At 67.9% G+C, this 854,441-nt stretch carries 774 protein-coding genes and 76 pseudogenes; 411 read left to right on the top strand and 439 right to left on the bottom strand.

Annotated features, from left to right (window positions below; all coding sequences use genetic code 11):
• Positions 1-71 precede the first annotated feature (71 nt).
• A pseudogene (locus tag HD597_RS04110) lies at positions 72-784 on the top strand (IS982 family transposase); the annotation flags it as partial.
• Positions 785-807: 23 nt separating this feature from the next.
• Here the strand turns inward: HD597_RS04110 and HD597_RS04105 are convergent.
• Positions 808-2,472, bottom strand: a complete 1,665-nt coding sequence (locus HD597_RS04105) for an IS1182 family transposase (protein WP_253740324.1) — start codon at positions 2,470-2,472, stop codon at positions 808-810.
• A gap of 64 nt (positions 2,473-2,536) precedes the next feature.
• On the opposite strand from HD597_RS04105, the pseudogene HD597_RS66665 reads away from it, so the two are divergent.
• From HD597_RS66665 to HD597_RS04090, 3 genes and pseudogenes are all read left to right on the top strand, one after another.
• Positions 2,537-2,716, top strand: a pseudogene (locus HD597_RS66665) (IS982 family transposase); the annotation flags it as partial.
• A 313-nt stretch (positions 2,717-3,029) separates the two neighbouring features.
• Positions 3,030-3,671, top strand: coding sequence for a maleylpyruvate isomerase family mycothiol-dependent enzyme (locus HD597_RS66660; protein ID WP_372513337.1), 642 nt, complete (start codon positions 3,030-3,032; stop codon positions 3,669-3,671).
• Positions 3,672-3,687: 16 nt separating this feature from the next.
• Positions 3,688-3,802 (top strand): annotated as a pseudogene (locus HD597_RS04090) (IS5/IS1182 family transposase); the annotation flags it as partial.
• Between the two features lie 569 nt (positions 3,803-4,371).
• On the opposite strand, the gene HD597_RS66655 reads toward HD597_RS04090, so the two are convergent.
• Both HD597_RS66655 and HD597_RS04080 read right to left on the bottom strand, forming a co-directional pair.
• Positions 4,372-4,596 (bottom strand): integrase core domain-containing protein, encoded by a 225-nt coding sequence (locus HD597_RS66655; protein WP_372513336.1) that lies wholly within the window; start codon positions 4,594-4,596, stop codon positions 4,372-4,374.
• A pseudogene (locus HD597_RS04080) lies at positions 4,580-4,977 on the bottom strand (IS30 family transposase); the annotation flags it as partial. The gene HD597_RS66655 and the pseudogene HD597_RS04080, both read right to left, overlap by 17 nt.
• A gap of 402 nt (positions 4,978-5,379) precedes the next feature.
• Between HD597_RS04080 and HD597_RS04075 the strand changes: the two are divergent.
• The 5 genes and pseudogenes from HD597_RS04075 (at position 5,380) to HD597_RS04060 (ending at position 8,674) form a co-directional block, all read left to right on the top strand.
• The gene (locus HD597_RS04075) at positions 5,380-5,586 is read left to right on the top strand and encodes a sigma factor (protein WP_253740322.1); all 207 of its coding nucleotides are present in this window, start codon (positions 5,380-5,382) and stop codon (positions 5,584-5,586) included.
• A 96-nt stretch (positions 5,587-5,682) separates the two neighbouring features.
• Positions 5,683-6,330: a sigma factor-like helix-turn-helix DNA-binding protein gene (locus HD597_RS04070; protein ID WP_253740321.1), complete on the top strand. Its 648-nt coding sequence runs from the start codon at positions 5,683-5,685 to the stop codon at positions 6,328-6,330.
• A 611-nt stretch (positions 6,331-6,941) separates the two neighbouring features.
• A pseudogene (locus tag HD597_RS67240) lies at positions 6,942-7,085 on the top strand (IS256 family transposase); the annotation flags it as partial.
• A 415-nt stretch (positions 7,086-7,500) separates the two neighbouring features.
• Positions 7,501-7,860 carry a sigma-70 family RNA polymerase sigma factor gene (locus HD597_RS04065; protein ID WP_253740320.1) on the top strand — a complete coding sequence of 120 codons (360 nt, stop codon included), beginning with the start codon at positions 7,501-7,503 and terminating at the stop codon, positions 7,858-7,860.
• Positions 7,861-7,957: 97 nt separating this feature from the next.
• On the top strand, positions 7,958-8,674 hold the full coding sequence (locus tag HD597_RS04060; protein ID WP_253740319.1) for a hypothetical protein: 717 nt from the start codon (positions 7,958-7,960) through the stop codon (positions 8,672-8,674).
• A gap of 437 nt (positions 8,675-9,111) precedes the next feature.
• On the opposite strand, the gene HD597_RS04055 is transcribed toward HD597_RS04060, so the two are convergent.
• The 4 genes from HD597_RS04055 to HD597_RS04040 all read right to left on the bottom strand — a co-directional run bounded on the left by HD597_RS04055 (position 9,112) and on the right by HD597_RS04040 (position 17,063).
• Positions 9,112-11,478 carry an ATP-binding protein gene (locus HD597_RS04055; protein ID WP_253740318.1) on the bottom strand — a complete coding sequence of 789 codons (2,367 nt, stop codon included), beginning with the start codon at positions 11,476-11,478 and terminating at the stop codon, positions 9,112-9,114.
• Positions 11,479-11,585: 107 nt separating this feature from the next.
• Positions 11,586-13,961 carry a LuxR C-terminal-related transcriptional regulator gene (locus HD597_RS04050; RefSeq protein WP_253740317.1) on the bottom strand — a complete coding sequence of 792 codons (2,376 nt, stop codon included), beginning with the start codon at positions 13,959-13,961 and terminating at the stop codon, positions 11,586-11,588.
• A gap of 338 nt (positions 13,962-14,299) precedes the next feature.
• Positions 14,300-15,748, bottom strand: coding sequence for a transposase (locus HD597_RS04045; RefSeq protein ID WP_253740316.1), 1,449 nt, complete (start codon positions 15,746-15,748; stop codon positions 14,300-14,302).
• A 100-nt stretch (positions 15,749-15,848) separates the two neighbouring features.
• Complete coding sequence (locus tag HD597_RS04040; protein ID WP_253740315.1) at positions 15,849-17,063, bottom strand: amidohydrolase family protein; 1,215 nt, start codon at positions 17,061-17,063, stop codon at positions 15,849-15,851.
• Between the two features lie 56 nt (positions 17,064-17,119).
• On the opposite strand from HD597_RS04040, the gene HD597_RS04035 reads away from it, so the two are divergent.
• The 4 genes from HD597_RS04035 to HD597_RS04020 all read left to right on the top strand — a co-directional run bounded on the left by HD597_RS04035 (position 17,120) and on the right by HD597_RS04020 (position 20,430).
• Positions 17,120-17,755 carry a TetR family transcriptional regulator gene (locus HD597_RS04035; protein ID WP_253740314.1) on the top strand — a complete coding sequence of 212 codons (636 nt, stop codon included), beginning with the start codon at positions 17,120-17,122 and terminating at the stop codon, positions 17,753-17,755.
• A 312-nt stretch (positions 17,756-18,067) separates the two neighbouring features.
• Complete coding sequence (locus HD597_RS04030) at positions 18,068-19,021, top strand: AraC family transcriptional regulator (protein WP_253740313.1); 954 nt, start codon at positions 18,068-18,070, stop codon at positions 19,019-19,021.
• 126 nt (positions 19,022-19,147) lie between these two features.
• Positions 19,148-19,510 (top strand): transposase, encoded by a 363-nt coding sequence (locus tag HD597_RS04025; RefSeq protein ID WP_253740128.1) that lies wholly within the window; start codon positions 19,148-19,150, stop codon positions 19,508-19,510.
• A 2-nt stretch (positions 19,511-19,512) separates the two neighbouring features.
• Complete coding sequence (locus HD597_RS04020) at positions 19,513-20,430, top strand: IS3 family transposase (RefSeq protein WP_253740213.1); 918 nt, start codon at positions 19,513-19,515, stop codon at positions 20,428-20,430.
• Positions 20,431-20,641: 211 nt separating this feature from the next.
• Here the strand turns inward: HD597_RS04020 and HD597_RS04015 are convergent, their stop codons facing one another.
• Positions 20,642-21,427, bottom strand: coding sequence for an ArsR/SmtB family transcription factor (locus HD597_RS04015; RefSeq protein WP_253740312.1), 786 nt, complete (start codon positions 21,425-21,427; stop codon positions 20,642-20,644).
• Positions 21,428-21,820: 393 nt separating this feature from the next.
• Here HD597_RS04015 and HD597_RS04010 point away from each other — a divergent pair, with 393 nt between their 5' ends.
• The 5 genes from HD597_RS04010 to HD597_RS03990 all read left to right on the top strand — a co-directional run bounded on the left by HD597_RS04010 (position 21,821) and on the right by HD597_RS03990 (position 26,797).
• Positions 21,821-22,201 carry a hypothetical protein gene (locus HD597_RS04010; protein ID WP_253740311.1) on the top strand — a complete coding sequence of 127 codons (381 nt, stop codon included), beginning with the start codon at positions 21,821-21,823 and terminating at the stop codon, positions 22,199-22,201.
• 23 nt (positions 22,202-22,224) lie between these two features.
• A complete protein-coding gene (locus HD597_RS04005) occupies positions 22,225-23,211 on the top strand; it encodes a D-alanine--D-alanine ligase family protein (protein ID WP_253740310.1) in 987 nt (328 codons plus the stop codon).
• Positions 23,212-23,619: 408 nt separating this feature from the next.
• Positions 23,620-24,585, top strand: coding sequence for a S8 family serine peptidase (locus tag HD597_RS04000; RefSeq protein ID WP_253740309.1), 966 nt, complete (start codon positions 23,620-23,622; stop codon positions 24,583-24,585).
• A 79-nt stretch (positions 24,586-24,664) separates the two neighbouring features.
• Positions 24,665-26,071: an N-acetylmuramoyl-L-alanine amidase gene (locus tag HD597_RS03995; RefSeq protein ID WP_253740308.1), complete on the top strand. Its 1,407-nt coding sequence runs from the start codon at positions 24,665-24,667 to the stop codon at positions 26,069-26,071.
• Positions 26,072-26,443: 372 nt separating this feature from the next.
• Positions 26,444-26,797 (top strand): VOC family protein, encoded by a 354-nt coding sequence (locus HD597_RS03990; protein WP_253740307.1) that lies wholly within the window; start codon positions 26,444-26,446, stop codon positions 26,795-26,797.
• 437 nt (positions 26,798-27,234) lie between these two features.
• Here the strand turns inward: HD597_RS03990 and HD597_RS03985 are convergent, their stop codons facing one another.
• Together HD597_RS03985 and HD597_RS66650 are read right to left on the bottom strand one after the other, a co-directional pair.
• A complete protein-coding gene (locus HD597_RS03985; RefSeq protein ID WP_253740306.1) occupies positions 27,235-27,495 on the bottom strand; it encodes a hypothetical protein in 261 nt (86 codons plus the stop codon).
• 184 nt (positions 27,496-27,679) lie between these two features.
• Positions 27,680-28,003 (bottom strand): annotated as a pseudogene (locus HD597_RS66650) (aldo/keto reductase); the annotation flags it as partial.
• A gap of 125 nt (positions 28,004-28,128) precedes the next feature.
• Here HD597_RS66650 and HD597_RS66645 point away from each other — a divergent pair.
• Positions 28,129-28,254: pseudogene (locus HD597_RS66645) on the top strand (IS5/IS1182 family transposase); the annotation flags it as partial.
• 667 nt (positions 28,255-28,921) lie between these two features.
• Here HD597_RS66645 and HD597_RS03980 read toward each other — a convergent pair.
• The 3 genes and pseudogenes from HD597_RS03980 to HD597_RS03970 form a co-directional block, all read right to left on the bottom strand.
• Entirely contained in the window at positions 28,922-29,230 is a 309-nt protein-coding gene (locus tag HD597_RS03980; RefSeq protein WP_253740305.1) for a hypothetical protein, read from the bottom strand.
• A 97-nt stretch (positions 29,231-29,327) separates the two neighbouring features.
• Positions 29,328-29,612, bottom strand: a complete 285-nt coding sequence (locus HD597_RS03975) for a hypothetical protein (RefSeq protein ID WP_253740304.1) — start codon at positions 29,610-29,612, stop codon at positions 29,328-29,330.
• 75 nt (positions 29,613-29,687) lie between these two features.
• A pseudogene (locus tag HD597_RS03970) lies at positions 29,688-30,232 on the bottom strand (RNA polymerase sigma factor).
• A gap of 446 nt (positions 30,233-30,678) precedes the next feature.
• Here HD597_RS03970 and HD597_RS03965 point away from each other — a divergent pair.
• From HD597_RS03965 to HD597_RS03930, 9 genes are all read left to right on the top strand, one after another.
• Positions 30,679-31,158 carry a SigE family RNA polymerase sigma factor gene (locus HD597_RS03965; RefSeq protein ID WP_253740303.1) on the top strand — a complete coding sequence of 160 codons (480 nt, stop codon included), beginning with the start codon at positions 30,679-30,681 and terminating at the stop codon, positions 31,156-31,158.
• Positions 31,155-32,327 carry a hypothetical protein gene (locus HD597_RS03960; RefSeq protein ID WP_253740302.1) on the top strand — a complete coding sequence of 391 codons (1,173 nt, stop codon included), beginning with the start codon at positions 31,155-31,157 and terminating at the stop codon, positions 32,325-32,327. Before HD597_RS03965 ends, HD597_RS03960 begins: the two co-directional genes overlap by 4 nt.
• A 91-nt stretch (positions 32,328-32,418) precedes the next feature.
• Positions 32,419-32,802, top strand: a complete 384-nt coding sequence (locus HD597_RS66640; protein WP_372513335.1) for a sigma factor — start codon at positions 32,419-32,421, stop codon at positions 32,800-32,802.
• Complete coding sequence (locus tag HD597_RS03955; protein ID WP_253740301.1) at positions 32,751-32,924, top strand: sigma factor-like helix-turn-helix DNA-binding protein; 174 nt, start codon at positions 32,751-32,753, stop codon at positions 32,922-32,924. Before HD597_RS66640 ends, HD597_RS03955 begins: the two co-directional genes overlap by 52 nt.
• Complete coding sequence (locus tag HD597_RS03950; RefSeq protein ID WP_253740300.1) at positions 32,921-33,826, top strand: hypothetical protein; 906 nt, start codon at positions 32,921-32,923, stop codon at positions 33,824-33,826. The genes HD597_RS03955 and HD597_RS03950 overlap by 4 nt, the downstream gene beginning before the upstream one ends.
• 87 nt (positions 33,827-33,913) lie before the next feature.
• Entirely contained in the window at positions 33,914-34,123 is a 210-nt protein-coding gene (locus tag HD597_RS03945; protein ID WP_253740299.1) for a hypothetical protein, read from the top strand.
• Between the two features lie 47 nt (positions 34,124-34,170).
• Positions 34,171-34,929 (top strand): phospholipid carrier-dependent glycosyltransferase, encoded by a 759-nt coding sequence (locus HD597_RS03940; RefSeq protein ID WP_253740298.1) that lies wholly within the window; start codon positions 34,171-34,173, stop codon positions 34,927-34,929.
• Positions 34,929-35,645, top strand: a complete 717-nt coding sequence (locus tag HD597_RS03935) for a dolichyl-phosphate-mannose--protein mannosyltransferase (RefSeq protein ID WP_253740297.1) — start codon at positions 34,929-34,931, stop codon at positions 35,643-35,645. Before HD597_RS03940 ends, HD597_RS03935 begins: the two co-directional genes overlap by 1 nt.
• 37 nt (positions 35,646-35,682) lie before the next feature.
• Positions 35,683-35,889, top strand: coding sequence for a hypothetical protein (locus tag HD597_RS03930; RefSeq protein WP_253740296.1), 207 nt, complete (start codon positions 35,683-35,685; stop codon positions 35,887-35,889).
• Positions 35,890-35,920: 31 nt separating this feature from the next.
• Here HD597_RS03930 and HD597_RS03925 read toward each other — a convergent pair whose 3' ends face one another.
• The 7 genes from HD597_RS03925 to HD597_RS64210 all read right to left on the bottom strand — a co-directional run bounded on the left by HD597_RS03925 (position 35,921) and on the right by HD597_RS64210 (position 42,423).
• The gene (locus HD597_RS03925; RefSeq protein WP_253740295.1) at positions 35,921-36,835 is read right to left on the bottom strand and encodes an integrase core domain-containing protein; all 915 of its coding nucleotides are present in this window, start codon (positions 36,833-36,835) and stop codon (positions 35,921-35,923) included.
• Positions 36,836-36,994: 159 nt separating this feature from the next.
• Positions 36,995-37,279, bottom strand: coding sequence for a COG3415 family protein (locus HD597_RS03920; RefSeq protein ID WP_253740294.1), 285 nt, complete (start codon positions 37,277-37,279; stop codon positions 36,995-36,997).
• Positions 37,280-38,173: 894 nt separating this feature from the next.
• Positions 38,174-39,166: a sigma-70 family RNA polymerase sigma factor gene (locus HD597_RS03915; RefSeq protein WP_253740293.1), complete on the bottom strand. Its 993-nt coding sequence runs from the start codon at positions 39,164-39,166 to the stop codon at positions 38,174-38,176.
• Positions 39,167-39,361: 195 nt separating this feature from the next.
• The gene (locus HD597_RS03910) at positions 39,362-39,550 is read right to left on the bottom strand and encodes a hypothetical protein (RefSeq protein ID WP_253740292.1); all 189 of its coding nucleotides are present in this window, start codon (positions 39,548-39,550) and stop codon (positions 39,362-39,364) included.
• A gap of 18 nt (positions 39,551-39,568) precedes the next feature.
• A complete protein-coding gene (locus HD597_RS66635; protein WP_372513355.1) occupies positions 39,569-40,036 on the bottom strand; it encodes an MBL fold metallo-hydrolase in 468 nt (155 codons plus the stop codon).
• Positions 40,037-40,396: 360 nt separating this feature from the next.
• Positions 40,397-41,701, bottom strand: a complete 1,305-nt coding sequence (secY, locus tag HD597_RS03905) for a preprotein translocase subunit SecY (RefSeq protein WP_253740291.1) — start codon at positions 41,699-41,701, stop codon at positions 40,397-40,399.
• Between the two features lie 587 nt (positions 41,702-42,288).
• Positions 42,289-42,423 (bottom strand): hypothetical protein, encoded by a 135-nt coding sequence (locus HD597_RS64210; RefSeq protein ID WP_276082687.1) that lies wholly within the window; start codon positions 42,421-42,423, stop codon positions 42,289-42,291.
• Between the two features lie 371 nt (positions 42,424-42,794).
• Here HD597_RS64210 and HD597_RS03900 point away from each other — a divergent pair, with 371 nt between their 5' ends.
• The 5 genes from HD597_RS03900 to HD597_RS03880 all read left to right on the top strand — a co-directional run bounded on the left by HD597_RS03900 (position 42,795) and on the right by HD597_RS03880 (position 47,453).
• A complete protein-coding gene (locus HD597_RS03900; RefSeq protein WP_253740290.1) occupies positions 42,795-43,544 on the top strand; it encodes an aspartate/glutamate racemase family protein in 750 nt (249 codons plus the stop codon).
• Positions 43,545-43,963: 419 nt separating this feature from the next.
• The gene (gene istA / locus HD597_RS03895) at positions 43,964-45,496 is read left to right on the top strand and encodes an IS21 family transposase (protein ID WP_372513354.1); all 1,533 of its coding nucleotides are present in this window, start codon (positions 43,964-43,966) and stop codon (positions 45,494-45,496) included.
• Between the two features lie 70 nt (positions 45,497-45,566).
• Positions 45,567-46,142, top strand: a complete 576-nt coding sequence (locus tag HD597_RS03890; protein ID WP_253740288.1) for an ATP-binding protein — start codon at positions 45,567-45,569, stop codon at positions 46,140-46,142.
• 197 nt (positions 46,143-46,339) lie between these two features.
• Positions 46,340-46,918, top strand: coding sequence for a hypothetical protein (locus HD597_RS03885; protein ID WP_253740287.1), 579 nt, complete (start codon positions 46,340-46,342; stop codon positions 46,916-46,918).
• Between the two features lie 13 nt (positions 46,919-46,931).
• Complete coding sequence (locus tag HD597_RS03880; RefSeq protein ID WP_253740286.1) at positions 46,932-47,453, top strand: hypothetical protein; 522 nt, start codon at positions 46,932-46,934, stop codon at positions 47,451-47,453.
• 510 nt (positions 47,454-47,963) lie between these two features.
• Here the strand turns inward: HD597_RS03880 and HD597_RS03875 are convergent.
• From HD597_RS03875 to HD597_RS03830, 11 genes are all read right to left on the bottom strand, one after another.
• On the bottom strand, positions 47,964-49,787 hold the full coding sequence (locus HD597_RS03875) for a tyrosine-type recombinase/integrase (RefSeq protein ID WP_253740285.1): 1,824 nt from the start codon (positions 49,785-49,787) through the stop codon (positions 47,964-47,966).
• A gap of 52 nt (positions 49,788-49,839) precedes the next feature.
• Positions 49,840-50,808, bottom strand: coding sequence for a tyrosine-type recombinase/integrase (locus tag HD597_RS03870; RefSeq protein ID WP_253740284.1), 969 nt, complete (start codon positions 50,806-50,808; stop codon positions 49,840-49,842).
• 59 nt (positions 50,809-50,867) lie between these two features.
• Complete coding sequence (locus tag HD597_RS03865; RefSeq protein ID WP_253740283.1) at positions 50,868-51,467, bottom strand: hypothetical protein; 600 nt, start codon at positions 51,465-51,467, stop codon at positions 50,868-50,870.
• A gap of 482 nt (positions 51,468-51,949) precedes the next feature.
• Positions 51,950-55,231: an AfsR/SARP family transcriptional regulator gene (locus HD597_RS03860; RefSeq protein ID WP_253740282.1), complete on the bottom strand. Its 3,282-nt coding sequence runs from the start codon at positions 55,229-55,231 to the stop codon at positions 51,950-51,952.
• A 264-nt stretch (positions 55,232-55,495) separates the two neighbouring features.
• A complete protein-coding gene (locus HD597_RS03855) occupies positions 55,496-55,939 on the bottom strand; it encodes an SRPBCC family protein (protein WP_253740281.1) in 444 nt (147 codons plus the stop codon).
• 43 nt (positions 55,940-55,982) lie between these two features.
• A complete protein-coding gene (locus tag HD597_RS03850) occupies positions 55,983-56,336 on the bottom strand; it encodes an ArsR/SmtB family transcription factor (protein ID WP_253740280.1) in 354 nt (117 codons plus the stop codon).
• On the bottom strand, positions 56,333-56,791 hold the full coding sequence (locus HD597_RS03845) for an SRPBCC domain-containing protein (protein WP_253740361.1): 459 nt from the start codon (positions 56,789-56,791) through the stop codon (positions 56,333-56,335). The genes HD597_RS03850 and HD597_RS03845 overlap by 4 nt, the downstream gene beginning before the upstream one ends.
• Before the next feature lie 240 nt (positions 56,792-57,031).
• Complete coding sequence (locus HD597_RS03840) at positions 57,032-59,194, bottom strand: M6 family metallopeptidase (protein WP_253740279.1); 2,163 nt, start codon at positions 59,192-59,194, stop codon at positions 57,032-57,034.
• A 442-nt stretch (positions 59,195-59,636) separates the two neighbouring features.
• Positions 59,637-60,830: an ROK family transcriptional regulator gene (locus HD597_RS03835; protein WP_253740278.1), complete on the bottom strand. Its 1,194-nt coding sequence runs from the start codon at positions 60,828-60,830 to the stop codon at positions 59,637-59,639.
• A 102-nt stretch (positions 60,831-60,932) separates the two neighbouring features.
• Positions 60,933-61,055, bottom strand: a complete 123-nt coding sequence (locus tag HD597_RS64205; RefSeq protein ID WP_276082684.1) for a hypothetical protein — start codon at positions 61,053-61,055, stop codon at positions 60,933-60,935.
• A gap of 335 nt (positions 61,056-61,390) precedes the next feature.
• Entirely contained in the window at positions 61,391-61,900 is a 510-nt protein-coding gene (locus HD597_RS03830) for a winged helix-turn-helix transcriptional regulator (protein WP_253740277.1), read from the bottom strand.
• Between the two features lie 83 nt (positions 61,901-61,983).
• Here HD597_RS03830 and HD597_RS03825 point away from each other — a divergent pair, with 83 nt between their 5' ends.
• Together HD597_RS03825 and HD597_RS03820 are read left to right on the top strand one after the other, a co-directional pair.
• Positions 61,984-62,802, top strand: coding sequence for a DUF899 family protein (locus HD597_RS03825; protein ID WP_253740276.1), 819 nt, complete (start codon positions 61,984-61,986; stop codon positions 62,800-62,802).
• A 183-nt stretch (positions 62,803-62,985) separates the two neighbouring features.
• Entirely contained in the window at positions 62,986-63,450 is a 465-nt protein-coding gene (locus HD597_RS03820) for a winged helix-turn-helix transcriptional regulator (RefSeq protein WP_253740275.1), read from the top strand.
• An 80-nt stretch (positions 63,451-63,530) separates the two neighbouring features.
• On the opposite strand, the gene HD597_RS03815 is transcribed toward HD597_RS03820, so the two are convergent.
• From HD597_RS03815 to HD597_RS03805, 3 genes are all read right to left on the bottom strand, one after another.
• Positions 63,531-65,477 (bottom strand): S9 family peptidase, encoded by a 1,947-nt coding sequence (locus HD597_RS03815; RefSeq protein WP_253740360.1) that lies wholly within the window; start codon positions 65,475-65,477, stop codon positions 63,531-63,533.
• A 246-nt stretch (positions 65,478-65,723) separates the two neighbouring features.
• Positions 65,724-66,374, bottom strand: a complete 651-nt coding sequence (locus HD597_RS03810; protein WP_276082683.1) for an alpha/beta hydrolase — start codon at positions 66,372-66,374, stop codon at positions 65,724-65,726.
• A 182-nt stretch (positions 66,375-66,556) separates the two neighbouring features.
• Positions 66,557-66,994, bottom strand: a complete 438-nt coding sequence (locus tag HD597_RS03805) for a MarR family winged helix-turn-helix transcriptional regulator (protein WP_253740273.1) — start codon at positions 66,992-66,994, stop codon at positions 66,557-66,559.
• 474 nt (positions 66,995-67,468) lie between these two features.
• Between HD597_RS03805 and HD597_RS03800 the strand changes: the two genes are divergently transcribed.
• From HD597_RS03800 to HD597_RS03790, 3 genes are read left to right on the top strand one after another with little or no spacing between them, the layout of a single operon-like run.
• On the top strand, positions 67,469-67,990 hold the full coding sequence (locus HD597_RS03800) for an SRPBCC family protein (protein ID WP_253740272.1): 522 nt from the start codon (positions 67,469-67,471) through the stop codon (positions 67,988-67,990).
• Between the two features lies 1 nt (position 67,991).
• Positions 67,992-68,735 (top strand): SDR family NAD(P)-dependent oxidoreductase, encoded by a 744-nt coding sequence (locus HD597_RS03795; protein ID WP_253740271.1) that lies wholly within the window; start codon positions 67,992-67,994, stop codon positions 68,733-68,735.
• Positions 68,736-68,751: 16 nt separating this feature from the next.
• Positions 68,752-69,105, top strand: a complete 354-nt coding sequence (locus HD597_RS03790) for a VOC family protein (protein WP_253740270.1) — start codon at positions 68,752-68,754, stop codon at positions 69,103-69,105.
• A 264-nt stretch (positions 69,106-69,369) separates the two neighbouring features.
• Here HD597_RS03790 and HD597_RS03785 read toward each other — a convergent pair.
• Positions 69,370-70,497: pseudogene (locus HD597_RS03785) on the bottom strand (IS701 family transposase); the annotation flags it as partial.
• A gap of 99 nt (positions 70,498-70,596) precedes the next feature.
• Between HD597_RS03785 and HD597_RS66630 the strand changes: the two are divergent.
• The 3 genes and pseudogenes from HD597_RS66630 to HD597_RS66620 all read left to right on the top strand — a co-directional run bounded on the left by HD597_RS66630 (position 70,597) and on the right by HD597_RS66620 (position 72,124).
• Positions 70,597-71,010, top strand: coding sequence for a transposase (locus HD597_RS66630; protein WP_372513321.1), 414 nt, complete (start codon positions 70,597-70,599; stop codon positions 71,008-71,010).
• Positions 70,908-71,834: pseudogene (locus HD597_RS66625) on the top strand (transposase); the annotation flags it as partial. The gene HD597_RS66630 and the pseudogene HD597_RS66625, both read left to right, overlap by 103 nt.
• Entirely contained in the window at positions 71,780-72,124 is a 345-nt protein-coding gene (locus tag HD597_RS66620) for a transposase (protein WP_372513344.1), read from the top strand. The pseudogene HD597_RS66625 and the gene HD597_RS66620, both read left to right, overlap by 55 nt.
• A gap of 59 nt (positions 72,125-72,183) precedes the next feature.
• Here the strand turns inward: HD597_RS66620 and HD597_RS67235 are convergent.
• The 3 genes and pseudogenes from HD597_RS67235 to HD597_RS03765 all read right to left on the bottom strand — a co-directional run.
• Positions 72,184-72,306: pseudogene (locus HD597_RS67235) on the bottom strand (IS701 family transposase); the annotation flags it as partial.
• A gap of 527 nt (positions 72,307-72,833) precedes the next feature.
• Positions 72,834-73,817 (bottom strand): GlxA family transcriptional regulator, encoded by a 984-nt coding sequence (locus HD597_RS03770; RefSeq protein WP_253740267.1) that lies wholly within the window; start codon positions 73,815-73,817, stop codon positions 72,834-72,836.
• A 1,017-nt stretch (positions 73,818-74,834) separates the two neighbouring features.
• Positions 74,835-75,527, bottom strand: a complete 693-nt coding sequence (locus HD597_RS03765) for an MBL fold metallo-hydrolase (protein WP_253740266.1) — start codon at positions 75,525-75,527, stop codon at positions 74,835-74,837.
• Between the two features lie 109 nt (positions 75,528-75,636).
• Here HD597_RS03765 and HD597_RS03760 point away from each other — a divergent pair, with 109 nt between their 5' ends.
• On the top strand, positions 75,637-76,578 hold the full coding sequence (locus HD597_RS03760) for a LysR family transcriptional regulator (RefSeq protein ID WP_253740265.1): 942 nt from the start codon (positions 75,637-75,639) through the stop codon (positions 76,576-76,578).
• Between the two features lie 455 nt (positions 76,579-77,033).
• Here HD597_RS03760 and HD597_RS03755 read toward each other — a convergent pair whose 3' ends face one another.
• Positions 77,034-77,204 carry a hypothetical protein gene (locus HD597_RS03755; protein WP_253740264.1) on the bottom strand — a complete coding sequence of 57 codons (171 nt, stop codon included), beginning with the start codon at positions 77,202-77,204 and terminating at the stop codon, positions 77,034-77,036.
• Positions 77,205-77,388: 184 nt separating this feature from the next.
• Here HD597_RS03755 and HD597_RS03750 point away from each other — a divergent pair, with 184 nt between their 5' ends.
• The 3 genes from HD597_RS03750 to HD597_RS03740 all read left to right on the top strand — a co-directional run bounded on the left by HD597_RS03750 (position 77,389) and on the right by HD597_RS03740 (position 79,575).
• Positions 77,389-78,198, top strand: coding sequence for an ATP-binding cassette domain-containing protein (locus HD597_RS03750; RefSeq protein WP_253740263.1), 810 nt, complete (start codon positions 77,389-77,391; stop codon positions 78,196-78,198).
• A gap of 463 nt (positions 78,199-78,661) precedes the next feature.
• On the top strand, positions 78,662-79,261 hold the full coding sequence (locus HD597_RS03745; protein ID WP_253740262.1) for a hypothetical protein: 600 nt from the start codon (positions 78,662-78,664) through the stop codon (positions 79,259-79,261).
• A gap of 98 nt (positions 79,262-79,359) precedes the next feature.
• Positions 79,360-79,575 (top strand): hypothetical protein, encoded by a 216-nt coding sequence (locus HD597_RS03740; protein ID WP_253740261.1) that lies wholly within the window; start codon positions 79,360-79,362, stop codon positions 79,573-79,575.
• A 96-nt stretch (positions 79,576-79,671) separates the two neighbouring features.
• On the opposite strand, the gene HD597_RS03735 is transcribed toward HD597_RS03740, so the two are convergent.
• The 3 genes from HD597_RS03735 to HD597_RS03725 form a co-directional block, all read right to left on the bottom strand.
• Complete coding sequence (locus HD597_RS03735; RefSeq protein WP_253740260.1) at positions 79,672-80,430, bottom strand: class F sortase; 759 nt, start codon at positions 80,428-80,430, stop codon at positions 79,672-79,674.
• Positions 80,431-80,436: 6 nt separating this feature from the next.
• Positions 80,437-81,636: a hypothetical protein gene (locus HD597_RS03730; RefSeq protein WP_253740259.1), complete on the bottom strand. Its 1,200-nt coding sequence runs from the start codon at positions 81,634-81,636 to the stop codon at positions 80,437-80,439.
• Positions 81,637-82,183: 547 nt separating this feature from the next.
• On the bottom strand, positions 82,184-83,569 hold the full coding sequence (locus tag HD597_RS03725; RefSeq protein WP_253740258.1) for a tetratricopeptide repeat protein: 1,386 nt from the start codon (positions 83,567-83,569) through the stop codon (positions 82,184-82,186).
• A gap of 430 nt (positions 83,570-83,999) precedes the next feature.
• On the opposite strand from HD597_RS03725, the pseudogene HD597_RS03720 reads away from it, so the two are divergent.
• Both HD597_RS03720 and HD597_RS03715 read left to right on the top strand, forming a co-directional pair.
• A pseudogene (locus tag HD597_RS03720) lies at positions 84,000-84,250 on the top strand (IS5/IS1182 family transposase); the annotation flags it as partial.
• Between the two features lie 267 nt (positions 84,251-84,517).
• Complete coding sequence (locus HD597_RS03715) at positions 84,518-85,519, top strand: hypothetical protein (protein WP_253740257.1); 1,002 nt, start codon at positions 84,518-84,520, stop codon at positions 85,517-85,519.
• Positions 85,520-85,698: 179 nt separating this feature from the next.
• Here the strand turns inward: HD597_RS03715 and HD597_RS03710 are convergent, their stop codons facing one another.
• The 3 genes from HD597_RS03710 to HD597_RS03700 form a co-directional block, all read right to left on the bottom strand.
• On the bottom strand, positions 85,699-86,196 hold the full coding sequence (locus tag HD597_RS03710; protein ID WP_253740256.1) for a transposase: 498 nt from the start codon (positions 86,194-86,196) through the stop codon (positions 85,699-85,701).
• A 272-nt stretch (positions 86,197-86,468) separates the two neighbouring features.
• Positions 86,469-87,386, bottom strand: coding sequence for an IS3 family transposase (locus HD597_RS03705; RefSeq protein WP_253740213.1), 918 nt, complete (start codon positions 87,384-87,386; stop codon positions 86,469-86,471).
• Between the two features lie 2 nt (positions 87,387-87,388).
• On the bottom strand, positions 87,389-87,751 hold the full coding sequence (locus HD597_RS03700) for a transposase (RefSeq protein WP_253740128.1): 363 nt from the start codon (positions 87,749-87,751) through the stop codon (positions 87,389-87,391).
• Between the two features lie 86 nt (positions 87,752-87,837).
• Here HD597_RS03700 and HD597_RS03695 point away from each other — a divergent pair, with 86 nt between their 5' ends.
• Positions 87,838-88,116 carry a hypothetical protein gene (locus HD597_RS03695; protein ID WP_253740255.1) on the top strand — a complete coding sequence of 93 codons (279 nt, stop codon included), beginning with the start codon at positions 87,838-87,840 and terminating at the stop codon, positions 88,114-88,116.
• 75 nt (positions 88,117-88,191) lie between these two features.
• Here HD597_RS03695 and HD597_RS03690 read toward each other — a convergent pair whose 3' ends face one another.
• Complete coding sequence (locus tag HD597_RS03690) at positions 88,192-88,737, bottom strand: pyridoxamine 5'-phosphate oxidase family protein (protein WP_253740254.1); 546 nt, start codon at positions 88,735-88,737, stop codon at positions 88,192-88,194.
• 263 nt (positions 88,738-89,000) lie between these two features.
• On the opposite strand from HD597_RS03690, the gene HD597_RS03685 reads away from it, so the two are divergent.
• The 4 genes from HD597_RS03685 to HD597_RS03665 all read left to right on the top strand — a co-directional run bounded on the left by HD597_RS03685 (position 89,001) and on the right by HD597_RS03665 (position 92,139).
• Complete coding sequence (locus tag HD597_RS03685) at positions 89,001-89,237, top strand: transposase (protein WP_253740253.1); 237 nt, start codon at positions 89,001-89,003, stop codon at positions 89,235-89,237.
• Positions 89,238-89,451: 214 nt separating this feature from the next.
• Positions 89,452-90,914, top strand: a protein-coding gene (locus HD597_RS03675; protein WP_372513329.1) for an IS3 family transposase whose coding sequence is annotated in 2 segments (ribosomal slippage) — positions 89,452-89,791 and positions 89,791-90,914 — 1,464 coding nt in all. Because the reading frame shifts where the segments join, the coding sequence is not laid out codon by codon here.
• A 111-nt stretch (positions 90,915-91,025) separates the two neighbouring features.
• Positions 91,026-91,799, top strand: coding sequence for an IS30 family transposase (locus HD597_RS03670; protein ID WP_253740252.1), 774 nt, complete (start codon positions 91,026-91,028; stop codon positions 91,797-91,799).
• A gap of 43 nt (positions 91,800-91,842) precedes the next feature.
• Positions 91,843-92,139 carry an IS30 family transposase gene (locus HD597_RS03665; protein WP_253740251.1) on the top strand — a complete coding sequence of 99 codons (297 nt, stop codon included), beginning with the start codon at positions 91,843-91,845 and terminating at the stop codon, positions 92,137-92,139.
• 87 nt (positions 92,140-92,226) lie between these two features.
• On the opposite strand, the gene HD597_RS03660 is transcribed toward HD597_RS03665, so the two are convergent.
• Entirely contained in the window at positions 92,227-92,412 is a 186-nt protein-coding gene (locus HD597_RS03660) for a transposase (protein ID WP_253740250.1), read from the bottom strand.
• 108 nt (positions 92,413-92,520) lie between these two features.
• Between HD597_RS03660 and HD597_RS03655 the strand changes: the two genes are divergently transcribed.
• Both HD597_RS03655 and HD597_RS03650 read left to right on the top strand, forming a co-directional pair.
• Positions 92,521-94,206, top strand: a complete 1,686-nt coding sequence (locus HD597_RS03655) for an ISAzo13 family transposase (protein WP_276082681.1) — start codon at positions 92,521-92,523, stop codon at positions 94,204-94,206.
• A gap of 49 nt (positions 94,207-94,255) precedes the next feature.
• A protein-coding gene (locus HD597_RS03650) for an IS5 family transposase (RefSeq protein WP_372513317.1) occupies positions 94,256-95,070 on the top strand; the annotation gives its coding sequence in 2 pieces (ribosomal slippage) (positions 94,256-94,610 and positions 94,610-95,070; 816 coding nt in all).
• 668 nt (positions 95,071-95,738) lie between these two features.
• Here the strand turns inward: HD597_RS03650 and HD597_RS03645 are convergent.
• From HD597_RS03645 to HD597_RS03630, 4 genes are read right to left on the bottom strand one after another with little or no spacing between them, the layout of a single operon-like run.
• Positions 95,739-95,888, bottom strand: coding sequence for a hypothetical protein (locus tag HD597_RS03645; RefSeq protein ID WP_253740249.1), 150 nt, complete (start codon positions 95,886-95,888; stop codon positions 95,739-95,741).
• A 27-nt stretch (positions 95,889-95,915) separates the two neighbouring features.
• Positions 95,916-96,575, bottom strand: coding sequence for a response regulator (locus HD597_RS03640; RefSeq protein WP_253740248.1), 660 nt, complete (start codon positions 96,573-96,575; stop codon positions 95,916-95,918).
• On the bottom strand, positions 96,572-97,738 hold the full coding sequence (locus HD597_RS03635) for a sensor histidine kinase (RefSeq protein ID WP_253740247.1): 1,167 nt from the start codon (positions 97,736-97,738) through the stop codon (positions 96,572-96,574). The genes HD597_RS03640 and HD597_RS03635 overlap by 4 nt, the downstream gene beginning before the upstream one ends.
• Complete coding sequence (locus HD597_RS03630) at positions 97,735-98,832, bottom strand: serine hydrolase domain-containing protein (RefSeq protein ID WP_253740246.1); 1,098 nt, start codon at positions 98,830-98,832, stop codon at positions 97,735-97,737. The genes HD597_RS03635 and HD597_RS03630 overlap by 4 nt, the downstream gene beginning before the upstream one ends.
• A gap of 207 nt (positions 98,833-99,039) precedes the next feature.
• On the opposite strand from HD597_RS03630, the gene HD597_RS03625 reads away from it, so the two are divergent.
• Together HD597_RS03625 and HD597_RS03620 are read left to right on the top strand one after the other, a co-directional pair.
• Positions 99,040-99,282, top strand: a complete 243-nt coding sequence (locus HD597_RS03625; RefSeq protein ID WP_253740245.1) for a hypothetical protein — start codon at positions 99,040-99,042, stop codon at positions 99,280-99,282.
• 435 nt (positions 99,283-99,717) lie between these two features.
• The gene (locus HD597_RS03620; RefSeq protein ID WP_372513343.1) at positions 99,718-101,106 is read left to right on the top strand and encodes an IS256 family transposase; all 1,389 of its coding nucleotides are present in this window, start codon (positions 99,718-99,720) and stop codon (positions 101,104-101,106) included.
• Between the two features lie 184 nt (positions 101,107-101,290).
• Here HD597_RS03620 and HD597_RS64200 read toward each other — a convergent pair whose 3' ends face one another.
• The 3 genes and pseudogenes from HD597_RS64200 to HD597_RS03610 form a co-directional block, all read right to left on the bottom strand.
• A complete protein-coding gene (locus HD597_RS64200; RefSeq protein ID WP_276082799.1) occupies positions 101,291-101,566 on the bottom strand; it encodes a transposase in 276 nt (91 codons plus the stop codon).
• A gap of 240 nt (positions 101,567-101,806) precedes the next feature.
• A pseudogene (locus HD597_RS64195) lies at positions 101,807-102,142 on the bottom strand (IS110 family transposase); the annotation flags it as partial.
• Between the two features lie 164 nt (positions 102,143-102,306).
• Positions 102,307-103,233 (bottom strand): NADP-dependent oxidoreductase, encoded by a 927-nt coding sequence (locus HD597_RS03610; RefSeq protein WP_253740244.1) that lies wholly within the window; start codon positions 103,231-103,233, stop codon positions 102,307-102,309.
• A gap of 146 nt (positions 103,234-103,379) precedes the next feature.
• On the opposite strand from HD597_RS03610, the gene HD597_RS03605 reads away from it, so the two are divergent.
• Both HD597_RS03605 and HD597_RS03600 read left to right on the top strand, forming a co-directional pair.
• Entirely contained in the window at positions 103,380-104,327 is a 948-nt protein-coding gene (locus tag HD597_RS03605; RefSeq protein WP_253740243.1) for an AraC family transcriptional regulator, read from the top strand.
• Positions 104,328-105,342: 1,015 nt separating this feature from the next.
• Complete coding sequence (locus HD597_RS03600; RefSeq protein ID WP_253740242.1) at positions 105,343-106,683, top strand: transposase; 1,341 nt, start codon at positions 105,343-105,345, stop codon at positions 106,681-106,683.
• Positions 106,684-106,739: 56 nt separating this feature from the next.
• Here the strand turns inward: HD597_RS03600 and HD597_RS03595 are convergent, their stop codons facing one another.
• The 5 genes from HD597_RS03595 to HD597_RS03575 all read right to left on the bottom strand — a co-directional run bounded on the left by HD597_RS03595 (position 106,740) and on the right by HD597_RS03575 (position 111,196).
• Positions 106,740-106,991, bottom strand: coding sequence for a hypothetical protein (locus HD597_RS03595; protein WP_253740241.1), 252 nt, complete (start codon positions 106,989-106,991; stop codon positions 106,740-106,742).
• A gap of 5 nt (positions 106,992-106,996) precedes the next feature.
• A complete protein-coding gene (locus HD597_RS03590) occupies positions 106,997-107,743 on the bottom strand; it encodes a reverse transcriptase domain-containing protein (RefSeq protein ID WP_253739981.1) in 747 nt (248 codons plus the stop codon).
• A gap of 104 nt (positions 107,744-107,847) precedes the next feature.
• Positions 107,848-109,320 carry a transposase gene (locus tag HD597_RS03585; protein WP_253740240.1) on the bottom strand — a complete coding sequence of 491 codons (1,473 nt, stop codon included), beginning with the start codon at positions 109,318-109,320 and terminating at the stop codon, positions 107,848-107,850.
• 334 nt (positions 109,321-109,654) lie between these two features.
• The gene (locus HD597_RS03580) at positions 109,655-110,458 is read right to left on the bottom strand and encodes an SDR family NAD(P)-dependent oxidoreductase (protein ID WP_253740239.1); all 804 of its coding nucleotides are present in this window, start codon (positions 110,456-110,458) and stop codon (positions 109,655-109,657) included.
• Positions 110,459-110,473: 15 nt separating this feature from the next.
• Positions 110,474-111,196 carry an SDR family NAD(P)-dependent oxidoreductase gene (locus tag HD597_RS03575; RefSeq protein WP_253740238.1) on the bottom strand — a complete coding sequence of 241 codons (723 nt, stop codon included), beginning with the start codon at positions 111,194-111,196 and terminating at the stop codon, positions 110,474-110,476.
• Between the two features lie 154 nt (positions 111,197-111,350).
• Between HD597_RS03575 and HD597_RS03570 the strand changes: the two genes are divergently transcribed.
• From HD597_RS03570 to HD597_RS03545, 7 genes are all read left to right on the top strand, one after another.
• A complete protein-coding gene (locus tag HD597_RS03570; protein ID WP_253740237.1) occupies positions 111,351-112,364 on the top strand; it encodes a sigma-70 family RNA polymerase sigma factor in 1,014 nt (337 codons plus the stop codon).
• Between the two features lie 372 nt (positions 112,365-112,736).
• Positions 112,737-113,639 (top strand): transposase, encoded by a 903-nt coding sequence (locus HD597_RS03565; protein ID WP_253740236.1) that lies wholly within the window; start codon positions 112,737-112,739, stop codon positions 113,637-113,639.
• A gap of 163 nt (positions 113,640-113,802) precedes the next feature.
• The gene (locus HD597_RS03560) at positions 113,803-113,994 is read left to right on the top strand and encodes a hypothetical protein (protein ID WP_253740235.1); all 192 of its coding nucleotides are present in this window, start codon (positions 113,803-113,805) and stop codon (positions 113,992-113,994) included.
• Positions 113,995-114,666: 672 nt separating this feature from the next.
• Positions 114,667-115,164: a hypothetical protein gene (locus HD597_RS03555; RefSeq protein WP_253740234.1), complete on the top strand. Its 498-nt coding sequence runs from the start codon at positions 114,667-114,669 to the stop codon at positions 115,162-115,164.
• Between the two features lie 169 nt (positions 115,165-115,333).
• Complete coding sequence (locus HD597_RS66615) at positions 115,334-115,624, top strand: tyrosine-type recombinase/integrase (protein ID WP_372513334.1); 291 nt, start codon at positions 115,334-115,336, stop codon at positions 115,622-115,624.
• Between the two features lie 144 nt (positions 115,625-115,768).
• Complete coding sequence (locus HD597_RS03550; protein WP_253740233.1) at positions 115,769-116,260, top strand: IS110 family transposase; 492 nt, start codon at positions 115,769-115,771, stop codon at positions 116,258-116,260.
• 10 nt (positions 116,261-116,270) lie between these two features.
• Entirely contained in the window at positions 116,271-116,630 is a 360-nt protein-coding gene (locus HD597_RS03545; protein WP_253740232.1) for a hypothetical protein, read from the top strand.
• 319 nt (positions 116,631-116,949) lie between these two features.
• Here the strand turns inward: HD597_RS03545 and HD597_RS03540 are convergent, their stop codons facing one another.
• Entirely contained in the window at positions 116,950-117,561 is a 612-nt protein-coding gene (locus HD597_RS03540; RefSeq protein ID WP_253740231.1) for a DUF6461 domain-containing protein, read from the bottom strand.
• Between the two features lie 462 nt (positions 117,562-118,023).
• Here HD597_RS03540 and HD597_RS03535 point away from each other — a divergent pair, with 462 nt between their 5' ends.
• A complete protein-coding gene (locus tag HD597_RS03535; protein WP_253740230.1) occupies positions 118,024-119,916 on the top strand; it encodes a LamG-like jellyroll fold domain-containing protein in 1,893 nt (630 codons plus the stop codon).
• Positions 119,917-120,600: 684 nt separating this feature from the next.
• On the opposite strand, the gene HD597_RS03530 is transcribed toward HD597_RS03535, so the two are convergent.
• Positions 120,601-121,479 (bottom strand): arginase family protein, encoded by an 879-nt coding sequence (locus tag HD597_RS03530; protein WP_253740229.1) that lies wholly within the window; start codon positions 121,477-121,479, stop codon positions 120,601-120,603.
• 124 nt (positions 121,480-121,603) lie between these two features.
• Between HD597_RS03530 and HD597_RS03525 the strand changes: the two genes are divergently transcribed.
• Positions 121,604-122,161: a CGNR zinc finger domain-containing protein gene (locus HD597_RS03525; RefSeq protein ID WP_253740228.1), complete on the top strand. Its 558-nt coding sequence runs from the start codon at positions 121,604-121,606 to the stop codon at positions 122,159-122,161.
• 150 nt (positions 122,162-122,311) lie between these two features.
• Here HD597_RS03525 and HD597_RS03520 read toward each other — a convergent pair.
• A protein-coding gene (locus HD597_RS03520; RefSeq protein ID WP_372513333.1) for an IS5 family transposase occupies positions 122,312-123,117 on the bottom strand; the annotation gives its coding sequence in 2 pieces (ribosomal slippage) (positions 122,312-122,772 and positions 122,772-123,117; 807 coding nt in all).
• A 278-nt stretch (positions 123,118-123,395) separates the two neighbouring features.
• Here HD597_RS03520 and HD597_RS03515 point away from each other — a divergent pair.
• A complete protein-coding gene (locus HD597_RS03515) occupies positions 123,396-124,235 on the top strand; it encodes an IS5 family transposase (protein ID WP_253740333.1) in 840 nt (279 codons plus the stop codon).
• Positions 124,236-124,525: 290 nt separating this feature from the next.
• Here the strand turns inward: HD597_RS03515 and HD597_RS03510 are convergent.
• Positions 124,526-125,030: pseudogene (locus tag HD597_RS03510) on the bottom strand (hypothetical protein).
• A 214-nt stretch (positions 125,031-125,244) separates the two neighbouring features.
• Here HD597_RS03510 and HD597_RS66610 point away from each other — a divergent pair.
• Both HD597_RS66610 and HD597_RS03495 read left to right on the top strand, forming a co-directional pair.
• A complete protein-coding gene (locus HD597_RS66610; protein WP_372513332.1) occupies positions 125,245-126,294 on the top strand; it encodes a glycosyltransferase in 1,050 nt (349 codons plus the stop codon).
• A gap of 216 nt (positions 126,295-126,510) precedes the next feature.
• A complete protein-coding gene (locus HD597_RS03495) occupies positions 126,511-126,945 on the top strand; it encodes a hypothetical protein (RefSeq protein WP_253740225.1) in 435 nt (144 codons plus the stop codon).
• A gap of 1,285 nt (positions 126,946-128,230) precedes the next feature.
• Here HD597_RS03495 and HD597_RS03490 read toward each other — a convergent pair.
• From HD597_RS03490 to HD597_RS03480, 3 genes are read right to left on the bottom strand one after another with little or no spacing between them, the layout of a single operon-like run.
• Positions 128,231-129,220 (bottom strand): tyrosine-type recombinase/integrase, encoded by a 990-nt coding sequence (locus HD597_RS03490; RefSeq protein ID WP_253740224.1) that lies wholly within the window; start codon positions 129,218-129,220, stop codon positions 128,231-128,233.
• Positions 129,217-130,140: a tyrosine-type recombinase/integrase gene (locus HD597_RS03485; protein WP_253740223.1), complete on the bottom strand. Its 924-nt coding sequence runs from the start codon at positions 130,138-130,140 to the stop codon at positions 129,217-129,219. Before HD597_RS03485 ends, HD597_RS03490 begins: the two co-directional genes overlap by 4 nt.
• Positions 130,137-131,336 carry a tyrosine-type recombinase/integrase gene (locus HD597_RS03480; RefSeq protein ID WP_253740222.1) on the bottom strand — a complete coding sequence of 400 codons (1,200 nt, stop codon included), beginning with the start codon at positions 131,334-131,336 and terminating at the stop codon, positions 130,137-130,139. Before HD597_RS03480 ends, HD597_RS03485 begins: the two co-directional genes overlap by 4 nt.
• Before the next feature lie 196 nt (positions 131,337-131,532).
• Between HD597_RS03480 and HD597_RS03475 the strand changes: the two genes are divergently transcribed.
• Together HD597_RS03475 and istA (HD597_RS03470) are read left to right on the top strand one after the other, a co-directional pair.
• Positions 131,533-131,790: a winged helix-turn-helix transcriptional regulator gene (locus tag HD597_RS03475; RefSeq protein WP_253740357.1), complete on the top strand. Its 258-nt coding sequence runs from the start codon at positions 131,533-131,535 to the stop codon at positions 131,788-131,790.
• Positions 131,691-132,722: an IS21 family transposase gene (gene istA, locus HD597_RS03470; protein ID WP_308210553.1), complete on the top strand. Its 1,032-nt coding sequence runs from the start codon at positions 131,691-131,693 to the stop codon at positions 132,720-132,722. The genes HD597_RS03475 and istA (HD597_RS03470) overlap by 100 nt, the downstream gene beginning before the upstream one ends.
• On the opposite strand, the pseudogene HD597_RS03465 reads toward istA (HD597_RS03470), so the two are convergent.
• Positions 132,682-133,823: pseudogene (locus HD597_RS03465) on the bottom strand (IS3 family transposase). The gene istA (HD597_RS03470) and the pseudogene HD597_RS03465 sit on opposite strands and share 41 nt — an antisense overlap.
• A 630-nt stretch (positions 133,824-134,453) precedes the next feature.
• Here HD597_RS03465 and HD597_RS03455 point away from each other — a divergent pair.
• Entirely contained in the window at positions 134,454-135,458 is a 1,005-nt protein-coding gene (locus HD597_RS03455) for a hypothetical protein (RefSeq protein WP_253740220.1), read from the top strand.
• A 57-nt stretch (positions 135,459-135,515) separates the two neighbouring features.
• Here the strand turns inward: HD597_RS03455 and HD597_RS03450 are convergent, their stop codons facing one another.
• The gene (locus HD597_RS03450) at positions 135,516-136,811 is read right to left on the bottom strand and encodes an MFS transporter (protein WP_253740219.1); all 1,296 of its coding nucleotides are present in this window, start codon (positions 136,809-136,811) and stop codon (positions 135,516-135,518) included.
• Between the two features lie 313 nt (positions 136,812-137,124).
• Here HD597_RS03450 and HD597_RS03445 point away from each other — a divergent pair, with 313 nt between their 5' ends.
• Positions 137,125-137,739 carry a TetR/AcrR family transcriptional regulator gene (locus HD597_RS03445; protein ID WP_253740218.1) on the top strand — a complete coding sequence of 205 codons (615 nt, stop codon included), beginning with the start codon at positions 137,125-137,127 and terminating at the stop codon, positions 137,737-137,739.
• A gap of 136 nt (positions 137,740-137,875) precedes the next feature.
• On the opposite strand, the gene HD597_RS03440 is transcribed toward HD597_RS03445, so the two are convergent.
• From HD597_RS03440 to HD597_RS03425, 4 genes are all read right to left on the bottom strand, one after another.
• Positions 137,876-139,285, bottom strand: coding sequence for an MFS transporter (locus HD597_RS03440; protein WP_253740217.1), 1,410 nt, complete (start codon positions 139,283-139,285; stop codon positions 137,876-137,878).
• Between the two features lie 941 nt (positions 139,286-140,226).
• Positions 140,227-141,144: an IS481 family transposase gene (locus HD597_RS03435; RefSeq protein ID WP_253740216.1), complete on the bottom strand. Its 918-nt coding sequence runs from the start codon at positions 141,142-141,144 to the stop codon at positions 140,227-140,229.
• A 234-nt stretch (positions 141,145-141,378) separates the two neighbouring features.
• Complete coding sequence (locus HD597_RS03430) at positions 141,379-141,975, bottom strand: HD domain-containing protein (protein WP_253740215.1); 597 nt, start codon at positions 141,973-141,975, stop codon at positions 141,379-141,381.
• Between the two features lie 101 nt (positions 141,976-142,076).
• Positions 142,077-142,430 (bottom strand): hypothetical protein, encoded by a 354-nt coding sequence (locus tag HD597_RS03425; protein WP_253740214.1) that lies wholly within the window; start codon positions 142,428-142,430, stop codon positions 142,077-142,079.
• A gap of 57 nt (positions 142,431-142,487) precedes the next feature.
• Between HD597_RS03425 and HD597_RS03420 the strand changes: the two genes are divergently transcribed.
• The 3 genes from HD597_RS03420 (at position 142,488) to HD597_RS03410 (ending at position 144,294) form a co-directional block, all read left to right on the top strand.
• Entirely contained in the window at positions 142,488-142,850 is a 363-nt protein-coding gene (locus HD597_RS03420; protein WP_253740128.1) for a transposase, read from the top strand.
• 2 nt (positions 142,851-142,852) lie between these two features.
• On the top strand, positions 142,853-143,770 hold the full coding sequence (locus HD597_RS03415; protein ID WP_253740213.1) for an IS3 family transposase: 918 nt from the start codon (positions 142,853-142,855) through the stop codon (positions 143,768-143,770).
• A gap of 296 nt (positions 143,771-144,066) precedes the next feature.
• Positions 144,067-144,294 carry a hypothetical protein gene (locus HD597_RS03410; RefSeq protein WP_253740212.1) on the top strand — a complete coding sequence of 76 codons (228 nt, stop codon included), beginning with the start codon at positions 144,067-144,069 and terminating at the stop codon, positions 144,292-144,294.
• 76 nt (positions 144,295-144,370) lie between these two features.
• Here the strand turns inward: HD597_RS03410 and HD597_RS03405 are convergent, their stop codons facing one another.
• On the bottom strand, positions 144,371-145,135 hold the full coding sequence (locus HD597_RS03405) for a hypothetical protein (RefSeq protein ID WP_253740211.1): 765 nt from the start codon (positions 145,133-145,135) through the stop codon (positions 144,371-144,373).
• A gap of 1,101 nt (positions 145,136-146,236) precedes the next feature.
• Between HD597_RS03405 and HD597_RS03400 the strand changes: the two genes are divergently transcribed.
• Complete coding sequence (locus tag HD597_RS03400) at positions 146,237-147,025, top strand: PQQ-binding-like beta-propeller repeat protein (protein WP_253740210.1); 789 nt, start codon at positions 146,237-146,239, stop codon at positions 147,023-147,025.
• 430 nt (positions 147,026-147,455) lie between these two features.
• Here the strand turns inward: HD597_RS03400 and HD597_RS66605 are convergent.
• Together HD597_RS66605 and HD597_RS03385 are read right to left on the bottom strand one after the other, a co-directional pair.
• Positions 147,456-148,996: pseudogene (locus tag HD597_RS66605) on the bottom strand (ISKra4 family transposase).
• A gap of 70 nt (positions 148,997-149,066) precedes the next feature.
• Positions 149,067-149,648 carry a hypothetical protein gene (locus HD597_RS03385; RefSeq protein WP_253740207.1) on the bottom strand — a complete coding sequence of 194 codons (582 nt, stop codon included), beginning with the start codon at positions 149,646-149,648 and terminating at the stop codon, positions 149,067-149,069.
• A gap of 307 nt (positions 149,649-149,955) precedes the next feature.
• Here HD597_RS03385 and HD597_RS03380 point away from each other — a divergent pair, with 307 nt between their 5' ends.
• The 12 genes and pseudogenes from HD597_RS03380 (at position 149,956) to HD597_RS03325 (ending at position 161,969) form a co-directional block, all read left to right on the top strand.
• A complete protein-coding gene (locus HD597_RS03380; protein WP_372513343.1) occupies positions 149,956-151,344 on the top strand; it encodes an IS256 family transposase in 1,389 nt (462 codons plus the stop codon).
• A gap of 416 nt (positions 151,345-151,760) precedes the next feature.
• On the top strand, positions 151,761-152,999 hold the full coding sequence (locus HD597_RS03375) for an IS701 family transposase (RefSeq protein ID WP_253740206.1): 1,239 nt from the start codon (positions 151,761-151,763) through the stop codon (positions 152,997-152,999).
• Between the two features lie 156 nt (positions 153,000-153,155).
• Positions 153,156-154,367 (top strand): IS701 family transposase, encoded by a 1,212-nt coding sequence (locus HD597_RS03370; RefSeq protein ID WP_253740356.1) that lies wholly within the window; start codon positions 153,156-153,158, stop codon positions 154,365-154,367.
• 507 nt (positions 154,368-154,874) lie between these two features.
• Positions 154,875-155,690 carry a hypothetical protein gene (locus HD597_RS03365; RefSeq protein ID WP_253740205.1) on the top strand — a complete coding sequence of 272 codons (816 nt, stop codon included), beginning with the start codon at positions 154,875-154,877 and terminating at the stop codon, positions 155,688-155,690.
• A gap of 302 nt (positions 155,691-155,992) precedes the next feature.
• Entirely contained in the window at positions 155,993-156,142 is a 150-nt protein-coding gene (locus HD597_RS03360) for an IS110 family transposase (protein ID WP_253740204.1), read from the top strand.
• A 46-nt stretch (positions 156,143-156,188) separates the two neighbouring features.
• Entirely contained in the window at positions 156,189-156,488 is a 300-nt protein-coding gene (locus HD597_RS03355) for an IS110 family transposase (protein ID WP_253740203.1), read from the top strand.
• Positions 156,489-157,283, top strand: a complete 795-nt coding sequence (locus HD597_RS03350; protein WP_308210552.1) for a transposase — start codon at positions 156,489-156,491, stop codon at positions 157,281-157,283.
• Positions 157,284-158,008: 725 nt separating this feature from the next.
• Positions 158,009-158,812 (top strand): SAM-dependent methyltransferase, encoded by an 804-nt coding sequence (locus HD597_RS03345; RefSeq protein WP_253740201.1) that lies wholly within the window; start codon positions 158,009-158,011, stop codon positions 158,810-158,812.
• Between the two features lie 909 nt (positions 158,813-159,721).
• Positions 159,722-160,271 (top strand): annotated as a pseudogene (locus HD597_RS03340) (transposase); the annotation flags it as partial.
• A gap of 54 nt (positions 160,272-160,325) precedes the next feature.
• Positions 160,326-161,081: an alpha/beta fold hydrolase gene (locus tag HD597_RS03335; RefSeq protein WP_253740355.1), complete on the top strand. Its 756-nt coding sequence runs from the start codon at positions 160,326-160,328 to the stop codon at positions 161,079-161,081.
• 72 nt (positions 161,082-161,153) lie between these two features.
• Entirely contained in the window at positions 161,154-161,681 is a 528-nt protein-coding gene (locus tag HD597_RS03330) for a hypothetical protein (RefSeq protein WP_253740200.1), read from the top strand.
• Positions 161,682-161,708: 27 nt separating this feature from the next.
• Positions 161,709-161,969, top strand: a complete 261-nt coding sequence (locus HD597_RS03325) for an alpha/beta hydrolase (protein ID WP_253740199.1) — start codon at positions 161,709-161,711, stop codon at positions 161,967-161,969.
• 179 nt (positions 161,970-162,148) lie between these two features.
• Here HD597_RS03325 and HD597_RS03320 read toward each other — a convergent pair whose 3' ends face one another.
• The gene (locus HD597_RS03320; RefSeq protein ID WP_253739774.1) at positions 162,149-162,499 is read right to left on the bottom strand and encodes a hypothetical protein; all 351 of its coding nucleotides are present in this window, start codon (positions 162,497-162,499) and stop codon (positions 162,149-162,151) included.
• 96 nt (positions 162,500-162,595) lie between these two features.
• Between HD597_RS03320 and HD597_RS03315 the strand changes: the two genes are divergently transcribed.
• Entirely contained in the window at positions 162,596-163,762 is a 1,167-nt protein-coding gene (locus tag HD597_RS03315) for an IS630 family transposase (RefSeq protein ID WP_253740198.1), read from the top strand.
• A gap of 922 nt (positions 163,763-164,684) precedes the next feature.
• Here the strand turns inward: HD597_RS03315 and HD597_RS03310 are convergent.
• Together HD597_RS03310 and HD597_RS03305 are read right to left on the bottom strand one after the other, a co-directional pair.
• Complete coding sequence (locus tag HD597_RS03310; protein WP_253740197.1) at positions 164,685-165,146, bottom strand: winged helix-turn-helix transcriptional regulator; 462 nt, start codon at positions 165,144-165,146, stop codon at positions 164,685-164,687.
• Between the two features lie 166 nt (positions 165,147-165,312).
• Entirely contained in the window at positions 165,313-165,741 is a 429-nt protein-coding gene (locus HD597_RS03305; RefSeq protein WP_276082788.1) for an MFS transporter, read from the bottom strand.
• Between the two features lie 203 nt (positions 165,742-165,944).
• On the opposite strand from HD597_RS03305, the pseudogene HD597_RS66600 reads away from it, so the two are divergent.
• From HD597_RS66600 to HD597_RS03295, 4 genes and pseudogenes are all read left to right on the top strand, one after another.
• Positions 165,945-166,097 (top strand): annotated as a pseudogene (locus tag HD597_RS66600) (alcohol dehydrogenase catalytic domain-containing protein); the annotation flags it as partial.
• A gap of 15 nt (positions 166,098-166,112) precedes the next feature.
• The gene (locus tag HD597_RS03300) at positions 166,113-166,601 is read left to right on the top strand and encodes a zinc-binding dehydrogenase (RefSeq protein WP_276082787.1); all 489 of its coding nucleotides are present in this window, start codon (positions 166,113-166,115) and stop codon (positions 166,599-166,601) included.
• The gene (locus HD597_RS66595) at positions 166,589-166,762 is read left to right on the top strand and encodes a zinc-binding dehydrogenase (protein WP_372513331.1); all 174 of its coding nucleotides are present in this window, start codon (positions 166,589-166,591) and stop codon (positions 166,760-166,762) included. The genes HD597_RS03300 and HD597_RS66595 overlap by 13 nt, the downstream gene beginning before the upstream one ends.
• 182 nt (positions 166,763-166,944) lie before the next feature.
• Positions 166,945-167,188 (top strand): annotated as a pseudogene (locus HD597_RS03295) (transposase); the annotation flags it as partial.
• A gap of 234 nt (positions 167,189-167,422) precedes the next feature.
• On the opposite strand, the gene HD597_RS03290 reads toward HD597_RS03295, so the two are convergent.
• Together HD597_RS03290 and HD597_RS03285 are read right to left on the bottom strand one after the other, a co-directional pair.
• Positions 167,423-168,268, bottom strand: coding sequence for a M23 family metallopeptidase (locus HD597_RS03290; protein ID WP_253740194.1), 846 nt, complete (start codon positions 168,266-168,268; stop codon positions 167,423-167,425).
• Positions 168,269-168,634: 366 nt separating this feature from the next.
• On the bottom strand, positions 168,635-169,594 hold the full coding sequence (locus HD597_RS03285; protein ID WP_253740193.1) for an RNA polymerase subunit sigma-70: 960 nt from the start codon (positions 169,592-169,594) through the stop codon (positions 168,635-168,637).
• Between the two features lie 137 nt (positions 169,595-169,731).
• On the opposite strand from HD597_RS03285, the gene HD597_RS03280 reads away from it, so the two are divergent.
• The 3 genes and pseudogenes from HD597_RS03280 to HD597_RS03270 form a co-directional block, all read left to right on the top strand.
• Positions 169,732-171,165, top strand: coding sequence for an MFS transporter (locus tag HD597_RS03280; protein ID WP_253740192.1), 1,434 nt, complete (start codon positions 169,732-169,734; stop codon positions 171,163-171,165).
• Positions 171,166-171,180: 15 nt separating this feature from the next.
• A complete protein-coding gene (locus HD597_RS03275) occupies positions 171,181-171,771 on the top strand; it encodes a DinB family protein (protein ID WP_253740191.1) in 591 nt (196 codons plus the stop codon).
• Positions 171,772-171,894: 123 nt separating this feature from the next.
• A pseudogene (locus HD597_RS03270) lies at positions 171,895-172,100 on the top strand (hypothetical protein); the annotation flags it as partial.
• Here the strand turns inward: HD597_RS03270 and HD597_RS03265 are convergent.
• Positions 172,079-172,342, bottom strand: a complete 264-nt coding sequence (locus tag HD597_RS03265) for a hypothetical protein (RefSeq protein WP_253740365.1) — start codon at positions 172,340-172,342, stop codon at positions 172,079-172,081. The pseudogene HD597_RS03270 and the gene HD597_RS03265 sit on opposite strands and share 22 nt — an antisense overlap.
• 521 nt (positions 172,343-172,863) lie before the next feature.
• Between HD597_RS03265 and HD597_RS03260 the strand changes: the two genes are divergently transcribed.
• Positions 172,864-173,118 carry a hypothetical protein gene (locus tag HD597_RS03260; protein WP_253740190.1) on the top strand — a complete coding sequence of 85 codons (255 nt, stop codon included), beginning with the start codon at positions 172,864-172,866 and terminating at the stop codon, positions 173,116-173,118.
• Here the strand turns inward: HD597_RS03260 and HD597_RS03255 are convergent.
• Positions 173,102-173,626: a hypothetical protein gene (locus HD597_RS03255; protein WP_253740189.1), complete on the bottom strand. Its 525-nt coding sequence runs from the start codon at positions 173,624-173,626 to the stop codon at positions 173,102-173,104. The genes HD597_RS03260 and HD597_RS03255 overlap by 17 nt on opposite strands.
• Positions 173,627-174,178: 552 nt before the next feature.
• Between HD597_RS03255 and HD597_RS03250 the strand changes: the two genes are divergently transcribed.
• Both HD597_RS03250 and HD597_RS66590 read left to right on the top strand, forming a co-directional pair.
• On the top strand, positions 174,179-174,760 hold the full coding sequence (locus HD597_RS03250; protein ID WP_253740188.1) for a hypothetical protein: 582 nt from the start codon (positions 174,179-174,181) through the stop codon (positions 174,758-174,760).
• Positions 174,761-174,979: 219 nt separating this feature from the next.
• Positions 174,980-175,279, top strand: a pseudogene (locus HD597_RS66590) (transposase); the annotation flags it as partial.
• Positions 175,280-175,400: 121 nt separating this feature from the next.
• Here HD597_RS66590 and HD597_RS03245 read toward each other — a convergent pair.
• Entirely contained in the window at positions 175,401-175,583 is a 183-nt protein-coding gene (locus tag HD597_RS03245) for a hypothetical protein (protein ID WP_253740187.1), read from the bottom strand.
• Between the two features lie 41 nt (positions 175,584-175,624).
• Between HD597_RS03245 and HD597_RS03240 the strand changes: the two are divergent.
• The 3 genes and pseudogenes from HD597_RS03240 to HD597_RS03230 all read left to right on the top strand — a co-directional run.
• Positions 175,625-175,993: pseudogene (locus HD597_RS03240) on the top strand (hypothetical protein); the annotation flags it as partial.
• A 939-nt stretch (positions 175,994-176,932) separates the two neighbouring features.
• The gene (locus HD597_RS03235; RefSeq protein ID WP_308210551.1) at positions 176,933-177,376 is read left to right on the top strand and encodes a Gfo/Idh/MocA family oxidoreductase; all 444 of its coding nucleotides are present in this window, start codon (positions 176,933-176,935) and stop codon (positions 177,374-177,376) included.
• Positions 177,345-178,088: a Gfo/Idh/MocA family protein gene (locus HD597_RS03230; protein ID WP_372513330.1), complete on the top strand. Its 744-nt coding sequence runs from the start codon at positions 177,345-177,347 to the stop codon at positions 178,086-178,088. Before HD597_RS03235 ends, HD597_RS03230 begins: the two co-directional genes overlap by 32 nt.
• A gap of 106 nt (positions 178,089-178,194) precedes the next feature.
• Here HD597_RS03230 and HD597_RS64190 read toward each other — a convergent pair whose 3' ends face one another.
• Complete coding sequence (locus HD597_RS64190) at positions 178,195-178,323, bottom strand: hypothetical protein (RefSeq protein ID WP_276082677.1); 129 nt, start codon at positions 178,321-178,323, stop codon at positions 178,195-178,197.
• 394 nt (positions 178,324-178,717) lie between these two features.
• Positions 178,718-179,859 (bottom strand): annotated as a pseudogene (locus tag HD597_RS03225) (IS3 family transposase).
• On the opposite strand from HD597_RS03225, the gene HD597_RS66585 reads away from it, so the two are divergent.
• Positions 179,799-180,707, top strand: a complete 909-nt coding sequence (locus HD597_RS66585) for a redoxin domain-containing protein (RefSeq protein ID WP_372513353.1) — start codon at positions 179,799-179,801, stop codon at positions 180,705-180,707. The pseudogene HD597_RS03225 and the gene HD597_RS66585 overlap by 61 nt on opposite strands.
• A pseudogene (locus HD597_RS03215) lies at positions 180,683-181,131 on the top strand (IS630 family transposase); the annotation flags it as partial. The gene HD597_RS66585 and the pseudogene HD597_RS03215, both read left to right, overlap by 25 nt.
• Before the next feature lie 20 nt (positions 181,132-181,151).
• Here HD597_RS03215 and HD597_RS03210 read toward each other — a convergent pair.
• Positions 181,152-181,844, bottom strand: coding sequence for a hypothetical protein (locus HD597_RS03210; protein ID WP_253740182.1), 693 nt, complete (start codon positions 181,842-181,844; stop codon positions 181,152-181,154).
• Between the two features lie 260 nt (positions 181,845-182,104).
• Here HD597_RS03210 and HD597_RS66580 point away from each other — a divergent pair.
• Positions 182,105-182,395: pseudogene (locus HD597_RS66580) on the top strand (transposase); the annotation flags it as partial.
• Positions 182,396-182,462: 67 nt separating this feature from the next.
• On the opposite strand, the gene HD597_RS03205 reads toward HD597_RS66580, so the two are convergent.
• The 6 genes and pseudogenes from HD597_RS03205 to HD597_RS03185 all read right to left on the bottom strand — a co-directional run bounded on the left by HD597_RS03205 (position 182,463) and on the right by HD597_RS03185 (position 185,716).
• The gene (locus HD597_RS03205) at positions 182,463-182,879 is read right to left on the bottom strand and encodes an IS30 family transposase (protein ID WP_276082676.1); all 417 of its coding nucleotides are present in this window, start codon (positions 182,877-182,879) and stop codon (positions 182,463-182,465) included.
• A 68-nt stretch (positions 182,880-182,947) separates the two neighbouring features.
• Positions 182,948-183,934: a 4-hydroxy-2-oxovalerate aldolase gene (gene dmpG, locus HD597_RS03195; RefSeq protein WP_253740181.1), complete on the bottom strand. Its 987-nt coding sequence runs from the start codon at positions 183,932-183,934 to the stop codon at positions 182,948-182,950.
• A pseudogene (locus HD597_RS67230) lies at positions 183,931-184,191 on the bottom strand (acetaldehyde dehydrogenase (acetylating)); the annotation flags it as partial. The pseudogene HD597_RS67230 and the gene dmpG, both read right to left, overlap by 4 nt.
• A complete protein-coding gene (locus HD597_RS67225) occupies positions 184,085-184,375 on the bottom strand; it encodes a hypothetical protein (RefSeq protein WP_308210565.1) in 291 nt (96 codons plus the stop codon). The pseudogene HD597_RS67230 and the gene HD597_RS67225, both read right to left, overlap by 107 nt.
• Positions 184,272-184,832 carry a hypothetical protein gene (locus HD597_RS67220; RefSeq protein WP_308210550.1) on the bottom strand — a complete coding sequence of 187 codons (561 nt, stop codon included), beginning with the start codon at positions 184,830-184,832 and terminating at the stop codon, positions 184,272-184,274. The genes HD597_RS67225 and HD597_RS67220 overlap by 104 nt, the downstream gene beginning before the upstream one ends.
• Complete coding sequence (locus HD597_RS03185) at positions 184,829-185,716, bottom strand: 2-keto-4-pentenoate hydratase (protein WP_253740179.1); 888 nt, start codon at positions 185,714-185,716, stop codon at positions 184,829-184,831. The genes HD597_RS67220 and HD597_RS03185 overlap by 4 nt, the downstream gene beginning before the upstream one ends.
• Before the next feature lie 40 nt (positions 185,717-185,756).
• Here HD597_RS03185 and HD597_RS03180 point away from each other — a divergent pair, with 40 nt between their 5' ends.
• The 11 genes from HD597_RS03180 (at position 185,757) to HD597_RS03130 (ending at position 195,811) form a co-directional block, all read left to right on the top strand.
• Positions 185,757-186,509 carry an IclR family transcriptional regulator gene (locus HD597_RS03180; RefSeq protein ID WP_253740178.1) on the top strand — a complete coding sequence of 251 codons (753 nt, stop codon included), beginning with the start codon at positions 185,757-185,759 and terminating at the stop codon, positions 186,507-186,509.
• Positions 186,510-186,572: 63 nt separating this feature from the next.
• The gene (locus tag HD597_RS03175; protein WP_253740177.1) at positions 186,573-186,887 is read left to right on the top strand and encodes a putative quinol monooxygenase; all 315 of its coding nucleotides are present in this window, start codon (positions 186,573-186,575) and stop codon (positions 186,885-186,887) included.
• 351 nt (positions 186,888-187,238) lie between these two features.
• A complete protein-coding gene (locus HD597_RS03170; RefSeq protein ID WP_253740176.1) occupies positions 187,239-188,261 on the top strand; it encodes a sugar ABC transporter substrate-binding protein in 1,023 nt (340 codons plus the stop codon).
• Between the two features lie 68 nt (positions 188,262-188,329).
• Complete coding sequence (locus HD597_RS03165; RefSeq protein WP_253740175.1) at positions 188,330-189,811, top strand: sugar ABC transporter ATP-binding protein; 1,482 nt, start codon at positions 188,330-188,332, stop codon at positions 189,809-189,811.
• Complete coding sequence (locus tag HD597_RS03160) at positions 189,808-190,875, top strand: ABC transporter permease (protein WP_253740174.1); 1,068 nt, start codon at positions 189,808-189,810, stop codon at positions 190,873-190,875. Before HD597_RS03165 ends, HD597_RS03160 begins: the two co-directional genes overlap by 4 nt.
• A 21-nt stretch (positions 190,876-190,896) precedes the next feature.
• Entirely contained in the window at positions 190,897-191,658 is a 762-nt protein-coding gene (locus HD597_RS03155) for a glucose 1-dehydrogenase (protein WP_253740173.1), read from the top strand.
• 166 nt (positions 191,659-191,824) lie between these two features.
• Entirely contained in the window at positions 191,825-192,742 is a 918-nt protein-coding gene (locus HD597_RS03150) for a LysR family transcriptional regulator (protein ID WP_253740172.1), read from the top strand.
• A 159-nt stretch (positions 192,743-192,901) separates the two neighbouring features.
• Positions 192,902-193,363 carry a 2,4'-dihydroxyacetophenone dioxygenase family protein gene (locus HD597_RS03145; RefSeq protein ID WP_253740171.1) on the top strand — a complete coding sequence of 154 codons (462 nt, stop codon included), beginning with the start codon at positions 192,902-192,904 and terminating at the stop codon, positions 193,361-193,363.
• Positions 193,353-194,144, top strand: a complete 792-nt coding sequence (locus HD597_RS03140) for an SDR family NAD(P)-dependent oxidoreductase (RefSeq protein ID WP_253740170.1) — start codon at positions 193,353-193,355, stop codon at positions 194,142-194,144. The genes HD597_RS03145 and HD597_RS03140 overlap by 11 nt, the downstream gene beginning before the upstream one ends.
• Before the next feature lie 130 nt (positions 194,145-194,274).
• Complete coding sequence (locus tag HD597_RS03135; protein WP_253740169.1) at positions 194,275-195,162, top strand: zinc-binding dehydrogenase; 888 nt, start codon at positions 194,275-194,277, stop codon at positions 195,160-195,162.
• 61 nt (positions 195,163-195,223) lie between these two features.
• The gene (locus tag HD597_RS03130; protein WP_253740168.1) at positions 195,224-195,811 is read left to right on the top strand and encodes a cupin domain-containing protein; all 588 of its coding nucleotides are present in this window, start codon (positions 195,224-195,226) and stop codon (positions 195,809-195,811) included.
• A 443-nt stretch (positions 195,812-196,254) separates the two neighbouring features.
• Here the strand turns inward: HD597_RS03130 and HD597_RS03125 are convergent, their stop codons facing one another.
• The gene (locus HD597_RS03125; RefSeq protein WP_253740167.1) at positions 196,255-196,434 is read right to left on the bottom strand and encodes a sigma factor-like helix-turn-helix DNA-binding protein; all 180 of its coding nucleotides are present in this window, start codon (positions 196,432-196,434) and stop codon (positions 196,255-196,257) included.
• Entirely contained in the window at positions 196,397-197,011 is a 615-nt protein-coding gene (locus HD597_RS03120) for a sigma factor (RefSeq protein WP_253740166.1), read from the bottom strand. The genes HD597_RS03125 and HD597_RS03120 overlap by 38 nt, the downstream gene beginning before the upstream one ends.
• A 176-nt stretch (positions 197,012-197,187) precedes the next feature.
• Here HD597_RS03120 and HD597_RS03110 point away from each other — a divergent pair.
• The 4 genes from HD597_RS03110 to HD597_RS03095 all read left to right on the top strand — a co-directional run bounded on the left by HD597_RS03110 (position 197,188) and on the right by HD597_RS03095 (position 200,176).
• A protein-coding gene (locus tag HD597_RS03110) for an IS3 family transposase (protein ID WP_372513329.1) occupies positions 197,188-198,650 on the top strand; the annotation gives its coding sequence in 2 pieces (ribosomal slippage) (positions 197,188-197,527 and positions 197,527-198,650; 1,464 coding nt in all).
• 158 nt (positions 198,651-198,808) lie between these two features.
• Entirely contained in the window at positions 198,809-199,168 is a 360-nt protein-coding gene (locus tag HD597_RS03105) for a competence protein CoiA family protein (RefSeq protein ID WP_253740163.1), read from the top strand.
• Positions 199,162-199,854, top strand: coding sequence for a competence protein CoiA family protein (locus HD597_RS03100; protein ID WP_253740162.1), 693 nt, complete (start codon positions 199,162-199,164; stop codon positions 199,852-199,854). Before HD597_RS03105 ends, HD597_RS03100 begins: the two co-directional genes overlap by 7 nt.
• Before the next feature lie 67 nt (positions 199,855-199,921).
• Positions 199,922-200,176: a hypothetical protein gene (locus HD597_RS03095; protein ID WP_253740161.1), complete on the top strand. Its 255-nt coding sequence runs from the start codon at positions 199,922-199,924 to the stop codon at positions 200,174-200,176.
• A 1,075-nt stretch (positions 200,177-201,251) separates the two neighbouring features.
• Here the strand turns inward: HD597_RS03095 and HD597_RS66570 are convergent.
• From HD597_RS66570 to HD597_RS03070, 5 genes and pseudogenes are all read right to left on the bottom strand, one after another.
• Positions 201,252-201,431: pseudogene (locus tag HD597_RS66570) on the bottom strand (NUDIX hydrolase); the annotation flags it as partial.
• A 38-nt stretch (positions 201,432-201,469) separates the two neighbouring features.
• Positions 201,470-202,183: pseudogene (locus HD597_RS03085) on the bottom strand (SDR family NAD(P)-dependent oxidoreductase).
• Complete coding sequence (locus HD597_RS03080) at positions 202,122-203,165, bottom strand: hypothetical protein (protein ID WP_253740159.1); 1,044 nt, start codon at positions 203,163-203,165, stop codon at positions 202,122-202,124. The pseudogene HD597_RS03085 and the gene HD597_RS03080 overlap by 62 nt, the downstream one beginning before the upstream one ends.
• Before the next feature lie 3 nt (positions 203,166-203,168).
• Entirely contained in the window at positions 203,169-203,432 is a 264-nt protein-coding gene (locus tag HD597_RS03075) for a hypothetical protein (protein ID WP_253740158.1), read from the bottom strand.
• Between the two features lie 51 nt (positions 203,433-203,483).
• Positions 203,484-203,759, bottom strand: coding sequence for a hypothetical protein (locus HD597_RS03070; protein WP_253740157.1), 276 nt, complete (start codon positions 203,757-203,759; stop codon positions 203,484-203,486).
• 541 nt (positions 203,760-204,300) lie between these two features.
• Here HD597_RS03070 and HD597_RS03065 point away from each other — a divergent pair.
• Positions 204,301-205,206, top strand: coding sequence for a helix-turn-helix domain-containing protein (locus tag HD597_RS03065; protein WP_253740156.1), 906 nt, complete (start codon positions 204,301-204,303; stop codon positions 205,204-205,206).
• A gap of 438 nt (positions 205,207-205,644) precedes the next feature.
• On the opposite strand, the gene HD597_RS03060 is transcribed toward HD597_RS03065, so the two are convergent.
• From HD597_RS03060 to HD597_RS03040, 5 genes are all read right to left on the bottom strand, one after another.
• On the bottom strand, positions 205,645-205,989 hold the full coding sequence (locus HD597_RS03060; protein ID WP_253740155.1) for an ATP-binding cassette domain-containing protein: 345 nt from the start codon (positions 205,987-205,989) through the stop codon (positions 205,645-205,647).
• Positions 205,986-207,317 (bottom strand): ATP-binding cassette domain-containing protein, encoded by a 1,332-nt coding sequence (locus HD597_RS03055; protein WP_253740154.1) that lies wholly within the window; start codon positions 207,315-207,317, stop codon positions 205,986-205,988. The genes HD597_RS03060 and HD597_RS03055 overlap by 4 nt, the downstream gene beginning before the upstream one ends.
• 37 nt (positions 207,318-207,354) lie before the next feature.
• Entirely contained in the window at positions 207,355-207,639 is a 285-nt protein-coding gene (locus tag HD597_RS03050) for a hypothetical protein (protein ID WP_253740153.1), read from the bottom strand.
• 51 nt (positions 207,640-207,690) lie between these two features.
• Positions 207,691-208,014: an ATP-binding cassette domain-containing protein gene (locus tag HD597_RS03045; RefSeq protein WP_253740152.1), complete on the bottom strand. Its 324-nt coding sequence runs from the start codon at positions 208,012-208,014 to the stop codon at positions 207,691-207,693.
• A 128-nt stretch (positions 208,015-208,142) separates the two neighbouring features.
• Positions 208,143-208,982 (bottom strand): IS5 family transposase, encoded by an 840-nt coding sequence (locus tag HD597_RS03040; protein ID WP_253740151.1) that lies wholly within the window; start codon positions 208,980-208,982, stop codon positions 208,143-208,145.
• Positions 208,983-209,446: 464 nt separating this feature from the next.
• Here HD597_RS03040 and HD597_RS03035 point away from each other — a divergent pair, with 464 nt between their 5' ends.
• The gene (locus HD597_RS03035; RefSeq protein ID WP_253740354.1) at positions 209,447-210,286 is read left to right on the top strand and encodes an IS5 family transposase; all 840 of its coding nucleotides are present in this window, start codon (positions 209,447-209,449) and stop codon (positions 210,284-210,286) included.
• Positions 210,287-210,548: 262 nt separating this feature from the next.
• Positions 210,549-211,421: an ISAs1 family transposase gene (locus HD597_RS03030; RefSeq protein ID WP_253740150.1), complete on the top strand. Its 873-nt coding sequence runs from the start codon at positions 210,549-210,551 to the stop codon at positions 211,419-211,421.
• Between the two features lie 182 nt (positions 211,422-211,603).
• Here the strand turns inward: HD597_RS03030 and HD597_RS03025 are convergent, their stop codons facing one another.
• Positions 211,604-211,903, bottom strand: a complete 300-nt coding sequence (locus HD597_RS03025; RefSeq protein ID WP_253740149.1) for a DUF4193 domain-containing protein — start codon at positions 211,901-211,903, stop codon at positions 211,604-211,606.
• Positions 211,904-212,736: 833 nt separating this feature from the next.
• Here HD597_RS03025 and HD597_RS03020 point away from each other — a divergent pair.
• Positions 212,737-213,509, top strand: a pseudogene (locus HD597_RS03020) (IS256 family transposase); the annotation flags it as partial.
• A 186-nt stretch (positions 213,510-213,695) separates the two neighbouring features.
• Positions 213,696-214,160 (top strand): annotated as a pseudogene (locus HD597_RS03015) (transposase); the annotation flags it as partial.
• A 328-nt stretch (positions 214,161-214,488) separates the two neighbouring features.
• On the opposite strand, the gene HD597_RS03010 reads toward HD597_RS03015, so the two are convergent.
• Positions 214,489-215,505 (bottom strand): helix-turn-helix domain-containing protein, encoded by a 1,017-nt coding sequence (locus HD597_RS03010; protein WP_253740148.1) that lies wholly within the window; start codon positions 215,503-215,505, stop codon positions 214,489-214,491.
• Between the two features lie 115 nt (positions 215,506-215,620).
• On the opposite strand from HD597_RS03010, the gene HD597_RS03005 reads away from it, so the two are divergent.
• Positions 215,621-219,517 (top strand): S8 family peptidase, encoded by a 3,897-nt coding sequence (locus HD597_RS03005; protein ID WP_253740147.1) that lies wholly within the window; start codon positions 215,621-215,623, stop codon positions 219,515-219,517.
• Between the two features lie 1,021 nt (positions 219,518-220,538).
• Here the strand turns inward: HD597_RS03005 and HD597_RS03000 are convergent.
• From HD597_RS03000 to HD597_RS02985, 4 genes are all read right to left on the bottom strand, one after another.
• Complete coding sequence (locus HD597_RS03000; RefSeq protein ID WP_253740146.1) at positions 220,539-220,847, bottom strand: hypothetical protein; 309 nt, start codon at positions 220,845-220,847, stop codon at positions 220,539-220,541.
• 93 nt (positions 220,848-220,940) lie between these two features.
• Positions 220,941-221,135: a TetR/AcrR family transcriptional regulator gene (locus HD597_RS02995; RefSeq protein ID WP_253740145.1), complete on the bottom strand. Its 195-nt coding sequence runs from the start codon at positions 221,133-221,135 to the stop codon at positions 220,941-220,943.
• Between the two features lie 5 nt (positions 221,136-221,140).
• A complete protein-coding gene (locus tag HD597_RS02990) occupies positions 221,141-221,299 on the bottom strand; it encodes a hypothetical protein (protein WP_253740144.1) in 159 nt (52 codons plus the stop codon).
• A gap of 456 nt (positions 221,300-221,755) precedes the next feature.
• Positions 221,756-222,541 (bottom strand): DeoR/GlpR family DNA-binding transcription regulator, encoded by a 786-nt coding sequence (locus HD597_RS02985; RefSeq protein ID WP_253740143.1) that lies wholly within the window; start codon positions 222,539-222,541, stop codon positions 221,756-221,758.
• Between the two features lie 82 nt (positions 222,542-222,623).
• On the opposite strand from HD597_RS02985, the gene HD597_RS02980 reads away from it, so the two are divergent.
• A complete protein-coding gene (locus HD597_RS02980; RefSeq protein WP_253740142.1) occupies positions 222,624-224,573 on the top strand; it encodes a DUF5107 domain-containing protein in 1,950 nt (649 codons plus the stop codon).
• Here HD597_RS02980 and HD597_RS02975 read toward each other — a convergent pair whose 3' ends face one another.
• From HD597_RS02975 to HD597_RS02945, 7 genes are read right to left on the bottom strand one after another with little or no spacing between them, the layout of a single operon-like run.
• Positions 224,574-226,436, bottom strand: a complete 1,863-nt coding sequence (locus HD597_RS02975) for a DUF5107 domain-containing protein (protein WP_253740141.1) — start codon at positions 226,434-226,436, stop codon at positions 224,574-224,576. It abuts the gene before it with no gap.
• The gene (locus tag HD597_RS02970) at positions 226,433-227,620 is read right to left on the bottom strand and encodes a mandelate racemase/muconate lactonizing enzyme family protein (protein WP_253740140.1); all 1,188 of its coding nucleotides are present in this window, start codon (positions 227,618-227,620) and stop codon (positions 226,433-226,435) included. Before HD597_RS02970 ends, HD597_RS02975 begins: the two co-directional genes overlap by 4 nt.
• Complete coding sequence (locus HD597_RS02965) at positions 227,607-228,329, bottom strand: PIG-L deacetylase family protein (protein ID WP_253740139.1); 723 nt, start codon at positions 228,327-228,329, stop codon at positions 227,607-227,609. The genes HD597_RS02970 and HD597_RS02965 overlap by 14 nt, the downstream gene beginning before the upstream one ends.
• Complete coding sequence (locus tag HD597_RS02960) at positions 228,326-229,069, bottom strand: SDR family NAD(P)-dependent oxidoreductase (protein ID WP_253740138.1); 744 nt, start codon at positions 229,067-229,069, stop codon at positions 228,326-228,328. Before HD597_RS02960 ends, HD597_RS02965 begins: the two co-directional genes overlap by 4 nt.
• Positions 229,062-229,961 (bottom strand): dihydrodipicolinate synthase family protein, encoded by a 900-nt coding sequence (locus tag HD597_RS02955; RefSeq protein WP_253740137.1) that lies wholly within the window; start codon positions 229,959-229,961, stop codon positions 229,062-229,064. The genes HD597_RS02960 and HD597_RS02955 overlap by 8 nt, the downstream gene beginning before the upstream one ends.
• Positions 229,958-230,821, bottom strand: coding sequence for an amidohydrolase family protein (locus tag HD597_RS02950; protein ID WP_253740136.1), 864 nt, complete (start codon positions 230,819-230,821; stop codon positions 229,958-229,960). Before HD597_RS02950 ends, HD597_RS02955 begins: the two co-directional genes overlap by 4 nt.
• On the bottom strand, positions 230,818-233,541 hold the full coding sequence (locus HD597_RS02945) for a DUF4082 domain-containing protein (protein WP_253740135.1): 2,724 nt from the start codon (positions 233,539-233,541) through the stop codon (positions 230,818-230,820). Before HD597_RS02945 ends, HD597_RS02950 begins: the two co-directional genes overlap by 4 nt.
• A 211-nt stretch (positions 233,542-233,752) precedes the next feature.
• Between HD597_RS02945 and HD597_RS02940 the strand changes: the two genes are divergently transcribed.
• The 9 genes from HD597_RS02940 (at position 233,753) to HD597_RS02900 (ending at position 242,558) form a co-directional block, all read left to right on the top strand.
• Positions 233,753-235,021, top strand: coding sequence for an ABC transporter substrate-binding protein (locus HD597_RS02940; RefSeq protein WP_253740134.1), 1,269 nt, complete (start codon positions 233,753-233,755; stop codon positions 235,019-235,021).
• The gene (locus tag HD597_RS02935; protein WP_253740133.1) at positions 235,021-235,944 is read left to right on the top strand and encodes a carbohydrate ABC transporter permease; all 924 of its coding nucleotides are present in this window, start codon (positions 235,021-235,023) and stop codon (positions 235,942-235,944) included. The genes HD597_RS02940 and HD597_RS02935 overlap by 1 nt, the downstream gene beginning before the upstream one ends.
• Before the next feature lie 95 nt (positions 235,945-236,039).
• Complete coding sequence (locus HD597_RS02930) at positions 236,040-236,807, top strand: carbohydrate ABC transporter permease (protein ID WP_253740132.1); 768 nt, start codon at positions 236,040-236,042, stop codon at positions 236,805-236,807.
• Positions 236,808-237,154: 347 nt separating this feature from the next.
• The gene (locus HD597_RS67215; RefSeq protein WP_253740131.1) at positions 237,155-237,565 is read left to right on the top strand and encodes a hypothetical protein; all 411 of its coding nucleotides are present in this window, start codon (positions 237,155-237,157) and stop codon (positions 237,563-237,565) included.
• Positions 237,562-238,620, top strand: coding sequence for an IS3 family transposase (locus tag HD597_RS02920; RefSeq protein ID WP_253740130.1), 1,059 nt, complete (start codon positions 237,562-237,564; stop codon positions 238,618-238,620). Before HD597_RS67215 ends, HD597_RS02920 begins: the two co-directional genes overlap by 4 nt.
• A gap of 24 nt (positions 238,621-238,644) precedes the next feature.
• The gene (locus HD597_RS02915; protein WP_253740129.1) at positions 238,645-238,785 is read left to right on the top strand and encodes a hypothetical protein; all 141 of its coding nucleotides are present in this window, start codon (positions 238,645-238,647) and stop codon (positions 238,783-238,785) included.
• A gap of 30 nt (positions 238,786-238,815) precedes the next feature.
• Entirely contained in the window at positions 238,816-239,178 is a 363-nt protein-coding gene (locus HD597_RS02910) for a transposase (RefSeq protein WP_253740128.1), read from the top strand.
• Between the two features lie 2 nt (positions 239,179-239,180).
• A complete protein-coding gene (locus tag HD597_RS02905; RefSeq protein ID WP_253740127.1) occupies positions 239,181-240,098 on the top strand; it encodes an IS3 family transposase in 918 nt (305 codons plus the stop codon).
• 846 nt (positions 240,099-240,944) lie between these two features.
• A complete protein-coding gene (locus tag HD597_RS02900) occupies positions 240,945-242,558 on the top strand; it encodes a Tn3 family transposase (RefSeq protein ID WP_253740126.1) in 1,614 nt (537 codons plus the stop codon).
• Between the two features lie 158 nt (positions 242,559-242,716).
• Here the strand turns inward: HD597_RS02900 and HD597_RS02895 are convergent, their stop codons facing one another.
• Both HD597_RS02895 and HD597_RS02890 read right to left on the bottom strand, forming a co-directional pair.
• Positions 242,717-243,763 (bottom strand): CU044_5270 family protein, encoded by a 1,047-nt coding sequence (locus HD597_RS02895; protein WP_253740125.1) that lies wholly within the window; start codon positions 243,761-243,763, stop codon positions 242,717-242,719.
• Entirely contained in the window at positions 243,760-244,272 is a 513-nt protein-coding gene (locus HD597_RS02890; protein WP_253740124.1) for an RNA polymerase sigma factor, read from the bottom strand. Before HD597_RS02890 ends, HD597_RS02895 begins: the two co-directional genes overlap by 4 nt.
• A 457-nt stretch (positions 244,273-244,729) precedes the next feature.
• Between HD597_RS02890 and HD597_RS02885 the strand changes: the two genes are divergently transcribed.
• The 3 genes from HD597_RS02885 (at position 244,730) to HD597_RS02875 (ending at position 246,636) form a co-directional block, all read left to right on the top strand.
• The gene (locus tag HD597_RS02885) at positions 244,730-245,569 is read left to right on the top strand and encodes an IS5 family transposase (protein ID WP_253740123.1); all 840 of its coding nucleotides are present in this window, start codon (positions 244,730-244,732) and stop codon (positions 245,567-245,569) included.
• 156 nt (positions 245,570-245,725) lie between these two features.
• Positions 245,726-246,226 (top strand): site-specific integrase, encoded by a 501-nt coding sequence (locus HD597_RS02880; RefSeq protein WP_253740122.1) that lies wholly within the window; start codon positions 245,726-245,728, stop codon positions 246,224-246,226.
• Positions 246,217-246,636 carry a tyrosine-type recombinase/integrase gene (locus HD597_RS02875; protein ID WP_253740121.1) on the top strand — a complete coding sequence of 140 codons (420 nt, stop codon included), beginning with the start codon at positions 246,217-246,219 and terminating at the stop codon, positions 246,634-246,636. The genes HD597_RS02880 and HD597_RS02875 overlap by 10 nt, the downstream gene beginning before the upstream one ends.
• Before the next feature lie 450 nt (positions 246,637-247,086).
• Here HD597_RS02875 and HD597_RS02870 read toward each other — a convergent pair whose 3' ends face one another.
• The 4 genes from HD597_RS02870 to HD597_RS02855 all read right to left on the bottom strand — a co-directional run bounded on the left by HD597_RS02870 (position 247,087) and on the right by HD597_RS02855 (position 250,179).
• On the bottom strand, positions 247,087-247,440 hold the full coding sequence (locus tag HD597_RS02870; RefSeq protein WP_253740120.1) for a nuclear transport factor 2 family protein: 354 nt from the start codon (positions 247,438-247,440) through the stop codon (positions 247,087-247,089).
• 29 nt (positions 247,441-247,469) lie between these two features.
• On the bottom strand, positions 247,470-247,829 hold the full coding sequence (locus HD597_RS02865; protein ID WP_253740119.1) for a hypothetical protein: 360 nt from the start codon (positions 247,827-247,829) through the stop codon (positions 247,470-247,472).
• Positions 247,826-249,055 (bottom strand): IS256 family transposase, encoded by a 1,230-nt coding sequence (locus HD597_RS02860; RefSeq protein WP_253740353.1) that lies wholly within the window; start codon positions 249,053-249,055, stop codon positions 247,826-247,828. Before HD597_RS02860 ends, HD597_RS02865 begins: the two co-directional genes overlap by 4 nt.
• A gap of 683 nt (positions 249,056-249,738) precedes the next feature.
• On the bottom strand, positions 249,739-250,179 hold the full coding sequence (locus tag HD597_RS02855) for a MarR family winged helix-turn-helix transcriptional regulator (protein WP_253740118.1): 441 nt from the start codon (positions 250,177-250,179) through the stop codon (positions 249,739-249,741).
• A 67-nt stretch (positions 250,180-250,246) separates the two neighbouring features.
• Between HD597_RS02855 and HD597_RS02850 the strand changes: the two genes are divergently transcribed.
• Entirely contained in the window at positions 250,247-250,603 is a 357-nt protein-coding gene (locus tag HD597_RS02850) for a hypothetical protein (protein ID WP_253740117.1), read from the top strand.
• Positions 250,604-251,470: 867 nt separating this feature from the next.
• Here HD597_RS02850 and HD597_RS66565 read toward each other — a convergent pair.
• From HD597_RS66565 to HD597_RS02825, 6 genes and pseudogenes are all read right to left on the bottom strand, one after another.
• Positions 251,471-251,620, bottom strand: a pseudogene (locus tag HD597_RS66565) (recombinase family protein); the annotation flags it as partial.
• Between the two features lie 151 nt (positions 251,621-251,771).
• Complete coding sequence (locus tag HD597_RS67210) at positions 251,772-251,981, bottom strand: zinc finger domain-containing protein (RefSeq protein WP_425572354.1); 210 nt, start codon at positions 251,979-251,981, stop codon at positions 251,772-251,774.
• A 74-nt stretch (positions 251,982-252,055) separates the two neighbouring features.
• Entirely contained in the window at positions 252,056-253,483 is a 1,428-nt protein-coding gene (locus tag HD597_RS02840) for an MmgE/PrpD family protein (RefSeq protein ID WP_253740115.1), read from the bottom strand.
• Positions 253,480-254,325, bottom strand: a complete 846-nt coding sequence (locus HD597_RS02835; protein WP_253740114.1) for a cyclase family protein — start codon at positions 254,323-254,325, stop codon at positions 253,480-253,482. Before HD597_RS02835 ends, HD597_RS02840 begins: the two co-directional genes overlap by 4 nt.
• Entirely contained in the window at positions 254,322-255,203 is an 882-nt protein-coding gene (locus HD597_RS02830; protein WP_308210549.1) for an HpcH/HpaI aldolase/citrate lyase family protein, read from the bottom strand. Before HD597_RS02830 ends, HD597_RS02835 begins: the two co-directional genes overlap by 4 nt.
• Positions 255,200-255,997, bottom strand: coding sequence for an IclR family transcriptional regulator (locus HD597_RS02825; protein WP_253740112.1), 798 nt, complete (start codon positions 255,995-255,997; stop codon positions 255,200-255,202). Before HD597_RS02825 ends, HD597_RS02830 begins: the two co-directional genes overlap by 4 nt.
• Positions 255,998-256,204: 207 nt before the next feature.
• Between HD597_RS02825 and HD597_RS02820 the strand changes: the two genes are divergently transcribed.
• The 22 genes and pseudogenes from HD597_RS02820 (at position 256,205) to HD597_RS02720 (ending at position 275,542) form a co-directional block, all read left to right on the top strand.
• The gene (locus HD597_RS02820; protein ID WP_253740111.1) at positions 256,205-257,449 is read left to right on the top strand and encodes an ABC transporter substrate-binding protein; all 1,245 of its coding nucleotides are present in this window, start codon (positions 256,205-256,207) and stop codon (positions 257,447-257,449) included.
• Positions 257,446-258,447 carry a branched-chain amino acid ABC transporter permease gene (locus HD597_RS02815; RefSeq protein ID WP_253740110.1) on the top strand — a complete coding sequence of 334 codons (1,002 nt, stop codon included), beginning with the start codon at positions 257,446-257,448 and terminating at the stop codon, positions 258,445-258,447. Before HD597_RS02820 ends, HD597_RS02815 begins: the two co-directional genes overlap by 4 nt.
• Positions 258,448-258,509: 62 nt before the next feature.
• On the top strand, positions 258,510-259,475 hold the full coding sequence (locus tag HD597_RS02810; protein ID WP_253740109.1) for a branched-chain amino acid ABC transporter permease: 966 nt from the start codon (positions 258,510-258,512) through the stop codon (positions 259,473-259,475).
• Positions 259,472-260,206, top strand: coding sequence for an ABC transporter ATP-binding protein (locus tag HD597_RS02805; RefSeq protein WP_253740108.1), 735 nt, complete (start codon positions 259,472-259,474; stop codon positions 260,204-260,206). Before HD597_RS02810 ends, HD597_RS02805 begins: the two co-directional genes overlap by 4 nt.
• The gene (locus HD597_RS02800) at positions 260,193-260,894 is read left to right on the top strand and encodes an ABC transporter ATP-binding protein (RefSeq protein ID WP_253740107.1); all 702 of its coding nucleotides are present in this window, start codon (positions 260,193-260,195) and stop codon (positions 260,892-260,894) included. The genes HD597_RS02805 and HD597_RS02800 overlap by 14 nt, the downstream gene beginning before the upstream one ends.
• 8 nt (positions 260,895-260,902) lie before the next feature.
• Positions 260,903-262,255: an MmgE/PrpD family protein gene (locus tag HD597_RS02795; RefSeq protein WP_253740106.1), complete on the top strand. Its 1,353-nt coding sequence runs from the start codon at positions 260,903-260,905 to the stop codon at positions 262,253-262,255.
• A gap of 20 nt (positions 262,256-262,275) precedes the next feature.
• A complete protein-coding gene (locus HD597_RS02790) occupies positions 262,276-262,917 on the top strand; it encodes an aspartate/glutamate racemase family protein (protein WP_253740104.1) in 642 nt (213 codons plus the stop codon).
• Positions 262,914-264,299, top strand: coding sequence for an FAD-dependent oxidoreductase (locus tag HD597_RS02785; RefSeq protein WP_253740103.1), 1,386 nt, complete (start codon positions 262,914-262,916; stop codon positions 264,297-264,299). The genes HD597_RS02790 and HD597_RS02785 overlap by 4 nt, the downstream gene beginning before the upstream one ends.
• Before the next feature lie 89 nt (positions 264,300-264,388).
• The gene (locus HD597_RS02780) at positions 264,389-265,777 is read left to right on the top strand and encodes a dihydroorotase (protein ID WP_253740101.1); all 1,389 of its coding nucleotides are present in this window, start codon (positions 264,389-264,391) and stop codon (positions 265,775-265,777) included.
• Positions 265,778-265,805: 28 nt separating this feature from the next.
• Positions 265,806-266,105: a muconolactone Delta-isomerase gene (locus HD597_RS02775; RefSeq protein WP_253740100.1), complete on the top strand. Its 300-nt coding sequence runs from the start codon at positions 265,806-265,808 to the stop codon at positions 266,103-266,105.
• Positions 266,102-267,310, top strand: coding sequence for a CaiB/BaiF CoA transferase family protein (locus HD597_RS02770; protein ID WP_308210548.1), 1,209 nt, complete (start codon positions 266,102-266,104; stop codon positions 267,308-267,310). Before HD597_RS02775 ends, HD597_RS02770 begins: the two co-directional genes overlap by 4 nt.
• Positions 267,311-267,327: 17 nt before the next feature.
• Positions 267,328-268,236, top strand: a complete 909-nt coding sequence (locus HD597_RS02765; RefSeq protein ID WP_253740098.1) for an LLM class F420-dependent oxidoreductase — start codon at positions 267,328-267,330, stop codon at positions 268,234-268,236.
• A complete protein-coding gene (locus HD597_RS02760) occupies positions 268,233-269,651 on the top strand; it encodes an MmgE/PrpD family protein (protein ID WP_253740097.1) in 1,419 nt (472 codons plus the stop codon). The genes HD597_RS02765 and HD597_RS02760 overlap by 4 nt, the downstream gene beginning before the upstream one ends.
• 89 nt (positions 269,652-269,740) lie before the next feature.
• A complete protein-coding gene (locus tag HD597_RS02755) occupies positions 269,741-269,947 on the top strand; it encodes a hypothetical protein (protein WP_253740096.1) in 207 nt (68 codons plus the stop codon).
• Between the two features lie 17 nt (positions 269,948-269,964).
• Positions 269,965-270,252, top strand: coding sequence for a hypothetical protein (locus HD597_RS02750; protein ID WP_253740095.1), 288 nt, complete (start codon positions 269,965-269,967; stop codon positions 270,250-270,252).
• Complete coding sequence (locus HD597_RS02745) at positions 270,249-271,169, top strand: TIGR03619 family F420-dependent LLM class oxidoreductase (RefSeq protein WP_253740094.1); 921 nt, start codon at positions 270,249-270,251, stop codon at positions 271,167-271,169. Before HD597_RS02750 ends, HD597_RS02745 begins: the two co-directional genes overlap by 4 nt.
• Positions 271,170-271,413: 244 nt before the next feature.
• The gene (locus HD597_RS02740) at positions 271,414-271,854 is read left to right on the top strand and encodes an aKG-HExxH-type peptide beta-hydroxylase (RefSeq protein WP_253740093.1); all 441 of its coding nucleotides are present in this window, start codon (positions 271,414-271,416) and stop codon (positions 271,852-271,854) included.
• Positions 271,851-273,065, top strand: a complete 1,215-nt coding sequence (locus tag HD597_RS02735; protein ID WP_253740092.1) for an MFS transporter — start codon at positions 271,851-271,853, stop codon at positions 273,063-273,065. Before HD597_RS02740 ends, HD597_RS02735 begins: the two co-directional genes overlap by 4 nt.
• A 513-nt stretch (positions 273,066-273,578) precedes the next feature.
• Positions 273,579-273,761: pseudogene (locus HD597_RS66560) on the top strand (transposase); the annotation flags it as partial.
• 191 nt (positions 273,762-273,952) lie between these two features.
• Positions 273,953-274,471 (top strand): transposase family protein, encoded by a 519-nt coding sequence (locus HD597_RS02730; protein WP_253740091.1) that lies wholly within the window; start codon positions 273,953-273,955, stop codon positions 274,469-274,471.
• Positions 274,392-274,589 (top strand): annotated as a pseudogene (locus HD597_RS02725) (IS256 family transposase); the annotation flags it as partial. The gene HD597_RS02730 and the pseudogene HD597_RS02725, both read left to right, overlap by 80 nt.
• A gap of 626 nt (positions 274,590-275,215) precedes the next feature.
• Positions 275,216-275,542, top strand: coding sequence for a hypothetical protein (locus HD597_RS02720; RefSeq protein WP_253740090.1), 327 nt, complete (start codon positions 275,216-275,218; stop codon positions 275,540-275,542).
• Positions 275,543-275,573: 31 nt separating this feature from the next.
• On the opposite strand, the gene HD597_RS02715 is transcribed toward HD597_RS02720, so the two are convergent.
• Positions 275,574-276,815 carry an IS256 family transposase gene (locus HD597_RS02715; protein ID WP_253740345.1) on the bottom strand — a complete coding sequence of 414 codons (1,242 nt, stop codon included), beginning with the start codon at positions 276,813-276,815 and terminating at the stop codon, positions 275,574-275,576.
• A 280-nt stretch (positions 276,816-277,095) separates the two neighbouring features.
• On the opposite strand from HD597_RS02715, the pseudogene HD597_RS65690 reads away from it, so the two are divergent.
• The 4 genes and pseudogenes from HD597_RS65690 to HD597_RS02700 all read left to right on the top strand — a co-directional run.
• A pseudogene (locus tag HD597_RS65690) lies at positions 277,096-277,641 on the top strand (reverse transcriptase/maturase family protein); the annotation flags it as partial.
• A gap of 84 nt (positions 277,642-277,725) precedes the next feature.
• Positions 277,726-278,073 (top strand): group II intron maturase-specific domain-containing protein, encoded by a 348-nt coding sequence (locus HD597_RS65685; protein ID WP_308210564.1) that lies wholly within the window; start codon positions 277,726-277,728, stop codon positions 278,071-278,073.
• Between the two features lie 145 nt (positions 278,074-278,218).
• A pseudogene (locus HD597_RS02705) lies at positions 278,219-278,470 on the top strand (transposase); the annotation flags it as partial.
• A 189-nt stretch (positions 278,471-278,659) separates the two neighbouring features.
• Positions 278,660-279,129, top strand: a pseudogene (locus HD597_RS02700) (transposase); the annotation flags it as partial.
• A 127-nt stretch (positions 279,130-279,256) separates the two neighbouring features.
• Here the strand turns inward: HD597_RS02700 and HD597_RS02695 are convergent.
• Positions 279,257-279,484: a hypothetical protein gene (locus HD597_RS02695; protein ID WP_253740088.1), complete on the bottom strand. Its 228-nt coding sequence runs from the start codon at positions 279,482-279,484 to the stop codon at positions 279,257-279,259.
• A gap of 175 nt (positions 279,485-279,659) precedes the next feature.
• Between HD597_RS02695 and HD597_RS02690 the strand changes: the two genes are divergently transcribed.
• On the top strand, positions 279,660-280,898 hold the full coding sequence (locus HD597_RS02690; RefSeq protein WP_253740087.1) for a sensor histidine kinase: 1,239 nt from the start codon (positions 279,660-279,662) through the stop codon (positions 280,896-280,898).
• Positions 280,895-281,566, top strand: coding sequence for a response regulator (locus HD597_RS02685; protein ID WP_253740086.1), 672 nt, complete (start codon positions 280,895-280,897; stop codon positions 281,564-281,566). Before HD597_RS02690 ends, HD597_RS02685 begins: the two co-directional genes overlap by 4 nt.
• On the opposite strand, the gene HD597_RS02680 is transcribed toward HD597_RS02685, so the two are convergent.
• The 4 genes from HD597_RS02680 to HD597_RS02665 form a co-directional block, all read right to left on the bottom strand.
• Positions 281,550-281,939, bottom strand: a complete 390-nt coding sequence (locus tag HD597_RS02680; RefSeq protein WP_253740085.1) for a hypothetical protein — start codon at positions 281,937-281,939, stop codon at positions 281,550-281,552. The two genes, HD597_RS02685 and HD597_RS02680, sit on opposite strands and share 17 nt — an antisense overlap.
• A 121-nt stretch (positions 281,940-282,060) precedes the next feature.
• A complete protein-coding gene (locus tag HD597_RS02675; RefSeq protein ID WP_253740084.1) occupies positions 282,061-282,381 on the bottom strand; it encodes a hypothetical protein in 321 nt (106 codons plus the stop codon).
• On the bottom strand, positions 282,371-282,943 hold the full coding sequence (locus tag HD597_RS02670; RefSeq protein ID WP_253740083.1) for a hypothetical protein: 573 nt from the start codon (positions 282,941-282,943) through the stop codon (positions 282,371-282,373). Before HD597_RS02670 ends, HD597_RS02675 begins: the two co-directional genes overlap by 11 nt.
• On the bottom strand, positions 282,943-283,200 hold the full coding sequence (locus tag HD597_RS02665) for a BTAD domain-containing putative transcriptional regulator (RefSeq protein ID WP_308210563.1): 258 nt from the start codon (positions 283,198-283,200) through the stop codon (positions 282,943-282,945). Before HD597_RS02665 ends, HD597_RS02670 begins: the two co-directional genes overlap by 1 nt.
• A 1,511-nt stretch (positions 283,201-284,711) precedes the next feature.
• Here HD597_RS02665 and HD597_RS02660 point away from each other — a divergent pair.
• From HD597_RS02660 to HD597_RS02640, 5 genes are all read left to right on the top strand, one after another.
• A complete protein-coding gene (locus HD597_RS02660) occupies positions 284,712-285,653 on the top strand; it encodes a WD40 repeat domain-containing protein (RefSeq protein ID WP_253740081.1) in 942 nt (313 codons plus the stop codon).
• Positions 285,654-285,787: 134 nt separating this feature from the next.
• Positions 285,788-286,597, top strand: a complete 810-nt coding sequence (locus tag HD597_RS02655; RefSeq protein ID WP_253740080.1) for an SAM-dependent methyltransferase — start codon at positions 285,788-285,790, stop codon at positions 286,595-286,597.
• A 182-nt stretch (positions 286,598-286,779) separates the two neighbouring features.
• On the top strand, positions 286,780-287,703 hold the full coding sequence (locus HD597_RS02650; protein ID WP_253740352.1) for an SAM-dependent methyltransferase: 924 nt from the start codon (positions 286,780-286,782) through the stop codon (positions 287,701-287,703).
• Positions 287,704-287,812: 109 nt separating this feature from the next.
• On the top strand, positions 287,813-288,067 hold the full coding sequence (locus HD597_RS02645; protein ID WP_253740079.1) for a type II toxin-antitoxin system CcdA family antitoxin: 255 nt from the start codon (positions 287,813-287,815) through the stop codon (positions 288,065-288,067).
• Positions 288,064-288,483, top strand: coding sequence for a hypothetical protein (locus HD597_RS02640; protein ID WP_253740078.1), 420 nt, complete (start codon positions 288,064-288,066; stop codon positions 288,481-288,483). The genes HD597_RS02645 and HD597_RS02640 overlap by 4 nt, the downstream gene beginning before the upstream one ends.
• A 49-nt stretch (positions 288,484-288,532) precedes the next feature.
• Here the strand turns inward: HD597_RS02640 and HD597_RS02635 are convergent, their stop codons facing one another.
• On the bottom strand, positions 288,533-289,732 hold the full coding sequence (locus HD597_RS02635) for an RNA-guided endonuclease InsQ/TnpB family protein (RefSeq protein ID WP_253740077.1): 1,200 nt from the start codon (positions 289,730-289,732) through the stop codon (positions 288,533-288,535).
• Positions 289,733-289,754: 22 nt separating this feature from the next.
• Here HD597_RS02635 and tnpA point away from each other — a divergent pair.
• Positions 289,755-290,170, top strand: a pseudogene (gene tnpA / locus HD597_RS02630) (IS200/IS605 family transposase).
• A 580-nt stretch (positions 290,171-290,750) separates the two neighbouring features.
• Here tnpA and HD597_RS02625 read toward each other — a convergent pair.
• Positions 290,751-294,518, bottom strand: a complete 3,768-nt coding sequence (locus HD597_RS02625; RefSeq protein ID WP_276082669.1) for a S8 family serine peptidase — start codon at positions 294,516-294,518, stop codon at positions 290,751-290,753.
• A 458-nt stretch (positions 294,519-294,976) separates the two neighbouring features.
• Here HD597_RS02625 and HD597_RS02620 point away from each other — a divergent pair, with 458 nt between their 5' ends.
• The gene (locus tag HD597_RS02620; RefSeq protein WP_253740075.1) at positions 294,977-295,642 is read left to right on the top strand and encodes a DUF6348 family protein; all 666 of its coding nucleotides are present in this window, start codon (positions 294,977-294,979) and stop codon (positions 295,640-295,642) included.
• A gap of 366 nt (positions 295,643-296,008) precedes the next feature.
• Here the strand turns inward: HD597_RS02620 and HD597_RS02615 are convergent, their stop codons facing one another.
• The 4 genes from HD597_RS02615 to HD597_RS02600 all read right to left on the bottom strand — a co-directional run bounded on the left by HD597_RS02615 (position 296,009) and on the right by HD597_RS02600 (position 299,438).
• A complete protein-coding gene (locus HD597_RS02615) occupies positions 296,009-296,257 on the bottom strand; it encodes a hypothetical protein (protein WP_253740074.1) in 249 nt (82 codons plus the stop codon).
• A 1,115-nt stretch (positions 296,258-297,372) separates the two neighbouring features.
• A complete protein-coding gene (locus HD597_RS02610) occupies positions 297,373-298,161 on the bottom strand; it encodes a hypothetical protein (RefSeq protein ID WP_253740073.1) in 789 nt (262 codons plus the stop codon).
• Complete coding sequence (locus HD597_RS02605; protein ID WP_253740072.1) at positions 298,158-298,640, bottom strand: SigE family RNA polymerase sigma factor; 483 nt, start codon at positions 298,638-298,640, stop codon at positions 298,158-298,160. The genes HD597_RS02610 and HD597_RS02605 overlap by 4 nt, the downstream gene beginning before the upstream one ends.
• Before the next feature lie 201 nt (positions 298,641-298,841).
• On the bottom strand, positions 298,842-299,438 hold the full coding sequence (locus HD597_RS02600; RefSeq protein ID WP_253740071.1) for a recombinase family protein: 597 nt from the start codon (positions 299,436-299,438) through the stop codon (positions 298,842-298,844).
• Between the two features lie 206 nt (positions 299,439-299,644).
• Here HD597_RS02600 and HD597_RS02595 point away from each other — a divergent pair, with 206 nt between their 5' ends.
• Complete coding sequence (locus HD597_RS02595; protein WP_253740070.1) at positions 299,645-299,986, top strand: alpha/beta fold hydrolase; 342 nt, start codon at positions 299,645-299,647, stop codon at positions 299,984-299,986.
• Positions 299,987-300,272: 286 nt separating this feature from the next.
• Positions 300,273-300,428 (top strand): hypothetical protein, encoded by a 156-nt coding sequence (locus HD597_RS02590; RefSeq protein WP_253740069.1) that lies wholly within the window; start codon positions 300,273-300,275, stop codon positions 300,426-300,428.
• 345 nt (positions 300,429-300,773) lie between these two features.
• On the opposite strand, the gene HD597_RS02585 is transcribed toward HD597_RS02590, so the two are convergent.
• On the bottom strand, positions 300,774-301,940 hold the full coding sequence (locus HD597_RS02585) for an IS630 family transposase (protein ID WP_253739772.1): 1,167 nt from the start codon (positions 301,938-301,940) through the stop codon (positions 300,774-300,776).
• Between the two features lie 96 nt (positions 301,941-302,036).
• Between HD597_RS02585 and HD597_RS02580 the strand changes: the two genes are divergently transcribed.
• From HD597_RS02580 to HD597_RS02565, 4 genes are all read left to right on the top strand, one after another.
• Positions 302,037-302,387, top strand: coding sequence for a hypothetical protein (locus tag HD597_RS02580; RefSeq protein ID WP_253739774.1), 351 nt, complete (start codon positions 302,037-302,039; stop codon positions 302,385-302,387).
• Positions 302,388-302,560: 173 nt separating this feature from the next.
• Positions 302,561-304,093 carry an ABC transporter permease gene (locus HD597_RS65680; protein ID WP_253740068.1) on the top strand — a complete coding sequence of 511 codons (1,533 nt, stop codon included), beginning with the start codon at positions 302,561-302,563 and terminating at the stop codon, positions 304,091-304,093.
• Positions 304,090-305,118, top strand: coding sequence for an FtsX-like permease family protein (locus HD597_RS02570; protein ID WP_253740067.1), 1,029 nt, complete (start codon positions 304,090-304,092; stop codon positions 305,116-305,118). Before HD597_RS65680 ends, HD597_RS02570 begins: the two co-directional genes overlap by 4 nt.
• A 1-nt stretch (position 305,119) precedes the next feature.
• The gene (locus HD597_RS02565) at positions 305,120-305,884 is read left to right on the top strand and encodes an ABC transporter ATP-binding protein (protein ID WP_253740066.1); all 765 of its coding nucleotides are present in this window, start codon (positions 305,120-305,122) and stop codon (positions 305,882-305,884) included.
• 812 nt (positions 305,885-306,696) lie between these two features.
• Here HD597_RS02565 and HD597_RS02560 read toward each other — a convergent pair.
• The gene (locus HD597_RS02560; RefSeq protein WP_253740065.1) at positions 306,697-307,275 is read right to left on the bottom strand and encodes a type II toxin-antitoxin system prevent-host-death family antitoxin; all 579 of its coding nucleotides are present in this window, start codon (positions 307,273-307,275) and stop codon (positions 306,697-306,699) included.
• Between the two features lie 787 nt (positions 307,276-308,062).
• Between HD597_RS02560 and HD597_RS02555 the strand changes: the two genes are divergently transcribed.
• On the top strand, positions 308,063-309,127 hold the full coding sequence (locus HD597_RS02555; protein WP_276082668.1) for a Gfo/Idh/MocA family protein: 1,065 nt from the start codon (positions 308,063-308,065) through the stop codon (positions 309,125-309,127).
• Between the two features lie 935 nt (positions 309,128-310,062).
• On the opposite strand, the gene HD597_RS02550 is transcribed toward HD597_RS02555, so the two are convergent.
• Positions 310,063-310,635: a transposase gene (locus HD597_RS02550; RefSeq protein WP_253740063.1), complete on the bottom strand. Its 573-nt coding sequence runs from the start codon at positions 310,633-310,635 to the stop codon at positions 310,063-310,065.
• Positions 310,636-310,853: 218 nt separating this feature from the next.
• Between HD597_RS02550 and HD597_RS02545 the strand changes: the two genes are divergently transcribed.
• The 5 genes from HD597_RS02545 (at position 310,854) to HD597_RS02525 (ending at position 313,550) form a co-directional block, all read left to right on the top strand.
• Positions 310,854-311,210 carry a hypothetical protein gene (locus HD597_RS02545; RefSeq protein WP_253740062.1) on the top strand — a complete coding sequence of 119 codons (357 nt, stop codon included), beginning with the start codon at positions 310,854-310,856 and terminating at the stop codon, positions 311,208-311,210.
• 150 nt (positions 311,211-311,360) lie between these two features.
• A complete protein-coding gene (locus tag HD597_RS02540) occupies positions 311,361-311,582 on the top strand; it encodes a hypothetical protein (protein ID WP_253740061.1) in 222 nt (73 codons plus the stop codon).
• Positions 311,583-311,832: 250 nt separating this feature from the next.
• Positions 311,833-312,264: an SRPBCC domain-containing protein gene (locus tag HD597_RS02535; protein WP_253740060.1), complete on the top strand. Its 432-nt coding sequence runs from the start codon at positions 311,833-311,835 to the stop codon at positions 312,262-312,264.
• Positions 312,265-312,295: 31 nt separating this feature from the next.
• A complete protein-coding gene (locus HD597_RS02530) occupies positions 312,296-312,613 on the top strand; it encodes an ArsR/SmtB family transcription factor (protein WP_253740059.1) in 318 nt (105 codons plus the stop codon).
• Positions 312,614-312,731: 118 nt separating this feature from the next.
• The gene (locus tag HD597_RS02525) at positions 312,732-313,550 is read left to right on the top strand and encodes a DUF899 family protein (RefSeq protein ID WP_253740058.1); all 819 of its coding nucleotides are present in this window, start codon (positions 312,732-312,734) and stop codon (positions 313,548-313,550) included.
• A gap of 320 nt (positions 313,551-313,870) precedes the next feature.
• On the opposite strand, the gene HD597_RS02520 is transcribed toward HD597_RS02525, so the two are convergent.
• The 3 genes from HD597_RS02520 to HD597_RS02510 form a co-directional block, all read right to left on the bottom strand.
• A complete protein-coding gene (locus tag HD597_RS02520) occupies positions 313,871-314,404 on the bottom strand; it encodes a hypothetical protein (protein WP_253740057.1) in 534 nt (177 codons plus the stop codon).
• A gap of 379 nt (positions 314,405-314,783) precedes the next feature.
• Positions 314,784-315,209 (bottom strand): hypothetical protein, encoded by a 426-nt coding sequence (locus HD597_RS02515; RefSeq protein WP_253740056.1) that lies wholly within the window; start codon positions 315,207-315,209, stop codon positions 314,784-314,786.
• 8 nt (positions 315,210-315,217) lie between these two features.
• Entirely contained in the window at positions 315,218-315,466 is a 249-nt protein-coding gene (locus HD597_RS02510) for a hypothetical protein (RefSeq protein WP_253740055.1), read from the bottom strand.
• A gap of 337 nt (positions 315,467-315,803) precedes the next feature.
• On the opposite strand from HD597_RS02510, the gene HD597_RS02505 reads away from it, so the two are divergent.
• The gene (locus HD597_RS02505) at positions 315,804-316,130 is read left to right on the top strand and encodes a hypothetical protein (RefSeq protein WP_253740054.1); all 327 of its coding nucleotides are present in this window, start codon (positions 315,804-315,806) and stop codon (positions 316,128-316,130) included.
• Between the two features lie 42 nt (positions 316,131-316,172).
• Here HD597_RS02505 and HD597_RS02500 read toward each other — a convergent pair whose 3' ends face one another.
• A complete protein-coding gene (locus HD597_RS02500) occupies positions 316,173-317,183 on the bottom strand; it encodes a LacI family DNA-binding transcriptional regulator (RefSeq protein ID WP_253740053.1) in 1,011 nt (336 codons plus the stop codon).
• Between the two features lie 135 nt (positions 317,184-317,318).
• On the opposite strand from HD597_RS02500, the gene arfA reads away from it, so the two are divergent.
• The 5 genes from arfA to HD597_RS02475 all read left to right on the top strand — a co-directional run bounded on the left by arfA (position 317,319) and on the right by HD597_RS02475 (position 322,271).
• Complete coding sequence (gene arfA / locus HD597_RS02495; RefSeq protein WP_253740052.1) at positions 317,319-318,824, top strand: arabinosylfuranosidase ArfA; 1,506 nt, start codon at positions 317,319-317,321, stop codon at positions 318,822-318,824.
• A 5-nt stretch (positions 318,825-318,829) separates the two neighbouring features.
• Positions 318,830-320,170, top strand: coding sequence for an extracellular solute-binding protein (locus HD597_RS02490; protein WP_253740051.1), 1,341 nt, complete (start codon positions 318,830-318,832; stop codon positions 320,168-320,170).
• Positions 320,167-321,099 (top strand): carbohydrate ABC transporter permease, encoded by a 933-nt coding sequence (locus HD597_RS02485; RefSeq protein WP_253740050.1) that lies wholly within the window; start codon positions 320,167-320,169, stop codon positions 321,097-321,099. Before HD597_RS02490 ends, HD597_RS02485 begins: the two co-directional genes overlap by 4 nt.
• On the top strand, positions 321,096-321,932 hold the full coding sequence (locus HD597_RS02480; RefSeq protein WP_253740049.1) for a carbohydrate ABC transporter permease: 837 nt from the start codon (positions 321,096-321,098) through the stop codon (positions 321,930-321,932). The genes HD597_RS02485 and HD597_RS02480 overlap by 4 nt, the downstream gene beginning before the upstream one ends.
• Before the next feature lie 96 nt (positions 321,933-322,028).
• Positions 322,029-322,271 (top strand): hypothetical protein, encoded by a 243-nt coding sequence (locus tag HD597_RS02475; protein ID WP_253740048.1) that lies wholly within the window; start codon positions 322,029-322,031, stop codon positions 322,269-322,271.
• A 72-nt stretch (positions 322,272-322,343) separates the two neighbouring features.
• Here HD597_RS02475 and HD597_RS65675 read toward each other — a convergent pair.
• The 4 genes and pseudogenes from HD597_RS65675 to HD597_RS02460 all read right to left on the bottom strand — a co-directional run.
• A pseudogene (locus HD597_RS65675) lies at positions 322,344-322,630 on the bottom strand (IS630 family transposase); the annotation flags it as partial.
• Positions 322,631-322,699: 69 nt separating this feature from the next.
• Positions 322,700-322,945: pseudogene (locus HD597_RS02470) on the bottom strand (transposase); the annotation flags it as partial.
• 183 nt (positions 322,946-323,128) lie between these two features.
• On the bottom strand, positions 323,129-323,608 hold the full coding sequence (locus tag HD597_RS02465) for a hypothetical protein (RefSeq protein WP_253740047.1): 480 nt from the start codon (positions 323,606-323,608) through the stop codon (positions 323,129-323,131).
• 854 nt (positions 323,609-324,462) lie between these two features.
• Positions 324,463-324,795 carry a hypothetical protein gene (locus HD597_RS02460; RefSeq protein ID WP_253740046.1) on the bottom strand — a complete coding sequence of 111 codons (333 nt, stop codon included), beginning with the start codon at positions 324,793-324,795 and terminating at the stop codon, positions 324,463-324,465.
• Positions 324,796-324,943: 148 nt separating this feature from the next.
• Between HD597_RS02460 and HD597_RS02455 the strand changes: the two genes are divergently transcribed.
• A protein-coding gene (locus HD597_RS02455) for an IS5 family transposase (RefSeq protein ID WP_372513316.1) occupies positions 324,944-325,749 on the top strand; the annotation gives its coding sequence in 2 pieces (ribosomal slippage) (positions 324,944-325,289 and positions 325,289-325,749; 807 coding nt in all).
• A 138-nt stretch (positions 325,750-325,887) separates the two neighbouring features.
• Here the strand turns inward: HD597_RS02455 and HD597_RS02450 are convergent.
• Complete coding sequence (locus HD597_RS02450; protein ID WP_253740045.1) at positions 325,888-327,069, bottom strand: IS701 family transposase; 1,182 nt, start codon at positions 327,067-327,069, stop codon at positions 325,888-325,890.
• A gap of 102 nt (positions 327,070-327,171) precedes the next feature.
• Between HD597_RS02450 and HD597_RS02445 the strand changes: the two genes are divergently transcribed.
• A complete protein-coding gene (locus HD597_RS02445) occupies positions 327,172-328,383 on the top strand; it encodes an IS701 family transposase (RefSeq protein ID WP_253740332.1) in 1,212 nt (403 codons plus the stop codon).
• 678 nt (positions 328,384-329,061) lie between these two features.
• Here the strand turns inward: HD597_RS02445 and HD597_RS02440 are convergent.
• From HD597_RS02440 to HD597_RS02375, 14 genes and pseudogenes are all read right to left on the bottom strand, one after another.
• Positions 329,062-329,478 (bottom strand): hypothetical protein, encoded by a 417-nt coding sequence (locus tag HD597_RS02440; protein ID WP_253740044.1) that lies wholly within the window; start codon positions 329,476-329,478, stop codon positions 329,062-329,064.
• A 639-nt stretch (positions 329,479-330,117) separates the two neighbouring features.
• A complete protein-coding gene (locus tag HD597_RS02435) occupies positions 330,118-330,933 on the bottom strand; it encodes an SDR family NAD(P)-dependent oxidoreductase (RefSeq protein WP_276082667.1) in 816 nt (271 codons plus the stop codon).
• Positions 330,934-330,976: 43 nt separating this feature from the next.
• The gene (locus HD597_RS02430) at positions 330,977-331,765 is read right to left on the bottom strand and encodes an amino acid ABC transporter ATP-binding protein (protein ID WP_276082666.1); all 789 of its coding nucleotides are present in this window, start codon (positions 331,763-331,765) and stop codon (positions 330,977-330,979) included.
• Positions 331,762-332,682: an amino acid ABC transporter permease gene (locus HD597_RS02425; RefSeq protein ID WP_253740042.1), complete on the bottom strand. Its 921-nt coding sequence runs from the start codon at positions 332,680-332,682 to the stop codon at positions 331,762-331,764. Before HD597_RS02425 ends, HD597_RS02430 begins: the two co-directional genes overlap by 4 nt.
• A 9-nt stretch (positions 332,683-332,691) precedes the next feature.
• Positions 332,692-333,603 carry an ABC transporter substrate-binding protein gene (locus tag HD597_RS02420; RefSeq protein WP_253740041.1) on the bottom strand — a complete coding sequence of 304 codons (912 nt, stop codon included), beginning with the start codon at positions 333,601-333,603 and terminating at the stop codon, positions 332,692-332,694.
• A 184-nt stretch (positions 333,604-333,787) separates the two neighbouring features.
• Complete coding sequence (locus tag HD597_RS02415; protein WP_253740040.1) at positions 333,788-334,690, bottom strand: LysR family transcriptional regulator; 903 nt, start codon at positions 334,688-334,690, stop codon at positions 333,788-333,790.
• Between the two features lie 49 nt (positions 334,691-334,739).
• Positions 334,740-335,627: a LysR family transcriptional regulator gene (locus tag HD597_RS02410; protein ID WP_276082763.1), complete on the bottom strand. Its 888-nt coding sequence runs from the start codon at positions 335,625-335,627 to the stop codon at positions 334,740-334,742.
• A 53-nt stretch (positions 335,628-335,680) separates the two neighbouring features.
• Positions 335,681-336,592, bottom strand: a complete 912-nt coding sequence (locus HD597_RS02405) for an arginase family protein (protein ID WP_253740039.1) — start codon at positions 336,590-336,592, stop codon at positions 335,681-335,683.
• 74 nt (positions 336,593-336,666) lie between these two features.
• The gene (locus HD597_RS02400; protein ID WP_253740038.1) at positions 336,667-337,845 is read right to left on the bottom strand and encodes a type III PLP-dependent enzyme domain-containing protein; all 1,179 of its coding nucleotides are present in this window, start codon (positions 337,843-337,845) and stop codon (positions 336,667-336,669) included.
• Positions 337,842-339,035, bottom strand: a complete 1,194-nt coding sequence (locus HD597_RS02395) for an aminotransferase class V-fold PLP-dependent enzyme (protein WP_253740037.1) — start codon at positions 339,033-339,035, stop codon at positions 337,842-337,844. The genes HD597_RS02400 and HD597_RS02395 overlap by 4 nt, the downstream gene beginning before the upstream one ends.
• The gene (locus HD597_RS02390) at positions 339,032-340,219 is read right to left on the bottom strand and encodes a M24 family metallopeptidase (RefSeq protein WP_253740036.1); all 1,188 of its coding nucleotides are present in this window, start codon (positions 340,217-340,219) and stop codon (positions 339,032-339,034) included. The genes HD597_RS02395 and HD597_RS02390 overlap by 4 nt, the downstream gene beginning before the upstream one ends.
• A 2-nt stretch (positions 340,220-340,221) precedes the next feature.
• Positions 340,222-341,163, bottom strand: a complete 942-nt coding sequence (locus HD597_RS02385; RefSeq protein WP_253740035.1) for a proline dehydrogenase family protein — start codon at positions 341,161-341,163, stop codon at positions 340,222-340,224.
• Positions 341,164-341,994: 831 nt separating this feature from the next.
• Complete coding sequence (locus HD597_RS02380) at positions 341,995-342,288, bottom strand: hypothetical protein (protein ID WP_253740034.1); 294 nt, start codon at positions 342,286-342,288, stop codon at positions 341,995-341,997.
• A 446-nt stretch (positions 342,289-342,734) separates the two neighbouring features.
• Positions 342,735-342,875, bottom strand: a pseudogene (locus HD597_RS02375) (IS5/IS1182 family transposase); the annotation flags it as partial.
• A gap of 271 nt (positions 342,876-343,146) precedes the next feature.
• Between HD597_RS02375 and HD597_RS02370 the strand changes: the two are divergent.
• The 18 genes from HD597_RS02370 to HD597_RS02280 all read left to right on the top strand — a co-directional run bounded on the left by HD597_RS02370 (position 343,147) and on the right by HD597_RS02280 (position 363,974).
• Positions 343,147-345,027: an AfsR/SARP family transcriptional regulator gene (locus tag HD597_RS02370; RefSeq protein WP_253740033.1), complete on the top strand. Its 1,881-nt coding sequence runs from the start codon at positions 343,147-343,149 to the stop codon at positions 345,025-345,027.
• A gap of 133 nt (positions 345,028-345,160) precedes the next feature.
• Positions 345,161-345,625, top strand: coding sequence for a cobalamin B12-binding domain-containing protein (locus tag HD597_RS02365; RefSeq protein ID WP_253740032.1), 465 nt, complete (start codon positions 345,161-345,163; stop codon positions 345,623-345,625).
• Positions 345,616-346,920: a methylaspartate mutase gene (locus tag HD597_RS02360; RefSeq protein WP_253740031.1), complete on the top strand. Its 1,305-nt coding sequence runs from the start codon at positions 345,616-345,618 to the stop codon at positions 346,918-346,920. Before HD597_RS02365 ends, HD597_RS02360 begins: the two co-directional genes overlap by 10 nt.
• Complete coding sequence (locus HD597_RS02355; RefSeq protein ID WP_276082664.1) at positions 346,917-347,912, top strand: asparagine synthetase A; 996 nt, start codon at positions 346,917-346,919, stop codon at positions 347,910-347,912. Before HD597_RS02360 ends, HD597_RS02355 begins: the two co-directional genes overlap by 4 nt.
• Positions 347,912-349,213 carry a glutamate synthase-related protein gene (locus HD597_RS02350; RefSeq protein WP_253740029.1) on the top strand — a complete coding sequence of 434 codons (1,302 nt, stop codon included), beginning with the start codon at positions 347,912-347,914 and terminating at the stop codon, positions 349,211-349,213. Before HD597_RS02355 ends, HD597_RS02350 begins: the two co-directional genes overlap by 1 nt.
• A complete protein-coding gene (locus HD597_RS02345; protein ID WP_253740028.1) occupies positions 349,210-350,460 on the top strand; it encodes a cation:proton antiporter in 1,251 nt (416 codons plus the stop codon). The genes HD597_RS02350 and HD597_RS02345 overlap by 4 nt, the downstream gene beginning before the upstream one ends.
• On the top strand, positions 350,457-350,954 hold the full coding sequence (locus tag HD597_RS02340; RefSeq protein ID WP_253740026.1) for a flavin reductase family protein: 498 nt from the start codon (positions 350,457-350,459) through the stop codon (positions 350,952-350,954). Before HD597_RS02345 ends, HD597_RS02340 begins: the two co-directional genes overlap by 4 nt.
• Before the next feature lie 21 nt (positions 350,955-350,975).
• Positions 350,976-352,511: a tryptophan halogenase family protein gene (locus HD597_RS02335; protein ID WP_253740024.1), complete on the top strand. Its 1,536-nt coding sequence runs from the start codon at positions 350,976-350,978 to the stop codon at positions 352,509-352,511.
• Between the two features lie 19 nt (positions 352,512-352,530).
• Complete coding sequence (locus HD597_RS64165) at positions 352,531-354,978, top strand: amino acid adenylation domain-containing protein (protein ID WP_276082663.1); 2,448 nt, start codon at positions 352,531-352,533, stop codon at positions 354,976-354,978.
• Between the two features lie 62 nt (positions 354,979-355,040).
• Positions 355,041-356,069, top strand: a complete 1,029-nt coding sequence (gene gntD, locus HD597_RS02320; RefSeq protein ID WP_253740022.1) for a guanitoxin biosynthesis L-enduracididine beta-hydroxylase GntD — start codon at positions 355,041-355,043, stop codon at positions 356,067-356,069.
• A gap of 4 nt (positions 356,070-356,073) precedes the next feature.
• Complete coding sequence (vioD, locus tag HD597_RS02315) at positions 356,074-357,210, top strand: capreomycidine synthase (RefSeq protein ID WP_253740020.1); 1,137 nt, start codon at positions 356,074-356,076, stop codon at positions 357,208-357,210.
• 4 nt (positions 357,211-357,214) lie between these two features.
• Positions 357,215-358,075: a tryptophan 2,3-dioxygenase gene (locus HD597_RS02310; RefSeq protein ID WP_253740018.1), complete on the top strand. Its 861-nt coding sequence runs from the start codon at positions 357,215-357,217 to the stop codon at positions 358,073-358,075.
• Between the two features lie 111 nt (positions 358,076-358,186).
• Positions 358,187-358,399, top strand: coding sequence for an MbtH family protein (locus HD597_RS02305; protein WP_253740016.1), 213 nt, complete (start codon positions 358,187-358,189; stop codon positions 358,397-358,399).
• 1 nt (position 358,400) lies between these two features.
• The gene (locus tag HD597_RS02300) at positions 358,401-359,180 is read left to right on the top strand and encodes a thioesterase II family protein (RefSeq protein WP_253740015.1); all 780 of its coding nucleotides are present in this window, start codon (positions 358,401-358,403) and stop codon (positions 359,178-359,180) included.
• Positions 359,181-359,192: 12 nt separating this feature from the next.
• Positions 359,193-360,215: a TauD/TfdA family dioxygenase gene (locus HD597_RS02295; RefSeq protein ID WP_253740013.1), complete on the top strand. Its 1,023-nt coding sequence runs from the start codon at positions 359,193-359,195 to the stop codon at positions 360,213-360,215.
• A 35-nt stretch (positions 360,216-360,250) separates the two neighbouring features.
• The gene (locus HD597_RS02290) at positions 360,251-362,065 is read left to right on the top strand and encodes a non-ribosomal peptide synthetase (RefSeq protein ID WP_253740011.1); all 1,815 of its coding nucleotides are present in this window, start codon (positions 360,251-360,253) and stop codon (positions 362,063-362,065) included.
• Positions 362,062-362,982 carry an LLM class flavin-dependent oxidoreductase gene (locus tag HD597_RS02285; protein ID WP_253740009.1) on the top strand — a complete coding sequence of 307 codons (921 nt, stop codon included), beginning with the start codon at positions 362,062-362,064 and terminating at the stop codon, positions 362,980-362,982. Before HD597_RS02290 ends, HD597_RS02285 begins: the two co-directional genes overlap by 4 nt.
• An 11-nt stretch (positions 362,983-362,993) precedes the next feature.
• Positions 362,994-363,974, top strand: coding sequence for a 3-oxoacyl-ACP synthase III family protein (locus HD597_RS02280; protein ID WP_253740007.1), 981 nt, complete (start codon positions 362,994-362,996; stop codon positions 363,972-363,974).
• A 78-nt stretch (positions 363,975-364,052) separates the two neighbouring features.
• Here the strand turns inward: HD597_RS02280 and ccrA are convergent, their stop codons facing one another.
• Together ccrA and HD597_RS02270 are read right to left on the bottom strand one after the other, a co-directional pair.
• Positions 364,053-365,387 (bottom strand): crotonyl-CoA carboxylase/reductase, encoded by a 1,335-nt coding sequence (ccrA, locus tag HD597_RS02275; protein WP_372513327.1) that lies wholly within the window; start codon positions 365,385-365,387, stop codon positions 364,053-364,055.
• Positions 365,388-365,543: 156 nt separating this feature from the next.
• A complete protein-coding gene (locus tag HD597_RS02270) occupies positions 365,544-367,397 on the bottom strand; it encodes an AfsR/SARP family transcriptional regulator (RefSeq protein WP_253740002.1) in 1,854 nt (617 codons plus the stop codon).
• A 125-nt stretch (positions 367,398-367,522) separates the two neighbouring features.
• Between HD597_RS02270 and HD597_RS02265 the strand changes: the two genes are divergently transcribed.
• Both HD597_RS02265 and HD597_RS02260 read left to right on the top strand, forming a co-directional pair.
• Positions 367,523-368,902 carry a helix-turn-helix domain-containing protein gene (locus tag HD597_RS02265; protein ID WP_276082662.1) on the top strand — a complete coding sequence of 460 codons (1,380 nt, stop codon included), beginning with the start codon at positions 367,523-367,525 and terminating at the stop codon, positions 368,900-368,902.
• Between the two features lie 68 nt (positions 368,903-368,970).
• Positions 368,971-369,795, top strand: coding sequence for an SDR family NAD(P)-dependent oxidoreductase (locus HD597_RS02260; RefSeq protein ID WP_253739998.1), 825 nt, complete (start codon positions 368,971-368,973; stop codon positions 369,793-369,795).
• A 36-nt stretch (positions 369,796-369,831) separates the two neighbouring features.
• On the opposite strand, the gene HD597_RS02255 is transcribed toward HD597_RS02260, so the two are convergent.
• Together HD597_RS02255 and HD597_RS02250 are read right to left on the bottom strand one after the other, a co-directional pair.
• Positions 369,832-370,821: a Rieske 2Fe-2S domain-containing protein gene (locus tag HD597_RS02255; RefSeq protein WP_253739996.1), complete on the bottom strand. Its 990-nt coding sequence runs from the start codon at positions 370,819-370,821 to the stop codon at positions 369,832-369,834.
• Positions 370,822-370,848: 27 nt separating this feature from the next.
• Positions 370,849-372,117 carry an MFS transporter gene (locus HD597_RS02250; protein ID WP_253739994.1) on the bottom strand — a complete coding sequence of 423 codons (1,269 nt, stop codon included), beginning with the start codon at positions 372,115-372,117 and terminating at the stop codon, positions 370,849-370,851.
• 256 nt (positions 372,118-372,373) lie between these two features.
• Between HD597_RS02250 and HD597_RS02245 the strand changes: the two genes are divergently transcribed.
• The 10 genes and pseudogenes from HD597_RS02245 (at position 372,374) to HD597_RS02200 (ending at position 399,487) form a co-directional block, all read left to right on the top strand.
• Entirely contained in the window at positions 372,374-390,718 is an 18,345-nt protein-coding gene (locus HD597_RS02245; protein ID WP_253739992.1) for a non-ribosomal peptide synthetase, read from the top strand.
• A gap of 136 nt (positions 390,719-390,854) precedes the next feature.
• Complete coding sequence (locus HD597_RS02240) at positions 390,855-391,070, top strand: MbtH family protein (protein ID WP_253740348.1); 216 nt, start codon at positions 390,855-390,857, stop codon at positions 391,068-391,070.
• A 659-nt stretch (positions 391,071-391,729) separates the two neighbouring features.
• Positions 391,730-392,146, top strand: a pseudogene (locus HD597_RS02235) (DUF6192 family protein).
• A 3-nt stretch (positions 392,147-392,149) separates the two neighbouring features.
• Positions 392,150-392,563 carry a hypothetical protein gene (locus HD597_RS02230; RefSeq protein WP_253739990.1) on the top strand — a complete coding sequence of 138 codons (414 nt, stop codon included), beginning with the start codon at positions 392,150-392,152 and terminating at the stop codon, positions 392,561-392,563.
• Between the two features lie 71 nt (positions 392,564-392,634).
• Positions 392,635-392,709 (top strand): annotated as a pseudogene (locus tag HD597_RS66555) (hypothetical protein); the annotation flags it as partial.
• A gap of 13 nt (positions 392,710-392,722) precedes the next feature.
• A complete protein-coding gene (locus HD597_RS02225; RefSeq protein ID WP_372513326.1) occupies positions 392,723-393,175 on the top strand; it encodes a transposase in 453 nt (150 codons plus the stop codon).
• Positions 393,176-393,300: 125 nt separating this feature from the next.
• Positions 393,301-395,018 (top strand): annotated as a pseudogene (locus tag HD597_RS67205) (IS1634 family transposase).
• Between the two features lie 275 nt (positions 395,019-395,293).
• Positions 395,294-397,003 (top strand): IS1634 family transposase, encoded by a 1,710-nt coding sequence (locus HD597_RS02210; RefSeq protein ID WP_425572316.1) that lies wholly within the window; start codon positions 395,294-395,296, stop codon positions 397,001-397,003.
• A gap of 707 nt (positions 397,004-397,710) precedes the next feature.
• On the top strand, positions 397,711-397,968 hold the full coding sequence (locus HD597_RS02205) for a hypothetical protein (protein ID WP_253739984.1): 258 nt from the start codon (positions 397,711-397,713) through the stop codon (positions 397,966-397,968).
• 787 nt (positions 397,969-398,755) lie between these two features.
• Positions 398,756-399,487 carry a hypothetical protein gene (locus HD597_RS02200; RefSeq protein WP_253739983.1) on the top strand — a complete coding sequence of 244 codons (732 nt, stop codon included), beginning with the start codon at positions 398,756-398,758 and terminating at the stop codon, positions 399,485-399,487.
• A 578-nt stretch (positions 399,488-400,065) separates the two neighbouring features.
• Here the strand turns inward: HD597_RS02200 and HD597_RS02195 are convergent.
• The 3 genes from HD597_RS02195 to HD597_RS02185 all read right to left on the bottom strand — a co-directional run bounded on the left by HD597_RS02195 (position 400,066) and on the right by HD597_RS02185 (position 402,534).
• Entirely contained in the window at positions 400,066-400,563 is a 498-nt protein-coding gene (locus HD597_RS02195; RefSeq protein WP_253739982.1) for a group II intron maturase-specific domain-containing protein, read from the bottom strand.
• A complete protein-coding gene (locus HD597_RS02190) occupies positions 400,517-401,263 on the bottom strand; it encodes a reverse transcriptase domain-containing protein (RefSeq protein WP_253739981.1) in 747 nt (248 codons plus the stop codon). Before HD597_RS02190 ends, HD597_RS02195 begins: the two co-directional genes overlap by 47 nt.
• Before the next feature lie 104 nt (positions 401,264-401,367).
• A complete protein-coding gene (locus HD597_RS02185; protein WP_276082661.1) occupies positions 401,368-402,534 on the bottom strand; it encodes a transposase in 1,167 nt (388 codons plus the stop codon).
• An 828-nt stretch (positions 402,535-403,362) separates the two neighbouring features.
• On the opposite strand from HD597_RS02185, the gene HD597_RS02180 reads away from it, so the two are divergent.
• Complete coding sequence (locus tag HD597_RS02180; RefSeq protein ID WP_253739980.1) at positions 403,363-403,569, top strand: hypothetical protein; 207 nt, start codon at positions 403,363-403,365, stop codon at positions 403,567-403,569.
• 226 nt (positions 403,570-403,795) lie between these two features.
• Complete coding sequence (locus HD597_RS02175) at positions 403,796-404,395, top strand: recombinase family protein (protein ID WP_253739979.1); 600 nt, start codon at positions 403,796-403,798, stop codon at positions 404,393-404,395.
• 195 nt (positions 404,396-404,590) lie between these two features.
• On the opposite strand, the gene HD597_RS02170 is transcribed toward HD597_RS02175, so the two are convergent.
• Positions 404,591-405,748 (bottom strand): coiled-coil domain-containing protein, encoded by a 1,158-nt coding sequence (locus tag HD597_RS02170; protein WP_253739977.1) that lies wholly within the window; start codon positions 405,746-405,748, stop codon positions 404,591-404,593.
• Between the two features lie 1,288 nt (positions 405,749-407,036).
• Here HD597_RS02170 and HD597_RS02165 point away from each other — a divergent pair.
• From HD597_RS02165 to HD597_RS02130, 8 genes are all read left to right on the top strand, one after another.
• The gene (locus HD597_RS02165; protein WP_253739975.1) at positions 407,037-407,378 is read left to right on the top strand and encodes a hypothetical protein; all 342 of its coding nucleotides are present in this window, start codon (positions 407,037-407,039) and stop codon (positions 407,376-407,378) included.
• A 101-nt stretch (positions 407,379-407,479) separates the two neighbouring features.
• A complete protein-coding gene (locus tag HD597_RS02160) occupies positions 407,480-407,914 on the top strand; it encodes a DUF6283 family protein (protein WP_253739973.1) in 435 nt (144 codons plus the stop codon).
• 7 nt (positions 407,915-407,921) lie between these two features.
• Positions 407,922-408,407 carry a hypothetical protein gene (locus HD597_RS02155; protein ID WP_253739971.1) on the top strand — a complete coding sequence of 162 codons (486 nt, stop codon included), beginning with the start codon at positions 407,922-407,924 and terminating at the stop codon, positions 408,405-408,407.
• Complete coding sequence (locus HD597_RS02150) at positions 408,404-409,039, top strand: hypothetical protein (protein ID WP_253739969.1); 636 nt, start codon at positions 408,404-408,406, stop codon at positions 409,037-409,039. The genes HD597_RS02155 and HD597_RS02150 overlap by 4 nt, the downstream gene beginning before the upstream one ends.
• The gene (locus HD597_RS02145) at positions 409,036-409,374 is read left to right on the top strand and encodes a hypothetical protein (RefSeq protein WP_253739967.1); all 339 of its coding nucleotides are present in this window, start codon (positions 409,036-409,038) and stop codon (positions 409,372-409,374) included. Before HD597_RS02150 ends, HD597_RS02145 begins: the two co-directional genes overlap by 4 nt.
• Positions 409,371-409,922 carry a hypothetical protein gene (locus HD597_RS02140; protein WP_253739965.1) on the top strand — a complete coding sequence of 184 codons (552 nt, stop codon included), beginning with the start codon at positions 409,371-409,373 and terminating at the stop codon, positions 409,920-409,922. The genes HD597_RS02145 and HD597_RS02140 overlap by 4 nt, the downstream gene beginning before the upstream one ends.
• On the top strand, positions 409,919-411,277 hold the full coding sequence (locus HD597_RS02135) for a tyrosine-type recombinase/integrase (RefSeq protein ID WP_253739963.1): 1,359 nt from the start codon (positions 409,919-409,921) through the stop codon (positions 411,275-411,277). The genes HD597_RS02140 and HD597_RS02135 overlap by 4 nt, the downstream gene beginning before the upstream one ends.
• 275 nt (positions 411,278-411,552) lie before the next feature.
• A complete protein-coding gene (locus HD597_RS02130; RefSeq protein ID WP_253739961.1) occupies positions 411,553-411,792 on the top strand; it encodes a hypothetical protein in 240 nt (79 codons plus the stop codon).
• Positions 411,793-412,435: 643 nt separating this feature from the next.
• Here the strand turns inward: HD597_RS02130 and HD597_RS02125 are convergent.
• Together HD597_RS02125 and HD597_RS02120 are read right to left on the bottom strand one after the other, a co-directional pair.
• Positions 412,436-412,808: pseudogene (locus tag HD597_RS02125) on the bottom strand (transposase family protein); the annotation flags it as partial.
• 360 nt (positions 412,809-413,168) lie between these two features.
• On the bottom strand, positions 413,169-413,366 hold the full coding sequence (locus HD597_RS02120; protein WP_253739959.1) for a hypothetical protein: 198 nt from the start codon (positions 413,364-413,366) through the stop codon (positions 413,169-413,171).
• Positions 413,367-413,395: 29 nt separating this feature from the next.
• Here HD597_RS02120 and HD597_RS02115 point away from each other — a divergent pair, with 29 nt between their 5' ends.
• Positions 413,396-413,827 (top strand): NUDIX domain-containing protein, encoded by a 432-nt coding sequence (locus HD597_RS02115; RefSeq protein WP_253739957.1) that lies wholly within the window; start codon positions 413,396-413,398, stop codon positions 413,825-413,827.
• Positions 413,828-414,017: 190 nt separating this feature from the next.
• Here HD597_RS02115 and HD597_RS02110 read toward each other — a convergent pair whose 3' ends face one another.
• Both HD597_RS02110 and HD597_RS02105 read right to left on the bottom strand, forming a co-directional pair.
• The gene (locus tag HD597_RS02110; protein ID WP_253739955.1) at positions 414,018-414,407 is read right to left on the bottom strand and encodes a hypothetical protein; all 390 of its coding nucleotides are present in this window, start codon (positions 414,405-414,407) and stop codon (positions 414,018-414,020) included.
• A gap of 614 nt (positions 414,408-415,021) precedes the next feature.
• Positions 415,022-415,576, bottom strand: a complete 555-nt coding sequence (locus HD597_RS02105; RefSeq protein ID WP_253739953.1) for a hypothetical protein — start codon at positions 415,574-415,576, stop codon at positions 415,022-415,024.
• Positions 415,577-415,944: 368 nt separating this feature from the next.
• On the opposite strand from HD597_RS02105, the gene HD597_RS02100 reads away from it, so the two are divergent.
• Entirely contained in the window at positions 415,945-416,412 is a 468-nt protein-coding gene (locus HD597_RS02100; protein WP_253739951.1) for a hypothetical protein, read from the top strand.
• 177 nt (positions 416,413-416,589) lie between these two features.
• Here the strand turns inward: HD597_RS02100 and HD597_RS02095 are convergent, their stop codons facing one another.
• The 5 genes from HD597_RS02095 to HD597_RS02075 all read right to left on the bottom strand — a co-directional run bounded on the left by HD597_RS02095 (position 416,590) and on the right by HD597_RS02075 (position 420,084).
• Positions 416,590-416,757: a hypothetical protein gene (locus HD597_RS02095; RefSeq protein WP_253739949.1), complete on the bottom strand. Its 168-nt coding sequence runs from the start codon at positions 416,755-416,757 to the stop codon at positions 416,590-416,592.
• The gene (locus HD597_RS02090) at positions 416,750-417,565 is read right to left on the bottom strand and encodes a hypothetical protein (RefSeq protein ID WP_253739947.1); all 816 of its coding nucleotides are present in this window, start codon (positions 417,563-417,565) and stop codon (positions 416,750-416,752) included. The genes HD597_RS02095 and HD597_RS02090 overlap by 8 nt, the downstream gene beginning before the upstream one ends.
• A 661-nt stretch (positions 417,566-418,226) precedes the next feature.
• Positions 418,227-418,784, bottom strand: coding sequence for an NUDIX hydrolase (locus HD597_RS02085; RefSeq protein WP_253739946.1), 558 nt, complete (start codon positions 418,782-418,784; stop codon positions 418,227-418,229).
• Positions 418,781-419,470, bottom strand: coding sequence for a class I SAM-dependent methyltransferase (locus HD597_RS02080; protein WP_253739944.1), 690 nt, complete (start codon positions 419,468-419,470; stop codon positions 418,781-418,783). Before HD597_RS02080 ends, HD597_RS02085 begins: the two co-directional genes overlap by 4 nt.
• A gap of 152 nt (positions 419,471-419,622) precedes the next feature.
• On the bottom strand, positions 419,623-420,084 hold the full coding sequence (locus HD597_RS02075) for a glycine-rich domain-containing protein (protein WP_253739942.1): 462 nt from the start codon (positions 420,082-420,084) through the stop codon (positions 419,623-419,625).
• A 199-nt stretch (positions 420,085-420,283) separates the two neighbouring features.
• Between HD597_RS02075 and HD597_RS02070 the strand changes: the two genes are divergently transcribed.
• Positions 420,284-421,723, top strand: a complete 1,440-nt coding sequence (locus HD597_RS02070) for an NsdA family TPR-like regulatory protein (protein WP_253739940.1) — start codon at positions 420,284-420,286, stop codon at positions 421,721-421,723.
• 13 nt (positions 421,724-421,736) lie between these two features.
• The gene (locus HD597_RS02065; protein ID WP_253739939.1) at positions 421,737-422,405 is read left to right on the top strand and encodes a GNAT family N-acetyltransferase; all 669 of its coding nucleotides are present in this window, start codon (positions 421,737-421,739) and stop codon (positions 422,403-422,405) included.
• 149 nt (positions 422,406-422,554) lie between these two features.
• On the opposite strand, the gene HD597_RS02060 is transcribed toward HD597_RS02065, so the two are convergent.
• The 3 genes from HD597_RS02060 to HD597_RS02050 form a co-directional block, all read right to left on the bottom strand.
• Positions 422,555-422,806, bottom strand: coding sequence for a hypothetical protein (locus tag HD597_RS02060; RefSeq protein ID WP_253739938.1), 252 nt, complete (start codon positions 422,804-422,806; stop codon positions 422,555-422,557).
• A gap of 540 nt (positions 422,807-423,346) precedes the next feature.
• Positions 423,347-423,529, bottom strand: a complete 183-nt coding sequence (locus HD597_RS02055) for a hypothetical protein (protein WP_253739937.1) — start codon at positions 423,527-423,529, stop codon at positions 423,347-423,349.
• A 267-nt stretch (positions 423,530-423,796) separates the two neighbouring features.
• Entirely contained in the window at positions 423,797-424,399 is a 603-nt protein-coding gene (locus HD597_RS02050) for a hypothetical protein (protein ID WP_253739936.1), read from the bottom strand.
• 1,235 nt (positions 424,400-425,634) lie between these two features.
• On the opposite strand from HD597_RS02050, the gene HD597_RS02045 reads away from it, so the two are divergent.
• Together HD597_RS02045 and HD597_RS02040 are read left to right on the top strand one after the other, a co-directional pair.
• Positions 425,635-425,982: a PadR family transcriptional regulator gene (locus HD597_RS02045; protein WP_253739935.1), complete on the top strand. Its 348-nt coding sequence runs from the start codon at positions 425,635-425,637 to the stop codon at positions 425,980-425,982.
• Positions 425,983-426,858: a hypothetical protein gene (locus tag HD597_RS02040; protein ID WP_253739934.1), complete on the top strand. Its 876-nt coding sequence runs from the start codon at positions 425,983-425,985 to the stop codon at positions 426,856-426,858.
• A 74-nt stretch (positions 426,859-426,932) separates the two neighbouring features.
• Here HD597_RS02040 and HD597_RS02035 read toward each other — a convergent pair whose 3' ends face one another.
• The 4 genes from HD597_RS02035 to HD597_RS02020 all read right to left on the bottom strand — a co-directional run bounded on the left by HD597_RS02035 (position 426,933) and on the right by HD597_RS02020 (position 431,350).
• Positions 426,933-427,580, bottom strand: a complete 648-nt coding sequence (locus tag HD597_RS02035; RefSeq protein ID WP_253739933.1) for an Abi family protein — start codon at positions 427,578-427,580, stop codon at positions 426,933-426,935.
• Positions 427,581-428,121: 541 nt separating this feature from the next.
• A complete protein-coding gene (locus tag HD597_RS02030; protein WP_253739932.1) occupies positions 428,122-428,898 on the bottom strand; it encodes a hypothetical protein in 777 nt (258 codons plus the stop codon).
• A 461-nt stretch (positions 428,899-429,359) separates the two neighbouring features.
• Positions 429,360-429,761: a hypothetical protein gene (locus HD597_RS02025; protein ID WP_253739930.1), complete on the bottom strand. Its 402-nt coding sequence runs from the start codon at positions 429,759-429,761 to the stop codon at positions 429,360-429,362.
• Positions 429,762-430,594: 833 nt separating this feature from the next.
• Positions 430,595-431,350 (bottom strand): recombinase family protein, encoded by a 756-nt coding sequence (locus HD597_RS02020; protein WP_253739928.1) that lies wholly within the window; start codon positions 431,348-431,350, stop codon positions 430,595-430,597.
• On the opposite strand from HD597_RS02020, the gene HD597_RS65670 reads away from it, so the two are divergent.
• On the top strand, positions 431,324-432,463 hold the full coding sequence (locus HD597_RS65670) for a DUF6042 family protein (protein WP_253739926.1): 1,140 nt from the start codon (positions 431,324-431,326) through the stop codon (positions 432,461-432,463). The two genes, HD597_RS02020 and HD597_RS65670, sit on opposite strands and share 27 nt — an antisense overlap.
• 159 nt (positions 432,464-432,622) lie before the next feature.
• Here HD597_RS65670 and HD597_RS02010 read toward each other — a convergent pair whose 3' ends face one another.
• The 3 genes from HD597_RS02010 to HD597_RS02000 all read right to left on the bottom strand — a co-directional run bounded on the left by HD597_RS02010 (position 432,623) and on the right by HD597_RS02000 (position 435,044).
• Positions 432,623-433,207 (bottom strand): DUF1697 domain-containing protein, encoded by a 585-nt coding sequence (locus HD597_RS02010; protein ID WP_253739925.1) that lies wholly within the window; start codon positions 433,205-433,207, stop codon positions 432,623-432,625.
• Positions 433,208-433,281: 74 nt separating this feature from the next.
• The gene (locus HD597_RS02005; RefSeq protein ID WP_253739924.1) at positions 433,282-434,349 is read right to left on the bottom strand and encodes an epoxide hydrolase family protein; all 1,068 of its coding nucleotides are present in this window, start codon (positions 434,347-434,349) and stop codon (positions 433,282-433,284) included.
• Positions 434,346-435,044 carry an alpha/beta fold hydrolase gene (locus tag HD597_RS02000; protein WP_253739923.1) on the bottom strand — a complete coding sequence of 233 codons (699 nt, stop codon included), beginning with the start codon at positions 435,042-435,044 and terminating at the stop codon, positions 434,346-434,348. The genes HD597_RS02005 and HD597_RS02000 overlap by 4 nt, the downstream gene beginning before the upstream one ends.
• A gap of 86 nt (positions 435,045-435,130) precedes the next feature.
• Between HD597_RS02000 and HD597_RS01995 the strand changes: the two genes are divergently transcribed.
• Complete coding sequence (locus HD597_RS01995; RefSeq protein ID WP_253739922.1) at positions 435,131-436,078, top strand: helix-turn-helix transcriptional regulator; 948 nt, start codon at positions 435,131-435,133, stop codon at positions 436,076-436,078.
• 316 nt (positions 436,079-436,394) lie between these two features.
• Here HD597_RS01995 and HD597_RS01990 read toward each other — a convergent pair whose 3' ends face one another.
• Both HD597_RS01990 and HD597_RS66550 read right to left on the bottom strand, forming a co-directional pair.
• Positions 436,395-436,772, bottom strand: a complete 378-nt coding sequence (locus HD597_RS01990) for a Tn3 family transposase (RefSeq protein ID WP_308210562.1) — start codon at positions 436,770-436,772, stop codon at positions 436,395-436,397.
• Positions 436,670-436,885, bottom strand: coding sequence for a Tn3 family transposase (locus tag HD597_RS66550; protein WP_372513351.1), 216 nt, complete (start codon positions 436,883-436,885; stop codon positions 436,670-436,672). Before HD597_RS66550 ends, HD597_RS01990 begins: the two co-directional genes overlap by 103 nt.
• Here HD597_RS66550 and HD597_RS01985 point away from each other — a divergent pair.
• From HD597_RS01985 to HD597_RS01950, 8 genes are all read left to right on the top strand, one after another.
• On the top strand, positions 436,793-437,047 hold the full coding sequence (locus HD597_RS01985; protein WP_253739920.1) for a hypothetical protein: 255 nt from the start codon (positions 436,793-436,795) through the stop codon (positions 437,045-437,047). The genes HD597_RS66550 and HD597_RS01985 overlap by 93 nt on opposite strands.
• A 98-nt stretch (positions 437,048-437,145) precedes the next feature.
• Positions 437,146-437,694, top strand: a complete 549-nt coding sequence (locus HD597_RS01980) for an RNA polymerase sigma factor (RefSeq protein ID WP_253739917.1) — start codon at positions 437,146-437,148, stop codon at positions 437,692-437,694.
• 233 nt (positions 437,695-437,927) lie between these two features.
• Positions 437,928-438,623 (top strand): hypothetical protein, encoded by a 696-nt coding sequence (locus HD597_RS01975; RefSeq protein WP_253739916.1) that lies wholly within the window; start codon positions 437,928-437,930, stop codon positions 438,621-438,623.
• Positions 438,624-438,734: 111 nt separating this feature from the next.
• Positions 438,735-439,322 carry a tyrosine-type recombinase/integrase gene (locus tag HD597_RS01970; protein WP_308210561.1) on the top strand — a complete coding sequence of 196 codons (588 nt, stop codon included), beginning with the start codon at positions 438,735-438,737 and terminating at the stop codon, positions 439,320-439,322.
• A 145-nt stretch (positions 439,323-439,467) separates the two neighbouring features.
• Positions 439,468-441,030: a TnsB C-terminal domain-containing protein gene (locus HD597_RS01965; RefSeq protein ID WP_253739914.1), complete on the top strand. Its 1,563-nt coding sequence runs from the start codon at positions 439,468-439,470 to the stop codon at positions 441,028-441,030.
• A 30-nt stretch (positions 441,031-441,060) separates the two neighbouring features.
• Positions 441,061-441,705, top strand: a complete 645-nt coding sequence (locus HD597_RS01960; protein ID WP_253739912.1) for an AAA family ATPase — start codon at positions 441,061-441,063, stop codon at positions 441,703-441,705.
• The gene (locus HD597_RS01955) at positions 441,702-442,079 is read left to right on the top strand and encodes a TniB family NTP-binding protein (RefSeq protein WP_253739910.1); all 378 of its coding nucleotides are present in this window, start codon (positions 441,702-441,704) and stop codon (positions 442,077-442,079) included. The genes HD597_RS01960 and HD597_RS01955 overlap by 4 nt, the downstream gene beginning before the upstream one ends.
• A complete protein-coding gene (locus HD597_RS01950) occupies positions 442,076-442,426 on the top strand; it encodes an STAS domain-containing protein (RefSeq protein ID WP_253739908.1) in 351 nt (116 codons plus the stop codon). Before HD597_RS01955 ends, HD597_RS01950 begins: the two co-directional genes overlap by 4 nt.
• 167 nt (positions 442,427-442,593) lie before the next feature.
• On the opposite strand, the gene HD597_RS01945 is transcribed toward HD597_RS01950, so the two are convergent.
• From HD597_RS01945 to HD597_RS01930, 4 genes are all read right to left on the bottom strand, one after another.
• Entirely contained in the window at positions 442,594-442,911 is a 318-nt protein-coding gene (locus tag HD597_RS01945; RefSeq protein ID WP_253739906.1) for an ATP-binding protein, read from the bottom strand.
• 161 nt (positions 442,912-443,072) lie between these two features.
• On the bottom strand, positions 443,073-443,747 hold the full coding sequence (locus tag HD597_RS01940) for a hypothetical protein (protein ID WP_253739904.1): 675 nt from the start codon (positions 443,745-443,747) through the stop codon (positions 443,073-443,075).
• Positions 443,748-443,902: 155 nt separating this feature from the next.
• Positions 443,903-444,298, bottom strand: coding sequence for an STAS domain-containing protein (locus tag HD597_RS01935; protein WP_253739902.1), 396 nt, complete (start codon positions 444,296-444,298; stop codon positions 443,903-443,905).
• Entirely contained in the window at positions 444,289-444,720 is a 432-nt protein-coding gene (locus HD597_RS01930) for an STAS domain-containing protein (RefSeq protein WP_253739900.1), read from the bottom strand. Before HD597_RS01930 ends, HD597_RS01935 begins: the two co-directional genes overlap by 10 nt.
• Before the next feature lie 236 nt (positions 444,721-444,956).
• Between HD597_RS01930 and HD597_RS01925 the strand changes: the two genes are divergently transcribed.
• Positions 444,957-445,271: a helix-turn-helix transcriptional regulator gene (locus HD597_RS01925; RefSeq protein ID WP_253739898.1), complete on the top strand. Its 315-nt coding sequence runs from the start codon at positions 444,957-444,959 to the stop codon at positions 445,269-445,271.
• 96 nt (positions 445,272-445,367) lie between these two features.
• Here HD597_RS01925 and HD597_RS01920 read toward each other — a convergent pair whose 3' ends face one another.
• Complete coding sequence (locus tag HD597_RS01920) at positions 445,368-445,817, bottom strand: STAS domain-containing protein (RefSeq protein ID WP_253739896.1); 450 nt, start codon at positions 445,815-445,817, stop codon at positions 445,368-445,370.
• A gap of 731 nt (positions 445,818-446,548) precedes the next feature.
• Here HD597_RS01920 and HD597_RS01915 point away from each other — a divergent pair.
• On the top strand, positions 446,549-447,325 hold the full coding sequence (locus HD597_RS01915; protein ID WP_253739895.1) for a GNAT family N-acetyltransferase: 777 nt from the start codon (positions 446,549-446,551) through the stop codon (positions 447,323-447,325).
• An 89-nt stretch (positions 447,326-447,414) separates the two neighbouring features.
• Here HD597_RS01915 and HD597_RS01910 read toward each other — a convergent pair whose 3' ends face one another.
• Together HD597_RS01910 and HD597_RS01905 are read right to left on the bottom strand one after the other, a co-directional pair.
• The gene (locus HD597_RS01910; RefSeq protein ID WP_253739893.1) at positions 447,415-448,017 is read right to left on the bottom strand and encodes a hypothetical protein; all 603 of its coding nucleotides are present in this window, start codon (positions 448,015-448,017) and stop codon (positions 447,415-447,417) included.
• A gap of 29 nt (positions 448,018-448,046) precedes the next feature.
• Positions 448,047-449,018, bottom strand: coding sequence for a tyrosine-type recombinase/integrase (locus HD597_RS01905; RefSeq protein WP_253739892.1), 972 nt, complete (start codon positions 449,016-449,018; stop codon positions 448,047-448,049).
• A 330-nt stretch (positions 449,019-449,348) separates the two neighbouring features.
• On the opposite strand from HD597_RS01905, the gene HD597_RS01900 reads away from it, so the two are divergent.
• Positions 449,349-450,788, top strand: coding sequence for a serine/threonine-protein kinase (locus HD597_RS01900; protein WP_253739890.1), 1,440 nt, complete (start codon positions 449,349-449,351; stop codon positions 450,786-450,788).
• 79 nt (positions 450,789-450,867) lie between these two features.
• Here the strand turns inward: HD597_RS01900 and HD597_RS01895 are convergent, their stop codons facing one another.
• The 6 genes and pseudogenes from HD597_RS01895 to HD597_RS01875 form a co-directional block, all read right to left on the bottom strand.
• The gene (locus tag HD597_RS01895) at positions 450,868-452,547 is read right to left on the bottom strand and encodes an AbiJ-related protein (RefSeq protein ID WP_253739888.1); all 1,680 of its coding nucleotides are present in this window, start codon (positions 452,545-452,547) and stop codon (positions 450,868-450,870) included.
• Complete coding sequence (locus tag HD597_RS01890; RefSeq protein ID WP_253739886.1) at positions 452,498-452,851, bottom strand: hypothetical protein; 354 nt, start codon at positions 452,849-452,851, stop codon at positions 452,498-452,500. Before HD597_RS01890 ends, HD597_RS01895 begins: the two co-directional genes overlap by 50 nt.
• Before the next feature lie 154 nt (positions 452,852-453,005).
• Positions 453,006-453,551: pseudogene (locus tag HD597_RS66545) on the bottom strand (TniQ family protein); the annotation flags it as partial.
• 38 nt (positions 453,552-453,589) lie between these two features.
• On the bottom strand, positions 453,590-454,510 hold the full coding sequence (locus tag HD597_RS01885; RefSeq protein ID WP_253739885.1) for a TniB family NTP-binding protein: 921 nt from the start codon (positions 454,508-454,510) through the stop codon (positions 453,590-453,592).
• Entirely contained in the window at positions 454,507-456,186 is a 1,680-nt protein-coding gene (locus HD597_RS01880; protein ID WP_253739883.1) for a TnsB C-terminal domain-containing protein, read from the bottom strand. Before HD597_RS01880 ends, HD597_RS01885 begins: the two co-directional genes overlap by 4 nt.
• Before the next feature lie 212 nt (positions 456,187-456,398).
• A complete protein-coding gene (locus HD597_RS01875) occupies positions 456,399-458,954 on the bottom strand; it encodes a tetratricopeptide repeat protein (protein ID WP_253739881.1) in 2,556 nt (851 codons plus the stop codon).
• A 229-nt stretch (positions 458,955-459,183) separates the two neighbouring features.
• On the opposite strand from HD597_RS01875, the gene HD597_RS01870 reads away from it, so the two are divergent.
• A complete protein-coding gene (locus HD597_RS01870; RefSeq protein WP_253739880.1) occupies positions 459,184-460,071 on the top strand; it encodes a recombinase family protein in 888 nt (295 codons plus the stop codon).
• 428 nt (positions 460,072-460,499) lie between these two features.
• On the opposite strand, the gene HD597_RS01865 is transcribed toward HD597_RS01870, so the two are convergent.
• The 3 genes from HD597_RS01865 to HD597_RS01855 all read right to left on the bottom strand — a co-directional run bounded on the left by HD597_RS01865 (position 460,500) and on the right by HD597_RS01855 (position 461,749).
• Positions 460,500-460,922 (bottom strand): peptidase inhibitor family I36 protein, encoded by a 423-nt coding sequence (locus HD597_RS01865; RefSeq protein ID WP_253739878.1) that lies wholly within the window; start codon positions 460,920-460,922, stop codon positions 460,500-460,502.
• Positions 460,913-461,296, bottom strand: a complete 384-nt coding sequence (locus HD597_RS01860) for a peptidase inhibitor family I36 protein (RefSeq protein ID WP_253739876.1) — start codon at positions 461,294-461,296, stop codon at positions 460,913-460,915. Before HD597_RS01860 ends, HD597_RS01865 begins: the two co-directional genes overlap by 10 nt.
• A gap of 195 nt (positions 461,297-461,491) precedes the next feature.
• The gene (locus tag HD597_RS01855) at positions 461,492-461,749 is read right to left on the bottom strand and encodes a hypothetical protein (RefSeq protein WP_253739874.1); all 258 of its coding nucleotides are present in this window, start codon (positions 461,747-461,749) and stop codon (positions 461,492-461,494) included.
• A 47-nt stretch (positions 461,750-461,796) separates the two neighbouring features.
• On the opposite strand from HD597_RS01855, the gene HD597_RS01850 reads away from it, so the two are divergent.
• Positions 461,797-463,038, top strand: a complete 1,242-nt coding sequence (locus tag HD597_RS01850) for an IS256 family transposase (RefSeq protein WP_253740345.1) — start codon at positions 461,797-461,799, stop codon at positions 463,036-463,038.
• A gap of 263 nt (positions 463,039-463,301) precedes the next feature.
• Here the strand turns inward: HD597_RS01850 and HD597_RS01845 are convergent, their stop codons facing one another.
• The 10 genes from HD597_RS01845 to HD597_RS01800 all read right to left on the bottom strand — a co-directional run bounded on the left by HD597_RS01845 (position 463,302) and on the right by HD597_RS01800 (position 474,433).
• Positions 463,302-463,838: a hypothetical protein gene (locus HD597_RS01845; RefSeq protein WP_253739873.1), complete on the bottom strand. Its 537-nt coding sequence runs from the start codon at positions 463,836-463,838 to the stop codon at positions 463,302-463,304.
• Between the two features lie 742 nt (positions 463,839-464,580).
• The gene (locus HD597_RS01840; RefSeq protein ID WP_253739871.1) at positions 464,581-465,015 is read right to left on the bottom strand and encodes a BP74-related protein; all 435 of its coding nucleotides are present in this window, start codon (positions 465,013-465,015) and stop codon (positions 464,581-464,583) included.
• 357 nt (positions 465,016-465,372) lie between these two features.
• Positions 465,373-467,514 carry a tetratricopeptide repeat protein gene (locus HD597_RS01835; protein WP_253739869.1) on the bottom strand — a complete coding sequence of 714 codons (2,142 nt, stop codon included), beginning with the start codon at positions 467,512-467,514 and terminating at the stop codon, positions 465,373-465,375.
• A gap of 377 nt (positions 467,515-467,891) precedes the next feature.
• Positions 467,892-469,034: a tyrosine-type recombinase/integrase gene (locus tag HD597_RS01830; protein ID WP_253739867.1), complete on the bottom strand. Its 1,143-nt coding sequence runs from the start codon at positions 469,032-469,034 to the stop codon at positions 467,892-467,894.
• 263 nt (positions 469,035-469,297) lie between these two features.
• Positions 469,298-469,546, bottom strand: a complete 249-nt coding sequence (locus HD597_RS01825) for a hypothetical protein (protein ID WP_253739865.1) — start codon at positions 469,544-469,546, stop codon at positions 469,298-469,300.
• A 270-nt stretch (positions 469,547-469,816) separates the two neighbouring features.
• Positions 469,817-471,571, bottom strand: coding sequence for a hypothetical protein (locus tag HD597_RS01820; protein ID WP_253739864.1), 1,755 nt, complete (start codon positions 471,569-471,571; stop codon positions 469,817-469,819).
• A gap of 426 nt (positions 471,572-471,997) precedes the next feature.
• Positions 471,998-472,261 (bottom strand): hypothetical protein, encoded by a 264-nt coding sequence (locus HD597_RS01815; protein ID WP_253739862.1) that lies wholly within the window; start codon positions 472,259-472,261, stop codon positions 471,998-472,000.
• Positions 472,262-472,358: 97 nt separating this feature from the next.
• Positions 472,359-472,871 (bottom strand): recombinase family protein, encoded by a 513-nt coding sequence (locus tag HD597_RS01810; protein ID WP_253739860.1) that lies wholly within the window; start codon positions 472,869-472,871, stop codon positions 472,359-472,361.
• A gap of 342 nt (positions 472,872-473,213) precedes the next feature.
• A complete protein-coding gene (locus HD597_RS01805; RefSeq protein WP_253739859.1) occupies positions 473,214-473,720 on the bottom strand; it encodes a hypothetical protein in 507 nt (168 codons plus the stop codon).
• Between the two features lie 503 nt (positions 473,721-474,223).
• On the bottom strand, positions 474,224-474,433 hold the full coding sequence (locus tag HD597_RS01800; protein WP_253739857.1) for a hypothetical protein: 210 nt from the start codon (positions 474,431-474,433) through the stop codon (positions 474,224-474,226).
• Here HD597_RS01800 and HD597_RS66540 point away from each other — a divergent pair.
• Both HD597_RS66540 and HD597_RS01795 read left to right on the top strand, forming a co-directional pair.
• Positions 474,411-475,028 carry a transposase family protein gene (locus HD597_RS66540; protein WP_372513350.1) on the top strand — a complete coding sequence of 206 codons (618 nt, stop codon included), beginning with the start codon at positions 474,411-474,413 and terminating at the stop codon, positions 475,026-475,028. The genes HD597_RS01800 and HD597_RS66540 overlap by 23 nt on opposite strands.
• A 488-nt stretch (positions 475,029-475,516) precedes the next feature.
• Complete coding sequence (locus HD597_RS01795) at positions 475,517-476,335, top strand: aminoglycoside phosphotransferase family protein (protein ID WP_253739855.1); 819 nt, start codon at positions 475,517-475,519, stop codon at positions 476,333-476,335.
• A 150-nt stretch (positions 476,336-476,485) separates the two neighbouring features.
• On the opposite strand, the gene HD597_RS01790 is transcribed toward HD597_RS01795, so the two are convergent.
• The 4 genes from HD597_RS01790 to HD597_RS01775 form a co-directional block, all read right to left on the bottom strand.
• Complete coding sequence (locus tag HD597_RS01790) at positions 476,486-476,689, bottom strand: hypothetical protein (protein WP_253739853.1); 204 nt, start codon at positions 476,687-476,689, stop codon at positions 476,486-476,488.
• 181 nt (positions 476,690-476,870) lie between these two features.
• On the bottom strand, positions 476,871-477,197 hold the full coding sequence (locus tag HD597_RS01785; protein ID WP_253739851.1) for a hypothetical protein: 327 nt from the start codon (positions 477,195-477,197) through the stop codon (positions 476,871-476,873).
• Positions 477,190-478,086, bottom strand: a complete 897-nt coding sequence (locus HD597_RS01780) for an MFS transporter (protein ID WP_253739849.1) — start codon at positions 478,084-478,086, stop codon at positions 477,190-477,192. The genes HD597_RS01785 and HD597_RS01780 overlap by 8 nt, the downstream gene beginning before the upstream one ends.
• The gene (locus HD597_RS01775) at positions 478,086-478,277 is read right to left on the bottom strand and encodes a hypothetical protein (protein WP_253739847.1); all 192 of its coding nucleotides are present in this window, start codon (positions 478,275-478,277) and stop codon (positions 478,086-478,088) included. Before HD597_RS01775 ends, HD597_RS01780 begins: the two co-directional genes overlap by 1 nt.
• A 243-nt stretch (positions 478,278-478,520) precedes the next feature.
• Here HD597_RS01775 and HD597_RS01770 point away from each other — a divergent pair, with 243 nt between their 5' ends.
• Positions 478,521-479,072: an NUDIX hydrolase gene (locus HD597_RS01770; RefSeq protein ID WP_253739846.1), complete on the top strand. Its 552-nt coding sequence runs from the start codon at positions 478,521-478,523 to the stop codon at positions 479,070-479,072.
• A 26-nt stretch (positions 479,073-479,098) separates the two neighbouring features.
• Here the strand turns inward: HD597_RS01770 and HD597_RS01765 are convergent, their stop codons facing one another.
• From HD597_RS01765 to HD597_RS01700, 14 genes are all read right to left on the bottom strand, one after another.
• The gene (locus HD597_RS01765; protein WP_253739844.1) at positions 479,099-479,737 is read right to left on the bottom strand and encodes a mycothiol-dependent nitroreductase Rv2466c family protein; all 639 of its coding nucleotides are present in this window, start codon (positions 479,735-479,737) and stop codon (positions 479,099-479,101) included.
• 28 nt (positions 479,738-479,765) lie between these two features.
• Positions 479,766-480,458, bottom strand: a complete 693-nt coding sequence (locus HD597_RS01760) for a 3'-5' exonuclease (RefSeq protein WP_253739842.1) — start codon at positions 480,456-480,458, stop codon at positions 479,766-479,768.
• Between the two features lie 89 nt (positions 480,459-480,547).
• The gene (locus HD597_RS01755) at positions 480,548-481,516 is read right to left on the bottom strand and encodes a phosphoribosylaminoimidazolesuccinocarboxamide synthase (RefSeq protein ID WP_253739840.1); all 969 of its coding nucleotides are present in this window, start codon (positions 481,514-481,516) and stop codon (positions 480,548-480,550) included.
• 28 nt (positions 481,517-481,544) lie between these two features.
• On the bottom strand, positions 481,545-482,264 hold the full coding sequence (locus HD597_RS01750; protein WP_253739838.1) for an HAD family hydrolase: 720 nt from the start codon (positions 482,262-482,264) through the stop codon (positions 481,545-481,547).
• 53 nt (positions 482,265-482,317) lie between these two features.
• On the bottom strand, positions 482,318-482,749 hold the full coding sequence (locus HD597_RS01745) for a nucleoside/nucleotide kinase family protein (protein WP_253739836.1): 432 nt from the start codon (positions 482,747-482,749) through the stop codon (positions 482,318-482,320).
• 37 nt (positions 482,750-482,786) lie between these two features.
• The gene (locus tag HD597_RS01740; RefSeq protein ID WP_253739835.1) at positions 482,787-484,325 is read right to left on the bottom strand and encodes a DegT/DnrJ/EryC1/StrS family aminotransferase; all 1,539 of its coding nucleotides are present in this window, start codon (positions 484,323-484,325) and stop codon (positions 482,787-482,789) included.
• Positions 484,322-485,398, bottom strand: a complete 1,077-nt coding sequence (locus tag HD597_RS01735) for a radical SAM protein (RefSeq protein WP_253739833.1) — start codon at positions 485,396-485,398, stop codon at positions 484,322-484,324. Before HD597_RS01735 ends, HD597_RS01740 begins: the two co-directional genes overlap by 4 nt.
• The gene (locus HD597_RS01730) at positions 485,388-486,098 is read right to left on the bottom strand and encodes a thymidylate kinase (RefSeq protein ID WP_253739831.1); all 711 of its coding nucleotides are present in this window, start codon (positions 486,096-486,098) and stop codon (positions 485,388-485,390) included. Before HD597_RS01730 ends, HD597_RS01735 begins: the two co-directional genes overlap by 11 nt.
• Positions 486,095-486,922, bottom strand: coding sequence for a class I SAM-dependent methyltransferase (locus HD597_RS01725; protein ID WP_253739830.1), 828 nt, complete (start codon positions 486,920-486,922; stop codon positions 486,095-486,097). Before HD597_RS01725 ends, HD597_RS01730 begins: the two co-directional genes overlap by 4 nt.
• Complete coding sequence (locus HD597_RS01720; RefSeq protein WP_253739828.1) at positions 486,919-487,464, bottom strand: phosphoribosyltransferase; 546 nt, start codon at positions 487,462-487,464, stop codon at positions 486,919-486,921. Before HD597_RS01720 ends, HD597_RS01725 begins: the two co-directional genes overlap by 4 nt.
• Entirely contained in the window at positions 487,464-488,120 is a 657-nt protein-coding gene (gene folE, locus HD597_RS01715) for a GTP cyclohydrolase I (protein WP_253739826.1), read from the bottom strand. The genes HD597_RS01720 and folE overlap by 1 nt, the downstream gene beginning before the upstream one ends.
• A gap of 51 nt (positions 488,121-488,171) precedes the next feature.
• A complete protein-coding gene (locus tag HD597_RS01710) occupies positions 488,172-488,894 on the bottom strand; it encodes a 7-carboxy-7-deazaguanine synthase QueE (RefSeq protein ID WP_253739824.1) in 723 nt (240 codons plus the stop codon).
• Positions 488,891-489,340, bottom strand: a complete 450-nt coding sequence (locus HD597_RS01705) for a 6-pyruvoyl trahydropterin synthase family protein (protein WP_253739822.1) — start codon at positions 489,338-489,340, stop codon at positions 488,891-488,893. Before HD597_RS01705 ends, HD597_RS01710 begins: the two co-directional genes overlap by 4 nt.
• Positions 489,341-489,548: 208 nt before the next feature.
• The gene (locus tag HD597_RS01700) at positions 489,549-490,328 is read right to left on the bottom strand and encodes an IS5 family transposase (RefSeq protein ID WP_372513325.1); all 780 of its coding nucleotides are present in this window, start codon (positions 490,326-490,328) and stop codon (positions 489,549-489,551) included.
• Here HD597_RS01700 and HD597_RS01695 point away from each other — a divergent pair.
• Entirely contained in the window at positions 490,246-490,608 is a 363-nt protein-coding gene (locus HD597_RS01695) for a transposase (RefSeq protein WP_253739365.1), read from the top strand. The genes HD597_RS01700 and HD597_RS01695 overlap by 83 nt on opposite strands.
• A 2-nt stretch (positions 490,609-490,610) precedes the next feature.
• The gene (locus HD597_RS01690) at positions 490,611-491,528 is read left to right on the top strand and encodes an IS3 family transposase (RefSeq protein WP_253739367.1); all 918 of its coding nucleotides are present in this window, start codon (positions 490,611-490,613) and stop codon (positions 491,526-491,528) included.
• Positions 491,529-491,544: 16 nt separating this feature from the next.
• On the opposite strand, the gene HD597_RS01685 is transcribed toward HD597_RS01690, so the two are convergent.
• On the bottom strand, positions 491,545-491,805 hold the full coding sequence (locus tag HD597_RS01685; protein WP_253739820.1) for a transposase: 261 nt from the start codon (positions 491,803-491,805) through the stop codon (positions 491,545-491,547).
• A gap of 168 nt (positions 491,806-491,973) precedes the next feature.
• On the opposite strand from HD597_RS01685, the gene HD597_RS01680 reads away from it, so the two are divergent.
• The gene (locus tag HD597_RS01680; protein ID WP_253740332.1) at positions 491,974-493,185 is read left to right on the top strand and encodes an IS701 family transposase; all 1,212 of its coding nucleotides are present in this window, start codon (positions 491,974-491,976) and stop codon (positions 493,183-493,185) included.
• 229 nt (positions 493,186-493,414) lie between these two features.
• Positions 493,415-494,770: a helix-turn-helix domain-containing protein gene (locus HD597_RS01675; protein ID WP_253739818.1), complete on the top strand. Its 1,356-nt coding sequence runs from the start codon at positions 493,415-493,417 to the stop codon at positions 494,768-494,770.
• A 161-nt stretch (positions 494,771-494,931) separates the two neighbouring features.
• On the opposite strand, the gene HD597_RS66535 is transcribed toward HD597_RS01675, so the two are convergent.
• On the bottom strand, positions 494,932-495,408 hold the full coding sequence (locus tag HD597_RS66535) for a tyrosine-type recombinase/integrase (RefSeq protein ID WP_372513324.1): 477 nt from the start codon (positions 495,406-495,408) through the stop codon (positions 494,932-494,934).
• Between HD597_RS66535 and HD597_RS01665 the strand changes: the two genes are divergently transcribed.
• From HD597_RS01665 to HD597_RS66530, 3 genes are all read left to right on the top strand, one after another.
• The gene (locus HD597_RS01665; RefSeq protein WP_253739815.1) at positions 495,301-496,089 is read left to right on the top strand and encodes a P-loop NTPase family protein; all 789 of its coding nucleotides are present in this window, start codon (positions 495,301-495,303) and stop codon (positions 496,087-496,089) included. The two genes, HD597_RS66535 and HD597_RS01665, sit on opposite strands and share 108 nt — an antisense overlap.
• Positions 496,090-496,470: 381 nt before the next feature.
• Positions 496,471-496,725, top strand: coding sequence for a hypothetical protein (locus HD597_RS01660; protein WP_253739813.1), 255 nt, complete (start codon positions 496,471-496,473; stop codon positions 496,723-496,725).
• A complete protein-coding gene (locus tag HD597_RS66530; protein WP_372513349.1) occupies positions 496,667-497,023 on the top strand; it encodes an NUDIX domain-containing protein in 357 nt (118 codons plus the stop codon). The genes HD597_RS01660 and HD597_RS66530 overlap by 59 nt, the downstream gene beginning before the upstream one ends.
• Before the next feature lie 50 nt (positions 497,024-497,073).
• On the opposite strand, the gene HD597_RS01655 is transcribed toward HD597_RS66530, so the two are convergent.
• Positions 497,074-499,173: a HEAT repeat domain-containing protein gene (locus tag HD597_RS01655; protein ID WP_253739811.1), complete on the bottom strand. Its 2,100-nt coding sequence runs from the start codon at positions 499,171-499,173 to the stop codon at positions 497,074-497,076.
• A 1,530-nt stretch (positions 499,174-500,703) separates the two neighbouring features.
• Here HD597_RS01655 and HD597_RS01650 point away from each other — a divergent pair.
• Positions 500,704-501,819, top strand: a complete 1,116-nt coding sequence (locus tag HD597_RS01650; RefSeq protein ID WP_308210560.1) for a sensor histidine kinase — start codon at positions 500,704-500,706, stop codon at positions 501,817-501,819.
• Positions 501,820-501,991: 172 nt separating this feature from the next.
• Here HD597_RS01650 and HD597_RS01645 read toward each other — a convergent pair whose 3' ends face one another.
• Positions 501,992-503,809, bottom strand: coding sequence for a M14 family zinc carboxypeptidase (locus HD597_RS01645; protein WP_253739810.1), 1,818 nt, complete (start codon positions 503,807-503,809; stop codon positions 501,992-501,994).
• Positions 503,806-504,258, bottom strand: coding sequence for a sigma factor (locus tag HD597_RS01640; RefSeq protein ID WP_253739809.1), 453 nt, complete (start codon positions 504,256-504,258; stop codon positions 503,806-503,808). Before HD597_RS01640 ends, HD597_RS01645 begins: the two co-directional genes overlap by 4 nt.
• 119 nt (positions 504,259-504,377) lie before the next feature.
• Between HD597_RS01640 and HD597_RS01635 the strand changes: the two genes are divergently transcribed.
• Positions 504,378-504,551 (top strand): hypothetical protein, encoded by a 174-nt coding sequence (locus HD597_RS01635; RefSeq protein ID WP_253739807.1) that lies wholly within the window; start codon positions 504,378-504,380, stop codon positions 504,549-504,551.
• A 156-nt stretch (positions 504,552-504,707) separates the two neighbouring features.
• On the opposite strand, the gene HD597_RS01630 is transcribed toward HD597_RS01635, so the two are convergent.
• The 3 genes from HD597_RS01630 to HD597_RS01620 all read right to left on the bottom strand — a co-directional run bounded on the left by HD597_RS01630 (position 504,708) and on the right by HD597_RS01620 (position 507,865).
• Positions 504,708-504,917: a TniB family NTP-binding protein gene (locus HD597_RS01630; protein ID WP_253739806.1), complete on the bottom strand. Its 210-nt coding sequence runs from the start codon at positions 504,915-504,917 to the stop codon at positions 504,708-504,710.
• Between the two features lie 235 nt (positions 504,918-505,152).
• Positions 505,153-506,136, bottom strand: a complete 984-nt coding sequence (locus tag HD597_RS65665; protein ID WP_504928476.1) for a Mu transposase C-terminal domain-containing protein — start codon at positions 506,134-506,136, stop codon at positions 505,153-505,155.
• 1,138 nt (positions 506,137-507,274) lie between these two features.
• Complete coding sequence (locus HD597_RS01620; RefSeq protein WP_253739802.1) at positions 507,275-507,865, bottom strand: TetR/AcrR family transcriptional regulator; 591 nt, start codon at positions 507,863-507,865, stop codon at positions 507,275-507,277.
• 102 nt (positions 507,866-507,967) lie between these two features.
• On the opposite strand from HD597_RS01620, the gene HD597_RS01615 reads away from it, so the two are divergent.
• Positions 507,968-509,458, top strand: coding sequence for an MFS transporter (locus HD597_RS01615; protein ID WP_253739799.1), 1,491 nt, complete (start codon positions 507,968-507,970; stop codon positions 509,456-509,458).
• Positions 509,451-510,647, top strand: a complete 1,197-nt coding sequence (locus HD597_RS01610; protein WP_253739797.1) for an FAD-dependent monooxygenase — start codon at positions 509,451-509,453, stop codon at positions 510,645-510,647. Before HD597_RS01615 ends, HD597_RS01610 begins: the two co-directional genes overlap by 8 nt.
• Positions 510,648-510,989: 342 nt before the next feature.
• On the opposite strand, the gene HD597_RS01605 is transcribed toward HD597_RS01610, so the two are convergent.
• The 4 genes from HD597_RS01605 to HD597_RS66520 are packed head-to-tail and all read right to left on the bottom strand — an operon-like array spanning position 510,990 to position 512,637.
• Positions 510,990-511,373, bottom strand: a complete 384-nt coding sequence (locus tag HD597_RS01605) for a hypothetical protein (protein WP_372513348.1) — start codon at positions 511,371-511,373, stop codon at positions 510,990-510,992.
• A complete protein-coding gene (locus tag HD597_RS01600) occupies positions 511,336-512,022 on the bottom strand; it encodes a transposase (RefSeq protein ID WP_253739793.1) in 687 nt (228 codons plus the stop codon). The genes HD597_RS01605 and HD597_RS01600 overlap by 38 nt, the downstream gene beginning before the upstream one ends.
• Positions 511,947-512,489, bottom strand: coding sequence for a winged helix-turn-helix domain-containing protein (locus tag HD597_RS01595; RefSeq protein WP_253739791.1), 543 nt, complete (start codon positions 512,487-512,489; stop codon positions 511,947-511,949). Before HD597_RS01595 ends, HD597_RS01600 begins: the two co-directional genes overlap by 76 nt.
• Before the next feature lie 55 nt (positions 512,490-512,544).
• On the bottom strand, positions 512,545-512,637 hold the full coding sequence (locus HD597_RS66520; RefSeq protein WP_372513347.1) for a transposase: 93 nt from the start codon (positions 512,635-512,637) through the stop codon (positions 512,545-512,547).
• Between the two features lie 27 nt (positions 512,638-512,664).
• On the opposite strand from HD597_RS66520, the pseudogene HD597_RS67200 reads away from it, so the two are divergent.
• A pseudogene (locus HD597_RS67200) lies at positions 512,665-512,796 on the top strand (IS30 family transposase); the annotation flags it as partial.
• Positions 512,797-514,557: 1,761 nt separating this feature from the next.
• On the opposite strand, the gene HD597_RS01585 reads toward HD597_RS67200, so the two are convergent.
• The 7 genes from HD597_RS01585 to HD597_RS67310 form a co-directional block, all read right to left on the bottom strand.
• Complete coding sequence (locus HD597_RS01585) at positions 514,558-515,736, bottom strand: hypothetical protein (protein ID WP_253739789.1); 1,179 nt, start codon at positions 515,734-515,736, stop codon at positions 514,558-514,560.
• Positions 515,733-516,116 carry a DUF6262 family protein gene (locus HD597_RS64150; RefSeq protein WP_308210547.1) on the bottom strand — a complete coding sequence of 128 codons (384 nt, stop codon included), beginning with the start codon at positions 516,114-516,116 and terminating at the stop codon, positions 515,733-515,735. The genes HD597_RS01585 and HD597_RS64150 overlap by 4 nt, the downstream gene beginning before the upstream one ends.
• Before the next feature lie 15 nt (positions 516,117-516,131).
• The gene (locus HD597_RS01580) at positions 516,132-516,275 is read right to left on the bottom strand and encodes a hypothetical protein (protein ID WP_253739787.1); all 144 of its coding nucleotides are present in this window, start codon (positions 516,273-516,275) and stop codon (positions 516,132-516,134) included.
• 40 nt (positions 516,276-516,315) lie between these two features.
• Positions 516,316-516,492, bottom strand: a complete 177-nt coding sequence (locus HD597_RS01575; RefSeq protein ID WP_253739785.1) for a tyrosine-type recombinase/integrase — start codon at positions 516,490-516,492, stop codon at positions 516,316-516,318.
• Positions 516,493-516,776: 284 nt separating this feature from the next.
• Positions 516,777-517,739 (bottom strand): hypothetical protein, encoded by a 963-nt coding sequence (locus HD597_RS67195; RefSeq protein ID WP_253739783.1) that lies wholly within the window; start codon positions 517,737-517,739, stop codon positions 516,777-516,779.
• 55 nt (positions 517,740-517,794) lie between these two features.
• Positions 517,795-517,986, bottom strand: coding sequence for a Dabb family protein (locus tag HD597_RS01565; protein WP_253739781.1), 192 nt, complete (start codon positions 517,984-517,986; stop codon positions 517,795-517,797).
• Entirely contained in the window at positions 517,983-518,093 is a 111-nt protein-coding gene (locus tag HD597_RS67310; RefSeq protein ID WP_465263893.1) for an antibiotic biosynthesis monooxygenase family protein, read from the bottom strand. Before HD597_RS67310 ends, HD597_RS01565 begins: the two co-directional genes overlap by 4 nt.
• A gap of 174 nt (positions 518,094-518,267) precedes the next feature.
• On the opposite strand from HD597_RS67310, the gene HD597_RS01560 reads away from it, so the two are divergent.
• The 3 genes and pseudogenes from HD597_RS01560 to HD597_RS66515 all read left to right on the top strand — a co-directional run.
• Positions 518,268-518,945, top strand: a complete 678-nt coding sequence (locus HD597_RS01560; protein WP_253739779.1) for a GntR family transcriptional regulator — start codon at positions 518,268-518,270, stop codon at positions 518,943-518,945.
• A 67-nt stretch (positions 518,946-519,012) separates the two neighbouring features.
• The gene (locus HD597_RS01555) at positions 519,013-519,918 is read left to right on the top strand and encodes an NADP-dependent oxidoreductase (RefSeq protein ID WP_253739777.1); all 906 of its coding nucleotides are present in this window, start codon (positions 519,013-519,015) and stop codon (positions 519,916-519,918) included.
• A gap of 175 nt (positions 519,919-520,093) precedes the next feature.
• Positions 520,094-520,791 (top strand): annotated as a pseudogene (locus HD597_RS66515) (transposase); the annotation flags it as partial.
• A gap of 89 nt (positions 520,792-520,880) precedes the next feature.
• Here the strand turns inward: HD597_RS66515 and HD597_RS01540 are convergent.
• The gene (locus tag HD597_RS01540) at positions 520,881-521,231 is read right to left on the bottom strand and encodes a hypothetical protein (protein ID WP_253739774.1); all 351 of its coding nucleotides are present in this window, start codon (positions 521,229-521,231) and stop codon (positions 520,881-520,883) included.
• A gap of 96 nt (positions 521,232-521,327) precedes the next feature.
• Between HD597_RS01540 and HD597_RS01535 the strand changes: the two genes are divergently transcribed.
• On the top strand, positions 521,328-522,494 hold the full coding sequence (locus HD597_RS01535) for an IS630 family transposase (protein ID WP_253739772.1): 1,167 nt from the start codon (positions 521,328-521,330) through the stop codon (positions 522,492-522,494).
• A 34-nt stretch (positions 522,495-522,528) separates the two neighbouring features.
• Here the strand turns inward: HD597_RS01535 and HD597_RS01530 are convergent.
• Positions 522,529-522,677, bottom strand: a pseudogene (locus HD597_RS01530) (transposase); the annotation flags it as partial.
• Here HD597_RS01530 and HD597_RS01525 point away from each other — a divergent pair.
• From HD597_RS01525 to HD597_RS01515, 3 genes are all read left to right on the top strand, one after another.
• On the top strand, positions 522,642-524,441 hold the full coding sequence (locus HD597_RS01525; RefSeq protein WP_253739770.1) for a preprotein translocase subunit SecA: 1,800 nt from the start codon (positions 522,642-522,644) through the stop codon (positions 524,439-524,441). The pseudogene HD597_RS01530 and the gene HD597_RS01525 overlap by 36 nt on opposite strands.
• Positions 524,442-524,982: 541 nt before the next feature.
• Complete coding sequence (locus HD597_RS01520; protein WP_253739768.1) at positions 524,983-525,531, top strand: PadR family transcriptional regulator; 549 nt, start codon at positions 524,983-524,985, stop codon at positions 525,529-525,531.
• A gap of 1 nt (position 525,532) precedes the next feature.
• Positions 525,533-526,468 carry a CPBP family intramembrane glutamic endopeptidase gene (locus tag HD597_RS01515; RefSeq protein WP_253739767.1) on the top strand — a complete coding sequence of 312 codons (936 nt, stop codon included), beginning with the start codon at positions 525,533-525,535 and terminating at the stop codon, positions 526,466-526,468.
• Between the two features lie 176 nt (positions 526,469-526,644).
• Here HD597_RS01515 and HD597_RS01510 read toward each other — a convergent pair whose 3' ends face one another.
• From HD597_RS01510 to HD597_RS67190, 6 genes are all read right to left on the bottom strand, one after another.
• The gene (locus HD597_RS01510) at positions 526,645-527,394 is read right to left on the bottom strand and encodes a hypothetical protein (RefSeq protein ID WP_253739765.1); all 750 of its coding nucleotides are present in this window, start codon (positions 527,392-527,394) and stop codon (positions 526,645-526,647) included.
• A gap of 82 nt (positions 527,395-527,476) precedes the next feature.
• Positions 527,477-533,575, bottom strand: a complete 6,099-nt coding sequence (locus HD597_RS01505; RefSeq protein ID WP_253739763.1) for a polymorphic toxin-type HINT domain-containing protein — start codon at positions 533,573-533,575, stop codon at positions 527,477-527,479.
• A gap of 80 nt (positions 533,576-533,655) precedes the next feature.
• Positions 533,656-539,499: a LamG-like jellyroll fold domain-containing protein gene (locus HD597_RS65660; RefSeq protein ID WP_308210545.1), complete on the bottom strand. Its 5,844-nt coding sequence runs from the start codon at positions 539,497-539,499 to the stop codon at positions 533,656-533,658.
• A 542-nt stretch (positions 539,500-540,041) separates the two neighbouring features.
• Complete coding sequence (locus tag HD597_RS01490; protein ID WP_253739761.1) at positions 540,042-541,262, bottom strand: Rossmann-fold NAD(P)-binding domain-containing protein; 1,221 nt, start codon at positions 541,260-541,262, stop codon at positions 540,042-540,044.
• A complete protein-coding gene (locus HD597_RS01485) occupies positions 541,259-542,047 on the bottom strand; it encodes a zinc-binding dehydrogenase (protein ID WP_425572352.1) in 789 nt (262 codons plus the stop codon). The genes HD597_RS01490 and HD597_RS01485 overlap by 4 nt, the downstream gene beginning before the upstream one ends.
• Positions 541,966-542,280: a hypothetical protein gene (locus HD597_RS67190; protein ID WP_443689981.1), complete on the bottom strand. Its 315-nt coding sequence runs from the start codon at positions 542,278-542,280 to the stop codon at positions 541,966-541,968. The genes HD597_RS01485 and HD597_RS67190 overlap by 82 nt, the downstream gene beginning before the upstream one ends.
• A 90-nt stretch (positions 542,281-542,370) precedes the next feature.
• Between HD597_RS67190 and HD597_RS01480 the strand changes: the two genes are divergently transcribed.
• From HD597_RS01480 to HD597_RS01470, 3 genes are all read left to right on the top strand, one after another.
• Positions 542,371-542,814, top strand: coding sequence for a MarR family winged helix-turn-helix transcriptional regulator (locus HD597_RS01480; RefSeq protein WP_253739759.1), 444 nt, complete (start codon positions 542,371-542,373; stop codon positions 542,812-542,814).
• Positions 542,815-543,408: 594 nt separating this feature from the next.
• Entirely contained in the window at positions 543,409-543,993 is a 585-nt protein-coding gene (locus HD597_RS01475) for a winged helix-turn-helix domain-containing protein (RefSeq protein ID WP_253739748.1), read from the top strand.
• Positions 543,903-544,523 (top strand): transposase, encoded by a 621-nt coding sequence (locus HD597_RS01470; RefSeq protein ID WP_308210559.1) that lies wholly within the window; start codon positions 543,903-543,905, stop codon positions 544,521-544,523. The genes HD597_RS01475 and HD597_RS01470 overlap by 91 nt, the downstream gene beginning before the upstream one ends.
• A gap of 129 nt (positions 544,524-544,652) precedes the next feature.
• On the opposite strand, the gene HD597_RS01465 is transcribed toward HD597_RS01470, so the two are convergent.
• Positions 544,653-544,976, bottom strand: a complete 324-nt coding sequence (locus HD597_RS01465) for a hypothetical protein (RefSeq protein ID WP_253739757.1) — start codon at positions 544,974-544,976, stop codon at positions 544,653-544,655.
• A gap of 198 nt (positions 544,977-545,174) precedes the next feature.
• On the opposite strand from HD597_RS01465, the gene HD597_RS01460 reads away from it, so the two are divergent.
• Positions 545,175-545,588: a hypothetical protein gene (locus HD597_RS01460; RefSeq protein WP_253739756.1), complete on the top strand. Its 414-nt coding sequence runs from the start codon at positions 545,175-545,177 to the stop codon at positions 545,586-545,588.
• A gap of 413 nt (positions 545,589-546,001) precedes the next feature.
• Here the strand turns inward: HD597_RS01460 and HD597_RS01455 are convergent, their stop codons facing one another.
• Positions 546,002-546,262 (bottom strand): MarR family winged helix-turn-helix transcriptional regulator, encoded by a 261-nt coding sequence (locus tag HD597_RS01455; protein ID WP_253739754.1) that lies wholly within the window; start codon positions 546,260-546,262, stop codon positions 546,002-546,004.
• An 18-nt stretch (positions 546,263-546,280) separates the two neighbouring features.
• Positions 546,281-546,424 (bottom strand): hypothetical protein, encoded by a 144-nt coding sequence (locus HD597_RS01450; RefSeq protein WP_253739752.1) that lies wholly within the window; start codon positions 546,422-546,424, stop codon positions 546,281-546,283.
• A gap of 87 nt (positions 546,425-546,511) precedes the next feature.
• Between HD597_RS01450 and HD597_RS01445 the strand changes: the two genes are divergently transcribed.
• Positions 546,512-547,504, top strand: coding sequence for a quinone oxidoreductase family protein (locus tag HD597_RS01445; protein ID WP_253739750.1), 993 nt, complete (start codon positions 546,512-546,514; stop codon positions 547,502-547,504).
• Positions 547,505-547,633: 129 nt separating this feature from the next.
• Here the strand turns inward: HD597_RS01445 and HD597_RS01440 are convergent, their stop codons facing one another.
• From HD597_RS01440 to HD597_RS01425, 4 genes are all read right to left on the bottom strand, one after another.
• Positions 547,634-548,167 (bottom strand): transposase, encoded by a 534-nt coding sequence (locus HD597_RS01440; protein WP_253740342.1) that lies wholly within the window; start codon positions 548,165-548,167, stop codon positions 547,634-547,636.
• Positions 548,164-548,748 (bottom strand): winged helix-turn-helix domain-containing protein, encoded by a 585-nt coding sequence (locus HD597_RS01435; RefSeq protein ID WP_253739748.1) that lies wholly within the window; start codon positions 548,746-548,748, stop codon positions 548,164-548,166. The genes HD597_RS01440 and HD597_RS01435 overlap by 4 nt, the downstream gene beginning before the upstream one ends.
• A 61-nt stretch (positions 548,749-548,809) precedes the next feature.
• Positions 548,810-549,181, bottom strand: a complete 372-nt coding sequence (locus tag HD597_RS01430) for a PhoD-like phosphatase N-terminal domain-containing protein (RefSeq protein WP_253740341.1) — start codon at positions 549,179-549,181, stop codon at positions 548,810-548,812.
• A gap of 351 nt (positions 549,182-549,532) precedes the next feature.
• Positions 549,533-550,540 carry an iron-siderophore ABC transporter substrate-binding protein gene (locus HD597_RS01425; protein ID WP_253739746.1) on the bottom strand — a complete coding sequence of 336 codons (1,008 nt, stop codon included), beginning with the start codon at positions 550,538-550,540 and terminating at the stop codon, positions 549,533-549,535.
• Between the two features lie 91 nt (positions 550,541-550,631).
• Here HD597_RS01425 and HD597_RS01420 point away from each other — a divergent pair, with 91 nt between their 5' ends.
• The 3 genes from HD597_RS01420 to HD597_RS01410 are packed head-to-tail and all read left to right on the top strand — an operon-like array spanning position 550,632 to position 553,557.
• Complete coding sequence (locus HD597_RS01420; protein WP_253739745.1) at positions 550,632-551,639, top strand: FecCD family ABC transporter permease; 1,008 nt, start codon at positions 550,632-550,634, stop codon at positions 551,637-551,639.
• Positions 551,640-551,641: 2 nt separating this feature from the next.
• Positions 551,642-552,688 (top strand): FecCD family ABC transporter permease, encoded by a 1,047-nt coding sequence (locus HD597_RS01415; protein ID WP_253739744.1) that lies wholly within the window; start codon positions 551,642-551,644, stop codon positions 552,686-552,688.
• A complete protein-coding gene (locus HD597_RS01410) occupies positions 552,685-553,557 on the top strand; it encodes an ABC transporter ATP-binding protein (protein WP_372513322.1) in 873 nt (290 codons plus the stop codon). Before HD597_RS01415 ends, HD597_RS01410 begins: the two co-directional genes overlap by 4 nt.
• 344 nt (positions 553,558-553,901) lie before the next feature.
• Here HD597_RS01410 and HD597_RS01405 read toward each other — a convergent pair.
• Together HD597_RS01405 and HD597_RS01400 are read right to left on the bottom strand one after the other, a co-directional pair.
• A protein-coding gene (locus HD597_RS01405) for an IS5 family transposase (protein ID WP_372513316.1) occupies positions 553,902-554,707 on the bottom strand; the annotation gives its coding sequence in 2 pieces (ribosomal slippage) (positions 553,902-554,362 and positions 554,362-554,707; 807 coding nt in all).
• Between the two features lie 476 nt (positions 554,708-555,183).
• Positions 555,184-555,516: a hypothetical protein gene (locus tag HD597_RS01400; protein ID WP_253739742.1), complete on the bottom strand. Its 333-nt coding sequence runs from the start codon at positions 555,514-555,516 to the stop codon at positions 555,184-555,186.
• A 353-nt stretch (positions 555,517-555,869) separates the two neighbouring features.
• Between HD597_RS01400 and HD597_RS01395 the strand changes: the two genes are divergently transcribed.
• Both HD597_RS01395 and HD597_RS01390 read left to right on the top strand, forming a co-directional pair.
• Positions 555,870-556,776 (top strand): IS5 family transposase gene (locus HD597_RS01395; RefSeq protein ID WP_253740340.1). Its coding sequence is split into 2 segments (ribosomal slippage): positions 555,870-556,244 and positions 556,246-556,776, totalling 906 coding nucleotides; the frame shifts between segments, so codons are not numbered across the junction.
• 48 nt (positions 556,777-556,824) lie between these two features.
• Complete coding sequence (locus tag HD597_RS01390; RefSeq protein WP_253740332.1) at positions 556,825-558,036, top strand: IS701 family transposase; 1,212 nt, start codon at positions 556,825-556,827, stop codon at positions 558,034-558,036.
• A 440-nt stretch (positions 558,037-558,476) separates the two neighbouring features.
• On the opposite strand, the pseudogene HD597_RS01385 reads toward HD597_RS01390, so the two are convergent.
• The 6 genes and pseudogenes from HD597_RS01385 to HD597_RS01360 all read right to left on the bottom strand — a co-directional run.
• Positions 558,477-558,620, bottom strand: a pseudogene (locus HD597_RS01385) (IS5/IS1182 family transposase); the annotation flags it as partial.
• Between the two features lie 53 nt (positions 558,621-558,673).
• Positions 558,674-559,276 (bottom strand): MBL fold metallo-hydrolase, encoded by a 603-nt coding sequence (locus HD597_RS01380; RefSeq protein WP_253739741.1) that lies wholly within the window; start codon positions 559,274-559,276, stop codon positions 558,674-558,676.
• A gap of 28 nt (positions 559,277-559,304) precedes the next feature.
• The gene (locus tag HD597_RS01375; RefSeq protein WP_253739740.1) at positions 559,305-560,081 is read right to left on the bottom strand and encodes an ABC transporter permease; all 777 of its coding nucleotides are present in this window, start codon (positions 560,079-560,081) and stop codon (positions 559,305-559,307) included.
• Positions 560,068-560,859 carry an ABC transporter permease gene (locus HD597_RS01370; RefSeq protein ID WP_253739738.1) on the bottom strand — a complete coding sequence of 264 codons (792 nt, stop codon included), beginning with the start codon at positions 560,857-560,859 and terminating at the stop codon, positions 560,068-560,070. The genes HD597_RS01375 and HD597_RS01370 overlap by 14 nt, the downstream gene beginning before the upstream one ends.
• Positions 560,856-561,824, bottom strand: coding sequence for an ABC transporter ATP-binding protein (locus tag HD597_RS01365; RefSeq protein ID WP_253739736.1), 969 nt, complete (start codon positions 561,822-561,824; stop codon positions 560,856-560,858). Before HD597_RS01365 ends, HD597_RS01370 begins: the two co-directional genes overlap by 4 nt.
• Positions 561,821-563,707, bottom strand: a complete 1,887-nt coding sequence (locus HD597_RS01360) for a S9 family peptidase (RefSeq protein WP_253739735.1) — start codon at positions 563,705-563,707, stop codon at positions 561,821-561,823. The genes HD597_RS01365 and HD597_RS01360 overlap by 4 nt, the downstream gene beginning before the upstream one ends.
• A gap of 376 nt (positions 563,708-564,083) precedes the next feature.
• Here HD597_RS01360 and HD597_RS64140 point away from each other — a divergent pair, with 376 nt between their 5' ends.
• The 4 genes from HD597_RS64140 (at position 564,084) to HD597_RS01345 (ending at position 569,921) form a co-directional block, all read left to right on the top strand.
• A complete protein-coding gene (locus HD597_RS64140) occupies positions 564,084-564,209 on the top strand; it encodes a hypothetical protein (RefSeq protein WP_276082657.1) in 126 nt (41 codons plus the stop codon).
• 81 nt (positions 564,210-564,290) lie between these two features.
• A complete protein-coding gene (locus tag HD597_RS01355; RefSeq protein WP_253739733.1) occupies positions 564,291-566,588 on the top strand; it encodes a putative PEP-binding protein in 2,298 nt (765 codons plus the stop codon).
• 4 nt (positions 566,589-566,592) lie between these two features.
• Positions 566,593-567,690, top strand: a complete 1,098-nt coding sequence (locus HD597_RS01350; protein WP_253739731.1) for a hypothetical protein — start codon at positions 566,593-566,595, stop codon at positions 567,688-567,690.
• A complete protein-coding gene (locus tag HD597_RS01345; protein WP_253739729.1) occupies positions 567,687-569,921 on the top strand; it encodes a peptidylprolyl isomerase in 2,235 nt (744 codons plus the stop codon). Before HD597_RS01350 ends, HD597_RS01345 begins: the two co-directional genes overlap by 4 nt.
• Positions 569,922-570,508: 587 nt before the next feature.
• Here HD597_RS01345 and HD597_RS01340 read toward each other — a convergent pair.
• The 4 genes and pseudogenes from HD597_RS01340 to HD597_RS67185 all read right to left on the bottom strand — a co-directional run bounded on the left by HD597_RS01340 (position 570,509) and on the right by HD597_RS67185 (position 574,542).
• Positions 570,509-570,670: an N-acetylmuramoyl-L-alanine amidase gene (locus HD597_RS01340; protein ID WP_253739728.1), complete on the bottom strand. Its 162-nt coding sequence runs from the start codon at positions 570,668-570,670 to the stop codon at positions 570,509-570,511.
• Between the two features lie 1,056 nt (positions 570,671-571,726).
• Positions 571,727-572,664 (bottom strand): annotated as a pseudogene (locus HD597_RS01335) (IS5 family transposase); the annotation flags it as partial.
• Positions 572,665-572,695: 31 nt separating this feature from the next.
• Entirely contained in the window at positions 572,696-573,094 is a 399-nt protein-coding gene (locus tag HD597_RS01330; protein WP_253739726.1) for a hypothetical protein, read from the bottom strand.
• Positions 573,095-573,205: 111 nt separating this feature from the next.
• A pseudogene (locus HD597_RS67185) lies at positions 573,206-574,542 on the bottom strand (IS256 family transposase).
• Positions 574,543-575,114: 572 nt separating this feature from the next.
• Here HD597_RS67185 and HD597_RS01310 point away from each other — a divergent pair.
• Both HD597_RS01310 and HD597_RS01305 read left to right on the top strand, forming a co-directional pair.
• Entirely contained in the window at positions 575,115-576,746 is a 1,632-nt protein-coding gene (locus HD597_RS01310; RefSeq protein ID WP_253739718.1) for a glycoside hydrolase family protein, read from the top strand.
• Positions 576,747-577,003: 257 nt separating this feature from the next.
• Positions 577,004-579,946, top strand: a complete 2,943-nt coding sequence (locus HD597_RS01305) for a hypothetical protein (protein WP_253739717.1) — start codon at positions 577,004-577,006, stop codon at positions 579,944-579,946.
• A 511-nt stretch (positions 579,947-580,457) separates the two neighbouring features.
• On the opposite strand, the gene HD597_RS01300 is transcribed toward HD597_RS01305, so the two are convergent.
• The 6 genes from HD597_RS01300 to HD597_RS01275 form a co-directional block, all read right to left on the bottom strand.
• Positions 580,458-580,568 (bottom strand): IS3 family transposase, encoded by a 111-nt coding sequence (locus tag HD597_RS01300; RefSeq protein ID WP_372513345.1) that lies wholly within the window; start codon positions 580,566-580,568, stop codon positions 580,458-580,460.
• A 105-nt stretch (positions 580,569-580,673) separates the two neighbouring features.
• Positions 580,674-581,342, bottom strand: a complete 669-nt coding sequence (locus HD597_RS01295) for a transposase (RefSeq protein WP_253740339.1) — start codon at positions 581,340-581,342, stop codon at positions 580,674-580,676.
• Between the two features lie 586 nt (positions 581,343-581,928).
• Positions 581,929-583,311: a purine-cytosine permease family protein gene (locus HD597_RS01290; RefSeq protein ID WP_253739715.1), complete on the bottom strand. Its 1,383-nt coding sequence runs from the start codon at positions 583,309-583,311 to the stop codon at positions 581,929-581,931.
• Positions 583,308-584,735, bottom strand: a complete 1,428-nt coding sequence (locus HD597_RS01285) for an aldehyde dehydrogenase family protein (protein WP_253739713.1) — start codon at positions 584,733-584,735, stop codon at positions 583,308-583,310. Before HD597_RS01285 ends, HD597_RS01290 begins: the two co-directional genes overlap by 4 nt.
• Positions 584,732-585,706 (bottom strand): Gfo/Idh/MocA family protein, encoded by a 975-nt coding sequence (locus tag HD597_RS01280; RefSeq protein ID WP_253739712.1) that lies wholly within the window; start codon positions 585,704-585,706, stop codon positions 584,732-584,734. Before HD597_RS01280 ends, HD597_RS01285 begins: the two co-directional genes overlap by 4 nt.
• 14 nt (positions 585,707-585,720) lie before the next feature.
• Positions 585,721-586,731, bottom strand: coding sequence for a TetR family transcriptional regulator (locus HD597_RS01275; RefSeq protein ID WP_253739710.1), 1,011 nt, complete (start codon positions 586,729-586,731; stop codon positions 585,721-585,723).
• A gap of 316 nt (positions 586,732-587,047) precedes the next feature.
• On the opposite strand from HD597_RS01275, the gene HD597_RS01270 reads away from it, so the two are divergent.
• Both HD597_RS01270 and HD597_RS01265 read left to right on the top strand, forming a co-directional pair.
• Entirely contained in the window at positions 587,048-587,572 is a 525-nt protein-coding gene (locus HD597_RS01270; RefSeq protein ID WP_253739708.1) for a GNAT family N-acetyltransferase, read from the top strand.
• A gap of 162 nt (positions 587,573-587,734) precedes the next feature.
• The gene (locus tag HD597_RS01265) at positions 587,735-588,841 is read left to right on the top strand and encodes an aminotransferase class I/II-fold pyridoxal phosphate-dependent enzyme (protein WP_253739707.1); all 1,107 of its coding nucleotides are present in this window, start codon (positions 587,735-587,737) and stop codon (positions 588,839-588,841) included.
• Between the two features lie 328 nt (positions 588,842-589,169).
• Here the strand turns inward: HD597_RS01265 and HD597_RS01260 are convergent, their stop codons facing one another.
• The gene (locus tag HD597_RS01260) at positions 589,170-590,948 is read right to left on the bottom strand and encodes an ABC transporter ATP-binding protein (RefSeq protein WP_253739705.1); all 1,779 of its coding nucleotides are present in this window, start codon (positions 590,946-590,948) and stop codon (positions 589,170-589,172) included.
• A 268-nt stretch (positions 590,949-591,216) separates the two neighbouring features.
• Positions 591,217-591,432 carry a hypothetical protein gene (locus tag HD597_RS01255; protein WP_253739703.1) on the bottom strand — a complete coding sequence of 72 codons (216 nt, stop codon included), beginning with the start codon at positions 591,430-591,432 and terminating at the stop codon, positions 591,217-591,219.
• Positions 591,433-591,678: 246 nt separating this feature from the next.
• Here HD597_RS01255 and HD597_RS01250 point away from each other — a divergent pair, with 246 nt between their 5' ends.
• The 3 genes from HD597_RS01250 (at position 591,679) to HD597_RS01240 (ending at position 597,122) form a co-directional block, all read left to right on the top strand.
• The gene (locus tag HD597_RS01250) at positions 591,679-594,762 is read left to right on the top strand and encodes a lantibiotic dehydratase (protein WP_253739701.1); all 3,084 of its coding nucleotides are present in this window, start codon (positions 591,679-591,681) and stop codon (positions 594,760-594,762) included.
• A 35-nt stretch (positions 594,763-594,797) separates the two neighbouring features.
• Entirely contained in the window at positions 594,798-596,117 is a 1,320-nt protein-coding gene (locus HD597_RS01245; RefSeq protein ID WP_253739699.1) for a lanthionine synthetase C family protein, read from the top strand.
• A 66-nt stretch (positions 596,118-596,183) separates the two neighbouring features.
• Positions 596,184-597,122 carry a JmjC domain-containing protein gene (locus HD597_RS01240; RefSeq protein ID WP_253739697.1) on the top strand — a complete coding sequence of 313 codons (939 nt, stop codon included), beginning with the start codon at positions 596,184-596,186 and terminating at the stop codon, positions 597,120-597,122.
• A gap of 509 nt (positions 597,123-597,631) precedes the next feature.
• Here the strand turns inward: HD597_RS01240 and HD597_RS01235 are convergent.
• Positions 597,632-598,891 (bottom strand): annotated as a pseudogene (locus HD597_RS01235) (AfsR/SARP family transcriptional regulator); the annotation flags it as partial.
• Between HD597_RS01235 and HD597_RS64135 the strand changes: the two are divergent.
• From HD597_RS64135 to HD597_RS66500, 4 genes and pseudogenes are all read left to right on the top strand, one after another.
• A complete protein-coding gene (locus HD597_RS64135; protein WP_276082656.1) occupies positions 598,832-598,960 on the top strand; it encodes a hypothetical protein in 129 nt (42 codons plus the stop codon). The pseudogene HD597_RS01235 and the gene HD597_RS64135 overlap by 60 nt on opposite strands.
• Positions 598,961-599,547: 587 nt before the next feature.
• On the top strand, positions 599,548-599,961 hold the full coding sequence (locus HD597_RS66510; protein ID WP_372513321.1) for a transposase: 414 nt from the start codon (positions 599,548-599,550) through the stop codon (positions 599,959-599,961).
• Positions 599,859-600,785, top strand: a pseudogene (locus tag HD597_RS66505) (transposase); the annotation flags it as partial. The gene HD597_RS66510 and the pseudogene HD597_RS66505, both read left to right, overlap by 103 nt.
• Positions 600,731-601,075, top strand: a complete 345-nt coding sequence (locus tag HD597_RS66500) for a transposase (RefSeq protein ID WP_372513344.1) — start codon at positions 600,731-600,733, stop codon at positions 601,073-601,075. The pseudogene HD597_RS66505 and the gene HD597_RS66500, both read left to right, overlap by 55 nt.
• 1,048 nt (positions 601,076-602,123) lie before the next feature.
• Here the strand turns inward: HD597_RS66500 and HD597_RS01225 are convergent.
• From HD597_RS01225 to HD597_RS01215, 3 genes are all read right to left on the bottom strand, one after another.
• Positions 602,124-603,398 (bottom strand): RNA polymerase sigma factor, encoded by a 1,275-nt coding sequence (locus HD597_RS01225; protein ID WP_253739695.1) that lies wholly within the window; start codon positions 603,396-603,398, stop codon positions 602,124-602,126.
• A gap of 4 nt (positions 603,399-603,402) precedes the next feature.
• Positions 603,403-603,759 (bottom strand): YciI family protein, encoded by a 357-nt coding sequence (locus tag HD597_RS01220; protein WP_253739694.1) that lies wholly within the window; start codon positions 603,757-603,759, stop codon positions 603,403-603,405.
• Positions 603,760-604,377: 618 nt separating this feature from the next.
• The gene (locus HD597_RS01215; RefSeq protein ID WP_253740364.1) at positions 604,378-604,560 is read right to left on the bottom strand and encodes a hypothetical protein; all 183 of its coding nucleotides are present in this window, start codon (positions 604,558-604,560) and stop codon (positions 604,378-604,380) included.
• Here HD597_RS01215 and HD597_RS01210 point away from each other — a divergent pair.
• A pseudogene (locus HD597_RS01210) lies at positions 604,546-604,863 on the top strand (hydroxyurea phosphotransferase); the annotation flags it as partial. The gene HD597_RS01215 and the pseudogene HD597_RS01210 sit on opposite strands and share 15 nt — an antisense overlap.
• A 150-nt stretch (positions 604,864-605,013) precedes the next feature.
• Here the strand turns inward: HD597_RS01210 and HD597_RS66495 are convergent.
• Positions 605,014-605,217, bottom strand: a complete 204-nt coding sequence (locus HD597_RS66495; protein WP_372513320.1) for a hypothetical protein — start codon at positions 605,215-605,217, stop codon at positions 605,014-605,016.
• 178 nt (positions 605,218-605,395) lie between these two features.
• Here HD597_RS66495 and HD597_RS01200 point away from each other — a divergent pair, with 178 nt between their 5' ends.
• Positions 605,396-606,010: an MBL fold metallo-hydrolase gene (locus HD597_RS01200; RefSeq protein ID WP_253739692.1), complete on the top strand. Its 615-nt coding sequence runs from the start codon at positions 605,396-605,398 to the stop codon at positions 606,008-606,010.
• Between the two features lie 137 nt (positions 606,011-606,147).
• Here HD597_RS01200 and HD597_RS01195 read toward each other — a convergent pair whose 3' ends face one another.
• The 3 genes from HD597_RS01195 to HD597_RS01185 all read right to left on the bottom strand — a co-directional run bounded on the left by HD597_RS01195 (position 606,148) and on the right by HD597_RS01185 (position 607,543).
• Positions 606,148-606,315 (bottom strand): hypothetical protein, encoded by a 168-nt coding sequence (locus tag HD597_RS01195; protein ID WP_253739691.1) that lies wholly within the window; start codon positions 606,313-606,315, stop codon positions 606,148-606,150.
• A gap of 141 nt (positions 606,316-606,456) precedes the next feature.
• Complete coding sequence (locus tag HD597_RS01190; protein ID WP_253740338.1) at positions 606,457-606,888, bottom strand: ABC transporter substrate-binding protein; 432 nt, start codon at positions 606,886-606,888, stop codon at positions 606,457-606,459.
• Between the two features lie 52 nt (positions 606,889-606,940).
• Positions 606,941-607,543, bottom strand: a complete 603-nt coding sequence (locus tag HD597_RS01185; RefSeq protein WP_253739689.1) for a branched-chain amino acid ABC transporter substrate-binding protein — start codon at positions 607,541-607,543, stop codon at positions 606,941-606,943.
• 566 nt (positions 607,544-608,109) lie between these two features.
• Here HD597_RS01185 and HD597_RS01180 point away from each other — a divergent pair.
• Positions 608,110-609,105: a zinc-dependent alcohol dehydrogenase family protein gene (locus HD597_RS01180; protein ID WP_253739688.1), complete on the top strand. Its 996-nt coding sequence runs from the start codon at positions 608,110-608,112 to the stop codon at positions 609,103-609,105.
• A 48-nt stretch (positions 609,106-609,153) separates the two neighbouring features.
• Positions 609,154-609,375 (top strand): nuclear transport factor 2 family protein, encoded by a 222-nt coding sequence (locus HD597_RS01175; RefSeq protein WP_253739687.1) that lies wholly within the window; start codon positions 609,154-609,156, stop codon positions 609,373-609,375.
• Positions 609,376-609,581: 206 nt separating this feature from the next.
• Here HD597_RS01175 and HD597_RS66490 read toward each other — a convergent pair.
• A pseudogene (locus tag HD597_RS66490) lies at positions 609,582-609,758 on the bottom strand (DDE-type integrase/transposase/recombinase); the annotation flags it as partial.
• A gap of 93 nt (positions 609,759-609,851) precedes the next feature.
• Here HD597_RS66490 and HD597_RS01165 point away from each other — a divergent pair.
• The gene (locus tag HD597_RS01165) at positions 609,852-610,757 is read left to right on the top strand and encodes a transposase (RefSeq protein WP_253739685.1); all 906 of its coding nucleotides are present in this window, start codon (positions 609,852-609,854) and stop codon (positions 610,755-610,757) included.
• A gap of 316 nt (positions 610,758-611,073) precedes the next feature.
• On the opposite strand, the gene HD597_RS01160 is transcribed toward HD597_RS01165, so the two are convergent.
• The 4 genes from HD597_RS01160 to HD597_RS01145 form a co-directional block, all read right to left on the bottom strand.
• Positions 611,074-612,279, bottom strand: coding sequence for a WD40/YVTN/BNR-like repeat-containing protein (locus HD597_RS01160; protein WP_253739678.1), 1,206 nt, complete (start codon positions 612,277-612,279; stop codon positions 611,074-611,076).
• Positions 612,280-612,583: 304 nt separating this feature from the next.
• Positions 612,584-613,069, bottom strand: coding sequence for a transposase (locus HD597_RS01155; protein WP_253740337.1), 486 nt, complete (start codon positions 613,067-613,069; stop codon positions 612,584-612,586).
• Between the two features lie 128 nt (positions 613,070-613,197).
• Complete coding sequence (locus HD597_RS01150) at positions 613,198-613,659, bottom strand: helix-turn-helix domain-containing protein (RefSeq protein ID WP_253739676.1); 462 nt, start codon at positions 613,657-613,659, stop codon at positions 613,198-613,200.
• Positions 613,660-614,159: 500 nt separating this feature from the next.
• Positions 614,160-614,306: a hypothetical protein gene (locus tag HD597_RS01145; RefSeq protein ID WP_253739674.1), complete on the bottom strand. Its 147-nt coding sequence runs from the start codon at positions 614,304-614,306 to the stop codon at positions 614,160-614,162.
• 1,297 nt (positions 614,307-615,603) lie between these two features.
• Here HD597_RS01145 and HD597_RS01140 point away from each other — a divergent pair.
• On the top strand, positions 615,604-616,884 hold the full coding sequence (locus tag HD597_RS01140) for an ABC transporter substrate-binding protein (RefSeq protein ID WP_253739673.1): 1,281 nt from the start codon (positions 615,604-615,606) through the stop codon (positions 616,882-616,884).
• 340 nt (positions 616,885-617,224) lie between these two features.
• On the opposite strand, the gene HD597_RS01135 is transcribed toward HD597_RS01140, so the two are convergent.
• Positions 617,225-618,241, bottom strand: a complete 1,017-nt coding sequence (locus HD597_RS01135; protein ID WP_253739670.1) for a GlxA family transcriptional regulator — start codon at positions 618,239-618,241, stop codon at positions 617,225-617,227.
• Positions 618,242-618,362: 121 nt separating this feature from the next.
• Here HD597_RS01135 and HD597_RS01130 point away from each other — a divergent pair, with 121 nt between their 5' ends.
• From HD597_RS01130 to HD597_RS01120, 3 genes and pseudogenes are all read left to right on the top strand, one after another.
• On the top strand, positions 618,363-619,298 hold the full coding sequence (locus HD597_RS01130) for an NADP-dependent oxidoreductase (RefSeq protein WP_253740336.1): 936 nt from the start codon (positions 618,363-618,365) through the stop codon (positions 619,296-619,298).
• Between the two features lie 46 nt (positions 619,299-619,344).
• A pseudogene (locus tag HD597_RS01125) lies at positions 619,345-620,231 on the top strand (IS481 family transposase).
• A gap of 396 nt (positions 620,232-620,627) precedes the next feature.
• Positions 620,628-622,838 (top strand): hypothetical protein, encoded by a 2,211-nt coding sequence (locus HD597_RS01120; protein WP_253739669.1) that lies wholly within the window; start codon positions 620,628-620,630, stop codon positions 622,836-622,838.
• Between the two features lie 481 nt (positions 622,839-623,319).
• On the opposite strand, the gene HD597_RS01115 is transcribed toward HD597_RS01120, so the two are convergent.
• From HD597_RS01115 to HD597_RS01100, 4 genes are all read right to left on the bottom strand, one after another.
• Positions 623,320-624,108 carry an SDR family NAD(P)-dependent oxidoreductase gene (locus tag HD597_RS01115; RefSeq protein WP_253739667.1) on the bottom strand — a complete coding sequence of 263 codons (789 nt, stop codon included), beginning with the start codon at positions 624,106-624,108 and terminating at the stop codon, positions 623,320-623,322.
• Between the two features lie 99 nt (positions 624,109-624,207).
• Positions 624,208-625,779 carry an MFS transporter gene (locus HD597_RS01110; protein WP_253739666.1) on the bottom strand — a complete coding sequence of 524 codons (1,572 nt, stop codon included), beginning with the start codon at positions 625,777-625,779 and terminating at the stop codon, positions 624,208-624,210.
• A 139-nt stretch (positions 625,780-625,918) separates the two neighbouring features.
• The gene (locus tag HD597_RS01105) at positions 625,919-626,275 is read right to left on the bottom strand and encodes an ArsR/SmtB family transcription factor (protein WP_253739664.1); all 357 of its coding nucleotides are present in this window, start codon (positions 626,273-626,275) and stop codon (positions 625,919-625,921) included.
• Positions 626,272-626,715, bottom strand: coding sequence for an SRPBCC domain-containing protein (locus HD597_RS01100; protein ID WP_253739662.1), 444 nt, complete (start codon positions 626,713-626,715; stop codon positions 626,272-626,274). The genes HD597_RS01105 and HD597_RS01100 overlap by 4 nt, the downstream gene beginning before the upstream one ends.
• 457 nt (positions 626,716-627,172) lie before the next feature.
• Between HD597_RS01100 and HD597_RS01095 the strand changes: the two genes are divergently transcribed.
• Together HD597_RS01095 and HD597_RS01090 are read left to right on the top strand one after the other, a co-directional pair.
• Positions 627,173-627,535 (top strand): transposase, encoded by a 363-nt coding sequence (locus HD597_RS01095; RefSeq protein WP_253739365.1) that lies wholly within the window; start codon positions 627,173-627,175, stop codon positions 627,533-627,535.
• Between the two features lie 2 nt (positions 627,536-627,537).
• Entirely contained in the window at positions 627,538-628,455 is a 918-nt protein-coding gene (locus HD597_RS01090; protein ID WP_253739367.1) for an IS3 family transposase, read from the top strand.
• Between the two features lie 310 nt (positions 628,456-628,765).
• On the opposite strand, the pseudogene HD597_RS01085 reads toward HD597_RS01090, so the two are convergent.
• Positions 628,766-629,083: pseudogene (locus tag HD597_RS01085) on the bottom strand (DUF4262 domain-containing protein); the annotation flags it as partial.
• Positions 629,084-629,620: 537 nt separating this feature from the next.
• On the opposite strand from HD597_RS01085, the gene HD597_RS01080 reads away from it, so the two are divergent.
• The 9 genes and pseudogenes from HD597_RS01080 (at position 629,621) to HD597_RS01040 (ending at position 636,771) form a co-directional block, all read left to right on the top strand.
• A complete protein-coding gene (locus HD597_RS01080) occupies positions 629,621-629,971 on the top strand; it encodes a hypothetical protein (protein WP_253740362.1) in 351 nt (116 codons plus the stop codon).
• A gap of 590 nt (positions 629,972-630,561) precedes the next feature.
• Positions 630,562-631,146 carry a hypothetical protein gene (locus HD597_RS01070; RefSeq protein ID WP_253739661.1) on the top strand — a complete coding sequence of 195 codons (585 nt, stop codon included), beginning with the start codon at positions 630,562-630,564 and terminating at the stop codon, positions 631,144-631,146.
• A gap of 363 nt (positions 631,147-631,509) precedes the next feature.
• Positions 631,510-631,695 carry a hypothetical protein gene (locus HD597_RS01065; protein WP_253739660.1) on the top strand — a complete coding sequence of 62 codons (186 nt, stop codon included), beginning with the start codon at positions 631,510-631,512 and terminating at the stop codon, positions 631,693-631,695.
• Between the two features lie 12 nt (positions 631,696-631,707).
• Positions 631,708-632,157, top strand: a complete 450-nt coding sequence (locus HD597_RS01060) for a nucleotidyl transferase AbiEii/AbiGii toxin family protein (protein ID WP_276082721.1) — start codon at positions 631,708-631,710, stop codon at positions 632,155-632,157.
• A gap of 243 nt (positions 632,158-632,400) precedes the next feature.
• Positions 632,401-632,859 (top strand): annotated as a pseudogene (locus HD597_RS67180) (hypothetical protein); the annotation flags it as partial.
• Between the two features lie 259 nt (positions 632,860-633,118).
• Complete coding sequence (locus HD597_RS01055) at positions 633,119-633,922, top strand: glycoside hydrolase family 71/99 protein (protein WP_253739656.1); 804 nt, start codon at positions 633,119-633,121, stop codon at positions 633,920-633,922.
• Positions 633,805-634,110, top strand: coding sequence for a glycoside hydrolase family 99-like domain-containing protein (locus HD597_RS01050; protein WP_253739653.1), 306 nt, complete (start codon positions 633,805-633,807; stop codon positions 634,108-634,110). Before HD597_RS01055 ends, HD597_RS01050 begins: the two co-directional genes overlap by 118 nt.
• 225 nt (positions 634,111-634,335) lie before the next feature.
• On the top strand, positions 634,336-634,920 hold the full coding sequence (locus HD597_RS01045) for a hypothetical protein (RefSeq protein WP_253739651.1): 585 nt from the start codon (positions 634,336-634,338) through the stop codon (positions 634,918-634,920).
• Positions 634,921-636,090: 1,170 nt separating this feature from the next.
• Positions 636,091-636,771, top strand: coding sequence for a DUF3558 domain-containing protein (locus HD597_RS01040; RefSeq protein ID WP_253739649.1), 681 nt, complete (start codon positions 636,091-636,093; stop codon positions 636,769-636,771).
• A gap of 22 nt (positions 636,772-636,793) precedes the next feature.
• Here the strand turns inward: HD597_RS01040 and HD597_RS01035 are convergent, their stop codons facing one another.
• The 6 genes from HD597_RS01035 to HD597_RS65655 all read right to left on the bottom strand — a co-directional run bounded on the left by HD597_RS01035 (position 636,794) and on the right by HD597_RS65655 (position 640,347).
• Positions 636,794-637,006, bottom strand: a complete 213-nt coding sequence (locus tag HD597_RS01035) for a hypothetical protein (RefSeq protein ID WP_253739647.1) — start codon at positions 637,004-637,006, stop codon at positions 636,794-636,796.
• A gap of 640 nt (positions 637,007-637,646) precedes the next feature.
• Complete coding sequence (locus HD597_RS01030) at positions 637,647-639,083, bottom strand: family 43 glycosylhydrolase (protein ID WP_253739645.1); 1,437 nt, start codon at positions 639,081-639,083, stop codon at positions 637,647-637,649.
• Positions 639,084-639,135: 52 nt separating this feature from the next.
• On the bottom strand, positions 639,136-639,468 hold the full coding sequence (locus HD597_RS01025; RefSeq protein ID WP_253739643.1) for a discoidin domain-containing protein: 333 nt from the start codon (positions 639,466-639,468) through the stop codon (positions 639,136-639,138).
• 3 nt (positions 639,469-639,471) lie between these two features.
• Positions 639,472-639,660, bottom strand: coding sequence for a hypothetical protein (locus HD597_RS01020; protein ID WP_253739641.1), 189 nt, complete (start codon positions 639,658-639,660; stop codon positions 639,472-639,474).
• A complete protein-coding gene (locus tag HD597_RS01015; protein ID WP_253739639.1) occupies positions 639,629-640,159 on the bottom strand; it encodes a discoidin domain-containing protein in 531 nt (176 codons plus the stop codon). The genes HD597_RS01020 and HD597_RS01015 overlap by 32 nt, the downstream gene beginning before the upstream one ends.
• Positions 640,160-640,212: 53 nt before the next feature.
• The gene (locus HD597_RS65655) at positions 640,213-640,347 is read right to left on the bottom strand and encodes a hypothetical protein (RefSeq protein WP_308210542.1); all 135 of its coding nucleotides are present in this window, start codon (positions 640,345-640,347) and stop codon (positions 640,213-640,215) included.
• A 282-nt stretch (positions 640,348-640,629) separates the two neighbouring features.
• On the opposite strand from HD597_RS65655, the gene HD597_RS01010 reads away from it, so the two are divergent.
• Positions 640,630-641,511, top strand: a complete 882-nt coding sequence (locus tag HD597_RS01010; protein WP_253739637.1) for an RNA polymerase subunit sigma-70 — start codon at positions 640,630-640,632, stop codon at positions 641,509-641,511.
• Between the two features lie 18 nt (positions 641,512-641,529).
• On the opposite strand, the gene HD597_RS01005 is transcribed toward HD597_RS01010, so the two are convergent.
• The 4 genes from HD597_RS01005 to HD597_RS00990 all read right to left on the bottom strand — a co-directional run bounded on the left by HD597_RS01005 (position 641,530) and on the right by HD597_RS00990 (position 643,527).
• Positions 641,530-641,871, bottom strand: coding sequence for a dihydrofolate reductase family protein (locus HD597_RS01005; RefSeq protein WP_253739635.1), 342 nt, complete (start codon positions 641,869-641,871; stop codon positions 641,530-641,532).
• A gap of 40 nt (positions 641,872-641,911) precedes the next feature.
• Entirely contained in the window at positions 641,912-642,109 is a 198-nt protein-coding gene (locus HD597_RS01000) for a dihydrofolate reductase family protein (protein WP_253739633.1), read from the bottom strand.
• 155 nt (positions 642,110-642,264) lie between these two features.
• Entirely contained in the window at positions 642,265-642,639 is a 375-nt protein-coding gene (locus HD597_RS00995) for a dihydrofolate reductase family protein (protein WP_253739631.1), read from the bottom strand.
• A gap of 300 nt (positions 642,640-642,939) precedes the next feature.
• On the bottom strand, positions 642,940-643,527 hold the full coding sequence (locus tag HD597_RS00990; RefSeq protein WP_253739629.1) for a pyridoxamine 5'-phosphate oxidase family protein: 588 nt from the start codon (positions 643,525-643,527) through the stop codon (positions 642,940-642,942).
• 663 nt (positions 643,528-644,190) lie between these two features.
• On the opposite strand from HD597_RS00990, the gene HD597_RS00985 reads away from it, so the two are divergent.
• Both HD597_RS00985 and HD597_RS00980 read left to right on the top strand, forming a co-directional pair.
• A complete protein-coding gene (locus HD597_RS00985) occupies positions 644,191-645,717 on the top strand; it encodes a tetratricopeptide repeat protein (protein WP_253739627.1) in 1,527 nt (508 codons plus the stop codon).
• Between the two features lie 5 nt (positions 645,718-645,722).
• Positions 645,723-646,976, top strand: coding sequence for an MFS transporter (locus HD597_RS00980; protein WP_253739625.1), 1,254 nt, complete (start codon positions 645,723-645,725; stop codon positions 646,974-646,976).
• Between the two features lie 146 nt (positions 646,977-647,122).
• Here HD597_RS00980 and HD597_RS00975 read toward each other — a convergent pair.
• A pseudogene (locus HD597_RS00975) lies at positions 647,123-647,578 on the bottom strand (IS5 family transposase); the annotation flags it as partial.
• Positions 647,579-647,720: 142 nt separating this feature from the next.
• On the opposite strand from HD597_RS00975, the gene HD597_RS00970 reads away from it, so the two are divergent.
• Positions 647,721-648,074 (top strand): ArsR/SmtB family transcription factor, encoded by a 354-nt coding sequence (locus HD597_RS00970; protein WP_253739623.1) that lies wholly within the window; start codon positions 647,721-647,723, stop codon positions 648,072-648,074.
• 708 nt (positions 648,075-648,782) lie between these two features.
• Here the strand turns inward: HD597_RS00970 and HD597_RS67305 are convergent.
• Both HD597_RS67305 and HD597_RS00965 read right to left on the bottom strand, forming a co-directional pair.
• Positions 648,783-649,067 carry an IS3 family transposase gene (locus tag HD597_RS67305; protein ID WP_465263958.1) on the bottom strand — a complete coding sequence of 95 codons (285 nt, stop codon included), beginning with the start codon at positions 649,065-649,067 and terminating at the stop codon, positions 648,783-648,785.
• Positions 649,048-649,266 (bottom strand): annotated as a pseudogene (locus HD597_RS00965) (transposase); the annotation flags it as partial. The pseudogene HD597_RS00965 and the gene HD597_RS67305, both read right to left, overlap by 20 nt.
• On the opposite strand from HD597_RS00965, the gene HD597_RS00960 reads away from it, so the two are divergent.
• The 3 genes from HD597_RS00960 (at position 649,263) to HD597_RS00945 (ending at position 652,323) form a co-directional block, all read left to right on the top strand.
• On the top strand, positions 649,263-649,403 hold the full coding sequence (locus HD597_RS00960) for a transposase (RefSeq protein WP_372513319.1): 141 nt from the start codon (positions 649,263-649,265) through the stop codon (positions 649,401-649,403). The pseudogene HD597_RS00965 and the gene HD597_RS00960 sit on opposite strands and share 4 nt — an antisense overlap.
• Before the next feature lie 212 nt (positions 649,404-649,615).
• Positions 649,616-650,455 carry an IS5 family transposase gene (locus HD597_RS00955; RefSeq protein WP_253739622.1) on the top strand — a complete coding sequence of 280 codons (840 nt, stop codon included), beginning with the start codon at positions 649,616-649,618 and terminating at the stop codon, positions 650,453-650,455.
• Positions 650,456-650,934: 479 nt separating this feature from the next.
• Entirely contained in the window at positions 650,935-652,323 is a 1,389-nt protein-coding gene (locus tag HD597_RS00945) for an IS256 family transposase (RefSeq protein ID WP_372513343.1), read from the top strand.
• 170 nt (positions 652,324-652,493) lie between these two features.
• Here the strand turns inward: HD597_RS00945 and HD597_RS00940 are convergent, their stop codons facing one another.
• Positions 652,494-652,823 carry a winged helix-turn-helix transcriptional regulator gene (locus tag HD597_RS00940; protein WP_372513342.1) on the bottom strand — a complete coding sequence of 110 codons (330 nt, stop codon included), beginning with the start codon at positions 652,821-652,823 and terminating at the stop codon, positions 652,494-652,496.
• Positions 652,824-653,029: 206 nt separating this feature from the next.
• Here HD597_RS00940 and HD597_RS00935 point away from each other — a divergent pair, with 206 nt between their 5' ends.
• A complete protein-coding gene (locus tag HD597_RS00935; protein ID WP_253739620.1) occupies positions 653,030-653,965 on the top strand; it encodes an NADP-dependent oxidoreductase in 936 nt (311 codons plus the stop codon).
• Between the two features lie 29 nt (positions 653,966-653,994).
• On the opposite strand, the gene HD597_RS00930 is transcribed toward HD597_RS00935, so the two are convergent.
• On the bottom strand, positions 653,995-654,834 hold the full coding sequence (locus tag HD597_RS00930; protein ID WP_253740333.1) for an IS5 family transposase: 840 nt from the start codon (positions 654,832-654,834) through the stop codon (positions 653,995-653,997).
• 371 nt (positions 654,835-655,205) lie between these two features.
• Here HD597_RS00930 and HD597_RS00925 point away from each other — a divergent pair.
• A protein-coding gene (locus tag HD597_RS00925) for an IS5 family transposase (RefSeq protein WP_276082695.1) occupies positions 655,206-656,113 on the top strand; the annotation gives its coding sequence in 2 pieces (ribosomal slippage) (positions 655,206-655,632 and positions 655,632-656,113; 909 coding nt in all).
• Between the two features lie 756 nt (positions 656,114-656,869).
• Positions 656,870-657,409 (top strand): nuclease-related domain-containing protein, encoded by a 540-nt coding sequence (locus tag HD597_RS00915; protein ID WP_276082653.1) that lies wholly within the window; start codon positions 656,870-656,872, stop codon positions 657,407-657,409.
• Between the two features lie 19 nt (positions 657,410-657,428).
• On the opposite strand, the gene mobF is transcribed toward HD597_RS00915, so the two are convergent.
• Complete coding sequence (mobF, locus tag HD597_RS00910; protein ID WP_253739616.1) at positions 657,429-662,714, bottom strand: MobF family relaxase; 5,286 nt, start codon at positions 662,712-662,714, stop codon at positions 657,429-657,431.
• Positions 662,715-663,313: 599 nt separating this feature from the next.
• On the opposite strand from mobF, the gene HD597_RS00905 reads away from it, so the two are divergent.
• The gene (locus tag HD597_RS00905; protein WP_253739614.1) at positions 663,314-663,916 is read left to right on the top strand and encodes a hypothetical protein; all 603 of its coding nucleotides are present in this window, start codon (positions 663,314-663,316) and stop codon (positions 663,914-663,916) included.
• Positions 663,917-664,122: 206 nt separating this feature from the next.
• On the opposite strand, the gene HD597_RS00900 is transcribed toward HD597_RS00905, so the two are convergent.
• The gene (locus HD597_RS00900; RefSeq protein ID WP_253739612.1) at positions 664,123-664,374 is read right to left on the bottom strand and encodes a hypothetical protein; all 252 of its coding nucleotides are present in this window, start codon (positions 664,372-664,374) and stop codon (positions 664,123-664,125) included.
• A 114-nt stretch (positions 664,375-664,488) separates the two neighbouring features.
• Positions 664,489-664,899 carry a hypothetical protein gene (locus HD597_RS00895; protein ID WP_253739611.1) on the bottom strand — a complete coding sequence of 137 codons (411 nt, stop codon included), beginning with the start codon at positions 664,897-664,899 and terminating at the stop codon, positions 664,489-664,491.
• 120 nt (positions 664,900-665,019) lie between these two features.
• Between HD597_RS00895 and HD597_RS00890 the strand changes: the two genes are divergently transcribed.
• A complete protein-coding gene (locus HD597_RS00890; protein ID WP_253739610.1) occupies positions 665,020-665,385 on the top strand; it encodes a hypothetical protein in 366 nt (121 codons plus the stop codon).
• A gap of 678 nt (positions 665,386-666,063) precedes the next feature.
• Here HD597_RS00890 and HD597_RS00885 read toward each other — a convergent pair.
• On the bottom strand, positions 666,064-666,501 hold the full coding sequence (locus HD597_RS00885) for a hypothetical protein (protein WP_253739608.1): 438 nt from the start codon (positions 666,499-666,501) through the stop codon (positions 666,064-666,066).
• Between the two features lie 638 nt (positions 666,502-667,139).
• Between HD597_RS00885 and HD597_RS00880 the strand changes: the two genes are divergently transcribed.
• On the top strand, positions 667,140-667,742 hold the full coding sequence (locus HD597_RS00880) for a hypothetical protein (RefSeq protein ID WP_253739607.1): 603 nt from the start codon (positions 667,140-667,142) through the stop codon (positions 667,740-667,742).
• A gap of 172 nt (positions 667,743-667,914) precedes the next feature.
• On the opposite strand, the gene HD597_RS00875 is transcribed toward HD597_RS00880, so the two are convergent.
• From HD597_RS00875 to HD597_RS00855, 5 genes are all read right to left on the bottom strand, one after another.
• Positions 667,915-668,181, bottom strand: coding sequence for a hypothetical protein (locus HD597_RS00875; RefSeq protein WP_253739605.1), 267 nt, complete (start codon positions 668,179-668,181; stop codon positions 667,915-667,917).
• A gap of 202 nt (positions 668,182-668,383) precedes the next feature.
• Positions 668,384-668,977 (bottom strand): hypothetical protein, encoded by a 594-nt coding sequence (locus tag HD597_RS00870; RefSeq protein WP_253739603.1) that lies wholly within the window; start codon positions 668,975-668,977, stop codon positions 668,384-668,386.
• Positions 668,978-670,466: 1,489 nt separating this feature from the next.
• Positions 670,467-670,772 (bottom strand): hypothetical protein, encoded by a 306-nt coding sequence (locus HD597_RS00865; protein WP_253739602.1) that lies wholly within the window; start codon positions 670,770-670,772, stop codon positions 670,467-670,469.
• Between the two features lie 71 nt (positions 670,773-670,843).
• Positions 670,844-671,344, bottom strand: a complete 501-nt coding sequence (locus tag HD597_RS00860) for a single-stranded DNA-binding protein (protein ID WP_253739600.1) — start codon at positions 671,342-671,344, stop codon at positions 670,844-670,846.
• Between the two features lie 94 nt (positions 671,345-671,438).
• On the bottom strand, positions 671,439-671,630 hold the full coding sequence (locus HD597_RS00855) for a hypothetical protein (RefSeq protein WP_253739598.1): 192 nt from the start codon (positions 671,628-671,630) through the stop codon (positions 671,439-671,441).
• A 648-nt stretch (positions 671,631-672,278) separates the two neighbouring features.
• Between HD597_RS00855 and HD597_RS00850 the strand changes: the two genes are divergently transcribed.
• Entirely contained in the window at positions 672,279-672,725 is a 447-nt protein-coding gene (locus HD597_RS00850; protein ID WP_253739596.1) for a hypothetical protein, read from the top strand.
• Positions 672,726-673,003: 278 nt separating this feature from the next.
• Here HD597_RS00850 and HD597_RS00845 read toward each other — a convergent pair whose 3' ends face one another.
• A complete protein-coding gene (locus tag HD597_RS00845) occupies positions 673,004-673,267 on the bottom strand; it encodes a hypothetical protein (protein ID WP_253739594.1) in 264 nt (87 codons plus the stop codon).
• 144 nt (positions 673,268-673,411) lie between these two features.
• Here HD597_RS00845 and HD597_RS00840 point away from each other — a divergent pair, with 144 nt between their 5' ends.
• Positions 673,412-674,239 carry an NAD(P)-dependent oxidoreductase gene (locus HD597_RS00840; protein WP_253739592.1) on the top strand — a complete coding sequence of 276 codons (828 nt, stop codon included), beginning with the start codon at positions 673,412-673,414 and terminating at the stop codon, positions 674,237-674,239.
• A gap of 46 nt (positions 674,240-674,285) precedes the next feature.
• Positions 674,286-674,639 carry a winged helix-turn-helix transcriptional regulator gene (locus tag HD597_RS00835; protein ID WP_253739590.1) on the top strand — a complete coding sequence of 118 codons (354 nt, stop codon included), beginning with the start codon at positions 674,286-674,288 and terminating at the stop codon, positions 674,637-674,639.
• A 334-nt stretch (positions 674,640-674,973) separates the two neighbouring features.
• Here HD597_RS00835 and HD597_RS00830 read toward each other — a convergent pair whose 3' ends face one another.
• Together HD597_RS00830 and HD597_RS00825 are read right to left on the bottom strand one after the other, a co-directional pair.
• On the bottom strand, positions 674,974-675,525 hold the full coding sequence (locus HD597_RS00830) for a hypothetical protein (RefSeq protein ID WP_253739589.1): 552 nt from the start codon (positions 675,523-675,525) through the stop codon (positions 674,974-674,976).
• A gap of 210 nt (positions 675,526-675,735) precedes the next feature.
• A complete protein-coding gene (locus tag HD597_RS00825; RefSeq protein WP_253739587.1) occupies positions 675,736-676,353 on the bottom strand; it encodes a recombinase family protein in 618 nt (205 codons plus the stop codon).
• Between the two features lie 226 nt (positions 676,354-676,579).
• Here HD597_RS00825 and HD597_RS00820 point away from each other — a divergent pair, with 226 nt between their 5' ends.
• From HD597_RS00820 to HD597_RS00810, 3 genes and pseudogenes are all read left to right on the top strand, one after another.
• Positions 676,580-676,711: a DUF4158 domain-containing protein gene (locus tag HD597_RS00820; protein WP_253739586.1), complete on the top strand. Its 132-nt coding sequence runs from the start codon at positions 676,580-676,582 to the stop codon at positions 676,709-676,711.
• Between the two features lie 352 nt (positions 676,712-677,063).
• Complete coding sequence (locus HD597_RS00815) at positions 677,064-678,251, top strand: hypothetical protein (RefSeq protein ID WP_253739585.1); 1,188 nt, start codon at positions 677,064-677,066, stop codon at positions 678,249-678,251.
• Between the two features lie 177 nt (positions 678,252-678,428).
• Positions 678,429-679,444: pseudogene (locus HD597_RS00810) on the top strand (IS30 family transposase).
• A gap of 702 nt (positions 679,445-680,146) precedes the next feature.
• Here HD597_RS00810 and HD597_RS00805 read toward each other — a convergent pair.
• Positions 680,147-681,742 (bottom strand): MFS transporter, encoded by a 1,596-nt coding sequence (locus HD597_RS00805; protein ID WP_253739583.1) that lies wholly within the window; start codon positions 681,740-681,742, stop codon positions 680,147-680,149.
• Positions 681,743-681,885: 143 nt separating this feature from the next.
• On the opposite strand from HD597_RS00805, the gene HD597_RS00800 reads away from it, so the two are divergent.
• The 3 genes from HD597_RS00800 to HD597_RS65650 all read left to right on the top strand — a co-directional run bounded on the left by HD597_RS00800 (position 681,886) and on the right by HD597_RS65650 (position 684,864).
• Positions 681,886-682,917 carry a GlxA family transcriptional regulator gene (locus tag HD597_RS00800; RefSeq protein WP_253739581.1) on the top strand — a complete coding sequence of 344 codons (1,032 nt, stop codon included), beginning with the start codon at positions 681,886-681,888 and terminating at the stop codon, positions 682,915-682,917.
• Between the two features lie 604 nt (positions 682,918-683,521).
• On the top strand, positions 683,522-684,421 hold the full coding sequence (locus HD597_RS00795) for a TnsB C-terminal domain-containing protein (RefSeq protein WP_372513341.1): 900 nt from the start codon (positions 683,522-683,524) through the stop codon (positions 684,419-684,421).
• On the top strand, positions 684,355-684,864 hold the full coding sequence (locus tag HD597_RS65650; RefSeq protein WP_253739578.1) for a Mu transposase C-terminal domain-containing protein: 510 nt from the start codon (positions 684,355-684,357) through the stop codon (positions 684,862-684,864). Before HD597_RS00795 ends, HD597_RS65650 begins: the two co-directional genes overlap by 67 nt.
• A 1-nt stretch (position 684,865) precedes the next feature.
• Here HD597_RS65650 and HD597_RS00785 read toward each other — a convergent pair.
• A protein-coding gene (locus HD597_RS00785) for an IS5 family transposase (RefSeq protein WP_372513316.1) occupies positions 684,866-685,671 on the bottom strand; the annotation gives its coding sequence in 2 pieces (ribosomal slippage) (positions 684,866-685,326 and positions 685,326-685,671; 807 coding nt in all).
• A gap of 517 nt (positions 685,672-686,188) precedes the next feature.
• On the opposite strand from HD597_RS00785, the pseudogene HD597_RS00780 reads away from it, so the two are divergent.
• Positions 686,189-686,504, top strand: a pseudogene (locus tag HD597_RS00780) (IS3 family transposase); the annotation flags it as partial.
• Positions 686,505-686,673: 169 nt separating this feature from the next.
• Here the strand turns inward: HD597_RS00780 and HD597_RS00775 are convergent.
• Positions 686,674-687,021 carry a GRAM domain-containing protein gene (locus HD597_RS00775; protein WP_253739576.1) on the bottom strand — a complete coding sequence of 116 codons (348 nt, stop codon included), beginning with the start codon at positions 687,019-687,021 and terminating at the stop codon, positions 686,674-686,676.
• 613 nt (positions 687,022-687,634) lie between these two features.
• Positions 687,635-688,012 (bottom strand): LamG domain-containing protein, encoded by a 378-nt coding sequence (locus tag HD597_RS00770; protein ID WP_276082716.1) that lies wholly within the window; start codon positions 688,010-688,012, stop codon positions 687,635-687,637.
• A gap of 149 nt (positions 688,013-688,161) precedes the next feature.
• Between HD597_RS00770 and HD597_RS00765 the strand changes: the two genes are divergently transcribed.
• Both HD597_RS00765 and HD597_RS00760 read left to right on the top strand, forming a co-directional pair.
• Positions 688,162-689,502, top strand: coding sequence for an IS701 family transposase (locus HD597_RS00765; RefSeq protein ID WP_253739574.1), 1,341 nt, complete (start codon positions 688,162-688,164; stop codon positions 689,500-689,502).
• A 70-nt stretch (positions 689,503-689,572) separates the two neighbouring features.
• Positions 689,573-690,784, top strand: a complete 1,212-nt coding sequence (locus HD597_RS00760) for an IS701 family transposase (RefSeq protein WP_253740332.1) — start codon at positions 689,573-689,575, stop codon at positions 690,782-690,784.
• A 136-nt stretch (positions 690,785-690,920) separates the two neighbouring features.
• Here the strand turns inward: HD597_RS00760 and HD597_RS00755 are convergent, their stop codons facing one another.
• Both HD597_RS00755 and HD597_RS66485 read right to left on the bottom strand, forming a co-directional pair.
• A complete protein-coding gene (locus tag HD597_RS00755; RefSeq protein ID WP_253739573.1) occupies positions 690,921-691,718 on the bottom strand; it encodes a fibronectin type III domain-containing protein in 798 nt (265 codons plus the stop codon).
• Between the two features lie 787 nt (positions 691,719-692,505).
• Complete coding sequence (locus HD597_RS66485; RefSeq protein ID WP_372513340.1) at positions 692,506-692,685, bottom strand: transposase; 180 nt, start codon at positions 692,683-692,685, stop codon at positions 692,506-692,508.
• Positions 692,686-693,017: 332 nt separating this feature from the next.
• On the opposite strand from HD597_RS66485, the pseudogene HD597_RS00750 reads away from it, so the two are divergent.
• Positions 693,018-693,894 (top strand): annotated as a pseudogene (locus tag HD597_RS00750) (IS5 family transposase).
• 137 nt (positions 693,895-694,031) lie between these two features.
• On the opposite strand, the gene HD597_RS00745 reads toward HD597_RS00750, so the two are convergent.
• Positions 694,032-694,550, bottom strand: a complete 519-nt coding sequence (locus HD597_RS00745; protein WP_253739571.1) for a hypothetical protein — start codon at positions 694,548-694,550, stop codon at positions 694,032-694,034.
• 57 nt (positions 694,551-694,607) lie between these two features.
• Positions 694,608-694,763: a hypothetical protein gene (locus HD597_RS00740; RefSeq protein WP_253739569.1), complete on the bottom strand. Its 156-nt coding sequence runs from the start codon at positions 694,761-694,763 to the stop codon at positions 694,608-694,610.
• Positions 694,764-694,991: 228 nt separating this feature from the next.
• On the opposite strand from HD597_RS00740, the gene HD597_RS00735 reads away from it, so the two are divergent.
• Positions 694,992-695,417: a hypothetical protein gene (locus HD597_RS00735; RefSeq protein ID WP_253739568.1), complete on the top strand. Its 426-nt coding sequence runs from the start codon at positions 694,992-694,994 to the stop codon at positions 695,415-695,417.
• Between the two features lie 267 nt (positions 695,418-695,684).
• Here the strand turns inward: HD597_RS00735 and HD597_RS00730 are convergent, their stop codons facing one another.
• On the bottom strand, positions 695,685-695,990 hold the full coding sequence (locus tag HD597_RS00730; protein WP_253739567.1) for a helix-turn-helix domain-containing protein: 306 nt from the start codon (positions 695,988-695,990) through the stop codon (positions 695,685-695,687).
• 72 nt (positions 695,991-696,062) lie between these two features.
• On the opposite strand from HD597_RS00730, the gene HD597_RS00725 reads away from it, so the two are divergent.
• Together HD597_RS00725 and HD597_RS00720 are read left to right on the top strand one after the other, a co-directional pair.
• Entirely contained in the window at positions 696,063-696,998 is a 936-nt protein-coding gene (locus tag HD597_RS00725; RefSeq protein WP_253739566.1) for a hypothetical protein, read from the top strand.
• Positions 696,999-697,099: 101 nt separating this feature from the next.
• On the top strand, positions 697,100-698,782 hold the full coding sequence (locus tag HD597_RS00720) for a hypothetical protein (RefSeq protein ID WP_253739565.1): 1,683 nt from the start codon (positions 697,100-697,102) through the stop codon (positions 698,780-698,782).
• Between the two features lie 271 nt (positions 698,783-699,053).
• Here the strand turns inward: HD597_RS00720 and HD597_RS00715 are convergent, their stop codons facing one another.
• From HD597_RS00715 to HD597_RS64125, 3 genes and pseudogenes are all read right to left on the bottom strand, one after another.
• Positions 699,054-700,037, bottom strand: a complete 984-nt coding sequence (locus HD597_RS00715; protein WP_253739564.1) for a transposase — start codon at positions 700,035-700,037, stop codon at positions 699,054-699,056.
• A 34-nt stretch (positions 700,038-700,071) separates the two neighbouring features.
• A pseudogene (locus HD597_RS66480) lies at positions 700,072-700,221 on the bottom strand (transposase family protein); the annotation flags it as partial.
• Between the two features lie 197 nt (positions 700,222-700,418).
• Positions 700,419-700,820 (bottom strand): winged helix-turn-helix transcriptional regulator, encoded by a 402-nt coding sequence (locus tag HD597_RS64125; RefSeq protein WP_308210541.1) that lies wholly within the window; start codon positions 700,818-700,820, stop codon positions 700,419-700,421.
• Between the two features lie 108 nt (positions 700,821-700,928).
• On the opposite strand from HD597_RS64125, the gene HD597_RS00705 reads away from it, so the two are divergent.
• The gene (locus HD597_RS00705; protein ID WP_253739563.1) at positions 700,929-701,888 is read left to right on the top strand and encodes an NADP-dependent oxidoreductase; all 960 of its coding nucleotides are present in this window, start codon (positions 700,929-700,931) and stop codon (positions 701,886-701,888) included.
• Positions 701,889-702,062: 174 nt separating this feature from the next.
• Here the strand turns inward: HD597_RS00705 and HD597_RS00700 are convergent, their stop codons facing one another.
• From HD597_RS00700 to HD597_RS00685, 4 genes are all read right to left on the bottom strand, one after another.
• Positions 702,063-702,275: a hypothetical protein gene (locus HD597_RS00700; RefSeq protein WP_253739562.1), complete on the bottom strand. Its 213-nt coding sequence runs from the start codon at positions 702,273-702,275 to the stop codon at positions 702,063-702,065.
• Positions 702,276-702,564: 289 nt separating this feature from the next.
• Positions 702,565-702,882, bottom strand: a complete 318-nt coding sequence (locus HD597_RS00695; RefSeq protein WP_253739560.1) for a Rossmann-fold NAD(P)-binding domain-containing protein — start codon at positions 702,880-702,882, stop codon at positions 702,565-702,567.
• Complete coding sequence (locus HD597_RS00690) at positions 702,879-703,748, bottom strand: FAD-dependent monooxygenase (protein ID WP_253739559.1); 870 nt, start codon at positions 703,746-703,748, stop codon at positions 702,879-702,881. The genes HD597_RS00695 and HD597_RS00690 overlap by 4 nt, the downstream gene beginning before the upstream one ends.
• A 465-nt stretch (positions 703,749-704,213) precedes the next feature.
• The gene (locus HD597_RS00685) at positions 704,214-704,372 is read right to left on the bottom strand and encodes a hypothetical protein (RefSeq protein ID WP_253739557.1); all 159 of its coding nucleotides are present in this window, start codon (positions 704,370-704,372) and stop codon (positions 704,214-704,216) included.
• A 42-nt stretch (positions 704,373-704,414) separates the two neighbouring features.
• Between HD597_RS00685 and HD597_RS00680 the strand changes: the two genes are divergently transcribed.
• The 5 genes and pseudogenes from HD597_RS00680 (at position 704,415) to HD597_RS00665 (ending at position 706,550) form a co-directional block, all read left to right on the top strand.
• Positions 704,415-705,095 (top strand): tetratricopeptide repeat protein, encoded by a 681-nt coding sequence (locus HD597_RS00680; RefSeq protein ID WP_253739555.1) that lies wholly within the window; start codon positions 704,415-704,417, stop codon positions 705,093-705,095.
• Positions 705,043-705,546, top strand: a complete 504-nt coding sequence (locus tag HD597_RS65645; RefSeq protein WP_253739554.1) for a hypothetical protein — start codon at positions 705,043-705,045, stop codon at positions 705,544-705,546. Before HD597_RS00680 ends, HD597_RS65645 begins: the two co-directional genes overlap by 53 nt.
• Positions 705,539-705,607 (top strand): annotated as a pseudogene (locus HD597_RS66475) (hypothetical protein); the annotation flags it as partial. The gene HD597_RS65645 and the pseudogene HD597_RS66475, both read left to right, overlap by 8 nt.
• A 79-nt stretch (positions 705,608-705,686) precedes the next feature.
• Positions 705,687-706,130, top strand: a pseudogene (locus HD597_RS00670) (DUF6192 family protein); the annotation flags it as partial.
• A gap of 3 nt (positions 706,131-706,133) precedes the next feature.
• Entirely contained in the window at positions 706,134-706,550 is a 417-nt protein-coding gene (locus HD597_RS00665; RefSeq protein WP_253739552.1) for a hypothetical protein, read from the top strand.
• Positions 706,551-706,658: 108 nt separating this feature from the next.
• Here HD597_RS00665 and HD597_RS00660 read toward each other — a convergent pair whose 3' ends face one another.
• The 4 genes from HD597_RS00660 to HD597_RS00645 form a co-directional block, all read right to left on the bottom strand.
• On the bottom strand, positions 706,659-708,014 hold the full coding sequence (locus HD597_RS00660) for a hypothetical protein (protein ID WP_253739551.1): 1,356 nt from the start codon (positions 708,012-708,014) through the stop codon (positions 706,659-706,661).
• Between the two features lie 142 nt (positions 708,015-708,156).
• Positions 708,157-709,932 carry a tyrosine-type recombinase/integrase gene (locus tag HD597_RS00655; RefSeq protein ID WP_253739550.1) on the bottom strand — a complete coding sequence of 592 codons (1,776 nt, stop codon included), beginning with the start codon at positions 709,930-709,932 and terminating at the stop codon, positions 708,157-708,159.
• A 76-nt stretch (positions 709,933-710,008) separates the two neighbouring features.
• Positions 710,009-710,650, bottom strand: a complete 642-nt coding sequence (locus HD597_RS00650; RefSeq protein WP_253739549.1) for a hypothetical protein — start codon at positions 710,648-710,650, stop codon at positions 710,009-710,011.
• Positions 710,647-711,876 (bottom strand): tyrosine-type recombinase/integrase, encoded by a 1,230-nt coding sequence (locus HD597_RS00645; protein ID WP_253739548.1) that lies wholly within the window; start codon positions 711,874-711,876, stop codon positions 710,647-710,649. Before HD597_RS00645 ends, HD597_RS00650 begins: the two co-directional genes overlap by 4 nt.
• A 27-nt stretch (positions 711,877-711,903) precedes the next feature.
• On the opposite strand from HD597_RS00645, the gene HD597_RS00640 reads away from it, so the two are divergent.
• The 6 genes from HD597_RS00640 (at position 711,904) to HD597_RS00620 (ending at position 715,886) form a co-directional block, all read left to right on the top strand.
• Positions 711,904-712,737: an IS5 family transposase gene (locus HD597_RS00640; protein WP_308210557.1), complete on the top strand. Its 834-nt coding sequence runs from the start codon at positions 711,904-711,906 to the stop codon at positions 712,735-712,737.
• 154 nt (positions 712,738-712,891) lie between these two features.
• Entirely contained in the window at positions 712,892-713,437 is a 546-nt protein-coding gene (locus tag HD597_RS00635; protein WP_253739546.1) for an RNA polymerase sigma factor, read from the top strand.
• A 104-nt stretch (positions 713,438-713,541) separates the two neighbouring features.
• Positions 713,542-714,348 (top strand): hypothetical protein, encoded by an 807-nt coding sequence (locus HD597_RS00630; RefSeq protein ID WP_253739544.1) that lies wholly within the window; start codon positions 713,542-713,544, stop codon positions 714,346-714,348.
• Between the two features lie 335 nt (positions 714,349-714,683).
• Positions 714,684-714,869 carry a DUF4193 family protein gene (locus HD597_RS66470; RefSeq protein ID WP_372513318.1) on the top strand — a complete coding sequence of 62 codons (186 nt, stop codon included), beginning with the start codon at positions 714,684-714,686 and terminating at the stop codon, positions 714,867-714,869.
• 256 nt (positions 714,870-715,125) lie between these two features.
• Positions 715,126-715,299, top strand: coding sequence for a hypothetical protein (locus HD597_RS00625; protein ID WP_253739542.1), 174 nt, complete (start codon positions 715,126-715,128; stop codon positions 715,297-715,299).
• A gap of 74 nt (positions 715,300-715,373) precedes the next feature.
• Complete coding sequence (locus HD597_RS00620; protein ID WP_253739540.1) at positions 715,374-715,886, top strand: GNAT family N-acetyltransferase; 513 nt, start codon at positions 715,374-715,376, stop codon at positions 715,884-715,886.
• Here the strand turns inward: HD597_RS00620 and HD597_RS67300 are convergent.
• On the bottom strand, positions 715,784-716,125 hold the full coding sequence (locus tag HD597_RS67300; protein ID WP_504928475.1) for an abortive infection family protein: 342 nt from the start codon (positions 716,123-716,125) through the stop codon (positions 715,784-715,786). The genes HD597_RS00620 and HD597_RS67300 overlap by 103 nt on opposite strands.
• Positions 716,126-716,240: 115 nt before the next feature.
• On the opposite strand from HD597_RS67300, the gene HD597_RS00615 reads away from it, so the two are divergent.
• Positions 716,241-716,411, top strand: a complete 171-nt coding sequence (locus tag HD597_RS00615) for a hypothetical protein (protein WP_253739538.1) — start codon at positions 716,241-716,243, stop codon at positions 716,409-716,411.
• 206 nt (positions 716,412-716,617) lie between these two features.
• The gene (locus HD597_RS00610; RefSeq protein WP_253739537.1) at positions 716,618-717,172 is read left to right on the top strand and encodes a hypothetical protein; all 555 of its coding nucleotides are present in this window, start codon (positions 716,618-716,620) and stop codon (positions 717,170-717,172) included.
• Between the two features lie 448 nt (positions 717,173-717,620).
• On the opposite strand, the gene HD597_RS00605 is transcribed toward HD597_RS00610, so the two are convergent.
• The gene (locus HD597_RS00605; protein WP_253739536.1) at positions 717,621-718,073 is read right to left on the bottom strand and encodes a winged helix-turn-helix transcriptional regulator; all 453 of its coding nucleotides are present in this window, start codon (positions 718,071-718,073) and stop codon (positions 717,621-717,623) included.
• A 52-nt stretch (positions 718,074-718,125) separates the two neighbouring features.
• Between HD597_RS00605 and HD597_RS00600 the strand changes: the two genes are divergently transcribed.
• Positions 718,126-718,425, top strand: coding sequence for a dihydrofolate reductase family protein (locus HD597_RS00600; protein WP_253739534.1), 300 nt, complete (start codon positions 718,126-718,128; stop codon positions 718,423-718,425).
• A 178-nt stretch (positions 718,426-718,603) separates the two neighbouring features.
• Here HD597_RS00600 and HD597_RS00595 read toward each other — a convergent pair whose 3' ends face one another.
• From HD597_RS00595 to HD597_RS00575, 5 genes are all read right to left on the bottom strand, one after another.
• Complete coding sequence (locus tag HD597_RS00595) at positions 718,604-719,626, bottom strand: hydroxyacid dehydrogenase (RefSeq protein ID WP_253739532.1); 1,023 nt, start codon at positions 719,624-719,626, stop codon at positions 718,604-718,606.
• On the bottom strand, positions 719,623-720,462 hold the full coding sequence (locus HD597_RS00590; protein ID WP_253739530.1) for a carbohydrate ABC transporter permease: 840 nt from the start codon (positions 720,460-720,462) through the stop codon (positions 719,623-719,625). The genes HD597_RS00595 and HD597_RS00590 overlap by 4 nt, the downstream gene beginning before the upstream one ends.
• On the bottom strand, positions 720,459-721,346 hold the full coding sequence (locus HD597_RS00585; RefSeq protein WP_253739529.1) for a carbohydrate ABC transporter permease: 888 nt from the start codon (positions 721,344-721,346) through the stop codon (positions 720,459-720,461). The genes HD597_RS00590 and HD597_RS00585 overlap by 4 nt, the downstream gene beginning before the upstream one ends.
• Positions 721,347-721,411: 65 nt before the next feature.
• Entirely contained in the window at positions 721,412-722,719 is a 1,308-nt protein-coding gene (locus HD597_RS00580; RefSeq protein WP_253739527.1) for an ABC transporter substrate-binding protein, read from the bottom strand.
• Between the two features lie 104 nt (positions 722,720-722,823).
• Complete coding sequence (locus HD597_RS00575; protein WP_253739525.1) at positions 722,824-723,870, bottom strand: substrate-binding domain-containing protein; 1,047 nt, start codon at positions 723,868-723,870, stop codon at positions 722,824-722,826.
• A gap of 172 nt (positions 723,871-724,042) precedes the next feature.
• Here HD597_RS00575 and HD597_RS66465 point away from each other — a divergent pair.
• The 3 genes and pseudogenes from HD597_RS66465 to HD597_RS00555 all read left to right on the top strand — a co-directional run.
• A pseudogene (locus tag HD597_RS66465) lies at positions 724,043-725,030 on the top strand (DUF2264 domain-containing protein); the annotation flags it as partial.
• Between the two features lie 99 nt (positions 725,031-725,129).
• Positions 725,130-725,843 carry a hypothetical protein gene (locus HD597_RS00560; protein WP_253739519.1) on the top strand — a complete coding sequence of 238 codons (714 nt, stop codon included), beginning with the start codon at positions 725,130-725,132 and terminating at the stop codon, positions 725,841-725,843.
• A 1,531-nt stretch (positions 725,844-727,374) separates the two neighbouring features.
• Complete coding sequence (locus HD597_RS00555; RefSeq protein WP_253739516.1) at positions 727,375-727,710, top strand: histone-like nucleoid-structuring protein Lsr2; 336 nt, start codon at positions 727,375-727,377, stop codon at positions 727,708-727,710.
• Positions 727,711-728,523: 813 nt separating this feature from the next.
• Here HD597_RS00555 and HD597_RS00550 read toward each other — a convergent pair.
• The 12 genes from HD597_RS00550 to HD597_RS00495 all read right to left on the bottom strand — a co-directional run bounded on the left by HD597_RS00550 (position 728,524) and on the right by HD597_RS00495 (position 742,917).
• On the bottom strand, positions 728,524-729,267 hold the full coding sequence (locus HD597_RS00550; protein ID WP_253739514.1) for a transposase family protein: 744 nt from the start codon (positions 729,265-729,267) through the stop codon (positions 728,524-728,526).
• A gap of 31 nt (positions 729,268-729,298) precedes the next feature.
• Positions 729,299-729,982, bottom strand: a complete 684-nt coding sequence (locus HD597_RS00545; protein WP_253739512.1) for a transposase — start codon at positions 729,980-729,982, stop codon at positions 729,299-729,301.
• Positions 729,970-730,368, bottom strand: coding sequence for an IS110 family transposase (locus HD597_RS00540; protein ID WP_253739510.1), 399 nt, complete (start codon positions 730,366-730,368; stop codon positions 729,970-729,972). The genes HD597_RS00545 and HD597_RS00540 overlap by 13 nt, the downstream gene beginning before the upstream one ends.
• Positions 730,369-731,906: 1,538 nt before the next feature.
• Complete coding sequence (locus HD597_RS00535) at positions 731,907-733,088, bottom strand: CU044_5270 family protein (protein WP_253739508.1); 1,182 nt, start codon at positions 733,086-733,088, stop codon at positions 731,907-731,909.
• Complete coding sequence (locus HD597_RS00530; protein ID WP_253739506.1) at positions 733,081-733,695, bottom strand: RNA polymerase sigma factor; 615 nt, start codon at positions 733,693-733,695, stop codon at positions 733,081-733,083. The genes HD597_RS00535 and HD597_RS00530 overlap by 8 nt, the downstream gene beginning before the upstream one ends.
• Positions 733,696-734,513: 818 nt before the next feature.
• Positions 734,514-735,728 carry an MFS transporter gene (locus tag HD597_RS00525; RefSeq protein ID WP_253739503.1) on the bottom strand — a complete coding sequence of 405 codons (1,215 nt, stop codon included), beginning with the start codon at positions 735,726-735,728 and terminating at the stop codon, positions 734,514-734,516.
• Between the two features lie 519 nt (positions 735,729-736,247).
• Complete coding sequence (locus HD597_RS00520) at positions 736,248-737,393, bottom strand: methyltransferase (protein WP_253739501.1); 1,146 nt, start codon at positions 737,391-737,393, stop codon at positions 736,248-736,250.
• The gene (locus tag HD597_RS00515) at positions 737,390-738,436 is read right to left on the bottom strand and encodes an ABC transporter substrate-binding protein (RefSeq protein ID WP_276082651.1); all 1,047 of its coding nucleotides are present in this window, start codon (positions 738,434-738,436) and stop codon (positions 737,390-737,392) included. The genes HD597_RS00520 and HD597_RS00515 overlap by 4 nt, the downstream gene beginning before the upstream one ends.
• Before the next feature lie 722 nt (positions 738,437-739,158).
• Positions 739,159-740,082 (bottom strand): phosphotransferase family protein, encoded by a 924-nt coding sequence (locus HD597_RS00510; RefSeq protein WP_253739497.1) that lies wholly within the window; start codon positions 740,080-740,082, stop codon positions 739,159-739,161.
• Positions 740,083-740,903: 821 nt separating this feature from the next.
• Positions 740,904-741,785, bottom strand: a complete 882-nt coding sequence (locus tag HD597_RS00505; protein ID WP_253739495.1) for a phosphotransferase family protein — start codon at positions 741,783-741,785, stop codon at positions 740,904-740,906.
• 29 nt (positions 741,786-741,814) lie between these two features.
• On the bottom strand, positions 741,815-742,642 hold the full coding sequence (locus tag HD597_RS00500; RefSeq protein WP_253739494.1) for an SAM-dependent methyltransferase: 828 nt from the start codon (positions 742,640-742,642) through the stop codon (positions 741,815-741,817).
• Positions 742,639-742,917, bottom strand: coding sequence for a hypothetical protein (locus tag HD597_RS00495; RefSeq protein WP_253739492.1), 279 nt, complete (start codon positions 742,915-742,917; stop codon positions 742,639-742,641). The genes HD597_RS00500 and HD597_RS00495 overlap by 4 nt, the downstream gene beginning before the upstream one ends.
• 64 nt (positions 742,918-742,981) lie before the next feature.
• Here HD597_RS00495 and HD597_RS00490 point away from each other — a divergent pair, with 64 nt between their 5' ends.
• Complete coding sequence (locus HD597_RS00490) at positions 742,982-743,440, top strand: DNA-processing protein DprA (protein WP_253739489.1); 459 nt, start codon at positions 742,982-742,984, stop codon at positions 743,438-743,440.
• A gap of 26 nt (positions 743,441-743,466) precedes the next feature.
• Positions 743,467-744,810: an NsdA family TPR-like regulatory protein gene (locus tag HD597_RS00485; protein WP_253739487.1), complete on the top strand. Its 1,344-nt coding sequence runs from the start codon at positions 743,467-743,469 to the stop codon at positions 744,808-744,810.
• A 356-nt stretch (positions 744,811-745,166) separates the two neighbouring features.
• Here the strand turns inward: HD597_RS00485 and HD597_RS00480 are convergent, their stop codons facing one another.
• On the bottom strand, positions 745,167-746,828 hold the full coding sequence (locus tag HD597_RS00480) for an Eco57I restriction-modification methylase domain-containing protein (protein ID WP_253739485.1): 1,662 nt from the start codon (positions 746,826-746,828) through the stop codon (positions 745,167-745,169).
• Between the two features lie 140 nt (positions 746,829-746,968).
• On the opposite strand from HD597_RS00480, the gene HD597_RS00475 reads away from it, so the two are divergent.
• Positions 746,969-747,676: a PaeR7I family type II restriction endonuclease gene (locus HD597_RS00475; protein ID WP_253739483.1), complete on the top strand. Its 708-nt coding sequence runs from the start codon at positions 746,969-746,971 to the stop codon at positions 747,674-747,676.
• A 631-nt stretch (positions 747,677-748,307) separates the two neighbouring features.
• On the opposite strand, the gene istB is transcribed toward HD597_RS00475, so the two are convergent.
• The 15 genes from istB to HD597_RS00400 form a co-directional block, all read right to left on the bottom strand.
• The gene (gene istB, locus HD597_RS00470) at positions 748,308-749,099 is read right to left on the bottom strand and encodes an IS21-like element helper ATPase IstB (RefSeq protein ID WP_253739481.1); all 792 of its coding nucleotides are present in this window, start codon (positions 749,097-749,099) and stop codon (positions 748,308-748,310) included.
• Position 749,100: 1 nt separating this feature from the next.
• Positions 749,101-750,678: an IS21 family transposase gene (gene istA, locus HD597_RS00465; RefSeq protein WP_253739479.1), complete on the bottom strand. Its 1,578-nt coding sequence runs from the start codon at positions 750,676-750,678 to the stop codon at positions 749,101-749,103.
• Between the two features lie 1,214 nt (positions 750,679-751,892).
• A complete protein-coding gene (locus HD597_RS00460) occupies positions 751,893-752,987 on the bottom strand; it encodes a DUF4192 domain-containing protein (protein ID WP_253739477.1) in 1,095 nt (364 codons plus the stop codon).
• Positions 752,988-753,072: 85 nt separating this feature from the next.
• Positions 753,073-753,681, bottom strand: coding sequence for a vWA domain-containing protein (locus HD597_RS00455; RefSeq protein WP_253739475.1), 609 nt, complete (start codon positions 753,679-753,681; stop codon positions 753,073-753,075).
• Between the two features lie 28 nt (positions 753,682-753,709).
• On the bottom strand, positions 753,710-754,384 hold the full coding sequence (locus HD597_RS00450; protein WP_253739473.1) for a hypothetical protein: 675 nt from the start codon (positions 754,382-754,384) through the stop codon (positions 753,710-753,712).
• 92 nt (positions 754,385-754,476) lie between these two features.
• A complete protein-coding gene (locus tag HD597_RS00445; protein ID WP_253739471.1) occupies positions 754,477-755,577 on the bottom strand; it encodes a DUF3560 domain-containing protein in 1,101 nt (366 codons plus the stop codon).
• 95 nt (positions 755,578-755,672) lie between these two features.
• Positions 755,673-756,143 carry a hypothetical protein gene (locus HD597_RS00440; protein WP_253739469.1) on the bottom strand — a complete coding sequence of 157 codons (471 nt, stop codon included), beginning with the start codon at positions 756,141-756,143 and terminating at the stop codon, positions 755,673-755,675.
• A 57-nt stretch (positions 756,144-756,200) separates the two neighbouring features.
• Complete coding sequence (locus tag HD597_RS00435; RefSeq protein WP_253739467.1) at positions 756,201-757,343, bottom strand: DUF932 domain-containing protein; 1,143 nt, start codon at positions 757,341-757,343, stop codon at positions 756,201-756,203.
• A gap of 68 nt (positions 757,344-757,411) precedes the next feature.
• A complete protein-coding gene (locus tag HD597_RS00430; protein ID WP_253739465.1) occupies positions 757,412-758,263 on the bottom strand; it encodes a hypothetical protein in 852 nt (283 codons plus the stop codon).
• A gap of 100 nt (positions 758,264-758,363) precedes the next feature.
• Entirely contained in the window at positions 758,364-759,017 is a 654-nt protein-coding gene (locus HD597_RS00425; RefSeq protein WP_253739463.1) for a hypothetical protein, read from the bottom strand.
• The gene (locus HD597_RS00420; RefSeq protein WP_253739461.1) at positions 759,014-759,358 is read right to left on the bottom strand and encodes a hypothetical protein; all 345 of its coding nucleotides are present in this window, start codon (positions 759,356-759,358) and stop codon (positions 759,014-759,016) included. Before HD597_RS00420 ends, HD597_RS00425 begins: the two co-directional genes overlap by 4 nt.
• Positions 759,359-759,548: 190 nt before the next feature.
• A protein-coding gene (locus HD597_RS00415; protein ID WP_372513317.1) for an IS5 family transposase occupies positions 759,549-760,363 on the bottom strand; the annotation gives its coding sequence in 2 pieces (ribosomal slippage) (positions 759,549-760,009 and positions 760,009-760,363; 816 coding nt in all).
• 57 nt (positions 760,364-760,420) lie between these two features.
• Complete coding sequence (locus tag HD597_RS00410) at positions 760,421-762,094, bottom strand: ParB/RepB/Spo0J family partition protein (RefSeq protein WP_253739459.1); 1,674 nt, start codon at positions 762,092-762,094, stop codon at positions 760,421-760,423.
• A 206-nt stretch (positions 762,095-762,300) separates the two neighbouring features.
• On the bottom strand, positions 762,301-762,762 hold the full coding sequence (locus HD597_RS00405; protein WP_253739457.1) for a hypothetical protein: 462 nt from the start codon (positions 762,760-762,762) through the stop codon (positions 762,301-762,303).
• 546 nt (positions 762,763-763,308) lie between these two features.
• The gene (locus tag HD597_RS00400; RefSeq protein WP_253739455.1) at positions 763,309-764,205 is read right to left on the bottom strand and encodes a YihY/virulence factor BrkB family protein; all 897 of its coding nucleotides are present in this window, start codon (positions 764,203-764,205) and stop codon (positions 763,309-763,311) included.
• Positions 764,206-764,460: 255 nt separating this feature from the next.
• Here HD597_RS00400 and HD597_RS00395 point away from each other — a divergent pair, with 255 nt between their 5' ends.
• Entirely contained in the window at positions 764,461-765,219 is a 759-nt protein-coding gene (locus HD597_RS00395; protein ID WP_253739453.1) for a hypothetical protein, read from the top strand.
• Between the two features lie 850 nt (positions 765,220-766,069).
• On the top strand, positions 766,070-766,222 hold the full coding sequence (locus HD597_RS00390) for a hypothetical protein (protein ID WP_253739451.1): 153 nt from the start codon (positions 766,070-766,072) through the stop codon (positions 766,220-766,222).
• On the opposite strand, the gene HD597_RS00385 is transcribed toward HD597_RS00390, so the two are convergent.
• A complete protein-coding gene (locus HD597_RS00385) occupies positions 766,223-766,885 on the bottom strand; it encodes a hypothetical protein (RefSeq protein WP_253739450.1) in 663 nt (220 codons plus the stop codon).
• A 233-nt stretch (positions 766,886-767,118) separates the two neighbouring features.
• Between HD597_RS00385 and HD597_RS00380 the strand changes: the two genes are divergently transcribed.
• Positions 767,119-767,268 (top strand): hypothetical protein, encoded by a 150-nt coding sequence (locus tag HD597_RS00380; protein ID WP_253739448.1) that lies wholly within the window; start codon positions 767,119-767,121, stop codon positions 767,266-767,268.
• Between the two features lie 70 nt (positions 767,269-767,338).
• Here HD597_RS00380 and HD597_RS00375 read toward each other — a convergent pair whose 3' ends face one another.
• The 9 genes from HD597_RS00375 to HD597_RS00335 form a co-directional block, all read right to left on the bottom strand.
• Complete coding sequence (locus HD597_RS00375) at positions 767,339-768,436, bottom strand: hypothetical protein (RefSeq protein ID WP_253739446.1); 1,098 nt, start codon at positions 768,434-768,436, stop codon at positions 767,339-767,341.
• 2 nt (positions 768,437-768,438) lie between these two features.
• A complete protein-coding gene (locus tag HD597_RS00370) occupies positions 768,439-769,407 on the bottom strand; it encodes a thiopeptide-type bacteriocin biosynthesis protein (protein ID WP_253739444.1) in 969 nt (322 codons plus the stop codon).
• Positions 769,389-770,564, bottom strand: a complete 1,176-nt coding sequence (locus HD597_RS00365) for a lanthionine synthetase C family protein (RefSeq protein WP_253739442.1) — start codon at positions 770,562-770,564, stop codon at positions 769,389-769,391. Before HD597_RS00365 ends, HD597_RS00370 begins: the two co-directional genes overlap by 19 nt.
• Positions 770,561-773,596: a lantibiotic dehydratase gene (locus HD597_RS00360; protein WP_253739441.1), complete on the bottom strand. Its 3,036-nt coding sequence runs from the start codon at positions 773,594-773,596 to the stop codon at positions 770,561-770,563. The genes HD597_RS00365 and HD597_RS00360 overlap by 4 nt, the downstream gene beginning before the upstream one ends.
• An 82-nt stretch (positions 773,597-773,678) precedes the next feature.
• A complete protein-coding gene (locus HD597_RS00355; protein ID WP_253739439.1) occupies positions 773,679-773,876 on the bottom strand; it encodes an FxLD family lanthipeptide in 198 nt (65 codons plus the stop codon).
• A 56-nt stretch (positions 773,877-773,932) separates the two neighbouring features.
• Positions 773,933-775,165 carry a methyltransferase, FxLD system gene (fxlM, locus tag HD597_RS00350; protein WP_253739438.1) on the bottom strand — a complete coding sequence of 411 codons (1,233 nt, stop codon included), beginning with the start codon at positions 775,163-775,165 and terminating at the stop codon, positions 773,933-773,935.
• 409 nt (positions 775,166-775,574) lie between these two features.
• Positions 775,575-775,730 (bottom strand): hypothetical protein, encoded by a 156-nt coding sequence (locus HD597_RS00345; protein WP_253739436.1) that lies wholly within the window; start codon positions 775,728-775,730, stop codon positions 775,575-775,577.
• Positions 775,731-775,911: 181 nt separating this feature from the next.
• Entirely contained in the window at positions 775,912-776,208 is a 297-nt protein-coding gene (locus HD597_RS00340; RefSeq protein WP_253739434.1) for a hypothetical protein, read from the bottom strand.
• A 32-nt stretch (positions 776,209-776,240) separates the two neighbouring features.
• On the bottom strand, positions 776,241-777,065 hold the full coding sequence (locus tag HD597_RS00335) for an SAM-dependent methyltransferase (RefSeq protein ID WP_253739432.1): 825 nt from the start codon (positions 777,063-777,065) through the stop codon (positions 776,241-776,243).
• A gap of 369 nt (positions 777,066-777,434) precedes the next feature.
• Here HD597_RS00335 and HD597_RS00330 point away from each other — a divergent pair, with 369 nt between their 5' ends.
• The gene (locus HD597_RS00330) at positions 777,435-778,688 is read left to right on the top strand and encodes an NsdA family TPR-like regulatory protein (RefSeq protein WP_253739430.1); all 1,254 of its coding nucleotides are present in this window, start codon (positions 777,435-777,437) and stop codon (positions 778,686-778,688) included.
• 668 nt (positions 778,689-779,356) lie between these two features.
• Here the strand turns inward: HD597_RS00330 and HD597_RS00325 are convergent.
• The 13 genes from HD597_RS00325 to HD597_RS00265 all read right to left on the bottom strand — a co-directional run bounded on the left by HD597_RS00325 (position 779,357) and on the right by HD597_RS00265 (position 794,766).
• Positions 779,357-779,593, bottom strand: coding sequence for a hypothetical protein (locus tag HD597_RS00325; RefSeq protein WP_253739429.1), 237 nt, complete (start codon positions 779,591-779,593; stop codon positions 779,357-779,359).
• Between the two features lie 1,455 nt (positions 779,594-781,048).
• On the bottom strand, positions 781,049-781,375 hold the full coding sequence (locus HD597_RS00320) for a hypothetical protein (protein WP_253739427.1): 327 nt from the start codon (positions 781,373-781,375) through the stop codon (positions 781,049-781,051).
• A gap of 350 nt (positions 781,376-781,725) precedes the next feature.
• Positions 781,726-782,253: a hypothetical protein gene (locus HD597_RS00315; RefSeq protein WP_253739426.1), complete on the bottom strand. Its 528-nt coding sequence runs from the start codon at positions 782,251-782,253 to the stop codon at positions 781,726-781,728.
• An 11-nt stretch (positions 782,254-782,264) separates the two neighbouring features.
• Positions 782,265-784,013, bottom strand: coding sequence for a type IV secretory system conjugative DNA transfer family protein (locus tag HD597_RS00310; protein WP_253739424.1), 1,749 nt, complete (start codon positions 784,011-784,013; stop codon positions 782,265-782,267).
• A 40-nt stretch (positions 784,014-784,053) separates the two neighbouring features.
• Positions 784,054-784,767, bottom strand: coding sequence for a hypothetical protein (locus HD597_RS00305; protein WP_253739422.1), 714 nt, complete (start codon positions 784,765-784,767; stop codon positions 784,054-784,056).
• A 60-nt stretch (positions 784,768-784,827) separates the two neighbouring features.
• Positions 784,828-786,561, bottom strand: a complete 1,734-nt coding sequence (locus tag HD597_RS00300) for a hypothetical protein (protein ID WP_253739420.1) — start codon at positions 786,559-786,561, stop codon at positions 784,828-784,830.
• Positions 786,562-786,580: 19 nt separating this feature from the next.
• Positions 786,581-788,425: a hypothetical protein gene (locus HD597_RS00295; RefSeq protein ID WP_253739419.1), complete on the bottom strand. Its 1,845-nt coding sequence runs from the start codon at positions 788,423-788,425 to the stop codon at positions 786,581-786,583.
• An 11-nt stretch (positions 788,426-788,436) separates the two neighbouring features.
• Positions 788,437-789,129 carry an isochorismatase family protein gene (locus HD597_RS00290; RefSeq protein WP_253739417.1) on the bottom strand — a complete coding sequence of 231 codons (693 nt, stop codon included), beginning with the start codon at positions 789,127-789,129 and terminating at the stop codon, positions 788,437-788,439.
• Between the two features lie 77 nt (positions 789,130-789,206).
• Positions 789,207-790,373 (bottom strand): isochorismate synthase, encoded by a 1,167-nt coding sequence (locus tag HD597_RS00285; protein WP_253739415.1) that lies wholly within the window; start codon positions 790,371-790,373, stop codon positions 789,207-789,209.
• Positions 790,374-790,431: 58 nt separating this feature from the next.
• Complete coding sequence (locus tag HD597_RS00280) at positions 790,432-791,277, bottom strand: 2,3-dihydro-2,3-dihydroxybenzoate dehydrogenase (RefSeq protein ID WP_253739413.1); 846 nt, start codon at positions 791,275-791,277, stop codon at positions 790,432-790,434.
• Positions 791,274-792,917 carry a thiamine pyrophosphate-binding protein gene (locus HD597_RS00275; RefSeq protein WP_253739411.1) on the bottom strand — a complete coding sequence of 548 codons (1,644 nt, stop codon included), beginning with the start codon at positions 792,915-792,917 and terminating at the stop codon, positions 791,274-791,276. The genes HD597_RS00280 and HD597_RS00275 overlap by 4 nt, the downstream gene beginning before the upstream one ends.
• Positions 792,914-793,222: a hypothetical protein gene (locus HD597_RS00270; protein WP_253739409.1), complete on the bottom strand. Its 309-nt coding sequence runs from the start codon at positions 793,220-793,222 to the stop codon at positions 792,914-792,916. Before HD597_RS00270 ends, HD597_RS00275 begins: the two co-directional genes overlap by 4 nt.
• Positions 793,219-794,766 (bottom strand): MFS transporter, encoded by a 1,548-nt coding sequence (locus HD597_RS00265; protein WP_253739407.1) that lies wholly within the window; start codon positions 794,764-794,766, stop codon positions 793,219-793,221. Before HD597_RS00265 ends, HD597_RS00270 begins: the two co-directional genes overlap by 4 nt.
• A 533-nt stretch (positions 794,767-795,299) precedes the next feature.
• Here HD597_RS00265 and HD597_RS00260 point away from each other — a divergent pair.
• A complete protein-coding gene (locus HD597_RS00260; protein WP_253739406.1) occupies positions 795,300-796,523 on the top strand; it encodes a pentapeptide repeat-containing protein in 1,224 nt (407 codons plus the stop codon).
• Between the two features lie 87 nt (positions 796,524-796,610).
• On the opposite strand, the pseudogene HD597_RS00255 reads toward HD597_RS00260, so the two are convergent.
• Together HD597_RS00255 and HD597_RS00245 are read right to left on the bottom strand one after the other, a co-directional pair.
• Positions 796,611-797,752: pseudogene (locus tag HD597_RS00255) on the bottom strand (IS3 family transposase).
• 319 nt (positions 797,753-798,071) lie between these two features.
• Positions 798,072-799,610 carry an AfsR/SARP family transcriptional regulator gene (locus tag HD597_RS00245; RefSeq protein ID WP_253739403.1) on the bottom strand — a complete coding sequence of 513 codons (1,539 nt, stop codon included), beginning with the start codon at positions 799,608-799,610 and terminating at the stop codon, positions 798,072-798,074.
• 335 nt (positions 799,611-799,945) lie between these two features.
• On the opposite strand from HD597_RS00245, the gene HD597_RS00240 reads away from it, so the two are divergent.
• On the top strand, positions 799,946-801,004 hold the full coding sequence (locus HD597_RS00240) for a terpene synthase family protein (protein WP_253739402.1): 1,059 nt from the start codon (positions 799,946-799,948) through the stop codon (positions 801,002-801,004).
• Here HD597_RS00240 and HD597_RS00235 read toward each other — a convergent pair.
• Positions 800,941-803,052, bottom strand: coding sequence for an ATP-binding protein (locus HD597_RS00235; RefSeq protein ID WP_253739400.1), 2,112 nt, complete (start codon positions 803,050-803,052; stop codon positions 800,941-800,943). The two genes, HD597_RS00240 and HD597_RS00235, sit on opposite strands and share 64 nt — an antisense overlap.
• A 162-nt stretch (positions 803,053-803,214) precedes the next feature.
• On the opposite strand from HD597_RS00235, the gene HD597_RS00230 reads away from it, so the two are divergent.
• The 9 genes from HD597_RS00230 (at position 803,215) to HD597_RS00190 (ending at position 812,739) form a co-directional block, all read left to right on the top strand.
• Positions 803,215-803,655 carry a hypothetical protein gene (locus HD597_RS00230; RefSeq protein WP_253739399.1) on the top strand — a complete coding sequence of 147 codons (441 nt, stop codon included), beginning with the start codon at positions 803,215-803,217 and terminating at the stop codon, positions 803,653-803,655.
• A gap of 228 nt (positions 803,656-803,883) precedes the next feature.
• Positions 803,884-805,194 carry a DUF5753 domain-containing protein gene (locus HD597_RS00225; protein ID WP_253739397.1) on the top strand — a complete coding sequence of 437 codons (1,311 nt, stop codon included), beginning with the start codon at positions 803,884-803,886 and terminating at the stop codon, positions 805,192-805,194.
• A gap of 90 nt (positions 805,195-805,284) precedes the next feature.
• Entirely contained in the window at positions 805,285-806,085 is an 801-nt protein-coding gene (locus HD597_RS00220) for an SAM-dependent methyltransferase (RefSeq protein ID WP_253739395.1), read from the top strand.
• A gap of 98 nt (positions 806,086-806,183) precedes the next feature.
• Positions 806,184-807,368 carry a cytochrome P450 gene (locus HD597_RS00215; protein WP_253739393.1) on the top strand — a complete coding sequence of 395 codons (1,185 nt, stop codon included), beginning with the start codon at positions 806,184-806,186 and terminating at the stop codon, positions 807,366-807,368.
• 469 nt (positions 807,369-807,837) lie between these two features.
• Positions 807,838-808,563, top strand: coding sequence for a nucleotidyl transferase family protein (locus HD597_RS00210; protein WP_253739391.1), 726 nt, complete (start codon positions 807,838-807,840; stop codon positions 808,561-808,563).
• Between the two features lie 167 nt (positions 808,564-808,730).
• Positions 808,731-809,012, top strand: coding sequence for a hypothetical protein (locus tag HD597_RS00205; RefSeq protein WP_253739389.1), 282 nt, complete (start codon positions 808,731-808,733; stop codon positions 809,010-809,012).
• Positions 809,013-809,421: 409 nt separating this feature from the next.
• Entirely contained in the window at positions 809,422-809,976 is a 555-nt protein-coding gene (locus HD597_RS00200) for a hypothetical protein (protein WP_253739387.1), read from the top strand.
• Positions 809,977-810,869: 893 nt separating this feature from the next.
• A complete protein-coding gene (locus HD597_RS00195) occupies positions 810,870-812,330 on the top strand; it encodes a hypothetical protein (protein ID WP_253739385.1) in 1,461 nt (486 codons plus the stop codon).
• 232 nt (positions 812,331-812,562) lie between these two features.
• Entirely contained in the window at positions 812,563-812,739 is a 177-nt protein-coding gene (locus HD597_RS00190) for a hypothetical protein (RefSeq protein ID WP_253739383.1), read from the top strand.
• Between the two features lie 1,360 nt (positions 812,740-814,099).
• Here HD597_RS00190 and HD597_RS00185 read toward each other — a convergent pair.
• From HD597_RS00185 to HD597_RS00170, 4 genes and pseudogenes are all read right to left on the bottom strand, one after another.
• Positions 814,100-814,905 (bottom strand): IS5 family transposase gene (locus HD597_RS00185; RefSeq protein WP_372513316.1). Its coding sequence is split into 2 segments (ribosomal slippage): positions 814,100-814,560 and positions 814,560-814,905, totalling 807 coding nucleotides; the frame shifts between segments, so codons are not numbered across the junction.
• A 44-nt stretch (positions 814,906-814,949) separates the two neighbouring features.
• Positions 814,950-815,146 (bottom strand): annotated as a pseudogene (locus HD597_RS00180) (transposase); the annotation flags it as partial.
• Positions 815,147-815,341: 195 nt separating this feature from the next.
• Positions 815,342-816,520, bottom strand: coding sequence for a hypothetical protein (locus tag HD597_RS00175; protein ID WP_253739381.1), 1,179 nt, complete (start codon positions 816,518-816,520; stop codon positions 815,342-815,344).
• Positions 816,517-817,041: an RNA polymerase sigma factor gene (locus HD597_RS00170; protein ID WP_253739379.1), complete on the bottom strand. Its 525-nt coding sequence runs from the start codon at positions 817,039-817,041 to the stop codon at positions 816,517-816,519. Before HD597_RS00170 ends, HD597_RS00175 begins: the two co-directional genes overlap by 4 nt.
• A gap of 1,749 nt (positions 817,042-818,790) precedes the next feature.
• Here HD597_RS00170 and HD597_RS00165 point away from each other — a divergent pair.
• Together HD597_RS00165 and HD597_RS00160 are read left to right on the top strand one after the other, a co-directional pair.
• A complete protein-coding gene (locus HD597_RS00165; protein ID WP_253739377.1) occupies positions 818,791-819,294 on the top strand; it encodes a hypothetical protein in 504 nt (167 codons plus the stop codon).
• A gap of 1,401 nt (positions 819,295-820,695) precedes the next feature.
• Positions 820,696-822,066: a hypothetical protein gene (locus HD597_RS00160; RefSeq protein WP_253739375.1), complete on the top strand. Its 1,371-nt coding sequence runs from the start codon at positions 820,696-820,698 to the stop codon at positions 822,064-822,066.
• A gap of 443 nt (positions 822,067-822,509) precedes the next feature.
• On the opposite strand, the gene HD597_RS00155 is transcribed toward HD597_RS00160, so the two are convergent.
• The 4 genes and pseudogenes from HD597_RS00155 to HD597_RS00140 all read right to left on the bottom strand — a co-directional run bounded on the left by HD597_RS00155 (position 822,510) and on the right by HD597_RS00140 (position 828,458).
• Positions 822,510-823,604, bottom strand: a complete 1,095-nt coding sequence (locus HD597_RS00155) for a hypothetical protein (RefSeq protein ID WP_253739374.1) — start codon at positions 823,602-823,604, stop codon at positions 822,510-822,512.
• Entirely contained in the window at positions 823,604-824,629 is a 1,026-nt protein-coding gene (locus HD597_RS00150; RefSeq protein ID WP_276082644.1) for a ParA family protein, read from the bottom strand. Before HD597_RS00150 ends, HD597_RS00155 begins: the two co-directional genes overlap by 1 nt.
• Positions 824,630-826,306: 1,677 nt before the next feature.
• A pseudogene (locus HD597_RS66460) lies at positions 826,307-826,606 on the bottom strand (transposase); the annotation flags it as partial.
• A 1,054-nt stretch (positions 826,607-827,660) separates the two neighbouring features.
• On the bottom strand, positions 827,661-828,458 hold the full coding sequence (locus HD597_RS00140) for a hypothetical protein (protein ID WP_253739372.1): 798 nt from the start codon (positions 828,456-828,458) through the stop codon (positions 827,661-827,663).
• Positions 828,459-828,774: 316 nt separating this feature from the next.
• On the opposite strand from HD597_RS00140, the gene HD597_RS00135 reads away from it, so the two are divergent.
• A complete protein-coding gene (locus HD597_RS00135; RefSeq protein WP_253739370.1) occupies positions 828,775-829,518 on the top strand; it encodes a TnsA-like heteromeric transposase endonuclease subunit in 744 nt (247 codons plus the stop codon).
• 83 nt (positions 829,519-829,601) lie between these two features.
• Positions 829,602-830,336: a COG3415 family protein gene (locus HD597_RS00130; protein ID WP_253739368.1), complete on the top strand. Its 735-nt coding sequence runs from the start codon at positions 829,602-829,604 to the stop codon at positions 830,334-830,336.
• Here the strand turns inward: HD597_RS00130 and HD597_RS00125 are convergent.
• Complete coding sequence (locus tag HD597_RS00125; RefSeq protein ID WP_253739367.1) at positions 830,304-831,221, bottom strand: IS3 family transposase; 918 nt, start codon at positions 831,219-831,221, stop codon at positions 830,304-830,306. The two genes, HD597_RS00130 and HD597_RS00125, sit on opposite strands and share 33 nt — an antisense overlap.
• Before the next feature lie 2 nt (positions 831,222-831,223).
• Positions 831,224-831,586 carry a transposase gene (locus tag HD597_RS00120; protein ID WP_253739365.1) on the bottom strand — a complete coding sequence of 121 codons (363 nt, stop codon included), beginning with the start codon at positions 831,584-831,586 and terminating at the stop codon, positions 831,224-831,226.
• 84 nt (positions 831,587-831,670) lie between these two features.
• Here HD597_RS00120 and HD597_RS00115 point away from each other — a divergent pair, with 84 nt between their 5' ends.
• From HD597_RS00115 to HD597_RS00085, 8 genes and pseudogenes are all read left to right on the top strand, one after another.
• Positions 831,671-832,942: a TnsB C-terminal domain-containing protein gene (locus HD597_RS00115; protein WP_253739364.1), complete on the top strand. Its 1,272-nt coding sequence runs from the start codon at positions 831,671-831,673 to the stop codon at positions 832,940-832,942.
• Entirely contained in the window at positions 832,933-833,931 is a 999-nt protein-coding gene (locus tag HD597_RS00110; RefSeq protein WP_253739363.1) for an ATP-binding protein, read from the top strand. The genes HD597_RS00115 and HD597_RS00110 overlap by 10 nt, the downstream gene beginning before the upstream one ends.
• Positions 833,928-834,344: pseudogene (locus HD597_RS66455) on the top strand (TniQ family protein); the annotation flags it as partial. The gene HD597_RS00110 and the pseudogene HD597_RS66455, both read left to right, overlap by 4 nt.
• Positions 834,345-834,479: 135 nt before the next feature.
• A complete protein-coding gene (locus tag HD597_RS00105) occupies positions 834,480-834,947 on the top strand; it encodes a hypothetical protein (RefSeq protein ID WP_253739362.1) in 468 nt (155 codons plus the stop codon).
• A gap of 57 nt (positions 834,948-835,004) precedes the next feature.
• Entirely contained in the window at positions 835,005-835,799 is a 795-nt protein-coding gene (locus HD597_RS00100; protein WP_253739360.1) for a DUF6461 domain-containing protein, read from the top strand.
• 375 nt (positions 835,800-836,174) lie between these two features.
• Complete coding sequence (locus tag HD597_RS64110; RefSeq protein WP_308210540.1) at positions 836,175-837,278, top strand: TniQ family protein; 1,104 nt, start codon at positions 836,175-836,177, stop codon at positions 837,276-837,278.
• 158 nt (positions 837,279-837,436) lie between these two features.
• A complete protein-coding gene (locus tag HD597_RS00090; RefSeq protein WP_253739358.1) occupies positions 837,437-838,195 on the top strand; it encodes a TnsA-like heteromeric transposase endonuclease subunit in 759 nt (252 codons plus the stop codon).
• 153 nt (positions 838,196-838,348) lie between these two features.
• Positions 838,349-839,489, top strand: a pseudogene (locus HD597_RS00085) (IS3 family transposase).
• A gap of 44 nt (positions 839,490-839,533) precedes the next feature.
• Here the strand turns inward: HD597_RS00085 and HD597_RS00080 are convergent.
• Both HD597_RS00080 and HD597_RS00075 read right to left on the bottom strand, forming a co-directional pair.
• A pseudogene (locus tag HD597_RS00080) lies at positions 839,534-839,836 on the bottom strand (integrase core domain-containing protein); the annotation flags it as partial.
• 108 nt (positions 839,837-839,944) lie between these two features.
• A pseudogene (locus tag HD597_RS00075) lies at positions 839,945-840,343 on the bottom strand (transposase); the annotation flags it as partial.
• Positions 840,344-840,767: 424 nt separating this feature from the next.
• On the opposite strand from HD597_RS00075, the gene HD597_RS00070 reads away from it, so the two are divergent.
• A protein-coding gene (locus tag HD597_RS00070; protein WP_276082695.1) for an IS5 family transposase occupies positions 840,768-841,675 on the top strand; the annotation gives its coding sequence in 2 pieces (ribosomal slippage) (positions 840,768-841,194 and positions 841,194-841,675; 909 coding nt in all).
• A 169-nt stretch (positions 841,676-841,844) separates the two neighbouring features.
• Positions 841,845-842,159 carry a transposase gene (locus tag HD597_RS00065; RefSeq protein WP_372513315.1) on the top strand — a complete coding sequence of 105 codons (315 nt, stop codon included), beginning with the start codon at positions 841,845-841,847 and terminating at the stop codon, positions 842,157-842,159.
• Between the two features lie 113 nt (positions 842,160-842,272).
• Here HD597_RS00065 and HD597_RS00060 read toward each other — a convergent pair whose 3' ends face one another.
• Positions 842,273-843,028: a sensor histidine kinase gene (locus HD597_RS00060; protein ID WP_253739355.1), complete on the bottom strand. Its 756-nt coding sequence runs from the start codon at positions 843,026-843,028 to the stop codon at positions 842,273-842,275.
• A gap of 126 nt (positions 843,029-843,154) precedes the next feature.
• A complete protein-coding gene (locus tag HD597_RS00055; RefSeq protein ID WP_253739354.1) occupies positions 843,155-843,907 on the bottom strand; it encodes an ATP-binding protein in 753 nt (250 codons plus the stop codon).
• A gap of 752 nt (positions 843,908-844,659) precedes the next feature.
• On the opposite strand from HD597_RS00055, the gene HD597_RS00050 reads away from it, so the two are divergent.
• From HD597_RS00050 to HD597_RS00040, 3 genes and pseudogenes are all read left to right on the top strand, one after another.
• On the top strand, positions 844,660-846,024 hold the full coding sequence (locus HD597_RS00050; RefSeq protein WP_253739352.1) for an ISL3 family transposase: 1,365 nt from the start codon (positions 844,660-844,662) through the stop codon (positions 846,022-846,024).
• On the top strand, positions 845,910-846,272 hold the full coding sequence (locus HD597_RS00045; protein WP_253740327.1) for a transposase: 363 nt from the start codon (positions 845,910-845,912) through the stop codon (positions 846,270-846,272). Before HD597_RS00050 ends, HD597_RS00045 begins: the two co-directional genes overlap by 115 nt.
• Before the next feature lie 104 nt (positions 846,273-846,376).
• Positions 846,377-847,000 (top strand): annotated as a pseudogene (locus HD597_RS00040) (helix-turn-helix domain-containing protein); the annotation flags it as partial.
• A gap of 591 nt (positions 847,001-847,591) precedes the next feature.
• Here HD597_RS00040 and HD597_RS00035 read toward each other — a convergent pair.
• On the bottom strand, positions 847,592-848,428 hold the full coding sequence (locus HD597_RS00035) for an isocitrate lyase/PEP mutase family protein (protein ID WP_253739351.1): 837 nt from the start codon (positions 848,426-848,428) through the stop codon (positions 847,592-847,594).
• Positions 848,429-848,669: 241 nt separating this feature from the next.
• Between HD597_RS00035 and HD597_RS00030 the strand changes: the two genes are divergently transcribed.
• Positions 848,670-849,113: a winged helix-turn-helix transcriptional regulator gene (locus HD597_RS00030; RefSeq protein WP_253739350.1), complete on the top strand. Its 444-nt coding sequence runs from the start codon at positions 848,670-848,672 to the stop codon at positions 849,111-849,113.
• 43 nt (positions 849,114-849,156) lie between these two features.
• Here the strand turns inward: HD597_RS00030 and HD597_RS00025 are convergent, their stop codons facing one another.
• From HD597_RS00025 to HD597_RS00015, 3 genes are read right to left on the bottom strand one after another with little or no spacing between them, the layout of a single operon-like run.
• On the bottom strand, positions 849,157-849,561 hold the full coding sequence (locus HD597_RS00025) for a DUF6009 family protein (RefSeq protein ID WP_253739349.1): 405 nt from the start codon (positions 849,559-849,561) through the stop codon (positions 849,157-849,159).
• On the bottom strand, positions 849,558-851,078 hold the full coding sequence (locus HD597_RS00020; RefSeq protein WP_253739348.1) for a DNA primase family protein: 1,521 nt from the start codon (positions 851,076-851,078) through the stop codon (positions 849,558-849,560). The genes HD597_RS00025 and HD597_RS00020 overlap by 4 nt, the downstream gene beginning before the upstream one ends.
• Positions 851,075-852,178, bottom strand: a complete 1,104-nt coding sequence (locus HD597_RS00015) for a bifunctional DNA primase/polymerase (protein WP_308210539.1) — start codon at positions 852,176-852,178, stop codon at positions 851,075-851,077. The genes HD597_RS00020 and HD597_RS00015 overlap by 4 nt, the downstream gene beginning before the upstream one ends.
• A gap of 1,397 nt (positions 852,179-853,575) precedes the next feature.
• Here HD597_RS00015 and HD597_RS66450 point away from each other — a divergent pair.
• The 3 genes and pseudogenes from HD597_RS66450 to HD597_RS00005 form a co-directional block, all read left to right on the top strand.
• The gene (locus HD597_RS66450; RefSeq protein ID WP_372513339.1) at positions 853,576-853,953 is read left to right on the top strand and encodes an SAM-dependent methyltransferase; all 378 of its coding nucleotides are present in this window, start codon (positions 853,576-853,578) and stop codon (positions 853,951-853,953) included.
• Positions 853,865-854,122, top strand: a pseudogene (locus HD597_RS66445) (SAM-dependent methyltransferase); the annotation flags it as partial. The gene HD597_RS66450 and the pseudogene HD597_RS66445, both read left to right, overlap by 89 nt.
• A 74-nt stretch (positions 854,123-854,196) precedes the next feature.
• A partial coding sequence (locus HD597_RS00005) for an SAM-dependent methyltransferase (protein WP_253739346.1) occupies positions 854,197-854,441 on the top strand: 245 nt, incomplete at its 3' end.

Raw genomic sequence — 854,441 nt, 5'->3', positions numbered from 1 at the left:
CCTAGACGAGTAAGTCCTAAGTCGCCGCAGCACGGAGTGCGTGCATGACGAAGGGTGTTGACGATCGGTTTGTGAAGACAGACCTCAACACCCTTCTCACCGCACTGTACGTCAGAATCGACGACTGGCTCGGCCACCGGCCCAGGCCGGGCCGCAGGCCGAAACCGACCGATGCCGAACTGCTCACCCTGGCCGTCGCCCAGGTACTGCTCGACATCCGCTCCGAGGCCCGCTGGCTGCGCTACGTCCCCGAGCACCTGCCCGGCGCCTTCCCCTACCTGCCCGGCCAGTCCGGCTACAACAAGCGCCTGCACAAGGCTCTGCCGCTGTTCAAACGCGCGATCCGGACCCTGGCACAAGACACCGACCTGTGGCTGGACCCGCTGTGGGTGGTGGACTCCACCCCGCTCGAGTGCGGCCGTTCCCGCCCCACCACCCAGCGCTCGGACCTGGCCGGCTGGGCCGGCTACGGCTACTGCCGCTCCCACTCGCGCTGGTTCTGGGGGCTGCGCCTGCACCTGATCTGCACTCCCGCCGGCCTACCGATCACCTGGGCCCTGGCCATCCCCAAGATCGACGAACGGCAGGTGCTGATGGCCATCTGCGAGCACGACCCGGCCTTGCTCCTCGACCGGTCCGGCCTGCTGATGAACTGGACACCTTCCTCGCCGAACGCGGCGTACGACTGCTACGCCCGTCCTACCGCAACCGCACACCCCGCCCCGGCGAGCACCTGCTCAAACCGATCCGCCAGCTCATCGAGTCCGTCAACGACACCCTCAAGGACTCTGTTGGCCGATTCAGTGGTCAAGCCGCCCGTGCGAGGACGAGTTTGGCGAAGTGGCTGGTGCGGGTGGCACCAAGGGGTTGGCCCGCCCACCAGGCATTGAGGCGAACGAGGTTGAGGGCGGTGGCGGTGAACAGGTGCCCGAGGTGAGTCTTGGATAGGCCGATGTAGCGGCTGGTGCGGATTTCGGATCTATGCACGGCCTGGAAGATGGTTCCTTCCACGCCCGCCCTGACCCCGTAGCGGACTTTGAACTCCTCGGTGTGCTGTTCTCGTCGCCGTGCATCCTGCGCTTCTTGCAGAGGCCGGGCCAGGAGTTGGAGCCCTCGCCCCCAGCGCGGACTGGTGGTGCGGGTGCACGCCGCGCGCAGTGGACACGGATCGCAGTCGGTGCGGCGGAAGAAGACCTGGACGATGGGCACGCCCCGGACGGTGTGCTGCTGGGCGGACCACACCGCACTGGTATGGCCTTGCGGGCAGGTGACCCGGCGGGCGTCCCAGTCGATAGTGAAGGCATCCTGCGCAAGCGCTGGCGCCTGCCGGCGCTGCCGGGAGACGTCGATACGGACCGGCCCCACCAGGTCCAGCCCGTACTCGGCCCGAGCCTGGACCAGTAGCGTTGCCGAGGTGTAGCCATAGTCCACCAGGTGCTCATCGGGCAGCAGGCTGCGCCCTCGCAGAGCCTGGTGAATGGGTGCGGTCATCTCGGTGTCGGTCACGGTTGCCGCGGTGGTGGCGACGTTGGTGATCACGTGGGGTGCGTCGGGCTCACATGTTTCGGAGAAATGGACCTTGTAGCCGGTCCAGCCCATACCGCGTTTGATGCTGTAGCGGGCCTGCACGTCATACGGCGTCACCAGGCGCATCGCGCCCGGCGGGAGGTCCTTGCCTTCCCGCCAGCGCACCCCCTTGTCATCGCGGTGATACTGCTGGATCCACACCTTGCGCAGCACCTGCACCGCTGGCAGCTCCCGCAGCCAAGGCGGGGCGGAGCGCGCATGGACGGCCTCCAGCAGCGTGAAACCGTCCATGCCAACCTGCCGGGCCCACGCGGTGCGGGCATCATCGCTCTTCGGGAACCGATAGCCCTCACAGCGGGCCTGGTACCGCTCGCTCCAGTCCGGCACCATCATGCTGGCCAGCCAGCCCGGGGCCGCCACCGCCAGAGCCTCCAGCGCCGCACGCATGGTTTCCCCGACGAACTCCATCCGGTTCAAGCGGCGCACGGCCGCCAGCACGTGGGTCGAATCGGTGCGCTGCCGCCCGCCGGCCCGCAGCAGGCCCATCCCGGACAGACGCTCCAGCAGCGTGTCCAGGATGCGTTCCTCCAGGCCATGAGCGATCAGCCGGTCCCGGAACTCGCTGAGCACCGAGAAGTCGAACCCCGGATCGTCCAGCTCCAGACCTAGGCAGTACTTGACATCGATCCGCCCCCGCACGGCATCGGCCGCCTGACGATCGGTCAGCCCCTCAGCGAACTGCAGCACCGAGACCATCGCCAATTGCCCCGGCGACAGCGCCGGCCCACCACGCCGCGGGAACGCGCAGGCGAACTGCTCGTCACGAAACAGCGGACCCAGCTCATCGCGGATCCGCATGGCCAGGCAGCTCTTGGGGAACGCCGCCCACGCGATACGGGCAGTCTGCTCAGGAATCTGACGTGCGGGCCGAGGGTGCAGAGACATGGCGAAGCTCTCCATCTTCCCCGCGGCCCAGGTCCAGCTTCCTCCGGGGACCGGGGATCATCAACTGGAATCGGCCAACAGAGTCCTCAAAGGCCAGCTCGACCTGGAACTGCACGGCGGCCGTACAGTCACCGGCGTGGGCGCCCGGATCGCCCAGCGCATCCTGGCCCTGACCGCCGCCATCTGGCACAACCGCCACACCGGCCAGCCCATCACCCGATCACTGATCGCCTACGACCACTAACCCGAACTAGGACTTACTCGTCTAGAGGTAGTACGTAGAGCTCTCCGGCATCTACTGCAGCGATCGAAATAGCACAGGTCCAGGTGCTCTCGCCGGGGAGCTGGTGGTCGCCGGAGATAGACACGGTTTCGCATCATCCGATTCTCTTTCTGCCCGGCAGGAGTCTTCACTGACGTATGTCCGGCGCAGCGCGTACTGAGTGCGGGAACCCGTCAACGTGCTCACGGCCGTGGTTGGCGCCGTTCGGTCATGTCCGCTCACGCTACCGGCCGTCTGGCCCTGGGTTCTGCGTGCCGCGGCAAGAAGGGATGAGATGGTCAACGCCAAAGCCTCAGGGCTTCTGCCGTCAGCGATCGAATACGCGGTCCATTGCGTCTCCCATGTCACACAAGCTTCACTGCCACGCAGGACGCCCTGCACGGAATGGAATCTCGCCGAGCTTCTTTGCCATGTCAATGACTCCCTCGCCATTCTGTACGAAGGAGTCGCATGGGGTTTCGTCGCCGGCGGCCCGATGGCGGAACCCGATGATTTTTCGGTGGATGCCCTTGTGAGGACCTTCAATGATCGGGCCCGGCGATTTCTCGCCGCCGCAACCCCGCCGAGCGGGGATGAGTACGGCGTAGCTGTCGCCGATCGTGTACTTCCGCGCGACATCCTGGTCGCCGTCGGTGTCGTAGAGGTCGCCGTCCATGGGTGGGACGTCGCATTCTCCTGCGATGTACTGGAGCCGATCCCAGCAGGGCTCGCCTCAGGAATCATGGAACTCGCCCCGGACCTGCTTACGGCGGAGTCCAGGAACGGCGACTTCGGGCCTCCGGTCCAGGTGTCGCCCCTGGCCGCCCCCGGTGACCAACTCCTGGCGTTCCTCGGGCGAAGATCGGCGACTTTCGATCGGCCAACTGACCAAGGACCTGGTCGGCACTGGCCGGCTGGTGGCTTAGAGGGCATCTGATCTTGTCTGATGCCCGGCGGGTGCTGATCGAGCCGGCAAGAAGATCGAGGGCCGAAAGCGGCACATCGCCACGGTCACGCTGGGTCTGTTGCTGGCGGTGCTGGTGACGGCGGCATCCGTGCAGACTCGGCTGGAGGTCAGAAGCTGTTTGAGAGGCCACGGAGATTCCGGACAGCCGTTTTATGGGCGTAGCCTACGCGGCTGTTTGGGTTGAAAGGGACTTGTTGAGTACCTCCAGAGGTGTTCGGTAGCCGAGCGTCGAGTGCAGGCGCCGAGGGTTGTAGAAGCCCTCGATGTAGCGCCTGCGTTCCGCATAATTCACCTTGCCTGGAGGCACGAAACATAGGATGAGCTGCAGGTTTTCCATCGACTGCCCGAATCGTTCGTTTCTCTAGGAGTCCACAACAGTCCAGGTCAGCAACGCGGTCGATCGGGCCGAGGGGCCGACAATGGGCCGAAGAACAGCGGTGGCAAATCCCTGCAAGCAGGGGCAAGTTGCCGACCTCCGAGTGGCGTGTGGCATCGACGCCCTATCGTCGATGCTGCGGCGGTCCGGGCCAGGACATGGGTCAGATTCCGAAGAGAGCGCCGTATGGCCTCTCCACCTGCGGAAATGCCAGAGCCTAGAGAAACGGCCTGTGGCCGCCGAGAAGGTGAAGCCACAGGCCAGCAGGCATGCCGTCGCTCCAGAGGTCCCGAATTACGCGGAACGCGGGTAGCGGATGACCTGCCGTTTGGCTTTGGCGCGGGTGGTGAAGACGAAGCGGTGCAGCCATTCGTTCTTGATCGCGGAGAAGAATGATTCGGCCATGGCGTTGTCCCAGCAGACGCCGGTGCGGCCGACCGATCGGCGGATGTGCAGGCCGGTCAGGAAGCGGCCGAAGTCGTCCGAGGTGTAGTTCTTAGGTTCAACCGGTCGTCGCAACACTGCTGCTCGACAGCGAGTATAGGTGCTCGCTGAAAGCCTCAGCCGGTGTTCTTCATCCGAGGGTCTTTCGGGGCCTGGTGTTGAGTGCGAACGCGACAGCAGCCAACTCCTCGGCATCCCAGCAGGACAGGTCGGTGCCCTTGGGAAAGTACGGCCGCAACAGGCCGTTGATGTGTTCTCGTTGGTGCCACGCTGCCAGGGGCTATGCGGATCGGCGAAAGAGACCTGCACGCCGGTCTCGATGCGCAGTTGCGCATGTTGGGCCAGTTCCGTTCCCCTATCCCAGGTCAGCGAGCGGCGCAGTTGCTCGGGCAACCCGGTGATCTCTTTGGTGATCGCGTCTCGCACGGCTTCGGCGCCACGGCCGGCCAGCGCCGGGCTGGCCAGGCGGCCTGCCGCACGAGGTGTGGCTCTCGCGGTTGCCGGCCGGTCTTCATCTCCGGGGTGCCATCTTGTGGTCCGCAGCCTACGATCCGATCTGATGATCCGAACTCCGTACAAGCTCTTGTGCCGCATCAGGTTACGTTCGTCCTGTTGAGGATCTTCCTCATACGGAGGTTTGTCGGTGTTGCGGTTGTGTAGCGGCCGATCATGCTGCCCCGTCGCGGTGACTGGCATGGTCAGTGCCGTTGAGGGTGAACTCCCACAGGGACGCGCTCCTCCAAAGCCGAACCGGTACCGCAGACTTGACCGCTCGGCGACGATTCCTTTGGCCGCCCTGGATGATCCTCATTGGTGCGGCTCAGTGAGAGTCGACACAATGGGCGGGAGAGAACCACGGTGAGCACGATCGAGGAGTTCGCCGCGCTCGCGGAGCCATACCGTCGCGAGCTGCTGGCGCACTGCTACCGCATGTTGGGGTCGGTGCACGAGGCTGAAGACCTGGTGCAGGAGACCTACCTTCGCGCCTGGCGCGGCTTTGAGAAGTTCGAAGGCCGCTCGTCCTGCGCACCTGGCTCTACACGATCGCCACCAACGCCTGTCTGAACGAGCGGAATCAGCGCAGCCGGCGTCCTCTGCCCTCCGGCCTCGGGGCCGCCGAGTGGCGACCCCGATGCCTCGCTCGAAGCGGCGTGCGGAGACGTGCTCTGGTTGCAGCCAATCCCCGACATGATGGTCACGCCCGGCCTGGGTGATCCCGCCTCCATTGTCACCTCGCGGGAACAGTTGCGCCTCGCGCTCATTGCCAGCCTCCAGAAGCTGACGCCGCAGCAGCGGGCGGTCTACCTGCTGCGCGAGGTGCTGGAATTTCCGGCCGCGAACGTGGCGACCATGCTGGAGACCTCCGTGGCCGCGGTCAAGAGCTCGTTGCAGCGCGCTCGCGCTGCCCTGGCCAAAGTCGACACCGCACACGAGGAACTCGCCGAGCACGATATTCAGGACCTGCTGGAGCAGTACATGAACGCCTTCGAGAAGGCGGATCTGGCGGCTCTGGAGCGGGCCTTGCGCCAAGACGCCGCGCTGGAGATGGTCGGGTACTCCACCTGGTTCTCCGGGATGGATACCTGTCTGCGTCATCTCGCCTGGGTACTGGGCTCTCCAGGAACCTGGCGGATGATTCCCGTCCAGGCCAATGGGCAGCCCGCCGCCGCCTACCTGCGTAATGACGATGGCGCCTACGAGGCATTCGGCCTCGCCGTTCTCGCGGTCACCTCGAGCGGCATCAGCCGGATCACCGTGTTCGGTAAGGAGGACCTGCTTCCTTGGTTCGCCGTACCGAGTGCTCTGTAGTGAGGTCACGACGAGATGCGTCGTCCCGATCGCGAGATGAGTCGGTCGCCTGGGGCGGCTCCCATCGGGTGCAGGTAAGGGCGGGCCATACTGCAGGTGGCTGGTACGGGTGGTCAAGACCAGGGGGAGGAACTCCAGGACACCGGAGGCCTAGCGGCGGAACGGGCCGGTCGCGTCTGCAGGACCAGGCGATGTCCCAGGCGTGGCTAGTGATCTCACTGTCCCCACGGCGATTAGGGTCCCCCGGGGCAGGTAGCGGTCACCGATCATGATGGGACTGTCCGGGCCCGCGCTCGTCGCGGCCACGACTTGCAGTCTGCGCGTCCAGAGGTGGAAGAAGGCAACGGATCGGGTCCCCGCCTGAGCGACCGGCTCCCAGCCGATGACCGCTTCGGTGAGGCCCTCGTAGAGGAGTTCAAGGGAGTCGTTCAGGTGCCACAGCCTCGATATCTCCACCGGGGCACGGCGTCGGCGTCGGCAGGTCCTCCCGCACGGGGGTCACGCAGTCGTGGGCGTGGTCGATGGCTGCTCCAGCAACCGGACAGCGTGGTCGGTCGGCGTATCAATAGAGACCTTGCGACGAGCGGCACGCCAAGGCCCACAGGTGCCTCTCCGGCGACGACGCCGTGGTCAAGCTGCCATGGCTGACCATCATCAACATGGAGGACGCCCGCGAACGCGCCGCGGCCAACGAGAGGACCGGCAAAATCAAGAACTCGCCCAGCGCTGGACGCCTCATCGAGGGCCAGCACACCTGCCACGATTCGGTGACCTCTGACACGGCGGATACGCACGCCGCTCGATCTCCTCGGGGGCCTCATCAACCCCAGCGGGAAGCCGCCGAGTTCGGCCTCGGACGGACTGATCGGCCAGCACGACCATGGACGAGAGGCACCGCCGCGCGTGCTCCCTTCCCTGGCCGTTGCCCTCCGGTAGGTGACCGTGAGCGCGGAAGCAGCGGATCGGGGGCGGTACGCGTTCTTAGGTCATGAACAGTGAGACAGCCGCCGCGCGTCCGCGCCGCCGGACACCGGGACGGCGCTGGCGGACCTGTACCGTGAGCACTGGCTCGCCCCTGGTGCGCCTGGCCGTGCTGCTCGTCGGCGACCGGGAGGCCGCCGAGGACGTGGTCCAGGACGTCTTCCCCAGACTGCATGGCAAAGCCCCGATGTGCTGAACCTGTCGTATGTGCGCGTCTGCGTGCTCAACGCCTCCCGCTCGGTTCTGCGGCGGCGTGGCGTGGCCGCCATCAAGGCGCCGGCACCTGGACGTCCGGACGAGCCGGCCGACTCCCCGGAGACGGCCGCGCTGCTGGGGGAGTCGCGGCAGGAGATGCTGACCGCGCTGAGCCGGCTGCCCAGGCGCCAGCGCGAGGTGCTCGTCCTGCGCTACTACCTCGACCTGTCCGACGCCGATATCGCGTGGGCGACGCGGGTCAGGCAGAGCACCGTACGGTCCACCGTCTCCAGGGCCTTGGACCGACTCGAACGCGAGCTGGGAGGCAAGCGCCGGCGCCGGGACAGTGCGTGACGACGGGCGGCCGCGTGCCCTGTCTCTGCCGCGCCCGCGTCCATGGGCCGCCCGCTATTGGGTGCCCTCAGCGGTTGCGGCCGCCATCGTGCTCGTGATGGCGATCACCTTCGTGCTCACCCGCTCGGTCGTCCCACCGGTCCCGGCCGTTCGTCCAACGCCCAGTGCCGGCCCCTTCGCGCCACCGGTCGAGCAGGTGTGGCCGGATGCGATGCACGAGATCCCCGGCACGACGCCCGGAGGCCGGGCGTTCAGCCCTCAGGTGTTCGTCTCCAGCCGGGTGGTGGTGGGATACGGGATCACTAGGAACCGGCCGGACAGTGTCTGGTCGTACGAAGTGGGCAAGCGCAGATTCACCAGCATCGTGCGGCCGGACAGGCTCAGAGGCCTTTCCTTGGTCTCCGGCGACGGCCACCTGGCGTGGTGGGCCGTCCGCGACCGCAAGATGGAGATCTGGGTCGTTCCCGTCACCGGCGGGGTCCCGAGGCGCCTCGCCTCGGTCGCCGGCATGATGAGCAGCAACAATGAGATCGTCGGTGCTGACAGCCTGGCCATCGCGGATGACGCCGTGGTGTGGTCTCCGGCGGAGGGGGGCGTCTACCGGCTCCCGCTGAAGGGCGGCAAGCCGACTCTGATGAGCGGCACCAGGGGCCTCCATCTGGTCGAGTGGCCCTGGGCGGGCTCGCCGCGCGACGCCCGCTTGCCGGGTCCTCCCGTAGCTCGCCCGATGGAGCGCTTGAAGAACGTGCTCACCGGCGAGATCAGGAACGCCACCGCCCCGCTGGCCGCAGGTCGTGGGACGAGTGCGGGGTGACGTGGTGCCTCGGAGGCATGGAGGCGCGACGGCACCGGTTTTCGCGTCCTCCCTGGTCATGGACGTTACATAAGCGATCTTCAGGCGGACCGATACGTCCTGCTTCGCCAGTACGGGCAGTCGGGCCTGCTGGCCACCGCCGTGCACGACCTCGCCACAGGACGCACCGGCCTGCTATTCCGAAACCCGGAGCACCGCGGCGGCAGGTCCCGCTCGACCATCCAGACGCAGAACGGAATGATCCAATACCAGACGGGGCGCGGCACGCACGTTCTGGTGAACCTCGTGCGGTGATGGTGGCACGGAAATTGCGTGACGCAGCCTATAGGAGTGGTCCAGATCGCCCTGCGTGTACACCGCCGCGCGCCTGGAGGGCGGGGTCGTCCCAAGCCGCTCCATCCGCCTAGCCTCCATCGATCACCTCACCCGACACCCTCCTAGGCCTCTTTCTGGTACCAGGCGGAGATTTGCGCACGGGAGTTGAAGCCGAGTTTGCCGAGAATGTGGTCCACGTGCGTTTCCGCGGTCCGCTGGGATACGGCGAGCCTGGAGGCGATCTCCTTGTTGCTGCATCCTTCCGCGATGAGGCCGGCGACCTGCAACTCCCGGCGAGTCAGGGGCGAGGGTGCGGTGGAGGGCTTGTCCTGCTCCAGAGACGCGGGCTCTTCGTAGCTGAGGACATAGGCGAAGGCCTCGTCGACGTCGAGTTCGGCATACCTGTCGAAGGTGTCCTGAAAGGCCTGTTCGCCTAGCTTGTCGCGCAGGTGTGCCTTCCAGGTGTCGTGAGCCTGTGCCAGGGGGACGAAGCCGGGCAGCGTCACGCCGATGGAGTGGCGGAAGGCATGGGCGATGCCCATCAAGGCAGCCGCCCTGCGCATGGTGCGCTGCTCTGCGGCGCAAGCCCATGCCATGGCCTCGATGTCCCAGGCGGGGAACCAGCGGTCGTCTGTACCCTGCTGCAGGCGCAGGCCGTCGAGGAAGAGCGCGTTCGCGGTCTTGGCGTCGCCCGCCGCGAGCAGCCTGTCCAGTCCTGAGGTGTACAGGCCCCAGGCCAGGAGGGTTCGGGCTCCTTTGGCCTCGGCCATGTCGCGGCAGGAGCGGGCGAGATCGGCCGAGTCCGGTTCCTGGTGGAAGGCCGCCGCCATCGACAACCACAGGGAGGTAAGGAAGATGTTGTTGCGTTCTCGAGCGTCGATCTGGTCCGGGTGGAGTTCGGCGTACCAGCCGAGGGCGTCGCGGAACCGGGTCACCGCCTGCTGCAGGTCGCCTTGGAGGAAGTCGGACAGCCCTGCGAGGCTTTCCACGAAGCCGCGCAGTCGTTGGTCGCCGCTGGCCCGCGCCCGGTCCATGCACGCGTCCATCAGGTGTTGTGAAGTCGCCGTGTCGCCCTGGAGCAGCGCGGCCTTGGCGTTCACCGCCAGCGCGAGCGCGGTCCTGGCATCTGACGCCTCGCCCTTTCGCAGGGCGCGGTCGAGCCAGTGGCGCAGCTCGGCGTGGGCGCCGTAGGAGATCCAGTATTCGAAGAGTTCCGATGCCATCAGCAGGCCCTGCTCCAGCTCGCCGTCGCTGGCGAGGCAGAACTCCAGGGCTGCCCGGATGTGGGGCCATTCCTGGCCGATTCTCTGGATCCAGGCCACCTGCTCAGAGCCGAACCAGCCCTCGGCCGCGGCATCGCTGACCTGCTGGTAGTGGTCGCGGTGCAGGCGGCGGACGTACGCCTCCTCCCCGCTCGCCGCAAGCTTGGCGGCCCCGTACTCCCGGATGGTCTCCAGCATGGAGTAGCGGGACCGCCCGTCGCAGGGGTGGCAGGTCAGGATGGACTTGTCGGTCAGGCCCGCCAGGGCGTCCACGACCTCCTGGTCCGTCAGCTGCCCGCTTCTGGCGACGGCCAGGGCGGCGTCGGTGTCGAAGGGGGCGGGGAACACCGACACTCGCGTCCACAGGAACTGCTCTCGGAGATCGCACAGGTCGAAGCTCCAATCCACGGCGGCCAGCAGGGTGCGGTGCGTCGGTTCCGCGGCACGAAGGCTCCGGGTCAGGAAGCGGTAGCGATCGCTCAGCCGGTCGTAGATCTCTTCTGTCCCTAGGACACGCACCCAGCCGGCGGCGAGCTCCAGGGCCAGTGGGATGCCTTCCAGACGACGGCAGAGCTTCGCAATGGTGTCCTGGTTGTGCTCGTCTATCCGGAACGCGGAGTCGGCCATTCGCGCCCGCTCGGCGAAGAGCTTGACCGCGTCGTGGAGGGGCGCGTTGCCGTCCTTGGCGCGCTCGGCCTCTGCTGGCACGTCGAGCGGCGGCACGACCATGATCACCTCGTCTTCGAGGCCAAGGCGCTGCCGGCTCGTCGCCAGAATTCGCAAGCCGGGAGCCTGATCCAGAAGCGACGCCGTGAGCGTGGCGGTTGCTTGGACCAGGTGCTCGCAGTTGTCGAGAATGAGCAGGGCCTGCTTGTCGCGAAGGAATTGCGCCAGCGTCTCCTGCGAACGACGCGCCGAACGGTCTCGCAGGCCCAGTGCAGTCACGACGATGCCGGCCAGCAGGCTACCGTCGTGCAGCGAGCTCAAGGCGACCGACCACACCCCATCGGGGAAGGAACGTTTCACCTCGCGGCCGACCTGCAACGCCAGCCGCGTCTTGCCGACGCCGGCCACACCAGTGAGCGTCAGCAGCCTCGTGCGGGACAGGAGCTGCTTGGCCTCCGACACCTCGCGGTCGCGGCCGATGATCGCCGCCACATCGGCGGGGAGGTTCCCGCTCTCCTGCGGCGATGCCGTTCGTGCCATGGTGAGACCAATCGCCTGCATCTCGAAGTTGGGGCCGCGCGTTTCCGGCCTCGCTGTGGCGCGCGCCCTCGGCCGTGAAAGCCCCGTGCTGACCGCGCCGGCCGCTGCAGCAGGGAGCCTGCCGGGCGTCACTCGTCCTGGGGCGGCGTGACATGGTTGACGTACCAGGCCGCAATCTGGGTGCGGGAGGTGAAGCCGAGCTTTTCCAGGATGTGCTCGACATGACCCTCGGCCGTGCGTTGAGAGATGACCAGCCGGGCGGCGATGTCCTTGTTGCGCACGCCTTCGGCGATGAGCCCGGCCACCTCGAGTTCTCGCGAGGTCAGCGTTGAGAATGGTGGCGCGAGCGCCGGTGCCGAAGCGGGCACGGGTGCGGGCTCGGTCCGTGGCGTGGCCGATTCCTGCAGGGCGAAGGCGATGGCTTCGTCGAAGTCGAGCGTGGCACCCGCCTCGACAGCCTTCTGGTAGTTCTCCTCACCGAGGCGGGAGCGCAGCGACGATTCGCAGGCGCGGTGGGCGTCGTGGTAGGCATGGAATCCTTCCAGCGTCACCTCCACCAGGCGCCGCATCATGCGGGCGGCGCCGATGAGGTGCGCGGCGCGCACGTCGCGCCCTTGGGCGGCGGCGGTCCAGGCGAGCGACTCCACGGTCCATGCCGGGCTGTTGCGGTAGCCGGCCGACCGCTCCAAACGCAGGCTGGAATGGAACAGCGAGGTGGCCTGCTCGAGGTCGCCCGCGCGCCAGCGCTCGACGCCCGCTGTCCACATCCCCATGGAGATCTCGCCGCGAGCACCCCCCGCCTCGGCGATTTCGCGGCAGCGTGCCGTCCAGAGTCCAGCGCGGGGATCGCCCGCGAAGATCGCGGCCAGGGTCAGGGAGAACGCCGGCATGAACGCGTCTCGCAGGACTCTGTTGGCAGGGGTCTCGCCCAGGTGGTGCTCGTACCACTTCACGGCTGGGTCGAGCAGGCTGACCGCCTCCTGGTATTCGCCCTTCATCAAGGCCAGCCGTCCTGAGAGGAACTTTCCCATGGCCGTCGCTTCGTGGCTGCCGCTGTCGTCGGCCAGGGACCGGCACTCCTCGATCAGCGGTTGGGCGATGTCGCGTCTGCCCTGCATGAGAGCGAAGTGCACGCCCACTGCCAGCACGTCGAATCGTGCCCGTGGGGGGATCTGCTTGTGCTCGAGCAGCCGGTTGAACCAGTGCCGGGCCTCGGCTGGACCGCCGAAGAAGGTCCAGTATCCGTACAGTGAGGTGAACATGCGTATCGCTTCCTCGACGCGAGGGTCGTCGCCGAGGTAGTAGTCCAGCGCGGTTCGGAGGTTCGGCAGTTCGAGGGAGACGGTGATGTAGCACTCGAGCTGGTCCGGGCCGAACCAGCCGTCCTTGTTGCGTTCGGCCAGGCTCTGGTAGTACTCGGCGTGACGGCGGCGCAGCTCGGACGTCGCCTCGTTCTTGGTGAGCCGGTGATGGCCGTATTGCCGCAGGCTCTCCAGGATCCGATAGCGGGAGCGGGAGCCGTAGGCCCCGCTGATCACGATGGACTTCTCTACCAGCGCCGCCAGCAGCGGCAAGACGTCCTCGCGGGTGAGCGGCTCGGCCGAGCAGACCTCCTCCGCCGCCGGCAGGTCGAAGCACCCGGAGAACACCGACAGGCGTTCCCACAAGATCTGTTCCTGGGGCGAGCACAGGTCGAAGCTCCATTCGACCGCAGCGCGCAGCGTCTGATGTCGCGGCAGGGCGGTGCGGTATCCCTGTGTCAGGAAATGCATGCGGTCACCGAGCCTGTCGATGATCTGCTCGAGCGTCAGGACCCGCAGCCACGCCGCCGCTAGTTCGATCGCCAGCGGGATGCCGTCGAGCAGGCGGCACAACTGCGTCGCCGGGGCAGGCAGAGAGGTGATGTCGAACTCGGGAGCGACGTTCTTCGCACGCTCATCCAGCAGCGCCAGGGCGTCGTAGCGGAGGAGACCGTTCTCGGTGAGCGAATCGTCGGCGCCGGGAAAGGAAAGTGGCGGCACGATGAACACGGTCTCACCTGGCACGCCCAGCGATTCGCGGCTGGTCGCCAGCAACTGCACCTTGGGTGCCATGGTGAGCAGCGTGTCGGCCAGCCGGGCGCACGCCTCCACCAGGTGCTCGCAGTTATCCAGGACCAGCAGCAACTGCTTGGCTCGAAGAAACTCGATCATGCTCTCGGTCGACGGCTGCGGCACCTCGTCCTGCGTCCCCAGGGCCTCCGCGATGGCCACCGCGAGCAGGCTCTCCTCCTGTACGGGTGCCAACTCCACCAGCCACACCCCGTCGGGAAAGGCCCGCTGCACCTGGGCTGCCACATAGGCGGCCAGGCGCGTTTTGCCGACCCCGCCCGTGCCTGTCAGCGTCAGCAATCGGGTGCCGGACAACAGTTGCCGTACCGTGGCGATCTCACGCCTCCGGCCGATGATCTCGCCTGAGTAGGCCGGGAGGCTGGCCTGGAGATGTTCGGTTGCCGATCGACCCATGTGGCGAGTATCTGCCCCTGACCTGCCCGAACGTAACAGGTGAACGGTCGAGGTCTGGCATAGGTATGGCTAACGGGTCCTAACGGAACGACCAGGGGAAGAGCACCGGGGCCGTCGGCTGGGGGACGGCGAAGGGGGACGCCGCCGCCGGCCTTGTATCGGGTCCGCGATGGACCGCAGGAGGGGTTTGTTGCTCTGTGGGGCCATGGGCAACCTCGCCTCCAGCAGGACGCTGTGGCATTCACAGGGCTCCGTGACTCGGTGCCGGACGGTCACGACGATCTTGCCGAACTGGGGCTCGATTTCATGTAGTGTGCTCCTCTTGCGGTTTAGGGCGATTAAGAAGCCTTCTTGAGGGCTGGGTGCCGGGGAGCAGGAGTGCTGGTGCGGCCTTTGGGGCGGCCCGGACCGGCTTTGGAGGGTTTCGGCGGGGTAGCTGGTGGGCCGAGGGTGATCAGTAGCCGGGGGAAATCGCGGCGAACTCGGCCTGGAGAGAGCCTGCGGTGGTGGTGGCGGCCCCAGGGGTAGCGTTGATCTTGAGCGAGGCGGCGGGCGAGCAGGATGTGGGTGTAGGCGGCCAGCAGGGTCCAGCTCCAGCGCTCGGTTTGCTCGGGGTGACGCAGCGCCATGCTGGTCCAGCCGAGCACCTTCTTGAGGAACTTCAGATAGTGCTCGATCTCGAATTGGCGAAGATATGATCTCCAGCACCGGTCCAGGTCGGGGTTGCCGTGGCCGGACCAGAACAGCCACATCGGCTTCGGAGTGGGCTTGCGCCCGCCGGGCAGCCGTTCGACCTGGACTCGGATAACTGTGCCGGACAGGATCGGCGCTTCGGCGCGGTCGGCGAAGTAGTCCTTCTTGTCGATCTTGGGGTGCAGGCCGTGCCACGCCTGGACGGTGACCTGGCCGTAGTGCTCATCGTGAACGGACAGTTGCTGGTCGGGCTCTCCCCAGGTGGCAGGGCGAGCGCAGGAGAACTGATTGCCGTGGCGGCGGGGGCGTCCCGGGCGTCCGCCGTTGCCCGCCGGGCGGGACGGCGGATCGCGATACAGCAGCCGGTCGTTACGGATGCGCACCAGCACCTCGACATTGTCGTTGCCGCTCACAGTGTGCACTCCGCACAACGCGTGATGGACATCAACGGGCAGGCCGGCACACCAGCGGGCGTGCTCGCCGCTCACATCGGCCTCGCCGTGCAGCTCGTAGACCAGCACGGCCAGGTCGTATCCGGCATCGTGGACGAACAGCTTGCGCCCTGCTCGCCCAGCCGTCCGCAGCCGGTCGGCCAGGGCACGGATCTGGCAGACGGCGGCCAGCGTCTGCGCCGGACCACCGGTGGCCACCCGAGTCACGTCCATCGGCGCGACCCACGAATTGTGATCGAGATTGAGCTGGGTGACGTGCTGCCAGGCCCACCCGGGCACCCCGCCCTCCACGCCACCCGGTCCCGACAGGTGATGCCACTCCCGCCCAGGGCTGGTCTCGGCATACGGACGCGGGTGCGTACTGGCGTCTACGGCGAAGGTCAGCGGCCAGTCCGCCGGGCCCGACCGCATCAGCAGCTCACGCACCCGTCCGGCATCGATCGATCCCGCCGCTAATCCGTCGTACAGGCTGCCCCAGCTGCGGCGGAACACCGGCTCCAAACTCAGATACGGCAGCGACGTGATCGTCGGCGCGCACAACACGGCGTCGGTGAGCTCGAACAACGCGTTCCCGCGCCTGGTCAGGCAGTCATGCCAGCCCGCCTGGAACTCCCGCAGCCTCGCCATCTCCGACGAGCTCATCGTCGATGGCTCTCCCGCCCGCGGCGGCGTAACCGGCGTACTGGACTCCACGACCATTGTTATAGATCTTCGTTTCTGACGGGCGTCCATCGGCTGTCCCTCAGTTGGTAAGCGGGCCTTCGTCACCGAGCCGGTGCTCGCGTGTTATGCGCTGTCCGCCCCGCCAGACGCCGAGGATGTCGAGGGTGTGGTCGATGTCGGCCGTGGGATCGCCGTCGATGAGCACCAGGTCGGCGCGGAGTCCGGGCGCGATTTTCCCCCTGTCGGTGAGGCCGAAGCAGCGGGCGGGGGCGGCGGTGGCGGCGGTCAGGGCCTCCCGGGGAGTCAGGCCCGCGGCCACGAGCCGGCGCAGTTCATGGTGCAGGGTCGCGCCGTGGGCGGTTCCCATGTTGGAGGCGTCGGATCCGGCCAGCACGGTGACGCCGACGTCGCGTAGCTCTGCCAGCATATGGGTCGCCACGTCGAAGTCGTGTCGTGCTCCTTCGCCGAGCGGCACGGTTTCCATGGTGAGCATGCGCCGTGCCCCTTCGCCCAGGTATGGCGTGACCCGGGGGTCTGTGGCCAGTTGCCGGCCTTGCGGCCTGCCGAACAGCTCGCCGAGTACGGCGAGCGTGGGAATCACCACGGTTCCCGTTGCCGCTAGCTCATAAGCGAGCTCTGGGGCGGGCCGGTCGATGAATAAGTGGCCGAGCACGTCGACACCTGCTGCGACTGCCAGCCGGGCCGACTCCGCGGTCAGCGCATGGGCGACCGCCAGCCTGCCGCTGTCATGGGCGGCGGAGACCAGCGCATGGAGTGTCTCGTTGGGCATCGACGGGGTCGGCACGCCCACGGTCGAGCCGTCGTCGAGAAGGATCTTCAGGTAGTCGGACCCCTCGGCCAGCCGTCCGGCCACGAAGGCGTCGGCCTGCTCGGGGGCGGTGAGCGTGGGGAAGGGCGGCAGGAGGCCCATCTCGACAAGGTACCAGCCGTATCCGCCGGGAATCGTGGCGGCGGTGCCCGCGGTGCGCAGGTCCGCCAGCTCGGGAGCGGCTGCGGCCGTGGCACGGAGCTTGGCGGCCTGGACGGGGTCGGCCATCATGTCGAGGACGGTCGTGACCCCGAATGCCGAGGCCTGTTCCAGATCGCCGGGGAAGACGTGCGCGTGCGCGTCGATGAGGCCGGGTATCAGGGTGGCCCCGCGCCCATCGACGACGACCGCTCCGGGCGCCTCTGCCTCCCCAACTGCGGCGATCAGCCCTTCAACAACGGTGACGTGCGCGGGTGAAAGAACCTCCTCGCCGTCGAACACCTTGACGTCGCGGAATAGCAGCATGGCGAGCTCCTTTACATACATGCAGCTACGTATCTTTAAGGAGCATACATGCCCGCATGTATGAGAAACTGTCCGTCATGCGAAGAACTGCGGAGGAGGCGGCGGCCACCCGCCGCGCCCTGCTGGTCGCGGCCCTTGCGGAGTTCGCCGAGCTTGGTTACGCGGCGGCCACCCTCGCCGGGATCGCCGCACGGGCAGGAGTCACCCGTGGCGCGCTCTACCACCACTTCACAGACAAGGCCGCGCTCTGCCTGTCGGCGATCAGCGAGCTGTGGGCCGAGGCCGCGACGCCCGTCTGGAACAAGCTCGACGGCCCAGAACCACCTCTCCGGCGCGTCGCCGACTTCCTCATCGCGTTCTTCACGGCGCTGGAGGAGGATGCGACGTTCCGGGAAGTGTTCGCACTGTCGATGCGCAGCGCGGAGGGCGCACCCGAACTGGAACGCGGCCTGCACGACAAGCAGGCCATCATGGAAGGCTGGCGGCAGCAGATGGTGCAGCTACTGAGCAAGGCCGAACTCCGCCCGGGCATCACCCCGAACACCGCAGCGCTCGCGATCATCACCGCGGTCAACGGCACCGCCGCCACCTGGCTGGCATGCCCTGCCCTGTTCTCACCCGCACAACAAGCCCAGTCACTCGCCGACGCCATCCTCCACGGCTTCGCCAAGCCGCGGAATACCGCCCAATAGACAGACCTCAACCGGGCCAACGGCATCCGCCGCTCGGGCCCCGTGGCGCTTCACGTACACACGCTTCAAAGCCCACAGCCGATCCCGCCGCAGCATCCGTTTCTCAAATGATCATCTTCACGAGCCGAGAACCCACTGCGACCTTAAACGCAAGCCTCTGCGACGTCCGCCAGGTCGAAGGTGCGGTTGATCACCGAGGCCTGGATCGTAGAGCCAGACGCTACTGATCGGCGGATGAGATTCTCCATGCCGCCAAGTCTTTGATATCTGTCTGATCGTCTACATCAATGGATGATTGACTATGATTGTGACATGGACGTGCTCAGTGACGCGATCATCGCCATGCGCACCGGTGTCCCGCATTCTTCACGCACGCTCATGTCCGCGCCATGGGGCATGCGGTTCACGCCCTCCGACGGGGCCGGTTTCCACGTCATTTTGCAGGGCACCTGCTGGCTCCTACTGCCCGGGCGGGAGCCGATTCGGCTCGGCCCTGGCGACGTGGTGTTCCTCGCGCACGGGCGCGGGCACGCGATTGCGGACGATCCCACGACGCCGCTGACCGACGTCATCCAGGAGCAGGACGGGAACTGGGTGCTGAGCGAGGAAGCGGAGTTGCCGCAGGGCGCGGGCCCGGCCACGCTCATGCTGTGCGGCGCCTATCGGCTCAGCCGGACGCGGGCACATCCGCTCCTCAGCGGACTCCCTGATGTCGTCTATCTGCCGGCCAGAATCGGCACACATCCGGCGCTGCGCGCCGCCGTAGAACTGCTGGGCACCGAACTGGAACGGCCAGGGGCCGGCTCTGACGCGCTGGTGCCGGCGCTGCTCGACTCGCTGCTGCTCTACATCCTGCGGGCCTGGCTCCACGAGCACGGCGAGCAGGCGGTCACCGGCTGGTCTGCCGCACTGGCCGACTCGGCGATCGCTGCCGCCCTGCACGCCCTGCACAGCGACCCCGCCCGCCCATGGACCGTGGAGGAGCTCGGTGCGCGCGCCGGTCTGTCGCGTGCGGCCTTCGCGCGACGGTTCACCACGGTCGTGGGCCAGCCGCCGCTGGCCTACCTGACCTGGTGGCGTATGACCCTTGCCAGCCGGCTTCTGTCTACCAGTGACGTCTCGCTACGCGTCGTCGCCGAATCTGGCGGTTACTCCTCGGAGTTCGCCTTCGCCAAGGCATTCAAGCGGGAGTTCGGGATGTCGCCCGGCAGATATCGGAGACAGCACGACAACCACGACAACCACGACAACAAGGCCATGACATAGGCCTATCACCAAGGCCACTATTGGGGCTGATGCTGTTGGCCAGGTCGGCGGCGCCTGATCGTGCGCGGGCTCTCCGGCCTGGCCTTCCCCTCGTAGCGTGGAGACCGAACCGGGAGAGGTTTGGTCGTGGCAGCAGTCACGCGGCGGCGCTTTGATCCGGAGTTCCGGGCGGGCGCGGTGCGTATCGTGAAGGAGACCGGCAAGCCCGTCGCGCAGGTGGCGCGGGATCTGGGGATCAGCCCGTACACGCTGCACAATTGGGTGCAGATGGATCGGCTGGACGAGCAGTACAACGGCAACGGGGGCAAGGCGCTGGAGGAGTCGGAGCAGGAGGAGCTGGCCCGGCTGCGGCGGGAGAAGGCCGCGCTGGTCAAGCAGCACGCCCAGGAGAAGGCTGCCTGGGAGAAAGAACGCGAGCAGCTGGAAGACGAGCGTGACGTGCTCAAGCGTTCGGTGGTCTTGTGGGTCAAAGAGGCGATGGGCCGATAAGCGTGGCGGCCTTCATCAGCTCCCAGAAGACCGAGCACGACGTCGACCACACCGTCTCCTGCCGGGCGCTGGGCGTCTCGCAGTCCTGGTACTACAAGTGGAAGAACCGCATCGGCCAGGAGACGCCGACCGCCCGGCAGCGCCGGCGAGCCGACCTGGATGCGGAGATCACCCGCTCGTTCGAGGCGTCCGGCGGCACCTACGGCTCGCCGCGCATCGCCCGTGACTTGCATGAGGCGGGCTGGCGGGTGTCGGAGAACACGGTCGCGGCGCGGATGGCCGAGCTCGGCCTGGTCGCCCGTGTGCGGCGCAAGCCGCGCTCGCTGACCCGCCAGGGCAAGCGGCCGGCCGCCCCGGATCTGGTGCGGCGGAAGTTCACCGCGGTCGCCGCGGACGTGCTGTGGTGCGGCGATGTGACGCAGATCGACACCGGCGAGGGCAAGCTGTATCTGGCCACGGTCGAGGACCTGTTCTCCCGCCGGCTGCTCGGCTACGCCATGTCCGGGCACCACGACGCCGCGCTGACCTGCGCCTCACTACAGATGGCGGTGGCCACCCGCGGCGGCGACGTGAACGGGGTGATCTTTCATTCGGATCGCGGGTCGGAATACACGGCTGCCCGCTACCAGGAGCTGTGCCGGCGCCTGGGCGTGGTCCAGTCGATGGGGCGGGTGGGCTGCGCGCTCGACAACGCCGCGGCCGAGGCGTTCAACAGCACGCTCAAGGTCGAGTACGTGCACCGCCACCGGTTCCGCACTCGGGCCGAGGCCCGCCTGAAGATCGCCACCTGGATCGCCGACTTCTATAACACCACCCGGCGGCACAGCGCCAACGACGGCCTGCCGCCCATCACATTCGAACGTCTGATGATCGAGAAGAGACAAGCCTCATCGGCCCTGCTGAGGACCGCTGTGGCATAGAACCGTCTCCACGCTTTCAGGGGATTGACAGGCCGCCGGGTGCTTTAAGCGTGCCATGCGGCTGCGATCAGGCCCCGCGCCGCATGGGCCGATCGGCGGCGTCCCGCCATGGCCCCTCACTGATGACCGGGAGGTCGTGGCATTTGTCGCGGAAGCTCGGCTGCGGCAGACTGTCGATCGGCTCCAGGGCTTCTTGCGGCGAGCGCGCGGCTCAGGCCCGCAGAGGGGTGCCGGTCTCGAGTAGAGTCTTGAGGCTGGCGATCACCTCCGGCCACCCTTCGGTGACCGTTTCGGCCAGCATGCTGTCAGGGCCGAAGTCGTCGTGGATGACGGTCAGCTTGACCCTGTGCTCGACCTGTTCGATGTCGAAGGTCACCTTTGAGCGCCGCTCTCCCGCCAGCCTGCCGAGGAACTTCTGCCCCCACCCGAACCGCTGCGCCAGCTCCGGCGTAAAGCTGTGCCAGGTGTACGACAGCCGGCGACAGGGCTCGGAAACCAGCACCACCTGCTCGGGATCGACGATCACCACGCCATGGTTGTCCCAGGTCATCACGGACCCCGGCGCCCAGTCCGTCGTGAACGTCGTCTCCCAGTAGCGCCGGGTGAAGGCGGAGTCGGTCAGGGCCTGCCACAGCCGTTCGGGCGTGGTGCCGATGTAGGTCGTGTACACGAACGAGGGCTTGCCCTTCCGGCTCTCCTCCAGAACCTTCTTCAGATCGGCCAGGGCATCAAGCCGGGCCTGGTTGTAGCGGCTGATCCATCGTTCGGCGATCTCGCTGAGAGGCGCGGCGTTGAGGTAGTGCAGCTTTTCCCGGCCCCGCCACACAGTGCTCATCAAGTTGGCCGCCTCCAGCACCGCCAAGTGCTTGCTCACCGACTGCCTGGCCATGTCCAGCCCGGCGCACAGTTCCTGAAGTGTCTGTCCATCGCTGGCCTCGAGGCTCTCGAGCAGCCGCCGACGGCTGGCATCGGCCAGCGCCTTGAAAACCTCATTCATCGTGCCATCCCAGATATGCAGCCGTCAGGCTGCACTTTACCTTAAGCAGCCATTTGGTTGCATGTCAAAGTGTGCGCTGGCCTTGTCTTAGGGAGTATGCAGAGGCCGGCGTTCCAGGTGAGAAAATCTGGGAGGCCGAGGTGTAGCGAATCGTGTCGTGGCAGGAATCGAGCGGGGATCGACAGCGATCCGGCTTGTCCGCCCGCATCCACCGATTGTAGTTTCAGTCTGTCCAGAATCCGGAGGATGATAACCATCGGATGGAACGCTCCGGACCCGGCGCTGACTGCCGTGATCAGCCGGTAACGCGACGAATGTCCTGAGCGGGCTACGGCCTTTCTCTTCCTGAAGAGCTTCCGACATGACAGGTGAAGAACGTTGCCCTCTACTCCCGTGGTCATGCTGACTCGTGGAGTGCCTGATCCGTGCCATACCTTCGAGATCACCGCAGTGCTCACGCCGGAGGCCGTGATCCGAGGTGCAGGTGAGATCGCGACGGACGCGCGCGTCGCTCTCGTCGATTCCCGCACCATGCACGACAGGCCGGCCATCGTCGCGACCCTGCTCTTGTGGAATTCCGGCCTGGCCGTCGTGGTCGGTGATCCGAGCCGGGTGCCCGATGACCTCGTCACTCCCATCGACGCGTATATGGCAGCGGCCGAGGCGGAGGGCAAGCGGGTTCAGACGGAGCTCCTCATCATGGAAGACGCGATGCACTTGTATGACGACATAAGTGAGATCGCGCGAGCGTTCGAAACGTACCGGGCCTCATGAAACCGCCGCCTCAACGCTTCCGTGTGGCCGTGCTCTTCGGCGGGGGCGGCGCGGAACGGAGCGTCTCGGTCGCCAGCGCGGTGCAGGTGGTGACGGCCCTGCGCGAGCGCGGGCACCAGGCGGACGCCTTCGACACCGGCGAGGGCCGGCTCGGCCCCGCCGAGCAGGAGAGCGGGCCACGGACGCCGGTCGCCGCGGTGCCGCTCGCCCTGGCGGCTCTGCGTCATGGAAGGGTGTCGCCCAGGCTGGTCCAGGAGCTGCTGGACGCGGATGTGATCTTTCTTGCGCTGCATGGGGGAGCGGGCGAGAACGGCGTCATCCAGGCGATCCTCGACACCGCTGGGCCGCCCTACACCGGTAGCGGCCGCCTGGCGAGCACCATCGCCATGGACAAGGATCTGACCAAACGGCTCTTGCGGGCCGCGGGCATCCAAACCGCTCCGTGGAGGCTGCTGCGGGCGGCGGATACCGTGACCGATCTTCCGCCGTTCGACGGTCCGATGGTCGTCAAGCCCAACGCGCAGGTCTCCTCCATCGGGCTCAGCCTGGTCAGGGAGCACGAGCAACTGCCGGTCGCCGTACGTCTGGCGCGCGCGCACGACGCGGACGTGCTCGTCGAACGTTTCGTGCCGGGACGGGAGTTTGTGGTCGGTGTGCTCGACGGTGTGCCACTGGCCGTGGGGGAGATCTTGCTCGGCGACAAGGCGATCTTCGACTACGAGGCCAGGTGCCGGGCCGGCGAATCCCTGCACGACTTCCCCGCGGACATCTCCGCCGGCCTGCAGGGAAAGTTGCAGTCGCTGGCGGTGAGGGTGCACGCCACCCTCAGGCTCGGCGCGTACAGCCGGGTCGACTTCCGCATGGACCACGAGGGCGGGATCTGGTGCCTGGAGGCGAACACCCTTCCCGCACTGACCGCCACGAGCTTCTTCCCGCAGTCGGCACAGGCCGCCGGGGTCTCCTTCCCGGACCTCTGCGAACGAATCTGCCGGCTGGCCGTACGCGCGTGACGGTGGCCGGCTTCGAGTACCTCGCCATGCACGCGAACGGAGACCCGCTGCTGGACCGCCGTTCGATCACGTCAGTCCGAGTCCGCCGCAGAGACCGCGGACTCAACTGGCAGTCAAGCAGCGCTCTATGGCAAAAGATGCGCTGTCCGCGAGTCAGCGGGCCATCTACGATTGCTGCGACGATCAACTCCTGATGCTGTACCTCACCCGATATCGCCGGGCGCTTTTATAGCAAGGAGGCAATCGCTGGTCAACAGCGCGCATGCCTTCAGAGATTCCCATCACCGAACGGGCTGCCGTGCCACGGCGGGCTCTGTCACCGAGCCATGTCCGGACAATTCCCCTGCCGTTTTGTCATGACCCCATGGGTGAACCGGCTGCGACAAGGAGAGCATGATGAGGGTACGAATGCGCATCCGGGCGCAGATTCTGGCCGCGTTGCTCTGTGGCGGGCTCGTCGCCGCCGGCACAGGAGTACCTGCCGGTGCCAGGGGAGCTGCCGCGGAAGCAGCGCGACCAGCGGCTTCCGATCCGGGATCGCCCGGTACCCAGACCGACCCTCCGCAGGCACTGGACGTCCTGGATCAGCGCGATCTTCAGCCCTCCGGGACGTTCTCGTGGCGGACCACCGGCCGCAACGTGCACGCCTATGTCCTTGGTGACCGGATCTCGACGACGCACACCACGTTCGGCGGCCGAGCCGTCAACGGACCCGACTTCACCGGAAATCCGCAGTGCCCCCTGTTCGACAACTGGGGCACCGGGCTGGCCAGCGCCGTGGGCGGCGCGAGGCACGGGGTGGCCAAGGAGGTGCGGATCATCGGAGTGCGGGTGATGGCCTGCGCCAACACCACCACTCCGGAACGGCTTGTCCAGGGGCTGGACTGGGTGACCGCGAATGCCGTCAAGCCGGCGGTGGCGGTGCTGAACGTGGCGGTCGGCGCGGACTCTGCCGTTGACGCGGCGGCACTGCGGCTCATCAGAAGCGGTGTCACGCTGGTCGCCGACTCGGGCATGGCCGATTCCTCCGGCGATCGTGACTCGACGAAGGTGTCGCCGGCCCGGCTGAGCGACACCATCACCGTCGGGCGGACCTGGGGAGACCTCATCGAGTCGAGAATCACCCGCACCGGCCCCAACGTCGACCTCTTCGCGTGGTTCTCCGTCATGGCCATCGGCGGCGGCAGCGACGAATACGCGCCTACGCTGAACTCTGCCGGCCTGGTGGCCGGAGCCGCCGCCCTTCTCCTGGCCGAGCAGCCGGCCTGGACCCCCGCCCAAGTGCAGCAGGCGCTGGTGAACCAGGCCACGCCCGGCCTGATCCGCAACCCTTCGCCCGAGGCACCGAACCTCATGCTCCACGTGGGCCCGTGAGGACATCCGTGCCGGGACACGGATCCGCCCGACCGCTCGCAGTCGTGCTCGCGAACCCGCCGCCGTTAGAGGAGTTCCGATGAATCCACGCCGTACCCGCACCGCGGCGGCGCTCGCCGTCTCCCTTGTCCTGACCGTTCCCCTCGCGGCCGGACCGGCCCAGGCCGTGTCGCAGTCGCCCCTGTCGGAGGCGTTCGCGCGCGCCGGTGCCGCCTACGACGTGCCGGGCGATGTACTGGCCGCGCTTGCCTACTCACAGACGCACCTCGACGGTCATGACGGAAAGCCGAGCGCCTCCGGCGGCTACGGCATCATGCACCTGGTCAGCAATCCCGTCACCCGAACCCTTGAGAAGGCGGCTGAGCTCACCGGTGAGCCGGTGGCGGCGCTACGGACGAACGACGCCGTGAACGTGCACGGCGGCGCGGCGTTACTGCGCTCCCACGCCGACGAGCTGGGGTTGAGCGTGGTCGCGCGCAAGGATCCCGCGGCGTGGTATCCGGCTGTGGCCGCCTACACCCACGCCTCCTCGCCCGAGGTGGCCCGGTTGTTCGCCGAGGGCGTCTACGAGGTGCTCGGCAGAGGCGTACGGGCGAAAGCCCCATCGGGGGAGGTGGTGGTGATCGCGCCGCGGTTTCTCCGGCCGGAACGCGGCGGCTACGAGAAGGTGCCCGATCCGCGAAGTGACTTCGGCGCCGCCTCGGTGGACTATCCGTCCGCGCACTGGGTGCCGGCGTCGAGCAACAGCTACAGCGTCGCGAACAGACCGGTCAGCTCTGCGATCGACCGGATCGTCATCCACGTGGCCCAGGGCTATTACGCCGGCACCATCTCCTGGTTCCAGAACCCCAACAGGCCCTCGAATCAGCTGGTGTCCTCGCACTACGTCGTGCGGTCGTCGGACGGCGACATCACCCAGATGGTCCGCGAGAAGGACATCGCCTACCACGTCTACAACCTGAACAGCAGATCGGTCGGCATCGAGCACGAGGGCTTCGTGTCGGACGCGACCTGGTTCACCGATGCGATGTACCGCTCGTCGGCGGCGCTGACGCGTAACATCGCCGACCGGTACGGCATTCCGAAGGATCGGGCCCACATCGTGGCGCACAGCGAGGTTCCGGGCAACGACCACACCGACCCCGGACCCTACTGGGACTGGAACCGGTACATGCAGTACGTCACCGGCGGAACCGGCCCGGCCCCGGGCAAGTACTGGGTGGACACCTTCGCCGACGCCCCCGGGTACGCCACGCCGGGCGGCACCCGGACCGGGACCCTGTTGCGGGGAACCAACTACGTCTACTGCCGTACGTGGGGACCGATCGTCCAGTCGGGGAATTCGTTCAACCATTGGTGGCTGAAGACCGATCTGGACTCGGGCAACCCGTGGCAGAACCAGTGGGTCTCGGCCTACTACCTGTCGCGCTGGGGAAACGACGAGGCCAAGGACAACAACGGCAACGACATCCCCGACTGCATGTGAGGCCCCACTCCGCAGCCTGGCGACCGGCGGGCCGACGGCTATACTTGCATCATGAAAGCTATGGTCCTAGAGTTCTTGCATGATGCAACACGCTGAGCAGCGGAACTTCACCGTCGCGATGGAGGCGCGCTCCAACCCGAACGAGGGTGGGGACATGCCGGCTCACCAGGCCGTCGCCATCGAAGCCCGCACTCAGTCGCATGGAGACCGTCGGCGCCTGAGCTGACCGGCGATCCGGCAAGACGGTCGTGATCGCCGGCGCCGGCTGGCGTAGCAGCCCGGCCAAGGCGCTGGAGCGTGAGTACGCCGGCGTCGGCTCTCAGCCCGAGCCCGGTACCGCACCCACCCCTGTATGACACCACGGAGATCTTCATGACAATTCTGACCCCCGGCAGCCTTCTGCTCGGCAGCACCCAGCCCGAGGAGCTGCGCGAGTGGTACCGCAACGCGCTCGCACCGGAACACCAGGGCGAGGGCCCGCTCGACCTTGGCGGTTTCCTGCTGGTCATCGAGCGGCGCGACGACGTCGAGGCCAAGAACGACGAGCCGGGCCGATCCATCCTCAACTTCCACGTCGACGACTTCGACGCCGCCGAGAAGCAGCTCCACGCAGCCGGCGTGGACTGGCTCCTGCCCGTCGAGGACCGCCCCTTCGGCCGCTTCGGCACCTTCGCCGACCCCGACGGCAACTACCTCCAAATCATCCAGCTCAAGGGCGACGCCTAGAACCAGCCCAGACGCCGCCGCTCTCCGGTTCACAACCGAACCGGAGAGGTGTGCCGGGTTGAGCTTGCAGCTCCTTGAAGCCTCCATCCTGGACGGCGGGTCAGGGGATACGGTGACGGGGAGTTGATCGGCAAGCGGAAGAGCCCTGGTGCAAGGGTGTCGATCGAGGTCAACCGGTCCACCAGAGGCTTCGAGTTCCTGTTCCACGTGCCACGCAGTCGTGGTCTTCACGGGGACGCTGTCCTGCGTGTCCGGCCTGATCCGCTGAGACCTCGTCTGGTACCACATCCGCCAAGCTCTGGCACCCGGCGAACAGGCCGGCACCCAGCTGAAGACGTGACGCGATCCGCGCCCAACTCCGCCGCTGCGCTCCTCGCGCAGGTCACCTCGTCGGAGCAATCCTCATACCACAGCTTCGCGAGATCAGATGTAAGACCTCACTTGTCAATCCACAGCCACCAGCGAGAGCCTCCCATCCATTCGGAATCGAGCAGGCAGTTGGGGTGCTTGGGGTGGTAAAAACTTGCCCGATACCAGCATTCATCTTCGACGTAGAACGGACCCTCCACGACGTATTGTGGACCTTCGCCGTTCCTGCTGTTAGCGGGCTGAATCGCCTGAGCAGGAGATGTCAAGGCAGTAATCATCGAAAGGCCCGCCATCGCGAGCGTACCTACCTGCATCGCGCGTTTGATCAAGATCAACCTTTTCCTTTCCTGGCATGGCCCGATTTCGGGCATGAACGTTTGATCTGCCTTTATAAAAGATCGGCGCGGGGTTACATGCAACAGGAATGAGAGCCATGGACCGCCTGATTTCTGCCATCCAGGAAATTGCAGGGGGTTGAAGGGCCAGGCGGCATGGCCCGTCCGTTCGTGATGGTCAGGCCCGATGTGAGTGAGGGATTCGCCGGGGCCGACGTCTCCTGGGCCGATGGTCACGACCTCGTAGCCGGGTGGCCCGGCCGCCGCCACATTTCGGGCCCGTTCTCGAGTCTCCACACCAGCGCTTGCTCGCCCCGAGCCGGCCCACAACGCCGTCCTCGACCACTTCCGCGAACGCCGCGACGGTCCCCTCCAGCGGCACCTGGGAACCCTCGACGTACACGTGCGCGTGCAGGAGGTCCAGCTTGTCCACGCCGAGCCGTTCCCGGCTGCGCTTCGAAGATTCCCGGATCACCTCGGCGGACAAGCCTTCGAGATCAGGGTGAGGCCGGTCGCGGGAGCATTGGACCGCCCTCCGAGTTTGGTGGCGATGACGCTCTCATCCGTGATGCCGCGGCTACGGCGTCAGCGGCCGAGCGGCGCCTCACTCTCTCGGCTCTGGGTGCCTCCGTCGCCACGTTGAAGATCTGGAAGGTCCTCGTCCGGCTGCGCTGCTGCCCGCACCGCGCCACCATGATCGTGCAGGCCATCCTCGTCCTGCAGCTCATCGAAGAAGGCCGCTACTCAGGATGAAAGTGCTCGATGTTCACCACCCTCACAGCGACGCAGGCGGCCGCTGGCGCACAGACCGTTTCCATCCCCTATTGCCCAAGCGGCTACCTGTGTCCCCTCACCGCATCGGGCTCCCCCTGGACGGTTCTCGTTGAGGAAGGCGACCGGTGGAGCTTCCCATCCGGGCTGGAAGTTGTGGGCGTGTCCAACCAGACGCAGCTCAACTACTGTGTCGGGGCAAGTCTGTTAAGCTACCGCCTGGCGCCCGGGCGTGAGGTGAGTCACTCTCACACCGCGCCGTCGGTCGGTCCGAGCGGGTTCTGCGTCTCCTGACGCGTTGCGCGGGCGAGGTGCGACTTACAGCTCGGGCAGGTAGCGCCTGCTGATCCCACCACCGTGACGCTCGTCGATCAGAGATCCGAACCAGCTCAGGAGTCCAGCCTGATCTGGTTTATGGCGGCCTGAACTGGCCCCGAGACGCATCATCAGGAGCCCGCGGACAAGGGGACAGTACGAGCAAGTAAGGGGCAACGCCCCGAACGAGGGCGTCGCCCCTGCCGCGGGCTCAGTCGGGCATGTCGTACCACCGGGGTTCAGGGTACGGGCTGGGAACGGGACCAGCGTCCTTGCCGGGGGTCACGAACAGGTCAACGGTGTCGGAGCTGTGGAACCGGGTAGACGCCACGGTTCAGTCGTCCTTGACCCGGCTCCCCGGCACGGCCTCGTCGAACCACGAGATGCCGCCGTCGCTGTTGTCCTTGCGCTGCCAGAGCAGCCGGTAACCGGCCTTCAGCCCGCACCGGTTCAGCTCGGTCCGTACGGCCGCCACTGTCTTGCCGTGACTGGTGTAGCCGGACAGGGCCTCCTCACCGTTCGGGTCGACGGGGCTCTCGTCGGCGTACGGCTCGCCCGGCTTGGCGGGACGACCGAGCCGAACACCACACGGCCAGGGAAATCGGCCGGCATCCACACCTTCGCGCAGAACACCGACGGGCACGGCGTGATCGCCTGCGTTCCGAGGCTTCCGTGCCACTTGAAGCCGTCCGGGACGATAGGACCGACCAGCTTCCCCACGTCGGACGGCGCCACCGGGATCACTTTACCGTGACGTTCAACCCGACCGCCCGGAACGCCTCCTCGAAGCGATGGCGGTCGGCTGTGGCGTCGGTGATGCTCACGCTGAAGTACTCATCGGTCTTCTCGATGGAGACGGCCGCGTTGGCGTAACTCGTTACCGGGCCACCGACCAGGCCAGCGCCGACAGCGACCACCGTGGCCGTCACCAGGGAAGCCAAGCCCACCACGAGCCGCCGTCGTACCTTCGGGCGCTGCCGTGCCGCGGTCACCGGTTCCCGTCCCTGGGGCATGATCGCGTGCATGAGCGTCCGCGCCTCCGGTGCGGACACTTCTCCCGGCGAGGTCCTTGTCGCGCACGCGGGCGAGATCAGCGAGGTTCACAGCGAGCTCCCTTCCAGGGCGATGGCACGAGGATGGTCGATCCCGGCTCTCGCCAGCCCTCGAGCGAAACGCTTGCGGGCGCGATAGAGCCTGATCCGCACCGCGTTGCGGGAGACGCCGAGCATGCGGGCGATCTGCCCATGGTCGAGCCGCTCCCAGGCGACCAGGGAGAGCAGTTCCCTATCGTCGTCGGTCAGGTCGCGGAAGACCCGTCCCATCTGCGAGATCTCGTCCTCCGGCGGGCGGGTCAGCGCGGGGGAGGTGGCGAGCCGCTCGCGCAGGGCCGCCGTGTGCTGCTCGTGGCGCCGCTCGCCGCGCCGGTGATTGGCGCGAGCACCCGGCGCGCCACGCCGTACAGCCACAGCCTCGCTTCGTCGCCCTCGGGTAGCTCCTCGATGCGACGCCACGCCGTGGTGAACGTCTCGGCCACCACATCGGCGGCGTCCTTCGGGCGCGGGCAGCGGCGCAGGACATACCCGAGTATGAATTCGTAGGCGAATTCGTAGATCTCCACGAGCCGGCTATTGGGATCGGCTCCCATCCGGTCTCCTTAACTGGATCATCGGTCATCGATGTCCATGTCCGGAATTCTGGGGGTATTTCTGGAAGGTTCGTGAGCGAAGGCTACTGGCGGCCACCTGTGAGATCGGGTGTCGGTGTTGCCCTCGGGACATGTCTCCGACACATCACCGCACGTCAACCTCTAGATCACAGATAACGGTCTAGGAACAAGTGAGCACTTTCGTTACCGGTTGAACGGGGCGGCAGCACGGAGGCTCCGATGAGTGAGGGCGACACGGCCGCATGCGCGGGACCGGGCAGCCCATCGGGTACGGCAGCGAGCCAAGCCGGGGCGGCGACCGTACGCCGAAGTGTCCCCTGAGCGCTCAGCGGGCAGCGCGCTCGGAATTTCCTGGCGACCGGTGCAACATTCCGGGCCGTGAGCCCTTCTGAGTGACGACGGATCGAGAGGAAGGGCGATGAGCATTGGAACCCGACCGGGCCTTCGGGGCCTTCGTGGCCGAGCGCGGCGATGCGTTGCTGCGCTACGGCTACGTGCTTACCGGTAACCCGCACGACGCGGCGGACCTGAGCCAGGAGGCGCTGCTGCGGTTACGCGGCTCCTGGCAGCGGGTGCGGTACAAGAGCAATCCGGAGAGCTACGTCCGTACGACGATGGCCAGGCTGCACATCGCCGCATGGCGTTCGCGGCGGCGCGAGCACCTGACGCGGAACCTCCCCGAGATCGGCAAGGAGGACGAGCCGCCGGTCGGAGACGAGTTGTGGCAGCGACTCGTCGATCTTCCCCGCAAGCAGCGGGCCGTTCTGGTGCTGCGCTATTACGAGCAGCTCACCGACACCGAGATCGCTGCGGTGCTCGGTGTCTCGCACGGCACGGTGCGCAGCCAGGCCTCGCGTGCCCTGGCGAAACTTCGTTCTGCTCTCCCGGACAGGAGCGTGCAATGAATGATCTGGAGCTCTCCCTGCGCGATTCGATGGTGCGGGGTGCCGAGCGGGCACCGCACGGTTCGGGCACGCTCGCGTACGAGGTCGAGACCCTGTACCGGCGCCGGTGGCGACGTCGGCGCGCGCTGATCGCGGCGGCGGCGGCGATCGTCGCCGGCATCGCGGCCGGCGTGCCGTGGCTGGGCCCGGTCACCACGGCCGCGCAGCACGTCACCGCCGTGGAGCCGATCGAGCAGGTCTGGCCCCAGGCGGTCAAGAAGGCCCCGGCCGGCGCCGTCAGGGGCAATCTCATCGCTATGCTCGATGACCACACGCTGCTGGTGGATAACTGGTCGCCGAGCAAACTCGACTACCTGTACACCTACGACCTGGACACTGGTGAGACCCGCGAGATCGCCCATCGCGTGAGGCGGGGGTCGGCCACAGCCCCGCCCGGCTTCGTGGTGGGCGATGGTCACATCGTGTGGTGGTACGTCACTGAGGAGCGGCTGGAGCTGGCGAGCGTGCCGCTCACCGGCGGCGAGCAGCGCGTCTTCGCCACCCTCGACCGCAGGGGCATGGACGGCGACAGGGACGGTGACACGATCAGGACGGGAGTCCTGATCGATGAGTTCGCCGTGGTGGCCGGCGAGGTCGTCTTCTCCCTGGGGGGAAGGGGCGGGGTCTACACCGTTCCCCTGGCCGGAGGGACGGTCGAGCCGGTGCCCCGGGCCGAGAACCTCCATCTGCTGCGCTGGCCGTGGGCCGGCACCTCCGACCGTCCCGCCGCTTCGCGCCCCGGGGTTCTGTTCAAGGAGATCCTCAACGTGGAAACGGGAGAGCGGAGCACCGCCGTCGTACATCCGGGCGAGCAGGACGTCAAGTGCGCGGTGACCCGGTGCACCGGCGTGAAGGCGGACGGCCGGCCCTTCTCCCGGCTCCGCGACGGTTCGGGGGAGACGGACCTGCCCCCGGGGACGGTCACGATGACGCCACAGCTCCTCGACCGCTTCCACGTGGAGAACGACCTCGTGCTCCGCGACCTGTCGACCGGTGTGGCGGCGGATCTCGGCATGCCGGCGGGCGGGAGTGTCTACCGGATCTACCCGGCACACTCGCAACACCAGAGCGTGCTGGCCTACCAGGTCAAGGACGAGGTCGTCGTGGTGGATCTGACCAGGATCCCGTGACCGGCCGCTCCCGGCACCGGGACGGCACGCAAGCAGAGGAATTCCCCGCGCGCGGTGCAACCGTTTCGGTGGCCGGTGGCATCCCGGTGGTGTGGATCTCTTGAGTACGTACGAGGAGTACACCTCGTACGTCCGCGGGCGCCTGCTCTGGTTACGTCGGATCGCCTATGCCCTGTGCCAGGACTGGCATCGCGCAGACGACCTAGTGCAGGCGTCGATCACCCGGCTGTACGTCAAATGGCGCCACGCCCGCCAGGCCGATGACCTGGATGCGTACGTACAGGTGATCCTGGTCCGGGTCTTCCTGAAGGAGCAGCGGGGCGGCTGGTTCGCGCGTACCAGGCTCAGCGCGGTGCCTCCCGAGGCGGCCGGCGGGCGTGGGACGCCGACCTGGCCATCGATTTGTGGCGGGCGCTGGCCCTGGTGCCGGCACGGCAGCGGGCCACGCTGGTGCTGCGCTTCCACTGCGATCTGAGCGTCGAACAGACGGCCGTGGCGCTCGGCTGTTCGACCGGGACCGTCAAGAGCCAGACCGCGCGCGGGCTGGCGACCCTGCGCGCGCTCCTCGAGGTGACGCCGAGCAAGGAGGATCGATGACGGACCTCAAGCCCCTGTTCGAGGACTTGGTGCCGGACGAGCAGCCGCCGTCGCGGGTGGACGTGGGCGCGGCCGCGCGGGCCGGGCGACGGGTGCGCCGCCGCCGGGCCCTGACGGCCTCGGTGCCGTTCGCCGCCGCGGCAGTCACGGCGCTGGTGCTGGCGACGGGGTCGCTGGCCGACCTCGGCCGGCGGGACGCCTCCGCCACCCCCTCACCTTCCACCATCTCCTCCGCCGGTGACGTGTGGTCGTCCGCGATGACCACCATCCCGGCGGTGGCGTCCGATGGCTTGACGTACGCGCCGGTGACCGCGTTGAGCGCCACGGAGGTGCTTCTGCGCGTCAACACGTCCCTCGACAAGGGCGTGAGGCTGGAGGTGTACGACACCGCGGCGCGCGAATCCAGGGTCCTGGGCGACATGCCCCAGCCGGACGGCGCACGCGACTACTACCCGCAGAGAGTGGAGCCGGGTCTGGAGCACATCGCCTGGTGGGCCGAGGACGTACGGACGCAGAAGCGCACGGACGTGTGGGCGCTGCCACGCTCCGGTGGAGAGGCCACCCTCGTGACGCGCCTCAGCGGACCTGCGGCGGCGGTGGAACGCCTTGGTGTCCTGCGCGACCGCGTCGTCTGGTCGGTCCGCCAGGGCGGGCTGTACGCCGTCCCGATCACCGGCGGCACACCCCAGGCCATGCCGGGCACCGGCGGGCTGCACCTGGTGTCCTGGCCGTGGGCGTCCGACGTCCACGGGCATGACACCGAGGCGAACCAGAGCGTGCTCGTCAACCTGGAAACCGGCGAACGCCAGTTCCTGCACGCGCCGCCCGGGGCGACGGGAATGCGCTGCAGTCCGAGTTGGTGCGTGGCCACGGTGGACCGGCGCACGATGGAGTGGAGCTAGAGCGGTGGCCAGGCCAGGGAGATTTGCGGCGCCATCGTTCCGCCGTCGCAGATCCGCGCGGAACGCTTCGTCGACCTCGGCGCCACCGTGGTCCACGACCTCGCCACCGGGCAGGACCTCGACCTCGGCGTGGCGAAGGTGCGAGGCCAGGGAACCGTGTACCTCGGCCTTTCTTCCACGCCCGGCCTGGTACTCGCCTGGCCGGCGCCACCCTGCGGCTCGTCCGGCCTGGCACCGTGCGGCTCCGGCACGGCGCCCGAACTGGCCGTACTCAACCTGGCAGCGATCAAGGAGTGAACCCGCACAGGCGGAGCCCGGCCACGGCACGCCGGCTGGTTCCGCCCATGCCGGCCGACACGTTGTGGGGATGGGCGGGGCCGCTCTTCGTCACCCTGCTCGGCGCCGCGTTGCGCTTCCTGCGGCTCGGCGAACCGCACGCGGTGGTGTTCGACGAGAGTCATTACATCAAGGGTGCCTACGCGCTGCTGAGGTTCGGGGTCGAACGCATGACGGTGGGCACCGCCGAGGATCCGATCGCCGACCGGATGATCATGGCGGGTGACCTCGGCATCTGGCGGCGGTGCCCGACCGCCGGGGAATGCGCCGACTATGTCGCGCATCCGCCGCTCGGCAAGTGGATGATCGCCCTCGGCGAGTGGTGGTTCGGCATGACGCCCTTCGGCTGGAGGTTCGCCGGCGCTGTGGCGGGCACGTTATCGATCCTGATCATGGCGAGGGTGGCGCGGCGGATGACCCGCTCGATGTTGCTGGGTTGCCTGGCCGGCCTGCTACTCGCCCTCGACGGCCTGCACTTCGTGCTGTCGCGGACCGCGCTGCTGGACGTGTTCCTGATGTTCTGGGTGCTGGCCGGCTTCGCCTGCGTGGTGGCGGACCGGGACTGGATCCGGCAACGGTGGTGCGTGGCAGGGCTCCGGCCGGGGGGTGCGGCCGTGGCTGCCGGCCGCGGGGGCGTGCCTGGGAGCCGCGAGCGCCGTCAAGTGGTCGGGAGTGTTCTTCCTGCTCGCCTTCGCCGCGCTCGCTCTGATGTGGGAAGCGGGCGCTGGGACTGCGGCCATGGCTGGCGGCCGCCCTGCAGCCTCTGATGGTCGCGTTCGCCCTGGTCGCCGCCGTGGTGTACGTGCTGAGCTGGACCGGCTGGTTCCTGCGGGCGGAGGGCTGGGGACGCAACTGGGAGCGGGCCACCCAGGCCGGGCCGGGCTTCTTCGTCGTCGACTCGCTGCGCTCGTGGCTCGCCTACCAGGCTCAGGTGCTCGGCTTCCACACCGGCCTGGACACCCCGCACGATTACATGTCGGAGCCCTGGCAGTGGCCATTCCTGCAACGCCCGGTCGCCTTCCACTACGAGAGCCCACCGAACGCCTGTGCTGCCAGCACGTGCGCGAAGGCGGTACTGGGCGTCGGCACGCCGGCACTGTGGTACCTCGCGCTGCCGGCGCTCGTGGTGCTCATCGCCCATTACGCGGCCGTACGGGACTGGCGATCCGGAGCGGTGCTGCTCGCCTGCGGCGCGGGGTGGCTGCCGTGGTTCTACTACGCCATCGCCGACAACCGCACCATGTACCTGTTCTACATGTTGCCCGTCGTGCCGTTCATGGTGCTGGCGCTGGTGATCGCCGCAGGGCTGGCACTCGGACCCGGTGGAACGGCATCGATCAGGAGAACCATCGGGGCGGCCGTCGCCGGAGCGGGAACCCTCATCGTCTTGGTCAACTTCTGGTGGCTCCATCCGATCCTGTCCGGCGAGACGATCCCGCACGCGGAGTGGTGGGCTCGGATGCTGATGCGCTCATGGGTGTGAGAATCAGAGGGACACGCGCGCCTTGCAAGGAGACCCCGTGACCCACCATCACCGCTGGCCGTTCGACGAGCCGCAAGAGGCTTGCGTGATCATTCAGCTCGACATCCTGCACGACCACATGGCACTACACCGGGTCGGCTACGACCATGACGCCGAAGGGGCGTTCTACTCGAGGGCGCCGCAGGAAGAGGACGATCTCGACGAGTACGAAAGCGAGGCGTGTCCGAGAAAATGCACCAGATAGGGCCGAAAACACCTATCAATCGCGAGAGGGGTTATACGGGATCCTGGCGTAGTTCGCGCCGGGTCGCAACCCGGACCTCGTGAGCAGCTTTCAGCCCGGCCCGGCGGGCCTCCCGGATGGTCTCGCCTCGCCCGTGATGCTCGTCATCGGGAGTGACGTAGCCGAGGCCCTCGTGCAGCCTGACCTCGTTGTAGAACGTCCGGATCGAGTCCAGCTCGGCCTCCAGCTCCCCAGGGTCGGTGATCTTGCCCAGGTGCGGGAACTCCTCCTTGACGTGCCCGAATAGCGACTCAATCCACGCCTGGTCATTCGGCGTACCAGGACGACCGAAGTGCTGAGCGATGCGCGCCCCGGCCATGAACGTCCTGGTCGCCGAGGACGTCATCTGCGGCCCGTTGTCGGAGACGGCCAGCAGCACCGGGAAGGCGTCGTGATCGGGCACCTGCCCGCCGCGCAAGTCGGCCAAGAACGCCTGGTCGTCGAGGAGATGCGCCTTGCCCAGCATCTCCAGTGCGCGCGTGTAGGCCACCTCAACCTGGGTGGAGGTCTCCTCCGGGGAGACCACGGTGGCCAGCCAGTAGCGCGAGACCACATCCAGGACCGCGATCGCGCACCAGGACGGCAGCCCGCGAAAGTGCGTGAAGTCATAGATCGTGATCACGCCCGGCACCAGCCCGGCCCACTCGGGCCACTCCCGGCGCGGCCGCCGCTCGCGCACGGGCCGCTCGACAACGCTGATCCCGGCCGCCTGCAACACTCGCAGCACCGTCGATTCCGAGGCGTAGAACGCCTCCAGCCGCGACCCCCGGTGGGCCAGCTTGCGGTGCGAGCGGTCGATCTCCAGCCACTCCTCGGCGATCTTCACGATCGCCTCGCGCTCCCACGGCAACAGCGCGTGCAACGCGATCTCCGGGCCCGGCTTGGCATCGTCCAGGCGTCCCACCACGGCGCGGGCCCTGCCAGCGCAGCACCCGCACGTGATCCAGCCCCAGCAGCGCGGCTGAGCGGCGCATCGACCAGCCGCCCTCACGCGCCGCGTACGTGACGAGCTCCAGCAGACCGGCCTTGACGGACGCGTCGACTCGCGGCGGGACCAGGCCGGCGTTCAGCCCCAAAGCGATTTTCCCTGGTGCAGATGCAAGGCGACGGCCTGCTCGGTCACCGTCGCGCGCAACCGCTCGATCTCCCTGCGAGCCGCTTCCAGCTCGACGGCCTCGGGGCTCTTGCCCGGACGGCCAGATGTCGAGGCACCAGCCAAGGCGTCCAGCGCACCCTGCTTGGCGGTCTTGCAGATGACGTTCACCGTCATCCGGTTCACGCCGTACTTCTCGGCCGCCTGGCCCTGAGTGGACTGGCCGGTGAGCACCTCGACGAACACCTGGTACTTCACCGACGGGGCCAGCAACGTACGCTTACCTGGCTTGCGCGTACGGGCCTGGGACGACTCGGGGTCCTGCTGTGGTCCTGCCACCTGCTCCAACCTCTTCCACGGAGTGATCAAACTACCCGCGGTTGATAGGTGTTTCAGACCGGGACTGGTTCATTGACTCTGACGCGGAAGGCCGACGAGTACGAAAGTGTGTGCCTGCGCGATGCCTGGCACAGGGGCTGCGGCGTGGTCGGTCTGCAGGACGTGGTGCGGGTCATGGAGCCTGGCCAATGCGCCGAATGGGATGCCGGCACCTGGACGTGGCGGATGGCCGAGCTCAAACAGGAATAGCCCGCGCGAACTCGATCTGACTGCCCTGCTGGGTACGGCACCCTGTGTCGCACGGGCAGCCGCCGCTCGGAACCGGATTTGACGGGAAGGTCGCCTCGCTCCTCACGCGACGCGCATGCATCGCTCGTTAGTTCGTTCGCGGATTGTCCATTCCGGATCAACCCCGCCAGCGAGGATCGCGTTGAGCTACCGGTTGAGGAATAGGCCCGGGCATCGGCTGCCGATCTTGTTCAGATTTACCGTGCGTTTCAGTCAGAGGAGCCGATGGAGCGGCTCGGCCGCGGATGGCCTCCGCCATGCCGGCGACCAGTGGCTTCACAAGCGTTCACCCCTGTGGATCGGACTTGGGCTCCATGGCCGGCTGGCGGCTGCGGAACGCAAGGACGTTGAGCCTGGCAATCACGATGATCACGGCCAGTGCCAGCCAAGGCCGACTCTCATGCCACCGCGCGCATCATCGGCCTGCGGATTCGGTCGACGCGAGAGACCACCCCGAAGATCGCAGCATGCCCGCTCCCGCCGTCGTCATGTGGCGGGTGGGCCCTGCTTCGGGGTGGGCCACAGTCAGTCTGGTCGCCCGTCCAGGGTCAGTGGCAGGCCGCTTCTGGCGATGAAGGAGACATCGTCGTTGAAGATGGTGATGCGGCTGATGCCCATCGCCGTGACGCTCAGCACGACGAGCCCGTACGCGTGGTGGGTGCCGTCGTCGCTGCGGACATAGGTGGCCGCCGCGGATTGGCCGTTGGCGGTCGTCGGCAACAGCCGCCAGCGGCCTGGGGACCCCAGCACGCGCGTGGCGAGGAACGGCAGGCACGTATTGAGGCCCTTGAACCAGGTGCCCATCTTCATCGCCTCCAAGGTGACGTCGTCACGCAGGATCTTCTGCAAGGCGGCCGGGTCCGACTTCTCGAAGGCCTCCATGTAGTTCGCGAGCAGTTCGCGCGCCCGCGGATCGGATGGCTCGATAACGTGGTCCGCCGTCGGTGCGGCCTTTTCCAGCGTGGCGCGGGCCCGCTGGAGCAGGCTCTTGACCGCAGGGACGCTGATGTCGAGCATCTGCGCGACCTCGATGGCGGGAAAGGCCAGGACCTCTCGGAGAATGAGCACGGCTCGTTGCCTCGCCGGCAGATGTTGCAGGCTGGCGATCAGCGCCAGACGCAGGCTTTCCCGCGTCGTGACGATGGCCGCAGGATCCTCCAACTCCGCTTCCACGAGCGCGCTGGGGATCGGCTGGATCCGTGAGACGTCGGGGTCGGCAGGGACCGGTACCGCATAGGGATCGTCGGTGGGGGTCATGAGCCCCGACGGCAACATCTTGCGGTCGGCGTGTTCCAGGGCGGTCAGGCACGCGTTGGTGGCGATGCGGTAGAGCCAGGTGCGTATCGAGGACCTGCCCTCGAATCGCTCGAACGCCCGCCAGGCGCGCAGATATGTCTCCTGCACCAGGTCCTCGGCCTCGTCCAGCGAGCCCAGCATGCGATAGCAATGGGCGAGTAGCTCTCGCCGGTACGGATCGGTGCTGCTGACGAAATCTACGGTGCGATCGTCACCTGACACGGTTCAGTTCCCCCTTTGTGTACAGATCGAGTCGTCCCGGTCTCCCGCAGGCCCTGGTGGTGCCGGGTTGAAGCTCTTCGCGCCGGTGACGCTGTGCTCCCGGTGTCCGTTATCCCGTCACGCACCTGGAAACCCCGACGGGCGGCTCATGGAACGCGGGATGTGAAACAGGCGGTGACGAAGGGCCCGCAGCGATCAGCTCAGCCGGCGGCTCAGAAGGCCCATCAAGAGGAAGCCGTCCCGCTTGCCCCTGATGCGGAAGGCCGCCCGCCGCCTGCCTCCTCGACGAAAGCTCACGCCGATGGCGAGGCTCTGCAGCGTGGCCTCACCATGGACGAAGCCGGTGTCGCCGAGCCAACGCCGCATCGACTCGTAGCTGGCCACTCGCACACGATCTCCAAGTCACCATGGGATCGCCGCTCCGATACGGACAGAGCCTTGCGTAAGAAGATCCGATGCCCTCTTAGCCCTCGGCGTCCGTAAGAGCCGCCGATCAGCGGAGTAGGCCGTCCGGTGGTCATGGAATCGGGCGATGAGGAAGAGCGCCGTGTTCAGCGTGTGCTCAGGGTGATGATGGCTGAACACGACGTCGCTGACCGGTTCCGGCGCCCTTGCCGTTGTCCGTGGCGAGTCCGGGATGAATGATCGGTCTCCGGCCCTTCCCGGATCCATGACCAGGTGGACCTCGCCGGCCTGGGCATATCCGACAGTGCTTGCCGGGGCGCCATCGTATTCCTCGTACAGGACGGTGTGCGACGCCGTCCTGGCGGCCGGAAGGTCATCCACAGGTCCCCCACGTAACGATCGGCTAAAGCATGGTGGCCACACCGGACCTCGCACAAGGCGTATCTGTGCCTCACCAGGTGGCATTCCTGCCAGTGACGTTTCTGGAAGGTTTGCGGTCACACGTTTTGACTCTGGCTTCTCCCTTCATTGGGTGAGGCAGGTGCGAAGACCTGTGAGCCCTTGGCCATGGTGACGTCGGCGGGTGCCGTGTCACGTGCTTCGTCACCGACGCCAGAGCGGCGAACCTGCCGCTGTACCACTTCGCCCGCCCCAGATCTGATGCGAGCTCGTCGCTCCGGCCTGCGAACTTCTCGCCTGGATGCAGATGCTCATGCCAGCGGCACCGCGACCCGCCCGCAAGCCCTGCTCGGACCAACCTGATCAGCCACACACCGTGCCTACAACCAGGAAAGCAAACGCTGCCGGCCCGTGAAAACCATCTCCCTACTGCAGGAAACCTTCGTAATCACGCTGCTGCAACTGGCTCTCGATCTGCTTCACCGTGTCCAGGCCGACGCCTACCATGATCAGAATGCTCGTCCCTCCGAACGGGAAGTTCTGGCTCGCACCGGCCACCGCCAGCGCGACGATCGGGACCATGGAGATCAGACCCAGATAGAGCGCGCCGGGCGCGGTCAGACGGGTGAGCACGAAGTTCAGGTATTCAGCCGTCGGACGGCCGGGGCGGATGCCCGGAATGAACCCACCGTACTTCTTCATGTTGTCGGCGACTTCAGTGGGGTTGAACGTAATCGACACGTAGAAGTAGGTGAAGAAGATGATCAGCAGGAAGAACGTGGCCATGTAGATCGGGGTGTCGCCCGTGGCCAGGTTCTGCGAGATCCAGGTGATCACCACGTTGTCGCTGGTCTGGAAGAGCGACGTGACGAGCTGCGGCAGGTAGAGCAGGGACGACGCGAAGATCACCGGGATGATGCCGGCCTGGTTGACCTTCAGCGGGATGTACGTCGACGTGCCGCCGTACATCCTGCGCCCCACCATGCGCTTGGCGTACTGGACCGGGATGCGGCGCTGCGCCTGCTCGACGAAGACCACCGCGGCGATCATGAAGATGCCGACCACCATGACGACGGCGAAGGTGAACTTGTTCGCCTGGAAGATGTTGGCCAGCTCGGACGGGAACACCGCGACGACCTGCGTGAAGATCAGGATGGACATGCCGTTGCCGACGCCGCGGTCGGTGATGAGCTCACCGAGCCACATGATCACGGACGTACCGGCGGTCATGATGACCACCATCGTCACGATCTGGAAGATGTTGTCGGGGTCGAGCAGAACGTCCTGCTGGCAGTTCGGGAAGAGCTGGCCGGTGCGGGCCAGCGCGATGAAGGCGGTGGACTGCAGAACCGCGAGCCCGATGGTCAGATAACGCGTATACTGCGTGATCTTGGTCTGGCCGGATTGGCCTTCCTTCTTCAGCGCTTCGAGTCGCGGAATGACCACGACGAGCAGCTGAAGAATGATGCTCGCGGTGATGTACGGCATGATGCCCAGCGCGAACACGGAAAGCTTCAGCAGCGCACCGCCGCTGAAGAGCTGGACCATCCCGTAGATGTTGCCGGTGTCGCCACTCCGAGCCTGGTCGAAACAGGCGGCGAGGTTCTGTACGTGGACTCCCGGGGTCGGAAGAACCGAGCCGAGACGGAAAAGCGCGATGATGCCCAGGGTGAAGAGCAACTTCTTGCGCAGGTCCGGTGTCCGGAACGCCCGGGTAAACGCGGTCAGCACGGTCCCTCCTGGGCGCCTTTACGGCGGTGTGAGTAAGCGATGGTGCGGGGATCTGCCATCTGAAGTCTCATATCGAACGAGCCCCTCGGACAGCATGCCATCATATGACCCGCTGAAAGTCCGTATTGTGTGCCCACCGCTTCGCCGGCGAAAGGCGATCCGTCTGCCGCTTCTGATCAACTATTCAACTCGTCAACGACGTGCGTGGGAGGGGGCGGCCATAAATCGACGAAATCCTGCCAGGTGAACTCGTGGACCGCCGGGTGGAGGAGCATCTCGACGCCCAGGTTGCTTGGAGCCCTGAGTTCAGACGATCGTGGTACGCGGTGCGGGCAAGGGGTGGATACACACCCGCGGAGCAGGAGCGGCGGGAGTGTGCGCACGGCTCGAGACCGTGGACGGCATGAAGGCCCGCCGCTCTTGTCGTCGTGGCCCATCCGCCGGCGAGGTCGCCGGCGGCACGTGAGCGAAGAGCGGGCGGGCGGCCAGAGCCGCCGGTCAGACTGTGGTCCTGGTCACATGCCGTGACCACAGCGCGCGAGCGCTTGTCCAGGCGCAAGGCGATGGCCCGGCCTCCTCACACGTCGTTACATGTCGCGGTTGTCGGTTGCATCACCTGAGGTGATGCGCACAGAGTCCGCGGCCGCCGGTGCGGCGACTGCCGCGGCGACCCCGCCGGCTACCAGCGCAGCCGCGATCGTGGCCATGAGGATGCGCTTCATGGGTTCCCTCCGATTGTTGTAGCGATGATGTGAACAATCTTCACCATATCCGGCTGTTCCGGCCATGCTCTTAACGTCCGATCTGCGCCCTTATCCTGCCATTCGCCCCTCCGGCTGATGAGAAGCCCGATGGTGGTGCGCCGTTGGCCTGGCTCGGGTGGTGTGCGGTCCTCAAAGGCCGGGAGCCGCCCGAGCCTGCCGGCGAACAGACCACCCCCGGCGGCCGTGGTCGCCGCGATGGCAGGAAGCCGGTGGCGGTTGGCAGTAAATATTCTTAACTCTCGAGGGATTCATGGAAGGCTCAGGCTCTGAGCCATCTGAATAGCCGGGTCGGTCATTGGATATTCCCGGCCATCTCTCGTGAGGATCGCATGATTACCATCGGGCTGCTCCACGGTATGAGCAGCGTTGCCACGGTCGATTATTACCAGCGTATCAATGAGCGCGTCAACCAGCGTCTCGGCGGCCATGAACGTGCGGAACTGTTGCTGTCGAGCGTCAACTTCGCTGTCATCGAACGATACGTCAGAGCCGATGCATGGGATGAGGCCGGTTACTATCTGGCGAGCAAGGCGCGCGCACTGGAGCTCGCCGGGGCCCAATTCATCGCGTGCGGGAGCAATACCATGCACCGCGTGGCGCCCGCCATCGAGGCGGCCATTTCGGTGCCTTTCCTGCACATCGCGGATGTGGTCGCCGATGCCGCGCACCGGCACGGGGCCCGTAAGCTCGGCCTTCTGGGAACTCTGCCGGTCATGGAGGCCGGCTTCTATCGTGACCGCCTCGCCGTACAAAACCTGTCCGTCCTTGTCCCCGACGAGGCGGATCGCCGGCTCGTCGACCAGGTGATCTTCGACGAGATGACCCAGGGCGTCTTCACCGACCAGTCACGGGCGCGGTACCTGCGGATCATGGCGGACCTCGGCGCCCGCGGGGCGGACGCGATCATCCTGGGCTGCACCGAGATCACGCAGCTCGTGGGCTCGCAGCACTTCCCTGACCTGCCGCTGCTGGACTCGACCGGCCTGCACGTCGAAGCCATCGTCGAGACCAGCTTGACACCCGGTCGCCCCCCAGCCCCAGACGCCCAGCCTCAGACGGCTCTGAACCCGATTTCGTGAAGGCCTTCGTCAATCCGGCCAGCTGAGTCCGCGATCCTCCGCGCCCGCGGGAAACGGAACTTGGTACTGGCGCTGAGAAGCCATCACTAACCGGCCCGAGCCGCCAGGAACAACATGCCCAGGGCGACAACAACTCCGGAGCAGGCCATGGCTCCGAGAGCTCTGAACGGCTTGCCGTTTTTGCTGAGTCTGTATGCGGCCATCTAAAACTCCAGGTCGGCGGACATGTGATTCCAGGTAGATGGCCGTAAGCATCCTGATGAGCGGACATCGGAAATCATGGTCGATGGCCACGTAATCTCTCGATCTTGCCTGTGTGTCCCGGCGTGCAGCGACGCTTGGCCCGGGTTGAGTGGCGGTGGAGGGAACCAGCCATTTCGACCGGGAGGGGGCTTGTGACCAAGTCCGATGCGGAGTTGATGGAGATCTTCCGCGCCTACGATCTGACCGGATGCGCCTGGTCAGCGGCACAGCTGGCCGGGTGTGACCCCAAGACGGTGCAGCGCTACATCACGATGCGTGAAACAGGCGGCGTCCCGCCGGAGCGAGCGTCGCGGCCCAGGTCGATCGACCCGTTCCTGGCCAAGATCGAGGAGAAGATCGAGCGGTCGGGCGGCAAGGTGCGGGCCGACGTGGTGCATAAAGACCTGGTGGCGATGGGCTTTCGCGGCTCGGAGCGGACCACCCGGCGAGCTGTGGCAGCGATCAAGGAGTCGTGGCGGACCGGGCGGCGGCGCGTCTACCGGCCCTGGATCCCCGAGCCGGGCATGTGGCTGCAGTGGGACTGGGGCGAGGGACCACGCATCGCCGGACGCCGTACTCAGCTCTTCTGCGCCTGGCTGGCCTGGTCGAAGTTCCGGGTGGTGCTGCCGACCTGGGACCAGACGCTCGGCTCGCTGACCGCCTGCCTGGACGCGGCGCTGCGAATGATCGGCGGAGCCCCGACCTATCTGCTGACCGACAACCCCCGCACGGTCACCGTCGAGCACATCGCCAAGATCCCGGTCCGGCACCCGCAGATGGTCGAGCTCGGCCGCCACTACGGATGCGTGGTGCACACCTGTGAGCCGTTCGACCCCGAGTCCAAGGGCGGCGTGGAGAACACCGTGAAGATCGCCAAAGCCGATCTGGTGCCCACCACCACGAGCCTGCGCTCCAGTTATGGCAGCTTCGCCGAACTGGAGGACGCTTGCGCTCGCTGGGCCGAGCAGGTCAACCACCGGCTGCACCGGGCCACCCGCCGGCTGCCCACCCACATGCTCCAAGAGGAACTCGCCCGCCTGCACCCGCTGCCCGCCGAACCCTACGCACTCGCACTCGGCGAGGAACGCCTGGTCGGCGAGGACCGCACCATCCGCTGGGGCGATGTCCGCTACTCGGTGCCGCCCGGGCACGAAGGCCGCAAGGTCTGGTGCCGGGTCCACGGCGACGAACTGGTCATCGTCGGCCGGCGGACACACGGCGGACCGAGCGAGCAACACAGCGGCGGCGCCGGGCTGGCCGAACTCTGGCGGCATCAACTGTCGACTCCCGGCCGGCCCCGCATCGTCGAGGCCCACTATCCCGACCATCCCGGCGGCAACGGACCGCGTCAGCCCAGGCCACGCCCGCAGACCAAGGCCGAAGAACGCTTCCTGGCCATCGGCCCGGGCGCCGAGGCATGGCTGATCGAAGCCGCGGCCACCGGGGTCGCCCGCATCCGCGCCAAGATGGCCCGCGCGATCGAACTCGCCTCGCTGGTCGGCGTCGAACGCGTCGACGCAGCGCTCGGCCTGGCCGCCATCCACGGCCGCTTCGGCGAGAGCGATCTGGCGTCCATCTGCGACCACCTGGCCCGCAGCTCAGCAACCGGCCCCACCTCGATGGCCGATGAAAAGCATTCGGCCCAGCCCGGCACGGCCTCCTGGGCCGCCATCCGCGCCACACCTCAAAACCGCAAGAACGAAGACTGACCAGGCCGCCGACATCAACCACCATGCCGATTCGGCGGCCTGACCACTCATCAACACTTGGAGATTACACATGAGCGTTTCGCTGCCCAAGGCGCCACCCATCCCGGCCGAACTGGAAGTCCTGTTCACCCGGATGCGCTTCCCTTACGCCCGCAAAGCCGCACCCGACGTGCTGGCCATTGCCCGCGCTCAGCGCTGGGATCCCGCCGAAGTGGTGCGGGTCCTGCTCGCCGAAGAGGTCGTCGGCCGGGACAACGCCACCCGTCGCAGCCGCCGCAAGAGCGCCAACATGCCCAACGGCAAGACCTTCGGCTCCTACAAGAGCGAACTGTCGTCCATCCCACAGGCCACCCAGAACGCCCTGCGCACCCTGGAATGGGTCAGCCGCCACGAGAACTGCGTGATCTCCGGCCCGTCCGGCACCGGCAAGAGCCATTTCATGGAAGCCCTCTGCCACCAGGCCATCGACGCCGACCTACGCGTGTCCTGGTTCACCCTGGAAACCCTGGCCGCCACCATCGGCCGGGCCCAAGTCGACGGCAGCGTCGCCCGGACCATCGCCAAGATCTGCCGCTCGGACATCATCGTGGTCGACCTATGCCGAGACCGCGACTATGCCGAGGACGGTCCTGCGGAAGCGTGTTGAGCAGCGCGTTCACCGCCTGAGACTCGGCATAGTCGCCTATTGAGCGGAGTCTCGTTCGTGGGAGCAATTTGGCTCTCTCGAAGGAGGCGAGTGCGATGGCGGGCACGAGGAGGAAACCCGGTCTGCTGGGGCCGCAGGTCGAGGGCTACCGACTATGGCTGGAGCAGCGGGGTTACACGGCGGAGACAGTCCGGAACATGCTCACGGATCTGGGCCAGGTCGGGCGTTGGCTGGAAGATACGGGCCTGACGGTCGGCCAGCTCGACAGGGAGTGGATGGCGCAGTTCCGTTCCGCACGACATGAGGCCGGCCAGCGGAGGATCCCGGGACCACGAGCGATGGTGCCGCTGCTGACCTATCTTGTCGTAGCGGACCTTGCCGGTTGGCACCCCTCTAATATGCGGGTCTCGTTGTCAAGACTTCGCGGCAAGGGAAGGGCGGGAGCGGCGGTGAGCTCGCGTGGCGAGGTGTGGCGTTTGATGCGTCAGGACGACTTAATCGGTGAGATCACGATCGAGGACGCAGATGGGCCGTGGCTCAGCGGTCGGTTCGTTGCCGGGCCTGCGTTCCCTGATTTGGAACCGCTGTTCCAGCAGGAACTGGCGCTGCTCGACACCCTCGACGAGGAATATGAGCGATGGGAAACGATCTATGACAAGATCACGCGGGTCGTGCGCCTAGTAGCGCCTCATGGTCCAGTGGCAGGGTTCCTGCTTCACGTTCAGGACGGTGAGGCGTGGTTCCGTTGGAGCAACGAATCGTTCGCCGAGGAGTAGGAGCTGGTTGGCTGTGACCGATGGCGCGGCTGAGCCCAAGAAGCGTTTCCTTGTCCTGCATGACTATGGCATGGGCGGAGTGTGGTGGTGGGTCCATGCGACGACGGCCCGGGAGGTCTTGGAGACGTTCGCTGAAGTGGAGGTCATCGACAGTCCGCAGGCTGTTGACCAGGCTCAGGGATGGAATCTGGCCGAGGCCGATATCGACTCTCACGCCATGCCAGGAGGCTTGGATGACCTGCGAGCCAAGCGTGATGCTCAGCGTGCTCTGCCCGGCTTCGGCGCGTTCGCGGACAGGCCTGTTCTCTATCTGCGGCGCCGTTGGGATGGCGACGACGGCGTGGACCCGGCGACCTATCTGATGGAGATCGGATCCGATGGCCGCCGGCTCCGCCAGGTGGAACAGGCCGACGACGGCACCGCTATCAAGAGCGATCCGGATCCCGCGTTCCGCGTAATTCGGGACCTCTGGAGCGACGGCATGCCTGCTGGCCTGTGGCTTCACCTTCTCGGCGGCCACAGGCCGTTTCTCTAGGCTCTGGCATTTCCGCAGGTGGAGAGGCCATACGGCGCTCTCTTCGGAATCTGACCCATGTCCTGGCCCGGACCGCCGCAGCATCGACGATAGGGCGTCGATGCCACACGCCACTCGGAGGTCGGCAACTTGCCCCTGCTTGCAGGGATTTGCCACCGCTGTTCTTCGGCCCATTGTCGGCCCCTCGGCCCGATCGACCGCGTTGCTGACCTGGACTGTTGTGGACTCCTAGAGAAACGAACGATTCGGGCAGTCGATGGAAAACCTGCAGCTCATCCTATGTTTCGTGCCTCCAGGCAAGGTGAATTATGCGGAACGCAGGCGGATGATTGGCCCTTCAATCCGCCTGTCGTGGATCTCTTCGATCCTGAGCTGGTGGAGATGGAGATCAGCCGAGACGAGTTCGAGAAAGCGTGGCTGCACGCGAGGAGGGAACCCTCTCGATAGTCGCGCCCTTGCCGCCTTGATCGTTAGATCATGCTGCCAGCATTCGGCAGATTCTGAGTTCGGTCACGACGCCTGTCCGTCGAGTCGATTGAGCAGGCCGTTGAAGATCTGTTCGCGGGCGACTTGCCCCTTGGCCGCGGCGTCGTCGCGTTGCCGTTCGAGGGTCGGCCGGAACTCGATGGTGGTGACGAAGAACGTGCAGGACTCGCAGATGGACTCGAAATGGCAGTCCATCTCGACGGGGCGGGCGCAGTAGCCGTTGCCGAGCATCCGGCGGTGCATCTCCCGCCGCAGCTTGGCCATCTCGCTGCCCTCGGCGTCGGCGGGGAGCCGACGTGGGGCGTCGTAGAGGGCCTCGACCTTCTCGGTGACCGCGAAGTACTCGTCGGCGACGGTCCGATCGGCGATGCGGGCATAGACGCGGGTCATGGACAGCGACCGGTGCCCGAGTAGCGCGGCGATGGCCTCTAGCGACATGCCCCGGTTGATCGCCTGGGTGGCGAGCGTGTGCCGGAGCTGGTGTGGGGTGACTCGGCCCAGGCCGGCGCGGTCGGCGGCGTTGCGGACGGCGGTTTCGATGCGGGAGGCGTTGACTGGGCGGCCGTGGTCGGTGAACAACAGGTTCGAGCGTAACCCTTCGGGCCGGTGCTGGAGCCAGTCGTCCAGCAGCGCTTTGAGCTGGGGGTGCAGGGGGACGTAGCGGTCGGTGTGCATCTTGCCCACCGGAACCCGCAGCCAGTAGGCCGAGCCGATCTGGACCACGGCGTCGATGGTGAGGCCGAGCATTTCGCTGCGGCGCATCCCGGTGCGGGCCAGAATCTCAATCGCCAGCCGCGCGAACGGGTCGGGATCTTGCCTGGCGGCGGCCAGCAGCTTGGCGGCCGCGGCGTCGTCGAGGAACCGCGGGAGTGGCTCGTCGGCGATGGGCATGTCGCTGTCGAAGACCAGCTGTCGGGCGGGGCGATCGTCGGCATCCCACTCATCCAGGCGCCGCAGGAAGGTCCGTAGCGTGCCCAGCCGATCGCGGACCGTATGCCGGTGCAGCGGACCGCCGCGTGCGGCCGGTCGCTCCAGCAGCCAGCCCTTGTAGCGTTCGATGTGTCGACGCTGCAGGTCGGCCACGCAGCTCACCACTGGGTCCTCGGACGTGATGAGCAGCGCGAACTCGCGCAGGGTCAGCTCGGCGTTCTTTACGGTGCTCGATCGCAGGGTCCCGCTGATCTGCGCCAGGTAGTGGCGCATCGTCGCGGCCATCGTGGCCGGGACGGTCGACCACTGCCGTGCCCGGACATTGCCACGGTTGGGCGAGCGCCGACGTGGCAGGTTGTCGGTCAGCCCGCAGTGGAAGAGCGTGGCCTCCAGGTTGAACAACGACGTCGACAGCGCCTTCACCCCGCGGTTGGGGATACGGCGTGCGGCTTCCAGCAACAGCCGTCGTCCTTCGTCCCAGTCGGCCTGCCGGAGCTGATCAGCTGGCTTGCGGGCCAGGGCCACCAGGTGGGCGAGCAGGTTGAACTGGGTCATCGCCAGCGGCTCGCGAAAGCCGAGAAGGCGAGCGGTTTCCATGAATCGCAGGTGCAGCTCCGGGTCGGTGCGGGCCAGCACGATGTCCAGCCGTGGCCGCCGGGCCACCAAGTAGTCCGCTCCGGGCTGCAGGTGCCCGGTGACGGCCAGCCAGCTGACGAACCGGTGGCTCTCGTGGTGAAAGGCCAGCTGTCGCTCCAGCGGCAGACGGTCAAACGCCGTCAGGTCGGGGACGGCGGCGAGCAGGGCTCGTGCTCCCCAGCGAACCTTGTGATCGTTGTTCATGTCCTGCGAGGCCCGGTCAGCAAGGTAGTGCTCCACGAGGTCGGGGCGGATGATCGGCAAGGCCGTGGCCCGGGGCATCAGAGGTTGGTCCTGTCGGCGTCGATGGCGGCGCTGGCGTCCAGGTACTGCTTCACCAACCACGCGTTGGCCAGGTGGAGATAGATCCGGGTGAACTCGATCGAGGGTGTCCAGCCTGGGCCTGCACCGCTTCCAGAGCCATCCCGGCCTCCCGCAGCCGAGTCAGGCAGGTATGACGAAGCTGATGGCAGGTCAGCTGGGATAGCCCGGTGCGCTTGCGGACGCCGTCGAGGATCTCATCCAACCCATCCGCTGACAGCGGCCGGCCACGCGTCGGGCCGCGCAGCACGACGAACAGATGGTCGTGGTCGACGACAGGCCGCTCCTGGTCCAGGTAGTCGCCAACAGCGGTGAAGAACGTCGCGGAGATGGGGATCAGACGCTGGTGCCCGCCCTTACCTTCGCTGATGAACATCCGGCGCTCTCCCGGTGACAGGTCACCCACTCGCAGGCCCAGGACCTCACAGCGGCGCAGCCCGCCCAGCAGCATGGCCAACACCATGGCCCGGTCTCGCCTGGTATTCAGCGCGTCGAGGACCGCTTCGACCTCGGCAGCCCCAAGGACATGCGGCAGGGTGCGCGGCGTGCGCAATAGCGGCGATCCGCGCCGCTGTTCACGACGCCGGTTGGCCAGGCCGGTGGGCACCGGGTTGCGCTGGATCGCCAGATCATCTCGGGTGGCCAAGTATCCGAATAACCCGGAGACGCTGGCCAGCCTGCGCTTGATGGTGCGCGCCGACAGCCCCGCTTCGCCGTCTTCCAGGCGGACCACCTTCGGTCCGCGGCGCGGCGCCTTCTGCGCGGTGATGAACGCGAAGATGTCCGCCGTGACAACGTCGGCCGGTTCCTTGGGGATCGCCGAGAAGAAGACCTTCAGGTCGTAGGCGGTGGCTAGCACGGTGTTAGGCCGGCAGCGCGCGGCCACGAACGCCAGGTAGTCGTCCACCAGCGTGTGCCCCAGCGACAGTTGGAGGTTGCCGGCGGCGTCGACACGCCGTACCAGCTGTGGTTGCCAGACCATGGCCGCTCCTCGACGGGGACGACCATCTTGACCTGAACCGCGAGATCGTGGAGGTGATGTCACCCATATAACCACCGAGCACGCTGAAGGCGTGCACGTGTCCTTCCATGGAAGGCTTCCTGCCCGCACGACAGCGAGACACGGTGCACTGCCTTGCCCGAATACGACAGGCGGAAGACGAACAGGTAGCAGACCGTCGGCTTGCCGGCCAGGTTGACGACGACGTCGCCGAAGTCGACCTGGGCGTCGACGCCGGGCCGGTGTTCCTGGTCGATGGGGACTTCCCGAGGGGGCCGGCCGGCCTGCACGCGGATCTCGGGGCGCCGCCAGGCCACATAGCCGCAGACGGTGGAGTAGGAGATCCCTTCCATGTCGTGCTCGGCGATCAGCCGGTCGTAGATACGCCCGCTGGTGTGCCGCTGATTGCGCGGAGCGTTCAGGTCTTCACGCAGCATCTGGTCGATGGCCCGCTTGAAGGCGTCAAGTCGCGAACGGCGGGGCGGCGGCTTCTTTCGCGGTTGCGGCCAGGGCGACGTCAGTGCTTCACGCACTGTCCGGCGATGCACGCCGTACTTGCGAGCCAAGGCCCGGACCCCGAGCCCTGCCCTGGAGTCCCGCCGGATCGCCGCGTAGATCTCCACTCTGGTCATCCGCGCCATTCGCGCCCCTCCGGATCAGGAGCACAAGCAGCGTCTCATCACAATGTCTGTGGTGGGGCCAAAAGCCATCGGAACGTCACCGGGTGGCTACGCCATGCACTGACGGTGGGGCCAAAGCCGACGCGTAAGTGGGGCCGACTCACGCGCGTAGAACCACCCGCGGCTCTTGACGAGATGGCGACATGGCGCACAGCAGGCACGCAATCGAAGACACCCTCTGACCACCATCCCGTGAGCTGACGATCTCGGTGGGGGGCCGTGGGTGCCCCTTGAGCGGCGCGGATCGCCACCTTGTCCGTGAGAAGGGACCCAGATGCGGGCCTATCGCTGGGGGATCGTTCCGGACGCGGTGATCGCCGAGCGCGCCGCCTGATCTCGACTCTGGGGGAGAGGGACGTCGAGCACCACGGGAAGTTCAGTTCGGCCTTGTGAGCTTGCGGGGACCCAGCGGCTGGCATCGTCCACTGTGGAACCGGCGTCCCTCAATCTCCTGCGGGTCCTTCGATGAGGGCACCGACGGTGGCGGCTTCGGGAGTGCCGACCGCGGAGAACAGATCGTGAGCTTCGCGCCAGAAGCCCTCAGCGGCGAGCGCCCCGCCCTTTTTGTGCAGAGCGTCGCCGATCACCCGGAGGGCTCGCGCCTCACCCAGGCGGTGACCTGTCGCGCGATGCAGGGCGACTGCCTGCTTCGCCCGGATGACGGCGTGGGGCCAGGCGCCGCGTTCGATGCCGATCTCCGCGAGCGCGGTGAGGGCGAGGCCCTCCAGCACGCGGAAGGAACGGTGGCGGGCGATCGTGTGGGCCCGTTCGGCATGCGCGACGGCCTCCGGCAGGTGGCCGAGCTTCGCGGCGGCATTGGCGAGGCCGATCAGGCTGGCGACTTCTGGATGCCGATGATTGCCCTGTTTCGACGCGTCGAGCGCCTCCTGGTAACGGTCGAACGCCTCGCGGTACCGGCCGAGATCGTGATGGACCGCGCCGAGAACGTTCAGGGCGCCGGCCTGGAGGATTCGGTCCCCGAGGTCCTGGCACATCGTCAAGGCCTGATCGGCGAGCTCGATCGCCTCGGCGTGGCGTCCGAGGTCACGGTGAACGGCCGCCAGCAGGACCATGCACTCCAGCTCCACACCGCGGTCCCCGGACTGGCGACAGAGGGAGATGCCTTCGCTGAGCAGCCGGACCGCCTCGTCGAGCCGTCCTAGGCTGTGGTTCACCTCGCCGAGGTTGCAGATGTAGACGGCATGCTTGTCCATGGCGAGGTTCATGGCCTGATCGAGGTGGTCGAGGGCGAGCTCCAGTTGCCCGAGCTGGGCGTAGGCGACTGCCAGATTGTTGAGAAAGGAGTCCTGCCCGCGCGTGTCGTCAGCCCGTCGAGTGAGGGCTTGGTTGAGGTGTTCGACGGCCTCTTGCGGATAGCCCAGGCGCAGATGGGCGTTGGCTAGCCCGGCCAGGGCGAAGGCCTGGCAGTCCAGCCAGGCGACCTCCTCCGCGAGCGACAACGCCCGCGCGTAGGGCCCCATCGACCGCTCGGGGCGGTCCTGGAACGTCTGGGCGTTGGCGAGGCTCAACTGGATCACGGCCTGGGCCGCCCGGTCGTCGACGGCGACGGCGGCGGTCAGGGCGGATCGGGCACAGGAGAGCCAGTCCTCCAGGCGCCTGCTCAACCAGAAATGGCCGCGCAACGCATCCGTCAGCAGCCACACCATCTCGCTCTGACCGTGCCGTGGCGCGTCGTGGATCATCGCGACCAGGTTGGCGTGTTCCGCCTCCAGCCAGGCCACGGCGCGCTCCTGGCCGTCGAAGGTCACCGGACTCACGGTGTCCATGAGTGGCGGTGGCGGCAACCGTACCCAGTGGGGGTGGAGGATCTCGGCGGCGGCGAGCACGCTGTGCAGGTGCCAGTTGTACAGGCGCCGTTCGGCCTCCAGCAGCGCGCCGGGAGTATCGTCGGAGCGCGCGTGGTCGGCGGCGTAGAGGCGGAGCAGGTCGTGGAAGGTGTATCGGCCTGGGCCGTGCATGCGGATCAGATGGAAGGACGCGAGCGCGTCCAGGTTTCGTCTGGCCTCGGCGATCGAGCAGCCGGCCAGCGCGGCCGTGACCTCCGCGGTGAAATCCGCGCCGGGCACCAGCCCGAGCAGGCGAAACACCCTGCGTTGCGGCTCGGGCAGGGCGGTGTAGGACACATCCAGCGTGGCACGGACCGCGGCCGCCTGGTCGCTGCCGGCTTCCAGGGCTGCCAGCCGATTGTCGCGTAGCTCGCCCACGTAGTCGGTCAGGCTCAGGTGCGGGTTGGCGTCGAGGTTGGCCGCCGCGATGCTGAGTGCCAGCGGCAGACGCGAGCACAGTTCGCCGAGTTCCGTCTCCGCCTGCGGAGCGGCACGCAGGCGTTCTTCGGCGAGGAGCACGGCGAGCAGGGCATGAGCCTCGTCCGGCGAGAAGACGTCGAGAGTGACGCGGAACGCGCCTTCCCGGGCGCCCAGCCCACGTAGCTGGCTTCGGCTGGTGATCAGCACCTGTGACTGCGCGCCGGGGAGCAGGGGGCGTACCTGCGCCTCGTCGCGGGCGTTGTCGAGGAGTATGAGCGCGCGCCGCCCGGCCGTCAACGTACGCAGCAGTGCCGACCGCGCGTCCAGCTCGGCCGGGAGCTGCTCCGCCGCGACCCCCAGCGCTCGCAGCAGCATCTCCACGGCGGCGGCGGGTTCGACCGGCGCGTCGGGTCCGAATCCGCGGAGATCGAGGTAGAGCTGGCCGTCCGGGAATCGATCCTGGACCAGGTACGCCCAGCGGATGGCCAGCGCGGTCTTGCCCACACCCGCAGGACCGTCGACGACGATCGGCCGCGGCGCCTGGCCGCCGGACACGAGTTTCTCCAGCGTCGCCAGCTCGGCGAGTCGGCCGGTGAAGTGCGTGATGTCAGCGGGGAGCTGACGGGGGAGCACCGCCGAGGGGACCGGGCCGGGTTCGGCCGTTCGCGGCGGTGGCGCGGGTACGCCGTCCGGCTGCCCGGACACGGGTGCCGTGCTCGCCGGCGCGGAGGGGACCAGCAGACCGTGATCGCCAGTGAGGATGTCGTGATGCAGTTTCCGCAGCTCGTCACCGGGATGGATGCCCAGCTCCTGCCGGAGGATGTCGCCGACCACGTTGTAGACCTGAAGCGCCTCGGCCTGATGGCCCGATCGATACAGCGCGAGCATGAGCTGAGCCCACAAGCGCTCGCGCAGCGGGTGCGCCGCCGTGGCCGCCTTGAGCTCCACGACCAGCTCGTCATGGCCGCCTGACCGCAGCCCGAGCTCGAACCAGCGTTCCATCACCTGCACGCGCTGCTCGTTCAGCACCAGCACGTGGTCGCGATAAAGCGACTCGGACGGAACATCGACCAGGGCCGGGCCGCGCCACAAGGCCAGTGATCGCTGGAGCAGATCGGCCTCACCCGCCTCGTCACCGGCCTGGCCCGCCCTCTTGGCACGGCCGACGAGATCGAGGAAGACGGCGACGTCGAGATCTTTCTCTGCGAGCTGCAGGACGTATCCCTCCTCGCGGGTGTGGATCAGCTGCCCGTCGTCACCTCGATCGCGCAGGATCCGACGCAATCTGGCGATATGTGTTTGAACGGCCCCACGCGCGTCGTCGGGAGTCTCCTTCCCGTCCCACATCCGTTCGGCAAGCTGATCGAGCGATACGTGCTGGTTCGCTTGCAAGAGCAGAGTGGCCAGCGCTATTCGCTGCTTGAGCGCCGACACGGTCACCGGGACCCCATCACGCACCACCTCAAGGGCGCCCAGAACACCAAACCGTGTCCCCATGGAGAAACGATGCCACAGTTTCCCGGTAGACGCGGTGTCCGGCTCGGCGCCGCACGCGCTCATCCGAGCCACAGGACGAGCGCGAGGGGCGGCAGGGAGTAGTCGGTCGCGGTCTTGGCCAAGGTGACGAGGTCCCGCATCGAGTCGTCGCAGGTTCTCCGGCCGCTCGTCCCGAGGGTGAGCCACGCCCGGCGGGTGACCGCAGGCGCGTGAGCGCGTGGAACGTCAGTTCCAGTTATCGATCTTGACATCGTGCGGATCCGGAGCGCCCTTGCCCGTTTCGACCAGCGACTTCAGGCTCATCAGGAAGACTCCCCACTTGGTGCTGCAGTGGTGCATGAACTCCACCGGCTCCTTCCAGCCTTCGTGCTTGAACAGGACGATGGTGTAGTTGTCGGCCTGACCGAGGTCCCAGATCACGTGCGTGCCGATCCACTCTTCGGGTCCCTCGACCACCTCCCACAACACGCGCTTGCCCGGATGAAGGTCGAGGACCTTCATGTCGAAGCCGCCGGCTTCGAACCGGAACTGGAGCACGCCGCCGACGTCGTCGCCTTCGCCGTTCGTGTCGGTCGTCCACCAGTCGGCGAGCCCCTGGGTGGTGGTCAAGGCCGCGTAGACCTCGGCGACCGGCGCTTTGATGCCCACTCTGTGCAGGATGTCCACCATGGCTGTTTCTCTTTCCGGTCTTGGCGCGGGGTTCGGTGTGAAGTCACTGTCCGGTGTCGTGCTGGTCCTGGCTGCGCTGAATCGCCTCGGCGATCCGCTTGATGCGCCGGAGCCTGGCGTCCCAGGCTGCCCCGACCGAGGACAGCTGAGCGATGGCGCGGGCGAGCTGCGTTTCGTCCACCCGGTACCTCTTTTCTCGCCCGGCAGGCGATGCGTGTACCAAGCCGGCGCGGTCGAGCACATGCAGATGTTTGGCGATGGCCTGCCGGGTCACAGGTAACCGCCGGCTGAGACTGGTGGCGGTGGCCTGGCCATCGGCCAGGAGCAGGTCGAGCATCCGCCGGCGGATCGGGTCCCCGACCGCCGACCATAGATCGTCGTCGAGCGTGGTAGTCATCGGGTGGACACCAGCGCGAGGTAATCCCCGAGCCGGGGCACGAAGGTGTCCCAGCCCGTGCTGTGGTCGCGGTACTGCTCCTCCAGTTTGGCCGCCTCCCAGCCCATTTCCCGGAATCCGGTCTCGGTGAGGCGAATCGTGGTGCCCGTGCCCGAGGGGGTGAGCTCGAAGGAGACCAGCAGGGAGGCGGCGGAGTCTTCGAGGTCGCCGTCGGGGTGGCACCAGCGGAAGGAGAACAGGCGGGGCGGCTCGGTCTTCTCCACGACGATCCGCACCACCTGCGCCCTGTCACCCCAGATCAGCTCGCCGACGGCGCCGGGAGTGGCTTCGAGGACGGCGTCATCGGTCCACCACTGCGCGATGTGCTCGGGACGGCTGACGACCTCGAAGGCCACTTCGGGCGAGGCATCGACATGGATCTCACGTTCGATGGTGCCGTACTCCATGCGGGTCACTCTCCTCAACGCGCAACCTTTGGTTGCGTGGAATCGTAGTGCGGCCGATGAGGTTACGCAACCATCGGTTGCGCGAGAGGGCGCGAACGGCGGTGGACCCTGGGGAGAGTCGTCAAGAGCCGCACGTGCGGCTGTTGTGCGGGGCGCCCCGGCCGGTTCCCGCCGCAGACGAACGTGGTGCACTCCTGGCGTTGATCCGCCGGGTGTGCACCACGCTCTGTCAGGCTGGTGTCTCGAAGATCAGCCGCCGCCACCCGGCTGGACGGCTCCGTTGACGGTCAGCTTGTACGGTGCGTACTGCTGCACCTGCTCGGTCGGCTCGTCGTAGGCGACGATCGCCACCACCGTTGGGAACTTCCTGAAGGGCGCGAGCTGCAGCTCGTTGAGGCTGAACGCATCGCGGCCGCCGAACTCGACCTGGTGGACTGTCGTCTGCTCTCCGTCCATGCCGACCAGCCGCACGTTCCAGCGGTGGACTGGCGTCGGGAGGATCTCCGTCGGCGAGTCGAACGGCTCCAGGCTGGACCCGTCGCTCACCGTCGTGCCGCCGACGGTCACATCGTCGACCAGCAGACCGCCGTCGTTGACGCTGCCGTCGCTGACGTAGCGGAAGCCGAGCAGGATCTCCTGGCCGGCGTAGGCGGACAGGCTGAAGGTGTGCGGCTCGAACCCGGTCGTGGTGCCGTTGAGGCCGGGGCCGAGCGGCGCGGTCGCGGTCCGGTCGCCTGGGATGGCGGTGTAGGTGCGACCGCCGTCCGTGGAGACGATCACGTAGGCGTAGTCGAAGTCCTGCTCGGCGCCGTACTTGGCCAGGAAGCGCAGCGTCGGATCGGCGGCCGGCACGTCCACCCGGGTCACGGCCGCGACGTTGAGGTTGCTCACGTTACCCGACCACAGCACCGGGTTGCCCTGCCGGTCCGGGTCGTCGGGGACGACGGTCCAGGCCAGCGGGAGCGACGGCAGCGTCTCGGCCCCCTGGAACGACAGGGAGCTCAGCACGTCGCTGCCCATCCTGCGGATCGGCACGAAGTCTGCACCGTTCGGCGCCGCGCCGGGGGCGGCGTAGGCGGTCGGGTTGTCCAGGTTGAGGTCCGAGTTCAGGCTCGCCGAGGTCACCCGTTCACGCGGCACGCCCGTGGTCGTGCCGCCGGCGCCGAGCAGCCGGTCCACCAGCGCCATCGTCTGGAAGTCGTGCAGTGTCTGGTACAGGTCGGTGTCGCCCAGCGCCGCCTTCAGACTGGCCAGTCCCTGCAGGTCGCCGTCGCGGTGCAGCCTGCTCATGAACGCGGCGCCGTACCGGTCGTAGAGGAACAACATGTACGCGTACGCCTGGCCGTAGTCGGCCAGCAGCGCGTCCGGGTTGCCCTCCCCCCAGAGGTTGAGCGAGTTCTGCGGGCCGCCGCAGTCGCGCGGGTTGGGATTGTGTGGCGTCTGGACGATGCCGAATCCCTGCCAGCAGTAGATGTGGTTGTCGTTGCCCGGCTCGTCCACGCGGGCCTTGGCGTTGACATAGCCGGTGAGGGTCTGCGCGAAGTCCGACAGGCCCTCGTTCACCCAGACGGTCTCGAGGGGGTCGGTGTAGTAGTGGAGCAGGTGCTGATACTCGTGCGCGAAGGTGCTCTCGTACAGGTACGGCCGCGCCCCACGCGAGGTGCACGGGTCGCCGGTCGGCTCGTCCGGCGGGTTCGCGCCGGTGCGGTGCAGCCAGTCGAAGGCGTCGATCGTCATCACGTTGCGGTCGAACAACGAGTTGAACTGCGCGTTGAAGAAGCCCGCGATGGACGTGGGAGCGGCCGGGAAGGTGTAGAAATTGGCATCCCGGACGTTGTCGACCAGCGTCACCGTCCGGTCGCCGGCACCCGTGTAGACGCCGCCGTTGCCGTTGGCGTCCGGGCCGAGGGTGGCGTGGGTGCCGTCGCGGTCCGGCGCCGTGCTGAAGGCGGCCGACTCCTTCGGGTAGATGTTGGTGTCGAACTGCTTGACCATGTCCGCCACCTGGGCGTCGGTGATCTGCACCGACGACGGCACCTGTGCCCGGCAGTCACCTTCGGGGAAGGCCAGATCGTTGGCGACCCAGATCTCGATCTTGTCGCCGACCGCACGCAGCGTGTAGTCCTTGCGGTAGATCTCGCCGTTGTAGTCGTCGAGGCCCAGCCACTGGCGTACGGTGCCGACCGGCGGCGTGTCGGCCGCCTTAGCCGTGACCTTGCCGGGCTTGTCGGCCTTGTAGGGTGAGGCCGCCTGGACCGGCTTGCCGTCCAGGGTGAAATCCTTGCGAGTCAGCTCCCTGGTGTCGCTCGGGGGAGGCCCGGAGGCAGGCTCGGCCGCCGCCGCGGGTGTCGCGGTCAGTGACGGTAAGAGGAGAAGTGCGCATGCTAGTGCGATGATTCGGCTGCGCGCCATGAACCTTCCTTGTGACGAGTCTGGGCGGAAAGAGAGCGACCATGCCTGGGATTAACGATATTCCGGACAAACGGCAAGCAAGACAAATAGCGGGGCATGTATAGGAACCGCCCCTCAGGTGGTGGCTTGGTCACCGAGATACTCGTGGCACATACCGGTCGGTCAGCGCGGGAGTAGCTCGCCTACCCCGTACCCAGGAATTCCCCGGCGAGGAGAGAGTCGCGGATATGTCGCAGAGACCGCGCAAAAATTTCCGTTCCGCGCCCGGAGCGCTTACTTGCTGTGAGTTTACCGGACAATGACCACATGCGGTATGGCCGCCATTGTGGGACGAAAATACGTTACTCGACGCCATGCGATGACCTCTACGGGAAAAATGCCAATGTGCGAATGATTGCGGACAGCGGAGGCAGGGGCGGCCACCCATCGAAGCCGGTCGGCCTCACATCCGGTCGCTGAGCAACGCGCCCAGACGAGGCGCGTACGTGGTGTGAAAGACCAGCGAGGCCGCACCGATGGCCGCGGCGTCGGCCGCGATCGGCGAGGTCTCCACCCGGACCGCGTGCAGCCTCCTGGCCAGCGACCTGCCCGATACGGCCCGCTCGATCGCCTGACGGTAGATCCCCCCGACCTCCCTGAGCGCGGGACCGCCGAGCACGAGCAGGTCGATGTCCAGCATGTTCACCAAACTCACGGCGGCGTCGGCCAGCCGTTCCGCGGCCCGCTCGATCACCCGCCGCGCCAGCGGCTCCCCGGCTGCGGCCGCCGCGCAGATGGCTGCGTGATCGGAGCGGCCGTCGGCCCCGGCGGCCCGCATGGCCGCCTCGATGGCGCTTGGGCAGCACACGGTCTCCACGCAACCCCGGTTGCCGCAGTAGCACTCGGGCCCGCCGGGCTCCACCGTGATGTGCCCGAACTCGGCGGCGTTCAGCGACCTGCCCCGGTAGACCTGGTCGTCCAGGAAGAGCCCGCCACTGATGCCCGTCCCGAGGTAGAGGTAGGCGAAGCTGGGCGTGGAGCGCGCGATGCCGGCCCACCGCTCGCCGATCGCGGCCGCCGTGGCCTCGTTGTCCACGGTCACTGGGAAACGGGAGTGCTCCTGCAGCAGCTCCTTGATCGGCACCCGGCCCCACCCTGGTAGCCGGGGCGGCGACACCATTACGCCGTCAGCGTCCAGCGGCCGGGGGCAGGCCAGCCCGACGCCCAGTACCTTGGTGTCCGGAACCCCGGCCTCACGCAGGATCCGGCGGACCGCCCTGGCGAGCTGCCGGATCACGGTCTCGGGCCTGGCTCCAGGCCGTACCGGCTGGTGCAGCCGGGCGACCAGCCGTCCCGCCAGATCTGTTAGCACCCCTGACAGTTCCTGCTGATCGAAGTGCACGCCCACCGCGTATCCGGCCCCGGCCGATGCCCGCAAGATGGTGGGTGGCTTGCCACCACTCGACGGCGCGGACCCGTCCTCGACGACCAGTCCCTCCTTCAGCAGCTTGCGCACGATGACGGACACGGTCTGGGCGGTCAGACCGGTCATGGCGGCGATCCGCACACGGCTGATGCCGTCCGAGGCCTGGATCGCCTCCAGGACCACGGCCCGGTTGTAGGTCCCGACCTTCGGCAGGTTCGTGCCCTGCTGCATGGTGCCCACCTCTGAGGCTTGAAGGTTGCGGTTGCTGAGGCGTCCACTTCCATCTGGTGGCGATGGTGTCCGGCAACCTCGCGAGGCAGCCTGCCGGTCATCTCAGCAGGCGGGTGAACGAGCGTATGCCTGCTGGGGGCGGATGGACTGCTGGGCGTAGTAGCCGAAGCCGTCCGTCTTGACGTTCTCGAACCTGGCAGCGTGTCTGGCCAGTTCCGTTGTCACGACCGCACCCCAGTCCAGGAACTCCACGACCGATCCGGGCCAACTTGCATTTTACAATCAGTTCTCTATAGCAAGCAGTTGAAGCCCGCAACTAGTTCGAGGCTGTCGGCGTGGGTGCTCCGGCGGGCACATCCTCGGCAGTCGGAAGAGGGCGCGAAGTTGGACCGCGGGTGAGTGGGGTCAGTGGCCGCACGGGATGGCGCGCGCCGCCGATCGACGATGGTGGGCCGGGCGACCTTGCTGTGGGGTCGTGGCAGGAGTGCGACCGTTTCGCCGGCTTCTGGTGCCGCGCGGAGAAGGCGTCGCGGATGCCGTCCTCGCAGCGCTGTCGTGAGTCAGGAACTCCCGGCGTGGTCGCGTGCGAGCGCGCAGGCGGCCTGCATCTGTGCAGTGACGGTGGGGGCGTCAGGTGCCGGTCGTCGGCGGGCTTGCGGCCCGAGGTGGGTTTCGCGAAGTTCGTCCATGAAGGTCTCCCAGACCGGGAGGCCGCCCGCGAGCACCTCTCCACGGGCGGCGGACTCTTGATCCACCGGCAGGTGCTGGATCCCCCAGACGGTGATCTGGGCGAAGACGGGCACCAGTTGAATGGCCTGCTCGGTCAGGCTGTAGACGACCTTCTGCCGGTGGGCGGGGTCGTGGGACCGGGTAAGGAACCCCCGTTCCAGAAGCATGGTGAGCCGGCCGGCGAGGATGTTGGAGGAGATCCGTTCGGAGCCGTTGAGCAACTCACGGAAGTGGCGGACGCCGCTGAAGATGATGTCGCGCAGGATGAGCAGGGTCCAGCGGTCACCGAAGATCTCCAGCGACAGACTGATGGGGCATCCTGACCGCATGTCCTTCGACACCGTACCCGCCTCCGAACCGGTTGCCTTTGAGAACCATTATTCCTAGATTGAAACCGGTTGCGAAATGACAGCAGGAGGCAGTCATGAAGGATACGTCCACAAGCCTCGGCGCCGCGGCGGCCGGGGCCATCAGCGGTGCGAGCCTGCCTGCGGCAGTCGACCGGGCTACATTCCAGGCCGAACTGGACGAGCTGCGGGCTCGGGAGAAGGCGCATACCCGGGAGAGCGACGCGATCGCCGCGGCCCGGCGCCGCCTGCCCATGGTCGAGGTCGACGCCGGCCTTGTCCTGATCGGGCCCAAAGGGCCGCTCAGCCTGCTCGAGGCGTTCGAGGGGCGCCGGCAGCTCATCGCCTACTACTTCATGTGGCATCCCGGTCGGCCCGCGGCCGAGCAGTGCGAAGGCTGCACCTGGAACAACACCCAGGTCACGGAGTCGTCCTACCTTCACTCCCGCGACATCACCTACGCGGTCTTCTGCCAGGGGCCCTACGACGAGAGCAGCCGGTATCACGACTTCATGGGGTGGGACATGCCGTGGTATTCGGCTCAGCCCTCCCTGGGTGAGCTTCTAGTCGGGCGTCAGATCGGCTTGATGCACCTTGTGTGTTACGTACGGGATGGCGACCGCGTCTTCGAAACCTACTGGACGACCCGCCGTGGCGTGGAGGCGGTTGATTACAACTACACGCTCATGGACCTCACCGTGTTCGGACGTCAGGAGCCGTGGGAGGACTCGCCCCCCGGCTGGCCGCAGCAGTGGGGGGCCGGCGCCTCCGACCACGTCACCCGCTTCGACGGGCGCCCCATCGCCCAGTGGTCGCGCGTGGACGCCGGACGCTCCGACGACCTCGGCACTGGCCTACGCGACAACCCCGAAGGGCCGGCCACCGCTTGTCACTGATCCCGTCTGCTCGGGTGTCGCCGGGCTGATGGTCTCGAGTAAGTGTTCGCCCGCGCCACGGTGGCGCCGTGCTGGTGCTAGGGAGTCGAGCCGCTCGTTCCCGGCGCCGAGCACAAACTTGCATATGCAAGTTACGCCATTCATATACTTTCATGATGCAAGCATTCACGGTAAAGTGAGTACATGCTCGGGAAGACCTATGACTCACAGGAGTGCTCGATCGCCCGCACTCTCGAGGTGGTCGGCGAACGCTGGAGCCTGCTGATCATTCGCGACGCTCTTTTCGATGGTGCCACCCGCTATAGCGACTTCCAGCACAAACTGGGCATCGCGACCAACATCCTCAAAGCTCGGCTCGACGGCCTCGTCGAGGCGGAGCTCATGCGGCGCCACAGGTATTCCGAGCAACCCGAGCTGTACGAGTACCTGCCGACCGAGAAGGGGCGCGCGCTCGCGCCCGCGCTGGTCGCGCTTTCCGAATGGGGCGACCAGTGGGCGACCGACGGGGAGCCGCCCGTCCTGTACACCCACGCGGTGTGCGGCACCGGCGTCGCCCAGCGGACGGTGTGCGACCACTGCGGTCGTGTGGACGACCCAACCGAGATCCAAGCCGTGGTCGCGCCTGGCCGCTTATCGCAGAAGGTCTGACCTCCGGTCGTACCGGCTCGGTGATCTCTAAGGCAAGCAGGCCCTCACGATCGCCCGGACCAGCCTCAGGAAGTCCGTCATCACGCCACCGAGTCCGGGCGCTTCCACTCCTGGCCGAGCACGTGCTGACCGAGGAAGGCCAGGACGGTCTCGTACCAGGCGACGATGTTGCCGGGCTTGAGGATCCAGTGGTTCTCGTCGGGGAAGTACAGGAACTTCGCGTCCACCTCGGTGCGCCGCAGGTCCCACCACAGCCGCAGCGCCTCGCCGATGGGCACCCGGTAGTCCTTGTCGCCGTGGATGACGAGCATCGGAGTGGTGATCTTGTCGAGGGCGTTGTGCGGCGACAGCAGCGAGTAGCGCTCGCCGCCGGGCAGGCCGAACTCGCGCTGCCAGTACATCGCGGCGTCGGTGGTGCCGGCGAACTGGTCGAGGTTCCACAGCGAGGCGTGCGTGACGATGGCCTTGTAGCGGTCGGTGTGGCCGGCCAGCCAGTTGGCCATGTAGCCGCCGAACGAGCCGCCCATCGCGGCGATCCGCTCGCTGTCGATGTCGTCCCTGGCCAGGGCGGCGTCCACGATCGCGTCGAGGTCGGCCTGGGTGCGCGGGCCCCAGTCGCCCCAGCCGCGATCGATCATCTCCTGGCCGTAGCCGGTGGACATGCAGGGGTCGGGCATGAGGACGGCGTACCCGTGCTGGGCCAGGATCCACGACTGCCAGCGCCACTGCCAGTCGTTCCAGGAGCCGAGCGGGCCGCCGTGGATGAACAGCACGAACGGCGCGGGGCTGGCGGCGGAGGCGCCCTCCGGCAGGGCCAGCCAGCCGCGGATCGTGGTGCCGTCGTCGGCGGTGGCGGTGACCTCGGTGAGCGTGCCGGTCACCTCCGGCCGCGGCGCGGGCGAGAGCAGGTCGGCGATCTCGCCGGTGGCGGCGTCGATCCTGGCCGGAGCGGGGGCGAGGTCGACCGCGCTGCGCAGGGCGTAGATCCAGCGGCCGTCGGGCGACGGGTTGAGGCCGAGGTAGGAGGCGTCGTCCTGGGTGAGCCTGGCCGGCTCCCCGTCCAGCGGGACCCGGAAGACCGGACGGCGGCCCTGGTGGTCGGCCGCGATGTAGACGGCCGAGGAGTCCGGCGCCCAGTCGACGTCCGAGGGCCACAGGCCCGGCGCGTAGGCGCGGCCCTGACCGGTGGCCAGGTCGGCGATCCACAGCTCGCTGTACGCCGAGACGTCGAGCGAGGTGAGCCGGTCGCGCGAGCAGGCCAGCCTGGCGCCGTCGGGCGAGATCGCCAGCGGCCCGGTGAAGTCGTGGGCCTCGTCGGACAGCAGCACGCGCCGCTCGCCGGTGGCCACGTCGATGGCGACCAGCTCGGTGCGCGACTCGCCCTTCGGCAACTGCACGCGCCAGGTGCTGATCACGGTGGTGCCGTCGGGGGTCAGCTCGAACCCGCCCTCGCGCAGCGCGTCGCCCGCGTCGGGGGTCAGGTCGCGCACGTCCTCCAGGCGGTCGGCGCCGAGCCTGGCCGCGAACAGCCTGGGCCGGCCGGGCCCGAGGTCGTGGTCCCAGTAGCGGACGGGGTAGCCCTCGTGCAGGATCGCGCTGATGCCGGCCTCCTTGCGGGCCTTGCGCTTCTCCTCGTCGGCCGACTCCTCGCCGTCGAGCACGTCGGAGACGAACACGACCACGTCGCCGGCCGTGCGCACGCCGCCGATGCCGCCGGGCCGGGTGGCCACCTGGCGGGCCTCGCCGCCCGCCCGGGGCAGCAGCCATAGCGCGGGCACCTCCTCGCCGGGCTCCTTGGCGGTCGGGTCGGGGCGGGCGGAGGTGAACAGCACGTCGCCCGCGTCGGTGAAGACGGCGGCGGACTCGCCCTTGGCCGAGCGCGTCAGCCGGTACGGCTCGCCGTCCAGCGGGACGGCCCAGAGCGCGGTGCCGAACGACTTGCCGTCGGGATTGAGGGACTGAACGGTGGAGATCAACCTGGAGCCATCAGGCGAAAGCCGCAGAGAAAGGACCCGGGGAATGGCCACATAGTCACGAATGTCGTTGAATGCGCTCACTCGATCGAACCGAGCTTCCAGGAGAAGCCGCCGACACTCCCGCTCCTTGGTCTCCCGCCGGGCTGCCTGGCGTGAAAGACGGTCGGTCGGGACATCGATCCGCTCGCTGCCGCCCCCTTCCGGCCGCGACGGGGCCCTGTCTCCGCACCCTGCCCAGCCGACGATCGGACCGCCTTCGGTCCTGCTCTGGTCAGGCCGGCGGTGTGGGCGGGAACGTCACAGAAGGAACGCCAGAGCCCGCTCGGCCACAACGGAAGCCGATTTCCCTTCGGGCCCGAAATGGTCGAGGCCGTCCAAGGTTTCGAGCGTGGCGTGAGGGAGGGTATCGCGTACGGCGGCGAACTCCTGTCTGCTCGCATCGGAGCTGCGACCACCGCAAAGGAGCAGCACCGAAGCGGTGACGGCCGAGAACGCGGCAAACCGGCCCTGCTGGGCAGCGATCTGCTTGTGCTCGGCCAGATTGGCCTCCAGAAGGGGCCGCATCCGCAGCCAGCTCTCCTCCCGGAAGCCGACCCGCAACGCCAGGCGCAGATACCAGAAGGGAAGCTTGCTCACAAAAGCCGGCGCGCCGCCCGAGCCCCTGATGAAGTGAACGAACGCGCCATAAGGATCGCCGGCGGTCAGCCGCTCCCGGTAAGGCGCCATCCAGCCGATGGGGACAGGAGCAGCGGGAACTCCGGGTTCATACACCGCGATGCGCTCGAACACCTGGAACGACCGTGCGGTCTCAAGGACGACGAGTCCGCCGTAACTGTGACCGAACGCCAACCGCGCCCCGGTCTCGGCCTGGACGGCAAGGAGATCGTCCACTTCCTTCGTGAGGTGTACTGGGCTCCCTGAGGGCCGCTGGCACCGCGCCCCCGCCATTCGAGGAGATGCACGGTGAACGAGCGGGCCCATGCGGAGGCCAGCGGAAGGTAGTCCTGCGAGGTGCGCAGGGCGCCGCCGAGCACGATGAGGCCCGGCTCCCCTCGTCCGATAGCTGATCGGCGTGCCGTCAGCTGACGAGACAGCGCACTGGCGCGTTGGTGGGGTCTGGATGCTCTGGTTCACCTGGCTTCCTCCCGCTCCATCCGGTCCAGCGTCGCCCGCAACTGCGCGGTGTGCTCTGCGTACTGCTCGTACGGCACGCCGCTGAGCGCCACGAGCGAGGCCAGCCGTTCTTCGAATCCCTGCTGGACTGAGGCCACCAACTGCTTTCCCTTGTCTGTGAGGCTCAGCCGCCGCCGGTGCCCTCCGCCCGGGTCAGGCTGGACGTCGAGAAGGCCTTCGGCGGCGAGGACAGCGGTCATCCGGCTTATCGACGGCTCGGTCACGCCGAGGCAGTCGGCAAGGGTCCGTTGTGTTGAGGCGCCCAGCTCCCCGACCAGGGTCAGCGCCAGGAAGCGGCTGTAGGACACGTTGGACTGCGCCCGCAGGATCCGATCGGCGGCCCGGTCCAGGCGGGCGGTGAGTACATGCAGGTCGAAACTCAGGTTGCGTTGCACCCCCATAACTTAACATTGCAACTTAGAATTGCAAGTTAGTTGTGGTGAGCTTGGCGACGCGGCCGCTCCCGGCCGAGGAGCTCGGCAACCAGCGGATAGCCGGACAGCTCACGGAACAAGCCCTGGAAGGGTATGTCCGCGACAGCCTTCTCCACGGCGGCGGCGCCGTCGCGTTCGGCCGCGTCCGCGAGCTTCGCGTACCGTTCGGCCTGCCGCGGCGATCGGCGTCCAGCCGTACGGGCCGGCATCCTCGTGCGCCCAGCGGTCGTGCGTCATGCCGTGCGCACACAGCGTCGGCGGCCCTTGTTCTTCCGATGTCCAAGCCGTCGTGATCCCTCGAACCGTGGTGGCTCCGTCTCGTCGTTCACGCATTCATGCCTCCGGGGGTGCAGCGCGGCTGGGCTTTGCCCGGCATGTAGGAACCCTGGCGAGAGTGCTTGCGTCATGCAAGCTAATGGCCGTACAGTCGCTTGCATGACGCAAGCCACTCAGCAGCAGCACTACACCACCACCGTCGTGGTGGACAAGACCCCTCAGGAAGCGTTCGAAGCCGTCACCAACGTCCGCGGGTGGTGGTCGGAAGACGTCAAGGGCGTCACCGATCAGGTCGGCGCCGTGTTCTACCACCACTACAAGGACGTCCACCGCGCCACGATCCAGATCACGGAGCTCGTGCCCGGCCGGAAGGCCGCCTGGCGCGTCCTGGACAACCATTTCAACTTCGTCACCGACCAAGCCGAGTGGATCGGCACCGAAGTCGTCTTCGACATCATCGAGAAGGACGGCGGCGCCGAGGTCCGCTTCACCCACAAGGGCCTGGTCCCGCAGTACGAGTGCTACGACGTGTGCTCCAACGCATGGAGCGGCTACATCGACGGCAGCCTCCGCAACCTGATCACCACAGGCAAGGGACAGCCCAACCCCAAGGAGGACGGGGACATCCCGGCCCACCAGGACGCCGCCACCGTGGCCCGCACCGGGTCGGCGGGTGCCTGAGATGACCGACCTCACAGGCAAGAACATCCTGGTCACCGGCGCCAACCGCGGGATCGGGAGGGCGCTGGTCGAGGAGGCCCTGCGCAGGGGCGCCGCGCGGGTGTACGCGGGCACCCGCGCCCCCTTCGCTCACCCCGACGCCCGCGTTACGAACCTGATTCTTGACGTGACCGACGCGGCACAGACGCAGAAGGCCGCCCAGACGATCACGTCACTCGACATCCTCGTCAACAACGCCGGTGCGGCACTGTACGACGCGCTCGACGACCCCGCCGTGCTCGAACACCACCTCGCCGTCAACCTGTACGGCACACACCGCATGACGCAGGCCTTCCTGCCGCAGCTGGTCAGTTCGAGCGGCGCCGTCGTCAACAACCTGTCGGTAACGGCCTTCGCCCCGTTGCCCATGATTCCGGCCTACTCGATCTCGAAGGCTGCCGCGTTCTCCTTGACGCAGTCGCAGCGGGCTCTGCTCGCAGGCCAAGGCGTACGGGTACATGCCGTCTTCATCGGCCCGACCGACACCGACATGTCACGCGACTTCGACGCCCCGAAGGCCGCGCCGGAATCGGTGGCCAGCGCCATCTTCGACGGCGTGGCGAACCACGAGGAGGACATCTTCCCCGACCCCATGTCGCAGACCATGGCCGCCGGCTGGCGTAGCAGCCCGGCCAAGGCGCTGGAGCGTGAGTACGCCGGCGTCGGCTCTCAGCCCGAGCCCGGTACCGCACCCACCCCTGTATGACACCACGGAGATCTTCATGACAATTCTGACCCCCGGTAGCCTTCTGCTCGGCAGCACCCAGCCCGAGGAGCTGCGCGAGTGGTACCGCAACGCGCTCGCACCGGAACTCCAGGGCGAGGGCCCGCTCGACCTTGGCGGTTTCCTGCTGGTCATCGAGCGGCGCGACGACGTCGAGGCCAAGAACGACGAGCCGGGCCGATCCATCCTCAACTTCCACGTCGACGACTTCGACGCCGCCGAGAAGCAGCTCCACGCGGCCGGCGTGGACTGGCTCGTGCCCGTCGAGGACCGCCCCTTCGGCCGCTTCGGCACCTTCGCCGACCCCGACGGCAACTACCTCCAAATCATCCAGCTCAAGGGCGACGCCTAGAACCAGCCCAGACGGCCACCGGCTTCTCCGTACCCAGGTTGATGCCGGTGGCGGGGCGGGGCTGATCGTGGATGAGAGCGGGTTCGTCAAGTAGGGCAACCGGTCGGGTGGAGATCTGCCGGCTTGTGATCTAGAGCTGGATCTTGTTGTGGCGTAACCATCGTTTCCAGTAGTGGCTGCTGCGGGCTTGGTGGGTGCGGCGGTGGTGTGACCAGGCCAGGGCGCGGTGCAGGATGTGGCCGACGGGATGAGTGGCGGCGCTGGTCAGATGTGCCAGGAGACGCCGGATCTCGGCTGGGGTGAGGGCGACCAGGCCGCACGTTCATTGGGGGCGTGCGCGGCGGTGACGGCGAGATAGGCGTGGGCGAGCATCGCTAGGGTGATGTGGCGGTGGCAGCCGTCGTAGCGGCGGACCTGGTACTGGGCCCAGGCCGACTTCATTCGTGGCGGACTGGAAGCACTCCTCGATGGCCCAGCGGGAGCCGGCGATGCGCACCAGCTCATTCAGCGGGGTTCCCGCAGGTCCGAAGCACAGGTAGAAGGCCAGTTCCAGCTCGCCTTGGTCGTTCGGTGTGAGACTGCGGCGCACCAGCAGCCACCGCTGGAAGCCGCCGGGTCCGCCCAGGTAGTCGTCGGGGTGGGGCGGCAGGGTCGCCATCGCCCAGTCATACAACCTCGGCCCCTTGGCCCCATCGCCTGCTGACAGGCGTTTCCATGCCTGCTCAGGGGCGTCGGAGGTCACCGCGTCGGCTCGTGAGCCGGTGTTGCCGTAGCCAATGCCGGTGCCGAGCGACTGGTTCCTGGGTACGGTGACGACGTACCCGATCTTGTGTTTCTTCAAGTGCAGGCGAAATTTGTGATCCTGGCCGTATGCCTCGTCCGCGCTCACCCACGAGGCGGGCACAGCGCCGTCCAGCGCCCGGTCCAGCATCGCCGTCGCCAGCGCCGGCTTGGTGGCGAACGGCACGCTGGCCGGGATGCCGGCCTGCACACACCGGGCTCGATCACCGGTCCATGACTCCGGCAGGTACAACTCGGCATCGAGTAGCACCCGCCCATGCGCGGTTGCATACGCGAGAAACACCCCGAGCTGGCAGTTCTCCACCCGGCCCGCGGTGCCCGAGTACTGCCGTTGTACCCCGGCCGAGCGGGTGCCCTTCTTGATGAATCCTGTCGCGTTCACGATCAGTACATCGCCCGGATCACCCAGCTGCTCGACCACATATCACGCAGGTCAACACGGACATCCCGGGGATCCCAGCGAGCATTGTTCAGCAGTCGCTGCATCCGATGAGGCTGGGCATCGCCTGCGGCCTCGGCCAGTTGCCAGCCGTTCTTGCGCTCCACCGGCGCTAGGAATGTCTTGAAGATCTTGGTGGCCTGGTCAGGTGGAGTTTCGGGATTCAGACTCGGGTTGTGATGGGTCGTCGGAGGGTTGCGGCCGGGCCTGAGGTGTGGGTTGTGTGCCGGGAGATGATTCCGGCCGGGAGCGTGTTCGCGTTTCTGGCCGGGCGTCGGCGGGTGTTGTTTCCGCCGCAGATGTTCGCGGACATGTACGCGCCGGTCAAGGGGTGTCCGTCGGTGCCGCCGGGGCTGCTGGCCACGGTGGTGGTGCTGCAGGCGCTGCATGGGCTGTCGGATGAGGAGGCGGTCGGGGCGCTGCGGTTCGATCTGCGGTGGAAGGCCGCCTGCGGGCTGGGCCTGTATGACCTGGGCTTCGATCCGTCGCTGCTGACCTGCTTCCGGCGCCGGCTGGCCCGCTCGCCGGCCCCGGGACCCGGATCTTCGGAGCTGTTCGCGCCGTGGCGGAGCAGAGCGGGGTGCTGGCCGGCCGGACGCGGCGGGCGCTGGATTCGGCGGTGCTGCTGGATGCGGTCGCCACCCAGGACACCATCACCCAGCTGATCGCCGCGATCCGCCGGGTGGCCCGCCTGGTGCCCGGTGCGAGCGCGCTGGTGGCGGCGCACTGTCACGCGCACGACTATACCGACCCGGGCAAACCGAAGATCGCCTGGGACGACGAGGAGGCCAAGTCCGCCCTGGTGAGCGGCCTGGTCACGGACGCGCTCACCCTGCTCGACCACCTGAACGGCCAAGACCTGGACGAGCCGGCCGAGCACGCGATCGGCTTGCTGGCGCTGATCGCCGGCCAGGACGTCGAGCCCGCCGACGGCTCCGATGCACCGACGGCCGGTGGCGGATCGCCCGCCGCACCGCCCGCCGCACCGCCCCTGATCGGATCATCCCCGGTCGATCCCGAGGCCCGCCACATCCACAAGAGCGGCCAGCAGCGTGACGACGGCTACAAGGCCCACCTGGCCGTGGAGCCGGAGACCGGCCTGTTCACCGCCGTCGCCCTGCGCCCCGGCGCCGGAGCCATCCACCACGAGACCGCCGTCGCGCCCGGCCTGCTCGCCGCCGAGCGCGGAGTGCTGCAGATCCTGGCCGATGCCGCTTATGCCGCCGCCGGCCTGCGCGCCGCCCTCACCGATGCCGGGCACCGGCTGCTGATCAAGCCGCCCGCGCTCAAGCCCGCCGTGATCGGCGGGTTCACCCTGGACGACTTCGCCATCGACACCACCGCCGGCACGGTCACCTGCCCGGCCGGGCATACCGTCCCGCTCGCCGCGGCCGGGGGCCGTTACCAGCAGCGCCGCGTCACCTTCACCGGATTATGCGCCGCCTGCCCGCTGCGCGAACGGTGCACCACCGCCAAGACCGGCCGGGTGCTCACCATCCGCCCCCACCATCAGTTGCAGGCCGCCGCCCGCCACCAAGCCGCCACCAAGCCGCCACCGACCCCGCCTGGCAAGACGACTACCGACGCTGGCGGCCCATGGTGGAGCGCGCCGTCGCCTGGCTGGTCGCCCGCGGCAACCGCCGCCTGCGCTACCGCGGCACCCCTGCCAACGACCGCTGGCTCCACCACCGCGCCGCCGCCCTCAACCTCCGCCGCCTGATCAACCTCGGACTCACCCACACCAACGGCATCTGGACACTCATCCCGATCACTGCATAGCAAGAGGGTGAGCCAGCCCACGCCGACCCACCCACCCACCAAGATCTTCAAGACACTCCTAGCAATCCGACCAGGTACGCCCAAGCCTGCCGGCGCGGCTCCACCCGACCGAAGAGGCTGGCCACCCGCGCGAACAGCTCATCCAGCCCGGCCGCCCACGACTGGAGATCCTCAGACGTCACCACATCCGACACGGATCCGACTACAGATCACAAAACATGACTGTAGTAGCGACGCCGCATCTGACCAGCGCGGTCACGCCACCCCATCAGCTGGATTCTGCAACGCGCCCTGTCCTGGTCACACCACCGGCGCATCCGCCAAGCCCGAGCCCGCAGCAGGCACTCCTGAAACGCCGATGGGGTGCCTGACAATTCGGCGTGCCGGAGGATGCGAGCGGCAAGGGTGACGCCGGCGAGGTAGCGGCCAGCTCGTCGAAGCGGGCGGCGATGCCACGACATCATTTAGGACTTGCCGATGCAGCGTTTGCCTCCGATCCGCGCGCCGGGTCGGGTGCGGGGACGGCGCGCGGACGGTGAGTACTGCCGGTTCCACCGGCAGCCGGGAGTTCACCGGCAGCCGATGAAACGGTGTGCGGGCGGGACGGGCGCCAGAGGAACTGGACCGACAGCATCATCGGCCGCGTCCGTGACCGGCAGCGCCCCGAATCGCCGAGAAACTCTCACACGGCGTTCTCCTCACGACCTCCTTACAACCGACCGAAGAGCCTCATCTCATCGACGAAGCGCTGGCGTTGGCGGTACTCGGTGGGCGAGATGCCATGACGCTTCACAAACTGGGTGCGCAGTACACCGTTGGACCGGAAACCTGCTTGTCCCGCGACCTCCCGGATCGACAAGGTGGTCGTCTCCAGCAGTTCTTCGGCGAGGTCGAGCCTTTGATCGGTCAGCCAGGCGTAGGGTGTGGTACCGATCACGGCCTGGAAGCGGCGAGCGAAGGTACGGGCGCTCATCAAGGCCTCCCTGGCCAGTTCATTGACCGTCAGAGGCTGGCTCAGCCGGGCCCGGGCCCAGACGAGCAGATCGGCTAGGCGCTTGTCCTCGTCGTGGATATGTGACCGGGTGCCGGTCTGCGTGGAGCTGGGAACATATTGTGCCTGTCCGCTCTCGCGACGCGGTGACACCATCCAGTCCCTGGCCACGGCGTTGGAGACGGCCGCTCCGTGTTCGCGACGCAACAGGTGCAGGCACATGTCGATGCCGGCGGCCGCGCCCGCGCCCGTGACGATCTGGCCTTGGTCGACGAACAGAGCGTCGGATTCCACCGTGATCCCCGGGTGGCGCTGGGCCAGGAAGGCGGACAAGTGCCTGTTGGTGGTGACATGCAGGCCGTCGAGCAGGCCGGTTTCGGCGAGCAGGAACGTGCCTGAGCAGTAGGCGGCGAGGAGGGCTCCCCGGTGGTGCGCGTCGGCGAGCGCCCGGTTGACGACCGCTGGCAGGGTCAGTGGCCTGCGGTCACTGGGCAGCACGATGACCAGGTCGGCGCCCACCATCGCCTCAGGCCCGTGTTTCACCTGGAGGCACATGCCGAAGTCGGTGCTCATGACGCCCGACTGGTCGGAGCAGACGGAAAAGTCGAATCGGGGCAGCCCCATGTGGCTGCGATTGGCGAAGATCCCGCTGACGGCGCTCAGGCCGAACGCGCTGACTCCGGATGGAGCGTAGGCGACCACTGATCGGAAGGGGGTCCGCGCCTTCCTGGCGGATGAGCCACGTGGCTGACGGCCTTCCTGAGGCCCTCGCGGTAAATAGGCTCGATTGACAGGGGACCGCGGTAGTGATCCGTCCATGAGCACCGTTGAGTCTCCTTCCATGCGAGCTTGAGATCACTGGCGAAGGTTGCTGATCGCGGCGGATCGGCAACGGCTCGGCTCCTCCCGGGCGCGCGGTGAGCCTGCTGAGGAGGTCACCGCGCGCCGGGTGGGTGTGTGCGACGCGCGCCGACTCGGCAGCGGGGCCGGCTCCGGCGGAAGGTGGGTAAGACGCTTGGGGCTCTGTCACCCTCATGCGTCGGATGAGGCGAAGCCGTAGCTGACGTTGCCCACGCTCGAGTGCCTGCTGTCAGGCGTCATACCGGTTTCCGGGCCGCCTGATGCGGCCGTTGCGCCACGACGCGGCAGCAGGACAGGTGTGCGGTGCTCTTCCACGATCACTCCCCCAGCTTTGGAACATCAGTTCCCCTCAGGGGTAATGCGGGTGGGTTCTTCCATCCGCATGGCCCCCTGGTGACTCACATTCCTGCCAACCGGTGTCGTTCTGGCGTCGTTTCGCTGTCGTCTGGTAATCCGAAATCCCGGATTTCGGCCGCCGGTACGCCGCCGGTACGCCGCCGGCGCGTCTCCGCGCCCTTCCGGCCCGGCTGCTTCCAATGGCGGCGCGATGCGCGCAGGGCATACACCTGCGGCCTCTGGCCAGTCGCCGAGCCTCGCTGGGGGCTGGGCTCGCAGCGGACTTCTCGGCCTGCTGCCGATCCCCGCACTCAACTCCGGCCGGTGCCCCCGCGGACGCCGGAGCCGGGCGGGGGTGGCCGGTTAGCGGCTCTGGCGCCACGGTAGGCGGGACGGATGTGCCTTCCCCGCCGACGTTGGCGCTTCGGGTCCTCAGATGATCCGGAAAGGTACCCCCAGCGGACGTCCGCAGTATCTCCCGAGGGACGATATGACGGCGGCGGAATCGGCGCCAGCCGGGGCTCAAGAGTCCGTGGGGACCTTCATCATGGCGGTGTGGGCGTCGAGGATGGGCTCGCCGTGGCCGACGCAGGCCAGCGCCGTGTCGATTTCCGCCAGCCGGCGGAACGATCGGAGCATCTCGGCCCGGTCGAGGTTGAATACGCCGGGCATGACCTGCCCGTTGACGTGTGCGACGGTGTCGCCGGTGAAGAGCACGTCGGCGCGTGGCAGGTGGACGGCGATGCTGCCGTCGGTGTGACCGGGGGTGTGGATCACCCGGGCGCCGCCGCCGAAATCGATCAGGTCACCGTCCTGCAGCTCGCGATCCACCCGGCACGGGGGTGCGGGCGGCAGCAGGTGAGCGCCGAGGCTGCGGTGCAGCGCGCGCTCCTCGTCCGTGAAGAGCGGCGGCGGTACGGGACGATCGCCGCGGATCACCGGCGCCTCCAGCCGGTGGGCCAGCACGCTGACCTCCCCCCAGCCGGCGATCTCGGCCGCGCCACCGCTGTGGTCCTCGTGGAAATGGGTGAGCACCACGCGCTTGACGTCTGCCTTGCGGAACCCCAGATCTTCGATCGCGGTCGCGATCTCACCGCCAGACGTGGCGATGCCGGTATCGACCAGCGTGAGCGCGCCCGCGTCGTTCCACAGATAGGCCTGGCCGAACTCGAGCAGCAGCATGTGCAGCTCAGGACGGATTTCCACGATCTTCATGTCGGTACCCCCTTTGACAGCAGCCAGCCAACACGGGCGAGGCCGGTGATGTCCAACAGCCATCGTGGCCACATTGACAACCAGTGGTTTTGAATCCACGCTGATGGTCATGGAAGCGGACATTGAGGGCCTGCGCGCGTTCATCGTCACCGCGGATGAGCTGCACTTCGGGCGGGCCGGCCAGCGGCTGTTCATCAGCCAGCAGGCGTTGTCGAAGCGGATCCGCCAGCTGGAACAGGCGCTCGCGGTGCCGCTGTTCGCGCGGACCACCCGCGCCGTGCAGCTGACCGAGGCGGGGCGGCTGTTGCTGCCGCACGCCGTCGAGGCGGTGGCCGCGTTCGACCGGGCGATCGGCGCAGTCCACGTGGCGAACGAGCCGCTGCGGGTGGACGTGTACGACGAGCGGTTCACTCCCTTGCGGCTGGTGCGCCGGGTGAGCGAGCTCGACCCCCGGGTACGTGTCGAACTCGGCATGCGCCAGGGCCTGTCACCGGCGTTGCCGGCCCTGCGCCGCCAGGAGATCGACGCGGCGTTCGGCCGGGTCCACGACACACCTGCCCCGTGGCCCGCCGAACTGGCGTACCGGCTGGTGCATCTGGAACCGATCCACGCCTTCGTCCCCAAGGACCACCGCCTCGCGGACAGGACCGTGCTGCGGCCCGCCGACCTGCGCGAGGTGGGCATCGCGATGCCCGACCCGGCGGGCGCAGCGGAGTGGCGCGGCTACCTTCAACGGCTGGCCACGCGGTTCGGCATGCCGCTGCGGTTCAACGCCCCGGCCATCGGCCAGCGGCATCTCGTGGAGCAGTTCCTGATGGAGAAGGCGGCGGTGGGGCTCGGCGAGATGAGCATCGACGCGGCCGGCACGGGCCTGCGCCGCATTCCGATCGTCGACCCGACACCGCTCCTGCCCTGGTCGGTGGTCTGGCACCGGCGCAATCCACGACCACTGCTCCGCACCCTGCTGAAACATCTGCCGGCACCCGAGCTTCCGTCGCACTCCGATGCGCGGGTCTGGGTCCCGCAGGTGGATCTGACCCCTTTGCCGTGAAGGGCGCATCGTCCGGCGCCGCAGCCCCGCCCACACCACCACGCCGCACGCCGTCAATCGCGCCCGCCGCGCATCCGCTTGAATCCACGCCGCGGCCGCTGCGGGAATCACCGCCGACGCCAGCGCCTCCCGCTGGACGGCACGCCTGCGTGTTCGATACGCCCCCATCCCACACGCCGCCCAGCAATACCGCCGCCGCGCCGTGGACCCGGTCGGAAACGGTCGCCTGCTCCTGCGCACCTTCGAGCCTTGCCTGCCACAGGGCCATTCTCGGCCACCACCCAGGCGACGACCGGCGTGCTCGTCCTCTTCAGGTCCGAGCCGGGATGCTGTCTGGTGAGTTGGTTGCCGAGCGAGCCTCCTTACCTTGGCCGTCCTTCGGTGGGAAGCGACGCGATCAAGAGGAGGGGCCTGCAACCCGCGGCAGAGTTACGTGATCGACTTCCAGATCGGGCTTAGGAGATGGGGATGCCGTCAAAGGCGCCGGACAGGAACAGGTGGGTGGAGAACGGCATCCAGGTCAGCGGTACCTCGTGAGTGCGCCCGCCAGTCTCAGCGCGGAGCGTGGCGGTGGCACCGCCGTCCGGGGTGAGCTTGATCGGTCCGCTGAGCTGCAGGTCGCGCACGAACCGCGCCTCATTGAGTGTGATGTCCTGGCCGAAGGTGACCTGACCACCGCCGCGGTGGCGAAGGTGGCCGCGAGAACCCGCCGCTGGGCGAGGCTGAGCCTGCGGGCCGGAAACGGCGGCACGTCCCCGACCTGCTTGGGGAACGTGCCGAGGGCGCGATAGTTCTCGCCGGTGCTCGGTGGTGACACTGCTGGCGGCCCCGTACCTTGTTCGATCCGGCCAGGCGACGGTGGGAGAGATCCTCGGCGCGGTGACCTATCTGATCTCTGGCCTCGAACTCGCGCTGCGGCTCGTTGTCCAGGTGGTGGGTAACGCGGCGCTCCAGCTCTCCGTCGTGCTGCGCCGTCTTGCGGACGCCTCGGCCGAGCCGGTGTCCGTGACCACGGACACCGGCACCGTGTCCCCGCACGGCGCCGAAATCCGGCTCGAGGGAGTGACGTTCCGCTACGGCGCACTGGCGACGCCCGTCGTGGCAGGGCTCAGCCTCACCATCCCGGCGGGTGAGCACCTGGTGATCGCCGGCCCCAGCGGCATCGGCAAGTCCACGCTGGTCAATCTCGTCGCCGGCCTGGAGCGGCCAGAGCTCGGCACCGTGCACATCGGGGGGACGGAGGTCAACGATCTCTCGCCGGTCTGGTTGCGCCGGGCGATCGTCCTGGTTCCGCACGAGTCGAACATCTTCGCCGGGACCTTGCGGGAGAACCTCACCTACCTCGCTCCCGACGCGGATGACCCCGAACTTGACCACGTTGCCGAGTTGTTCGGGCTGGGCGAGGTCGTGGCGCACGTGGGCGGTTACGACGGTGACATCCGGCATGCAGACGACCTCTCCAGCGGGCAACTCCAGCTCGTCGCCCTCGCCCGTACCTACCTTTCCCGGGATGCTCGTGTCGTGATCCTCGACGAGGGCACCTGCCACCTGGATCCCTCGGCCGAGGCGGGAGCGGAAGCCGCGTTCGCCGCCCGAGGAGCCATGAGCTGCCGAGCTTGAAGGCGACCGTGCGATAGTCGTCGCAGTAGACGGCACCGGAGTCCGCCTTGCGGCTGATGCCGCAGTAGGAGCCCGTCACGAACTTGAGACGAGGGGCCTCGAACCCACCGCGGGGCAGGGGGACCTGACGTGACTGAATCGGCCCCTCGTGCTTGTGGCGACAACGCGCAGCCCCGCAAGGCCCGATCGGATTTCCACATAAGCAGGCTCCGAACGAGCTAGAGATCTACAATGTACAGGCGCCTGCTTGAAAAGCCACACCGTAGGCCACACCGTAGAGCGCAGTGGCTCTCGAACCCTCCGACGCTCCAAAAGCCCCGATGCCATCACAAGTGACGGATGCGTGTGGCTGCCGGCGCCGCTAGAGTTCGCGATCATTGAACCCGTTCTCGCGAGTCGTGGCTGCCTGAGCCCGAACGCGGGAGCGGCCGACAGGTCGAGTTTGAGGCAATGGGGGAGAGGCGTGGCCAGCCAGAGCAGGGGACGGCCGGGCTGGATGGATGTCGGCGCGCTTGAGGAGCGGCTGGTGCGTGCCTGGGATTCCGGTACGTTCCCGCCGGCCGAGGTTCTGCTGGCCATCATGACGCTGGCCGCTGTGCCGCGTGCGCTGGGTGTGCGACTGGCCGCTCATCTGACCGGCGGCGTCGTGGTCGGTCCCGGGGCCGTGCCGGATCTGCGCGGGTTTGAGGAGTTACGTGGTGTCGAGCTGCCGGTGCAGCAGGGAGGTTGGGAGCGCAGCGCCGGCGTGTACGACCCCAACCGGCGCAGGATCGGAGTCGGGAGTGTGCCTTCTCCTTCGGTGAGCGTGGCGGGCCATGAGCTCGGGCATGCCACCGACCACCTGGACGGGATGCCGTCACGTGGCGAGTTCTGGGCCGGGCTTCACGCGCTTCGCGCGGAGCACTTGGCCCCTCCTTACCAGCAGGACGTGGCCGAACTCTTCGCTGAGGCCTTCGCGTGCGTTCTCACCAGGCGTGCGCGGCGACTGATCATGCTGTTCGGCGACGAGTACGCTGCCCAGCAGGCCTATGGGTGGCTCGCGGGCCGTTACGGGATCGGGTGAAGGGCTTCCCTCGCGATCTTGGGCCCGCGCGCGATCTCGGGCCCGCGCGCTATGCTGGGGGAGGGAAGGTGACGTGTGGGACGGAAGGGACGCTGCTCATGACCGCCATCATGCTGGCCGGCGGGGTTCTTCGCGTCGCTGAGCCGACCACGCTGCCGGACGGGACACGGGTCGAGGGGACCCGCGACATCGCTCCCGGCGCTCCGGAGTACGACGACTGGTTGCCGTTCGCCATTCCCGAGGAAGCCGCCTGGCGCGGGGACCACGACGACACGGCGATCCTCGCGCGGTGGCGCGCGGCCGCCAGCGCCTGATCCGTTCGCAGGTTCGCGAGGCCGGGTTCGGTAGGGAGCCGAGCGTTCTCCCCCGTACCACGTCCTCGTGGTGGTGGCCTGCCCTGGCGGCCGTGCTCAGCTTCGGTGGGAGCCCGTCATCGTCGCGTAGATGATGATGTTGTCGGTGTAGTGGCCGGTGGTCCGGTCGTAGTCGCCGCCGCAGGTGATGAGGTGGAGCTGGGCGTTGTCCCGAGGCCCGTACACGCGCTGCGTCGGGAAGGCCTTCTTGTCCGCCTGTTCCACACCGCCGACGGTGAAGACCGCTGTGGTCTGGTCCTGACGTTCGACCTCGATGACGTCGCGGTTCTTGATCTCCTTCAGCCGGGCGAACACACCGTTGCGGGCACGCGTGTCCTTGTGCCCGAGCAGTACGGCCGGCCCCGCCTCGCCGGGGGTGGACATGTTCCGGTACCAGCCGACCAGGTTGACGTTGTCGGCCGGGGGGACCTCGATCGTGCCGTCCTTGGCCAGGCCCACCGATTTGATCGGCGCGTCGATGCCGAGTTTCTTGATCACGATTCTTGTCGGGGTGGAGGGCAGCATCGGGGATGCCGGTGTGATCTGCGGCAACGGCGGCGGCACGTCGGCCGGCGCCTGGAAGAGGGCCTGTTCCGGCTGGCCGTTCTGGTTCGGCTGCGCCTGCAGGTTCAGGGTGTCCCTGGTGCTCCGCAGGCCGTACTCGCCGGGGGACTGCAGGACGATCAGCAGCCCCGCCGCCACCGCCGCCACGCCTGTGACGGCGGCCAGGATCAGGACGGTCCTGAGCGCGGCGCCACCCCTGTCAGGTGGCGGAGCCGGGGCGGGCCCACCGCTGTACGGGTCATGACTCCACATTTCGCCTCAGCCCTTGCGGGAACGGCGGCGGGTGAGCAACCCGCCGATCGCGGCGGCGGTGACCAGGCCGGCGCCGGTCAGGATGAACAGCCGTCCGTCAGGTCCCATCGTGCCACCGGCCCCGGTGTCCGCGGATCCCTTGGGCGTCCGGGACTTTCTCGGCGCCGGGCTCTTGGCCGGCGGGGTGACGGTCACCGTGGTGGTACGGGTCGTGGTGGGGGTTTCACTGGGTGACGGGCTCGGACTGGCCGAGCCGCCGGCCACCGAGAAGGTGTACGTCTTCAGGCCGGTGGTCGCGGCGGTGCACTTGATCACCGGTGAGGTCGAGGTGGTGCCGATGGCGAGGTCGCCCGCGGTCAGTGACACGGTCCCTGTCGTGGTCGGCTTGATTTTGATGGTGACGCTGGGCAGTGTGGTGATGTCCGAGCCGGCCGTGACGCTGAGTGGGGCCCCGCCCGTCGCGGTCGCGGGGGAGCCCGCGCCGCTCGCCTTGATGGTGGCGAAGAGCTTGGCGCCTGTGAGGGTGAGTCCGCTGGGGGGTTCGAGGGGGTCGCCGGTGCTTTGAACGGTGCCGGTCCAGGTGATCGGGACGTCGGCGTTGGCCGTGGCGTTGGTGGGCGTGGTCATGACGACCTTGACGTCCAGTTCGGCGCGGTAGCCGGTGGCGCTGGGGACGGTGCAGTCGTAGGTGACGATGGCGTCATCGGTGTCGCCGCCGCCCGTGCCGATCGGCACGTCCAAAGTTTCGGTGGACGTCGTGGTGCAGGTCGTAGCGGTGGTTGAGGCGCTGGCCAGGGCCAGCTTCAGTTCGCCGGGCTTGACACTGACCTTCGCCGTTGTCCCGGTGGCCGCCGTGATCCGGTACGTGACGTGGCCGGCGGGCACGGCGGTCTGTCCGGTGGTGACCGTCGCTCCTGGCTTCGCGGCGGTGTCCGAACTGGTGCCCCCCGTCGGTGTGAGGGCCAAGGCCGCCTGCACGGTGGTGGCGGCGGCTGGCGCGGTCGCCAGCGTCAGCGCCGGGATGTTGACCGTCAGGTCGAAGGTCTGGCCCGCCGTCACGGAGTCAGGTGCGCTGAGCCCCACCGTGATCGAGGTGTTCGTGAACGGTGACCCGCTACAGGTGTAGGTGAACTGCTTCGTCACCGCCGCCGAAGCCGGCAGTGCCGTCATGAACATGGAGCACATGAGGATGACGAGCGTCCCCATGAATCCCGACGCAGATGTGGTGCGGGACGGGCGATACCTCCCCTGAGGCATGAGTTTGGGTTCCCTTCCTTATACGAAAGATGTCGATAGTCGTGCGGCGACTCCGGCCGTTCAGCACACCACTCAGCGCGGCTTCGGCCACGTCGGGCGATGCCATGGCCGCCGATTATCGGCTTTCAGCTACGGCGCATGACAGCTTCACTTCTGCCGGCACGCGCGTCCACCGGCAGGGCCGGACAGACGGCGGATGTGCGGCATGCGCCTGCCCAGGCAGCCCCTACCAGGGATTTCCCCCGTTTCCATCGCTATGGAGAGCGTTGCTGGTAGCGTCCCAGTCTCCTGCGCCTTGCCGCGCAGCGAGCCCGCTTCCTGCCGCTCCTGGCGAACTGCCGCCTGACCGTCTCGTCGGAGATCCCGGCCAGGCCGTCGAGCGCGATCCTCAGCCCGTTGCCTCTTTGCGCGGTTCCAGCCTGTTCGATTTGTGCCGACGCCCATCGGACTCTTCGTGATGGGGCAGGGCCTTCGCCCGGTGGGCACGCTCCTGTGCCTACCGGTTTTCACGGATGAATTCCGATTCGTCCAACGCCTGCCTTGCTTCTTTCTCCCGGCCCAGTTCCGAGAGGCTCACGGCGAGGTTGTTCAGTGAATCGGCGAGGTCGAGGCGGTAACGATCGGGGTCGGCCGCCGTCAGTTGCCTGCGGATGGCGACAGCCTCCCGCTCAGCGTTCAGGGCCTCGCTCGACCTGCCGAGCTCCGAGAGGGTCACGCCAAGATGGGTCAGCACGGTGGCGAGACTGGCACGATGACGATCCGGGCCGGTGGCCGCGAGTTGTCTCAAGAGATCGACGGCCTCTTGTTCGGCGGCCATGGCCTCGGCCCAGCGGTCGCCTGCCGACAGCGCCGCACCGAGGCTCATCAGGGTAGTGGCGAGGTTGGGCAGGTGCCTCTCGGGGTCGGTCCTCGCCAGTCGCCGGAGGATGGCGACCGCCTCTTGCCCGGCACGCACGGCTTCGGCAGTGCGGCCCAGATCCGAGAGCCTTGCGCCGAGGGCCACCAGGGAAATGGCGAGGTGGAGGCCGTGATGGTCAGAGCCGTTCGCCGCCAGCCGGCGGCGAACGGCGACGGCTTCGCGCTCCACTTCGAGTGCGTCGGCGGTGCGGTCGAGTGCCGCGAGGGTCAGGCTGAAGTTGGTCAGTACGTCCGCGAGATCGAAGCTGTATCGGTCGGGATCGGCCGTGGCCAGCTCCCGATGGATGACCACGGCTTCCTCCTCCACGGGCAGGGTTTCGGCCCAGCGGTCGAGGTCCGTGAGCTGCGCGCCGACGTTGAGCAGTGCTGTCGCGAGATCGGCCCGGTAAGCGCCGGGGTCCGTGGCGGCCAGTTGCCGGAAGAGGGCCACGGACTCCTTGCCGGCGTCGAGCGCCCCACCCAGGCGGCCGAGTTCCGCGTACGTCACAGCAACGCTGCTCAGAGTCTTGGCGAGGTCGGGAAGGTGGCTCTGGGGATCGGCCGCCACCCCCTGCCAGAGGATGTCGACGGCTTCTTCCTCCACGGGCAGGGCTTCGGCCCAGCGGTCGAGCGCGGACAAGGTCGCACCCATGCTGGCCAGGGCCTTGGCGAGGTCGGCACGGTGGGTGTCGGGGTCGGCCGCGGCCAGTTCGCGACGGATGGAGACCGCCTCGTGCTCGGCGGCCAGGGCGTCAGCCGGACGGTCCAGCTCCGAGAAGGTCACGCCGATGCTTGCCAGGGCGTCAGCGAGAAGCGGCCGAAAGGTGCCCGGCTCGATGGCGGCGAGGCGCCGGTAGATGGTGACGGCCTCCTGCTCGGCAACGAGCGCTTCCGCCGCGCGATCCAGCTCCGAGAGCCGTATCCCTTGGTCGAGCAGTGCCCGAGCTCGCGCGCTCATGACCGCCTCATCCGGGGCCTCGGCCACGGTCCACCTCTCCATTGATTTCAGGCAGCAACCGCTGCGATATCACCATGGCTCGCCGCCTGATCCGTGAAGCGGAATCTGGAGATAGGCCATCGACATCCTCCAACAGCTGCGAGCGGCGCAGCGAGGAGAAAATCTGCAATTGTTCGCCGATTTCCTGCCACGGCGACCGGCTCCTCGTGACACCGCGTCCTCGATGGAGCCCTGCAAGGCCCCGGAGACGCCGACGTGCCGGGCGGCGCGACGAGGCATTCGGGCGGGCGTAGCCCACTCCCTGGTCAGGGGTTGCAGCGTCAGTAGTGACGCCCTTACACGGCCCCACTCGCCCTCCAGCGGCGACAATGTGTAAGTAGATCGCGTTGAAGTGCGAAGGGCGGATGTACGCCGTCATACCTCGGTAGTGGACAACGTCATGGAGACCTGGACCTCGGGACGCCTGCGCACCCGACCTCACAGCCTGGCTGCGGACAAGGCCTGCTCCTCCCGCGCCAATCAGCTCCACCGGCGCCGGCGCCGGCGCGGCCCGTCGGCTTCGACGCCGAACGCTACAGGGTCCGTAACGTCGTTGAACGGGCGATCAATCGGCTGAAGAACTTCCGCGCCGTCGCCGCGCGCTACGACAAACGCGCCTGCATCTTCCTCGGCACCGTTACCCTGGCCGCCCTGATCATCTGGCTCCGCACCCGATCTAAGAAGCAGTCCCTCGACCAGCGCCGCGATCGTGCACGATCACTCGGGACGGGTGACGGTTTCAGGCCGCAGGTATGAGAAGTCGGCCGACGCGGTCGCCTTGCGCCAACCCTCACAAGATCAACAGATTCCCGGCGTTCTTTTTGGCAGGAAACGGGCGAAATTGGCGTTGTTCAGAGGCAACAGGAAGGGCTCTTGGGCGGCAGGCTGGTGATATGCCGTGCGATCCTCGCGGCATATGGGGAACAAGGAGGGGCCTTGCGGGATCGCAACGAGCATGCGGTCAAGCGGACGACTGTGGTGTCGCTGCTCGGGTTCACCGCCGGGATTCTGGTGGCCGGGGCGCTCTTAGGGGTGTCTGTAGTGCGGACCGCACAGAACGATGCGGATGCGACCTTTCGGACGATCGCGGCGGTTCACGGGCTCTACGTCGATGACGACGACAAGGTCGTCCTTGCGGATCTGGCCTGGACCGATGCGAGGGGAAGGGCCCACGTCACTGTGGTACAGACGGGCGAAGATCAGGCACTGGAGCTCAACGACATTCTGCAGATCCGTGCCGATCCTCTCGGGACCGGCGAGCTGGTCTTTCCCCTGAGGGATGCCTTCCCCTACCCGGGAGACCAGTCCCGGCTCGCTTTGCTGGTCGTACTCGTCTCTTTCGTGGTCATGCTGCTGGCGCTGGCTGTGCGACTGCAGCTCAACCTGCGTGCCGCCCGTGCGCCGGAGCGCTCATGGCGGGCTACCTCCTTGCAGGTGGGGTTCACCCCATTCGGTCGGCTCCGTCCCAATCAGTATGCGACCTATCTGGTGCTGTTGTCCGAATCGGACGACAAGGCGCGGTGGGTACAGCGCATGTATTGGGACCCCGCCGTAGATCACATGCGCGCAAACGCGTGGGTGAAGGTGCGCATGGGCACCGGACTGACGCGCAGGGCGGTCGTGATCTTGCCCGACGGCACTCGCCTATGGCCGGCAGGCTCCCTGCGCAGCGGTTTCCCGTGGCGGTGGGACAAGGAGGGACGACGTCGGCCGGCCACCGTCCGTTACCGACTCCCCAGACCGCTACTGGTGTTCATAGGCGTTGCGGGGGGAGCGGGCCCGCTCTGGCTGGATGTCGGGCCTTCCGCTGCATGTGCCATGGGAGCCCTGATGGGGGCGGGCATGTTCTACGCCTGGGGCTGGTTCGGTGGGGAGCCCGTATACGCGTCCCGCTCCCTGAATGCATCGTCAGGGCTACAGAGGCTGAGTGGGCGTTGAGTCCTGTCTGGTTCCGGGTTCAGGTGCCGCGCCAGGTGGGGGTTCTGGCCGGTGAGGTGTTGGGTGATGAGGTCGATCATGGCGATGTGGATCGTGGCTTCGGAGTGGTCGGGCCGGGTTTCGTAGTTGCGGGTCAGGTGGCGGTGGAGCATGAGCCGGCCGAGGGTGCGTTCGGCCGCTCAGTGGCGGGGCGGCGGGGTGAAGTCTCTGGTGGCGGGGTCGCGGGTGGCGACTTCGATGTCGATGCCCGCCTTGGCGGCGCCGTTGATGACGGTGGTGCGGTAGGCGTTGTCGGTCTGGGCCTTGGTGAGGGTGGGCTGAGCTGCGGCGATTGTGGCCAGGAGAGGTGATCCGGCGGCGCTGTCGGACACGCTGGCGGCGGTTATGAGGACCGCTACCAGCAGGCCGAGGGTGTCGGTGACGATGCTGCGCTTGCGGCCGGCGATCTTCTTGCCGGCGTCGTGGCTCTGACTGGCGGCTGGGACGTTGGTGGTGGTCTTGATGCTCTGGGTGTCGATCATGTCGGCTGTGGGTTCGGGGTTGCGTCCCGCCGCGGTGCGCACGTGGCGGCGGAGCAGGCTGGTGAGCTGGTCGAAGATGCCGTCTTTCTGCCAGTGCGCGAAGGAGGCGTAGACGGTCTGCCAGGGCGTTATGTGCGGCAGGTAGCGCCAGGGCATGTCGTCGGCCGGGCGGCCTACCCTGGACGCCCTGGTGCCGGGTGAACTACCACCCCGACCAATGCGGCCGCGACGCCGAGCATGAGCACGTGGTCTGGCAGAAGGGCGAGGAGCTACGCCGCGCCCGGGTGAAACGGCCCTCGGGGAAGGTGAGCACGGTTCCCGCTTCGACAAGGGACCCGACGACGAGATCGCGATCTGCGTCGCCGCCGACACCTTCGACAACGCCTGGATCTCTTCCGTGTCAATCCCCTGAAACCGTGGAGACGGTTCTATGCCACAGCGGTCCTCAGCAGGGCCGATGAGGCTTGTCTCTTCTCGATCATCAGACGTTCGAATGTGATGGGCGGCAGGCCGTCGTTGGCGCTGTGCCGCCGGGTGGTGTTATAGAAGTCGGCGATCCAGGTGGCGATCTTCAGGCGGGCCTCGGCCCGAGTGCGGAACCGGTGGCGGTGCACGTACTCGACCTTGAGCGTGCTGTTGAACGCCTCGGCCGCGGCGTTGTCGAGCGCGCAGCCCACGCGGCCCATCGACTGGACCACGCCCAGGCGCCGGCACAGCTCCTGGTAGCGGGCAGCCGTGTATTCCGACCCGCGATCCGAATGAAAGATCACCCCGTTCACGTCGCCGCCGCGGGTGGCCACCGCCATCTGTAGTGAGGCGCAGGTCAGCGCGGCGTCGTGGTGCCCGGACATGGCGTAGCCGAGCAGCCGGCGGGAGAACAGGTCCTCGACCGTGGCCAGATACAGCTTGCCCTCGCCGGTGTCGATCTGCGTCACATCGCCGCACCACAGCACGTCCGCGGCGACCGCGGTGAACTTCCGCCGCACCAGATCCGGGGCGGCCGGCCGCTTGCCCTGGCGGGTCAGCGAGCGCGGCTTGCGCCGCACACGGGCGACCAGGCCGAGCTCGGCCATCCGCGCCGCGACCGTGTTCTCCGACACCCGCCAGCCCGCCTCATGCAAGTCACGGGCGATGCGCGGCGAGCCGTAGGTGCCGCCGGACGCCTCGAACGAGCGGGTGATCTCCGCATCCAGGTCGGCTCGCCGGCGCTGCCGGGCGGTCGGCGTCTCCTGGCCGATGCGGTTCTTCCACTTGTAGTACCAGGACTGCGAGACGCCCAGCGCCCGGCAGGAGACGGTGTGGTCGACGTCGTGCTCGGTCTTCTGGGAGCTGATGAAGGCCGCCACGCTTATCGGCCCATCGCCTCTTTGACCCACAAGACCACCGAACGCTTGAGCACGTCACGCTCGTCTTCCAGCTGCTCGCGTTCTTTCTCCCAGGCAGCCTTCTCCTGGGCGTGCTGCTTGACCAGCGCGGCCTTCTCCCGCCGCAGCCGGGCCAGCTCCTCCTGCTCCGACTCCTCCAGCGCCTTGCCCCCGTTGCCGTTGTACTGCTCGTCCAGCCGATCCATCTGCACCCAATTGTGCAGCGTGTACGGGCTGATCCCCAGATCCCGCGCCACCTGCGCGACGGGCTTGCCGGTCTCCTTCACGATACGCACCGCGCCCGCCCGGAACTCCGGATCAAAGCGCCGCCGCGTGACTGCTGCCACGACCAAACCTCTCCCGGTTCGGTCTCCACGCTACGAGGGGAAGGCCATCCGTCAAGGGCACCAGCAGGGCCGCCGCCGTGCCACCCGTGGCGTACGTCGCCGGGGAGTTCGACACCGGGCCCATACCCGAGGCCAAGCTTTTCCTGTCGCCGGCGAGAGTGGCTGATCTCGTCAAGGGCTACGGCGACAAGCCCCACCCCAGCCTCGCCAGTGAGCACACGCGTCTGCACCCCGAGGCGGAGGCGTGTTCCCGAGTGTGCCGGCATCTGAGCAACCGGCTCGCCTCCACCCACACCTGGCTGGAGCGGGCCCAGCAACGCTGGGAGGAGGTCCTCGATCTCCCGCAGGTCTTCAGCGCGCTGTGACCTGCCGGAGCAGCACGGCCTGACGCGCGAGCCTCTTCCCCCTTGGCGGCAAGAGGCTTCCTTGTGCGCAGCCGGCTAGAAGGTGTAGCGGGTGTGGCTGAACACCTGGCTGTCGTGTCCGAAGCCGTACGCCGTGCCGGGGGCCACCGCGAACAGCAGGACGTTGCCCTTGCGGATGCCGTCGCCGAAGCCGTAGAAGGTGCCCTCCGGAGAGGTGATGTGGTCGCCGTACTGCGCCTCGAACGCGGCGATGACCTCCTCCTGCCGCGCCGGGTCCGTCACCCGCTCCGCCGTGCCCTCGATCACGATGTCGAGGCCTTCGGAGAGCGTGTTGTGGCCTGTGGTGAGTGCGCAGTGGGCATTGTCGGAAAGGTTCTTCGCCTTCTGCTCGCCCGGCCCGGTGCTGAAGTGCAGCGCCCCGTCGTGCCAGGCGGCGATCAGGGGCGTGACGTGCAGCCGGCCGTCCGGCCGTACCGTGGTGATCCAGAAGATCTCGGCGGCCTGCAGCCGGCGCTGGGCCTCGGCCCAGTCAGTGGCGGTGACGTTCTCCGCGCCCGGGCGCGGGTTCAGGGCGGAGCTGTAGCGGGCGTCGAGCTCGGTCGTGGGCTGTTTGGGTGTCATGCGGGACTTCCTTCGTCTTCTTGTAACGAGGCTACGCAGCACGGCCCCGGGTACTCAGGGCCGGCTTCTGGAAGAGATCAACGAGCACGAGGAACAGCAGGACCTTCTGCTCGCGGAATACCGCAACCAGCAGTAAGGAACCATGCCGTCCGGCTCCGGCGCCCGCGATCTCGTCGAGTTATACCCAAGCAAGACTACTGGTGATCGGTTCCCAGTTGATCACGATGTGAAGAAGGGCACACAGCCACCGTGGATTGTGCCGGATGAATTGTGCGCGGATCCAGCCGTTGTTGCCGTACCGGCGGTTGGTCTGGGCCGCCGGGGGCAAGCCGATCATCGCTCGCTGCGGCACCGAGCACGGCTCCGGCCTGGGCGTCCACCGATGGGTGATCGAGCAGACGATCGCACTGCTGGACTGGTTCCGCCGCCTGCGCGTGCGCTGGGAGATCCGCGACGACATCCACGAGGTCTTCATGACCCTCGCCGCCGCCATCATCTGACGGGCCGGCGGCAGCAGCCGCTCCAGCAGCGCCCACTCGGCGGCGCTGGTGTCGGAGGGGTAGCGTCACGCAGCATTGCTCAGCCTCCGACCCGGGCGTTGCCGTTGGCCAGTATGTCCAGCGTCTTAGATTCAAACCCTCCCTGCCAAAATGGACAGAGGTAGCAAATAGGCATGAAACTCTGTGCTGAGGGTGGGGAAGGAGACATCCCTTCGTGGGAGCAAGCAAGCCGGATCCGGAGGTTCCTGATCCTCAGGTGCGTGAACGAGGGCGTCCGCGTTCCTACTCCGCCGCTTACAAGGCCCGGATCCTGGAGGAGTACGACCGTCTGGACAAGGCGGGCAAGGGCGCGTTGCTGCGCCGGGAGGGCCTGTACTCGTCGCTGATCTCCAGCTGGCGCACCGCGCGGGATCACGGTGCGGAGCAGGCGCTGGCACGTCCGGTCGGACGGCCGAAGGCCGACCCGCGTGACAAGGAGATCGAGAAGCTGCAGGCGGAGGTCGAGCGGCTGCGTGCCGAGCTTGGCCAGACCCGTCAGGTGATCGAGGTGCAGGGAAAGCTCTTCGCGCTGCTGGATCAGCTCGCCACCAGCAGCGAGCCCCTGCCGGGCCGGGGCGAGCAGTGACCGAGACCTTCCAGGCTGCCCAGGCCGAGGCGATCGAGGAACTGGTGCCGCTGCTGGGGCGGCGCAACGCCTGCACGGCGACCGGGGCGTCGCAGGCGACCTGGTATCGCCACCACCGCCAGAGCCCGGCTCCGGTGCGGCCCGCCCGGCCGCGCAAGCCGCACCCGGCCGCGTTATCGCCGGCCGAGCGCGACCAGGTCCGCGCGGTGCTGAACGAGCGCTTTGCCGACGCCTCCCCGGCCACCGCCTACTACAGCCTGCTCGACGAGGGCGTGTATCTGGCGTCGGAGTCGACCATGTATCGCATCCTGCGCCAGCACGGCGAGGTGGGCACCGACCGGCGCCGGCAGGCGACCCATCCGCCCCGGGCGGTGCCCGAGCTGGTCGCCGACGCCCCCAACCGGGTCTGGGCCTGGGACATCACCAAACTCCGCGGCCCCGACAAGGGCGTCTGGTACTGCCTCTACACGATCATCGATCTGTTCAGCCGCTACGTCGTCGGCTGGATGGTCGCCTCCCGCGAATCGGCTGACCTGGCCAGACACCTCATCGAAGCCACCGCACGCAAGCACGGCATCGACGCAGGCACCCTCACCCTGCACGCCGACCGCGGCAGCTCGATGACCTCCAAGACCCTCGCCGAACTCCTCATCGACCTGGGCGTGGCCTCTCATTCCCGGCCTCGGACCTCCAACGACAACCCGCACGTCGAAGCGAGCTTCAAGACACTGAAGTACTGCCCCATCTTCCCCGGCCGGTTCGGCTCCATCGAACACGCCCGCGCCTTCTGCCAGGAGTTCTACGCCTGGTACAACCATGATCACTTCCACTCCGGGATCGGCTACCACCACCCCGTCGATGTGCACTACGGCCGCGCCGCCGCCATCCGCGACCGGCGCGCTGCCGTCCTGACCACCGCCTACGCCACACACCCCGAACGATTCGCCAGCGGCGGTCTGCCCACCCCGCCCGACCTTCCCGTACCCGCCTGGATCAACAAGCCCAAGACCAACGAACCGAAGGACGCCACAGAGAAGACGACACACAATTAGCCCAGCTCAACTGCCTTGCTCAAATTGACAGGTTCCGAAACGATCAACGCAACACTGCTCGTGGATGGGTAGATCGTGGCTCGGATGGGTCGGCCGGGAATGTCGGACGCGATGAAAGAGGACCTGTGGCGGCGGTGGCGCGCCGGTGACTCCATCAGCGTGATCTCCCGGGCGCTGGGCAAGCCTCCGGGATCGGTTTTCACGGTGCTGAAGCACCATGGCGGCTTCGCGCCGGCCGAGCGGGTGCGCCGGGCCGACCGTCTGAGCGCCGAGGAGCGGGAGTCGATCTCTCGCGGCCTCGACGCTGGAGCCTCACTACGGTCGATCGCTGTATCGATCGGCCGTCCGGCATCCACGGTGAGCCGGGAGGTCGCCCGCAACGGCGGCCGGGCGAAGTACCGTGCTCTCGCCGCTGAGCAACGCGCTCAAGAGCAGGCACGCCGCCCAAAACCGTCCGCCCTGCAGGACAACCCGGGGCTGCGCCAGCTGGTGATCGCACTGCTCGACATTGAGTGGTCCCCGGAGCAGATCGTGGGATATCTGCGGCTGATGCACGCCGGCAACCCGCTCATGCGGATCAGCCACGAAGGCATCTACCGCGCGATCTCCACGACCCGCTGGAAGCTGATCCCGCGTGAGCTATGCACCAAACTGCGCACACGCCGCCCCATCCGCAAGAACAAGAAGAACACGGTCAAGGGCCAGTGGCGTTCCCAGATCACCGGGGCGCGGCCGATCGAGGAACGACCTGAGGCAGCCAACGCCCGGACCGAGCTCGGCCACCTCGAAGGCGAGCTCATCGTCGGAGCCAAGAACAGCCAAATCGCGACGCTGGTCGACCGCAAGTCCCGCTACCTGACCCTGGTCGCGCTACCCAGCCCGTGACACCACGACCGTCATCCCGGCTCTGCAGCAGGCGTTCTCACGGATGGATGCTCACCTGCTCAGCACTCTGACCTGGGACCGCGGCATGGAACTCGCCGGCCACCGGCTACTGACCGAAGCGACCGGCGTCGACGTCTTCTTCGCGGCACCACGCAGCCCATGGCAACGGGGCACGAACGAGAACACGAACAAACTGATCCGGCAATACTTACCGAAAGGCATCGATCTGAGCCTGTACAGCCAAGCCGACCTTGACGCCCTGGCCGCCCGCCTGAACGATCGCCCCCGCAAGTGCCTCGGCTACCGGACCCCGGCCCAACGTGTTGCCTTGACTCCTTGAATCTAAGGCCGCCTTCTTCAGGAACGCCAGCTTCTCGCTCAGTTCGGCGTTCTCCCGCTCCAGCTCCCGGATCCGGGCCTGGTCCGGTCAGGCAACCGGCGGCTGCTCGTCCTGCTCGTGCGCGATCCGATAGCGGCTCACCCAGCTGCCCAGGGTGCTGGGGTTGATGTCGAACTCGCGCGCCACCGACGTGACCGTCCGCTCGCCCTCCAGCACCATGCGGATGGCTTCTTCCTTGAACTCCGGCGAGAACTGCCTGCGACGTCTCGTCACGTACCTACCTCTTCCAGACTTCTGTCAGCTTAGGAACCGCAGGAAAACTAGTAGCTGGTTTGATCTCGGCAGGCTGGCGTGTCGGGGCAGGCCTGTCATGGTGTGGGTATGGGCGATGGGCGGGATGGCTCGGCGACCTTGGCGGTGAAGTTTCGGCTGCTGTTTCCTCATCTGGACGAGCGTCAGCGGCGGCTGCTGATGGGGGCCGAAGCCCAGATGCACGGGCATGGGGGAATCCAGGCGGTCGCCCGGGCTGCGGGGGTGAGCACGGGCACGGTCTCGCGAGGCTTACATGAACTTGCCGATGGTGCGCCGGTGCTGGGCCGGGTCCGTCGTGCAGGCGGGGGCCGAAAGCCGATCACCCAGACCGCGCCGCTGGTACGCGCGGCGCTGCTGGCGCTGGTCGAGCCGGACATGCGCGGAGATCCGGACTCGCCGTTACGGTGGACGACCAAGTCGACCCGCCACCTCGCGGCCGAACTGACTCGTCAGGGGCATTGCATCAGCGCGGACACCGTGGCCGGTCTGCTGCGAACAGAGCATTTCAGCCTGCAGGGCAACGCCAGAATCCGCGAAGGCAAGCAGCACCCTGATCGTGACGCCCAGTTCCGCTACATCAACGAGCAGGCGCGGTCCTACCGGATCGGCGGGGATCCGGTGATCAGCGTCGACACCAAGAAGAAGGAACTGATCGGGGAGTTCGCCAACACCGGTCGTGAGTGGTGTCCGACGGGCGCGCCGACGCCGGTCAACGTCCACGATTTTCCCACCGCTGCGGTGGGCACAGCCATCCCGTACGGCGTCTACGATCTGGCCGCCAACGCCGGATGGGTCAGCGTGGGCACCGACCATGACACGGCCGCGTTCGCGGTGGCCGCGATCCGCCGCTGGTGGCAGGCGATGGGCCAGAGCACCTATCCCACCGCGCGACGGCTGCTGATCACCGCGGACGCGGGTGGTTCCAACGGCTACCGCCGCCGCGCTTGGAAGGCCGAACTCGCCAGCCTGGCCACCGAGACCGGCCTGCAGATCACCGTATGCCACTTCCCGCCGGGCACCTCCAAGTGGAACGCCATCGAGCACCGGCTGTTCTGCCACATCACGCTGAACTGGCGAGGTCGCTCGCTGACCAGCCACGAAGTTATCGTCAACACCATCAGCGCGACCACCACCGACACCGGACTAAGCGTGCACGCCGAACTCGACGCCGGCTCCTACCGCACCGGCGTGACCATCAGCGACACCGACCTGGCCGCCCTGCCCCTCACCCGACACCACTTCCACGGCGACTGGAACTACACGCTGGCGCCTCGATCAAATCCAGAAACCCACACGCTCATCCAACGGCCACCCCGCCGGAAACCACCAGCACCAAGGCCACTGCGCGTACTCGCCGCCGAGCTGACTCCATGCGACCCGCATCTCCTGACCCATCCCTTGCTGACCGGCATGCCACGCGCGGACCTCGCCCAGCTGACCACCACCCTGGAGGGCCTACGACAAGGCATCCACCAGGCCAAAGAGCAGCAATATCACGACCGCACCGGATCCGCCCGGCCCACCGGCCGCCCTCCACAACTGCCCTTCGCCCTCCGCGTCTTGGCCACTGTGCTCCACCTACGACTACGCCCCAGCGTCAAGGCCCTCGCGGCCCTGATCGACACCAGCCGCGGCACGATCTACCGCGCCCTCGACGAGATCCGCCCCCTGCTGAGCCAGCACCACACGCGCATCAAATCCATCGACACCGGATTAGTCTCGCTCACGGATCTCTTAGAGCGCCTAACAGAATGATCTTTGTTGTGCTTTGATCTCTCGCTGTAGCCGAGCGGGAGGAGAGCGGGTGGCCAGGCTGAAGCCGTGGGAGGTCAGCGACGAGCTGTGGGCGGTGATCGAGCCGTTGTTGCCGCAGCGTCAGCGGCGGTTCCGGCATCCGGGACGCAAGCGGCTGGATGACCGGCTGGCGCTGCAGGGCATCTTGTTCGTGCTGCACACCGGGATCGCTTGGGAGCACCTGCCGCAGGAACTCGGCTACGGCTCGGGCATGACGTGCTGGCGGCGGCTGGCCGAGTGGAACGCCTCCGGCGTGTGGCAGCGGCTGCACGAGATACTGCTCGATCGGCTGCGGGCCGCCGACGTGCTCGACTTCTCCCGCGCCGCGGTGGACTCCTCGCAGATCAGAGCGTTAAAAGGGGGGCGCAGACCGGCCCATCCCCGGTCGATCGAGGGCGGGCCGGCAGCAAGCACCACCTGATCACCGACGCCACCGGCATCCCGTTGGCCGTCATCTTGACCGGCGCCAACCGCAACGACGTCACCCAACTGCGCCCGCTGCTGGAGGCCATCCCGAAGGTGCGCGGCAAGCGCGGCCGGCCTCGCCAGCGTCCCGACGTGGTGCTCGCCGACCGCGGCTACGACCACGACAAGTACCGCGCCCTGGTGCGCGAGCTGCAGATCCGCCCGCTGATCGCCCGACGCGGCACCGAACACGGCTCCGGCCTGGGCAAACAGCGATGGGTCGTCGAGCAGACCTTCGCCCTGCTGCACGCCTTCCGCCGCCTGCGCATCCGCTGGGAAGTCCGCGCCGACATCCACGAAGCCTTCCTCAAGCTGGCCTGCGCACTTATCTGCTGGCGGCGCCTCACTTCATTGCGTTAGGCGCTCTTAGCCCTCGCCCAGACCACAACCGCACCAGATCAAAGCGCCCAGTAATTTTCCTGCGGCTCCTTATGTAACCGACTGTCCGGAATCTGCTGGGCACCTCACCCTCACTGCCTGATCGCCAAGGCCGCTTTGCGCTTGCTATCGGGCGGCCTAAAGATCATGTTCGCGATCATCATGCTACCTCCGAACCTGCACCGTGCTTCGGCCAACGCCCGGTAGGGCTGGGTCCGGAAGAAACAGATAGGTCAACGCGACGATCAAGACTGCCCATGAGGCCGCAACTCCGGCCGCGAGCCATCCCCTCGGGGACCGACAGCGGCGCGCATGTTCTCCCGCACATCATCCCAGTGGTAATAGATCCTGTTCCGGACCAGCCTGAATCGGCGAGGCATTTCGAAACCGCCACTCATCCGTTCTCCAGTACCTGAACTTAAACTTCAGGGCGTCACCATCATCCCGGGCCCATCACGATCTAGGCAATCTCCGGAGGAATCGGCCCCCCCTGCGGCGACCAGCCAGCCGACGAGGACGAGTGACCGCCTCCGTTAAGTCCGCTGCCCGGACGAAGACGCCCTCATGGCTTGATCGCTTCGGTCACTCAGAACGAACGAGTTACACCTATCAGGTGTGGTCCCTATCCTTCAGAAGATCGCGGAGAGGGATCAGAGGCATGTCTCACCCGATGCGTCGAGACCGATCTGGTCGGCAAGTTGGGCTTCCAGCCCAGCGATGCGGTTGTCCAGGAACCGGCTGTTGTCACGAGCCGCCGTAAGACGCTCGTGCAGGCGGCGCTTGCCGAAGCCTGCCCTCATTCCGGGCGACGATCAATGCAGAGCACATCAACTGTCGAGCGGAATGACGAGCCGCGTCTCATAGGCCAGGATCACCGCCTGGGCGCGGTCGCGCAGGTCGAACTTGCGGAACAACCGGTTGATGTGCGATTTCACGGTGTTATGGGTGAGCGTGAGATGCGCGGCGATCTCCGCGTTGGACAGCCCGCGCGCGATGAGGATGAGCACCTCCTTTTCCCGCTCCGTCAGGTCGGACAGTTCCCGTGCCGGTGCTATCGGGCGGCCAGGCCTGACGAACTCGGCGATGAGCCGCCGGGTCACGGAGGGGGCGAGAAGCGCCTCGCCCCCGGCCACCACGCGTACGGCGTTGAGCAGTTCAGGAAAGGTGGCATCCTTGAGCAGGAAGCCACTCGCTCCCGCCGCCAGTGCGCCGTAAATGTACTCGTCCAGGCCGAAGGTGGTGAGCATCAGGACCTTGATCTCGCTCGCGTCTCGCACAATGCGGCGGGTGGCCTCGATACCGTCCATCAGCGGCATCCGGATGTCGAGCAGGGCGAGGTCGGGACGGTGCTCTGCGGCCAGGCGGACGGCTTCCTCGCCATCGCCGGCCTCCGCCACCACCTCGATGTCGCACTGTGTGGACAGCAGGCTGGCAAACCCCGCGCGCACGATGGGCTGGTCGTCCGCCACGAGCACCCGGATAGTCACAGCGAAGTCCTTCCCTTGATCGGCAGCCGGGCGATGACAGCGAAACCACCAGTGGGCGAGGGGCCCGCGCTGAGGCTTCCGCCGAGCAGCGCGGCGCGTTCCCGCATCCCGATGAGACCGTGCCCGGTTCCACGCGTCTCCAGCCCGGTGGTCCCGGACCCGTCGTCGGTGATTCGTACGACCAGGTCGTCACCGCTGGGGTAGATGTTCACGCTCACCGTTGCGCCGGGTGCATGCCTGCGCGCGTTGGTCAGGGCCTCCTGCACGATCCTATACGCGGACAACTCCACCACTGTGGCCAGCGGGGCACCCTTGTCGTCGACGTGCAGCCACACCGCTCCACCCGCCGAACGGTGCTGGGCGAGCAGTTGATCCAGCCCGGCGAGGGTCGGCTGCGGGGCGGTTCCGACAGGGGATACCGCGTTCCCGCGCAGCACGGTCAGGAGCTGCCGCAACTCCGCGAGCGCCGTCCGGGCCGACACTGCGATCTGCTGGAGTCCGTCCCTGGCCGCGGGCGGCAGCTCCCCTGTGGTGTAGGTCGTCGTCTCCGCCTGGACCGCGATCATCGAGACCGAATGGGCCACGACGTCGTGCAGTTCCCTGGCGATCCTCGCGCGTTCCGCACTCGCTGCCTGCTCGGCCTGGATCTCCAGGAGCCGCGCAAGGGCGGTGTCCCGCTGCCGGTGCGCCTCGCGCCTGCCGTACACGGCCTCGCCGACCGCCACGGCCGCCAGCAGTCCCAGTGCCGGTGCCAGCGGCTCGGTGACCACCCGCAGAGGCTCGGCACCGCGACCGGCGATGGTGGCCGTCACCAACCCGGCCACCGCCACGACCGACAGCAGAGCTGGGTGGATCACCCGGTGCCTGGCCAGGAGGTAGACACCGGTCGCGCCCGCCACGGCCACCGACACGGGAATCTCCGGCGCGAGGGCATAGGCGAGCAGCGCCGCGACCACCGCGATCAGACCCGAAGGGACAGGATGAGCGCGCCGCCAGATCAGGGACGCCGTGGACACGACCACGCATCCGAACGGCGCCAGCTCGAAGGACGGCTCGCCCGGCCGTACGAACTCCACGACCGCCGCGAAGCCGAGCAGCGCGCCGGTCACCGGAGCGTACGCCGGGGACGACGTCAGCCCGTGCAGGCGTCTGGAATCTGTCACCGCTTCCCGCAAAACACCTTGTCGATCAGTTCCTCGGAGGCGAGGAACTCCGGCACCCCGTTCGCTGTCGACGGGCTGTACGCCAGGGTAAGGGCGCGCTCGCCGTCATCGGAACGCAGTACGGTGGTCTTGTACCCGGGGAGCCGGCCGCCGTGACCCCATACCTTTGCCCCGCATGGGCGGGTCTGCGACCACAGCCCCATCCCGTACGCGACACCTTGTGGATCGATGGCTACGGCTGTCCGCATCGTCTGGAGCTGGGCAGGGCCCAGGAGCTTCCCGCCGAGCAGCGCCTGGAAGAAGCGGTTGAGGTCGCGCGGCGTGGAGATCATTTCACCGGCCGAGAACGCCCACGACGGGTTCAGCCTCGTCACGTCCACTTTCTCCACGGAATCGCCCGACCCTAGGGTCAGGTACCCGTGCGGGTGGGGGCCGGGTACGGCGGTCGAGGTCCCGGGAACGGTCGTCTGGGTCAGCCCGAGCGGACGCAGGATGCGTCGCTCGATCTCCTCGCCGTACGGGCGACCGGTCACCTTACCGATGAGGAGTCCGGCCAGGACGTAGCCGGTGTTGGAGTAGCGGAAGCTCGCACCGGGACGGAAGTAGGGCTCATGCCGCGTGGCGATCTTCACCAACTCGTGCGGCTTGAACGTGCGAAAGCGCGTCTGCTTCAGGAAGGCGGCCCCGGTCAGGGGGACCGCCTGCTGATCCTCGAGGTAGTCGAACAGGCCTGAGGTGTGGGAGAGCAACTGCCGCACCGTGATGGCGTCGCCGTTCGGGACGAGCTGCGGCAGGTAGCGCTCCACGGAGTCCTCCAGACGCAGCCGCCCCTCGCCGACGAGCTGCAGCAGCACTGTGGCCACGAACGTTTTCGTCGTACTGCCGATCCTCACTCGCCCGTTGACAGGCGCCGGCCGTTCAGTACGCAGATCGCGGACCCCGCTCGAACCCTGCCACCTCGCGCCTGCGCTCACCACCTCGGCCGAGGCGTTAACGGCCCCTGCTCGGACCACCGCGTCCAGCTCCATCTGGTACGGCGCTTGCTCGGCCGCAGCCGCAGGCAATCCTGCCAGTGCTATCGCCAGTCCTGCCACAAGTCCGCTCCACCGGTGCAGCTCTCGTGCCGTCACGTTCGTTCTCCACTTCAATGATGCCGCCATGTCCAGCAAGCACCGTAGAAAACCGGCCGCTGGACCACATCGCCCCTGCGCATGAACTTCGCGTTGGACCGGTGGTGTGAGTCCGGCTCACCGCGAGGGGTGAGTACCAGGATGGGCGGCGACAATCAGGCGATCCGGTAGGTGGCCACCGTCGTCGAGGAGTACCGCCAGGGCGCCGCCGTCGAGGCCCTGGCCCAACGTCACCAGGTCGCCCCCAAGACCATCCGCCGTGTCTTGGACGCCGCCGGCGCCCGCAGCCTGCCCGACGAACTCGACGTGCCGCCGACCGACATCGGCGAGCAGCACCGCGTGCCCGCATCGGACCCGGACGCGACCCCTCGATCTGCCGGGACTGCTCGTCGATCACCTGCGTGCTACTGGTGATGAAGCCGTCCGCCAGGCCCTCGCCTCCGGGCAGACCATCCGCCGCGGCCACGGCTACTCGGTCCGCATTACGGCCCCGCTCGCACTCCACCGCGCCGCGCTGGAGCAGCGCGCCGCCCTTGCCGATGCCGGCCCGACCGAGCGCAAGGCGTACGGTGTGTACACCGCCCGTGTCACAGCCGTTGAGGCCACCCGACTGCATCTGCCATGACTTGCGAAAACCCTTCGGCGAGACGCATTTGAACGAAAGTCACGGCAAGCCGCTCAACGCTGCTGGGGGTATCACTCCAGGTGTGTGAATGGTCACCAAACGTAGACGGAAGTCTGTAAAGATCATTCATCATCTCGGGGGAGAACACGATCATGTCCACGACACGGGGAAGAACCGCGCTGGCCGCGGTGGGACAAGACCAGCACGATGACGCATCGGCGCTGCTGGGGGCGGCTGCTCATCATGGCGAGGAAAAATCCCCCCACCGTGACGGCGAGGTGCCGTTGCGGGAGCTGCTCAGCGATCAGGTGCTGGACCTGCTGCTGGAGCGGTCACGCGACGGTGCGGGCGGGCTGCGGCTGACCGGACAGGGCTCGATGCTCGGCGAGCTGGTCAAGGCGGTGCTGGAACGCGCGCTGGAGGCTGAGCTGTCATCCCATCTGGGTTATGGCAAGCACGAGGTGGCCGGCCACGGGAGCGGCAACTCCCGCAACGGCAGGATCGGCAAGACGGTGCAGACCGGGGTCGGGCCGGTCCGGCTGGCCGTGCCGCGAGACCGGGCCGGCACCTTCGAGCCGGTGCTGGTGCCCAAGCGGGCCGGCCGCGTCTCCGGCGGCCTGGACGACATGATCATCAGCCTGTACGCGCACGGCATGAGCGTGCGCGACATCCAGCACCACCTGCGCCAGATCTACGACACCGAACTGAGTCACGAGGCCATCTCCAACATCACCGACGCCGTGCTGGAAGAGGTCCGCGCCTGGCAAGCCCGGCCGTTGGAGGCCGTCTACCCGGTGGTGTTCCTGGACGCCATCGTGGTCAAGGTCCGCGACAACCACAGCGTCCAGGCCAAACCCGCCTACCTTGCCGTCGGCATCGACGCCGACGGCGACAAGCATGTGCTGGGCATCTGGCTGGCCAAGACCCCGCTCGATGCCGCCACCGCCGGCGAATCGGCCCGGTTCTGGACCTCGGTGATGAACGACCTGCGCAACCGCGGCGTGCGCGACATCCTCATCGCCTGCACCGACGGCCTGAACGGCTTCGAAGACGCCATCCACGCCGCCTTCCCGCACACCACCGTGCAAGCCTGCGTCGTTCACTTGATCCGCAACGCGCTGCGGCCGGTCGCCCGCCGCGACCGCGCCGCGCTGGCCGCCGAGCTCAAGAAGATCTACACCTCGCCCAGCGCGGAAGCCGCCTTCGACGCTCTGGCAGGCTTCTCCGCTTCCACCTGGGGTGAGCGCTATCCGCAGGCGGCGCGCGTGTTCGAGGCCGCCTGGGACCGCTTCATCCCGTTCTTCGCCTTCTCTCCGGCGGTCCGCAAGCTGCTCTACACCACCAACAGCATCGAGTCGCTGAACTACCAGCTGCGCAAGGTCACCAAGGCCCGCGGGCACTTCCCCGGCGACGACGCCGTGGTCAAGCTGCTGTGGCTGGCCATCATCAACATCGAGGACAAACGCGCCCGCGAACGCGCCGTGACCAAGGAGAAAACCGGCAAGATCAAAAACTCGCCCAGCACCGCCCGCCTGATCGAGGGACAGCGCACCATCGGCTGGCGCGAAGCACTCATCGAACTCGACATCGCCTATCCAGGCCGCATCAGGTAAAGGTCAGCCTCAAGCACTCAGGAACGATCTTTACACACCTGAAGTGACAACCTCACGCTGCTCTGCTTACGGGACTTTTCGAGGCTGCTATATCTGTCAAGTGACTGCGTGACGGGGTTGTGGTGCGTGTTCGAGGAGCTTGAACAGTTGCCGGGAGAGGGCTCGTTTGAGGCAACGACGGGCTTCACGTGGGGACTTGCCCTCGGAGATGCGGCGGGCGATGTAGGCGCGGGTGTCGGGGTCGACGCGGGCCCGGACGAGGATGATGGTGTGGGGCGCTCGGTTGAGTTGACGGTCGCCACTGGTTGAGTCGGTGGCGATTGGTGAGGCCTGAGGATGCCGGGATGGGGGCCGTTCCGGCGAACGTGGCGAAGGCAGCCTCGGAGCGAAACCGTCCGGGGTGGGACCAGCTCACCAGAACCTGTGCCGCGCTGATGGCACCCACGCCGATCTGTTCCATCAGGTCGGGCCTGACGTCGTTGACCAGGGCGGTGATCTCCTCTTCTAGAGTCTTGGCCTCGGCGCGTAGTGTCTGGATGCGCTGGGCCGTGGATCGCAGGGCCGGGATGGTCATGCGGTGTTCGAGGTTCTGGGAGGGCCGTTCCCGCGGGTTGGCGCAGTGGCTGATCTGGGCCTTGCTGCTCATGGAGCGGATCTCGCTGCGCAGGTCGTCGGGCGCTGAGACGATTAAGACCTTCAGATGGTTGATCGCCGCGGTGGTCGCGCTGACGGCGCTTCGGCGGGTGGTGGGCAGCACCCTGAGTGCCTCACGCTCTCCGCGTTGGCGGGGCAGGATGGGATGCTCGCTGGTCAACGCCTCACGAGCGGCGCGTATCGCGTCGAGGGCGTCGGTCTTGCGACCGCCACGTTGGGCCGGCCGCTTGGGGCGGCAGACCTCCACCACCTTTTCGCCGGACGCCTCCAGGAACGCCGCCAAGCCGGTGCCGTAGCTGCCGGCTCCTTCAAGGGCCCAGCAGCGGCGGCACGGGACGTGCTGGCGGGCGAACTCCAGGAGTTGAAGGTAGCCGTGGGCGTCAGTGGCCGCTGTTCCGGTGTCTCAGGCTGGGCGGTCCTGGCGGCGCTGATCGTCGCGGAACGTGACCCGGCGGTCCTAGCCATGGCCTACGTCCGGCGACGGTGTGTACGGGCCGTACCGTTCGTCGTGGTGTTCACCTCCACGACAGCTGGTATCGCGAATTTCTAGGGTACAAGGACGAGTTTGCCTCTGACCCGGCCTGATTCGCTTCTACGGTGTCCCTCCGCGGCATCGCGTAGTGGGAGAACGTCCGCGACGTGCACCCGGATCCGCCCTTGTTCGACGAGCTTGCCGAGTTCTTTAAGGTCGGGCGCTGATGGAGCGACCTGGACCGTGTCGAAGCGTGCCTTGGCCCGGGCAACGTCCTCGGCGGTCACGCCGGGATGGTCCCAGATCGTGCTCACCAGGTGGCCGCCGGGAGCCAGGGTGGCCAGGGACCGGACGCCGTACTCGTGCCCGATGTTGTCCAGGACGATGTCGACGTTGCGGACTGCCGCGGCGAAGTCGTCGAGCGTGTAGTCGACGAGTTCGTCGGCGCCAAGGTCGCGCAGGAAGCCATGGTTGGCGGTACGTGCGGTGCCGATCACGTGAGCGCCGAACGCCTTGGCTATCTGGATGGCGATGTGACCGATGCCTCCTGCCGCCGCGTGGATCAGGACCCGCTGGCCGGGCTGGATCCGGGCGATGCCGACGAGGGCCTGCCAGGCGGTGAGCCCGACTGACGACAGTGCGGCTGCTTGGTTGTGGTCCAGGCCGGCGGGTTTGAGCGCGAGGTCTGCGGCTGGTGCCCGCACGTACTGGGCGTATGTCCCGGTGAACGGCGTCGGCATGCCAAAGACGTCGTCGCCAGGACGGAAGCGGCTGACCCGATCGCCGATCCGCTCGACCACTCCGGCAAGGTCGAACCCGGGTATGAATGGCAGGTCAACCGGCAAGGCGGCGCCGCCTGTGCGGATCTTCCAGTCGGCGGGGTTGACGCTTGCGGCCCGCACCCGGACGAGGACGTCGTCGGGGCCAGGGACGGGCTGCTCGGCCTCGGTGAACTCAAGGACCTCTGGGCCGCCGAAGGCACGTTGCTTGATCGCGTACATGGATGTTGACAAGGGAAACTCCTCTACAGAGGCCAGGTGTTCAGAGAGTCCAAGGGTACGTTTGTTCTGTGAGACGTCCCAGCACAATGCGTCTCCAGTTCATATCTGCTCGTCTCGCAGATGAAGACCACCGGTAATATCACGCCATGGACTTGCTCGGTGATGCCATCGCCGCCATGCGCGTCGGAATGGCGGGCTCCACCCGTACGGACCTGCGAGCCCCGTGGGGTTTGCGTTTCGACAAGGTCGCAGGGGCCGGCTTCCACGTAGTGCTGCAAGGGTCGTGCTGGCTACTGCCGTCGGAGGGTGCGCCGATCGCGCTCGGACCCGGCGACGTCGTGCTGCTGCGCAGCGGGCGCGGACACGGCCTCGCCGACGACCCAGCGACCCCGCTCGCGGCCTTCCCCTCGGCGCGTCCGGTAGAGCTCCAGCACGACGGTTCCGGTGCCCGAACGGTCCTGCTGTGCGGGGCTTACCACCTTGACCTCGCCCGGCCGCATCCGCTCCTACGCGACCTGCCCGACGTCGTCCACCTGCCTACCAGGCTCGGACATCACGCGTCGCTGCGCGCCGCGGTCGACCTGCTGGGCAGCGAGCTGGATACCGCGAGCCCTGGTGCCGGCGCAGGTGTGCCCGCACTGGTGGACCTGCTACTGCTCTACATCCTGCGCGCCTGGTTCGAGGACCGGGCGGCAGATGGCCACGCCACCGGTTGGGCCGCCGCGTTGCGTGATCCATCGATCCGGGCCGCGTTGGACGCCATCCACCGTGACCCCGGCCGCCCATGGACGATCGCGGAGCTGGGCGACCGCGCTGGGTTGTCGCGCGCGGCGTTCGCGCGCCGTTTCAGCGCCGCGGTCGGCCGCCCGCCGCTGGCCTACCTAACCTGGTGGCGGATGACCATAGCGGCACGGCAGCTACTGGATACCGACGCTCGACTGGGCACTGTTGCCGCCAGAGTCGGATACACATCCGAGTTCGCGTTCGCCAGAGCCTTCAAGCGCGAGTTCGCAACCGCACCGGGCAGGTACCGATACCTCGCCGGCAACCCGAACACGACTCCCGATCGCGCTGCGTCGTCTCGAGAGGCCTGACTCCTCCGACACTCGTACCGACCGGATGCTCGGCCCGGGCCACGGCTTGCAGATCGAGGATACTTCCCGGCGCCGACAGGCCGCTCAAACGCTACCCGGTCGCCGGGTTCTTCCTGCGGTACGTGGTCAACCCAGTCGCCAACCGCCTATGCGGCAAGCTCTACGCTATTGTCGCGCTCACGGACGACGTCCTGCGCGGCTGTGGCCTGGACTGGACCCCAGTCGGCGTGCCGGTACTGATCGGACAAGCCTCCGGCCCGCATGCGGATCCACCAGGTGGTGGTGGGCCGCGTGTGGCTCGTCGGCGGTGGCGCTTGCGAGCTCGAGAGTGTTCAGTACGTGTGGCGGCGAGCGTGGTGAGATCCAGTTCGCGATGGCAGCCGGTCAGGGCCCGCGTTTGGCCTGATCGCTCGATCTTCCACGCGCGGCGGGGGAGAACGCGGCCGAAAAACGGCGCCGGCGAAAAGGCCGCCAGCGAGGATGGTGTGACCGTCCTCGGTCTCCTTCCACGGCGGCCTCCATACAGGAGTCTCGGCTGGCTGAACCACCCTTTAATGGGTGGATCGACAGGGTCGAGGTGGAAGGACAGGCCCTCATTCTGCATGCGGTCAGTGGGATGAACTCCACTGAAGGCCTCAAGATCCACGATGCGCTTGTGCGTTCGGCCCAGGGCGCTGTGTCGGTGTTGCCTCCGATCCGTTTTCCTTGAGCCGCCGTCTCGAACCCGCCGAGCGGTACGGTAGGCCGCCGATGAGGTGTCAGTTGACATGGTCCTTTTATGCAATAACGCCTGAGTTCCTCTGACCGCCTCTGGCCTCTCCAGCCCCAGTGTCGACGATCGCGATATTCGGCTCTGGCTCGATCAATGGGGAGCTGTTACTGAACGTGACGGCTAGGACAGGCGCACCCGCGCGGGTCGCGATCTCGTAACACAGCGCTCGTGACTGCGGCCGTTCCGTCACGATCTGGATCACCACGATCTGATCATGCGAAACGGCCGCAGAAGGAGCCCATTGTGCCGCTTGAGCTTTCCGACGACCAGGCCCGCCTGCTGACGGTGCTGTTCCCGCAGCTGAACTGTCTGCGCCTGGAGCAGATCGAGGACGTCGGGAGCGGCCTGCGGATTCTCGTGCGCACCGGCACCGAGCTGGTGGCATGTCATCGATGTGGGACGGCATCATCGCGGGTCCACGACCGGTACTGGCGGCGGTTGGATGACCTGGCCTGCGGCGGCCGTCCGGTAGAGATCCAGCTGGAGGTCCGCCGGTTCCGGTGCGATGCACCGTGCTGCCCGGTGGCGACGTTCGCCGAGCAGGTTCCCCTGAGGCTGGTGCGGGCGCTGCCCGACCCGCCCGTCGGGCAGATCCTCGTGTTGGGGGTGGACGACTTCGCCAAGCGCAAAGGCCACGCCTACGCCAGCCTCCTGGTGGACATGGACACCCACCGGCTCGTTGACCTGCTACCCGACCGGGAAGCCGACACCTTCGCCCACTGGCTACGCGCCCATCCCGGTGCCCAAGTCGTGTGCCGAGACCGCGCCGGGGCGTTCGCCGCCGGCGCCCGCCAGGGCGCACCCGAAGCGATCCAGGTGGCCGATCGCTTCTATTTGTGGCAATCGCTGGGCGAGGCGGTGGAGAAGACCGTCATCGCCCACCGCGCCGACTTGCACGATCCCGCACCCGAGCCCGACCCTCTGCCCGGGCCCGTCCACCAGGAGCAGGGCGAGCCCGACCCGTCCTGCGCGCAAGCCACCGACCAGACCACAGAAGATGTCCCCAAGGAGATGTCGGACGGCTTTCGCGACATTCTCGGGCGGGAACGTCGCCTGGTCATCCGGCACACCGAACGTTACGAGGCCGTCCAAGCTCTGCAGGCCGAGGGTTGCTCGCTCGCCGAGATCGGCCGGCGCTTGCGGCTCAGCCGCGACGCGGTCCGCCGGTTTGCCCGCGCCACCAGCCTGGAAGAAGTGCTGTTCAAAGCCACTCACCGCGCCAGCATCCTCGATCCGTTCAAGCCCTACCTCAACCAGCGCTGGAACGACGGCGCCACCAACGCCACCGCCCTGCACACCGAGCTCCAGACCCAGGGATGGGCGGGCGATGTCCAAGCCGTTCGCCGCTATCTGAACCAGTTCCGTCCCGCCGACGGCCGCGCCCGAGCGGCCAACACCTCACGAGTCCGCCCAACGGCTCCCACGGCCCCAGCGCCGCCCAAGCCCCGCCGCGTGGTCCGCTGGCTCATGACCCGCCCCGACCACCTGAGCAGCACCGATGCCATTCACCTGCAGCGCATCCTGGAGCGCAGCCCCGGCCTCGCGGCCACCGCCCGACACGTCCGCGCGTTCGCACAGAGATGACCGAGCTCCAGGGCCACCACCTCGACGCGTGGATCGCCGCCATCCGCGCCGATCCCCTACCCGCCCTCCACGCCTTCGCCAACGGGCTCCAACGCGACCACGACGCCGTCCGCAACGGACTCACCCTGCCCTACAGCAGCGGGGCGGTCGAGGGCAGAGTTTGCAAACTCAAGTTCCTGAAGAGGCTCATGTTCGGTCGTGCGAATTACGATCTTCTCCGCGCCATGGCTCTCCACAACTGAGATCAGATCACCGAACGTGATCGCTCCCCATCGATCGAGCCAGAGCCCAATATCGAGATCGTTCACACTCGTCAATATGGGAGATCCTGGTCTTCTCCGCCGATTGGCGCAGGCCCATCGGGGATAAGACGGCCGCTGCTTGTGTGCGCTTGTCCTCGGCGTCCGCTCGGTTGCCCTGAACCAGTAGCACCCAGTCGTCGGCGTAGCGGTTCAGCCGGTGCAAGACCGGTTGCTGCCGTCGTCTGTCGCGCCTTGGGGTCACGGCGTGGGGCGAAATGCTCGTCGAGGACGCTCAGCGCCACGTTGGCCAGCAGTGGGGACAAGATCCCGCCCTGGGGAGTACCTGTTTCGGTGTCCTTGACCACCCGGTCCTTGGTGAGGATCCCGGCTTTCAAGAACGCCTTGATCAGAGCCAGCACGCGCTTGTCCCCGACTCGCTGTCGCACCCGGTCCATCAGGGCCGAGTGCGAGATCTCGTCGAAGCATGCGGTGATGTCGCCTTCGACCGCCCACTCGTAGCGGTGTGGAGGCGAGGCGAACACTCTGATCTCGGCGACCGCGTCGTGGGCACGTCTGCCGGGACGAAACCCGTAGGAACACGGCAGAAAGTCCGCCTCCCACATGGGTTCCAGGACCAGCTTCAGTGCTGCCTGCACGACTCGGTCTTGCACGGTGGGGATCCCGAGGCGGCGCAGTTTGCCACTGCCGGGCTTCGGGATCATCCGCTCGCGCACCGGCAGGGGACGAAACTGGCCGGTCTTCACCTTCGCGCGCAGGTCGTCGAGGGAAAACCTCCACGCCCCGATGCTCGATGGCATAGGCCGTCTGCCCGTCCACCCCGGCAGTTCGGGCGCCCTTGTTGTGGCGCACCCGATCCCACGCGACAAGCAGAAACGCCCGATCGCAGACGAGGTTGAAGACATCATCGAACCGGCGAGCCGAGTCTTCGGCCGCCCACCGGTGCAGCTTGGTCTGGATCTCCAGTACCCGGCGCTCGGCCTTGAGCAAGGCCCGCTCCAGCGCGTCGGTATTCACCGGCGTCCTCCTGGCATTCCAGCATCCGCACTGCCGACTTGCTGGCCCCTTGGCCATGTGCAGGGCTTTCCCCTGCTCGAACTACTACGGGGCCTCCGCCCCGCCCCACGGCCGATAGTCGGCAACGGACCTGCCCATCGGCCGGGCTGGCTGCCCGAGCAGATGGGCGACCGCGGGCGGTTCCCACGTTCACCACACAACCGATTGGCCGGTTAGGCGCCCAGCTATACCCCGGCAGCCTCGCCACGCCTACGCCGCAGACCTTCAGCGTGGCCTCCCCGCCATCGAACACATACGGCTTCGGAGTTGACCGCGCCAAATCGGCGTGGTCACGCACTGCACACCGGCCCTGATCCACCAGGTTCGAGCCGGCTCGACTCTTACGGGGCGTCACCCACTGGTTCACTCGCTTTACACCTTCCGGCCTCGCTTGCCGAACCCGGGCCGTCTGGCAGTGCCGACCCGCCCCGGCGTTGTCGGGGCTGCTTTCCACCCGTTCCCGGCGTTCCCCGGGACGAGTTGCCCCCTGCTTCACCCAGGCCGCTGCGACGGCCCGAGGGCGAAGGTCTCTCACCTCCACTCGGTTATGCAGCGCCTCGTGGCGCACGTGCTCCAGGTCGAAGCGCCGGACGTAGGCACGCCACAACAGCTCCAGGTCGGGCGGAGTGTCGGCGGGCCCGTGCCACCACAACCAGATGGTTTTGGGTGCGCGGGTCCGGCCGGGCAGGGCGGAGACCTGCAGGCGGATCACGGTGCCGGGCACGATTGGGCGCGGGCCGCGGCTGCCGTGCCCGTTGTGTTGCTGGGTCTTGGCATGCAGCCCGTCCCAGGCCTGCACCAGCACGCTGCCGTATTGCGGGTCGGTAATCGACAGGGTGGATGAGGGCAGCGGCCAGGTGCCCGCATCGGCGCAGGCGAACTTGGCGCCGTGACGGCGTGGCCGGCCTACCCTGGTCGTGGCCGCAGGCGGTGGGGCGGCGTAGAAACAGCGGTCGCTGCGGATGCGCACCAGTAGTTGCACCGCGGTGCCGGCCAGGGCGAGCGCCAGTCGCACCGCGTCGTTGCCGCCGTCGAAGACGAACAGCGGCACGGGATCGTGGCGGCGCGGCAGACGGGTGAGCAAGGCTTGGACCTGCTCAGCGGCGACTGTATTGATGTTGGTCCCCGGCGCGACGCGCTGCATGTCCAACGGGCGGGTCCAGGAGTTGGTGGTCATCTCTAGCCCGGCCAGCCAGGAGAACGCCCAGCCGGCGATGATCGGTTTTCCGGCCGAGTGGCGGCTGGGGTGGTAGTAGTAGCCACGGCCGGGTGCGCATTCGGCATCGCAGCGCGGCCAGCAGTTGACGTCGATGGCGAACACCGGTGCGGCCGCCGTGTGCTGGGCGGCCAGCAGATCCCGTAGTGCCTCGGTGTTGATGCGTCCCTGGGCCAGCTATGGGGCAGCGACGACACCGGTCCAGCGGCCAGTACCGCGTCGGTCAGCTCGAATAACGCATCGGCGCGCCGCACGAAGCAGCCCAGCAACGCATCCCGAAACGCCGCCAGATCAGCCGCCGTCTGGCCAGAACGCTCTGGCGGGCGCACACTCGCAAGGACGGCCACCGCACACCTCCGAGGACTTGGTCGTGCTCGGAGCATCGCGCGGTGGCCGTTTCCCGTCGAGAATCACCTGTTCGCCCGCTTAAAAGCGAAGCTTAGTCGGGGATGGCTCCGAGGCTCATGTTGGCCATGGTTCCGGCGATACCGCCGGCCCGGTCCGAGGCGATGAACGTGACGACCTCGGCCATTTCCTGGAGGCTCGGCAGGCGTTTGCGGTGTGTCCGCTGGGCAGCCATGGCCTGGAACTGTTCGCGAGTCATTCCGTGGGCCTTGGCGTGGATGCCGAAGACCTCTTCGATTGTGCCGCTGTCGGGCATGGCCTGGGTTCGGACGCCGGCCACGCGTACGCCGTGCGGCGCGAGTTCGACGGAGAGGTCCCTGATCAGGGCTTCCTCGGCTGCCATGGCCAAGGCCACGCCACCCATGAGGGGATTGGCGATCCGGGCGGGAAGCGAGGTCACGGTCATGATCACGCCCGCGCCGTTGGCGACCATGTGCCGGCCGGCAAGGCGTGCGGTCAAGAAGTTGGCGCGCACGAGCTCGTTGACGGGTCGCATGAACTCCTCGACGTCGAGATCGACGAGCGGAACGCCCTGCAGCGTGGTGTTGCGAAGCCCGACGGCGTTGAACGAGATGTCGACGCCGCCCGCCTTCTCGATGACCGTGTCGAGGTGCTCGGCCACGGCGATCTCGTCGAGCGCGTTGACCTGCGCGGCCTCGGCCACGCCGCCGTCGGCGACGATCTCCTTGGCCAGTACTTCCACCTTCGACAGGGTGCGCCCTGTGAGAAAGAGGCTTGCCCCTTCGCGTGCGAATGTTCTGGCGACGGCCTGGCCGATGGCGCCGCCAGCTCCGTAGATCACGGCCGTCTTGCCCTGGAGCAGCAGACTCGTACTCATGAGTATGCCCTTCCGCTACTGGTTCTGGGCCGCGCCGAGGAGCGCCGCGTTCTGACGTTCGAGCGCCTTGACCGCCCCTCCGTTCCAGCTATCGGCAAGCGTCTGTGAGAAGGGATCGGGGAAGATCTCCTCCTCTCCCTTGTCCAGCGCGTCGAGGATGGCTGCGGCTGCCGACTGTGGCGACGTCTTCGGGATCTCGAGGTCGCGCACCATGTCGGTGTCCATGGGACCGGGCAGTACGGCGTGGACGCCCACGCTCTGGCCAGCGAGAGTGGCACGCAGCGACTGCGTCAACGAGAGGGCAGCCGCCTTGGAGATCGAGTACGCGGGACTGATGGGCAGGGCAGCCACCGCGGCCAATGACAGCACGTTGACGATCGCGCCTTGTGACTCGATGAGCCGGGGCAGGAGGGCCTGCGTGAGGGCGTAGGGGCCGAAGAGGTTGACCGCGAGATGCCGTTCGAGGGCAGCTCGATCGGCCAGGTCTTCATAGCCGTAGACGCCCGCGTTGTTGATGAGGACATCGAGCGAATCAACGGTCTCGGCGGCGTGGTTGATCTGGGCGGCGTCCGTCAGGTCCAGGACCAGGGGCGTGACGCGCTCATCCGTAGGGTTCAGGGCCTGCCGTGTGCCGGCGTAGACCCGTTCGGCGCCCCTACTCAGCGCCTCCTCGACCAGCGCCCTTCCGAGGCCGCGGTTGGCTCCGGTGATCAGGACTGTCTTGCCCGTGAGTGTCATGTGTGCTCCTCATGAGGTGGAATCGAGCTGTCGATGGTGTAGACACCACGCTGTGGAGGAATTGGGCGGGTGTGGCCCGCCCAGTTTTCGGCCCGCCCGGTGTCAGAACTGGAGAAGGGCTGGCAAGAACTGACACCAGGTGGGGTGATGAGACGTGACAGCGAGCGAGCTGATCGCGAGGGCGCGGGCCGGCGATGGCGAGGCGTTCGGGCAGCTGACCGAGCCGCATCGCCGGGAGTTGCACATGCATTGCTACCGGCTGCTCGGCTCGTTCCAGGACGCCGAGGACGCTTTGCAAGACACGCTGCTCGCGGCGTGGCGGGCACTCGACCGGTTCGAGGCGCGTGCCTCGATCCGCACCTGGCTGTACCGGATCGCCACGAACCAGTGCCTCAACGCGATTCGCTCGGCCAGCCGTCGCCTGGCAAAGGAGTGGGATGTGCCCGAGATCGAACCGCCGGGGCCGAGCCGGCTCGGCGAAGTCGTGTGGCTGGAGCCGTACCCTGACGCTCTCCTCGACGGTGCGATCGCCGCGCCGCTCGGACCGGACGCACGCTATGAACAGAAAGAGTCCATCTCGCTGGCGTTCATCACGGCGCTGCAGATCCTGCCAGCACGCCAACGTGCCGTCCTGATCTTGCGCGAGGTGCTCGGCTACCCGGCGGCCGAGGTCGCCGACATGCTCGACTCTTCCCTCGATTCGGTCAACAGCGCGCTCAAACGGGCACGCGCCACGCTGCACCGGCGAATCCCGTCGAACGGGATGGACGATTCACCACCTGCGCCCGCTTCGCCGGCCGAAGAGGCACTCGTGGCCAAGTTCGCCCGTGCCTACGAATCCGGGGACGTCGACGCCCTGGTCGGCCTGCTCACCGACGACGCTCGCATCTCCATGCCGCCGATGCCGCTTGAGTACCTCGGCCGCGACGCCGTTTCCAGGTTCTACGCCGCGCTCATGAGCGCCAATCGAAAGTACTACCTGGTGCCTACGCGCGCGAACGGGCAACCGGCATTCGGTACTTATCTGCGCTCGGGCAGCGATGGCATCCGGCGTGGAACGGGGCTCGTGGTCCTCACCTTGGCCGGCGATCGGATCAGCGCCGTGACCCGTTTCGACAACAGCGTTCTTCCGTGGTTCGGGCTCCCGCGGTCCCTTCCCCGTAACTGACCTCCTTGCTTTCAGCCCGTATCCCAGACGCGAGATTCGGGAGGTTGGCCAGTGCTTGCTGTTCACAATGCTCCGGACACCAGCGAGAGTCATGTTCAGTGAGGCGCCGGAACCGACGCCACTGTCGGAGTCCACGCCTTCTCGATCAACCGCGGCGAACTCCCGCTGATGAAGGCCCACCCGGCCTGTGAACGATCTCGATATTCGGCTCTGGCTCGATCAATGGGGAGCTGTTACTGAACGTGACGGCTAGGACAGGCGCACCCGCGCGGGTCGCGATCTCGTAACACAGCGCTCGTGACTGCGGCCGTTCCGTCACGATCTGGATCACCACGATCTGATCATGCGAAACGGCCGCAGAAGGAGCCCATTGTGCCGCTTGAGCTTTCCGACGACCAGGCCCGCCTGCTGACGGTGCTGTTCCCGCAGCTGAACTGTCTGCGCCTGGAGCAGATCGAGGACGTCGGGAGCGGCCTGCGGATTCTCGTGCGCACCGGCACCGAGCTGGTGGCATGTCATCGATGTGGGACGGCATCATCGCGGGTCCACGACCGGTACTGGCGGCGGTTGGATGACCTGGCCTGCGGCGGCCGTCCGGTAGAGATCCAGCTGGAGGTCCGCCGGTTCCGGTGCGATGCACCGTGCTGCCCGGTGGCGACGTTCGCCGAGCAGGTTCCCCTGAGGCTGGTGCGGGCGCTGCCCGACCCGCCCGTCGGGCAGATCCTCGTGTTGGGGGTGGACGACTTCGCCAAGCGCAAAGGCCACGCCTACGCCAGCCTCCTGGTGGACATGGACACCCACCGGCTCGTTGACCTGCTACCCGACCGGGAAGCCGACACCTTCGCCCACTGGCTACGCGCCCATCCCGGTGCCCAAGTCGTGTGCCGAGACCGCGCCGGGGCGTTCGCCGCCGGCGCCCGCCAGGGCGCACCCGAAGCGATCCAGGTGGCCGATCGCTTCTATTTGTGGCAATCGCTGGGCGAGGCGGTGGAGAAGACCGTCATCGCCCACCGCGCCGACTTGCACGATCCCGCACCCGAGCCCGACCCTCTGCCCGGGCCCGTCCACCAGGAGCAGGGCGAGCCCGACCCGTCCTGCGCGCAAGCCACCGACCAGACCACAGAAGATGTCCCCAAGGAGATGTCGGACGGCTTTCGCGACATTCTCGGGCGGGAACGTCGCCTGGTCATCCGGCACACCGAACGTTACGAGGCCGTCCAAGCTCTGCAGGCCGAGGGTTGCTCGCTCGCCCGCGCCATGGCTCTCCACAACTGAGATCAGATCACCGAACGTGATCGCTCCCCATCGATCGAGCCAGAGCCCAATTTCGCGATCGTCGACACGGCCCGGGTGGCGGCCCGGGCAGGACGTTGCCGGTGTGGTGGTACAGCCCGCCGCAGACGGCATCGGACCGGCGGCTGGCACACCCGTGGTGGGCGTGGCCGTACAAGGTGGGTGGGCCGAGCGCGTTGCCGTCGACGTTGAGCAGCTCGCCCCGTTGCCCGACGAGGTCGACTTCGCCACGGCCGCCACGTTGCCCATCGCCGGGGTCACCGTGCTTCGCACCCTGCGCCTGGGCGGGGAGGTCCACGGGCTGGCCGACTGGGCAGAGCGGAATCGAAGCGGGTGAGTGTGTGTTTGGCGCAACTGCCAGGGTCTCGTGTCGAGTTGTATGCGGCGATCCGGCGCGACGCCCGATCGGGCATGTCAAACCGTGCGCTACAGCGCAAGCACGGCGTCGGCTACCGGACCGTGGCCGCGGCGCTGGAGTCGGCCTGGCCGAAGGAGCGCAAACCACCCCGAAACGCGGCCCACGTCTGGACCACTAGCGAGGCGTCATCGACGACTGGCTACGGTCGGACCTGGACGCACCCCGCAAGCCTCGACACACCGCGAAGCGGATCTTCGACAGGCTCCTCGATGAGCAGAATGCCACCGACGTGTTGCACTGGATGGTGCGCGAGTACGTCGCCACCCGTCGACGTGAGATCCGGATCGAGGCAGGCCGGGAACCCACGGACACGTTCATCCCCCAGGAGCACCCGCCCGGCCGCGGGGCCGAGGCCGACTTCGGCGAGGTGGCGATCCGGCTACGCCGGAAACTGGTCACCTGGCACTCTGTTCAGCCTGCGACTCTCCTACTCCGGCAGGGTCGTGCACCGGATCAGTGCCTCGGCCGGCCAGGAAGCCTTCTTCGAGGGCCACGCACACGCGTTCCGGGTCCTCGGCGGTTATGTGGGTGACATCACCTCCACGATCTCGTGAGTCAGGTCAAGATGGTCGTTCCCGTCGAGGAGCGGCCATGGTCTGGCAACCACAGCTGGTGCGGCGTGTCGACGCCGCCGGGAACCTTGAGCTGTCGCTGGGGCACGCCCTGGTGGACGACTACTTGGCGTTTGTGGCCGCGCGCTGCAGCCCCAACACCCTGCTGGCCACCGCCTATGACCTGAAGGTCTTCTTCTCGGCGATCTCCAAGGAACCGGCTGACGTCGTCACGGCGGACATCTTCGCGTTCATCACCGCGCAGAAGGCGCCGCGCCGCGGACCGAAGGTGGTCCGCCTGGAAGACGGCGAAGCGGGGTTGTCGCGCGCACCATCAAGCGTCGGCTGTCCGGCATCTCTGGGTTATTCGGATACTTGGCGACCCGTGATGACCTGGCGATCCAGCGCAACCCGGTGCCGACTGGCCTGGCCAACCGGCGTCGTGAACAGCGGCGCGGATCGCCGCTGTTGCGCACGCCGCGCACTTTGCCGCGTGTCCTGGGGCCTGCCGAAGTCGAAATGGTCCTTGACGCACTGAATACCAGGCGAGACCGGGCCATGCTGCTGGGCGGGCTGCGCCGCTGTGAGGTCCTGGGTCTGCGGCTGGGTGACCTGTAACCGGGAGAGCGCCGGGTGTTCATCAGCGAGGGCAAGGGCGGGCACCAGCGGCTGATCCCCATCTCCGCGACGTTCTTCACCGCTGTTTGGTGACTACCTGGATCAGGAGCGGCCTGTGTGTTGACCACGACCACCTGTTCGTCGTGCTGCGCGGCCCGACGCGTGGCCGGCCGCTGTCGGCCGACGGGTTGGATGAGATCCTCGACGGCGTCCGCAGGCGCACCGGGCTGCCCCGGCTCAGCTGCCATCACCTTCGCCATACCTGCCTGACCCGGCTGCGGGAGGCCGGGATGGCCCTGGAAGCGGTGCAGGCCCAGGCTGGACACCCTCGATCGAGTTCACCCGGATCTATCTCCACCTGGCCAACGCGTGGTTGGTGAAGCAGTACCTGGACGCCAGCGCCGCCGGGGGCGGCAGACCGGCGTCAGGGACATGCCCCAGCGAGGGCCGACCAACGAGGTTCCGGGAGCAGCCCTCACTACCGAGATGGTCTGTGACCTGCGGTAGGAAGGGGTGCAGCGCCGGTGTTTGTGGGATGGGACTGGGGCAATGTCGGTCACGACGTCACGGTATTAGCGCCGGATGGGGCCAAAATCGACCAGTGGGCGCTGGAACACACCGAACACAGCCTCACCTCGGCGCTGGCCAGGCTGAGGCGCCACGGTAGCCCGGAGGAGCTGCCAGTCGCGATCGAGACCACCCGCGGGCTGGTCGTCGACCGGCTGCTGGCCGCAGGGCATCCGGTCATGCCGATCCACCCCAACGCCTTCAACGCGATCCGCCCCCGCTGGGGCGCCGCCCGGGCCAAGACCGACGCCGGCGACAGCTTCAAACTCGCCGACTACCTACGCACAGCTGTATTGTGCAGCCGGCCAGCGGGTGGCGCGGCCCGGATACGCTCGCGCACCTGGAGGAACCGGCCGGGCGCGGGCGGCCATCCCTTCACCGGCGGACGGCCTATGGGTGGCAACCTCGTCGACCAAATGTCTTTGATACAACCTTCGATGCCTGAGTAGGCTCAAGGCCGTGGGAATCAACGTCGAGTTGCTTCGCCAGGAACCCTCTGCTCGGCCCTTGACGAAGGGCAAGTGCCAAGAGCGGCCGTTGTTCACCGTCCTTGATCAGGTGATCGACTGGGACGAGATTTTGCCGCGGATGCTCGACCGAGTGCACGACTCTGGGCGCACTCCCACCATCGATCGGATCGAGCCACACGGAGATGTCATCTTCGATGAAGCCCAGGTTCGTTCGCTTCTTGTCGAGCTTCCTCAATTGGCCAGGGTCTCTCGCGGGGAATCGGAACAGCAGATAATGCGGGAACTCCAGAGACTTGGCATGGCTTGCTTAGCGACGCCGGTCCTTCAGTTGCGCTTTGTCGGCGATTGATCGCTGAGGGCATCAAGGGGTCAAGTGCCCGATGGGCGGACCGTTCCCTGCAATACCAGTTTTCCTGTGCTCCTGTCATGGAGCACGCCCTCTCGAGGGGCCGGAGATCTGCCCGCCGTGGCTGTTACGCGGCGCGGGCAGTTCGGCTGAGCACGCCTGGCGCAGCCGTTTCTCCGGGGATCACGAGTTTGCTGTGACGGGTTCTCGCGTATGCCGGCCGCGACGTGATCGCGGCCGAGGCAGGTGTTCTCGGTCGCCCGCACGCGGTCTGGCGTGTGAGCGCCGAGCGTCGGCCATGTCCTATGCTCGCGGATCGCACCTACTCGTACGGCACCCGGCCGGTGATGATTCCCCCGAGCAGTGGGGCCCCTTCCACCATGGTCCGCTCGAACAGCACTCCGGTGACGCGGCTGGCCAGTGCGAGCACGGGAGCCACCGACGGGCGCACGGACGGCGACGCCAGGCCGGCCGGTTCCGGCTCCAGGCCGAGTTCACGCAGGTGGCCGTTCAGCGCGTCGGGCCGGGCGCCCCACCGCTTCCCGGGTTGGCGAGTGTGGAAGGCGGTACGCCACTCACCATCCACGGCATGGCCGAAGTGATGGGAGGCGGTGTAATCATTCCGCATGACGGCGACCGCCTCGCCGCCCAGGGACAATTCACGAAGGACTTCCGGCCGCTTCCCCTCCCAGCCGAGGGCCTCATAGGCCAGCGTCCAGCCACGCACCCGCGTCACGACGACCAGCTCAGAGAACTCGCCGACCTCTTCGTGGTACTCGTCCCGCTCATCCCAGGTGTATCGGCGGATGTTCGCGTCGGCGACCCCGAATCTGCGCAGCGTTTCCCGCTCGCCGAGGTCGCGCACGAACGTGAGGGTGTAAACCCCTTCCCACACGTCCTGCCATGCGTAATCGTGCGAGGTCGCGAGCCTCATCGAACGTACTCCCCCTGTTCATCGCCGACCCCGGGACCAGGCCAGCTCGACACAGGATCACGAGCCATCGGACAGACGGTGATCCGGGAAGGAGCCGCCCCGCACGCCTCACCCGCCGAGGGCGAGCAAGCCGATCTTGGCAGGAGAGCGCGATTGCATCCATGCCATTGTGAAGGATGGCAGTAAATTGGCGAATTGAGGCGGCCTTACCGCTCACCGCCCGGGCATGAGCTGCGCCATGCTGTCCCTGTCGAACAAGTCGACTGCTTCGCGCGCTAAGGGGGATCTCGGGGCGTGCGGGGTGAAGCATCGGGGTTCGTGGCCGCCATTTGCCTCCACCGCTTCCGCTGCCGTGCCTTACGGCCGCTGGACCGGCTGACTGGACGTACCGAAGATCATGTCCGCCATCCGCGATCCGAACGGGCGGCATCCGGCTGCCGCGGTGATCGGGAATGGGGAGACATGTACGCATTACGCCGTATTGTCACGGCGGTGACCCTGGCGGCCGGAGTCCTGGCGGTTCCGGCCATGCCGGCTTCAGCGCACACACTGGACCCGGATCTGGTGGCGGCATACGCGCTTGAAGAAGGCACGGGCGGCACCGTTCACGACGTGTCGGGAAATGGCCACAACGGCACCGTCCAGGACCCGCAGTGGGTGGCCGGAAAACTGGGCAGGGCACTCGGCCTCGATCGCGGCGAGGACGGCGCGGACCGTACGGTCATCGTTCCCGACGCGCCCGGGCTCCGTACCGCCTCGGCGATGACGCTCGAGATCTGGGCCAAGCCGGGAGCGGAATACCAGCCGTGCACGTTCGTCTCCAAGAAGATCGAGGGCGACGATGTGTCCTTCCGCCTGGGCAGCGACAGCTTCCAGCTGCGGGCCGGCGGTGTCGTGTGGAATCAGGACTACGGCACGATCCTGCCTCCGGAGTGGTTCCATATCGCCGCGGTCTACGACGGAACGACTCTCCGCCTCTACGGCAACGGCTCCGAGGCCTTCTCCATGCCTGCCGCCGGAGACATCGACTTCGGCGGCGGCCCGCTCATGATCGGTGGCGGAGATGACTCGTGCCCGGACGGCGCGGTGGACGAGATCCGGCTTTACCGGCGCGCGCTGTCGCCCGAGGAGATCGCGCGGGACATGAGCCGGGCCGTCGCGCCCGATCCGCTGAGTCCTCGTGACCTCGTGGCCGACGTCAGCTCGGAGACGGCCCAGCTGACCTGGACGGCGCCCGCGGAAGAGGGTGACGTGACCGGGTACGAGATCCACCGGTCGGTGTGGGACAACTTCACACCATCGGACGAGACCAAGGTCGCCACGGTGACCGGCCTCACCTACACCGAGGGCTGTGTCGACCGGGGCGAGTACTTCTACCGCGTCGCGGCGCTGGACTCCCTGCAGGCCCGTCACGCCACTGACCGGGTCTCCGCCTTCATCACTATGCCCGACTGCCCGCCGGGCATGCCGTCCATCAGCGTGACGCCCTTCAGGGGATGGGCCGAGGTCCGGGCGGGAGGTTCACACGACGAAAGGGGCGTCACCGGCATCCAGATCCACCGCTCCACCGAGCGGGACTTCGAGCCCACGGAAGAGACCCTGATCACCACGATGCCGGACGGGCAGGAATACGCGGACTACCTCTCCGAGGGCGATGACTACTACTACCGGGCGGTGGCCGTGGACACCGCATCCCACCTCAGTGAGCCCTCCCCCGTGGAGAGTGTCCGCATCTCCGCGCCTGCGGACCTTGGGGAGTCCCTGTACGGCGCATTCGCCTTCGAGGAGGGCTCGGGCACGACAGTGCGTGACTCCTCCGGGAAGCGGCACGACGGCACCTTGACCAACGGCACCTGGGTCGAGGGCAAGCACGGCAAGGGGCTGCGACTCGCCCCCGGAACCTGGGCGGTGGCACCGTCTTTCAACGCTGACGGCGAGGTGACCATCGCCGCCTGGGTCAAGCGGAACTCCTCCGTACGTGACTTTGGCGGCTTCCTCAGTCACAGGGCCAGTGGCTCGGACAACGGCCTTGTCCTGTCGGCGGGGGATTGGTGGGGAAGCTCGAGGGCCTACATGGACAAGCTCCACAACTCTCCCGCCGTCGGTCCCAACCTTCCGGCCCACGTGTGGCACCATATGGCCGCTACGTATGACGGCAAGTACCTCACCTTGTACATCAACGGTGAACCCATCATCAGGAACCAGCCGGGGGCGTCCTTTTACGGCTCCTCCCAACTGTCCATAAGTGGGACGTTGCTGTACGACTACGGGCTCGTCGTGGACGACGTGCGCACCTACAACGCCGCTCTGACCCCGCGGCAGATTAAGAGCATCGTCGACACCCCCGTGAGTTGAACAGCCTCGCCAGGCCGCTCCCTGACAGCTGGTGGGGAGCGGCCTGGCGCACGATTCGCGACGTGCTCGTCGATCAAGGAGCCCCGGACGGCTGCGATCACGTCCTAAGTCAGCCGGCGGGCAGCCATCCCCTCGTCCTGGCGAACCCCGGCCACCAGCGCCGCCAGCAACGGCACCCCGCACGCGAACCCCACGATGAACAGCCAGGGAATCTCAATCGTCGTCGGCCCGGGATCGAAAGGGAACCTCATCCATCAGCCCGCCGTACCAGACGTCGGATCCCAGCGGCCACGACAGCGCGATGCCGGCGACGAGCCCGGCGACGAGCCCGGCGACGTACGCGGTGCCCGGCCACCACCGGCCGCCTGACCCGCGCGGGTACGCTGATCGCCGAGATGGTGTCCAGGTCATGCCGCATGCCGGCCGTGGCGAGCCCAGTGGCGGCGAAGGTGCCCTCCGAGTGCCAGCACCATGGCGATCCCCAGGAGCACGGGACGTGGCCGGTAAGGCCTTGAATGAGGTACATCGTGGGATAGCGCCTGGCGACGTCGTCGAAGCCGGAGGGCACGTGGACCCACAGCGGCCGCTCGTGGGGTCGCCCAGCGGGTTGCCACGCAGCCGTGGCGGTCGATGATGTGGTGGGCGAGGTCGGCAGATCAGGCAAGAATGGAAGATCTCCTCGTTTCAGCCGCGCATGGAGGTGACGAGTGTGTTGGTCAGTTCCCCTGCGAGCCGGCCGTCCGGGTCGAGGTCGGGGTCGAAGATGGTCACCTGGAATCCGGTGCAGCCTGGCGCCGCCAGCAGCGGGGACAGCAGTGCGATGAGCTCATCGTGCTGCAGGCCGCCGGGATCGGGTGAGTCGACGGCCGGCATCACGCTGGGGTCGAGGACGTCGACGTCAAGGTGTACCCAGAAGCCGTCCAGCTTGGCTTGTTCCAGGTGGGCGAGAGCGGCGCCAGCGGCCGCTGCTGCGCCCTCCTGCCGGATCCGGCTGACGCTCCACACCGGGATGCCGAGGTCGTCGAGCTCGTCCTGGTTCTGTTCCTCGTCCCGGACGCCCACCACGACCACGTCGGAATCGCGCAGGTACGGGCGGCGGCCCTCGAGGTCGGTCAGATCCGCCTGGCCTCGTCCGGTGACCAGGGCCAGGTCCTCTCCGGCGGCAGCTCCGATGTTGGTGGAGTTGCCCAGGTGTCGGAAGTCGTCGTGGCCGTCAACGAACACCAGGCCATAGCGACCGCGCCGGGAGAGCGCCAGCGTGGATCCGAGCAGGATGCTGCAGTCTCCGCCGAGGACGATGGGGAAGCTATCGTCCTCGAGCAGCGCCTCGATCCGGTTGGCGAGGCTCACGGTGTACGTGGCCATGGCGGCGGCGTTGAAGACTCCGTCGCCACTTTGCCATCGGCCTCGGTCGTAGCGTGGCGGGGTGACGCAACCGGCGTCTTCGGCGGCCAGGTGGCGTTGCAGACCGCGGTCTCGCAGGGCTCCGGGCAGCTTGTAGCACCCAGGCACGGTGCCGGGCGCGGGCGGCCGCAGGCCCAGGTTGGAAGGGGCGTCGAGCAACGCTGGTCGTCGGTACACCTTTAGCCTCACTAGTGTATACGCACTTGATGGTGAGAATTCTGCGCACCATCGTTCAACCTGTCAAGGCGACTTAGATGGTGAGATACTGGCAGGTGTGAGCGCAATGGAGCTGGTCGGCAACAGCCTCTGTCTCGACTTCGCCAACACCGTCAGCAAGAGACCCGGAGGTCGCGACCAGTTGGCGACGATGGAGGGGTTGCTGACCTGGGCGCAGGTGGCCGGAATTCATCCGCCGGACGCCTTCGTCGACGTGGGCGGTGTCGCGTTGAACGACGCGATCGAGCTGCGCGAGTCCGTGTACCGGACGTTCTCGGCCATCGCCGCGCAGCGGCATCCGGACTCTGATGACGTCTCCGCGATGATGAGCACCTACGCGACGGCGCTACGGTCGGCCTCCCTCCACCGCGAGGGCGACGGGCACGTCCCGCGCTGGCCGGGGGAGCGATCGGCACGCGCCGTCCTTTGGCCCGTCGCCGCCTCTGCCGCGCGGCTATTGCTGGAAGGTCCGCTCAACCGGGTGGGGGAGTGCCCCTCGTGCGGGTGGCTGTTCCTGGACACCACCCGCAACGGCAGCCGCCGCTGGTGCAGCATGGCGATGTGCGGAAGCCAGGTGAAGTCGCGGCGGTACTATGCCGCCAAGACCGCGCACCGCGGGTCTTGACGATTTCTCGCCGATGGCACCGGATTCTGCCGGCCATGGCCCGCGACATACCTTCCTGCATGTCCGCTACTTGGCTGTTCCGTCGTTCCCTGAGGTGGAAACACGGATGTCTCGACCTCGCAAACAGCGACCTACGACTTAGACAGTGACTCAATTGGTGAGTCGGCGGTAGCAGATGAGGGCTGCAGCGATAGCGACGAAGGATGCGAAGTGGTCGGCCCGGCGTTCGTAGCGCCGGTGTAACCGGCGGCAGCCGGCCAGCCACGAGACCGTCCTTTCCACGACCCAGCGGTGGCGTCCCAGCCGCTGGCTGGATTCGATCCCGCGACGGGCGATACGCGGGACGATGCCCCGGCCGCGCAGGAAGGCCCGCAGGCGGGGATAGTCGTAGCCCTTGTCCCCGTGAAGCTTGCCCGGCCGGCGGCGTCGTGGTCCGCGGCGGGAGCGAATGGGCGGGATGCTGCGCACCAGCGGTTCCAGCGCGACACTGTCGTGGAGGTTGGCGGCGCTGATCGCGACAGCGATGGGCAGACCCGTTCGTTCGGTGATGAGGTGGATCTTCGACCCTTTCTTGCCGCGATCGAGCCGATTCGGGCCTGTCAGGTCCCCCCTTTCATCGCCCGGACGCTCACGGAGTCGATCGCGCACCGCGACCAGTCCAGCTCTCCTCGCGCGCCGAGCTCGTCCAGCAGGACCCGGTACAGCTTGGCCCACACGCGCGCAGCGCTCCACTCGGTGAAGCGCCGATGCACCGTCTGCCAGGACGCGCCGAACACCGGCGGCAACTGCCGCCAGGCGCATCCCGTGGTCGCCACGTACACGATCGCCGCCAGGATCACTCGATCGTCGACCCGCCGCCGTCCGCCACCCTGCGGCCGCGTCGGCGCCGGCGGCACCACCCGCAGGAACAACTCCCACAACTCGTCAGGCACCAGCCGTTGAAGGAACGCATCCACGAATGAACTAACGATCAATCCCCAAATGAGTCACGGTCTTAGTGGGCGTTTAAGCCCGACTGGTGGCATATGAGGGCTTTTGTTCCGTAGGTTGATCGCCGGATCGGCGCACTCTTCGACCCGGTTCGGTACTCAATCGGCGGTTCAGGCCGACGCACCGCGCCCGCCTGACCCCGAAAGCTCCCGTCTCATCCCCGCATGCGGTACCTCGCCCTGGTTTGATCGACGGCCGGATGGCCGTCTGGCCAGCCGCGTCACTCCGGCAGTACCCCAAAGGCATGACCGAACCGCGACCGTATCCCAGCGACCTGTCCGACGCCCGATGGGCGCTCGTCGAGCCCGTCTTGACCGCCTGGCGAGCCGAACGCCGCGCAGGCGCCCTAGACATCGGCCGGCCGCCCGAGCATGACCTGCGCGACATCTGCAACGCCATCCTCTACGTCAACCGCACCGGCATCCCCTGGCGCTACCTGCCGCACGAGTACCCGCCCTGGCAGACCGCCTACGCCTACTTCGCGCACTGGCAGAAAGACGGCATTTCTGACCAGCTCACCAGCCTGCTCCGCCGATCCGTCCGCACCGCGGCCGGGCGTGACTCCGAGCCCACCGCCTGCGTGATCGACGCCCAAAGCATCAAGACCTCTACCAACGTGCCCGCCACCAGCCAGGGCTACGATGCCGGCAAGAAGATCGCCGGCCGCAAGCGCACCATCATCACCGACACCCTGGGCCTCCTGCTGGCCGTGCTGGTCACCGCCGCCAGCCTCTCCGACAGCGCCGCCGGACTGCCCCTGCTCGTCACAGCCGCCACCGACCGGCCCACCCTCACCAAGGCCTGGGCCGACAGCGCCTACCGCACCACCGTCATCGAGGGCGGCGCGGCCCTCGGCATCGACGTCGAGATCGTCCGCCGCGATCCCGCCACCAGAGGCTTCACCCCATTGCCGCGGCGCTGGCCGGCCGAACGCACGCTCGGCTGGCTGATGCTGCATCGCCGCCTGGTGCGCGACTACGAAGCCCGCCCCGACCGCTCCGAAGCCATGATCCACATCGCCATGATCGATCTCATGGCCCGCCGACTCACCGGCGAGAACACCCCCACCTGGCGCGGCACCTAAACCCGGGATCAGACAGGATCAAACGCCCACTTAGGCAGGGGGGCGTGAATTTGGCGAAGAGGCCCTGAGCACGTGCAAGCTCGTTCAGGCCGTGTCGCACCCAGGCGAGGTCACCGGTGGCGGCGATGCAGATCGCCCATTGGGCTGCAAGTCCGCCACGGCATGCGACGCACTCGATGTCCGTCTTTAGCCTTCGCGACTTCGACCATGATGTCTTCGCCGGCGGGCCTGACGACGCTCGTCCTGACGTCGGCAGCGACCGACCTCCGCTGTCGAGAAACAACAGGCCGTCAGGTCATGATCCACTGAGCGCTTTCATCCTGAGTAGCGCCTTCTTCGATGAGCTGCTGGACGAGGATGGCCTGCACGGTCGTGGTGGCGCGGTGCGGGCAGCAGCGCACCCGGGCCAGGATCTTCCAGGTCTTCAAGGTGGCAACGGCGCGTTCGCCGCAGGCGCGGACGCGAGCGTGTGCGCGGTTGACCGAGCCGGAGTAGTACGGCCGTTCGTCGGCGTGCCGGTCGATCGGGAGCAGGGTGCCGTCCAGGATGGCGTAGGCCAGCCGACCGGCGCGTAAGGCGGCAGCGTGGACGTCGTCGGCGAGCATGGCGAGCAGCTCGGCTGTCTCGCGGACGTAGCGCCAGGCGGTGGTGGTGGGCGAGCACGAGCAGGGCTTGCCGGGACGGGTTCAGGCGCCGCCACCGGCAGCCGCGCTCGGCACGCTGGGCGCGGATCAGTTCCGCCAGCCGGATCAGGGTGTGCTGGGCCGGCGGAATCGCGGCAGGATAGGACAGCAACGAGGCTCTCCGGTAGAGGCATCGGATCTTGGTCGACTGCTGTCTTACCGAGAGCCTTTTCTCGTGCCGACCCATCCTCGCGCCGACCCTGCTGACCAGCGCGATCAGGTTGGAAAGCTTCCTTGTTGGCCCGCGCTACAGCGGTGGAATCGCCTAGACCATCCTCAACTGCCGTCGGGTTGTCCAGGAAAATCGCCCTCACCGTTTTCGGCCGGTGCAAGGGTCCGCATCTGCGCCACGGTCAGTGTGGCGTGCAGGAGGGGCACCTCATCACCAGGCACCGGCTCCCATCGTACGCCAAGCTCCTGCACCGTCACCGCCACGGCCCGCTGGGCCTGGCGCCATACACGCGTCGCATGGACCTCGCCCTCCGATAGGCCCTCGGCCGGACGATCCGCCGGCTTGTGGAAACCGGCATCGTCCGCACCCCGCACAAGGCAAGAACAAGCCCGGCTCCCAGAAGCGGGCCGACCGCGCCCATGCCCGCCTTGGCGGCCCCGGCAAGCGCGCGAACGTCCAGCTGAGGAGCTGGAAGATCCTCCAAGTTCCGCTGCAGTCCGTCCAAGACCGGCCACCTGGCCGCCCGCATCCACCCATCCCCAACAGCGTGCCCGCTACCCGGCTGCCCCCTGCTGACGAAACCTCCAAACTCATCATCGCCGCAGGCCGCCTCATACCCGTCAAGCGCTACGACCTGCTCATCGACGCCTTCGCCAAGGTCGCCGCCCAGCGCCCGGACTGGGGGTTGCGCTTGTACGGCCGCGGCCCCCAGCGCCAGGCCCTGCGCACTCAGATCGACCAGCTCGGCCTGCACGAGCGCGTTCACCTCATGGGGGCCGTCTCTCCCATCGAAACCGAATGGGTCAAAGGCTCCATCGCCGGGGTCACCTCCAGCGTCGAATCCTTCGGCCTGACCATCGTCGAAGCCATGCGTGCCGGTATCCCCATCGTGTCCACCGACTGCCTGCACGGCCCGCGCGAGATCATCACCCATGGCCGCGACGGCCTCCTGGCCACCAACGGCGACCCTCAAGCCATCGCCGACGCCCTGCTCCGCCTGATCGACGACGGCACGTTACGTCGGACGATGGGTCGCGCCGCCCTGCACACCGCCCGCACCTACCAGCCAGACCGCGCCGCCACCCGCTACGAGAGCCTCATCACCGAACTGAAGGCCCACCGGACACCCTTCCGGCTCAGCCGCCCGCGATTCCGCCGGCCCTCCAACGAAACACTCGAGCCACCACCCCCGCCGCGCCCCTAAGCGGACTGCCTGGTAGACTCCCACGGGGACATCCAGGTGAATCTCCACCCGGAATCGCCCGCCGTGGCCTTGATGTGCCGCCTGCGTGCCGACCCCGGCACGACACTGCACCTGCCGCAGACGAGCGCTCCGCTCGTCCTCAGCCGCAGGCAGCCTTGCTTGGCCGGCGGGCGCTGGGACCTGTTCGTGGAAGGGCGCGACGGCACTCTGACACGCTTGACCGCCGGCCTGTGCGACACCCGCAACCTGGTCGGCGGCGGGGACAACCTCAACGTGTGGATTCCCTACGCGACGGACAAGGACAACCTGTCCATCCGCGTCTGGCAACGATCTCAGCACGCCGTGGTCGATCACATGGACGTCGGTACGGACGATACGCACGTGGCAGGCCGCCTCGTGGAGGCGGGAGCCGCGAGCACGGTGACCGCCGCACTCGCCGAGTCCCGCTCAGGACGCAGCGCCGAAGCCCAGCTGACATCGGGTGACGGACGGTTCCGCATGGTCGTCGACCACGGCCGCCTCGCGGCGACGGGCGAGGACATCTGGGATTTGTGGCTGCGCACCGCGGAAGGCGAGCCCATCCGCGTCGGCTTTCCCCTCGACGACATCGCGGAGCCGTCCGAGGTCGCCGTCTATCCGGCGTGGAGCTGAACGGGCTGCGGATCCGGCCGTACTGCACGGCCTACGGCAACCTCTCGATCCGCGTACGCCGATGACAGCGGTGTTCACGAGCACCGCGCCCTCGGCCGCCCGGAAGGGGCGTAAAAGAGAATCCCGCGAGGATGGACTGGCTGAGGGCGCGCCCGGCTCGGGCGGCGGTCAGTCCCTGGTGTGGGGCGCTCGCTGCGTAGGTCGCGCTCCAGCCCCGAGGCCAGCGCGGAGCTGGGCGAACAGGCGCTGCTCGGCGGCCGCCGAGGTGCTGGGATGCGGGGTCGGAGCAAGCCAAATGCCGCAAAGCGATTGACATTGGCAGGAATCCGCCTTGCCGGGCGCCGCTCGTTCCGCCGATGATGAAGGAGCTCCTCTCGGGGCATGGCAGAAAAGAACTCGGGTGCGGTCGAACGCCTCGTCCTTCATGGGCGAGACGTTCGAACCCTCATCTCGCACGCGTTTCAAGCCGCGCACGGTCGGCGTGGTGCCCTAGGTGGTGGCGGTGCCCGAGCTGCTCGTGGTCACGCGGCTCCTCGTCGGCAGCGAGCCGGTACGTGGCGAACGACCGGCACATGAACCCATTCGGCATGCGGCACACGCAGCCCGCCGCGCACAGAGGACAAGGGGCGGCGGCGACATCCGCCACCTGGCGTGCTGTTCTGCCCCGACGCCGCTGCTCGTGCGTACGGCGCATGAGCGACGTAGGAACGCCTGATGATGAACACCGGTAGCGAGGGCCACCAGACACCGGAGCGGGTGTACTTCGTGTTCCAGGCGCTCAACATGCTGCCGGCGTTGACCGCGAAAGAGCACCTCGAGCCGCCGATGCGGCGGACGGGCCAGCAGGTGACCGTACCAGAGGTAGGTGCAGGGGAGCCCGGTGAGCTGGACTCAACACCCGTTCGGGCAGGAGATCCTGGTCATGCTCTTCCTCCCACGACGGAGAGGCGGTGGACGTGATGGAGGAGCCCACGCCGGACAGAGCCCATCCAGGTCCACGGAGGGTGAGGTCACAAAGGCTGTCGACGATCACGGAATTGATCAGTTGTGAGGCTTCCGCCACCACGTAATTGGGCTGGTCAGGACGTGCGTGGCGAGATGGACCCGGTCATCGGAAGATCAGCATTCTTGCCTCGTCACGGGACGGGGGGCTGATGGCGAGGAGGACGTTCGACGTGGTGGACATCACCGATTATGCGGCGGCGTAGGTTATGCGGCTCGGCTGACCCCACCGGCCAGAAGTTACTGGCCAGAGGGTATGTGGCCTGGTGAACACGCCGCATAATCAAAGGCTGTCCAGGAACGCGATCAGGGTGTCGGGTGCGTGGTAGCGGCCGGGGCGGGTCTGGGGGCTGTTGGTCTTGGCGAGGGCTTGTTCCTTGAGGGCGAGGTCGGCATGAAGGTAGATCTGGACGGTTGTGATCTGCTCGTGGCCGAGCCAGAGGGCGATTGTCGATAGGTCGACACCTGCGTGCAGCAGCGACATGGCGCAGGAGTGCCGGAGCGTGTGCGGGGTGACGTGCTTGTCCTGCAGTGACGGGCAATCGGTGGCTGCGATCTGCCAATGCCGCGTGACCAGACGTCGGATCGCGTCCCGGCTGAGCGCGCCGCCGCGCGGCCCTGGGAACAGGGGCGTGTCCTCGTCCGGGGGAACCTCTCGAAGCCATGCCGTCATCACTTTGACGGTTTGGCGGGTGAGTGGACAGGCGCGTTCCTTGCGGCCTTTCCCGGTGCAGATGAGATGAGGGCTGGCTTCCAGCTTCAGGGCCCGGCGGCGCAGCGAGGTCAACTCGGAGACGCGCAGTCCGGTCTGCGCCGCCAGGACCAGCAGAGCGTGGTCGCGGCGTCCGGTGCGAGTTGACCGGTCTGGCGCGGCGAGCAGTGCCTCGATCTCCTGCTTGGTCAAGAAGCAGACGTCGGTGCGGTCATGGCGTTTGCTCGGGATCGCGAGGACCCGTTGGATGAGGCCCGCGTGCTCGGGATGGCGCAGGGCCGCGAACCGAAACAGCGATCGGATCGCGGCCAGCCGGGTATTGCGGGTCCGGGTGCTGGCGTTGCGTTCGTGTTCGAGGTGCTCCAGGAACGCGCCGATCAGTGGTGCGTCCAGGTCAGCGAAGTCCAGCCGGGACGCCTGCGTCCTGGTGCGCTGACATGCGAAGGCGACCAGCAGCTTCAGGCTGTCGCGGTAGGAGGAGATCGTGTGCGGGCTGGCCTTGCGCTGCCCGACCAGCCGCTCGACGAAGAAGGCCTCCAGGGTTGGGGCGATGAGTGTCATGAGCGCGCCTCCGTGGAGGCTTCCAGCCGTCGGGCAGCTTGCCCGAGCAATCCCGGAGTGGCCGACAGATACCAGTAGGTGCCGGCGGGTGTCGCGTGGCCGAGGTAGGCGGACAACACGGGCAGCAGCGGTTCGGCGTCGATGCCGTCCGCGTGCCAGCCAGCCAGTGTGGTCATGGCGAAGCCGTGCCTCAGGTCGTGCATCCGGGGCGAGCGGTTGTCCGGGTGGCTCAGGCCTGCTTGACCGGCCAAGCGCCGGAACAGCGCCGACACGTTCGGGTAGTGAAGCCGGGTGCCCACTGTGGAGACGAAGAAGGCGCTGGTCACAGGGTGCGGGCGATGGTGTTGCCTGGTCCGGGCGTAGTCGGCCAGCGCCGCTGCTGCCGTCGGATGGATCACCAGTTGACGGGACTTGCCGAACTTGGTGTCCCGGACCACGATCAGGCGGTCGTGGGGACGGACGTCATCGTCGTCCAGGGCGATCGCCTCGCCGATACGCATGCCGGTGATCGCCACCAGACCGATCAAGGTCCGATAAGTGGCCGCGCGCAACGGCGGGTCCAAGGCGCCGGCCGCGGTCATGAGCGCGGCGACGTCGTACTCGCTGAACGCGTACGGGATCGCGCGTGGGACAGGCGAGTAGATCAGACCCGTTGGCGGGATCTCGGTAGCTGGGTCGAAGGCCTGCAGGTAGCGGGCGAACCCGCGCACCACGCTCAGCCGCTGCCGCCACCACCAGCGGCTGGCCTGAGCGGGCAGGACCGACCACTCCAAGGCGATCTGCGTGGTGATCACCGCGGCCTCCTGCTCGTGCAGGTAGCGGGTGAAGCTGTTCAGCATGCGCTGGGACTGGGTGAGTTTGAAGCCGAGCGCGCGACGCAGCGCGAGGTATTGTTCGGCAGCCGCCTGGAAGTCGGTCATGCCGCACCTCCGGGCCATGGCCGGGCCAGCATCCCAAGGGCCTGCCGGTCGGCCTTGGCGTAGATGGCGGTCGTCGACAGGTCCGTGTGCCGGAGCACCTGGGCGATCTGCGGCAGCGAAGCACCGCCGTTGAGCATCGCGGTCGCGGTGGCGTGACGGAGTCGATGCGCTCCCGCCCGGGGCAGCCCAGCGCGGTCGCAGGCGCGGTAGACGATGTTGGTCACCGCGCAGCCTTCCAGCTCACCATGCGGTGCGCCGATCCGGCGGAACAGCGCGCCATCAGCCTGACGGGGCCGCCCGCCGCGCACGTAGTCCCCGATCGCCTGCCCGACATCAGCCGGAAGCGGCAGCACGTCCACACGTGAGCCCTTGCCGCGCACGCGCAGCGTTCCGTCCCGCCAGCCGACGTCAGACAGTTGCAGCGCAGCGACCTCTCCAGCCCGCAGACCCAAGCGCGCCAACACAACCAGTACGGCGTAGCCTCGCCGCCCAGCGATCGTTCCTGGATCGCAGCTTGCCAGCAGCGCGGCCACTGCCTCCGGCTCGGTGGCGTTGGGTAAGGCCGACAACCGCCACTGCGCGGGCATCAGCACGGCCTGCGCCAGCGGCCCGGCGATCAGCCCGTCCAGGTGCAAGAATCGCAGGAAAGACCGGACGGCCACCGTTACGCACCCGGCCCACCCGGTGCTCTTCCCCGCGCACTCGGCCGTGACGAAGGCGAGCGCCGCAGCAGCGCTCACGCCGCCGACATGTTCGTCTGGTGGACTCGCGGCCAGGAACCGGCGTGCCACGGTCAGGTACCGGGTCGTCGTTCCCTCCGCGAGCCCCCGCTCCTGCATCAGGTAGCGGCGATAGCGGGCCAGCAGTTCATCGCGCGAGGACATTGGCGTCGGATCCGGCACGGGCAGCAGGTCCTCGGCCGCCAAGCGTTCAGTGAGCCAGCCGAGCGCCCTTGGCGAAATGTGACACTTCAGCCCTTTCGCCCGGCGCTGAGCGAAGAACTCCCGGACACGCTCGGCTGTCAGGTCGGCCACATTCAGATCCCTGGCCTGCATCCAGCGGCTCAACTGAGCCGCCACCTGCAGGAGAGGCGCCGCTGAACCCGGTGTGTATCCCCGGGCGACCAGCTCGGCCCGGAAATCGGGCGCGTGCCTGGCCAGCGGGCCGCTGAACTGAACCCGTAACGGGTCATTCATCCCTGTCTCCTCGTTCGGTCGAAAAAACCACGAGCAAGACAGCAGCCTCAGCCAGAAACCAAGATTATGCGGCGTGTTCACCAGGCCACATACCCTCTGGCCAGTAACTTCTGGCCGGTGGGGTCAGCCGAGCCGCATAACCTACGCCGCCGCATAATCGGTGTTATGCAGAATTCTGCATAACACCGAGATCTTGGTGCACTGGCATGCCGGCCGGTCGAAGAACGAGATCGCGGCGAGCTTGGGATTGGCGCGTAATACGGTGCGCAAGTACGTGGCCGCGGCGGAGGAGGCCGGGATCGTGCCGGGCGGCGCGGCGATCAGCTCGGCCGAGTGGGCAGCGCGAGTGCGGGAGTGGTTTCCCGAGGTGGCCGACGGTCGGCTGCGGCAGGTGACGTGGCCGACCATCGAGCAACACCGCGACTACATCGTCGGGCAGCTCAAGGCGGGGTGACAGTCACCACGATCCATCAGCGGCTGCGCGATGAGGAAGGGCTGGCGGTCAGTATCGCCTCGATGCGCCGTTATGTGCACGCGAACCTGCCCGAGGAGGCGCGGGCTTCGCAGGTGCGGGTGCTGCGTCTGCGCGAGGTCGAACCCGGCGCCGAGGTGCAGATCGATTACGGGCAGCTGGGCCGCTGGACGGATCCGAGGAGCGGTCGCCGTCACACGGTGCAGGCGTTCGTGATGGTGTTGCCCGCCTCCCGGCACATGTTCGTTTACCCCGTGCTGAAGATGGATCAGCAAGCGTGGAGCAGTGCGCATGTGGCCGCGTTCGCCTTCTTCGGCGGCTGCCCGGCCAGGCTGGTGCCGGACAACCTCAAGACCGGCGTGGATCGTCCTGATCTTTATGATCCGAAGATCAACTGCGCGCATGCCGAGCTGGCCGCGCATTACGGCGTGCTGGTCGACCCCGCCCGCTCCCGCAAACCGCGCGACAAGGCCAGCGTCGAGCGGCCGATGCCCTATATCCGTGACAGCTTCTGGCGCGGCCGCAGCTTCGCCAGTCTGGAGGAGATGCGCGAGCAGGCGGTGCGCTGGTGCCTGGAGGTCGCCGGGACTCGCGCGTGCCGGCCGCTGGCCGATGCCGCACCGTTGGTGGTGTTCAACGCTGTCGAGGCCGGGCAATTGCAGGCGCTGCCGCAGGCGCCGTTCGTGCTGTCACGCTGGAGCAGGGCCAAGGTCGGCCCGGACATCCATGCCCGCGTGGACAAGGTGCTCTACTCGATCCCATGGCGGTATCTAGGCCGTCAGCTCAATGTCCGCTCCACCGCGACCATGGTGCAGTTCTTCTGCGGCGGCGAGTGGTGTGCCCCGGGTTCGGTGGAGTCGCGTTCCTGGATTGTCATGCCACGGTGGGTGTGTTCTCGAACTGTATCGGGGTGAGCATGCCCAGGCTGCTGTGTCGTCGTTGCCGGTTGTGCCAGATCTCCAGGTACGCGAAGATCGCGTTGGCGAGTTCGATGCGGGTGTTCCAGCGCTGACGGTCGAGGAGTTCGACCTGCATCCGGGACCAGAACGACTCCATCATGGCGTTGTCGAAGCAGTCGCCGACGCTGCCCATCGAGGGCAGCAGGCCGGAGTCCTTGGCCCGCTGGGTGAAGGCCCAGGATCCGAATTGGACACCCTGGTCGGAGTGGATGATCGTTCCTGCGGGTGGCGTGCGGTTGTCGATGGCCATGCCTAACGCGCTGGTCACCAGGGTGGCGGTCTGGGTGGAGTCGATCGACCAGCCGACCACCCGGCGGGAGTAGGCGTCCAGCACCACGCAGCAGTACACCTTGCCCTCGCGGGTCGGGTGTTCGGTGATGTCGGTGATCCACAGCTGATTGGGGCCGGTCCGGGTGAAGGCGCGGTCGACCAGGTCGGTGGCGATCTGGTCGGGCTTGGCGCGTCGCCACTTGGGCCGGCCGCTGAGGCCTTCCAGCCCGGCCCGGCGCATGAGCAGCTCCACTGCTCCGTGGCTGACCGTGACCTGGTGGCCGAGGGTCAGTTCGGCGTGCACCCGGCGGGCGCCGTAGGTGCCGCGTGAGTCCTGGTGGATCTGCTGGATCAGGTCGGTCAGCCAGGCGTGCCGAATGGCCCGCGGCGAGGGCGGCCGGTCCTGCCAGGCGTAGTAGCCGGACACCGACACGTTCAGGACGCGGCAGGCGATCTCGACCGGGATGCCTTCGCCGGCCATCACCGCGATGGCTGCGAACCGTCTTTTGGGGGCGCCGCCTCGCGGACGAGCTCGATCGCGCGCCGGGTGGCCTGCAGTTCGGTCTCCAGCTCGGCGATGCGCCGCTTGGCAGCCGCTAGCTCGGCTTTCTCGCCGCTGGTCAGGCCCGGCTCCAGGCCGCGGTCGATGCGGTCTTGGCGTCGCCACGTGTAGATCGTCTGTGTGCTGATGTCCAGGTCATGCGCCAGCTCGGTGGCCGCGCGGCCTGCTTCGAGCAGGTCCAGTACCTTGCGCCGGAACTCCGGCGGGTAGCCCCGTCGTCCCATGCCACTTTCCTCTCATCAAGCGGCACAAGAATCCAGAAATCCACCTCCACTCAACCCCGGGCACACCAGAGCCTCCACGAAACCCGGACCGGTTCACTGATCAAAACGCATCCGCGCAAGCTGTCGGGCAAGCAGACCGATCTGGGCGACTACCCGCCCGAGCGGGTCGCCTTCCACCAGCGCACTCCGGCCTGGTGCCGCAGACAAGCCGAGCAGATCGGCCTGGCCTGCATCGAGGTGGTCAACGTGTGCTTGAACCCGTCCGGATTTGATGGAGGCTGTCCATCAAATCCGGAGGGTTCAGTCCACGCCGAGTGACCCACGGCAGATGCCACCGCCCTTCGGCTCGCCGGAAGAGCTCGCCCATGCCGTGGCCGCGTTCTGCTACTCATCCGGCCTGTACGAGTTCGCCCGCCTCCTGGCCGGGCTGGCCGAATGGGTCCGACCGAGACCCCGCCGCGTTGCGGGCGGCGTTGTACCCATGGTGGCACCCGTTCGACCCGCATGTTTCGGCCACGACGAGCACCAGACCCGTGAAAGCACCGTCGGCACCTTGCGGCACGCCCTCCTGGCGTTCGCGTCCCCGCAGGACGGCAGGACTCTGTCGGACGACCCGCCCCAGCTCGGCGCGTGGCGGCGACGCCGAATGCGTTCGACCGGTTCGCCATCCGTCGTGCCCTCGAGATCGCCGGACGGTTCGAGAACGGCGGCAGGTACCCCGTCCTACTGGCCACCCCCACGACGGGCTCCGGCCACCTCGAACCAGGCGTCCTGCTCGACCGGCTCGAACGCGTGGAGGCCGTCGGCGTGCAGGCGCTGCCCTGCGACCTCGCCCAAGCACTCTTGCGGCTGCCGCGCGAGGTGCCCAGCGGGGAAGTGCGGCGCGCCGAGCGGCTTGTTTCGGATGCGGGCCGTGGCTGCTCGGCCTGGATGCGCGGTGACGGGCCGGCCGACCCACGGGTGACCGTCTCCATCGACACCCGCAGTGGATACCGGGTCGAGCGAAGTCTGCGCGCCACCATCACCCTGCCCACCACGCCCCACGTGGCCGAGCCCGTGCTGGAGCCGATCCGCGGGCTGCTGGAGCCGCGGCCCGACACCGTTTACACGCTGGACCAGTGGCCGCCCGTCCTGCCGTCGAATCGGGAGGTCGTGGCCGCTCACCTGGCCTGCTGCCTGCCGCCCTGGATGGACAGCAGCGATGGCCAGGTGCGGGCGCTGGGGGATCTGGTGCACGGCCAGGGCTCGCTCGGCACCGGCATGGCGTACGCGCTGACTTGCGGCATGGGCCACGAGCGGGCCGCGGAGCGCGCGGCCGCCACCGACGCCCTGCTGACGCTGGCCGCCCGCGGCGAGGTGCCGGTGGCGGAGCTGGGGGAGGCGGCCATCGCGCTGGTCACTGGCGACTTCGTCAAGCTCAACCGGGTGGTCGCGGCGCTTGACGACGCCACCCTGGCGGGCGCGCACGAGGTGACGTGGGCGGTGATCGCACGGGTGCTGCCCGGGTTACTGCCCCAGGCCGGCGAACGGCCCTGCGCGGGGCTGGCCGGGCTGCTTGCCGCGGGAGCGAAGGCGGCCACGATCGCCGGGGTGCGCACGGACCTGCCGGAGGTGGCGGCGGCCTGCCCGGTGTAGCGGATTCCCGCTCCGTCACATGCGGCGGCCACACCCGGCAGCTGGCTGGCCACCGTGTTACGCGGGCTCCACGGTGGCCGCTCGTTCCGCCGCGCCCTGGACTGCCGGAGGCTTCAGGAAGCTCGTGGCCCAGGCGACCGGAATGACGATCACAGCGATGATCAAGCCGGTGATCACCGCGGATGAGGCGGTGGAGCTGCCGATCGCCACACCACCGGCGGCCGAGCCGAACGCGATGCCCACGTTGACCGCGGAGGCGGGCAGCGACTGCGCCAGCGCGCCACCGGGTCCGGCCAGGCTCATCACGCGGTACTGGAGCGAGGGCGTCATGACGCCGATGAACAGGCCCAAGGCCAGCAGTCCCAGCGCCACGAGGACCGCGCTCCCGCCGATGAGGTAGAGCGCCAGCAGGGAGACCGCGACACCGGTGGTCCCGACGATCAGGGTGCGTGCGGCGTTGGTGTCGGCGAACCGGCCGCCGCTGAACGAGCCCGCTGCCGTGGCCGCGCCGTAGGCCAGGAGGAACGCGCTGATCAGCGCGCCGGAGACGCCGGTGACGTCCTGGAGGAACGGCACGAGGTAGGTCAGGGCGGCGTACAGCGAGGCGTACACGAGGAAGGTCAGGCCCAGTACGGCGAGGACGCGACGAGCGAAGGCGTGCTTGGCCTGGCCGACGGCGCCGCTGTCGATGCTGGCGACCGAAGGGACCAGCACCAGCGTGGCGATCAGAGCGATCACGGTGAGCCCAACGACCGCGATGAACGAGCCGCGCCAACCCAGCGCCTGGCCGATCAGCGTGCCCAGCGGCGAGCCCAGCGCGGCCGATACCGTGACGCCGGAGATGACCACTGACATCGCCCGGCCCATGCGCTCCGGCGGGACGACCGCGATCCCGGCCGAGAACGCGGCACCAATGAACACGCCCTGCAGAGCTCCGGCGACGACCCGCGCGGCGAGGAACAGGCCGTAATCGGTGATCAGGACCAGAAGCAGGTTCGCCAGCGCGAACAGGAGGAGCGCGCCGATCAGCACAGCCCGCCTGTTCAGCTTGATGGTCAGCATGGTCAGGATCGGACCACCGAGGGCCAGACCCGCCGCGTAGGCCGTCACCAGCGTACCGGCCGCGGGAATGGAGACCTGAAGGTCGTCAGCGATCAGATCGAGCACGCCGACCACGAGCAGTTCGGCGCTGCCCAGGACGAACATGCCGAGGAACAATGTGGCCAAGATGAGGCGCGCTCTACCTGGGCTCAGTGCTGCTGGCTGGGTAATCATGTTCTTCTTTCCTGTTGTGTTGCGTGGAAGGTCCGGTCGATGCGCCGGCTGGGCCGGCGACACTGCCGAGATCTCCAACGCCGCGATTGCGTGCGGTTCCCCGGTGCCATGAGCAGCGCGGCGAGGGCGGCAGGGTAACCGTTGAGAGATGCCTGCGGCGACACGCCTGGTCCGCGGATCACCTGTCGCAGGGTGCGCCTCATCAGCTTCTCCCCGTGCCATCGGCTGATGGTGGGGGCGGACTGTCACAAGAAGACTGCTCCCCATAGAAGTGGACCAATCAGTCCCGGACTGACTGGTCCCTATCATTGGAGGCCGACTGCCGGATGTCAAGGCCGCCGCCCGGAGATTCCGGACCTACCGGTCCGCTATGCTTGCAGGGGAGGGAAAGATGGCACGAAAGCCCGATCCGAGGACCCGCGACCGCATCTTGAACGTCGCGTCCCGCCTATTCCAGGAGCACGGCCCGGACGGGGTGGGGCTGCAACAGATCATCGATGAGTGCGGCTGCGGCAAGAACGTGCTCTATCGCGAGTTCGGCAGCAAGGATGATCTGGTGGTCGCCTACCTGGACCGCTGCCGGCAGGAAGGGGCCGACTTGATCAAGGAGGCGACCTGGCCCTTGCGTGAAGATCCGGTGGGACAGCTCATCGCCATCGTCGGCGCGGTGGCCGAGCGGGCCGCCACCCCCGGATTCCGTGGCTGCCCTCTTCGCAACAGCCTGCCCAGCTTCCCCGACGCTGATCATCCGGCGCGCCGGGTCATCGTGGACTACCACCTCGCCAGGCGGGCCCTCTTGCGCGAGCTCGCCGAGCGAGCGGGAGCGCGGGAGCCGCGAACGCTAGCCGACAAGCTCATGCTGCTCATCGACGGCCTGGATGCGAGCGGTCCCATACTGCGGGAGGAAGGGGCGGGCGAAGCAGCCGTCGCCCTCGCGAAGGAGGCCGTGAGCGCCGCTGTGGAGGGCAGGCAAGGTGGACTCCGAAGGGCCCACGAGCCGGTCTGATGCCTTGGTGCCACACACAACGCGGAAAGCCGACCGAGGCCGTGCGCGTACCGCCGACCTGACCCAAGACGCGAACCCGGCAGCGGCTCGAGCGGAACACCGCTTCGCCAGAGCCTCGCTCATGGCGGCTGCCGCGCTAGGCAACACCCTCACCTTGTGGCATGCCGCTCGTCGCGGGGGCGACGGCCGGTCGCCTGCCCGGAATGCCGACCGCGATCAGCATGCCGGCGAAGGCGATGGCGGTAACCGCGCCCATGGCCGCCGTGAACCCCGTGCTGAACTGTGCGGCCGACGCGTAGCCTCCGACGCTCGCGAAGACCGCGACCGTCACAGAGGTGCCGAACACGGCGCCGAACATCCGCAGCATCATGAACGCGCCGGAGGCTTGGCCGATCTCCTGTGGTTGAACCGCACCGACCACCGCCTTCTGCGCCGCGGGCATGGCCATGGTGAGTCCGGCGCCGCCGATGATCAGTGCGGGGAGCAGTTCGAGATAGGCCGCGTCGGCATCGGCGGCCAGAGTGATCCAGCCCATCCCGACGGTCTGCAGCAGCAGCCCGCCCGCCACGAACTGCCGCTCGCCGACCCTGTCGGCCAACCGGCCGGCGATCGGCGCGCACACCAGCAGCGTCGCGGTCCACGGCATCAGTCGCAGGCCCGCGCCGAACGGCCCTTCACCGTGAACGGTCTGAAAGTACTGAGCGAGGAAGAACATGGTCCCGTTCAGCGAGGCGAACACGGCGAAGTTCGCCGGATTACCCGTGGCGAACGCCCTCAGCCTGAAGAAGCGCATCGGCAGCATCGGCGTCTTCGTGCGGCGTTCCCAGATCACGAAGGCGATCATCAGCGCGATACCGAGCACCAGGGCGCTGAGCACTTCCACGCTGCCCCAGCCCGCCGCGTTCCCGCGGACCAGAGCCCAGACGATGCCGAACGCGCCAAAGGTCACGAGCCCGACGCCGCCCAGGTCGAGCCGGTTGTTCGGGCCGACGCTCTCCTCGACGCGGCGCGTCGTGAGCAGGATCGCGATCAGGCCGACGGGCAGGTTCAGCCAGAAGATCCACTGCCAGGCCAGGCCCTCGGCGATGACGCCGCCGATGAACGGCCCGCTGAACGTCGCCAGGCCGGTGAACCCCAGGTACAGCCCCATCGCCTTGCCCCGCTGCCGAGGCGGGAAGATCGCGCTGATCAGGGTGAGCGACAACGGCAGCACCATCGAGGCTCCCAGCCCCTGCAGCGCACGCGCCGCGATCAGGGCACCGATGGTCGGAGACAGCGCGCAGGCCACCGACGCGATGGTGAACACCGCTAGCCCGGTCACGAACATCCGGCGGCGGCCGAATCGGTCGCCCAGTGCCGCTCCGGTCAGCAGCAGCACCGCGAACGTCAGGTTGTAGGCGGTGACGATCCACTCAAGGGATTCGATCGATGCCGACAAATCCCGCCGGATCGTGCTCAGCGCGGTGGTGACCACCAAGCTGTCCAGGGCCATCATGAACGACGCCAGCGATGAGAGCCCCAGCACCCAGGCCTGCTTGGACGTCATCCGTTCTGCATGAGTCACCGTTTCTCCTTTTGAACGGACGTGTTCAAGGCATGGAGGCAGACGTGGCACAACGACTCACTGCCCTCGCAGGACACCTCCGGCCCAGGCACCCAGGCCGGCTGGTCGGCCGCGCGGCACCGCGGGGTACGGACCGATTGCCCTCGGCTCCGCTCGGTGGTACGACGGTGATCGGTAAGGCCACGTCCGCACCACTCCGGCGGCGCCGTAGCTGATCGCGCACTTCTTCTCAAGCAGCACTGTCTGCTCCTGGTCATCGGAGTGTCGGGCACGGGCTGAGCCGAAACGGGTGCCGTGCTGAAGGTGCCCCACCAGCAAGGTTGCGTGATGAAACTATCGGGAACGTAGCAGGCGCAGTATCGTCATGCAACTGTCACGGGATCCGCAGTCACGGTGGCTTGGTCGTACCTACGAATCGCAGAACTGCTCTGCGGCGCTGGCGCTCGAGATCGTGTAGGTGAGCGCTGGAGTCTACTGATCATCCGGCATGCGCTCTTGCGGGGTGTCACCCGCTTCGGGCACTTTCAGTGCAGCCTCACGGCTACATCTTGATCGACATGGGCCGCGAACTGCCACCCGTCATCATGGCCCTCACGTACTGGGGCGACCGCTGGGCCGCGCCGGGCGATCCCCTGTCATCTTCCGGCATGAGCACTGCGGCGGGGAGCTCCACCAGCAGATCATCTGCGATGATTACGGCCGGTACGCGGCCATCGAAGCCGTGATGGCACACCCCACCGCTCCCTCACCGGCTCTGGCGTCCCACGCCCAACGCGGGCGGAAGGGCTGACCCGTCCAGGCGCTGAAGGACGACATCCGCGCCTGGATGGACCACTGGAACGCCGCTCCCACGCCCTTCGTCTGGACCAAGACCGCCGAGGAGAACCTCGAATCCCCGCCGAATAATTTTAGGGCGGATGACACTAGCTGTATTGACCCGCAGCGTTGTTGACACGGGTGATCGGTGGATGGCCGTCGAGTGCGGTGTGGCATCGGTGGTGGTTGTAGCTGTGCAGGAAGTCTTGCAGAGCGGCGGTGCGTTCGTCGTTGCTGTCGTAGGGGCGGGCGTAGGCCCATTCGTCGAGCAGGGTGCGGTTGAAGCGTTCGGCTTTGCCGTTGGTCTGTGGGCGGTAGGGGCGGGTGTGCTTGCCGGTGGCGCCGAGGTCGGCCAGGGCCTGGCGCCAGGCGGTGCCGCGGCGGTAGGCCAGCGCGTTGTCGGTGAGGACGCGTTCGATGCGGGTGATGCCCAGGGCGGTGAAGCAGGCGGCGGCGCGGCGCAGGAAGTCGGCGCAGGTGCCGGCCTTCTCGTCGGGCAGGACTTCGCTGTAGGCCAGCCGGGAGTGGTCGTTGATGGCTGTGTGGATGTAGTCGAAGCCGACGGTGCGGGCGTGGTGGCTGCGCTGGTCGCGGCCGTGGATGCGCCAGCCGCCGCCGTCGGGGATGCGGCCGAGCTTCTTGACGTCGACGTGCACCAGCTCACCGGGCCGGTCTCGTTCGTAGCGGCGGATGGGCTGGCCGGTGGGTCGGTCCAGCCATGCCAGCCGGTGCACGGTGGAGGCGGGCAGGCCGATGCGGGCCGGGCCGAGCTTGCGGCTGGTGCGCAGCCGGCATACTTCGGCCTCGACCGGGGTGGGGGTGCGGTGCGGGACGGTGTGCGGACGGCTGGAGCGATCGTGCAGCCCGGCCGCGCCCTCGGTGCGCCAGCGGCGGATCCACTTGTAGGCGGTGGGCCGGGAGACGCCCATCTCGGCGGCGACGTGCGCGACCGGACGTCCGGCGTGAACACGATCGACGAGCAACTGGCGGGCGTGGATGGTCAGCCGGGCGTTACGGTGGGACATGAAGCCTCCGTGCGGTGCAGATTCGACACCTTCACCACATCGGAGGCTTCTCTATTGATCAAGTCCCTCTGTTAACAACGTTCGTGGTCAATACAACTAGCCGGGCGGAAGCGCTCGCAGGCTGGGTGGGTGTCCTTGAGCGTTCCCGGCCAGCGCCAGCAGGCGTCGTTGACGACCTGAGATCAGTCAGTCGCTGGGATAGGACCGGGCAGGGAGCGCTTATCCACTTCGGCGTCAGGAATCGAGCGGGTTGCGGGCGATGCGCTCGGCGACCCCTCTTGCCAAGGCCCGCGCAGCGGAGCTACCTGGTTTGCGCGCGCCCTGCTCGGTGATGCAGGCCGTGAACTCCTTGGCCAGATCCAGGCGGGGGTAGCGCTCCAGCACCTCGCGGCGTAGTCCGGCCGGGATCTCATCGCTGCCGCGGCCGGAGATGTCGATGCCGGTGGCCAGCTCGAGTAGGTGCCCCTCCAGATCACGCTCGATCGGCACCTCGTCCCACATGTGCCGGACGATGATTTCCGACGCCCGGATCCGCCGCTCCGGAGGCCAGCCCGCGCCAGCGCCGAAGACCCAGGCCACGTGGCCACCCGCCTCTTCAAAGGGCACCGTGTGGCTGTCGAATTCCGACACCAGCCCGATGTCGTGCAGCAGAGCCGATACGTAGAGAAGCTCGGCGTCGAACACGATGCCGTAGCGCTGCGCGTGGGCCGCTGCCCAGAGATAACTGCGGATGGAGTGGTTGAGCAGGGAGACCCCGTGGTACGTGGTGGCTACTTCGAGAGCTCCACGGCAGGCCTGGGTGTCGGGGATCGAAAGGTCATCGAATCTCACAAGTGCCATCATGTCCCAACCCGTCGCATAAGGATATCGCAGCGAAGGGCGGAATGGAGATCCGCACTGCTCACGCAGCGCTGCGGATCTCCACCGAGATCTCAACTCAAGGGGATGGCGTTCAGGACCCGGGTGGGCATCACCTGCACATTGCTGTGCTGCGGCGCCGCAGCCCTACGCCCTCCATTGATCAGCCACACCGACGCCAAGTCGGGGGACTTGACGTAGGTGCCGTCGGCGATCTGCCGGGTCAGGTTGTCCCAGGCGCGGGTGGGGATGGTGTGGCGTGGCTTGTCCTTGTAGCCGGAGGCGATGAGTTCGTCCATGGTGTGGAACTCGACTTGGGCTGTCCCGACGATGGCGCCCTCGGAGGTGGTGCTCGCCTTGACGATCCTGGTCCCATCGCCGCCTTTCGTCGGCAGGCCGTCCCGGACACGAGGAGGCAGGATAAGCAAGGGCTTGTTCTGGCCTTCCCCTCGTAGCGTGGAGACCGAACCGGGAGAGGTTTGGTCGTGGCAGCAGTCACGCGGCGGCGCTTTGATCCGGAGTTCCGGGCGGGCGCGGTGCGTATCGTGAAGGAGACCGGCAAGCCCGTCGCGCAGGTGGCGCGGGATCTGGGGATCAGCCCGTACACGCTGCACAATTGGGTGCAGATGGATCGGCTGGACGAGCAGTACAACGGCAACGGGGGCAAGGCGCTGGAGGAGTCGGAGCAGGAGGAGCTGGCCCGGCTGCGGCGGGAGAAGGCCGCGCTGGTCAAGCAGCACGCCCAGGAGAAGGCTGCCTGGGAGAAAGAACGCGAGCAGCTGGAAGACGAGCGTGACGTGCTCAAGCGTTCGGTGGTCTTGTGGGTCAAAGAGGCGATGGGCCGATAAGCGTGGCGGCCTTCATCAGCTCCCAGAAGACCGAGCACGACGTCGACCACACCGTCTCCTGCCGGGCGCTGGGCGTCTCGCAGTCCTGGTACTACAAGTGGAAGAACCGCATCGGCCAGGAGACGCCGACCGCCCGGCAGCGCCGGCGAGCCGACCTGGATGCGGAGATCACCCGCTCGTTCGAGGCGTCCGGCGGCACCTACGGCTCGCCGCGCATCGCCCGTGACTTGCATGAGGCGGGCTGGCGGGTGTCGGAGAACACGGTCGCGGCGCGGATGGCCGAGCTCGGCCTGGTCGCCCGTGTGCGGCGCAAGCCGCGCTCGCTGACCCGCCAGGGCAAGCGGCCGGCCGCCCCGGATCTGGTGCGGCGGAAGTTCACCGCGGTCGCCGCGGACGTGCTGTGGTGCGGCGATGTGACGCAGATCGACACCGGCGAGGGCAAGCTGTATCTGGCCACGGTCGAGGACCTGTTCTCCCGCCGGCTGCTCGGCTACGCCATGTCCGGGCACCACGACGCCGCGCTGACCTGCGCCTCACTACAGATGGCGGTGGCCACCCGCGGCGGCGACGTGAACGGGGTGATCTTTCATTCGGATCGCGGGTCGGAATACACGGCTGCCCGCTACCAGGAGCTGTGCCGGCGCCTGGGCGTGGTCCAGTCGATGGGGCGGGTGGGCTGCGCGCTCGACAACGCCGCGGCCGAGGCGTTCAACAGCACGCTCAAGGTCGAGTACGTGCACCGCCACCGGTTCCGCACTCGGGCCGAGGCCCGCCTGAAGATCGCCACCTGGATCGCCGACTTCTATAACACCACCCGGCGGCACAGCGCCAACGACGGCCTGCCGCCCATCACATTCGAACGTCTGATGATCGAGAAGAGACAAGCCTCATCGGCCCTGCTGAGGACCGCTGTGGCATAGAACCGTCTCCACGCTTTCAGGGGATTGACAGTTCACATGTCCGGCGCCTGCAAGCTCGTCCATGGATATGAACGGGACATTCGCGCCGCCGGCGACGGCCCCTTGATCGGTGGCGCCGGCCTTGGCTTGACTCCTTCGGGGATCTTGTTCGCTGTCAGGTCAGCTGGTGGCTCGCCAGAAAGGCAAGCGCGGAATGCCTTGCTGGTCGAGGTAGTCCTGGAAGGCTGTCGGCAGTCGTGGGGCGCTTTCTCCAGGAGGGTGCCGGCTGAGGCGCTCGACATTGGCGAGGACGTCGGGTGAGTGTCGTGCCAGCCATTGCTGACCCGGCCCTGCGGGCAGGTGACTTCCTGGCGGTCGAAGTCGATGCGGAAGTCGTCGCGGGCGAAACCTTCACCCTGGCGGTTTTGGCGGGTGCGGTTGCCTGGGAGCGGCCCGACCACGGTGATCTGGTGTTCACGTTCGGCCTGTTCGAGGTGGACCAGGGAGGTGTAGCCACCGTCGACCAGGTGCTGCTCGGGCCGTAGGCTCCGGCGTTGCAGCCGGGTGTCATGGTGACCACGTCTGTGATCACATTGGGGTCGGCGCCGGAGCAGATCTCGGTCACGTGCGCGAGGAACCCTGCCAACGGGTGACCTGCCCCCGACGCGCATGGCGGGCCGTCAGGTTGTAGGGTGAGATGATCCGCTTGGCCGAGGGCGGCAGACCGCTATCGTCGTCATCGTCACGCCAGCGCAGCCGCCAGGTGGAGTCGCAGTAGTAGTTCTGCACCAGGATCTGTCGGAGGGCCTGCACCTGGGGACCGCCCAACAGGCCGGGATGGTTTCGGCTTAGGTGTTCGAGCAGGCGATGGGCATCTGCCCCGGTGGTGTTGATCCTTGTTTTGGGCCGGGTGGGGTTCTTGCCCAGGCGGACCTGCCGGCCGTAGCGGCGTCCCCAGTCCTCATTGACCAAGCCGTTCAGCGTGTGAGCGGCAGCGCGGGCCAGTTCCTCCAGGGCTGCGCGCATGGCCTTGGTGACCAGCTCCAGGCGGGTCAGGTCGCGCACGGTGGCCAGGACATGGGTGGAAGCGGTGCGCTGGGTGGTACGCGCGCGGACCAGTCCGGCCACCTTCTGACGGGCCAGGGTCAGATCGAGAAGCCGGTCCGCCCGCCTGTCCTGCAGCAGGCGGTCACGAAAGTCACCGAGCACGCTGTGGTGGAAGCCGGGGTCGTCCAGTTCGAGGCCGGGCGCGTACTTGAAGTCGAATCGCAGCACGCTCACCGTGGCCAGTTGGGCGGGTGAGAGTCCCGGGCGGCCGTCGCGGGGATACCACTGCGCGAAGTCCTCATCGCTCCATAACCCGTCCAGTCGGTCGCGGATCCACATGGCCGGGGTTCCACGGGGATTACTCGCTCGTGCTACCTGGGCGGTGAGCTCCGGAACCTCCAGCGCGGACCGGGGACGAACCGGTAGAGACACCTGACCACCTTGGGGGAAATGACCGACTTCGCCGACCCCAGAAGCCTCACAGATACTGATCAGTCGCCAGTCGGGACATGCCGGATGCTTTCAAGATCGCCGACAGAGTAAGCTAAGGCTTCTTTGCCTCAGCCTTTCGCACGGCGACCCAGGCCCGAGCCACCACAACACGACCGCGAACGCGATGAGAACAAAGACGAACAGAGCGCTGAGCAGATGGCTCAGGTACAGCGAAGTCTCTTGCCGGTCCAGCACGCCGCCCTGCGGATCCGCCGGATCGTGGAGGACCGTTCGAGTCGCGCCCACCCCCCACATCACCATCCCAGCTGTGGACGCCGACCCATGCTTCGATCGGGCTACCCTCACGAGTGGCGAACCTGACCTTCAGCTCGTCAGGTGACCGTTGCCCGTGATCCACGTCGACAACGGTAGCCGTCGCGGGCACGCCACGCTCCAGAAGGCCTCGCATTCCTGGTAGTCCCGCACGGCTGACACCCTCCGACGGTGATGGCCACGGTCAGGAAAAGAGAGCGATAACGCTGGAGGTGGAGGAGAAGCGCTCCCGCAAGGGCAACTAATCTCGGGCATCAGACGAACCCGATACGGCGCGGCGAGGTCACCCCAAACGCCCGCTCTTGCGCAGGGTCGCTTGTGCGGCGCCTCGGCTCTTACCCAATTTGCCCAACTCCCGAGCCTACGTGTTGAACCCCTTGCCCAGACGACGGCTTATGGCTGTGGGGTTCCACCGGGACGAAAAGGCGCGGCTGCCGATCGGCCTTCCACCTGTCCTGTTTGCGATGAGCCCGTCGCTATTCACGCGTCACTCTTGAACTCTCCCGCGCAGGCTTATCTGGCAGCAATACAGCTCCTGATGGCAGGATTCCAGCGATGTTGGCAGCAATCACGCTTTTCACCTTCTCTCTCGTCCTAATCCGGTATAAAGTGTCAGGCTTGCCACGGGCGGGCCTGGATAAGCAAAGCCATCCCATAGAATATGGAGTTCCCTTTATGCGTTTCGAGCGCCTTAAAATCGCAGCACTGCTCATGCTGGCCACCTCGGCCGCGCTGCCCCTGGCCTCTGCGCAGGCGGTCAGCGCGTCGGTCGCAGCCGCAACGGCCTCCGAGGTCCTCGCCCCCGGTGAGCGGCTGACCGCCAACGCCTACCGTCAGTCGCCCAACGGGCTCTACCGGCTGGTCCAGTACGCCGACGGCAACCTCGTGGTCGTCGACACCGCGACGAAGAAGCCCCTGTGGAACGCGCAGACCCACGGCAACCCGGGCGCCTATACGCATCTGCAGACGGATGGAAATGTGGTGGTGAAGTCCGCGGAGGGCACGGCGTTGTGGAGCACCAAGACCCACGGCAACCCCCAGGCGCGCCTCGTCGTCCAGAACGACAGCAACCTGGTCCTCTACAGCGGGACCAAGGCTCTCTGGTCGTCCCGCCGGTCCACCTCGGTTCTCGCCCCGGGTGAGCGGCTGACCGCCAACGCCTACCGTCAGTCGCCCAACGGGCTCTACCGGCTGGTCCAGTACGCCGACGGCAACCTCGTGGTCGTCGACACCGCGACGAAGAAGCCCCTGTGGAGCACGAAGACGCATGGTAACCCCAAGGCGTACACGCAGCTGCAGACGGACGGGAACATCGTGGTGAAGTCGCCTGAAGGCAAGGTGCTGTGGGCCAGCAAGACCCACGGCAACCCCCAGGCGCGCCTCGTCGTCCAGAACGACGGCAACACAGTCCTCTACTCCAGCGACGGCGAGGAGGGACTCTGGTCCACCAGGACCAGCCGCTGAAACAGTCCGTGACGGCCGGGCGGTCACGCTGGCGCATCGTGAGCGATGTACCGGCGCGACCGCGTGGGGGACAGCTCTTCGCGCCCTCATGATCGCCTGATACCCGTGTGCGACAGGGCAGACCTGACAGGATCGCCGCCGGAGACCGGAAGACGGCCGTCATACCGCTTTCGCCGGCGACCGGCACCTGACGCCGTACGACGTGCAGGCCCCAAGGCGCCAAACACGGCGTGGCTGGACCGGTGACGAGATCCATCCGCTGCGGGAGGCGTGCGCCCGCACCACCAGCCCGTGCTGGGAGCGTGGGCTCTGACTCATGGCCCGGCCTCTGAAAGAAGCGCAGGATGCACGGCGCGGCGACGAGGACACGAACTTGAGCCGAGAGCGGTGGAATAAAATGGGTGTAGCTCTTTCTCAGCGACTGAAGCGATCAAGCCGTGAGAGAGTATCCGTCCTGGTAGTCGTTCTGGTGGACCCGTTCGTGTTGCCGGGCGCGGTGGAAATGCCAGTATTCGTCGAGGTGACCGTTGGCTATCAGGGCGCGGAGTTGCAGGACGGCTTCGGCTCCGGCCAGGCCCCAGCGTGCCCCGGCGAGGTCGAATCTGTCGGCGATCAGATGGCGGCAGGCGCCTTCGATCACGCCGGTCGCGATCGGCCATCCCGCCTCCAGTGCCTGGTCGTAGCGCAGATGCTTGAGGTTGTTGGTGAGGTAGCGGATGCACGCGTCGATGCCGTCGCGGCGGTGGGCGGCCGTGGTGGCCGCCTGGCCGGACAACGCGGTGATCACGTGGCCGGTGCGCCCGGCCAGCAGAGCCAGAGCATGACCGGCGACCCAGTCCTCGGCGGCCGGTGCCGCGGGAGGATGCAGGCTCCAGGCGGCAGCCCATAATCTCTCCAGCACGTGTACGAAATCGATGACGATGTGGACGCCGATGCCGCGGCGGGCGGCCTCCGCCGTGATCAGATCGAGCTGGTGGCGGGCTCCGTCGACCAGCACGACCCAGGGACGGACGTGGCCGGGAGCACGGGCTTCGGCGTGGTCGAAGACCTTGGCGATCACCGTGGCAGGGCCGGTGACGACCGAGCCGCACAGCCACTTGCGCGTCGCGGACGGTCTGGCGCGCGGCAGGCGTTGCCCGGCCGGCCACCGGGGACAGCGATCACATCGTGCGGCCGGCGGGGCGCGGGCTCGGCGTCGTAGACCACTGCGAGGGTGGCCATCCGTTTGCGGGCCGGTTTCTCTCCCGCCGCCAGCCGGGTCCGGAAGGTGGCGCGGGCGCGGGCGGCGGCCTTGGCGGTCGCGGGCCGCAGCGCCTCGGGACGCATGGCGATGCCCTTGCCGTCCACGCCGATCGCCAGCACCGTGCGGGCGGTGCACGGCAACGGCGTCCGCGCGGCGTAGAAGGCGTCGACATCGACCGCGGCCTGCACGATCGCCTGCTCAATCTGCCGTTTGCCGATCACGTTGCCGCAGCGTGCGGTCACCGCAGCGTGGGCCGCGTCGAAGGAACCGCGCACCGTCTCGACGACCGCCAGCTTGGCCAGCCCGGCCGAGTGCCGCACCGCCGGCAGTGACAAGGCGGCGTCGGCCGGATAGACGTTGCGCGCCCCAGGGGCGCGCCAGGCGCACCGGGTGACCGTCACCGTTCCGACGAGGGTGGCGAGCAGGCGGTGATGCCCTGTCTCCAGCCGCGTCCGCGACACGCCGTCGGACCCGATCACCCTGGCGGTCGTTGCGTTGTGGCGGGCGTGGTGCGCCTGCTGCCGCTCGCGCAGCGCCCGTAGATCAAGGTGTGCTTGGAGGAGCTGGCGTTGCAGCTCACGGCCCTGCTCGACGATCGTCTCTTCCAGCCGGTCATGGGTCAGCATGCCGCAGGCCGTGTCGGTGAGCTGTCCGATGAGCCAGTTGAAGGTGTTCTTCGCCTCCGCAAAGACGTCAGCGGCCAGGCCGGTGTCGTACGGTGCCTGCATAGGGCTCTTCTCTCGCCGGGGACATGTGGTTGGCACCTTTGAACCTGACGGCGGAAGGGCCCTGCCGCAATCACCCGCCCGGTGACGAAGCAGATGACGGCGCGATGCCGTCCCGTGACCCTCCGTCGCCTTGCTCGGACACCTCACGCGCCACCGGCTCGGTCACCATGAACAACCCCGGACCTTCTTCCCGCGCCCAGCCGCGTTCCACCAGCCGCTTCAGCTTTGAGCGCAGCCCTTCCCGCTTGGCGGCCTCATCCGGCAATCCCATCGCCGCCGCGATCTGCCCGGCCCGCATCGCCCGGCCGGCATCGGTCATGATCTCCACCGCGTCCCGGTACGCGCGCGGCAGCATCGCCGCCTTCATGCCCGGCCGCCACGGCGGCACCGTCACCACGCCGAGCACCGGCGGCCCTGCCGGAACCGCGCCGGCCGCGTTGACGTCCAGGCCTGCAATCCCGGCCGTCACAGGGTCACCGACCGGCTCGACCGCCCCGCCCAGGATCTCCTCCACCGTCTCCCGTGTGATCACCAGCCGTGACAACCGGTCGTGCTCATCCTGCAGCCGCGACTCCAACGCGGCGATCTGCTCGCGGATCTCCACGATCCGCTGCCGGGCCACAGCCTCACGCCGTGCCAGCTCCTCCAGCAACGAGCCCACCGTCACCACCGCCTCACCGTCTGCACTCACAGTAGAAGGCGGTTCCCGGACCAAACAGTCACGCCCACAAAAGCCCAGCTCAAGCACTCACTGAGAAAGAGCTACACCCGAATAAAATGCAGGAACTGCCGCCCTGGCGGGGGTATCACTCCAGGTGTGTGAATGGTCACCAAACGTAGACGGAAGTCTGTAAAGATCATTCATCATCTCGGGGGAGAACACGATCATGTCCACGACACGGGGAAGAACCGCGCTGGCCGCGGTGGGACAAGACCAGCACGATGACGCATCGGCGCTGCTGGGGGCGGCTGCTCATCATGGCGAGGAAAAATCCCCCCACCGTGACGGCGAGGTGCCGTTGCGGGAGCTGCTCAGCGATCAGGTGCTGGACCTGCTGCTGGAGCGGTCACGCGACGGTGCGGGCGGGCTGCGGCTGACCGGACAGGGCTCGATGCTCGGCGAGCTGGTCAAGGCGGTGCTGGAACGCGCGCTGGAGGCTGAGCTGTCATCCCATCTGGGTTATGGCAAGCACGAGGTGGCCGGCCACGGGAGCGGCAACTCCCGCAACGGCAGGATCGGCAAGACGGTGCAGACCGGGGTCGGGCCGGTCCGGCTGGCCGTGCCGCGAGACCGGGCCGGCACCTTCGAGCCGGTGCTGGTGCCCAAGCGGGCCGGCCGCGTCTCCGGCGGCCTGGACGACATGATCATCAGCCTGTACGCGCACGGCATGAGCGTGCGCGACATCCAGCACCACCTGCGCCAGATCTACGACACCGAACTGAGTCACGAGGCCATCTCCAACATCACCGACGCCGTGCTGGAAGAGGTCCGCGCCTGGCAAGCCCGGCCGTTGGAGGCCGTCTACCCGGTGGTGTTCCTGGACGCCATCGTGGTCAAGGTCCGCGACAACCACAGCGTCCAGGCCAAACCCGCCTACCTTGCCGTCGGCATCGACGCCGACGGCGACAAGCATGTGCTGGGCATCTGGCTGGCCAAGACCCCGCTCGATGCCGCCACCGCCGGCGAATCGGCCCGGTTCTGGACCTCGGTGATGAACGACCTGCGCAACCGCGGCGTGCGCGACATCCTCATCGCCTGCACCGACGGCCTGAACGGCTTCGAAGACGCCATCCACGCCGCCTTCCCGCACACCACCGTGCAAGCCTGCGTCGTTCACTTGATCCGCAACGCGCTGCGGCCGGTCGCCCGCCGCGACCGCGCCGCGCTGGCCGCCGAGCTCAAGAAGATCTACACCTCGCCCAGCGCGGAAGCCGCCTTCGACGCTCTGGCAGGCTTCTCCGCTTCCACCTGGGGTGAGCGCTATCCGCAGGCGGCGCGCGTGTTCGAGGCCGCCTGGGACCGCTTCATCCCGTTCTTCGCCTTCTCTCCGGCGGTCCGCAAGCTGCTCTACACCACCAACAGCATCGAGTCGCTGAACTACCAGCTGCGCAAGGTCACCAAGGCCCGCGGGCACTTCCCCGGCGACGACGCCGTGGTCAAGCTGCTGTGGCTGGCCATCATCAACATCGAGGACAAACGCGCCCGCGAACGCGCCGTGACCAAGGAGAAAACCGGCAAGATCAAAAACTCGCCCAGCACCGCCCGCCTGATCGAGGGACAGCGCACCATCGGCTGGCGCGAAGCACTCATCGAACTCGACATCGCCTATCCAGGCCGCATCAGGTAAAGGTCAGCCTCAAGCACTCAGGAACGATCTTTACACACCTGAAGTGACAACCTCGCCCTGGCCGATTGAGCTGGCCAACATCACCGACTAATTTAGACGAGCTGGTTGCCGGGGCAGGGCCGGCGGAGTCGGACCCGGTCCGCCCGCGCTCCGGTCGGGCCGGGAGCACGGCCGGGCCGGGAGCACGGCCGGGCGGGGTGGGCCCGACTGGGGCTCTCCGCCGCGCCGATCAGAAAACGGCCAAGCGATTGACCGGACTGCCGGTTGCGCCTCGGAAAATCAGAGGTGCGATCATCAGGAGGAACTCGAAGCGGCCCAGGGAACGGCAGGTCTGGGTAAGAGATTCCAGGTCGCCATTGTCCAGGATGTTCCTAGTAGTACTTTGTTAGTTCGAGTCTCTGTGAGACGGTCGACACGTGACTCCGGCGGAGCTGGCTGATGTCCGTGGCCGTCTTGAGGACTTCGCAGGTGAGGTCTTCACCTCCTTCACGCGTCGGGAGCAGCGGTCCAACGGCGGGTTGTACCTGCGGGGGCTGATCCTGGACGGCCGGCGTAAGTCGATGGTGCCGATGGCGGAGCGGCTGGGGGTGGATCACCAGCGGCTGCAGCAGTTCATCACCTCCTCGACCTGGGATCACGTGGCGGTGCGGCGATGTCTGGCGCAGCGTGCGGTCAGCGTGGTGGCGCCGCAGGCGTGGGTGCTGGATGACACCGGGCATCTGAAGGATGGCGACGGCTCGCCTGGAGTGGCCCGGCAGTACACCGGGACCGCGGGGAAGGTGACCAATTGCCAGATCGCCATCAGCGTTCACGCGGTCACCGATGCCTGTTCGGCCGCGTTGAACTGGCGGCTGTTCCTGCCGCAACGCTGGGACGACGCGCTGGCCGAGGACCAGAGTGAAGCCGCGGCGATCGCCGAGCGGCGACGGCGCTGCCGCATCCCCGACGATCAGCGCCACCGTCCCAAGTGGCAGCAGGCCCTGGAGATGCTCGACGAGCTGGCCACCTGGGGACTGCTACCACCGCTGGTGGTGGCCGACTCCGGCTACGGCGATGTGACCGCGCTGCGGCTGGGCTTGACCGGGCGCGGCCTGTTGTATGTGGTCGCGGTCAAGGGCGGCACCAGCGCGTATGCCGCCGATGTCGTCCCCGAGACGGTGCCCTGGTCCGGCAACGGACGCCATCCAGTGGCCAAGTACCGCAGCGCCCCGGCCAGCCTGCGCGAGCTGGCCCTGGCCGCCGAACGCGGCAGCCTGCGCCGGGTGAGCTGGCGGCAGGGCACCAAGAAGAGCAAGGACAACCCAGCCGCCACGCTGCGGTCCCGCTTCCTGGTCCTGCGGGTGCGGCCCGCCAACAGCGGCATCCCCCGCACCAGTGATGGGCATCTGCCCGACTATTGGCTTCTGGCCGAATGGCCTCCCGGCGAGCCCGAGCCCACCGGCTACTGGCTGTCCACCCTGCCGGCCGGCATCCGGCTGCGGGACCTGGTCCGCCTGGCCAAGATCCGCTGGCGCATCGAGCACGACTACCGCGAGCTCAAGACCGGCCTGGGCCTGACCCGCGGTTGGCAGCGGCATGTCACCTTGGTCTCGGCGGCTCACCTGTTCCTCACTGAACTGCGGTTGACCAGCCCAAAAGTGGTCGGCGCGGGCTGACCTTCTACAAGATCTTGGCCGCTCTCCAGGTGTTGTTAGCCGCCTGGAGTGGACGCTGCCCCACCTGCCATCAGCGCCCACCCTAACGAACTAAAAAAGTACTACTAGTACTACAGTCATGTTTTGTGATCTATAGTCGGATCCGTGTCGGATGTGGTGACGTCTGAGGATCTCCAGTCGTGGGCGGCGGGGCTGGATGAGCTGTTCGCTCGGGTGGCCAGCCGTTTCGGGCGGGTGGAGCCGCGTCGGCAGGCGCGGGCGTATCTGGTCGGGCTGCTGGCGCCGGTGGAGCGGAAGAACGGCTGGCAATTGGCCGAGGCTGCGGGTGATGCGCAGCCGCATCGGATGCAGCGGCTGCTGAACAACGTGCGGTGGAACCCTCGGGAAGTCCGTGCTGACCTGCGTGATTACGTGGTCGAGCAGTTGGGAGATCCGGGCGGGGTACTGGTCGTGGACGAGACCGGGTTCATTAAGAAGGGCACCCGCTCAGCCGGGGTGCAGCGACAGTACTCGGGAACGGCTGGCCGGGTGGAGAACTGCCAGCTCGGGGTGTTTCTCGTGTACGCAACCCCGCGCGGGCGCGCGCTGCTCGATGCCGAGTTGTACCTGCCGAAGTCCTGGACCGATGATCGGGCCCGGTGCGCGCAGGCCGGCATCCCCGACAGTGTGTCGTTCGCCACCAAGCCGGCGCTAGCGGCGGCGATGCTGGGTCGGGCACTGGACAGTGGCGTGCCCGCCTCGTGGGTGAGCGCGGACGAGGCGTACGGCCAGGACCACAAGTTCCGGCTGTTCCTGGAAAAACGCGAGGTCGGCTACGTCGTCGCCGTGCCCAGGAGCCAGTCGCTCGGCACCGGTATCGGCTACGGCAACACCGGCTCACGAGCCGACGCGGTGACCGCCGACGCCCCCGAGCAGGCATGGAAACGCCTGTCGGCGGGCGATGGGGCCAAGGGGCCGCGCCTGTATGACTGGGCGATGGCGACCCTGCCGCCCCACACCGACGACCACCTGGGCGGACCCGGCGGCTTCCAGCGCTGGCTCCTGGTCCGCCGCAGTCTCACCCCGAACGATCAAGGCGAGCTGGAGATGGCCTACTACCTGTGCTTCGGACCCGCGGGTACCTCGCTGGACCAGCTCGTTCGCATCGCCGGTTCCCGATGGGCCATCGAGGAGTGCTTCCAGTCCGCCAAGAACGAAGTCGGCCTGGACCAGTACCAGGTCCGCCGCTACGACGGCTGGCACCGCCACATCACCCTGGCCATGCTCGCCCACGCCTACCTGGCCGTCACCGCCGCCCACGCCCCAAAAGCACGTGCGGCCTGGTCCCCCTCACCCCAGCCGAGATCCGCCGTCTCCTGGCACATCTGACCAGCGCCGTCACCCACCCCATCAGCGACATCCTGCAACGCGCCATGGGCTGGTCACATCTCCGACGCGCCCACCAAGCCCGCGCCCGCAGCAGCCACTACTGGAAACGCTGGCTACGCCACAACAAGATCCAACTTTAGATCACAAAACATGACTGTAGTACTAGGCGGCTGTGGGGCGTCAACTTCGGCCCTGTGTGCTTCGGCGAGCATCCGGTAGGCATCCTCGCGAACGAGTTCATCGATCAGCGCGGGGGTTGGGGCGGGAGTGCGGCTGTGGCGTGGTCGCCGCCAGCGAGGTCAGGGACCATGGTGAGCACGGGTGTGCCTTTCCGGCCGACGTTAGCGCGTCGGTCATGCTTGGTGGAATCACGCAATCACCGAGAAGGACCACCCCTTCCCAGTGATCCACAGATCTCAAGCCTTGCTCCCTAGAGCGCATGCTGCTGAACCTCTGCGAGCGCTCGCACGTCTGAAGGTCATGCGCTCACTTGCCTTCCTCGCCGTTATGGTGCTGACCGCCTGTGGCAGCGGAGTAACGGCCGACAAGCCGGTCACGTACGCGGCCAACGCCGTCTCCGTCCTGGAGAATCCTGACCACGGGCCGCAACTGTGCGCCGCGATGGCCGAGTCGTTGCCACCCCAGTGCGGTGGGCCGGACATCGTCGGCTGGGACTGGTCCAAAGTTCAGCACGAGAGCGTCGAGGGTACGAAGTGGGGTCACTATCGGGTGGTCGGTACCTGGGACGGCTCCCGGCTGACTCTGACCGAATCGCCAGGTGCAGTCCAGGGCACACCGAAGGAGCGCAGGTTCGACAGCCCGTGCCCCGTCCCGGAGGGCGGCTGGCGGCCAGTTGACCCCGCCAAAACCACCCAGGAAGCGCTCGAGGCGACTCAGCGGCGACTGGAGAATGAGGCAGCCGTGGGCGGGGTGTGGCTGGACCAGAGCTATCTGGACTCGATCCCCGGCTATGACGGCAGCAAGCCGGAGTGGGCGGAGAAGTACGCAAACGACCCGGCCAAGCTGGTGCTGAACGTGAAATTCACAGGCGACATGACCGGCAGGGAGGCGTGGATCCGGGAGAGTTGGGGCGGCGCGCTCTGCGTCAGCCGGGCCCAGCGCAGCCAGGAAGCGCTGCGGCAGATCCAGGAGTCCATCGGCGATGATCTTAGCCAGCCTTTCACCTCTACCTCCGTCGACATCATGAAGGAGCAGGTGGTTGCGGGCGTCTGGGTGGCCGATGAGGAGCTCCAGCAACGGCTGGAGGACAAGTACGGCGAGGGCGTCGTGCTCCTGCAGGCGGCACTGAAGCCGGTGCAATAGAGAAGCCAGGGCCACAGACCTCCAGCCAGTGACCGCCCTGACACGCTGCCAGAGAGTCGACTCGTTGCCGGCGCCCCAGCCCAGCGCGAAAGTGTGCATGCCTGCAGGCACTGGTAACCGACTCTGGTGAGCCGTGGTCGTCCTCCCTGATCAAGACGTGTCGAAGCCCACTCCGCGAACCCACCTAATCAGCGAAGTAGCCGTGCTCAATTTCCGGCGACAGCTGCATGCTGGCACACCACTCAGAAGATCTCGGGAAGCGATCTCCACAACCCTCTCTCAGCCCCAGGCCGACCTCACGCGTGAACACCCCGGTGGTCGACGCCGGTGGCGCGCGGGTGTCCTCCCGTCGCCTTGCCAACGACGAAGCCACACCGGTGGCGACGATCGGGGACGTCCTGGGCCTGGCCGAGGACGTGACCTGGGCGATCGACCTGCACAGCAGCGAGTAGTGCTGCTGTTGACGTCGCTGATCGATCATGGCCAAAGGTCGCCCACGTGCCGGGCATCGTGGTCAATCGGGCGACCGAAGGCTACCGAGGGACAGGCAAGATCGATGCCAAGGACGCTTTGAGCATTGCCGATCAGACCCGGATGCGCCGCGATCTGACCGTCCTGGACGGTGACGACGAAGTGGTCGTCCAACTGCGGAGGCTGGTGGCTCGACGCAAGGATTCGGCCGCTGACCGCACCCGGGCGGTCAACCGGCTGCATGATCAGCTGCTGACCATCTTCCCCGCTCTGCAGCGCGTTCTGGACTTGACCACCAAGGGCCACCGCCTGGCTCAAAGCCCATAAGTGCCCGTGTGCAAACTGAACGCTGAGAACGCCCTTGCAGCCATCTTTTGGAAGAAATGGTGCCGTAGCGCGAATCTTTTGCGAGATAGAGCGACCTTTCGGGAGCGCAACGGTGGTTATCCAAGCCCATCTCCAGCCGGAAGGTCTGCCGCCGTTGTACGCCACCGCCCCCCGCTGCTGTCTCCCGCAACGCAGAAAACGCCTGTTCATGCGTGGCCTGCCGGTACGGCCGCGGAGCCGACCACCCACACCGGGCGCCCCGGGTGCACCACCGACCTGAGCGACGCGGAGCGGCAGGTCATCGAGCCGTTGATGCCCTGGCCGACCTGGCTACACGGCAAGGGCGGACGCGCCGAGAAGTACTGCCGCGGCCTGATCGTGGACGCCATCCGGTACGTGGCCGACAACGGCTGCAAGTGGCGTAATCTGCCCGCCGACTTCCTGGCACCCTGGCGCACCGTCCATGCGATCTTCACCCGCTGGTGGACCGACGGCAATCTCTACGCTCTCCACAATGACCTGCGCGAACAGGTCCGGATAGCCGACGGCCGCGAGCCGGAGCCCAGTGCGGGGATCATCGACTCGCAGTCGCTGCGTGCCGCCGAGACCGTAGCCGCCGGCTCGCGCGGATACGACCTGCCTAAGAAGGTGCAGGGCACCAAACAGCACATCATCGTGGACGCCCTGGGCCTGCTGCTGGTCGTCATCGTCACCGCCGCCAGCGTCCAGGACCGCGAGCGCACGCTGTCGTGGATGTTCCGGCGCAGGCGCTGCGTACGGGAATACAAGCGGTGATCCGGCATCACGAGGCCATGGTCCTGTGGGCGATGATCATCCCCATGGGACGACGGCTGGCACGAGCCGCGTCCCTCCAATCCACATGACGGCCAGTCTGTACACGGCACGTAACCGACGCGGACACCGTCCCAAGGCTGTCCGACAGCGCGTTCCAGACGCGGATGGTAACGACGAACATCGGTTCGTCGCCATACACCCGGCACATTCGAGTTCGTCCAGGCTGGCGAAAAGCATCTTCGCGCCGCCGATGATCGTTGCCTGCGCCATCGGACCCGCGTTCTTGATCGGCGTTCCTTCTGCGATCTTCGTGGGCAGGGCATCGCAGGTGCGGGAGGGAGCCAAGCCTCTGATCTCAACTCCGTACAGGATCGAGCGCATCCCACCCGTCGCAGACCGTGGGTGGTGCCAGGACGTGCCTGACCTCGTTCGAGCTCGGTCACGGCGCGCTGCCGGGCACCTCGCTACCCTGAACGACATCCAGCGTCAGATGCAAGGCGGCTGTGCCCGGCGGTACGGCTCGGCCTGAACGTTGGCATGGCAGGCGGGGGACGCGTCACGCTCGTCCACCCGACGGCGGCAAGCCACAGCAACCGCCGGGTAGGCCGAATACGGCATTAACAGGGATGTGTTCTGCCATAAGTGATGATGACGCCGCATGTAGCGTTCTGTGCACATACGATCTTCCCGCGCGCAACTACTGCGCCCTCTCCCACAGAAAGCCAATGATGATCCACGACCGCTCCGACGTCGCCACGAAGATCAAACCTGAGGTCCCGCACGCCGCCCGGATCTGGAACTACTGGATGGGCGGAAAGGACAACTTCGCGGCCGACCGGAACGCCGGGGATGCCGTGGCGAAGGTGTACCCGGAGATCGTCCAGATGGCCGTGCAGTCGCGCAGGTTCCTCATCCAGGCGGTCCGCTACCTCGCCGCCGAGGCCGGAGTATCCCAGTTCCTCGACATCGGCACGGGGCTGCCGACGATGCAGAACACCCATGAGGTCGCTCAATCGATCGACCCGACCGCGCGCATCGTCTACGTCGACAACGACCCGCTGGTGCTCGTGCACGCCCGCGCGCTGCTCAGGAACACCTCACCCGAGGGCGTGACCGCCTATGTCGACGGCGACTACCACGAGCCCGAACTGATCATCGCGGAGGCTCGCAAGGTCCTCGACTTCAGCAAGCCGATCGCCGTGATGTTCATGGGGGTGCTCGGCTATGTGGAAGACCTGGAGGTGATGCGCTCGATCATCGAGCGTTGCATGCACGCCGTGCCGTCAGACAGCTACATGGTGTTGTGGGACGGTACGGCGACGGGTGAGGCGGTCGCCGAGGGTAGTGACAAACTGGCCGAGAGCGGAGCGGTCCCGTACTATCTGCGCTCACTGGAGGAGCTGGCGGGCTTCTTCGACGGGCTGCATCTGGTGGAGCCGGGGCTGGCGCCCATTACGCAGTGGCGGCCGGAGGATGAGACGAAAGCCCCGTCCATCGACGCGTACGGCGGCGTGGCCCGCAAGCCATGAGCCCCGTCTCCCGACGGTGAGCATGTCGCGGCGTGCCCCTGGGCGACCTGACGCGAACGGTACGCCGGACGGCCGCCATGTGATGCCGCCGCCCGTGCGAACACTGACGTTACGAGCTCGGCGACGACCGCTCGATCGATGACGAAACAGCGGGCAGCCTCGCCTGCGGGACGCGTGAGCTGCCTCCGGGCGCGTGGGTTAAGGAGCCGACCGGGTTGTCCCGGCCGTAGTTCTTCCGCCGCCGAACCTAGTCACGCGCCGCCAGACCAGGCGTCTGACCAGTACGTCGCGGCCGGCAGGCCTGATGCCCGTCACTTCCACGTGGCCCGGCTGACGATCCCCGCCAGGACCGGGATGTTCCAGCCGTCGACGATGAGGATCTGGGACTTGGCCAGATACCATTCGCGCTGTTTGAAAGTCCTGGTGCGCTTGCTGCTGCGGGGAGTGAAACGGCACGCCGACGCACCGGTTCCAGGCGCGAAGGGGTGATCCGTCCGGACCTCTCCAGATTCGTACCCCCTTGAGCGCCTTGGGGCCGATCAGGGCGAAGTTGGTGCAGGCCACCTTGGTCGGATTGCAGCCCTTCAACGCTATCTGGAGCCAGCCGTGATCGATCCGATCCGCTTGCCACCCGGCGGGAAGGGTCAGGCTCATCCCGCGGAAGGTGATCGTTTCCCCCGCGGCGGCCGACGTCGGCGCGAGCGGGAAGGCAGCGGTCGCCGAAACGTTCAGGAGCGTCGCCGCGGCAGCCGTCGCCGCCACTCGCCTGAGCGATGCCGTGATCATGTAACCCTCGCCGCGCGATTCTCTGTCGGTCGCTGGGCTTGTGCGGTTGGCTCGGAGAAGCGGACCGGTGGCAACACCGACACCGCGCTCCGAGCCGACCGCACAAGCGCAAGACCTTCGCATGTGACGCGAGCGCAACTGACAGACCAGGAATGGGAGTTCGTCAGGCCCTACCTGCCGATCGGTGAGTACGGGCCTTACCCGAGCGTCTGCGCCAGCAGTTCGAAGGCGTGGTCTGGCGGTTTCGGGCCGGTGCTCAATGGCGGGAGATGCCGGCCGAGTTCGGCGCCTGGCCGGCGGTCTCCGATCGCTTCCGTCAGTGGCGTGGCCCCGGCGTGTTCGAGGCTCTGCTGGAGGGCTTGATCGCTGAGGCCGCCAAGCGAGGAGGGGTGGATCTGTCGCTGGCCGGCGTCGATTCCACCATGGTGCGTGCGCGCCACGACGCGGCCGGGATGCACCTGAGCCACGACGTCCTCGCCGCCTTGGACAAGGCCGCTGCCGGGGAAGACAAGGCCCAGTCAAAGAGGGTGACCTCGAAGAACAGAACCGGCCAGGGGCCGAAGCGGGCACGGAAGAGGACAAACGGCGATGCCTTCGGCGCCGCTGGAGACTGCGGCTGAAGTCCGCCCTGCTCGGTCGTTCCCGGGGCGGGCAGACGAGCAAGATCCATCTAGTGTTCGCCCCGAATCCAACGGCAATTCGACTACCCCGGGCCCAGAACTGTCCCGTGTTGAACAGGAAAGGCATCGGACTTGGCAATGTCGGTCCGGCGCTGAGGAGCGTGTCGCCGAGCAGGACGGTCGCAGTCGGCATCCCGCATGAACGCATGGGAGATAACGTGAGACGTATCCCGCTCTTGGTTGGTGTCATAGCGCTGGTCACCAGCGTATGCGGCTTCCCTTCCGCCGCTTCGCCCGTTGCCGAGGCGGAACAATCCTTACAGTTCGGCGCCTGTCCACAGGATCTCGCTACCCCGTATCCGCACTTGGACTGCGCGACACTGCAGGTGCCGCTGGACTACGGCCGTCCGTACGGCGCCAAGATCACCGTCATGATGTCGAGGGCGAAGGCCACCAATCCTGATAAACGGCGTGGCGTTCTGTTCCTCAACCCCGGTGGGCCGGGAGGCGGTGCCGCCGAATACGCCGGCAGGCTGACGGCTCCGTCCGCGACCGGGCAGACCCGCATCCCGCCTTCGGTGCTGGAGATGTGCGACATCATCGGAATGGACCCGCGTGGGGTGGCACATTCCACACCGTTGTCCTGCGGTGACCTCTCCCTGTGGGCGGCGCCGCTGCCCGACCCCGATGCCGCGCCGCAGCGACCGGAGTTGTGGAAGCTGCTGGGTGAGTTCGCGGCGTCCTGCCAGCGAAACGCCGGGAGCATGCTGCCGTTCGTCAACACGAACACCGTGGCCAAGGACATGGACCGCATCCGCCAGGAACTCGGCGAACAGAAGATCAGCTATCGCGGCTTCTCGTAAGGTACGTACCTGGGCATCGCGTACGCTGCGGCGTTCCCCACCCACCTGGACCGCATCATCCTCGAAAGTGCCGTGGACCCGACCCCGCGTGAAATGGCCTACCAGGGATGGCCGGTGCTGAGCCAGAACCCGGCGATGTACAAGCGGTGGGACACCTACTTCGAGTGGGTCGCGCGCTACGACGACGTCTTCGGGCTCGGAACGACCAAGGACCAGGTGCGGGCAGCCTGGGAAACCGTGATGGCCGATCTGCGGCGCGCTCCTCGCGGTCACGTCGGCCCGTACGAGTTCATCCTCTCGACGTTCGACACCATGTACAGCGAAGGGGGCTGGCTGAACTTCACCCGGGCGATCAGCGACTTCGTCCGCCGCGGTCACGACACGCGCCTCAAGTCGGTTGTCCTGAACCTGGGCTCACCGGGCAACGACAACTTCCTGTCCATCTTCAACGCGGTTTCCTGCACGGACTCTCCGTGGCCGGCGGACAAGGAGACCTGGGAACGCGACGCGGCCGAGCACGTCGCCTGGTATCCGAACTTCGCCGTCTGGTACAACTCCTGGTGCAACGCCGCGTGCCAGAACTGGCCCGTGGCCGCTTAGGAACGCGAGCTCCCCGACGCGAGCCGGGTGCCGCCGATCCTGATCTTCAACTCGGAAAGCGACCCGTCCACCCCGATCGAGGGCGCGAAGGCCCTGCGCCGGCTGCTGCCTTCGTCCAGGCTGGTGACGGAGATGGACGCGGGCAAGCACGGCGTGGTCTTCGGACCGCTCGCGCTCAACAACCCGGCGGCCAACAAGATCGGCGCGCCCTCGTGTCAGGCACGCTGCCCGCTCAGGATGTGTCGGTTCCCGGACACTCCTTCCCGGTGCCCACGCGCCAAGCGATGAACGAGGCCGTCGATCAGGCAGGTCCTGCGCAGCTCCACCTGGGCCGCGTGGACTAGGCACCCTTGGGGGTGTACTCGTGATCCACCGAGCCCAGGGAGCGTCGGTCTCCTGACCTGCGTCATCGAGCACCGCATCCGCGGCCCGGAGGCTTAGTGGTCCTGCCCGTAAGTTCTTCGGGGTCAATGGCTGAGGTAGAGGTCGCAGGCGCAGTCGAGGGCTTCTTGGGGTGTGCCGGCGGACATGCCGGTGGGCAGGATCTGGTTCTCGTACGTGCCGCTGCTGGCGAGGTAGAGGCCGAACCCCCAGATGGAGGCCGATCCGCCGTAACGGAGGCGGATGAGGGGCAGCCGGTCTCCGCCGGTCAGTTCGCCTTCGACGTAGGCGAACCGGCCGTGGTAGCGGACGTTCAGGCCTGCCAGCTGTGGCCAGTGATCGCGGGCGTGCTGGCGCAGTCGCTGGGCCAGGGAGGTCTTGGTCGACTCCGGGATGGCGGGCATGAGCTCTATCTTGCCGTCCGGCGTGTCGATCACGCTCCGGGCGGTGGATATCGGGGCAAGGTGGCAGCGCCCCTCGTCAGATCACCGAAAGCGTTCCGCGTGCCCGTCCCTTGTGCTCGTCAGATCGCCTTGACCGCCTCCGAGCGGCGGCGGTTGAAGAAGCTGGCCCATGCTCATACGGTCCCCTACCAGCAGGTCGTCCGTGTCCGGATCGTGCTGGATGCCGCGCATGGCTACTCCAACGCCCGGATCGCCCTGCGGCAGCGCGTCCATCTCGACACCGTCCGGCGGTGGCGTGGCCGCTATGCCGATCAGGGCATCGACGGGCTCAAGGATCGGCCCCGCAGCGGCCGTCCGCCCCGCTTTACCCTCGTCCAGCGGGCCGAGGTCACGGCGCTGGCCTGCCAGTTACCGGCCGAGACCGGGATGCCGCTGTCCCGCTGGAGCAGCGCCGACCTGGCCGCCGAAGTGGTCGGGCGGGGCATCGCCGAGGCGATGTCCGCCTCATCCGTCCGCCGGATTCTGGCCGCCGACGTGCTCAAGCCCTGGCAGCACACCTCCTGGATCTTCATCCGCGACCCCGGCTTCGCCACCAAGGCCGCCCGCGTGCTCGACCTCTACCAGCGCCTCTGGAACGGCCGGCCCTTGGCCGGCAACGAGTACGTGATCTCCTCCGACGAGAAGACCTCGATCCAGGCTCGCTGCCGCTGTCACCCCACCCTGCCGCCGGGACGGTCGCGGATGATGCGCGTCAACCACGACTACGACCGTGGCGGCGCGCTGGCCTACCTGGCCGCCTACGACGTCCACCAGGCCCGCGTGTCCGGGCGCTGCTCACCCAAGACGGGCATCGTCCCGTTCATGGACCTGGTCGAGCAGGTCATGTCGCAAGAGCCGTACGCCTCGGCCCGGCGGGTGTTCTGGGTCGTGGACAACGGCTCCTCCCATCGTGGCAAGGCCGCCGCCGACCGGCTCGCCGCCCGGTTCCCCAACGCGGTGATGGTCCACACTCCCGTGCACGCGTCCTGGCTCAACCAGATCGAGATCTTCTTCTCCATCGTGCAGCGCAAGGTGGTCACACCCAACGACTTCACCGCCCTTGACCAGGTCGAAGACCGGCTGATCGCCTTCGAGCGCCGTTACAACGAGACCGCCCGGCCCTTCAGATGGAAGTTCACCCCGGCCGACCTCGAGGACCTGCTGGCCCGGATCGAGCGACACGAACAGAACGAGCACCACTTCCAGCAACCCACCGGCTGCGATCACCAGCCTGCCGCACTACCAGCAACCATGTGAACCCTCGAATGACTTACGAGCCGGACCACTTAGGTTCTGGGGCGGTCCTGAGGTCGCCCTCAGAACCTGCACGGCCGTGGGTGTGCGTTCGCGCCGCGCAGGCACGGGCGCCACCGCTTTACGAATGGAGCGACTCATGGGTGTGCGCCGGGCCGCACGAGGCGCTGACCGTGCGGGATCCGCTCGGTTGAGTCATGAGGGCTGCAGCGAGGGAGACGAAGGACGCGAAGTGATCAGCGCGGCGCTCGTACCGTCGATCTGGGCACGGCGGTGAGGCTTCACCGGACTTCAGCCACACCACCAACATCAACATCATGCTCATCCTGGGTGTGGCCGCGCGCCAAGCGTGGCTACGCGGTCCGGTAGATCGAGGTCACCAGCATCCTCCCCAGACGCGCGTCAACATGACGACGCCCACCCTAACGATCAGTCGTCTGCCGCGGTGTGTCCCCGTCGCGTTCCGGCCGTACCCGTACTACACCCGCGAAGCGGGGTCCGGCGATGAACAGGAATACCCCAAACGCCAGGACACTCAAGAGGAGGAGAAAGTTTCGACGCCACAGAGGATCCCTCATGTGGAAGGAATCATTCCGCGAATGGCTTTCAAAGAATTCTCCCCGCCGCCGATGCCGTCATCACAATGCTCTTGTCGGAGCGAGTCCAGCGGCTCACGCATCCAAGAGAGCGCTAGGCACACGGCCATGCAGCAGCCAGGCTATGTCGGCGGACGCCGCAGCCATCTTCCCAATGGGCCCACCTTGCTCGCCGTCTTCGCCACGGCAGACAAGACATAATCCAGCCAACCTCGCCCGATTCTCGATATTCGATCGCCCGCCCTCACTCTTCACGCGTGATCCAACCGAACGACCCCGAAAGGCTGGCCAAGTCGGACGAGGCTGGCCTTTCGCCTACCTCGGGCGTGTTACGCCAGAGCCGGCGAGGGGGCGGTGGGGTGTGCCATCACGGCTTCGATGGCCGCGTACCGGCCGCAGTCATCGCAGACGGTCTGCTGGTGGAGCTCTCCGCCGCAGTGCTCATGCCGGAAGATGACAGGAGGATCACCTGGCGCGGCCCAGCGGTCGCCCCAGTGCGTGAGTGCCATGACGACGGGTAGCAGTTCGCGTCCCATGTCGGTCAAGATGTAGCCGTGGTGCGGCGCACTCTCCGCGGAGGGTCGCCGCTCCATCAACCCTTCTTGGACGAACCGATCGAGCCGCGCCGCAAGAATATTGCGGGCGACTCCGAGACCGCGCTGAAAATCCCCGAAGCGGGTGACACCCCGCAAGAGCGCATGCCGGATGATCAGTAGACTCCAGCGCTCACCCACGATCTCGAGCGCCCGCGCCGCAGAGCAGTTCTGCGATTCGTAGGTACGACCAAGCACAACCCCACCGTACAGCAGGGTGGTTGCATGACGATACTAACGAATGTCGCGTTCCCGTTCCCAGACGGCGAACGCCCGCGAGGAGCATGACGCCGGTCGCCATGGGAGGAGCGCCTCGCTGTCACCCCATCCGTGCTGGAGGCACGCACGAGTCCCAGAACGGGACCTAGAACGCCGCCGGTGACCAGTAGGAGGCCGACAACGTGTAACCGGTTGTCGGTCCTTGGTTCTCCTCGATCCTCAACAGCACCAAGACGATCGTGATGAGCCCGATCGGCACGTTGATCCAGAAAATCCATGCCCAGAAGGGCTCCGCCGCGATGGCGCCTCCGAGGAACGGCCCCATGAGCGTCGCCAGTCCTGTCACACCGCTGAACAGGCCGATCGCCTTGCCGCGGTGTTCGGGTGGAAGGGCCGTAGACAGCAGTGTGAACGCCAGCGGCATGACGAAGGCCGCTCCCGCCCGCTGAGCCGCCCGCGCGGCGATCAGTGTGTCCGCGTCCTGCGCCAGGGCGCAGGACGCGGAGGCGAGGGTGAACACGGCCAGCCCCGCAGCCAGGACGCGGCGCCTTCCCCGTCGGCCGGCACGCCCCAGGTGCGCGTGTGCAGGCTGTCACGGGTCTCGGCCTGGTCGAACATGCCGCACCTCGGGCATGTCGATGTCGACGGAGGCGAAGGCGCTCCCGTGGCACATGCGGGCACATCATGGCGGGCACGCGACCATTGCTTAGGCATCCCTATGCCAGACCTCGATAGAATGCCCGTTACGTCCGGGCGGGTCAGGGGCACAGCCCCGCTCCTGACCTGCTCGTACCCGGCTTCGAGCTGGTCGGCATCGTCACCGAGACCGCGCCCGACGTGACCACGATCGCCCCTGGCCGGAGAGTGATCGCCTTGGTGAGCTGGGGTGCTTATACGGACCAGCTCGCCGTGGACGCCACCCATGTGCTGCCGATCCCCGATGGCATGGACGACCTGACGGCGGCGGGCTTTCCCGTCTCGTACGCCACCGCGCACGTCTCGCTCCTGCACCGGGGCGGACTCCAGCCCGGCGAGACGGTAGTGATCACGGGAGGGACCGGTAACGTCGGCGAGGCGGCGCTGCAGATCGCGCAGGCCGTAGGCGCCCGGGTCATCGCCGTCGATCGCTCGGGCACGCTGACGCCAGCCGCAGCTGATCACGTCCTTCCGCCCGAGGGCCTGGCCGATGCTGTAAGGTCGCTGACCGGGCAACGCGGCGCCGATCTCGTCCTGGACCTGGTGGGCGGTGATCTCACCCGTGAACTGATCGCCGCGCTGGCCTGGGAGGGACGGCTCGTCACTACAGGCTTCGCCAGCGGCGCCATCCCCGCCGTCAGCCTGCTGGACGTGCTGGTGGGCAATATCGCCATTATCGGCACGAGGACATCGCCGGCTATGCCAGCCGCGACGTCGCCGTCGCCATGCGGGCGTTGAGCCAGTGCCTGGCATGGCACTCCGAAGGCCGCCTCACGCCGCGCGTGCCCACAGCCTTCGCCTTTCGCGAAGCTCCCAAGGCACTCGCTCTCATCGCCGAAGGCGCCGCATCCGGCAAGCTCGCCCTGGACTTGACTGTTCCTCCCGCGTTCCGCGGCTGATCCCTGATCCAGGGCACGATCGAGCCTGAACCGCAATTCAGCGCCGTGTGACAGGCCGGCCTCGACAAGGTGAGGGTGGACTCCACGACGGCCCGCTCCTGCGACCACGCCGCTGGGATGGCCCCGGATGGCGAACTGGCCGCAGCTGAACTGGCCGCAGCGCTGCACGAGGCCGCCGGAGGCATCTGTCGGCCGACCGGCACTGCAGCGCGCTGTCCTTCGTCCTCATCCCTGGCCAGGCCGGTGACAGCCCGCAGTTTCGCGCCGTGCTGGAGCGCATCAAGATCCGTCTGGCTGTCGGTCCTCCGCGCACCAGGCCGGGCGCGGTGGCCGCCGACAAGGCGTACTCCTCCCGCGGTAACCGCGCCCAATTGCGTGGGCGCGGGATCAAGGCCGGTCATCGCGGAGAAGGCCGGCCGTGCGGCCTGCTGCGCCGTCAGCGCGGGGTCGGAGATGACTTCGTGATGCGAGCCTTGGCGGCTTGGCCCGCGCTGTCGCCCTCGACGTCCGGCACGGTCTCGCCGCCGCCGACCGGACCGATCGGTATGCCCTGACCGGTCCGCTCGGCGAACACGGGCGCTGTGATGGCGGCGATACGGCCCCGGCCGCGTGCAAGAAGGCCACAGCCCGCACGCGACGTCCCGCGTCAGCGGGGTTCGGTCAGCAGTCGGCGATGTCGGTGCCGTTGTTGTCCTTGGCCTGGTCGTTGCCCCAGCGCGATAGGTAGTAGGCCGATACCCATTGGTTTTGCCACGGGTTGCCGCTGTCCAGGTCGGTCTTCAGCCACCAGTGGTTGTAGTCGCTGCCGACCTGCACGATGGGTCCCCAGGCGCGGCAGTAGACGTAGTTCGTGCCGCGGTTGAGCGTACCGGTGCGGGTGCCGCCGGGGGTGGAGTGTCCGGGGGCGTCGGCGAAGGTGTCGACCCAGTACCTGCCGGGTGTACCGCCGCCGCAGTTGTTGCTGGTCTCGTAGTGCTGGTTGTACGACCAGGTAACGGGGATGAGGTGGCCGTTGACGGAGGCTTGTACGACGGCGCCGTTGAGGCGTTGTTCGAAGTGCAGGTGAGCGCCGGTAGTGGCGCTGCCGGTGTTACCGATGGAGCCGATCTGCTGGCCTTGGCCGACGGATGCGCCGGCGCCGACGGCGCGGCTGGCCAGATGCAGGTAGCGGGTCACCCAGCCGCCTCCGTGATCGATGACGATGGTGTTGCCGGCGTCGGTGTAGAAGGTGGAGGTGATGACGGTGCCGGCGGCGGAGGCGAGAGCGGGGGTTCCGTGCGTGACACCGCTGACGGACACCATGTCGACCATGTACTGGCTGGCGTGGCCTCCGTGGGTGGAGGTCGTCCAGCGCTGGCCGCAGGGGACGGGCATCTGGAAGGGCGGAGCCGCGAGGGTGGCGGGAGGCTCGTCCGCGTGGGCGGTGCCGGTCGGGAGCACGATGGCCGCGCATAGGGCGAACGTGGCTGTGAGGTGAGATAAGAGCAGGCGGACAGGCAATGTCATTTGCACTCCTCCTACTGGTGTTGGGGGGTGAGAGAGGAGATGACTCCTGATCGAACCAAAGTTAACACCATTGATCAGGGATGCAATGAAAACTTCTTTCGCGGCTTCAGGCGAGCCGCCAGACCGGGCCGGCCGCCTGTCGTCCAAGAACGGTCTGCCGATGGCCTGGGCGAATCGGCCAAGTGGGGCGCTCCGTCAAGGCTTGCCTGGAGCGACGCATGGCCGGCGATGCCCAGGACGATCAGGCGAGAACCCGTCGCCCGGACCATCAACCGGGCGGGGCTTATGGCAGAAAAACAACAAGAAATGGCAGGAATCATGTCTTTGCGTTAACTGTCGCATTGACATGACGGCCGGACGCTCCCGTTACACGAGGTCGGCCTCATGGACCCGGGGCAGGCCGAAGGCGCTGAACAGGCTCCGGTCTTCGAAGACCTCGATGTTCTCGAACCCCGAATTCGTGACGGTGAGCACGTCGATGGTGTGGGCTCGCAGCACGCCATCGGCATCCCGTCGGTAGACGCCGAAGCCTGGCTTGCCATTCACCGAGACCGGCACCATCTTGCAGTCTCCCACCGCTGGGCAGTTCCGCAGATACTGGGCGATCGCGTCGCGCCCCTTGAGCACGGTGTCGGATGGTCGCCGCCGGCAGACAGTGTCGTCAGCGAGCAGGTACACCAGATTGGTGATGTCACCGGTCTCGAAGGCGGCGGCGTACTCGTCCAGCAGTCTGCGCAGCGCGAGATCGTCCGGCTCCGCCGCTTCGGTGCCGTCCGAGGGAGTCTGCGCGAGTTGAGCCCTGGCGCGCCGCAGCATGCTGTGTACTGCGGTGCCCGAGGTGCCGAGCAGGTCGGCGATCTCCGTCGCCTGCCAGTTGAGGACGTCCCGCAGGATGAGCACCGCGCGCTGGCGGGGCGAGAGATGTTGCCAGACGACCAGCAGAGCGCGCTTGCGATGCTCCCGTGCCGCGACGATCACGGCGGGATCGCTGTGATCATCATCCGCCGCTCTGGCCGTGTTCTGCTCGGTGAGGTCGTCCTCCGGCAGGCCGGAGATTGCCGGCGACCGGCTCCGGCCTGTCAACACGTTCAGGCAGACATTGGTGGCGATGCGATAGAGCCAGGTGCGGAGCGACGACCGCCCCTCGAAGCTGGCGTAGGATCGCCAGGCCCGCAGATAAACCTCCTGAACCTGGTCCTCGGCGTCATCCATCGACCCGAGCATGCGGTAGCAGTACGTCAGCAGCTCGGCTCGGTACGGATCCGTCAGCCGGGCGAACTCCTCGCTGCCTGTCCGGCTGAGGGCGGTAGTCGCCTCGTTGGTCATGGTCACAACCCCCCTGTCAGGGCACAATTTCATCCCTTACCGGGTACAGACCAGCGTAGCGACCGAAATTCGTCGCCGCTGTGCGGCGAATCGCGTCAGCCCTCGCGGTCTACCTCCATGTGTCAGAACAAACAAGCATGGCTCCCCTGGAGCAACAGTCGTCCTCCGCCCCGGACCCACGCCGCTGGAAGGCCTTGGCCTTGCTGTGCACGGCGTACTTCATGATCATTGTTGACTCGCAGATCGTCATCCTGGCGTTGCCGTCCATCGAGTCCGAGCTCAGCTTCGGGCTCACCGGCTCGCAATGGGTGATGAGCGCCTACCTGCTCGCCTTCGGCGGGCTACTGCTGTTCGGCGGGCGTACCGCCGATATGCTCGGCGGCCGCCGGATGTTCATGGTGGGCACCGCGCTCTTCCTGGTCGCCTCGGTGGTCTGTGGATTCGCGTGGACCGGTGGTGTGCTCATCGCCGCGCGGATCGTCCAAGGAGTGGCGGCGGCCATCATGGCGCCCACGGCGATGGCCGTGTTGATGAACACCTTCGATGACGCCAAGGAGCGCAACCGCGCCATCGGCGTGTGGACCGGCATAGGTGCGTTCGGCGCCACTGCCGCGCTGCTGGTCGGCGGTTCCATCACCCAGGGCCTGGGCTGGGAGTGGATCTTCTTCATCAACATCCCCCTGGCTGGCGTCGTGCTCGTGATCGGCCCGCGCCTGCTCCGGGAGACGCCGATCCGCTCCCGCGAACGAGCCTTCGACCCGTTCGGCGCGATCACCGTGACCGGAGCGCTGGTGCTTCTGGTCTTCGGTGTGGCTGAGGCGCCACAAGTGGGCTGGGGATCGGTCCGTACGCTGGGAGTGCTGGTGGCCGCGGCGGTGCTGTTCGCGCTTTTCCTCATCGCGGAGCGGTCGGTGAAGGCCCCGCTGGTCCCGCTCCGGATCTTCCGGCTGCGTGCCCTCGTCGGCGGCAACATCATGACGCTGCTCGTCTCCATGGCGACCTACGGTGGCGCCCTGATGATGTCCATCTACGCCCAGCAAGTGCTCGGTTACTCAGCCATCCTGTTCGGGCTGAGCACCGCGATCTACGCCGCCATGTCCATCGTCGGCTCCAACCTCGCCGGCCCGCTCACCACGAGGTTCGGCTACCGGAAGGTGGCCATGTTCGGAGCGACGCTCCTGTCCGGTGGTGCCTACCTGCTCTCCCGGGTCACCGTGGGAGGCGACTACTGGACCGACCTTCTTCCCGCGATGGTCGTGTTCGGTGCGGGTATCGGCACCACCGTCGTGGCTTCGGCGATCGCCGCATTGTCCGACGTCCCGGCAGGCGAATCCGGTCTTGCCTCCGGCATCAACAACTCGGTCTTCCAGATCGGCGCCGCATTCGGTATCGCGCTGTGCACCACCGTGCTGGTGGCCAACACCGACGCCTTGGCCACCGATCCGAGGGTCGGCCTCAACGAAGGTGTGCAGGCGGCGTTCCTGGCCACGTTCGTCTTCGCGGCCGTCTGCCTCGCCGTCGCCGTCATCCTCACGCTGCTGCGCAAGCGTACTTCCTCCCCGCCCGTGTGAAAGGGGTTGTCCGAAATGATAATTCCCTGGTCCGAGCTGCCCATCGCCTCGGCCGCCGAGGCGCTGCCGGTGCTGGAGAAGGGCGTGGACCAGGACTGGTCCCGCCGGGCGGCCGACACCTCGTGGACCGCTCGAGACCTGCTCGACCACATCGTCCTCGGCGTCGTCGGCTATGCCGCGCTGCTCATCGCCCGGCCCGCGGACCGGTACACGAGCCTGTGGGCCAGTAACGATCCGCACGCGCCGATTCAGTTGCGCATCGAGTCGATTGACATCGCCGCGCACCTGCTGTCCCTGACAGTGCGCGGCACTGCGCCCGGGGTCAGGGCGTTCCATCCGTGGGGCACATCGGACGCGTCCGGCTTCACCGCGATGGCCGCTCTGGAGATCCTTGTCCACAGCCACGACCTCGCCCGAACCCTGGGGTACGGCTGGAGTCCACCGGACGTCCTGGCCGCACAGGTCGTCGAGCGGCTGTTCCCCAACGCCCCCAAGGGGCACGCTCCAGGTCAGACCCTGCTCTGGTGCACGGGCCGGATCGCGTTGCCCGGCGTGCCCCAGCTGCCACGTGAGCAGTGGCAGTGGTACGGCGAGGTCCGCGACTAGCCGTACCGACCCGCAGGGTTGCCGACCAGGATGATCGGTGGGTGGCGCCACCCCGCTGGAACCGTGACTGATCCGCGGGGTGCACATCCACCGCCACCTGACTCCACACCAGCGCCCGGCGCGCTTGGCCGATCCCGGGGCGGGCTGAACACCGAGATCCACCGCCGGGGCTGCCGCTGGTCTTCGTGCTCACGCCTGGGCAGGCCGCCGGCCGCTCGCGATTCACCACTGTCCTGGACCAGATCCGGCTGGTCGGAGCGGTGGGTCGGCCACGGACCCGCCCGGCGGCGGTGGCCGCGGACAACGCCTATTCCTTCCGCGCCAACCGGATCCAGACGTCGAACGGGCGATCAACCGGCTGAAGGACTTCCGGACCGTCGCCACGCGTGACCCTGTTGCCGAATTCTGATGAGGCGATCAGCGCGAGCGCCTCAGCGAACTCGGTGTCGGTGAACACCTCACCCAGCTGGTCACGAATCGTCATCGGCAAGCTGCCCTTGGGGAACGCCGCCCGTGCTACCTGCGCGGTCGCCTCCGGAACCCTGCGGCACCGACGCGCCTGCATCGACATCACATGCCCCGTCCTGCGGCTGTCGAGGGGAGGATCACGGCACCCAGAGACGATCTTTCACCCCAACGCCACCCTGAACGCGGAAATCGCCTGGCCTGTCAGCAGAATTCGGCAACAGGATCGCCAAAGGGGGAAAACGCTCGCGACGCCTGCGACGGCGACGACGAACGAAGGCGGGTACGACGCCGTATCGAAGCGGTCATCCCGGAGAAGATCGCCCAGGCGGCCAGCCGCAAGAAGCGCGGCTGCCGGCCGGTCACCCATGATCCTGATCTCTACAAGCAGCGCAACCCGGCCGAGCGCTACATCAACCGGAAAGGAGTGGCGTGGGCTGGCCTCCCGCTTCGACAAGACCCCCGACAGCTATCTCGCCGGCCTGCATCTACACGGAGCCGTCTTATGGATCCGAAGCCTCCGACCAGCCTAGAGATTCGAACTCCGTTCAAACTCTAGGCCGCGCGGGCGGCCATCCCACCCTGCCCTCCCCTAGCTCAAGGAGATCTCCGCCATGAATCCATGCCTTGACTAGCTACGTCATCAATAACGGCTGGCAGGTCACCTGGTCGCAATGTGCCGCCGACGAACTCCTACAGCTCGACCGGCACGGCTGGATGATCGAGGTTGCGTTCCGCTGGCAACGGCCCTACACCGCGCGGATCGCCACGCCAGCTGGCCACCCCACCCTCTCGCTGAGCCTGCGCTTCACCCTGTTGGTCAATGACCAGGAAAGGCGCGCAAGCGCGCCGAGGAACCCCGACCTTAGAACTGAGGAATAAGAATGCCACCCCAGTTCATTGTGCCGGATTTAGTGAGAGTCCAGTTACAGGCGTGTTCAACTGTTTCCCAGCCAGGAGTAACCGGATTGAGAATTGAACCGTGCTTATAGTAGCCACCACCTGGCGAAAGATAGTTGGTCCAGTCATACCATCCTGCGCCCAGCTCGATCTTGCGTATGCATCGGTTAGGAGCGTGCCACCACTCGTATGTCCCCGCAGCCAGATAGAGGCGACGCGCTACGACGGCATTCTCCAGACCCGCGTGCGGGTAGGCCCCGAGATATTGAGACTTCATGTTGTACGCGGGCGGATATTTTTGAACGGCGGCATCGGCGCTGCCGGTCGTGGTCGATAGCGTCATCGTGACAGCAGCCACGGCGACGCTGAGCAGCCTTCTGGCTATCGAGCGCACATTACTCTCTTTCTGTCCGCCGCCGGGGCTCTGGTAAGCCGCCAGCGTACGGTCCGGCTGTTTTCGTATCGGCTCCAGCAGGAGAGCCGATTCCACGGTGCCCCATTATCCAGCTCCGTCGACCTCTCGATAAGGTGGTTTCTGCCATTCGCCGCTGCGTTTCTGCCATCCGGTTTCATGTGGGTTTGGGTGCGCCGATCCCGCTCGCCCGTCCTCAGGCTGGTGGCTAACGAAAGGTTTGATCGCTGGGGCGATCCTGTTGCCGAATTCTGCTGACAGGCCAGGCGATTTCCGCGTTCAGGGTGGCGTTGGGGTGAAAGATCGTCTCTGGGTGCCGTGATCCTCCCCTCGACAGCCGCAGGACGGGGCATGTGATGTCGATGCAGGCGCGTCGGTGCCGCAGGGTTCCGGAGGCGACCGCGCAGGTAGCACGGGCGGCGTTCCCCAAGGGCAGCTTGCCGATGACGATTCGTGACCAGCTGGGTGAGGTGTTCACCGACACCGAGTTCGCTGAGGCGCTCGGTGTCCGGGGCGCGCCGGCCGAGTCGCCGGCCATGCTGGCGCTGGTGACGGTGCTGCGGTTCGTCGAGGACCTGACCGACCGGCCGGGCCGCCGATGCGGTCCGGGGGCGCACCGACTCAACGCATATGCTCGGCGCGGTCCGCGATCTGAACCGGCTGGAGCCAGCCGGGGAATGCGCGCAGGCGGCGCTGGAGGCGATCTCGGCCGCCGCGCCCGGCTGGGTGGAGCGGGTGCTGGAGGTAAGCGGCTGGGCCGAACGCTACCGCGCCCGGGTGGACTCCTGGCGGTTGCCGGCCTCGGTGGCCAAGCACGAGCAACTGGCCATCGCCTACGGCGCCGACGGATATGCGCTGGTGAGCGCCGTGTATGCGCCGTTTTCCCCGGCCTGGCTGCGCGAACTGCCCGCGGTGCAAGCCTTGCGGATCATGCTGGTTCAGAACTACACCCGCACCACCGGCAGCCGCAGGCGGGAGGTGGTCAAGCGGCGAGAGTCCTTCAATGACGGCGGAGAGGGGCTCCCACCGGGAAGTATCCGCCTGGCCTCTCCCCATGACATGGACGGTCGCTGGACGGCCAAGGGCGACGATTTCTTCTGGTGCGGCTTCAAGGTGCACATCAGCGAGACCTGCCACGACCTGCCCGCGCCAGACGAGAGCGCGCCCGGCACACAGCCGGGCAACAGTGTGCCCACCACCCCCCTAACATGATCACGAACGTGGCCGCCACGGACGCCACCGTCCCCGACGTCAAACCGCAAGCCCGCGACAAGGCGGGCTTCGACCGCAGCGCGTTCACCGTCGACTGGGACAAGCAGCAGGTCACCTGCCCGCAAGGCCAGACCAGCAGCTCATGGAGCCCCTGCATCCAGCGCGGGCAGGAAGCGATCGTGGGGCAAGTTCGGCGGCGAGGCCTGACAGGCCTGCCCCGCCCGCCCGGAATGCACCTCCTCGAAGAGGGGCGGGCGTCAGCTCACCTTGCGCCCCCGCCCGCTGCAGGAGGTCCTGGACCAGGCCCGCCGCGAACAACACAGCACCAACCGGTAGACCAGGTACGCCATCCGCGCCGCAGTCGAGGGCACCATCCACCAGGCGATCGCGGTCACCGGCATCCGCCAGGCCCGCTACCGCGGCATCAAGAAGGTCCACCTCGAACACGTCTACTCCGCCGTCGCGCTCAACCTCATCCGCCTGGACGCCTCGCTGCCAGACCCTCCGGCAGTCGCCTGACGCGAACGTGACGGAACTCCATGAGCGGAAGGCCCGGTGGTATCCGGCCGCCCTGAAGATCGTGGCGGAGCCCGACGGCCGACCGGCGTCATCGTGGTCCCTCGACCGACGACGACGTCGTCTACGACCGGTCCCGAGTTGTCGGCAGGTCCTCGTGATAGCCCTCGCCTGTGAGGTCTATGGCGCGCTCATTCAGGTAACCGTCGATGTCACGCAGGTGGGCTCCCGTGTTGGTGCGGGTACGAGTGGTGCCGTTGACGACGGAGGTCTCGGTGATGTCGAGCCCCGAGATGGTGAAGGTCACGGTGTCGGGCTCGCCGCCCTGCCCTTGAGCTCACTCTCGACGAGGCCCGTGCCCGGCTGGGCGACGTAATGAACCGTGCCGACCATGCTGGGCAGATCACCTACCTGACCATCAACGGCCGGCGGGTCGCGGCCATCGTCCCCACCGAGCGCATCGACGTGGCGGCCGACATCGCCCTCAGCTTGACCAGCGTGGACCTCATCGCCGAAGAGACCGGCGCCTCCGTCGAGCAGGTACGCGAAGCGATCGAAGAGATCAGTGCTCTCGATATCGGGGAAACGATCACGACCATCGACGACAGCAACCTGGTGGGCATGGAGACCGTTGCCCTCCACGCAGTCTATGAGCGGCTCGGCCGGGTCATCAGGTTCGTCGTCGGCGCTCATTCCGGAAGTTCTCCTCCTCCATGACTCATCCTTAGTCTGGTCCTCAGTTGCACCGACAATGGTGGCAGGGGCCTCGCTCCGTGGTCGTGCCGAGCAGGTCGTCCGGCCCCCCGGCGGCTCAGGTCGACGAGCGGGCCGTCGGCGACGATGGGATCCATGCGGTCGGCTCATCGATCTTTGACACGGTCGTGGAGACGGGTGCGGCCCCAGGCCGGTGAATGTTTCGGGCCGAGCAGAAGTTCGCGAAGGCGTTGTCATCGACGAACGAGAGCGTGGCGACGTCGCGCGAGGTCGTGTGGTGCGCTCGCCCGGTCCCGCTACCGCGCCCGAAACTCAGTGCGCCTTCGGATGTTGTTCGCGGCTGCTGGAACCGCGGTAATGGCGGCAGAGGATGACCCGGCGGTACGGCGTGCCCCCATAAATGTTTCCTTTCCTTGGACACTTGGCCTGTCCTCCTCGACCACCATGGTGTCCTCAACAAGGAGAAACAGCGTTCAGACACCAAGGCGGCCCCTGGATCCAGGGTGACGGCTCCGCAAGTCCGGTGATTCGCCGGACGCCTTTTCTGGCGCCAATTCTGCTCCGGCTGGCAGTTCGGTGATCCTCATGAATTGACCTCGGTGAGTTGGCAAGAGGCTCTTCTCGGTCGATAGAGTCTTCTCGTGGAGGGTTTAGCGCATGAGCATATTGCGCGCGAGCTCGCCATGGGAAATCCATCAGAGGTGAAATCGATCAGTTCACGCGGCGCGGGACCGGCCGCCCGCCTCTCCCCATTCGTGGCGTTGGCCGATGACGCCGTTACGAGCCGGTGCCGGGGCTGACCGGCGGCCTCTCTGCCCGAGCCTTGCTGGTGAGCCATGCACCAGCCAATCGGCACAGCGTCGGCCACCCTCGCTGCAGGGTGGACGGCCGGTCGTTCGGGCCTGACGGTCCATCTGAGCCGCCACCTGGCAGGCGCCGTCCATGGGCGTCACGACCGTCACTGTTGCCGGCCCGCCGTACCGCTTCTCCCGTACGAACCATGAAAGTTGTGAAATGCCTGGCAAAAGACTGAGATGGGGCATCGTCGGATACGGGGACGTAGTGCGGAATCGCGTCCTGCCAGGGTTGCTGTCGCTGTCGGAGACCGTGGCAGGCGTGTGGGGGCGAGACGCTCAGCGGGCACGCGCCCTGAGCGATGAGTACGACATCGGCTTCGGCACCGACGACTACGATGCTCTGCTCGGCTCCGTCGACCTGGTCTACGTGGCCAAGCCCATGGCCGCACGGGCGCCCCTGGCCGGCGCCGCGCACCGCGCCGGTCTGCCCGTGCTCGTCGAGATGCCGCTCGGCCTGCCCCTCCCGATCGCGCCTCGAACTCCACCCGGCCGGCGCGGTGCCGTCCCACACTCCACGAACCCGACCTGACCGTCGGTCCGGTCGTTGCGGCCGCCTACTATCGGCGAACTGCACCCGCATTCATCCGCCTGCGCGAACTGCTCGCCGGCCGTACGGTCGACACCATCACGCTCTCCGTCCGCGCTCCGCTCGATCCCGCCCCCTCCGAGCCTCGGCGGTGGCGTTCCGACCCGGCCGTGGCCGGAGGTGGGTGCTCGCCGCCCTGGGCGGCCATCGCCTGGACCTGTTGGTGTGGCTGCTGGGCATGCCCACGGGGATCATCGGCGAGATCGGCCGCCGATTCCCGCGAGGCGTCGAACGGCAAGCGACCCTGCATCTCACCTGGCCGCGAGGCACCAGGGCCACGCTCGCTGTCGAATGGTGGCAGGGCACTCCGCACGATCGTCTGACGGTGACCTTCGACGGCCGCACCCTCGAGGCGGACCCCGTGGATTCGGGGCTCTTCCGCGGCAGGATCGACGACGCCCGCGTCCGCATGTTCCGGCCTCCCCATGACAACCCGTACGTCCCCTTGCTGACCGACTTCGCGCGCAGCGTCGCCGACGGGACGAGCCCGGCATGCCCGATCGCTGATGCCATGACCGTCGATCGTCTCATCGCCACCGCCCACGCCCCCGCGGCCGATGCCGGCGCAGGCCCGGACCCCAGGCCCGCAACCGCGCGCGCCTTCACACCCACGGGTTCCACCCGCCCCCGATTCGGGATCGATCGCTCACGATGACGCGTGCGACGATGCGGTGCCCGCACGGGGAGGCCGCGGGAGCCGTTGCCGGGAGTCCCGGCTCTTAGGGAACTCGGTGGAGCTCTTCGGGAGACAACATGGTGAATCACCTGCTCACGAAGAGGCGTTGAGTGCTGAGGCAGTCGAGATCGACGACGGAGAGCTGATCCGGCGATCGGCGCATCAGCCGGAGCAGCTCGCTGTGCTGTTCGACCGCTACGTCGCGCAGATCCACCTGTTCGCGGTACGGGGCATGCGTCGTCTGGGCGTTGAGCCGTACCGGAGGGAACCCCTGCCCGAGGCGCCGGCTGTGCCGGAGCGCCACGCCGACCCGCCGGCGCCAGGGGAGCGGTCCAGCCGATCGCCAGGGCGCACGGTTTCGCCCGCCGTCCACGACGCGCTGCTTGACGCGACGCGATCCTGCCGACGACGTTCCCACGGGATGCCGTGAGACCGTTGTGGAGGCTCAGCAGCCTCTGGCGGCCTCGACTGGCTGGAAAGCCATGATGACTGGCAGTGATCGGGATTGCCGTCGACGATCGGCTCATTAGACTCGACAGAGTCTTAGGCCAGCGGCGCCGAGGAAGGGTGGTGTGCCCCGGGTTCGGTGGAGTCGCGTTCCTGGATTGTCATGCCACGGTGGGTGTGTTCTCGAACTGTATCGGGGTGAGCATGCCCAGGCTGCTGTGTCGTCGTTGCCGGTTGTGCCAGATCTCCAGGTACGCGAAGATCGCGTTGGCGAGTTCGATGCGGGTGTTCCAGCGCTGACGGTCGAGGAGTTCGACCTGCATCCGGGACCAGAACGACTCCATCATGGCGTTGTCGAAGCAGTCGCCGACGCTGCCCATCGAGGGCAGCAGGCCGGAGTCCTTGGCCCGCTGGGTGAAGGCCCAGGATCCGAATTGGACACCCTGGTCGGAGTGGATGATCGTTCCTGCGGGTGGCGTGCGGTTGTCGATGGCCATGCCTAACGCGCTGGTCACCAGGGTGGCGGTCTGGGTGGAGTCGATCGACCAGCCGACCACCCGGCGGGAGTAGGCGTCCAGCACCACGCAGCAGTACACCTTGCCCTCGCGGGTCGGGTGTTCGGTGATGTCGGTGATCCACAGCTGATTGGGGCCGGTCCGGGTGAAGGCGCGGTCGACCAGGTCGGTGGCGATCTGGTCGGGCTTGGCGCGTCGCCACTTGGGCCGGCCGCTGAGGCCTTCCAGCCCGGCCCGGCGCATGAGCAGCTCCACTGCTCCGTGGCTGACCGTGACCTGGTGGCCGAGGGTCAGTTCGGCGTGCACCCGGCGGGCGCCGTAGGTGCCGCGTGAGTCCTGGTGGATCTGCTGGATCAGGTCGGTCAGCCAGGCGTGCCGAATGGCCCGCGGCGAGGGCGGCCGGTCCTGCCAGGCGTAGTAGCCGGACACCGACACGGCAAGGACGCGGCAGGCGATCTCGACCGGGATGCCTTCGCCGGCCATCACCGCGATGGCTGCGAACCGTCTTTTGGGGGCGCCGCCTCGCGGACGAGCTCGATCGCGCGCCGGGTGGCCTGCAGTTCGGTCTCCAGCTCGGCGATGCGCCGCTTGGCAGCCGCTAGCTCGGCTTTCTCGCCGCTGGTCAGGCCCGGCTCCAGGCCGCGGTCGATGCGGTCTTGGCGTCGCCACGTGTAGATCGTCTGTGTGCTGATGTCCAGGTCATGCGCCAGCTCGGTGGCCGCGCGGCCTGCTTCGAGCAGGTCCAGTACCTTGCGCCGGAACTCCGGCGGGTAGCCCCGTCGTCCCATGCCACTTTCCTCTCATCAAGCGGCACAAGAATCCAGAAATCCACCTCCACTCAACCCCGGGCACACCACAGCCTCCACGAAACTCGGCGCGGTTCATGCGATTACGGATGGCCGTGCTGGTGTTCTACCGGGGCGTGTGGGGACCGTACTGCAACCTGGCGCTGCGCACGTACCAGAAGCGGTTGCTGCCGCAACTGGCCGGCCGTGGCGTGGAACTGGTGGGTATCAGCCCACAGACCTTCCAGGGTTCGCTGGCCATGCGACAGACGAATGAGCTGACATTCCCGGTCCTGTCCGACGTGGGAAACCAGTTGGCCGCCCGTCTCGGCATTCTCACGCAGCCGACGCCGGACACCCTGGCATCGCTGGCTCGGCTGGGCGTCGACGTGGCCGCCGCCAATGCCGATGGCAGGGTGACGGTGCCGAATGCCGACTGTCGCCATCATCGACGGCGCTCATGTCCTCCGGTGGATCGATGTCCACCCCGACTACACTTCGCGAACCGAGGTTCCGGACATCATCGCCGGCCTCCACGCATCGGCGTAGTGTCCCGTCGGCGATTCGTCGGGCGTTCTTGGTCATGGGACGTCCGTGGCCGAAGGTTGAGCCGTTGGATTCAACCGATGATGAGCGGGCGGAGCTTGAGCGGTGGAAGGTACCAGACGTACCTTCTCGACGAAGAACTGGTCGGCCAACAGCTTGAACGTCTCCGACTGATGCGGCCGCAGGTCGAGTGCTCGCCAGGCGCGCGACACCGTCGGCTGCGACAGGGCGGCTCGCCCCGAGCCGCGGACGCCGATTGTCACGCGGCGAGCACCCCATCCGCTCCCAGCCGGTACTGCCGATGATGCCCGGCATGCCCGAGCGGCGTACCCACGACAATCTGCGGCACGGCATCACCAGCCTCTTCGCCGCGTTCACCATCGCCGACGGAACCGTGAGCGGCCAACTGCACCGCCGCCACCGGGCGATCGAGTTCGAGAAGTTCTTCGCCTCGATCGACAAGGCGGTGCCGGCCGGACTCGACGTACACCTCGTGTGCGACAACTACGCCACCCACAACACCCTGCTCACCGACAAGCTGATCCGCCGCGGCGTCCACACCTCGGTGAAGGCAATCGATGACGACATCAAGGCCTGGATCGACACCTGGAACGACGACCCGCGCCGTTCACCTGGACCAAGACCGCCGACGAAATCCTCAAGGCCTCGCCCACTGCCTGGCCAAGATCGATCTACCGACTCCCGGAAACCAACGAAATATCTAATTAGCGCCCTCAACGAATGTCCGCTCACAGCATCGCCTGCTCGATGATGTCCCCCGCATACACGGAATCTACGTGGTGTGACGGGGCGCCGTTGGTCGGCTGAGGCGCCCAGGACACGGCGGCGTGGACATCGCATCGCTCCCCTTTCAGCAGCCCCGGCAGTTCCCAGATCACGTGCCGGTGACCGGAGCTGTAGGTGACGAAAGGGATGTCAGGGTCCCGCTCCAGCAGCTCCGCCCATCGGCGCGGCAGCAACCGCCCCATGGTGGCCTCATGGTAGAGAAGGTTCTCATTCCACCCGCCGAACGTCAGCTCGATGTCACGGTCGTCGACGTCGAGCCCGCACAGCCCGTACCCGGCGGCAGGCCAGATCGTGACGCCGGCGGGCAGGGTGTCATATCCCACGCTCATCCGCAGACCGCTCACCTCCGCCTGCGCGGTGACCCGCCACACTATCCCCCAGGACGCCGTGACGGGATGCGGGGTCCAACGGGGTGTCACCGGTGAGACCAATACCTCAACAACCGCCTCCGGCAGCGACCAGGCACCGATCCTGCCGCGCGGCAATTCCCAGCACCGGTCAGGGGCCGATGCGAGCTGCCGGCGGCCGATCGTCATCGCCGGTAGCAGATCGCCGAAGGGGCTGGAGACTACCAAGGGATGCGGAGCGAGCCGCTTCAGGTCATGAGTGGTGAAGAAACTTCGGTGATCATTCATCGCCTCAATGTCCCAAAATGACCGACCGTCATACAAGCGGATTTTTATCGGCTCAGCATTGCCAATGGCTGCTCATGAAAAGCAGGTTCCTACAGCCCTGCAACGGTAACCTGCTCAGCCAGACACCACCCGAAGGGGGATTGTGATCGATGCGGCAGGCGGCAAATGGCGGGAATCCGATGATAATCGGCAGCATGGCCACGTACTTGTGTCGAGCGAAAGGTTAGCCGACACGCCCGAGATGCGAGGCTATCCTCAGCATGTCCCCGATTTGGCCAAGGTGCCAGGTACATGCTTGGAGTTGGCCCGGTTTGGTGGACACCTGTTCTCTGGGGAACCCTGATTCCCGGAAGAAGGAGTCTGCTGTGCCGAACAACTATCCGCCGGAGTTTCGTCGGCAGATGGTGGAGCTGGTGCGCGCGGGACGGACGCCGGAGGAGCTGGCCAAGGAGTTCCAGCCCTCTGCGCAGTCGATCCGTACCTGGGTGCGCCAGACCGATCTGGATGACGGCCGCCGCCAAGACGGCGTGACCAGCGCGGAGAAGGAAGAGCTGGCCCGGCTTGGAGAACAGGACCCTGCGCGAGGAGAAGGAGATCTTGCGGAAGGCCGTCTTAGATTCAAGGAGTCAAGGCAACACGTTGGGCCGGGGTTCGGTAGTCGAGGCACTTGCGGGGGCGATCGTTCAGGCGGGCGGCCAGGGCGTCAAGGTCGGCTTGGCTGTACAGGCTCAGATCAGTGCCTTTCGGTAAGTATTGCCGGATCAGTTTGTTCGTGTTCTCGTTCGTGCCCCGTTGCCATGGGCTGCGTGGTGCCGCGAAGAAGACGTCGACGCCGGTCGCTTCGGTCAGTAGCCGGTGGCCGGCGTCGACCTCGGCCTGGCGCACCCAGCTGCGCAGCGCCTCACGATGGATACCGAGCTGCTGGGCCACCCGGGCGATCGCACCGGGCGCATGGCCGCTCTGCTCGCGGATCTCGAACACCATCCGCACCGCGCGCTCACGCAGTTCCTGCGGGTACTTCCTCGGGGCTGGCATCGCGTGTGATTCTCCCTTCCGCCAGCACGATCATGCTGGCTTCAGACCTCCAAGAAACCCGGACTGGTTCAGTGTGGATCGCGGCGAATTTCGTGCGCCGGCACGCCGTAGCGGTCGGCGGCCCGTTCGGCATGGAGCAGGAAACTCGAATAGACACCGGCGTGGCCTTGGACGATGGCAGCTCTGTCGGCGAACGGCAGTCCGGGCAGGAAGGGCCGCACCACGTCCTGGGCGGCGGCCTGCACGCCGTGAACATCGACGCCGGTGGTGATGCCCAGCCGGTCGAAGGTCGCGGCCAATACCTCCGTCGGGGCGTTGCCGGCGCCAGCGCCGAGCGCGCACAGCGCCCCGTCGATCTGGCGGGCGCCGTTCTGGGCGGCCAGTGCGGAGTTGGCCACGCCGAGGGAGAGGTTCTGGTGGCCATGGAAACCGACCTGGGCCTGCTCCCCGATCTCCGCCACGAGTGCGCTGACCCTGGTCTGGGCGTCGGTCAGCATCATGGCCCCGGCGGAGTCCACGACGTACATGCACTGGGCGCCGCCGTCCACCATGATCCGCGCTTGCGCGGCGAGTTCCGCGGGGCCCAGCCTGTGCGAGAGCATCAGGAAGCCGACGGTCTCCATGCCGAGCTCGCGCGCTGCGGCGAAGTGCTGCAGGGATACATCGGCCTCGGTGCAGTGGGTGGCGATGCGCGCCACGGCGGCGCCCGCTCCGTGCGCCCGTCTGAGATCCTCCACCGTGCCGAGACCGGGAAGTAGCAGCACCGTGATGCGGGCCTGGGCGGCCTCGTCCACGGCGGCCGCGATCAGCTCGATCTCGTCCTGCACGGAGAATCCGTAGTTGAAGGACGAGCCGCCGAGCCCGTCCCCGTGCGCGACTTCGATGACCTCGACGCCGGAGGAGTCCAGCGCGTGGACCACACCGCGCACTTGTTCCTCGGTGAACCGGTGTGCCATGGCGTGGCTGCCGTCGCGCAACGTGGAGTCGGTGATGCGGACCTGTGGCGCCGCCGCAGCTGACCCGCCCCCTTCCGTGCCAATCTGGTGCTCTGTCACTTCGTCGTCCCCCTCCGCGCTGCCAGTTGCTCGCCCACGCGGGCGGCGGCGGCAGTCATGATGTCCAGATTTCCCGCCCAGGCCGGTAGGTAGTCGCCGATGCCCTTGACCTCCAGGAACACCGCGACGCGGGCCTTGCCCGCCCAGTCGTCACGCGGCCCGTCGAACTGGGGTTCCGCGCGCAGGCGATAGCCCGGTACGTACGTCGCGACGCGTTCCACCATGGCGTGGACGGACTCGCTGATCGCGTCGGTGTCGGCGTCGGCGGGGATCGCGCAGAACACTGTGTCCCGCATGATCATGGGGGGGTGTGACCGGGTTGAGAATGATGACGGCCTTACCCTGATCGGCGCCGCCGACCTTCTCGATGGGGCGTGCGGTGGTCTCGGTGAACTCGTCGATGTTCGCCAGTGTGCCGGGACCAGCGGAGCGCGAGGCGATCGACGCGACGATCTCCGCGTAGCTGACCGGCACCATCTGGGGCGACGGCGTGCACGATCGGGATCGTGGCCTGACCCCCACAGGTAATCATGTTGAGATTGACGCCGTCCGACACGCCGTCAAGATTGACCGGGGGGCAGGCGAACGGGCGGACAGCGGCGGGTGTCAGATCGACGGCCTGGATGCCCGCGGCCGCGTACCGGGGGGCGTGGGCAAGGTGAGCGCGGACCGAGGTGGCCTCGAAGACCAGATCAGGCAGATCGTCCTGGTCCAGCAGCCAGTCGACACCCTGCGCACTGGTTCGTACGCCCAGTTCGCGGGCGCGTCGCAGCCCGTCGGAGTCGGGGTCCACGCCGACCATGGAGTGCACGTCGATCACGTCGGAGCGCAGCAGCTTGATCAGCAAGTCCGTGCCGATGTTGCCAGGACCGACGATGGCCGCGCGGACGGGTGTCATGCCGGATCCTTCGTCGTAGCTGTGTCAGGGGCGAACACGGCCGATACGGACCCGAGGCCGGCGATCTCCGCTGTCACGATCTGCCCGGCCTGTACCGGGATGGCGGCCGTGATCGAGCCGGACAGCACCACGTGGCCGGCCTCCAGGCGCTGCCCCCGTTCGCCCAGGGTGTTGGCCAGCCAGGTCAGCGCGTTCAGCGGTGATCCCAGAACCGCGCCAGTGGCACCGGTTTGGACGACGTGCCCGTCGCGGCACAGCAGGCAACCGGCGAGCCGCAGGTCCACGGCCTGGAGGGGCACTGGCTGGGCGCCCAGTACGACTCCTCCGCTGGAGGCGTTGTCGGCGACCGTGTCAGCCAATTTGATCTTCCAGCCGTGGATCCGCGAGTCGATGATCTCTAGGGCGGGCAGCAGGTAGTCCACCGCTTCGACGGCGTCGGCCGTCGTCAGCCCGGGACCGGCCAAGGGCTTGCCGAGCACGAAGGCGATCTCCGGCTCGATGCGTGGCTGCAGGAAGCGGCCGACGTCTATGGGCGTACTGTCCAAGTGGAACATCGAGGCGGTCAGATGGCCGTAATCCGGCCGGTCCACGCCGAACTGAGTCTGTATGGCGGCCGAGGTGAGCCCGACCTTGTGCCCCTTGATCGCCTCGCCCGCCCGCGACCACTGCTCGACCTGTGCGAGTTGGACGGCGTAGGCGTCGTCCAGCGTCATCCACGGATGGGTGAGCGTGAGCGGGTCGATCGGCACTCTTGTCGCGTAGGCGTTGATCAGCCGATCCGCGGTCACCTGTATGTCGTTCACGGATTCCTCCTCCGTATCGACAGGGACTGTGCGGCCCGGACGGTGGTCAGGACAACGAAGCCGTTCCACAAGACGGAACACTTTTGGCGGAACCTGCGGGTTCGTGCCCTACGCTCGACCCATGCACCCCAGGTCCGGGGAGGGTACGCTCCCGGAGCGGATCGCCGCGATCCTGAGCGCCTTCACCCCGGGCGACAATCTGCTCGGGGTCACTGAGATTGCCCGACGTACGAATCTGCCGCCTTCGACAGTTCATCGACTCGCCGCGGACCTGGTGAGCTGTGGCCTGCTCGAACGGCACGGCACCGGGGTACGCCTCGGGCTGCGCCTGTTCGAGCTCGGTCAGCGGGTGCCCCGCCGCCGGGTTCTGCGCGAGGCGGCTCTTCCCTACATGGCCGATCTGCGCGAGGCGACGGGCCACACTGTGCATCTGGCCGTGCTCGAGGGCCGTGAGGTGGTCTACCTGGAGATTCTCGAGGCTCCTGGTGGGCCGAATCTGCCCTCCGCGGTCGGCGGCCGTCTTCCGGCGGCCGCGACCGGCGTTGGTAAGGCGATCCTCGCGTTCTCACCGGCTGACGTTCTCGACACGGTCCTGGCAGCGGGCCTCCCACGCCTTACCGCGCACACGCTGACTATGCCGGGGCTCCTGTCTCGCCAACTGGAGACGGTCCGCGACCACGGTGTGGCCTACGACCGGGAGGAGTCGCGGATCGGGGTGCTGTGCGCGGCGGCCCCGATCCTCAATGAGGATTCCATCGCGATCGCCGCCATCTCCGCCTCCGGCTGGAGCACACGGATGCGTCTCGATCACGTCACGTCCGCCGTTCGTACGGCTGCTCTCGGTCTTTCCCGCGTGGTCGGCCGCGCCGCCTGAGTGGGCCGCGGCCGGCGCGGGTCATCCTTCTGCAGGTTCACCCATTCGACACTAGGAGATTTCATGATCACAGTCCTGGCAAGGCTCACCTCACGTCCCGGCGAGCACGAGACCCTCCTGGCGGTGCTCACCGCCTATGCCGATCACGTCAAGACGGAGCCGGGCACCGTCGTGTTCCAGCTCTTCACCGAGCCCGAGAGCCCGCGCACCGTCGTCGCGTTCGAGGTCTATGCCGACCAGGAGGCCCTCGACGAGCACGCCCGCTCTCCGCGGCGGGCGGAGCTCGGCCGGCAGATGGAGGAGCTCGTGGAGTCGGCGTCGCTTTCGTGGCTGGAACCGCTGGCCGGACACGGGCTGCCGATCACGTCCCCGCGCTGACGGAGCCGTCCACTTCACTGCGGCACCACTCGAACATTACGCCGCCATGTTGATCCGGTTTCCGGATCGTGTCCCGCTCGCCTCCGATCTGGTGCGGCCGACGGAGCCCTTGTTTACTCCCCTCACCTGGCACCGCGCCATGCCGCCTCCATGGGCGAAGGAAGTGGGTTGGACATGCAGCGTCAACGTCGGCTCGCCGTAGTGGCCGCCGCACTCAGTGCTCTTGCGGTCATGACAGCGTGCACCGCGAGCCCGGCCGGCGAAAACCGGCCGGGCGCCTCCACTCGTACACAGGTCCCTGCCGCCGCCAACTGCGACGACTGGTCCTCCGTCCCGGCCGGATCACCGTACGTGGCCTTCGCCCATTGCGTGGCGGCCAAGATGAAGAAGGGCATCACCGGCCCCCTCCCCACTTCCGCGCCGCGACCGGCGCCGGGCAAGAAGGTGTGGATCATCTCCTTCCTGGAAAGCGATCCGGGCGGCCATCTCCTGTCAGAAGGAGCCAAGGAGGCGGTCACAGCGGCCGGCTGGACCCCGACAGTCTTCGACGGCGCGGGAGACCCGTCGAAGTGGCAGGCCGGAATCCGCCAGGCCAGGTCCGCTCAGGCCGACGCGGTCATCATCATCGCCTTCGACTGCGCACCCGTGAAGGGAGCACTCCAAGAGGTCAAGGCGGCCGGCATCAAACTGGCGGGCATCTACGCCGCCGACTGTCCCCAGGCCCCGCTCCTGGACACGACGGTGACCTACGCGGGACTGGACGGCAGTCCGGTGGACTACGCGACGTGGGCGAAGACGATCGGCCTGGCCAAGGGGTGGCTGATCGTGGACGCGACCGACGGAAAGGCCGACACGCTCGTCTTCCACATCAAGGATCTGGCGGCGCCCAAGGCGGCGACGGACCTCTTCCTGCAGGACAACAAGAAGTGCGAGGAATGCGTGGTCCACGAGATCCCGCTGAGCCTGTCGGACCTCGGCCCCGGCGTCACCGCCAAGGCCCAGGCGGCGCTGCTGCAGAACCCGCAGGCCAACAGCATCTTCATCCCCTTCGACGGGGTCGGCCTGTCCGTAGCCCCTGCCGTGATGGAGTCGGGGCGCAAGGACTCGCTCTTCGTCGTCGGCAACGAGGGCAACCAGCCGAGCCTGGACCTGATCCGCAAGGACCGGGGCCAGACGGCGTCGATGGGCATCCCGCACGCGTGGTCGGGATGGGCCGCGGTCGACGGACTGATCCGCCTGTTCGCCGGTCAGAAGCAGGTCCCCTCAGGCATGGGACTGTACGCGGTGGACACCGCGAACGTTCCCTCCACAGGCAGCTTCGAGGCCCCGGTCGACTTCCGCGCCAACTACCGGAAAATCTGGGGTGGCCGATGACGCTGCCGAACGTGGGGCCGGCACTCAGCATCCGCGGACTGTCCAAACACTTCAGTGCCACGAAAGCCTTGGTACAGCTGGACGTCGACGTGCCCCCCGGGCACATCCACGCCCTCGTGGGCGGCAACGGCTCCGGCAAATCCACCATCGTCAAGATCCTCGCAGGAGTGCACCGAGCCGACACCGGCACGATCAACGTGAACGGCCATCAATGGGACGCCCGCCACTTCACCAGGCCGGTGTCCCGCCAGGCCGGGCTGCGCTTCGTCCACCAGGACCTCGGCCTGTTCCCCGACATGACCGTTGCGGAGAACCTCGCCCTGGGCACCTCCATGCAGGCGGCCCAGATCACCCCGATCCGGTGGCGCGCCGTCCGGCGGGAGGCCCGGGCGCTGCTGGACCGGTTCGAACTGACGCTGCGGCCGGACGCCCGGCTGGGGGATCTGCGGCCGTCCGAGCAGACGATGGTCGCCATCGCCCGAGCCCTCAACGTGACGGACGGGCAGCCCGGCATCCTCGTCCTGGACGAGCCGACGGCCTCCCTCCCGGGCCCCGACGCCGACCTGTTGCTCGAGCACCTGCACCGGCATCGCGCCCGCGGCCAGACCGTGATCTACATCAGTCACCGTCTTGCCGAGGTGCGCGCCGTGGCCGACACGGTCACCGTGCTGCGCGACGGCCGCAACGTGCTGACGGCGGCGATTGACTCCCTCACCCAGAACCAGCTGATCGATCACATCGTCGGTCCGACCCAGAACGTGACGCGGCACCACGACCGCGCCACAGGAGCCAAGCCTGCGGGTCCCCGTCGCCGTACGGACGGAATCGTCGTGTCAGGACTGCGTGCGCGAGCTCTGGAACGCCTGGATCTCACCATTGCGGAGGGAGAGATCGTCGGGCTCACCGGGCTGGCCGGATCAGGGTTCGACGAGCCGCTCCAGGTCCTGTTCGGGCTGCGCCGGGCGAGTGCCGGAACGACGCTCATCGACGGCCGGCGATACGATCCCGAGGGCCCTCGTGACGCGCTGCGGGAGGGATTCGTCTACTCCCCGGCGGACCGGCACCAGGACGGCTGCTTCCTGGACCTCTCGCTACGTTCCAACCTCACGGCCCCCAGGCTTCGAGACTTCTGGTCGAGGGGGTGGCTGTCGACCAGGCGCGAGCGATCGGACGCCGAGGCGGCCAGACGATCCTTCGGGATCAAGGCCGCCAGTGTCGAGATCGAAGTGGGGGCGCTGTCCGGCGGCAACCAGCAGAAGGTCCTTCTCGCCCGCTGCCTAGCGCTCAGCCCCCGCCTGCTGCTGCTGGCCGAGCCGACACAGGGAGTCGACATCGCAGCCCGCAACGAGATCTACGACCTCATCCGCGCGGTCGTCCGCGGCGGGACCTCCGTGCTGGTGTCGAGCACCGACCTGGACGAACTGGCGCGGCTGTGCGACCGCGTCCTGGTCGTGGCCCACGGGCGCGTCGTGACGGAGCACGCCCTTGCCGGACTGAACGTCGCCGCGCTCGCCTCGGCGCTGCACCTAATGCCGAAGGAGACAGCATGAGCAACCCCATCAGTTCCGAGACGCCCGTGGACACGAGTCAGCACCCCGACGGGCTCACATCACCGGCGCCGGTCGGACGACCGACGGCGACGCCGAGAGCGGGCGTGCTGCCCGCGCCTGCGGTCGGATCACTGGAAAAGTACGCGCTGGTCGGCGTGTTCGTCCTCTGCATCGCCGTGTTCAGCGCCACCGTGCCTGAGACGTTCTTCACGATGACCAACGCCCGCAACATCGCGGCCAACCAGGCGGTCCTGGCGGTGGCCGGCCTGGCGGCTATAGTCCCGCTCATCGGCGGTCACTTCGACCTTTCGCTCGGCGCCTCCATCGGAGTCTCGGCGATCGTCGCCGGCGCCACCGTGGGGAATCTCGGCTTCCCCGCCCCGCTGGCGATCGTGACGGCGATCGTCGCGAGCTGCGTGATCGGCGTCGTCAACGGCCTGCTGGTGACACGCCTGCGGGTCAACTCCTTGATCGCCACCTTGGGGATGAGCTCCGTGCTCGCGGGAGGGTTGGCGTGGTACACCAAGGGCACCACGATCAGCGACGGCATCCCGGACCAGTGGCAGCAGTTCGGGACGGGCCAGTGGTTGGGCGTCCCGTGCCTGCTCTACCTCGTCGCCGCGGCCGGCGTCACCCTGTGGTACCTGATGGCCCGCACCCCGTTCGGACGGCAACTCGAAGCCGTCGGCTCGAACGCCAAGGCGGCGGCCCTCGTCGGCATCAACGTGCAGCGCCTGACAGTGGCGAGCTTCGCCCTGGCCGGCGCCCTGGCGGGGGTGGCCGGCGTGATGCAGGTGTTCCGCGCGGCCAGCGCCAGCCCCACCGCCGGTCCCGCTCTCCTGCTGCCGATCGTGTCAGCCGCCTTCCTCGGCGCCACCACCATCCGCCCGGGCAAGTACAACGTGCTCGGAACGCTCGTGGCCGTGTACTTCATCGGCACGACCGTGAGCGGGCTCGCGCTGTCCGGAGTGGCCTTCTACGTCGAACAGATCTTCAACGGGGCCGCTCTGGTCCTCGGCGTCGCGTTGTCGAGAGCTTTCGCCCGGCACCAGCAGAATGTGTGAAACCGTAGATAGGAGAAGAGCATGGCTGGACGATTCACGGGAAAGGCCGCCTTCATCACCGGGGCGGCCTCAGGGATCGGGGCGGCGACCGCTCAGGCGTTCGCGGCCGAGGGTGCAAAGGTCGCCGTCGTGGACATCGACGCCAAAGGCGTCGAATCGCTGGTCGAGCGGATCCAGAAGTCGGGAGGAGCGGCCCTCGCCATCCAGGCCGACGTGAGCAAGTCGGCCGACGTGCAACACGCGATCTCTGCGGCAGTCGCCGAGTTCGGCAGCCTGGACTGCGCGTTCAACAATGCCGGGCTGGAGGGCGTGATCGCTCCCATCATCGACGTCGACGACGACATCTTCGACTACGTGACCGCCGTCAACTTCCGGGGCGCGTGGCTGTGCACGAAGTACCAGGTGCGCCAGATGCTCCGGCAGGGCGGCGGAAGCATCGTCAACATGGCTTCGGCGATGTCACGGGTCGGAGGCGCCGGATTGGCGCACTACGCGGGCACCAAGCACGCGGTCCTCGGACTCACCCGCTCAGTGGCTCTGGAGGTGGCCAACCAGAACATCCGCGTCAACGCCGTCCTGCCCGGGATCATCCGGACGGCGATGTTCGAGCGCTCGGTGGCGCAGAATCCCGGTGCCATCGACGACATCATCGCGGGCGAGCCCATCGGCCGTACCGGCAGCCCGGAAGAAGTGGCCAAGGCGGTGCTCTGGCTGTCGTCCGACGAGGCGTCCTTCGTGGTGGGCAGCGATCTCTTGGTCGATGGCGGCTATTGCGCCCAATGAGAGCGGCGACGGCGCGCGCATCCCGGGTGGTCGCCGTCGGTCGACGCACATGGGCCTCGCAATGATCTTGTGGTCCTATCTTTGCTGGTAGGGCACCGTTCTGTAGCCTGATGCGAATGACCGGCCACTGGACGTGTCCGTCCGGTGTACAGAAGATCGAGACGCCATGCAGATCGACTGGCTGACGACTTTCCTCGCCGTGGTGGACCACGGCGGCTTCCACGCGGCTTCCGAGGCCACCTTCCGCGCGCAGTCACGGATCTCCGCCCATGTGGCCAGCCTGGAACGTGAGGTCGGCGCCGTCCTGCTTGACCGCTCCGCCCGCCCGGTGCAGCTGACCGACGCGGGGTCGGCGTTCGTTGAGCACGCCCGCCGGACGGTGGCCGCCCTGCAGCAGGGCAAGTCCGCCATCCAGGCCGTTCGCGGGCTCGTGAGCGGTGACATTATCCTGGGCACCTACCCGAGCGCGGCTGCCGCTTTCGTGCCGCGTCTCCTGGCCGAATACCGGGACGCCTACCCCGGTGTGCACGTCCAGCTCCACGAGACGGCGACCGTACTGCTGGACGAGCTGCTGGAGAAGGGCCCCGTCGAACTGGCGCTCAGGCCCACCAAGCCGGCCACGACGCGACGTGACCTGACCCACCGCCTGCTCTGGCGAGAGCGGATGGTGGTGGTCCACCATCCGCTGCACCGGCTCGCGTCCATCGACGGAAATCTTCCACTGGCGGAGCTGGAGGGTGAGGGCCTCATTCTCACCGGCCGATCCTTCGAGCACGACAGCGAGCCCTTTCTCATGCTCATGGAGCGTGGCGTCTCACCCGTCGTCGCCTATGTGACCAACCAGCCGCAGACGCTCGTGTCCCTGGTCAGGGAGAACCTGGGCGTGGCCGTCACCAACGAACTCGCGGTCCGCACCTCGGAGCACGCTGGCGTCATGGTCCGGCGACTGGCCGATGAGACGCTGCATCGCGACGTCGGCGTGTTCTGGCGCGAGGGGATGGTGTGGTCCAGCGCGGCCCGCGCGCTCTTCGAGCTGCTGCTCATCACCGCGCTCCCGCAGGGGACGCAAGACCTGCGCCTGTGACGTGCTGCGGAAGACCGGATCAGCGCGTAGAGCCGTATCCGCGTTCGTGGGCTGATCGCAATTGCAGATAGCCGGGATCTGGAAAGCGCGATGGACGCTGCGGTGGCGCTGGGCCAATGTAATGCCAGTCGCGCCGAACAGGCCGGAAATGGAGGAATCATGACGACCGTAGACCTGACGCCGATGGGGGACCAACTAGTCGATCCCGCAGATCTACCCTGGGTGCCGCAGGCCGAGGGCGTGTGGTTCAAGCCGCTGCGCCTGTCGCCGGTCTCGGGGACCTGGACCAACCTGCTCAAGGTCACGCGCCGGGGAGTGATCAGCCGCCACCGCCATCCCTTCCCCGTCGAGGCCTGGGTGCTGCAGGGATCCTGGCGCTATCTGGAGCACGACTGGACAGCGGGGCCCGGCTCCTATGTGTACGAGCCTGCGGGGGACGTGCACACGCTCGTCACCGAGGGCGAGGACGAGATGGTGACCCTGTTCTCGATGCACGGCCGGATCGACTATCTGAACGACGCCGGCGAGGTGACGTTCACCGAGACAGCCCAGACGAAACTCGACAAGTACTTGGACTACTGTGCCCGCCACCGGATCGCCCCCCTTCCCGTTGTCGCCTGACATCACGGCCCTGGCCTCGCTCGACGTCTCGCACCTGATGTCACTGCGCGGCCGCACCGCTCTCGTCACCGGCGCCGGCAGCGGACTCGGCCAGGCCATCAGCGCCGGACTGGCCGCCGCGGGCGCCGACCTGATCCTGCTGTCCGAGCAGAAGAACCTAGGCGATTCCGAAGCCCTGGTGCGCGGTTACGGCCGCGACGCCCGGCAAGTGATCATCGACCTCGGGCAGGTTGACACCCTGCAGAGCACGCTCCGAACGGAGCTCGCCGACGCGCAGGTGGACATACTGGTCAATTGCGCAGGCATCATCCGCCGGCAGGATGCCAGCGCGTTCGCCGACAGCGACTGGTACGACGTTCTCGACGTCAACCTGAACGGCCTCTTCATCCTTACGCGGGAAGCCGGCCGGCAGATGCTCTCCCGTCAGCGCGGCAAGGTCATCAACATCGCTTCCATGCTCAGCTTCCAGGGGGGCATCCGCACCCTGAGCTACGCGGCGAGCAAGCACGCCGTCGTCGGCGTCACCCGCGCCCTGGCCAACGAATGGGCCCACCATAACGTGCAGGTCAACGCGATCGCGCCCGGCTACTTCGCGACCCGAGTGACCTCGGCCCTGCGTTCGGACGAGCAACGCAACCAGGAGATCCTCGCACGGATCCCCGCAGGCAGGTGGGGGCAGCCGGCCGATCTCGTGGGCGCGGCGGTGTTCCTGTCCTCGGCGGCGTCCGACTACGTCAACGGCCATGTCCTGGCCATCGACGGCGGATGGCTGGCGCGCTGATCCAGATCACCGACATGACATGGCAATGAAAGGAGGAACAGCAGTGAGAGAAGTGCAATTCGCTGAATTCGGCGGGCCTGAGCGGCTGATCGGGGTAGCCGCGGAGTCGCCCCCTGTCGCCTCGGGTCAGGTGCGCATCAAGGTGCACGCTGTAGGGGTCAACTTCGCCGAGCTCGTTCAGCTCAGCGGCAATTTCCAGATTCCCGTTGACCTTCCCGCGGTGCCGGGGTTCGAGCTGTCCGGGACGGTGACCGAGCTGGGGGCGGGAGTCGACGGGCTCTCGCTGGGGGAGCGGGTCGCCGCCCTGGTGTGCTGGGGTGCGTACGCGGATGAGGTCGTCGTCGACGCAGTCACCGTGGCGGCCGTCCCCGACGGTGCCGACCTCGACACGGCCGCCGCCTTCCCGGTGGCTTTCGGAACCGCGTTCATGTGCCTGCATCACCGGGCCCAGGTCAAGGCGAACGATGTCGTGGTGGTCAGCGGCGCCAACGGCAACGTCGGCCACGCTGCGGTCCAGGTCGCCCGGCAGCTGGGCGCGGTGAAGGTGATAGCGGTCACGCGCGACGGGACGGAGACCATGGCACACGCCGATGCCGTGCTCGCCTCCACGGACAAGCTGGCGTCGCAGATCGCCGATCTCACCGGGGGGCATGGCGCCGACGTCATCCTCGACCTGGTCGGCGGGGCGATCTTCCCCCAACTGCTCGAGGCGGTGGCGTGGGAAGGGCGTGTCGTCACCGCGGGCTACGCCTCGGGGGACATCCCGGACATCAGCCTGCTGGACGTTCTCATCCGCAACATCGCCGTGCTGGGCGAGGACATCGCCGCGTACACCGTCCGCGAACCCCACCGCGTGGGTGACGCGCTGCGCACTTGCGTGGGATGGTGGCGGCAGGGGGCGGTGGAGCCCCGTCCGCCGGTCGCCACGATGCCACTGGAGGACGCGGCCAAAGCCCTCACCATGGTCGCCCAGGCATCCGCCGGCGGCAAGATCGTCCTCTCCGCGAACTCGCTCTGACGCCGTCGACTGCGCAGCGCGAACCGACACAGACATTCGCCATCAGCCCAAGGAGATCTCCATGACTCTCACCGTGCAAATCACGCCAGACGAGATGAACAAGTACGTGGCCAGGTTCAAGGCCCTTCAGCCGAACAAGGACGAGTACGTCGCCCGGGTCGGCATCCCTGTCGAGGCCTACGAGTATGTGGCGGCCAAGAACATCTTCTTCCTGTTGGGCGCGATCAAGGACGCCGAGGGGGCGAACACCCCGCCGGCCCTTACCAGCGATCCCGGCACATCGATCTTCATCGTGGAATGTCCGCCCGGGGACGGCCCGGCGCTGCACGCCCACATGAAGACGCGCGAGACCTTCATGCCGATCACAGGGACCTGGCAGATCCTGTTCGGGGACGACGGGGAGCACGACCTGCACCTCGAGCCGATGGACATGATCGCCGTGCCGCCGGGAGTGACCCGCGCCTTCAGGAACATCAGCGGCGAGACCGCCTACCTGATGGCGGTCGTGCAGGGAACGGCCGAGGAAGCCCTCAACGACATCGTCCTGACACCGGCGGTCGGTGCCGAGATCGTCCGGCTGTTCGGCGAGGAGGCGTTGAAGGGGCTTGAGAGGATCGGCATGAGCTTCGACGCGGGCCTGCCTGACTGATGGATCTCCCCTCCCCCGGCCAACCGGGGAAGGGGAGGCCGAGCTGGCGGCCCGTCCGCCGTCTCGGCGTGCTCAGCCTCCCGACCGGCGTTCCGTTGGACCCCGGCGTCGCCGTCACGGTCCTGGTGGTCGTGGGTTCGGCCGTCTCGTGCCCCTCACCGAGCCGAGGAGCCACCGTGACCGTGGGTTCCGCGACCGCCCCGCGATCTTCCTCGACTGTGGGTTGGGCGGCCGTCCCGATGCCTGCGCCGCCTCCGCTGACGAAGATCCCCTTGGTGGTGGCCGTACCCGCGCCAACCACGACCACCACCGCGGCCGCCGCCGGCAACTGCGCGCGTCGCCCGGTCCTCCGGCGCCTGCGCTCGCCGACCCCGGTCAGCAGGTCGGGCTCCGGAGCCCGCTCGGCCGCCCCCGCAGCGCCCCCACCGGATCTCCTTCCGTCCTCATGCCGGCCCTCTGCTCGTCTCCGATCTCATATGCGTCCCCTTTCGAGCCACAACGGGCCTGATCCTGAGCGTGGCGAGCGCCCGGAACGCCTGGCTGCGTACGGTTCTCCGAGAAATGCCGAGGATTGCGGCGATCTCGTCATCCGGCAAGTCCTCGTAGTGCCGCCGGACCAGCACGGCCTGCTGCCTCCTGGACGGCGTGGCTAGCTCCTTCCAGAGCTCGCCGAAGGTGTGGGTGTCGTGGGTGGCTCCCTTCCGGGACCTCGTCGGTTGTGTGCTCCTTGCGCCGCCGGCGCCACCACCTGATGTGCTGGCGGGCCATGGTCATGCGCACGTACGCCTCGGGACTGTCCTTGTTTCTCACGCGGCTCCAGGCGTCGCTCACCTTGAGCAGAGCCTCCTGGACGAGATCGGCTGCGTCCTCGGCGTTGCCGGTGAGCACGTAGCCGTAGCGGAGTAAGGCTGATCCCTGGTCCGGACGAAATTTTCGAACTGCACACCACCGGGACGCATGTGCCGCTCGCTCTGCTGCAAAGATCAGATAACAGCGGGACAGTTGGCCGCCCAGCCGGATCCACACATCCCCGAAATCGACTTCGGCCCCGGTGCCGGGCTGATGAGTCGCTTCGATGAACGCCGCCGTTGGGCCACGGCCTTCTTCCAAGCGGGTCTCCGCCCGACGTTGACGCACGTAGTCCCGCTCCATCGCGTAGGAGACCTCAGCCGCGCTCTGGCGCGTAAGTACGATGTGCACCCACGTACGGTCACCCAGACGCCGGCCTCGGTGTGGCCGCCTCCGCGTAGGCCGTCGCCACCTCGTACATCGCGCCTGGATCACTACAAACTGTTCATCCCTCCCTGCCAAAATGGACAGAGGTAGCAAATAGGCATGAAACTCTGTGCTGAGGGTGGGGAAGGAGACATCCCTTCGTGGGAGCAAGCAAGCCGGATCCGGAGGTTCCTGATCCTCAGGTGCGTGAACGAGGGCGTCCGCGTTCCTACTCCGCCGCTTACAAGGCCCGGATCCTGGAGGAGTACGACCGTCTGGACAAGGCGGGCAAGGGCGCGTTGCTGCGCCGGGAGGGCCTGTACTCGTCGCTGATCTCCAGCTGGCGCACCGCGCGGGATCACGGTGCGGAGCAGGCGCTGGCACGTCCGGTCGGACGGCCGAAGGCCGACCCGCGTGACAAGGAGATCGAGAAGCTGCAGGCGGAGGTCGAGCGGCTGCGTGCCGAGCTTGGCCAGACCCGTCAGGTGATCGAGGTGCAGGGAAAGCTCTTCGCGCTGCTGGATCAGCTCGCCACCAGCAGCGAGCCCCTGCCGGGCCGGGGCGAGCAGTGACCGAGACCTTCCAGGCTGCCCAGGCCGAGGCGATCGAGGAACTGGTGCCGCTGCTGGGGCGGCGCAACGCCTGCACGGCGACCGGGGCGTCGCAGGCGACCTGGTATCGCCACCACCGCCAGAGCCCGGCTCCGGTGCGGCCCGCCCGGCCGCGCAAGCCGCACCCGGCCGCGTTATCGCCGGCCGAGCGCGACCAGGTCCGCGCGGTGCTGAACGAGCGCTTTGCCGACGCCTCCCCGGCCACCGCCTACTACAGCCTGCTCGACGAGGGCGTGTATCTGGCGTCGGAGTCGACCATGTATCGCATCCTGCGCCAGCACGGCGAGGTGGGCACCGACCGGCGCCGGCAGGCGACCCATCCGCCCCGGGCGGTGCCCGAGCTGGTCGCCGACGCCCCCAACCGGGTCTGGGCCTGGGACATCACCAAACTCCGCGGCCCCGACAAGGGCGTCTGGTACTGCCTCTACACGATCATCGATCTGTTCAGCCGCTACGTCGTCGGCTGGATGGTCGCCTCCCGCGAATCGGCTGACCTGGCCAGACACCTCATCGAAGCCACCGCACGCAAGCACGGCATCGACGCAGGCACCCTCACCCTGCACGCCGACCGCGGCAGCTCGATGACCTCCAAGACCCTCGCCGAACTCCTCATCGACCTGGGCGTGGCCTCTCATTCCCGGCCTCGGACCTCCAACGACAACCCGCACGTCGAAGCGAGCTTCAAGACACTGAAGTACTGCCCCATCTTCCCCGGCCGGTTCGGCTCCATCGAACACGCCCGCGCCTTCTGCCAGGAGTTCTACGCCTGGTACAACCATGATCACTTCCACTCCGGGATCGGCTACCACCACCCCGTCGATGTGCACTACGGCCGCGCCGCCGCCATCCGCGACCGGCGCGCTGCCGTCCTGACCACCGCCTACGCCACACACCCCGAACGATTCGCCAGCGGCGGTCTGCCCACCCCGCCCGACCTTCCCGTACCCGCCTGGATCAACAAGCCCAAGACCAACGAACCGAAGGACGCCACAGAGAAGACGACACACAATTAGCCCAGCTCAACTGCCTTGCTCAAATTGACAGGTTCCGCATCGATCACATGCTGGGCGCCCTGCCGGAAGCCCTGGAACTTCCAGACCTGTGATCGGTGGTACTCGATCGTGCTGCCCGAACGCCGAGGTCGCCCGACCGCGTCCCTGGCCGGTCCGGTATGCCAGCGCTGCACCACGACCGCGGGATCCACGCCGACGCTGCCGCCCTCTATCTCTGTACCCTGATCACCCTCGCGCTCACCCGGATCAGCGACAGCTGGACACTGGCTCCTCGGCTCTTTCATCCCGAACTGGGGCAGCTCTATGCCACGCTGACCGGTCTGGGGCAGGGCTTGCCATGGGAGGGCATCTACCGGGCCCGGCCCCGGATCCGGCTCACCTGCCCCGAGTGTGGTCACGGTGTGCACGCCAAGCTGTCGCCACGGCGGGTGCGGTACTTCGCGCACGACCCCGGCCGCTCGCCGCACTGCCAGTTGTCGCTGCAATCGGCCGATCACCATCTGCTCAAGCGGTGCTGAACGAGTCGATCCGCCGCGCGGGCTGGTCGGCCGACCTCGAGGTACCGGCGCCCGACGGGTCCTGGCGGGCCGACGTGATGGCGACCTCCCCCTCGGGCAAACGCCGGATGGCGTGCGAAGCGCAACTGTCCCCGATCACCAACGACGACATCCAAAGGCGTACCGACCGACACACCGCCGAGCAGATCGCCTGCTGCTGGGTCAGCTCCCGCGACCGCGTGCCGTGGCTGTCCACGATCCCCGGGATCGCGGCGACCCCCGCACAACCGCCGGAATCCGTCGAGCGGTGGATGGTGTATGACGGCGTGGTGACCTTCGACCCCCGCCGAGGCGCATGGATTCAGGTTGACGGCGTCACCCTCCCAACCCTCGTGCGGTGGGTCCTGGATGGCGGGCTGCTCTGGCACTCCGTCGGGCGCCGCTACCGGCGCATCCACCTCCCAAAGAGCAACGCCACCCTGCGCCGTTCGGTCGGCTGGACCACCCAGCGTTCCATCGACGCGGAAACCGCATACGAAGCCATGCGCCAGCGGCAGGAAGCCGCCAAGCGCGCCCGGCAGGAGCGCGAACGCCAGGCTGCGGAACACCGCGAACAACAGCGACGGCAACAGGAACAGGCCCGCCAACAAGAGCTGGCACGCCGCGAACACGACCGTCAGGAGCAGGCCGCCGCACAGCAGTGGTGAAGCGGGATATCCTCCGCCCAGCTCACCGAGCTGCTGGACCACGTCGCGGTGCTGTCGGTGAGCGAGCATGCCGCGGCGGGCGTTGCCTGTCTCCGAACGGGGCGACCGCGAGCACGAATACGGCATCGGCATCTACACCGCTCGTGGGCTCTACGGGGTGGTCAGACCCTGCCCACACTCGCTGGATCGGCTTGCCCCGTCAACGCGGATCTTCGTGCGCAACGCTCGGGAGAAGGCGCTGTTCGCCGCAGCCGGACTCGCCGATGCCGGCCTGGTCACCCACTTCGACCTGCCCGATCATGAGCAAACCACGCTGCTGTGAGCTGTTGCCGCGTGGACGGGCTGTGCGTCGCCCCTCCGCTGGCGAGGTCGTGGTCCGCGTCGGACCCGGCCACCCCGAGATGCCGGGACCCACGAAGAAGAAACACCGACCATATGGCGTAGCGGGCCAGCCCATGCCAGTGCATGAGGGCGAGCCCCCGCGATGGCGATGTCAACAGGGACGACTAGGGCGAGGATGATCTACGGGAGATACTTGAGGAGGCGATGTTCGACGTCGCGCCCGCCGTGGTCAGACATGACGCGCTCGACGTAATCGAGCGCTACCGGCTCGGACGCCGGGCAGGCGAGTGGGTCTACACGCACGTGGGCACGTCCGGGCGGCCGATGGCGGAGCGCATCTTCACCGCCGTGTTCGTGGGGTGGTCCCAAGGACGGGGAGGCGGTGACGTTCCTCGCCGCGCTGCGTGTCAACGCGCACAACGCCGCGCTGATGTTCCCGGCTGCACCGTCCCTCCGGCACGCCGGAGAGGGCATGGTGTCCGGCTGGCAGATGGCCTAGGGCGTCGAGCAACCCGGAACGTGAACGAACGCGACAGGCCGCGCATGACCGCCGTGAAGTGGAGGAGGATGAGGGCCGCCAGGCCGATGGGATGGTTCTGGCGGCTCCGCAGGCGACAGTACCGCAGGCCAGCCCTGCCCGGACGGCAACTCCGCTGTGCCACGCCGACAAGGCAGCACCACCTCGCCCCCGGCTCCGGGCAGTTACCTGCAGGACAGCGCCGAGACGTCCACTGCCGGCGTTCGTCGGCTTGGCCGCTACCGCGCCTGGATAGGTTGCCATGCTGGATCGTGAAGGCGCAGGTCGGACAGTGCGAAGAGACCGTCGGCGGCGGCGAGAGACCTGATGAGAAAGGCTGCGATCTGCGGGGCCGCAGGGTGATCGCGCCGATGCCCGCTTCGGTTAGGGGGATGCGTTCGGGCACGTAGTGGCCGCGGCCGGGCTCGGTGAGTTCCAGTCCGCTCCGGTCGGCGGGATTGTGGTGCAGCAGGCGGGTGAGGAAGAAGTACTGCCGGTCGTGCGTGGTGGTGAGGATATGGACGAGGGCGTGGATGGCGGCCTCGGCGCCGAGCTCTTCCCGCAGCTCTCGTGCGAGGGCGTCTTCGAGGCTGGTGTCGGTGTTCTCGACCCGCCGCCGGGCAGGCTCCCAGTACGGCTGCTGTCCCGGCTTGATCCGCTTGATGGTGAGCAGACAGCCCTCGTGGTCGACCAGGATGGCGCGGACGCGTTCACGCATGAGGGGCATCTTCTCTCAGAGCAGGGGTGGCGCGCAGGCTAGTGCAGCAGATAGCCGCCGTCGACGTGCAGGCTCTGACCGGTGATGAACGCGGCGCCGGGGCCGGCGAGGAAGGCGACCGCCGCGGCGACGTCCGATGGCTGCCCGCGTCGGGGAAGGCACTGGCGAGCGAGCTGGTCGTGCACGGGCGTGCGGTCGGTGAGGGGCAGCCGGAGTTCCCGCTCCACCTGGATGGGGCCCGGGACCACGGTGTTGACGGTGATGCCGTGACGGCCGAGTTCCGGGCCAACGCCCGGGTCAGGCCGTGCAGCCCGGCTTTGGCCGCTGCGTAGGCGGCCAGACCGGCGCGGCCGCTGCGGGCGGTGATGCTGCCGATGTTGATGATCCGCCCGGCCCGGTGTTCGACCATGGACGGGGTGACCGCTCGCGCGCACCGGTAAGCCGGTCAGGTTGAGATCGAGAGCCTCCATCCAGCGACCCTCGGTCAGCTCAGTCCAGGCGATGCGCGGGTAGTCGCCGGCGTTGTTGACCAGGACGTGGACGGGACCGATCTGCGCGGTGACATCTGCGATCATGGCGGCCACGTCACCGGTACGGGTGATGTCGGCCTTCACGCTGATCGCCTGGCCGCCGACGTGGGTAATCGCGGAGGCATCGTGCTCGCCTCGTACGCCGAGGCGGGCTGGCGGCTCAGGCGGCCAGCCCCAGCTCCGCCAGGGCGTGACCGATGGGCATGCTGCTGGGGAGGCGATGAAGGTGCGTGCCCCACCGGCGCCGGTCCTCGATCCACGCCTTGACGTAGGCGACGCACAACGCTGGGGAGATCCCCTCCAGCGCCGTCCGGGAGGAATCCAGCGCGGCGCTGATTCTTGCCGCCTGGACCGCATCGAGCGTCGAGTGGCGCTGGAGCCGTTCCCTCAGCGCGGCCAGCAGCACCTCCCGTTCCCGGATGAAGCCGCGCCAGTATTCTTCGCCGGAGTCGCGCAGCCGATGGCCGCGCCGTGCGAGGTAGTACAGCCCCACCACGAGTGTTTCGCCGAACTCCTCGGCCGCTGCCCGCTGGGGATCGACGAACGGATCGTATGCCTCCTGCACGGCAGCGCCGGTGAGCGCGACCGGGAACGGCCCGGTGTCGTCGATCAGGTAGAGAAGATCCTCGTTGTAGATGTCGGGGAAGAACGACGTGCGTGCGCGTGGAGCTACGGCAAGCGCTCCGCCGGCGAGGAACGCTCTGCGCTGCCCTCCCACCGCGAGATTGGCGTGGCCGACGACGGATCCATCGGGATGGCCCTCGATGGCTACACCGGTGGCGGCGTAGCCATCGAGCAGCCCGACGGCCCAGCGGACATGGTCGGGATCCCGTATCAGGATGTCGTCGTCCAGAAAAAAGATCTCGTGCCATCCGGCGAGTCGGGCCAGCAGCAACGCCAGGTTACGTTTGGTGCTCACGTCGTTGGCTCGCTCGAAGGGGGAGCCGCGCAGCAGGGCCGTCGTCTCCAGGTCAGGCAGGGGACTGGCTCCAGCAGAGGGCGGCTCGATGACGAGGACGTCGGCGTTCGAGCCCACCGTTTGACGGCGCAGCACCTCGGGGTCGGCTTGTCCGCTGGGCAGGAGGACCAGCGGACAAGCCAGCGATTCGGCAAGGCGAGCAAGCCGGGCGAACCGGTCGCCCTGCCGGACAGTAGGCACCACGATCGCGCTTGGCGACCGGCGCTTACCCGTGGAGAGCGGCATGGTTCAGACGTGAGTCCGGGTGGGGGCCAGCCTGTCGCGCGAGGAGGCCTGCTGGTGGAGCTCCTCGGCGGCGTAGTAGTCGACCGTGGTGGGGGTGAACCACACGCGCGCCGGCCCCTCCTCTCCGTAGGATGCTTCTCTATCGGGCTGAGCCGCCGCGGCGGCGACGGGACCTGGCCCGCTCGCGGCGGCCGCATTTCCCCCGGCGAGCTGGGAGACGGCGCCGATTCCGGCAACGAGGATCGTGACGGTCTTGCGAATTTCCACAGCGATACTCCTTCATGAATGACCGGTATGAATGTGGTGACAACGTTCAGGTCAGGTGTTCTCGAGGATTTTCCAGGCCGTCAGAATCGGCGCCCTCGCCAGGGCTCGGTCACACAACCGCCGGGCGGCCAGTAATGCCCTCTCTGCGCCGTCGGACTGGAGGAAGAGCGCCACGCGAAGGTCGCCCAAGTGTGCGATGGCATGCACATGTCGCAGGCCATCGGAGTGCGCGGCAAGGGCCCAGAACACGTCAGTGACGACGGCAGCAGACGGGATTTCCGAGACGGCTACGGCATCGTGCCGCAGGGTGACGATGACCAGATGCATTCACGAACCCGTCTTTTAGCCCCACTGGAATCCCCTTCCGGCGTAATCAGGCCGGTCTCGTCCTCCGCGCGGTGCTGTACTGGTCGAAATCGGTTCCATGCCGTTGATTATTCAGTGCTGCCGAAATCGTTGTCACGGCCTTTCCTGCGGCAGGAAATCCGCTGGCATCTTGCTGCCGGTCGGATACCAGGATGCGCGGCCGCTGACCACTGGCGGCAGGTGGCGGCCTGGCCGCATGCTGTCGTCCGGTGAGATCGCCGATGATGTGTGGGGCCACGCCGTTTCGGTATCGGACTAGCCAGATTGGCGATTTGTCAGTAATCGAGCGGAAGATGGCGGCCGGTCCTGTTTACCGTCCACGGAGCCCGCGGCTAGCCTGACCACACCATGCAGCCGATGGATGTCGGGGGTTACTCGTGGTGATCCTGCCCACCTGTAGCGACGTTGCGCTCGCCTCACCTGGGGCTGCATGATGCTTGAGCCACTGGGGTTGGACGCTTCTGTCGAGACGGTGTATCGGCTCCTCCTCCAACGTCCCGAGTTGGATCTGCCAGAGCTGGCCGCTCATCTGCGGCGTCCCGAAGCCGAAATCCGTGAGGCCCTGGACCGGCTGGCGGAACTCCATCTGGTGAGCGAGACCGGGTCCGTTTCCTTCCGGGTGATCGGCCCGCAGATCGGGCTTTTGTCGCTCCTCTCCCGCGGTGAAGCGGACCTCGCCCGCCACCAGCGGCAGATCGAGGCCACCAGGGCCGCGGTCGCCGAACTGGTGGAGTTGCACGATGCCCAGCCAGGACTGGATGCCGAGGTCATCGAGAGGTTGAACGGGGTGTCCGCTGTGCGCGCGCGATTGGCCGAACTTGCCCAGATGACACGCGGGGAATGCCTGTCGATTCTTCCCGGCAAAGCCATGTCGGCAGAGGCGATAGAGGCCGGCCGCCTGCTGGACGAATCAGCGTTGCGCCGCGGTGTCGCGTTCCGCACCATCTACCAGGACAGCATCCGCAACGACAGGGCCAGTATGCACCACGTCCAGCGGCTCGCTTCTCTCGGCGCGTCGGCGCGGACGTTGCCGACCCTCCCCCTCATGATGATCGTGGTCGACAGGGAGACGGCATTGATCCCCATCGAGCCGGCCGCTTCGCACCTCGGGGCGCTGGTCCTGCGCAGCCGGGGCGCCGTGGCGGCCATCTGCGTGCTCTTCGAGCACTTGTGGGCCGCCGCAGCGCCGCTGGAGGAGCCCGTTGCCACCGACGACGCGGGCCTGTCCACGCTGGAGCACGAACTCGTACGTTTGCTCGCCACTGGCCACACCGACGAGCAGGCGAGCAGGAAGCTCGGGGTATCGCTGCGAACGACCCGGCGCATGACGGCACGCCTGATGGTGACCCTGAAGGCACGCAGCCGCTTCGAGGCGGGCGTGCTGGCGGCGAGGCGCGGCTGGACGTGACCGCTGCAACCATCTGCCCGAAACCCAGCCGGACCACCTGAAGAACGAGACCGAGCAACTGCTGCGCGGCAGACTGACTCGGACAGGGCCCGGTCTCGCCAGTCCGCGTCCTGTCGTCCAGGTGCGCCCCCTGCCAGCGCAGAACGGAGCCGCCGGCCAAGGTTCACAGAGGCCGGGCCGGTCGCCGTCGGCCAGGCGATGAGCGCTCCGGTGCGGTGACATGTTTGCTGAGGAGCGGCGCGCACAGGCCGGGCAGCGCGACGCCCTGTACCGGTTTGTCACTCTTGCTGACGCGGTCTGTCATCGCCTAGGGTTCCATAAATATTGATCGAACCCCTTCACGGACAGCGCCTTGTCGGTGCGAATCAGCTGTTCTCTCGAAGATCAATCAGATTTGTATGCCGCCGTCTGCATCGCGTACAGCTCGGCATAGCGGCCCTAGGCGTTCAGCAGCTGTCGATGTGTGCCGTGTGCGATGAGAGCTCCCTTGTCGAGGACGAGAATCAGGTCGGACCCGGCGAGTGTGGAGAAGCGGTGTGACACGATCACGATGATCGCTCCGCTGAGAGCCGCCAGCCGGCGGGCTCGTTCCATGTAGCGCGTGAAGATGGCGTGTTCACTGGGCGCGTCCAGCGAAGCGGTGGGCTCGTCGAGGACGAACAGCAATGGCGCGTGCCGCATCGACGCCCGGGCCAGCGCGGTCTTCTGCCACTGTCCCTCCGAGAGGTCGACGCCGCCGAAGGCCCGGCCGAGCCTCGTGTCGAGGCCGGCTGGGAGGCTCACCACGATGCCTTCGGCTGACGGGCTGACGGGCTGGCGAGGTGGGCGAGATCGTCGTGCCCGACCGCCTCGCCGAAGGTGAGGTGGGGATAACGGCCGAAGTCCTGGTAGGCGGCGCTGGTGCGCGCTCGCCAGGCCTCGGTGTGGAGATCGGCGAGGTCCGTGCCGTCGACGAGAATGCTGCCTTTGTCCGGCTGGTAGAACTTGCCGAGCAGTTTGACGAGCGTGGACTTTCCCGAGCCGAACTCCCCGACGACGGCGACGACCGACCCTGCGGGCAGGAGGATGCTGACGTCGTCCAATGCGGGGCGCAGCGTGCCTGGATAGGTGTAGCTGACTCCCTTGAACTCGATGCCGTCGCGCAGGACTGGGGGAGACTGGAGCCTGCCGTGCCCCCGCGCCCGATCGGCTGCCGCGTAGTCTCGCAACCACAGGTAAGGCTCGATGTGCAAGCCGGCGCTCATCGTGCCGGTGAGCCGGCCGACCACCGCCTGAACCGTCTGCTGCAGCGACGCGGCAAGGGCGATCACCATGACGACGTCGCCCACGGTGGAGCGGTCTTCCGCGGCTTGGACCAGGACGATGGCGAGCATGGCCGTGAACGCGATGGTAAAGACCGACCAGCCCAGCAGCCGCCATGCGAAGCTGCGCATCCGTGCCCGGAAGCGTTCGTGGACGACGTCATGCCAGGCGCGCTCTTGGTGTTCCAGCACCTGGTCTGCCGCTCCACTGACGCGGATCTCCTTGGCCGCGGCGACATCGGTGGCCAGTTCGAACAGGTGCCGCTGGAGGCGGAACTGCTCAGCGGTGGAGATCTCGGTCCGGTTGAGCTGCCCGCGCGCACGGGCATCGCACCAGATCGGCACCGCGGCGAGTACGAGCAGCATGAGCAGCCATGGTGAGACATTGCCGAGGAGCGAGAGGACGGCGGCGAGCTGGAGGGTGGAGAACACCGTGCGCAGCGCGGTCCACGCCCCGGCCACCAATTCCCAGGAGGAGGTGCGGAGAAGGCCGACGCGGTCGAGATTGTCGCCTCGCTCCATATGCTCGATGCTTTCGATCGCGGCGACCTCGTAGGTGATGCGGTCGGACAGCCAGCCCGGGCCGATCTTGTCGGCCACGAGGAAGTTCCCGACCAGCTCGCGCAGTCGCGCGGTCACCAGCGCTGCCCAGACGGCTCCCCCCAGCGCCCCGGGCGCATCTCCCGCGGCGGCGCCGTTCGCGACTGCCCGCAGAGCCACGGCCATCCCGACACCGGCCAGTAGCGTGACGATCTCCACGACGATGTTGACGCCCGTCAGGACGGGGGCGCGGGCGTGCGTCGTGCGCAAGATGTCCCACCAGAAACGCAGGTGCGAACGCCGGCCATCAGGAGGCCTCTTCTTCCAGCCGGTCGTCGTAGCCGGCGCGGAAGCGTCGGGCCTGACGGGTGAACAGGCGTGCGTAAGTGCCTCTTTGCGCCATCAGCTCGTCATGGGTGCCACTCTCGGTGACACGTCCGTCCCCGAGGAGGATGATGCGGTCGGCGGCTCGTGCGGTGGATAACCGATGCGACATCAGGATGATTCCGGCGTCGCCGCGTCGGTCGGTGATTCTCCGGAAGACGTCGAACTCGGTGCGGACGTCCAAGTGTGCGGTCGGCTCGTCCAGCACGAGGAGTTCGACCCCGCTCCGCACTCCGTAGAAGGCTCGCGCCAGCACGACCTACTGCCATTGCCCTCCCGACAGGTCGACGCCCCCGGTACGTGAGCGTGACAAGGGCGTCTCCCAGCCCGACGGCAGCATCGAAACGAGCTCTGCGAGCCCCGCGTCATCGGCCGCACTCTCGAGGCGTGCCTGCTCAGGGGCGGTATCCGCCCGGCCCAGCGCGATGGTGTCCATCACGGAGAGCGGGTAACGCACGAAGTCCTGGAAGACGATGGCGAGATGTCGGCGCCATTCGGCCGGCTCCAGGGTGGCGATGTCGGTGCCGTTGGCCGTGATACGGCCCGAGGCGGGCCGGTACAGGCCGGCGAGGCTCCTCCGCACGGACCCGAGCAGAGGGCCTCAACGGAAGTTCGGACGGATTACTTCTGAGAAGCTGACATTTCTGGGAGTGATCACCAGCTTACGCTAAGCTCACTCATCAGAGGGCGTTTGATTTGTAGGTGTTCGTCCTAGTGCGTCCCTCGCCAGGTTGGGGTGGATTCGTCGGTGATGCGCTTGCTGGCGTTGTCGATCATCGCGATGTGGATCATGGCTTCGGAACTGGCGGGCAGGGTCTCGTAGTCGCGGGCAAGGCGGCGGTGGAGCATGAGCCAGCCGAAGGTTCGCTCGATCACCCAGCGTCGCTTGAGGACGTGGAAGCCACGGGTTTCGGGGTCGCGATGGACGACCTCGGCGTTGACTCCGAGGGTGGCGGCGTGTTCGGCGAACTGGTTCTTGAAACCGGTGTCTACCCAGGTCACAGCCAGAGCGGGGTGGGCGGCCTTGGCCTGGTCGAGGACCTGGATGCCGGCCTGGTTCTCCGAGACGGAGGCGGCGCAGACGACCACAGCGAGGAGCAGGCCGAGGGCATCGGTGGCTACGCTCCGCTTGCGTCCGACGATCTTCTTCGCGGCGTCCGTGCCCTGTGTCGCGGTCGGCGGGTTGGTGGAGGTCTTGATCGTCTGGGTGTCGATGACTGCCGCGGTGGGTTCGGCCTCGCGTCCTTCCTTGGCGCGGGCCAGGCCGGTGAGGTCGTAGTTGAGCTGGGCGAAGATGCCCTCATCGCGCCAGGCGGCGTAGTAGGAGTAGACGGTGCCGTGGGGTGGGAAGTCGTGCGGGAGGTAGGTCCAGGCGATGCCGGTCCGGTTCAGATACAAGATCGCGTTGAAGATTTCTCGCAGGTCAGTGGGCGCGGGTGCGCCGGTGGGACGGCGGTCGAGCCGGGCCTGCCGCCAGGCGGTCAGGGTCGGTTCGATTAAGGCCCAGCGGGCGTCGGAGATGTCGGAACGGTACGGGCGCCGGAGGTTCATACCCGACCCCTACGTCCAGCCCCACGTCATGCCTGGCATCTGCCGGAACATGGCGTGTCCAGGACATCTCTACACCAGACGGAATCGGGAGCGGCTCGTCTCACGAAACAGACATCGAGGAGAGCCCACCCGGACTCGCATATGCATAGATAGCTCGCAAAGTACGCGAATCGCTCGACGGCCATAACAGGGCAGGCTGGCGCCGAACATGCCTAAACGCCCTCTCAGTGGGCGTTTAAGCCCGACTGGTGGCATATGAGGGCTTTGGTTCCGTAGGTTGATCGCCGGATCGGCGCACTCTTCGACCCGGTTCGGTACTCAATCGGCGGTTCAGGCCGACGCACCGCGCCCGCCTGACCCCGAAAGCTCCCGTCTCATCCCCACATGCGGTACCTCGCCCTGGTTTGATCGACGGCCGGATGGCCGTCTGGCCAGCCGCGTCACTCCGGCAGTACCCCAAAGGCATGACCGAACCGCGACCGTATCCCAGCGACCTGTCCGACGCCCGATGGGCGCTCGTCGAGCCCGTCTTGACCGCCTGGCGAGCCGAACGCCGCGCAGGCGCCCTAGACATCGGCCGTCCTCCCGAGCATGACCTGCGCGACATCCTGAACGCGATCCTCTACGTCAACCGCACCGGCATCCCCTGGCGCTACTTGCCGCACGAGTACCCGCCCTGGCAGACCGCCTACGCCTACTTCGCGCACTGGCAGAAAGACGGCATTTTTGACCAGCTCACCAGCCTGCTCCGCCGATCCGTCCGCACCGCGGCCGGGCGTGACTCCGAGCCCACCGCCTGCGTGATCGACGCCCAAAGCATCAAGACCTCTACCAACGTGCCCGCCACCAGCCAGGGCTACGATGCCGGCAAGAAGATCGCCGGCCGCAAGCGCACCATCATCACCGACACCCTGGGCCTCCTGCTGGCCGTGCTGGTCACCGCCGCCAGCCTCTCCGACAGCGCCGCCGGACTACCCCTGCTCGTCACAGCCGCCACCGACCGGCCCACCCTCACCAAGGCCTGGGCCGACAGCGCCTACCGCACCACCGTCATCGAGGGCGGCGCGGCCCTCGGCATCGACGTCGAGATCGTCCGCCGCGATCCCGCCACCAGAGGCTTCACCCCATTGCCGCGGCGCTGGCCGGCCGAACGCACGCTCGGCTGGCTGATGCTGCATCGCCGCCTGGTGCGCGACTACGAAGCCCGCCCCGACCGCTCCGAAGCCATGATCCACATCGCCATGATCGATCTCATGGCCCGCCGACTCACCGGCGAGAACACCCCCACCTGGCGCGGCACCTAAACCCGGGATCAGACAGGATCAAACGCCCTCTCGGAAGTAGCGGAATGTTTCCCCAGGTTGGAGCTATATTCCCTTCCCTGTATGTAGCGGGAAGGCAACTTCCCAGAACCTGGGGCAGGGCCGATGCGTTCTCGGCTCGTGAGACGGCTACACCCCTGTGCTAGGGGGCAGCTGAGGGCACCCCGATGGAGAGATGACAAACGCGACCCCTGATGATCGTCGGCGTCTAGCCAGTCGATCAAGAACAGGGGCCGCGTTTCGCGTGCCATCATCCCCGATCGACGTGCTCTGTCGTCACCTGGAGCACGTCACCCTCACCGACGCGGCCATCGACCTGCCCACCCTGGCCCAGGTACTGGACACCGTGCCCGACCCCCGCAGTCGCAGGGGACGCCGCTGCCGGCTCGGGCCGCTCCTCGCCTTAACCCTGCTCGCCGTCCTCAGCGGAGCGACATCACCGGCGCAGCCCGCCAGGTTCATCACCGGTACGGCCCCGGCCTGCGCATCCAACTCGGCCTCCCGGCCACGACGCGACCGGCCGCCTCCACCCTGGGACGGCTGCTGGCCCGCCTGGACGGCGACGCCTTCGACGCCGCGATCTGCGGCTACCTCGCCGCGCTGGCCGCCTGCCAGCCACCCGAACAGGCGACCTCCACCCAAAACGCCCCTGCTCGGCCTGGCCGTGGACGGCAAGACCCTACGCGGCAGCCGCACCCGCAACGGCGCGCCCCACCTGCTGGCCGCCATCCGCCACGACACCCAGACCGTCCTGGCCCAACGCCAGATCGAGGCCAAGAGCAACGAGATCCCCGCCTTCACACGCCGGCCGCGCGACCTGGACCTGACCAGCGTGGTGATCACCACCGACGCCCTGCACACCCAGCACGATCACGCCCACCACCTCGTCGCCGCCAGCGGCCACTACCTCTTCATCATCAAAGGCAACCAGCCCACGCTCCCGCGCCGACTCAAGACCCTGCCCTGGCGCGAAGCCATCCTCAACGACCGCACCGACGAAACCGCCCACGGCCGCCGCGAGATCCGCCGCATGAAGATCTGCACCGCCCGGCCCGGCCTGAGGATCTCCTGGCCATGGACCAGGATCCACATCGGGAAGTCGGGATCTGCAGCCTGACCGGCCAGCGTCCCAGCGCCCGTGTCCCCGGCAACCCGCGGGCCAGCAACCACGCATCACGCCGTCGGATCATCGCCGCGATCCCGGGCTGGTTATTCTTGCCCGCACCTATCATCTGGAGCATCAGAGCCCTCCGCCGCCTACCGCAATCATGGCTGAACGCCGCCTGATCGTCGTCCCGCTCAGGCGGCGCACTCGCGGCAGATCTGCTGATCGTCTCGCCCAGCGGCGCGCTGACTACGGTGGTGCACCAGGAAGCAGCGCGAGCAGGTGAACTCGTCCGCCTGAGGCGGGATGACCCGCACGGACAACTCCTCGTCCGACAGGTCAGCGCCCGGCAGTTCCAGCGACTCGGCCAGGTCGGTCTCGTCGACGTCGGTGCGGCCGGAGGAGGCGTCGGCACGGCGGTCCCGGAGCTCGGCCAGACTGTCCTCCGCCGAGTCGTCGTCAGTCTTGCGGGGGCTGTCGTAGTCGGTCGCCATGGTGTCCGCCTCATGAACGCGTCGTGGCCGAGCCGCCGGTCGCGTGCCCGATCAGCCGAAGATTCCCCTTCGGCGACCGCACGAATCCACCAACGAACCACAAGGTTCCAAACGGCCAGGAAGACCATGGCGGGTCTCCCGTGCCGGCAGCCTCGCGGCCGTCGCCCCTGGGCCTGCGAGAGCGGTCTTGTCGGATGACGCTTAGCTCACCGGCTGTGAGCCGGACACCGATCAGGCTCTCCGTCGCCGGCCTGGGTGTGCCCGCATCGCCGAGCTGGATGCGAAAGAGTCGCGCCAGAGGCTGCTGGCCAGCCTGCGCCCCTCTGCGTGTCGCGGCGCTCAGAGATGACTGAGTTAATCTACAATGTAAAGGCGGCGGACTGGTTTGTTTCCTAAACAGAAGAAGCAAAGGAGGAACGGGCTTCGCCCGTACAGTCCATCAAGAACGACTTCCACGGATTGACCGGCCGAGAACGCCGGCGCCTGCCCTGGCGCCTTTGGCGGTGTCGCAGCCCATCGTCGTGGCCCGCGCATCGACGCCGGATACACGCCCGGGTAGGTTGCAGCGACCGTGCTCCCGGAAGGCGATGTCCATGAGCGAGCTCATAACCCGCCCCTGGGCGCGCTGCTCAGCGGTTACCGGGCGATCTCGCTCCCGGGACACGCCCCGAGCGCCAACCACACTTAGCAGCCACCGTCACGGTCCGTTATGGTTACGTCCCGTCGAGTGGTGTAGATCTGGCCTCGAACGGCGCGTCGCCTTCAACGACAGAGGGCCATCGCGTGAGTCTCTGTGTGAAACCGCCAAGTGACACGCAGGGGAGAAGCACGCGATGGCCCTGGACCAGTCTGCCCTGTTAGAAGTTCTTTCGGTACTGAAGAACTCCGAGGCGAGCGAGCGCATCCGGCACGCCGCCGAGACCATCTACCAAGCGCTCATCGAGGCCGAGTTGACCGCGGTGATCGGCGCCGCCCCGCACGAGCGCACCCCGGACCGGATGGCACAACGTAACGGGCACCGGCCGCGCACCCTGACCACCACCGCAGGGGATCTGGAACTGCAGATCCCCAAGCTGCGCACCGGCTTGTTCTTCCCCTCGCTGCTGGAACGCCGCCGCCGGGTCGACCAGGCGCTGTTTGCCGTGGTGATGGAGGCCTACCTGCACGGAGTGTCCACCCGCAAGGTCGACGACCTGGTCAAAGCCCTCGGCGCGGACACCGGCATCTCCAAGAGCGAGGTCTCGCGCATCTGCGCCGACCTGGATGAGGAAGTCACCGCCTTCCGCGACCGCTCCCTGGCCGGGCAGACGTTCCCGTACTTGTTCCTGGACGCCACCTACTGCAAGGCCCGGGTCAACCGCCGGGTGGTCTCCCAGGCCGTCATCGTGGCCACCGGGGTCAGCGCCGACGGCCGTCGGGAAGTGCTCGGCTTCGCCGTCGGTGACAGCGAGGACGGCGCGTTCTGGACCGCGTTCCTGCGCTCGCTAAGGCCCGTGGCCTGGCCGGGGTGCAGCTGGTCATCTCCGACGCGCACGCCGGCCTGGTCGCCTCCATCGGCGCGGTGCTGCTCGGTGCGGCCTGGCAAAGATGCCGGGTTCACTGGAGCCGTCAAGAAACAACTTGTCGGCGTGTCACCTGTCAGGCGATGGCCCGAGGACGTCCCCGGCCCCTATGTGCAGAGCAATCCCACGCAGGTGCAGCAAGAGTCCCTGCCGCCCTTTCTGAGCCTCGTCATAGTCCCTCGACCAGGCGAACTGCGGAAATCGACAGCTTATTTCTTGACGGCTCCGACTTCCTGCGCAACGTGCTCGCCCGTGTCCCGAAGGTCTCGGCCGAAATGGTCGCCGCCGCCATCCGCACCATCTTCGCCCAGCCCACCCCGGACATGGTCCGCGACCAGCTGGGCGTGATCGCTAGCATGCTCGGCCGCCAGTTCCCCCAGGTCGAGACCATGCTGCACGAGGCCGCCGACGACATCCTCGCCTTCGCCGCATTCCCGCCCGCGCACTGGAAGAAGATCTGGTCCACCAACCCCCTCGAACGGCTGAACAAAGAGATCAAACGCCGCACCGACGTCGTCGGGGTCTTCCCCAACCCCGAAGCCCTGCTGCGACTGGCCGGCGCGGTGCTGGTCGAAGCCCACGACGAATGGCAGGTCGCTGAGCGCCGCTACCTGTCCGAAGGCTCCATGGCCCTCATTACGATATCCGGCACCGACCAGCAGGAGGTGGCGCAGACCGAACTGATGACGGCATAGTCGATCCAGCAGAGCCTCACGCGAGAGCCACTTACACCACTCCGCGGGACATAACCTCCGTTATCGGCCCGGTCCTCACCGCTTTGGGCTCCTCCGACGATCCGGCACGCCTCTTGACTGCTGAAGCTTGATCCACCGGACGGAAGTACTCCAACCGCTCACACAGGTCGCCTTCTTACGGCCCCTGCGGGCTTCGGATCTGACGGATTTCGAACTTCATCGCAGTCCACAAGCTCGGGTTTGCGGACTGCCGACAGAAGGGAGGGCCTTGCCGAGCGCATGGACCCAACAGTGCGTTTCTGCGCGTGACAGGAATGCTCGCCAGCACTCAGCCGTCCAGCTCAACGGACTGAGCCGGTGTCTCCATGGCCCGGCCCAGCTGGAGCCCGAGCTGGAAACGGGTCCCGGCGCCGTGGCGCTCCATCAGCTCGTTCACCCGCCGCTGCACTGTGCTGCGACTCAGCCGGAGCGTACGGGCGATCGCCTGGTCGGTCAGCCCAGCGGCCAGCAGCTTGACCAGGTCCTCCTGCAAAGGTTTCCGCTCTCCCGGCTCCGCGGGGGCCGGCCCCTTTCCGGAGTGCCACGCCAGCGGGACGGCCCGGGTCCAGTAGGCCACGAACAGCGCCGACAGCGCGTCCAGTAAGGGCGACCGGTGAACGACGATGGTGCCGATCCAGTGCCCTGCCTCATCCACCAGCGGTGTGGTGCCCGCCCAGTCGTCGAAGAGTGTCAGCTTCACCGGCAGGCTGGCGAATACGCGCGCCTCCTCGCCTGCCGCGATGCCGGCGAGCAGATCGGGCCAGCGTTCCGCGCTGCAGACCTCGTCCTGCTCGTACACGACCTGGTAGCGAACTCCGTGCTCCAGTGCGTCGAGCTCGACGTGCGTGGGCACGTTGGGATTGGCCGCGTACGGACGCCTTGCCAGCGCGCGAACCCGTATTCGGGCGGCGCTCTGGAGCTGCGTCACCCGCGTGCGGACCGCCACAGGATCGCCCGTGAGGATCTCCACTAAGTCTCCGGCCACGCCTTCGCGCTGCGCTTTCCAGAAGCGCTCCATCAGCTCGGGGATCTTGCGCTGTACCTCACGCACCCGGTCAATGTGCCGGAGGGACAGGCCCTCCAGCGCGACGTCCGGCGCTATCGGGGAGTAGCGCGGCGGCTTACCCGAGAGGGTGGTGACCAGTCCGGCGTTGATGAGGGTCTTCAGCGTGCGTGCCGTCCGCGACGGCGGCCAGTCGAGCAGGGCCGAGGCGAGCTCCGCCCGGGTTCTGCCGGGGCGGAGGAGCAGTTCGAAGTAGAGGCGCTCATCCTGCTCCGTCAACCCGACGGGCTCCAGTACCCCCACCGGTCTTCCCTACATGAGACGAGTGTTGCAATGCATCATAGTCGTCACTCCGGGACCTTTCGTTCCATAGGTCCCGTCGATCACCATCGTAAGGAACTTTTCTTGCGGAGGTGTGATGAAGCGGAAGATACCCCGCCGCTATCTGGCCGGGCCGCTGCTCGCGGTTCTCGTGGCGTTGCCCGGCCCGGCGTGGTCGCATGCGGACGACGCCGAACGGGCGACCGCCGCAGGGCCGGAACGCGGCGCGGCCACAGACGCGGTCACCCTCATCACCGGAGACGTTGTGCGAGTTCTCGGAGAGAACGCCGTGAGCGTGACCTCCGCGCCCCGGCGTGACGGGCGCACGCCCAGCTTCTCGGTGCAGAGCCCGCCCGCCAAGGACGCCGCCGTACGCGAACTGTACGTGATCCCGGACGACGCCCTGCCGCTGATCGAACAGGGGCGGTTGGACAGATCGATGTTCGACGTGCGGTTGCTGCGGAGCAACGGGTTCGGTGTGACACGAGCCATCCCCGCTATCGCCATATTTCCCGAGAAAGTCGGCCGTGCGTCCCTTCTGAAGCGAGGTGAGGAGCTCGCCGCCTCGACCGCGACCCACGCGCTCCACACAGTGCACGCCACGGCGCTGACCGTTCCCGCAGAAAAGGCGGCGGCGTTCTGGCGCGAGATGACCGCCGGAACGCCGGCCGCCGGGGTCGGCGTACTCGCCTCCGGCGTCGAGCGCCTGCTGCTCGACCGCCCGGTACGTGCCCTGCTCGACAAGAGCGTGCCCCAGGTACGGGCCCCCCGAGCGTGGGAAGCCGGCTTCGACGGCACGGGCGTCAAGGTGGCCGTGCTCGACACCGGCGTCGACGAGGCCCACCCCGACCTGGCCGGCAAGGTGGTCGCGAGCGAGAGCTTCGTCGCCGGGGAGCCCGTGGCCGACGGTCACGGGCACGGCACCCACGTCGCGTCTATCGTCGCGGGCACCGGCACCGCCTCGAACGGCGCCAACAAGGGCGTCGCGCCGGGAGCGCGGCTGGTGATCGGCAAGGTGCTGGGGAACGATGGCAACGGCCTGACCTCCGACATCATCGCCGGCATGGAATGGGCCGCCGCGCAAGGCGCCGCCGTGGTGAACCTCAGCCTCGGCGGGCCGGCGCCGGCCCAGGAGTCCGAGGACCTGATGGCTCAGGCGGTGAACCGGCTGACCACCTCGAGCGGCGCCCTGTTCGTGATCGCCACGGGCAACGCGGGCCCGGTGGCCTCCACCGTGGACACCCCCGGCGTGGCCGAGTCGGCTCTCACCGTGGCGGGGGTCGACTCCGCCGACCGGACGGCGGGTTTCTCTTCTCGCGGCCCATTGCCATACGACTACCCCCGCGTCCTCAAGCCGGACATCGCCGCGCCAGGTGTGGCGATCGCGGCCGCCCGGGCGGCGGGCACCTCCATGGGCACCCCGATCAACGATCATTACACCAGGGCGTCCGGGACCTCGATGGCCACTCCGCACGTCGCCGGTGCGGCCGCCGTGCTGGCGCAGCGCCAGCCCGGCTGGAAGGCGGCCGAACTGAAGCACGCCCTGACCGCCTCCGCCCACGAAGCCGGCAGGTCGGTGTTCGAGGTGGGCGCCGGACGCCTCGACGTGGCCGCCGCCGTCGAGCAGACGGTCGTCAGCGAGGGCGCGCTCGACCTCGGACGGTCGGACGAGCCGTCGACGGACAAGGTGACGCGGACGCTCACCTACACCGCCACCGGCTCGCAGGACGCCACCCTGACGGTCAAGGCGTCCCTCCACAACGCCGTGACCGGGGCACCGGCGCCGGACGGTGCGTTCACGATGCCGGGCACCCTGAGCGTGCCCAGCGGCGGCGAGGCCTCCATGGACGTCACCCTTGACCCGGCACGGTTGCCCCATGGCAGCTACAGCGGGACTGTAACCGCCACCGACACGAGCGGGCGCATCACGCGCACGGCTGTGGGCTTCGTCCGGGAGCCGGAGACGACGAAACTCGTCGTCTGGATCAATGATCACAACGGCCTGCCCTGCAAGACCTACGGCAGCGTCGACTGCAGCGCGAGCTCCGGCGTCCAGGCGATGAACCTCGACGACCCCGCGCACTCGGCCACCGGAACCCCCGGCGAGCCCTTCCGGCTGCGGCCCGGCCGCTACGCCATCACGGCCAATGTCAGCTTCGCCCTCAACCGCGAGCATCACGTCGCCGTCCTCGCGCTGCCCGAAGTACAGGTCTCCGTGAACCCGCTCGGCATCCAGGGCGCCAGAATGTCGCTTAGCGCCGCCCGGCAGGTGCGCGTCCAGACCGATCGGCAGAGCGAGGCATATGGTGGCACGCTGAAGTTCCAGCGGCGGGTGGGCGAATGGTCCGACTACAACGCCTGGATCACCGGCTATCACAACTCGTCGATGTGGGCGCTCCCCGCGCCCCCGCCGACCGTCGGACAGTACCTGCTCACCGCCGACCTGCAGCAGGGCGCCGTCCCCATCAGCGGCACCGTCGTCAGCAGTTCGGGCGTCAGCGGCGAGGCCATGAAGCTCAACCCCCGCTACGACACCTACGCGAACGTCGTGCCCAGGTTCCCCGCGAGCGTCCGTGCCCGCCTGGTGAACGTCGGGGCGACGCTGGAGCCGGAGGAGGCCGCCGGGCTCTCCGGCGCGATCGCACTGGCACGGCCCAAGCGCATCCCGCTGCTCGACACCGACGCCTCCTTCCTCGACCCGGAGCAGGAGGCGGCACTGGCCGACGCCGGAGCGATCGGCGCGCTGGTGTGGAGCCCCGACCTGGCCATCGGGGTACCGGGCACGACCATGACCGCTAGGAAGATCCCTGTCGCGGGGCTCCCGGCCCCGGAGGGCGACCGGCTGGCGCAGCGGCTCGCGGACGGGGCTGTCACGGTCAAGCTGGTGGGCGGGCGGCAGAGCCCGTACCTCTACAGCTTGAAGTTCTACGAGCGGGACGCCATCGGGTCCCTGCAGTACCGGGTCGGCGATGGGGAGCTGGCTCAGATTCCGGTCGAGCACCGCACCCACGGCTCGGCCGAGCCGGAACTGTGGCGGTACAACTTGAGCATGTGGCCCGCGACCGGCGAGTCCAGCAGCATCACCTCCGGAGTCCTGTCATCCGCGCCAGCCCGGACGACGGAGCTGATCGGTCCGGTCCGCAGTGATCAGACCTGGGCTCGCTGGACCGACTACGACGGTTACCTTCTCGCCTACCGCCTGTCCATTCTTAAGGCGGGACCTCGCCCCGCTGAGGTGACGAATGCGGCCCCGGCGGCGCCGGGCGCGGCGGCCGCCCATCCGCTGCTCTCCCGCCCATGCACGACCTGCCGCCAGGGCGACACCCTGCTGGTACGGCCCACGCTCGCGCTGTCCGATCCGGCGCTCGTCACGGACCCGGTGCCCGGCAGCCATCTGGTCGGAACGTCGCCGACTCCTACGGGGCTCGACGCGCGAGACGTCATGCTGTTCGAGGGCGACCGGCAGATCCCGGCGGAGGCCCCGGAGCACCAGCTAGGCCGCTACGCCATACCCGCCACGCCTGCCACGCTGCGGCTGGTCTACGACCGGAAGGATACGTTCTTGCCGCCGTCCTTCCGGTTCGGACGGGCGATGCGCAGCGAGTGGACATTCCGGAGTGAACGGCCCGCGTCCGGCTCCACCTGCCCCGCCGGTACCGGGTGTGCGGTCCAGCCGCTGCTGCACATCCGATACACCGCCGATCTGAACGAGCGCAACGAGGCTGCGAGAGGCGGCTCGACGCTGAGGCTCACCGCCTACCGTGAGGCGGGCGTCCCCGGAGCCCCGCTGGCCAAGTTGTCTGTTGCGGTCAGCTTCGACGACGGAGCCACTTGGATCGACCTGCGGGTCAGTGGCAGGGATGACCAGCGGTCGGTACGGCTGCCGGCTGCGCCTGCTGAGGCGACTTCCGCGTCGCTCCGCCTGGCGGCGTCCGACCAGGCCGGAAATAGTGTCCGGCACGAGCTCCCCAATGCCTTTGGGCTGACGAGCTAGGGCGGGGTCGTCGGTGCAGCAAGCACAGCTCTTCACGCCGCAACGCGGCGTCGTAGGCCAAGGCAGCATCACGCGGTTGCGGATCAGTTCATCGGACGCGACCGTGAGAACGCTCCTCCACTGCTGCTCGGTCGGAATCCACGACAGCTTCTTCACCCTGGGCACCAGACCACGCTGATGCCCGCCCTGAGACCCGCCCCAGCGCCGACCTGGCGTATAACGCCCTCGGCCGACCGGATTGGAATCCCCGCAGCCCTTCCTCCACGAGGTGGTCGTAGAACGGCCTGACCGGCACGATCCGCTGCTGGATGGTGGCCTTCGACAAGCCAGAGTCCGAATTGAGCGCGACGACATTGGCGCCCGACGGCTCCGACGCTCGGTCAGGTCCCGCACGAAGACGCCGAAATGCGGCCGGCCGGCCGTCACCGGATCGACGTCCTCGCGCTCGCACACCTGCAAGTATTCGGCCAACCCGCGCATAGGCATCGATCGTGCGCGGCGCTCTCCCCAGATCCACCCAGATACGCAGCCACTCGGCCGCCCGCGCATGCTGGCCCAGCACCGGCCACTTCTCCTCCAGCACCGCCGTGTCGCTCAAGCCATCTTCCCAGTTCCGTGGTCAGGACCGAGGAGACATGATCACCCCTACGGCCAGATGCCACGTAACTTCTAAGGCCCTCAAGCGCCGAATGTTCGGCCGGGCGAATCTTGATCTCCTCCGCAAGAGGATCCTGCTTGCATAGCTCACCCAGAGTGGCCACATCACGATCTTTGTGCCAGAGCCACTTGCCACGTCCGCTGGCAGCTGCAGCAGACAGCTACGGCGGTCCTCGCGACCTGCCATCTACGCCGAGTCCCGGTGGTCGGCGAGTGTGATGTCACGGTGGTAGGCAAAACCGTCCACGTAAGGGTGTAGAGCATGGTGTCGTCGGCTTTCACTCGCGACCCGACGCGGTATCAGACCGGCGACGATCGCCGTGACCGGGTCGTTGACCTGCTCCATTGGGGGTGGCCGACACACTCAGGCATGGGCGCGGATGGCACCGTAGAACGCGTCGGTGAGGTGGCGCAGCGCCTCCTCCTGGGACAGGCCTGAGTCGATGAGGTCGAGGACCTCCCGGGGGTCGAACAGCGCGTTGTACAGGAAGAGGGTCTCGTCGAAGCGGTCGTCGGGGACGCCGAGCTCATGCATGAGGCTGCGGATGGGGCGCTCCCAGGCGTCGCGGACCGTTGCGATGACCCGGTCCCCTTCGCGTAGCCGCCTGAGGAAGCCCCGCCGGGAGTGCAACTGGACCATGGCGTCCCCGTAGAGCGCGGGAGCCTGCCCCACTCGCCCACCACGTCCTCGAACAAGGCGGCCCCGGTCTTGGGCTATCGTGGCTGTAGCCGCGCAGGAGCTTGATCACCTGGTGGAGGTAGGTGTTCAGCACTCCTCCAGGGTGGGGAAGTAGCGATAGGCGGTGGCCACCGACAGCCCGGTCTGCTCGGCGATGACGGGCATGGTGGCCTCGGCCGGTCGGGTCCGCAGAATCTTGCCGGTCGCTTCCAGCAGCCTCTGTCTGTTTCGTACGGCATCGCGACGGGGTCTGTTCTGGCCGCCGCCACGCTCGTTGGTCATGGTGGTCAGCGTGTCTCCCGTAGTCGCAGCACAATAGTCTCGATCCGATCCAAACCTGCCGCGAGCGTACCGAGATCGGCGACGAAGGACAGCCGTATGAGGCCTTCGCCGCTCGGGCCGTATTCGCTGCCGGACCGTACGGCCACGCCGCCGTCGAGCAGCATCCTGGTGATTTCCGTGGACGGGAGGTCCAGGCCGTATCGGGCGAAGCATTGAAGGCTTCCTCGGGTTTGTCGCGTTGACCGAGCTGTTCATGGTCCGGTGGACCTCCCGGACGGCTCGGCGATCTTCGGCTGGGCAGGTCGCATGATGTTCACCTCGCGGCACTTTCACGTCAGCTCATGGCGCCAACCTAACGATCTTGGCCGTCGAACATCTACGTTTGGCAGGAATAAGGGTGGAGCGAAGCTGTATCCGGTAGATAGCTTTGATAGAAGTCTGACTGGCCAAAGGGATATATCGTGATTTGCGTGCTCCAAGCCGAAAGCGACCGATGTTCATGACGGTGGCTCCGTAAGTCGAAGTGGCTCCGATCCGACATGCGCAGAGTGTTATTGCCATGAAAGCAGTGCAGTGTTCCAGCGGATATCGAGGTGGGGACGAAGCCAGCGTGAGGTAGATCAGGCTTGGAGAACCTTCACTCCCGCGTCGGTCAGCATGGTCACCGCGTCGGTGGGTGAAGTGTTGTCGGTGACGAGGATGTCCACCTTTTGCATCAGGCAGATACGGGAGAAAGCCCGCCGCCCTAGCTTGGAGCCATCGGCAACGACGATGACCTGGTCGGCGTGAGCGGCGATGAGTCGGCTGATGCTGGCCTCTTCGTCACTCTTGGCGCTGATGCCGTGCTTAATGTCGACGGCGTCGACGCCGATGATCGCCACATCGAGCGCGATGGACGCCAACATCGCCTGGGCGACCGAGCCAAGGAGTTGATACGACTTGGGCGGGGCTGCGCCTCCGGTGACGACCACGCTAATGTGCGGCCTGACCACCAGTTCGCTGGCGATGTTGAGGGCATTGGTGACGACAGTGATGGCGGGGCTCGGCTGTTCCTCGTTGAGGTCCACGCGGGTCGCCAGCGCGCGGGCCACCTCGGTCGTAGTTGTGCCGCCGTTCATGCCTACCGTGGACCCCGCGGGGACGAGCGCGGCGGCCGCCGCTCCGATGCGCTGCTTCTCCGGAGCTTGCCGGGCGGTCTTGTACCTTAGGGGTAGCTCATAGGCGACACTGTGAGCGGTGGCTCCGCCTCTGGTCCTGATGAGCAGTTGTTGGCTGGCCAGTTCGTCGAAGTCGCGTCGCATGGTGGCGTCGGACACTCCGAGCAGCGCGGCGGTGTCCTCTATGTTGAGCTGTCCCTGCTCCGCGAGCAGCTCCAGAAGCCTGTTCCACCGATCATGGCGATTCACTGGCACTCCCTGCTGGGCAATAAGATGTCGCTATCATGCCCCGTTGTTGCATGTATGTGGCAACCGCTTCCATCATGGGCCTGTGACCCATCTGGAACTGGCCCAGCGCACCCTCTCAGTTGCTCCACTTGGGCCGGACAACCCGCTGCCGCCACTGCGTGAGATGCACTACTTCATGCCGAGCGTGCAAGATGCGGAGATTGCCGCGGGGCTCGGCTACACGTTCGGGGGTTCGCTCCTCCCGTACACCATGCAGGACGGCTACAGCAGGGACAGAGTCGAACGGCCGGTGCGCACAGCGGTCTTGAGCAACGGGATCCTGCGGGCGGAATTCCTGCTGGAATACGGTGGGAGACTGTGGTCTCTGACCCACCTGCCGACAGGACGCGAGCTCCTGCACCGCAACGCCATCATGCAGCCCGCCAACTTGGGGCTCCGGAACGCCTGGTTCGCCGGCGGAGTCGAGTGGAACATCGGTACGTTCGGCCACACGCCGCTGACTTGTTCACCACTCCATGCCATTCGCGTCGAGCAGCCGGACGGGACGCCGGTTCTCCGGCTGTACGAGTTGGAGCGTATGCGCCGGCTCGTCTTCCAGGTGGACGCCTACCTGCCGGAGGGATCAGCCGTCCTCTTCGTCCACGTTCGGATACGCAATCCCAACGACCACGAGGTTCCCCTGTTCTGGTGGACCGACATCGCAGTGCCTGAGACGCCTGGCACCAGGGTGATCGCCCCCGCAGTCACCGCGCATCGAATGGCCGGTGGCGTGCTTCGTCAGGTGACGATTCCTGAGCACGATGGGGAGGACAGCAGCTACCCCGGCAGGTGCGAGGGTGCCACCGATTTGTTCTACGACATCCCCGATGGTGTACGGCCGTGGATCGCGGCCGTCGATGCCGAGGGCGCGGGCCTTCTCCACACCACGACACAAGGGCGGGTCAGAGGACGGAAGCAGTTCCGATGGGGCAATGGCGTCGGAGGGTGCAACTGGCAGCAGTGGCTGTCCGGCCCTGGCTCAGCCTATCTGGAGATTCAGGTGGGCCTGACCCGTACCCAATTGGAGCACGTCCCCTTTCCCGGCGGGGCTTCGTGGTCGTGGATGGAGGCGTACGGCGCCGGGGAGCTACCGGTGGTCGAAGTGCACTCGTCCGAGTGGTCACGAGCATGCGCGGCGGCCGCTGTCGCCGTTGACGAACTCATCCCCGCAGGGGTTCTGGACGCCGAGCTCACTAAGGCGGCCGCGTGGGCCGATGCCCCCCCGGCCAAGACGCTGCAGCGCGGCTCCGGCTGGGGCGCGCTGGAAGGCCTCGACCTGCCTGGCACGCCGTTCGGCCAGGACACAATCGGTCGCGACCAGAACTCCTGGCGGATGCTGGTGGAAACGGGCACCATGCCCACGCCCTCGAGCAGCCTGCCGCCGTCGTCCTACGCGGTTGGCCCCCGCTGGCTCACGCTGCTCGAACAAGCAAACCCCTCATGGTTCACGCTGCTGCACTTGGGGGTGGCCCGCTGGCACTCTGGAGATCGGGAGGGGGCGAAAGTAGCATGGGTCAGGTCGCTGGCTGCCGACCGCAATGCGTGGGCGCTGCGCAATCTGGCGATGGCCGAGGCCCTCGACGGAGACTTGGCGCGCGCAGCCGAGGGCATGCTGCAGGCGCACCGGCTGGCTCCTGGTCTCCGACCGCTGACCATCGAGACGCTGACGGTATTGGTCGAGGCCGGCAGACCGGGCGACGCTCTCGCGGTCGTCAACGGACTGGACGCGGCGGACTACGCGCACGGCCGCGTCCGATACCTGGAGTGCGTGGCGGCGCTGGCTTTCGGGGACCTGCGGCGGGCCGAGCGACTTCTAACCGCGGGCATCGTGGTGGACGACCTGAAGGAAGGTGAAAGCCTGCCGCTCGACAGCTTGTGGTGGGCGTACCACGAACGGCGCATCGCGGCCGGACAGGGTGTGTTGACCGGCGCCGACCGGATCAGCATTCGTCGTGACAACCCCCTGCCCTGCCTCTACGACTTCCGCATGTGATCAGCGCATGCGGAAGTCATACCGCGGAGGAATCGGCCGGTCTCGGCCATGCACAGCCTGCCAGAGCTCGCTCAGGTCGTCCTCGCCTTCCCCCAAATCAGGCACCTGAAGCTCATCATCGAGCAGCCTCTTCGCGCGGGCCAGATCGCCTGCGGCGAGTGCGGCACGGCACTCCAGCAGCGTCACGCGGCTGTCGTGCCCGTCCAGCGAGTCGATGACGTCGAGCGCGGTCGCTGGGCGGTTGGCGGCCAGCAGCGCCTCCAGCGTCTCCACGGTGAGTTGCCGCAGCCGCGGAAGCATCGCCTGTGCCTGGAGGAGGAGGTTGGCTCGCTCGTCCGGCTCCTCCAGCCATGCCAGGTTGCGCAGGGCCCAGGGGGTGCTCCGCAGGCTGAGCGAGGTCGTCCAGGCCTCGCGCGCGCCATCGGTGTCGCCATCGGCCATGCGCAGTAGGCCCAGGTGGAGGAGAGCATGCCAATCGGGCACGTGCTGTTCGAGGAGCCGGCGCCACGGCTGTCCGATCACCGGGAGGGCTGGCGGGTCAGTGGCGGGAAGCTCGCCGCTCTTGAGGAGATGCAACCACGGCTCCTGGTCCGGCCCAGGCTGGCCAAACGGCACGGCGGGAAGGTCCGGCAGGACGTCGGCCGCCCTCTCCAGCGCTCCCCAGCCGGAGCCGGTGTGCAGTTGTTCTATCGGTGGAAAGTCGTGCCACAGCCTGGCCGCCGCCAGTTCATCCTCGAGAAGCCCTGGCGGGATCAGATCCTTCACCGCGTCGCCTGCGGCGGCTGTGGCGTCGGCCCACGCACCGTGCACCGCCACAGGGTCGGCCTCCGCCATGCCGAACGCTTCCAGCCAGGACCAGTTCGTGGCCGCGGAGATGGGCAAGTGCTCGAGTTGGGTGCGAGCCAGACCGCCTTGGATCTCCAGGTAGAGGTTGTCGGGTCCGCTGAGCCACTCCTGCCAGTGGCGGCCGCCGGGGCCCGTCCCCCAGCAGAACAGCTTGCGCCCGCGCAGGCGGGCGGTGGATGCGTGGGCGATGCCGCGGCCGTCGCCGTCCAGGGCCGCGATCCACGGAGGCTGCCCGGCGTCCAGCTCGAAGAAGTGGTCACTCGCGCTTTGCTGGCGTGCCGGATATCCGGCGTCTGGCAAGAGGCGTATCCGCCGCAGTTTGGCTCCGTATCCATACTGGTAGGCATGCTCGGCGGGAGTGAGAACCCGGGTGTCGGGAGTTTCTGGCACGGCGAGGTTCGACCACCAGTAGACCGGTACCTCATGGCCGTGCGGATTGTGCAGCTTGATGTGCACGAACAACACCGGCGATCCACTCGGCAGGTAGGCGTCGATCTGCACCACCAGCCTGCGCATCCGCTCGAACTCGTACAGACGCAGCACGGGCGTGCCGACCGGCCGCTCCGCGCGAGCGGCGTGCAGCGGGCTGCTCGTCAGCCCCCAATGGCCGGTGGTGCCGAGGTTCCACTCGACGCCGCCGGCGAACCAAGCGTCTCGGAGGGCCAGATTGGCGTGCTGCAAGAGGGGGTTGCGATGGAGGAGATCGCGCCCTGTTGGCTTGTGCGTCAGCGACCAGAGCCGACCGCCGTGCTCGGGCAGGAAGGTCGCGCACAGCGTCTCGTTCTCCAGCACGATCGCCACATGGTCCCGGTCAGCACGGTTGCGTCCGTAGCCCTCCTGCCTGGTGTACGGCAGCAGCGTCGGCGGGCTGCCGTACTCCATACCCGCCCTCATCTCCTGGTCGGCGTCGAGGACCTGGACGTTCGGCCGGCAACTAGACAAGATCGGTAGGCTGCTCGCCCGCGGTGGTTCGCCTGTGGGGATCGACAGGCCGGTCACGTACAAGGTGCTGGTCATAGTGATCCCATGCAGTCGACTCTGCGTGCGCGGACAAACCCCAGGTCCACCTCGACGCCCAGCCCGCTGCCGTTGGGGACGGCAAGGGTGCCGTCATCGGCCAGCGCCAGCCGTTGGGTCGTCACACCCTGGCTGAGGACGCTCTGCGCGACGTTGAACTCCACCCAAGTCGCGCGCCTGAGGGTGGCCAGGTAGTGCAGGCTGTAGGCGTGCAAGAGGTCGGTCAACCACGAATGGGTGACGACACGACGCCTCATCGCCTCGGCGTCCGACGCCAGAAATCGGGCGACGGTGAGGCCGCCGCAACGTGACAGATCCGGTTGGAGGACGTCGACGCCGCCCTCATGGATGAGGCGGTGGAAGTCCCAGCGCGTGGCGTGCTGCTCGCCGGCCGCGAAGCGGAGCGTGGGAAACTCCGCCTTGAAGGCGGCGTAGTCTGCCGGAGTCTCGGGATGGACGAAGTCCTCCACCCATTCGAGCTCCAACTCGGTCAGCAGGTGCAGCATCGCCCGGGTCTCCGGCACGCTGCGGACTCTGGGGGTGCCTGCATCCTCTACATACCACCCCGGGTCGATCATCAGCGCCCGATCATCGCCCAGCGCGGTGGCGATGGCGGCCAGGTTCTCCCTGTCCCTGCCAGGATCCAGGCCGAAGTTTCCCCAGCCGAACTTCACCCCGCGAAAGCCTCGCTCGGCATAGCGGACCGCGGCCGCGTGGTTGGCTTCCGGGGTCGGGCGGAAGAGCGTAGAGGCGTAGGCGGGCAGCCGGTCGCGGCGCCGGGTCCCGAGCGTCTCCGCCAGGCTCCGGCCTTCAGCCTGCGCACGGATGGACCACAGACAGTTGTCGATGGCCGACATGCAATGCATGGCCACCCCGCGGCGGCCGTAGTAGGAACTGGCCACGTACAGCTCCGCCCACACAGACTCCGGGTCGAGAGGGTCCTTGCCGATCAGCTGCTCGGCGAGCGTGCGGAAGCCCAGCGCCCCCATGCCGCGCCCGGACAGGATACGAACGGCGGCGGGCCCGAACGTCTCAACGTCCGCCCACCCCTGCAGCCCTTCGTCGGTACGCACCTGGACGAGCATCAGCCAATCACCCTGGTCGGTCACTTCGGCGGCGCCACCGTGAGAGCCGTACATCTCGTCCCCGCGTAGTAGATACGGGATGACCTCAGTGATCTTCATGCAGATCCCCCGGCAGGTCCGAAGGCCAGGGGATGCGCCGCTCGGCCAGGCAAGCGCGGAACGCCTCGGCATAGTCGACCATCAAGCGGGCACCCTGGCGGCGGTCCTCGGCGGCCAGCTCATCGGCGTAGTCGTGGCCACGCATCCTGCGCATCACGTCCATCTGACTGTGGTGCCTCCTGATCAACTCGGACTTGGTGGCGTGGTGGACGGGCGAGAGCCTGACGAAATGGGTCGCCTCGAAGCCGTAGCCGTCTCCGGGATGGGTGTAAAAGATCCGCGGTGCGCGCGGCAGCGGGGAAACATGCGGTTCGACGGACGCGATGGCGGCGAACAGGGCCGCGTCGGTCACCGCCTTCGCGGTGACGACATGGTCGTCGTTGTAGTCGGCTGTCCAATGCGTGAAAATCAGTTCCGCGCGCATACGGCGCAGCGTGCGGATCAGATCGCGGCGCAGCGAGGCGTTGTCCTCGGCGAAGCCGTCTTCGCGGCCCAGGCACACGTACTCGGCCGCGAAGGCGTCGGCGACGGCCAGCATCTCTCGTTCGCGCACCCGCACGGCGTCGGCCAGCGGATCGAAGGGCAGGCCCTTGTCTCCCCGCGTGATGCACACGAAGACGATCCGGCACCCGGCGTCCCGGAGTCGCAGGAGCGTGCCCAGGCAGCGCATCTCGTCGTCCTGGTGGGCGAAGACGCATACGACGTTCATGGCAGCCGTGCCATCGATACCGACAGGGCACCGTCAACGGTAAGGGTGCTGCCGGAAATGTAGGCGGCAGCGTCGGACGACAGGAATCCCACCGCGTCGGCGACCTCCTCTGGGGTGCCGAACCGCCTGAAGGGCAGACCGGCGGCCGCCTGATCGAGCCGCTCCTCGCCGTACAGCACGACCTCGCCCCCGGTCCTGATCCAGCCAGGAGCTACGGCGTTGACCCGCACCCCGTCGCCTGCCCATTCGTGTGCGAGGGTCTTGACCACCTGCCCCAGCGCCGCATGGGCCGCGTTGTATCCGAGTACGCCAGGGAAGGGAAGCCTGGCGTGGAGCGATCCGATCACCGTCAGTGCCGCTCCCCTGGCCAGGCAGCCGGTCACCTTGAGCTGCTGGAACAGCGCGAACGCCGCCACCGGCCCCACGGTCAGGCTTTGCCGCAGGCTGCTGAGCGCCAGTTCGTCGGCTGAGCGATGATCTTCGTGGGCTACCGCGTGTACGACGGCGACAGCCCGGCCGAGCAGAGCGGTGGACCGCGCGATCGCCGTCCCGAAGTGAGCGTCGGTGGCGTCGGCGACCAGCATGCGCCCCTGCCGGCCGAGGGCGGAGACCGTGGCGGCGACTCGCTCTTCGTCACGGTCAACGCACAGCACGACATCCGCGACGCGTCTCAGGAGACGGGCGCAAGCGGCGCCGATGTTGCCTCCCGCACCGGTCACCACGGCGAGACGATCACTCATCGGCCACCGCCGCGCGCAAGAGGTCCAGGAGAACTTCGACCTCCGCGGCCGTCTGGGCGTCGACGAAGTGGCCGACTGGCCCTCGCATGGCTGCGGATGCCAGTACACCCTGCTTGACCAGCAGATGCTTCTCGATGGCTACAAACCCGTCCAGGCTGGTCTGCAGCGACACCATGAGGGCCAGGGGACCGGCGATCCGGTACGCGCGCGGGTAGTCGCCGGCACAGAGCGCCCGCCACATTGCGGACAGCGCCCAGACCAGGTCAGCGGCGGGCATGGTGCCGACGGCGCCCCGCCGGAAGCTGTCGACCAGGTAGAGCCCGCCTGTACCTTCGAAGATCATGGCCTGTCCCCCGGTCTGCTCGCGCAGCATGGTCAGGCGAGGGCCTACAGGATGGGCTTCCGGCTTGAACAGCACCCGATCGCCGAGTTCGGCGTGCAGGCGTGCTTGCAGTGTGATCGGCAGGTTCGCACCGACGTAACCGCTGGCATCCTGCACGATGAGCGGAACGGACACCGCGTCGGCGATGCTCATGAAATAGCCGAAGAGCTGCTCTTCATCCGCTTGGTGCAGGGCCGGTGGCGTGGCCATCACCGCGGTGGCGCCGACCTTCTCGGCGTGCCTGGCGTGCCGTATCGCTACCCGAGTGGACTCCGCACCGACGCTGACCACCGATACGCCGCGGCCGGCGGCCAGCTCGCAGGTCAGTCCGGCGAGCGCGTCGCGTTCCTCAGAGGACAGCCTCAGCACCTCGCTGACCATGGCGAGGACCACGCCGTCCGCGCCATTGGCGAAGAGCCAGTCGAACTGTCTCGCCAGCGCGGTCCGGTCGATCTGGTCGTCCGGTCCGAATGGGGTCTGAAAGACGGGGAGAACACCTGCGATGGTCATGCGCCTCCTTTGCCGGGGATGCCGAGCAGGGACAGTGAATCTCGGCTGCTGATCGCGTCAATGTCGTCATCGGTGATCGGTGCGATGCCGAGAGAACGGCACTGCGCGGACGCCTTCTGAAGACCTCGCAGGGTGCGCTCCACGGTAGAGAAGGGGTAGTCCGAGCCGAACAGCACCCTGTCGAGGACCCGGTACTCGTACGCAGACGCCATCGCCATCGCCAGTTGCCAGGGACGTGTGTCCAGCGCGGAGGTGTCGAGATAGAAATGCTCGTGCCGGCGGACGACGGTGACGGCCTCGGTTGTCCAGGGATGACCGAAGTGCGCGATCCACATGCGCAGTGAGGGAAAGCGGCGTGCCGGGAGATCGAGCTGCAGTGGCCGGGAGTACTCGGCCATAGCGGCCCTGGTGAAGGTGGTGCCCTGGTGCCAGATCACGGGGATCCGGTGGTGGTCGGCGACCTCCAGCAGGTCCAGGCACTGCGAGGAGTGCGGATGGAAATGCTGGTAGGTGGGACCCAGTTTCAGGCCCCGTAAACCGTGCTCCTCGATGGCCCTGTCCAGTAGTGCGGGCGCGTGGGGACGGGTCGGGTTCACGCTGGCGAAGCCGACGAGCCTGGGGTTGCCGGTCACGGCGCGGGCCACGTAGTCGTTGGGAACGACCACGCCCACAGGTTCGGCGTCGAACGCCAGCACGATCGAGGTCCTCGCCGCGCCCGAGGCCTGCGCGTGGTCCTCCGGCGTGACATCCCACTGCGCCTCACCCCACGCGCGGACTTCGTCCTCGGCAAGGGGCGCCCGTACATGCGTGTGGAGCTCCCCGAGGTGGGTGTGGACGTCGACAGCGACACTCGCGGTCACGCGACTGAGAAAACGGCGTCGACGAAGTAGTTGCGTGCCTGATAGGACCGCGTGGGGAACACGCCCGCGCCGAGCGCGAACACCCCGTTTCCTCCGGACTCGGTCGAGGACAGGGCACGCAGCGCCCCGTTGACGCGGGCGTTGGTCAGCCCGCCGTCGATGGCGCTGTACGCGCCGGTCGGCGAGCTGTAGGAGACGATGTAGGTGGTGTTCGGCTGAATTTGAACGGGGTCGGTGAAGCGGACCGTCTGCCATCCGCCGGCTGACTCGCCTGTGAAGGTGGCCGAGGCCAGCCTCGTTCCGGTCCCGGTCCACAGCGAGCCGATGTGAGTGCCGGTGTTGTGCGTGCCCTTCCAGAACCGTACGCCCCGCACGCGGCCTGCCGTTGTCGCCTGGAACTTGACGCCGATCTCCAATGCCTGCGTCTCCCTGGCGCCCCAGGCGGGAGCGTCCTTGAGATCCCAGATCGAGTACTCGTCCGGATCGAACAGTACGTCAGCCCAGTAATTCATGGACCTGAAGGTGCTGGAGGGAAAGACGCCGACGCCGGTGGCGAAGACCCCGTTGCCGCCCCCGGCCGGGCCGCTCAAGGCGTGCAGGACACCGTTGTCCACTCCCGATGAGGCGAAGAAGCCGTCGTTGTAGCCGTAGACTCCGCCCGGCGAGCTGTAGGAGACGACATAGGTGGTGTTGGCCTGAAGACGTACGGGGGTGGGGAAGCGGACCTCCTGCCAGCCGGCCGCTGTCTCTTCGGTGAAGGTGGCCCGGGCCAGTCTGGTTCCCGTGGCCGTCCACACCGAGCCGACGTGGCTGCTGTAGTCGCCTGGGGCCTTGTAGAAGCGGACGCCGCGTGCTTGGCCCGCGACATCGGTGCGGAACTTCACTCCCAGCTCGAGCGGCGTGCCGTCCACGGCCTTCTCCACCGCGGGCCCCTCTGGATCCGGCCAGATTGAACGGGGGTAGGCGGTTGTCGGCGCCTTCGCGGAGCGAAAAGACCACTGGTGTGCGGGAGAGATGCTGTGGCCGGCGTAGTCACGGGCTGTGAGGGATGCCGTGTAGAGGGTGTCCCAATCCCACGGCCGATTCGGCTTGAACGTCGCGCTCTTGGTAGCCGCGTCGTAGGTGAGGCTGCCGGGAACGGCGCCCGCCGAGCTGGAGACCGTCAACTGGATGGTGCCGGGATCGACCGAGTCGTAGAAGCGCACCACCAGGACCCGGTGGGGCCAGAGGCTGGTGGTGCCGTCGATCGGCGATATGGTGTGGCGCATCACCGGGAAGCCGGGAGGCCGCCCCACTGTGGTGATCAGCGGAGAGAAGCCCGTGTAGTCCGCGGCGGGCTTGGGAGAGCCCCAGAGGACCTGCGCGAGCGAGCGGAGCGGCGCCATCAGCTTGTCGGACTGGAATTCCTCGGTCTCGGTGTCCGGCAGCGTCCACAAGTGCAGCTTCGCACCCAGCAGCCGGGGGTTCTCATCGGGAATCACCACTGGCGTGCCGTGGAACAGCCCGACGCGGAATTCGTTATAGATCTTGGCCGGATCGGGGTGCCTGGTGCCGGGATCGTAGTAGAGGAAGTCCTGGTTGGAGTTGGCGACGCTGTAGCCCTCGTTGATGAAGTCCTGCGGGGTCTTGCGGCCGGGCCACTGGACCCAGTGTTCGATGACGACGTTCTTGCTAATCTGTACGGCCCCATTGGGGTAGATGCCGTCGTTCCAGACCCGCATCGTCTTTCCGCCTGCGCGGACCACCTCGTTGAGTTGGTTGATGAAGCCATGATGCACATCCTGGGGAATGGCATCCGGCCCGTGCTCTTGCTTGGCGTAGTTGGCGAGCTGCGGATAGTCGGAGTAGTTGGCGCCGAGGAGATACTCATCGGAGCCGAGATGCCAGTGCGGGGTGTCGAACTGATTGAGGAGCGGCTTGACCAGGTCTTGGGCGAATGTATAGGCCTCCGGATTGCTCAGATCCAGGCTCTGGGGCCGGGCACGCAACTGGAGGTCAGGCCTGTTGTACAGCAGTCGCCCCATGTGGTCGGGCATGTTGAGCTGAGGGACCACCGCGATGTTGTACCGTGCGGCATACTTCGCAATGTCCGTCATTTCCCTCAGAGGCGTGCTGTCGTAGCCGACGTAGATCCACAGCAGGTTCATCTTCAGGTAGGACAGCTCTTGGATTTGGCCCCGCCACCAGGTCATGGAGAAGTGCTTCGGGACGTTCGCGACCAGCAGGCCGCGCTCCGGATATCGCGGCCAGTCGCGTGCGAGGCCGCCGGGCAGGCTCCTGGCCTGACGTAACCACTGAACGAGTGTGCGAGTGCCGAAGAACACGCCGGACGGCGTGCCTCGCACTTCGATCCAGGGGCCGACGCTCAGTTCGTAGCCCTCCTTCCCGACGTTGGGCACGTCGGTGGGCTTCAGACTGATGTCGCCTGCCGCCGGTTGTACCTGTGCGACGACCGGAACCGACTGCCCGGTCACGAGCTTGAGATCTTCCGCCAGGACCTCCGCCGCGGTGCGCACCGTGTCCGAGGACACAACGATGCGTGTCGTCGCAGAGAAGCTGAACGTGCCCGATCCGGCAGTCCACGACCGGATGGCAGGGATGACGGCCGGCAGCCCGGCCGCGGCCGCTGCGGAGGCCGTGCCGCCGTGCCAGATCGCGGAAGCCCCCGCGACCGTGCCTCCGGCGATGGCGAGGAAGCGCCTGCGAGGGATGTTTGACATGCCGAACTCCTAGGTAAAGCTCGATTGGCATCACTGTGCAAGAAGATGCTATATAAGTCAATCTTTCGTGCAAGAATCCACACATAATGACATCCAGGCGGGCGCGCATGCTGGGCAAGAGAGCTTGACCTAGCCACCGCCGAGGCTCAATCATGCTCCAAGAAGGCAAGAAATCCGGAAGTTCCTTGCATCTTCTGACATCGAGGTGTACATGAAGCGCAAATTAGCGGCAGCCGCTGCAGCCACTCTCCTGGCGACGACTGCTTGTGGCGGGAACTCCGCGGGCAAGGACGAAGAGAGCCTGACGTACTGGTCCATGTGGGAAGAGAACGAACCCCAGGCCCAAGTGCTCAAGTCCGCCTTCGCCGGATTCGCCAAAGCGACCGGGATCAAGGTGAACGCGCAGTGGCAGGGGCGCGAGGTGCAGCAGAAGCTTGTGCCGGTCCTCCGTTCGGGAGACGTTCCCGACCTCGTCGACCAGGATGGCAACAAGTCCTGGGCGCCGTTCGCCGACGCCGGTCAGGCCCGGGACCTCTCAGCCGTCTACGCCGCCCAGGTCCCCGGAGAAGGGAGGACGGTCTCCGAGGTCGGTGCCAGGAAATACCAGGATCTGGTGAAGGGGAAGAACGGCAAGCCGTACATGGTCCCCTATGAGGTGATCGCGGTCGGGCTCTTCTACGACGGTGCCACGCACACAGAGCCGCCGCCGGCCACTTGGGACGACTTCGTCGCCCAGCTCGACAAGCTCAAGGCGGCTGGACGGCAGCCCCTGGCCGTGGACGGTGACATCGGCGGCTACACGGCCATGTGGCTGGTGGAACTGATCACGCGCGAGATGGGCGATGGCACACTGCTCCGGATGGCCCAGGACAAGACGGGTGCGTCGTGGCATGACCCCAAGGTGCTGTCAGCGCTGAAGAAGGCGGAGAGCCTCGCCAAAGGTGGCTACTTCCTCGACGGTTCCTTCGGCAGCAAGTTCCCGGCCATGCAGGAGAAGTGGGCCAGCGGCGCATCCGACTTCCTCCTGATGGGCACCTGGGTCTCCAGCGAGACCAAGAAATCGGTCAAGCCCGGCTTCGTCTACCGATCCTTCCCGTTCCCCGGCATCAGCGGCACGCGATCGGTGCGGACGTCGCTCATCGGCTTCGGGATCCCCGAGCGCGCCGCCCACGCCGAGGCTGCCGAGAAGTTCATCGCCTATTTCATGAAGAAAGATGTCTTGTCCGGCATCGCGACCACTGCGCTCAACATCACTCCCCGGCCAGATATCCCAGCGCCGGAGCCGGTCGCCGATCTGGCCGAGGCACTGGCTGACGCGCCCACCGTCCCCTACTTCGACGGTGCGGACGTCCTACCGAACTATCCCGTCGAGGTCTTCACCCCACTGGCCACCGAGTTGCTCAGCGGCAAGGCCAGCGCCGAGGAGTTCGTCCAGAAGATCAAGGACGCGCAGGTCCAGTATTGGAAGAAGCAGGGCTGATGGCCGCGCTGACCGTGCGCCGCTCCAGTACGACTCGGCCGCTCGACTTGCAGCGGCGCCGGCTCACCTGGCTCTTCGTCACGCCGGCGCTGCTGCTGTACGCGGTGTTCCTGCTCGTGCCCACCATTGCTTCCCTCTGGATCAGCCTGCATGCCTGGGACGGGCTGAGCGAGATGACCTTCAAAGGGCTCGGCAACTACCTCCTCCTCTTGGAGGACCGCGTCTTCCTGACGTCCAGCGCCAACACACTGATCCTGCTTCTGGGCGGCGGCCTTCTTGTCTTCGTGCTCAGCTTCGCCCTCACCATGGTCTTGCGCGACATGGCGGGCCGCCGGTTCGCCCGTGCGGTCCTCTTCTTTCCCAACATCGTCGCCCCTGTGGTGCTGTCAGTGCTGTGGGGCTTCTTGTTCCAGACCGATGGGCTACTGAATGCGGCGCTGCGGGGAGCAGGTGTCGACCACCCGCCGAACTGGCTGGGAGATCACCTGTTCCTCCTCATCTTCGCCGGACTGGTGTGGGTCAACACCGGTTTCTACGTGACGATCCTCATGGCCGGTGTCGATCGCATCCCGCGATACTTCTACGAGGACTGTGCGCTGAACGGTGCCACCGCCCTGGAGCGCCTCCGCCATGTCACCATCCCACTGACCTGGGATGTCATCGCGACATCCGCGGTCATCTGGACGGTGGGCTCGCTGAAGATATTCGAATTCATCTATGCCTTCGGTGGCACCACGAACGACCTGCCGCCCACGGCGGTGTGGAACTCCGCCCTGTTCATCTACGGTCAGACGTTCGGTGGACGGGTCCCGCAATACGCGTTCGGCTACGCTGCGGCCTCCTCGGTCGTCACACTGCTTTTCATCGCCGTCTTTGTGGCCCTGCTCCGGCGCTTGACCCGCCGCGATCGCGTCCAGTTCTAAGGAAACCCATGTCTCTGTCTCACAGGAACAGGACACTCCGAGACCTGGGTCCGCGTCTCTACCCCGGTCTTGTCTGGCTTGCCGTCGCCTTCAACATGTTCGTGCTGGCTTGGATGGCCGGCACGTCATTGCGCGGACACCGGGACATCTTCGCCTCACCGTGGGGGCTGCCGTACTCCCCGATGTGGGAGAACTTCGCCGAAGCCTGGACGAACGCCAATTTCGGGCCTGCAGCCCTCAACACGTTCGTCCTTGTCGCGGCGGCGAGCGTCTTCATCGTCCTGTTGTCGGCGCCAGCTTCCTTCGTCCTGGGCAGGAACCGGGGACGACTGTCCTCGTCACTGACCCTTCTGTTCGCCCTCGGCATCGGCATCCCTACACAGGTGATCATCATCCCACTCTTCGTGCTGATGGAGAGCCTGGCTCTGGTGAACAGCCTGTTCGGTCTCTTCCTGCTCTACGTGGCCGTCTCCCTTCCCTTCACGGTGTTCCTGCTGACGGGGTTCTTCTCATCCTTGCCCGACGAGATCGAGGAAGCCGCCGCCATCGACGGGGCAAGCATGCCCCGCTCCTTCTGGTCGATCATGTTGCCGCTGGCGCGCCCGGGTTTGATCACCGCGCTCATCCTCAACGCCATTACGCTCTGGAACGAGACCTTTCTCGCGCTGATCTTCCTGCAGAGCGCCGACAAACAAACCCTGCCCTTGGCGCTCCTCGGCTTCCTGGCCAAGCAGCAATATTCGGGCGCCGACTATGGCGGCCTGTTCGCGGGTGTGGTCATCCTCGTGGCGCCCACGCTGTTGCTGTACGTGTGGCTAAGCCGCCGCATCATCGAAGGCCTCACCCTAGGAGCGGGCAAATGAGTCACAGACGCGATGGCGCCTCGTCACCGGGGTATCACTCCGGGTGTGGAAATGATCACCAAACGCAAGTCCGCAACGATCATTCACCGTCTCGGGGGAGAACACGATCATGTCCACGAGACGGGGAAGAACCGCGCTGGCCGAGGTGAGGCAAGGCGAGCACGATAATGCATCGGCGCTACTGGGGGCGCCGCTCATGGCGAGAAATCCCGCCCATCGTGACGGTGAGACACCGTTGCGGGACCTGCTCGGCGATCAGGTGCTGGATCCCCTCCCTGCCAAAATGGACAGATGTAGCAAACAGGCATGAAACTCTGTGCTGAGGGTGGGGAAGGAGACATCCCTTCGTGGGAGCAAGCAAGCCGGATCCGGAGATCCCTGACCCTCAGGTACGCGAACGAGGGCGTCCGCGTAGCTACTCCGCCGCCTACAAGGCCCGGATTCTGGAGGAGTACGACCAGCTCGACAAGGCCGGCAAGGGTGCGTTGCAGCGCAGGGAGGGCCTGTATTCGTCGCTGATCTCCAGCTGGCGCACAGCACGAGACCACGGCGCTGAGCAGGCGCTGGCCCGGCCGGTCGGCCGGCCGAAGGCCGACCCGCGGGACAAGCAGATCGAGAGTCTGCAGGCGGAGATCGAGCGGCTGCGCGCCGAGCTCGGCAAGACCCGCCAGGTGATCGAGGTGCAGGGAAAGCTCTTCGCGCTGCTGGATCAGCTCGCCACCAGCAGCGAGACCTCGACGCCTCAGGGCGAGCAGTGAACCAGTTCCTCCAACTTGCCCAGGACGAGGCGATTAAGCACCTCACCCCGCTGCTTGGGCGGCGCAAGGCGTGCCAGGCCGCCGGGGTTTCGCAGGCCACCTGGTACCGCAGCAACCGCCAAAGCCCGGCCCCGGTCCGCCCGGCCAGAGCGCGTAAGCCGCACCCGGCCGCACTGTCGCACGCCGAACGCGAGCGCGTTCGCGCCGTGCTGAATGAGCGGTTCGCCGACGCCGCCCCGGCCACGGCCTACTTCGCCTTGCTGGATGAGGGCACTTATCTGGCGTCGGTTTCCACGATGTACCGGATCCTGCGCGAGCACGGCGAGGTCGGCCGGGATCGGCGCCGGCAGGCCACTCACCCGCCCCGGACGGTGCCGGAGCTGGTCGCCGACGCCCCGAACCGCGTCTGGGCGTGGGACATCACCAAACTGCGCGGTCCGGGCAAAGGCGTCTGGTACTCGCTCTATACGATCATCGACCTGTTCAGCCGGTACATCGTCGGCTGGATGGTCGCCTCCCGCGAGTCCGCCGATCTGGCCAAGATGCTCATCGCCCAGACCGCCCGCAAGCACGGCATCGATCCCGGCACGCTCACCTTGCACGCCGATCGCGGCTCTTCGATGACCTCCAAGACCGTCGCCGAGCTGCTGATCGACCTGGGCGTGGCCAAGTCCCACTCCCGCCCGAAAACCAGCAACGACAACCCGCACGTGGAAGCGAGCTTCAAGACGCTGAAGTACTGCCCCGCCTTCCCCGCCATCTTCGGCTCCATCGAGCACGCCCGCGTCTTCTGCCAGGGCTTTTACGCCTGGTACAACCATGAGCACTACCACTCAGGGATCGGCTACCACCATCCGGTGGACGTGCACTACGGCCGCGCCGCCGCCATCCGCGACCAGCGAGCCGCCGTCCTGACCGCCGCTCAGAACACTCACCCCGAGCGGTTCGCCAGCGGCGGCACCCCCATCCCGCCTCACCTGCCCGGCCCGGCGTGGATCAACAAGCCCACCAACACCGCCAAAGCGGTCACCACAGAGAACTCGACACAGAATTAATCCAGCTCAGCTGCCTTGATCAAATTGACAGGTTCCGATCTGCTGCTGGAGCGGTCATGTGACAGTGCGGGCGGGCTGCGGCTGACGGGTGAGGACTCGATGCTCGGAGAGCTGGTCAAGGCGGTGCTGGAACGCGCGCTGGAGGCCGTGGCCTTCCCCTCGTAGCGTGGAGACCGAACCGGGAGAGGTTTGGTCGTGGCAGCAGTCACGCGGCGGCGCTTTGATCCGGAGTTCCGGGCGGGCGCGGTGCGTATCGTGAAGGAGACCGGCAAGCCCGTCGCGCAGGTGGCGCGGGATCTGGGGATCAGCCCGTACACGCTGCACAATTGGGTGCAGATGGATCGGCTGGACGAGCAGTACAACGGCAACGGGGGCAAGGCGCTGGAGGAGTCGGAGCAGGAGGAGCTGGCCCGGCTGCGGCGGGAGAAGGCCGCGCTGGTCAAGCAGCACGCCCAGGAGAAGGCTGCCTGGGAGAAAGAACGCGAGCAGCTGGAAGACGAGCGTGACGTGCTCAAGCGTTCGGTGGTCTTGTGGGTCAAAGAGGCGATGGGCCGATAAGCGTGGCGGCCTTCATCAGCTCCCAGAAGACCGAGCACGACGTCGACCACACCGTCTCCTGCCGGGCGCTGGGCGTCTCGCAGTCCTGGTACTACAAGTGGAAGAACCGCATCGGCCAGGAGACGCCGACCGCCCGGCAGCGCCGGCGAGCCGACCTGGATGCGGAGATCACCCGCTCGTTCGAGGCGTCCGGCGGCACCTACGGCTCGCCGCGCATCGCCCGTGACTTGCATGAGGCGGGCTGGCGGGTGTCGGAGAACACGGTCGCGGCGCGGATGGCCGAGCTCGGCCTGGTCGCCCGTGTGCGGCGCAAGCCGCGCTCGCTGACCCGCCAGGGCAAGCGGCCGGCCGCCCCGGATCTGGTGCGGCGGAAGTTCACCGCGGTCGCCGCGGACGTGCTGTGGTGCGGCGATGTGACGCAGATCGACACCGGCGAGGGCAAGCTGTATCTGGCCACGGTCGAGGACCTGTTCTCCCGCCGGCTGCTCGGCTACGCCATGTCCGGGCACCACGACGCCGCGCTGACCTGCGCCTCACTACAGATGGCGGTGGCCACCCGCGGCGGCGACGTGAACGGGGTGATCTTTCATTCGGATCGCGGGTCGGAATACACGGCTGCCCGCTACCAGGAGCTGTGCCGGCACCTGGGCGTGGTCCAGTCGATGGGCCGCGTGGGCTGCGCGCTCGACAACGCCGCCGCCGAGGCGTTCAACAGCACGCTCAAGGTCGAGTACGTGCACCGCCACCGGTTCCGCACTCGGGCCGAGGCCCGCCTGAAGATCGCCACCTGGATCGCCGACTTCTATAACACCACCCGGCGGCACAGCGCCAACGACGGCCTGCCGCCCATCACATTCGAACGTCACATGATCGAGAAGAGACAAGCCTCATCGGCCCTGCTGAGGACCGCTGTGGCATAGAACCGTCTCCACGGTTTCAGGGGATTGACAGCCGAGCTGTCGGCGCATCTGGGCCATGGCAAGCACGATCCGGCCGGCCACGGGAGCGGCAACACTCACCAGCAGCTCGCCCCACGACGGGCGCTCGCCCCGACCTGGGAGGAGCTGACTGACAAGGAGCGGGAGGGCTCCCCTTCCCGAGGCTCGGACGCCACTCCGCGTCCGGGCATCAGGCGAAATCCCGGGCACGCCTACCTCGCCACCCTCGGCCACTACGCCTCGGCGCAGACACAGCCGAACGCATCACTCGCGAAGACGAGCCGCCAACCGCCGCTGCCGACCGCAACGGGCCTATTTCGTTACCGGCAGGCCTTTCACTGTGGGATCAATCCGTTTACCAGGGGTTTCTTACGTCGTCAAGACAAACGCCAGGCTCGCGATCGTGCTGTGACCAGCAGCCCGCCGCCAGGGGATGAAAAGGCTTCGCTCTGTGGTGACTATGAGGCGCGAGCCTCTCGAATGCATGGAGTGTCATGCGGGCTGTTCGGAGACCTCGATGTTCCAGCTGACGGGTCGAAGGCCTGAGCGGGTGCGCGCACTCCGGCGGGAGCTCCAACAGCACTGAGCAGGCGTGCGCTCTCCACGGCGATCACTGCTGTTGTCCCGTATGTGTCGGGCCCTGCACGACGCCGCGGGCCTGGCGTCCATCCTCGCAGATCGCGTCGATGACGATGGTCCACCTCTCGGCGTTCCGGCTCTGCTCGTCGGGGCCTTCGGGGAGGGTGTCGATGATCTCGGGGTAACCGGGGTGGAGAACAGCGTGCGCAATGCCTCCTCCACGACGCCCTGGACGCTTCGGATCCGTAGGTGACGGGGAACGGTGACGACTTCCTGAAGGGGGATCTCATCACTGCGGTCGCGTGGGACTCGCCGGGAAAGGTGATCGGGGCGGGCGCCGCGAAGGTGTCCGTCCGCCACTCGCCGTCCTCATCGATCGAGCAGGTCAAGGAAGAGTTCCACCAGGCTCGGGAGGACCTGGAGGAGACGCTCGCCAACGCCTCCCCGAACAACGTCGGAGCAGTCCGGCTGGACGAGGCCGGACGGCTGGTCATCCCGCCGCTGTCCGCCGAGAAAATCCCGGCCGTGGCCAAGGAGCTAAGGGAGGAGCTGTCGGGGATGCTGCCGTTCGTACCGATCGCTTCCCTGCTGATCGAGCTGGAGGCCCGCACCAAGTTCCTGGACTGCTTCATCCACGCCGGCGGCCGCAAGTCGAAACTGTCGATGGAACAGAAACGCAACATCCTGGCCGTCCTGATCGCCGGGACCACCAACCTGGGTCTGACCCGCATGTCGGCGGCGTGCGGGGTGTCCTACGACACCCTGGCCTGGACGCAGGAGTGGTATGTGCGGGAGGAGACACTGCGCGAGGCGAACACGGTCCTGGTCAACCACCACTACAAGCTGGAGCTGGCCAAGAAGTTCGGCGGCGGCACCATGTCCTCCTCGGACGGGCAGCGCTTCCCCGTCCGCGGCAAGAGCTTGACGGCCCGGGACATGAACATCCACGGCGGCCGGGTCCTGCCGACCTACACCCATGTGTCCGACCAGTGGTCGACGTACGGCACGAAGCAGATCGTGCCGACCACCCGCGAGGGCCATTACACGTTGGACGAGCTGCTCGGCAACGCCACCGATCTGCCGATCCACGAGCACGCGACCGACACCCACGGCGCCACGCTGGTCAACTTCGGGTTGTTCGACCTGGTCGGGAAGGTCCTCACCCCCAGGATGCGCGATCTGGGCAGGATCACCATGCTGCGGCTGGACACCCCGGCGGCGACCAACGCGCTCTACCCGCACGCCGGGCCGCTGCTGGCCGACCGGTGGAACGAGGACCTGATCTGCGAGTGCTACCCCGACCTGCTGCGGATGGGCGGATCGCTGAAGTTCGGGGACGCCACCGCCTCGCTCATCGTCGGGAAGTGGTCAGCCGCCTCTCGGCAGAACACCCTGGCCGCGGCGTTGAAGGAGTGGGGGCGGATGCGCCGCACCATCCACGTAACCGCCCGCTACCTTTCGGATCCGGTCTATCGACGCAAGATCTCCCGGCAGCTCAACAAGGGCGAATCGCTGCACACCCTGCGCCGGGACTTGCACTACGCCCAGCAGGGCACCATCGTCCGGCCCCACTTGCAGGACCAGACCGAGCAGGCCTGGTGCCTCACGATCCTGACGAACGCGGTGATCACCTGGACGACCGAGTACTACGGCATGGCGATCAAGGAGCTGCGCGGCCAGGGCCGTGAGGTTCCCGACGAGTTGCTGTCGTTCATCGCCCCCGGCCACCGCGAGAACATCAACTTCTTCGGCTTCATCGAGGTCGACATCGAAGCCGAACTCGCCAAACTGGACGACGGCTGGCGACCGCTGCGGCCAACCCTGGTGAACGAGTCAGGGACCACCTTCCTGATCAACCCCTGATGCCCCGAACCCTGGAAGAACCATGATCGAGGCCGCCTCTCGGCGTGCGGGGCCGTATGAGCGGCTCACCCCGAAGATCGCCGCAGGTTCAGTCTCTGTTCTGGCCCTACGTCAAGCTCTACGGCCGGTCGCGCCGCGGCCGGCCAGCGCGGCGGCCTTCACTCGGCGGAGGGCGGGGATGGCCGGGTGTCGGTCCAGCCGGACTCCAGCACCATGTTGACCCAATCTTTCACCTGCGGCATACCGCCGGTGACTTCGAAGGTCAGCACCTTGGAGGTGTCGAGGTCGATGATCAGTCTGCCCTGGGTGGGTTGGCCCTCCTGGATCGGGAAGGTCACGGAGACGCCCGGCCGCCCCTGGCGATCGGTGGTCCGGCCTTCGACCCGCACGGCGGGTAGTGTCGCCAGCGCCTGGTAAGCGGCGCTGCGCACCTGTGGGGAGGCAGGTAGCTCGTACAGGAGCGATGCCAGGGTGCGCGGCAGGCCGTCTTCCACCGAACCGGCGAAGTCCCGGTCGCTACGGATCGCCTCTGCGGCCTGCTTCTTGAGCGCTTCGGGGTCGGCGGGCAGCGCCTCGATCTCCTTCAGGGTCATGGGCATGGCACTCCAGTAGAGTCTCTGTTCCCCCTTGAGCCGAGTCAGCGTGCCCTCGCCGGGCGAGGTGGAGTAGACGCCGCCGTCCTTCCCCATCTCCCATTCGGTCGGCGAGCCGTCCCGGCGCCATGCCTCCACATCAAGAGGGCGTGCGGCCAGCTGCCTGCGGCCGATCCAGCCTCGGCTGTCCTTGGCCACCCACGTCTCCGAGAGGTATGAGGTTTCCAGATGGTAGGTGTTGCCGTTCTGGCCGTACGGCCCCGCCGAGCCCACGTCCAACTCCTTGAGATGCCAGTAGGCCCCTTCGGGGGCGGCTTCGGCCTTGGCGGCGGCGGCCAGCAGGATCGACGTGCCTGACAGGGAGGTGGCGCCGGGTGTGGCCGCGGTAGAGGGCGCTGCGGTGGGGGCGACCTGGCCAAGGAAGACCGCCGTCGCAGCCACTGCCGCGGCGAGCCCGATGGCACCGGCCCGCCACGGCAGAGGCCGGACCGTCCGGTGCGGGCGTGCCTGGGTCGCCGTGATCGCCGCGCGCAGTTCGCGCGCGCCGGGCCCCTGATCCGGCGCGTGTGGTGCCGGGTCGATGGCCCTTAGCAGGTTGTCGATGTCGCTCATGCTTCCCCCATCGCGATTGTCAAGGACGCTTGCTGCTCCAGCACCGCTGCCATCCGTTTGCGCGCCCGATGCAGCCGGGTCCGGGCGGCAATGGCCGTACAGCCCAAAACTTTGGCGATCCGCTGGCTGGTCAAGCCCTCCCAGCAGGCCAGCGCCAACACCTCGCGGTCACGTTCGGGCAACTCGTCGAAGGCGGCGCGAACATGCTCCAGATCGACCGGTCTGACCGGCCGTTCGGCGGCCAACTCCGCACGCAGCCGTTCGGTGAGCACGGCCCTGCGGGATTCGCCGCGCTGCTGGTTGGCCAGCACGCGGCGGGCCACCCCGTACAGCCACAGCAGCGCCTCCTCGCCATCAGGCACGTCGCCGATGCGCCGCCAGGCAGTGAGGAACGTCTCGGAGATGACGTCGGCGGTGTCGTCGGGGGAACCGGTACGGCGTGCGGCATACTGGTGTATCGCCGGGTAGTACGCGTCATAGACCGCTTCGAAGCGATCTCGGTGTGTCACAGAGTCTCCTTGCCGAAAGGTGCCGGACACCTGGTAAATGTCCGGCACCTCACGGAATGTGGCAGCTAGCTCTGAGCAGTTTGCGCTACTCACCCTGTAGTCCAGACGCCATACCGTCGCCGGGACCGGTGTACCTGGGTGCGCATCGACCGGACACCGACGCGGCCGACGCAGGTGACCGAGACGGGAACGCCCTCAGGGTTGTGATCGGGGCCGGGCTCGACCGGTTCTTAGAGGGCGTTTAGGCATGTTCTGCGCCAGCCTGCCCTGTTATGGCCGTCGAGCGATTCGCGTACTTTGCGAGCTATCTATGCATATGCGAGTCCGGGTGGGCTCTCCTCGATGTCTGTTTCGTGAGACGAGCCGCTCCCGATTCCGTCTGGTGTAGAGATGTCCTGGACACGCCATGTTCCGGCAGATGCCAGGCATGACGTGGGGCTGGACGTAGGGGTCGGGTATGAACCTCCGGCGCCCGTACCGTTCCGACATCTCCGACGCCCGCTGGGCCTTAATCGAACCGACCCTGACCGCCTGGCGGCAGGCCCGGCTCGACCGCCGTCCCACCGGCGCACCCGCGCCCACTGACCTGCGAGAAATCTTCAACGCGATCTTGTATCTGAACCGGACCGGCATCGCCTGGACCTACCTCCCGCACGACTTCCCACCCCACGGCACCGTCTACTCCTACTACGCCGCCTGGCGCGATGAGGGCATCTTCGCCCAGCTCAACTACGACCTCACCGGCCTGGCCCGCGCCAAGGAAGGACGCGAGGCCGAACCCACCGCGGCAGTCATCGACACCCAGACGATCAAGACCTCCACCAACCCGCCGACCGCGACACAGGGCACGGACGCCGCGAAGAAGATCGTCGGACGCAAGCGGAGCGTAGCCACCGATGCCCTCGGCCTGCTCCTCGCTGTGGTCGTCTGCGCCGCCTCCGTCTCGGAGAACCAGGCCGGCATCCAGGTCCTCGACCAGGCCAAGGCCGCCCACCCCGCTCTGGCTGTGACCTGGGTAGACACCGGTTTCAAGAACCAGTTCGCCGAACACGCCGCCACCCTCGGAGTCAACGCCGAGGTCGTCCATCGCGACCCCGAAACCCGTGGCTTCCACGTCCTCAAGCGACGCTGGGTGATCGAGCGCACCTTCGGCTGGCTCATGCTCCACCGCCGCCTTGCCCGCGACTACGAGACCCTGCCCGCCAGCTCGGAGGCCATGATCCACATCGCGATGATCGACAACGCCAGCAAGCGCATCACCGACGAATCCACCTCAACCTGGCGAGGGACGTACTAGGACGAACACCTACAAATCAAACGCCCTCTTAGATAATCGGCGTTATCTGGCAAGATAGCGATCGCTAGGGCAGCGCGAGCTGGGCCGCCGTCAGCCGGCGCGGAGGCTTCGGTTCCCGGTCATCTGGCAACTAGGCGGATGGTGGAGGTCAGCACGGTGGATCCGATCATCGCTGAGCAGCTCGGTCGCACCCACCCGCTCGCGGCGCACCTGGACGACTTCCTCACAGACCTGGCCAACGCCGGCCGCTCCGCGCACACCCGGCGTGCCTACCGCAGCGACCTGATCGCCTTCGCCGCCCACCACTGCGAAGAAATCGGCGAGCTGTCCGCCGCGCCGGTTCGCGCGTTCCTGGCCGAGCTCGCCGAGCTGTCGCCGGCCAGCCGTAGGCGCAAGCGCGCCGCCGTCGCCTCCTTCACCAAGTGGGCGGTTCGCCACGACCTGCTGGACGCCCACCCGATGGACCGCATCGACACGCTCAAGGTGCCCAAGAGCCTGCCGCGCCCCGCCGCAGCAGCCGACGTTGCCAAGGTGCTGGCGGTGATTTGCTCGCGGCGTCCGCGTAAGGATCTGCCGCTGAACCGGCTGCGGGATCGCGTGCGGTTCGAGACGCTTATGTGTGCGGTCTGTATGTCGAAGACCTGGACTTGCGGCTAGACGACGAGCACGTGCGCATCTGCGGCAAGGGCGGCAGCGTGCGCACCGTGCTGCTGGACGACCGCGGCTACGTCGCGCTGCTCAAGCTCTATCTGGCCCGCGCCGGCTACACCGCGGGCCCGTTGTTCCGGGCCAGCATCAACGGTCGGGGCGGGTCGCTGTCGTACGACGCAGCCCACCACCGCTGGCAGGGCTATTGTGCCGCCGCCGGTGTGGAGATCGACATCCACCAGCTGCGTCAGGCCCACGCCACCGAGCTCATCAACGCCGGGGTGTCCATCGAGGCCGTTCGCCGCCGCCTCGGTCACGCCTCCACCGAGACCACCCAACTGTACGCGCTGCTGGACGACAAGGTCACAGACGTCGAGATCCGCGCCGCCCGCCGACGCCGCGACCAAGCGATCCACTGACGACAAACCGCTCAGGGCCATCGCACCCTCTTGTGCCATCAGCGCAGGTCAGAGATGGGTTCGTTGGATTGTCCGCGATTGCTACGAGGACCCGAACAAAGATCGCCGCGCCCGCAGCCTGGCCGGCCAGCTCCAGGCCCTGACCGGCCAGAAGATCGTCATCCGCAACGGCAAGGCCGTCCTCGTCGAACCCGAACCGACCCGACCACCGCAAGTCACTCACGCTTATCACAGCCTGGGGTTCGCTGCCTGCTGAGGCCTTGGGGTGTGGAGCCGAGGCCGAAGGAACGGCCACCCGAGGATGAGTCAGATTTCAGCTTGGCCCCTCAAGGTCATCATGAGGCGGATCGACCGTGGGCCCGCAACGGCCAGGAGCCGGTTGTGGTACTCGTCGATCTTCTGCCGTTGGAGAGCTAAACCGCCAGCGCTTGCGCTACTGCCCAGCTGTCTTCATACAGGTGGTAGCGAGAGATCTGTCCGTCCCGCACACTGAGGTGGAGCACGAAACGACTGTCGATGTCCCGCCCTGTGGTGCGGACCTTGCGAGATCAGATGGCCGAGTACCACGACATCCTCAGTGTCCGCCCGCACCTTGCTGATCTCGAACTTCTTGCGGTCCAGGTGGGTCGGCAGCCGGCTGAAGAACTCGAGCATGCCAGCCGGGGAGTCCGCTTGAGGAATCCACGGGATGCCTGGTGCGCCGGGAATGGAAAAATCTACTGAGGGGGCGAACAGGGCGGCCGCCGTCTGTAGGTCGTCGGCGGCGAGGCGTTGAAAGAGCTGCTCGGCCAGCTCGCGGAGCAATTGTCAATTTCTGTGGATCGGGTGGGTGGTCAGTCTCGGTAGCGGGGGTATCCGCCGTGGTCGGGAAGTTCGTCTTCGTAGTCGCAGGCAGCGACTGCGTCATGGCCTGCCTGCCAGGCGCAGGTGAGGATCTTGGACACCGTCTCGATGACCTGGTGGCTGGGGGCGTTCCCTCTTTCGATCTCCATCTTGATCGGCCAGGTGGGGAAGTCGGTCCCATCGTGAGTGAAGGTGTCGTTGCGCCGGATCTCGATCTCGATGGTGTCGATGCGCAGCAGGCAGCCATTACGTGTCGCGCCGGTGGCATGGGCGGTCAGCTCGATCGCGGCCTCTTGGCCGGCGCCGCGTAGGTAGAGCCCGCAGTAGTCGTAGCGGCCGGGAGTGATCATGCGGCGTCTTTGCTCTCGTGACGTTCCAGCAGGACGCCGCGTTCGAAGCGGGCGCCCGCACGGACGAGGGCGACCAGGTGTGGGGCATTGACCGCCCGCCAGCGAGCCTGGGCCGATTCGATGAGCTTGAAGGCCATCGCCAGGCCGGCCGCGCGTGAGCCCGGACCTTTGGTGACCTTGGTGCGGTGCCGGACCGTGGCGAAGGTCGACTCGATCGGGTTGGTGGTGCGCAGATGCACCCAATGCTCGGCGGGATAGTCGTAGAAGGCGAGCAGCTCATCCAGGTCGTCGGCCACCTTGGCGACGGCCTTGGGATACTTGGCGCCGTAGGCGGCCTGAAAATCGGCCACCGCTGCTTGGGCGTGCTCTTTGTCCTCGGCGTTCCAGATCTGCGCCAGGTGCTTCTTGGCGGCCGGGTGAGCCGACTTCGGCAACGCCCCCAGCACGTTGGCGATTTTGTGAACCCAGCACCTTTGCTCCCTGGCCTGCGGAAATACCTCCCGCAGCGCCGACCAGAAGCCAAGCGCTCCATCACCGATCGCCAGCACGGGGGCGCGCATCCCGCGCCGCTTACAGTCGCGGAGCAGGTCGGCCCATGACTCGGTGGACTCACGATAGCCATCGGTCAAGGCGACGAGCTCTTTGCGACCGTCCGCGCGCACGCCGATCATCACCAGCAGGCACAGCTTGTGCTCCTCCAGCCGGATGTTGACGTGGATGCCGTCCACCCACAGATAGACGTAGTCGACGCCAGACAGGTCACGATCAGCGAAGACACGCTGCTCGGCCTTCCACTGTTCGGTGAGCCTGGTGATGGCCGAGGCGGACAGGCCGCTGGCCGAGCCGAGGAACTGCCCCAACGCGGGGGCGAAATCTCCTGACGACAGCCCATGCAGATACAGCAGCGGCAGCACCTCGCTGATCTGCGGCGTCTTGCGAGCCCAGGCGGGCAGGATCGCGGAGGAGAACCGTCTGCGCTCGCCGGTTTCCGCATCGATGCGCTTGTCGTTGACGCGCGGAGCCTTGACCTCGATCGCGCCGGCCGCGGTCAGCAGTTCGCGGGGCTGGTGGTAGCCGTTGTGCACGACCAGGCGACGACCGGCCTCGTCACGCTCGTCGGCGAAAGCGGCGATGTAGGCGTCCACCTCGGCTTGCAACGCGACGGCGAGCATCTTGCGGGCTCCCTCGCGGACGATCTGATCGATCAGCGAAGCCGATGCGGGCATCGGGCAGTCGTCAGCGGGCGGCTCGGGCACTACGGTGAGCGGCACGGGTGTGCCTTCCCGACCGACGCTGCAACGTCGGCCTTATCTCGAAACCATCATCGGATGATCCGGGAAGGTACACCCCTTCCCGGCAGATCCACAGATTTCGATCATTGCTCGCTCGCTGCAGTCGGAGTGCTCATGATCAATGTCATCTGGCGCTGCCAGACGGCTATTCCGGGTTCTTCGACGTGATCGTGGCTGGGACCTGAAGCGAGGCGTTTGGCGAGGGACCTGGTCGTCTCTTGAGAGCTTGCGGCTCTCGTTGATCATTCCTGTTGTCGAAGCAAGATTCACAACATAAAGAGCCGCGAGCATGCTCAACGATACGACGCGGTTGCTGGGCCTGGATGGCCTGCCGTCGTCGAGGTCATCGCAAGAGATGAACACGCTGGTGAAGGGCCGATCGTCTGGTTGGCGACGACGGACGAGCAGGCGAGGGTGTGCCCCCAGTTGCGGGGTGATGTCCACCCGCATGAAGGAGTGGGTGATCACTCGGCCGAGGGATCTGCCGGTTGCCGGGCGTCGCTGTGAGCGGCTGTGGCGTAAGGGGCGCTGGATCTGTTCGACGGTGGTGTGCCCGCGCAAGAAGTTCACCGAGCAGGTGCCCGCGCGGGCGTGGCTGATCCAGCGGTTACGTCAGGCTAGTGCTGGATCTTGGTCATGAAATGCGTCAGCGCGGTATGCACCGCCGCTGCGTCCTGCCGGCTGAGTGAATTCCGGAGGTCACGGTCGAGTTCGTTGACGATCGCGACGCTGCGGCGGAGTAGCTGGTGTCCCTGGTCGGTCAGTTCCAGTGTGTGCACGCGACGGTCGGCGGTGTCTTGGACGCGGACGAGCGCATTCATCGCGACCAGGCGATCCACGAGGGTGACGACGAGGCTCGGCGCCACCCCGAGCGCGTCCGCGACCTCGCGTTGCGATCGTGCCTGCCCGGTGTCGACAACGGCCAGCACGCCGACCTGCTTGTGCGTTAACCCGAGCGCTTCGATCCGAGTGCCGAACATCTGGGTTATCCGCATGCCGACCACTCCGAGCCGAAAGCTCAGCGAGCCGAGCAGATCTTCACCGTTGACATGAGTCACGGCTAAGATACTATCATCGCTAAATCATTCAGAGCAGAACGATTCTCAAGTGAATGGTAGGTGAGTGATGTCGTCCTGGCTCGCCGCGCTGAACGCGGTTGTCGCGGTGGTCACTGTGGCGTTCGCGGTTACGGGCGTGGTCGCGCCCACGGCATTGGCGCGATCAGATGTGGTGACCTCGACGCGGTACTACGCCGCCATGTATGCGACGCGGGCCGTGCCAGTCGGGGTTGCGGTCGTGGTAGCGGCGTTTCTGTCGATTCCCAACGGCACCTGGATCGCGCTGCTCGCCGTCGCGGGAGCGTGTCAGATCGGGGATGCAGTGATAGGTCTGTGGCGGCGGATCCCTGGGCAGGTGGCGGGGTCGGTGCTCGTCGGCGCGATTCATCTCGCGTCGATGGCACATTTGTTGACCACCAGGTGATTCCGGGAGTGGGTATGTGCGGTCGGCTCGGAGTGCGGTGAGCCGGCAGGCGGGCAGCGTGTGCCGGGACTCGCCGACGTTCAACTGCGTCCCGATCATCCTGCGATAGTCCTCCACGTGCAGCACCTGCAGCAGGTGGAGCGTCCTAAAATGCGGGCGTCATGAACGAAGGCGTTGCCCAGCCCGGTCAGGCGGCCGTCGGCGGTCATCATCTTGATCAGGTCGTAGGCGCGGAACTGGTTCGTGGACAGGGACCCGGCCACCCGGCCATATCGTCCCAGCGGCGATGCGGCGATTGTTCTTCAGACACAGGGTGGTGACGGCCAGCGGGCCCTTGAAAGCCTGGTGAGGCGCTCGACGGCTTCCTGGCCTTTGTAGTGGCGCAGCACCTGTTCGGCATCGGCGGCCTCGGCCGGCAGGTTGGTCAGCAGGGCGTACCAGCCGTCGGTGGCGGCTTCGGCGTCCAGCGCCTGCTGGTCGAAGTGCCAGGCCAGGGTGGGTTTGCCGGTGCCGGGGCCAGTGCCGGCCTGCTGGGTGGGGTAGTGGCGGCTGCCCAGGCCCCGTTCCAGCCAGGCCAGATCATCGCGGGCCCGATCCAGTTTCTTGGCCCAGATGGTGGCGGCGGCCTAGGCGCGGGCCGAGGAGTGCACGAAGACCCTGCGCAGGGTCAGGGCCAGGTCCTTCCTCCGCGGTCCGGCCAGCGTCATGACGTCGTCCTCGTCTTCGCGCACGTGCCAGACGCCATGCCGGTCGGGCTTGCCCTCGTCCCGGGCGGCGGCCGCCCGCCGTGGCGGCCGCGCTCGCGAGCCGAAGCCTGGCCTTCCGGTGACTTTCACGGATGTACTCGCGCTCGGACTCGGCCATCCCGGCGAAGAACGCGCACAACGCCGCCCCATGCCCGGACGGGTGGTAGATGCCCTGCAGCGGGCGGGTCAGCAGCTCCAGTTCGATGTCGTGATGACGCAGTTCTTCGGCGATGGTCAGCAACTCGGCGGCGCCTCGGCCCAAGCGTTTCATCTCGTGCCCGGTGAAGATCACCCGCTAATGCGGGACAGTCTGTTTGATGGTGCGCGCGTATTCCATCGCCTTGAAGAACTCCGGCCGCACTTGACGCGCGTGCTGATCTTCTCGGAGAAGATCGGCTCACAGCCTGCCTCCTGCAGAGCGTCTAGCTGGCTCTGCAGTTCCTGCTGAGCGGTGCTGCCGGCGTGCGCACCTCCAACTCGACCCGGAGGTGGGGCGCCAGCATGAAGCGTGGCGTGTGGTACTTCGGAGCGACCTTGCCGCCCAGTGTCCGGCAGGTGCTCCCCGCTGGCGCCTCACCCGTGGGACAGTCGAACCGTTCGACAGCGGCAGCGGGATCAGCGAGCTCGGCCATCACGCAGCGTCATGACAGTCGCACAGAGTTACCTTGCCCCTGGTGGCGCCGACCCGAGTGGGGGCCGACCCGTGTCAGAGACCCTCTCGGGTGCAGTCAGCCACCAGTGCCATCATGTCCGCGATCCGGGCGCCCGCTGGCAGCCGAAGGGCCAACTCCGCCAGCCGTACCGCAGACTCGTCGCTGAGCACCGGTGCCGCATTGAGCCGGAACTTCCGCGTGAGCTCCTCGCTCGACAAGGGGTTCTGCGGTCCACCGCGGTTGGCGTCCACCCGAACCTCCTGCCGGGTCCCGTCCCGCAGGAGTACACGGAGCACTGCCGGAAACTGGTGCGGGAAGATGTCGTCGCAGCGGGCGTCGGCGACACACCGTACCCGGGCCGCCAGGGCGAGGCGGGTCTCGTCCGCGGCTGCCGCGTCGGTGAAGTCGTCGTGCCCGAGCCCGAGCCCGCTGCCGCCGACCAGCGCCGCCGCCACGGTGTAGGGCCCGCTGAAGGCGGCGTGGTAGCCGGACTCGGGCCGGGCCTTGTCAGCGACCGGCTCGGCGATGGTGCGCAGCACCGGTGACGGCACGCCGAGTTCGATCTCCCGGATGTCGTCGGGACGAACGCCACGTGCGCGCAGCTGGAGGGCGGCATCGATACCGGCGTGGGTGAAGTGGTTGCAGGGATAGGGCTTGAAGAAGATCCCCGGCAGTTCCCAGTGCGTACCGAGCCGGTCGACGACCGCGTCGACGTCGGCGCGCTGGCCGCAGAACGCGTGCAGGAAGCCGAAACGGCCCTCCACCACGGTGGGTGGCCCGGTCAGTCCGTGCTCGGCGAGCTCGGCCGCGACGACGCCGGCGTGGGCGGCCCACCCGCAGTGCACGCGCTTGACCGTGCCACCCGTCCGGTTCGCCTCCAGTAGGCCCGAGCCCATGCTGGCGGCGATGCCAGCGGCATGTGCGATGCACTCCTCGTCGAGCCCGGCGACGGTTGCCGCCGCCACCGCGGCGCCGACTGCGCCACAGATCGACGTCGCATGCTGGCCTCGCTCGAAGAACTCCGAGTTGCCGAACTCACGGTTGTAGCCGCCCAGCCCGAGCCGTACCGCGACCTCGATGCCGATGCCTGCCGCGTCGAGCAGCGCCGGACCGCTCGCACCCCGGGCCTCCGCCACCGCCAGCGCGGCCGGCACCACCGGAGAGGATGGGTGCAGCACCGACGGCAGATGGGTGTCGTCGAAGTCCAGACTGTGTGCGAGTGTGCCGTTGACCAGTGCCGCCGCGGCGGCTGGGGTTCGCAGGCGGGTGCCGATCGCGGTGGCCTCCCCACTGCCCCAGCCGCGGACGACCGCGGTGACGGCTTTCGCCGCAGGCTGTCCGGTCGCAGCCAGACTGTTGCCGAGAACATCGAGTACGCGCCGGGCCATATCTGCGCGGAGCTCCGGCGGCAGCCCGTTCTTCTGGACATGACGTGCCAGCCCGCCGAGCCGCTGGACGACGGTGCCGCCCGTCTCGGTCATGCTGCCACCGCCGCGAAGGGACGGATCGGCGAGCCGGTGCCACCGACGATGCGCAGCGGTGCCATGACGAAGGCGAACTCGGTCAGTCCCTCGGCTGCGGCGTCCTCGAGTGCCAGGTGTTCGATGATGTTGATCCCGCCCTCGACGAGCAGAATGCGGTGCACCGGAAGGACGCTGTGACCCGCGCCGGGTGCAGTCTGCTCGTACGCCGTGGTGTCGGAGCCGGTGGCGCGAACTCCTACCTCCAGCAGCCAGCGCGCGGCGTCGGCGGCCACGCCGGGCACGCCGGAGTGCTGGCCCAGATAGGTCGGTGGGTCGTCGAAGTTGCGGGCCCAGCCTGTTCGTACCAGCGCGACGTCGCCAGGGCCCACCCGTACGCCGGCCCGGTCCTGTGCGGCCTGCAGGTCGGCGGCGGAGATGCCGTACCCGGCCGGGAGCATGTCGACGCCGTGCACCGCGGCCACGTCGAGCAGGACGCCGCGGGTCAGCAGGGCGGGTGTGTGCTCGGCGCCGAGCTTGGAGAACCGCCCGCCGGTCTGAGCTTCCGCGGCGTCGATCCCGCCGTGCAGGAGGCCGTTGTGGCTGACGTGTGACAAGGCGTCGACGTGGGTGCCGACATGCCCGCCGGTGACGATCAGCTCGTTCGCGGCCGACCCGCCATCGGGCCTGACCATGTCGCCGTGGCGGCGCTGCAAGCTCATCCGGAACCCCGGGTGGTTCGGCGAGCACGGCATCCCGGTGAAGAACGGCTGGCCGAGCTCGACCACGCGGACGCCGTCGGTGACCGCGGCGAGCAGGGCGTCGTCCGTGGATCTGGCGGTTTGCTGCGGGCGGGTGGTCATGCTGTCGCTCCTGGGTCAGTGGCGGGGCGGGGGGTGGATCGAGCGGCGAGGGCGAGCACGACGCGGGCGCGTTCCACCACGGCGGGGTCGACGAACCGGCCGTCCGGATCGAGAAGGGCGACCTCGCCACGGGCGCGTGCCTCGTCGGCAGCCTGCAGGACGGCCTGTGCCGCGCGCAGCTGGTCCTCGGGCGGCTGAAAGACCTTGTGCACGACGGGCACCTGCCGAGGGTGCACGACCGACCGGCCTACGAACCCGGTGTCCCGTCCGATTTCGGTGGTCCGGCGTAGGCCGTCGATGTCGGCCACGTCGGTCCAGACACTCTGGATGGGGGAGGGCAGGCCGGCAGCGCGGGCCGCAACGACCACCCAGCCGCGGGCCCAGTCGAGGCCGGCGCTGGTGAGCACGCGCAGGTCCGCCGAGAGGTCGGCTTCACCGAGCCCGATACCGGCCACACCGGCATGCGCCTGGGCCAGGTCGAGGGCGCGGGCGAGCCCGGCCGCGGTCTCCAGGAGCAGCTGGACGGGCAGCCGGACTCGGTCGGCGAACTGGCGCACCACCTCGGGATCCTCCGCGTGGGGCAGTCGCAGCCCGTCGACCGCCCAGCCGGAGGCAGAGCGGAGGTCGGCCTCCGCCCACGCGCTGCCGGGCGGGTTGACTCGTACCCACAGCTGGGCGGAGCCCTCGGGCCGCGGCTCGCCGGCCATCTTGCTCACGGTGTCCCGGGCGAGCCCCTTCTGCTCAGGCGGTACGGCGTCCTCCAGGTCGATGACCACCGCGTCGGCGCCGGCGGCGAGAGCCTTCGCCACCAGGTCCCTCCGGTGGCCCGGGACGTACAGCCATGATCTCAGTACGCTGGCCGACAAGGGTGCCCTCACCCGTTGAGCCTGGCGCTGTCAGTGGGCAGTCCGCCGCGCCATCCGAGGCCACGGGAGATGGCGTCGGCGGCCTTGCGTAGGGGCTCGATGATCCGTTCGCGGGCCGCCTCGTCGATCCTGGCGGCGGGCCCGCAGACCGAGATGGCGCCCAGCACCGCGCCGTCGAGGCCGAACACGGGTGCGGCCAGTGAGGCCGCGCCCTCTTGCCTCTCGCCGTCGGAGCGGGCGAACCCGTTGCGGCGGATCTCGTCCAGCCGCTTCCGCAGGGTGTCGGGGTCGACCGTCGTCTGGCTCGTCAGGGAGGCCAGGTCGCCAGCCAGGATGGCCTCGCGCTCAGTGGTGGGCAGGAAGGCCAGGATGCAGGTGCTGGAGCTGCCGGCGTGCAGCGGGAACCGGCGGCCGACCTCGACGGTCATCTTGATTTCGAGCGCGCTCTCGACCTGGTCGAGATAGACCCTTCCACCGGGAACGATCGCGGACACCGTCGTGGTTTCGCCGCTCTCCGCCCGTAGCCGGCGAAGCACGGGCATCGCGACGTCCCGGAGCTGAGATTCACGCAGTGCCCGGGCGCCGAGCGCTGCGGCCGAGGGGCCGAGGCTGTATCTCCGTGTCCCGGCGTCGCTCACGACCAGCCCGCGGTCCAGCAGTGTCTGCAAGATGCGGTACACGACCGCCTTGGAAAGGTCGAGCTGGCGCGCTATCGCCGACACGCCGAGGGAGTCGGGTCCGTCAGTAAAGAGGAGGAGTACATCCGCCACGCGGGCGGCGGCCTCCGTGCCCGGGCTCTCTGCCACCGCACTCCCTTCAGTCGACCGCAGCCGAGTGCCAATGTGTTTCTGTGAGCGGAACATCATTTCACCACGGAGGGTGCGGCTTCGTCAACGATCCGGCCTGCGTAACAGAAGTACCTGAACAAGCTATTGACCTGGATGCGTAACGATAGAAACATTGTGCATCACGCTGTTCCGGTTACCGGAACACGATGGATGCCAGGAGCAGACATGAAGATGACCTGGATCGCCGCGTTTGTCTGCGTGGTGCCGCTGGCCGCTGGCTGCGGCGGCTCCGCGCCGTCGGGTGCCGTGAGCGCCTCGGGCGGCCACGCGGAGGGCGGCTCTATCAAGATCGGTTCGCTCCATCCCCTGAGTGGAGCCGCCGCCGCGGATGGCCAGCAGATGGAGAACGGTGCCAAGCTCGCCGTCGAGGCCGTCAACAGCGCCGGCGGCATCAAGTCGCTCGGCGGCGCCAAGCTCGAACTGCTGAGCGCCGACACCCAGGGCAAGCCCGAGGTCGGCCAGAGCGAGGCGCAGCGCGTCGTCTCCGAAGGTGCCGTCGCGCTCATCGGGACCTACCAGAGCGCCGTCAGCGCGACCGTCTCCTCCGTTGCCGAGCGCAACAAGGTGCCGTTCGTGATCGACGCCTCCGCCGCCGACACGCTGCTGTCGCAGGGCTACCGGAACACGTTCCGCATCCCGCCCGGCTCCAAGATGATGGGGATCGACGGTGCGAAGTACCTCAGCGAGGTGTCGAAGGCGGCCGGCAAGCCAGCGGCCAAGGTGGCGATTCTGCACGAGCAGGGCCCGTTCGGCACCACGGTCAAGGACGCCTTCACGACGGAGGCGAAGCGGCTCGGCATGCAGATCGTCTCCTCGGCCAGCTATGACGCCGCGAGCGTTTCCGACTTCACCACCCAGGTGACGGCGGTCAAGGCGTCCGGCGCTGATGTCCTGGTGGTTACCGGCTATTACCGCGACGGCGTGCTCATCGCACAGGCTGTCAAGACCGTCAAGCCAGGCCTCGCCGCGGTGTACGGCGTGGCCAACGGCGCGTTCGACATACCGCAGTTCCCGGCAGAGGCGGCTGGCGCGGGCGATGGGTTCTTCGACGCGAACTACCACGCCGACGCCAAGAGCCCTCAGACGAAGGCGCTCGCCGCCAAGTACAAGGCGGCGTACGGCGCCGAGATCCGGACCGTGGCGGTGCTCTCGTACGAAGCGATCCGGGTGATCGCCGACGGTCTCGAACGGGCCGGCAAGGCCGAACCCGCGGCACTTCGCGACGCGATCGCGAAGACCAGGCTCGACTCCCTGATGGCGACCAACGGTCCGATCTCATTCGACCAGACCGGGCAGAACGGGAACGCGATCCCGATCCTCATGCAGGTCCAGGGACAGAAGGTGGTCCAGGTCCATCCCGTGGACAAGGCGGAGGCGAAGCCTGTCTACCCGGCGGAGCCCGGACGATGACGACCGATCTCGCACGTGGCGTCGAGGACGAGCACCGCGACCGGTCCCCTCGACGGAAGCCTCCTCTCATCCGGCTGGTCGTGGTCCTCGTGCCAGTGGTCGCAGCCGTGGCCCTCGCGTACGCGCAAGCCGGCAGCGGCGTCATCGTCATCCAGGCGGTCGTCACCGGCATCCTGGTCGGCGGTGTGTACGGCCTGACGGCGATGGGCCTCACGCTGATCTTCGGCGTGCTCGACATCGTCAACTTCGCCCATGGTGCGTTCCTCGCCCTCGCGCTGTTCGTGTCGTACTGGCTGGTCTCCTCGGCCGGGCTGCATCCGTACCTGGGGCTGCTCGTCTGTGTCCCGGTGATGTTCGGGCTCGGTGCCGTGATCCAGCGTGGCGTGCTTTCCGGTGCGATGGGCAAGCCGCTGCAGAACCAGTTGCTCATCACCCTCGGAATCTCGTTGCTGATCGAGAACTCACTGCTGCTGTTCTTCGGTGCCGACCCCCGGTCGATCGAGCTGCCTGGAGAGCGGGGCGTCGGCATCTTCGGCGCGGTCGCGGACCTCTCCCGGGTGCTGGCCTTCGCGGGCGCGCTGGTGCTCGCGGGGCTGCTCTTCCTGCTGCTGCGGCGGACCCGGCTCGGAACGGCGATCCGGGCGGTGGCCGCCAACGACACCGGAGCCCAGCTGGTCGGGATCGACACCCGCAGGATCTACGTGATCACCTTCGCGATCGGCACGGCCTGCGCCGGTGCCGCCGGGACGTTGCTGGCTCCGCTGGTGACGATCGAGCCGCACACCGGCTCGCTGTTCAACATCATCGCCTTCGTGGTCGTGGTTCTGGGCGGCATGGGCAACGTGGTGGGCGCGCTCGTCGGCGGCCTGCTTGTCGGCCTGGTCGAGCAGCTCGGCTCGCTCTGCCTCCCGGGCCAGAGCCCACTGCTGTCGGTCTTCATCGTGTTCGTGCTCGTCCTCTTCCTCCGCCCGCAAGGTCTGTTCGGGAGCAGCCCATGACCATGACCGAGTCCAGAGTCGCCACCGCGCTCCCGACGTTGCCGTGGAACCGCCATTTCGCTGTGCTTGTCTTGCTGGCCGCCGTCCTGGCGCCGTTGCCCTTGCTCCTGCCGCCGGCGCAGGAGGCCGTCGCCGTCCGGGTGCTGATCTTCGCGCTGCTGGCCGTCGGCTGGAACGTGATGAGCGGCTTCGGCGGGATGTTCAGCTTCGGGCACGCGGCCTACTTCGGCCTCGGTGCCTATGTCACGGCCTGGCTGCTCGTGGAGAAAGGGGTCTCCCCATGGATCGGGATGGCCCTTGGTACCGCGGTGGCCGCGCTGTTCGCCGTCGTGATCGGCTTCCTCGCTCTGCGGTACCGGCTGAAGCACGCCTACTTCGCGCTGGCGACCTTCTCCTTCGCCGAGATGCTGCGGCTGGTGGCGACGAACAGCGACTTCGTGAACCGAGCGGTCGGCTACAACGTTCCGCTGATCCCCGAGCCGTCGTGGTGGATGATGCAGTTCGAGCCCGGGTCGCCGAACTACTTCTGGATCGCGCTCGCCCTGACCGTCCTGGCGGTCGCCGCGAGCATCCTGTTCGTCAAGTCCCGGGCCGGCCAGTTCGCGCAGGCGGCGCGGGACGACGAGGACGCTGCGGCCGCCCTCGGCATCCCGGTGGTGCGCTACAAGCTGCTCGCGATGGCGCTGTCCGGCGCGATCACCTCGGTCGCCGGTGCATTCTACGTGCAGTACTACATGTTCATCGACCCTGACCTCGCGTTCGGGTCGGGCATGTCGATGCAGGCGATCCTGCCCGCGGCCATCGGTGGCGTGGCCACCATCTGGGGGCCGGTGATCGGAGCGGCCATCCTTGGACCGCTGAGCGACGTCACCGCGACCATGCTGCGCAACCCCCCGGCCGGGCTGGAGTTCCTGCAGGGCCGCGGAGGCCTCGACGTGATGGTCTACGCCGTGCTGTTGATCGTGATCGTCCTCGCGCTGCCGCAAGGCGTGTACGGCGCGCTGCGCGAGAGGTGGCTGCGCCGATGACACTGCTCACCGTGCACGGGGTAAGTAAGTCGTTTCGCGGGCTCCGCGCGGTCGACGACGTCAGCTTCGAGGTGGCCGAAGGCAGTGTGCTCGGCATCATCGGGCCGAACGGCGCCGGCAAGACGACCCTGTTCAACCTGGTCGCAGGGGCGCTCACCCCGGACAGCGGAACCGTCCACTTGGGCGGCCGGGACATCACCGGCCTGCCACCACACCGGGTGGCCGCGGCCGGGATGTCGCGCACCTTCCAGCTGATGAAGCCGTTCGCCTCGATGTCGGTGCTGGAGAACGTCTCCGTGGCGGTGATGGCCGGCGGCGGTTCACGTCGTACGGCGCGGACCGCCGCGGCGGAGGTCATCGAGCGTGTGGCCCTTGGGCGGTGGCGGGACAGTCGCACCGACGGACTGCCGACCGCGGCGCTCAAGCGGTTGGAGCTCGCCCGGGCACTGGCCGGCCGACCCCGGGTGCTGCTGCTGGACGAGGTGCTGGCCGGGCTGGTCCCAGCCGAACGGGCGCCTGCGATGGACCTGCTGGAGGACCTGCGCGCGAATGAGGGCACCACGCTGGTGTTCGTCGAGCACATCATGGCCGCGGTGATGCGGCTGTCGGACTCGGTGCTGGTGCTCGACCTCGGGCGCGTGCTCACCACGGGCCGGCCGGCCGACGTCGTCCGGGATCCGCGCGTCATCGAGGCGTATTTGGGAGAGGAGCCCGTCGATGCTGAGGCTTGAGGCGGTGTGCGCCGGATATCACAGGCTGGCGATCCTGCACGAGCTCGACCTGACGGTAGAGGCAGGTGAGATCGTAGCGCTCGTCGGCGCCAACGGCGCGGGCAAGACGACCACGCTGCGGACCATCTCGGGCGTAGTCCGCCCAACTGGGGGCTCGATCACCTTCGACGGCGAGCGGGCCGACGGTGTGCGCCCCAGCGAGCTGGTGAGCCGCGGATTGGTGCAGGTCCCGGAGGACCGGGCGCTCTTCGGGCCGCTGACGGTCGAGGAGAACCTGCGGATGGGCGGATGGATCCACGGCAGGCAACGCCTCGACGGCGCGCTCGCGGAAGTCTACGAGCTCTTCCCGATCCTCGCCGAACGCGCCCGACAGGCGGCGGAGACGCTGAGCGGCGGACAGCAGCAGATGCTCGCGATCGGACGAGCGCTGATGGCCAGGCCTCGGCTGCTGATGCTCGACGAACCGTCGACGGGCCTGTCACCCAAACTCACCTGGGCCGTCCTCGGCGCGGTCAAGACCATCCGGGACCGGGGCGTGGCGGTGCTGCTCGTCGAGCAGAACGCCGCCCAGGCGCTCGCGATCGCCGACCGCGCGTACGTGCTGGAGTGCGGGACCGCCGTGCTGTCCGGACAGGGGCCCGAGCTGGCTCGCGACAACCGGGTGCGCGCGGCGTACCTGGGATTGTGAGGCATCGCATGCTCGCTGGATCTGCTCAGCGGGAGGCCAAGGCCGCCACCGGCAGGCTGGGCGAGTGGGTCGCCACACTGCGGTGGAATGACGTTCCCCCCAGTGCGCGCGCCCGGCTGGGCTTGGTACTGCTCGACTCCCTCGGCGTGACCATGGTCGGCGCCCGGCAGCCGGAGCAGCACGAGCTGGTCCGCGCGTGGCGGCCGCCAGAAGGGCCCGCGCCTGTGGTCGGCGGCGGGCGGACGACGAGCGTCGAGGCCGCGGCCTGGCTGAACGCGATGGCGCTGGTACGGCTCGAGATGGACGAGGGCCACAAGTTCGCCGCCGGGCACCCGTTGGCGCATGGCCTGCCCGCGGTGCTCGCTCTGGCGGCTGACCTTGGCTCGTCCGGCGAGGACACCGTGGCGGCGCTGGTGGCGACGTACGAGGTGGCCGCGAGGTTCGGTCGCGCGACCCGACTCCGGTCGGGCTTCCATCCGCATGGGAGCTGGGGCGTCGCGGGGGCGGCGGCCGGCTGTGCTCGGCTGCTGGGCCTCGACGCCGCAGCCGTCGCCGCCGCGATCGACACCGGCGCCGGACTGCCGATCGCCGGGCATTTCAGCTCCGCCCTCGATGGCAACCCGGTCCGGGACGCCTGGATGGCGGCGTCGAACCTGTCTGGTCTGGCCGCGGCCCGGATGGCGGCCGCGGGTGTGGCGCGCTGCACGGGAACGGCGGCGTCAAGCCTGGGCGAGCTGGTCGGCTCGTTCGACCCGCTGGCACTCGACGACGCGCTCGGCGAACGGTGGGACATCGAGCTGGGCTACTTCAAACGGCACGCGTCCTGCTCCTTCACGCATCCGGTCGCCGATGCCGCGCTCGAGCTCCGGGCCGGTCTGGCCGACCCCACCGACGTTGACGAGGTCATGGTGGAGACCCACTTCCTGGCTTCCGGTCTCGACCGGACGTATTGGAACGAACGGCTCGGTGCACTGTTCTCTATCCCGTTCGTGGTCGCAGCGGCTCTCGTCCACGGCCGGGTCGATCCGTCGGTGTCGGCACCTGAGCACCTCCACGACCCGCGGGTGCGCGAGCTCGCTGGGAAGGTCACGGTCCGTCGCGCCGACGACCTGGATGCGCGGCTGCCCGGGGAACGTGCGGCACGTGTGCGCCTGACCGCCGGCGGCCGCACGCACCAGGCCGAGGTGCCGAACCCCGTGGGCGACGCGGCGTATCGGCCGCTGTCCGAACAGGATGTGCTGGCGCTGCTGGCGGAGCTGCTGGGGGACCGGATCGCCGTCCGGACTGTCCACGAGGTCGCCCGGGAGCTTCCTGCCTGCGAAGACGTCACCTCCACCCTGCAACGACTGGCTGGCGTCTGATGGGCGTCCGGAGGAAGGACATGCGGATCTTCGCCGTCACGCCGATCCACGTCGGCGGCGCCGAGCTCGCCCGCCGCCAGGCGCGGTACGACGCCTTGTGCCCGGAATGGCTGAGGGTCGTGCTGCATGACCTCGGCGAGCAGGCGCCGGCCTCGTTGGAGACCGCCGCCGACATCCACGAGTCCGAGGTGCGGGTCGTCGACGTTCTTCAGGAGGCGCCGGATGGGTACGACGCCGTGATGGCGGATTGCGTGCTCGACCCTGGTGGTGTCGAGCTGGCCACCTGTTCCCGGCTCCCGGTACTCGGGCTGCTGCGGATGAGCCTTGGCTGGAGCGTTTGCACAGGACGACAGGCGGGAGCCGTGACACGGAACCGGGCGATCGCGGAGGAGCTGGCCGCGCGGGTCGAGTCCTACGGCTGGGCCGGCTCCTTTACCGGTGTGGAGGTGCTCGGCCTCGGCGTGGAAACGATCGCTGACGGCGACCAGTGGGGCGCCTCCGTCGGGGCGGCCGTGGACCGGCTCGGCCGGGCGGGCGCCGACACGGTGATCAACGGCTGTTCGGCGGTCGAGCTGCCGCCGGGCGCCCTGCCCGGCGGCAGCCGGCTGGTCGACCCGACCGCGCTGGCCCTGCGGCTGCTCGCGACGAGCGAGGCGGCATGAGCGGCGACTGGCCGGACATGGTCGTCGCGGGCGCGGGCGGCGGGCTCGTGGCCGCGCTGCGCGCCGCGCAAGCGGGGCTGGACGTGCTCGTGGTCGAGGTCAGTGAGCACTATCGGCGCGGCAACAACACCTCGATGTCCACCGCGATGATCCCGGGAGTCGGGACCCGCTGGCAGCGCGACGCGGGCGTCGACGACTCCCCGGAGCGGTTCGTCGGCGACGTGCTGACGAAGACCAAGGGGACCGGCGACGCCCGGTTGGCCGAGGCGCTCGCCGGCGCGAGCGCACCGATGCTCGAGTGGCTGGCCGACGATATCGGTCTGCCTCTGACGCTGGTAACGGACTTCCGCTATCCGGGTCACTCGGTGGACCGCTGCCACACTCTCGAAGGGCGGCACGGTTCGGTGCTGCTGGACCACCTGGTCGGCGCGGTGACGGCCTCGCCCCACATCGACCTGCTGGTGCCGGCACGCCTGGTCGACGTGCTTCCTGACGACAACGGCGCTGTGCGGGCGGCGGTGATCGAACGGCCTGACGGCTCGCGTGAGGAGGTACTGACGCCCGCGGTTCTGCTGGCCACCAACGGTTACGGAGCCGACCGGACGCTGGTCGAGCGGCATCTGCCAGAGATCGCGAAGGCGGTCTACCACGGCGGCGAGGCATCCCGAGGTGACGCGCTGCGGATCGGGAGCCGGCTGGGTGCCGCAACCGCCGCCCTCGACGCCTACCAGGGCCACGCGGCGCTCGCGCAGCGTTCGGCGACGCTGGTCGGCTGGGCCACTGTCATGCACGGCGGGTTCCTGCTCGACCTCGGCGGCCGCCGGTTCGGTGACGAGACGACCGGTTACTCCGAGTACGCCGCGGCACTCGCGGCCCGGCCTGGCGCGACCGGATGGCTGGTGCTGGACCGGCGGGTCGCCGAGGCCTGCGACTCGTTCACCGACTTCCGGCAAACCGTTGAGGCGGGCGCGCTGATCTGGGCGGACGACGCCGACGCGCTGGCCCGCGTGACAGGGCTGCCGGCCGACGCCGTCGCGGCGGAACTGGCCGAGGCGGCACGAGCCGCCGCCGGCGCCACACAAGACCGTTTCGGACGCACGTTCTTCGAGGCGCCGCTGCAGCCGCCGTACGCGGCGGTGAAGGTGGTGCCCGCGCTCTTCCACACCCAGGGCGGGCTGGTGGTCGACGGTCACGCGCGGGTGCTGCGCGGGGACGGCACCCCCGTCGACGGGCTCTACGCCTCAGGCGGGGCCGCGGCTGGGATCTCGGGCCATGGCGCCGCGGGATACCTCGCCGGAAACGGCCTGCTGCCGGCGCTCGGGCTGGCGTTCCTCGCCGCCGACCATGTCAGCCGAAGCACAGCTAAGGAAGGATCCCGATGAGCAAGCTACACACACTGGTCACGAACGTCACCGTGGTGCGCCCGGATGTCGACGGCGCCCCGGACGGCGAGCGACTCGACCTCGGGATCGTGGACGGCAGGTTCACCCGGATCGAGCCGCGGATCGACCCAACCGAGGCCGAGCAGGTCGTCGACGGCCGCGGCCTGTTGGCGTTCCCGGGCGTGGTCGACGCACACCAGCACTGGGGCCTCTACAACCCGCTCGCCGAGGACGCCACGACCGAGAGCAGGGCGAGCGCCCAAGGCGGTGTCACCACCGGGCTGACCTACATCCGCACCGGGCAGTACTACCTGAACCGGGGAGGGCCGTACGCCGAGTTCTTCCCGCTCGTGCTCGAGCAGGCGAAAGACCGGTCGTACATCGACTACGGATTCCACCTGGCCCCGATGACGCGCCGGCACATCGACGAGATCCCCTCGCTCATCGAGGACTTCGGCGTCACGTCGTTCAAGATCTTCATGTTCTACGGTGGCCACGGGCTGCACGGGCGGTCGTCTGACCAGAGATCGTTCCTGATGATCCCCGAGGACGAGCGATACGACCTCGCGCACTTCGAGTTCGTCATGCGCGGCGTGCAGGCCGCGCGCGAGAAGCTCACCGAGAAGGCGCCCCACATCTCGCTGTCGCTGCACTGCGAGATCGCCGAGATCATGACCGCGTACACCACGCTGGTGGAGCAGCAGGGTTCTCTGAGCGGGCTGGCGGCGTACAGCGCGTCCCGGCCGCCACACTCGGAGGGATTGGCCGTCACCATCGCGTCGTTCCTCGCCGACGAGACCGGGCTGCCGAACATCAACCTGCTGCACCTCTCGTCGCGCAAAGCGCTGCGGGCGGCGATGCGCATGGCGAAGACCTTCGAGCACGTGGACTTCCGGCGCGAGGTCACCATCGGCCACCTTCTTGCCGATGTTGACTCAGCGCACGGCCTCGGTGGCAAGGTCAACCCGCCGCTGCGACCGCGGGAGGATGTCGAGGCTCTGTGGGAATACGTCCTCGACGGCAGCGTGGACTGGGTCGTCAGCGACCACGCGTGCTGCAAGGATGAGTCAAAGTTCGGGGAGCCACGCGACGACGTCTTCGCGGCCAAGTCCGGCTTCGGCGGCGCGGAGTACTTGCTGCCCGGCCTGGTCGGCGAGGGGCGCCGACGTGGCCTGTCGTACCAGCGGATCGCACAGCTGACCTCGTGGAACCCCGCGCAACGCTACGGACTGCTGTCCAAGGGAACGATCGCTGTCGGCTACGACGCGGACTTCTGCCTGGTCGACCCGGCCCAGTCCTGGACCGTGCGTGCTGCCGACTCCGAGTCCGCCCAGGAGTACACGCCCTTCGAAGGCTTCGAGATCGGAGCCCGGGTGACCGACACCTGGGTCCGTGGTCAACAGGTTCTTACCTGCGGCAACATCACGGGCACACCGGCCGGTCGCTACGTGCACCGGCCGAGTGACCGGACCATCTGAAGGCAGGGGCGAGGACACCGTGGAATTCTTGGTCAACATCGAGATCGATTGGCCGCCGGAGACGGATCTCGCGGTCAAGGAGGAGATGTTCGCGGCCGAGCTCGCCCGGGGCCAGGAACTGGCCCGTGCCGGCCAACTGCGCAGGCTCTGGCGGATCCCAGGTCGGTGGGCGAACTGGAGCCTCTACGAGGTAGCCGACGCGACCGAGTTGCACAACGCACTCACCTCACTCCCGCTGTGGCCCTGGATGACTGTCCAGGTCCATGCCCTCGCCGATCATCCGAACGATCCGCGCCAGCTCGGGATCACCGTCGAACGGGGGCAATGATGGCAGGAAGACCGGACGGACCGCTTGCGGGGCTGCGCGTCCTAGACGCCTCCACGATCCTCGCAGGGCCCCTTGCGGCGCAGATCCTGGGTGACTACGGCGCCGAGGTGATCAAAGTCGAGCATCCCACCAAGGGGGACGGAATGCGTGGCCACGGGCTGGAAAAGGACGGTCAGTCGCTGTGGTGGAAGATGATCAGCCGCAACAAGCGGACGATCGGCCTGCATCTCGGCGACCCGGACGGTGCGCGGATCTTCCGCAAGCTCGCTGGCACGGCGGATGTGATGATCGAGAACTTCCGGCCGGGCACCCTGGAACGCTGGGGCCTCGGGTACAACGCGTTGTCCGCGGAAAACCCCGGCCTGATCCTCTTGCGGGTCACCGGTTTCGGCCAGACCGGACCCTACGCGCGCCGGCCGGCATTCGGCACCCTGGTCGAGGCGATGAGCGGGTTCGCCCATCTGACCGGTTCACCCGACGGCCCGCCGACCCTTCCAGCCTTCGGCCTGGCCGACTCGATCGCCGGCGTGGCGGGCGCAGCGGCGGTGTCGATGGCGCTGTACCACCGCGGCACGGCAGGGGGCCAGGGGCAGGTCATCGACCTCGACCTGCTCAGCCCGATCATGACCGCGGTCGGCCCGGGCGTGGTCTATGCCGATCAGCTCGGCATCGACCAGGAGCGCACCGGCAACAGGTCGCAGAACAACGCCCCACGTAACACCTACCGCACCGCCGATGGCCACTGGCTGGCGATCTCGACGAGTGCGAACCAGGTCGCCGAGCGCGTCCTGAAGCTCGTCGGCCGTCCCGATGTGGTCGATGAGCCGTGGTTCGCCACCGGCAGGGAGCGGGCCGAGCACGCTGATCTGCTTGATGCCTGCGTGGGGGACTGGATCGGGGTGCGGACCCGTGAGGAGGTGATGTCGGCGTTCGAGTCGGCCGGTGCCGCGGTGGCGCCGGTCTATAGGCCGAGCGAGTTGCTGGAGGACCCGCAGGTCAAAGCGCTCGAACTGGTCACCACGGTCGAGGACGAGGATCTCGGCCCGATGCGTATGCAGAACGTGATGTGGCGGATGAGCCGGACTCCGGGTGGTGTCCGCGGCACCGGTCGGCCGCTCGGTCGTGATACCGATGCGGTCCTGGCCGAACTGGGGCTTGATCCGGGGACGATTGCCGAGCTTCGGGAGCGGGGCCTGGTGAAGTGATAGGGAAGGGAACTGCGATGACAGGTCGTGCCACCGCGCAACTGATCGGCCGGGTCGGTGTCTGGCTCGGCGCGCTCGGTTGGGTGCCGGCCGCCGATGCCCGGCGAGCCGCTACGGAAATCGAAAACCTCGGCTACGGAGCGTTGTGGGTCGGGGAAGGACACCTGACCAAGGAGGTTTTCACCAATGTGGGCCTCTTGCTCGCGGCGGCCGAACGATTGCCGGTGGTGACAGCCATCGCCAATATCTGGGTGCGGGATGCCACCGCGATGAACGCGGCCGCCAACACGCTGGCGGAGGCCTACCCGGGTCGTTTCGTGCTTGGCCTCGGTGCCAGCCACGCCCGGCAGGTCGATCATCGCGGGCATGAGTACCGTAAACCGCTCGCCGCGATGGGCAAGTACCTCGATGATCTGGATGCCGCCGAGTACGGGGCTCCGGCGCCCGCCATACCCGTACCGCGAGTGCTGGCCGCGCTGCGCCCGCGCATGCTCGAACTCGCCAGGGACCGGGCCGCGGGCGCGCATCCCTACCTCGTGCCGGTCGAGCACACTGCGAGGGCGCGCGAGATCTTGGGCGAGGAGCCGCTGCTGGCTCCCGAGCAGGCAGTGGTCCTTGAGGAGGACCCCGTGGTGGCGCGCCGGATCGCCCGGGCGCACCTGCGCTTCTACCTGGGATTGCCGAACTACGTGAACAACCTGCTGGCGTGCGGATTCACCGATGAGGATGTGGCGTCCGGGGGGAGCGATCGGCTGGTCGACCGGCTCGTCGCCTGGGGTGGCGCCGAGGCGATTCGCTCCCGCGTCGCCGAACATCTCGCAGCCGGCGCCGACCATGTCGCGATCCACCCGCTCGGGGAGGGACGAGTGCTGTGCCAGGACCAGCTTCGCGAACTGGCGCCCGCGTTGCTGGAGGTGACGCGATGACGTTCGATGACCTGAGCCCTGAGCCTCACCGCCCGGTGCACGGGGCGGCCGCTTCGGCACGGTCCACACCAGCGCCGGCGACGGCGGCGCTGGCCCGGGCCCTCACGTCAACGTCGTGGGACCTCATGCCCCCTTCACTCCGGACGCACGCACTCGACCTGATCACCGACTCCGTCGCCGTGATCGGCGGAGGTGCGGTCAATCCAGCCATGGTGTCACTACGTGGCGCGATCACCTCGTCGGACGGTCCCAGCACCGTGATCGGTCCCGGGTATGCCGCCGCGACACGCGACGCCGTGCTTCTGAACGCGGCCACGATCACTGTCCTGCAACGACAGGACGGCTACTCCGCGGCCATCGGGCACCCCGCGAGTCAGCTTTTCGCGGCCCTCTTCGCCATTGCCGAGCAGCGTGCCATCGGCTCCCGTGACTTCCTCGAAGCCTTCGTCGGGGGCTACGAGGTCGCCGCGCGGGTCGGAGTCTCCTTGGGTGGGGTGCCACCCCACCTCCACGACATAGGCAACTGGGTGACGATCGGCGTGAGTGCCGCCGCCGCCTCCCTCCTCTCCGGTCGCGATGTCACGTGCATCACCGCGGCGATCGAGGGAGCCGCCTCCCTGGCGCTCGCGTTCGATCGCTACACGACGGCCGCGGGAGCGACGATGCACCACCTGTACCCCGCGATGGCGGCCATCGAAGCGCTGACCATCGGAGAGGCGGCTGCGGCCGGGCTGTCCTCGCTACCTGGCTCCCTTGAGCGCTACTACGGACGCCATTTTGGGCGGCGCTTCGACCCGACTGCGCTCGTCGATGGGGTGGACACCATGGGGTGGAGTCGTTACATGATCGGTGAGGGGTACATCAAGCTGCATCCGAGCTGCGCCCACCTGCATGGCGTGAACGACGCAGTCGCCATGCTGATCGCCGAGGAGCGGGTGCGTGAAAAGGACGTGGAGCACGTTGACGTCGCGGTGTTCGACGATGCGATGCGGATCGAGTCGTCGGATCCGCACAATGAGCTCGCCGCGCGCTTCAGTGCCCGCGCCACAGTCGCCTCGGCTCTGCGCTACGGCCACCTCGACGACGCCGGTCTCCTGGACAGTGACGCGCTGGCGTCATTGATGCGGCGCATCGAGGTACGTCATGATCCGTCGCTCGATCGCCACAAGCCTGCCGGGCGCCCCGGACGAGTCACCGTGACGTTGAAGGACGGCAGAACCGTCTCACGGACCGTCATTCACCCGCGTGGGACACCACAGGTTCCCGCGACGCGCTCGGAGCGCTCCGAAAAGGCCCGCACGCTGCTCGCCCGCCCGTACGGGGAGGCACGCACCAAGGAGATCATCGCTGCGATACAGGAACTGCCCTCGTCAGACTCCCTCCACGACCTGACCGCGACACTCCGAATCACTTGACGACACCGCCCCATCGATGTCGTGTCCCGAGGTGGTCGATGAGCAGTGGTTCGCCACCGGCAGGGAGCGGGCCGAGCACGCTGATCTGCTTGATGCTCGAACTGGTCACCACGGTCGAGGACGAGGATCTCGGCCCGATGCGTATGCAGAACGTGATGTGGCGGATGAGCCGGACTCCGGGTGGTGTCCGCGGCACCGGTCGGCCGCTCGGTCGTGATACCGATGCGGTCCTGGCCGAACTGGGGCTTGATCCGGGGACGATTGCCGAGCTTCGGGAGCGGGGCCTGGTGAAGTGATAGGGAAGGGAACTGCGATGACAGGTCGTGCCACCGCGCAACTGATCGGCCGGGTCGGTGTCTGGCTTGGCGCGCTCGATTGGGTGCCGGCCGCCGATGCCCGGCGAGCCGCTACGGAAATCGCGTCCGGAGGTGGCGTTCAACTGGTGGACCGGCTCGTCGCCTGGGGTGATGCCGAGGCGATCGGCTCCCGCGTTGCCGAACATCTCGATGCTGGCGTCGGCCGACCGATCAGGGATGGGCGAGTGCTGTGCCAGGATCGGCTGTGCGAGCCGGCGCCCGCGTTGCTGGAGGTGACGCGATGAAGTTCGGTCTGAACCTGCCGAACTTCGGAGCGGACGCCGATCCACAGTCCCTACTTTCCTGGGCGCTGCGAGCGGAGCAGTACGGCTTTCACACGCTGATGGTGTCCGATCATGTTGCCCTGACTCCACAGGTGCAGGCGGGCTTCCCAGCGCCTTTCTACGAACCGTTGACGACCTTGTCCTGGCTCGCCGGAAGCACCAGCAGGATCCAGTTGGGCACCACAGTGCTCATCGTGCCCTACCGGCATCCCCTGCTCACCGCTCGGGTGACCGCGAACCTCGATCAGCTCAGCGGCGGCCGGCTGATTCTCGGTGTCGGTGCGGGCTGGGCGGAGAGCGAGTTCGAGGCGTTGGGCGTCCCCTTCGGCGGTCGCGGCGAGCGCACCGACGAGTACCTCCGGATCATCCTCGACTTCTGGACAGGGGAAACCGTGAGTCGAGCGACCGGTGACCTCCGATTCCACCAGGTCGCCACGCAGCCGAAGCCGGTCCAGCGCCCGCATCCACCGATCTGGGTCGGCGGGCACAGTACCCGCGCGATCGCCAGGGCGGTACGACTCGGCAACGCGTACCACCCGACCTCGGTCACCATGCCGTGGCTGCTGCACGTCGGCATCCCGCAGCTGCGTCGCATCGCGGAGCGTGAGGGCAAGGCCGTCCCGTCGCTGTGCCCACGGATCAAGCTAGCCATCACCGACCATGCTCTCGACGAGGAGAGCCGACGGATCGGAGAGGGCAACGTGCTCCAAATCGGCTCTGACCTCTCGGCCCTGGCCAAGGTCGGGGCCGAGTACGTCATCTTCGACACCACGGAGAAGGGCCAGGACCGACGGCCAGGCCAGAGCGACGCCGACTGGGCGACGATCGACCGCCTGGTCACGAAGATCGTCGACCTGGATGCCCAGGGCCTACGCTGACCGTCGCAATGAGGGGCTGGGCCCGGCCGCAGCAGCCGGTTGCGCGGCACGCGCTGGCATCAAGACCGGATCCTCGGCGTCGAAGGCTAGCACCTCGCGGCGGAACTCGGCCCGCACCATGGCCAGCATGATCTATGTCCGGGGTCCCGGTAGCAAGGAAGAAATTTCCAACAAAGTTGGTTCTGACCTGCGCAAACGGCCGCGTGTGACTGGTTGGTGATCAGTGCCGCTACGTTCGTTCCGGTTGTTCGGTACGGCACGTGGAGTGGTGCGTTGCCAGAGAAGATGCTCTCCGAGGGGCAGTTTCGCTCTCAGGGCGGTCGAGCTTTCGGAGCCTATTGCCAAACTCGCGGAGGAAATCGTTCATGAATCCTCCCACGTCCGACTGAACAGCATTCTCGCCAGCACGCCTTGCCTCCTCGACGACGGCGGCAAGCTCTATGAGACCCCGCTGCGGGAAGATCCCCGCCCCGCCGTCGGCCTCCTTCATCAACTGTTCGTCCTTGCACGCCTGTGTGAATGGCATGCCCGACTAGGCAAGCACGCCATTCCTGAGCGGGTGATGCGAGCGCGCGAAGACCTGATCGCCGCACACGCCACCGTCGTTGCAGAACTTCCATTGACCGAGGCCGGTCGCGCACTCGTATCAACCATCGAACCCCATCGAGTACCAGAATCGTCGTGACTTCCACCCGATCCACGACGGCCGTCAAAGGGCCGCTACCCTCTCACTTCAAGAGATGGGTCTGTGGCACCACGCTAGCCACAACCGGTAACGTCGCTTTCTCCATCGCTCTGCCATGGGCGGCGACCGTACACGGCGGCGGTGTCGCGGGGATCGTGCTGGCATGCGGAGTCATCCCTCAGATGATCCTCCTGCCGATCGGAGGCGCCGTCGCGGATCGGGTGGGTCCCCACCGCGTCATGCTCAGCACCTTGACGGTGGCTGTGGTGGCTTCACTTAGTCTGGCCGCCATCATCGTGCTCGCGGGCACCACCGTTTGGGTACTGGCCAGCTACAGCATGATCGTCGGAACGAGCAACGGTTTCTATCTGCCTGCTTCGACCTCGATGGTGCGCAGGCTGGTCCGTCAGGATGAGCTACCGCGTGCGCATGCTACTCAGAAGGCGGGGCAACAGATGGCGGCCTTCGCCGGGGCCCCCTTGGGCGGTGTGATAGCTGGCGTCAGCGGCCTCACAGGAGCTGCACTGATCAACGCTGTAGCCTACACCGTGGTCATCGTGACGCTGCTGGCCGTCCGGCCAGGCGTCACCCCACCGCCATCGGAGCAGCGAGTAAACCTCTTCCTAGAGGCCCGCGACGGGATCCTGCTCGCGGCGCGAGATCCTCTGCTGAGGCCTTCGCTCCTGGTCATGGCCGGGGCGGCAGCGTTCTTCGCTCCCGCGGCACCTCTCCTCCTACCGCTGCTTGCGCGGATGCACCATTGGGAAGTGACTGCGGTCGGATGGCTTGTCGCTTCCCAGAGCGGAACCTTCTTCCTCGTGGCGATTCTGATCGCACGGTACGGAGTACTGCACCGTCTCGGCCCCACTTCGGCAGCCGGAATCGTCACCATGGGCCTAGGAATAGGAATCATCGCCCTGACACCTAACCTTGCCATCGGAATCGTCGGATCGTCGGTGGCCGGACTAGGCTACGGCCTCGCGGCCACCCATCTCACCCCACTGGCGATCAACGCGTCCCCTCAATCACATCTGTCCCGCACGACAGCCACAATGACTCTCACTCAGAACCTGAGCGTTATAGCGACCTTTGCAGGGACCGGTGGGCTTGCCGAGGTGACGGGACCCGCCACCATCGCCCTCATCGATGGGCTACTCCTCATCACCATCGGCGTTGCGGCGCTGACGTCCCGCAGCTTTCGGGAAACCTAGACCCGCGTTCCGCGTAATTCGGGACCTCTGGAGCGACGGCATGCCTGCTGGCCTGTGGCTTCACCTTCTCGGCGGCCACAGGCCGTTTCTCTAGGCTCTGGCATTTCCGCAGGTGGAGAGGCCATACGGCGCTCTCTTCGGAATCTGACCCATGTCCTGGCCCGGACCGCCGCAGCATCGACGATAGGGCGTCGATGCCACACGCCACTCGGAGGTCGGCAACTTGCCCCTGCTTGCAGGGATTTGCCACCGCTGTTCTTCGGCCCATTGTCGGCCCCTCGGCCCGATCGACCGCGTTGCTGACCTGGACTGTTGTGGACTCCTAGAGAAACGAACGATTCGGGCAGTCGATGGAAAACCTGCAGCTCATCCTATGTTTCGTGCCTCCAGGCAAGGTGAATTATGCGGAACGCAGGCTAGACGGAGCTTCCACCCGTTCTTCGGACGCTGGGCCCGAGGTCTCCTTGATCATAGGAGGGTGTCCCCAAGCCCTCGCCACACCCTCCCGAATTCCGGCGGCGCGCGGTCGAACTCGCGCACCAAGGTGACAAACCGCTCCTCCAGCTTGCCGAGGACCTGGGCGTCAGCCGCTCGCATCTGCAGAACTGGCTGCGACAAGCTGACGCCGACGAAAATGCCGGCACCGGCGACCCAGGGCCGTTACGTTCTCGACTGGTGAGACTGCTGCACCCCTGAGCCGGGTGGGCAAGTAGGGCGCCCAGGTGCGGAGATGACAAACGCGACCGCTCATGATCGTCGGTGTCTAGCCAGTCGATCAAGAACAGGGGCCGCGTTCGCGTGACATCATCCCCGATCGACGTGCTCCCCGCCACCTGGAGCACGTCACCCTCACCGACCCCGCCTACGACCTGCCCACCCTGGCCGAGGTGCTGGATGCCGTACCCGGCCCACGCCACCGCCGAGGACGTCGCTACCAGCTCGGCCCCCTGCTCGCGTTGTCCCTGCTCGCCGTCCTCGGCGGAGCGGCATCCATGGCGAAGATCACCCGGATCATCACCGGATACGACCCCGGCCTGCGCACCCAGCTCGGACTTCCGGCCACCACCCGGCTGGCCGCCAGCACCCTCGGGCGGCTGCCGGCCCGCCTGGACGGCGACGTCTTCGACGCCGCAACCTGCGCCTACCTCGCCGCGATCACTACCGGCCACTCGCCGGAAACGACCACCCAGACGATCACTGCCGCCAAATCACCCCTGCTCGGCCTGGCCGTGGACGGCAAGACTCTGCGCGGCAGCCGTACCGGCGACAGTGTCACTCACCTGCTGGCCGCCGTCCGGCACGACACCCAGGCCGTGCTCGCCCAAAGTAGTGCCGCTGCTCTACCTGCACGGCCTGTCCACCGGCGACTTCGTCCCGGCGCTGGGCCAGTTCCTCGGCACCAGTAACGGGCTGTCGGCGCCGGTCATCACCAAACTCACCGAGCAGTGGACGGCCGAACAGCGCGCCTTCGCCGCCCGCGACCTGTCCGGCGTCGACTACGTCTACCTGTGGGCCGATGGCATCGTGCGCCACGAGGCGCTGCATGACCGAGTGGAGGTGGAAGACCTCCACCACTCAGGCTGTCGTGGCAGCCGGGTGAAGCTGAGGGCAGCCTGACCCGGGAGACGCCGGGAAGGGCGGGAAGCAGCCCTGACAACGCCGAGACGCGCTGGCACTGCCAGACAGCGCGGGTTCGGCCAGCGAGACGGAAAGGCGTACGTGAGAAACCAGTGCTTAAAGCCCCTCAATCGGCCCTCCAGCTCGAACCTGGCGGATCTGGGCTGGGTTGCGGTGCGCACCGTTCGGCGCAATGCCGGGCGGGAACTCCGAGCCGGGATGGATGCCTTCCGGCAGGAGGCCACGGTGAAGGCCCACGGCGTAGTCGTGGCGATACCGCTGGGGCAGAGCTGGGCGCCGACCCCCGTCGATCGGTGATGCGGTGAACGTGGGAACCATCCGGTGTCGCCCCAGTCCCGTGCGGCCAGCACGGGAACGGGCAGGCGCGTCGTCCGCTGAGGGCGCCGGATGGGGCGGAGGTCTCGTAGTAGTCGCGGGCGTTACGACCCGTCACGGAGACCGGGAAGCCGGTCACAGGGCGAAGGGGACCAGCAAGTCAGCAGCCGAAGTGCTGGAAGACCAGGAGGCCGCCGGTGAATACCGACGAACTGGCACACGCTCTGCTCAAGGCTGAGCGCCGGGTACTGGAGATCCAGACCAAGCTGCATCGGTGGGCCAGTGATGATCCTCATCGCAGGTTCGATGATCTGTTCAATCTCGTCGCCGATCCCGGCTTCTTGCTGGTGGCATGGGATCGGGTGCGGGGCAACAAGGGAGCTCGCACGGCTGGCGTAGATGGGCAGAATGCCTACTACGTGGAGGCCGAAGTAGGAGTCGAGGTGTTTCTCGACCGGCTGCGGACCGAGATCAAGGACCGCAGTTTCCGCCCGTTAGGTCACGTCCACGGACGTGGTGTATGAATCGATCTTCGCGTGATCCTGTTTCTGCAGGTTAAGCGGTAAGTGTCTGCGGAAGCGGGTTCTGGGCTGGTGTGTCGCTGGGGACGACTCGGATGCGGGCCTTGGCGAGGATGTCCAGGCCCATGTAGCGGCGGGCTTCGACCCATTCGTCGGTCTGCTCAGCCAGCACCGCGCCGACCAGCCGGATGACCGAGGATCGATCGGGGAAGATACCGACCACGTCGGTGCGGCGGCGGATCTCTTTGTTCAGCCGTTCCTGCGGATTATTGGACCAGATCTGGGGCCAGATCTCGCGCGGGAAGGCGGCGAAGGCGATCAGGTCCTCGCGTGCGGCGTCGAGATGCTCGGCGGCGGCCGGGTGCTTGGCCTCCAGCGTTTGCACGACCCAGGCGTGCTGGGCGCGCACCGAGGCAGCGTCGGGCTGGTCGAACAGGGTGCGGACCAGGGTGGCCACGAACGGCTGCGCCGACTTGTTCACGCAGGTCAGCAAGTTTCGCAGGTAGTGACTGCGGCACCGCTGCCACGACGCACCCGCCAGCGTGGCACCGATCGCCGCCACCAGCCCGGCGTGACAATCGGAAATGACCAGCTGAACACCGGCCAGGCCGCGCGCGACGAGGCCGCGCAGGAACGCCAGCCAGCCCGCGCCGTCCTCGGCGCTGGTGACGTCCAGGCCGAGGATCTCGCGCCGGCCGTCGGCGTTCACCCCGGTGGCGACTAGGACGTGCACGTTGACGATGCGGCCGCCCTCGCGCACCTTCTGGGTCAGGGCGTCCAGCCAGACGAAGGTGTACGGGCCGGCATCGAGTGCCCGGGTGCGGAACGCCTCGACCTGCTCATCCAGCGTCTTGGCCATCTGAGAGACCTGGCTCTTGGAGATGTGCTTGATACCGAGCTGCTCGATCAGCTTGTCCACGCGCCGGGTGGAGACACCGAGCAGGTAGCTGGTGGCCACGACGCTGATCAGCGCCTGCTCGGCCCGCCGCCGGCGTTCCAGCAGCCACTCCGGGAAGTACGAGCCCGAGCGCAGCTTCGGGATGGCCAGCTCGATCGAGCCCGCGCGGGTGTCCCACTCGCGGGTGCGGTAGCCGTTGCGCCGGTTGGTCCGCTCGTCGCTGCGCTGGCCGTAGCCAGCCCCGCACAGGTTGTCGGCCTCGGCCGACATCAACGTCTCGGCCATGGTCTTCACCATGGATCGCAACAAGTCGGGGTCACCGGTCTGGATCTGCTGCGCCAGCCATTGCTCGGGCGTCACACTGTTGTCCGCGGCCATCACGTGGTCTCCTTCGATCTTGGTTTGCGCCTTCGAAGGATCACGCGATGGCCGTCGCCATTTCACGGCGCCACGCCTGTGAGCAGTTCAAACTCGTACACCACTCTCGTGGACGCAACCGCCCGTTACCGACAAGGGAACGGATGATCCCGAAACCGGGCACGACCAAGCGTCGCCGCCTGGGGATCTCCACTGTTCGGGACCGGGTGGTTCAGGCGTCCTTGAAGCTGGTGTTGGAGCCGATTTTCGAGGCGGATTTCTCCCGTGTTCCTACGGGTTTCGCCCGAACCGCCGGACCCATGATGCGGTGACCGAGATCCGCCATTTCACCTCCCGCTCCTATGAGTGGGTCGTGGAAGGCGACATCAAGGCCTGTTTCGACGAGATCTCGCACTCCGCCCTCATGGGCCGGGTGCGGGCGCGTGTGGGAGACAAACGCGTTCTGGCTCTGGTGAAGGCATTTCTCAAGGCCGGGATCCTCGACGAGGATCGCGTACTGCGAAGGACCGACGCCGGAACCCCGCAGGGTTCGATCCTGTCCCCGTTACTCAGCAACGTGGCCTTGTCCGTCCTGGACGAGTACATCGCCCAGGCTTCGGGCGGGCCGGGCGCGAGCCGCAACGACCGGCTCACCCGTCGTCGCCATGGGCTGCCGAACTACCGGCTGACCAGATATGCCGACGATTGGTGCCTGGTCGTGTCGGGCACCAGGGCCGACGCGGAGGCTCTGCGGGACGAGATCGCCGGGGTGCTGTCCGCGATGGGGTTGCGCCTGTCGGAGGACAAGACCCTGATTACCCACATCGACGAGGGTCTCGACTTCCTCGGCTGGCACATCCAGCGCCGCCGTAAACGAGGCACCAACCGGCGCTACGTCTACACCTACCCCTCACGCAAGGCTCTCGCAGCTGTGATCGGCAAGGTGAAGACCCGGTGCCGACAGAACATCAACCTGCCGCTCGAAGCCCTGCTACGCCAGCTCAACCCGGTGCTGCGGGGCTGGACCAACCACTTTCAACCTGGGGTGTCCAGCATCTCCTTCGGCTACCTGCGCGCCTTCACCTGGCGACAGGTCATCGCCTGGATACGCCGCAAACACCCCGGAATTACCTGGAGGGAACTCCGCCGACGCTACTGCGGAAACGGATGGTGGCCCGCCGACGGTGACGTGATCATGTTTAACCCCGGCAAGGTGCGGACCACCCGCTACCGCTACCGGGGAGCCAAGATCCCATCCCCGTGGCCGAACGTCGCATGAGGAACAAACAGCACAGACCCAGCGCGACTTGTGGAGAGCCGGATGCGTCGACGAGGCGCACGTCCGGTTCGGGAAGCGGACCGGGGAAACCCGCCCATGGAAACACCGGCACGGCGCCCCGGTCCGACTTCACCACGTCAACATCCGGCTCCAGGAGCACAAACTCTGCCTGCTGGTGCTGATCGGAGTGCGCGCCGACGGCCGCAAGGAACTCGTCGCGCTCACCGACGGCTACCGCGAATCGACCGAATCCTGGGCCGATCTGCTGCGCGATTGCGCCCGGCGCGGCATGCGCGCCCCGGTGCTTGCCATCGGGGACGGCGCGCTCGGCTTCTGGTCCGCGCTGGCCGAGGTGTTTCCGCAGACCAAAGCGCAGAGGTGCTGGTTTCACAGGATCCGTCAAGAAGCAGCTTGTCGGCGTGTCACCTGTCAGGCGATGGCCCGAGGACGTCCCCTCCGGCCCCTATGTGCTGAGCAATGCCACGCAAGTGCAGCAAGAGCCCCTGCCGCCCTTTCTGGGCCTCGTCATAGTCCCTCGACCAGGCGAACTACGGAAATCGACAGCCTATTTCTTGACGGCTTCACAAAATCGCCAACGTGCTCGGAGCACTCCCCAAGTCGGCCCACCCCGGCGCGAAGAAGGCTCTCGCGGAGATCTGGAACGCCGAGAGCAAGGACCACGCGCTGGCCGCGGTCACCGCCTTCCAGGCCGCCTACGGCGCCAAGTTTCCCAAGGCCGCCGCCAAGGTCACCGACGACGTCGAGGAACTGCTGGTCTTCTACGACTACCCGGCCGAGCACTGGCGGCACCTGCGCACCACCAACCCGATCGAATCCACCTTCGCCACCGTCCGGCACCGCACCAAGGTCACCAAGGGGCCCAGATCCCGCGCCGCCGGCCTGGCCATGGCCTTCAAACTGATCGAGTCCGCTCAGTCCCGCTGGCGCGCGGTCAACGGCGCCCACCTGGTCGCCCTGGTCCGCGCCGGAGCCACCTTCATCAACGGCAAACTCGTCAAGCGCCCGACAGAATCACCCGTCCCGACAGCCGCCTAGGACTCATGATCCACAGGTCTTGACTATTGCTCTCCGCCGCCTGCTGATCCACATTGGCCTCGCTCCGACTGGCCCGGCGACCCGCATGGTCGCAGTTAACAAGACACTCCGGGCTACCGGACGGTCATCAGAGCGACCGCCGCCCGCGTGCAAAGATGCTGCGGTAGACCGCCGTGACGAGAAGGAAGATGACCCCCGCGACTATCGCGGTCGCAATCACATTGATGAACACCGGCGCGTCCTCGAGCAAGCTTTGTTTGATGTAGTTGCCGCCGATGATCAGCACTGCGTAGACGTACCACGGCGCCCACTTGCGGCCGCCGTCCTTCTCGCTTTTCTCGATGTTCCCGGTCATGCCTAGCTCCTGATTCGACGGCGTCTGCGACCGTGGGCGGATCCCCTCGGCGAGCCGGCATGCTCACGGGTGTTTCCGCCACGATCCCCTTGGTGACCAGTAGAGAAGTATGGTCGCGCCGGCTCGTGGCTCCCATCGGAGAGTCGGACGAGTACGTCTCATCACTTCGTATGATGTGCCCCATGACCGGCTGTGCTGGGATGTACCTGTGCTACCTCGCGCCACGCGCACGACCATGCGGCTGAGGGATCTGCCGGAGTGGCAGCAGGATGTGGCCATCACCGCTAGCTCGGTCGGGATCGGCCTTCTCCTGCATGCGCTTGGCTGGTCTCCGCTGTTCGAGACCGGCCTCACACCGCCGGGATGGCTGCATCCCGTCCTGTTCGGGGCCATCTGTGCCGTGGAGTTGTTCCGGCGGCGAGCGCCCATGACGGCCCTGTCCGTCGGGTTCGTGCTGCTGGCCGCCGACAGCGTGTTCGGCGCGAGCATGGCGGTGCTGATCGTGTTCGCCGATCTGCTCTACGCGGCGACCCTGTACGGCCCGCGGCGGCTCAGCCGGGACATGGTCCCGATCACGGCGGCCATCACGATCGCGTCGGTCGTGGTCATGATGATGTTCACGCCGGATCTCCGGACGGCTCTCGTGACCGGGCTGGCGGTGTTGCCCTTCCTCGTCATCCCCTTGTGGTGGGCGACGAACATCCGGCAGCACAAGGAGATCGCTGGCGCCGAGCGCCGGAGCGCCATGCAGCTGGCGAGGATCAGCGAGCTGGGCCAGCGGGCCGCGATCGCCGCGGAGCGCGCGAGGATGGCGCGAGACCTGCACGATGTGATCGCCGGGCACCTGTCCGCGATTGCCATTCAGTCCGAAGCCGTGCTGTCGACCGGCAACGCCTCCCCGGAGCCGACGCGGTCGGTGCTGACCTCCGTACGGGAGAACAGTGTCCGCGCGCTGGAGGAGATGCGCACGATGATCGGGCTGCTGCGCGCCGACGGGAGCGGCACAGACGAGACCCTCGCCCCGGCAGGGCTCTCCGAACTGTCCAGCCTGGTGGAATCGGCGCGAGCGAGCGGGATGGACATCGAGGTACGTTCGGACATCGACGAATCGGTGACCCTGCCCGCCGCGGTCAACCTCACCGCGTACCGGATCGCCCAGGAGGCGCTGACCAACGCGATGAAACACGCACCGCAGGCGCGGGCACGGGTGGAGGTTCGGCTTGTTGGTGGTTCGCTCACCGTCGAGGTGGTGAACGAGCTGCCCGCCCCGTCCGCGAGCGGTGACGGCACCGGGACCGGATTGCTCAACATGCGGGAGCGCGCGGCGGCTCTCGGGGGTTCTCTCGCCGCCGGTCCGTCGGACGCGGGCTGGCTGGTGCGCGCGGTTCTGCCCATCATGCAGGCCAGACCATGACGGTCAGGGTTCTGGTAGCGGACGACCACGCGGCGATACGTGCCGGGCTGGTGCTGCTCCTGGGCGGCGCGGCCGACATCGAGGTGGTGGGCGAGGTTGCCGACGGTGCGTCCGCCATCCGCCAGGCCCGGGTGCTGCGGCCGGACGTGGTGCTGATGGACCTGCGGATGCCCGGGATGGACGGCATCACCGCCACTCGCGAGCTGGTCGCCGAGCGGCTGTGCCAGGTGCTCGTACTCACCACGTTCGACCTCGACGAGTACGTCTACGCGGCGCTCCGTGCGGGTGCCGCGGGCTTCCTGCTCAAGACGGTGGAGGCGGGCAACCTGGTGGATGCCGTGCACCGGGTCGCCGCGGGCGAGGGTGTGCTCGACCCGCAGGTCACCCGTAAGCTGATCAAGGAGTTCGCCTCGCTGAAGCCGCCCGCCGCCAAGCCCGTGCTGAACCTCGACGAGCTCACCGAGCGGGAGCGTGAGGTTTTAGTCTGCCTCAGCAGGGGCCTGTCCAACGCGCAGATCGCGGCCACGCTCTTCATCAGCGAGACCACCGTGAAGACTCATGTGTCGAAGGTGCTGTCCAAGCTCAAGTTGCGCTCCCGGGTCCAGGCGGCCATCCTGGCGCAGGAGAGCGGGCTGGCCGAGGGATGGCGCGCTACCTGCGGGCCATGATGGCCGCCGACGCCGCATACGCCAGGCCGTACGTTGCCGGGAGCCACCCTCCTCCACTGAGGGCCGCGGTGAGGCTGGCCGCCGACACCCCGGCGATCACTAGCACTCCCAGCCCCCGTTCCTTCGCCGCGAGCATCGCCACAGCGGCCGCGCCCAGGACGCCTGACGCGGTGAGAAGGTCCACGAGCAACCATGCGTCGAGCAGGCCGGCGGCGGTCACCGCTCGGAGCAGCGGAAGCGGCATGGACGGTGTCCAGACCCAGGACAGCCCCATGGTCAGATGGACAGCTGTGGGGGTCGCGAGCGTCAGCGACACCGCCGCCAGGCGCCATCTGAGCCTGCGAACGCCGGAGAGCGCCGGATCTCTGCTCATCGCCGCACCCTGGGCTGTTCGGTGGTCACATCGGTATTGGATGTTGATCGATGCCTGGCGCCGTCCCCTCGCCACGGCGGCCCTTCGGCGGCCGTGCCGCTCCGTTCTGCGAGCGTCCTCCTCACCTCCATGATGAGGAGACGGGCTGAGCGGCGGACATCTCCTCATCAGCCAGCCGCTCGCGCGCGTAGAGACGCAGGAGGGGACCGGCGCGCAGACGGCCCGGAGCCTGCCTGCGCACCAGATGGGCTGCCACAATCGTCTCGAGCAGAAACTCGGCCTCGTGCGGCGGCCCCTCGAGCATCGCCGCGACAGCCTCCGGGGTGCAGTCGTCATCTGGCAGGAGCGGCAGCAGGCGGAAGAGCCGCCGAGCGGACGCAGGCAGCGACTCGTAGGAACGGTCGAGCGAAGCGCGTACCGCCGTTGCCCGATCACCTGGCACCGTGAGCAGGCAGAGCCGATCCCGCGAGCGCAGCCCGGCGAGGTAGCGCGCCCGCTCGGTGGGGGAGCGGCCCATCATGTTGATCGCGGTCAGGCGTAGGGCCAGAGAGATCGTCGCAGAGCCGGGAGATCTCGGTCAGCATCCCGTGCGGAGTCGCCGGGCCGATCAACCTGGAGAGCAGGCCCACGGCTTCGTCCTGGCTCAGCGGCTCGAGCGTCAGAACGCGGGCGTCGTCCAGCACCAGCAGCGCGCGCAGTCGTGCCGCCCGTGCGCCCAGGCCCTCGGGAATGTCCGCCTGCTCGATGCCGGCGGTGATCAGCATCACGGCCAGGACGTCCGCGAGGGTGCGAGGATGTCCGTCGGACGTGCTGAGCCGGACGAACCACTGACCGTCAGGAAAGGCAGTGCGGAGCCGGTGCGCCACGTGGACGGCGAACGCCGTCTTCCCCGTTTCCGGCGCGCCGCACACGACCACGATCGGCACCGTGTCCATCCCCCGGCGCAGCAGCCGGAACGCCTCCGGGGCCTCCGCGTGCCGGCCACTTTGATGCAGCGCGGCCATCAGCCACCCCATCGGCGCTCGTGCAGCGGGTGCTCGGCTGTGAGCGCGCGCAGTTCGGCCAGCATCTGCCGGTGCTGGCCGAGGGACAGCTCAGCGTCGATCCGGCGTTCCATCGCGTTGAGCCGTTCCTTGCCGAGGCTCTGCGCGGCCAGGCTCCGAAACCTCTCGAAAGGCACGTTCTCGAGTACGGGGCCCCGCCACAAGGCCAGAGTCTGGCGCAGCAGCGGTGCCTGAGCGGCCGGACCGCTACGCGTGATCGCCTACGCCCGTATGACCAGATCGCGGAAACGATGCAGGTCCAGCGTGGATTCGGACACCCTGATCGCTAGCCGTCGCGCCGGGCGACGATCAGATCGGGCACCTGGAGCGCGGTACGCAGCCGGGCGACAGCGGTCCGCACCGCGGCGCGCGCGTTGGCGGGGGCGCGCCGCTCCAGATGCAGTCGGACATCTCCGCCGTGGAAACCGGGGTCGTGGGCTCTCAGCAGGAGCGCAGAGAGCAGGACTCGGGTGCTTGCCGGCGAGTGTCGGGACCTCCTGGCTCGCGACCTTGATCGCCAGCGGCCCCAGGACGCGGAAGGTCACCTGAGCCTTCTCCGGCACGGATTCCCCCACCGCGTGCGTTCGGCCGGCGACGTTCGCGCCGATGCCGTCGAGGTGTCGGACAGTAGTGGCTGTGCCAGGGCTGACGGCCCTGATCGATCAGGCGTGGCTCGATTCAGCGGCATGAATGGCGAGAATTCCGTGCTGCACCGCTACGCCGTCCGGCGGCTCGGTGGTCGCCAGGGTCTCGGCCCTGGCGAACAGGGAACGGATCGCCTGCGCCGGCGAAGCCGGGGTGTGGCGAGCGTGGCGTTCTGCTGCTGATCGCCCGAGGTGACCTGACCGATGAGGAGGTGGCCCAGGCGCTGTCGGTGCTCATCGGCTCGGTGCGCTCGCGCCTGTCTCGCGCCCGTCGCGGGGTAGTCCACGCTCTGGGTGGTAGCGACCCGACCGAGGTGGGGGAGGAGACCTCGCAAAATGATCTCGACCTGGGTCAGGGACCTGCGCTCAGAGGTGCGGCAGAGCACTCCAGAGGTCCTGCTCCCAGCGAAGGAACGGCTGCTCACCCCCCATGGCCTGCCCCGTTTCGCCCGTCGGCGCCGTCCGGTGGTGCCACGTGCGGCCGGTGCCTCCGCCCTCGGCCTGGCTGCGCCCTTCTGCTTCACGGTGGTACAGCATGCCGGCGGCGCCCACCAGGGGCGGCCGACGGTGAGTCCCCCGGGCTGCGGCTGATCCTTCAGGAAGGCGCCCCGCCGCCTCGCCCGCGAGCCGCCCTCTACACCGTGGTGTCAAGGCCGGACAGGGCGTCAAGGTGGAGCAAGGCATGCCGGATCTGCTCGGCCGGCCAGACGTGGGCATCTACCGGACGGCGACGACGGAATCCGCCACGAGATCATCGTCCACGCGGCAAGCTGTGCCTACCTTGGGGGAGGCTGGTCCACCTCGGCGGTGGTGAGAGCGCGCCCGGCTCCCACCAAGGACGGTTGGCCGCAGGCGATGTCACGGTCGCGTGGGTGCGGACGGCCCGAGGGTTGTCGATCGCCTCGGCGGCCGTCGTAGGTTCCCGGAGTGGCGTGAAATCGCGGCAGCGCTCATTTCTGCCAATGACAGCCGCTGCACCGCCACTTTTCGATTCGACGGTGCGGTCTCTCAAGGCATTTGTCAAAGTTCGTTGTCTATCTGACAGGAGTCGAAATGATCGTCACTATGGGTGTGCCGTAGCCGTGATGGCCGCACTCGGGGCCGGGCCCGCTCAGCCGTCCGTCGGGCGGTTGCCGGGCACTTCGGCCACCGTCGTGGCCACGATGGCCGGACGGCCGGTCCAGTTCACCTCCTATCTCGGGCATCACGAGGGTGCGCCGGGCGCGAAGGCCTGGGCCTGGGACCCGGTCAAGCGGGTGTTCGTTACGACCGGCGGCTTTTTCGTGAGTGTGTCTCCCGACGAGCGCTGGCAGGCCACTTTCAGCGCGTCGGACCCGCGGGTCGTCCCGCAGGTGCGGTTGCTGGATCGTAAGACCGGTGTCACGACCACGGTGAAGCTGCCTGTCCCCGTTGTTCCCGGCCGGCCGCAGCACGATCTGAGCGTGGGCGGGCTCACCTGGTCCCCGGACAGCCGTCACCTTCTGCTCGACGTCGGCAAGTCCGGGGACGCTACCCGTTCGGAGGGCATCGCGCTCATTGAGGTGCCTTCGCTGAAGCCACGTTTCGTCCGTATTGAGAACGCCTTGATCACGGTCGGTGGCTTCCAGTGGACGCGCGACGGCAAGGGCGTCGTGGTTCGCTGGGGCAAGAACGGCAGATCCTCCATCCGCCGGTACGACCTCGATGGCTCCGTCAGGCGCACCTGGCACGTCCGCGGCCGTCCCGCCGGTGACGGTCAAGGCGCCTTCACCCCGTCAGGCCGCCGCTTCGTCACCGCCTGCATGCCCCTGGAGAAGTACGCCTGTGTGTGGGACACGGCCACCGGAAAGGCCGTTACCCGGATCAAGCTGGCCTTCCGCCCGATGGGCGGAAACGTGCTCGGCTGGTACGACGAGCACCATCTGCTGGCCACAACCCGCCAGGGGGTGGGCATCGTGACCCTGCGCGGCACCGTCGTCGAAACCCTCGTCAAGGTCGGCCCGAATGAGGGCTTCTTCCCCCTCTTCGACGCCCGAGGCAGTAACTGAGCGGGAATTCGAGAAGCTCATCGCTGTTCTGGTGCGGCGACGTGAGGACCGGCGGGGCGGCCGTCGGGAAAGAGCCGATATCCAGCCTTTGTGGAATTGCCAGTAAAGGAGCTTGATCCATTAGCCTTTCGTCCATGGACCTACCGGGTGTGGACCCGACCGTGCCGAGCGCGGCGCGCATCTACGACTATTTGCTGGGCGGCAAGGATCACTTCGCCGCGGATCGCCAAGCCGCCGAAGCGGTGCTTCAGTCCGTGCCGAACGCGCGCCAGAGCGCCAGGGCCAACCGTGCCTTTTTGAGCCGGGCCGTACGTGCTCTCGTCGAGGCGGGTGTCCGCCAGTTCCTCGACATCGGTGCCGGATTGCCGACGCAGGAGAACGTGCATCAGGTGGCCCAACGCGCGGCGCCGAACTCACGGGTGGTCTACGTCGACAACGACCCCGTGGTGCTCGTGCATGCCCGCGCACTGCTCGCAGACAACCCCGGCACGGTGGTCGTCCCGGCCGACATCCGCGACCCGGCCGCCCTCCTCGGACACCCCATGCTGCGCGACCACCTGGACTTCACCCAGCCGGTGGGGGTGCTGCTGCTGGCCGTCCTGCACTTCATCCCCGACGATGAGGAGGCGGCCCGCATCGTGGCCGAGCTCCGTCACCCGCTGGTGTCCGGCAGCTACGTGGCCATCTCTCACGGCCACCCCGGCGAGCTGAGTGGAGACCTGGCGGAGAAGGGCCGTGAGCTGTACGGCCGCACCCGCCAGGGAGCCGTCGTCGGCCGCACCCGGGCGGACATGGCCGCATGGCTGGAGGGCCTGGAGCTCCTGGATCCGGGCATCGTCCCCCTCCAGGGCTGGCGTCCCGAGGAGGACTTCGACCCCCTCCCCGACCCCCTCCCGGACCCCGCGGAACCCGGCGTCTTCGGCATGGTCGCGAGAGTCCCGTAGGGCAAGGGTTAGGGTCCTCGGGTCGTGCGTGCTCCGCGAGTCGATAATTCCCGCAGGCGGCTCATCGGTGCGACCGGCCGCCGGCGGGCGCTGATGCGCGTCGCTCACGTCCTCCCACACGCGGGGGCGGCGCGTGCGACAGGCCTGCCCTCCGGCGTGCGTACCGGAGGAGCCCGCCGGTGATGCTGCTGGGGCCGGACGGGGCCTGGGTCGTGGTGCCCTCCTCCCGGGTCGCGGCCGGAGGCTCAGGGGACCTGGCGGTCACGCGGGACGGGGCGCAGACGATCATCAGGGGAGCGCTGACCGCGAGCCATGAGCTGACGGCGGCCGGATACGCCGGCCTGCTCGCATGCGGCATGATCGGCGCGTTCGTCGCCACCGACGGTGCCGCCGCCTCCGCCCCGGCCAGCTCTTCACGGTGGGAGGCGCGGCACATCCTCGCCGTCCTGCGGTCGCGTTCCGTGACGCCGGACCGAGGCTCGCACGTGCTCGACGTGTGCGCCGGACAGGGCCGCCTGTCGCTGCACCTGCTTGAGGCCGGCTACCTCCTGGACGCCATCGACCTCTCCGAGGAGGCTCTCGACCGGCTCCGGCACGAGGCCGCCGGGCGCGGCCTGTCCACGCGGCTGTCCACCTTCGTGACGGATGCGGCCAACTTCGCCAGGCCGGACCACTACGCGTTCGCCTACTGCGCCGCCAACTCCCTCAGATGCCTGGGTAGCCGATCCCGGGTCCAGCGCCACCTGCGCATGGTCCACCGCTCCTTGACGGCGGGCGGGGGCTATCTCGTCCACGTCGGTCTGTCCACACGCCCCGGCTCCGCGACCTGGTACGGCGCGGACGGACGGCGCGTGGACTGGACCGTCGAGGAGATCGACACTCGAACGGCGGAGACCATCGAGCGAGTGCGCGTCACGGGCGCGGACTCGGCGGCGGCGGCACACGATCTGCGGGTCCGGGTGTTGCTGCACGGCGCGGATCTGGCCGCGATGGCCGAGGCGGCCGGGTTCACGATCGGCGCGCTGTGGGAGGAGGACTTCACGCGCGTCGCGGAGTACGAGCTGAAGACCGCCGCCGGGAACATGTGGGTGCTCCTGGAGAAGTGAGAGCCGCCGGACAGGGCGTCATCGGAGCGCGGCCACCGCGGGGGATGAACGTCCGTCGACCTGGAAGAGGTAACCGCAAAAGATCTTACTGTGGTATTAGGATACGGCCATGGCCGCCAAAGACACCGTCAGCGTCACCCTGGATCACGAGCTGGTCGAATACGCCAAACTCCAGGCCGGCTCCCTGTCCGCCTACGTCAACGAGGCCCTGGCCGCCAGGGTCCGCGAGGACCGCCGCCGCCGGGCGATCCTGCAAGCCCATCGCGACCGCGCCCACACCGGCGCCGACCACCGTCTGGTGGAACGCAGGATGGCCCACGTCGCCCAGCAACTCGCCGCCCTCGACGGCGAAGGAGTCAAGTGACCCTGCCCCCGCTCATCCTCGACACCGGCGTCCTGATAGAGCTGGCGCGCGGCGACCTCAACCTCATGGAGATGGTGGCCCGCTGGGACGAGCAGGGCCAGCCGATGGTCATGTCCGTCGTCGCCGTCGCCGCGGCCGCCCGGAACTCCGGCTCCAAGGACTCCGCAGACCTTCTGCTCGGCATCGCCACCATGGGCCAGATCACCGTGGCCGGCCTCGGCGAACCCGAGCACGGCATCATCCTGGCCACCGTGCTCGGCCGGACGGACCTCGATTGGGGCGACGCCCACGTCGCCGCTCTGGCCGACACCTCCATGTGCCCGATCCTCACCCTCGACAGCTCGTCCTGGACGGCCGCCATCCGGGCCTTCGAGGAGCCGCTGCACGTCATCGAGATCTCCGACCCACCCGATTGACGCGCTCGCCGGGCTGAAGCCCGACGATTCTGGCCTGTGCCGCTGTCGTTCACGCGGCGGCACTTCCTTGGCTTCCTGCTTCGACGGGCCGTGCCGGGCTCGCGCCCGGCCTTACCGGCCCTCCACAGGCGTTTTGCCTCTCCGCCCGTCCGGCGGCGAGGATATTGAGCGCGGCGTTGATGTCCCGATCGTGGGCGGCACCACAGGAGCAGGTCCACTCCCGCACCGACAGGGGCAGGTCCTGCCGTACCGCTCCGCATACCGAGCACAGCTTGCTACTGGGGAACCAGCGACCGGCCTTGACGAAGGTCCTGCCGTACAGGCGCGCCTTGTACTCCAGCATGGCCACGAACGACGACCAGCCCGCATCATGCACGCTCTTGGCCAGCCGGGTGCGCGCCAAGCCCTTCACCGCCAGGTTCTCCGCATACACCGCTTGGTTCTCGCGAATGATCTCGGTGGAGAGCTGGTGGTGGAACTCGCGGCGCGCGTCGGCGACCGTGGCGTGCTGCCGGGCGACCACAAGCCGGGCCTTGGCCCGGTTCTTGGAACCTTTCTCCTTACGGGACAGGGCCTTGTGCGCCCGCTTGAGTTTCTTCTCCGCCTGGCGCAGGAACCGGGGCGAATCGATCTTCCGCCCGTCCGACAGGACAGCGAAGTGTCCAAGACCCAGGTCGATCCCGCTCTCGATCCCGCTTTCCGGCAGAGGTGAGGCGCTGACCTCCACGACGAACGACGCGAAATACCGGCCCGCCGCATCCTTGATCACGCTCACGCTGGACGGCTCGCAGGGCAGCTCCCGCGACCAGTGCACCGCCACGTCTCCGATCTTCGGCAGGCGCAGCTTTGCGCCCGGCGTGATCGAGAACCGGGCGTTGCGGGTGAACCGGATCGCCTGCCGGTTGTCCTTGCGGGACCGGAACCGGGGAGCGCCCAGTTTCGCGCCTTTCCGTTTGCCCGACAACGAGGCGAAGAAGTTGCGGAACGCCCTCGTGCAGTCGGCCAGCGCCTGCTGGAGCACCACCGCCGACACCTCGCCCAGCCACGCCCGGTCGGGGCGCTTCTTCGCTTCGGTGATGACCTGCCGGGACAACTCGGCGTCGATGACGAACGGCAGGCCGGCCTCGTGTGCGTTGTTTCGCAGCCGCAGCGCGTCGTTGAACACGACACGCGCGCAACCGAACGCCTTGGCCAGCGCGATCTGCTGGCCAGGTGTCGGGTCGAGGCGGAAGCGGTAACGGAGCTGCACACGATCACCATACTTTTGGCTTATGGCCGAGCACAGCGATATCAGGACCGGTAGGCACTGCGTTTTGTCCTGCACGCTCATTTGGTCTTCGTGACCAAGTTCCGCCACCGGGTCTTCGGCGACGAGCACCTGACACGGCTGGAAAAGATCATGAGGGATGTGTGCGCCGACTTCGAGACCGAACTGCGTGAGTTCAACGGCGAGAGCAATCACGTCCACCTGCTGGTGAACTTCCCGCCCAAGATCGCCCTGTCCAAGCTCGTCAACTCGTTGAAGGGGGTGTCCTCGCGGCGGCTGCGACAGGAGTTCCCCGAACTTGCCGCCCACTACTACAGGGCGAACAAGCTGTGGTCGGGCTCCTACTTCGCCGGCTCGGTAGGTGGCGCTCCCATCAGTGTCCTGCGCCAGTACATCGAGCAGCAGAACCGACCCATCTGAACGGGTAGACGCCGGTCCGCCTGACGGCGAATCGGCTGTCCTTGCCCCGCTACGCGGGACGGTCGGCTTCACCCCCGGCCTGAAGGTCGGAGCACTACCGACGATTCTGGTAGCGCACCGGGGCGGCGGCTGTCCGGAACGCCTGACGGGACCTGCGCCGTCATTCGGACAGCGAGGCCGTCTCAGGTGCCGGTGCGCCTGCGGCGCGGCCGCGATCCGCGGGAAGGGGCTCGGAAGGGAAGCAGTCACCCCGACAGTATCCGTTGGTGACGATCAGCCGGCCCCGGGCGGACGTATGGGCGGCGGCAGGGACGCCGGTGATCACCCCATGACAACTCGAGCAGGTGAGCGGCTGGTCGGTGGTCATGAAGGCTCCTTGAGGAACGGGTGGCGCTGGGGTGATGGGCATGACGGCCGTTGCGCCTCGCACGCGGAACGCAAGGACTCGCACGCGCGTCGGCGGTCACGGGCCGATCATGCCGGACGCCACCGACAATTCCGGCGGAGCCGGGCTCGTCCCCGGCCGGCCGGGGACGAGCCCGGCTCCGCGCCGGCTCCTCGTATCAGCAGTTCTGAGCGGTCACCATTTCTCGACGTACGCCACGGTGGTGAAGTCGAACTCCGTGTTGAAGACCGGTCCGGAGACGGTAGCGCTCGCTCCGGTGACGAAGATGCGGACCCCGACGCCGTCCACCGCGCCGACCGCCAGCGCGTTCGCCTCGTCCGGCGCTCCCGCCGGCCCGTCGTAGCGGCCGAGCCAGACCTGCTTGCCGCTCGCCGCGTCGTAGGCGACGGTCACGTAGTCGTGGTTGGGCGGGGTGACGTCACCGGCGGGGACGTCGGCGCTCTTGCCGGTGACGATGACCTTGCTGCCGTCCGGGGTCGTGCTCACCTGCTTGGCGAAGTCCTCGTCCTGGGCCTGACCGTCGAAACGGGCCACCCACGTCCGCGCGCCGGTCGCGGGGTCGTACGCGATCGTGGTGTAGTCCGCCCTGGTGCCTTCGCCCTGGCTGTTGCCGGTGACGTAGACCTTGCCGTCGGGAGCGACCGTGACGCTCTTGGGGTGGTCGCCCTGCTGCGCAGGACCGTCGTAGCGGTCCGTCCACACCTCCTTCCCGGTGGCGCTGTCGTAGGCGATGGTGGTCATGTCGCTCTGCGTGTCCTGCGAGACACTCTGGCCTGTGACGAACACGACCTTGCCGTCCGCGCTGACCGCCGCGTCCTCGGAGACGTCGATCTCGTTGCCGGAACCGTTGTGCTGGGCGGCCCACAACTGCCGGCCGGAGCCGGCGTCGTAGGCGACGGTGCCCCAGTTCGTCAGGCCCGTGCCGTCCGCGCCCGAGCTCTGACCGCTGACGAACACCTTCGTCCCGTCGGGGGTCACCACCACGGTCCTGGCGTCGTCGACGCCGCCGCCCGGCCCGCCGTAGTGCGCCAGCCAGGTGCGTTCGCCGCTGTCCACGTCGTATGCGGCCGTGAAGTAGTCTGCCTCGCCCCCGCCACCCGTCGAGGTCATGCCGGTGACGTAGAGGCTCTTGCCGTCGGGGGAGGCGGTGATGTCCCCGGCGTAGTCGGACTGGCCGCCGGCGCCGTTGTGCCGGACGGTCCAGAGCTCGTCACCCGTGGCGGCGTCGTAGGCGATCGTGAAGGCGTCGGTCTCGGTCGTGGTGGCGGCGCTGATGCCGGCCACGAACACCTTGCTGCCGTCCGGGCTGAGCTCGATGGCCTGCGGCTCGTCGTAGTCCGCCGCGGGACCGACGTAGGTCTTGGTCCACACCTGCGCACCGGTGACCGCGTCGTAGGCCACGGTGGCCATGGCCGGCTTGAGCAGGCCGGGGGTGCTGCCGTAGCTGGAGCCGGTCACGTAGACGCGCTCGCCCTTGGGATCGAGCACGATCTTTTCGGCGCTGTCCACTCCGCCCGCGACGCCGTAGATGGACGCCCACTTCTCCTGTGCCGGCCGGACGAGCAGCGGTGTGCCTACGGTGTGGTGGCGTCCGTCTTTCCAGGTGAGCCGCCCGCTCTGGAAGACGTTCATGGGGGCGGTGGTGCGTGTGAAGGTGACCGTGAACGACCTGCTCTGGCCCGGTCGCAACGTGAGCCTGCTGGGGGAGACCTTCGTCTCGATGCCGTTCAGGCCGGCGACGGAAGCGGTGTAGGTGGCCGTCGAGTCTCCGACATTGGTGACCTTGCGGGTCACCGTCTGCGTGTCGGACAGCCGGCCGACCGAGATGGAGGGGAGGTTGAGGTCGCTGGCGTCGAAGGTGTAGCCCTTGCCGGCCAGCGCGTCGCAGACCTTCTTGTCGATGGCCCTGGTACTGCCGCACAGGAAGGCGAGCCAGTCCTCGATCCCGCTGTCGTAGACCAGGCCGGGGTCGGCGGCGTCGTTCGGGGTGACGTGGCCGGCGCCCTGGGCGAAGGTGACGGCGGCGTCGGTGCCGGGCCCGTCGCGCACGTCACGGCCGGTCGTCATCAGCGCCGACTTCACGGCCATCGGTGACCAGCTCGGGTGGAGGTCCTTCAGCAGCGCGGCCAGGCCGGCGACGTGGGGTGAGGACATCGAGGTGCCGCTGGACAGGTCGAAGTCCTGCCCGGAGTGGCCGGGCGGCGCCACCGCGGCCAGGATGTCCTGCCCGGGTGCGATCACGTCGGGTTTGAGCAGGTCTCCGCCGCCGGCGCTGAGCGGTCCGCGGGAGGAGAACGCGGCGACGTACGGCGCGGGGGCGTCGTCACTGATTCTGGCCTGCTCGATCGTCGCGCTCGCGCCGCCGGTGGCGGCGTAGTCCTTGACGGCCTGGCGGTTGGCGAGGGGCAGGTGCACGGTGGGCAGGGTGTGCAGGTCGCCGTTGACCGAGTTCTCGTCGGTGTTGGTGAGGATCACGCCGGCGCCGCCCGCCTCCTTGACGGCGGTGCTCTTGTTGACCCGGGGTGTCACGCCACGGTCGCAGACGACGATCTTGCCCTTGACCTTCGCCGGGTCGAGAACCGCCTGGCCGTCGTTGTCCCGGGCGGCGTAACACAGTGCGACCTTGGTCGCGTCGGTGTCCGGCAGGGCGGCGGCGGCCGCGTCGATCAGCGGTGCGGGCCCGGCTTTCGCGGACGCCAGCGAGGCGCCGGTGTACGTGGCGCCGTTGCCGAGCGTCGTCGTGCCCTGCGCGCCCCGGTTGTGCGTGCCGGCCGCGACCGTGGTGATCCACGGGGACGGGTGCGCCGCGGTGGACGGAGCCGGGCCGCTGTTGCCACCGGCCGCCGCGACGAAGACACCGGCCTCGGCCGCGGCCAGGAACGCCATCTCGACCGGGTCGAGGAAGTCCGTGCTCGTGCCGGAGACGGAGTAGTTGATGACGTCGACGCCGTCGGCCACCGCCTGGTCGATGGCCGCGACCAGGTCGGAGGTGTAGCCGACGGCGGAGGCGCCATCGGCCGTGGACCAGAGCGCCTTGTAGGCGGCGATCCTGGCGCGCGGCGCGATGCCGCTGATCGAGCCGAACGCGGCGGCGGGGCCGGTCGCCGCTACGCCGTGGTTGCCGCCGGCGGTGGAGGCGACGTGGGTGCCGTGGCCGTTGTAGTCGCGCGGCGAGGCGAACTCCCACGGCAGTTGCTCCTTCAGCGCCGCGTCGCCGCCCCATCCCGCGCCGAAGTGCCGGGCCGCGACCAGCTTGCCGTTGCAGGTCCCGTCCTTCCAGGAGCCGTCGGAACCCTTCGGGCACGTCCCGTGGAAGCCCTTGACCGGCTTGTATCTCTTGCCGCTGGTATCGGGGTCGGCGAAGCTTCTGGAGTCGGGCCAGATGCCGCTGTCGATCACGCCGATGACCAGGCCGTCGCCGGCGCCCTTCGGCCCGGTGGGGCCGCCGAGCCTGCGCCAGAGGCCGTCACGCGCGTCGAGGCCCAGGAAGCGGGGCGTCGACGATGTCTGGGTGGACACCTTCGTGTCCTCCCGCACGGCCACGACATCGGGCTGGGCGCTCAGGCGCGTGGCCTGGGAGGCGGTCAGCCGCGCGGCGAAGCCGTCGTAGGCGTAGACGTACTCGTAGAGCTTCTTGCCGCCACCGACCTTCTGGAGAATGGCGTCGTGCTGGGCGCGCACGTGGTCGGCGTACCGGCTCACTTCGGGGGAGCCAGGGTCGATCTTCTTGCCGCGCTCCGGCTTGGTGGTGGGCAGCCCGGTCACGTCGCCGTCGTAGGTCACCACGGGGTCCGAGGCCATCTGAACGATGTAGGTCTTCTGCTCTTCGGAGCCGTTCTCGGCAGTGGCCGGGATGCTGAGACCGGGGATGACTAATGCGGTCAGCGCGAGTGCCGCCGGCCACCGTCTACGGGCGGCTTCTGGAAAGGTGGACGAAACCATTGCTGCTCCTTCGTGGTTCGCGGGTGGTTCACGCGAACGATCACCGAGGCTAGCGGCGGTGTGTCCGGAAAGCATCCGTACCAAATACGGAGTTTTGGCGGCGGAACGGATGTCGCCCTCAGTCGCGGATGAGGTGAGGCGGTGCGGCGAATGGACCCCATGGAAGCCACACAAGTCCTGATGGCCACGGTGATGGAAAATACGCCAACTAGCGACTGTTTTCTGCCAAATCCGACTTCGGAAAAGGCCGCAAGAGGACGCGGAGTTCTCACGTGCGAGTCGCTCTGACAGGCAACTCCATCATGGTCGGCATCGGCGTGAAGAAGTCGAGGACGCCGCCGGCGAGCCAGGTGCCGGCCGCGGGAAATGCCATGCACCAAGGCACCCGATCTCCACTACATTTGCGGGGCATGAGCAGAACAAGCCGCCGGGGACGGCGCGCCTCCGTCCACCCTCAGGTGAAGTTCGCGTTGAACGCCATCGCCAAGCGGATGGCATCGTACGGCGAACGCTGGCGCGTCAGGGACGGGATGGTCTGGGGGCCGGGTGACAGCGCGGTGGTGATCCGCGAACTGGACTTCGACGGCGGCCCTGCTCACCTCGACCTCGGGATTGACCTCAACGCCAAGAACCAGGAGGCGCCCATCCTGTGGGACTGCACCAGCGGGGTAGGTGGCACCAAAGAGGCGAGTATCAAGCAGGCCGTCGAGATGTGGGCGATGACGGCCGGGGCGGCCTTCATGGAGTTGCTCTATCAGCGGGGCGAACTCGCCGAACACTTCCAGCACGACGACCCGGGAGGGCTGCAGGGCCATCACGTGATCCACGGGCCGGTAGGAGTCGTCGCGATGAACGGTGACGTCGAACCCCTCACCGAATGGTTCGCCGAGTCCCAGATTCTGCCGCGCCTTGGTGGCGCGCTGGCCGGGTCGTTCGACCATCCGCACCTCAACGGGGTCAAGATCCTTTGCGGCGGTGATCGGGATGTGAAGCTGGCCGAGGTTCGCGTCAACGGGGAGGTCCACGAGCAGGCGTCGGCGATCTTGCGGGAGTTCGACTGGCCTCGTGGAGCAAAGTTCGCCTATGCCCGGACTTACCTGCTGGTCCTGCCGGATCACGGCTGACTTGCCCGGCGGGCCTTTAGCTTTCGGTTGTTCACCCGCTAGATCACCCCAACGCGACGGAATCGCCTAGGGCCGCCGATGCCCACGGCGTACTGCGCGAGCGCGAGCCCTGACACGACCGTCGATACCCACGTGCATTCCGTCAGCTTCACCGGCAATCGATCGGAACGTCCGCTCGCTGTGCGGCGTTGCGCGGAGAAAGAGTGCCGGGATGGATCCTGAGTGACCCTCCACGGAAAGCCGTCATGTCACCGCGATCAGCTTGACCACGGAAGCGGAACTGACGACCGACCCGATCGCGATGGAAGCGGCGTTGATGGCCCGATTGGCGTCCGTCCCCGATCATCGCTCGACCCGTGGCCGCCGTCATCCGCTGCCGGTCATCTTGACGTTGAACGCATGCGCGACGCTGGTGGTCGGCGGCAACAGCTGCTGGCACACCTCCGGCCGTGACGACGCCGTTCTGATCGCCGACGACATGGTCGCGATCAAGAAGGGCGACAAGTCGGCCCTGAAGAGCTGGTTGAGTTCGAGACCGACGTGCTGGCCGGGTTCGTGCTCGCGCGCGGCTGCCGGCCTGTCAGACGCCACGATCAGCTCTGAGGTGATCCCCATCGAGCAGGTCCGGGCATGGCTCGGCCGACGCCGACGCCTACTTCGGCCAGGTACTACGCGGTGCGGCCAAGGGCACCCGCCTGTCACGGGCCGAGGCGATCAAGACCTACTTCTTGTTCCTGGAGCTACGACACAAGATCGAAGAAAGAAGCTCACCGACGCCGACCGGCACCCTGTCGGCTCTGTTCTGGTCCCATCTTAACCTGTACGGCAAGTTCGAGCTCGACATGGGGCAAACAGCTCGACCTCGGGCCGAGGTTCAACAGTCGGCTGATCCGCTCTGAGTCTGAGTGATCGAGGCTAGTTGCAATCTTTTTCCATCCTGATCCGGCATAGCCAATCCACCACCCAGAGCCGATAGTCGCCTGTAGCTTGCCCGGTGACAACCCCGAGGTCCTCTATGAGCTCGCCGGGCTTTGGCGGCCCGTCGCGCTTGGGGAGCTGCTTACAGGTGTAATCGGACCATTTCTGTGCTGCAAGCCCTTCATCGCCCCTCTTGACACACTCTTCCTTGCTGAACGTGCCGTAGTAGATTTCCCCTCCCGGTTTGCCTGTCCAGGTGGGGCTTGGGCCAGGTGAAGTCGCAGGATGCGATTCCGTCGAGGAAGAGGGCGGGGGAGAGACCGACACCACAGGCGCCTGGAGCGTCCCCGGAGTGGGCGATGAGACAGGGTTGGCCGCTTTTGCGAGTTGAATCCTCTCACGCGAAGAGACCTCCGACGTTTCGCCCCCCACCCCCGTTGAGGCGGTGATCACGATCACCACGCTGACCACTGAGCTCACCATGAGGATGAGTACGGCCGCAACGCCGGAAACGGCAACTCCGGCCCGCCACCGGTTCTCCCCTGGGGATGCCATATGACCTCATGGCACTGCTGACGACACTCGTCCGGCGACAACTGTTAAAAGGCATGCATGGCCTCCATTCTTCACATGGCGACAGCAGCCGATCAAGGTAATGCGACCGGACAATTCCGGACATCGACGGATAAGGGTCTTGGAACTGCCCGGCCGGGATTTCCGCTCGCACGAGAGCGGGGCCGGGCGGCCCAGTGTCACCTCCCAACCCCGCTGTGATTGCAGGGCGCGACCCGTGCCTCTTCAACGCGACGATCTCAACCTGTGGGCTTCAGGGTGACGGTGGTGGTCGCCGTTGGGATTGGGTCGGTCGCGTCCGCTCGGTCGTAAACACCGACCACCCATGCCCCCGGACGTGACCTGGTCTCCTCGACCAGCTTCTTCAGGGCGCCAGGCTGCCGTACCAGGGGAATTTGCAGGTATTTGCCGTCGCACCAGCTCACGTCCTTCCTGGCCACCGTGCATCCGGCGTAGAGGCCGGAACCGGCGCCTCGCCTCAGGTCGTGGATCGGGGCGTCGGCGGGCAAGACCCAGACCTCGATCTGTTGCGTGCGCTCCAACCACCCGGACGCCACCGACTCCTTGCTCGAGTGACTGCTCGCGCCCTTCTGGCCACACCGTCCCACGCCTCCGCCACCGCCCTCCCGCCGGATGATCACCCACGCCTCCGGGTCGGTGCAGACGACCGTGTACGAGGTGAAGAAGCTTAACGGCCGGAATTTCACGGTCTTGCCGGAGGGCAAGGTGGCGGACGACTGGCTCGCGATCAATGGAGCGGGGGGCACGGCTCGCATGTCTTCGGGCGGCAGACTAGGCGCCGCCGATGCCGTCGCCGGCCGCCGTTCCGCCACAGGGGCCGTACCCACCCAGCCGCCCTGAACCCCCAAGAAAACGGTGGCGGCCGCGCCGAGGCCCGCGAGCGTGAAACCTGCCCTCCTGCGCCGTTTGATGCGGCGGCCCCGTCGGACAATCTGCTGCACGTCAGGAGAGCCCGAGGCCACGCGCTCGGCCAGTACCGCGCGCAAGTGCTCTTCGGTGTAGCTCATCGTTCCACCTCCGCTGGCTGGATTTCCGGATCGACGCGGAGCCGTTTCAGGGCGCGGCCGAGCTGCGTCTTGACCGTTCCGAGCACCTCGGCACACTGGGTCAGTGTCAATTGTTCGAAGTAGTGCAGCACGACGATCGCCCGCTGCCTCCTCGACAGCCCGCCGATGGCGGTCAGAAGCGCCTGCCGCCGTTCCACCTCGGCGGCGAAGTCGTGGGGGTCGGGATGGTCGGGCACGTCCACGGAGGGCAGCTCATGACGCCATTTCCGGCGCCACCACGAGATGTGGGTGTTCACGAGGATCCGGTACACGTAGGAATCGGGATTGCTCTTGATCCGCCCCCACGCCACCCAGGCCTTCGCCAGTGCCGACTGCACAACATCTTCAGCGGTCCCAAGGTCTCCCGTAAGCAGAAAGGCCGAATGTCGTAACCGTTCGTAGCGATGCACCACGAAGCTGTCGAACCATCGTCCATCCATGAACTCCGTCCTCAAGCTGTCATAGGTATGGACGCGATGCAGGACCGGTTCCGGATGACAAGCGAGTCAAGTTTTTTCGTGAGGAGACGAGCGAGCGTGGCTACTGGCGATGTGACAAGTCTCGGCCGTCCGCCACCCCATGGCCGAAGCCCGGGGCCGCTAGCTCGGCCACGACAAACAAGGCACCAACTGCCTGCCCGACTACGCCCTGTCCAGGGTCTTCTTTGGCTGGCGGGGCACGGTGTCGCCCTTCAGGTGCCCGTCCACCGTCGAGCGCGGCACCCCGAACACGTCCGCGATCTGCTGGACGGTCTTGTCCCGCGTGTCGTATGGCTGCTGGACGAGGCCGGCCTGGTCGGTGGTGAGCTTGGGCCGGCGTCCGCCGGCCCGGCCGCGGGCACGGGCGGAGGCCAGGCCGTCCATCGTGTTGGCGACGATCAGCTCGCGTTGGGGTTCGGCCAGGTCCGACAGCATGCCGAACATCGCGCGGCCCTCCATCGTGTCGGTGTCGATTCCTTGCTCGATCACATGCAGTCCTACCCCGCGTTCGCGCAGGTCTGCCCCGAGGGTGACCAAGTGCAGGACTGAGCGCGACAGCCGGTCTAGCCGGGTGACCTTCAGCGTGTCGCCGTGGCGCAGCAGCTTGAGAACCAGGTCGAGGCTGGGCCGGGAGGACTTGGCGCCACTGGCCTTGTCCAGATGGATGTCGTCGCGGTCGACGCCCGCGCGCAGCAGTGCGTCGATCTGGTGGTCGGGGTTCTGCTCGGCGGTACTGATCCGCGCGTAGCCGAAGAGCACTGTCGAAATCTACTCCACGCACCGTTCACCGACATTGATTTCGACACGGGTTGCCGACATGCCTGACCCGAGTCCTGTGATCGGCGCTGCGAGTGTCGGCAGACGCCCGTTACTCGACACTGACATGACCAACCTCGTGACCGCACAGAGAGCGAGTCGCGTACAGACCCCATCGCCGGCGTCCGGGGACTCAACATGGTCCGGGAGTGGCCCAACGACCAGCCCCGCTATGTGGCATCCTGACCCCCGGCAACGACGAGCACATAGGCCGCTACGAGCACGTGGCCGCCCTGCTCGTGCGGTGCGGCGCCGCCGTCTACGGCATGGGCCACGTCGGTCACGGCGAGTCGGAGGGTGACCGGGTGCTGATCGGGGACTTCGAGGACGTGGTCACCGGCGTGCACACGGTCCAGGAACATGCCCGGGCGCATCACCCCGGCGTGCCGGTGGTGGTGATGATCGGCCACTCGATGGGCGGCATGATCGCCGCTCGCTACGTCCACCGGCACGGCGCCGTCGTGGCCGCGCTGCGGCTGTCCGGCCCGTGATCGGGGAGTGAGACCTCCTGTCCACGCTGCTCTGCTGCGACGAGATCCCCGACGTCCCCCTCGACCCGGCGTTCCGCTCCCGCGATCCGTCCGTGGGGGAGACGGCCGGGGCCGACCCCGCTGGTGTGGCACGGGCCGTTCAAGCGGGCCACGCTGGAGGCGGTCGCCGAGGCGCTGACCACGATCGCCAGGGGCGGCACGTTGGGGAATCTGCCGACGTCGTGGCTGCACGTCCAAGACGACAGCTCGTGCAGCTCACCGGTAGCCGGGGCGGGATAGCGAGGCCATGCGGGGGAGCGACCTCACCGAGTGGTTCCATCCGGGCGGCAGCCACGAGGCGTTCAACGACAGCAGCAAGGAGGAGATCCTGGATGACGTCACATCCTTCCCCGGCCGCGCCCTGACCGTAGGCAATCCGGGGCACTCGCCGGTAGCCGCCTGACCAGGGCCGTAAGGTCGGAAAGGGCCAATTGTCGCAAAGTGGTAGAGGTTGGCAGGAATCTGCCTTGCCAGGAGCCGCTCTTACTGTCGATGATGAAGGAGCCCCTTGTCAGGGGCGTGGCAGGAAAGAAGTCAGGTGCGGTCGAGCGTCTCGTCCTTCACGGGCGAGACGTTCGCACCTCTTTCGTACGCCGATCGTTCTCCCGCAGGCGGTCCAGCTGCCTTCGTGTGCCCGGAGCGCCTTCGGCCGCGCCGCTGATCTGCTGGCACGGCCAGGGGAGATCTATGGACCGTTCCATCTTGTTCTGTGTGGCTAAGTGGTCCGGCTCGTAAGTCATTCGGGGGTTCACATGGTTGCTGGTAGTGCGGCAGGCTGGTGGCCGCAGCCGGTGGGTTGCTGGAAGTGGTGCTCGTTCTGTTCGTGTCGCTCGATCCGGGCCAGCAGGTCCTCGAGGTCGGCCGGGGTGAACTTCCATCTGAAGGGCCGGGCGGTCTCGTTGTAACGGCGCTCGAAGGCGATCAGCCGGTCTTCGACCTGGTCAAGGGCGGTGAAGTCGTTGGGTGTGACCACCTTGCGCTGCACGATGGAGAAGAAGATCTCGATCTGGTTGAGCCAGGACGCGTGCACGGGAGTGTGGACCATCACCGCGTTGGGGAACCGGGCGGCGAGCCGGTCGGCGGCGGCCTTGCCACGATGGGAGGAGCCGTTGCCCACGACCCAGAACACCCGCCGGGCCGAGGCGTACGGCTCTTGCGACATGACCTGCTCGACCAGGTCCATGAACGGGACGATGCCCGTCTTGGGTGAGCAGCGCCCGGACACGCGGGCCTGGTGGACGTCGTAGGCGGCCAGGTAGGCCAGCGCGCCGCCACGGTCGTAGTCGTGGTTGACGCGCATCATCCGCGACCGTCCCGGCGGCAGGGTGGGGTGACAGCGGCAGCGAGCCTGGATCGAGGTCTTCTCGTCGGAGGAGATCACGTACTCGTTGCCGGCCAAGGGCCGGCCGTTCCAGAGGCGCTGGTAGAGGTCGAGCACGCGGGCGGCCTTGGTGGCGAAGCCGGGGTCGCGGATGAAGATCCAGGAGGTGTGCTGCCAGGGCTTGAGCACGTCGGCGGCCAGAATCCGGCGGACGGATGAGGCGGACATCGCCTCGGCGATGCGCCGCCCGACCACTTCGGCGGCCAGGTCGGCGCTGCTCCAGCGGGACAGCGGCATCCCGGTCTCGGCCGGTAACTGGCAGGCCAGCGCCGTGACCTCGGCCCGCTGGACGAGGGTAAAGCGGGGCGGACGGCCGCTTCGGGGCCGATCCTTGAGCCCGTCGATGCCCTGATCGGCATAGCGGCCACGCCACCGCCGGACGGTGTCGAGATGGACGCGCTGCCGCAGGGCGATCCGGGCGTTGGAGTAGCCATGCGCGGCATCCAGCACGATCCGGACACGGACGACCTGCTGGTAGGGGACCGTATGAGCATGGGCCAGCTTCTTCAACCGCCGCCGCTCGGAGGCGGTCAAGGCGATCTGACGAGCACAAGGGACGGGCACGCGCAACGCTTTCGGTGATCTGACGAGGGGCGCTGCCACCTTGCCCCGATATCCACCGCCCGGAGCGTGATCGACACGCCGGACGGCAAGATAGAGCTCATGCCCGCCATCCCGGAGTCGACCAAGACCTCCCTGGCCCAGCGACTGCGCCAGCACGCCCGCGATCACTGGCCACAGCTGGCAGGCCTGAACGTCCGCTACCACGGCCGGTTCGCCTACGTCGAAGGCGAACTGACCGGCGGAGACCGGCTGCCCCTCATCCGCCTCCGTTACGGCGGATCGGCCTCCATCTGGGGGTTCGGCCTCTACCTCGCCAGCAGCGGCACGTACGAGAACCAGATCCTGCCCACCGGCATGTCCGCCGGCACACCCCAAGAAGCCCTCGACTGCGCCTGCGACCTCTACCTCAGCCATTGACCCCGAAGAACTTACGGGCAGGACCACTAAGTCAGCATGCCAGGGGACTCGGGTACCCCCAAGGTTGGACCGCAGGGGGTCTGGAGTACCCCTGGAACATCCTTCCTGCGACGGAAGCCACACGCGGGTGCCTGCGGAAGGCTGGAGGGAGGGGCTCGCCGTCGGAGGCGGGCGTGACGGGTGGAGGTAGGACTGTCGTGGTGTGGATGGCGTGGCGGACGTTGCGATGGCATCCGGGCAGTGTGCTGGGAGCGCTGATCACGCTCGTCATCTCCGCCACGGTGATCAGCGCGCTCTGGTTCGTCGTGGACTCCGCCGATCGGCAGCGGCCCGTCGTGGAGCGGTACGCCGGTACGCCGATGGTCATCACCACGGGCGGTATCCCGGGGGCGATCCCACCTCGGCTGGTGGCGGCGGTCGGCGCGGTGCCTCAGGTGGCGGCGGTGGTGCCCGAGCACTTCGTGGTCGCGCCGTTCTTCGCCGGCGGCGCCCCGGTGCAGGTCGCGGGCGACCAGTACAGCAACCCGATCGGGCACGGCTGGGGCAGCGCCAGGCTGACCCCGTTCGGCATCCGGCAGGGCGGGCCGCCTCGGCGGGAGGACGAGGTCGTCGTGGACGCGAGGCTGGCCGCGGCGGCGCGGGTGGCCGTGGGCGATCGTGTGGAGGTGCGGGTCGCCGGGATGCCCCGGGCGTACCGGGTGACGGGGGTGGCGGCGACGGCCGTTCCCTGGCGATACCAGTCGGCCCTGTTCTTCACCGATGGCCACGTCGCCGAGCTCGCCGGGCATCCTCGCGGGTTCACCTCCCTGGGTGTCCTGCCGCGTCCCGGCGCCGACCCGCATGAACTCCAGCAGGCCGTCGCCCGGATCCTGGAGCCGTACAACCCGCCGGGGGCGCAGGTGTTCCGCATCGCGACAGGCGCGGACCGGGGGGCCGCGGAGGGGAATCTGCCACCCGGCGGCTCGCCATCGGACGGGTACAACGTGTTGTGGTTTCTGGTGTACGTGATGGCGCTGATCGCGATCGGCATGGTCGCCGCCGCGTTGGGGGTGTCGATCCGGCGCAGGAGCATGGAGATCGCGGTCCTGCGGGCCATCGGAGCCAGGCCGGGGCAGATCAGGCTGCTGCTGCTCGCCGAGGGGCTGCTGTTCTCGCTGGTCGCCGCCGTGCTGGCGGTGCCGCTCGGCGGGCTGGTCGCGCCGCTGGTCGCCGCGCGATTTCGTGACTTCGGCGTGGTGAGCGTGTCGTTCGAGGTGTTTTACCGGCCGCTCCCGGCCTTGTGGACGTTGCTGTTCACGCTGGCGGTGACGCTGGCGGCGAGTCTCCTGGCAGTACGGCGAGCGCTGCGGATCCGCCCCGGGGACGCGCTCGGACAGGCACCGGCGGAGGGTGGCGCCCTCGGCCGGGGCCGGCTCCTGACCGGTCTGTCGCTGCTAGTGACGGCCTTGGTCCTGGCGGTGCTGGAAACCGCCCACCTGGTCGACTTCGGGCAACCGCTCGGGACGATGATCGTGGAGTTCGTGCGGGTGTGCCTGATCGTGGCGGCGGTCGGGCTGCTGGCACCGTGGTTCGTGCTGGCGGTGGGCCGGCTGCTGCGCCCGCTCGCCGCCCGATCCCGGCGTGCGGGCGGCTCCTGGCCGTCGCCAACGTGGTCTTCAACCACCGCAGGTTCGCCGGCGCCGCAGCGTCCCTCATACTCGGTGTGACGCTGGTCGGCGTGGTCGTCGGCACCCAGTCCTTCTATGACTGGCGCAAGGCGGACCAGGCCGCCGGGCAGGTCCGCGCGGATCATGTGCTGACGCCGGCGAATGGCAACAACGCGCTGGCGGAGGAACTGCGGCGACGCCTGGTGGGCGCAGCCGGGACCTCCGACGCGGTCGGCATCCATATGATGCCGATCAGCATCAGAATGGAAGGCCGGACTTCCGGTGAGGAGCCGCAGCCGCGCATGTACGGATCGCTGGCGACCGGAGATCTCACGCGGGTGTTGCACCTGCCGATACGTGGTCGCCCGCTCAACGCCCTGGGCGAGCGGGAGGTCGCCCTCAGCGACTCGGCCGCTGCCGCCGGCAAGGTCCAGATCGGATCGCCCGTGTGGATCCGGCTGCCGGGCGCGGCGAAGGACAGGGTGTACACGGTGGCCGCGCTCTACCCCGACACCAACGAACTGTCCAAGGTGGTGCTGCCTGCGCAGCACCGCACAGTAGAGCACCTGCCGTCCGGACGGTACGTCGCCATCTACGTGCGCGGTCCGCTCGACCGGGAAGCCACCCTCCAGGCGGGGGCGACCATCGCCGCCTACGACAAGCCTGCCTATGTCCTTCGCAAGGCGGCCGAGAGTGCCGAGAACAACCGCCTGCTCCCCTACATGTCGGCGCTCATCGCACTCTTTTGCCTGGTATCGGCCATCAACGGCTTGTGCCTGGCGCTGCTTGACCGCCGGGGGGAGTTCGTCGGCATGAGGCGGATTGGGATGCGCCGCCGCCAGGTGGCGTGGATGGTCTGCCGGGAGAGCGTACTCACGGTGCTGCCCCTTCTGGCGCTGGCCCTGGTCGCGGTCGCCGCCGTAGCGTTCGTGAACGCCACGGCTGCGGGTGCCGGGGCGGCGACCGCGGTGTCGTTCATCCCGTTCGGCTGGCTGGCTCCTCTCAGCGCCGGTGCGCTGGCGGGGGCCCTGCTGGGATCGCTGCTGGTCGTGCGCGCGGCCATGAGCAACGAAAGGTACACCTGACATGAACACCGGCATCGAACCCGCGGTCCGCCTCGACCGGATCGGGAAGGTCTACGGCACGGGGCCGTCGGCGGTCACCGCGCTCAAGGACGTCAGCCACGCCTTCGCCCGCGGGTCGTTCACCGCGGTGATGGGGCCGTCAGGTTCGGGCAAGACCAGCCTGCTGCAGTGCTCGGCCGGGTTGACACAGCCCACGTCGGGGACGGTCAGCGTGGGTGGCACCGACCTGACGGCGCTGACGGAGGCCGAGCTGGCCATCGTGCGGCGAGAGCGGGTGGGCTTCGTGTTCCAGGGGTTCAACCTGCTACCGGCACTGACCGCGAAGGAGAACATCGAGCTGCCGATGCGGCTTGCCGGCAAGCGGGCGGACCAGGCATGGGTGCGGGAACTGGTGGGCCGGACCGGGATCGCCGAGCACGTACATCGCCGCCCGCACGAGCTGTCCGGCGGCCAGCAGCAGCGGGTGGCCATCTGCCGCGCGCTGGTGGCCGGCCCGGAGGTCGTTTTCGCCGACGAGCCGACCGGGAGCCTCGACACCCGGTCGGGGCAGGAGATCCTGGCCATGCTCAGACTGGTCGTCGGTGCCCTGAAGCAGACCGTCATTCTGGTCACCCACGACGCGACCGCCGCCGCGTACGCCGACCGGGTGCTCTTCATCCGAGACGGCGAAGTGGTGGACGTCATGGAGGAACCCACCCCGGACAGGGTGGCCGCGAGTCTGAGCGGTCATTCCGGCTCACCGGGCCGCACCGGGCCGGTCCGGTAGGCCCATGCGCGCCTCCGATGGCCGGGTGGGTCGGCCACCCGGCCGACCCACCCGGCCATCGGAGGCCGCCTTGCTGCCGCGGCTTTCGGCGTAGCTTGTACGCGCGGATTGCCGTCACCTTGGCCGCGTTGCCGTCGGAGTCGGTCGCCGACGCTCGCAGCGACACCGTCGAGGCGCCCTTCAGATGCGTCAGCACGGCCGTGAGGGTCGCCACGAACGGGACCTGGTTGAAGCGGTGGCGGTGCACAACAAGGAAGCCGGCGCGATCGGACTCTTATCATGGCCGGGTGCCGAGGTGGCGGACTACTGAGATCGGTCAGCCCGGAACGGCAGATCGACAAGTTCGTCGGCGCGTTGGGCGTTTGAAGTACGTGAACGCGTCCTCCCCCCGACATGCAAGGCGGTGACCGGAGGTAAGGGCGACATCAATGAAGGAGTACGTCCTGGTCCCCGTCGCGCCCGACCAGCTCACGGCTTGGCGGCTGCTTGCCGCACAGAGCCCAGCACCTTCAGGGCATTGCACGGCTGAATGGACGGGATCGCCGACACTGCGTTAGCTGCGGGGCGTCGACCGGTGCGAGGCAAGCCGGACAGCTCGTGAAGCGCTCCAGGAGGGGGCTGTACGCCGGATCTCGGCCACCAGAGGCGGCAGCGCGGGGCGATCGGCGCCCAGAGCACCTTCGCCGCCACCGACCCGGCCCCACCGATCCGGGCTCGAGTGGAAGGCCTGATGCTTGCTGGACATCCGGAGAACGTGGCGGAGCGCCGCAGCCGGCTGGTCATCGTGGTGCGTCAACCGGCGACTTCGTCGTCTACGACCGGTCCCGAGGCGTCGGGACGTCCTCGTGAAAGCCCTCAGCTGTGAGGTCTGTGGCGCGCGCATTCAGGTACTCGTCGACGTCACGCAGATTGGCGCCCGTGTCGGTGCGGGTGTGAGTGGTGCCGTCGACGACGGAGGTCTCGGTGATGTCGAGCCCCGCGATGGTGAAGGTCACGGTGTCCGGCTCGCAGGCCTGCCTTGACCGGACGAACCTGATGACTCGGCCGAGCCGCTCATAGACGGCGTAGAGGGCAACGGTCTCCATACCTACCAGGTTGCTGTCATCAATGGTCGCGATTGATTCCCCGATATCGAGGGCACTGATGTGTTCGATCACCGCGCGTACGTCCTCGATGGAGGCGCCGGTCTCTTCGGCGATGACGTCCACGCTGGTCAAGGAGAGGGAGATGTCGGCCGCGCGTCCGATACGCTCGGTGGGGACGATGGCTGCGACCCGCTGACCGTCCTTCGTCACATAGGTGATCTGCCCAGTACGGGCGGCACGGTCTACCACGTCGCCCAGCCTGGCACGGGCCTCGTCGAGGGTGAGCTCAGTATGGTTCGCGTTCATGCCAGAAGTTCTCCTTCCTAAACCTCGTCCTGAGTCTGGCCTCGGCTGTACCGTGCACGGTGGCAGGGATCGCGCTCCGTGATCATGCCCGGTAGGTCGTGCGGCTCCCCGCTGTGCGCTGAGCGGGAGCTCTCGAAGGCGTTGTCATCGAACACAGCATGGTGACATTGCCGAGGTCGCGCGGTAGAGAGGCTGGACTGGCGGTGCGGAGTGCCCCATGGACGTTTCCTTTCATGGACGCAAGGCCTGGCCCGTTCTCCTTGACCAGCCCATGACGCCCCTGGGTGAGAAGAAGCGGCGTCCCGGCACCAGGACGACATCCCTGAATCCAGGGTGACGGCTCCGTACCTTCGGTGATTCGCCTGACGCCTTTTCTGGCACTAAATCTGTTCAGGCTGGCAGGAATTCGATGATCCTCTGAGGTGGATTTCCGCGAGTTGGCCAGGGGCCCGACCCGCTCGATATAGTCCTCTTGTGGAGGGGTTTGCGCATGAGTATGTGCGCTCGAAGTTGCCGCCGGAATCCATGAGAGGCGAAATCGCCGAATTCAGGTGGCACGGGACCGGCAGCCTCCGCCTACACATTTGTGGCGATTGCCGATGACGCCATCGCAGGCGCGCCGGAATGACCAGCCGTTTCCTTCGCGCATGACCGTGATTGGTGAGTCGCGGACTAGTCAAGCGGCACAGCCCGCCTGGCCACGCATTGGGCGGGCGACCTCTAGCGCCGTCGCCCACCCGGGCTCCTCGTGCCACCGCTTCCGCATGAACAGTGAAAGTTGTGAATATTGCCTGGAAAGAGACTGAGATGGGGCATCGCCGGATACGGTGACGTGGTGCGGCAACGCGTGCTGCCGGGATTGTTGGCGTTGTCGCAGACTGTGGTGGGCGTGTGGGCGCGAGACGTTCAGCGGGCACGTGCCCTGATCGGTGAGTACGACGTAGGCTTCGTCACCGACGACTACGACGCCCTGCTCGACTCCGTCGACCTGGTCTACGTGGCCGTGCCCGTGGCCGCACGTGTACCCCTGGCAGGCGCCGCGCACCGCGCCGGGCTGCCCGCGCTTGTCGAGATGCCGCTCGGCCTGCCGCTCCCGCTGCCGCAACCGACTCCTCCCGGCCGGCGCTGTTCGGTCCCCACACTGCATGGGTTTGACCTGACCTCTGGTCCAGTCGTCGCGGCTGCCTCCTACCGGCGTACAGCACCCGCGTTCATCCGCCTGCGCGAACTGCTCGCCGACCGGATGGTCCACACGATCGAGTTCTCCGTGCGAGCTGGCTTCGAAAGAGCCTCCTTCGATCCTCGGCGGTGGCATGCCGACCCGTTCGTGGCCGGAGGCGGGCTACTCGCCGCCCTGGGCGGCCCTCGCCTGGACCTGTTGCTGTGGCTGCTGGGCGAGCCCGTGGAAATCACCGGCGAGATCGATCGGCGATTCCCGAGAGGCGCCGAACGCCAGGCGACGCTCCAGCTCACCTGGCCGCGAGGCACCAAGGCCGCTGTCGCTGTCGAACGCTCAGAGAGCAGGCCACACGATCGTCTGAGGGTGACCTTCGACGGCGGCTACCTCGAAGCGGACCCCATGGACTCGGGGATGCTTCGCGGCAGAATCGACGACGCCCGCGTCCGCATGCTTCACCCGCCTGATATCAACCCGCACGTTCCCTTACTGGCCGACTTCGCGCGCAGCGCTGCCGAGGGGACGGATCCGGCATGCCCGATCGCTGATGCCATGACCGTCGATCGTCTCATCGCCACCGCCTACACCCGCGCACCCGACCCCGGACCCGCGAGCTCGCCAGCCTTCACACCCACGGTCTCCCGAGTCCGGTCTGGCATCTATCGCTTGCAATGACGAGCGCGACTGTGCGGCCCGTGCGCCGTTGCGTTGTGTAGGGAGAGGCCCGCAGGAGCCCTTACCGGGCCAACCGCTCCAGAGGACCGGTGGCGTTCCTTCGGGGGACAGCACAGTGACCTACCTGCTTACCGGGAAGAGAGGTTGAGTGCAGAGACGGTCGTGATCGACGACGGAGTGCTGATCCGGCGTTCAGTGCGCGACCTGGAACAGGTCGCCTCGTAGATCCATCTGTACGCGGCGCGGCGGCTCGGCACACTGCCCGCCGACGGCATCGTGGCCGAGACGTTCCTGGCGACCTCCGGCGGGCGTGGTACCTCTGACACGTCGTTCGCGCTGGCCAGGGTTGTTCGGGTCGCCACCACGTTGATCGCAGACACCGGCGGCAGGAGGAGTGGCTGCGGCGCGTTGAGCCCACTCGCTGCCCAAGGCGTCGGTCGACAGCGGTACGCGCCGGGTGACGACGGGTGTGGCCAGGCGTGGCCTTCGACTCACCGGCGCGAGGGCGGAGCAAATCTTCCTGGATCCGTCGACCTTCCACTGCCCGGGAGCCGATTCGACGCGGGGGGAAGGATCGGATGTACGAGTCGGCCGACGTTGGCGAGGATGCCTTCAGGGCGGGCTCGGTGAGCCGGCCCCGCCGGCTCGAACCAAAGATCGTGAACCGGCCTGGCCGACGCTTCTGACCACGTCGGAAGCGGGGTGACGACAACGCGAGCCAGGGGAGGTTCAGCCGATCGGCCTGGTAAATGGTTCCGTCCGCCCTCCACGACGCGTTCCGACGTAACCTTGTCTCCGGCATTTGCGAGCGATGCCGGAGACCGTCGTGGCGGCCCAGCGGCCTGCGCCGCCGACCTCGACTGGCAGGAAAGCAATGATGACTGGCAGCGAGCGAGATTGCCGTCGGCTAGCGGCTCACTAGGATGGTCAGCGTCTTAGGCCAGCGGGGCCGCGGAAGGTCCTAGGGGAGTAGTCGGTCGTGTCTCTTGTCGCTGCACGACCGCGCCCGGTTTCGATGGTGTAAGGCGATCCCCGGTCCTGGCCGGGTGGGAGAATAATGAGCGGCTCGGCAGTGATCCGTCCGGGCCGCTCATCTCCCCGCTGGCCGGATTCCGCACGTGCTCTCCTCCGGTGCCGGTCAGGCCCATCGGCGCCAGTGCCGCCAAGCAAGTCGCGTCCGAGCGCAGCCACGCAGACACATCCACCGCCAGGACGATCCGCCCGTCCGGCCAGCGCGGCAACGGCAGCCCGGCCAGCACCTCGCGCAGCTGTTCGGTGTCGATCCGGCCGTGATTGAGCCCGCCGTACAAGGCGCCATGCCCGCGCCGGTACTCCGGCGACAAGGTCAAATCCACCGGCGAGCGCACCGGCCCCGGCTCGCACAACAGCGCATCAGCCAGCTCGAACAACGCATCGACTCGCGCCTTGAGGCAGGCATGAACGTCGTTGCGGAAGCAGGACAGTTCCTTGGAGGACTCGACATTGGCGGCATCGTTCAGCAGACTCACCCTCACGGCCTTGTAGTAATCAGCAGCGACTCGACACCGCACATGATCACTCAAGGCCGTCTTGCTGTCCCCGAAACGATCAAACCGCGCTCAGCACAACAATCCGGAGGATAGAGAACAAGCTTAGTGCTGGTCATGCGACCCGAGCGGAGGCTGTTGACGCAACCATTTGATTGCCATACTGTAGCAACTATTCGGTTGCTATCAATGGAACCATTTTGGACTCTCCTGCCCTGGCCATCGGCGCCACCATCCCGCCGCCGCGCTTCAGCGGCAGGCAGCGCCTGATCATGTTCGTGCTGCTCGGTGCCGGATTCCTGCTGTCCATCGACCCTTCGATCTCGACTGTCGCGCTGGAGGTCGGGGCCGGGGTCGGACTGCGAGTTTCCGGACTTCCCTGGATCGCCTCGGCCTGCGCGCTGCCCGCGGCTGCCTTCATCCTTCTGCTCGGCCGCCGCACGCCGTTCCTGTCCAGGATGGTCGTGCCGGCCAGGGCCTCAGTGCTCGGCGGCTTTGCCGCTAGCCCCGAGACGCTGCTGGCCGCCGTGTGCTACAGGGCTTCTCCAGCGCGATGACGATCCCCACCGCGTTGTCTCTGCTCGCCACCACGGTCGCCGAAGGCGCGCTGCCCGCTCGCGTCCCTCGCCTCAGCGCGCATCCTGCCGCGGCCCACGGTGAAGTGCGGCAACCGCGCGGACCTGGTGATCTTTGTCGCGGAGCCCACCATGATCTTCCTGATGACGTTCATCTGCAGCATGTCGTCGCTCGCCACTGGCCTGATCTTCGGCATCCCGGGGCCGACGTCAGTGACCGCTGGGGTGATCGCCGGGCGTTTCATCGGGCGCTTCGGCGGCTGCGAGGTCCTGGTCGTGGGCCTGGACGCGCCGGGCCGCGGGCTCTTCCATCGGTGTTCCTGGGCATCGATCGGATGGCGCTGGCGTTCCTGACCTCCGCGCTGGTTCATCGGCTTCTTCGGGCACGGTGCCGCCATCGTGGCGTTCCGCTGACCATGACCTCCGGGCTGCCGGATGTGGAGCAGGGGCCGACCACGAGCCTGACGGTGGTGACACAGCAGGTCGCCCTCATCACCGGTATCCCGATCCTGAGCTCACCCACGCGGCGGCCATCGTCCGTAGGCGCCCGCAACCGCAGGCCGCTGACCCACCCGATTACGTGGCTATTTTGCTGGAGGTTGACATGGGATTTCCCGATCGCATCGAGCGGACCGTGCAGATCGCTGCCCCGCCAGACAAGGTGTGGGCGGCGCTGACCACGGCCGAAGGCCTGAGCGCCTGGTTTGGCGACGACGCGGCGATAGACCTGCACCCGGGAGGTCCGGCCCGGATGCGATTCGCCAACGGGTTTACGAACCATCTGCGCGTGGAGCGGGTGGAGGAGCCGACAGTGTTCGGCTTCACCTGGCAGATCTATGGGCTGCCCGACAACGATCCGCGCCGTACCTACGTCGAGTTCACGCTCGAACCAATCGACGCCGGTACGCGGTTGACCGTCGTCGAGACCGGCTTCGCCCAGTTGCCGGACGGCACCCATCGCACGGAATACGACGCTCACATCCAGGGCTGGACGAGCGAACTGAGCGAACTGATCGACTTTCTTGATGCCGCCTGACAACACACCGGCCGGTTGCCAGCCCCGCGACATGGAAGCGATCGCCGGACAGGTCTTCGCCGCCTTGGCCGACCCGACACGGCGCGCCATCCTGGCTCAGCTGGCCACAGGCGGCCCGGCCACCGCCACGAACCTGGCCGACCGCTTGCCGATCACGCGGCAGGCCATTGCCAAGCACCTGGCCCTGCTGGCCGAAGCTGGCCTGGTGATCGCAGAGCCCGGAGAGCGGCGCCGGGTACGGTACCGGTTACGCTCCGCCCCGATGCAAGTGGCGCAGCAGTTCCTCGCAGCGCTTGCCCGTAACTGGGACAGCCCTCTTCAAGTGCTGAAAAACCGCCTCGACCGGTAAGACCTGCGCCAGGGCCATCCCCTGGTGCAAAGACGGCCACAGCGCCGACCCAGCCCGGCAGCGGTTCCCCAACTTGAGGTGACCCGCTGCGGGACCTGAGAAACGGACGGAGACATTCATGATGAATGAGACGGCGAACACAAGCGTATCGGCGGCCGGCGACGGGGTCGCGCTGCCTGCAGTGGTCGACCGGGCGACCTGGCGGGCCGAGCTGGACGCGCTGCGGATCAGGGAAAAGGGGCATACGAGGGAAGGTGACGCGATCGCCGCGGCCCGGCGACGTCTACCGGCGGTTGTAATAGACGCCGGCATCCATCTGATGGGGCCTCATGGGTCCATCCCCCTTCTCGAGGCGTTTGACGGGCGGCGGCTGCTCATCGCCTACTACTTCATGTGGCATCACGGCCGCCCGGCGGCCGAGCAATGCGAAGGTTGCACCTGGAACAACACCCAGGTCGCGGAACTGTCATACCTGCACTCCCGCGACATCACGTATGCGGTCTTGTGCCAGGGTCCCTACGACGAAAGCATCCGCTACCGAGACTTCATGGGGTGGGACATGCCGTGGTACTCGGCCCACGCAGCCCTTGATGCCCTCCTGGGTGAGCGCAACACCGGCGGGATGCATCTGGTGTGCTATCTCCGCGACGGCGACCGCGTCTTCGAAACCTACTGGACGAATGGGCGCGGTGTAGAGGCAGTGGATTACAACTACGCGCTCATGGATCTCACTGTGTACGGACGCCAGGAGCCATGGGAAGACTCGCCCACCGGCTGGCTCCAGCAGCCGCACTTCGAGGGCGCCAACAGGATACGGACCAACGGACGCCCCACCGCTCAGTGGTCGCGCCTCGAAGCCGGACGCTCCGATGACCTCGGCACCCCTGGGCGCGGAGCGCACCCAGGCAACGCCGCTCCGTGCTGCCACGGGGCGTGAGCAAGCCGTCTCCGGGCTCCCGCCGAGTCCCGGCCACCACACGACTTGTCAGGTCCGCTGCGTGATTGCGGAGGAGTCCGGCGTGACCTGCGACTCGACAAGTTAGTTCGGAACTAGGGCCTCATGGTCGTCCGGATTAAACTTGTCGGTTTCTGCCTCATGCTGGTGGGTCGCCGATGATGGCGAAACTGTGGCGGATAGATGTTCGACACAGCAGGCTCCTTCTGCCGGGAACCAGGGTTGCCCAAAGATCGGCTGTCCACCAAGCCGGGCCAGTTCCAGGCAGCACCGCGTACGGTCGCTGCGCCCTCAGCGCTTGTTCAGTCCCGCAGCACCGGCAGCCCCGTACCGGAGTCGAGCACGAGGCGCTCGCCCAGCGGTCGGGCGAGCGTGACGGTGATCGTGGCCGTCTTGCGTATCAACGGGCAAGGCTTGCCAGAGCTGGGGTCCTTCTCGTCCACGTCCACCACCACCAGCTGGTCGGTCTCGTACGCGCGGGTCCCAGCAAAGGTGTCGCAGGCGCCGTACCCATAGCGCAGAAGCAGCTCATCCGGCTTGCCGGCGACGAGGTCGAACGCCATCACCTCTTCGACGTCCCCCTGCACCCGCTCGGGACGGGCGGTGACGGCTGAGGAATCGACCGCCACGTTGACCTTCTTGTGCTCGACTCCCTCGACGGTGAACAGCCAGGCGGGCACCTGGACGGTGCCGCGACTGGTCTCCAGCGGGACCTCGCCCAACGTGGCTCCGGTTACCCGCAGCGGTCGGCATCCCGTGGCCGGGCACTCCTCTTCGATGAGATCGGCCGGTTTGCTGAACGTCTCGTACGCGCTCGCCGCCGTGATGAGCGGCACCTGCGAGACCTCGCCGCCCGGCCATCGCACGTCGGCGCGGCCCGGAGAATCGGTGGGCAGCTGAGCGGCCAGCCGCCAGGCGCCAGGCGCCGTTGTGCGAGCTTCTGTTCACCCAGGCCGGGATTCGACTCACGTGGTTCCATCCGTGCGGATTCAGCACCTCCAGCGCGACGAACCCTTCGCGCCAGGCGCGGTCGTCGGCCGAGCCCTGCCAGCGCTCCGCCACCTGCCGGGCACGAGCCTCGAACTCCCCAGACGAAAGACCATGAGACCCACCGGCCGACCTCTGGGTGAACCAGCCGCAGGAAGTCAGCAGCACCAGGGACAGGCACGCGATCATTTGTCCCACGAAACCTCCCCTCCGTGTCAACCCCCGCTCCTAGCGTGTGGGTTCGTGATTCTCCTGCCAGAGCTCCCTGCCGTCCTTGCCGTAACCAACGATCTTGAAGCCTTCGGCGTGCAGGTCGTCGGTACGCTGCTGCGTCCCGGCGAACATCCGGAAGCCGTCGATCTTCCACAGGTCGGGCCTGGTGTCGGCGCTCACAGATGTGCCGTCCTTGAAGATCAGCGCGACACGCCTGGTCTTGGTGTTGGCGATACCGAACCAGTGCTCCTTGTACTCTCGCAACTCCACGTCTATGTGCCTGCCGTCCATGTCGATCAGCGCGAGGTCGGGACCGCCTCTCTCGATCACCGCCATGCCGGGTGAGAGGCTGTTCATGGCCACGGTCTGCCCGTTCAATGTCCAGATGAGGGTCATGCTGTCAGGGCTCTTGAAGAGCCCCACGTCGAGCTTGCCGGGCATCTCCACAGTCAGCCGACCGGCCTGGCATTGACCTCAGATGCCACCTCGGGCCGCCGATGAATCCGCTTGATCGTCTCGCCCTCGTCGTTCGCGAACTCGAGCGCCGTCACCGTCTTGTCCGCCGGAACGGTCACGGTCCAGATGGCTTGAGGGGCGCCCTGTGGTGTCTGGAGCGTGCCGGTGACCCGTCCGCCTTCCATGAGTACCGCTGCGACGTGCGCGACCTTAGCCTGCGCGGTGCCGTAGTGCAGCACCATCCCCGTGGCAGGGAGCGGGAACGACTGGGTGGAGCCCTGGTCGGTGGCCTCCTCACCGTCGATCGGCTCGTCGCTGCAACCTTCCGTTCGCCCTCCGGACCTGGACTTGTATTCCTGGCAGAAGACGGTGGCGCCGCAGGGGCAGCGCGGTATGGGGGCTGCTCATCCAAGAGTCGCCGGCGCGGACCACGAGGAGGCCCGGCCTTGCGCCGATCGCGGCTCCACCGAGATCCCGCCCGCGGGCCTACGCGGGGCGGCTCCGGTACCTTGCGTGCGGAGGAAGCGGCAAGGGTGGTAGCGGTGGCCCATCAGGCCAGTACAGGCGCGGTCGAAGGCGATGGATCTGGTGACGCCTTTGAGGAACACAGGTACGATCATCCGGCCATGGCGCGTGAGTCGCTTCGGTCAGGCGGGTGGGATGTCCAGGCTTGCCACCGTGACGATGATCCGGCGAAAGGGCACGCCATTCCGCGCCATCGGCAAGGACCACACTGATGCGGCCGTATCCGGCGTCGGCGAAGGAGGTGCGGGCGCGTTCGACGATCTCGGGGTCGATTCCAGCGGCGGTGACGTGCCCGTCTGGGCCGACGAGCTCTGGCAGGGCGGAGGCATGGGCGCCGTAGAAACCCACTTCGAGGATGCGCGGTCGGCCTGGCCGCGCTGAGACCATCGAACGCCGCCAGCCGGGTCGCGCGGTGAGGCCGCCTCAGCGGGAGGGGCGGCCGGCCGTGCTCTCCCGGACCATCAGCCGGTAGTCGGCGCGGATCTCGCGCGGTGACCGGTCGGAGCGCCCGTCGACGCGCAACTTGAGCAGGTCGACCGCCACCCGGGCGAGCTGAGCCTTGTCGGGGGCCACGGTGGTGAGCGTGGGCGTGCTGTAACGCCCGTCCTCGATGTCGTCGAGCCCCGCCAGCGCGATGTCCTCCGGCACCCGCAGCCCCGACGCCAGGATCGCGCGCAGGGCGCCGAGGGCGAGCAGGTCGTTGAAGCAGAAAACCGCGTCGGGCGGGGACGCCGAGCGCAGCAGGCGCTCCATGGCGGCGGCGCCCTCCGCGCGGTGGTAGCGCTCCACCTCGGTGGTCAGCTCGGGCAGCCCGTGCGCGGCCATCGCCTCGCGGTAGCCGGCCAGCCGCAGCGGGGCCGTGCCGCTGATCGAGGAGTCCTGGACCCCGAGCGCGGCCACCCGCCGCCGGCCGAGGCCGATGAGGTGCTCGGTGATGTCCCGGGCCGCCCGGACGTTGTCGATGGCGACGTGGTCGGCCGGGCCGTCGTAGATGCGTTCGCCGAGCAGCACGAGCGAGGTGTCGTCGGTGCGCGCGGCCAGCTCGTCGGCGCCGATCGAGATGGGGCTGAAGATCAGCCCGTCGACGCGGTGGTCGCGCACGCCGTCGAGCACCTCCCGCTCCCGGGCGAGGCTGCCGTCGGTCTGCTCGATGACCACCAGCCAGCGGTGCTCGGCGGCGGCCCTGATGACGAACCTGGACAGCTCGGCGAAGTAGGGCGCGTCCAGCTCGGGAAGGGCCAGGGCGATGACGCCGGTGCGCCCCTGGCGCAGGTTGCGCGCCGACAGGTTGGGCTGGTAGCCGAGCTGCGCCAGCGCCTGCTCCACCTTGGCACGGGTCAGGGCCGAGACGTGGGCGTAACCGTTGACCACGTTCGAGACGGTCTTCACCGAGACCCCCGCCAGCTGCGCGACGTCGCGCAGGCTCACTCCCATCGCGGTCCCCTCTCTGCGTCGCAGACGATCGTAACGCCCCGGTATCGGGATCCAGCAGCATGTTTACAACGTTGAAACAACGTTGTAGAACTCCACCACACAGGAGTTCGCCGCACAGAACAGGACGGTCCCCTTGTGTCGAATCGCGCCCGTCTCGCCCTCGACCCAGCCTTCCGCATCGCGCCGGTCGAGCCGCGCCTGTTCGGCTCCTTCGTCGAGCACATGGGCCGCTGCGTGTACACCGGCATCTTCGAACCCGGCCACCCGCACGCCGACGCCGACGGATTCCGCACCGACGTCCTGGACCTCGTCCGCGAGCTCGGCGTCACGCTGGTGCGCTACCCGGGCGGGAACTTCGTCTCCAACTACCGGTGGGAGGACGGCGTCGGCCCCCGCGACCAGCGCCCCACCACACTCGACCTGGCCTGGCGAAGCATCGAGGACAACAGCTTCGGCCTCAACGAGTTCATGGCCTGGGCCGCCAAGGCCGGCGTGGAGCCCATGATGGCGCTCAACCTCGGCACCCGCGGCGTCGCCGAGGCACTGCAGCTCGTCGAATATGCGAACCACCCCGGCGGCACCCGCATGTCGGAGCTGCGCCGCGCGCACGGCGCCGACAAGCCGCACGACATCCGCCTGTGGTGCCTGGGCAACGAGCTGGACGGCCCCTGGCAGATGGGCCACAAGACGGCCCGGGAGTACGGCAGGCTCGCCGCCGAGACCGCCCGGGCGCTCAACCGGCTCGACCCCGGCCTGGCCCTGGTGGCCTGCGGCAGCTCCAACAGCTCCATCCCGACGTTCGGCGCGTGGGAGGCCGAGGTCCTGGAGGAGACCTACGAACTGGTGGACTACATCTCCCTGCACGCCTACTACGACCCCGGCGACGGCGACGCCGACTCCTTCCTGGCCAGCGCCGCCGACATGGAGCACATGATCCGCTCGATCGCCGCCACGGCCGACCACACCGCCGCCAAGCTGCGCAGCCGCAAACGGCTCAAGCTCTCCTTCGACGAGTGGAACGTCTGGTACCAGAGCCGCTTCCCCGGCGAGTCAGGGCTGGAATGGGCCCGGCATCCGCGGCTCATCGAAGACAGCTACGACCTCACCGACGCGGTCGTGGTCGGCAGCCTGCTCATCACGCTGCTGCGCAACGCCGACCGCGTGGGCGTCGCCTGCCAGGCCCAGCTCGCCAACGTGATCGCGCCCATCATGACCGAGCCCGGCGGCCCGGCCTGGCGGCAGACCATCTTCCACCCCTTCGCCCTCACCGCCCGGCACGCCCGCGGCCAGGTGCTGCGCGTGGAGCCCGACTGCTCTACCGTCCGGACCGCCAAGCACGGCGAAGTGCCCGTGGTCTGCGCGACGGCCACGCACGACCCGGCCAGTGGCGAGATCGCGCTGTTCGTCGTCAACCGCGACCGCCACCGGCCCTGCGTCCTGGAGGTCGCCCTGCCGCGCGGGCTCGTCCCGGTGGAGCACGTGGAGCTGGCCGACGCCGACCCCTGCGCGCGCAACACCTCCGCCGAGCCCGAGCGCGTCGTCCCGCGTCCCGGCTCCGGCCTGTCCTGCCAGGACGGGGCGGCCGCGCTCACCCTTCCCCCCACCTCCTGGACCCTGGTCCGTTTCGCCTCTGAGGAGTGAAGGCCATGACCCACCCCCTGTCCCGCCGCGGCTTCCTGGGGCTGACCGCAGCGGCCGGACTCGCCGCCGCGCTGACCGCCTGCGGCGGCGGCACCCGCCTCGGCGCCGGCTCCGGCACCCCGACCGCCGCCGCGCCCACCTTCACCGGGGGCGACTACACCGGCCCCAAGGTCACCCTCGAGTACTGGAACGGCTTCACCGGCGGCGACGGCCCGCACATGCGCACCATGCTCGACGCCTTCAACAAGTCGTTCGCCGGGCGCATCGAGGTGCGCAACGTCACCCGCCGGTGGGAGGACCTCTACCCCGCCATGCCCACGGCCATCGCCGCCGGCAAGGGCCCCGACGTGGCGATCATCCACAACGACTGGATCGGCACCTTCGCCGCCCGCCAGGTGCTCATCCCCATCGACGACGTCGTGGGCGCGCTACGGCTCACCGAGGACGACTTCATCCCCGCCGTGTGGCAGGCGGGCCTCTACTCCGGCAAGCGCTACAGCGTGCCGCTGGACGTGCACTGCCTGGGCGACTACTACAACGCCGCCCACCTGGAGAAGATCGGCCTGAAGGAGGCGCCCGGCGACCGCGCCGGCTACCAAGACGCACTGGCCGAGCTGAAGAAGGCCGGCGTCGCCCACCCGTTCTGGATGCCCAACAAATGGCCCGCGCACCTAATGTTCATGAGCCTGCTGTGGCAGTTCGGCGGCGAGCTCTACAGCGAGGACGGCGCCCGCGCCCTGTGGGGCTCCGACCAGGGCGTGCAGGCGCTGAGCTGGATGGTCGAGCAGATCGACAAGGGCTACAGCCCCGAAAAGGTCGCCATCGACAGCCAGTACGCCGCCTTCAAGAACGACAAGGTAAGCCTCACCTGGGACGGCATCTGGCAGATCAACGATCTCAAGACGAACGCGCCCTCCCTGACGTGGGGCCTGGCGCCCGTCCCCACGATCGGCGGCACCGCGGCGGTGTGGAGCGCCTCGCACAACTTCGTGCTCACCTCCCAGGCGGGCCGCGACGCCAACAAGGTGCAGGCTGCCAAGGTCTTCATCGACCACATGAGCCGCCAGTCCACCGAGTGGGCCAAAGCGGGCATGATCCCCGCGCGCAACTCCGCCCGGCAGGCGCCCGAGGTCGCCGACCTGCCACAGGTCAAGCTGGCCGCCGACGTGAGTGCCTTCCACTTCCTGCCCGCCCTGCCCGGCGTGGGCGACGTGCAGAGCAAGGCGCTGGAGCTGGCCGTGGCCAAGGCCGTGCTGAAGGAGGCCAAACCGGCCGACGCGCTCAAGGAGGGCGTCACGACCGCGGACAAGCTCCTCACCGACAACAAGCGGAAGTACGGGCAGTGAACACGGTGCTCGACCCCGCTCCGGCGGCGCCGCCCAAGGCCGCCGCCGGGCGCGGGACCCGGCGGATGCGGTGGTGGACGCCGTACGCGTTCCTGACCCCCTACGTGGCGCTGTTCGCCGTCTTCATGCTCGCGCCCATCGGGTTCGGCCTGTGGACATCGCTGCACGAATGGGACATCAACCTGCCGGCCAAGCCCTTCGTCGGCCTGGCCAACTACGCCGACCTGCTCGACCCGGCCGGGGTCGACGGGTCGCGCTTCTGGACGGCGATGCGGGCCACCGGCGTATTCACCGTCGCGTCGGTGCCCGTCCTCATCGTCCTGCCGCTGCTCGTGGCTCTGCTGATGAACGGCCGCTTCACGGGCCGCAACGTCTACCGCGCCGTCTACTTCGCCCCCTACGTGCTGGGCGTCGCGGTGGTCGGCCTGCTCTGGCGCTACCTGCTCGACGGCAACATCGGGCTGATCAACCACTACCTCGGCCTGGACGTGCAGTGGACGACCGACGTCCCGCCGGCGTGGATCGCGCTCGTCGGCGTGACCGTGTGGTGGACGCTGGGCCTGAACTCGGTCATCTTCCTGGCCGGGCTGCAGGACATCCCCCGTGAGCTGCACGAGGCCGCCATGGTGGACGGTGCCGGCGCCTGGCGGCGCTTCCTCGCGGTCACCCTGCCGGGCCTGCGCCCGGTCACGATCTTCGTGGTGAACGCCACCATCCTGGCCTCGGCCAACATGTTCGGCCAGTCCTACCTCATCACCGCGGGCGCGCCTGCCGACCAGACGAAGACCGCCATCTACCTGATCGCCGAGACCGGCCTGCGCCAATTCGACATGGGGACGGCCTCCGCAATGAGCTTCATCCTCGCAGCCTTCCTCATGGTGGCCAGCGCCGCCGTGTTCGGCCTGTTCAGGAGGAGGGACACGCGATGAGCCGGGACGTCACAAGCCTCCGGCGGGCGCTGCTCCACCTCGTGCTGGCCGTGATCGCCGCCCTCTACCTGAGCCCGCTGCTGTACATGCTGGTGACCTCGTTCAAGACGCGCGAGGCCGCCCAGTCCACCACCCCGCAGTGGATCCCCGAGCCGTTCACCGCAGACGCCTACCGGGAGATCCTCTCCAGCCCGGACAGCCCGGTGCTGACCTGGTTCGTCAACAGCCTGCTCGCCGCCACCGGGCATGCCGCGCTGGTGCTGGTCACCGCGGCGCCGGCGGCGTACGCGCTGGCCCGGCTGAGCTTCCGCTTCCGCACGGCGATCTTCTCGGTGGTGGTGGCGACCCTGTTCGTGCCGCCCGTGGTGCTGCTGATCCCCAATTTCCTCATCGTCAACGAACTGGCCTGGGTGGACACGCTGCCCGCCGTCATCGTCCCCTCGGCGGCCGGCGCGTTCGGCGTGTTCTTCCTGCGGCAGTTCTTCCTGACACTGCCCGAGGAACTGGAGGAGGCGGCCGAGCTGGACGGGTGCAACCGGTGGCAGATCTTCACCTCGATCGCCTTGCCACTGTCGCGCCCGGCCCTGGCCACGCTGTTCCTGCTGTCGTTCCTGACCAACTGGAACGACTTCCTATGGCCGATCTACGTGCTACTGAGCCCGGAGTCCCTGACATTGCCGGCCGGGCTGGGCAACTTCCAGGGCGCCAACAACATCCGCTACGACCTGCTGATGGCCGGCGCGGTGATCGCCAGCGTGCCCGTGCTGCTGCTCTACTTCGTCGCCCAGCGGTGGGTGATCGAGGGCATCTCCCGTTCCGGGTTGAAGGGGTGAGGCCGGGCGCGGGCAAAGGCCCGGCATGTCGCATGGTGGTGCCAGTCCATGCCCTGCGTTTGCCTGCCTTTGGGGGGCGGTCTGGCACCGTGAGGTATGGACATCACGGGAGAGAACGGCCGGGCGGCCACGCTCGAGGAGCATGCCGCACAACGCGCGTTCCCGGACTGGGCGCCGCAGGCCGACGACTGGGCCCACCTGCACACCGGTTTCATTGACGACGGCACCCCTTACACCGAGGTCTCGGTCTACCGGGCCGGCGACGGCGGCGGCCACGTCCGCATCCACTACCGACGATGCACGGGCAACGAACTCGCGGCGTTCGGCGTCGCCGCCTGAGCGCCGGAAGGCGAACCGGCGATCAGCCTTATCCGAGCCGACCAACAGGAATGTCGCCCCCAACGTCCCAGCTCAAGCGGCATTCCAAAAATTCTGCTTGTAACCCGCAGGCAGCCAGAGGCTGGTCCAGGGCGCGGCGGCGGTGAGCATCTGATCGGGTGATCGGGTACGGAAGAATGCGTGGATCTGTCGGAGACGGCCGGGCCAGCTGACGCGGTATGGGCGATGAACGCCTGGAGCGCGGCCCAGATGCGTTCCACTGGGTTGTCGTGCGGGCTGTAGCGGGCTCCGAACAGCAGCTCCATGGTGAGGTGCTCGGCCAGGTAGGCGGTGACGGCCTTGGCGTGGTGGATGCTGTCGATGCCCCCATGGATGTCAAGCCTCCTCGAACTGGCCGGAAAGGGCAGGGAGGCGTACGAGGGGGAGCGCTCGCGGACGATGTACCGTTTGAGGCAGCGGATGATCTCGCGGCGGTCTTGTCCCCGGTGAGGCGGCGTTCTAGGTAGGCGCAGGTGCGCTGGTCCCATCGCAGGCGGCTGAGAGCGATCCGGTAGAGCGCGGCGTTGGCTTGGCGGTCGCCGCCGCGGTTGAGTCGGAGTCTCTGGGTCTTGGCCCGAGGACGCCTCGATTGGGCTGGCACCGCATAGGGCGGTGAAGGAGGCTTCGCTGTTGAGATACGCTCAAGGACATCGACTTTGCTGGCCGATCTCGAATGTGTATAGGGGGTGAGCTGGGCTTTCACGTGGCGGACATGTGCTGTCTTGGTCCGCCACTCGAATGCTCCCGGCTGTCCCTCCGGCCCCCTACACCAGTCGCCCCTCCCGTCGGCATCACGCAGACCGGAGGGGCGACGTGGACTACACGTACACGACGTCGCACCGGAGGTAACCATCAGCTGTGGTCGTGCACTTCGCTGTCTGGAGACTCGCGATGCGGGTGTAAATCATCCGCGACTGCCACCGCCACGGCCCCCAGTTGACTCTCACCTGATACGAGCCTTTGGGGTAGTCCGGACCCGGTTTGAACACGTCAGGGTCATCCCACAAGCCGGAGTCCGTGTGCGGCCCAATGTTGAACGGCGCACACTCCCAGAAAATGTAGGAACTCACCTGGTCCCCGCCCTCTACACCGTTCCACACCGGGCAATCGCCGTGATCACCCTCGTTGACCGTCGCGGCGGTGATGTTGTAATCGGTACGGTTCCAGATCCACGCAGGCGGATCCGCTGCCGACCTCGCGCCCACCAGAGGGGCTGCCTGCCCAGGCTGTGTGCTCAACGCCAGGCCGGAAACGGCGACGATGAGCATAAGCACAATCCGAGCGATCCTCTTGACCATGCCTTTCCTCCATGTGCAGTGGTCATGACCCGCACAGCATCATGTGAAAGCATGAGGGTCGGCAACGCTTTCGATCTCAGCCGAAAGCCCCTGGTCACGGTTCTCAAATTTCTGTCTTACGTCTGTCAATGTGGTGCTCTGCGACCTTGTTCGGCGATCTGCCGGACCCGCTTAGTCGCGGGCGCCTACAGTCGGAAATCGGCCGTTGAGAAGGGCGAGACCGAGCGGTGTCGCCGTGTGCCAGACCGAGCAACCCTGCCTGCGCGCGACAACCAGGCCGCCGCCGCGCAGGACGGCCGCGTGGTGGCTCGCCGTCCCTGCGGAAACACCCAGCCGGACGGCCAATTGAGTCGTCGTGCAACCGTTGGCGATCAATTCCAAGGCTGCCGCCCGGGTGGCTCCAAGCAGCGCGGCCAAGGGCCGACAAACATCCGCGCGAGCATCATCTGGATCCGGCCGCCGCCAGATCGCAAGGGCCTGAGCGGGATCTCGTAAGGCGGGGTAGAACAAGACGGGCGGCGCATCGCGATCGAAGGCGTCGAAACTGGGGATGGGCGCCAGACAGAAGACCGATGGTGCGAGCACGAGTCCCCGCCCGTTCAAGTGAATGTCCGTAGTCGAGTGCGGGTAGGGGGTGACACTAAGCACCTTCGAGTTCCACCCGATGGTGGGGTGGAGGGTGGCAAGAAGATGCTCCACCCCGTGAAGCAACATCTGTTCTCCCCGAGCCGCGATTTCCGCGCCGGTATGAGCACGCGTTGCCGCACGGTAAGGAGCAACCGTCGCCGCATGGGCGTCGTGAACTGCAGCGGCAAAGTCCCGTCGCAAGCTGGGATCGTTCGCCAGATTCCTGGTCAGGACGGCAGCGGAACGTCGGCGTCGAAACCTTCAAGTTCTTCCCGCAGTTGCTCGACGCGCGCCGACTGGAGCCGATCCAACCCCTCCTGGCAAGTCGGCGCATTTCTCACGATCGTGAAAACATTGAGCGGATACGTAGGCGCCGTCAGAGCACCGAGCAAGCGGATCGGCCTGCTGATTCTCACGTTGCGCACCCAGGGTGCAAACAATGCCCTGCCGTTTCCGGCCCGCAGTACGGTAAGGCTGAACCAGGCTTCCATGATCGGCCCGATATCCGGAAGAAACCGTACTCGGGCGAGGTCGCCAGGGCTGAAATGAATACGCAGCACAGCGTGCCCCCATGATGAGTGGCCCCCAGTCAGGGTAGAGCCGCTTCGCCATCACGGTCGAGGAAGTCCAGGCACTTAGGCCTTCCGCCAAGCAGTAGGCGGCCGAATAAGACCGTGACTCATTTGGGGATTGATCGTTAGTTCATTCGTGGATGCGTTCCTTCAACGGCTGGTGCCTGACGAGTTGTGGGAGTTGTTCCTGCGGGTGGTGCCGCCGGCGCCGACGCGGCCGCAGGGTGGCGGACGGCGGCGGGTCGACGATCGAGTGATCCTGGCGGCGATCGTGTACGTGGCGACCACGGGATGCGCCTGGCGGCAGTTGCCGCCGGTGTTCGGCGCGTCCTGGCAGACGGTGCATCGGCGCTTCACCGAGTGGAGCGCTGCGCGCGTGTGGGCCAAGCTGTACCGGGTCCTGCTGGACGAGCTCGGCGCGCGAGGAGAGCTGGACTGGTCGCGGTGCGCGATCGACTCCGTGAGCGTCCGGGCGATGAAAGGGGGGACCTGACAGGTCCGAATCGGCTCGATCGCGGCAAGAAAGGGTCGAAGATCCACCTCATCACCGAACGGACGGGTCTGCCCATCGCTGTCGCGATCAGCGCCGCCAACCTCCACGACAGTGTCGCGCTGGAACCGCTGGTGCGCAGCATCCCGCCCATTCGCTCCCGCCGCGGACCACGACGCCGCCGGCCGGGCAGGCTCCACGGGGACAAGGGCTACGACTATCCCCGCCTGCGGGCCTTCCTGCGCGGCCGGGGCATCGTCCCGCGTATCGCCCGTCGCGGGATCGAATCCAGCCAGCGGCTGGGACGCCACCGCTGGGTCGTGGAAAGGACGGTCTCGTGGCTGGCCGGCTGCCGCCGGTTACACCGGCGCTACGAACGCCGGGCTGACCACTTCGCATCCTTCGTCGCTATCGCTGCAGCCCTCATCTGCTACCGCCGACTCACCAATTGAGTCACTGTCTAATACTCCAGCATCACTACGTGATCTGTGGTTGTCTTCGCCGGTAGTGGCTGATCTTGGCGACGTGTTGGTGGCGGCGGCGCCAGCGCGACCATTTTCGGATTTGATCAAGGTCGGGTGGTCGTGTGATCATGTGTGCCAGTAGACGCCGGACCTCTCCCATCGAGAGGGGGACGAGGCCGTCCCGATCCGTTTCGTCCGGCTGTTTGCCGCAGTGACGGCAAGATAGGCATGAGCGAGCATGGCCAAGGTGATGTGCCGATACCAGGCGTCATAGCGGCGGACCTGATACTGATCCAGGCCCACCTCGGTCTTGGCGCTCTGGAAACACTCCTCGATCGCCCAGCGGCTCCCGGCGACCTTCACCAACTCGTCGATGGTGGTGCCGGCCGGGCCGAAGCCGAGGTAGAAGGCCACCTCCTCAGGGCGGGCGATGCTGCGCCGGATGAGGATCCACCGCTCATACCCCTCCTCCGGCTCGCGGATGATCGGCAGCGTGGCCATCGCCCAGTCATACCGGCGCGGCCCCTTGGCACCCTGGCCGGCCGACAGCCGCCTCCAGGCGGAGGCTGGCACCTCGCCGACCAGGCTCTCGGCCCGTGCTCGCGGGCCGAGGCCGCCGCTAATCGCCTGGCTGCGCGGCACCGCCACCACATAGCCGATGCGGTACTGCTCGAGAAAGACGCGGAACTTGTGGTCCTGGCCATAGGCCTCATCGGCGGTCACCCACGCCGCCGGCACCCCGGCCTCGATCGCCCGCGTCAGCATCCGACGCGCCAGCACCTGCTTGGTGGCAAACTCCACCCCCGCTCCGATGCCCGCCTCGGCGCACCGCTCCCGATCGGCGATCCACGACTTGGGCACATACAGCTCCCGATCCACCAGCGTGCGCCCGGCGCTGGTCGCATACGCCAGGAACACCCCCAGCTGACAGTTCTCGATCCGGCCGGCCGTTCCCGAGTACTGACGCTGCACCCCGGCGGACTTGTCGCCCTTCTTGATGAACCCGGTCTCATCCACGACCAGCACGCCATCAGCCGCGCCCAGATGCTCAACCACATAGGCGCGCAGGTCATCGCGCACCGCATCAGCGTCCCACCGGGCCGCGTTCAGCAGTCGCTGCATCCCCAGCGGGTTACTCTCACCCGCCGCCTCGGCCAGCGTCCACCCGTTCTTGCCCTCGATCGGCGCCAGCAGCCCCCGCACATACGCCCGCGCCCGCCGCCGCGGCTCCGGCCGCCCAAACCGACTCGCCACCCGAGCGAACAGGTCATCCAGCCCTGCCACCCACGCGGCGACATCCTGATCCATCACAAGAGCAGCACGCTACACACTAAAGATCACGAAGTGATGCTGGAGTACTAATACTACAGTCATGTTTTGTGATCTATAGTCGGATCCGTGTCGGATGTGGTGACGTCTGAGGATCTCCAGTCGTGGGCGGCGGGGCTGGATGAGCTGTTCGCTCGGGTGGCCAGCCGTTTCGGGCGGGTGGAGCCGCGTCGGCAGGCGCGGGCGTATCTGGTCGGGCTGCTGGCGCCGGTGGAGCGGAAGAACGGCTGGCAATTGGCCGAGGCTGCGGGTGATGCGCAGCCGCATCGGATGCAGCGGCTGCTGAACAACGTGCGGTGGAACCCTCGGGAAGTCCGTGCTGACCTGCGTGATTACGTGGTCGAGCAGTTGGGAGATCCGGGCGGGGTACTGGTCGTGGACGAGACCGGGTTCATTAAGAAGGGCACCCGCTCAGCCGGGGTGCAGCGACAGTACTCGGGAACGGCTGGCCGGGTGGAGAACTGCCAGCTCGGGGTGTTTCTCGTGTACGCAACCCCGCGCGGGCGCGCGCTGCTCGATGCCGAGTTGTACCTGCCGAAGTCCTGGACCGATGATCGGGCCCGGTGCGCGCAGGCCGGCATCCCCGACAGTGTGTCGTTCGCCACCAAGCCGGCGCTAGCGGCGGCGATGCTGGGTCGGGCACTGGACAGTGGCGTGCCCGCCTCGTGGGTGAGCGCGGACGAGGCGTACGGCCAGGACCACAAGTTCCGGCTGTTCCTGGAAAAACGCGAGGTCGGCTACGTCGTCGCCGTGCCCAGGAGCCAGTCGCTCGGCACCGGTATCGGCTACGGCAACACCGGCTCACGAGCCGACGCGGTGACCGCCGACGCCCCCGAGCAGGCATGGAAACGCCTGTCGGCGGGCGATGGGGCCAAGGGGCCGCGCCTGTATGACTGGGCGATGGCGACCCTGCCGCCCCACACCGACGACCACCTGGGCGGACCCGGCGGCTTCCAGCGCTGGCTCCTGGTCCGCCGCAGTCTCACCCCGAACGATCAAGGCGAGCTGGAGATGGCCTACTACCTGTGCTTCGGACCCGCGGGTACCTCGCTGGACCAGCTCGTTCGCATCGCCGGTTCCCGATGGGCCATCGAGGAGTGCTTCCAGTCCGCCAAGAACGAAGTCGGCCTGGACCAGTACCAGGTCCGCCGCTACGACGGCTGCCACCGCCACATCACCCTGGCCATGCTCGCCCACGCCTACCTGGCCGTCACCGCCGCCCACGCCCCAAAAGCACGTGCGGCCTGGTCCCCCTCACCCCAGCCGAGATCCGCCGTCTCCTGGCACATCTGACCAGCGCCGTCACCCACCCCATCAGCGACATCCTGCAACGCGCCATGGGCTGGTCACATCTCCGACGCGCCCACCAAGCCCGCGCCCGCAGCAGCCACTACTGGAAACGCTGGCTACGCCACAACAAGATCCAACTTTAGATCACAAAACATGACTGTAGTACTAAGGGGTGCATGATGCCGGAGCCAGCGACTCCTCGCGAATGGAGCACACCATGTCGCTCAGCGATCAGACAATGACCAGCTGACCGAGTCCACCGTCACGCCCGCCCACGAGGCGCCTCGGCCTTGTGTCGTCACACCTTGGACGACACCACCTGCGAGGTGATCGTGGACGCCTTCGGTGACGACTCGTTGCGCACCGTGCTGGCCGCGGTCATTTGAGGGCGTCATGGTAGAAGGAAGCTCCATCACGCGGTGAACATCGGTGTCCAGGACAAGCACCTGATGTGGTTCGACCCGCATGGGGCGATCAGTGTCACATCCCGTCCGTTCAGGGTCTGGGCAGCTGCCTCGGCTCCTGTTGCGGGAGAGCTTGCCCGGTTCACCCAAGCAGCGCAGGACCCGGTTAAGTCGGCCATCTTCACAGGCGAAGCCTAGAAGCCCGCGCGGATCCGAGGTGCATCCCGGAACTGGTTGTCACCCTCGTTTTGACAGGCGTGTTGATGGTTTCAACGAGTCAGTAGACCCACGCGAGCTCGGGGCCCGTGCACAGCTGCGCGTCGATCTTGGCTATGCACACCTTGTACCTCACGCCGTCCTTGGCCTCAAACGCCGTGGTGTAGCTGGTGCCGCTGATGTTCTTATGAAGGTACGTGCCCTGGGCGGCGACCGTGATTTCATACTTGTCGTTGGCCAGCTTCGTCGGCTTCTCGATACGGGCCCAGATCCACGTCTTGTTCTTATACTTGCCGTAGCGCATCTGCAGCGTGCCCAGACCGCTCCTATAGCTGTACGCCTTGGTCTTGACGTTGCTGGCGCTAGTCGGCGCACTCGACGAGGTAGCCAGCGCTGCGGCTGCGGCCGGGACGGCCCCCGAGGAGGCGACGATCGCAGCGGTGGCAACGATCCCGGCCAAGGTCCAGATCTTGCGCATGTCAGGTCCCCTCTGTAGGTGTCGGACGAGGAGCAACGCTAAGAGAACCCGGTATATCGGCGGTATGCCGTCCGTATGTGGCCAGCGGGACAGGGGCGTAGCGCGATCTCGAAGGGTGAGCAGGGCGGGAGACGCCGCCTCCTGACGTCCTCGCTCCGGCCCGAGCTCTCCAAGAACGTCCATCTCAGACAGGCAGTCAGCGGTGACGCTGGCCGTGGGGCGCCCTCCAGTGCGACCGGCTCGTGGGGTACAGCTTCCTGAGTTCCGTCTCCGCCATGTCCGGCTCCCATGGCGCAGGTCTGACCAGGGGACGTTCCATGAGCGAATCCGCGGAGGCGCCACGCCTGTCGGCGTGGCGCCTCCGCGTTTTCGTCTGGTGCAGGATCTGCCTGCAATACTGTCGCCCGCGGGGCCGCCAGAACCATCCCATCGGCCTGGCGGCCCTCATCCTTTCCCGCGGCTCGGTGGTCATGCGGCACGTCGTTGCTCGCTCACCCTTCCGGCTGCACAAAGCCACCGTCACAGCCGACCCGTTCACTTTCGTCCGTGTCTTCGGCGTTGGTGCCGGCACGGCGATGCGCTCCGCGCAGTGGTGCCCTTCCGCCGTAGGTGTCCAAGACCACTACGGTCACGGCCGCGTCAGGCCAGCCTGCCGAGACGTGGATACTGGTCGAGACCGAAGATGTCCACTTGGGGCGAGCGCTGCTGCACCAGCATGCCTCCGTCAACGGGAACGACGACGCCGGTGATGTAGCGGGCCTGGTCGGAGGCGAGGAAGACATAGGTGTCGGCGAGGTCTTCGGGGATCCCCACTCGCCCCAGGGGCACGGTCAAGCCGCGCGCGGCGAGTTGCTCCTCGCTGACCGCGCCCTGCGGTGCCACGTTGATCGATCCTGGCGACACCGCGTTCACGCGGATTCCGTACGGCCCGAGATCGAGTGCCATCGCCCGAGTCATGGCCTCGATACCCCCTTTAGAGGCGTCGTAGGCGACTTCACCCCGGTGGGCTCGGGTCGCTCCGCCGGACGACGTCGAGATGATCACACCGGATCCCTGACCAACCATGTGATGAGCAGCGGCGTGCGAGCACAGGAACACGCTACGCAGGTTGACCCTCAGCACGCGGTCCCACCACTCTTCGTCGGCATCGAGGAAGTGCCGCACCTGGCCGATCAGGCCGGCCGTGTTCACCACGATGTCGAGACTGCCAAACGCCTCCACCGTGCCGTCCATGATCTGAGCCACCGTGGCGGCGTCAGAAACATCTCCGGCGGCGAGCCGAGCCCGTCCTCCTTGTCGATTGATGTGCTCGGTGACGGCTGCAGCCTTGCTCTCGTCCAGGTCGTTGACCGTGACCCGGCAACCCAGCTCCGCCAGTCGTTGCGCAACCGCCGACCCGATGCCGCCGGCTGCGCCTGTCACGACAGCGGCCTTACCCTCCAGTGACTGACTCATCATCATCCTTTCCTCTGTTTCGACGTGCGCGCGAATGCGGTCGTTAGCGGACGGCCGCCAGGAACGCCTGGGTACGTGCGTGTTGTGGGTGGGAAATGACCTGGTCGGCGGGCCCTGTCTCGACGATCCTGCCGTCATCGAGAAACATCACGCGATCGGCGACGTCCCGGGCGAATCCGATCTCGTGCGTAACGACGATCATCGTCATCCCGGATCGGGCCAGGGCGCGCATGACGTCGAGCACATCGCCGACCAATTCGGGGTCCAGGGCCGAGGTCGGTTCGTCGAACAGCATGAGCTTGGGCCGCATGCTCAGCGCTCGGGCGATGGCGACCCGCTGTTGCTGACCGCCGGACAGTTGGGCAGGGTAGGCGCCGTGTTTGTCGGCGAGCCCGACCTGGCGTAGCAGATCATGGGCCCGTTCCATGACCGCGTTCTTGGGCTCGCGCCGAACCCGGCATGGCGCCTCTATGAGGTTTTCCAGCACCGTCATGTGCGGGAAGAGGTTGAATTGCTGAAAGACCATGCCGACATCGGCGCGGCGACGGCAGATGTCCTTGTCGCTCAGTTCGTAGAGGCGGGTGCCCTTCTGGCGATATCCCACGAGGTGACCGTCAACCCAGAGCCGTCCGCTGCTGATGCGTTCCAGATGATTGACGCACCGTAGCAAGGTGCTCTTTCCCGATCCGGACGGGCCGATCATGCAGACAACCTCGCCGGCCTCCACCTGGAAATCGATGCCTTTGAGGACCTCGGTTCTGCCGTAGGCATGCCGGATGCCCTCGGCGCGCACGATCGGTCGATCAACGGGTTGCCGGTCGCCCATGGTCATCGTCCTTTCCCTCTGGTTCGCCGTGCGGTGCTCAGGTACTCGCGTGCTTGGGTCAACGGCGTCGGTGCCAGTTGCCGCGTTCCGCGGGCGAAATGCCGTTCCAGGTAGAACTGGCCCACGGAAAGGATCGAGGTGACGACGATGTACCAGATGCTGGCCACGATGAGCAGCGGGATCGTCTCGAAAGTGCGGGCGTAGATGGTTTGCGCAGAATAGAGCAGATCAGGAACAGCCAGGACACTCACCAGCGACGTGGTCTTGAGCATGCCGATCGTTTCGTTGCCGGTCGGCGGGATGATGACTCGCATCGCCTGTGGCAAGACGACGCGGCGCATGGTCTCGATGCGGGTCAGGCCTAGCGCGCCGGCGGCTTCGGACTGTCCGGGAGGGACGGATACGATACCGGCCCGGACGATTTCAGCCATGTAGGCGGCCTCGTTGAGTCCCAGGCCCAGCACCGCCGCCATCATGGGGGTGATGAGCTCGTTGGCGTTCAAGGCGACGCCGGGGATACCGAAGCTGAGCACTGGATACAGCGCCGCCAGGTTGAACCAGAACAGCAGCTGCACCAGGACGGGCGTGCCGCGGAAGAACCAGATGTAGCCGAAGGCGGTCGCGCGGATGACCGGGTTGGGCGACATGCGAGCGATGGCGATGATCGTGCCGAGGACCAGGCCGACGAGCATGCACATCAGGGTCAGTTCCAGCGTGACGACGATTCCGCGGCCGATCGACACGTCGCGCAGATAGGCGCCGACAACCGGCCAGCCGAAGCGATCGTTGGTCAGGACCGACCAGCCGAGCAGTCCCACGAGTGCGGCGATAATGATCACCGCGGCCCATCGCCCGGGATGGCGGCGCGGTACGATGATCAGCTCGTCCGCCGGCGAGTCGGTAACCAATGGTGTGGACGACATCGCTGGACCTCAGTTGTACTGGGGCAGGAGGGCCGCCGATGGCAGCGACCACTTGTCCATAAGCCGCTGCATGGTTCCGTCAGCGGCAAGGGAGGCGACCGCGGATCGGACCGCCGGCGCGAGAGCGGAGCCCTTCGGGAAGGCGATGCCGGTCTGGACCGGCTTATAGATGCCGCCAGGGGCTACTTCGTATTTGCCGTTGCTTCGTGACGCCCGATAGCCGCTGGGGATGCTGTCCTCCATGATCGCGTCGGCTCGTCCGCCAGTCAGCGCGAGGTGAGCCTCGTCGAGCTTGGGGAACAACAAGATCGTCACCGGCTTTTTGCCCGCGGCCTGGCAGTCCTTCGAGATGGCCGGTAGGTACTCGATCCCCTGCACGCTGCCCTTCTCGCCGGCCACCTGATGCCCGCACAGGGTGGCGGGGTCCATGGCGAGATTCAGCGGGTTGCCGCTGGGAACGACGAGCGCGGATCCGTCGCGAAGATAGGGAACGAAGTCGACGACGCGTTCTCTGGCGGGTGTGATGAAAAATCCTGACATGCCCACGTCGTACTTGTGGGCGGCGAGCCCGGGAATGATCGCGTCGAAGGTTGAGTTGATATGCGCAGCCTTCAGTCCGAGAGTCGCGGCGATCGCGTCGGAGAAGTCGATGTCGAACCCGACGAGTGTCTTGCCGTCCTCGTCGAGAAATTCCATGGGCGCGTTGGTGCTGGTGCTGGCGATCGTGAGCGTGCCCCTGGCTTTAACGTCGGCGGGGACCAGGGCCGCGGCCTCGCTATTGATGGTTACCGTGGCCGCCGGCGTGCCCGCCTGCGCTGTGGTGGTGGTCGCGGACGTGTTGGTGGAGTGGGTCGTACACGCGGCCCCGGTGAGGGCGAGGAGACAGACGACGAACGTGACACGGCAAAGGCTCGTTCTCATGGCTTTTCTCTCTGAACTCTGAGTGCCGACGGCGGCGTCGCCCGGTTCATGTCCAAGAGCGCGTCAGGGCGAAGGTGGTAGAGCGACGGCTAACCTTTGAGGAGTAACCATATGCGGGGTTCAGGCCGTCCTGATTGACGTTCTCTTCAGGACACCGCCAGCTTGACTTCATTCGCAGCGGCCATCATGGCGCCGCGGCCGCCTCGCGCAACAGTCTCGTCATCTCGGCCACGCAGGGTGAGACGCGTTCGAGCTCGCGCTGCATCGTATAGATACGGCGCCGTGGCGGTCGGGGACGCACGGGCAGCACGCGCACCCCCGGGTGGGCCGTGCGTGTGGACAGCGCTGGCAAGAAGGTGACGCCGACGCTGGCTGCGACTAGCGCCTGCGCCATGTGGTAGTCATCGATTTCGAAGGCCACCTGGGGCTCGAAGCCCTCCCAGCGGCAGATGGTCGCAGTGAATGCGTGCACGCTCGAGCGTGTGGAGCTGATGATCCATGACTCGGCGGCGAGATCGGCCAACGTGACCGTCGTCCTGGTCGCGAGCTGATGATCCTTCGGCAGAGCGATCAGCATTTCCTCGGTGAGCAGGTGCTCGCAGGCGAGCGTGTCATCATGCGGCGGGGGGATGCCGTCGTAGTCGAAGGACAGTGCAAGGTCGAGTTCTGCGCGGGCGAGCCGGTCTAGGTATTCCTCAGGTTCGCCTTCGGTCAGTGCGAGCTCCACAGCGGGGTAGGCGAGGTGGAAATCCATGAGGGCTTGGGCCACGAGCGTCTCTCCCACGCTGCGGAAGGTGGCCAGACGAAGCCGGCCTCCCTTCAGCCCCGCGATCGCCCTGACCTGTTCGTCGGCCAGGTCAAGCTGCTCAAGCACGCCCTCGGTGTGCTCGACGAGGACGCGGCCGGCCTCGGTCAGAGCGATGCTGCGGGGTCCGCGCTCGACCAAGACAGCAGCCATCTCGCGCTCCAGGGCCGCGATCTGTTGGCTGACGGCCGAAGGCGTGTAGCTGAGGGCTTCAGCAGCCGCTGTGATGGAGCCACGCAGCGCCACCTCGCGTAGCACTTTGAGACGCCGGATCTCTAGCATGTTCGCCTCCCCCGTCCAGACGTCGCCCGGATGGGCGCGTGACGATCGCTCATGGGGCTCCAAGGGCGATCAGGACATCGCGGATCGCGGCGACGACAGCAACGCGGTCGCCGCCGGTGCGGTAGGTCGCGTGAATGCGGCGGCTGAGGGTGACGTCACTCAGGCGATGAACGTCGACGCCGCGATGGTGGCTGCGGGCCGACATCTCCGGCAGAAAGGTCACGCCCATGCCGCGGGCGACCAGTTCTTGGGCGATGTGGTAGTCGTCGGTGTGCATGACGACCCGCGGGGTGAAGCCTGCCTGCGCGCAGGCCCGTTCGGTGAAGCGGTGAACCGCGTTGGTAGGTGTGGAGGCAATCCACTTCTCCTGCGCCAGGTCCGCCAGCCGCAGGGGCTGGCGTTCGTAGTGGCGACCGGAGGGCACGGCGACAAGGATGGGTTCGGAGCAGATGACTTCGCGTACCAGGCCTTCGTCGAGTTGCCCGTCCAGTCCGTCGTAATCATAGGTGAGCGCCAGGTCGAGCTCGTGGCGTCGCAGAGAGGCCATGTACTCTTCCGGCTCGCCTTCAACGACGCTGATCTGGATGGCCGGGTAATGTCCGCGGAAGTAGGTAATGGCGTCGATGAGCAGCGATTCGCCTGCGCTGCGGAAGGTCGCCATTCGCAGCCTGCCGTGCCCGAGCTGGCCGATGGCGCGCACATCCTCCTCCGCCACCAGCAGTCGGGCGATCATCTGTTCGGCATGCGCGGCCAGGAGCTGACCCGCCGCCGTGAGCCGGACCTGCCGTCCACTGCGTTCAACGAGGGCGAGACCGACTTCCTGCTCCAGCACCTTCAGCTGCTGGCTGACGGCGGACGGGGAGTATTTCAGCGCGTCGGCCGCGGCGGTCAGTGTCTCGTGCCGCCCTATTTCGAACAGCAGCGCAAGCCGGCGCAGATTGAGCCGGGACTGAAACTGCCGCGCGGGCCTGTCGCCGATGCGAAACCCCCTCAGGCGAAGGCTGTTGTCAGCATTTTAGTCACCCGGCGCGCATGCTCTCCGCGAGGGTCTTGCCGGGTGTTGAATCCTGCGACCGAGACGCCGGCCAGAAGCGGGCTGGAGGCCAGCGTCTTGAGCAGCACCTCCGCCTCCAGATAGCCGATTCCCGTGCTGGCCGGGAAGCTGAGTGCGGGCATCACGGTTCCGTCGAGCACATCGACGTCCAGGTGCAGCCAAAAGGGCATGCCTTCGCCGTCGATGAGTGCCGCCGCACGCTCGGCCGTGGCTCGGGCACCCATCGTGTGAACGGCGGCCGCGTCCAGGATCCGCGCGTCTGGGATGGCGGTGGCCGCCTCGGCGGCCTTCGCGGTCCGGCGCCGTGCGCCGTCGGCATCACCGATAGCCAGGACGTCGCCTGGTTCGACCAGAGGTGAAGATCCGACCAAGGCGTTCGCGGCTTCGGCGGCATAGCCGGTGACTACTGACAAGGCCATGCCGGCCAGTTCGCCCGTGCGGGTGTCACCAGGGGTGAACAGGTCGAGGTGGCCGTCGACGAAAACGAGTTTGGCCGGCCCGCTGTGCCGACGCAGCCCGACCAGGGCTCCTGGCAGGATCGAGCAGCATCCGCCGAGCAGGAAGGGACGCCAGCCGGTCATCAACGCGGAACTGACGGTATCGGCGATGAGCGCGGTGCCGGCGACGATCTGATCGAAGCCGATGATGCCCACCGCCGGGTCGCGGCGGCTGTCGGTGATGACGACGGGCAAATCACCGAAGTCGACAGCGGCCAGCGCGGCGACAAGTCCGGCCTGGCGGAAGGAGTCGGGTGCGCCGATCTCGCCGCGCCGGGTACCAGAGCCTTCCATGGGCGCTCCGATGACCAGCCAGCCTCTGGTGGTCGTGATCTGCTCAGCCGTGCTCATGACAACAGTGTCGCGTTCGGCGGCGACCTGCGGCTTGCGGATCTCTTAAGGCCATTGTTAGGCGACCTGCATCCTCAGAACGCGGGTCGGCCAGTTCCGATCAGCTGACCATGATCGTCGACGATGCTGATCGAGCGCCAACGGTCGAACAGTCCGCAAGGGTGGGAGATGCCCAGCGGCAGGACGTCGCCGACGGCCAGATCCGTCTCGACGGCAAGCTCTAGGTGCAGGTGCTGATCACTAACAGCACGTGCGGCGGCGCCAACCAGTGGAGCGGGCACGCCATCGCGAAAGCGGATGCTCAAGGGGGTGGGCAATCCTGCATCGTAGGGGAGATGCCGCCGGCCTGCGGCGGCGATAGCGCAGGTGGGCTCAGGCCGGGACTGGATGCGGGCCCAGAGGGTGGCCGCTGGCCGCAGGGCCGGCCCGTCCGCCGATCGGCCTCGAGGGTAGCTTCGCGCGTACATGCCGTGGTCGTGAACGGCGTAGCAGCCGCTGCGCAGCAGAAGCAGTCCGCCGAGGCGGCTGACCGGGCCTTGGCAGATGTCGATGACGCGGTCGAAGTAGGCCGAACCGCCGGCGGACAAGATCGGTTGTGGCGCGGTGACGGCTCCCCGGTCGACGAGCCGGCACGCGATCTCGACGACGTGATGCAGGTAAGTGTCCACGCGCCTCAGGTCGGCGGAGTCACCCAAGCCGCCGAGCAGCCCTTCGTAGCCGGACACTCCGCGCAGTTCGAGATGCTGCGAGCAGGTCACCGCCTCGGCGACCGCGTCGGCGTCCGCAGCGCTGCGAATGCCGCCGCGACCTCCGCGATAACCAACCTCGAGCAGGACGGGATGCCGGACAGCGGCGAAGGGACGGTTGTGCGCAGTCAGAGCGGCGTCGAGCAGACGCACTCCTTCGGGTGTATCCACGAGGGAGATCACGGTGAGGCCGGTGCGGGCCGCACGGGCTGCCCAGGCGATGTCGTCAGCCTCGACGAGCTGGTTGGCGATCAGGATGCGCTGGGCTCCGGCCTGTTGGGCCAGCCTTGCCTGCATGGTGTCTGCGACGGTCAGCCCCCAGGTTGAGGCCATTCGAGTCTGAAGGGTGAGAACCTCAGACAGCAGGGTCGTCTTGGCGTGCGGGGCGATCTTCGCTGAGCGCAAGCGCAAGTAGTCGTCCATCGCGGTCACGTTGTCGCGTACTGCGTCGATGTTGAGCGCCGCCAGCGGATAGCGCAGGCGCGGATCGCCGAGCAGCGCGGTCATCGAGCCGAGCCGATGGCCTCGACCAGCCGGTCTATCTCCTGCTCGGTGTTGAAATAGTGCACCGAAGCGCGCACGACGGAACGCAGTCCGCGTTTTTCCATGTCGAGCCTGGTCGACTCGATGGAGGAGTGCCAGATGTTGATATCGCGGGCGCGCAGCCGTTCCACTAGCTGTGGTGGCTCCCAGCCGCGTACCGTGAACGTCACGATTCCGCCCTTGACGTGGCCCTGATCGGTGAGGGTGATGCCCGGCTCGGCCGCCAGGCCCTCGCGCAGCCGCTCTGCGAGGGCGCGTATGCGCGCCCAGGAGGCAGACGGGCCAACCGCTGCGGCGTAGCGGGCGGCTGCACCTAGACCGAGTGTGGCGGCGATGTTGGACTCATACAGTTCGAACCGCCGGGCGTCGCGGCGCAGAGTATAGCTGTCGCGCTCAGTCCAACGGGCGCCGAACAGGTCCGCGATGGGCGGCCGGAGCACATCGAGCGCCGTGTCGCTCACATACAGGAAACCCGTTCCGCGTGGTCCTCGCAGATATTTCCGTCCCGTCGTGGTGAGCAGGTCGGCTTGGATCTCGCCGACGTCGACCGGCATCTGTCCCACCGATTGGCAGGCGTCCAGCAGAAAGAGGGCCTGACTGTCGGCGACCAGTTCGCCGATGGCCGCAGCCGGGTTGACCAACCCGCCGTTGGTGGGGATGTGGGTGACGGCGACCAGCCGGACCCGATCATCGAGCAGGTCGGCCAGCGCGCGTACAGACAGTTGGCCGGTCTCGTCGCTGGGCACGGGTGTGACTGTGACTGGCAGTCGTTCCTGCAAGTGGAGGAAGGCGAGGTAGTTGCTGGCGTACTCCGCCATGGACGTCAGGATGCGGTCGCCGGGCCGGAACGGCACGGAGGCGAAGGCGAGGTTCCACGCACGGGTCGCGCTGTCAGTGATGGCGATCTGGCGTGACTGGGCTCCGATCAGCCGGGCGAGATCAGCGTAGACGGCCTCGCGTTCTGCATGGCGTGCGATGGCCGCTTCGTAGCCGCCACGCTGTTGTTCCAGCGCTAGGTAGTTCAGAACCGTGTCGGTGACCGGCTGCGGCTGCAACGACGCCCCGGCGTTGTTGGCGTGCAGGAGCGCCGTGGTGGCCGGGGTGTCCGCGCGCAGGGCTTGGATGTCGAGCGTCGATGCCAATATGTCGTTCATCCCGCGACCAGCAGTTCCTGGGGCAGGTCACCGAGGCGTCGCGAGCCGGAAGTGGTCACGACGATGGCGTCCTCTATCTGCAGCCCTGCCCGGCCGAGCAGGTAGTACGGCGTCTCGATGCACAAGGTCATGCCTGCTTCCAGCAGATAGTCGTCCTCCCGGCTCACCGATGGCGGTTCGTAAATCTCCAAGCCGATGCCATGTCCGCAGTGGGTGCGGTCGTAGTCGTGCACGCCGGCCTGCCGTGCCGTGTCAACGGCCGCCTGGAAGACCTCATGGGCGATGGCGCCTGCACGCGCCCGTTCGATCGCCGCCTTTTCCGCGGCCACCAGGGCGTCGTGCAAGTCTTTCAGCTCGGGGTTCAGCGGTCCGAAGACAGCTGTGCGAGACATGTCGGCGTGGTAACCCTCGACGGAGCAGCCGATGTCGAAGCGGATGATGTCGCCTGGACACAGCGCGCGATCGGAGACCGGCATATCGACCAGCGCCCCTCGTTCGGAAAATCCGAGGGCGCTCAGCAGGGGGTGGGCGTCGAAGTCCACCATGGTCCGTCGGACCACGCGCAGCATCTCACGCTCCGTCATGCCTGGGTGGGCTTGTGCCAGCGCGATCGTGATGCCCGCTTCACAGGCGAGGTTGGCGTGCCTGAGGCGGTCAAGTTCGTAAGGATCTTTCACCTGCCGTGCCCGGTAGAAGGGCGAGGGGTCGTCGTCGATGTCGAGGTCCGGGCGAGCTTCCCGCAAGGCCCGCACCACCTCCGCTGGCAGGTAGCCGTCGTGGACGATCCGACGTGTGTCCGGCAGCTCAGCCATCGCCTGAAGGATCGCCTGAACGGGTGTTGTTCCGCCCTGGCGCGCCAGGGCCCCATGTCGACCCAGTCGCCTGTCGTCGCCCCTGTAGACGAAGGTGCCGTGGGAATGGACGAGAGTGGTGTCGTAGACCTCGCAGATCCAGCCGAGTTCGGAAGCTGGCGCAACGACGTGGCAGTCGCCGGCGGTGCCGGCGACGGCAAATAGGGCGCCACGGCCGTAGTAGACGTGCGCGACCCCCGCCAGCGCAGTCAACCAGCGCACATTCGCCGCCGAACCGGCGATGGCGACCGTCCCCTCGGGCAGGCTCTGGCGCAGCCGGTCAAGCCTGTAGCGGGCCGCCTGAGTCGCGGTGCCGAAGTTCAGATACACCATGGTCATCGCCTTCCGAGGTTGCGGGCCAGGAAGAGCACATTGGAGGGCCGCTCAGCCAGGCGGCGAGTGAAGTAGACAAACCAGTCCTTGCCGAAGGGCACGCAGATGCGGACAGCGTGCCCCCGAGCGACCATCTGCTGAGCAAGCGCGTAGCGCACGCCGTAGAGCATCTGGAACTCGAAGTCTGCCCCGGTCCGCTGCGCGACGGCCGCGGCAGCACGGATGGCCTGTGCGTCGTGGGTGGCCACCGCTGTGAACTTCGCGTGGCTCAGCGCGGTTCTGGCCAACTGGTTGTAGGCGACGTCGACGTGGGACTTGCGCTGCAGGGCCACGCCGGGCGGTTCCAGGTAGGCCCCCTTGACCACGCGCACGTTAGGCTCCAGCGGCAGCAGGCCAATCAGGTCATCCAGTGAGCGGTGCAGGTATGCCTGCAACACGATGCCGGTGTTGTCCAAGCCGTCGCTGCGCAGCGCACGGTAGATCGCCAAGGTGTCGTCGACGACAGCGGAGTGTTCCATGTCCAGCCGCACGAATGCGGCGTGCTCGGCGGCACGAGAGATGATCCGGCGCGCGTGACCGAGGGCGAGATCCCGATCGAGTTCGATGCCTAGATGTGTCAGTTTGATCGAGAACGTGGTGCCAGGCCCTCGAGCGGCGACGTCCGGGATGAGCTGTTCGTAGAGGTCGGCCGCAGCCGCAGCACCCTGGCGGCTATGAATCGCCTCACCAAGCGCGATCACATACGTGCGCATGCCGTCATCGCGAAGCCGCTCGATGACCCGCATGGCGTCCACCAGCGTCTCGCCGGCTACGAAACGGTCAGCGCCCGCTTCGAGACCATGCCGGTCAGCCATCGCTTGGATGCGCCGATTGTTGGCGGCCGACAATATCAGCGAGCGGAACGCGGACTGGCCGATCCGGCCGAACACAGTGGTCGGCGACATGGGTACCTGCCCTCCTAAGAAGCCTGGCTGCACGCTATGCCGGGTGCACGGCTGTTGGTGTGGGGAGTTCTGATGCTTGCAGTAAGCTCAGATTCATGTCCGTGTGAGGCCGCGAGGAGGCTCACCAAACCGGGCTGAACTTGACCACGAGCGACTGCCGCTCCCCGGGGCGGCTCCGCTGGCGTGAAGTGAAGCTCGACAGCGAACGTGACGACCGCTGCAATTCCCTGGCCGAGCGGACCCCGCAACGTTCCTCGCGCCAGCAGGACCATCGTCGTTGGGGCGAGGCTTCGACGCGAAAACGCGGTCTGGGACCCACATGACAACCCAAACTCCTGCGACGAGACTCTGCGCAAGGCCCAGGCACGGCTCCCGGCGGACCGGGACTCTGCCTGAGCAGGCCTCTTGCTACCTTCATTAATCAACTTGGGTTCGATCCGGGAACCGCCTTCTACTGTGAGTGCAGACAGCGAAGGTGCTCAGCGGGGCGATCAACGAGTACCGCCAAGCAGCCTAACTAATCCGAAGAAACGCCAGCTCAGACCATGTGTATGAGTTTGAAGCGGTACAAGTTTGGCCAGAAAAATGCGAAGAGTGGCAGATGTCACGCTTTTTTTAACTTGGCGGTGTTCGCTAGGATGTGACATGAATACATCCAAGCATGCAATCTGTCGACTATGCTGGAATGCCTTTCATCTTGGTGCCAGTGGGCTTGCTGGCGAAATCAAGGGTGACGATGACCCCGTGGAAACTCCTCGCTTTCGCAGGTGGATTCCCCGCCTCGTTGGCGTCCCTGACCACATCCGCCGCGGCTGGCGCGAACCTGACCGCCTATAACTCCAAATCGCAGTATCTGACACAGAATTGGACCGGTTCGATGCCTGTCTCATGCGTGACCGGAGAGACCATCCTGAATGACCGCACAGACGAGAGCGGCACGGGCCGCCGCGAGATCCGCCGCATGAAGATCTGTCCAGTCAGGCTGCACATGCCCTTCCCCACGCCGCCCAATCCATCCAGGTCAAACGCCGGCGCACCGACCATCACGCCGACCACCACACCGGCAAGACCACCATCGTCACCGTCTACGTCGTCACCGGCCTGCCGCCAGGCCGGGTCACGCACGCCCAGCTCGTTATGCTTATCGCGTGAGGCCACTGGAGCATCGAGGGCCCTGCATCACCTCCGCGAGGTTACCTTCCGCTAAGACGCCTCCCGCGTCCGCACCAGAGTTGCACCCCGGACCATGGCCAGCCTGCGCAACCTGGCCTTCGGCCTGATCAGTTCAACCAACATCGCCGCCGCCACCCACCACTACCGCAGCCATCCAACACACGGCCTTCAGCTACTCGGTCTCACCACGTGAGAACGCTTTGGCTCTGGGTGGCCTGGTGGTGAGGTTCCCCGGCGATCTGCCTATGACGTCCACATACCGCTTCTCGCTACATTCTCTTATTGGGTACGAGGTGATACGGCATGAAGGGCCACCATGAGGCTGGCAACACCTTGCGGGAAATCGCGATTAAGGAACCATTGAACCCTTTTCATCCTCTGGCGCCCTCGTAGTTCTGTAGGACGGCGATGGCCTTGCACAGGTGGCTGGCCTTGCTCCGCCACCGGGAGCGGCGTTCGGCCCGCTGGATGCGGATGAGCTCGGCCAGGCGGATCAAGGTGTGGTTGGACAGCGAAATCGCAGCAGGGTAAGACAGCAACGAGGCTCCCGGTTGGGCATCGGATCTTGGTCGACTGCTGTCTTACCGGGAGTCTCCTGTCGCCCGCCACCGCTCTGCGCACACCCATCGTGACCAGCGCCGTCAGGATGAAAGAGCTTATTGATCCGCCGGTTTCGCCGAATTCGTCTGACTCCTTAATTCGCAGAGAACTTGCGATCGCAGTGCTCAGGATATGCCAATCTCGCGGGGGTAGGTCGGCGTGCAACTCCAGATTCTTGGCCCTTTGCGTGCCTGGCGGGACGACGTGAGTGTGGATATAGGTCCGCTCAAACAGCAGAGCGTTCTTGCGGCGCTGCTCCTACGCGCAGGAAAGTCGGTCTCACTCGATGAGATCACCGATTTCGTCTGGGGGGACGAAGGTCCCGTCTCTACGGTTAACGTCATTCAGACGTACGTACGACGACTGCGCGACGTCTTCGAACCGGAGCGGGCCAGCGGAGCCAGAAAGGGGCGGATTCGCACCGTCGGCAGTGGCTTCTACGCGGCGCGCCTCGGCGAGGAGGAGCTTGACCTGCTGCGGTTCCGCGCCCTCGTCGAGAGGGCCGGCCGCGCACACGCCGGTCAGGACACACTGCTCCTGCTGCTGGAGGCCTTGGATCTGTGGCGCGGCGCATGCCTGGGGTCCTCCAGGCAGGAGCACCCCTGGGTCCGGGCGGTCAATCAGGAACGGGCGAGCGCGGCGGTCGCCGCCGTCGCGGCGGCCCGGCGGTGTGACGCCATGCACGAGACGGTCCCCCGCCTGCGAGCCGTGGCCGCCGACGAACCGCTGAACGAGCCGCTGCACGCCCACCTCATGCTCGCCATGGCGGAGACGGGCGCGCAGAGCGAGGCGGTCTCCGTCTATGAGGGGATCCGCCGCAGGCTCGCCGACGAGTTCGGTGTAGACCCCTCGCCGACGTTGCGCAACGCCTACCAGGAGGTGATCGGACGCATCGTCAGCTCGCGACGACCCGTCGGCGGCATCGAGTCCGGCATCTGGCGCGGCCCGCCTCCTGCGCTGGATGGGTTGGTGGGTCGTGAGGAGGACCTGAAACAGCTCACTCAGTTCGTCACCGATCGGCGGATAGTGACGATCACCGGTCCCGGGGGAGTGGGCAAGACCGCGATGGCGCTGGCGGTGGCCGACCGGCTGGCCGGACATTACCGGGACGGCGTAGCGGTGGCCGAACTCGGGCTGCTGGCTCCCGAGCAGGTCGGCGACCGCGGTGAGGAGCGCCTGGAGGTCATGGCCGACACGCTGTGCGCGCTGCTCGACGTGCCCGTCCGCGCCGCGGGGGCGCTGGAATCGCTGATCCGCGCCGTCCACGACCGGGCGATGCTGATCGTCCTCGACAACGCCGAGCACGTGACCGCCACGGTCGCACGGCTGATGGACCACCTGCGGCGGGTCACCCCTGCGCCCCACATTCTTATCACCACCAGGCGTCCGGTGGGAATGCCCGACGAGACGATCTGGGACCTGGAGCCACTGCCGGTGCCGCCGCCCGACGCTGGTGACCCGTCCGGGTTCCCGGCGGTCGAGCTTTATCTTCGCCGAGCCAAGCAGCACGTCCCGACTGTGGACCTGTCGGACAATCTCGGCGTGGTGGCCGAGCTGTGCCGTCGCCTGGAGGGTCTGCCGCTGGGAATCGAGCTGGCCACCGGGCGGTTACGCTCGATCTCGCCCACCGTGCTACTGCATCGCATCGACGGGTGGCTCGGCGTGCTCACCAGGCCGGGCAGGCAGGGGCTGCCTCACCAGCGCACGCTCGCCTCCACCGTCCAGTGGAGCCTCGATCTGCTGGGGGACGATGCGCGGCTGCTGCTGTACAGGCTCGCCGTGTTCACCGGCGGCTTCGACCTGGAGGCGGCTGAGCGGGTCGCGGGGTTCGCGCCGCTGTCGGCCGAGCGGGTCGCGGGCACGCTGACCGAGCTCATCGATCATTCGCTGGTGCAGGTCGTACGCGGCGAAGAGTACCGCTACCGCTTGCTGGCGCCGGTCAGGGACACCTGCCGGGCGCTCGCCGACAACTCCGACAACGCCGATCTGGTCGACATGGCCGCGGCGCGTGATCGTCACCTGCGCTTCTCCCGAGGACCGAGTGCCGAGCTCGCAACCCCCGCGCGGCAGGCGGGAGCCCGGACGACGTGACAGTGGATCGGCGCAAGACGCCGGTCCGGCCGTCGCAACTGCCTCGTGATCACCGGTCCAAGTGCCGATCGGCTGGGTCCGCGCCCCATAGCGTTCAGATCGTCTTTCGTGATGATCAGGCTGGAGGCGTGACATGCACGGCATTGAGGCACCGGAGTCCCCGCGGCTCACCGTGGTCCTGGCAGGCACCTCATCCGACTCCCACACCTGGAACCTGATCTTCCTGCAGCTCCTGCTCGCCGAGCAGGGATGTGGCGTGGTGAATCTCGGGCCGTGCCCGTCCGACCGCATGATCGTCGCCGAATGCCTGCGCGTCACGCCCGACCTGATCGTGCTCAGCAGCGTGAACGGGCACGGCAGGGTGGACGGTGCCCGGGTGGTCCGCCTGCTCCGGCGGCTGCCCGCCATGGAGGTGGTCCCGATAGTCATCGGCGGGAAGCTGGACATCGCCGGCACGGCCGGAACGCCTCCCGCAGGCCAGGTGGAGGCGGACGGTCTCACCGCCGCCGGGTTCACCGCAGTCTTCGGTGACCAGGACGAGGATGTACGGCGCTTCACCCGCTTCGTCGCCTCAGTGCCCGCACGGGCATGCGCATGATGGCCGCGCCGCGCTCGGGGCTCGGCCGGTTCGTGGCCGACGCCCAGGCCGCCGGACGGCTCGTCGTCCAGCCCCGGATGGGTTTCTCCAGCCCGGAGCGCATGCGGGCGGGACTCCTGTCCACCCGCGACGTGCCCGCCCTGACCGTCGGGACGATCACCCTCGACAGCTACACCAGGCTGGGAGAGGAGGAGGCGGGCCGCCGGATGCTCGGCGAAGGCGGCAAGCTGAACGGCTACCCGATCCTGCTCCACCCGCGGGCGACCACCCATGCGGTGCTGGCCGGCCTCTCGGATCAGGGATTCCCCGTCCAAGTCCGGCATGGTTCACCTACGCCGGAACGCATCTTCGACAGGCTCGTCGACCTGGGTCTCGAAGCCTCGGAAGGCGGGCCGGTCTCCTACTGTCTTCCCTACGGCCGCACCCCGCTGAAGGTGTCGGTGGACAGTTGGAAGCGCGCCTGCGAACTACTGGGCCGGCTCCGCGGGCAAAACGCGGAGCCGCACTTGGAAACCTTCGGAGGCTGCCTGCTTGGGCAGCTGTGCCCGCCAGGTCTTCTGATCGCGGTGAGCGTGCTGGAGGCCATGTTTTTCGCTCAGCAGGGCCTTCGCTGCCTCTCACTCAGCTACGCCCAGCAGGTGGATCCCGGGCAGGACCTCGAGGCGCTGGCGGCGCTGCGGACACTGGCGGCCAAGTTCCTGCCGGGGATCGCCTGGCACGTCGTCGTCTACGCCTACATGGGGCTGTACCCCCGCACCTCCACCGGCGCGAACGCGCTGCTCGCCGAGGCGGCGCAGCTGGCGGTGCGGGGCGGCGCCGGGCGCCTCATCATCAAGACCGTGGCCGAGGCGTACCGCATTCCCACGATCGAGGAGAACACGGCGGCGCTCTGCCTCGCCGACGCGTGCGCCGAGAGGACGGACCGGCACCCCTCGCCGGTGCCGGACACCGGACTGCTGGCCGAGGCGACGGCGCTCGTGGAGGCCGTGCTCTCCCTGGACGACGACATCGGCGCCGCCCTGCTGTCGGCGTTCGCCCACGGGTACCTGGACGTGCCCTACTGCCTGCATCCCGACAACGCAGGGCGCACCGCGGGCCGGATCGACGGCGACGGCCACCTCGCCTGGGCCGACACCGGCGCGCTGCCCATACCCACCCCCGTGGACGGCCGCAGAGCGGGCATGACCGCCGCCGAGCTGCTGACCGCCCTGCGCCATGTCCGCGATCGGTTCGATCCCGACCCGTCCGGCGTCGTCCCGGCTCCGCTTCCGATGCTCGATGGGACTCACCGATGAACGAATCGGCCAGGGGCGCGCCCGGCCCCCGCTCTCCGCGTAACCACCTGACCTCGCCTCGCACGAAGGCCATGCTGCGCGTCCAGCAGCACGTGCTGACGAGCGTGCGCGCCACCTTGACCGCCCGTGGCTTCCTGGAGCTGGCCGTCCCCCTGGTGGGCCCCGTCACCGATCCAGGCGTGCGGGGAGCGAAGCAGGCCGACGTCGACTACTACGGCGCCACTTACAAGATCATGACCAGCGCGATCCTGTACAAGCAGGCAGCACTGCTGGCGTCCGACAAAATCTTCTCCATCGCGCCCAACCTACGCCTGGAACCGCCTGAGACAGCCGCGACCGGCCGCCATCTGGTCGAGTTCCACCAGATCGACGTGGAGATCGCCGACGCTGACCGGGCAGAGGCCATGGAGCTGGCCCAGTCACTGGTGCGCGAGGCGGTGACCGTCGTCATGCGAGAGGCGTCCGCCGAGTTGGAACTGCTGGGCCGGGACACGGGCGCCTTCGCCGAACTGCTCGCGCAGCCCTTCGGGCACATGTCCCACGCGGAGGCGGTGGCCGGGCTGCAAAAGTTGGGCGTCGCGCAGAACGCGACCGCCGAGATCGCCTGGGAAGGCGAGCGGGTGTTGTCAGGCAAGGCCACCCGGCCTTTCTTCATCACCGGCTACCCCAAGGGCTCGCGGGGCTTCTACGACCGGGAGAGCCGTAGTGAGCCCGGAGTCCTGCGCAATTTCGACCTCATCGCCTCCGAAGGCTACGGTGAGCTGGCCAGCGGCGCCGAACGCGAGTACGAGGCCGGACGGATCATCACCCGCATGCGCGAAACGGGGGAGAACCCCGCCAAGTACGGCTGGTATCTGGATCTGGTGCGTGAGAGCATCCGTCCCAGCGCGGGCTTCGGCATCGGCCTGGAACGGCTCGTTCGGTACATCACCGGCGCCGCCGAGGTGTGGCAGGTCTGCGCCTTCCCGAAGTTGCCCGGGCAGGTCGCCTGATGACCCCGCTGCGTGCCGAAGGGTTCCCCGAGCAGGAGGTTCGCCTGCGGGCCAGGAGCGGGCCGGCCGCGGCGTTCCCGCCCGCCCCGGACTACGGAAGCGCCGTCTTCGGCCAGCCGCCAGGCTCCGGCTCCGGCGACTGGCTTGACCACCTGCGCCTGGCTCCTCCCGTCTTCACGCCCGAACGGCTCGGCAAGCTCATCGAGCTCGGGCGCGAGCCCAGCTACCACGACGTGACGCTGGACAGCGACGTCGGCGGGCTGCGCTCGGCGCTGCCGCTCTACGTCTCCGCGTTCGGGTCCACCGATGCCGCCGCCGGGCTCGGCGTCGCCGTCGCGCGCCAGGCCGGCCAGCTCGGCGTGCCGATGGTGGTCGGGGAGAACATCGCAGCCAAAGACGGCTACCGTGGCCACCGGACCAGCGATGGGGCCCGCTCGCTGATGCGCCGCGTCAAGGCGTACCAGGATGCCGAGGAACGGGGCCTGGGCGGCGTCGTGGTGCAGCAAAGCACCGAGGACGCTGACGCCGAACTGTGGAACCGCATCTACAGCGACCCCGGCGCGCAGAGCCTCCTCGACTCAGGACGGCTCGGGTTCGAGCTCAAGCTAGGCCAGGGCGCCAAGCCCGGGCTCGGCGGGATGATCATGGTGAACGGAGAGGACGGAGCCCGCCTCGCCGACCGGTATCTCGTGGACCCTGACGCGGTCGCGGCCGACCTGCTGCGCAGCTCCACACCGGGCACCTTCACACAGGAGATCCTGGCCGCTCAGATCCGCCTCATGCGCAACAACTTCCCGCGGGCGCGCGTCTGGGTCAAGCTCCCGCCCACCCGTGACGTCGGCGAAGCCGCGCGCCTGGCGTGGGCGGAAGGCGCGGACGCCGTCACCGTGGAAGGCGCGGAAGCCGGCACCGGGTGGGCCCCGGATGCCTTCCTGCGGCACATGGGCCTGCCCCTGGCCGACTGCCTGGCCCTCGTAGACCCCGGCCCCTCCTGCCTGCTGGTCTCGGGACGGATGTGGGAGGGCGCCCGCGCGGTCAAGTGCCTGGCTCTGGGCGCCCGCGCGATCGGCCTCGGCCGGGCGGCGCTGCTCGCCGTGGACGAGTCGGCGCAGGACGGCCTGATCGCTCTGGTGCGGTGCATCGAGCTGGAGCTGCGCCTGCTGATCAGCGCCCTGGGAAAGTACCGTCCCGGCGCGCTGTCCGCTGAGGACACCTGGCCCCGCGCGGACGGCCCGCCCGTCGTCGCCCACGAGCCCTCGGTCGCCGGCGTCCAGCCGTCGTGGCAAGGCGGCCTGCCGTGAACGGGCTCCTGTACTTCGCCGCGGCCGTGGTCATCGTCTTCGGCTCGGCCTGGTGCGGGCGGGCCGTCGCCCGTGCGCTTCGGCAGCCGGCGGTCATCGGTGAGATCGTGGCCGGTCTGGTGGCGGGCCCGGCCCTGCTGGTCACGGGCGGGCCGGTGGCGCGGGAACTGCTAGCGCCGGAGGTCCTGTCCGCCCTGGCCGCGGTAGGGCACGCCGGACTGGTGTTGTACCTGGTACGGGTTACCTGGCACCTGCGTGCGGAGTCTCGGAACATCGCCGTGTGGTCGATCGGCTGGATCGTGGCGGGCGCCTACGCCGTACCGCTCGCCGCCGGCGCGGCGCTGGCCGCCGTCCTCCTGGCTCTGGGAGTGGCAGCGCCCGGCGGGGCGCATTCCGCGGCTTTCGTCCTGATGGTCGCGGTGGCCCTGGCGGTCACCGCGGTGCCCGCACTCGCCCGCATCCTGGACGACCGCCCGGCCGGCCCGGCCGGCCCCCTCGCCCTCGCTGTCGCCATCTGCATCGACGTGCTTTCCTGGCCGCTGCTCGCTCTCGCGGTCGGACTGGCCGGCGGAGGGGCCGGCGTGCCCGGCACGATCACCGTGACCGGGGCCGGCGTGGCGGCCGCGGTTCTTCTGCGCCGCATCCTCGGTAGGCCACTGGACGTCCTGTGCCGCCGCTCGCTCGCTGGGGCCGCGCTTGTCGTCGGGGTCGCGGCGATCGGCGCCGCCGAGTTGACCGCCGCCTGGGGTATGACGCACATCCTGGGCGCCGTCCTGGTGGGGCTGGCGCTGCCGGCGCGGCAAGGGCCGTCGTGGTCGCACATGATTCACGGCATCGGCCGGACGGGCGGATGGCTGCTTCCGGCGTTCTTCGTGACCACGGGCCTGTCCGTGTTCGCCGGCGGTGCGCAACCGCAGGTGTGGTGGCTGGTCGCCGTGGTCACGGCCGTGGCCTTCACCGCCAAGCTGACCGGCGGATACGTGGGCAGCAGGCTGGCAGGACACGGCCGCCGGGTGGCGCTGCGGCTGGGTGTGTTGCTCAACACCCGCGGGTTGACCGAGCTTATCGTCTTGCAAGCCGGTTACGAGGCGGGGATCCTGACCGGTCCGGTGTACACCGCGTTCGTTGTCATGGCCCTGGCCTGCACCGCCGCCACCGCGCCCCTGCTGGCGATGATCGAACGCGGTGACCCGGACGCCTCCTCGCGACCGGCTGTGCGATCGCCTCTCAAGCGGGTGAACACATGACCGCGGCGACCACGTCCACGCCTGTGGACATCCGTCCGCTGATGGCCGAGTTCCCCACTGGGGTCGCCGTGGTTACGGCGTTCGCCGGCCGCAACCTGCCGTGCGGCATGACCTGCACCTCGATGTGCAGCGTCACACTCACTCCGCCCACGGTCGCGGTTTGCCTGCGCGCTGGCAGCCCGACCCTCGACGCCGTCGTCGGCTCGAGGGAGTTCGCGCTCAACCTTCTGCATGCCCAGGCGCAGCCCACCGCCGAATTGTTCGGCTCCGGGAACCCCGACCGCTACAACCGCGTGCCGTGGGACACGCCGGACGGTGCGCGGGGCCCGCACCTCGTCGAGGCGGCGCACATGATCGCCGACTGCGTCCTGGTCGGCAGGTCGGACGTCGGCGACCACGTCATCGTCCTCGGCCGCGTGGCGCGGTTCCGGCGCGCGGCCGCCACCGCGCCGCTGCTCTACGGCCGCCGCCGTTACGCGTCCTGGCCCGACTGACACTTCGTCAAGGAGAGAATCGTGATTCGCGACATCGTGATCGTCGGCGGCGGGACCGCGGGATGGATGGCCGCCACCTACCTCAACAGGGTGTTCGGCGACCGGGTGGCCGTCACCGTGGTCGAGTCCGACCGTGTCCCCACGATCGGTGTCGGGGAGGCCACGTTCAGCACCATCCGGCACTTCTTCGACCGGCTCGGGCTGGCTGAGCATGAGTGGATGCCGCACTGCTCGGCCAGCTACAAGCTGGCGATCCGGTACCAGGACTGGCGGGCGAAAGGTGAGCACTTCTACCACCCGTTCGAGCGGCTGCCGGATGTGGCCGGGTTCAACCTCGCCGACTGGTGGCTGTATCTCGACGGCGACGTCTCCCGTTTCGACGAGCGCTGCCTGGTCATCCCCGCGCTGTGCGAGGCCCGGCGATCGCCGCGCTCCTTCGACGGGCGGCTGCTCGGCGAGTACACCGAGGACGGCCGTGCCCAGTTCCCCTACGCTTACCACTTCGACGCGGCCCTGCTGGCCCGCTTCCTGACCACGTTCGGCGTCGAGCGCGGCGTGCGCCATGTGCTCGACGACGTCCTGTCCGTCGAGCAGAACGATCGAGGCTGGATCGACCACCTGGTGACCGCCCGGCACGGGGTCGTCACTGGTGACCTGTTCATTGACTGCACCGGGTTCCGCGGCCTGCTGATCAACCAGACGCTGGGCGAGCCGTTCGAGTCCTTCGAGGATGTGCTGCCCAACAACCGGGCCGTCGCCCTGCGCGTTCCCGAGGACATGGGGCTGCGTGGCGTCGAGCCGTACACGACCGCGACCGCCGCCCCCGCCGGCTGGATCTGGACCATTCCGCTGTACGGCCGCATCGGGACCGGCTACGTGTACTCCGATGAGTTCTGCGACCCGGCGGAGGCGGAAGCCACGTTGCGCGCCTTCGCCGCCCCGGACTCGCCGGACCTGGAAGCCAACCACATCCGCATGCGGATCGGCCGCAACCGGCGCTCGTGGGTGCGCAACTGCGTGGCGATCGGGCTCTCCAGCGGTTTCGTCGAGCCGCTCGAGTCGACCGGCATCTTCTTCATCCAGCACGCCATCGAGCAACTCGTGCGCGACTTCCCCGACGCGCACTGGGACCAGGCGCTGGCCGACGACTACAACCGGCGCGTCGCCGAGGTCATCGACGGCGTGCGCGAGTTCCTGGTGCTGCACTACCTGGCCGCCGGCCGCGATGACACGCCGTACTGGAAGGCGGCCAAGACGCGAGCCGTGCCTGACGGCCTGGCCGGGCGCATGCGTACCTGGGCCTCGCTGCTGCCCGACGAGTCCAGCGTCTATCCGCACTTCCACGGCTTCGACACCTACTCCTGGCGGGTCATGCTCATCGGTCTAGGCGGCTGGTCCACCCGCCCACGGCCGGCGCTCGCCCTCGCCGACGCCGACGCCGCCCGCGCCGTGTTCGCCGACATCCCCCGGCGGGCGCGCCGGCTGGCCGCCACGCTGCCGGACTGCCACGACTACCTTGCCGCCCTCCACACCGGCCGCGTCCCCGCGGTCGGCTGACTCGAGAGTGAGCACTCTCATGCCTGCCGACATGCACACCGCACACCTGCCTCGGACCGTTCATGAGCTGTTCGACCGGCAAGCCCGGGCGACTCCCGACGCCGTCGCCGTCAGCGGTCCAGGGGTGCGGCTGACGTATCACGCCCTGCGGGAACGCTCCGACGAACTGGCGCGGGTGCTGATGCGCGAGCTCACGACCACCTCAGAAGAGGTCGTCGCCGTGCTCGCCCCCTCCTCGCCACTGCTGGCGCTGGCCATGCTAGGCATTCTCAAGGCGGGCAAGGCGTTCCTGCTGCTCGATCCCGCCACGCCGGAGGCTCGCATCGAGGTGATGACGCAGGACGCGCGCGTGAGCCGGGTCCTCACCCACGACGACCTCGCCCGCCTCGCCGACCAGGAGGAAACGGGAGCGGAGCCCTTGGCGGCCGTCCCGCCCGGCGGCCTGGCCTGCCTGTTCTTCACCTCCGGCTCCACAGGCCGCCCCAAGGGCGCGATGTTCGTCCACGAGGAGGTCGTCAGCTACGCCCTCGACATCGCGCGGCGCTGCGAGCTGTCGGCGTGGGACCGCATCCTCCAGGTGGCCGCCGTCTCCTTCGACGTCCTCCTCGAAGAGCTCGTGCCCGCTCTGGTCAGCGGTGCGTGCGTGGTGTTCCCGCAGGACGCCTCCGTGACGGATCCCGCCCGGCTCGCCGGGCTCGTCGAGGAGCACGGCATCACCGGTCTAGAACTGACTACCCCTCTCTGGCACGCCTGGGTGGACGAGATGTCGGCGAGCGGCAGGTCTCTGCCCGCGTCGCTGCGCTTCGTCCTCATCGGCGGCGAACGGGTCTCGCTCGAACACCTCACCAGATGGCAGGACCTCGGGACCACCGCTCGGCTGATCAACGTCTACGGCCTCACCGAGGCGACGGTGACCTCAACGGTGTACGAGATCACCGGCGACACCACGTCGTCCGTCCCCATCGGTGCACCGATTGGCGGCGTCCGCTGTCAGGTGCTGGACGCCAATCTGCGGCTCGTGGCCACGGGTGTGGTGGGCGAGTTGTACCTGGCGGGGGCGGGGCTGGCGAGGGGATATGTGGGCCGTCCAGGGCTGTCCGCGAGCCGGTTCGTGGCGGATCCGTGGGGTTCGGGGTCTCGGATGTATCGCACCGGTGATGTGGTGCGGTGGCGTCGTGACGGGGTGCTGGACTTCGTGGGCCGGGTCGATGATCAGGTAAAGGTGCGGGGGTTCCGGATCGAACTGGGGGAGGTGGAGGCGGCGCTGGCGGAGCTGCCGGCGGTGGAGCGATGTGTGGTGGTGGTCAGGGAGGACACGCCGGGTGATCATCGGCTGGTGGGTTACGTGGTGGGGCCGAGGTTCGATGCGGCCTCGGCCCGCCGGACGCTAAGCGGGCGACTGCCGGACTACATGATCCCCTCCGCCTTCGTCACCCTTGGGGACCTTCCGCTCACCGCCACGGGCAAGTTCGACAAGAAGGCACTACCGGCACCGGTCGCCGTGGCCGAGGGGCGCGCTCCGCGCTCGCCGCGTGAGGAGATCCTGTGCGGGTTGTTCGCCGAGGTGCTGGGTGTGCCCCGGGTGGGGGCCGATGACAGCTTCTTCGAACTGGGCGGGCACTCGCTGCTGGCCACCCGACTGGTCGCCCGGATCCGCGCGGTGCTCGGCCACGCGCCGAGCCTGGCGGACCTGTTCGTGACGCCCACCCCGGCTGGCATCGCCGTGGCGGACCCCGGCGCCGGCGTTCCCGCCACCGGCGCGCTGCTGCCGCTGCGCGCCGCGGCCGACGGCGGCCCTGAGCCGCTGTTCTGCGTGCATCCGATCACTGGCCTGGCCTGGTGTTACGCCGGTCTGCTCAACCATATCGGCGGCACCCGCCCGCTCTACGGCCTTCAGGTCGCGGGGCTGGACGGGGTTGCCGCGGCGCCCGCCTCGCCTCGCGAGTTGGTGGACGGCTACGTGACCAGGATCAGGTCGGTGCAGCGGAAGGGACCGTACCACCTGCTCGGCTGGTCCCTCGGCGGCGCCATCGCCCATGCCGTCGCCTGCCGTCTGCAGGAACTGGGCGAGGAGGTGGCGCTGCTCGCTCTGATGGACGCCGTCCCGGCGTTCGGCGACGCCCCGCTGGCTGCGCAGGAGGCCGAGCAGAGCATCGCCGGCCTGGTAAAGCGCGAGGGGCTGGTGCTGTCGGACCTGCCAGAACGGCTGGTCCATGACCTGGCCGCCGCGGCCAGGGCGACCACGGACCTGATGCGCCGGGCGGAGCCGCCGGTGTTCGCGGGCGAGGTGCGCCTGTTCGTCGCGACCGAGGAAAGAGGTGCCCTGGTGTCCTCGGCCCGCTGGCTTCCCCACGTCGACGGCGCCGTGATCGAGAGCCGTGTGCCCTGCGCGCACTTCGACATGGCCGCCCCAGCCGCGCTAGCTCGGATCGGACGGGAACTGTCCGCACTGCTCGCTTCCGACTGACTTATCAGCCAGGCCGCATCTGCGCGAAGGCCCGGGTGCGCAATATTCGAGAAGGAACGGAAATGACCTCGTGTGATCTGTCCGCCCAAGACGTCCCGCCCGGAAGCGCTGATCTCAGAGCCAAGTGCCCGCCCCGCTACACGCTGACACGGGATGAGGCCCGGCAGGTCGACATCCTGGCCCGCAAGGCCGCGGCGGACTATCCCTCCGCGGACGACCCACGTTTCCTCGCCGACGTGGGCCTGATCGCCCATGACCTTCCCGCCGGGCTGCGGCAGTCGGTCAACCGCGCCCGGCTCGACGAGGGCACGCACGTCATCCTGATCCGCGGCAACCCGGTGGACGACGCGGCGCTCGGGGGCACCCCCCGGCACTGGCAGGAGGCTACGGGCGAGGAAGGCAGGGTGGCGGGCATGCTGCTCATGATCGAGGCGGCTCTGCTGGGCGACGCGATCGGCTGGACCACCCAGCAGGAGGGCCGGCTCGTCACCGACGTCCTGCCCGTTACCGGCATGGAGAACAGCCTGGTCAGCTCCAGCAGCCACAAGGAGCTCACCTGGCACACCGAGGACGCGTTCTCCCCATACCGGGCCGACTACGTCGGGCTGTTCTGCCTGCGCAGCCTCTACCATACGCCCACCACTGTCTCCTACGCCGACCTGAGTGCGCTTCCCGAGGACGTCGTCCGCGTTCTCATGGAGCCCCGCTTCCTGTTCACCCCGGACGATTCGCACAAGATGCCGGACGGTACGCCGGACGGCAGCCTGGTCCGCGCGGCGGTGCTCGACGGCCCTATCGACGCCCCCGTGCTGCGCATCGACCGAGACTTTACTCGGGTCATGCCGGGTGATGACGCCGCCGCCCGGGCGCTGGCCCACGCGGTAGCGCACCTCGACGGCAACCTCTATGACGTCGCCCTGGCCACCGGCGACGTCGCCTTCATCGACAACCGCAACGTTGTGCACGGCCGACGTCCCTTTACACCCCGCTACGACGGCAGAGATCGGTGGCTGAAACGCGTCAATGTGGCCGTGGACCTGCGCCGTACCCGGCCGGGACGGCTCTCCGCCGACGTCCGCGCGATTGGCTGAGCCGATGACCATCGCCGACATCGCCCCTGCGCTGCTCGAGGACTGGCTGCGTGAGCGCTACTTTAACGTGCCGATCGACATCTCCAGCTCAGGAGTGCAGGACTACACGCTCGGAGACCTGCGCCGCCTGCTCGGCATCTCCGCCGCCGATCTGGACGTCGTCACCTTCCGCGACAGCCCCTCCCTGGGCTGCGAGCCGCTTCGGCAGGCCGTGGCCGCGCACGTGGGCGGTCATCCGGCCGAGCACGTCATGGTCACGCACGGCTCATCGGAAGCGCTCTTTTTGGCGCTGGCCGCGCTGGTGCGTCCAGGGGACGAGGTGGTGGTGCTGCGGCCGGTGTACCAGTCGCTGTCATCCATCGCCGAGGTGCTCGGCGCCCGGCTGCGCCCTTGGACGCTCGATCCCGCCGACGGCTTCCGTCCCGACCTGGACCGGCTGCGTGCCGTGCTCAGCGACCGGACCCGCGTGGTCCTGGTCAACTTCCCGCATAATCCGACTGGCGTGACGCTGACGCCCGGTGAGTACGCCGAGTTCCTCGACATCGTCGGCCGCCACCCGTGCCACCTGGTGTGGGACGGGGCGTTCAGCCGCCTGACCCATGAGAGTCCGGCTCTGCCGGACCCGGGCGCGGTGCTGGAGCGGGCGGTCTCCGTCGGCACCCTGTCCAAGGCCTATGGGCTGCCCGGCCTGCGCGTGGGTTGGTGCCTGGGCGACCCCGGCCTGCTCGCCACCATGACCAGGGTCAGGGACTATCTCACGCTCAGCACCTCCCCGCTGGCGGAGACCCTGGCTACGGCCGTGCTGCGGCAGCCCGATCTCGTGCTGAACCCCCGGCTGCGCCAGGCAGGGGAGAATCGCCAGATGTTGCTGGCCTGGGCACGCGAGCGGGACGGCCGTGTTTCGCTACCCACTCCGGCGGGCGGAGTGTCCGCCTTCCCGGCCTTCCGTGGGATAGCCGACGTCACCGATCTGTGCGCCCGGCTCGAAGAACGAGGGGTCCTTGTCGTCCCGGGGGCCTGCTTCGGCCATGCGGACCGGATGCGCCTCGGCTTCGGAGGGCGACCCGCCGATCTGCGCGCCGGGCTCGATGTCCTGGGGGACCTGCTCGAAGAATTGCCGAACGATCCTATTGAAGGGTGACCCCATGACCACCACCGGCCGGCCCCCCACCCGCCAGCCCACCCTTCCCGGCGACGACCCAGCGGGCCCGGTGATTGCCGTCGGCACAGAGTTCAGCCGGTATGTCGCCTCGACCGCGCTGCTGTCCCTGCAGGACTTGCGCACCGCTGCGCCGGCCGAGCCCAGTTTCCTGATCATCACGCAAGTGATGGAACTGCTGTTCAAGCTCTCCTACATCGAGGCTCGCCAGGCCCGTGATCAGCTCGAGGAGCGATCCGTCGAGGATGCCATGAACGCCCTGCGCAGGCTGCGTGAGGCTCAGCATGTCGCCGTCCAGAGCTGGGGCGTGCTGTCGGCCCTGAGCCCGGTGGACTACATGCGCCTCCGGGATGACCTGGGCGACGCGTCGGGGTTCCAGTCGTATGCCTTCCGCCAGTGGGAGTTCGTGCTGGGCAAGAAGGACGCCTCCCTGATCCGGCCGTACCTGGGTGACCCGGTCGCTGAGCCGGCGCTGCGCACGGCGCTGAGGGAGCCCAGCGTCTACGATGCCGTGCTCGGCCAGTTCGGTCGATTCGGCATCAAGCTGCCGTCCGCATGCCTGGACAAGGAGTGGGCGGAGCCGTACGAGCCGCACCCCGAGGTGGAGCGGGCCTGGCGCCGCGTGTACGACGACCCGCAGCGCTACGAGACCCTGTATCGGCTGGCTGAGGCGCTCATGGATGTCGCCTACGAGTTCGCCCGCTGGCAGTCGACCCACGTCCTGGTCGTTGAGCGGGTGCTGGGCGCCAAACGCGGCACCGGCGGCACCAGCGGCGTGGCATGGCTGCGCAAGGCCGGCGAGCTCCGCCTGTTCCCCGAGCTGTGGACGTTGCGTGCCGGGTTCTGACCCGCTGGCTTCCCATGCCGCCAACCTGCTGCATGGGTACCCGCCGAATTGCCGATCAGTGCCTGATCACGAACCTAGCGTGCATCTTGCGAATTTGCCGATGGAGGCACCATGAACCCGTTCGACGACGAGGACGGCACCTTCCTGGTCCTGGTCAACGAGGAACGCCAGCACTCCCTGTGGCCCGAGCACATCGAGATGCCCCCCGGCTGGGAAGTGGCACTCGGGGCCAGCGATCGCCCGACCTGCCTGGACTACATCGAGAGAACATGGACCGACATGCGGCCGGCCGGCCTGTCCGCGCAGCGTGGCGGAGACGGGTGAGATGTCGCGCCGACCACGCCACGACGTCTCCGTCCTGCGGCCACTGACCAGGCCGAAGGCGCGCCGCACCCTGGTCTGCCTGAGCTTCTGCGGCGGCGGCACCGGGCCCTACCGCGAGTGGGCCGCGGTCCTGGACGCCGGCACCGATCTGGCTCTGGTGTGCTATCCGGGCCGGGAGGGCCGCTATTCCGAGCCGTACGCGCGCACCTGGGACGAGATGGCGACCGACGCGGCCACGGTGGTACGCACCGCTGCCGGAGACAAGCCGTACGTGCTGTTCGGTCACAGCATGGGCGGGTGGATGGCCTTCGAGGTGGCTGCTCGCCTCGAAGAGGAGGGTGGCCCGCGACCCGCCGCTCTCGCGGCCTCGGCCTGCAACGCCCCCCACCGCGGCCTGACTGAACGCGACACGTTCCCCTCCATGTCCGACAGCGAGGACGAGCTCATCGCCTGGATGCGGACCGGCGGTCTGCTGCCCGGCTACATCACCACCGATGCGGATCTGCTGGAGATGGCGGTCGACCTCATGCGCGCCGACATCGCCGTCCGTGACACCTACCGGTACACGCCCGGAGCGTTCACGACGGCTCCGACGCAGGTGATGCACGGCGTGGACGACACCGTCATCGACCCGGCGGTGGCCGAGGAATGGGCAGCCGTCTGTCGCGACGATCTGACCGTCACCACTCTGCCGGGCGGCCATTTCTACACCCCCGAGGTGTGGCGCCGGTTGCCGACCTACATCAAGGCCCTCACACCCGACCTCTCAGTACGTCACTGATCTGGAGTAACCATGGCCGATCGGACAGCCGCCGTCGCCTTGACGATCGCGGTCGAGCCCGGCAAACCCGCGCTCCTGAACACCCCGGAGTTCGACGGGCTCGCCTCCGCCCGAGCGTGGCTGACGGAGGTCAAGCCGTTTCTGCGCACGGCGCTCGACGAGCATGGCGCGCTCTTGCTGCGAGGACTGCCCGTACGCAGCGCGCAGGACTTCGCCGTCGTCCGCGACACCCTCGTAGACGAACGCGCCACGTACAAGGAGAAGGCGACGCCGCGCAGCCGCTTCGGTGACGACGTCTTCTCCTCCACGGATCTGCCACCCGCCCACCGCATTCACATGCACAACGAGAACAGCTACACCCTGACTTTCCCCGGCACGTTGATCTTCGGCTGCCTGACCGCCCCCGCCGAGGGCGGCGCCACCCCGGTGGCGGATGTGCGCAAGGTGCTGGCCGAGTTGCCCGCCGACCTCGTCGTCCGGTTCCGCACCGCAGGGTGGCGCTTGACGCGGAACTTCGGTGAACACCTCTCGCTGGACTGGCGCACGTCATTCGAGGCCGAGACCCCGCAGGACGTTGAGCGGTACTGCGCGGAGAACCTCATCGCCCACGAGTGGCGCGAGGGAGACCGGCTGCGCACCACGCAGGTCAGGTCGGCGATCATCCGCCATCCGCGCACCGGCGACGAGGTGTGGTTCAACCACGTGGCCTTTTGGAGCGAGTGGTCGCTCGACCCCGACATCCGTGAGGTCCTGCTCGACGAGTTCGGACCCGGCGAACTGCCCTTCGACACAAGTACCGGCGACGGCGGGCGGCTTAGCGAGGAGGAGGTGGCCCAGATCAACGCGGCCTACGACGCGGCGACCGTCCGCGAGAGCTGGCGGGCCGCCGACGTGATGATCGTCGACAACGTCCTGGCGGCGCACGGCCGCGATCCCTTCCACGGCGAGCGAAGGATCGTCGTGGCCATGGGCGACCCGGTGACGCTCGCCGACTGCTCGCCCACCGCGGCCGCGTCCGGACCGCCGGCCCTGTGAGCACTCAGGCGGCACGACACGCACAAGGGGCATCGATGACATACTCCAGCTGGCCGGATCCGCCCGGCGTCCACCTGGCGCCCGCCGCGACGCACGACCCGCTACGACGCCTGTGGGAGGTCGCCGACGCCCACCCTGAGCGGATCGCCGTGTCGGCCGCCGACGGCACGCTGACCTTCGCCGCACTATGGGACCGGGTCAACGGACTGGCAGGCCTGCTCGCGGCGCGGGCGGCCGGTCCCGGCTCCCGGATCGGCGTGCACGTGCCTCGCTCGATCGACCTGTTGCCCACGCTTCTCGCGGTATGGCGGGCCGGCGCCGCGTTCGTCCCCCTCGACCCCGCCCTCCCCGCCGAGCGCCAGAACGCCATCGTCCGGCGGGTCCGGCTGGACGCGGTGATCAGCGCCGCGCCGCCCGGCTGGACTGGCGGACTCCCGGTCCTTCACCCGGCCGACGGCACCGGCCTGCCCTGGGAGGAACGCGCCCCGCTCGGCGGTGATCTGGCCTACGTGATGCACACCTCCGGCTCCACCGGGCGGCCCAAGGGAGTGGGAGTCACCTTCGACGGCGTCGGGCTGCTGCTGGCCTCGCTGGAGGAAGCGGGGGTGTACCCGCCAGAGCCCGCTGTCGTGGCCTGCAACGCCAGCATCGGCTTCGACGCCTCGGTGCAGCAGTGGCTCCGCGTCTGCCGTGGCGACACCGTCCACATCGTGGACGATGAGGCACGCACCGATTTTCGGCGCTTCGCCCGGATGTTGCGAGAACACGCCATCACCGACCTGGACGCCACCCCCTCACATTGGGCGGCGCTGCGCGACGCCGCGCTCTCGGCGCCGCCGTTGCGGCTCTACCTCGGAGGAGAGGCCATCCCGCCCGGCATGTGGGCGGACCTGTCCGCACTGGTCCGCGAGGGGCGCCTCGTGCAGGTGGTCAACCTGTACGGGCCGACCGAATGCACCGTGGACGTTACCGCAGCCCCCATCCTGGCCGACACCGGCGGCGCGGGCCCGCACATCGGCCGGCCCCTGCCGGGACGCCGGGTCCACGTGCTCAACGACCGGCTCCGCCCTGTCCCCGACGGCGTCACGGGCGAGATGTACGTCGGCGACATCGGCGTGGCCCGGGGTTATGTCGACGATCCCGGCCAGACCGCGGCGTGTTTCGTGGCCGACCCGTTCGCCGGCCCGGCGGGCGGCGGCGCGCGCATGTACCGCACCGGCGACCTGGTCCGCCGGCGGCCGGACGGCGCCCTCGACTACCTGGGCCGCGCCGACCGGCAGATGAAGATCCGCGGCCACCGCATCGAGCCGGGGGAGATCGAAGCGATCATGTGCGAGCTGCCCGAGGTCGCCCGTGCCCTAGTCATCCTGTCCGACCAGGGCTTGGTGGCCTACCACGTACCCGCCGAGGACCAAGCGGCGGATGCTCATCGGCTGCACGCGCACCTGGCGTCCAGGCTGCCCGCCGCGATGGTCCCCGGCGCCTTCGTCGCACTCGCCGGCTTCCCTCGCACCCTCAGCGGAAAGCTGGACGAGGCCGCGTTGCCCCCGCCGGTGACCCGGCTCGAGCCGGTCAGCGCCGGCCGTCCCGTCCCGTCCGGCGAGGTCGAACTCCTTGTCGCGAGCGTATGGTCGGAGGTGCTGGGCATCGCCGACATCGGTTCCGACGACGACTTCTTCGCGCTCGGCGGCCACTCGCTCGTGGCCCTGCACGTGGTGTCGAGACTGCGCAAACGCCTGGGCGTGACCGTGTTCAGCAAGGACGTCTACCGCCTGCCGGTGCTGGCCGATTTCGCCCGGCACATCGAGGAGCTTCGCGGCCGGAGCCTTGGCCAGGAGCCAGCGTCATGAGCGCACCGGGCCACGTCCGGATCGGGGTGATGCTGCCGACACTCGGAACCGCCGGGTCCGGCTTCCCGGTGGCGGCCGCCGCCCAGCAGGCTGAGCAGCTCGGGTTCGGCTCGGTTTGGGCGCCGGATCACCTGGCCTTTCACACCGGGGTGCTGGAGCCGTTCCTGGCCCTGGCGACGGCGGCGGCGGTGACCCGGCGCGTGAAGCTCGGGTTCGGTGTGCTGCTGGCGGCGCTGCGTCAGCCCGCCTGGGTAGCCAAGCAGGTCGCCTCACTGCAGGAGCTGTCCGAACGCCGGGTGCTCCTCGGTGTCGGGGTCGGCGGCGAGAACCCCGCAGAGTGGGCAGCGGCCGGCGCGCCGTTGCACGGGCGTGGCCGCCGTACCGACATGTTGCTGGAAGCCCTGCCCGACCTGTTGTCCGGCCGTCCCGCGCGGCTCGGCCCGCCCTTCGACCTCGACGTCCCCGCCCTGGAGCCGGTGGCCGGCGTCCCGCCAGTCTGGATAGGCGGACGCGGGGAGGCGGCCTTAAACCGAGCCGCGCGTCGCGGCGACGGCTGGCTGGGGCTGTTCCTGGACGCCGCCCAGCTCGCCCGCCGCCACGCCCGCCTCGCCGCACTGGCCGCGCAGCTCGGCAGGCCGCTGCCGCGAACCGGCGTGACCCTGTTCGTCAACGTCGACGACGGCGACCCCGCCCGCGCCCGGCGGGACGCGCTGGGGTTCCTGCGGGCCAGCTACCGGCTGGAGGAGTCCGTGAGCAGCCGGTACGTCATGGCCGGCGGCTTCGAGGCGATCAGCGAGCAGGTGGCCGCGATGGTAGAAGCTGGCGCCGGCCAGATCGTACTGTTGCCCGCCGCCGCCGACTACCCCGCGCAATACGAACGCCTGGCGCCCCTTGCCGGGGCTCTCACCGGGCGATAAGGAGCGAAGACATGGCCATCGGAATCATCGGCCTGGGCTCGTACCTGCCCGACCGAGTCGTCACCAACGCCGAGATCAGCCAGTGGACGGGCGTCACCGAAGACTGGGTGGAGGAGCGCACCGGCATCAAGGAGCGTCGCTACCGGACCCCCGGCATGGTGACGTCGGACCTGGCGACGCGCGCCGGTCGCCGGGCGCTCGCCGACGGCCCCGGTATCGACGGTTTGGAGGCGCTGATCGTCGCCACCTGCACCTCCGACGTGCCGCAGCCCGCTACTGCCGCGATCGTCCAGCACAAGCTCGGCATCAGGTCCGTGCCCGCGTTCGACGTCAACGCGGTGTGCGCCGGCTTCGTGTTCTCGCTGGGGATCGCTGAGGGCATGCTGGCTGGCCGACCACCGTCGGCGACCGCACTGGTGATCGGCGCCGACATGTTCTCCACCATCATGAACCGCTCCGACCGCCGTACGGTCAGCCTCTTCGGCGACGGCGCCGGCGCCGTCGTGCTCGGCCGGGTACCTGACGGCTACGGCATCCAGGCGTTGCGCCTCGTCACCGACGGTGAGTTCAACGAGGAGATCGGGGTCGAGGCCGGCGGCGTCCGCTTGCCGACGGACCAAGCAGCCCGCGCCGAGGGCAGGCACCTGTTCCGGATGAACGGGCCCCTGGTCAAGGACTACGTGATCACCACCTTGCGGAAGCTGGTCATCGAGGTACTGGACGACTGCGGCCTCACTCTGGCCGACGTCGACCGGTTCGTCTTCCACCAGGCCAACATCCGCCTGCTCGAGAACCTGGCCGCCGACCTCGGCCTCGACATGGCCCGGGTACCCACGACGGCATCCCGATATGGCAACACGGCGGGCGCGTCAGTGCCGGTGACCCTGGACGAGTCCCACCGCCGCAGTCCGCTGCGCCGCGGCGAGCGGGTACTGCTGGCCGCCGCGGGAGGCGGCCTGTGCGCCGGAGCGGCGCTGTTGACCTGGTACTGACACGTGTCAGGAGGCGGCGATTCCGCCGCTGCGGTGCCCCGCTCGTCGACGGCCGTGCCGTCGCGGTCGGCGCGCAGCTCAGTGCTCCTGGAAGATCGTGAGCTCGCGAGCGTACCGTTCCCGCATCGAGGGGTTGGACACCCCCAGACCCGTGTTCGGCGCCAGACAGAGAACACCCACCTTGCCCTGGTGGGCGTTCTGCTGCACGTCGCGCACCCCGAGGGCGGCATCGTCCAGCGGGTACGTCTTTGACAGCGTCGGGTGCACCCGCCCTCGCCGCACCAGCTCGTTGGCCCGCCAGGCTTCGCTGTAGTTCGCGAAGTGCGAGCCGACGATCCTCTTGAGATGCATCCACAGGTAGCGGTTGTCGAAGTAGTGGTCGTACCCCGTGGTCGAAGCGCACGTCACGATCGTGCCGCCGCGCCGAGCCACGTAGACGCTGGCCGCGAAAGTCTCTCGGCCAGGGTGCTCGAAGACGATGTCGGGGTCGTCACCACCGGTGAGCTCCCGGATGCGGTTGCCCAGGCGCCGCCACTCCTTCCGGTCCGGCTCTCCGTCGCGCCAGAACTCGAACCCGTCGGCCGCCCGGTCGATCACCAGCTCCGCCCCCAGCTTCCGGATGGTCTCGGCCTTGTCCGAGGAGGAGACCACACACACGGGCACCGCGCCCCCGTTGAGCGCGAGCTGCGTGGCGTACGATCCGAGGCCGCCGCAGGCCCCCCAGATGAGCACGGTGTCGCCCTGCTTGAGCGCGGCCCCGTTCCTGGAGACGAGCTGCCGGTACGCTGTCGACAACACCAAGCCGGGGGAGGCCGCCTCCTCCCAGGCGAGATGCTCCGGCTTGGGCAGCAGCTGGTTGGCTTTGACCAGCGCCAGCTCGGCGAGCCCGCCGAAGTTCGTCTCGAAGCCCCAGATGCGTTGTTCGGGGTCGAGCATGGCGTCGTCGTGTCCTTGCGGGTTCTGCAGATCGACCGACAGACAGTGCGCCAGTACCCGGTCGCCCGGCTTCCACCGCCGCACGCCATCACCGGCTCGAACGACCACGCCGGCGAGGTCAGATCCCAGCACGTGGTAGGGCAGGTCGTGTCGCTTGCCGAGTTCGGACGTACGTCCGTAGCGGGTCAGGAACTCGAAGGTCGGGATGGGCGCGAAGATCGAGGACCAGACCGTGTTGTAGTTGATCGAGCTGGCCATCACCGCGACGAGAACCTCGTCCGGCGCTGGCTGGGGAACCGCGACATGCTCGACATGAAGGGAGCGTCGGGGGTCGCGCTCGGCCGAGGGAAGCCCGTCAAACATCCCCACCTCGTCCTTGTGCACGGTCAACGCCTTGTAGGATTCCGGCAGCGGAATTCGCGCCCATTCCGCGGCTGGCAGGTCACCGGCCAGTACGGCCCGAAGAACTTCTTGCACCATTTCCTCCGTCGGGGATCGGCGGCTCGCTGTCCTCCCATGCTGTCAACGCTCTCGCCGACCGGGCACGTCACGACGGAAAACCACCCTGAAAGGGGCTGTGCTGCCTCTTGGTGCCCGCGAAATGCCGACGGAATCGCCTGCCGGCGTGTGGGGTCAAGAGTCCTTCGTCAAATACATGCGCGCCACCCGGCGAATGGGACGCAGAATCCGGAAGCGATGCTCTGACCCATGAGCCCGTTGCACCAGTGAGTGGTCGACCAGGTCGGCGAGGAGCATCGCGCCATCGGCGGCCCCCAGACCGAGTTCGCCCGCGAACCGTTCGGCCTCGTCAAGCGAGAACTCGCCGTCCAGGGTGGCCAGCTGGGTGAAGAGCGACTGTTGCTCGCCCGTGAGGAGGTCCAGGCCCCGGCTGACGGATGCCGTCAGGCCCGCCAGCGCCAGGTCGACGGCGCCGGACAGGCGCGCGGAGACGGGCCACGAGGCCGCCAGCCGCAGCGCGAGCGGCAGGCCATCGAGCTCCCTGCACAGGCGTGCCGCACCGGACAGATCCACCTCGCCGGTCGACCGGCCGGCGACGGCGAGGAACAGCTCCATCGCCGGGAAGGAGGCGGCGTGATCGACGACCTCGTTCGGTGGTGGGACCTCCAGCGTGCGAATCTCGTGCACGTTCTCCCCTGGGTACCCGAGAGGACGGCGGGACGTCACCAGCACCCGCGTCCCGGGACACCGGTGGGCGATCTTCGCGACGATGCCGCCACAGCCGAGCGGCAGGTGCTCCGCGGCGTCCATGACCAGCAGGAGGGGACGCTCGCGAAGCTGGCGGATCAGCGCGGCGACCGGATACTGCAGAACGCCCGGTCCCTCCAGCGCCGCCAGCACGGCCTGGGCCAGAGCCTCCGCCGAGCCTCGCCCGTCGCCCCGCTCTCTGGGCAGGTCCGCCAGCGCGACGAAGATCCCGCCTTCGCCGTCGGCGGAAACGAATGATTCGCGGCAATCGCCATCCGCGCCGGCCGCGTCGTCCGCGAGAAGCGCGCGGGCGACGGCCGTCTTGCCCACCCCAGGCGGCCCCACGACCGTCACCGCCCGATGCCTGACCAGGTCCTTGCGAATGGCCGACAGGTCCGTTTCACGCCGCACGAGCACGGGCCGTCTGGCGCGGGCGGCAGAGGTCGGGCGGTGTCTGAGGCTCGACTGGGCGAGGGTGTCGTGGTAGGCCGCCGACAGCTCCTGCCCCGGACCCACCCCCAGTTCGTCACGCAGTCGGCCGCGGATGCGTGCGTAGGCGGCCAGGGCATCCGCCTGCTGCCCGATCAGCGCGTACGTGCGGATTAGGCGAGAGAAGAGCCGTTCGTCCAGCGGCGCTGTCAGGCTGATCCACTCAAGCAGACGGGCCACCTCGCCGGCCCGGTCCACCTGCGCGCAGTCGGCGTACTCGATGGCGGCCTCGCGCAGCTCGCGCTCCACGTCCATCAGGAGAGGGTGGGAGCGCATCGCCTCTCTGAGGTCCTCGCAGGGACGTCCTTTGACTTCGGCGAACGCGGCGGCCAGAACGGCGGCGGGGTCGGCTTCAACCTCTCCGCCCTGTCGGCGCAGGCTCCGGAACCGCAGGAGGTCCACCTGGTCGGGGCGAATGTCGAGACGGTAGCCCCCGGTGTCGAACAGCAACGTCGAGCGGCCCACGACCGCGCGCAGCCGGCTCACGTACGTCTGGATGAGGCCGGCCGCGTTGGCCGGAGGGGCGTCCCATAGGCAACCGCGCAGGCTGTACGCAGGCACCGGTTCCCCACCGGCGATCAGCAGCGCCGCCAGCACCGTTCGTTGCTTGACGGGACCGAGCACCAGCTCCTCGTCGCCGAGCCAGCCACGCACCGGGCCGAGAATCCTGAAACGCAGTTCCTCTGGCACGCGCAGGCCCTTCCTGATGCGGCGAGCCGGTGAATCGCGTTCGACGCGTGGGCGGCCCGCCTGCCAATATACTCGAATCGTATAGGAAGAATAGCCGGACAATGCAATTATGACAAGCTTTCATGGATGGAGTCAGGCAATTTGCGATACCGTCCTGTATTTCTTTCATTGCTTGTCCAGGGCCATTACAGAGCCATTACAGAATCATTCAAGTGCGTCACTCTTGAATGGTGTCAGCGCTCCACAGGGCTCAGCAGAGGAGGTCAGAAGCATTGCAGGAAGTACATGGCGCCAAACAGTTCGGCGACCTGTTGAGAACGCTCAGGTTCCGCAGGGGCATGACCCAAATCCAGCTGGCCGATCTGTCCACGGTCAGCGTACGGGCGATCCGCGACCTCGAACTTGGCCGCACCGGCCAGCCTCGCCAGGCCACCACGCAGCTCATCGCCGACGGGCTGGGCCTGACCGGACGTGACCGGGCCGACTTCGACGCCGCGGCAGGCCATCAGGCGGTCACCGACACCTTTCAGCTGATCCGCGATTCGGAGTTCGCTCGCCCGCCCCTGTCGCTGAACGCAATCGTCGGGCGCGATGCCGAGGCCCACGCACTCGCCGACATGCTGACCTCAGCGCGGCTCCGGCTCGTGGCCATCACCGGACTGAGCGGCATCGGCAAATCCCGGCTTGCCCTGGAGGTGGCCGAACTCCTGCACTGCTCCCATGGAATCCCGGTGCTGTGGTCCGCGCCGCCGGAGGTGCAGACGCCCTATTTGGCCGCGCCGGTTCAGGGCCAACTGTCGGGTCTCATCCGGCACGCGCTCGATGCGCTCTTCGACCCGGTCGGTGACTCCGCGAACCGGCTCAGCACATTGATCGGTGACCAGCCCACACTCCTGGTACTGGACGGATATGACGACGTCCAGGCACCCGCCGATCACCTGATCCCCTTGCTGCAGAAAGCGCGCGGGTTGCGCATACTCCGCACCGTGAGAAGGTCCGGCGGCATGCCGGGGGAGCAGACGAGCCCGCTCTCACCACTGAGCGTGCCGGAGACCGGGCGTGGCCATTCTCCGGACCGGCTCGCAGAGGTTTCCTCGGTGCGGATGCTGGTGAGTCGCATCCGCCTGGTCAGACCGGACTTCACACTGACCGCGGCCAATGCCGAGGCGGTCGCCGAGATCTGCCGGCGGCTGGACGGCGTGCCCGCGGCCTTGGAAATGGCGGCCCCCTGGCTGCTGGTCTGCGAGCCGCAGGACCTTCTCACGCAGGTACGGGCCGATCCGTTCGTCGTCATCGGACAGCCCGCGTCCGACGTCGGCAAGCCCGGTCTGAACACCGTCCTGGACGAGGTCGTCACCTTGCTGCCGGAGGCGGAGAGGACGCTCATGGAACACCTGATCACCGTGGAGGCGAGCATGTCGATCACGGAGTCCGCCCAACTGTCGGGCCTTTCCGTCGCGACCTGTGGGGCGCTGGTCCGGCGGCTGGTCGTCCACGGCGTGCTGAGGCACGAGGCGGGGGAGACGATGCGGTTCCGCGTGCTCAACCTGATCCGGCACCTACCGGGTTATGGCTCGGCAGCGCGCCGATTCGCCGCCGCCACCTGACCTGCCGGCCCGAGGTGGCCGAACACTCCCGCACGCCAACCACACCACCACCACGGAAAGGATCTCTCGTGAGCACACTGGACGGGAAGGTCGCGCTGGTCACCGGATCCGGACGCGGAATCGGGCGGGCCATCGCGCTCAAGCTAGCCGCCCACGGAGCTCGCCTCGTGGTCAACGGGCTGGACCCGGAACGAGCCGAGGAGACGGCGCGGCTGGTCAAGTCCGCGGGCGGCGAAGCGGTCGCCGTCATCGGCGACGTGACCGACGACACCTTCGCGGAGCGCTTCGTGCGGGCCGCCGTCGACTCCTACGGCGGGGCGGACATCATGGTCAACAATGCGGGCCACACCTGGGACGGCGTGATCCAGAAGATGACCGACGAGCAGTGGGACATGATCCTGGACGTGCATCTCAGGGCGCCCTTCCGCCTCCTGCGGGCCCTGCAGCCCGTCATAAGCACCCAAGCCAAGGAGGAGCGCGCCCGTGGTGTCCGCGTCCACCGGAAGATCGTCAACGTCTCCTCCATCACGGCCGCCGGAGGGAACGCCGGGCAGGTCAACTATGCCGCGGCCAAGGCCGGCCTCGGCGGGCTGACCAAGACCCTGGCCAAGGAGTGGGCCCGGTACAACGTCAACGTCAACGCGGTCGCCTTCGGCTACATCCACACGCGGCTCACGACCGCGGCTGCGGATGCCGGCTCCACCATCAAGGTCGGGGGGCGCGAGATCAGGGTCGGCGTCAACCCCGACTTCATGGCGCGGCTGGAGCAACTGATCCCGCTCGGCCGCATGGGCACGCCCCAGGAAGCGGCCGGGGCGGTCTATCTGCTGTGCACACCGGACTCCGACTACATCACCGGCGAGATTCTCGTCTGCGGCGGCGGATACGTCTGAGCACCCCGTGCGGGACGCGGAAATCGGACAGTCTCATCAAGGCGTGATGCTGTCGAGCAGTTCGCGATAGGTGCGCCGGTACACGATGCTCAGCTTGTCCGCGGCGGTGTGCACCTGGCTGTTCAGGTCGAGCGGTGCCTCGCGCGGGCGCTGGTTCTCGACCACCGGGTGGTCCTCGACGAAGATCTGCCGCTCGTACTGGATCGCGTCATCGAGGTCGGCTCCCCCGGCGAGTGATGCGGGGTCGAGCCCCGCCAGCCAGAACTGCGTCACCTCCTCGCCGTCCTCGGTGATCGGCGTCGCGAGCTGGGCCACGAACCTCCTGCCGCCGTTCGGAGCCGTCACCCGGATCGAGGCGAACATCGGCAAGGTGAGATGGTAGTCGAGCCGGTACGATTCGTCACCGCTGAGTCTCCTGCGGCCGACGAGTTCCGGTTCGACAGCGGCAGACCACCGCAACTCCCATCCGTCACGCTCGACCCGGTAGGGAGCTACGACCTGGGACACCGATCCCATCGTCTTCGCATGCACGAAGGGAAAGTGTGCCTTGTCCCGGAAGTTCTCGGTCAGCTGCCGCATGCCGCAGCGCACGCGGAAGGGAGTGCCCGCCGCGATCGCCCAGGTGTCGTCCACGACGGCGGGCAACCCGGGCCGCGGCAGCAGCGGGTCGCCCAGGCAACTCCACACGAGCCCATAGGCGACGTCGACCGGGTATACCTTGAGCGACACCCGAGGGAGCGTGCTCCCGGCGGGGAGGGAGGGTACGCGAGTACACCGCCCGTTCCCCGCGGAGAAACGCCAACCGTGGTAGGGACACTTCAGGGCCCCTTCCTCGACTCCTCCCATGTGCAGGGCGACGCCACGGTGGGGACAGAACCCCTCAGCCACGGTTATGCGGTCGTCCACCCGATAAATCACGAGTTCGGTCCCGAGGATGTTTCCTCTCGCCACTCCATTCTGGAGGTCGGCGAGGCGAGCGATGGGGAACCACGTGCGACGCAGCATTTCGTGTTCGATCGTGTGCATGAGACCTCCGCACGAGAAGATAATCGTTCAGGTCGATGCCGCGGCTGCGTCGGGGAGCTCCGCGTTCCTTTTGATGGGCCCGATGAGCAGGATGAAGCTGCTGGCTACGGCCATCGCCGTAATGGCCCACATGGCAGGCCTGAGACCGAAGAGCTCCGCCAGCGCGCCACCCATCACCGCGCCGAGCGGAAGCGTGCTGAAGTTGACGAAATGGTGGCTGGCAGTCACCCTGCCCATCAGATGGCCAGGCGTGTACGCCTGCATGAAGCTGCCGATGAGGACACTGCTCCCGACGATGCCGACGCTCACCGTGAGGCCACCCACCAGCAGGAACGCCAGGCCGGCGCCTTCGGTGGTGAGCGGGATGAGCAGGGCGGGGGGTGTTAGCCCGAGTTCGAGCAGCAGGATGGTTCTGGCGGTGCCGAGGCGCGCTGCCACGCGTGTCACGACGAAGGCGCCGGCCACGCCGCCCACCCCGATCGCTCCCACGACTACGCCCACCAGGCCCGGTGACAGCCTGACCTCGCGGATGAGGAACACCACCATGATGGCCTGCAGCGCCGCCGCCGCCAGGTTCGCCGCGCCCGCGTGGACCGTGAAGACGCGCAGGTAGGCGTTCCCCCAGAGAAATCGCAGTCCGGTGGTGATCTCGGAACGGAGCGTGGTGGCGCGTGTCGCGCGGCCCTCGGGACGAGGCTCGGGCACTCGGATTCTGCTTAGGCACAGGGCGGAGACGATAAAGCTGAGGCCGTCGATCAGCAGCCCGATCACGGCGCCGGCGACCTGCGCGATACCTCCGCCGATGGCAGGACCCAGGATGAGCGCACCGGAATTCGTGCCCTGGAGCTTAGCGTTCGCGTCCGGCAGTCGCTCCTTCGGCAGCAGCACGGGAAGGAATGCCCGGCTGGCGGTGGAGAAGAAGACCGAAGAGGTGCCCAGGAGAAGCGCCGCCACGATTAGATGAGTGATGGTCAACATGCCGAACCAGGCCGCGAGGGGTACGGAGGCCAGCACGAGCGCGGAGATGAGATCGCAGATGATCATGGTCTGACGTCTGCGCATACGATCGACCCAGGCGCCGGCGGGCAAGCCGATGATCAGCCACGGCAACCAGGCCGACGCCTCGACCAAGGTCACGACGATCGTGCTGGAGTTGAGCGTCGCGATGGCGATGAGCGGCATGACGATGGTCGTGACAGCGCTGCCGATGCTGCTGCCAGCCTGTCCGAACCACAGAAGCGGAAAATATCGGCTGAAATCACGTCCAGCGGCAGTGGCAACCTGATCTGTCTCCATCAATCCCAGTCTCTGAGCGGTCCAATTCGTGTGAACTGCCGCTCATTATTTATGTCGCCGACCTGATCCGTCATCGGGTCACGGCGCAATTGCCGCCGTGCTGCCGCAACAACTGCCGTTCGCGGGGATAGCGCACACATATTGTCGTTCATCGACGCAGTCCCCCTTTCAGGCGCGCCGATAGGGCTTATCGCTCTATTCGGCTCGCGCGATCGAGAACCGCTCAACGACTGTGTGACGAGAAACGGAGCACGCCATGTCTCGACTCCCGCTGTCGACCGCGCAATGGGGGATCTGGTTCGCCGGCCAGTTGGGTTCATCGAACGAGCTGATGAACTGGGGCGAATACCTCGAGATCCATGGCCGGATCGATGTGCCGCTCTTCGAGTCGGCGTTGCGTCAGGCCGTGCGTGAGACCGACTCGCTCAGCGTGCGGTTCGCCGTCGACGAGGACGGCGAGCCGTACCAGGTGGTGGAGCCCGGCCGTCCCCTGCCCTTCTCGGTGGTCGACCTCAGCGACCGGCCCGATCCCGCCGCGGCGGCGGAATCCTGGATGCGGGCCGACGTCGCACGCGCCGTGGACATCGGCAGAGACGTGCTCTACAACGAGGTGCTCTTCAAGCTCGACGACGATCGGTACTTCTGGTACTGGCGGCTGCATCACCTGATCATGGACGGGTTCGGCCACTCGCTCTTCGTGCGGCGGGTGGCCGACATCTACACGGCCATCGAGCGAGGCGAGCGGCCCGCTGCCACCTCGTTCGGCTCGCTGCGCGCGATCCTCGACGAAGAACGCGGCTACCTGCGTTCGGACGAGATCGACCGGGATCGCGAGTTCTGGCGGGAGCGGCTGGCCGGGAGCCCCACGCCCATCGCACTCGGCCGGCCATCGGTGGAGGGCACGACCAGGATCCTGCGCCGCACCCATCATCTGACTCAGGACGACGTCGGCACGCTTCACTCGCTCGCCACCGAGCTGGGGGTGAAGTGGTCGCGGTTGTTCGTCGCGATCATGGCGGCCTTCCTGCACCGTGTCACGGGGGCCGAAGACGTGGTGATGAGCCTGCCGGTGACCGGCAGGACGACTCCCACAGCGCTGAGCGTGCCGTGCATGATGTCCAAGGTCGTGCCGTTCCGGGTGACCGTGCGGCCGGACATGACTCTGCGGGAGCTCGTCTCCCGGGTGGCCGCCGACGTCGACGGCGTACTGGTGCACCAGCGCTTCCGTGTCGAGGAGATGCGCAGGAACCTCGCGCTGCCCGGCGGGCAGACCATGTTCTTCGGCGCAGTGATCAACATCATGCGGTTCCAGCAGAACATCCGCTTCGGCGACCGCGCGACCACGTTGCACCATTTCATGAGCGGGCGCGTCGAGGACGTTCAGGTCGTGGTGGACAGCAGGGCTGGCGATGCCGGGCTGCGCGTCGACTTCGACGCCAGCCCGGCCGTCTGCGACACCGACGAGTTCACCGCGAACTGGCGCACCTTCCTGACGTTCATGAGCTCCCTCGTGCGCTCGTCCGCGGACGTGCGGGTGGGCGAGGTCGTTTTGCTGGGGGCGGACGAGCGCGAACGGGTCCGCGCGCTCGGCATGAGCACGACTCGGCAGCAGGGCGAGTCCGCGCCGGGGGATGAGCACGGTGTCCACACCCTGTTCGAGCGGCAGGCGCGCGCCACCCCGGACGCGACTGCGCTGGTGGCCGGCGATCGGCGCGTGACCTACGCGAGCCTCGACGCCCTGGCCAACGGCGTGGCCGCGGCCCTGGTGGAACGCGGTGTCCGCCCAGGATCTGTGGTCGGCGTCCACCTGGAGCGCGGTGTCGAGCTGATCGCCGCGCTGCTCGGGGTTCTGAAGGCAGGCGCGGGCTACACGCTGCTCGACCCCACCTTTCCCCCGGAGCGGCTCGCGACGGTGCTCGAACAGGTCGCCGCGGACGTCGTCGTGACGAACCAGGCGCTCGCGGGACGGCTGGCGGAGCAGCCGCTGGGATTCGTCTTCGTGCGCGGACGCACGGCCGCCGGCCCCGGCCTCACTGTGCCTGCCGACGCCGTCGCCTGCGTCATGTTCACCTCGGGGTCCACTGGCAGGCCCAAGGGCGTGGCCGCGCCGCACCGGGCGCTGACGACCACCTTCCTGGGCCAGGACTACATCGACTTCGGTCCGGGTCAGGCATGGCTGCAGTCCTCGCCCGTGTCCTGGGACGCGTTCGCGCTGGAGGTCTTCGGCGCGCTGCTGCACGGCGGGGTGTGCGTGCTGCCACCGGGGCCACGGACGGACCTGACCGAGATCGCGGCCATGGTCGCGGAGCACGGTGTGACCGTGTTGCAGCTGTCCGCCGGCCTGTTCAACGCGCTGCTCGACGAGCGGCCGGAGGTGTTCGGCTCGTTGCGGGTGGCGATGACCGCCGGTGACGTCGCCTCGGTCTCTCACGTGCGCAGGGCACTACGCGAGTTCCCCCACCTGACGCTGCTGAATGGTTACGGACCGGTGGAGAGCATGGGGTTCACCACCTTCCATCGGATCGCCGAGGCCGACGGCGAGCGCTCCTCGATCCCGATCGGCAGGCCGCTGGCGGGCAAGAGCGTACTGGTGCTGGATCACGACCTGGGGATCGTCCCGATCGGCGTGGTAGGCGAGTTGTACGCCGCGGGCGGGGGCCTGGCCCACGGTTACCTTGGGCAGCCGGGCTTGACGGCCGGCAGGTTCGTGGCCAACCCCTACGGGCCAGCGGGCTCCCGGATGTATCGCACCGGCGATCTGGCGCAGTGGCGGCCCGACGGGACGCTGCAGTTCGTCGGCCGCGCCGACGGCCAGGTGAAGGTGCGCGGTTTCCGCGTCGAGCCCGGCGAGGTGGAGTCCGCGCTGCGCAGAGCGCCGGGCGTGACGGACGCCGCCGTGGCCGTGCACCCCGACACGTCGGGCAGCCAACGCCTGGTGGGCTATCTGGTGGGAGAGGCCGACACGGCGGTGGTGCGCGCCGCGATCGAGGCCACCCTGCCCGATTACCTGGTGCCTTCCGCCTTCGTGCCCATGGAGTCACTGCCGCTCACCCCCAACGGCAAGGTCGACCGCCGGGCCCTGCCTGTTCCCTCTTTCCACGGCCTGGCCACGAGCCGTGGGCCGCGCAATCCGCGTGAGGAGATTCTGTGCGGGTTGTTCGCCGAGGTGCTCGGCGTGGGTCGGGTGGGTATCGATGACAGTTTCTTCGATCTGGGCGGTCACTCGCTGCTGGCCACCCGGCTGATCTCGCGCATCCGCTCCGTGGTGGGTGCCGAGCTGGCCGTCCGTGAGCTGTTCGGCGCACCGACCGTGGCCGAGTTGGCCGCGGCGATGGAGACCTCGGGTCCGGCCAGGCGAGCTCTGACGCCCATGGAGCGGCCCGAGTCGGTGCCGCTGTCGTTCGCTCAGCAGCGGTTGTGGTTCCTGCATGAGTGGGAGGGGCCGAGCGCGTTCTATAACGTGCCTGTCGCGGTCAGGCTTGAGGGGGTGCTGGACGATGGGGCGTTGATCGACGCGGTGGGTGATGTGGCCGGGCGTCATGAGAGTTTGCGCACGATCTTTCCGGCGGCGGGTGGGGTGCCGTATCAGAGGGTGGTGGAGGAGGGGCCAGTCGTCGAGGTGGTCAGGTGCGCCGAAGGCGAGCTGGAGGCGCTGGTGGCGCGGGTGGTGGTGCGGGCGTTCGATCTGGCTGCCGAGTTGCCGTTCCGTGTCTGGCTTTTCGAGCTGGGTCCCGAGGAGCACGTGCTGCTGATCGTCATGCATCACATCGTTTCCGACGGCTGGTCGATGTCGCCGTTCTGCCGCGATTTGAGCATTGCTTACAGTGCTCGTCTGGACGGCAGGGCCCCGGCGTGGTCGTCGTTGCCCGTGCAGTATGCGGATTATGCGTTGTGGCAGCGTGAGGTGCTGGGTGATGAGGGGGGTTTGCTGGCCGGTCAGCTGGAGTTCTGGTCGCGGGAGTTGGCGGGGGTTCCTGATCGGTTGATGTTGCCGGTTGATCGGTCGCGTCCGGTGCGGCCGAGTTATCGGGGTGATCGGGTGGGGTTGCGGGTTCCGGCGGGGCTTCATGCGGGGCTTGCGGGGTTGGCGCGGGAGTCGTCGGCGACGGTGTTCATGGTGGTGCAGGCGGCGGTGGCGGCGTTGTTGTCGCGGCTGGGTGCGGGTGATGACATCCCGTTGGGGACGCCGGTGGCGGGGCGTAGTGATGATGCGCTGGATGGGTTGGTGGGGTTCTTCGTCAATACGCTGGTGTTGCGGACCGACACCTCGGGGCGTCCGTCGTTTCGTGAGCTGATCGGGCGGGTGCGGGAGACGGATCTGGCCGCGTTCGAGCGGCAGGATGTGCCGTTCGAGCGGTTGGTGGAGGTGCTCAACCCGGTGCGTGACACGGCGTATCACCCGTTGTTCCAGGTGATGCTGGTGGCCAATGACGCCGTTACGGCGGGGCTGGAGCTGTCCGGGTTGTCGGTGTCGGAGTATCCGGTGGAGTTCCCGGTCGCCAAGTTCGACCTGACCGTGTCCCTGACCGAGCACCACGATGCCCAGGGCCGTCCCGCCGGTATCGACTTCGCCGTCGAGTACGCCACCGATCTGTTCGATCGCGGCACCGTGAACTCCATGGCGCGGCGCCTGCTCCGGATGCTCGAGGCGATGATCAACGACCCCGACCTGCCGATCAGCGCCCCCGAGATCCTCGGCCCGACCGAACTGGAGCGGGTTCTCGGCGAGTGGAACCGTACGGCCGAGACCGACTTCCCGGTCGGCACCTGCGTCCATGACCTCTTCGAACGCCAGGCCCGGTTGACGCCGGAGGCGGTGGCCGTGGAGTACGGCGCGCGCGTCCTCACCTACGCCGAGTTGAACGCCAGGGCCAACCGTCTGGCACACCGGCTCATCGAGCGGGGCGTGCGCTTGGAGGACCGCGTCGCCCTGGCCATGCCCAGTTCGGACCTCTGGGTCACCGCCGTCCTCGCGGTGCTCAAGGCCGGCGGCGCGTTCGTGCCGATCGACCCCGAATACCCGGCCGAGCGCATTCAGTACATGCTCAAGGACGCCTCACCGGTCCTGGTGCTGAGCACGGGCGAATGGGCGACGGGACTGCCGGACGCCGGCATTCCCTGCCTCCTGCTGGACAGCCTGACGGTGGGCGGGGCAGCTGACAACCCGGCCCGGCAAGTGAGCCTCGACAACGCCGCCTACGTCGTCTATACCTCAGGCTCCAGCGGCCGACCCAAGGGCGTCGTGGTGGCTCACGCCGGGGTCGGCAGCATCGTGGCCAGTCAGCGCCACCGCCAGGACGTAGGTCAGGGCAGCCGCGTCCTCCAACTGGTCTCCACCAGTTTCGACGCCGCCTTGTGGGACCTGTACGGCGCCGTGCTGTCCGGCGCGACGCTCGTGTTGCCTGAGGACGACCGTCCGCTTGGCCAGGACCTCGTCGACTTTGTCACGCGCCATGAGATCACCCACGTGGCGATGCCCCCCGCTGTGCTCGCCGATCTGCCAGTCGGCTCGCTGCCCGCCGACATGGCGATCACCGCGACGGGCGAGGCCTGCTCGCCGGCGCTGGCGGCGAGTTGGTCGGTGGGCCGCAGGATGTTCAACGGCTACGGGCCGACAGAGGTCACGATCGGCGCGACCATGTGGGAGTGCGAGCCCGGTCGCGCCCCCAACCCCGTGCCGATCGGCACTCCCCTGATCGGCAAGAGCGTCTTCGTCCTCGACGGCGGGTTGCGGCCGGTACCGGTCGGTGTCCCCGGCGAGCTCTACCTAGGCGGCAGCGGGCTGGCACGAGGATACACCGGCCGGCCGGGACTGACCTCCGAACGATTCGTGGCCAATCCCTACGGCGGCGCCGGCTTGCGGATGTACCGCACGGGTGACATCGTGCGGTGGCGTCCCGACGGGTTGCTGGAGTTCGTCGGCCGCGCCGACGACCAGATCAAGCTACGCGGCCTGCGGATCGAGCTCGGCGAGGTCGAGGCAGCAGTGGCGGCGCACCCGTCGGTCGGCCACGCGGTGGTCACGGTGTACGAGGACGGCACCGGCCAGAAGCAACTGGTGGCGTACCTGACGCCGAAGGACGGCCGCGCCGCTCCCGAGACCCACGACCTGCGCGCCCACACGGCGAGTGTGCTCCCCGCGTACATGATGCCCGCCGCGTTCACGGTGCTGGAGTCACTGCCGCTCACCCCCAACGGCAAGGTCGACCGCCGGGCCCTGCCTGTTCCCTCTTTCCACGGCCTGGCCACGAGCCGTGGGCCGCGCAATCCGCGTGAGGAGATTCTGTGCGGGTTGTTCGCCGAGGTGCTCGGCGTGGGTCGGGTGGGTATCGATGACAGTTTCTTCGATCTGGGCGGTCACTCGCTGCTGGCCACCCGGCTGATCTCGCGCATCCGCTCCGTGGTGGGTGCCGAGCTGGCCGTCCGTGAGCTGTTCGGCGCACCGACCGTGGCCGAGTTGGCCGCGGCGATGGAGACCTCGGGTCCGGCCAGGCGAGCTCTGACGCCCATGGAGCGGCCCGAGTCGGTGCCGCTGTCGTTCGCTCAGCAGCGGTTGTGGTTCCTGCATGAGTGGGAGGGGCCGAGCGCGTTCTATAACGTGCCTGTCGCGGTCAGGCTTGAGGGGGTGCTGGACGATGGGGCGTTGATCGACGCGGTGGGTGATGTGGCCGGGCGTCATGAGAGTTTGCGCACGATCTTTCCGGCGGCGGGTGGGGTGCCGTATCAGAGGGTGGTGGAGGAGGGGCCAGTCGTCGAGGTGGTCAGGTGCGCCGAAGGCGAGCTGGAGGCGCTGGTGGCGCGGGTGGTGGTGCGGGCGTTCGATCTGGCTGCCGAGTTGCCGTTCCGTGTCTGGCTTTTCGAGCTGGGTCCCGAGGAGCACGTGCTGCTGATCGTCATGCATCACATCGTTTCCGACGGCTGGTCGATGTCGCCGTTCTGCCGCGATTTGAGCATTGCTTACAGTGCTCGTCTGGACGGCAGGGCCCCGGCGTGGTCGTCGTTGCCCGTGCAGTATGCGGATTATGCGTTGTGGCAGCGTGAGGTGCTGGGTGATGAGGGGGGTTTGCTGGCCGGTCAGCTGGAGTTCTGGTCGCGGGAGTTGGCGGGGGTTCCTGATCGGTTGATGTTGCCGGTTGATCGGTCGCGTCCGGTGCGGCCGAGTTATCGGGGTGATCGGGTGGGGTTGCGGGTTCCGGCGGGGCTTCATGCGGGGCTTGCGGGGTTGGCGCGGGAGTCGTCGGCGACGGTGTTCATGGTGGTGCAGGCGGCGGTGGCGGCGTTGTTGTCGCGGCTGGGTGCGGGTGATGACATCCCGTTGGGGACGCCGGTGGCGGGGCGTAGTGATGATGCGCTGGATGGGTTGGTGGGGTTCTTCGTCAATACGCTGGTGTTGCGGACCGACACCTCGGGGCGTCCGTCGTTTCGTGAGCTGATCGGGCGGGTGCGGGAGACGGATCTGGCCGCGTTCGAGCGGCAGGATGTGCCGTTCGAGCGGTTGGTGGAGGTGCTCAACCCGGTGCGTGACACGGCGTATCACCCGTTGTTCCAGGTGATGCTGGTGGCCAATGACGCCGTTACGGCGGGGCTGGAGCTGTCCGGGTTGTCGGTGTCGGAGTATCCGGTGGAGTTCCCGGTCGCCAAGTTCGACCTGACCGTGTCCCTGACCGAGCACCACGATGCCCAGGGCCGTCCCGCCGGTATCGACTTCGCCGTCGAGTACGCCACCGATCTGTTCGATCGCGGCACCGTGAACTCCATGGCGCGGCGCCTGCTCCGGATGCTCGAGGCGATGATCAACGACCCGGACTCTCGCTTCGAGCGGGTCGACCTACTCGAAGCGGACGAGCGAGCCCTGGCCACGGCCGGCATCTACGTGCTCGACAACGCGTTGGCGCTGGTGCCCGCCGGTGTGATGGGTGAGCTGTACGTCTCGAGCTCCTACCTCGCACCTGATCGAACCGAGTGGACGGCCGAGTCCGCCCACCGCTTCGTGGCCGATCCGTTCGACCACGAAGGCGGCCTTATGTACAGGACAGGCGATCTCGTGCGCAGGACCCCGGACGGCAGGCTGGAGTTCGTCCCGCCCGCGGACGAGCCGGAGGCCGACGCCCAGGAGCCTGCGCAGCCGATTGGGCGTGGCCCGCGCAACCCGCAGGAGGAAATCCTGTGCGGGCTGTTCGCCGAGGTGCTGGAGGTGCCGTCGGTCGGCATCGATGACAACTTCTTCGCTCTCGGCGGTTACTCACTGCTGGCCACCCGGCTCATCTCCCGGATCCGCTCCACGCTGGGCGTCGAAGTGAATGTCAGGCACCTGTTCGCCGCGCCGACCGTGGCGAGCCTGGCCGCCGGCTGGACCGAGACGGGGGACGCCCGACCTGCGCTTTTGCCGGTGCCACGCCCTGATGCGGTGCCCTTGTCCTACGCGCAGCAGCGGTTGTGGTTCCTGCACGAGTGGGAGGGGCCGAGCGCGACCTACAACATCCCGATAGCGGTACGGCTGGCCGGCAGGATCGACGTAAACGCCCTGTCCGACGCCCTGTCCGACGTCGTGGCCCGCCATGAGAGCCTGCGGACCGTGTTCCCCGTCGCCGGCGGGGTTCCGCGCCAGCACATCATCGACTCGGACCTGGCAAGGCCGTTCTTCTCCGTGCATGCCTGCGGCCACGACGAGCTGCCGGCGGCCGTCGGCGAGGCCGTGGCCCACACCTTCGACCTGGCCAACGAACTGCCCATCAGGGCGTGGCTGTTCACGGTCGCGCCTGAGGACCAGGTGCTGGTGCTGGTCATGCATCACATCGCTGCCGACGGCTGGTCGGTCGACGTGCTCTGCCGCGACCTGAGCGTCGCCTACACCGCGCGCCGCGCCGGGCACCCCCCGCAGTGGTCCCCCCTGCCCGTGCAGTACGCGGACTACTCCATGTGGCAGCAGGACCTGCTCGGCGGTGCCGACGACCTAGACAGCGTGTTCGCCCGCCAGCTCGATCACTGGCGCGATCGCCTGGCCGGGATCCCCGAACAGCTGGAGCTGCCGGCTGACCGGCCGCGACCCGCGGTCCCCAGCTACGCGGGCGCGCTGGCCGAGCTCGAACTGCCCGCCGAGCTCCACCAGCGGCTGGTCATCCTGGCGAGAGAGAGCGACAGCACGCTCTTCATGGTCCTGCAGGCCGCCTTCGCGACCCTGCTCAGCAGAATGGGCGCGGGCGCCGACATTCCCATTGGCACCCCGATCGCCGGTCGGGCCGACCACGCCCTGGAGAACCTGATCGGGTTCTTCGTCAACACGCTGGTGCTGCGCACCGACACCTCGGGCAACCCGACCTTCCGCGAGTTGGTCGCACGGGTCCGTGACGCCGACCTGGCCGCCTACGAGCACCAGGACCTGCCCTTCGAGCGGCTGGTTGAAGCACTCAATCCGGCGCGCACCACCGCGTACCACCCGCTGTTCCAGGTGATGGTGGTGCTGCGCAACGATGCCCCCACACCGCTCGAACTGCCCGGCGTCCGCGTGCACGAGTTCCCCATCGACTTCGAGGTCGCCAAGTTCGACCTCGCCCTCGGCCTGGCCGAGCGCTACGACAGCGACGGCAGGCCGGCGGGGCTGCACGGCGGCCTGGAATACAACACGGACCTGTTCGACGAGGAGACCGCGCGCGCGTTCAGTCGGCGCCTGGTGCAGGTGCTCGACGCCGTCACCGCCGATCCCGACCAGCCCATTCTCGACTTCGACGTGCTCGGCGCGCAGGAGCGCGACCGGCTGCTGGTGGAGTGGAACGGCCGAGCGCACGACTACGCGGGAGCGCTGCCCGTGCACGAGCTGATCGACCGGCGCGCCGCCCGGACACCCGGCGCCGTCGCGCTGAGCTCCGGATCCTGCCAGGTCACCTACGCCCAGCTGGCCGAACGGTCGGAGCGGCTCGCCCGCCGCCTGGTACGACTGAGTGCCGTACCGGAACAGGTGGTAGCGATCATGCTGGAGCCCGGGCCGGAACTCGTGGTCGCGATGCTGGGTGTGCTCAAGGCAGGCAAGGCCTTCCTGTTGCTGGACCGCGCGATCCCGGCGCTACGGCTCGAATCGATGATGCGCGACGCCGCAGTCGAGATCGTCGTCGCCGACGAGGACGCGGCCCGCCTCATGGACGGCGCGAGCCGGACGATCGTGCGTGTTGACGAGGATTGGAGCGACAGGACACCGCTGCCCGCTGTCGGGCGCGACAACCTGGCCTGCGTCTTTTTTACCTCCGGCTCGACCGGACGGCCGAAGGGTTCGATGTTCATCCACCACGAGCTGGCGCAGTTCGCCCTGGCCATGGCGGACGTGCTCGATCTCGACCCCGGTGACCGGATCCTGCAGCTCGCCAGCGTCTCCTTCGACGTGCTCCTGGAAGAGGTGATGCCCGCGCTGTGCGCCGGCGCCTGCGTGGTCCTGTCCGCGGCCTCGGGGCTCACGGAGGTGGCCGACCTGGCCGACCACGTTGAGACGCACAACATCACCGGCCTGGAAGTGACCGTGCCCTATTGGCACGAATGGGTCGACGCACTCACCCGTGAGGGCAGGCGGCTGCCCGAGTCGCTGCGTTTCGTCATCATCGGCGGAGAGCGAATCTCCCCTGACCATCTGGAGCGCTGGCGTCGGCTTGGACCGCCCCGGCTGTTCATGGTGTACGGGCTGACCGAGGCCACCTGCACCTCCACCGTTCACGAGTTGGGCCGTGAAGAGGTCTCGCTGCCCATCGGCCGCCCGCTGCCGGACGTCCGCGCCTACGTGCTGGACGCGAGGTTGCACCCCGTGCCCGCGGGGGTGACGGGTGAGCTCTATCTGGGCGGAGGCGGCCTGGCGCGTGGTTATCTGGGTCTTCCCGACCTCAGCGCAAGCCGTTTCGTGGCCTGCCCGTTCGCGCCCGACGGCGGGCGGATGTATCGGACGGGCGACGTGGTGCGGTGGCGCGCCGACGGCGTCCTTGAATTCGTGGGCCGGGCCGACCATCAGCTGAAGCTGCGCGGCTTCCGGATCGAACCGGGCGAGATCGAGGCGGTGCTGACCACGTCGCCCATGATCAGGCAGGCGCACGTGGCCGTGCACGAGGACCATGCCGGGACGCGCCGGCTGGTGGCCTACCTGGTACCGGCCGAGCCGCACGTCTCTGTCGACCCTCAGGCCTTGCGCGCGCACGTGACCCGGTTCCTGCCCGAGTACATGGTGCCCGCCGCGTTCGTCCCGATGGGGTCGATGCCGCTGACCCTGACCGGCAAGCTGGACAGGCAGGCACTCCCGCTGCCCGACTTCGACGGTGCCGCGGGTGGACGGGGGCCCCGCAACCCCCGTGAGGAAATCCTGTGCGGGCTGTTCGCCGAGGTGCTCGGCGTGCGGCGGGTGGGCATCGATGACGGTTTCTTCGATCTAGGCGGTCACTCGCTGTTGGCCACCCGGCTGATCTCCCGCATCCGCACGACGCTCGGAATCGAGGTGAGCGTCCGCGAGCTGTTCCAGTCGCCGACCGTGGCGGGGCTCGCGCAGCGCGACGCGGGCACCACCAGGCCCCCTCTGGTCGCTGCCGAGCGTCCCGAGCGGGTGCCGTTGTCGTTCGCGCAGCGAAGGTTGTGGTTCCTGCATGAGCTGGAAGGGCCGAACGCCACCTACAACATCCCGATTGCGGTCCGCTGGTCAGGCGTTCTCGACACGCAGGCACTGATTGCGGCGATCGACGACGTGGTGGAACGGCACGAGAGCATGCGGACGATCTTCCCGTCCGCCGACGGTGTGCCCTATCAGCGGATCGTCGATGCCGGCCCGGTCGTCGAGGTGGCCGAGTGCGCGCAGGAGGAGCTCGCCGCACGCATCGACCAGGCCGCGGGCCACGCCTTCGACCTGTCCGCCGAGCTGCCGATCCGAGTGCGGCTGTTCGCAGTGAGCGAGCAGGAGCACGTCCTGCTCGTGGTGATGCACCACATCGCCGCGGACGGCTGGTCGATGACGCCGCTGGCCGGTGACCTCACCCGCGCCTACACCGCGCGCCTGGAGGGCCGGGCGCCGGACTGGCCGTCGCCAGCGGTGCAGTACGCCGACTACGCGTTGTGGCAGCGTGAGCTGCTGGGTGAAGATCACGACGCGGAAAGCCTGATGTCCAGGCACCTGTCCTTCTGGACAGCGGAGCTGGCCGGCCTGCCGGACCAGCTCACGCTCCCCACCGATCGGCCACGGCCCCAGTTCCCCAGCCACCGAGGCGACCAGGTGCCGCTGACCATCCCCGCCGAACTGCATGCCCGGCTGGCAGAGCTGGCCGACGGCTCGCACGCCACGTTGTTCATGGTGCTGCAGGCGGCGGTGGCCACGCTGCTCAGCCGCGTCGGCGCGGGCACCGACATCCCCATAGGCACCCCCGTGGCAGGACGCGCCGACTCCGCCCTCGACGAGGTCATCGGTTTCTTCGTCAACACGCTGGTGCTGCGCACCGACACCAGCGGGAACCCGACAATCCGCCACCTCATCGACCGGATCAGGACCACCAACCTCAACGCCTACAGCCATCAGGACGTCCCGTTCGAAAGGGTGGTCGAGGCGCTCAACCCCAATCGGTCGGCCAACCACCCGCTGTTCCAGACCATGCTCACAGTCGAGCGGGGTGTGGAGGCCGGTGAGTTCGAGCTGCCGGGACTGCGGGTGGAATTCGTCCCGTCCACCACGAAACGGGCCAAGTTCGACCTGCAGTTTTCGTTGAGTGAGCGCTTGGCGGAGGATGGGTCGCCGGGCGGGTTGTCGGGGGTGGTCGAGTTCAGTACCGATCTGTTCGATCGGGGGACGGTGGAGGGGTTGGCGGGGGGGTTGTTGCGGGTGTTCGAGGCGATGGTGGCCGATCCTGACGTGCGGGTGGACGGGTTTGAGCTGTTGTCGGTGGGTGAGCGCGAGCGGGTGCTGGGGTGGAGCGGCCCGGTGGGTCCGGTGCCGGAGGTGTCGCTCGTCGAGTTGATCGAGGCGCGGGTGGCGGCTGCTCCGCAGGCGATGGCGGTGTCGTGCGAAGGCGTGCGGCTTACTTATGGTGAGTTGAATGTCCGGGCCAATCGGCTGGCGCGTCATCTGGTGGCGTGTGGGGTGGGGCCGGAGACGTTGGTGGCGGTGGCGTTGCCGAGGTCGGTGGATTTGGTGGTGGCGTTGCTGGCGGTGCTTAAGGCCGGTGGCGCGTATGTGCCGGTGGATCTGGAGTATCCGGCGTCGCGGGTGGAGTTTCTGCTGGAGGATGCCGGGCCGGCGTTGCTGCTCACGGTGTCGTCGGGGCTGTGCGGCCGGGCGGTGGAGACGGTGGTGCTCGACGATCCGGCGGTGGCGGCGATGCTGGCCGCTCAGGAGGGGACTGATCTGGGTCGCTCGGTCGCGGCGAGTGATCCGGCGTATGTGATCTATACCTCTGGTTCGACGGGGCGGCCCAAGGGTGTGGTGGTGGAGCATCGCAGTGTGGTGAATCTGCTGCAGGGCCTGCGGGGGCCGTATGGGTTGGGGGGCGATGATGTGTGGTCGCTGTTCCACTCCTTCGCCTTCGACTTCTCGGTGTGGGAGATGTGGGGTGCGTTGTGCACCGGTGGCCGGTTGGTGGTGGTGCCGTCGCAGGTGGTTCGTCAGCCGGATGTGTTCTGGCGGCTGATGCGGGATGAGGGTGTCTCGGTGTTGAGTCAGACGCCGTCGAGTTTCCGTGAGCTGGTGCGGGTGGCCGATGAGCGGGTGCCGGCGTCGTTGCGGTTGGTGGTCTTCGGCGGTGAGGCGCTTCGGCAGGATCATGTCCGGGCCTGGTTCGAGGAGTTTCCGTATGCCGCGGTGCGGTTGGTGAATATGTATGGCATCACGGAGACCACGGTTCACGTCACGGCTCATGATCTGGTGCCGGGGGATGACAGAGTCGGTGTCGGGCGGTCGTTGCCGGGCTACCAGGTGTTCGTGCTCGATGGAGGACTGCGTCCGGTGCCGGTGGGGGTGACGGGGGAGCTGTATGTAGGTGGGGAGGGCCTGGCGCGCGGTTATCTGGGCAGGGCCGGTCTGACGGCGGGCCGGTTCGTGGCCAACCCGTTCGGGTCTGCCGGTTCGCGGATGTATCGGTCGGGTGATCTGGTGCGATGGTGGGCGGATGGGGTGCTGGAGTACGTGGGCCGGGCCGATGACCAGGTGAAGGTGCGGGGGTATCGCATCGAGCTGGGTGAAGTGGAGGTGGCGCTGGCCGGGCATGCGCAGGTGGCGCAGGCGGCGGTGATGGTGCGGGAGGACCGGCCGGGTGATCGTCGTCTGGTCGCCTACGTGGTGGCGGCGGATGCGGAGGTGGTGCCTGATCCTGGTTCGCTTCGGGTTCGGGTGGCTTCGTTGCTGCCGGAGTACATGGTGCCGTCCGCGTTCGTGGTGGTGGGGTCGCTGCCGTTGACGTCGAACGGGAAGCTGGATCGGCGGGCGTTGCCCGCGCCGGACCATGACGGTCTGGCCGAGGGGCGGGCGGCGCGTACTCCGCGGGAGGAGATCTTGTGCGGGCTGTTCGCCGAGGTGCTCGGCGTGCGGCGGGTGGGCATCGATGACGGTTTCTTCGATCTGGGCGGTCACTCGCTGTTGGCCACCCGGCTGATCTCCCGCATCCGTTCCACGCTCGGCCTGGAAGTAAGCGTGCGTGAGCTGTTCGCGGCACCGACCGTGGCGGCCATCGCTCAGCGCGACACCGGTGGCGCCACGCGTTCCAGACTGACGCCGCAGCCCAAGCCGGAGCGGGTGCCGCCGTCGTTCGCCCAGCAGCGGTTGTGGTTCCTCAATCAGGAGGAGGGGCTTGAAGCGGCCTACAACATGCCCATGACCGTCCACCTGCACGGTGCGGTGGATGTCGACGCGATCGCCGCCGCCCTCGCCGACCTGGTGGAACGGCACGAGGTCCTGCGCACGGTCTTTCCCGTTGACGGCGGCGTGCCGTACCAGCGGATCCTCCAGGAAGTATGGCCGGAGCTTGCGTTGATCGACGTCGCCGGGGCCGACCTGGGTCAGGCACTAGAAGAGGCCGCCCACCAGCCGTTCGACCTGGCACACGAGATCCCGCTGCGGGCCTGGCTGTTCAGGTTGGACGCTGAAGAGCACGTGCTCATGCTGGTCATGCACCACATCGCCGCCGACGGCTGGTCGACGGGTGTGCTCTGCCGCGACCTGTCATCCGCCTACACCGCGCGTGCGGGCGGCTTCGCCCCCATCTGGCCCGCGCTGCCGGTACAGTACACCGATTACACCCTGTGGCAGCGAAAGCTTCTCGACGACGAGCACGATGGGGACACCCTGCTCGCCCACCAGCTCGCCTTCTGGTCCGACACGCTGGCAGGGATCCCCGATCAGCTTCAGCTGCCCACCGACCGGCAGCGTCCCGCGCGGCCGAGTCACAGCGGGGATCACGTATCCATCGAGCTGCCGGCCGATCTGCACGCGGCGCTGCACGAGCTGGCCAAGGAGTCGCACGCGACGCTGTTCATGGTGGTGCAGGCTGCCGTGGCGGCGTTGCTGAGCAGGTCGGGGGCAGGCGATGACATCCCGCTCGGCACGCCGGTGGCCGGTCGTATGGACGACGCGCTGGACGAGCTGATCGGCTTCTTCGTCAACACGCTGGTGCTGCGCACCGACACCTCCGGCAACCCGAGTTTCCGTGAGCTGATCGCCCGGGTGCGCGCCGCCGACCTGGCCGCTTACGAGCACCAGGACCTGCCCTTCGAGCGGCTGGTCGAGGCGCTCAATCCGGCGCGCGGTGGCCACCACCCTCTGTTCCAGACCATGCTCGTTCTGCGCAACGACGGTGACTTCGAACTGCAGATGCCCGGCCTGCGCGCCGACTACGAGGACGTGGCGCTGAACTCCGCCCAGTTCGACCTGCAGTTTTCGTTGAGTGAGCGCTTGGCGGAGGATGGGTCGCCGGGCGGGTTGTCGGGGGTGGTCGAGTTCAGTACCGATCTGTTCGATCGGGGGACGGTGGAGGGGTTGGCGGGGGGGTTGTTGCGGGTGTTCGAGGCGATGGTGGCCGATCCTGACGTGCGGGTGGACGGGTTTGAGCTGTTGTCGGTGGGTGAGCGCGAGCGGGTGCTGGGGTGGAGCGGCCCGGTGGGTCCGGTGCCGGAGGTGTCGCTCGTCGAGTTGATCGAGGCGCGGGTGGCGGCTGCTCCGCAGGCGATGGCGGTGTCGTGCGAAGGCGTGCGGCTTACTTATGGTGAGTTGAATGTCCGGGCCAATCGGCTGGCGCGTCATCTGGTGGCGTGTGGGGTGGGGCCGGAGACGTTGGTGGCGGTGGCGTTGCCGAGGTCGGTGGATTTGGTGGTGGCGTTGCTGGCGGTGCTTAAGGCCGGTGGCGCGTATGTGCCGGTGGATCTGGAGTATCCGGCGTCGCGGGTGGAGTTTCTGCTGGAGGATGCCGGGCCGGCGTTGCTGCTCACGGTGTCGTCGGGGCTGTGCGGCCGGGCGGTGGAGACGGTGGTGCTCGACGATCCGGCGGTGGCGGCGATGCTGGCCGCTCAGGAGGGGACTGATCTGGGTCGCTCGGTCGCGGCGAGTGATCCGGCGTATGTGATCTATACCTCTGGTTCGACGGGGCGGCCCAAGGGTGTGGTGGTGGAGCATCGCAGTGTGGTGAATCTGCTGCAGGGCCTGCGGGGGCCGTATGGGTTGGGGGGCGATGATGTGTGGTCGCTGTTCCACTCCTTCGCCTTCGACTTCTCGGTGTGGGAGATGTGGGGTGCGTTGTGCACCGGTGGCCGGTTGGTGGTGGTGCCGTCGCAGGTGGTTCGTCAGCCGGATGTGTTCTGGCGGCTGATGCGGGATGAGGGTGTCTCGGTGTTGAGTCAGACGCCGTCGAGTTTCCGTGAGCTGGTGCGGGTGGCCGATGAGCGGGTGCCGGCGTCGTTGCGGTTGGTGGTCTTCGGCGGTGAGGCGCTTCGGCAGGATCATGTCCGGGCCTGGTTCGAGGAGTTTCCGTATGCCGCGGTGCGGTTGGTGAATATGTATGGCATCACGGAGACCACGGTTCACGTCACGGCTCATGATCTGGTGCCGGGGGATGACAGAGTCGGTGTCGGGCGGTCGTTGCCGGGCTACCAGGTGTTCGTGCTCGATGGAGGACTGCGTCCGGTGCCGGTGGGGGTGACGGGGGAGCTGTATGTAGGTGGGGAGGGCCTGGCGCGCGGTTATCTGGGCAGGGCCGGTCTGACGGCGGGCCGGTTCGTGGCCAACCCGTTCGGGTCTGCCGGTTCGCGGATGTATCGGTCGGGTGATCTGGTGCGATGGTGGGCGGATGGGGTGCTGGAGTACGTGGGCCGGGCCGATGACCAGGTGAAGGTGCGGGGGTATCGCATCGAGCTGGGTGAAGTGGAGGTGGCGCTGGCCGGGCATGCGCAGGTGGCGCAGGCGGCGGTGATGGTGCGGGAGGACCGGCCGGGTGATCGTCGTCTGGTCGCCTACGTGGTGGCGGCGGATGCGGAGGTGGTGCCTGATCCTGGTTCGCTTCGGGTTCGGGTGGCTTCGTTGCTGCCGGAGTACATGGTGCCGTCCGCGTTCGTGGTGGTGGGGTCGCTGCCGTTGACGTCGAACGGGAAGCTGGATCGGCGGGCGTTGCCCGCGCCGGACCATGACGGTCTGGCCGAGGGGCGGGCGGCGCGTACTCCGCGGGAGGAGATCTTGTGCGGGCTGTTCGCCGAGGTGCTCGGCGTGCGGCGGGTGGGCATCGATGACGGTTTCTTCGATCTGGGCGGTCACTCGCTGTTGGCCACCCGGCTGATCTCCCGCATCCGTTCCACGCTCGGCCTGGAAGTAAGCGTGCGTGAGCTGTTCGCGGCACCGACCGTGGCGGGAATCTCTGACTTGCTCGACAACGGCGACACCAGTGCCACGCACCCCGTTGACATCGTGCTCCCCCTACGTGCCAGGGGCGGCAAACCGCCACTGTTCTGCGTACACCCGGTTACGGGCCTGGCCTGGTGCTATACCGGCCTGCTCCAGCACCTTGGCCCCGACCGTCCCCTGTACGGGTTGCAGACCCGAGGGCTCGCCGGCGACACCACCGTTCACAGCACGCTAGGGGAACTGGTCGATGACTACCTTGCTCAGCTGCGGCGGATCCAGCCGACCGGGCCCTTTCACCTCCTCGGCTGGTCACTGGGCGGCGGCATCGCGCACGCGATGGCCTGCAGGCTGCAAGAGCAGGGCGAAGAGGTCGCGCTCCTGGCGATGATGGACTCGTATCCGCCGGCCCCCGCCCGAGACTTCGGCGATTCGGACAGGCCCACCGGCAACTGGGTGGCCCAGCTCATAGAGCGTGAGGGCGCGGGTCAGATTGAGCTGGAGCCCGGCCTTGTCGATGAGCTCTACGTCTCCGCGGTGCGCAATCTGGCTCTGGTGCTCGACGCCATCCCCCCGGTGTTCCATGGTGACCTGCTCTTCTTCACTGCCACGCGGGGGCGCGCCCTCGACGCACAGGGGGCGCGGTCATGGGCGCAGCACGTCGCCGGAGAGATCGTCAACCACGATATCGACACCGAGCACCTCGACATGTCCAGGCCGGGTCCGCTCGGGGAGATCGCCAGCGTGCTCGCCCGAGCCCTGGAACCCCCGGCTGTTTAGGCGATATCTCGGTGATCGACTCGCGGCCATGGCGGGCGGTGCTCTTGAATTGCCGGTTGATTGCCTTGAGACCTGCCGGTTCAGCCTTGTAGCTGATATCAGGATTTTCTCGGAAGCTGCGTTCTGGAGGGTAGCGGTGACAAATCCTTTCGATGATGAAGACAGCGAGTTCTTCGTGCTGGTCAACGACGAGGAACAATATTCACTGTGGCCTGCCTTCATCGATGTGCCCGAAGGATGGAGGGTCATCCACGGTGCCGAGAGCAGGCAGGCGTGCCTGGAATACGTCGAGCAGAACTGGGTCGACATGCGCCCGAGGAGTTTGCGGGAGCACATGGACCAGAGGACCTGACGGGTGACCAGCCGTCGGCAGCGTGGACGGATGCTGCTGCACGGGCTCCCGCCCGGCCCGGCAGAAGCGAGGTGGGGGTCTGGGATGGCGGCCCGCCTCACTCCCGCCACTGTCACCCTCGGGTTCGTGGAACGGCCTGGTGGTCTTGTGGGTGGCGGCCCTGCCGGCTTGGGCGGGTGCCAGGTTCTCGGAGAGGGCGCTGGTCAGGACGGCGTGTGCGGCGCCGTACGTGGATCCCAGGATAACGGGGCTTGATCCGGATTGACGGACATCTGAGTGGGTGTCCCTGCCCGGGATGGACTCCAGCGTGGCGATGATGACGTCCTCAACCTGGTCGAGCAGGATCTGCGCACGCTCAGCCAGCCGGGCGCTCATCCCGCCCGCCGCCTGGGTGCGATAACTCGAAGCGTTCCTCCTCCGAGAGCACGGCCTCGAAAGCTCGCGTCCTCGATGCGACATAAAACAGCAAACGTACTAACAGTCGAAATTTCCGGCGCATCACACTAGGTAACACGAGGCACAGGCCGTAACCACGAGAACCTGGTACGCGACCGGGTGGGGCTGGACGGGGATCAGATCTTGGGTGCACAGGGTGTGGAACCTGTTCCACCACAACGGGACGGTGCCGCGACGTTGCGGCCTGTGGCGGGGTTCGCTCGATCGCCTCTCGTCTATGCGCCACCGATCTGCTGCGCCGGCCGCAGGTGGCCGACCGGTCCATGCGCGACGATCTGGCCAAGCACATGGTCAGCCGGGCGCAGGTCGAGCACGCCCAGCAGGCCAGCCGGTGGTACGACACCGCACGCCTGCCCTGCCCCGCATCGAGCGCAGCCGCGACGGTCACGTCCACGGACGTGGTGTATGAATCGATCTTCGAGTGATCCTGTTTCTGCAGGTTAAGCGGTAAGTGTGTGCGGAAGCGGGTTCGGGGTCGGTGTGTCGCCGGCGATGAGCAGGCCGCGGTGGCGCGCAACGTGGCGCGCGTCCGGGCGACGGCTGACTGGCTGGAGGTGGCTATCGAGTCGGGGGACGTGAGCCTCGATGAGAGCCTGGCGCGGCTGCTACGCGGCGAGTAGACCATGCCCGACAGGGGCCTGGCGGCCAACGTCTGCGGGGAGCAGGTGCGCCTGGCTCTGCTAGAGGCCCGCCCGGCCGGGCTGACCGCCCGGCAACTCGTGGCCGCCACCGGCCTGAGCCTCTATCACGTTCGCAAGGGCATCCTCTACATCCGAGAGGTCTCGGCAATGGCCAACCACACCCCGCTGATCTGGACCTACGCCGGCGGATACGCCTTCGCGTCCAGCCCTGACGACTGGATCGCCTACGAGTGCTCGCGGCTGCGCACCGAGCTGACCCGGATCGGCCGGTTTCTGTCGGCCACTGTGGCGCCTCATGCGGCGCTCACGCCGGAGGAAGAGTGGATCAAGTTGGTGCTGGGCCAGCTCAACGTGGTCCAGACGGCGCTGACCCTGGTCAACAAGGCGGGAGTGTGACTCGTGCGTCCCCGCCGCTACCCCTCCGACACCACCGACGAAGAATGGGCACTCATTGACCGTTGTTGCCGGTGCCCGCCTGTCAGACCCCCAAGGGCGGCCACCCGGAGAAGCATCACCGCCGCGACGTGTTCGATGCGATCAGGTACATCACTGACAATGCGACAAAATGGAGGGCATTACCTGCGGATTTTCCGCCTTTTCAAGACCGTTTTCTGCTTCTTCAGCCGCTGGGCCAGGGCCGGGGTCTTCAACCGGATCCGCGATGAGCTCCGCCGCGCCATCCGGCTGCGTGCGGGCCGCTGCCCCAACCCGGTCGCCGGCATCATCGACTCCCAGTCGGTGCGCGCCGCGGCCAGCGTCACCGGGCGCTCACGATCCTATGACGCCGGGAAAAAGGTGGGAGGCAGGAAACGTCACCTTGTCGTGGACACGCTCGGCCTGCTCATGACGGTGATGGTCACGCCAGCCGGACAGCCCGACCGCGACGCTGCCCGGGAACTGCTGGCCCGGCTGCGATGCTGCACCCGCCGCTCACCCTCATCTGGGGCGACAGCGCCTACGCCGGGACGCTGGTGGAGTCCCGCGTTCCGCATAATTCGGGGTTCCTGAAGGTCGTAGTTATCTGAACGCGCAGGTCAGGGATTTGGAGTCTGGGTCGACGGCTGGATTCGCCTAGAGACGCGATTTCTGGATTTAGCGTTCTGGCCTGGGCTTGGGCCATAAGGTCTGGAGTCGTGTACGTGAAGACGACGAAGCGGGAGAACAAGTCCGGGACGGTCCGGTACCTGCATCTGGCGCATAACGAGTGGGATCCGGTGAAGGGCCGGGCGGTGCCGAAGGTCCTGTTCACGTTCGGCCGTGAGGACGAGCTGGACCGGGAAGCGGTCAAGCGGCTGGTCACGTCTCTATCGCGCTTGCTGGAGCCGGGAGACGCGCTGGCAGCAACGACGGCCTCGGACCTGGAGTACGTGTCGTCGGTGCCGTTCGGCGGCACGCACGTCCTCGACCAGATGTGGTGTCGGCTGCGGATCGATCAGATCGTCGGCCGGGTCGGGCAGCCCAAACGGGGCCGCCGCCGGAACATGACCGTCACGGAGCGGGTGCTGTTCGGCCTGGTCGCCAACCGGGCGCTGGCTCCGTCCTCCAAGCTCGCCGCCGCGGAGTGGATGAACCACGACGTCCACATCGACGGCCTGGCCACCGTCGATGACGACGCCTGCTATCGGGCGATGGACTGGCTGCACGAAGTCCGTGACGAGCTGGAGAAACAGGTGTTCGACGAGGTCGCGAACCTGCTCAACCTTGAGGTCGACCTGCTGTTCTTCGACACCACCAGCACCTACTTCGAGCTCGGGGAGGCCGACGAGCCGGTCGGCCGCGACGAGCGGGGCGAGAGGGCCACCGACGGGCAGGACGCCGGTAACGAGACCGGGTTCCGGACCTATGGCAAGTCCAAGGATTCGCGCGACGATCTCCCGCAGATCGTGATCGGCATGGCCGTCACGAGGGACGGCATCCCGGTCCGCTGCTGGTCCTGGCCGGGTCCTGGCCCGGCAACACCGCAGACCAAGCCCTGATCCGGCAGGTCAAGGACGATATGCGTGACTGGACCCTCAGCAAGATCGTGTGGGTGACCGATCGGGGGTTCTCCAGCGAACGCAACCGCCGCTACCTGCGCCAGGGCGATCACGCCTACATCATCGGCGAGAAGCTCCGCTCCGGGTCGCCCGAGGTGACGGCGGCCCTGGCCCGCCAGGGCCGCTATGCCGACATCGCCGAGAACATGCGCGTGAAGGAAGTCCGGATCAGCGACACCGAACGATTCGTGATCTGCCATAACCCCGAAGCCGCCCAGCGGGACGCCCACATGCGCGAGCAGTTCGTCGCCCAGTTGACCGAGCTGATCGACGGCACCGACACCCTGAGCGAGTCCAAGCGGGGTGAGCTGCGCGGGAAGATCGCCGGCAAGCCCGGCCTGAACCGCTACCTGCGCACCACCCCTGCGGGCAAGCTCCGCATCGATCACAAGAAGATCAAGTTCGAGGAGAACCTCGACGGGAAGTACCTGCTGCGCTGCTCAGACCCGCACCTGCCGGCCGAGGACATCGCCCTGGGTTACAAGCAGCTCCTGGAGGTCGAGCGGGGCTGGCGCGACATGAAACAGATCATCGACCTGCGGCCGGTCTATCACCGGCTCGAAGAACGCATCCGCGCCCACGTCATCCTCTGCTGGCTCGCCCTCCTGCTCATCCGCATCATTGAGACCACGGCAGGAACGACCTGGCAGCACGCACGCCGCGAACTCAACCGCCTCCACCTGGGCACCTTCACCGGCCCCACCGGGACATTCCGTCAGGTCACCGACCTGACCAAATCCCAGATCGACCTGCTCTCCAAGCTCTGTATCGACCACCCCAAGAAGATCATCGACCTTCAGGCCGCACCCCGCTGACCAGCACCTCCGCCACCGCCTAGAGAAACGCCCTCCAGGCGGCCACACCGGTGTCACCCCAGGCCAGACCCCGAATCCGAGCCTCCAGCCCGCTGAATTACGCGGAACGCAGGGGAGTCCCGCGTTCCGCATAATTCGGGGTTCCTAGAGGCCGGTCCGGCCTGAACATGCTGGTCAGTGACTCGGGCCGGAGCTGACAGGCCGGAATCGCCTAGAGACGCGATTTTCGCAGTTTGGCTGCGCTGAGCTTGGGTGGGTGTTTATGGTCTAGAGCTGTGTACGTGAAGACGACGAAGCGGGAGAACAAGTCCGGGACGGTCCGGTACCTGCATCTGGCCCATAACGAGTGGGATCCGGTGAAGGGCCGTGCAGTGCCGAAGGTCCTGTTCACGTTCGGTCGTGAGGACGAACTCGATCGCGAGGCGGTCCGGCGGCTCGTCGCGTCTCTATCGCGGCTTCTGGAGCCGGGCGAGGCCCTGGCGGCGACGGCAGCCTCGGACCTGGAGTTCACGTCCTCGGTGCCGTTCGGCGGCACCTACGTTCTCGATCATCTGTGGCGGCGGCTGAAGGTCGATCAGATCGTCAGCCGGGTCGGGCAGCCCAAGCGGGGCCGCCGCCGGAACATGACCACGACCGAGCGGGTGCTGTTCGGCCTGGTCGCCAACCGGGCGCTGGCGCCGTCCTCGAAGCTGGCCGCTGCGGACTGGATCACCCATGACGTCCATATCGACGGCCTGCCCGGCACTGATGACGATGCGTGCTACCGGGCGATGGACTGGCTGCACGAGGTGAAGGACGATCTGGAGAAGCAGGTGTTCGACGAGGTCGCGAACCTTCTTAATCTTGAGGTCGACCTGCTCTTCTTCGACACCACCAGCACCTACTTCGAACTCGAGCACGGCGATGAGCCCGTCGCCCGCGACGAGCGGGTACCCGGCCGCGAGGCCGGCGACGGGCAGGAGAGCCAGGCGGCAGGGTTTCGGACCTACGGCAACTCCAAGGACTCCCGTGACGATCTTCCGCAGATCGTGATCGGGATGGCCGTCACGCGGGACGGGATCCCGGTCCGCTGCTGGTGCTGGCCCGGCAACGCCTCCGACCAGCGCTTGATCCGGCAGGTCAAGGACGATATGCGGGACTGGACCCTGTCGAAGATCGTGTGGGTGACCGACCGGGGCTTCTCTTCCGTGGAAAACCGCCGCTACCTGCGGCAAGGCGACCACCAGTACATCATCGGGGAGAAGTTGCGCTCCGGATCGGCCGAGGTGAAGGCCGCATTGTCGAGGCAGGGCCGCTACACCGAGATCACCGACAGCATGCGGATCAAGGAAGTGCGCATCAGCGACACCGACCGGTTCGTCATCTGCCACAACCCCGAAGCGGCCGAGCGCGACAGGCGCATGCGTGAGCAGCTCGTCGCCCAGCTCACCGACCTGATCGACGGATCCGATGCGGTGAGTGAGTTCAAACGCGGGGAGCTGCGCGGGAAGATCGCCACCAAGCCCGGCCTGAACCGATATCTGCGGGCGACACCGGCCGGGAAGCTCCGTATCGACACCGCGAAGGTCAAGGCCGAGGAGAACCTGGACGGCAAGTATCTGCTGCGCTGCAGCGACCCGCGCCTGAGCGCTGAGGACATCGCGCTGGGTTACAAGCAGCTGCTGGAGGTCGAGCGGGGCTGGCGGGACATGAAACAGATCATCGACCTGCGACCGGTCTATCACCGGCTCGAAGAACGCATCCGCGCTCATGTCATCCTCTGCTGGCTGGCGCTGCTGCTCATCCGGGTCATCGAGACCACCACCGGCAGCACCTGGCCCACCTGCCGCCGCGACCTCGACCGGCTCCACCTGGGCACCTTCACCGGCCCCGCAGGCCTGTTCCGGCAGGTCACCGCCCTCACCAAGCCCCAGCAGGACCTGCTCGCCAAGCTCGCTGTCCCCGCCCCCAAGCAGGTCATCGATCTGAAACCTGCAGCACGCTGACCAGCACGAACACCACCGCCTAGAGAAACGCCCTCCAGGTGGCCACACCCATATCAGCCCAGTTCAGAGCCCACATTCGAACCTCCATGCCGCTGAATTACGCGGAACGCGGGGGAGTGGGCCCGCCGCTTTCTGCGCCTCATCTTGAAGATCGTGGCTAAAAGGCCTGGTCAGACCGGGTTCAAAGTACTCGCGAGAAGGTGGATCGTCGAGAGGTCGCTTTCCTAGCTGATGATCGCCCGCCGCAACGTGGTCGACTTCGAACGCAAACCTTCGCATAGCGAGGCGCACCTGACCGTTGCCGCGATCACGCTCATGACCAGGCGGCTGACCAGGAAGGAGCCACAGGCATGGACCCGAACGCCAGCGTCTGCGTCGCGAGTCGCCTGAGGGGGCGCCGCCAGCTCAGGCAGGAATTCGACGAAAAGCGGCGGTCATCCCTCTCGTCAGCGGTGACGGCCACTGACAGCATGTGACCGTTCTAGTGCCAAATCGTCGGAGGGGAATGTGCGACGCACGGCATGCCTCCCCAGCGACTACGCGACAGTGGCCGCAGTGCCACAGAACCCAGATGCCCTCTTGGCGGGGATGTCCCGGGAGATGAGCGCGATCAACGCCACCGAGGAGCAGCACAACGCCAGAGCCTTCAGCACACTCGTGCCCCCGGCCCAAGAGGCCGCCATCTACCAGACCATGGCCAGATCCACGTGACACTGAACCAGGACGCGATCGACGTCGAGGGACAGCTTGCGCTGCCCATCGCACGCACCGAAGACTGCTGGGTAAGGCACGAAATACTGCTCGATCCGTCCACCTACGCCTATCGTGGCGGGCGCGTCGTCGCTGTGGCAGACCACTCGAAATTCATGGGCGACGCCAAGGCCTTCATCAAAAGGGGAGCGATCCTCTCCCTATCGCTCCCCATCGGCGCAGGAATCACCGACCAGCCCGGACAGCAACCCTGAACGATCGCTCACCCCTGAGGCGTCGACGCTGGTGCGTGGCGCTGCTGGGCCTCCTGGTAGCCCTCCCACCGGCCCTCAACATGGCCAGCGGGCTCACCTACATTTGGACGCCATCGCTTCCATCGCCGCTGCTCCACCTGCTGACGAATGCGGGCCTACTGGACGCATGGCTGCTGCTGGATCTTCTTGTCGCCTCGGGCGTCCTAGGCGGTTTCGCAGTGGTAACCGTGGCCGCACGAGAAACAACGGTGGCTGCCATAGTGCTGGCCACAGTCTCGGTGGCAAGCCTCGGCGCCGCTCTGACCGGGCCTGCCCACTTGCTGCCTGCCGGATATGGGGTGGCATACACGACGGCGCTCGTGCTGGCTAGAGCGTCCCGGTGATTTCGTCGCGAGGAGATCCCTTTGCGCCCTGAAGATCGTTAGAGAGGATACGAGACACTCTCTAAGCTTGTTCTTTATCCACCAGACCGTTGCGCTCGTCTGGACAACGAACAACGCCTTGGGGTGGTCGACCTGCTCAACTCCCTGTTGCGAGGTCTTGTGGTTCGACTCGTTTGAGCGACGCGCTCACCCGCACGAGCCCACCCCCGCGACTGATTCACCCCGGGTGGTCCAGTCGACGCGTAGTCACCCGGAACAACGCCCAAGCGGTACGATGCGAACACCGAACCGGGCAGCTGGCCGTACCAGCAGCACCAGCGGGCAGGACTTCTCCGTCAGGGGGCGTGGCCGTACCGCGCCCACCAGCGGTTTTCCACGTACCTCACGTTGTTGGAGAACCCGTCATGACCTCTGCCGTCCCTCGTGCCTTCCACTGCGAGCACACCCGCGCCAAGAGCAGGGTGTACGCCCTCGTCGAGCGCTTCCGCCAGCCCGCGACCCTGCATGCCGTACTGACCTGCACCGACCCCGCCCTCGCTCAGCACGCCGCCTACCTTCTCTCCTCGGTGCTGGAGAACGGCCTAGGCCCCGCCGCCCGCGCTGAGTCGGAGCGGATCGCAGCGGCTCTGCCCGACGCGCCCGCCGCCTCCTTCCGACGCACGCTGGCCGATGTCGTGAACGGGACCTGGGCCGATACCCCCGAACTCGCCGCCACGTGGGAGTCCCTGCGGCGAGGCCGCCGCGACTCGGCCGGCCTCGGTGGCGACCTTGAGAACCGCACGCCGCACGACGCCCGCCTCGACGCCTTCCCAGGACCGGTCGTACGCACGATCAGCCTGCTGGAGGTGCACGTCCACGACCCCGCTCGCCTTCTCGCGGCGGCCACCGCGACAGGCTGGAGGCCGTTCGACGCCGAGGACCTCGACGAGGACGACAGACAGGACATCGTCGGAGCCGTCATGCACTTCGTCAACGGCCCAGAGTTCCTGCCCGGCGCCGACCAGCTGATGGAAGCCATGCAGGCACGGCTGCTGCGCGTCGACAGGGGCGATGAGGTGAGCGACTGGAGCACCGCGCCCGTGACAGCGACATTCGACACGGGAACGAGGTCCGACCCCGACGAACGGGCCGACTGATCGCTACCTCACAGGCACGTCGGCGCGGCCGAGCACGAAATCGACTCGGCTGCGCCGGGATGTTCACACGCCTGACTTCTTCTTCATTGTCCGGATTGTTGTAGCGCTGCGAGGGTGCGGCCGCGTTTGACGGTCTTGCCGACGTCGTAGCGGGGCGCGGGCCGGCGGTTGGGGATGCCGGGTGGGCGCCCCGGGCCAGGTCTGGAGGGTTTGGGTGCGCCAGCCGGTTGGGCGAGGAGCGGGCGGAGGGTTCCGAAACCCGCGCCGGACGCGGGCGGGTGTGAGCTGGCCGCGCGGGACGGGTCTCTCCCAGGGATGGCGCAGGTCCTCGATCAGGTGGCGGCCGAGGCGTAGCTGAGTGTGGGCAATGACGAGCAGCCAGGTCCAGCGGTCGGCTGCCTGGGCGGCACGCAGCTTGGGCCGGGTCCAGCCGAGGGTTTGCTTCCAGAAGCGGTAGGTGTGAGATCGGTCCGGGACGCCCTGCCAGCGTTGCCGTTGGTGGGTTTTCCCGGACCGTCTCCCGAACCCGGCGTGCCCGTTGTCCAGGCACCGGGCTCTCCACAAGCCCCGGCGGGCTGTTAAGTGCTCGACCACGGCGTGGGGATCTTGTTGCCCCGGTAGCGGTAGCGAGTGGTCGTCACCGCCGCCGGGTCGAACAAGGTCACTCGGCCGTCCGCGGGCCACCATCTGCCTTGGCAGTAGCGGCGTCGCAGGTGCCTCCAACCGGCCTTGGGATGTTTGCGGCGCAGCCATCGCATGACGCACTGCCACGTGTAGTGACTGAGGTAATGGAAGGTCGCGTGCGAGACCCCGGGCCGGAAGTAGGTCGTCCAGCCGCGCAGCAGAGAGACCAGACTGCGCAGGAGGACGGCCAGCGGTTGGTTGGTGTCGATCCGATCGCAGCGCAGTTTGACCTTGCCCATGACGGCCCGGAGGGCCTTCTTGCTGGGATAGGTGTAGACGTAGCTGAGGTCGGTCCCTCGTTTGCGGTGGCGCTGGATGCGCCATCCGAGGAAATCGAGGCCCTCGTCAATATGGGAGATCCTGGTCTTCTCCGCCGATTGGCGCAGGCCCATCGGGGATAAGACGGCCGCTGCTTGTGTGCGCTTGTCCTCGGCGTCCGCTCGGTTGCCCTGAACCAGTAGCACCCAGTCGTCGGCGTAGCGGTTCAGCCGGTGCAAGACCGGTTGCTGCCGTCGTCTGTCGCGCCTTGGGGTCACGGCGTGGGGCGAAATGCTCGTCGAGGACGCTCAGCGCCACGTTGGCCAGCAGTGGGGACAAGATCCCGCCCTGGGGAGTACCTGTTTCGGTGTCCTTGACCACCCGGTCCTTGGTGAGGATCCCGGCTTTCAAGAACGCCTTGATCAGAGCCAGCACGCGCTTGTCCCCGACTCGCTGTCGCACCCGGTCCATCAGGGCCGAGTGCGAGATCTCGTCGAAGCATGCGGTGATGTCGCCTTCGACCGCCCACTCGTAGCGGTGTGGAGGCGAGGCGAACACTCTGATCTCGGCGACCGCGTCGTGGGCACGTCTGCCGGGACGAAACCCGTAGGAACACGGCAGAAAGTCCGCCTCCCACATGGGTTCCAGGACCAGCTTCAGTGCTGCCTGCACGACTCGGTCTTGCACGGTGGGGATCCCGAGGCGGCGCAGTTTGCCACTGCCGGGCTTCGGGATCATCCGCTCGCGCACCGGCAGGGGACGAAACTGGCCGGTCTTCACCTTCGCGCGCAGGTCGTCGAGGGAAAACCTCCACGCCCCGATGCTCGATGGCATAGGCCGTCTGCCCGTCCACCCCGGCAGTTCGGGCGCCCTTGTTGTGGCGCACCCGATCCCACGCGACAAGCAGAAACGCCCGATCGCAGACGAGGTTGAAGACATCATCGAACCGGCGAGCCGAGTCTTCGGCCGCCCACCGGTGCAGCTTGGTCTGGATCTCCAGTACCCGGCGCTCGGCCTTGAGCAAGGCCCGCTCCAGCGCGTCGGTATTCACCGGCGTCCTCCTGGCATTCCAGCATCCGCACTGCCGACTTGCTGGCCCCTTGGCCATGTGCAGGGCTTTCCCCTGCTCGAACTACTACGGGGCCTCCGCCCCGCCCCACGGCCGATAGTCGGCAACGGACCTGCCCATCGGCCGGGCTGGCTGCCCGAGCAGATGGGCGACCGCGGGCGGTTCCCACGTTCACCACACAACCGATTGGCCGGTTAGGCGCCCAGCTATACCCCGGCAGCCTCGCCACGCCTACGCCGCAGACCTTCAGCGTGGCCTCCCCGCCATCGAACACATACGGCTTCGGAGTTGACCGCGCCAAATCGGCGTGGTCACGCACTGCACACCGGCCCTGATCCACCAGGTTCGAGCCGGCTCGACTCTTACGGGGCGTCACCCACTGGTTCACTCGCTTTACACCTTCCGGCCTCGCTTGCCGAACCCGGGCCGTCTGGCAGTGCCGACCCGCCCCGGCGTTGTCGGGGCTGCTTTCCACCCGTTCCCGGCGTTCCCCGGGACGAGTTGCCCCCTGCTTCACCCAGGCCGCTGCGACGGCCCGAGGGCGAAGGTCTCTCACCTCCACTCGGTTATGCAGCGCCTCGTGGCGCACGTGCTCCAGGTCGAATCTGCGCAGGAACGTCTGCCAGCATCGATCCACGTCCGTGCTGGTGGCTCCGGTCTTGGAGGACCAGAGCCAGACTGGCGGAGCGTCACGGTCGCCGGGCAGGTACTCGACCTTTAGGCGGATCAAGGTGCCCTCGATGAGCGGCAGCGCACCCTCGTGGTCGAGCCAGGCGGCGCGGTGGGTAAGCCGGGGGTGGATCCGGTCCCAGGCGCGGGTTTCGGCCTTGCCGTAGTGGGTGGTGTCGGTGATCGTGCTCACCGCGGGTTCGGGCCAGGTGGCCGGGTCAGCCAGGGCGAACTCGCCACCGTGCTTGGGCGGGCGCCCACCGCGGGGGTGGGCTCGCAGGAACTCCTCGCGCGAGGGTGCCGGGCGGCGCATCACCCGATCGGAGCGGATACGGCCCAGCAGTTCGACGGATCCCCACGACTCCAAACCCGTCTCGCCGCTGCAACGTCCCGAAGCCCACCCAGGCCACCACCAGGCCAAGCACCACCAGAGCGCCGTCGGAGGCGACGTCCATCTCCACGGCCGCTCCGCCCACCACTTCGACGACCCACCGATACAGGTCGGCGGAGGCGCCGCCGACGACCCGTACCGGGTCCGCGCTCCCCAGCCCGCCGGGGGACAGCAGGCCGACAACGGCCGCTCCGATGCCGAGGAGAGCTACGGTGATGAGCAGTCGTAGGTGCAATTCCATTCGCATAGGGAGTGACCGTAGGAACAAACTTCCTCGCCCACCTCAGCCGAAGGTCAGGTCCCGGTCTAAGCGAACGTCGGGGTTGACACGCGGGCCCTGCGATCAAATGCGGTGGTGGCGGGCCGCGGTGTCCGAACTGACGTCCAGTACGACGGCGATCTCATCCCAGGAGGCGCCAGCCGCTCGGTCCGCGGTGACGGCCGCGGCCAGGACGGTGCGGGCGTGAGCGAGCAGGGGCAGTGCGGCGGCGGTGTAGCCGGCGATGGGGCCGGGTGTCCAGCCGGTCTGCTGGGTGGGGGGCGCGAGGTCTTCCGCGTGCAGGTCGAGGGCCAGTTTCCCGGCTGCCTGGGCGAGGTGTTCGGCCTGATGCGGAGATGGCGGCGCTGTTTGCGGGTGTCGTCCTGGCGTTGGTGGCGCTGGGTGAGCGGGCGCCAGCGTCTGGCGCGTGTCCGGCCGAAGGCCCACCGGCAGGTGTCGGAGCAGTACTTGCGAGGCCGGCCGCCGCGGCGGGTGGGCGGGGGCAGGGGTGCCTCTACCTGTTGCACCCGCTGCTGTTGGAGAGCGTGGAGTACTTTCTGCCGAACCCGCCGGCCGTACCAGTGGCAGCACGCCTGACGCTGCTGGCGGCGGTGTACGCGGTGCTGCTCGGCCTGTGCGCGCTGACCTGGCGATGGGTGGAGATGCCGGCGCAGCGGCTGGGCAAGCGCCTGATCAGCCAGGCCGAACCCCGTCGGGCAGAGTCCAGCCTGGAGAAGGCAGCCAGCGGGTGAAGCCGCGCGGTGTATCCAGGCGCAGACGATCCGTAGCCATGTCGGGCGCGTTCATCTAACGAGGGTTTGACGAACGCAACCAAGGACACCCGGCCGAACGGGGAACTCCGTGCGCCGTGTCCGGTTCGGATGTTCATTTTGCCGTTCATCTTCCGGCGTCCCCTGCTACCGTTCAGGTACCTCGCGCGTGACGTTTGATGAACAGGATGAACGGAGGTGCTTCGCGATGGCGCTCATCGGACTGGTCCGGGTCAGCACCGACAAACAGAAGACCCAGCGGCAGCACGACGCCCTCGATCCGATCTGCCTGAAGGTCATCGAGGAGAAGGCCAGCGGCAAGCTCGCCACCAGTGACCGGCCCGACCTCCTTACCGCGCTGTCCTACATCCGCGAAGGCGACCTTCTGACCGTCCAGGAAGTCGACCGGCTCGGCCGCAACCTCCTGGAAGGACTGATCGTCCTCAACAACCTGTTCCAGCAGGGCGTCGGCGTCAAGGTACTGGAGGGCATCGGCGCCGGCGACCACACCGAACGCTCCTTCATCCTCGACCTGGCCCTCGCCCTGGCCGAGGACCGCCGCCGCGACATCGTCCGCAAGACCAAGAACGGCCTGGAGACCGCCCGAAAGCAAGGCAAGGTCGGAGGCCGCCGCCCCGTGGTCGACGACGACAAACGCGCCGCGATCCTCGACCGTCGTCGGCGCGGGGAATCCATCCGCACCATCGCCGCCGGAGTAAAGGTCTCCGTCGGCGTCGTCCACAAAACCCTCACAGCCGCCGTCGAGGGCAATCCCACCGACCAGCCCTCGACTTCCCTGAGACCGTAGCGGCGATTACGGAGAGCTACTTTGGGGCTGGTCGCTCGAACCCGAGCGGGGCCCCATCCATACCTGGCGGCTGGGGAAACCTTCGGGAGCGGAGCCCCGAGGAGGTGATCGCCGAGCTCACGGAGTCTGAGTCTTTGGCCAGGGTACGGCCCTGCCCCCCGTCGATCGCCACGGCCTCACCGAGACGAAGCGACGTTAATGCTCTGCTTGGGTGCCTTCGCCGGGCGGGATGCCCGGTTCGGTTGTGGAGACAGGCAGGCGTTGCAGGAGCAGGGTCAGGTTCTGCTGCAGGTGCTCGGCGTGCTGCTCGGAGGCTCGCTGGGCGGCGTGCGCGGTGTCGCGTGCACGCTCGGCCTCCTCGAGTCGGCTGTTGTGGACCTTCAGCAGATCGCGGGCTTCGCTCTCCTCGTGGCGAGCCTGGGCCACCTGCCGGGCGAGGTCGGCGTTGCGTTCCTCCGCGGCGTGTAGCTGCGCCCGCAGCGTGGCGGTTTCGGCGCGTGCCTGCTCGGCGGCGGCTACGGTCTCCTCGGCGCGGTGGCGCAGCCGCTGAAGCTCCGCGACGCCGGCGCGGTGACGCTCTTGCAGGGCGGCCAGCTCGCGCTCTGCCGCGGCGGCCCGTTCCCGTTCGCCGGCCAGGGCCGCGCCATGCTCGGCACGCAGCTGCCGGAGCTGTTCGGCGTGCCGACTGGCCGTTTCGGTGAGTTGCCGGTTGGCCTGGGTGGCGAGGGCGCGGTCGGTGCGCGCCTGTTCCTCGGCGGCGTCCGCGCGCTCCTCTGCCGCCTCAGCGTGGTGTTCGGCCAAGCGTGCCTGTTCTTCGGCGGTGCGCTGCGCGGCGGCGGCCTGCGCCGCGATGCCCTCGGCGGCCGCAGCCCGTTCAACGGCGTTTCGCGCGTTCTGCTCGGTCGTGCGGGCGCGTTCGTCGGCGGCGGTGGTGCGCCGCTCGGCTTCTGTTGCGGCCGCGCGCTCGTCTACGAGTTGCTCCTCCAGGTCGGCGACGCGCTCTAGCAGTTCCGTCTCGATGCGGCGTAGTAGCGCGACCTCGGCGGCCAACTGCGCGCTGACGGTGTCGGCCAGAGCGCTCAAGGCGGGTCGGTGTTCAGCCACCGTGGCGGCGAAGGTGGACTGGAGCTGGGTGCGGCGCTGGTCGTGGGAGCGCTTGCGGGCGTTGCTGACGGCGTTGGTGCAGCGCCGGGAGCAGTGCTTGGGCTTGCGGCCGGCGCCGCCGTACTCCAGGGGCCGGGGCAGGCCGTCCGGCGTGGCCCACAGCTCCGCACAGCCCGGGTTGCCGCAGCGCAGCTCCTCGCCGGCCCCTGTCCCCGGGTTGGCCGCCGGTTCCGCCTCGTCGACGATCATGCATCGAGCGTACCTCAAGATCAATCTGTTTAGCGTACAGACAACGCACAGCTATTTCGCGTTCCGCGTTCGACAATCAGAAGGCTTCACAGATTGTTCCTTCTGTGAAAGCATGCGATTCAAGGGGAAGGAGGGAGCGATAAGGGTGGCTATGCGGGCCCGGCCCAGTTCAAGATCAACACGGGCCAGTTTCGCCGCGGCGGTGCTCGCACGCGCCGCCCGATCCTCTGCCTGGCACCGGCGGAGGCTGTCATCACTCCGCCAGCGGGGGGAGAACCCCCTGCCGTCCTTCCCGCGGGCCGCACGAGGCGGCGGCGGAAGGCCCTTCAGGCGATCGAGCGGCGGCGCACAGCGCCACCTGCCCGTCACGCTACGCCGCAGCTCAAGACCCGACAAGCCCTTTCCGAAAATCCCGCGCGGCACCGTCGCGGCACCGGACGCCGATGGCCGCGAACCCGTCCTGGGCTTTTGCCACATCGTGTCAGCGCACCCCGCTGTTCCCGGTGCGCGTTCGGGCAAGGGCCGCCGCCCTCAGCCGCAGGTCGGGACGGTGGGCCTGGTGGCGATGCGCCGACAGGTGCAGGAGGAGGGCGCTGACATCGCAGGGCAGCCACTGACACCTCGTGGCGAGAACTGGCAGATTCATGGCAAGAAGATCGTGCGGAACCCCTGGCGCAACGGAGGCGGCGATGTGGTGGACCAGCCGCTGCAATTATGTGACGAACCCGCTGGTCAGGGTGTCATTAGCCATCCCACTTGCAATGGGATCGGTCACGTCTATTGCGTTGGCCAGCAGCCAGGCAACGGACAGAAGGGCGAAAAGGCGGCAGTCCAGGCCCCATCCATGCCATGCATGGCGGAATTCAGCAGGCCGACACTGCACCCGCTGCGGTGTGGGGGCCGGCGCCAAGGCCAGCTCAGGCAGACGCGAGATCGTAGACATGAAGATCATGCAGGGCAGAAACGAGCATTATGAGTTACTTCGGCACCATCTGAGCACTGCAATCATGTGACCAATGCGCTGAAAGCCTGTGGCGAACGCCCATGAAATTGAGGTGGCTGGTCCCACGATGAACGGACTGTATGACGACAGCGCCCGCTACGGCCCGGCAGCCGCCGGGGACAGCAATGAGCCACCCGCTCCCTGCAGACCACCGTCGGCGAGCTCCACATGCGCGCCGGTCGGCTGAAGGCCGCCCACGGGAGGGACCGCCCATCATGAAGGCCCGCCCCCTGGCATCGACGAAGTCGCGGCTCAGCAGGAGCCGCAGACAGGAGCACCGCGTATATGAGCGTGAACTTCTACGCCCGGGCCACCGGCTCGCCAACGATCGGCCCCGCGCTCGCCGCCGCGCTGACCGCCGACCCTGAAGGCCTGCACGTCGGGCAAGCGCGGGCGCACTGCGATTTCCTCATGCGCGCCCATCCCGAGCTCGGCCTGACCACCATGGCGGCCTGGCGGGACCTGCTGGCCCAGCCCGGCATCACCCTCTGGGCCGAGTCCGGCTACCAGATCTCGGTGCAGGAGCTGCTGGAGGAGATCACCGACCCGCGGTTTCGGCGGTTCGGCTGGCGCACCCCGGACTTCCGCGACGACGGTGTCGCGTTCACCGCGGCGGCGTTCCAGTGACCCGGCGCCCGGACCGGCACAACCCCGAAGGTGATCGCGCCGCTGCGGGCGTGCTGCGGCCGGTGAGCGATTGCGGCCCGGGGGGCACACCCACGGCCGTTTTGGTACCGGGGCCCCAGGGCTACTACGACTTCCGCCGCCGCCCGTGCGGGGGCCGGCGCCCGTGCCCGTGGCGCGCCGACGCCGACCTGACCCTCTTCAGCGAGCAGGACATGGCCCGGCTGCTGCAGGCCGAGGAAGGCGTGCGCACGGCCGACGCGACTCCCGACGACGACGCGCGCGCCGACCAGCAGCCGGTGATGTCCTGCCACAAAGACCAGCCGGGCACCGCCCACCCGATGCGGCTCTGCGCAGGCTGGCTGGCCGTGGTCGGCCCTCAGCACGTGCCCACCCGGATGGACCTGATCCTCGGGAACCTGCCCGCCGAGGCCGTCTACCCCGACACCCGCGACTGGCCGGCCCTGCACGCCAGCCTGACCGACCTGCTGGCCCGCCGCCAGGAGCAGCTGACCGAGCGGAAAGAGGAACCACGATGAGGGCGGCATGGCCGGTGCACAGCAGGGCGTGGTCGCGACCGCCGGCCGGGCGGTCCAGCGCTGGCTGCGCGGCGTGCCCGTGGGCTGCCGCCACGGCGAACAGGTGGCGGCCATGACCCCTCCTCGCTTCGGCCCGCGCGCGGAGGAGGCGCTGCGCCGGACGCTCCGGGACATCGACGAGGGTCACCTGACGCTGTGGGTACGTGGCCGCTTCTTCGACGAGCACACCGGCGCGCGGCTGGACCCGCCCGAGATCGAGGTGCTGCCCGATCGGCAGCCGCAGCCCGGCGTGCCGGACCCGCGCGGCGACTGGTGGATGCCGATGCTCGAGCGCGGCTGGCTGGAGCTGCCTGCACCTGGGCCGTCCATGCGTTACCTGGTCACTGATGCCGGCAACGCGGTGCTCTCCTCGGCCGCTAAACCATCCGGCAGCGTCATTGCACCCCCATCGCCCCGGGCCGGTTCGCGCCCTGCCGCAGACGGAGCCCCATGACGAGCACACCTCCACCGTCGCAGCCCGGGCCCGTCACCGAGGCGGGACCTACGCCGGGCCGAGAACCTCCACCCGGCCAGGTGTGGCGGCTGCAGGACGAGGCCGAGCAGGCCACCGGCGTCGACGCCTGCCCGGCCGGCTGGCCCCGTCCCCAGCATGATGGGCTGCCGCTGCCGTGGGTCACGCCCGTGCTCGATCGCGTGGCGTACTGGGCGCAGATCCATGGTGGCCGCCTGCTGGCCTGCCAGCACGAGTGGCTCTGCCAGGTCTGCGGGCTCGGCCTGCCGGTCCAGGCACTGGTCCTGGCTAACACCGATGGCGAACTGGTCACCGACGCCGGCCTGCACCGGCGCTGCGCCCTGCTGTCGCTGACCGTGTGCGAGGGACTGTCGCCGAGCCTGCTTGTGGCGCAGGTGACCCGCGCCGACCTGCGCCACAAGGGCCATCCCCTGGCCGAACAACCTGACGCCAGCTGGCAGCGCTGGGAACTCGCGCCGCAGGTGCACGCGAGCGCCCCGCGGGTGGGCACCCCGGCCGCGGCCCGTCTGCTGGAGCCGCATCGTCATCCCTCGCCCGCAGAGCCGGCATCGACGCCCGCTCATCTCCCCACACCGTCAAGGAGCCGCCCATGATCCGCCGATCCGATCAGCGTGCCGCCGATCATGCCCGTTACGCCCGCCAGGTGGTCCAGACGCTCGCCCCGCATTTCGACGCCCTGACCGATCCGACGACGGCCGCCACCGTCGAAGGGTCCATCACCGCCTACCTCGCCGCGCCGTACGACGGCTGGGAGGTCATCCTGGACAGCCCCTCCCTGGCCAACTGGCGGCTCAAGCCCGACACCGGCCACCGCATCCGCGTGGCCTGTACCCGGATGCCGCCCCGCACCCCTGATGCGGTGCAGGAGCAGCGCGACCTTGAGCGCGAACGCGCGTTCACCGCGCTCGTCCAGGAGCAGGCCTCATGAGCCGCGCGGCGGAACAACGGCTGCTGCAGCAGGCCGGCATGATCGTGGGATTGTGGCGCTCTGCCCATGCCGGGCAGCGCGGCACCTGGAGCTGCGCCAGCCTGGCCGAGCTGCTCCTGGCCTACGGGCGCCTGTTCACTCCGGCGGCGCGGCCGGCCCGCTTCACCGTCGGCCCGCCGGGCACGTGCTTCGCCACCGCCAGCCGCCTGGCCGACGAGCACGCCGACCTGTTGTACGTCGAAGGCATGGTGGTGGCCGACGGCGTGCCGTTCGCCTTCGACCACGCCTGGTGCGTTAGCGCGGCGAGCGATCGCGTCATCGAGTCGACCCTGCCCGACGGGGCCGGTCTGGTCTACCTCGGTATCGCCCTCACCGACGGCTACCGGCGCGAACAGCAGGCGCTGCGCGGCGTGGACGCCGTCATCACCGGCGGCGGCATCAACCTCGCCGACAACGTCGACGCGCTCCGCGTAGGGCTGCCCGGCCACGCCTGGCGGCCCATCGGCCGCCCCTTGCCCAGCACAACAGAAACGCCGGCACGATCATGACCACCTCACGGACCTATCCGTTCCCTTCCGCCGGTGTTCCCTCCGACGCCCTCACGCCGAGCGCGCCGCCACCTGGCCAGGGCACAGCCGGTTCCCTCGCCGCCGATGATCGCGGTGCCGCGGACCTGGCCAGCCAGGACGAGGGCGAGCCGTTGCAGCCCACGGCCATCCTGCGGCCCGACAGCGGCCAACACACCAGCAACGGTTACGTCGGGACGGGCGCGGGTCTGCCCGAGGTCGCCGGACGCCGATTCGGCCAGGCGGCGCCTCCGCCGCCGCGGGCGCTGGTGCGCAGTGTCGGCGAGATCGCCGGGCTGTCGCCACGGCGCCGGCGCGGCGATGGGGGAGAGGTGGCCGGGCACGACGTCGACCGCGTCGACGCGCTCGAACCGGCCGCCTGGCACGCCGCGGTGACCTGGCTGCAGGACCAGGACACCGCCGAGACCCGTCGCACCTACCTGGGCTGCCTGTCGGGGTTCCTGGTCTGGCTGAACACGCTGGACGCCGCGCGACGCCCAGCAGGACTGCTGACCGTCACCGAGGATCACCTCAAGGCCTACAAGGACGACGCGCTGAGCGGACGGCTGCGCCACGGCGTGCGCAAGCCCGGCACCCCGCTGTCGGCCGCCACGGTCGCCAAACGCATCACCGCGCTGCGGAGCTTCTTCCACTACGCCCACCGGCGCCGGGCGACCGGCCACAACCCCGCCATGTACGTCGAACCGCCGCCCACGCCCCGCACGGGCCGCACCTTCCCCCTGTCCAAGGCCGAGGCCGGGCAGCTGCGCGACGGGCTGCGCAAGCTGGCCAAGAGCCGCCCGGACGCGGCCGCCGCGGTGGCCATCCTGGCCGGGCTCGGCACCCGCAGCGGCTCCCTGCCCGCGCTAACCGTGGGGGACATCCGCTGGATCGTCGGCTTCGACGGCGCCCGGCATCTGACCGTGTCCTTCCGCAACAAGGGCGGCATTGAGGAACTGCTGCCGCTGCCGAAACTGGCCACGGATCTGCTCAAGCCGCTGCTGGAAGACCGGCCCGCCACGGAGCTGCTGTTCAGCAAGCCCGGCGGCCGGCCCATTGACCGCTGGTGGGTCCGCGACGCGCTGCGCCAGGCCGCCCCGCTGGGCGGCATCCCGAAAGAGCGCGCCGCAGAGCTGTACCCGCACATGCTGCGCTCCACCTTCATCACCCACGCCTTTGCCCTCGGCCTCGCCCCCGACAAGGTGCAACGCGCCGCCCGGCACGCCAACCTGGCCACCACCATGCGCTACAACCACCCCGACCAAGACCTCGGCGGACACGCCGCCTACCAGCTCGAAGCCGACCTGACCGCCCAGGAAGAGGTGCCACCTACGTGACCGCGCACTCCCGGCGCGCCCTGGCATCCGTGTTGGCCATGCCAATCCTCAACCAGACGAGCCGCCGATCGGCAGCTGAGAGCGGCCACCTTCAACACCCCACCGAGCGCGGAGCTTCTCCTTGGACGGGCAGCTGCAACAGGCAGCCGTCGAAGGTCAGATGTAACAAGACGCCCAGCCGCACCGCCGCGGAGTCCGGGTCGGTCGAGGCGAGCGAGGGGGCTGTCCGGGCGCAGGCATCTAGAGTAGAAGAGCCTTCGCTGAGGAGATCCAAGATGGATATTGAAGGGTCCAGCATTCAGCAACAAGAAGATGAAAGCGAGCCGGCGTCATCAGCGTTCATGCCGGGCGAACATTTCGACCCATTCAGTCAAGAGGAGCCCGAAGCTGGAAAAGAGGTACGGGATCCTGATGCCAATGACGGGACGTGCCATCCCGAGAAGAAGAGCAGAGAACCCCGATCTCTGCTATATCGGCGCACCGAACATTTAGGCTGGAATGAATACGGAGAGTGAAATACCTGAATAGAGCTGGCGGGAGAGCAAGGACAGGAATGGTACGGGGAATCCGGCCTGCCCAAGGCATCAAACTGCGGACTAAGACCATGCGGAAAGGCTACGATTCGCCAGACAGTGCGTTTGTCTCCCATCTCGGGGGCGGATCTCTCCTTGATAATTTCGCCTGCACCCGCGACGACCTATCGCAACTAGTCGCTACTTTTGCTATCGAGGTGGCTTGTGGATCCAGAAGTTCCCGCACGTTAACGATCATTGAGGCCTTTCGTTCGTCCCGCGTTCCGCGTAATTCGGGACCTCTGGAGCGACGGCATGCCTGCTGGCCTGTGGCTTCACCTTCTCGGCGGCCACAGGCCGTTTCTCTAGGCTCTGGCATTTCCGCAGGTGGAGAGGCCATACGGCGCTCTCTTCGGAATCTGACCCATGTCCTGGCCCGGACCGCCGCAGCATCGACGATAGGGCGTCGATGCCACACGCCACTCGGAGGTCGGCAACTTGCCCCTGCTTGCAGGGATTTGCCACCGCTGTTCTTCGGCCCATTGTCGGCCCCTCGGCCCGATCGACCGCGTTGCTGACCTGGACTGTTGTGGACTCCTAGAGAAACGAACGATTCGGGCAGTCGATGGAAAACCTGCAGCTCATCCTATGTTTCGTGCCTCCAGGCAAGGTGAATTATGCGGAACGCAGGTTCGTGGGTGAGGTCGTAGTTCTGCAGGACGGCGATCGCCTTGCAGAGCGGTCCTGCCTTGTGCGGGCAGCAGCGGAGCTTGCGGAGGATGCGCCAGCTTTTGAGCTGGGTGTTGGCGCCTTCGCCAGGCCCGCGGAGCCGGGCGTGGGAGCGGTTGGCCGCCTTCTGCGACAGCGGCTTGTTGCGGCCTTTGTACGGCCTCGCGACCGGGCCTCCGGCACCTTTGGTAGCCCTTGTCGGCCAGGGTCAGCATGCCGGCCTGCGCCAGCGCACGGAGGACGGCCCAGATGCGGGCGGTGGCCAGGCTAGTTTTTCGATCAGGCCGGTCATGATGTGATGGCCGGTCGGCTGCAGGCGGCTGACGATGACGCCGCGGTGGCGGGCGAGGCAAGGGTTGTAGGCGCGGGCCAGGACGGCGACGCCGGATGGTGCCTGCCACACCGTCTGCAGCGCGTTGGCCGCCGGGTAGAGGTTGTCGCCGAAGGCCGGCAGCAGTTCCTCGTCACCGCTGAGGGGAGCCGATCGCGCGTAGTGGTTGGTGGCTCAGCAGTCAGGTGAGGTCGCCGTAAGAGCCGTGCTGGGCGATGAACTCGACCGTCACGTGTTCGGCCGGGTCGCCTCCGGCTTGGGGCAGACCGGCCGGGCGGGGATAGCGCTGGTGCCCGTGCGGTCCGAACGCCTCGCGGGCTCAGGCGGTGAAGGTGTCGTAGTAGGGGTGGTCGATGATGAGGGCGTCTGCGGGGCCCAGGCGGGCGATCTCCTCCAGGAGGTGGACGAAGCCGGGCTGCCCTGGACCGGGAGGAACTCCTTGGGCAGGTAGCGGGCCCACTCCTGGGACCCGGGTGCCCGCGGCGATCACGACCCGTTGCACGTCACACTCGGTCATTGGACTGCTCGCAGGAGTAGGTTGCCTGCATGAAGGTCGTACGGGTGACCGGCGTTCTCATCGAGGACGACTGCATGCTGCTGCTCAACCAGGACACCGACACCAGGCGGTCGTGGTCGCTGCCCGGCGGCAAGGCCGAGCCGGGCGAGGCGCTCGGGGACGCGCTGGTCCGCGAGATGCGGGAGGAAACCGGGCTGGAGGTCACCGTGGGCCGCCTGCTGTATCTGTGTGATCACCTGCCCGCCAACGTCGTCCACGTGACCTTCGAGGTGACCCGCACCGGCGGGGCCGTGGGTGACATCGCCGTCGGCGCCGACACCCGCCCGATTCGCGGGGTCGAGTTCGTCAAGCTCACCGACCTGCCCACGCTGCACTTCTCCGAGCGCTTCACCGAGCTGGCCCAGGCCGGTTTCCCCGGCGCCGGCTCCTACATGGGACCGAAGGCCGCCATCGGCTTGTGAGGCGGCTCGCAGGCCACCGGGGCTGAGCACGGCCAGCAGGCGGCGGTCCAGGACGGCCAGCGGCCAGCCGCTGCTTCAGGGGGCAGTGCACACGGGTAGACGTGCGAAACGGACACGAGGGAGCGGCGGCTCCGTCGTTGGCACGCACGCAGTCAACCTCTCGCAGGTGAGCTACCCGCCGAAAGAGGCGTCACGGATCGCCGACCGTGCCCGCTCGGCAGGTCCACCGCTGACGAAGCCAATCGGTCGGGGCGGGCTCATCTCGTAACTCGTCCGCTATGGCGGGGGCAAAGTACCGCAGCCACTTCTTCTGCTCCGAGGTCAGCGGAGAAGGCAGGCGGCTCCAGTCCGTTACGTAGCCCAGGAGCTCAACGGTCACATCATCCGCTTCGAGCTCGCAGTAATCGACTGCCTTGCGGTCGCAGATCGCGGCGGTCAAGGCCGCGGGAAGCAACCCGCTGAAGGGTTCGCTGACTTCACCGCCACGTCCATCCACCGGCTGACGTGTGCGTATCGTGTAGGCCCACTCGCCGTCCAATCTGGCCTCTTTGATCAGGCGGATCAGCACGATGCCGATCATGGCTGGGTCCTCCGCGCTGACAACAGACCGCTCGTAGGTGAACCGCTGGCTCCGTGGATCCTCCTCAGCCGCCTGGCGGCGATCACGTGATGGCGCCATGACGACCTCCGCCCGGCACCCAGTCGCAGTTGGCACTTGCGCTGTACGCCCCGAAGGACGGAGTCTTCCCCAACGGGCAGGCATCCGCGTCCAGTTGCGTGCGCTTCGCGTGCCGCGATGATCGGGGATACGGACTTCTCTCCAGCACAGCCGCTGCCGGTAGCAGCTCACAGATGTCTCTACGGCAGTGATGTCCCACGGCCGCGATGCCTTCTGAGCGCTTTACGGCGCACCGCGTCATGTGAACCGACAGTAGCGCTACGACCACGCCGACAGCCAGGAATTGCCGCACCTCATCCCGAAGTGGGGCAACGCTGGTACATCCCCGCTTGCGGGCTCCCTCCATGACGATCCCCCCTGTCTCGAGTCGACATTGCCATCCGAGCCGCCGCATGGGTGGACGAACGCAGATGGCCGCCGTACAACCGCCCAGGGACCGGGCGATCGCGAACCCACTGATCATCCAGACGCTGGCGCTGGCCGTGCAGCGGCTTCGGGCCGAACGAGCAGGTCCATCACATCGCGGCCCCAGGTTCGGGCTCCTCGCGCAGAAGCGCGGTGGCCCAGTCGTAGGCAGCGGCTGCCGCGCGGAGCACGGCGTCCCAGTCGAGCAGGGCAAGCCCACCAGTGGGCAGGACGCCGTGCCGTACCCTCTTGACCGCCATGCTCGCGCCGGCGAGCTCCGCATCGAGCACGTTGCGCGGCCCGGCGTACCCGCCATCACCGCCGCCGCCCTCCAGCAGTTCGACCGTGACCCGGGTGGCCACGCTGTCACCCAGCGCGGCACGGTTGAGGCGGTTGTCGTCATAGAAGCAGGCCAGGTCGAGCACCGGCACCGCAGCGGCCAGCAGCGCGCGAACGCGGGCGGCCACGGCAGCCGCAGAGTCGCCCACCTCGGTCAGGTCCCCCATCAGGCCCGTGGGGTCAGCGGTGTCGCGGTCGGCGGCATCCAGCAGGAAGGACAAAGCCTTAACCAGCCGCCACGCGGTTTCGGCGTACACGCCGTCGCGATTCATCGACTCCGACAGGGCGCCGAACAACGCCTCCTGCGCATGACGCAGCGCGGGCAACCCGGCGCGAAACTCCGGGCCAGGGGCTGCAGCCGCTCCAGGCACTGGCGGTGAGGCGGTCATAACGACTCCGAGGGGGTGGTGGCGGCGGGCTGCGCGGCGGGAGGCTTGTTCAACTGGCCGTGGCCGGGTACTTCTTGCTCAGCGCGGTGTACCCGGCCTTGGCCTAGATGTGGTGTTTCACCTCGTTGGTGCCCTGGATGCCTGGCGTCCGGGGCGCGCTTCGTTTAGTCCTTTTAGAGGTCGCACGAAACGGCATTCTCAGCGTAAAACGCTAATTACTTAGGCGCTTATCAAGGTGCATTCTATTAAGAAATTAATGGTTGCCAATTATCGCTTATTGCGCTATTCTAATTCTTACGGTAACCATGCTGACCAGGCAGAACGCTGAAGCAACCGCGCTCGCCGGTCATGTCGCAGGCCGCCGCCAAGCCTCCAGTTTGCACCCTTCGACGGAAGAGATTGCCATGGCCACGTACCGGTTGGGTCTGCCATCTGAACTGAAACGCGCACTGGAATACGCGCTGCCTCGGCAGCACGGAACCTACTCGCCGATCGTCCACGTGACGCCACGCGACCGCGCTGGGCGCAAGTGCGCTGCCTACGTCGCCGACCACTACGAGGTGCACGCCTTCTACACCACGACCGACTGCGATTCGCTGGAGCGGCTGGAGAAGGCGCTCGGCGAGAGGCCAGGGGTCTACGTGACGACCCGGGTACTCCGCAACCAGGGGCGAAACGAGGTAACGAATCCCGCATGGCCAGCCGCGGCAGGCCTCGCCAGGCGCGGCTTCCATGGGCTGCGCCCGCAGGTCCTCGCCCTCATCAGAGACTGAACCCCGCAGCGCGGTGCCCGGACATCCCAACGCGCCCCTCACCCCAGCAGGGCGGCGCACGAACTACCTGTTTGCGCCAGACGTCGACGAGCGTGACCTGGACGACGTCGAGCCGGCCACCGCAGTGATGCCAGGGTCCGCTGTCGACGAAGGCGTGGTCACGCAGGAACGGGCATCTCAGCTGCGCACCGGCATAGCGCAACGGGTGGCCGCCGCATCCAGCTGCAGATGACTCACCACGCGGTGGACCCCATCCTGGGCGACGCCCTCACCGAGGCGCACGTCGACCTGGCCGACGGTCGGATGGCCTTCGCCTTCCCTGCCGCCACCATGGACATCACTCACGACGGACATCACGCACGACGCCGTGGTCGTGCAGCACGCCTACACCACGGACCCACCGCAAGTTCTCTGGCGGGCCGGCTCCCGTCGATCGACGCTGTAGAGGACGACGCGCCGAACAGCCAGCGGCGCCACTCGGCTCAGCCCATCTTGCTCTGCGGCCCCTGCTCGGTCGCCGTCGCATGCTCGATCTCCAGAGCGGCCACGCCACCTCCGAAAGGAGCGCATGCACCTCGGCGGGGCTGCGCTGAAGGTCCGGCCGCGAATGAATCAGCCGCACCTGCACCGGCGTCAGTTCCACACCGTAGGGAACGCCGTCGACCCGTAGAGCCAGCAGGTTCCCCAACTGCACCAGGCCGGTCTGCGCTCCCCGCATCGAGCGTTGCATGATCTGCAGCGCTTCGGCGTTGGCCTTGTTGTTGAGGGCTGCACCGTATCCGCCTGCCCTGTCAGCCAATTCAGTCTTCATCTCGCGCTTGAAGACGGCGACGAACGCTTGCCAGACGCTTCCCCGAACGATCTGCGTGGACTCTCGGATCTGGCCGCCAAGGTGGCGGACCGCGTCCTTGGCCCGCTCAAGAGCGACTGCATCCTGCTTGGACTCCAGGTAGACGATGACGAGCTGAGGCGAAGACTCGATCACGGCGCTCGACAGGGGGCGGCGTTGTGTCCACTCAGCCTTCAGGCCATCTAGCAGCGTCAGCAGGCGCATGTCCAGAAGCGACAAGGAGCGCTGCGAAGCCACGATCTCGGGCGGACCGGGCGCGAACTCTTCCCGAGCGTCCAGCTTCTCAAGGGGCAGCTCACCCATGACAGCCTCCATGCAGGGGGAAGCAGCCTGTCGTGGCACACCCCTAGAGCCTGACCAGCACTCACGCTGGCGATTCCCGGCGGCGCTGATCACCTCCTGTGATGGACTGCACGTGTCGCGGTACAGCACCTCGGCGGGGCGGCACGAACCCACCTGAGCGAAGGCGCCGCCCCGGTCGGTTACCACACCTGGAACCTTCACCGCGGGGCTCGCGGGGCACGGCGGCGCATCGCGGCCGCGCGGCCCGTGGAACTGCCCGTCCAGGTCGCGCGGCGATGAGGGCGCGGAGCGGGTCGGCCGCACCTTGGGGCAGGCGCCTGGGTCCGCCGCCTAGCGGCCCTCGTCGTCAGTGATGGCGTCGAGGATCGGCTTGATCACGGCCGCCTTGCCGTACCTGCTGGTGGGGATCTTCGAGCGGGTGACACCGTTCGGCGTCGACCAGTCCAGCGTGCCGCCCGTTCTGGGCAGGTCGAACGAGGAGGAGAACGTCTGCGGGCTGCCGGGGGTGGACGCCAGGGTATCCGTTCGGTGCAGGTGGCCGCGCCGCGCACGATGGTCTTTCGCGGCGGCGACCAGTGACCTTCAGCACTTGGAGGGACCATTTCGACGGCCGGAACTGGGAGGCGGCGTCACCAACCTGGCAGGGCAGACGAGTGAGCCTCTACTTCCACACGTAGTTTGCATCGGTGATGGGCGGCAGGTAGGGGTTCCCCGGCGACGCATCCACGCTGGCCAACGCGCTCACTGCCCTCCCGATGAGCGGGAACAGGGGCAGATGCTCGGCCCGGCCGTAGGGCACCCACTCGACGATTCCCAGCTCGGTGCCGCCGTCCGGCAGTTCATCATGCTCCACTGAGGCGAGGCCGGCGCGTACCTCCGGCGCGATGTGGCACCGGAAGATCATGTGGAGCTTGCGCGGGGGCGGGGTAGGGCCGGGTCTGGTAACCATCTGATCTTGAATCCAGCACAGCTCTGGCGGCGTCGCGTCGGTGAGTTCGAGGCGGAGTTCCTCGGCCATTTCCCGGGCCAGGGCCTCCAGCAGGTCCTCCCCGGGGTGCACGTTGCCGCCGGGCACGGTGTAGTGCGAACCGGTCGGCCGGTCACGGCGGATCAGCGCGACGTCCTCGCCGCAGAACACCAGGGCGCCGGTGCGGATCTTGACGCAGGAGTACGGCGTGGCCGGGGTGGCCGGGCCGGTCATGCCATTGTCAACTGTCACGCGCGAGCCTGCACGATCAGCGTCCCCACGTTCTCCGGGTTCGGGGCCGGCTCCACCCGAGCGGTCACCTCACCAAATCCCGCCCCAGTCAGCATCCGCGCCCACACCTGCGGCTCGTAGGTCCACCGGTAGATCCACACCTGCGGGCCGGTGAAGCCCGCCCCGTACATGCCCTGCACGCCGGCGGTGCCCGGCACGGCCGGAGCGCAGGAGAACACCAGCTTGCCACCAGGGGAGAGGCGTGCGCGCACGAGCGGCATCCACTGGTCGGGGTCGGTGAACCACAGGGCGCCGAAGATCGAGTAGATCGCCTCCCAGCGGCGCCGGCTCTCAGTCAGGAAGGGGATCACGTCGGCGTGCACGAAGCGCGCGTTCGGCAGGTGGCCCCACTGCTGGCGAGCCCCTTCGATCTGGACCGATGACAGGTCCACGCCGGTCGCGTCGATGCCCTTGGTGGCCAGCGCGGCGACCGCGTGCCCGCGGCTGGAGCCGAGCTCCAGCGCCGTGGCGGGCTCGCCGAGCAGCTCGTCGCCGGGGCCGTGGCCTTCGTACTGTGTCCAGCCGAACGCGTTCTTCAGCGCGATCTCCGGCGCTTCTGCCGCGCGGATGCCGGTGGCGTAGCGGTCCCAGTAGGCGACGCGGTCGGTGACGGCGGGCCGGTCGGGCTTGGCGGGCTCGGTGGGCATGGCGGGCACCTTGGGACGCGAGGGACAGGACCCGCGTCACGCTAGCGCGCCACCCTCGATGATCACCGGGGATTCACCTACCCCATGCCCGTGCATGGCCAAGGGCCGGGAACGCGTGACGCTCCCGGCCCTTGTGCCGCGATCAGGCGTGGTCAGTGGCAGTCGGTGCCGGGCGCGCACGGGGTGCACTTGGCGTAGTCCGCCTCCCACAGCGACCAGTCCACCTCGAAGCCGTTACCGGCCACGACGTGCGCGGTCTTCTGCACCGACCCGTCGACCTTGAACGCGATCTCAGGGACGTGGTGCAGGAACTCGCCGTTGAAGTACTTGGCGCAGAAGTCCCGGTAGTTGCGGGTGTCGAGGATGAAGCCGTGCACCGCGCGGTCGATCAGCGGACCGCAGCCGATCTCCAGCCGCTGGCCGTGCTTCTCCATGGCGGTGATGAGGTAGGCGATCGCCTGGCCGAAGCACCGTTCGGCCATGACCGTGTCCCACGGCTGGTCGCGGACGAGGAGCGCGATCTGGCGCTCCCACACGTCCGGGTCGACGAACGAGCGCGGGTCCCGCCATCCGCCCTGCGGTGCCTGGTAGCGCTCGGGGGTGGTGGCCGTCATGAGGCCCTCCTGGGGTGAGGATGATCGCCGCCCCCGCTGCCGGTCTGCGCAGCAGGGCGGCTCTCCTCCACCGTCCGGCTGGAGCTGTGTCCGCATCAATGCCGGCGTTGGTCCGCAACATTGCCTCCGGCGGCAATGTCGCCACCGTAGCGGCGTCGCTACGGTGGGGGAGGCGGTGGTGCAGTGGGAGGCGTCAGCCATGGCCGCACTCAGCCGGGCCCGGCGAGCGGAACTGCTGCGCGCTGCCGGCGGCATCCGCAGGCGCGGGCAACGCGCCGGCTGGAGGGTCGACCAGATCGCCCACACCATCTGCGCCGAGCTTCCGCAGATGCAGCCGTTGGAGGCGTGGCGGCTCGCCTACGGCTGGTCCCGGCCGCAGGCGATCGACGGCATCGCCGCCCTGTACGTGGAGCAGGAGCTGGCGCCGCCCGCGCTCAACCCGGCCATGTTGTGCCGGTGGGAACACGGCACCATCGCGGTCGGCTCCGAGTACGCGGCCCTGCTGTGCACCCTGTACGGGACAACAGCGGACAAGCTGGGGCTGTCGAGGAAGCGCACTTCGGTGATGCACCTCCAGCCCGGCGCCGGATCAGGGTACGGTGCCTCACATGGGAGGCACGCAATGACCGACGACCAGTCCGCCGCCCTGACCGCCGTAGGTGAATCCGTCCAGCTCGCGGTGGAGGCCGACGGGCCCGCGGGCGGCCCCGCCACCCGCGACGCGCTGCAGGCCGCGGTGCGCTACTACGCGCTGCGCTACTCCGCCTTCCCGCCCGCGCTCCTGGCCACCGAAGTGCACCGCACCCGCACGCTCGTCACGCAGATGCTGCGCCGGCCACAGACGGACGCCGACCGCAGCGAACTGCGCCGCCTGGCCGGCTGGCTGTCCGCCCTCGTCGGCAACACCGCCTTCCACGTGGCCGACTACGCCGCCGCCCAGATCCACTTCGCCACCGCCGCGCGCTTGGGCGCCACCGTCGACGACCACGACCTGATCTGCTGGACGCTGGGCGCGCACGCCATGACCGCCTACACCCAGAACCGCCACCAGGACGCCCTCGACCTGGCCGGCGAGGCACTCGACTACGCCACCACGCCGCTGCGCCGCGCCCAGATCATCGCCTGGGGGCAGCTGCGCGCGACCGCCGCGTTCGGGCCGTCCCGCCGCTCGGACGCCGCCCGGCTGGCCGGCCGCGCGCAGGACGAGATGGCCGCCGACCCGCGCGGGGACCAGCCGGGCCGGTTCGGGTTCGACACCGCCGAACTACTGCTGCATCTCGGGGAGGCGGCCCTGCTCGTCGGCGACCACGACCAGGCCCGCGCGCATGCCCTCGCCTCCCAGGACCACATCCCGCACGGCCGCCCCGGCTGGGCGGCAGCCGTCCTGCTGCAAGCGCGCGGCGAGGCCGCCCGGCGCCGCGGGGCCGACGCCGCCGCCCTGGCCGGCGAAGTGCTCGACACCATCCCGGCGCAGTCCCTGCGCGAAACGGCCAGGGTCCGGCTGCGCGCCCTCGACCGCGAGCTCACCGCGGCGAGCGACCCCGGAGCCGAAGCCCGCGCCCTGCACGAGCGAATCGCCGAACTGCCGCCGCTCGCGAGCATCCGCCACAGCAGCGACGAACCCAACGGCAACGCCTAAGGAGCACCGGCCGATGAGTGGCGGCTTGGCGGTCCTGTGGCCACTGCTCGCCCTTCGCATCACCACCCCCCGCCTTGAGCTGGCCATCCCCGACACCGACGACCTGCTCCACCTGGCCCAGGCCTCCGGCGACCTCCAACCCGAAGCCCAGCCCCGCTTTCAGCAGGCCTACCTGTACGAGCCGTCACCGCAGCGAGAGCGGCACCTGCTGCAGCGGCACTGGCGGGCCCTCGCGCACTGGCGGCCGGAAAGCTGGAACCTCCAGCTCGCCATCCGCCTCGACGGCATCGCAGTCGGCTTGCAGAACATGTGGGCGGCCGACTTCGCGACCGCCCGCACCATCGAGACGGGCTCCTGGATCACCCGCACCCGCCAAGGCCACGGGTACGGGACCGAGGCACGCGCCGCCGTCCTGGAACTGGCCTTCGCACACCTGGGCGCAGTGGAGGCCCACACCTCCTACGTCGACGGCAACACCGCCTCCGAACGGGTCTCACGCAAACTCGGCTACACCGGCAACGGACGCCACGCCTACGCCGAAGACGGGCGAAGAGTCGTCGAGCACCGCATGCTCCTCGACGCGGCCGCGTGGGCGAAGCACCGAATGCCCGGCATCACAGTCGACGGCGCCCGTGAGTGCTTGGAGCTGTTCGGGCTCCAGGCCAAAGCGCTCGACCCGTGACTCCAGGCCGCGCCTCCACGCCCCGAAACGTTCGACCGCGCTCGTCCCCATGATCCCGGCTTGGCCAAGGCCCACCACGGGCAGCTCCAGCAGCCGCGGCCGATCCCGCCACCCTTGCGGCGGGTTCGGGGGCCAGACCAGCCGAACCGTCACGGCGTGGTCCCGGGTTCGGCCTTCTCGCGCATGTGCGCGATCGCCTGGTCGTAGGCGGCGGCCGCCGCGCGCAGCACAGCATCCCAGGCAAGCAGGGCAAGCCCGTCGGTGAGCAGGGTGCCGTGCCGTACGCTCTGGACGGCCACGCTCTCGCCCGCGATCTCAACATCGAGCACGTCGCGCGAGCCGGCGTAGCCGTCCTCGCCATCGCCGCCTTCCAGAAGTTCGACCGTGATGCGGGTGGCCACACTGTCGCCCAGCGCGCCTCGCCGCCTGGCAGCGCCCCACCGATCCGCTCCTGGCCGACGCCCTGTGGGCCGCCGCCGCAGTGGTGCTGTACGGCGAGCAGATGTCCTCGGCCACAGTCGAGATCCTGACCTCGCCCTGCACCATGGCAGGTCTCGCGGTGTGATCGACTACCGAACCAGCCACCACGCAGCCCGACGATGGGCACGAGCGCTCGGCCGCTGGCGCTGTCTCGGCGGAGCAGGTCACCGCCATCACCGATTGGTCGAACCCCACGACCAGCCCGACCAGTCCAGGGCGGCCCCTCTTGAGCCGATGAAGGACTCCGTGACGCTCGGGCCCAGCTGGCCATCGACTCCCTGACGAGCCCACCTCCACCGTCGCAACCGCCTTCCCCCATGACGCCAGCTGCCCCCGGGCACAGACCACCCGAGCGCGGACTCGCCAGCCGAGGCAGCTAGCAGTAGGTGGCGCTCATCGTTGCGCTGCAGACAAACGCTAAGCACCGCCGACGGCGGGCCGGAACCTAGTGAGCAGGTCCGTCACGGCATGGTCCCGGCTTCGTCGGGGTCCTCGCGCAGGTGCGCGGCGGCCCGGTCGTAGGCCGCGGCCGCTACGCGCAGCACGGCGTCCCAGTCCAGCAGAGCGAGCCCGCCGGTGGGCGGGATGCCGTACGGCCCGATCTTGACGGCCGTGCTCGCGCTGGCGAGCTCCACCTCCAGCACGTCACGCGAGCCAGGTCCTGTTGTTGGTAGAGGACGTACGGGCGAAGCCCGTTCCCTTGATGCGTGAAAGGGTGGATCGCTGTGCGGTCCGGACGCCTTTACAAAGTATATTCGAGCTGGGTGTGAGAGCGGCCTGCAGCGCGATGCTCGTTACTCACCCAGGCACTCGGCAGGTCACCTGTTGACCGGGCGCTGATCGGCGGCTCATCGTTGCCGGCTCTGCCTTCGACAGGCCCGGTGGACGGGGGCTGCCACCTTGGCGGTGGTTCAGCGCCGGGGTCGCGAGGCGAGGTAGCGGGGGAGGTCGTGGTCACAGCAGGCCCAGCGGGTGCCGGACTTGTCGGTGACGGTGTATTTGGGTGGGTGAGGGCAGGGGTTGTTGCGGTCGCCGCCACCCCAGGTGCAGCGGGTGCGGCTGGCCTGGCCAAGCCGGCGATCGGCGCGGTCGTAGTCCTCGATCGTGGCGGCGGGCGGGCGCAGGCCCGTGCGATCGCCGACCTCGACGACCTCGTCGGCTCCGAAGGCGCGGCTGGCGCCGGAAGGGCTGAGGTCGGCGGCCTGCCCCAGGCTCTCCAGGGTGTAGGGGCGTGGGGCGACGTAGGCGCGGCCATAGGCGAGGAGGAGCCGGATCTGAGTGTCGGCGTCCTTCTTGATCGCAACCAGGTCCTCGATGGTGGTCAGCAGAGGATCGAAACCGGGGCCGTGGGCGTTCCATGCCGCGTCCAGGCTCTCCACGAACGCGGCGCGGGCTTCCTCGACGCCGGCGGCCGCAGCGTCGAACGCTTCTGACGTGGACTCGTCGTGCTCGGTGACGACCGGCATCGGGTAGCGGATCGCTGCGAGATCAGTAAGCACCTCATGTGAAGCCATGCGAGAAGCATGCAACGTTTTTTGCCTGAGTACAAGAGCCTTGCGTAAGGAGTGTTTGCTTGTAGAAGTACAAGGTCTGGCAGCGCTCTGATCGTGGCCACGGCCATCACGATCTGGCCGGCCTCCTCGTCCGCGGCTCCGGCCGATCTTGCCCTCAAGCAGCTCACGTAGCGGGTGCGTCAATTGCACGTCGAGCAGGGGAGCCCGCCGTTCGGGCGCCGTGCTGCCGCATCCCGCGCAGAAGCGGCGCAAGACTCACCCCTTGGGGCGAGCGCGCGTAGCGCGGCCCGGTCTTGCGCCGGGGCGCGGGATGGGACGCGACCGGTGTCCGTCATGCAGGTCGCGGGCTTGCAGCTGCCCGTCGTGGTCATCGAGGAACACCCGGGTAGCGGCGGCCCATCGGATCCGCGCATTGCCCGGTCAGGACGCCACGGACACCCGCACAGAACCGGGCTGTCACAGCCTGGGGCGGGGCACATGATGCCCTCGCCGGCGATCCGGCACGATCCGGTCAAGGCCGCGGTGGCGGGGGTCGCCGACCGGCCGCAGCGTGATCGCTGGTCTTTGAGGCCGCTCAACGATCGCGGAGGCAGAACGTGCCGCCCGCTCAGATGACAGTGTCGGATTCATGTCCGATCGCGGTGCGCAGCCGTGCCGCGCGTCCCGGCTCTGCTCGCAGCGGCCGAGGGGTGCTGCCGGGGCAGCCGCACCCACAGCGCGGTGGGCCGGACGAAGGACGTCAGTGAACACGCCAGCGGGTGTGGGGCGTCTCCGGCATGTGCCACACAGAGAACTGCTCCGAGCATCGGGCGGGTCAGGTGGCGCAGCTGGTCGGCGTGGCACGTCCGAAGGGCCGCCTGAGGCAGGGCCTGCCTGCGGTACTGTCGCCTGCGGGGCTGCCAGAACCATCCCATCGGCCTGGTGGCCCTCATCCTTGCCTGACCAGCGTCGACGAGTTCCGCCGTGGGATCAGGGCCTTCTCACAGGCGTTGCGCACGAAGAGCGGCGTTGACGTGGCAGGCGGTTCCGCGAGTACGGGCACCGTCTGACCGCTCTGCCGAGCCCACGAATGGTGTAGACGCCGATGCCGTACCCGGGCTCCTGATCGCCCCGCTCCGGGGGCGAAGGTGATGTTCGGCATCTATCCTCCAAATTGTCACTCAGAGTTGTTATGAGGCACTCAAGGTGACTATCGTTCTCGATGCAGGGTCCCCACGACAAGGAGGCGACCCGGTGTGACGACACCTGTGCGCCCCATCCGGCTGACCACGCCGGTACGGCTCGTGCTCGACGCTTTACTGGCCGCCCCGCCGGAGGACCCGCTGTGGGGCTACCGGATCTGCGCCGAGACCGGCCTGGGCCCCGGCACGGTGTATCCGATCCTGGAGCGCCTGGAACAGGCGGACTGGATCAGCGGGCACTGGGAGCCGGACGCACCACAGGCACGACCCGCCCGCCGGCTGTACAGCATCAGCGCGACCGGGCGGCAGCTGTACGCCGAGGCACGGGCACGCACCGGGCGCCGCGGCGCCCTGACCCGTCCCGCCTGGCTCGGCTCGGCGGGCTCCCCCCATAGAGGATGAGTGGCCACCACGTCTTGCCTGCTCGCCGAGCAGATGCGCCGCCAGCGACGGCGAGCCGCCGCGTCCTTGTGCTGCGGCGCCGCCCTGGCCGCCGGCGGCACCCTGCTCCTGCTGGCCAGCCCCGCCGCGACACCCTGGATCGTCGCCGGCCAGCTGGCCATCACCGGCGGCCTGACCACCGCCATCGTGGCAGTCCTGGCCCTGATCCACGCCGGCGCCCAGCCCTGGACCCTCACCGCCGGCCAGGCCGAACAACAGCCGCTGCTGCGGCGCTACCCGCCCCAGCACGTGCTCGCACACGGGCTGTATGAGCTCGCCATCGGCCTCGCCGGCCACGCCCGCCGCGACCGCGCCCTGGAGTGGCACGCCGACCTGCACGAATGCCCCAACCCGCTGAGCTACGCCCTGTCACTGGTGAGCGCGGCCCTGCGGATGCGCCTGGCCGATGTCACCCACCAGGGCTGGCGCGCCGCATGCTGGATGCTGGCCAGCGAAGTGCGCACCTGGGGCACGCTCATCCCCGTCATGGTGGCCGCGCTGCACCAGATGCTGCAGTCCCAAGGATGGGGATCGGCGGCCTGGACCCTGCTCACCGTGCCCGCCGCCGTCGACCTGGTCACCCGCCTGCGCCGCCGCTGGAACATCGCCGTCAAGCCAGTGCACCTGCGGTTGTTCCACCGGCCCGGCGGCCGCCACACCCGCCCGCACCACCCCCAGTCACGGCGCGGCCGAGCACACCCCAGCCGGCTCATACGCCGACCGGCTCACCGAAGCAGCCCGGGCATCACCCCAGCCGACGCGACCACCGCAACCGCGCTGGTGCGCTCACCGTCGCCCGACCCGCACAGGCAGGAGGCGCTGGGACCCGAGACGTAGTCATCGCCTTGCCTGGCTTTCCAGGTCCAGCGTCCAGATCAACGATGGCGTCTGGCCGCCACTGCGGGACTGTCTCAGCGCGGGATCGGCCGGCTGGCCAGGACGGCGGGCACTGGGCTGTAGCGGGCCACGAGTGCCGCCAACGGCGCGTCGATGTAGCCGAGCACGGTCATGATGGCCTCGTGGTCGGCATCCAGGTGCCGGTGGTGGATGGGTGCATGGTGGGCGATCTTGTTGCGGAGTACTCGCAGGAAGTCCAGTTTGCGGTGCAGGGCGTGGCGGCCTCCGTGGTAGCTGGGGAAGGCGCGGTACAGGGCCGTCCGCCACAGCCGCTGGTCGTAAGAGTTGCCACTGCCGAGAAGGCTGACCCAGAACCCGAACGGCAATTCGGCGACCACGTGCGCCGGGGCGGGCACCGGCCCTCGCCGGCTCAGCTGGCGGACCGCCTCATCGATCTTGGCGCGCGCGCCGTGGTGCAGGTTGGCCTGGGAATGATTCCACCAGTCGTCTTGGCCGAACAGCTGGAACAGGTGCTGGTCAAGGACGCTACGCAGGGCGAGTTCGAGGTGCTGCAAGGGTCCGTAGAACGCCGCGGAGACCTCGGTGTTCCAGCAGAACAACCGGAGCGCGGCCACCTGGTCGCCGGCACAGAACGCCTCATATTCGGGCAGGCGGGCCTGGCTGAGCATACGGTGCAGGTGCTGGGCGTCGTGCTGCTCCACAGGCGCTCGCTCTCTCGGCAGACGGCTCGTGCTAGCGTGGATGACATAAGCCCCGGGATTGCCTCTGCCAGCACGCAGCCCGGGGCACAGCCATATCGGGGGCCAGCCGTACGACGCCGTCAACAATGTGTGTACCAGTGACCCTACTGCGGTGATCACCGCAGGTGAAACCCGGTTTGGCGGTCCTAGACACTTCCTGACAGCCGTGATCTTTCCGTGATCTCTGAGGAAGATTCGCGCCTGACATACGGACGACTGCAAGAGCTCAGGTGACCAGCAGGGGAGTCGTCCGGGGCCGGTGGGCCGACCAGAACACTGGCACGCCGCACGTCAGCGTGATGTAAGTTAGACCACTCGCACTAAGGAAGCGACCTCATCTGGAGACGGCGGGGCTGCGAGCACGGGCTACGGGCGAGACGGGCAGCAACGGGGCGAACTGCTGCCGACGCGGGGTGTTGGACGCGCGCACCTTCCGAAAGCGCCGCTCCACTGAACGTGGACGTTCGGAGAATACGAACCTTCCAGTGAGCCTGATCAGGCTTCAACGGACGAGCGGCAAGTCCTTACGGGCCTGCTCCAGATCCGACGCCCAGATCCAGAGCCGGTGCTGCGGTGGTACGGCGTGGTAGCCGTACAGGCCGACCTCGGTCATCGTCCGCAGATCCACACAGACCCGCTGATACGCCTCCGCGATCGCCTTGGCCGGGTCCTGCAGGTCTTTCACTCCGAGCTTGACGCAGGCCCGGTACTCGTAAGCCAGCAGGAGATCGTCGCCGAACTCGTACCACGCTCCCCGCTTGTCGGTCCACGCCTTGTCCGCCTCGGCCAGCAGCAGATTAAGGTCGAACGCCCGCGGGATGGACGGGTAGATGACAAACAGCGCCGCCCAGCCGGAGGCCACCATGTCCAGGTTGAACGTGCGCCGCCGGGGATCGTCCTTCGGGGGCAGAGGGTCGGAGGCGCCGCCGCCGAACCAGGGCGCGGTGTAGGCCAGAAGCCGGCCGTTGTCATCGAGCAGCGCACCAGTGGCGATGACCGCCATCTTCCGCTTCTTGCCAGCGGGCAGCGCCAGGCGCTCATCGACCTGCTGCCTGTGGACATCGGTAGCTTTCAAGCCGGCGTCGATGTGACGCTGGGCCGCATCCGATGTGATCCGCGTCGTCAGATACTCGCGCAGCGGCTCCGGCAACGCATCGTAGGTGCCGTCCTGCAGCCGCGCCTTGGCTCGTTCCAACGCAGCCTGGGCGGTCACCGGCGTCAAGTTCTCGAACTTCGTCTCCGGAGTGTCGATCGACACCATCCGGATGTCCATGGTCACCCGAGGGGTATCCATCGACGACCTTCACGAACTCATGATCGTTGGCCCGGCGACTCGGGCCGGCGAAACCGAGATCCACCATGTCTTGCTCCTGACCTCGACAAGCGCTCGCGCACCACCGGGATAGGCGTTGGCGAGCGTTCCACCCAGCAGCCCACCAGCCCCCATGGCCTGCGCATGAGACGCCATGAGGCCGACCGGACGGCCTAGCAGGCATGACGACTCACCCATGACACCACAACCCAGCCCTCAACACACGCACCCCGCCTCGGCGGCCCTGCGGTCCCTGAGCGGCCTGACCCTGGCGTCATAACGAACGACACCAACAACGCACCCATCGGCCTGCTCACCGCCAACGCGAGGCATTCCCCCGCCGCCACGGCAAGACGCGCGGACTTGGCGCCCGCTCGGTCGGCTTGCCGCGGCTTCTTACGAAGGTGTCTGGCCAACCCCAGACAGCCCTAGTCAACGCGTTCGGCGTTGGAGTCGTAGCCGCCCCCACCCGGGTACACCCAGGCTCCGGTGAGGGCACGGCCGTCGGCACTGAAGACGCCCTGGAAGTAAGCGGGAGAACCCCGCTCACCCGCCCAGATGGTGAGGATGTCGCCCTCGAGTTCATAGGTGTAGTCGAGGGTGCTGCCGTCATCGCCGTAGTAGCGGGACTTGATGTCGGCGCTGGGCTCGGCCATCAACCTCCGCTCCCGGCCGATGATCTCGAAGCCGTGCGTGTCGCCCAACTGGACGTCCTGCTGCAGGAAGAAGTCGTTCAGCCAGCGATAGGTCACCGTTCCCTCATGCCCTCCGGTGATCTTCCAGGTACCGACGAGTCTGTCCAGGGCCTGCAGCGCCGAGTCCACGATCATTTCAATTCTCCTTCGGAGTGGGGTCATCGCCTCTACTGACAGACGTCGGCGACAAAACTCATCGGTCCTGGCAAGCGTGGATGAGTACTGGACTTCCATCTCGCCCGACAACACGAACGCGTCCATCAGACCGGCTACCAGGACGGATACGCCCTCACGGCTTGACCGCTTCAGTCACTCAAGAGGAGCCGCACCCTTCCTGTTTCGCACTGACCAGGCCGACCTCATCGCTCAGCACAGTCCAGCGCTCGATGAGTTCATCCATGCCAAGCGGCGGACGTTCCATGCCCATGGGTCCGCGCTGGGCCCTTGTGGATCCAGAAGTTCCCGCACGTTAACGATCAGTGAGGCCTTTCGTTCGTGGGTGAGGTCGTAGTTCTGCAGGACGGCGATCGTCAGCCGGTTGGCTGCCTGATGGCTGGGCGGGGGCTGGAAAGTCGCGGGTGTGCCGAGGTCGATGACGTCGCCGTGAAGGAGACGACGTGGACCGGATGGTGCTCGGTGTAGGCGGCCAGGGCCAGTTTCGGCTCATTGCCGGGCAGGGCGCGGTGGGTGCGGGCTGTGACTTTGATGGCTTGATGGCGTGAGTTACCCGGCGGTATTTGGCGTCTTGTTGGTGGGGCCGCTCAGTGGGTGCGGGGGTTCTTGTGGCGGGTCTTGGTCATGACGTGGTTGACCGGGGCGGCGTCGATCTCGTCTTTGAGCAGGCATAGCAGTTGCAGGTAAGCACTGGGGGCGCACCAGCGTGGCGGCCGTCTGGAGTACTTGATCGGCTGACGGCTACGCCTTCGCTGCGGTCTTCTTCGGCTGGCGGGGCGCCGTGGTCTCCCTGTTCAGGTGCCCGTACACCGTGGAGCGAGGCACGTCGAACAGATCGGCGATCTGCTGGACCGTCTTGACCCGCGCGTCGTACAGCTCCTGGGCGAGGGCGGCCTGCTCCGCGGTCGGCGGCCGCCGATCCGGCCGCGCGCCCGCGCCGAGGCCAGGCCGTCCATCGTGTTCACCACGATCAGTTCGCGCTGCAGCTCGGCCAGCACTGACAGCATGCCGAACATGGCGCGGCCTTCGACCGTCTCGGTGTCGATGCCCTGTTCGATCACGTGCAGGCCGATCTTCCGTTCACGGAGGTCCGCGCCGAGTGTCACCAGGTGCAGCACCGACCGCGACAGCCGATCCAGCCGGGTGACCTTCAACGTGTCGCCCTCGCGCAGCAGCTGAAGCACCAGATCGAGCTTCGGCCGCGAGGCCTTCGCCCCGGACGCCTTGTCGATGTGGATGTTCTCGCGATAGACTCCGGCGCGCAGGAGTGCGTCGATCTGGTGGTCGGAGTTCTGGTCCGCGGTCGAAACCCGCGCGCAGCCGAACAGCATGTGTCGGAATTTACTCTGCAGACCGTTCTCCGACATTGAAAGTCGACACGTGTTGTCGACACATTCGACCTGGGCATCTTGATCCGCCTTCAAAGTGTCGGCAGACGGTCGATTCTCGACAAGATCACTGTGCGGATCGAGATCAACGCGAACACCTTCGCCGGCCGGCCATTTGACCGTTACGGTCAATACGTGAGGATCATCGCCGTAGAGGATCATTGGCCCGAGTACGGAACGATCGTCGTCAGGGACACTCATGGCGTCGATCCGGCATCCAGATCGCGACCGGGGCTGCCCCTGCTCGACGAGCAAGCGGTGGACGCGCAGCCTGGCGGTACCATCGCCAAGGCGGGCGATGGATGGTTGCAAGCGTCAGCTCGCGACGCGCGCCATCACGTGCGCTTGGAGGCGCATCACGGTCCTCCCCCCTTAGACGACGTCTGGCACGACGTGGTCGAGACTCCGTACTACGCCAACACCGGTTCCGTCATGCTGACGACCGTGCTCTACGGCGAAAACTACGCAGACAGACCGCTCCGGCTCGGAGCACCGGGAATGTATCGAGTCCGGGTCTCCTGCCGCAGGACTCCGCCGGAGATCCCCGGATTCGAAGCATCGGAGGGTGACCTCTGGCGGATGCAGTTCTGGGCGGCCCCCGAGCCTCCTCAGCCTCCCCGCTGGTTAGCGCGGAGCCGACCCGCCGTACAGTCCGGGCGTACTGGCTGGGAGGCTGTTCTCGGGCTCCCATGTCAGGAGGTGCTTCACGCCGTCCAGATCGCAGCCGGCACCAGTGACGCCACCGAGGAACAGATCGCCGCCGCCTACCAGCCATGGTCCAGCAGTTCAGGCGACTGGAGCGGCCCTCTTGCTGAGGATCTGTCGGACTACGCCGTGCAACTGGGTGTGCCCGCACCGGCCACGCGGCAGGAGTTGCTGCGGCTCTTGGTGGCGGCCGGCCTGGTGATCGCCGAAACCTCCGCCGAGGTGACCCGCTATCGTCCCCCCGCGAGCCCACCGCCTGTGGAGGAGGTGCTGCGCCTGCCGGACGAGCAAGTGACCATGATCCGGCGCCAGGACGCGTTCCACCGTTACACCTCGTTCGCCGCCGACCTGGCCGCCGTGGCGGTGTGGAGCCCGGGTTGCACCGTCTCGGCAACGCTGGAGGAGCTCTCCCACCAGCTCCTGGCGACGGAAGAGGAGATTCACGGGGCGATCCGTTACGGCACCGAACGGGGTCTCTTCAGCACCTCCGGAGACGAGGGCATGTTCACGGCGATGCCACGTCTCCCGCCGCCACCCGAGGTGGGTCGCATAGCCCGAAGGCTCGAGTGAGGCGGTTCGAGGGCGGTCGCGCCATCTACCTCTGAAGCTGCACCGCCATCAAGCACTCGAAGTCACAGATTGCGTAATCTCGGAAGTCACACTTGGGAGTCTACTTCCGAGATTGTGTCAATCTCGGAAGTAGGGCTGTGGTGATGTGTGGCTGGGCGATCATTGTCGCTCGTCCCAGCTGTGGGCCGGGGCCGTCACCGGCTCGGTGAAACGCTTGACCAGGCGCTTGACCGTCCCTGCGGTGCGGGTGGTGGCGGGGGCTTTGAGCCTCGCCTCCACCTCGGCGGTGGGACTGCCGACCCGGGTTGCGATCCTTTTGATGACGCTCAGCGCCACGCCACCGCCGATCTCGATGATGCGGACATCGCCTCGGTCATTCGTCCAGGGCAGCGGGGCGCCGAACTCCTGGTCGCTGTCGAAGAAGGTGAAGGTCTCGCGATAGATATGTTCGTCGCCGCTGCCGGCGAAGGGGTCGCGCTCGAGGGTCGCCGCGAGCTGGTCGAGTGGACGCACGAACACGGCGTCGTCGTAGCCGCTGACCGTCAGCAGCCGCGGCGCCGCCCGGTTCACCACCTCGCGGGGCGAGGTGTCGCTGACCTCGATCAGGACCGTCCCGTTCGTCTGGAACGACCGTGCCGACGACGCCCCCGCGGCGCGCAGCGCGTCTTCGAGCATCGCCCGGGTGGGGCTGTTCGGGTGGCCCAGGTTCATGTTCCGGAAGAAGACGACGAACGCGGTCGGCATGCGCTGTGTTCCCATGTGTGTTCCCCATCGGGTGAAGACCACTGGTGCCGCGGCCGGTGCGCTTGCGGGCGAGGTCATCGGCGGAGGGTGAAGAACGTGCGGAGGTCGTCGGCGAGGAGTTGGGGTTCCTCTTGCGCGGCATGGTGCCCGCCTTTGTCGTAGGTGTTCCAGTGCACGATGGCGCTGTGGTCGCGTTCGGCGAGCGGGCGGATGGAGGGGAAGAAGTCGTCGGCGAAGCAGGCAAGGCCCAGCGGGATCGATGACGGCCCGGCAGGCGGCCTGTTGCCGTGATAGCCGATCAGGGCCGAGCTGCCGGCGGTGTCGGTCAGCCAGTAGATGGTGGCGTTGGTGAGGATGTAGTCGTCGCTCACCGCGTCGCCGAACAGCTGCAGGTTCCAGGCCAGCTGGCCGGCCGGGGAGTCGGCGAGCGCGTGCGCCAGGGTCTGCGGCTGGGTGGACTGGAGGGCGAGGTAGGAGCTCCGGCCGGCCATGAAGCGTTCCAGGGCGGCCAGTTTCGCCCGGTCGTCCGGCCCCAGCAGGGCGCGCTCCGCCGGATCAGCGGAGGGCAGGGAGAAGATCTGGGTGACGTGCACCCCGACGACGCGGTGCGGATCCAGGCGTCCGAGCTCAATGGAAATCAGGGAGCCGACGTCGTTGCCGTGCGCGCCGTAACGTTCGTAACCGAGCCGGCGCATCAACTCCGCCCACGCCGCGGCGACGCGGCGGCGGTTCCAGCCCGGCTCACGCGGTACGCCGGAGAACCCGAAGCCGGGCACTGAGGGGATGACGAGGTGGAAGGCGTCGCTCAGCCGGTCGATCAGCGGCAGGAACTCTACGACCGACATGGGCCAGCCGTGGGTGAGGATGAGCGGCAGGGCGTCCGGCCTGGCCGAACGGATGTGCAGGAAGTGCACGTCAAGCCCGTCGATTTCGGTCATGAACTGCGGATGGACGTTGATCCGCCGCTCCCAGGCGCGCCAGTCGTAGCCGTCGCGCCAGTAATCGACCAGGTGCCGGACGCGGCCGGCGGGCACGCCGAGCCCATGGCCGGGCAGCGGGCGGGTGAAGCGGGTCGCGGCCAGCCGGGCGGCCAGGTCGTCCAGGCTCTCCTGCGCAATCTTCACCCGGTACGGCCGCATCATGACCGGGCCACCTCGTCCAGCACCCGGGCCAGCAGCTCCGGTTCGGTGATCATCGGCCAGTGCCCGGCGTCCAGCGTGATCACCTCCAGGCCCGGCATGCGCGGCGGACCGCCCCGGTCGGCCGCGCAAGCGATGTAGGTACGGGGCAGCCTCTGCACCGCGCGCAGGTCGGCCGGCGCCGGATCCTGGTAGGTGCCGATCGGCTGGCCGACGCCGCGTGCCCGCAGCCAGGCCCGGTCCTCGGGGGTGAGCCCGTGCTCGCCGAAGTTGGCGTCGATGACCTCGTCGCTCATCACCGGGATCCGCCCGTCCCGGACAGTTTGCATGATCGCTTCGACGACGGGCGCGGGCGTGCTGTCGAACAGGCTTTTGCCCGGCTCGGGCAGCATCGCGGCGAGGTAGACCATTCGGGCGATCCGTCCGGAAATCGCGGTGGCGGCGATCGTGGCCGGGGCTCCGCCGTAAGAGTGCGCCACGAGCACCACCTCACGCAACCCGGCGTACTCGATCGCAGCCGCGATGTCGCGGGCATGCGTGGTGAGCGTCGTGTCCGACGAGCCCAGATGCGCGCGGTCGCCGAAACCGGTGAGCGTCAACGGATGCACCTGGTGGCCGTACGCAGTCAGCAGCGGCGTCACGCGCTCCCAGGCCCATGCACCGAGGAACGAACCGCCGACAAGAACGATGGTCGACACCGAGTCGACTCCTTTCGATCGATCTCTTACCGGCGCAAGGCTAGGGAGGATTGTGGACGCTTTCTGCCCTCATTAGGATTGCGACCGTGTCCCGTCCCGCGACTCGCGTCCTGGCACTGCTGGAGATCCTGCAAGAGCGCGGCCTGGTGCCCGCCGACGAACTGGCCCGGAGCCTGGACGTCGACGCCCGCGCCGTCCGCCGCTACATCACCGCCCTGCGCGACATGGACATCCCCGTCGAGTCCGTCCGCGGACGCTACGGCGGCTACCGGCTGGCCCGCGGCGTACGCCTGCCGCCCCTGATGCTCGCCGATGACGAAGCGGTCGCCGTCGCGGTCGCGCTGGCCACCGGCAAGCAGCACGAACAGGTGGGAGAGCCCGGCCCGACCGATCGGGCGCTGGTCAAACTCAACCGCGTCCTGCCCGCGCCGCTGCGCCGGCGCGTCACCGCGTTGATCGCCGCCACCTCGGCGACGGCAGGCCCGCTGACCCCCGAACCACACCTGGCGCTGACGCTGGCCGCGGCCGTCCACGCGCGGCACACCGTCCGGATCGAGCACACCCGCGGCGCACGTGAGGTGGACCCATACGGGCTCGTCGTGCACGCACGCCGCTGGTACCTGGTCGGACACGACCATCTCCGCGCCGCCATCCGCATGTACCGCCTGGACAGGATCAGCGGCGCCGCCGAACTGCCCGGCACCTTCACCCCGCCCGACGGTTTCGACCCCGTCAGCCACGTCCTGCACACGCTGACGCTCGGCGCCTGGACCCACCGCACCGAGGTTTGGCTCGACACCGACCTGGACACCGCCCGCGACCATCTGCCGGCCACCTTCGGCGACCTCCACGCCTGCCCTGACGGCGGCGTGCTCCTGGTCAGCGGCGCGGAGAACCTGCCCGCCATGGCGCGCATCCTTACCGGCCTGCCCTGGCCCTTCACCGTCCGCAACCCGCCCGCGCTGGTCGCGGCGCTCGCCGAGCACATCACCGCGCTCACCCTGGCCGTCGCCCGCTCCCATCCCGCACCGTAGCCGTCGGCGCCTCTCAGCCCACGGCGCGGCGGCGTCATCGTCGCCGCCGCTCTCGCCCACGAAACAGCGATCTTCCTGCTGGGGCGCGTTGGTTCCAGCAGGCGCAATGTCCAGGCATCAGCCCGACGTCTGCACGTGGCGGCGAGTCAGCCACATCGTCGGCGGCCTCGCGCCGGCGGACAGTTTGGCTCGCGTACCCATGAGATCGAGCAGGCCTAGCAGCGCGCCACGCCGACCCTGATCGCTGTTTTTCGCCGGTATCCCCCTCGCGCCAAACGTTGGCAACGCTGGCTCACCTGCGGCGGCAGAGCCCGGCTCAGGCTGCGTCCGCCTCCTCGCCGAGGTCGAGGTGGACCTCCATGCCGTCCAGCGGCGCGTTCAGGTCGTAGATGTAGTCGCCGAAGCGGCGCACGTTGTTCTCCTGGTAGGGCGACATGATGGCCACGTCGGCGCGATGCACCGTCTCGCCCTCGCTGCGCAGCCGGTTGAGCACCAGCGACATGTCCAGGGTGGTCTGGTACATGATCAGGTCGGCGACCAGGGTGTTGAACTTGATCGCTTTCTCCTGCTCCTTGGGCTCGTTTTCGGCGATCACGCCGTTGTTGCCGAACCCGATCCACTTGGAGAAGTTGTTGAAGGACTCGACCATGTTGGTGGCCCGGGTGATGTTCTCCCGCAGCGTGGCGTCGGAGATGCACCTATCAGCACCATGGTGTGGATCACGCGGCCCAGCTCGCGGAAAGCACGGTAGATCTTGTTGCGTTTGGAGTCGTGCCGCAGCCGCCGCAGCAGCGTGATCGACGACAGCTCGCCTTCGCGGATGGAGACATCGCCTCACAGCAGTTCGAGGGCATCACCGACTTCATCGTCGGCGATGGAGGCCAGCGGCCGGTCCTGGCCGAGCCGCTCTGGGAATCGCGCGTTTCCGAGAACCCGAGGTACACCGCCTCTGCGCTACCAACACGCTGAAACTTCTTGAAGTTGGCGCGTAATGATGGGCTCGCTCCACACATAGGAAGCATGTCTGTATTTCGTGCTGACAAAGGAATCGCTCATGGGAAGCGCCCGTGCCTGACGAACGGCTGGCCAGATTCGAGGCCGTCTACCGGGAGACATATGGCCAGATCACAGCGTATGCCGTGCGCCGCTGCGACTCGCCGCAGGATGCTGCGGACGTGGTGGCGGAGACCTTCACGATCGCCTGGCGGCGGGTGGACGAGCTGCCGGCAGGGGACGAGGCCACGCTATGGCTCTACGGCGTGGCACGCAACGTACTGGCCAACCACCACCGTAGCGAGAGTCGCCGAAAGGCCCGCAGTGCCGAGCTCGATGTGAAGATGGTCGACCGTTACGCCGATGCTCCCGACGGCGGCCTCGAACGGGAGGCGATCACCCAGATATTTCGGGCCCTGCCCGACGACGACCGGGAATTGCTGGCGCTGGTCGCCTGGGAGGGCCTCGACCACAAGGACATCGCCACGGCGCTGGGCCTGTCGCGCAATGTCGTACGCGTCAGGCTCCACCGCGCTCGCCGGCGCTTTTCCCGCGCGCTGAGCGATGCGGGCATCCGTTCAACCCCGGAAAGCCGGCTTGCGCCGGTGGAGAGGTCGCTGTGAAGAACACCGACGAGATCGACGCCATGACGAGGGCGCTGGCCCGGGTCGCGCCCGGACAGCCGGGAGGCCACCCTTCCGACTCGGAGGCACAAACGCTATTCACCTTGATCACAGCTGAGGACCCCGCCTCAGCCGCTCCCCAAACGCCTCCTGCCCGTTCCCACGGTGTCCGGCGCCTGCCGTGGTGGGCAGGTGCCGTCGGGCGCCGCGGCCGGCTCCTGCCGGTGCTGGGCATGGCGGTCGCCGCCGCAGTGGCCGTCGCCGTGATCGTCACCAGCCTGTCCCCGCCCGCCGCCGTACCGGTCTCGGGCAGGGACGTCCTGCTCATGGCGGCAACCAGCGCCGAGCACATCCCCCAGGGCACGGGGACCTATTGGCACATCACACGTACATTCCAGGGCCCGGACGGACCCCAGGTGCAGGAGAGCTGGACCACCCGCGACGGCCACCGCTGGTCCAGGGACGCCGCTCCCGGCGCCGTCGTCGAGGACCCGGCCCCGTTCCGGCTCATGGGCGCCGAGATCGGTTTCGAGGAGCTCGAAGGGCTTCCGTCGGATCCGGAGGAGCTGAAGGCGCGCATCGCCGGGCGTCCCCGGAATGACAACGCCATGATGCCTGCCGACCGGCAAGGCAAGCTCGTCACCCCGCTGATCACACTGATCACGGACCTGCCGACGCCCGCGCAGGTCCGTTCGGCAGCATTCGAGGCCCTCGCCGCGACGCCGGGGGTCAAGAACGCGGGGCCGGTCGAGGGCGGGCAGGAATTGCTGATCCCGCTCTCCGAGAGCCTGGAGATCAGGATGGTCGTCGATCCCGAGGCCGCCCGGGTGGCGCGTGCCAACATCTTGCTGACCGCCGAAGGGGGTGCGGTGTTGAGCCGCTCGTATATCTCGGTGACCACCGAGTGGACGGATGAGCTTCCGCGGTGAAACCCCCGCGGATGGGCCGGCGTACTTTGTCGAGCAGGACATGGGCGCGGTTGTAGCCGAGACGGGCACGAGCGGTATGCGGGCCGCTGGGAAGTCAGCGGCCTCTGCGCCATCATCTACCTGCTGTTCAGCACCGGGCTGCGCCGCGCCGAGCTGGTCGGCCTGAACCTGGACCAACTCCAGCCGGCCAACCCCGACCGGCTCCGCCAGGCCGGACGGGCCCGCCTGTGCGGCGTGCACCACCAGGCCCGCACCCGCCGCGCCGGAGGCGCCGGCCGCACAGCCCGGCCCGGCCGGATCGTCTTCCTCGGCCGCGACACCCGCCACGCCCTGGCCGACTACCTGCAGACCGAACGGCCCGGCGACGCCACCGCCAGCACCCAGCCCGCCGCGATCTTCCTGGCCGCCTCCACGATCGGCAGCCGCCGCCCCGACGGACGGCTCTCAGCCCGCGCCATCAACACCATCGTCGGCGAACTCGCCCGCCTGCACGACGCCCAGACCACCGACCCTGACCACAAACTCGGCCACCTGCGCCCCCACGACGCCCGCCACACCTTCGCTTTCACCCTCGCGCGCGCCACCGGCCACGACCGCGCCGAACTCAAACGCCGCCTCGGCCCCGCCAGCAAACGCTACCTGCGCCTGTACACCGGCCCACCCGACGACAACGCCGCCGACTACGTCGAGGACCTCTGACACCGGCGACGCCCGGCCCCCCGCGACGGCCGGGCATAACTCCGTTACCGTCAGCGACTTTCGCCGGCGGAGCGGGAACACTCGATGTGGGGCCGGCGAACAGGGCCAGCGCGGTGATGTCATGGCGGTCAGAAAGGGACGGTTGATGGAAACAGCCTCACCAGATGGCGACCCTGTCCCCCTGACGGGCTTCAGCGACGCTCAACGCCAAGCGGCGATCGAGCGCTGGCGGCTACTACGGCCCCACCTCGACGACGACGTCCCCCTTTCCCAGCTCGCCACCTCCTGCGGGGTCGCCGAGCGGACACTACGCCGATGGCGCGCGGCCTACCAGTCCGGCGGTCTGGCCGCGCTGGTGCGCCGGCCGCGCGCCGACCGCGGCCGGGCGCGGATGCCCGAGCCGTTGCGGCTGCTGATCGAAGGTCTGGCGCTGCGGCCGCCCCGCCGAAGTATCGCGGTGATCCACCGGCAGGCCGCCAGCGTCGCCACCACACGAGGGTGGCCGGTCCCCGGCTACTCCACCGTGCACGAGATCGTCCGCAACCTCGACCCGGCGCTCCGCACACTCGCTCTGGACGGCACCAAACGCTACCGGGAGGTGTATGAGCTGGTGCATCGCAGGGAGGCGTCCAAGCCGAACCAGATCTGGCAGGCCGACCACACCGAGCTGGACCTGTGGGTCATCGACCCCAAGGGCCGGCCAGCCCGGCCGTGGCTGACCGCCATCGAGGACGACCACTCCCGCGCAATCGCCGGGTACGCGGTCAACCTGGAAGCGCCCTCGGCGCTGTCCACGGCGCTGGCCTTCCGGCAGGCGATCTGGCGCAAGAGCGAGCCGGCCTGGCACGTGTGCGGCATCCCCGAGGTGTTCCACCTCGACCACGGCAGCGACTTCACCTCATCGCACCTGGAACAGGTGATGGCCGACCTGCGCGTACGCCCGATGTTCAGCAAGAAGGGCCAGCCGCACGGCCACGGCAAGATCGAACGGTTCATGGAGACCATGAACGAGATGTGCCTGGCCCACCTGCCCGGCTACGCCCCCAAGGGCAGCAAGGACCGCGCCGCCCAAGCCACGCTCACTCTCGCCGAGCTCGACACCGCGATCGGCCGGTTCATCCGCGAGGTCTACAACCTGCGCCCACACTCCGAAACCAAGGTTCCCCCGCAGGCCCGGTGGGAGGCCGGCGCGTTCATCCCCCGCATGCCCGACTCGCTGGAGCAGCTGGACCTGCTGCTGTGCACCGTCGCCAAACCGCGCGAGGTCCACACCGACGGCATCCAGTTCCTGGCCCTGCGCTACATCGACCCGGTCCTGGCCGACTACGTCGGCGAACAGGTCACCATCCGCTACGACCCCCGCGACATCACCGAGATCCGCGTCTACCTGCGCCACCCCGACGGCACCGGCGACACCTTCCTGTGCCGGGCGATCTGCCCGCACCTGTCCGGCGAGACCGTCAGCCTCAAAGAGATCACCGCCGCGCGCAACGCCCGCCGCAAACAGCTGCGCGGCCGACTCGCCACCCGCGCCATCGTGGTCGACACCCTGCTGGCCCTGCACGACGAACCGCTGCCCGCCGCCTATCTGGCCAGTACCGGGCTACGCCGGTGGAGCACCTCGAACCAGGGCGCCCCTGCCACCACCCATGACACAGACGAAACTCCTACCCCTGGTGACGGTCCGCGACTCAAACGCTACTGGTGACGGTCCGCGACTCAAACGCTACTGGAATGAGTGACCGGCACCCCGGCCGGAAAGACCCCCGGCGTGGATGAGTCCTCTGCCCCAGGCGACAACCCGTCCGAACCCCACCCAGCCCCGGCCCCGCCCACCGCTGCCGAACCCGCGGCGCGCTCCTACACCACCGACCGTCCCGCGCCCGGCTCCGCTCCGGCGAACCAATCCGAGCCGGCACTCGCGCCGCTCATGGTGACCAAGGAGCACCGCAGATTCGGCGAGTTCGCCGAAGCCGTCCGCCGCAAGCGCTACATCGGCCTGTGCTACGGCGGCCCCAGCGTCGGCAAAACCGAATCCGCCCGCGCCTACACCCGCTGGAACCAACTCGCCCCACACCTCAACGGGCAGCAATCGGCCGTCGCGCCCGAAGCCGACGATGTCCTGGCCGTGCGCGCCGTCATGTACACCCCCAAGGTCCACAGCACCCCGGACAAACTCGACAAGGAGATCTCCCTGCTGTGCGACCAGCTCGGCCGCACCGTCGACCTCATGCTGCAGACCGGCCGGGGCAACGGCGACAACCCTCCATCAGGAACCAGCTCCGCCGGCGCCGAGCTGCTGATCGTGGATGAAGCCGACCGGCTCAAACGGCCGGGCTCGAACAACTGCGCGATCATCATGACCGCACTGGCATCGGCGTGATCCTCATCGGCATGCCGGGCATCGAAAAGCGCCTGGCCCGCTACCCGCAGCTCTACTCCCGGGTCGGCTTCATTCACCACTACAAGCCCCTGTCCATCGACGAACAGGCTCACGTACTGGATCGCAAGTGGCCCAACCTGGGCCTCGGAGCGAGTGACGATTTCGCCACTACCGAGGCGATTGCCGCCATCACCCGCATCACCAGCAGAGCCTGGCACCTGCCCGGCGATGCAGGCCGCCTTGCGGCGGTTGAGGTGGCAGATCCGGGTAAGGAAGGGGAGGCGAGGATGATCTGCCCGCCTGGCGTGCGCGCCGCCGCCGTCTCATCGTGGTGGTGGGGCGTCCGGCTTGACCACATCGAGCGTTCACCATGACTCAGTTGACGATCACTGTTGAGCAGAGGTCCGGCTTCTCCCTGGTTGCGCTGGGCGGGGAACTGGACCGTCAGACCCGGCCCGGCCTGCTTCGCGTCTTCAGTCGGCTCCTGGACGAGCCCACTCCCCGGATCGTGATCAACACCCGTGAGCTGGTCTTCTGCGACTGCCACGGCATGGGGATGCTGATCAGCGGGCAGCGCCGGGCCGAAGAACGGGGCGGCGCTGTCCGGCTGATCGGCGTGCACGGTCCCCTTGCCCGGCTGCTGACCGTCACGCAGCTGGTCGACCGGTTCCCGCCCTATGCCAGTCTCGCGCAGGCCGGCACCTGGCCGGCTCGCGGCTGACGGGCCTGCCTGTTTCCCCTCCCGGTGAGCGCGCCTGCCGGTCTGGTAAGCCCGTCTTCCGCTTGCGCCCGGGTGGGGAGACGATCAGATGGTGCAGCCCAGGCGCAGCCGCAGGCGGCACCCGCCGCCGGGATGATCCAGGCTGACCTCCTCGCATAACCGGGAGATCACCCAGAGCCCGAATCCGCGCGGCCCGGCGATCGGGGGCGGGTCGTCAGATGGTGCCGCAACCGCTCGACGGTCAGCGTGCCGGCCGGATCGAGCACCTCGATGTGCAGGCCGCCGTCAGGGTCGATGCGGGCCAGAAGGCTGCCGGAGCCGCTGCCGTGCTCGAGCACGTTCGCCGTGGCTTCCCCCACCACGAGCACCACGTCATCCAGCCGGGTCCCGCCGAAACCGGCCGCCGAGGCGAAGGCGCGCACCTGATCCCTGACCCGGCCCAGGTCGTCGGTGATCAGGCAGTGCAGCACGGCATGCTCGTCCATGCCCCGCTCACCTCTACCCTCGCCGGGCGCGAAACCCCGCTAATCTTCCCATCACCGGCGGACCCATGCCAGGTCATCGTCACGATCGTCTCTCTGGTGCCGGAAACCGGCCCGATCCTCCCCCGAGGTCGCTCGGGGGCTGTGGAGGCGGGTCGCTGGGTCTAGTCGAACTGGATGCGGTGGCGGGTTCTCCAGCCGGAGGCCACCTGCCGATCGGTGGCTGCCTCCAGCCGGTCCAGGGCCGCCAGGCGCCGATCGCGATCGCTGGCCCGCCGGTCGCCTGCGGACGCCTGCCGATCGGCGGCGCTGGCCTGCCGGTCCCCGGCGGCCTGGTCCTGATCCCGCTCGACGTCTTCTTCGGCGGTCAGCCGCTCGCCGCGCATCTCCAGCAGCAGATCACGCAGCTCGGCGCGGTCCTGGCGGGTCTGCGCGCGCGCCGCCGCGGCCAGCTTCCGCTCGCCGGCCAGCAGGGCCAGTTCCCCGGCCGCGACGTCGGCAGCGATGTGGCCGTCCTGTCCGGTCAGACGGTTGTGCCGGTCAGCGGCGGCCCGATCACGCTGCTCAGCCTCCCGGTCGCGGACTTCGGCCGCCCACAGCAGGTCATGCACGCGCCGATCGGCGTCATCCCGGTGCGGGCGTGTCTGGCCGGTGGTGTGCCGGCGGTCGTCGGCCGCCTGGTCCCGTTCCCCGGCCGCCTGGTCGCGTCGCTGCCCGGCCGCATCCCGGGCCGCCGCGTGACGATCCCGGCCGGCGGCTTGCCGGTCACGGCGCTGGGCCGCCTGGTCGCGCCAGTCCGGATCTTGCGGCTTCTGTTCGTGATCGTCGCTCATCAGCATCACCGTCGCCGTCCGAGGGGCCCATCATCCAACGAGACCAGCCGGAGTGCCACACCCCCCGGGGGCAGGACGCCGGCGTCCGGGGGCCGCTTGAAGACGTCCCCGGGAAGGTGTCCCCGGGAAGGTGGCCCAGGATCTGCTCTTCGCGAGGTCTTCTACGCCGGGCCGTGGCCGGGCTCGGTGAAGCCGGGCTCGGTGAAGCCGGGCTCGGTCATGCGTTCGATCGCGGCCAGGGCCTGTTCGAGGTGGTCGTAGGTACGTACGGCGGCCAGGGCGCCGGTGATCTCCAGGATGCGAGCCACCCGTGGCTGCAGCCCGGTCAGGTGCACGGCGGCGCCGTGGGCTTGGGCCAGGACGGCGGCGGCCAGCAGGACGGCCAGGCCGGAGCTGTCCAGGAAGGGCATCCGGCCGGTGTCGATGACCAGGTGGTCGTCCAGGCTGCGGCGGACCAGCAGGATGTAGTTCTCCAGCTCGGGAGAGGTGTTGATGTCCACCTCGCCGTCGATGGTGATCACGCAGGCGGCGGGCAGGTGCTGGCAGGTCAGCCGCATGGCGGCCTGCCCGGGCGCGGCGCCGGCGCGGGAGTCTCGGACCGTCCGGACAGGGCGGTGATCGCGGCGTCGATGCTGGGGTGGATGTCGAGCGCGTCCCAGACCTCGGTGATCTGCAGCAGCCGGGCGGGCAGATCCCGCACCGCGGCCAGATGCAGGGAGCCGCCGTCCTGGCGTACCTGCCGGTGCACGCGCAACAGGACGTGCAGGCCGGTGCTGTCCATGAACGTCAGCCCGCCCAGATCGAGCACCAGGGGCCGGCCCGGCTGCCGCATCCGGCCGATGTACGCCTCCAGGTCGTCGGCGTTGGTGGCGTCCAGCTCCCCGGCCACGCTGATCACCACACCGGACTCCGGAGCGGCCGCAGGACCGGTCGCCGGGTCCGCAGGCAGCGGGCGGCAGCCCAGGCGTAAGGGCGTCATGGCGGAGTCGGCGGGGTGCAGGCCGTGTGAAGGCGGGTGATGGCGATCATGACCGTCTCAAAGGTAGGCCCGGCTGGTACGACGGCGACGGTGCCGTCACCGCGAGCGTAAGGGTGAAGGCTGGTGCAGGAAAGCCAGTTCGCCCTAGGATCTTTAGGTAGCGAGATGTATCCGTTCCGCATCCCTGGAGCGCTCGGAGCGCCTGGGGCTCTGGCCGGAGAAGGCGAACGCGAACCGTGAGTACACCGGCAGACCGTCCCCCCACCTGGACTTTCCTCACCCACCACGCCCGCGTCCTGGTCGAGATCGCCCGAGACCCCGGATTACGGGTGCGCGACCTGGCCCGCCACATCGGCATCACCGAACGGGGCGTGCAGAAGATCCTCACCGACCTGCACCAGGCCGGCTACCTGACCCGCGAGCGCGTCGGACGCCGCACCCACTACAGCCTCAACCTGGAAGAGCACTTCCGCTACCCGACCGAGGCCGGCCTGCCCGTCCGCCTGCTGATCGACATCTTCGTCGACCGGGACACGAGCGGCCCCGCCTGAAACGGGAGCCACCGGGGCGCCCGGCCCCCGGCATCACGCCCCCGCATCAGGCCCCCGGCATCAGGTCATCAACGGGCCGGCCCTGCGCGTGTGGTGTCAGCCGGATTCGGCCGGGCCGGGGCCCTGGTCCGGCAGGCGGTCAGGCGCCGTCTCGGCGGCCCCGCCTTCGGGGGCGCGCAGGTGCGGCGCGGCCGCGGCCGCGCCGGCCACGGTGGCCAGCGCGATGCCGGTGCTGGAGTGCAGCTGGAAGTGCTGGTCCAGCCCCGTGATCGCGAGCAGGCGGGCGGGAGAGCCGTGCAGGGCGGTCAGATGGACGGCGGCGCCGTGCCGCTCGGCGAGGACGAAGGCGTCCAGCAGCACGCGCAGGCCCATGCTGTCCATGAAGGTGACCCCGGCCATGTCGAAGATCAGGTGATCTTCGGGCCGGCGGCGAGCCTCAGTGATGAAGTGGTGCAGGCCGGGAGCGCAGGCCAGGTCGATCTCCCCGGCCAGGATGAACACGGTCGCGCCGACGTGGTGCTGGTGATGCATGGATAGCAACGGCATGAAACTTCCCTTGTCGCAGCGACGGAGGCATCTGCTGATGGACCAGCCCAGGACGAGCCTTACAACGGGAAATCTCCCGTACCGCATCCTCGCAGACATCAGGTCGTCACTTCGTGAGATGGCGCCGACGGGCGACAGCAGGTTCCGTCGCGGTGCCGGCACTGCGGCAGGGGGCTACCGTGGCGGGTATGGGCGTCCCCGCAGCCGTGGGGGACGCCTCGCCCTGCTGATCGTTGTTCTGGCCGCCGGAATGTGGCGATGGATCAGTGGCGGGTGGAGCGCTGGCGGTGGCGGGCCCGGGAGGCCGCCGCCATCGTCGCGCGGGCTCGGGCGATCGCCGAGCGGGCGGCCCGGATGGCGCAGGCGGCGCGGGAGCGGGCGCTGCGAGAGGGCCCTCGCCGGGGGTACCCCTCCGCAGTGAGGGCCGAAACGTTGAAGACCCTCCCCGGCTGGCTCGTGCACGAGCGGCCCGCTGCCGGCGTTTCCTGGCCGGCGATGGGACCTGGGGTTCCCGGTGGGAGGGACGTTGCATGAAGGTTGGAGCCCTGGTCATCGACCCAGGCGCACGTCGCGCCCTGGGGCCTGCAGCTCCCTTGCCCTGGTTGTCAGTTTTCGAAGTCGTCTGCACGAATGCGCGAAGTGGTCTGCACGCCGTGGCTGACGGGGCTGCCCCGGCAGTGCGACGATGAACGAGGAAGCCCAGCACCCCCTGGCGTCTGAAGGGCGGCACCGTGAGCAAGGGCAGCCGGCTGAGGGCACGCAAGAAGTCCGAGGGATTGAGCGAGCACGGTCTGATCAACGGCTGGGCTGATGCCGCTGGTGTCCGGGTCCGGCAAGCTCGGGCGGGTGACCTGTCGGCTATTGCCGACCTGGTGCCGTTGGCCGGCGTTGGGCTGGAGGACGTGCTACGGGAAGCGGTCACGGCCGAGTTCGCGGGGGCTGCCCTGCGCAGCGGGTTGCGCGGCGGGCCTGACGCTTTCCACCGGCATCTGGCCGAACAGTTCGCCCGCAGTTTTGACGATCCGCTGCAGGCCTACCTGCATGCCGCGCTCGTGCTGGTGGCCGAGCATCGCGATCGCGGGATCGTCGGCACGCTGATCGCCTACCCGCCCATCAACGTGGCTGACGATCACCTGCAGGTCCTTCCTGCTGACGTCGATCGGCGCGAAGCGCAGCGGCGGGTGGTGATGCTCGGCGCGATTGGTCTGGCGAAGATCAAGGCGGTGGCCGTGGCCGAGGCCGAACGTCGCCGCGGAATCGGCGCGGCGCTACTCAAGCGCTGCAGACAGATCTACGTCCACTGCGGCTACCTGCTGCTGTACGGCGCGATGCCGCCGACGCCTGGGTTGAGCGCCTTCTACCGGCGGCAGGGCTTCGACGTGATGGAGCCCGGGGCGCCGCTGGATATGTGGATGGTCTTCGGCGTCCATTCCCGCATCCTGCCCGGCGCCGATGAACGCTTCTTCTTCCGCCGCTTCCAGCCGGGCACCGTGCACCCCGGCAGGTAGGCCGATGCGTCGTGCTGGGGCGCCTGCCTGCAGCGCAGGAACGGTCGCCGACGCAGGGGAATCGTCTTGCGTTGGTTCCCGAAGCGTCTTCACTGGCTGGTGCACAGCGGCGGGATCACGCCGGTCTGCGAGGCCGTGGCCACCAGGTGTCTCATGCCCTCGGGGACCTTCGATCCGAACGGCTGGCCCTGCCGGTGGGCCGTCAGGGAGTTGTTGAAGATCGTGATCGCGGTGTGGAGCAGTCCGGTCGGCACCGAGTGGCCGAGACGCTGCTCGACTCGGGTCTGAAGCTGGCCGATGTCCGTCGCCTCCAGGAGCATCTCAGCGATCGTGTCGATGATCAGATCGAATCTGGTCATGATCAGGTCGGCTTCCCGGGGGTGAACCTCCAGCGAGGTGCCGTACTGGTTGCGGCGAACCGTAACGGTGAACCCGTCTTTCTCCAGGGCCTCGCGCAGGTGTCGGTGGGGCTCCGGCTGGTCCATGCCGTACACCACGACCAGGCCTGACCAGTTCTCCGTGCGCAGGGCGAACCCTTGGATGCGCAGCCGGTCGACGAGGTCGCTCACCTGCTCGCGAACCTGGTCGAGGTCGCTGATGTGCACCGGGTCGAGCGAGGTGTCCCCGCGAACGACATGGTGGGGGTAACGGGCCGGGGTCTTGAAGTAGTCGACGAGCCATTTCCCGTCCACGGCGGCCTCCCGGTCGTCAGGTCTAGGAGTCAGTGGGTACGGCGGGGCGGGGCGAGGATACCGGTGATCTCGGCGACGGCCTCTGCGCCGGGCCGGGTGTAGCGCATGGCGGTGCGCGGGTTCTTGTGCCGGGTCTTGGCCATGATGAGCTGCAGCGGCACCTTCTGCTCGCCGAGGTGCGTGGCGGCCGAATGACGAAGCTGGTGCGGATCAAGGCCGAGGTAGCGCTCCATCAGGACGCGAACCCGGTTGTAGCCGAGGCGGGGCCGTCCGGTGAGCGGGCAGATGTGCTCAGGGCCGGGCCGGCGGGCGGGGACGGGCTTGCGCTCGGCGAGGAACAGCGGCCCGCGGGTGCGGACGGGCCCGTCGGGGTGAGCGCCGGCGTGACCGTCGGGGAGCCGGAGCAGGCGGGGCAGGAGGCGGGCGGTGCCGGCGTCCCAGTACACCCATTCGACGTCGCCGCCCTTGGAGCGCAGCGGTGCGCGCCGGTTCTCCAGGTCCAGGTCCTCGACGTTGAGGGAGAGGATCTCGGCGGCGCGGGCGGCGGTCTCGTACAGCATCCGGTAGAGCGTCTTCTCCCGGAGGGGGAGGTCACGCCGCGACAGCAGCCGCTCGATCGTGGTCTTGGAGACGGCCTTGGTGTGGTCGACGTTCTCCCGGCGGCGTTCGGCGGCGGCCGGGACGGACGGGGCGACCCAGTTCTTCTTCGCCTGGCACCAGGTGAGCCAGGAGGAGACCGCGGCCCGGTTGCGGTTCCACGTCGCCGGCGCGCACCCGCCCCACAAGAGGGTGAGCGCGTCGCCGATCTCGGCGTCGGCCACGTCGGCCAGGAGGCGGTCGCGGCCACCGAGCGCGGCGATGGTGCGGTCGACCGCGGAGGCGTAGGCGCGGTGGGTGTTGGGGTTGGCGACGCGGTGGGTGGCCAGGAATTCGTCGGCCGCGTCGGCGAGCGTGGCGCCGGCGCCGCGGATCGCGGTGACCTTCGCGGCGGCTGCGGTCATCGGCCGCGCGCCTGCGCCGGAGCGATGTACCGGATAACGTGCCCGAGTCGCGCATCGGCGGTTGGAGCGGATCGCCAGCTCGGCCGTGATCGTTCAGCGCTCATGTACGTGATAATAGTCAATTATCACGTACATGAGTTGGGCAACCCGCGACCTATCCGCGTTGCGGGAAAAAGGCGCTATGACGTCAACTATTCCGCTATGGTTGACGTCGTGACAACTAATAATTCTCCCCTCCGCCTCGGCGGGGTGACAGAGGTCGCCGATGAACTCGGGGTGACTCGGCAGCAGGTGGCCAAGCTCCGCCAGCGGTCCGGGTTTCCTGCGCCGATGGCCGAGCTGAGTGCGGGTGCCATTTGGGACCTGGACATGATCCGGCGGTGGCGTGGCAGCGGTTTGCGCCGCGGCGCGGGGCGTCCTGAGGCGGCAGTAGGCCCGCGGTCGGTTGGCCGGAGGTTCGAGCTGGGCAACAAGCTCGGCGACGGCGGGTTCGCCAGTGTCTACTGGGCCCGAGACCTCGCGGCGGCCGGTGACCGGGCTCGTACGGCGGTCAAGATTCTGCGGGAGGCCGATCCAGACATCGTCGCTCGCTTCGAGCGCGAGCTCCGGCTGATGTCCGAGCTCAACCACGTGAACCTGATGCCGGTCATCGCGAGCGGCAATGACCCCGATGTGGGCATGTGGTATGCCATGCCCCTTGCGTTGGGAAGCCTCGCCGACGAGGTCGGCAACATCACGGAGCCGGAGGAGATCACCGAGGTGATGCGCGCGGTCTGCAGGGGCTTGGCCCACATCCACAGCAAGGGGATCTTCCACCGCGACCTGAAGCCCGAGAATGTGCTGCGGTCTCGCGGCGGAGAGTGGGCGATCGCCGACTTCGGGCTGGCCCGCGTCGTGGCCGAGAGCAGCGTGCTCACCGAGACCTACGACGTCATGGGCAGCCACTACTACATGGCCCCCGAGCAGATGAGGGACTCCAAGCACATCGACGCGCGCGCGGACGTCTACTCCGCTGGCAAGATCATGCAGGCGCTCATCATCAAGGGACTGCCCGTCGACGACGACATCCCGGCGGGCCCGCTGCGCGGGGTGATCCAACGTGCGATCGCGCCAGACCGGGAGCGTCGCTACGCGAGCGCGACACAACTGCTCGACGCGATCGAAGCCGTCTTCAGGCCGGTTCCCACCGGCTTCTGGGAAACAGCAGAGGACAGGGCTCAACGCCTGTTCCCTCGGCTGGAGGCCGGCTATATCGCCGACCCCACGGCCTTCGACGAACTGGAGCAGTGGGCGAACGAGATCGACTTGAACGACTACGACGACATGGGCGAGTTCGCCTGGGCGTTCTGCGCGTTGCCCGACGAGTCGGTGGAGCGGTGGTGGGAGGGCAACCCGACGACCTTCACCCAGGTCTTCCAGGCGTTCGTCCGGCGGCTCGGCGGCAACTTCGGCTTCACCACATGCGACCGCCTGGCGAACTTCGCTGAGCGTGCGGCGCGGGTAACCCAGGACCTGACGATCCTGAAGGAGGCCATCTGCGGGCTCTCCGAACTCGGGATGCATCACAACCGGTGGCACGTCAGGGATGTGGCCGTCGCGATGCTCCAGCGCATCCGCGATACCGATGAGGCCCTCGCCGCCCTGGAGGGACTCCGCGAGGCAGAGCCGGAAACAGTCGCATGGACGGTTGGGGACTCGGTCGTGCGCACCTTGCACCCAGTTCTTCGCGCTGGGCTGGCCGATCTCTTCACCGACAAGCCCGGCGTCTGAAGCACTCCCCGCAAGAGCTGGCGGTCCCTCGTGCCGCGCCTCCAGCCGGACCTGGTTCTGGCGAGTCCGGCCGGCCGGATCAGGACACCGTGAAAGGATGCTTGGCGAGCAGGGCTTCGAAGAAGTCCTGGAGCATCGCAGTGACCGAGGTCTCGTTCCTGGTCAGCTCGTAGCCGCCGAACCGGTACACCTCATACCCCTTGAGCCGCAGCGCCCGGTCTTCAGCGGCCATCTTGGAGTACCGGTGGGGTGAGGCGGCCGCGCCTTCGTCCATGCCGTCGGCGTAGTGCTGCTGGCCATCAACTTCCAAGACGACACGGGTACTGTGCGGCAGGAGCAGCAAGAAGTCCATGCGCTCGCGTCCCAGCACGCTGTCCTTGCCGCCTCGTTGTCTTCGGGTCTGCGGGTCGTAGTGCAAGTACACCTGCGGGATGAGGGCGGGGCAGCGAACGGTGTCCTCGCGCAGGAGATAAGCCTGGGCGTAGGCGCGGAAGAGGACCTGCTCCGGTTTGCTCGACAGCGACCTCCACAGCCGATTGCACAGATCTCGTCCGGCATCAAGATCGGACATCTCGGTGGGGAGAGACTGGCGGTCGCGCCACCAGGACAACAGGTCAGCCCAGGTGAGCCCCTCGGGGTTCAGAGGCCTGTCGTAGACCAGGCAGTTCTCGGCATTACGTACGATCTTGATGTCGTTGTTCACCGCGTCCCCGAGCACAATCTTGGGCTTGGGCCCGTCCGCGGCGAAGATGATGTTCTTCATCGTCCCAGAGACACCACCACCGATCCTGCGACCGCTGAAGATCGGCGCCCCGCTGATCTGTCCGACTGCAACGAGCTCGTACCCGTCATGGGCAAGGACGGAGTTGTAGAAGGCGCGCAGATGCCGAACCTCGACCTGCTCAGGACGTACTACGGGGTGAAGGGTCTCGGCCAGGAACCGCAGGAGCCGCCCATCCTGCGAGCCGATGCCGAACCGCTCGTCCCGGTAGATCCAGTCGGCGGGGTAGTCGTCGTTGTTGATGCAGTGCTGGATGAGGTCCAAGCGCGCGGTGGCGTACCGGGGGTCGCTGCTCGGCATCTGGTCCAGGTTGTACAAGCGGTCGAGAAAGGCGACCTCGTCGAGTGTGCCCCACCAGAACAGATCCGGGCGCTCGACCGGGGCGCCCGTCTCTGTCAGCTCATTCATGATCTTCATGCGGACTGCGTCGAGACCGCCGAGGAGCCTACGGCGGGTGACCTCCGTGATCTGCTCGGCAGCGTCATCGCGGTTGTTGTGGTGCTCGGTCTGTAGGTCCTCGATGGTTTCCAGCTGTGCGAGCACCGGCTCGAACAGGCTGGTGAGGTAGTCCCGCCGCTTCGCCCAGCCGCCCGCATCAGACATCCCCCGGCTCTTCCAGTACTGACGGAATCCGGACTGGTCTCGAAACGGCGGGTCGAACACGATACGAAGACGCCCCAGGACAGCACGCAGAGCCCTCAACGCGACGGCGATCTCGGCGTTGTCTAGGCGGAGGTTCTTCTGCTCGGTGCCGTAGTCCAGCAGCTCATCCCAACTCAGCCGGGCCAGCGCTGATGCGGCGTCCACGTCAGCAAGGTCGGCTAACGGCCCCTTGCGCAGTTGCTCCACCCGCGCCGAATCGAAGATCGTCCCGTTCGGCGTCTGGCTGAAACCCTTCAGGAAGGGATTACCGGGAGGCATTGCCTCATTATCCTCTGGCCACTTCACCACCTGCGAGCGTTCCCGAGCGAATGTCACGCGAGCCATCCATGTGCCGGTGCGGAGCTGGTCCCAGCGCCGCGCCGAGCGTGCCGCAGGGAATGATCCTCCCGTCCGCGGCCAGTTGCACTGCGGTGGCCGCCGCGTGCAGCATCGCTTCCTGACGTGCCGGGCTCAGCCGCTCGTACGGCCGCCAGAGGATCAGACCAGCCCGGACCGGCAAGTCCGCGGTGTCCCAGATCTGGTGCAGCATGGCGGCCGAGTCGGGGCCGGCCCGGGAGTCGACCATGCTGGCCTCGTCCAGCAGCGTCCGCAGCAGGCGTAGCCATTCCCCGACGTGCACCGTGCGCGAGGGTAGTGTGACACTCGCCGGTGGCGATGCCTTCGAAGGTGAGCCTGTCCAGCGCGGCGACGGCGTCGGGGACCGGGCGGGGGGTCATCGGCTCGCCGTAGCGGTGAGCCCGGCGAACCTCGTGGACTCGTTCCAGGCGGCATCCGTGTTCCGCGCAGCTGATCATGAGGGGGAGCGCGGCGAGCAGGAGGATGCCGCGGTCGGGTGGGCAGGTGGGGCAGACCCGTCGTGCCGTCCGCCATGGGCGGCTGCGCGCTGGCAGCCAGGGTACCCAGTGGTTGAGGACGTGATATCCGGCCCGGCCCGGCGGCAGCAGTACCGAGTCCTGCCGGACATAGGCAGAGAATGCCTTCTGCCCGTCGGCGGGATCCAGGGTGTCGGCCAGCCACGGCACACAACCGGAGATCGTCATCCGGCGCAGCCGGCCTACCGCGATGCCGGTCCGCGCGGTGAGCGCGCGTAAGACGGCAGCGGGCGCCTGGTAGTCCAGGTCTGCGTAGCGTGGGCGTACGACGTCAAAAGCGGGCACCTGGTAGTCCAGGGCTGCGTCGCGTGGGCGTACGACGTCGAACTGCGCTGACGCCGGACCGAGGTTATAGGTCAGCAGCTGTTCGACCGACAGGCGGTACAGCCCGGCAAGACGGCCGAGCCAGGAGGTGAGCGCCTCGCCGGGGGTGGGCTCGGGGTGCACGGGCCAGCGAAGCGCCCCGTCCGGCACGCCCGCGCTCCTCACAGCAGCTCGCGTTCGAACTTGCGGCGCCGCTCGGTCGGCCCGGCGTAGCCGGCCAGCAGCAGGGTGCGCTGGGTGATGGCCTCCTCGCCGGACTCGATCGCCGCGGCGGCGGCCTCGGTGAGCAGCGCGGCCAACTCTCCAATGGTGCCCTCGCTGCGGGCCAGCAGATAGTCGGTCATCTCCGCGGTGGCCAGGTAGGAGGGGCGGCGCAGCGGGAAGGCGGCGGCGAAGCTGGCCAGCAGCATGCTCGCCTCCCGGCCGGCCTCCCAGCGCGGCAGCACGAACGGAGCGAAGCGGTTCTCCAGCTGGTCATCAGAGCGGATCACCAGGTAGGCGTCCCGGGTGCCGACGCCGACCAGCGGAATCTTCAGCTCGTTGCCCAGGAAGCGCAGCAGGTTGAGGAACTCGCGGCGCACCCCATCCCGCCCGGCCAGCACGTTGTGCAATTCGTCGATCACCAGCATCCGCACGGCGGCCTGGCGCAGCAGCTGCTCCAGCTCGGCCAGCCGCTGGCGGGGGCGCAGCGGCGCGCCGAGCGCGGTCAGCAGCGCGGTGTAGAAGCGGCCCACGTGCGGGTCGGAGGGCATCTGCACGACCAGCACCGGGATCTCCTCCGTTTCCGGGTGCGAGATCGGCGGGTGCGAGCGCCGGAACTTCTCCACGATCATCGACTTGCCGTTGTTGGTCGGCCCGATCACCAGCAGGTTCGGCATCCGCTGCTTGGCCGGCCAGTCCAGCAGCGTGTGCAACTGGTCCAGTGCCTGGGTGGCGCGGGTGTAGCCGATCCACCGATCCGCCCGGACCCGGGCCAGCCGCTCGGCGGCGGGCAGCCGGGCCACCGGCCGGACGCTGTCATGCAGGTGCGACAGGTCCTCTTCCGGGCCCGGCTCCAGCTCGATGCCTGGCCGGCTGGTCACCACTGCTCGATCACCTCGAACGGCTGCACGAGCTCATCGTCCGCGCCCTCCTCGGCTGGCAGTGAGGGTGGCGGCGGGGGCGCCGGCGCATCTGGTCGCGGCGCGGGGGTCGCCAAGCGGCGCTCGGTATCGCGGCGGGCCCGGCGGGTCGTGGCCGCCGCGTTCTCGGTGATCTGCCGCATCTGCTCGACCATGGCGAACAGGGCGTTCTCATCGACCTGGGCCCGGCCGTCCCGGCGCAGCCGGGCGATCGCGGCGCGCTGTTCCCACACGCTGATCGGCGGGCGCGCCAGCGTCCGGTACGGCACCGGCAGGTAGGCGTGCCCGTCGGGGTCCAGCACCCAGATCCGGGACAGGTCGCGCGGGTCGCGGCGGAGCACGAACTTCTCCAGCCGATCCCGGCGGGCGATCCACGGCTTGAGCGCGTCGCTGTAGTACTGCACGTGGTCGACGGTGAAGCCGGTCCGCCTCAGCGTCCGCCGGATCACCGGCAGGAAGTCGATGAGGAACGCGGTCTCGCCGGTCACCATCGCGGGGCGGCCGCCGGCCGCGACGCCTTCGGCCCACCGCCCGGCGGGTGTCTGGCCCAGCGTGGCATGCACCTGGCCGTGGTAGGCGACCACCGCCAGGGCCAGCCACCGGTTCAGCTCGGCGACGGTCAGCACCGCGCTGGCCTGGCTGTCGTAGCTGCCGCGCTCGGCCGCGCTGGAGAAGGTGGTGCCGGGCAGTTCGTGCACCATCTGCATCATCGTGCCGATCAGCCGCTCGATGACGCCGCCGAAGTGCGGCATGCCCTTGGGCCGGTACTCCAGCGTGACGCCGTGCTGCACGCAGCCCCGGCGCAGCGCCTCACTGTGGAATTCCACGGCGTTGTCGACGTGGATCTCGTGCGGCTTGCCGCTCATCGGCCAGACCACCGCCTGCAGGCCGAGCCGCTCCAGCCACGGCCGCTTGTCGCACACGGTGTGCGCCAGGCACAGCCCCACCGACAGCGCCGACGGCGCCTCCAGGGTCACCACCAGGCCGACCACGCACCGGCTGGCCACATCGATCGCCGCGGTGACGTACGGGCGGCCGATCGGCAGCCGATGCCGCTCATCGACCACCTCCACATCGACCGGCGTGTGGTCGATCTGCACCTGCTGCAGCAGGCCCTCAATGCTCGGCGGGTCGCCGCCCGCCGACCGCAGCCGGCGCGCCCCCTCGACACCCTCCCGCGCCGTGGCGGCCGCCACCGGATCCAGCGCCTCGATCCGCCGCGCCAGCGTGCTACGCGCCGGCACCGGCAGCCCACCGGTCCGGCACCGGCGTACGACCTCCCGGTAGACCCCCGCCACCGAGCGCCGCTGCCGGGTCAAATACCGCGACCGGATCACCTCGGCCATCACCGTCTCGACCGCCGCCGGCACCCGGCCGAGTCTCCGGCCACCGCTGGAGCGCCCAGGCAGCAGATCCGACACGACACCCTCACCCGCACGCCACCGGCCCAGCAGCACGTACACCTGGCGCCGGGAGATGCCCAGTTCATCTGCCGCCGCGTCCGCGGCCGCCAAACCCACCCGCGGCCCGGCGGCCAACCGGCCGATCACCTCGGTGCGGCGTACTGCCATGTCCCACGTCTCATCCGGGGCGGTCAGCACACCCCGCTCGATGATCTGCGCTCGCCCATCGTCCATGCCGGGGCCTCACCGTCGCGCACACGAGTACGGAACAATCGCACCGTAGCGCAGAGGACTATGGTCAATCCGGCGCTTCAGAGTCCTCTGCACGGACCCCCGAAAGCCCAGGACACGCGCGCACCCGGCTTCGAGAAGTGACACGGGTGTCAATGTCCGAAGCCGTCCGCATGGATATCCGAAGTCGTGTGCACGGGGCCCCGGTAGGTCATTCACAGGTCGACGGTGACGTCGTCTTGGTTGTCGTGTGCAGGGAGAAGTCGCCGTAGAGCGGCACGGGTGTCGATGTAAGCCTGGTGGAATAGTTCGGGGTCGTGCGCGGCAAGTTCCCGATACAGCGCGACCGCTTCCCGCTGAACCCGCAGTTGCTCGTGGTGTTCGCCCACCTGGCCCAGTGTGCCCGCCAGGTTGTTCAGGGTGCGGGCGAGGGTGGGGGAGTGACCGGTGTTGCCGTCGACTAGGTCGCGCCACAGCGCGACCGATTCCCGCGCCACCGGTAGTGCCTCGTGGTACTTGCCCGCCCTGTATAGCGCGGCTGCCAGGTTGTTCAGGGCTGTGGCGAGGTCGGGGGAGTAGGCGGTGTTGCCATCGGTCAGCTCGCGCCACAGCGCGACCGCCTCCTGCGCCACCCGCAGGTCCTCGCGGTGCTCACCCGCACTGTTCAGCGCGACCGACAGGGTAGTCAGTGCGCTGGCGAGGCCGGTGCTGCCGTCGGTCAGCTCGCGCCACAGCGCAACCGCCTCCCGCGCCACCCGCAGCTGCTCGCGATGCTCACCTACCCGGTCCAGCGCGGACGACAGGCTGCTCAGGGCGGTGGCGAGGCCGGGCCGGTGAGCGGTGTTGCCGTCGGTCAGCTCGCGCCACAGCGCGACCGCCTCCAGCGCCACCCGCAGTCCCACGTGGTGCTCACCCCCCTTGTCTAGCGTGGCCGCCAGGTCGGTCAAGGCGGTGGCGAGGCCGGGCCGGTGAGCGGTGTTGCCGTCGGTCAGCTCGCGCCACAGCGCGACCGCCTCCAGCGCCACCCGCAGTCCCTCCTCCCGCTCGCCTGCCCTGTCTAGCGCGGCCGCCAGGTCGGTCAGGGCGCGGGCGAGGCAGGGTGGGGTGCCTGTGGCGCGGTTGTGGTGGAGGTGGCGGCGGGTCAAGGTGAGGGTGCAGCGGGGCAGGGCGTGGGCGGGGGTGAGCTGTAGGAGCTGGGTGGTGGTGTCGGGGTCGAGGCCGGCGGCAGCCAGAGCGGTGGCGGTGGTGTGGTCCAGCTGGCCGCGGTTGGTGCCGGTGGTGAGGGCGGCGTAGATGGCGTAGCGGGCCAGCCGTACCGGGTCACCGCCCAGCAGTTGCTCGAACAGCAACTGGGCGGGTGGGTGGTGTTCGCTGGCGCGGGCCAGCACGGTCAAGATCCGAGCGGCCTGGTCCTCGGTCGGCTCGTTCAGCAGGTGGCGGGCGAAGTGCCGGTCGTCCACGGTGCTGGTCAGGCTGGTGATGACGAACCAGTCGGTCAACGGGTCCGGGCCGATCCTCAATCCGCCTTCGGTCATGGGCGAGTAGAGGGCGCGGGCCCACCGGGCCAGATTGGTGATGCGTTCGGCGGGCGCATCGGCCAGTTCAGGGACGCGCCGCAGCACTCCGATCGCGGCCGGCTCATCAGCAGGGGCGAACAGGACTAGACCGGTCATGACACGGGCCAGCAGCAAGTCGGTGGCCGGGCCGATCCCCCACTGCTCCTGTGCGGCAGTGCCGCGCCACCAGCGTGCCTCGTGCTCGAACAGCACCCGTGCGACCTCGCCGAGCGGCGTAGGTGAATCGCCCGGCGACGGTCCGCCCAGCACTGTCACCATGGCCTGGGCGAACACCTCCACTATGGCCTGCCCTTTCCGGACCGGCCCGGTCATGTCCGAGACCGGCGGTGCCAGCGTCGCCCGCGCGGAGGCGAAGGCGCGGACGGCCTCGCCGTACCAGCGGATTAGGTCGGAAATTTCACCCAGCGGCCGCAGCGACATCACCGGCGCGCTCTTCATCAGCAGCGCGTGCCGCTCGGCGAGCCGACCTTGCAGCGCCTGGCCGAGTTCGGCGCCGTGCCGGGTGATCAGCACCACCCGCAACCGGGCGCACCCCCGGTACTCAGCCAATGCGCCCAGCAGCCCCGCCAGGTCGGTTCGGGTGTCGGCGTCGTCGACCAGGGCCAGCACCCGCACTCGTGGGCTGGTCACCGCCGCGGCCGCGCAGACCAGGGCGACGGCCATGCCCTCGCGCAGCCATCCGGTCACCCACCCATCCGCAGCGGCCTCCCGGGCGGCCTGCAACGCCAGCCGGGTCTTGCCGCACCCGCCCGGCCCGTCCACCACCATCAGCCCCGATGTCACCTCCTCCTGGCACCAGGCCCGCCACCGGGCTCCCTCGGCGCGCCGCCCCCAAAAGGGGGTCGGACACCACTGCGGCAGCAGCAACTCGAACACGCTGCGCTCCCCGCCGCCAGGGTCGGCCAGGTGATGAGGCTGAGGCGGGTCTAGCGGGTCAAGAACCGACCGCAGCGCGTCGATGGCCGCGGCCGCGTCCTCGGCCCTGGTCAACACCACACCGAAGTACGACCCGGTCGCCCCTGCCAACGCGGCCACCACGACCGCAATCAATGCCCGCCACCCCAGCGGCCACCCCGCGGGTACCACCAACGGCGGCACCCCCGCACCGATGCTGGCCATCGTCCCCAGCACCCATGGGTTCTTCAGCTTCTGGAACGTCTTCAGCTTCGTAAGCCTCATGAGCCAGCGCGCCATCGCACCAGCATCGCGGCCGAACCATGCCATATCAGCGAAACCCGGAGGTTTGGTCTCGACCGGTACCAGAGAAGATCGCCAGACGGGATCGGCATGCCTGCCGTGGCTGTTTCATAGACGAGGACCTAATGAACAGCGCTCCCGGCCGGATGCGACCAGGGCGAACGGCGTTTCATAGGTCGGTGCAAACAGGTAGCCGATTGAAACGCATCCATGAAACGATCAGGCGGTGTCCGATGACGGCTACCTCCGCGTGGAGGCCCACGACTGCCCGATGACCTCCTGCGCCGCCCCGGCCGGTTCGCCCTGCCGGACCGGCAAGGGCAAGGTCGCCATCCAGTACCACACCGCCCGCTTCCGGCTCGTGCCTGCACTCGCCAAGGCGCTCACCGTCGCCATCCCGGCCGTGCGCAAGCCGGGCACGCTGTGGATCGAGCTGCCCCGCCCCGTCGCGGCTGGCGTCGAACCGGCCGGGCACGTGCGCATCGGCTACGCCCGCGCCTCCACCGTCCGCCAGTCCCTGGACACCCAGCTCGACGCGCTCCAAGCCGTCGGCGTCACCCGGATCTTCTCCGAGAAGATCTCCACCCGCGCCACCACCCGCCCCGAACTCGACCAGGCCGTCGCCCTGGCCCGCGAGCTCCGATCAGCGGGCGTCGCGGTCACGCTCGTGGTACACGAGCACAAACGGCTCGGCCGCGGCCTCGACCTCGCCGCCCTCGCCGAGCAGCTACGCGCCGCCGGCATCGGCCTGGAGTTCCTCACCGGCGAGCTACAGGGCTCCCACGACCCGTCCGGCGTCGTGTTCACCGTGCTGGCCGCGCTGTCGGGGATGGAGCGCGAGTACATCCGCGACCGCACCCTGGAAGGCCACGAATCCGCCCGCGCCCGCGGCAAGACCATCGGCGGCGCCGCCGTCACCGACGACGCCATGCTCTCCATGGCCCTGCACCTACGTGCCCAGAACCTCAGCCTCCGCGACATCGCCGCCCGCCTCGTCATCACCAAGGGCAAGAAGAAGGGCCGCCACCCATCGCCGGCCACCATCCTGCGAATGCTCCGCGAACACGACGAGGCGAACGCCACAGTGTCATCAGCGGCGACGCCCAAGGGCTGACCAGCCACTCATTGGCAGCCCACCTCAGCCCCCTGAGCGACCCGCGAGCTGGTCAGTTGCTAGCGCCAAAATCCGGTCCGATCCTCCCCAGAGGCCGATACGGCCGGGCCGGGGCCCTGGTCCGGCAGGCGGTCAGGCGCCGTATCGGCGGCCTCGCCGCTGGGGGCGCGCAGGTGCGGCGCGGCCGCGGCCGCGCCGGCCACGGCCGCGCCGGCCACGGCGGCCAGCGCGATGCCGGTGCTGGAGTGCAGCCGGAACCGCTGGTCCAGTCCCGTGCGGGGACGAGGACGGTGATGGTCAAGGCCAGGATCGTGAAGCCGATGGCGGTGGTGCGTGGGCGCATGTGACCTTTTCGGGCGGATCGGCGGCCGGTGGGCAGGCGGCGGGCGGCGCCGGCCTGGAACGCAGGGCCGGGCCGCCCGCCAGGGTCAGACACAGTGCGTCCAATCGGGGCGATGAACCGCCATGGCGGGGGGATCGAGGTTGGCGACCTTTGCTCCGGCCCCGATGTTGCGGTCACCGGTTTGCGGGAGGGGATCCCTCACCCATGGGGTGACCCAGGTGCACCAGCTGGATCCGGTACGGTTCCAGGCGGAACGGCCGCCCTTGGCGAGTCCCTGGCCGGAGACGTTGATGGAGCCGATGCGGTAGTAGGCCATGACGCCGGTGGAGTTGGGGCCGGCCCACAGGCAGAAGGTGCCGGCCGGGCAGTTGTTCCACCCGGTGGGCGCAGCGGCTGATGCCGGGGCAGGCATGGCGATCGCGGCCAGGCTGAGGGCGGCGGCGGTCACGGCGAGGGCGGTGCGGTTGGTCATCGGTGGCTTGCGTCCAGGAGTCACGATCAGGCCCACCTGTCGGGGTCACAGCGCAGCGGGTCGGGCCGATGGACGGCCCAGATCGCGATGTTGGTGATCTTCTTGCCTGCCTCCAGGACTTTGATGTTGCCGGGCAGGAAGGTGATGCGGCCCGCCATGTGGGAGTAACACCATTTGCTGGTGGTGTTGTTGAAGCCGGACCTGCCGCCCTCCGGCAGGCCCTGGTAGGCGACGTTGAACGAGCCGGTCCGGTAGTAGGTCATGCGACCGGTGCCGTTGGGGCCCGAGTAGACGCAGAAGGTTCCGTCCGGGCAGCCGGCATATCCGGCTGCTGCCTGTGAGGGTGCGGCCGGAAGCGCGGCCAGAGCGGTGGCGAGGACGGCCAGAGCCGCAACCGTGGTGGTGCGCATGATGCTCCTGGAGTCGGCGAGACACGGTGCATCACATTAAGCACTTGTTTAACTACTGCTAGTAACTAACGCTGGGGACAGTAGTTCATCACTGTGTCCAGGCGCGGCGGTGCGAAGCTTCCGTGGCGTGGCCGAGAAGATACTGCTCCCAAGAGCGGCCGATGCGTTCTGCCACGCGCAGGACTTACCTCGCCATCAGAGGATCTCGGTGTGGTCGTGGGTTGTGCGGAGCCGGAAATCGTCAAACGTGGCGAAGGCTGCGGCTCGCTGCCTCGCGTCGAGGGCGCGATCTTCGGCGTCTTGCGCGAGGTAACGGACGCTCTCCTCCCTGAGAGCGTCCACCAGCCAGTGCAGCACCCGCGCTCGCCGTTCGAAGTAGGGGTTGCGTCCACGAGAGTGGTGTACGAGTTTGAACTGCTCACAGGCGTGGCGCCGTGAAATGGCGACGGCCATCGCGTGATCCTTCGAAGGCGCAAACCAAGATCGAAGGAGACCACGTGATGGCCGCGGACAACAGTGTGACGCCCGAGCAATGGCTGGCGCAGCAGATCCAGACCGGTGACCCCGACTTGTTGCGATCCATGGTGAAGACCATGGCCGAGACGTTGATGTCGGCCGAGGCCGACAACCTGTGCGGGGCTGGCTACGGCCAGCGCAGCGACGAGCGGACCAATCGGCGCAACGGCTACCGCACCCGCGAGTGGGACACCCGCGCGGGCTCGATCGAGCTGGCCATCCCGAAGCTGCGCTCGGGCTCGTACTTCCCGGAGTGGCTGCTGGAACGCCGGCGGCGGGCCGAGCAGGCGCTGATCAGCGTCGTGGCCACCAGCTACCTGCTCGGTGTCTCCACCCGGCGCGTGGACAAGCTGATCGAGCAGCTCGGTATCAAGCACATCTCCAAGAGCCAGGTCTCTCAGATGGCCAAGACGCTGGATGAGCAGGTCGAGGCGTTCCGCACCCGGGCACTCGATGCCGGCCCGTACACCTTCGTCTGGCTGGACGCCCTGACCCAGAAGGTGCGCGAGGGCGGCCGCATCGTCAACGTGCACGTCCTAGTCGCCACCGGGGTGAACGCCGACGGCCGGCGCGAGATCCTCGGCCTGGACGTCACCAGCGCCGAGGACGGCGCGGGCTGGCTGGCGTTCCTGCGCGGCCTCGTCGCGCGCGGCCTGGCCGGTGTTCAGCTGGTCATTTCCGATTGTCACGCCGGGCTGGTGGCGGCGATCGGTGCCACGCTGGCGGGTGCGTCGTGGCAGCGGTGCCGCAGTCACTACCTGCGAAACTTGCTGACCTGCGTGAACAAGTCGGCGCAGCCGTTCGTGGCCACCCTGGTCCGCACCCTGTTCGACCAGCCCGACGCTGCCTCGGTGCGCGCCCAGCACGCCTGGGTCGTGCAAACGCTGGAGGCCAAGCACCCGGCCGCCGCCGAGCATCTCGACGCCGCACGCGAGGACCTGATCGCCTTCGCCGCCTTCCCGCGCGAGATCTGGCCCCAGATCTGGTCCAATAATCCGCAGGAACGGCTGAACAAAGAGATCCGCCGCCGCACCGACGTGGTCGGTATCTTCCCCGATCGATCCTCGGTCATCCGGCTGGTCGGCGCGGTGCTGGCTGAGCAGACCGACGAATGGGTCGAAGCCCGCCGCTACATGGGCCTGGACATCCTCGCCAAGGCCCGCATCCGAGTCGTCCCCAGCGACACACCAGCCCAGAACCCGCTTCCGCAGACACTTACCGCTTAACCTGCAGAAACAGGATCACGCGAAGATCGATTCATACACCACGTCCGTGGACGTGACCGAAGTAGGCGCCGGGCGCTGGTCGAGCGAGGCGCGTTCGTAGTGCTCGGCCACGGGCATCGGCGTCGTTCAACAGAGCCGGGACGTCATGAACACCGCTCGGCTCACGCTGAGGAGGCGAAGTGGTCACCCACATGACAGTGCGCCGCGCCCAGCTGGTCTTCCTGGTAGACGAGCTCGCCCCGGACGGCTTGGCGCCACGGAGCTCATGCCGCGTCTGTCGGAGGGACCGCTTCGACGGAGCCCACCCTGTCGTCCAGAAGGATGTCAGGAACCGGTGTTCCGGACGTTGCGGCCCGATCTACGGTGTCCACGATCTGCGCTACGGCACGGTAGATCCGGGTGGCGACCGCCTGATCTCCTGAGTTCCGGAACGGATCGTTGCAGATGGATCTCAGGGTGGTGAGAACCCTGACGAGGTTCGGCCCCGACAACGGAACCTTGATCAGGGTTTCATCGCCGGCAGCTGGAAGCCGGACACGCTGGCGCAGAACCACGTCCGCGTCCTGAATGAAGACGAACGTATCCCTGTGGCAGACCAGGTTGACGCTGGAGATCCCCGCCGCTGTGACCAGCCGTTCTTGATGACTCGGTATGCGCTGCCGGGCCCGTTGAGCAGCTCGCTCTTCCTTGAGCCGTCGTCGTTCCGCTCTTGCAGCAGCTCGCTCCGGGGTGCCGAACAGGAACATTCGCTCGAAGCCCTTCCACTTCGGGGACTCAATGGAGTCGCGCCAGTACTCCACGTGACCATAGTCAATGACCGTGAGTGATCGTGGAGCGTTCCGCGGGAACGCCCGTCCCCTGATACTGGCTCGAACCTGTCAACAAACGATGTAGCAGAGTTGTTGAACCGTCACGGTTGTTGAGGCCCTGCGTGGCCGTCGTGGTGCCCGAGCGCCGTTCCCGGTCAGAGCCGCGCAGAGGCAGCGGCTACGCAAGAGCTCACAGCTGATCACGAGAGCCCCCGGCCCCCCTTGAACGGCGAGGGGGGCCGCGGGCTCTCTTCGTGCTCACCCCTGGAAGGGAGGCGGGTTTCTGGACTTTCCGGACCGGCCTTATGCGCGGGCCGGCGCGCCCGCCCGCCGGAGGCGCACCGCGTCAGTCGGTCACGGGCATCAGCGCGCCCACCGTCGAGAGAAGGATGGCCGGCCGCCGCAGCTGGCATTCGGCCGGACATCCCCCTGCGGAGATACGCCACCCCTCCAGAACGTCGCCCCGCACCCTCCGGCCTACCCGTAGCCGAGTGGCCACGTAACGCGAATGGAGGAACGAGGCCCTCCTCGCGGCGCCCTCCCGCACCATCGCTGGCGTGCCGAGTCCGAAGGATGTCCAGCAGACCCGCGCCCGCTGCATCGAGGAGGCCGCGGCGGCCCAGGCGCGCAAGGCCGAGCGGCGCGCCGAGAACGAACGCAGTCAGCCAGCCCACATCCCGCCCCGGCTAACTGCTGATCTGCGCCTAGCGTCCTCGTCACCGATCTGGCAGGGCTATGAGAAGCGGACCTCATCCACCAGGCGGGAGCTCCACGGGCACCAGTGACCACCGGGCAGGAAGGCGCCGCCGGCCTCGTCCAGGTGGTCCTCAAGGTACTGCGCGCTGGAGTCGCAGACTTCGATCGCTACTTCGAAGAAGTCGATCGTGTTGGGGTCGAGGTGGTAGCTCCATCCAGGGTTGTAGGGGACGGGGCGTTTGATGATCCGGCCGTGGACGTGGATGCGATTGGTTTCCTCGCCGCTCAGAATTTTGCGAGCATGAGCGATCCTGGGCTCGTCGCGAAGCTCGATGACGAACCGGGAGCGGCCGTCGGTGTCGGTTATGCGGAAATAGGCCGGTCCGGCCGCGTGGGCAGGGACGGCCGGGGTGAGGATGATCATCATGACTGTGGCGAGTACTGCGGCGATCTTGCGGGGGATGCGTGCCATGGGGACACCTCCGGTGATGCGGGCCGCGATCTGCGACCATCGCTCACCCATTGTAGTTTTTCTGTCACGTTAAGTTAATGGCGCGATGAGGGCTCGCCGCTGAAGCCGTAAGGGTTCGCTGTCCGGCTATGTCGACCTGGAGTGCTGCCGGAGGTCAGGTGGCGCGGCATCTGGCCGCGTGGCCATCCAAAGGGGCCATTGAAGTTGGGTGCGGTCACCCGCCCTGGCGTCTGTCAACAAACGGTGTTGGAAGATTGTTGAACCGCCAGGGTTGTTGAAGGAGTTGTTGAAGGCTTCCAGAGGCTTGGAGGGTTGTTCGGGCGGATCTTCAGAAAACGATCGTTAAATGAAGCACCATCACCCACCATCCGGCTCCGTCATCTCCACCTTCCTGGTCCAGTGAGCGAGATTACCCCGGGTGATCAGGGTGGAGGGGTGCTCGGCGCCCTGGACGCGTTCGCGGATGGGGAGCAGGGCGGCGTATTGGTCGCGGGCGGCGGCCGCGTCCCCCGCCTTCCCTGTCCAGTAGGCGAGGCTGTGCCGGGTGGTCAGGGTGGAGGGGTGCTCGGCGCCCAGCACGCGCTCGCAGATGGGGAGCAGGGCGGCGAACTGGTCGCGGGCGGAGGCCGCCTCCCCCGCCTGTCCCGTCCAGTAGGCGAGATTGGCCCGGGTGGTCAGGGTGTCGGGGTGTTCGGCGTTCAGGACGCGTTCGCGGGTGGGGAGCAGGGCGGCGTATTGGTCGCGGGCGGCGGCCGCGTTTCCCGCCTCCCCTATCCAGGAGGCGAGGTTGTGCCGGGTGGTCAGGGTGTCGGGGTGTTCGGTGCCCAGGACGCGTTCGCGGATGGGGAGCAGGGCGGCGTATTGGTCGCGGGCGGCGGCCGCGTCCCCCACCGCCCCCGTCCAGCGGGCAAGGTTAGCCCGGGTGGTCAGGGTGTCGGGGTGTTCGGTGCCCAGGACGCGTTCGCGGATGGGGAGCAGGGCGGCGAACTGGTCGCGGGCGGCGGCCGCGTCCCCCACCGCCCCCGTCCAGTAGGCGAGATTGGCCCGGGTGGTCAGGGTGTCGGAGTGTTCGGCGCCCTGGACGCGCTCGACGGTGGGGAGCAGGGCGGCGAGTTGGTCGCGGGCGGCGGCCGCGTCCCCCACCTCCCCCGTCCAGCGGGCGATTTCGTGCCGGGTGTTCAGGGTGTTGGGGTGTTCGGCGCCCTGGACGCGCTCGACGGTGGGGAGCAGGGCTGTGAGCTGGTCGCGGGCGGCGGCCGCGTCCCCCGCCTCCCCCGTCCAGGTGGCCAGGTCGTACCGGGCGGTCAGGGTTTCGGGGTGTTCGGCGCCCAGCATTGCCACTGCGTGGGTGCAGATGTCCTGCTGGAGCTGAACGGCGGCGGTGTAGTCACCGATGGCATCGAGGTAGGCGACCAGCCGGTGCAGGCCGGGGGAGCCGGGCGGCAGCACGCTGCGGGCGTGCGGGAGAAGTGCTCGATGGGCGGGCCAGGCGTCGATCGTGGTCGGATTGTCGGGGAGTGCGTCCAGGATCAGGTCCGCAGCGACCTGGCGGCTGTGGTCGCGCTGGTCGGGGGTGAACTGGTGCAGGGTGACGGCTTGGACGAGGCGGTGCACGCTGATCAGGTCCTCCGGCTCGCCGGGGTTGAGGTCGGCGGGGCTGGGAGTGAGGGTGATCAGGCTGTAGGAGGCCAGCAGTGCCAGCGCTTCGCCGACCTGAAGGGGGTCGGTCTCGGGCAAGGGGTCCAGGACGGAGCAGGGCAGGTTGTCGGGGGCGTAGCAGGCCAGCAGGTTCAGTACGTGGATGGCCAGGGGGTTGATGGCCTGGATGCGGGTGTGGCTGAGGGTGAGCACCTTGGCCACCACGCGTTCGGCGTCGCCGCCGGCGGGGGTGGTGGCGTACATGCGGGCCGGGATGTCCTTGAGCAGGTTCAGGTAGCGGGTCAGGGTCATGCGGGGGGTGCGGGCGATGTAGGCGCCGGCCTGGGTCAGCGCCAGCGGCAGATCCCCCAACTGGTCGGCCAGGTCCTGCAGCGCGCCGGTGTTGGCGGAGTCCGGGGGGCCGATCAGGCCGGCCAGCAGGGCGGTCGCGGCCGGGCGGGACAGCAGCTCCAGCCGGACGGGGGTGATGTCGAGGTGCTGCCAGCCGATGTCGCGGCGGGTGGTGATCAGCACGTGGCCGTGGGTCAGGCGGGCCAGGTACGGCTCGACGTCGGCGACCTCTTCGACGTTGTCGAAGATGATCAGCCAGTCCGGGTGGGCGGCCAGCCAGCTCACCGCCCAGGCAGCGGCTTCCTCCACGGTGGCCTGCTCGGCGGCCACCGAGTCGATGCCACACGCCAGCGCCCGGGCAAGGTCAGCCAGCCCGGTGCGGATCAGGTCGGGGCTGTCGGCGTCGATCCACCACACCAGCTCGTAGTCCTGGCGGTGGCGGTGGGCGTACTGCAGCGCGAGCTCGCTCTTGCCGACGCCGCCCAGCCCGAGCACGGCCTGACTGATCACACCAGCTCCCGGCTCGTCATCCAGGGCCCGGCGGAGATCACCTAGTGCCGCGTCGCGGCCGACGAAGGCCGCGGCCGGACGGCGTGGCAGACCGTTCATCCCGGACGGCGGCACCGGTACGGCCTCGGCGTGGGGCAAGGGCCGGCGCAGCGCGGAAGAGTCGTGGTGGATGGACAGGTCACGGGCTGCTTGATACGTGGGGCTCTGCCCAGAGTTTTTGGCTTGGAGCTGTATGTTCCTCGCCTGGTCACCGGTGGAGGAGATGCCGGTGTTGTCGCCCGCGCTCGACATACATCCAGAATGCTCCCCCAACGCATACATCCGGACTGATAGTGACGAACGCGTGACCTGCCTGGGCCGGTTGTGATGCCAGGCCTCTAGTTCGCCCCGTGCCGTGGCTTCGGCTTGGCCGGCCGCGCCTTGTTTCGGCGGGGCGGGGCGGGGCTGCTGAGGTAGTCCAGGATGCGTGGGGCGGGGTGGCGGTCGAGGTTGTGCCGGTCGTGGTAGCCGGGGGGAATGGGGGAGGACGCATTGCCCATGGCGTCCTGGACGTCGCGCAGGGCAGCGCCCGCGGTCAGGGCAAGGCGGGCGAAAGTGTGCCGCAGGCTGGTCGGGGTGAGCTTGGAGGCCGCAGGAAGGTGGGCGTCGCGGGCGATGCGGCGGATTAGCTTGTTGACGGCCCAGCGGTCCATGCGCTTGCCGCCGGGATGCGGGCCGGAGGGCTCGGTGACGAACAGCGGGCCGGTCAGCTGCTCGCGGGCCACGCCGGCGCGTTCGGCGCGGTCGAGGAGGTAGTCCTCGACGGCGGTGGCGATTGGCCGCGCGAGGGGGTAGCTGCGTTGTCTGCCGTCCTTGCCGATGACGTTCAGGGTGCGGTAGCCGCGCCGATGGCCGAGGTTGGTGACGTCGGCGGCGCACACCTCTGCCACTCGCAAGCCCTCGGTGAGCAGCAGGATCAGGAGTGCGACGGTGCGGAGCCGGATCGGGCGGGGGTCGGCGGCGGCGGCTTTCAGGAAGGCGGCCGCTTCGTCACGGGACAGGGCGATGGCGGTGGTGTGATGGCCGGTGGCCGGCCGCTCGACGCCGGTGAAGGGATTGCGGGCGCCGACATCGTGTTTGAGCAGGTAGCGGTACCACGAGGAGATCGCCGACAGCTTGCGGGCCATGGTAGAGGGCGCATAGCGCTTTTCCAGCTCGGTGACGTAGGGCTCGACCTCGGCGCGGTAGGCGTACAGCGGGTCGCAGTGCCGCGGGCACCAGTGCAGATAGTGCTGCAGGTCGGCGTAGTAGGCGGCGATGGTGGCCGGGGAGGCATGGCTGTCCAGCCAACCCGCGGTCAGTCGCACCACGCCATGCCGGTCTGTGACGCCGGTCAGGCCTGGTAGGTGCAACGCGGCCACTGCCGTGCTGATGAGCTCGTACCGCTGGGCAGCAGTGGAGGCCGCCGCTAGGGCAGCGGTGTTCAGCCGGGGCCGCCTGCCCCTTGTGGCCATGTGGAGCATGGCCGGGTCGTACACCATAAGAAGGATTATGGGGGTACGAGAAACGTTCCACATGTGATCGTGAAATGGGAATCGACGTGTCCGTTTGGTGGCGGTTACAGGACCGGCAGAGGGGCGGTAGCACTCCCATGGGATGAAGTCCGTGCCGCCGAGTAGTGGGAAAGCGATCGCAACCCACCCCGGTTCGAGGGCGACGGTCGTCACGACCTAGTCTGAGACGCCAACGGGCCCCCTGCCCGCACACTGGTGAAGCGGTTGCGGCAGGGGGCCCGCCCCACCCGCTAGCGGGTGGCGTCGCGACCGACTAGCGTCCACACCAGCCAGCCCAGCCAAAGGACGAACCTGGCCAGAGCGAGCGCGGTGCAGCGCCGTTGCTGCCGATCATTGACGAGACGGTGCTTCCCCATGAGCGTGATCTCCCTTTTCGAGCCGCCGGTGCATCCGGCGAATTCGTCCGGATGCCGCCGTGCGGCCACGCCCTGGAGTCGAACCGTCCTGGCATGACCGTAGAGCATCACCGAGATGGCCAAGACGCGCCGGCGCATCATGGGTGAGGTTCTCTTGCACCGGGGCGGGAGCGTCTTGTACTGACAGAGAGATGACCCCTCCTAGCCCGCGCCAATGCGAACAAACCGCACGTTTCGCCAGCTCGAAGCCGTTCGTCGGGAGAACTTCACGAGCGCCAGGAGCTTTGGATGCCACAGTGAGTCGTCCTCGGCACGCCGCTCAGGTGAGAACGGGCCAGTCAGTTGCAGACGGCCATCCCCAGAGAGCGATCACGGAATCCTTAGAAACGCCGCTCACCACGGGTCGGCGATCTGCCCGTCACTCTCCAACCCGTAGCGCAGCAGATCCCCCCACCGGCCAGCCACACCGCGCTCGCGCCAGCACCATGCCAACCTCCAGAACGCGTCGGTGTTGCCAGCGTCGGCGGCGGTGCGGGCGAACTGTTCGGCTTCTTTCCGATCCCCGGCCAGATCCCGTAACCGGGCCAAGATGCCCAGCACCGCGATATTGCCGCTGGTGGCGGTGTCGGCGCGGGCCAGCCGTTCGGCCTCCTCCTGCATCCCGGCTAGCGACCGCATCCCGATCAAATCCCCTGACGCCCCAGTGCCGCTGGCATGGGCCAGCCGTTCAGCTCCTTCCCGCATCCGCGCTAGCGCCACTGCCCTGGTCAAGTCTTCTACGTCCCAGGTGTCGCCGGCGTCGGCGGCGGCGCGGGCCAGCCGTTCGGCCTCCACCCACTCCCCGGCTCGCGCATGCATTTCGGGCAGCACCTGCATCGCGATGGTGTTGCCGGCATCAGCGGAGCCTTGCCAGAGGCCGAAAGCGTGGCGGTAGCGGCCTCGGTCAAAAGCGGCACTGGCCAGGGCAGCATGGTCGGAGGGAGTGGCGGCCTGGCGAATGGCGGCTTCCCAGAACTCCGCCGGAGGGCACAGGAGTCGGCGAGTGCGGACGCCGTGTTGTTCTAGATAGTCCGCCAGCCGGTAGGACGGTTCCTCCCCTTCCGGCCGAGCGCCAGGGCGGGGCCGAATACGTGTCAACGGGGGCACCGCTCCCCGGCAGGGACGGGGAGCGGACAGGTAGGCAAAGGCCTGTTCCAGCCAGTCATCCGCCAGCAGATCCCACTGATCCTCGCTCAGGTAGCCGGCGGCGGCCTCTTCCAACAGAAGTCGGGACAGCGCCACACCGTGACCAAGCCGACGGGCGTCCATGGCAGCGTGCAGTACAGCCCGAGCTGCGACGGTGGCGTTCTGGTAGCGCTCGATCAGCGCTGGGCCGCCGGCCATGTACTGGGTCAACGCTCCGGCGCGGGCCTGCCGCACGGCTTCGGCCCACCGAGGATCCCCGCCCGTACCTGCCAGGCGGACGGCCACATCCACCTCAGGGCCGGTGAACGACTCCGGGACCGGGACCCGCATGTCGGCGCCGTTGAACAACTTCCGGGCCTGCGCGTGCGGATCCGGCCGACCAGGGGCAGGGATGGCCGACAAGATCGCGGCGTACTCGGGCCATAACGTGCCCATCACCAGGACTGGCCCTTGCTTGGGGCTGTGGAGCAGTTCGCGCAGTCCAGCGGCTACCTGCTCACCGATGTCATCGCCGGTGAGCAGATAGTGCTGCATCTCATTCAGCCAGATCACCGTGTGCGGGGCGACTCGTCGCAGGCCGGCGAGGGCGGCTTGAGGCTGACCCGGATCGATCGGGTGCCACAGGTGCCACGGCTCCTCCAAGCCGGATACCGCCTCCCACAGGGCGCGCGTCTTCCCGGTGGAGGACCCGCCGACCAGCACCACGATCCGGCTCCTCCCACGCTGAGCCTCGCCCACAACGGTGGCGAGCTTCTCATCGTGGGTTCTGGGCACGTAGGCGGGCAGCGCGCCGAGCCCCGCCGCGGCGGCACCGGCGTCGATCGCCAAGTGCACCTCCAGTGCGATCGGGTCCACCTGCGCCAATGGATGCCCCAGCCGCTGGGCCTCACCCGCCGCTCCCGGTGGGTGAGGCGGATAATGATGATGGTGGTTGATCGTCTGGTCACCGGCCGCTTGGTACACCCGGCCCTCCCCTGAGGCAACGCCCTCCATCTGGATGTGTGGAGGCTGCCCAGGAGGGTCAACTGCTGAGGGGGCGATCATCGCCTGGCCTGGTCGCCGGTGCTCCGCCACGACCCCGCATCTGCTCGCTTCCTCTCGGATGTCCTTCTCGACATGCCTCCAGGATGCTCGCGCACTACACGTACGGGACCGGAAGTCGCGAAGGTGTTACCTGTCACCACGACCAAGCGAAACGGTCGTTGGGGGACGGCCAGGGGATTTCGGACGCCAGCGTTTCCGCAGGTACGTGCGTCCCGAAACTTGTCCTGAAAGCCCTCCAGGGCCCTTGTGTTTGGGGCGGCTGTCGATTCCAGGAGTCCTCTGCACGAGGTCCCCACGACCGCAACGATCGCGCAGGCCCGCCAACTCGATCTCGTCGTAAGCGGGTTACGAGGGTCGGAGCAACACGGCACCGCTGGCAGGGTCGGCGATCACGCGGACTGCGTCGGTGAAGAAGAAGTCGATGCACGCCCCTTCGACGTCAGGGCTGATGTTGGTGGTCACGTGGGCGTATACGTCTCCCATGTCATAGCCCCATGCGATGTTGAAGACCGTCAAGCTCGTGCCGTCATGCAGGGTGACCTCGGTGGCAACCCCGTCGCGATCTTGCAGTAGTCGAAGGATCGCCTGATCTTGCGGTGGTTGCATCATTGGAGCGCGTCCGAGTACTCGGCCGGGTTCGGCGCCGCCTTGGCTGCGCGTTCCAGGACGCGGTAGACCGTCGCCCGGCCGATGGAGAACATCTCCATCAGGTCGGCGATGGAGTACTGGCCGCTGGCGCGCGCATGCGGACCAGCTCGGCTTGCTGCCGAGCGGTCAGCTTGGGCTTCTTGCCTTTGAGCTTGCCTTTGGCGCGGGCGACGGCCATGCCTTCGCGGGTGCGCATCTTCAGCAGGTCGGCCTCGAACTCGGCGAAGACCGCCAGCATGTTGAAGAACATCTTCGACATCGGGTCGGCCGGGTCGTAGATGGTGCCGCCGAGTGAGAGGCGGACGCCCCGGGCGATGAGGGTGTCGCCGATGTCGCGGGCATCGGGGACCGAGCGGGCGAGGCGGTCGAGTTTGGGGACGACCAGGGTGTCGCCGGCGCGTACGGCCGCCAGGGCCTGGTCGAGGCCGGGCCGGGCCCGGTTGGTGCCGGTGAGTCCCTTGTCGAGATAGATCCGGTCGTCGCCGACGCCGAGTTCGAGGAGGATCTCGCGTTGGGCGGTGAGGTCTTGCAGGACGGTCGAGCATCTGGCGTAGCCGATGAGTTCTCCCACCCGCCGACCGTATCGTTTAGCCCCCTGTCACCGGACACTTTCGCGGACTACCTATCTGAGACAGCGTTGCCGCAGGTCGAGATCTCGCCTGAAGGCGGATCGTGGTTGTCCGGTGAGCGTTCCCCTAACGGACACCTCCAGAGGAGGCGAAACGGGACCGGCAGGGGATCGGGAAGGAACGAGGGCGGGGATGCCATGGCCGATCACGAAGTCTGCATTCCCGGTCGTAGGTCTCCCGTGTCCGGGAATCAACAGGAGACGCCTTGGTGATCTTGTCGAGAACGAACGATTCTCGACAAGATCACGATAGGTCAGAGCGCGTAAGCGTCATGATCGAGAATTTCAACCGCCGACGGGCAGCCGGCCGAGTGTGTGCATGATTGCGGCGTGGCCGGTACGCAGGGCAGCGGCCGGGTCGGTTCCTGCTGGTCCCTGCCAGCGGAGGTACACCATGGTGGTGCCATGGCGCACGCCCACGGCGACGTGAGCAACCGACTGGCGTTCGGTGCCCTTGTGCCGGCGCGACGGGTTGGGGTGCTGCACGGCGAAGGTCCTGATCTCGCCCGTCCAGGGGCCACTGGTAAAGCGTTCGAGTCGGGGATCGATGCTGTAGGACTGTTGGTCCTCGTCGAAGGGGCATGAGCCATCCCAGCCGAGCGGCCCGGTGCGTGCCCGTTCGGCGCTCTGCTCATCGGGCAGGAACAGCACATCCTCGCGGACTGATACTTCACCGATCAGGCGACGGGTAACGGCGGGCGCCCCGTCGTAGGCGTTCTGCTCATGAAGGGAGTCCTCGCAGATCAGCTTATGCGAGCCTGGCGCGCTCCCTGAAACCGGCCACGACACCATGTCCTTCCCGTATACAGAGGCAGGGGGCAGGGCCGCGGCCATCGTGGCCGCGGCCGACCGCGTGGCGGCGGCGGGTGCGACCTGGCAGGGTCGCCGCCAACGGCTGCCAGCACGGACGTGGCCGATGCAGTGCCTTGGAGAAGTACATGCGGGTCAGGTTCGCCGTCCATCTCGAACGGCCAGGCCCATGTCACCTCCGCCAACAGCCTGCCCCGAGCGGCCACGATGGTCGCCCCGGCACCCGGGTCGCCGTACTCCGTCCAGGCGTCCGCGGTGACCAGGGCTTGCATGCCACGCCACCCCCGCTGGTTGAAGCCGGTCACGTCCTTGAGCACGTCATTGCCGGAGCGGCCGCACTCGGCGGTGCCACGGCGGGCGTCGCGACCGCACGAATCGCCGTCTCGGGGGAGGTGATCCAGAACCGCACCTCCAGCGGCTCGTCCAGTTCCGGGAGTAGCAGCGTGCCGCTGTAGGCGGGCACGCCCTCGGGCGGCATCCGAGTCTCAATGCTCTGCGGCCAGCAGAAGGGGGGTGCCCGGGAGGGTGACGTAGGGAGCGTAGGTGACGTCGTCGTTAAGGTAATGGTGCAGCCGGTCGGCGATCTCCTCGACCGAGGCGGCAGCTTGTGCCGGCATCGGCAGGGCGGGTGTCTTCAATTGGTCGAAGACGCCGAGGGTGAACAACAGGGTGATGGCCGCGGCCGCGATACGCAACCTCCGGAGCCTGGCAAGATCCACAACAGATACGACGCAGGGAGTCCGGACGAAGTTGACCAGGCGAATGTCTTCTTATGGACGCCATGTAGCAGCGAAGATGCCCCGCCATCTACCGGGGTCTGGTGCATTTGCTGGGGAGAGGTCACGGAGTGCGACTTCCAGGCGCGAGTCAGGCCGGGGCTGCACGGAGGGTGGTAGCGATCGCGTAACGCGTTGCGCGCGAGAACGGCCGTTCTGTCACTATTTGGATCGCCAAGATCTGATCATGAAGAACGGCCGTAGGGGTGCCATTGTGCTGCACGAGCTCATCGGCAGGGAAGTCGGTCTGCTGTACATACTGTTCCCGCGCTTGAGGGGCCTGGTTCTTGACCAGGTGGAGGATCTGGGTGGTCGCCTGAGGATCGCGGCCCGTACGGCCGCGGAGTTGGTGGCCTGCCGCGGCTGTGGGACACCGTCGGCTCGGGTGCATGACCGGTGTTGGCGTCGTCTGCAGGACTTGGCCTGCGGGGGGAGACCGGTTCAGGTCGAGTTGGAGGTTCGCCGGTTCATCTGCGGCAACCCGGCGTGCTTGGTGGCGACGTTCGCCGAGTAGGTCCCCGGGCTGACCGCCGCACAGCAGCGCCGCACGGCAGGGCTTCGGGGTCTGCTGGAGCGGGTCGCACTGGCTCTGACCGGCCGTGCAGGGTCCCGGCCGCGCAGGCTCCCGGCTGGCCGGTGCGCTGGGCGCGATCGTCTCCCGGTTCACGCTGATCCGACTGGTCAGGGCGTTGCCCGATCCCGAGATCGGGCGGGTCGCCCTGCTCGGAGTCGATGATTGGGCCAAACGGCGCGGGCATTCGTATGCGAGTGGCTCATCTTCAGGAGGGCTCACCGTGTCCGGGCCCGCCGTCCGTGCCCGCCGGCCTAGGCTTGCACAAGGTCCTTGGCAGGAGGAGAGCCGACGAGAGGCAACCTGTCCTCGCGCAGATCAACCGGGGGATCGGGGCATGGCTGCGACCGGCGCCAGCATCCCTTCTGGGCAGCGAATCGAAGCCTGGGCCGTCGCTGGCCGGAGGCTGAGAAAAGGGGCAAAGCGCGTACATGACGGTCGGCCGGTGCACGCACCATCTCGAATTCCACGACGACGTCGTGGTCAAGCGGTATGCCTCCTGGGGGAGAGGCGAGCCGCACCGGGAATGGGCGGCGCTCACCCTGCTCGCCGAACACGCTCCCGGTCTCGCGCCCGCACCGGTAGACGCCGCCCTCCAGGCGCGCCCGCCGATGATCGTGATGAGCCGGCTGCCCGGCCACGTCCTGCGCGGGCAGCACGTCACCGGCGAACAGATCGAGGCCCTGGCCGCCGCCCTGGACCGGCTGCACCGTATCCCGGCCCGCACGGTGCAAGCGATGGAGGCCGCCCCCTGGGGACCGGCCGCAGCCGTGCACAAGACCCGCGCCTGGGCCGGCAAAAGGCCCGACCTCGGCACCGACCCGCTCGTGCGGGAGGCCTTGCACGCAGGAGCCGCATGGCTGGGCTCCACCGCCCCCGATCGGCTGCTCGCCAACCCGCTGCCGCCTGTGCTCGGCCTGGCCGACGGCAACCACGCCAATCTGCTGTGGGACGACCGTGAGCGCCGCGTGCGGTTGATCGACTGGGAGGACTCCGGCCGCAGCGACCGCGCGTTCGAGCTGGGCGAGGTGTGCGAGCACATATCTCGCGTCGACGGCAGTCTGGACGCCGAGCAGTTGCTGGCCCGCCTCGACCTGACTCCCGCAGAAGTCCAGCGGGTGCGCGACTTCCGCCGCCTGATCGCGCTGGGGTGGTTTCTGCAGCTTGGCCCGGATGGCCCGGCCACACCGCACAACCCCGCCGACACTCTGCAGCGCCAGGCCGGCCGGGTCCTTCGACTGCTCGGCTGACACCGCCGGCTCAGCAGGACCACAGATACGTCATCGGCCATGCCCGGCCCCACGCCGCGGAGGCTCCGGGATGCCGTCTCCAGACAGGTGGCCTGACCACGGCGACGAGCGCAGCGGATGTGGCCGGCCAACGCCCGCCGGTGCTGTGTGTCAGCCCTGATCCGCCAGCCGCTGAACGAGGGTTCGGGCCCGGGCGACCTCTGCTTGCAGGGTCTCGAGAGCACGTAGCGTATCGTCCGCGGTGGGCGTGGCCGCCGGGTCGTGGGCGATCCGCATGTGATCGCTGACCACGTCGGCCGCCTGGCGGACGGGGTGCAGCACGGCAGCCAGCGCGACACGATGCTCGTCATTCATGAGTGTGCACGCTATCAGCTATCGAACGTAAGTTCGCATGAGGCGCTGGCTTGGATGCCCGGAGAGTGGAAGACGTGTTCGGGCGGCGGCCCAGGGGTGATCAGCATGCAGGCTCCGGCCGCTCGGGCGCTGGAGCCGCGTTATGCCTCGGCCGCTGGAGCCGCTGAAGGCACGCCCACCTTCAGGTGGCGCACACGTCGCGGACGCAGAACGCGGCGGCCGCGCCTGCCGCGACGAGCGCCGCGCAGCCGGCCAGGACCGTCCGGACGCCGACCGCGTCGGCCAGCGGGCCGGCCACCGCGGAGAACACCGGTACCAGCACGCTGCCCGCGACGGCCGACGTGGCGATCACGCGGCCGAGGTGCTCGTCCGGGAGCTCGCGCTGCTGGGCGCTGGAGAAGCAGACGAGCTGCAGGGTTCCGGCAGCTCCGGTCAGGACACCGGCGGCCGCGATCCACCAGATGGGCACGGCGGCGGCCATGGCCGCGAACGCCAGCGCCTCAGGCAACGCCGTCGCACAAGAGCAGCCCGACCCGGGTGGGTGCCAGAATCAGCGCGGCCGTGGAACCGATGACCAGGCCGATGCCGAGCGCGGAGCCGATGATGCCGAAGCTGATCGCCCCGCCCTCCAGATGGCGCACCGCCACGATCGGCCCCAGCACCGTGAAACCGGCACCCCAGCATGCCGACGTCAGCGCCTGCAGGCCGGTGAGCAGCCAGAGCCAGCGTCGGCTGGCGAACGCGGGCAGTCCCTCGATGAGCTCTTTGGCGAATCCGTGACGCTCGGAGCGGTTGGTTGCGGCCGGGATGCGCACCATGAGGAAACCCGCGCCGGACAGCAGGTAGGTGACTCCGTCCCAGCCGAGTACCCAGCCTGGCGAGACGAAGGCGATCACCAACCCGGCGATCGTGGGCCCGATGATGGCGACGAGGTTCCCGGCGATCTGCAGGAGGGCGTTGGCCGGGATGAGGGCCTCGGGTTTGACGATGCCGGCGATCAAGCTTTCGCCGCGGGGGCGAAGAACGCGGCGGCCGCGGTGGTCAGCACCGCCAGGCCGCCCAGGGACCAGATGGTGGCCGAGCCGTGCAGGAGCAGCGCTGCGGAGAGGCACTGGCTGAGGCCGCAGACGAGTTTGACACGTCACGATGATCCACAGCCGGGGCAGCCGGTCGGCCAGTACGCCGGCGCCGGGAGTGACGGCCAGGAAGACGATCATGCTGATGGTCGCCACCACGCCGATGGCGGTACCTCCGCCGTCTTGTTCGATGAGTGCGAAGGCCAGCCCGGCCGGGGCCGTGGTGGTGCCGAGGACGGAAGCGGTGCGCGCCACGGCGTAGCGGCGGAAGTTCCGACTCTGGCGCAGTAGGTTCGCGGCGGCGCCGAGTCGTTCCCGCATCACTGTTCCGTGGCCGGTTCAGGCGGTACGTCCCGCTGGAGGGCACCGGTGGTGCCCGAGACGTAGAGCTGCCGCGGCGGTGCCTGGGCCGAGGCGATCAGCGTGACCGGCTGGCGGGGGACCCGCCCGGTGACGCGGGTGGATACCGTCCAAGACGGCCCGGCGGCCTGCCAGGGCGCGCTATGACGCATGCCATGTTCCCTGCCAAGGCTTGATCGATGCGGTGCCGTGGAACAGAACAAGGAGCCTGGGCTCCTGCCATATCTGCTCGGCGTGGCAGGCGCGCGCTGACCGGTCACACCTGTAAGGTGCGAACCTCCTTCCTCGTAGGTCACACGCGTCATAGGAGCGGACCGTGTCAGTGCTCATCGCTCACCTCATCCGAGCAGTCGGTCACGGAGAGCTCTGCTCTCCGGCAGGTGCGGGGGTGACCTATGGCGATCAGTGACGCCGACATCTCAAGCGCCGTCTCCGCCTACCTCGGGCGCTTCCCGGACGAGGCCGGCCTGCTGTCTGAACCGGTGCGGCTTCTGTCCGAGGGCCGGGATTTTGCGTCGCGGCGGAATTTCCGGATGCACGTGACCGCTGGCGCGCTCCTGGTCCGCGGTGGCGCCGAGGTCCTGCTTGTCGAGCACCGCGCGTATGGGATCCCGTTGCAGCCCGGAGGCCACCTCGAACCGGACGACACCTCACTGCTCGACGCAGCGGTGCGCGAGCTGGCGGAGGAGACCGGGATCGACCCCGCCCAGGTCATCCCTGCGTCGCAGACCCCCGTCTACATCGAGTACGGCAGGGTTCCGGCACGGCCGCAGAAGGGCGAGCCGGAGCACCACCACCTCGATATCGGATATGCGTTCGTGACGGAGGCGGACATGGGGCTGATCCAGGAGTCCGAGGTGACAGGTGCCGCCTGGTATCCACTCGGCGAGGCCGAGCGCCTCGTCGGGCAACGCATCGCGCGAACTGTACCGGCCCAGATCGGCTAAGGCGTCGGCCGAGCTGTGGTGTCCACTCAGTCGAAGCATGGCTTGACGCTCCGGTCCCGGCTCCGCTTGAGCTCGAAGAAGCCCTCCGTTCTGGCGACCAGGAGCAGGCCGTCCCACAGTCGGCCGGCTGCTTCACCACGGGGAGCCTGCCTGATCACGGGGCCGAACAGGGCCGTGCCGCCGATGCGGAGAACGGGCGTCCCGACATCGAGTCCGACCTCGTTGAACGCCTCGTCGTGGGAGTCCCTGATGAGCTGATCGAACTCCTCGCTGCTGGCGGCTGCCACCAGGGCATCGGGCAGGCCCACCTCTGCGAGGGCTTCGGTGATGACCGTGGGGTCGTCGCGACGTCGTTGATTGTGGCATCGGGTGCCGATGGCGGTGTACAGCGGCCCGAGGACGCTGCGGCTGGCGTGCTCGGCGGCGGCCGCGCAGACCCGCACCGGCCCCCATGCCTTCTCCATCAGGTCCCGGTACTCCTCGCTGAGCCCCGCGCCGCTGCGCTGGACGAGGTTCAGGTGCGCCAGCGACATCAGCCGCCAGTCAGCGTGCACCGGCCGGACCTGTTCGACCTCCAGGAGCCAGCGTGAGGTCACCCACGCCCAGGGGCACAGCGGATCGAACCAGAACGGGACCTGCTCGCGGTCCGGCTGTTGTTTGCTCATGATGGGTTCCCGTCCTGTCTCATACCGGTTAGCCATGTCCCCGCTCGCTGGTGGGGTGGACATCGAACAGCTCGCCCTGGGCAGGCATGTTGCACTTGGCGGTGCGTCCCGCGATCTTCACCAGAGCCGCGAGATCGCTGAGCTCAGCGTTCTCGTCCGCGGCGCCGACCAGCCGCATGAACACTTCGGCGGTGACCTCGACGTCGGCGTAGGCCCGGTGGCGATCGGCTGGATGTTTGATGGAGAAGTGCGCCAGCAGTGTGTCGAGCCGGTAGTTGGGCAGACCAGGGAAGAGGTATCGGGCCAGCGGAATCGTGTCCAGGAGGTCAATACGGGCCAGCGCCGGGCAGTGCTCACGCTGGTTGTGAATGAGGTTCGCCTCCGTGGCGGCGTGTTGAGCGACCAGCAGGTACGGCTTGCCTGCGGCGAACCGCCGATCGAGTGCCCCCAGCGCCTCGGCCGGACTGGGGGCCTGCCCCACCTGCTCGGCGGTCAATCCCGTTTGGGCCGTGTCGGCCGGTGTGACGGGGGCGAACGCGGGCGGCCTGATGAGCGAGGAGAACGGCCTGCCGGCCGTCGTCCAGGTGCCGGTCTCGTAGCGGAGTGCGAGAGCGGCGACCTCGATCGGCTGGGCCGGAAAGCCCGTGGGGGTCGTGGCCTCGAAGTCGATGACCACGAACGTCGTCGCCGCGAAGGCGGGGTCGCCGGTCAAACCGCCCATGTGTCCACCGTTCTCCCAGGGGGCGTGGCGGTGTCGGCCCGCGCCCGCCATATCGAGGAGCATGCCTGAATGCTGGTCGTCGTGTGCCGTCATTGACCAATGAGGTCGCTGACCGCCTGTGTGGCGGCGTGCAGGTCCGGCGCGTTCCAGCGGCACTCGCCGGTCCAGGTCTCGCTCAGAGATCGGTAGAGGTCCGACATCGCCGGCAGAAACTCGGGCGGGAGGGGCGCCGGCTGGGGCCACTGGCTCCGGGGCACTCCGTCGGCGATCAGCTGGCGGGTTGGCATGTCGAGCCCGTTGGCCACGTACCAGTTCCGCAGGACCTGCTTGCCGCAGTGCACGCCGTTGTACATCAGGCGGCTTTCGTCGGGTGTGCCCGGGCTGTCGGCCAGTACAAGGCGCGCATCGCTCGACAGCAGGAACTCGGCCTTGCCGTCGCAGTGGCTCAGCCCGACCTTGGCGGCGTGCCCGGTCAGTACCTCGTTGACCTTGATGGCGGTGTCGTGCATCGCCTGGAAGTGCTCGCTGTTCAGCCCGGCCAGGCGCTGGGCCTCGCCCCGGCTGATGAACCGGTTGACGTCGTCGAGCATCGTGGCGTACTCGATGAACGGGCGTTCCAGCTTCGCGCCGGCCGCGGGAATGGTGCGGAGCCCGATCACGGCCGGTGTGAGCTCGCCGTCGGCGAGCCGACGGTGCACGGAGCTTCCTTGCGGGAGTTCGTTGCGGAACAGGACCTGCACGGGAACGAGGTAGTTGCGCTCGCCCGGCGCGGGCGGCCCCGCAGCCGGATCCGGGACGCGGGCGAGGTCGAACTCGATCGTGGCCGGAGGGATGAACCGGCGGAAATGGGTGGGCACGCCCGCCTCCTCCAGCATGCGGAAGTTGAAGACGGCCATGCGGCAGATCGCCTCCCCCTTGCCGGGGATCAGGTCCGGCATCCGGCCGTAGTGGAACACCGTGTAGGTGTCGGTGCACTCGAAGCGGCCGATCCCCTCCCGGGTTGTCGTGGGAGGTTCGACGATCTGGAGGTTCTTGGTCGAGTGGAGGACGGGCATCATGCTCCCCTGGTGCGACGGACTTGTGCCGTCATCGGGCGGAATCTGTGCATCGTGGCGGCGTGCTGCCGGGCCCGGTGCCCGGCCCCGTGTCGTGCGGTGCGGTGGCCACCTCGCCGGCGGCTGAAGCGAACCGGCGTGCGCGCGCTGTCGTGCCGTCGCCGGTGGGAGCCAGGTGACCGTCGGCCACCGTGATCACGTGCCGGATGCCGGCGGCGCGGGCGGAGGCGACGCCGTCGGGAGCGTCATCGACGGCCAGGCAGAGGTTCGGCGGGACGTCGAGGCGTTGGGCGGCCGCGAGGTACAGGTCGGGAGCCGGCTTGCCGTGCGTGACGTCTTCGCGCGCGACGACGGTGGCGAATGCGTGCCTCAGTCCCAGAGCCTCCAGCCCGGAATGGACGAGGACCCGGCTGGCCGCTGAGGCGACGGCGCAGTGCAGCCCGGCCCGGCGCGCGGCGTGCAGGAGCTCCGCGACGCACGCGATGGCGGTGATGTGGTGCACAGTGGCCAGCAGGTGGGCGCGGCTGGCGCGGATGATCTCGTCGTGGGGCAACTGCTGGCCGCCCGGCAGCGCGGCCAGCAGGTCGTGGATGGGCAGGCCGACGTGCCGGCGATACCAGTCGTGGTCGAGGTCGTGGCCGTGCGGCTGCAGCGCCGCTCGTAGCGCCTGCTCGTGGCCGGGTGTCGTGTCGGCGAGGGTCCCGTCGAAGTCGAGGATCAGGGCCTCGATGCCGTCGGGGATCGCCGACACGCAGCACCTCGCGCAGGGCCGGCCCAGGCAGCGTGAGGGACGGGCTGCCTCGGTCATGCCGGCGCCAGATCCGCGCGGCGGCCGCAGCACATGCACCGCGCCTCTGGGCCCTGCCACGGCTCCCGCACGCAGTCCAGGCCGGTCCTGGCGTTGTGGATCCAGGCCCGGACGAGCTCGGCCGCCTGGCGCTCGTCAACGGTGCGCCGGTCGACGACCCGGTAGCGGGCCGGGTCGGTGGTGGCGAGGCGCTCGTACAGCGCGCACGCCTCTTCCATCAACCTGGCCTGCTCAGAGGTGAGGACGCGCTGGTCACGCTGTTGGGTGCGGGCGATGGCTGCGTGGGCGTCGTCGGTGATGAGGATCGTGAGATCGGGCAGGGGCCGGTAGGCGGATGCGAAGTCCAGCAGTGCCCTTGCCGTCTCCAGGGCCGAGCCGGGAGTGTCGGGGTGCAGCAGCAGAGCCTGGCACACCGCCGTGGTGTCCACGCTTCGGCCCTCGACGACAGCGCGCCCGCGCGCCAGCTCAGCGACAACGGTGTCCAGATCGTAGCGCTTGATGGCCAGCAGGAGCCAGGTCTCGGCCAACGGTGTGCCGCCGCGCAGGAACGGGTCCCCCGCGCTGGCCTCCCGCAGGGCGCCGAGCAGGGCTTCGCCGAAGCCGGGCCGTCCGTCGGCCCGCTGGGAGAACCCGTCGAGCAGCAGCGGCCTGGCACCGGGCACAGTCTCGTCGAGCGCCTGGCCGTCGAGCACATCGAGCGCCTCGAGGGCGCGGTGGGTGAGATACGTCTTGCCGACTCCGGTGATGCCCTCGATCGCGATCAGCGGGCCGCGGGTGCAGGAGTGGCGTACCGGTGTGATCGTCATGTGGCAGGGTCCGTTCAGGAGGTGAGGCGGGCGGCGCCGGCAGGGGCGTTCCAGGCGTGTTGGCCGGGGACGTGCGCGGGGTGCGGCAGCGTGCCGTCCATGCGGTGGCCTCGCGGGCGATGACGGCGGCGTAGCGGTCGAGGGTGGCCTCGGTGTCGCGTTCGGTGAGGATGACGGCGAGCGTGCGATCGAGGATCTCCGCGGCGCCGCGGCACGGCCGGTCGCTGAGGGTGAACATGGGCCGCCTGTCGCACGGTACGAGCCGGAAGCTGCCGGTGGAGTTCGGCACTCCCTGTTGGGCGAGGCGTTCGGCGAATCCCCGGGGGCTGGGCAGGTCGAGGTGCAGCAGCGCCGCGAAGCCGTTCCACTCCTCGCCCATCGCGGGGGCGACGGCGGCCAGGCCGGGCACCTGCTCCAGGGCGTGCAGCAGGCGCCCGGCCTGGGCCCGGCGCAGGTTCACCAGGTCGGGGAGGCGGCGGAGGTTGGCCAGGGCGATCACGGCGAGGGGAGCGGCGAGGCGGGCGTTGGTGGCCAGGCGGCTATGCGCGGCCTGGCCAGGAGGTGCCGGCTGCCAGTGGCTGCGGAACGCGGCCGCGTGCTCGGCCACGTCGCGGCGGGCAGTGAGCAGGAAGCCGCCCTCGCCGCTCCACAGGATCTTGCCGTCCTTCATGCTGAAGCAGCCGGCGGTGCCGACCGTGCCGGCACGCTGCCCGTGGCGCGCCGTGCCGGACGCCTGCGCGGCGTCCTCGACGACGGCGAGCCCATGCTCAGAGGCGAACGCCGCCAGGGCCGCCGGATCGCCCATCCGGCCCCACAGGTGCACCGGAATGATCGCCCGGGTCCGCGCGGTGAGCTTGCGTGCCGCGTCGTCGTAGTCCAGGTCCAGGGTGGCAGGGTCGCTATCGACGAACACCGGCGTTGCTCCGAGCGCGGCCAGGGGCGCCACGGTCATGATGACGGTCAGCGCCGGCACGAGCACGTCGTCGCCGGGGCCGATGCCGCAGGCCGACAGGGCGGCGTGCAGAGTCGCGGTGCCGGAGGACAGCGCGACCGCGTGCGGAACGCCGAACGCCTCGGCCAGTTCACGTTCGAGCTGCCCGGCGGCCGGGCCGCCGCTCGGGTCGGGCATCTGGCTGAGTACGGCGGCGAGTTGCTCGGCGAGCAGCTGTGCGCCGCCGGCGACCTGGGGGAGCGTCATCGGACGGCCCTCGCGTTCAGCAGCCGCGGCATGTCCAGCACGAGCGGCCACATGTTCACGCAGTCCCGGCTGAACAGTGTGCAGTTCGTGCACGCGGGCCGGTCGGCAAACAGCAGGCGCGCGTCGGCGCCTGCGATGGTGCGCCGACGCGCGGCCGGGGTGGCGGCGATCCGGCGGTCGGACGGGCAGTCCCAGACCGAGCCGTCTGGCTGGATGAAGAACAGGCGGGCGCCGCCGAAGCAGTCGGGCACGTGCCCGCTGTCCTGGGTGGAGATCGCGTCGATGAAGCGCTGGACGTAGGAGGGGTCCGGCAGCGCCAATCCTCCCGGCTGGTCGTAGAGGCGGCTGAGTTGCCCGGCCACGGCCGGGACGTCATCGGGCCGGTGGGTCAGGACGGAAAAGAGCTGGTGATCGGGCGCCAGGGAGATCGGCTGGGGGACGTAGTAGTCCACGCCGAGTCCGTCGGCCAGTCGGGCCATGTCAGTGATCTCCTGCGGGCGTTCCCGCATCACCACGGTGTAGATCCCCACCCGGGGCGCGTGCCGCTCGCCCCGGGCATCCAGCAGGGCACCGATACCGGCCACGACGTCGTGGTAGCCGAAGCGGCCCGACCGTGAGGGGCGCAGCCGGTCGTTGACAGCCGCGTCCGCGCTGTCCAGGGAGACCGAAACGCCGTCGACGCCGAGATCGAGCAGCCGCTGGACCACCGGCGGGCGCGTGAGCGGGATCCCGTTGGTGGCGATCACGACCTGACAGCCGGCCTGTTTGATGAGGTCGATCACGTCCAGCGTGGCCGGCCAGTCCAGCGGTTCGCCGCCGGCGATGACCACCCGGCCGACTGGTGAACCGGCCAGGGTCCGCGCGAACGCCTTGAGTGTCTGGGGCGGCAGGTCGGTGCGCGACAGGTGCGACAGGACGCCGGCCTCGGTGGGCAAGCCCTGCTGTTTGTGCTCCTCGATCGTGCCGAAGTAGCAGTGGGGGCAGGTGAACGCGCACGGCGAGCGCAGCCCCCACAACAGGGTCGCATCCGGCGTCCGGCGCGCGTCAGGCGGCGGGAACTCATCAGGCGGCACGGTAGGCCTCCCTCTGCTTGGCGAGGTCCTGCACGACCGCGGTGATCGCGCCGGCGACGGCCTCGGCCGTCCGTCCGGCGGTGTCGATCACGGTGTAGCGGCCGGGCTCGGCGGCGGCCAGCCCGGCATACAGGGCGTCGGCCTGCTCGATCACGCGCACGTCCGGTGGGGCCAGCGTCCGTGCGATCCGGTCGGCGAAGCGGCGGATGCACACCTGGCGGTCGCCGGTCAGCAGCACGGTGGCGTCCGGCCGGGGCAGCCATGCCGCCATCGTGGCGAGGATGTGCCGGGCGACGTGAGCGGGGTCGGCGTCGCCGGTCTGCTCGCAGAGGATCGCGGCCTGGTAGACGGCGACGGTGTCGACGCCACGGTCCTCGATGACCACCTCAGGGGTGATCGGCAGGGCGGCGAGGAGTTCGGCCTCGCGGATCTTCAGCGCGAGCAGCGCCAGGGTTTCGGCGACCGGGTGGCCGGCGCGCAGACACACGGGGTCCCGCGCGGCCAGGGCGGCGATCACCCGTCCGGTCAGCGTGTTGCCGGCCTGGTCGGTGATCTCGTCCAGCAGCAGGCATCGCTCACCGAGGCGGGCGGCGACCGCGCGGGCCGCGGTGGTCTTGCCGACGCCGTTGATGCCTTCGATGGTTACCCACAGCGGCCGGGCGATGTCGCGGCGCGGTGCGGGCCGGGCGGCGGTGTTCATGCGGGCCTCCGGCACACGTACAGCAGCTCGGTCGCCGTCTTCGGCGCCGACACCGCCGAGATCGTGTCCAGCAGCGCCGCGGGGACGCGCTGGGAGAGGTCGCGGTACCAGCCGGCAACCCCGGGCCCGTACCGGTCGGCGAGCTCGCCGGCCACCGTGTCCGGTTCGGGCGGCAGCAGGCCCATCACGTCCTCGATGAGCAGCCCGGCCTCGCCGACGACCTGCTCCACCTCCTCCCGTGACCACTCGCAGACATGGACGCGGTACTGCAGCGGCCGCGGGCGCGGGCCGAAGCCCCGCGGCGTGGACAGATACAGCACCCCGCCGGGGGCGAGCGCCTGCGCTGTGCTGGCCAAGCTGCGCGCGCCGAGGTCGAAAGGCAGGTGCTCCAGCGCGGAAGTGTACAGCGCCACGTCGAAGGCGGGCAGGGGCGGCCAGGGCTCGGCCACATCGCACTCGACCAGGTCGATCGGGAACAGGTCCCCGTACGTCTCGCGTACGGACGCGATCCGCTCCCGGGCCTCGTTCAGGTTGTCGGGGCTGATGTCCAGCCCGACGTAGCGTCCGATCTGCGGCGCGTCCCGGTGCAGCAGGGGCAGCGCCAGCCCGCGACCGCAGCACACGTCCAGCACCGTCGCGCCCGGCTCGCACCGCTCGGCGACGATGAGGTGCTGCATCAGGTTCATCAGCCCCGACGGCTTGGCCTCCCCGCGGTGCAGCGCCGCGTAGAAGTCGTCCATCTGGTTGACGCTGTACGGGCCGATCATGGGGGTCCCGGGCCGGGTGCGGAACTGCTCGGGAAGCTGATCAGTGCTGGTGTTCACGGGTGCCCCTCCCAGGGGAAGACCGTCCAGGCGCGGGTGGTCGTGCCGATGTAGGTGATGGTCGCCTCAGCTGGAAGGCGGCCGGTCCAGTTGTCCTCGTTAACCACGCACACCGCGGTCCGCACCCGTCCGGCTCCGGCGTCGCCGGCCAGTCGCGCTGCGGCGGCGAGGGTGTCGCCGGTGCCGGCGACGTCGTCCACGATGAGGACGTCCCGGCCGGTGAGGTCGCCCAGCGAGGCCGGGTTGACGACCAGGGGCCGCGGTGTCTTCGCGGCGTTGGTGCTGTCGTCGGCGGTGTGGGTGATCTCGACCATCCGGGCGTCCCGCAGCGCGAGCCGGTGGGAGAGGCAGACGGCCGGGATGGCCCCACCGCGCAGGATGGCGACCAGGGTCTGGGGGGCGCCGTCGTTCCTGATCGCCTCGGCGATCTGGCCGATGAGCTCCTCCACTCCGGGCCACGTCAGGTGGGTGAGCGCAGGTCCGTCGTTCCCTGCCGCCGTCGGCAGGATCGCGGCAGCGAACCGCCGAGGAGTGATCGGCATCACACCGCCCCTCCGCCGCCGGCGGTGGTGGTCAGGGTGAGGAACTGCTGGGAGAGCAGCGGATCGGTCCTGAACCGGCCGGCGGCGTGGACGGTGGAGGTACGGGCGCCTTCCATCCGCACGCCACGCATGCTCATGCACAGGTGCACGCCGTGCACCGTGACGGCCACATCCGGGCCGGCGATGGCGGTGGCCACCTCCTCGGCGAGCTGGCGGGTGAAGCGCTCCTGCACCTGGAGCCGCCCGGCGTAACGCTGCGCGATCCGGCCGAACTTCGACAGGCCCAGGACGGTGCCGTTGGCGAGGTAGCCGACGTGCGCGTCCAGTTGCATCGGCAGCAGGTGGTGCTCACACAGGGACCACACCTTCAGTCCGCCGACCACGACGAGCTGGTCGCTAGCATGGGTCTCGGTGAAGCGGGTCGCCATCGCCGAAGGGTCCGGTGACAGGAAGGTGCGCCACCAGGACGCGACGCGAGTCGGAGTGTCGAGCAGCCCCTCGCGCTGGGGGTCCTCTCCGACGGCGATGAGTAGTTCGCGGACGAGCTCGGCCACGCGCGGCGTGTTCACCGTCGAGACCGGCATCTCCTCGCCCGGCTGCGACACGGCACGGCCGAGGTGCGCCGTCTCAGGGCGCCGCACGGCGTTGGTGGTCATGGTCCTTCCTCGCTTCCAGGGGTGGAGTAGGCGGGCGCGGGGCGATGGCTGTCAGCGGCCACGTTCGTCACCCCACAGCAGGACGTGCAGACGCAGGGACAGCGACCAGCCGCGGGCGATGACCGCCTCGGCGAGCAGGTGGGCGCGGCCCAGTACGTGGTCGGTGGTGACGCCTTCCGGCATCACCCACACCTGCTTCATCGCGAAGCGCTCGGCGAGTTCGGCGATCTCATCCAGGTCGGCCAGGTCACGAGCGACGAACTTGAACACCGCCTGCCCGCTGGCCGACAGCGCTTCCAGGGCGGCGGGCTTGATGCGCCGCTCGCGTGGAACGTGCGCGTTGGCCAGTTTCGGGGAGACGTTGAAGCACAGCCCATCCACCAACAGCGCCGGATCGGGCGTGACGGTGCCGTTGGTTTCGATCTCCAGGCGGCGGCCGGCCTTCAGCAGCGGCTCGGCCAACGCGGGCAGGTGGCGCTGCTGCAGCAGAGGCTCTCCGCCCGTGACGACGATCAGCTGCACAGGGTGGTCCAGCGCCCACGCGGCCAGGTCGGCGACCGGGACGCGCTGGCGTTGCTCCCGCAGGTTGAACCGGCTGACGTCCCACGTGTACGGGGTGTCGCACCAGCTGCAGGACAGATTGCAGCCTGACAGCCGGATGAACAGCGCGGGCTGCCCGGCGCTGGGCCCCTCCCCTTGCGGAGTCGGGCCGAAGCGCTCGGCGATCCGGAGCGTCGCGTCGCGAGAGGGGACGGATACCGCGGTGCGGGTCATGTGGCGTTTCCCACCGTGCAGCGCGCCCACGTTTTCGAGGTCTCGCTGACGGTGACGGCGACCAACCGCCCGGGAATGCCCGGCTGCACGTTGTCGAGGAACCATCGGGCCAGATGGAGCGCCAGGTGTTCGGAGGTCGGCTCGACCGTGAGCACCTCGTTCAGGTCGCGATGGTCGAAGTGCTCGGAGAGGTAGGCGGCGAACGGCGCCAGGTCCCCGAAGTCGGTGACGAATCCTGGGCCGTCGAGCTCGTCGGAGGTGAGCTCGACGGTCACCTGGTAGCTGTGGCCGTGCCGACGGCCGCACTTGTGCCCGTCGGGCAGCCCGTTCAGGCGGTGAGCCGCCTCGAAGGTAAAGGTCTTGCCGATGGTGATTCCGACGCCGCCCAGGTCGCGCAGTTCAGGATGCGTTCCGACAAGAGCTGCAGAGAGGCGGGGCGATGTCATCGTGGTCTCCGTTCTGCTGCCGGCCGGATCACGACGATGACGACGTGAGGCGGCTCATGCTGCGACACGGCTTGTGGCCGTGGGGTGAGGGTCTGATGAAAACCGCTGCGTTCGTTGACCTCCAGGCTTACGCTCCGATCAACGCCCTGTAACGCATTGTCATGGAGTTGAAAGCGGTCGCCTAGGCCGTGTTTCAGAAGTGGTGCGCTCATAGCCAGGTGTCGATCACGGCGATATGAACAGTCGCTTCGTAGCGCACGGCCAGCTTGTCGAAGCGGGTAGCCACCGCCCGGTAGCCCTTGAGCCGGTTGATGCCGCATTCCACGGCGTGACGCAGCTTGTAGGACTCGGGGTCGAAGGCCGGTGGCCGGCCGCCCTTCGTCCCCTTCCTGCGCCGGGCGGCGGCTTGGTCCAGCTTGATCGGGATGGTGGCCTTGATGCCGCGCCTGCGCAGGTAACGGCGGTTACCGCGCGAGCTGTAGGCCTTATCGGCCAGCACCCGGTCCGGCCGGGTACGGGGCCGGCCCCCGCCCAGGCGCGGCACCCGGATGCCCTCCAAGACCGCCGTGAACTGCGGGCTGTCACCACGCTGCCCGGCCGTCAGCACGATCGACAGTGCTCTGCGGCCCTGCTCGGTGGCCAGGTGCAGTTTGGTGCTCAAGCCACCCCGGGAACGCCCCAGCCCGTGATCGGCCGGCTCTTCCTGCACCCCGCCCGGCGACTCGACCTGCAGATCCCCCTCTTCCGCGCCCCGGCGGCGTGCTGATGAGCCCGGCAGACGGTGGAGTCGACACTCACATCCCACGTGATCAGCCCAGCCGCGTCCGCCTGAGCCTGCAAGACGGTCAGGATCTGCTGTGGCCTTCCCCTCGTAGCGTGGAGACCGAACCGGGAGAGGTTTGGTCGTGGCAGCAGTCACGCGGCGGCGCTTTGATCCGGAGTTCCGGGCGGGCGCGGTGCGTATCGTGAAGGAGACCGGCAAACCCATCGCGCAGGTGGCGCGGGATCTGGGAATCAGCCCGTACACGCTGCACAACTGGGTGCAGATGGACCGGCTGGACGAGCAGTACAACGGCAACGGGAGCGGAACGCTGGAGGAGTCGGAGCAGGAGGAGCTGGCCCGGCTGCGGCGGGAGAAGGCCGCGCTGGTCAAGCAGCACGCCCAGGAGAAGGCGGCCTGGGAGAAAGAACGCGCCGAACTGGAAGACGAGCGTGACGTGCTCAAGCGTTCCGTGGTCTTGTGGGTCAAAGAGGCGATGGGCCGATAAGCGTGGCGGCCTTCATCAGCTCCCAGAAGACCGAGCACGACATCGACCACACCGTCTCCTGCCGGGCGCTGGGCGTCTCGCAGTCCTGGTACTACAAGTGGAAGAACCGCATCGGCGACGATGCGCCGACCGCCCGGCAGCGCCGGCGGGCCGACCTGGATGCGGAGATCACCCGCGCGTTCGAGGCCTCCGGCGGCACCTACGGCTCGCCGCGCATCACCCGTGATCTGCATGCGGCGGGCTGGCGGATCTCGGAGAACACGGTCGCCGCCAGAATGGCCGAGCTCGGCCTGGTCGCCCGCAAGCGGCGCAAACCGCGCTCGCTGACCCGCCAAGGCAAGCGGCCGGCCGCCCCGGACCTGGTCCGCCGCACGTTCAACTCAGTCGCACCGGACGTGCTGTGGTGCGGCGATGTGACGCAGATCGACACCGGCGAGGGCAAGCTGTATCTGGCCACGGTCGAGGACCTGTTCTCCCGCCGACTGCTCGGCTACGCCATGTCCGGGCACCACGACGCCGCGCTGACCTGCGCCTCACTACAGATGGCGGTGGCCACCCGCGGCGGCGACGTAGACGGAGTGATCTTTCATTCGGATCGCGGGTCGGAATACACGGCTGCTCGCTACCAGGAGCTGTGCCGGCGCCTGGGCGTGGTCCAGTCCATGGGGCGGGTGGGCTGCGCGCTCGACAACGCCGCGGCCGAGGCGTTCAACAGCACCCTCAAGGTCGAGTACGTGCACCGCCACCGGTTCCGCACTCGGGCCGAGGCCCGCCTGAAGATCGCCACCTGGATCGCCGACTTCTACAACACCACCCGGCGGCACAGCGCCAACGACGGCCTGCCGCCCATCACATTCGAACGTCTGATGATCGAGAAGAGACACGCCTCATCGGCCCTGCTGGGGACCGCTGTGGCATAGAACCGTCTCCACGCTTTCAGGGGATTGACAGCTGCCAGGTTCCGGCACGCTGCCAGCGCCGGAACAACCCGTAGATCGTCTGCCAGCATCCGTACCGCTCCGGCACGTCCCGCCATGGCGCCCCCACCCGAACCCGCCACCGGATCCCATTAATGAGCTGCCGTTTCGTCCAGGTCGGCGGGCGCCCTGGCTTGCGGCCGACCGGCAGCAGCGGCTCCAGCACCGCCCACTGCGCATCGGTCAGATCAGCCCGCCCGGCCACCGGTAAGGTGTCCACGAGGTCTCCGTGCAGATGGTCTTCTTGGTCGTTGACTCATCTACCGGAGACCTCTTCTTTTGTCGATCTACGAACACCTCGAGCAACCGCCACTCAAGTCACTTCTGAAACACGGCCTAGTACTACAGTCATGTTTTGTGATCTATAGTCGGATCCGTGTCGGATGTGGTGACGTCTGAGGATCTCCAGTCGTGGGCGGCGGGGCTGGATGAGCTGTTCGCTCGGGTGGCCAGCCGTTTCGGGCGGGTGGAGCCGCGTCGGCAGGCGCGGGCGTATCTGGTCGGGCTGCTGGCGCCGGTGGAGCGGAAGAACGGCTGGCAATTGGCCGAGGCTGCGGGTGATGCGCAGCCGCATCGGATGCAGCGGCTGCTGAACAACGTGCGGTGGAACCCTCGGGAAGTCCGTGCTGACCTGCGTGATTACGTGGTCGAGCAGTTGGGAGATCCGGGCGGGGTACTGGTCGTGGACGAGACCGGGTTCATTAAGAAGGGCACCCGCTCAGCCGGGGTGCAGCGACAGTACTCGGGAACGGCTGGCCGGGTGGAGAACTGCCAGCTCGGGGTGTTTCTCGTGTACGCAACCCCGCGCGGGCGCGCGCTGCTCGATGCCGAGTTGTACCTGCCGAAGTCCTGGACCGATGATCGGGCCCGGTGCGCGCAGGCCGGCATCCCCGACAGTGTGTCGTTCGCCACCAAGCCGGCGCTAGCGGCGGCGATGCTGGGTCGGGCACTGGACAGTGGCGTGCCCGCCTCGTGGGTGAGCGCGGACGAGGCGTACGGCCAGGACCACAAGTTCCGGCTGTTCCTGGAAAAACGCGAGGTCGGCTACGTCGTCGCCGTGCCCAGGAGCCAGTCGCTCGGCACCGGTATCGGCTACGGCAACACCGGCTCACGAGCCGACGCGGTGACCGCCGACGCCCCCGAGCAGGCATGGAAACGCCTGTCGGCGGGCGATGGGGCCAAGGGGCCGCGCCTGTATGACTGGGCGATGGCGACCCTGCCGCCCCACACCGACGACCACCTGGGCGGACCCGGCGGCTTCCAGCGCTGGCTCCTGGTCCGCCGCAGTCTCACCCCGAACGATCAAGGCGAGCTGGAGATGGCCTACTACCTGTGCTTCGGACCCGCGGGTACCTCGCTGGACCAGCTCGTTCGCATCGCCGGTTCCCGATGGGCCATCGAGGAGTGCTTCCAGTCCGCCAAGAACGAAGTCGGCCTGGACCAGTACCAGGTCCGCCGCTACGACGGCTGCCACCGCCACATCACCCTGGCCATGCTCGCCCACGCCTACCTGGCCGTCACCGCCGCCCACGCCCCAAAAGCACGTGCGGCCTGGTCCCCCTCACCCCAGCCGAGATCCGCCGTCTCCTGGCACATCTGACCAGCGCCGTCACCCACCCCATCAGCGACATCCTGCAACGCGCCATGGGCTGGTCACATCTCCGACGCGCCCACCAAGCCCGCGCCCGCAGCAGCCACTACTGGAAACGCTGGCTACGCCACAACAAGATCCAACTTTAGATCACAAAACATGACTGTAGTACTAGAGGATCGCTGTGGCAGCCTTGTGGCATGCCACAGGCCGCGACACGGCGGAGGAGTTGGTCGACGTGCCTGAGCAGGTAGATGAGCGGCGCGCGTGGGCAGCCCACCTGATGGGGCAGGTCCTGCGGCAACAGCGCACGAAGGCCGGCCTGTCGCTTCGCCAGACCGCCACGCTCACCCACTACGACTTCGGCTGGCTGGGCCGCGCCGAGAGGGGCGAGTACCTCCTTCCCGAGCAGCACGCCGCGGCGTTGGACGCGCTGTTCGACACCCGAGGGCTTCTGGTGGAGTTGCGGCGGACGGCCAATATCGGGCACCCATCGCATTTGTCGGCGAGGCTGGCTAGCGCCACCGGCGGACAGGAGGTCATGCTGGTGCTTCAGGTACAGGGAAGGAGTGTCCACGTGACTCTGTCGCGACGCGAGTTCGGCCGTCTGCTCGCCGCCGGCGTGCTCTCGTCCGCGATGCCTGGGCTGGCCGACGCCGACCAGGTGGATCGGGTGGCACAGGCGATCACCTCCCCCGCCCGAGTCGACGCCGAGGTGATCGCGTACTTCCGGCGCGTGCTGGCCGAGCACTACGCAGCCGACAAGATGCTCGGCCCGCGCAGCCTCCTCAAGCCGGTCCTGGCACAGATCGACGTGCTGGACGAACTCCGCCGCGGTGCCGCAGGCGCACACGCGGAGCCACTGCTGCAGGTGCTGTCCCACTACGGCGAGATGGCCGGGTGGCTGTACCAGGACCTGGGCCAGCTGGAACCGGCCACCCAGTGGACGCGTCGGGCGGCGGAATGGGCGCAGTGCGCAGGCGACGCCAACATGGCGGCGTACGCGCTGGTGCGCCAATCCAACATCGCCGCTCTGGGCGGCGACTACGCCGGTGTGGTCCAGCTCGCCGCGGCCGCCCGCCGGAACCCGGCAGAGGTGGAGCCGAAGCTGCTGGCGCTGGCCGCCCAGCAGCAAGCGCGCGGCCTGGTCATGCTCGGACAGGCGGACGCGTGCTTCGCGCTGCTGGACGACGCCGGTGAGGCGTTGAAGGATCATCCGCAGGTACGCCAGCCGGACGTGCCGGTGTACCTGCACCACTACGACCTGGCGACCCTGCGCGAGCAGAGCGCGGTCTGCTACCGGGCCGCTGGCCAGGTCGCCACCGCGGCCTCCATTCTGCAGGAGCAGATCGCGGCCACTTCGGGCCGCCTCGTCCGCGATCGGGGCCACCTCACGGCGAAGCTGGCCGTAGCCCTCGCGACTACCGACCCGGCACGGGCGGCGACGCTGGGGCTGGAGACGATTGCGACGGCTCAGCAGACCGGCTCGGCGCGGATCTGGCGTGAGTTGCGCACATTGGACAAGGATCTTGTCCAGGCATGGCCAGGTCACGCCACCGCAGCGACGTTTCATGACGCTCTTGTCAGTGTGTGAGCCTGCCGCTCCGGGCGGCAGGTGACGCGTCGGATGGGCGGACATGAACGCCTCTTGTCTGAGCGGCCTACGTCAGGTCCTTAGCACGTGCAGGAACGGCGTCGTGGCGGCGCGGGCCTCCTCAATCTCAGGCGGGATCACCGCAGCGGGGTGTGAAGGTCTCAGGCCAGAAGAAGGTGGCCTTCTGACAGGGCTGGCAGAAGCTGCGCTGTCGGCTCCCCTTGATGACGTTGCGGCAGGCGGCGGTCGGGCATGCGCGCATCGCGGTCTGAGGGTGATCGGGATCGGCGGTGAACATCCACGCATTTGGGTCCCATTCCTGAGTTCGCCACGGGGTGCGGAGTTGTTGCTGCAGCCACTCGCTCCAGGCCGGCAGGTCCAAGCCGATCGCTGGTTGCTCCTGCTGCAGCGGCTGGCGGGCCAGGTTGGTGGTCATCATCGCCCCCGAAACTGCCTCGCCACCCGCTCGACGGCGCCGCGCTTGTCCTGATCGCCACGTGGATGTAGGGCTGCATCGACGTCGCGGAGACGTGGCCAAGCAGTTCCTGGACCACGTCCCGCGGGGTGCCCTGGCGCAACATAGTCGTCGCTGCGGTGTGCCGGAGCAGATGCGGCCAGACCGCGATGTCGCCGCCCACGAAACCCGCTTTCCTCACCTGTCGGTGACATGCGGTTCCACGACACGCCAGCTACCCGGCCCGGATGGTTGGATCGGCTACGTGGCGAACATGAAAGCGAATACCCTCGTCATCCTGCGGGGGAACTCCGCAAGCGGCAAGACGACCATCGCCAAGGCCATCCAGACCCGGCTGGGGAGGGGAGTCGCCGCCAGGATCGGCCAAGATCAGCTCAGGAGGGACATCCTGAGAGAATTGGACGTTCCCGGAGGAATGGCCCCCGACTTCATCTGTCACATGGCCGCCTACCTTTTGGACAGGATGCCCGTCGTCCTGGTCGAGGGCATCATGGTCGGCGCGCGCTACAAGGCCGCGCTGCAGCGGCTTATCGACCAGCATCCCGGGCGCGCCCTGGTCTACTGGCTCGACGTCGAGTTCGCCGAGACTCTCCACCGGCATGCCACGCGACCGCAGGCCGCCGAATTCACGCCTGAGGACATGGCCGGGTGGTACGTCCAAGACGACTGGCTCGGCCTGCCCGGGGAAGCCCTGATCCCTCAAGAGTCATCGTTGGAGGAGACGATTCAGCGGATCTGCCGCGACATCGGATCGCCCGTCGTGGAGCATGGCCGGATGCCCACAGCCTGCGGAACCGCCTCTGACGCACCCTCGGGAGAGGACCGTCCGCATCTGGTGCTGTGATCGGCGCTTGACGCTTCGGCGGCGTTGCCGCTTGCGGCATCGCCGGTCGTGATGGCCGGCCCCGCCTCATCACAGCGGTCCGGCTGGTGTTCAGCTCGGCCCAGGCCGAGGCGATGGGCGGGCTCGGTTCGTTCGATGACGCACCGGACGAGAGTGGGCGGCCAGGCGCAGGCCGCGCCAGGACAATCCGGGGGAGCCCGTTTCTGCACGTGTGCGAGGCGCTCGCGCGACTCCAGCGCGGCTGGGGCAACCCGTTCCCTTGAGGAGCCCGCAGCGACGTGGCCGGTGTGCGCGGTGGGGTCGGCCCGGGCATGGGGGAGGTTGCGCCGAACTCCGGCACTCGGTTGCGACGACGTGGCTGAAGCACTTGCATGGGGTGGCATGACCGTCACCCGCTCGCAGCTCGCCGCCGCCCTCGGCCGCTACCTCGACGCCCACCCTGAACGCGCCGGCGATGTCGACCCGCTGGCGCAGGCCCTGGCCGACGGTGGCGGCGGGCAGGATCTCGCCTCCCGCCAGACCTTGCCGCTACGTGACCGCGAGCGCCGCGGCGATCGACGACGCCGGCCGCGTGCTGATGATCCGCCATCGCACGCTGCGCCGGTGGCTGCTGCCGGGTGGGCACCTGGAGCCTGAGGATCACAGCCTGTACGGCGCGGCCTTGCGTGAACTGGGGGAGGAGACCGGACTGCTCTGGCAGCCTGCGGCCGGGCCGCAGGAGCTCGACGCGATCGCCGTAGACGTCGACGTCCATGCCATCCCCGCGCATCCGGCCCAGACGGCGAACCGGCGCACCTGCACGCCGACTTCCGGTTCGCCGTCTGGGCCCGGGAGCCGACCATCACGCTGCAGAGGGAGGAGGTCACGGCGTTCGCGTGGCGGCCACCGGCGGATCTGCCGACCGCGCGCCTGGCCGGCAGTGTCGCTGCGGTGAGCGCTGCGAGGTGACCGAAGGCCCGCGAACGCCCCGCTCCCGTGCTCGGCTCAGGTACAGCGTCCGATGATGGCGCGACCGGCACGCTGGAGCTCCTCGTCCTCGGCGATGCCTTCCCACCGGCCGATGCGCCGGGGCAGCGCCAGCTGCATGCGCAGCATCGGCAGAGCCGGTTCGGCCGCTTGCCCCATCCGGTCCAGGCAGGCCACCACGTGGGTGCCCGTCGACGGGTTGCGCTCCCACGCCCGCAGCAGCGTGGCCAGGACGGCCGGCGCTTCGGTCTCACCGCTGATCTGCCACAGCGCCGTCGCGCAGTGGACGCTGACCCATTCGTAGTCGTCATCAGCAAGCTCGCGCAGGCGAGGCAGCGTGGCGGCGGCGGGCGGGCCGATCTGGGCGAGCACGTCGGCGGCCTCCCACAACCAGGAGACCCGATCGCCGTCGAGCAGGTCATGCAGCAAGGGCAGGACCTCTGCCGTGTCGCGGCCGACCGCCCACAGCGCGGCCACCGCGGCGGATCGTACGTCGGGGTTGGCGGCGGTGGTGAGGGGGCGGATCTGGGTTAGGGCGGGGGCCGCCGCGGGGCCGAACGCCGCCAGGGCGTGCAGGACCGCGCAGGTGGTCGGCCACTGCTTATGGCGGATGGTAGCGGCGAGAGTGTCGGTGATCAGCGTCAGCGCGGACCGGTCGCCGAGGGCGGCCAGGGCCGACAGCACCGGTCCGGCGTGCATCCGCAGCTCGCTCTGGCCGGGGTCGAGACGGCGCAGCCGCTCACACAGCCGGGGCACGAGCTGATCGGCGGCCGCCGGCAGGCAACCGGCCACCTGGACCGCGCGCCAGTCGTCGGCGCCGCTGTCCAGCGCGGCCAGCAGGCTGGGCACAGCGCGTATGTCGCCGAGCCGGGCGAGCGCGAGAACCGCCTGCTGGTGAGCGCGGGCCAGCCGCGGCCGAGGTGTGGCCCATACCTGCGGGCCGTGCGCCGTGCGCTGCGCCAGCACGTAGGCGGCCAGGACCTCCCGGGCGGGTTCGGCGATTGGATGGCACAGCTGCAGGACGGCTGCCGCCTCCGCAGCCACCTCCAGCCAGGGCCCTTCCTGGCCGGCCGGTCCGAGGTGGCGCGCGATCAGCTCAACGAGGAGCCCGTGGTCTCCGCGCCAGGTGTTGATCAGTTCGCCGCTCATCCGGATCGCGTCCAGGCGGGCACCCGGGTCGCGGCTGCAGGACTGCTGTGCGAGCAGTTCCGTCCGTTCGGGCACTCGGGCATCCAAGGCCTGATGAAACGTCTGCAGCAGATCCGTGGTCAGGGCGTGCACGCGATCGCGCCGGTCGAGGTCGTCGAAGGCGGCCAGGACCTGCGGCGGTGTCCCGTCCGCCGGGCTCATCCGGCTGGGTGGCTCAGCCCACCAGGTCTCATCCGGCGTGAGCTCGTGCTGCAGTTCACGCAGGAGCTCGATCACGGCCGCCACGGTTTCTTCCCTGATCTGTTCAGGGGCGCAGCGGGCGCGGTGCACCACGGCGGCGAGGCGGGTCCCGGGATCGATTGCGGAGTTGGTGGCGGGGTCGGTGGCCAGGTCGGCCAGCCACGCCAGGGTGGCGGCCCACGCCGCCGGCAGGCGCGTGGCCAGCAGCGCCGCGGCGTTCAGGACCTGCAGCCGCTCGGTGAGGCCGGGCTCGGCCGCCAGCCGCTCGCGCAGCAGCGCCAGGGCCCGGTCCGCATCGTCGAGGAACAGGCCCAGCCCCGCCACCGCGCGCCGACGTACCAGAGGGTCGGCGTCGGCGGCGAAGGCGACGAACGCCTGCGCTCGCGCGCGCATCACCGCCGCGGCGCCGGCGAAGTCGACCAGGTCGGCGTACTCCTGCTCGGCTTCCTCCACGGCCACCGTGCCGATGCTGACCAGAAGTCCGACGATCGCGGCCCGATCAGGGGTGGCGGGATCACCGGCCAGCTCGAACAGGAACGGCAAACTCGCCGTCGTGCAGGGATACACGCCTCCCTGATGGTGGACGGCGCTGTAGTACTGCTCCAGCGCCTGGTGCCGTTCCCGCCGGTCTGCCGAACGCAGCGCCAGCATCAGCTCCGGTATCTCGCCGGCCGAGCCGTAGGCGTGTTCCATGGACGACCAGTCGATGTCGTACAGTCCGTCAAACATGTGCCGCACTATGCCGGATCACACCGACCGGGACGATGGGCACGCCACCGTAACTGGCTCTGGCTTTGCCCGGCCGCTTGCCGGGAGCGTGCGGCGATGAACAACTTCCGGACCGTGTGGCTCACCCCGGCGGCCGCCCTCGCTGCGGCGACGGCGGTGTTGGCGATCCGCCCCACGACGCTGCTCCTCTCCTCGGTACAGCATGACCGCCCGCAGCAGGCCATATCGCGGGAATCCCCGGCAGCGCCTCTCCAGGTGATGCAGAGTTCTCCGGGACGCGGGTGGGCTCGCGCGACCGTGACTCTTCTCGCCGGCCTGACATGGCCCTGGTCCAAGTACCTCTTCTCCTGCAGTTTCAGAAATGTCGGTACGATGCGGCACAGTGATCCCATGAGCGATTCGCCTGCCCTCAGCATCGTGTCCGACGTCCCCGGTAGTCCCACTCCTTCCATCGCACCTGCCGGAGCGAATCTGACGCAGGAGAACCGGATCAAGAGCCTTCCTCCGGGAGCCGAGTCCCTGCTCTGCCCCACCTGCCGGGGTGTGATCGTTGGCGTCGAAGCGGGAGCCTTTACAGTCCTGCGCGGTCAGCTCATTGTCAGCCACGGCTACTGCCAGGGAACCGGTTGTAACTCGCGGACGCCCAGCACGGTGAGCACTGCCAGCGGATCGAGTACGGACTTCGGCGAGCCCGGCTGAACGGCCACCGGCCGGTCGTCTGCGGCGCGTTCCTGGCCGGAACCGCCCCGCCCAGGCCCAGACCGCACCCAAGGATCCCGTCCGCGTGCTGAAGTCCAAGCTGGTCCCCGGCCATGGCGTCCGCTACAGGGCAAGACCTGGCTCAAGGTGCCCGGCGGCGGCATGCCCAGCGAGTACGACCAGGTGCTCAACCCCACCGAGCCCGCCACGCTATCGGCGCTGCTACGGAAGGGCAGCAGGAGCGGCAACACGGTCACCGGCACGATCACTTTCAAGGACCTGCGCAAGGTGTCCGGCTGGTTCTCCCGCTCGGACCTGCGCTCCTGGGCCTCGCACGATCCAGGCGACGGCGCCGATCCGGGCGGGCAGGGACGTTGGCTTCATGGCGATAGCCCACCAGCGCGTCGAGCTTGCCCGCACTACGAGCAGACAGCCTCTGCAGGTATGGCCGGCCCCACCTGGGTTACTACGATCAGGCGTGTGGGCACGGCTCGCTGCGGGCACCTAGGGTGGCGCCCATGGGGACGCGGAAGCCACGCACCGCGCTGGAGGCGATCTTCTGGCGCAGGTTCTTGCTCAGTGCGTGGCCGTGGCGATCGGCGGGCTACGCCTGTACGACCTTGCCGGTGGCCTGCACGGCCGCGTTCTCGCTGGGCGTGCTCGCGCTGCCCCGGCTGGTGCTGATCAGTGATGGCCTGCACGGGAGGATCCAGCCGGTCGGGCGGACTATGCTGCTCGTGCCGCTCGGCGGCGTCCTGCTCGCCACGCTGGGACCGCTGGTGGCACTGGCCGTAGCTCCGGTGGAGCGGGCCCGCCTGTCGATGGTCTGGCATTCCGCGCAGGAACCCGGGCCCCGCCCGTCCTTTTGCATCCGGCCTGTGGGCATGGCTGCGTGCCCGGTACACCGACGCGGCCACCTGGCGTGCGCTGGCGTACACGATCGTGCTGGCCACCGCCGTTCCCGTGCTGTACGGCTGCCTCGCCTCGCTCCTGTTGCTGGCCGCTGCGTTCCTGTTCAGTCTCAGCCTGGTCAGCGGCGGCACGGTGGCCCTGGGCTTCGGTCAGGTGAGCACCGCCGAGGAGGCGCTGCCCTACACTCTGGCCGGGCTGGTGATCCTGCTGGCCGCCCCCTACCTGCTGGCCCTCGCCGCCGGTGGGCACGCGGTGATGGCGGCGGCGTTGCTGGGTACCGGCCCGGCCCATCAGCTGCAGGCCCGGCTGGTCGAAGTGACGCGTTCCCGCGCCCGCCTCGTCAGTGCCTTCGAGGCCGAGCGCCGGAGGATCGAAGGTGACCTGCACGACGGCGCCCAGCAGCGCCTGATCAGCCTCACCCTGCAACTCGGGCTGGCCCGGCACGACCTGCCCAGCGACTCGGCCTCGGCACGCAGCGTCGCAGATGCCCACGACCAGGCCAAGCAGCTCATGGCCGAGCTGCGTGAACTCATTCACGGCATCCGCCCGCAGATCCTCGCCGACAGCGGCCTGACCGAGGCACTGCGTGATCTCGCCGATCAGTCTCCGATCCCCGTGAGGATAGAGAGCGACCTGCCCGGCCGCCTGCCCGACCACATCGAGTCGACCGCCTACTTCGCCGTTTCCGAAGCGCTGGCCAACGCCCTCAAGCACAGTGACGCCAGCGCGATCACCGTGAGGGCACGACTACGGCAGGACCTGCTGGTCATGGAGGTGAGCGACGACGGGCACGGGCGCGCGGACCCGCGCGGCGGCACCGGACTGACCGGCCTGGCCGACCGGGTGGCCGTGCTGGACGGCAAACTGTGGTTGTCCAGCCCTCCAGGAGGCCCGGCAAGAACAGGGGCGAGCACCCCTCGGTGGCCAGCGTGTGCCGGGTGCTCGCCGAGGGCGAGAGCGCCGTGGCGCCGACGTGAGCCCGTGCCGGGTCACTGTCTGCTGGGTGGGTTGCTTCGGGGCGGTGCAAGACCATGAGCTAGTCGGCCTTGTCGAGTTCGGGCCGGGTGGTGGCGCGGGTGGAGATCGCCTCTTCCGTACGAACGATCGGACCCTTTCTGTCGTCAAACGATCCTTCGACGACATCGATCCGAGGGGCGGGCTCCGGCGGCAAGGTCTGTCTGTGCCGGAGCCGGAGTGGATGGCCATGCTATGGCTGGGAAGGTCGGTTCTGCCCCACAGCTCTGTCCGTGCGCATGACGGGATACATGGCGAATCGTGTGTCCCGTGATGAGTGCCGCTGCTCGAAGAACTCGCGGCGTCTTCTAGGATCCGTCGCGAAGGCTGGATCGGCCGCGAGTTTGTGCCGGAACTCGTCGGCCAGGGCCGGGTCCTGCTCCAGCAGCTGCTGGGCGAAGATTTCGGTGACGTAGGGCTCGACGTATTCCTTGTGCTCGAAGTGGGCGTTGAAGTATCCCCAGGCGGCCAGCGAGTCAGGAGCCTGCGGCTCCAGCAGGGTCATGAGGAGCCTGGCCCCCGGCTGTGCGATCGGCACGAACAGGCTGCCGGCGGGCAGTGCCTGCGGCTCGGGCTGCCAATCTCCCTGCAGTGTGACTGGCATGCGGCCCTCGAACGGGGCGGACGCGAACCGCGTGCCGGTCGCGCGGAACACCTCGGCGTCAAGGTGGTCGAAGCCGTGCTCGAGCGTCTGGTGGACGAGCCCGTGCAGGTCCAGCTTGTCGGCGATCAGAGGCGCATACGAGCGGGGCACCAGGTAGCCGCCGCGCGGCGCGCGCACGATGAGCGAGGGCAGTGTGCTGCCCCGGTAGGGCACGCGCCAGATCTGCGGGGTCGCCGGGTCGTAGACCGTGACGGGTTCGCCGGAGATCGGGGACAGTTCGCGGGTGTAGGCGTAACCCCGGAACTCGATGGTGCTCATCGGCTCCGCTGCGTTGTGCGGGCCGTTCCCGGCGCCATGGGGGATGTCGCGCCGGTCGACCACGACATCCAGGACGACGTCCTGGCCGCCCAGCAGGCTCGCACGCTGGTCGGCCTGGCGCACGGCCGCAGTCCACGCGTTGCCGTGCGCGGCGAGGAGTTCGGCCAGTCCGACGATGGCATTGCGGCTGATTCGTACGCGGGTGGCGTAGTCCTTCCAGGAGTGTGTCTCAACCAGCACCGTGTAGCGGTTGCGGGTGGGGAAGTAGCCGGTCGAATAGCGCGGGGTGTATGCGGTGATCTGGAAGCCGGAGGACGGATCGTCCTCGATGACGGGCTCCGGGTAGAACGGCAGCGGCAGCGAGCCCTGCGCGGCCAGCTTCGCAAGCAGTGCATCACGCATCGCCGCGCCAGAGGCGTGCAGTCGCGGGTCGCCCAGGTGGATCGGCTCGACCTGGATCGACACGTCGGGTTCGAAGTCGGCGCCGTCGGTGACGTGCATGTCCGCGCAGACCAGTGGATCCCAGTCGCGCAACAACGTCAGCATCGCCCGCATCTCCGGCGCGTCGGCCTTGGTGTAGTCGCGGTTGAGGTTGAGGTTGTGCGCGGTCGCGCGCCACCCCGTCTCCTCAGGGCCGTCCTGGTTCGGGCGGTTCCATCGGCCCACCCTCTCGTGGCCGTCGGTGTTGAACGCGGGCACGAACAAGATCGCGAGGTGCGCCAGGGGGTCGCCCTGAGGCGGGTGCACGGCGATGTGCGATCCGCCCGTTACCCCCGCCAGTGGCTCGCCGCCGAGCAACTCGCGCAGTGCGACGAAGCCGGCGTCCTTACCGTCGCTCTCGCCAGGGTGGATACCGGCTTGGACCAGCAGCAGCGGGACGCCCCGTGCACGCAGCGCCTCGGGGGTGAACGCGCCACTGCGCGAGATGAGCAGGGCCCGCATCGAGCGTCCCTCGGCCGACTGCCCGTAGACGAAGCTGCGCACCGCTTCTGGCCAGCGTCCGGCGAAGGCCGCGCACAGCGCCTCCACTTCGTCCAGCCGCCCGGTCAGGCGGAACTGCGACTTTTCGGCGAGGGTCTCGAGGGTCATCGATGGTTCTCCATGTTCGTAAGACGCGGGGCAAGCGCGGCGACGAACGCCAGCGCCACCTCCTCACGCCGCTCAGCGAGTAGCGCCGGGTTGGCCTCGGCGAGCAGCGTGTCGGGGTAAGGCTGTAGGTGAGCGATCTCGGCGACCACCGCGGGCAGGCGCTCGCGCCTGCCCGCGGTGGCCCGCAGGCACGCCATCGTCGCGATCCTGTGCAGCCAGTGCGGCAGCGGCGATCGGCCCTCGTAGCCGCCCAGGCCGCGCCAGGCCCGCAACAACGTCTCCTGCAGCGTGTCCTCGGCCTGGTCGAGGGAGCCGAGCATGCGATAGCAGTGCAGGTGAAGGGCCCGCAGGTGCGGGGCGACCAGGGCGTCGAAGGCGGCGTGCTCACCGTTTCGCGCGGCGGCCAGCAGCCGGGCGTGCTCGGCGCCGGTGTCCTGGAGCGTGCTCACGCGGCGAGCCTAACGACCGGGTCCGACAGAGTCGGTGAAGTCGCTGATGTCGATGATTTCGTCCGTCGCCGTGGATCTGACAGGACATCCCCGCCTGAGCCGCCGCCACGGAGGATGAGATGTCGCCGGAAGAGCTGTTCTGGGAGCTGGCTGAGCCGATGCTCGCCGATCCCGCGATCACCCGCTCGACCATGATGGGACTGCCCTGCCTGCGCTATGACGGCCGCTTCTTCGCCTGTCTCGACCGGCGCGAGCAGGCGCTGATCGTCAAGCTTGTGACTTTGATGGCTTGATGGCGTGAGTTACCCAGCGGTATTTGGCGTTCGCAGCCGAGCGGGGTTGTGCCGGAGGGTTCGATGGGAACGCCGTCGGGCGGCCCGCTGGTGCTTCCGGACCGCCCGACAGCGTTATGAGTGGTGGGTCTCGGTTGTTGGTGGGTGGTGGTGGCCTCACATGATTCCGATGACGAGGTTCTCGCGGGCGGCCTCGACGACTTCTTTGGTGACGGTGCTCAGCTGGTTGATCTCCAGAACGCGTTCGATCTGGTCGACGAGGCGGGTGGTGAGCCGGAAGTTGCCGTTGGTGATGCGGGTGATGGCGGCAATGGCTTCGGTGGTGGCGAAGTCAGCGTTTGCGGCGGACGGCGTCGGCGGATTCAAGGAACCGTTTATGTTCCTTGGTCGCCATGATCGGCGCGGGTCCGGGTACGGTGCCGCCGTTCGCGGCGGGGGTGTGCCCGGCAGGTTCGGGTAGCGGGAGGCGGTCGCTGGCGTAGTGCCGTGCGCCGGTGGGGGTGGCGGAGTCGGCGGGTGCCGGCTCCGGCGGGTCGGAGATCTCGTCGGGTTCGTCGTCGTGTCGCTCCACGCCCGGTGGTCTATCCGAACGGCTGCAGCCTCACTCATTCCAGTAGCGTTTGAGTCGCGGAGCGTCATCGCGGGTAGCGGTGGGGGCGGCCTGGTCGGGGTCGGGGAGGCCCGCCTGGACGGGTTTCGGACGGTCGTGGGCGTGATCGGAGCCAGGGCCGCTGCTGGTGGTTTCGTCGGGGGTCGCCCAGGTGCTGAGCTCGGCGCGCGCGGCGGTGGGGTAGGCGGCGGGGAGGGGTTCGTTGTGGGCGGCCAGGAGCCGGTCGACGACGGCGGAGCGGCTGGTCAGCGTGCCGCGTAGCTGTTTGCGGCGGGCGTTGCGGGCGGCGGTGATCTCTTTGAGGCTGATGGTGGCGCCGGAGAGTTCGGGGCAGATGGCTCGGCACAGGAACGTCTCGCCGTCCAGGGTGCGCAGGTAGACGCGGATCTCGGTGATGTCGCGGGGGTCGTAGCGGATGGTGGCCTGTTCGGTGACGTAGTCGGCCAGGACGGGGTCGATGTAGCGCAGGTTCAGGAAGTGGATCCCGTCGGTGTGGATCTTGCGAGGTTTGGCGACGGTGGATAGCAGCAGATCGAGTTGTTCGAGGGAGGTGGGCATGCGCGGGATGAACGCGCCGGCCTCCCACCGCTGCTGGGGTGGCGTCTTGGTTTCGGAGTGGGGGCGCTGGTTGTAGACCTCGCGGATGAACCGGCCGATTGCGGCGTCGAGCTGCGGGAGGGTGAGCTGCGCCTGGCCGGCGCGGTCGGGGGTGCCGCGGGGAGCGTAGCCGGGCAGGTGGGCCAGGCACATCTGGTTGACGGTGCCGATCAGGCGCTCGATCTTCCCGTGGCCGTGCGGCTGGCCCTTCTTGGTGAACACTGGGCGGACTCGCAGATCGGCCATCACCTGTTCCAGGTGCAGGGAGGTGAAGTCGGAGCCGTGGTCGAGGTGGAAGATGTCGGGGATGCCGCACACGTGCCAGTCCGGTTCGCTCTTGCGCCAGATCGCGTGCCGGAGGGCCAGCGCGGTCGTCAGCGCGGAGGGGGCTTAGGTTGACGGCGTAGCCTGCGACGGCGCGGGAGTGGTCGTCCTCGATGGCCGTCAGCCACGGCCGGGCTGGCTTGCCGGAGGAGTCGATCACCCAGATGTCCAGCTCGGTGTGATCGGCTTGCCAGATCTCATTCGGCTTGGATGCTTCCCGCCGGTGCACCAGCTCATACACCTCTCGATACCGCTTGGTCCCTTCGTGCGCCATGACCTGCAGTGCCGGGTCGATGCCGGTCACGATCTCGTGCACGGATCCATACCCCGGCCGTGGCCAGCCACGCTGGGCAGCCACGCTGGCGGCCTGCCGATGGATCTTCGCGATCGTCGGACGGGGCGGCTTGAGCGCCAGCCCCTCGATGAAAGCGATCAGCTCGCCGGGTAGCCTGCGGCGCCCCTTGTCGGAGCGGCAGGTCCTGGCCAGGCCTTGCATGCCGTCCTGTTTGTAGGCGGCCAGCCAGCGCTGCGCGGTCCGGTACGGCACGGCGGCGCCAGCGGCGGCCGCCTTGAGCGTCACTCCGTCGTACAGATGCGGCACCAGGACCCGATACCGCGCCAGCGCCGTCGGCGTCGCGTCGGCCTCGCCCGCCGGGGTGTCGCCGGGCGAGGCAGCGGGACCGGCGTTGGATCGTTCGGCGCTCATTGCTTCATGGTGACCCTGAGGCGAGAGATCGCGCCAGACGGCCGTAGAGAAGCGGCGGGGTGACCGGTGCTGTTACCAGGACAAACCATCCCGGTCCTGGCGGAGGCATGTCGCGGGCCCGGGGATGGCACTGTAACGGAACTGTTTCGTACGGTAAGCGCATTCCCGCAGGCTGCCCAGCGCGAGCCCACGCACTGTGAGCATGGGTGCCGCAGTTCCTGGCATCGATGACCGCCCTATCGGGCGGATCGAGCCGGATGAGCGGCCTGAAGGTGACCGTGGCGGCCTGCCTGACCTCCCAGGCACTCAATATCGGGTATGGGCCAGTCTCCAGCCTGGACGTGCCCGCGCTGGATCACCGCCGTATCGGGCACGTGGGCCGGACCTATCTGCGGGCCGCCCGGCTACACCGCCGCCAACCCGCACCTCATCGAGGCGCAAGCCAGCGTCAGGAACTTGCGAGCAAGGTCTATGCCCCGCCGTGCCCTACTTCGGGTTTCCCGACTCAAAGGAACGCAGCCCTTCGACGGCGAGACGTTCGAAGCTCGTGTACATCTGCTCGGCCGACAGGTCGGGTTCGGTGTCGTGCCACCAAGTGAGAACTCCGATCAGACCGTTGACCAGAAAGGCCACCATCATGTCGAGTCGGGTTCGGTCGTCGATGTTCAGGCGGCTGTGCAGGTGGGTCGCAAGAAGATCTGACAACATCCTGCGGCCGGAGCGGAGGGCCACGGTGGTGGCGCGGCTGCCGAGCAGCGCGCGGTAGAGGTGGCGCTTGTCGGCGGCGTGCTCGAACAGCGGCCGGAGCGGGGCCATCACCGAGGACTCATGTGAGTGGGCGTCGGCCGACAGCCGTGCGGACAGTTCCGCCTGCAGGTGGTGCATGCCGCTGAGCAGGAGCTGATCCTTGCTTGGGTAGTGCAGGTAGAAGGTGGAGCGTCCCACGTCGGCGCGGTCCAGGATGTCTTGCACGGTGACGTTGTCGTAGCCCTTTTCGGAGATCAGCTCGATCAGTGCGGTGTGCAGCAGGGTGCGGGTACGGCGGACGCGCCGGTCGGTCGGCGGGGTCGGTGTCACGCCGTTCTCCTCCGGTGATCCGAACAATCTGCGGCGGATGTTCAGTAGTGAACGGTTTGCGGGGTTCGCCTCTGGTGGAACTGTTCCCGTGCGGCTGATCGTATGAACATGATGTCCAATTCTGAACTTGGTGTCCAGGCTCCGGATTCGTGCGTCTGGACGCCGAAATACACCGTGATCCTTTCGGTGCTATGCGCGGCCCAGGTGCTCGACGGCATCGACGTGACGGTCGTCAACGTGGCGCTGCCGTCGATCGAGACCGAGCTGGGGTTCACGGCTGCGAGCCTGTCGTGGGTGGTGAACGCCTACATGGTGGTCTTCGGCGGCTTCCTGCTGCTGGGCGGCCGGGCCGGCGACCTACTGGGACGCCGCCGGGTCTTCCTCGCCGGCCTGGCGTTGTTCGCGGTGTCGTCGCTGGGCGCCGGCCTGGCCGCGAGCCCGGCTGTCCTGGTGGCCGCCCGCGCGGTGCAGGGCCTGGCCGCCGCGCTGATCGCGCCGATGACGCTGGCGCTGATCGCCGTCACCTTCCCGCCGGGCACGGCCCGCAACCGCGCATTTGCCATCTGGGGTGCCGCCTACGGCGTGAGCAGCGCGGTGGGGCTGCTGGTCGGGGGCGTGCTCGCCAACGGCCCCGGCTGGCGGTGGATCTTCCTCGTCAACATCCCGATCGGCCTGCTCCTGCTGTTGGCCACCGTCCGGTACGTGCCGGCCGACCGCCCGGCACGCCGGCACCACCGCTTCGACCTCGTGGGCGCCCTCACCTCGACCGGCGGGGTGAGCCTGCTGGCCTACGCGGTGCTCCAGGCACCCACCGGCGGGTGGCTCACCGTCACTACCCTTGGCCTACTCATAGCGGCTGTCGTGCTGTTGGGCTACTTCGCTCTCCACGAATGGCGCTTCGCCGCCGAACCACTCCTTGACACCTTATTGCTGCGCAGCCGGTCGGTCACTGGCGCCAACGTGGTCACCGCTGTGCGCGGCGGCGCGATGTTCGCCGTTTTCTACTTCGCCACCCTGTACCAGCAGCAGGTACTGCACCAGTCGCCGCTGGAAACTGGGCTGGCCTATCTGCCTATGACCCTGGTCCTCATCGTCGCCGCCGGCCTCGGGCCCGTCTTGGTGCGAGCCGCCGGTATTCGCGTCGTGCTGACCATCGGCTCTCTGATCGCCGCGGGCGGGTTGCTGTGGTTCGCCCAGATGAGTACCGGCGGCAGCCTGTGGGCCGGCGTCATCGGCCCGTCGATCGTCGTCAGCATCGGCTTCGCCGTCATGGTCGTTCCCACCACCATCGCCGCGCTCACCGAGGTGGCCAAAGCCCACTCCGGTATCGCCTCCGCGCTGCTGAACGTCAGCCTGCAGCTCGGCGGCGCGCTCGGGCTGGCGGTCCTGTCCACCGCCGCCACCACCCGCAACCTGAGCCAGGCCGGGACCCATCCCGACACCGCCCTCGTCGAGGGGTACGCCTTCGCCTTCGCCCTCGCCTCGGCCCTGATGGCCGTCACCGCGGTGCTGGCCATGGTTTTCTTCCGCGAGCAAGGGCGAGGTCAGCAGGTCAACGTGGCCGAGCTGCAGAAAGAGTCGATCCATGACTGAACACCTCCCGACACAGGCAGCCGGGCGGCGCACGGCGCTCATCGTCGGCGCGGGCATCGCCGGCCTGGCCACCGCACTGTTCCTGCACCGGATTGGCTGGCACTCGATCATCCTCGAACGCGCCCCCGCCCGCCGGAGCGGCGGCTACCTCGTGGCGTTCTTCGGGATCGGCTACGACGCGGCCGAGCGCCTGGGCATCCTTGCCGAGCTACGGCAACGGAACCTCGACCCCTTCCAGCTCCGCTACGTCAAAGCCGACGGCACGCACCACTTCTCCGTGCCCTCATCGGCCATCCGCGACCTCATCGGCCCACGCCAACTCACCCTGCTCCGCGGCGACCTGGAAGAGGTCCTCCACCACGCCGTCCGCGACCACGCCGACATCCGGCACGGCACCACCGTCGAATCGGTCACCCAAACCGAGGACACGGTGGCCGCCCATCTCAGCGACGGCACAGTCGTGGAAGCCGACCTGCTTGTGGGGGCCGACGGGCTGCACTCGCAGGTACGCCGCCTGGTGTTCGGGCCCGAGGAGGAATTCCGGGTCGACCTCAACCACATCGTCACCGCGTTCACCCTCGACCGCCACCCCGCCCAGATACCACCGCAGACCAGCACGACCCTGACCACGATCGGCCATACCGTCACCGTCACCAGCCTCGGACCCCACCGCACCGCGGCGTTCCTCGTCCACCGCACCACCACCCCGGCGGCCGACCTGGCCAAGGGCCCCGCCGTCGCAGTCGACGACGCCTTCGCCGACCTGGCCTGGATCCTGCCCGACCTGCGTGCGCACCTGCGCCAGGCCGGCTCGGCCTACTTCGACAGCGTCAGCCAGATCGTCCTCGACCGGTGGAGCATCGGGCGGGTCGTTCTCGTCGGTGACGCAGCCTGGTGCGTGACGTTGTTCGGCGGATACGGCGCCTCTCTGGCCGTCGGCGGCGCCGACCTGCTCGCCTCCGCACTCGATCACCCCGCTACCGACATCTCCACCGCACTACGCGCCTGGGAAAGCCGCCTGCGTCCGACCGTCCTGCGCAGACAGCAAATCGGCCGCCGCAACACCGCAGCCCATGCCCCGGCCAACCGGTTACGACTCGCCACCCGCAACCTGGTCATGCGCCTGGCCGCCCTCCCGCCGACCAGGCACCTCCTCCGACGCCATCTGGATCTCCACCCTGATGACTGACCCCGGCTACCACAGTCGCACCGGCCCGAACCGCGGTGAACACCAGATGCCGTGGCATCGAACCCTGGCGGCGCCCCCGGCAAAATGACCGACAAGGGTGAAGACATCAAGACAGCATGCTCGCCACCGGCCGCCCTCCGGAATTCCGCGTTCCGGAAGGAGACTCGGTTCGTACGAAGCTGGCCCCAGACGGGATGACAGCCCCAACTGGGGGCATCTGCGCGTGTCAGGGGTGGCCGGGTGAGCCGCTGTGTCAGCGGAGGCCGCCAGACGGTCGGCGGTTTGAGGGGCCAGGGGCGCGACCGGTTCTTAGAGGGCGTTTGATCCTGTCTGATCCCGGGTTTAGGTGCCGCGCCAGGTGGGGGTGTTCTCGCCGGTGAGTCGGCGGGCCATGAGATCGATCATGGCAATGTGGATCATGGCTGCGGAGTGGGTGGGCAGGGCTTCGTAGTCGCGGACCAGGCGGCGGCGCAGCATGAGCCAGCTGAGGGTGCGCTCGGCCACCCAGCGGCGCGGTAACGGGGTGAATCCCTTGGTGGCGGGGTCGCGGGTGACGACTTCGACGTCGATGCCCAGGGCTGCGGCGCCCTCGATGACGGTGGTGCGGTAGGCGCTGTCGGCCCAGGCCTTGGTGAGGGCAGGCTGAGTCGCGGCGACCTGGGTCAACAGTGGCAGTCCGGCGGCGCTGTCAGAGATGGCGGCGGTGGTGGCCAGCACCGCCGGCAGCAGGCCGAGGGTATCGGTGATGATGCTGCGCTTGCGGCCGGCGATTTTTCTTGCCGGCGTCGTAGCCCTGACTGGCGGCGGGGACATTGGTGGAGGTCTTGATGCTCTGGGCGTCGATCACGCCCGCGGTGGGCTCGGGGGCACGTCCCGCCGCGGCGCGGACGGAGCGGCGGAGCAGGCCGCTGAGTTGGTCGAAGATGCCGTCTTTCTGCCAGCGGGCGAAGTAGGGCGCGTAGGTGGGGAGCTGGACGATGCGCAGCCAGTCGGCGTGCTCTGCGGCGAACTCCGCCAGCTGGCCGTCCAGGTGCACGTTCAGGTTGTCGCAGCACCAGACCAGGGGTGCGCCGAGCTGCTGGTGGGTGGCCACGATCAGGTCCCGGTAGTCGATCCAGGAGAACGTCTTCGGCTCGCCCTTTCGGCCGTGGTAGAGGTGCAGCTTGTAGAACAGGTTCGGTCGTTCGCCGTCTCGGAAGCAGACGACGCCGGCCATGTTGATGCGGCCGGAGCCTCTGCCGCGGACCGTCACCACCGGACGGGCGCCGACCGGCGCCCAGGTGCGTCCCTTCGGCGGCCTCAGTCCCTGCCCGGCCTCGTCTTCGAAGCAGAGGTAGGCACCCAGGTCCGCCGCGGTGGTTTTGCCGCCGACCACACCTCGGCCTTCCACAGCGCGACGGCCTGCTCATCCCGCTCCAGGGCGCGCCGGGCCGGCACCTGCACCGACCAGCCATGGCGATGCAGCAGCTTGCCCACGCCCTCGATGGTGTAGCCGATGTGGAACAGCCGCCCGATCAACGTCTTAACCCGGCCCAGCGTCCAGCACTGGTCCTCGACATAGCCCCAGGCCAGCGGCCCCCGCTTGAGCTCGGCATCCAGCCGCGCCCACTGCCCGGCCGACAGCTTCTCCACCAAGACCGGCCCCTTCGACAGCAACGCCGACGTGCCGCCCTCCCGCCGTGCCTTCCGCCAGCGCGTCACCGACCGCTCGTGCACCCGTAACCGCGCCGCGATCGCCCTGGTCGATTCCCCGGCCTCGAACCACTCGGCCGCCTGCAGCCGTACCCGCTCGCGCCGCTCCTGCTCCGCGGGCGTGTACCCACCCCTCTGCGCATACCGCATGCTCCGGTCGTACCTCACCCGAAGCGATCCGTCACGAGGCTAAGACTCTACGCATTCAACCTGTGTAGCGCCAGGGGATGCCGGTGCGGTTGACATAGAGGATGGCGTTGAGAATGTCGCGCAGGTGGTGTTCGGGCGGGCGTCCGATGTCGAGGGCGCCGACGCGGCGTCCGGCACGAGTGGCCTGCTGCGCCAGTACTTCCCCAAGGTACCGACCTGTCGGTCCACCCGTGACCAGCTCGACGCGGTCGCCGCCGAACTTAACGCTCGACCAAGAAGGACGCTCGACCGGGATACCCCAGCCGAGCGTCTCGCCATACTGTTCGCGGTTGGAAACTCACCACCTGTTCCGGCCACCCCGGAACTACGAGTAGTTATGACACTGGCTGCAACGGGTTGACGCCGCCCAGGGCGGCCCGAAACTTCCTGCCAGCTGGACGTCAGTGGAGCCCCGCTGAGTGACGAAGCCAGCCAAACCGACGAGCATTGCGGCAGTCAGCACTGACCAGGTGATACGGCGCACTGGAGCCTCCTTAACCCCCTCTCCGTGTAGTGCGCTAATGCCTGCTGCAGTCCGCCACTCGGGCAACACCTCCAGGGCTGCCAACCTGCGCCGATTTCCAGCCATGGAGAAATGCTTCAACCAGCGGGGAAGCGTTCGACCTCTCAAGCGTCCAAAGGGAGGAACAGACGCTAGACGGGTTACTCTCCAGCCGAGGCGTCTCGCTATGCTTCTCACCGCCAGTAGTTGATCAGCGTGTTGCGACCACCTCCCGAATCCGTCCCCACTCCTGAAGGCTTTTCCCGTTCCTGAGGCCGCGGGTTCGCCGACCTTGAAAAACTGGCGCGTGCTCACGAGGCCGCGCATGGACGGCGGGAGAAGAACGGCAGCCAGAGCACTCTGTATGGCAGGGACGACACTGGAACCCGTCCATGCGAGCTGTGATCATAAAAGAGTGATGCGACGTCGGCCTGACGGATGCACACGGGTCGGCCCGCTGGGTCGAGCTGCCGTCCGGCCGACGCACTCACGCTCGAACGGTGGTCGCCCGGGACATCCGATCCCTGGTCGGGCCGCGCCGGCACCCTGGGGCCTCCAGGCGCCAGCCTCGTCCGCTCGACGCGGGATGAGGCGGAGTTTTCTGGGACCTACGTTAACTTCGATCCTGTATTTTCCTGGCCGAAGCCAGAGCAAAAGCCGACCCGCCTATTCTCCTGGGCGGAACAGTGCCCAGCACATTCGATCGCGTACTCGAAATCGGCGAATGCTGGATGGTGCCGCCCGGAATGAAACTGGATGAGTCGGTGGCGCGAGCTCAACGGCTCCAAGACGCGAGTCGCTCGCACGGTCGAGAGAATATTCAAATAACAGTGTATCCGACAATATCCAGCAGGGGAATCTTGAACGACTTGCTGAAGTAGGAGTCACTCGCGTTCTGTTCCACATCCCGGCACCGCCACGTGACACGATGTTGCGTGAATTGGATCGCTATGCGGCTCTGGTTAAGAGGGCAGAAGGCGTCCTATAACCTGACCTCTGTCACGGGATGCGTTGAAGAGTCTTCATTGGGTCAAGCCGCAGGGCGTAGGCTGCGAAGTGTGACGTTCGAGTCGGGGTGGCCTTCCCCTCATAGCGTGGAGACCGAACCGGGAAAGGTTTGGTCGTGGCAGCAGTCACGCGGCGGCGCTTTGATCCGGAGTTTCGGGCGGGCGCGGTGCGTATCGTGAAGGAGACCGGCAAGCCCGTCGCGGTCCTGCTGAGGGCCGCTGTGGCATAGAACCGTCTCCACGTTTCGGAGGATCGACATTGTGACTTCCCTGGTCAGAGGGTGTTGCTGAAGCCCTGAACGTCGCTGTTGATCATGCGAGCGATGTGACCGGTCCCGGTCATATCCGTCCGGGATTTCCCGATACGACCGTCGTCTTGAGCTTGATCAACTTATGGCTCTCCGAGCTGCGTGTTCGTGTCAACGACGTTGTCCGCAAAGTGCGCGCGGCGGCCCTGCTCATCCGGCTGGGCGTCGTTTGATCGTTATCAGAACGGGATGCGATGATCCGTTGGAGCACTTCATGGGGTCTCCGCCGCTCCCGAGGCAGGCCGGTAGCGTGCTTGGCGGAGTTCCTCGTCCCGTTCGCGTTGGGCGGCCTGCCGGAGGGTCTGATAGCGGTGGATCGCATCGGTGTCGCTGAGGTGTTCGGCTGCGGCGATTGCGGCCTCGAGGACCCCATCCATCCAGAGCCGGGGAATGTCCTGAAGATGCCGACCGCCTGCGGTGAGCAGGCGCCGGGCTGTGGAGTGGTCGGGTGCGGCTGGGACGAGGAGGAAGTACTCCTTGACGAAGTGCCGCCAAATCCCCTGTTCGGACCCTTGCTTGTCTGGCGGCAGGGCGCGTTCGATCTCTGCGAGCGCTTGAAACGCGCCCGGGAAGTTGTCGGCTTGCCGTTCCAGTGTGACCAGTGTCAGCAGTTTGCTGGCCTTGACACCTGGCCACGACGAGCCGCCGATCGCGATGGCTTCTTTCTGCACCTCCACCGCCTCAGACAAGTAGCCGAGCTGCGCCAGATGGAACTGCAGCGTGTTCAGGATGTTCTGGGAGCGGGGTTGTCCCTCGGCCCACCTGATCATGAACAACCGGGACGCTTCGCGCTCCCCTAGACGTGACGCATGGTGGGCCCATGTCTTCCAGCTCTCATCGGCTGGGTCGGAGGGGAACCTATCTTGTTGCCGGGTTAGCCAATCCTGGACGGCGGCATCGGTATGGCGGTCGGGATTGATGTCGCCGAGGACACCGTCGCGGTCGGGATGTGAGCTGGTCCGAACGGCGTCGAGAGTGGCGGCGACGCCGGGTGTGAGCAGATGGAAGATGCTGTAGCCGAGGGCGGTGTCGAAGCTGATGTTCTTGGCCTCCCAGTGCAGCCACACGTCCTGGACCTGGCAGCGCTCGGAGACCAGGAAGCCGGCCAGCGTGAGATCAGGAGACACGCCCCACGGCACTGCCTCGCGGTAATAATTGATCTGTTGCTGGAGCAGGAACCGCAGGAGCTGCAGATCCCGATCGTGGCGGTCGTATTGCAGCGCCCACAACACCTTGAACCGGGCCTTGCGGTTGCGGTCGAGCACGCGCCCTTCATCGGTGCGCGCGGCCCTGAAGGCAAGATCCGCCCATGTGCCCGGGTCCTGCCGAGCCCGCTCAAGATCACGTCGCAGTGCTTGCAGCAGCCGTTCCTGCTCGTCTTCGATGATCATTGATCTCCTCTGCCCGGGCTCGTCATGATTCTGGCCGCCTGGTGCTCGCCGAGAGCACGGGCGAGTTGATCGCGTAGCCGCTTGTTCTCCTGGGCGAACTGCCGGTTGCGCTGGTTGGCCGCTTCAAGGCGTCGTAGCAGCGAGGCGTCGGAGGCGCGTTGTCGGATGGGCACGGGCGTCCCGGGTGTCCGCTGCGAAGCCGCTCGGAGCCGCTCGATCTCGGCCCGGAGGTCGGGCTGGGTGTAGAGCCAGGAGCGTGAGACTCCAGCTGTAGTGGCGACAGTGTCGAAGGTCACCGGGCTGCCGGCCGTTTCGAGCCCGCGCAGGGCTTGGACGGCTTTGGCCCGGGTGTACTCGTGTCGGCGTTGGGCGGCGGCCACGATGTGGCGGGTTTGTCAGCTCGCATCGGCCGCGTCCTCCGGTTCCTCGTGGTCGTCTTCGAGGGCAGTGATGATCCGGTCGAGGTTGTCCAAGACCTGCTGGTTGAACTCGACGAGGCGCAACTGGGGTCCAGCCGAGATACGGGGAAAACCGGCCATGCGTCGATCTTGACGCGCGTTCCCGCAGGCAGGCGTACGATCAGCGGTCAACCGTGATCAGTTTGAGGGCGTCTTCCTTGTCCTGGTCGGATGGCAAGCTGTACCGGCGGGTGGTCTCCAGACGGGCATGGCCAAGGATCTCGGCGACCAGGACCAGGTCGGTCTTGCCGCGGACCAGCGTGGTAGTGAGTGTGTGGCGCAAGACGTGGGTGTTCACGAATAGGTCTGACCAGGAGCGGGAGAGCCCTGGTCAAGATCGCTTCCCGGAGTCTGGATTGGCATCTCACCCCCTGGCCATTCCGACGAAAGTGGTGGCGAAGTGACGTACTGCTGCCGTCCTGGGCCTACACCTCCGGCAGTGCGGTCGGGCACGTGTACGCGCTGTTGCCCACACGATGGGCCAGGGACAAGACGCGGCAGACGGGCCTCGTCGTGGTCTTCGCGACGCTCCTGGGCCTTGGATTCGGCGTCGCTCAGGCGAGGCCAGTCAACAAATCCTTACTAATAGGCGTGCGAGTAGGAGCGGTACGGCGAACCGGGGTTACTGTCACATCTCTTGACAGTGCTCCACGATGGAGGCCGACACCCTCGCCGGCCACAGGGCGTGGCAAGGGATAGCCGATGTGCGAGGAGCCATCCATGGCGGTACTCACGTTGACTCCTGAGCAGCGGGCCATGGCCGTGGTCAAGGCCGCCGAGGCGCGCAAGGCCCGCAGTGAGCTGTTGGCCGCGGTCCGAGCCGGGACCGTCACGGTGGCCGAGGTGTTCGCCCGGGCGGAGGAGGAGACTCTCGTCAAGAAGACGAGGGTCGTTCAGGTGCTGCGAGCGATGCCTGGTTATGGTCCGGCGCAGGTCGCCGCGTTGATAGCGATCTGCGGGGTCGAGGTGAAGCGCCGGGTCGGCGGCCTTGACCAGGCGCAGCGCGAGCGGCTGCTCACCGCGCTCGCGCGGTAGGTGCGGAGCCTGCGTCCGGATCGTCCTGATGAGCGGGCTGCAGGCCCTGGTCCTGCAGACGCTGTCGGAGCTCGGCTCGCTCGGGCGTGAGCGAATCGTCGGGGCGTCGGATGCGGGCTCGGCGGGGCGGGGGATGTCGTCGGCGCCGATCAGGCAGTTCCTGAACTTGGCGAAGACCATCGGCTCGCTCGGCAGAGCGAGTCCCGCTTCCTCCGCGTGGTCACGGTAGTTAAGCCCGATGCAGAGGATCTTGTCGGGGTCGGGCACAGGCGGCGCAAGACGCAGCTCGCTCAGCGGGCGGGCACGGCCCTGCTCGAGGAGCTGGACCGCCGCCGCCAGCACCGCGTCCCGGTCGTAGTCACGGCCGAGGAAGACCCGGACAGACAACGGCTCGCCGTCGGAGATCGCGAAACCGGCGTGCGCGACCGCCGAGCCGAGCTCGACGACATGCTCACCGAGTGCGACACCGCCCTGTGTGCGGCCGTTCTCGGTATGGCTGATGATCCGCATGGCAGGAATGCCTTCCTCATGAGGTTGGTGGAAGCGCGGCGGGCACTCCGGCGCGTCAGTCGTTCACGGCGAACTGGACGGTGATCCGCTGCGCGGCCATCACCTTGGTGAACCTTTCGACGACCTTGAGATGCGCGGGGTGATCGAGATACCCCGAAACATCCGCCTCGTCTGCAACGACGGCCATGACGCCGAAGTCGCCGCTGCCCTCGCGCAGCCCCAGATCCTCGCCGAACCGGTATGTCACCAGTGCGGGATGAGATCGGGCAACTCGGCGAGCGCCTCGCGGAGGCCGGCGATCTGAGCCGGGTTCACGTCGTCTTTCCATCGGAAAACGGCCAGGTGGATGATCATGCGGCACTGTTCTTTCTGCCTGCCAGTGCATGGCTGCCACCGCGTGCCCTGTAGCCGGTCGAGGCTTCAGGTGGTGCGTTAACTCTCATGTAACACAGTCGCAGCTCACAGTTCGACAAGTCAACAAAAAGTCGAAAATTTGCGATTCATTCGAAGATCTGATAGCGATGAGGCATGAGGCATGGAGCCAACACGCTCAACGGAGCCGCGTACGACCGGATGCGAGCCGACATCCTCGCCGGGCGGCTGCGCCCGGGGGATCGGCTCAAGTTCGCCACGCTCTCGGAGCGCTACGGAACCAGCATCAGCGTTCTCCGCGAGGTGCTGGCGAAGCTCACCGCGGAGAAGCTCGTGGTGGAGGCGCCGAGACAGGGTTTCCGCGTGATCCCTCTCTCACTGGAAGACCTTGAAGACCTCACCGCCGTACGGTGTGATATCGAATGCATGGCCTTCCGCTACTCCGTCGAGCGCGGTGACCTGGCCTGGGAGAGCCGTGTCATCGCGGCGCATCACACGTTGGAGAACACGCCCATGACGGTGGACGGTGACCCCGAGCTCTTCAGCGATGAGTGGGCAAAGGCGCACTCGCACTTCCACGTGACCCTGTTCGACGCCTGCGGAAGCCGCCGGTTGTGTGATCTCGCCATGTCCCTCCGCGACGGCGCGGAGCTCTACCGCCGCTGGTCACGCCCGATCGGCAAGGACCAGGGGCGGGACATCGCCGGCGAACACCGCGGGTTGATGGAGGCGGCCCTCGCCCGTGACGCCGACACGGGAGCGGCGAGGCTGCGGGCCCACATCACCCGTACGACCCACGTTCTACTGGACGCGGTCAAGGACACCGGCGATTGAGTAAGGCGCGCCCGCGAGTGCTGGCGCCCAGGTCTCACGCCGTCACATTTCAGCTAGGAGAGATGTTTTGCGCGCACTTCGCATCGACAGGTTCGGCGGGCCGGAGGTGGTGGCGGTCGGGGAGCTCCCCGCGCCGGAACCGAGTCCGGACGAGGTTCTCGTCCGGGTCGTGGCCAGCAGCCTCAATCCGGTGGACGTCAAAACCCGTAGCGGTACGATACGCGGTGGCGTGCCCGCGCTGCCGATGACCCTCGGCTGGGATCTGGCGGGAGTCGTCGTCAGTCCCGGTGACAGTGGCCTGAACGTCGGCGAGCGCGTGATCGCGATGTCGGCCCAACTCGCGGCCGCACGCGGGACATGGGCCGATCTGGTTGCGCTGCCGGCCCGCACCCTGGCGGCCGCACCGCTGAACACGAGCCTGGTGGAGGCGGCCACGCTGCCGCTGCCGGGCCTTATCGCCGCCCAGACCCTCGAATGGCTCGGCATCTCCAGCGGTCAGCGGCTGCTGGTCACCGGAGCCGCGGGAGCCGTGGGCGGGCTCGCTGTGCAACTGGCGCGGGCGCGGGGCATCACTGTCGACGCGCTGGTGTCCCGTCCGGCACAGCTGGAGGCTGTCACCGACCTGGGCGCCCAGAGGGCCGTGACGGATATCGCGGAGCTCGACCGGCAACACTACGACGCCGTGTTCGACACCTGCGGGGCCCCGGCCGGCGAAACGGTCTCCGACGGCGGCCGCTACGCCACGATCGCCAGCGAGCACGGCGACCCCCCGGACTTGAGCCACCGTGGTGTCACCACGACACTGCATCAGGTCAGGGAGGATGGGACGGGCCTGGCTGAGCTGGTCAAGCTGGTCGAAACAGGCGATCTGCGGCTACGCCTTGATTCGAGCTTCCCGATCGCCGAGGTGCGCAAGGCGTTCGAACGCTTTGAGACCCGCGGGCTCACCGGAAAGGTCGCCCTGGTGTTTTAGCGTCCTGCACCGGAAACGGCAAGGGTTGCGTCCACAGATCATCGGTGTGCCCGCGTGGGCACACCGAACCCGCAGGAGTCGGCAGAACCTCGTAGAGCGAGCCGCCCGCTGACGACAGCCGGATGCCCGCGCCGGCTTCGCTGATCGATCAGATCGTCCGCGAGGGAGCCCGCAAGATGCTCGCCGCCGCGAGCGCAGACGGTTCTCCTCGGCGATCCTGTCGGCCTGGTGCCGTAAGACGCCGCAGATCAGCTAGGTGTTGCCGCTGCTGCATGGGTTGTCGTCAGGCGACTTCGTCCCCGCGCTGGGGCGGTTCCTCGGCTCGGCCAGCGGCCTGTCCGCCTCGGTCATCGCCAGGCTCACCGAACAGTGGAAGGCTGAGCAGCGCGCCTTCGCCGCCCGTGACCTGTCCGGCGTTGACTACGTCTACCTGTGAGTGGATGGCATCCATGTCAACATCCGGCTGGAAGAACACAAGCTGTGCCTGCTGGTGATGATCGGCGAGCGCGCCGACGGCCGCAAAGAACTCGTCGCGCTGACCGACGGCTACCGCGAGTCCACCGAATCATGGGCACTACCGAAGTCGGCCCACCCGGCCGCCAAGAAGCACCTCGCCGAGATCTGGAACGCCGAGGACGAAGAGCACGCCCACGCAGGGGCGACCGACTCCAGGCCGCCAACGGCGCCAAGTACCCCAAAGCCGTCGCCAAGATCGTCGACGACCTCGACGAGCTGCTCGCCTTCTACGACTACCCCGCCAAGCACTGGGTGCATCTGCGCACCACCAACCCGATCGAGTCCACCTTCGCCACGGTCCGGCACCGCACCAAGGTCACCAAAAGGCCGGGCTCACGCGCGGCGGCCGTCGGTGTTGACGGCGGTTGCCACCATGACGTGCATGTTGCTGATGCGCCCGCCCTCGCGCGCCTTCTAAGTGGTCCTGCCCGTAAATCCTTCAGGGGTCAATGGCTGAGGTAGAGGTCGCAGGCGCAGTCGAGGGCTTCTTGGGGTGTGCCGGCGGACATGCCGGTGGGCAGGATCTGGTTCTCGTACGTGCCGCTGCTGGCGAGGTAGAGGCCGAACCCCCAGATGGAGGCCGATCCGCCGTAACGGAGGCGGATGAGGGGCAGCCGGTCTCCGCCGGTCAGTTCGCCTTCGACGTAGGCGAACCGGCCGTGGTAGCGGACGTTCAGGCCTGCCAGCTGTGGCCAGTGATCGCGGGCGTGCTGGCGCAGTCGCTGGGCCAGGGAGGTCTTGGTCGACTCCGGGATGGCGGGCATGAGCTCTATCTTGCCGTCCGGCGTGTCGATCACGCTCCGGGCGGTGGATATCGGGGCAAGGTGGCAGCGCCCCTCGTCAGATCACCGAAAGCGTTGCGCGTGCCCGTCCCTTGTGCTCGTCAGATCGCCTTGACCGCCTCCGAGCGGCGGCGGTTGAAGAAGCTGGCCCATGCTCATACGGTCCCCTACCAGCAGGTCGTCCGTGTCCGGATCGTGCTGGATGCCGCGCATGGCTACTCCAACGCCCGGATCGCCCTGCGGCAGCGCGTCCATCTCGACACCGTCCGGCGGTGGCGTGGCCGCTATGCCGATCAGGGCATCGACGGGCTCAAGGATCGGCCCCGAAGCGGCCGTCCGCCCCGCTTTACCCTCGTCCAGCGGGCCGAGGTCACGGCGCTGGCCTGCCAGTTACCGGCCGAGACCGGGATGCCGCTGTCCCGCTGGAGCAGCGCCGACCTGGCCGCCGAAGTGGTCGGGCGGCGCATCGCCGAGGCGATGTCCGCCTCATCCGTCCGCCGGATTCTGGCCGCCGACGTGCTCAAGCCCTGGCAGCACACCTCCTGGATCTTCATCCGCGACCCCGGCTTCGCCACCAAGGCCGCCCGCGTGCTCGACCTCTACCAGCGCCTCTGGAACGGCCGGCCCTTGGCCGGCAACGAGTACGTGATCTCCTCCGACGAGAAGACCTCGATCCAGGCTCGCTGCCGCTGTCACCCCACCCTGCCGCCGGGACGGTCGCGGATGATGCGCGTCAACCACGACTACGACCGTGGCGGCGCGCTGGCCTACCTGGCCGCCTACGACGTCCACCAGGCCCGCGTGTCCGGGCGCTGCTCACCCAAGACGGGCATCGTCCCGTTCATGGACCTGGTCGAGCAGGTCATGTCGCAAGAGCCGTACGCCTCGGCCCGGCGGGTGTTCTGGGTCGTGGGCAACGGCTCCTCCCATCGTGGCAAGGCCGCCGCCGACCGGCTCGCCGCCCGGTTCCCCAACGCGGTGATGGTCCACACTCCCGTGCACGCGTCCTGGCTCAACCAGATCGAGATCTTCTTCTCCATCGTGCAGCGCAAGGTGGTCACACCCAACGACTTCACCGCCCTTGACCAGGTCGAAGACCGGCTGATCGCCTTCGAGCGCCGTTACAACGAGACCGCCCGGCCCTTCAGATGGAAGTTCACCCCGGCCGACCTCGAGGACCTGCTGGCCCGGATCGAGCGACACGAACAGAACGAGCACCACTTCCAGCAACCCACCGGCTGCGGCCACCAGCCTGCCGCACTACCAGCAACCATGTGAACCCCCGAATGACTTACGAGCCGGACCACTAAGTCAGCGCGTCCAGCCAGACGAAGGTGGACGGGCCGGCGTCCAAAGCGCGGGTGCGGAAGGCTTCGACCTGCTCATCCAGCGTCTTGGCCATCTGCGAGACCTGGCGCTGGAGATGTGCTTGATGCCGGGCTGTTCGATGAGCTTGTCGACGCCGCCGCCCTACGCAGGCGACAGGCCACAGGTGAGAGTCCGGACGCGCTGCTGCCCGAGGCCTTCGCGCTCGTTTCTGCGACGTTCGGCGCGCTCCTCGACCACCGCTGCACCCCCGCCGAACTGCTGGCCGGCATCGCATTGCATCGCGGAGCGATGGTGGAGCTCGCCGATCGCACGGCTTGGCCCGCCGCCGCGACGCTCGCCGTCTTCCTCGGCGCCGTGGAAGGCAGGGGCGTCCATCTGATGACCGGGGACGGCGTACCCGTCACGGCCACGGTGTGTGAGCGCCTCGGGTTGAGGGTCGCCCGCCTGTCCAACGAGATGGAGGCGGACGAACGACGACTCGCCTATGCGGCGGATGTGACGGTGGGACGGGTTGAGGCGTTCGGCTACGATCACCTGATCGACAATCGCGTGTCCGGCCCCGACGAGCGGGTGCAGTGCGAGCCGTACCGCGCCATCGTGATGGAAGCCGACCTGGTCATGCTCGACCAGTCGACTACCGACCTCACCCTGAACCGCGACGCCATCCGCACGGCGTCGATCAGCGTTCGCGCCTATCTGGCCCGGTACGAGTCCCTGGCAGGAATCGCCGCGACGGTCCTGACCGAAGCCGCCGAGTTCACCCATCTCTATGGGCTTTCCGTGAAAAACGTCGACACGGCGCACCCGACCGCGCGGCGGGACCATCTCGACCTGCTGTACACCACGACCGAGGCCAAACTGAACGGCCTCCTCGATGCCATCGCAGCTCACCACGCCGAGGCCCGGCCGGTCCTGGTGGTCGCGGACTCCTTGGAGATCACCGAGCGGCTGGCCGACCTGCTGGCCGCCCGCGGCGTGCCGGTCGCACGGCCTCACCAGGAGCGCCCGCTGGCCCGCGCGGGATGCCCGGCGACGGTAACCCTGTTGGAGCAGCCAGCGGTGGAGGGAGAGGTCGCCTTGGGCGGTGACCTGGACTGGCTGGCCCAAGAACACGTACTGGCGTCGGGCCTCGACCCGGTCATCGCCTCCGGCGATGCTTGGGACGAGGCAGTGGCCGTGGCCAGGCGAGGGCTGCTGCCCGCGTGGACGGACGACCGGGATCGGGTGGCCGAGACAGGCGGGCTGGTGGTACTGGGCGGCGAGTATCCGAGCACCAGGCGCATGGAGGCACGCCTGCGCGCGCTGGCAGGGGCACGGGGAGACACACGGATCTTCGTGGCGCTGGACGAGGGCTGGATCTGGCACCGGTATGCCGCCTGGACACACCGCCTCCTCCTGAAGCACATCACCGAGCCGTTGGAGGGGGCGCTGCTCGCCAGAACCGTCGAGCGTGCCAAGCGGAAATGCGAGGCGCGGATCACCGGATATCGACGCCGGGCGGCGGCCTACGACGCGGTTCTCTCGGCGATCAGGGAACACCTGTACGCCGAGCGCCGCGCGATGGTGGAAGGTGCCGAGCCGCTGGAAGCGATTCTGGCATTCACGGGCGAGCAGGCACCGCCAGGACAGGTGGACAGGGAGGCACTGCGCCTCATCGCCGCGGAGGTCATCGACGAACAGTGGACGGCCTGCCTGGCCGAACTCACAGCGATGCGCGACGACTACGCGCAGGTACGGCGCTCTCAGGAAGCGTTGCCCGCCTTCCGGGAGAAGGCCGAGGCCGCCGACAGGACGATGCGTGAGAGGGCAGCCAAGGCGCTCAAGGATCGGATGCATGGGCTGGGAGGGTACTGGTATGTCCCGTCCAGCTCTCTCCCTCCTTGGTCGGCGCGATGAAACGAGATACCGGCGCGGAGCCTGACGGCTCGGGGTGTCGCGGGGCTGCAAGTGTGAGGCCTGAGAGGCGATAAAGGATCTTCAACGCTATACCAGACAGAACCTGAATTCTGCTGTGTATTCGATACGAAGTACGTGATCATTGCAAGGATCCTCGTCTCCGCATCCGGAGCCCGGCATCAGTTGGCGCCACAACCGGCTTGCCTCTTTCAGCTGAGCGGGCCATGAGCCTGGCGATCTCCGCTGTCAAGGCCAGCGCCGCGTCTGCTGCACCGTGCACAGCGGAGTGCACGCCTGTTCGCCCCTTCGCCGTCACCCGCCCCGTCAGCCACACCCTGTACCGCACCCGGTCTGGCTCGCCACCGGCGCGCCAACCAAGCCCGCGCCAGCAGCAGCCGCTACGGGAACGCCGGCTACGCCACAACAAGGTCCAACGGCATGACGGTGATATCCCAGGCGAGCCGGGTCTCGGCACTGCTGTATTGGTAGGTCTCTATAAGATAGTATCTACTAGAAATATCTGACAGATATGAGGTTGTCGATGGTGCGCCGAAGCCAGACCGAGATGGCCGTGCTGGGGGCTCTGAACATGGAGCCCATGACCGCCTATGCCCTGCGAGAAGTCATCAAGGATGTCCTCGGCCACTTCTGGAGCGAGAGCTTTGGCCAGATCTACCCCTGCCTCCATTCTCTGGAGCAGCAGGGTCATGTCGAACGCCGTGAGGGCCCGCGAGCCGGATCGTCCGTCTTCGCGATCAACGCCTCTGGCATGGCCCGCCTGCACGAGCTGCTGAGCGAACCCGTCACCACCACGCCTCCGCGCAACGGCCTCCTGCTTCGCCTCTTCTTCGGCCGCGCACTGGGCCCGGCCAAGTGTCGTGAGCTCCTCCTGCAGGCTAAGGCGGACGCTGAAGGCAGCCTGGCCCAATACGACGACCTGGCCCGCAGCGTCGCGGTCGAGGACGCCGGCTCTCCTGACCTGCCGTACATGCAGACCACCATCTCGGCCGGCAAGCACAGCGCCCGAGCCGTCATCGCCTGGGTCGACGAGGCCCTCACCCTGCTCGACCAGACGAATGGAGCATCCTGACATGCCCCTCTCCCCCCTGCGCGCCCGCGTCAACTTCGCCATCTTCGCGGCCGTCACCGCCGGCTGCGGCTGGCTGTTCGCCGCCATGGACCACTACACCGGCCAAGCCACGGGCACCGGCAGCGTCTCCTCCACCAGCGGCGGCACCAACGGTCAGGGGTTGTGGATCGCCGTTCCCGCGCTGGTCGCGCTCGCCCTCCACTTCCTCAGCCGGGACGGGGCCAGGCCGCTCGGTCTCACCCTGCGCTTCACAAGCCGGACCCGATGGTTCGCGTTCGCGGGGGCCTTCGCCCTGATCGCGACCGCCGTCCCTGTGCTCGTCGCCGTCGTGACCGGCGCCGCGGCCTTCTCCTCCTCCCCCAGTCCCGGCCAGCAGCCCCTTCTCACCGCTGCGGTCGCCGCGCTCCCCTTCCTCCTGATCAAGAACACGCTGGAGGAGTTCATCTTCCGCGGCTACGGCACGCGCACCGCCATGGCGCTCGGCCTGCCCGGCGTGACCCCGCACCTCCTGGTCGGATTGGTCTGGGGACTGTGGCACCTGCCGCTGTACACGGTGTGGATGTCTCAGTCCGACTTCCTGCGCACCACGTCGCTGCCGTGGTCGGTGTACGTGCCAACCCTCCTCGCGGGTCTCATGATCTTGGCCGTCCTCTACGGCGAACTGCGGGTGCGGACCGGCTCGATCTGGCCTGGCGTGGTCCTCCACACCATCAGCAACGCCCTGACGACCCCGCTCCTGATCGGCGGCCACCTCACCTTCCAGGGCCACGGAGACGCGCTGCTCGGTCTCGCCCCGAACTCGCTCGCCACCGCCCTGCTCTTTGCCGTGGCGGCGCTCCTGCTGTGGCGCTTGCCCTCGCGGGCAGCCAGAGGGCCGTACGGCGGAGCGCCTGGCCAGGGCAAGGACAGCGCCACCCCATATGTCAGCGAAGGGTAACCGGCGACTGGTGGCACGTGGGCAGTAAGGGCACTGAGCGGCCGTACGGTCGAGACGCGCAGAGGGAGACCTTGCTCTTGCCTAGAATTTCCTGTGCCTGTCCCGCCGGCACCAGGCATTACCTCGCCTGTAACTGATCCTGTAAAAGAATGTCCGTAAGGCCTGGCTTCACGTCATCATCGACCCAACACATCTGCCAAGTGCGACACTTCCCGCACCTGCCCCGCGGTCAAATGCCGCACATCCCAGAGCAAGGCGGCCGTGTCGACATTCTCCGGCGAATATCTGTTACTTGCTGCTGCTTGGTGCACACCGGTCAAGGATGCCAGGACAGCGACCGGAATTCCGAGCACGATTGCGAAGCCGTTGAGGAGCTCAGCGTCGATCGGCTTAACTCCACGCCCTACCGCGCCGATGGTCGCAGCCGAAAGGTAGACCCCGGACATCAGGTACATCACCTTGGCCGCCGAGGTCCATCCCAGATTCCGGAGGGCAAGCATGCGCACAAGGAGCGAACCGAATCCCGGGGGATACTGCTCATAAGGGCGCTGTCTCCTGGGGGAGAAATTTCCTGGCCGTACCTCAACCAGGGACTGGGCGAAATCACGTAGCCGCTGTCTGTCGGACGCGGGCAAGTGGAGTGCATGTCGCACCAGTTGGGGGAGCTCGCGACCAGCTTCCTCGTCGAAGAGCAACGCGTCATCCGGAATGGCCAAACCCGCGACGAGGAATAGGTCATGGCTCTGCATGCCAAGCCGTTCTGCAAGCCGGTGGAGGAATTCCTCGGTCGGGGGTTGGCCCGCGGGAATCGGAGAGAACTCACCCACGGGAAGACCGGTGTCGCGGGACAGGCCATCTTCCTGACTCCGCACGAGACGCGCCAGGAGCACACCGGAATCGGGGTATGTCGGATGGCCCATCAGCACCGCCGCATCGAAAGAAGTAGTCCTTCGGTTGTTTCAAGCCCGCTGGGGGCGGCCTCACTAAACTGCCCCCAGCGAACATGTTTCACATCTGAGACGAATTAGGCCCAATGTAGTAGTCCCAGGCGTCGTCGGCGAAGTCCCAACCGTGCCGTCGGAAGGCAGCGCGGGTGATGTCACGCAACGGCGTGTACCCCGGGGTTTCTATTGGACGGTAATGACCGGAGAAATTATCGATCCTGAAAATCGCACCGCTTGAATTGACATCGAACAGGCCTGCCATGAGCACCCCTTGACGGTCACCCAGGGATGTATGTCCGGCGTCCGGATTGAGACCCCACATCGACTCGTTCTGCATGACGCGCAGAGAGCCGTCCTGGCGGACGATGAAGTGATACTCGCCCGCATCGAGAGGGGACCCAGGAGAAATTCCTGCACTTGCCGGAAGGGTTCCCTGGTCGGTGTGGTCGACACCCTCACGGAACGGCTCCCAGACCTTATCCCTGCAGTTGTGAACCAGGACCGGCGTGGCCCCGGCCAGCACATAGTACGTGTGCAGGTCGTCGACGGTGAGGTTGTGGACCCGCTCGATGGCAGTCCACCGCTTGACGCTGGTGATCTGGACATGGGTGCCGGCGCTGGTGCGCAGGAGCATGCCGACGCGGAGTTCGGCGGCGGTGACCCACTTGCGGAGGTCGGCTGCCCAGAAGGGATGGCCGTCTGTCGCGATCACGGCGCCCTTGGCGTGCTGCTTGTCGCCAACAGTGTCCGTGGTGATCTGGACCAGGTTCTTCTCACCGTCGCCGACTATCAGGCGGGTGACCTTGCGTGGGGCGGTCTTCCCGGTTTCGGGGTCGGTGGCCAGCACCGTGTCGCCGATCTTCACCTTGCCGATGGGCTTGCGGGTCCCATCGGCCATGAGCACCAGAGTCTCTGGGACAAAGCTGTTGGACAGGCAGTCATCGGCCTTCCGGCCGAGCCTGCCCACCTTCGGAAGCTTTCCGAGGGGGGTGACTTCGGCCAAGGCGAGAGCGCAGTCCTCGAAGCCAGGATTCTCCAGACACGTCTGGACGGCGTCCAATCCGCTGACCTCCGCCACGAAGGCCGCTACGGGGTGATCTTCCATTTCGCGGTGGTACTTCTTGCCGCCGAAGGGGAGGACCACGTGGTGCTTCCAGCATGGACGCGCCCCGCAGGGCCCGCCCTTGATCGTGTTGCTCGAGCCGTGGTTGACGGGCGGGTTGTAGGTGTCGGCCGGGTTGCTGGCGCGGTTCTGGTGGGCGCCCCAGCGGCCGTCGGAGCAGACGCCGTCGGGGCAGGACTTGGGCAGCAGCCCGTCGGGGTCGCTGTAGGTGACGGGGCTGTTGTTGGCGTAGGCGTAGCCGTTGACCTGCTGCGGGTCGGCGGCGTTGGTGATCGGGTCGTCGGACAGGAACCGGCCGGTGGCCGCGTCGTACTGGCGGGCGCCCAGAGTGGTCAGCCCGATGGAGGCGTCGACGGTCCCGCCGACGAACCCGCGTTCGCCCGGAAGCGTGGCGGGTGTTCCTCTGGGCGCGCCGAAGGCGGTCTGGCGGCGTTGGGTGACCTTCAGGGTGTCGGCGTCGATAGCGGTGTGGATGGTGTTCTGGTGGTCGGCCGACAGCCAGGTCACGCCACCCGCGTCGCGCAGGCCGATGGTGGCGCCCTGGTGGGTGTAGTAACGGGTGGCGGTTCGCGCGCCGGTGGCGTCGGTGAGTCGCAGCTCCTGTCCGGGCAGGTAGAGGGTGGCGCCGGTCGGGTCGCGGCGGATCAGCCGGTTGCCGTCGGCGTCGTAGAGGAACTGGGTGGTCTTGCCCGCTGCCGGGGTGACCTCGGTCAGGCGCGCTTCGGCATCCCAGCTCAGGTTCTGGCCCGGCCGCTGGACGGTGTTGCCGGTGGCGTCGTAGCGGTAGCTCTCTGTGGTGGTCTTGCCGGCCGCCGTGGTGGCCACCGACGTCAGCGTGTGCGGCTGGGCGTCGGGGTAGCCGTAGGTGCGCACGATGTCGCCGCCGGCCGTGTGCTGGGTTTCGGTGCGGCGGTTGCCGATCTTGTCCAGTTCGAAGGAGTGCCAGTACGGGGCGGGCCCGGCCAGCGCCGCCACGCTCGGGTCGGCCTCGCAGTCGGCGGCCGAGGGTGTCCACGCCTCGGTCATCCGGCGCAGATGGTCGTAGCGGAAGCACTGGATGTCGGCCGGCTTGTCCTGCGGCGTGTCGGCGATGCCGGTGAGATTGCCGAACGGGTCGTGGGTGAAACCGATGTCGGCCTGCATCGGCTGCGGCACCTCGGCGTCGACGATCACCCGTTCCGGTCGGCGGGTGCTGGTGTCGTAGTAGCGCGACACCCATGCGCGCCGCTCGCCCTCGCCCAGTTCGATCCGCGCCACCTCGCCGTAGCCGGTGTAGTCGGTCCTGCCGACGTAGGTGGTGGTGCCGCCGTCCAGGCCGCCGAGCAGCGTGGTCGGCTTGCCGAGATCGTCGTAGGAGTAGTCGACGGTCTCCTCGGGCAGGTCGCCGGCGGCGGGCAGCACCGTGGCGTCCGGGCTGCCGTCGGGGTTGTACTTGATCGTGGTGGTGTAGGTGTCGGCCAGGGTCTCGGTCAGCGGGGTGGCCGGGATGGTCAGCTTGCTGCCGAGGGGCAGGCCGAGCTTGTTGTAGTTGGTGACCTCGTTGATGAACGCGTTGCCCTCGGCGTCATAGCGGGTGGCCGAGGCCAGGTAGCCCTTGCCCTTCGTGACCGTGTCGTAGGTCCACTCCGCCAGCACCTGGCCGGTGGCCGAGCCCTTCCTGACGGCGGTCTTCCTGCCCAGGGCGTCATACGAGTAGGCCAGCACGCTGCCGCGGGCGTCGGTGACAGTGGTCACCTGACCGGCCGCATCGTAGGTGATGAGCGATGTGCCGGAGTCCGGGTCGGTAGTCTCCACCGGACGTCCGAGCAGGTCATAGGTGGTGCGCCAGACGTTGCCCGCCGGGTCGGTCATCGTGGCCGGTCTGCCGGCCCGGCTGTAGGCGTAGGTGCTGCCGTCGAAGACGCCGGTGGGGGCGGGGCCGTGGTATTGGCGCCGCTCGGTGGTCCGGCCACGGGCGTCGATGATCGTGGTGGTCGCGGTGCCGCCCTTGGGCGGGGTGACGTGCACCCGGTCGCCGCCGTAGGCGTAGCTAGTCTTCCACTTCTCCTGCGCGCCGGCCTGGAAGACCTCCTCGCTCGTCCGCCCGGCCCCGTCGAAGCGGGTCAGCGACAGCCCCGGCACGTCGGTGTCGCGGGCCGACCACAGCTTGCTGTCGACGTCGGCGTCGTTGAAGTACGGTTGCGTGCTCTGGAAGGCACGGCCGTGCGAGTCGTAGCGGGTCTCGGTCAGCAGGCGGCCGCCGCCCACGGCGGGCGCCTGCTGCTGCCGCGGCCGCATCAGCCCGTCGTACAGTGTCTTGGAGGTGATGTACACGCCGTTGGGGCCGAGGGCCTGGGTGGTGACCACCGACGGCGCGTCGGTGTTGATCTCGTAGCTGTACTTGACGCTGCCGCCGTCGAGGTCGCGGATCCGGTTGGGCAGCCACACCTCGGTCTTGCGGCCCAGAGGGTCGTAGGCGACCTCGGTGACCCGGCCATTGGCATTGGTGATCTTGATAGGGAGTCCCCACGCCGGGTTCAGGTCGGCGAAGGAGGTGTGCCCGGCCGGGTTGCTCTCCTCGATCCGGGTGAGCGGGCCGTCCTCGGCCGGGCTGTAGCCGTACCGGCTGGTACGGCCGAGGGCGTCGCTCCTGCTCAACGGCCGGCCATGAACGTCATAGGTGGCGGTGAAGCCCGGCTTCCACACCGGCCCGGTGGCCGGCCACTCGGTGGCCTCCTCGGCCTTGGTCACATCGCCCTTGGTGGGCGGCTGGCCGAAGTCCTGGCCGTCGTAGGCGGTGCGGACGGCCGAGACGGCGTCCTTGGGCAGCTCCGGGTCCTTGCCGCAGGCGAGGGCCACGGTGTCGACCCGGGCGGGCAGGTTGAGTAGCCAGGCCGCGGTGTTGCGGGCATAGGTCGTGGTGGTGCACTGGTCGTCGTCGGGCGTGGTGACGTCGCCCAGGTCGCTGGTCGTCACGGCCAGCCCGTGATCGTCGTAGGCGTAGTCGACCTGTGCGGTGCGATAGCCACCGGCCTCCAGCGCGGTGTAGGTGGCCACGCTGCCCGTGCGCACCCGGTAGGCCTTCAGTGATCCCCGGGTCGCGATGGGCCCTGTCGTGGCCGGCGTGCTGATCGTCTTGGTGACGATCGGGCCGGCCTCACCGTCGTAGGTGATGGACTCCAGCAGCCGGCCGCGCAGCCAGTCGTCGTCCTGGCGCTCCTTGCCGGTACTGTCCGTGACCGTGACCGTGCGCTTGCCGCCGTCCGGTTGCGCGTCCGCGTCCATGCCGCGGAAGTAGCGCTGCTCGGCCATTTCCACCGGGCCCGACTCGCCCTGGGGCATGCCGGTCCTGATCCGCACCCGGCCGTAGCCGCGGAACTCGTTCCAGGTGCGGTTCTTGTCCTTGGTGAACTCGGAGGTGTCGTAGTGCCAGGCGGCGCCGTCCAGGTACTCATAGCCGGTGACCTGCTCCGATGAGCTGCCGATCCGGTCGGACTGGGTGATCTGCGCGACCACGTACTTGTGGAAATAGTCCGTCCGCTCGGCATAGCCGGGTTTGGCCCAGGTGACGGGGAAACACCTCAGCGTGTTCGTGTGCGCGCTGGCCGGCATGGTGCCGCCCGCGACGCATTCGGGCTTGGCGTAGACCACCGTCAGCACGCCGCCGCTCTCCGACACCACGCCGGTGATCCGGTAGCGGTTCAGCGGCGCTATGCCGTCGACCGCGTGCACCCGGTTGGGCGCGCTGGTGCCCTCGAACGTGACCGCCGGCAGCGACGCGGCGCCACCGACGTGGCCCGTGTGCTTGATGCCCTTCAACCACAGCGCCGGCTTCTCGCCGTCGCCGGCAGCGGGGTAGGCGTGCTCCAGCTCCCAGGAGTCGACATCCTGGTACTTCCCGTCCTTCAGCACCCGCGTCGTGATCGAGGCCAGCCGCTTGGCCGACCAGAAGGTCGGCGCGTGCTGGTCCGGGCAGGTCGCGGTGTCGCACTTGGCGTCCCACGCCACGTCGGGCCAGTTGTCCTTCTTGCTGGTGACACATTCGCTGCCTGGGACGCACCGATTGCCCAGCGTGAACTCCACCTGGCCGGCGGCCATCGCCGTCGAGCCCTCACGCAGGCCGTACTCCACCCACCTCAGCGCGCCGCCCCGGACGTAGCCGACCGCCGTGTCCCGCTCGTTGAGGCCGTAGGAGTTGGTCTCCGCCTCGTACGTGTACACGATCACGTTGCCGTGCGGGTCGACGACCTTGTCCAGGTTCCACCGCCAGGCCTGCGCACAGTACGAAGCGGCGAACGCGGCGGCGTGACACGGCTCCCCGGCGTCGTCACCGAACACCGGCACCGTCCAGGCCGAGGCCGACGCACGCCGGGAACCGAAGAAGTACTGCACACCCGCGAGCGTCGTGATCTTCCAGTGCTCGCCGTCGGCGTCGCCGTTGTCCGCCCCGGTCAGCCGCTCGATCCGCGAACCGTCATCGCCCTCCAGCCGCCACACGCCGTCGGCGTCGTTCCTGACCAGCCGGCCGCTGCCACCCGGGTAGGAGACGAAGGCGTTGTCGCTGCGCCAGCACAGATCACCGGTCTTGGGCGGGGTGGTCCCGCCCATGTCGTCATCGCTGCAGCCGCCGTACTGGCGCTCGACGAACCCCGCCGACAGATCCCAGCCCTCCCCCACCCAGGAGGTCTGGTTGTTGGCGGTGCTGGTCCTGCCGTCCACGACGGAGGAGGCGTACCCCAGCGTCAGGCCGGGCTCCAGACCGCCCGGCGCCGGAGGCACCCGCAGCGGATACGACCACGTGAAATCGCCGGTATGCGCGGAGACATCCCACGACGCCGACGCTGACAGCGGCGTCACCGTCGTCAGCCCCGCACCGTCGAGCGAATGGCCGGCCGCCGGCTGGTCACCCCTCAACGCCTGCCGGCTCGCCTGATCAGGCTGGCGCTCCCCCATCGTCTGCTGGGTCACGGCCACCGACGCCAGTTCGGGCAGCTCGACCGACGGACCGCCCGCCTGGGCGCCGGCAGGGGGAACAACAAGAAGCTGGGTCACCACCAGCACCGCCGCAATGACCGAGCACACCATTCGAATGAGCCGTAACATCTGTCCCCCTGTCCTGGTCAATTCACTGCCATCAGATTTCAGGCGGCGGCGCGCTGGGCGATCACCGCGTCAGGAACCTGTCCGAGGTCGAGGCACACCTCATCGATCGCCCCGGGGAAGTAGTCATCGGACTCCCCATTGACGCGCCCGCGTCCGATGCTGAAGGCCGAGGCCGCGGTCCACAGCGCCACGCCGTCCTTGACGCCGGCGAGTTTCCCGTCGACGTAGAGGCGGAGCCGGCGGGCGGCGTAGTCGTAGACACCCGTGAGATGGGTCCACCGGCCGATCTCGGGAGCCGTGGCAGCGCGGGCGTAGACCGGTTCGGCGCCGTCGGCGTCGCGGGCGTGCCCGCCGAACACCCAGCGGTTCAGTCCGGCCCGGTACTGCAGGACGAACGCGCTCATCCGCGAGCCGTCCTGGCCCACCACGGTGGCCGTCTCGGCCGTGCTGTCGAGCTTGGCCCAGGCCGAGATCGTGAAGCTGTCCACCATCGCGACGCCCTGCGTCGAGGTCGCCGCCGAGCCGGAAGTGCCGTCCAGTCGCAGCGCCTGGCCGACCTTTCCGGGCACGAAGGACGTGCCCCCGGACGGGGTGGCGTGCGCCTTTCGCCAGGAGGAGTCGTTCGCGGTGCCGTCGTCGAAGGTGTAGCGCGCGTACGCGAGGGCCGGCACGTCGTCGTGCACGCGGCGGACCTCTCCGTCGCTCAGCGGCCGGGAGAACGCCCGCACGTCATCGACTCCGCGCCAGAAGAAGTCCGCGGGGACACCGCTCCGCAGGGCCCTGCCCATGGTCAGCGGGCCCCCGGCATCGAAGACGGAGACGCCCACCTGCACGGCGGAAAGGACGCCGTTGACATAGAGCCGCGCCTGTCTCAGTGGCGTGTCGTAGACCAGGGCCAGGTGGGTCCACCTGCCGAGCTGCACGGGCTCCACCGATCTCAGCACGGTGCGGGGATCGTCGGAGTCGGTTCCGGCCAGCTCCGCCGCCCAGGTGCCGGCGGCGCGGTCGTAGGTGAGCGCGAAGGCGCTGGTGCGCGTGCCGTCCTGGGCGACGATCGTGCCCCGCTCCAACTGGGCGGGCGCGGAAGGGGCGACGTAGGCCCAGGCGGCGACCGAGAAGCCGGACGAAGCGGGCCCCATGTCGAGCACCGGTCCCGCGGTCTGCGCGTAGCCGGACGTGCCGTCCAGCCACAGGCCGTTGCCGCTGCGCCCGCCGATCCAGGCGGCGCCGCCGCTCAGCGTGACGGGGTGAGTGCCCCGGCTGTCGGCGGCGGTGGTCCCGGTGCCCTCATCCAGCTTCCACTGACCCACCGCGTCCGTGGGCAGGGTGGCCGCACCCTGGGCCGGCGGGTAGGACGCGAACAGGCTCTTGACCCTGGTCTTGTCGTGGGCGCCGGTGTAGAGCCTGACGTCGTCGACGTGGCCCGGCCAGAACTCGCTGTCGGCGCCGTTGGCCCTGCCGCGGCCGATCTGCACCCCGCCGGTCGGCTTCCACGGGTTGAGCAGCTTGCCCTCGCCCTGCCTTTCACCGTTGACGTACAGCACCAGCGACCTGGCGGGACGGTCGTAGATCGCGGTCAGATGGACCCAGGAGTCGAAGTCGGAGGCACGGGCGGAGACGGCCGCGTTGGTCACCGGCGCGTTGTCCTTGTCCTCCTCGGGCAGTTCGAAGGTCCAGGCTCCGTCCGGGTTCTCGTCGTCGTCCTTGACGAAGCCCAGCCGGAACTTGCTGGAGCGGTTGCCGTCCACGCTCACCGCCGTCGCGTAGCAGGAGTACGGCGGCTCGCTCAGATCACAGTTCTTCGAGGCTTCCTCGGACAGGTGCACCCAGGCGGTCACGGTGAAACTGTCATCGGTACGCACGTCGACACCGTCGGTGGAGGCGCTGTCGTTCACCCCGTCCAGCGTGATCGCGTTGCCGACCCGCCCGCCCGTGAACCCGGCGCCGCCGGCCAGCGTGCCGTGCCTGGCCCCTACCGCGTCGCCCGCCTCGCCGCCGCCGGGCTCGTCGAAACGCCACTGGTGCACCAGGGACAGGTCGCGGCCCGACATCACCTTGATCTCTTCGCTGAACAGCGTCCGGCTGTAGAGGGTCACGTCGTCCAGCGCACCGGCGAGGTAGCCGCCGGGAAAGCGGTTCTTCTGCATGTATCCGAGGCGCAGCAGGCCCTGTGAATCGGTGGTCTGAGTGTGGTCGGCGGACCCGACCAGAGCACCGTTGACGTAGAGGGACATGCGCTCGGCTCCGGCGTCGTAGACCGCCGCGAGGTGCGTCCACGCGCCGGTCTTGATCGCGCCTCCGGTCGCCGTGGTGCCGCAGGGCGGCAGGGCGCACGCCGGGTACCCGGGTGACGAGCGGGTTGCTGGGGCGGCCGCGTCGTACATCGTGAACGCCCACGCGCCCGCGGCGGTGGTTCCCAGGCGGAAGGAGTCGTCCTGGGAGACCGCAAACTGGCCGATGTCGCTCTTGTCGGCTCTGACCCAGGCGGCCACGGAGAAGCTCTGCGCGGTGTTCACCACGTGAGCGGCTCTGACCCCGTTCCCGCGAGCGCCGTCGAGCTGCAGCGCCAGGTCGTGCGGGTCCGGATAGGTGCTCTGGCCCGCGGCCCAGGCGACCTCGCCCTCGACCGTTCCGTGCCGGCCGTGGCCGGAGCCGTCCAGGACCTCGCCGTCCAGCTTCCACCGGCCCACCGCCACGCCGTCCATGCTGACCAGGCCCTGGATCTCGGCCTCCGGCAGCACCCGGCTGAAGACCCGGACCTGGTCCACCGAGCCCGGCCACAGGTCGGACGGCTGCCGGTTCCACTTGCCGCGTCCGATCGTGAAGGGCCCGTTGGCGTCCCACATCTGCCGGTGCGGCAGCAATCCGGCCGGTCTGCCGTTCACGTAGAGCCTGATCTGCTGCTTCTGCACGTCGTAAATTCCGGCCACGTGGGTCCAGTCGCCCGAGATCGCCGGTCCCTGGACGCGGACGGGCTGGCCGCCGCCTCCGTCGACGTCTTGGGGGAACATCGTGAACGCCCACCGGCCGGCGGCGGCCTGGAGCTGGAAACCGCTCGTGGTGCTGCCGTCCTGGGAGAGGATCACGTGTGATCCCGTCGCGCTCGCGCCGGCCTTGACCCAGGCCGCGACGGTGAAACTCCGGTCGACGCTCAGCACCCGATCGTGCGTGCTGAGGTGGCCTCCCTCGAGCTTCACGACCTGGCCGCGCTGCGGGTCGGCGGCGAAGGTCGCGCCCGTCGACAGGACCGCGCTCTGGCCGCCCGGCGCGGTGTTGCCCGCGGTGGTGCCCGCCGTCTCATCCAGCGGCCAATGCCCGAGATGGACGTTGTCCGCGCTGACCGTCGCCTGGACCTCCGCTGCCGACAGGGGGCGGTCGTAGAGCTGGACCTCATCGATCGCGCCGACCCACCCGTCCGCCGAGGTGCCGCTCCACCTGGCCTGGCCCACCCGGAACGGCCCAGCGGCGTGCCAGGGCGCGCCCGCCCGGTCCGCCGTGCCCGCCAGCTCGTCCAGCTCGCCGTTCACGTACAACTTCAGCTGGTTGAGCCCGGCGTCGTACACGCCGGTCAGATGCGTCCAGACGCCCGGCTGCGCCGAGGTGGAGGAGGCCATGTCAGTGCCCTTGTAGGTGTCACCGGACCTGGACATGCCGAACACCCATCTGCCGCCGTTGTCCGGCCGGTACCACAGGACGAACCCGGCGAAGTTCGCCCCGTCCTGGCTCACCGCCGCCCTCGCCGCCGCGGTGGTCGTCGCGGCCGCGTCCAGCTTGACCCAGGCCGACACCGAGAAACTCGCATCAGTACGCACACCCTCGACGGCCGTCATCACGCCGGGTGCGGCGGTGGTCTCGAAGGCAAGCCCGTCACCCACCGCGCCCTTGGCATACGACACCGACCCGGCCAACGTTCCGTCACGCGCGCCCAGGAACGCCTTGTCCTCCGCGCTGCCCTCCAGCGGCCACTTGCCGTAGGGGCCGTTCCCCGCGCGGACATAGACGTGGTACCTCGCCGTCGGGCTGTGGTGCCCCCCTCGGTCCACACTCTGCACGTACAGGTCATTGGGCCCGTCACGCAGCGGCGCGGTAGACACCGTGGCCTTTCCGCCCAGGGCGTCGGCGTCCACCCGGGTGGTCGGAGGATCCTGCCAGCCGTAGACGTAGTGGTCGATGTCGCCCTGCCCGGCGGCGACTTCCTGCGCGGGCTCGAACGTGAAGCTTCCCGGCACCCCCACGCCACCGTGCCACCGGTTGTCGTCCCGGTAGAGAACTCCCGTCACCTTCGGTTTCACGCCAATGCCCACTTGGTCCACGACGAAGCCCGGGCCCTCGGTCTGCGGGCCCGCCGCCGCGCCGTCGTGCGCCCGCAGCAGCCAGCCGACCTTCTTGCCGTGATGGCCGGTCAGGTTCAGGTCCGTGCTGAACACCGATCCGCTGTTGCCGGTGGGGCCCTGATCGCGGAGGTCCTGCGAACCGTCGGGATAGATGGCCCAGAGGGGACGGATCTGGTCGTTGTCGGGATCCGACAGCCTGCCCTTCAGCCGGATCGAGGCATCCCCGATGTACGGGATGCCGCCGCACCAGCGGCACGGGGCAGGCAGCGGCGGGTCCGTGGTCAGCTCGTAGGCGGCGTTGGGCGCGGTGTTGTAGCGGACGACCAGGACCGTGGCAACGGGGTCGTACTTGCGCCAGGCGAACCCGTCGTTCTCGTCCGTGGCCTGAAGGTAGTACGTGGACACGTCGTTGGTCCGGATGCCGCCGATCACGTTGAACCCGACGGGCTTGTGTTCGGGGCACCCGCCGTAGGCGGTGTCGACGCCCTTGGTATCCACCAGGTTGCCGCCTGGCTTGTTGATCCAGTTGGTGCTGCGAGAGATGGGGCTCGAGGCTAGATACACCTGGTGCTCCCGCCATGTGCCGCAGGCCGGGCCGTAGGTGACGGTGGTGTTGAGCGTCGCCTGCAGAATGGTCTTTCCGTTGAGGATGGCCGTGTTGTACTGGAAGTAGGACCGGGCGACCCCGATTCCGGCGCAGTGAGGGTCGGGGTAGCACTTGCCGACCTTGGCCTCGCCGCCGTCGATGCCGCCGTCCCAGTACTCATCGTTGGGGTAGCCGGACAGCACCTTGGCCCAGCCCGTGCGCGCCGGGCTCGTCCACACCGGGTCAACGGTCACGGGGAACCGCGTGGCCGGATCGGCCAGCAGCTTCTGGTCCGGCTTCCAGGTCAGCGACTCCTCATCGACCGCCACCGCGGCGACAGCCTGCTTGGCCTGCTCGCCGGAATCCCACATCAGCGACGGCGGGGCTTCGAACACCACCTCTCCTCGGTCGTCCACCGCCTTCAGCGCGCCCTTCGCCTTGCCGCGCACCTTCAGCCCGCCGGCCCGCAGCCCCAGGCGTACAGAGGCCACCTCCGGCCGCTTGGCCGCCTCAGCCGTCTTGATCACCAGGTACTGCGCGTAACCATCGGCGCCGGCCCGCATCACCAGATCGACTCCCGGGAACACCTCGGCGTACGTCGCGGTGTTCCCCGACAGCGCGGGCTCGGGCAGCGTGCCGGGCCAGGACAGCTCCAGCCACTTGCCCGCACGCCCGTACCGCACCAGCGGCGCGTCGGAACCGCCCCCGGACAACGCCAGATCCACCGCCGCCGCGCGCGGCGCGATCCTGCCGTCCGCGCGCAGCTCCAAGGTCGTGTCGACGGCCGCCCAGCCCTGGTCCCGCCGTACCCGGACGATGCCAGGGCTCAGCTCGGCCGTGAGCGTGCCGTCGGGCTGAGCCCGCACCAGCCGGTCCTCGGTCGTCAGATCCGCGACGACCACCGGCGACTTCTGCGCGCGCGCCGCCGCCACCGCCTCCCCGGTGCCACGCGCCTCGGCCACCGGCGGCCCGGACGTAGCCGCCTGCGCAGTTGCGGGACGAGGAGCAATGAAGAGGGACTGAACGATGAGTGACGATATCGCGGCAGCGCTCACTAAGCCGCGGATTTTCCCCGTTGGTGGCATCGCAAATCTCCCCCGTGCGAAAAAGAAAGGTCGTGTCAATAGAACCGCGCCGAATACAGGCGAGCGGAAAGGTCAACCCGTGGCGGCGACGGGACGATCGGAGACTCCGCGACCACAGCCACTGAAGGCGCTCTCAGAGAGAAACCATGTGTGACACCATTTCTTCGACTCTTGACCGGACACGACCATGCCGTGGGCGACTATTTCACACCCTTGATCGGAAGCCGAGAGGCGGGGGGAACATTGGCAGGATGAACACGGTGGTTGTCACTTATTCGGCAACAGACCCCGTCGACTCCACAAAGAGTGCACGCAATGCCTGGCGCGGACGGCCTACGAGGCATGGCGCTGCGACGGCGCGACCTGATCGAAGCCGAGCGTTTCCTTCTGACGGCGTACAGCCTAATCCAGCGCTTCTCTTACGGGGCCACCTGAATCCAGGGCTCTATCCGGCTCGTTCCGGGCCTGCATCGGGAGTCGTACCATTCACCGTTGTCGACTCCCCTGTAGCCGCGGTAGTACGAGCCCGTGGCGGCGTGTTGCACCGGTACGGGTTTGTGCCGACCCGCAACGCCCACGACGCCGCCGACCTCGTCCAGGAGGCGCTGATCCGGCTGGGCGGCTTTCTGCCAGCACCTTGGTCCGGGATCGCCGACGACCCCGGGCAGGGCGGCGACATCGACGCGATCTTCGCCTTGATGTCCGGGCTCGGCTCGCGTGACACGGCTCAGCCGCCGCCTGCCGCGACGGCTCAGGTGGACAGAGCGCGGTGGTCCTCCAGGAACCGGAGCACTGAGAGTCCCGGGCGTCCCGTCACCGCATCGAGGATGCCGAGCACGTCCTGGGACGGACGTGGGCTCGCGCCCGGTGATCTGCTTCACGGCTGGTGAGAGCTCGCCGAAACCGCCGTGTCGGACGCGGCGGTAGAGATCGTCGAGAATGTCCGCCGTCCAGAGGTCGAGGCCATGGAGGGTCTCCATCGGGGGCGGGTCCTCGGCGCGGATCTGGTGGCCGAGGCGGGTGGAGAGCTTGTGCGCGACGGATGCGACCGGAAGCCTCTCCGAGCCGGTGATCGTGTGAGCCCGGCCGTGATGATCCTCGGGCGTGCGGAGTGCGGCCACGGCAACGTCGGCGATGTCGCGTACGTCCACCCACGCGATCGGGGCGCCGCCAGAGGGCAGGCTCAGGACGCGGTCGTCCCGGATGGTGTCACGGTAGAACCGGGGGTCGGTCAGGACCTGGTGGAACCAGGACGGACGGAGCAGGGTCCAGGCAGCGGTCCGGGTGACGACTGCGTCCTCGACGTGGCGTGCCCAGTGGCCCGGTGAGAGGGTTTCAGCTCCCTGTTCGGACAGCAGGACGACATGCGTGTCCGGGTTCATCTCGATCAGACCGGCGACGAGGTCGGGGGCGGCGGGAAGGTCAGGACGCATCAGGTAGATCGCGTCCACGGCTGCGGCCGCCTCGTGCCAGGTCGCCCGTTCATGCCAGTCGAAACGGGTCGACTTGGTCCCCGCTTCCGGTGTACTGGCGGGCTGCGATGACCCGGCGCGGACGAGGATCCCGGCGCGGCGTAGCCGGGCAGACACCGCGCGGCCTGTCTTGCCTCGGGCTCCGGTCACCAGCACGGTGCGGGTCATGCCTGCCCCTGAAGCCGGACGATGGTCTTGCCGATCGCGGGCGCTCCGCTGCACAACAGGCCCAGCAGTGCTTCGGGCACCCGCTCGATGCCGTCCAGCACCGTTTGCCGGTGGACGATCTCGCCCGAGCGCACCCAGGAACTCACCTCGGCGCGGAAGGCGGGCAGCTGGTCCTGGTGGTCGGTGACCAGGAAGCCGCGCGCGGTCGCCCGCTTGGTGACCAGCTCGTACAGGTTCCGCAGGCCGTGCGGCTCCCGGCCACCGTACTGGCCGACCATCCCGCACAGGGCCAGCCGGGCGCCGACCCGGAGATGGCCGATCGCGGCCTCCAGTTGGGCGCCGCCGACGTTGTCGAACACCACGTCGATGCCGTCCGGTGCGGCCTGCGCAAGGCGCTCACCGACCGCATCATCGTGATGGTCGAAGGCGATGGCGAAACCGAGGTGGTCCACCAGATGGCGCACCTTGGCGGACGATCCCGCGCTGCCGATCACCTGCTTGGCTCCCCGCAGCCTGGCGATCTGACCGGCGATGCTCCCGACCGCCCCGGCCGCTCCCGTGACGAAGACCGTGTCGCCGGACCGCACCGGCGCCACCTGGGTGATGCCCAGCCATGCGGTCAGGCCCGTCGCGCCGAGCACACCGAGATAGATCTCGGCGGGCAGATCGTCGGTGTCGATCGCGACGACCCCGGCCGCATCGATCACGGTGGCCTCGCGCAGCCCCAGGAAGTGCTCAACCACCTGGCCCGGCTTGACACCGTCCGCATGGGACTCGACGACCACGCCGACCGCTCCCCCTCCCATGGCGCGCCCAGCGGGATGTAGGACGGGTGGTCGTCCATCCGGCCACGCATGTACGGGTCCACCGGCAAGTGGGTGTTCAGGACCAGGACCTGACCTGGCCGCAATTCGGGAATCGGGGCTTCGACCAGTGTGAAGTCGTCAGCCGACAGCTGACCTTGCGGCCGTCGCGCCAGGTGCCGCTCCCGGGCCAGGCCCTTGCTGGTGACCGTCATCGGAAATACCTCCTGCAGATACTTGAGCCAATCAAGCATTCAGCTTGGCACATATACTTGAGTTCATCAAGTTCTTGGTAGAATGACCTTATGGCCGTACCCTCGGGGCCCGTCACCGCGTCGACCGATGCCGAACGGGCGATGTTCGACTTCGTCGATGCCTACGACCGCGCATACGAAACCGCCGCCATGGAGCACGGGCTGAGCGTGGCGCAGGCCTGTGTGCTCGGGCGGCTCACCCGGCGGATCGGGATGCGGGAACTGGCCGACGAACTCGGCTGCGACGCGTCCAACATCACCCAGATCATCCGTAGACTCGAGTCACGCGATCTCGTCCACCGCCGCCCCCACCCTGACGACGGCCGCTCCCGGCAGATCGTCCGGACCCCTGATGGAACCGCCCTCTACGCCGCCTTCGAGAAGTCCTTCAAGTTCGCCCGGTCTGCCACTGCCAACCTCAGCACCCGCGAACAAGACCAACTGGCCACCCTGCTCCGCAAGGCACTCAACGGCACACGGGAACCGGACAGCTGACCTCTCCGGGCGGGGTAAGCGCTCCGGCCTGGTGGGCACGACGGAGCAGCCCCACAAAGGCGATGCCTCGGGCATCGTCGCCGGGCCGATCAATCATGGTCTTGAATGGCCGGCCTGCGGTCGGGGCGGCTGTCGGTGCCGTGTGGGGAGGCGTGCGGGCGTTACTCGGTGGAGGCTCCCTGGACCGGCTGGATCACGTACGCCAGCCGGCGTGAATCCGGCCGATCGTCGAGCAACGTGGCCGCACTCATCCGCTGGCTAACCGCCGCCACCGAGGAGGCTCCCGCTTGCGGCATCGGATCTTGGTCGACTGCTGTCTTGCCGGGAACCTGCTGTTCACCCGCCACCGCTCTGCGCACACCATCATGACCAGCGCCGTCAGGGTGAAATGAGCTCATTGCTCCGTTACCCGCGGGGCTGGCCGCGTACACGGTCCGCTCCGGCCGATTCTCGCTGCACCCGCTGCTCTTCCGGCACGGCCAAGCCCTTCGCGACAACGGCCGCGGACCCAGGCGAAACGAACCGCTGAGCGCATCCTTCTCGGCACTGCTCGCAGCATTACAGAGGTTGAAAGGTTGAGGTGCTTCGGCGTGGTTGCGTGCCTTTCTCCTGGTCGGTGACTATGCCGGTGGGATGCGGTATCCGGATGGTGGTGGTCTGACCCCGGCCGCCAGGGCGAAGCGCGAGCAGGTGCGCATGCAGGCCGGGGAGTTATTCGCTGCCGATGTGCCACCGGCGCAGGTGGCCAAGCAGCTGAGAGTCTCACGGAAGTCCGCCTACGCCTGGTATCACGCCTGGAAGGCCGGCGGGCTGGAGGCGTTGCGATCGAAAGGGCCGAGCGGGTCGTCGTGCCGGTTGACCGAGCAGCAGGTGGCGCTGCTGGAACACGCCCTGGACGCCGGGCCGGCCGCCCACGGATGGGTCGAGGACCAGCGGTGGACGCTGGCCCGGGTGACGGCACTGATCGAGCAGTTGTTCCGGGTGTCTTACACTCTGCGTGGCACCTCCTACCTGCTGCACCGGCTCGGCTGGAGTCCCCAGGTGCCACAGCGCCGCGCCGCCGAGCGCGATGAGGAAGCCATCTCCACCTGGGTCAAGGAGACCTGGCCGAGCGTGGAAAAACTGCCCGGGACCAGGACGCGTGGATCTGCTTCGAGGACGAAGCAGGCCAGTCGCTGAGGCCACCTAAGGCCCGCACCTGGTCCCGCCGGGGACATACCCCGGTCGTCACCGTCACCGGCAAGGGCTCCGGACGCGTCTCCGTGGCCGGGCTGATCTGCCTCAAAGCCGGGCACCGCACCCGCCTGATCTACCGCATGCTGCTGTATCGCGGCCGCCGCGGGGAGCAGAAGGGCTTCCGCGAGGTTGACTACGCCCGCCTGCTGGATGCCGCCCACCAGCAACTCGGCGGGCCGATCGTGCTGGTCTGGGACAACCTCACCGCGCACCGGGACGCGCTGATGCGCAGCCTGATCGATTCTCGCCCCTGGCTGACGGTGTTCTATCTGCCCTCCTACGCCCCCGAGCTCAACCCGACGGAGGGCGTCTGGTCCCACCTCAAACGCAGCCTGGGCAATCTCGCCCCCGCCACTCTGGACCAGCTCGGCGCGCTGATCCGCACCCGGCTCAAGCGGATGCAGTACCGATCCAGCCTGCTGGACGCCTTCGTCACTCACACCGGCCTGACCCTCACCAACGGTCGGCAATGAACCCTGACCTTTCAACCTCTGTAGCGTCCATGATGGCACCTACAGAAATCATTGTTGGCGGGATGCCGGTTCGGCAGAACAGAATGGCTGCATGTCCAGCTCCACAGGCCCTCAGGCCGAAACCACCCGTCATCCCCGCGAACATCTGAAGGTGACGCCTTCCCCGAAGACCTTCCGAATGGCCAGGGCCGACGGAAATGAGCTCCTGCGCAGCAGCGGCTCGATATTCGAATCCTTCTTCTCGTTGGACGGAGCAGCGTACGCACCCGGTGCTCTGCCTGTCTCGGTCAAGGAGCTGCTCGGCCTCGTGGTTTCGTAATGAAAGACTGCGAGGAATGCGTTTACTACCATCTTGAACGGTGTGACGAAGAGCGGGTCGATCGTAACCAGGTGCTCGAGGCTCTGCAGATCGCCCTTGTAGAAGGTGGGTCGGTCACCATTCCGCTCCTTCACCGGGCCGTCTCCTTTATGGAGGAACTCCGACCCTTGGCGAGCGGAAAGCGTGAGGCAGGCACAGGCGTAGGAGTAGACAAACAGCTCACGACCCCTGGGCGACCGGAGGAAAGAGCGATCAGCCGCTGAGCTCGCCCCGTAACGACTGGATCATGTAATGACACCACTCAGCGGGGCGTCATCCAGATGGAGCGCGTCGTGTTCAACGGCGAGGGCTATCGAGTGAATCTCTGGCCCTGGACCAGCCTGCCCTGTCAGAGGTTCCTGCCGTCCCGAAGACCTCCGAAGCGAACGAGCAAATCCGGTACGCCGGCCGAGACCATCTACCAAGCGCTTATCGAGGCCGAGCTGACCACCATGGACGGGGATCTGGAGTTGCAGATTCCAGAGCTGGGCACCGGCACGTTCTCCGTTACCAACACCGGTGCGTCCGCAACTACGGCGCAGCGCGTCAATGAGGTCGACGTCGACGCCGGACACCGCGCCGCCATCACGGGCCCGGAGACTCGGCCGCAGCCCGGCAGGTCCCCGACCGAGTCCACCAGCGGGCTGGGTGGCAGCAGCGGCGAGGCTGTATGCCCGAACGCGCCGACCACTCCCCCGCCACCATGACCGCCACCATGACCGCCACCATGACCGCCACCATGACCGCCACCGTGCCCGCCCAAGCCCACGGACGTCGTGGCGGTACTCGGGCGCGCGGTGCTTGTGCCGGGACGCCACACCGTGGCGGGGACGAGCACGTCGTCGATGTCTGCGCTGGTCATGCCGGGTCCCCGTCCGACTCTGGCTCGGCGTATCGGCCGCGCGGAGGTTGGCCATCGTGGTAGTGCTGTCTTCGGCCTCGCCCCAGGCCCGCTCGCGGTTCCATTCGCCTCCATGGCCGGCCAGGCGATCCTCACCGTGGCGAGCCGCCCGTTGAACGCGCCCCATGTCCGAGCAGAGCACGCCGCCGACGTCTAAGGCAGCCATCCCCGAACCCCGCCGTTGGATCCACCTTGGTTGGGTGGGGCTGCGGGTGCGTTTCAGCCCAGCGCTTTTCGCAGCAGCGCCGTTAACTGGTCCTGTTCGTGGGGTGAGAGTCGTCCGATCGCCGTGCGGGCGAAGGTGAAGGCTGTTGCGAACCGGTGGTTGATCTCGTCTCCTCGGGGGGTTCGCGCGACGAGTCGTGCGCGGCGGTCCCGGGGATTCGGTTCGCGGGTCACGAGGCCGAGCGCTTCGAGGCGCGCGACGATCTGGGTGATGTTGGAGGCATCGCAGCCGAGCTCCTCGGCCAGGGCGCCCATGCCGCGTGGCTCATCGAGTCACCCGAGCACACACGCCTGCGCCGGGCTGAGGGACAGCTCGGCCGCGGCCGCCTCATAGGCGCGGTCATATACGTCGACCAGGTCGAACAAGACGGCCTCGGCCTCGGACGAGGTGGTTGCGGGTCTGTTCGGCAGCGCCATGGCTCCCAGTTTAGAGGATGTGCTTGATTCGCTCAAGTAATCATGGTCCAATGTCCTTGAGTCACTCAAGTAAAATAAGGAGGGCCGATGGACAGCAGAGTTCAGGACGCAGCGAGCGGCGCGCGCGTGGTGCCGCAGATGAACGCGGTCGTCCTTGACCGGTTCGGCGGAATCGATGAGCTCTCGTCGCGCCGGATACCGCGCCCGGAGGTCGGCGACGACGACGTCCTCATCCGGGTGGAGTACGCGGGGGTCGCGTCCTGGGACGCGGTCGAGCGGGAGGGGTACTACGACGGTGTCTTCGGCATCGCGTCGGCCTTCCCCTATGTCCTCGGCTGGGACGCAGCGGGCACGGTGGCCGCGGTCGGGCGCAACGTCACCCGGTTTGAGGTGGGCGAGCGTGTGTACGCTGCGACGATGCCGGCGTCGCGTGGCGGCTTCTACGCCGAGTACGGCCTCGTTGAGGCGGAATTCGTGGCGCGCGTGCCCGACCGGATGCCGACCGAACAGGCCGGCGCGATGGCTTGGGATGCCCTGACCGCGCTGAGCGGCCTCGACCTGCTCGGCCTGCGGCCGGACGAGACGCTCATGGTCTTCGGGGCCAGCGGGGGTGTCGGGCACATGGCCGTGCAGCTGGCGCGGCACAGCGGCATCCGAGTGCTGGCCGTGGCCTCTGGTGACGACGGTGTCACCCTGGCCCGGCGGCTGGGCACCGACGACGCCATCGACGGTCGCAAAGTCGATGTGTTGGCCGCGGCATTGGAGTTCGCACCAGGCGGGCTCGACGCAGCTCTGGTCACCGCGGGAGGCGAGACCGCCGAACGGTCTCTTCGCGCGGTTAAGGACTCGGGACGGATCGCGTGGCCGAACGGTGTCGTGCCCGATCCCGTAACGTCACCGGCCGCGAAGGTGATCCACTACGACGGGGATCGCATCGCCACCGATCGGCTGAACGCGATCATCGAGGCGAGCTCCTTCGAGGTCCACATCGCCCGGACCTTCCCGATGGCGCGAGTCGCAGATGCGCATCGCGCCCTGAACGATCACTATGTCGGGAAGCTGGCCCTCAAGGTCGGATAGGAAGCAACAAGCGACCCGAGGCTCCGGCTGTCAACGGCATCAACACCGCTCAGCCTTCCTGACGCGCTGGTAGCGGACGAGGGCCGAGTGTTTCAGATCCGGGCACTACAGAGGTTGAAAGGTCAGGGTTCATTGCCGACCGTTGGTGAGGGTCAGGCCGGTGTGAGTGACGAAGGCGTCCAGCAGGCTGGATCGGTACTGCATCCGCTTGAGCCGGGTGCGGATCAGCGCGCCGAGCTGGTCCAGAGTGGCGGGGGCGAGATTGCCCAGGCTGCGTTTGAGGTGGGACCAGACGCCCTCCGTCGGGTTGAGCTCGGGGGCGTAGGAGGGCAGATAGAACACCGTCAGCCAGGGGCGAGAATCGATCAGGCTGCGCATCAGCGCGTCCCGGTGCGCGGTGAGGTTGTCCCAGACCAGCACGATCGGCCCGCCGAGTTGCTGGTGGGCGGCATCCAGCAGGCGGGCGTAGTCAACCTCGCGGAAGCCCTTCTGCTCCCCGCGGCGGCCGCGATACAGCAGCATGCGGTAGATCAGGCGGGTGCGGTGCCCGGCTTTGAGGCAGATCAGCCCGGCCACGGAGACGCGTCCGGAGCCCTTGCCGGTGACGGTGACGACCGGGGTATGTCCCCGGCGGGACCAGGTGCGGGCCTTAGGTGGCCTCAGCGACTGGCCTGCTTCGTCCTCGAAGCAGATCCACGCGTCCTGGTCCCGGGCAGTTTTTCCACGCTCGGCCAGGTCTCCTTGACCCAGGTGGAGATGGCTTCCTCATCGCGCTCGGCGGCGCGGCGCTGTGGCACCTGGGGACTCCAGCCGAGCCGGTGCAGCAGGTAGGAGGTGCCACGCAGAGTGTAAGACACCCGGAACAACTGCTCGATCAGTGCCGTCACCCGGGCCAGCGTCCACCGCTGGTCCTCGACCCATCCGTGGGCGGCCGGCCCGGCGTCCAGGGCGTGTTCCAGCAGCGCCACCTGCTGCTCGGTCAACCGGCACGACGACCCGCTCGGCCCTTTCGATCGCAACGCCTCCAGCCCGCCGGCCTTCCAGGCGTGATACCAGGCGTAGGCGGACTTCCGTGAGACTCTCAGCTGCTTGGCCACCTGCGCCGGTGGCACATCGGCAGCGAATAACTCCCCGGCCTGCATGCGCACCTGCTCGCGCTTCGCCCTGGCGGCCGGGGTCAGACCACCACCATCCGGATACCGCATCCCACCGGCATAGTCACCGACCAGGAGAAAGGCACGCAACCACGCCGAAGCACCTCAACCTTTCAACCTCTGTAGTGTCCTGAAGATCTTGGTGGTCTGGTCAGATGGAGTTTCGGGATTCAGGCTCGGGTCGTGGTGGGTCGCCGGATGGTTGCGGCAGGGCCTGCTGGCCACGGTCGTGGTGCTGCAGCCCGCTTACCTCGACGTGCACCACCGCTACCTCGGGACCGGTGTCTGCGTTGCCGTGGCGCACGGTGCGGCGGAAGGGGGTCGGTGGCGACCTGCCAGTCGACGCTCGCCGGCAGGGCGGCATGCCGCCGTGCCCGTCGGCGGCCAGCGGCACCGGGGCCAGCCGGGTCCACAGCACGAGCTCGGCACTGTCGGGCTCGCCGCCAGCCACTCCGAGCGTGAAGGGCTCGCCTGTGGGCGCAGCGGCAGCACTCGCGGGAAGGGCGGGCGTCAGCCTCGCCATCAGGAACGATCGCCTATCCAGCACATCACGATCATGGCGTGGGGCCGGCAATCTGCCGGTCTCTGCCAACCCTTGGACGGTCTTGACTGGTTTGGTGCCTTCAGGTGAGCTGGGTGTGCGCGAGTCCGATCAGGGACGCCGTCGGTCGCCACACCAGCCTGCTGAGTGTCGGCGGCGGCCAAGGCGGACGAGCCCCGCTACTCGCCGCACCTTCGCCGTCCCGATCGGCCAGACCCTCGCTGTGATCAGCGTTGTCCTCGCCCCGCGAGGTCGAGCCCTTGCCTGTCTTGCTGACCAGCAGCCTCCTCGCTCTGGATCCGGTGTTCGGATTGTGCCCGGGCCGGGTGTGGGCTACTTCTTGATCAGCGGTACCGCCTGGTCGAGGGCATAGGGGATGCTCAGCACGGTGTTGAAGGACAGTGCGGCGCCGATGGGCGGGTCCTGGTAGGTCAGGAACAGGTCCCGGCCCTCCTTGGCCACGTTCAGCTCCTTGTAGACGCTGTCGTTCTTGATGCGGTCCCAGGGCTCCTTGCCAGTGGTCAGCCAGACCAGCCGGTCCACCTCCAGCTGGTTCAGCCCTTCGGAGCCGAACTCCACCCCGTTGGACTTGCCCGCCTTGGTGTTGATCTCCTCGGGGACGGTGAAGCCGATCTCGGCGAGGAAGGCCGACTTGGGGTCGCCTTTCTGGAAGGCGAAGTACTTGCCGGCCTCGAAGCTATCGGCCGCGACCGCGGTCAGCCCCTTCCACTGCGGGTTGTTCGCGCGCACCTTGGCGAAGCGGCCCTCCAGGCCCTGGATGAGCTGCTTGGCCTTGGCCTCCTCGCCGAGCGCTCGGGCGGCCAGCGAAATGTATTCCTGCCAAGTCGCGGCGTAGGGGTCGAAGCCCTTGGGCTGGGCCACGACCGGGGCGATCTGGGAGAGTTGGTCGTAGGCATCCTTCTGAATGCCGGAGTACATCGCGAAGATCAGGTCGGGCTTGAGCGCGACGAGCTTTTCCAGCTTGACGCCGTCCTCGCGTAAGCCTAGTACCTCGGGCTGGGCGCCACCCCAGACGTCCTTGGTCCATGGCCAGTCGGTGAAGGGGGTTCGCTGGAACCAGTCGGTAACGCCCACCGGCTTGGAGCCGAGGGCCAGCACGGGCTCGTGGTCGCTGAGTCCGATGGTCACGATGCGCTGGGGCCGCTGCTTGATGGTGGTGGTCCCGAGCAGGTGCTCCACGGTCACGGGGAAGGTCGAGGCCGTGGTGGCCGCCGGGGTGGCGGGGGCCGTCTGCTCGGCGACGGTCTTGGTACTGCTCGCGCAGGCGGTGAGGGTGGCGAGGGCGGCCAGGCTTGTCGCCAGACGCCAAAGGACGCGCATAGGGGATCTCCTCCGGTCAGACCGACCCCGAGATCGGCCGGCATGAGGGCAGATATTAAGGTAAGCCTTACCTATTGCTCAAAGGAGGTCCGTGAACCGCCCTCCGCGCCCTGCCCGGCTGCTGCTCTCCTCTGTTGTCTGCCTGGCTGCGTTGTGCCTGCTCTCCTTGGCCATCGGCGCCCGCCCCATCCCGCTGGACCAGGTGGTGGCCGCGCTGGTGGACCCGGCCGGCCTGGACCCCGAGGTGATCGCCATCGTCACGGGCACGCGGGCCGTCCGCACTCTGGTCGCGGCCCTGGTCGGCGCCGCGCTGGGGCTGGCCGGCGCGGTCATGCAGGGGTTGATGCGCAATCCGATGGCCGACCCGGGCCTGCTGGGCGTTAGCGCGGGCGCGGCCTTCGGGGTGGTGTGCGCGGCGGGGCTGCTGGGCCTGTCGGCTGTACTGGCCACCGTCTGGTTCGCCTTTGCGGGGGCCGCGGCAGCCGCCGTCGCGGTCTACCTGCTGGGCAGCAAGGGGCGCGGCGGCGCCTCTCCGATCAAGCTGGCGCTGGCCGGGATCGCGATCACCTACCTGCTCGACTCGCTGACCAGCGGTCTGGCGTTGACCGACCCGGAGGCGCTGGACCGCTTCCGCTACTGGTCATCGGGGACTCTGACCGGGCACGAGGTCTCCACCGTGCTCGCCGTCCTGCCCTTCCTCGCGGCCGGCGCCGCGCTCGCGCTGAGCACCGCCCCCGCGCTGAACAACCTCTCCCTCGGCGACGACGTCGCCACCGCCCTCGGCCGCAGGCTGAGCAGGGTGCGCGTGCGTGCCGCGCTGGCCGTGACGCTGCTGACCGGCGCGGCGACGGCGGTGACCGGGCCCATCGTGTTCGTCGGGCTAGTGGTGCCGCATGTGGTACGCGCCGTCAGCGGGCCTGATCACCGCTGGCGGCTGCCCGGGTCGATGCTGGTCGCGCCGTGCCTGGTGCTGCTGGCCGACATCGCCGGTCGCGTGATCGTGCGGCCCCAGGAGCTGGACGTGAGCCTGGTCGCGGCCTTTCTCGGCGCGCCGTTCTTCATCGCCCTAGTACGGCGTCGCCGCCTGGTGGAGATGTGAGCATGTTGTCCCGATCTCCCGGACGCCTGGCCGTACGGGCCGGAGTCTCGGGTGTCCTGCGCACCCGGCTCGTCCTGCTCTGGCCCGTGCTGGCCGTGATCACCTTGGTGGCGTTCTGCCTGACCGTCGCCTACGGCAGCGGCGACTACCCTGTCCCGCTCGACCGCGTGGTGCCCGCCCTGCTGGGAGCGGGCGAGGCCACCGACGTGCTGGTCGTCACGAAGCTGCGGCTGCCGCGCGTGGTGGTCGCCCTGCTCGCCGGCGCCGCGTTTGGCCTGGCGGGCGCCGTCTTTCAAGGGGTCACCCGCAATCCACTGGCCAGCCCCGACATGCTCGGCATTACCCATGGTGCGGGCGCGGCGGTCACCGTGGGCCTCGTGCTCGGCGCTGGCGCCGGGTCGCAGCTGCTGGGCCTCGGCGGCGCGCTGGCCGCCGGGGCGCTCATCTATGTGCTCGCCTGGAAGCGTGGCACCACCGGCTACCGCATCGTCCTGGTCGGGATCGGTGTCAGCTGGATGTGCGTCAGTCTCACCTCCTATTTGCTGAGCAAGGTCGAGACCCATCAGGCGCAGAAGATCGTCGGCTGGCTGGTGGGCAGCCTCAACGGCAGGGGGTGGTCCGACGCGCGTCCGCTGGCGCTTGCCCTGGCACTCCTGCTGCCGGTGCTCATTCTGCTCGCCCGGCTCCAGCGCACCCTCAGCCTGGGTGACGAGGTAGCCGCCGGGCTCGGCACCCCAGTCCAGCGCACGCGCATGGCCCTGCTGCTGATCGCCTGCGCGCTGGCCGCCTTCGCCACCGCCGCCGCCGGGCCAGTGCTGTTCGTCGCGCTGGCCGCACCCCAGCTCGCCCAGCGTCTGGCCCGCACCGCCACCCCGCCCGTCACCAGCGCGGCACTCACCGGGGCGAGCCTCGTCATGATCAGCGATCTGATCAGTGTCAGGGTCATGGACGACACCGCACTGCCCGTCGGGGTGGTCACCGGTGTACTGGGCGCCCCCTTCCTGCTCTGGCAGCTCGCCCGGACAAGCACCACAGGCACCGGAGGATGAAGCCCGTGACCCCGCAGCTGAACGCCACCCGCCTCCGGCTCGCCTACGACGGGCGGGTGGTGGTAGACGACCTCGACCTGAGCGTGCCCGCGGGCCGCATCAGCGTCATCATCGGCGCCAACGCCTGCGGCAAGTCCACGCTGCTGCGGGCGCTGGCCCGGTTGCTGGTCCCGCGCGGCGGCGCCGTACACCTCGACGGCCGGTCCATCCACACGATGCCCACCCGCCAGGTCGCCCAGTACCTGGGCATCCTTCCGCAGTCCCCCGTCGCGCCGGAGGGGCTGACCGTCGCCGACCTCGTCCACCAGGGACGCGCCCCACACCAGACCTGGTGGCGGCAGTGGTCGGCGGCCGACCAGCAGGAGGTGAACAGAGCGCTGGCCGCCACCGGCATGCTGGAGCACGCCGACCGCCCCCTCGACCAGCTCTCCGGCGGCCAGCGTCAGCGAGCCTGGATTGCGATGGCCGTCGCCCAGGGCACTCCCATCCTGCTCCTCGACGAGCCGACCACCTACCTCGACCTGGCCCACCAGATCGACGTCCTCGACCTCGTCGTCGACCTCAACCGGCAGGAGAGGCGAACCGTCGTCATGGTGCTGCACGACCTCAACCAGGCCTGCCGCTACGCCGACCACGTCGTCGTCATGAAGGCTGGGCAGATCGTGGCGGAAGGCGTCCCCGCCGGCATCGTCACCGCCGAGCTCGTCCAGGACGTCTTCGGCCTGCGTTGTACCGTGACCGCCGATCCGATCAGCGGCACCCCGCTGATCGTGCCCATCGGCCGCCACCACGACGGCCAGGCTGGATGGCCGGTGAGACCCGCACAGCCCGACCCGGGCACTGCGGGCGCGGCAGCCAGAGGCACCTGACCGTCTTCCCCGGTCAGGTGAGCAGGGTGTGGGCCAGCCCGACCAGGGCGCCGCCGGCCGCCGCCGGTCTGTGACGACGATGATGCCAGGCGGCGTGTCCAGCGGCTCCAGAGTGCACTCGGCGGCGCGGCCTCCGGCCGGATGTCGTTCCTGGCTCAGCCGCGGCCTGCCTGGGCCGCCGTGAGGACCGCCGCGAGCTCGCTGCTGAGAAGGCGGCTCGCCTCGTCAGGATCTCCTCGGGGTCGTCGTCCGAAGGGTAGATCCCCATCGTGCTGTTGTTCTGCTTCATCGTCTTGGCCTCGGGCCCGGTCGTGGTGACCCGGCGCTCCTAGTAAGACAGTGACTCAATTGGTGAGTCGGCGGTAGCAGATGAGGGCTGCAGCGATAGCGACGAAGGATGCGAAGTGGTCGGCCCGGCGTTCGTAGCGCCGGTGTAACCGGCGGCAGCCGGCCAGCCACGAGACCGTCCTTTCCACGACCCAGCGGTGGCGTCCCAGCCGCTGGCTGGATTCGATCCCGCGACGGGCGATACGCGGGACGATGCCCCGGCCGCGCAGGAAGGCCCGCAGGCGGGGATAGTCGTAGCCCTTGTCGCCGTGGAGCCTGCCCGGCCGGCGGCGTCGTGGTCCGCGGCGGGAGCGAATGGGCGGGATGCTGCGCACCAGCGGTTCCAGCGCGACACTGTCGTGGAGGTTGGCGGCGCTGATCGCGACAGCGATGGGCAGACCCGTCCGTTCGGTGATGAGGTGGATCTTCGACCCTTTCTTGCCGCGATCGAGCCGATTCGGGCCTGTCAGGTCCCCCCTTTCATCGCCCGGACGCTCACGGAGTCGATCGCGCACCGCGACCAGTCCAGCTCTCCTCGCGCGCCGAGCTCGTCCAGCAGGACCCGGTACAGCTTGGCCCACACGCGCGCAGCGCTCCACTCGGTGAAGCGCCGATGCACCGTCTGCCAGGACGCGCCGAACACCGGCGGCAACTGCCGCCAGGCGCATCCCGTGGTCGCCACGTACACGATCGCCGCCAGGATCACTCGATCGTCGACCCGCCGCCGTCCGCCACCCTGCGGCCGCGTCGGCGCCGGCGGCACCACCCGCAGGAACAACTCCCACAACTCGTCAGGCACCAGCCGTTGAAGGAACGCATCCACGAATGAACTAACGATCAATCCCCAAATGAGTCACGGTCTAAGCCGGTTTTGAGATTCGGTCGCAGTAGCGGCAGATGCGGTCGAGGATCTGGTCGGCGGTCTTGGTCCACCTGAACGGCCTGGCGTCCTCGTTCCAGATCTTGATCCACACTTCCAATGCGGTCTTGAGCGCTTTCTCCCGTATTCCGACTGCCCTCCTGGGACGCCGTTTCAGCTGCTTGGCGGTCCCGTGCTCGGTGAGGTCCTCGTAAGGATTTTCGGCTATCCGCCATTCTTGGTTGCATCCCTTCGCCTAGGCTCAGAGTCGCCCTGCAGCAGCGACTACCGCTCAGGCGCTCTCCCCCACACTGCGCTGATGCCATTGCGTAGCGGACAAGATCAAATCCTGACCGTAAGAGTAGTCGCCAAACTCTCGGAAGCGTCCAGGTTCGGCTCATGCCCACCCCTACACCGCCCGAGCTCGGCGACGATCTCGTTCAGCCGCGCCCGAACGACGCCGCCTTCAGCCCAGCCCACCTACGCAACCGCGCTGGAAGCCAGCGCCACGGCAACACGCGGCAGAGCCCGAAGGCGACCACGCCGCCACACAAGGCAACCAAGAGCAGCATCATCAGGAAAGGCCACGGCACACCGGGCACATAGACGACCTGAGAATCCTCGGCCACATCCAGTGCGGGCGTCTCACTCCCGGCGACCACGCCCTCCGGTTCGCTGGCGAGGGAGGCGTCCGTCTTGATGATCTGGCCGTCGGTGCTCGTGAAGGTACCGTGCCAAAAGCAGCGGCGGTTGCATTCGTACTCCTCGGCCACGAATATGCCGCTACGCCCTTCACCCCGCAGGCCGCGCCACGCGTCCCCTCCCCTGACAAGCGGGACCACCAGCACACCGAGTCCCAAAACCAAGAGGAAAACCCCCCATAAAACAGTGCGCCGGCTACGTTTGGGCCACATCACTGCGCGCCCGGCAGAGTGCTTCGTGCGCCGCCCCGATCTTCCCCCATGCATACCTCCTTTGTCTGGAGAACGGTGCCCAACGTGCGGAGGTTCCAAGTACAAGTTCGACCGATGTGGGCCAGCGCGCCCTTGATGTCGAGGGAAAGGCTAGAGCGTGTTTCTTGGATCGAGGGGTTGATTTGACCTTCGATCCGGCGTGCTCTCAGGACATGGGCAGGCGTTTTGAGCTGACTGATGAGGAGTGGGAGGTGATCGCGCCGCTGTTGCCGTCAACGGATCCACGGCGTGGCGGCCGCTGGCGTGATCATCGGCAGGTGCTGAACGGCATCGTGTGGCGGGTACGTACCGGGGTCGCCTGGCGGGATGTGCCCGAGCGGTATGGCCCCTGGCAGACGCTGTACAAGCGCTTCGCCCGCTGGGAGGTCGACGGCACCTGGGCGAGGATCGAGCAGTATCTGCAGGTCCGTGCCGACGCGGCGTGCGAGCTGGACTACCACGGCCAGATCGACTCCACCGTGGTACGGGCCCATCAGCACGCGGCGGGCGCGCGAAAACGGATGCCCGCCGGCGCAGGCGGCCCGGGCGCAGGCGCTCGGGCGGTCCCGCGGCGGGCTGACCACCAAGATCCACACCATCGGGGACGGTCGGGGCCGCAACCTGGCCACCGTCTTGACCCCAGGCCGAGACAGCGACACCCGGCAACTACCGGTCCTGCTGGAGCGCATCCGCATACCCCGGCCGGGCGGCATCGGCCGACCACGCACCCGGCTGGACAGCCTGACCGGCGATAAGGCCTACAGCTCGGCCGCCAACCGCAGGCTGCTGCGCCGCCGGCACATAAAGGTCACCATCGCCCAACCCCGCGACCAGGCCGCCCACCGCCAGGCCAAAGGACGCCACGGCGGCCGGCCACCCGCCTTCGACCACACCCGCTACCGCCGCCGCAACCACATCGAACGCCTGATGAACCGGCGCAAGCAGTTCCGCGCCGTGGCCACCCGCTACGACAAGCTGGCCCGCCGCTACCGGGCCACCATTCAGATCGCCGACATCATGATCTGGTTACGCGCCCGGCCAGACCGGACCCACACCCCAGATCCAGGAAACACTGTCTAGTACTACAGTCATGTTTTGTGATCTATAGTCGGATCCGTGTCGGATGTGGTGACGTCTGAGGATCTCCAGTCGTGGGCGGCGGGGCTGGATGAGCTGTTCGCTCGGGTGGCCAGCCGTTTCGGGCGGGTGGAGCCGCGTCGGCAGGCGCGGGCGTATCTGGTCGGGCTGCTGGCGCCGGTGGAGCGGAAGAACGGCTGGCAATTGGCCGAGGCTGCGGGTGATGCGCAGCCGCATCGGATGCAGCGGCTGCTGAACAACGTGCGGTGGAACCCTCGGGAAGTCCGTGCTGACCTGCGTGATTACGTGGTCGAGCAGTTGGGAGATCCGGGCGGGGTACTGGTCGTGGACGAGACCGGGTTCATTAAGAAGGGCACCCGCTCAGCCGGGGTGCAGCGACAGTACTCGGGAACGGCTGGCCGGGTGGAGAACTGCCAGCTCGGGGTGTTTCTCGTGTACGCAACCCCGCGCGGGCGCGCGCTGCTCGATGCCGAGTTGTACCTGCCGAAGTCCTGGACCGATGATCGGGCCCGGTGCGCGCAGGCCGGCATCCCCGACAGTGTGTCGTTCGCCACCAAGCCGGCGCTAGCGGCGGCGATGCTGGGTCGGGCACTGGACAGTGGCGTGCCCGCCTCGTGGGTGAGCGCGGACGAGGCGTACGGCCAGGACCACAAGTTCCGGCTGTTCCTGGAAAAACGCGAGGTCGGCTACGTCGTCGCCGTGCCCAGGAGCCAGTCGCTCGGCACCGGTATCGGCTACGGCAACACCGGCTCACGAGCCGACGCGGTGACCGCCGACGCCCCCGAGCAGGCATGGAAACGCCTGTCGGCGGGCGATGGGGCCAAGGGGCCGCGCCTGTATGACTGGGCGATGGCGACCCTGCCGCCCCACACCGACGACCACCTGGGCGGACCCGGCGGCTTCCAGCGCTGGCTCCTGGTCCGCCGCAGTCTCACCCCGAACGATCAAGGCGAGCTGGAGATGGCCTACTACCTGTGCTTCGGACCCGCGGGTACCTCGCTGGACCAGCTCGTTCGCATCGCCGGTTCCCGATGGGCCATCGAGGAGTGCTTCCAGTCCGCCAAGAACGAAGTCGGCCTGGACCAGTACCAGGTCCGCCGCTACGACGGCTGCCACCGCCACATCACCCTGGCCATGCTCGCCCACGCCTACCTGGCCGTCACCGCCGCCCACGCCCCAAAAGCACGTGCGGCCTGGTCCCCCTCACCCCAGCCGAGATCCGCCGTCTCCTGGCACATCTGACCAGCGCCGTCACCCACCCCATCAGCGACATCCTGCAACGCGCCATGGGCTGGTCACATCTCCGACGCGCCCACCAAGCCCGCGCCCGCAGCAGCCACTACTGGAAACGCTGGCTACGCCACAACAAGATCCAACTTTAGATCACAAAACATGACTGTAGTACTAGACCCCGTCGCAGGGCACGGCACCGGTTTCGGTGGCCCTTCCGGCGGATGGGAACTTGCATCGACTGGAGATTGGGCTTCAGGCAATCCAGCTTTCGCCATATCACGCGGGTCCCCCCGGCACCCCGTCCCTGACCACTGGGCCCGGCCGCTGGGTTCTCTGACATGCTGTTGTCCCCTTCACCTTTCGGATCCAGGTCAGCCATTCGACCCAGTAACCTCCCTCCAAGTCCCTCCCGGCTATGCTGGGGATGCAACAGAGCGCCTCGCGGCGCACAGGCTTCTTTCGACGACCCAGCGGCGCCTACTTGGAACCCGCGCGTTTCGGCTTTCCTGGAGACGACTTCGACGTCGATGCCGAGTTTGGCGCCGTGCTCAATCAGGGCGTTCTTGAGACCCCGGGTCGACCCAGGTCTTGGATACCCGTGGCGGTGTGACGACGAGCACTTCACAGATAAGGCACGCAGTCGCCGCTACAGCGATAAGAACTCTCCCGGTTCGAGCCGTTGATAGCGATTGCCGATCTCCTGGGTGAACCATTCGTCAACGGAAGAGAGTCCTCGCTGATTGATCTGGCCCTCGTGTATGGCGACGACATGCCTGGACCGGGTGTACTTGGCGTAGTCGATGGCCTCCGCGGTCTTCATCCACGAGCCGTGGACCGGTGTGAGGAGAATATCGACATCCCGCTGCGGCACGTGCAGTGAGTCACCTGGGTGGTAGCACCTGTGATCCACGATGTATCCGACGTTCACGCAGTCCGGCCTGGTGGCGTACGTCGGCGCATGCCGACCGCCCACCGCTTCGATCTCCATCCCGCCTGCCGTGAAGACCTCGCCCGGATGGACCGGAACGACCTCCAAGTCCTGCACGCGGGCTCCGGCAGGCATGTAGACGGGGATCCCCAGAGTCGACAGGCGCCGAACGTCGATATGATCCGAGTGTTCGTGGGTGACCAGAACTGCGTCGGCGCCATCCACGGCTCGCGGCTCGCTCCACACGCCGGGGTCGATGACCAGCACTCCACCGGGGTGTTCTATCTTCACGCAGGAGTGCGTGTATTTGGTGATTTTCATGGGTCACCTAGCCGTTGCCGTAGGGCGGTCATACGAAATCGTCCGTGCCGTCGACCCGCGACCGGGCCGCCTGCCGACGGTAAAGCCCATAAGCAAGCATCGCCCACACTCCTCCGATGGCGACCTCGCGAATCACGTCATCGAGCCACGGTTGGTCGACGATGAAGGCTCGGATCGCCAGCACACCATGTCGTACCGGCAGGACGGACCCGATCATGTCGAGAGTCCGAGACTGACCCACGGGAATGAGGAGACCGGCCGTCGCGATCAAGAGATACGTGAGACCGTTGGCCACGACGGACTCCGCACGACGGCCAACCGAAGGGGAGGCCGCCGCGAGACCCATGGCCGCACTGGTGACGGTTATGAGCGCGAAGATCGGCAGCGTTGGCAGCAGGGCGAGGCTCAGGTCGGCATTGCCCGTCGCAGGGCCCACGATGGCCAGACACAGCATGGCGGAGGCCATTCCGTTTGCCAGCCAGGGAAACGAGCGCAGTGCGAAGACCCCCGCGACGGGAAGGCCGGACAACTGCAGACGGTGGAACGTGCCGTTCACCTTCTCGATCGCGGGGACGTCTCCGATCGCGGTGACGGTGCTGAGCACGATGACCATCGCGACCGAGCCGACGAAGGCGAATCGACCACCTTCCTCTCCGGCGGTGACACGACCCAACACCGTGAAGAACAAACACTGGAGAAGGACGCGTGGCCACTCGGCTGTGAGGACGACGTGCCACGGGCTGGCGGCTCGGTATTCCAGGAATCCGAGCCGCGCTGTCGCCACCGCCTTCTCAGTAAAGCTCAAGGGTCGCCTCCTTCCTGGTGCGCCGGATCGTACGCTGGAACAACCACGAGCCGAGCAGGCCGTAACCCATGGTCAGTCCCATGGCGAGGGCCAGCGGCACCAGGTCGATCCGGCCCGCAGCCGCGCCGGCCAGGAATTGTTGCAACCACCGCAAGCTGATGCCGTACGAAATCCAGCGCAGTCCCCAGGGCACCATCTCCAGCGGTATGAGCATCCCGCCCAACAAGAACATCGGATACATGAGCGCCGAAGACAGTTGGAGACCGTATCGCGTGATCACAAAAATGCTTCCGACCAGCAGGCCGATGGCCGTCCCGGAGAGCAGGACAGCCACGAGTCCTACGAGGAGCCACACGGGATGAGCCACGACGACCGGCTGACGCAGCACGAGCAGCACCAGCGTCACCGTCACGCCGGCAAGGACGATGGTGGCAAGGCTGTAGCCCAGCCCCTTGCCGATGACCATCAGCCGCGGATCTCTGACACAGGTCAATGAGCGCGCGAGCGTTCCGCCTGAGCGATCCCGGCGCAGCACGCCGGCGGTCCCCCACACGGTCGACGTCCAGAAGGAAGTAAGCAGGACGCCGATGACGATTCGCGTCACCTTCTCCGGCGAAGAGTCGGTCAGAGGCAGCAGCGCCACCAGGAGGAAGGCTGTCGGTTGGACGAAGGCGAAGGTGACAACGGCTGGCATGGCGCGCATTTCGGAAACCTGCATGCGCGCGCTGATCAGAAGCACGTCGAGGGCGGCCATCACCTGTTCGCGTCGGCCGCTCACGTACGTCCTGCCCCGGAGGGCCTGCCGGAGAACGAGGCGAACGCTTCCTCCAGCCGCGCCGGCCGTACCTGCACCTCGACGACATCGCAGCTGTCGAGGAGCGCACCGAGCTGGGTGAGCAGCCCTGCTCTCCAGGTGCGCACCCGCAAGGTGAGCTCGGCCCCATCGCTGACCTCGTCGCATGAGTCGACGGTCACGTCCGACGGCAACACGCCGCCGAGGTCGGGAAGGGCGCCGCGGACGCGGACCGCGATCACGGCTGCGTACCCCGCGTGTCCCACGAACTCGGTCAAGGGCATGTCCGCGGTCACCCGGCCGGACTCGAGCATCACCACCCGGTCGGCCAGCCGTTCGACGTCCAGCAGGTAGTGGCTGGTCAGCAGCACGCTGACGCCTTCCGACCGCAGGCCCGCCACCGAATCCCGTAGTCGATCCGCCTCTATGGGGTCGAGACCGATCGTGGGCTCGTCGAGCAGCAGGACGCGCGGCTGCGCTATCAAGCCGATCGCGATGTGCAGCCGTTGCCGCATCCCCTTGGAGTAGGTCTCGACGCGACGATCCGCGGCGTCGGTCAATCCGACCTGATCGAGCATCGCGGGCACCCTGTGGCGGAGCTCGGCTCGGGAGACCCCGGCAAGCATGCCGAAGAAGCGGAGGTTCTCGCGTGCCGACAGCCGCGTGTACAGGCCCCGATCACCGCCGAACACGACACTCAGCGACGCGCGTACGTCCTTGACGTTGTCCACGACGTCCAGGCCCAGTACACGGGCACTTCCGCTGGTGGGTAGCAGCGATGTCGAGAGGATCTTCGCCAAGGTGGTCTTGCCCGCGCCGTTGGCTCCGAGGAGCGCCACGATCTGTCCCGGCCCGACGTCGAACGAGACATCGGCGAGAGCGGTCACGGCCTTGGGGCCCGTTCCGAAGACGCGCCCGATGTGCCGTAGCTCGATCGCCGGAGCTGTCATGTGCGTTCTTCCGGGGATCCGGTCCGCGTCGCGGCGTCAGTTGGCCATTCCTGGGCATCGTCGATGCCCATGTGTCGCCGGACAAAATCGATCTTCAGCTTGGCCTGGCTGATTCGCTCGTCATCAACGAGCGAGCCGTGCCCGGCGTCGTAACGGTAGAGTTCGTGGACGTGGTCGTGCCGGGAGAGAGCCTCCGTGTAGGACAGGATCTGCCGGATCGGGCAACGGGAGTCGTTGTCACCGGCCAGGATGAGCACCGGGGCGCGGACGGCTTCCACGTAAGTGATGGGGCTGGCGTCGCGGTAACGGCCGGGAACCTCGTCGGGCGATCCGCCGAACAGAGAGCGGTCGAACGCCTTGAGGCTCTCCATCTCGTCGTCGTAGGCGAGGGCGTAGTCGGCGATCGGCACCGAGGCCATGCCGAGCGTCCAGCGATCGGGATAGACGCCTAGCCCGAGCAGCGTGAGAAAGCCTCCCCACGACGTTCCCGAGAGTACGACCCTGTCGGGGTCCGCGATACCCGAGGCGACGAGGTGGTCGCGAACCGCGACGACGTCCTCGAGTTCGGTATGGCCGATCCTGTTCTCCAATGCGTCACGCCACGCGGAGCCGTAGCCCGTGGAACCGCGATAGTTCACCTGGACGACGGCGAACCCGTGATCGACCCATAGGCTGGGCGAGGCGCGGAAGGCATCGATGTCATGAGTGGCCGGACCGCCGTGAACGTCGACGAACAAGGGTAGGGGCCCGGGGAGGATCGCTCCGTCTCCTGCCGTGGGGCGGCGAAGGAGTGCGTGCACCGGCCCGCCGGGACCTTGCACCCACACGTCCTCTATCGGAACGCTCGGCGGCGCCGGCCGGCCCTGAGCCGCCAGGACGCATCCTCCTCGGAGGTCCCGCACGGCCGGTGGATCGGCTGCCGAGGACCACAGTGCCCACACGTCTCCGTCGGGACGAGTCGTGGCTCTCAACACCGTCCCGGTACGAGGGCCCACGGGCCGGAGACCGCGTTCCTCCAGCCTCGTCGTGTAGAGCCTGGTCCGTGCCTGGTGGTCAACCGCAATCAGCAGAGCCTGCCCGTCCTGATACCAATGGGCATCGCGCACCTCTCCGGCCATGACCAGATCCACATCGTCACGGAAGTCGCGGATCGGGTCCCAGATCTGCAATCCTCCCTGGCCGCCGGCCTCGTGCCGTATCAGGAGCCGCGGATCTCCGCTGAGCGGGGCGAACTCAAGAGGACGTACCCCTTGGCCGGCTCCCCCATGGAGTTCCCCGACCACGGTGCCGTCCGTGACACGCAGCACTCGCACCCTCGGATGCCTGGAGTTCCCGTGCTCGCTGTGCGTGATCGCCAAAAGTTCTCCGTCGGCGCTCAGGCAGCCCACGGAGGCACTCATTTCATGCTCATAGAGCAGACGGGAATCCCTGATGACCACATCTCCCGTACGACGCGCCTGGATGAGGTGGATCTGGGAGCCGATCATCTTGTCCGAGAGGCCGACCACAGCCAGCCCGCCCCGGCCGAAGGCGAGACCCGCGGGAAAGGCGGGCCCCAGCCCGGTCGCGTCCTCGACCCGCTCGCCGGGTGCCGAACCGAATGGCTGGCGGCGCCAGATCCCCCGCTCGTCCCCGTCGACGTCGTCGAACCACCAGATCCAGTCACCACCGGGATCGATGGAGGCCAGGCGCGTGCCATGGCGCCGGGCGGTCGCCTGGATGAGCGCATCGGACCCTCGATCCCAGCTGTGTATCTCGACGACCCCTCGTGCGGTGGCAGTGACGACGCATCGGTCGGGCGAATCGGCCGCCCAGGCGGGCAGAGAGACGCGAGGCGCCCGAAACCGGCGCTCCCACCGGGAGACGGATCGCCGATTCGCCAACCGGGGTTCCGAGTCAACCGGAACACGATGGTTCATAAAGCCCCTACGTCATCCTGGTCCACCGCGGCGGTCTCCGATGTCGGGTGCACGCTTTTTCGATCGGCGCCAATTCTCAGATCGCGGGCACACAGAAAGGAGTTCCTGCGCCTATGGCGACAATACGGCAGGGGCCGTGGTGGTCACGTCCGTATGAACTCTCCGACAGCAATACTGCGCTATTTGGCAGAGATCAGCCTTGCTGGACTGCACTCAGCGCCGGATACTGGACCCTGACTCGCGCTGTCGGCAGCTCCGACCAGACGACGTTCAGGGCGACCGGCAGAATTCACCGCCGGCAATTCGTGATTGCCGGAGCAGCGAATGAGGAGGTCAAGTCATGGAAGATTTGATGGAGGATTTGCAGGAGCTGGAGTTCTCCGCTCTCGCTCCGGAAGAGGCCATCGCGCTCGAGGATCGCGTCTACCTGTTCGGGGTTCACGCTGACCGCAGTCGCATCCAGTAGCGGCTACCGGATCTTCTGAGTTCGAGTCGAGCGTCTGGCGGCAGACCAGGGCCTTCCGCCAGACGAATGTAAGGAATAGTTGTGGGTGTGCTGTCCGGCCTTGAAGTGCCGGTGCCGCCGTATGTCGAGCTACCGGCGACCTCGACGGAAAAGGCGGTTCGAAAGGCGGTGGCGACGCTCGATCCGCTCGATCGTCTGGGAAGACCTCCCATGCCACTATTCTTGGCGCTGAGCGCGGAGATAAGCCCCGACCAGTGCTTTCTCTATTTGGGAACAAGCGCGGAATCCGAACGCTGGTTGCAGGACGTGGCCGGCTCGGGGTTCGCGCGGAGGCGTGTCGAAGAACTTCGCACGTCGTTTCTCCGTGCAGGCGTCCAGCACATGCCGGGAGAGCCTGTCGAGCAGGTGACGGCTGCGGTGGCCGCCTTACGAAGCGGCCTGCCCCGAACCGGTCTGACTCTGACGGTCATGCCGCTGGGTTTCGGCCATGGCAGCGGCACCGGATACGCCTATTCCTGTGACCCCATGACGGGACGGCCCGGAATGAGCGGGGTGTTCGCAGCCAGCCGCGCCGGCGTAGACCTGCTCGCAGGGGGCGGCGAGGACCTGAGCGTAGCCGCGTCCGGTCGGCCATGGGCTGCGCAGCTCGGCGAGATCCTGGCAAACGCGGAGGCGCACGTGGGCTTCCCGGTCCGCGTGGATTTCGTGGTGGAGCGAGGCCGGTTGTGGGTCATGGCCGTCCGCCGGGCGCAGCTGCAAGGGGCGGCACGCGTGCGTTCGGTGGTGGCGGCTGCCCGGCAGGATCGGCTCACCGTGCGAGCGGCCTTATCGGCTTTGACCGCATCCGACCTCGCGAGCGCGCTGGCGCCGAACGCGGAGACCAGTGGCTTGAAGCTCGCGGCACGAGGACTTGGCGCGTCGCCCGGCGTCGCCGGAGGAGTGGCGGTCTTCAGCGCCGCTGGAGCCCTCGCCGCCGGAGCGGCCGGCGAACGTCCCGTTCTGATCGTGCCCGAATCCCGGCCGGAGGATCTCCCAGGACTTCTGGCGGCATCCGCCGTGGTGACCGAACGAGGTGGGCAAACATCGCACGCAGCGGTGGTCATGCGAAACCTCGGCCGTCCCTGCGTCACAGCGCTCAACGACGCCGTGGTGGATCGCGATCGAGGCGCTCTGAGGCTCAGCGACGGACGCGTGATCCAGGCCGGCGAGGAGGTAACCGTGGACGGCTCCGCCGGCGTCATCTACCACGGCGGGGTGGATCCGGATCGGCCGGCGAGTTCGCCCGGCGACCCTGACCTCGATGAGGCGATCAGGTGGCTACTGGATGGCGGCGACGACCATTCGCGCCTCGGCGTGCGCGTCAACGCCGACACCGTTGAGGACGCGGTCCGCGGTCGTGAGGCCGGAGCTCTGGGCGTGGGTCTCTGCCGGGTCGAGCACATGTTCCTGGGTGATCGGCACGCCCTGCTGGAGCGCGCTCTCCTCACCACGCGGGGACCGGACGCGGCCGAAGCCCTGGTAGACCTCAGGAACCTCCTCGAAGCCGATTTCACCGCCATCCTCGATGCCATGGACGGTATGCCGGTAGTGGTTCGGCTGCTGGATCCGCCACGACATGAGTTCCTCCCCGACATTACCGATCTGGCTGTTCAGGTAGCGCTGGCCGACGCCGGCAGCGAACCCGTTCCCCAGCGGGAGCGTCTGGCGCTCGCCCGCCAGTTGTGGGAGCACAACCCGATGACGGGCGTGCGAGGGGCTCGCCTGGCGATCCTCTCCCCGGAGTTGACCACTGTGCAGATGCAGGCACTGATCGCAGCGACTGTCGCCGTCCGGAGAGGCGGTGGTGATCCTCGGCCTGAATTGCTGATTCCGATGGTGAGCACCACGGCGGAGGTGACGGCGATGCGGGACCTCTTCACAGCCGTGTGCACGGAGTTGGGGGTGACGGACGAGGCGGAAGCCATCCCGCTCGGGGTGATGATCGAGACCCCGCGAGCGGCCCTCATCGCCCGAGAACTGGCCGCGAAGGCGGATTTTCTCTCGATAGGTACCAACGACCTCTCGTCACTGGTCTGGGGACTGTCACGCGACGATGCGGAAGTGCAACTCCTGCCGTCGTACGTGAAGCTGGGAATCCTCGACGAATCCCCGTTCGAACAGCTCGATGCCGAAGGAGTCGGGACTTTGATCCGGCAAGTGGTCGCGGATGCGCGAGAGGTCAACCCGTCCATCTCCATCGGAGTCTGCGGCGAGCACGCGGCAGAGGAGCAGGCGATAAAGGTCTTCTCCGCCATCGGCGTCGACTACATCTCCTGCGCAGCGCCCCGTATCCCAGCCGCTCGTCTGGCATCGGCACGCACCGCGATCGCGGGGAACTAGGGCGATGGCGTTGGGAATTCCGGCATCGCTTGCCTGCCCGGATGCGGAGAGGCTGGCACTGGCCCACGAAGCGACGCGATGGCTGGCGGCCAGGTCCGGCGCACAAGCCGCCTTCCTCTCAGGGGGCCTGATGTCGGGTCTGGGCACACCCACCAGCGATTTCGATGTCTACCTTGTCGAGACGGCGGACGCCTCGCCGGCGCGCCGTCAACTCTCGATAGACAAGACCATCCGCGTGGACGTGCACGAGGTGCCGCGGCTGGAGCTCGAACGCGTTGTGGACCAGCTGACGGCCGACAGGCCACACGATGACGAGACCGCGTTCCTGTGCTCCACGGCGGAGCTGAAGCTGGCCACCAGACTCTACGCGGCCGAGATCGTCGCGGGGGCGGCCATCGTGACGCCGTTACGTGACAGACTGCGGTCCGGGCATCATCTCCGGCGGCATGTTCTGCAGAGCTGGCTGACCTCTGCCCACTCCGACCTGGAGGATTTCGCGGGGCTTCGGGCGAGCGGCGATCTGGACGCGGCGGCCATGGTGGGAAGAGAGGCCCTCATCGCCGGAGGGAAGGCGGTCGCCGCCGCAAACGACGACATCTACCTGGGACGAAAATGGGTGTGGCGGCAGCTCCGCCGTTCTGCTCCCCGTGCCTTCCCGATGGCCGACTTCCAGCGGCTGTTCAATGGCGACCTTTCCGTGGGGCAATCGGACGATGGCCTCCGCGAACTGGCGGCCTTCACCCGGACATGCCTGGCGGCGGCGGCCACTCTCGGGTGGCACGCGGTCTCCCTCGACCGGTGGGCAGGCTGGCACCGCGGCAGCGGCCCCCTCCATCGAGACGCCGAGTTTCACCCTCGGGCCCACGGCACGGGAGTCGTCATCACCAAACCGGCTGAACGATGGGTGCGACTGCGACCGGACGTCGCTCTCATCTGGGGCTTGTGCAACGGGGTCACGACTGAGGAGGTGGTGGTCCACGCGTCAGCCCTTGGAGAGACAGAGCCGGCGTATCGAGGGCTTACCCGCGACAGATGCCGTCACCTCCTCACACGACTGATCGAGGCGGGCTTGGTACATCACGTCAACGATGTGATCGCATGACTGATCTGAAACTGACCTATGAGCGCAGCGAGACACTCGATCTCTTCCTCGCCCTTCAACGAGATCTGATGGGCCGGTTCGCCTGGGAGCACAGCGTGGTGCCAACTCCTGTGGTCCCGGAGATCGCCCAGTTCCGGGAGGGAATCCGGGCTTGGCAGGCGGGTGGCCTCGACGGGCTCCCCACATGGGTCGCCTCCGCCGAGAGCCCGCGAGAGTTCGTCAACCACGTCAGTGGTGAGGAAGTGACACTGGCCGCGCAGCGGATCGGCGATGCACTGCATGCGGCCGGCCCCATGTTGGCGAACGCTCTGGAATCGCTGGCCGGGTTTCGCGCCGCCGCCGAGGCGGATCTCAGCCGGCTGCTGCCGCTGGATCGGCTCGAAGGTCCCCTTCGGGCGGCCCTGGGGGTCGGCGCGATGCCCTTGTCCCTTCCGGTGTATCTCGTGACCATGGCCCCGCATTCCCCTGGACTTGGCTTCCTCCTGGAGAACGGCAGGCTCGCTGCCGCGTACGTCGACTGCAGAAGGTTCACGCGAACCGTGCTCGCCGATGGCCTCCTGACGCTGCTGGCCTGGGCCTTGTTGAGAGAGTTCCCCAGCCCTCGGAGTTTGACGACTGAACTGAGAGCGCGCCTGCCCGGTGAGGGGCCCTACCATCGGAGGCTGCGGGCGGTGCTGACGAAGCTGCTCATCGAGACGACGGCGGGGAAGCTCATCTCCGAGATCGACCCCCGTCATCGACCCTCAGTGGACGTCTTGGGGACCGCCTGGCGCTACCCTCGGCTTCACGCTGTCGCCAGGCGCCATTGGAGTCTTTACCTCTCGGGACTGGCCGACCGCGACCAAGCTCTGTCCGGCATGGCCGCTGAGATCAGGAAATGGACGCCACGCTGGTACGTCGACCACGTCGACGCATCCGCGCTGGCGGCGGACTTCTATCTGCTGGAGTGGCTGAGCTCGGACGGGGACGTGCAGGCAGGGCAACGCTTCGCCGGTTGGCTCCCGCAACTGGCTCACTACTTCGCCAGGCAGCTGGACCTGATCATCGGGGCGGAACTCGGGCACTACGAGCGGGCTCGCAGCGATGTACATCGCGAGCCGCTGGCGAGCTTTCTCAGGAACGTCACGCTGGGCGACAGCCGGGTGGCCTGGCCGAGAGTCCGAGGAGAGCTGGGGCAGGGTCAGGCACTGGATCTCGCGGCGGAAGCGTTCGCCGGCCCTGGCATCGAGTACGGCGGAGAGGCGTGGGCTCCGGTCGCCACCATGATGGGCCGCTACCTACGGCATGAGCTGTCGCACGCGGTGTTCGTCGATCAGTGTTTCACCCTGGAGCACAACAACGGCTCCCTGTTCGACAAGTACTTCGAGACCGAGAATTTGTTGCGGATTCTCGACGCGCAGGCGGCTGGTGAGCTGGAGACCCTGGCCGAACACGCCTCTCCTGAGGTGCGGCATCTTTGGCACCGCCATCGGCGGCGGCGCCTGATCGAGTATGACCCCCGTTGGCTCGGCATCGATATCACAGCGTACGACGATCCGCGAAGCCCCCATCGGCCCAGTGGAACCGGTGTGGCCCTCGGTGAGGCGATGCCCGGCACTCTGGGCTCCGGGAGTTCCGAGAGGATGCAGGCCCTCCTGCCGGGCGGCGAACCGGAAGGCGGGAGCCAAGTCCGGGTACGCCGCCAAGTCTTCAAGGGAACCAGGCCAGGTTCTCTGCAGCGTTACAGAGAGGCGCGGGTCACCCTGCACACCACCTCGGGTGATGTGGACTTGACCCTGTGGCCGCTCCTGGCCCCGCACACGGTCGACAATTTCGTGCAGTTGGCGCAGGGTACAGGTCGCTGGATCGACCCGACGACCAGTGCGCGGGGCGTCGGCCCCTTCTACGACGGCACCGTCTTCCACCGGCGGGTTCCCGGATTTCTCATCCAGGGCGGCGATCGGACGAGTACCGGCGAGGGCGGATCGGGATATCGCATCCCTGATGAAATCTGGCCGCAGGCCAGGTTCGACCGGCCGTTCATCGTGGCCATGGCCAATACCGGCCCCAACAGCACAGGATCGCAATTCTTCATCACTCTGGGACCCGCCGAGCATCTCACCGGCCTCTACACGCAGTTCGGAGAGGTGACCGACGCTGCTTCGCGCGAGGTAGTCCTCGCGATAGCGGACGCGGAAGAGGCCCCGACGCTGCGGTCCATATCGGCGTTCACCAGCCCGGATCGGTCTTGAAGTGTTGATCAACCGGTTCTGGCCGTATCTCGGCTGGACCCGTACTACACCGTCCTCGACGGCACCCTGATCCCGATCGACCGGCTGGCCGACGAACAGCTGTCAACACCGTCAACAGCCGTACTACTCGGAAAACACCAACGCCCCATCGTCCCACGGGCCATGGGTGCACGCATCGCGCGCGGCCATGAGCTCGGCCTCCGGGCGCTGAACCGTTCTCATTTCAGGTGCGGATCGGGCAACATGCGGAAGCAGGACGGCCGTAGCGTTCTGGCTGCCGTCCTCCGGCCAGGACCGCACACCGGTCACCGTCATCGGGCTGGGCGCTGGGCTTGGTGCTGACAAGGCACCCCTGTCCAGTAGACGCCCCTTGACAATCTGGAACCGCGCAGCCGGAAAGGGTGACGCCCTCGTCGCAGAAGGCGCGCGGCGGCCCAGTGAGCGGCCATCCACGAGATGGACTACCTCGACAACGCGATCATGGTGCCGCCGCCGCTCGTCGGGCACCCGGCTCCGTCCTGCTCTACAGCGGCCACCAGGCCGCCTTCGAACGCCTCCCGCCGGGGTCACACCTGGTCGTGGGCGACCTACATGCCGGATTCCACCCAGGCCAGCAGCGTCGTGCCGGGACAGTCAGTGTCGCCGACCTGGCTGTGGCCGCGCTTGCTGAGCGTGTGGCCGGCCTTGGCGCAGGCCTCGTCGTACAGGGCGCGGATCGACTCCTTGGCCGCCTCGGTCGGCGCGTTCATGCCGATGTACGCGCAGCCGAGCCCGGTGACGTTATTTCAATGCCATCCCGGGCAATGACGGAACGCCCGAAGCGACACTCCTTCTCTGCTTCCGGGATCAGGCAATTCCGGAAGCAGACTCCGGGAGTGACTTCTGGAAACACAACCCGATTCCGAGCAGCCGCACTCCCCGACCCGTACGCCACCGCACTCGAGCGCTCACCGCCGGCCGACTCCAGCAGAACCAGGTACCACTCCCGGCTGCGCACCTACCTGGCCTGGCTCGCCGACCAAGCCGGCGCCAGCGCCCTCGACGGCGACCTGCTCGCCGCCACCGGCGCCGTGCACGACTTTCGCCGGCGCCTGGCCAGGCCGCACCGGTGGTGCTGCCCTTGGATCGGGCGCATGCCCCATGCCACGGATCAAGCTTCGGCTGGCCAGCGGTGCGATCGAGGAAACCGCAGACGTCACCATCACCTTCCCCACGCAGTCCGGCACCGCCGGAAAGCCGGTCGCAGTTGCTTGGCCATTCATGGCATCGGCCTCGGTCTTCGGGGGCGTACCGACACTCGTCGCGCTTTCTGGGATGGCGTTGTACCTGCTCCGCCACTTCCGGAGAGTGCGCAGCAGACTACAGCCGTAGCCACGACCGGGCGCAGCCCGAGTGAGCGGGCAGATGAATCGATCCGGCTTGTGCTTCACGGAACGTGGCTGGAATGGGCCGCAGGGCGGCAGAAGCGTCTTAACTCGGGAGCAGACAAGACTAGTAAGCGCCTGCTGAAGCTGCTGTGGCATCAAGCTGGCGTCGAAGACGTGTACCTTTACCGTCAACGGCTGAGGCCGCGCGGGAACGACCATCACTCCGCTCCCCCGATCCCCACGGCCTACCCAACGTCCTCTTCGGCATCGGCCTCAGGCTGGTGCGGACGAGTGCGCTCCGCCCAAGCCACAACCGCTGGTATTGCGAGCCCCACACAGACGACGAAGGCGCCGAGGCCGATCCATCCCACGGTGCCGGGTTCCAGGACCAGACAGGTACGGGCCCGCGGACGCCGCTAAGGGCTGTTTCTTAGATTGGGTGCGGAGCCAGATGATCAGGGCGGCCAGGGTGACGGGGCCGACGAAGATGTAGGCGCGCTTGTCGTAGTGGGTGGCCACGGCGCGGAAGTTCTTCAGCCGGTTGATCGCCCGTTCGACGACGTTACGTGCCTTGTTGCGCTCGGCGTCGAAATCGGTGGGGCCGCCCTCCGGCCGAGCCGCGCCGGCGCCGGTTGGCGTGCTGGTCGCGGGGTTCTGGAATGGTGTGGCGGAGTTTGCGGCGGTGTAGGTAGAGGCGATTGGCGCGGGAGGAGTAGGCCTTGTCCGCGGTCAGGCTGTGGGGTCGGATGCGCGGGCGTCCCGGCCCGCGCCGGGGGACGCGGTTGTGGTTCAGCACCGTGCGGAACTGTGGGCTGTCGCCGTGCCGGCCGGGTGTCAGGACGAGCGGCAGCGCGCGGCAGCGGCCGTCCGCGGCCAGGTCAATCTTGGTGGTGAAGCCGCCCAGGGAGCGGCCTGGGCATTCCCCGGCCTGACCACCTCCACCAGCCGGGCGGCCGGCGCGGTCAGCACCGGATCGCCCCGCTTTGTCCTGGCGGCGTCCCCCTTTGCCGCCCCGGCGCGGGCGGCGGGAATGGCCCGCGGGGCGCGCCGGCGGCGTGCTGGTGCGCCCGCACCGTGGTGGAGTCCACGGCGATGTCCCAGTCCAGGCGGCCCTCGGCGTCCTGTCCGGCCTGGATCTCGGTCAGCAGCCTCTGCCAGGTGCCGTCGCCCGGCCAGCGGCGGTGCCGCTTGTAGACCGTGACCCAGGAGCCGAACCGTTCGGGCAGGTCCCGCCACGGCAGCCCGGTCCGGGCCCCGTACAACACGCCATTGATCGTCTGCCGGTGGTCGTTCCAGCGCCCGCCCCGCAGGCTACCCTCGGGCAGCAGCGGTTGGAGTCGCTCCCACTCGGCGTTCGTCAAGTCACCACGCCCCATGCACTCATCGTGACAAGATCACCACAATTAGTCAGCCGCTCGCAATCAAGGCACAGCAGCCGACGAAACGGTCGTTGATCTCTACGATCGCGTCTATCGTCCCCGGGGTCAGCCGCCGGGGCGGTGCGCCGCGAAGCCGTTCCTGCACGAACATCACCTCGTCATCCAAGTCGACCACAAGATCGTGCCTGGGCACCGGGAGCCCGCGGTCACGGACATAGGCAAGCGCGTCGGCCGTACGCTTGGCCTCGGCGAGTGAGCCCACGAATCGCGTCACCACGGCTTGTCGGCCGTCCGGCCACTCGGCGTAGATGGCACCGCCGACCCTCCCCTGCAGAGCACGGCCGACGATCCTCAACCCTGCGCCGGTACGCCGGTTGATCGCTGAGACGATCTCGTGATCTCGTGTCGTGGGAGACCTGCTGTCCATATCCGTACCCTTACGTCAGACCGCGATCAGGCGGTCACCCCCTCTGTGCCCAGAGGCCGCGTCCTCGGAGCGGTGTAACTACCTCGACGACGTAGCGGCCGTGGCCGGAGCTTAGGCGGCCTCGGTGACGGGTGCCAAGGTCGGGTTGTCGGCCGGGTAGAGGTGGGTGAAGGAGAGCTCGGCGGAGGTCGTGCAGGATGCGCAGCCGGTGCTGGTCATGGTGAAGTCGTGCCAGCTGCGGGCGGGTCGGTCGAGTACGGCCCGCATGAGAGAGAGGCAGTTGGTTCGCTGGGGGAATGGCCGATGGTCTTGACGCGGCGGCGGGTTTTGTCGAAGGTGCGCTCGATGGGGTTGAAGTGCCGTACGCACTTGTGCTGCTCGATCGGGAAGCGCAGGGCGGTGGTCGAGCTCTGGGCGGTCGGTGAGCAGGCACTTGGCCGCGCCGGGTTGCGGCTGGCCCAGGCTTCGGCGAAGGCGTCGATGCGTCGCTGGATTCAGTCGTTGAGGTGCTGGCCGGGCTTGATGTCGTCGCTGAGGCTGCTGAGGTAGAAGTTCTGCCCATAGGCGGCCTTTGCCGCGGGCTGGTCTGCGGCGTTGGCCTTGGCCAGTTCGGTGCGGGCCCGATGGGGGAGACATCGCTGGTGCAGCGAGGACGGAAAGGTCTGCTCGGCGGCACTGATCAGGCCGGGTGCGCCTCGGAGACGAGGAGTAGCGGCGGGCGCAGGCCGCGAGCGGTCAGGTTGGTGAGGAAGTCGTGCCAGGCGTCGGTGGACTCCGAGCCGGCGGCGGGCCGGGCTGATGAAGACGGGTTTGCTTGGGGCGGTGATGCCCCAGGCGGCCAGGATGGGTTCGGCCCGGCTGCCGTCGTGCATGTTGAAGTGCGAGGCGTCGCAGAACAGGTAGTCCAGCTCGATGCCGGTCGCGGCGGCACCAGGCGTCGTACTCGGCGATGATGGCCTCGCAGATGGTCGAGGCCGTGGACTTGGACAGCGCGGCTTCTGGGCCGAGCGCGTCGGCCAGCGCGTCTTCGAGGTCACGCGTGGACAGGCGGCGCGTGAAGGAGACGATGACGAGCGTCCAGCGTGTGGGTGCGGCTGGCGCCGGTGTCGAACAGGCGGGAGGCGAACTTCTCGGTGGTGCCGCGCCGCCGCGGGCGGGCGATGGTGATCGGCCCGCTGCTGGTCTTGACGGTGGTCGGGCAGTGCCCGTTGCGGTGACCAGGCCGCACCTTCGTCTCTTCGCTGCGGTCTGCGGAGATGGTGGCGGCGCGATGGTAGCGGGCGCGGCCGGAGGAAGGCCTCGACCTCGGCTTCGACGGCGGTCTGGATGATCGGGCGGGCGGCGGGCCGGGCGACGTCCTCGATCACCTCGACCAGGTCACGATCGCAGGGGAACCGGGCGTCGATCTCGGTGCGGATGGCCTGAACCGGCGGTAGCGTGCGCGGCACGAGCGTAGGTCCTTGCGTGGTGCGAACTTTGGTCGGTTCAGCACGCAACCTATGCTCGTCCCCATTTGCACCGCATCTCGGTGCGGCCAGGACGAACGGCCTTACCCGATGGGCGATGGCACATGTGACGATGGACACGAGCCGGCACGCCCGACACACGGATCTGCCGTGCGAACTCCTGGGCGGCGAGCGGGACTGGAAGGTGCCCGCGCACCCCACTCCGGGGAACACACCGCCAGTGCTGGTTATGGCTGGCTGCTGGGGATCTTGGCAGAAAATCTGCCAAGATTGGCCATTATGGCGCTTATTGACGAGTTGCACAGTATGTCATACTGCAACACGGTGTATCTTGCTGATTCTTTCGACCAGTTTATCAAACTTTCAAGACCGATATCGCTTTGCGTCTATCTCGAGCATCGGCGACATCGTCATGAACGGTCCAGAACACATTATCGAGCAGGGCCTCTCTGTGTCAGAGGATCCTGAACCATTCAGTGGATGAGAGCGTGAGCCGGGTCCTTGCTCAGCTTTGCATCCGCCGCGTGAGAAAGAGAACCAGGTTGAGACGGTTCATGTTGCGTGCCCTCGCACTCGTCACGAGCCTTTTCGCCGGCATCGGTGCCGGCGGTGGTGTGGCCGAGGGTTCGAATATCGGCGCGCCCGTCACGTTGCCGACCGATTCCTATCGTTCACATTCCGGAGGCCTGATCACCCGGAATGTGTATGACTATGCGCCGTCGGTCATGGCGGATGGTCGCTATCGCATGTGGTGGTGCAGTCAGCTTTCCGGCGGGGCTGTCGCCGGCGATGACATCCTGTACGCCGAGTCGACCTCGCTCGGCGGGCCGTTCACCGCTCCCGGCGGCGGCCAGCAGGTGCGGGTCTTCGACGGCACGGCGACCGGCTGGGACCAGCACACCTGCGATCCATCGGTCCTGCGGGTCGACGGCACCTACTACATGTACTACGGCGGCTCCCGGGACGGATCGCCGGAATTGACCCAGATCGGCGTGGCCACCAGCACCAACGGCCTGCAGTGGCGGCGGCTCAACCAGGGCCGGCCCATCATCACCCCGGCCTTCGAGGTCGATCGGCCCAACAAGTACGGCGCCGGCCAGCCCAGCACCGTCTACCTGGGCGGCAAGTTCTACCTGCTGTTCACCGACACCACCGGCCGCGGCGCCCTGAGCAACGGCGCGGGGCAGTTCGCCTGGCGCTCGGCCGATCCCACCTTCCAGAGCGGTGTGGAGGTGTTCACCGCCACCGGCTGGCAGCCGAAGGCCGCGGGCAACGATCGCAGCTTCTCGGTGCTCAACGGCTTCTCCGTGGACTGGCACTACTCCGACGCGCTCCAGGCGTTCGTCGTGGCCAGCAACGGTCCCAACGCCACCGGCACCGTGCTGGAGTTCCTGGACCGCAACGACCTGCGCGTCCACCCCTACCCCAACGGCCTGCTTCCCGGCACCTACACCGAAGGCCCCGGCCTGGTCTCCAAGCCCGACAAACACGCCAGGGTCACACCTCAGGGCGAATGCGGCCGCGTCCCCATCGACGTCCTCCAATCGACCGCCAACGAGCCGCCCCACACCCTGGGCCACTTCGGCTTCGACCTACTCACCGGCCGAACCTGCGCAGACCTGACCAACTCCCAGGTCGCCACCCTGTTCAACGGATACGGCATCCACGCCCCTGGCCTACCGGCGACCTTCATCACCGGAGCCCGACGCCTGCAAATCCAGGAGCTCGGCGTCTACACCGCTCTGACGGGCAACCGGGTGAATGTCTCCTCCCAGACCTTCCACCAGATCCCCTACGGAGCCTCCCTGCACGCCCGCCTACCGGCCGTCCAGGCCACCGGCAAACTGCCCGGCTACCTCCTCGACGACGGCAACCTCTGGCCCGTCACCGACCAGCGCATCCTCACCGCCAACGGCTCACCCGTCACCACCATCAGCCTCCAGGAATACGACAGTTACCCCAAAGGCCCGGCTCTACGACACGCCTGGCCAAGCTTACCGGCCGCGCAGCCGGGCGTCACAGGGCCGTCATCGTCAACTGGGCTAGTGAGTCATCGATCCACGAGGCCCTTTTCATCCTGCTCCATTCGAGGCCGCGGAATAGGGGTAGGAGCTCAGATCGACCTAGTCAGATATGGTTCAACAAAAAAAGGGACGCCTCGGGATGCCGCGATGATCAACGAATAGGCTAGTGAAGTGGTAGAAAGGATCTCTTTTGGCAGGGCATCTAATCTACCCGCGCTCCTCATATGTCATGAGTTTGCTTGTCTCGCGGCTATTTTCAAACGCGCGAGGGAAGCAAGAGATATGCAGCACGATGATGGCCCGTCCGATTGTGGCGAGGCGGCATGCACCCGCGTCCGGTGGTGGCCGCGTTTCAAGCGGCGATCACACCTGTCCTCCGGATAGAGCGCCGCACTCACGTTGCTGTTCGGTAACCCCGATTGAAAGCGAAGATCATGAAATTCTGGAAACGCTGTGCCATCGGACTGGCCACCCTGATGGCAGTAAGCCTGGCACCAGTTGAGGCATCCGCCGCACAGGCGCCGCCGCTCGTCACCGCCGCTTTGAAAGCCAACGATTATCCGCCGGGAGATATTACCTCGCCACCCTATCTGTGTGGCAGCCCGCAACCGAGTGACGCCACCGTAGAGATTCTGGCTGCGGGCAACGACATCGAACCCCGGGGTAAGCTGTACTGGCACGCCAACGGCAATCCAACCGAGATAACGCACACCTTCGACATCACGGAAAAAGAGACACTGGGGGTGGAGACCAGCGTGAACACCTCGCTGGAGATCTCCAGGGTGGTCGGAGCCTCCCGGTCGGTCGGCGTGGTCACCAAGGTAGAGAACGAAATCGCCATAAAATTCGGGCTGATGGTAAAGATTCCTCCCCGCACAGTAGGCTACGCGCAGCCCTATGTGCAATTCGCGCGGGTCGCCTACAAAAACACCGACCATGTGGCGCGCTACAACATCATGGGCACCTGGTGGTGCATAAACGGCACGTTCATCAGCTACCGCTGGGCCAAGATCCCCACAGATTCGATTATCTGCAGCTGGCAGAGCCCGCCGGACACCCGCTGTACCCGCAGAATGCTGCAGGGCGGTGGCGGCGGATACGGTCAGCCGCCCGGCTCCAGCACCTCGGGTCCGACCCCGGGCCCGACCCCGGTGGCCGACGTGCGTGGCCTGGCCGATGGCACCCTGTTGCGGACCACCGACACCGGCCGAATCTACAAGATGGTCGGCGGCGCCCCGGTGTGGCAGGCCACCTGCAACGACAACATCTGCAACAGCACCCCACGCCCGACCACGCAAGCCGTCATCAACGCCGGGCCGGCCACCCCGCGCAACGCCTCCTCGGCAGTGGACCAGCGAGGCCGCGTATACCTCTTCGTGGGAGGCGCCCCCGTCTGGCAGGACTCGTGCGCAGCGCCGGTCAACTGCGGCAACCCGGTGAAGATCTCCGACTGGTCGATCGATGCCCGCGATCACATGAACCAGGAACCGGCCGACGGTACCCTAGTGCAGGCCCGATCCGACGGCACCGACCTGCCGGTGGCCGCCACGCTGGGCGGCGCCTTGGTGCCCTACAACAACGCCCAAGAAGTGATCGACACCGGCCATGGCGGCGACTGGACCTCCAAAGTGGTGATCATCTCTGGCGGCAGCTACAACCGGCTGGGGTTCATGCCCCGCAACGGCACCCTCATCCAGGGCACCGGAGGCGGATCCTCCACCCCCGTGGCGGCCATCGCCGGCGGCGCCCGCATCAACTTCGCCTCCGCCCAGGAGGTCATCGACGCCGGACACGGCACCAACTGGGCCAGCAAGGTACGCGCGGTCCCAGCCCGGCACTTCCACGCCATTCCCACCGTCCCGTATGACGGGACCCTGCTCCAGGCGCCCGGCACCCCGGTGGCGGCCATGGTCGGCGGCGCCCGCATCAACTTCGCCTCCGCCCAGGAGATCATCGACGCCGGCTACGGCACCAACTGGACCTCCAAGGTCCAGGGCGTTCCCGCCCGGGTGTTCAACGCACTTCCCACCCAGATCATCGACGGCACCCTCATTCAGGCCTCCAACGGCGCCAGCCCGGTGGCGGCCATCGTCGGAGGCGCCCAGGTCAGTTTCAACTCCCCCCAGGAGGTCATCGACGCCGGACACGGCACCAACTGGACTCAGAAGGTCCAGACGGTACCGGCGCGGGTCTTCGCCGCCCTGCCCACGAAGATCGCCGACGGCACCAGGATCGGTAAGAGCGGCAGCACGTCCGAGGCTGCGGTGGTCGGTGGCGCGAAGATTCCGTTCATCAGCGGAGCTGAGCGCGACGAGGTCGGTTACGGAACCAGATCGCTGCAGAAGATCCCGGCGCGGGTCTGGGACGCCCTGCCCACAAAGATCGCGGACGGGACGCGCATCGGCAAGGGCGAAACCTCCACTCAGGGCGGCATCGTCGGCGGGGCAAAGGTCGCCTTCGCGAATACGGCAGAGCTGGAGGCCGCCGGGTACAGTAATAAGCCACTCCGGAGGCTTCCGGCGCGGGTCTGGGATGCCTTGCCCACCCAGATCGCCGACGGCACCAGGATCGGTAAGAGCGGCAGCACGTCCGAGGCTGCGGTGGTCGGTGGCGCGAAGATTCCGTTCATCAGCGGAGCTGAGCGCGACGAGGCCGGTTACGGAACCAGACCGTTGCACGAGATCCCTGCGCGGGTCTGGGATGCCTTGCCCACCCAGATCGCCGACGGCACCAGGATCGGTAAGAGCGGCAGCACGTCCGAGGCTGCGGTGGTCGGTGGCGCGAAGATTCCGTTCATCAGCGGAGCTGAGCGCGACGAGGCCGGTTACGGAACCAGACCGTTGCACGAGATCCCTGCGCGGGTCTGGGATGCCTTGCCCACCCAGATCGCCGACGGCACCAGGATCGGTAAGAGCGGCAGCACGTCCGAGGCTGCGGTGGTCGGTGGCGCGAAGATTCCGTTCATCAGCGGAGCTGAGCGCGACGAGGCCGGTTACGGAACCAGACCGTTGCACGAGATCCCTGCGCGGGTCTGGGATGCCTTGCCCACCCAGATCGCCGACGGCACCAGGATCGGTAAGAGCGGCAGCACGTCCGAGGCTGCGGTGGTCGGTGGCGCGAAGATTCCGTTCATCAGCGGAGCTGAGCGCGACGAGGCCGGTTACGGAACCAGACCGTTGCACGAGATCCCTGCGCGGGTCTGGGATGCCTTGCCCACCCAGATCGCCGACGGCACCTACGTCAAGTCCCCCGACTCGGCGTCGGTGTGGCTGATCAACGCCGGACACAGGACGCAGGTGCAGCAGACCAGCAATGTGCAGGTGATCCCCACCCGCGTCTTGGACGCCATCCCGCTGAGCTGACGATCTCAGGTGGAGATCCGCGCCGTTGTGTGACCGGGCGTGGATCTCCACCCCTCGATCGCTCCCGTCAAGGGCCACCGTGCTCAGGCCGGTAGAACCGAGGCCGTGCATCTCATCTGACTGACCTGTCGGAAGCCCCTTCTGCTTGATGAAGAAGCGGGGTGCTGCCGGACGGATTCGGAGGGAGAGCTGATGCCACAGATGACGGCATCGCGGAGGAGGACGTGCGCTTCGCCAAGATCCTCAACCCGCCCTGGCACGAGAAGTCGAAGAACCACCGGCGGGCGCAGGCGCCGCCAAGCGGGAGGTCGACCAGCGGGGCAACCTCCCCACCACGGTGCAGAAGTCAACAAAGGTCCGTGATCTGCTGGAGGATGAGAAGGTCGCGGACCGGGTGGCGACCGATCTGCTGGGCCCCGCAGGTGGTCTCGGAGATGGTCGAGGTGAACCCGTCTGGGTTTAATGGACAGCTGATGTGGCCCGACTTCGGTGGAGTTGACTTGGTTGGCTGTCATGCCAGCTGGGTCTTTGGGTGAAGCATCTCGTACTCGATCGGGGTGAGCATCCCCAACGCGCTGTGTCGTCGCTGCCGGTTGTGGAAGATCTCCAGATATTCGAAGATCGTTTGCTAATTCGAGGCGAGTGTTCCAGCGCCGCCGGTTGAGCAGTTCCGTCTGCATCCGGCCCCAGAACGAATCCATCAGGGCGTTGACGCTCCTATAGTTCGTCAAGTCGTCACAGCTGGCTGTGGGCGGGCTTTGATGGCTTGGAAGATTTCGCGGGCCAGGTAGCGCTTGAGGCGGCGGATGATCTCCTGTTTGGTCTTGCCGTCCGCGGTGCGGCGGGTCACGTAGTCGATGGTGGGCTGGTGGAAGCGCATGCGGACGATGACGACGCGGTAGAGCGCTGCGTTCAGCTGGCGGTGGCCGCCGCGATTGAAGCGATGCCGGGTGGTGGTGCCGGAGGAGGCCGGGATGGGGGCGACGCCGGCGAGTTTGGCGAATGCGGCTTGGGAGCGGATGCGTTCGGGGTTGTCGCCGACCACGATGAGCACTTCGGCGGCGGTGTCGGCGCCGATGCCGAAGGCGTTGACGAGTTCGGGAGCCTGCTGAGTGGTCAGCTGCTCAAGTAGCATGTCGTGCTCTTTGATCTCCTGGTCCAGGTCGAGCCAACGGCGGGCCAGGGCGCGCAGGGCTCGCTTGGCTGAGGCCACGGTGCTGCTCAGTGGACCGGGTCGCAGTCCGGCGCAGCGCTCCAGCAGGGCCATCTTCGACAGGCCGGTCAACTGCTCGCGCAGTTCGTCGGGGACGGTGACTAGCAGTGCCTTGAGGGTCACCATGGCCTGGGTGCGGGCCTTGACTGCGGTGTCGCGCGCAATCTTGGTGTGGCGGATCATCTCCACCGTGCCCTCAGCGCTCTTGGGCGTTGCGGTGGCCGTACCCCACCAGCACCGCGAGGGAGGCGTTCTCGGCGGCGATCGGGCCCGGCTTGCCACGCTGGCGGCGCACGCGCCGGTCAAGTCAATTGACCTCACCACCTTGACCTCAAGCCAGCGCAGGTGGGAGGTCAGTCTGGGACACGATGCCGCCACCGCTCTCAATCGAAGACGCCGTTTCGCCGACAAAACCGTAGCTATCCCGTTCCAAACAGTAACCGGCGCGGTGGACAGACCTTGCTGTCACAGCACCACAAAGCCTGCCTAACCCTGACCACCAACCTCAGCCCTATCGAGATATTCGGGGTCACGATCTTCGTCAGGCTCTAGCCGCCTCGCCCCGCCCCTCTTGCCGTTTCGCCGGCGAAACGGCAATGCGAAGAAGGCGGGGGCTCACCCCATCCGGTGCTGCGCTCGCCTCATGCTCGTCACCGGTGAGGCCTACGGTGCTTGAGCGCCTGGACCAGATTCATCGGCGTTGACCAGGCGGCTGGCGGCCACTTCGACAGCACCGGCAGATAACCCTCACGAGCACCGTCAAGGACCGTCAGGCGGCCTCCCAAGCCGGTTGCGCGTGGGATACCCGACGCCGGGCGAGCGCCAGGTAGAGCGGGATGGTGATCGCGAGGCTCACGATCCAGCTGATGTCCGCCCCCGCCAGCAGATCGGCGACCGGGCCGGTGTACAGAGCCGTGCTCATGAAGGGAATCTCCACCAGCACACCCACCGTGTACGCCACGAGGGCAGGTGCGTCATACCTGCCGTATCGCCCGCCATCCGCCCTGAACAGGTCGGCGACTGCGTAGTCGCCCTTACGGATCAGGTAGAAGTCGATCAGATTGACGGCCGTCCACGGGATGAAGACGTACTGGAGCATGATGATGAGGTTGGTGAAGCTATTCAGGAAGTCCTGCGACATGAGCGCCGCGCCTGCGGTGGCCAGCACGACGAGGAGCGCACCGATGGCGGCCCTTCCCCATGCCGTGGGCAACCAGTCACTGCGGAAGGTCTGCACCATGGTGACGACGGTGAGGGTCGCGCCGTAGAGGTTCATGGCGTTGAAGTGCATGATCACGGCGGCGAAGCTGAAGAGCACGATCGTGCTCAGCGGTTCTCCGAGTACGGCAGGCAACCCGGTGAGCGCGTCGCCGTTGACGGAGATGGCCACAATGACGCCGATCCCCATCGGGATCATGCCGCCCAGCAGGGCTCCGCCGTAGGTCCACCAGAACGTGGACTTCAGCCCGGCGGTGTGGGCGGGCATGTAGCGGGAGTAGTCGGAGACGTACGGCGCGAAGGCCAGCAGCCACAGCGCGCCGATCGCCATCGTGCCGAGGAAGCCGCGGACGGTCGGCACACCGATGGCGAAGACGTCCGCGCTGATGCGGCCCATTATGACCAGCCCGACTATCACCACGGCCAGAGACGTGATCGACACGGCCGTGATGATGTGACCGATGAGGTGGATGAGCCGGTAACCGACGACCATGACCACGAGGCCCACCAGGGCGAAGACGAGGGCAAGCGGCGTCAGCGGCAACGCCGGGAACACCGCGTGCACCGACTGTGCGCCGGAGACGATGTTGGCGGCGTAGATCCCTTCATACATGACGAGCACCACGACCAGGATGACCAGGCAGCCACGGACGCCGAACTGGCCGCGGCTCTGGATCATCTGCGGGATGCCCAGCCGGGGGCCCTGAGCGCTGTGCAGCGCCATGAACAGCCCGCCGAGCAGTTGTCCTGCGAGCAGCGCGACGATGCTCCACCAGAAGTCGAGTCCGTAGATGACCGGTGGCAGGCCGCCGGTGAGGATCGTCAGCGGCCCGATGTTGGCCGCGAACCAGATGCTGAACAGGTCGCGCGGGCGGCCGGTCCGCTCGCCGGCGGGGATGACGTCGATGGTCCGGTGTTCGACGAAGGCGCTCATGGCAGTGTCCAGGGGGTCGAGGGTGATCCGAGGTAGGCGACCTTGAGCTGGGTGAACTCGTTGATCGTCTCGAGCCCGCCCTCCTCGCCCTGGCCGGACAGGCCGTGCCCTTCGTAGGGAACGTGGGCGTGGTCGCGGTAGGGGCAGTTCGTCCAGACGATCCCGGCGTCGAGGCGATCGGTCAGGTCGAGCGCCTCGGCCAGCTGGTCGGTCCACACCGTGGCGGCCAGGCCGTACGGTGTGCCGTTGGCGATGCGCACGGCCTCGTCGAGGTGGCGAAAACGCATGACCGATACCACGGGTCCGAAGATCTCCTCCTGCGCCGCCGCCATGCCGGGGACGACACCGTCCAGGACGGTCGGCTCCAGAAAGGCGCCGACCGCGGAGGGATTCCCGCCTGCGATGATCGAGGCGCCCTCGTCGACGGCGCGGCTGAGATGTTCCTGCACCCTGGCCCGATGCTGCTCGCTGATCAGCGCGCCGACCTGGGTGGTCGGGGCCAGCGGGTCACCGACGACGATCCCCGCGGTGGCGCGCAGGAACAGTTCCATGAACGGCTCGGCGATCGCCTCGTCGAGCAGGAGACGAGATCCCGCGGTGCAGACCTGACCCGCGTTGAAGAAGGCATGGTGGACCGAGGTGCGGGCGGCGGCCACGAGATCGGCGTGCTTGGTGACGATGTTGGCCGTCTTGCCCCCGAGTTCGAGGTGGCAGCTGACGGTGCTCGCCTGCCTGATGCTCCGGCCTACCTCGGTCGAGCCGGTGAACGTGATCTTCTTGACGCCGGGGTGGGCTGCGAGCAGCGCGCCGGTTCGCCCGTCGCCGTTGAGGATGTTGACCGCACCGGGCGGAAAACCTGCCCGCAAGCACAGCTTGCCGTAGAGGATCGACGTGAGCGGGGTCTGCTCGGCCATCTTCAGCACGACTGTGTTGCCGGTGGCCAGCGCCGGGGCTGTCTTGGTGACGGCGAAGAAGAAGGGGAAGTTCCACGGGGCGATGGCCGCGACGACTCCGTACGGCTCGCGGCGCGAATGGGTGAGGTGACCGGGTTGTTCCGCGTACGTGGCGCCCCGGATGTTCTGCGGAAGGGTGGCGTAGTAGTCGAGGAGGTCGGCGCAGATCGCCACGTCATCGTGGCAGTCGGAGATGGGACGCCCGCTGTCGCGCGCCTCGAGTGTCGCGATCTCCGAGGCGCCGGCGCGGATCAGGCCGGCGAGGCGGCGCAGCAGGGCCGCGCGTTCCGCAGCGGGTACCCGACGCCAGAGGTGGCCGGCTCGGGTCGCGGCGTCGACGGCGGCGTTGACGTCCGCCTCTCCGCCGAGCGCGACCGTGTCCAGCTCCTCGCCGGTGGCTGGGTTGATGGTCGTGAACGTTCCGCCCTTTTCCGAAGGCCGCTCTTCGCCGTCGATGAGGTGAGCGTTCATCGCATGCTCCCGTCGACCGCGACGGGACCACGGCTGGTCAGCGACTCCTGCAGAGCCAGGGCCGCGGCCAGGGCGGCTCGCCCTTCCGGTCCGCTGACCAGTGGTGGCAGGGCGTCGCGGGCCGTCGCGATGAACCTGGCCGTCTCGGCGGCGTACATGCCGGTGTTCATCGCGTCCGGGTACTCGACAGCGCCGGCGCCGTTGATGACCACCCCGTGGTCGCGTTCCGTCAGGTAGGCACAGCCGTCCACGCCCACGTACGCCAGCGCGTGGTCACCGTTCGACAGCCCCGCCTGGTCGGGCAGGGCCCAGCTGGTCTCATGCGCGCCGACGCATCCGTTGGCGAAGCGCAGCGTGGCCACGATCGACGCGGTGGCCTTGAGCCCGAGGACTTCGGTCTCCGAGGCCACGCCGTACACCTCGACGATGGGCGAGCCGATGATCCACTGCAGCGCGTCCAGGTCGTGGACCGCCAGGTAGAGCGGCAGCGTGGTCTGGTCCTGCTGGCGGCGTCCCTCGGACACAGGCCAGTTGCGGCGGGTGAAGGTGTGGATGGGAGCGCCCAGAGCACCCTCGCGTGCCCGCTGCTGGACGGCCACGTAGCGGGGGTCGGATCGCAGGGAATGCCCGATGACCAGGCGGCCGCCGGGATCGGCGGCGACCATCGCGTCGGCGTCGGCGAGCGTGGTCGCGATCGGCTTCTCGCAGAAGACGTACTTACCCGCGCGCAGGGCGGCGATCACCGCCTCCCTGTGCAGCCCGTCAGGAGTGCTCACGAAAACGGCATCGACGTCGTCCGTGGTGACGATCTCGGCGAAGTCCGTGGAGAAGCGGACCCCTTCGGCGACGAGTCCGGCCGCGTCCGGATCGACGTCGCAGCAGGCGGTCAGCCGGGCGTCACCGATGTCTCTCAACGCGGCGACACGGATCCTGCCCATCCAGCCCAAGCCGACGACGGCGCAGTTCACCATGGTGTTTCCTTTCCTCAAACTCGACGGGCTGCGGGGAGCGCCACCCGGAGGCTGTTCTCGGCGAAGTTCCTGACCAGCTCGTGCATGTACGCGCACGACATCCAGCGGCGGCCCATGACCGCCGCGATGCCGAGGCCATCGAGCAAGCCCAGGAGTTGCTCGACGATGTCCGCCGGGGGGTCCTCGGGCTGGAACTCACCCGATACGACGCCCTGTTCGATCACGTCGAAGAAGTACTGCCGGAAGCGGTCAGCCATTCCTGTGTCCGCGTCGGCGATTTGCCCGTGGATGGCGACCCGGAAGTACTCGAACCAGAGGATGAACTCCTCGCGCTCGACCCCCGACTCCGGAATGGACAGCAGGATCAGGCGAGCGAGCCGTTCAGCCGCGCTCAATCCGGGGGCTGCCATGATCGCGTCGCGGCGGCCGCACGCCTCGTCGTTGGCCTGGCGCAGCGCTTTGACCAGGATCTGGTTCTTGTTCTCGAAGTAGTAGTGCACGACCCCGGTGGACAGGCCGGCGTGCCTGGCGACGGCTCTGATCGTGGTGGCATCGAGGCCATAGGCGACGACGACGGCCCGCGCGGCCTGAAGGAGCTGTTCCTCCCGGCTCAGGCCGGCCTCGTCCGACTCTGACGTGACGAGCTTCGCCTGCCAGGCGGGGGCCAGCGCGTCGATCTCGTCGCGGTGCTCGCGCAGCTTCTTCAGCAGCCGCCAGGCGGTGGCGTAGGACAGGCCCAGCTCGTCGGCCAGGGACTGAGCAGTCAGACGCCCGCCGGATGCGCGCTCCCTGACGATCGCAGCGAACCACAGGCGCAGTGGCGTCGAGGAACCGTGGAAGGGGGTCCTCGCGGTCGGGCTGAGTTGCTCGCCGCAGTGAGCGCAGCTGTAGACCCGGCGATTGTGGAGCCGGTGGAAGGTGCGTTCCTGGTCGCAGCCCTGACAGTGGGCATGCCGACCGTCCGGGCTGAACCGGACGCGCCACAGCTGCTCCAGGCAGGCGTCCTCATCCAGAATTGAATCCATCTAACCACGTAATTCTGCGCGAAAGGTTCGATTAAACTGGGCTGCGATAGTTCACAAGCAGCCGTACGTGTGTATATGAATGAGCGCTTATTTGGTGTTCAGGAACATAAGCTCGCGTGCGCGGCCATGTCAAGGTCGGACATATGGCCGGGCTCACGACCACTTCCAGGTCAGTTGTCCAGACAGTCCCGGCTGACGGGAAGCCCGGGAAGTGGTCTACCTGTGGATCATCATGTTGCCCGGGATGATCTCGCGGGCTGCCCGGGGGAGAATGGGATCTCGCCCGGGCGTCGATAAGAACGAAAAGAGAAGTGGGATGAGTCAAGCGAGCCGCACCCATGGTGACATCACGCTCCGCAAGGGAGGGGCCGAGCTCATCGATTTGCTGGAGCCGCTGTGGCTGGCGCTGCACGAGCACCACCAGTCCGTCCAACCTGGATTCGCATACTTCCCGGACGAGCGTTCCTGGGAGCTGCGCCGTTCCTGTTATCAGCGTTGGATTCAGGAGGAGGGGTCGTTCATCCTGGTTGCCGAACGTCACGGCCGGGCAGTCGCTTACGCCTTCGTAGAGATCCACTCCGGGCCCGACGACACATGGGTGACGGGTAGCCGTATCGCGGAGCTTCAGACCCTCTCCGTTGCGCCGGCCGAGCGAGGCAACGGCGTTGGCACGCTGATGTTGGACGCAGTGGACGACGAGTTGACGAGGCTCGGCATCGGTGATCTGCTCATCGGGACTCTGGCGGCCAACTCCGGCGCCCAGCGCCTCTATGAGCGCCGGGGACTGCGCCCGGTCCTCATGTACTATGCCCGCTTCTCCGCCGACCGGGAGAAGCACTAGGATTTTCGATCAGTCTCTCCTGACGCGCGCCTACCCGGTAGCCCGCCGGGCGCGGGAGGCGGCCCCCTGACGTGTCGGGACCGCCCGAGTACGCGCAGGCAAGCAGGAGGGCGACCCTCACCCACGAGCAGACGGGATCGCGACGTGCAACTGCCTCCCTTCTTGATCGAGCGCATGTTCGCCAAGCACGAGTTCACGTGCCGGGTGAACTTGACCGGATCAGACACTGAAGGACTGTCAATGGATGCGCTGTGGGAGGTCGCCCCGGAGGACACGCGCCGGTGGTACGAGTCCCTGACGCTGGGCTATACCGAATCCCCGGGCCACCCGCTGCTGAGAGAGCTGGCCGCTCAGTCATCCGGTCTCCCGTCGGGATCGGCGGTCCAGGTCTTCGCCGGCGCCACCGAGGCGGTGTTCGTACTCCTCAACGCCATCCTCGGCCCCGAGGATGGCGTGGTGGTCATCGGCCCCACGTACCAGCTCCTGATCGACGTGCCGCGTGCGATCGGGGCGGAGGTGACCGAGATACGCCTCCGGCGGGAGGACGGCTGGCACTTGGACGTGGACAAGGTCAGGCGCGCCCTGCGGCCGAATACCAGGCTGATCGTGGCGAACTTTCCCCACAACCCCACGGGCGCGTTGCCGGAGGCGCCGGTCTTCGAGGAGCTTCTGGACTTGGTGGACGGCACCGAGACCCTCCTGCTGAGCGACGAGATCTACCGAGGCATCGAACTGGAGCCGCAGCGCCGGCTCCAGTCCGCGGCGGCGCTGACGCCCAACGCGATCTCCGTCGCAGGCGTGTCCAAGGTCTTGGGCATGGCCGGGGTCCGGATCGGCTGGACGGTCACGCAGAACGCGGCAGTGACGGCGCGCCTGCTGGACTACCGCTACTGGACAACGCTGGCCACGAGCGCGCCGAGCGAGGTCCTCGCCATCGCGGGCCTGCAGGCGGCTCCCGCGCTCCTGGATCGCGCCAACAGCCTGATGCGCGCCAACGCGGGTGCGCTGGCCTCGTTCGTGGAATCCACTCCTGGGTGGGACTGGGTGCCACCGGCGGGCGGGACCTGTGCCTACCCGTGGCTGACGGCGACGGAGGCGCGGGCGTTCTCCGAGTGGCTGGTCGACCGTCACGGTGTGCTGCTGGCTCCCGACGTGATGTTCGATCATGCCGGACAGCACCTGCGGTTCGGCTTGGGCAGGGCACAGTTCCCCGACGGAATGGCCACGCTCGCCCATGCCTGGCCGGAGTGGCAGCGCGTCCTTTCCTGACGGGGGTGCGCAAGCGAGGGCCCGTCGCCCCAGCCGATAGCGAAGCCGGACCGCCGCTGCTCAGGCCGCCCCCTTGGGAAAGGGAAGCCGGAGATCTGGTACCGCTGCGGGCGCTGGCTGCCGCGCAGGCCCGATGCGCCGCCGAACGCGAGCCCCGCGCGGCTCAGCGCCAGGTCGAGGAACGCGAGGACCGGGCACCGGTGCCCCACGACCGACCGTAGCCGCAGGCGACCTCTTGTTGGGACCGCCCGACGGCCTTGGCCCTGCGACATGTCCCGGTCGATGCGGACGCGGTGAGAACCCCTCGAGCTGCGATGGCTCGGGTGCTTCACGAGCGAGGAGAGACGGGATCCTGGTGCTGGCTGGCCTGGAGGGTGTACAGCTCGGCGTAGCGGCCGTTGAGCGCCATGAGCTTGTCGTGCGTGCCCTGCTCGATGACCTCCCCGCGGTCCAGCACGTAGATGCGGTCCGCACGCCGTACCGACGCCATCCGGTGCGTGACGAGGACGACGGCCCGCCCCTCGTTCGCCAGATCGCTGACCCGCTCGAACACCTCGATCTCCGCCCTGGGATCCAGCGCGGCCGTGGGTTCATCGAAGATCACCACTGCTGCGTCGCGGTAATGCGCGCGGGCCAGGCCGATCCGCTGCCACTGCCCGCCGGACAGCATGGTGCCGCCCAGGAACTCCGGGGCCAGCAGCGTGTCCCAGCCCGCGTCGAGGCGGTCGACCACCTCATGGGCCCGGCCGAACTCGGCCGACGTGTGCAGCGAGACGGGGTCGGGCGGTCGGGTCGACCGCCCGATCGTCACATTGACCCGAGCGGTGAACGGCCATTGGACGAAGTCCTGGGCGACGAGGGCGACGTGGTCGTAGAGGCTGGCACGGTTCACCTCGGCAGTGGTGTGGCCGTCCCACCAGACCGCGCCGGACTGCGGCATGTACAAGCCCACCATCAACTTCGCGAGCGTCGTCTTGCCGGAGCCGTTCTCGCCCACCAAGGCGACGATCTCGCCCCTGCGGACGGTCAGGTTGACGCCCGAGACCGAGGGTTGCTCGTTGTTCGGATAGGTGAACCACAGATCCCGGACGAAGATCTGCTCGGGCGGAGAAGTCAGTTCGATCGTCCCGCCCTTGATCGCCTCCGCCTCGGCACGGTCGCATGCCTGCTTCCAGTCCTGTACGAACAAGCCCTGCTCGTACAGGTCGTTCACCGCCGACACCAGCGAGGTGAGATGGGCCGTGCCGGAGCGGATGGCGATCACGACGGTGCCGGCGACGGCCATCTGCACCGAGCCGGACACGAGCAGCGCGCCCAGCACGCCGTACATGGCCAGCCTGGCGACGCCCGCGACGCCATCGGACAGCAGCGTCGTGCGTGCCTCCAGCCTGGCCAGCCGCGCCTGCTCCGCCTCGGAGAGGCGGGCCAGCCGCTGATAGTGGTGCAGCAGGAAGCCGCCCGCCCGATGTGCCCGCACCTCCTCGGCGGGCGATGAGTCGATCAGTAGCCCGGACAGGGTCTCGAGCTGTCTCTGCAGTTCGGTCCACCGCTTCATCGAGGTGAACCTGGCCCGCGCCATCCGGACCGCTCCCCAGGCGGACGGAACCGTGACGACCACCATCAATGGCATCAGCGCCGGATGCAGCACGGTCAGCACTCCCGCGGCGGCGATCAGGCCGGTCAGCGCCTCGACCAGGGCGATCGCGTACGTGGTCACCATCCGGGCGGACAGCGCCCCGCGTGCCGCGGCCGACATCAGGTTGCGGAATTCGGCATTCTTGATGATGACGAGTTCCACGTGCACAGCCCGTTCGAGCAGCTTCACGGTCGCGGCGCGGTCGATGCGGGGGGCGAGCTTGCCGTTCGCGGCGTCGCCCACCGAGGACAGCACGCTGCGCGCCACCCCGCCGGCGGCCACGGCGAGCAGGACCGGCAGCGCGTCCATGAGTCGTTCGACGGTAGGCGTGCCGGCCAGCAGCAGCGCCAGGGCCGCGTTCGTGGCCAGCAGCACCGCGCCCGTGGCTGCGCCCGCGAGCAACTTCGCGCCCAAGGCCACGGGCAGCAGCCAGTGGCCCGCCTGCCACGCCAGACCGAAGCTGATGCGCATCAGCCGGGGCAGCCTCCGCAGGAGTGTCCAAAATCCTAGGTCGGCGCCAGCCCCGTCGTGCTGGGCCCAGCCGGCGCTCATTCTGATGCCACTGCCGAACAGCGGGTCGACCTCTGGAATGTGCACTCGGCCGTCGGCGCGATGCCGCCCTGGCCGGGAATTCGGGCGCAAGCCCTCCACGCGTTTCGGCCCTCCAGTCGGGTCCAGTCCATGAATATGACCGGAGGGCCGCGCCTGTCCCTCCGGTCGGCTCTCCTGCGCCGTTACCTCAGTCCTTGCAGTAGTACGTGGCGCAGGTGTACCCGTTCTTAGAAACGCACGACGTCCCCCACGTGCAGCAGCAGGTCCACGTGACATTGGTGGTGCACACCACGCCGCCGCCGCCGGACGCGTAGATGGTGTTGTCGTGCTGCCCGTCCGAGGGTTCCAGCTCCAGGTCCAGATCGAACAGGAGGTCCTCTTCGGACAGGGTCGTCGGCGACATGTCGCTCCTCTTGGTCGGTTGTACTCATCAGGCTCATCCCACAGGTGCGCGAGACGGCACGCGAAATGGTCGCCCTCCACGTGAGGAGAGCGACCTGCCACCAGCATCCAGCAGCGCGCCTGCGCGGCGGATGCGTCCCGCTTACGTAGCGATCACGTGCCGCGCCGTGGCCCTGACGCGTGCGAAGTGGCTGGCTAGGGTGGTCGCCGTTCCGTTCGGAATCCGGGGGATCAATCGGGGGTTCGCATGAGTGACACACCGCGCTTCGCAGCGGCGGGCGCCGCCCTGCTGCGCGTTCCGGCGGCGCCCGCCGCGCGGGCAGGCCGGGTCCGCGCGGACGCCGATGGTGAGAAGGGCGAGGCCTTCCTGGCGGAGGTCCTGCGCGACCCGCTGCTCCGCGAGGCGCTGGAGGTGTCCAGTGACTCGCTGGCCGGCACTCTGAGCCGCATCGAGGACGGTCTCCCTGTCGAGGCCGCTAAGCGGCGGCGCGCGGTCACCGCGACGGCGCGTTATTTGTTGCGGATGGCCGGCCGCCCCACCCCCTTCGGCCTGCTCGCCGGGGTGGCCCTGGCCGGCTTCGGTGACTCTGCCAAGGTCCGCCTGGGCCGAGCCCACATCAAGGGAGTACGTCCGGACGCCGGCTGGCTCGCCATGCTGCTGGCCGATTGGGAACGCGATCCGCGGGTGCGCAGGCGGTTGCGTGTGGTCGCCAACGACCTGTGCGTGGTACGGGGCGATCGGCTGGTGTTGCCCTACGTGCGGCGCGGCCCGGACGGCGTGAACACCAGGGAGCTGTCGGTCCGCCACAGCGAACCGGTGCGCCTGGCAATGGAGTGGGCGGCATGTCCCATCCCCTACTCCGAGCTGGTCGACCGGCTGTCCGCGGCGTTCCCTCGGGCGTCCGTGAGCGTCGTCGAGGCCATGACCGGACAGCTGGTGGAGCGCGAGCTGCTGCTCACCGACTTGCGTCCGCCGCTGAGCAGTAACAACCCACTGGCTTACGTGCTCGATCGGGTGGCCGCCGTGGACGGCTGGGAAGAGGCGGCCCGGCTGAGCGAGGTCGCTGCGGCGCTGACCCGCTACGCCGAGCGCCCGCCGGGGGAGGGGCGTCCCGCATGGCGGGTGGCAGTCAGGGCGATGCGCGCCCTGAAACCGGCCGACAAGCCGCCGATCCACGTGGACCTGCGTTTCGACGCCGACGTGACCCTGCCCCAGAAGGTCGCCGATGAGGCCGCGACGGCGGCCACGGCGCTGCTGCGCATGTCCGCCGCCGAGCCGGTGGCGCCGCACCTCGAGGAGTACCGTGAGGCGTTCATCGAACGGTACGGCATCGGGCCGCTGATCCCCTTCACTGAACTCATCGATCCCGAGCGCGGCCTCGGCTTTCCCGCCGGATACCAGGTGCCGGAGAGCGAGCGGCAGGCGAAGCCCGCCTCCGAGCGCCGACGTCCGGGTGACCGGCTGCTCGCCGAATTGGCTCAACGAGCGCTGCTGGACGGGTCGAACGAGGTGGTGCTGGACGATGAGCTGATGAGCCGGCTCGCGGGAGACGAGGAATCCCCCTTGCCTCCGCCGGAGTCCGTGGAGCTGTGCGTGCAGGTTCTCGCCGAGTCGGCGGAGGCCATCGACGAGGGCCGGTTCCGGCTGGCGCTCTCGCCCGTGGTGGGTTCATCGACGGCGGGGGCCATCTTCGGGCGTTTCGCCTACCTGTTCCCGGAGGGGGGCTACCCCATGGTTCCCGTCCCCGCCGCCACCGCCGCCGCCGACGGGCCGGTCCGCGCTCAGCTGGTCTTCCAGCCGGCCGATCCTCGCGTGGCCAACGTCGTCCAGGTGCCTGTGGTCTGCGACCACGTCCTCGTGATCGGAGCCCTTGCCGACCGGTCGGATCCACGCGTGCTCGGCGCGAGCGACCTCCTGGTCGGGGCGGATGACCATCGGCTGTTCCTGATGTCCGTCCCTGACGGCCGGGAGATCACCGCGGTCTCACCGCACATGCTCAACCCCACGCTGCATTGCGCGAACGCGGTCCGCCTCGTCCAGGACATCGCCGGCAGCGCCCATCGTCACCTGTACGGCTGGTCATGGGGCGCCGCCGGCATGCTGCCCCGCCTGCCGAGGGTCCGTTACGGCCGAACGGTGCTCGCACCGGCCCGCTGGCGGGTCGACCCCGATCTGCACGACCGGAGCACGGACGACGACGCGTGGTCCGCCATGCTCGCCAGCTGGCGCGAGCGGTGGGCGGTGCCCGACCGGGTCCAGGTGACGATCGCCGACCACCGGGTGGACCTGGATCTGACCGTGCCCTTGCATCGCAGGTTGCTACGCCAGGAGCTGTCGCGCCGTCCTGGTACGTCGGTATGCGAGCCGACCGGCACGGCGGAGGAGACGGGATGGCTGGACGGGCACGCCAACGAGGTCGTCGTTCCCCTGACGCTCGTGACCGGCACCGGCAGGCCCGCCAAGCGCCTGCCTCCTGTGCAGGCGCCGCGCCCGCGGCACCTGCCGGGCGGAGAATGGCTCTACGCGAAGCTGTACAGCTCACGCGGACGGCAGGACGAACTCCTCGGACAGCACCTGACCGCTCTGGTCGCCGCCCTGCCTCCTTCGGTCGACCGCTGGTTCTTCATTCGCTACCAGGATCCCGACTCGCATCTGCGGCTACGCTTCCACGGGGATCCCGCCGAGCTGAACACGACCTTGCTGCCCGCGCTTCGCGACTGGGGCGACGCGCAGTGCCGTGCGGGGCTGGCCTCGCGCCTCGTCCTCGACGCCTACGAGCCCGAGGTCGCCAGGTACGGTGGCGCGGATACGATCGAGGCGGCCGAGCGCGTGTTCGCCACCGACAGCTCCGCGGTACTGGCTCAGCTCGCCCTGCGCGGGCGCGGCCTGGACCTCGACACCGAGTTGCTGGTAGCGGCGAACTACGTGGACATCCTGCGCGGCCTGAACATCCCCGGCTGGCAGCCATGGTTGCTGTCGGTGCTGCCGAAGGGAAAGGATCACGCGGCGTTCCGGTCCGTGCGCCGGGACGCGATCAGGCTCATCGACCCAGACGGAGACTGGGCGGGACTGGCCGCCCGGCCGGGCGGCGTCCAGCTGCTGGAGATCTGGCGGGAGCGCAGGCCCGCGCTCGCGGCCTACGGAGACGCCATACGGAAGGCGGCGGCCGCCGACCGACTCAGCGGCACGCTCTTCACCGTGGTCAGCGGGCTCCTGCACATGCACCACAACCGGCTGTCCGGCATCAAGCCCGCCGCCGAGTCACGGACGATGGCCATCCTGCGTGGCACCGTGGAAGCCGATCTGGGACGGAAGAGGTTCATGGCATGACCCCAACAGGACAGGTCGTCCAACCGCGAAGCGGTGTGGACGACGGGACCCAGGCCAGGGCCGCCGCGGTCGTGGCCGATCTCGCTGAGCGGCTCGCCGACCCCGGCTCCGTCGCCGAGCGGGCGACGGCCCCGGGCAACAGGCGCCCGGTTCCGGGACACGGTCGCGTGCCGATCTGGGGGCCGATGGGTCTCACCGACGGATATCCGGCCGTAGCCCTGCTGTACGCCGAACTGGCGCACACCGACCCCGCCTACCGTCGGGTAGCGCACGAATATTTGACACACGCCGCCGCAGAGTCGGGTCAGGCACGGCTCTCCGGGCTCTACAACGGCCCCCTCGCCCTCGCCTTCGCGGCCTCATGCGCCGCACGCCCTGGCGAGTACAACAAGATCCTCACGTCGATCGACGAACATCTCGCAGTCCAGGTTCCAGCGCGACTGCGCCCCGAGTGGGAACGCATCGAGGCAGGCATCCCCGGCGCACCGTTCGAGACATACGACGTCATCGGCGGTGTGGCGGGCGTGGGACGCCACCTTCTCGATCGGGACACCGGACCAGCCCGTTCGGCTCTGGTGGAGATCCTCGCCTTTCTCGTCGCCTTGGCACGACCCCTTGCGGGAGAGCACGCGGCTCTGCCCGGCTGGTGGGTGCCGCACACTCCGCACGGCGAACCGCTGGACGGCTACGGCGGCCACGGCAACCTGGGGCTGGCCCACGGAGTGGCGGGACCGCTGGCGCTGCTGGCCCTCGCCTGGCGTGGGGGCGTGCGCGTCCCCGGCCAGGACGAGGCCATGGCGCGGATCGCCGGCTGGATGCACGATTGGCACCGCGTCGACGAGGCGGGCGCGTATTGGCCCAGTTGGGTCCAGCGGGAGGATGTCGAGGCCGGCTCGGCCGGCCTGCCTCGCAGCCGTACGGCCTGGTGCTACGGCGTGCCCGGCGCGGCCCGTGCCTTGCAGCTTGCCGGAATGGCGCTGGACCGACCGGATTGGCGCCGGTTCGCCGTGGACGCTTTGCGCAGCACGCTGACGCTGCCCGACGAAGGGCACGGCGTGCAGGACGCCGGATTGTGCCACGGCTGGGCGGGGCTGCTCCATCTGACCCGGCTGGTGGCCCGCGACGCGGACGACGCCGAGCTCACCGGGGCCGCCGACAGGCTCGCCGGCCAGGCTGTCGACCTGTACGACCCGCAAGCCGCGTTCGGGTTTCGCGCGGCGACCCTGCACGAGCAGGACTGGCTCGACCTGCCCGGCTTCCTGGAGGGTTCCGCGGGCATCGCCCTGGCGCTGCACGCATATGCCGCCGACCAGCCGGCGGCGAGCGGTTGGGACGCCGCGCTACTGGTGCGGTGAGCGGCCTCGTTACATGACCACGTTGGAAGGCCGCCCGTGGGGCGGCGTGAAGGAGGGCACACGATCATGGGCGTCGCATCGGCGTGGGCTCGGCTGTTCGCCAGCCCGAAAGAGGCCGAGCGCCTCGACTGGGGGCGAAGCCCGCTCGGCTTCACCACCTCGGACGAAGCTCGCTCGCTGATCAGTCGAAGGTCGGTCGAGACCTGGCTCGCGTACGGCAACCTCCGCTACCCGCAATTCGGCCTGAGTCACGAAGGCGCCGCCCTGCATCCGAACGCCTACACCCGGTCGATGGTCGTCGGTGAGCACCGGCATACCGGGTGCGCCCATCCGGACAGGATCGCCGCGGCCATCGAGCAGGGCGCCACCCTGACCCTGTCCGGGGTCGAGAACTGGGACGGAGATGTCGCTCGGCTGTGCGGAGAGCTCGGGCGGACACTGGCCGCGCGAGTCCAGACCACCGCGTTCTTGACCCCTCCAGGTCACTTCGGCAGCATGCCCCATAGGGACGGCACCCATGTGTTCGTGATCCAGGCAGAGGGGACCAAGCGCTGGATCCTCTATGACCTGCCGGCAGGCGAGGACTGGGACCTCGCCGACCCGCCGGGCGAGGACGCCGTCACGGAGGAGATCGAGCTGCGCGCAGGCGAGGGTCTGTACGTGCCGCTCGGCATGGGGCATCGGGCGCTGGCCGGACCGGAGGGCTCCCTGCACCTGTCCGTCATGGTGAATCCGCCACGGCTGGGCGAGGTCGTGCAGGCCTGGGCCGCCCAGGTGCAACGAACCTTCGGCAGGCACGAGCACTTGCCCGCTGGACGCGAGGACAGGATCGCCGCCCTGCTGGAGACGTTGCGCAGGATTCAGGAGACGCCGATCGACCTCGCGGTGCTGGCGGCGGCCGTCGAGTCGACGCTGTCGATCCCGGAGCCCGCCTCCCGCTTGCCCTGGCCGCTCGGCTCCGGATCGGACGGCGGCGTGAAGGGTGCCGCTGAGCTGTTGCCGTAGACGTCGACCCGCCGCGAGGCCGCCGACCGGGAGGCCTCGGGCTCCTCTGCGGCCAGCCGTTCCGCCGCGTACAGCCGCAGGAGTTCGTCGAGGTGGTACCGGCGACCGGCGTCGGACTCCCGCAGGAGGTGGGCGGCCGCAAGGGCGGCGAGCGACCGCTCGGCCTCCTGGCCCGGTACCGCCAGCAGCGCCGCCGCGACCTCTTGAGTGACATCTCCGCCCGGCACCAGCGTGAGGAGGCGGAAGAGCCGCCTGGCGGCGGGCGGGAGTTCCCCGTAGGACCGGTCGTACGCGGCCCGCAGCTCCGCCTGCGGGTCACCCGTCACGGTGAGCAGGCAGAGCCGGTCGCCAGAGCGGAGCCGGGCCGCATAACGACTCACCTCCGCGGGAGAACGGCCGGCCAGGCCGACCGCGGCCACCCGCAAGGCCAAGGGCAGGTCGCCACAGAGCTGGGCGATCTCTGCGAACGCGCGCTCATTGCCCCCACGCCCGCCCTGGACGAGGTCCGCGAGCAGCCGTACCGACTCCTCGCGTCGCAGCGGCTTCAGCGTGACGACGTTCGCGTCGTTCAACGCCGCGAGGCCCCGCAGGTCCTTCCTGGAGGTGATGACGACGGCGCATCCGGCGGTACCCGGCAGCAGCGGCCTGACCTGGGCCGCATCCACGGCGTCATCCAGCACCAGCAACACCGAGCGGTCGGCCAGCTCCGCGCGAAGCCGCGCCGCTCTTGGTTCCATGCCCTCGGGGATGCGCGAGCGGTCGACCCCGGCGGCGAGGAGAGCCTCGGCGAGCACCTCCGAGGGGCGGCGCGGGTTTCCTTCGGCGTCCGTCAGCCGCAGCATCCACTGACCGTCGGGAAAGCCGTTCCGGGTTCGGTGCGCGATCCGAACGGCGAGGGCCGTCTTACCCGTCCCAGGCGCGCCGCACAGGGCCAGGACGGGGGGCGCCACACGGTCTCGGCGCACCAACTGGGACACAGCCTCCTCGATCAGCGCGGTACGCCCGACGTAGGTGCCGATGTCCGGCGGCAGGTGGCAGGAGGCCGCCCATGGACAGGGCGGAAGGTGGTCGCCCGATCGGCGGGGGAGGATGGACTCGCCGTTGAGCACTCGCCGGTGGAGGGTCTGCAGGTCCTTGCCGGGCTCGATGCCGAGCTCGTTCCGCAGCCGCCGGCGCAGCGTGCGGAACGCCTCCAGGGCCTCGGCTTGCCGGCCGCTTCCATGCAGCGCGAAGATGAGCTGTCCCCAGAAGCGCTCGTGCAGCGGGTGGCCGGCAGTGAGCGCCCGCAGCTCGGTCAGCACCCGCCGGTGCCGGCCGAGGAAGAGGTCCGCCTCGATTCGGCGTTCCAGTATCTCCAGGCGTTCCTCGTCGAGAGGGAGCGCGGCCAGCGCCCGCAACGTCTCGGACGGCACGTTGGCGAGCGCGGGCCCCCGCCACAGGGTCAGCGCCTGCCGCAGCAGCGAGGACTCCGCGTTCCGGTCGGTCACTGCGGCTTCCTCTGCCTGGGCCACGAGGCCCCGGAATCGGTGCAGATCGAAAGACATGTCGGGCACCTCAATGAGATACCCGCCGCGCCGGCTGACGATCAGGTCGGCCGGCTGGAGGGCGGTGCGCAGGCGCGTCATGTAGGTCTGCACGGTACCGCGAGGGACAGCCGGTGGCGCGTCGCCCCAGACATATTCGATCAGCTCGTCCGTGGAGACAGTACGGTGAGCCCGAAGCAGGAGCGCGGCGAGCAGGACGCGGTGCTTGCCTGCAGGCAAGGGCACCTCGCGGCCGTCGATCTCCACCTCAAGCGGCCCGAGCAAGCCGAGTCGGATGTGGGCATGCGGCACTGAGTCCTCCGTCGATGTCCGCTCATACCGGTGCGCCGTGGCGCTGACGACTGGGGTGATCTGGCACGGTAGCGAGCAGACCGACCTGATGATCCCCGAAGGGCGGTTATGGCGGTAAAAGAGCCGGAATCTGGCAGCAGTTCGCCTTTCAAACCAGTTCGCCGTGAGCCGCGCGGTGGCGCCTGGACTCAGATCAGGTCAAGGCCAGCGCCGGCATGGCGTTGGAGGCGTTCGCCGAGGCGCTGTCCACGATCGCCAATGGAGGGCACAGTCGGGGATCTGCCGACGTTGTGGCTGCACGGGCAAGATCCGCTGACGCGGCCGGGGAGACACCCACGGACTGGACGAGCATGGCGGGGACTTGGACATCCCATGCCGGACCGCAGGGGGTCTGGAGTACCCTGGACGATCCTTCCGGCGGCGGAAGCGACGCGCAGGCCCCGACGAGAGGCTAGGAATGTCTTGAAGATCTTGGTGGCCTGGTCAGGTGGAGTTTCGGGATTCAGACTCGGGTTGTGATGGGTCGTCGGAGGGTTGCGGCCGGGCCTGAGGTGTGGGTTGTGTGCCGGGAGATGATTCCGGCCGGGAGCGTGTTCGCGTTTCTGGCCGGGCGTCGGCGGGTGTTGTTTCCGCCGCAGATGTTCGCGGACATGTACGCGCCGGTCAAGGGGTGTCCGTCGGTGCCGCCGGGGCTGCTGGCCACGGTGGTGGTGCTGCAGGCGCTGCATGGGCTGTCGGATGAGGAGGCGGTCGGGGCGCTGCGGTTCGATCTGCGGTGGAAGGCCGCCTGCGGGCTGGGCCTGTATGACCTGGGCTTCGATCCGTCGCTGCTGACCTGCTTCCGGCGCCGGCTGGCCCGCTCGCCGGCCCCGGGACCCGGATCTTCGGAGCTGTTCGCGCCGTGGCGGAGCAGAGCGGGGTGCTGGCCGGCCGGACGCGGCGGGCGCTGGATTCGGCGGTGCTGCTGGATGCGGTCGCCACCCAGGACACCATCACCCAGCTGATCGCCGCGATCCGCCGGGTGGCCCGCCTGGTGCCCGGTGCGAGCGCGCTGGTGGCGGCGCACTGTCACGCGCACGACTATACCGACCCGGGCAAACCGAAGATCGCCTGGGACGACGAGGAGGCCAAGTCCGCCCTGGTGAGCGGCCTGGTCACGGACGCGCTCACCCTGCTCGACCACCTGAACGGCCAAGACCTGGACGAGCCGGCCGAGCACGCGATCGGCTTGCTGGCGCTGATCGCCGGCCAGGACGTCGAGCCCGCCGACGGCTCCGATGCACCGACGGCCGGTGGCGGATCGCCCGCCGCACCGCCCGCCGCACCGCCCCTGATCGGATCATCCCCGGTCGATCCCGAGGCCCGCCACATCCACAAGAGCGGCCAGCAGCGTGACGACGGCTACAAGGCCCACCTGGCCGTGGAGCCGGAGACCGGCCTGTTCACCGCCGTCGCCCTGCGCCCCGGCGCCGGAGCCATCCACCACGAGACCGCCGTCGCGCCCGGCCTGCTCGCCGCCGAGCGCGGAGTGCTGCAGATCCTGGCCGATGCCGCTTATGCCGCCGCCGGCCTGCGCGCCGCCCTCACCGATGCCGGGCACCGGCTGCTGATCAAGCCGCCCGCGCTCAAGCCCGCCGTGATCGGCGGGTTCACCCTGGACGACTTCGCCATCGACACCACCGCCGGCACGGTCACCTGCCCGGCCGGGCATACCGTCCCGCTCGCCGCGGCCGGGGGCCGTTACCAGCAGCGCCGCGTCACCTTCACCGGATTATGCGCCGCCTGCCCGCTGCGCGAACGGTGCACCACCGCCAAGACCGGCCGGGTGCTCACCATCCGCCCCCACCATCAGTTGCAGGCCGCCGCCCGCCACCAAGCCGCCACCAAGCCGCCACCGACCCCGCCTGGCAAGACGACTACCGACGCTGGCGGCCCATGGTGGAGCGCGCCGTCGCCTGGCTGGTCGCCCGCGGCAACCGCCGCCTGCGCTACCGCGGCACCCCTGCCAACGACCGCTGGCTCCACCACCGCGCCGCCGCCCTCAACCTCCGCCGCCTGATCAACCTCGGACTCACCCACACCAACGGCATCTGGACACTCATCCCGATCACTGCATAGCAAGAGGGTGAGCCAGCCCACGCCGACCCACCCACCCACCAAGATCTTCAAGACACTCCTAGCCTCGATTCTTCAATGGGCTGTGCTGTGTGAGCGGCTCCGGGTTGCCCGCCATGTCCCGGTGCGGCTGGGTCTTCTCTGTGTCAGCGGTTCAGACCCGGGCCAGGTCCGTATCCGGTCGCCGATGAGGCGCAAGGCTGTCTGGGCGCAGGCATAGGCGACATATGCCAGACCGGCCGGGCCGAGTGGCGCCTGCCGGTACTCATGCAGGAACACGCCGCTCCAATCGGCCGCCGCGGCCTCGGCCGTCAGGACAATGGCAGCCATCGCACCGAAGGGGAGAAGCCGCAGCGTCCATCAGGTCCGCCAAGCAGACCAGAGGCTCCCCGCTGCCGGCGCCCCACCCCGCCTGGCCTCAGCCGGCGCAAGACACCCCTCACGACGAGCGCCACCGGCACCAAAGCCGCAGCGAGCACCGCATTCGTGCCAGGCACCCGACAGACCGACCTGAGCGGCGATCGCACCGAGCACTGCCCCAGCAACGGCACCTACACTCCTGCCGTGCGACAACTGTTCATGATGTGCCGCTTCAGCGCCCGTTCCACTGCCACGGCCTGGGCGTTCATGCTCACGTCGAGCACCCCGTGGAGCGCGATGATCGCCAAAAAAATACGGTGCGAACCCGATGCCAATCAGCAAGATCGGCAGCGGGGACGTGAGCCACCGCATGGCTGCCTCGCTGCCGAATCGGGCGGCGAGGCCGCCGGTCGTCTGCATGGCCGCCACTGCGGTCAGGCCGAAAATGGCCGAAATTACCCCAATCGATGTGGCACTGAAATCAAGGTCCTGTTGGAGAGAAGGGGTACGTGCCGCCAGGCTGACTCTGAGCAGTCCATTGGCCGCGAACACCGCCGTCACCGCCCACCGCGCCCCCTGAAACCCGAGGTCGTCCGCATCGCCTCCATGTCACGCATCTCTCTGGTGCAGGCGCTCGTGCGGCGCCGTTTCAGTACGGCGACGAACGGGCGCGCCCACTTCGACGGGAGGGTCACGCCAAGTGGGTGCGAACTTCGTCGAGCCGCCTGGTCAGGAAGGCGCGTTCGACGAGATTGTCGGTCATGGCCAGGGCCTCTTCGTACGCCGTCGCCGCCTCCTCCCACCGGCCTAGTCGGCGCAGAAAGTCGGCGCGGGCCGCGCTGAGGTAGCCGTACGTAGCCAGTGCTGGTTCTTCGAGCAACAGATCCAGAGCGGCAAGGCCCGCCTGGGGGCCGTCACGCAGACCGATCGCGACGGCGCGGTTCAGATCGACCACCGGGGACGGCCACAGGCGCCGCAGCACATCGTACAGGGCGACGATCTGCGTCCAATCGGTGTCTTCCCAGTGTTCCGCCTCGGCGTGTACGGCTGCGATCGCGGCCTGTACGGCGTAACTGGTCGGTTTCTGCCGCAGCGAGTGAGCCAGCAACGCGGTGCCCTCGGCGATCCGCTGTCTGTCCCACCGAGTCCGGTCCTGGTCAGCGAGCAGAACAAGCTCCCCGGTGTCGGACAGCCGGGTGTTGCGGCGTGCGTCGGTGAGCAACATCAGCGCGAGCAGGCCGGCGACCTGGCTGTCGTTCGGCAACAACTGGTACAGCGTTCGGGCGAGGTGGAGGGCGCCGTCCATGAGATCCTGGCGTACGAGCTGCGCGCCGATCGGTGCGGCATAGCCAGTGGTGAACACGAGATATACCACCTCCAGCACCACGCTGACCCGCGCAGGAAGATCAGCACGCGCGGGGACCCGGAACGGAATGCGGGCGGTGCTGATCTTCTTCTTCGCGCGTGTAATTCGCGCAGCCATCGCCGACTCCTGCAGCAAGAACGCCCGAGCGATCTCGGCGGTGGACAGACCGCACGCAAGCCTCAGGGTCAGCGCCACCTGCGCGTCGCGGGCCAACGTCGGGTGGCAGCAGGTGAAGATGAGACGTAGCCGATCGTCGTCGAGCACCGGCGGGTCGGTGGGGTCTTCCGGCCCGGCCACGACGTCGTCCATGACGAGCAAGGGCAATCTCGACCGAAGCGCAGACTCCCGTCGCATAACGTCCTTGGCGCGGTTGCGAGCGACGGTGGTCAGCCAGGCGCCTGGCCGGGCTGGAACGCCGCTGGTGGGCCAGGTGCGCAGCGCTTGCGCGTACGCGTCCTGTGCACATTCCTCGGCAAGGTCGAGATCACGCGCGACCCGCACCGTAGCGGCGAGCACTCTGGCCCACTCGTGACGGTGCGCCTGCGCGACCGCCTCGCCCACGTCAAGATCAGCGATGGAACCGCTCTCGTGTTCGGTCACGTGGTCAGTTCCCCTCCCGGATCGGCCGGATCTCCACCCCGCTGTGCGCCGCGGAGAGCTCGGGCAGCTTTTCGGCAAGCGCGATCGCGGCGTCGAGGTCCGTTGCCTCCACGACGTAGTAGCCGCCCAGCACCTCTTTGGTCTCGAGGAACGCGCCATCGGTGAGCCTGGACCGACCGCTGGTCTGGCCGCGCAGGGAAGTCGCGGTGATGGATGGCTCCAGTTCGTGCCCGCCGAGGATCGCGTCACCGGCCGCTGCGGCGAAGGCTGCATGGCCCTCCTGAAGGTTCTTGATCTCCTCGGCGGACATCGCCTGCCAGAGTTGCTCGTCCCCATAGATGAGGAGCAGGTATTTCGCCATGTCAGACATCCAATCGTTGTGAGGCCCGGTCGGCCCGACTACTCATGCGACGAACGAAGCGGTCACGAATCGACGCTCCAGCTCCATCTTGCTCGGAGCCCCTGGGCCGACTGGACTTCGTCCCGAAGGGCAAGCGTGGTGGTCGAATCGGGTGCGATGCGGGGGTCGGCCATGGCCACCGTGGCCGTTGAGTAATTCCAAGAAGGGATTGGCCTCGATTCTCAGTGGGCTGTGCTGTGTGAGAGCATCGGGGCCGGTGGTGGCCCATTGAAGGTTCGACAGGCCGGTCTCCGGCCTGGCCAAGAACCTCCGCCGTCTCGGTCTCGGCGGGGTGGGTTCCGCGACCGGTGTCCGTCGGCGGAGCGCCACAGGGCGAGGATGGCCAGGGCCAAGGTAACAACTGCACCGATCCCGGCAACGAGGTTGAACGCCTCCCGAGCGGGGCGAGTACGGCTTCCGCCTGGCCGAACGGAAGGTGCTCGGTGGCGGCGACAGCGGCCTCCACCGAGTCGTGGACGGCGGAGGTCGCCTCCGATAGGAGGTTGGCGGGAAGAGCGGCGGGCACGGCCTGGCGGTAGACGACGGCTCCGACGCTGCCCAGGGCGGCTACACCCAGGACTAGGCCCAGTTCGGTGCTCGTTTCGGACACGGCTTCGGCGGACCCGGCTTCTCGGGCGAGGTGGAGCCGACGAGCACGACGCTGACCAGGTCCGGCCGCCCGGCGGTGGTGCCGCGGTACTCCGGGAGCAGCAACGGCCCGCCCGCCATCACGGGCACGGCGATCCGGAACGCCGCCCCCACCTGAACGATTCCAGCAGTGCCGCCATTGCCCCTGAAGCGCAGGCGGGCCAGCCGGGGTTTGAGTCGCTGCCGGCACAGGACAACCGGTGGGAGGAGGTGGAGGCCACCGGTGATGTGGCTCGCGCGGTGCTGCGCCGCTTCGACCTGCTGACCGAGGTCCTCGGCCTCGACCGAGGGCGAGCAGTCGGATGGACCCTCGGCCGCGTGCTGCAAAACGCCCTCTGGGATATCGAAGACGGCAAGACCGCACTCGAACCTGTCCACGTCGCCATCGCTCTGGCGCTGCTGCGCCGGCGGGAATGAAGGGGGGTTGGTTCCTGCGGTTCATTGGGTGATCAAGTGGTGAGGTCGTACGCATCCCGGTAGCGGGCATGGTGGACGCGGTGGTGCTCCTGGACGGGGTGATGGTGCCAATAGGCGGCGAGGTCACCGTTAGTGATCAGGGCGCGGAGTTCAGGACGGCTCGGCTCCGGCCACGCCCCAGCGAGCACCGGTGATGTCCAGGCGATCATCGATCAGGTGGCGGCAGGTGCCCTCGATAACACCCGTGGCGATCGGCCATCCCTTCGCCAGGGCCTGGTCGTAGCGCAGGAAAGCGGTAAGGCCGGCCAGATAGCGGATGCAGGCGTCGATCTTGCCCCGGCGGCACGCAGACAATGCAGCGTTGGCAGGAATCCTGCGACATATGGCAGGAGGACGGGTTGTGCGCAGCCATGGACTCTTCCATGCTCCTTGTCAGGCGGGCGCTGTGGGCTGGCCCGGATTCACAGGGCGATGCGAAGGGGCGCGCCATCCATGCCGTCCCAACTGCTCAAAGGGCAGAGGGGGCGCCGACATGGGCGGAGCGCAGGCAAGACATATGAGGGGACCGATGAGTGACTTTCCCGCCGCCAGGACGGCCTCGTACACCGTCCTGTACGAGGGGTACGGCAGCGACGGTGTAGCGAGCACGGTCGGATATGTTGAGGACGGTCCCATCCGCCTGGTCACCGATCCGGGCATGGTGAAACACCGGTCGCTCATTCTCGATCCGTTGAGGGAACTGGGCGTGACGCCCGAGTCGGTGACCGACGTCGTCTTCAGCCATCATCATCCCGATCACACACTGAACGCGGCGTTGTTTCCGCATGCCAGATTTCATGACCACTGGGCGATCTACTCCGGAGATCGGTGGATCTGGCGTGACGCCGAGGGCTATGAGCTCTCGCCATCGATCAAGCTGATCAGGACACCTGGTCACACGCGCGAGGACATCACCACGCTCGTCGGCACTCCGGACGAGGTCGTGGCCTACACCCATGTGTGGAATGACGCCACGTCCGCAGGAGACAGGCACGCCGTCGACCTCGATGCGCTGCACCTCGGCCGAGAGCGAGTACTGGCGGTGGCCGACATCGTGGTCCCCGGCCACGGCGCCGCCTTTGTCCCTGACGCCAGCACACCGCGGTAGCTGTGCTTGGCCACGTAGAGCCCGGGCGTGTGAGGCGGGACACGAGCGGCCTGTCCGTGCCTCGCATGCGCAGCCGCCCGGCCGTCGTCACACCCGTTCACCGAGCAGACCTGCCGACCGCACGGTGAGGAGCCCCTTCAGGAGGTCGATCCTCCCATAATTGGCGCCACGCCGGCGGCACCGGCCAGAGCCGAGCCGAGGACGTTGAGCCCGGCCATCAGCAGCATGGCCGGCGCGATCAGAGCGAGTTGCCGGTAGGTCTGCCGGGCACCGGACAACTCGAACGTGTCGCCCTCCAGCCGCACCGGGTAGACCCTTGGACCGCGCCGGCGGTGGCGCGCATGCCGTACTTCAGCGCGAACGACGCGCCGACTGCCGTGATCAGGAGCGACAAGCGGGGAGCACGTAGAACGAGCCGACGAACAGGCTGTTCCACACCAGTCGCGTCATGTCAGGGTGTCCTGCAGGGTGAAGGCCCCGTCCTTGACGACGAGAATCTGGAATCCCCCGTTCGCCAGCGTGTGCTCGAGCGTGAACTTCAGCGGTCCGGAGAACAGCTGGAAGCCGTCCATCATCTCCAGGGCAGCGAGGACGCCGGCGCTGCCAGTGCCGCCGGCCTGGGTGATGGCTTCGGCGGCCAGGCGCACGGCGTCGTAGGACTGGTTGGAGTAAGGTCCGGGGGCGGTGCCGTACTTCTTCTTGTACGACTCGATCCAGTCGTTCGCGCCCGGGATGGTCTCCGGGGTCTGGGCCATCGGGGCATACACGCCCTCGGCGTGGGACGGCCCGGCGATCTCGGCGAACTCCGGGGACACCGAGCCGTCACCGACCATGATGGGGCCGTTGTATCCAGCCTGCCGGAGCTGGCGGACGACCAGCCCGCCTTCCTGGAACGGGCCCGTCCAGTAGACGAAATCAGGGTTGCCGCCATCACGTTGGTGACGCTGGCGCTGTAGTCGCTCTCCTCGGGGTGACCGCTTCGACGGCGACGGCCCGGGGGCCGAGCAGTGTCTTGGTGCGCAGCGCGATGTCCTTGGAGTAGCTGGTGTTGTCGTGCATGAGCACGACGCGGTCGCTGCCCTGTTCGGCGATCCATTCCCGGGCTGCGGCGGCCTGCTGCAAACCGGTTCCGTTGATCAGAAAGACATGTCTGTGTCTCCGGTCGACCAGTTCCCGGGAGTTGGCCGCGGGGATGATCATGGGGATGCCGGCCTTGCCGAAGATCGGCAGTGTGGTCAGTGTCGCGCCCGAGCAGTAACCACCGATGGAGATGTGCACCCCCTCGGTGACCAGTTTGTTCGTCCCGGCTGTCGCCGATTGCGCGTCGCAGGCGTCGTCGGCGGTCTCGAGCTGGAGCTTGCGTCCGAGGACGCCACCCTTGGCGTTGATCTCGTCGATCGCCAGTTGCGCCGCATTGCTCATGCACGGGCCGATCCCGGCCTCGCTTCCCGATTGGGGGATCAGCATTCCCAGGACGACCGGGGCCAGTTGCTTTCTCGCCATCGTGTGCGCCGCCGAGCGGTGCCTGACCACCTCCGGCGGTCATGAGGTTCAGGATGACGAGCACAGCGAGGGCTTTGATAGGGACAGCACGCATGTGCGCCTCCTGAGCTGCACGAAGTAAGATACAAGAGTGCATCACTATTATCATGCTAGCGTCAGCAAGTAATAACCTGCCATGCATATACAAATCGGGCACGAGCGTGCTGATTCCCGGCCTTTCGTCCCCGCGGGACACGTGTGCCGGCGAGTGACCGCCATCCGGGCGCATGGCTCGATGGGCTCGGCCCCGGATCGTTCATCGTCACCCGCCTGACGCTCTGCAGCCCTGCGGGCAGCCACCGTCAACGGCGGGCGCGACTTGCGGATCAGCGCATGACTCGCAGATTGATCAACGCCACATTTTCGCTGTCTACCCAGCGCTGAGCGTGCCCCGTAGGGACGTTGAAGACGGTGTATCTCTAATCCGTCGGAGGGAGGCGATGAGCACATCCAGGATGATCAGATCAGCTTGACATCCAGCAGCAAAGACGATCGGACAGAAATTGAAGACCCTGCGGCATGGAACGTCTCATGTCCCCATCATTAGCGTCTTCCTCATGACCATCCACGCACGAGTGGTGCGCTTCCATGAAATCGGCGGCCCTGACGTCCTGAAGATCGAGGAAGTTCGGCTCGACCCCCTGGGCCCGGGAGAGGTGCGTGTCCGGATCGACGCCATCGGCCTCAATCGCGCCGAGGCGCTCTTTCGCGCCGGTACCTACTACTACCAGCCCACCCTTCCCGGCTCCCGGCTGGGCGTCGAGGCGGCCGGCACGGTCGAGGAAGTCGGCCGCGAGGTCGCGGGTTTCGCACCAGGCGATGCCGTCAGCGTTATCAGTGATCAGGAGATGTCGCACCACGGGCTCTACGCGGACCGTGTCCACGTCCCGGCTCAGTCCCTCCTGCCTCGTCCTGCCACGGTGGACGCGATCACCGGCGCCGCCCTGTGGACCACCTACCTGACCGCCTACGGCGCCTTGGTGGAGGTGGGTCGCGTGAATCCTGGTGACGGCGTGGTCATCACCGCCGCCTCCAGCGGCGTGGGCCTCGCGGCCATCCAGTTGGTCAACCACCTCGGCGCCGTTCCCATTGCAGTTACCCGGACCGACGCCAAGTCCGCGCGGCTGCTTCGTGCTGGAGCGGCCCACGTCCTCGCCGCCAACCAGGGCGACCTTGCCGGCCGCGTGCACGCCATCACCGGCGGCCAGGGCGCGAGGGTCGTCTTCGACGCCGTCGGCGGGCCCGCACTGAGCGACCTTGCCCAGACCGTGGCCGCTGACGGCCTGCTGATCGTCTACGGCTGGCTTGACCCTCGGCCCGCGCCCCTGCCCATGAACTGGCCCATCACCGTCCACGGCTTCAACGTAGATCTCATCACCTCCGATCCCGCTCGCATGACCCGCGCCCGAGCCTTCATCGAAGCCGGTCTCCGTGCAGGCACGCTGAAGCCCGTCATCGACCGCACTTTTGAGCTGGCGAACATCGTGGAGGCTCACCGCCACCTGGAATCGAACGCCCAGACCGGCAAGATCGTCGTCACCGTCCAGCACTGAACCGAGGGAAATCCTGATGAGCAGCTCGCACGCGACCACCATCGCCGCATGATCGACGCGATCAACGAACGGGATCCGGCTCACCGCCGTTCACTGATCGAACAAGCCTTCACCCCGGACTGCCTCTACATCGACCCGGATGACGAGGCGGAGACGCACGACGGGCTCGACGAGCTGTTCGCGCGGATCCAGCGTCAGGCACCGCCCGAGTTGCGCTTCAGCCTGCCTGACCCGGTCGATGCCCACCATCAGCAAGCCCGGTTCACCTGACAGTACGGAGTCCCCGGGGCGGAAGGTCCCGTTGCGAGCGGCGGTGACGTCGCCGTCTTTCGCGACGGCCGCATCCACCGCCTGTACGCCTTCTTCGACAAGACCTGATCCTCACACGCGAGGGACGACACTCCGGGCAGGCGGTCTGCTCGAGTGTCGCTTCGCTTGTTCTGGTCATGACCGCAGGCCGAAGGCGATCGAGGTGTGCTGCTCTTGTCGCTGCGGTGAATCACTCCGGCCACGGGGTGGCGCTGGTGCAGCGCCATCGCATCCGTCACCAGTTGGGTGCGCATGTGCTCGGTGATCGCCCAGCCGACGATCCGGCGGGAGAACACATCCAGCACCACCGCCAGGTACACGAGACTCTCCCAGGTCGGCATGAATACGCGGCGCCCAGTAGATCTCATCGGAGGCCTGCTTTGAGCCGGGGCGGGCAGGGAACCGACTCCACCCACCTCCTTATGGCCATGCGTACGATGAATCGGCTGGAGCAGGTGCATGAAATGGTGCGAGCCGCACTCAACGCGCTGGCCGCCGCAGCCCCCGACCGGCTGCTGGCCCAGGCCGAACCTGGATGGTTCGAGCGCTATGAGGCTCGCATTGAGGACTACCGCCTGCGCAGGAACAAGGCTGAGCGCATCCGACTCGGCCACGACATCGGCGCCGACGGCAACGGCATCCTGCGCGCGGTCTACTCGCAGGCAGCTCCTGGATGGCTGCGCGACATCCCCGCGGTGCAGACGCTGCGCCACGTGTGGATCCCGCAGTACGTCACCATTGACGATCGGCTGCGCTGGCGAACCCCGGACGAGCAGCTACCGGGCACGATCCGCCAGATCTCGCCCTATGACAGTGACGCCCGATCCGGAACCAAGCGCGAATCGCACTGGGACGGCTACAAGGTGCACCTCACCGAGACCTGCGACACCGACGCCCCACATCTGACCACGAATGTGATCACCGCCCCTTCGCCCGGCAGCGACTACGACGCCACCGAACAAGTCCATGAGGCTCTGGCCTCGCGCGGGCCGACGCCGGCGGTGCTTCTGGCCGACAAGGGCTACATGAGCGCGCGCAACGTCGCCCGCGCCGAGCGCCGCGGCATCGAACTGCTGGGACCGATGATGCCCGACCAGGCCTGGCAAAGCGCCGAGGGCAACGGTTTCGCCGTCAGCGACTTCACCATCCACTGGGACAACCGCGTCATGACCTGCCCCAGCGGAGCCGCCAGCCTGCCCTGGGCCAACGAAACCGATCAAGGCGGAACGTCAGTGATCGGCATGCGCTTCGATGCGCGGCTGCAAGCACTGTCCCACCCGGGAGCTGTGCACCCGCGGCGCCAGAGGCCGCCGCATCACCCTGCGCCCATAGGAAGAGCATGAAGCCCTGCAACGCGCACGGCAGCGGCAAAGCACCGACGAATGGCAGCAACGCTACGCCACCCGGGCAGGTATCGAGGGCACCATCGCTTAAAGCTGCAAGGGCTTCGGCCTGCGGCGATCCCGCTACGAGGCACCGCCAAGACTCATCTCCAGCACCTACCCATCGCTGCCGAGGTGACCCTCACCAGGCTCGACGCCTGGCTGACCGGAACCCCGCTGTCCCCGACCCGCACATCGCATTTGGCCGCTCTGCGTCCGGCAGCATGATGAGAAGAAAGCTCGGCTATCCGCTTCAGCGTCCCCGTCCCGGGCACGGTCATTCGCTTGCAACCGGGTGCCGCATCCAGATCCAGCCACGGCTGTCCTCCTCGGCCATCGGCTTACCACCGACCGCGATCGCCCTACGGCTGCCGGGAATGGAAGCAAAACCGTCGGCCATATACCATTTGTTGCCGGATACAGTCTTTTCCGCTGCCCACGCACGACCATCGTAGTGCCAGATGCGGGCATGCGCGTCGCCGAGCCAGAGGCCACCTCGGCCATCGGAGGCGATGGTGCCGAAGTCGTCGACTCCGGGCGTCCCTGACAGGAAGGCATCGTGCGAGGGAGCGTTGAGTGACTGCCAGTTATGCCCGTTCCAGTACATGACAAAGCCTGGCGTGTACTCCTCGTCATCTCGGACCTGGACGGCTCCCGTGTCGACGGATCCCGCGATCCACGCCTTACCTGGCGACGCCGCCACGATTCTCTTCAACCTCACCCCTTTCGACCGAAGCAGGTCGGGCAGCGGCACGGCACGCCAACGCTCGCCGTCCCAGCGTGCGACTGCGGGCGCACCCTCTCCACTTCTGGGATCCCCCTCACGGCCTATGGCCCACAGTTGTCGGCCAGAACCGACGCTCAGGGACGTCACCGCGCCCTCGAAAGGAGTCGGTACGGTCGTCCATGAGGCACCCGACCATCGCGCGACGACAGGGCTCCAGTTTCCCCAGCTCATGGCTCCTGCCACCCACACCTCCCGTGGGCTGACCACGACGGCAGCATGTAAACTGTCGATCTGACTCGGACGGCCCTGGTGCGACCAGCCGCCGCCCTCACGCCGCCATGCGTCTCCCTCCTCGCCGAACACCCAGACATTTCCGCTCGTCGACGCGGACACCACCAGCAGTCCGTTATTCCCCTTCTTCTTCCTCGGGGGCTTGACCGGCCGCCAGCGACGGCCGTCCCAATGTTTCACGATTCCCACAAGATTAAAGGCGTCGGACCCCACCGCCCATGCGTCTCGGGAGCCCGGAGCTGCGACGCTATTCATATAGGCCTGGTCTTCGCTGATCCCGGTGTCCTTCCACACGCCCCAGGCCGGCCGCAGCGTGGGCTGTACGGCGGCAGCCTCAAACGGTGCGGGTCGGGGATCGGTGGCACGGCGTGGTGTCAGCGGGGTGGGCACGGCACCCCCGCGTCCGTCGCTGCAGGCTGCCAGCGCCACTACCGCCGCCATGATGACTGCCCACTTTTTGATCATGTACCAATATAGAACGAAAAGCATCGACGGCCAGTGAGAAGCCACTGGTGGAGGACATACCGCGCGCACCGAGTTGATCGACAAGCAGAAGAGGCTCTGAGTTGCTGTTCTGCCGTGCCGCACTGCCGTCGTCGTCCCCAACTCTGTCCTACCTGTCCGGCATCCAGCGCCGCCTGCAATCCGCTGACCTGCTCACCCTTGCCGACAAGGGCCACGTCGGAGCCGGAGTGAGCCAGGCCCCGAGGTCAGTCGCTGAAGCCTTCCCTCCCACCAGAGCCGCTACAGAGGATGAAGGTTCGGGGTGTTATGCCGATCTGGGGTTCGTGTTCAGGCCGGTGTGCGCCAGGAAGGCGTTCAATAGGTCCGGACGGTACTGCATCTGCTTGAGCCGGCTGCGGATGACCGCGGCGAGGTCGTCGAGCGTGCAGGGGCCAGGTTGCCCAGCCCGCGTTTGAGGTGCGACCACACGATCTCCCACGGGGTTGAGTTCGGGCGCGTAGGTCGGTAAGGAGAACACCGTCAGCCACGGGCGCATGTCGATCAAGCTGCGCATCCGAGCGTCGACATGGGTGTTGACGTTGTCCCAAATCAGCACGATCGGCCCGCCGAGCTGCTGGTGGGCGGCGTCCAGCAGACGGGCGTAGTCGGTCTCGCTGAATCCTTTGCGTTCGTTCTTACGGCGCCGATAGATCCTCATGCGGTAGATCAGCCGGGTCCGCTGCCCCGGCTTGAGGCAGATCAGCCCGGCCAGGTTGACCCGCCCGGAGCCCTTGCCCGAGACGGTGACGATCGGGGTGCATCCACGGCGGGACCAGGTACGGGGCCTTCGGCGGCCTCAGCGATTGCCCTGCTTCGTCGGCGAAGCAGATCCACGCGTACTGATCCCGCGCCGTTGTTCCACCAGCGGCCACGTGTCCTTTACCCAGGTGGCGACCTGCTCTTCGTCGCGTTCGGCGGCGCGGCGCTGGGGACCTGCGGGCTCCAGCCCAGCCGATGCAGCAGGTAGGAGATCCCGCGCGGGGTGTAGGAGACGTGGAACAACCTGCCGACCAGGACGGTGACACGCGCCAGCGTCCACCGCTGATCCTCGATCCACCCCCACACGGCCGGACCGGCGTCCAAGGCGGCCTCCAACCGCTCCACCTGCGCAGCATTCAGCCGGCACTGCTGCCCGCCCGGCCCCTTCGACACCAGCGCCGCGGCCCCTGCCGTGCGCCAGGCCTGGTGCCAGACATAGGCCGACTTACGTGAGACCCGCAGCTTCCTGGCCACCTCAGGCGGCGACATGCCCGCGGCGAACAGCCCAGCAGCCTCCAAGCGGACCTGCTCACGCTTGGCTCGCGCCGCCGGGGTCAGACCACCACCATCCGGATAACGCATCCCACCGGCATACTCCCGAACCCAGCCATGAGCACGCAACCACGCCGTGTTACCTCAGCCTTTCAGCCGCTGTACCCGGGCAGATCCAACCACGTCGCAGCTGTGCTGGTTGTCTCAGTGGTAAAGCCAGCCAGGCACACGTTTCCCCAACATGTATGGCCCCGTGATTACGTTGGTGATCACGGGGCTGCTTCTGTCTTATCTACTTCGCCAACGGTGTCTCAACGGCGGGGCCCCTTCTTTCCGCCTTGTTCGGCGCCGAGCCATTCCGCCACCGCTTCCCGACCCAGTAGTTGATCCCGACCGGGCGGCACGTTTCCATGCTGCTGAGACCTTGGTCCATAAGCTGGGCAGATTCCTCCCGCTCATGGGTCAGCTTCCATCGCTCCTGAAGAGGCCGCATCTCGCGGATCTCGAACTCCACCGCACTCCCCCATGCTGGGGTGTTGCGACGACCGCTAGAAGGGAGAAGGGACAGCGTGGCAGGGCACTGCGTGTCGCTACATGTCGCGGTTGTCGGGCGAGACGCTCACAGGCGAGTCACCCGTGGTCTGCACTGTGTCCGCGCTCGCCGGTGCAGCGATCGCAGCGGCGATCCCGCCGGTCAGGAGCATGGCGGCAATCGTCCCCATGAGAACGCGCTTCATGAGTCACTCCAATTCGTCATTTAGTGGATGGATGAACAATGCACCCCCGAGCCCCCATAAGCCAGACTGATGACTGCCGATTTGGGCATCTTTCCTGCCATCGTCATTCTGCCTCCCATTGATCAGGCCGCCTGTTGGAACTGTGGTCAGATTGCGGTCGACGCTAATCGGACAGGGCCGGCAAGAACGTGAACGGCATCTGGTGGACGCCTTCTTGCCTGGTCATGCGGTAGCTGGTCCGCAGCGCAGTTGATCGGATCAGTGTGCGGTGCACGATGATGTGGGCCGCCGGAACGCGCGCACGACGACTGGAGGTCGACAGGTGAGGACCTGACGCCATGCTGTGCGGGTGCCGATGGCAAGCAGGCGCACGCCAGCCTCGCCAACACGGAAGTCGCGCATTTGCAGCACAACCCTGGTTCTCCTCGGAGACTTTTCCCGGAACCAGATACGAGAGGGAGCCAATTTAGCAGTCAGCAAACGAACGTTGGCGCTTTGCCCATCCCTGCCAAAGGATAATTCTTGGCAGTATGGCGACGCAGATCATGACGTGAGCATAGGTGGACGAACCTTGTCGAGAATGCCCCTGACCATGATTGCAGCAGGGACACCCAGCGACGCCGGGTACGACGGCAGCACAGCCACGAAGCGACCTGAGCCGAACAGATTGCTCCTACGCGGATGCCATCCGGAAACGCCGGTGATCTTCGAAGCCGGCCCGCACTTCGCTCCGGCGACCCTGAGCGCACAATCGCGCGACGGCCGCTCCCGCCCGGAGTACTCGGGAGCGTACAAGAACGAGGAGGACGACGGCGTACCCAGCACATTCGAGGGGTCCTACGACGATGACCTCATGCCGCGAGGCCATGCCGTCGTCCAGGTCGACCTGCGCCGGCAGGTGGTGGACGGGTCCTCTGCCCGAGCACGTCGCCGCCGCACTCCGGTGACGTCCCAAGAAAGATCACAAGGCGAACGCCGTCGTCAACGTGACCGTGAGAGTAATGAGAGGGCCCGTGCGCTGCCGCGGTACTGTGCGCTGGTGGCCGTGCCGCCATGGACGGGTGCGCGCTGTCCGCGGCTCGGTCGCCGCGCCCGGCGGGCCGGGAGTTGATCGTACGGGCGGAGAAGCCGCCGTTGACGGCATGCAAGAGGGCGCCTCAGTTTTCCGCGAGGCGCGCGGTTCGCCAGGCCGCTCACCGCGCCCGCGCTGCTCGCCAGGATGCTCCCGAGCTGACTGTGGCGTGGCCATCATCGGACCGGAGCAGGTCCATCACCCCCCACCCCAAGGAGGAGAGCCGTGGGCTCTGACAAGAGGATGCGGACGCCGGTGTCGGCATGGCTGGGCACCGCCATACTGCTGATCATTACAGCGTGCGGCGGCGCGGGCGCCGGCGGCGAGATCAAGTTGCGTTTCTCCTACTGGGGCACTGATGTGCGGCAGAAGAGGACCGAAGAGGCGATCAAGCGGTTCGAGGCGAAGAACCCGGACATCGACGTGGTGGCAGAGTTCTCCGGCTTCGGTGGCTACTACGAGCGGCTGGCCGCGAAGGTCGCGAGCGGTGATGCGCCGGACGTCATCACGATCGAGGTCCGCGGCCTGCGGGAATACGCTGAACGCGGCACGCTCGCCGACCTGTCCAGAAAGGTCGACACCGCCGACATCGACGGCAAGGTGCTGGCCGCCGGCGCGATCGACGGCAAGCAGTTCGCCGTTCCGACCGGTGTCAACACCTGGTCCCTGGTCGCGGATCCGAAGGCGATCCAGGACGCGGAGCAGAAGCTTCCCCACGACGCCACGTGGACCTGGAACGACTACATCGACCTGGCGGCGAGGATCACCGCACGGACCGGTGGCAAGGTCTACGGAACGCAGCAGGCCTTCAATCCGGCCTTCCTGCAGATCTTCGCCGCTCAGCGGGGCGAGTCCTTCTATGACGGCAACCAGATCGGCATGTCGCCCCGGACGATCAAGGCATGGTGGGCCGTCCACCGGCAGCTGATCAAAACCCAGGGGTCACCCGATGTCGCCAGGAGCGTTGAGCTCGGTGCCCAGGGCGTGGACCGGTCACTGTTCGCCACCGGCAACGGGGCGATGGGAATGTGGTGGAGCAACGAACTCGGCGCCATCAAGAAAGCCTCCGGCGGCAAGGACATGAACCTGCTGCGGATGCCGAAGCAACAGGACGCCGTCTCCGGCGGGATGTTCCTGCAGCCGGCGATGTTCTACACCGCCTCGGCGAAGTCCGAGCACCCGGCCGAGGCCGCCAGGTTCATCGATTTCCTGGTCAACGATCCTGAGGCGGGCGCGATCATCCTCAGCGACCGCGGCCTGCCGGCCAATGCCAGGGTGCTGGCGGCCGTCAGGGACACGCTTCCAGAGACCGACCAGAAGACGCTGGCCTTCCTCGACGAGATCAAGAGCGAGCTCACGAACCCGCCCGCCGTACCGCCGAAGGGCGCCAGTGCCATGGAGGACATTCTCAACCGCTATACGGATGACGTCTTGTTCGGCCGGATGGACCCAGACCACGCTGCCCAGACCTTCATCACGGAGGCCAACGCCCTCATCGCAGGCTAGCGAGGAGATCTCCGGCCTTGCGGACCGTCATGCCATGGCGGGGGTTCTCGAGAACGATATCGGGGCGGGCACGCCCAGGCTGCGGTCACGAACCGGCCGCCTTCGGCTCGCAAGAGCCTCGCGCATGAGTCCTCCATCCTAGCCCGGCTGGCGGCTCGGCTGGCGCGAGCAGCCGAAGGACATCAAGGCCAAGGAGTCGGATCGGGAGCTGGTGGCCCGGCTGCAGGCGTAGCCGCGTTCGCGGCCCAGATTGCCGCGCAGCCAGATCATCACGTCCGCAACGTCGAGCCGCGAACACAAGACACGCGGCGAAACGGCTGCTCACCGCGGTCGATGTGCGTCAGAACTCGGCGGGCGCGGACAACGATCCGTGGATGTGGAAGGTGCGCCGGTAGGCCATCGGCGAGACGCCGATGGCCGCGTGCAGGTGGTGGCGGAGCGAGGCCGTCGTGCCGAAGCCGGACTGGTGGGCGATGAGGTCGACGGGCAGGTCGCTCGCCTCCAGCAGGTGACGGGCCCGGTCCACGCGCTGCCGGATCAACCACTGCCCCGGTGGCATGCCGACCTCTTCGCGGAAGCGGCGGACGAAGGTGCGTACGCTCATCCGTGCGTGCGCGGCCAGCTCCGACAGCGGCAGCGGCTCGTCTAGGCGTTCCAGAGCCCAGGCGCGGGTGTGCGCGGTGCCGGAGGTCGACGGTTCCGGCACGGGTCGTTCGATGTACTGGGCCTGGCCGCCCTCGCGCCACGGCGGGACGACACAGCCGCGAGCCACCTGGTTCGCCACCTCGCTGCCGTGGTCACGGCGGAGGATGTGCAGGCACAGGTCCACCCCGGCCGCCGCGCCCGCCGAGGTCAGCACATCGCCGTCGTCGACGAACAGCACGTCCGGATCCACCCGCACGCGGGGAAAGAGCCGCTGGAAGTGCTCGGAGTGGTGCCAGTGCGTGGTCGCCGGCCTGCCGTCGAGCAGACCCATCGCCGCCAGCGCGTACGATCCGATACAGATCGACACCATGCGAGTGCGCGGCCGCACGGTCGCGAGCGCGGCGTCAAGCGGCTCCGGCAGCCGCCCCGCCTCGTGGATCGTCCCGGCGCCGTAGGAGGCGGGGATGACCAGGGTGTCCGCCGTGGCGAGGACCTCCGCTCCATGCTCGACGGCGACGCTGAAGTCCGCCGTGGTCCGTACCGGGCGGCCGTCGACGCTGCAGGTGATGACTTCGTACAGCGGTTCGCCGTCTGGGCCCTCGGCGGCACCGAAGATCCGGGACGGGATGCTCAGCTCGAACGGGATCACGCCGTCGAGGGCGAGTACGACAACGCGATGCCTGGCGTGATCCTTGCGCACAATGGCAATCATGCCACTTCTTTCGAGTCCGTCAATCGCCGAGGCTGGTCACAGGCGCCGCAGTCGGCGGCGCATTCATTCCGGCTCGACGAAGGGTCCTCCCATGGGCGAAGGCACAACGACGGCGGCACGAATGCACGCGATCATCCAGGAGTCCGCGGGCGGCCCTGAAGTGCTGACCCTGGCCGAGGTAGAGCGTCCTGAGCCGTTGCCGACGGAGGTCCTGGTGCGGGTGCTCGCGGCCGGTGTCAACCCGACGGACTGGAAGGCACGGAGACATGGCAGGCTGCTGGGCGACCCGCCCGCCATCCTCGGCTGGGACGTGTCCGGGGTGGTCGAGGCCGTGGGACCCGGGGTCGCCCGCTTCCGGCCGGGTGACGAGGTCTTCGGCATGCCGCGCTTCCCGCACAAAGCGGGCGGCTACGCGCAGTACGTGACCGCCCCGTCGCGGCACTTCACCCGCAAGCCGGCCGGCATCGACCATGTGCACGCCGCGGCGCTGCCGCTGGCGGCGCTCACCGCGTGGCAGGTCCTGCACGACGCCGCGAACGTGCAGCCGGGCCAGCGCGTGTTGATCCATGCCGCGGCCGGTGGGGTCGGCCATCTGGCCGTGCAGCTCGCCAAGCACCTCGGCGCGTACGTGATCGGTACCGCTCGTACGCCCAAGCACGCGTTCGTACACGCGCTGGGTGCCGACAAGGTGATCGACTACACCCGGGAGGATTTCGCCGAAACGGTCCAAGACGTCGACCTCGTCATCGACAGCATCGGCGGCGACTATGAGGCGCGTTCCCTGCGGACGCTGCGGAACGGCGGCACCCTTGCCCTGCTCAACCCGGAGCCTGACGAGGACCTCCTTCGCCAGGCCGGGGAGCGCGGCATCTGGGCGGGCTTCGTCCTCGTCGAGCCGGACAACGCCGCGATGGCGACGATCGCCGAGCTGGTTGAGGCGGGGCGGCTGCGCGTCAAGGTCGACACCGTCCTGCCGTTCGAGCAGGCGGCGAAGGCTCATGAGCTCGGCGAGACCGGCCGTACCACTGGAAAGATCGTGCTGACCGTTAACGGATGACGAGGGCGGCATGCCGCCAGGCCGGGGGTAGCCGGTTCGTCGTGTCGTGTTCGACGGCCGCCCGGTCGCGCATGTCGCCGCCGAACCGGGCCTCTCCCGTCAGTGCGGGCATCGGCGGGTGCGCCGGTTCCGCACCAATGGCTGGGACGGGCTGCGCGAACGGCGCAGCGGCACCCCGGCCGACACCGAGCTGCGGGTCCTGGCCAGCCGCGCCGAGCTGCGGGCGGGACCGGACCAGATCGCCCGCGCCACCGGCGTGCTGGCCTGGACCGTCACCCGCATACTGCGCCGTCACGGCGTGCCCGCCCTGGCCGCGTGCGACCCGCTGACCGGCGCTCCCATCCGCGCCACCCAGCACAGCACCCGCCGCTACGAACACTCCGCCCCCGGCGACATGATCCACCTGGACGTCAAGAAACTCGGCCGCATCCCCGACGACGGCGGCTGGCGCGCACACGGCCGCAGCGAGCAGGTCCGCGGCCGCGGCATCGGCTACGACTACCTGCACACCGCCATCGACGACCACAGTCGCCTGGCCTACGCCGAAGTCCTCACCGACGAGAAGGGCACCACCTGCGCAGCCTTCCTGACCCGTCGCCGCCGCCTTGTTCGCCGCCCACGGCATCACCCACATCCACCGGGTACTGACCGACAACGCCAAGAACTACCGCATCAGCCACGCCTTCCAGCAGGCCTGCGCCGACCTGGGAACCCGCCAGAAATTCACCCGACCGCACTGCCCCCTGGACCAACGGCAAATCCGAACGCTTCAACCGCACCCTGGCCACCGAATGGGCCTACCGCCGGCCCTACACCAGCAACCAGCAACGCACCCAGGCCCTCGACTCATGGCTGAAGCACTACAACACCGCTAGACCACACTCAGCCCTCGGCGGCCAGCCACCCGCCAGCCGACTGACACCACGTTCATGACCAAGTACACCTAGCGCGCCGATTCGGCTGCTGATCACCGTCAGCAGAGCGGGATAACTGCCAAAACTGATCATTCCGCTGCCGGTTCACTCGAACGCCCCTGACGGTGGCCGACCGGGCAACCATGCTGGCTGCGTCCGGACTGACGAGTGGAATGGTGCATGTGCTGAGTCTCAGCAGCGGGCGCTCGCCCATGCTCTCGGTCATCGATCAGCACTCTGGCGGGGCCACCAGTGTCGCCAGCAGTACGGTAAGCCTGCTGCCGCTCCGGAACAGGTCCTCGATTTGACGAGAGTCCCTTGAAGGACGCCACCAGCACCCGTTGTCTGCTGGGGCAGCACGATGTCCGGCGGTCCACATCAATCACGCCAGCCGTTGGAACGAGGGATTCGCTCGGTGAGCAAGCATGTCGTAGCAGGGTTGTTCACCCTGCTGCTCCTCCAACTCGGGCTGTCACCCGTGTCGGCCGTCACGGCCGGCGGTACCACGTACTTCGTCGACAACCGTCCAGGCAGCGGTTGCGGCAATGGCGGCGCCGGCACCTCACCCTCGCGTCCATGGTGCGATTTCACGCCCGTGAACGACCACAGCACCCGGGTGGGATTCGGGCCTGGAGACAAGGTACTGCTCGCCCGCGGCGCCACGTGGAACCAGCAGTTGACGCTTCGTGGAGCCGGCACGGCCGATGCCGCCGTGGTGGTCGACGCGTACGGCACCGGGCCCCGCCCCAAGATCATCCGCAACGGTGATCTCGCGGATCGCGGGATCAGGCTGGACAATCCGTCGCACTGGCACATCGGCAACCTCGAGATCGGGCACGCGGGAGCAGGTGTGCTGGTGTTCTTCACTGAGCTCTTCCACGAAGGACTGACTCTCAGCGACTTGTACCTCCACGACATCACCGGTATCCGCGGACCTGGATGCTCCAGCGATCGGGTGCACATTTCGGCCGGCATCGAGATCACCGGCACTCCGCCGCCGTTCAGCGCGTCCGACTACGCGCTGCGCGGCGTGCGGATCACGAACGTCGAGGGCACCAGGAACGACAGCAGCATCGCCTTCGACTGGTGCAACGGGCTCGCGGCGCCGTTGGACGGCACGTCCGGTGACGGCCTCGTCCGTGACGTCGAGCTGAACCACCTGCATCTGCACGACGACGACGGCGCCGGCAGGTCGCGTGGATGTGAAGGGCTTCGACTGGTGAACGTGCGCGATGCGGTCGTGCTGAACTCCGTACTCAACCGTGAGGCGGCCTGTTATACGGAGACCGGCACGGCCGCCGTCTTTCTCGGCAGGGTGCGCAATGTCACGATCGTCAACTCGATGATCAGCGCTGTTCCCGATACCGGGTCACCCGACCAGGTGGCGGTGAACTACGAGACCCGGCTCGACAGCGTGCGGGTGCGTAACAGCTACCTGGCCGACAACGCCGGCCCGGGCGTCGCCCTGCACGCGATCTGGGGTTCGTCGGACTTCAGCACCAACACCGAGCTGAGCGGCAACTACTTCCTGCGCAACTCCGCGGCGAACCGGGCGCCATGCCTGGGAGCGATCAGCCGCGGCAACGATCAGAGCAGGCCCACCGGCGTGATCCGCGAGAATGTCTTCGTCGAGCCGACCGGATTCCTCGGCACCTGCCACGGCGGTGACTTCAGCGGTTTCACCGTGTCCGACAATGCGCGGCTGGCCTCGGCCGCGCACGGCCATCACGCGGGGCAGGGCTTCGGCGACGGCCAAGGCGACAACAGGTGGTCCTATCAGTACAGCGATGACGGACACACGTGGCGGGACCTGACGTTCGATCAGGCCTCGGGCACCTGGCGGCACCCCTCGAATGCCTCGGCGCCACAGATAGGGAGGTTCGAACAGCAACCGGCGGCCTGCGGCGACTGCCGGACAGCGCGCGCCTGGACGGCTCCCGAAGCCGGCACGGTCACGCTGCGCAGCAGGATTCTCATGTCAGCCGCCGGCGGCGGGGATGCGACCGCCCGCATCACCCTCAACGGCACGACAGTGTGGGGGCCCGCGCAGATCTCCCCCAGCAATCGCCAAGGAACGGCCGCCGACATTCACCGGCTACCGGTCGCCCCAGGTGACGTCATCCGCTTCGAGGTGTCCAGCGGCAGCGGCATCGCCCCCGGGCCCGCCAGCTGGGTCCCCACGATCGGCTACCCGGCCCACGCGCGAGGCTGGGAGTTCAACAGCGCCACGAGCCGGGGCTCAACCGATGGCTGGGCTCTGACCCACCAGCTCTCGGGCGAGATCGTCGGCGACTCGCTTGGGCTGCTGTCGGCCGGCCAGGACCCGTACATGCACTCGCCGGACCTCCTCGGCCTGGACACCCGCACCGTCCGCCGCATCGAGATCCGCGCCCGTAACCGCACCGCGTCGACGCTGGGAGCCTTCTACTTCATCACCGATCTGGACACCTCCTGGAACGAGGCGAAGAAGGTCGCCTGGCGGACGAGAGCGGGCGAGGAGGGGTACACCATCTACACGATCGACATGGGACAGAACAGTCACTGGGCCGGGAAGGTGCGACGCCTGCGTCTCGACCCCTCCGCCGCGGCAGGCTCCTTCGACGTGGACTACATCCGCCCTTACTGACCGCTCGCCGCCTGCAGTGCGGACTCGAGGCGGCCAGCCGCCCTCCACCTCCGCAGTGACTGGAAGCATGTTGCTGTCAGCAGCCGGTCCGAGCACGGCCGCAGATCACGATTCGCTCGATCAGGAGATTCCTGATCACCTGAAGGGCCAAGAGGCGGGCTGGTGGGTGGTGGGCCTTGGCGGCCCACACCATCCGATCGCCGCGCGCCAGCTCCCGAGCGGTACGCTGCGGTGATGGACCGCTGGACGACCGCGGGCCGCCGTCATCTGGATCCGCGCTGGTCTCTATCGGGCTCGTTCTACCCCGATCCCGTCCGGGAGGCGAGACGTCGGCGGCAGAACGAAAGCCGGCACCGGAAGCCTCTGGTCACGACGGTGTGGAGTGTGATGATCAACCCGTCCACCAGGAGCTTCGGTACGTCAGCAGATCAGGTCACTGGCGCGTCATTGACGCTCGCGCCGTCCCATCAGAGGCTCTTGGTCACACGTGCTTGATCATGCCGCCGTCGATGAGGTGCTCGCTGCCGGTGATGTTGACGGGCGAGGCCAGGAAGGCGATGAGCCGCGCCACTTCCTCCGGTGTGGCGAGGCGACCGGTGGTGACGCCGCTCGCGCTGATCAGCTGCTCCATGAAGACTTCCTGGGGGACGCCCTGCTCCTTCGCCAGGCGCCCGACGAAGCCGTCCGGGTCGGTCCACACCCCGGTGCCAACAGGCCCCGGTGACACGGTGACGGCGCGCACACCTTGCCCGCCGAACTGCTCGGCGATGACCTTGGTCAGGGCGCCGAGCGCGGCCTTGGAGACGTTGTAGTCGGCGGGACCGGCGGCGGCCCGCGCGCCGGCCGAGGAGACGTTGACGATCGTGCCCTTGCGCTCGATCAGGTACGGCAGCGCGGCCCTGCTGGCCCGCAGCGCACTGTAGAAGTGCAGGTCGAAGGTGTGCTCCCAGGCGTCGTCCGGTAGCTCGAGCAGATTGAACCGGACGCCCTTGGCGAAGTCGTCGGTATCGCCCACCCCCACGTTGTTGACGAGCAGGTCGATGCTACCGAGCACGCCGACGGCCCGGTCGATGAGCTCGGCCGGCCCGTGGGCTGTGGTGAGATCGACGGTCATGGGCACCGCCTCGGACTCCTTCAGCTCCGCGGTGATGGTGCGTGAGCCGGTGACCACGCGCATCCCCTCGGCGAGCAGGGTATGGACAACGGCAAGGCCGATGCCCTTGCTGCCGCCGGTGACGACGGCCGTCTTGCCTGCCAGGTGCAGATCCATGAATGTTCTCCTTGTGCTGCCGCGGTGCGAGTGGGTTGCGAGGAGCGATACCGGCGGATGACCCGCGAACGCGGCCGGATTTCCGCCGAGAAGGAGGTCTTAGGCGTCGTCCATAGCCAGCGATGCCGGTGCGGTGGTGCGCCGACCGGGGCGTGGCCGGAGGCCTGCCCAGATGAGGATCACGCTGACGAGCGTGAAGATCACGTTGATGGTCAGGGCGAGGTGGATGCCGATCAGCTCGGTGCTCTGGGTGGCGGCGATGGCACTCAGGATGGGGATGCCGATGGTGAGGGCGACGTTCTGAGTCATGGTGGTCAGGCCGGTGGCCAGGCCCTGTTCCTCGTTGGGCAGGCCGGACGTGCCGGTGACGGTGTAGGCCACGATGGAGGTGACGTGCCCGAAGAAGCCGATGAACAGGGCGGGGAGCAGCAGGGCCAGACTGATCCGGTCGGCATCGACGAAGATCAGCGGAATCGTCGCCAGGCCTTGGACGGCCAGGCCCGCGGGCAGTACGACTCGGTAGCCGTAGCGGCCGATGAGCCGTCCCGCGACCGGGCCCGCCAGCACCGCGGCCAGCCCCGGGATACCGAAGATCAGCCCGGTGAGGAGCGGGTCGAAGCCGAGGACGTTCTGCAGATACAGCGTCATCAAAAAGATCATCGCTGTTTCCATGGTGAAGATCACCAGACCGGCGTAGTTCCCCCACGTGACGCTCGGCCGCTTGAGGATGCGCAGTGGGGCCAGGGGGGCCACCGCGCGTAGTTCGATCCGCCAGAACACGGCCAGCAGCACCACACCGATGACCCCGGCGAGGACACTGCGCTCGATGATGGCATAGACGGCCGCCAGCAGGCCTCCGGTCACCGTGATCGCGCCAGGCACGTCCAGCTTGACCCGGTCGGGCACCTTGCTCTCGCTGATCAGCAGCGGTGTGAGCACCAGGATGATCACCGCCACGGGCACGTTGATGAAGAACGCCGTACGCCAGCTCAGCAGGCTGACCAGCGTGCCGCCGAGGAGCGCGCCGACGGTGAAGCCACCGGACATCAGCGCCCCGTTCAGGCCCAGCACCCGATCGCGTGTGGCTCCCTCCTGGAAGGTGGTGGTGAGCAGCGACAGCGAGGCCGGCACCGACAGGGCGGTGGACAACCCCTGAAGCGCGCGGGCGGCCAGCAGCGTCTCGGGCGTGGTCGCGAAACCACCCAGCAGCGAAGCCACCGCCAGCACGACCATGCCCGCCAGGAAGAGCCGGCGCCGGCCGAACAGGTCGGCCAACCGCCCGAACAGCAGCGTGCAGCCCGCCGCGGGCAGCGCGTAGGCGGAAGCGATCCAGGGCAACGCCGATGCCTCTAGCCCGACCCCCTCACCCACCTCCGGCAGCGCGACATTCAGGATGGAGAAATCAGCCGACAACATGAACCCGGCACCGAACAGCACCAGCAGGATCAGCCGCTGCCGTCCGGTGAAACGGGGCGGCGAAGCCGTAACAGTAGACAAGAAAAGATTCCCCTCAAGAGCCTGGGACATGGGGTGAGGACAGCACGCCATCAGCCGGGGCCGGTCGATCGGAGACGCGGTCTCTGGGCGTTGTCGCGGATCTGTTTCGCATCGGCCGCCAATCGCGGTCGGCCGTGACGCATGCGGCGGCAGGCGGGGCTTGCCCGGCGGCACATCGCAGCTTCGGTTGGTTTCCTGGCACGCTCAGCACACCCCGTGGTCAGGGGTGTGCCACGAATGCTCTGTTTCAGGCCTGCCTATGGGGTCCGTTCGCCTTGTCCCGGCAGGGTTGTACCTGTCGTACTTGGTGGGCTCAGCCCTCTTCCCGTTCGGCTGCCTCGGCGAGACGCTTGATCATCGCCAGCCGCAGATCCCACTCTGCCGCGAGCGCGAACATCCACCGCGCCGTCGTGTCAAGCGCTGCGGGCCGCACCGCGTACCGTACCTCTCGTCCCACCCGGGCGCCGGAAACCAGTCCGGCGGCGTCCAGGACGGTGAGGTGCTTGACCACCGCCTGCCGTGAGACCGGCAGCCGTTCGGCCAGCGTGGTCGCGGTCGCCTCGCCGTCCGCGGCGAGCAGGGCGAGCAGGCGACGTCGCGTCGGGTCTGCCAGCGCGGCCAGGACGCTGTCGATCCCTTCGACGGGGCCGCGAACTTCTTCTGTGGTCACCCGGCTTGTTCGGCGCGGTCCTTGACCACGGCGAACACCTGGGGCCAGCCATCGGCGTTGAACCGCACCGTCTGAGCGCGCTGATCCTCGGACAGGCTCAGGGCGGCGAACCCGCTCTCGATGACGCGCAGACGTGTCTTGTCGCCCTCCGTACTCAGTATGAATTCCACCAGGGTGCTGTTGTCCGCTCGCAACTCCTCTCCGGGGAACGCGCTGGCCCAGCGATAGGCCACATAGGTCGGCGGCTGGACCTTCTCCACCCGTACCGAGACCTCACCCACGTTGGGATTCTTCGCCACCAGTGACAGGCCTTCTCTGGCCACTAAGCCCGCCACGCTCGCCGCATCGGCCACCCAGAACCCAGGTACGGCCACCAGAGACCACACCCGCTCCAGGGATGCCTGTATCAGGGTGTCGCGTTCGATCCGGTCTTCACTCATCGGAACCTCACCTTTCCACCCTGGGACGCAACCTAATGGTTGCACGTCGATCAGCCCAGGCGCAACCCAAGGGTTGCAGGTAAGGTTCGCCATCAAGGGCATCTGGCCTGCCCGCAGCACTACGCCGGTGATGCGCTCGTGCAAAGCGCAGGCGCTGATCCACATCATCGACACCGCTACCAGGCAGGCCACATCGCCGTGGTCACAGGCGGCGCGACGGGGAAGGGTCAACGCCGGCCGCGGCTTCCCGAGGAACGTCAATCCAGACGTCGACCAGCGGCGGGACCTGGGCCACGCGAGTGACGAGGACCGGCTTCGCCCTTCCCGGAGCCACGCCGCAGTCCTTCGCGTCCCCGTCCATCGAGGCGAGGTACATCAGAATCGAGGGCACCAGACACCGTAGGGAGTCCTGGCCTTCCCCTCGTAGCGTGGAGACCGAACCGGGAGAGGTTTGGTCGTGGCAGCAGTCACGCGGCGGCGCTTTGATCCGGAGTTCCGGGCGGGCGCGGTGCGTATCGTGAAGGAGACCGGCAAACCCATCGCGCAGGTGGCGCGGGATCTGGGAATCAGCCCGTACACGCTGCACAACTGGGTGCAGATGGACCGGCTGGACGAGCAGTACAACGGCAACGGGAGCGGAACGCTGGAGGAGTCGGAGCAGGAGGAGCTGGCCCGGCTGCGGCGGGAGAAGGCCGCGCTGGTCAAGCAGCACGCCCAGGAGAAGGCGGCCTGGGAGAAAGAACGCGCCGAACTGGAAGACGAGCGTGACGTGCTCAAGCGTTCCGTGGTCTTGTGGGTCAAAGAGGCGATGGGCCGATAAGCGTGGCGGCCTTCATCAGCTCCCAGAAGACCGAGCACGACATCGACCACACCGTCTCCTGCCGGGCGCTGGGCGTCTCGCAGTCCTGGTACTACAAGTGGAAGAACCGCATCGGCGACGATGCGCCGACCGCCCGGCAGCGCCGGCGGGCCGACCTGGATGCGGAGATCACCCGCGCGTTCGAGGCCTCCGGCGGCACCTACGGCTCGCCGCGCATCACCCGTGATCTGCATGCGGCGGGCTGGCGGATCTCGGAGAACACGGTCGCCGCCAGAATGGCCGAGCTCGGCCTGGTCGCCCGCAAGCGGCGCAAACCGCGCTCGCTGACCCGCCAAGGCAAGCGGCCGGCCGCCCCGGACCTGGTCCGCCGCACGTTCAACTCAGTCGCACCGGACGTGCTGTGGTGCGGCGATGTGACGCAGATCGACACCGGCGAGGGCAAGCTGTATCTGGCCACGGTCGAGGACCTGTTCTCCCGCCGACTGCTCGGCTACGCCATGTCCGGGCACCACGACGCCGCGCTGACCTGCGCCTCACTACAGATGGCGGTGGCCACCCGCGGCGGCGACGTAGACGGAGTGATCTTTCATTCGGATCGCGGGTCGGAATACACGGCTGCCCGCTACCAGGAGCTGTGCCGGCGCCTGGGCGTGGTCCAGTCCATGGGGCGGGTGGGCTGCGCGCTCGACAACGCCGCGGCCGAGGCGTTCAACAGCACCCTCAAGGTCGAGTACGTGCACCGCCACCGGTTCCGCACTCGGGCCGAGGCCCGCCTGAAGATCGCCACCTGGATCGCCGACTTCTACAACACCACCCGGCGGCACAGCGCCAACGACGGCCTGCCGCCCATCACATTCGAACGTCTGATGATCGAGAAGAGACACGCCTCATCGGCCCTGCTGGGGACCGCTGTGGCATAGAACCGTCTCCACGCTTTCAGGGGATTGACATCCCTCACCGCGGCCACCTACCGCATGCAGTTCGCGGAGGTCAGCGCACACGGCGGGAACCTGGCCGCGGGACGGCCGGTCACCGCCTCCAGCAGCCATGAGGGCGACGGCTGGCCCCGGTTCGGCTCATGTCCGGCGCCACCCACCGGCCGCGGTGGAGGAGCGCCTTGAAGCCGGGCTCCCTGAGGAAGTCACTGCGTCCACGTCTCAGGCGGATGCCGGTCCCAGGGAACCCAGAGGGACGGCTGCAGTTCCGGCAGCAGTGGATCGCTGTCCGGCTCTAGGCGAACAGGCCCTTCGCGTCCGGCCAGACGAGTTGCAGGATGGGGAAGCGCGGGGTGCGCTGGTAGAAGCTGAACAGCGAACCCCTTTCGCCGAACAGGGACTCGTACCAGCTGGGGTGCATGCTCTTGAGCAGGACCGGTACGTCCTCGAGGATCTCGGTCCGTTCCTGTTCCGCGGCGATCGGGGATCCGGCTGCGATGCCGTCCGCCAAGAAGGTGAGGCAAGAGTGGCGCAGGTCGGTGTCCAGCCCGAAGATGGCGACCTCCGGCGAGCCGAAGGTGTGCCAGAGCCCGATGGTGCAGGCCCAGCCCCGGCCCGATGTCGTCGTCGAAGACGTTGCTGATGCCCCGGCCGTATTCGCCGATGGATCCGATCATGGCGTTCTGGAACGGGTTCATGGGGCTGCTGACGGGCTCACAGATGATGCACCTGCAGTGGTGTGCCATCCGCCTGAGTATGCCGAACGGGAGTGCCACGCGACGCACCGTCCCGCGGGAGCCGGTGACCCGCGCCACTGGAACGGATGCGCACGCCGGTGACGAAGCCGTCGGGCACGGGAATGGTGGATCTGTCGGCGGTGGTGCCCCGGAAGCCGGCCGAGCCGGACTCCTGTGGGTTGCACGTCCGCCCTCCCCTGCCGGCTTGGACCCTTTCCCGGATCGGCCAGGTCGATAACCCTTCGCAGGACCGGCGGTACGAGGCCTACCATTCGCCAGGGAAGGAGGTCACATGCTCACACACCAGGGCCGGTACCGCTGGAGGACCCGGCTCCGCAGGCGGTTGCCGTGGTTCCTCGTCGATCGCGGAGTCGCCGCCAAGGGACGTCGCGATTGCGGCGACCACGAGTGGTATGACCATGACGGGCGAGTTGAGCTCTGTTATCACTGCACGGTCGGTGAACGCCCACGCGATCCCCGCCATTGATCGCGGCGACAACCTCCGCCATCGGCAGGCCACTCGCGACCGCCGCTCCCCTATCCGCCGTCGGGTACGTCCCGGGCTCGTCACCGAAGCCGACTTCGACAACGTCAGCGTGGCGCGGCTGTTCGACCCGGTCACCCGTCCGGCACCGGTCCCGCGTCCCGGCATGCTGCTCGCCGCCGACGAGTTCGCGGGTGGGCTCGACGGGGATGTGCGGCTGGCTGTGGGACGTTCCCGAAGGACACCGCGCGGCGCATGCCCGGCTCCACGCCATCGGTGAGCGCGCCGCCACGACCTTGCAGTCCTGGAAGGTACTGACTAGCCCGCGCCGCCGCCCGCATCGAGGGACCGCCCTCATGCAGGCGATCCTCGTGCTGCAACTCATCGAAGGAAATCGATCCTGAAGAGCTCGAACAACTCCTGGAGGCCGCCACGGAGATGGTCCATCACAGCCTGTATACCGTGATCGACGATGAAGTGACGCTGGAGTACCTCGCCACGGCCGAGCGGACCGTCGCACGCCACGGCCTCGGGATTCCCCCGGCGAGCCTGTTCAAGGATTCTCCGTGGACCGGTCGTTGGCCCCGCATGACGATGGCCGAACGAGATCGTTGGCGAGCCCGCCACTGGATACACTCACCGCCGATTCGCCATACTCGACGACACCATGATCCTCACCGGCTTCCGCGCCGATGAGCGCCTGCCAAAGGCCGCCGTCGTCAAGTGAAATCAAGCCATAAATCACCTGAATGCTGCCAGAGTTACGACAGAGAAAATCGGCGCAAAAGGGTACTATCCGGTGGAACAATAGGTGGTCATGGGGAACGATCGCCGTCAGGCCTGGAGTTCGCGGGTGTCTTCGACATCCATGTGACCGTCGCGGCCGGCACCGCGATCGAGCGTCTGGCCTCGTGGGCGGCCGGTAACGGCGGGAAGCTCACGCACATCGTGCTTGCCCGCGGCGAGGTCCCCTCCCAGCCCATGCTCACCTTCACCGGCCGCGGCACCCTGACCGGCCAGCGGGCCGCCGCCGCGAGGAGCGCGGCCCGGCTGCGTGCGGAGGGATTCGCCGTCGTCAGGGTCAAGACCGAGGCCGCGCCGTGGAACGAGGACGTGCCGCAGAGCACGCGGGAGGCCACCGCGCTGAGCGAGTGCTACTTCGAGCACCACGCCAAGGTGGCGGTCCGCGACGAACCAGGCGCCCTGGCCACGATCACCGGACGCCATTCGGCACACGTGTCGCGGAACGCCAGGCGGATCCACGGCGACGGCTCCCATGAGCGGTTCGTCACGCAGCGCTGCAGGAACGTCGGCCTGCCCGAGGCCAGACGGCGGTTCGAGGAGCTGCTGGCGGAGCTGAAGTCGGCCGGCCTCGCGGTGCTCGAGGCCGAGCAGGAGTTCGTGGTGCACGACGACAACCCCGGCCTCGACAACGGCTGGATCGAGGAACGATGACGTCGCGACGGCAGCAGAAGAAGCATCAGCAGCGCCCCGTGTCCCACCGATATGACATGCCGGCGCAGGAATCACCTGACGTGCCGGTGACGTATCTGCCTCTCACGCGCGGGGAGGGCGTACGCCAGCCACGGATCTTCGACCCTGCGCTGAAGCAATTCACCTACGCCTTCCGGGCCGGCGACCCGATCTTCGAGGACGAGGAGACCGGACGGCGTCGGCGGCGGGCTCGACGGGAGGCGATCGACCATCTGGTCGGCATCGTCGCGCTCACCCTGGTCGCAGAACCTCGTACTGCGCGGCAGCCTCCTGCTGGAGGCGTGGATCGGAGAGCCGGCCCGGGATCCGGGCGATCTCGACTGGGTGGTGGTACCGCATGACATCGAGCTGGAGAGTTCGTTCACGGCGAAGGTGTTCAAGGGGCTCATCGGCGCCGTCGCGAACGATCCGGACGCCTCCAGCACGGTGACCGTCGACGCCACCGGCATCCGCGTCGATGACATCTGGACCTACGACCGCACCCCCGGGCAGCGGCTGGTCTTCACCTGACATGCCGAAGGCCTGCCTTCCGGGACGGTGCAACTCGACTTCGTCTTCAACGAGCCGCTGCCGGTCCCGCCTGTCACGGCGCTGATCCCGCGAGCGGGCGGCGGCGAGCCCACCGCCGTCCAGGCCGCCACCCCCGAGCTGTCGCTGGCCTGGAAGAGCCTCTGGCTGGCCTCCGACCTCTGGGCTCAGGGCAAGGACCTCTACGACGCCGTCCTGCTGGCCGAGCGGGTCACCCTGCCCGGTGACCTGCTCCGGTGGGTTCTGCGAGAGGCGCTGGGCGAGCAGGAGGCAGCGGAGTTCGACCTGGATACGATCCGGGGCTGGGAGGTGAACTGGGAGGAGTTCCAGGCCGAGTATCCGCGTCCAGGGGGAGGCGCACGTCTGGAAGCGGCGGCTGGCGCACGCCCTGACCCGGGCCGTCAGACCGTGAGCACACCGGATTCCGGCTCTCGCTGGACCTGATGCGAGACGTCGCCGGGGTGCGTGGGCCCGGCCGGCCACCGTCGTTCCCGCCTGGTCGGCGAACACTGTCCCGGGCCGGGTGAGCGTGGCCCTCACCCCGCGCTCCACCAGGAACATTGCTGCCCACCTGAGCATCTCTCCTGCCATCCTTCCCCCCTCGGAAGCCCCGATCCATGTCGATGGCGAACCGGGACCGGCGGCGGATCTCCTGTTTCGCCCGGCAGACTCGACTTCAACCCTCCAATGAGGGGCACTCATCGTCACCTCCACCGCCTCGTGCGTCCGGCTAACCTCTCCAACCACAACACGTCGAGCGAGCGGATTCCTGTGAGAAGTGTCTGGAGGGCTGGAGCCGTATCGGCGATCGCTGCCGCAGTGCTAGTGGCGGCTCCCCCCACGCCGAGCATGAACGCGGAGGCCGCCTCGTCGGTGGCCAAGGTCACCGACCCAGTCCCGATGATCGAGCTGCTGGCACCGGGCGGGATCGGGCGGGTGTACACGTTGTCCGCCGCCGAGGCGGCGACCGCGGTGAGCCTGCACAAGTTCACCCACGAGCGCGGGCAGGCCAGCTATGGGCGAACGACCGCGTTCACCGGCTCCCAGCCGGTCTACCGGCTGCGCACCGGATCCTCCTATCTCCTCACCGCGTCGGCCTGGGAGCGGGACGGCCTCGTGGCCGGCGGACGGTTCGTGTACGAGGGCATCGCCGGTCACCTGGCACAGCAGCGCACTGCCGGCACGCAACGGTTGATGCGCTTCAGCAAGAGAGGCGAATGGCGCGTGGCCCTTCGAGAGCCGCAGCCAGGAGTTGCTCGCCGCCGGGTACCGCGTCGACAGGTCGCTCGGCTGGGGACATCCGGAATGGATTCGCGCTGGAGCCATCTATTTCGGCACGTTCAATCCGAAAGTCCACCGACGTCATCAACGCCACGAAGCAGGCCTTCGGACGCGACGGCGACTGGTGGGGCGGCGTCCGCGACTTCTCGGCGCCGACCCGGCCGTACCGCAGAACACCCAGGGGTGGGAGGGCGACTTCTCCCATCTGAGGCCGGAGATCGGGTTCTACGACGACTACCGGCCGGAGACCGTGGAAAAGCACATCGAGCAGGCCACCGGAGCGGGACTCGACTTCTTCCAGTTCTACTGGTACTGGGACACCGCGCACCAGCGCTCCCCCGAGCGGTTCGAGGCATCACTGGCCGCCTTCGCCCAGGCCGTACCGCCATCGACTTCGCGCTCACCGTGTGCGCCCATCCGTGGGGCGGCCTGCAGATCCCCAGGAGTGACTACTCCCACTGTCGCCAAACGGCTCGCCGACACCTTCTTGAACCAGCCTAATTACCTGCGCGCCAACAACGGGCGACCGATCCTGCACCTGTGCGACCGGCGGGGACTCGGCGACGGCAGCGACACCGACACCGACACCGACACCAGAGCCTTCGTCGACGCCGTCCGCCAGGAGGCCAAGGCCACCCTGAACGAGGACGTGCTCGTACTCGGCTACTGGGAAGCCATGCTCGACCCGACCACGCCCGCCCGGTGGGGGGCCGACGGCGCCTACTGCGGCGTGCGCATCGACCACGTCAAGCGCTACAGCGACTACGTCGCCGGGATGCCCGCCTACTTCGACGCCACACCCCGCAATTTATGCGGTGCGCGGCCTCCGGCTTCGACGAACGCCCTCGCTTCCCGCACCTCATCCCGGATCGGACCAAGATCCGCTACTACGAGGACCAGACCCCCGAGCTGTTCGCCCAGGGCCTGAGCCATATCCGCGCCGACATCGCCGACTCCGGCCACATCTCCGCTGTGGACAACTTCGTGAGCATCTACGCCTGGAACGAGTGGCACGAGGGAGGCATCATCGAGCCCAACGCCAAGGACGGATGCCTGTACCTCGGACTCATCCACGACCGGCTCAACCTGCCCAAGGGAACCTCCTGCGGAGACTGAGACCGCGCCGGCACCGCACGGGACATGGTCTCTGACCGCACGAGAGTGCTCAACGTGCCAATGAGGACCGCGATCCGGCCATGGTTCGCAGCAGAGGTTTACCTCCTGCGCCCGCGCCGTAGTGTGTTGCCGACCTGCGGCCCTGTGATCATGAGGCCGCTGTCGTGAGCTGGTGGTGCGGCACCGGCGAGAGTCCGCGTAAGGCTATTCGAAGGGAACACATACATGGCCATAGCGTTCGGCCACCTGCTCCGTCCTGTCGGCCTGGGCTTAGCGGTGGCGCTGGGGGTCTCACTGTCCCTCGGTGTCACCACCGCGCAGGCCACCGCCGACGGCGCCGCCACAGGGGAGTCAGGAACCGCGGTTGTCGCGCAGCGGGTGAAGATGTACGAGCTGCTGACCAAGGATGGCGGCTACTTCTACACGGCCAGCGAGTCGGAGAAGGACAACGCCATCACCAGGCACGGCTGGACGATCACGCAGACGCCGCTGTACTACGTGTCCCGCGTCCCGTTCACCGGTGGCAAGCCGCTGTTCCGGTTGCGCTGGTCGAAGAAGGCGTCCTACATCGTGACGGCGTCGACCACCGAGCGCGACAACCTGGTCGACTCGGGCAACTTCCGCTATGATGGAGTGCTCGGCTACGCGCCCGGCTCCACCGACGCGGGCGGCGACGTCAGGGTGTTCCGCCTGTCCAGCGACGGCAGGTGGCGGCTGGCCGTCGAGGCGCACAAGGACAGCATCCTGGTCAAGGAGCCCAGCTGGAAGCTCAACGGTTCTCTGCTCTACCAGTTCAGGCAGGCCGGCTGAGATGAGCTGGGCACGCCGGGAGGTCCTGGCGTGCCCAGTCTGGGTCAACTCCCGGGAAGGGCGTTGCCGGAGGACCAGCCGCACCCTGAAGCGGTGATGAAGCTGCGATGAGGCCGGGAACAGATATCATCCAGCCGGAGCTGGGCGGGAGTCGCAAGGATCGCGGATGCAGGGATTGCGTTGGCGCTGACTGCGGTACTCGGTGCGCCGCCGGTCGGCAGGCTGCGGGAGACAGGGCCGAGATCGTGGCGAAAATGGTGGGTCGGCCGGTTCAGCTCGCTTCCCACTGTTGCGTCAAGTCAGGCTCCAGGTACGATCTTTCCCGCCGATGGAGTTCGAGCCCGGCCAAGCGCACGTTCGTCAAGATATACGTCGGGCGCCCGTGACCGTATCCGCCGATGAGCGGTGGCACGCTACGCATACATCGTTCCGCTGGGATCTTCCGCCAAGATGCGGTTTCAGACCGCAAGACTGGTCACACAACAGACGTCGAGCTGCCCGCTTCTGTTGATCCCGAGTCGACGAGCTCCTATCTGAACGCCGCCTGGCCCACCTGGTCTCCGGACAGCAGGCACGGGTCGCCGCTTCGTCACCGCATGCGGGCCATCAAAGCGCGTGGCATGCGGATGGGAGACGGCAACCGGCAAGCCTGTCGCCAAGATCAAGTTGGTCAACCCGCGACGGGAGCGGGTTTTTTCGAATGTGACGTGCTCGGCTGGTAGGACCAGCGGCATCTGCTCGCATCGGTCGGCCAAGGCCACAGCATCGTGGGCCTCAAGGGCACGGTCGCTTGGCGCGCACATCCTGCCGACTGTCCACCGTGGCGCACGGCTTACGGATTCTTCTCACGCTGGGCACGCGCCGGAGTGACGACCGCGATCCAGGATCAGATGCGCGAACAGGTCAGGTTGCGGATGGGGCGATGCCGGTCTCCGGTGACGGCCATCATCGACTCGCAGTCGATCAAGGTCGGCGAGACGGGCGCCCGCACTGCCGTGTCTACGGACGGTCGTTGGCATGAAGAGGGCGGAATTCGGCTGGAATCACTCCCTGCGCGCATGGAAGGACCTGCCAGACTCGATGGTCCCCGTACAGGTCACGACCGTCGCGGACGGTCGGAAGGTCTTCTCATGGAGGTGGACGGTGCCGAGGCTACGTAGCCTGCCAGGGGTGATGGTCCTGATCGCGGTGGCCACGGCCTGTGGGCTCGCACCAGCGGCCGCGCCTTCCCCAGCCACTCCCACGACCGGCCCCTCGCGGCCGAAGACCACGCCCACCTCCGCGCCGCCTGCCAAAGAGAGCGTCCTGCTCAAGGCGCCCACCAACCCCTGCCGGGTGCTGACCGCGTCGATCCGGTCGCGGCTCGGGGTGCGGCAGGGAATCAAGGACCGGCTCGACCCGGCCTGCAAGTGGAGCAACGACCCCGGCGACGCCCCTCCGTTCAAGTTCCGGGATCTCACCATCACCTACGATGCCGGCTTCAAGGAGTTCACCGCTTCGGTGAAGGATGCCAAGGAGAGCTTCGCGACCAAGCGGAGAAGCGACTACCGGCAGCCCAGCGTCTTCGGCGGCGCGCCCTCGGTGAAGGGCACGATCCAGCAGATCGGCACCGCCAAGACGGGCGAGCACTTCGACGAGGGCTACTACGTGTACTTCGTCTACGAAGTCGGTGAGGCCAAGCGCGGCGAGGGCAAGGCCGTCCTGCGCAAGGGCAACGTGGTGATCACGATCGGCTTCAGCGGCGCCGACGTGCCCGGGCGCAGGATGCGCGACAGCAAGCCCATCGGCGACGCCACCGCCCAGGCCGCGCTCGACATCGTGGCGGGGCAGGCCATCGCCGCGGTGCGGTGACACCCGCTACTACTCGGCCTCGCTAGCTGCAGTCTTTCTCCATCCTGATCATGCACATCCAGTCCACCACCCACAGCGCGTGGTCGCGCGGGCCCTGGCCGGGGCTGGAATCTTCGAATTCGAGGAGGTCTTCGATGACATCACCGGGCTTCAGGGGCCCGTCATGCTTGGGGAACTCCTCACAGAAGGAGGCGGACCATTTCTGGCCCGCGGCCCCCTCTTCTCCTCGCTTCACACACTCGTCCTTGCTGAAGGTGCCGTAGAAGACCTTCGCCCCCGGCTTGCCCGTCCACGTCGGGCTGGGTTGTGCGACCGGCGCACTCGTCCTCGCCGGAGGGGATGCTGGAGGCGAGGTCACGAGTGGAAGCGTCCCGGGAGTTGTCGACAACACAGGAGCGGGGGAAGGGGCGGGGGATGACGCGGGAGCGACCGCGCCGGCGAGCCGGATCCTCTCCTGGGAAGCGCCCGGCGTTCCCCCCGTGGCCACGAATACCAGGGCGGCCACGGCGCTCGCCACGAGGACGAGAGCTCCTGCCGTGCAGGAAATCACCAGTCCGGCCTGCTGCCCGGTTCCTCTGCTGTGTGTCACCTGGCCTCCTCGCGTGACGGGTGACGACGATCACGAGGCCTGTACGTTCGTTCTCCGCAGGCGGCAGCTGTCACCGAGCCGGTGTGCGGGGCCGGCCTGTGGCGGACCGCGGATGTGAATTCGCCAGCCGGGCGGCGGTTCGACTGGAGGAGCCGATCCGTCGTGCCCCGCCCGGCCAGCGTCACACAACTCTTGTATGATCACAAATTGCGCGAGCAACCCCAAGTCTTGTTCCCGCCATTCAGCGTGCCGTTTCGGCCACTTCCCTGGAGCCCACCGGCCGTTGTCATCCGCCGTACACCTCGATCCGGTCGAGGCTGATCACGGTGCTGCCGGAGGCGGGGTTGCGGCTACCGGTCACCCGGATGCGCAGCGTGTGCGGCCCCGCCGGCAGGACGGGGCTCAAGTAGTTGAGCTCCTCGCCGACCCGGATGCCGCTGTAGTAGTCCAGGTGCTGCTCCGGGCCGCCGTCGATGGAGATCGCGGCGATGCCGTTGCCCCAGTCGCGCACGCTGAGCAGGGCGACCTGTGTTCCGGTGAAGCGGATCGTCGCGGTCGCTCCCGCCTGCCCGCTCCAATGGTCGTTGCCCTGGAAGCACTGGTTCCCGCAGCCCGAGCCCGACTGCCACGTGCCACCGTACTGGACCTGGTTCTGGCCGGTGCCCAGGTCGAAGTCGTTGATCACTGTGGTGGGTGCTCCCGGGTCGCCCGCGGGCAGCGGCTGAGTGGTTCCGGCGGCCAGCGGCCGGCCGAAGTCCGGGGTGCCATCGGCGTTCCAGCCGATCTTCTGTGCTCGGGTCGTACGGAACGAGTAGGTGTAGGCGCTGGTGTTCTTGCCGTGGTAGGCGATCCAGTCCTCGGTACCGTCGGGAGAGCGGAAGAACGAGTGATGCCCGGGCCCCCACACGCCGGCCGCGTCGTTGCGTGAGAACACCGGCCCGGGATGTTGCACCCAACTGGCGGCCACCATCGGGTCGGCGCCGTCGGCGATGCTCTTGACCCACAGCTGGTAGTCGGGCTTGGCGGTGTCGCAGGCGGAGTAGGTCAGGAAGGTCCTCCCGTTGCGGTAGAGCGGCGTGGGACCCTCCCGCACCTCGTTGCAGCCGCCGTCGGCGGGGATCGCCGTCCGCCCTCCCGTCACCGTCCAGGGGTTGCTCATCCGGGCGATGTAGAGCTGTGCCGGGCCTCCCATCCCGCGGCCCGGTCCGGCCCACACGAAGTACTGCTGGCCGTTGTGGGTGATCGGCTCGCCGTCGATGGCGTACTCGCCGAAATCGGCGATCTTTGCCTTGAAGCTGTAGGGGCCCATCGGGTCGTTCCCGGCCGACTCCAGGACGTACATCCGGTGGTTGGCGTCGACGCCATCGGAGGCCGTGTAGTAGAGGTACCAGCGCGAACCGACCTGCCGGAAGGCCGGCGCCCACATCTGGGTGTTGCGTGAGGGGTCGCTATCCTGCCAGACCACGTTTTCTGGCGCGGCCAGCAGGGTGGCCAGGCTGGGCGACTTCCAGATACTGATCCGGTCCCCGCCTGTGGTGGCCAGGTAGTAGGAGCTCTCGTGGTAGAGCAGGCTGGGGTCGGGGCCGGGGTTCAGCGGGTTACGGAAGCTCTGGGCGGCGGACGCGGAACGCAGGTCGGGCCGCTCCGCGGCGGCGGCGGGCGTGACGGACACAAAGGACAGCAGCAGACAGAGGGCCGCCGCCATTCGGGATAAGAGGCCCATGGTTGATCCTTTCTGCGACGCGCAAGGGTGCCCGGCCCGGCCGGCCTTCCTTTCAGCGGACTTCCAGCTCGGCGAGCTGCAGGCGTAGGTCGCCGACCGGGTCGGCGGACAGCTTCGTCGCTCCTATCCGCACGTAGCGTGCGGTGACCGGAGTGAAGGATAGCGTTTCGCCGGAGATTCTGGGACGCGCCTGGCCGGTCTTGGTCGCCACCGTGGTCCAGGTGGTGTTGTCGGCCGACACCTGGACGGCGAAGTCGACCGGGAAGCCGGCCCCTAGGGCCTCGCCGTCCGTACGCGGCCGCAGGATCACCGAGCTGAAGCGGGTGGGCCCGGCGAGGTCCACCGTGGCGTTCGCGGTGGACGCGCCGTTGCTGCTCCAGCCCATTGATTAGCCCGGCGCCGAGCGTGTCTGGCCATCGGTGAGGGCGGTCCGCGACCATCCGTCGCCTTCGTAGGAGGTGCTCGTGCTGACCGGCCGGCCTGCGGCGAGGTTGCCGCCCGCCACCTCGATCTCGGCGAACTGCATGCGGTAATGACCGTGCGGGTCACGGCCCAGCTTGGTGCCCTCGACCTTCACGTAAGGTACATCGGTCGTCGGGAGAGGGAACGTCTGCGCGCCCGCGCCGGGTGTGGTGAAACCCGTACGCGTGGCCACGGTCGTCCAGGTGGACTTGTCGGCCGAACACCTGGACGGTGAAGTCGACGGGAAAGCCCCTCCCGACGTTGCCGGCGTCGGCCCGCGGGTACAGGTCCACCCGGCTGATCGGCTTGGTGGCGCCCAGGTCCACGGTGATCGACTCGGTGTGGTCGGTGGTCAGGCCGGAATGGCTGCTCCAGCCCATCCTGCCCGTGACCGAGCCGCGCTCGCCGTCGACGGCGCCCTGGGGACTCCAGCCGTCGCCGTCGTACGAACTGGTCGCGGTGACCGCACGGCCTTCCGCCGGGTTGATCTCCGGGTCGACTTTGACGTTGTCGAAGCGGGCGGCCGCGCCCCGGGTGATCAGGGCGATGTCGCCGGCCTGGTAGGCCTTGTCGGTCACGGTCAGCAGCGGAGCGGCGTTGGCGCCCGCGTACACGGTGATCGTGTCCCTCTGGCGACGACGCGCAGCCTGGATCGCTGCCCGGGCACCTAGCCGGGCACGTTGGCCCTGGCCAGCGTGGTCTCGCTGCGGACGATGAAGACCTCGCCGTTGGTGCGCTGGGCGACGAGGTAGCCGGTGTCCATCTCGGTGCCGCTGAGGTTGCGGACACGGTCGCAGGCCACTGTCCAAGGGCGGACGGGCAAATCTCGCGCGGTACAGGCGCCCGTGAAGATGATCGCGGCTACGCGGCCATTGCTGCGCATTCTTCTTGAATTCGCCGTTTTGCTTGCATGAAGCTAGTAGCTTAGGAAGTCAGTAGCATCATGCAAGCAGGTGGAGGAGGTCTCAGATGCTGAGCGGACTTACGACGACCGGAACCGCGGTCATCTGACGTCACACTCGCGGCCCCGCAAGGGCAGGCCGGAGACCGGGTCACCTCAACCTGCACACAGGGGAAACGAACAGTGTCAAGCGACTTCACCCTTGACTTCGTCAGCAGTACCGATTCCTACCGGCGCGAGTTGCTCACCCACTGCTATCGCATGCTGGGATCGCTGCACGAGGCCGAGGACCTGGTGCAGGAGACATATCTGCGTGCCTGGCGGGCGTTCGAGCGATTCGAGGGCAGATCGTCCGTACGCAGTTGGCTCTATCGCATCGCCACCAACGCGTGCCTGACCGCCTTGGATCACGCCGGCCGCAAGGTGTTGCCGTCGGGTCTCATGGGCCCCGGCGACGATCCGTACGCGCCGCCGCCGTCCGCCGACCCTGCCATCCCTTGGATCCAGCCGATGCCCGACGCGCTCGTGGAGCCGGAGTCGCAGGATCCGGCCGCGATCGTCACGGCGCGGGACAGCCTGCGGCTGGCGCTGATCGCCGGCCTGCAGTACCTGCCGGCGCGGCAGCGAGCCGTTCTCATCCTCCGGGAGGTGCTCGCATTCTCCGCCGCCGAGGTCGCGCGGATGCTGGACACGAGCGTCCCGGCGGTCAAGAGCCTGCTCCAGCGGGCCCGTGCCACGCTGGAGGAGGCCGCGCCGAGCATGGATCACGTCATCGAGCCGTCCGACCCGCGAGCCCGCGCACTGCTGGCCAGGTACATGGATGCCTTTGAGAAGGCGGACGCGGCCGCCCTGCAGGAGATCCTTCGGGACGACGTCGCCCTGGAGGCGACGGCGCTCGGCACCTGGTTCGACGGCATGGCGACCTGCGTACCGTTGCTGGCCACGCATGTGCTGACTCCCGGCGATGGCCGCGATCATCGACAAGATCAGTTTCTTGTATGTCCGTCTGGTAGGTCCGCCAACGCGCATGGCCGCCCAGGCCGAGCGCGCCCGGCGATGCCGTAGCGCCAGCCGCGCCGGGATTCAGGAGGCGGGGGTGCGGCCGACCGGCCGGTACTTCATTAGGACGACTCCGGAGGTGAACGGCTCGGCGGAGATCAACTCCAGCCGTTGCGGTGGCCTGCCGCCCTGAAACAGAGCCTCGCCCTCACGCAGGAACACGGGATGCACCAGCAGGTGGAACTCGTCGACGAGCCCGAGCTCAACGAGGGACCCGATTACTCCGAGGCTGCCATAGACCACGAGGTTCCCGCCGTGGCCGCGCTTGAGCTCCCTGATCTCGTCCGGGTCAACGCGTCCGAGTCTGCGGGTGTTCTGCCACACCGCGATGTTCCCCGAGGCGGAGATGACGATTTTCTCCATCATGTCGACCCGTCGGGCGTACCTCCGAATCTCCTCCGCTTCGTCAGGGTCCTGTGCGGCCCGCGGCCAATGGCCGGCGAAGTCGGCGTGATCCCCCCAGCAACAGGGCACTAGAGCCCTCCACCAGCTCCCGCTCATACCTGAGCACCTGCTCGTCGATCTGCAACCAGTCCATCTCGTCTCGCGGACCGGCGACGAATCCGTCGAGCGTCGTCCACACCGACACAATGATCTTGCGCATCTTCCATCCTCTGCCGCGGCGCGTCGCACTTGGCGGGCTGCCGGGCCGGAGTTGATTCCGAAGGCGTCTGCACGGCTGACCGTAGCCCTGTGCACGCAGGCGGGCAGAGGCTGGCGGCTGCGACGTGATCCCTCTTGCGGCACCAGGGGCGTCGATCAGGTCCGTCGATGGGTGGAGATGACCTCTCCGGTCCATGCCGTGGTGGTGTCGGTCAGCTCCAGGTCCAGCGGTGCGCCGGCACTGAACAGCCGCTTGCCGCCACCGATCACGGTGGGGTAGGTCAGCAGGACGAATTCGTCGATGAGCCCGGCGGGCAGCAGCGTGGCGATCAGCTGGCTGCTGCCCCAGATGCTGATGTGGTCGTGCCGCTGCTTCAGTTGGGCGACCTGCTTGGTGGCGTCTCCGCGTAGCAGGGTGGAGTTGTTCCAGTCGACGGTCTGCAAGGTACGGGAAGCCACGTACTTGGGCTGGCTGTTGAGCTGGACGGTCCGCTGGATCGGCGCCGGGCCAGTAACTGGAGAACAGCTCATAGGTTCGCCTGCCGATCAGCAGCGCGTCGGCGTCCAGCACCGATTTGGTGGTGCGCTTGTCCACCGCCGGGTCGGCGTAGCGCTGGCTTCAGCCGCCGGACTCGAACCCGCCGTCGCGGTCTTCGTCCGGGAGGCCGGGTGCCTGGATCACGCCGTCGAGGGTGACGAACGCCGTCACCACAATCTTGCCCATTCTCAGATGTCCTTTCCCGGTCGCGCCTGAGGTCTTGGAGGTCTGGACTGTTATCGGTCGACGCCGAAGGCGGCCAGGACGGGTTCGGGAGTCCGCCCTGGAAAGCGCTACTGGAAGTCCAGGACGCCGATCCAGGACGGGCGCAGTGCGATCCGGACCATGCAGAGACCCGGCTGGTCGATCGCAGTCACGTAGGCGTTTCCGGCCTCGCCCATCACCGCTCGCTGGATCGTGGCGTACTCGGGAAGCACGCCTGCCACCTCGGTGAGGGTGACCTTCCCACGCAGCATGAGGGCCTGTGGGGGAACGTCGGCGGTGTCGATGCTGATCGCCACGTCACGGCGGGCGCGCAGGTCGCGGATCTTATAGGTGCCGGCGAACGCGCCAATGACGACCTCGTCGCCGTTCCAGAGGAAGTTGACGGGGATCAGCCGCGGTGTCCCGTGCTTACCGGTGTACGCCAGCCGCGCCATCAGAGTCGAGTCGTTGAGCAGGCGCTGCGCGATGGGAGTGTGCAGCAGTCGCACGTCGCCCTGCGGCGGGTCCTTGTTCAGCTCTTGCAGACGGGTCAGCAGATCGTAGGTGCGCGCGCCGGCGATGCGGGTGACAATCTTGGCCTGACACGAGCTCGGAGCCAGCGCATCGGTCAGCATCCGCACGTGGTGACCCTTGCGGCCGACAATGGCCAGGAACACATCTTGAATGGCATTTTTTTGATACCCCTCGGACGAGGTTCGACGCTACCCTCACATAGACTGTTGCGCCTTAGCGGCAATATTCGTCTTATGCCAGCCGACAGGGGAGCGGAAGGAGTTGAACACGTGCTCAAGACTTCGATCAGCCGTCCACGAATGCGTCCGGTGACGTCACTGAAGTACATAATGTATCCCGACTAGCTGAGCGCGGCCACAGCTGCCATGGGTTTGCCGGTGGCGATGGGTAGTCGGGTTTCCTTGAACTCGTCGCCACCAAACAAGGAGTGAAATAGCACTAGGATGTTGCACGAGTTGCGAGTATGCGCAAGCGCCCTCATTGACGGCCCGTTCACCCTCGGTCGAACTCTCCTGCGACTCGCGGACCGATATGATCCTTCCCGGAGGACCGAAGCTCAAATGATCCGGTCATTCGTTGATGGGCGTTCCTCGGACCGAGCGGCACGTCCATTGACGTTGACTGCAGACGAGGCATTTCGAACGAGATATTTTGCCGCCGAGCAGACCAGGTTTATTTGTCATCAACTCATTGCGTTAATCGAGCCAACATTTCGCGATCTAAAATGGGCCATCTGCCACACAGAGTTCGCAGACGATACTGATCGGCAACTGCTGGGGGTCCTGACTAGCCGTACGTACAGCTGGATGGACATCACCGTGCTTCCGCCGGGTGAATCAGCCATGGAAGATCTCTATCCTGACCCGTTGCAGCGTGAGATGATTCAGATACCGCCGGGTTTGATGGGGAACGATCTCCAGCGCTGGCATGATGAACAGGCAGACAGGCTCTCGGGAATGGCCGATGGGTCCGACGCGCGCATCTATCACTCCATGCACGGTACTAGTCCTGCACGTGCAGTACCACTTCTGTCGGAGCGACTCATAGACGCGGCGAAGCACGGATACTATCAAGCCGCAGCCCGATACGGCGAGCAGCTGTACGAGATTCAAGGATTTCCGCAAAAATACGATCCGCATGTACATGCGACACTGCGCGCATATTCGGCGGCCCTCGTGGCCACCGGGCGCAGTGAAGAAGCGGTAGCCTTTTACCGACGCGCATCGGACCACTGGAACAATCCACGGCTCCATGCAGCGGCGTACTACACCGAAGCAATGGTACGCGCTCGTTTCGCAGAGGTGCTTGAACGTGACCTCGGCAAAGCGTCCAAGAAGCTTGAACAGGCCGTTCGGGCAGCGAAGAGTATTGAGCACGATCGCGAACGCACCTACCATTCAGCATTTCTGGCGAACGCCGCCGCATACCTGTCGATGCGCAAAGGTGATGTTGACGGGGCGTTGTCCTGGCTTAATGAGGATCTCCGGATCCTTGATTCGCTGTTCGGCCCGGACGTCAAGCATCAACATCGGGTAGTTGTACGAGCCAATCGCGCTACGCTGCTACAGCGTTTGGGCAGGGCAGACGAAGCGCTTGTCGACCTTGACTACGTCGTGGAAAACGATCCGTATGTCACGGAATACCGTGTGGACCGAGCTATTGTGCTGCACGGACTGGGGAGACGACGGGAAGCTCTCCAGGAGCTGACATTCGCGGTCGAACGCTGCATCGCCATCCCGGAGGCCTACTACAACCGGGCGGTGCTCCGGCTGGAGCAGGGGGAGCACACCGGCGCTATCGACGATCTTCGGTCTGCCCTGCGGCTTGATCCGGGAGACCAGCAGACTGTGCTGACCTACGCTGAGACGCTGCTTACCGTCGGCCGCTTCGATGACGTGCGACGAGTGCTGGATGACCTACCGGTGATTGGCGTTGATGACCGTGTGACCGCACTTCGCGCCCGGCTTGCCAACGCCACTGGAGATGCGCTGTCAGCGCTCACGATACTCGATGAGGCGATCGACCAAATGCCCGCCTCGACATTGCTGCGTGCCGAACGCAGCTCTGCCCTGTACGAGTTGGGACGGCTCACAGACGCACTGGCTGACCTGGATGCGGCCGTCGAGCAGGGCGAGACCGATCCGGTTCTTCAGATCAACCGGCTGAAGTTGCTCCACGAGTGCGGCCGCACCGCGGAGGCGGCCACAGGCGCCGCGCTCCTGCTGGACAGCGGCCCTCTGCCCGCCGAACTGGCTGACCATCTGAGCGATTTCGTTCCGCACGTGCTCCAGGGCCGGAACAGGGAACCTGACGGCCAACGACCGACCATCTGATTACGGTGACCACATTCACTGCTGCTTCGAAGATACGGTCGGTCTGGCGTGATCGCCAGTTCGTCCTCTACTGGTCAAGTCAGTCCGTCTCTCTGGTCGGTTCAGGCCTGACACAAGTCGCAATGCCCCTGCTGGTTGCATTGACCATGCAGGCTGGTCCGATGGCCTTGGGCGTTATCGAGGCGTGCATATGGTTGCCGTTCCTCGGTCTGCCGCTGTTCGCCGGGGTCCTCGTCGACCGTCATCGGAAACGTCCAGTACTGATCTGCGCCAATCTTATCCGTGCCGGTCTGCAAATCCTGGTGTTCACGCTCTCCGTTACTGGCCTGATCACGCTACCCCTCCTCGCCGTCATTGTTCTGGCCACTGGGGCAGCCTCCGTATTCGCCGATGTCGCCGCGCAGGCCTTTCTGCCGCAGTTGGTTGGCCGAGAACGCCTCATCCAGGCCCACTCCGCGAACGCCGCCTCACGGTCAGTGGCCACGCTCGCCGGACCGGGTGCTGCAGGTCTGCTGGTGCAGGCGTTCGGTCCGCCGCTGGCGATCCTTCTCGACGGCCTGTCCTTTCTAGCGCCGGCTGGCGCTTTTCTGGCCATTCGCAGGAAGGAGGTCATACCTGCTCGCGACACCCGGAAGGCGGTTTTCCATGAGATCGGCGAAGGCTTGGCGTTCGTCTGGCGAACCGTGCCGATTCGGCTGATGACACTGCAGAGCCTGCTGTTCTACGGATTCTGGCAGGCGGCCATAGTGCCCTTTTTGTTTCACGGTGTGCATGATCTTAGAATCGACATCGGCTGGTGGGGTCTCCTCTTCGGTATCGACGGTGCCGGCGCACTCCTCGGCTCGCTGATCGCACCGCGGATCCACGCGCGATTCGGCGCCGGCCGAGCGCTTCTTCTGACTGGCAGCGGACATTTCGGTCTGCTGTTGATCCCCGCACTTAACTCGCCTGGTGGGACGACCATCATCGGCTGGGGGCTCGGGCTCATCTGCTCCGGCTTCGCCCTCGGCGTCATGAGTGTGATCGTCGCCACCACACGCGTCAAACTCACCAACGACCAAATGCTCGGCCGGGTTACAGCTTCGGTACGCCTTCTCCAGTTCGCGCCCATTCCTGTCGGCGCCGCCACCGGCGGCATGCTGTCAGTCGCCATCGGCAACCACCTTGCCCTGTGGCTCACCATCACGGCCGCGACCGTCACGATCTCCACTTTGATTCCACTACGCAACTACCACGGCGCATCCGAGGCGAGCCAGTGAGGTGATCTCGTGTGCCCAGCAGAGCAGGAGGTGAAGCCGTGACGTAGCGGCTGATCTTGTTGTTCGTAAGCTCGTCGTCGCTTGCCGGTGGAAGTCCAGTCCGGGTAGCTGTCAGGAGGCCCGCTAAGGTGCGTATTGGGTCGTGGTCAGCTGGTGGTCCGGGTGAGGTCCTTGACCCAGATCATTGAGGCGCGCAGATGGAGGCCGGCGAGATAGCTGTCCGGGTCTTGTCGTATCGAGTGGCGATGCCTCGCCAGGCCTTAGCTTGTTGATCAGACGCTCGACGGTGTTCCTCTCCTTGTAGAGGCCAGCGTCGTGGCTGACAGGCCGACCGCCCGCGCAGCCCTTCTTCTGCCGGTTGGCGGCCTGGTCTCTCTTCTCCGGGATCATTGCCTTGATACCGCGTCTGCGCAGGCGGGCCGGTTACCGCGGGAGGAGTATGTTTTGTCGGCGGCGACCGCGTCCGGCCGGGTGCGGGGGCGGCCGACGGGGACCCGTATCTTCCCCAGCACGGGGATGAACTGCGGGCTGTCGGCGGCCTGGCCTGCGGTCAGCACGAACGCCAGTGGGCGGCACTTGCGATCGGCGGCCAGGTGAACTTTGCGCCCTTCGGAGGGATCGGAGGGAGCCGGGTGGCGGGCATGCGGAAGCCCGTCCCGCGGCAGCGACTGTACGAGTGGTTACGTACATTCAAACTATGCCACAGTGCGGGGCTTAGTTCGACAATCGCAGTACAGTCGGACTATGACCTTCCGCCATCCCGACCGCGACCAGATCCGAATCGAAGACGTGCTGTCGGCACTGGGAAACGCCGTGCGCCTGGCCGCCGTCCGCCTGCTCGACGCCGGGGGTGAGCACAACTGCACCAGCGTCCTCAACACGCTGGGCATCACCGCCAAGTCGACGATGACGCACCACTGGCGGGTACTGCGCGACAGCGGCGTCATCTGGCAGCAGCCCTCCGGCCGGGAGAACCTGCTCGTCCTGCGCCGCGACGACCTGGACGCCCGCTATCCCGGGCTGCTCGACGCCATCCTGACCGGCGCCAACGCCGACGCCACCCTCGACCGCGGCGACCGCACCGAGCCGGCCGTCTGACCGGCTCGCCGCCCCCTCCTCTTCGCACTCGGCCACGATCATGAGAGGAGCCAGCCACAGCCATTCGGGTGTGGCACTGGAGTACGCCAGAAAGACACAGTGGTGCAGGGAGCAGACCAAGTACAAGAGAAAGGGACAGCCGGCGGTTGAACCGGGTCGGTGCCCGCGGCGTGATGCGAAGGGGTTTGCGACCATCGAGCTCGTTGTGGTGATGGATAATAAAGGTCAACGGCGACCGCCGGCCTGGAGCATGGCGAACTCGATGTGCGCCTGCTCGGCGGCCTCGGGGTAGGCCTGCATCTTCTCGTGCTCGCCAGGGCCCGGTAGATACTGGCCAGGGACGGGTTTTCGCCCTTGCGTTTGCCGGTGGGGATGATTAGGTCCTTGCGGATGTCTTCGACGCGTTCTCCGGCGGCCTTGCGGCGCAGCACGGTGTGCAGCATGTCGTTGGTGATCACGAGGGGGCGGCCGCCCTGGTTGCCTTGCGGGCGGCGGCGTCCAAGCCCTCCAGGGTGGGTTCGCGGATAGCCTCGCGTTCGGTCCCGGCCAACGCGGCGAACAGCATCCGGCCTGACCCGGACGGGTCATAGATCCCGGCCAGCGGTCCGGAGAGCATCTCCAGGACCAGGCCGTGCGCGGTCAGGCGCCTGCATCGACACCACTCGCCTCATCCTGCGGCGATGACAGAGGAAAACGCCACAGCGAAGATCATCTACCAAAACCGATCAACACCGGAGGCCGAACGATGGGCCGCAGAATTGGGCAACAGGGTCCCTCGATGTAGCCGAACAGGGCTCGCTCGGCTTCTGACCTGGTGTGGAAGGTGCGCCGATCGCTCAGCTCGCACTCCAGCGAGGCGAAGAAACTCTCGGTGATTGCATGATCGAAGCAGATCCCGGTACGGCCCGTCGACGGGCGGACGCCGGCCTGCTCACCCCGCCAGCCGAAGGCGGCAGACGTGAGTTGCTTAGGTTCAAGGGGTCGTCGCAACACTGCTGCTCAGCAGCGAGTCTAGGTGATCGTTGAAGGCCTCGGCAGGGGTCCTCCAGCCGAGGCTTTTGCGGGGGCGGGCGTTGAGCGTCGCTGCGACTGCAGCGATGTCGTCGGCGCTCCAGCGGGACAAGTCGGTGCCCTTCGGGAAGTACTGGCGCAGTAGGCCGTTCGTGTTCTCGTTCGTGGCGCGCTGCCATGGAACAGATCGGCGTGGGTGCCATCAGCGCGGCACAGGTTCTGGTGAGCTGGTCCCACCCCGGACGGTTTCGCTCCGAGGCTGCCTTCGCCACGTTCGCCGGAACGGCCCCCATCCCGGCATCCTCAGAGAGCGTTTAGGCATGTTCGGCGCCAGCCTGCCCTGTTATGGCCGTCGAGCGATTCGCGTACTTTGCGAGCTATCTATGCATATGCGAGTCCGGGTGGGCTCTCCTCGATGTCTGTTTCGTGAGACGAGCCGCTCCCGATTCCGTCTGGTGTAGAGATGTCCTGGACACGCCATGTTCCGGCAGATGCCAGGCATGACGTGGGGCTGGACGTAGGGGTCGGGTATGAACCTCCGGCGCCCGTACCGTTCCGACATCTCCGACGCCCGCTGGTCCTTAATCGAACCGACCCTGACCGCCTGGCGGCAGGCCCGGCTCGACCGCCGTCCCACCGGCGCACCCGCGCCCACTGACCTGCGAGAAATCTTCAACGCGATCTTGTATCTGAACCGGACCGGCATCGCCTGGACCTACCTCCCGCACGACTTCCCACCCCACGGCACCGTCTACTCCTACTACGCCGCCTGGCGCGATGAGGGCATCTTCGCCCAGCTCAACTACGACCTCACCGGCCTGGCCCGCGCCAAGGAAGGACGCGAGGCCGAACCCACCGCGGCAGTCATCGACACCCAGACGATCAAGACCTCCACCAACCCGCCGACCGCGACACAGGGCACGGACGCCGCGAAGAAGATCGTCGGACGCAAGCGGAGCGTAGCCACCGATGCCCTCGGCCTGCTCCTCGCTGTGGTCGTCTGCGCCGCCTCCGTCTCGGAGAACCAGGCCGGCATCCAGGTCCTCGACCAGGCCAAGGCCGCCCACCCCGCTCTGGCTGTGACCTGGGTAGACACCGGTTTCAAGAACCAGTTCGCCGAACACGCCGCCACCCTCGGAGTCAACGCCGAGGTCGTCCATCGCGACCCCGAAACCCGTGGCTTCCACGTCCTCAAGCGACGCTGGGTGATCGAGCGCACCTTCGGCTGGCTCATGCTCCACCGCCGCCTTGCCCGCGACTACGAGACCCTGCCCGCCAGCTCGGAGGCCATGATCCACATCGCGATGATCGACAACGCCAGCAAGCGCATCACCGACGAATCCACCTCAACCTGGCGAGGGACGTACTAGGACGAACACATACAAATCAAACGCCCTCTCAGGCCTCACCAATCGCCACCGACTCAACCAGTGGCGACCGTCAACTCAACCGAGCGCCCCACACCATCATCCTCGTCCGGGCCCGCGTCGACCCCGACACCCGCGCCTACATCGCCCGCCGCATCTCCGAGGGCAAGTCCCCACGTGAAGCCCGTCGTTGCCTCAAACGAGCCCTCTCCCGGCAACTGTTCAAGCTCCTCGAACACGCACCACAACCCCGTCACGCAGTCACTTGACAGATATAGCAGCCTCGAAAAGTCCCGTTTAGCCGCTCCCGGAGCCCCGTTTGGGGGGTATCACTCCAGGTGTGTGAATGGTCACCAAACGTAGACGGAAGTCTGTAAAGATCATTCATCATCTCGGGGGAGAACACGATCATGTCCACGACACGGGGAAGAACCGCGCTGGCCGCGGTGGGACAAGACCAGCACGATGACGCATCGGCGCTGCTGGGGGCGGCTGCTCATCATGGCGAGGAAAAATCCCCCCACCGTGACGGCGAGGTGCCGTTGCGGGAGCTGCTCAGCGATCAGGTGCTGGACCTGCTGCTGGAGCGGTCACGCGACGGTGCGGGCGGGCTGCGGCTGACCGGACAGGGCTCGATGCTCGGCGAGCTGGTCAAGGCGGTGCTGGAACGCGCGCTGGAGGCTGAGCTGTCATCCCATCTGGGTTATGGCAAGCACGAGGTGGCCGGCCACGGGAGCGGCAACTCCCGCAACGGCAGGATCGGCAAGACGGTGCAGACCGGGGTCGGGCCGGTCCGGCTGGCCGTGCCGCGAGACCGGGCCGGCACCTTCGAGCCGGTGCTGGTGCCCAAGCGGGCCGGCCGCGTCTCCGGCGGCCTGGACGACATGATCATCAGCCTGTACGCGCACGGCATGAGCGTGCGCGACATCCAGCACCACCTGCGCCAGATCTACGACACCGAACTGAGTCACGAGGCCATCTCCAACATCACCGACGCCGTGCTGGAAGAGGTCCGCGCCTGGCAAGCCCGGCCGTTGGAGGCCGTCTACCCGGTGGTGTTCCTGGACGCCATCGTGGTCAAGGTCCGCGACAACCACAGCGTCCAGGCCAAACCCGCCTACCTTGCCGTCGGCATCGACGCCGACGGCGACAAGCATGTGCTGGGCATCTGGCTGGCCAAGACCCCGCTCGATGCCGCCACCGCCGGCGAATCGGCCCGGTTCTGGACCTCGGTGATGAACGACCTGCGCAACCGCGGCGTGCGCGACATCCTCATCGCCTGCACCGACGGCCTGAACGGCTTCGAAGACGCCATCCACGCCGCCTTCCCGCACACCACCGTGCAAGCCTGCGTCGTTCACTTGATCCGCAACGCGCTGCGGCCGGTCGCCCGCCGCGACCGCGCCGCGCTGGCCGCCGAGCTCAAGAAGATCTACACCTCGCCCAGCGCGGAAGCCGCCTTCGACGCTCTGGCAGGCTTCTCCGCTTCCACCTGGGGTGAGCGCTATCCGCAGGCGGCGCGCGTGTTCGAGGCCGCCTGGGACCGCTTCATCCCGTTCTTCGCCTTCTCTCCGGCGGTCCGCAAGCTGCTCTACACCACCAACAGCATCGAGTCGCTGAACTACCAGCTGCGCAAGGTCACCAAGGCCCGCGGGCACTTCCCCGGCGACGACGCCGTGGTCAAGCTGCTGTGGCTGGCCATCATCAACATCGAGGACAAACGCGCCCGCGAACGCGCCGTGACCAAGGAGAAAACCGGCAAGATCAAAAACTCGCCCAGCACCGCCCGCCTGATCGAGGGACAGCGCACCATCGGCTGGCGCGAAGCACTCATCGAACTCGACATCGCCTATCCAGGCCGCATCAGGTAAAGGTCAGCCTCAAGCACTCAGGAACGATCTTTACACACCTGAAGTGACAACCTCCCCGTTTGGCGTGGACGGCTGTTCCGATGTCGCCGATCAGCTCGGCGTGGCGGACGTCTCGCCAATCAAGCAGTACACCGGGCGGCGCCAGAGGCAGTTCGACCACCAGGACGAGATCAAGATGGCGTACGGGCTGCGGCGGAGGTAGAGCGGTTGTCGTAGGTGTCGCGGGCAACGGCGACCCGTTCGATATGCGTCTCGGCCCAGTCCTTGATGGCCCGCATGACGGGCAGCAGGCTGACGCCCAGTGGGGTGAGGGCGTAATCGACGCGTACCGGGACCGAAGGCGTGACGGAGCGGGAGACCAGGCCATCGCGTTCGAGGGTGCGCAGGGTCTGGGTGAGCATCTTCTGGCTGACACCGGCGAGGGTGCGAGACAGGCTGCTGTAGCGCTGCGGGCCGTCGGCGAGCGCGGTGAGCAGGAGACTTACCCATTTGTCGCTGATCCGGTCGAGAAGCTCACATGCTGAGCAGGTCGCGAGATGGGCGTCGGAGGCGATGCGCGCCTATTCGCGTTGCTGTGCGGTGGCGCGGGTGGTCATCGCGTTCCTGTGGGAGAGATACGCACTTTGAGGTGCCTACTTCCCTGCAGAGAGTAGGTCTCCATACGGTGGTTCTCGAATCCTGGAATGTGGAACGACGAGGAGGTTTCATGCGTGCAGTTGTCATCCGTGGGTTCGGCGGCCCGGAGGTTCTCCAGATCGCCGACGTGCCGATGCCGGTTGTGGGAGAGGGACAGGTCCGGATTCGGATGGAGGCCGCGACGGTCAACCCGGTCGATCTGGGGACGCGGTCCGGTGCGCTCACCGAGGCGGGTTTGCTGCCGCCGCGGGACGTGATCGGCGTCGGGTGGGATATCGCCGGAACCGTCGAGCAGACGGGCCCAGAGGTCACCGGTCTCATGCGCGGGGACCGGGTGATCGGCCTGTCCGACCGGCTGGACGTGCCGCTCGGCACTCAGGCCGAGCACGTCGTCCTTGACGCGGACGCGGTCGCCGCCGCGCCTGCGGGTGTCTCGCCCGTACAGGCCGCCACACTGCCCCTGAACGGCCTCACCGCCGCGCAAGCGCTCGACGGGCTCAACCTGAACCCCGGGCAGACGCTGCTGGTGACCGGGGCGGCCGGTGCAGTAGGCGGCTTCGCGGTCCAACTGGCTGTCGCGCGCGGGCTCCGGGTGGTCGCGGTCGCCGGGGCCGATGACGAATCCCTCGTCCGCGAGCTGGGAGCCGAACTGTTCGTGCCACGTACGGCGCGGCTGGGTGAGGCGGTCCGTTGCCTTGTCACGGGCGGTGTGCACGCAGCGCTGGACGCTGCCGTGGTCGGAGTGGCCGCCCTCGACGCGGTCCGGTCGGGGGGAGCATTCGCCGCGCTGGTGGCGGGAGGGGCGCCGCTCCCGCTGCGCGGCATCCGGGTGTTCAATCATTGGATCCGCGCTGACGGCGCCCTCCTCACCGGGCTTGCCGCCTTGGTCGAAGCGGGCTCCCTCACCCTACGCGTGGCTGAGAGCATGCCGCTCGACCAAGTCGCCGCCGCCCACCAGCGCCTCGCCAAAGGCGGCCTTCGTGGTCGCCTCGTCCTCACTCCTTAGTGGGCGTTTGATCCTGTCTGATCCCGGGTTTAGGTGCCGCGCCAGGTGGGGGTGTTCTCGCCGGTGAGTCGGCGGGCCATGAGATCGATCATGGCGATGTGGATCATGGCTTCGGAGCGGTCGGGGCGGGCTTCGTAGTCGCGCACCAGGCGGCGATGCAGCATCAGCCAGCCGAGCGTGCGTTCGGCCGGCCAGCGCCGCGGCAATGGGGTGAAGCCTCTGGTGGCGGGATCGCGGCGGACGATCTCGACGTCGATGCCGAGGGCCGCGCCGCCCTCGATGACGGTGGTGCGGTAGGCGCTGTCGGCCCAGGCCTTGGTGAGGGTGGGCCGGTCGGTGGCGGCTGTGACGAGCAGGGGCAGTCCGGCGGCGCTGTCGGAGAGGCTGGCGGCGGTGACCAGCACGGCCAGCAGGAGGCCCAGGGTGTCGGTGATGATGGTGCGCTTGCGGCCGGCGATCTTCTTGCCGGCATCGTAGCCCTGGCTGGTGGCGGGCACGTTGGTAGAGGTCTTGATGCTTTGGGCGTCGATCACGCAGGCGGTGGGCTCGGAGTCACGCCCGGCCGCGGTGCGGACGGATCGGCGGAGCAGGCTGGTGAGCTGGTCAGAAATGCCGTCTTTCTGCCAGTGCGCGAAGTAGGCGTAGGCGGTCTGCCAGGGCGGGTACTCGTGCGGCAGGTAGCGCCAGGGGATGCCGGTGCGGTTGACGTAGAGGATGGCGTTGCAGATGTCGCGCAGGTCATGCTCGGGCGGCCGGCCGATGTCTAGGGCGCCTGCGCGGCGTTCGGCTCGCCAGGCGGTCAAGACGGGCTCGACGAGCGCCCATCGGGCGTCGGACAGGTCGCTGGGATACGGTCGCGGTTCGGTCATGCCTTTGGGGTACTGCCGGAGTGACGCGGCTGGCCAGACGGCCATCCGGCCGTCGATCAAACCAGGGCGAGGTACCGCATGCGGGGATGAGACGGGAGCTTTCGGGGTCAGGCGGGCGCGGTGCGTCGGCCTGAACCGCCGATTGAGTACCGAACCGGGTCGAAGAGTGCGCCGATCCGGCGATCAATCTACGGAACAAAAGCCCTCATATGCCACCAGTCGGGCTTAAACGCCCACTTAGAGATCATTTTGTTAGAGTCTTAGCGCTAGGCCGTGTTTCAGAAGTGACTTGAGTGGCGGTTGCTCGAGGTGTTCGTAGATCGACAAAAGAAGAGGTCTCCGGTAGATGAGTCAACGACCAAGAAGACCATCTGCACGGAGACCTCGTGGACACCTTACCGGTGGCCGGGCGGGCTGATCTGACCGATGCGCAGTGGGCGGTGCTGGAGCCGCTGCTGCCGGTCGGCCGCAAGCCAGGGCGCCCGCCGACCTGGACGAAACGGCAGCTCATTAATGGGATCCGGTGGCGGGTTCGGGTGGGGGCGCCATGGCGGGACGTGCCGGAGCGGTACGGATGCTGGCAGACGATCTACGGGTTGTTCCGGCGCTGGCAGCGTGCCGGAACCTGGCAGCAGATCCTGACCGTCTTGCAGGCTCAGGCGGACGCGGCTGGGCTGATCACGTGGGATGTGAGTGTCGACTCCACCGTCTGCCGGGCTCATCAGCACGCCGCCGGGGCGCGGAAAAGGGGGATCTGCAGGTCGAGTCGCCGGGCGGGGTGCAGGAAGAGCCGGCCGATCACGGGCTGGGGCGTTCCCGGGGTGGCTTGAGCACCAAACTGCACCTGGCCACCGAGCAGGGCCGCAGAGCACTGTCGATCGTGCTGACGGCCGGGCAGCGTGGTGACAGCCCGCAGTTCACGGCGGTCTTGGAGGGCATCCGGGTGCCGCGCCTGGGCGGGGGCCGGCCCCGTACCCGGCCGGACCGGGTGCTGGCCGATAAGGCCTACAGCTCGCGCGGTAACCGCCGTTACCTGCGCAGGCGCGGCATCAAGGCCACCATCCCGATCAAGCTGGACCAAGCCGCCGCCCGGCGCAGGAAGGGGACGAAGGGCGGCCGGCCACCGGCCTTCGACCCCGAGTCCTACAAGCTGCGTCACGCCGTGGAATGCGGCATCAACCGGCTCAAGGGCTACCGGGCGGTGGCTACCCGCTTCGACAAGCTGGCCGTGCGCTACGAAGCGACTGTTCATATCGCCGTGATCGACACCTGGCTATGAGCGCACCACTTCTGAAACACGGCCTAGCGCGCGAAGTAGTCGACTCGTTCGACAGCGACAGCAGTGCCGAACGACACCGCCACTGCTCTTCTCGAAATACCTCGCCTCCGACACATCCGCATGATGTCACGGCCAACGGATCTGACTGGCGGTGATCGGCGAGACCTGGGACGGCGCCATGCGCGACCGTCCAGACAGCGGTCTCGTACGGGGTCGCATAGTCGCCGGGTGGGGGTGACCCTCGCGGTGGGGTCCGCGGATTTCGGGGCGGTGAGCGGGTATTCGCCCCGGACTTGCGGCACCCAAGATGCGACCGTCCGCGCTACCGACTTGCCTCACCTGCACGCCTTCGCCATCACCCCGACCGCGACACCGTGGTTGAACGTTGTCGTACAAGTCGCACGTCGTGCGGTCCGGGTGGCATGGGTAGCCTTTGGTTCTGGCGGGTAACAGGGCCCGCGCACACGGAGGGCCTGCCGCTGATGCGCAATCCCCGGCAATTTCGGTATCGCGGGGGACTGCTGGTGAGCGGTCTGTGTAGCGTGAGTGGCGTTGCGAGGATCTCGGGGAGGTCGTGGTGACGCGTCAGCATTCGACAGACGCCGGTGCATCGGCGCAGGTGCAGTATCGGGCGCGGGTGGCGGGCCGTACGGGCACGCCGGTGGCTGGTGCGGGCGGTGGCCGCGTTCGCGGTGGTGGCCTGGGTGTGGAGCTGGCAGGCCGGTCTGGTGGCCGCGGTGGTGGTGGCGCTGGCGGATGTGGTGCAGCGGTGGCGGGTGCCTTCCCCGGCGGCGGCGTGGTGTAAGGGGGCGATGGGTGAGCGGGCCACGGCGCGGCGATTGCGGGTGCTGGCCGGGTATACGGTGTTGCACGATCGGGCGTTGCCGCGTTCGTCGGGCGGATGTGGATCATCTGGTGATCGGCCCTGGTGGGGTGGTGCTGGTGGATTCCAAGCGGTGGCATCGCAACAGCAGCATCCGCGGCCATGGTGGCCGGTTGTGGATCGGCCGTCGCCCGGCCGACAGCCTGGTGCAGGCGACCGTGTTCGAGGCCGCTCGGGTCGGTGAGGTGCTGCGTGCGGCCGGGTGGAAGGTGCCGGTCATGCCGGTGGTCGCGGTGCATGGCGCGAAACTGCCTCGCTGGGGTGCGCTGACGGTGTCCGGGGTGACGATGCTGCGGGCCGACCGGTTGTGCGGCTGGATCCGGCGGCATCCGCCGCAGCTTTCGTCGGAGCAGGTGGCTTCCATCAGCACCGCCGCCGAACGAGTGTTCCCGCCCTACTCAGCGGTGGAGTAGGCCGGGCGCGGCTTGCTTTTCAGCGGCCGGGATCGTCGCGATGAGCGGGCTCCCGGTGTGGTTCTGGGCGGTGTGTCGCGCCGGGTCGGGTCGCGGCCCGGCCGGCCTCGCGGAGCTGGTCGGTTTCACGCAGGCGCTGCTGGTGTTCGCGTCGGGCGGCGCGTTCGGCTTGGCGCTGATCCTGCGGCAGTCTCCTGCGGCGCTCGGTCTCTTCGACGGTGGCTTGCAGCGTGAGGTCGAGCGTGGCGGCGTCTCGGCGTGCCTGGTTGAGGTGGCGGCGGCCTGCCTCCTGGTCGCTGGTCCGGGCGTGCTGGAGCGCCTGTTGCCAGGTGCGGTCCAGTTCGGCGGCCCAGTGCCGCAGCTGTGGCCACCGGGATGCAGGTGGCGCTTGTTCGGCGGCGGTACGGGCCGCTTGCTCTGTCGCGGCGTGGTCTTGATGCCGCGCCTGGAGCTGTGCCAGCAGGTGGGCGTTCTTCTCGAAGAGCTGGCCGAGTTCGTCTTGCAGCGCTGCGCGCCGGGCTCGGGCTTTGGGGAGCAGGTGTGTGCCGGTACGTAGTTCGTGCCGGATGTGCTGGATGCGTTCCAGGACCGTCGCGTTCTGTCTAGCGAGGTCGCTGAGGTGTGCGGCCTCGCTGTCGCGGCGTTGCGCGGCTTGGTGCGCGGCGTCGACGCGCCGGAGCTGTTCGGCCAAGTCCTGGCGGCGACGGTGCAGGTTCTGCTCCGTGGGGCCGCCGCCGCGTTCGGTCCAGCCGGCCAGGTCTTCTTCGGCGGTGCGGATGGCGGCTTGGAGTTGCTGGGCGCGGTGGCGGAGTTCGGCGATGCGGGTGGGCAGTTGCCTGTCGTCCAGCAGGCCTACGCCGTCGGGTGTGTTGGTCAGCGCGGTGAGGAGTTGCTGGTGGCGTTGCCGCGTGTGGTGGTGGTCGCGGGCGGCTTGTTCGATGCGGTGGCGGGCCGGCGGCAGGGCGGCGCGGCGGGCGATTTCTTGCTGGAGGGCGGCCAGTTCGCTGCGGGTCCGCTGCTGGGTGGTGCGGGCGGTGGCGGCGTCGTGTTCGGCGGCTTGGAGGTCGGCGTGCCGGACGTCGTGCAGCAGGCTGTCCCAGTGGCGGGTCAGCTGGTGGTGCTGGTGGCGGATCAAGGGCCACACCGTGCGGGGCGGTGCCTGGGCGAGGGTTTGGCGGGCCTGCGCTGCCGCTGAGCGGTGGTGTTCTTGCGCTGCCATGAGGCTGTCGCGCCGGCCGGATAGCGAGACGGTGCGGGCCTGCTCCACGTTCTGCTCCGCCTGCCGCAGCCGTTCCTCTGCTGTGGTGGCCGCGTCGATGTGCTGCAGATGTCCGGTGAGCTGGTCGCGCTTGGCCAGCAGCTCCCGTTCGGCAGGCCCTCCCCCGGTGCCGGCGTAGGTCCGGGCGCGCTGCTCGGCAGCGGCCAGATCTCGGGCGGCATCGCGGGCTCGGGCGGCGAGGGCGTCCGCGCGGGCGCCCAGGTCGGCCTGATCGAGCAGCCCCACCTGGTGGGGCGTGTGGGACAGGGCGAGCAGGGCACCGGCCTGGCGCATCGCCGCCACGGAGTCGCCGGCTGACGGTGCGGTGCTGTCCTGCCGAGGCGGTGGCGCGGGGTCGGCGGCGAGGCGGCTGGCCGGCTCACCGGGCGGGCCCTGCGCGTGGCCTGCGCGCTCTGCGGTGGCGGGAAGGACTCGCAGGGCGTTTCGGGCGGCTTGCCAGGCGGCGTCGCGGTCGGGGGCGAGTGGTCCTGGGCGGTGGTCGGTGAGCAGCCAGGTGCCGTACGCCTCGCCGTAGGCGGCGATCACGCCGGCGCGGACGATCCATTCGTGGCGCAGCAGCGGCTCGTCGGGGACCTCGCCGAGCTGGCGCAGCGCCCACTCGGGCGGGTGGTCGGCTGCGCGCCGGCCCAGCTCCTCGGTGCGCTGGTCCATCCGCTCGGCCACCTCGATGGCGGTTCTGGCCAGCTCGGGGTCGTCGAGGTGCGGGGTGCGCTCGCGCCACCGCCAGGAGGGCGCACCCCGGGTGGTGTGGTCGGGGTCGGCGGCGAGCAGGCGGCCGATGCGGTGGTGCAGCACCTGGGCGACGGATCGGGCGTCGTCGAAGGAACGCTGGCGTGCCGCCCGGTGAATGAGGGCGCGGGTGTCGCGTCCGGCCAGTTCGCTCTGCTGCAGCAGGGCGAACAGGGCGCGGCGGGCCGGGTCCTGGCCGAGCCGTTCGAACAGGTCCGGAGTGAGCGCGGCGGCCAGCGCCTGGCGGTGGCGGGGCCGGGTGGCCAGGGTGATGAGGTCGCGCCAGATGGCGGCCAGATGCGCCAGGTGGGTGACACGTTCGCTTTCCTGGCGCAGGGCCTCGACGGCGGCCGGAGCGGCGTCGTCCCGCTCGAGAACGTGGCCGAGCACGGTGCGGGCGTTCAGGGTGGGGACGCCCGGAGCGGGGTCGGGGCCGGCCAGCTGCGTCGCCTGCCGGCCGCCCTCGCGCAGGTCGGCGGCGGTGAGCACGCTGACGTCGACGTAGCCGACGTTGGCCGAGCGGCCCCGGGTCAGCATCACATACAGCATCTGGTGGGTGACCCGGCCGTCGATCAGGGCGCGGGCGACGTCCACGGTGCGGCCCTGGGCGGCATGGGCGGTGCTGGCGTAGCCGAGTTCGAGGTGCCGGGCCGCGTACCGGGCCGGGATGTAGACGCGGCGGCCGGGGTCGCCACCGGGATGCGCCCGGCTGGTGAGGTGGCCGATCAGGGCGCCGTCGTCGAGCACCTGGTGGACGCGCAGGACGTCGCGGTTGGACAGGGTGCGCCAGGTGCCGGCGACGTTGACGCGCCGGGTGTTGGCGCGGGCCATCACCAGATCGCCGACGCCCGCGGTGGTGCCGTCGCGCAGCCGGACGCCCTCAGCGCTGACCTCGCCACGCCGCACCAGCTCGGCGCGCACCCGGGCCGACAGCTCGCGGGCGTCGGCGTTGGACATGGTCAGGATCACCGCCCGCCGGGCGGCGGTGCGATCGTCCAGGTAGTCGGCCACCAGCCGGGCGGTGATCTGCTCACGGTCGCCCTGCACGATACGGCCGTGCTCGTCGTAGGTGTCCACGACCGAGACGACGCCGGCTCGCAGCCGCAGGGACGCCTCCCGCTCCCAGGCGGCCTCCATCCGCTCCACCGTGGTGAGCACGTGCGAGCCGGCGTCGGCGGCCAGCACCCGCATCAGCCCGCCGGCCTCCGGCGCGGACAGCTGGGCGGTGTCGCCGGCCCACACCACCTTGCAGAACGCCCGCTCGGCGACCTGCTGGATGGCGGCCAGGTCCGCGGTGGGCACCATGGACGCCTCATCGACGATGATCAGCGTGCCGGGCTCGATGCGCAACCGTCCCGCCTGATCCGCGGCGAGGAAGCGCCGGATGTTGAAGGCCCGCTCGAAGCCCTCGTCGGCCAGCACGTGGGAGGCGTTGGTGGACAGCGTCAGCCCGATCGCACCAACCCCCTGGACCGCGCGCCACAGCCCGGTCAACCGGCCCAGCGTGTAGGACTTGCCGGACCCGGCCGGCCCCTCGAACACATCCACCGCCCGGCCGGAGGTGGCGATCCCCGCAATCGCGGCGGCTTGGTCCTCGCGCAGCCCGGGCCCGCCCGCCCGGGCACAGCGCGGGGCCAGCCATTCCTGCACGCGTTGCCGCGGGATGGCCGTCGCGGTGTGCGTCTGGGCGGCGGCCAACAGCCGGTTCTCGACCGCGAGCTGGTCATCGGTGGTGAACCGGTCCGCGCAGGGCGCGCTATAGGCGCTGCTGCCATCGGCTCGGCGCAGCACGTCGGGCACATCCACCACTTCGGGAAGATTCAGCAGCCGCACCCCGAACGGGTTGCCCGCCCCGATCGCCCGTTCGGTCAGCTCCTCCAGCAGCAGCCGCACCGAGCCGGGCGCCAGGCCGCCGAGCCAGCCGGGCAGGTGCCGGTTGATCGCGCGCATCACCTCATACCGGGAGAAGACCGCCTTGGCCTGCTGCACGTCGGCGACCGCGGCCTGCAGGACGTCACGAATCTGCGCGTCGATATCTCCTTCCGGCTCGGGGCCCTCTCCCCCACCCGTGTCCGGCTCGTGAGCCTCTCCCCCACCCGGCTCCGGCACCGCGGTCGGGTGCAGGACGTGGCGGGCCAGGGCGGCGGCTCGCTCGCGAACGGCGGTCGTTTCCGGATCGGCGTCGTGCCGCAGCGTCCGGGCGGGGACCTCGGCCAGCGTCCCGGACTCGGCCTGCCGGGACAGCTGCACCCAGTGGTCCAGCTCCGCGGCATGGGTAGGGGCGGGCGCCTTGCTCTTGCGCCTTTTGGTGGCGCGGGTGGCGTACTGCGCCATGGAGAACAAGGCGCGTGCGGAGGGCTGGCGGCCGTGTCGGGCCACGTACTGGGCGCATAACTGCTCCAGCAGGCCGGACACCTCGACCCTGCGGGAGGAGAACATGCCGATCAGGTCGTCGGCGATGCCTTCCACCTCCAGTCCGTGACCGTCGGCGCGGACGCGGGTGCGAACCGGCAGCGAGCACGTCAGCGTCTCCCACATCACCCGCTCGGCCAGCGCGGCGGCGGCCGGACGGGCGGCGTGGACGGCGCGGCTGTCCAGCGCGCGCCACTTGCCGTCGACGTCGCAGGGGACGCGGTTGAGGACCGGGTTGTGCACATGCAGTTGCGGGTCGCCGTTGCGGGAGGTGTGCTGCCGGAAGGAGGCGACCACCCAGCGGGGCGCATCCACCCAGCGGCCGGTGGAGCGGCCCGCGACCTTGGGGCCGTGCTTGCCTGCGCGGCTCACCCCGCACACGTCCTGGTAGAACTCCAGCATGGCGGCGTTTCCCGCCATGACCGCCTCCCACACCAGCTGAGCCTGGGCCCGCAGCGCGAGCGCCGCCTCGGGATGGTGGTGCTGCTGTTCGGCGGCCTTGGCCAGCAGACCCGCATGTAAGAGGGTGACGGATTTGGGCGGACTGAAGGTCAGGTCCAGGAAGTAGACGGGCTTGCGGCCGGTCTCCTCGGTGAAGCGAGCCGGTCTACTGCCCAGCGTCGGCTTGTCCGCCTCGGGAACCGAGGGGTCGTTGAAGGCGGGATGGCGCGGGTCGGCGAAGCTGCGATACAGCCGCTCAAAGGCCTCGGCGTCCACCGGGTCACCCGCGGTGAAGCCCAGTTCGGCGCATGCCCGCCCGCTCCACACCCCGGGCGGCTCGCCCCGCTCATCATCACCGATGGACGACAGGTAATAATTCTCCGCGCCCTTACCCACCTGGCGCGTCAGGTAGCCGGGGTCGTACCCCAGGCCGATGCTCAGCATCGCAAGCGATCACCTCCGGGACTGCGAACCCGACCGCGGCAAGATCGGGATGTGGCGACGCGCAAAGATCGCAGTTGTGACGAATGTAGCAGGGGTGACAAAAGATGCCTAGGTGTGAAGGCGCGTGGGGGGTAAATGACTTCACCCCCCACGCGCCTTCACACCTGTTCCGCGTGTTGTTGTCGGTGTTCGTTGTTGATGCTTGGCTTGCATTGCCGGGCTCCCGCTTCGGCTCCGATTTTGCTGGTGCTGACAGCTCAGCCATGACGGCTTTGTGCGCGCTGGCCTCGCGCCGACTTGTCGTCAGGTGCCTGGTGGTGGAGTTGAGGTTCGACGTTACGCATGACCGTGGGGGGCCGCGGCCGTCGAGGGCTCGGAAGGCGACTATCGAGGGCGTGAGAGTTCCTCTTGCCGGCGGAAGGAGGAGACGGCGATCGACGTCTTCCAGAAGGACGTTGGCGCTCGGAAGCTCGGGAAGTGCTGGACGGGTGGGACCGTGTGCCAAGTGTCGACTTGGAGCAGCTCCATGCTGCGTACCAGAATGGTACGCTTCTGCTCGTGTATCAATGTGGTACACGGATGTGGTGGGGAGCCATTCTGTGGAGATCGCATGGCAGCCGGGGAACGACGACGGAGACAGCTTCACCGTCCGCTACTCACCCGCCGGCGATGACCCGACCGGCGAGCTGGCACGATTGATCGACTCCGGGCGTCTCGGGCGGCTTCTACGCGAGCTGGGCAACGGGGAGAGCGTGGATCATCTACCGGAGTCGGCGGCGGACATGGAGGAGACGCTTCATGTGGTGCGCGATGCGGTGGAGGTGCTGGAGACTCGTCTGCGGCTGCTCATGACGGCCGCTCGTGCCCGCTTCCGGGGCGACTTTCCGCTGCGGGATCTGGCCGACGATGCCGGGTTGGCGACCATGACCGCGCGGCGCCGTCTGATGGAGGACCGGGGGCGGTGGCCAGGTCTGGCGCCCGCCACGGGCAACGAGGTGCAGGTGCTGATCACTGTTGGCGATCAGGCGCACCTGATCACGTCCCTGCATCCGGCGTCCGCGCCCCTGCGTGTGGAGGCCGCCCGGGTCGCCGAGCAGGCCGGGGTGCCTGTGAACGAGCTGCCGGGCCGGCGCTTCACCGTCGAGCGGTTGACGGCGGCCGACGCCGACGGGTTCACACTGGTGGACGATCCGCGCCTGTGAGAAGGCGAGGGGCCTGACACCTCCGGCCAGAGTGCCTGAACCGCAACACTGTGAGGCAGCTAGGACGGGTGGCCGCCGCGCGAGGGGGCAGCGGCGCCGCATCGGTTGCCGGGGGCTCGATGCCCCCCGCGACCGACTTCCGCCGCGCCCAGCTGCGCCCCTGCGACGGAGGTGGTAGCGGCGCGGGGGTGTAGCTGGGCGGGGGGTTAGAACGGTGATCGGTCGTCCGGGGTGTAGGGCGGGCGGGGGATCTGCCGGAGTTCCCAGTTGTTGGCGAGGGAGAGCAGCGCCTCGGCCCAGGTGTCGCCGTATCCGCTGGCGACTGCGTTGTCTTGGGGGTCGAGGGCGTCGGCGCACATCAGGGGATCGGCTATCTCGGTGACGTGGCGGTTCTTGTAGAGCGTGATCGTGCATCCCGCATCGAGGAGGGCGTTGAGGTCGGGGCGTGCTGGGTTCATGGGGGCTTCCTTTCTGGCCGTTCAACCTGCGCCGGTCCGGGGGTTCCGACTCCCCCTCGCCATGCCTCTATTATGCCATAAATCCTAACGATCCTTAAAGGATTTATGGCGCGGTCACTGTGATTTTCGCGGTCGGCCGGTCCGGCGGCGGTCCCATCGCTGATCGAAGGCGACGATGTCGGCTCTGGCCCAGAGCTTCCCGGCGGCGAGGTGGTAGCGGGGGCGGGGAAAGTCGCGATGTCCGGTGTCCGGGTCGGCGAGTTGGTGGACGCGCGTGCGGGACACGCCGAGAATTTCGCCCGCCTCGACGGCCCCCACGAGGTCGTGGCGCTCGGGGCCGCGCCGCACCACTTCGGCCAGGGCGAGCAGCAGCACATCCCCAGGAAGCCGGTCCTGGTCGTCGGCTGTGTCGTCGGCCGTCATGGCGGCGGCGATGTCGGCCAGTTCGGCGAGGGTGGCTCCGAGAGCTTCAGCGATCCGTGCGGCGGCCGCGTCCAGCTCGGAGCGGGCTCCGGTGTTTTCCATGGGGCCAGCATGCCATAAATCCTTGAAGGATCGCAAGGCTTTATGGCATAATAGAGGCATGGCGAGGGGGAGTCGGAACCCCCGGACCGGCGCAGGTTGACAACTCCAGAGAGGCAGCCCATGGAAGACCTAGAGGAAATGGCTGAACTGCTGATGGGCGCGTACGCGCTCACGGGCAAGCTCCTCAGCCTCCTGCCCATCCCGATCAACCTTCCCTCCCTGGAGGAGACGGGTGGACTCAGGGGGGCGCAAGCCCTGGAGCAGGCACGGACCGCCATGCATGATCTACCCCTGGATCCGGTCGTCGTCGCTGTGCTCGACGACATGATCTTCGAATGGCTGATCGGCCGTGATCTGTGCACTCTGGCCTTCTCCGTCAGTCCCGATCCGCACCGCCTTCACGGTCTGCGCGGGGCGCTGACCCGCTACAGCGGACTTTCGATGGATGCGGAGCGCCTTCTCCTCACTGAGGGCGAAGGACTGTGATCGCGGGTCCGCCGCCCCGGAAAGGTCGGGGCGGCGGACAACGCCAGAGGACCGGTGAGGCAGAACCCCGAAGGGTTCACAAGTCGGAAGCCTCACCGGCCCTGCAGGTTGAAACTCCCGGAGGAGCCAGGAGCCCATCCTAGCCGGTGCCCATCCGACCCCCCTCGGCCTGTAAGATCCACCACCGCCGCGAGTCGTCGCCGACTCCACCGGCGGCAGGGGCCAGCCTGGGCGGCACGCGTGAAGCGGTGATATGGCGCGATGCACCGACCGGCCAGCAGCTGCGGCCGGCGCGGGCGTGCCGGTCGCCCAGCATCTGGAGGAGAAGCGCGCCCGGTAGGCGACCGGCACGCCCGCCCCGCGGGGGTCTGGGGGCGGCGCAGCCCCCAGTCACCCCGCTCCAGAGGCCAGCCGGTCACCCCGTGAACACCCGTCACGTCCGCGTCGGAGGTGGGCGAGCGCCGGCCGGGCAGCCGGAGCGCCAGCGGAGGCCGCCCGGCCAGCGTGAGCGCCCGCGCCCAGGGGCGGCCGCAGGCCGATCCCTTGGGACGCGAGCGCAGCGAGCGCCCTGGGCGCGGGCATACCTGGACGCGCGGCCCAGCGCTCGGCACGGCGACCGCGCGTCCGTCCAGCCCACGCTGAACGGCTTCGGCGGGTCCAGCGGGCCAGAGGCACGCATCACGGCGCCCGGCCCGAGGGGGTTCCCCGGAAGAGGCTTGTCTCTCCCGGTGACCTGCGGGAAGACGGGCGACCTCCGGAAGCGTCCGCGGACCTACGCCAGGCTGGCAGACCTGCCCGGCAGGGACGGACGGTCGAATGCGAGGGTGCATCCGGTTGATGGGGGTGCTGTTGGCTGGCCGGGCAGAGCGGCTCGATGGACGTCACGCTGCGGAAGGCGATGATCGGAACACCGCCCTCGGTTGCCGTGGCGTTGATAACGAGGCAGTACGGCATGGCGTTTCGCCTGCTGTTTCCCTGCTTCTGGCCGATCGCCAGCAGTGTCCCCTCGTACACCTGCTGCTGCGGGTCGCCGTAGCGGTGCCGGAAAGTGGCGGTGACGCGAACCGCGTGACCGATCAGGGGACCGGCGAGCTTCGTGAGATCGATGTCCTTCATGGCATGCTCCTTCATGCGGGGATGGCGCCGGCATGGAGGCGGAGCCGCCTCGGATGGCGTTAGTCGAGGTTCGATTCCACGACCGCCCGCTGTCACGCCGCCGGCCAGACGGCATGCCGGTCGGCGTCTCGAAGCCGGCGGAGGTCCTGGCGGGGAAGCGCGCGACCAGGTCCAGAACCCGGTGCGCGCAGGCGAGGATGGCGCCCGTGTGGGCCCTGGCCCGATCGTCGATCTGCTGTTCGCTCCACGGCTGGACGCCCTTGTCCCGTACGGCCTGGGCCCGCGTGGCCGCGATGTGCTCGCGGGCCATCTCCCCCAGCGCCGTCACGGCCTCGCGGGCGGCGGGATCGCGCCGAGCGTGCAGGCGGGCGGCGCGCAGGCCGGTGAGGATCTCCCCCATGGAGAGCTTGTGCGTGAAGCGGTGCCCAAGCTCGGCCTCCGCCCGCCCGTAGTCGGCGGCCAGTTGCGGGCGCAGTGCGGCCGCCAGGAGCAGGTCGTCCATCGAGGCCAGGCCGCACAGCGAGCAGGAGAGTCTTTTCCGGACTAAGCGAGGCTGGCGCTGGACGAATGCGAGATGATCTCGAATCGTTGGGGCGATGCTGAGAGGATGAAGGGCGACAGCCGTGGATGAACAGAGGGTGGCGACGCTGCTGCGCGCTGCTGGCCTGCAGTTGCTGCCCGGCGAGGTGCCGGCAGGCCCACCGCCCCTGACGGCGGTGGGGCTCCTGGCAACGTGCGGGCCGACGGATGGTCGGCGCGACGCTTGGGTGGACGGCTGGGTGGATGAGGAGACGCCAGGCTTGGTGGAGCAGGCCAACACGGGTTGGTTCGCCCTGGCCGTAGAGCACGGGTTGTTCGGTCCGGATCGCGAGTTCCTCCTGGGTGTACCGGAGGGCGACGACGATGAGGATGGTTACGACACAAGCCGGTGGCGGCGTGTGCGGTTGCTCAAGGAGTGGGACCTGGCCGGTGCCGGGGCCGAAACGGGCCTGCTGGGGTCCGGTGCCGGGAGGCCAGAATTCAGGATGTGCTCGCTGGACGGACACGTCCCGGTACAGGGCACCACCTATCAATCTGGCGTAACCAGCATCATGGTGCCCGAGCTGTGGCGAGTGCCGTCGATATGCCTTTACATGGAGGGGCAAGTCGAACGTGTGCAGCAATCGAATAGGGCAGACTTAGATGACCGGGAGCGCGCCTTGGTGCGTGAGTGGCTTCAATACCTCCAGCACCACAGCTGAACCTGCGGCAGTCATGGGGCCGCCTTCAGGACGCGGGGCAGGTGCCCGCTAAGGCGTTCGATCTCCACCTCGCGGCCGCGGGCGCGAACGCGTCTGGCGGTGAGTTCCACCAGGCCAGCAGCATCTTTCCGAACTACGGAGATCAACTCGCGGGCTGCGCCGCTCTTGCAGGTCATCGGCGCTCTCCGGAAATGATCGGCATACCCAGAGACGGGCGCGGACGGCTGTCTGCGGGCGGCCGTTGGAGGGCGGCGAGCTTGCGGCCGGCGGCGTCGAGACTGATTTGTAGTCCTTGGACTTCGCCGAGCCAGCCGTTGATGCGGGCTTCCTCGATGCGGTCGCGCAGGTTCCGGGCGATCTGTTCGAGGCGTCGGCGCTGTGCTGGCTCAACGCGCAGCATGGGGCAGCGAACGCAGGCGATAAGGCGGTTGGGCTGCACGGGTACTCCTTCGCGTGTGGTGTGCGCGTGTTCAGGGCGCTACGGAGGTGGGAGTGTGCTGGAGCGGGCGGCCTCGGGCAGTTGGCGGCACTCCAGCGGGGTGCCCGCCCGCGCGGCGGAGCTGCTGTTCGGTGCTCGGCTCCTTCGCCGGGGGTGGAGGTGGCGGACGTGCTACGCCCGCCACCTCCGGGATGGCGTGGGCCTACGCGGTCGCCGGCGGGTTCGGGTGGGCCGGCTGCGTGTCCGTGGCCTCGGCGCTGGCGAGGATGTCGGGGAGGTGCTTGTTGACGATGGCGCGCAGGCGGCGCTCGCTCAGGTCGGTCAGGTTCGCGACCTCGCGGATCAGCGGCTCGATGTCGGCGAGGTCCGGGAGCGGTGGGGGCAGGACGCCGGCGGCCTGTGCGCGTTCCAGCAGCCGTCCGTACTCGTGGCACCAGTCCTGGCGCTCGCCGAACTCCTCCATCTCCTCTCGCGTCATCGGCAGGGCCTTGAGCGCGATCTCCGCGTGCCGGGGGTAGGCCTGCACTTCCGGGTCGGTGACCAGGAAGCGCACCAGCGGGTCCTCCGAGGCGAGCAGCGTCTGGTAGGCGTCGGCCTGGGTCCGCTTGCGCGCTCGCTCCAGCTCGCGCAGGGCGGCGTTGTGCCGGTCCTCCGCCTCGAAGTAGGCGGCGACCTTGTCGGGGGACGTGGTGGGGTCCCAGGCCGGAACCGGGTGTGCGGCGCGGACGCGGTCGGCTTCGATGCGGTGGTTGCGGTCGTCGAGGGCGTCGTAGTACGCCTTCACCTCAGGCAGCATGGCGGACGGTCCTTTCTTGCGTCGGTGGACGGGGCTGCCGGAGGAGGGCGGTGGTGAGGGCCCGGGGGCCGAGGCGGCGGGCTTGCCCTCGTCCGGCAGCGAGCCGTCGGCGGTGCGGCGTAGCGGCCCCGGCCACCGGCCGGTTCGGCCTGGTCCAAGATGTTTTGCGTCAGCAAAAGATCTGTGGGACAGGCCGGGCTCGCCCCGCCCTAGCTGGGTGAGGAGGGCAGCCCTGAGGGGCGGGGCGAGAGGCCGGTTGCGGGGCGCGCCGCCGTGACGCAGGCTGCGAAGCCGGATCGGGGGTGCCGCGTGCTGGCCCGGGTGCTGCGTGCGCCCTCGGCCGCTCGCGGCCGGAGGAGCTGGCACAGGACCGAACGCTGGGACTCCCCGGGGGTGAGGTCGGCGCCGCCCCCGCCGCCCCCCGCCAGGCTCAGCCGATGAGAGGGAGACGCGATGGCGGCAGGTTGGTGCGTGCTCGGTGGCGGATCGGCTCCTTTGCCGGCGTCCCGGGCGGCGTTACGGCGGCCGGGCTGCCGGGTGGTGGACCGGAGGAGGTGCGGGCGGCGTCCGGGCGGGCGGGGGCCGCGATCGAGCGTTTTCTGGCGCGATGCGACCTTGGCGAGCGCTCAATGATCGGCTGCCCCGGTTACGTGGCCTGGCTGGTCCAGCGGGGGCATGGGGTCACGCACCTCGGTGGCGTCGTCGGCGGCGAGGCCGCGCTCAGTGCCTGCAGGCGGCAGGTGCGGTGGCGCCGGGCCGTGCCGGTGTCGATCGGCCAGGCGCTCCCGCGTTTGAGCTGACGCACGGATATGGCGCGGGGCGGCGGCTGGAGGTCAAGCGGGTGCGCATGCCGTGACCGGGCGAGCTGAGCGGCCTGCTGGTGGAGCACGCTTGAACGCGCCGCCCGACCGTTGCGGCGTCCCGGGGACGCGGCCTTTGTCTTGGTCTTGCTCTACAGCGGCGCCCAGGCTGAGGTGGGCGTCTGCCTGAGTGTTGAGGATGTCCCCATCGCCGCTCGCACCGGTCAGGTGTGGGTGTGTGTGGGGTGGATGGCAAGCGCGACGAGGTGCGCCTGGTGCCTGTGTCTGTCCTGCCGCGGCCTGTGACCGGCTGGCGGGTTGGCTGGTGCGGGGGGGCGCAGTCTGCAGGACGCCGTCTTCGCGGGGTGGGGGTGGTCGGGTGTGGCGGGGTGGTGGGGGTGGCGCGAGGATCGCCGGCCAGAAGCGGAGCGCTAGCGGAGTCTTCTGGCCGGCGAGACGAGCGCCCGCGCGCAGGGGCGGCCGCCAGGCCGATCCCTGCGGGACGCGAGCGCAGCGAGCGCCCTGCGCGCGGATAGAGGAGGGCGGGCACCGGGTGCGGCGGGACAGGGCCGCGCCTCGGGGACCGGTCCGGATCATCGGTTTTTGTGCAGCCGGTTGGTGCCGCTGGCAGGCGGTCCAGCTGTCCCGGGGGCAGAGGGAGGGCGAGTCGCTCGGGTGGGAGGCGGCTGTTACGGGTCGGGGTTGTGCGCACGGCTGGGGCGCTCCCCCACGATCGCCGCCGCGGCGTTTCGGGCGAGCTCATGCGGTTCGGCTCGCAGCAGGGCGTTGATCGAGCGTAGGTTGACGGGCCGGCTGCCCTGATCGTCTGGGCCGGTGATGCGGGCGCTGCGGGGGGCGTCGCCGGCGAAGGCTATCTCCAGGCGCCAGGAGTGGCGCCGCAGTGTGAGCACGGGTCCGGCGGCGGTTTCGACGGTCCAGCCGTGCCGTCGTGCGCGGCGGGTTAACGCGTCCGGGTGCATGAGATCGTCCTTCACATGAACTGCCAGGGGTCGGGAGGGGTGGTCCGGTGGGCGGAACGCCAGGGGTTCCGCCCACCGGGTGGTGGTCACAGGTGCGGTTCGGCGTCCGTGCTGGAGCCGTCACCGGATGCGGTGGCGGCCAGGGCGGGCTCGGTGTCCGGGCGCTCGGTGAAGGCGCCGGCCCACGGGTCTTCGGTGGGGGCGGGCGCGGGCGTGCGGCCGTTCTTGGCTGGGGTGACCCTTGCCGTGGCGTTGCGCAGCGACGGGCCTACTTCGATGACCTCGAGTTCGTAGACGGTGCGCTTGTCGCCTTCGGCGGTGTCGTAGGTGCGCTGCTTGAGGCGGCCTTCCACGATGACCCGCATGCCGCGCTGCAGCGACTCGGCGACGTGCTCGGCCTGCTGGCGCCACACGCTGCAGGTCATGTAGAGCGGGCGGCCGTCCTTCCATTGGCTGCTCTGGCGGTCGAGGTAGCGCGGGGAGGAGGCGACGCGGAAGCGGGCGACGGCGTCTCCGGTCGGGGTGAAGCGCAGTTCGGGGTCGTCGGTGAGGTTGCCGGTGAGGGTGATGACGATGTCGTTGGCCATGGTGGTTCTCCTTCGCTGGATGTGGATCGGATCGGCAGGGGTCTCGATGCCTCGATGGGGGCGGTACGGGTCGTCCCGCCCCCGGGGCGAGGGGTCAGGACGGGAGGTCGCGGTGGGTGGCCGCCGTGAGCTGGTGCGCTTGGACGGCTTCGGCCACGCAGTCGGGGCAGATCCGGCCGCCGCCGTGCAGGGGCCAGCTGTCTTGCAGCAGGACCGGGTTTCCGCAGCGGGAGCAGGCGGTGACGTCGGTGGCGTACGGGGGGATGCCGAGGGTGAGGCGCTTCATCGAGGGGTCCCTTCCGTCCGCGGCCTCCGGGGGGTGGCCGCTTCGTGTTCCGGTGCGGGAGACCACGCAGGCGGGAGGGAGGAGGGCAACCGAGCGGCCCCGCGTGAGCAAGATGTTTTCCGCGCGGGGTCGGTGAGGGGGGCCGAGGTGGCGGGTTCCCGCGTGGAAAAGATCTTGCTTGCGCGGGGTTGCGCCGCTTGGTTGCGGGACGACCGTACGACTGCGAGGGTGACTGTGCCGGGACGCGGGGTGGCCACCCACCCGGCTGCGGGGTGAAAAGGGTCCGGCGGGAGCGCTTCGTCTTGACGACCTGCCTGTTGCCGAGGGTGCTCGATCTTCGCCGGGTGGATCACCGTGTCAGGCGCCCGTACCGGGCCTGGGGTGGCAGGTCGTGCGCGCTCGCACGGGCGCTCTGGTGGCGGGCCCGAGGCTGGCGATGCTGAGCGTTCGCGGCAGGCCCGCCGGTGGCGCTCTTCGGTCAGCAAGGCCCGGGAGCGTTCGAGGCGGAGACCCTTCCGGATTCGATTTTGTGTGCGAAAATGGGCGTGCGGCGCTCACGTTTGCGGCTGCTGGACCGGAGGGGCGGCCTTTACCGGCGTGAGGTGATCGTGGGATGGCCCCGGCGAAAAGGCCGTGTAAGGAGGAGCAGTGGACGGCGGCTCGGACAACGCTCTGCGCGTACAGCTGACGCAGCACGGCCGATGCTACGAGCTGTCCGCGAGTGGACTGGCGGACGGCCGTCTGGCGATCGAGGTTAACGGCAGTGACGCCGACGGTGCTCCTCTGGCGGTGCTGAGCGGCAGCCTGCCCGCTGCCGATCTCGGTCTGCTGGCTGACCTGATGGAGCTGGTGAGGGCGAGACGCGGTCAGGCGGGCGGGAGCCGGATCTCGGTGGTCGAGCAGCAGCGGCTCGAGCACGCCGAGGCGTATTGCGGCTGGACTGATGAGCAGGACGAGAAACTGCAGCAGCTCGCCGGCCGGCCGGACGCTTCGGTGAAGGTGCTGGCGGCGGCCCTTGATCGGAGTGAGGGGGCGATCAGGTCGCGGCTGAGACGGTTGCGCATCGACAAGCTGCCGCATCAAGCCCCGCAGTAGCTTCGCAACTCAATCGCCGTCCTGGCTACGTCGCCGCTGCGGAGCTTGACAGGGTCGTCGTTTCGGGGTGTGGACACGGCCGATCACCTCGTCACCCGTGACGACGGGTTTCGGCGGGCGACTCCCCTGCTGCCGTCTGTCGTTCGCGACTTGATGGCTAGCGCGATCGATGCCGCAGGCATCATGTGATCACGTCCGTGGTCGCCGAGACTTCCGCCAGGCCTCAGCGCGATCACCAGTCCGCTTCCAGACGGCGACCACCTCGTTGGAGAACAAGATCAGCTGAAACTCTTCCAGTCCGGCGAAGGTGGCCCTGGCTCGGTGCGGAGTGCTTGCTGTGTCCAGTCGGGCGGCAGACGTTCGTGGTCGTGTTCGAGCTGGCGCAACGCCATGGAGCGGTACTCTCCTCGATCGGACTGATCGTCGAGGAACAGGTACGGGATCTTGATGAAGCCCAGGCAGGCGTCGTAGGCGGCTCGCAGGGTGTCGGGATCGGCGGCGCGGCTCGAGGCGGTCCACAGGCGGATGAGATCAGCAAGCACGCGCCCGAGCCAGCCACTACTAACGTCAAGTCGCCTACAAACAGTGAAGATCACCATGTAAGGCCGGAGCCCTAACCTCCAGGTAACCACGCACTTCGAAGTGCGTTCTTGTGGCACGTACCGACCCGAGACGACAGTGTTCCCATGAATATGCGGCATGAACAAATCAGCATCCTCGGTCTGGGAGCCATGGGAAGCGCGCTCGCCAGCTCGCTCCTCGCAGCCGGTCGCGAGGTGACGGTCTGGAACCGTACGTCCGGGAAAGCGGGCGATCTCGTTGCGCGCGGTGCGCGGGAGGCGTCCAGCGTGGAAGAGGCGATCGGGGCGGGCGGCCTTACGGTTACTTGCCTGCTGGACGACGCCAGTGTCCGCGAGGCGCTCGGACCGGCCATACGGAAGCTGGCCGGCGGCATGCTCGTCAACCTCACCAGCGGCTCTGTACGGCAGGCGCGCGAGCTCGCCGGGTGGCTCGAGGGGTACGGGGTGCGCTTCCTCGCGGGCGGGATCATGGCCGTGCCTCCGACGGTGGGTAGCGAGGGAGCCTTCATCCTCTACAGCGGTGCGCGGGACGTGTTCGACCGTGTCGCCCCTGTGCTCGGTCCCGTTGGTCGTCCTCATTGGGTGGGCGAGGACCCAGGATTTGCGGCGCTGTATGACATGGCCGCGCTCAGCGGCATGTACGGCATGAGCGCCGGGGCGGACCACGCCGTGGCATTGGTCCAGTCGGAAGGCGGCGACCTGGAGACGTTCAAGCGCGAGGTGCTCCAGCCCTGGATGGAGCAGATGCTTGCGATCACGGTCGCCGGCGCCAATGTGAGCGAATCTGTCCCCGACGAGTACAACCCCGCGATGCAGGCGACCGGCCTGGAGAACATCCTCTCCGCCTCTGCGGAGGCGGGTGTGCCCGCGGATCTGGCCGGACACCTGCACGCCTCGCTGTGGCGAATGCAGCGCGCCATCACCGTCGGCTGAGCCAGTCCCAGGGCGCCCAGGAGTAGGGCGGGGCGGCCCAGCTAGCATGACGAGGGTGCGCAACCCGCCCTACATCTGTGCCCTCGACGCCGCGATGGACGTCGTCGGAGGCAAGTGGAAAGCGCTGATCCTCTGGGCGCTGGACGAGCGGCTCCATCGATTCGGTGAATTGCGCCGCAGCCTCCCTGGCGTCAGTGAGAAGGTGCTCGCCCAGCAACTACGCGAGCTCGAGGCGGACGGAATCGTCCGGCGGACCGTGTTCAAGGAGACACCGCCCCGAGTCGAATATGAGCTGACAGACGACGGCATTGCGCTCTACGCGGCGCTGGGCGCCCTGGGGGAATGGGGTGCCCGTCGCATGCACAAGCTTGATATCGTCCCCACTCACGGCAAGGAATAGGCCGAGGCGAGAGAAGCCGTCGTATTCTTTGTAGCGCTGTCGAGTGAATCTCATCGGGGATGAGGAAGCCGTCGCGGTTCGATGCGGGCGAACCGGCGGCGCTCCTGGCCATCAGTTCGTCCATCGTCACACTCCACCGGCCCGATCACGATCCGGCGGCTGCCGTACTAGACTCACGTCACGTCACGCGTGCCGTCGACTGATGTGCGGCATCCCGGAGAGGTTCCTCCCTGAAGCCCACGGATGGGATTTCGAACGACCAGGCCCCCTCGGGGTCCTGTGACAGAGACTGCCCGCCTGAGCTTGAGCACTTCAAGGGCGGATCAACGCAGCTTCAGACTGCCCGCAGTACTGGTTCACGCCGCGGAACGCCCGACCCAGGCCAGGTGCCGTGCTGCCACGAAGACTCCTTGACGATGAAGACCCTCAAGACGCCGACCCGGGTTCGGCCCTCGATGACCTGCAAACCGCTCCCCGCTGGAGTGAGCAATGCGCGGTCGATCAGGATTGGCCAGCGCTTCCACGTCCCGTGCGCCTGCCAGCACTGCTGCACACCGATATGTACACCGGCGTTCCGCGCCTTCACCCACCAGTCCGGGTCCTCGGCGTACTCCTCAATGCAGCCCTCGCCCGAGGGGCCGGTCGGCATCTCAAGGAAATCCTCCACGGCAATGATCTCGACATCCCAGGTCACCGCGGACAGGTCCACCTCCCCATAGTCACGCAGGAATCTGTCGTGATCGGCGTGGTCGTACAAGAACTGCTCGACAACATCAGGTGGCCAACTCAAGGACGACACCTTGTCGTCGGTACGAAAACCCTGGAATCCCACCCTCAGGCGCTCGCGGCATGAGACCGCCAGCTCCGAAAACTCACCGAGTCTCACTTCACTCACCCTACGACCGGTCCAGCGGCCCATCACGTAGCTGCACAACAGGCGCTGCTCATGTACGTGATAAGGGACTATTATCACGTACATGAGCGATCATCGCCGCGCATCCTCCTCGGATAGCGGCACGCTCCGTCACCACCGAATGTGAGACAGGGCCGAACATTGGACAGACCCCTTTCGCGGTATGTGGCCGGGTCTTCGGCGCTATTTGGCCGGGCCGAGTTCGGGTGCGCTGGTGAGGTAGCGGTGCAGTGAGGTTTTGGGGATGCCGGTCTTGGTAGCGATGACGCCGAGGGAGTCGCCTTGGGCTTTGAGGAGCCGTGCGTATTCGATTTTGTCGGCAGGATGGGCTTGGGGGCGGCCGACGTGCCGGTTGTTGGCCTCGGCGACGGCGCGGGCGTGGGCGGCGCGCTCGGCGGTGAAGGTGCGTTCCATTTCGGCGAACAGCGCCAACAGGAGGAAGGCGATGCGTGCCATGCCCTCGTCGGCAGTGTTGATGGGCAATGGGTCGGCCAGTGACCGTACGCCAATACCTCTCTCGGAGAGTTCGTGGACGAGGTTGAGCACCTCGCGGAGGTTGCGGCCGATCCGGTCGAGAGTGTGCACCACGATTGTGTCGCCGGGCCGGGCGTAGGCCAGCAGTCGGTTCAGGCCGTCGCGGTCGAGGGTGGTGCCGGATTTCTTGTCGACGTAGATCCGTGTCTGCGGGATTCCTGCGATGGCCAGAGCGTCGAGCTGTCGTTCGAGGGACTGCTTGGTGGCGGATACGCGGGCGTAGCCGACCTCCAATCCGCCGTGTGGATGAACGTTTCCGTTTCCCATCCTCGGATCGTACCGGAATTCAGCTCTGTACGCTGGTTCCGGAACAGAGCTTGTGGAACGAATTTCGGAACGATTGATGTCCGATAGTGTCCGTTTCGGGGCGCTGATCGACAGCGCGGCATACTGTTCCACTTCCAAGGATGTGGAACGACGACGTGGTCGCGGCCGTTGTCGCGGGCCAGGCGATGACGATGAAGGAGCTGGAGCAGTTCCTGCTGGATCGGGGATGGAGCACGACTCGCCGACGCTGCTGTTCAATCTGGCGCACGAGCATCTGATGGCGGCCAAGGTGATCCGGCCCGGCGCGCTGGTGCTGGCCATGATGGTCCCACCGCGGGTAAGGCGGCCTCTGATCTGATATCGCAGCTGGTGGCGCGCCTGCTGACGGTGGAGGTTCGCTCCGATCTGGAGCGGATGCTGCTGGCGGATGCAGGGTTGGGCCGGCTAGAGTGGCTGGTCACGCTGGCCGGGGTGCTTGGGCGACCTCGGTGAAGACCGCGATCGACAAGCTGACCTGGTTGCGCGCGCTCGACGCCCACTGTCCACCGGCGCCGACCGCCAGGCCGCCATCAACAAGTTGACCGTGGACGAGTAGCGGGAGACACGTCCGTTACCGCCATCGTGATGAATGGACCACGGTGGGCTCCAACCTGCTCGGCATCCTTGTGGAGATCGACTTCGTCGCCCATAGGAGCACATAAGGTCAGAGCGTGGATAGTTCGCTCTACGTTCTCGTCGAGGACCTGCGCGGTGAGGGCGTCGAGAAGGTGCTCGACCGTGTGCGGGGGTGCGGCGTGGCCGGGATCACGGTCGGCGCCGTCCATCACGGGTCCAGCGACGTCACTCCGCACGGGCGGTCCAAGCTGACCCTGCGGCGTGACGGGGCGCACTTTGACCTGCCTGATGATCTGTTCGCCGGGCTTCGGCTGGTGCCGCCGGCCGGTTACACTGACGCCTTCGACGGCCTGCTTGACGCCTGCCGGGCGCGCGGGCTGAAGCTGCACGGCCGGGCGGTGTTCCTGCGCAACGGCACGCTCGGCGCCCTGCATCCCGACGTGACCGTGCGCAACTGCTTCGGCGACCGCGGCTCCCCGACCGACCTGTGCCCGGCCCATCCTGAGGTGCGGCAGTACGCTGCTACCCTGGCCAGGTCGGTTGCCAGGCTCGGGGTGGAGAGTGTCGTCGCAGAGGGGCTGCACTTCCGGCCGCTCAAGGCCGAGCGGTCGTTCGTGCCGCTCGGGCCGATGGACACCTACCTGATGGCCCTGTGCTTCTGTGACTTCTGCATGGTGCGGGCGTCCGATCTCGGCGTTGACGCCGACATGGCGCGCGAGGAGTGCGCGCGGATCGTCGGCGGCGTCCTCGACGGTGACCCGCCGTCCGAGGGCGTGGTGACCAGGGCCGCCCTGACCGCCTATGCGGGGCCCGACGTCGTCAGCTACGCGGGCGCTCGCTCCGAGACCGTGACCTCGCTGGTCGCGCAGGTGGCGGACGCGGTGGCGAGCGAGGGTTCCAAGCTGGTCTTCGTCGACCCGACGGGCGCGGTGAAGGGCTACCGGGACGGCCTGCCCTCACCGATGCTGGCCGCGCACGACGCCTGGCAGCTCGGCGTCGACCCGGTCGCGCTGAGCGACCTCGTGCCCTCCTTCGCCGTGCTCGCCTACGCGCGCGACGCCGCCCGGGTCGCCGACGACGTGGGCGCCTTCCTGCGTTCGGTGGGCAAGGACCGGGAGGTGCGTGCGGTGCTGCGCCCCGGCTACCCCGACAGCGACTCGGCCGACCAGCTGACCGCCAAGGTACGCGGCGCCCGGACGGCCGGCGCGCAAGCCATCGACTTCTACGCCTACGGACTGGCTAGTAACCTCGCGCTCGACCGCATCCCGCACGCGCTCAGCTGACTCCGTGACTTCACGCGCGATGAGTGGCCCCTTCTAAGCGCTTAGGTTCTAGATCTCGTCGCAACACCCGGCCCCTGGGATGTTGCAATGACCAAGCCGTTTCGCCGGCCTAAGAAGCTTGGACCTGCTCCGCTGGCCGACAAACGTGATCAATACCTTCGCCTGATGGCGCAGGGGATGAGCAACTCGGCCGCGTGCCGAGAGGTTGGTGTCAACCGTAAGACCGGCAACCGATGGAGGTACGGACGGAAGATCGTAGACCGGGCGGGAAACGTCCGCGTCTACGCACCGATCACCGAGCAGCCCGATGACGACACGATCTCGCCACGGTTCCTATCGGAGGACGAACGGATCGTCATCGCCGACATGCTCCGTGCCGGCGCCTCGCTGCGCGCGATCTCCCGGGAACTCAAGCGCAGTCCTGACACGATCAGCCGGGAAGTGCGCCGTAACCGCGACGAGCGCACGGGTAAGTACCACCCGTTCCGTGCGCAGCGGCGTGCTGCCGTCCGGCGAGCGCGCTCGAAGGAGGGCAAGGTCCGGCGGGACCCGGAGCTGAAGACCTACATCCAACAGCGGCTCGACCAGCGGTGGAGCCCGGAGCAGATCAGCCAGGACCTGCGCACCGCGTTCCCCGACGAGCCCGACCGGCATCTCGCCCACGAGACCATCTACCAGGCGATCTACCTCAGCTACCGCGGCGGCCTGGAGCGTCGGCCCGAGGCCCTGCGCACCGGCCGCCAGGCCCGACGCCGCCGCCGACGCGGCGACGAGCGCGCCACCCGCTTCATCGACCCTGGCAAGCTCATCCACCAGCGGCCCAATGACGTCGAGGACCGGCAGGTGCCCGGCCATTGGGAAGGCGACCTCATCGTCGGCCAGGGAACCCGCTCGGCGATCGGCACCCTCGTCGACCGCACCACCCGCTACGTCATGCTGCTGCACCTGCCCAACGGCAAACCGCCGAGCACGTCCGCGACGCCCTCGTCGAGACCGGCCCCTGGCAACGCGGCTCGAACGAGAACACGAACGGCCTGCTCCGCCAGTACTTCCCGAAGGGCACGGACCTGTCCTCCTTCACCGCTGAACAACTCGACGCCGTCGCCGCTCAACTCAACAGCCGCCCACGCAAGATCCTCGGCTGGCAGACCCCCGCTGAGCTCTTCGCTAAGCTCGTCGCAACAGTCGAATGACCCGTGTTGCGAAGATCGCTGGAATCCTCCCCGGCGAAACGGCTTGGTCATTGCAACATCCCAGGGGCCGGGTGTTGCGACGAGATCTAGAACCTAAGCGCGTAGGTGGGGCCACTCATCACGCTTGAAACCAACTCCGCGTGCCGGGAGGCGGTGGCGTGCGCGAAACCATCGAAACGCTCAGCCCTTCCGTCCGCCGCCGTGGCGTTCGGTGCGCAACTGCTCCAGCTCGGCACGCAACTCCATGAGCTGCCCTTCCCGGACCGCGCGGCGCGCTCCTCCTACAGCTCATCCCGGGTTCCGGTGAGCGACCCTCACAGGCGGCGCGTTCGAGCGCCTGGCGGGCGTCCGCCTCGCCCTGCTCGGCGCGGGCCTGCGCAACCTGTGCGGCCCGGAGGTCGCGGGCGGCCTGGTCCTGGGTGGTGCGGATTGTGTCGGCGGCCACCGTCTTGGCCTGTTCAGCTCCGGCGCGGTCCGCCGCGACGTCGGCCTGAGCCAGTGAACGTCGGCGTTCGCTTGCCGCTGGATCCGGTCGGCCTCCTCGCGGGCCTGGTGCACGTCCGCCTCGGCCTGAGCCGCGGTGTCCCTGGCCAGCGCGTTCGCGTGCGCGACCTGCTGCCCGGCCTCTTCACGGGGCCTGGCGCACGTCCGCTGATGAACTCGGCCCTTTGGAGCGGCGGTAGGAACAGCAGTGCCAGCAGTTCAGGCCCGCGTCGGTGGTCGTCTGCGGGCGTCAGGCATGTCACCGGTGGCAGGCCAGCTCCTGCCGCCTTCCCAGTAGGACTGGACTTCATCCAGGGATCGGCCCTTGGTCTCCGGAGCCAGGAAGTGCACGAAGAGCCAGGCCAGGGTGGTGATGGCCAGGAGGAGCAGAAAGGTCAGCATGCCGCCGACGGCATTGAGCAGGTCGAGGAAGAACTGGGCGATGAACAGGTTCGTCGTGAGGTTCGTCAGCAGCATCACCGACGCTCCGGCGCCACGAAGGTGGTCTGGGAAGCCTTCGGCAGCAAAGATCCACACCACCGCTCCGAAACCGGAGTTGAAACCAATGATGAAGACAATGAGGCCGAGGAAACCCACCACCTCGGGAGAGTCGGTGGCGAACATGACCACCATCAGCGCATGGCCCAGGCCCATGAGGGCGGTGCCGATGAGTAGAACGAGCCGTCTGCCGAACCGGTCGATCGTCAACGCGCAGACGAACGCCGCGACAGCGCCCGCCAGTTGGACGAAACCAGGCAGAACCAGCAGCCCGAAGCTATCGGTATAGCCGATGCGCTGGAAGATCCGGGGGCTGAAGAACACTATCGCGTTGACGCCCGTAGCCTGTACGAAGAAGCCCAGCGTGACAACGAAGAGCGTCAGCGCCCGGTATCGGGAGCTGAGCATGGTGCGCAGGACACCCGGCCGACGCGAGGCCTCGGCCGTCGAGTCGGCCCTGCGGTCTTGCTGGAGTTGACGCCAGCGGTCGGTCTCGGGCAGCCGTATCAGCAGTGTGGTGCTGGCGAGGGCGAGGACACCGGGAATGGCGAGCATCAGACGCCACTGACCGCCGCCTGCGAGGAGGTAGCCGCAGAGGTAGCCCATCGCACATCCGAGAGAGGTCGCCACCTGGTACAGGACCGCGATGCGTCCGCGAGAGCGCGTCGAGGCCGATTCAGCGAGGAGGATGGGCATCGCCACGATGGCGACGCCCATCATGGTGCCCTGCACGAAGCGGCTTGAGTCCAACCACACCAGGTTTTCCGACGTCACGGCAAGGGCGGTGGCTGCCACGTACAGCAGCGCCAGCCAGATCAGGGTTGCCCGGCGGCCGAGCGTGTTGACGAGCCTGCTGCCCAGCAGCGCGCCGACGATCCATCCAGCCGCCGTAGCGGCGTACAGCGAGCCCTGCTGAGTCGTGGTGAGTTTGAAATGGTCCGTGACCAGTAGTAGCGCGCCGGCCATGGCGCTGGCGTCGTATCCGCCGGTCAGTCCTTTGAGCATGGCCAGGAGACTCACTCTGGCGTCCTGTCCGCGCGAGATGGTGGGTGTGGAAGTCAAGGAATTTGTCCTCCTCCTGTACAGAGGCCACGTGCCGCTGGAGGTGTTGCGCCCGACCGCCGCCGCTTTGACCGCGATCGTGTTGGTCGCCGAGCTGGGTGCGACTGATCTGCGGTCAGGCCCGGAGCCGGTACGGCGCACTCGTTGCGGCACGCCGGCGGTGACGGCGATGCCAGCTGATTGCCGGTGCGGCTCGAGGATGGGTCGGCGGGTCGTCGTCGCACCGGCCTTCGGCGACCGGCTGAGGTCGAGCAACTGATGAGTGAGCCAGCCGTTCAGTACCGGGAGGAACCGACGACGAGAGATACGGCGGGCTGAGCAGCAGCATTCCTCTATCGTTCAGCGGTGTTGGTCGGTGAACCAGTGACAAGAATGCCGATGGTCGATAGTTTCTGGCCATGCATCGAGTGGCGGTCCTGGCGGTCGATCGTGTCGACAGCCTTGACCTGGCGATCCCCCTGCAGGTGTTCGGCCTCGCCCACACGCTGGACAAAGCCCCAGGCGCCCTGTTCGGCGAGCCGCTGTATGAGACCTTGGTCTGCGGCGAACGGCGCAGTCTGAGGGTGACCGGTGCCGGGGGTGTGGAGTTGTTCCGGATGACAGCCCCGCATCTGCTCGACGTGGTGCGCACCGCTGACACGATCGTTGTCGCTGGCAGCAACGAGGATCGGGAACCGGCACGGGCGGTGATCCAATGCCTGCAGGACGCGCACGAGCGGGGGGTGCGGATCGCCTCGATTTGCAGCGGAGCGGTCATACTGGCGGCCGCCGGCCTGCTCAACGGCCGATCGGCCACGACCCATTGGAGCAGCGCGGCCCGGCTGGCTGAGCGCTATCCGAACGTCAACGTGGATCCTGACGTCTTGTTCGTCGACGAAGGCGACGTGCTCACCTCGGCTGGTGCCGCCACTGGGCTGGACCTGTGCCTGCACATGGTCCGCACCGACTTCGGGTCGGCCATCGCGGCCGAAGTAGCCCGGCACACCGTCATCGCACCTCAACGCGACGGAGGGCAAGCGCAGTTCATCATCCATCCCCAACCAGGCCCAGACCACGGCTCGCTCGAACCAACGATGCGCTGGATCCGCGATCGCCTCTCCGAACCGATCACGCTGGCCGACATGGCCAGCCACGCTGCTGTCAGCCCGCGCACCCTCAACCGCAGATTCCGCGAACAGACCGGGACGACTCCGCAGCGATGGCTGCTCCTACAGCGGATCCACCTGGCCCAGGAATTCCTCGAAACCTCAGATCTTTCCGTGGAAGAGGTCGCTCGGCGATGCGGCTTCGGCACTTCAATGAACCTCCGACAACACTTCGCCAAGTACGTCTACACCTCCCCGAACCGCTACCGGCAAACCTTCAACCCCGCTGACCAACGCCGCCTTCACCAACCTCATGCACCCAGCTCGCCATCGCCCGAGCGGTGAGCCCGCACCTCGCACCGCGGGACGTGCGGGTCGGCGGGGGTGCAGGCGAGCGCGGCACAGTGTGTGCGTTGGTGAGCATCGCGCGCCTCCCGGCCCACCGCATCCCGTCGCCGCCCTGGCCCCCGAGCACTACCTTGATGGCCGCCGACAACGACACCAGCGCGGCGCCCCGCCGCCGGCCAAGCCCCAGAGTGCGGCCTCCAATATCCCGAGGGCTTCGGGTTGCAGGGCTCGATCGTAACCCTACGCCGAGCAACCGACTACCCACTGTGCCCATAGGGTGTGCCTGACCCGTGATAAGGCGATTGTCACGGACCAGGGCCCCGACCATGGAGATCGCGGGGCCCTGCCACGCTCTGTGCACGCCGGCCGGAAGCTCGATTGGGGCTCATGACGCGTCTATTACCGGCGCCCCTACTTGAGCGATCGGCCGGCCGGCGACGACGCAGCGCTCGACCAGCGCATCCCGAGGCACGAAATAAGAGGCGAGCGGTGGCGGACGATCGCTGGCAGGGGGATTCTGGTGTTCGTGGCGGCGGATGAGACGGGCGGTCCAGTCGGCCCGGCCGGGGTACCCGGCGGGTAGGACGGTCGTGGGGGTCCGCTGAGCGGCCTGACGGAGCTTCGCCGCCAGCAGGCGATGGAGCGGTGGCGGCTTCTCCGCCCGCATGTGGAGGACGGCGTGCCGCCGGCAACGCTCGCGACTCGCTGTGGCGTCCCTGAGCGGACGCTGCGGCGCTGGCGGGCGGTTTACCAGGCCGACGGCCTGGCCGGTCTGGCTCGTGCGCGGCGTTCGGACCGTGGCCGCCGCAAGATCCCCGACGAGCTGGTCGTCTTCATCGAAGGCCTCGCGCTGCGCCCGCCGAAGCCGAGCGTCGCGGCGATCCACCGACAGGCCGCCAGCGTCGCCACCGCCCGCGGCTGGCCGGTCCCGGGATACACCACGGTCTCCGAGGTCATCAGGAACGTCGACCCCGCGTTGGTGACCCCCGCGCTGGAGGGTACGAAAAGATACTGGGAGGTGTATGACCTGGTGCATCGCCGTGAAGCGTCCAAGCCGAACCAGATCCGGCAGGCCGACCACACCGAGCTGGACATTTGGGTGATCGACGCCTCCGCCAAGCCGTCGCGGCCGTGGCTGACATTGATCGAGGACGACCACTCCCGCGCGATCGCCGGATACGCGCTCAACCTGGAGGCACCCTCGGCGCTCACGATCGCGCTGGCGCTCCGGCATGCGATCTGGCGCAAGAGCGAACCTGGCTGGCACGTGTGCGGCATCCCCGAGGTGTTCCATCTCGACCACGGCTCGGACTTCACCTCCGCACACCTGGAGCAGGTGATGGCCGACCTGAAAGTCCGTCCGGTGTTCACCAAGAAGGGACAGCCGCACGGCCACGGCAAGATCGAACGGGTCCTGGAGACCTTCAACCAGATGTGCCTGGCGCACCTGCCCGGCTACGCACCCGTCGGCACCCCGACCGGGCCGGCCAGGCCACCCTGACCCTGCCCGAGCTCGACGCCGCGATCGGCCAGTTCATCCGCGAGGTGTACAACCGGCGGTCGCACTCCGAAACCAGGACACCGCCCCAGACACGCTGGGAGGCGGGCGCGTTCATCCCGCGCATGCCCGACTCGCTCGAACAACTCGACCTGCTGCCATCGACGGTCGCCAAACCCCGCAAGGTCCACACCGACGGGATCCATTTCCTGGCGCTGCGGTTCATCGACCCGGTCCTGGCCGACTACGTCCGCGAGGACGTCACCATCCGCTACGACCCCCGCGACATCACCGAGATCCGCGTCTACCTGCGCACCCCGGGCGGGGAGAAGTTCCTGTGCCGGGCCGTCTGCCCCGACCTGGCCGGAGAGACGGTCAGCCTCAAAGAGATCACCGCCGCTCGCAACGCCCGCCGCAAGCACCTGCGCGGCCAGCTAAGACAGTGACTCAATTGGTGAGTCGGCGGTAGCAGATGAGGGCTGCAGCGATAGCGACGAAGGATGCGAAGTGGTCGGCCCGGCGTTCGTAGCGCCGGTGTAACCGGCGGCAGCCGGCCAGCCACGAGACCGTCCTTTCCACGACCCAGCGGTGGCGTCCCAGCCGCTGGCTGGATTCGATCCCGCGACGGGCGATACGCGGGACGATGCCCCGGCCGCGCAGGAAGGCCCGCAGGCGGGGATAGTCGTAGCCCTTGTCCCCGTGGAGCCTGCCCGGCCGGCGGCGTCGTGGTCCGCGGCGGGAGCGAATGGGCGGGATGCTGCGCACCAGCGGTTCCAGCGCGACACTGTCGTGGAGGTTGGCGGCGCTGATCGCGACAGCGATGGGCAGACCCGTTCGTTCGGTGATGAGGTGGATCTTCGACCCTTTCTTGCCGCGATCGAGCCGATTCGGGCCTGTCAGGTCCCCCCTTTCATCGCCCGGACGCTCACGGAGTCGATCGCGCACCGCGACCAGTCCAGCTCTCCTCGCGCGCCGAGCTCGTCCAGCAGGACCCGGTACAGCTTGGCCCACACGCGCGCAGCGCTCCACTCGGTGAAGCGCCGATGCACCGTCTGCCAGGACGCGCCGAACACCGGCGGCAACTGCCGCCAGGCGCATCCCGTGGTCGCCACGTACACGATCGCCGCCAGGATCACTCGATCGTCGACCCGCCGCCGTCCGCCACCCTGCGGCCGCGTCGGCGCCGGCGGCACCACCCGCAGGAACAACTCCCACAACTCGTCAGGCACCAGCCGTTGAAGGAACGCATCCACGAATGAACTAACGATCAATCCCCAAATGAGTCACGGTCTAACCACCCGCACCGCGGTCGTCGACGCCCTGCTGGCCGCCCACAGCGAACCCCTGCCCGCCGCCTACCCCGCTCCCGCGCTGCGCTCCTGGGCCACTACCGACGAAGCCACCGCGACCAACCCGGGCGCTACCGGCCACATAGCCGGCCCGGAACTCAAGTCGTCCTTCCCCCAAGCCCCTGACCAGGACGCCGCTACTCCTACCCCAGGTAACACTCCACGACTCAAACGCTACTGGAATGAGCGAGGCGTTCTCTGCCCGGATAGACACCCAGGCGTGGAACAGCCCTCGGACCCAGATGGCAACCAGGCCGAACCAGACCGCGCCCCCGACCCGGCAGACCTCCCCGACCCGCACTCCACCCGAAAGCCGACACCCGCCGGCGGCCTGACGTACGCCACTGATCGATCAGCCCCGCCCGACCACACTGCGGCCGCCAACACCACCGACAGCGGCCCGCCCGCCGCCACACCGATTGAATCCGAGCAATACACCTCCATTGCCTTCGGCCAGCGCTGCGAGCAGGCCGGCGTCCGCCCGTCGACGGGCCGCACCGGGACGTGCTTCGACAATGCGATCACCGAGAGCTTCTTCGCCTCGCTAGAGTGTGAGTTGATCGACCGGCGCACCTTCCACACCAGGTCAGAAGCCGAACGAGCCCTGTTCAGCTATATCGAGGGCTTTCTACAACCCGCGCCGCCGGCACTCCGCCAACGGCCAGCTCAGCCCCGCCGAGTACGAACGCCGACACGCGATCAAGAACGCCCACGACCTCGACTATGCTGCCGCGTAGTCGCAAGCGCTGATGTGTCTATCGAACCGCGGCAACTCCAGCTTGCCTGAAGCTGAGCGCATCGCGTCCGGACGCGGTGTGGACAGTCGGCGGTGTTGCGCGCAGGTCGCCGAGCGATGGTTGATATCGATGCTTGCCCCCGATGCCATCGCAGCGGGCGGCGATCACATCAGCCTCTCGCCTCCATGATCGCCTTGATCCAGACCTGACGGCGATACACGAGGAAATGAACGCGTTCATCACTCCACAGCACGATCTCCATGCCGGTCGGCATGACGGAGACCGTCTTGTCCGGCGCCACTGAAACGATCTCCACCAGTGGCCATGCCCAGACGCCCGCCTGAACATTCATGGAGTGCGAACGAAAGACCAGCCAGTGACTGGTCAACCAAAGGCGGCCGCGCACCGCCATGGGGCCGGATCGCAGGCTAGCGCCGGCTCTGCGCACCACAGATTCGCCGGGTGCGGCCACGATGTCGGTCCCCTGGAACACCTTGGCCAAAGCGCGTTCGTCCATAGCCGCCGCTACTCCTATCCCTTCTAGAATTCGTCCATCGACGCCCGCTCGACCCCCTCGCCTCTGCCACGAGCACGTACTGCGGCCGCTGAGCCTCGTTCGCCTCTCGATGGCGGCGGCACCAGCAGGCGCGGCTGGAGGCATTCACGCATGCGTGCAGGAGCCCCGCGAGGAGGGAGCGCAGGAGTATGATCCCGCATGCCGCCTTGATTCGAGGGACCTCCAGAAACGAGACCCAGCGCGAGAAATGGCAGGCCTCCTGTTAGAAGATTCAGCGACAGCACGTGCAGGAGAAAGCTCCGCGGGTGGATGTTCAGAAAGCGATGGAAGTCCGACATCCGCGAATCTCGGAGAACGCCTGCAGGCCGTAGACGCGGCACACGGCGAAGATTCCAAGCGGTGATCAGTCGCATGCCTGCCAGCAGGTAGATAGGCCAATCGCGGGCCCATGACAAGCCATTCTGCTGTGGCATGATACGAAGCGCGCTCGGCCGGGAAACAGAGAGTCGGCGCGGCAAGTTCCAGGGCATTCGCACAATCCTGCATTTCGAAGCGTCTCGGAGAGCAGATGCACGCCCCGTCGACTGGGCAGGTGCGCGGCCCGACACTCCTCCTAGAGTTGCTGTCCTGCGGTGTAGGTCTGCGGTGACGCGGACGGTCCGCCGCTCATCAAGGCGGCGGACCGGGATGAATGGCCGGCGGCCTGCGCCACGGGGGTGTTCATGTCCGATTGGATCTGCTCGGGCGTCAGAGCCGTACGGTAGATACGGATGTCGTCGATGCGGCCTTTGAACTGCTTGTTGAACTGCGGCAAGTCGCGGCCGATCCGTACGGGGGCGTTGGTGACCTTGATCGGATCGTTCTCGCGCTTCGAGGCCACCAGCGTGCCATTGACGTACAGCCGCAGGTAGGTCCCGTCGAGCGTGGCGGCGATGTGGGTCCAGGTGTTCACGGGGAGCGGGCCCTCGCTACCTAGTACGGCAGCCGCCATTTGCTGTGTGAGCTGGGATGACACGGTGCCAGCTTGATGGGAGCTTCTGGCGGGATCCCCGTACAACGAGAGCAGCCGCTCGTGATCATGTCTGTGTGACGAGAACAAGATCCAAAGCGGCTGCTGCCCTCATCGTAGAGGCCGGGCGCGTGCAACGGAACCTCGACGACCTCATGACCGCGCTGGCCCCGATGTTCCCCCGGATCGAACCACGGCTACAGGCCGCCAAGTACGTCCGAGCCGTCATGTCGGAGCTGCCCAAACGCAACGGCTGGACGATCGCCGAATGGATCGGCGACCACCGGCCGGACGCCACCCAGCGGCTGCTGAACCGGGCCCGGTGGGACACCGCCGGCGCGATGAGCGTCGTCCGCCGTTTCGCCGTGGCCCGCCTCGAAGCCGCCACCAGCGCAGGCAGCCTGAAGGTCGGAGTGCTGGACGAGTCCGGCCAGGAAATGAAGGGCACGGCCACGGCAGGCGTCAAGCGTCAGCACATGGGCTGCGCCGGTAGCATCGACAACGGCATCAACACCGTCTACCTGGCCTACGTCCGCGCCGGGGCCGGACACGCACTGATCGGCGCCCGGCCATGGATCCCCGCTGAGCAGATCAGCGACCCGGTCACCGCGATCACCACCGGCCTGCCTCTTGAGCTGACCTTCGCCACCAAGGGCGAACTGGCCATCGGCCTGCTCGGCGAAGCCTACACCGACGGCGTACGCCTGGACTTCGTGACCGGGGACGAGGTCTACGGCGCCTGCACCGCACTGCGCACCTTCCTGGAAGACCACGGGCAGGCCTACGTGCTGCGCGTCCGCGCCACCACCTTCACCCTCGCCCTCGGCGGCGGCAGCTGCCTGACCTGCGAACAAGCCGTGGCCAAGCACCTGCGGCAGAAACGCCGGTGGACCATCCGCTCGGCCGGGTCAGGATCCAAGGGAGAACGCACCTATGCCTGGGCCTGGATCGCCACCGCCAGCTCTGCCCACTTCCTCCTGGTCCGTAAGCACCGCACCACCGGCGAACTGGCCTTTCACTACTGCTTCGTGCCCGCCGGCCAGCCCGCCACCCTGACCCGCCTCATCTCGGCCGCCGGGTTGAGATGGCCGGTGGAGGAGAGCCTCCAGGCCGGCAAGGACCTGTTCGGCCTGGACGAGTCCCAGGTCCGTCTTCACCAGGCGTTGCTGCGCCACCTCGTGCTGGTCATGGCCGCCCTGGCCGTCTGCGCGGTCACCGCCGCCGCAGTCCGGCACGCAACCGACACCCAGGCCGGCCGTCCCACGCATCCCGACGAAGCACCGCCTGACGACCCCGGCCTGATCCCGCTGACGGTCGCCGAGGTCAAGCGCCTGTTCAACGCCGTCACCGGCCACACACCGACGCTCGAACACATCGCCCACTGGTCGACTTGGCGACGCCGTCATCAAGCCCACGCCCGCTGGTTCCACCACCGAGCCCGCCTCACCACCGCATACATCCAGCTCAACTAACGAATGGCGGCTGCCGTACTAGTACTACAGTCATGTTTTGTGATCTATAGTCGGATCCGTGTCGGATGTGGTGACGTCTGAGGATCTCCAGTCGTGGGCGGCGGGGCTGGATGAGCTGTTCGCTCGGGTGGCCAGCCGTTTCGGGCGGGTGGAGCCGCGTCGGCAGGCGCGGGCGTATCTGGTCGGGCTGCTGGCGCCGGTGGAGCGGAAGAACGGCTGGCAATTGGCCGAGGCTGCGGGTGATGCGCAGCCGCATCGGATGCAGCGGCTGCTGAACAACGTGCGGTGGAACCCTCGGGAAGTCCGTGCTGACCTGCGTGATTACGTGGTCGAGCAGTTGGGAGATCCGGGCGGGGTACTGGTCGTGGACGAGACCGGGTTCATTAAGAAGGGCACCCGCTCAGCCGGGGTGCAGCGACAGTACTCGGGAACGGCTGGCCGGGTGGAGAACTGCCAGCTCGGGGTGTTTCTCGTGTACGCAACCCCGCGCGGGCGCGCGCTGCTCGATGCCGAGTTGTACCTGCCGAAGTCCTGGACCGATGATCGGGCCCGGTGCGCGCAGGCCGGCATCCCCGACAGTGTGTCGTTCGCCACCAAGCCGGCGCTAGCGGCGGCGATGCTGGGTCGGGCACTGGACAGTGGCGTGCCCGCCTCGTGGGTGAGCGCGGACGAGGCGTACGGCCAGGACCACAAGTTCCGGCTGTTCCTGGAAAAACGCGAGGTCGGCTACGTCGTCGCCGTGCCCAGGAGCCAGTCGCTCGGCACCGGTATCGGCTACGGCAACACCGGCTCACGAGCCGACGCGGTGACCGCCGACGCCCCCGAGCAGGCATGGAAACGCCTGTCGGCGGGCGATGGGGCCAAGGGGCCGCGCCTGTATGACTGGGCGATGGCGACCCTGCCGCCCCACACCGACGACCACCTGGGCGGACCCGGCGGCTTCCAGCGCTGGCTCCTGGTCCGCCGCAGTCTCACCCCGAACGATCAAGGCGAGCTGGAGATGGCCTACTACCTGTGCTTCGGACCCGCGGGTACCTCGCTGGACCAGCTCGTTCGCATCGCCGGTTCCCGATGGGCCATCGAGGAGTGCTTCCAGTCCGCCAAGAACGAAGTCGGCCTGGACCAGTACCAGGTCCGCCGCTACGACGGCTGCCACCGCCACATCACCCTGGCCATGCTCGCCCACGCCTACCTGGCCGTCACCGCCGCCCACGCCCCAAAAGCACGTGCGGCCTGGTCCCCCTCACCCCAGCCGAGATCCGCCGTCTCCTGGCACATCTGACCAGCGCCGTCACCCACCCCATCAGCGACATCCTGCAACGCGCCATGGGCTGGTCACATCTCCGACGCGCCCACCAAGCCCGCGCCCGCAGCAGCCACTACTGGAAACGCTGGCTACGCCACAACAAGATCCAACTTTAGATCACAAAACATGACTGTAGTACTAGGCCCATCTGGCTGCCGTAGGAGTTGAGAAGGATGCCTGGCCCGGCCGGCGGCTGGTTGTCGTTGGCGCTCACCGCGTAAAGTTCGTACGAGCTCGTGTAGATGTCAGGGCCCGCCTTCACCAGGATGGGGCGGCGGTTGGTGATGTCGGTGGGATAGACCCAAGCCTCCAGAGTGGCTGCGGTGTCCAGGGTCAGCGACTCCGAGTTCGGGATGATGATCTCGCCTGCCGACGGTCCGAACTCAAAGCCGAGGCCGTGCCTGCCATCAGCGGTGGTGACCACTCCGGAGAGGGTGCCGTGGTTGCCGTGGCCTGACTCGTCCACCAGCTCGCCGGTGCTGGATGACGTCCGCATGCCGTAGGCGGCGGCAAGGCAGTCGGTCGGTGCGCACAGGGTCGCCTGAGATGCGATGTTCACCGATAGCGCTCCCGGCTGGCTGGACGTGTCCACGGCGCGTATGCGGCAGTTGTACCTGCTCGCCGCCAGCCCGCTGTCTACGATCGACAGGCCGGTCACCGTTCCGACCAGCACCGTGTCGGTGGAGCCAGGAGTGGGGTCGAACAAGGACCGATAGACCTCGTATCGGCTCACTCCGTTGTCGCCAGTGGCGGGCGACCAGGAGATCTCCACCTGCCCCGGTCCGCCCTGGGAGGTGACGCCGGAGGGCGCCGACGGCGGCTGATCGGTGGTCGCTCCGGCCTCGCCGGGAACGGTGAGGCCGGAGATGAGAGTGGTGACGCATAAGGCCCGAGAAATGTTGCGCAACAAATGCTGCCCCGTGAATTGATGGAACGTAGTGACAGTATGAAGTCTTCGAGGCTTGAACGTCGCCTGCGTTTTCTCCGTCCTCCATCAATAAAACGCGCCGCCATGTAGGGTTTGACGATCACGCCCCCTGGCACGGAATACCACGCCGGCGGAGCCTTTGGAGCTCGCTCTTGCCCTGATGCTCCCGTTCTTCTCGGTGATATCTGCCTATCTCGGAATCTCCGAGATGGCGAAACTGGCGCAAATAGGGCGTTATTTGGCAGGAAAGCGCTGCTGGTGCGGCGTGGCAGGGCTGAAGCGTTCTCGTGTCGTGAGACCGCGTCGCTGAAGACCGTCGGCTGGGTGGCTGCGGCAGTGATCGGTGGCGGAGGCGATGTTGGTTCAGCCGAGCAGGCGTGCCAGGCCGATGACTAGGGTGCGCAGGCCAGCCAGGATGCGGGGAGTTGCTCCGGTCCGGGCTCGGCAGGCGTCTTCGCGGTAGGTGACGTCGCGGAGATGGTGCAGGGCCCGATGCTCCCGTGGCCGCGGATGAGTGCAGCGACGCGGGTGTGGGCGATCCGGCCTGGTGGGAGGCTGGTGATCGCGTAGATGATGACGATGGTGGTCTTGCCGGTTCTGCGGTCGGTGCCGGAATCGACGCTGACGCTGCGGCACAAGCGGCTCGATCACCGCCCGCAGCTCGTCACTGACCTCCTACGGCTTCGGCTTGGTGTCGGTGTACAGGTTCATGTGCACAGCCACGTACAAGTCAACGGGCTCTGTCGCTGATCTTGGAATGGGTTGAGGATCATGTTCGGAGCAGGATCCGCTTCCGCAGGAGATCGAAGTTGGCTCTCCCATAGCCCTGCCGCTTGACCAGCTTCACTCGCGTGTTCTGTCCCTCGGCCTGTCCGGAGTTCCAGGGGAGCGACAGGCCGGCGATGATGGCGTCGAGGTCGTAGCACAGGCCGTGGGCGAAACGATGCAGGTGGGCAGGTCCTATTCAGGGACGGCGTCGATCCAGGCGGGGAGGCGGTCGCCGCGCAGATCACGCATCATGGTGGCGAAGCTGCGGACGTGGCGGAAGGCGGCGTCCAGCTCGGGGCATGCCTGGCGGACCTGCTCGAGGTCGGCCGCGTGGTCGGGGTGTTCACGAGTACGTCTGGCCTGGGTTAAAACCCATGTCTAGGCCGTGTTTCAGAAGTGACTTGAGTGGCGGTTGCTCGAGGTGTTCGTAGATCGACAAAAGAAGAGGTCTCCGGTAGATGAGTCAACGACCAAGAAGACCATCTGCACGGAGACCTCGTGGACACCTTACCGGTGGCCGGGCGGGCTGATCTGACCGATGCGCAGTGGGCGGTGCTGGAGCCGCTGCTGCCGGTCGGCCGCAAGCCAGGGCGCCCGCCGACCTGGACGAAACGGCAGCTCATTAATGGGATCCGGTGGCGGGTTCGGGTGGGGGCGCCATGGCGGGACGTGCCGGAGCGGTACGGATGCTGGCAGACGATCTACGGGTTGTTCCGGCGCTGGCAGCGTGCCGGAACCTGGCAGCAGATCCTGACCGTCTGCAGGCTCAGGCGGACGCGGCTGGGCTGATCACGTGGGATGTGAGTGTCGACTCCACCGTCTGCCGGGCTCATCAGCACGCCGCCGGGGCGCGGAAGAGGGGGATCTGCAGGTCGAGTCGCCGGGCGGGGTGCAGGAAGAGCCGGCCGATCACGGGCTGGGGCGTTCCCGGGGTGGCTTGAGCACCAAACTGCACCTGGCCACCGAGCAGGGCCGCAGAGCACTGTCGATCGTGCTGACGGCCGGGCAGCGTGGTGACAGCCCGCAGTTCACGGCGGTCTTGGAGGGCATCCGGGTGCCGCGCCTGGGCGGGGGCCGGCCCCGTACCCGGCCGGACCGGGTGCTGGCCGATAAGGCCTACAGCTCGCGCGGTAACCGCCGTTACCTGCGCAGGCGCGGCATCAAGGCCACCATCCCGATCAAGCTGGACCAAGCCGCCGCCCGGCGCAGGAAGGGGACGAAGGGCGGCCGGCCACCGGCCTTCGACCCCGAGTCCTACAAGCTGCGTCACGCCGTGGAATGCGGCATCAACCGGCTCAAGGGCTACCGGGCGGTGGCTACCCGCTTCGACAAGCTGGCCGTGCGCTACGAAGCGACTGTTCATATCGCCGTGATCGACACCTGGCTATGAGCGCACCACTTCTGAAACACGGCCTAGAAGATCGCTTCCCGTAGCGAGGATGATCGTTTCCCAGGGTCAGGTCGTGGTGGTCTCTGACAGAAGCTCCGAGGCCATCCCGCGGGCTGCCCGGAAGCAGAGGCAGCCTCTCAGCAGTAGTACTTTGCTCGTGCCTCGAACTCGGCGGCGGAAAGCGGCACATCGACACCGTCGGGCTGCTCGCCGCTGTGGTCCTGGATAAGGATGCGACCCGTCGGGTTCTTCTTGGACGCGGTTGTGAAGGAGACGCGGAACGTTCCCCCAGAGGTCTTGGCGTTGTACGCGCCGGCAACGTACTTGTGACCTGGCTGGAGGTTCAGATCGCCTTCGACGAGAGACCAGCCTGGCGGAATCTTCTCCAAGTCCAGAAAGACCGGCGATCGGGATAACTTCGGAGCTTTAAGTTCAGCCTGGTCCTCAAGCCGATCATTGACTCTCTGGTAGATGACCACACGGTCGGGGGGCTGCCGGCACCAGGCCACGACCAGTGTCAGCCGTCCTTCGGCGTTGACCGTGATGCCGGTCAGCCCGGTCAATGCTGGGCTGGTCGGAACGCAGCCCATGAGCGCGGCAAGCGCGAGAGCGCCCAAGCCATGCCAGAGCGGGAGCCTGAAGTCAGGTGTTCTCACTGATTACCCATCCTTCGTCTGAGTGCCATCGGGCGCTCTCGGATCGTCGTTTTCCGCTCAATGAGATGCGTTGAACGCGAAAGTCGTTCGCCTGACCTGATCATGGACGCTCGCGCCATCCTTCAGGATGTTCTTTCGGCCCGCGTTGAGGGCGGAGAGCCGCGGTGGCTCTGATGACGATGCGATGATCGTTTTCCCCGTGGTGGAGAACATGCCTCCCTTCGTGCGGCCGGTAAGGGATCTTGCAGTCTTGGGGGTCAGCGATGCCATCGCCGCCTACAGTGTGGAGTTGCAGCAATGCGTTGAGTGATGGCAGTGCTGGAACTGCTGCGCGGGAGGCGATGGTGACGTCGCTGCTGGCGAAGCTGGAGCGGGCCGAGGAATCCGCGCGAGGGGAATGCGCTGAGCTGTCGGGGCAGATCGAGGAGCTGCCAGGAGCGGTTGGCCGCGGCAGATCGTCGCCTGGAACGACTGTCCATCGCGCGCGAGGAACTGACCGCGCTGGAGGCAGCCGAAGAGCCGGTCGGAGCGGAGCCCGGCAAGGCTGGCGGAAACGACCAGGACGGGGGCCGCCACAGCTCAGGAACTGCCGCCGGAGGGGCGGAGGTTCCTCAGGAGCGTCCGGTTCTGCGGGGGTTGCGCAAGGACGCGGTGGTGTTGCTGGCCAGTTCCGACACGCCGCTGCGGGCGCGGGATGTGGTGCGGGCGCTGGGCCAGCAGGATGTTCGCGGCCAGGTGGAGGGAATGCGCGCGCGGCTCAAGCGGCTGGTGGTCGATGGCTGGCTGACCGAGCCGGAGCAGGGCTTGTTCGCGATCGCGAACGGGGTACCCAGTTTCGCCGACGAGGGGAACGCCGCCACGAGCTGAGGACAGCTTCCGGTCTGGTGACCGGGTCAAACAGTGGTGCCGCCGAGTTGCACCTCGACGGCACCGGGTTGCGTGAGCGCCCAACAGAACCTAACTCTTCGAAGGCTCGCGCCCTCTGAGCGTAACGCGGCAGGTGATCGCTTGGAGGGCGTCGGGCCAAATGACGGCTGCTTTATGCCCGGATGCCGGGTTTCGAAGCGGCGGAGGGAAGGCTCGACCATGTCGTCGAGGTCATCACGGCATCCTGCTCAGGGCTCGGCGCCGTCGTCAGAACGCCGGAGTGCCTTCGGGCCACAGCCGGACCGCGAGCGCGGTCTCCAGCAGAGCGATGGTGGCCACGTCCGGCCAGGACCGCCCGACCAGCAGGTCGGCGATGGACTGGCGGTTGACGCCGGAGGCCGCGGCCAGACCGCGCAGGCTCAGCCGCCGTTCGGCCAGAATGCCGGTCAGGCTGGCGGCGATGGCCTGGACAACGGCAGCGGGAGGATGACCGGACAGGTCCGCGTGGGGCCAGGCCTGCGGGTTCTCGGCCAGATCCCGCGGGGCGGCCGAGCGCGCACGTCCTCCGACCATGACAAAGCACTCCTTTCGGTTGATGTCGTCGCACTGCGTAACGGCTGCTTGTCCTGCCACTATGGATGGGGTGTGACCCTCGATCCCGCGACCTCGGCCACGATCACCGGCTACCGGCCGCAGAACGCCCCGCCGGAGTGGGACCGCGTCTGCGGGCAGGTGCGGATGCTGGTCGCCGCCAGCGCCGCCCGCTCCCCCTACCGGGTCGAGCGGCTGCTCACCGCAACCGCCCGGCTGGCCGTGTGGTGTCACCGCTCCGGCCTGCCGGATGACCCGGAGGTGTGGCTGCGACACGAGACGATCGACGCGTTCGTCCTGACCGGCTGCACCGACCTGGCCCCGAGTTCGGCGCAGACCTACCGGTCCTGGCTGCGGCACATGCGCGCCACGCTGGCCTGGCTGGAACGCGGCGAACAGGCGCCACCACCGATGACGGCCCCCAAGACGGTCAGTCCGCCCTACTCGCCGGCCCAGCTCGGCCGCCTGCGCGGCTGGGCTGAGTGCCTGCCTGGCCAGGCGCGCACCGATGCGCTCGTGCTGATGGCACTCGCCTGCGGCTGCGGTCTGACCTCCGGAGAAGTGGCCGCCGTCCGCACCGGGCATCTGCGCCGCCTGGCCTGCGGCGCGGTGGTGGTCGCTGTCCCCGGCACGGAGCGGTTGATCGTCTGCCGCGCCGCCTGGGAGGACGTGCTGGCCTATGCCGCCGACCAGCCAGGTGACCGGTTCGTGTTCCGGTCCAGGCGCACCGCCCGGCACGCCAAGAACTTGTTCAGCTCCTGGACGGCCCGTCACACCCCGACCGGCGGCCTGCCCGCCCTGTCGGTGCGCCGGCTGCGCTCCTCCTGGCTCGTCGAGCTGCTGAGCGCCCGCATCGACCTGGGTGTGGTGGCCGACGCGGCCGGGATGAGCACCTCCGCGCTGGCTCGCTACCAACACTTCGTCCCCGCCCTGGACGAGCCCACCGCGGTCGCGCTGCTGCGCGGCAGGCCCGACGAACAGGCCATGTGAGTACGGCGAAGCCACGCGCCTGGCCGCCGCGCACCACCCGAGCCCGAACCGCCCGACCCCGGCCACCTGCCAAGCAGAGGGCACAGATCCCCGACGCTGTCGTGGATCATTACGCCCGGCTGCTGGACGACTCCGGCATCATGCCGCTGATCGACGCCGAACTCGGCCCGAGGCCCGGCCCGACCGGGCTGCCCATCGCCGCAGTGCTGACCTGCCTGCTGCTGTCCATCAACCACACCGGCAAGGCCACGCTCGTCGAAGCCTGGCGGATCGCCGCGTTCTGCCTGAGCGCCGCCACACGCCACCGGCTCGGCCTGCCCGAAGTCGACCCCGCAGATGTCCACCAGGTGCTCGCCTCTTCCCGCCGCTTCTACCGGGCTTTCGACCGGCTGACCACCGTGCTGGATCCAGCCCGTCACGACCGGCGCGCCCGCCTGCCCCAGCAGCAGGCCGACGTCCTGAACACCGCCTGGGAGGATGACGACCCAGCACACGCGCGCAAGCGGAACCTGCTGCAGGACATCGTCACCGCGCTGGTGCTCACCCCGGTGCGCTGGGCCAAAGGCCGGGGCTACCTCCGCCAGTTCCGGGGCGACGTCGGCATTGACACCACCGCCGCCCCGGTCTTCGCCCGCCCACCCCGAGCTCGCCGCTCCACCGGCGAACTGTTCGCCTCCACCGAGATCACCGCAGGCTGGCACCACTCGGCCGGCAACGGCCCACCCGAGTACGGCTATTCGGCTACGCTCACCGTCGCCGCCCGCACCCGCTCGGCACTCGGCTCCTTCCCGCAACTGGCGCTCGGCCTGGTCCTCGACACCCCGCACAAACGCATCGGCGCCAACGCCATCACCACCCTCAAGCCCCTGGCCACGCTCGGCATGCCCGCAGCATTCGCCGTCGCCGACCGCGCCTACACCGACCAGCAACCCGCCCACTTCGCGCAACCTGTCCGCGAACTCGGTTACAAGCTCGCACTCGACTACAGAGTGGATCAGCGGGGAGTGCAGGGCAGCGTCCACGGCACCCTGCTCATCGACGGCTCCCCAGCCTGCCCGCTGATGCCCGACAGGCTCGCCCACGCCACCACCGGCCTGGACGACGCCGCCATCCGCACACCCTCGGAAGAGCTCGCCGCGTTGATCGCCGCGCGAGAGCCGTACTTGCTGCGCCTCAAACAGAGCGCGAACGCGAACGGCGCCGTCCGCCACCAGTGCCCAGCAGCAGGCACCTCCCCATCGGTCACCTGCCCCCGCTTCGACCGCCTCCACCAACGCGGACCCAGCCGCCCCACCCCTATCGACCTGACCGACACCCGGCAGAGAGCCGCCCACCCCGCGGCCAAACCCCGCGTCCTGCCACCACAACCTGATCTGAAGGCCGACCAACTGCCGAAGATCTGCAGCCAGCACACCATCACCGTCCGCAAGGACGATCTCGGCCACCTCGACAAATTCCGCCAGGACCTCGCCTACCTGAGTCCCGCCTGGATCGGCACCTACAAGCCTGTCCGGGCCAACACCGAAGGCATCAACGGCAGACTCAAGGGACACGACCTCGACCTCGGCGACCCCAAGAACCGGCTCGCCCACGGCCGCGTCGCCCAGACCATCCTGGTCGCGCTGCTCGTCACCGTCGCCAACGACCACTTCCTCGACCAGTGGCGCCACATCCACCAGCCCCACGACGAGCCCGTCACACTCGCCGACACGCCGCAGACTCCAACCGGGACCTTCGACGTCACACCACCCGCAGGGCAGAGCAGGCCACCACCCGCCCCATAAGCCGCAAAACCCGCCACCCCACCGCAGCACCCCGCCCACCGTCGGCCTCGCCATGCCCAACGGCCGGACCCTTGTCCTCAACCAGCGGCCTGACACCACCCGGGCCTCCCCAGGCACCCGCTCCGCAGTCCCCAAACCAGGACGAACTCGATTCGGAAACCCCTGAAACGACAAGATCCCGCCTGATCTCAACGATCAGACGGGATCCCGTCAACTTCAGTCCGGCCGTTTCAAGAACGGCCCTGGTCGGGACGCAGGTTGTTTGGGTGGGTCACGATCCATGCAGTGATCTTGCGGGGTTGGGCGTGGGCTTGGCGGGCGGCGGCGCGATGCTGCCCTTGCGGAGCAGCCGGATGTAGCGGTCGACCGGGCTCGCGCTGCCCTGGTATCCCTGTGCCCGGATCTCACGAAACAGCAGGCTCGCCTTGTGACAGCCCTGACTGAACCGCTCATACAGATACGGTTTATGGGCGTCCAGCAGCGTGGTGCGGTGCGTGGCAACCACCAGCAGCTCCTCCAGACCGGCCGCGCGGGCGTAGCGGCGCACGACGTAGTAGTCGAGATTCAGATCCCGGCTGATGCTCTTGAGCGAGCGGCCTCGGGCCACCAGTTCCTGAACCTCGGTGTATCGCCTGGTCGTCCGGGCGACCGAAGCACGTTCGCGGCCGTTGACATCGAGGTAGCCGTCCGACGGCTCAGGCGGGACTGCGAGCTCGCCCCGGTTTCCGGGCAGCTCGGCATCCGCCTGCTTAACGCAACCATGGTGGGCGCCGACCATCTTCTCCACGGCTTCGGTCAGGTTGTTCCACACGTGCCAGCGATCAACAACCTGCCGGGCTTGCGGCGCTCCGGTGCGGGCGGCCTCGGCGTAGGCACGGGCGCGGTCCCGGGTGACGATCTCCACCTCGGGGTGGGCGGTCAGCCACGCGGCCACCGGGCCTGCCTCCCTGCCTGGGAGCACCTCCACCGGACGCCGGGCCTCCAAATCGACCACGATCGTGGCGTAGACGTCGCCCTTGCGCAGGGCGAAGTCGTCCACCGCCACGGCTCGCACCCTCCCGACGGGCGGCTCGGGATGTGATCGGACCAGCCGCAGCAGGGTGTGCTTGGCGGCCGGCATTCCGAGCCGAGCCGCCAGTCGGGCGCCCGCCCGGGCGGCCATGCTCACCGCCACGGACGTCAGCAGCTTCCATAGCAGCGGGGTGTAGCGGGCGTGCGGGCCGGTCAGCCCTTCCACCTGCTCGGCGAACGTCACCGCCGAGCACCCGGGCGTTGATGCACTTGAAGCGCCGTACCGTCACCGCCAGCACGGTCTTGACCCCGCTCAGGGCGGCGTCGGCCAGCCGCCGCACGTCCCGGTCATGCACCCGGCCCGACGCCACACCGCAGTGTGGGCAGGTCCCCTCAGCGGCTCGGCAGCGGGCGTGCAGGATCACCATCCCCGCGGCCCGCTCCACTACCTCGACCACGATCCCCGCCCAATGCGGGAGTAACTCCTCAACGCATCCCGGAACGCACTCGGCAAACGATCAACTACTGGATCGTTCCACGTCCCAAGATCAGCGACAGAGCCAGTAAACGTGCAGAGGATCGCCGCTCCGTGCCTGACGAGCAACAGCCAACTCTGTCTTCGACTCTAGAGGGTCCCTGTCGCGGTGATGCGGTCATCGAAGTCCTCGCGTGCTTTGATGATGTCGGGCACGTGTACGACTGACCATTCGGCGATCGCGTTGGCCAGGCGCCCTGCGCTGACCCCGAGTTCGGTGAGGGTGTACTCCACCCGAGGCGGCACGGTGGGGTAAACGGTGCGACGCACCAACCCGTCGCGCTCCAGGGCACGCAGTGTCCGGGTGAGAACTTTCTGTGTGATGCCGTCAAGGCGGCGCCGTAGCTCGTTGAACCGTAGCGGACGCTCGTTCAGCTTGAGGATGCCGAGAACAAGCATGGACCACTTGTTGGCAAACGTCCCGATAACGGTGCGCGAGGGGCAGTCTGGCCCGTAGGGCCCGACGAGGTCTGGCAGGACGTCAGCCCTCACAGTATCTCCCGGGAACCTAGATGTCTGATGGGTGCCTTCTTCCCAAATGGTACTGGCCTCTTTCAGGATCATCATCGAGAAGTGTTGGCCTTGAGAGAGGAAATATCGATGACCACGTGGATGCGCGCCGTGAGCCAGCGCGTTTTCGGGGGCCCGGAGGTACTGGAGTTGGTGCAAGCTCACCGGCCCGCGCCCGGCCGGGGTGAGGTGCTGGTCCGGGTCCACGGAGCCGGAGTCAACGCGTCGGACTGCAAGGTTCGTGCCGGCAAGGTGCCGGTGTTCGGTGATCCGCCACTCACCGTGGGAGTGGATTTGGCCGGCGTCGTGGAGGCTGTCGGTGATCAGGTCGTCCAGTTCACGCCTGGCGACAAGGCCTACGGCATGGTCTTCCCTCCACACGGCGCGTACGCGGAATACGTGGTCGCCTCGGCGGATGCGCTCGCCATCCCGCCTGCCGGCCTCGATCACATCCAGAGCGCGGCGCTGCCTCTGTCAGCTCTGACCGCCTGGCAGGCATTGGTGAACATGGCCGCGCTCACCGCAGGGCAGCGCGTACTCATCCATGCTGCCGCCGGCGGAGTCGGTCACCTCGCGGTTCAGATCGCCAAGGCCCGCGGCGCCTACGTCATCGGCACCGCGCGTGCGGCCAAGCACCCCTTCCTGTACAGGCTCGGAGCGGACGAGCTCATCGACTACACCCATACGGATTTCGCCGCTGTCGTACGCGATGTCGATGTAGTCCTCGACACGGTCGGCGGCGAATACGGGCCACGCTCCGTGGACACCCTGACGCCCGGAGGACTGCTGATCAACGTGATGGGCACGACCGGCTCCGGCAACCAGCGAGATCTGGCCCGCGCCCGAGCCGCAGCGCGTGGCATCCGATTCACCGAGTTTTATGTGAACCCTTCCAGGGCCGACTTGCAGGACGTCAGCGCACTGGTCGAAGGCGGCAAGCTCCAGGTCGACATCCAGGAGGTGCTGCCTCTCGAAGAAGCGGCCCGCGCACATGTGATCAGCGAGACAGGACGCACCCAAGGCAAGGTCGTGCTCAGGGTCTCCTCTTGACACCAACGCTGATCACAACAGGAAACGGCCGACGACCCAACATGCAGATCAACAAAGGGCCTCGTACCCGCCTCTGCACATCAAGGAGTACGCCGACACTTGGCCACCCTCGCTCCTGCCGCGCGGCTACAGCGAGAGATCAAGGCACGACAAGGATCCTCCTGTTAGGCGCAATTAGCCTGGCGTGAGTCTCGGCCTTGCGCGTGGACAGTTGTCCGGCAGGGTGCGCTGGTCCTCCTCGTCGTGGAGGTCGTCGCGCAGGATGCGGGCGAGTTCGGAGATGGCGTGCAGGAGCACTACGCGGAGGTCTCCTTGGGGTGTGACGGCTTCGCAGCTGAGGTAGCCGAGCAGTTCGGTGAGGTCGGCTTGTACGGGGGTCGGCATCATGATGGGCCCTTCGCGGTCGGGCCGGGTCAGCGGCGCGGACTTCTCAGCGGCGTCGACGCGTTCACGCTTTGGTCTGGTGTTCGCACGTAGACCCAGGCGTGGGCGACGGCGGCGCGGCCTTGGCCGAGGGGTCGGCTTCGTTTCCGGCTGTCGTCGGGGTGGCGGTGTCGATGCGCAGTCGTGCGGTCATTGACCCGCCGCCTGCGCAGTGCGCGAGGTGGACGTGCCAGCCCGGGTGGAGGTCCCGGGCTGGCCGTAGTGATCGCTTAGGCTGGAACCGGTGCGGGGTTCAGTCCGAGGCCCATGGCGGCGCCAGGTAGGGGCCGAGGTGGAGTGCGTGGTGGACGGCGGGCAGGAAGCGTTCCTGCCATCCGGCCAGGGCGGCGTCGAGGTCGGCGCCGTGGTGGAGGTGCTGGCTGAGGGCGATGGCCAGGCCGTGGGCCTGGTGGATGCCGTGGTTGGCGCCGCGGCCGGTGTGCGGGAGCACGGGGGCCAGGGTGTCGCCGAGCAGGATCACCGGCGTCTCCCCCACGGCGTGGAGCATGCGTTGGGGCGGGTCGATGTCCAGGACGGGGGCGGCGTTCCACTCGCCGGTGGCGCTGATCATCGCGGCGGCCGGTGGGGTAGCAGCCGTTCCGCCTCCGCTAGGACGACGGTGCGGGCGGCCGTGCCGATCTGGTGGGGCAGGAGGTAGGTGTGCTCGGTGGGGTCGTAGCCGATCAGGTGGCGGAAGTGCCGGCTGGTCATGTTGAGGTAGAGGGTCCAGTCGACCGCGGTGGTGCCGTCCTTGCGCAGGATGGGGAAGAGGTTGAACTGGCTGCTGGCCGGTTCAAAGCGGGTGAAGGCGCACAGGTCCGGCAGCTGTCCGGGCAGGTGGCCGGGGAGCTGGCCGCGCCAGGCGACGTAGCCGGCGTAGCGCAGGGGCCGGGAGGGGTCGAGCAGGCGGCGGCCGAGGGAGCGGCGCCCGTCGGCGAACACGACCACGTCGGCGCGCAGGGGGGTGGCGCCGGCGAGGTCGAGCAGCGCGGTGCCGTCGTCGGCGGCGCGCAGGGCGCGGACGCGGCGGCCGGGCTGCAGCCATCCGCCGGGGAGGCGGTTGAGCAGGGCGGTGTTGAGCTGGTGCCAGCCGGTGTTGCGGCCGGGGTGGACGAAGTGGCTGCGCCGGGTCTCGCGGCGGTCGGCGATGTGGATGGCGGTGACGCGTTCGCTGGGGAACGGCACCAACTCCTCCTGGGAGATGCCGAGGGCGTCGAGGGTGGCCAGGGAGACGTGGTCGAGTCCGATGACGCCGCCGGATTGGGCGTACGGGGTCGGGGAGGCTTCCAGGACGCTCACGCGGGTGAAGCCGGCCTGGTGGAGCAGCAGGGCGAGGGCGGGGCCGGTGATCGAGCCGCCGACGATGGCGATCGACGGCTGGGGCTCGCCGGCGGGCGTCGTGGGCGACGTCGGGGAGGGCGGGACGAGCGGGATCATGGCAGCTCCTGAGGGGGTGCGAGGGAAGGGGCTGCCGGAAGGCGGTTACGGTGCCCGGCCGCTGTGGTGGGCTGGGGCGGGGTGGCCCCTTCCGGCGCTTGAGCCGTCGGCGGTGCGGCGGACTGGCCTGGCAACCGTGTGGTTGCGGCCTGGCTGAAGATGTTTTGCGCCAGCAAAAGATCTGTCAGGCGGGCCGCAACTCGCCCACCAGGGGTGGCGGAGCCGGGGCGAGAGCACGGTTGCGAGGGTGGGAAGCCGTGCCGCAGGCTGCGGAGCCGGAAGGGAACACCGCCGCTGCGCCGACGAGGCCGGGCAGGTGCTGGAGGCGCTCGCCGGCCTGGTGGACGCCTCGCTGGTGATGACCGCGCCACGGTATCGGCTGCTGGAATCCGTAACCGCCTACGGCCTCGAACGTCTGGCCGAGGCGGAGGAGACGGCGGCTGCCCGGCAGAGACACCTGCGCTACTACACCGCGTTCGCCGAGCGTGCCGAACCGTACGGGGGCATGACCAGCGGGTCTGGCTCGAACGCCTGGACGCCGAGACCGCCAATCTGCGGGCGGCGCTGGACTTCGCGATCGATGTCGGCGCCGCCGAGCAGGCGCTCCGGCTGGTCAACGCGCAAGCGTGGTACTGGTTCCTGCGCGGACGCTACGCCGAGGCCCGATTGTCGCTGGGCAAGGCTCTGGCCATCGCAGGCGGCGGATCAGCCGGCCCCCGGGCCAGGGCGACGATCTGGCACGCCGGCTTCGCATCGCTGACCGACGCCGGCGTGCGCGCCTCGCCCGTGCCGCAGGAGATCTCCGGCGACCCGGCGGTACGAGCGCTGGCGGCCTGGTTGCGCGGGTTCATCCAGTACGCGCCCGGTGGCGACCTGGCCGACAGCGAGAACGCCATGAGGCAGGCGCTGAAGGAATTTCGTGCTCTCGGCGACCGCTGGGGGATCGCCGCGACGCTAGCGATCCGGGCCGGCCAGGCGATGCTCCGAGGAAACCTGGCCGAAGCCGGCGACTTCGGCGGCCAGAGCCTGGAGCTCTTCCGCGGCCTCGGCGATCGATGGGGACACCTGCAGACCGTCCAGCCGCTCGCGTCGCTGGCCGAGATCAAGGGTGACTACGAACGCGCCGAGCGGCTGCACGGCGACGGGCTCCGGCTGGCCGAGGAGCTGGGCCTGTGGCCCAGCGTCGCCGACCGCCTGATCGGCCTGGGGCCACATCGCCCTGCTCACCGGGCAGCACGCCCGCTCCAGGGAGTTCCACGAGCGGGCCCGCCGCCTGGCCGCCGAACAAGGCTACGTGTACGGGGAACTGCACGCCGAACTCGGGCTGGCGCTGGCGACACGCCGTGAGGCTGACTTCGAGCTCGCCGAGCAGCTGCTGCGAAGCGTGCAAGGCCGCTACGCCAAGCTGTCGTCCGCGTCCGGTTCCGCGCCGATCTCGGCCGAGCTCGGCTTCACGTCCGAACAGCGTGGCAACGCCGCGGCCGCCCTGGCTCTGCACCTGGAGAGCCTGGCCATCGCACGCCGCAACGGCGACCTGCGCGCGGTCGTTCTGGCCATCGAGGGGCTGGCGGCAGCGCATGCTCTCAACGGGCGGCATGAGCAGGCGGCCGCACTGCTCGGCGCGGCGTCCGCCTGCCGGGACTCGGTGGGCGCTCCGCTACCGCGCGCCGAACGCGGCGACGTCGGTCGGATCACCGCCACGGTCCGGGCCGCCATCGGCGAACAGGCGTTCACCACCGGGTTCGCCCCGCTGGCCGGCCCAGCACCGCCAGGCAGGGGTCCCGTACTACATTCATAAGACGCTGGCCTCGCTCCGCGACGAGCAGGAGCGGTGGGAGCGCATCACCAAGCCTCCACTGGACCAGCGCACCAGGACGCACCGGGTGGACCGACACGGCCGCCAAGCAGGCCGTCGACCAGAAGTTCGCCGACACCACCTCGGTGCAGCAGAAGGTGGAGCGCATCCACGACCTGGCCCGAGTCGAGCAGGTCGCCGCCGCCGTGGCGACGGATCTGCTACGCCGCCCAGAGGTCGCCTTCAAGGCGATGACCGACACCACCGCCCGGCACCTGGTCAACCGTGCGCAGGTCGACCAGGCCCGGCAGGCCGGCGAGGCGGTCCGGGAGCGTACCCCGGCGCTGCCCCGGATCGAGCGTAGCCGCGATTTCGTCGAGCTGGTCGGCGCGTGCTCGGCGTTCGTGGCCGCGGTGGGCCGGGTGCTGCCGACGCTGCGCGGGCATGCCTTCACCGCCGAGGAGAAGGCCACCGTGGCACGCAATCTCGGCCGGGTACGCGCGACCGCCGACTGGCTGGAGGCGGCCGTCGAGTCCGGCGACGTGAGCCTGGACGAGGGCCTGGCCCGGCTGCTGCGCGGCGAGTAGGCCATGCCCTCCAGGGGCCTGGCCGCCAACGTCTGCGGCGACCAGGTTCGTCTCGCGCTGCTGGAGGCCCGCCCGGCCGGGCTGACCGCCCACCAGTTGGTGGGCGCCACCAAACTGAGCCTCTATCAGGTCCGCAAGGGCATCCTCTACATCCGGGAGGTCTCGGCGATGGCCCACTTGACCCCACTGATCTGGACGCCGGACGACGGCTACCGCTTCTCCTCCCAGCCCGATGACTGGATCGCCTACGAGCGCTCGCGGATGCGCACCGAACTGACCCGGATCAGCCGCCTGCTGTCGGCGACGGTCGCACCACACGCGGCCGCCCGGCCGGAGGAGGAGTGGGTCAACCTGGTGCTGGGCCAGCTCAACGTGGTGCAGGCGGCGCTGGCTCTGCTCAACAAGGCCGGGCGAGCGTGAGCCGATGCGCCCGCACCGTTATCCGTCCGACACCAGCGATGAGGAGTGGGCGCTAATCGAGCCTTCTCTGAACTAGGAAATTGGGTGAGGCAGGCTAACAGGTTCAGATCATCGATCTCGGTCAGGACGCGGATCAGCGGCGAGCAAGCTGAGGAAGGATCGGGGCTCGTCACAGTTTAGGACGAACTGGCCGCTCAACAGCCCATCCATGTTCGTCGCGGTCGCGATCCACTCCACGGATATGTCTTCGACGGCAGTCTCACCTGCGACAAGAACGAAGGGCTCCAGATCAACATGTTGCCTCGGACGGAGCTCGACAGGGGGCAGGTAAATGGTCACTGGGCCGGAGTTGTCGATCCGGATCGACGGTCCGGCCAGGGCGGACCGAAGGGCAGGGTAGTTTCCCGCTTGGAAGGCGTATTGGGGGCCGTCGCCGAATCGATGAAGCTCAGGCAAGGCGCGCTCGAAATACTCCAACCTGATCTGATCGCCTTCCTCGTTCTCCAGAGCGCGCACGTCCCCGTGGATGTGAAGGACGACTTGGACGCTCAACAGGGGCGTGTCGGTTCGGTTTCTCAGACGCATCACGACGGGGTTGAGGATGGCAGCAGCCGTTTCATCAACAGCTTCAGGCAGCACGATGCGGCATTTTTCCAGGTAGCGGCTCACCTCCTGCCGGTAACGTTGAGGCGAACGCGATTCGATGAACGACATCATGCTGGTGTTATAGATGGAGCCTGACCGTTCCTCGTGTTCTCTCAGAGGTTTCAGTGCCTGTTCCTCCAAATAGTGCAGCATCTTCTCTATGTCGGCCTCGGAGGAGGTCACGGGGACAGCGGACCCCTGTAGCAGCACCACCTCCAAATCCAGCGTGGGCACCCGGCGAAGCAGCCTTTCACTGAGCGCATCAAGATCAACAGCTCTGGCGCGGTCCGTTGTCCCGGCGATCCGACGGACAAAGATCGTGGCCTCAGGGATGCTCTTGTCCCGCGACGGTGATGGCGCTTCTTTGCGCATGCAGAAGATCGGGTCGCCCCAACGGGGTGGATCGATGGCGATGACCAGGATGGAGACGGGTCCACTGTCGCCTTCAACTTCGACATAGGTCGGCTGCCAGCGGACCTCTTCGCCGACGTAGGGCTCAATCCAGCGAACCAACTCGGTGATGTCGTGCTGAGTGACACCCTTCATGCTCTCGTGGCTCACTCCGGCCAGGAGGAGCCCGTAACCTTCAACAAACCTGGCAGCCGCGTCGGGCATGCGGTTGGCGAAGCCAATGATGGCCCGGGCCACGTGTGCGCGACCACTCTTGTCGGCCCTATCCGCTGGGTTCAGGTCAAGATCGGACTTCCATTCCAGCCAGAATGTCTCATCGGCCTTGCTTGCTTCGCGGACCGCCTGCACCAGCTTCTTGAGCTCGGCGTGGTTGCGGGGCGCCATGCGGGCGTCGAAGTTCAAGGCCATGCGTGTTGATCCTCCTTCTGCTCGCCCGACCGGGGCTGAGCGATGGTCACACTAGTCCCGCTTGCGGCTTTGCGTCCGCCTCGAAGCAACTGGCTGATGATGAGTTATGTGGTGCTTCGTCAGACCCCCTTCGCGCTGGCGTTCAACAGACTCCTGGCCTGGCGCTAGGAAGGGTGGCAGTGCGGCCGGCGATGTCTAGGAAGGTTGGCATGCCTAGGTTGATGGTGGCCGCGCGGCGGGTCCGCTCGTCGAGTTGGGTGAGCTTGCCCTCGGCTGCGGCGAGGCTGACGCGAAGGCCTTCAGCTTCACCGAGCCAGCCCTCGCGTTCGGCCTCGGCGATCCGGGCGTTCAGGTTGTCGCGGATTTCCTCAAGCCGGGGCCGCTGAACTGGGTCCAGGCGAAGAACGGGACAGCGAACACAGGAATGTTCATGCTGGCAGCTGGTCCCATAGGCTCGCCCGCAGTCCCCGAGGGCGACCTTGCGGCGTTCGAAATGGCCGAGGAACTCTGACCATTCCTCGTCTGTGGGGGTGCGGTATTCCTCGCTGGGCCGCAGAGCCCGTCGGCGAGCGATGAAGGCGCGGTGGCCGGTGATCGCCTCCTCAGGATAAACTGCCTTGTAGCCCATCGTGGTGTTGATGTCCTTGTGCCCGAGCAGCAGTTGGGCGATGTGAGGTGGCATCCCGTTCATGATCGCTTCGGTGGTGAAGAGCCTTCGAAAGTCGTGGGGCGTATGCGTCAGAGGTCGCCCCGAGGCGTCGGTCAGGCCCGAGGCCAGCAGGGCTTCGTTGATCGCCTTGCGGATCGTGTTCCCGGAGACGGCCCGGCGCTGCCCGCCGCTGGTCCATTGGAAGAGCAGCGGAGCAGGGGCGTTCCAGACCTTCTCCAGGCTGTCGTAGAAGGGGATCAGCGGAACGGCTCCGTCAGTGCCGCGGACCCGGCTGACGACCGCGCTGAGGACGTCAGCAAGCTCAGGGCTGATGACCAGGAGCCGTTCTTCATCGGTTTTGGACGGCGCGATCTGCAGAAGAGGGATGAGCTCGCCGGTGACAGGCAGGGTGTATTGGGTAATGCTGTGGTGGCTGGTCTCGAGCATCTCCTCGATCCGGACCCCCGTGTGGCGGAGAAACTCGATCGCGGCCCAGCCCCAGAACGCGCGATGCTCGTCCTGGACGAGGTTGCGGCGGGATCCGGACTCGTCGAAGGCGCAGGAGGAGCCGCTGCTGTCGAGCCGGTTGGCGCGGCTGGCCTTGACGAACGTCTCAACGAGGACGGCGAAGGAATCACCGCCCCCGGCCGCGCGGAGGGCAGCGAGCCGGATCCGCGCCGCGTGGAGCCGCTCCTCGGCTGTCCGTATCAGGGTGGGCAGCATCGGCAGCCGCTCCCTGGTGCGCTGGTCCATCCGCGCTTTGCGCCGCGTGATGTCCTTCTTGTAGGTGATCTCGGTGGAGCTGACCGGACTGGGCGCCGCCCACGGGCCCCAGCGAGCTGGGTCCTCCAGAGCCCACTGGGCGATGTCGAGATAGAAGGCCCTGACCCAGCCCAAGAGCGCGGCATAGCTGGCTCTGGGACTGCTCACCTCGACCATCCGGCCGTCTGGAAGCCGGCGTCTGGTGACCTTGGTGCGTAATCGTTCCTTCCAGGCCGCTATAAGCCCTCGGTCCAGGTGCAGCAAGTCGATGCCCGGCTGCAAATCCTCCAGGTTCTTCCAGAAGTGCAGGGCCAGGACCCGGGCGAGATCCTCGAAGGTGGCGTAGTCCAGGGCTGGCCGCCGTTCGGCAAGGTAGTCGACGATGAGATCACGGACCGGCTGGCATTGCAGCCGGTAGCGGTCGACGAGCTGATCAACGGTGAGCTGCCCGGAGAACAACGTGACCGCCCGAAGAGTAGTCGGCGCGTCGTCCGGGAACTGGCCCATGTCCTTGAGCAGCGAGTAGAACAGGGAGCGGCTGTCACCACCACGCCCGAGAATCTGAAGCTCGACGTGCCGCAGTTCAAGGCAGTCGCCAACTGTGACGTCGGCGACTCCGCCCCCCCTTGGCCACTGCAATCGTTGCGATCTGGGAACAGGCCAATAGGCCGAGTCTGGAGGCCAGCAGCACCGGGTCAGCGGATTCCTCGATGCGGGCGAAACCTGCCGGGTCCCGATGCTGGACGACCGCTTCTCGCCAATACTTGCTGCGGACGATCTTCAGCATGAACTCAAGATCTGGCCTGATCACGTCGGCGACCAGCAGGCAGAGCAGCCCCGAGCGCAGGCCCTCCTCACGCGGCTTCTCACCGTGCTCGCTCATCCAGGCCATCACCGGGTCCACCCAGCGGAAACCGAGGTCGTTCGCCGGGCTGACCTGCCACCGATCCTGCCAGGTCGTCCCGGGGAAGGTCTCCAGCCAGCTCAGGATCCAGCGTGCGCCATAGCGACGGCCCTCGTGCGTGGTCTTCACACGTGCCCGCATCGGGGGCCGGTCGATCCTGGCGAGAACCTCTTGCTGAGTCTCCTCAGTTGCCGACCAGGTGGAAGGCCGTGTCCTGGGCGGGAACTGGGTGAGCAGCCTGCGCGCCGCCTCCCCCTGAAACTGTGTGGGATCGGCTCCCAGCCACGCCGGCTGGATGGCGGACCTGACCGCGGCCATCACGAACGGCCTCCGAAGAGGACCTGCAGGGAGTCCGGGTTATAGCCCGTGCTCGGCGGCGGGCCGGATACCGTCCGGCGTTCGGCCTGCCGCCGGTAATGGGCCAGCGCGCTGGCCACGACGTCTTCCTGGGTCGGTGTGGTGTAGATCTGCGTGGTACTCAGGTGCGCGTGTCCGAGGATCCACTGGATGTCGGTTAACGGCATCGCGGGGTCCTGTGCCATCCGGTAGGCCGCGGTATGGCGGAGATCATGGAGCGTCCAGTTCGAGCCGAGCAGAATCTGGGCGCGCGCGAACATGGCGCGAGCGGCCGGATAGGCGAGCTCGCGCCATGGACGGCGAAGCGTGAACCACAACGGCTCGCTGCGGCTGCGAGGAGCGCCCTTGCGCCAGAGTTCTTCCTGGTAGAGCCGCAGCCAGACGAAGGCATCTGGAGAGACCGGCAGCTGCTGAACCGCCCTGCTGCCCTTGCGGACCACCGCCACGAGCTGCTGCCCGGGATCGACATGGCCCTGTCGCGCTGTCAGCAGTTCTTCCGCCCGCGCGGCGGTCGAGACCCAGAACGCCAGCAACGCCCGATCCCGGTGGTGGGTCAGCCCCGCGAACAGGTTGTTGAACTGCTCATCGGGGATCCGTCGCGGGATCCGCTTGGGCACCTTCGGCCGGTAGCGACCCTGCCGCTCGTTCCGGAACGGATCCAAGAAGTTGTGATTCGCGTTCGCTCGGTTCGCCCTTCGCGACCGATTGAGTGGAAACGGGTTGATGATCGGGCCGCACCCGACCTCGAGGTGGAAGTCGTAGAAGGCCCGCAGCACCGTCTCGGCATGCGCTCTGGTCGACGGGGCGAACTTCCGGCCCGGTGCCGGCTTCCCCGTCACAGGATTCACCCTGCCCGGCGTCGAACGGCGCCGGCCTCGTGACGGCTTGTCCGCGATCTGCATCCACCGCGCGAAGTCCCGAGCATCGACCTGCACCGCCTTGTCCCACGCGACTCCGATCGCAGCCAGGAAGCGCCACCAGCGCAGCAGGTCGTGGCCATAGGAACCGATCGTCGAGACCGATCGGTCAGCCGCCTGAAGGTCCGCGAAGAACGCTGCGGCCGGCTCGACCACCACACCGGCCCCGTCGACGAGCCGATACGGCTCCCACTTCTCCCCGGTCTCTACGAGCTGACCGACGTCGGGTACGAGAAGCGCTGCAATGTCCCGCTGATCGTTCGGATCGCGCATGGCGGAGGAACGTAGCACAACCCCCATCTGAGCTGCAACGATGTCATTCTTAGTTCAGTTAATAGGCCCCTCCTGCCAGTGCCCGCCTGCCAGACGCGCACAGGCGGCCGACCGGAAAAGCACCACCGCCGCGACATCATCGACGCGATCCGGTACGTGACCGACAACGCCTGCAAATGGAGGGCCCTGCCCGCGGACTTTCCGCCTTACCAGACCGTGTTCGGCTTCTTCAGCCGCTGGACCAGGGCCGGGGTCTTCAACCGGATCCGTGATGAACTTCGCCGCGCCATCCGGTTGCGCGCCGGGCGCTGCCCCAACCCGGTCGCTGGCGTCATCGACTCCCAGTCGGTGCGCGCCGCAGCCACCGTCACCGGCCGCTCACGCTCGTTTGACGCAGGGAAAAAGGTGCCGGGGAGAAAGCGCCACCTGGTCGTGGACACCTTCGGCCTGCTCATGATGGTCATGGTCACAGCCGCCGGACAGCCCGACCGCGACGCCGCCCGGGAGTTACTGGCCCGGCTGCGGATGCTGCACCCGCAACTCACCCTCATCTGGGGCGACAGCGCCTACACCGGGACGCTGGTCGAGTGGGCCCGCCGCTTCCTTCACCTCACCTTGAAGATCGTAACTAAACGGCCAGGTCAGACCGGGTTCAAAGTACTAGCGAGAAGGTGGATCGTCGAGAGGTCTCTCTCGTGGCTGATGAACGCCCGCCGCAACGTGATCGATTTCGAACGCAAGCCCTCGCACAGCGAAGCCCACCTGACTGTCGTCGCGATCACGCTCATGACCAGGCGGCTGACCAGGAAAAGGCCGCCGGCATGGACCCGAAAGCCGACGCCTGCGCCGCGAGCCGCCTGAAGAGGTGCCGTTAGCGCTTCGGAGACCGCCTCGTGCTCCTGCTCGATGGCTGCACCGTACTCCTGCTGCCCATAAAAACCGGGGCGGTGGTGAAATTCCAGAAGTTCGCGCGGACACGTGATGGGTGCAAGGCCGTGAACGACAAGGAGGACAGGTGGATGAAGACGACCGCGCCCGGTTCGAGTCCGTTTACCGCAGTACCTACGATCATCTGCTCGGATATGCCGTACGGCGGTGTGACCGCGCCGAGGACGCGGCGGACGTGGTGGCGGAGACCTATCTGATCGCCTGGCGGCGCATCGCCGATCTACCTGACGGCGAGCACGCCCGGATGTGGCTGTTCGGCGTGGCCGGCAAGGTCATGGCCAATCATCGCCGCGGAGAGCGGCGGCGAACAGCCTGGCATGCCGACTTCGTGGCCGAGGCGGAGCGGCTCTACGCCGTGGGTAGCGCGGCCTCCGAGTTCGACGCAGTCGATGAGGCCATGAGCCAGCTCAGCGACGACGACCGTGAACTGCTCGCCCTGGCGATCTGGGAAGAGCTCGACACCGGGCAGATCGCCCAGGTGCTGGGGTGTTCACGCAACGCGGTACGCATCCGCCTGCACCGAGCGCGTCAACGCTTCGTCAAGGCGCTGGAACGGCCGGGAACGCCGGCCATGCGCGTCAACCGGCCGCTCATCCGAGAGGAGATGCAGTGAACGAGGATCAGCTGTTCCGCGGCAAGGCACGGATCCTGTACGACGACTTGGCGGGGGCCTCACACTCCCCTGCGGCGGACGCGCTACTGGCCCAGCTCCAGCTCATGGCGACCGATCCCGTACCGCCGGTGCAAGATCGGGTACGGGCACCGCGGCGCGCCAGGCGGCTGCTGCTCGGTGCAGTGGCGACCGCGCTGATGGCGGTCGCCATGACGGTCGGCCCCTCGATCCTCGGCGCCCCGGACGAGGTGTACGCCGGAGAGGCCGTGACGGTCGACCGCGATGGCAACGACTACGTCTTCTACTTCACCAAGGGCGATCCGGACCCGGAAAGCCTGCGGAAGGCTTTCCGAAGCGTCGGCCTGGACGTCAGCGTGACGCTGGTGCCCGTCTCGCCCCGAGATCCGTTCCCGTACTTCTCCCTTGTCCGCAACGGAGGCATCCAGACCTCGTACCGCTCCGCGGAGTGCGCCGAGCGCGTCGGGGGATGCCTGGGCAGCATGCGCGTCAGCGCGGAACTGACGGGGCCTGCGGAGTTCAGGCTCGGCCGCCCCGCCCGGCCGGGTGAGCCGTACGTGGCGTCGGTCGATGCGACGCTCCCGGGTGAAGTCCTGGCCGGGGTGCAGATCGACGGCAAAACGGCAGCCGAGGTCGTACGGATCGCTCGCGAGCGCGGCCTGCGAGTGATCTACACCATCGATTGGCCGCTGAAGGAGGGGGTGGGCTTCTCGACGGAGGGATTCGAGGGGGAGATCCCTGCTTCTCGCATCGATCCCGCCTGGGCAGTGGCGAGCGTGGAAACGTACAACGACGGCGCGATCATCATGCATGTCCTACCTGGGCCCGGCGCGACCCCGCCCCCAGAATTCTGCCGTCATCACGGGGACACCTACCCTCCTATCGCCTGCTGAACAGCCGCTGAGAGCCTCGACGGCTATACCCCTCCAGCATGGCCAACCGCGTCAAGGCCAGGGCGCGTCAGTGGCCGCCGCGCGCGCGTATGCCTTTCGTGCTTGGAATCAACCGTCTGTCGATCCGCAGAGCTGACCAGCGGTAAGCCTGCAACAGCTTGTTGTCGAACTCCAAGAGCCGGGTGTGGCGTCACAGATGCGCACCCGGCTCTGGCAGTCCTCACCGGCAACGCGGTGAATTCAGGCGTGTGCTTCGCCGAGGATGATGCCGCCCATTGCGTGCCTTCCTCGGCGGCAGACAAGGTCTTTGGCGTCTCCCTAACGATCACTGACGGTTGGGGATTAGAGACACCTTCTCAACCCCGCCGAAATCTGACCTCGCCACCGTCTCGCCAGCGGTTCGACAGGCGCGGAGGGAGGGCCGACAGATCGGCGAAAGCCGCTGCTTCCTGGTGCACCACCGTAGCCAGCGCGCGCCCGGGCGAGACGATCAGCACCTTTGCCTGGAGTGCGCCGCCTGAGCGAGACGCCGAGCGCTGTTGGTGCCGGGGAGGATGGACCGATCTTCACTGGATCTGCCCACCACTGCTCTCGGCAGCCCAGACATCCGGGCTGGGCTGCTCCCGGGCCCACGGGCCGCCGCGATCCGCTGGTGTCCTGCGGGAGTAGGCGGAGCCGAAGGGGGCTGCCGGCGCAGGATCGACGGTAGCGCCGGCCCCTCTCACCCCACGGCGGTCCTGTCCTCCCCGCGTCCCTGCGGCAGGTGACGCACAGTAGGTGCTCTCCCTGGCCATCCCGGCTACACCACGTGACCATCAGGCGGTCTCCTCGCCGCCGGCGTCGTCGACCTCGCGCAGGTCGGCTAGGTTGACGATCTCCTGCGCCGTCGTGGAGGAGTTCTACCGGGCGGGCATGCTGCGCAAGGTGCCGGCGCCGCCTCGGGTCGCCTGAACCCTGTTCGGGGCGTCAAGACCATCGTGTCGTTCCCCCTCACGGGCGCACGAGCGGCGGCTACTGTGACCGGTGTGACAGAGACGTTCGTGATGCGTCCCGCCACCGCAGCCGATCGACCGGCCGTCACGCGGATGATTCACGCGCGCTGCCAGTGGATGGAGGAGCGCGGCCTGCCGAGCTGGCGGGCCAGCGTGGACGAGCTGGTCGGCCAGTGCGAGAACCCGGACGGGGACGTGTGGATCCTGGAAGGGGCCGAGCACGGCGTGGCCGGGCAGATGGTGGTGCAGGATCAGGGCCCGCCGTGGGGGTGGACGGACGAGGAGCGGGCCGAGGCCGCCCTGTACTTGTCGGGGTCGATCACCGATCCGGCGCTCCGCTCGCGCAAGCCGGGGACGCTGATGGCGTGGTGGGCAGTCGATCGAGCCGCCCAGCTCGGCGTCCAGTGGGTGCGCCGTCACTGCCACTTCCCACAGGTGGCCAGCTACAACCTGACGCAGGGGTTGACGGCGTCGATGCCGTCCGGGCCGGCTGCTCTGTTCGGCTGCAGCAACAGCGCCTTCTGTGCTTCGCGGATGAGCTCCTGAATGTCGGCGCGAGGGTCGATGGTGTGGCCGAGTTCGTGCAGGACCAGCTTGGCGGTGCTTTCGATGAATTCCTTGGCGGCGCCGATGACGAGGGCAGGATCGTCGTGTTGCTCGGCTCCGGGTGTGTCATGAAGTGGTGAGGGTCCGCAGCGCTCCCATCGTGGCGGCTCACGCCCATCTGCACCAGGTGCCGGACCGCGCTCTGACGTGGAATGTGGAGTCGTCCCGGACCCGAGCACGGCGATTTACCGGCCAATGTTGGCAGGAATAATGCTACACACCTCCCCTTTTGCTCAATATGATCCGCTGACAGTCCGAAAGCGTCGGCGTTGAGCCGACAAAAAGGAGCAATATATGCGCAATATACGAGACTGGAAAAGGCCTGCGCTGGCCGGCGTGGCGCTCGGCCTGGGCGCCGTCATGCTGCTCGCCGCGCCGGCCGGCGCCGTGGCCGGAACGGGTAACGCTTCGTCCGTCAGCGCGGAGTGCGGCGGCATGCCGTACAACGGTCAGCCCTGCGGCTGACGGCCCCAGAACGCCGTGACGTCATCGTTCGCCCGATAGGTGCTAATAGCATAGTGTGATCTGGCAGGTGGACGGAGAGCGTGGCGGTGGCATGTCACGCAGGAAGATCCCTGCCAGTACCCATGATTCCGGCGGACCGTACGTCCGGGACCGCGCTGTGCGGAACCTTGTGGAACCCTCGCCTCGGCCGCAGAGGTCAGCATGATGTGGCCACTGTGCACGATGGTGCCATCGAACACCGACTCGACCAGTGGCCCGATCCGCTGCGGCTGGATGCCGCTGGCTTCGTGATCAATGTGCTGCACACATCAGAACGCACAAGCGGCGCCAGCAAAGCGTTGATTCCGCGACACCCCTGCGGCGCGGTCGAATTCGGGCTCGCGGCAGGCGGTCAGTTCCGGCGACTGCTCCGCAGCCGCAAAAGTCGCGAAGTCGACATCGGGCCCATGATGAGACTGGCTGCCACGCCGATGCACGCCGCCAGGATCTCCGCCTGGATCACCCGGGTGGTATTGCACCCTAACGGGCTCTTGGTGCGGTCGGTCGGGGCCGTCACGGCGGACAGAAACTCCGCACACCGCTCGCTGCAGGTGCGCGGCAAGGGCCGCAGGGAACGGCGCGTCTTCCTCACCTCCACCACCGCCGCCTGGCTGGAGAAACTGGCTGGCCGGGCGCGGCCGGGGCCGGGGTGGCCTATTCCCGCTGTTCACTTCGCGTGCCCGACGCATCCGCCGCGACCAGCATGGGCACAGCCCATCTGACCGGCCAGACGTCCGCCACGAGCTCACCATGCGCAGCACGCAGGCCGGAACGGCTCGGCGAATCGCACGACTTCCGCCGCGCCTTCATCAGCGAGCTGCTGAACGCCGTGTCGCCCTGGCCATCGCCCACGCCCTCCAGCGTCTACACCCCCCGGTCACCGCTGTCCGCTAAGACCGCCGTGACGAGGAGGTCCGCCGCGCCGCCATCGACCGCCGGTCCCGCCGCCAACACAGGCCAGCGAAGACGCACACCAGGCAACAGGCGTCATCATGAAATCGCCGAGTGCAGCGCATCTCCCTGTGACCTGCGTGCTGAAACGCGGCTGACCGGTGACCGCTGCACTTCGCGGGCCGGTCTCGGTCACTGATGCCATCGGACATCCTGCTTCCTTTGAAGATCAGGTGATGGCGCAATCTATAGCAGCAGCGGACGACAGAACAGCCGTGGTCAGCCGGCCGAGCCGGGGCCCGGCAGCGGGTCGATGTCGCCGGCGTGCATCGGCTCGCCGCAGTGGGCGCAGCGCAGGTCGACCTGGCTGGTCTCGCCGCACGCGTGATGGCGGTAGAGCACCGGCGGCCCGGCCTCGCCCGCGAGCCACCTGTCTCCCCAGCCGGTCATGACCATGAGCAGGTCGACGAGCTCGGTGCCCTTGGTGGTCAGGTGGTACTCGTAGCGGGGCCGGTTGTCGTAGGGGCGGCGCTCCAGCACGCCGTGGCCGATCAGGTGGTTGAGGCGTTCGGTCAGCACCTTGCGGGAGATCCCGAGGTCGGCTTGGAGTTGGTCGAACCGGTTCATGCCGACCCACACGTCGCGCAGGATCAGCGGCGACCAGGGCTCCCCGATCACGTCGAGGGTGCGCGCGATGGAGCAGGCCATCTCCCCGAAGTTCGTGCGTTGCATGCGGGCATTCTAGCAATCGGGGTTCCCTCAGGGAACTCAAAGTGCTACGGTCATGGAGTCTCCTCAAGGAACTCCGAGCCGCGTCTTCGACGCCCTCGCCGGACGCGTCGGCGCGATCGTCGCGGGACGCAACGCCTACGAGGACTCCGGCCGCTTCGGCGGCGGCAGCCCGCACCCGGCAGCCCGCTTGATGCTTCTCAGCCACCGGCCGGTGCGGGAGATCACGATCCAGCCGCAACGGGCCTGGGAACGGACCGCCGCCCAGACGGCGGCGGTTCTGAGGGCTGCGGACGCCGAGGAGCAGCCGCGCGCCTTCGTCGGGAAGCGCACACCTGTGTGGCAGGGCCAGTGACGACTCCAACCTTGCTTACGTCCTCGATGGGTCCGCCGTGAGCACATCGCCACCGCGGCGGCGTGCTCGGGAGGAGGCATCTCGTGTGGCCGGAGATCACCTGGAGCTCCTGCATGGTGTCATGCTCGTCACCTGCCGTGCCGAGCCGCTTGGCCGCGGCGGCGCGGCACAACCCTGGTCAGGCGATCCGGGCCAGGGCCTCGGCCGCCACCCCGTGCTCGAAGGGCAGCCCGCGGGCGTAGCGGGACAGCTCGTCCAGGGCCAGCTCCGCCATGCGGGCCAACTCGCCGCCGAGCGATCCGGCGATGTGCGGGGTGAGCAGGACGTGCGGCAGGTCATACAGGGGTGAGTCGGCCGATAGGACCTCCGGCTCGGTGTGGTCGATCACCGCGTACAGGCGGCCGGCGGCCAGCTCGGCGGTCAGCGCCTCCTGGTCGACCAGGACGCCTCTGGCCGTGTTGATCAGGGTCGCGCCGTCGCGCATGCGCGCCAGTCTGGCGGCGTCGATCAGGTGCCGGGTCTCGGGCAGCGCGGGCGCGTGCAGGCTGACCACGTCGCTGCGGGCGAGGAGCTCGTCGAGCTCCACGTGCGGCACCCCCAGGTCGTCGGTCAGGTACGGGTCGGCGACGAGTACGTCCAGCTCGAACGGCCGCAGCAGCTCGATCACCCGGCGTCCGATCCTGGAGGCGCCGACGATGCCCACCGTCCTGCGGTAGTTGCCGAAGCCGGGGAAGCGGGCGTCCCAGTCGAGCTCGCCCCGGTGCTCGCGATAGAGGCGGGCGATCTCCAGCACCCGCTTGCCGGCGAACAGGATGGCGGCGAGCGTGTACTCGGCGACCGGTTCGGCGTTGGCCGAGGCGGCCGAGGACACCAGCAGGCCGCGTTGCCAGCACGCCTGGGTGACGTGGAGCTTGACCGATCCGGCCGCGTGCACGACCGCCCGCAGCCGGGGGGCCGCGGCCAGCACGTCGGCGGTGATCGGCGGGCAGCCCCAGCTGGTGTAGAGGACCTCCGCCTCGGCCAGCGCCGCCCGCGCGCGGGGGTCGGTGAAGTCGTCGGCCACCAGGTACGGATCCACGTCGGCGACCTGGACCAGCCGCTCGCGCACCGGTGCGGTGAGCAGCCGCTCGCCCACCCGCCGGCCCATGGCCAGCAGGGTCCTGGGCTTGTCGATCATGTTGTCCCCCGAAGAAGTGCTCACTTGACGCTGCCCGCCGTCATCCCGGCCCGCCAGAACCGCTGCAGGAACACGAAGACCAGCAGCAGCGGCACCACCGACAGCAGCGATCCGGTGATCACCAGGGTGCTGTACTCGGGGAAGGAGGTCACCTGGGTGTTCCAGGAGTACAGGCCCAGGCTGAGCGGGAACAGATGCTGGTCCGACAGCATCACCAGGGGCAGGAAGAAGTTGTTCCAGATGCCGGTGAACTGGAACAGGAAGATCGTCACGTACGCGGCCTTGAGCATGGGCAGCGCAACCGAGACGAAGGTGCGCAGTTCGCTGGCGCCGTCGGATCGGGCCGCCTCCAGCACCTCGCCGGGCACGTATCCGGTGGACAGGACGCGGGCCAGGTAGACGCCGAAGGGGTGGACGAGCGCCGGGATGAACACCGACCAGAACGAGTTGACCACCCCGGCCTCGGCGGCCAGCAGGTACAGCGGGATCGCGGTGGCGGTGGTGGGCACCAGCACGCCGAGCAGGACCACGCCGAACAGGCGCTCCTTGCCCCGCCAGTCGTACTTGTCGAAGGCGCAGCCGCAGGCGACGCTGATGAGCGCGCCGAGCGCGGCGCCGCCGCCGGCGTACAGGAGGCTGTTGAGGTACCAGCGGAAGAAGATGCCGTCGCTCTCGGAGGCCACGGCGGTGAGGTTGGCGCCGAGGTCGATCTCGGCGAAGGCGAAGCCGGGGGTGGAGTACAGGTCGGACAGGGACTTGGTCGAGGCGAACAGCAGCCAGGTCAGCGGCAGCAGCGTGTAGACGGCGGCGACCAGCAGGAAGACGTTGACCGCCGTCCTGGACATGAGGCGGGAGGTCACTTCTTGTTCCCCCACGTGGTGACGAAGTAGGACAGGACGGCGGCCAGCACGGCGAGCAGGAGCGAGGCGGCGGCGGCCTGGCCGACGTCGTTCTTGCCGAAGGCCTCGGCGTAGGCGTACATGTTCGGGGTCCAGGTGCTGACGATGCCGTCGCTGACGCCGTCCATGACCATCGGCTCGTTGAACAGCTGCAGGGAGCCGATGATGGTGAACAGCAGCGCCGTGATGACCGCGCCCTTGATGAGGGGCAGCTTGACCCGCAGTGCCACCCGCACCGGGCCGGCGCCGTCGATCGTGGCCGCCTCCAGCACCTCGCGCGGGACGGCCTGCAGCGCGGCGAAGAAGATGATCATGTTGTAGCCGATCCATTCCCACACGGCGACGTTGACCACGGAGCTGAGCGCGTGCTCGCCGAGGAAGTCCCAGGCGATGCCGCCGTCGCGGAGCGCGGCCACGATGGGGCTGATGCCGGGCAGGTACAGGTACAGCCAGATCAGGCCGGCGATCACGCCGGGCACCACGTGCGGCATGAACAGCGCGAGCTGGAAGAACCTGCGCGCGATCGCGGCGCCGGAGTCGAGCAGCAGTGCCAGCGCGAGCGCACCGCCGAGCATGAGCGGGATGTAGAGGACGGCGTACAGCGCGACGACGGTGAAGCCGTCGAGGAAGGCGGGGTTGGCCAGGGTGGCGAGGTAGTTGCCGAGGCCGGCGAAGACGCTCTCGGCGCCGCCGAACCCCAGCCCGGACGACTGCTCCTTGAACAGGCTCAGCCAGAGCGCGTATCCGAGCGGGGCCAGGACGACGGCGGTGAACAGCACGAAGAACGGCGCGGTGAGCAGCAGGACCGCCCAGCGCCCGCCGCTCGATCGCGTGGTGGGGGACATCGGTTTCCTTCCAAGCGGCGCTCGCCGCGGCGTGTCCGCGGCGGGCGGCGGGGGTGCGGCGGGCTCTAGGGGGCGACGGCCAGCCCGCGTCCCTTGACCTCGGCGACCGTGTCGGCCTGCACCTGGGTGAGCACGTCGGGCACGGTGGTCGTGCCGCCGGAGACCTGCCCGAGCCGGTCCTTGAAGGAGGTCAGCACCTGCACCATGCTGGGCCCCCACGCCCAGCCGCTCTGGATGGTGTCGTAGGAGTCGCGGAAGACCTGGTAGATGTCCTGGCCGCCGTAGAAGGCGGTGTCGAAGCTCGTGGAGGCGACCGGTACGAGCTCGGCCTGGGCCGGGAAAGCGCTGGAGGTGCCGGAGCCGAGCCGGGCCTGCCACGCCTCGGGTGCGCCGGTGAACCACTTGGCGACCTTGACGGCGGCCTCGATGTGCTTGCTGCCCTTGCTGACGGCGTAGGTGGTGCCGCCGAACATGCCGCTGGCGGGCGTTCCCCAGTTCGGGGCGGGCGCGACCGTCCACTTGCCGCTCTGCGGGGCGTTGTTGCTCTTGATCATGCCGGCCGACCAGTTGGCGCCGAGGTAGCCCCACACCTCGTCCTTGGCGATGGAGGAGATCCACTCCTGGCTGAAGGTGGGCTGCACCTTGACCAAGTCGTTCTTGATCAGGTCCTGCCAGTAGGCGGCGACCTTCTTCGTGGGCTCGTCGTCGATGGTGATCTTCCAGGCGTCGCCGTCGGAGCCGAACCACTTGCCGCCGGCCTGCCAGGCGAAGGTGGCCAGCAGGTTGGGGTCGTCGGGGAAGAAGCTGCCGATGCGGGCTCCTTCGTCGGCCTTCTTCACCTGCTGCGCGGCGGCCCTGAAGTCGTCCCAGGTCTTCGGCGCCTCGATGTTGTGCTTGGCGAACAGGTCCTTGCGGTAGATGAAGACCTGCGGCGCGGCGTCCAGCGGCAGCGACCAGGTCTTTCCGCCCAGCTCGACGAGCTGGAAGACGCTGGCGGGGTATCGGGGTTTGACGTCCGCGGCCTGGGCGGTGATGTCCTCCAGCGCGCCCTGCGTGACGAAGTCGGGCACCTGCGGGTACTCCACCGACATCAGGTCGGGCGCGTTGCCCGCCTTGATGGCGTTGGAGAACTTGGCGTAGCCGCCGGCGTTGCCCGAGGGGATCTCCTCGAAGGTGACCTGGATGTCGGTGTGCGCCTTGTTGAAGGCGTCGACCACTTCCTTGGTGCCCTTGGCCCAGCCCCAGAACACGATCCGCTCGGGGCCGGCCGCGGGCTTGCCCTCCCCGCCGCCAGCCTCTCCGCTGCCGCAGCCCGCCAGCACCGTGGCCGCCAGCACCAGCCCGGCCACACCAGCGACGTGCTTCCGTTTCATCACAGACCTCCGAGTCGATCGCTAGAGCATCATTCGCTCACTCCTCGGCGGCTGTCCAGTCGTTACGATCGAATCGATCATAACGAAATAGCTTCGAAGCCTCGTCAGCGCGGGGCCGCCGAGGACTCGCGGGCGCGCAGCTCGGGCAGCAGCGCCAGGTGGCGCCCGGGGGTGGCGGGGCCCTCGGCGATCCGCATGATCAGCATGTCCACGGCACACCGGCCGACGTGCAGCTTCGGTGGCGCGACCGCCGTGAGCGAGGGCGAGCAGAAGCTCGCCACCTCATCGTCGTAGGCCACCAGCGACACCTCGCCGGGGATCTGCACGCCGGCCGCTGCGAGCTGGCGCACCAGCGTCAGCGCGTCCTCGTCGTTGTGCACGACCAGCCCGCTCACGCCGTCCCGCCGCACCAGCCGCAGCACCCGCTCGATGAGCTGCTCCACGGGGCGCTCGCGGTCGATGACGAGCTCCTTCGGCGGCTCCAGGCCCAGGGCGGCGGCCCCGGCCAGCACGCCCGCCTTGATCCTCGGCGTGGTCGGGCTCTGGTAGGCGACCAGCGCGAGCCGGCGGTGTCCCAGCTCGGCCAGGTGGCGTACGCCGAGGTAGGCGCCGTGGGCGTGGTCGGAGGCCACCGAGTCGAGCATCGAGGCGGGGCCGGCCAGCTCGATGCGCCGCTCCACCAGCACGGCCGGCACGTGCAGCCCGGCCAGCCAGGCGACGTGCGAGTCGTCCGGCTGCCTGCTCGGGGTCAGCAACAGCCCGTCGACGCCGCCCTCGGCGAGCTGGCGCACCTGGGCGCGGTCCTCCTCGTCCTCGTAGCGGGAGATCCCCAGCACCAGCCGCGCCCCGGCCTGGGCCGCCCGCTCCTGCGCCCCCTTGATCACCCCGGGGTAGTAGTAGTGGGCCGACGGCACCAGCATGCCGATGGTCAGCCCGGCGGCGGCCTGACCGGCCGGGGCCCGCTCGGCTTCCGGCGGGAGCGTGACGCCGCCGTGCACCCGGACCAGCAGGCCCTGCTCGGCCAGATGTTCGACGTCCCTGCGCAGAGTGACCGCCGAGACGCCCAGCACCTCGACCAGCTCGGTCAGGCGGATCGAGCCCCGGTCGCGAAGCTGACGGAGGATGAGTCGGTGACGCTGCTCGACGGACACAGGGGGCTCCTTCGGGGGGCCGGATCGATGAGGAGGATCCTAGCGGACACAGGTTTCGTTATGAGCGATATTCTTTCGTTCGATCAGACGCTCTTGTGGCGCGGCGAGGCCGCGCACTACAGTCGGCCCGCGCTACGACAGCGATCCCCCGTGCCTGATCTGGAGTCCCGTCATGCTCTGCCTGCCGCCAGAAGACCGAACGCTCAGCCCGTACACCGGGTGGACCAGGGCCCACTGGGAGGCGCTGGCCGACGGGTTGCTGGCGGCGGTGGAGCCGTACCGGTCGGCCGACGGCGCGACGATCCGGCTGCCGGGGCGAGCGAGTTGGTCCGACTGCGACGGAATGGAGGGGTTCGCCAGGCCGTTCCTGATCGCGGCCTTCCGCGTGGCCGGGGGCGGGCCCGCCGAACTGCTGGAGCCGTACCGGCCGGGGCTGGTCACCGGGCCGGACGTCTGGCCGGCCGTGGCCGACCGGTTCCAGCCCATGGTAGAGGCGGCGTCCCTGGCACTGGGGCTCTGGCTGACCCGCGAGCACCTGTGGGACACCCTCACCGGCGCGCAGCGCGAGCGGCTCGGCGGCTACCTGGCCACCGTGTTCGACCACGAGCCCGCACCCAACAACTGGTGGCTGTTCCCCGTCACCGTGGGCGGCTTCCTGGCCGCCGCCGGGCTGCAGGAGCAGGCCGCACGAGCGGCGATCGAGCGCGGGCTGGCCAGGATCGAGGGCTGGTACGCCGGCGACGGCTGGTACACCGACGGCGACAACCGAGCCTTCGACCACTACAACGGCTGGGCGCTGCACTTCTACCCCGTCCTGTACGGGCTGCTGTCCAAGACGCCGATGCCCGAGCACCACGGACGGTTGCGGACCTTCCTGGACAGCTACGCACTGACCTTCGGCTCCGACGGAGAACCGCTCTACCTGGGGCGGTCGATGACCTACCGCTTCGCCACCCTCGCCGCGCTCATGCTCGGCGCGGTGACCGGCAGCACTCCCCTGTCCCCGGGAGCGACCCGGCGGCTGGCCTCCGGCTCCGTACGTCACTTCCTGGAGCACGACATGCTGTCGCCCGAAAACCTGCTGACGCTGGGCTGGCGGGCCGCACGAGGCGACGCTGCAGCCGTACTCGGGGTCGGCCTCACCGTACTGGGCGGCCAAGGCCTTCGCCGGGCTCCTGGCCCCCGCCGACCATCCGCTCTGGACGGCGACCGAGGAGCCCGGCCCCGCCGGTGCGGCGGCCCTGGAGGGGCCCGGTTTCGTGGCGGGGAACGGCGACGGGCTGGCGAAGGTGCTCAACCACGGCATCCGGCACGACCACGCCGACCCGCTCTACGACCGCTACGCCTACTCCAGCCACACCGGCCCCACCACCGCTGGCGACGTCCCGGACAACCACTTTGGCCTCGTCGGCGCCGACGGCACCCTCGCGCCCCGCGGGCCGCTGAAGCCGGGAGGCGCCGGGCGGCGCAAGGCGCCTGCGACGGACGACGCCTGGTGGGGCGGCGACATCGTGTGGGCGGCGTCCACCGCGGCCGGCATCGTGAGCACCAGCCTGCTGCGCGGCGCGGCGGAAGTGCGAATCCACCTGGTGAGCCCCGAATCCCAGGTCCGCCAGACGGGATGGGCACTCCCCCACGCCACCGCCGAGCACGGCGCGCTGTCGGTCACCCTCACCGGGCGGGACGGGCTCCGCTCCCAGCTGTACGGCCTGCACGGTTACGGCACCGCCACGGTCATGCAGGCTCCCGAAGGGACCGCCTTCGGACGCCCGGCGCTCGTCCCTGCCCTGGAGGGCGTGACCGCGGACGGCTGGGCGGTGTCGCTCGCCGTGCTGCAACGTGGCGACGCCCACGGCGACGAAGCAAGCGACGGCCACGCGCAGGTTCGTGCCGAGGTCGGCTCCGACCGGGTGACCGTGATCTGGCCCGACGGCGAACACCACATCGTCACCCGACAGGGTCTGCGGGCGTGACTCCCTGTCTGCCGTCTGCCCGGGCCCATGTCACCCCTGGGTTCGGCGCACGCGGCCGCCGGCGAGCACTGTCACCAGGTACGGCCGGGCACCAGCCTGTTGCCGGCCACGAGACCTTCCTGCCGGTCACTTCCGTGATCAGGCGCGCTCTGCACGCGGCCACCTCGGCGGACCGCTCCGGGCAAGCAGCCAGGTCTCGCAGCTCCCCAGGATCCTGCTCCAGGTCGAAGAACTGATCGTGGCCATCGCCGGACATGCCACCTACATGTGGTGCCCGTCGGTGAGCCAGTGCAGTCGCCGGGCGAACAGGCCGTGCTTGCCGTGCAGAGGGTCGCGCCCCGGATGCGGCGGTCAGCAGGCTGCGGCCTTCGACGTCTCAAGCACGGGCAGCCCTCGCGTGTGTGCCGGAGGGCGGGCACGAAGTCGCGCCATTCGGCCAGTTGATCGTTGACCGTGCCTTGGGTACGCCGAACATGATCGGAGCGTCCAGGACATCGTTGATGTAAGCGAGAGAACGCATGGAGGCGGACACGAGTCAGGAGGTCAACTGCCCGGTGCCCGGTTTCAGCCCTTCCTCCACGCGCCGGCGCCTGCACATGCACCAACCCGATGATGGCGTTGCGCATCTCGCAGGAGCGGATGTGGGTGACGCGGGTGGGATCGATTCACTACAGACAGACGCCTTTACAGTGTAGATTTCGGTTGACAGCCTGCTGACCTGCACGTGCGGAGCCGTGCACGATCGGGCGCGGGACATCGTCCGAGAAGCGCTGCGACATCGACTGTACGATCTGATGTCCGCCTGCGGGCTGTGGTGAGCACCGACTCCCCCTCGAACACCTCCTCGGCACCGTGCCCGCAGCCGCCTCCCCGCCGGCGAGCACCGGCGCTCTGTCCTGTCCAGAACCTCCGCCTGGACGCTGACGGCTTTCCTGTGCGTCTGCCCACCCACCAGGGATGCTGATTCGTGCGCAAAGGCAGGCACAGCTGCTCGATTGCGTTGCTCCTGGCCCGGATCCCTGTCGCGGGCCAGTGCAGACTCCCCACCGGGGACACCGCGGAGACGGCGCCGCGCCTTGGCCGCTCCCCTCCCTTGATTCGCAGAATGTCGGCATTTGGATGAGAAGGCGACCCTGTACAGGTCGGTCGAGCAATATGCCTTGCGCGCGCGAGTTGCCTATGGCGTTTGTGTACCCGAAGCCAGGTGACCTCGCCCGGCGTGGTTGTGGTGACCGGCGCCGATCGGCGTATCTGCGTGACGGTCGGCATCTTCGGCTCCCCGCTCAGGACGCACACTCAGGGATCGTATCGAGGCCGCACGCCCGGCCAGCGCATTGCACCGCATGAGCGGATGCTACTTCCGCCACGCGAGTCATCGCTGGTTCTCGCTGGCGAGCGCGAAACCGACAGCGCGTTCCGGTCGGGCCGCAGCCAATCCGCGACGATTTGGCATGCGTCCGTGCGCCTAGGAACGTTGTACCGCTATGTTGGTAGTTATCAGTTGTAGCGTAACTACCTGCATGGAGTGCCGATGGCCAGGCAGATACAAGAACTCCTCATCGATGATCTGGACGGGGGCGAGGCCGCCGAAACCATCAATTTCGCAATCGATGGTTCCGCCTTCGAGATCGACCTCAGCTCCTCGAACGCCAAGAAACTCAGAGAGGCACTGACACCCTTTGTTCAGCATGCACGTCGGGAGAGCTTGGCCAGGAAGGCTCCCCGCGGGCGTGCTGGCAACTCGAAGGCTATGAGCCGGCAGAAGAGCGCCGAGATCCGACAGTGGGCCAAGATTAATGGCCTACCGGTCAGCGAACGCGGTCGCATCGCGTCCAGCGTCGTGGAGAAGTACGAAGCCGCCCACTAAGTCTCGACATGCCCTCGCGCTCTGGTGGCGACATGCCGCTGAGTCAGGGCCCCTTGGAGCCGCCGGGCGCTGATGCCTCTCTCTTGGAGAGCCCCTCCTTGGGACGCGTCGTTCCTGCGCCGGGCGCGTGGACCGGCACGCCCTCGTCAGGCGCGAGGGAAGGCCTCATCGCCCTGTGTCCAGAGCCTGCAGGGGCGGCTATGGCACGATGCGCGACCTGAGATTCAGCTGGTGTGTCGTCATCTCCTCATGGTCAGTTTCGCTCGGCCTGTCCCCTGCTCTGCGAAGGCGCGCACTTGCTCCCACCGCGAGCTTTACGTACGAGCACGTTGCCCAGCGGGTCGGTTTCATGCGCCACCGGGCGATCACGTCGTTCAGTTCGGAGAACCTGCGCCGTTGCTTGGCCTTCAGAAGTTCCCGGCCCAAGCGGTCCATGCAGCGCTCGAGCTGAGCGCCCGCCAGGTACGCGTCAAAAGCATTCGACCAGACATGCACAAGCTCACAACGCTCTTCGCATTTGACCTTCCGCGTCAATGTCAATCAATGATTCACCATTTTGCAGCATGTTTTACCCTCCTTGACATATAGAGCACATTCGCCGAGAGAGGCGAGCGCGGCGATGCCGTCGACTTGTCGCGACATGTTGCGCACTACTGCAGCGGGGAGGACCTCGGAGGCCGCACGGATGCGCGACGCCATCGGCCGTAGATGAGCAGAAGACACTCTCTCGAGGTTCCGCTTGACCGATGTCCCAAGTGGCGGAGGCTAATCGGCGAAGGAGCGACACGTGAACGTCACACCAGTGAGCCCTTTTCATCCTCGGGTGAGCTCGTAGTTTTGCAGGACGGCGATTGCCTTGCAGAGCTGGCCTGCCTTGTGCGGGCAGCAGCGGAGCTTGCGGAGGATGCGCCAGCTTTTGAGCTGGGCGTTGGCGCGTTCGCCTGGTCCGCGGAGCCGGGCGTGGGAGCGGTTGGCCGCCTTCTGTGAGGCGGGTTTGTTGCGGCCTTTGTACGGCGTGGCGACTGGGCCTTCGGCGCCTTGGTAGCCCTTGTCGGCCAGCGTCAGCACGCCGGCCTGCGCCAGCGCGCGCAGGATGCCCCAGATGCGGGCGGCGGTCAGGTCGTGGATGCTGCCCGGCAACGAGCCGGAGGTCCAGATGATGGTGCCGTCTGGGGAGGCGATGACCTGGACGTTCATGCCGTGCATGCGGTGTTTGGCCGAGTAGTACGGCCGGTCGGCGTGCACACGGTCGGTGGGGATGAGCATGCCGTCCAGCACCAGGTAGTGCAGCCCGTTACGGGTGGCCTGGCGTAAGGCGCGGTCGAGCGTGACGGCGCGGGCGCGCAGCAGGGCCACGGTCTCTTCCACGTACCGCCAGGCGGTGGCGATCGAGATGCCGAACCCGGCGCCGAGCTCGGTGTACGTCTCGCCTTTGCGCAGGTAGACCAGGACCAGCAGGGCTTGCTGGGCGGAGTTGAGCCGCCGCCAGGTGGAGCCGATGGCCTTGCGGTGGCGGCGGATGATGCCGGCCACGTAGTTCAGCGTTGAGCGCGACAAATCGACGGCAGCACGATGCTTCTATGGCTTGTCAAGCGAAATGGACGTTTGGCGCCTGAGGACGGACGAGCATCTTGTAGAGCTGGCGAGCGACGTATCGCTTCAGGCAGCGGATGATCTCTCTCTTGGACAACCCGTCGGTGGTTCTGCGTTCGACGTAGGCGCGGGTGGATGGATCGCAGGACATGCGAGACAGCACGACCACATACAGGGCTCGGTTGGCCTGCCGATCGCCGCCACGGTTGAGGCGGTGACGTCGTGTTTTGCCGCTGGAAGCGGGGACGGGCGACACCCCGCACAAGGCCGCGAACGATCCCTCGGAGCGCAACCGGTCGGGGTTGTCGCCGCAGGTGACCAGCAGCTGCGCAGCAGTCTCGACGCCCAGGCCTTTGACGGTCAGCAACTCGGGCCGGGCCTGCTCGATCAGGGCTTTCAACTGGTCGAAGGCGGCGTCGATTTCTGCGCTGAGGGCGCGGTAGCGAGCCGCGAGGTGCCGCAGCGCAGCCTTGACACTTTGGGCGGGGTCGGTCAGATCGGCGGAAGGCCTTAACCGGGAGCAGGCATCGGCGAGCCGGGCCTTCTTCAGGCCGGCCGACTGCTCGCGAAGCTCGGCCGGGGCGGTGACGAGCAGCGCCTGCAGCTCGTTGAGGCAGGCGGTGCGTGCCTTCACTGCGCCGGCGCGGACCACGTGCAGCACACGGATCAATTCGGCCACTCCGTTTCCGCTCTTCGGGACGGCGTGAGCTCTGCCGGCGAGGACGGCCTCGGCCGCGGAGTAGGAGTCCAGCGGATCGGACTTGCCCTTGTCCTGCGCTGCTGGCGATCAGGGCGATTGACCTCGACCACCTTGATCTTCGCGCTGCTCAGGTGACGAGTGAGGTCGGCACCATAGGAACCGGTCCCCTCCACCCCCACCGCATGCAGCCGGCCGAAGGACCGCATCCACTCCAGCAGGTCCGCGTACCCCGCTCCCGTCGCAGGGAACTCGCGGTCGGCGACCCGGCGCCCGTTCATCAACACCACCGCAGCGTGGTGAGTATCGGCATGCGAGTCGACCCCGCCCACGATTCGTCGCGCCTTGGGCTTCTTGAACTGTGTCATGTGCACCCTCATCGGCTTGGGGGACATCCGAGGACGGTGCGTGCCGACCACGTCAGGCAGGCAGACCAGTGATGGGACGGGCTCTCTCGCCAAGGCTTCTATCAAGCCACACGCAGCGGGCCGACACGCACACTCGGGAATGATCTCCCGGAAGAGGCGACAGATCGTGCTGACGGCACCAGGAGACCCGGGCCAGATAGAACAGGGGTCAGCCTCAAGGGAGAACACTTCCTGCTTCTGCAACTTCATCCGCAGAAGCAGTCGTTCCCGTTGGCACCAGTCTCACTGATAGAAAAGCATCCGAGCCCCTGGTGGTGACGACGTTGATTGTGGTGATCCACCCGTCTACCAGGGGTTCCTCTACGTCCTCAGGCGAACGCCGGACTCTCGATCATGCTGTGATCAGCACCCTCTCGACCAAGGATGAAAACACTTCAGTACACGGTCGCCAGCCGCGCACCGACCCCCCTTCCACTTGTGACCCTAGGTTCCTAGGCTCAGCTCTCGCTGAGCGAACGACGGGGGTGTTCATGAATAGGCGTTGCCTGCACTGAATGCGGGAGGGTGGTGATCGCTTCCCGCAGCACAATCGATCGTTTCCCAGCTGTGGCACTGGTGCTGCACCGACGGGGTCGGGCGCTTCTGGACGGAAACGCGGAGAGATACCCCATGATCGGGTACGATGGGCGGCGTGACGCGGACTTTGTCGATCAGTTGGGGGGCGCAAGACCTGGTACGTCGCCGCGTACGCGGCCTTGATCGCGGTGACTGGTAGCGCGGCCGTCCTGTTCGTAGCGCTCAATCTCGATGCGGGCAAAGCATGTGGCCCGACGCGCAACCCTGATAGCCAAGTGGTGGCGAAGTGGCGTACTGCTGCCGTCCTGGGCCTACACCTCCGGCAGTGCGGTCGGGCACGTGTGCGCGCTGTTGGCCGGCCTGCTGGCCGCACGATGGGCCAGGGACAAGACGTGGCGGACGGGTCTCGTCACGGCGGTCCTCGCCGGGGCCGGGCTTGGCAGACCTGGCGGTGGCGTCATGGAGGGCGGCTCCTCTCCTGCGCGAGTTCGCAGCTTCACCAGTCCTGACGGACAACGACGGCACGCTGATCGTCGACCCCGGGCTCCGACATCATGGCTGCATCCCGGCCGCTATGGCCGTGGTCTTCGCGACGCTCCTGATCGTTGCGGGCCTTGGATTCGGCGTCGCTCAGACGAGGCCAGTCAACAAATCCTTACTAATAGTGGTATCTCTCGTGCTCGTACCTATCGCCCATTTCTTGCCACCGGCTGTTGTGCTGATCCCGGGAGTGGGACCGTACTAGTAAGTGGAGGGCCGCGAGAGATGCCTGTTCGCACCAGCAGGTTGGCGCTGCCGGTTTGCCGCGCTCGCGGATCTCGGCCAGCAGATGAGTGACCGGCACGCCGGGCTCTTCGGCAAGGCGTCGGCGCAGGTCCTCGCGGTTGTACCTTTGCCCCCGCCGATCGGGTGGCTGCCTTGCCCGCGTCGCCCCCAAGACGCGGGCAAGGCAGTCTGCGGCGTTAGGCGGGCGGGTCGTCCGAGCCGCGTCGGCTGGCAGGCAGGTCAGGCTTGTCGTCGGTCCAGCGGGCTTTCTTGATCGCCACGAAGACACGGGCTTCCTTGATGGTTGTCACGAAGGCCAGCGGTTCCCCCGTTGCCGTGTTCATGATGAGCCGGCCCTCCCCATTGCTATGCGGGAGGCTGACGGCCTGGCCGGTGCGGCCCAGCGGGTCAGTGACCTCGCCCTCTGCCTTCACACCGGGCAGCGAGGCGAGCATGCGAAACGCCGCCGCCCGCACATTGGGCGGAGCGGGAAGATCCATGATGATGTGCACGCCGGCCTGGTAGAGCTCGGTGTTCACGTCCACGTGCGCGTATTCCGCGCCCCACTGCTTGGCGATGACCGTCTTCAGGTAGTCCCTCAGGCCGTCGGGGGTCGTCGGCAGTTCGCTCAGCGCGGCCCGCGTCATGGGCTTGCCCACCGACGAGTCGGTTTTATCGCCGTCCACCCGTGTGGTCACGGGCTCGCCCGGCTTGCTCTGCAGCGTCACGCTCCGCGTCTTGATGGACTTGCCGCTCTTGTTGGTGACGGTTGTGCCCGGGTAGGTCCAGCTGTGCGGAGAGCCGGCCGCCCGCCACGCCTCCTCGTCCTGCGGCGTTGCCGGTTTGATCCCCAGGTTCTGGTTGATGAACCAGGTGGGCTTGCCTGGTACTTGAGAAACCCACGTCTCGAGCAAGGTGGTCATCTCAAGGGTGTATTTGCCGCCAGGTTCGACTCGCTGCTTGCCGGTAACGCTGCTGCGGACCCAGTAGGCCCCGTCCGCAGGTGTCTTCGCGGCCGAGGTCGCGGCCGCCAGGAGGACCTGCTGGGCAGACAGCTTCTTGATGGGCTGTACGGACGGCGCCTGAGCGGCGGGCCGCGTACCCGGCGCTCCTGCCGAGGTTCCCGATGTGACCACAAGGGTCACGGCCGCTGCGGCGCCGAGCAGTCCGACTCCCAGAGCGGTCCATCGGGCCGTCCGCATCGCCCGGCGTTTGCCCTGGTGGACAGGGGTTTCTTCGGTCATCTCAAGGCTCCTCAGGTTGGCTGGCTTCGGCGTACTGGCGAAGGCGGTGGCGAGCCGGGTCCGGCCGTCCGCCACCACCTCGGGGGAGACGGGCGGTGCCGAGAGCAGCTCCCGGATCGCGCTCAGGTCATCCATCTGCTCCTCCAAACATGGGATTGACGCCGCCGAGGGCGGCTTGCAGCTTCTTGCGGGCCCGGTTGAGCCGGGATCCGACGGTTCCCGGAGGTATGTCGAGGGCCTGCGCGATCTCCTCGTAACTGAGCTCCGCCAGCGCGAGGAGCACCAGCACGTCGCGGTCGGCATCTGGGATCGCGCCCAGGGCGGACGCGAGCTGCTCCTGCACGCCTGCCGCCGTCAGACGGCGAGCGACCAGATCCTCGTGCCCGGCGTCGACCGCGTCGACCGCGTCCTCCGCCGCCGTACGACGCAGGGTCTGCAGCTGGCGCGACTCGCTTCTGCGGTGCTGCGCGACGACGTTGGTGGCGATGCCGTACAGCCAGCCCCGGACGACGCCCCGGTGCGCGTCGAAGCGTGCGCGGCCGTGGAATGCCGCCAGGAAGATCTCCGCGGTCAGGTCGTCGGCGGTCTGCGTGCCCAACCGACCGGCGACATATCGATGGATCTCCGCGAAATAGCGGTCGTAGAGCGCCTCGAACCGCTCGGGGATGCGGAGGGACTCCTTGAGCAGGTTCGCGTCCTCGGTTTCTCTCGGAAGATCGCTCACATCCTGTAACGCGCTCATACGAATTCCTCCACTCCTCCCTGCAGGAACGCTTGGCGGAGTCACGTGGCTGTTGTGGTTGGTCGTCGCATCACATCTCTACTTGGCGAAACCTCAGGTTCTTCTTCACGCCCCTACGGTCGTCTCCTGCTGGTGCCGAGGCGGCGCACAGTGAGTGGTTGTCGAGCCATCCGGCGGATCGCTGCAGTCGCACAGCGACAGTTGTGCTCGGTGGTGGAAGGACCGATGGCAGAGGTGTCTCTGCACGTGAGCCGCAAGGCATCTACAGTGACGATTTGCGGGCACTGTGTGACTCTGTGCAGTCGCAGCTCTTTGGCTGATTACGCACAGCGCCGGTACGTGGAGGTCGGGTATGACGTTGGGCGAAGCATCGCTGCTGGAGCAGCTGGCTGCGGATGAGGAGTCCGTCCACGGGCAGCTTGAGTCGTTGCGTGAGCAGGTGGCTGCCCTGAATGATCGGCTGAGCGACCTGGCCACCACCCGGAGGATAGTCCCGCCGATGCTAGCTGGGCATCCCCGGCCTGAGCACGCGCCTTCTAAGCGGCGCGCCTGATGCCCCGACGCACGCCTCGCCGGGGAAAGCCGCGCTGGCCCGAAACCGGTCGCCGGGCTCGACCAGCAGGGCGTTGTGATCATGGCGGGCGGACGATGCGTGCCAGGGAAGTGGCCCAAGCTTTGGGCGAGCCCGGCGTGCGGGGCGGGGGTCTTGAGGAGGTCCCTACGCCGAACTCGACCTGTAACGATCATGAACTGTGGGCCACGGTTCGATTTCGCGTGCGGACCGGCCCCGTGGCAGATCATCGGGTGGGCCGAATCCATCACAAGACGGGCTGTTCTTCGCGCTGGACGTCAGTTGAGGCAGGTGCGCCGAGGCGGCGCACGTCGCGCACGCTGAAGGCGGCGGCCACGCCGGACATGGCGATGGCGGCGCAGCCGGCGAGCACGAGCCGCTCCCCGATGGCGTCGGCCAGCGGGCCGGCCATCGCGCAGAAGATGGGCGTGAGCGCACTGCCGACCAGTGCGGCTGTGGCGGTGACGCGGCTGAGTTGTTCGTGCGGGATCTGGCGTTGTTGCAGGCTGGTGTAGGTGATGAGTTTCAGTGTCCCTGCTGCTCCGGCCAGTGCGCCTGCGATGGCGAGCCACCATGTGGGGGCGGCGGCGGCCATGCTGGCCAGTAGCAGCGCCTCGGGAAGTGCGGCGGCGCACAGCAGCATGCCCATGCGGGTGGTTGGCAGTAGCAGCGCGGTGAGGGAGCCGATGATCAGGCCGGCGCCGAAGGCGGAGCCGATGAGGCCCCAGCTGAGCGCGCCGTCCTGGAGGTGGCGCAGCGCGAACAGCGGTCCGAGGACGGTGAATCCGGCGCTCCAGCAGGCCGTGGTCAGTGCGTGCAGGCTGGTCAGTACCCGTAGCCAGCGGCGGTTGGCGAAGGCGGACAGCCCTTCGAGGAGTTCTCTGCCGATCCCGTGGCGCTGGGCTGGGGTGGGGGTGTCCGGGTGGTGCACGGTGAGGAAGAGGGCGCTGGACAGCAGGTAGGCGGCGCCGTTGCAGCCGAGGATCCAGCCGGGCGAGCCGGACGCGATCACCAGTCCGGCGGTGGCAGGAGCGATGATCGCGACGAGGCTTCCCGCGATCTGCAGGAGGGCGTTGGCCTGGACGAGCGTGTCCGGGGCGACGATGGTGGCGAGCATGCCTTTGGCCGCGGGCTGGAAGAACGCGGCGGCAGCCGTGGTCAGCGCGGCCAGGCCGCCGAGGGTCCAGGTGGTGGCCGTGCCGGTCAGGACCAGCGCTCCGGACAGGCTTTGGCTGAGGCCGGCGACGAGCTGGGAGGCGACGATGACGCGACGCCGGGGTAGGCGGTCGGCCAGCACGCCGGCGATCGGGGTGACGGCCAGGTAGAGGAGCAGGCTGAGGGTGGTGACCAGGCCGAGGGTGGTGCCTGCGCCGTCGTGGGCGAGGAGCGCGAAGGCGAGCCCGGCCGGTGCGGTGGTGGTGCCCAGAACGGAGACGGTGCGGGCCGCGGTGTAGCGGCGCAAGGTGCGGTTGCTGCGGAGCAACCTTGTGGCGGCCTCGAGGCGTTCGCGTATCACCTGGGCCTGCTGGTGGTGATCGGCTGCGGTGGTGAGGGAGCTGGTCGCCGCGGGGTGCCGGAGTGGGTCGCGATCGGCACTTCGATCCGCTCAGGCTGGACATCGGGGCGTGGGTGGCCGGCCGGTGGGGTGGCGATGCGAACGGTGAGGGCGGGGTCGGCGTGCTGTAGCGCGGTCGGGCAGGTGGTGATGTGCCGGGTGTGGTCTGGGCGGTGCCGCCGAGAGAGTGGGTCGGGTGTGGGGCTGGCGGGTTTCGGGCTTGTGGAGGGAGGTTGCCGTGGTTGCCGTGGTGCGGCGCGGAGCAGAGAAGCGTCGGCGTCTTCGTTCATGGTTGTCCTGGTGCGTGCGTCCCTGGCCTGCCGGTGGAAGCATCGGCTGGGCCAGGGGCCGCGGTTGTCAGAAGGTGCAGCGTCTGGTCAGGGTCGTGGGTGCAGGGCGGCTCACGGTGTGAGCGGGGCCGGCTGCTCAGGGGTGGGTGATCATCAGGGTTTGCTGGGACGCCGGTAGGTGGTTGGTTTTGCGGACGCGCAGGCCGGCCTGTCGTGCCATCCAGAACATGGCTTCGCGGTCTTGGACTCCGTCGCCGGGGAAGAGTGACAGCATGCGGGCGTCGGTGCTGTACCAGGCGCTTGGCTGGCCGGCCAGGCCTGGCAGCATGCCTTGCACGATCCACACCTCGGCGGGCCGGTCGCCGGCTTCGATGGTGTGGCGCACGGCGGTGAGGAGGTGCACGCCTTGGGCGGTGCTGTAGTTGTGCAGCACCGACGACAGCAGGTACACCTCCGCGCCGGGTGGGATGGTGTCGAACAGGTCGCCTGCGGCGAGCTGGATGCGGTCGGCCAGTCCTTGGAGGGCGAGGTGGTCGCGGGCGCGGTCGAGGACGTGCTCGCGGTCGGCGAGGATGCCGCGCAGGTGCGGGTGTGTGCGCAGGAGGGTGGCCAGGACGCCGCCGAGTCCGCCGCCGAGGTCGGCGATGGTTCGCACGTGGGCGAAGTCGAAGGCGGCCAGGTCCTGTCCGACGGCAGCGCTACGGGCTGTCATGAACAGGTCGAATTCGCGGCCGATCGCCGGGTGGTGGGCCAGGTGGTCGTAGGGGGGCAGGCCGGTGGGCGGCGCGGGGTGGCCGAGGCGGATGGTCTCGGTCAGGGTGCCGGCGGCGTCCCACCAGTACGACGATCCGGTGACCAGGACAGCGTGCCGCTGGGAGCGTTCGGCGCCTGCGGTGAGGACCTGCCCGTAGGGGGTGAGCAGGTAGCGGTCGCCGTCGAGGGTGACGAAGCGGCCGCCGTGCAGCCAGCGCATCAGCCGGCGCATCGCGGACCGGTCGCACTCGCAGCAGGCGGCCAGTTCGTCGCTGGTGAGCTTGCCGTGGGCCAGGAGTTCGAAGATGCCGAGGTCGACGGCGGCGTGCAGGGCGGCGAAGTCCGGCACGGCGTCCATCATGTGCTGGATGAGGTCGAACGGATTGATGCCGAGGTTGGTGGTGCGGGTCGCGGCGGTGGCGCCGCGGGTGCGCTGGGGCAGCTGCGGCGTGCCCGCGCCGGTGTGCTGTTCGGTGTGCTGGTGGCCGGTCGGGTCGGCGGGCCGGCCGGCGTGCGGGTCGGCGCTCATGCGAGGTCCTGCTGGCTTCGGGGGGCGGGCGGCGCCGGCGGCGAGGCGGGCGGCGGGGCGGGCGGTGTGGTGGGCGGTGTGGTGGGGGCGGGCGGTGGCGGCAGCAGGAGGGGGCGGATGTCGAGGGCGTCGGTGATGTAGTCGTATTCGAGCATGAGGTCGGCGACTTTCTGGATCCGGGTGGGCGCCAGGTCGAGCGGGAAGATGCCGATCGTGATGTTGGCGGCGGCGTCGGCGTCGATCTTGGTATAGGTGGGCAGGAGCCGGGCGATGAGTCCTCGGTCGGCGGCGACGTCGGCTTGCGCTCGTTGCATGGCGCGTTGGAAGGCCAGCACCGTGCCGGGGTGGTTGCGGGCGAAGGCGGCGGAGGTGGCCCATCCGGCGATGGGCAGGTCGGCGGTCTGGCCGGTCATCATGTCGGCGAGTTTGCGTCCGCCGTGCTGGGCGTAGTAGGCGCTGATGAAGGGTTCGGTCATCCAGGCCGCGTCGATGTGCCCGCGCTGCAGGAGGGTGCTCATCTCGGTGACGGGCTGCTCGGACAGCCGCACGTCGCGCTGGGTGAGGCCGGCGACTTTCAGGGCGGCTTGCACGGTGAGGGTGCCGACGGAGTTGAGGGTCAGCACGGCGATGCGCTTGCCGCGCAGGTCGCTGACGGTCTTGAGGGGGCTGTTGCCGGGGACCATGAGCACGAAGGCGTTGGGGGCCGCCTGGTAGGCGTCGGTGACGAGTTTGATCACGCCGGGTTCGCGGGATTCCTTCTGGATGGCGGCGACGTAGTTCATGATCGCGAATTGGAGTTCGCCGGATTCGAGTTTGGGCAGGGCGATGCCGCCGCCTTGGACCTGCACGGTCGTGACGCGCAGGCCTTCGGCCGTGAAGTAGCCCCTTGCCTGGGCGGCGGCGATGGTGGTGCAGTCCGGGATGGGCATGATCCCGACCGTGATGGCCGTCAGCGGCGCGCCGGAGCCGGGTGGGGTGGGGGCGGCGCACGCCCCCACTATTCCTATCAGCGATAGAGCTATCACTGTGCGTAGCAGTCGCATGGGTGGCTGATCTTTCTGCAGGGGCGGGTTGAGGTCAGGCGCCGTCGGCGGCGGAGGTGGTGGCGGACGGGTGCTGGGGACGCGCTCGCGGTGACTTCCTCACCGGCCGCGGGCACCGCGCGGCCGGTGAGGAAGGGGTCACGGGCGATGGGCGGTGTCACACCGTCTCGAGTGCCGCTTCGCCGTCTGGCTGCCCGGAACAGGGATGGGGTGGGCAGGGCGCGCGGAGGGACGCGAGGCAGGCGAGGGGTGTGCGGCCTGCCTGCCTCGCGGCCTTCCGGGGGCCGGGTTCGGGCGGGAGCCCGGCCTCCTGGGGAGTGCGGCACGGCGTGCGACGGGGTGGGGCGCGCGCGTGCCGCGGAAGGTTCAGGTCATGCTGCTGCGGTTGTGACCGGGGCGGGTGGTCGGACGGGCTGGTGCGAGGGTGGGGTGACAGGTGCCGGTGATGATCTCGGCTCCGGTCTGGATCCGGGGAGGGGTGACCTCGTCGCCGCGCGATCCGAGACGGAAGCATCCGGTCGGGAGGCTCTGCCCATGTCCCCTCGGGCGGTGGGACCTGGTAGGGGTCGCTGTCGCGCAGGTCATCGGGGCGTTCTCGATTCCCCCGTCCCCGGGGTGGTTGGTCATGCCGCTGCGGTGGCGTGAGCGGCTGTCGCGCGGTCCCGGGACGCCGGGTGAGGCTCGGGTTCGAACGCCGTGCGGCCTCCGCCCAGGATCGGGGCTCAGGTCGGGCGGGTCCGGTGGCGCAGCCAGAGCAGTCCGGCGGGGGCGAGCACGGCGGCGTCCTGCTGCGGGTGCCGGGTAGCGCGCAGGATGTGCTCGGCTGTCCAGGCCGCGATCAGCCCGGTCACCACCTTGTGGGGCGCCGCACGCCAGCTGGCGAAGGCGTCGGCGAGCAGGGTTTCGGTCTGGCCGGGGTGGTGGCCGTCGTGGATGAGGTGCAGCCCGAACGGCACCGCGTCGAGCCAGGCTGCTCCGTAGCCGGCTCGGCCCCAGTCCAGGAGGTGGACGCCGGCTGGGGACAGCAGGATGTTGCGCGGGTCGAGGTTGCCGTTGAGCAGGGTGGTGCCGGTGGCGGCGTCCATCTCGAATCCGTGCAGCGCCTGCTCGAGGAGGGCTCGTTCCTCCCGCCCCAGGTGCAGCGCATGGTTGTCAAGGATCGTCCACGCGCCGTCCACTACGCGGCCGAGGTCCGCCTCGGCCAGGACCGCGTCGTTCGGGACGCTGCTGGCGGTGAGTCGTGGGCCGAGACGTGCCAGGCTCGCCAGCACGGGTTCGAGGTTGGACGAGCCGGGGTGCAGGCGGGCGTAGTAGCCGCTGATCTGGCGCAGGACTGTCACGTACCAGTCGTCGATGGCCTCGGCCAGCACCAGGGCGGGGGCGGGCAGGTCGTCGTGCAGGGTGCGGGCCCACTGCTCGCGCCGTACCGTCAGGCCGGCTTCGCTGCCGACGCGGGCGGCCTTGAGGCAGACGCGCTGTTCCGCGTCGGTGCGCAGGAAGATCAGGTTCCCGCCCGGATGGGGCTTGGCGTGCCGGACGGCCCCGCAGGCGTCGATCACGGCGACCCGCACGGCGTCCGGCAGGTGGTGCCAGGCGAGCGGGCTCGTCGTCGCCTCGGGCGTGTCTGGCTCGCCAGGGTTCGTCATGCGTCGATCTCCTTGAAGGTTGGCAGGTGGCTGATCGGGCTGGATGGTCGTGGTGGGTCCGGGGTGGTTACTGGGTCTCGCCGAAAAGCCGGAGGAGGGTGGCGAGCCAGCACCAGCGCGGCGGCTTGCGGGCCGTCGGCGCGCGGCCGTAGAAGCCCCCGTCCGGGGGCAGGAGCTCGTCGTCTGTCTCCGGATGGTTCTTGCGGTGGGGTGGCCGTGGGACGGTGTCGGCGATGCACCGTCCCACGGCCGGTGGTCGCCGCGGCCGGGGCCTCACCGGGGCGGCTGCGGGTGCTCCGAAGGGGCGCGTGCGGCGCCCTTCGCAGCGGCGGGTGGCTCGGATGTGGGCGGATCTGGTGCCGGTGCGCTGTCGCGGGCCGGCGGTGACGGCTCGCGGCTCCTGGCTCTTTCCTTGTCTCGTGCGGTGGGGAAGTTCTGGTTCATGGCGAGCAGGATGGCGTTGAACATGCGGGAGCCTTTGCAGGTGGACGGGCGGTTGTGGGCCCGGAAGGGCAGGGGCCGGCGGGGGTGGGCAGGGGCCGGCGGTGGTGTGCCGGGCCTGCTCTGTCCCCTGGGGTCCGGCGGTTGGGCGGCGGCCGGGTGGCGCGTCCGGCAGTGGTCAGGGCCCCGAGGCTGGGTGGTGGGTGGCGCAGGCCGGGCGTCAGCGGGCCGACGCCCGGCCTGCTGCCGGGTGGTGCGGTGCGGCGGAGACGTCGACACCGGGCCGCCCGCAGGTGGCGTGGCCGTGCGGCGCAGGGGAAGGCGTCGCGCCTGGGCAGGGTGGGCCACGCCACGATCATGATGTCGTTCGGCAGGCCGGGTCAGCGTCTGGCCCGCCAGTGCGTCAGCCACGTCCGGCAGGCGTGCGCCAGGCGCAGCGCCTCGTCGCGGCGGCTCCCGGGCCCGTACTCGGCCTGGTACAGCCGGTGGGAGCCGCAGATCGCGGTCAGGCCGATCACATCCGGCGCGGGGGTGTTCGCCCAGGCGGGTGCCGCGGCGGACAGCAGCTCGTCGGCCTGCTCGGGGCTGTGCCCGTCGGCGATGAGCTGGGGGCCGAGCAGGGCAAGGTCGATCCACCACGCGCCGAGCGACGCCGTCGACCAGTCGATGCCATAGATGACGGTGTCCTTGGTGAGCAGGGTGCGGGGGCCGAGATCGCCGTGGATGAGCGTGCTGCCGCCCAGCCGGTCGATGTCGAACCCTTCCAGCGCGGGCAGGTAGAGGTCGCGCACGTGCGGCTGGTCCAGCATCAGGCGCCCCTTGGCGTACAGGCCGCTGAAGTGCTCGATCGCCGACGGGCCGGGCAGCGCGCAGCGCTCGGCGGCGAGCCATCCCACCGCGTCCAGCACAGGCGGCAGGTCGTCGGAGTCGTGTCGCAGATCCACGTGGCGGGCGTAATCGTTGACGAGTTCGAAGGCCAGCACGAGCCAGCTGTCGATCTCCAGGCTCCACAGCAGGCGCGGCGCGGGGGCCGGCACGGGCAGGTGCCGGGCGGCCCACTGCTCGCGCCGGTAGGGCTCGGCGGCGGGGCTGTTGGCCGGGACGGCTTTGATGAAGACGTCGTCTTCTTTGGCGTACAGGCGGGTGGCGCACCTCGGGCGGCGGCCGATGACGGTTTCGGCCTTGATGACGGTGCCGGTCCTGTCTTCGATGACGTCTCGCACGCTCGGGGGAAGGTGTTCCCAATCCAGGCGGTCGTTCATTGAGGTCTCCATGAAGGGGGGTGAGGGTTTCAGGGACGATCGGCCAGCCACATGAGGAAGTGCGGCGCGGGGACGGGGGTCGGCCCTACCGGGTCCGGCTTGAACTCGATCGTGGAAACGACTCCCGGATCGCGGATGACGAATGGGTCTGCCAGAGCCGTGATCTCGTCTCTGGTGCGGGGGTAGATGTCGATGCCGTGGTTGGCCTGGTAGGCCGCCACTCCAGCGGCCACCTTCGCTGGATCGGCGTCGGCGCTGGTGAGATGGGTGGCGGCCACCACGCTGCCGGACGTCAGGCACGCCCACAGCTCGGACATGAGAGCGTGCACCTCCTCCGTCGTCAGGAAGTGCAGCACCGCGCCCAGGATGACCACGATCCGCTTTCCGAGATCGAGGTGCTCATCCATCGCGTACACCACTTCGGCGGGGCTCCTGAGATCTTCTTGCACGACCGCCACACCCGCTCCGCCGATCAGTGCACGACCGGCGATGACCACGGTGATGTCGGAGTCGAGCAGCAGCCACCGCCGTTCCGGCTGACGCTGTATGGCCACCTGACACAGGTCCGGCAGCTTGCGCTGGTCCAGCCCTTGCATCGGCCGGCCGCCACCGAGATCCGCGAACTGCAAATGCTCCTGGGCGAGAAAGTCGACCGCCCGGACGAGCGCGGCCGCGTTCTCCCGGATCACCTCGTCCACCTGCATGCCGTCCAGCGCCTTACGCAGCTCACTGGCCGCTTCCCGATCCGCCGGGAACGCATCCTTCGACGCACCACGGAACGCGGCGTATGTCCGCGACGGAACGGCGATTGCGGGGTTGAAGGAGCTGCCGGGCCCGGAGGAAGAATCGGTTGTCACGCGGCACCTCGGCAGGGCCGCTGTAGCGCTACCCGCGACATGCGGGGAATCCCGAGGAGATACCCAAGGCGATCAGCTGTCGCCAGCTCGTCCCCCCGTTCTCCCAGTTCATATCCGTAATCGGTCAGATAGCCGCCGTTGACGGCACCCACAGCTTCGCCAATGCGCGGAAACAGCGGGTTTCTGACGAGTACTGATCCGTTGTCATCGTTCGTCACGGATAGTCCGCGCGCCCTGAGGATCTCGGCCAGAATGGCTAGGCGGTTCGCGTGCATGGGTCAATCGCATCTCAGCGGGCACGCGAGCGGGATCTGACAATCCATGACACGGAGTTGATCAATGCCTCTCGCTGTGGCGATAACCGGTACACGGTCGACCGGGCATCACGGACTCTCCTGGTACGCGGACCTGTTCGAAACCTTTCTCGGACCGTTCTCGAGGGACGACGCGCATTTCTACATCGGAGGCGCGGTGGGCATCGACAGCTTGACCCTGCTCTGGCTGGCCGGGAACTCAGGCTCGCGGATCACGGTCGTCACGCCCGGCACTGTCGAGCAGCAGCCCGCTGAGGCACGACAAGTCATCGCCCGCTGTGGTGATCGCATCATGGAGATCACCGAGTTGGGCGCCGCCGCGCTCGGAACGCCTGCGTACCATGCGCGGAACCAGTGGATGGTCGACCACGCCGCCATGGTGATCGGATTCCCTCTGCAGGGGCCAGAAGGTTCGTCCGGCACCTGGCAGACGATCAATTACGCGGCCTCACAGGGAAAACCACGGCTGATCGTGCCCGTGTGAAGCACCTGAGCGGGCATCATGAGCCTATGAACGCGCGCGACAAGCTCGTCGGCGCTGCCAGCATGAAGCGACTCCGACTGGCCCGCGGCTGGTCCCTGGCTGACACGGCCCGCGCCATCAGCGACACGGCCGCCCGGCTCGGGCAGCCCTTCGACGCCAGCGTCGCGAGCGTGCAGCGGACCGTCGCCCGATGGGAAACCAGTACGAACCCGATCCTGCCCAGCGAGCGGTATCAACTGCTGCTCGCGCACCTGTATGCACGCAACACCGAAGGTCGGCCCTTGCTGGGCACCGGCAGTGACTTCGCTGAATTCCTCGATGCCCTCCGGCACCTCGGCGAGAGCGAACAGCGCCTCAGCGAGCTTCACACCCTGCTCGTGCGTACGACCACCGACGCGGGCGCCGGTCTGCTTGCGCTGCTCGGCCCGCCAACACAGCAACTGCTCGCTGCGGCTCTGGCCGATCCATCCCGGGTCGACGAAGAGCTGCTGGTGGCGCTGCGTGAGGCGGTATCCACCGTGAACGGCCAAGTCGGGAGCATCCCGTTCGTACGACTGCACCTCATGCTCGCGCCGATCGTCGAGTCTTGCCGTCGGCTGACCACCGCGGCGATTCCTCCGGCGCATGTGGCCGACTTGCGGTGGATCGCTGCGCAGGCGTTCATGCTGGCCGGCCGATTCGCCTTTGAGACCCGAGACGACGAAGCTTCGAGGGCCTTGTATCTCGCGGCAACCGATGCGGCCGGCAGGGTCGGCGCGCCATGGCATCGTGCAGTCGTTCGCATGAGTCACGCGCTCGTCACTCTGTATTCAGCGCCTGGTCTCGACGCTGCCAAGGCACTCGTCGACGCCGCCGTGCGTGACGCCCGAGCCGGGGACAGCGTAACGGTGCGGGCCCGGGCACACGCCCTACAGGCGGAGATCGCAGCTCGAGCCGGTCAGAAGAGGCACGCCGAGACCGCGCTCGCGCTCGCATGGTACGACTTGGAGAGTGATCGCGACGGCGACCCGGCAACCGGTTCGTTCTCGCCCGCTCTCCTGCGTGGCTTCGAGGGCGTAACGAAGCTGCATGTGGGAGATGTGTCCGAAGCCCACGACTACTTCGCTCGCTCCACCGAGTCGCTCGTCGCACCACGTGAGCGGGTACAGCGCGCAATCGTGGCCACGGATCAGGCCATCGCCCGGATCCGCCTTGATGACCCACGATCAGGCGCCGACCTGCTGCATCATTGCATCGACGCTGCGTCAGAGACGGGTGGACGAGTCGTCAGGATCAGGCTGCGCGGTGCGCGCCAAGATTTGCGGCAATGGAGGCGTGAGGACTTTGTCGCTGACCTTGACGATCACCTCATCGAGTTGTTCGGCGGGTGAGGGACCCTGCGTCCGGGATCTACAAGATCAGCTCCCTGGGGCCCGCGGCGACGCCGCTTTCGATAACGACGACAACCGCAATTTGAAGACCGCAGCGTTCGAGTACGTCTCGCAGTGACATGCCGTCCGCATGGTCGGCACCGAACCCGGGGCGTAGCCCCGGCCCAAGGGCGGCTGCCCGGCAACCCTTTCCCCTGGGCTGAAAAGGAGGAAGAGGAAGCCGAGCAGTAGGAGCCGCCGGTGCTCGTTGCGCCTGACCAGAGCGCGCTATTTACGGCGGCCTGATCAGGCGAGATATGAGCCCCAATTCCAACCGCCGGCATGGGCTCCCAGTCAGCAGATGGAAGGGCTGTCCTCTAAGCGGGCCAGGCGGCAAGGCCGTACACGTCCAGTGCTGCGGACGTGGCCGCCTCGACGTCTCGCCGCAGGAAAGCGTCCGCCAGTTTCTCGCCCTGTTCGGGCGTGATCTCTTCGGGCAGAGGAACCGGGATGCGGCGGAGATATTGGGCTTGAAAGCGCAGCGTCTTGCCGCGCATCTTCACGGCGTAGGCTTCTATGAAGGCCTCTGCTACCTTGGACAGCAGGAGACCGCCGAGAACCTTCAAGTCCCAAACATCTGAGGTCACGAAGTACAGATTGTGGTGAGGGTAATACTTTCCATCATCTAGCACTGGGTGACTGATAAGTTTCATATCTGGGAAGAAAAGCTTCGGGCGCTCCGTAAGTCCGTTCTCGATCTTGTCAATGGTCTTATACCACTTGCCCGGGTTCTTCTTTACAATATAACGCCCGACTAGGGCGTCGGCGTTCCGCTCGAAGTAGTCTCGCAGCCTGGGGAATTCGCTAAGATCAACTAGTTGTCCCTGCTCGCTCCATGGATTGACGAGGTAATGTCCCGACCATTCCAGTATCCCGCTCGCGGTGTCGCGTACCATTGCGAGTGGTAGCAACCGTTCGGGTTCGACGAGGTTCTGATCGCGTGTGATGAATACCTTGTCAGCTCCCGTGGCAACACCGATCCCCACCCGTACGCCGGATGCAGGATCCCCTAGGGTCGTGAATCGCTCGGTCAAGTCTTCCAAAATGGCGAGTCGCGCTGGAGAACCGGAAGGCCACAGATCATCCCCTGGAAACCAGTGAGGCAGTCGTGCCACCTCGTACGAAGCCGACCGCACCGGGCCTGACTCGTCGCGGCGGACCCATGCCTTGAGGTCTTGCGCGGCAGCCTCACTGAACTCCCGGCTGGTATCCGCGACCACCGCAGCTTCCTGTCGACCCCGCCGGAGAACGGTCACTGCCGGGTACGCAGCAACCTGCTCCTCGAAGGCGTCGACGTCGTGCATAGTAATGCACAGGTCTAGGGCGAACTTATCAACAACCAATCTGCGCAACTCCCTGCCGTATTGGTTCCGCATCCAACGATCAGCGCAGATGAAGCCAAGCCGCCCCCCGTCTCGCAGCGATCGAAGGCCAGCTTCAAAGAAGCCAACGTAGATGTCTGCGCGGCCCACCATCGTGGGGTAAAGGGCGCGGTAGAGGTTGGTGCGATCGTCGGGCACATCTTCCAGACGGATGTACGGAGGGTTGCCCACCACAAAATCCACCTGATCTCGATCTGATCGCTCCAGCAGGTAGTCGGCCCGCCGCACCCAGGCTCTTGCTACGGCAGAGGCGTCCGCAGAGCGCCACCCCTCTGCTGCGAGGGTCCTCTCAATCAGAGCCCTGGCCAGAGTCACGTTCTTAGGCAGTAGGTCGAACGCGCATACGGCCTCAAGCGCGTCTAGGATGTGACGTTCATGCTTCCGGCATGACTCACTGACCAGCTCCGCAATGACCCCCAGGAAGGCTCCGGCGCCGCAAGCGGGCTCGACCAGCCTAAGCGCCGCCAGATCCCTATCGGACCGGTAATCGACGAGATCTAGGATCATCTCGACGATCCACCTACGGGTGAACACTTCGCCGTGTTCCACCGCCTCATCGGGAATGCCAGCCAACATGGCAGGTGGGACGATGTTCATGTCTAGAGCAGATTGCACGGGTGCCACCCTACGGGGTTTCGTGAACAGCAGGTGCGCGCGCCCAGGACATGATCTACTACAGGAGAGCCTTGGCAGGCTTGATCACGTTCGAGACCACGGGCCACAGAGGAGCGGCAGGCGTGCGCAAGGACGACGTTCAGCGGGTAGTCGAAGCCTTCTGGTCGACACGGGGGGCACAGGCGGCTGCACTGGAGGACCGGGGGTTGGCTGGCGGGGCTGCCCGAGCGAATACGCATATGGGCCCCATCACGAAGTTGGTCGCTCAAGAGTTCATCAATGCCGGCATTCCTGAAGGATGTATCATCGAGCGTCAGCCTTACTTGCCTGGCTACTATCGAGTTCGCAAGCAATGGGATTTAGTTGTCGTTTGCGACGGTATCCTTGTCGCTGCGATTGAGTTCAAGTCCCAAGTGGGCAGTGTGGGCAAGAACATCAACAACCGATTCGAGGAAGCCCTGGGTACCGCAACGGATACGCATGCGGCGCAGACGAAAAACGAAGCGTATGGCCAGGTGCCGCCATGGCTAGGCTACGTCTTCGTTCTCCAGGAGACGGCTGAAACCGAGCAAGAGAACCGTTCTGTCGCTGCTTTGTTCCCGACGGATCCGACGTTCAAAGGCATGTCCTACAATCAGCGGTATCAGGAGATGGTCAAACGCTTCATCGGGGACGGGGTTTATCAAGCAGGGTGGTTTATTGCTACGAAGAAGACGGATGAAGGTATTGTCTACAATGAGCCTCTTGTGACCGCCACCGCTGAGGCGTTTACAGCCCAGATTAGAGGCCGCATCGACTTCGTAAATGCCGTTCTCAATGCGAAGCGTTAGGCGATTGCCCGAGTATGAGAGGATGTCGCTCAATATTGTGATCAGGAGTGGCGAAAACCTCCAGCCGCATAGGAGCGGGAGGCTTCGCTGCCGTACTTCTTTCTTCTTCAGGAGATCAGTCAACGGTCCAGGAGCCGTTGAACTGGAGCCTGCGGGATGTTCGTACGGTTGCTGGCGTTCCGGGTAGAAGCGCATGCCGCCGTCCGAAACGACTCGGGCCATGATCACGTTATCCACAAGGTCGCCGGTGAAGTCGCCGGACGTCAGGATGATCTCCTGGTCCGGGCGGTAGCCCACAAGAATCGTCACCAGCGAGTTGCCGTTACCAGCTCGTCGCCGGTCATGTCGCTGGTGCTCTGGTTGTGGACGATGGACCCCTCGCAAAAACACCATGGAACCAAGCTTGCGCACCTCAGGTTGGACGTCGGGCTGCACGCAAGCGGTGCTCACCGTGCAGTTCATCCATCCGGAATCGGCGAGCCCTACACCTGCGGGTCCTTCAGGATCGATTTGACCCTGTGTCAATGGCCTTGAGTTCTCCCCGTAGGCGGCCTTGAGATGTCCCCGCTGGCGGCCACGGTGTTCTCCCCAACGGCGGCCAGTTATCTCCCCACCGTTGGTTGCTGCTCGGTCAGCTGAAGGGTTTGACCCCCTGTCCTGAGGTGGCTTGGGTGAGCCGGAAGCTGTCACCTTGGGTGACCACGACATGGGCGTGGTGCAGGAGCCGGTCGACGGTGGCGGTGGCCAGGGTCTTGGGCATGATCTCGTCGAAGCCGGAGGGGTGCAGGTTGCTGCTGACCGCCAGGCTGCGGCGTTCGTAGGCGGCATCGACCAGCCGGTAGAAGCTTTCGGCGGCGTCCGGGGAGACCGGCAGAAGGCCGATGTCGTCGATGATGATCAGATCGGCGCGGATGATGCGGGTCAGCGCGCGGGCGATGGAGTCGTCCACGCGATGGCGGCGGACCAGAGTGCCGAGGTCTTCGATGGTGAACCACATGACGCTCAGCCCAGCCTCGACCGCCGCCTGGCCGAGGGCCTCGCTGAAGTGGCTCTTGCCGGTGCCAGACGGGCCGCAGACGCAGAGGTTCTCGCGACGGCTCACCCATTCCAGGCTCTTGAGCGCGTCCTGGGTGGGGCGCGGGATGCAGGAGGCGTTCTCGTCCCAGTCGCCGAAGGTCTTGCCGGTGGGGAAGGCGGCGCGTTTGCGGCGGGTGTTGAGGTTGGCGCGGTCCCGGCCGGCGGCTTCTTCGGCCAGCAGCACCCGGACCACCTCGGCGGGGTCCCAGCGCTGGGCCTTGGCGGTGGGTACCAGGTCGGGCAGGGCGCGGCGGATATGCGGCAGCTTCAGGCGGCGGGTCAGCTCGATCGCCTCGGCCAGCGGGTCGCCGGCCGAGCCGGGAACGGTGCGCAGCGGGGTGGCCATGTCAGGTGAGCTCCTCATCGAGGTCGGTGCTGTTGCCGGTGCTGTTGCCGGTGGGCGGTGCGGCAGTGGGATCGGCGGTGCCGCTGATCGTGGTGGTGCCGAAGGCGGCCCAGGCCGAGGTGCCCGGCTGCAGGCTGTGGGCCTCGGTGGCCCGGCTGGGTTCGGTGCCGGTCCGGCGGGCCTGGTAGTCCAGGATGGACAGCAGGTCGGCGTCGGCGAACCGGCCGGTGATCGCCGCGGCGCCCAGGGCGCGGTCGACGGCGGTGGGCGAGTGCAGCTTGGCCAGCGCGACGGCCTGGGCCATCTTGGCCTTGATCCGGCGGATGCCCGCGGCGGCGGCCTCGGCCAGCCAGGCGCTGGCGCCGGGGCCGAGCATCAAGAACGCGGTTTCCTCGGCGGTGGTGGCCTTCGGGGTGCGCTCGAGGTCCTTGTCCTCGCGTGGCGGGTAGTGCGCCTCGTCGATGACCGGGCTGCCGGGGCTGCCGCGCCGGTGGCGGGCCACTTCGGTGGCGGTTCCGTCGCCGCCGACCGCGGTGACGATCAGTTCATCGCCGTGGAAGCGGGCCCAGACGCGGGTGTCGACCAGCGGGTGCGGCACCGAGTAGCGCACGCCGTCCACCGAGATGGTGCAGTCCCAGTTCACCCGGCGGGTGGTGCCGAACGCGGCGGTGAACGGCTGCTGCGGCAGCGGGTGCAGCCGCTGGCGTTCCTCGGCCAGCAACTCGATCGGCGGCCGCCTGGTGGCGCGGTGCGGACGGGCGTTGACCTCCTGGCAGAAGTCCCGGCAGGCCGCCTCCAGTTGGGAGAAGCGGCGATACTCCTCGCGCAGGTTGACCTCGGTGGGCACCAGATCGGCCTTGGCGATGCGAACGGTGGCCTCGCTGCCGCCCTTGGATTCGGGGTCGGCCGGCAGGCAGGTGCGAATCGTCATCCCGTAGTGCTTGGCCACCTCGACGATGTCGGCGTTGCGCACCGCGATCCCGGCGATGTGCTCGGTGGTGACGGTCTTTTCGTTGTCGGTCAGCGCATAGGCCGGCACCCCGCCGATCCTCCGCAACGTCGCATCCAGGCAGGCCACGATGGTCGGCAGCGTCTTGTCCCAGACCGGGATCACCACCCGGAACCGTGACCAGGCCAGCCAGGCGCACCACAGCGTGCTCTGCCGTCCGCCGATCACTGGGCCGCTGCCCCAATCCCACTGCAGCCACAGTCCCGGCTCGGTCACCCATGGCCGGTAGATGCGGTGTTGGCCCAGCCGATACTGCGCCTTGGCCTCGGCCACCGTCCGCCGGGTGGTCCGCTCTCCGCCGGTGAAGCCCATCGCCGCGATGCGCTGGTGCACGACATCGGCGCGGATCTTGCCCCGCGACCGCACCACCAGTTCCTCAATCTTGGGCAGGAAGTCGTCGATCGCCCGCGCCCGGTGCCGCCGCTGCTCGGGCGCTTGCCCGGCCGCGCGCATCTTCACATACCGGGCCACCGTGTGATGGTCACATCCGGCCAACTCGGCCGCGGCGCGGTAACTGCCCGTGAGGTCATACGCCTCAAGAATCTCCATGATCTCCCTGCTGCTCTTCACCCGCTCGACTGTCAGCGAACGGGACGACTGGAACGAACGGGGAGCTATCTGGCCATCCGCGGGGAACCCGCTGGCCATCAGTGGGGCGTTATCTGGCCGCCTACGGGGAGCTTTTCACGGCCGCCGTCAACCCTGAAAGCCCTGCGGCCCTTGAGGCCCAGCGTCGCCCTTCAGACCCTGCTGGCCCTGACTCCCTGAATGCCCTGCGGTCCGCGTTCACCCTGCGGATCTGTGCAACGCGGCTCCGGTGTCGCCCTTGATGCCCTGCGGACCGTCAGGTCCGATGGGGCCCTGCTCACCTTGTGGACCTTGTGGGCCCCTCAGCGATGCAAGCCACTCGGCCTGGGTGCCGACGAAACCACCGGCCACCGCCACTTCGTAGGCGCCCGCGCCGTTCTGGCCGTCGTTACCGGCCGGGCCCTACGGTCCCTTGGTGCCTTGAGGTCCCTGGAGTCCCAGTTCGCCCTGCGGGCCGGGGTCCCCGGTACCGCCCTTGGGGCCAGGAGGACCAGTCGCCCCGGCCAGACCGACCGGACCTTGCAGGCCTTCGAGACCCTGAAGCCCCCGCTCGCCAGCCGGCCCCTTGCGATCGGTCGGGTCCCGGTCGGACCCTGGGGGCCGGTCTCGCCGCGCACACCGGGGATGCCTTGTGGGCCTTGCGGTCCAGCTGCGCCTATGGGACCCTGCGCGCCAGGCGGGCCCTGAAGGCCCTGGGGTCCTTCGGGTCCCCTTGGGCCTGCGGGTCCATCAGGGCCCGCCGCACCGGTGGCACCTGCCGATCCTTCAGGACCTCACTCACCGGCCGGGCACGCTCTGCGTGCCAACGAGGGAGGCGAGCTTTTCGGCCTCGGTCGCGATGTAGCCACCCCCACGGCGATGTCATTGGCCTGGCCCCATCCGCACCCGGCGGGCCCTGCTCGCCAGAACCCCCGCCAGCGCCGAAGGGCAGGTAACCGATCTCGATGGTGTTGGCTGGCCCGACCGACTGAACCACAAGCTGGTGGTCGTCAGCGGAGATGCCTACGGTGGAATCGTTGATGATCTCGACGACATCAGGCCCCTGTGGTCACCTCCCGGGGAGACCGACATCTGGCCCTGGATGTGGTGGGTGACCTGGCCTGAGGCATCGACCAATACACCGCGGCGCTTCGGCCGGACCCTCCTTTGGCGTGCTGCTAGCCGCAGCAACGACCCGACTGGTCTACGGGAAGGGATCAGGGTTGCCGGTCGTCTGCTGGGTGGGCAGGAAGCACCGGCCTGGCGAGCTCGGGCGTTTCAGCGGCTTGTTTGGTGATCGTCTTGGCCAGGTCGTCGAGTTCGATGTCGGATTCTGATGGCTGGATGCCGGAGGGCAGGGTGGCCAGGATGAGGTGGGCGAAGGGGTAGTTCGGCTGCGCTTGCAGGGCGCGTTCGGCGGCGATTCGGGCCAGGGTTCCTTGTCCGCGGTGTAGGGCGAGGAAGGCGAGGATGGATGCCGGCGCGGCGGCATAGGCCGGGTCGATGCGGTGGGTGACTTCGGTCCAGAGCCGTGGTGCGACGTCGGTTCCGTATTGGCGGTGCAAGGTGTAGGCGAGGTCGCGCACGAGGACTCCGGTGAGAAGCACGCCCAGCCAGGCGAGTTCTTCGGCGGGGATGAGTCGTCCGGTTTGGGTGTGCTCGTAGCACTTCTTGGCGTGTTGGAGTCCTTCGGCGAACCAGTAGGGGTCGTCGAGGCCTGGGGCGGTGAGTTTGGCTTCGGCGCGGGCTCGGGCTTGGGCGGTGGCCGCGGTCACGATTGCGCGGTCTTGTCCTTGGACGGGTAGCAGCGTCTGCCGGAGGGTTTCCTGGTCGGGCAGGGCTACCAGGCCTGCGAGGACGGCGTGGGCGGCGGCATGGTTGCTGTCGGCGTCGTAAGGGGTGCCGTCGGGTGGGCAGCAGGCCGGGTTCGAGCAGAGGTAGGACCAGTAGCGGCCGTTCTCGCATCGGATCATGTCGATGATGTCGATGCCTTGTGCGGTGAGTGCCTGGGAGAAGGCGTTCATGGACGGTGTGACCCGCTCCCCCGGTCCGTAGCCGATCAGAGCGACCCGAGGAGAGGTGTTCCGGTTCAGGAGGTGGACACCCTGTCTGACGAGCTCGTTGGTGTCGGGTGGCTGCTCGGGCAGGTCATAGCGGATGGCGGCGGTGACGATGTCGTCTTTGAGGGCGACGAGCACGAGGCCTTGGTCGAGTCGGTAGCCGATGAGGTAGGGCACGATCGCGATGAGGTCGGCCGGGGTTCGCAGCCGGATCGTTGACCGTGTCGCCGGCTGCTTGGGGAAGGGCTGCATGCGTCCTCCTCGGTAGCGGGTGAGATAGGCCGGATGGGCCGGAAGGTGTGGCCGCTGGTGTCCGGTGCGCGGCCACGGAGGGTCGTCAGTGGCGGGTGGCGTCGCGGTCGTCGTCGGTGAAGCCGTCTTCGCCGTGGGAGGTGACGCGTCCGAGGCGGGTGAGCGCCTCGAGGGTGCGGTCGGTGCTGAACTGCAGCGTGGTGTCTGGGTTGATGCCGAAGTGCGCGGCTTTGGTGAAGGCGTCCGGGGTGGCGTCGAGGTAGTGGAACGTCCAGCCTTGGGAGGTGTGCTCCTCGATGAGGCGGCGGATCTCGGTACGTGAGCGCCATCGGACGGAGGCGTTCTCGTGGCCGTCGGTGAGGATGACCACGATGATCTCGCTGGGTCGCTCCCCTTCGGGCATCGCCGCGAGGTGCTCCCTCATCCTGGTGACGCTCGTGCCGATGGCGTCCAGGAGAGCGGTCTTGCCGCCGGGGAGCAGCACGAGGTCCGGGATGTCGTCCAGGGGCTGGTATTCGTAGACCACCTCGTAGCGGTGGTCGAACAGGTACAGCGACACCAGCGTTTCGGCGGGGTGGGTCTGCTGGGCGGCGAGGAAGGCTTTCAGGCCGCCTTCGGCGTCGTCTTTGATGCGGTTCATGGAGCCGGAGCGGTCGAGGATGATGGCGAGGTGGCGGCGGGTCGGGTTCGGCAAGGTTGTTCCTTTCGGAGCGGGGTCGTGTTCAGGCGGCCTGGGCGGGGTTCGGGGAGTGTGCGGAAGGCGGCGTGTGGTCGGCCAGGAGGGCGGTCATGCGGGCCAGCTGGGCGCGTTGGTCGGCGAGTTCGCGGCGGCGGTCGGCGATGAGCGCTTCGAGTTCGGCGATGGTGGCGCGCTTGTGGTGGAGCCCGATGCGCTGCAGGAGAGTGCGGGCGGCGGCGCGGCGAAGCTGGTCCAGGTCGGGGCGCTGGAGCCAGTGGGTGGCCAGGGCGGCGAGCACGGTGGCGACGCGCCGGGCGACCGGGGCGGGGACGCGGGCGCGCCGGTGGGAGCTGGTGGCGTCGCGGTGGTAGATCCGCAGGCGGGGGTCGCGTGCGGTGCGGGCGTCGAGGGTGGTGGAGTCGACCAGGTGGATGGTGCCGTCGATCAGGGGGCGGTGGGGCCGGTAGGTGCCGGTGTGGGCTCCGGCGGGGAGTTCGTCGCCGTGGTGGATGTGCAGCCGGGTGGTGGCGGGGTCGGGGTTGTCGCGGTCGAAGGCCGGTTCCAGGAGGAACACGCCGGTGATGAAGGTGCTGCGGAGCAGGCAGCGCAGCGTGCCGGTGGCGGGGTTGGGCTGGGCCTGCAGGCGTAGGTCGCCGTAGGGTGCGGCGGACAACGTGATGGTGTCGACCGGGACCGCCGCCGATCCGGTGCGGGGCAAGGCGGGCCTCCCTTTCGGGGACGGGTAGCGGGTGTCGGGGCAGGGCCGGCGCTTCGGAGAAGGGAAGCACCGGCCCTGGCTGTGGGAGCGGGTTAGCCGGCTGAGGCGGACGGGAACCGCGCGGCGGCTTGGGTGCTGCTCATGTGGTCTTGGATTTCGGCGTAGGGAATGCGTGCGGTGGCGTGGGACGGCTGGCCGGCGCGATCGACGGTGTCGCTGCGGCGCAGGATCGGCTGGCCGACCTCGAGGGGGCCGGTGGGGACGGTCAGGCTCTTGGCGTTGACGCGGATCACCTCGTACCAGGTGCCGAGGTAGAGGGCGAAGTCGCCGGCGTGGAAGTCGGCCGGTCGCCAGATCTTGACGCCTTCGGCCGCGGCCTGCGCCACGACGCCCTCCCAGTAGATGATCTTGGCGGACAGCTGAGCTTGTTCCAGGAGGAGCCGGTCGCGGTAGTCGCCGGTGGCGGGCTGCCACTGCAGCACCGGTGCGCCGTCGTCTCCGTAGACGACCTGTCCGTCGTGTTCGGCGAACTGGGGGTGGGCTTGGCCGCTCAGCTCGCGTTCGACGCGCCGAAGCCGTTGTTGCAGGCGATCGAGGCGGCGCAGCGTGGCCCGGGGGTCGCGGCGGTGCTGCTGCAGGTGTTCGGCTGCCCGGGCCCGGCTGATCCCGTACCGGTGCCGGTCGGCCTCGGCGAGGGCCTGGCGGGTGTGCGGGTGGTGGCGTTCGATCGCCTTCTCGTGCGCGTGCTGCCGTGAGCTGCCGAGCAGGATCGGCTGGCCGGGCGGGTAGTGGCTGCGGGTGGCCGCTGCCGCCTGCTGATGGTGCTGCTCGGCTCGGGCGGCGGCGTTGGCGGCGAAGCCGCGGTAGGCGCGCGCCCGGTCGGTGGCGCGGTCGCCCAGGTCGATCTCGGCCTGCTCAGTGGGGCGGGCGTGCTCGGTGATGTCGATGGCGGTCGGCAGGCCGGCGGCCTGCAGCGCAGCGGCGATCTCCTGCACGCGGTCGCGATGCTGGCTAGGGTGCCGATCGCGGGAGTGGGGCTCGTACCAGGCGCCGTGCCGGCCCTGGTGGTCGATGCGGTCGGACCATCGCAGGCCTAGACCGCCGCGCTGGCGGCTGCCAAGCAGGTTGTGCTGGTCTCGGCTGGTTCCGGTGACGATGATGCCGTGGGCGGGCGACACATGGATGGTGATCACAGGGTCCTTCCTTCACCAGATGCCGAAGCGGCAGCGGCGCCCCTTGCGCCTCCCGGGCAGGCTGGGGCGCCGCCGCGCGGCGTGCGGAGGGGGTGTCAGGGGCGCGGGCCGACCCGTCGCTCGATCAGGTCGGCCAGGGCGGTCGCGGTGAGCCGGGGGTCGAAGATGCCGCCGTATTCGTGGGGCTCTTCGGGCTCCAGGCCGATGAGGCGCGCCGCTCGGAAGCGGACGTGGATGACCTTCTTGCCGCGCACCGTCTCCAGCAGGTGGAAAGGATCGCCGAGCTCGGCGATCAGGTATTGCTCGACGGATCCGTTCAGGTGCGCGGTGTCGGTGGCGGTGACGGGCTGCGCGGCGATCCATTCCTGCCGGTCGGCGTCGATGCGCGCGAGCCAGCGGCCGCCTGCGGCGAGCGCCAGGTGGCTGCCGTAGCAGCCCACGGTGCCGCGGCGCTCGTGGGACCGCCAGGTGGTCTGGTCCCAGGTGGCGCAGTCGGGGGCGGTGATGAGGTCGTATCCGTGCCAGGCGAGTGCGGCACCGGTGAGCGGAACAATGCGGATGGACATGACAGGCGGGTGTCCCTTCTCTTTGTGGTGGAGGGGGGTGTGTGTGGGGTGGCTGGCTCAGAGGGCGGCGGCCAGGTGCATGGCCTCGACGCCGCGGCTTTCCAGCTCGAAGGCCTTCTCGGCGTCGCCCAGGACTTGGGCGGCGCTGGTGACGGCGTGCATGACGCCGCCGGCGGTGATGGCGCCGCCCTTGATGAAGTGCTGCAGGATGAGCTGCTGCTGGTCCTTGGTGAAGGACAGCTTGGTGGCGACGAAGGCGATCGTCTTGTCGGGCTCGGCGACTTCGACGCGGGCCTCGCGGCTCAGCTCGGCGATCTTGGCGCGGACGTAGCCGACGTCCAGGAAGGTGCGCACGGCGTCGCGGGCCCGGGCGGTGACCAGTGCCATGGTCTTGGCCAGGGTGTCGGCGCTCCAGCGCACGATTCCGTCGTCCATGCGGCCGCCGAGGTGGATCTCGCGCATCACGTCCCGGTTGATGGTCATGCCGTTGCGGCACACCTGCAGCGTCAGCCGGGGGGTGATGGTGAAGGCGCCGTCGCCGGTCTCGCTGTTGGCCAGCAGGAAGCCGGCGAACACGACCGGGTGGGCGGCCGCGTCGGCGCCGGAGAAGGGGCTGCGGTAGCCGGTGACCAGGTCCGGGGCGTAGGCCTGGATCTGTTCGCAGGCCACGCGCAGGAACATGCGGCGTTCGGTGAGGTCGGCGCCGTCGATCTGCACGGCGACGCCGCTGTCTTTGATGCCGGCCAGGGCGGCCATGAGCACGTCGAGGTTGTCGATGACCTTGTAGCTGTTGGACAGCAGGGCCCGGCCGATGCCGGTGCGGCCGTTGCCGGCCAGGGCGCGGAACAGGAAGCGGCGGTGCGGGTCGGCCTGCAGCCAGCCGTTGATGTTGGCCTCGTACAGGCGGGGGTGCTCTTCGCGGGTGCGGCGCAGATACGGGGCGGGGATGCCGAGCTTGGTGGCGATGTCCTGGTCGCAGTGCGCGGTGGGCAGGTACCGTCCGGCGGTGGCGGTGACGCCGTCCTCGCTGACGAGGGGTTCGGTGCCGGCCAGCTCGAGGTGCGTGCCCACGGCGCGCAGGCGCTCGGCCGGGACGATGACGTCGATCTTCCGGGCGTGCTGGGCGCGCAGCACGTCGACCAGGTCGTCCAGGGTCGCGTGGCGCAGGGTCAGGGGCGGCAGCGGTGCGGCGATCGTCATGGGGGAAACCCTTCGGGGCGGGCGGTCGGGATGTGCGGCTAACGTGACCTCGTGGCGGCGGATGGAGGTCAGGCGGCGCGCAGCAGCGGGGAGGCGTGGTGGTCGAGCCGCGCGGGCTCGCCTGGCGGGGCGGGAACGGGCCGCTGCCGGGGCGCGAGGGCCTGAGCGGTATCGGCGGCATCGAGGGTGGGCAGGTCGATGACGGCGACGGTGAGGTTGTCGAGCGCGCCACGTTGCGTGGCGGCGTCGATGAGTTGCCCGCAGGCCGTGGCGGCGGAGTAAGGGCGGCGCAGGAGCCGGGTGAGGTCGGCCGTGCCGAGCGGCAGGGTGAGGCTGTCGGAGCACAGCAAGAGCCTGCGAATGTTGAGGATGCGCTCGTCGTGGAGGCCGCCACCGGGCGGTTCACGCCACACCTGCTGCCGGCGGACCGGCCGGACCGCGTGCAAGGGCCATGTTCGCTGCTCGGGGCGTGGGTGGATCAGCGCGTGCAGGGACAGGTCGCCGGTCAGGGCGAACGCGTTCACCCGCTCCCCCACCCAGCACAGATCGACCGTCCAGTCGGTGACCACCGCGGTGAGCAGGGAGTCGACGATGCTGGTGGTCTCCGGCGAGAACGGCAGGCCCTCGTCGGCGACGCTGGTCTCCAGGGCGCATCGGCCCGCGTAGAGGCCGGCGGCGGCGTTGGCGGTGTGGGCGGCGGCGACCGCGCTGGTTTCGGAGGCGATCCGGGCGTGGGCGCGGGCGCGTTCCTTGTCGGCATCGACGCTGTCACCTGCGCAGATCGACACGGCGAAGCTGGCGCGGTATCCGGCCGGGCAGACGCGGTGGACGTTCCACGGGCGCGGTCCGGGGTCGGACTGCACGGCGAGCTCACCGCCGATGGACAGGGGCAAGTGGCGGGCGTACGTACGGCAGGACATCGAACTCCCTACGGGCATGAGTCGGTACCGCCCCGGCCACGGGCCCGGACGCGGTGCGGTGGCGGGCGGTGCGGTGCGGTGTGGGATCAGAGAACGGGGTTCAACAGGAGGGCTGCTGCCAGGGCAGGCCGAGCAGCAGGATGCGAGCCGTCTCGAGCTCGTCGGGGTTGCCCGGCGTCACGAGCCGTGCCGTGGTCGCGGATCGGGGATCGACCCGGACGCCTCGCGCCCGGCCAGGTGTCTCCTGGTGCAGCTGGTAGGCGTGGAGTGGGCTGCGTATCCGGTAGAAGGCGGAGGCGCGGGCGCCGGCTCGGGCCTGGATGTCGGCGGCGTTGGCCCACCCTCGGCACTCACAGGCCGGGTCGGCGCATCGGTCGGATTCCAGATCGAGGGCGCGGCGGTAGTGCGTGCGGCTGCCGTTGAGCATGGGGCAGGCGCGCTCAGCGTAGGCGGCGCACTCGGCGTGCAGGCCGGGCTCGCTGCTGTACCCCCGCAGGAGGTCACTGGGGCGTACGAGCAGGACGAACGTATGCTCGGCGAGGCTCGCCATCGGTTGTCGGTCGCGGCGGTCGGCCAGGGGCTGACCGCACACGCTGCACCGCGCCTGGAGCAGGCATTGGTGATGGCGGCGGGGGTCGTTGGTGCTGAAGTGAGCGCGTCCGTCGCGGTGCCGGATGGTGATGTACGGGATGACCAGCCCGCCTTGGGTCGGTGCCGTGTTCAGCCGGACCGGCACCGCCAGCCGGCTGGTCATGGCCGGCTCGGCGTGAGGGTCGGTGGCGGAGCGAGGTGCGCGCCGGTCAGCAGGGCTTGAGCGTGCTGGCGAAGAGCCGGATCGGCGATCTGTTCGATGCTGTCGTAGCGTCCCGTCCAGTCGCCGGCGCGGCTGCTGTCGTGGACGGCGTCGGCGTGGTTGAGCAGCATCAGGCAACCGCATCCGCCGCCACACGGTTGCAGCAGACAGATGGTCCACGTGGCCCGGGACTCGGTGGTGCCGCTGGTGCAGGCTCGGCAGCCGGGGTCGTGGCCGGCGTCCGCGTAATTCTGGGCTGACTCCTTGATCTGGAAGAAGCATGGGGGTGCGGTGTCGGTCATGGTGGTGAAGCTCTCTTCAGGGGAGGGGCCGGTCTGGTCCTGGCCCGCAGCGTCCAGGACCAGACCGGAGCTCGGAAGGGGTTAGGCCGCCTCGGCGTCGCCGAGGCCGCCGCCGCTCTGGGCGTCCTGGCCCGCCTCGTCGAAGGGCGACACCTCGACCAGGTCCTGGCTGGAAGGGGCCTTAGAGCGCCTAACGCAATGAAGTGAGGCGCCGCCAGCAGATAAGTGCGCAGGCCAGCTTGAGGAAGGCTTCGTGGATGTCGGCGCGGACTTCCCAGCGGATGCGCAGGCGGCGGAAGGCGTGCAGCAGGGCGAAGGTCTGCTCGACGACCCATCGCTGTTTGCCCAGGCCGGAGCCGTGTTCGGTGCCGCGTCGGGCGATCAGCGGGCGGATCTGCAGCTCGCGCACCAGGGCGCGGTACTTGTCGTGGTCGTAGCCGCGGTCGGCGAGCACCACGTCGGGACGCTGGCGAGGCCGGCCGCGCTTGCCGCGCACCTTCGGGATGGCCTCCAGCAGCGGGCGCAGTTGGGTGACGTCGTTGCGGTTGGCGCCGGTCAAGATGACGGCCAACGGGATGCCGGTGGCGTCGGTGATCAGGTGGTGCTTGCTGCCGGCCCGCCCTCGATCGACCGGGGATGGGCCGGTCTGCGCCCCCCTTTTAACGCTCTGATCTGCGAGGAGTCCACCGCGGCGCGGGAGAAGTCGAGCACGTCGGCGGCCCGCAGCCGATCGAGCAGTATCTCGTGCAGCCGCTGCCACACGCCGGAGGCGTTCCACTCGGCCAGCCGCCGCCAGCACGTCATGCCCGAGCCGTAGCCGAGTTCCTGCGGCAGGTGCTCCCAAGCGATCCCGGTGTGCAGCACGAACAAGATGCCCTGCAGCGCCAGCCGGTCATCCAGCCGCTTGCGTCCCGGATGCCGGAACCGCCGCTGACGCTGCGGCAACAACGGCTCGATCACCGCCCACAGCTCGTCGCTGACCTCCCACGGCTTCAGCCTGGCCACCCGCTCTCCTCCCGCTCGGCTACAGCGAGAGATCAAAGCACAACAAAGATCATTCTGTTAGGCGCTCTTAGCGAGGAGATCGTGCAGGAGGATCGGCTCGTCATCGGGCGATGGCGCGGGCTCGCTCAGCTCGCTGGAAGCGTCGTCGTGTCCGTCGCCGTCCTCGCGTCCGATCTTCACGACCTCGGTCGTCTCCGGCTCGGTTTCGGCGGGCTCCTCCCCTACCACTTCGGTCTGATCGGCGGGGACGTCTCCCCGGTAGGGGGTGCCGTCGATCAGCGCTCGCTCGATCGGGGCCGACTGGTAGGGCTGAATCGTCCGCGCGCCGAGCTCCGGCCCCAGCGTGGTGACCAGGAACCGCAGCCACAAGGCCGCATCCGCCCTTGAGCAGGGGCTGTACTTATCCGGCCGCCACGTGTTCTTGCAGTCCTGGCTGGCCTTGGTCATCTGGTGCTCGAACGCCACCGCGATGAGCCGCAGCAACATCATGGCCTGCTGCCCGGCCGAAGCGCCTCGCAGCGCCTGGTCGAGGTCGGTCGGGCCGCCGAACTCGGCGTACAGCGGGCTGCGGTGCGCCGCCGTCAGGAAGTCACGCACCGGGCCTGGCATGTCCAGCAGCGTCTGGGTGACGAAAGCCAGCACCGGCTTGGGCGCGCTCTTGCGCTGGAAGAACTCCGCCAGCCACTGCTGGCGCAGGGTGCCGGCGCGCGGCCAGGCGTTGCGTCCCTCGATCACGATCTTGCGCGACGGCTCGTCCCCGCTGGGCTTGGCGGACCCGCTGGCCGAGGCTGCCGACACCGCCGCTGTGGTGGTGGTCGAGGGCGCGGGCGGGGCGTAGCCGTGTTCGGAGGGAGTGGTGCAGAAGTACTCCGGCTGGGTCTTGTTGTAGCTATAGAAGAACGCGCCGTGCCCCGGACAGGAGGCGTGCTGGGCCGGGTCGGGGTCGAAACCGTCGACCAGCCTGGCCAGGCTGTCCAGTAGCAACGCCTCCGGTGGCCGGGACTCGGTGACGCGGACGCCGCCCTGTTCCAGCTCGGCGATGAGCTTGGTGTGGGCGGCTTGCTCGGCCAGTTCGTCACGAACCGATTCGACGGCGTAGGCGACGGGGTGACCCCAATCGATGCGCTGCTGAATCTTCGCCAGCGCCTGCTCATCGCCGTCGAACTCGGCCAGCAGCGCGACATCGTCCAGCGTCCAGGCGTAGTCCATGGCTCGGGCGGCGCGTCTGGTCTGCTCGCTGATCTGTCCGGCCTTGATGCCGGCCGTGATCTGCTCCCTGGTACGGCCGGTGCGCCGGCGCAGCGCGGTTCGGCTGGCGCCTGCTTGGTGCGCCTGGAACAGGGCCTGGGCTTGTTCGAAGGCCGACAGCGGAAGGCGGAAGTCGCCGTCGTTCTCGACGAGCTGGTCGATGAACAGGCCCGCCCGGTCGCCGATCATCGTGAGGTCGACCAGGCACAGCATCGTCTCCAGCCCGAGCTTGCGTCCGGCTTCGAGGCGGCGGTTGCCCTTGATCACCCAGAAGAGGAATGCTTCCTCTCCGTCCTGGCGGTCGTGGTCGTCCGGGATGGGGATCGCGGTGAGGACGACCTGCTGCTTGGCGAGCAGCGACTTGCAGAAGGCCGGTGTGATGCCGTAGTCCTCGCGGACGTTGTCCGGGAAGTGCGTCAGGTACTTCAGCGGGATGTGCAACAGGTGGAGGTTCTCCGGCTGGGCGATATCCGGCAGATCCATGGGGACAGCTGACACGAGATGGAACTCCCTTCAGCAGGGCGGACAGATGCGATCGTGAAGTGGGTTCAGGTGCTGGACCGAGGCGTGCTCGATCTGAGGCAGAGGCGCGGGGTGGATGGGGCGCGGCTTCGTGCAGAGCCCTCGTCAGGTCCAGGCACGCCTTCGAGCGGCCCCCAAGGTGGGGGACCGCTCGCGTGCTGGCGCGATCAGGTGGCGGGAGCGGGCTCGGCCTGGTCTTCCTCGACGGTGGAGGGTGCCGCGCCCTGGACCAGGCGCGGTGACGACGCCGGCGGCCAGGTGCCGGGCTGCTGGCGGACCGGGTCATAGCGGGTCGACATGGCCAGGGTCTTGGCGGCCACCTGGACGACGCCGCGAACGACTGGCCTGTTGTGGCGGTCCTTGGTCTCGTAGGCACGGGCGATCAGATCGCGGCCCTGGACGGTGATGACATGGCCGACGTGGTAGGACTCGCTGGCGCGGACGGCGTCCAGACCGTGGGCGATCACCTCGATCCGGCGGGTCGGCACGTAGGTGCCGTTACGGCCCTGCGTCGGCGGACCGGCCACCTCGACCAGGGCCGACCACATCGCAGGCTTGTCGTCGGCGGCAGGCCAGAACTTCGGGTCGTAGGCGATGCGTCCGGTGAAGCTGATCTGCATGTCGTCCATGTGCGCTCCCTTGGCCTGATGCGACGAAGTGCCGCAGCACCTGCGTCGTCGTTGGCGGGGCGCCCTGTGTGAGTGGGGCTCCCCGTCCCGGTGAGCCGATACAGCGACGACGGGACCGGCTCCGGCAATCCGGGTGGTGGGGTGGTCTCAAGATGTTTTGCGCAGCAAAAGATCTTGAGACCACCCCACTCGCCGCCCATGCCTGCGATCGGGCGAGAACCCGGATTGCCGGAGCCGGGGACGGCGGCGCACGATCGGCACGACCGGGACGGAGAGGTCCACACCACAGGCAGCACCGGATCGACATGGGGCAGGTCTTCTGGGGCGAGGCACGGGGACCATCGGCGACGAGGATTGCCGGTGCATCCTGCCTGCAGCCAGGTAGCCGGACACTGCTGGTCAACGCCACCGGTTCGGGGACGGATATGGGCGTTCTGAGCAAAGCTCATCGCCGGAGCTGATCGCAGCTCACGCCCGTCGACGGGCAGAATGGTGAAGCGTTCGGCGGAACCGCCATCCTGCGTCGGGTGCTGACGCACCTCGACGTCACGGCGGACCGGGCCGAGTGGCCAAGTCGGTGACGTCTCCGGTAGTGCTGGTGGCCGCCAGCGCGGTGGCGAACAGGATGAGCTGGTTCAGCACCTTGAGGAAGAGCAGCATCGCCACCGCGCCGGTGACGACCTGGTAGGCGGGGTTGGCAGCAGTGAGGTTGAGCACGGCTTGGCCGAGGGTCTTGAGGATCTCCAGGCCGATCGTGATGACGAGCGCCGGCCCGATCACTCGGCGCAGCGGTAAGTGCAGCCGTGGTGGCGCGGTGAGCAGTGCCATGGCCAGTAAGGTGTTGACCCCGATGCCCAGCACGAACGCCGCCACCGACAGCATCCAGCGGGTGGGGGGTGCCTCCACGCCCACGGTGTTCACCGCGAGCCAGGTCAGCACCCACTCGGCGGCGAAGGCGGCAGTGAGCGACAGTGAGAGCAGCGCTCCGAGCCCCGCCACGATGCCCAGGTCGATGATCTGGCGCAGGAAGAAGCTGCCCGGATACTCCTCCAGCCGCCAGATCGCCCTGGTCGCCGAGCGCAGCGTGTTCATCCAGAACAGGCCCGTCAGCGGCAGCACCACGCAGGCCACCAGCCCGGCCGTTCCTCCGGCGTCGCGAAGCGCCTGGACGTCCAAGCGCGGGAAGGTGTCGCTCAGGTAGCGCTGCACCTCGGCCAGCACCGCCGGCTGATCTAGGACGCGGCCGAGGACGGCGAATCCCAGCAGGGCCAAGGCGAAGGTGGCGAAGAAGGCGTAGTAGGTGAGGGCGGCCGACAGCCGGCCGGCGTCGGCCTCGTCGTAGCGGATCAGGGCCCGCACCGTGTGATCCAGCCAGCCGTGCCGGCTCCTGGCTCGCTTCCAGCCCGCCGCCATCCGGCCGGCCCAGCGCCGGGCCGCCCTCATGGCCGGGGCCGGTACGTCGGCGGGATGCCGCCGTGATCGCGCGCCGCAGTCGTTTCACAGAAGATTGCTCACCGTGCCGTCGTGAGAAGCCGGTAGGACGGATGACTTACCCGTGATGCGGATCTTATTCTTCAAACGCCCCGGCTCGAAGCCTGAAAAGCCCGCCTACGGTCCCCGCCGCTGAACAACTCCCCGCGCGCGGATCGAGACCGTCCGAACCGCGCTGGCGGCCCGGAGCGGGCGTCGGCGCAGCGGGTGACACTGCTGCTGGCCGTCCGCCGCCAGCGGCACCAAGAGTTGGCCGCCGCGCACACCACGCACGACGCGACCGAACGCCGGGTGACCGAGCTCTACACGAAGGCCGCCGACCAACTCGGCAGCGACAAGGCCTCGGTCCACCTTGCGGGCCTGCATGCCCTGGAACGCCTCGCCCAGGACACTCCGGAGCTCCGGCAGACCATCGTCGATGTCATCTGCGCGGATCTGAGGATGCCGTTTGCCAAGCCGCCGGACCCGAATGCGGCCGACGAGCCTGCCGTCCCCAGCGCCGCCATTGCCGGCGTCGTCGCTTCGTCAGTTGGGCGTGACCCGCACGAGGAGCGGCAGGTCCGTCTGACCGCCCAACGTATCCTGGCCGACCACCTGCGCTACCAGGACCTGCCCGTCCGCCGCTGGTGGCAACGCCGCCGCGCTGACCCCAACACCCATCACTGGCCGGACGTCCTCCTCGACCTCAACGACGCCGTTCTGGAGGACTTCGAAACTGCGTCAGTGCCGCGTGGGCGACGCTCTGTTCTACGGGGCCCTTTTACTGGCTACACCTTGTTTCAGCCGGCGACCCTACGGGCACCGCCGTGTTCTACAGCGGAAACGTCCACCCCGGAGGCTTCTGTGGTACGCCAGGCGCCACAGGTTTCTCCTCCAGTGGACGCATGTACACCTGCCGCGGTGGACACTGGAGACGCTGACCGCCAACCGCTTTACCTGCTCTTGGTGCCAGCCCTGGCACCGTGAAGTATGGGCAGCACGGGGGAAGACAAATGGGTCGCTGCGCTCCGCGACCACGCCGGACAGCTCGCGTTCCCGCAATGGACCCCGCAAGCAGGCGACTGGACCAATCTGTACACCGGGTTCGTTGACGACGGCACCCCGTACACCGAGGTGGCCGTCTACCGGGAAGGTGACGGCGGCGGCCACGTCCGCATCTACTACCAGCGGTACACCGGTGATCAACTGGCCGCCTCGAGAAGACGCCGCCACCGGCCACCTAATGTGACAGCTCGTGACCGACATTATACTCATAGCCTACATCGGGACAGGCGGCACACTCGCCTCCACCCTCATCGCCCAAGGCATTCAGTGGCTCCGCAACCGCGCCGACGACCGCCGAGCCCGCGAGCAGGCACTCGCAGAAGTTCTCGCCGCCGCCGTCACCCTGTCCGGCGTGGCCAGCGCCTGCAACGCCGCCTGGTCACAACCACACAGGCTCTACATCACCGTGGTCAGGCTCCTCCGAGTCTTCCCTGCAGGCCGGCCGAGCGGCGGATGGCAAGGCCGGCTGGCGGACGTCGCCCGCGACGACGAGCTTGACAAGCGAGCTACTCTCGCCGCACTGCACGGGGTGTTGACACCGCAACTCGACCGCACCACACGCGTGCTGATCTCCATCAGCATGTGGCGGGGCCGCCGCCCGGGACCTCGCCGACGCCGTCGGTCGTCTTGCCGCAGCCGTCGGCGAGCCGAAACGCCGGTTCCCCAAGGCCCATGCCAGCTTCCACCAGGCGTTGTAGCGGTTTCGTGAGGCCATCGACCGCTGACCGTCGCTTTGGCGAAACGGGTTGCGATCAGGCGCGAAATTCATCGCGTGACAGGCGCCGAACCCCTCCCATGCGACGTGCTGCCCGTCGCCGACGGCGTCCTCGTCATCCCCCACCACCTGCTGGTCCACGTCCCGGCCGGCGCCTACCAGCTCACCGTCGCCGAATGGCTCAACCTCGCCAAGCTCAGAACAGACTGATCAGCGGCGTGCCGAAGGCACATGAAGCCGCCACTGAGCACGCGCCTGATCGACGCCGTCGCACGCCGGCCCCTCCCAGCCGCAGATGCATCCGACCTTGTCCTCGGGCCCGTACCGAAGGAAATGCCGGCCTGACCCGCCACGAGGGTAAACACCCTTGCCGTAGCTATACGCCTTCGCGGTCTCCTTCAACGCCTTCATCGTCCCCTCTGCCTCCGCGAGTGCAGCTCGCAACTCGTCGTGCCCCTCGTCCTCCAACTGCTCCTCAGTGAGCTGCATCGCCTGCCGGAACTCGGTTGAGGCGTTGATGATCCGAGCGATCGGTGTGCTCGTATGCCAGAACTGACCGTGCGGGCCTCCGTGTTCCGGATCCTCGACCAGCCGACCCTCCTCCGCCAGGTTCAGCATCTGCTTGTAGACCCAGTGGCGTTGTTCGATACCGCCCGAGTTGACTCCGATTCCGCGGTGTTCCGGGCCGAACAGGTCGTCGCTCATCTCCGCCCACACGTCGCCGGTGTGAAGGACCAGGTGTCCGCTGTGTCGGTGCCGATCCACGATCGCTCGCAGCCTGTTGGCGTCTCGTCTCGGATCCACAGGCCGCGCCACAGGGTCGGCCCCATCGAGTGCGAGGAGAAAGCCAGCGATCCTTGTGAAAACGCTCATCCGAGATCCCTTCCAGCGGAGAAAAGGCGGGGTGGTGCGGCAACAAGGCGTTGGAGGGGAGCGCTCGCGGCCCACGAGGACATCAGCCAACCAAAGGAGGCCGTTACGGCCGACACGTAATCATGCCGCCACACTGGGGCATGACGACGTTAATTGGAGGATGGCGTGTCAGGTATGAGAGGCGGTAGCGGCCGCTACACCCGCGGCTCCGCGACCGCCGAGCGAGACACCGGGTGTGCCGGCTGCGCGCCCGTGGCCTCACCTACGAGCGGATCGCCGACCAACTCGGCATCAGCCGCGGCAACACTTGCGAAGCCGTCGAACGGGCCATCGCCGACATCGTCCGCAGGCCCGCCGAGCAGGGGTTCGCGAGCCGGAGCTGATGCGGCTGGATGAGATGCACCGCGCCGCCCTGGCCGTGCTGGAAGCGTCGTCCTCTTGGCCATCGGATAGTCACAGGGCCGCGGTCAGCGCCTCGCCTGCGATCTTCACCGAGTGCGTGAGCGAAGCGAGCAGCGGCGCCGGCAGCGCCCCAGACTCCAGACCGGAGACCGCCACCAGGTCGGTCAACGCCTCGCGTTGCGCATCCGACACGCCGTCCAAGGAGCGGTGCCTGAGCAGTTCCCGGGCGGCGTACCCGTCGCCGGACTCGATCACCTCGACGGCCAGTTGAGCGAGAACGCGACTGGACGCCGAGGTGTCGGCGAGGGTGGCGACGGTCAGCCCGAGCCGGGTCCGGAAGACCACGAAGCCGGGCCTCGGTTCGTCGCCGAAGAACTGGCCGACCATGGCCGCCACGTCCTGGCTGGCTGCCTTCCCGTCCGGTTCCGCGCACATGACGCGCAGGCAGGAAGCGACCTGCTGCTCCCAGGGCTCCGTGGGCGTGCCCTCCTCCAGGAGGGCCTGCGCTGCGCCGAGCGTGCCGCGCAGGCAGTGGGCGATGATCTCGACTTGCCGTCCGTCCATGAGGTGCAGGCCGATCCCCTGATGTGCTCTGGTGTGCGTGACCGCCTCATCCCAGCGGCCGGCGAGCGTCAGGGCACGGATGCCGTCCGCGAGGTACTGCCGCCACACCCATTCACGCAGCTTGTGCCGTTCTCTCGGGGCGCCGGTGAGGTGGGTCAGCGGCAGAGTGCGATGGCCGATCACCAGGTCGGTGTCTTTGGTGACCGCCTGGTACATCGCGTCCAGGAGCCGTAGCGCGTGCTGCCCGTCGTCGGCGCGGATCTGGAGCCGGGCGAGGTTGTGGACGGGTTCGAGCATGTACCGGGCGCGGGTCACGGTCAGCGGGCGACCAGCGCCCCGGTAGATGTTGATGTGCTGCCAGCACAGGTCCCGGGCCAGGCCCGGCAGGCCGCAGTCGCTGGCCAGAAGCGCGGCCTTGTTGAGCGCGTGCGCCCCCTCGTGCAGGGCGTCACCGCCGGGGCGGGCCGCGGTCTCGGCGATGGCGGCGATCTCCTGGATCCGGTCGGGCAGCGGCGGGTGGCCGGGCCGGGCGTGGCCGACGAGGGGGAAGCGGCGGGCGGCGGCGTGCAGCGTGACAGGGTCCATGGTCAGCTCTCGGGCAGGAAGGCGGAGACGGCCGCGCGGGCGAGGATGCCTTGCGTGGTGGCCGACAGGCCGAGCCGGTTCCAGTGGAAGATCACGACGTGGGTGAGCAGCGCGCGCAGGCCGCGGTAGATGCGGCCCTCGGCGGCGGCGCGGCCGAGCTCGTTGCCTGCGGCCTGCCACGCGGTGAGCCACGGTGAGGCGAACGCGGCGAGCCCGCCCGGCGCGAACGGATCGCCGTCGGCCTGGGCGGGGACGGCCAGCAGCGTGCGCACGTTGGCCGACAGCTTCTCCACCTGGCCGACGTCCGCGAGGGCGGGCGCGGGCCGTAGCTGGGCGACCCGGGCGAAGACGTCGCCACGCTCGAACCAGTCCAGTCCAGCCGCCTGCAGCAGGGCGTTGATCAGCACGATGGACAGTTCACGGCGGCCGAGGTCGGGGGCGGCCTGGCGGGCGTAGTCGAGGACGCCGAGGCTGTCGGCGTAGAACAGGTCATGTGCGGCCTGCATCCCGGCTGGGCCGCCGAACGCGGCGGTTTCGGGCTCGTACACGGTCGGCCACCAGTGGACGATCGTCCCAGCCGCGAGCAGCTCGTCGAACACGTCGTCAACGGCGTCGCGGTCGGCGTCGCGCAGCCGCAGCCGCCAGCCGGGGGGTTTGCGCAGGAACCACCACCCGTTGATCGTTCCGTCCGCGTGGAGCTGCTCCAGGCGCGGCCCCAGCTCGTGGGCGCCGATCGTCTCGGCGTCGTCCCAGTCGGGGAACTGGACGCGCAGCTGGTACCAGCCGGCTTCGGCGCGTTGTTCGAGCGCGGTGAGCCCGGCGGCCTGGTACGCCGTGGCGGCTTCGTCGAGGTCGGCCGGCTCGACGCCGACGTCGGCGGCGGCGGTGTCCAGGTCTGCTCCGGCGAGGAGGGCGAGGACGCCGTTGGCGAGCTGGTGTGGCGGCGTGGTGGTCAGGTGATGAGGAGGCATGCGTCCCATCCAGAGCGTGGGGGTGTGGTGTGTTGTGCGGTTTCCAGGGCCAGGCCCACCCCGGCGGGCCCGTCCAGGAGCCCCTTGGCGTCGTCCTGGCTGGTCGCTGCGCGCTGGGTGAGTGCGGGTGCGAGCGCGGGGAGGCGGCTCCCGATCGCCGGGTTCGAGGCGTCGAGGGAGGCCCGGTAGGCGGTCTGGTAGACGCCGGCCATGCCGTGGCATAGCCCCGCCTCGGTGATCTTCTGAAGCTGTTGGTCGGTCAGGCATTCGGCCATGGCCTTCTCGGCGATCCCGCGCCGGACGGGGTCGCTGGTGGCGAGTCCGGCGAGTTGCTGGGCGCGGGCGATCCCGGCCGTGCCGTAGCACCACGAGGGCCGTCCCGGGCTGCGCTGGGAGGTGTGGCCGGTGTGGAGGTCCTCGCGGGTGAGCCATTGCGGCCACCACGTGCCGTCCGACGAGTCTTGCCGCCACTGGTCGTACCAGCCGGTCAGGGTCTCGATCGCGCCGCTCTGGCCGGGCACCGTGCACCCGCGCAGGGAGGCGAGGGAGAGCAGCGCGAGCAGGCCGGCCGCGCCGTGCGCGAGGCCGAGGTTGACGTGCCCGCCCGGCGTCGGCGCGAGCGGGTCCGGGTCGTGATCGACCCACCAGCCCGGCAGTTCCACGCCGTCCACGCGGCGCGGCTGGGTCAGGCAGGTCACGTAGGTGAGGACGGCACCGAGCAGGTCACTGCCGGGGGCTCGCAGGAGCAGCAGCGCACCGAGTCCGGTGAGCCCGCGGAACAGGTCGTACTCGGCGAACGCGGCGGGCACTCGCCCTCTCATCCGTTCGGCGGCGGTGGCCAGCCGGCGTTGGGTCAGCCGTGCCACGTGCTTGTCGAGGCTGCGGGCTGCCGCTTGGTAGCGGGGGTGACCATCGCGGGCGGCGTGCAGGACGAACGCGACGGCCGGTACCCCGTAGTAGAGGCCGGCGTGCGGCGCGCTGTCGATCGGCCCGGCGGTGGCCTTGCGGACGTGCGCGTCGGCGCTCGCCCACTTTCCGGTGCCGAACAGGGCCCGCTCGATGTGTAGGAGCGCGTTCGCGGCGGTCGGCCTGGTGAGGGACTGACTCGCCCTCTCATGCTCGCTCAGCTCCACCGGCTCCGGTGCCGGGCCGGTCACAACGCACCTGCCAGAGCGAGGCAGCGCAGGGCGGCTGCCCGGGCGAGGCGGCCTGTCGTCTTTTCGTATTCCGGGTCGACGCCGAGGGCCCGCACGTGATGGTCGTGCAGCAGGGCGCGCAGCACGGTGGCCGGGTCGCGCTGCCCGGCAAGGGCGCGGTGGTAGGCGGCCAGCGCCGCATCGCGGGCCCGCCAGGCGGTGGCGACGGCGTCGCCGCCCGGGACGGCGCGCACGGCCTGGTAATCCTGGGCGGGGTCGCCCCAGCAGAGCGCATGGTCGCGCAGCGCGCGGTCCAGCGGGCCGGTCTGCTGCTCCAGGCAGCCGACCAGCGCCCGCCAGCCGATGGTGGCGTCGGGGGCGAACGCGGCGGCGAGGTGCGCCATGGACGCGGCGGCCAGCGCCTGGCCAGGCAGCCGGGCAGCGTCGGCCACGCGGATCTGCGCGATGGCGGCCCGGGTGTCGGCGGCGAACGCCTGCTCGGCCGCCGCCAGCGCCGCGGCTTCGCCGTACCGGCCGGGCTGCTCGCGGCAGGTGATGACGGCGAGCTGCGCGGGCAGGCCGAGCGATGCCAGCCGGGCGGCGAACGCAGCCAGCCGTGCCGCGACCAGCCCGTACTGGCCGGGGTCGGCCAGCCGCAGGTACACGGCAAGGTACTGGTCAGTATCGGGCTGGATCATGTCGCGGTGCCGGCGCACCCACCAGGCCGTGATCAGGTCGGCGAGTTCGTCGGCGAACGGCGGCAGGTGCCGGGCCAGGATGTCGTCGAACCGGGCCGGGTTGCCGACCAGATGTGCGCACACCAGCGTGGTAGCGCCCGGGGCCGCAGTCGTCGGGAGGCTGCGTCGCGGCGGGTTGACCACGGTCATGGGGATCAGCAGCTCGGCCGGTCGGCCGATCCAGCCCCGCCCGTGCGGCGGGTCGTCTTCCTGAAGCTCGACCTTCCCTGCCCGCTCCAGCCGCGCCTGGAGGACGGCGCGGTCCATCGGCTGATCGAGGTCGAGCGGGAGACGCAGGTCCTCGTGGCAGAGCAGGACGCGCGCCGGCGTGCGCCACCGCTGCCGCCACGCCTTCAGGGCCGCGTCCCAGCCCTGCCCGTCGCCGGACACGTCGGCGGTGGTGAGCAGCCATCGGGCGGGCGCCAGGACGGTGCGCCGGTAGCGGATGCGCGGCAGGCGCGGCAGGGTGCGGGCGGCGCCGTAATTGAACGGCTTGTAGGCGGCGGCGCGGGCGTCGGCGACCTCGGCAAGGAACCGGGCCAGCGGCGGGATCTGGACGGTGGTGTCCAGCGCATGAGGGAGCCGGGCAATGACGCGCCGGCCGGCGGAGCGCTGCACCAGGTGCATATGGGTGGAGTCGGCGGTGACCGACAGGTCCTCGATGCCGATCACGTCGCCGTCGGTGGGGTGCTCGCCCAGGTGGACGACGGTGGGCAGGAGCGGCGGGACCCGCGTGAGGTTCTCGTTGCGGGGGCGGCGGGGCGGGAAGGACAGCTGCACCACCACGGCGTCGGCCCCTGCGCTGTGGGAGTCGGCCAGCCGGGCGCGGTCGTCGTCGTCCAGCAGGTGAGCGAACCGCCCGGTCATGCTGGTGTGGGCGCGCGGGTTGGCGGTGATGCGCAGGTCGAACTCTCCCCGGTTGATCGCCTCCGTGGAGGGGGCGGAGAGGGTGACGCCGATCTCGATGCGGTGGGGCAGCACCACGGTGTCGTGGTCGCCCACGGTCAACGCGGTGACGTCCGCGTCGGTGAGGGTGATCTCGTCGGCCCCCGTCTGGGCGGCTTCCTGGATGAGGGCCAGGAGGGTGGCGTCGCGGTCGGTGATCGTCCGCCAGGTGGGCCGGGCGCGGGGTGCACCGAGGTAGCCGCCGGGGTAGCCGAGCCCGGAGTCGGCCACCAGCTCTTTCACCGGGACCAGGGCGCCGGGGCCGTACCGGGCAAGGAACCGGGCGTGGTAGTCCATCCAGGCCGTGCGGCCGAACGGCTCGATGGCCAGCCGCAGCAGGACGGTGGCCGCGCGGGCGGCCTCCTGCAGCACGACGTCGGGGACGGCGATCCGGGCGTCGAGTGTCACGTCGGCGGCCAGGCCGGTGCCCGGCGCGAGCCCGGCCATCTGCACCCGGGCGGCGGCGCGGAGCGCGGCGGCCCGCTCGGGGGCGGCGGTGTTGTGCCGCGTCAGCAGGTCGCGGACGTGTTCGAGGTGGCGCAGCAGCCGGCCGACGTCGGCCAGGTCCGCGCCGCCCGCCTCGTGCAGCACGTCGATCAGGTGGTGGAGCGGGTCGGCGGCCGTCATCGGCGGGCGCAGGTTGGTGATCAGGATGCGCTGGTCCACCAGCGCGTGCAGCAGGGTGAGGATCTTCTCCTCAGGGGTGCCGGGGAAGCGCGCGGTCAGCTCGGCGGCGAGCTGGTCGAACCGGATCGGTGCTGCGGCGGCGTTGAGCGCGATCTGCACGGGCCGGGTCAGCCGCACGGACACCTCGCGCATCGGGCCGGGGAGCCGGGCGTCGTCCGCGCGCGCGAGGACGACGAAGCGGCCGTCGCGGGCGATCCCGAAGCTGTCAGCGATCACCATCAGGCGCGGCCGCAGGCTGCGATGCCGCTCCATCTCGTCGGCCAGGTGGGTGATCCAGCCGGCGTTCACTCGCGCGTACGCGCGGTGCCGGGCGCCGATGTCGGCCCTCGCGGGCCCGATGGCGGCGATCGCGATTCCGGCGAACAGCCCGAACGGGGTCGGGCGGCGCTGCCAGCGCAGCAGGTAGGAGGCGGTGGCCATGACGGCGCGGCGCACGTCGCCGGCGGGCGGGGCTGCAGAGTCGAGCAGGGGGTCAATGCGAGCGGCGAGGTCGGGGCTGGCCATCTGCAGGGCCTCGCGCACCTCGCCGTGGGCCCACACCTTCGCCAGCCACGTGCGGCCTTCCTGCTGGATGGTGGCGGGGTCGCGCAGATCGAGGAGGGTCGGCAGTTCGAGGTCGCCGGGGTCGGTGCTCGCTCGCACCATGACCAGGCCGGTGTGCCGGTAGCGCGGGGGGATGCTCATCGTGATCCCTCTCAGGGGGTCGGTGGTGAGCCGCGCCGCCGGCGCCCACGCGGGGTGTGGGCGCCGGGCGGCAGAGAGTGGTTCAGGAAGGGTCGTTGGAGCTGGTGGTGCACGCGCTGGTGCTGCACGTGGTGCCGCACCCGTCGTCGGTGGCGCACATCATGGTGACCAGCGGTGTGGTGGCCTCCACGACGCGCATGTCCAGTTCGAACTCGTCGTCGGCTACGGCGTCTGCGGGGTGCAGGACCTTGGGCGCGTCGAGGGTCGCCGGTGGAGCCATCGGATCACACTCCTTATCGGGTTGGGTGTGGGGCAGCCTGGCCCGCTGAGGTGTGCTCAGCCGGTGGGCCAGGAGATCGTGACAAGGCCGTGCGTCTTGTTGAGCCTCGCCGTGCCCTCGGGCAGGTGGGCGGGGGCGTGGCCAGTCGGCCAGTAGGCGAACGTGGGTTCGGCGTGGTTCCTGGCCTGCTCGTCCCACGCCCGGATCTGCTCGACCAGGGCGATCGCCGCCTCCTGGCCGTGCGGCCCGTAGGCGCGAGCGCCGAACTCCGAGCCTGCGCCTTCCAGAGCGGGCCGCACCGACAGGTAGGCGAAGGAGCTGCCGTGCACTCCGGCGAACGGGAACCACGTCTTGCGCTCCTGGGCGAGTTCGGTTCCCTCCTCGGCGGCCAGCTTGCAGAAGCCGGGCAGGAAGCTCGCGAGCCACAGGTGCAGGTCGGCGAACGACACGCCGTGCTCGATTGTGACGCCAGACCACAGCTCAGTGCGCTCGCTCTCCAGAACGCCGTCCAGCATCGCGGGGTTGTCGGGTGCCCCGTCGTCGAACCGGAGCGTGACAGCGTGTCCGTTGGGGTCGCGGAGCCGGAACTCCCTGTCGGCGTGCTGGCCATGCCCTTGCATGGGGACGAACCCGCATACCACGGACGACGTGCTGGTCAGGTGGTCGTTCGTGCGGCGGAACGCGATGGAGCGGGTGACGCCGTTCATCCGCAATGGCACCACGAGTGTGCCGCTGGGGGCCAACTGGCGCAGCCAGGCCGGGGACAGGTCCCACGCGCCGACCGTCACGATGATCGCGTTGAACCGATCGAACCCGGGGATGGCGTGCTCGGCGTCGACTTCCATGACGGTGACCCGGCTCGCGTATCCGTTGGCGGCCAGCAGTTCGGAGGCGCGAGCGGTCACCTCCGGGTCGATGTCCACGCTGACGACGTGTCCGTCCGGCCCGACGATCTCGGCGATCATCGCCGCGTTTACGCCACCGCTTCCGATTTCCAGCACCAGCATGCCCGGCTCCAGCTCGGCCTGCTCGATCATCGCGACCTGGACGTACGCGGCGCTGACGGACGAGATGGCGTTGCCGTTCTCGTCCCGCTTGGTCACCACGGCGCTGTCGGCCTGGTAGGTCACCTCCAGCGGGGTGTCGGCCGGCACGAACGCGTGCCGGGGCACGGTGCGGAACGCCTGGTCGACCTGAGCCGACCGGATGTGGCCCGCCGCGGTGAGCTCGTCCGCCAGCTTGTCCCGCAGTTCGGCGGCCTGCGCCTGGTCGGTGGTCTCGTCGTTCACTGGACGATCTCCCTGTGATGTGTGTCCTGGTCAGTGGATGGTGCGGAAGGGCTTGGTACGGCGCGGGTTCACCGTGGCGGGGCCGGGCGGCCCTGTCCAACGGACACGCCGGGGGTGGCAGGCGGCAGGCCCTCCCGGTGAGGGCGGCTGCCAGCGCCTTCCGACCGGGCATGGGTACCGCGGGCTCGGCCGGAAAGTCGAGACGTGAACGACGGCCTGCGCGAGCAGTTGCACCTGGACGGTATCCGGGCTGGGTCTCCTGCTGCTGAGCACGAGTAGCAGGATCAGGCCGGCCACGATGAAGGGCCGCACGAGCCCGGGGCGGATGGTGGCGTCCGGCGGCCGAGCGGGCGTCCAGGGATTTCCGTACACGAGCACGATCAGATCCACCGGAGCGCCTCCGAATGGCCTACGACGGAGGCCGGCCGTCGGCCGCCTGGTCTGGCGGGTCGTCGGCTGCTTGCGGCTGGTCGCTGTCCGCGGCGGGGCTGGTCTCGTCGGCGCTGCCGCTCTTGCGCCAGCCGGGGCGCTGGAGACGGAGGGCAGTAAGCATGATCTCGTTCATGGCGGTGACCCCTTCCCGCGGGCCGGGTGGTGTGGATTGTGGAACTCGTGGCCCATGCCGGACAAGGGCTCCGGCGCGGGCCACGAGGTGTAGGCGGCGCGGACCAAGAGGGAATGGACTCCGAGGGACAGTTCAGTCCGCGCCGCAGTGCGTGGGTTGCCTTATCGGCCATGTCGTGTCATCACCCGATTGCGTTCCACAGGGTGTCAGGGAGACGTTCGACGAGGACGGGGGGCACCGGAAGCGCCTCGACGGCCGCGCGCTGGCGGGCCTTGTTCTGGATGTCACGCATGAGCGGCCAAAGCTCGTGGGGGTCACGCCCCTTGCGGTAGACGCCGCCTTCCTCCCAGTGCCCTCGGAAGTAAGCGGTGAGGTGCTGGCCGCCGGGTTCCCACAGGATCTGCCACCAGTGGTGGACCTCCTGCTCAAGCTGAGCCGCCCACCAGCAGCCGGTCTCCGGATCGATGATCACATTCATGTCGGCTCCCTCAAGCGTCAGGTGGGCGGCGCTCATGGCTTGCGGCCCACGGCGCACAGGCCGAATCGGTCGTCGTTCCCCGCGTTGATCATGTCTTCGGTCGGCCGCCACTGGTCCAGATGGCCGAGGCCGGGATCGATCCGTTCGAAGCCGTCGAAGAACCGCCGGATCTCCTCCGTCGTTCGCGGCACGACCGGAGCGCTGGCCTTGCGGTGCGCGTACTCATCGGCACCTGCCCGTGCGACACCGTCCGGGTCGTCCCATAGGTGCGACAAGATCAGATAGCTGCCCGGCACCATCTGGTCGCGGATGGTCTCCACCAGCCGTTCCGGACCGTCCTCGTCGGTCAGCAGGTGCAGCACCGCGACCAGCAGGACTGCCACCGGCCGAGCGAAGTCGATGTGAGCGCGCAGCTCGGGATGGTCCAAGACTGCCTTGGGAGCCCGAAGGTCACCCTCGATCGTGATCACATCGGACCTAGTCCCAGACAGCAGGGCGCGAGCGTGGACCAGCACGATCGGATCGTTATCGACATACGCCACGCGCGCTTCCGGATTGACCCGCTGCGCCACTTCGTGCACGTTCGGCGACGTCGGTACACCGGTACCCAGATCAACGAACTGCCTGATGCCAGCCCGGGCGACGGCTTCCGTCGCACGAACCAGGAAGCTTCGATTCGCCTGGGCCGTAGTCCGAGCGTTCGGAGCGACCTTGAGAACTTGCTCGGCCAGGTCTCGATCGGCGGCGAAGTTGTCTCTGCCATTCAGGAAGTAGTCATAGACCCGGGCGATGCTGGGCGTGTTCGGATCCACGCCGGATGGGGGCGAGGAGGTACGTTCATCGCGCTTCGGGGTCATGGGGCCTCGATCATGTCCAGGAGCGTTGAGTCCGCTCTGAGCTTCCGGGTTCTGCACCATGACGGGTTGCTGAAGAGCAGCGCCCCACCCTTCCCGGCCGGGTTCATCGTGAGGTCGATCGATGGCCCAGTCGGGGCGGCGGGGACGCAGCGAGGGCAGCCTGCGGATGACGCGCTGCTTACGAACAGCTCCCACAAGCGCAGCCGGCCCCTGGATGTCCAGGGTGATCGTCTGCGCCGTGGCCGGTCGGCCGCCCCTCTCCCTGCTCATGTCGGGGTGCACAGATCCATCACAGCGCTGCGTAGTGCCCTGCGAACAGGAGAGGATAGAGGAGAGAAGCGGAGAGTCCCCCGTCCCGCGAGGTGAGCCATGGGCAAGGCGCGTAAGCCGCCGCCGGCGTGGGCTGTGCGGCTGAGGGCGGAGCGGGAAGCGCGCTTTTGGTCGCAGAAGGAGATGGCCAGACAGCTCTATGAGGCCGCCCCGCCCGAGGTGCAATCCACCTTTCCGAGTAGGGCATCCGTCATGCGGGAGCTCCGCGATTGGGAAGCGGGCAGGTGGAAGCCCGGCAGCAGATACAAGAGGCTGTACGCCCTCGCGTTCGGGATCGACGAGAGCGTCCTGTTCGGCGACACGTTCAAGCTTCCGGGCAAGAGCCCCGAGGAAGTTCTCGCCACGATCCTGCCTGGCAGTGACTCGCTTGCACCTCTCGCCACGAGAGCGGGTCGCCGCATAGGCGAGACCACGATTGAGGACCTGGCCGCCCGCGTCCACAGCATGCGCCTGGCCGACGACATCCTCGGCGGTGAGGACCTTATCGTGCCTGCGTTCCGCGAATTGGACGCCGCTGTGCGCCTCTATCGGGAGGCTACCCACACTGAAGAGACTGGGTGGAAGCTGCTGGCCGTGATCGGCGAATCAGCACAGATCGCCGGATGGATCGCGTCGGACGCCGGCCAACATGAGCAGGCCGCGCAAGCGTACGGGCTCGGCATCAGCGCGGCGAAGGAGGCAGGAGACGCGGTCCTGGAATCGAACCTCATTGGCTCGCTCGCTTACCAGGTGTCGAATGTGGGAGACATGGGCAGCGCGGTGGTACTCGCTCATGCCGCGGTGAAGGCCGCACCCGTGCACTCTCCTCCGCGAGCCCGCGCGCTGGCTTGGGACCGCCTCGCGTGGGCACACGCCCGGAACAGCGACGCGCAGGCGGCGATGCGAGCACTCGGCGAGGCCAGCGACGCCCTGGCCAGCGATCGGGGACAGCCCGGCCCTGGCTACCTGTATTGGGTGGATGCCGGAGAGCTCCAGGTTATGGAAGCGAGGGTATATACGGAGCTGCGGCGCCCGCTTCGGGCGGTCCCTCTGCTGACGGATGTGCTTGCCCGCTACAACACGACCCACACGCGCGAACTCGCGCTGTACCTATCGTGGCTCGCGGTGGCGCTCGCGGATGCGAACGAGCCAGAGGAAGCGGCGCATCAGGCGCGCCGGATGTTGGAGATGTCAGCGGACGTAGCGAGCGACCGAACTCATGACCGCTCGCTCGTGGTGCTCAACAAGCTGACGTCGTACGCGGACGTGCCTCAAGTGCGGGAACTGCTGGCTGACTTCCCGGTGGATGGGTGATCAATCCCCGCGGGCTCCGGAAACGAGGAAGGGCCCGGTCCACCTCCCGCAGGAGGTGGACAGGGCTCGGTCTGTCCCAGGACGAACGTTACCGCTGATCAGGCGACGGGTCCGCGACGGGCACCACGAGGCGATCGGATGCTACTGCTGATCCGTCGACAGGTCGGCTCCCACGATGCAGACACCATGTTTAGCGGAGGCTGGTCTCCTCCAACGTCCGTGGGGAGCTGGGTGAGGTCGGGGTGAGTGAACGTCCGGGTGCCGTTCACGTTGTAGAGGTTGGGGAAGGCAAACATCGGGCTCGTCACGGCGAGCGCCGGTTGCCGAACGTCGTACGTGGGAACGAACGCGGTCAACCAGATCACCCGGTCTTCCGGCTCAGTCGTCAGTGGAGTTGCCAGCGGAGAGAACCGCCATCCGGCCCCGATGAACAGTGGACGCGTTGAACGTCCACGTCAGGCCCGAGAGGGCGCCGCGGGCCTGTGCTTCACCTAGCAGGGTTTGCATGATGAATCCGGACGTAGCCGCTGCGCTGAACACGCGGTTGCCGTTCGTGGGCTCGATCGAACTGCTGGCGTACGTGACGGCCTTCTGCAACGTCCACAAGTAGCCGGGGCAGTCGAACTGCCACATCCCAGCCTGGTCGACCTGGTCGCCTTGCCGCTGGATCAGCAGGAACCGGCCTCCGGGAACTCGAACCACGTGTTGCCGTCCGAGGACCACTGCAAGCCGATCTCGCACGGCGTCGCGATCAGGTCGGCACCAGGCGCCTGCGTGCTGTAGCTGAACCTCAGCGACGGGATGTCGTTGAAGGGGAACGCCGCTTGGATGTGCAGCGGGTGGGCGAGGAGGCCGCGCCGGTCGCCGTTCGGGTCGAAGGCGATGAGTCGGAGGTCGAAAGGCACCAAACACCCCCTGGGCCAGCACCTTAACGCCGACAGCCACTCATAATTATCGACCAAATACTCTGAGTTAAGACGCTCAAGATCATGTACGCATTACTTGCGCGCCGACTAAGGCAAAAGAATGGCTTTGCGGCGACACAAGACCCGCTAGACTGGCCGCCGGAACTCATTGCTTTGCAAGTCCCTGCCTCGTGGGAGTTTCTTGCGAAGTGCCCGAATCGGACACAGAAGTCCTATTTGGGCACTTCGTGGAGACAGCCGAACGGGTTGGCCTACCAGGCCAGCCCGAGGAAGGGTGGCCAATGCAAGCGATGGGCTCTGAAGATCCGGACGGGCAGTTGATCTTGCTGCTTTCTGCAGCTAGCGATCATCTTGTACGACCTGGCTCTGAAGATGAAGGGGCTCAGCTAGCGCTATCACGCTAGCTGAGCCCGCAACGAGGACCCCGCTCATGGTTAGCGCCCTGCAGCGGGGTTCTCCCTTGTTACGCTCGACATTAGGCCGTGCACAGCAGGCCATGCGGAGCGTTACTGGGCCAAGTCTAGCAACTTTGCAAGTTGGTTGTAGCAGTCATCTGCCAGAATCTACATTAATACCCATCACTACAATGCAACCTAAGAACTCTTCTAAGGCTTCTCAGGAAGGCTTCTTAGTATAGGGACTCACGTCTTCTTCTACACGCACTCATCGCACCTTCTCAATACCTCAAGACATCACTCCTCGAACCCGCTTGACGGCGATGCCGCAGGTGGGAGGCCCCATGGATACCGTAAGGTGAGGAGCAACGCACGTTAGGCCCTTGGAGGAGCGGCATACTCTGGTCCTTCCAGTGGCCATCCGCCTCGGCGTCGAACGCCCCCTTCTGGACGGTCTACTCTTCCTGGACAGACCGCCGGGAGCATACGATGGGCCGGCTCGGCCTCCTCCTGCAAGCCCTCCCAAGAACTCCGAAGCTGCAGGACAGGCCGTCTGACCTGCACAGCGTGGTAAGACTTGTTACCATCTGGCAACCAGGATTATCAGAAAAGCCGCGCTGATCGTCCTGCTACAGGTACGCGCGGCGCGCTCGAACCTCGAGTCCGGACGTCGTGGTGGTACCGGTCGCGGTGCACGAGATGAGCACCGCGCGACTGAATGGGTCTTGTACGGCCATCGCTGGCGTCAGGTGGATCCACCGGTTCGCCGAGAACGGGCCAACCACCGAGACCACGCCCGTACGGTCAGTGCCCGCTGCCGGGGCCCACGTGTCTGTCGTGACTACAGCGGCACGCATCGCTTTCGCGTCGATCAGCAGCCGTTGGCCGGCCGTCAGCGTATTGAAGCCCGACGTAAGCAAGCCGACACTCCCGCCGCTGGCCACGTCCCTGACCGTGATGTCGTGGCCGGGCCGGTCACACGGATCAGGACATCCACGATGGGCACGGCGCTTCCGGCGAGTGTGGTCACGGCCTGATCTTAGGTGTTCGCTGACCCTGCCCAGGTGGTGATCGTCTCGTCTCGCCAGTACACGCCGGGCACCTCAACCACCACCTGTAGGCGTGCACGAGCTGCACCGACGTTGATCTCTGGGTCTGACGCGGCCGTGATGGTCACGTCCGTGACCCGGACGATCGGGCCTGCTTGGTAGCGCAGGCTCATGAGCCGGTTGCGACCTCCGAGCAGCGCCGTCAGCGCCTCCAGGTTGGTCTCCATCTGCGCATAGCCGCCGTCTGTCCCGGCCGGGGTCGCGCCCGTCACCACGAACGTCAGCGAGAACGACGTCGCCTCGTGATCGAGCCCCACGAACGGCAGCTCACCGGCACGGCAGGTGACCGAGACGCGGACCGCGCGAGCACCCGGAATGGACGACGCTGTGTGCCTCGCTTGAGCCGCCAGCAGCCCGCCGGGTGATCCAGCCCAACCCCGTCCAATGTGTACGACGGCATGTCAGATCACCCCCAGGGCGCCCGCCAGCTGCAAGCCCCTATTGACGGAGGTCGAGGTGGGCTCTGTCTACACCGGCATTCTGCCATCTCCATGAACGCTATGAGGATCAGCGAACAACAGCGGGCCGACGCGCTCGCTCAGCGCGCTGAGGACAGACGCGAAAAGGCGCGTGCGGGCGGTCGTTACGCTCTTGACTGCGGAGGATGTCAGAGCCAGCGCAGTTCGTCCTGGACGGCTGTGAGCGTTGCGGTGTCGTTTCGTCGGGGGCCATCGGGCTGGTGGGTCTGGACGCAGGGGCGGAGTCTGATTTCGATTCTTTCCAGGGCGTTGGGCAGCCATCGGTCGAGGTATTCGGCGGCGTCGCTGGCGGTTGCGCCTTCCCAGAGGTAGGCGGTCTTCCAGGCGCAGTACAGCATGGAGATCTCTTCGATGATGTCCCAGTGGCGGGGCCAGCAGGGCTGGATGGCGCGTTGGGCGGCCGGCCATCCGAAGAGCACTTGGGTCAGCCAGTCGCCGAGTTCGCCGAGCCGGTCGGCTTTGCGCCTGTGGGGCGTCTTGGGCCAGCACCAGGGTTTGGGTGGGGGCTCGAGCTGGGGCGTTGCGGTTGGTGTGGTGCTGGTGGTGGTGGTCAGGCTGGTGACGATGCGGGACAGGTGCTCGAGGTCGGCGGTGAGGGCGGCGAGGGTGTCGGATGGGTCGTCTGGGTCGGTTGGGCCGGCGTCGGGGTGGTTCATGGCCGGTCAGTTCAGCGGCGTTTGATGTGCCAGGGCCGGGAGGCTCGTGTCTGCCCGCTCGGCGGCGGGGTGGTGGTGGAGGAGGAGGGGCTGCGCGTGGGTGCCGCGTGTGGGGCGGGCGCCTGGTTTGCGGGTGGGGCCGGCGGTGTGGGGGTGAGGCGGGGGAAGGGGATGGTGCCGTCTTGGCTTTTCCAGCGTTTGTAGTCGGCGCGTTTCCACACTTGTTCGGCTCGCACGATGGTGGGGGTGGCGTTGCGGCGGACGACCAGGGCGCGCCAGGTGGGGAGTCGGCGGGCTTGGTCGGGTGGTAGGACGGGGACGGTTTCCCAGCGGCGGGTGTAGTGGGGCTTGCCGGAGCTGTCGATGGATTTCTCGCGGTAGGCCAGGGTGATGTCGCCGCACAGGTCGGACATGACTTTCAGGTCGTGGGGGTCGGAGGTGGCGCCGAACAGCATTTTGGCTTTGCAGTTGTTCCACAGGGTGGTGGCGCCGTGTTCGGTCCAGCGGTGCTGGAATTGCGACCAGGATTGGCCGGCGATGATGAAGACGAAGCCGGAGCCTGCGGCGGTGGCGATCCAGCCGGGCAGTTGCGGGATGGGGCAGATGTGCGGGGCTTCGTCGAGGAGGAAGGTGACGGGCGGGTCGATGCGCCGGTTGAGTTGGGGGGAGGCGAGCATGCGGGCTTGGTGGTGGATTTCGGCGACCAGGGTGGCGAACAGGATGGGGGTGGCGGGGTTGGTGCTGTCTCCGGAGATGAGGTAGAGGGTGCCGCGGCGGCGCAGGAAGTCTTCGAGGTCGAGGCTGTGGCCGGGGGGTGGGCAGAGCATGTGGGCGATGGCGGGGTCGTCCATGCAGCGCAGGACTTGGCGCAGGGTGAGGTAGATGGAGTCGCGGGTGCGGACGTGGAGGTTGTGGTAGCGGCGGATCAGGGCGGCGGCGCGGGTGGTGTTGTGGCCGGGGCGGGGCCGGGTGAGGATCTTCAAGGGGGTGGGGTCTTCGTTCATGCTCCAGGCGTCGACGTGCTCTAGGGTGAGGTTTTCCAGGTCGGCTGCGTACAGCAGGGCGGCCAGGGTCATGGCGGCTTGGTTGGTCCAGAAGGTCTGGTCGGTCAGGCCGCTGGTTTCGGTGGCGGCGACCATGGTGGCGGCGCGGCGCAGGGCGGTGGCTTGGTCGTGGCAGCCGTGGACGGGTGACCAGCGGATGGTAGAGGCCCAGGTGCCGAAGCGTTCGGGGTTGAACAGTTCGGCGTTGCCGCGCAGGCCGGCGGTGAGGTCGACGATGTCGTCGCGGACGCTGGTGACGATGGCGGCGCCGGGGGCGTCGATGATCCAGCCGGCCAGGTGGGCGGTTTTGCCTTCCTTGTGCGGGGCCAGGCACAGGATGTGGTCTTCGAGGGTGGCGTAGGTGCGGAAGCGGATGAGCCAGCCTTGGGCCCAGCCGAGGAACAGGGCGATCTCGTTGTGGCGGACGACGTGGCGGGCCCACCAGCCGCGCAGGCAGGGGCGGGCGCGGCGGGCGACCTTGCGGGCGGCGGGCAGCCCGTAGTGGAGGTAGAGCTCGAGCCTGCGGGCGAAGCCGCGTCCGGGGTACAGGCGCCAGCGCAGGCGCCACCACAGGGCCAGGCCGCTGCGGCGGCGCGGGTTGCGGAGCCGGTCTGCGGCGAGGGCGAGGAGCGCCAGGGCCAGCAGGGCGGCGGCGGTGGCCAGGGGCCATGACGTGAGGGTCGTCGCGGGGAGCAGGGTGGTCATCGGGGTGGTCATCGGGTGATCCTAGGAGGATGGGGCGGGCGGCGGCCGGGGGTTAGCCGGTGGGCGGGTCGTCGTGGCAGTCGTCCCAGGTCAGGCAGGCGGGCGTGCGCGTGGTGGGTGGTGTGGGGCGGGGTGGTTCTTCGGGGCCGGTGCCGGTGCGAGCGCGGGTGGGGCGGACGGTGAGGGTCACGGTGGTGGTGATGGCCGGGTGGGGGTCTGGAGAGGGCCGGGCTGTGGTCTGCTGCGGTCGTGGTGAGCGGGTGCGGGTGGGTTCGGGTCGCGGGGTGGGCGAAGTGGCGCGGGTACGGGCGGTGGTCGGGCGGGGGGTGAAGGTGTGGCGGGCGGCCGGTGTGCCGCTCGACGGCGGCGCGGTCGGATGAGCGGTTGAGGGTGATGTCGGCGCGTTGGCTTGCGGAGGGGGCGTGGTGGGCAGGGCGAGCCAGATGCCGAGGCCGGCGCTGGCGACGAGCGTGGCGATCGGGGTGATGATCCGCCAGCGGGAGCGGGCCGGTTCGGGGCCGTACCAGTCGTCGTCCGCGGCGGCGGCCGTCGGGGCGGCGGGGATGGGGTTGTGCAGGCGACGGCCGCTGAGGGGCGAGGGTGGCGGGGGCAGGTCCTCGTCCGTCGGGAGGCTTTGCGGGGCGGGGTGCGGGTCGGGGTCGAGGTCGGTTTCGATGGGGTAGCCGCCGTCGGCGGCATCGGTGAAGGCCCGTGGCGCTTCGGAATCGGGATCGGGGTCGGGGAAGAGCCGGTCGTCGGGTCGCATCCGGAGGTCGTGGCCTCTCCACAGGCGGGCGCGGGGCCTGCCCGTTCGGGGCGGTGGTGGTCACAGCAGGATGAACACTTCACTGACTGCTTTGGCGAGTTCGGTCAGGTCGGCGGTGATGCTGCGTTCGGTGGAGGCCGGGTCGACGATGACGGCCAGGCGTCCTCGCAGGCGCTGGCTGGTCAAGGTGGTCCACAGCGCGTTCGGGGCGAGGCCTGCGTCGAGGAGCCGGTAGGTCTGGGTGCCGTCGACGGCCTTGTGCCCCCACAGGGTGATGGTGGGCACACCAAGGGCGAGCGCGGTGCCGATGCGGGCGTCGATCTGAGCAGTGGCCTGCTTGTTGTCCCACGGTGAGGTTCCGCCAGCGTGGGCCAGACCGTACTCGCGGCCGCGTACCTGGGCGAGGGTGTCCCATTCCAGAGCGCGCACGCTCATCCATTGAGCGCGGGCGGCCAGCGCTGGTGTAATCGCGGTAGGCTTGCCGGTCTTCGCATCCGGAACCTGGTACTGGGCGTAGGTACGGCCGAACAGCCCGGTGGAGATCTCCACCCGGTCGACGGCGCGCAGTGTGAGGTAGCGGGTGATGTGCTCCTTGGTGGCTAGCGGTGCCTTGGCGCGCATGGCCCGGATGCAGGTCTTGGCCGCTCCGCAGCCGAGTTCTGGCACCACCACGCCGATGGCCAGGTGCTTGCCGGGCAATGCGGCCCGCAGATCCTGGCCGGCGCGCGTGAGAAAGCGGGTGACGTCGGCGGCGGTGGTGAAGCCGGTGTAGCCGAGGTTGTCCGCGAACTTCACGCCGGTCACGCCGGGCTGCTGGGCGGCGGCCACCAGGTCCTGGAGCGCGGTGGTGTACGGGCGGTCGCCGGCGAGGTAGTCGTCGGCGAGGTCGCTTTCCACCCAGATGCGTAGCCGGAGACGTGACGCCGCGGCGGCGGCGATGGCTTGGGCGGCCGTGCTGTCCTGTGCTGGTGCCGGTTTTGACGAACTCGGTGTGGCGGTGGGGGGTGGCTCGGCGGTGGGCGTGTCAGGGGGTGCGGTGGTGGAGGTGAGGGTGGGTGCCGCGGTGGCGGGGTTGCCGTCGGGCGGGGGTTCGTTCTGTCCGGTGGTGCTCGGCTCTGTGCCGGCCGGGGTGCTGGCCGGTGCGCTGGACGTCGCCAGGCTGGCTGGGGCGGGGAGCACGGCGGTGGCGTCGATCGTCTGGGCTGGGCTGCGGGGCGGCGCGGTCGAGGGCGTTGCGGCAGTGGACGTCGCGGTTGGGGATGGTGCGGTTGGGGATGGTGCGGTTGATGGTGGCGTGGATCGCACGACCCATGCGCCGTTGACGTATCCCTCGTAGGTGACCTTGCGGGTGACTTGGTCGGTGCACCGGTACCAGCCGGTGGGCTGCTGCTGGCACAGGGTCTCGCCGCCCTTGCAGGTGCCCGTCTTGGCCAGGTCGCTCTTTTGGTTGCAGCGGATGAACTCCGGCGGCAGGGGCTGGGCGCGTTCGAGGTTGGCGCCGTCCTCAGCCAGCCAGAACTGGGCGGCCGCGGCGGCGTCCTGGGGCGGGTTCAGCCAGCGGCAGACGACGTAGCTGGGCGTGTCGGCGGGCAGCGTGTCGTGGCAGGAGTCGCCGCGTTCGACGTCGGCGGGCTGCTCGGTTGCCGAGGCGGTGCCCGGGGTGGGGCCGCTGCCGGGGATGAGTCCGGGCTCGGCAGCGGCGACGAGGGGCAGGAGCAGCGTCAAGGTGATGATGACGCCGGCGACGGCGAAGCGTCGTTCCCGCCGGGTCATGCTGCCGAGAAGGGGTTTCACGTCGCTCTCTCCTCGAGGGTCAGCCGTTGCGGCAGTTGGACCAGTGGCCCTGCCGGTCGCCGCCGTGGGTGACCGATCCGGTGGGGATCCAGTCGCCTTTGTCCGCCTTGACGGTCCACGAGATGGTGAGCGTCAGAGTTCCGCTCGCCGTGGTGGTGCCGTCGGTGGTGCGGCCGTCGCCGGTGGTGGTGCCGCTCCAAACGATGGTGGCGGTGCCGGATTCGGTGACGGTGGTGCAGCCGGGACGGGAGGCGGGCGCCGACACGCTGATCCGGGTGGCGGAGACGGCGATGCCGTTGGTGCCGGAGGCGGAGGTGATGCTGCAGGTTCCGGTCGAGCACAGCAGGGCGAAGGAGCCGCTGCGGCCGCTGCCCAGCGACAGCGAGGAGGGCGACAGGCTGGCCGTGGGCGGCAACGGCTTGGGCAGGGTCTGCGCGGCGGCGGCGCTGGCCGGTCGTCGGGTGGCTGTAGGCCGATCTGGCCGGTGGCCGGTGCGGGGGCGTTCCCGGTTGCCGGTGGGGCGGTCGCCGGAGCCGGCGTTGGCCGGTGCGGCGGTGCGCGTGGGTGTGGGAGCCGGCGCTGCCGGAGTGGCTGGACGGGAGCTCGGCCGGGTGGTGGCAGGAGCCCGGGTGGTCGTGGTCGTGGGTGCGGTGGTGGAGGGTTGGAGGGTGGGCTGGCCGGCAGGGGGCTCGTCCAGAAGGAGCAGGTCCGGCGGCAGGGTGGTGGCGGACAGGGTGGCTGGCAGGGTGGTGGCCGGGGCGGCAGCAGGTGCCATGTCCGAGGCGTGCGGGCGAGGTTGCAGTTCCGACCAGACGGCGCCGGCCGTGAGGATGGCGGTCACGGTAGCGGCGATGAGGCCGCCGACCCGCAGCACGGGCCACAGTGGCCTCAGGGACAGGCGAGCCTCGGGGTTGGCCTCGTCGTGGCGGGGTTCCCAGAACTCCTCGTGGTCCGAGGCGTTGCGGTTGCGCTGCTCCCAGGCGCGAAACTCTCCCGCTCGGCCGGTGGACGGCGGCGAGGGGGCGGCGCCGCCGGGTGCTGTGGGGGGTCGTGTGCTGCGGATGGCGGCGAGCGCCGGAGTCAGCGTGGGGGTTTGTTCGGGGAACCCGTCGGGGCGCCAGCCGCCCTCGGCAGGCAGGGGTTGTGCTGAGGTCAGGCGTGTGGCCAGGGTGGCGGACGCGGCGGCGATCGGAACCTGGGCGAGCAGCCCGGCGGCGGTCGCGGTGCGTGGTGCTGCCAGGCAGCGCGCACAGGCGGAGACGTGACGGGCCAGCGGCGCCGATCCGGGCGGAGCAGGCGCGGCTGCTAGCTGGACCGGCGCCGGGCAGCCGTCGCTGGTGCGGGCCGCGTCCATGGCGGCGACCAGCCGTTCCAGGTGGTCGCTCGCCGCACGGATCAGGTTCTCGACCTCGACCGCGCCGGCGTCGAAGATGAGGGCGATCTCCACGGCGGTCAGGCCGTGCCGCAGCGCCAGGTCCAGCACCTCCTGATGGGCCTCCTCCAGGGTGGCCAGCGTGGTCAGCAGCAGCGGGTCGCAGGTGCTGCCGGGTCGGGTCCAGCCGTCCGGGCCGCCGGTGCCGGCGCTGCTGTTGGTGCGGCGCCGGGTGCGGTGCGCGCGGGCCAGGGCATACAGCCAGGCGCGCTGATGCTGCGGCTCGTGCAGCCGGTCGGCGTGGTGGTGGCCGCTCACCAGGGCGCCCCGAGCCGCCCGCTCGGCTTCGGCGGGCGGCAGCGACGTCCGGCAGTAGTCGAACAGGACGGCCCCGTAGATGTCGCATAGCTCCTCCGGTTCCATGGCGGGCAGTTCCTCGGGCGTTGCGGCGGCGGGCTGGCGCGCCTTGCGGTGCCGGGGTTCGCGGCGCATGAGCTCGCCGGTCAGGCCGATGAGGAGGTGAGGGCGGGCTGGCCGGTGGACGCCAACGCGGCGCGGATCTGCTCGGTGGAGCGCACCGCGCCGCAGCGCTGGCCGATGTAGCGTAGGGCCATCTCGTGGTGCTCGCGGGAGAAGTCGGCGACCGCGTCGGCGACGACGAACGCCTGGATGTCGTGCATGAACGCGGACAGCGTGGTGGCCAGGACGCCGATGTGGGCGTACACGCCGCAGATGATGAGCTGGTCGCGGCCCAGCTCGGTCAGCGTCTCATCCAGCAGGGTGCCGAAGAAGGCGCTGTAGCGGTGCTTGGTGATCCGTGCATCGCCCGGGCGGGGTGCGAGCGCACCCGGGACGCCGACGTCGCCGTCGTCGGCGCTCGGGCCTGCGCCCCACAGATCGGCCAGCAGGCCGCGGTCGTCGACGTGCTGGCCGCCCGGCTGCAGGCTGAACAGGACCGGGACGCCGGCCTCGGTGCACCGCTCGCGGAGCGCGAGGGTGTTGGCCATCAGGTCGGCCAGCGGGGCCTCGTCGGCGGCGAACGGGCGCAGGAAGTAGTGCTGCAGGTCGTGGATGAGCAGCACGGCGCGGCCGCGGTCGAGCTGCCAGCCGGCGCTGGCTCCGCTGATGTCGGCGGTCAGGGTGGCAGCGGTGGTGGGCGGCAGATCGTAGGCGGGCAGCGCGGTGGGCAGCGACATCACAGGGTTCCTCTCGGTCTGAGGGAGAACAAGCGGAGGGCCGGTCGGGGAGAGCAGGAAGGGGCGTGCGGGAGGCGTTAGCGGGCGGGGCGGACATCGAGGGCGTCGAGCATGACGCCGAACTTGGCGTTCGTCTCGGCCAGCTCGCCGGCCGGGTCGGAGTCGGCCACGATGCCGGCGCCGGCGTACAGGCGCAGCCGCCGGTCGCCGTCGAGCACGGCGCAGCGCAGTGCGAGGGCCCATTCGCCGTCGCCGGCGGCGTCCGTCCAGCCGACGAGGCCGCAGTAGTAGCCGCGTTCGACGCCGCCGCCGCCTTCCAGCTCGGTGATGAGCGCGAGCGCGGGCTCGGTCGGCGTGCCGGCGATGGCCGGGGTGGGGTGCAGCGCGGTGGCCAAGGCGAGGCTGGAGGGCGCCGGGTCGGTGAGCGTGCCGGTGATCAGTGTGGACAGGTGCCACAGGGTGGGGGTGGCCAGGAGGGTGGGTTCGGCGGGCACGTGCAGGTCCTGGCAGAAGGGGGTCAGCGCGCGGGCCACCTCCTCGACGACCAGGCGGTGCTCGTGCCTGTTTTTGACCGAGGCCATCAGCCCTTCGGCGGCTTGCCGGTCGGCGGCCAGGCCGGCGCCGCGGGGGGCGGATCCGGCCAGCGGGTTGGCCACGATCGTGCTGACGCCGTCCTGGGTGCGGCGGGAGATGAGCAGTTCGGGGCTGGCGCCGATCAGGGTGCGGCGGGTGCCGATCGGAACGGCGAAGGTGTAGCCGTGGCCGCCGAGGTGGCGCAGCAGGCCGGGCACGCTGAGGCGGCGGGCGCTGGTGACGGACAGCGCGCGGGCCAGCACGGCCTTGTCCAGCTCGCCGGCGGCGATGCGGTCGGTGGCACACCGCACGGCCTTGACGTAGTCCTCTTCGCTCGGCACGGCGGTGATCGTCACCGGGTTGACGCCGCAGCGGAAGTGGTGCTGGCGCGGCAGCGGCCCGGCGCGGGTGACGGTGTCGCACAGGGTGAGGCGGCAGGCCAGGCCGTCGAAGCTGACGGCGCCGACGGCCAGGCAACCGGTGGGGCGGTGGGCCAACAGGGCGGCCAGCGCGTCGGGCAGGCAGTCCAGGCCGATGCCGGTGAGCGGTTCGCCGTTGTGCGCGAGCAGCGTGGCGGTGGGGCCGGCGAACAGGGTGTCGCCGGGGCGGTAGGCGCGGATCGGCGGTGCGACGTACTCGGCGAGGGCGGGCGCTTTGGGGGGCAGCAGCACGAGCGGGTTCTCCTTGGACATAGGGCGGCAGAGGCGCGGGCTGAGAAGGGTGGGCGGGTCAGTCGGCGAGGCTGGCGCCGCCGTCCAGGTGCAGGGTCTGCATGGTGATGTGGCGGGCGTGCTCCGACAGCAGGAACAGCGCCGCGGCGGCGATGTCGGCCGGGGTGGCGATGCGGCGTAGCGGGATGCCGAGGCGGAACTGCTCCGGCACGCCGGCGATGGCGCTGGCCGGGTCGTGCCCGGCCTGGCGGAGCATGGGTGTGTCGGTGGAGCCGGGGGCGATGACATTGCATCGGATACCAACACCGGCCAGTTCCAGGCCGAGACAGCGGGTGAACATGGTCGCGGCGGCCTTGGACGCGGCGTAGCCGGCCAGGCCCAGGCGCGGCACGCTGGCGGCGTTGGAGGTGATGGTGACGATCGCGCCCTGCCGGTGGGGGATCATCTGGCGGGCCACCGCCCGGCACATGTGGAAGACGCCGTCGACGTTGACGGAGAAGAGCCGATGCCAGTCGGCGTCGCCGAAGTCCGTGACCGGGCCGCGGTGTAGCAGGCCGGCCACGTTGACCAGCAGCCGTGGCGGCCCGTGCTCGGCCGCGGCAGTGGCCAGCACGGCGTTCACGGCGGCGGGGTCGGTGACGTCCAGGCGGTGGGCGCTGGCCGTGTGTCCGACCGCGCTCAGCTCGGCGGCCAGTTGGTGCGCCCGTTCGCCGTCGTGGTCCAGCGCGACCACGGCGGCTCCGGCGCGGGCCAGCGCGGTGGTGATGGCCGCGCCGATGCCGCCCGCCGCCCCGGTCACCAGCGCCGTCTGGCCGTCCAGCCCCCATCCGGCGGTGTGCGGTGCCGGCCAGGTCCGGTCGGCCTCTGCTGCCGGGGACGCGGGCTGCGCCCTGATGCTGTTCATGGCGTCGCCGCATCGGTGAGCGGTTCCGTCCACCACCGGCAGGGGGTGATGTGGGCGTGCAGCAGCAGCGGATAGCCTTCTGGCGCGGCCAGCCAGTCCGCCAGCGGCGACAGATCGGCCACACGTCGGACGACGATGCTGGGACAGCCGTGCCCGGCCGCGATCAGCGTCAGGTCGGCCACCTGCCCGGTTGTGCTCTCGTCCAGGTGCTGCTCCTGGTCCTCGTCATAGACGACGATCAGCAGCCGGGCGCGCAGGCGGGCCGCGCTCTCCAGGTCTGCGGCGGTCGTCAGGGCGCTGCCGAGGCCGAGCGTGGTCACGGCCAGCCGGTCCGGTCTGGCCAGCGCCGCGCCGATGCCGCTGGCCAGACCGAGCCGGGAGCCGGCCAGCCGGAAGGCGCCGGCGTCGGGGGTGCGCAGGTAACTGAGCGCGTGGCCCATGAGGGGTCCGTGCTCGACGGTCAGGGTCCGCTCGCCGGGCAGGATCGCGTCCAGCGCCAGCGTCAGGGTGCGCGGGTCGATCCGGTCGGCGGGCTCCAGCGTCGGCTGGTAGCCGATGTCGTGCCAGTGCCCCCGTGTGGTGATCCGATGCCGCACCTGCGTCGTGCGGTAGCCGCCCTGTGCGGGTAAGGCCTGCCGGACGGCGTGCGCGGTGCGTGCGCAGTCGCCGAGCACGCCGAGGTCGATGCGCTGGTGCAGGCCCAGCGCGGCGGGGTCGAGGTCGATTTGGGCCAGGTGGGCCTGTGGCGCCATCTGGCCGTGCCGGGTCGTCCACGCATCCAGTGAGCACCCCCAGGCGATCACCAGGTCCGCGGCGGCCAGCAGGTCGGCCATGTCGGGCGGCGCCAGGACTCCGGCGATGCCGAGACTCCACGGATTGCCGGTGAACCCCCCGCAGGCGGCGGCGGAGGTGGCCAGCAGCGCGCCCGCCTGCTCGGCGAGCGCTTCGAGCTCGGCCCGGGCGCGCACGCTGCCGCGCCCGGCGAGGAACACCGGCCGGCGGGCGCGGCTGAGCAGCTGAGCCAGGTCCTCCACGACGGCGGGGTCGGCCATCGGTGCGGCCAGCAGCTCCATCGGCGGTTCGGCGTCCGGCACCTCCCCGGTGTCGCAGGGATCACTCGCGGTGCCGTGCGAAGCGCGGAGGTCGGGGAGGCAGACGACCACGGGTAGCCGGTGCTCCTCGGCCACGCGCGCCGCGTCCGCCACGACGCTGCCCACGGGCCGAGAGCCGGGCAGGTCATAGGTCAGCGCACCGGCGGCGTCGGCCAGCGTCAGATCGGCCAGGATGCGATCGCCGGGAGCGGGACGCGCAGGAGGGGTGAAAACGAGCAGAGGAGTGCGGCTGGCGACCGCGTCCAGGATGCCGGGCAGGGCGGCAGCCAGCGCATCGCTCGCCGCCAGCATCAGCACCGCCGGCCGCCTTCCGCTGGCCAGGGTGGAACCGCAGGCCACGGCCACGGCTCCGGCCTCGTGCCGGGCGGCCACCACCCGAACCTGAAGCGGAGCCAGGGCGAAGGCCAGATCGGCGGTGTCCTCGCCCGCCGTGGTGAACACGTCGGTGATGCCGAGGCCGGCCAACGCGGCGCCGAACGCCTCCGCCGATGGAAAGGCGGGCTCGCCGTGGACGAAGTGGCTGCTCATCGCGCCCGGTCCTGCCCTGCGGCTGCCGGGGAGGGCGGGTTCAGCGCGGCGAGGAGGGCATCCAGGTCGGCGATGCCCTGCCGGGCGGAGGTGATGATGGCGCGCAGCCGCTCCACCGAGCGGATGTCGCTGGTACGCAGCATCGGCAGGGTGTCGACGAAGCTGTCCCACTGCTGCGGCGCGGGCGAGGCGGCAGCGCGCGGCTGGTAGGGCGGCCGGCGGGGCGCTCGGGCAGGCGCGGCGCTGCCCGGAAGGGCAGGGTCTGCGAGGGTGGTGGGCGAGGGGGCGGTGTCCAGGACCGTCATGCGGGACCTCCACGGGGCGATACGACGGTGGGCAGGCTGGCTGGGGCCACCCGCACGGGTGTGTGGGATCGGCGGGGATCGGTCAGGCTGGCCAGTTCGGCCTCGGCCGCGCTGGCCATGGCCTCCAGACGAGCGCGCTGGCGCAACAGCGCGGATCGCAGCGTGTCCACGTCTGCCGGCGCGGGGGGCGTCGCACCGGCAGACGTGGAGGCCGCGCCGCCCGGCGCTGCGACGGGGTGCAGGCGCCCGGCCACTGGCCCGGTCCGGACGGCACGAATCAGGCCGGCCAGCGCCAGCAGCAGGGTGACGGCGAAAACGCTGGCGAGCACGTCGCGATAGCGCATGGACACCTGGCCGGGGAAGGGGTCCAGGTAGGCGAGCGCGGCCGCGGGCCCGAGCGCGCCGCCGAGCATGCGGGCGGTGCTGAGGGCTCCCACCGCCAGGGCGTAGCGGTCGGAGGGCACGCCGGAGGTGCCGGCCAGGGTCGCGGTCGTGGACAGCACCCCGTACCCGCAGCCCAGCAGGACGAGCCCGGCCTGACCGGCAGCGGAGGTGAAGGGCACGGTGGAGAGCATCAGCAGCGCGGCCGCGCTGAGGTAGCCGCCCGCGTAGATGGTCCACGAGGTGCCGGCGCGGCGGGCCAGCCGCGCGGTCAGCAGGCTGGCCGCGATGACCGCCGCGGACAGGGGCATCAGTACCAGACCCACGCTCGCCGGACGCAGACCCATCTCCCGCAACAGCAGGGGAGCCATCGCCAGGATCGGAAAGGCGCACGTCCCATACAGCAGCGAGGTCGCCATGCCCCACCCGAACCCGGGGCAGCGCCACAGGCTCGCATCGATCCCGCCGGTAGGGTGGTGCCGGGTACGCACGGCGGCCAGCACGAAACCGGCCGCCGTCACCAGGGCGGCGCCCGCCGCGGCCGGTGAACTCCATCCCCACTGCCCGCCGAGCGAGATGAGCAGCACCAGCGCCGTGGTGGCGGCCACGAGCGCGGCCATGCCCAGCAGGTCCGGCCGCGTCCGCCGCACCGCCTGGGTGCGGGGCAGGCCAGCGACCAGGAGCAGCAGCGCGGCGGCGGTGGCGGTGAGCGGCAGATACAGGGCGCGCCAGCCATGGGTGTCGAGCATCCACCCGCCCAGGGCGTGCATCAGCAGGCCGCCGCATCCGGTGGCCGCGCTCCACAGCGCGGCCGCGCCGCCGCGCCGACGTTCCTGGCTGCGGCTGGCGAGCAGCAGCCCCAGCGCCGACGGCAGCATCATCGCCGCTCCCACCCCTTGGACCGCCCGCCCGGCCAGCAGCACCAGCCAGGAGGTGCCGAGTGTCATCGCCGCGCCACCTGCGGCGAACAGGGCCAGGCCGGCGGCCAGCACGCCCCGCCGGCCGAGCAGATCGGCCAGTCGCCCCCCGGCGACCAGCAGTCCGGCGATCCCGGCCAGATTGATCGTGACCAGCAGGCTCAGATGCGTCAGCGGAACCGCCGCGGTGACCGGATCGCGCTGGAGCATCGGAACGATCAGTGTGGCCGCCAGGGTGTCCGCCATCACGACGGCCGTAACCGCCGCGCAGACCGTTGCGGTCAGCACTCTCGAAGGGCCGCGGTGGGAGCTGGCCACCTCGGCGGGTGACGGCCGGGGCGGGGTCTGCGCTGGCAGCGCGTGCCGCGCCGTCATGGCGTGCTGGCTTCCGGCCGGTGGTGGACGGGTAAGCCTTTAGAACGGGCGGCTTTCCGTACCGGCCACGGTGGAGAGATCACCGCCGCACCATAGAAGTTACGGGTGTGAGCGCGGTTACGGTCTGGTGTTGGCGGGGGCCAATGTTCGGTGAGATTTCGCTGAGGAGTCCCCACGGACGGACTCATGTCAATCTGGGCTCTCCCGCTCGGGACGGTGCGATGAGCAAGCAGCTGCGTTATCGCAGACCAGGAAGGCGCTGAGCAATGTGAACAATTCGTCTCGACGGAAGCGCCCGGCGGATGGAATGGATGCATGGGCCTTTTCCGGCGCTCCCCTCACTCGTCCGCGCGTCCGCCCCCGAGTTGCGGCCGCCGAGCTCCATGTGGTGGCGGGCCCTTCCCGTGGCACTGCTGGTCGGCGCCACGGTCTGGGGCGACAGCACCTGGCTACTGCAGGACCTCGACAAGCTGCCCACCCTCGCCGAGCAGGTGTCAGCTCGGATCGAGGCGGTGCGGACCGCGCTGGCGGCCGGTGCCGGTGTCGGCGCCGCGGTGACGCTGCTGCTGGCCGTACGCCGCCAGCGCCACCAGGAGCTGGCCACCGCGCACACTACCCACGACGCCACCGAACGCCGCACCAGCGAGCTGTATACCAAGGCCGCCGACCAGCTCGGCAGCGACCGAGCCCCGGTCCGCTTGGCCGGCCTGTACGCCCTGGAACGCCTCGGCGAGCACACCCCGGCGCTGCAGCAACGCGTGGTCGACGTGATCTGTGCGTACCTGAGAATGCCGTTCACTGCACCGGCCAAGCAAGACCGGCACGTAAAGATCCGTGCCGCTCAGCGCGCCGCCCGAGCTGGCGCCGCCCGCCCCACCGCGGATCACGGCCGCCAACCGCACGAGGAACGGCAGGTACGCTTGACCGCCGCGCGTATCCTGGCCAACCACCTGCGCTACCAACCTCCGCCCGTCCGCCGCTGGTGGCAGCTTCGCAGAGCCAGCCCTAACGCCCGTCACTGGCCCGGCATCCGCCTCGACCTCAACGGCGCCACCCTCATCTCTCTCGACCTGCGCGGCTGCCGTGTCAGCGACGCCGGGGTCGGCAGCGCAACCTTCACCTTCCAAGCTGCGTTCGGCGGGGCGAGATTCACCGGCACCGCCTGGTTCGCTGGAGTGACCTTCACCCATGAAGCCTCCTTCAAGGGGGCTACCTTCATCGGCACCGCCTGGTTTAACCAGGCGACCTTCACCCGGGAGGCCGAATTCAACGGGGTAACCTTCACCGGCGATGCCGACTTCTTCGGCGTGACCTTCACCGGCGACGTCGGGTTCGGCGAGGCAACGTTCACCGGCGGCGCCGAGTTCAGCGAGGCGACCTTCGCCGGCCGGGCCAGCTTCAACAGCGTGAGCTTCACGGGCGACGCCAGGTTCGACGGAGCCGCGGGTTTGGAGCAAGCTGAGCTACATGGCGTGCGGGTGACATCGGCTGAGGGTGTGACCCTGAGTTGGCCACCGGAGTGGCTGGTGGAGAAATCGGCAGACGACTGGCAGACGCTGCGCCTCGCCGCCGGTGTGGAAGGGACCGGCGCGGCCGGGGGCGGGCCAGTCCCGAAGCAAGGAGATTGACATTGCTCTCATCAAGCAGTGCGACCTGTGGAAACGGCGGACGAGCGTGGTGTGCCCCGGGTTCGGTGGAGTCGCGTTCCTGGATTGTCATGCCACGGTGGGTGTGTTCTCGAACTGTATCGGGGTGAGCATGCCCAGGCTGCTGTGTCGTCGTTGCCGGTTGTGCCAGATCTCCAGGTACGCGAAGATCGCGTTGGCGAGTTCGATGCGGGTGTTCCAGCGCTGACGGTCGAGGAGTTCGACCTGCATCCGGGACCAGAACGACTCCATCATGGCGTTGTCGAAGCAGTCGCCGACGCTGCCCATCGAGGGCAGCAGGCCGGAGTCCTTGGCCCGCTGGGTGAAGGCCCAGGATCCGAATTGGACACCCTGGTCGGAGTGGATGATCGTTCCTGCGGGTGGCGTGCGGTTGTCGATGGCCATGCCTAACGCGCTGGTCACCAGGGTGGCGGTCTGGGTGGAGTCGATCGACCAGCCGACCACCCGGCGGGAGTAGGCGTCCAGCACCACGCAGCAGTACACCTTGCCCTCGCGGGTCGGGTGTTCGGTGATGTCGGTGATCCACAGCTGATTGGGGCCGGTCCGGGTGAAGGCGCGGTCGACCAGGTCGGTGGCGATCTGGTCGGGCTTGGCGCGTCGCCACTTGGGCCGGCCGCTGAGGCCTTCCAGCCCGGCCCGGCGCATGAGCAGCTCCACTGCTCCGTGGCTGACCGTGACCTGGTGGCCGAGGGTCAGTTCGGCGTGCACCCGGCGGGCGCCGTAGGTGCCGCGTGAGTCCTGGTGGATCTGCTGGATCAGGTCGGTCAGCCAGGCGTGCCGAATGGCCCGCGGCGAGGGCGGCCGGTCCTGCCAGGCGTAGTAGCCGGACACCGACACGTTCAGGACGCGGCAGGCGATCTCGACCGGGATGCCTTCGCCGGCCATCACCGCGATGGCTGCGAACCGTCTTTTGGGGGCGCCGCCTCGCGGACGAGCTCGATCGCGCGCCGGGTGGCCTGCAGTTCGGTCTCCAGCTCGGCGATGCGCCGCTTGGCAGCCGCTAGCTCGGCTTTCTCGCCGCTGGTCAGGCCCGGCTCCAGGCCGCGGTCGATGCGGTCTTGGCGTCGCCACGTGTAGATCGTCTGTGTGCTGATGTCCAGGTCATGCGCCAGCTCGGTGGCCGCGCGGCCTGCTTCGAGCAGGTCCAGTACCTTGCGCCGGAACTCCGGCGGGTAGCCCCGTCGTCCCATGCCACTTTCCTCTCATCAAGCGGCACAAGAATCCAGAAATCCACCTCCACTCAACCCCGGGCACACCAGGGCCTCCACGAAACCCGGACCGGTTCACGTGATCACACGGAACCTCTCCAGCGCTGTGCGTGCCGTAACGGCAGCCTCGGGCGGGTTGGCAAACAGCCAGGACGCGTGCCGCCAACTCGGCATCGCTGAGGCCTCACGCGCTCACGTCCCCAACCGGATGGAGCACCTTCGGCACGGCCCAGTCAGGCTGAGCTGACGCCCTCAGCCTTGAAAGGCAAGCTGTCCGCCCTCGGACCTCGCGATCTCATCTCTACGGCAGCCGAAGAACGCGGGCGTGTTCGACCTTGCTGATGCTCGCCGGGCTCGCCACCTTGTCGGAGGTGAACAGCGACATTCGGTGCTGACGTAGCTGGTCGGCGAAGGTGTGCAGGGGCCAGCCCGGCTGGGCCAGTAGGCGGGCACCGGCGAGCCGTACGGCAAGGGGCAAGCCGCTGCACACGTCGATGATGTCGGCGGCCGCGACAGGGTCGGATCGAATCCGGTCAGCCCCGATGATGTCGCTGAGCAGGTTTATCGACTCCCGCTCGGACAGCGGGCCCAGCAGGACGGTGCGGACGCTGGCTGTCTCAGCCAGGTGCGCGCGGCTGGTGAGCAGGACGGCGCAACCTGGGGTGCCGGGCAGGAGCGGGTGCGTCTGGTACATGTCGCATACATCGTCCAGCAGGACCAGGACGCGACGCCCGGCTAGGAGGGAGCGATACAGCGCGGCCCGGGCGGTGACCGTGGCGGGCAGGTAGGCGGCGGAAGCGCCGAGGGCGGGCAGCACCTCACCGAGTACCTCGCTGATGTCGCGGGGCTGGTTCGAGGTTCCGGCCATGTGCACGTAGATCTGCCCGTCGGGGAACGTGGGGCGCACCAGGTGGGCGACCTGGTGCGCCAGTGTGGACTTGCCTACCCCGGGCGGGCCCCAGATCGAGGCGATCGGCACGCCGGCGCCCGGGGCGGACAGATGCCTGCTCAGCTGTTCGATCTCGGTGGCACGTCCGGTGAAGTCGGTTACCGCCGGCGGCAGTTGGGCCAGCGGCGGCGCCGCGGACAAACCTGGCGTCGACGGCTGAGCGAGGCTCACCGCCCAAGGACCGGCCGCGGGCTCGGTCACGTCGTCAGCGGCGATCTCGTCGCGCAGCCGGCGCAGTCGTACGCCGGGTTCGACCGCGGTGTCCTGCGCCAGCAGGGTCGCGATCGTGTCGTAGCGACGCAGTGCTTCCACGCGGTAGCCAGCTCGATACAGGGCCCTCATCAGCAGGGCGTTCAGCGGCTCGGACAACGGATCCTCCGCCAGCTCCTTGCGGATCTCCGGCAGGAGCTGATGGTGCTCGCCGAGCAGCAGCCGGGACTCCAGCAGGGTCTGCTGGGTGACCTTGCGTTCCCATAGCAGTTCCTGGCGCCAGGTCGCCAGGCGGAGCGGATCGTCGGGGACGTCTGCCAGGGGCGGATCACCCCACAAGTCCAGCGCTTCTCGCAGGCAGGCCACGGCAGCCTGGTGGTTGCCCACCGCGATGTGCTCATGCCCTTGCTGAGCGAGACGGCGATACCGTTCAAGGTCGTAGGTGTCGCCGGGACGGAGTTCCAGTCGGTAGGCGTGTGTCTTGGCAGGAGGAAGGCGCCCGTTCAGCAGGCGGCGAAGCTGGGACAAGGCGGTCTTGAGCGCGTTCTCGCGCCCGACGGTATCTCCCCAGGCGGCCTCCATGAGCGTCTGCGCCGACACCTCGCCAGGCCAGGCCAGCAGCAGCGCGGCCAGCAGCGGACGCCGGGTCCGGGGGATGGAGACAGGCGCCGCATCGTGCACACTCAGAACTCCTAGGATTGAAAAGCGCATATGTCATCCCGCCCCACGTCAGCGTCGTGCGGCGGCCCCGGCGGCCATGGCGATGGAACGTCGCGCGACCAGCGCAACATATGCGAGGCCAAGGATCACCGGGGTGCGGCATGACAAAGCGATGCTCTTGTGCCCAATGCTCTTGCCGTGACAAGAGGGGCATCCGGTTTAGCGTTCCTAGATTTACGAATCAATGATCTAATGTCAACCATTTGACAAAAGATCATTCGCGTTTTTGAATCAGTGCAGAGCGCTACTCCCAGTTCCCGGACGCGGATTCGGTCGGCGGCGCACAAGGAGAGCCCATGACGGTACGCGACCAGCACACAGCCTTCGCCCCGCCGCAACTAAGCTGCCCGTTTCCGGTGAGCATCAGCCCGCACGCGGCCATGGTGCAGCACCGCACTGAGGACTGGATACGCTCGCACGATGTTCTGTCGGCCGCCCAGATGGAGTCATTTACCAAGGCCGCTTACGGCGAGTTAGCCGCCCAAGTCTATCCGTATGCACGCTTGCCGCTCCTGCAGATGTGCAGCGATTGGCTGGCCTGGCTCTTCACTATTGACGACGTCGTTTACGAAGTCGATGACCTGCATGCGGTCGCATCCATCCCAGAATGTCTCCAAATCCTGACCGGCGACTCCCTGGGCAGGACCGGGTTCGGGTACGCCCTGGCCGACATCCGCGCACGCGTCGTGGCCGTGACCACTCTCACCCAGCTGCGCCGATGGGTGAGAGCCACACGCGAATACCTTCTGGCTCAAGCATGGGAACTGGCCACCCGGGCAGGCCACCAAGCCCCCTCCCTGGAGTCCTACGTCACCATGCGCCGGCTCACCGGAGCCATGGCCACGGTCTTTGCGTTGATCGACATCGCGACCGAGGCTCCTGTTGCCGCCGAGACCTGGTCCGATCCGGCGGTACGCACCATCCGCCGACACGCCGTGGACATCGTCTGCTGGGACAACGACCTGATCAGCTGGCGCAAGGAGGCCACCGCGGCCAACAGCGTCAACAACCTCGTCGCCGTCCTGGTCGCCACCGGCCTGAGCACCCCCCAAGCGGTGCGCAGGATCGTGGACATGCGCAACCAGGCCATCGCCGCCGTCGCCGCCTTGAGCCACGACCTGATCGAACGACAGCGGGAGCCCTTGACCGCCCTGGTCCGCGGCCTGCAGGCATGGATCAGCGGTGCGCTCGCCTACAGCACGCACAGCACGCGCTACTCCGCCATTCCAGAACTGCGAGGCCCGGAGCAGGTGCACGCGAGCAGAGGCACAGATGGCCCGGACGCTTCTGATCAGCGAGCGATCAGATCAAGGACGTCAACAGCGGCAGGAGCGCCTGCCTCCCCCAGCGCGTAGCCGATCCCGTCGGTCAGGCTCAGCGACGCACCGAAGGTGAACGCGCGCTGGTAGGCCTGCTCGCCGATGAGGTTTTTGACCGCCTCGGTGCAGCGGGCGTGATCGTCGGCGAAGTAGGGGCTGCCCATCATGGGCAGCCCGTACTCGCGCCAGGAGACGTCGGCCGCGCCCTGCAGCACCGCGGCGGTGGAGGGAGGATGGCCTGCCTGGATCACCAGCTGGCTGAGGGCTTCCATGCAAAGCACGATGCCGAGCACGTCCCGGAAGTGGCGCTTGATCCGCAGGGCCGCGTGCAGGGCGTCGATGGCGTCATCGATGCGCTCGAGCGCCCGGCAGCCAATCGCCCGCACGTACAGGGCGTACGATCGCAGCCAGAGTTCCCCAGTGGCCTGGCAGTGGCGCAGGCACTCGTCGAGCAGCGGAAGCGCGGTCTGCGGCCGGCCGCGCATGATCAACGACAGGGCGAGCTCGACGACGGCAGGAAGCAGGCCCGGGTTCAGATGGCGGGGATCGCCGCGCAGATATTCCAGGGCCTGCCCGAGCTGGTGGCCCGCAAGCTCTAGATCGCCCGCCAGGAGTGCCGCGGTGCCCAGCATCTTGGTGGCGACGACGACCCCTTCCGGGTAACCGATGGCGATGGCCTCCTGGCGGCACAGCGTGGCGGCCGCCCGAGCGCGGGACAGGTCGCCCTGGGCGTTGGCCAGGTAGGCCTCCGTCCACAGCACGGCGCATCGCGTGGCCGACGGTGTCGTGTTGACCTTCAGCGCGTGCTGCAGGTGGAGCCTGCCCTCGGCCGAGAATCCGCACGCGACCCACAACCACCACAACGACGACACCAGCTCCAGGCCGGCGGCAGCCTCCTCCGGGTGAGCTAAGCTCCAGTCGACGGCGGCGCGGACGTTGGACAACTCGGCGCGCATGCGCTGAAACCAGTGCACCTGTCCGGCGCCGGACCAGGCGCCCTCTCCTTGGCGGGCCAGGTGCAGGTAGTAGTCGCGGTGGCGGCGGTGGAACGCATCGTGCTCACCTAGCTCGCGCAGCCACATCGCGCCATAGTCGCGCACGGTGTCCAGCATCTCGAAGCGGCCATCGGCGTTCTGCCGCAGGATGCTCTTGCGCACCAGCTCGCCGAGCACCTCGGCCACGGGCATAGCCAGGTACCCGTCGTCGCAGACCTCCTGGGCAGCGCCGACATCGAACCCGCCAGCGAAGACCGACAATCGGGCCCACAGCAGCCGCTCGGAGGGCACGCAAAGCCGGTGGCTCCAACCGAAGGCGGTATGGAGGGTGTGGTGCCGGTGTGTCACGTCCCGATCGGTCGTGCTCAGCGACCCGCCATGTCCAATCTGGGCCAGGAGTTCCTGGAGCGGCAAGTGGGGCAGGCTGGCCGCAGCGAGCTCCAACGCCAGCGGGATGCCGTCGAGGCGCCGGCACACCTCCTGGGCCGCAGGCATGGAGGACGGGTCCAAGTGCACCCCGGCTTGGCGGGCTCGTGCGACGAACAGTTCCAAGGCCTCTCCCCCGCCACGCTGGCCCGCCCCCGCAGTCCCCTCTGTCCGCATGGGCTCGATCGTGATCAGATGCTCGGCCTCAAGATCGAGGGGCACCCGGCTGGTGGCCAAGATGCGCACACCGGGCGCGGCGTCGAGCAGCGTCCTGGCCACGTCGGCGATCGCCGGCTGCAGATGCTCGCAGGTGTCCAGGACCAGCAGCAGGGTGCGCTGGTGTAGGTACTCGGTCAGCACGTCCCGCTCGGGGCGAGCCGAGACGTCGGCGAGGGCGAACGCCTCAATCACCGCAGAGGGCACCACCGCCGAGTTGTCCAGCGCGGAAAGCTGTACCAGCCACACGCCGTCCGGGAAGTCCTGGCGCAGCGCGTCCGCCACGTGCAATGCGATGCTGGTCTTGCCCATGCCGCCTGGGCCATGGAGGGTGACCAGCCGGGATTGCCCGATGGCGCGGGCCACGCGGGCGCAGATCTCGCTACGGCCGATGAGCTCCGGTGCCTGATGGGGGAGATTGCCCTCATGGCGATCCAGCCACCGCAACCTGGTCACCTCCCGTGCATGTCACAAAGTGACGTCCGTGGCGCGCCTAACCTGGCGTGACGTGCGTGAAGGGCCGAACGATCACACATGACGCTGGCGTGATCATCATCAAGGCGCTAGGTTGCGGATCAGGGACCATACATACGCAGGAGGAGCCGTCCGATGGCCGTACCGGTGTCGCCTGCGCGCGTCGCCGCGTGGCTGGACAATCTCATGGGCTCCGACTGGGACAGCGTGCGCGCTCTGTCGGAGGCGATCAGAGGCGACAACGGCGGCCAAGGTCCCAGCCACCAGACCCTCATGAATCTGCTGGATCCCACCCGGACGACCAGGGTGGAAGAGCACACCATCACCGCCATCGCGGGCTTCTTCCGCCAAGATCCCGTCAGCGTGGAACGCGCGCTCGGCATCGCCTTGAGCCCCACCAGCCAGGTGGTGCTGCAGGTTAACCGCATCGAGGGCCTGCGCGAACTCGCGATCCTGGCTGCGCAGCTGCCGGCCTGCCAACTCCTGGAAATTCAGGAGAAAATCCGCCAAGCGGTGGCCAACGGTCCGGTCCAGGAACCGGCCCCGCCCACAGTCATGCCTCGCGACTCTGCTTGACGCGCCATTTGACCTTCTCACCCGCACCTGAGGCAGTGGAGCAGTCTGGCCAATGCCGCGGCAACAGGTCACTGACTCTCCCTTGAGACGGGCGGAGGATTCGGCTCTTTACGGTGTCGTCAAGCCGATTCGATCGCTCATCCGCACGTTTGTCAACCCGCAGTAAACCGTGTTCACTGGTGATTCGCCGGGTTATCTGGTCCCGTCGCTGAGCCCTCGGGAGGCACTGTGGCCACATTCGCCGATCGCCTGGGGGACGCCCTGCATGCCAAGGGATGGTCCGCACAGGACCTCGTCCGTGCGGTACAGCAGGGCGGCCACCGCATGACCAAGAGCTACCTGAGCCAGCTACTGGCCGGCAACAAGGACAACCCGAACCTGGAACTGCTCAGAGCCCTGGCGCAACTCCTGGACGTGTCGGTCGGCTGGCTGGCCGGCGATGACGTTCCACGCGAGCGGCCTGCGGCCGGGCAGGGCGGCACAGACATCCTGTCGGGTGCCGAACTCGCAGCGGACTACGTCCTGCTCTCGGAGCCCTCTCGGCGCTCCATCGGCCATATGGTGCGTCTCGCCCGGCGCGCCGAGGCCCGTCCCACGCCCCGCCGCCCGCCCACACCAGCCCACCAGGACCACATCGGCGGTGGCACCCATCCGTTTCCCTTCATCCAGGTGCAGCAGCTCCATCACCTCACCGTCGAAACAGGCAACCTGCTCGGGCAGCGACTGCACACCCTGCGGACGGCAACTGCGACATCGCTCGGCGAGGCGGCGGCCGCGCTGGCCCTCACCGAGCAGGACATCATCGACCTGGAACGCGGGGACCGCGCCATCTCCGAGGCCGAACTCGGACATCTGCTCACCCTGTACGACATCAGCAGTGCCGAGCAGCGCGCCCTGATCTGCGAGGTCGCTCGCGGCGAACATACGGAGGCCTGGTGGTTGCCGACCTATTTCGCCACGACACCGCCATGGTTCGCTCCCATGCTGGCCGCCGAAGCCGACGCACGGGTGATCCGCACCTACGGCGCCGAGAGCGTGCCCCCGCTGCTGCAGACCGAGGCATACGCCCGGGCCGCTCGCCAGGCCGCTCACTACCCCGACCGCGCCCCTGAACAGGTCGAGGTCGCCGTCCGTGTGGTCATGGATCGCCAAATCGAACCGATCGAGCGTCAGTCCGCCAAGGTATGGGCGATCATCCGCGAGACCGCCCTGCTGGACATGCCTGGTGATCCCGACGTCCAGGTCGAGCAGCTCAACCACCTCATTGACCTGGCCAAGCAGGACCACATCACCCTACGGATCAATGGCCGTCACGGCGACCGCTACCAGCCCAGAGGAGGGTCGTTCACCATCCTGCAACGCCTGGGCAAGGCCAACCTCGTCTATGTCACCGGCCTGTTCGAGGACCAGCTGATCACCAAACCCGAGTTCGTCGACGAATACCTCGTCGCCCACCTTCGGCTCGACCTGTCCGCCGAACCCCGCGAGCGCACAGTCGAGCTCTTGAGCAGCATTCGCCGGCACATCGCCTCACCATGACGCGGTGGTTCCGCGCCGACCCTCGTAACCTTCGCTTCTGACCTTCCTCCCTCCCTTTCCGACCACCGTGACCGACCCTTAAGGAGCATCATGAGCCAGCCCTCGTGGGTCAAAGGCGTCGACCCCACCAAGGTCAGCGCCGCCCGGATGTACGACGCCGCCCTCGACGGCGTTAACAACCTCGCCGTCGACCGGGCAGCCGTCGCCGCCATCACGGCCATCACCCCCTACTACCTGCCCACCACCATCGAGAACCGCAACGTCCTGCAGCGCATGGTGCGCTACTTACGCGAGCAGGCGGGCATCACCCAATTCCTGGACATCGGTGCCGGCTTGCCCACCCGAGGTCAGGTACACGAGATCGCCGACGACGCCAAGGTCGTCTACGTAGACAACGACCCAGAGGTCATCGCCCACGCCCGTGCACTGATGGCCGGCACCGACCGGGTACGGATCGTTGAGGGCGACGCACGGCGGCCGGACGACATCCTGGCACACCGTGACGTCAAGGACTTCCTGGACTGGACAAGCCCGATCGGTCTGCTCCTGGTGGGCGTGCTGCACTTCATTCCTGACGACGACGGCGTCTACGACCTGGTTGAACGCCTCAAGGCGGCGCTCGGTCCCGGCAGCTACGTTGCGATCACACATGGCACCACCGACGGCTTCGATCTCGCCTGGAACACCGCGATCGCGCAGCAGTACGAGTCCGCCCAGAACCGGCCCCACATGCGGTCCTACGAGGAGATCGAACCCTTCTTCGCCAACTGCGACTTGGTACCCCCCGGACTGGTAAACGGCGTGCGCTGGCGACCCGACGGCGACACGCCTCCACCCGAGCACATCGGCATCTACGGCGGCATCGGCCGGATCCAGCCCGGCCAAAGGTAGGAGCTGCAGCCGCCACCACGCACCGCCAGCGCACCTCGGGCCGGCCGCGATACGGCCGGCCCGACCCGGCACCTTCAGGCATAGGAGAGAATGACGCGATGGCCAGCTACAACCCCAACGACCCGGCGTTACAAGCCGACCCGTTCGCGGCCTACCAGTGGCTCCGTGATGAACAGCCCCTCTACCGCAACGACAAGCTCGGCTTCTGGGCGATCTCCCGGCACGCCGACGTGGCGACCGCCTGGCGCGACAACGCCACGTTCTCCTCCGACCACGGCCCCGCTCTGGAGCAATGGGGACCCGACGCCGCCCAGACCATGGGGTTCGTCGCCCTGGACCCTCCCCTGCACACGCTCAGGCGCAGGCAGATCTCGCAAGGCTTCACCCCCTCCCGTGTCCGCCGCCTGGAACCGCGCATCCGCGAGCTCACCCGGGCCTACCTTCACCCCCTGCTGGAGCACGGCTCGTTCGACTTCGTCGACTTCGCCACCGCGATCCCCGTCGACGTCATCTCCGAACTCATCGGCGTCCCGCCCCAGGACCGGTCCCTGCTGCGGCGGCTGAGCCAGCAGATCATGACGCGCGACGACCTTGACGGCCACCTCACATCCGCGGTGAAGGAGGCCAACGCCGAGTTGGCCGGTTACTACGCCAGCCTGCTCACCGAACGGCGTCGGCACCCCCATGAGGACCTGATCACCTCCCTACTGCACGCCGACGTCGACGGCGAACGGCTGGCCGATCGCGACGTCATCGCGACCCTGATGCTGCTCGGCGTGGCCGGCAACGAGACCACCACCAAGCTGATCAGCACCGCCTGGCGCTGCGCCTGGCAACACCCCGACCAGCGCGAGCGAGTCTGGTCCGGCGACATCGACGCCGGCGCATGGGTGGAGGAGACCCTGCGCTACGAAGGACCCTCGCAATACACCGCACGACGTCTCACCCGCCCGGTCGAGCTTCACGGCATCACCGTCCCCGCCGATGCGTGCATCCTCCTGGTCATCGCCGCGGCCAACCGCGACGAGCGAGCCTTTCCTGACGCCGGCCGCTACGACATGACCAGGGACACCAGCAGAACCCTGGCCTTCGGCCTGGGCCAGCATTTCTGCTTGGGGGCTTCGCTGGCCCGGCTGGAGGCCACGATCGTCCTGCAAGAGCTGATGAAGACCGTCGAGGCCGACTACGACGTGGATGTGGCCTCAGCGTCCTGGGCAGCCAGTCCCAACGTGCGCGGCCACGCACACCTCCCCACGATGGTCAAACGTCGGCGAACCACCTGAGGGACCGCGCGGCCCGCGCTCTCACCCGTCAAGTCTCAGGTACAGGGGAAGCGGATCTGATCTCGCCATCCTGCACGGCGCCGGTGACTGGCCGCCGCGTCACAGGGCGCCTCCCGGAGGGATGACGTGACAGCAACCTGATCACAACCCCATCAACACCACCGTGCTCTACGGTGCCCGGCATGATTCGCTATGGTCCGTCCACGTGTGGCCTCTCTGCCTTACCTTCGCGCGGCCAGCACATCCTTCTGACAGGCAGGAGGGCTTCATGAAGCCCAGCCTTGCCGACCACGCTGCGGCTACCTCACCTTCCGCGTATACGACCCTTGTTCGGCGCCTGCCCTCCAGTGGCCCAGGAGCGCCTCCCCATACGCTGTGGAGCGTCTCTCCGCTGGCGCCGGCTCATCTGGGCCTGGACAAGGTCGTCCTTCACCAGGCATGGCTCATCGAAGCCGGAGCGGACCACATCGTGCTCCTGGCCGACCTGCACGCCGCCCTGCGCGGCGGCGTCGCCCCTTCCGCCACGGAGCGGCAGGCCGACTGCTATGAGCACTATCTGACGCACATCTGCATGCTCCCCGCCACCATCGTGCGGGGCAGCGCGTTCCAGCGCTCCCCCACCTACCAGCTTCAGCTGGCTGGGCTCTTGGACGACAGCACCGGAACGAACGCCGGCAGCGACCCCCATACCAGAGCGGCCGCCATGAATGTCCTCGACCCCCGATTCCTCGGCATCGACGCCGTCGTAGTCGACCAGACGGCCCTCCTGCCCGGCTCCGTCGGCGGGCACCAGAGCAGCGGCCGGCCCACCCCGATCTACGCCCCGCCGCTGTACAGCACCACCGGCCGCCCCCTGCGGGAGAGCACGCCAGACACCCGGATCACCATCCATGACAGCCACCACGAACTCGTCAGAAGGATCAAACAGATGTACGCGCCGCCGGGCGACCACACGCTGGCCCAGGGCAGCGTCAACGCCGTCCTGGAGTACTTCCGCTGGTCGGTGTTCCCGTGGGTCGACGACGCCGTGCCCGTGCACCTGACCGGCGGCGGCTACGGCTTCTTCACCTCGTACGAAGACCTGGAAGCGGCCTACGCGGCTGGCCGGATCCAACCGAGCGACGCGAAGACCGCACTGCTGCTCATGGTGTCGGCCCGGCTGCAGACGATCCAGGCCCACCTGCCCGGCCCTTAAGGCATGGCCTGGTGACACCAAGGACGGAGCAGGAGCAGACCAGCCAGGCCCCTGCCGAGGGGCGGACAACGCAGCAACGTCCACCGGCACGGGCTGCTGGGCCCATTGCTGACCAGGGGAATGTCGAGCGCGGGAGCCATGGCCCGCCCTTCTCAGCCGGAGGCCGCATGGTCGAGGATGCCTTGCACCTGACTCAGCATCTGCTCACGCCCTCCCCTTCCCCCACAGGGCTGAACACCCAGGGACTGGCCGACTTTCTTCGCGGCTTCTTCGGCCCGCTGTTCCTGGTCACCGTCTCGGTGGTGGCGCTGTTCTTCCTGTTCACCCGTGAAATCACGCGGTTCGTGCAGTTCGTGGCTGTGGCCATCGCCATCGGGGTGATCTTCTATGTGCCGAACATCATCGAGATTCTCGCCAGGGGCATCGCCGGCGCCTTGGGGCTGACATGACCCATGCCCCGCGAGCATCTTCCAGCGCGCTGTGCCGACGCCCGGGAGGTCTATCGGAACAGGCGGGGTCACGACTGCCCTCGCCCATCTCGGCGCTGCCGAGGACCTGGCACACAACCATGGCCACGCAAGGCTCCAGCCGCCGATCGGCTGCATGGGGCTCGACATCCTGGCCGAACCGGGGATGACGCTCGACGTGCTGGCTTGCCCCGCATGTGTCATCAGAGGTACAGCCGTCCGGGCCGGTGAGGCTGCTTCCTTGGCTGCCGCGATCAAATACGTGACTTCGAGTGACGGAGTGCTGATCCCATGGGACTGCGAGCAACCATACGAATCGCCTGCGCGGCTCCTCGCAATCTGATTGTTTGTGCGCTACGGTCTCGATCATCCGTGATGGGAGGGGATGGCGATGGCACAGCTCAGCAAGGGACAACGGGATACGTCGACGTTCGCGGTGCCGTCCGAGCTGAGGGGGCGCATCGAGGATGCTGGGAAGCGCCATGGCTACACTCAGTCCGGCGTCTATCTGGCCGACCTCATCAGTGCCTTGCATCCGGAGCAGCGCAAGGATCCAGATCTCGCCGCGTCCGTCGAGTCGGCGATTCCGATGCTGCTGGGATCGGCACGGGTGCCAGGGTCCAGCGGCAGGCACGTGTTCACGTTCCGTACTCCGATGGGTGTGAAGCCCCGCATCAAATCCGCGTACAAGTCCTACGGCTTTTCCCGTATGACGGCCTACCTCGTGACTTTGATGAGCGCTTTGCATCCCGAGCAGCGAGAAGACGGTCACAGCGACAAGGCTCACGGCAGCCAGGGGCTGACGCCCGAGGCCGCTCACTCACTCGTCAGCGTCTTGCTGGGCGGCGGCGTCGACACGTCGGTAGCGACGGTGCGATCCGCTTACCAGCAGCAGGCGTTGCTGGACGCGTACGACGCCGAACGTCCTCGGCGGACCGCCGCTTAGATTCGCCGGTACTCCGGCGAGAGGAGGCTTTAAGACACCGACGTAAGCCGCGCCCGCATCGGCGCACCTGCACAAATGCAGAGAGCCCTCGCGCTAACTGGCCTGGAAAACCTTGCGCGAGAGCCCTCTCTACAAACAGACGACCGGCCCGGCTCGTGTCGGCTTCGGCTTTCGCGTGCCTGGCCGGTGTCCAGAAGTCTCGGAGACCAAGATAGACGAGGATCCCCGGGTCGGCCAAGTCGTGCACGCAATCGGCGTGTTCGGCGTGTCGCCGTCCAACATGATCTTTTCCGCTTGGGCATGCCCTAAACCGGACACTCGCCGACCCGTGCGGGCGGTCGCGCCACCGTGCCCAGTCACCCATGCGCACCTCGCCTGGGCCTGGCACGCCCGTTCCGCATGGCGGAGTGGCATCTGCGGGCCGGTGGCACCCGGGTTCGCCGCCTTCGACAGGCAGGCTCGCGTCCAGCGCTCTTCCCGCCGCAAGATGACCGTGCGGGGGCTGAATCCGGCGGAGCCGTCCGCGCCGCTCCGCTTGCCGGCCGCGCGGTTGCACAAGCTCGCCATCGCCCCACCGCGATCGGCGCATCCGCTGCAAGCGATCCGGGAGGCGCCCCCGGCCTAAGCCTTCTGCCGCCGCCCGGAGGCGATGTACCCGGGCCCACCTAACGCCATAGCGCACCCAAGGTGCCGGCCACCGCTCCAAGCGTCACGCCAGCACCTGTGTTTGGTGCACCCGAAAACGCAGCGGAGCACACCATGAGCCATGCGCTCTCTTCAGCGCGCCCAAAACCAGGAACACTCAGGCGAGCGACGAATACACTCGATGGAGCCATCATCGTTGTCGATCTGACCAGCGCCCGGTCGAGGCACGATCACGGCCGGGTGGCAGGATGACCGGCTCCTCCCCCGCCGTGTGCCGGCCGCTCGACGAACTTCCCGACGGCACGGTCAAGATCCCGCTCAACCTGCCGCACGGCGCCGTCTGGCCCGTCGTGGCGCAGATCGCCGCGCTGTCACAACGACGGGCCGGCTGCACGGCGAGCATCACGTTCCTGGCCGACCGGCTCGGCATGCACCCTTCGACGATCTACGAGGCGCTGAAGGCCGCCGACGAGTGGATCATCACTGACGCCAGCGCCAGGATCACCCGCCGGTACCTCGCGCCGATCCCGGACGACGGGGCATGGGCGCGCATCTCCTATCGTGCCGCGGCAGGTGTCGGCTGTTACTCCGTTGATGGCCAATGGACACCCCGGCGGAACCGATCAGCGCTTTTGCAGCTCTACTGCCGGCTACGCCGTGATGAGGCCGTGGGCAGGGTCCGCAGTCAGTCCGAGCTGGCGGCGGACTGCCAGGTGACCGACCGGACGGTGCGGGCCATGCTGGCTGTCCTCGAAGGCGACGGGTGGATCTCCGGCCACCGTGCCGGCCGCATGATCGCATACCGGACGCATGATGCCCCACTGCATGTCGTCCAAGCGAACCTGGCTTCTGGAAAGGACGCACCTGCCGAGCCGGTCGATCTGGCCGGGCAGGATCCGGCGGTGAAGCGACCTCGGAACCTGAGCCGAAATGATCTAGGAAAGCCAGTCGAATCGATCTCGGAAACTGATCCTGTACAGAAGCGCGATGACCAAGCAGGAGGTGAGAAGCGTGATTGTTCTCCTCTCGCCGTAGGCGAAGTACAGCACCGTAGCGACGACGCTGCGTCCGCGCTGCCGCGCGAGAGGCAGACCAGCAACATCTCCCGGCCGGTGTCGCCGCCTCGAGGAGGCGCGCTGAGCGTCATGACCGCCATCCCCCTGTCTTGGCAGCTGCGCATGAGCGATCAGGACCGTGAACGTGTGGAGGCGGCCGTGTACAGGGAAATGAGGCGAGGGCGTACGGCGGAACAGATGAGCGCCCGCGTTCGACGGCGGCTGACGGCGTGGTACGGCGTCCTGCCACGCCGCGCGGTCGCTGCTGCGCTGACCGTCGTCGAGCGCGGCTATCGCTGTCCGCGACCTGAGTGCGAGGACCATCTGCTGCCGTCGGGACATCCATGCTCGGCCTGCCAGGAGATCGGCGCACAGGCGAACCGGCATCGGCGTGAAGGACTCGACGCAGGTGAGCGCACCGCCACAGGGGCCAGGCGAACAGTGACCGACCCGTGCGTCACTCCCCCCGACCGGCGGCCGCGCGTAGATCTTCAACGACGCCATGTGCAGAAGGCGAACCGGGTCGACGCCGATGGCCCGGACGGGCCGGCCGCGCGTGCCCGGGCCCTGCTCCTGGCCACGTGTCCGCGCACCGCCGCGACCATGCGGGCCGCAGCCGCACGCAAGGGTCAGATCCTGCCGGAACCGGTGTGATCATGGACCCGGCGCATCACCGATGGCAGGCTCTGGCACGCGTCAGGCACGGGATGGGCTGGGAGCCGGGCGACAGTGCGGTGGCGGTCCGCGGGCTGAACTTTGACGAGGGGCCCGCGCACCTGGGCTTCGGGATCGATCTCCACGTCAATAACCGGGAGGCGCCCGTCCTCTGGGACTGTACCAGCGGGATGGGCGGCACCAAGGGAGGCGGCGATCAAGCAGGCCGTCGATGTGGGCAGCGACGGCCGGGGCCGCCTTCGTGGAGCTGCTCTACCAGTGGGGCGAACTCGCCGACAAGGTCGTGCTCTTCCGCGCCGAGAGGCAGACCTGTCCTCCGCCCTCGCCCAGCTCCAGGCGCACCTCTCCAGCACTGCGGCCAGTCCCCCGTGCGATGTCCAGACGATGATCGTGGATTCAATATCCGCCATGGTCACTCAGGGTCCGCCCGCCACGGTGGGACGAAAGGCACACCTACTACCAAGTCCTGTCCTTCGGCAATGGGCTGCCGAGCGGGGAGCCTGCCGATGCCGCCTGGTACGGCGGGCCGAAGCCGTGACCTCCGCTGCGCACCAGCGATCGTCGAGCAGTTGGAGACGTGGGCGAAGGCCGACGCCGTCGACGGGTCCTTCCCCCTGATGGCTGCCTTCGCGGATGACGCGTGCATCGGTGCCTCGGCCACCGTCTCCTTCGACGTGACGGTCCCCGGCGGAGGCACTTACACCTTTCCTCGGTCTGCCACTTCCTAGACGAAGTCGACCGCGAAAGTGTTGAATCACTAGTCAAGGCACTTCTTGATCTTGCCGCGCACGTGTGCCCCCGATGCCAGTTGGCTCCTTGGGCCGAGCGGCTCCGGGCGGCGATCTGTTGATGCCGCCCCTGTGCAAGTCGAAGTGCGCGACATCCAGGGCCAGGACCTCCTCCGTCCGAGCGCACTGTCGTTGAACAGCCGAAATGGGGCGCTCATGACGGCAACGCGAGCGGCTGCCCAAAATTCGCGGATCATGGCGGTTATGGCTGCGGCTCTCCGTCAAGGCTGTGCCTGCCGTTCCTGCTGATCGAAACCGTGGGACACCACACGTATCCGACGCCGACGTGTGGACAAGCGCAAACTTCCAGCTCTCAGGGGTTCTCTTGGCAGGGTGGCGAGTCCCTTCGCGTGGCCGCGCGGTCATGCACGGAGCCGCTGCATCCGCTGGACGGCGCACTGACGAGGAAGAAGGAGCGGATCACGGCCGGGGAGCGAATTCGGCGTGAGCCCATGGTGCTGCGGGGCCTGTCGGTCAAGGGCTTGGGCGGCGGCAAGCCGGTCTTCGAGCGGGGCAGCACTTACGGGGCTACCTGTACATCCTCAATGTCCCTCAGTTGATGGGCCTCTGGACGTCCGTGGCCGCCGTGCTCGGTAAGCGCATCGCACCCGCCAAGCTGGTGAAGCCAACTGCGGCTCCGCACGATGTTGGGAAGCGGGGTCGCTGTCTGGATCGGGGCTGGGCGGGGAGCGCCTTGCGCCGCTGCCCTTGTAGATGACGCTTGCTCGACGTTCCGCTTCCCCGGTCCCACAGGGTACGGCGGCGTGAGAGGAGGGGTCATGTCCCGCGGAGTGCTGTAGTTCGGCTCTCCGTGGGGCTCTGCTGGGTTGACCATGCCGTCGTGGGTTCGGTGTGCGCTACCTGCTCCTGGCCGGCGCTGGGGACCGTGATGAGGGCCATGGAGCTTTCGAGCAGGTAGCGGCGGTCGATCTGCCATTTGTCGTGGGCTTAGACAGTGACTCAATTGGTGAGTCGGCGGTAGCAGATGAGGGCTGCAGCGATAGCGACGAAGGATGCGAAGTGGTCGGCCCGGCGTTCGTAGCGCCGGTGTAACCGGCGGCAGCCGGCCAGCCACGAGACCGTCCTTTCCACGACCCAGCGGTGGCGTCCCAGCCGCTGGCTGGATTCGATCCCGCGACGGGCGATACGCGGGACGATGCCCCGGCCGCGCAGGAAGGCCCGCAGGCGGGGATAGTCGTAGCCCTTGTCGCCGTGGAGCCTGCCCGGCCGGCGGCGTCGTGGTCCGCGGCGGGAGCGAATGGGCGGGATGCTGCGCACCAGCGGTTCCAGCGCGACACTGTCGTGGAGGTTGGCGGCGCTGATCGCGACAGCGATGGGCAGACCCGTTCGTTCGGTGATGAGGTGGATCTTCGACCCTTTCTTGCCGCGATCGAGCCGATTCGGGCCTGTCAGGTCCCCCCTTTCATCGCCCGGACGCTCACGGAGTCGATCGCGCACCGCGACCAGTCCAGCTCTCCTCGCGCGCCGAGCTCGTCCAGCAGGACCCGGTACAGCTTGGCCCACACGCGCGCAGCGCTCCACTCGGTGAAGCGCCGATGCACCGTCTGCCAGGACGCGCCGAACACCGGCGGCAACTGCCGCCAGGCGCATCCCGTGGTCGCCACGTACACGATCGCCGCCAGGATCACTCGATCGTCGACCCGCCGCCGTCCGCCACCCTGCGGCCGCGTCGGCGCCGGCGGCACCACCCGCAGGAACAACTCCCACAACTCGTCAGGCACCAGCCGTTGAAGGAACGCATCCACGAATGAACTAACGATCAATCCCCAAATGAGTCACGGTCTTAGACCACGACGGCGCCGGCCAGGCGCAGCAGGGCGTCAGGATGGCGAAAGACGCCGACGACGTCGGTGCGGCGTTTGACCTCCTTGTTCAGCCGCTCCAGCGGTTGGTCGACCAGATCTTCTTCCAGTGCGCGGGCGGGAACGCGGCGAAGGCCAGGATGTCGTCGGCAGCCTCATGCAGCACGGTCTCGACCTTGGGGAACTAACGGCCGAGCATGTCGGCGATCACATCCAGCTGGTCGCTGACCATGTCAGGAGCGTGCGGCTCGCTAGGCGCTCAGGGACGACTTCAATACGCCCAGCGGGTATCAGACAGGTCCGAGAGGTAATGGCGCCGGGAGGTCATCGCCCTCGGATTTGTCCGAACTCGGGTCGGGGACGCCGCTGGGGCCTACCATCACCGCACGAGGTTCACTAGGTAGTGCGTGCCGCGCCCCGTCTGATATTGGATCATTCCGTTCTTCGTCTCGAGGGTCGACGTGGACTTGTGGCCGCGATGCTCCGGCTTTCGGAACAGCAGGCCGGTGCTTCCGGTGGCGAGGTCGTGCACGGCGGTGGCCAGTTTGCCCGACCGGTCGTGTTGGCGAAGCAGAACGTAACGGCCCGCGTAAAGGTTGCTTCTGCTTCGCCCATGGCCAGGTAGGACGCGAAAGTCGGTGCCGTCCCGCCGCCACGCCTCCATACCCCTGAGGCACCACGTCACCCCGCACTCGTCCCATGACGTGCGGCCTGCGGGGGCGGTGGCGTCCCTGATCTCTCCGGTGAGCACGTTCTTCAAGCGCTCCATCGGGCGAGGGATGGGAGGACCGTTCAAGCGGGCATCGCGCGGCGAGCCCGCCCAGGGCCACTCGACCAGGTAGAGGCCCCTCGTGCCGCTCATCAGAGTCGGCTTGCCGCCCTTCAGCGGGAGCCGGTAGACGCCGCCGTCCCCCGGAGACCACACCACGGCGTCATCCGCGATGGCCAGGCCGCCGGCTCCGACGGCTTCATGGTAGCTGCTCATCCTGCCGTCAACCGAGGCGAGGCGCCTCGGGACTCCGCCAGTGACGGGTACGACCCAGATCTCCGCCTTGCGGTTGCCGACGGCCCACCAGGCGAGATAGCCGTCGCCGAAGGCCAGGGAAAGGCCCGTGAACCCGTTCGGTGGCACGATATTGGTGAATCTGCGACTGCCTATGTCGTACGACCAGACGCTGTCGAGCCGCTTCCTATCGATCCCGTGTCCCACCACGACCCGGCTGGAGGCGAACAACTGAGGAACGAACGCCTGGCCTCCCGGTACCGTGCCGGGGATCTCGTGGACTGCGTTCGGCCACACCTGCTCCACCGGCGACGCGAAGGGGCTGACGCTGGGCGTGGGACGTACGGCCGGGGCCGGTGGAGCGACTGAGCGGGTGAGCACGAAGGTGATCGCCATCACGACCGCGATGGCGGCCGCAACCGCTGAGGGCGCCCACCAGCGGGCGGCCCGTGAACGCGGGCGTGGCAGAGGCAGGGCGCGCGTCCGCCCGTCGTCACGTACGATCCCGGCGCCGGCGGCCAGCGCGTCCCTGAGCCGGTCCTCGATGCCGGTCATGCCTTGCCTCCCAGCTCGCGTTCGAGTCGGTCCAGGGCCCTGGCTGCGGTGGACCGTACGGTGCTCTGCCTGATCCGCGTCGCCCGCGCGATATCGGCGTCGGACAGGTCGAGGTAGTAGCGCAGGACGAGCACCTCGCGCTGGCGCCTGGGCAGCCGGCTCAGCGCGGTCAGCATCTCCTGCCGCGACTCCCCGAGCAGTGCGGCCGTCTCCGGGGAGTCGACAGACTCGTTCGCACGTCCGGGGGACGCCGCCTTGGTGGCTGCCACGCCGCGCCGCCGCAGGACCGAGCGGGAGGCGTTCAGCACGCTGACGCGCACGTACGACAGGGTCAGCACGCCGGAGGCTTTGCCATGCAGCCTGGAGAAGACGTCCTGGACGACGTCCTCGGCGGCCTCCCGGTCGCCGACGAGAAGCACGGCCAGGCGCACCAGGGCGAGCCAGTGCTCGCGGTACAAGTCCGCCAGAACCGTTTCGCCGTCCGGCGGCGCGGGCGCGCGGGCGGCTGTCTCACTGTTCATGACCTAAGAACGCGTACCGCCCCCGATCCGCTGCTTCCACGCTCAACGTCACCTGCCGGATGGCAACGGCCAGGGGGAGCACGCGCGACGGCGCGTCCTGCCTTTGATCGTGCTGGTCGATCAGCCCATGCCGAGGCCGAACTCGGCGGCTTCCCCTGGAGTGGATGAGCCCCGAGGAGATCGAGCGGCGTGCGCACCCGTGGCATCAGGAGGTCGAACTCGGGCTGTGTCACTGTCGTATCCGTGCAGCTCACCACGATCGAGTCTCCACGACCCTCTACCAGCTGTTGAAGGTGTACACCCGGTGGTCGTGGCCGAGGCGTGCCACCGGATGACCGAGCTGTGGTGAGCCGACGCTCTGTCAGCCCGCCAGGGAGAACATGCCTGTCGCCGTACCGGAGCGCAGACACAACATCGTGAATCGTCCGCGGCCACGGCGCCGATGGCCGAGCGCCTGCGATGGCTGCCGGTTCCTGAACTCGCCGGCCCCCGGCCGCCACCACTCCTGCGTACTGCCGGACCCTGCTCGGCTCGCTCGGTACCAACGCGGGAGACGCGCTGTTCCAGCTCGGCTGCCGGATCGAGCTGACCCTTGGAGCCCAATCGCTGCGAGACCTGTACGGCGGGTCCTACGAGCGCTTGCGCGCAAACTTCTGGACACGGCCCACCGGGACGGAAGCAGGCGAACGAGAGCTGATCGAAGTGCACGCGACCGGATCGACTCTCTGGAGAGCCGGGCCGCCCGCATCGGCCTGCGGTACAAGGAGAGCGAGCCACAGGAGCCGGTGTTGCATCGCATCTTCGCCCCACGGGTTGAACGGATCTTCACCCCGCATCGATGAGATATCCGCCATTCTCCGGGCCGCCGCTCGCCGATCCGATGACCCTCATGTTCCCAGGCCCGCACAGAATAGGCGGGTGATCGGACCCGCGACGAGGCGACGAATCAACGTCACCACTGACCTGATGCCGGCCTACACCATGAGTGATCACGTGATCACCTCTAACGCCGCCTTTCTGGAGAGTCTGACTCCAAGGCCAGGCGCCTCATCGGCCAGACCGCGCCAGCGCGGGTAGCGACGAAGGAGCAGCTCACGGTCCATGCCGATCGCGGCAGCTGAAGGGCGTCCAACGCCCTCGCCGAACTCCTCATTGGGCGTGGCCACGTTCCACTCTCGGTACCGGATCTTCCATGACAAGCAGCACGTCGAAGCGCTCTTCAAGACGCTGAAGTCCTGCCCCTGTCGGCTCGACTCTGCGCAGCACGCTCCCGTCTTCTGCAGGGAGCCCTACACTCGGTGCCACCGGGACCACTTCGACTCTGGAATCGGCTGGCACGGGTCAATACCATCGGCTGAACGGCCACAGTCGACTACGTTCTCATTGTGCTCGCCAGCGGGATCGCTACCTGCCCTCAGGCAGCCTCGTTTCTCGCACGAACCCCCGCCCAAGAGCGAGCGGGCGTGCAACCACCTCGCATCTGCGCACGCCTTGCTCGTCTGTGGGTCCGCGCATCTGGCGCGACGTGCGCGTAACCCTGCCCGGCGTTCAGTTTCAGGCTCCAGGCCTTGGCACCACCGACGGTCCATGAACCATCCCCGATCATCGATCGGAATCAGTTCCCACGACACGCCGCGTTTAAGGCCCAAGGTGCTCGCCAACTGAAACAGTTTCCGGTAGAACTGCGATCACGGTTGATGAAAGGGGTGTGGGATGCCTCAGGCATATCTGGGAGAGCGGAAGCAAACGATGATCCGCCCTGACCCAGGCCTGCGTGCGCGGCTGGAGGATGGTGCGCTCACCAGGGGCTACGGTACGAGGAAGACCAGCCGCTACATAGTTGACCTCCTGGCTGCACTGCATCCTGACTCGAATCGGTATGCGGAGGCCGCAGAGTCGGCGACCACGCTGGTTCGTGCTCTGGTGCACGCCGCGTGTGACATGCGCACGACCAGCGACCAGGAACCGCGGCCGACCAACGTCCGCCCAGGGCCCGAGCTTCGCGTGCGCATCGAGAGGGGTGCGCGCCAGCGCAACTACCGGAACCTCAATCCGTATCTGGTCGACCTCCTGGCCGCGTTGCATCCGGACCCGGCGACCCATCCGGAAGCCGCCGCGGCGGCGGTGTCCGTGGTGGATGCCCTTCTGGAGGCGGCCACCAGGATGACCACCTCCGGCGCTGAGCCGCTCCAGGTGACGCTGGACTTGAACATCCCGCCTGTGCTGGCCCGCAGGGCCTTCGAAGCAGCCTAGGCGCTCGAGCGGTCCGGAGAAGGAGGACCTCCATGGTATGAGCATCGTTCCCAGGGCGACGCATGACGAAAGCCCCGCAAAAATGAAGCGGGCCCTCGCGCAACTACTTGGCGGTTGCGGCGCGAGGACCCTCTAAAACCCGGCCCGGCGCGTGTCGGCTGGCGAGCTCTCGCGTGCCTAGGCCGGTCCCTAAGGTCTGGAGACCACCATAGACGATGGACTCCCGGCTCTGCCAGTTATGCCATCGTGCGGCGTGTCGCATTTTGGCGTTTCTGCCAGTGCCAGTACGCATAACGTCACATCCGGGCGGCCGATCGCCACACTGGTCAGATCCCCGTCCCGGCGGATAGACAGGACGCCACACACTCAAAGTGCGCAATTCGGGCGCACTGGGTGTTGTGTCGCGAGTCGCTCCTGCCTAGGCCGGACAGCGCAGCCTTGCGTGCCGGAGCTTCGCAGTTCCGCGTGCAAGGTGGCTCGTGCCGTGCAGTGCGCGCCGGTCCTGGCTGGGCGCATCCCGCGGACGCATCCGTACCGCGATGGCACGGATCCACTCCGCCAAGGGCACCTGCTCCATTCTTGCCAGCGCATCCCCCGCGCCGGCGAAGGCAGTTCGCGCCGAAGAGCGTCCGTCAAGCTCGTCGGGGGCCGACCGGCCCCAGACGCCGCCTCCTCTTCGCGTGCGGAGGCGCCTCTGAACTGACCTCAACAGCCCGGACGTGAGCAGCCGGGCCCACCACATAGTTCCCATAACGCACTCAGCAGCCTGTCGGCCCACACACCGACCGCCAGCAGCCTTGTTTAGTGCACCCCGAAACGCACGGAGCATCCATGACCAGCCATGCGTCCTTGTTGTCGTGCCCGAAAGCCGCACGAACCACAACGACACCGGCGAAGGCGAAGTACGGCCGCTGCGGCGCAGGACGGCTCTCGCCTGACCTGTCCGAGCGCGGGCCAGTCACGGGCGGGCTCATGTCAACAAGTCCGCATCGGCCCGCCCGTGCCTCCGCCCCCTGCAGGAGACGCCTCTGACCTGATGCAGCAGACCCGGATGCGACCAGCCGGGCCCACCACACAGTTCCCATAACGCACTCAGCAGCCTGCCGGCCCACACACCGACCGCCAGCAGCCCTGTTCAGTGCACCGCAAAACGCACGGAGCATCCATGATCAGCCATGCGCTGTACTTTGTGTACCCAAAAAGCGAACAAACCTCGCAACCACCCTCGATCCTGCTTCTCCACCGAACGGCGGGACACCCGTCGCGATGCCGAGCCGGGCGCCCGCAGACCATCGCGCCCGGTTCCCGGTCCGAGGTCCGTTCCCTCCTCGATCGCGGGCAGCCCCCGACGGTCGGCACCGGGCGAATCCGTCTGACGCGCGACTGCACGGCGAGGGCGACATGACCTTGTCCCGCATCCCCCTGGATAACCTGCCCTCGGGCTCGGTCAAGATCCCGCTTGCACTGCCACGCGGAGCTGCGTGGCCGATCGTGGCCCAGATCGCCGCCCTCTCCCAGCGCGCCTCCGGCTGCACGGCGTCCATTGCCTTCCTCGCCGACCAGAGCGGGTTGTCAGCGTCGAGCGTGTACGCCGCGCTGGCCGCCGCTGGCTCGTGGATCGTCACCAGGGGACGGGCCCGCTGGCTCGCGCCACTCCCCCCGCAGGTCGCCTGGGCCCGCATCTCCTACCGCGCCGCCGCAGCGGTCGGCTGCCGTCAGGTGGACGGAGTGTGGACCGCCCGGCGAAACCGTTCCCTGCTGCTGCAGCTGTACTGCTTCCTGCGCCGCGACGAGGACGCCGGGCGGCTGAGAAGCCAGGCTCAGCTCGCCCAGGACCTGGAGGTGTCCATCAGCGCCACCAAGAACCTGCTGCGAACCCTCGCCAACGATGGCTGGATCAGCTGCCGCCCAGAAGGCCGCCGGCTCCGCTACTTCACCCACGACAGCCCGCACCTGCCGGAGGCGGACAAGATCGGACCAGGCCTCCTGACTAGAAATGATCAAGACGGCTCACCGGAAACGATCAAGGCTGCTGATCGGACCCAGAAGCACGACGATCAAACACGAGGAGAGAAGCAAGATGATCCCCCTCTCGCCGCAGGCGACGTACCGCACCGTAAGAACGCGCCCGGCGGCGCGCTGCCGCGCGAGAGGCGAATCCACCACTCCCCCGATGCAGGCCCACCCCCGATTCGGGTGCTGGGCGCGCTCAGCGCGATGACGGCGCTGCCGACGGAATGGCTGGCCCGCATGACGGAGCGCGACCGTGAACGTGTGCTCGCCGCGATCGAGGCAGAGATCTCCAAGGGACGTACGATCGCGCAGATGACAGCACGCATCCGCCGCCGCCTGCTGCCCTGGTACGGTGTGTCGCCGCGCCGCCCGGAGGCAACCGCGCTGACCATCGTTAGGCGCGGATACGCGTGCCCGAGGGCGGACTGTGAAGATCATCTGTTGCCTTCCGGGCACCCCTGCGGCGCCTGCGCGGAGATCGGCGCGGAGGTCAATCAGCGACGGCTGGAGCGGACTTCTCCCGTACTCCCCCATGGCACCACCACGGAAAACGCAACCAGCCCCGCGTACGCCCGTCCCCGAGTCACCGAACCGAGACACCGGCCACGACGGGTTGACGCACCGGCAGTCGCCCGCGTCGACGCGGGCGGTCCGGACGGACCCGCCGCGCGGGCGCGCGCCCTGCTGATGGCAACAAGCCCGAAGTTCGCGGCGGCCCAGCGTCGCGCGCGCCGGGCGCCGATGGCCGCGGTCGGCTGATGGCCGCTCGAAGGAGGAGGTCTCGATGAGGCACCCCAGGTACGGAGCCACCCGCCGGTGGCCAGGCCGTGGGAGCGTCACTGTCCCTCCGGCGTCGCGCCGCATGGCTCGGAGTGTCCCGCTGCTCGGCCGTGCCGCCATGAGGTACACCCGGGGGCAGCAGGGTCATCCGTCTGCTGGTCCCACGCCTTCGGGCCTGCTGCCCCGCTCGACTTCCGCATGCAGTGCCCCGGCCCATCGACGGATCCTCTCTTCTAGTGGTCGCAAGACCTCAGTCCGGGGAGTGCGATGGACTTCGAGATGGGCAAGACTCGGTCCTTGTCATCGAGCAAGAATCCCCTCCAGGCGCCCGAGACGAGTTCGCTTTGTGACTCCGCTCCGAGTCTCCAAGGCGTTGAAGTCGCGCGCATCGCAACATCCTGGTGGTGGAAGACACACGCGGGTCAGGCTGAATTCGTGGTCTCATGTTCCAAGCCGTCGAGGAACGCCTCGACGCACGCGTTGAGAATGTGTCCGAGCATGCCTCTGTAGGCATCCACCATGCTCAGGTCGTCCTTGAGGTTGTCGATCCACTGGCCCACCTCTGCGGTGAGTGAGTAGGTGTTGGGTCGTGGGAGGTCCTCATGGAGGGTGCGAATCCTAAAGCTTTGCCCCATCTCGACGAGCACATCAAGGGGTTCCTGACGCGCCTGCCGCAGAGCAGCGTCAATGTAGTGGCTAACGGCAAGAGCGGGCCGGCGGGTCCCGGCGGCTAGCCGTCTTTTGTCGGTCACCGATTGCCTAGTCAGCCGGGAGGCGAGGTTGGCGTTCAGGCGCACATTTCGCCCAGTGTTGCCAACAGCGGGATTGATGGCATCGCTGAAGCTTTGATAGAGGCTCAGATAGTTACGTGGTAGGGACGCGAGCGTTTCCCTGATCGGAGCGGGGAGTTCAGCAGGTCGCGGCTGGAAGTAGCCGGAGGACGTACGAGCTGGGGACGTCCGGCGTCTCGGCGCCGCCACGGTCCCCGTGATGGGCCCATCACCAGGTTGTTCCTCGCGGCCAGCTCTGGCCTGACTCTTACCGGCCTTCTGCGTCGACTCCGCCGGTTTGTCGATCAGCGGGGAACTGTGGTCGACGCGCGTAGCTGATCGCGGTTCAGGCGCCTGGACTTGCCGCGCCTCGTCCGGCCTGCCAGTGGGGGCCGACGTCTTATTCGCAGGCGAGTTCTGGCCCGCCTCGGTGGGTTCGGCTACTTCCGGTTCAGGCACCTGAACCGGTTCTTGCGTAGCCGTCTGCACCCTTGCAACGACGGGCCTCTCGGGTGCTGGTGCGGCCTTGGTAGGTTCAACCGGCTGATCGGGTGCGACAACAGCGGATCGCTCTCCGAGTGCGGTGCTGACCGCACCGCCCGGTTCTATGCGGACCGGATCGGCCGGCGCTTCGGTCACCGCGACAGCTGACTCCTCCGGCGTCTGCTCCTTCGGAGTCGGCTGCAGATGTCCGAAACCCGCGACAGGCTGACGTTGCAGCCGTCCTGTCCGCTTGCCTCCCGCCACTACGCCATCTCCTTCATCACGTCGGTCTGTTCCTTCTGCGGCCACGCCTGGTGCCAGGCAGTACGCAGTTCGCCCGCCAGCGGGTGACCGAGCTCGTCGAGCATCCGTAGCGTCGTCGCTTCGGCCACCTGGCAGACTCGGGCGGCCATTTCTCGTCTCTCTGATGTGGTGAGGAACGCCGACACGGGAGCCGCCATGTCGTGCGAGTCGCTGATGACAGTGGTCTTGGGGATCTCGTACGGCCAGATCGGTGCCTCCCAGTGCTCCAGGCCGCCCCTGTGATACTGCATGGCGTCGGAGGTGAGCGCCCGAGCGGTGTTCTGGCGTGGCACGTAGGCGTTCCAGACCAGCCCCATGACGTCGATACTGTCGTGATAGTAGTTCTCGCGCACATCCTTTATCAGACGCATGGTCTTGGGAATGGCGTCGACGCCGAACTTTTCGGCGTTCGTTACGAACAGTGCGTAGTACGCGGCTTTGGCCGCTTGGACGCCGAGGCGCTGGTTGATGGCCGTGTCGATGAGCACAACGTCCCAGCGGTGGTTCGGCGAGGCGCCGCCCGGCTCTGCCGGCAGCAGCAGTGTGTGCGCGAGTCGCTCGAAGTCGGCAGGCTTCCAGGAACCGGGCAGGTCCTCCAGCGCCTCGTACGCCGGAATGAGCCCGATTGTGCCGACCTTGCCGGGGCGCAAGGGGCCTCCGCGGTGGAACGGCATGTCCACGTCGTAGGTCCAGCCCGGCGTGTCCACGATGATGATCGCCTCGTCGGCGACACCCGCCTCACCAGAGTTGATCACCTCGATCACGGTAAGGACATCCGGCTCTTCCAGCTTGGCCTTTCCGATGCGCGCCTCGACGGCGACCATCCTGACCGGTCGGCCGAAGCCAAGGGAAGCGTTTCCTTGCGGGTCCATGTCGATGACGAGCACGTTGAGCCCGAAGCGGGAGAGCGCGTCGGCGATGAGGAGGGTCTTCGTGGTCTTGCCCGCCCCTCCCTTTCGCATCATCATGGCGACGACGTTCTTCATTGTCGTGACGCCTCGGCGCATCCATTCCGAGATGACCTGCTCTACCTCGGTGATCTGTCCGGCAGTCGGCTCGTCTGTGTTCCCGGGCGTGGGGGAGTGAACCATTGATGTCACAGGGGACTCCCAAGTTTGCTTAGCGGTATCACGTGGTTGATCTTAACCATGGCGACTGCCTCTTGAGAAGAAGACACGCGCTGTTACCCGGCCCAGTACGCGGTTGTGGCCTCTCACCCCAAGGGCGTGATTCTTGCGCGACGTTCATCGCCAGTGGGTTGGGTAAGCGAAGTGGCGGGCCGGTCCTACGAAGCTTCCATCGGCGAGGTGCAGAGTCCAGGAGGACCGTCTCTGAAGGTTCATGGTCCGCACGTGAGGGTTTGGCCGCAGTCGAGGCTGCCTCTGTGTTCAGTAGTTGCCTAGGCTTGGGGACGGTTACGTCCGTCGAGGACCGGGCAGGTCGCAGCCTCAGTCCTTGATCTCGGACAGCATGCTTGTGCACTGCAGCGAAACTCTCGGTCGGGGATGTAGCGAGAGATCTTCAGCCCTTCGCCCCAATGGATCAGGCGTTGATGTGTGTGTTGATGTGTGTGTTGCTGCAAGTGCAATTGTGAAACAGCAGGTCAATGGCGGTTTTTGCTTCGTACGTACAACAGAAGAAGCGGCAACCGACAACGGAAACGCGTCGCAGCCGCTTGCTGTGGCCGCCTAGAACGGCCCTCCGTCGCCCATTCTCGGCGGTTGTTGCCACTGAGGTCCCACTGGCAACAGGTACACCCCAACTTACTCACCAGTAACGCGGTTTGATCTGCATAAACGCGCCTGCGGCTCGAACGCGGCCTCCCTGGATAGGGAATACCGGCGAGAGGGTTCGTGCGCCCCAGAGGGCACTACAGGCCCGCACAGAGGGGGTCCATCGTTAATGTAGATCACAAACCCCCCGTGCCACACACCTGCCCCGCTCAGACCCTCCACCGCCTCCCTGAGCAACTCTCTCCGGGCGTGCACGACGCTTGAGCGCCGCCACACGTGCAGGAGATAGGAGCACGAGCAGGTCATCATTGGCCCCTCGCGTCCAGTGGCGCGCGATCAGACTAGACAGCGGCCGTGCCCGGCCATCATGACGGAACCTCAATGCGTTGCGATCGCCATCCAAGGCGGGTCGCGTGCGTCGGCCCGTCCATCGGCGCTTAGATCACGATGCCTCTGCTGGAGCCTGTACGAGGTTCGGATCTTCAGGCCGGTCGGAGGCTGCGGATCCATAAGACGGCTCCGCGTAGGTGCAGGCCGACCAGGTAGCTGCCGGGTGTGTTGTCGAACCGGAAGGCCAGGCCACGCCACTCCTTCATCCGGTTGATGCACCTTCCGCCGTATTGCGCTGTTTGTAGAGCGCGGCATCATGACCGATCGGCCGGCCGCCGCGAGGCCTCGCTTCCTGCGGTTGACGGCCTGGCGGGCGAACGGCCGATGGGCCGGGGGATCCTGATGCGCTCCAGCACGGCGCGGAACTGCGGGCTGTCTCCGGTCTGGCCCGGGGTCAGGACGAACGCCGGCGGACGGCACCGACGGTCGGCCGCAAGATGCATCCTGCTGTTCAGCCCGCCTCGCGAGCGGCCCAGCCCGGCCGCGGTCAGCCGGAACCGGAACCGGTGCCGGCGGCATAGCCGTCGTCGGCCGTCCTCATCATTGCCAGGGCGCCGTTGCGGGCGTTTTGCCCTTTTTGGTGCAGCCCTTTTCCCGTTCGCTGGCTTCTTGGAGCGTTGCGGCCAACTCCCGTCTAGGACCATCCCGGCGACATGGTGGTGCGCACAAGCGGTGGTGGAGTCCACGCTGACCAGGTCGAGGTCGGCCTGCCCGCGAGCCCCGGCCTCGGCGATCATCGCTTGCATCGGCCGCTCGGACACTAGCCAGCGCCCAGGCGCGGAACCGGTCGTAGGCGGTGGACCAGGGCCCGTACGCGGGCGGCAGGTCCCGCCACGGGCTGCCGGTGCGAAACCCGCCACATCACCGCGTTGAACCGCCGCCGAAGATCCGGGATCGGTCCCGCTCACCCAACGGCTAGTGAGGCCCGCTCAAGCCCCGTTCCTCGTCGGCGAGTTCTCCATGCGCCATGCCCGATGGTCTGCCAGGATCGCCGACGCGCCGCAGGCGATCCCACTGATCTCAACTTCGTACAAGCGCTAGAGCGGATGTGGCTACCCCGCCCCATTAAGCAGGCGTGATGGCGTACTGGACCATCCGCGGGATGGGCGACGGCGGGTGGAGTCCAGTGTGGTCTCGGAGCCCGTCTCCGCACGGCTCCTGATCCGGGCCCCGCTCGCAGGATCGATGTCCATCATGAGCTCCCTGCCTCGCTTCCACCGCACAGGTACTGTCCAGTGAGGTCAGGGCGTGGCGGCTGTAAGCCTTGACAGGGAGCCCGACTACTCGAGCAGCGCCCCGCAGGTGGAACCGGTGTGAACTGACGCCCGATCGCCAGCCGTCATGCAGCCGCTGTGGGAATCTCTCTGGCGGCCCCTGGACGGATGACACCACTCCGGGGCCACGTATCGACGATCATGCACCCCCGAAGGGGGCTGGAGCTCACGAGCATTGTGAACGGACACGAGTTCCTCCAGGTAAATGGCCACGACGATCCAGATTCATGGCCACTCGACCTCCAGGTGGGCGGACACTACGCGTCCTGATGGACGGCCATCTGTCCGTGTACGTAGTGACCTACCGAAGACTCCGGGCTGAGACCGTCACGATCGCCAACTTCGGCGCCCTCCCTACGGGCTGGGGCGATCGGAGCCGCAAGACCCTCCTTCGTCGGGCCTCACGGCACCGCGCACCGAACTCAGCGCCGCCTGGTGGAGCCCGAGGGGGCCTCGCCGTCATTGGCTATGCCTGGCTGTGGTCCCGCATCTCAGCCCTGTGGAGCTGTCCGTCTACCTGAAGATCTCGTGGCCGCCCAGCAGGAGTCACATGGCCATCTACCAGGAATGACGTGTCCGTCCACCTGGGTTTCCATATGACCGCTAACAAGCATGAAGCTTCATCTGTCGCCGAAGCGCGCACGATGGTAGTCGGCCGACAGCGTGGCGGCTTTGGTGTGCAGTTCACCCAGTAGCTCGCGAAAGGCCGCATAGCGATCCTCTCTCAACGAGTCCACGATTTCCTGCATCCACCAGCCGATCTCGCGCAAGACAGCGTATTGAGATGACGACAGGGGCCACTTCATCTCTCTTACCGCTCGCCGCAGACCGATCAGGCATTCCGCCATCTCATCGTCGATGAGATGGTCGGAATGGGAACGCGCGGCCACCAGTTGTGCGGCCGTCTCCCAAAGCGGCAACGCATGGTGGTCGTACCAGATCGCTTCTGCAGATGTGTCATGCGGTCGCGTTCTGGACAACCGATGCGCTCGCTCCAGTCGCTCGCTCCGGCCGAGCCCCAGCCGGGCCGCCCGGTGCCGGAGCAGGCGGTGCTCCACCGCTTGCCTGCTGCGCACGTTGAGCGGCGGCGCCATGCGGATCATCGCGATCTGCATGGCGCAGCCCAGTTCCAGCAGTTCGTGTTCGAGATGCTCCACCTCATCGGGACGATGGGGGCAATGCAGGCGTACATACCCGAGTACCCACAGGGCGTCGAGAACGTCGTTCGATCTCACCCAATCCGGGACTTTCCGGCAATGGAGCACATGTTTGATCACAGACAGCGGATGCTCGGCCGGATCGTAGCTCTCCATCGCTTCGAGGTCGGGATCGCGCACTTGCCTCCGGCGTTGTACGATCCGCTCAATGGCCTCCTGACCTGCGGTTTTGCTGACTTGAGGCAGAGCTCGCTTAGGCATGTCAATAGTGTATTGACATAAATGATCTTAGTGGAGCCGAGTCGCTGAGACTCCCAGAGATTTTTGTCTGGCTGTCCTGTCTCACGGGACCTGGCGTGTGTCTCATCCACCTGGCGTGATTCGCCGTTCCGTCTCACCTAATTGGCGTGACTGGCCGATCACGCGTACTCCGTGTCTCATCTAGGTGGCGTGCGTGGAGCGGATGTCTCACCCAGTTGGCGTGGATTGACGGAAGTCTCAGACATCTGGCGCCTTCGGCAACTACAGTGCGTTCTCGTATGGCTGCAATGCGTACGATACGTGGTGGTGGTCTACCTTGACGGCGTTATCGGCGACTCGTGTCGAGCGGGCGGGGTTTCATCTGACCTTCCTGGATGATGCAGGGGTCGAGCAGCATGCGCCGCTGGCTGTGGGCTGGAATGTCCAGTTTGAGCGGGCGGCGGCGGTGCGGTCGTTTCCGTCTTTCCGGGGGCAGAGGAACTTCCCGGGCTGGTGGTGGTCGGCCACAACTGGCGAGCACGTTGGCTACGAGTCGTGGGTCGAGCGCGACGTGCTGATGGTGATGGACTTCGACCAGGACATCGTCGCCTTCGCCTCCCAGCCTTTCTGGCTCACCTGGGCCGCCGACGATCGCGTGCGACGACATGCACCGGACTACTTCGCCCGGACGCGGGACGGCCAAGGCCTGGTCGTGGATGTCCGACCTGACGACCGAGTCGATCCGGCGGCGAGTGAGGCATTCGCGGCCATGGGGCGCGCCTGTGAGGAGGTGGGTTGGAAGTTTCATCGAACGGGCGGCCCTGCCCCAGTGCTGCGATCGAACCTTCGCTGGCTGGCGGGCTATCGCCACCGGCGCTGCTATCAGGAAGAGCTCGCCCAAGACTTGCTCCATGTATTCAGAGCCCCAACCGCGCTGTTGCGCGGCGCTCAGCAGGTTGGCGACCAACTGATGACGCTTCCGGTGCTCTATCACCTGCTTTGGACCGGGCATCTGACCACAGACCTTGAGTTCTCGGTTCTCGGCCCGGCCGCCATCGTTCGCGCACCGGACCCGCGATGAGTGCGGCACGAACACCGAGGCCACCGGGGCTGCATCTGGGTGACCGAGTCATCTTTGAGAAGACCACGCATACCGTGGTCGGCTTGGCCGGCACCTTGATACGGCTCGCCGCCGAGAACGGTGGCACCACCGCAGTGCACCTGCCGCACTTGCTGGCCGACCCTTCCTTTAAGCTCCTGGGCGGCCCTGCTGGACCTCGCTTACCTGCATGCCTCTTGGACGACCTTGCCGAGGGGGTCGTCCAAGAGGCCTGCTGGTGGGAGCAACACATCGTCGAGGTCCTGACCGGCGTGCGTCCCGATGCCCCGGCCGGCACTCGCCCGAGGCCTGCATTCGACCCCAACTTGCACACGGTTCGCGAACGCGACCAGGCCAAGGCCCGCGAACTGGCCAGGACGGGCCGTGAGGGAGTCAGCCTGCGCACCATCGAGCGCAAGCGTCAGCGCTACCAGGCCCAAGGCCTGGCCGGGCTGATCGACGGACGCCACGAAGGCGCCGGCGGACCATCAGGACGAGTCGACCCGCACGTGCTGGCGACGCTGTCCAAGGCGATTGAGGAGTCCACGGAGCGATCCACCCGAACGGCGAGCTACTTCTACTGGAAGGTCGGCCAGCTCGTTGCCGACCAACCAGAGGTCCGCATGCCTTCTCGCGCAACCTTCTACCGCCTGTTCGACCGGCTCTCCCGTGGACGCCACGTCACCGGTTCAGCCCGCACCCGCCGATCACTGGCCAGCCGCCCGGATGGTGAGTTCTGTCAATCCCCTGAAAGCGTGGAGACGGTTCTATGCCACAGCGGTCCCCAGCAGGGCCGATGAGGCGTGTCTCTTCTCGATCATCAGACGTTCGAATGTGATGGGCGGCAGGCCGTCGTTGGCGCTGTGCCGCCGGGTGGTGTTGTAGAAGTCGGCGATCCAGGTGGCGATCTTCAGGCGGGCCTCGGCCCGAGTGCGGAACCGGTGGCGGTGCACGTACTCGACCTTGAGGGTGCTGTTGAACGCCTCGGCCGCGGCGTTGTCGAGCGCGCAGCCCACCCGCCCCATGGACTGGACCACGCCCAGGCGCCGGCACAGCTCCTGGTAGCGAGCAGCCGTGTATTCCGACCCGCGATCCGAATGAAAGATCACTCCGTCTACGTCGCCGCCGCGGGTGGCCACCGCCATCTGTAGTGAGGCGCAGGTCAGCGCGGCGTCGTGGTGCCCGGACATGGCGTAGCCGAGCAGTCGGCGGGAGAACAGGTCCTCGACCGTGGCCAGATACAGCTTGCCCTCGCCGGTGTCGATCTGCGTCACATCGCCGCACCACAGCACGTCCGGTGCGACTGAGTTGAACGTGCGGCGGACCAGGTCCGGGGCGGCCGGCCGCTTGCCTTGGCGGGTCAGCGAGCGCGGTTTGCGCCGCTTGCGGGCGACCAGGCCGAGCTCGGCCATTCTGGCGGCGACCGTGTTCTCCGAGATCCGCCAGCCCGCCGCATGCAGATCACGGGTGATGCGCGGCGAGCCGTAGGTGCCGCCGGAGGCCTCGAACGCGCGGGTGATCTCCGCATCCAGGTCGGCCCGCCGGCGCTGCCGGGCGGTCGGCGCATCGTCGCCGATGCGGTTCTTCCACTTGTAGTACCAGGACTGCGAGACGCCCAGCGCCCGGCAGGAGACGGTGTGGTCGATGTCGTGCTCGGTCTTCTGGGAGCTGATGAAGGCCGCCACGCTTATCGGCCCATCGCCTCTTTGACCCACAAGACCACGGAACGCTTGAGCACGTCACGCTCGTCTTCCAGTTCGGCGCGTTCTTTCTCCCAGGCCGCCTTCTCCTGGGCGTGCTGCTTGACCAGCGCGGCCTTCTCCCGCCGCAGCCGGGCCAGCTCCTCCTGCTCCGACTCCTCCAGCGTTCCGCTCCCGTTGCCGTTGTACTGCTCGTCCAGCCGGTCCATCTGCACCCAGTTGTGCAGCGTGTACGGGCTGATTCCCAGATCCCGCGCCACCTGCGCGATGGGTTTGCCGGTCTCCTTCACGATACGCACCGCGCCCGCCCGGAACTCCGGATCAAAGCGCCGCCGCGTGACTGCTGCCACGACCAAACCTCTCCCGGTTCGGTCTCCACGCTACGAGGGGAAGGCCAGTTCAGCCAGGTCACTGCCAACCGGCCGGGCGAATGGATGGAGATCGACTCCACGCCGGTGGACATCTTGGTGGTGTTCGACGACGGCGTGGTCGGGCGAGTCGAGCTCACCGGCATGGTCGACCTGGCCACCCGCACGGTCACCGCGGGCGTGCTCCGGCCGGCTACCAAGTCGGTGGACGCGGCACTCCTGCTGGCGCGAACGGTCACCCCGGAGCCGATGCGTCCAGGCTGGGTCCAGGCACTGTCCATGGCCCGCTCCGTGCTGCCCCATGAGCGTCTGCTGAGGCTGGACGAGCGCCTGGAGCACGCTGCTGCGCGACCGGTGATCGTCCCGGAGACGATCGTCTACGACAAGGGCGGAGCGTTCATATCGGCCAACTTCCGCACCGCCTGCCGCATGCTCGGGATCAGCTTGCAGCCGGCCCACCCGCGGACCGGAACCGATAAACCGCACATCGAACGGACCTTGGAGTCGGTCGGCACGCTCTTCGCGCAGTACGTCTCCGGCTACACCGGCCGCTCGGCAGAGTATCGCGGCCGCGCCGTCGAAAAAGAACCGCTCTGGCCGGTGCACGAACTTCAAGAACAGCTCGATGAATGGCTGGTCGCCTCCTGGCAGAACCGGCCGCATGACGGTCTGCGCGATCCCCTCACCCCAGGCCAGGCGATGACACCGAACGAGAAGTACGCCGCACTGGTGGAGGCAGCCGGATGCGTGCCCGTCGCGCTGTCCGGCGACGACTACGTCGAGCTGCTGCCCGCGGTCTGGCGAGCCATCAACGCCTACGGCGTGAAGATCAACCATCGGATCTACGACGACGAGGCCCTCATACCGTTCCGCAACCAACCGTCGGGCGTGACCGGCCGGAAGAACCGCTGGGAAGTGCACTACGACCCCTACGACGTCAGCCGCGTATGGGTGCGCAATCACCATGACGGCGGCTGGATCACCGCCTTCTGGCGACACCTGAGCAGCGCTGCCGCCCCCTTCGGCGACATGGCCTGGGATCGCGCCCGCGAAATCCTGGCACGCCGAGGCCAGGACCGACCCACTGAAGAGCAGATCACCCAAGCAGTCAACGACCTGCTCACCCGCGCCGGACAAGGACCCGAACAAGCCGACACCGTCAAAGACCGCAAGGTCAGAGCCCAAACCCGCGCCACCACCGAACCCTCCTGGCCCCGGCCTGCAGCACCAGCAACGGACACAGCGCCTGAACAACCAGCCGAGGAAGACGAACCTCTGGCCGAGGTCATCCCGCTCGGCATCTTCGATGCCCATGAGGAGGCGAAGCGATGGAAGTAGCTGAAGACCGCCGCGACCCCACCACGACGCTCGAGGGATGGCGGCGTTTCGTCGACGATGCCCCCGCCGGATTCGACCTGCTCCCAGTGGATCAATGGCGAGCACTGAACGATGATCAGCGATCCTCCTACAGCGACAAACGCATCACCTACCACTCGGAACTGGCCGTCGTGGCCACCTCCACCGTCCGCCAAGTCGCCAAGCAGGGACGTCTGCTCACGCTGCTGAACCGGCGGGAGACCAGCGCCCGCCGCGGAATGATCGTCTCCGGCCCATGGACAACCGGCAAGAGCACGGCGATCAAGCAGCTGGGCCGCACGCACGAGCTGATGGCCCGCGACCGCCATCCTGGGCAGCGCGACCGCATCCCGGTCGTCTACGTGACGACACCACCAAAGGGGTCGCCGCGCAAGCTGGCCATGGAGTTCGCTCGCTTTCTCGGACTGCCGTCAGTCAAGCGATCGGCCAACACCACCGACATCGCCGACGCCGTTTGCCAGATCCTCATCGAAGCACGCTGCGACCTGGTCCTGGTCGACGAGATCCACAACCTCAACCTCGCCACCAGCGCAGGCGAGGACATGTCCGATCACCTGAAGTACTTCACCGAGCACCTGCCCGCCACCTTCATTTACGCCGGCATCAACGTTGAACGCGAGGGCCTGTTCACCGGAGTGCGAGGAAAGCAGATCGCCGGCCGTTGCGTCCTCATCAACAGTCGTCCCTTCCCCTACCAGGCGGAATGGAAGCAGTTGGTCGCCGCCATGGAAGGCGCCCTCCGCCTTCACCAGCACAAGCCCGGCTCGCTCACCGAGCTTTCCAAGTATCTGCACCGCCGAACCGGCGGCATGATCGGAAGCCTGTCACACCTGATCCGCGCCGGAGCCATCAGCGCCATCCAGAACGACAGCGAGGCCATCACCCGCAAACTCCTCGACGAGATCCCCGTCGACCACGCCGCCGAGTCCGAAGGCGGAGACGCCGCGTGATCTCACCGCAGCTCTTCCTCTCCTGGAAGGCCCCACCGCTGCGGGTCTTGCCACGGCGACCGGCCCCCCTGCTGGACGAAACCCTGAACTCCTATCTGAGCCGCCTTGCCAAAGCCAGTCACCTCGCGACGTCCTCAGTGCGTGAGCTCCTGAGCGGCAGCAAGCTCCAGTCCGTCCCTGTCCCTGCCGAGAGGCTGGCCCAGCTCACCGGCTATCCACGACAATCACTGTGTTACGCCGTCCTCGACCTCTGCACTCCCGGCGAGCTCCGCCATATGCGACTCGACCAGCGACCACTCCCTGGACAAGCCCACCAGTGCCGCAGTTTCTGTCGACTATGCCTGCTCAGACACGGTCTGGAACCACAGGACGACGCCCCCGTCCGTTGGCACCATCCTGAAGACGTGATCTGCTGGCATCACCGACGCTGGATCGCCTTCAACGATGACTCGTCCGCTCCTCAACCACTCGTTGACCGCGTTGAGCCGATTTGCCAAGCTAACCGCCTCCATCGCCGACTGCGACGACGCTACGGCCACAACGCCGTCATGACCGCCTTCCGCGACGCGGACTACATTGTCGCGAGATGGGCGCGGGGAGGACAGCACCAGCAGCGCTTCCGGAGGCTGATGGTGCTGTTGGCTGGCCAGGACTGGAGGGAAACGACGGACGAGGACGGCCCCGCTCGGGCAGCGGCGCGCTACCCCGACGTTGTCGCCCTCACACGCCTGCTCGTCACACCCGCCTGGCGAGCCATGGCCCTGCCCCGACGGGAAGGGTTGGCCTTCGGCATCGAGCCGGCTCTCTTAGCAGAGATCCGACGGACGGTCGCCCGCCGCTACGGCAGGATTGGGGAGGACTGGAACGAATGGCGGCACGATCCCCTCTACCTCTGGATCGAGAACGAGCGCAAGAACGCCACGATGCTCCTCCGGCAAGCGAAGACCGCGACCAAGAAGGACGCCTGGTTCCCCGGTCTGGAAGAGGATTTCAACCCCCGGACCGACCTGCCATGAAACGTTCACGAGCTGGAGCAGCAGACGAACGTCGAACCCATCGATAAGTTTCTGATCATGTCCGATGCCGACTTCACCCCCCTCCGCGTCACCTACCGGGCGCCCCAGCTCGACCGCAGTCAAATCCGGGACTGGGCGAGAGCGAACGGCTACCTGGTCAGTGAGCGAGGTCGGATAGCTCCAGAAATCACCGAGGCCTTCTTCGCCGCCCATCCCGAGATCCTCGAGCAGGCAAGCACGTTCGAGATGGTCCACGCCACCGCGAGAACTCCCGGCGCGTCGCCAGAAGATTACGGGTGGGAAAAAGGCAGCGGGCTCGGCGACATCTACACCATCGTCTTCGTCCGCGGGCTCGACGAGCATGAGGTGCTTCGCCGGATCGGGGCCGCGGACGAGGACATCCGGCTCATCACGGACGAGGATTACTCCCAGCCGGAAGGGCCGGAGATCATCACCGTGAGGCGAATCGAGAACTGGACGATCGCCATCGAGGACTGCGGCTGGCGAGCCTCGCACATGGAGGCCCTCTGCCCTCTATCCCGCGACGGCGGACAGGCAGTGGCAGTGATGCGACATGACTACGCCGCCCGGCACCGCCTTGCCTACGCCGTCGACGGGGAATACCTCACCGACATCGACCCGACGTTCCCTATCGAGAGGCGTGGCACGGATCCTGATCGACTCAATCGCTACCTTCGTGAGCTGGGCATCGATCCGGCCGCCAGCGACAGCATCGACAATCCCATCCCGGCGGCCTTGGCGCTCGCCAGCCGGATCACCGGCGTCAGGCTCACCCCACAACATCTCCGCCGTCCGATCCTCGGCGCTGCCATCCCCGGCGCCTACTTCTGAACCGACAGGGGCGTCGAGGCGTGCGCGTCTCTGGCGGGGTTGCCCGCGACGGCCGGGCATTCAACACCAGGAAGCCGCCAGGCAATCTCACGAGAGATGGACGTCTGATTCCCAGCACCATTCCATGGTCACACGCCAACTGGTTTGAGACATTTCAGCCAAGCACGCCATGATCGTTGAGACATTCACGTTCATGTTGTCTCAAATCAGTTGGCGCGCCGCAGGTCAGCGGCCCGGTCTCACGCCAACTCATTTGAGACAGGACACTGGCGGTCTTAAAGACGACAGTCCGTCACGGCAACTGGAAGTGGACATGGAAGCGCGTCATCGAAGTTGGCAGTAGCGGCGTGTACGGCAGGAGGTTCGGCCCGGGAAGTGGTGACGGTCTGGCCCCGGCGGCTGGCGTTGGTGGTGGCACCGGTGCACGGCGAGTCGTTCGCGTCGTGGGTTGATCGCATGGCCCTGCGGAACGCATGTCCGCCGTGGGCGATGGTCGAGGCGTTAGGGCTGGATGTAGCCACGTCGAGTGACGTTCGTTCACTGGCGTACGGCGTCGTTGCGATGCCGGAGACGTGCAGGGCGATCGAGGCTGCCACAGGCGTGAGCTCCGAGGTCGTGCGTGGGATGCACCTGGAAGTGTTCGACGGCTCGGTCCTGGACCTGGCCGGCGTCCGCGTGGGCGACAAGGAGTCAGTGCGTCGTGCAGAGGGCCGTGAGTGGGTGCAGTTCTTCGGCAGCCGCGTATGCCCGACGTGCCTGGTGGCTTCGGGCGGAGTGTGGCTGGCCTGGTGGAAGCTGGGCTGGGCCGCGGTTTGTCCCACGCATCGGACGCTGCTGGTGGATCTCTGCCCGAGATGCCGCGTTTCCGTGCGACGAGGTCCCGCGGGCCAGCCTGCCCGTCTGTCTCGCTCACGGATGCCGGCTCCGTTGCGATGCGGCGCGCTTCTCAGCGGGGTCGTATGCGATCAGCCGATCCCGCAGATCAGCACAGGCGTGGTGAGCGACAAACTCGCTGATCAGCAACAACTCGTGCTTGCGGTGGCAACGCGCCGCCGGTCTGCGCTGATCGCCGGCCAGGTGGTGAGTGCCAGTCAGTGGTTCGCGGTCTTGAAAGCGACGGCGCTGCTGATCCGGCTCGGGGTGCCGGAGGTTCTCCCTCTGCTGGATACGACTCTGGATGGTCAGGGCGCGCTGGCCGCAGAGGCTGGTGGACAGCGGTGGAACCGGGCAGGGTCGGTGGGCCGCTTCGGGATGGCTCCGCGGACGGCCTTGGTGGCTGCGGGACTGCTGGCGGTGGCTTTGGAGGTGGCTGCGGCGGAAAGCGAGTCGGAGCTGGTGGCCCGGTTGATGCCGCTGGCTGCCGCCGGCCGGATGCAATGGAAGCAGCGGCGGCCAGATCTGTTGACGCTGGTGGCTTTGCCGTCGGTCTTCACCGCAGCCTTGGATGCCGTGCTTGGTGGGCAAGCTCGCCGGCAGTGAGGGGGACAACGGCGCGGTGGCCAGAGATGCTTGGCCCGGAAAGTGAGGACGAAGTTAACCATGGGGCGCTAACGTGACCTTCGTCACACGATTCTGCTCCGCGTGCCGACGCTCTGGATGAATGCGAGCAGCCGCTTCTTATGGTCTCGGGAGGCGCGATGAAGGCTGTCGACCTGCAGTTACGCAGCGTCCAGGTTCGCTTTCTGAATCCGGACGGGCAGGAAGAACAGCTTCCGCTGGAAGTCGCTGCCGAGGTGGCGTTCGAGAACTGCGGCGCGATCCGGCGGATCCCGCACAGGGCTGATCAGGCGCACACGCCGAGCACGCACTGGTCCTCCACGACGAACCGGATGATCGAGTGTGAGTCGTATCTGGAAAGCGTCTGGATGACGATGCTGGACTTCGATCCCGAGGTGATCGGCTTCTCCGGCCAGCCGATGCAGCTGTCCGGCGTGGATAATCGCGGCGCCTGGAAGGCCACCCCGGACTTGTTCGTCCGCCGGGTGGACGGCTCGGCGACGGTGATGGAGGTCAAGAACCCGACCCGGTTGAACGACGCGAAGGTGAGGGCGACCGCTGAGCGGGTGGCGGCCTGCTGCGCGGTGGCGGGCTGGGGTTATGAGCTGGTCGGCGAGCCGCCCGGGCGGCAGCGCACGATCAACGTGCTGGCGTTGGCGGGCTATCGCCGCGAGATGGTGGGGGTGAGCGGCTACCGCGCCCAGTTGCTTGCTCTGGCCAGAGAGCCGGTGCCTCTGGGGCGGCTCGTTAGCTTCACCGCCGAACCCTTAGTGGCCCGCGCGGTCGTGCTGCACCTGTGCTGGACGGGCGAACTGACAGTGGATCTCACCCGGCCGCTGGAGGACACCAGCCTGGTTCAACTTGCCGTGGTGGATAGCAGCACCGGGGAACGGCGGTGAGCGAAGACAGCCAGGCGACCGGTCGGCGGCTGGCCAAGGGCGCGTGGGTGTGGTTCATGAACCGCGCCGAGTTTCGTGGAGGCCGTGGTGTGCCCCGAGTTGAGTAGAGGTGGATTTCTGGATTCTTGTGCCGCTTGATGAGAGGAAAGTGGCATGGGACGACGGGGCTACCCGCCGGAGTTCCGGCGCAAGGTACTGGACCTGCTCGAAGCTGGTCGTGCGGCCACGGAGCTGGCGCATGACCTGGACATCAGCACACAGACGATCTACACGTGGCGACACCAGGACCGCATCGACCGCGGCCTGGAGCCGGGCCTGACCAGTGGCGAGAAGGCCGAGCTGGCGGCCGCCAGACGGCGCATCGCCGAGCTGGAGACCGAGCTGGAGGCCACCCAGTGGGCGATCGAGCTGATCCGCGAGGCGGCGCCCCCAAAGACGGTTCGCAGCCATCGCGGTGATGGCCGGCGAAGGCATCCCGGTCGAGGTCGCCTGCCGCGTCCTTGCCGTGTCGGTGTCCGGCTACTACGCCTGGCTGGACCGGCCGCCGTCGCCGCGGGCGATTCGGCATGCCTGGCTGACCGATCTGATCCGGCAGGTCCACCAGGACTCGCGCGGCACTTACGGCGCCCGCCGGGTGCGCGCCGAACTGACCCTCGGCCACCAGGTCACGGTCAGCCACGGAGCAGTGGAGCTGCTCATGCGCCGGGCCGGGCTGGAAGGCCTCAGCGGCCGGCCCAAGTGGCGACGCGCCAAGCCCGACCAGATCGCCATCGACCTGGTCGACCGCGCCTTCACCCGGACCGGCCCCAATCAGCTGTGGATCACCGACATCACCGAACATCCGACCCGCGAGGGCAAGGTGTACTGCTGCGTGGTGCTGGACGCCTACTCCCGCCGGGTGGTCGGCTGGTCGATCGACTCCACCCAGACCGCCACCCTGGTGACCAGTGCGTTAGGTATGGCCATCGACAACCGCACGCCACCCGCAGGAACGATCATCCACTCCGACCAGGGTGTCCAATTCGGATCCTGGGCCTTCACCCAGCGGGCCAAGGACTCCGGCCTGCTGCCCTCGATGGGCAGCGTCGGCGACTGCTTCGACAACGCCATGATGGAGTCGTTCTGGTCCCGGATGCAGGTCGAACTCCTCGACCGCCGGCGCTGGAACACCCGCATCGAGCTGGCCAATGCGATCTTCGAATACCTGGAGATCTGGCACAACCGGCAACGACGACACAGCAGCCTCGGCATGCTCACCCCGATACAGTTCGAGAACACACCCACCGTGGCATGAAATCCAGAAACGCGACTCCATCAAACTCGGGGCACACCACCGGATTATCTGGCTGGGGTGAGAGTAGCTGGGTTGATCTCGGTTCGGTAGAGGGCTTCGTATTCGGCGGGTGGCAGGTCCTGGCAGGCGCTGTGGAGGCGGCGGTTGTTGTACCAGTCGACCCACTCCATGGTGGCGATCTCCACCTCGTCCAGACCCTTCCACGGACCGCGGCGATGGATCAGCTCGGTCTTGTACAGCCCGATCGTGGTCTCGGCCAGGGCGTTGTCGTAGCTGTCCCCGCGTGAGCCGACCGAGCTGACCGCGCCGATGTCGGCCAGCCGGCCGGTGTAGCGGATGGACAGGTATGGCTTAGGTTCAAGGGGTCGTCGCAACACTGCTGCTCAGCAGCGAGTCTAGGTGATCGTTGAAGGCCTCGGCAGGGGTCCTCCAGCCGAGGCTCTTGCGGGGGCGGGCACTTCCTCATCCAGGTCGGCGCAGATGCGCGAGACCTCGCTCTTGGAGATGCCGGTGTCCGCGCCGAGGGCTTTGACCAGGTCGTCGACCTTGCGGGTGGACACTCCGTGCAGGTAGGCCTCCATCACCACGGCGAACAAGGCCTGGTCGACCCGGCGGCGGCGTTCCAGCAGCGAGGGGAAGAACAAGCCGGTGCGCAGCTTGGGGATCTGCAGTTCCAGATCCCCTGCGGTGGTGGTCAGGGTGCGCGGCCGGTGCCCGTTACGTTGTGCCATCCGGTCCGGGGTGCGCTCGTGCGGGGCGGCGCCGATCACCGCGGTCAACTCGGCCTCGATGAGCGCTTGGTAGATGGTCTCGGCGGCGAGCCGGACGCGCTCGCTCGCCTCGGAGTTCTTCAGTACCGAAAGAACTTCTAACAGGGCAGACTGGTCCAGGGCGATCGCGTGCTTCTCCTCTGCGTGTCACTTGGCGGTTTCACACAGAGACTCACGCGATGGCCTCTGTCGTTGAAGGCGACGCGCCGTTCGAGGCCAGATCTACACCACTCGGCGGGACGTAACCCCAGTCAAAGAGGGTGACCTCGAAGAACAGAACCGGCCAGGGGCCGAAGCGGGCACGGAAGAGGACAAACGGCGATGCCTTCGGCGCCGCTGGAGACTGCGGCTGAAGTCCGCCCTGCTCGGTCGTTCCCGGGGCGGGCAGACGAGCTAGATCCATCTAGGCCGTGTTTCAGAAGTGACTTGAGTGGCGGTTGCTCGAGGTGTTCGTAGATCGACAAAAGAAGAGGTCTCCGGTAGATGAGTCAACGACCAAGAAGACCATCTGCACGGAGACCTCGTGGACACCTTACCGGTGGCCGGGCGGGCTGATCTGACCGATGCGCAGTGGGCGGTGCTGGAGCCGCTGCTGCCGGTCGGCCGCAAGCCAGGGCGCCCGCCGACCTGGACGAAACGGCAGCTCATTAATGGGATCCGGTGGCGGGTTCGGGTGGGGGCGCCATGGCGGGACGTGCCGGAGCGGTACGGATGCTGGCAGACGATCTACGGGTTGTTCCGGCGCTGGCAGCGTGCCGGAACCTGGCAGCAGATCCTGACCGTCTTGCAGGCTCAGGCGGACGCGGCTGGGCTGATCACGTGGGATGTGAGTGTCGACTCCACCGTCTGCCGGGCTCATCAGCACGCCGCCGGGGCGCGGAAAAGGGGGATCTGCAGGTCGAGTCGCCGGGCGGGGTGCAGGAAGAGCCGGCCGATCACGGGCTGGGGCGTTCCCGGGGTGGCTTGAGCACCAAACTGCACCTGGCCACCGAGCAGGGCCGCAGAGCACTGTCGATCGTGCTGACGGCCGGGCAGCGTGGTGACAGCCCGCAGTTCACGGCGGTCTTGGAGGGCATCCGGGTGCCGCGCCTGGGCGGGGGCCGGCCCCGTACCCGGCCGGACCGGGTGCTGGCCGATAAGGCCTACAGCTCGCGCGGTAACCGCCGTTACCTGCGCAGGCGCGGCATCAAGGCCACCATCCCGATCAAGCTGGACCAAGCCGCCGCCCGGCGCAGGAAGGGGACGAAGGGCGGCCGGCCACCGGCCTTCGACCCCGAGTCCTACAAGCTGCGTCACGCCGTGGAATGCGGCATCAACCGGCTCAAGGGCTACCGGGCGGTGGCTACCCGCTTCGACAAGCTGGCCGTGCGCTACGAAGCGACTGTTCATATCGCCGTGATCGACACCTGGCTATGAGCGCACCACTTCTTAAACACGGCCTAGTCGCAGACCGTCAATGTCGCCCGCCAGTGTTCGTCTTGACCGCCGGGCAGGCGGCCGACAGCCCGCAATTCATCCCGGTACTGAGGAAGGTCCCGGGTCCCGGGTCCCGGGTCCCGTGGGCCGTCCCCGCACCCGGCCCGCTGTGGTGACGGACAAGGCCTACTCCTCACGCGGCAACCGCGCCTACCTGAGTAGACGCGGCATCAAGGCGGTCATCCCGGAGAAGCTGGACCAGGCAGCCAACCGGAAGAAGAAGGGCTCCCGGGGCGGCGGGCCCGTCGGTCACGACGCCGGCCTCTACACCGAGCGGAACACCGTCGAGCGTCTGATCAACAAGCTGAAGGCCTGGCGAGGCATCGCCACTCGGTATGACAAGACGCCCGGCAGCCATCTCGCCGGCCTCCACCTACGCGCCTCAATGATCTGGATCAGGGACCTCACCCGACCCACTCATTGATCACGACCCAACGCGCCCTAAAGCGCCAACGTCGTCTGCTGTGACGATTGCGGCACAGCGGTCATCCCAGGACCGCCCTGCCCGCCCAGCAGGCCTCACGGCCAGTCGTCGCCTCAGGCCGCCTCGCCCGTCGTCGCCTCGAGTCGCAGCAGTGGCAGGCGCAGCTCAAGCCGGGCGCCTCCCATGTCGGACTCCTGGGCGGTCAGCGTGCCGCTGTGCGCCTGGGCGATGGCCAGAGCGATCGGCAGGCCGAGCCCGGCGCCGCCGCACTCCCGGCTGCGCGCGCTGTCGATTCTGGTGAAATGGTCGAACACCCGCTCGCGGTCCGGCTGCGGAATGCCCGGACCGTCGTCGTCGACCGTGATGACAACCTCATCCTCTTCACCGCTCACGGTCACCCGCACCGCCGACCCGCCGTGCCGTTCGGCGTTGTCCAGCACATTGCCGAGCAGGCGGGCGAGGGTACCGGTGACGCCGCCCACGACCAGACCCTCTTCCAGATCCAGGTGGATGGGCAGGCCATGGTGGGCACGCTTGTCGACCTCTGCCTCGACGAAGTCGGCCACCTCGATGGGCAGGGGCGGGTCCTGGGAACCCGCGTCGAGCCTGGCCAGCGTCAGCAGGTCGCCGATGATGGCTTGGAGACGGTCCACCTCCCGCAGGGCATGCCGGACCAGCTCGTCCAGGTCGGTTTGGCCGGGATGCATGCGTGCCTCCTCCAGTTGCAGCCGGAGGCCGGCCAGAGGAGTGCCGAGCTCATGTGAGGCGTCAGTGACGAACTGTCGCTGCTGGACGTGCATGCTTTCGACAAGATGCTCCATACGCGTGACGAGAGTGACGAGCTCATCGCAGTCGATGGGTGCGGTCATGGAATCCTCCCACTGGTGACCGATCTTCAGGATGCGGGCGCGCGGTGGCTGCCGGCGCCGTGGACAGGCGAGTTCGCCCGGTATGCCGATGCGGGGGGATGCGGAGAATGGGGGAGTCGCTATGGTTTATGGGCTGGGAGCGCTTGTGTCCATGCGCAAGCGGCCGAAGGAGAAGACAGCGGCCCTGGAAGAAGCCTCGGGCTGACGGCGGGACCGGTGTCCGCAGTGGCTCACAGGTGACGAGGAGCTCACGGCGATCTCGAACCAGACGATTTTGCCTGTCGCCGTACGGTCCACGCCCCATTCCTGGGAAAGCGCTTCCAGGAGGAACAGCCCCCGCCCGCTCTCTGCCTCCGGACCAGGGAGTCTGGCCGGTGGTAGCGGCGCTGAGGAGCCGTGCTCCTCGACCTCCATGCGCAGCACACTGTTGCCGTTACTCATCCGGACCTGGATCGGCTCGCTGGTGTGCCCCAGCGCGTTGGTGACCACCTCGGTGATGAGGAGTTCGGCCGCGGTGCTCTCCTCCGCGAATCCCCAGCGCCGTGCCTGCGCACCGACGCTGTGCCGTGCCGCGGGAACCGAAGCCAGGGCGGCCTCGAAGAGCCACGACGTCTGTGAGTACTCGACTCGCTGCTTGCGGTTGACATCCACAGTGACGCGTGCGCGCAACGAGACGCCGCGCACCTGGTGAGGCGTGACGGAACGCCGCCGGTCTGATCTGACCGAGTACGTAGTCACGCAGCCGGAGCTGTTCATGGCTTCCTCCTGGGCAGGTCGTGGTGAGCACTGCTCCACAACGGCCTCGTCGTCTTCGACGACACCGGCGAGCGCGCCGAACGGACGATCCGTGCCCCAGCCTTGTTCGGAGTGGAAGGCCACCAGTCGAGCCGCGTATTGCCGGCTGTTGGCTCCTGACGAGCATCGAGGCCGACGCTGGCACATGGTTGACACCTCGTTCCTCTTGACCTGTACGGATGTCCCTGATGTCTCCATCGTCCGTCGTGGGACGCGAGCGGATAACCGGGGAAATGCGTATTCGGCCCACTTGGGACTACGTAGTGGGTCGGAGTAGGCCAGGGCGCCATACGCGGGCCGCATGCGCACGGGGACGAACCCGGGATGAGGCTGCGTGCCCGCGCTGATCGAGCCGTCGAATGGGTACATCGCACAAGGGTGAGTCGGGCTCGAAGAGCCTCATCCGATAGCGGGCGTCACATTGGCCATTCAGCTAACACTCACAACGGTCGGTAGCCGTCCGCATCAGATGACGCAGAAAATGCCGGGCGCTCCAGCAGCCAAGGGAGCTGGAGCGCCCGGCACAGGGTGTGACGCCTGCATCCGATCCAACGAGATGCGCGCAACTCCATCCTTCCACCACGACGGGGACAGACCAAGGACGCGGGCTGCCACCTTCCGCTTGCTTCCTGCCAAGCCGTGATGAGGCGGCGACCGGGATGTCCCACGTGATCGCCAGCCGCCTGCCGATCCCCTCTCCATGGTGGCCGCTCGCCCAGTGTCGGCGGAACGCGAATACTGGATCAGGCACACTTTCCGTGATGGGACCCGCTGGGTAGATCACAGTTGGGGCGTTCCGGCTGGTAGCCGGGCCTCTGCTCACGAACATCTGCAGGGTGTTGATCAAGGAGCTGCTCGGCGTCCTGTTCCCTCATCTGGTCGGCGTGTGTGTTGAACAGGTTTTCCGGTCGGGAACCACGGTACGGATCCAGGCCAGAACCAGCACCGTACAGGCCACCTGCCCGGCGTGCGGAACACTGTCGCAGCGGGTGCACAGCCACTATGAACGACGACTGTCCGATACCGCGGTCGGGGGCCAGGAGGTGCTTATCCATCTGCGGGTGCACCGGTTCTTCTGCCGCACATCCACTTGTGCGAAGACGACGTTCGCCGAGCAGGTTCCGGGACTGACCGTGCGATACGGTCGCCGTAGTGTCCGGGCGGCGAGCGCGTTGCAGGCCATCGCGCTGGCGCTGGGCGGTCGTGCCGGAGCCAGGCTCGCCGGTCGGCTGACGGCCTCGGCCAGCCGGATGACGCTGATCAGGCTGATTCGCGCCCTGCCAGATCCGGCTGTGGAATCCGGTCCGCGGGTGCTCGGGGTGGACGACTTCGCGCTGCGGCGGGGCCACTCCTACGGCACGATTTTGATCGACATCTCCGCCAGCACCGTGGTGGACGTACTGGCCGACCGGACGGCCGACACCCTGGCCGCGTGGCTGCGCGCGCATCCCGGGGCCGAGATCGTCTGCCGCGATCGGGCCGGCGCCTATGCCGAGGGCATCACCCGGGGAGCGCCGCACGCGACCCAAGTCGCGGACAGGTGGCACCTGTGGCGCAACCTCGGTGAGGCCGTCGAACGCACCGTCACCCGTCACCGCGACCACCTGAAAGCCCTGGCCATCGCGCCGAGCCTGGGTACCGGCACGGCGCCACCTGCGGCACCGCCCGTTCCACCCCGTTCGCCCGCCGACCGCCAGGACCGCATCGCCACCCGGACCCGTGAACGGCACGCCGCCGTGCACGGCCTGCTCGAGCAAGGCCAGGGATTACGGGAGATCGCCCGTCTGCTGTCCCTGGGCCGCAACACCGTCCGGCGCTTCGCCCGCGCCGCCAGCCCCGAAGACCTGCTCGTGCACAACGGAACCGGCCGACGGCCCAAGAATCTGGAGTCCTATGACTCCTACCTACGCAGACGCTGGACCGAGGGATGTACCAACGCCGAGCTTCTCTACCAGGAGCTTGGGGCTCTGGGCTATCACGGCAGCAGCACCACCGTCCGCCAGTACGTCCGCCCCTGCGTGACGGAATGCCTCCCGCACCGACATCCACGCGGCCGCCCACGGTCCGTCAGGCCGCCGGCTGGTTCCTGCGCAATCCCGCTCACCTCGACCTCGACGAACACCGCCAGCTCCAGGAACTCACCACCGCCTGCCCTCAGTTGGCGGCGCTTCGGCTGCACGTGCGCCAGTTCGCCGAGATGATGATGCACCGCCGTGGCCAGAACCTGGAGGCCTGGATGACCGCGGTTATGAGCGACGACCTACCCGAGCTGCATTCCTTCGTGACCGGGCTACGCCGGGACCACGATGCCGTTACTGCCGGGCTCACCCTGCCCTACAGCTCCGGGCCCGTCGAAGGACACGTCAACCGGACCAAGATGCTCAAGCGACAGATGTACGGCCGCGCCAACCTCGATCTCCTGCGCAAACGCATGCTGCTGACCAACTGACCAGGGTCCGATCACGGAAAGTGTGCCTGATCCCGAATACTGGACCAGCGGCGGCATCTGAAAATGGACCCACCCCTGTGACCCTGCTGGGTTAGAGCGGAGGGGTGCTGAGCGTGGAGGACTGGGCGGAGATCCGCCGGCTGCACCGATCGGAGCTGATGCCGATTCGGGCGATCGCGCGGAAGCTGGGGATCGGCCGGAACACGGTGCGCCGGGCGTTAGAGGCCGACGAGCCTCCCCGATACGTGCGCGCGCCGAAGGGCTCGATCGTGGATGCGGTGGAGCCGCAGATCCGGCAATTGCTGGCGCAGTGGCCGGACATGCCCGCGACGGTGATCGCCGAGCGGATCGGCTGGCGGCATTCGGTGCGAGTGCTGCGCACGCGGGTGGCGCTGCTGCGGCCGCTGTTCGTGCCGCCGGATCCGGTGTCGCGGACGGTGTATCAGCCCGGTGAGCTGGCGCAGTGCGACCTGTGGTTCCCGCCGGCGGACGTGCCGCTGGGGTGCGGGCAGCACGGGCGTCCGCCGGTGCTGGTGATGGTCTGCGGCTACTCGCGCTGGATCGGCGCCGTGATGATCCCGACCCGGCAGGCGGGTGATCTGCTGGCCGGGCAGTGGGAGCTGCTGCGCCGGCTCGGGGCGGTGCCCCGGGCGCTGGTGTGGGACAACGAGTTCGCGATCGGGAAGTGGCGCTCTGGCCGTCCGCAGCTGACCGCGGCGATGGAGGCCGCACTCGACTAGATCGATCATGGAACAGCGATCTGCACTGACAGCCGGGCCGGGAAGTATCGATCAACGGCCGTCGCCCGAGTACCGGCGCTGGTCGTCCAGATGCTTTGGCCAGCCCGCGTGAGGCTCTTCGGTGAGGGCGGCGCCACTCGGCGCGGTCTTCACCCTGCGTGCAGGACACGGAACTCCGTTATGCCGCCGGTCTCCGCCAACCGGATCCAGGCCTGCGTCGCCGCCGGCCAGTCGGCCGCCCACGAGAGGATCAGCGGTCGCCCGCCCGCGATTGCACCGAGGTACAGGTGGCTCCAATAGCCAGCACGAACCTTCGCGTGGTCTTGATGTGGTGGTGACTGTCGAAAATCTAAGCCCTGTGATCCTCATAGGCGGGCGAACTCGCGCCATCCGATGGTCGGGTCTGTGTCGGCAGCAGGACGCCGCAGAATCGCTGTCAGCGCGTTTTCCCTGCACGGGGGGCCCGTGCAGGGAAAGGCCGGACCGTCGGATCCCTGTCACATGACGTCGGCTCCTGATGGCTCATACCGCAGATCACCGGGGCCGCGCCTGCCGTTGGGGCCGATGGCCGAGACGGTGTCATCGCTCGAAGGGATTGCCGTCGGCGGCGAGGGCGGTCAGGACTGTGGCTTCGAGCGTCTGGTAGACGTGCCTCTGCAGCATGGGTCCGAAGGTGATCCTCGCGACACCGAGAGAAGCGAATTCGGCCACGGAGCGAGCGCCAAGGCCGTAGCCAACGTTGACGGGACCGGAGATGCCTTCGGTGAGAGTCTTGATCACCGTGGCGTCGGCCGCGCCGATCGGATAGACGCAGTCGGCTCCGGCCGCGAGATAGCGGGCCCCTCGTTCCAGCGTGGTGGCCACTTGTTCCTCGGGCGTTCCCGCCTGGCGCAGGAACGCGTCCGTGCGAGCGTTGATGACCAGGTCTACGCCCAGGTACTGCGCCTCCTGACGGACGGCGGCCAGGAAGTCCGCTTGCTCACCGACGTCCAGGAGTCGCCCGCTCGCCGGGTCGGAGTCCTCCAGGTTCAGCCCGACCGCTCCGGTCTCGGCGAGTCTCTCCACCAGTTCGTACGGCGCCAGCCCGTACCCGCGTTCGAAATCCACGGTCACCGGCAGCCGTACCGCTCGCACCATCCGCTGTGCTGCCCGCAGCACTTCCTCCACCGGAGCCGTCTCCCCGTCCTCGAACCCGAGGATCGAGGACGTCGCGGCGCTACTGGTCGCCACCGCCGGGAAACCGGCGGCTTCCACGATCCGCGCCGAAGTCGCGTCCCACGCATTGGGAAGTACCAGGGGGTCGCCCGCCACGTGCAAGGCCCGCAACCGGGACGCCTTGTCCTCTGATGAGGGGTTCGCGCCGGACGTGGCGCGAGGGACATCCCCAGGTGCGTTCTTGCTGGACGAGTCGCTCATCTTGTCATTCCCCCATGGCGGTTTCGTGAGAAGCTCGGCGTCATGCGCGGTGGTCAGTGCGGCAGGCCTTTCCGCGGGGATGACGGCCTACGGGTCCGCGCCGCTCATGGGTACTGTCGTGAACAGCGCGGGAGAGGGCTCGCCGGGAGCCGGCGCAGCCTTCCTGTGCGACAGATGGTAGCGTGATGCTAACCATACTTCTTTCATCATGCAAGTCGAAAGGGGACACATGCTGGGTCGAATGTACGAGGGTGAGGACTGCGCAGCTGCACGGGCGCTGGAACTGGTCGGCGAACGCTGGACCTTGCTGATCCTGCGTGACGCCCTGTTTCGTCATTACACCCGGTATTCCCAGTTCCACAGCAGCCTGGCCATCGCGCCGAACATCCTGGCCAAACGTCTCAACACGTTGGTAGAGGCGGGGGTTTTCCGTACGCGTGCCCTGCAGGCACGCCCGGGGCATCAGGAGTACGTCCTCACCGAGATGGGCGAGACGCTCAAGCCGGTCATCATCGCGTTGACGCGATGGGGCGATCAATGGACGGGCCCCGGACCGGTGGAGTTCGTGCACCAGCGGTGCGGTACCGAGGTCGAGCACGAGATCCGGTGCTCCTGCGACGAGGACATCGACCTCGCGGACGTACAAGTCCGGTTGCGATCACCTCAGCCGGCAGAAAGCGCCTGATGCTTTCTGGGCACGTCCGGGGCCTGCACCGCATGTAAGGATTTCACGCCTTGTCCAGGGTAATGCCCAATTCGACCATCGCGGGGGAGGGGGGACCCCCTTCTGAGCGTTCGGTCTTCCTGCCGGGCCCGCGGGGTGCCAGGGTCCGCGGGTCGACCGCCTCGACCGGCGCGCCCGTACTGTAGAAGCCTTGCGGCTGCTGGTCGCGGTCGTGGGGTGCGAGCCAGAACACCCGTCGCAGGAAGGTGCCCGAGGCCGGGGAACCCTTGGCGGTCGAGCCCAGGATGGCGTAGCCCACCATCCTGCCGTTGCGATAGTAGGCGGGTTTGCGGCCGCGGGTTGGCAGCCTGTCGAGACTCTGGCGAACGTAGTCGAGGTCCTGGATGTCCTCCAGCCATACGAGCTCGATTTCGTGCGCGAGGTCATCGGGTGTGATCGAAGCGCTCACCGCTGCGGCTCCTCACTGTCAAGATCGGAGATCAAGCCAAGCCCTGGATAGAACTTGCGAGAGTTCGACAGGAGCATCTCTTTCGGGGAGGCCATTCCCAGGGTGTCACGGACGCGCGCGGCGAAGGCACGTGCCGAGACCGGGGTAGCTCCTTCGTGACCACACCATCGAGTGTAAGCGCTGTAGGCGCTCGCTTGCTCGGCTCGCAGGGCCGGATCAAGCTTGCATGCTTCGGTGATGAACCGGCCGACGACATCCTCTGTGGCCTCGTAGGCATCGGTCGCCAGCTGGACGCGTTGCGGGCCGGACAGGTCCTTCTCGCCCGTAAGGTAGCGGCCGGCTCCCTCGATCAGCCAGGCCAGGATGCCCGGTCCTTCTTCCTGGACGAGGATGCGCGCGAGATTGTCGATCTTTCGTTCCTCGGCGACCACCCGCTCGAACGGGATCAGCCGGAGCCTGCGCCAGAACGCGAACCCACCGGTCGTCACCTCGGGACGGTGGTTGCCGAGCAACCAGAGGTGGTGTGTGGGGTCGAAACTGAAGAAGTCCTGTCGCATCCTGCGAGCCTTGATCTTGTCACCGCCGGTCAGCAGCTTGACGCGGGCCTCGTCGAAGCGATCGCCTGGCTTGAGCTCCGAGCACACGATGATGCGCCGGCCGCGCAGCTCCGCCAGCTCCGTCGGGTGCCCGTCGAAGGTCTTGGCCATGAGGAAGCCGGGAGGGGCCGCGTCGGCGTAGTCGCCCAGCAGTTGCAGCATCACTTCGACCAGCACGGACTTGCCGTTCTTGCCTTGCCCGTACAGGAACGGCATGACCTGGGCGCCGACGTCGCCGGTGATGGAGTACCCGAGGAGCACATGGAGGAAGTCGATCGTCTGGCGCCCCTCGTCGTCACCTCCGAACGTGTCCTGTAGGAATCGTTGCCATCGAGGTGTAGCCGACCGCTGGGGGGAGACGGTCGTGGAACGCGAATGCGGCTGCTTCAACGGATCGGGCGCCATGATGGTCCCCACCCGCAGATCCACCACTCCCGCCGGAGTGCACAGCGCATAGGGGTCGGCATCCAGCCGGGCGGCCTCCAGGACCATGCCCGGAGCCGCCTTCGCCTGCGCCAGCAGGGCGTGCATGCCCGTGGTCGAGAGCGCCCGCCGCCGATGACGTCGCAACTCGGCGGAGCTGTAGCGGCCACGCGGGTCGAACACCGCCAGTTGCTCGGCCATCTCACCCGCGGACCACATGACGGCGTCACTCTCGTCGAGCACCCAGCGGTGCTGCGCCCACCGGAACCAGCCCATACCGGGGACGTGCCGGAAGTCCCGGCCGTAGAGGTGCACGAACAGTTTGGCGTTACCCCGGTCGGTCAGGCTGTCAGGCAGAAGACCTTCGCTCCCGACGATGGTGAGCTGTTCGGCGCGGCGCTGGGGTGGCGGCTCGGGGCCTGCCGTGTTGGACAGGTCGAGGATCTGCTGGGCGGCGGCGATCGGGTCGAAGTCGTCTCGGTCTTGGGACGGGATCATAGCCGTTCCTGGAGATGAAACGGGCGGCGCTGCCCTGCGGCGAGGGCTTGGTCGATGATGCGCTCGGACCGCCGCTCCTGTCCCGGGCGGGCGTGCTGCGCGGCCTGGAGGAGCAGGGCGTGGGCGGTGTCGTGCGTGAGGCGGCCTGCGGCAATGAGCCCGCCGGCGGTGTAGGCGGCCCGATTGAGCTTCGCGCTGAACCCTGCCCCCTCGGGCACCAGGTGGCAGGCGTCCACGTCCGCGATGAGGCGTCGTAATGCACGGTCGGCCACGGTGCCCTCCTCCTGCTTGCCGGCCTCCAGCACGGCCAGGCGGGCACGAGGCGGCACGGTGGAAACCGGCGGTACGGGGTTCTGCGAGACCAGGTGTCCTGTCCGGATCAGTTCACGCCTCAGCCACGGCGGCAGAAGGGCGGGCTCTCTGCACTGGCCGACGGCGGCGTAGGCACCGTCCTTCGTCCGGGTCCCCGGCGCGATGATGTATCCGCCGCTGGCGCGTACATCGACCTGCCAGGCCAGTGCCCGACCTGAGCCCGACCCGGTGGAGCACAGATACGTCTCGCCCGGGGTCGCCCGATACCACACATGCAGGCCTCCTGAGGGCGTCCGTACTCTCAGGGTGGAGGCGTCGTCGGCGGGACTCTGCTGGCCGCGCAGGGCGGCCAGCAGAGCGATGGTGTGGAAGCCGTTGGCCAGCCCGGACAGATCGACCCGCCGGTCGATGCTGATGCCTGGGAGGAGCTGCTTCCGGTCAGGGACGGGGGTGGAGTGGGCGTCGATGTCGATGACGACCAGGCCGGCCGGGCCGCAGGCCACCCCCACCCCGAAGGCGGGCGTGTGCGACCACCAGGTGGTGATGAGGTCCTCGTCGAGGGTGGCGGCATGGAAGCCGTGGCACCACCGACCCTGCCCAAGACAGGGGCAACCCTGCGCCACGTGGCCGCGCTCTCCGCATGAGGAGCAGTTGCCTGCGGGAGTTTTCGCGCCTGGTCGGAGCGGGTGCACCGGCCACGCCTGACCCGCGCACCATAGGGCGACGGCCAGCGACTGAGGGAGGGCGCGCGCCGCATGGTAGCCGTGGTGATCGGATCGCGGCGTCACGTCTTCCTTCCTTCGTCGGCCTGGGGTGGATATCGGCTGAGTCGCTACCCTGCGAGGACGTCGCCCTGGTAGTGAATGAACGGTGTTGCTGCGAAGTGACCCTAGCGACTGAAGCGACTGACTGCTGGCCCAGCGTCAAAGACTAGTCGACGGCCTGTCTCGGAAGGGCGTCCCCCGATGACCACGGCAGCGACTCAACACACCCCATCGATGAGGAACGCTGAGTGGGTCGCTGCTTCCTGAGCAGGCAGCCCCTGGTCCGAAGCTATTGTGCCGCATCACGAGCGACTGAAGCGACTGAAGGTGACTACCTATAAGCCAGGGAACGCGAGCGTCCCTAGAGGGGATATACCCGCGAGGTGCGTCGCTTCGGTCGCTCTGCGGATAAGGACCTAGGTGCTGACCTGGGCTTTTGGGCAGCGACCGAAGCGGAGCGACTGAGGAGATCCTGGTATCGCCTGGCTGTTGGTCGCTGTTCGCGGTCTGCGAAGTGCCACATCCCGGACAGATGGAGAAAACCCAGCTCACGAGGCATTTTTTGCGCAGGGCGCAGCGACTGAAGCGACCGAGATCTGGAATCGACTTAAGCAGTGCATGCCAACGGAGCGATCGGCGCGCCCATTGGCGATTTGAGTCGCTTCAGTCGCTGCGCCGTCGCGGACACGAGGGTCAGAGGTTGTGGCGGTGCCCGGCGCGGCGGCTCGAGCAAGGAAGATGCCACACTTGTGTCCCAGCGGATCAAGCTGGCCGGGATCTAGGTGCTCATCGCTTTCCTTCCAGAGCTCATCGCTCCACGTCGTCGTGGGCGGCCGGGCCGACCGCTCCGGTGTTCCCTGCACAGGAGGTCGCGCCCCAAGCCGCGGCAACTCCAGGGGCCCCGCTGCGAGGCGCGAAGCGCCTCCGTGCTCCTGGCGTGGCTGAAGATTGCTGCATTTTTCTCATCATCTGTCCGATTTTGAGATGAAAGTCGTTACGGTCTCACTGATGAGGACCAGGATCGAAGCAGAAAGGAATCGGTGCCCTCGTCGGGATATCTGTGGGATGAGGCCTCACGACCGCCTGGCGGTGGCGCCTGGCCCGGCCTGGGGCCGGTCAGCCGGTCCAGGGCGGCCAGTTCGTCCTCGCGGAGCCCCGCCGGAGTGACGCCCGGTTTCCGGCCACCGATGCCTCCAACGCCCCACGATGGTCTTCATAGCGAGGACCGTGGTGCAACCGTGACACCTGTGGTCCCGCCGAGACCAGGGCCGAGAACGCCCCGGGCGAGGCGCGCTTAGTGCTCATGCAGCCTCAGCGAGGTGAGTCCCATCCGCGCAGCCACACCAGAATGCGCCCCATGTGAGGGCGATCACGCCATCACATGCAACCCGTCAGCCTTTGCGACGTCCGCGGATCTGCTGATGAGGAGTGCAGGCCGTGACCACTCCTTGCTTGTCCCCGGTACACCCCCGCGGATCGACCCGGCCAAGCCCAGCGGCGCGCGTGTCTACGACTGCCTCCTCGACGGCCGGGACAACTTCGCGGCGGATCGGGCGGCTGCGGCGACCCTGCTTGAGCGAGCATCTGATCTGAAGAAGTCGGTACGCGACAACAGGGAGTTCCGCAACCGGGTGGTGAAAACGGCAATTCAGTGCCTTCCTCGATCTCAGTTGCGGGTTACCTGCTCGCCGGAACGTCTACGAGATCGCGGTGGGCAAGACCCTCCGGGCGCGCGTCGCGTACGTCGATCACGACCCCATGGTCGCCATCCACGGGCGGGCACTGCTGGACGTGGATGAGGCCACCACGATGATCGAGGCCGACATACGAGACTTGGCGAAGATCTTTAGTGATCTGCACGTCTCGCCCATGCTCCACGGTGATGAGCCGGTGGTGGTGCTGGCTCTGGACGTCTTCCTCTTCGTGGGAGCAGCCGGTGACCTCGCCGTCATCGTGGAAACACTCGGTCAGGTCCTTCCCGAAGGATGCGTGATGGCGCACTCGCATCTCAGATCAGATGGCCCCTCAGCGTCGCGGCGACCATGGCGATCGAGCAGGTGTACGCGGAGACTTCAGCGCCTATCACCCTGCGGTCCGGCGAGCAGATCCGCGACCTTCTCAGTGACTGGTGGGAGTTCCCCGCTCCGGGCGTGGCCGACGTGCGCCGGTGGCTCAAGGATTCCTCCTCGCCGGGAGAACCCTCCAGGAGCGCGACATACGTCGGTGGCATGGTCCAGGTGCGTCCACACTCATCCGCGAGCGGTCGCCCCCCGTTAGTGGTGAGCCC

Origin of the sequence: Nonomuraea thailandensis (assembly GCF_024172165.1) — a bacterium.
Taxonomy (GTDB): Bacteria; Actinomycetota; Actinomycetes; order Streptosporangiales; family Streptosporangiaceae; genus Nonomuraea; species Nonomuraea thailandensis.
Note: the sequence above shows the minus strand (reverse complement) of the source record. Positions and strands in the feature narration are given on the sequence as shown.

What these genes read in the sequence shown, in the direction of transcription:
- HD597_RS04105 (WP_253740324.1), bottom strand. Translation starts at nt 2,472, where the DNA reads ATGTCTCTGCACCCTCGGCCCGCACGTCAGATTCCTGAGCAGACTGCC.
- HD597_RS66660 (WP_372513337.1), top strand. Translation starts at nt 3,030, where the DNA reads ATGGTCAACGCCAAAGCCTCAGGGCTTCTGCCGTCAGCGATCGAATAC.
- HD597_RS04060 (WP_253740319.1), top strand. Translation starts at nt 7,958, where the DNA reads ATGGCGATCACCTTCGTGCTCACCCGCTCGGTCGTCCCACCGGTCCCG.
- HD597_RS04055 (WP_253740318.1), bottom strand. Translation starts at nt 11,478, where the DNA reads ATGCAGGCGATTGGTCTCACCATGGCACGAACGGCATCGCCGCAGGAG.
- HD597_RS04050 (WP_253740317.1), bottom strand. Translation starts at nt 13,961, where the DNA reads ATGGGTCGATCGGCAACCGAACATCTCCAGGCCAGCCTCCCGGCCTAC.
- HD597_RS04045 (WP_253740316.1), bottom strand. Translation starts at nt 15,748, where the DNA reads ATGAGCTCGTCGGAGATGGCGAGGCTGCGGGAGTTCCAGGCGGGCTGG.
- HD597_RS04040 (WP_253740315.1), bottom strand. Translation starts at nt 17,063, where the DNA reads ATGCTGCTATTCCGCGACGTCAAGGTGTTCGACGGCGAGGAGGTTCTT.
- HD597_RS04035 (WP_253740314.1), top strand. Translation starts at nt 17,120, where the DNA reads ATGTATGAGAAACTGTCCGTCATGCGAAGAACTGCGGAGGAGGCGGCG.
- HD597_RS04030 (WP_253740313.1), top strand. Translation starts at nt 18,068, where the DNA reads ATGGACGTGCTCAGTGACGCGATCATCGCCATGCGCACCGGTGTCCCG.
- HD597_RS04015 (WP_253740312.1), bottom strand. Translation starts at nt 21,427, where the DNA reads ATGAATGAGGTTTTCAAGGCGCTGGCCGATGCCAGCCGTCGGCGGCTG.
- HD597_RS04000 (WP_253740309.1), top strand. Translation starts at nt 23,620, where the DNA reads ATGCGCATCCGGGCGCAGATTCTGGCCGCGTTGCTCTGTGGCGGGCTC.
- HD597_RS03995 (WP_253740308.1), top strand. Translation starts at nt 24,665, where the DNA reads ATGAATCCACGCCGTACCCGCACCGCGGCGGCGCTCGCCGTCTCCCTT.
- HD597_RS03990 (WP_253740307.1), top strand. Translation starts at nt 26,444, where the DNA reads ATGACAATTCTGACCCCCGGCAGCCTTCTGCTCGGCAGCACCCAGCCC.
- HD597_RS03975 (WP_253740304.1), bottom strand. Translation starts at nt 29,612, where the DNA reads ATGCACGCGATCATGCCCCAGGGACGGGAACCGGTGACCGCGGCACGG.
- HD597_RS03960 (WP_253740302.1), top strand. Translation starts at nt 31,155, where the DNA reads ATGAATGATCTGGAGCTCTCCCTGCGCGATTCGATGGTGCGGGGTGCC.
- HD597_RS03950 (WP_253740300.1), top strand. Translation starts at nt 32,921, where the DNA reads ATGACGGACCTCAAGCCCCTGTTCGAGGACTTGGTGCCGGACGAGCAG.
- HD597_RS03940 (WP_253740298.1), top strand. Translation starts at nt 34,171, where the DNA reads ATGCCGGCCGACACGTTGTGGGGATGGGCGGGGCCGCTCTTCGTCACC.
- HD597_RS03935 (WP_253740297.1), top strand. Translation starts at nt 34,929, where the DNA reads ATGGTCGCGTTCGCCCTGGTCGCCGCCGTGGTGTACGTGCTGAGCTGG.
- HD597_RS66635 (WP_372513355.1), bottom strand. Translation starts at nt 40,036, where the DNA reads ATGCCACCTGGTGAGGCACAGATACGCCTTGTGCGAGGTCCGGTGTGG.
- HD597_RS64210 (WP_276082687.1), bottom strand. Translation starts at nt 42,423, where the DNA reads ATGAAGCGCATCCTCATGGCCACGATCGCGGCTGCGCTGGTAGCCGGC.
- HD597_RS03900 (WP_253740290.1), top strand. Translation starts at nt 42,795, where the DNA reads ATGATTACCATCGGGCTGCTCCACGGTATGAGCAGCGTTGCCACGGTC.
- istA (WP_372513354.1), top strand. Translation starts at nt 43,964, where the DNA reads ATGGAGATCTTCCGCGCCTACGATCTGACCGGATGCGCCTGGTCAGCG.
- HD597_RS03890 (WP_253740288.1), top strand. Translation starts at nt 45,567, where the DNA reads ATGAGCGTTTCGCTGCCCAAGGCGCCACCCATCCCGGCCGAACTGGAA.
- HD597_RS03885 (WP_253740287.1), top strand. Translation starts at nt 46,340, where the DNA reads ATGCTCACGGATCTGGGCCAGGTCGGGCGTTGGCTGGAAGATACGGGC.
- HD597_RS03875 (WP_253740285.1), bottom strand. Translation starts at nt 49,787, where the DNA reads ATGCCCCGGGCCACGGCCTTGCCGATCATCCGCCCCGACCTCGTGGAG.
- HD597_RS03870 (WP_253740284.1), bottom strand. Translation starts at nt 50,808, where the DNA reads ATGGTCTGGCAACCACAGCTGGTACGGCGTGTCGACGCCGCCGGCAAC.
- HD597_RS03865 (WP_253740283.1), bottom strand. Translation starts at nt 51,467, where the DNA reads ATGGCGCGGATGACCAGAGTGGAGATCTACGCGGCGATCCGGCGGGAC.
- HD597_RS03855 (WP_253740281.1), bottom strand. Translation starts at nt 55,939, where the DNA reads ATGGTGGACATCCTGCACAGAGTGGGCATCAAAGCGCCGGTCGCCGAG.
- HD597_RS03850 (WP_253740280.1), bottom strand. Translation starts at nt 56,336, where the DNA reads ATGACTACCACGCTCGACGACGATCTATGGTCGGCGGTCGGGGACCCG.
- HD597_RS03840 (WP_253740279.1), bottom strand. Translation starts at nt 59,194, where the DNA reads ATGGCGCGCAGCCGAATCATCGCACTAGCATGCGCACTTCTCCTCTTA.
- HD597_RS03835 (WP_253740278.1), bottom strand. Translation starts at nt 60,830, where the DNA reads ATGCAGCAGGGCACGAACCTGCCGAAGGTCGGGACCTACAACCGGGCC.
- HD597_RS03825 (WP_253740276.1), top strand. Translation starts at nt 61,984, where the DNA reads ATGAAGGATACGTCCACAAGCCTCGGCGCCGCGGCGGCCGGGGCCATC.
- HD597_RS03820 (WP_253740275.1), top strand. Translation starts at nt 62,986, where the DNA reads ATGCTCGGGAAGACCTATGACTCACAGGAGTGCTCGATCGCCCGCACT.
- HD597_RS03810 (WP_276082683.1), bottom strand. Translation starts at nt 66,374, where the DNA reads ATGGCGGGGGCGCGGTGCCAGCGGCCCTCAGGGAGCCCAGTACACCTC.
- HD597_RS03800 (WP_253740272.1), top strand. Translation starts at nt 67,469, where the DNA reads ATGACGCAAGCCACTCAGCAGCAGCACTACACCACCACCGTCGTGGTG.
- HD597_RS03795 (WP_253740271.1), top strand. Translation starts at nt 67,992, where the DNA reads ATGACCGACCTCACAGGCAAGAACATCCTGGTCACCGGCGCCAACCGC.
- HD597_RS03790 (WP_253740270.1), top strand. Translation starts at nt 68,752, where the DNA reads ATGACAATTCTGACCCCCGGTAGCCTTCTGCTCGGCAGCACCCAGCCC.
- HD597_RS66620 (WP_372513344.1), top strand. Translation starts at nt 71,780, where the DNA reads ATGCGCCGCCTGCCCGCTGCGCGAACGGTGCACCACCGCCAAGACCGG.
- HD597_RS03765 (WP_253740266.1), bottom strand. Translation starts at nt 75,527, where the DNA reads ATGAAGATCGTGGAAATCCGTCCTGAGCTGCACATGCTGCTGCTCGAG.
- HD597_RS03760 (WP_253740265.1), top strand. Translation starts at nt 75,637, where the DNA reads ATGGAAGCGGACATTGAGGGCCTGCGCGCGTTCATCGTCACCGCGGAT.
- HD597_RS03740 (WP_253740261.1), top strand. Translation starts at nt 79,360, where the DNA reads ATGACCGCCATCATGCTGGCCGGCGGGGTTCTTCGCGTCGCTGAGCCG.
- HD597_RS03735 (WP_253740260.1), bottom strand. Translation starts at nt 80,430, where the DNA reads ATGTGGAGTCATGACCCGTACAGCGGTGGGCCCGCCCCGGCTCCGCCA.
- HD597_RS03730 (WP_253740259.1), bottom strand. Translation starts at nt 81,636, where the DNA reads ATGGGGACGCTCGTCATCCTCATGTGCTCCATGTTCATGACGGCACTG.
- HD597_RS03710 (WP_253740256.1), bottom strand. Translation starts at nt 86,196, where the DNA reads ATGCCCTGGCGCTACCTGCCGCACATAACGCCCTGGCAGACCGTCTAC.
- HD597_RS03690 (WP_253740254.1), bottom strand. Translation starts at nt 88,737, where the DNA reads ATGACACCCAAACAGCCCACGACCGAGCTCGACGCCCGCTACAGCTCC.
- HD597_RS03685 (WP_253740253.1), top strand. Translation starts at nt 89,001, where the DNA reads ATGAATTGTGCGCGGATCCAGCCGTTGTTGCCGTACCGGCGGTTGGTC.
- HD597_RS03670 (WP_253740252.1), top strand. Translation starts at nt 91,026, where the DNA reads ATGAAAGAGGACCTGTGGCGGCGGTGGCGCGCCGGTGACTCCATCAGC.
- HD597_RS03665 (WP_253740251.1), top strand. Translation starts at nt 91,843, where the DNA reads ATGGATGCTCACCTGCTCAGCACTCTGACCTGGGACCGCGGCATGGAA.
- HD597_RS03655 (WP_276082681.1), top strand. Translation starts at nt 92,521, where the DNA reads ATGGGCGATGGGCGGGATGGCTCGGCGACCTTGGCGGTGAAGTTTCGG.
- HD597_RS03645 (WP_253740249.1), bottom strand. Translation starts at nt 95,888, where the DNA reads ATGAGGGCAGGCTTCGGCAAGCGCCGCCTGCACGAGCGTCTTACGGCG.
- HD597_RS64200 (WP_276082799.1), bottom strand. Translation starts at nt 101,566, where the DNA reads ATGGAACAGATCGGCGTGGGTGCCATCAGCGCGGCACAGGTTCTGGTG.
- HD597_RS03610 (WP_253740244.1), bottom strand. Translation starts at nt 103,233, where the DNA reads ATGTACGCGATCAAGCAACGTGCCTTCGGCGGCCCAGAGGTCCTTGAG.
- HD597_RS03605 (WP_253740243.1), top strand. Translation starts at nt 103,380, where the DNA reads ATGGACTTGCTCGGTGATGCCATCGCCGCCATGCGCGTCGGAATGGCG.
- HD597_RS03590 (WP_253739981.1), bottom strand. Translation starts at nt 107,743, where the DNA reads ATGCCATCGAGCATCGGGGCGTGGAGGTTTTCCCTCGACGACCTGCGC.
- HD597_RS03580 (WP_253740239.1), bottom strand. Translation starts at nt 110,458, where the DNA reads ATGAGTACGAGTCTGCTGCTCCAGGGCAAGACGGCCGTGATCTACGGA.
- HD597_RS03575 (WP_253740238.1), bottom strand. Translation starts at nt 111,196, where the DNA reads ATGACACTCACGGGCAAGACAGTCCTGATCACCGGAGCCAACCGCGGC.
- HD597_RS03555 (WP_253740234.1), top strand. Translation starts at nt 114,667, where the DNA reads ATGGTCTGGCAACCACAGCTGGTGCGGCGTGTCGACGCCGCCGGGAAC.
- HD597_RS03540 (WP_253740231.1), bottom strand. Translation starts at nt 117,561, where the DNA reads ATGAGGCTCGCGACCTCGCACGATTACGCATGGCAGGACGTGTGGGAA.
- HD597_RS03535 (WP_253740230.1), top strand. Translation starts at nt 118,024, where the DNA reads ATGTACGCATTACGCCGTATTGTCACGGCGGTGACCCTGGCGGCCGGA.
- HD597_RS03525 (WP_253740228.1), top strand. Translation starts at nt 121,604, where the DNA reads ATGGAGCTGGTCGGCAACAGCCTCTGTCTCGACTTCGCCAACACCGTC.
- HD597_RS03515 (WP_253740333.1), top strand. Translation starts at nt 123,396, where the DNA reads ATGACCGAACCGCGACCGTATCCCAGCGACCTGTCCGACGCCCGATGG.
- HD597_RS03490 (WP_253740224.1), bottom strand. Translation starts at nt 129,220, where the DNA reads ATGACACTCATCGCCCCAACCCTGGAGGCCTTCTTCGTCGAGCGGCTG.
- HD597_RS03485 (WP_253740223.1), bottom strand. Translation starts at nt 130,140, where the DNA reads ATGACCGACTTCCAGGCGGCTGCCGAACAATACCTCGCGCTGCGTCGC.
- HD597_RS03480 (WP_253740222.1), bottom strand. Translation starts at nt 131,336, where the DNA reads ATGAATGACCCGTTACGGGTTCAGTTCAGCGGCCCGCTGGCCAGGCAC.
- HD597_RS03445 (WP_253740218.1), top strand. Translation starts at nt 137,125, where the DNA reads ATGGCACGAAAGCCCGATCCGAGGACCCGCGACCGCATCTTGAACGTC.
- HD597_RS03440 (WP_253740217.1), bottom strand. Translation starts at nt 139,285, where the DNA reads ATGACGTCCAAGCAGGCCTGGGTGCTGGGGCTCTCATCGCTGGCGTCG.
- HD597_RS03435 (WP_253740216.1), bottom strand. Translation starts at nt 141,144, where the DNA reads ATGTCCCACCGTAACGCCCGGCTGACCATCCACGCCCGCCAGTTGCTC.
- HD597_RS03405 (WP_253740211.1), bottom strand. Translation starts at nt 145,135, where the DNA reads ATGTGGATCCGCGACCGACTGGACGGGTTATGGAGCGATGAGGACTTC.
- HD597_RS03400 (WP_253740210.1), top strand. Translation starts at nt 146,237, where the DNA reads ATGCGTTTCGAGCGCCTTAAAATCGCAGCACTGCTCATGCTGGCCACC.
- HD597_RS03365 (WP_253740205.1), top strand. Translation starts at nt 154,875, where the DNA reads ATGGTGCTGACCGCCTGTGGCAGCGGAGTAACGGCCGACAAGCCGGTC.
- HD597_RS03345 (WP_253740201.1), top strand. Translation starts at nt 158,009, where the DNA reads ATGATGATCCACGACCGCTCCGACGTCGCCACGAAGATCAAACCTGAG.
- HD597_RS03300 (WP_276082787.1), top strand. Translation starts at nt 166,113, where the DNA reads ATGGACGACCTGACGGCGGCGGGCTTTCCCGTCTCGTACGCCACCGCG.
- HD597_RS66595 (WP_372513331.1), top strand. Translation starts at nt 166,589, where the DNA reads ATGCGGGCGTTGAGCCAGTGCCTGGCATGGCACTCCGAAGGCCGCCTC.
- HD597_RS03290 (WP_253740194.1), bottom strand. Translation starts at nt 168,268, where the DNA reads ATGACATTGCCTGTCCGCCTGCTCTTATCTCACCTCACAGCCACGTTC.
- HD597_RS03285 (WP_253740193.1), bottom strand. Translation starts at nt 169,594, where the DNA reads ATGACCAACGAGGCGACTACCGCCCTCAGCCGGACAGGCAGCGAGGAG.
- HD597_RS03280 (WP_253740192.1), top strand. Translation starts at nt 169,732, where the DNA reads ATGGCTCCCCTGGAGCAACAGTCGTCCTCCGCCCCGGACCCACGCCGC.
- HD597_RS03275 (WP_253740191.1), top strand. Translation starts at nt 171,181, where the DNA reads ATGATAATTCCCTGGTCCGAGCTGCCCATCGCCTCGGCCGCCGAGGCG.
- HD597_RS03265 (WP_253740365.1), bottom strand. Translation starts at nt 172,342, where the DNA reads ATGTCGATGCAGGCGCGTCGGTGCCGCAGGGTTCCGGAGGCGACCGCG.
- HD597_RS03250 (WP_253740188.1), top strand. Translation starts at nt 174,179, where the DNA reads ATGCTCGGCGCGGTCCGCGATCTGAACCGGCTGGAGCCAGCCGGGGAA.
- HD597_RS03235 (WP_308210551.1), top strand. Translation starts at nt 176,933, where the DNA reads ATGGGCGTCACGACCGTCACTGTTGCCGGCCCGCCGTACCGCTTCTCC.
- HD597_RS03210 (WP_253740182.1), bottom strand. Translation starts at nt 181,844, where the DNA reads ATGAATGATCACCGAAGTTTCTTCACCACTCATGACCTGAAGCGGCTC.
- HD597_RS03205 (WP_276082676.1), bottom strand. Translation starts at nt 182,879, where the DNA reads ATGCCAGCCCCGAGGAAGTACCCGCAGGAACTGCGTGAGCGCGCGGTG.
- HD597_RS67220 (WP_308210550.1), bottom strand. Translation starts at nt 184,832, where the DNA reads ATGACACCCGTCCGCGCGGCCATCGTCGGTCCTGGCAACATCGGCACG.
- HD597_RS03180 (WP_253740178.1), top strand. Translation starts at nt 185,757, where the DNA reads ATGCACCCCAGGTCCGGGGAGGGTACGCTCCCGGAGCGGATCGCCGCG.
- HD597_RS03175 (WP_253740177.1), top strand. Translation starts at nt 186,573, where the DNA reads ATGATCACAGTCCTGGCAAGGCTCACCTCACGTCCCGGCGAGCACGAG.
- HD597_RS03160 (WP_253740174.1), top strand. Translation starts at nt 189,808, where the DNA reads ATGAGCAACCCCATCAGTTCCGAGACGCCCGTGGACACGAGTCAGCAC.
- HD597_RS03155 (WP_253740173.1), top strand. Translation starts at nt 190,897, where the DNA reads ATGGCTGGACGATTCACGGGAAAGGCCGCCTTCATCACCGGGGCGGCC.
- HD597_RS03150 (WP_253740172.1), top strand. Translation starts at nt 191,825, where the DNA reads ATGCAGATCGACTGGCTGACGACTTTCCTCGCCGTGGTGGACCACGGC.
- HD597_RS03145 (WP_253740171.1), top strand. Translation starts at nt 192,902, where the DNA reads ATGACGACCGTAGACCTGACGCCGATGGGGGACCAACTAGTCGATCCC.
- HD597_RS03130 (WP_253740168.1), top strand. Translation starts at nt 195,224, where the DNA reads ATGACTCTCACCGTGCAAATCACGCCAGACGAGATGAACAAGTACGTG.
- HD597_RS03105 (WP_253740163.1), top strand. Translation starts at nt 198,809, where the DNA reads ATGCCAGCGCTGCACCACGACCGCGGGATCCACGCCGACGCTGCCGCC.
- HD597_RS03095 (WP_253740161.1), top strand. Translation starts at nt 199,922, where the DNA reads ATGCCGCGGCGGGCGTTGCCTGTCTCCGAACGGGGCGACCGCGAGCAC.
- HD597_RS03080 (WP_253740159.1), bottom strand. Translation starts at nt 203,165, where the DNA reads ATGCCGCTCTCCACGGGTAAGCGCCGGTCGCCAAGCGCGATCGTGGTG.
- HD597_RS03070 (WP_253740157.1), bottom strand. Translation starts at nt 203,759, where the DNA reads ATGCATCTGGTCATCGTCACCCTGCGGCACGATGCCGTAGCCGTCTCG.
- HD597_RS03040 (WP_253740151.1), bottom strand. Translation starts at nt 208,982, where the DNA reads ATGAACCTCCGGCGCCCGTACCGTTCCGACATCTCCGACGCCCGCTGG.
- HD597_RS03035 (WP_253740354.1), top strand. Translation starts at nt 209,447, where the DNA reads ATGACCGAACCGCGACCGTATCCCAGCGACCTGTCCGACGCCCGATGG.
- HD597_RS03025 (WP_253740149.1), bottom strand. Translation starts at nt 211,903, where the DNA reads ATGGCGACCGACTACGACAGCCCCCGCAAGACTGACGACGACTCGGCG.
- HD597_RS03005 (WP_253740147.1), top strand. Translation starts at nt 215,621, where the DNA reads ATGAAGCGGAAGATACCCCGCCGCTATCTGGCCGGGCCGCTGCTCGCG.
- HD597_RS02995 (WP_253740145.1), bottom strand. Translation starts at nt 221,135, where the DNA reads ATGACCAACGAGCGTGGCGGCGGCCAGAACAGACCCCGTCGCGATGCC.
- HD597_RS02990 (WP_253740144.1), bottom strand. Translation starts at nt 221,299, where the DNA reads ATGCTGCTCGACGGCGGCGTGGCCGTACGGTCCGGCAGCGAATACGGC.
- HD597_RS02975 (WP_253740141.1), bottom strand. Translation starts at nt 226,436, where the DNA reads ATGACCAGCACCTTGTACGTGACCGGCCTGTCGATCCCCACAGGCGAA.
- HD597_RS02970 (WP_253740140.1), bottom strand. Translation starts at nt 227,620, where the DNA reads ATGAAGATCACTGAGGTCATCCCGTATCTACTACGCGGGGACGAGATG.
- HD597_RS02965 (WP_253740139.1), bottom strand. Translation starts at nt 228,329, where the DNA reads ATGAACGTCGTATGCGTCTTCGCCCACCAGGACGACGAGATGCGCTGC.
- HD597_RS02960 (WP_253740138.1), bottom strand. Translation starts at nt 229,069, where the DNA reads ATGAGTGATCGTCTCGCCGTGGTGACCGGTGCGGGAGGCAACATCGGC.
- HD597_RS02955 (WP_253740137.1), bottom strand. Translation starts at nt 229,961, where the DNA reads ATGACCATCGCAGGTGTTCTCCCCGTCTTTCAGACCCCATTCGGACCG.
- HD597_RS02945 (WP_253740135.1), bottom strand. Translation starts at nt 233,541, where the DNA reads ATGTCAAACATCCCTCGCAGGCGCTTCCTCGCCATCGCCGGAGGCACG.
- HD597_RS02940 (WP_253740134.1), top strand. Translation starts at nt 233,753, where the DNA reads ATGAAGCGCAAATTAGCGGCAGCCGCTGCAGCCACTCTCCTGGCGACG.
- HD597_RS02935 (WP_253740133.1), top strand. Translation starts at nt 235,021, where the DNA reads ATGGCCGCGCTGACCGTGCGCCGCTCCAGTACGACTCGGCCGCTCGAC.
- HD597_RS02930 (WP_253740132.1), top strand. Translation starts at nt 236,040, where the DNA reads ATGTTCGTGCTGGCTTGGATGGCCGGCACGTCATTGCGCGGACACCGG.
- HD597_RS02895 (WP_253740125.1), bottom strand. Translation starts at nt 243,763, where the DNA reads ATGAGCGACATCGACAACCTGCTAAGGGCCATCGACCCGGCACCACAC.
- HD597_RS02885 (WP_253740123.1), top strand. Translation starts at nt 244,730, where the DNA reads ATGAACCTCCGGCGCCCGTACCGTTCCGACATCTCCGACGCCCGCTGG.
- HD597_RS02865 (WP_253740119.1), bottom strand. Translation starts at nt 247,829, where the DNA reads ATGATCACTCCCGGCCGCTACGACTACTGCGGGCTCTACCTACGCGGC.
- HD597_RS02860 (WP_253740353.1), bottom strand. Translation starts at nt 249,055, where the DNA reads ATGCCCGCATCGGCTTCGCTGATCGATCAGATCGTCCGCGAGGGAGCC.
- HD597_RS02850 (WP_253740117.1), top strand. Translation starts at nt 250,247, where the DNA reads ATGTCGTCCTGGCTCGCCGCGCTGAACGCGGTTGTCGCGGTGGTCACT.
- HD597_RS67210 (WP_425572354.1), bottom strand. Translation starts at nt 251,981, where the DNA reads ATGGCCGAGCTCGCTGATCCCGCTGCCGCTGTCGAACGGTTCGACTGT.
- HD597_RS02840 (WP_253740115.1), bottom strand. Translation starts at nt 253,483, where the DNA reads ATGACCGAGACGGGCGGCACCGTCGTCCAGCGGCTCGGCGGGCTGGCA.
- HD597_RS02835 (WP_253740114.1), bottom strand. Translation starts at nt 254,325, where the DNA reads ATGACCACCCGCCCGCAGCAAACCGCCAGATCCACGGACGACGCCCTG.
- HD597_RS02820 (WP_253740111.1), top strand. Translation starts at nt 256,205, where the DNA reads ATGAAGATGACCTGGATCGCCGCGTTTGTCTGCGTGGTGCCGCTGGCC.
- HD597_RS02815 (WP_253740110.1), top strand. Translation starts at nt 257,446, where the DNA reads ATGACGACCGATCTCGCACGTGGCGTCGAGGACGAGCACCGCGACCGG.
- HD597_RS02805 (WP_253740108.1), top strand. Translation starts at nt 259,472, where the DNA reads ATGACACTGCTCACCGTGCACGGGGTAAGTAAGTCGTTTCGCGGGCTC.
- HD597_RS02800 (WP_253740107.1), top strand. Translation starts at nt 260,193, where the DNA reads ATGCTGAGGCTTGAGGCGGTGTGCGCCGGATATCACAGGCTGGCGATC.
- HD597_RS02795 (WP_253740106.1), top strand. Translation starts at nt 260,903, where the DNA reads ATGCTCGCTGGATCTGCTCAGCGGGAGGCCAAGGCCGCCACCGGCAGG.
- HD597_RS02790 (WP_253740104.1), top strand. Translation starts at nt 262,276, where the DNA reads ATGCGGATCTTCGCCGTCACGCCGATCCACGTCGGCGGCGCCGAGCTC.
- HD597_RS02785 (WP_253740103.1), top strand. Translation starts at nt 262,914, where the DNA reads ATGAGCGGCGACTGGCCGGACATGGTCGTCGCGGGCGCGGGCGGCGGG.
- HD597_RS02770 (WP_308210548.1), top strand. Translation starts at nt 266,102, where the DNA reads ATGATGGCAGGAAGACCGGACGGACCGCTTGCGGGGCTGCGCGTCCTA.
- HD597_RS02765 (WP_253740098.1), top strand. Translation starts at nt 267,328, where the DNA reads ATGACAGGTCGTGCCACCGCGCAACTGATCGGCCGGGTCGGTGTCTGG.
- HD597_RS02760 (WP_253740097.1), top strand. Translation starts at nt 268,233, where the DNA reads ATGACGTTCGATGACCTGAGCCCTGAGCCTCACCGCCCGGTGCACGGG.
- HD597_RS02750 (WP_253740095.1), top strand. Translation starts at nt 269,965, where the DNA reads ATGACAGGTCGTGCCACCGCGCAACTGATCGGCCGGGTCGGTGTCTGG.
- HD597_RS02745 (WP_253740094.1), top strand. Translation starts at nt 270,249, where the DNA reads ATGAAGTTCGGTCTGAACCTGCCGAACTTCGGAGCGGACGCCGATCCA.
- HD597_RS02715 (WP_253740345.1), bottom strand. Translation starts at nt 276,815, where the DNA reads ATGGCCGCGGACAACAGTGTGACGCCCGAGCAATGGCTGGCGCAGCAG.
- HD597_RS02695 (WP_253740088.1), bottom strand. Translation starts at nt 279,484, where the DNA reads ATGACCGGGAACATCGAGAAAAGCGAGAAGGACGGCGGCCGCAAGTGG.
- HD597_RS02685 (WP_253740086.1), top strand. Translation starts at nt 280,895, where the DNA reads ATGACGGTCAGGGTTCTGGTAGCGGACGACCACGCGGCGATACGTGCC.
- HD597_RS02680 (WP_253740085.1), bottom strand. Translation starts at nt 281,939, where the DNA reads ATGAGCAGAGATCCGGCGCTCTCCGGCGTTCGCAGGCTCAGATGGCGC.
- HD597_RS02670 (WP_253740083.1), bottom strand. Translation starts at nt 282,943, where the DNA reads ATGGCCGCGCTGCATCAAAGTGGCCGGCACGCGGAGGCCCCGGAGGCG.
- HD597_RS02660 (WP_253740081.1), top strand. Translation starts at nt 284,712, where the DNA reads ATGGCCGCACTCGGGGCCGGGCCCGCTCAGCCGTCCGTCGGGCGGTTG.
- HD597_RS02655 (WP_253740080.1), top strand. Translation starts at nt 285,788, where the DNA reads ATGGACCTACCGGGTGTGGACCCGACCGTGCCGAGCGCGGCGCGCATC.
- HD597_RS02650 (WP_253740352.1), top strand. Translation starts at nt 286,780, where the DNA reads ATGCTGCTGGGGCCGGACGGGGCCTGGGTCGTGGTGCCCTCCTCCCGG.
- HD597_RS02645 (WP_253740079.1), top strand. Translation starts at nt 287,813, where the DNA reads ATGGCCGCCAAAGACACCGTCAGCGTCACCCTGGATCACGAGCTGGTC.
- HD597_RS02625 (WP_276082669.1), bottom strand. Translation starts at nt 294,518, where the DNA reads ATGGTTTCGTCCACCTTTCCAGAAGCCGCCCGTAGACGGTGGCCGGCG.
- HD597_RS02615 (WP_253740074.1), bottom strand. Translation starts at nt 296,257, where the DNA reads ATGGGGATCACCTCAGAGCTGATCGTGGCGTCTGACAGGCCGGCAGCC.
- HD597_RS02610 (WP_253740073.1), bottom strand. Translation starts at nt 298,161, where the DNA reads ATGAGCTACACCGAAGAGCACTTGCGCGCGGTACTGGCCGAGCGCGTG.
- HD597_RS02605 (WP_253740072.1), bottom strand. Translation starts at nt 298,640, where the DNA reads ATGGATGGACGATGGTTCGACAGCTTCGTGGTGCATCGCTACGAACGG.
- HD597_RS02590 (WP_253740069.1), top strand. Translation starts at nt 300,273, where the DNA reads ATGCGGGGGAGCGACCTCACCGAGTGGTTCCATCCGGGCGGCAGCCAC.
- HD597_RS02565 (WP_253740066.1), top strand. Translation starts at nt 305,120, where the DNA reads ATGAACACCGGCATCGAACCCGCGGTCCGCCTCGACCGGATCGGGAAG.
- HD597_RS02560 (WP_253740065.1), bottom strand. Translation starts at nt 307,275, where the DNA reads ATGAACGCGAACCATACTGAGCTCACCCTCGACGAGGCCCGTGCCAGG.
- HD597_RS02540 (WP_253740061.1), top strand. Translation starts at nt 311,361, where the DNA reads ATGATCTTCCTGATGACGTTCATCTGCAGCATGTCGTCGCTCGCCACT.
- HD597_RS02535 (WP_253740060.1), top strand. Translation starts at nt 311,833, where the DNA reads ATGGGATTTCCCGATCGCATCGAGCGGACCGTGCAGATCGCTGCCCCG.
- HD597_RS02530 (WP_253740059.1), top strand. Translation starts at nt 312,296, where the DNA reads ATGGAAGCGATCGCCGGACAGGTCTTCGCCGCCTTGGCCGACCCGACA.
- HD597_RS02525 (WP_253740058.1), top strand. Translation starts at nt 312,732, where the DNA reads ATGATGAATGAGACGGCGAACACAAGCGTATCGGCGGCCGGCGACGGG.
- HD597_RS02515 (WP_253740056.1), bottom strand. Translation starts at nt 315,209, where the DNA reads ATGCCCGGCAAGCTCGACGTGGGGCTCTTCAAGAGCCCTGACAGCATG.
- HD597_RS02510 (WP_253740055.1), bottom strand. Translation starts at nt 315,466, where the DNA reads ATGGTGCTGCACTACGGCACCGCGCAGGCTAAGGTCGCGCACGTCGCA.
- HD597_RS02505 (WP_253740054.1), top strand. Translation starts at nt 315,804, where the DNA reads ATGGATCTGGTGACGCCTTTGAGGAACACAGGTACGATCATCCGGCCA.
- HD597_RS02500 (WP_253740053.1), bottom strand. Translation starts at nt 317,183, where the DNA reads ATGGGAGTGAGCCTGCGCGACGTCGCGCAGCTGGCGGGGGTCTCGGTG.
- HD597_RS02490 (WP_253740051.1), top strand. Translation starts at nt 318,830, where the DNA reads ATGACCCACCCCCTGTCCCGCCGCGGCTTCCTGGGGCTGACCGCAGCG.
- HD597_RS02480 (WP_253740049.1), top strand. Translation starts at nt 321,096, where the DNA reads ATGAGCCGGGACGTCACAAGCCTCCGGCGGGCGCTGCTCCACCTCGTG.
- HD597_RS02475 (WP_253740048.1), top strand. Translation starts at nt 322,029, where the DNA reads ATGGACATCACGGGAGAGAACGGCCGGGCGGCCACGCTCGAGGAGCAT.
- HD597_RS02465 (WP_253740047.1), bottom strand. Translation starts at nt 323,608, where the DNA reads ATGGTCAAGAGGATCGCTCGGATTGTGCTTATGCTCATCGTCGCCGTT.
- HD597_RS02450 (WP_253740045.1), bottom strand. Translation starts at nt 327,069, where the DNA reads ATGGATCAGGATGTCGCCGCGTGGGTGGCAGGGCTGGATGACCTGTTC.
- HD597_RS02440 (WP_253740044.1), bottom strand. Translation starts at nt 329,478, where the DNA reads ATGCGCAAGATCTGGACCTTGGCCGGGATCGTTGCCACCGCTGCGATC.
- HD597_RS02435 (WP_276082667.1), bottom strand. Translation starts at nt 330,933, where the DNA reads ATGAGTCAGTCACTGGAGGGTAAGGCCGCTGTCGTGACAGGCGCAGCC.
- HD597_RS02430 (WP_276082666.1), bottom strand. Translation starts at nt 331,765, where the DNA reads ATGACCATGGGCGACCGGCAACCCGTTGATCGACCGATCGTGCGCGCC.
- HD597_RS02425 (WP_253740042.1), bottom strand. Translation starts at nt 332,682, where the DNA reads ATGTCGTCCACACCATTGGTTACCGACTCGCCGGCGGACGAGCTGATC.
- HD597_RS02420 (WP_253740041.1), bottom strand. Translation starts at nt 333,603, where the DNA reads ATGAGAACGAGCCTTTGCCGTGTCACGTTCGTCGTCTGTCTCCTCGCC.
- HD597_RS02415 (WP_253740040.1), bottom strand. Translation starts at nt 334,690, where the DNA reads ATGCTAGAGATCCGGCGTCTCAAAGTGCTACGCGAGGTGGCGCTGCGT.
- HD597_RS02405 (WP_253740039.1), bottom strand. Translation starts at nt 336,592, where the DNA reads ATGAGCACGGCTGAGCAGATCACGACCACCAGAGGCTGGCTGGTCATC.
- HD597_RS02400 (WP_253740038.1), bottom strand. Translation starts at nt 337,845, where the DNA reads ATGACCGCGCTGCTCGGCGATCCGCGCCTGCGCTATCCGCTGGCGGCG.
- HD597_RS02395 (WP_253740037.1), bottom strand. Translation starts at nt 339,035, where the DNA reads ATGAACGACATATTGGCATCGACGCTCGACATCCAAGCCCTGCGCGCG.
- HD597_RS02390 (WP_253740036.1), bottom strand. Translation starts at nt 340,219, where the DNA reads ATGGTGTATCTGAACTTCGGCACCGCGACTCAGGCGGCCCGCTACAGG.
- HD597_RS02385 (WP_253740035.1), bottom strand. Translation starts at nt 341,163, where the DNA reads ATGTCGCCGACCACTGTGTTCGGCCGGATCGGCCAGTCCGCGTTCCGC.
- HD597_RS02365 (WP_253740032.1), top strand. Translation starts at nt 345,161, where the DNA reads ATGCACGGCATTGAGGCACCGGAGTCCCCGCGGCTCACCGTGGTCCTG.
- HD597_RS02360 (WP_253740031.1), top strand. Translation starts at nt 345,616, where the DNA reads ATGCGCATGATGGCCGCGCCGCGCTCGGGGCTCGGCCGGTTCGTGGCC.
- HD597_RS02355 (WP_276082664.1), top strand. Translation starts at nt 346,917, where the DNA reads ATGAACGAATCGGCCAGGGGCGCGCCCGGCCCCCGCTCTCCGCGTAAC.
- HD597_RS02350 (WP_253740029.1), top strand. Translation starts at nt 347,912, where the DNA reads ATGACCCCGCTGCGTGCCGAAGGGTTCCCCGAGCAGGAGGTTCGCCTG.
- HD597_RS02340 (WP_253740026.1), top strand. Translation starts at nt 350,457, where the DNA reads ATGACCGCGGCGACCACGTCCACGCCTGTGGACATCCGTCCGCTGATG.
- HD597_RS64165 (WP_276082663.1), top strand. Translation starts at nt 352,531, where the DNA reads ATGCCTGCCGACATGCACACCGCACACCTGCCTCGGACCGTTCATGAG.
- gntD (WP_253740022.1), top strand. Translation starts at nt 355,041, where the DNA reads ATGACCTCGTGTGATCTGTCCGCCCAAGACGTCCCGCCCGGAAGCGCT.
- vioD (WP_253740020.1), top strand. Translation starts at nt 356,074, where the DNA reads ATGACCATCGCCGACATCGCCCCTGCGCTGCTCGAGGACTGGCTGCGT.
- HD597_RS02310 (WP_253740018.1), top strand. Translation starts at nt 357,215, where the DNA reads ATGACCACCACCGGCCGGCCCCCCACCCGCCAGCCCACCCTTCCCGGC.
- HD597_RS02305 (WP_253740016.1), top strand. Translation starts at nt 358,187, where the DNA reads ATGAACCCGTTCGACGACGAGGACGGCACCTTCCTGGTCCTGGTCAAC.
- HD597_RS02300 (WP_253740015.1), top strand. Translation starts at nt 358,401, where the DNA reads ATGTCGCGCCGACCACGCCACGACGTCTCCGTCCTGCGGCCACTGACC.
- HD597_RS02295 (WP_253740013.1), top strand. Translation starts at nt 359,193, where the DNA reads ATGGCCGATCGGACAGCCGCCGTCGCCTTGACGATCGCGGTCGAGCCC.
- HD597_RS02290 (WP_253740011.1), top strand. Translation starts at nt 360,251, where the DNA reads ATGACATACTCCAGCTGGCCGGATCCGCCCGGCGTCCACCTGGCGCCC.
- HD597_RS02285 (WP_253740009.1), top strand. Translation starts at nt 362,062, where the DNA reads ATGAGCGCACCGGGCCACGTCCGGATCGGGGTGATGCTGCCGACACTC.
- HD597_RS02280 (WP_253740007.1), top strand. Translation starts at nt 362,994, where the DNA reads ATGGCCATCGGAATCATCGGCCTGGGCTCGTACCTGCCCGACCGAGTC.
- HD597_RS02265 (WP_276082662.1), top strand. Translation starts at nt 367,523, where the DNA reads ATGGTGTCAGCGCTCCACAGGGCTCAGCAGAGGAGGTCAGAAGCATTG.
- HD597_RS02255 (WP_253739996.1), bottom strand. Translation starts at nt 370,821, where the DNA reads ATGCACACGATCGAACACGAAATGCTGCGTCGCACGTGGTTCCCCATC.
- HD597_RS02250 (WP_253739994.1), bottom strand. Translation starts at nt 372,117, where the DNA reads ATGGAGACAGATCAGGTTGCCACTGCCGCTGGACGTGATTTCAGCCGA.
- HD597_RS02245 (WP_253739992.1), top strand. Translation starts at nt 372,374, where the DNA reads ATGTCTCGACTCCCGCTGTCGACCGCGCAATGGGGGATCTGGTTCGCC.
- HD597_RS02230 (WP_253739990.1), top strand. Translation starts at nt 392,150, where the DNA reads ATGCCCGACAGGGGCCTGGCGGCCAACGTCTGCGGGGAGCAGGTGCGC.
- HD597_RS02225 (WP_372513326.1), top strand. Translation starts at nt 392,723, where the DNA reads ATGCGACAAAATGGAGGGCATTACCTGCGGATTTTCCGCCTTTTCAAG.
- HD597_RS02200 (WP_253739983.1), top strand. Translation starts at nt 398,756, where the DNA reads ATGACCTCTGCCGTCCCTCGTGCCTTCCACTGCGAGCACACCCGCGCC.
- HD597_RS02195 (WP_253739982.1), bottom strand. Translation starts at nt 400,563, where the DNA reads ATGGGCCTGCGCCAATCGGCGGAGAAGACCAGGATCTCCCATATTGAC.
- HD597_RS02190 (WP_253739981.1), bottom strand. Translation starts at nt 401,263, where the DNA reads ATGCCATCGAGCATCGGGGCGTGGAGGTTTTCCCTCGACGACCTGCGC.
- HD597_RS02175 (WP_253739979.1), top strand. Translation starts at nt 403,796, where the DNA reads ATGGCGCTCATCGGACTGGTCCGGGTCAGCACCGACAAACAGAAGACC.
- HD597_RS02170 (WP_253739977.1), bottom strand. Translation starts at nt 405,748, where the DNA reads ATGATCGTCGACGAGGCGGAACCGGCGGCCAACCCGGGGACAGGGGCC.
- HD597_RS02165 (WP_253739975.1), top strand. Translation starts at nt 407,037, where the DNA reads ATGAGCGTGAACTTCTACGCCCGGGCCACCGGCTCGCCAACGATCGGC.
- HD597_RS02155 (WP_253739971.1), top strand. Translation starts at nt 407,922, where the DNA reads ATGGCCGGTGCACAGCAGGGCGTGGTCGCGACCGCCGGCCGGGCGGTC.
- HD597_RS02150 (WP_253739969.1), top strand. Translation starts at nt 408,404, where the DNA reads ATGACGAGCACACCTCCACCGTCGCAGCCCGGGCCCGTCACCGAGGCG.
- HD597_RS02145 (WP_253739967.1), top strand. Translation starts at nt 409,036, where the DNA reads ATGATCCGCCGATCCGATCAGCGTGCCGCCGATCATGCCCGTTACGCC.
- HD597_RS02140 (WP_253739965.1), top strand. Translation starts at nt 409,371, where the DNA reads ATGAGCCGCGCGGCGGAACAACGGCTGCTGCAGCAGGCCGGCATGATC.
- HD597_RS02135 (WP_253739963.1), top strand. Translation starts at nt 409,919, where the DNA reads ATGACCACCTCACGGACCTATCCGTTCCCTTCCGCCGGTGTTCCCTCC.
- HD597_RS02130 (WP_253739961.1), top strand. Translation starts at nt 411,553, where the DNA reads ATGGATATTGAAGGGTCCAGCATTCAGCAACAAGAAGATGAAAGCGAG.
- HD597_RS02120 (WP_253739959.1), bottom strand. Translation starts at nt 413,366, where the DNA reads ATGACCGAGTGTGACGTGCAACGGGTCGTGATCGCCGCGGGCACCCGG.
- HD597_RS02115 (WP_253739957.1), top strand. Translation starts at nt 413,396, where the DNA reads ATGAAGGTCGTACGGGTGACCGGCGTTCTCATCGAGGACGACTGCATG.
- HD597_RS02110 (WP_253739955.1), bottom strand. Translation starts at nt 414,407, where the DNA reads ATGATCGGCATCGTGCTGATCCGCCTGATCAAAGAGGCCAGATTGGAC.
- HD597_RS02100 (WP_253739951.1), top strand. Translation starts at nt 415,945, where the DNA reads ATGCTGACCAGGCAGAACGCTGAAGCAACCGCGCTCGCCGGTCATGTC.
- HD597_RS02090 (WP_253739947.1), bottom strand. Translation starts at nt 417,565, where the DNA reads ATGGGTGAGCTGCCCCTTGAGAAGCTGGACGCTCGGGAAGAGTTCGCG.
- HD597_RS02080 (WP_253739944.1), bottom strand. Translation starts at nt 419,470, where the DNA reads ATGCCCACCGAGCCCGCCAAGCCCGACCGGCCCGCCGTCACCGACCGC.
- HD597_RS02075 (WP_253739942.1), bottom strand. Translation starts at nt 420,084, where the DNA reads ATGACGGCCACCACCCCCGAGCGCTACCAGGCACCGCAGGGCGGATGG.
- HD597_RS02070 (WP_253739940.1), top strand. Translation starts at nt 420,284, where the DNA reads ATGGCCGCACTCAGCCGGGCCCGGCGAGCGGAACTGCTGCGCGCTGCC.
- HD597_RS02065 (WP_253739939.1), top strand. Translation starts at nt 421,737, where the DNA reads ATGAGTGGCGGCTTGGCGGTCCTGTGGCCACTGCTCGCCCTTCGCATC.
- HD597_RS02050 (WP_253739936.1), bottom strand. Translation starts at nt 424,399, where the DNA reads ATGGCTTCACATGAGGTGCTTACTGATCTCGCAGCGATCCGCTACCCG.
- HD597_RS02025 (WP_253739930.1), bottom strand. Translation starts at nt 429,761, where the DNA reads ATGATCGTGGACTCGGCGCTGCAGGCCCTGGACAGACTCGTCGGTACC.
- HD597_RS02020 (WP_253739928.1), bottom strand. Translation starts at nt 431,350, where the DNA reads ATGATCCTCTACGGCGATGATCCTCACGTATTGACCGTAACGGTCAAA.
- HD597_RS02010 (WP_253739925.1), bottom strand. Translation starts at nt 433,207, where the DNA reads ATGCCGACCGCGTTCGTCGTCTTCTTCCGGAACATGAACCTGGGCCAC.
- HD597_RS02005 (WP_253739924.1), bottom strand. Translation starts at nt 434,349, where the DNA reads ATGATGCGGCCGTACCGGGTGAAGATTGCGCAGGAGAGCCTGGACGAC.
- HD597_RS01975 (WP_253739916.1), top strand. Translation starts at nt 437,928, where the DNA reads ATGGCGGTCGCCGCCGCAGTGGCCGTCGCCGTGATCGTCACCAGCCTG.
- HD597_RS01965 (WP_253739914.1), top strand. Translation starts at nt 439,468, where the DNA reads ATGGAAACAGCCTCACCAGATGGCGACCCTGTCCCCCTGACGGGCTTC.
- HD597_RS01950 (WP_253739908.1), top strand. Translation starts at nt 442,076, where the DNA reads ATGACTCAGTTGACGATCACTGTTGAGCAGAGGTCCGGCTTCTCCCTG.
- HD597_RS01945 (WP_253739906.1), bottom strand. Translation starts at nt 442,911, where the DNA reads ATGGACGAGCATGCCGTGCTGCACTGCCTGATCACCGACGACCTGGGC.
- HD597_RS01940 (WP_253739904.1), bottom strand. Translation starts at nt 443,747, where the DNA reads ATGCTGATGAGCGACGATCACGAACAGAAGCCGCAAGATCCGGACTGG.
- HD597_RS01935 (WP_253739902.1), bottom strand. Translation starts at nt 444,298, where the DNA reads ATGCGGCTGACCTGCCAGCACCTGCCCGCCGCCTGCGTGATCACCATC.
- HD597_RS01930 (WP_253739900.1), bottom strand. Translation starts at nt 444,720, where the DNA reads ATGACGCCCTTACGCCTGGGCTGCCGCCCGCTGCCTGCGGACCCGGCG.
- HD597_RS01920 (WP_253739896.1), bottom strand. Translation starts at nt 445,817, where the DNA reads ATGCCGTTGCTATCCATGCATCACCAGCACCACGTCGGCGCGACCGTG.
- HD597_RS01905 (WP_253739892.1), bottom strand. Translation starts at nt 449,018, where the DNA reads ATGACCGCAGCCGCCGCGAAGGTCACCGCGATCCGCGGCGCCGGCGCC.
- HD597_RS01900 (WP_253739890.1), top strand. Translation starts at nt 449,349, where the DNA reads ATGGCCGAGCTGAGTGCGGGTGCCATTTGGGACCTGGACATGATCCGG.
- HD597_RS01880 (WP_253739883.1), bottom strand. Translation starts at nt 456,186, where the DNA reads ATGGACGATGGGCGAGCGCAGATCATCGAGCGGGGTGTGCTGACCGCC.
- HD597_RS01875 (WP_253739881.1), bottom strand. Translation starts at nt 458,954, where the DNA reads ATGGCGCGCTGGCTCATGAGGCTTACGAAGCTGAAGACGTTCCAGAAG.
- HD597_RS01860 (WP_253739876.1), bottom strand. Translation starts at nt 461,296, where the DNA reads ATGCGCACCACCACGGTTGCGGCTCTGGCCGTCCTCGCCACCGCTCTG.
- HD597_RS01855 (WP_253739874.1), bottom strand. Translation starts at nt 461,749, where the DNA reads ATGGCCGTCGCCATTTCACGGCGCCACGCCTGTGAGCAGTTCAAACTC.
- HD597_RS01850 (WP_253740345.1), top strand. Translation starts at nt 461,797, where the DNA reads ATGGCCGCGGACAACAGTGTGACGCCCGAGCAATGGCTGGCGCAGCAG.
- HD597_RS01840 (WP_253739871.1), bottom strand. Translation starts at nt 465,015, where the DNA reads ATGGCACGCATCCCCCGCAAGATCGCCGCAGTACTCGCCACAGTCATG.
- HD597_RS01830 (WP_253739867.1), bottom strand. Translation starts at nt 469,034, where the DNA reads ATGGTGTACGACCCGGCCATGCTCCACATGGCCACAAGGGGCAGGCGG.
- HD597_RS01815 (WP_253739862.1), bottom strand. Translation starts at nt 472,261, where the DNA reads ATGATGCAACCACCGCAAGATCAGGCGATCCTTCGACTACTGCAAGAT.
- HD597_RS01805 (WP_253739859.1), bottom strand. Translation starts at nt 473,720, where the DNA reads ATGGTGTCGTGGCCGGTTTCAGGGAGCGCGCCAGGCTCGCATAAGCTG.
- HD597_RS66540 (WP_372513350.1), top strand. Translation starts at nt 474,411, where the DNA reads ATGGCCGCGGCCGCGATACGCAACCTCCGGAGCCTGGCAAGATCCACA.
- HD597_RS01795 (WP_253739855.1), top strand. Translation starts at nt 475,517, where the DNA reads ATGACGGTCGGCCGGTGCACGCACCATCTCGAATTCCACGACGACGTC.
- HD597_RS01790 (WP_253739853.1), bottom strand. Translation starts at nt 476,689, where the DNA reads ATGAATGACGAGCATCGTGTCGCGCTGGCTGCCGTGCTGCACCCCGTC.
- HD597_RS01780 (WP_253739849.1), bottom strand. Translation starts at nt 478,086, where the DNA reads ATGCGGGAACGACTCGGCGCCGCCGCGAACCTACTGCGCCAGAGTCGG.
- HD597_RS01775 (WP_253739847.1), bottom strand. Translation starts at nt 478,277, where the DNA reads ATGCGTCATAGCGCGCCCTGGCAGGCCGCCGGGCCGTCTTGGACGGTA.
- HD597_RS01770 (WP_253739846.1), top strand. Translation starts at nt 478,521, where the DNA reads ATGGCGATCAGTGACGCCGACATCTCAAGCGCCGTCTCCGCCTACCTC.
- HD597_RS01765 (WP_253739844.1), bottom strand. Translation starts at nt 479,737, where the DNA reads ATGAGCAAACAACAGCCGGACCGCGAGCAGGTCCCGTTCTGGTTCGAT.
- HD597_RS01760 (WP_253739842.1), bottom strand. Translation starts at nt 480,458, where the DNA reads ATGGGCGGTTTGACCGGCGACCCCGCCTTCGCGGCGACGACGTTCGTG.
- HD597_RS01755 (WP_253739840.1), bottom strand. Translation starts at nt 481,516, where the DNA reads ATGATGCCCGTCCTCCACTCGACCAAGAACCTCCAGATCGTCGAACCT.
- HD597_RS01740 (WP_253739835.1), bottom strand. Translation starts at nt 484,325, where the DNA reads ATGACGCTCCCCCAGGTCGCCGGCGGCGCACAGCTGCTCGCCGAGCAA.
- HD597_RS01730 (WP_253739831.1), bottom strand. Translation starts at nt 486,098, where the DNA reads ATGAACACCGCCGCCCGGCCCGCACCGCGCCGCGACATCGCCCGGCCG.
- HD597_RS01720 (WP_253739828.1), bottom strand. Translation starts at nt 487,464, where the DNA reads ATGCCGATCACTCCTCGGCGGTTCGCTGCCGCGATCCTGCCGACGGCG.
- folE (WP_253739826.1), bottom strand. Translation starts at nt 488,120, where the DNA reads ATGACCACCAACGCCGTGCGGCGCCCTGAGACGGCGCACCTCGGCCGT.
- HD597_RS01710 (WP_253739824.1), bottom strand. Translation starts at nt 488,894, where the DNA reads ATGACCCGCACCGCGGTATCCGTCCCCTCTCGCGACGCGACGCTCCGG.
- HD597_RS01705 (WP_253739822.1), bottom strand. Translation starts at nt 489,340, where the DNA reads ATGACATCGCCCCGCCTCTCTGCAGCTCTTGTCGGAACGCATCCTGAA.
- HD597_RS01700 (WP_372513325.1), bottom strand. Translation starts at nt 490,328, where the DNA reads ATGGGTTTGCCGGTCTCCTTCACGATACGCACCGCGCCCGCCCGGAAC.
- HD597_RS01660 (WP_253739813.1), top strand. Translation starts at nt 496,471, where the DNA reads ATGACCGTCACCCGCTCGCAGCTCGCCGCCGCCCTCGGCCGCTACCTC.
- HD597_RS66530 (WP_372513349.1), top strand. Translation starts at nt 496,667, where the DNA reads ATGATCCGCCATCGCACGCTGCGCCGGTGGCTGCTGCCGGGTGGGCAC.
- HD597_RS01655 (WP_253739811.1), bottom strand. Translation starts at nt 499,173, where the DNA reads ATGTTTGACGGACTGTACGACATCGACTGGTCGTCCATGGAACACGCC.
- HD597_RS01645 (WP_253739810.1), bottom strand. Translation starts at nt 503,809, where the DNA reads ATGACCCTCGAGACCCTCGCCGAAAAGTCGCAGTTCCGCCTGACCGGG.
- HD597_RS01635 (WP_253739807.1), top strand. Translation starts at nt 504,378, where the DNA reads ATGTCGCCGGAAGAGCTGTTCTGGGAGCTGGCTGAGCCGATGCTCGCC.
- HD597_RS01615 (WP_253739799.1), top strand. Translation starts at nt 507,968, where the DNA reads ATGAACATGATGTCCAATTCTGAACTTGGTGTCCAGGCTCCGGATTCG.
- HD597_RS01610 (WP_253739797.1), top strand. Translation starts at nt 509,451, where the DNA reads ATGACTGAACACCTCCCGACACAGGCAGCCGGGCGGCGCACGGCGCTC.
- HD597_RS01595 (WP_253739791.1), bottom strand. Translation starts at nt 512,489, where the DNA reads ATGCGGTATGCGCAGAGGGGTGGGTACACGCCCGCGGAGCAGGAGCGG.
- HD597_RS01585 (WP_253739789.1), bottom strand. Translation starts at nt 515,736, where the DNA reads ATGATCATCGAAGACGAGCAGGAACGGCTGCTGCAAGCACTGCGACGT.
- HD597_RS01580 (WP_253739787.1), bottom strand. Translation starts at nt 516,275, where the DNA reads ATGGCCGGTTTTCCCCGTATCTCGGCTGGACCCCAGTTGCGCCTCGTC.
- HD597_RS67195 (WP_253739783.1), bottom strand. Translation starts at nt 517,739, where the DNA reads ATGCGGATCATCAGCCATACCGAGAACGGCCGCACACAGGGCGGTGTC.
- HD597_RS67310 (WP_465263893.1), bottom strand. Translation starts at nt 518,093, where the DNA reads ATGATCATCCACCTGGCCGTTTTCCGATGGAAAGACGACGTGAACCCG.
- HD597_RS01560 (WP_253739779.1), top strand. Translation starts at nt 518,268, where the DNA reads ATGAGGCATGGAGCCAACACGCTCAACGGAGCCGCGTACGACCGGATG.
- HD597_RS01520 (WP_253739768.1), top strand. Translation starts at nt 524,983, where the DNA reads ATGGTGCGCCGAAGCCAGACCGAGATGGCCGTGCTGGGGGCTCTGAAC.
- HD597_RS01515 (WP_253739767.1), top strand. Translation starts at nt 525,533, where the DNA reads ATGCCCCTCTCCCCCCTGCGCGCCCGCGTCAACTTCGCCATCTTCGCG.
- HD597_RS01490 (WP_253739761.1), bottom strand. Translation starts at nt 541,262, where the DNA reads ATGACCCGCACCGTGCTGGTGACCGGAGCCCGAGGCAAGACAGGCCGC.
- HD597_RS67190 (WP_443689981.1), bottom strand. Translation starts at nt 542,280, where the DNA reads ATGACGGTCACCAGCAAGGGCCTGGCCCGGGAGCGGCACCTGGCGCGA.
- HD597_RS01480 (WP_253739759.1), top strand. Translation starts at nt 542,371, where the DNA reads ATGGCCGTACCCTCGGGGCCCGTCACCGCGTCGACCGATGCCGAACGG.
- HD597_RS01455 (WP_253739754.1), bottom strand. Translation starts at nt 546,262, where the DNA reads ATGGGCGCCCTGGCCGAGGAGCTCGGCTGCGATGCCTCCAACATCACC.
- HD597_RS01450 (WP_253739752.1), bottom strand. Translation starts at nt 546,424, where the DNA reads ATGGCGCTGCCGAACAGACCCGCAACCACCTCGTCCGAGGCCGAGGCC.
- HD597_RS01445 (WP_253739750.1), top strand. Translation starts at nt 546,512, where the DNA reads ATGGACAGCAGAGTTCAGGACGCAGCGAGCGGCGCGCGCGTGGTGCCG.
- HD597_RS01430 (WP_253740341.1), bottom strand. Translation starts at nt 549,181, where the DNA reads ATGGCGAGGCTGACGCCCGCCCTTCCCGCGAGTGCTGCCGCTGCGCCC.
- HD597_RS01425 (WP_253739746.1), bottom strand. Translation starts at nt 550,540, where the DNA reads ATGCGCGTCCTTTGGCGTCTGGCGACAAGCCTGGCCGCCCTCGCCACC.
- HD597_RS01415 (WP_253739744.1), top strand. Translation starts at nt 551,642, where the DNA reads ATGTTGTCCCGATCTCCCGGACGCCTGGCCGTACGGGCCGGAGTCTCG.
- HD597_RS01410 (WP_372513322.1), top strand. Translation starts at nt 552,685, where the DNA reads ATGAAGCCCGTGACCCCGCAGCTGAACGCCACCCGCCTCCGGCTCGCC.
- HD597_RS01380 (WP_253739741.1), bottom strand. Translation starts at nt 559,276, where the DNA reads ATGAAAATCACCAAATACACGCACTCCTGCGTGAAGATAGAACACCCC.
- HD597_RS01365 (WP_253739736.1), bottom strand. Translation starts at nt 561,824, where the DNA reads ATGACAGCTCCGGCGATCGAGCTACGGCACATCGGGCGCGTCTTCGGA.
- HD597_RS64140 (WP_276082657.1), top strand. Translation starts at nt 564,084, where the DNA reads ATGGAAGATTTGATGGAGGATTTGCAGGAGCTGGAGTTCTCCGCTCTC.
- HD597_RS01350 (WP_253739731.1), top strand. Translation starts at nt 566,593, where the DNA reads ATGGCGTTGGGAATTCCGGCATCGCTTGCCTGCCCGGATGCGGAGAGG.
- HD597_RS01345 (WP_253739729.1), top strand. Translation starts at nt 567,687, where the DNA reads ATGACTGATCTGAAACTGACCTATGAGCGCAGCGAGACACTCGATCTC.
- HD597_RS01340 (WP_253739728.1), bottom strand. Translation starts at nt 570,670, where the DNA reads ATGAACGCGCCGACCGAGGCGGCCAAGGAGTCGATCCGCGCCCTGTAC.
- HD597_RS01330 (WP_253739726.1), bottom strand. Translation starts at nt 573,094, where the DNA reads ATGGACAGCAGGTCTCCCACGACACGAGATCACGAGATCGTCTCAGCG.
- HD597_RS01310 (WP_253739718.1), top strand. Translation starts at nt 575,115, where the DNA reads ATGTTGCGTGCCCTCGCACTCGTCACGAGCCTTTTCGCCGGCATCGGT.
- HD597_RS01295 (WP_253740339.1), bottom strand. Translation starts at nt 581,342, where the DNA reads ATGATCCGCCACACCAAGATTGCGCGCGACACCGCAGTCAAGGCCCGC.
- HD597_RS01290 (WP_253739715.1), bottom strand. Translation starts at nt 583,311, where the DNA reads ATGAGCGCCTTCGTCGAACACCGGACCATCGACGTCATCCCCGCCGGC.
- HD597_RS01285 (WP_253739713.1), bottom strand. Translation starts at nt 584,735, where the DNA reads ATGAACGCTCACCTCATCGACGGCGAAGAGCGGCCTTCGGAAAAGGGC.
- HD597_RS01280 (WP_253739712.1), bottom strand. Translation starts at nt 585,706, where the DNA reads ATGGTGAACTGCGCCGTCGTCGGCTTGGGCTGGATGGGCAGGATCCGT.
- HD597_RS01275 (WP_253739710.1), bottom strand. Translation starts at nt 586,731, where the DNA reads ATGGATTCAATTCTGGATGAGGACGCCTGCCTGGAGCAGCTGTGGCGC.
- HD597_RS01270 (WP_253739708.1), top strand. Translation starts at nt 587,048, where the DNA reads ATGAGTCAAGCGAGCCGCACCCATGGTGACATCACGCTCCGCAAGGGA.
- HD597_RS01260 (WP_253739705.1), bottom strand. Translation starts at nt 590,948, where the DNA reads ATGCGCATCAGCTTCGGTCTGGCGTGGCAGGCGGGCCACTGGCTGCTG.
- HD597_RS01255 (WP_253739703.1), bottom strand. Translation starts at nt 591,432, where the DNA reads ATGTCGCCGACGACCCTGTCCGAAGAGGACCTCCTGTTCGATCTGGAC.
- HD597_RS01250 (WP_253739701.1), top strand. Translation starts at nt 591,679, where the DNA reads ATGAGTGACACACCGCGCTTCGCAGCGGCGGGCGCCGCCCTGCTGCGC.
- HD597_RS01240 (WP_253739697.1), top strand. Translation starts at nt 596,184, where the DNA reads ATGGGCGTCGCATCGGCGTGGGCTCGGCTGTTCGCCAGCCCGAAAGAG.
- HD597_RS66500 (WP_372513344.1), top strand. Translation starts at nt 600,731, where the DNA reads ATGCGCCGCCTGCCCGCTGCGCGAACGGTGCACCACCGCCAAGACCGG.
- HD597_RS01220 (WP_253739694.1), bottom strand. Translation starts at nt 603,759, where the DNA reads ATGGCGAAATACCTGCTCCTCATCTATGGGGACGAGCAACTCTGGCAG.
- HD597_RS01200 (WP_253739692.1), top strand. Translation starts at nt 605,396, where the DNA reads ATGGGCGGAGCGCAGGCAAGACATATGAGGGGACCGATGAGTGACTTT.
- HD597_RS01180 (WP_253739688.1), top strand. Translation starts at nt 608,110, where the DNA reads ATGACCATCCACGCACGAGTGGTGCGCTTCCATGAAATCGGCGGCCCT.
- HD597_RS01175 (WP_253739687.1), top strand. Translation starts at nt 609,154, where the DNA reads ATGATCGACGCGATCAACGAACGGGATCCGGCTCACCGCCGTTCACTG.
- HD597_RS01165 (WP_253739685.1), top strand. Translation starts at nt 609,852, where the DNA reads ATGAATCGGCTGGAGCAGGTGCATGAAATGGTGCGAGCCGCACTCAAC.
- HD597_RS01160 (WP_253739678.1), bottom strand. Translation starts at nt 612,279, where the DNA reads ATGATCAAAAAGTGGGCAGTCATCATGGCGGCGGTAGTGGCGCTGGCA.
- HD597_RS01150 (WP_253739676.1), bottom strand. Translation starts at nt 613,659, where the DNA reads ATGCGTTATCCGGATGGTGGTGGTCTGACCCCGGCGGCGCGAGCCAAG.
- HD597_RS01145 (WP_253739674.1), bottom strand. Translation starts at nt 614,306, where the DNA reads ATGAAGCGCGTTCTCATGGGGACGATTGCCGCCATGCTCCTGACCGGC.
- HD597_RS01135 (WP_253739670.1), bottom strand. Translation starts at nt 618,241, where the DNA reads ATGATTGCCATTGTGCGCAAGGATCACGCCAGGCATCGCGTTGTCGTA.
- HD597_RS01130 (WP_253740336.1), top strand. Translation starts at nt 618,363, where the DNA reads ATGCACGCGATCATCCAGGAGTCCGCGGGCGGCCCTGAAGTGCTGACC.
- HD597_RS01115 (WP_253739667.1), bottom strand. Translation starts at nt 624,108, where the DNA reads ATGGATCTGCACCTGGCAGGCAAGACGGCCGTCGTCACCGGCGGCAGC.
- HD597_RS01100 (WP_253739662.1), bottom strand. Translation starts at nt 626,715, where the DNA reads ATGAGTGAAGACCGGATCGAACGCGACACCCTGATACAGGCATCCCTG.
- HD597_RS01080 (WP_253740362.1), top strand. Translation starts at nt 629,621, where the DNA reads ATGACCATGACGGGCGAGTTGAGCTCTGTTATCACTGCACGGTCGGTG.
- HD597_RS01050 (WP_253739653.1), top strand. Translation starts at nt 633,805, where the DNA reads ATGCGGTGCGCGGCCTCCGGCTTCGACGAACGCCCTCGCTTCCCGCAC.
- HD597_RS01045 (WP_253739651.1), top strand. Translation starts at nt 634,336, where the DNA reads ATGGCCATAGCGTTCGGCCACCTGCTCCGTCCTGTCGGCCTGGGCTTA.
- HD597_RS01030 (WP_253739645.1), bottom strand. Translation starts at nt 639,083, where the DNA reads ATGGGCCTCTTATCCCGAATGGCGGCGGCCCTCTGTCTGCTGCTGTCC.
- HD597_RS01025 (WP_253739643.1), bottom strand. Translation starts at nt 639,468, where the DNA reads ATGGGCTGGAGCAGCAACGGCGCGTCCACCGCGAACGCCACGGTGGAC.
- HD597_RS01005 (WP_253739635.1), bottom strand. Translation starts at nt 641,871, where the DNA reads ATGATGGAGAAAATCGTCATCTCCGCCTCGGGGAACATCGCGGTGTGG.
- HD597_RS01000 (WP_253739633.1), bottom strand. Translation starts at nt 642,109, where the DNA reads ATGCGCAAGATCATTGTGTCGGTGTGGACGACGCTCGACGGATTCGTC.
- HD597_RS00995 (WP_253739631.1), bottom strand. Translation starts at nt 642,639, where the DNA reads ATGAGCTGTTCTCCAGTTACTGGCCCGGCGCCGATCCAGCGGACCGTC.
- HD597_RS00985 (WP_253739627.1), top strand. Translation starts at nt 644,191, where the DNA reads ATGGACATCACCGTGCTTCCGCCGGGTGAATCAGCCATGGAAGATCTC.
- HD597_RS00970 (WP_253739623.1), top strand. Translation starts at nt 647,721, where the DNA reads ATGACCTTCCGCCATCCCGACCGCGACCAGATCCGAATCGAAGACGTG.
- HD597_RS00960 (WP_372513319.1), top strand. Translation starts at nt 649,263, where the DNA reads ATGGAACAGATCGGCGTGGGTGCCATCAGCGCGGCACAGGTTCTGGTG.
- HD597_RS00955 (WP_253739622.1), top strand. Translation starts at nt 649,616, where the DNA reads ATGAACCTCCGGCGCCCGTACCGTTCCGACATCTCCGACGCCCGCTGG.
- HD597_RS00935 (WP_253739620.1), top strand. Translation starts at nt 653,030, where the DNA reads ATGCGTGCAGTTGTCATCCGTGGGTTCGGCGGCCCGGAGGTTCTCCAG.
- HD597_RS00930 (WP_253740333.1), bottom strand. Translation starts at nt 654,834, where the DNA reads ATGACCGAACCGCGACCGTATCCCAGCGACCTGTCCGACGCCCGATGG.
- HD597_RS00915 (WP_276082653.1), top strand. Translation starts at nt 656,870, where the DNA reads ATGTGGTGCAGCGGTGGCGGGTGCCTTCCCCGGCGGCGGCGTGGTGTA.
- mobF (WP_253739616.1), bottom strand. Translation starts at nt 662,714, where the DNA reads ATGCTGAGCATCGGCCTGGGGTACGACCCCGGCTACCTGACGCGCCAG.
- HD597_RS00900 (WP_253739612.1), bottom strand. Translation starts at nt 664,374, where the DNA reads ATGAACCCAGCACGCCCCGACCTCAACGCCCTCCTCGATGCGGGATGC.
- HD597_RS00895 (WP_253739611.1), bottom strand. Translation starts at nt 664,899, where the DNA reads ATGGAAAACACCGGAGCCCGCTCCGAGCTGGACGCGGCCGCCGCACGG.
- HD597_RS00890 (WP_253739610.1), top strand. Translation starts at nt 665,020, where the DNA reads ATGGAAGACCTAGAGGAAATGGCTGAACTGCTGATGGGCGCGTACGCG.
- HD597_RS00885 (WP_253739608.1), bottom strand. Translation starts at nt 666,501, where the DNA reads ATGAAGGACATCGATCTCACGAAGCTCGCCGGTCCCCTGATCGGTCAC.
- HD597_RS00870 (WP_253739603.1), bottom strand. Translation starts at nt 668,977, where the DNA reads ATGCTGCCTGAGGTGAAGGCGTACTACGACGCCCTCGACGACCGCAAC.
- HD597_RS00860 (WP_253739600.1), bottom strand. Translation starts at nt 671,344, where the DNA reads ATGGCCAACGACATCGTCATCACCCTCACCGGCAACCTCACCGACGAC.
- HD597_RS00855 (WP_253739598.1), bottom strand. Translation starts at nt 671,630, where the DNA reads ATGAAGCGCCTCACCCTCGGCATCCCCCCGTACGCCACCGACGTCACC.
- HD597_RS00840 (WP_253739592.1), top strand. Translation starts at nt 673,412, where the DNA reads ATGAATATGCGGCATGAACAAATCAGCATCCTCGGTCTGGGAGCCATG.
- HD597_RS00835 (WP_253739590.1), top strand. Translation starts at nt 674,286, where the DNA reads ATGACGAGGGTGCGCAACCCGCCCTACATCTGTGCCCTCGACGCCGCG.
- HD597_RS00825 (WP_253739587.1), bottom strand. Translation starts at nt 676,353, where the DNA reads ATGGGAAACGGAAACGTTCATCCACACGGCGGATTGGAGGTCGGCTAC.
- HD597_RS00820 (WP_253739586.1), top strand. Translation starts at nt 676,580, where the DNA reads ATGGAGCACGACTCGCCGACGCTGCTGTTCAATCTGGCGCACGAGCAT.
- HD597_RS00800 (WP_253739581.1), top strand. Translation starts at nt 681,886, where the DNA reads ATGCATCGAGTGGCGGTCCTGGCGGTCGATCGTGTCGACAGCCTTGAC.
- HD597_RS00775 (WP_253739576.1), bottom strand. Translation starts at nt 687,021, where the DNA reads ATGGACGAACGCGCTTTGGCCAAGGTGTTCCAGGGGACCGACATCGTG.
- HD597_RS00770 (WP_276082716.1), bottom strand. Translation starts at nt 688,012, where the DNA reads ATGGCGGCTGCCGTACTAGGTAGCGAGGGCCCGCTCCCCGTGAACACC.
- HD597_RS00740 (WP_253739569.1), bottom strand. Translation starts at nt 694,763, where the DNA reads ATGTTCTCCACCACGGGGAAAACGATCATCGCATCGTCATCAGAGCCA.
- HD597_RS00730 (WP_253739567.1), bottom strand. Translation starts at nt 695,990, where the DNA reads ATGGTCGGAGGACGTGCGCGCTCGGCCGCCCCGCGGGATCTGGCCGAG.
- HD597_RS00705 (WP_253739563.1), top strand. Translation starts at nt 700,929, where the DNA reads ATGACCACGTGGATGCGCGCCGTGAGCCAGCGCGTTTTCGGGGGCCCG.
- HD597_RS00700 (WP_253739562.1), bottom strand. Translation starts at nt 702,275, where the DNA reads ATGATGCCGACCCCCGTACAAGCCGACCTCACCGAACTGCTCGGCTAC.
- HD597_RS00695 (WP_253739560.1), bottom strand. Translation starts at nt 702,882, where the DNA reads ATGATCAGCGCCACCGGCGAGTGGAACGCCGCCCCCGTCCTGGACATC.
- HD597_RS00690 (WP_253739559.1), bottom strand. Translation starts at nt 703,748, where the DNA reads ATGATCCCGCTCGTCCCGCCCTCCCCGACGTCGCCCACGACGCCCGCC.
- HD597_RS00665 (WP_253739552.1), top strand. Translation starts at nt 706,134, where the DNA reads ATGCCCTCCAGGGGCCTGGCCGCCAACGTCTGCGGCGACCAGGTTCGT.
- HD597_RS00660 (WP_253739551.1), bottom strand. Translation starts at nt 708,014, where the DNA reads ATGGCCTTGAACTTCGACGCCCGCATGGCGCCCCGCAACCACGCCGAG.
- HD597_RS00655 (WP_253739550.1), bottom strand. Translation starts at nt 709,932, where the DNA reads ATGGGCCAGTTCCCGGACGACGCGCCGACTACTCTTCGGGCGGTCACG.
- HD597_RS00645 (WP_253739548.1), bottom strand. Translation starts at nt 711,876, where the DNA reads ATGCGCGATCCGAACGATCAGCGGGACATTGCAGCGCTTCTCGTACCC.
- HD597_RS00630 (WP_253739544.1), top strand. Translation starts at nt 713,542, where the DNA reads ATGGCGACCGATCCCGTACCGCCGGTGCAAGATCGGGTACGGGCACCG.
- HD597_RS00615 (WP_253739538.1), top strand. Translation starts at nt 716,241, where the DNA reads ATGCGCAATATACGAGACTGGAAAAGGCCTGCGCTGGCCGGCGTGGCG.
- HD597_RS00605 (WP_253739536.1), bottom strand. Translation starts at nt 718,073, where the DNA reads ATGCAACGCACGAACTTCGGGGAGATGGCCTGCTCCATCGCGCGCACC.
- HD597_RS00600 (WP_253739534.1), top strand. Translation starts at nt 718,126, where the DNA reads ATGGAGTCTCCTCAAGGAACTCCGAGCCGCGTCTTCGACGCCCTCGCC.
- HD597_RS00585 (WP_253739529.1), bottom strand. Translation starts at nt 721,346, where the DNA reads ATGTCCCCCACCACGCGATCGAGCGGCGGGCGCTGGGCGGTCCTGCTG.
- HD597_RS00580 (WP_253739527.1), bottom strand. Translation starts at nt 722,719, where the DNA reads ATGAAACGGAAGCACGTCGCTGGTGTGGCCGGGCTGGTGCTGGCGGCC.
- HD597_RS00555 (WP_253739516.1), top strand. Translation starts at nt 727,375, where the DNA reads ATGGCCAGGCAGATACAAGAACTCCTCATCGATGATCTGGACGGGGGC.
- HD597_RS00540 (WP_253739510.1), bottom strand. Translation starts at nt 730,368, where the DNA reads ATGACACAGTTCAAGAAGCCCAAGGCGCGACGAATCGTGGGCGGGGTC.
- HD597_RS00535 (WP_253739508.1), bottom strand. Translation starts at nt 733,088, where the DNA reads ATGGATGACCTGAGCGCGATCCGGGAGCTGCTCTCGGCACCGCCCGTC.
- HD597_RS00530 (WP_253739506.1), bottom strand. Translation starts at nt 733,695, where the DNA reads ATGAGCGCGTTACAGGATGTGAGCGATCTTCCGAGAGAAACCGAGGAC.
- HD597_RS00520 (WP_253739501.1), bottom strand. Translation starts at nt 737,393, where the DNA reads ATGAGCGCCGACCCGCACGCCGGCCGGCCCGCCGACCCGACCGGCCAC.
- HD597_RS00515 (WP_276082651.1), bottom strand. Translation starts at nt 738,436, where the DNA reads ATGCGACTGCTACGCACAGTGATAGCTCTATCGCTGATAGGAATAGTG.
- HD597_RS00510 (WP_253739497.1), bottom strand. Translation starts at nt 740,082, where the DNA reads ATGACGAACCCTGGCGAGCCAGACACGCCCGAGGCGACGACGAGCCCG.
- HD597_RS00505 (WP_253739495.1), bottom strand. Translation starts at nt 741,785, where the DNA reads ATGAACGACCGCCTGGATTGGGAACACCTTCCCCCGAGCGTGCGAGAC.
- HD597_RS00495 (WP_253739492.1), bottom strand. Translation starts at nt 742,917, where the DNA reads ATGCACGCGAACCGCCTAGCCATTCTGGCCGAGATCCTCAGGGCGCGC.
- HD597_RS00490 (WP_253739489.1), top strand. Translation starts at nt 742,982, where the DNA reads ATGCCTCTCGCTGTGGCGATAACCGGTACACGGTCGACCGGGCATCAC.
- HD597_RS00485 (WP_253739487.1), top strand. Translation starts at nt 743,467, where the DNA reads ATGAACGCGCGCGACAAGCTCGTCGGCGCTGCCAGCATGAAGCGACTC.
- HD597_RS00480 (WP_253739485.1), bottom strand. Translation starts at nt 746,828, where the DNA reads ATGAACATCGTCCCACCTGCCATGTTGGCTGGCATTCCCGATGAGGCG.
- istB (WP_253739481.1), bottom strand. Translation starts at nt 749,099, where the DNA reads ATGGCCACCCCGCTGCGCACCGTTCCCGGCTCGGCCGGCGACCCGCTG.
- HD597_RS00460 (WP_253739477.1), bottom strand. Translation starts at nt 752,987, where the DNA reads ATGCAGCCCTTCCCCAAGCAGCCGGCGACACGGTCAACGATCCGGCTG.
- HD597_RS00440 (WP_253739469.1), bottom strand. Translation starts at nt 756,143, where the DNA reads ATGTCCATCCGCATTGTTCCGCTCACCGGTGCCGCACTCGCCTGGCAC.
- HD597_RS00435 (WP_253739467.1), bottom strand. Translation starts at nt 757,343, where the DNA reads ATGACGATCGCCGCACCGCTGCCGCCCCTGACCCTGCGCCACGCGACC.
- HD597_RS00430 (WP_253739465.1), bottom strand. Translation starts at nt 758,263, where the DNA reads ATGTCCTGCCGTACGTACGCCCGCCACTTGCCCCTGTCCATCGGCGGT.
- HD597_RS00425 (WP_253739463.1), bottom strand. Translation starts at nt 759,017, where the DNA reads ATGACCAGCCGGCTGGCGGTGCCGGTCCGGCTGAACACGGCACCGACC.
- HD597_RS00420 (WP_253739461.1), bottom strand. Translation starts at nt 759,358, where the DNA reads ATGACCGACACCGCACCCCCATGCTTCTTCCAGATCAAGGAGTCAGCC.
- HD597_RS00410 (WP_253739459.1), bottom strand. Translation starts at nt 762,094, where the DNA reads ATGGATCTGCCGGATATCGCCCAGCCGGAGAACCTCCACCTGTTGCAC.
- HD597_RS00405 (WP_253739457.1), bottom strand. Translation starts at nt 762,762, where the DNA reads ATGGACGACATGCAGATCAGCTTCACCGGACGCATCGCCTACGACCCG.
- HD597_RS00400 (WP_253739455.1), bottom strand. Translation starts at nt 764,205, where the DNA reads ATGAGGGCGGCCCGGCGCTGGGCCGGCCGGATGGCGGCGGGCTGGAAG.
- HD597_RS00385 (WP_253739450.1), bottom strand. Translation starts at nt 766,885, where the DNA reads ATGAGCGTTTTCACAAGGATCGCTGGCTTTCTCCTCGCACTCGATGGG.
- HD597_RS00375 (WP_253739446.1), bottom strand. Translation starts at nt 768,436, where the DNA reads ATGGACCCTGTCACGCTGCACGCCGCCGCCCGCCGCTTCCCCCTCGTC.
- HD597_RS00370 (WP_253739444.1), bottom strand. Translation starts at nt 769,407, where the DNA reads ATGCCTCCTCATCACCTGACCACCACGCCGCCACACCAGCTCGCCAAC.
- HD597_RS00360 (WP_253739441.1), bottom strand. Translation starts at nt 773,596, where the DNA reads ATGAGCATCCCCCCGCGCTACCGGCACACCGGCCTGGTCATGGTGCGA.
- HD597_RS00355 (WP_253739439.1), bottom strand. Translation starts at nt 773,876, where the DNA reads ATGGCTCCACCGGCGACCCTCGACGCGCCCAAGGTCCTGCACCCCGCA.
- HD597_RS00345 (WP_253739436.1), bottom strand. Translation starts at nt 775,730, where the DNA reads ATGAACGAGATCATGCTTACTGCCCTCCGTCTCCAGCGCCCCGGCTGG.
- HD597_RS00340 (WP_253739434.1), bottom strand. Translation starts at nt 776,208, where the DNA reads ATGAATGTGATCATCGATCCGGAGACCGGCTGCTGGTGGGCGGCTCAG.
- HD597_RS00335 (WP_253739432.1), bottom strand. Translation starts at nt 777,065, where the DNA reads ATGACCCCGAAGCGCGATGAACGTACCTCCTCGCCCCCATCCGGCGTG.
- HD597_RS00330 (WP_253739430.1), top strand. Translation starts at nt 777,435, where the DNA reads ATGGGCAAGGCGCGTAAGCCGCCGCCGGCGTGGGCTGTGCGGCTGAGG.
- HD597_RS00315 (WP_253739426.1), bottom strand. Translation starts at nt 782,253, where the DNA reads ATGAACCACCCCGACGCCGGCCCAACCGACCCAGACGACCCATCCGAC.
- HD597_RS00310 (WP_253739424.1), bottom strand. Translation starts at nt 784,013, where the DNA reads ATGACCACCCCGATGACCACCCTGCTCCCCGCGACGACCCTCACGTCA.
- HD597_RS00305 (WP_253739422.1), bottom strand. Translation starts at nt 784,767, where the DNA reads ATGCGACCCGACGACCGGCTCTTCCCCGACCCCGATCCCGATTCCGAA.
- HD597_RS00295 (WP_253739419.1), bottom strand. Translation starts at nt 788,425, where the DNA reads ATGCGCCGCGAACCCCGGCACCGCAAGGCGCGCCAGCCCGCCGCCGCA.
- HD597_RS00290 (WP_253739417.1), bottom strand. Translation starts at nt 789,129, where the DNA reads ATGTCGCTGCCCACCGCGCTGCCCGCCTACGATCTGCCGCCCACCACC.
- HD597_RS00280 (WP_253739413.1), bottom strand. Translation starts at nt 791,277, where the DNA reads ATGAACAGCATCAGGGCGCAGCCCGCGTCCCCGGCAGCAGAGGCCGAC.
- HD597_RS00275 (WP_253739411.1), bottom strand. Translation starts at nt 792,917, where the DNA reads ATGAGCAGCCACTTCGTCCACGGCGAGCCCGCCTTTCCATCGGCGGAG.
- HD597_RS00270 (WP_253739409.1), bottom strand. Translation starts at nt 793,222, where the DNA reads ATGACGGTCCTGGACACCGCCCCCTCGCCCACCACCCTCGCAGACCCT.
- HD597_RS00265 (WP_253739407.1), bottom strand. Translation starts at nt 794,766, where the DNA reads ATGGCGGACACCCTGGCGGCCACACTGATCGTTCCGATGCTCCAGCGC.
- HD597_RS00240 (WP_253739402.1), top strand. Translation starts at nt 799,946, where the DNA reads ATGACGGTACGCGACCAGCACACAGCCTTCGCCCCGCCGCAACTAAGC.
- HD597_RS00230 (WP_253739399.1), top strand. Translation starts at nt 803,215, where the DNA reads ATGGCCGTACCGGTGTCGCCTGCGCGCGTCGCCGCGTGGCTGGACAAT.
- HD597_RS00220 (WP_253739395.1), top strand. Translation starts at nt 805,285, where the DNA reads ATGAGCCAGCCCTCGTGGGTCAAAGGCGTCGACCCCACCAAGGTCAGC.
- HD597_RS00215 (WP_253739393.1), top strand. Translation starts at nt 806,184, where the DNA reads ATGGCCAGCTACAACCCCAACGACCCGGCGTTACAAGCCGACCCGTTC.
- HD597_RS00205 (WP_253739389.1), top strand. Translation starts at nt 808,731, where the DNA reads ATGGTCGAGGATGCCTTGCACCTGACTCAGCATCTGCTCACGCCCTCC.
- HD597_RS00200 (WP_253739387.1), top strand. Translation starts at nt 809,422, where the DNA reads ATGGCACAGCTCAGCAAGGGACAACGGGATACGTCGACGTTCGCGGTG.
- HD597_RS00195 (WP_253739385.1), top strand. Translation starts at nt 810,870, where the DNA reads ATGACCGGCTCCTCCCCCGCCGTGTGCCGGCCGCTCGACGAACTTCCC.
- HD597_RS00190 (WP_253739383.1), top strand. Translation starts at nt 812,563, where the DNA reads ATGTGGGCAGCGACGGCCGGGGCCGCCTTCGTGGAGCTGCTCTACCAG.
- HD597_RS00175 (WP_253739381.1), bottom strand. Translation starts at nt 816,520, where the DNA reads ATGACCGGCATCGAGGACCGGCTCAGGGACGCGCTGGCCGCCGGCGCC.
- HD597_RS00170 (WP_253739379.1), bottom strand. Translation starts at nt 817,041, where the DNA reads ATGAACAGTGAGACAGCCGCCCGCGCGCCCGCGCCGCCGGACGGCGAA.
- HD597_RS00165 (WP_253739377.1), top strand. Translation starts at nt 818,791, where the DNA reads ATGATCCGCCCTGACCCAGGCCTGCGTGCGCGGCTGGAGGATGGTGCG.
- HD597_RS00160 (WP_253739375.1), top strand. Translation starts at nt 820,696, where the DNA reads ATGACCTTGTCCCGCATCCCCCTGGATAACCTGCCCTCGGGCTCGGTC.
- HD597_RS00150 (WP_276082644.1), bottom strand. Translation starts at nt 824,629, where the DNA reads ATGAAGAACGTCGTCGCCATGATGATGCGAAAGGGAGGGGCGGGCAAG.
- HD597_RS00140 (WP_253739372.1), bottom strand. Translation starts at nt 828,458, where the DNA reads ATGCCTAAGCGAGCTCTGCCTCAAGTCAGCAAAACCGCAGGTCAGGAG.
- HD597_RS00115 (WP_253739364.1), top strand. Translation starts at nt 831,671, where the DNA reads ATGGAGATCGACTCCACGCCGGTGGACATCTTGGTGGTGTTCGACGAC.
- HD597_RS00110 (WP_253739363.1), top strand. Translation starts at nt 832,933, where the DNA reads ATGGAAGTAGCTGAAGACCGCCGCGACCCCACCACGACGCTCGAGGGA.
- HD597_RS00105 (WP_253739362.1), top strand. Translation starts at nt 834,480, where the DNA reads ATGACCGCCTTCCGCGACGCGGACTACATTGTCGCGAGATGGGCGCGG.
- HD597_RS00100 (WP_253739360.1), top strand. Translation starts at nt 835,005, where the DNA reads ATGTCCGATGCCGACTTCACCCCCCTCCGCGTCACCTACCGGGCGCCC.
- HD597_RS00090 (WP_253739358.1), top strand. Translation starts at nt 837,437, where the DNA reads ATGAAGGCTGTCGACCTGCAGTTACGCAGCGTCCAGGTTCGCTTTCTG.
- HD597_RS00060 (WP_253739355.1), bottom strand. Translation starts at nt 843,028, where the DNA reads ATGACCGCACCCATCGACTGCGATGAGCTCGTCACTCTCGTCACGCGT.
- HD597_RS00035 (WP_253739351.1), bottom strand. Translation starts at nt 848,428, where the DNA reads ATGAGCGACTCGTCCAGCAAGAACGCACCTGGGGATGTCCCTCGCGCC.
- HD597_RS00030 (WP_253739350.1), top strand. Translation starts at nt 848,670, where the DNA reads ATGTACGAGGGTGAGGACTGCGCAGCTGCACGGGCGCTGGAACTGGTC.
- HD597_RS00020 (WP_253739348.1), bottom strand. Translation starts at nt 851,078, where the DNA reads ATGATCCCGTCCCAAGACCGAGACGACTTCGACCCGATCGCCGCCGCC.
- HD597_RS66450 (WP_372513339.1), top strand. Translation starts at nt 853,576, where the DNA reads ATGAGGAGTGCAGGCCGTGACCACTCCTTGCTTGTCCCCGGTACACCC.